This is a genomic window from Streptomyces drozdowiczii, from assembly GCF_026167665.1.
Taxonomy (GTDB): Bacteria; Actinomycetota; Actinomycetes; order Streptomycetales; family Streptomycetaceae; genus Streptomyces; species Streptomyces drozdowiczii_A.
This window is the reverse complement of record NZ_CP098740.1, coordinates 3,893,134-4,813,218: the sequence shown is the minus strand read 5'-3', so window position 1 is coordinate 4,813,218 and position 920,085 is coordinate 3,893,134. Positions and strand designations below refer to the sequence as shown.

The following is a 920,085-nucleotide window of genomic DNA, read 5'->3' as shown; positions in this document are numbered from 1 at the left end:
CGTTCTACCGGGTGGAGCGGCGGGCGGACCGGCGCGGGCTGATCCCGCTGGTGCCGCCGAGCCTGCTGCGCCTGGAGTCGCTGCGGCGCGGCCTCCTCCTGGTGGTGCCGTTCTCGGTGGGCTTCGGCGGCTTCATGTTCGTGATCGCAGTCGCGCTCCAGCAGGGCCTGGAGCTGGGCCCGGCGCGGTCCGGCCTGTCGATCGCCCCGATGGCGGTGGCCTTCTTCGCGGCGTCGCTGGCCGGTCCCCGGCTGGTGCGGCGGTACGGCAGCCGGGTCGTGACGGCCGGCGGGCTGATCCAGGCGGTGGGCGTGGCGGTGCTCGCGCTGACCGTGTGGCGGGGCTGGCCGGACCTGGGCATGGCGGGGCTGCTGCCGGGCATGGCGGTCGCCGGTTTCGGCCAGGGCCTCCAGCTGCCGGTCATCTTCCGCATCATCCTGTCGGACGTACCGCCGGAGCGGGCCGGGGTGGGCGGCGGTGTGATGACGACGACCCAGCAGGCGACGCTGTCCCTGGGCGTGGCGACGCTCGGCTCGCTGTTCCTGGCCCTGGTGCCGGGGTCGGGGATGCGGGACGCCCTGATCGTGACGCTGCTCGTCCAGCTGGCGGCGGTCGCCCTGACGACGGCGCTGAGCCTGCGGCTGCCGCGCACGGTGGGGTAGGGGCGGCGGCCGACAGCACGACGGCCCCGGCGGACGGACCTGGTGGTCCGCCCGCCGGGGCCTCGGGTGTGCGGGGCGTCAGCTCTGCGCCGGGGCCTCCGGGGCCTGCGCCTCTTCGGCGTCCGCGGTGTCGGACTGCTCGGTGCCGGCGGCCCGCTCCCGCATCTTGCGGAGCAGCTCCTGCTTCTGGTCGGCGGCCGTCCTGCGGTCGGCGGCCTCTCCGGCGGGGCCGGCCCCCTGCGCCCCGGCGCGGGACAGCTTCTTGCGCTGTCCGCCGACGCCGAGGAGGTTGTTGCGGCTCTTGGCCATGGGGTTCTCCCAATGTGTGGTCTCGGTGAGGTCTCTCGCGACCTCGGATCGATCCGGGGGCGGCGGGTGGTCGGGCCCGCCGCGCTCTCACTCGTAGATCTGGAAGAACGCATACATGGGCACGACGGTACCCACACCGGGCGCCCGGCTCACCCGGTTTTCCGCGCCCCGTCCCCCGTACGCACGAGGCCCCCGGCATCCGCGCGGCGGGCGCGGAAGCGGGGGCTTCGCTCAGCGGGTGCGGGCGTCAGCAGCCGAGCAGGCGGGTGGCGAGGTAGCCCTGGATCTGGTCCAGGGAGACGCGCTCCTGCTTCATCGTGTCGCGCTCGCGGACGGTGACCGCGTTGTCGTCCAGGGTGTCGAAGTCGACGGTGACGCAGAACGGCGTACCGATCTCGTCCTGGCGGCGGTAGCGGCGGCCGATGGCGCCGGCGTCGTCGAACTCGATGTTCCAGTTCTGCCGGAGGTCGGCGGCGAGGCCCTTGGCCTTCGGCGAGAGCTGCGGGTTGCGGGAGAGCGGCAGGACCGCGACCTTGACCGGCGCGAGGCGCGGGTCGAGGCGCATCACGGCGCGCTTCTCCATGACGCCCTTGGCGTTCGGCGCCTCGTCCTCGCTGTACGCGTCGAGGAGGAAGGCCAGCATCGCGCGGCCGACACCGGCCGCCGGCTCGATGACGAACGGGGTGTAGCGCTCGCTCTTCTCCTGGTCGAAGAAGGAGAGGTCCGTGCCGGACGCCTTGGAGTGGGCGGTGAGGTCGTAGTCGGTGCGGTTGGCGACGCCCTCCAGCTCGCCCCACTCGCTGCCGCCGAAGCGGAAGCGGTACTCGATGTCAGCGGTGCGCTTGGAGTAGTGGGAGAGCTTCTCCTGCGGGTGCTCGAACCACCGCATGTTCTCCTCGCGCATACCGAGGCCGGTGTACCAGTTCCAGCGCTGCTCCATCCAGTACTCCTGCCACTGCTCGTCCTCGCCCGGCTTGACGAAGAACTCCATCTCCATCTGCTCGAACTCGCGCGTGCGGAAGATGAAGTTGCCCGGAGTGATCTCGTTGCGGAAGGACTTGCCCATCTGCGCGATGCCGAACGGGGGCTTCTTGCGCGCGGTGGTCAGCACCTGGGAGAAGTTGGTGAAGATGCCCTGGGCGGTCTCGGGGCGCAGATAGGCGACCGAGCCGGAGTCCTGGGTCGGGCCGAGGTGCGTGGAGAGCAGGCCGGAGAACTGCTTGGGCTCGGTGAAAGTGCCCTTGTTGCCGCAGTTGGGGCAGTTGAGGTCGGCGAGGCCGTTCGCGGGGGCCTTGCCGTGCTTCTCCTCGTACGCCTCCTCCAGGTGGTCCGCGCGGTAGCGCTTGTGGCAGGAGGTGCACTCGGTCAGCGGGTCCGAGAACGTGGCGACGTGGCCGGACGCCACCCACACCTCGGGGGCCAGGATGACCGACGAGTCGATGCCGACGACGTCCTCGCGGGAGGTGACCATGTAGCGCCACCACTGGCGCTTCAGGTTCTCCTTGAGCTCGACGCCCAGCGGCCCGTAGTCCCAGGCGGCCTTCTGACCACCGTAGATCTCGCTGCAGGGGTAGACGAAGCCACGGCGCTTGCTCAGGCTGACGATGGTGTCGATCTTGTCGGCGGCCACGGTGCTCTCTTCATTACGACGGAACGGGCGGGCGAATGGCCCAGATTACCGGCGGCCACTCCCCTTCGATCAAATCGGTATCGGTCCCGGCCCTGATCCCCACTTGTTGACAATCGTTTCCACTTTTGTTGAAAATGAGAGTCATGAACATACGCCGCCTCATACCGGCCGCCGCCGTCACCGGCGCGGTCGCGCTCGGTCTCACCGCCGTCACCGCCTGCTCGTCGTCCGACACCTCCGACCGCAAGAGCGCCGGCCGGCTGGACGTGGTGGCGTCCTTCTATCCGATGCAGTTCCTGGCCGAGCGCATAGGCGGCGACCACGTCTCGGTCACCAGCCTCACCAAGCCCGGCGTGGAGCCCCACGACCTGGAGCTCAGCCCCCGCCAGACCGGCAGGCTCAGCGACGCGGACTTCATCCTCTACCTCAAGGGCCTCCAGCCCGCCGTCGACGAGGCGATCAAGCAGTCCGGCGCCTCCCACACCCTCGACGCCGCGACGCTCACCACGCTGGAGGACCACGGCACCGAGACCGGCGGCGACGAGCACGGCCACGAGCACGAGGGCGACGAGGCCGGCGCCGACCCGCACATCTGGCTGGACCCGGTGAAGTACACCGAGGTCGCCAAGGGCGTCGGCAAGTCCCTGGAGAAGACCGACCCGGACCACGCGGCGGACTACCGCAAGAACACCGACGCCCTGGTCAAGGAGTTGGGCGCGCTCGACACCGCGTACCGGACCGGGCTGAAGAACACCGCGACGAAGACGTTCATCACCACGCACTCCGCCTTCGGCTACCTCGCCGAGCGCTACGGCCTCACCCAGGAGGGCATCGCCGGCATCGACCCCGAGGCCGAGCCCAGCCCCGCCCGTATCAGCGCCCTGCACTCCATCGCCGAGAAGAAGAAGGTCACCACCGTCTTCTTCGAGACGCTCGCCAGCGACAAGACCGCCAAGACGGTCGCCCGCGACACCGGCCTGAAGACCGACGTCCTGGATCCGCTGGAGGGAATCACCGACAGCTCCAAGGGCGATGACTACATCGAGGTCATGAAGTCCAACCTCGCCGCCCTGCGCACGGCGCTCGGCGCGAAGTGAGCGACGACCCCACCGCACCCGGCGACCTCACCGCACCCGTCGGCCCGAACCGCGCAGCAGCACCGGAGGCGCTCATGCCCGAGCCCCAGCACCCCACCAGCGAACCCGTGATCGCCGTACGCGACGCCACCGCGACCCTGGGCTCGCGCCCCGTGCTGCGCGGCGTCGACCTGACCGTGCACCGCGGCGAGGTCGTCGCCCTGCTCGGCGCCAACGGCTCCGGCAAGTCCACCGCCGTCCGCTCCGTCATCGGCCAGGTCCCCCTGACCGGCGGCACCGTCGAGCTCTTCGGCACCCCGCTGCGCCGCTTCCGCGACTGGGCCCGGGTCGGTTACGTACCGCAGCGCACCACGGCGGCCGGCGGTGTGCCCGCCACGATCCGCGAGGTCGTCTCCGCCGGGCGGCTCTCCCGCACCCGGCTCGGCCTCCCCCGCAAGGCCGACCGCGCCGCCGTCGACCGGGCCATCGAGCTCGTCGGCCTCGCCGACCGCGCGAAGGACTCGGTGAACGCCCTCTCCGGAGGCCAGCACCAGCGCGTGCTGATCGCCCGTGCGCTCGCCGCCGAACCGGAGCTGCTGATCATGGACGAGCCGATGGCGGGCGTGGACCTGGCCAGCCAGGAGATCCTGGCCGCCACCCTGCGCGAGCAGGTCGCCGGCGGCGCCACCGTGCTCCTCGTGCTGCACGAGCTGGGCCCGCTGGAGCCCCTGATCGACCGGGCGGTCGTCCTGCGCGACGGCTGCGTCCTGCACGACGGGCCGCCCCCGAAGGCCGTCGGCCAGCACGCGCTGCCCGGCCACGACCACGTACACCCCCACGCGGCTTCCGAGCCCGTCCGGACGGGACTGCTGAGCTGACCATGGAATTCCTCGACCCTCCCTTCATGCAGCGGGCGCTGCTCGCCGCCGTGCTGGTCGGCGTCATCGCGCCCGCCGTCGGCATCTACCTCGTGCAGCGCCGGCAGGCCCTGATGGGCGACGGCATCGGCCACATCGCGATGACCGGCGTCGGCCTCGGCTTCCTGCTCTCCACCAGCCCGGTCTGGATGGCCACCGCGGTCGCCGTCGCGGGCGCGGTCGTCATGGAGCTGATCCGCTGGTACGGCCGCACCCGCGGCGACATCGCGCTGGCCATGCTCTTCTACGGGGGCATGGCGGGCGGTGTCCTGCTGATCAACCTCTCCGACACCGGCTCGAACGCCAACCTGACCTCGTACCTCTTCGGCTCGCTGTCCACGGTCTCCTCCGAGGACATCACCGCGATCTCGCTGCTCGCCGCGTTCGTGCTGCTGGTGACGGTGGGGCTGCGGCGGCAGCTGTTCGCCGTCAGCCAGGACGAGGAGTTCGCCCGGGTGACCGGCCTGCCGGTGCGGATGCTGAACCTGCTCGTCGCGGTCACCGCCGCCGTGACCGTCACGGTCGCGATGCGGGTCGTGGGGCTGCTGCTGGTCAGCGCCCTGATGGTGGTCCCGGTCGCCGCCGCGCAGCAGATCACCCGGTCGTTCAAGGTGACGTTCGTGCTCTCCGTCGTCATCGGCGTCGGCGTCACCCTGTCCGGCACCATCACCTCGTACTACCAGGACGTTCCGCCCGGCGCGACGATCGTGCTGCTGGCCATCGGGGTCTTCGTCCTCCTGACGCTGCTCGCTGCCCCGCTCGCCCGCCGCCGGGCCCGGCGCGGCGAGACCGAGGCGGAGCGGTGCACCCTGGAAGTACCGGCGGCCCGCCCGGCACCGGACGACGTCCGAGTCTGAACCCCCGGAAGGGGCGAGCTGGCACAATGGCCCGACAGATGTACGGGCGACACGAGGAGGCTCCTGTGGCGACGGCGCCGATCAGTGGTACGAACGCGGCTCCGGTACGCGGCCGCTCGACCCGGCAGCGGGCGGCCGTCGCGGCGGCGCTCGACGAGGTCGACGAGTTCCGCAGCGCCCAGGAGCTGCACGACGTCCTCAAGCACCGGGGGGACTCGGTCGGCCTGACGACCGTCTACCGCACCCTCCAGTCCCTCGCGGACGCCGGCGAGGTGGACGTCCTGCGCACCACGGAGGGCGAGTCCGTCTACCGGCGCTGCTCGACCGGCGAGCACCACCACCACCTGGTCTGCCGCATGTGCGGCAAGGCGGTCGAGGTCGAGGGGCCCGTGGTCGAGCAGTGGGCGGAGACCATCGCCAGCCAGCACGGCTTCGTCAACGTGGCGCACACGGTCGAGGTCTTCGGCACCTGCGCGGACTGCGCGAGCGGCGAGCAGTAGGAAACGGGCCGGCGGGGACACCCCCGCCGGCCCTTCCGTTCAGCTCCCCGAGGCCGCGACCTCTTCGGCGCCGCCGAACCGGCGGTCGCGCTGGGCGAATTCCAGACAGGCGCGCCAGAGATCGCGTCGGTCGAAGTCCGGCCACAGGACGTCCTGGAAGACCATCTCGGCGTACGCGCTCTGCCAGATCAGGTAGTTCGAGGTGCGCTGCTCGCCGCTGGGCCGCACAAAGAGGTCCACGTCCGGCATGTCCGGGTAGTAGATGTACTTCGCGAACGTCTTCTCGTTGACCTTCGACGGGTCGAGCCGTCCGGCGGCGACGTCCTGCGCGATCCGCTGCGCGGCGTCCGCGATCTCGGCCCGGCCGCCGTAGTTGACGCAGAAGTACAGCGTCATCCTGTCGTTGTCCTTGGTCTGCTCCTGGGCGACCTGGAGCTCCTGGACGACGGACTTCCACAGCTTGGGCATGCGGCCCACCCAGCGGATGCGGATGCCCAGCTCGTCCATCTCGTCACGGCGGCGGCGGATGACGTCCCGGTTGAAGTTCATCAGGAACTTCACCTCCTCCGGGGACCGCTTCCAGTTCTCCGTGGAGAAGGCGTACAGCGAGAGGTTCTTGACGCCCATCTCGATGCAGCCCTTGAGCACGTCCATGACGACGCCCTCGCCGACCTTGTGGCCCTCGGTGCGGGGCAGGCCGCGCTCCTTCGCCCAGCGGCCGTTGCCGTCCATCACGATGGCGACGTGCTTGGGCACCAGCTCACCGGGGATCTTCGGGGGCACGGCACCGGACGGGTGCGGCTCCGGGGTCTTGTAGTCGCGCCGGTTACGGCCGCCGAGCATCCCGCGTACTGCCATGAGCTTCTCAGTCTCCCTGTGTCACTTCTCTACGTACCGCAGTGAACGCAGCCCGCGCTCCAGATGCCAGTGCAGATACGCGGACACCAGCCCGCTCCCCTCCCTGACATGACGCGCCTCGCACGCGTCCGCCGCCTCCCAGTCGCCGGTGAGCAGGGCGCTCAGCAGGGCGACGGCCTCAGCCGAGGGTACGACGCTGCCGGGCACCCGGCAGTCGCCGCATACGACTCCGCCCGCCGCCACGGAGAAGAAACGGTTCGGTCCGGGCAGTCCGCAGCGGGCGCAGTCGTCGAAGCTGGGGGCGTAGCCGTTGACCGCGAGGGAGCGCAGCAGGAAGGCGTCCAGGATGAGATGCGGCTCGTGCTCGCCCCGGGCCAGTGTGCGCAGCCCGCCCACCAGCAGCAGGTACTGCTGGACCGCCGGCTCGCCCTCGTGGTCGGTGAAGCGCTCGGCGGTCTCCAGCATCGCGGTCCCGGCGGTGTAGCGCCCGTAGTCCGTGACGATGCCGCCGCCGTACGGGGCGATCGTCTCGCTCTGGGTGCACAGCGGGAGACCGCGCCCGACCAGCTCGCTGCCGCGCGCGAAGAACTGCACGTCCACATGGGAGAACGGTTCGAGGCGGGCCCCGAACTTCGACTTGGTGCGCCGCACCCCGCGCGCGACGGCCCGCACCCGGCCGTGGCCCCGGGTCAGTATCGTGATGATCCGGTCGGCCTCGCCCAGCTTCTGCGTGCGCAGCACCACGCCGTCGTCCCGGAACAAGCTCATGCGTCCCATTGTCCGGTACGCCACCGACATCCGGGGCCCGCCCCCGCGAAGCGGCCAGGCCGGCACATGGCCAGGAGCCCGCTCAGGGCGCCGACGGCCGCGTCGGGCCCCCTGGGCCCCGCTGCCGGTGAGATCGGCGGCCAGGAGGCAACGCAGGCCCGCGACGGCGGTGGCGGGCCCGGGATCAGGAGGGCGTACGCGCCGCCTCGGCGAGCAGCCGGGCGGTGTCCTCGGCGCGCAGCCTCAGCGCCCCGCCGACGGTGGTCAGCACCTCGCGCTCGGCGGTGCTGTACGCGCCGTCCGCGAGGGCGATCCGGGCGCCTTGGAGCAGAATCGATTCGCGACCGGTGGGGGCGAGGTGCGGGGCGACCGGTTCCAGCGCCTCGTGCAGCTCGATGGCGAGGGCCGCGCCGCACGCCTCGGCCGCCGGGTCGAAGGCGGAGCCCTGGCCGATGTCGGCGGACAGCACCTCGACCACGGTGGCGAGCTGTTCGGGCGTGCAGTCCTCGAACCCGGCGCCGCGCACGGTCTCGGCGGCGCTCTCCAGGACCGTACGGGAGGTGCTGCCGCCGGCCGCGAGGACGCCGAGGGCCACGGTGTGCACGGCGTCCCTGAGCATCGCGGAGAACCGGGTGGTGGTGGGGTGGTCGAGCGTCTCCGGGTCGAAGTGCTCGTGGCAGGCGGCGCATTCGACCACCGGGGCCGTGGTGCCGCGCCGGAGCAGGGGCACGCCCAGCACGGCGAAGCGGCGGCGGCCGGTGAGGCGGCGGTAGTTGCGGTCACCGCCGCAGCCGGGACAGAAGAACTCCCCGTCACCGGTGGTGTCCCACAGCGTACGGATGCCGCAGATACGCAGCTTCATGGCGCGTTGTCCCAGGGCTGACCGCACGTCGCACACCTCCGTAACACTCCGGCAACACTGCCGTGTCGACGTGATGTTAACCACATCACCGTTGCGCCGTCAGCACCCCGCCGGTCACAACCGCCTGGAGAATGGCCGAACCCCGCCCCCGGAAGCGGGTGGGCGGGGTTCGCGGACCGTACGGTTCCGGGCCCTTTCGGGCGCCGGATCAGCGGGTGGCGCGGTTGACGGCCGAGACGACCGCCTTCAGCGAGGCGCGGGTGGTGTTGGCGTCGATGCCGATGCCCCACAGCACCTTTCCGTCGATGGCGCACTCGATGTAGGAGGCGGCCTGGGCGCTCGCGCCCTCGCTCATGGTGTGCTCGGTGTAGTCCAGCAGCCGGGCGTCGATGCCGATGGCCTGCAGGGCTTCGAAGAACGCGGAGATCGGGCCGTTGCCGGTGCCGGTCAGCACGGTGTCCGTGCCGTCCACGGTCGCCTCGACGGTGATCGTGTCGCGGCCGTCGGTGCCGGTCGTGCTCTGGCCGGAGCGGATCTGCACGCGCCCCCAGGCGTTCTCGGGGTTGGGCAGGTACTCGTCCTGGAAGACGCTCCAGATCGCCGTCGGCGTGACCTCGCCGCCCTCGGCGTCGGTCTTGGCCTGAATGATCCGGGAGAACTCGATCTGCATCCGGCGGGGCAGGTCCAGCTTGTGGTCGTTCTTCAGGACGTACGCGATACCGCCCTTGCCGGACTGCGAGTTGACGCGGATGACCGCCTCGTAGGAGCGGCCGACGTCCTTCGGGTCGATCGGCAGATACGGAACCGCCCACTCGATGTCGTCCACGGTCTTGCCCTGGGCCGCCGCGTCGGCCTCCATGGCGTCGAAGCCCTTCTTGATGGCGTCCTGGTGGGAGCCGGAGAAGGCGGTGTAGACCAGGTCGCCCGCGTAGGGGTGGCGCGGGTGGACCTCCATCTGGTTGCAGTACTCGCTGGTGCGGCGGATCTCGTCGATCTGCGAGAAGTCGATCTGCGGGTCGACGCCCTGCGAGAACAGGTTCATGCCCAGCGTCACCAGGTCGACGTTGCCGGTGCGCTCGCCCTGGCCGAACAGGCAGCCCTCGATCCGGTCCGCCCCGGCCATCAGGGCCAGTTCGGCGGCGGCGACCGCGGTGCCGCGGTCGTTGTGCGGGTGGACGGACAGGCAGACGTACTCGCGGCGCGACAGGTTGCGCGACATCCACTCGAACCGGTCCGCGTGCGTGGACGGCGTCGAACGCTCCACGGTGGCGGGCAGGTTGAGGATGATCTCGCGGCCCTCCTCGGGCTGCCAGACGTCGCAGACCGCCTCGCAGACCTCCAGGGCGAAGTCCAGCTCGGTGTCGGTGAAGATCTCGGGGCTGTACTGGTAGCCGAAGATCGTCTCGTCGCCCAGGATCTTGTCGGCGTACTCCATGACCAGCCGGGTGCCGTCCACCGCGATCTGCTTGACCTCCTCGCGGGAGCCGCGGAAGACCACGCGGCGGAAGGTCGGGGCGGTCGCGTTGTACAGGTGGACGGTGGCGCGGTGCGCACCGCGCAGTGATTCGACGGTCCGCTCGATCAGTTCCTCGCGGGCCTGCGTCAGGACGGAGATCGTCACGTCCTCGGGGATCGCACCCTCTTCGATGATGGAGCGGACGAAGGCGAAGTCCGTCTCGCCGGAGGACGGGAAGCCGACCTCGATCTCCTTGTAGCCCATGCGTACGAGCAGGTCGAACATCTCGCGCTTGCGGGCCGGCGACATCGGGTCGATCAGGGCCTGGTTGCCGTCGCGCAGGTCCGTGGACAGCCAGCGGGGCGCCTTGGTGATCCGCTTCTCGGGCCAGGTGCGGTCGGGGATGTCGACGGCCTCGTAGCGGCCGTACTTGTGGACCGGCATCCCGGACGGCTTCTGCAGCACCGTGGCGTTGGTGATCGGCGTGGGGCGGCCGACGGCGTGCGAGGCGGGGGTCTGGGCGGGGTTCACTTCGGTCATGGCGCAGGGCTCCTCGGGTGTCCTTCTCCGGGACGGCCGACTGTGTTACTGCAACACCAGACTCCGCGGGGAGGGGGTCGGCCTCGACTACAGGCCCTCGCCGCGGCAGCTAAGAAGAAGCAGCCCGAAACGCATGATGCGTCGAGACTAGCCGAGGGGCGCCCGAGACGTGGGTGCCGGTCCAGTATGCGGGATCGACATCCGCCCTTACCCGTACGGGACGACCTAAACACCCAACAGTGACCAATCACTCCATTTCATCAACCCCGATAGCAACCAGTGACATTGCGCTCACGGACTGCCACAGTCGTGTGTATGCAGCCTCGTTCACAGCAGGGGTTCCACCCCGTCTTCTGCACCATCGTCCCGCCCCACGTCCTCGACAAGCTCTCCCAGTCCGACGATCCCGTCCTCGCCGATCCGGCCCGTCGCACCCTGGAGTCCGACGCGGCCCGGCGCACCCGCCGCCAGATGACGACCGTCGCCCGGCCCACCGCCCCCGTCGAGCCGGACGACGAGGGCAGCGCCAAGCCCCACCGCACGCTCTACGACTGCCGCCACGGCACGGACCTGCCGGGCCACAAGGTCCGCGGCGAGGGCGAGAAGCCCACGAAGGACGCCAGCGTCAACCGCGCGTACGCGGGCCTCGGCGCCACCTTCGACCTGCTGCTCACCGCCTACGGCCGGCGCTCCATCGACGGCCACGGCCTCCCGCTGATCGGGTCCGTCCACTACGACGAGAAGTACAACAACGCCTTCTTCGACGGCGAGCAGATGGTCTTCGGCGACGGGGACGGGGAGATCTTCCTCGACTTCACCGTCGCGATCGACGTGATCGCCCACGAACTGGCCCACGGGCTCACGCAGTACACCGCCAACCTGAGCTACTACGGCCAGTCCGGCGCGCTCAACGAGTCGGTCTCGGACGTCTTCGGCTCCCTCGTGAAGCAGTACTCGCTGGGCCAGACCGCCGACCAGGCGGACTGGCTGATCGGTGAGGGGCTGCTCGCGCCCCGGGTCCAGGGCGTGGCACTGCGCTCGATGAAGGCGCCCGGCACGGCGTACGACGACGACGTGCTCGGCAAGGACCCGCAGCCGGCGTCCATGGACGACTACGTCCACACCGGCGACGACAACGGCGGGGTGCACCTCAACTCCGGCATCCCCAACCGCGCGTTCTATCTCCTGGCGACCGCGCTGGGCGGCAGTTCCTGGGAGCGGGCGGGCCAGCTCTGGTTCGATGTGCTCACAGGTGGTGAACTGGCGGTGGACGCGGAGTTCTCGGACTTCGCCCGGCTGACCGTGGCCGCGGCGCGCAGCCGCTTCGGCGAGGGCGACGAGGTGGAGGCCGTCCTCAAGGCGTGGTCGGAGGTGGGCGTTCCGACCGACTAGGAAGGGACACCGCATGCGGATCCAGGTGAGCAGGACCGGCGGCTTCGCCGGCATCGCGCGTCACCACGAGATCGACACCTCAGGGCTGGACGACGCCCAGGAGTGGGAGGCCCTGGCCGGCGCGGCGCTCGCCGACGGCCAGGCCGCCGCGCCCCGGGGCGTCCCGGACGGCTTCAGCTACCGGATAACGGTCGACGGCGAGACCGTGCACTGCGCGGACCCCCGCCTGACCGAGGCCCAGCGCGCCCTGATCTCACGCGTCCTGAAGGAGGGCGCGTGAGACGGGGCACCTGACGGGTCTGAAGGGTCCGGCAGGTCTCAGAACCCGAGCTTGCGCAACTGCTTCGGGTCGCGCTGCCAGTCCTTGGCGACCTTGACGTGCAGGTCGAGGAAGACGGGGGTGCCGAGCAGGGCCTCGATGTGCTTGCGGGACTTGGTCCCGACGTCCTTCAGGCGCTTGCCCTTGGGGCCGATGATGATGCCCTTCTGGCTGGGGCGCTCGATGTAGACGTTGGCGTGGATGTCCAGCAGCGGTTTGTCCGCCGGCCGGTCCTCGCGCGGCAGCATCTCCTCGACGACGACCGCGATGGAGTGCGGCAGCTCGTCGCGTACGCCTTCGAGCGCGGCCTCGCGGATCAGCTCCGCGACCATCACCATCTCCGGCTCGTCGGTGAGGTCGCCCTCGGGGTAGAGCGGCGGGCTCTCGGGCAGGAGGGGGGCGATCAGGTCGGAGAGCAGGTCGACCTGCTGGTCCTTGACGGCCGAGACGGGGATGATCTCCGCCCACTCGAAGCCCAGCTCCTCACCGAGCCGGGAGACGGCCAGCAGCTGTTCGGCGAGCTGCTTGGAGTCGACCAGGTCGGTCTTGGTGATGATCGCGATCTTGGGCGTCTTCTTGATGCCCGCGAGCTCCTTGACGATGTACTTGTCGCCGGGGCCGAGCTTCTGGTCGGCGGGCAGGCAGAAGCCGATCACGTCGACCTCGGCCCAGGTGGTGCGCACGATGTCGTTCAGCCGCTCGCCCAGCAGGGTGCGCGGCTTGTGGAGTCCGGGGGTGTCGACCAGGATCAGCTGGGCGTCCGGCCGGTGCACGATGCCGCGCACGGTGTGCCGGGTCGTCTGCGGACGGTTGGAGGTGATGGCCACCTTCCGCCCGACCAGAGCGTTCGTCAGGGTGGACTTGCCCGCGTTGGGGCGGCCCACGAAGCAGGCGAAGCCGGCCCGGTGGGGGCGGGGTTCTCGGCCTGCCGCGCGGCGGCTTCAGGGTTAGGTCGAACGCTCATGGCGCCCATTGTCCCCGATCCCGGGGGCGGCGGGGCACCGAGGCGCCCGCCACGGCCTGCGGGCCCGGTCCGGACGGCCCCGGGCCCCGCCCCGTAGCGGGGTCAGCCCGCCGTGACGCTGAGCCGCAGCTGTCCGTCCGGCCCGGCGAGCAGCACCGGCGTGCCGGCCCCGCCCAGGTCCCGCACGGCGGCCCGGTCCTCGTCGGAGGGGGCCTCGGCCTCGGAGACGATCGCGGCGGCCTCCAGGGACTTCGCCCCGCTGGCCACCGCCATCGCGACGGCCGTCCGCAGGGCGCTGAGCTTCAGCGACTCCAGCTCCACGGTCCCGGCCACATAGGTGCGCCCGGTCTCGTCCCGGACGGCCGCCCCCTCGGGGACGCCGTTGCGGGCGCGGGCACTGCGGGCCAGGGTGACGATCTTGCGGTCCTCGGCGCCGAGGTCGGTGGTGCCGGTGCTCTCAGTCATGTGCCGAGCATACGAAGCCCGGCGCGGACCGGGGCGGGCGGGAGCCCCGGCCCGGCAAGTCTCAGGGCCGGTCGAGCCGCAGCCGCTCCGCCTTCGGCAGCCCGGCCACCACCAGGTCGTAGCTGTCCTCGATCAGCTCGCGCAGCTTCGCGTCGGGCAGTCCGGAGACGGTGACGGTGTTCCAGTGGCGCTTGTTCATGTGCCATCCGGGCACCACCGCCTCGTACTCCTCGCGCAGCCGCACCGCCTCGTCGGGGTCGCACTTGAGGTTCACGGTCAGCGGCCGGGCGTCCAGCGCGCTGAGCGCGAACATCTTGCCGAGCACCTTGAAGACGGACGCCTCGGGCCCGAACGGGAACTCCTCGGCGCTCGCGTTGAAGCTGAGACAGAAGGCCCTCAGCTGCTGCGGGGTCATTCCGGCGTCTCCTCCTCCTCGGGAGCCACCGGCTCCACCAGCACCGTGACGATCTTGTTGCGCCGGCCCGCCGGGGACTCCGCGGTCAGCCGCAGCCGCCGCCCGTCGGGCAGTTCGACCTCGGAGGACGCGCCCGCGATCGGGACCCGGCCGAGCGCCTTCGCAAGGAGGCCGCCGACCGTCTCCACGTCCTCGTCGTCGTACTCGTCCAGGCCGAACAGGTCGCCGAGGTCCCCGATGTCGAGCCGGGCGGTGACGCGGAAGCAGCCGTTCTCCAGCTCCTGGACGGGCGGCAGCTCGCGGTCGTACTCGTCGGTGATCTCGCCGACGATCTCCTCCAGGATGTCCTCGATGGTGACGATGCCCGCCGTGCCGCCGTACTCGTCGATGACGACGGCGACGTGGCTGCGTTCCTGCTGCATCTCGCGCAGCAGGTCGCCGGCGTTCTTCGTGTCGGGCACGAACGACGCCGGGCGCATCGCGGTGGAGACCGGGTCGGCCTCCGAGTCCCGGTTGATGTGCGTCTTGCGGACCAGGTCCTTCAGATAGACGATCCCGACCACGTCGTCCTCGTTCTCGCCGGTGACCGGGATGCGCGAGAAGCCGGAGCGCAGGGCGAGGGTGAGTGCCTGACGGATCGTCTTGTAGCGCTCGATGCAGACGAGGTCGGTGCGCGGGACCATCACCTCGCGCACCAGGGTGTCACCGAGTTCGAAGACGGAGTGCACCATGCGGCGCTCCTCGTCCTCGATCAGCGACTCCTGCTCGGCGAGGTCCACCATGGCCCGCAGCTCGGCCTCGCTGGCGAACGGGCCCTTGCGGAATCCCTTGCCGGGGGTCAGCGCGTTGCCGATGAGGATCAGCAGCTGCGGGATGGGCCCCATGATCCGGGCCAGCGGCAGCAGCACGTACGCCGACGCGGTCGCGGTGTTCAGCGGGTGCTGGCGGCCGATGGTGCGCGGGGAGACGCCGATCGCGACGTACGAGACGAGGACCATCACGCCGATGGCGACGGCCAGCGCCTCCCAGGTCTCCGGGAACTCCTTCAGGCAGGCGTACGTGACGAGCACCCCGGCGGCCATCTCGCAGGCGACCCGCACCAGCAGGGCGACGTTGAGATAGCGGGTCGGGTCGGCCGCGACCTGCTCCAGCTTGGCGCTGCCGCGCCGGCCCGAGCGGACCGCCTCGGCGGCCCGGAAGCTCGACGTACGGGCGATGCCCGCCTCGGCGCAGGCGGCCAGCCAGCCGACGACGACCAGCAGGACGACGCCGGAGATCAGCGGCAGGCTCACGAGACGGTCGGGGCGGGGGACGGGCCGGTCAGCCCGCGCTCGCCACGCCAGCCGTCCACAATGGCCGCCTGGAGGCCGAACATCTCGGCCTTCTCGTCCGGCTCCTCGTGGTCGTAGCCCAGCAGGTGCAGCACCCCGTGGACGGTGAGCAGCTGGAGCTCCTCGTCCATGGAGTGCTGGGTCTCGGCTTCCTCGCCCTGCTTCTTGGCGACCTCGGGGCAGAGCACGATGTCACCGAGGAGCCCCTGCGGGGGCTCCTCGTCGTCCTTGGCCGGCGGACGCAGCTCGTCCATTGGGAAGGACATGACATCGGTCGGGCCCGGCAGGTCCATCCACTGGATGTGCAGCTGCTCCATGGCCGCGGAGTCCACCACGATCACCGAGAGTTCGGAGAGCGGGTGGATCCGCATGCGCGCGAGCGCGTAGCGGGCGATGTCGAGGATCGCCTGCTCGTCGACCTCGGTTCCGGACTCGTTGTTGACGTCGATCGACATGGTGCGCTGCTACTGCTTCCCGTTGTGACGGCCGCGGCCCCGATGGCCCCCGCCGTCCTGCTCGCCCTTGCTGCTGTCGTACTTCTCGTACGCGTCGACAATACGGCCGACCAGCTTGTGCCGGACGACATCCTGGGAGGTGAGGCGGGAGAAGTGCACGTCGTCGATGCCCTCCAGGATGTCCTGCACCTGGCGCAGACCGCTCTTGGTCCCCGTCGGCAGGTCGACCTGGGTGATGTCACCGGTGACGACGATCTTGGAATCGAAGCCGAGCCGGGTCAGGAACATCTTCATCTGCTCGGCGCTGGTGTTCTGCGCCTCGTCCAGGATGATGAAGGCGTCGTTCAGCGTCCGGCCGCGCATGTACGCCAGGGGCGCGACCTCGATCGTGCCCGCCGCCATCAGGCGCGGGATCGAGTCGGGGTCGAGCATGTCGTGCAGGGCGTCGTAGAGCGGGCGCAGATACGGGTCGATCTTGTCGAACAGCGTGCCGGGGAGGAAGCCCAGGCGCTCGCCGGCCTCGACCGCCGGGCGGGTCAGGATGATGCGGCTGACCTGCTTGGACTGGAGGGCCTGGACCGCCTTGGCCATGGCCAGGTAGGTCTTGCCGGTACCGGCGGGGCCGATGCCGAAGACGATCGTGTGCTTGTCGATCGCGTCGACGTACCGCTTCTGGTTGAGCGTCTTGGGGCGGATCGTACGGCCCCGGCTGGACAGGATGTTCTGCGTCAGCACCTCGGCCGGGGTCTCCGTGCCGTCCGCCTGGCCGTTGTCGGTGGCCTTGAGCATCGCGATCGACCGTTCCACGGCGTCCTCCGTCATCGGCTGCCCGGTGCGGAGCACCAGCACCATCTCGTCGAACAGGCGCTGGATCAGGGCGATGTCCGCCGTGTTGCCCGTCGCGCTTATGTCATTTCCCCGGACGTGGATGTCGGCCGCCGGGAACGCCGCTTCGATCACGCGCAGCAGCGAGTCGCCCGCTCCCAGGAGCATCACCATCGGGTGAGCGGCCGGGATGCTGATGTGGGCACGCGCCTGCGGCTGTGTGGGTGACTGAGTCATGGGCCGGCCCTCGGGCCTGCGCATACCTCCCGTTGCAGGGTTCTCGCTGCTCGAAAACCTCGTGTGCCTCAAGCCTACGACTCCGGACTGACAACACCAGAGGTTTTACCGGGCGGTAGGGGGCCGGTGAGGTTACGCGCGGAAACCGATCGTCGGCACGGCCCGGCGCAGCGGCCAGGGCCGGGCGGCGGCCGGCAGCAGCTCGTCCAGGAAGGCGTAGCGCCGCAGCGCGGCCGGGTCCTGTCCGGCGCAGGTGCGCACCTGCTGCCACCAGGCGGCGATCTCCGCCCAGCCGGGGGCCGAGAGCGAGCCGCCGAACTCCTGGACGGAGAGGGCCGCGGTCAGCCCGGCGAAGGCGAGGCGGTCGGCGAGGGGCCAGCCGGCCAGGGTGCCGGTGACGAAGCCGGCCACGAAGACGTCGCCCGCGCCGGTCGGGTCCAGGGCCTCGACCTCGATGGCCGGGACCTCGGCGGCGGTTCCGGTGGCGGCGTCGACCGCGTAGGCGCCCTCGGAGCCCAGGGTGACGACGGCGAGCGGTACGCGTTCGGCGAGGGCGTGCGCGGCGGCCCGGGGGCAGTCGGTGCGGGTGTAGCGCATCGCCTCCTCGGCGTTGGGCAGGAAGGCGTGGCAGTGCTCCAGGCCGCTGAGGGCGTCCAGGTCCCAGCGCCCGGTCTCGTCCCAGCCGACGTCGCCGAAGATCAGGGCCCCCCGGCGGGCGGCCTCGGCGACCCAGGGTTCGGTGCGGCCGGGGACCAGTGAGGTGACGGCGGCCCGGGCCCTGGGCGGGCAGCGGGGGAAGGCGGGGGCCTCGGGCGAGGCGGTGGTGGGGAGCGCCGGGGCCTCGTGGCCGTGCGAGACCATCGTCCGCTCGCCCTCGTACGCCATGGAGACGGTCACCGGGGAGTGCCAGCCCCGGACGGTGTGCGAGCGGGAGAGGTCGATGCCCTCGCCCTGTTCGAGCGCGTCCCAGCAGTACTCGCCGTAGTGGTCGTCGCCGAACGCGGCGGCCAGGGAGGTGCGCAGGCCGAGGCGGGCCAGCGCGGTGGCCATGTTGGCGACGCCGCCGGGGCTGGAGCCCATGCCGCGCGCCCAGGATTCGGTGCCCCGCACGGGGGCGCTGTCCAGGCCGGTGAAGATGATGTCCAGGAAGACCGTGCCGGTGAGGAAGACGTCGCAGTCGGGGTCCTGCGGGGCGCGCAGTCCGTCCAGCGGGTCGATCTGCGGAATGTCAGCGCTCACCTTGCACTCCCCGGTCGTGACGGTTGCGGCCAGTGTGCCCGATACGCGGCGGTGATGGACGAGTGCGCGCCGCGCGTGTGTTCACGGCTGTTGACCTGCGTAAACATCCGCCGCTACCCATCAGCGAACCGCGTAAACACAAAAGTGGCCCAGATCACAGAACACCGGCTTTCGGTGGGCCGGGAGCACTTGATACAAATTGGCCCGCGAGCACCGTTGGAGACGTACCCGACGGAAGCGCCGATTTCTCGTATTCCCCCCTCTGCCTTCTGCCGTATCTCGGCATGTCTTCAGGAACGCCCATGTCCTCGCGCCCTCGCGCCGCGTGGCCCCTGGTCGCCGTGTTCACCGCCGGTTACCTCGCCGCCTACCTCCTCCCCACCATCGTGGGACGGCTCTCCGTCTACCTGGGCCTGAGCACGGCTCAGGCCGGGCTCGTCGGCAGCGCGCTGCTGCTCAGCTCGGCCTCCGCCGGCTTCTCCCTGGCGGGACGCGTGGAGACGTACGGGCCGTGCAGACCGGCGCGCGCGGGGTTGATCCTGTGCGTGGTGGGGTACGGCTGTGCGGCGCTGGCCGGCACCGTGCCGCTGGTGGTCGCGGGCGCGGTGGTCGGCGGCTTCGGTTCCGGTACGGCGACCGCCGTCGCGGCGGCGGGCATCGCCGCCCAGAGCGACCCGCACCGCACCTCGTCGCTGGGGCTGTTGAGCGTGTCGGCGACCGCGGGCGCCCTGTATCTGACGGTCCCGCACCTGGGCGGCGGCCACCGGCTGCCGTTCGCCTCGATCGCCCTGGTCGCGCTCCTGGTCTGGCCGGCCACCTCCCGGCTCGGCGGCTCCGCACGCGAGGACCAGGCCGGACCGGCCGTCCCCGCGCAGGGCCGGCTGCCGCACCGCCGCTCCGGACTGGTGCTCGCGGGCGGCATGCTCGTCTGGTCGATGGCGCAGAACGCGCTGTGGGGCGTCAGCAGCCGGATCGGCGTGGACCAGGTCGGGCTGTCCGAGGTGACCATCGGTGCCGTCTTCGCCGCCGCGCTCGGCGCCGGGCTGCTCGGCGTGATGGGCGCCGGGGTGCTGGGCTCGAAGCTGGGGCGCGCGGTCCCGATCGGGGTGGGCACCGCCGTCATCGCGGGAAGCATCGTGCTCAGCTCGTCCGCCGGGAGCCTCGGCTCCTTCGCGACCGGCGAGATCCTGTGGAACACCGTCTACCCGGTGGTCCTGTCGTATCTGATCGGTCTGGCCGCATCGCTCGACGTACGCGGCCGCTGGGCGGTCCTCGCGGGGTCCGCCTCGTCCGTGGGCGTCGCCTGCGGGCCGGTGCTCGGCAGTGTGCTGTCCGAGGAGGCCGGCTACCCCGGGATGGGCCTGGTCCTAGGCGCGACGACCCTGCTGATAGCGCTCCCGGTGACCGCGGTGGCCCTGCACATCGGCGGCCGTCCGCTGGTGCCCGGGTCGGTACGCCGCCGGGGCGGTGCGCCGGCGGCCCTGCTGGCGGTCACCACGGGTGCGGTGCCCGGGGCGGTCCCCAAGGTGGGCGCGCCCGAGCAGGCCGTCGCGGAGATCAGCATCCCGGCCCTGCGCCGCAGGCGCCTCGGCAGGAACGCGTTCCGGACGGCCGGCCCGGAGGGCGGTCAGTCGAACGCGTACGCCTCGACCTCGGACAGGTAGCGCGCCCTGCGCTCCTCGTCGTGGTCGAGGAAGGCCGCCTCGAAGGAGTTGCGGGCCAGGGTGCGCAGCTGCTCGCGGTCCAGGCCGAGCGCTTCGTGGACCGCGTGGAAGGTGTCTCCGACGTACCCGCCGAAGTAGGCGGGGTCGTCGGAGTTCACCGTGCAGAGCAGCCCTGCCTCCAGCATCGCGGGCAACGGGTGCTGCTCCAGAGTGTCGACCGCGCGCAGCCGCACGTTGGACAGCGGGCAGAGCGTGAGCGGTACGCGCTCCGCGACCAGCCGCTTCACCAGGTCCGGGTCCTCCATGCAGCGCAGCCCGTGGTCGATCCGCTCCACGCCGAGGACGTCCAGCGCCTCGCGGATGTACGAGGGCGGTCCCTCCTCGCCCGCGTGGGCGACCTTGCGCAGGCCGAGTTCGCCGGCCCGTTCGTACACCTCGCGGAACTTCACGGGCGGGTGGCCGACCTCGGCGGAGTCCAGGCCGACGGCGCTGATCCGGTGCAGGTGCGGCCGGGCGGCCTCCAGGGTCTCCAGGGCCGATTCGGCGGACTGGTCGCGCAGGAAGCACATGATCAGCTGGGTGGAGATGCCGTGCTTCTCCTCGCTGCGCTCCAGCGCCCGGCCCAGGCCCTCCACGACGGTGCCGAGGGGCACGCCGCGCGCGGTGTGGGCCTGCGGGTCGAAGAAGATCTCGGCGTGGCGGACGCCCTGGGCGGCGGCGCGGGCGAGGTAGGCGTCGGCGAGTTCGGCGAAGTCGTCCTCGGTCCGCACCACGGCCATCAGGGCGTAGTAGAGGTTCAGGAAGCTCTGGAGGTCCTCGAAGAGGTACGCGGTGCGCAGGGCTTCGGTGTCCGCGTACGGCAGGGTGACGCCGTTGCGCGCGGCGAGCGCGAAGGCCAGTTCCGGTTCGAGGGTCCCCTCGATGTGGAGGTGGAGTTCGGCTTTGGGGAGGTGCACGGTGATCTCAATCGTTCTCGGGGTGGTGCTACGGGTGCCGGCTCGGAACCGGTACGCGCATGAGGTCCTGGGCGACGGTCAGCTCGCCCTCGTAACCGGCCGCCCGGGCCTCGGCCTCGAACGCCTCCGGTTCCGGATAGCGCTGGGAGAAGTGCGTCAGGACGAGATGCCGTACGCCCGACTTGCGGGCGACCCGGGCCGCCTGGGCGGCGGTCAGGTGGCCGTGGTCGGCGGCCAGCTGCCGGTCCGCGTCGAGGAACGTCGACTCGATGACCAGCAGGTCGCAGCCCTCGGCGAGGGCGTACACCCCGTCGCAGAGCCTGGTGTCCATGATGAACGCGAAGCGCTGTCCGCGCCTGTGCTCGGACACGTCGGCGAGCGTGATCCCGCCGAGGGCGCCCTCGCGCTGGAGGCGTCCGACGTCCGGCCCCTTGATGCCGTGCTCGGCGAGCTTCGCGGGCAGCATCCGCCGCCCGTCGGGCTCGGTGAGCCGGTAGCCGTACGACTCGACGGGGTGCGAGAGCCGGTGGCTGTCGAGCGTGTACGCGGCGGTGGTGGCCAGCGGTCCGTCGGCGGCGACGGGGGCCTCGGTCAGCTTCACGGTCTCGCGGTAGGCGGTGGCGTACCGCAGCCGGTCGAAGAAGCGCTGGCCGCTCGCCGGGTAGTGGGCGGTCACCGGGTGCGGGACCTGGTCGAGGTTGATCCGCTGGATCACCCCGGCCAGGCCCAGCGAGTGGTCGCCGTGGAAGTGCGTGACGCAGATCCGGTTGATGTCGTGCGCGGCGACCCCGGCCCGCAGCATCTGGCGCTGGGTGCCCTCGCCGGGGTCGAAGAGGATGCCCTCGCCGTCCCAGCGCAGCAGATAGCCGTTGTGGTTCCGGTGCCGTGTCGGGACCTGGCTGGCGGTCCCGAGCACGACGAGTTCGCGGGCGGACATCTATCCGGGCGGCCATTCCAGGCCCCGGCCGCCCAGGACGTGGGCGTGCGCGTGGAACACGGTCTGGCCCGCGCCGGCGCCGGTGTTGAACACGACCCGGTAGCCGGTCGCGTCGATCTTGTCGTCGGCGGCGACGTTGCCCGCCTCGCACAGCACGTCGGCGAGCACCTGCGGTTCGGCGGCGCCGAGGGAGGCGGCGTCCGGGTAGTGCAGGCGCGGGATGACGAGTACGTGGGTGGGGGCCTGGGGGTTGATGTCGCGGAACGCGACGGTGGTGTCGGTCTCGCGGACGATGGTGGCCGGGATCTCGCCCGAGACGATCTTGCAGAACAGGCAGTCGGGCTGCGGTTCTCCTGCCATTCGCTTACGCGCTCCTTGATCTGGGTGATCCGTTGCGGTCCAGCCTATCCGGGGGCGCTGCCCCCGGACCCCCGCTCCTCAATCGCCGGAGGGGCTTGATTCGGTCGCCGCCGGCGCACCCGCCCCCACCCCGCCGAGGTCACTCCGCGAGGCCCGGCAGTTCCGGTGCCGCCTTCGCCGGTACGCGCTCCAGGGACTCCAGCGCGATCCGGATCGCCTCGTCCAGCTGAGGATCACGCCCCTCGGCGTGATCCCGAGGCGTCATCACGACCTCCGTATCCGGGTCCACGCCGTGGTTCTCGACGCCCCACCCGTACCCCTCCAGCCAGAACGCGAATTTCGGCTGCGTGACCAGCGTCCCGTCCACCAGCCGGTACCGGCTGTCGATGCCGACCACGCCGCCCCAGGTCCGGACCCCGACCACGGGCCCGATCCTCAGCGCCTTGATCGCCGCGTTCACGATGTCGCCGTCCGACCCGGAGAACTCGTTCGCCACGGCCACCACAGGGCCCCGCGGCGCGTCGCCCGGGTAGCTGAACGGCTGCATGTGGCGCGGCAGGTCCCAGCCCACGATGCGGCGGGCCAGCTTCTCGACCACGAGCTGCGAGGTGTGGCCGCCCCGGTTCTCCCGGACGTCCACGACCAGGCCCTCGCGCGCCATCTCGGTCCGCAGGTCGCGGTGGATCTGGGCCCAGCCGCCGCCGACCATGTCGGGGACGTGGAGGTAGCCCAGCCGGCCGCCCGACCGCTCGTGCACGTACGCCCGCCGGTCGGCGACCCACGCGTGGTAGCGCAGGGCCTCCTCGTCGGCGACGGGCACGACGACGACGTGGCGCCGGTCGCCCCCGTCGGCCGGGGACACCGTCAGCTCGACGGGCTTGCCGGCCGAGCCGGTGAGCAGCGGCGCGGGCCCGGTGAGCGGATCGACCGGGTGCCCGTCGACGGCCAGGATCGCGTCACCGGCCCGGACCGCGACGCCCGGCGCGGCGAGCGGCGAGCGGGCGTCCGGGTCCGACGTCTCGGACGGCAGCACGCGGTCGACGCGCCAGCTGCCGTCCTCCGCACGGGAGAGGTCCGCCCCGAGCAGCCCCTGCCGGGCCGCGTCGTCGCGCCACCCGCCGGGCGGGGTGACGTAGGCGTGCGAGGTGCCCAGCTCGCCCTGGACCTCCCAGAGCAGGTCCATCAGGTCGTCGTGGGTGGCGACGCGCTCCAGGACCGGGCGGTAGCGGTCGAGGACCCCGTCCCAGTCGACGCCGCCCATGTCGGGCCGCCAGAAGTTGTCCCGCATGAGGCGCCCGGCCTCCTCGTACATCTGGCGCCACTCGGCGGCCGGGTCGAGGGTCCGGCGGATGCGGGAGAGGTCGACGGTCACGGCGTCGTCGTGGTCGTCGTCCCCCGCGGGCACCCGGCTGTCGGAGGGGACGACGGACAGCTTGCCGTGGTGGACGATCGCCAGCCGCTTCCCGTCACCGCTGACCGCGAAACGGCTGACGTCCGAGGACAGTTCCTCGCAGCGCAGCTTCTCCAGGTCGTACCGCTCCAGGACGGTGTCCGGGCGGCGGGCGTCCGGACCGGCCCCGCTCGTGCCGAGGACCCCGCTCAGCGGGTGGCGCAGCCAGAGCAGCCCGTCGCGCGCGGTGCGCAGCGAGGAGTAGGCGGCAGCCTCGACGGGAAGGGGCACGATCCGGTCGGCGAGGCCGTCCAGGTCGATGCGGGTGATGGGGAGCGCGGTGGGGTTGTCCTCGCCGTCGCCGCCCTTCTCCTTCTCCGTGGGCCGGCCGTGCAGCTGCGGTCCGAACGGGGAGGGCGTGGTCGCCGCGAGGGTGAGCAGGTGCGGCCGGCAGGAGCCGATGAACGCCAGGTCGAAGACGTGGGCGTCGTAGACCGGGTCGAAGGCGCGCTCGGAGAGGAAGGCGAGGTGCTTTCCGTCGGCGGTGAAGGCGGGCGCGAAGTCCCGGAACCGCAGCGGGGTGGCCTCGGAGACCGAGAGGTCGGCGATATGGGCCAGCTTGAGCTGGCTGAGCGGCTGGGGGCCGGGGTGCGACCAGGCGAGCCAGGCGGAGTCGGGCGACCAGGCGAGCCCGGAGGCGTCGCCGTGCTCGCTGCGGTCCACCTCGTGGATCTCGCCGCTCTCCCGCTCGACGATCAGCACGCGCCCGTCGTGCGCGGCGACCGCGAACCGGCTGCCGTCGGGGGCGGGGGCGAGGTCCAGGACGCGGCCCAGTCGGCCGGCCGCGAGGCGGCGGGGCGTGGCGCCGGGAGCGGTGCCGGTGGCGGGGGCGATCTCCAGCGCGTCGTCGCCCTCGGCGTCGGTGACCCAGACGACGTGCTGGTCGCCGTCGGCCTGGAAGGTGCGCGGCAGCCTGGCCCGTACGCCGGGCTCGGCGGCGAGCGCGCGGGCCGGGCCCTCGCGGTGGGTGACCCAGTGGAGGGCGCCCCGCGACAGGACGGCGCTGCCCCGGCCGGTGCGGTCGGGCGAGGCGCCGGCCAGGTGGCTGTCGGCGTGCAGCGGGTAGGGCTGGAGGTCGGCGCGCTGGCCGCCGAGCCGGATCTCGACGCGGCGGGGCTCGTCGCTCTCCAGGCTGTCCAGGAGCCAGAGTTCACCGGCGGAGGCGTAGGCGACCCGGGTGCCGTCGGTGGTGGCCTGCCGGGCGTAGAAGCCGTCGACGGGGGTGTGCCGGCGCAGACCGGTGCCGTCGGGCAGCGAGGAGTAGAGGGCGCCGGCCCCTCGTGGTCGGAGAGGAAGGCGATGCGCTCCCCCACCCACATCGGGCACTCGATGTTGCCGTCGAGGTCCTCGTGGATCCGGGCAAACTCCAGCGGGTCGTCCTCGGCCGCGATCCAGAGCTTGCCGGCCGCGCCGCCCCGGTAGCGCTTCCAGGCTGCGGCCTCGCGGCCCATGGTGGCCGAGAGCAGCAGGACGCGTCCGCCGGGCCCGTGGGCGAGGGAGCCGACGGGGCCGTACGGGAGGGTCCGCGCGGGGCCGCCGTCGACCGGGACGGCGCGGGCCCAGGTGCGGCGCAGCGAGACCTGGCCCTGGGTGCTGGTGACCAGTACGTCGCCTTCGGGGGTCCAGCCGCGCACGGTGGTGCGGGCGTCGCCCCAGTGGGTGAGCCGCCGGGAGGGCCCGCCGTCGGCGGGGGCGAGGTGGACCTCGGGCGCCCCGTCGCGGGTGGAGGTCCAGGCGACGAGGGTGCCGTCGGGAGATATGTGCGGCTGGGTGACGGGACGGTTGTCTGCGCTGACCCGCCATGCCCGGCCGCCGTCGAGTGGGGCGAGCCAGACGTCGTCCTCTGCGGTGAAGGCGATCACGTCACCTTGGACATGGGGGTACCGGAGGTAGGAAGGCTGTGTCACACGATCACCCTAGGCCGCGGGTGTGGCCGGTGGCACGGGGTTGGCCGGAGTACGTCACCCGCCGCGGCGGCGACGCTACTTGCCCGGATACGCGGTGACCGTCACCGTCACGGTGGCCGTCGGGCCGTTGCCCCGGCCCGGGGTTCCGGCGGGTGGGGCGGTCGTGGCCGGGGCGGTGCAGTCGCCGAGCAGGGTGGCCCGGAAGACGGCGCGCCCACCGGTCTTCGCGGTCATGTCGCCGCGTACGCAACGGCCTTCGACCGCGTAGGTGACCTGGCCGTCCAGCGCGATGTCGCCGCCGGACGTCGTCTTGCCGTCGCAGTGGACCTCGGCCTCCTGGCGGGTGGCGGAGGGTGTCCGCGAGCGGGTGGCGCCGCCTCCGTCGAGCGAGGCGGTGCAGGTCAGCCAGCGGACCCGGACGCCTTCGTGCTCCAGGGCGCGGGTGGCGGTCCGGTCGGTGGTGAAGGCGACGGACGCGGTGTTCAACGCGCCCGCGCCGTCGGCCGGTTCACAGGCGGTGAGCCCGGTGACGGCGGCTGCGGCGAGGCAGAACGCGGCCGGAAAACGACGGGCCGCACGACGGCCCCCTGCCCTTGATGTCCCCATACGGGCAGCTTCCCACCCCATCTGACGGCGCGGTAGACCGCTTCCGGGCACAACCACCCCATCGGGGACGGTTTACGACCAGCGCCCCGTGCGCCCCAGGAGCAGCGCCGTCGCCGCGGTGCCCGCCGTGGAGGTGCGCAGGACCGTGGGGCCGAGGCGGCAGGTGCGGGCGCCGGCGGCGGCGAACGCGGTCAGCTCGTCCGGCGATACGCCGCCCTCGGGGCCGACGACCAGCACGATCTCGCCCTCGTCGGGCAGCGCGACGGTGGCCAGCGGCTCGCTCGGGTAGTCGCGGTCCTCGTGCAGGACGGCCGCGAAGTCCGCCGCGGCGAGCAGGCCGACGACCTGTTTGGTGGTGGCCGGGTCCGCGACGTCCGGGAAGAGCACCCGGCGCGACTGCTTGCCCGCCTCCCGGGCCGTGGCGCGCCATTTGGCCAGGGACTTGAGGCCCCGGTCGCCCTTCCACTGGGTGATGCAGCGCGCCGCCTGCCAGGGGACGACCGCGTCGACGCCGGTCTCGGTCATCGTCTCCACGGCGACCTCCCCCCGGTCCCCTTGGGCAGGGCCTGGACGACGGTGATCCGCAGCGCGGGGCGCGGCTCCTCGTGGACCGGGGCCAGGTCGCCGACGACCAGCCGGTCCTTGCCCTCGGCGGCGCGCACGAGGCCCTGGGCCCACCGGCCGCGGCCGTCCGTGAGGACGACCTCCTCGCCGGTGCGCAGGCGCTTCACGGAGACGGCGTGGCGTCCCTCGGGCCCGTCGAGGACGAACTCGGGGGCGTCCGGCAGGTGGTCGACGACGAAGACGGGTGCCGTCACTGTGCGCTCCTTGTGCTCACTGCCGTCCGTGCGGCGTCCAGTTCGTCGGCGAGCAGCCGGACCAGCCGGCCGGCGGGCAGCTCGCGGGCCATGCGGTGGCCCTGCCCGGCCCACAGCGCCATGCCCTGGGCGTCCCCGACGCGGGCGGCGGCCTTGCGCAGCACGGAGGTCATGTGGTGGACCTGGGGGTAGGCGGCGGGGGCGTACGGGCCGTGCTCGCGCACGAAGCGGTTGACCAGACCGCGTGCCGGGCGTCCGGAGAACGCCCTGGTCAGGGTGGTCCGGACGAACAACGGGTTGGTCAGGGCCTGTTTGTGCAGGACGTGCGCGCCGGACTCCGGGCAGGCCAGGAAGGCGGTGCCGAGCTGGGCGGCGTCGGCGCCCGCCGCGAGGACGGCGGCGATCTGGGCGCCGCGCATCAGGCCGCCGGCGGCGACGACCGGTATCTGCACGGTCTCGCGGACCTGGGCGACCAGGCTCAGCAGCCCGGTCCCGCCGTCCTCGGTCGCCGGGTCGTCGTGGAACGTGGAGCGGTGGCCGCCCGCCTCGGTGCCCTGGGCGCAGACGGCGTCGGCCCCGGCCCACTCGGCGGCCTGGGCCTCCTCCGGCGAGGTGACGGTGACCATGGTGTACGTACCGGCCGCCGCGAACGCGTCGAGCGTGTCGCGCGAGGGGCAGCCGAAGGTGAAGGAGACGACCGGGACCGGGGCGTCGAGGAGAACGGCGAGCTTGTCCTCGTAACCGTCGTCGCCGGGGACATCCGGGTCGCCCAGCTCCGTCTCGTAACCGCGGGCCTCGTCCGCGAGGCGGGTGCCGTAGTCCGCCAGCGCGGCGGGGTCCGCCGGTTCGCACTGCGGCATGAAGAGGTTGACGCCGAAGGGCTGCCCGGTCAGGGCGCGCACCTGCCGGACCTCGTCCCGCAGGGCGTCCGCCGTCTTGTATCCGCCGGCCAGGAAGCCCAGCGCGCCGGCCTCGGAGACGGCGGCGGCGAGCTGCGGGCAGGACGCACCGCCGGCCATGGGGGCCTGCACGAGGGGATACCGGCAGAGAGCGGTCAGCGCGGAGGGCATGACCGCATCGTGTCATGTCCTCCCTGTCCCGTGATGCCCGCCCCACGGCAGGTCACGGCGCGTCGGTACGGACCCGGAGGCCGGGCCCGTACCGTGTGCGCGCGAGCCTTCAGCGGCCGTTGAAGGCGTCCTTCAGGCGGGAGAACAGGCCCTGCTGGCCCGGCTGGAACTGGCCGGTGGGCCGCTCCTCACCGCGCAGCTTGGCCAGTTCGCGCAGGAGGCGTTCCTGCTCGGGGTCCAGCTTCATCGGGGTGGTCACCTCGACGTGCACGATGAGGTCGCCGCGTCCGCCACCCCGCAGGTGGGTGATGCCGCGCCCGTGCAGCGGGACGGACTGGCCGGATTGGGTGCCCGGCCGGATGTCGACCTCTTCCAGGCCGTCCAGCGTCTCCAGCGGCACCTTGGTGCCGAGGGCCGCCGCCGTCATGGGGATGGTGACCGTGCAGTGCAGATCGTCGCCGCGGCGCTGGAACACCGCGTGCGGCACCTCGTGGATCTCGACGTAGAGGTCGCCGGCAGGGCCGCCGCCGGGGCCGACCTCGCCCTCGCCCGCGAGCTGGATGCGGGTGCCGTTGTCGACACCGGCGGGGATCTTCACGGTCAGCGTGCGCCGCGAGCGGATGCGGCCGTCGCCGGCGCACTCCGGGCAGGGGGTCGGCACGACCGTACCGAAGCCCTGGCACTGCGGGCAGGGGCGGGAGGTCATGACCTGGCCCAGGAAGGACCGGGTGACCTGGGAGACCTCGCCGCGGCCGCGGCACATGTCACAGGTCTGCGCGGAGGTGCCGGGGGCCGCCCCCTCGCCGCTGCACGTCGTGCAGACGACGGCGGTGTCGACCTGGATGTCCTTGGTGGTGCCGAAGGTCGCCTCGGCGAGGTCGATCTCCAGCCGGATCATGGCGTCCTGGCCGCGCCGGGTGCGCGAGCGGGGCCCGCGCTGCGACGACGTGCCGAAGAACGCGTCCATGATGTCGGAGAAGTTGCCGAAGCCGCCCTGGCCGAAGCCGCCCGCGCCGGCGCCGCCGGACTGCGAGAGCGGGTCGCCGCCGAGGTCGTAGACCTGCTTCTTCTGCGCGTCCGACAGGACCTCGTAAGCGGCGTTGATCTCCTTGAACCGCTCCTGGGTCTTCGGATCGGGGTTGACGTCCGGGTGCAGCTCGCGGGCGAGCCTCCGGAATGCCTTCTTGATCTCGTCCTGGGAAGCGTCGCGGCGCACGCCGAGTACGGCGTAGTAGTCCGTGGCCACTTACGACTCCGCCAGGATCTGTCCGACGTAACGTGCCACTGCGCGTACCGCTCCCATCGTTCCGGGGTAGTCCATGCGGGTCGGTCCGACCACGCCGAGTTTGGCGACTGCCTCGTCGCCCGAACCGTAGCCGACCGCGACGACGGACGTGGAGTTGAGGCCCTCGTGGGCGTTCTCGTGCCCGATGCGTACGGTCATGCCCGAGTCCTTGGCCTCGCCGAGCAGCTTCAGCAGCACGACCTGCTCCTCCAGTGCCTCGAGCACCGGCCGGATCATCACCGGGAAGTCGTGTCCGAAGCGGGTGAGGTTGGAGGTGCCGCCGATCATCAGCCGCTCCTCCGTCTCCTCGACGAGCGTTTCGAGCAGGATCGAGAGGACGGTGGACACGGTCCCCCGGTCCTCGCTCTCGAAGGATTCCGGCAGGTCCTGCACCAGCTGCGGGACGTCCGCGAAGCGGCGCCCCACCACCCGGCTGTTGAGCCGGGCCCGCAGATCGGCGAGCGAGGTCTCGCCGAACGGCGCCGGGCAGTCCACCAGCCGCTGTTCGACCCGTCCGGTGTCCGTGATCAGCACGAGCATCAGCCGCGCCGGGGCCAGGGACAGCAGCTCCACATGGCGCACCGTCGAACGGGTCAGCGAGGGGTACTGCACGACGGCGACCTGCCGGGTCAGCTGCGCGAGCAGCCGTACGGTGCGGCCCACGACGTCGTCCAGGTCGACCGCGCCGTCGAGGAAGTTCTGAATGGCGCGGCGCTCGGGCGAGGAGAGGGGCTTGACGCCCGCCAGCTTGTCCACGAAGAGCCGGTAGCCCTTGTCCGTCGGGATGCGCCCGGCGCTGGTGTGGGGCTGGGCGATGAAGCCCTCCTCCTCCAGCACCGCCATGTCGTTGCGGACGGTCGCCGGGGAGACCCCCAGCTGGTGCCGCTCCGTGAGCGCCTTGGAGCCGACGGGCTCCTCGGTCCCGACGTAGTCCTGGACGATCGCGCGCAGCACTTCGAGTCTGCGTTCGCTGAGCATCGCGCGCACACCTCCAGCTGTCCACGTCGGTGGTTCCCGGGCCGTTCCCGGGATTCCTCCTGGCACTCGGTGCGTACGAGTGCCAGCGATCCCCGGCCAGTGTACGGCGCCGAGGTGGTGCCCTAGCAAGGGCGACCGGCCATCGTGCCGCGCGACCGCGCAGGTCGCTGCCGATAGCGTCGCCGCATGGATGCCTCTTGGGAAGAGTTCGGATGGGAGCGGCTGGGTCACGGAACGGGCCGTCGGCGCCTTCCGGTCTGGGACGCGACGGCCCTGCTGGTGGCCGGTCCTGACGGGGTGCTGCTCTGCGACACCGGTTCGTCACTGCGTGAGGGTGTGGAACTGCGCGTCCAGGCCGAGGCGCTGCTCGGCCGGAGGGTGACGCACATCGCACTCAGTCACCCCCATTTCGACCATGTGCTGGGCACCGCCGCATTCGCCGGGGCACAGGTGTACGGCTCCGAGGGCACGGCGGAGCTGCTGCGAGGCGGGGCCGGTGAGCTGTACGCGGACGCGGTGGCACAGGGACTGCCCGAGGCGGACGCGGCCGAGGCCGCCGATGTGCTGGTGGCCCCGCGCCACGAGGTGCGCGGGGAGCTGACGGTGGACCTGGGCGGCGGCCGGGAGGCGGTCCTGGTGGACGTGGGCGCGGCGCACAGCGGCCACGACCTGGCGGTGCTGGTCCCGGGCTCCCCCGCGCTGGTCTTCTGCGGGGACCTGGTCGAGGAGTCCGGGGAGCCCCAGGCGGGCCCGGACGCGAGTCCGGCGCGCTGGCCGGCCGCGCTGGACCGGCTGCTGGAGCTGGGCGGGGAGGACGCGCTGTACGTGCCGGGGCACGGGGCGGTGGTGGACGCGGCGTTCGTCCGGGCGCAGCGGGCCGCACTGGCGGGGCGGTTCGGCGTGTCGTAGGTCTTCCCCGCCGATCGGCCTTCCCCGCTTATCGTCGTGCGATGCGCAGCTACCAGCCTGATCTGACCCCGCCGTGGAAGAAGTCCGCCCCCGCCCCGGAGGTGCCCGCCGAGACCGATCTGGTCGTGGAGGAGGCCGTCACCGGTTTCTGCGGCGCGGTGATCCGGTGCGAGAAGACCGCCGAGGGGCCGACGGTGACCCTGGAGGACCGGTTCGGCAAGCACCGGGTCTTCCCGATGACGCCGCGCGGCTTCCTCCTCGAGGGCCGGGTGGTCACGCTGGTGCGCCCGTCGGCCGGGGGCCCGGCACGGCCCACGCGTACGGCCTCCGGCTCGGTGGCGGTGCCCGGGGCGCGGGCGCGGGTGGCGCGGGCCGGGCGGATCTATGTGGAGGGGCGGCACGACGCGGAGCTGGTCGAGCGGGTCTGGGGCGACGACCTGCGCATCGAGGGCGTGGTCGTGGAGTACCTGGAGGGCATCGACGACCTGCCGGCGATCGTGCGGGAGTTCGCGCCCGCGCCGGACGCCCGCCTCGGGGTGCTGGTCGACCATCTGGTGCCCGGCTCCAAGGAGTCCCGGATCGCGGCGCAGGTGTCGGACGGCAACGTGCTGGTGGTGGGGCACCCGTACATCGACGTGTGGGAGGCCGTGAAGCCGGCGTCGGTGGGGATCGCCGGGTGGCCGGTGGTGCCGCGCGGGCAGGACTGGAAGACGGGGGTGTGCCGGGCGCTGGGCTGGCCGGAGAACACCGGAGCGGCCTGGCAGCGCATTCTGTCCTCGGTCCGCTCCTACCGGGACCTTCGCCCCGAACTCCTGGGCCGCGTCGAGGAATTGATCGATTTCGTCACCCTTCCGGACTGATGTCCGGCCGGCCTTCCCGTCGATCCGGCACCGATCCGGATAAATAGCTGCGCCTCGCACACACCATCGGTTATTGAGTGGGGCCAGGCTCTTTTCGCGAGGGAAGGCACGGGGGCGATGGCACGCGAGGTCTGGCGGGACACTGCGGAGAACGAGGCGGCATCCGCCGTCTTCCACTTCGTGCAGCAGCTCATCGACGGCTACCGCGACAACCGGCCGGTGATGCCCCTGGTGGTCCTCCAGGCCGCCGACGCCGACGTGCCCGCCGACGTGGACGCCCGGGTCGAGCAGATCGTGCGCCAGGTCCACCGGGCCAACCAGCCGCGCCGCGTCCCCCTGCGCCTGCTCGACGGGCGCGGCGATTCCCCGTACGAAGCGGCGCTCGACATGGTCCGCACGCTGACCGAGAAGCCGTGGGAGACCCGGGGCGGATCGCAGTACAAGCCGTTCGCCTTCCCCCGGTCCCGGCTGCTCGGCGCCATCGAGCAGGCCACCGAGGCCGTGCTGCGGGACCCGGACCCGGGCTGCTCCCGGGACCAGCGCGACGAACGGATCCTGGAGGAGCTGAGCGCGCTGCGCTGGCGGGCCGGGCGGCGCGGCCGGGGCACCTGGTGGACCGCGCTGCGCGAGTCGGTGCGGCCGGAGACGTTCGTGGGGGCCGTGGTCATCGCGGTCCTGGGTGTGCTGCTCGGCGAGATCGGCTGGCTGCCGACCATGCTGGTGGCCGTGGGGGCGGTCCTCGGGCTCGCGGTGGTCCGGCTGGTGACGACGTCGGCGCCGCCGCTGCTGTGGCTGCGCCGGGCCAGCAAGTGGTTCGCCACCACCTCGTCGCTGGCCGCCGCCAGCACCGGCTATCCGTCGGACGGCTGGTCCCGTCTCTCGCCCAGCGGTTCCTGGCGGGTGATCCGGGCGCGGGCGGCGGTGGTCGCGGGGCGGGTGGCCGACGCGGCGGCGGGCGACGAGCGGTCCCGCCAGTTCCACCTGGAGCTGAGGGTCCAGGCGCTGCTGGAGGACCTGCGCAACAACTACCGGCCGCACGCGCCGGACTGGCGGCGCGGCAAGCGGACCGTGCCGCCGGTGGTCTTCCTGCCGAGGGCCGTCCAGAGCAACGGCGGCGTGCAGCTGATCAACGCGATCAACAACGTCCGCTCCCGGCGCAGCGAGGTCGATCCGCTGCTGCTCCTGGCCTCGCTGCCGGCGGCCGAGATCCTGCGGCACACCCCGCCGCTGCCGCCCGACCCGCCGCCCGCGCACACGGGTGCGGCGCGGGCCCGGTACGAGGACTGGGTCGGCCATCTCAGCGTGGGCCAGTCGCCCTCGGGCACGGCCACGCCCGCCTGGGTGCTGCGGCTTCCGCTGTCGACGGCCCAGCTGACCCACGAGCACGCGCACGCCCAGCTGTCCACGCAGCGGGTGCGCAGGACGTGGGTGTGGTGGGTGATGTCGCGGACGACGGTCGCCTGTCTGGTGGCCGGCGCGCTGCTGGGCACGATGCTGCTGGGCAACCACCTGGCGAACCGCTACTGCCACGGTCCGCTCACGGATGTCGACACGGACTCGGTGCGGCTGGCCGGGCCGGGCGGCGGGGCCAAGGAGTGCATCGGCGTGGCGACGTCCACCCGGGTGCGCTTCGCGGAGGGCAACGGCCTGGAGCTGGACGGGGCCGGGGCGGGGGTCACCTTCGACCGGATCGAGCGGGCGGTGGCCGAGGAGAACGCCTCGATCCGGCCGGGCGACAAGTACGTCACCGTGATCTACGCGGGCCCGTTCACCGCACCGTCATCGGGGCGCACCCGCAAGGCGCTGGAGGAGCTGACCGGCGTCTACCTCTATCAGCACCACACCAACACGCTGGACTTCTCCGTGAAGCTGCGGGTGCTGACCGCCAACGGCGGGCAGGACATGCTCCAGCAGATACCCGCGGTGAAGAAGATCATCGAAGTGGCCGAAAGAGATCCCTCGGTGGTCGGCGTGGTCGGACTGGGCCGGGACACCACCGACAGCCCGGCGGCCACCGCCCTCCTTCAGCAGGCGGGCCTGCCCGTGGTGGACACCACCAACTCCGGGGGCTATCTGGCGACGGACTACTCCAACTACTTCGGCCTGGCGGCCACCGACCAGGAGCAGGCGAACGCCCTCGGCTTCGTCGCGAAGCGGGTGGCGGACGAGATCGCCAAGAAGCGCACGCCGCATGCGCTGGTCCTGGCACGGAAGCTCGGCAACAACGACAAGGACCGCTACACGGTGGAGCAGCGCAAGGTGGGCGGCGCGATGCTGAAGGACGCGGGCTTCGAGCTGTCGGAGCTGGTGGAGTACGGCCTCGGCCCCCGCAGCAGCGCCGACCTGGACCGTCCGGCGCAGCAGATCTGCTCGGCGGACCCGCCGCCGGACGCCCTGTACTTCGCGGGGCGGGTCGAGGACGTCGCCAACCTGATGAGCCGGCTCGCCCGCAGCTGCTCCCGCCGCCCGATCACCGTCTTCACCGGCGACGACCTGACCAAGACCCGCCTCGACGCGAGCACGGACACCACGAACAACGTCACGCTCTACCACACGGCCCTCGCCCCGATGAGCCGCGGCGACGCCAAGGGCTTCTACAAGGAGTCGTACCAGGCCCTGCAGACGCTGCTGCCGAAGGGCGCGACGCTTCCCCGCCTGCGGACGTCGAAACCGTACGAGGACCCGCTCTTCGCGAGCGGCCAGTCCGTGATGTCGTACAGCGCCACGGCCGCGCTGTACGACGCGGCGAGCCACGGCGACGCGGTGAACAGCGCGGCGGAGACCTGGGCGAACCTGTACGCGGTGAGCCTGGGGAACATGCCCACGGGGACCATCACCTTCCGCGGCTCCACCCCGTACGAGCCACAGGCGGGCCACGGTCTGGACGTCGTGCAGATCACCTACCCGGACGGCCGGAGGCACGCCCGGATCATCTGCGGCCGGGCCGCGGGAAGGTGGCGCTGGAGCCGCCGGGGTGCCCGCTGAAGTGAGCGGCGGGCTCGGGGGGCGTGCGCCTTGTCGGTGCGTACGCCCCGAGCGCGCCGGGCTCAGTCGACCAGGTCGCGTACCACCGCGTCGGCCAGCAGCCGCCCGCGCAGCGTCAGCACGGCCCGGCCGTCCTCGAACGGCGCCGGTTCCAGGAGGCCGTCGGCCACCGCCCGGCGGGCCGCCGCGAGGCCGGCGGGGGCCAGCAGGGAGAGCGGGCAGCCGTCCACGAGCCGCAGCTCCAGCAGGATGCGCTCGACGCGGCGGTCCTCGGCGGACAGGATCTCGCGCCCGGCGCCCGGCGAGCGGCCCTCCGCGAGTGCCTGTGCGTACGCCCCCGGGTGCTTCACGTTCCACCAGCGCACGCCCCCGACGTGGCTGTGCGCCCCCGGTCCGGCGCCCCACCAGTCGGCACCGCGCCAGTACAGCTCGTTGTGCAGGCAGCGGCCCTCCGGCGTACGGGCCCAGTTCGACACCTCGTACCAGGAGTAGCCGGCGGCGGCCATCGCCTCGTCCGCGATGAGGTAGCGGTCGGCGTGCGCGTCGTCGTCGGTCATCGGGATCTCGCCGCGCTTGATGCGGCGGGCGAGGCCGGTGCCCTCCTCCACGATCAGCGCGTACGCGGAGACGTGGTCGGGGCCGGCGCCGATCGCCGCGTCCAGGGACGCCCGCCAGTCGTCGTCGGACTCGCCGGGGGTGCCGTAGATCAGGTCCAGGTTGATGTGGTCGAACCCGGCCGCGCGCGCCTCTGCCACACAGGCCTCGGGCCGACCCGGGGTGTGGGTGCGGTCCAGGATCTTCAGGACGTGCTGCCGGGCGCTCTGCATGCCGAAGGAGATCCGGTTGAAGCCGCCCTCGCGCAGCTCGGCCAGGTAGGCCGGGCCCACGGACTCCGGGTTGGCCTCGGTGGTGATCTCCGCGTCGTCGGCGAGCCCGAACTCCTCGCGGACCGCCGCCAGCATCCGGACCAGGTCGGCCGCGGCGAGCAGGGTCGGGGTGCCGCCGCCGACGAAGACCGTGCGGACAGGGCGCGGATCGTCGCCGAGGACCTTGCGGGCCTGGCGGACCTCGCCGATCAGGTGGGCGGCGTAGTTGTCGCGGGAGGCCAGCGCCCCGCCGGAGCCGCGCAGCTCGGTCGCCGTGTAGGTGTTGAAGTCGCAGTAGCCGCAGCGGGTCGCGCAGTACGGCACGTGCAGGTAGAAGCCGAGCGGGCGGTCGGCTGCGCCTTCCAGGGCATGGCGGGGCAGCGCCCCGTCGTCGGGCACGGGTTCACCATCGGGCAGTACGGAAGGCATACCGCCCATTGTCTCGCGCCGCCCGGCGAACGGACGCCATGCCCCGGACCGGCGCTACTCGGCCTGGAGCACCAGGAGCGCCAGGTCGTCGTCCGGCGGGCGCTCCGCGAAGTCGTGCACGGCGTGCTTGATGCGCTCCGCGATCCCTTCCGCACTCAGCCCCGCGCACCCCGACAGGGCCTGCGCCAGCCCGTCCCCGTCATCGAACATCAAGGCGCCCGAGCGCCGCTCCGTGACCCCGTCGGTGACGCAGAGCAGGCTGTCGCCGGGTGCCAGGTCGAAGCTCTGGGTCTCGTAGACGGCGTCGTCCATCAGCCCGAGCAGCAGCTGCGGCTCGGCGGCGGGCCGCACGGTGCCGTCCGGGCGCAGCAGCAGCGGCAGCGGGTGCCCGGCGCTGGCCAGGGTGCAGCGCGCGCCGCCGCCGGGCAGCGGCACCAGCTCCCCGTACAGCAGGGACAGGAAGCGGGACTGCCCGCCGTTGTCCGCGGAGTGCTGGCCCCCGGCGGCGGCGACCATCAGCGCGGCGGCCTCGGCGGCCTCCATGGCGTCGTCCAGGAGCAGCCGGTTGAGCCGGACCAGGACCTCGTCGGCCTGGAAGCCCTCGCGGGCCAGCAGCCGCAGCCAGGGGCGGGCCAGGCCCGTCACGACGGCGGCCTCGGGGCCGCTGCCCTGGACGTCGCCGAGCACGAAGCACCAGCGGTCGCCGGGGCACGGGAAGATGTCGTAGAAGTCACCGCCGACGACGCCGTCGTCGCTCGGTTCGTAGACGAGGGAGCTGGCCACCCCCGGTATTTGGGCGACCTTGCTGGGCAGCAGCCCGCGCTGGAGGATCCGGCTGATCGTGGCCTGCCGGGTGTAGGCGCGGGCGGCGCCCACGGCGAGGCCGACCCGGCGCACGAAGTCCTCGATGAGGGCCGTCAGCTCGTCGGGCAGCCGGTCGGTGGACTCGCGGCCGAGGAGTACGGCTCCGAGGGTCCGGCCGCCCGAGGTGATCCGGTAGGCGAAGGCGACGCCCTCCTCCCCGTCCGGCGGCTCGCCGTCCTCCCCGCTGCCGGGCCACGGCATGGACACGGCACCGGTGCCGACGCGCTCGGGGAGCCGGAGCGGGTCGCCCTCCAGCAGGGCGCGCAGCGGCCCGGTCCGCTCCTCGTCGACGTGCCAGACCTTGGCGAGGCGGGGGACGGCCGCGGGGCCGCCGCTCTCGGGCTCCAGCCAGATCGCGCACCAGTCGGCGAGGCGGGGGACGAGTAACTGCCCGGCGAGGGCCGCCACGATGTCCTCGTCCAGCTGCCCGGCCAGCAGGTCGGACGCCTCGGCGAGGAAGGAGAGCGCCCCGCGCCCGGCCCAGTCCCCGTCGTCGCGGGCGGTGCGCCGGGCGGTCGGGGCCAGCAGCTCGGCGGCGCGCAGCCCGCGGTCGAGCCCGCTCTCGCCGCGCCCCTCCGGGAACGGGTTCCAGTCGTCCACGGGGAGCCGGGCCCAGACGGTCTTCGTACCGGTGCGGTAGGTGATGCCCCACCGCTCGGCGAGGGCGGCGACGATGTCCAGGCCGCGCCCGTAGTCGGCGGGCTCGCCCACGCCCTCGGCGCTGTGCGCGTGGTCGCCGCGGACGGTGCGGCCGGGGTGGTGGTCGGAGACCTCCAGGACCAGTGCGGACTGCTCGTCCTCGGTGGCCTCCTCCAGCCGGAAGAGCAGGTCGACCGCAGTGCCCGCGTGGACGACGGCGTTGGTCACCAGCTCGCTGACGATCATCGCGGCGTCATCGGACAGCCGCTCGCTGAACCCGACCGCGGCGGGCAGCCCGAGGCCGGTCCACTCGTCCAGCGCGGCGGTGACGAAGCGCCGGGCCGCGGCGGGCGCGAGGAGGTTGCCGGGCAGGCTGGTCCGGGCGACCGGCTGTGTGCCTGTGGCGGCGGTGTTTCCGGGACGCTGCACGATGTCCCGCTGCAAGGGAATGGACCCCACAGGGCGGCTCCTGACCTGTTCTCGCTCTGCCTGTTTCTCCGTGGTGCGCCGCTGACGACACGGACAGAGTGACAGATCGGCCCTTCACATACGCGCCGAGTTACCGAAGTGGGTGGTGAAGAGGTTGCGGCGAGAACGCGCCGGCCCCCCGCGCCGGAGCGCGCGGGGGCTTTCGGGGGGCGTGCGAAGGTGCCGCGGGCGCGGGTCAGGCTTCGCGGGAGCCCGCGTACATCTCCTCGATCAGGTCCTTGTAGGTGCGCTCCACGACCGGCCGCTTCAGCTTGAGGCTGGGCGTGACCTCGCCGTGCTCGATGTCGAGGTCGCGCGGGAGCAGCCGGAACTTCTTGATGGTCTGCCAGCGCTGAAGGCCCTCGTTGAGCCGCTTCACGTAGCCGTCGATCAGCTCGACGGTCTTCGGGGAGGCCACGACGTCCGCGTACGACTTGCCCTCCATGCCGTTCTCGGCGGCCCAGCCGAGGATGGTGGGCTCGTCCAGGGCGATCAGCGCGGTGCAGAAGTTACGGTCCGCGCCGTGGACGAGGATGTTGGAGACGAACGGGCAGACCGCCTTGAACTGGCCCTCGACCTCCGCGGGCGCGATGTACTTGCCGCCGGACGTCTTGATCAGGTCCTTCTTGCGGTCGGTGATCCGGAGGTAGCCGTCCACGGAGAGCTCGCCGATGTCGCCGGTGTGGAACCAGCCGTCGGCCTCCAGCACCTCGGCGGTCTTGTCCGGCAGCCCCTGGTAGCCCTGCATGATGCCGGGGCCGCGCAGCAGGATCTCGCCGTCGTCGGCGATGCGGACCTCGGTGCCGGGCAGCGGTTTGCCGACCGTGCCGGTGCGGTAGCTCTCGCCCGGGTTGACGAAGGAGGCGGCGCTCGACTCGGTGAGGCCGTAGCCCTCCAGGATGTGGATGCCGGCGCCGGAGAAGAAGAGCCCGATGTCGGGGGCGAGCGCGGCGGAGCCGGAGACGCAGGCGCGGAGCCGGCCGCCGAACGCCTCGCGGATCTTGGCGAAGACGAGTGCGTCGGCGACCTTGTGCTTGCTGCCGAGCGCGAAGGGCACGGACGCCTTGCCGGTGCGCCGGAAGTTGTCCTGGGAGACCCGGGCGTACTCGCGGGCGACGCCGGCCGCCCACTGGAAGATCTTGTACTTGGCGGCGCCGCCCGCGCGCGCCTTGGCCGCGACCCCGTTGTAGACCTTCTCGAAGATGCGCGGCACGGCGGCCATGTAGGTCGGCTGGACGACCGGCAGGTTCTCGATGATCTTGTCGACGCGGCCGTCGACGGCGGTGACGTGGCCGACCTCGATCTGCCCGGAGGTGAGGACCTTGCCGAAGACGTGGGCGAGCGGCAGCCAGAGGTACTGGACGTCGTCCTTGGTGATCAGGCCGGTGGAGACGGTGGCCTTGGCCATGTACGACCAGTTGTCGTGCGGCAGCCGTACGCCCTTGGGGCGGCCGGTGGTGCCCGACGTGTAGATGAGGGTCGCCAGCTGCTCGGAGGTGATGGCGTCGACGCGCTCGCGGACCGCCTCCGGGTTCTTCGCCAGGTGCTCGGCGCCCAGGGCCTCCAGTTCGGCCAGGGTGAGCACCCAGCCCTCGGGGTCGCCCTCGGCCGGACCGGCGCCCTCGGCGTCGATGACCACGACGTGGGCGAGGTTCGGGAGCTCGGCGCGGCGCTCGCGGGCCTTGGCCAGCTGGACGGCGTCCTCGGCGATCAGGACCCGGCTCTCGGAGTCGGCGAGGATGAACGCCGACTCCTCGGCGTTGGTGGAGGGGTAGACCGTGGTGGTCGCGGCGCCCGCGCACATGACGCCGAGGTCGACGAGGATCCACTCGACCCGGGTGGAGGAGGCGAGGGCGACGCGCTGCTCCGGCTGCACGCCGAGCGCGATCAGCCCGGCGGCCACGGCGTACACCCGCTCGGCGGCCTGCGCCCAGCTGAGCGACTTCCACTCGTCGGGGCCTTCGCCGCCGGCCGCGGGCACGGGATAGCGGTAGGCCTCCCCGTCCGGGGTGGCCGCCACCCGGTCGATGAAGAGGGTCGCCACGGAGGGCGGACGGTTATCGATCATGGTCTGTGTGTCGCTCACGACATCCTCCGGGCCTGCGGCGATGGTGCTTGCTGCTGTCTGCGTCTACGTGCTGCGATCCCGCTTGCTTAACTGGCGAGTAACTAAGAAGTCGTGATCAGGGTAGAGCGCCCGCGCGCCCCGCGTAAGGGGCAATCGGACGCCGCTTGATAACGAACGGGCCCCCGTGCCGCAGCGTGCTGCGGCACGGGGGCCCGTTCGGTCTGCCTGCCGGGACTACTTCTTGGCCTTGCCTTCCCCGGCGGACTCGTCGGTCGACAGCACGGAGATGAACGCGTCCTGCGGCACCTCCACGTTGCCGACCATCTTCATCCGCTTCTTGCCTTCCTTCTGCTTCTCCAGCAGCTTGCGCTTACGGGAGATGTCGCCGCCGTAGCACTTGGCGAGGACGTCCTTGCGGATGGCGCGGACGGTCTCGCGGGCGATGACCCGGGAGCCGATGGCCGCCTGGATCGGCACCTCGAAGTTCTGCCGGGGGATGAGCTTCTGCAGCTTGGCGACGAGGCGCACACCGTACGCGTACGCCTTGTCCTTGTGCGTGACCGCGGAGAACGCGTCGACCTTGTCGCCGTGCAGCAGGATGTCGACCTTGACCAGCTGGGCCGACTGCTCGCCGGTGGGCTCGTAGTCGAGGGAGGCGTAGCCCCGGGTCTTGGACTTCAGCTGGTCGAAGAAGTCGAAGACGATCTCCGCGAGCGGCAGCGTGTAGCGGATCTCGACGCGGTCCTCGGAGAGGTAGTCCATGCCGAGGAGGGTGCCGCGGCGCTGCTGGCACAGCTCCATGATCGCGCCGATGAACTCGCTGGGCGCCAGGACCGTGGCCCGGACGACCGGCTCGTGCACCTTGTCGATCTTGCCCTCGGGGAATTCACTCGGGTTGGTGACGGTGTGCTCGGTGCCGTCCTCCATCTCGACCCGGTAGACCACGTTGGGCGCGGTGGCGATGAGGTCGAGGCCGAACTCGCGCTCCAGCCGCTCGCGGACCACGTCCAGGTGGAGCAGGCCGAGGAAGCCGACGCGGAAGCCGAAGCCGAGCGCCGCGGAGGTCTCCGGCTCGTACACCAGGGCGGCGTCGTTGAGCTGGAGCTTGTCCAGGGCCTCGCGCAGGTCCGGGTAGTCCGAGCCGTCCAGCGGGTAGAGCCCGGAGAACACCATCGGCTTGGGGTCCTTGTAGCCGCCCAGCGCCTCGGTCGCACCGTTGTTCAGCGAGGTGATCGTGTCACCGACCTTGGACTGCCGGACGTCCTTCACGCCGGTGATGATGTAGCCGACCTCGCCGACGCCGATGCCGTCGGAGGGCGTCATCTCCGGCGAGGAGACACCGATCTCCAGCAGCTCGTGGGTGGCGCCGGTCGACATCATCCGGATCCGCTCGCGCTTGTTGAGCGAACCGTCGACGACACGGACGTACGTGACGACGCCCCGGTACGAGTCGTAGACCGAGTCGAAGATCATCGCGCGGGCGGGCGCGTCGGCGTCACCGACGGGCGCCGGGATGTCCCGGACGACGCGGTCGAGCAGCGCGTCCACGCCCATGCCGGTCTTCGCGGAGACCTTGAGCACGTCCTCCGGCTGGCAGCCGATGAGGCTGGCCAGCTCCTCGGAGAACTTCTCGGGCTGGGCGGCCGGCAGGTCGATCTTGTTGAGCACCGGGACGATGGTGAGGTCGTTCTCCATCGCCAGGTAGAGGTTGGCCAGGGTCTGGGCCTCGATGCCCTGCGCGGCGTCGACCAGCAGGATCGTGCCCTCGCAGGCGGCCAGCGACCGGGAGACCTCGTAGGTGAAGTCGACGTGGCCCGGCGTGTCGATCATGTTGAGGACATGGGTGCTGCCCTGGCCCTCACCGGTGGTCGGCGCCCAGGGCAGCCGGACCGCCTGGGACTTGATGGTGATGCCGCGCTCGCGCTCGATGTCCATCCGGTCGAGGTACTGAGCGCGCATCTGCCGCTGGTCGACCACCCCGGTGAGCTGGAGCATCCGGTCGGCAAGGGTCGACTTGCCGTGGTCGATGTGCGCGATGATGCAGAAGTTGCGGATCAGCGCCGGGTCGGTACGGCTCGGCTCGGGCACGTGGAGAGGAGTCGCGGGCACGCAGGGTCCTGATTCTTGAGACGCCGGACGCCGTGTCTCGGGTCGGTTCGGGTCGGGGCGGATCTGTACGTAGCCTCCATCGTCCCACGCCTGCGGGGCGGCGACCGGTTTGGGCCGGTCGGACCGGTCCTGCTACCGTGGACAGCTGTGCCATGTGGCTCTCGGGCCGCGCGGACACACATCGAAGATCCAACGAACCTGAAAAGGCTCTTTCGTGGCGAACATCAAGTCCCAGATCAAGCGGAACAAGACGAACGAGAAGGCGCGCCTGCGCAACAAGGCCGTCAAGTCGTCGCTCAAGACCGCGATCCGCAAGGCCCGCGAGGCCGTCGCCGCCGGCGACGTCGAGAAGGCCACCGTCGCCGTGCGCGCCGCGTCCCGTCAGCTGGACAAGGCCGTCTCGAAGGGTGTCATCCACAAGAACGCCGCCGCCAACAAGAAGTCGGCGCTGGCCTCCAAGGCTGCCACCCTCCAGGGCTGAGCGATCTGATCCCACCGCCGGACCGGATCAAGCGGGCCCTCTACCCCGCTCCGTCCCGGCCCCCGCGCCGCACACCGAACCTGCGTTCGCCACGCGGGTGCGACGCACCCATCTGAACCCGAGGCCCCGAAGTCCTTTCCCCAGGACGCCGGGGCCTTCGGCATGGGCAGGGCGAACGGGCCCGTCCGGCGCTCGAGGACACCTGAGCCCGCACGGCGAAACCAGCCCGTCCGGCGTTTGAGGACGACCGCGGCGCACAGGGCCACCACCGCACCGGACTACCGCGGGCTACGCCCGCCCCGCGCGGCCCCCGCCACGGCCACCACCGCCTTCTCCAACGCGTATTCGGGGTCGTCCCCGCCCCCCTTCACCCCCGCGTCCGCCTCCGCGACGGCCCGCAGCGCCACGGCGACCCCGTCCGGCGTCCACCCCCGCATCTGCTGCCGCACCCGGTCGATCTTCCACGGCGGCATGCCCAGCTCCCGCGCGAGATCCGCCGGCCGCCCCCCGCGCGCCGAGGACAGCTTGCCGATGGCGCGGACACCCTGCGCCAGCGCACTGGTGATCAGGACGGGCGCCACCCCCGTGGACAGCGACCAGCGCAGGGCCTCCAGTGCCTCCGCCGCCCGCCCCTCGACGGCACGGTCGGCGACCGTGAAGCTGGACGCCTCGGCCCGCCCCGTGTAGTAGCGCCCGACGACCGCCTCGTCGATCGTGCCCTCGATGTCCGCGACGAGCTGCGACACCGCGCTGGCCAGCTCCCGCAGGTCGCTACCGATGGAGTCGACCAGCGCCTGGCACGCCTCGGGCGTCGCGGACCGCCCCAGCGCGCGGAACTCCCCCCGGACGAAGGACAACCGCTCGGCCGGCTTCGTCGTCTTCGGGCACGCGACCTCGCGGGCCCCCGCCTTGCGGGCCGCGTCGAGCAGCCCCTTGCCCTTGGCGCCGCCCGCGTGCAGCAGGACGAGGGTGATCTCCTCGACCGGGTCGTCCAGATACTTCTTGACGTCCTTGATCGTGTCCGCGCTCAGATCCTGCGCGTTGCGCACGACCACGACCTTGCGCTCGGCGAAGAGCGAGGGGCTGGTCAACTCGGCCAGCGTGCCCGGCTGGAGCTGGTCGGGGGTGAGGTCCCGGACGTCCGTGTCGGCGTCGGCGGCGCGCGCGGCCGCCACCACCTGCTGCACGGCGCGGTCGAGGAGCAGGTCCTCCTGCCCCACGGCGAGCGTGAGCGGGGCGAGCGGATCGTCGGTGGAATTCCTTCTGGTGGCCATCGCCGTCCAGCATCCCACGGGCCACTGACAGCCCGGTCGCGGCCGGGTCCGCCGCGCCGTCCCCCGTACCCGAGAATGAGTACGTGAGCGATGAGAGACACGTACTGGTGCTGCCCGACCGCGATGCGGCCGAGGAGGCGGCTGAGGAACTGGCCGACCGCTTCGGCGTCACGGACGAACCGCAGCTCGTACGGGACGCGCTGGCCGGCGAGGACGACGCCGAGGACGCCCAGTGGCTGGTCGTCGTGGAGGACCCGGACCACCGTCTCGACCCGGCGGCGCTCGACGCGTTCGCCGCGGAGTACGAGGGGTGGCTGGAGGCCCCGTAGGACCGGCCCCGCAGGGCGGGGGATCAGCCCTTCGGGACGATCTGGACGTCCATCTCGATGGAGATGCTCGGGCCGACGACCGCGATGCCGCGGGCGAGCATGGTCTGCCAGGTGAGCGTGAAGTCCTCGCGGTGCAGCTGCGTGGTGGCGCGGCAGGCCGCCCGGGACTCGCCCTCCATGCCGTTGCCGAGCCCGAGGTACTGGGTGTCGAGGGTCACCGTACGGCTCACCCCGTGCAGCGTGAGCGCACCGCTCACCCCCCAGCGGGTGCCGCCCCGGTGCACGAAGCGGTCGCTGTAGAACTCCAGCGTCGGGTAGCGCCCGACGTCCAGGAAGTCGCTGGAGCGCAAGTGGTCGTCGCGCATCTGCACGTTCGTGTCGATCGACGCGGCGTCGATGACGACGTGCATCGCAGAGTCCTCCATCCGGTCGGCGATCCGCACCGCCCCCGCGAAGGTGTTGAACCGGCCGTGGATGCGGGCCATCCCGATGTGCCGGGCGGTGAACCCGATCTGGGAGTGCATCGGTTCGATCTCCCAGTCGCCCGGCTCGGGCAGCTGCGGCGGGGCGGCGATCTGGAGGGTCACATCGCCGAGGCTCGCATGGCCGCCCTCGGTCACCGTGGCCGAACCGTGGAAGGGGGTGAACCCCTCCGCCGTGACGGCCAGCCGGTACTCCCCCGCCGGAATCGTGGCCATGACACTGCCGTACGGGTCGGTCTCGCCCCCGACCACCTTGCGCCCCGCCCGGTCCGTCAGTACGAACTCCGCCAGTGCCACGGGCTCGTTGACCGGGTCGAGCACCCGGCAGCTGAGCACACCCGCCGAGTCCGGCACCATCAGTCCGGCGAGGGCGTTGCCCCGAGCGGCACCCGTCGCACCCTTGTTTCCGAACCAACGGCCGAACATCTCCACACACTCCCGGGCACTCGTTCACCTCGGGCCGGAGGGCAGACGTCGTTGTCGGAGCAGCGGCCCGCCGACGAGCATGCATTCGACCACCATTGAGGCGTTCGAGGCAAACAGAACGGCTGGCGCGGGCTTGGGCGCAGGTGTTACCGAAGGTCCGATTTTCCGGGCAGCCGGTCGAGGCGCAGGCCGAAGTGGTCCCGGTAGGCCGCCAGCACCTCGTCGTCGCTGCCCAGCGGTGTCTCGCGCCGCTCGCCGCCCACCGTCGTGAGGAGCTTGCGGCCGCTGAGGGTGATCCGGCCGTCGTCCGTACTGCGCGAGCAGACCGGGGCCCGGGTGAAGTGGGAGTCGGGCGAGGTGCGGTGGTACCAGGCGCCGGCCCGGAAGTCGGCCAGTTCCCTGGGCCGCCGCTCCAGCCGGAGCCGGGGCGTGCCGTCGCAGAGGACGTCGAGGTCCCCGGACTCCCCGCCGTCCGGGGCCGGGACGATCCGGAAGGTTCCGCCCGGGTCCTCCTGGTCGGCGCGGTCGTCGAGCGCGAGCGGGCGCCTGGCGTGGTCACCGAAGCCGACGTCGGCGAGCCAGGGGCCGGTCCCGTCCTCCGTCTCGACGCGCAGCGCCAGATGGTCGTACGGGATGCCGAGCCGTCCCCCGTCGCCGTGGACCCGGGCCTGGAGGAGGGTGACGCGGAAGCCGAGCGCCCGCAGCAGTACGGCGAAGGCGCCGTTGAGTTCGTAGCAGAAGCCGCCGCGCTCGCGGCCCACGATCTTGTCCAGGAGCGGTCCGTCCTCCAGCACGATGTCCTCGCCGAGATGGATGGAGAGGTTCTCGAAGGGCACGGCGATGAGGTGGCGCAGTTGCAGCTCACGCAGCGCCGAGGCGTCGGGGCGCGCGGGCCTGGCGGCGCCGATGCGGTCCAGGTAGGCGTCGATGGTCTGCGGCAGCTGCGGGTCCATGGGGCCAGTCTCCGCCGCCGCCCCGGCCGCGCGCCATGCGCCACTGGTCCTAGGCCGCGTCCGACGCGTCCTAGGTCCGACGACGGTGTTACGCGGCCGGGGCGCGGGTTAGCGTGCGCGCCATGCCCCTTCCGGAACCGGCGCGCAGCCGTGAACAGCGCAAGCAGGACGTGCTCGACCGCCTGGCGGAGGACACCGACGCCTGGGTGTCGACGGCCTCCGCCGACGGGGCGCCGACCCTCGTGCCGCTGTGGTTCGTGTGGGACGGGGAGACCTTGCTGATGGCGACCCGGCGCACCAACCCGACGGCGGTCAACCTGACTCCGGACGGCCGGGCCCACATCGCCCTGGGCCACACCCGCGACGTGGTCATGATCGAGGCGAGGGGCGAGGTGGTGGAGGGCACGGACCTTCCGCCGGCGTCGGGCGAGGCGTTCGCCGCGAAGTTCTCCTGGGACCTGCGGGGGCGCCCCGCCTGGGTGTACCTCCGCTTCACCCCGTACGCGGTCCGGGCCTGGCGGGAGTCCAACGAGCAGCCCGGCCGCGACCTGATGACCGACGGCCGCTGGCTGGTCTGAGGCCGGAGCGCCGGAGGCGCGTGTGGGTCCCGTGGGGCCCGTGGCTCCCGCCCGGTCCGGCGCGGAGAGCGCCGCCCGCCGCCTCGCCGCGTACCTCGTCATGACCGCCCCACCGCCCGCAGCCCGCTCCCCGAACCGGTCACCGCGATCGCCCCGTCCCTGTCGGTGCGCAGCACCACCGCCCCCTGCCCGGCGAGCGCGTCGACGGTGCGGGGCGCCGGGTGCCCGTACGGGTTGTCCCGGCCCACGCTCACCAGCGCGAACCGGGGCCGGACGGCCCGCAGCAGGGCGCTGTCCTGGTGCGCGGAGCCGTGGTGGGCGACCTTGAGCACGTCCACCCGGGGCAGCTCCGGATGGCTGAGCAGCAGCGCCTGCTGGGCGGGCGGTTCCAGATCGCCCGGGAGCAGCAGGGTGAGCCCGCCGGTGCGCACGAACAGGGTGACACTGGCGTCGTTCGGGTCCTGCGGAACGTCGTACGGGACGGGACCGGCCGCGCCCGCCGCCCCCGGAGGCCACAGCACCTGCCAGTCCAGCTTGCCGATCCGCCGCCGTTCGCCGGGCGCGGCCCGCAGGAGGGGCACACCGGCCCCCGCCGCCGTTCTCCGGACGAACGCGGCCTGCTCCGGCGGCTCGTCCAGGCTCGTCGTCTGGATCGCGCCCACCGCCCTGCCGCGCAGCACCCCGGGAAGGCCCCGCACATGGTCGGCGTGGAAGTGGGTGAGCAGCAGCAACGGGACACGGCTGACGCCCAGTTCGCGCAGACACCGGTCGGCGAGCCGGGGATCGGGGCCGGCGTCCACGACCACGCCGGAGCCGGGTCCGGCCGCGAGCACCAGGGCATCGCCCTGACCGACGTCGCACATGGCGAACGCCCAGCCGGGCGGCGGCCACCCGGTCAGCACCCGGGTCAGCGGCGCCGGCCGGAACACCGCGAGGAGCAGCAGCAGCGCGGTGGCCGAGCAGACCCAGGGGCGCCGCCCGGCCCAGCGCGCGGCCGGTACCAGGACCAGGATCACGGCGGCCAGCAACGCGGCCCCTGACAGGCCGTCGGGCCAGTCGGCCTCCGCCCCGGGGAAGGCGGCCCCGGTTTTGGCCACCGAGGCGATCCACCCGGCCGGCCACCCCGCGACGGCGGCGAGCAGCCCGGCCGCCGGCATCGCCACCGGCGCCAGGGCCAGCGCGGCGAACCCGAGGACCGTGGCCGGCGCCACGGCGAACTCCGCCAGCAGATTGCACGGGACCGCCACCAGACTCACCCGGGAGGCGAGCAGCACCACCACGGGCGAGCACACCGCCTGCGCGGCGGCCGCCGCGGCCAGCGCCTCCGCCAGCCGTGGCGGCACCCGGCGCCGTCGCAGCGCCTCGCTCCAGCGCGGGGCGAGGGTCAGCAGGGCGCCGGTGGCCAGCACCGACAGCACGAAGCCGTAACTGCGCGCCAGCCACGGGTCGTAGAGCACCAGCAGCAGCACGGCGGCACACAGCGCGGGGATCAGCGTCCGGCGCCGCCCGGTGCCGATGGCGAGGAGCGTGATCAGCCCGCACGCGGCGGCCCTCAGCACACTGGGTTCGGGCCGGCAGACCAGGACGAAGGCGAGTGTGAGCCCGCCGCCGAGCAGTGCGGTCATCCGCAGGGAGATCCCGAGCCTGGGCGCCAGCCCTCCGCGTTCGGCCCGTAGCGCCCGGCCGGGCGGCCCGATGAGCAGAACGAGCAGAATGCCCAGGTTTGAACCGGATACGGCCATCAGGTGCGTGAGGTCGGTCGCCCGGAACGCGTCGTGCAATTCGGGGGTGATCCGTGACGTATCGCCGACGACCAGGCCGGGCAGCAACGCCCGTGCGTCCGGGCCCAGTCCGTCGGTGGCCTCGCGCAGCCCGGCGCGCAGCCGGCCGGCCGTGCGCTGGAGGAGGCTGGGCGGCCCGGTCACCCGGGGCGGAGCCTTGCCGTCGGGTCGCAGCACGGCGGCGACCCGTTCGCCTTGGTGCAGCGGGGGCGCCAGGCGCCCGCTGATCCGCAGGCGGGTGGAGGGCAGCAGTCGCTGCCAGGCCGCCGCCGCGCCGCCCGGCGGGACGATGACCAGGACCGGCGTCCGCAGCCGTACGGCCGTGCCGTCGGCCCGCATGAGCCGGGTGACCTCCGCGTCCAGGAGCAGGGATGCGGGTGTGCTGTGGTCGCCGCGCACCCGGGGGAACGTGCGCCGGGCATCGGAAGTGAGGGTGATCTCCGCCTGGACGCGCGCGAACTGCCGGGCCAGTCCGGGCACGGGGCCCTGGCGCGCGTCGGCACCGTGCAGACCGGCGGACGCCGCCCCGGCCGCCGCGCAGAGCAGCGCCGCCGCGACGGCCGTCGCCCGCAACCGCCACCGCGCCCGCCCGGCACCGGACACGGACACGGCAGCCACCGCACCCCGCACCGCAGCGCCACCAACACCACCGCCCCCAGCCCCAACTCCGGCGCCACCGACCTCACCACCCCCGGCCCGCACCTCGGAGCCACCGACTCCACCGCCCGCACCCCGCGCTCCGGCGCCTCCACCCTCACCGCCCGCACCCCGCACCCCGGCGCCACCAACCCCACCTCGCACCCCCACCGCGCTGCCCCCGCCCCGCGCCCCGCCATCCGCCGCGTCACCCCCGTCCGCCGCACGCGGGCGCCGCAGCCCCACCGCGAGGAGGACCATCGCCGTCCCCAGGCAGAGCACCACCCCCATCGCCGCCCAGCGCCCGGGAACGCCCACCGCGAGCGCCGCACCGGCCCAGGCCGCCGCTGCCGGGGCGAGCAACCGGAGGTCGGCCGGGCCCTCCTGCCGGGGGTCGGAGAGCCCCAACCGCTTGCCCGAGGCCGCGTGGATGTCCGCCGCCTCGTGGGCCTCCTCCACCGCACGCATCCCCGACGCCCCAAGGGCGTCCACCGCCCTCACGGCCGCACCCGGGGCCGCAGATCCGCGAACCGGCGGTCGCCGATCCCGTTGACCTCGCGGAGTTCCTCCACGGACCGGAATCCGCCGTGCTGCGTGCGGTAGTCCACGATGTGCTGGGCGAGGACCGGTCCTACGCCCGGAAGCCCTTCCAGCTGCTCCGCCGTCGCGGTGTTCAGGCTCACCGGCTCGCCCCCGTCAGCGGCGGGACCGGCCACGCCGGGGGCCGGTCCCGGGGCCGGCGGGGCGCCCACCACGATCTGCTCGCCGTCCATGAGCACCCGGGCCCGGTTGAGCCCCGCCAGGTCCGTCCCGGGCCGCGCCCCGCCCGCCGCCGTCAGCGCGTCGTCCACCCGCGATCCGGCGGGCAGCCTGCGCAGCCCCGGGTCCCGCACCTTCCCGCTGACGTCCACCACGATCTGCCCGCCCGGACCGGCAGCAGGGCCGGGGGACGGTGCGGGCCGGCCACCGCCCTCCCGCTCCGCGTCCGAGTCCGCCTCCGGCACGGGCGCAGGCGCGTGCACCGCCTCGCCGACCATGTCCGGCGCCCGGACGCCCTCCGGCCGGGCGGACCAGAAGTGCATCCCGGCGAACACGGCCGCCACGACCAGCACCACGGCGAGCGCGGCAAGGGTCTTCGGCTCCAGACCGCATCGGAGCTGCACCCACACGGGCAGCCGCTCCCGCACCGCGAACACGGCCGCCGCCCACCGCCCCTCGGGCGCCTCGCGCACCACACCCGTGGGCGACTCCGCGCCACCGCCCGCCGCCCGGGGCTCCTCAACGGGCGGCGCCACAACCGGCACAGCCGCCCCCACCCCCACCGCGCGACGCGCCCTCCGCCCCCGCCCGCCATCAGCGCGTCGGCCCTGCCGCGCGCCGCCGCGGCCGCCTCCGCGCGGGCCGTGGTCCGGCGTCGGCGGCCCGGCCCAGGCCGCGCCGCTCGTCGCAGACGCCCGTCGGAATCCGGGGCGCGGCCGGGGCCTGCACCCGGTCCGCCGGGTCCGCTGGTTGCACGATGTGATCGGGAAGCCATGGATCAGGACGCTAGGCAGTCCCGCCGAATCCCGCTGAGCCCAGGCGATTTCCGTGGACGACGGACCCATTGTGGATAACTCGCCCACTCCGGAGAGTGACATTCTCACCGGACGCCGAAACTGTGCGCCGAGCACCGGACGCCGGGGCCAGGCACCGGACGCCGAACGCTGCGCGCCGAGCACCGGGCACCGGGCACCGGGCACCGGGCACCGGGCGCCAAGCACCGCACACCGGCCGCCCCGGCTCCTCAGCGCGGCGAGACCACAGCGCCCAGCAGCCCCGGCCCGGTGTGCGCGCCGATCACCGCGCCGACCTCGCTGACGTGCAGGTCCGCGAGGCCGGGCACGCGTTCCCGCAGCCGTTCCGCCAGCCGCTCCGCGCGCTCGGCCGCCGCGAGGTGGTGCACGGCGATGTCCACGGGTCCGCTGCCCGCGCGCTCGGCGACGATCTCCTCCAGCCGGGCGATGGCCTTCGAGGCCGTCCGCACCTTCTCCAGGAGCTCGATCCGGCCGCCGTCGAGCTGGAGCAGGGGCTTGACCGCGAGGGCCGAGCCGAGCAGGGCCTGCGCGGCGCCGATCCGGCCGCCCCGGCGCAGGTAGTCCAGGGTGTCGACGTAGAAATACGCGGAGGTGCCCGACGCGCGCTTCTCGGCCGCCGCCACCGCCTCGTCCAGGCCGCCGCCCGCCTCGGCCGTCTCGGCGGCGGACAGGGCGCAGAAGCCGAGGGCCATCGCGACCATGCCCGTGTCGACCACGCGCACCGGCACCGGGGCGTCCTTCGCCGCGAGCACCGCCGCGTCGTACGTACCGGAGAACTCCGACGACAGATGCAGCGAGACGATGCCGCTCGCACCGGCCTCCGCGACGGACCGGTAGGTGGCGGCGAAGACCTCGGGGCTGGGCCGGGACGTCGTCACGGAACGGCGTTTCTGGAGGGCCAGGGCCAGCGAACGGGCCGAGATCTCGGTGCCCTCCTCCAGGGCCTGATCGCCCAGCACCACGGTCAGCGGCACCGCCGTGATGCCGTGCCGCCGCATCGTGTCGGGCGGCAGGTAGGCCGTTGAATCGGTGACGATCGCGACATGGCGGGACATGCCCCGGAGGTTACCCGCAGGCGCGCCGACTAGGCAGTCCGACCCCGCGCGAGTGATCAGTCGCGGTCGCTTCGCATCGCATCCTGCCACCCTCGGTCACGGGTGGTCGTGCCGCTCTCCCCCAGGGGCGCCGCTCAGTTGGTGGTCTCCGGCCGGGCCGCCTTCTGCCACGGATAGGCGGTGCTCTGCCGGGGATCCCGGGCGGTGATGGCCTCGGGCGCGTCGGGCTCCCCGCCCCACTCCCCCGGCGCCACCGGCCCCTGCTGCTCAGGGCCCTGGGCCGCCGTCGGCTCCCCCGGGCCCGTCGTCCAGTGCCGCAGCGCCCCGGCCTCCACATCGATCTGCGCGTTCAGCGCCGACAGCTCGTCGTCGGCGAACTTGCGGGCCCGGTCCCGGGCGGCCCAGCGCAGTGCGTCGGCGGACCCGGTGATCTGCTCGGTGCGCTTCTTCAGGCCCGGCAGCCGCGAGGCCACCGTCGCCTTGTCGGGCTCGCGCTCCAGCGCCTTCAGCTCCGCGTCCAGTTCGAGTCCGTGCACGCTGAGCCGGTCGAACAGCCCCAGGGACTCCGACAGCGACGCGTCCTCGGCCACGCCCGTCCGCAGGGCGTCCTGAGTGGCGCGCATCGACGTGCGCAGCGAGAGGCGCAGCTGTGCCAGCTCACCGCCGACGCCCAGCTGGCCGTAGCTCTTGGCCCGCAGGGTGGTGTCCTCGACGGTGCGGCGCGCCTGTGTGATCGTGCGGTCCACGCCGCGCCTGGCCGCCCCGACCACCTTGACCGTCGCGTAGACGCCCAGGGCCATGAAGGCGACGACGAGCAGCCCCAGAATCAGGATCACGGCTTCCATGAGCGCCCCTCGGATGGTGTGACGGCCTCCGGTACACCTACACCGGTCCTCTCCACCGTAAACGGAACGGGCAGGCTGGAGGTTCCGCCGGAACCCCCAACCTGCCCGTAGGGGAAAGCCCCCACCCGTCTCCGCGACTACGCGGGAACGATGTTCACCAGCTTCGGCGCGCGGACGATCACCTTGCGGATGCCCGCGCCGCCCAGCGCGGCGACGACGGCCGGATCGGCCAGGGCCAGGGCCTCCAGCTCCGCGTCGGTGATCGACGGGGAGATCTCCAGGCGCGCCTTGACCTTGCCCTTCACCTGCACCACGCAGGTCACGGTCTCGTCCACGACGTACGCCGGGTCGGCCACCGGGAAGTCCTGGTGCACGACCGACTCCGTGTGGCCCAGCCGGTGCCACAGCTCCTCGGCGATGTGCGGGGCCAGCGGCGCCACCAGCAGTACCAGGGCCTCGGCGACCGGGCGGGGCAGCGGGCCGCCCGCCTTGGTCAGGTGGTTGTTCAGCTCGGTGACCTTGGCGATCGCCGTGTTGAAGCGCATGCCGGCCATGTCGCCGCCGACGCCGTCGATGGCCTTGTGCAGCGCGCGCAGCGTGTCCTCGCCGGGCTCGGAGTCGACCACGGTGACCTCGCCGGTCTCCTCGTCGACGATGTTGCGCCACAGCCGCTGCAGCAGCCGGTACTGACCGACGACCGCACGCGTGTCCCAGGGCCGCGACACGTCCAGGGGGCCCATGGCCATCTCGTACAGGCGCAGCGTGTCCGCGCCGAACTCGGCGCAGACGTCGTCGGGCGTGACGGCGTTCTTCAGGGACTTGCCCATCTTGCCCAGGACGCGGGAGACCTTCTCGCCCTGGTAGTAGAACGCCCCGTCGCGCTCCTCGACCTCGGCGGCCGGGACGGCGATGCCGCGGCTGTCCCGGTAGACGAACGCCTGGATCATGCCCTGGTTGTACAGCTTGTGGAACGGCTCGGCGGAGGAGACGTGGCCCAGGTCGTGCAGCACCTTGGACCAGAAGCGCGCGTACAGCAGGTGCAGTACGGCGTGCTCGGCACCGCCCACGTACAGGTCGACGCCGCCGGTCGGCTGCCCCTCGCGCGGGCCCATCCAGTACTCCTCGATGGCCGGGTCGACCAGCTTCTCGGAGTTGTTCGGGTCCAGGTAGCGCAGCTCGTACCAGCAGGAACCGGCCCAGTTGGGCATGGTGTTGGTCTCGCGGCGGTACTTCTTCGGGCCGTCGCCCAGGTCCAGCGTGACGTTGACCCACTCGGCGTTGCGCGACAGCGGGGTCTCGGGCTGGGTGTCGGCGTCGTCCGGGTCGAAGGTGCGCGGCGAGTAGTCGTCCACCTCGGGCAGTTCCAGGGGCAGCATCGACTCGGGCAGCGGGTGGGCGATGCCCTCCTCGTCGTACACGATCGGGAAGGGCTCGCCCCAGTAGCGCTGGCGGCTGAACAGCCAGTCGCGCAGCCGGAAGTTGACGGTGCCCTCGCCGACGCCGTGCTCCTTCAGCCACTCGGTGATGCGGGCCTTGGCGTCGGCGACGCCCAGGCCGTTCAGCGAGATCTCGTCGTTGGCGGAGTTGACCAGCTTCGCGTCGTACGAGGCGAAGGCGTCCTCCCACGTCGAGGCGTCGGTGCCGCGGTCGTCCGACGGCTCGACCACGCAGCGCATCGGCAGCTCGAAGGCGCGCGCGAACGCGAAGTCCCGCGCGTCGTGCGCCGGGACGGCCATGATCGCGCCGGTGCCGTAGCCCATCAGCACGTAGTCGGCGATGAAGACGGGGATCTGCTCGCCGCTGACCGGGTTGGTGGCGTACGCGCCGGTGAAGACACCGGTCTTGTCCTTGGCCTCGGCCTGCCGCTCCACGTCCGACTTGGCGGCGGCCTGCTTGCGGTACGCGGTGACCGCCTCGGCCGGCGAGGCGTGGCCGCCCGTCCAGACCGGGTGGGTGCCCTCGGGCCAGGCGGCGGGGATGATCCGCTCGACCAGCTCGTGCTCCGGCGCCAGCACCATGTAGGTGGCGCCGAACAGGGTGTCCTGGCGGGTGGTGAAGACGGTGACGCTGCCCGCGCCGTCGACCGGGAAGTCGACCCGCGCGCCCTCGGAGCGGCCGATCCAGTTGCGCTGCTGCAGCTTGATCGCCTCGGGCCAGTCCAGCCCGTCCAGGTCGTTCAGCAGCCGGTCGGCGTAGGCGGTGATGCGCATGTTCCACTGGCGCAGCTTCGCCTTGAAGACGGGGAAGTTGCCGCGCTCGGAGCGGCCGTCGGCGGTGACCTCCTCGTTGGCCAGGACGGTGCCCAGGCCGGGCGACCAGTTGACCGGCGCGTCGGAGGCATAGGCCAGCCGGTACTCGCCCAGGACGTCGGCGCGCTCGGCGGCGCTCAGCGCGGACCAGTCACGGCCGTCGGGGGTGGGGCGCTCGCCGCTCTCGAACTGGGCGACCAGTTCGGCGATGGGCCGGGCGCGGTCCGCCTCGGTGTCGTACCAGGAGTTGAAGATCTGCAGGAAGATCCACTGGGTCCACTTGTAGTACTCGGACTCGATCGTGGCGAACGAGCGGCGCTTGTCGTGGCCCAGGCCCAGTCGGCGCAGCTGCGCCGTCATGTTCTCGATGTTGGCCTCGGTGGAGACCCGCGGGTGCGTGCCGGTCTGCACGGCGTACTGCTCGGCCGGCAGGCCGAAGGCGTCGAAGCCCAGGGTGTGCAGGACGTTGTGCCCGGTCATGCGCTGGTGGCGGGCGAAGACGTCCGTGGCGATGTAGCCCAGCGGGTGGCCGACGTGCAGTCCCGCACCGGAGGGGTACGGGAACATGTCCATGATGAACTTCTTGGGCCGGGCGGCCAGCTCCGGGTCGCCCGCCAGGTCACCGGTCGGGTTGGGCGCCTCGTACGTGCCCTCGGCGTCCCAGAAGTCCTGCCAGCGTGCCTCGATGTCGGCGGCCATCGCTGCCGTGTAGCGGTGCGGCGCAGCGGCGTCCGCTGCGGAATTCGTCTCGCTCATGATCCTCAAAGCTCCATCGATCGTCATCTGCCGGCATCCACGTCTACGGACACACGTCCTTGGAAACGAAAAATCCCCTCGCACAGGAGGGGACGCCGCGCTGATGCCGACCAGGCGTTCTCACCGGTCGGGACTGATCAGCGCGGCTCGCTAAGCAGAAGGGCTACGGCACGCATGGCGTCAGGGTACCGCACCGAGCCGGACCCCTTCCGGGCAATAGGCGTTGTCGGCCTCCGCACGCAGAACGGCGGGCCATCCGCATCGGATGGCCCGCCGTTCCCACTTCACTGTGGAGCTAAGGAGAATTGAACTCCTGACCTCTTGCATGCCATGCAAGCGCTCTACCAACTGAGCTATAGCCCCTCGTTGCGCCGCCCGGTCTCCCTGGCGACATCGAGAACAGTACCGGTCACCCGGGCCGTCCACCAAATCGATTCCGGTCCGACCGGTTTTCCCCCGCCGGAAGAGGGGAAGCGGTCAGGCCGTGGCGAAGGAGTAGAAGCGCTTGAGGGTGCAGTGCTCCTCCAGGAGCCGCCCGTAGATCGGCTCCCCCTCGAGCTCCCGGTAGGTCTCGATGGGGTCGCCTTTTATGATCAGCGCGCGTGCGCATTCCTCGCACCAGTACTGATAGTCCGCGTTGACCGGGTCCATGTCCCTGACGATGGGCGTACCGCTGCCGCACCAGTCGCACTTCCGCCTGTGTGCACCCATGGATCAGCTCCGGCTCCGGCGGACGAAAGGCGGCTGCGGGACCTCGTGGCGGCTCCCAGGCATCGCGCACACCCTCCCGTTCGGTCCGTCGCCCCCTCCGGCGGTCCGATTCTGCCATGCCCCCGCAAGGGGGTCAGCCGACCGCCGTTCCCGCACGCCGCCGCCGTCGTACGAGCCCCGCCGCGGCCCCGCGCACGCCACCGCGGCCAGGGCCAGTTCGCAGACCCACAGCGCGTGCCCCGACCCCTGCGGCCCCGGCGCGCCGAGGCGGTTGAGGTAGAGGGTGCCTATGGCGGCGACGCCGATGACCTGCCCGAGCTGGGTCACGGTCACCAGCACACCGCTGGCGTCGGCGGCGTCCTGGGGCCGTACGTCCGCCAGGGCGCCCGCGAGGTTGGGGCTGAACGCGAGAGCCATACCCCCGCCGATGAGCACGAAACCCGCGTACAGCGCGATGTTCCCGTCGTCCCCGCCCCGCAGCACGAGACCGGTCACCGTCACACCGGCGGCCAGCACGGCGAACCCGCCGGGCACCAGGTACCGCTGGAGCCGCGCCGGCCACCGCCGCCAGGTCAGCCCGGCCACGCCGAAGGCCACCGCGGTCGGCGCGCACATCAGCCCGGCGTGCAGCGCCGAATACCCGAGGCCGCCCTGGAGGTGCAGGGTCAAGGTGAAGAGGAAGCCCGCGTTGGCCGCCATCACCAGCATGAGGCGCACCGCCGCCACGGCGATTCCGGGCAACCGGAGCACACGGGGCGCGATCAGGGGCGCACCCCCGCGCGCCGCGAGCCGGGTCTCGTACGCCACGAAGCCGGCGAGGACCACCGCACAGCCGAGCAGGCAGGCCCACGTCCAGTCCGGCCAGCCCAGCTCCTGGCCGAGCACCAGCGGCACGGTCAGCAGCGTGACGGCCCCCGCGAGGAGGACCAGGCCCACCGGATCGAAGCCGCGCGCCCGCGCCTCCCGCCGGGCCTCCCCGGTGCGGGGTTCGCCCGGCAGCACACGGGCGCCGAGCATCAGCAGGACGAGCCCGATCGGCACGTTGACCAGGAAGACGGGCCGCCAGCCCGCCCCGAACAGGTCGACGCTCACCAGCACCCCGCCCACGACCTGCCCGGCGGCGGCCCCGGTGGCCAGCACCGCGCTGTAGGCGCCGATCGCGCGCACCCGCGCCGGGCCGGTGAAGTGCTGCTGGATCAGGCTGAGGACCTGCGGGATCATCACCGCCGCGCCCGCCCCTGGATCACCCGGAAGGCGATCAGCTGGCCCGAGTCCGCGGCCAGTCCGCAGGCGAGCGAGGCCGCGGTGAAGACGGCGAGCCCGGCCAGATGTGCCCGGCCGTGGCCGAACACGCCGCCGAGCCGGGCCCCGGCGACGAGGAGGACGGCGTACGAGATGGTGTATCCGGCCACCACCAGCTGCAACTGGGCGCCGGACGCGTGGAGTTCGGTGCGGATCGTCGGGGCGGCGACGTTCACGATGAAGATGTCGAGCAGCGCCATGAACTGGGCCGTGAGCACCACGGCGAGCAGCCGGGCGGCGGTCTTGTCAGTGGTGGGGGTTTTACTGGTGACGGAGCGTGAGGCAGTCGTTTCGGAGATCGCGGTCATGGGTTCCAGGCTGGTGCCGTACGCATACGGGTAACGAGAGCCCGCTGATGCTGGTACTGGCAGCACCTGGCAACAGCCGGGCGCAGCACCGACGATGGGGGCGTGACGGTGACGAGACAGCGGACGGCGACGGCACAACAGCACGCGGGGCGGAGCGGAGCGGCGACGGGCAGGCGGCCGGAGCTCGCCGCCTTCCTGCGCGGCCGCCGGGCCCGGGTGACCCCGGCCGACGTGGGCATGGCCCCGGGCTTACGGCGGCGCACCCCCGGCCTGCGGCGCGAGGAGGTCGCCCAGCTCTCGGGAGTCGGCGTGACCTGGTACACCTGGCTGGAGCAGGGCCGCCCGATCAACGCCTCCCCGCAGGTCCTGGACGCGGTGGCGAGGACGCTGCGGCTGGACCCGCCGGAGCGCGAGCACCTGTACGAGCTGGCGGGCGTCGCCTTCCTGCCGGGGAGGGAGTCCGACGCCTTCGAGGTCGGCGAGGAGGTCCAGGGCATCATCGACGCGCTCGACCCGCTCCCCGCCGTCGTCTACAACGCGCGCTACGACGTGCTGGCGACCAATCCGGGCTACCGGGACCTCTTCGGCATCCCCGTCATGCCGGGCACCGGGGTCCGCAACGCGCTGTGGTCGCTGTTCACCGCGTCCGAGGAGGACTGCCCGGTCGTGCACCGCGACCAGGAGCTGCCCCTGATGGCGGCGACCCTGCGCAGCGGCTACGGGCGCCATGTGGGCGAGCCCGCGTGGGAGTCGTTCATCGCGGAGCTGTCGGAGGCCAGCCCGTACTTCGCGAAGCTGTGGCGCAGCGGGGACGTCGTCCCGCCGGGGCGGCGCGTGAAGACCTTCCGGCACTGGGCGGTGGCCGGCGAGATACGGATGACCTCGGTGTCGCTGACCGTCAACGGGCTGCCCGAGTGCCGGATCGTCACGTACACCCCGGCCGACGAGGAGAGCAGGGAGCTGCTGGGCGCGCTGCGGGCGCACTGCCGGGGTACGCGGGATCGGTGACCGCACATGCGGAAATCCCGCCCCCTGGTGGGGACGGGATTTCCGATTGTGGAGCTAAGGAGAATTGAACTCCTGACCTCTTGCATGCCATGCAAGCGCTCTACCAACTGAGCTATAGCCCCGCTGTCCGCTGTGTTTCCCTGCGCTTCCGCGCTGCGAACAAGAAGAACTTTAGCCTGTGACCAGCCGGAAAGTGAAATCCGGCCCCCGCCGCCGCGAGGGGCGGCCGACGACGGCCGGATCAGGTGTCGTCGCCGAGCACCGGTTCGGGCAGGGTGCCGGCGTTGTGCTCCAGCAGCCGCCAGCCGCGGGCGCCCTCGCCGAGCACGGACCAGCAGCAGTTGGTCAGCCCGCCGAGCCCTTCCCAGTGATGCGCCTCCAGGCCCAGCAGCCGGCCGATGGTGGTCCGGATGGTGCCGCCGTGGCTGACGACGACCAGCGTGCCGCCGTCGGGCAGCTTCTCGGCGTGCCCGAGGACCACGGGGGCCGCCCGGTCGGCGACCTCGGTCTCCAGCTCGCCGCCACCGCGCCGTACGGGCTCGCCGCGCTTCCACGCGGCGTACTGCTCGCCGTACCGCTCCACGATCTCCTCGTGGGTCAGGCCCTGCCAGGCTCCCGCGTAGGTCTCGCGCAGCCCCGCGTCGTGCACCACGTCGAGCCCGGTGACCGAGGCGAGCTCGGCGGCCGTGGCCGCGGCCCGCCGCAGGTCGGATGCGACGATCGCGTCCGGCTTCAGCGAGGCGAGCAGCCGGGCGGCCCGGCGGGCCTGCGCGACGCCGGTCCCGGTCAGCTCGATGTCCGTGGAGCCCTGGAAACGGCGTTCCAGATTCCAGGCCGTCTGGCCGTGGCGCCAGAGGACGATCCTGCGGCCCCTGCCGCTCCTGCTGCCGTTCAGCTCTGCTCACCTTCCGTACCGCCGTTGAGCTGCGCGTGCTCGGCGGCCTTGCCGCGGGTCTTCACCGCGTCCTCGGGCAGGTCGAGCTCGGGGCAGTCCTTCCACAGGCGCTCCAGCGCGTAGAAGACGCGCTCCTCGCTGTGCTGGACGTGGATGACGATGTCGACGTAGTCGAGGAGGATCCAGCGGGCGTCGCGGTCGCCCTCGCGGCGGACCGGCTTGGCGCCGAGTTCCTTCTGCAGCCGCTCCTCGATCTCGTCGACGATCGACTTGACCTGGCGGTCGTTGGGGGCCGAGGCCAGCAGGAAGGCGTCGGTGATCGACAGCACGTCGCTGACGTCGTAGGCGATGATGTCGTGCGCGAGCCGGTCGGCGGCCGCCTGGGCGGCGGCGTTGATGAGCTCGATGGAGCGGTCAGTGGCGGTCACAAGCAGGCTTTCGTCGTCGGTCGGATAGACCTCTAGGGTCTCACGGGGAACCGCCCGGCCACGCAGCCGTATTCCGCGGGCCGCGCGAGGAGGCCCGGACCGCTGGGCTCCGGACCTCCCGCGACCGCTCCGCGGCTACTCGGGCTTGTAGTCCTGGCCGAGGAGGACGGACACGTCCGCGTTCCCGGCCGGCTTGCCCTTCTCGACCGTGCTCGTCGGCAGTCCGAGGGTCTTGGCGACCTGGGTCGCCTTCTCCTTGTCGGCCGCCTCGGCGTACACCACCTGCGAGGAGGCGGCCGCGTCGGCCTTCCCGCTGTTGACGAAGGCGAAACCGCCGTTGACCAGCTTGCCCCGGGCGGACTCGGTGGAGCCGGTGTCACCGGTGGCGTTCTTGATGCCGACCCGGACCACCCCGTCCGCCGACGGTGCCTTGACCGTGCCGCCGAGGATGTCCTTGACGACGCTCTCGGTGGCCGCGTCGGTGAGGGTGCCGTCGTCCTGCACGGGCAGCAGCGCCGTCTTGTAATCGCCGATCTTGGCGTGCTCGGCCAGCTTCGCCAGCGAGGCGCCGAGGTCCTTCTCGGGCAGCGACGGGTCGAGGATCTGGGCCAGCGTCTGGACGGTGACCGTGGCCGCCTTCGGGTCGTCGGACATCTTGCGCAGCACCCCGCGCATGACCTGGCCGAACCGCATCAACTGCTTGGCCTCGGCCTCGCCGGGCCCCCGGTACGTGGCGTACGCGACGGCCATCTGACCGCTGAGGGTCTGCGCCTCGCCCTTCTTCACCAGGTCGCCGGAGCCCTTCTTGGCGCCCGGCACCGCGGTGTCGGTGTCGACCTCGATGTTGCCGACGAGGTCGACCAGGTTCTCCAGGTAGGGGGTGTCGAGCCGCCAGGTCCCGGTGATGTCGGTGCCGAGCAGGGTGTCCAGGGAGTCCCGGGTGCCGGACGTGCCGTCGTCCTCGACCGACTTGCCGAGCGTGGTGGTGGTGCCGTCCTCGTCGGAGACGGCGAGGGAGTTGGGGAGCAGGACCGTGGTGCCCTGCTTGGTGGTGACGTTGTCGACGAGCAGCGCGGTGGACGTGCCGCCGGTCTTGGTGTTGTGGAGGTGGACCACGATGACGTCCCGGCGCTGCGGTCCGGTCGTCGCGGTGTTCTCCTTCTCCCCGTCGGACAGGCCGGGGATCTTGTCCGCCGACCACAGGTAGCCGACGCCGCCGAGCACGGCCAGGACGCCGACGACGAGCAGCGCGACGATCCGGTTGCGGCCCCGGCGGCGCGCCTCCTCGCGGCGTTCGCTGCGGCTCTCGGTGAACTTGAGCCAGTCGATGACGTCCTCGGAGTCCTCGTCGGGCTCCTCGATGAAGGCGAACTGCTCGGTGCGGTAGTCGTCGCCGCCACGGCGCTGCCCGGGCACGGCCGCCTCCGGCTCCGGACGCGGCTCGGGCTCGCGGGGCGGGGCGGGCGCGGCGGCCGGGGTGGGGGGCGCGGCCTGCTGCGGGATGTTCCACTGCTGGGTCGTGTCGACCGCGGCGGGCTGCTGCCCGGTGTCGTGGACCGGCTGCTGCCGGCCGGTGTCGTACCCGTACCGGTCGTAGCCGTAGTCCTGCCGGGGGCCTGCTGGGGCGGGGACGCGTAGGGGTCGTACGGCTGCGGCGGCGCGGGGGGCTGCTGCTGGGCGTACGGGTCGTAGCCGTACCCCTGCCCGCCGTCCTGGGGCGCCTGGCCGCCGTACGGGTCGGGCTGCTGCTGCGCGTACGGGTCGTACTGCTGCTGCCCCGGCTGCTGGTACACCGGCTGCCCGTACTCGTCGTAGCCGATGATCTGCGGCTGCTGGTAGTACGGGTCGTACGGGTTCTGTCGGTCGTTCACCGGTGCCCCTTTCCGTGGCTCACTCGCCGCGGTACAGCTGGCGCTTGTCGATGTAGCGGACCACGCCGTCGGGCACGAGGTACCAGACCGGTTCGCCCTGGGCGACCCTCGCGCGGCAGTCCGTCGAGGAGATCGCGAGCGCGGGGACCTCCACGAGGGAGACGCCCCCCTTCGGCAGCCCGTCGTCCGTGAGCACATGGCCCGGCCGGGTCACGCCGATGAAGTGGGAGAGCGAGAACAGCTCGTCGGCGTCGCGCCAGGTGAGGATCTGGGCGAGCGCGTCGGCACCGGTGATGAAGAAGAGGTCCGCTTCGCCGTGGGCCTCGCGCAGGTCCCGCAGGGTGTCGATGGTGTACGTGGGGCCCTTGCGGTCGATGTCGCTGCGGCTGACCGAGAACTGCGGGTTGGACGCCGTCGCGATGACCGTCATCAGATAACGGTCCTCCGCCGGGGAGACCTGCTTGTGGCTCTTCTGCCACGGCTGCCCGGTCGGTACGAAGATCACCTCGTCGAGGTGGAACTGGGCGGCCACTTCACTGGCCGCCACCAGGTGTCCATGATGAATCGGGTCAAACGTCCCGCCCATCACGCCGAGTCGGCGTTTTCCGCGGCCGGTAGGCACTTCCTGCTCTCCCATGCGTGCAGAGCCTACTGGCACAGCTGTACGCCTCTGCCTCAGCGGTCGCGGTTGAAGCGCGTGGTGATCCACAGAAGGAGGAGAAGCACGACAAAGGCACCGCCACCGGTGAGGTAGGGGCTGAGGCTTTCGTGATTGCCGCCGTGCTCGCCCTCGGCGGCGACGGTGACCAGCTGGTGTGCGGTGCTCGTGAGGCTCATCTTCGGCAGGACCTATCGATCGGGAGTCGGGGGAAGACGTCGCGGACATCGTATGCGGGTGCCCCGGGCACGCTCACGCCGACTCAGTCGTTGTTGTCGTCGTTGCGGTATCCGCGGAGCAGGAACCAGGCCAGCAGGGCGGCTCCCAGCAGGGAGGCGACCAACACGATGCGGATCGTGTTGCCCGGCCCCTGGTCCCCGGATGCGGCGGCGAACAGAGCAACGGTGTGCGGCATGTCGGGCGTCTCCTCAGTTATCCACAGCCCCCGCACACCGTAGCCCCAGCACCTAGGCTGGGCGGCGTCAGGGGGCGAGCGACGTCTCGCACGAACACAGGGGGCCCATGTCATGACCAGCAGCCACGAGAGCCACGACCGCGTACCGAGCAGGCAGCGCCGGCGTTTCCCGGGGATCTCCTCCCGGGCCTACGAGCACCCGGCGGACCGCTCCGCGCTGGTGGCGCTGCGCAAGCTGAGCGGCTTCGACACCGTCTTCAAGGCGCTGAGCGGACTGCTGCCGGAGCGCAGCCTGCGCCTTCTCTTCCTGTCGGACTCCGTCCGGGTGAGCGACGCCCAGTTCGCCCACCTCAACGACATGCTCCGGGACGCCTGTTACATCCTGGACCTGGAGAAGGTCCCCCCGATGTACGTCACCCAGGACCCCAAGCCCAACGCCATGTGCATCGGGCTGGACGAGCCCATCATCGTGCTGACCACGGGTCTGGTGGAGCTGCTGGACGAGGAGGAGATGCGGGCGGTCGTCGGCCACGAGGTCGGACACGCCCTTTCGGGTCACGCGGTGTACCGCACGATCCTCCTCTTCCTCACCAACCTGGCGCTCAAGGTCGCCTGGATCCCGCTGGGCAACGTCGCGATCATGGCGATCGTGACGGCGCTGCGCGAGTGGTTCCGCAAGTCGGAGCTGTCGGCGGACCGGGCCGGGCTCCTGGTCGGCCAGGACATACAGGCGTCGATGCGCGGCCTGATGAAGATCGCCGGCGGCAACCACCTGCACGAGATGAACGTGGACGCCTTCCTCGCCCAGGCCGACGAGTACGAGAAGTCCGGCGACCTGCGCGACTCGGTGCTCAAGATCCTCAACGTGCTGCCCCGCTCGCACCCGTTCACCACGGTCCGCGCCGCCGAGCTGAAGAAGTGGTCGGAGACCCGCGACTACCAGCGGATCATGGACGGCCACTACCCGCGCCGGGACGAGGACAAGGACACCTCGGTGACGGACTCGTTCAAGGAGTCCGCCTCGCATTACGCCGATTCGGTGCGCAACAGCAAGGATCCGCTGATGAAGCTCGTCGGTGACATAGCGGGCGGCGCCGGTGACCTGGGCGGCAAGCTGCGCGACAAGTTCACCGGCGCGGGCGGCGGCGCCAAGGGCGGTGCTACGGAGAACCCGGAGGGCTCGCAGGGGCCGTCGGCGGAAGGGAGCTGACCTCCAGCGTCCCGCAGAGCGCGGCGACGGGCCGGCCCGTGGCGTACGGGTCGGTGCCCGCCGGTGCGCGCGAGACGGCCCGCCGGCCGGCGAGCAGCGGCCGCAGGGCGCCCGAGGCGTCGGCCGGGCAGGACTGCGGGCCCGCCTGGAGATAGCTGGTCTGCACCTCCAGCCGGTGCAGCCGCAGGTCCTCCCGGTCGAACCGGAAGCGCATCTCCCGCCGCACGGTGAACAGGGAGGCGCCGCCCTTCGGCTGCGGGCCCGACACGGCGGGGCGCAGCGCGTACGTGAAGGTGTGGTCCGAGACGACCTCCAGGGCGTCGGAGCCCGTCTGGGTGTAGCGCAGGGTGCCCCGGACCCGGACCTCCGGGTCCGGGGTGACCTGGGCCGGGTCGAAGCGGACGAGCCAGCCGGTCGCGGCGTGCTGCCCGTCGTCGTAGGGCTCGTCGACGCTGCGGTCGAACTGCTCCATCTGGTCCGGGTCGAGCAGCGCCTCCACGGGGCGCACGGCGTTGCCGCTGAGCACGTCGGGGTCGAGCGAGGAGGCGGCCAGGTAGTCCTTGACGGTGGCCAGGGCGGCGCTGACCTCGCTCTCCGAGAAGTCGGCGGTGCGCCGGGCGGGCGGCGGGCTGATGCCGTCCCGGCCCTTCGGGTGGTGCGCGGCGGGGCTGCTCGCGAAGAGGGCGGCGGGGGTGCCCGAGGGGACGGGGCCGCGCGGGGCGAGGGGGACGAGGGTCATCCGCAGCGGTTCGGGCTTCCGGGCGGCGGCCGGGGTCTCGTAGGGGTGGCTCAGGCCCATGAAGACGGCCGTGCCGAAGGCCAAGGCGATGAGGATCATCAGGGCGAGGGCGATCCGGGAGCCGTTGCGGTAGGCCCGGCCCGGCAGGCTGCGGACGGCCCGGGCGTGCTCCCCCATGCGCTCCTGGGCGGAGAATTCCTGGAGCCGGGCGGCCCGTACGAAGGACTCGTCGAAGACGAGTGAGCCGTAGTCGTCGTCCGGACCGTGCGCGCCGTTCTCCGCCGGGCCGTCGGGTGGATCTCCGCGGTCTGCCATGACTTCTCCCGACTCCGTGAGAAGTCCCCTCTTCGGGCGGAGGAGGGGTCATACCTTCAGGGTGGGTCGATCACGACGACGGTAAACGCGGTGACGCCCGGCAACCACCGGGGAGTTCCGTCGGAGCCGCCGGACGGAGGACCCGGGGCGGATGACGGGGCCGGCCGGGGCGCGGGAGGTCAGGGGGTGCGCGGGACGGCCGAGACCATCGGGCGGGAGTAGTCGTCCGCGTCCGAAGGCGCGGATCCGGGGCCGGGTCCCGGCGCGCTGTCCACACCGGTCGAGGCCGGCGGCGGGACCTGGTCCTGCCGGTCCCCCGAGCTGTTGCGGTAGACGGCGCTGAAGGCCAGGGCGACCATGCCGACGCCCATCAGGACGGCCAGCATCCAGGCGACCGGCCGGTGCCAGCGGGCCGCTCCCCGGTACGGGCGGAGCGCGCCGCCGTGGCGGCCGTAGGGCCCGTGCTCGTGGAAGTCGTCCGCGTCCAGCGGGTCGTAGCCGTCCGGGCCGCCGTAGCCGCCCGGACCGCGGCCCTCGTCGTACAGCTCGTCGTCGTAGGGGCCGCCGCGGGCTCCGGCGCGCCGGGCGTCGGCCTCGGCGCGGGCCTCGGCCGCCGCCAACAGCCTTTCGACCGCGGTCGGTTCGTGGAATTCGGCGGCCCGTACGAAGTCCTCGTCGAACACCACGGAGGCGAAGTCCTCGTCCGCGCCCCCGCGGTCGTCGTCGGGCTCCCAGCCGTTCGGATACGGCCTGCCCCCACGTCGTCCGCCACGGTTTCAGACTAGCCCCGGCGGACCGCTTTGGGCAGGGAGACGGCGCATTCGCCTGTCACCGGGTCACCTCACATGGCCGTCGCCGGTGACGATGTACTTGGTCGACGTCAGTTCCGGCAGGCCCATGGGGCCCCTGGCGTGCAGCTTCTGCGTGGAGATGCCGATCTCGGCGCCGAAACCGAACTGGCCTCCGTCGGTGAACCGGGTCGAGGCGTTGACGGCCACCGTGGTGGAGTCGACCAGCTGGGTGAAGCGGCGGGCGGCGGCCTGCGAGGTGGTCACGATGGCCTCGGTGTGGCCGGAGGACCAGAGCCGGATGTGCGCCACGGCCGCGTCCAGCGACTCCACGACGGCCGCCGCGATGTCGTACGAGAGGTATTCGGTCTCCCAGTCCTCCGGGGTCGCCGCCACCGCCGTGGCCTTGGAGCCCTCGGCGTACTCCAGCACCCGTTCGTCGCCGTGCACGGTCACGCCGGCCTCGGCCAGGGCGTCCAGGGCGCGCGGCAGGAAGGCGTCGGCGATGTCCTTGTGGACGAGCAGGGTCTCGGCGGCGTTGCAGACGCTGGGGCGCTGGGCCTTGGAGTTGATCAGGATCTCCACGGCCATGTCCAGGTCGGTCTGCGCGTCGACGTACACATGGCAGTTGCCGGTGCCGGTCTCGATGACGGGGACGGTGGACTCCTCGACCACCGTGCGGATCAGCGAGGCGCCGCCGCGCGGGATGAGCACGTCCACGAGACCCCGGGCGCGCATCAGCTCGCGCACCGAGTCGCGGCTCTCGCCCGGGACCAGCTGCACCGCGTCGGCCGGCAGGCCGGAGCCGCCCACGGCGTCGCGCACCACCCGCACCAGGGCGGTGTTCGACGCGAAGGCGGAGGACGAGCCGCGCAGCAGGACGGCGTTGCCCGACTTCAGGCAGAGGGCGGCGGCGTCCACGGTCACGTTGGGCCGGGCCTCGTAGATGATCCCGACGACGCCGAGCGGCACCCGGACCTGGCGCAGGTCGATGCCGTTGGGCAGGGTCGAGCCGCGGACGACCTCGCCGACCGGGTCGGGCAGGGCGGCGACGTGCCGGACGTCGGCGGCGATGGCGCGGATGCGCTCCGGCGTGAGGGTGAGGCGGTCGACGACGGACTCGCTGGTCCCCGCCTCACGGGCGCGCGCCACGTCCTCGGCGTTGGCCGCGAGGATGTCGCTCGTCCGTACTTCCAGCGCGTCGGCGATCGCCAGGAGCGCGTCGTCCTTGGCCGCGCGCGGAAGTGGCGCGATGTCGGCGGCGGCTGCGCGGGCCCGGTAGGCGGCCTGGGCCACGGGAGACATGTTGTCGTACGGCGAGAGCGTGGTCATGCCCGCAGGGTAATGCGCGCCCTGCGGGCATTCCGCACGCATCCCGTGATGCGAGACGGCCGTTTCACCGGCGGCGGCCGGTCAGTACGGGTGGACGCCGACCGGGGCGGCCGGAGGCGGCCCGTATCCCTCGGCGACGCGCTGGTGGTAGGTCTCGCGGTCGATGACTTCGAGGCCGACGATCGCCCAGGGCGGCAGGCCGGCGGTGGAGCGGTGCTCGCCCCACAGGCGCAGGGCCACCGCCGCCGCGTCGTGCAGGTCGCGGGCCTCCTCCCAGTAGCGGATCTCCGCGTGGTCGTTGGCGTAACGGCTGGTCAGCAGGAACGGGTGGTCGTGCGCGAGCTGTTCGAGGCCGCGCCTGACCTCCTTCAGCGGGAACTCGTTCCCGGAGACGCAGAGGGTGACGTGCCACAGCTTCGAGGGGGTGTGCTCCTGGCCGGCCGGTCTCGGATCCGGCCGGGCGGGGCGCTCGTCCCTCCGGTCCGCGGGTCCGCTCCCGTCGAAGCCGGCCCCCGCTCCCACACTGGTCAGGGTGCGGCCACCCGTTCCTCGGGGCGGCGCCCCCGGGCGCGCTCGTCTCACCGGCGGCCTCCTGTGATGTGTTGCTTTTGCTGTACCCCGCAGTTTCCCTGCTACAAAGTGGACCAGCCCGCGGCCCGGTGTGGGGCGGTTTTCGTGAAGGTCTCGGTCCGATGGCCGGACTTTCAGCCGTTTCGGGGGGCGTCAGCCGTGCAGGAGGACGAGATCGTCCCTGTGTACGACCTCGCGTTCGTAGGCGGGGCCGAGGTCCCGGGCGAGGTCGCGGGTGGAGCGGCCGAGGAGCTGCGGCATCTCCTTGGCGTCGAAGTTGACGAGCCCGCGCGCCACGGGCCGTCCCCGCAGATCGCGCAGCTCCACCGGGTCGCCCGCGGTGAACTCGCCCTCGACCGCCGCGATCCCGGCCGGCAGCAGCGAGCTGTGGCGCTCGACGACCGCCTGCACCGCCCCGTCGTCGAGGGTCAGTGAGCCGCGCGGGGTCGAGGCGTGGGCGAGCCAGAGGAGGCGGTCGGCGGAGCGGCGGCCGGTGCGGTGGAAGTAGGTGCCGGTGTCGCGGCCGGCGAGGGCGTCGGCCGCGTGGCTGGCGGAGGTGAGGACGACGGGCACCCCGGCGGCGGTGGCGATCCGGGCGGCCTCGACCTTGGTGACCATGCCGCCGGTGCCGACGCCCGCCCTGCCCGCGCTGCCGATGCTGACCCCGGCCAGGTCGGCGGGGCCGGTGACCTCGGCGATGCGGGTGGTGCCGGGGATGCTCGGGTCGCCGTCGTAGAGGCCGTCCACGTCGGAGAGGAGGACCAGCAGGTCCGCGCGGACCAGGTGGGCGACGAGGGCGGCGAGCCGGTCGTTGTCGCCGAACCGGATCTCGTCCGTGGCGACGGTGTCGTTCTCGTTGACGACGGGCAGCGCGCCCATGTCCAGAAGCTGGTCGAGGGTGCGGTAGGCGTTGCGGTAGTGGGCGCGGCGGCTGGTGTCGTTGCTGGTGAGCAGGACCTGGCCGACGCGGATGCCGTAGCGGGCGAAGGAGGCGGTGTAGCGGGCGACCAGGAGCCCCTGCCCGACGCTGGCGGCGGCCTGCTGGCGGGCCAGGTCCTTGGGCCTGCGGTGCAGTCCGAGCGGGGCGAGTCCGGCCGCGATGGCGCCGGAGGAGACGAGGACGACCTCGCGTTCGCCGCCGTCGCGGACCTTGGCCAGCACGTCGACCAGGGCGTCGACCCGGTCGGCGTCGAGGCCGCCGGCGGCGGTGGTGAGGGAGGAGGAACCGACCTTGACCACGATCCTGCGGGCTTCCGTCACGCCCTGCCTTGCCCCTGACACCCGGTCCCCCGCATTCGCTCGCTGGACCCCGCAATCTACGCGAGAGCGGAATCCGGCGCCTTCGCGTTCCGCACCGTGGGAAGACCGGGGCAACCTTTTCATTGGCTTATGTCCCGTTCCGTGTCTGTTCGGTCCCCGGACTCGTTGGGCAGAGACACCGGGGCCGGCAGAAGGCCCCGCGGAGCGCGAACAGGATGTGATCGCATGCGCCGGCTCTCCGTTCCCGGGGCCTGGGTGCACGAGCCCACGGTCCACCCGGACGGCCGCGGCAGCTTCCACGAGTGGTTCCGGGCGGCGGATCTGGGGGCGGCGGCCGGGCACACGCTGGGGCTGGCGCAGGCCAATTTCTCCAGTTCGCGGCGGGGCACGCTGCGCGGGATCCACTTCGCGGACGTGCCGCCGGGCCAGGCGAAGTACGTGAAGTGCGTGCGGGGCGCGGTGCTGGACGTGATCGTGGACGTACGCACCGGCTCGCCCACGTACAAGCGGTGGGAGGCGGTCCGGCTGGACGACACCGACCACCGGGCGGTCTACCTCGCGGAGGGCCTCGGGCACGGCTTCATGGCGCTGACCGACGACGCGTGCGTGCTGTACCTCTGCTCCGAGGGCTACGCGCCGGAGCGGGAGCACGGCATCGACCCGCTCGACCCGGGCCTGGGCATCGAGTGGCCGACGGACATCGCGCCGCTGCTCTCCCCGAAGGACGCCTCGGCCCCGAAGCTCGCCGAGGCCGAGGAGCGCGGGCTGCTCCCCTCGTACGCGGCGTGCGAGGCGTACTACGCGCGGCTGCGCGCGGACGGTCCGGCGGTCCCGGGCGTCCGGGCCGGCGAGCCGTCGTTCAGCCCGGCCGGGCGCTGACCGGGGCGTTCGGCGGCGAGCAGGGCGGGGAAGGCCGCGTGCAGCGCCGCGCGCCAGTCGCGGACCGGGTCGATGCCGGCGGCCCGGAAGCGGTCGTGCGCGAGGACGCTGTACGCGGGCCGGGGCGCGGGCCTGGCGAAGGCGGCGCTGCCGACCGGGCGGACGCGGTCCGGGTCGGCGCCCAGCAGCCGGAACACCTCGCGGGCCAGGCCGTACCAGGTCGTCGCACCGCCGCTGGTGCCGTGGTAGACGCCCGCCGGGGCGGTGCCGTCGAGCGCGGCGCGGCCGAGCAGGACCAGCCGGGAGGCCAGATCGACGGTCCAGGTGGGCTGTCCGCGCTGGTCGTCCACCACGTCGAGGGTGTCCTTGACGGCTTCCAGTTTGATCATCGTACGGACGAAGTTGGCGCCGCCCGTGCCGTAGAGCCAGGCCGTCCGCACGACGTGGCCCGTGTCCGGCAGGGTCTCCAGGACCGCGCGCTCCCCGGCCAGTTTGGTGCGGCCGTAGGCGCTGCGCGGGGCGGTCGGGGCGTCCTCCGGGTACGGCCGGTCCGCGTCGCCCGCGAACACGTAGTCGGTGGAGACGTGCAGCAGGACGCTGCCGTGGGCGCGACAGCTCTCGGCGAGGACCGCGGGCCCGGTGCCGTTGACGCGCAGCGCCTCGGCCTCCCGGCTCTCCGCGTCGTCCACGGCGGTCCAGGCGGCGCAGTTCACGACGACGGCGGGGCGCTGCGCGTCGAGGAGGGCGCGGACCCGCGCCGGGTCGGCGATGTCCAGGGCCGTGCGGTCCGCCGCGACGACGGTGGCGCCCTCACGGGCCAGAGCGGCCGTCAGGTCCCGGCCGAGCATGCCGCCGGCCCCGGTGACCAGCCAACGGGGCCTCACAGGGCGGCCCTTTCCTTCAGCGGTTCCCACCAGGAGCGGTTCTCGCGGTACCAGCGGACGGTCTCGGCGAGGCCGTCCGCGAAGTCCTTGCGGGGCGCGTAACCCAGCTCCTCGCGGATCTTGGCGCAGTCGACGGAGTAGCGCCGGTCGTGGCCCTTGCGGTCCTCGACGTGCACCACGTCGGTGTCCCAGTCGGCGTCGCACGCCTCCAGGAGCAGCCGGGTGAGCTCCTTGTTGGAGAGTTCGGTGCCGCCGCCGATGTTGTAGACCTCGCCGGGGCGGCCTTTGGTGCGGACGAGTTCGATGCCCCGGACGTGGTCGTCGATGTGCAGCCAGTCGCGGACATGGCCGCCGTCGCCGTACAGCGGGACGGGCAGGCCCTCCAGGAGGTTGGTGACGAAGAGCGGGATGACCTTCTCGGGGAAGTGGTGGTGCCCGTAGTTGTTGGAGCAGCGGGTGACGCGGACGTCGAGGCCGTGGGTGCGGTGGTACGCCAGGGCGATGAGGTCGCTCGACGCCTTGGAGGCGGAGTACGGGGAGTTGGGCGCGAGGGGTTCGTCCTCGGTCCAGGAGCCCTCGTCGATGGAGCCGTAGACCTCGTCGGTGGAGACGTGGACGAAGGTGCGGACACCCGCCTCGTGCGCGGCGTGGACCAGGGTGTGGGTGCCCACGACGTTCGTACGGACGAAGGCGGCGCCGCCGTCGATGGACCGGTCGACGTGGGACTCGGCGGCGAAGTGCACCACCTGGTCGTGCCCGGCCATGAGCCGCCCCACCAGCTCCGGGTCGCAGATGTCGCCGTGCACGAAGGCGAAGCCCGGGTGGCCCCGGACCTCGTCCAGGTTGGCCGGGTTGCCCGCGTAGGTGAGGGCGTCGAGCACGGTGGCGGAGACGTCGCCGGGGCCGTCCGGGCCGAGCAGCGTACGGACGTAGTGGGAGCCGATGAAGCCGGCGCCTCCGGTGACGAGGATGCGCGTACCGGTCATGAGGAGATCTGCACCTTGCTGTGGTCGCCGAGGACGAGTCGGTGGGCGGAGGGGCTGCGGGGCGCGGGCGTCACCTCGACGTCGTGGCCGATCAGCGATGCCTCCACGCGCCTCACCCCGTCGATGGAGGCGCCCCCGAGGACGATGGAGTACTCGATCTCGCTGTCCTCGATGCGGCAGTTCTGGGCGACCGAGGTGAACGGGCCGACATAGGCGTCGCTGATCACCGACCCGGTCCCGATCACGGCGGGCCCGACGATCCGGCTGCGGGTGACCCGGGCGCCCGGTTCGATCAGCACCCGGCCGATGATCTCGCTCTCGCCGTCGACGTAGGCGCCGTCGGCGCACGGCTCGATGCCCTCCAGGACGGTCCGGTTGACCTCCAGCATGTCGGTGACGTTGCCGGTGTCCTTCCAGTAGCCGCGGATGATGGTGGAGCGCACGTCGCGTTCCCGGTCGATGAGCCACTGGAGGGCGTGGGTGATCTCCAGCTCGCCGCGCCAGGAGGGGCGGATCGAGCGGACGGCCTCGTGGACGGCCGGGGTGAAGAGGTAGACGCCGACGAGCGCGAGGTCGCTCTTGGGGTGCTCCGGCTTCTCCTCCAGGGCCACCACCCTGCCGTCCCGGTCCAGCTCCGCGACGCCGAACGAGGTCGGGTCGGGCACCCGGGTCAGCAGGATCTGCGCGTCGGGCCGGTCCGCGCGGAACTCCTCGACCAGGTCCGCGATCCCGCCGACGATGAAGTTGTCCCCGAGGTACATCACGAAGTCGTCGTTCCCCAGGAAGCGCTGGGCGACCAGGACCGCGTGGGCGAGGCCGAGGGGCTCGGCCTGCGGGATGTAGGTGACGTCGATGCCGAAGCGCGAACCGTCGCCGACCGCCGCGCGGATCTCCTCCTCGGTGTCGCCCACGATGATGCCGACCTCGGTGATGCCGGCCTCCGCGATGGCCTCCAGGCCGTAGAACAGCACCGGCTTGTTCGCCACCGGCACCAGCTGTTTCGCCGAGGTATGGGTGATGGGACGAAGCCGGGTGCCGGCCCCACCGGACAGTACGAGAGCCTTCACAGTTCCTGCCCCCACGATGAGATGTGACCACGGCCGCCGGGGCCGCTACCTAGGGGACCTTACTGAGCTTCCCGCGCATCTTCCGCGACAAAACGGCCACTAACGCTATATCCGGGGGAAAAGTGACGGTCTCCCGTAACCCGGACCGCCTCGCGGTACGCGAAGGGCCCGGCCGCCGCCCTCGTGGAGCGGTGCCGGGCCCTGCGTACGGCCGTGCTTACGGGTGGCGCAGGCGCCAGCCCTGCCAGGCGGACTCGATCATCTCGTCCACGCCGTACCGCGCCGACCAGCCCAGCTCCTCGCTGATGCGCTCGGCGGAGGCGACCACGCGGGCCGGGTCGCCGGGGCGGCGGGCGGAGACCTCGGCGGTGGCGTCCTCGTTGCCCGTGACCTTGAGGATGCGGTCGACCATCTCGCGCACCGAGCTGCCCTCGCCGCGGCCGATGTTCAGCGTGAGGTCCGTGCCGGCCTCGGCCTCCTCCAGCCGGCGGGCGGCGGCGAGGTGGGCGGAGGCGATGTCCTCGACGTGGATGTAGTCGCGGATGCAGGTGCCGTCGGGCGTGTCGTAGTCGTCGCCGAAGATGCGCGGGGCCTCGCCGGCCTCCAGGCGCTCGAAGACCATCGGGACGAGGTTGAAGACGCCCTCGTCGGCCAGCTCCGGCGAGGCGGCGCCCGCCACGTTGAAGTAGCGCATCGAGGCGGCGCGCAGCCCGTGGGCCTTGGCGGCGGCGTGGATCAGCCACTCGCCGACCAGCTTGGTCTCGCCGTACGGGCTCATCGGCGCGCACGGGGTCGTCTCGGTGACGAGGTCGACGTCGGGCATGCCGTAGACGGCGGCCGACGAGGAGAACACCAGCCGGTCGACGCCCGCGGCGACCATGCTCTCCAGCAGGACCTCCAGGCCGGTGACGTTCTCCTTGTAGTAGTACAGGGGCCGCTCGACGGACTCGCCGACCTGCTTCTTGCCCGCGACGTGCACCACACCGGTCACCCCGTGCTCGCGGATCGCCGCGTCCAGGGCCTCGCGGTCGAGGACCGTGCCGGTCACCAGGGGAACGCCCGCGGGCACCTTGTCGGCGCTGCCGGTCGACAGGTCGTCGAACACGACCACCCGCTGACCACCGGCGAGCATCGCGCGCACCACGTGCGCACCGATGAACCCCGCCCCACCCGTAACCATCCAGGTCATGTCGTGCGTCTCCTGTCCGCTGCTCTGCCCCCGTCGGCGTTCCACCCTACGCGGAAGGCCGGAGGCACCCCCCGGGTGCGGCCGGGGCGATCAATTACGCTGTCCGGGTGCCGGACGCCGACCACTGTCGCACGGTCCGACCGCGCCCCTCGTGAAGCCCCCTGCGGACAGCCCTCTGGAACTGGTGGACGATGCCTCGACTGACACTCATCGTGCCTGCGTACAACGTGCAGGGGTACATCGGGGAGTGTCTGGACTCCGTACTCGGGCAGGACTTCACCGACTTCGAGGTCATCGGCGTCGACGACTGCTCCCCGGACGGTTCCGGTGCGATCCTCGACACATACGCGGCCCGCGACGACCGGCTGCGCGTGCTGCACCTCACGGAGAACGTCGGCCTGGGCCGTGCGCGCAACGCGGGGCTCGACCAGGCGACCGGTGACTACATCCTCTTCCTGGACAGCGACGACACCCTGGCCCCGGGCTCGCTCTCGGCCATCGCGGCCCGGCTCGACGCGACCGGCGACCCGGACATCCTGATCTACGACTACACCCGGACGTACTGGGACGGGCGGCTGCTGCGCAACAAGCGCTCCGACCTGATGACCGAGGACGGCCCGGCCGTCTTCTCGCTCACCGAGCGCCCGCAGCTCCTGGACCTGCTCCAGATCGTGTGGAACAAGGCGTACCGCCGCGACTTCGTCACCCGCCACGGCTTCCAGTTCCCGCCCGGCTACTACGAGGACGCGCCGTGGACGTACAGCTCGCTCATCGCGGCGGAGCGCATCGCGGTGCTCGACCGCTCCTGCGTGATGTACCGGCAGCGGCGTGAGGGCGGCAACATCCTGCGCACGGTCAGCCGGAAGCACTTCGACGTCTTCGACCAGTACGACCGGGTCTTCGCCTTCCTGGACGGGCGGCCGGACCTCGACTCCTGGCGCCCGGCGCTGTTCCGGAAGATGGTCGACCACTTCCTGACCGTGCTGGAGAAGCCGGGCCGGCTGCCGCGCAACGCGCGCGCCGAGTTCTTCCACCGGGCCGCGAAGGACTACCGCGCGCGGCTCCCCGAGGGCTTCGAGCGGCCGCCGGGCGGGCGCGGCTACAAGTACGCGCTGCTCGGCGTCGACTCGTACTCCGCGTTCTTCGGCCTGACCCGCGCCAACAACGTCCGCCACCGCGCGCGGCTGGGCGGGCAGGCCCGGATCGGCCGGGCCAAGCGGGCGGCCCTCGGCGTGTTCTACCGGTCCCAGCTGCGGATGCCGGTGGACGAGAACCTGGCCGTGTTCTCCGCGTACTGGGGCCGCGGCTACTCCTGCAACCCGGCCGCCATCGAGGCCGAGCTGGGCCGGCTCGCGCCGCAGGTGCGCCGGGTCTGGGCGGTCCGCTCCGAGCACCGCGACCGGGTGCCCAAGGGCGTCGAGAAGGTGATCGTCGGCTCCCGCGATTACTGGGCGGTCATGGCCCGCGCCAAGTACCTGACGAACAACGTCAACTTCGGCGACACCATCGTCAAGCGCCAGGGTCAGATCCACCTCCAGACCCACCACGGCACCCCGCTGAAGACGATGGGGCTCGACCAGGCGCAGTACCCGGCGTCCACCAACATGGACATGGAGAAGCTGCTCCGCCGGTGCGACCGCTGGGACTTCAGCCTCTCCGCCAACCGGTTCTCCACCACGGTCTGGGAGCGGGTCTACCCCTGCCGGTACACCACCCTGGAGACCGGCTACCCGCGCAACGACGTGCTGGTCAACGCCACCGCCGCGGACGTCGTGGCGGCCCGGCGGGAGCTCGGCCTCGCGGACGGCGCGACCGCCTTCCTGTACATGCCGACGCACCGCGAGTACGAGAAGTCGTTCGCGCCCCGGCTCGACCTGTCGAAGCTGGCCGAGGACCTGGGCCCGGACGTCACCCTGCTGGTGCGCGGGCACTACTTCTACAAGCCCACCGGCCGGCTCGCCGAGCTCCAGGCCGGCGGCCGGATCATCGACGTCTCCGCCCACGGCGACGTCGAACAGCTCTACCTCGCCGCCGACGCCCTCATCACCGACTATTCCTCGGCGATGTTCGACTACGCCAACCTGGACCGGCCGATCGTCATCCACGCGGACGACTGGGAGACCTACCGGGTGGTGCGCGGCACCTACTTCGACCTGATGGCCGAGCCCCCGGGCGCCGTCGCGACGACCCAGGAGCGGCTGACCGAGATCCTGGGCTCGAAGGAGTGGTGCGACGAAAAGGCGGCGGCGCTGCGCGCGGCCTTCCGGGAGCGCTTCTGCGACTACGACGACGGCCGGGCCGCCGAGCGCGTGGTGCGCAAGGTGTTCCTGGGCGAGGAGACCCTGCTGCCGGTGGTCCCGCTCGCGGAGCGCACCCCGGCCCCCTCCCCCGCCGAGGCGCTGACCCAGGTCTGAGGTCCGTCACGACAACGACTGCGGGCCCGGTCCCTTCCGTCATCAGGAAGGGGCCGGGCCCGCAGTCGTTGTCGTGCTCTACGAGAACGCCGTGCTCTACGAGAACGGGTCGAAGCCCCGGTACTCCTCGGCGACCTCGTCGCGCTCCGCCTCGCGGTCGCGGCGGCGCTGGGCGGCCGGACGCGACTCCTCCAGGCGGTGGTCCTCGCCGCGGCGGCCGAGCATCTCCGCACCGGCGGTCACGGTCGGCTCCCAGTCGAAGACGACCGCGTTGTCCTCGGCGCCGATCGCCACGCCGTCGCCCGCCCGGGCGCCGGCCTTGCGCAGCTGGTCCTCGACACCGAGCCGGGCGAGCCGGTCCGCGAGGTAGCCGACGGCCTCGTCGTTGTTGAAGTCGGTCTGGCGCACCCAGCGCTCCGGCTTCTCGCCGCGCACCCGGTAGATACCGTCCTCCTCCAGGGTGACGGTGAACCCGGCGTCGTCCACGGCCTTGGGCCGGATGACGATGCGGGTGGCCTCCTCGACCGGCTTGGCGGCGCGCGCCTCGGCGATGATGCCGGCGAGGGCGAACGACAGCTCCTTGAGCCCGGTCCTGGCGACGGCGGACGCCTCGAAGACGCGGTAGCCGCGCGCCTCCAGATCGGGGCGGATCATGTCCGCGAGGTCCTGGCCGTCCGGGATGTCGATCTTGTTGAGGACGACGATGCGGGGCCGGTCCTCGAGACCGCCGTACAGCTTCAGCTCCTCCTCGATCATGTCGAGGTCGGAGACCGGGTCCCGGTCGGACTCCAGCGTCGCCGTGTCCAGTACGTGGACGAGCACCGAGCAGCGCTCGACGTGGCGCAGGAACTCCAGGCCGAGGCCCTTGCCCTGGCTGGCGCCCGGGATCAGGCCCGGGACGTCGGCGATGGTGTAGACGGTCTCGCCGGCGGTGACCACGCCCAGGTTCGGGACGAGGGTGGTGAAGGGGTAGTCCGCGATCTTCGGCTTCGCCGCCGAGAGGACCGAGATCAGCGAGGACTTGCCGGCGCTCGGGTAGCCCACGAGGGCCACGTCGGCGACGGTCTTCAGCTCCAGGACGATGTCGCGGGCCTCGCCGGGCTCGCCGAGCAGCGCGAAGCCGGGGGCCTTGCGGCGGGCGGAGGCCAGCGCGGCGTTGCCGAGGCCGCCGCGGCCGCCCTGGCCCGCGACGAAGGCGGTGCCCTGGCCGACGAGGTCGGCGAGCACATTGCCCTGGCGGTCGAGGACGACGGTGCCGTCCGGGACGGGCAGGACCAGGTCCTGGCCCTCCTTGCCGGTGCGGTGGTCGCCGCCGCCGGGCTGGCCGTTGGTGGCCTTGCGGTGGGGATGGTGGTGGTAGTCGAGGAGCGTGGTGACGGACTGGTCGACGACCAGGGTCACATCACCGCCGCGACCGCCGTTGCCGCCGTCCGGGCCGCCGAGCGGCTTGAACTTCTCACGGTGAACGGAGGCACAGCCGTGGCCTCCGTTACCCGCGGCGACATGCAGTTCGACGCGGTCCACGAAGGTGGTCATGGGTGGAACCTCCAGTTGCATACCTGCGGAAAGACTTCGCTCGCCCCCGTAGGGGCAACACGCGAAAGGCGGACCCACTTCCCTTCTCGGGAAGTGAGGTCCGCCTCCACGTCATACCGCTCTACGAGCGCCGGGAATTCAGCCGGCGATCGGAACGATGTTCACGACCTTGCGGCCACGGTGCGTGCCGAACTCGACCGCACCGGCGGCGAGGGCGAACAGCGTGTCGTCGCCGCCACGGCCGACGCCCGTGCCCGGGTGGAAGTGGGTGCCGCGCTGGCGGACCAGGATCTCACCGGCGTTGACGGCCTGGCCGCCGAAGCGCTTCACGCCGAGCCGCTGAGCATTGGAATCGCGCCCGTTCCGGGTGGACGATGCGCCCTTCTTGTGTGCCATGTGTTCTCAGTCCCTTACTTCGCAGCCGCGGGAATACCGGTGACCTTGATCGCCGTGTACTGCTGGCGGTGACCCTGGCGACGGCGGTAGCCGGTCTTGTTCTTGTAGCGAAGGATGTCGATCTTCGCGCCCTTGTGGTGGTCCACGACCTCGGCCTGGACCTTGATGCCGTCGAGCACCCACGGGTCGCTGGTCACGGCGTCGCCGTCGACAACGAGCAGGGTAGAGAGCTCTACCGTGTCGCCAACCTTGGCAGTGGAAATCTTGTCAACCTCAACGATGTCGCCGACAGCAACCTTGTGCTGGCGACCACCGCTGCGCACGATGGCGTACACGCGGATCTCACTCTCACTCGAAGCGGAAACCTCTGATGCCAGCCGCTCACACGGGTCCGGAGACCCATGACGATCCGGAGTGGACGAGCGGCCTCTCCCGTACGAGCGGGAGGTCGGTGCTCAGAGGTGTGGCGAACAAACGCCGACGGTCAAGGTTACGGGGCCCGGCACAGCCGGTCAAACCGGGCCCGGCCCCTCAGACCGCGGCGCTCCTGACGTACTCGGCGTACGCGTCCCTGATGCCGTCCTCGGACAGGTTCAGGTGTTCCAGGATCGTGTACCGGCCCGGCCGGGTCTTCGGTGCGAACGCCACCACCCGTACGAACTCGTCCACGTCGAAGCCCATGTCCTCGGCGGTGACCGGCAGCCCGTGGCGCCGCAGCACCTGGGTCATACGTACGGACTCCTGGACGGCGCCGCGCAGATGCATGGCGAACGCCGCGCCGAGCCCGCACTGCTCGCCGTGGCTGGCGGCCCGCTGCGGGAAGAGCAGGTCGAAGGCGTGGTTGATCTCGTGGCAGGCGCCGGAGGCCGGGCGGCTGTCACCGGCCACCGACATCGAGATCCCGGTGAGCACCAGGCCCTCCGCGAGCACCTGGAGGAACGCGTCGTCGCCCAGGCCGCCCGGGTGGCGCAGCACGGCCTCGCCGGCCTGCCGGGCCATCGCGGCGGCCAGGCCGTCGATGTCCTCGCCGTTGACCCGGTGGGCCAGCTCCCAGTCGGCGACGGCCGAGATGTTGGACAGCGCGTCCCCGATCCCGGACCGCACGAAGCGGACGGGGGCCTCCCGGATGACGTCGAGGTCGATGACCACGGCGATCGGGTTCGGCACGCCGTACGAGCCCCGGCCCGCGTCGTTGTCCAGCGTCGCGACCGGGGAGCAGAGCCCGTCGTGCGACAGGTTCGTCGCCACGGCGACCAGGGGCAGCCCGACGCGCGCCGCGGCGAACTTGGCGCAGTCGATGATCTTGCCGCCGCCGAGCCCGACCACGGCGTCGTAGCGCCCGGACTTCATGGCCTCGGCGAGCTTCACGGCGTCGTTCAGGGTGCCGCCGCCCACCTCGAACCAGGAGGCGCCCGGCAGGCTGTCCGAGAGCCGGTCCCGCAGGGCCCGGCCGGAACCCCCGCTGATCGCGACCGCCAGCTTGCCGGAGCCGGAGATCCGCTGGTCGGCGAGGACGCCCGCCAGATCAGCGAGGGCCCCGGCCCGGATGTCGACGACGACCGGCGCGGGTATCAGCCGGGTCAGTACTGGCACGCGATCTTCCTGCCCTTGGCGAGGTCGTCGTGGTTGTCGATCTCGACCCACTTGACGTCGCCGATCGGCTCCACGTCGACCTTGAAGCCGCGGTTGACGAGCTCCTGGTAGCCGTCCTCGTAGTAGAGGTCCGGGTCGCGCTCGAAGGTGGTCTTCAGCGCGTCGGCCAGCTCCTCGGCCGCCTCGCCCTCGATGAGGGTGACGCCGATGTACTCACCGGTGGCCTCGGCCGGGTCCATCAGCTTGGTGATCCGCCGCACGCCCTTGCCGTCCTCCACGACGACCTTCATCTCCTCGTCGGCGAGGGACTTCACGGTGTCGAGCGCGAGGATGATCTTCTTGCCGTCGCCGCGGGCGGCCAGCAGGGTCTTCTCGACGGAGACCGGGTGCACGGTGTCGCCGTTGGCGAGGATGACGCCGTTCTTGAGGGCGTCCCGGCCGCACCACAGGGAGTAGGCGTTGTTCCACTCCTCGGCCTTGTCGTTGTCGATCAGCGTGATGCTGACGCCGTACTTGGCCTCCAGCGCCGCCTTGCGCTCGTACAGGGCCTCCTTGCGGTAGCCCACGATGATCGCGACCTCGGTCAGGCCGACCTCGGCGAAGTTGCCGAGCGTCAGGTCGACGACGGTCAGGCTCTCCTCGTCGCCCTCGGGGCCGACGGGCACGAGCGCCTTGGGCAGCGTGTCGGTGTAGGGGCGCAGACGGCGGCCGGCGCCGGCGGCCAGAATCATGCCGATCATGGGGTTCTCCTCGGTGCGGTGGTGCGGGTGTCTCGGATCAGGGGTGCGGGGCCCGGCGGGCGGGTCAGAGTTCCGAGGCCACGTAGTCACGCAGCCAGGTACGGAAGTCGGGGCCCAGGTCCTCGCGCTCGCAGGCGAGGCGGACGATGGCCCGCAGATAGTCGCCGCGGTCGCCGGTGTCGTAGCGCCGGCCCCGGAAGACCACGCCGTGCACCGGGCCGCCGAGCTTCTCGTCGGCGGCGAGCTGCTGGAGCGCGTCGGTCAGCTGGATCTCGCCGCCCCGGCCCGGCTCGGTCTCGCGCAGTACGGCGAAGACGGCGGGGTCCAGGACATAGCGGCCGATGACCGCGAGGTTGCTGGGCGCGTCGCCCGGCTCCGGCTTCTCGACCAGGCCGGTGACCCGGACGATGCCGTCCTCGGCGGTGGGCTCCACCGCCGCGCAGCCGTAGAGGTGGCTCTGTTCGGGCGCCACCTCCATCAGCGCGACGACGCTGCCGCCCTCGCGCTCCTGGATCCCGGTCATCCGGGTCAGCAGCGGGTCGCGCGGGTCGATCAGGTCGTCGCCCAGGAGCACCGCGAAGGGCTCGTCGCCCACATGGGGCTCCGCGCACAGGACGGCGTGGCCGAGGCCGCGCGGGTCGCCCTGGCGGACGTAGTGCATGGTCGCGAGCTCGCTCGACTCCTGGACCCGGACCAGCCGCTCGGCGTCGCCCTTGCGGGTCAGCGCCGACTCCAGCTCGTAGTTCCGGTCGAAGTGGTCCTCCAGCGCGCGCTTGTTGCGCCCGGTGATCATCAGGACGTCGTTCAGCCCCGCGGCGGCGGCCTCCTCCACGACGTACTGGATCGCCGGCTTGTCCACGACCGGCAGCATCTCCTTGGGAGTCGCCTTCGTCGCGGGCAGGAACCGGGTGCCGAGCCCGGCGGCCGGTATGACGGCCTTCTGGATCTTGCGCATGTGGGGGCTTTCGTGTCGGGGGCGGGAGGTCCCGGCGCCGTGACGCGGCCCGGCCGGTCCCGGGAGGGGGACCGGCCGGACCGTGTCACGCGAGGCGGATCAGTCCTCGTCGGCCGTGGCCGTGACGGCCGGGGCGGTCTGCTGCTCCGCCGCCACCGTCTTCTTCGCCGCCGCCTTCTTGGCCGTCGTCTTCTTCGCGGCCGTCTTCTTGGCCGCGGTCTTCTTGACGGCCGCCTTCTTGGCCGTGGCCTTCTTGGCGGTCTTGCGGGCCGCCTTCTTGGCCGGAGCCGCTTCGGCCTCGGCCTCGGCGGCCTCGGCGGCCTCGGAGGCCTCGGAGGACTCGGGGGCCTCAGGGGTCTCCACCACGACGATCGCGGCTTCCTCGGCGCCCGCCGGGGAGCCGGCGGGGGCGCTGACCTTGCGGGTGGCGCGGCGCCGGACACGCGGCGGCGCGGCCGGCTCCTCGGCCGGGGCCTCGGCGTGCGACGCCTCGACCACCGGGTCCTCGGCGGCCACCGGGTCGGGCCCGGCGTCCGGCTCGGCGGCGGCCGGCGCGGGCTCGGCCGGTTCCGCCGGGGCCGCCTCGGTCACGGTCGCCTCGGCCGGGGCCGGCGAGCCCGCCGGGGCGGTCGCCTTCCGGGTCGCCCGACGGCGCGTCCGGCCCTGCGGGGCCTCGGCGGGAGCCTCGTCGGCCACCGGCTCCGGGGCCGCGACGGGCTCCGGCTCCACGATCTCCGCCGCCGGGGCGGGCGCGGACTTCGGGGCGCCGGCCGGGGCCGATGCCTTGCGGGTCGCCCGACGGCGGCCGCGGCCGCGGGTGGCGGCTGCCTCGGCCTCGGCGGCGCTGCTGTACAGCTCCTCGTCCGGGACGAACTCGGGCTCGGGCAGGGCCACCGGCGCGGCGACCTCCGCCGCCACCTCGGCCTCGGTCTCGGCCTCGGTGTGCTCCGGGGCGTGGTCGTGCTCGTGGCCGTGGTCGTGGTCCGGACCGCCGCCGCGCCGCTTCTTCGAGCGCTTGCCGCCGCCACCGCCGCCCGTGGACGCGGGCTGCTCCATGTGGACGATGACACCGCGGCCGTTGCAGTGGACGCAGGTCTCGGAGAAGGACTCCAGCAGCCCCTGGCCGACCCGCTTGCGGGTCATCTGGACCAGCCCCAGCGAGGTCACCTCGGCGACCTGGTGCTTCGTACGGTCGCGGCCCAGGCACTCCAGCAGGCGGCGCAGCACCAGGTCCCGGTTGGACTCCAGCACCATGTCGATGAAGTCGACCACCACGATGCCGCCGAGGTCGCGCAGCCGCAGCTGGCGCACGATCTCCTCGGCCGCCTCCAGGTTGTTCTTGGTGACCGTCTCCTCCAGGTTGCCGCCCTGGCCGGTGAACTTGCCGGTGTTGACGTCGACCACGACCATGGCCTCGGTCTTGTCGATCACCAGCGAGCCGCCGCTCGGCAGGTAGACCTTGCGGTCCAGCGCCTTCATCAGCTGCTCGTCGATCCGGTACGTCGCGAAGATGTCGACCTCGGAGGTCCACCGCGACAGCCGGTCCGTCAGGTCGGGCGCTACGTGCGAGACGTAGCCGTGGATGGTCTCCCACGCGTCGTCGCCGCTGACGATGACCTTGGAGAAGTCCTCGTTGAAGATGTCCCGGACGACCCGGACGGTCATGTCCGGCTCGCCGTACAGGAGGGTCGGGGCGTTGGAGTTGCCGGTGCCCTTCGCCTTCTTCTGGATGTCCTCCCACTGCTGCTGGAGGCGCTCGACGTCACGGCGCAGCTCGTCCTCGCTCGCGCCCTCGGCGGCGGTGCGCACGATGACGCCCGCGTCCTCGGGGACGATCTTCTTGAGGATGGTCTTGAGCCGGGCGCGCTCGGTGTCGGGCAGCTTGCGGCTGATCCCGGTCATCGAGCCCTCGGGCACGTAGACGAGGTAGCGGCCGGGCAGCGAGACCTGGCTGGTCAGGCGGGCGCCCTTGTGGCCGATCGGGTCCTTGGTGACCTGCACCAGGACGGACTGGCCGGACTTGAGCGCGGTCTCGATACGGCGGGGCCCGTGGGCCATGCCGAGCGCCTCGAAGTTGACCTCACCGGCGTACAGGACGGCGTTGCGGCCCTTGCCGATGTCCACGAAGGCGGCCTCCATGGACGGCAGCACGTTCTGGACCTTGCCCAGGTAGACGTTGCCGACGTAGCTGGTGGCCTGCTCCTTGTTGACGTAGTGCTCCACGAGCACGTTGTCCTCGAGGACGCCGATCTGGGTGCGCTCGCCGCTCTGGCGGACGACCATGACGCGCTCGACGGCCTCGCGGCGCGCCAGGAACTCGGCCTCGGTGATGATCGGCACCCGGCGGCGGCCCTGCTCGCGGCCCTCGCGGCGGCGCTGCTTCTTGGCCTCCATGCGGGTCGAGCCCTTGATGGACTGGACCTCGTCGAAGCCGGTGCCGGGCTCCCGCTCCTCCTTCTTGCGGGGCTCGCGGACCTTGACGACGGTGCGCTCCGGGTCGTCCGAGCCGTTCTCCCCGTCGGCCACCGCGTCACCGCTGCGACGACGGCGGCGCCGGCGACGGCGGCTGCTGCTCGTGCCGGAGGCGGCGGACTCGCGCTCGTCGTCCTCGTCGTCCGCCTCGTCGGCGGGCTCCTGGGCGGCCTCGGGCTCGTCCTCGGCCCGGTCGGCGTGCTCGTCGTCCGCCTGCTGCTCGGCGCCCTCGTCCTCGGCGGCCTCGCCCCGGCGACGGCGACGGCCGCCCCGGCGACGGCGGCGCGACGGGCGGTCGCCGTACTCGTCGGTGTCCTCGCCGTCCTGCTCGGCCTCGGCGGCGGCCTCCGGCTCCTGCTCGTCCTCGGCCTGCTCCTGCGCCGGGGCGGCGGTCACGGTCTCGGTGGTGTCGGCCTCGGCGGCCTCACCGCGACGGCGGCGACGGCGGCGCGAACCGCCCTGCGACGCGGTCTCGGCGGGCGCGGGCGCCTCCTCGCGGACCGGGGCGGCCTCGTCCTCGGGCTCCTCGTGCGAGGCGGCGGCCGCGGCGGCTGCCGCGGTCTCCGGGGTCTGGAACATCGGCTCGGCGAAGACCGGCGCCTGGAAGACGGCGACGGCCGGGCGGGTGGCCCGACGGCCGCGGCGCGCGGGCTCCTCCGGCTCGGCGGTGAACTCGGGGCGGCCGGCGGCGGCGGTGGCCCGGCGGCGCTGACGGCCGCGCGGGGCGGCCTCCTCGACCTCGACGGGCTCGGCGGCCAGCTCCTCCACGGCGGCCTCGGGCAGGCTCTCGCCGGTCTGGGCGGCCTCGGCGGGCTGCTCGTCGGCGGCCTTCGGCGCACCGGCCGGGGACGAGGCCCGACGGGTGGCGCGGCGGCGGCCACGGGGCGCCTCGGCGGGCTCGGCGGCCGGCTCGGGGGCCTGGGCCGTCTCGGTGACCTCGTCGGTCTCCTCGGCCTCTTCGGTCTCTTCGGCAGCGGGCGCCACCGGGGCGGTCTGCGGGGCACCGGCCGGGGCGGAGGCCCTGCGGCGGGTGCGGCCACGGGGGCCTCGGCGGGCTCGGGAGCGGCCTCGGCGGCCGGCTCGGCGGCGGGCTCCGGGGCCTCCTCGGCCTCCGTCACGATCTCGGCGGCCTTCGGCGCACCGGCGGGCGAGGTGGCCTTGCGCACGGCACGGCGGCGGCGGGGGGCCTCGGCGACGGGCTCGGCGGCCGGCTCCGCGACGGGCTCGGCCACGGGGGCCTCCTCGACGATCTCGACCGGCTCGGCGGCCTTGGGCGCACCGGCGGGCGAGGTGGCCTTGCGGACGGCGCGGCGGCGCGGGCGGGCCGGGGCGGCGCTCTCGGCGGCGGGCTCGGGGCTCTCCACGACGGGGGCCTCCTCAACGGTCTCGGCCGGCTCGGCGGCCTTGGGCGCACCGCTCGGGGACGTGGCCTTGCGCACGGCACGGCGGCGGCGGGGGGCCTCGGTGGCGGGCTCCGCCACGGGCTCGGCGGCGGCCGGCTCGGGGGTCACGGGCTCCACGGTCCCGGCCTGCTCGGCGGCCTGCGGCGCGCCGGCCGGGGAGGTGGCCTTGCGGACCGCGCGGCGGCGGGGGCGGGCGGGGGCGGCCTCGGCGGCCGGCTCCGTGCTCGGGGACTCTGCGGCGTCAACGGCCGGTATGGCCGGCGCGTCGGTGGCGGCCTGCGCCCCGGCCGACGGCGGGCCGGCGGGGCGGGAGGCGGCGCGGCGCCTGCGGCGCGGGGGAGCTTGTCCCCGGGGTGTTGTTGTCTTCGGCGTTCCCGGCGGTGCCGGGTTCGTTCGGCTGGGGCATGCGGGCGTTTCTCCCGTCGCGCTCCCGGGCGCCGCACCTGATTCCGGTCCGGCTCGGTCCGCGGGTGGCCGCGGCACCGCCGTCCGGGGCGCGGGCGCCGCACGGGAGCTGAATCTTGGCTCGCCGGTTCCGTACGCGGTGTGCGGACGGCCTGGCGAAAGTCTTATGGGTCAGCGCGCGGCCCGGCCCAGGTGGCTCCCGAGCGCGAGGGCTGCGCTACGACGACCGCCTTACGCGGTACCTGCACCTTCGGGCGCCGTCGCGACGGCGGTCCCGGTGGCCGTGGTTGATGCGGCCGGGGCTGCCTCGCGGTCGGGCGCGAGCGGGTCGGTCACCGTGCCGGACTCCTCGTCGAAGAGCCCCTGCGCCAGCCTGGTCACCGCTGCGGGGACCGGCGGCGCCAGGTCGGCCACAACGCGGAGACCGGACAGGACGTCGTCAGGCCGTACGGCAGGTGTTACGTGCCGAACAACCAGCCGCAGTATCGCACAGGCCCTGTCACCGGGCCTATCGGCCGGAAGATCGAGGGTCCGGAGGTCGACCACGGCGGAACGGGCGTCGAAGGCCCGCATGCCGTTCTTCGTACGGCGCTCGACCTCGACGGTCTCCGCCGCGTTGAAGGCGGACACGGCCTTCTCCGCGTCCTCCGGGGTCACCCCGTCGAGGCGGATCTCCCAGATGGAGGCGGTCAGCCGGTCGGCGAGACCCGAGGTGCGGGCCTCGACGGCGTCCGTGATGTCCAGGCCGTCCGGCATGGAGTCGTTGAGCAGCTCACGCAGGACGCCCGGGTCACGGGGCTCGGTGAGCGCGATCTCCAGGAACTCGGCCTCGCTGCCCGTACCGGTGGGGGCGGCGTTGGCGTACGACACCTTGGGGTGGGGGGTGAAGCCCGCCGAGTAGGCCATGGGCACCTGGGAGCGGCGCAGCGCCCGCTCGAAGGCACGCTGGAAGTCGCGGTGGCTGGTGAACCGGAGGCGGCCGCGCTTGGTGTAGCGCAGTCGGATGCGCTGCACCGCCGGTGCGGGCGGCGGGCCTTCGGGCTGTCGCTTGCCCAGTGGTTCTTCTCCTCGGTGCGGGGCGGGCGCGGTGGCGCGCCGCCCTCGAAATGCGGGTGGCCCGGGGCCCCGGTCCGGCTCACCCCTGCTGTGCGGATTTCTCCGGGAGCGGGGCGAACTCTGGTCCTGGTGCCGCGCTGGGCACGGTCGTTGCACTACCCAGAGTACGCGCAAGGGGGCTTCCGGGTTCCCCGGGCTCGGGTTCGGCGGGCGCGCCGACCAGGGCGCGCCAGGCGTCGCGCCTGGCCCGGCGGACCGTTTCCCGGGCCGTGCGCAGCGTCTGGCGGGCCGTGCGGCCCACCGCGCGCAGGGCCCGTCCGGCGGGTGCCAGGAAGGCGTCGCGCACGAAGTGGCCGACCGGGACGCACACCGTGCGGTAGGCCCAGCGCACCGGCGCGGCGATCAGGTTCCGGGCGAGCCAGGCGAGCGCCCGGCCGACCGCCCGGGAGAGGTATCCGGCGACCCGCCAGGCGATGCCGAGCGCGGCGGCGACCTCCCGGCCGATCGGGGTCAGGACGTGCCGGTACACCCGGACGACGGGCGTGACGAGAAGCACGACGACGAGCCACCGCACGGCGATGCCGATGCCCCGGAAGAACGCCTCGATGCCCCGGATCACCAGATCCAGCGCCCACGCGATGCCGTGTCCCAGCGGGGTGAGCACGTTCCGGTACACCCAGACGAGCGGGATCACCACGAGGTACCGGACCAGCCAGCCAACGGCGAGCCCGACGGGCACCAGGACATACCGCCACAGCAGCACCACCGGCATCACGAACACCACGGCGAGCAGCCACTTCAGGGCGGCCCCCAGCCATCGCCCCGCCGGGACCAGCACCTCCCGGTACAGCCACCGCAGCCCGTGTCCGAGCGGGGTGAGCAGGTGCGCGTACGCCCATTGGAGCGGCAGCACGATCCCGTACCGGACCACGGGCACCACGACGTAACGCCAGAGCGCGACCCATGGCCAGACGAAGAGGGCCCGGACGAGCCAGGCCAGCGCGTGCCCGAGCGGCACGCACACGTACCGCCACAGCATGTCGAACAGCCGGGCCAGGGCGCGTCCGAGCGGGCGGAACAGCACCCGTTCGGCGGCCCTCGCGGTGACGGCGAGGGCGTCCCACACCATCCGGACCGGCAGGACGACAAGGAGCACCACGATCCGGACCGGGATCCGGATGAGCGTGGTGAGGCAGCCGTCGCCGCCCTCGTAGTGCGCGGGCGCCTGGTGGGCGCCGTACTCCGCGGGTGCCCGGTGCTTTCCCTGTTCCATGCACCTGATGACGCGAAGGCCCGGCCGGGAGTTTCCCCGGACCGGGCCTTCGTCACCGAGCTGTCACACGCCCGCGATCACTTCGCGGCTCACTTCACGACCGTCAGCGGCAGGAGCTTCTTGCCGGTCGGGCCGATCTGGATGCTGGTGTCCATCTGCGGGCACACCCCGCAGTCGAAGCACGGCGTCCAGCGGCAGTCCTCGACCTCGGTCTCGTCCAGCGCGTCCTGCCAGTCCTCCCAGAGCCAGTCCTTGTCGAGGCCCGAGTCCAGGTGGTCCCAGGGCAGGACCTCCTCGTAGGTCCGCTCACGGGTGGTGTACCAGTCGACGTCCACGCCGAACTCCGGCAGGGTCGCCTCGGCGCTCTTCATCCACAGGTCGTAGCTGAAGTACTCGCGCCAGCCGTCGAACCGGCCGCCGGCCTCGTAGACCGCGCGGATGACGGAGCCGACGCGACGGTCGCCGCGCGAGAGCAGGCCCTCCACGATGCCGGGCTTGCCGTCGTGGTAGCGGAAACCGATCGAGCGGCCGTACTTCTTGTCGCCGCGGATCTTGTCCCGGAGCTTGCCGAGCCGGGCGTCGGTCTCCTCGGCGGAGAGCTGCGGCGCCCACTGGAACGGGGTGTGCGGCTTGGGTACGAAGCCGCCGATGGAGACCGTGCAGCGGATGTCGTTCTGGCCGGAGACCTCGCGGCCCTTGGCGATCACGTTGACCGCCATGTCGCCGATCTGGAGGACGTCCTCGTCGGTCTCGGTGGGCAGCCCGCACATGAAGTACAGCTTCACCTGGCGCCAGCCGTTGCCGTACGCGGTGGCGACCGTGCGGATCAGGTCCTCCTCCGAGACCATCTTGTTGATGACCTTGCGCATGCGCTCGGAGCCGCCCTCGGGGGCGAAGGTGAGACCGGAGCGGCGGCCGTTGCGGGTCAGCTCGTTGGCCAGGTCCACGTTGAACGCGTCGACGCGGGTGGACGGCAGCGAGAGGCCGATCTTGTCCTCGGTGTAGCGGTCCGCGAGGCCCTTGGCGATCTCACCGATCTCGGTGTGGTCGGCGGAGGACAGCGAGAGCAGGCCCACCTCCTCGAAGCCGGTCGCCTTGAGGCCCTTCTCCACCATCTCGCCGATGCCGGTGATGCTTCGCTCCCGCACGGGGCGCGTGATCATGCCGGCCTGGCAGAAACGGCAGCCGCGGGTGCAGCCGCGGAAGATCTCCACGGACATCCGCTCGTGGACGGTCTCGGCGAGCGGGACCAGCGGCTGCTTGGGGTAGGGCCACTCGTCCAGGTCCATGACGGTGTGCTTGGACACCCGCCACGGCACGCCCGACTTGTTCGGTACGACGCGGCCGATACGGCCGTCCGGGAGGTACTCCACGTCGTAGAAGCCGGGGACGTACACGCCGCCGGTCCTCGCCAGGCGGAACAGGACCTCCTCGCGGCCCCCGGGGCGGCCCTCGGCCTTCCAGGCGCGGACGATCTCGGTGATCTCCAGGACCGCCTGCTCGCCGTCGCCGATGACCGCGCAGTCGATGAACTCCGCGATCGGCTCCGGGTTGAACGCGGCGTGGCCGCCCGCGAGCACGATCGGGTCGTCGATGCCCCGGTCCTCGGCGGCCAGCGGAATGCCGGCCAGGTCCAGGGCGGTGAGCATATTGGTGTAGCCCAGCTCGGTGGAGAAGCTGAGCCCGAAGACGTCGAACGCCTTGACCGGGCGGTGGCTGTCCACGGTGAACTGCGGCACCCGGTGCTCGCGCATCAGCGCTTCGAGGTCCGGCCAGACGCTGTAGGTGCGCTCGGCGAGGACGCCCTGGCGCTCGTTGAGTACCTCGTACAGGATCATGACGCCCTGGTTGGGCAGCCCGACCTCGTACGCGTCCGGGTACATCAGCGCCCAGCGGACGTCGCACTCGTCCCACGGCTTGACGGTGGAGTTCAGCTCACCGCCGACGTACTGGATGGGCTTCTGCACATGCGGGAGCAGAGCTTCGAGCTGTGGGAAGACCGAATCGACAGACATCGCGAACTTTCGAGAGCCGGCAGGGGTGACCATCCAGCGTACCTCGCTGCTCAGCCTCCGGCGGACCGCCGGATCCGGGCCCGGTGCGCCCGGTGCCACACGCCGGGCAGCTCGCGCTCGGTCGCGGCGGCGGCCGCCTCCTCGCGTCCGTACACCAGTCCCCAGGTGAACGACGGCTCCCCCGCCGCGTGCGCCTGTACGGCGAGGGCGCGCAGGGTCTCGCGGGCGACGACGCCGTCCTGGTGGTCGCCGAGGAGGCTCTGTACGGCCTTGAGCCGCTTGGCCGCCTTCTTCGCGGGTTTCCCCAGGGCGGGGCGGGCGGCCTCCGCCGCGTACCGGGCCCTCTTCGCGGCCTTGCGGGCGCTGTGCAGCGCCGCGTCCCGGTCCGCCCCCGGCTCCAGCTCCAGGGCGTGCGCCACGCGTCCGGCGAGGCGCTTGTGGTCCTTGCGGACCGCGCGGACCAGCTCGTCGCCCGGCTCCGCGGCGGCCCCGGGCAGCAGCGGCGGGGCGGCGAGCAGCGCCTCCAGGGCGCGCAGCAGGTCCAGATGGCGCGCGGAGTCCAGCACGGCGGTGGTACGCCGGAGTGAACCGCCGCGTTCCGCCGCCGACCGGAGCCGCAGCCGCGCCCGGGCCGGCCCGATGACCAGCGGCCGGGGCAGCTCGGCGAGCCGGGCGCGCAGCCGGGCGTCCAGGACCTCCTGGTCCCGGTCGACCCCCAGCTCCCCCGCGAGCCACTTCAGCTCGGCGCCCAGGGGGCGGGTGGCCTCGGGGTCCAGGACCCGGCGGTACGTACGCAGGGCGCTGCGCAGCCGGCGGGTGGCGACGCGCATCTTGTGCACGGAGTCCGGCACCCCCGCCGCACGGCCGGGTCGAGCGCCACGATCGCCTCGGCCTGGCGGCGTACGTAGCGCAGGACGTGGTCACCGGCGGTGCGCGGTTCGTCCTCCCGGGGGCGGGTGGCATCCGGTCCCGTCTCCGTCAGCGCGCGGGCCAGCTTGGAGGGGGCGGTGGAGGGCCGGATGCCCGCCTCCTCCAGCGCGCGGCCGACGGTGTCGAGGAAGGCGGGGTCGCCGTCGTCGGCGAGCTCGGCCTCGATCTCGGTCCAGGCGGCGGTGCGGTCGCCGCCGTGCAGCCGCTCGGCGAGGACCTCGTCCACACTCAGCTCGGCCAGCGGGGCGCCGTCGCCGTCCAGGAGTACGTGGACGTCGCGGACGGAGACCAGCCGGACGACGGGGACGACGGGGGCGTCCAGGACCCGGGAGCGGATCAGGGCGGTGAGGCGGGCCGGCACGCGGTCGGAGAGCGGGGCCCGGATCTCGTCGCGGACGCCCTCGGCGACGGGGAGCTTCAGGTGCCAGCCGGCGTCGGAGCCCCCGGTGCGGCGGCGCAGGGTGACGTTTCCGGCGGCGAGGCGCAGGTCGTCGGTGTCGTAGTAGACGGCGTCCAGCTCCATGGCGCCCTCGTGCGCCACGGACCCGACCCCGGCCACCCGGCCCAGGTCGGGCAGCCGGGTGGCGTCGGTGGCTTCGTACTTCCGCTCGATCTCGCGCTTGAAGTCCGCCATGCAACGAACCTAACGCGCTTCCGGGAAACCGCTCAGGCCGTTATCGGCCGTTGCACCCGGATCGACTGGAGCAGGCCGATGGCCACCCAGACGGCGAACATCGAGGAGCCGCCGTAGGAGACGAACGGCAGCGGGAGTCCGGCGACCGGCATGATGCCGAGCGTCATGCCGATGTTCTCGAAGGACTGGAAGGCGAACCAGGCGATGATCCCGGCGGCGACCACCGTGCCGTACAGCTCGGTGGTCTCGCGGGCGATGCGGCAGGCGCGCCACAGGACGACGCCGAGCAGGACGAGGATGAGCCCGGCGCCGAGGAAGCCCAGCTCCTCGCCGGCGACCGTGAAGACGAAGTCGGTCTGCTGCTCGGGGACGAACTGCCCGGTGGTCTGGGTGCCCTGGAAGAGGCCGGTGCCGTGCAGGCCGCCGGAGCCGATCGCGATGCGGGCCTGGTTGGTGTTGTAGCCGACCCCGGCCGGGTCGAGCGCCGGGTTGGCGAAGGCGGCGAAGCGGGCGATCTGGTAGTCGTCCAGCAGTCCGAGCTGCCAGATGGCGACCGCCCCGGCCACGCCCGCGCCGAGGAGCCCGAAGACCCAGCGGTTGGAGGCGCCGGAGGCCAGCAGCACCCCGAGCACGATGACGACCATGACCATCACGGAGCCGAGGTCCGGCATCCCCATGACGATGATCATGGGGAGCGCCGCGAGGCCGAGGGCCTTGGCGACGGTCCGGTGGTCGGGGTGGACCTGGTCCCCGGCGTCGACGCGGGCGGCGAGCAGCATCGCCATGCCCAGGATGATGGTGATCTTGGTGAACTCGGACGGCTGGATGGAGAAGCCGCCGGGCAGCAGGATCCAGGCGTGGGCGCCGTTGACGGTGGCGCCCAGCGGGGTGAGGACCGCCAGGACGAGGACCACCGAGATGCCGTAGAGGATCGGGACCGCGCCGCGCAGGGTGCGGTGGCCGAGCCAGATCGTGCCGATCATCAGCGCCATGCCGATGCCGGTGTTGAGCGCGTGCCGGAGGAGGAAGTAGTACGGGTCGCCGTGGGTCAGCGAGTCGCGTCCCCGGGTCGCCGACCAGACCAGCAGCGAGCCGATGAAGGAGAGCGCGACCGCCGAGCCGAGGAGCGGCCAGTCGAGGCGGCGCACGACGGAGTCGCGGGCCATGAGCCGGCCCCAGCCGGAGCGCTCGGGGCCGTAGCGCGGGACGGAGAATCCGGCCATCAGTCGCGCCTCCCCAGCACCGCGGCGAGCGTCTGCTCGGCGGCCGGCTTCTCGGAGGCGGGGTTGTACGGCTTGACCGTCGGCGCGTCGATGGTGCCGTCCGTCTGGATCTTCGGCAGCCCCTTCTGCGGCGTCGGCAGGAGGGCCTTCTTGAGGTCCTGCTTGCCGGTGGCGTCGAGTCCGTACAGCGCGTTGTAGATGTTGCGGACGGCGGGCCCGGACGCGCCGGAACCCGTACCGCCCTGAGAGATCGTCATGACGATCGAGTAGTCCTTGGTGTACGTGGCGAACCAGGAGGTCGTCTGCTTGCCGTAGACCTCGGCGGTACCCGTCTTGGCGTGCATCGGGATCTTGTCCTGCGGCCAGCCGCCGAATCGCCAGGCGGCCGAACCGCGGGTGGCGACACCCGCGAGGGCTTCGTCTATCTCGTTGCGCGTCTTCTTGGTGAAGGGCAGCTTGCCGTGCGACTTGGGCTCGATCTCCTGGACGGTCCTGCCGTCGCCGCTGACGATCGCCTTGCCGACGGTGGGGTCGTAGAGCGTGCCGCCGTTGGAGATGGCCGCGTAGATGGTGGCCATCTGGATCGGGGTGACGAGGGTGTCGCCCTGGCCGATGGAGTAGTTGACGGAGTCACCGGCGCGCATCTTGTCGCCTTCGAGGCAGTTCTCGTAGGCGATCTTCTCGACGTACGTGCCGTCCTTCTTGCCCTGCTTGCACCAGGCGTCGTGGTTGGCCTTGGCGAAGTTCTTCTTCCACTCGCGGTCCGGGACGCGGCCGCTGACCTCGTTGGGGAGGTCGATGCCGGTCTCCTTGCCCAGGCCGAACTGGTGGGCGGTCTTGTAGAACCAGTCCTTGGGGTGCTTCTTGGGGTTGTTGCCGCCGTCCTTCGCCCACTCCTTGTGCGCGATGCCGTAGTACACGGTGTCGCAGGAGACCTCCAGGGCGCGGCCGATGGTGATGTCGCCGTAGCCCTGGGACTCGAAGTTCTTGAAGGTCTGCCCGCCGATGGAGTACGAGCTGGGGCAGGGGTAGTGGCCGTCGAAGGGGTATCCGGCGTTGACCGCGGCGGTCGAGGAGATGACCTTGAAGATCGAGCCGGGGGCGGCCTGGCCCTGGATGGCCCGGTTCAGCAGCGGGAAGTTGGACTTCTTGCCGGTGAGCTTGGCGTAGTCCTTCGCGGAGATGCCGCCGACCCAGGAGTTCGGGTCGTAGTTGGGCAGGGACGCCATGGCGACGACCCGGCCGGTCTTGGCCTCCATGACGACGACGGCCCCGGAGTCCGCCTTGTAGTTCTCACCGGTGTTGGTGTCGAACTCCAGGCGGGCCTTCTTCATGGCGTCGTTCAGCTCGTACTCGGCGACGGCCTGGACGCGGGCGTCGATCGAGGTGACGACGCTGGCGCCGGCCTCCGCCTCGTCGTTCTTGGCCTGGCCGATGACCCGGCCCAGGTTGTCGACCTCGTAGCGGGTGACGCCGGCCTTGCCGCGCAGTTCCTTGTCGTACGTGCGCTCCAGGCCGGAGCGGCCGACCATGTCGGAGCGCAGATACGGCGAGTCGCTGTCCTGCGCCTTGGTGATCTCCTCGTCCGTGACGGGCGAGAGGTAGCCGAGGACCTGGGCGGTGTTGGCCTTGCCGGGCGCCGGGTAGCGGCGGACGGCGGTGGGCTCCGCGGTGATGCCGGGGAAGTCCTCGGCGCGCTCGCGGATCGTCAGGGCCTGCTGGGTGGTGGCCTCGTCGGTGACCGGGATCGGCTGGTAGGGCGAACCGTTCCAGCAGGGCTGCGGGGTCTTGGCGTCGCAGAGCCGGACCTTGTCGAAGACGTCCTTCGGCTTCATGTCGAGCACGCCGGCGAGCCGGGTCAGCACGGCCTTGCCGTCGTCGTCCATCTTCATCAGCTCGGTGCGGCTGGCGGAGACCACGAGGCGGGTCTCGTTGTCGGCGAGCGGGACGCCCCGCGCGTCGAGGATGGAGCCGCGGGCGGCGGGCTGGACGACCTGCTGGACGTGGTTGTTCTTCGCCTCGTCCGAGTACTCCTGGCCGTTGCGGATCTGGAGGTACCAGAGGCGGCCGCCGAGGGTGAGGAGCAGCGAGAAGACGAGGACCTGGATGACGATCAGCCGGATCTGGACGCGCTGGGTGCGGCCCGTCTCGGGGATGTTGCTCACGGGGCGCCCCCGGTGGTGGTCCGGGGCGGGGCCCGGCGTGGTGCTGCCTCACAGTCGCTTGACTCCCTTGATCCGTCCGGCGCGTGCCGCCCGGTTGCGGGCCGCCTTCACGCGCAGTCCGCCGCGCTGGCTGCCGATCCGCAGCCCGGTCCCGGCCGCCAGCCAGCCGGCCGCCACATCGCCGCGCCCCGAGGAGGACTCGGTGACGGGGTCGTTCACGGTGCGTCTGGCGAGCGCCATGATCAGCGGCACGGTGAACGGCGCCAGGAGGAGGTCGTACACCGCGGCCGTGAACAGCAGGCTGCCCAGGCCGACGTGGCGGGCCGCCGTGTCGCCGACGAGGGCGCCGACGCCCGCGTACAGCAGGGTCGAGCCGATCGCCGCCGCGACGACCACGGCCATCGGCAGGAACGCGGACTTCAGCTGGCCGTTCTCCGGCCGGGCCAGGCCCGCGAGGTAGCCGATGACGCAGAGGACGAGGGCGTAGCGCCCGGCGGCGTGGTCGGCCGGGGGCGCCAGGTCCGCGAGGAGGCCGGCCCCGAAGCCGATGAGGGCGCCGCTGACGTGCCCGTACACGAAGGCCAGGCCGAGGACGACCATGAGCAGCAGGTCGGGCACGGCGCCGGGGAGCTGGAGGCGGGCGAGCACGGAGACCTGGACGACGAGGGCGAAGACGACCAGAACGATGGAGAGCAGGGTCCGGTTGACGTGCATGGGGATCAGCTCTACCTCTGTTCGTTGACCGCGTTGTCGGCGTTCGGAGTGGCGTTCCCGCTGGGGTCCGGGCTGGGGCTCTCGTGGATGTTGCCGACCACGTTGCCCTCGGTGTCCACGATGTCGCCGTTGGGCGAGATGGTGACGGTGACGGTCGGCGTGGGCTTCGGCTTGGCGGGCGCCTTCGGCTTCTTCGGCAGGACCGAGTCGCGGGGGTCCGCCCGGGGGCCTGGACGACGATGCCGACGATGTCGAGCTTGGTGAAGGAGACGTACGGGCGGACGTAGACGGTCCGGGTGAGGTCGCCGCCCGAGGGGTCGACGCGGACGACCTCGCCGACCGGGACGCCGGGCACGAACGGCTTGTCCTTGCTGGAGCCGAAGGTGACGAGCCGGTCGCCCTTCTTGACCTTGGCCTTGCCGTTCAGGAACTGCACCGCCAGCGGTCGGGAGCCCTGGCCGGTGGCGAAGCCCAGCTCGTCGGTGGACTCCATCCGGGTGCCGACGGTGAAGTCGGGGTCGTTGGCGAGGAGCACCGTCGCGGTGTCCGGGCCGACGGTGGTGACGCGGCCGACGAGCCCGTCCCCGTTGATGACGGTCATGTCGCGCTTGACGCCGTCCTTGGTGCCCGCGTCGATGGTGACCGTCCAGGAGAAGCCCTGGGCCGCTCCTATGGCGATGACCTCGGCGGCGGCGATGCCGTACTGGCCGGTGGCCGACTTCTTCAGCATGTCGTCCAGCTGGCGGACCCGGCTGCGGTTGCGGTCGTCGCTGCCGAGCTTCGCCTTCAGCTCGGCGTTCTGCTTCTCCAGCGCGGCGATCTTGTCGTGGCGGGCGCCGGAGGCGCGGACCGCCCCTATGGCGTTGCCCACCGGGTCGACCGCCGACGCCACGCCGTTCTCCACGGGTCCGAAGACCGTGGCGGCGGCCTGCCGGGCGCCGTCCACCGGTGACGCCTCACCGCCGCGGATGTCCACCGTGATCAGCGCGAACGCGATGGCGATCAGCAGCACCAGGAGCAGCCGGCTCTCTCGTGTGTCCCTCACAGTGCGGCGGCCGTGCCTTCCTCGTAGGAATGATCGTGCCTGTATGTCGGCGGTCCCCCGCGCGGAGCGGCAGCGTCCGCGCGGAGGGCCGTGGGGTTACTACCGTCGGGGCTGGGCGTCCAGGACCTGCTGGAGCGCCTCGAACTCCTCGACGCACTTGCCGGAGCCGAGCGCCACCGAGTCCAGCGGGTCCTCGGCGATGTGGATCGGCATGCCCGTCTCGTTGCGCAGCCGCTCGTCCAGGCCGCGCAGCAGCGCGCCGCCGCCGGTGAGGACGATGCCGCGGTCCATGACGTCGCCGGACAGCTCCGGCGGGCACTTGTCGAGCGTCGTCTTGACCGCGTCCACGATCGCGTTGACCGGCTCCTCGATGGCCTTGCGGACCTCGCCGGCCGAGATGACGACGGTCTTGGGCAGGCCCGAGACCAGGTCGCGGCCGCGGATCTCGGTGTGCTCGTCCTTCTCCAGGTCGTACGCCGAGCCGATGGTGATCTTGATCTGTTCGGCGGTGCGCTCACCCAGGAGGAGCGAGTACTCCTTCTTGATGTGCTGGATGATCGCGTTGTCCAGCTCGTCACCGGCGACCCGGATGGACTGGGCGGTGACGATCCCGCCGAGCGAGATCACCGCGACCTCGGTGGTGCCGCCACCGATGTCGACCACCATGTTGCCGGTGGCCTCGTGGACCGGGAGGCCCGAGCCGATGGCCGCCGCCATGGGCTCCTCGATGATGTGCACCTGGCGGGCGCCGGCCTGCGTCGACGCCTCGATGACGGCGCGTCGCTCGACCCCGGTGATGCCGGAGGGCACGCAGACGACGACCCGGGGGCGGGCCAGGTAGCGGCGCTTGTGGATCTTCAGGATGAAGTAGCGGAGCATCCGCTCCGTGATCTCGAAGTCGGCGATCACGCCGTCCTTCAGGGGCCGTACGGCGACGATGTTGCCAGGCGTACGGCCGATCATCTTCTTGGCCTCGGCGCCGACCGCCAGAATTCCGCCGGTGTTGGTGTTGATGGCCACGACGGACGGCTCGTTCAGAACGATGCCGCGCCCCCTGACGTACACCAGCGTGTTGGCAGTCCCGAGGTCGATAGCCATGTCACGGCCGATGAACGACATTGAGTTCCCCTTGTTCCCCATGAGGATGCGTCGGGCCTCCCAGGTAAAAGCCGTAATGGCTTGTTTTGGTAGGCAGGATGGGCGCTGCGGGCGTGGAAGGTTCCATCGTAGTGCCGGATGTGCCGACACAGCGCGAGGGTACGCCGCCTTGCTGGGCAGAACGGGTGGCCGTTCCACTCATGGTGACGTTACGTCGGGACGATGCGTTCCCGCGATCGGACACCCTATGCCGAAGGGCGACCGAATTAATTCGGTCGCCCCAGGTCGCGAGCGCTGTTCGGCTGATCCCGGCTCAGGAAAGTCCGGGGAAGAACAGCTTCATTTCCCGCTCCGCGGACTCCTCGGAGTCCGAGGCGTGGATGAGGTTCTCCCGGGTGATCGTGCCGAAGTCACCGCGGATCGAGCCGGGCGCGGCGGCGATCGGGTCGGTGGGGCCGGCCAGGGCGCGGACGCCCTCGATGACCCGCTCCCCTTCGGCCACCAGGGCGACGATCGGACCCGACTGCATGAACTCGACCAGCGGCTCGTAGAAGGGGCGGCCGACGTGCTCGGCGTAGTGCTGCTCCAGCGTGGCGCGGTCCAGGGTACGCAGCTCCAGCGCCGTGATCTTCCAGTCGGCCTTGCGCTCGATGCGGCCGACGATCTCGCCGACCAGACCGCGACGGACGGCGTCGGGCTTGAGAAGAACGAGGGTGCGCTGGGTCATGTGCGGCTCCTTGCAGGCATACGGGTGCGGTGAGGCGACATTACAGGGGCCCGGCGCGTCGCCCGCCGCCGGGTTTGCCGTGGTGGGGCGGTCAGCCCGCCGCGGGGGTCTCCGCCTCGGCCTGGGCCGCCCAGCGGGCCTTCACCTCGTCGATCCGGCGCCCGTAGTGCACCGAGGCCCACCACAGCGCGCCGAAGGCGACGCCCAGGATGAACATCACCGGGATCACGAAGCCGCTCGCGACCAGCGCGACCTGGAGGGCCCAGCCGAGCTGGACGCCGCCCGGCCGGGTGAGCATGCCGCAGAGCAGCACGGAGAGGAGCATCCCGATGCCGCACACCGTCCAGACCGTGGCGTTCGACAGGTCGTCGGACTTCATCGCGACGAGTCCGGCGAACCCGATCACGAAGAACTCGCCGATCAGGGTGGACGCACAGAGCATGCGCATGGTCAGCGCCTTCCCAGGAGCAGCCGGGCCTCGCCGACCGTGATCACGGAACCGGTCACCAGGACACCGGCGCCCGCGTACTCGTCCTCTTCCTCGGCGAGGGTGATCGCCGCCTCCAGCGCGTCGTCGAGCCGGGGTTCGACCTGCACCCGGTCGTGGCCGAAGACCTCGACGGCGACGGCCGCGAGGGCGTCGGCGTCCATGGCGCGCTCGGTGGAGTTCTGGGTGACGACGACCTCGGCGAAGATCGGCTCGAAGGCTTCCAGGAGCCCCCGCACGTCCTTGTCGCCGCTGGCGCCGACCACCCCGATCAGCCGGGAGAAGCCGAACGCCTCGGACAGGCCCTCGGCCGTGGCGCGGGCGCCCGCCGGGTTGTGCGCGGCGTCCAGGACGACGGTCGGGCTGGAGCGGACGACTTCGAGGCGGCCGGGCGAGATAACCGAGGCGAACGCGGCGCGCACGATGTCGGCGTCCAGCGCGCCGGGCTGCTCGGCGCCGACGCCGAAGAACGCCTCGACGGCGCAGAGCGCCACCACCGCGTTGTGCGCCTGGTGGGCGCCGTACAGCGGAAGGAAGATGTTGTCGTACTCGCCGCCGAGGCCGCGCAGGGTCAGCAGCTGGCCGCCGACCGCGATCTCCCGGGAGACCACGCCGAACTCCATGCCCTCGCGGGCCACGGTGGCGTCGACCTCGACGGCCTTCTTCAGCATGACCTGGGCGGCGTCGACGGGCTGCTGGGCCAGGATGACCGTGGCGCCCTGCTTGATGATCCCGGACTTCTCGGTCGCGATCTCGCCCGGCGTGTTGCCCAGGCGGTCGGTGTGGTCCAGCGAGATGGGGGTGACGACGGCGACCGAGGCGTCGATCACGTTGGTCGCGTCCCAGGTGCCGCCCATGCCGACCTCGACCACGGCGACGTCGACGGGCGCGTCGGCGAAGGCCGCGTACGCCATGCCGGTCAGCACCTCGAAGAAGGAGAGCCGGTAGGGCTGCTGGGCGTCGACCATCTCGACGTACGGCTTGACGTCCTCGTACGTGGAGATGAACCGCTCCGGGTCCACCGGGGCGCCGTCCAGGCTGATCCGCTCGGTGATCGACTGGACGTGCGGCGAGGTGTAGCGCCCGGTGCGCAGGTCGAAGGCGCCGAGCAGGGCCTCGATCATGCGGGCGGTGCTCGTCTTGCCGTTGGTGCCGGTGATGTGGATCGAGGGGTACGCGCGCTGCGGCTCGCCGAGCACGTCCATCAGGGCGGCGATCCGCGTGACGGACGGCTCCAGCTTGGTCTCGCCCCAGCGGCCCGCGAGCTCCTGCTCCACCGCGCGCAGCGCCTTGTCGACCTCGGGGTCGGCGGGGCGGGCGGGCAGCTCCTCGGCGCGGGGCGGCCCGGAGGCGGCGCGCAGCGTGCGGCTGCCGGCCTCGATCACCGCCAGGTCGGGGTCGCGCTGGGTCGCTTCGTCCACGATCTCCGCGAAGGTGTCGTCGGGGTCGGACGCGTCGGGCCGGTCGGGGCGGGGCTCACTCACGGGCCCCAGTCTACGGATGGCCGCGGACATCGCGCGCAGCCGCCCGGGGGCCGGACACGCCGGAGCCCCCGCGCCCCTCGGGTGAGGGGTACGGGGGCTCCGGGTGGCCGCTCAGCTCTGCGGCAGGGCCGCCAGCTGGCCGCCGATCCGCTCGATGTCGGCCTCGGCCTTGGTGAGCCGACCGCGGATCTTGTCGACCACGTTGTCCGGGGCCTTGGCGAGGAACGCCTCGTTGCCGAGCTTGCCCTCGGCCTGGGCCTTCTCCTTGCGGGCCGCCTCCAGGTCCTTCGTCAGCCGCTTGCGCTCGGCGTCCACGTCGATCGTGCCCGACAGGTCCAGCGCGACGGTCGCCCCGGCGACGGGCAGCGAGGCGGTGGCGTGGAAGCCGTCCCCGGCCGGCTGGAGCCGGAGCAGCTGCCGCATGGCCGTCTCGTGCGGGGCGAGCGGCGTGCCGGTCAGGGTCAGCTCGGCCGGGACCTTCTGGCCGGGCTGGAGGCCCTGGTCGGAGCGGAAGCGGCGGACCTCGGTGACGACCTGCTGGACGAGCTCGATCTCCTGCTCGGCGGCGTCGTCGCGGAAGCCGGAGTCCTTGGGCCAGTCCGCGATGACGACCGACTCGCGGCCGGTGAGCGCGGTCCACAGGGTGTCGGTGACGAAGGGGACGACGGGGTGCAGCAGGCGCAGCATCACGTCGAGGACCTCGCCCAGGACCCGGCCGGAGACCTCGGCCGGGCGGCCGCCGCCGAAGAACGTGGTCTTGGACAGCTCGACGTACCAGTCGAAGACCTCGTCCCAGGCGAAGTGCCGCAGCGCCTCGCTGAGCTTGGAGAACTGGAAGTCCTCGTAGTACGCGTCGACTTCCGCGACCGTCTTGTTCAGGCGGGAGAGGATCCAGCGGTCGGTGACCGACATCTCGTCGGCGGACGGCAGCTCGCCCTCGATCGTCGCCCCGTTCATCAGGGCGAAGCGGGTCGCGTTCCAGATCTTGTTGGAGAACTTGGCGGAGCCCTGGACCCAGTCCTCGCCGATCGGGACGTCGGTGCCCGGGTTGGCGCCGCGCGCGAGCGTGAAGCGCAGCGCGTCGGAGCCGTACTTGTCCATCCAGTCCAGCGGGTTGACGACGTTGCCGAAGGACTTCGACATCTTCTTGCCGTGCTCGTCATGGCGGACCGGGCCTCGAAGCGGTCGAGCCCCTGCGTCGTCCTAGTAGTCGACCTCGATGTCGGAGATCGCCATCAGACAGCGCGGGCACCAGTTGATGATGCGCTCGGCGCGGTAGATCAGCCCGTCGTCGTACAGGTTCTTGAAGATCGTCTGAACCGCCCCGGACAGGCCCTCGTCCATGGTGAAGCGCTCGCGCGACCAGTCCAGACCGGCACCGAGGCGTCGCAGCTGGCGAGGATCCGGCCGCCGTACTCCTCCTTCCACTGCCAGCTCTTGGCGACGAAGGCCTCACGGCCGATGTCGTGCCGGGACTTGCCCTCTTCGGCGAGCTGCTGCTCGACCTTGTTCTGGGTGGCGATGCCGGCGTGGTCCATGCCCGGCTGGTACAGCGCCTCGAAGCCCTGCATGCGCTTGCGGCGGACGAGGGCGTCGATCAGCGTGTGCTCGAAGGCGTGGCCCAGGTGGAGGGAGCCGGTGACGTTGGGCGGCGGGATGACGATCGTGAACGGCGGCTTGTCGCTCTTGGCGTCCGCCTCGAAGTACCCGCGTTCTACCCAGCGCTCGTACAGCTTCCCCTCTACCTCGGCCGGTGTGTACTGGGTCGGCAGTTCGGGGTTGCTGGCTGGCTGCTGCGCTGGGTTCTCGGTCACGCGGACAGTTTAGAGCCGTCACAGGAGTGCCCCGAAACCGGTTTGTTCCGTAACGGTGTGCCTCCCGGTGGTCCGCGCGCGCGGGCCTTCCGTCAGGATGTTCGCAACGCGTAAGTATCACGAACAGGGGACACCGCAGATGAGCTACAACCAGCCGGGTCCGTACGGTGGCCAGCCGCCGCAGGGCCAGCCCGGACCGTACGGCCAGCAGCCGGGCCCCTACGGCGGTCCGCCGCAGGGCCAGCCGCAGGGGCAGCCCGGCTACGGCTACCCGCAGCAGGCCCCCCAGGGCGTCCCGCCCCAGCAGCAGCCCCAGCCGGGTTACGGCTACCCGCAGGCGCAGCAGCCCGGCCCGTACGGCCAGCAGCCGCCCACCCCGCCGTACGGCGGCCAGCCGGCCTACGGGCAGCAGCCGGGCTTCCCGCCGCCGGCCCCGCAGAAGAAGAAGACGGGCCTGATCGTGGCGTCGGCGGTCGTGGCACTGGCGGTCGTCGCGGGCGGCGTCTACTACTTCACCTCGGGCGGCGGCAGCAGCTCCGTCGCGTCCTCCACCAAGGGCTACAAGCTGACGCCCCCGGAGTCGGTGGGCGAGTACAAGCAGGACAAGACCGACTCGGACAACAAGACCGGTCCGCTGACCGGCAAGGACAAGACCGAGACCGAGGCGATGGGCGTCAAGTCGCCCGTCGAGGCCAGCGCCGTCTACGGCAGCGGGGACATCGAGAAGAACCCGCTCACCGCGAAGATGCTCATGCTGAAGGGCGTCTGGGGCCAGGTCGACGACCCGGAGAAGACGCTGGACGCGGCCTTCGCGAGCGCCAAGGAGGAGATGAGCAAGGACCAGGGCGAGGACGACAGCGAGACCTCCCTCGTCGGCTCGCCCGAGAGCTTCTCCCCCGAGGGCTTCGACGGCGCCCTGATGAAGTGCCAGGTCATCAAGTCGGTCAACAAGAAGTCCGACGGCTCGGTGCAGCAGGGCCCGAAGGAGTTCAACACCCCCGTCTGCATCTGGACGGACTACAGCACCGTCGGCATCGTCTTCGCCGTCGACCTCGGCGCGGCCATGACCAACAAGAGCATGCCGACCGAGGATGTCGCCGACCTCGCCGCCAAGCTCTACAACAGCTCCCGCACCAAGCTCTGACCCGCGGCAGCGCGAAGGGGCGCCCCGCCGGTTCCTCCGGCCGGGCGCCCCTTCGCGTACGTGCGTCTACCGCACCGCGTTACGCGGACTTCTCGTGGCGGCCCTCGTCGCCCTTGCCGATCGTGCGCGGCTCGCGCGGGACCAGCGTCGGGTTGACGTTGTTGCGGACCACGTCGGCGGTGATGACCACGCGGGCGACGTCCTTGCGGGACGGGACCTCGTACATCACCGACTGGAGGACCTCCTCCATGATCGCGCGCAGGCCGCGCGCGCCGGTCTGGCGCAGGATCGCCTGGTCGGCGATGGCCTCCAGCGCCTCGCGCTCGAAGTCCAGCTCCACGCCGTCGAGTTCGAACAGCCGCTGGTACTGCTTGACCAGGGCGTTGCGCGGCTCGATGAGGATCTGGAGCAGGGCCTCGCGGTCCAGGTTGTGGACCGAGGTCAGCACGGGGAGGCGGCCGATGAACTCCGGGATCATCCCGAACTTCACCAGGTCCTCCGGCATGACCTCCTGGAACTGGTCGCTGGCCTGGATCTCCCGCTTGGAGCGGATCGTGGCGCCGAAGCCGATGCCCTTGGCGCCGGCCCGGGATTCGATGATCTTCTCCAGGCCGGAGAAGGCGCCGCCCACGATGAACAGGACGTTCGTCGTGTCGATCTGGATGAACTCCTGGTGCGGGTGCTTGCGGCCGCCCTGCGGCGGCACGGAGGCGGTGGTGCCCTCCAGGATCTTCAGCAGGGCCTGCTGGACGCCCTCGCCGGAGACGTCACGCGTGATCGACGGGTTCTCGCTCTTGCGGGCGACCTTGTCGATCTCGTCGATGTAGATGATCCCGGTCTCGGCCTTCTTGACGTCGTAGTCGGCGGCCTGGATCAGCTTCAGCAGGATGTTCTCGACGTCCTCGCCGACATAGCCGGCCTCCGTCAGCGCCGTCGCGTCCGCGATGGCGAACGGGACGTTGAGCATGCGGGCCAGCGTCTGCGCGAGCAGCGTCTTGCCGGAGCCCGTGGGGCCCAGCAGCAGGATGTTGGACTTGGCGAGCTCGATCGCGTCGTCGCGGCCCGCCCCGCCGCCGTTCTCGCCGGCCTGGACCCGCTTGTAGTGGTTGTACACAGCGACCGAGAGGGCCTTCTTCGCGGGCTCCTGCCCGACGACGTACCCCTCGAGGAACTCGTAGATCTCACGGGGCTTGGGAAGCTCTTCCCAGCGGACCTCGCTCGTCTCGGCGAGCTCCTCCTCGATGATCTCGTTGCAGAGATCGATGCACTCGTCGCAGATGTACACACCGGGACCCGCGATGAGCTTCTTCACCTGCTTCTGGCTCTTTCCGCAGAACGAGCACTTGAGCAGGTCGCCGCCATCACCGATGCGTGCCACGAGGTGCTTCCCCTTCGCCTGGGAGACGCCTGGTTCAGCGGCTCCTGTGCCTCTATCCGACGGTACCTTGCCTGGCCCCCATTCGGGCCCCCCTTGGCACGGTTCACACGGCCGGAGCCGGGTGCCGCAACCGCGCCAAGGGGTGACGACGCACGTCAGGCGAGCGCGCCGGCCGCGCTCTTGCGGGTCGACACGATCTGGTCGACAAGGCCGTAGGCCAGGGAGTCCTCGGCGGTGAGGATCTTGTCGCGCTCGATGTCGTCGCGGATCTTCTCGATCGGCGTGGTGGAGTGCTTGGCGAGCAGCTCCTCCAGCTGGGTCCGCATGCGCAGGATCTCGTTGGCCGCGATCTCCAGGTCGGAGAGCTGCTCACGGCCGGTCTGCGAGGACGGCTGGTGGATCAGCACCCGGGCGTTCGGCAGCGCCATGCGCTTGCCCGGGGTGCCGGCGGCGAGCAGGACCGCGGCGGCGGAGGCCGCCTGGCCCATGCAGACCGTCTGGATGTCCGGCTTCACGAACTGCATCGTGTCGTAGATCGCGGTGAGCGCGGTGAACGAGCCGCCGGGGCTGTTGATGTAGATGGAGATGTCCCGGTCCGGGTCCATCGACTCCAGGCACAGCAGCTGCGCCATGACGTCGTTGGCGGACGCGTCGTCGATCTGCACGCCGAGGAAGATCACGCGCTCCTCGAAGAGCTTCGCGTACGGGTCGTACTCGCGCACGCCCTGCGAGGTGCGCTCCACGAAGCGCGGGACGATGTAGCGGTTGTCCACCTGCGGGCCCGTGTAGAGGCCGCTCGCGGAGGCGCCGGGGAAGTTGTTCATGTGGGTGTTCACCATCCTGGTGGCGTTCTGTGGCTGGGTGTCTCGGCGTACGAGAGATGCGGTGCGGTACGGGCGCTGTCCGGGGGTCCGGATCAGGCGCCGGTGCCGCCGCCGCCCGGAACGCCCGACGCGATCGAGATGATCTCGTCAATGAGGCCGTACTCCTTGGCCTCCTCCGCGGTGTACCAGCGGTCGCGGTCGCCGTCGCGGATGATCGTCTCCACGGTCTGGCCGGAGTGGCGGGCGGTGATCTCCGCCATGCGCTGCTTGGTGCGCAGCAGGTACTGGGCCTGGATCTTGATGTCCGAGGCCGTACCGCCGATGCCGGCCGATCCCTGGTGCATGAGGATGTCGGTGTTCGGGAGCGCGAAGCGCTTGCCGGCGGTGCCGCCGGTGAGCAGGAACTGGCCCATCGAGGCCGCCATGCCCATACCGATGGTGACGACGTCGTTCGGGATGTACTGCATGGTGTCGTAGACCGCCATGCCGGCCGTCACCGAACCGCCGGGGCTGTTGATGTAGAGGTAGATGTCCTTGTCCGGCTCGGCCGCAAGGAGGAGCAGCTGCGCGGTGATCTTGTTGGCGATGTCATCGTCCACCTGCTGGCCGAGGAAGATGATGCGCTCGCCGAGCAGCCGGCTGTAGACCTGGTCACCGAGGCCACCACCGAGGGACGGCTCTCCGGCGGCGTAGGGCATCAGATTCGTCACGTATCCACCTGCTCGTCTCTGACGGCTCCGGCCGTCTCAGCGTCTTCGTACCGGGTGGGCCGGGACTACCCGACCCTTCCTCTTCATGGACCCTAACGCGCAGGTGGAACAACGCCATCCCGCTTCCGCGACTGTTCGCTGGGAGCGCAAGGTCCGCAGCTGGCACAAGGGTTGTGGCGAAACGTCCGCCGGTACGACGACGGGCTCCGGACGCGGTGGCGTCCGGAGCCCGTCGTACGGGGTCAGCGCGAGGCTCAGGCCCCGGTCTTCTCCTCGGAGTCGGCGGCGGCCTCGGTGGCCTCGGCCTCCGTGGTCTCCTCCGCCGCGTCCTCGTCGTCCTCCAGCTCGACGACCTCGCCGTTGGTGTCGACGACCTTGGCGGCCTCGACCACGACGGCGAGCGCCTTGCCGCGGGCGACCTCGCCGACGAGCATCGGCACCTGGCCGCCCTCGACGACGGCCTGGGCGAACTGGTCGGGGCTCATGCCGGAGGAGGCCGCACGCCGCATGAGGTGCTCGGTCAGCTCCTCCTGGTTGACGTTCAGCTTCTCCTTGTTGACGAGCTCGTCCAGGATGAACTGGGTCTTGATGCCCTTGACGGCCTGCTCGGAGGTCTCGGCCTCGAACTCCTCGGCGGTCTTGCCCTGGATCTCCAGGTACTTGTCGAGGGTGAGCCCCATCTGACCGAGCTGGTGGTGCTCCAGGTTGTGCTTGCGGGTCTGGACCTCGTCCGCGAGCAGCTTCTCCGGGATCGGGACCTCGGCGAGCTTCAGCAGCTCCTCCAGGACGCGCTCCTGGGCCTGGGTGGCCTGGTCGTACTGCTTGGTGTTCTCCAGGCGCTTGCGGCTGTCGGCCTTCAGCTCCTCCAGCGTGTCGAACTCGCTGGCCATCTGGGCGAAGTCGTCGTCCAGCTCGGGAAGCTCACGGGCGGCGACGGCGGTGACCTTGACGGTGACCTCGGCGTCCTTGCCCTCGGCGGAGCCGCCCTTCAGCTGCGAGGTGAAGGTGGCCTCGCCACCGGCCTCCAGGCCGGTCACGGCCTCGTCGATGCCCTCGAGGAGCTCGCCGGAACCGATGGTGTACGAGACACCCTCGGCCACGCCGTCCTCCAGCACCTCGCCGTCGACCTTGGCCTCCAGGTCGATCGTGACGACGTCGCCCTCGGCGGCGGCGCGCTCGACCGGGTTGGTGGAGGCGAAGCGGCCGCGCAGCTGCTCGACGGCCTTCTCGACCTCCTCGTCGGTGACGTCGATGGCGTCGACGGTGACCTCGATGCCGGAGTAGTCCGGGATCTCGATCTCGGGGCGCACGTCCACCTCGGCGGTGAAGGCCAGGATCTCGCCGTCCTTCAGCTCCGTGATGTCGACCTCGGGCTGGCCGAGGACGTTCAGCTCACCCTCGTTGACGGCCTCGGTGTAGAACTTCGGGAGCGCGTCGTTGACGGCCTCCTCCAGCACAGCACCACGGCCGAACCGCTGGTCGATGACCCGGCTGGGGATCTTGCCCTTGCGGAACCCCTTCACCGTGACCTGCTGGTTGATCTTCTTGTACGCCGCGTCGAGGCTGTCCTTGAGCTCCTCGAAGGGCACCTCGATGCTGAGCCGAACCCGGGTCGGGTTCAGGGTCTCCACGGCGCTCTTCACGGTTCGGTCTCCTTGGTGGCTGACTTCTTGGGGTTCTGCTCCGCCGCACGGGGTGGCGGCTTCGCGGACCGAGCCCGGTACATCAGACACACGGGCACGCATTTTGCATAGTAACGGCAAGGGGGAGAACTCCCGCAACGCGATCTTGTCCGCGCGATCTTGCCGGTGGTCGGGGTGGCCGGATTCGAACCGACGACCTTCCGCTCCCAAAGCGGACGCGCTACCAAGCTGCGCCACACCCCGTCGGTGCGACACGTAGGGTACATGCAGTGGGACATCGCACCGGCCGCTTTCGGCAGGTCGTCGGGGCGGGTCGCCAAGGGGTGTGCGGACAGCGTCCGCGACCCGCTACGATGCTTGTCGTGCCGCGGTCCGTGTGACCTGCGGCGCCGTGCATGCGGGCGTAGCTCAATGGTAGAGCCCTAGTCTTCCAAACTAGCTACGCGGGTTCGATTCCCGTCGCCCGCTCCAACCGCCGAAGGGCCCGGTCCAGTGGACCGGGCCCTTCGCGTCGTGTCCGGGCGGCTCAGAAGTTGATCTGGCCTATGGAGTCGATGATCGAGTGCATGAACCGGTTGATCGACGGTCCCATGCCCGTCGGCGCCAGGAAGAAGCCGAAGAGCGCCGCGACGATCGCGGGACCTGCCTTGATGGAACCGCTCCGGATCATGACGACCAGGACGATCCCCAACAGAAGCACCACAGACAGCGAAATGGCCACGACTGCTCACACCCTCGGTCGGTCCGCCTTGCCGGCCCGGAGATGTGCGGCCCTGCACCCTCCGTCGCCCCCCATCGTGCCACCAACTCCCGCCGGGGTGTTGCCGGGTGACGTATCGACCTGTCGATATCGCGCCATCCTGCGCCCCTTGCGCCCCCTGTGCGCCCGGCCGGGCGGACCGGGTCCGCACCGGTGGGGCCGCATGATCTCCGGGAATGTGCGACGGTGATCGTTTCCGTATCCACACACTTCATTCACAGGGGAATTCGACGCCGAACGCGAGGTAATTCACTTCGGTCAACTGCCTGATGGATTGCCCCATTTGATCGGGATTAAACAGGCCATAACGGGCACATTCCGTTGGTTTGCCATTTGATATGCAGGGAAGACGCGCTATTCAACGGCGGTTTTACGGATGGCAATCGAGACGTCTAGGGTGCCTGAGATGTTCCACGCTCCGAACGCAATGCAGAGGGCCACACTCCCCCCGGCGACCGAGGAGGCGGAGCCCAGACACGCTGCGCCGACGGCGACCCGGGAGGCCCCCTCACCGGCAGCGGAACGGCCCGCTCCGAGCGGCGGGGCCAAGCAGCGTGACGCCTTCTTCGACAACGCCAAGTACCTCGCCATCGTGCTCGTCGCGGTGGCGCACTCCTGGGTCCCGGTCATGGACGGGAGCCGGACCGCGCGGGCGCTGTACATGGTGGTCTACACGTTCCACATGCCCGCGTTCATCCTCATCTCGGGCTATTTCTCACGGTCGTTCGACCTGAGCCCCAAGAAGGTGAAGCGGCTCGTCACCGGTGTCGCCGTGCCGTACGTGGTGTTCGAGACGGCGTACTCGCTGTTCCGGCGGTACGCGAACGACCAGCCGGACGCGGCCGTCAGCCTGCTGGAGCCCTGGTACCTGACCTGGTTCCTGGCCGCCCTGTTCATCTGGCGGCTCACCACCCCGATCTGGCGCAACCTCCGCCATCCGCTGGCCGTTTCGCTCGTGATCGCCGTTCTCGCCTCGCTCGCGCCCAGCATCGGGGACGACCTCGATCTGCCGCGCGTCCTTCAGTTCCTGCCGTTCTTCGTGCTCGGACTCCAGCTGAAGCCCGAGCACTTCGAGCTGGTCCGCCGCCGCGAGGCCCGGCTGTTCGCGCTGCCGCTCTTCGCGGGCGCGCTGGTCTTCGCGTACTGGGCGGCGCCCCGGATGCAGCTCGGCTGGTTCCTGCGGGACTCCAGCGCCCAGGACATGGGGGCGCCGTGGTGGTCGGGCGCGGTGATGACCCTGGCGATGTTCGGCTGCGCGGTGCTGCTGACGGCCGGGTTCCTCGCGCTCGTCCCGCGCCGCCACATGTGGTTCACGGTGCTCGGCGCCGGCACCATCTGCGGCTACCTGCTGCACGGCTTCCTGGTGAAGGGCGCCGACTACGCGGGGATCTTCGACGACCACGACTGGCTGGTCGGCCCGGCGGGCCTGGTGATCGTGACCGTGGTCGCCTCCACCGCCGTCACCCTGCTGTGCACGCCGCCCGTGCGGCGCGTCCTGCGCTGCGTGACCGAGCCGGACATGAACTGGGCGTTCCGCCGGGACGCCGCCAGGATCTGACCTCTCCGCACCCTTCACGAAGCCCGGCCCCGGTGGCCGGGCTTCGTCGTGTCATCGGGCGGTGTTGGCGGGCGGCGCCGGCGGGCGGTGTTGGCTCAATCCTGTCGCTCCGGGGGCGTGTTCGGTGCAGTGAGCCCCAGCAGCTCCCGTACCCGCGCATACTTCGCGGTCAGCCGGGTACGGGTGGCCGGCTGCAGCACCGCGAGGCGGGCCGGGTCGGCGTTGTGGGCGAGGTCCGCCTCCTTGACCAGCAGGGCGCCGGGGGTGGCCAGGATGCGCCGGGTGTACGCCTCCGGCCCGTCCCCCGCCCGCTTGGTGACGGCGAGCACCATGTCCTTGACCGCCTGCGGCAGCGCGGCCCCGGCCAGCCACTCGGCCGACAGCGCGTCGTCCTCCACGGCGTCGTGCAGCCAGGCCGCGGCGATCTGCTCGTCGCTGCCGCCCCTGCTCCGTACGCCCTCCGCGACGGCCGCGAGGTGTTCCACATACGGGCGGCCGGCCTTGTCCCGCTGGGCGGCGTGGGCCTCGCGGGCCAGGGCCTCGACCTCGGCGAGGGTCAGCCGAGCGTGTGATGCGGTCATGGCAAGGACTCTAGGCGCACCCCCGTACACCGGTCCGGAGAGTTGCAACGTCAATCGTTCGGTAAACTAACCGATGACCATTCCTTGACGATCTCTTGACTCTTCGAAAGGCCGGGCTCATCGGACACGCAGACACGCTCATCGCCATGGGCGGCGCCTTCCTCGCCGCCGCGGTTCTCGCCCGCGCGGGCCGCCGCATCGGACTGCCCACGATCCCCCTGTTCATCCTGGCCGGAATCCTGCTCGGCCCGCACACCCCCGGCATCGTCCTCGTCGCCGACCCGCACGACCTGGAGATGCTCTCCGCGCTCGGCCTGGTGCTGCTCCTCTTCTACCTGGGCCTGGAATTCCATCTGGACGACCTCAAGGCGGGCGGCCGCAAGATGGCGGTCGCCGGGGGCACCTATCTCGCCCTGAACGTCGGCGCCGGGCTCGGCTTCGGCTTCGCGCTCGGCTGGGGCACCTCGGAGGCGCTGGTCCTCGCCGGGGTGCTCGGGATCTCCTCGTCGGCCATCGTCACCAAGGTGCTGGTGGACCTCGGGCGGATCGGCAATCCGGAGACCCGGCCCATCCTCGGCATCATCGTCGTGGAGGACGTCTTCCTCGCCCTGTATCTGGCGGCCCTCCAGCCCATCCTGTCCGGCGCCGACAGTCTCGCCGCGGCGGTGACCGACGGCGGCAAGGCGTTCGGCTTCCTGCTGCTCCTCGCCCTGGCCGCCCGCTTCGGCACCCGGGTCGTCGGCAAGCTGATCCGGACCAAGGACGACGAGCTGCTGGTGATCTCGTTCCTCGGCGCCGCCGTCCTGGTGGCCGGGATCTCGGAGTGGTTCGGCGTCGCGGACGCGATCGGCGCCTTCATGGTCGGGCTGATGCTCGGCAGTACGTCGTCGGGCGAGCGCATCCTCAAGCTGGTGCACCCGCTGCGCGACGCGTTCGGCGCGATCTTCTTCTTCGCCTTCGGGCTCTCCATCGACCCGGGCGACCTGCCGGTCGTGCTCTGGCCGGTGCTGGCCGCCGTCGCGGTCACCCTCGCGATGAACGTGTGCGCCGGGATCGCCGCCGCCCGGGTGTACGGCTTCGGCCCGCAGGCCACCGCGAACATCTCGACCACCCTGGTGGCGCGCGGCGAGTTCGCCCTGATCCTCGCCACGATGGCGGCGGGCGCCGGTCTCGACGAACGGCTCTCCCCGTTCATCGCGGGCTACGTGCTGCTCCTCGCGGTCCTCGCCCCGCTGGCGGCCGGGCGCTCCCACTGGCTGGCCCGCTTCCTGCCGGGCAGGCCGGAACCGGCACTCCCCGAACCGGTCGGCGCCGGTTCAGGACTTCCGTGACAGGAGCAGCAGGGCCCGGTCGTCGTTGACGTCCTTGGCGCACGCCTCGATCAGATGCCAGGCGGCGCCCTCGAAGCCGGTGCTGACATAGCGGTCGGCCTCGCCGGTGAGCCGGTCGATGCCCTCCGCGATGTCCCGGTCGGACGCCTCCACCAGTCCGTCGGTGAACAGCATCAGCACGTCACCGGGGGCGAGATGGCCCTTGACCGCGTCGAACTCGGCGCCGTCGTACACCCCGAGCAGCGGGCCCTCCGCCGCCTTCTCCTCCCACTGGCCGCTGCCGGCGTGGAGCTGGAGGGCCGGCGGGTGGCCCGCCGAGAGGAGTTCGTAGTCGCCGGTCTCCAGGTCGAGGACCAGGTGGATCGAGGTGGCGAAGCCCTCGTCCCAGTCCTGGCGCAGCAGATAGCCGTTGGCGGCGGGCAGGAAGCCGTGCGGGGGCAGTGAGCCGAGGAGCCCGCCGAAGGCGCCGGACAGCAGGAGGGCGCGGGAGCCGGCGTCCATGCCCTTGCCGGAGACGTCGGTCAGGACGGCTTCCAGGGTGCGGCCGCCGTGGGTGCGGGCCGCGACGACGAAGTCGCCGGAGAAGGACTGCCCGCCGGCCGGGCGCAGGGCCATCTCGCGGTGCCAGCCCTGCGGGAGGCGGGGCAGCGAGCTCTGGACGCGGATGCGTTCGCGCAGGTCGAAGAGCATGGTGCCGCCGCGCCGCCAGGGCACCCCGACCCGGGCGCGGAACTGGGCGAGGATCAGCCCGAAGAACCCGCAGGCGGCGACCGTGAGCACGGTGCCGGGGGTGACCCCGGCCGGGCCGTCCTGGTAGGGGCCGAGCCGCATCGACTCCACGATGAGGGCCACGGCGACCCCCGCGTACAGGCCGAGGAGGCTGGCGGGGCGCAGCAGCAGGCCCCCCGCGACGATCGGCAGGACGAGCATGGTGGGCGCGCACCAGACCGGGTCGACCAGGGTGAGGCAGGTGATGACCGGGATGACGAGGAAGAGGCCGGCCAGGGCGATCCAGTCGGAGCCGTCGCCGCGGAAGTAGTCGACCCCGGACCGGCGCAGCGAGGTGTAGACCCGGTGCGCCGATTTCCGCCATCGGGCCGGGTACGTCTCTGCTCCTGCGCGTCGGGCCATTGCGGGGACCTTATCCACCCGACGGCCTCCGGTGCAGGGGGACCCCGTGACAATGTGTTCGAAATCGGCCCGACCGGTGCCGTACTGATGGGTAGACCGTGCGGATTACGCGGACTGGCAGCCGGGACACCAGAAGAGGTTGCGGGCGGCCAGGTCGGCGGTGCGGATCTCGGTGCCGCAGATGTGGCAGCCCTGGCGGGCGCGCCGGTAGACGTAGACCTCGCCGCCGTGGTCGTCGACGCGGGGCGGGCGGCCCATCGCCTCGGGCAGGTGGTCGGGGCGGACGGTGTCGATCCGGTTGTTCCGTACACCCTCGCGCATCAGCTCCCGCAGGTCCGCCCAGATCGCGTCCCATTCGCGCCGGGTGAGGTCCTTGCCCGCCCGGTACGGGTCGATGCCGTGCCGGAACAGCACCTCGGCGCGGTAGACGTTGCCGACGCCCGCGATGACCTTCTGGTCCATCAGCAGGGCGGCGACGGTGATCCGGCTGCGGGAGATCCGCTGCCAGGCGCGTTCGCCGTCCTCGCCGGCGCGCAGCGGGTCGGGGCCGAGGCGGTCGTGTATCGCGCGCTTCTCGGCGTCCGTGATCAGGGCGCAGGTGGTCGGGCCGCGCAGGTCCGCGTGGTGCGCGTCGTTGACCAGGCGCAGCCGGACGGTGTCGGTGGGCGGCGGGGCCGGCACCGTACCGAAGCCCAGCTTGCCGAAGAGGCCGAGGTGGATGTGGACCCAGCCGGTGTCGCCGAAGCCGAGGAAGAGGTGCTTGCCGTGGGCGTCGGCGGTGTCCAGGACGTGGCCGTCGAGCAGGGCGGCGCTGTCGGAGAACTTGCCCTGCGGGCTGCTCACCCGCACCGGCCGGCCGGCGAAGCGCTCGCGGTGGTCGTCGGCGAGGCGGTGGATCGTGTGTCCCTCGGGCACGGTGGCGGGTCTCCTGGGTGGTGCGGGGGGCCGGACATGGCTGTGCCGCCGGACGGACCGGCGGCACAGGAGCGGGGTCAGCCCTGCTGCGGGTGGTGGGCCGGGATCGGGGGGAGCTCGCCGGTGTTCTCGTACGCCGTGAGCATGTCGATGCGGCGGGTGTGCCGCTCCTCGCCGGAGTACGGGGTGGAGAGGAAGATCTCCACGAACTTGGTGGACTCCTCGACCGTGTGCATCCGGCCGCCGATGGAGATCACGTTGGCGTCGTTGTGCTCGCGGCCGAGCGCGGCGGTCTGCTCGCTCCAGGCCAGTGCGGCGCGGACGCCCTTCACCTTGTTGGCGGCGATCTGCTCGCCGTTGCCGGAGCCGCCGATCACGATGCCGAGGCTGTCCGGGTCGGCGGCCGTCTTCTCGGCGGCGCGGAGGCAGAACGGCGGGTAGTCGTCCTGGGCGTCGTAGATGTGGGGACCGCAGTCGACGGCCTCGTGGCCCTGGGCCTTGAGCCACTCGACGAGGTGGTTCTTGAGTTCGTAACCGGCATGGTCGGATCCGAGGTACACGCGCATGGGAGGAGTGTGGCATGTGCGGGGCGGGGGCGCCGACGAAGGGTGTGGTGTGCCCGGTGCCGGGCAGACGCGCGGAGGCCCGCCGTTCCGCGGTGCGGTCGGCGGGCCTCCGAACGGTCGTACGAGGTCAGCCCCGGCGGCCCAGGAGCTTCCAGGAGGCGGGCAGCGCGCCCATGGCCAGCGCCGCCTTCAGCGCGTCGCCGAGCAGGAACGGCGTCAGGCCCGCGGCGATGGCCGCGCTCGCCGACATGCCGGTGGACAGGGCCAGGTACGGCACGCCGACCGCGTAGATGATCGCCGATCCGAGGACCATCGTCCCGGCCGTGCGCAGCACCGAGCGGTCGCCGCCGCGCCGGGCGAGGCCGCCGACGACGGTGGCGGCGAGCAGCATGCCGAGGACGTAGCCGAAGGAGGCGCCGCCCGCGCCGGAGCTGCCGGCCGAGAACCACGGCATGCCCGCCATGCCGACGAGGGCGTACACGGCGAGGGAGAGGAAGCCGCGGCGGGCGCCGAGCGCGGTGCCGACGAGGAGGGCCGCGAAGGTCTGGCCGGTGACGGGGACCGGGGAGCCCGGGACCGGCACGGCGATCTGGGCGGCTATGCCGGTGAGCGCGGCGCCGCCGAGGACGAGGGCGGTGTCCACGGCGTAGCGGTGCCGGGCGGCGGGGAGCAGGTCGGCGAGGACCGCTCCGGTGCGGGCGGGGGCGGCAGCAGTGCTCATCGGGGACTCCGCGGAGGTGAGGGTGGAGAGGGACTGCCCGTGACGCTATCGGACCGGGCCGTGCCCGATCACCGTCAGCGGCCCACAAAGCGGTGATCGGGGCGTTGGTGGGGTTCGCACAAGGAAGGCGGCGCAATCATCGCGGAGCGTGATGCTTGTCACGGAGGTGAGCGGGGATGCGTCCGGGACCGGTCGGGAAGGCGCGCGGAAGCGGGACTGTGAACTCCCTCTAAAAGCGCGGTACGTGACGGTGCCCCACCGTCCGCCGCCGCGTGCGCGCCCGGTGTGGACCCGGTGACCGTATAGCGGACGGCGGTTACCGGCGAGCGGATCACATGTCCAGACTGGTCGGACGTCCCCCGTCTCACCGACCGAACAGAGCCCGTCCATGTCCCGGACCTCCGCGCCCTCCCCCACCGGCTCCCCGGCCACCGCGCCGGACACCGGCCCCGAACCGTCCCTGTCGCACGGCCTGAAGCAGCGCCATCTCTCGATGATCGCCCTGGGCGGTGTCATCGGCGCCGGGCTCTTCGTCGGCTCCGGCGCGGGCATCGCCGCCGCGGGCCCCTCGATCGTCATCGCGTACGCCGTCTCGGGGCTGCTGGTGATGCTCGTGATGCGGATGCTCGGCGAGATGTCGGCGGCCCATCCGGCGTCCGGCTCGTTCTCGGTGCACGCCGAGCGGGCGATCGGGCCATGGGCCGGTTTCACGGCGGGCTGGGCGTTCTGGGTGCTGCTCTGCACGGCCGTGGGCCTGGAGGGGATCGGCGCGGCCAAGATCGTGACCGGCTGGCTGCCCGGGACCCCGGAGTGGGCCTGGGTGGCGCTGTTCATGGTGGTGTTCCTGGGCACGAACCTGGCCTCCGTGACGAAGTTCGGCGAGTTCGAGTTCTGGTTCGCCGCGCTCAAGGTCACCGCGATCACGCTGTTCCTGGTGCTCGGCGTGCTGGCGGTCCTGGGCGTGCTGCCGGGTACGGACGCGCCGGGCACCGCCAACCTCAGCGGCGAGGGCGGCTTCCTGCCGAACGGCCCGGACGGCCTGGTCATCGGGCTGCTCGCCTCCGTCTTCGCGTACGGCGGTCTGGAGACGGTCACCATCGCCGCCGCGGAGTCCGAGGACCCGGTGCGCGGGGTCGCGAAGGCCGTGCGGACGGCGATGTGGCGGATCGCGCTGTTCTACGTGGGCTCGATGGCGGTCGTCGTCACGCTGGTGCCCTGGGACGACCCGAAGGTGGTGGAGGTGGGGCCGTTCTACGCGGCGCTCGACCACCTCGGCATCGGGCAGGCGGCGCAGATCATGAACGTCGTCATCCTGGTCGCCCTGCTCTCCGCGATGAACGCCAACATCTACGGCGCCTCGCGCATGGCCTGCTCGCTGGTGGCGCGCGGCCAGGGCCCGAAGCGGCTGGGCCGGGTCTCCGGCGGGGTGCCGCGCACCGCGGTCCTGGTCTCGTCCGTCTTCGGCTTCCTGTGCGTGCTGCTGAGCTACTGGCGGCCGGACGACGTCTTCCCCTGGCTGCTGAACATGACCGGTGCGGTGATCCTGGTCGTCTGGATCTTCATCGCCGTCTCCCAGCTGATCCTGCGCGCACGCCTGGAGCGCGAGGCGCCCGAGAAGCTGGTGGTGCGGATGTGGCTGTTCCCGGGGCTGACGGTGGTGGCGCTGCTCGCCATGGCCGGCATCTTCGTGCTGATGCTCCGCCAGCCCTCGACCCGCGACCAGCTGCTGGCGTCGGGTGCGCTGACGGTGGCCCTGGCGGCGATCGGGGCCGTACGCCGGCGCCGGCGCGCCGGAGTCTGAGCCGCAACCCCGTAGAACCGCACGAAACACCGGGTCCTAAGCCGAAGGGCTGACCCGGTGTTTCGCGTTCCTGCTGTTAGCCTGCTGTTGCATAGAGGTTGCAATAACAACTTGTCAGCAGTTGGAGGGTTCGAAACCAATGGCCACGTACACGCTCCCGGAACTCCCGTACGACTACGCCGCGCTCGAACCGGTCATCAATCCGCAGATCATCGAGCTCCACCACGACAAGCACCACGCCGCGTACGTGAAGGGCGCCAACGACACCCTGGAGCAGCTGGAGGAGGCGCGGGACAAGGAGGCGTGGGGAGCGATCAACGGCCTCCAGAAGAACCTCGCCTTCCACCTCTCCGGCCACATCCTGCACTCGATCTACTGGCACAACATGACCGGTGACGGCGGCGGCGAGCCGCTGGCCGCGGACGGTGTCGGCGACCTCGCGGACGCGATCACCGAGTCGTTCGGCTCCTTCGCGGGCTTCAAGTCCCAGCTGACGAAGGCCGCGGCCACCACGCAGGGCTCCGGCTGGGGCGTCCTCGCGTACGAGCCGGTCAGCGGCAAGCTGATCGTGGAGCAGGTCTACGACCACCAGGGCAACGTGGGCCAGGGCTCCACCCCGATCCTGGTCTTCGACGCCTGGGAGCACGCCTTCTACCTCCAGTACAAGAACCAGAAGGTCGACTTCATCGAGGCGATGTGGGCCGTCGTCAACTGGCAGGACGTGGCCAAGCGCTACGCCGCCGCCAAGGAGCGCGCGGACGTGCTGCTGCTCGCCCCCTGATCCGGGGCCCCGGCCGGGGCCGCCGAACGTCCTGCCTCGTGATCGTCTTCTCACCCTTCACCTGGCAGGCGGATGAAGGGGAGGCCCCCGCCTGGACGTGACAGGCGGGGCCTCTCTGCGGTCCGGGCCCGGCTGCCATGATGTCCGGCATGAGGAGCACGTCATGACGATCACCGTCCACGAGCTGGTGTACTACCCGGTCAAGGGCTGCGCCGGGACCCGGGTCGACTCCGCGCGGGTCACCCTCACCGGCCTGGAGCACGACCGGACGTTCATGGTGGTCGACGCGGCCGACGGCGCGTTCCGCAGCCAGCGCACCCACCCCGCGATGGCGGCGATCGGGGTCCGGGTCCTCGACGCCGGGGCGGCCCTCGACCTGTCCGCCGAGGCCGTCGGGGCCCTGCGCCTGGAGGTGGCGCCGGACGGGCCGCGCCGCGAGGTCAGCATGTTCGGCCGGGACCTCGGCGAAGCCGTCGACCAGGGCGACGAGGCCGCGCGGTGGTTCTCCGACGCGCTCGGGGCCGCGTGCCGGCTGGTCCGGGTGGTCCCCGGCTTCGACCGCGACGGCTGGGGCGAGACCCCCGGCAAGGTCAACTTCGGGGACGCACACGCGGTCCTGGTCACCTCGACCGCCTCGCTGGCCGGTCTGAACGCCCGCATCGCGGCCCGGGGCGACGCCGCGCCCGTGCCCATGGACCGCTTCCGGGCCAACATCGTGCTGACCGGCGACGACGAGCCGCACTTCGAGGACCGGGTGGCGCGGATGACCGCGGGCACCGCCGAACTCGCCCACTCGGTCAAGGCGATCCGGTGCAACGTCCCGCTCATCGACCAGCGGACCGGGCGCCGCGCGGGCCCGGAGCCGGTGCGCACCCTGGCCACGTACCGCAGGGAGCCGGAGTTCGGCAACAAGCTCAGCTTCGGCGCGAAGAACGCGGTGGTCCGCGAGGGCGTGGTGCGGGTCGGCGACCCGGTCTCCGTGCACAGCCCGGTGGGCGGCTGAACACCCCGTAAAACCAGCTGCCCCGGCGGGTCGACTCCCCTATCGTCGTGCTGGTTTGCCCGGAACGGGACGACGACGTGGAGGATGACTGTGCGCTACCGCGAGCTGGGACGCAGCGGACTTTCGGTGTCCGAGATCGGCTACGGGGCCTGGGGCATCGGGGAGTCGAGCTGGGTGGGGGCGACGCGGGACGAGTCGCTGCGCGCCCTGCACCGGGCCGTCGACCTCGGGGTGAACCTCATCGACACCGCGCGCGGCTACGGCGAGAGCGAGCGCATCGTCGGGCAGCTGGTCCGCGAACGGGCCGGTGACGAGGTGCTGGTGGCGACCAAGGTGCCGCCGAGGAACGGGGTGTGGCCGGCGGCGGACGGGCTGGACCCGGCGGAGACGTTCCCCGGGGAGCACATCCGTACCAGCCTGGAGACCAGCCTCGCCGCCTCCGGGCTCGACCACTTCGACGTGCTCCAGTTCCACGTCTGGAACGACGAGTGGCTGGGGCGCGGGGACTGGCTGGAGACCGTCGCGGCGCTGAAGCAGGAGGGCAAGATCCGCCTGTTCGGGGTCTCCGTCAACGACCACGCGCCGGAGAGCGCGGTCGCGCTCGTGCGCAGCGGTCTCGTGGACAGCGTGCAGGTCATCTACAACGTGTTCGACCAGGCCCCCGCCGACGAGCTGTTCCCGGCCTGCGCGGAGCACGGGGTCGGCGTGATCGTCCGGGTCGCGCTGGACGAGGGCGGTCTCACCGGCCGGATCACCGCGGACACGACGTTCCCCGAGGGCGACTTCCGCAACCGCTACTTCAAGGGCGACCGCCCCGCCCAGGTCGAGCGGCGCGTCGCGGCGATCGTGGCGGACCTCGGCATCGAGCCGGACGCCATCGCGGAGCACGCGCTGCGGTTCGTCCTGAGCCACCCGGCGGTCTCCACGGTGATCCCGGGGATGCGCAGCGTCCGGAACGTGGAGCGCAACACCGCGCTCAGCGACGGACAGCCGCTCACCGCCGAGCAGTTGGCGGTCCTGGCCAAGCACAGCTGGCCGCGCAACTTCTACTCCTGAGAGGCGCCCGCGCCCGCCGGGGTCTTCGTCCACGGGCCGACGCCCAGCCGGCCCGTGGTGCCGAGGTCCAGCTCCGGGGTGACCGTCACGGGCCCGGCGCCGGGCTTCGCGGTGACCTCGACGTAGGGGGCGTCGACCGGGTCGCCGTCCGTGGTGGTGTTGCGCCAGGCGAGGGTGGCGGACGCGCTCTCGCCGGGGCGCAGTGTGACGGGGCGGGGTGCGGCGTCGCCGCCGATGCCGGTGGAGATCGCGGTGGTGCCGTGCAGGACCTTGACCCCGGTCACCGGCTCGCGGTCCTCGCCGAGCAGCCGGAGCGCCGGGTAGCCGTTCAGCTCGTAGTCGGCGGTCCCGCAGTTGGCGAGGTGGATGCCCACGACGCGCAGCCCCATCGCGGCGTCGCCCCGGTCGTTGGTGATGCGGACCCCGGAGGGCGGGCAGGCGCCGTCCCCGGTCGGGGCCCCGTCGGCCGGGACGGCCCGCACCTTCGTGATCCGGGCCCGGTACGCGCGGGCCGAGCCCGGTCCGTCCTCGGTGTCCAGGGGCCGCCGCACGGTCTGGCCGGGCTTCACCGCCTCGACGGTGCGCGTGATGGTGTCCATGGCCTCGCCGAACCCGTTGACCAGGGCGAACGTGAGGGTGAAGGTGAGCGGTTCCTGGTCGGTGTTGGTGACCTCGTACCCGGTGGACGGGGCGCCGGAGGGGCCGCACTTGCCGCTGACCACCTTGACGTTGTCCCAGGTCCGTCCGGCGGGGTCGGGGAGCGGCGCGAGGGAGGCGCAGGTCGCCCCGGGCGAGGCGGAGGCCCCGGCGGCGGTCTCCTTCCCGCATCCGCTGAGCAGCGCGGTGCTCGCGAGGGCGGCACACAGGGCGAGGGCGGTGGCGGGGCGCATCCGCCCAGAAGATCAAAGGGCGGCCGGGGCGGGCTGTGTGCCAGGTCACATATCGCGTCACGGTGGCGTCACAGCCTTCGGCGGGGACCGGCCGGGACCGGCCCCCGCCGGGGCGGGCGGGTCAGTCGAAGATCGGGCCCTGCGTGCGGGTGCGCTTGATCTCGTAGAAGCCGGGGATCGAGGCGACCATCAGGGTGCCGTCCCAGAGCTTCGCGGCCTCCTCGCCCTTGGGGGCCGGGGTGACGACCGGGCCGAAGAAGGCGATCTGCTCGCCGTCGGCGCCGGGGACGGCTATTACCGGCGTCCCGACCTCCTGGCCCACCTTCTCGATGCCCTCCTTGTGGGAGGCGCGCAGCTCGGTGTCGTAGGTGTCGGAGTCCGCGTGATCGGCGAGCTCGACGGGGAGGCCGACGTCCTTGAGGGCGTTCTCGACGGCCTCGCGGGTCGGGCCCTCGCCGCGGTTGTGGAAGCGGGTGCCGAGCGCGGTGTAGAGGGGGCCGACGACCTCGTCGCCGTGCAGCTGCTGGGCGGCGACCACGACGCGGACCGGGCCCCACGCCTTGTTCTCCAGCATGTCGCGGTACTCGGCGGGCAGCTCGTCGAGCCGGTTCTCGTTGAGCACGGCCAGGCTCATGACGTGCCAGCGGACCTCGACGTCGCGGACCTTCTCCACCTCCAGCATCCAGCGGGAGGTCATCCAGGCCCAGGGGCAGAGCGGGTCGAACCAGAAGTCGACGGGGGTCCTGCCGGTTGCCGTGCTGTTCTCAGACATGTCTCTCCTCAAACGGACCGATCTCACTCTGTGCGCGAGAACACCGCGGGGCGCCCCGGCCATTCCCGAGTGCCCGGCCGGGAGGCGGCATGGGAGGATCAAACTATTCGAACGTGACACAAAGGAGTGTGCCGTGCCCGGCGAGAACCTGTCCCGAGACGAGGCCCGTGAGCGGGCCGAGCTGCTGACCGTCGACGGTTACGACGTCGAACTCGACGTCCGCTCCGCGACCGGCGGGCCCGGCCGGGACGACCTGGCGGACGGTCCGCTGACCTTCCGCTCGGTGACGACGATCCGCTTCCGCGCGGCGCGCGGCGGCGCGTCCACCTTCGCGGACCTCATCGCCCCCTCCGTCAACGCGGTGACCCTGGACGGCACCGCGCTGGACCCGGCGGCCGTGTTCGACGGGGCGCGGATCGCGCTGGCGGACCTGGCGGAGGGCGAACACGTCCTGGTGGTCGACGCGCAGTGCGCGTACAGCCGGACCGGCGAGGGCATGCACCGCTTCGTGGACCCGGAGGACGGCGAGGTCTACCTCTACACCCAGTACGAGCCGGCGGACGCCCGTCGCGTCTTCGCCAACTTCGAGCAGCCCGACCTCAAGGCCCCCTACCGCTTCCGGGTGACGGCGCCCGCCGAGTGGACGGTGTGGAGCAACGGCGCGGAGGAGTCCCGCGAGGGCGGGGTGTGGCGGTTCGCGGAGACCGAGCCGATCTCGACGTACATCACGGCGGTCGTCGCCGGTCCGTACCACTACGTCACCGACTCCTACAGCCGGACCTTCGAGGACGGCACGACGCTGGAGATCCCGCTCGGCGCGATGTGCCGCAAGGGGCTCGCCAAGCACTTCGACGCCGACGACATCTTCCTGATCACCAAGCAGGGCCTGGACTTCTTCCACGACAACTTCGACTACCCGTACCCGTTCGGGAAGTACGACCAGGCGTTCGTGCCCGAGTACAACCTCGGCGCGATGGAGAACCCGGGCTGTGTCACGTTCCGCGAGGAGTACATCTTCCGCGGCAAGGTGACGCAGGCGGCGTACGAAAGCCGGGCCAACGTCATCCTGCACGAGATGGCGCACATGTGGTTCGGGGACCTCGTCACCATGCAGTGGTGGGACGACCTGTGGCTGAAGGAGTCCTTCGCGGACTTCATGGGCGTCTTCGCGATGACCGGCGCGACCCGTTTCGAGGACGGCTGGATCACCTTCGCCAACAACCGCAAGTCCTGGGCGTACCGCGCCGACCAGCTGCCCTCCACCCACCCGATCACGGCCGACATCCGTGACCTGGAGGACGCCAAGCTGAACTTCGACGGCATCACGTACGCCAAGGGCGCCTCCGTCCTCAAGCAGCTGGTGGCGTACGTGGGACGGGACGCGTTCCTGGAGGGCGCCCGCCGCTACTTCAAGAAGCACGCGTACGGGAACACCCGGCTCGGGGACCTGCTGTCGGTGCTGTCCGAGACGTCCGGCCGGGACATGACCGCCTGGTCGCGCTCCTGGCTCCAGACCGCGGGCGTCAACTCGCTGACCCCGGTCGCGACGTACGACGCGGCCGGCCGGATCACCGAGCTGGCCGTCCTCCAGGAGGCCGCCGAGTCCCACCCGGAACTGCGGCCGCACCGGGTCGCCGTCGGCCTCTACAGCCGCAACCCCGAGGGCGAGCTGGTGCGTTACGCGCGTGCCGAGGCGGACGTGTCGGGGCCGCGCACCGTGATCGGGGAGCTGGCGGGGGCCGAGCGGCCCGAGCTGATCCTCGTCAACGACGACGACCTGACGTACTGCAAGGTCCGCTTCGACGAGGTGTCGCTCGCCACCCTGCGCGCGCACCTGGGCGACATCACGGACCCGCTGGCCCGCGCGCTGTGCTGGTCCGCGCTGTGGAACCTGACCCGCGACGGGCTGATGCCGGCCCGCGACTTCGTCTCGCTGGTCCTGGCGTTCGCCGGGCGCGAGACGGACATCGGTGTCCTCCAGATGCTGCACGCCTGGACGCGCGGCGCGCTCGTCAACTACGCGGCTCCCGCCTGGCGCGAGGAGGGCGGCCGGGCGCTGGCCGAGGGCGCGCTCGGCGAACTCCGGCTGGCCGAGCCGGGCAGCGAGCACCAGCTCGCCTGGGCCCGGTTCTTCGCGTCGGTCGCCGCGTCGGACTCCGACTTCCAGCTGCTGGCCGGGCTGCTCGACGGGTCCGCCCGGATCGACGGGCTCGACGTCGACCAGGAGCTGCGCTGGGCGTTCCTGTCGCCGCTGGTCGCCCACAGCGCGGCCGACGAGGCGGCGGTCGACGCGGAGCTGGCCCGGGACGACACCGCCTCCGGCAAGCGGCACCACGTACGGTGCCTGGCCTCGCGGCCGTCCGCCGAGGTGAAGGCCCGGGCGTGGGCGGACGTCGTGGAGTCGGACGCGCTGTCCAACGCGCTGGTGGAGGCGACGATCGCGGGCTTCGCGCAGTCGTCCCAGCGGGAGCTGCTGGCGCCGTACACCGCGCGGTACTTCGAGGCGATCGAGCGGGTCTGGGCCGAGCGGTCGATCCAGATCGGGATGGCCGTGGTGAAGGGGCTGTTCCCGTCCCTCCAGGACGACCCGGCGACGCTGGAGGCGACCGACGCGTGGCTGGCGGCCCGGGCGGACGCGGCGCCGGCGCTGCGGCGGCTGGTGCTGGAGGCCCGGGACGACCTGGCCCGCGCGCTGCGGGCGCAGGCCGCGGATTCGGTGGCGTAGCGGAGGGCGTCCGGCCCGGGGCCCTTGCCCGGTGGCCGTGGTCCCGGGCAAGGGTTCCGTCCTCACACGCCGGACGGGCCGGGTGGTGATGCAGGACGGTGTTCTTGTCCGGGTATGTCGACGGGCCTGTAACAACGGTTCAAGTTCCGGCCGTTGGCGGGATACACCGGAGCATGACCCAGAACACCCCGCTTCACTCCGGCCCCTCCGTTCCCACGCGTGGGCGGCAACGCGTCGTCTCCGCCGCCCAGTTGAAGGCGATGGGCGTGCCCGTCGGGCGGGCGGCGGAGCGGTGCCGGGACGGCGGTCCGTGGCAGCAGCCGTTGCCCGGTGTCTTCGTCCTGCACCCGGGTGCGCTCAGCGGCGGGGAGCGGCTGCGGGCCGCCCTGCTGTACGCGGGGCGCCCGCCGGCCTCCGGGCGGCGCCCCGCCCCCGCCCCGGCCGTGGACCCGGCGTACGGGGACGCGGTGCTCACCGGACTCGCCGCGCTCGCGCTGCACGGCTTCGCCGCCGCGCCGCCCGCCGCCTCCGTGGAGCGGGTCGACGTGCTGGTGCCCCGGGTGCGGCGGCTGCGCTCGGCCGGGTACGCCCGGCTGCTGCGGACCGCCGAGCCGCCGTGCCCGGAGTGGGTGGACGGGCTGCCGGTGGCCCCGGTGGCGCGGGCACTGGCGGACGCGGTGGCCGGGCTCGCTGACGCGGTCACGGTGCGCCGGCTGCTCACCGAGGCGGTGCGCGGCGGCCACTGCGAACCGGCCGTGCTGGTGGGCGAGCTGAACCGGGCCAAGGTGCTCGGCCGGCCCCAGGTGGTCGACGCGGTCGACTCGCTGCTCGCCGAGGGCCGGGCCATGGCGGAGGAGCGGCTGTACGCCATGGTGCGCACCCATGGGCTCGACGAGCCGCTGTGGAACGTGGACCTGAGGCTGCCCGGCGGCCCGCACCTGGGCCGCGTGGACGCCTACTGGCCCGAGGAGGCGGTCGCGGTGGAGCTGGACACCAGGGCGCCGCGCCACAGTCGGCACGACGAGAGGCACGAGGCCGAGTGGTCGGCGTACGCGGCGCGGCGTGAGCACCTGGAGCGGCTCGGCGTCACCGTCGTGCACCTCGCGCCGCAGAAGCTGCGGGAAGCGCTCGGGCAGCAGGCGGCCGTGGTCCGGACAGCGCTGATGGCCGCGGCGGACCGGGAGCCCGCGGCGTATGTGATGATCCTTCCCCGCTGAACCGGGGCGCCACACCTCGCACCCGGCCACCTCGCGTCACATGGCTGGATTCGCGTCCCGTATCCACCCGTTCGTCCCTGCTGGCGCTTCCGTCCCGGTGGCGGAATCCCGCCATGTACTCAACAAGCCCCCACAACTCTCCACAAACCCCTGTCATTTACGAAAGGGTGAGCGGTCATCCGGTACCGATTTCCGGACTCTCTCTTTCACATACAGGGATGCTGATGACCTCCGAATCCCCCGGTTCCATATCCGGAGCGAGACGAGCGGCCCGGGTGGCGGCCGCAGCCGGTCTGGTGGCCGCTCTGGCCGCCACCGGTGTCGCCCCCGTCTTCGCCGCCGACGATCCGGCCTCCGCCCCCGTCAAGGCCGCCGGCACCGCTCCGGCGGACAAGCTGGGCACCGCCGACGCCGAGGTCCTGACCAAGGCCAAGGCCAAGGGCGAGAAGAACGTCACGATGATGGTCGCGACCGCCCCCGGCGCGACCGAGCAGGTCACCAAGCAGCTGGACGCCGTCAAGGGCTCCGTGCTGGGGCGTGCGTACGACAAGCTGGGCTACGTACGGGCGACCGTGCCGACCGCGACCGCCGAGGCCACCATCAAGGCGGCGTCGAAGCTCAGCTCCGTCCACGGCATCGACCTCAAGCAGGAGATCGTGCTGGACGACCCGACGCCCGCCGCCGATCGCGCGACCGGCGCCAGGAGCAAGGCGAAGTCCACCGGCAGCTACCCGGCCCCCGGGAAGAAGACGCCGGCGAAGAACCCGTACAACCCGTCCTTCGAGACGGGCGCGGTCGACTTCGTGAAGCAGCACCCGAAGGCGGACGGCCGCGGGATCACCATCGGCGTCCTGGACGCGGGTGTGGACATCGCGCACCCCGCGCTCCAGAAGACCACCACCGGTGAGCGCAAGATCACCGACTGGGTGACCGCCACCGACCCGGTGAGCGACGGCGACGGCACCTGGCTGCGGATGACGGACGCCGTCTCCGGCCCGGTGTTCACGTACAAGGGGCGTACGTACAACGCGCCCAAGGGCTCGTACCGGATCAGCCTGTTCGCCGAGGCCGCCACCAAGGGCGGCGACATGGCGGGCGACCTGAACCGCGACGGCGACACCACCGACACCTGGGCCGTGCTCTACGACCCGGTCAGCGGCGCCTCCCGGGTCGACCTGAACAACAACGGCGACTTCCGCGACGACACCGCCCTCAAGCCGTACAAGGAGAAGCACCAGGTCTCCTACTTCGGCAAGGACAACCCGCGCACCGACGTCGTCGAGCGCATCCCGTTCGTCGTGGAGAACCGCAAGGACGTCGTCTACAACGCCGCCGGCGCCACCTCCGACTACGTCTCCATCGGGGTCATCGAGTCCGAGCACGGGACGCACGTCGCCGGGATCACCGCCGCCAACGGCCTCTTCGGCGGCAAGATGGACGGTGCCGCGCCCGGCGCGAAGATCGTCTCCTCGCGCGCCTGCACCTGGTCCGGCGGCTGCACCAACATCGCGCTCACCGAGGGCATGATCGACCTCGTCGTGAACCGCGGCGTCGACGTCGTCAACATGTCGATCGGCGGCCTGCCGCCGCTGAACGACGGCAACAACGCCCGCTCCGAGCTGTACAAGCGGCTGGTCGACATCTACGGCGTCCAGCTGGTCATCTCGGCCGGCAACGACGGCCCCGGCGTCAACACCATCGGTGACCCCGGCCTCGCCGACCACGTCATCTCGGTCGGCGCGTCCATCTCCAAGGAGACCTGGGCCGCCAACTACGGCTCGAACGTCACCAAGAAGTACGACATGCTGCCCTTCTCCTCGCGCGGCCCGCGTGAGGACGGCGGCTTCGCGCCGACCCTGACGGCGCCCGGCGCGTCGATCAACTCGACGCAGACCTGGCTGCCCGGTTCGCCGGTCGCCGAGGCGGGCTACTCCCTGCCGGCCGGCTACTCCATGCTCCAGGGCACGTCGATGGCCTCCCCGCAGGCCGCCGGTGCCACCGCGCTGCTGCTGTCCGCCGCGAAGCAGAAGCACATCGAGCTGCCCCCGGCCGACCTGCGCACCGCGCTGACCAGCACCGCCACCAAGATCAAGGACGTGCCCGCGCACGCCCAGGGCGCCGGTCTGATCAACATCGTGGACGCCTGGAAGCTGATCGCGAAGCAGGGCGCCCCGGCGCACGAGTACACGGTCAAGGCCCCCGTCGACACCGCGATCGACTTCGCGCTGAAGACCCCGGGCTTCGGCACCGGCCTCTACGACCGCGAGGGCGGCCTCCAGGCCGGCCAGAAGAAGACCTACGACGTCACGGTCACCCGCACCACGGGCCCGGACAAGAAGGTCGAGCACAAGCTCTCCTGGAAGTACAACGACGGCACCTTCAAGCTCATCGGCTCCGACAAGGTCGCGCTGCCGCTGGGCAAGCCGGTGACGGTCAAGGTCCAGGCGAAGCCGGGCAGCGCGGGCGTGCACAGCGCGATCCTCCAGCTGGACGACAAGAAGACCGCCGGCACCGACCAGCAGATCCTGACGACGGTCGTCGTCTCCAAGGCGCTGGCGAAGCCGTCCTACGCGTTCAAGGCGTCCGGCTCGGTGCAGCGCAACGGCACCACGTCGTACTTCGTGACCGTGCCGGAGGGCGCCAAGACCCTTGAGGTCGCGATGAGCGCCCTGCGCTCGGGCAGCCAGACCCGCTTCATCTCCATCCACCCGTACGGGGTGCCGGTGGACGACAGCGGTACGCCGTTCTGCTACCCGAACTACGAGAACCCGGCCAACACCTGCCGCCCGGACGCGCGCTCCTACCCGGACCCGCAGCCCGGTGTCTGGGAGATCGAGGTCGAGGCCCGGCGCACGTCGCCGCTGCTGGACAACCCGTACAAGCTGGACGTGGCGCTGCTCGGCGCGACCTTCGACCCGGCGGTGCAGACCATCGCCGAGGCGAAGATCGGCACCCCGGCGTCGGTCGGCTGGAAGGTCACCAACAACGCCGGTCCCCTGGAGGGCAAGCTCAAGGGCGGCTCGCTGGGCTCGGCCGCCGTCGAGCGCCCGTCGATCTCCACCGGTGGCTCGTACACCAAGGAGGTCACCATCGGTGAGGGCGTCGAGAAGCTGGACGTCGCCATCGGCGGTACGAGCGACGCCAACGCCGACCTCGACCTGTACGTGTACAAGGGGAGCGCCGAGGTCGGCTCCTCCACCACGGCCGGTTCCGAGGAGTCCGTCAGCCTGGTGAAGCCGGCCGCCGGCACGTACACCGTCGTCATCGACGGGTACGACGTCCCGTCCGGGACCACCGAGTACGACTACCGCGACGTGTACTACTCCGCGTCGCTCGGCAGGATCTCCGTGGACGAGTCGAAGGCCGTGAAGCTGGCCGCCGGCGCGTCCGCCCAGGTCGGCGCCGAGGTGAAGGTGGCCGGTGCGGCCCCCGAGGGCCGGCAGTTCTTCGGCGAGGTCAGCCTCGTGAACGCCCGGGGCACCGCGGCGGGCACCGGCAGCGTCGTGATCCAGAAGGTCGTCCAGTAGTCACACCGTGCTGAACATGTGATCCATTACGGCAGTGGGGCGGGTGCTCACCGGGCACCCGCCCCACTGTGCTGCGCGCCACTCGTCCGCAGGTCGGACAATGGATTGGACAAGGAGGCCGTGGAGAGACGCATCATGAAGCGGCAACCGTGCCCGTTCGTACGTCTGAGGGAGTTCCTGTGAAGGTCGGAATCGTCGGCGCCACCGGTCAGGTGGGCAAGGTCATGCGCAGCATCCTGGCCGAGCGGAAGTTCCCGGCCGACGAGCTGCGGCTGTTCGCCTCCGCGCGCTCGGCGGGCTCCGTCATCGAGTGGCAGGGCCGGGAGATCACCGTCGAGGACGCCGCCACGGCCGACTACACGGGCCTGGACATCGTGCTGTTCTCGGCCGGCGGCGCGACCTCGAAGGCGCTCGCCGAGAAGGTCGCCTCGCAGGGCGCCGTCGTGATCGACAACTCCTCCGCCTGGCGCAAGGACCCCCAGGTCCCGCTGGTCGTCTCCGAGGTCAACCCGCACGCCATCGCGGACCGCCCCAAGGGCATCATCGCCAACCCGAACTGCACCACGATGGCCGCCATGCCCGTGCTGCGCCCGCTGCACGAGGAGGCGGGGCTCGAAGCGCTGACCGTCGCCACGTACCAGGCGGTCTCCGGGTCCGGGCTCGCCGGCGTCGCCGAGCTGCACGGCCAGGCGTCCAAGGTCGTCGCCGACGCGGACAAGCTCACGCACGACGGCTCGGCCGTGGACTTCCCGGAGCCGGGTGTCTACAAGCGCCCCATCGCCTTCAACGTGCTGCCGCTGGCCGGGTCCATCGTGGACGACGGCTCCTTCGAGACGGACGAGGAGCAGAAGCTCCGCAACGAGTCCCGGAAGATCCTGGAGATCCCGGAGCTGAAGGTCTCCGGCACCTGCGTCCGGGTCCCGGTCTTCTCCGGCCACTCCCTCCAGGTCAACGCCCGCTTCGCCCGGCCGGTCTCCGTGGAGCGCGCGTACGAGCTGCTGAAGGACGCCCCGGGCGTCGAGCTGTCCGAGATCCCGACGCCGCTCCAGGCGGCGGGCAAGGACGCGTCCTACGTGGGGCGCATCCGCAACGACGAGACCGCGGAGAACGGTCTGGCGCTGTTCGTCTCCAACGACAACCTGCGCAAGGGCGCGGCGCTGAACGCGGTCCAGATCGCGGAGCTCGTCGCGGCGGAGCTCGCCGGCTGAAGCCGGGGCGCCGTGGGGTTCGGGGGCGCTGCCCCCGGACCCCCGCTCCTCAATCGCCGGAGGGGCTTGATTCACGCCGCACCTCGAAGTGCCAGCAGCCGTACTCCACCGCGCGTACGTGCACCAGCGCCACCGCCGGGTCCGCGAAGGCTTCCGTGAACGCCTCGTCGTACCCGCGCTCCTCGTCCGTCGGGATCTCCAGGAGGCGGCCGCCCACGATGCGGCCGTCCGCGTCGTAGCGGCGGACCGTCCGCAGCGCGCCCGCCCGCGAGAACGGGTAGCCCGTCCGGGCGGGGTCCGGGCCCTCGCACTCCTCGGCGTGGATGAAGACCGGGCCCTGTTCGTCGTACGCCCCCGGGCGGGCCCAGGTCGCCGCGGCCCAGCGGCGCAGCGGGGCGTAGGAGACGAGGGCGATGCGCTCCCCCGGTTCGCTGCCGCGCAGGCAGCACCGCAGCGGGTCGCCGCCCTCGGTCGCGATGTACGGCTCGCAGGGGCGGCCTGCGTCGTCGGTCTCCCGGAGTTCCTTCAGCGCGTCCGGTTCGATCGCGCGTGCCTCGTAAGTGGTCATGGTCCGAGCCTGCCGCGACGGAACGCCCCGGTCCGGCGGAAAACGGACATCGCCCTGGGCCGGGGTCCCGTGGAAGGATGGCGTCACACATCACAGAGCAAGGAGATGACCGCGTGCCTGGCACGAATCTGACCCGCGAAGAGGCACAGGAGCGGGCGCGCCTGCTGACCGTGGACGCGTACGAGATCGATCTCGACCTCTCCGGGGCGCAGGAGGGCGGGACCTACCGGTCCGTCACCGTCGTGCGCTTCGACTCCGCCGAGGCCGGTGCGGAGACCTTCATCGACCTGGTCGCCCCCGCGGTGCACGAGGTCGAGCTGAACGGCAGGGCGCTGGACGTCGCGGCGGTGTTCCGCGACTCGCGCATCACGCTTCCGCACCTCCAGGCAGGCTCCAACGAGCTGAAGGTCGTCGCGGACTGCGCGTACACCAACACCGGTGAGGGACTGCACCGGTTCGTCGACCCGGTCGACCAGCAGGCGTACCTGTACACCCAGTTCGAGGTGCCGGACGCGCGCCGCGTCTTCGCGAGCTTCGAGCAGCCCGACCTGAAGGCGACCTTCCGGTTCACCGTGAAGGCCCCGTCCGGCTGGACCGTGATCTCCAACTCGCCGACGCCGGAGCCGGAGAACGACGTCTGGTCGTTCGAGCCGACGCCGCGCATCTCCTCGTACATCACCGCGCTGATCGTCGGCCCGTACCACTCGGTGCACAGCAGCTACGAGAAGGACGGCGTGACCGTCCCGCTGGGCATCTACTGCCGGCCCTCGCTCGCCGAGTACCTGGACGCGGACGCGATCTTCGACGTGACCCGGATGGGCTTCGACTGGTTCCAGGAGAAGTTCGACTACGCGTACCCGTTCGCCAAGTACGACCAGCTCTTCGTGCCGGAGTTCAACGCGGGCGCGATGGAGAACGCGGGCGCGGTCACCATCCGCGACCAGTACGTCTTCCGGTCGAAGGTGACGGACGCGGCGTACGAGACGCGCGCCGAGACCATCCTGCACGAGCTGGCCCACATGTGGTTCGGCGACCTCGTCACGATGGAGTGGTGGAACGACCTCTGGCTGAACGAGTCGTTCGCCACGTACACCTCGATCGCCTGCCTGGCGTACGCCGAGGGCTCGGGGTGGCCGCACTCCTGGACCACGTTCGCCAACTCCATGAAGACGTGGGCCTACCGGCAGGACCAGCTGCCCTCGACCCACCCGATCATGGCCGACATCCGCGATCTGGACGACGTCCTGGTCAACTTCGACGGCATCACGTACGCCAAGGGCGCCTCGGTCCTGAAGCAGCTGGTGGCGTATGTCGGCATGGACGAGTTCTTCAAGGGCGTCCAGGCGTACTTCAAGGCGCACGCCTTCGGCAACACGCGCCTGGCCGACCTGCTGGGCGCCCTGGAGGAGACCTCCGGCCGCGACCTGAAGACCTGGTCGAAGGCGTGGCTGGAGACAGCCGGGATCAACATCCTGCGCCCGGAGATCGAGACCGACGGGAACGGTCACGTCACCTCGTTCACCGTGCTCCAGGAGGCGCCCGCGCTGCCCGCCGGCGCCAAGGGCGAGCCGACGCTGCGCCCGCACCGGATCGCCATCGGCTGCTACGACCTCGACGAGGCCGGCAAGCTCGTGCGTACGGACCGGATCGAGCTGGACGTCGACGGCGAGCGCACCACCGTGCCGTTCCCGGCGGGCCGGGCGCGCCCGGCCGTCATCCTGCTCAACGACGACGACCTGTCGTACGCGAAGGTCCGCCTGGACGAGGAGTCGCTGCGGGTCGTCACCGAGCACCTGGGCGACTTCACCGAGTCGCTGCCGCGCGCCCTGTGCTGGGCGTCCGCCTGGGACATGACCCGCGACGGCGAGCTGGCCACCCGCGACTACCTCGCGCTGGTCCTGTCGGGGATCGGCAAGGAGTCGGACATCGGCGTCGTGCAGTCGCTGCACCGCCAGGTCAAGACGGCGATCGACCTGTACGCGACGCCGGAGTGGCGCGAGGCCGGCCTGACGCAGTGGACCGAGGCGACGCTCGCCCACCTGCGCGCGGCGGAGCCGGGCAGCGACCACCAGCTGGCCTGGGCGCGCGCCTTCGCGGCCACCGCCCGCACCCCCCAGCAGCTGGACCTGCTGCGCTCGCTGCTCGACGGCACCGAGGCGATCGAGGGCCTGACCGTGGACACCGAGCTGCGCTGGGCGTTCGTCCAGCGGCTCGCCGCCACCGGGCTGATCGACGAGGAGGAGATCGACGCCGAGTACGAGCGGGACCGCACGGCGGCGGGCGAGCGGCACGCCGCTTCGGCCCGGGCCGCGCGGCCGACGGAGGAGGCGAAGGCCGAGGCGTGGGCGTCGGTCGTGGAGTCCGACAAGCTGCCGAACTCCCTCCAGGAGGCGGTCATCGCCGGCTTCGTGCAGACGGACCAGCGTGAGCTGCTGGCCCCGTACACGGAGAAGTTCTTCGCCGCGGTGAAGGACGTCTGGGACTCGCGGAGCCACGAGATGGCCCAGCAGGTCGCGATCGGCCTGTACCCGGCGCTCCAGGTCTCGCAGGAGACCCTGGACGCCACGGACGCCTGGCTGGCCTCGGCCGCGCCGGGCGCGGGTCTGCGCCGGCTGATGTCGGAGTCCCGCTCGGGCGTGGAGCGCGCCCTGCGGGCCCGCACGGCGGACGCGGCGGCCGCGACCGCGTAACCGGACCGGCACGAAGGGGGCGCTCCGCGACGGGGCGCCCCCTTCGTGCTGTCGCGGCCGGTTCAGCCGAGGCGGGCGGCGAGCAGCGCGATGTCGTCGGTCTTGCCCTTGCCGAAGGTCGCCAGCAGCCGGTCGCAGAGCTCCTCGATGCCGGACGGGGTCCGGGAGAGGGTGTCGCCGAGCTTCCCCAGGCTCTCGTCGAGATTCTCACCGGGCACCTCGACGAGGCCGTCGGTGAGGAGCAGCAGCGTCGAGCCCTCCGGCACGTCGTGGGCGACGGGCGGCGGGTGCGGGAGGTTGAGCCCCAGGAGGGGGCCGTGCTCGGTCAGGTAGCGCGTGGTCCCGTCCGGGTGCCGGAGCAGGGGCGGGATGTGTCCGGCGTTGGCCACCTGGATGCGGCGCGCCCCCGGTTCGACGAGGACCAGGCAGACGGTGACCGTCATCGAGGGGCGCAGGCGCACCAGCAGCGCGTCGAGGTTCTTCAGCAGGGACTGCGGGTCGTGGCCCTCGATGGCGTACGCGCGCAGGGCGTGCCGCACCTCGCCCATGATCATGGCGGCCTTGAGCGAGTGTCCCGCCACGTCCCCGATGGCGAGCAGCAGGCCGTCCGGGGTGCGGATGGCCTCGTAGAAGTCGCCGCCGATCTCGGCGTCGTCGGCGGCCGGTTCGTAGCGCACGGCCATGTCGACGCCGGGCACCTCGGGCAGCCGGTCGGGCAGGAAGGTGCGCTGGAGGGTGAGGACGAGCGCGTGCTCCTCGCTGCGGGTGCGCAGGGCTTCGAGAGCCAGCGCGCATGCCTGGGCCAGCTGCGAGAGCAGTTCGCGGTCGTCCGCGCCGGTGAGGGCGTCGGCGCGGACGGCGAACGCGACGGGCGGCCGGCCCCGCTTGGTGCGGGCGAGGGTGAGGGCGACGTCCCCGGGGAACACGTCCGCGCGGCCGTCGTCCTGGCAGGTGAGCGCCCGCCACTCGTCTCCCGGCAGGACCACGGTCTCCGTCCCGGTCCGGTCGCCGAGGGCCTTCTCCGCCAGCAGGTCCAGCAGCCGCGCCTCCGACTGCGCCGTGTCCGCCCGCGCGGGGTCGCCGCTCCCGGCCGGTGTGCTCCTCGGCGCGGCGGCCAGGTGCAGGGTGCGGTTGTCGGGGCTGAGGCCGACGGCGACGGCGGCGGACTCCATCAGCGCCGCGGCACCGGCCGCCGCCGCCGCGGTGAAGGTCTCCCCGTCCTTCGCCGCGTAGACGGCCAGGGTGCTGCTGTTGAGGGCGGCCACGCGGGTGGCGAGGCGCTCGGCGCGGCGCCGGGCACGCGCGTAGCGCAGCGCCGCGGTGACCGTGGCCAGCAGCTCGTCCGGGGCGATCGGCTCGGTGAGATAGGCGTCGGCGCCCCGGTGGAGGCCCTGGGTGCGGTCGCTCAGCTCGATCGCGGTGGCCGAGACGTGGATCACGGGCAGCGAGGCGGTGCGGGGGTCGGCCTTGATCTGCTCGCACACCTCAAAACCGCTCATGTCGGGCAGTTTGACGTCCACGACGGCGAGTTCGGGCAGCGCGCCCTCGGGGGCGGCGGCGAGCAGGGCCAGCCCCTCCGTGCCGTCTGCGGCCTCCACCACGGTGTGGCCCGCCCGGCGCAGCCAGCTGCCGACGATGTAGCGGTTGGTCTCGTTGTCGTCCAGCACGAGCACCGTCGCGGCGGCGCTGTCCCGGTGCCGTTGCACCGTCATGCGGGGCCCTCCTCCCGGTTCGCGGGCCCGGCGGCGCCGGCCCCCGTCAGGGCGGCGGCCAGCTCGGGGAGGTTCAGCGCCGCCTTGTCCAGGACGGCCCGGGCGTGGCTGAGCCGGTCCCGGTCCAGTGCGCCGGGGGGCGTCGAGGTGAGGACGACGACGGGGACGGCGGTCAGGGCCGGGTCGGCGGCGAGTTCGGCCAGTACGGCGTACCCGTCGAGGTCGGGCAGGTGCAGGTCGAGGAGGACGGCGTCCGGGCGCTCGCGGCGCACCGCGTCGCTCGCCCGGCCGCCCTCGGCCACCTCGACCACGCGCCCGGCGAGCCGGTCGAGCAGCGGCCGGATCGAGGCGCGGAAGGCGTCGTCGTCGTCGACGGTGACCAGGACGGCCACGACGGGCGCGGCCGGGTCGTCCGGGGCGGACTCGGCGGCCGACGAGGTGGGCTGGGCAGGCTGGGCGGCGGGGCGGCCGTCGGCCGGCAGGGTCACGGTGACGACGGTGCCCGAACCGGGTTGGCTCGTCAGCTCCAGGCCGCCGCCGAGGAGTTCCACGAGACGGCGTGCGTAGGGCAGGCCGAGGCCGGTGCCGCTGCGGCCGCGCTGGTGGAGCCCGCGCACCTGGTAGAACTCCTCGAAGATCTGCTGCTGCTCCTCCTCCGGGATGCCGATCCCGGTGTCCGAGACGGTGAAGACGACCTGGTCGCGCCCGTCCGCCCGGTCCGCCGCCACGTCGAGGCGCACGGTCCCCGAGGGCGTGAACTTGAGGGCGTTGGACAGGAGGTTGCGCAGGACGCGGATGAGCATGACCTCGTCGCTGACGATGCTCAGCCCGGACTCGGCCACGATCAGTTCGGCGGCGCCCGGGGACTCGTATCCGCGCAGGGTGCCGCGCAGCTGGCCGAGGGCGGCGCGCAGGTCCACCGGCGCCCAGTGGGGTTCGAGGCGGCCGGATTCGGCCTTGGCGACGTCGAGGAGTTCGTCGACCAGGGCGAGCAGGGTGGCGCCCGACGCGGAGATGAGGCCGATCTGCCGGCGCTGCTCCTCGTCCAGCCCGTCGCCGTCGAATTCGAGGAGCAGGCGGGCCAGGCCGACGACCGAGTTGACCGGGGTGCGCAGCTCGTGGCTGACGTTGGCCCAGAACCGCGTCTTGGCCTCGCTGGCCTCGCGCAGCAGGCGGGACTTCTCCTCCAGCTCCGCGTAGAGGGCCACGACGCCCCGGTTGGTCTCCTCCAGCTCCTCGGACAGCTCGGAGTAGAGGGCCACCACGCCCCGGTTGGTCTCCTCCAGCTCGTCGTTCAGGCGGCGCAGTTCCTCGCGCTGGGCCCGCGACTCGACGAGCGCGGCGATCAGGTCGCTGGTCTGGGCGCGGGGGTCGTCCGGCGCCCCGGCCTCCGTGTGGGCCAGGACGGCTTCGCGCACCTGCTGGATCGCCTCGGCCGTCCGGCCGTCGGAGGTGAGCGGCTGCTCGACGGTCACCGCGTGCTCGGACGGGGTGTAGTGCACGGCCACGAGCCGGGACGCGGCCTGGACGGCCTCGCCGCCGAGGTCCCGGTCCTCCGTCCAGTCGATGCCGACGAGCAGCAGCGGCAGCGGGCGGCGGGCCACTCCGAAGGCGACGGTCAGGCCGTCGGAGCCCAGCAGGTCCCGGCCCAGCTCGCTCAGCGCGGTGGCGAGCCTGATCTGGTCCTGTTTCTCCACCCCGAGCGCCTCGGCGGCCGACTTGCCGCTCCGGCGCAGCAGGAAGACGTCCTGCTCCGTGGTGAGGGGGAAGGAGACGAGCGGGTCGGCGCCGAGCGCCGCGAAGCTGTTCACCAGGGTCCTTTCGCCACCACGACGCCGGCGTCGTCCCGGCGCACACCCGCCTCGCGCAGCAGCTGGGCGGCGGCGACGAGCGGGGTCCGTTCGAGGAATCCGGGCATCGCCTCCGCCCGCCAGCGTTCGGTGAGGCCGTCGGAGTGCATGATCACCGCGCTGTTCCGGGGCAGTTGCTGTCGTACGGTCCGCAGGGTCGGCATCTGGTGGCCCACGATGCCGGGCGCCGACGGCAGGGAGCGGCGGGTACCGGTCGCCGGGTCCACCACGTAGGTGCTCACATTGCCGACCCCGCAGAAGGCCAGGGTGCCGGCCTCCGGTTCGACGCGGACGACGGCGACGGCGCCGCCCCGCCCGCCGCGCAGGGCCTTGTGGATCTCCCCGATGATCGCTTCGGGCTGCTCGGCGCGGGTGTCCCGGAACGCGGTCACCGCGGCCTGGGCGGCGCGCCCGGCCAGGGGCCCGTGGCCCAGGCCGTCGCAGAGGAGCACCAGGAGGGCGTCGGGGCCGCCCGGCCCGGCCGCCCCCGGTCGCGCTCCGGCCCGGCGGTCCCCGGCTGCCGGTAGCCGGTCAGCTGCGCCCAGCCGAGGCGCTCGTCCCGGACCGGGCGCGGCGCCGCGGAGAGCGGCGCGGGGGCCGGTTCCGCGGGGCGGCCGCCGCGGACGTGGCGAGCGGCCCAGGCGTCGCCGCACACTTCTTCCCCGGTGATCGTCCTCGTCAGGCCCTCGACCACGGGGCGGCCCAGCGCGGCCATCCGGACGGCCGCCTCGCGCTGCCAGAAGCGGGCGGTCAGCACGGTGCCCCGGCCGGGCAGCGAGTGCAGGTCGAAGGAGTCGGCGAGGCGGGAGATGGTGCCGAGGCCGATGCCGAGGGTGCCGGCGGTGGAGGTGCCGTCGGAGAGGGCGTGCGCGATGTCCGCCATGCCGGGGCCCTCGTCCAGGGTGACGAATTCGAGGCCCGCGTCGCTCGGCGTGCGTACGGCGCGCAGCAGGAAGGACCCCTCCACGGCGTGCCTGCGCAGATTGGTGGCCGCCTCGCTGACCGCCAGGGCGACCTCCGCGCACCGCTGTTCGTCGAGGCCGATGCGGCGGCCCAGTGCCAGGGCGGCGACCCGGGCCGCGGCGGGCAGTGCTTCCTGGTCCCGGAGCCAGACGACGTCCTCGGCGTCCAGGAGGGGAAGCGTCAGCGTGCCCATTTGGTCACCGCGACCTGGGTCCCGCTGCCCGGCTCGGTGTCCAGGACGAAGTCGTCGACCAGTCTGCGCGCCCCGCTGAGCCCGAGGCCGAGGCCGCCGCCGGACGTCCAGCCGTCGGTCAGCGCCTGCTCGATGTCGGGGATGCCGGGGCCGGAGTCCTCGAAGACCGCGGTCACGCCGGCCCGGCCGTCGCGGCGCACCAGGCCCGCGCGCATGACTCCGCCGCCGCCGTACACCAGGGTGTTGCGGGCCAGTTCGCTCGCGGCGGTGACGAGCTTGGTCTGGTCGACCAGGGAGAGCTTGCAGCGCTGGGCGAGCGTGCGCACCAGCTGCCGGGCCCGGACCACGTCGTCGTTGGTGGCGATCGGTACGGTCTCGTGCTCGGCGTCGGGGACGACCGGGGAGGTATTCATCGCCCGGCCGGACTGGCGTTGCCGCGCCTGGCCAGTATCTCCAGTCCCTTTTCCAGGGTGAGGGCCGTGCGCACGCCGCCGAGGGAGAGCCCCAGTTCCACCAGGGTGATGGCGACGGCGGGCCGCATGCCGACGACGACGGTCTGCGCGTCGAGCAGGCGGGAGATGGAAGCCGTGGTCGCCAGCATGCGGCCCACGAAGGAGTCGACGATCTCCACGGCGGTGATGTCGATGATCACACCGGTGGCGCCGGATTCGACGATCCGCGAGGCGAGGTCGTCCTGAAGCTCCAGGACGACCTGGTCCTCCAGCTCGACCTGGATGGAGACGAGGAGGACGTCCCCGATCTTGAGTACGGGTACGCGCTCGCTCACGCCGTGCCGCCGGACCGCGTGATGTCCGCGCCGTTCTGGCGCAGCGCGTGCTTGAGGGCGTCGGCCAGCGACGACTTGGTGACGATGTCGCCGAACTGGATGCCGAGCGCGACGATCGTCTGGGCGATCTGGGGCCGGATGCCGGAGATGATGCAGTCGGCGCCCATCAGCCGGGCGGCGACCACCGTCTTGAGCAGGTGCTGGGCGACCTCGGTGTCCACGGCGGGGACGCCGGTGATGTCGATGATGGCCTGGTCGGAGCCGGTGTCGACGAGGGCCTGGAGCAGCTTCTCCATCACCACCTGGGTGCGGGCCGAGTCGAGGGTGCCGACCAGCGGGACGGCGACCACGCCCTCCCACAGCTTCACGACGGGCGTGGACAGCTCCATCAGCTGCTCGGCCTGCGCGCTGATGACCTCTTCGCGGGTCTTCGCGTAGACCTCGAGCGTGAACAGCCCGAGGGCGTCGATCAGCTTGCTGAGCTGGAGGTAGGAGCGGATGTCCTCGGCCGGGGTGTCGTCGGAGGGCGCGAGGACGTCCTTGGCGGCGAGGACGCTGGTGGCGGTCTCGGTCGGGGTGAACCCCTGGCGGGCCCGCGCCCGGGACAGCTCGGCGAGCAGCGCGCGCAGTTCCGCGTAGGCGTCGCCCTGCCAGTCGAGCCCGTCTCCGCGCAGGCCCTGGACCAGTGCCGCGTACAGCTCGCGCAGCTCCCGGTCGAGTTCGGCGAGCGAGATGCGGCCGCGCAGGGTGCGGGCGACCGCCTCCACCCAGGCTCCGCCGAGCGATTCCTGCTGCTCAGCGAGCAGCTCGGCCAACCTGGCCGATATATCTTGTTTCGTCACCGGGTTGGCTCCCTCTGCCTCAGGCCCTTGGCTGCGATCCCCCGCAGCGTATGCCATCACTCGAACACTCCTGTTACCGAACGGGAGTGGCGGACGGCGCCGCCCCGGAAGGCGTTCCGGACCGGGCGAAGGGGGCCGGGGAGACAGATGGACGTAGGCACGAACACCCCTCTGCCCGTTCACCAGCCCTTCACACCCGGCAATTTTCTCTGCCGGGCGGGGACGGGCGGGGGACCCATGGAAACCGCCCGGCGGACAGGCGCGTACGCGCAGCCGTCCGCCGGGCGGGAGCGGGGGGTTACGAGGCCGACGCCTCGTAGCGGGCCTTGAGGTCGGCCGCGCCGGACTCCGTCAGGGAGCCGTGCAGGCGCATCCGGGCGACTCCGCCGTCGGGGAAGGCGTCGAGCCGTACGTGGGTGACGACGGCCTCCGCCGGGAGCGGGAAGCGGTGGAGGGTGTCGGGCTGGAGGCGGGTGCGCGGGATGATCTCGAACCACTCGCCGCTCTCGCCGTCCCGGCCGTGCAGGGCGATCCAGCCGGCCGCGTTGCCCTTGAGGTAGGCGGTGTCGATCTCGACCGCGCGGACGGCGCCCTGGGCGGGCAGCCGGAAGCGGACCCAGTCGTTGGTGTCGCGGACCCGGCGGCGGCGGTTCTCCCAGCCGTCGTCCATCTTGCGGGAGGTGCCGGGCAGGATGATCTGGGTCGGCGAGGAGTAGAACCGGTCCGAGGCGTCCTCGTAACTGCCGCCGTTCAGGACCGAGAGCAGGTCGAACGTGCCGAGCGTGGCCAGCCAGGACGGGTCCGGGACCACCTCGCCGTGCACGCGGAGGCGGGCGATGCCGCCGTCGGGGTGCTGGCCGAGGCGGATGTGGGTGTAGCGGCGGCCGCCGGTGATCTCGAAGCCGTTGGCGGCGTGGCCGCGCACGGGCGTCGGGGGGACGATCTCCTCCCACTTCACGTCGTCGGCGAGCAGCTGCTCCGGGCCGGGCGCGCCCTCGACGCAGGTGGCCTGGACGGAGACGCGCTGCGGGTAGTTGCCGCGGAAGTGGGCGGTGTCCACGACGATGCCGCGGATGACGCCGGGGGCGCCGAGCCGGATCAGCGCCCAGTCGTGCTCGTCGGGGGCCGGGAAGGGGTGGTCGGCGTCCGCGCCGCGGCGGCGGCGGGTCTCCCAGCCGTCCATGATCTTGCCCTTGTGGCCGAAGTGCTCGGGGTCGAAGACCGCGCGCTCCCGGACGAGCAGGTTCTCGCGCTGGGCGAAGAACTCGTCGTTGGCCGCGATCACGCCCGCGCCGAGCCGCCGGTCGGCGAGGTCCACGAGGTCGGTGAAGGGGAGTTCGGCGGTGCGGTAGTCGGCGTAGGGGTCACCGCCGCCGTACGGGGCCGCGTCGTTGGCGTGGGGGTCGTCGTTCCGGATCTCATTCTGTTCGGTGGTCATGCGTCCACTGTCGTACGCAGGAAGCCGGTAGGTCCATCGAAAGTTTCCGCACGAATTGTTCAGCTGGACTGAACGGTTGGGCCGTCCCCGTACGGCTCCGCCGCCTCGCGCAGCGCCGCCAGGACCCGGGCAACCGCCGGGGCGTCCTCTCCCCCGCGCCGGACGGCGGCGACGACATGGCGGCGGGGCCGGTCCGCGTCGAGGACCCGCATCACCACGCCGTCCCGGCCGTGCCGTTCGGCCGAGGCCATGCGCGGGACGAGCGCGACCCCGAGGCCGGCGGCCACCATGGCGAGGATCGCCGTCCAGCCGGACGCGCTGTGCGCCTGCTCGGGTACGAAGCCCGCCGCCCGGCACGCGGAGACGGTGATCTCCGACCAGGGACCCGAGCCGCCGTAGATCCAGGGCTCTGCGGACAGGTCGGCGAGGCGCAGCCCGGGCGCGTCCGCGAGGCGGTGCCCGGCCGGGAGCGCCACGTCGAGCGGGTCGGCGAGCAGCGGCAGGACGGCGAACCGGGGGTCGCGGGCGGTCGGGGCGTCGGCGGCCAGCGACAGGGCGAGGTCGACCTCGGCGGCGGCGAGCAGTTCGTACGCCTGGGCGGCCTCCGCCTCGCGCACCCGGACCTCGGGGCCGGGCGGGGGTCGGCGCGCAGCCGCTGCACGGCCGGGACCACGAGGGCGGGCACGGCGGTGGCGAACGCGGCGACCCGGACCTCGCCCGCCTCGCCGCGCAGATAGCCGGTCAGTTCGGCGTCGGCGCGCTCCAGTTGGGCGAAGACCGCCTCGGCGTGGCGCAGGACGAGATGGGCGGCGTCGGTGAGGCGGACGCGCCGGCCCTGGGCCTCCAGGAGCGGTACGCCGAGCTGCTTGGCCAGGTTGGAGAGCTGCTGGGAGACCGCCGAAGGGGTCATCAGCAGGGCGTCGGCGGTCGCGGTGACCGTGCCCCGGTCGCGCAGGGTGCGCAGGATGCGGAGCTTCTTGACGTCCCACTCGGTCATGGGCGCAACCTACCGCCGCGTCCGGGTCCGGACATGCGTGTGCGCCGCGCGGTGATGGTCACCGTGCGGCGCACCCGTGCCGTGCGGGGGCGGTACCGGGGCGGGGCCCCGGTCGCCGGGCAGGTGGGTCAGACCTGCTTCTTGGACTTGTCGAGCACCATGACCAGGCCCGCGATGACCCCGAACAGGACGAGGGGCGCGAGGACGAACAGGCCGAGCGTGTCGATCACGCTCAGGCCGGTACCCGGGTCGTCGCCGTCGTCGCGGGTGAGCGCGAGCGCGGGGGACGACATCAGCAGCATCATCAGCGTCGTTCCGGCGGCGACGGCGCCGGCGCGCATAGCGTTCTTCTTGTCCACGGTGCAAACGTAGCGAACGCCCGCGCGGGCCGCGCGCCCGGGGTGCCGTACGGGGCCCCGGTCAGGGGGTGCGGGCCTCCCCGGGCTCGTGCGGGGCGCGCAGGACGTCCATCAGGCGGTGCAGCCGGGGTGAGGCGGCCAGTTGCTCCAGGGTGACCGGGACGCCCTCCGCGTCGGCGATGGGCAGCCGCCAGTTGGGGTACTGGTCCCAGGTGCCCGGGAGGTTCTGCGGGCGGCGGTCGCCGACGGTGTCGGGCAGCCAGATCCCGGTCATCCGGGCGGGGGTGCGCAGCAGGAAGCGGTGGACGGCCTGGACGGCCGCCTCCTCGGTGGCGCCGCCCTCGATGCCGGGAAGCGCACCGCCCTCGGGGAGCAGCCCGAGCCGGGTGAGCAGGGCCAGCCACTCGGCCGTGTCCGCGCCGTCCTCCCTCAGCTCCTCGTCCAGGGGGCGGGTGAGCAGGCCGAGGCGGTGGCGCAGCGTCACATGGTCGCCGGTCAGCCGGGCGGCGGTGGACGGCAGGTCGTGGGTGGTCGCGGTGGCCAGGCAGTCCCGGCGCCACCGCTCGGGGGCCAGGGGGCGCCCGTCGCCCGCCCAGTCCCGCTCGAACCAGAGCACCGAGGTGCCGAGGACGCCGCGCCGGGCCAGCGCCTCGCGGACGCCGGGCTCCACCGTGCCCAGGTCCTCGCCGACGACGACGGTGCCGGCCCGGTGCGCCTCCAGGACCAGGACGGCGAGCATCGCCTCCGCGTCGTGCGAGACGTAGGTGCCCTCGGTGGGCGGGCGGCCCTCGGGCACCCACCAGAGCCGGAACAGCCCCATGACGTGGTCGATGCGCAGGGCGCCCGCGTGGGCGAGGATGCCGCGCAGCAGGCCGCGGTACGGGGCGTAGCCGGAGGCGGCGAGGACGTCGGGGCGCCAGGGCGGCAGGCCCCAGTCCTGGCCGCGCGCGTTGAAGGCGTCCGGGGGCGCGCCGACGGACATGCCGTGGGCGAAGGCGTCCTGCTGGGCCCAGGTGTCGGCGCCGCCGGGGTGCACGCCGACCGCGAGGTCGTGGACGACGCCGACGGGCATCCCGGCCTCCCGGGCGGCGCGCTGGGCGTCGGCGAGCTGGATGTCGGTCAGCCAGGCGAGCCGGCAGTGGTGGTCGACCCGGTCCAGCAGTTCGGCGCGGGCGCGGGCGGTGGCGTCGGAGCGGGGGGCGCGCAGCTCCTCGGGCCAGCCGTGCCAGTCGGGGCCGTGCGCCTCGGCGAGCGCGCACCAGAGGGCGTGGTCCTCCAGGGCGCGGCCCTGCGCCGCGAGGAAGTCGCAGTACGCGGCGTGCCGGCCGGGGGTGAGGGGGACCGCGAGGACCAGGTCGAGGGCCTGCCGCTTGAGGGACCACACGGCGTCCCGGTCGATGAGGGCGCCCTTGTCCAGGACGGCTTCCCGCAGCTCGGCGCCCTTGCGGCGCAGCGTGTCGAGCGCGACCGGGTCGGCCACCTGCCCGTACTCCGGGACGGACTCGACGCGCAGGTGCACCGGGTCGGGGAAGCGCCGGGACGACGGGCGGTAGGGCGAGGGGTCGGTGGGCGCGCCGGGGACCGCCGCGTGCAGCGGGTTGACCTGGACGAAGCCGGCGCCGAGCCGGCGGCCGGACCAGGAGGCGAGGTCGGCGAGGTCACCGAGGTCGCCCATGCCCCAGGAGCGGGCGGAGAGCAGGGAGTAGAGCTGGACGAGGAAGCCGTGGGTGCGGGCGGGCGGCTGCGGCACCCGGGCCGGGGCGACGACGAGCGTGCAGTCCTGGGGTTCGCGGCCCGGCGCGCGGGCGGTGAGCCGGTGCACGCCGAGCGGGGGCTCGGTCCACCAGGCGCTTCCCGGTTCGGCCGGATCGGGTCCCCCGGCGGGCACCCGCATCCGGGCCGGATCCGCCGCCTCGTCGGCCTCCTCCAGCCGGACCGTCAGCTCCGTGCCGGGCGGCAGCCCGCTCAGCGCGGGCGGCAGCGGGTCGCCGGACCACACCACGAGGGTGTCCGGGAGGAGCCGGGTGCGGGCGGCCGACTCGGCGGCGGCGAGGGCGGCGCGTACCGCTTCGGGCGTCGTGGCGTCCACGCCGAGCGCGCCGAGCACGGCGACGACCGTGGTCTCGGGGACGGGCTCGGAGACGCCGGCGGACGGGGAGAAGGAGGTGGCGACGCCGTGCAGTGCGGCGAGCCGGGACAAGCCCATTCAGACTCCTGGGGACTCCGTGCCCCATGCGCAGCCGGACGCGGCCGGTTCGCTGGTCAGCGGGGCGAGGACGGCGAGCGGCGGCTCGCTGGTCAGGGGGTGGCCTCGGCGAGCGGGGGCTCGCTGGTCAGGGGTATGGCGTCGGCGAGCGGGGCTTCGCTCGTGAGCGGGCCGGGCACGGTGGCGGGGCAGGCGCTGATCAGCGGGGCGGGACCGGATGCCTGTTTGGAGAGGGCGGAGAGCGGACGCTGCGCGATGGCGGGCATGGTGGCCTCCTGGCCGTGGAGAACAGGACAGTGACGGCCTACCCAGCGGGCGCGGCCGCAGACGTAGGCGTGACAACAACGAGTTCAACGTGCTCCGGGTCACATTCGGTTCCCGAAGGCCGGGTTGCCCGCAAGACGTTCGCCTTTTTCGGCCATTCGGCGCTGTCTTTCGCGTATCGCCCCGTCGCACGCGCCCCGCTCATCACACCGGTCATATCAGGGCATTTCCGTACCGAACGCCTCGCGCATTGACACCCTCGCGCGCGGGGTGGTGGGCTCGGACGGCATCGGCCGGGGCGAGGGGAGAGACAGGGATGCGGCTCAGTGGGAGGACGCGGGCGACGGCCGTCGCCGTGGCCGTGCTCGGCGGTCTGCTCGCCGCCGGGGCCCCGCAGGCGCTCGCCGCTCCCCCGGACCCGGCGTCCAGGTCCGCGGCGGACCGGAGCCGCGCGGCGGACTCGGCGCTCCCCGCCGTGTGGCCGCGCCCGCAGACCATGGCGGCGGCCGGTCCCGCCGTCGCCCTGGGCCGCGAGGTCACCCTGCTCGCGGACGCGGAGGCCGACCCGTACGCGGTGAAGGCGCTGCGCGCGGTCCTGGCGGACGCCGGGGTGCGCACGGTCCACGAGGCGCTGCCCGGCGCCGGGCCGGTCCTGCGGCTGGGCGGCGACGGGGCGGCGGACGCGCTGCGCGGCCTGGGCGCCCCGGACCGCGCGGATCTGCCGGCGGGCGGTTACCGGCTGGCGGCCGGGCGGCTCGCGAAGCGGGACACGGTGGCGGTCGAGGGCGTCGGCGAGGACGGGCTGTTCCACGCGGTGCAGACGCTGCGCCAGCTGGTGCGGGGCGGGAAGGTCGCCGGGGTCGTCGTCCGGGACTGGCCGGCCACCGCCGTACGCGGGCTGACCGAGGGGTTCTACGGGCAGCCGTGGAGTCAGGAGGACCGGCTCGCGCAGCTCGGCTTCCTGGGGCGCACCAAGCAGAACCGCTATCTCTACGCGGCGGGCGACGACCCGTACCGCCAGGCCCGCTGGCGCGACCCGTACCCGGCGGCGCGGAAGGCCGACTTCCGGGCGCTGGCGGAACGGGCCGCGGCCGAGCACGTGACGCTCGGCTGGGCGGTGGCGCCGGGCCAGTCGATGTGCCTGTCGTCGGACCGCGATCTCAAGGCGCTGAACCGCAAGATCGACGCGATGTGGGACCTGGGGGTGCGGGTCTTCCAGGTGCAGTTCCAGGACGTCAGCTACAGCGAGTGGCACTGCGCGGCCGACGCGGACGCCTTCGGCAGCGGCCCCGGGGCGGCGGCCCGGGCGCAGGCCCGCGTCGTGAACGGCGTGGCCCGGCACCTGGCCCAGCGCCACCCGGACGCCCTGCCGCTGTCGGTGATGCCGACGGAGTACTACCAGGACGGCACGACCGCGTACCGCACGGCGCTCGCCCGGGAGCTGGCGGACGGGATCGAGGTCGCCTGGACGGGTGTCGGGGTCGTACCGAGGACCATCACCGGCGGCGAACTGGCCGGGGCGCGCGCCGCCTTCGGGCACCCGCTGGTGACCATGGACAACTACCCGGTCAACGACTACGCGCAGGACCGGATCTTCCTCGGCCCGTACACCGGCCGGGACCCGGCGGTGGCGTCCGGTTCGGCGGCGCTGCTGGCCAACGCGATGGAGCAGCCCGCCGCGTCCCGCATCCCGCTCTTCACGGCCGCCGACTTCGCCTGGAACCCGAGGGGCTACGACCCCGCGAAGTCCTGGGAGGCCGCGATCGACGACCTCGCGGGCGGCGACGGCCGGAGCGGCGGCGCGCTGCGGGCGCTCGCGGGCAACAGCGCGGGCTCCGTGCTCGGCTCCACCGAGTCCGCGTATCTGCGGCCGCTGATCGCCGTGTTCCGCACGGCGTACGCGGACGGCGACGGCAAGGCGCTCGACACGGCGGCGGACCGGCTGCGGGACGCGTTCGGGGAGATGCGGGCGGCCCCGGCGCGGCTCGCGGGCGTCGCCGGGGGCCGGCTCGGCACCGAGGTACGCCCGTGGACCGCGCAGCTGTCCCGCTACGGCCACGCGGGCGAGCTGGCCGTGGACCTGCTGCGCGCCCAGGCCCGGGGCGACGGGGCCGCCGCCTGGCGGGCGTCCCTGGCGCTGGAGCGGGTCCGGAAGGACATCGCGGCGGGCGGCGCGAAGGTCGGGGAGGGCGTGCTCGACCCGTTCCTCGACCGGGTCCGCGAGGAGGCCCGTTCCTGGACCGGCACGGACCGGCCGGGCGGCGAGGTGTCCGAGGCCCCGGGCAGCTATACGGTGCGGCTCGACCGGGCCCGTCCGCTGGAGGCGGTCACCGCGACGACCGTGCCGGACGACGGGGCGGCGGTGGGCGCGACGGTCCAGGCCCATGTGCCGGGCGAGGGCTGGCGCGCGCTCGGCCCGCTGTCGGCGGGCGGCTGGACCCAGGCGGCGGGCGAGGGGGTGCGGGCCGACGCGGTCCGGATCAGCTGGCCGGCCGCGACCCCGCTGGCGGCCGGGTCCCCGCCCCTGGTCATCCCCCCGCTGGCCGGGGCGTCGGTCCGCGCGGGGACCGCCCCGGACGTGCGCTCCCTGGTGCCCTGGTTCGGGGACGAGCCGGCCGCCCGGCTGGACCTGGCGCGCGGCGAGACGGACGCGGTCATCGGCGGCGGGCCGCAGGAGGTCCGGGCCCGGCTGTCCGGCCGGCGCCCGGCCGCGGTGCGCGGCCGGCTGACCGCGAAGGCGCCCGAGGGCATCGAGGTCCGGGTGCCGAAGCGTACGACCGTGCCGCGCGGGACCCGGACCGAGGTCCCGGTGGAGATCACGGTCCCGGAGGACACCCCGGCCGGCGAGTACGAGGTGCCGTTCGCCTTCGGGGACGAGCGGACCACCCTGACCGTGCGGGCCTACCCGCGCACCGCCGGGCCCGACCTGCTGCGCGGGGCCACCGCCTCCTCGTCGGGCGACGAGACCGCCGACTTCCCGGCGTCCGCCGCGTCCGACGGCGACCCGGAGACCCGCTGGTCCTCCCCGGCCGAGGACGGGGCGTGGTGGCAGGCGGAACTGCCCGCCCCGGTCCGCCTCGGCAGGGTGGTGCTGCACTGGCAGGACGCGTACGCCTCGCGCTACCGCGTCCAGGTCTCGTCGGACGGCCGCACCTGGCGCACCGCCGCGACCGTCCGGGAGGGCGAGGGCGGGCGCGAGTCGGTGCGGATGGACGCGAAGGACACCCGGTTCGTGCGCGTCCTGGGCGACGAGCGGGCCACGAAGTACGGGATCTCGCTCTGGTCGGCCGAGGCGTACGCGGTGGCGGAGGACGGCTGAGGGGCCGGGCAGGCCAAGGCCCCGGGGCGGCGGCGGGCCGCCCCGGGAAGCACACAGGCCCGGTCTCAGGCTGAGATGCCGTCGATCCGGGCCATCGCGTCGTCCGCGCCGAACGGTTGCAGATAGGGCAGCCAGCGCGGGTCGCGGTGCCCCGTGCCGATGATCCGCCAGGCCAGTCCGGTCGGCGGGGCGGGCTGCTGGTGCAGCCGCCAGCCGAGCTCGGGCAGATGGCGGTCGGCCTTGACGTGGTTGCAGCGGCGGCAGGCCGCCACCACGTTGTCCCAGGCGTGCCGGCCGCCCCGGCTGCGCGGGATGACGTGGTCGACGCTGGTCGCGGCGGCCCCGCAGTACATGCAGCGCCCGCCGTCCCTGGCGAACAGCGCCCGCCGGGTCAGCGGCACCGGACCCCGGTAGGGGACGCGGACGAACCGCTTGAGGCGGACGACGCTGGGGGCCGGGACGGCGCGGGTCGCGCTGTGCATGAGGGCGCCGGACTCCTCAAGACAGATGGCCTTGTTCTCGAGGACGAGGACGAGTGCGCGGCGGAGCGGTACGACGCCGAGCGGCTCGTACGACGCGTTGAGAACCAGGACATGCGGCACGGATGCCTCCTTGTACGCCGGCGGCGCGTGGCTCGCGCCGGGACGATCTCCGCTCTCAGTCTCCCCTCACGCCTGGTCGGAGCGCCACCACGTACCGGTAACGGGCCGGAAGGAATTTTTCCCGCGAGGGTCCCCCGTTAGTGTGGTTGTTCAGCGCTCATCCGCTCAGCGCTCGCCCCCTGGAGGTTTCGCCGTGTCCCTGTCCGCCCTGTTGGCCGCAGCCCCGTCACCGGAGCCGGGCGGCTCGCTGGACGAAGCCGCGAAGCAGGCGGGAGACGCCGCGGGCTGGGTCGAGGAGAACTGGTCCACCTGGCTGAACACCGGGCTGCGGATCGTCCTCATCGCGGCGATCGCGGTCGTTCTGCGCATCGCCGTCCGCCGCGCCCTGACCAAGCTCATCGAGCGGATGAACCGCAGCGCGCAGGCGGTGGAGGGCACCGCGCTCGGCGGTCTCCTGGTCAACGCGGAGCGCCGCCGCCAGCGGTCGGAGGCGATCGGCTCGGTGCTCCGTTCGGTGGCCTCGTTCCTGATCCTGGGCACCGCGGCGCTGATGATCCTGGGCGCGTTCCAGATCAACCTGGCCCCGCTGCTGGCCTCCGCCGGGGTCGCCGGGGTCGCCCTCGGCTTCGGCGCCCGCAACCTGGTCACCGACTTCCTGTCCGGGGTCTTCATGATCCTGGAGGACCAGTACGGGGTCGGCGACCAGATCGACGCGGGCGTCGCCTCCGGCGAGGTCATCGAGGTGGGCCTGCGCGTCACCAAGCTGCGCGGCGAGAACGGCGCGATCTGGTACGTCCGCAACGGCGAGGTCAAGCGGATCGGGAACCTCAGCCAGGGCTGGTCCACGGCGGGCGTCGACGTCCAGGTCCGCCCGACGGAGGACCTGGAGAAGGTCCGCGCGGTGATCACCGAGGCCGCCCAGGAGATGGCCAAGGAGGACCCCTGGACGGAGCGGCTGTGGGGCCCGGTGGAGATCCTGGGCCTGGACACGGTGCTGCTGGACTCGATGACGGTCCGGGTGAGCGCGAAGACCATGCCGGGCCAGGCGGTCGGCGTGGAGCGGGAGCTGCGCTGGCGCATCAAGACGGCGCTGGACGCGGCCGGCATCAGCATGGTGGCCGGCACCCCGGAGGAGGCCCCGGAGGGCGCCGACCCCACGGCCGGGATGGCCGCCCCGTCCGCGTACGCATCGGCGACCTCCCCGCAGTCCCTCGCCACGACGCCGATCCCGCCGAACACCACGAAGTAGCCCGCCCGGCCGGGTAACGCTTTGGTTGCCACCGGGGGCCGGGTCATTGACGCCCCGGTGGCCCCGGCCCTACCTTCCTCTCACCGAATAGGAAACTTTCCTAACAGAGGGGCAGGTGCCACGCTCATGGCCGGAAACACGCCGGGCACACCCAGCGTCCTGCGCGCCATGAACGACCGTGCCGCCCTCGATCTGCTCCTGGCGCACGGCCCCCTGTCGCGGACCCGGATCGGGAAGCTCACCGGGCTCTCCAAGCCCACCGCCTCCCAGCTGCTGGCCCGCCTCGAAGCCGCCGGACTGGTCGTCGCCACCGGGACCGCCGCCGGCCGCCCCGGCCCCAACGCCCAGCTGTACGCGGTCAACGCCGCCGCCGCCCATGTCGCCGGGCTCGATGTGAACGCCCACCGGATCGTGGCCGCCGTCGCCGATGTGACCGGCGAGACGGTCGGGGAGTTCGAGCTGCGGACCCCCGGGCGGCGCGCCGACAGCGTGGTGCGCGAGGTGACCGAGGCGCTGGACGGCGCGGTCGCGGCGGCCGGGCTGACCCGGGCGGACGTGCACCGGGTGGTCATCGGCACCCCGGGCGCCTTCGACCCGAACACCGGGCGGCTGCGGTACGCCTCGCACCTGCCGGGCTGGCACTCCACCACGCTGCTCGACGAGCTGGCGGCGGTGCTGCCGATGCCCGTCGAGTACGAGAACGACGTCAACCTCGTCGCGGTGGCGGAGCAGCGGAGCGGGGCGGCCCGGGGCCACGACGACTTCGTGCTCCTGTGGAACGAGGAGGGCCTGGGCGCCGCCCTCGTCATCAACGGCCGGCTGCACCGGGGCTTCACCGGGGGCGCCGGCGAGGTCGGCTTCCTGCCGGTGCCGGGGGCGCCGCTGGTCCGCCAGGTCACCAAGGCCAACGCGGGCGGCTTCCAGGAGCTGGCGGGGGCCCAGGTGCTCGCGCGGCTGGCCCGGGAGCTGGGCATCGAGGACGCGCCGGGCTCCGGCACCCACCACGAGATCGCCGCCGAGCTGGTGGGCCGGGCCGCCGGGGCCGCGGAGCGGGGTGAGGCGGGGCCGTACGCCGCGCTGCTCGACCGGTTCGCCACCGGCCTCGCGACCGGGCTCGCCTCGCTGGTCGCCGTCCTCGACCCGGAGATCGTCGTGCTCTCCGGGGAGCTGTTCTCGCGCGGCGGGGAGCCGCTGCGCGCCCGGGTCGCGGCCGAGCTGGCCGAGCTGGCCGCGTCCAGGCCCCGGCTGCTCGCCGGGGACGTCACCCACCGGCCCGTACTGCGCGGGGCGCTGGAGAGCGCGCTCGCCACCACCCGCGACGAAGTGTTCGACACCTCGCGCTGACCCGCCTTTCTTCCGTCCCATGCTGCCCACCGCCTCACCGGGAGACCTCACCATGTCCGGAAACCGCCGGAAGCCGGCCGCCGCACTCGCCGCGACCGCCGCGATAGCCCTGTTCGCCTCCGCCTGTACCGGGCAGAGCGGTGCCGGGGCCGACGACGACGCGTCCAAGGAGACGACCATCACCTTCTGGCACGGCTGGAGCGCGCCGGGCGAGGTGAAGGGCATCGAGGCGACGATCGCCGCCTTCGAGAAGGCCCACCCCAACATCCATGTGAAGGTCGTCGGCAACATGACCGACGACAAGATCAACCAGGCGCTGCGCGCCGGCGGTTCCAAGGCGCCGGACGTGGTCTCCTCGTTCACCACGAACAACGTGGGCAAGTTCTGCTCGTCGAAGGCGTTCGTGGACCTCAACCCGTTCCTGAAGAAGGACGGCATCGACCCCGAGGCGACCTTCCCGAAGGCGATGAACGAGTACACCCAGTACGACGGGGTGCGCTGCACGGTCCCGCTGCTGGGTGACGCGTACGGGCTCTACTACAACAAGGACGCGTTCGAGAAGGCCGGGATCACGGACCCGCCGAAGACCTGGTCCGAGTTCGCGGCCGACGCGAAGAAGCTGACGAAGACCAAGGGCGACTCGTACGAGCAGCTGGGCTTCATGCCGAACTACCACGGCTACGAGTCGACCACCGAGCACTACCTCGGCGGCTGGAACCCCACCTACTTCGACGCGGACGGCAAGTCGAACATCGCGAAGGACCCGGCGTTCGCCGCGCTGCTCACGAACCAGAAGAAGCTGGTCGACTCGCTCGGCGGCTACGCGAAGCTGGAGAAGTTCCGTACCGGCTTCGGTGACGAGTGGGGCGCCAAGCACCCGTTCCACACCGGCCAGGTGGCGATGCAGCTGGACGGCGAGTGGCGGCTCGGCATGGCCGAGGACACCAAGCCGGGCTTCGAGATCGGGGTGGCCCCGATGCCCGTCGCGGACGACCAGGCCGACACGTACGGCAAGGGCTATCTGACCGGCACCATCGCGGGCATCGCGTCGACCTCCGGCAAGCAGAACGCGGCCTGGGAGCTGGTCAAGTTCATGACGACCGACACCGACGCGGTGGTGAACTTCGCCAACGCCATCCACAACGTGCCCTCCACGCTGGCCGCGCTGAAGTCGCCGAAGCTGAAGTACGACCCGCGCTTCAAGACCTTCCTGGACATCGCGGCCAACCCGGAGTCCACCACCACCCCGCCCTCGGTGAACGGCGGCGCCTACCTCACGTCGCTCCAGAACCTCGGCTTCGACGTCGAGAAGGGCAAGCAGACGGACATCGAGGCGGGCCTGGAGAAGACCGCGAAGGAAATCGACGCGGCGATCGCCCAGGCGAAGTAGGACCGACGCGATGAGCACGTACACACTCCGCTCGAAGCGCCGCAGGTCGGCGCTTCGGACGGCGGCCTTCATGTCGCCCTGGCTGATCGGGTTCTGCGTCTTCTTCGCCTACCCGCTGATCTCCACGGTCTACTTCTCCTTCACCAGTTACGACGGGTTCGCCGCCCCCGAGTTCAGCGGCTTCAAGAACTGGTCGTACGTCTTCGACGACTACCCGATGTTCTGGCCGGCGCTGCGCAACACCCTGTGGCTGGTCGTCGTGATGGTCGCCTGCCGGGTGGTCTTCGGACTCGGTGTCGGGCTGCTGATCACCAAGATCAAGACGGGTACGGGCGTCTTCCGGACGCTCTTCTACCTGCCGTATCTCGCTCCCCCGGTCGCGGCCACGCTGGGCTTCGTCTTCCTGCTCAACCCCGGGACCGGGCCGGTCAACTCGATCCTCGGCGACCTGGGGATGGGCACGCCCGGCTGGTTCACGGACGCCACCTGGTCCAAGCCGGCGCTGACCGCGCTCGCGGTGTGGGGGGTGGGCGACCTGATGGTGATCTTCATGGCCGCGCTGCTCGACGTACCGAAGGAGCAGTACGAGGCGGCGGAGCTGGACGGGGCGACCGCGTACCACCGGTTCCGGTACGTCACGCTGCCGAACATCTCGCCGATCATCATGTTCGCCGTGGTCACCGGCATCATCCAGACGATGCAGTACTACACCCAGCCGCTGGTGGCCGGGAAGGTGGCGTCCGGGGTCATGGGCGGCTCGGGCCAGCAGTTCGAACCCGGCTATCCCGACAAGTCGACACTGACGCTTCCGCAGCTGGTCTACAACCTCGGTTTCCAGCGCTTCGACTACGGCTCCGCCTGTGTGGTCGCGCTCGTACTCTTCGTCCTCGCCATGGCGTTCACCGCACTGCTGATGCGGCGCCGCAGCGGACTGATCCAGGCAGGTGAGTGACATGGCGCAGGTGCTCGACCCCCCGAAGACCGCCGGACCGGTGACCGACCCCGTCACCCCGGCCCAGCGCGTCGCGCGCCGCAAGGCGCTGCTGAACTGGATCGCCGTGCACGCGCTCGGCGTGGCCGCCGCGCTCTTCTTCGTGCTGCCGTTCGTCTTCCTCGTGCTCACCTCGCTGATGAGCGACCAGCAGGCCCTCACCCGGGACCTGTGGCCGCACCCCTTCGAGTGGGCCAACTACCAGCGGGTGTTCGACACCCCGGGCTTCCTGACCTGGTGGCGGAACACCCTCCTCTACGCGGGTCTGGGCACCGTCCTCACGGTGGTGTCCTCGCTGCCCGTGGCGTACGCGCTCGCCAAGTTCCGCTTCCGCGGCCGGCATCTGTCGCTGATGCTCGTCATCTCGATGATGATGCTGCCGCCGCAGGTCGTGGTCATCCCGATGTACCTGTTCTGGGCCAAGCAGCTGGACCTGTCCGGCACGCTGTGGCCGCTGATCATCCCGATGGCCTTCGGCGACGCGTTCTCCATCTTCCTGCTGCGGCAGTTCCTGCTGACCATCCCCGACGAGTACCTCGACGCGGCGAAGGTCGACGGCTGCGGCGAACTGCGCGCCCTGCTGCGCGTGGTGGTGCCGATGGCCAGGCCGGGGATCGCCGCCGTCGCCCTCTTCCAGTTCTTCTACGCCTGGAACGACTACTTCGGCCCGCAGATCTACGCCTCCGAGAACCCGGGGGCCTGGACGCTGAGTTACGGCCTCGAGTCCTTCAAGGGCGCGCACCACACCGACTGGAACCTGACCATGGCCGCGACCGTTCTGGTCATGGCCCCCGTGATCGTCGTCTTCTTCTTCGCACAGAAGGCTTTTGTCGAGGGCGTCACACTGACCGGAGTAAAGGGCTGAACCATGAAGCTCGCTGTAGTGGGTGGCGGGTCCACCTACACCCCCGAACTGATCGACGGATTCGCCCGGCTGCGTGACACGCTGCCGGTCGAGGAGCTGGTCCTCGTCGACCCGGCCGCCGACCGGCTCGACCTCGTGGGCGGCCTCGCCCGGCGGATCTTCGCCAAGCAGGGCCACCCGGGCCGCATCGTCACCACCTCGGACGTCGACGCGGGCGTCGCCGGGGCGGACGCCGTCCTGCTCCAGCTGCGCGTCGGCGGCCAGGCCGCCCGCAACCAGGACGAGACCTGGCCCCTGGAGTGCGGCTGCGTCGGCCAGGAGACCACCGGCGCCGGCGGCCTCGCCAAGGCCCTGCGCACCGTCCCGGTCGTCCTGGACATCGCGGAGCGGGTCCGGCGCACCAACCCGGACGCCTGGATCATCGACTTCACCAACCCGGTCGGCATCGTCACCCGCGCCCTGCTCCAGGCCGGGCACAAGGCCGTCGGCCTGTGCAACGTGGCCATCGGCTTCCAGCGCAAGTTCGCCCGGCTGCTGGACGTGGCCCCCGGCGAGGTGCACCTCGACCACGTCGGGCTGAACCACCTCACCTGGGAGCTGGGCGTGCGCCTCGGCGGCCCGCAGGGCGAGAACGTGCTGCCGCGCCTGATCGCCGAGCACGGCGACGCCATCGCGGACGACCTGCACATGCCGCGCGCGGTCGTGGACCGGCTCGGCGTCGTCCCCTCGTACTACCTGCGGTACTTCTACGCGCACGACGAGGTCGTCCGCGAGCTCGGCACCAAGCCCTCCCGGGCCGCCGAGGTCGCCGCCATGGAGAAGGAGCTGCTGGCGATGTACGGCGACCCGGCCCTGGACGAGAAGCCCGCGCTGCTCGCCAAGCGCGGCGGCGCCTTCTATTCGGAGGCGGCCGTGGACCTGGCGGCGGCCCTCCTGGGCGGCGGCGACTCGGCGCACCAGGTGGTCAACACGTACAACAACGGCACCCTGCCCTTCCTGCCGGACGACGCAGTGATCGAGGTGCAGGCGAAGGTCGACGGCTCGGGCGCGACCCCGCTCGCCGTGCCCGCCCTGGACCCGCTGTACGCGGGGCTCATCGCCAACGTCACGGCGTACGAGGACCTGGCGCTGGAGGCCGCGCTGCGCGGCGGCCGGGACCGGGTGTTCAAGGCGCTGCTCGCGCACCCCCTGATCGGCCAGTTCGCGTACGCCGAGGCGCTGACCGACAAGCTGATCGCGCACAACCGGGAGCACCTCGCGTGGGCGTGAACGGTTCCGTCCTCGCGATCGACGCGGGGAACAGCAAGACCGATGTGGCCCTCATCGGTGCGGACGGCACGGTGCTGTCCACGGCCAGGGGCGGCGGGTTCCAGCCGCCCCTGGCCGGTGTGGAGACGGCCGTCGACGTGCTCGGCGCGGCGGTGGAGCGGGCGTTCACCGAGGCCAGGGCGGACGCCGGGCAGGTCGCCCATGTCTCCGCCTGCCTGGCCAACGCGGACCTGCCGGTCGAGGAGGAGCAGCTGACGGCGGCGCTGGCCGGGCGCGGCTGGGGCCGGACCGTCGAGGTGCGCAACGACACCTTCGCGATCCTGCGGGCCGGGGTGGACGAGCCGCGCGGCGTGGCCGTGGTGTGCGGCGCGGGCATCAACTGCGTCGGCATGGTCCCGGACGGGCGCACCGCGCGCTTCCCGGCGATCGGGCGGATCTCCGGTGACTGGGGCGGCGGTTCGGGCCTGTCCGAGGAGGCGCTGTGGTTCGCCGCGCGCGCCGAGGACGGCCGGGGCGAGCCCACCGAGCTGGCCCGGACGCTCCCCGCGCACTTCGGGCTCGACTCGATGTACGCGCTGATCGAGGCGCTGCACCTGGGCCGCATCGCGCCGGAGCGCCGCCACGAGCTGGCCCCGGTGCTCTTCGCGACGGGCGCGGCGGGCGACCCGGTGGCGCGGGCCCTGGTGGACCGGCTGGCCGAGGAGGTCGTGGCGCTGGCCTCGGTCGCGCTGAACCGCCTCGGGCTGCTGGACGAGGAGGCGCCGGTGCTGCTCGGCGGCAGCGTTCTGGCGGCCTGCCATCCGCAGTTGGACGACCGGATCCGCGAACTCCTCGCGGCGCGGGCCCCGAAGGCCGTGGTGCGCGTGGTGCGGGAGTCGCCGGTCCTCGGCGCGGGCCTCCTGGGCCTGGACCGCACGGGCGCGGTGCCCGAGGTGCACGCGAGGCTGCGCGCGCAGTACGCCTGAGTGGCCGCCTGTCAGAGGCGCCCCGTAGCCTGCGGGTTGGGGGCGCCTCTGCCCTGGGGGAACCGATCGGGCTTCCCAGTCGTGTTGTTGATGGGGAGGACGGTCCGACGGGGGATCGTGCCGTTCGCCTTGATCAACGGCGCCGGTCTTGATCGAATGCGGTGGACCGCGGCCGGTCACGGCCGGCCGCCGCGTGGTCCGGTGCCCGATCCAGGCGTTCTGGATGTGGCTGCCGGTACCTGAGGCCATACTTCTGGCCGGGCACCAGTCCCCCGATCGGCCGGGGGCGGGCCGCCGTCAGTGACCGAGGGGGAGGTCGAGTGACACACCCGCCGAGTGCGCGTGAGGCGCTGCAACGCGCGCTGGGGCAGACGCCCGCGCCGGAGGCCGCGCCCGCGCCCGTACCGGCGCCCGCGTCCGTGCCGCCGCAGCCGAGCACCCTGGCCGTCGTCGCGGGACGGCTGCGTGCCGCCGCGACCACCGAGCCGGGCCGGCTGCGCGTCATCGGGGCCGTCCTGGCGCTGCTGGTCCTCGCGTTCGGGGCGGTGACGGCGGTCGAGATCAACGACCGGGCCGCCTCCGCCGACGACGTGGTGAAGCGGAGCCAGCCGCTCAGCGCGGACGCGGCGGGCATCTACCGCTCGCTCGCGGACGCGGACGCGGCGGCGGCGAGCGGCTTCCTGGCCGGGCCGCAGGAGCCGCGCGCGGTGCACGACCAGTATGTGAAGGACATCGAGGAGGCGTCCCGGCTGCTGGTGAAGGCCGCGACGAACACGGACGCGGCCACCGCGTCCGGCCGCGAGATCACCACGCTCAACGAGGGACTGCCCCGCTACACGGGCCTGATCGAGCGCGCCCGCGCCAACAACCGCCAGGGCCTCCCGCTGGGCGGCGCCTACCTGCGGTACGCGAACCAGACGATGTCCGGCGAGCTGCTGCCGGCCGCCGAGCGGCTGTACGCGGCGGAGACCGGCCGGCTCGGCGACGACCAGGGCTCCGCGCGGTCCTGGCCGTTGTTCGCGCTCGGCACCGGCATCGTCGCGCTGGCCGTGCTGGCCTGGGCGCAGCGCCGCAACTACCGCCGGACGAACCGGGTGTTCAACCACGGCCTGCTGGCCGCGACGGCCGCGACGACGGTGCTGCTGCTGTGGCTCGCGGTCGGGCACACGGTGGCCAGGTCCGGCCTGGCCGAGGCCGATTCGCACGGGCAGCGCCCCATGGACGTGCTCAACCGGGCCCGCATCGACTCGCTGAAGGCGCGCGCCGACGAGAACCTGACGGTGGTCGCCCGGGGCGCGGTGCTCACCGCGGACGGCAAGAACGACAAGTACGAGACCGACTACGCGGCGGGCATGAAGGCGCTCGGCGGGGAGCTGGCCACGGCGGCGAAGCTGGCCGACGAGACCGGGGACGGCGAGGGCGGCAAGCCGGTCGCCGCGGCGGCCGAGGCGGTCAAGGAGTGGCAGGGCCGCCACCGTACGGCCCGCAGCACCGACGACGCCGGGGACTACGAATCGGCCCTGGAGCAGATCATCGGCCAGGAGAACTCCACGGGCGAGTCCTTCAAGAAGGTGGACGACGCGCTGCGCGACGCCCTGGCGCACGAGCAGGACGACTTCACCCGGGCGGCGCGGGACGGCCGCGGCGCCCTGGGCGGCCTGCCGGTCGGCGCGGCGATCCTGGCCGTGCTGGGCGCGGTCGCGGCGATCGTCGGGGTCAACCGCAGGCTCTCGGAGTTCCGGTGACAGGGGGAGCGATGACAGCGAAGAACCCGAAGGGCCTCGGCCGGCTGCGCGGGTGGGGCGGGGTGACCGCGATGGCCGCCGCCTGCGCGCTGACCGCGTCGCTGACCCTGCTGCCCCTCTCCCACCCGGGCGACGACGTCTTCGGCCCCCAGGTGACGGGGCCGGGCGCGGCGCACGCCCTCCAGGCGAAGGCCGACGCCTGCACGGACCCGGAGGCGAGCCTGCGGCCGGGCGCGGCGGACGGGGACGCGGTCCGCAAGATCAAGGAGCGCGGCAAGCTCATCGCGGGCGTCGACCAGAACAGCTTCCAGTGGGGCTTCCGCAATCCGGCGACCGGGAATCTCGAAGGCTTCGACATCGACCTGGTCCGGGCCCTCGCGAAGGACATCCTCGGCGACGGCGACAAGGTGATCTTCCGGGCCATCCCGACCAACCAGCGCATCGCCGCGCTGGAGAACGACAAGGTCGACGTGGTCGTGCGGACGATGACGATCAACTGCGCCCGGCTGGAGCAGGTCTCGTTCTCCACGGCGTACTTCCAGGCCGGCCAGCAGGTCCTCGCCGCGAAGGAGGACCACTCGATCACCGGTTTCAACTCCACGCTGCGCGGCAAGCGCATCTGCACCGCCGAGGGATCCACCGCGTACGACGCGCTGAAGAAGGAGTCGTTCGGCTCGGTCTTCAAGGACGAGCACGACGGCACACCGGCCGACGAGGACCGGCTGACCGTCCCCAACCAGCTGGACTGCCTGGTCCGGCTCCAGCTGGGCGAGGTCGACGCGGTCGTCACGGACAACGCGCTGGCCGCGGGCCAGGCCGCCCAGGACCCGGCGGTCGAGCTCAAGGGCGACCCGTTCACCACGGAGTACTACGGCGTCGCCACGAAGAAGGGCGCGGACGACCTGGTGTCCCGGGTCAACAAGGTCCTGGTCGACTACCGGGCGGGCGGCGCGGACAGCCTCTGGATGAAGTCGTACCGCGCCTGGCTCCAGGAGGGCCTGCCGGGGATCCAGGGCCCGCCGGAGCCGAAGTACCGGGACTAGCGGCGGCCCCGCCCTGGGGGCGGCGGCACTGATCCCGCGGGGCCCAGGCCCGGCGGGGAGAGCGGAGAGGTGATCGATGGGCGTCGCTGGCCCCTTCCCCAGCTACGCGGCCCGGCCCCCCGGTCCGGTCATGGACCGGGACGAGGCCGACCGTGCGCTGTCCCGGCTCGGCGCGGAGCACGAGGCGATCGAGACCTCGCTCCTCGCCCTCCAGGACCACGCGGGCCGCAGGCTCCTGGAGGGCGCCGAGCTGTCCGGTGTCACCAAGGAGCGGTGGACCGTCACCGAGCGGTCGGTCACGCTGCTGTGGAGCTACTTCGACGCGTATACGGGGGTGCTGGAGCGGGCCCGCGAGGTGCGGGCCCGGCGCCGCCACCCCAACCGCGAGGACCTGACGGTCCTGACCGAGCTGCTGCGCGGCGAGGGCGTCACCGTGGCGCACGGCGCCGCCGGGCACGATCCGTCGGTCACCGGCCCGGCCCGCCTCTCCGAGCGGTTCACGCTGGAGGAGCTGGTCTCCCGGATGAACGGCCTGTACGCGAGCGCCCTGGACATGGTGGTGGCCTCGGACACCGTGTGGTCCGCGATGCCCGCCCGCATAGACCTCCTCGCCGCCGAACTGCGCCGCACCCACTCGCTGGCGCACTCGGTGGGCGTCCGGCCCGGTGAGCACCCGGCGGGCGACGAGCTGGAGGCGATCACCGCGGAGCTGGCCACGCTGCGGGCGCAGGTGATCTCCGACCCGCTGGCCTTCTGGCTGCCGGGGCCCGGGAGCGCGGCGCCCGGCGGCGGCCGCCCCGACACGACGCGCTACGACCGCGCGGCCCGGGCGCTGGAGGAGGTGCGGCGCGAGGTCGAGGCGGTGCTCGCCGTACGGCAGGACGCCGAACAGCGGCTGGTGCACCTGCGCGACGTGCTGTCCCGGGCCGACCGCACGCTGGCCGAGGCCCGGGTGGCGCGCGGCGAGGTGCTGGCCAAGATCGCCGCGTCGGAGGTGCCCGTGGTCAACGGACCGCCGACCGCGCTCCAGGAGCGGCTGGCCGCCGCTTCGGAGTACCGCAGGCACGCCCGCTGGCACCGCCTCTCGCCGCTCCTGGAGACCCTGGAGCGGGAGGCCGAGGAGGAGTTGCTGCGGGCCCGCGAGCAGCTGACGGCGGTGACCGCGCCGCTGGCCGTCCGGGCGGAGCTGCGCGGCCGGCTCGACGCGTACAAGGCGAAGGTGGCCCGCAACGGCCTCGCGGAGGACCCGGTCCTGATCGAGCGGTACGACGCGGCGCGCCGGATGCTGTGGAGCGCCCCGTGCGATCTGCGGGTGGCGGCGCAGGCGGTGCAGCGCTACCAGGACGCGGCGCTGGAGCTGCTGGGCAGAGGTGACAATCCGTCGTGGCGGCGGGGCGAAGAGGGGGAACGGACATGAGTACGCAGTGCCAGCGCCCCGCGTGCGAGGGCAGTTACGAGGACATGGGCGGCGGTGAGCTGTACTGCGACACCTGCGGTCTGGCGCCCGTGGTGTCACCGAACGGGATGGTCAGCTCTCCGCCCACCGGGATCGCGGGCGGCGGCCGGGGCTCCAGCAGTGCTTCGGCGCGCAGCAGTTCACAGGCGTCCTCGCGGTCCTCGTCCCGTTCGTCGACCTCGCGGCGCTCGGTCTCGGGGCGGCTCTCGCGGTCCCTGTCGCTGTCCGGCCGGACCGGCGCGCAGTCGGTGTCGGTGCGCTCCTCCGCCAAGTCGACCAACGCCTCGGGCCGCAACCGGCTGGGCGCGGGTCTGGTGCAGGTGCCGGACGTGCCGCGCCCCGATCCGCGTACGGCCGTCATGGAGAACCCGGAGGTGCCCGAGCGCAAGCGGTTCTGCTCGCGCTCCGACTGCGGGGCTCCGGTGGGCCGGGCCCGGGGCGACCGGCCGGGCCGCACCGAGGGGTTCTGCACCAAGTGCGGCCACCCGTACTCGTTCGTGCCGAAGCTGGAGGCGGGGGACGTCGTCCACGGGCAGTACGAGGTCGCGGGCTGCCTGGCGCACGGCGGGCTCGGCTGGGTCTACCTCGCGGTGGACAAGGCGGTCTCGGACCGCTGGGTGGTGCTCAAGGGCCTGCTCGACACGGGTGACCAGGACGCGATGGCGGCGGCGATCTCGGAGCGGCGGTTCCTCGCGGAGATCGAGCACTCCAACATCGTCCGGATCTACAACTTCGTGGAGCACCTGGACCAGCGGACCGGTTCGCTCGACGGCTACATCGTCATGGAGTACGTCGGCGGCAAGTCGCTCAAGGAGATCGCCAACGAGCGCCGCACACCGGCCGGGAAGCGCGATCCGCTGCCGGTCGAGCAGGCGTGCGCCTTCGGCATCGAGGCCCTGGAGGCGCTGGGCCATCTGCACAGCCGCAACCTGCTGTACTGCGACTTCAAGGTCGACAACGCGATCCAGACCGAGGACCAGCTGAAGCTGATCGACATGGGCGCGGTCCGCCGGATGGACGACGAGGAGTCGGCGATCTACGGCACCGTCGGCTACCAGGCGCCCGAGGTGGCGGAGCTGGGCCCGTCGGTCGCCTCCGACCTGTACACGGTGGCCCGCACGCTCGCGGTGCTCACCTTCGACTTCCAGGGGTACACGAACGTCTTCGTGGACTCGCTCCCGGACCCGGACAACATCGAGGTGTTCCGGAGCTACGAGTCGTTCTACCGGCTCCTGGTACGCGCCACCGACCCCGACCCGGCCCGCCGGTTCGCCTCGGCGGCGGAGATGGCCGAGCAGCTGACGGGCGTGCTGCGCGAGGTGGTCTCGCTCCAGACGGGGCGCCCGCGCCCGGCGCTGTCCACGCTGTTCGGCGCGGAGCTGCGGGTCACCGACACGGAGCTGTTCGCGGACGGGTCGGGCGAGGTGTCGCGCCTGGGCGCGCGGACCGCCGCCGGGTCCGGGGGCCGCTTCGGCCGCCGCAGGAACGGGACGGGCGCCCCCGCGCCCGCCGCCGCCACCCCGCCCGGGGGCATACCGGGGGCGCTGCCCGCCGGGCCGCCGCCCGCCTCGCCCACGGGCGCCGCGCCGGTGCCCTCGGCCGCCACCCATGTCCGTACGCCGGGCGGGGCGGGCACCGGCCCGGGCCCCCTGCCGTACGCGCCCGCCGCGAGCGTCCCCGCTCCGCGCAGCCCGGTCCCCTCCCCCGGTGCCGCTCCGGTGCCGTCGGGCTCCGGGGTGCCCCGGCTGGCCGGGCTCGACGTGCGGGGGACCTCGCTCGCGCTGCCCGTGCCCCGGGTGGACGCGAACGACCCGAACGCGGGCTTCCTGGCCGGGGTGATGGCCTCGGCGCCCGCCGAGCTGATCGCCGCGTTGCAGGCGGTGCCGGCCGCGTCCCTGGAGACCCGCCTCCGCGAGCTGCGCGCCTACCTGGAGATGGGCGACGTCGCCGCAGCCGCGAAGACCCTCGCCGCGCTGGAGGGGCAGCACGCGGACGACTGGCGCGTCGTCTGGTACCGGGGCCTCACCTCGCTGGTGACCGGCGACAAGGAGAACGCCGCGCTGTCGTTCGACGCGGTGTACGACGCGTTCCCCGGGGAGCCCGCGCCGAAGCTGGCCCTCGGCATCTGCGCGGAGGTGCTGGGGCAGCTGGACAACGCCGCCGAGTACTACCGGCTGGTGTGGCTGACCGACCCGAGCTTCGTGAGCGCGGCCTTCGGTCTGGCCCGGGTGCAGATCGCGGCCGGTGACCGGAGTGCGGCCGTCCGGACCCTGGAGTCGGTGCCGGAGGCGTCGATCCATTACACGGCGGCCCGGATCGCCGCCGTCCGGGCCCGGCTGCGTGAACGGGCCCCGGAGGAACCGCTGATGGCGGACCTGACGGCCGCTTCGGCCCAGGTGTCGGCCCTCTCGGGGCTGGGTCTCGACGCGGTCCGGCGGGAGCGCCTCTCGACCGAGGTGCTGGGGACGGCCCTGGACTGGGTACTCTCCGGTAGCCCCGCGGGACCGCGGTCGGCCGCGCACGCCGGGCCGCACGGCCCGGGGACGCTGCTCGGCAGCGAGCTGGACGAGCGCGGACTGCGGTTCGGCCTGGAGCGTGCGTACCGGATGCTCGCCCGGCTCGCGGAGCCCGGGGCCGAGAGGATCGAACTGGTGGAGCGGGCCAACCGCTTCCGCCCCCGAACGTGGGTGTGAACATGTCGCAGAACCACCAGGAGACCGCCTTGCCGAGGTGCCCCGGCTGCGAGGAGCCGCTGGAGCAGGGCGACCTGTTCTGCGGCGCCTGCGGGTACGACCTGTCGGCCGTGCCCGAGCCGCCCCTCGACCGTCCGACGGTCGCCATCAGCACGCCGGGAGCGGCGGCCGCCCCGGGGATCCGTCACGACGGGCCGGGCGCCTCCGGCGACTTCGAGCTGGCCGCCCCGGGCGCGGCGCCCGACCCCCGGGCGGTTCCGGAGCCCCCGCAGGCCCCCGCGCCCGCCCCGGCCCCTGCGGCCGGCGGCAAGGTGTGCGTGGCCTGCCGGGCCGGGCGGGTCGACGGCGACGGCTACTGCGAGAACTGCGGCCACGCCCAGCCGCGCGAGCGCGACCACATGGAGCAGGAGCTCGGCTCGGTCGCCGCGGTGAGCGACCGGGGACTGCGCCACCACCGCAACGAGGACGCGTTCGCGGTGTCCACGACGGCCCTGCCGGACGGCTCCCCGGCCGTCGTGGCGATCGTCTGCGACGGGGTGTCCTCGGCCAGCCGGCCCGACGAGGCGTCGGCGGCTGCCGCGAGCGCGGCCAACGCTTCCCTGTTGGAGTCGCTGCCGCGCGGCACGCATCCGCAGCAGGCGATGCACGAGGCGATCGTGGCGGCCGCGGAGTCGGTCAACCGGCTCGCCGAGCAGGCCGGTCAGGAGCGCGAGCAGCACCGCCACCAGAACGCCCCGGCGTGCACCCTGGTCGGCGCGGTCATGGCAAGCGGCCTGCTCGTCGTCGGCTGGGTCGGCGACAGCCGCGTGTACTGGGTGCCCGAGGACCGCTCCACCGCGCCCGCCCGGCTCACCGAGGACGACTCGTGGGCGGCGCAGATGGTGGCGACGGGCCTGATGAACGAGGCGGAGGCGTACGCGGACGAGCGCGCCCACGCCATCACGGGCTGGCTCGGCGCGGACGCGTACGAACTGGAGCCGCACACCGCCTCGTTCAAGCCGGACCGGCCGGGCGTCGTGGTGGTCTGCACGGACGGCCTGTGGAACTACGCGGAGTCCGCCGCCGAGATGGCCGCCGCGGTGCCCGATGACGCGTACGCCCGCCCGCTGCACGGCGCCCAGGTGCTGGTCGGCCACGCCCTGGACGGCGGCGGCCACGACAACGTAACAGTGGCCCTGCTGCCGTTCGCCGTGTCACCGCAAGGGGCAGGCTCCGCCTGATACCGGGTCATTCACCCCGCTACGACTTGTCCGTACCTCTGGCTTCATCCGAGACGTGGAGCCTCAAGGAGCCGATCAGATGGCCAACTTCTCCAAGTCGAACGTGCCGCAGTTCTCCGTCGAGGTGTACCAGAACGAGTTCCTGCCCGAGGGCGGCCGCGAGGTCAACGGCATCATCACGGTCACCTCGACCGGGGGCGGAACCACCGGGGGCGTCCCGCTGCCGGGGCGGGCCGCCGGGGCCGCCGTGGTGATCATGGTGGACTGCTCGGGTTCGATGGACTACCCGCCGACCAAGATGCGCAACGCCCGCGACGCGACGGCGGCGGCCGTGGACACCCTGCGCGACGGCACCTCGTTCGCCGTCGTCGCCGGGACGCACGTGGCCAAGGAGGTCTACCCGGGCAACGGCCGGCTCGCGGTCGCCGATCCGCGGACCCGGGCCGAGGCCCGGGAGGCCCTGCGCCGGCTGAGCGCGGGCGGCGGCACGGCGATCGGGACCTGGCTGCGGCTGGCGGACCGGCTGCTCGGCGCGGCGGACGTGGACATCCGGCACGGCATCCTGCTCACCGACGGGCGCAACGAGCACGAGTCGCCCGAGGACCTGCGCGCGGCGCTCGACGCCTGCGCGGGCCGGTTCACCTGTGACGCCCGCGGGGTCGGCACCGACTGGGAGGTGAAAGAAGTCACAGGGATCGCCTCGGCGCTCCTCGGCACCGCCGACATCGTCGCCGACCCGGCCGGGCTCGCGGCGGACTTCACGCGGATGATGGAGAACGCCATGGGCAAGGAGGTCGCGGACGTGGCGCTGCGGCTCTGGACCCCGGTCGGCGTGGAGATCCAGTTCGTGAAGCAGGTCGCGCCGACGGTCGCCGACCTGACCGGCCGCCGCACCGAGGCGGGCCCCCGCGCCGGGGACTACCCGACCGGTTCCTGGGGCGACGAGTCCCGCGACTACCACGTATGCGTCCGGGTCCCGGAGGCCGGCATCGGGCAGGAGATGCTCGCCGCCCGGGTCTCGCTGATCCTTCCCGACCCGTCGGGCGGGGCGCCGCAGACGCTCTCGCAGGGGCTGGTACGGGCGGTGTGGACGGACGACATGGTGGCGTCGACCTCGATCAATCCGCAGGTCGCGCACTACACGGGCCAGGCCGAACTGGCACAAGTCATCCAGCAGGGGCTCGATGCCCGCAAGTCGGGAGACTTCGACGGCGCCACCGCCAAACTCGGCCGAGCGGTGCAGTTGGCGTCGGCCTCCGGGAACGAGGACACTGCGAAACTGCTTTCGAAGGTGGTAGACGTCGTCGATGCGGCGACGGGTACTGTGCGACTGAAGGCGAAGGTCGCGGAAGCGGACGAGATGACTCTCGAAACGCGCTCCACGAAGACGGTTCGCGTCAAGAAATAACCACATATCCGCAACGATCAGCCGCCCGCCGGTTCAGGTCCGCCGGGCGGCGGAGCACGCCACATGACGGCCTGCGGGCCGGAGAAGGAGAGGGGGAAGCGCCGACATGCCGACCTGCCCGAACGGACACCAGTCGGGTTCCGAGGACTGGTGCGAGGTCTGCGGCCACCGCATGACCGGGGCGGGCGCGCCTGCGGGTGCGGTCCCCCCGCCGCCTCCCCCGCCGCCCGCACACGGTTACGGATACCCCCGGCCGCACGACCCGGACGCGACCGCCCAGGCCGAGCTGTGCCCGCAGTGCCGCACGCCGCGTGAGGCGATGGCGCCGTTCTGCGAGGAGTGCCGCTGGAACTTCCTCACGAACACGGCGACGTCCTACACCCCGCTGGCCCCCGGCACAACCTCCCGGGCGACCCCGGCCCGGCCGGGAACCGGCCGCCGGGCTTCCCGGCGCAGCAGCAGCCGCCCGGCCCGCCGCAGTCCCGCGACCCCTTCGACTACCAGGGCTCCCGCCCCTCCCAGATGAACCGGTCCGCCGAGCCCCTCTCCACGGGCCCGAGCCAGTCCGGCCACCAGGGCCAGGGGCAGCCGCCGTTCGGCCAGGGCGGCCAAGGCGGCCAGGGCCCGCAGGGCGGCCCGCCGCCGTTCGGCCAGGGCGGCCCCGGGCAGCAGGGCCCCGGTCCGCAGGGCCCCGGCCCCGGTCCCGGTCCGCAGGGCCGACAGGGGCCGCCGCCCCCGCCCCCGTACCAGCAGGGTCCGCAGGGCGGCCCGCAGAGTGCGCCGCCGCCGTTCCAGCAGCAGGGCGCGCCGCCCGCCTTCCAGCAGCAGACGGCGCCCCCGCAGGCCCCGCCGCGCTCCGACGGCGACGACTGGCTGCTGTCCCCGCCCTCGCAGCCCGCTCCCCCGCCGGGCCCGGGCCCGCAGCCGTCCTTCCCGGGGCAGCAGGGTCCCGGCCCGCAGTACCGCGGCCCCCAGGGCCCCGGCCCCGGGCAGCACGGCGATCCCGGTCCGCAGCACGGTCCCGGTCCCGGCCGGCCGCCGCTGTCCGACAACTGGACCGCGTTCATCGCGCCCGACCGCGAGTACTTCCTGGCGATGATGCAGCGCAGCGGCCCCGAGGCGACCGGGCTCAACCTGCCCGCGTACTCCCCGGAGCAGCAGCTCGCGCTCACCGGCGGGCAGATCACGATCGGCCGCCGTCGGCACAGCACGGGCGAGTCCCCGGACATCGACCTGTCGGTGCCCCCGGAGGACCCGGGCGTCTCCCACCAGCACGCCGTGCTGGTGCAGCAGCCGGACGGCAGCTGGGCCGTGGTCGACCAGAACTCCACCAACGGCACGACGGTCAACGGCTCCGAGGAGCCGATCCAGCCGTACGTCCCCGTCCCCCTCCAGGACGGCGACCAGGTGCACGTCGGCGCGTGGACGACGATCACGGTCCGCCGGGACTGACGGACCGCGCACGGAAGAGCGGCCGGTGCGGGGGACGCCCCCTCACCGGCCGCTCCGCGTTGCGGTAGTTCGTCCTACGAATGTCCGGTCCGGACGGGTCGGTACCGCTCGCGCCTGCCATATTCTGTTCACATGCGAAAGGCCGACGAGGGGCAGATGGGGATCGCCACCGCATTGGTGCGCTCCGCATTCCTGGTGAATGCCGTGTACGCCGATTCCGGCCGCGAACACGGAATCACCGCCCAGCAGGGCCAGCTGCTCTGCGTGCTGATGGTGAAGCCGTACGGCATGCGCGAGCTGGGCGCCGTACTGGGTCTGGCGAAGTCCAGCCTCACCGGCCTGGTGGACCGGAGCGTCCAGCGCGGCCTGGTGCGCCGGGAGGCCGACCCGGAGGACGGGCGCGCGGTGCGGGTCGCCCCGACCGAGGCCGGGAGCGAGCTCGCCGAGGTGTTCTACGCGGAGACCTGCCGGCGCGTCGAGGCCCTGGCGGAAGGGCTCGACACGGCCGACCGCGAGCAGCTGACCGCGCTCCTGGGCCGTCTGGTGCTGGAGAACAAGGTGCCCATGGTCTTCCGCGAGTCCTGCGAGAACGCCCCGGCGGCCACCCCCGGCTGCTGAGGCCCCCGCCGCCGGTGGATCAGCGCGCGATGCCGAAGAGCTCCGCGAAGCGCCCGGTGAACAGGTCCTTGCCCTTGTACGCGCTGACCTCCTCCGCCGGCAGCAGCACCGGCCCGCCCGGCGAGGGCACCTGCCCCACCCCGCCGCCCGGCCCGAGCGGGAGCAGCGCGGACCGCACCGGGGACGGCAGGTAGACGGCCGCCGGCTCCTCGCCGCGCACCTGGGCGAGGATGTTGGCCGCGACCACCTCGGCGTGCTTCATCGCGTACCCGGCCATCTTGGCCTCGGCCAGGTCGGTGAGGTCGCCGAGTGCGTAGATGTGGTCGTGGCCCACGACGTTGAGCCGTTCGTCCACCGGCACCCGGCCCTGCGCGTCGCGCTCGGCGACCCGGCCGTCGGCGAGGTAGTCGCCGTTGGAGCGCACTCCGTAGCAGCGGAACCAGATGTCGGCCGCGATGTGCTCACCGCCGTCGGTGGTCACCGTGAACGGGTCGAGCCGCCCCGGGGTGGCCGGCGGCTCGCCGGTGAGCGCGGTGGAGAGCCGCAGCTCCACGCCGAGCGCGTCCAGCTGGCGCAGCAGCTCCTCGCGGACCTCGGGCAGGAAGCCCGGCAGCAGCTCGTCGGCGGGGTCGGTGATCACCACGCGCTTCTCGGGCCAGACCGCCTTGATCTCACCGGACAGTTCGAGGCCGACCGGTCCGGCGCCGGTGATCAGGACCCGCTTGGCCCCGGCCAGCTCCTGGTGCGCCTCCCTGATCCGGGCCAGCGCGTCGTCCGCCAGGTCGGTGTCGGCCTTGGCCGGGAAGGGGTAGTCGGACCCGGAGGCGAGCACCAGGTAGTCGGCGGCGACGCGTTCGCCACCGGCCAGGGTGACCCCGCCGGAGTCCACGGCGACGGCCCGCTCGCGGCGGACGGTGCCGCGCTTCAGCAGGGTGTCGTACGGGAAGAAGATGTTCTCCGCCCAGTCGGGCCTGACCAGCGCCCGCAGGGAGCCCGCCGCGTGGACGAATGCGTCCTTCGGGTCGACCAGCACCACATCGGTTTCCTCGTCGAGCGCCTTCGCGACGGCGGAACCGCCGTATCCGCCGCCGATGACGACGACGGTCCGCTTGCCTGTTCCGTTTGCCATGCCGACCCCAGTCATTGAATGGATGCTATTTCGTTCGTTACGCGAACCGTAGTAGTTCGCACAACGAACTGACAAGGCGGAAAGGACCGGAACCGGTGAAGATCCCCCGGGCCAGGCCCGCCGCGCCGCACGTCTGCGACCATGGACGGGTGACTGAGATTCCGCGCGACACGGTGCAGGAGCTGACCTTCTACGAGCAGGTCGGCGGCGAGGAGACCTTCAGGCGCCTGGTCCACCGCTTCTACCAGGGCGTCGCCGAGGACCCGCTGCTGCGGCCGATGTACCCGGAGGAGGACCTCGGTCCTGCCGAGGAGCGGTTCGCGCTGTTCCTCATGCAGTACTGGGGCGGGCCGCGCACCTACAGCGACCGGCGCGGGCACCCCCGGCTGCGGATGCGGCACGCGCCGTTCCGGGTGGACCGCGCCGCGCACGACGCCTGGCTGCACCACATGCGCGGCGCGCTGGACGAGCTGGGCCTCGCCCCGGAGCACGAGCGCACGCTGTGGGACTACCTCACCTACGCGGCCGCCTCGATGGTGAACACCGACGGCTGACCGCCGGTCACGGACCGCCCACATCCGTGCGGAATCCGGTACTCCGTGGCCGGATAGCGGTCACGAATGCATCAAGTTGTACCCGTAAGCGGTTTCCACGGGCGCGGGCCGTCTGACAGCATCCAGACAACGCCGGGGGGCGCGCGTGCGGTGAGTGGTGACTGGGGGGCAAGTGACGGGGTTCGTCTTTCTGCGGGTGAGGGCGCACCGGCTCCTCCTCGCGGCGGCCGTGCTGGCCGTGCTCCTGACCACCTCGGTCCTGGCCGCGCTCACCGCGTTCTCCGGTTCCGTCGGCGACGCCGCGCTGCGCCACACGCTCACGCACCGCTCCGCCGTCCCCGCCTCGCTGGTGGTCTCCGCGCAGTTGGAGCCGGACGAGCGGCGACCGGCCGACGCGGCGGCGCGCAAGGCCGCCCGGGAGACCTTCGGCGGGCTGCCGGTGACCGTGCGGAAGCTGGAGGCGTCCGGCCCGTACGCGCTGCCGCGCAGCCTCCAGGACCCGGCCGCCCGGCGCGGTGACCCCGACCTCACGCACTTCGCCTCGCTGGACCGCAGCCGCGTCCGCCTCACCGCCGGACGCATGCCCGCCGCCGGAGCGGGGAAGAGCGGCGCCCCCGTCGAGGTGGCCCTGCCCGCGTCCGCCGCCGAGGCGCTGTCGCTGAAGCCCGGTGCCCGGCTGAGGCTCGCCGACCGGCTGGGCGGCAAGCCGGTGGACGTGACGGTCACCGGGCTCTACAAGGCCGCCGACCAGGCCGACCCGTACTGGCAGCTGGACGCGCTCGGCGGGCGCGGCGTCCGCAAGGTCGTCTTCACCACGTACGGTCCCCTGCTCACCGACCCCGCCGTGCTCGACTCGGGCCGGACCAGCCCGGGCGAGGTGTCCTGGCTGGCGTCCGCCGACTTCCGCCCGGTCACCACGGACCGGATGGCGGCGCTGCGCGACGCGGCGACCGCCGGTCCGAAGAGGCTGCTGGCCGCCCCGGAGTTCCAGGACGGGGGCACCGCGCGGACCTCGCTGCCCACCGTCCTGGAACAGATCGACCGCGCCCTGCTGGTCTCCCGCTCGACGCTCACCATCGTGGCCGTGCAGCTGGTCCTGCTCGCCGGATACGCCCTGCTCCTCGTGGCCCGGCTGCTCAGCAGCGAGCGCGCGGGCGAGACGGAACTGCTGCGGGCGCGCGGGGGTTCGCGGGCCCGGATCACCGGGCTCGCCTCCGTAGAGGCGCTGCTCCTCGCGCTCCCTGCGGCCGTCGTCGCGCCCCTGCTCTCCGGCCCGCTGACCCGGCTCCTCGCGGACCGCAGCGAGCTCTCCCGGATCGGGCTCCGACTGGACACCGGCGTCACGGGCCAGGTCTGGCTGGTAGCCGCCGTCACCGCACTGGCCTGCGCGCTCGCGGTCGTGGCGCCCGCCCTGACCGCCGGCGGTTCGGGCCGACGCGCCACGCGTTCCGCCGCGCTGCCGGGCCCGGTGCGGGCGGGCGCCGACCTCGCGCTGCTGCTCGTCGCGGCGGTGGCGTACTGGCAGCTGGACCGGCAGACGAAGAGTTCGGGGAGCGGCGCGCTCAGCGGGGACCGGGCGGGCGGGCTCGGGGTCGACCCGCTGCTGGTGGCCGCGCCCGCGCTGGCCCTGCTCGCCGGCACCGTACTGACGCTGCGTCTGCTGCCGCCCGCCGCGAGGCTCGCGGAGCGGCGCGCGTCCGGCGGGCGGGGGCTGGCGACCGCGCTGGCGGGCTGGCAGTTCAGCCGACGGCCGCTGCGCGGGGCCGGGCCGGTGCTGCTGCTGGTCCTCGCGGTGGCGATGGGCATGCTGGCGATCGGGCAGAGCGCGTCGTGGAACCGCTCGCAGAGCGACCAGGCCGACTTCCGGGCCGGTGCCTCGGTGCGCATGACCGCCGGCATCAGCGCGGACCCGGCGAAGGCACCCGCGTACGGGCAGCTGCCGGGCGTCCGCGAGGCGGCGCCCGCCTTCCGTACGACCGTCGACCTCTCCGGCGAGCGCACCGCCGAGATCCTGGCCCTGGACACCGCGCACGCCGACGAGCGGATGCTGATGCGCGACGACCTCGGGAACGGCCCGGTCGCGGGGCTCTTCGACACGCTGACCCCGCCGAAGGCCGCCCGCGCCGGACTGCCGCTGCCGGAGCACAGCACCCAACTCCACTTCGACGTACGGATATCCGCCGACGGCGCCCCCGGAAAGGTCTCGCCGTCCGGCATGACCGCCCGGGTCTCCGTCCTCCTGGAGGACCGCTACGGCCTGCCCTACCAGGTCGTCGCCGGGTCCGTCCCGGCCGACGGGAAGGCCCACCCGCTCTCCGTCGCCGTGGCGCCCGCCGACGGGTTCGCCGTCACCGGGATCGAGCTGACCGGCAAGCAGCCCGTGGACCGCGCGGAGTCGCACCGGCTGGCCGTGACCGCGCTGCGGACCACCACCGCCGACGGCACCGAGCGCCCCGTCCCGGTCCCCGACGGCTTCCGCTGGCAGGGCGAGCGGACCGAGGACTCCCTCGTGGAGGAGTCGAAGCCGGGTGTGCCGCTCACCCCCACCGCGTCCGCCGCGGCCCCCCTCGCCGTCGGCTACTCCACCGGATCGGTCACCCCCGAGGACGCGGCGTACGCGATCCCCACGATCGGCGTCCGGCTCACCGCCGCCCGCCCCGAGGCACCGGCCCTGCACGCCGTCGCCACGGACGCGTACCTCAAGGCGACCGGGGCAGAGCCGGGCCAGGCGATCGACGTGACGCTGGCCGGCGAGACGGTCCGGGTGACGATCACCCGGACCGTGCACCGGCTGCCCACCACCGGCCCCGGCTCGGGCTCCTCCGCCGCGTCGGCCGAGTCCCAGCGGGCCAGGGACGGCGGGGCGCTCCTGCTGGACCTCCGCGCCCTCGCCGAGGTCTTCGCCGCCCGCCCGACCGCCCGGCTGACCGCCACCGAGTGGTGGCTGAGCACCGAACCCGGCCGCACGGCGCAGGTGGCCGCCGCGCTCCGCGCCCAGCCCGACACCGACCCCGTCCAGGTCCAGGTGCGCGACGAGATCGCCGACGAGCTGGTCACCGACCCGCTGGGGGCGGGCCCGCAGTCCGCGCTGCTCGCCGTCGCGGTGATCGCCGCCGCGCTGGCCGCGGTCGGCTTCGCGGTGGCCGCGGCCGGCTCGCAGCGGGAACGCGCCGCCGAGTTCGCCGTGCTCCGGGCGCTGGGCACCCCGCGCCGCCAGCTGGCCCGGATGACCGCCGCCGAACAGGGCGTCCTGATCGCGATCGCGCTGCTGGTGGGGGCGCTGCTCGGGGCCCTGCTGACCCGGGCGGTCGTGCCGTTGATCGTGCTGACCGGACAGGCCGCCCAGCCGGTGCCGCCGGTCCTGGTCCGGCTGCCGCCCGGTCAGGTCGCCGCGCTGCTGGCCGGAGTCGCCGCCCTGCCCCTCGTCATCGTCGCCGTCCTGGCCCTGCGCCGCGCCGACCCCGCGACCTCGCTGCGCACCCAGGGGGACAACTGACATGAGTGCCCGAACCCCCCGCGCCGCGGCCCCCTGGGTGCGCACCCGGCTGCGCACGGCACCCGGCGCCGCCTGCGCGTTCGCGCTGCTGGTGCTGGTGACCGCGTTCCTCGCCGCCGCCTTCCCGCGCTCCGTCGACGCGTACGAGACGAAGGGGCTGCGCCACGACCTCGGCACGGCGACCCCGGTGCACAGCGTGCTGGAGCTGAAGGGCCCCCAGCCCGGCCTCGAACTGCGCCCGGCGGCGCGCGAGGCCGCGGTGCGCGAGGACACCATGGCAGCCGCCCACGCCCAGGTCCTGAAGCGGCTGCCCGCTCCGCTGCGCGCCGACACCGCCGAATCGGCGTACGGGGTGCGCACCTCGACCCCGATCGCGGCCGGCGAGCCGTGGTTCCCGCGCCCGTTCGGCCTGGACCCGACCCTGACGTACGCCACCCAGTCCGGGCTGTCCTCCCACGCCACCCTGCGCACCGGCAGCTGGCCGGCCACGCACGGCACGGTGTCGATGACCACCGGGGAGGTCGAGGCCGCCGTCACCGAGGAGACGGCGAAGGCGCTGCGGATCAAGACCGGCGCGACGATCGCCGTCCCCACCCGGGGCGAGGACACCCTGACCGTACGGATCACCGGCATCGTCGCCCCGAAGAACCCGGCGGGCTCCTACTGGTCGTCCGAGCCGCTGCTGCGGACGCCCTCGCTGGTGGCCAAGCCCACCAAGGACACGCCCCGCTACTACTGGATCGCCGCGCTGCTGCTGCCGCCGGACGCCGCGCCCGCCCTGCTCGCCACCGCCGGACAGCCCGAGCTGTACTGGCGGATCGCGCCCGACGTCTCGGGCCTCACCGCGCTGGACGTGCCGCAGCTGCGGACCTCCGTGGCCTCGCTGGAGGGCGGTCCCGGGCTGCTGGCCATGCGCGACGTGGCCGGTGCGACGGTGAGCATGGCGACGGACCTGGACGAGATCCTGACCGGGTACGAGGGGATGCGGTCCGCGATCCAGCCGGTCGTCACCGTCGCCGCCGTCGGCATCGGCGCGGTCGCCGTCGTCGTCCTCCTGATGACGGGCGGGCTCCTGGCGAGCCGCAGACACGCCGAACTCGCGCTGCTGCGGGCCCGGGGCGGCTCCCTGCGGGGCATCGGCGGCCGGCTCCTCGCCGAGACCGCGGTCACCGCGGTGCCCGCCGGGGCGCTGGGCCTGCTGCTCGCCGTGCTCACCGTGGGCGAGGCCCGGCTGTGGCCCGCCGCGGTCGGCGCCGGGGCGGTCGTGGTGCTGGTCTGCGCCGCGCTCCCGCTGCGCACCGCCCTCCAGCACCGCACCCCGCAGACCCACGTCGGCCGGGACGACCTGGCGACCGCCCGCCCGTCCCGGCGGCGCACCGTCGCCGAACTCACCCTCCTCGTGCTGGCCGCGGGCGCGGTCTTCGCGCTGCGCCGACGCGGCACGGACGCCGAGGGCGGCACCGACCTGCTGGTGAGCGCCGCGCCGGTGCTGGTCGGGCTGATCGCGGCGGTGGTGCTGGTCCGGCTCTACCCGCTGCCGCTGCGCCTGGCCCTGCGCTCGGTGTCCCGGCTGCGCGGGGCGGTCGGCTTCCTGTCGCTGGCCCGGGCCGGCCGCACCTCGGCCGCCGGCACCCTGCCGCTGCTCGCGCTGTTGGTCGCGCTGACCACGGCCGCGTTCGGCGGTTCGGTGCTCGCGGGGGTCGCGGACGCCCGCGACGACGCCGCCGTCCTGGCCACCGGCGCGGACGCCCGGGTCACCGGCGAGGCCGACTCCGTGCCGCTGTCGGCCGGTCTGGTCCGCGCGGTGGAGAAGGCCGCGGGGGTACGCGGATCGGCCCGGGTCCAGGTCGAGTTCGGGGTGGCCCTGCCGGCCGCGGGCGACGGCACCCAGGACGCCAAGGGGACGACCCTGATCGGCGTCGACCCGGCGACGTACGCCGCGCTGGCCCGCTCCACCGGGCTCGGCCCGTTCCCCGCCGACCGGCTGCGGGCGAAGGGTGCGGGGGCGGCACCGGACGGGGACCGGGTCGTGCCCGCCCTCGTCTCGCCGTCCGTCGCCGAACGCCTCGGCGACCGGCCGCTCGGGCTGCGCGCGCTGGCCGGGAACTTCAAGGTGAGGGCCGCCGCCACGGTCACCCGCACGCCCGCCGTGGACGGCAGCTCCTTCATCGTCGTGGACGCCGCCGCGTTCACCCACCGGCAGACCACGGCTCTGCTGCTGACCGGTTCCGGGCTGGACGCGAAGGAACTGCGCGCGGCGGCCCGGCACTCGGGCGAGAAGATCTCCGTACAGCTGCGCTCCGAGGAGCGTGCCACGTACGTCGACACCCCAATGCAGTCCGGGGCGGAGCGGATCTATCTGGCGGCGATCGTCGCGGGCGCCGGATACGCCCTGCTCGCCGTCCTGCTGTCGCTGCTCCGGACCGCGCCGGAGCGCACCACGCTGCTGGCCCGGCTGCGCACCATGGGCCTGACCTCCCGGCAGGGCGGCCGGCTGCTGGGCTTCGAGGCCCTGCCGCAGGCGCTGCTCGCGGCGGTCGGCGGGCTCCTCGTCGGCTGGGCGACCATCGCCCTGCTGGCCCCGGGGGTCGACCTCGTACGCCTGGCCCTCTCGTCCGGCCCCGGCTCCGGTCGGCTGGCCACCGCGCCGCTGCGCACCGATCCGTGGTCGCTGGCCCTTCCGGCGCTCGGCGTCATCGTGCTGACCGGGGCGGTGGCCGGGGTGCAGGCGTGGTGGGCCGGCCGCCGCGGATCGATCACCGAACTCAGGGCAGGAGACTCCCGATGACGACGCCGTCGACCGATTCCACGCTGGCGGAGCTCGAACAGCGGGCCGCCGCCCGGCGCGACCGGCCCTCCTACGGCCACGACGCGCTGATCGCCTGTGACCGGCTGGTGCGCATCTTCACCACGGACGGGGTGGAGGTGCAGGCCCTCCAGGGCCTCGATCTGCTGGTGGAGGAGGGTGAGTTGCTGGCGCTGGTCGGCGCGTCCGGCAGCGGCAAGTCCACGCTGATGAACATCCTGGCGGGCCTGGACGAGCCCACGGCCGGGGCGGCGAAGGTGGCGGGCTGCGACCTGCTGTCCATGGGGCCGAAGGAGCGCCTCCGCTACCGCCGGGACGTGGTCGGCTTCGTCTGGCAGCAGACCGCCCGCAACCTGCTGCCGTATCTCACGGCGATCCAGAACGTGACCCTGCCCATGCAGCTGCGCGGCCGGGGACGCAACCGCGAACGGACCGCGCGCGCCGAGGCGTTGCTGAAGATGCTGGAGGTCGAGGACTGCCGCGACCGGCGCCCGCGGCAGATGTCGGGCGGCCAGCAGCAGCGGGTGGCCATCGCCGTCTCGCTCGCCAACTCCCCCTCGGTGCTGCTCGCCGACGAGCCGACCGGCGAACTCGACTCGGCCACCGGCGAGCAGGTCTTCGCCGCGTTCCGCCGCGCCAACGAGGAACTGGGCACGACGATCGTGATCGTCACCCACGACCAGGCGGTCGCCAGTGAGGTGCGGCGTACGGTCGCGATCCGCGACGGCCGCACGTCCTTCGAGGTGCTGCGCCGCACCGAGGTCGACGCGGCGACCGGCCAGGAGTCCCAGGTCGCCCGCGAGTACGCGATGCTCGACCGGGCCGGCCGGCTGCAACTGCCCGCCGATTACACCGAGGCGCTGGGCATGGAGCACCGGGTGATGCTGGAGCTGGAACAGGACCACATCGGGGTCTGGCCGGACGGCCCGAAGGGCGGCTGACCGGCCCCGGAAGGCGGTGTGACCGGCCGTTAGGATCCGGCCATGACGACGTTCGAACGCGAGATCACCGGGCCGGTCGACCTGTGCCTGCCGGACGGCCGCCTCGACCCGGCGGCGGTCGGCTGGTCGCGGACCCCGCTGCACCGCGCCAATCTGCGCGGCTGGGGCCGGACGAAGCGGTGGGAGTACTGGTGCGTCACGACGCCCACCCATCTGGTGGCGCTGACCGTCAGCGATCTGGACTTCCTCGCCCTGAACAGCGTCTACCTGCTGGAGTACGCGCCCGGCGGCCTGGAGCTGGAACGTACGGCGATCCTTCCCGGCGGCCTCGGCGCCCGCCTCCCCGAGACCGTGGCCGGCTCCCCCGGCGCCCCGGACGTGGTGACGGGCCCGGCGCGTCCGACGGGCGGCAAGGTGCGCGTGGAGATCCGCGACGAGCCGGGCGGCACCCGGCTGCGGGCCCGCTGTCTGACCCCGGAGCGGGTGCCGGTGGAGGTGGACCTCCTGGTCGCCCGGCCGGCGGGCCACGAATCGCTCTCCGTGGTCGTGCCGTGGAGCAGCCGCCGCTTCCAGTACACCTCCAAGCAGACCGCGCTGCCCGCCTCCGGCCGGGTCAGGGTGGGCGGGGAGTTCCTGGACTTCGACGGGGACGACACCTGGGCCGTCCTGGACCACGGCCGGGGCCGCTGGCCGCGTACGGTCCGCTGGAACTGGGGCGCCGCGTCCGGCCGCACCGACGGGCACACCCTCGGCGTCCAGCTCGGCGGGCAGTGGACGCTGGGCACCGGCTCCACGGAGAACGCGCTCTGCGTGGACGGCCGGCTCAGCAAGATCGGCGAGGAGCTGGACTGGCGCTGGTCGCCCTCGGACCCGCTCCGGCCGTGGACGGTCCGCACCCCGCTGACCGGGCAGGTCGATCTGACGTTCACCCCGTTCCACAACCGCCGCGTCCGCACCGAGGCGGGGGCGCTGGCCAACCGCACCGACCAGCTGTTCGGCCACTACGACGGCACGGTCCGCGCGGACGACGGGACCCGGATCGCGGTGGAGCGGCTGCTGGGGTGGGCGGAGGACGTGCGGATGCGGTGGTGAGCGGGGCTTTACGGCGTAAAGGCGCGGGATTCAGCCGGTTACGGAGACCGCGAGGTTGCCCAGGCCGCCCGCCGCGCCGGCCCGGCGCAGGGCGACGGAGCCGTACGGGGTGCGCAGGCGGAGCCAGCTGCCGGCCGCCAGGAGGGCGACCGGGAAGGCGGGGTCGGCGCGCAGGAAGCCGAGGGACTGGGCGGCGTGCACCGCGCGGAGCGGGAGTTCGGTGTCCGCGAGGGTGCGCGACCAGATGTCGTGGCCGATGCGGTCCCGCTCGGCGCGGGTGCGCCGGTCCTCGGGCAGGGCCTCGTCGCGGTCCCGGAATTCGGTGACGGCGGCGGTGAGCGCGGCGCGCAGGGCTACGGGTCCGGGCAGCCCGGACCGCTCCCGCCAGCCGCCGCGCGGGGGGAGGACACCGGCCCAGGGCGGTCCGGTGACCGGGGCGGGCAGGACGGCGGCGTCCGGCCCTTCGTCCGGCAGGGCCTCCAGGAGGTCGCCGGCCGACACGGTGACGTCGAGGTCGTGCGCGTCGGCGAGCCGGGCCGTGCGGATGGCCAGCACGTCGAAGGACGGGGGCCTGCCGAACACGGCGAGCGCGCCGCCGCCCGCCTGGAGGCGGACGGCGGCGGCGCGGTCGTAGTGGAGCAGCCGGCCGAGGAAGGCGCCGAGATCGGCGGCCTCCCTCGCGTCGGCGAACCGCAGCGACTGTACGGACACGGTCATACCGCGGCGGGCTCCTCGGCCAGGTACTCCTGGAGGAACCGCTTCTCCTCCGGGGAGATGCGCCGGGGGCGCCCGGCGGCCAGGTCGTACGGCACGACGACGGTCGAGGCGCGTACGTAGACCTGGTCCGGGTCCTTGATCTCGTAGGCGATCGTCAGGGACGCGGCGCCTATCTTCGTGACCCAGGACTCGACGGTCACCGGCCGGTGCCGGTGGACCAGCGGCCGCACGTAGTCGATCTCGTGCCGCGCCACGACCGAGCCGCCCGCGAAGGACGGCGAGCCGTCCCCCGGCGCCAGCCGGAACATGAAGTCGATGCGCGCCTCCTCCAGATAGCGGAGGAAGACCACGTTGTTGACGTGGCCGAAGGCGTCCATGTCCGACCAGCGCAGCGGGCAGCTGTAGATGTGACGAGCCAAGACGATCAGCCTCGCGTGAGCTTCTTGTACGTGGCGCGGTGCGGACGGGCCGCGTCCGGGCCGAGGCGGTCGATCTTGTTCTTCTCGTACGACTCGAAGTTGCCCTCGAACCAGTACCACTTGGAGTCGCCCTCGTACGCCAGGATGTGCGTGGCGACGCGGTCCAGGAACCAGCGGTCGTGGGAGATGACCACGGCCGCGCCCGGGAACTCGAGCAGGGCGTTCTCCAGCGAGGACAGGGTCTCGACGTCGAGGTCGTTGGTGGGCTCGTCGAGGAGCAGCAGGTTGCCGCCCTCCTTGAGCGTCAGCGCCAGGTTGAGGCGGTTGCGCTCACCACCGGAGAGGACACCGGCCGGCTTCTGCTGGTCCGGGCCCTTGAAGCCGAAGGCGGAGACGTACGCCCGCGAGGGCATCTCGACCTGGCCGACGTTGATGTAGTCCAGCTCGTCCGAGACGACGGCCCAGAGGGTCTTCTTCGGGTCGATGTTGGCGCGGGACTGGTCGACGTAGGAGATCTTGACCGTGTCGCCGACCTTGATGGAGCCGCTGTCCGGCGTCTCCAGGCCCTGGATCATCTTGAACAGCGTGGTCTTGCCGGCGCCGTTCGGGCCGATGACGCCGACGATGCCGTTGCGCGGCAGCGTGAACGACAGGTCCTCGATGAGGACCTTGTCGCCGAACGCCTTCGAGAGGTTCTCGACCTCGACCACGATGGAACCGAGGCGCGGCCCCGGCGGGATCTGGATCTCCTCGAAGTCCAGCTTCCGCATCTTGTCCGCCTCGGCGGCCATCTCCTCGTAACGGGCGAGACGGGCCTTGGACTTGGTCTGGCGCCCCTTGGCGTTCGACCGCACCCACTCCAGCTCTTCCTTGAGCCGCTTCTGGCGCTTCTCGTCCTTGCGGCCCTCGACCTTGAGGCGGGCGGCCTTCTTGTCGAGGTACGTGGAGTAGTTGCCCTCGTACGGGAGCGCGCGGCCGCGGTCCAGTTCGAGGATCCACTCGGCGACGTTGTTGAGGAAGTAGCGGTCGTGGGTGACGGCCACGACGGCGCCCGCGTACTTGGAGAGGTGCTGCTCCAGCCAGTTCACCGACTCGGCGTCGAGGTGGTTGGTGGGCTCGTCGAGGAGCAGCAGGTCGGGCGCCTCGATGAGGAGCTTGCAGAGCGCGACGCGGCGCTTCTCACCACCGGAGAGGTTGACGACGGGCCAGTCGCCGGGCGGGCAGCCCAGGGCGTCCATGGCCTGCTCCAGCTGGGCGTCCAGGTCCCACGCGTTGGCGTGGTCCAGGTCCTCCTGGAGCTTGCCCATCTCGTCCATGAGCGCGTCCGAGTAGTCGGTCGCCATCAGCTCGGCGACCTCGTTGAAGCGCTTGAGCTTCCCCATGACCTCGGCGGCGCCGTCCTGCACGTTCTCCAGGACCGTCTTGTTCTCGTCGAGCTCCGGCTCCTGCATGAGGATGCCGACGCTGAAGCCGGGCGACAGGAACGCGTCACCGTTGGACGGCTGCTCCAGGCCCGCCATGATCTTCAGCACCGTGGACTTACCGGCGCCGTTGGGCCCCACGACACCGATCTTCGCGCCGGGCAGGAAGTTCAGGGTGACGTCATCGAGGATCACCTTGTCGCCGTGCGCCTTGCGCGTCTTGCGCATGGTGTAGATGAACTCAGCCAAGAGAAACCGTCCGGCAATCGATGTGTGGGCAGATACACCCCATCTTGCCTGACGGCCGCCTCTTGACGGAAACCGGTCCGGTGCGCGATACGCGCGGTCCCGGGTCGCGGTACGCGTGGGGCGGGCGGGGTGGCGGGGCGGGGGTGCGCGAAGGCCCCGGCGGGCCGAAGCCCGCCGGGGCCTTGATCAGTGCGTGTGACGGTGTGCTACCGCTGGTCACTCACTGGCGGTGCGGCCCTTGCGGCGCAGGAGCACGACCGCGCCGCCGCCGACGACGACCAGGGCGATGGCGATGCCCGCGATCATCGGGGTGGCGCTGGAGCTGCCGGTCTCGGCGAGGTTGGTGTCGTCGCCGCCCGTGTTGCCGCCGGCCGTGGCCGTGGTCGTGGTGGGCTTGTCGCCACCGGTCTGGGTGTCGGTGCCACCGGTGCTGCTGCCGCCGGTGCCGCTGCTGGTGGTCTTGCAGTCCAGGACGCCCTTGAAGGTCTTGGAGAAGCCGCCCGGGCCGGTGACCGTGACGTCGTACGCCTGGTCCTCGGCGACGGGCACGGTGACGGTCACGGTCTTGCCGGCCTCGACGGTGTTCTGCTTGCCGTCGAGCTCGAAGGTGAACGCCTCGTCGCCCTGGTTGCCGACGGTGATGTCGACGCCGCCCTTGTCGCAGTTCTTCTCGGCGGTGGCCGTCGGGATCGGGCCCTTCTTGGCCCAGCTGGCGGTGGCGGTCGCGGAGACCGTCGACTCGCTGGAGCCGGCCAGGATCTGGGTCTGGCTCTTGGTGACCCCGGCGAAGGCGCGGCCGACCGGGACGGAGGTGGCGGCCTGGACGGTCAGCGCGGCGGTGCCCTCCTCGGAGCCGGCGGGCACGTCGAAGTAGAGCTGGTCGCCGTCGGACGCCGTGGTGACGGGCTTGCCCGCCTTGTCGGTGACCTTCACACCGCTGGCGAGGTCCGCCGGCGGGGTCACCGTGGCCTGGCCGGCGTTGGTGCGGACGGTGACCGGGCCGACGCGCTCACCGGAGCGGCCGGAGACCGCGACCGGGTCGAGCGCCAGGGATGCCTTGGGCTCGGCGATGTCGGTGGCGGACTTCTCCAGCCAGTCCGCGAGCTTCTCCGCCTGCTCGTCCTGGGCGGTCACGTCGACGTGGTCGGAGAACCGCCAGATCGCGACCTGGGTGCCGGCCGCCGCGGTCTTCTCCGTGAGCGCGCCGGTGCCGGCCGCCTCGGCGAGCTTCGAGAGGTCGTTCACCTGCGGGTAGGAGTGCTGCAGGACCCAGAGGATCTTGCCGGCGTCCTTGTTGCTGCCGAGCGAGGTCTGGTTCCAGGGGTCTCCAGGTACTTCGCCTGGTCCTGGGTGTGGTTGTGGATGTCGATGCAGTACGTCTTGAGCGTGCCGCCGCCGTCGACGTTCATCTCGAACAGGCCGGCGGACACCTTGTCCTGCTCGCCGCCGTCGTGGACGTAGGCGGTGTCGAAGGTCTTGAGGCCGTCCAGCACGGCGGTGGCCCCGCCCTGGTGCGCGGGCACCTCGTCGGCCGTCGCGGTGCCGGCGCCGACGAGGGCTCCGGCCACGACCAGGCCGGACGCCATCGCGGAAGCGGTCAGCCGGGCTATGCGCCCGCGCCGTGCGGTCGGAGCCGTCGCCTTGGAAGACGAAGCGGTCGCTGAAGAAGCAGAAAACACTTATTTCCCCTCCGGGCGAGACCCTCGCGCCCGGTACGCGTGTGGGGACTGTCCCGCCTGCTACTCAAGTGCCTTGTGAGTACGGGGAGATCCTATGGAGCGAGCCATGAAGAGTCCCCCGTCATACCATCCGACAACCATTCCGAATCGCAATCGTTATCCCGCGCAACTCGCGCCCCGTTGCGACCATCCGCCCCGGCACGCCTGGTCATCACGCGGTCACCAGGTCCGATTCGGGCTTCCGGGGCGCCGCACCGTTCTTCTGACGCACCGTCCGCCGCCGCGCCGCCGGCCGCTCCCCCACCGACGACTCCTCCGACGCCTCCCCGACGGCTCGGCGCCGCCCGCCGGTTCACCGCCGCCCACCGGCTCCCCGCCCGGCCGCTCCGGCGCCTCCCGCACCGCCCACGGATCGGCGGCCCCCGCCGCGACCGGCGCCGGACCGTACCTCGATGTCAGCCCCGGCTCGCCCCTGACCACCCGGCGAAAGGCGGCGGTGCCCCGGGTCAGATCGTGGCCCACCGCCACCGCCTCGATGTCCACGAAGGTCCGGCGCTGCCCCTCCAACTCCTCCTCGCGCACCTTCAGCCTGCCGTGCACCACCAGCGGCTCCCCCACCGCGACCGAGCCCGTCAGGTTCGCGGCCAGCGCGCGCCACGCCCACACGGTGTAGAAGCTCGTGTGCCCGTCGGCCCAGACCTCCTTCTCGCGGTCCCACCGCCGGGGCGTCACCGCGAACCTGAACCGGGCCATGCCCCCGCTCGCCGTCTCCCGGAACTCCACCGCCGTCGCCGCGTTGCCCACCAGCGTCACCAGGGTCTCGTTCATGACTCCGCCTCCCCTTCGCCCGGATACCGTGGCCGCGCCGAACGCGCGGTCACCGGTCCCATGCTGGAGGGGAGGCGGAAATCCTGCTGGAGGCTGTGGACTAACGGCCCGTTGTGGAAAACTCCGTCACCGCCACGTAGCGTTCCCGCACTTCGCGGTAGCGCATCAGCTCGGCCGCGACCGGGTCGAGCACCCTGGCCCGCCCGCAGGCCGCCGCCGCCTCGCGCAACCGCCGCTCGGCCTCCTGCCCGTACCGCCGGGCGGGCCCCCGGGCCGCCGCCGCGCACGACCACTCCACGAGCGGGCCGCCCACGATGCCACCGAGCATCACCAGGGCGGGCGTCAGCAGCCCCGGCTCCAGCACCCCGATGATCTGGCCGGCCAGCCACAGGCCGCCGAAGATCTGCAACAGCGTCATCGCCACCTGAGCCAGCACCGCCGCCGGCCACCACGCGGGACGCGGCGGCTTCCCGGCGGCGCGCCCGCCCCGGCCCTCGGCCGCAGCCCCGCCCGCAGGCTCCGAAGCCGTCGCGCACACCGCGCCACCGCCCGCGCCCCGCGCGGCCGCGTCGCCGCCCGCCACCCGCCCCGCCAGTTCGTCCAGCGCGTCCGGCAGCCCCTTCGCGCCGTGCACCGCGGCCTCCCGCACCGCCTGCGCCCAGGGGCCGGGCAGTCCGGCGGCAGCGTCGTCCGCGACCGTGCGCACGGCCTGCTCCACGCGCTGGCGTGCGGTGAGCCGTTCCTCGGGCGGGGCGGCGAGCGGGGTCCGGTCCCGGCTGCCGGGCTGCCGCGTGGCCTCGTACCAGCGCCACAGCCGGAGCCACGGCGTGCCGCAGGCCCGTCCGGCGTTGCGGCGCCACTCGCGTTCGGCCGACTGGCCCGCCGCGGCCGCGCCCACCGCCTCCGCGAGCCGGTCCGTGAACTCCTCCCGGGCCCGCTCCCCCAGACCCGGCCGCCCCTCGGCGACGTACACCGGGCGGAGCCTGGCCGCCGCCGCGTCCACATCGGCGGACAGCCGCCGCGTCGCGGCCGTGCGGTCCTGGACGAACCGGCCCAGCAGCTCGCGCAGTTCGCCGACGCCCTCGCCGGTCAGGGCGGACAGCGGCAGGACGGTCGCTCCGGGCTCGCCGTGCTCGCCGAGCGCCATGCCGTCCTCGTCCAGCAGCCGGCGCAGGTCGTCCAGGACCTGGTCGGCGGCCTCGCCCGGCAGCCGGTCGATCTGGTTGAGCACGACGAAGGTGACCTCGGCGTGGCCGGCGAGGGGGCGCAGGTAGCGCTCGTGCAGGGCGGCGTCCGCGTACTTCTCCGGGTCCACCACCCAGATCACCGCGTCGACCAGCGCGAGCACCCGGTCCACCTGGTCACGGTGGCCCTTCGCCGCCGAGTCGTGGTCGGGCAGGTCGACCAGGACCAGGCCCTGGAGCGCCTCGTCGGCCGCCGCGCCCGGCGACGGCCTGCGCCGGAGCCGGCCGGGCACGGCGAGGCGGTCCAGCAGTCCGGCGGCCCCGTCGGTCCAGGAGCAGGCGAGCGGGGAGGAGGTGGTGGGGCGGCGCAGGCCGGTCTCGGAGAGCTGGGCGCCGGCGAGCGCGTTGAAGAGCGCCGACTTTCCGCTGCCGCTCGCCCCGGCGATGGCGACGACGGTGTGCCGGGAGGAGAGCCGCTGCCGGGCCGCCGCCTCGTCCAGCACCCGGCCCGCCTCGGCGAGCGCGGCCCGGTCCAGGCGGGCCCGGGAGAGGCCGACGAGCTCGCGCAGGGCGTCCAGGCGCGGCCGGAGCGGGCTGCCGGAGTCCACGTACGCCTCGACCTGCGGGCGTCCGTCGTCCTCTTCCTCGGGGGCCTCGTCCGGGGTCTGCTCGGCCTCCTTCCGGACGGACTGCGCGCGCCGGGCGATCAGCCCGTCGTCCCAGCCGGTGCCGGACCGGGAGGTGTCGGGGCGCGACGCGTCGGACAGCTGCTCCGCGGTCCCGCCCTGCCCCGGATTCTCGTCAGTGACGGCAGTCATCGCTGCCACCTCTCCTTCTGCAGTAGGGACAGCGCGGCAATGAGTTCGGCCTGTGGCTCGGGGGCCACGTCGAGGGCGTCCAGGGGGGCGAGCCGCCGGTCGCGTTCGCCGTTCAGGACGTGGTCGAGGCAGTTGGTGAGCAGCGCGCCGCCCTTGTCGCGCAGCCGCAGCGCGCCCTGCGCGCCGATGCGTTCGGCGAGCTGTTCGCCGGCGGTGCGGGCGCGGCGTCCGCCGAGCAGGGCGGCGGCCAGCAGGGCGGCGACGGTCTCGGGGTCCGGAGCGGCGTTGCGCTCCATCAGGCGCAGCTCCTCCTCGGCCAGTTCCTCCAGGATGCGGCGCCATCTGCGTACGGCCATGTCGATCCGGCCCCGGATGTCCTCGGCCGGACCCCAGCCGCCCTCCTCGCGGCCCGCCGCCTCGAAGGCGAAGGCCGCGGCGGCGGGTTCCTTGCGCCAGACGGCGCGGATCTGCTCGTCGGCGGCGGCGACGCCGCACTCCAGGAGCGCGGCCAGGCTCTCGACCAGCGCGTCGAGCACTTCCTCGGAGGTGCTGTACGTGGGGTAGCCGCGCCACCTGGTCCGGGCGTCGCCGGCGAGCGCGCCGCCGTTCTTCAGCCTGCGCCGGAGCCGGGCGCCCTCCTTCCCGTACGCCTCCTCGACCACACCCGTGAGCCGTACGGCGGCGGCGTACTGCGCGGCGACGGCGCCGGCGAGGGCGGGCATCCGGACGTCGAGGGAGTCGATGACCCCGGCGGCGGTGCGGCCGACGGCCTGCTGGCGGGCGGCCGGGTCCTGGGCGCGGTGGGCGAGCCAGGCGCGGAGCGGGGCGACCGCGGTGGTGGGCAGGAGGCCGCTGCCGCCGCCCGCCGATTCGGGCAGCTCGGGGATGGTGAAACGGGGCACCTCGCCGAGCCCGGCCTTGGTGAGCAGGGCCCCGTACTGGCGGGAGACCTCGGCGATCACCTGGTGCGGGACGCGGTCGAGGACGGTGACGAGCGAGGCGTTGTACTCCTTGGCGGTACGCAGCAGGTGCCAGGGCACGGCGTCGGCGTACCGGGAGGCCGTGGTGACCATGACCCAGATGTCGGCGGCGCAGATGAGTTCGGCGGCCAGGACCCGGTTGCGGACGACGAGGGAGTCGATGTCGGGGGCGTCCAGCAGGGCGAGCCCGCGCGGCAGGCCGGGGGCGGTCTCGACGCGCAGCGCGGTGCCCTCCTCGGCCGCGTGGCCGTCGGGTCCTTCGAGGTCGTCGCACTGGCCGGGCTCGGCGTACTCCTCGGGCGACAGCCAGACCCGGGTGAGCTGCGGCAGCACCCGTACGCCCGCGAACCAGTGCTGGTCGTCCGGGTGGCAGACCAGGACGGGCGTGCGGGTGGTGGGCCGCAGCACCCCGGCCTCGCTGACCCGGCGCCCCACCAGCGAATTGACGAGCGTCGACTTGCCGGCGCCGGTCGATCCGCCGATGACGGCGAGCAGCGGCGCCTCGGGGTCCTTGAGCCGGGGCAGCAGGTAGTCGTCGAGCTGGGCGAGCAGCTCGGTCCGGGTCTGCCTGGCGCGCGGGGCCCCCGGGAGGGGGAGTGGGAGACGCACGGCTGCGACACAGTCGCGCAGGGCGGAGAGTGCGTCGATGAGCTGAGGCCGTACGTCCAAGGTCACCACATGCGAAGAATGCCCAATTTTGGCGCCTTTTTGAAGCGTATAGCCACCTCTGCGCGCCGGTTCCTCCGTCCGGACAGAGGGGATGAGTGGGGCGCAGGCATAACGAGTGCACAACACCCGTGGCGTGAAGCGCCAAAAGCGGTGCGTGATCCGGGCCTACCTGCGATTATCGTCTCGCTTCACCGAACCTCCACATCGTGCCACGCAGGTGAAGCAACGAGGTCGAGCCAATCGGAGCCCTATCCTTGTCCCGGCAAGGTCACGGACCGCCCGGGTCCCGGGGCTCCTGACCACCGCAGCCACCACCCGGCCCCCGTAGCTCAGTGGATAGAGCAGGCGCCTTCTAAGCGCTTGGCCGCAGGTTCGAGTCCTGCCGGGGGCACCTCAGCCCAGCCGATCGCGCCGGACCTCCCCCGAGGGAGGTCCCTTTTTTTCGCGGGGCACAGCACGCTAGCGCGGGCCGTGTAGTGACCGCGTAAGCACCGCCGGAGTCCCGGGGGAGCCCGCCGCTCCCCCGGGGCTCTTCACATCAGCCCATCTCGCCCTCTCCGCCGTCCTCCACGGTGTCCCCGCCGCCCTTCAGCCGGTCCGCGCGGGTGATCGCGTCCGCCAGCTTCGTCACCGAGGCGTCCTCGGTCGTCGTGGCCAGCTTCTGGGCCCGGTCGGCGAGTTCGCCGAGGGCCGGGGTGCCGGGCAGGCCGGAGCCGCGCAGGTTCTCCGCGAAGTAGGCGGCCACCGCCGTCACCTGGAGGCGGGTGCTCCGGCCGCCCCAGAGCTTGCCGGTGATCGCCCCGGTCGCCACGGAACCGGTCTTCTCGTGCGGCTTGCGGGTCTCCGGGTCGAGCCAGCGCACGGTCGCGGTGGCGACATGGCCGGAGGCGCCGTCGCGCAGCCGCACGGCGTACAGGGCGGTGACGGTGTGGCCGGGGCCGACCTCGCCGCCGTCCACGGAGTCGTCGCGGAAGTCGTCGTCGGCGACCTTGCGGTCCTCGTAGCCGATCAGCTTGAACTTCTCGACGGTCTCCGCGTCGAAGGCGACCTGTGCCTTGGCGTCCCGGGCGGTCAGTTCGAGGTGGGCGGGGAGCTGGTCCACGAAGACCTTCCGGGCCTGTTCCTCGTCGGCGATGTACGTGGTGTGGCCGTCGCCCTTGTTGGTCAGCTGCTCCATGAACGCGTCGCCGTAGTCGCTGCCGACGCCCACGCCGAAGAGGGTGATGCCGTACTCGCGGCGGGCCGAGTCGATCCGTTCGAGGATGTCGTCCGCCTCGGTGTCGCCGGTGTTGGCCAGCGCGTCGGAGAGCAGGACGACGCGGTTGTTCACGCCCTTGCGGCGGCCCTCCACCGCTTCCTCGTAACCGCGCTCGATGCCCGCCCCGACGTTGGTGGAGTCGGCGGGTTCCAGCGAGTCGACGGCGTCGCGGATCCTGCCCCGGTGGCCGCTCAGCCGGGTCATCGGCAGGACGGTCTCCGCGTCGTCGCTGAAGGTGACCAGGCTGATCGAGTCGTCGTCGCGGAGTTCGTCCGTGAGGATGCCGAGCGAGGTCTTGACCAGGCCGAGCCGGTCGGGCGAGTTCATCGAGCCGGAGACGTCCACCACGAAGGTGAGCGCGGCCGGGGGCCGTTCGGCGGTGGAGGGCGCGGCCTTGGTGGCCAGGCCGACCCGGACCAGCGACCAGTCACCGTCCTCGGCGGCGGCCCTGGCTCCGTCGACGGAGACCGAGAAGCCGTTGCCCTCGGGGCGGTGGTAGCCCTGGCGGAAGCTGTTGACGAACTCCTCGGGCCGCACGGTCTCCGGTCCGGGCAGCCGGCCGTCGGCGAGGGTGCGGCGGGCGTAGCCGTACGAGGCGGTGTCGACGTCCAGCGCGAAGGTGGAGAGGTAGTCCGGCCGGGCGGACTCCTTCAGCCGGTCCGCCTCGCCTCCCTCCTCCTTCGCTCCCCCGGTGTAGGCGGGCGCGGGCGCCCCCGCGCGCCGCTGGTCGGACGTCGCCTTGCCGCCGCCGTCCGTCCCCGAGCAGCCGGTGAGCAGCACGCCCGTCGCGAGCAACAGCCCTACTGCGGACCGGTACTTCCGTGTGCGGTGTTCCATGCCCTACCCCCTGTGTCGTCACGTCAGCACTTGTGAATGTGACGTGCGAGGGGGCGGTCCGGACCGGATGAAAGCGTTGCGGAACGATCTCGATGCGGCAACGACGAGCGCGGAACCGGCGGAATGTCAAGGTCAGGACACGATGTCCTTACGGCTGAACCCTCGGAACGCGAAGGCGAGCAGGATCAGGGCATACGTCACCGATACGGCCGCGCCCTTCGCCATGCCGCCCCACTCGATGGCGGGCTGGAGCGCGTCCGCCCAGGCGAACTGCCAGTGCGCGGGCAGGAAGTCGCGCCAGGAGCCGAGCGCGGTCACGGCATCGAGCACATTGCCGACGATGGTCAGCCCGACCGCGCCGCCGACCGCGCCCAGCGGGGCGTCCGTCCTGGTCGAGAGCCAGAACGCGAGCCCCGCGGTCACCAGTTGCGACACGAAGATGAACGCGACGACCAGCGCGAGGCGCGGCACCGCGTCCCCGGCCGGCAGCGCACCCCCGGTCGGCAGCTGGAGCGGCCCCCAGCCGTAGGCCGCCGCCCCGGCCGCGAGCGCGACGAGCGGCAGCAGCACCATCGCGGCGAGGCTGAAGCCCAGCGCGACGACGAGCTTGCTCCACAGCAGCCTGGCCCGGGGCACGGGCGCGGCGAGCAGATAGCGGAGCGAGGACCAGCTCGCCTCGGAGGCCACGGTGTCGCCGCAGAACAGCGCGACCGGGACGACGAGCAGGAAGCCCGCCGAGACGAACAGGCAGGTCGCGGCGAAGTTCGCGGCGGACGCGGTCGCCGTGTCCATCAGCGTGATCCGGTCCGCGCCGCCGGGCCCGCCGTCCGGGGTGCCGCCGATCGCGAAGGCGATGATCAGGATGAACGGCAGCGCGGCCAGCACCCCGCCCATGAGCAGGGTGCGGCGCCGACGGAGCTGCCGGACCGCCTCGACGCGCAGCGGCAGGGTGTGGCGGGCGCGGTAGCCCGGCGCCTCGGGGGCCTCGGTGAGGCCGGCTGCGGTGCTCATGCGGAGCCTCCGGAGATCAGGGTGAGGAAGGCGTCCTCCAGGCGGCGGTGCGGGCCGATGCCCGTCAGCGGCACGTCGAGGCGGACCAGCTCGGCGATCAGCTCGGGCGGGTTCGCCCCGTCGAGCCGGACGAGGAGCCCGTGCCCGTCGTCGGTGCGGACGGCGGAGCCGATGCCCGGCAGGGCGGCGACCTTCTCCACGAGGGGTTCGGTGAGCGGGTCGGCCGCGGTGACCAGGAGCATGTCGCCGGAGCCGGTGATCTCGGCGACGGGGCCCGCCTGGACGAGCCTGCCCCGGTCCATGACGACCAGATGCGTGCAGGACTGCTCGACCTCGGACAGGAGGTGGCTGGAGACGATCACGGTGCGGCCGCCGGCCGCGTACCGGATCATCACGTCCCGCATCTCGCGGATCTGCGGCGGGTCGAGACCGTTGGTCGGCTCGTCGAGGATGAGCAGGTCCGGCATGCCGAGCATGGCCTGGGCGATGGCGAGCCGCTGCCGCATGCCCTGCGAGTACGTGCGCACGGCGCGGGCCAGGGCGTCGCCGAGCCCGGCGATCTCCAGGGCCTCGTCGATGCGCGCGTCCTCTTCGGGGCGGCCGGTGGCCTTCCAGTACAGCTCCAGGTTGGCGCGCCCGGACAGGTGCGGCAGGAAGCCCGCGCCCTCCACGAAGCAGCCGACCCGGGAGAGCACGGGCGCGCCGGGGCGGATGGCCCGCCCGAAGACCCGGATCTCGCCGTCGTCGGGGGTGATGAGCCCCATGAGCATGCGCAGGGTGGTGGTCTTCCCGGCCCCGTTGGGCCCGAGCAGGCCGAGCACCTGCCCCTTCTCGACGCGGAAGGAGAGGTCGCGGACCGCGTACCTGTCGGCGGACTTGGCGTACTTCTTGGACAGGCCGGTGATCTGCAGCGGTACGTCGGTGAGCGCGGGGTCGGGTGCGGGCGTCGCGGTACGGCGCCGGGCGGTGAGCAGCAGGGCGGCGGCGATCACCAGGGCGGCGGCCGGCAGCCCCCAGGTCCACCAGGGCAGCGCGGCCGAGGCGGTTTTCAGGCCGGGAGCGGTGGGAAGCGTGAGGGGCCCGTCGAGGGAGACGGTGTACGTGGCCGGCTCAGCCGGGGACGCGTAGCCGAGGTCGGTCGCGGCAAGAACGAGGCGGAGGCGGTGGCCCGCGTCGAGTTCGTGGTCGACGGCGGGCAGGGTCAGCTCGATCGGCTTGCCCTGCTGCTCCGGCGTGATCCGGTACGGCGCGACGAGCTGGGCGGGCAGCACCTGCCGCTTCCCGTCCGGCGACACGTCGTACACCTTGCCGAACAGGACCGCGTCGCCGTGGTCGGCCTTCACGGTCACCCGGACCGTGGGGGCGCCGGTGATGCGGCGGGCGACGGGCAGCGGGGCGGAGTCGAAGCGCGCGTACTGGCCGGGGAAGTCGAGGGCGAGGCCGCCGACGCCAAGGGTGGAGAGCTGGGCGAGCGAGCCGCCGACGCCGGGGACGGCGGAGATCGAGGGCGGGTTGGCCCCTGCGGGGTTGCTGATCTTCTGGGTGCGCCCGCGCAGTGCGACGGTCTCGGGGCCGCTGTGCAGGCCCGGGTACGTTTCGCTGGTGGCGCCCCGGGTGAGGGCGGCGCCGTCCGTGGAGTCGATGCCGCCGGTCCGGGTGACGCGGAAGGCGGGGCCGGTGTCGGCGCCCTCTTCCCCTTCAGATAGCGGTCGAACCAGCCGGTGATCCTCTTCTGTACCCGGCCGGTCTCCATGTCACCCCCGTCGTGCCCGCCGGCCGCCCAGTCGACGGAGACGGGGGCGCCGTTGGCGGCGATGGCCTTCGCCATGGCGTCGGCCTGGCCGAGCGGGAAGAGGGAGTCGGTCTGGCCCTGCACGATGAGCGCGGGGGCCTTGATGCGGTCGGCGACGGCGCTCGGGGAGCGCTTCGTGAGCAGGGCGCGCGCGGCGGCGTCCGGCTTGCCGCTGACGGCGACCCGTTCGTACAGGTCGCACAGCTCCTTCTCGAAGTTGCCGCAGCCGCCACCGGAGTTGACGAAGATCCCGGCCCAGAGTTTCTTGAACACCCCGTCCGGGAAGAGCGCGTCGGCGAGGTTCCAGTAGGTGATCTGCGGGGCGATGGCGTCGACGCGGTGGTCGTACCCGGCGGCGAGCAGCGAGACCGCGCCGCCGTAGGACGCCCCGGTGATGCCGACCCGGGGATCGCCCTTCGCGTCGAGCCGGACCTCGGGGCGGCCCGCGAGCCAGTCGATCAGCCCGGACACGTCCTTGACCTCGCGGTCCGGCGCGTTCAGCCCGATCTCGCCGCCGGACGTGCCGAAGCCGCGCGCGGACCAGGTGAGGACGGCGTATCCGTCGCGGGCCAGCTGCTCGGCCTGCGCCCGGGTCTCCGCCTTGCTGCCGCCGAATCCGTGGCCGATGAGCACGGCGGGCCGGCGCCCGTCGCCTCCGGCGGTGAAGTACGAGGTGTCCAGGGAGACCCCGTCGACGCGCATCATCCGGTCCTGGCGGTGCACGGCGGGGCCGCTGTCGTCGGCCACCGCCGTCCAGGTGCCCGCACCGGCGAGCACGAGGAGCGCGGCACCGGCCGCCGCCCACCGGCCTCGGGTGCGGGGCAGCAGGCGCCGCCACCGGGACGTACGCGCAACAGGGGAGTCCATGTGTACGACCCTATGCGGCCCGCCACCCCGTCCCACCTGCCGCCGGGCGGAACTCCCGGGCATCCTCAAGGCGTACGGAAGCGGGCCTCGTACTCCGGACGCGGTATGCCCCGGGCCACCCATTGCCTCGCGCGACGCCCCCGCGCTCTGGAACGCTGCCGGGATGGAACAGCCGGAAGTACTGCTCATCGGCGGCCGGGCGGGCGTCGGGAAGACGACGGTGGCCTGGGAGGTGTCGGCGCGGCTGCGCGAGGCGGGGGCCGGGCACGCGGTGGTGGACGGGGACTTCCTGTGCGCCGTGCATCCCGCACCGGACGACGACCCGCACCGCTCGCTGATCACCGAACGCAATCTGGCTGCGGTCTGGGCCAACTACGCGGCCCTGGGCGTGCGCCGCCTCGTCTACACCAACACGGTGTGCGTGCTGCCCGGCACCGCGCCCATGTTCGAGCGCGCGATGGGGGCCGGGGTGCGGTGCGTACGGGTGCTGCTGACCGCGTCCGACGCGACGGCCGCGCAGCGGCTCACCGGCCGCGAGATCGGCTCGGAGCTGGAGCACGAGCTGCGGAGCAGCCGCCGCAAGGCCCGGATGCTCGACGAGCACGCCCCGGCGGACACCGCGCGGGTGGCGACGGACGGGCGCACCGTGCCGGACATCGCGCGGGAGGTCGTGGCGCTGACGGGGTGGTCCTAAGCCACGGTCACGGGCACCGGCAGCGGGGTGCCCTGCGGCAGCGGGTACGGCGTCTCGGCGGGCAGCAGCGCGGTCGCGGCCTCCGTCTCGCCCGCCCCGACCAGCGCGTGGATCTCGCGGGCGAGCGGGGTGACATCGCGGATCGAGACCGTCCACTCGTCCGCGTAACGCCGTGACGCCTCGCCGGCCAGGCCGAGTTGGAGCGAGCGGTACGGGAGCCGGTTCAGGTGCAGGTCGCGCTCGGGGTCCCACTGGACACGGGCGGGGGCTCGGCGCAGGTCGCGCTGCCAGGTGGCGCGGTCCGGGTGCACGCCGCTCTCGTAGTGGGAGAGTTCGGCGTGGCCGAGGGCCCAGTCGAAGCCCTCGCGGGTGATCTCGACGGCGAGGACGGTCTCCTGGCCCTCCTTGGTCCCCCAACCGCAGCGGTACATCATCCACAGGAAGCTCGGCTTGATCCAGGTCATGCGGTCGCGTTTCCAGGCGGCCGGGAAACGCCCGTCGCGGGCGGCGGGCAGCCCGAGCGTCGGGGTGTACGCCTGATAGACGGTCAGGGTGTCGGCGGTGTGGAGCGCACGGATCCGGTGCTGGGCCGGGATGGCTGCGGATGCGGTCATGCGGCCATCCCAGCACCGGCGGCGGGTGAACGGCGAACGAGTTTCCGGCCGGGCCCTAGCGGGCGGCGTGCATCTCGCGCGGGCCGTGCATCACGCGGACGCCGGACGACACGACGACGTGGTCGCCGGCCGACGCCTTCGCGCCGGCTGTGGAGTTCCCGTAGTAGTTCCACCGCCAGGTGCCGGAGTCGGTGGCCTTCACGGTGGTCTTGAGCGCCCCCGTCGAGCCGGACGTCACCTTCTTGACCGTCTTGTACGAGGACGTGCCGTCAGCCTTGAACTGGAGGCTGACCGTGCGGCCCGCGTACCCCTGGTACGTGTGCGTGTCCCAGTTCGCCCGGGTGACCTTGCCGGTGATCGTGATCGTCTTGCCGAACAGGGCCGGCTCCGGGGCGGCGTTGACGGTGACCCGGGTGGCGCGCTGGACCTGGACCGGGATGTTCAGGTCGTCCTTGTCGTAGTCGTCACCGACGTACGAGACCTCGGCGGCCAACTTCCAGGTGCCCGCGTCCTCGTTGCCGAAGTCGATGTGCCGCGGGTCGATGTCGAGCCACTCCTGGAAGTCGCAGACCCCCTTCGCCACGGGGCGGCAGTCGCTGCCGATGATGACGTTCCACAGGGTGTCCCCGCCTTCGAGACTCCCCCGGTACGGATACACGGTCGGCCCGTAGTCGAACCTGCGCGTGGTCGTCATCCGGAAGGTCCCGTGGACCTCGACCACCTCCTGCACGCCGATCACGATCGGCTTGCCGCCGTTGAACGACACCCGGGAGAAGGAGGCTCCCCCTTCCGCCGCCCCCGCCGGTACCGCCGCCATCGCGGTGAACACGGCCGCCGCTCCCACGGCCACCACCGCGTTCCACATCGTCTTCGCCATACGCGAGACCGTCCCCTCCCTCGGAAAATCAGAACGTCAGTGGGACCAGGGAGGACCCGACGCGGTTGTACGCCCGACGGCAACGATCGGGTCACGCGCTCGGAGCCGTACAAGCGCATGGTGAAGGCCATGACATTCGTCATGCGGAGGTCAGTACACGCGGCTCTGCCGGGGAGGAGGCCCCGATCGGCAGTCTGTAGGTGTCGAGAGCGGGAGCCACGAAGGCGCCGCCGCAACGGGAGGAACCGACATGAGCAGCCCGGCCGCCACACTGACCGCCCCCGTCGCCGAAGCCGCTCCTCTCGCGCCCCGCAAGGCCCTCGTGGACAGCCTGAAGCCGCTGCTGGTGGATGTCGCGCTGCCGCTCGCCGCGTACTACGCGCTGAAGGCGGCGGGGCTCTCCACCTTCGGCGCGCTGGCCTGGAGCAGCGTGGTCCCGGCGGTCCGCACCGTGTGGGGCGCGGTGCGCGAGCGCCGGCTCAACGGGCTCGCGGCGCTGATGGTGTCGGTCAACGCGGTCTCGCTGCTGCTGGGCCTGGTGTCCGGCGACCCGCGGCTGATGCTGCTCAAGGACAGCGGGGTGAGCAGCATCATCGGGCTGGCGTTCCTGGTGACGGCGCTGCGCGGGCGGCCGATGCTGTCGGCGGGCCTGCGGCCGTGGCTGACCCGGGGCGAGGCCGCGAAGACGGCCGCCTGGGAGCGGCTTTCCGCCGGTTCGCCGGACTTTCGCAGGGCCGAGATCCGGTTCTCGGCCATCTGGGGCGGGGCGCTGCTCACCGAGTGCGCGCTGCGGGCCGCGGGCGCGTACACCGTGCCGGTCGAGACGATGGTGTGGGCCGGAACGGTCCTCATGGTCGTCTCGATGGTCCTGGCCTTCCTCGTCTCGGGCCGCTTCGGGGTCGTCCCGATGGAGCGCATGATCGCGGCCGAGGCCGAAGCCCCGTCCGAGCGCTGACCACCCCTCAGAACTCCGCAGGGCCACTCCGGGGGAGTGGCCCTGCGGTCGTGTGCGCGGCCGGAAAACCGGTTGACCTCGGCGTTTACCGTTTCCGTATGACTACTTCGCTGAGGCTGGCCGAGGTCACCGCCGACAATGTCGATGCCGCGATCGACCTGCGCGTCCGGCCCGACCAGGAGCACCTGGTGGCTCCGGTCGTGAAGTCGCTCGCCGAGGCGTACGCGCACCGGGAGGCCGCCTGGCCCCGGCTCGTGCTCGACGGGGACCGGCTCGTCGGCTTCCTCATGGCCTTCCTGGACATCGACTTCGCGGGCGACGGCACCGGGCGGGACATCCGCTCCGGGCTCTGGCGCCTCAACATCGCGGCGGGCGAGCAGAAGCGTGGTTACGGCCGGTTCGCGGTCGAGTCCGTGGCTGACGAGATCCGCCGGCGCGGCGGCACCCGCATGTACGTCACCTGGCACCCCGGCGACGACGGCCCCGAGGGCTTCTACCTGGGGCTCGGTTTCCGGCCCACGGGCGAGACGAGCGGGGGCCAGACGGTCGGGGTGCTGGAGCTGGGGTGAGCGGCCGCCGACGCGGTCAGTGGTTCCGGGGGAAGCCCAGGTCCACGCCCGCCGGGGCGTCCGCCGGGTCGGGCCAGCGGGTCGTGGTGACCTTGCCCCGGGTGTAGAAGTGGACGCCGTCGTTGCCGTAGATGTGGTGGTCCCCGAAGAGGGAGTCCTTCCAGCCGCCGAAGGAGTGGTAGCCGACGGGGACCGGGATCGGCACGTTGACGCCGACCATGCCGGCCTCGATCTCCAGCTGGAAGCGGCGGGCCGCGCCGCCGTCGCGGGTGAAGATCGCGGTGCCGTTGCCGTACGGCGAGGCGTTCATGAGGGCGACGCCCTCCTCGTACGTCTCCACGCGCAGCACGCACAGCACCGGGCCGAAGATCTCGTCCTTGTACGCGTCGGAGTCGGTCGAGACGTGGTCGAGCAGCGAGAGGCCGATCCAGTGGCCGTCCTCGAAGCCCTCGACGGTGAACCCGGTGCCGTCGAGGACCACTTCGGCGCCCTGGGCGGCGGCGCCGGTGACGTAGGAGGCGACCTTGTCGCGGTGGGCGGCGGTGATCAGGGGCCCCATCTCGGAGGCCGGGTCGGTGCCGGGACCGATCTTGATCTTCCCGGCCCGCTCCTTGATCCGGGCGACCAGCTCGTCGCCGATGGCCCCCACGGCGACGACCGCGGAGATCGCCATGCAGCGCTCCCCCGCCGAGCCGTACGCGGCGGAGACGGCGGCGTCGGCGGCGGCGTCCAGGTCCGCGTCGGGCAGCACCAGCATGTGGTTCTTCGCGCCGCCGAGCGCCTGCACGCGCTTGCCGTTGGCCGAGGCGGTGGCGTGGATGTGGCGGGCGATGGGCGTCGAGCCGACGAAGGAGACGGCGGCCACGTCCGGGTGGTTGAGGAGCGCGTCGACAGCGACCCGGTCCCCGTGCAGCACGTTGAGCACGCCGTCCGGAAGCCCGGCCTCGGCGGCCAGTTCGGCAAGGAGGTTGGCGGCGGACGGGTCCTTCTCGCTGGGCTTGAGCACGAAGGTGTTGCCGCAGGCGACGGCCAGCGGGAACATCCACATCGGCACCATGGCCGGGAAGTTGAACGGGGTGATCCCGGCGACGACGCCCAGCGGCTGACGGATCGAGGAGACGTCGACCCGGTTCGAGACCTGGGTGGACAGCTCCCCCTTGAGCTGCGTCGTGATCCCGCAGGCCAGCTCCACGATCTCCAGGCCGCGCGCCACCTCGCCCAGCGCGTCGGAGTGCACCTTGCCGTGCTCGGCGGTGATCAGCGCGGCGATCTCGTCCCGGTGGGCGTCCAGCAGCGCGTGGTAGCGGAAGAGCACCGCCGTGCGGGCGGACAGCGAGGAGTCGCGCCACGTCCGGTACGCGTCCTTCGCGGCGGCCACCGCCGTGTCCACCTCGTCGGGCGAGGCGAACGCGACCCGGGTGGTGACGGCGCCGGTGGCGGGGTCCGTGACCTCGCCGTAGTTGCCCGAGGTGCCCTCGACGGTCTTGCCACCGATCCAGTGGTTCACGGTCTTCATGCTGTGGCTCCTTCAGAGGTGACGGCGTCGGCCGGCGCTGTGTCGTTCGTACTCTTTCCGTGCTTCGACCGCCGCGGGGCGGGTGGCCGTCCCGGCCACGGGGACATCCCACCACGCCTGCGCCTCCGGCGGACCCTGTCCGTCGCCGGGCGTTTCGGTCTCGACGTGTACGCAGACGGGCCGGTCCGCCGCGCGGGCCTCGGCGAGGGCCGCCCGCAGCTCCGCCACCGTCCCGGCGCGCAGCACCCGCATGCCGAGCGAGGCGGCGTTGGCGGCCAGGTCCACGGGGAGCGGCGGCCCGGTGAAGTCCCCGCCCGCCGACCGGTGGCGGTAGTCCGTGCCGAAGCGTTCGCCGCCGGTCGCCTCGGAGAGGCCGCCGATCGAGGCGTAGCCGTGGTTCTGGAGGACGACCAGCTTGACGGGCAGGTTCTCCTGGACGGCGGTGACGATCTCGGTGGGGTTCATGAGGTACGTGCCGTCGCCGACGAGCGCCCAGACCGGGCGGTCCGGGGCCGCCACGCACACGCCGATCGCGGCCGGGATCTCGTAGCCCATGCAGGAGTAGCCGTACTCGACGTGGTACTGGCGCGGGGAGCGGGTCCGCCAGAGCTTGTGCAGGTCGCCGGGGAGCGAACCGGCCGCGTTGACGAGGACGTCCTCGCCGGTGACCAGTTCGTCCAGGAGGCCGAGGACCTGGGTCTGGGTGGGCCGTGCCTGCGGGTCGGGCGTGGCGTAGGCGGCGTCGACGCGCCGCTCCCAACGGGCCTTGGCCTCGGTGTACTCGGTGACGTACGCGGGGTCCGCGCGGTGTCCGGCCAGGGCGTCGGTGAGGGCTTCGAGGGCCGTGCGGGCGTCGGCGACGAGCGGGAGCGCGGCGAGCTTGTGGGCGTCGAAGCCGGTGAGGTTGATGTTGAGGAAGCGGACGCCGGGGTGCTGGAAGAGGGTCGCGGAGGCGGTGGTGAAGTCGGTGTAGCGGGTGCCGATTCCGATGACGAGGTCGGCGGTGCGGGCGAGGTCGTCGGCGGTGGCGGTCCCGGTGTGGCCGATGCCGCCGACGTCGGCCGGGTGGTCGTGGCGCAGCGAGCCCTTGCCCGCCTGGGTGGAGGCGACGGGGATGCCGGTCGCTCCGGCGAACGCGGCGAGGGCGTCCTCGGCGGCGCTGTGGTGGACCCCGCCGCCCGCGACGACGAGGGGGCGGCGGGCGGCCCGCACCGCCCGTACGGCCTCGCCGAGTTCGTACGGGTCGGGGGCGGGACGGCGTACGTGCCAGACGCGCTCCGCGAAGAACTCCGCCGGCCAGTCGTACGCCTCCGCCTGGACGTCCTGCGGCAGCGCGAGGGTGACCGCGCCGGTCTCCGCCGGGTCGCTCAGGACCCGCATGGCGTGCAGCGCGGCCGGGATCAGGGCCTCGGGGCGGGTGATCCGGTCGAAGTAGCGCGAGACCGGGCGCAGGCAGTCGTTGACGGAGACGTCGCCCGCGTACGCCACCTCCAGCTGCTGGAGTACGGGGTCGGCGGGGCGGGTCGCGAAGGTGTCGCCGGGCAGCAGCAGGACGGGGAGGTGGTTGACGGTGGCGAGGGCGGCGCCGGTGACGAGGTTCGTCGCGCCGGGGCCGATGGAGGTGGTGACGGCATGGGCGGACAGCCGGCCGGACTGGCGGGCGTAGCCCACGGCCGCGTGCACCATGGCCTGTTCGTTGCGGCCCTGGAGGTACGGCATGGCGGGGCCGGTCTCCCGGAGCGCCTGGCCGATTCCGGCGACGTTGCCGTGGCCGAAGATGCCCCAGGTGGCGGCGATCAGCCGGTGGCGCTCGCCGTCGCGCTCGGCGTACTGGTGCGCGAGGAAGGCGACGAGGGCCTGGGCGGTGGTGAGGCGGGTGGTCCCCCGGGCGTGCCGGGCGTCGCGGTCATGCGGGGTCCTCCGGTCCGTGGAGCGGCAGCCGGGGGTCGACCGGCTGGGACGGCCAGGTGTCGCGGATCCAGGTGTGGTCGGGGTGGTCGCGGATCAGCCACTCCCGCTGCTCGCCGGGGCCCGCCATGACGTTGAGGTAGTACAGGGTGCGGCCGGGCGGGGCGATGGACGGGCCGTGCCAGCCGTCGGGGATGAGGACCGTGTCGCCGCTGCGGACCTCGGCCAGCACGTCCGTACCGCCGGGGCGGGACGGGGAGACCCGGTGGTAGCCGAGGCCGCCGTCCTCGACCTCGAAGTAGTAGATCTCCTCCAGGACGGATTCCTCGCCCGGAAGGTGCTCGTCGTGTTTGTGCGGCGGGTACGAGGACCAGTTGCCGCCGGGCGTGAGGACTTCCACGGCGATGAGCCGGTCGCAGTCGAAGGCGTCGGCGGCGGCGAAGTTGTGGACCTGGCGGGAGCAGGTGCCCGCGCCGCGCAGTTCCACGCGTACCTCCGGCGCGGGGCCGTAGCGAGCGGGGAGTCGTCGCTCGCACTTCGCTCCTGCCAGGGCGAAGCGGCCGCCTGCGCCGGAGGCGATCTGTGCGTGGGCGTCGCGCGGTACATAGGCGAAGTCGGAAACGCCGCTGAACACGCTCCTACGGCCCAGCAGTTCAAAGATCTCATCTGAGATGTGCACCGTACAGCTGCCGGTCAACGGCAGTACGATCCACTCGCTCTCCCCGGTGACAAGTGTGTGAACTCCTCCCGGTTCCAGCTCCAGCACGCGCAGACTCGACCGCTCCCAGCCGGCCTGTTCGGGGCCGATGTCCAGGGCGTAGGGGCCGTGCGCGGTGGAGCCCGCCGGGAGGTGGTACGCCGGTTCGCCTCGCATGCTCATGCCCTTTCGCCGTGTGCGGTGACCGCGCCTTCGGCGAGGGCGGCCTCTACCTCGTGGGGGAACGGCATCGCGGAGGAGCAGGCGAGCCGGGCGGCGACGATGGCGCCCGCCGCGTTGGCGTACCGCATGGTGCGCGCGAGGTCCCAGCCGCTCAGCAGCCCGTGGCAGAGGGCGCCGCCGAACGCGTCGCCCGCGCCGAGGCCGTTGACCACGTCCACGGGGAGCGGCGGCACGTCGGCGACGGTGCCGTCGCGGTGGACGGCGAGGACGCCGGCGGGGCCCTGTTTGACGACGGCCAGCTCGACACCGGCCTCGATGAGGGCGCGGGCCGCCGCGTACGGTTCGCGCTCGCCGGTGGCGATCTCGCACTCGTCCAGATTGCCGACGGCGACGGTCGCGTGGGCCAGGGCCTCGCGGTAACGGGCGGGCGCATCCGCTTCGTTCGCCTCGCCCGGGGGCCAGAACATCGGGCGCCAGTCGAGGTCGAAGACGGTGATGCCGGAGCGGTCGCGGGCGCGCAGCGCGGCGAGGGTCGCCGTACGGCTCGGCTCGGCGCACAGGCCGGTGCCGGTCATCCAGAACACCCGGGCGGCCCGGACCGCTTCGAGGTCCAGCTCCGAGGCGTGGATCTCCAGATCGGGGGCCTTGGGCTGCCGGTAGAAGTAGAGCGGGAAGTCGTCCGGCGGGAAGACCTCGCAGAAGGTGACCGGGGTCGGGTAGGCGGCGACGGGCGACACCCACCGGGCATCGACCCCGAACTCCCGCAGCTGCTCGCGCAGATAGTCGCCGAAGGGGTCCTCGCCGGTGCGGGTCACCACGGCGGTGCGCCGGCCGAGGCGGGCGGCGGCGACCGCCACATTGGACGGGGAGCCGCCGAGGAACTTCCCGAAGGTGTCGACCCGGGCCAGCGGCACACCCGTCCGCAGGGGGTAGAGGTCCACCCCGATCCGCCCCATCGTGATCACGTCGTACGGCTGCTCAGGCATGCAACGTCCCTTCGACTGGGCGCCTGTACCTGGATCATCTCCGCTTGGATCATCGTCAATCATTTGTACGGACATACGGACGTATTCTTGACACTGCTCCGCCCGCGTGGTGAGGCTGGGGCATGACGTCCTCCTCGGTCTCCGCTCCGCCCTGCATCCGCATCGGCTCCGCGCCGGACTCCTGGGGGGTGTGGTTCCCCGACGATCCCCAACAGGTGCCGTGGCGGCGCTTCCTGGACGAGGTCTCCGCCGCCGGCTACGAGTGGATCGAGCTGGGTCCTTACGGTTACCTCCCGACCGATCCGGCCCGCCTCGCGGACGAGACGGGCAGCCGGGGGCTCTCCGTCTCGGCGGGCACCGTCTTCACCGGATTGCACCACGGGCCGGACGTCTGGGACCGGACCTGGGAGCATGTCGCCGGTATCGCGGCACTCACCCGGGCGATGGGCGCCGGGCACCTCGTGGTCATCCCCTCCTTCTGGCGCGACGACAAGACGGGCGCGGTGCTGGAGGACCGGGTCCTCAGCGCCGAGCAGTGGCGCCACCTCACCACGCAGACCGAGCGGCTGGCGCGCGAGGTCCGGGACCGTTACGGGCTGCGCGTCGTCGCCCACCCGCACGCGGACACCCATATCGACACCGAGGAGAACGTCACCCGCTTCCTCGACGCCACCGACCCGGACCTGGTCTCGCTCTGCCTGGACACCGGGCACTACGCGTACTGCGGGGGCGACAGCGTCGAGCTGATCGAGACGTACGGGGAGCGCATCGGCTACCTCCACCTCAAGCAGGTGGACCCGGCGGTCCTCGCCGAGGTGGTGGCGGACGGGGTGCCGTTCGGGCCCGCCGTGGCGCGCGGCGTGATGTGCGAACCGCCGGGCGGGGTCCCGGCCCTGGAGCCCGTCCTCGCCGCCGCCCGGCGGCTGGAGGTCGACCTGTTCGCCATCGTCGAGCAGGACATGTACCCCTGCCCGCCGGACCGGCCGTTCCCGATCGCCCGCCGCACCCGCGACTACCTCCGCTCCTGCGGGCGGCCCTGACACGTCCGGGGCCCGCCCGGTCCCGGGGCGTGTCGTGTGGCGGGTCCGGGCGGTTGTCCTCGGTGAGACCGGGCCCCCGGGCCCGCCCCCCACTCCACCGAGGAGCGACCTCCATGTCCCGAACGCCGTTGACCCCGCAGTCCCCGCAGTCCTGCCGGTCCCCGCGGTCCCCGCGCCGGTCCGCCGGCGCCTCGGTCCTGACCGGCGGGCTCCTGGCCGCCCTCGCGCTGGCCGCCGCCGTGGCCGGAGCGCCAGGAGCCGCCGCCGACGCCGAGAACGTGCCGCCGGCCGGGTCGAGCCCCGTGTGCGCCTTCTACGACGGGGACGGGCTCACCGTCCTCGGCGACCAGGGCGACCGCGCCTTCCAGGTGCAGTGCATGCTGGCCAACCGGCGCTACCTGCCGTGGGACGCGGTGGACGGGACGTTCGGCCTGCGCACCCTGGACGCCGTCCGCCGCTTCCAGGCCGACCACCCGCCCCTGCTCGCCACCGGCCTGGTGGACGCGGACACCTGGGCCGCGCTCTGGCGGGGCGACGTGCCGGTCGACGGCGCGGCGTGACACGCGGGTCCCGGCTCGCCCGGTACCCCCTAGGGGTATAGAGTGGGGATCGTGGAGGCGCACCGGCGTGCGCCCCTCCGCCCCGTGTGCCCGTCGAAGAGGAGAACACCATGACCGCCGAGACCCAGCTCCCCCAGGCGACCGGCTCCTGCTGCTCGCCCAGCGGTTCCTGCCACGACGGCGCGGGCGCGGACGCCGGGCAGTCCGGCGTGACCACCGTCTACCAGGTGACCGGCATGACCTGCGGCCACTGCGAGGGCGCCGTCTCCGAGGAGGTCTCCGCCATCGAGGGTGTCACCTCCGTGAAGGCCGTGGCGTCCACCGGGCAGGTGACGGTGGTCTCGCAGGGCCCCCTGGACGACGAGGCCGTGCGCGCCGCCGTGGACGAGGCGGGCTACGAGCTCACCGGGCGCGCCTGACCGCCCCGGGAACCCAGCCCGCGTCACCCCGTCCCGACCGGGCCGCACCGACCAGCAGATACTGGCGGGGTACGGCCCGGTCGGCGTTCCAGGAGCTCGGACATGCACAGCGCATCGGACACCCACAGCGCGACGGAGGCCGCCGCCCCGGCGGCGGAGCCCTCCCGGGCCGAGTTCATGATCGGCGGCATGACCTGCGCCTCGTGCGCGGCCCGCGTCGAGAAGAAGCTCAACCGGATGGACGGCGTCACGGCCACCGTGAACTACGCCACGGAGAAGGCCCGCGTCAGCTACGACGGCGCCGCCGTCTCCGTGAACGATCTCGTCGCCACGGTGGAGCGGACCGGCTATACGGCGGAGCCGGTGTCCGGCACCGCCACGCAGGCTCCCGAGCCGGCCGCCGCCGAGACCCCGCGCGCACCCCGACCGGAACCGGAACCGGAAGCCCCGCCGCACGCCGGCGACACCCCCGATGACGCTCCCGCCGACGCCCCCGACCCCGCCCTCACCGCCCTCCGGCAGCGGCTCACCGTCTCCGCCGTGCTCGCCGCCCCCGTGGTCGCCCTGGCGATGATCCCCGCCCTCCAGTTCGACTCCTGGCAGTGGCTCTCCCTCACCCTCGCCGCGCCCGTCGTGGTCTGGGGCGGGCTGCCCTTCCACCGGGCCACCTGGACCAATCTCAGGCACGGCGCGGCGACCATGGACACCCTGGTGTCCGTCGGGACCCTCGCCGCCTTCGGGTGGTCGCTGTGGGCGCTGTTCCTCGGGGACGCCGGAATGCCCGGCATGCGGCACGGCTTCGACCTGACGGCCTCCCGGGCCGACGCCTCGTCCACCCTCTACCTGGAGGTCGCGGCGGGCGTCGTCACCTTCATCCTGCTGGGCCGCTATCTGGAAGCGAAGTCCAAGCGGAGGGCCGGGTCCGCGCTGCGCGCCCTGATGCACCTCGGCGCCAAGGACGTGACCGTCCTGCGCGACGGCACCGAGATCCGGGTGCCCGTCGCCCGGCTCGTCGTGGGCGACCGCTTCACGGTCCGCCCCGGCGAGAAGATCGCCACGGACGGCACCGTGGTCGAGGGCTCCTCGGCCGTGGACGCCTCCATGCTCACCGGCGAGTCCGTCCCCGTGGACGTGGGCGCCGGTGACACGGTGACCGGCGCGACGCTCAACGTCTCCGGCCGCCTCGTCGTGGAGGCGACCCGCGTCGGCGCGGACACGCAGCTGGCCCGGATGGCGAAGCTGGTCGAGGACGCGCAGAACGGCAAGGCGGCGGCGCAGCGCCTCGCGGACCGGATCTCGGCGGTGTTCGTCCCGGTCGTCCTGCTCATCGCGCTCGCCACGCTCGTCGTCTGGCTGCTGGCCACCGACGACGCGACGGCCGCGTTCACGGCGGCGGTGGCCGTCCTGATCATCGCCTGCCCCTGCGCCCTCGGCCTCGCCACACCCACCGCCCTCATGGTCGGCACCGGGCGCGGCGCCCAGCTCGGCATCCTCATCAAGGGCCCCGAGGTCCTGGAGTCCACCCGCCGGGTCGACACGATCGTCCTCGACAAGACGGGCACGGTCACCACGGGCCGCATGACCCTCCAGGCCGTCCACACCGCCCACGGAACCACCGAGTCCGACGCCCTCCGCCTCGCCGGTTCCCTGGAACACGCCTCCGAACACCCCATCGCCCAGGCCGTCGCCGCCTCGGCCGCCGAGCGCACCGGTGCGCCCCTCCCCGCCCCGAGGGCTTCACCAACGTCCCCGGGCTCGGCGTCCGGGGCACCGTGGAGGGCCGCACCGTCCTCGTCGGGCGCCCCCGGCTGCTCACCGAGGCCGGAATCGCCTTCCCCGACACGCTGGCCGCCGCCGTCACGGACGCCGCCGCTCAAGGGCGTACGGCCATCGCGGTCGGCTGGGACGGCGAGGCACGCGCGGTCCTGGAAGTCGCCGACGCGATCAAGGACACCAGCGCCGAGGCCGTCGCCGCCCTCCGGGAACTCGGCCTCACGCCCATCCTGCTGACCGGTGACCACCGCGCCGTGGCCGAGTCCGTGGCCCGCGAGGCGGGGATCGAGGAGGTCCGCGCCGAAGTGCTGCCGGAGGAGAAGGCGCACGTCATCCGGGGTCTCCAGGAGCAGGGGCGGGTCGTCGCCATGGTCGGCGACGGGGTCAACGACGCGGCGGCGCTGGCCACCGCCGATCTCGGTCTGGCCATGGGCACGGGCACGGACGCCGCGATCGAGGCGAGCGACCTCACCCTGGTTCGTGGAGATCTCAAGGTGACAGCAGACGCCATCCGCCTCTCCCGACGCACCCTCACCACCATCAGGGGCAACCTCTTCTGGGCATTCGGTTACAACGTGGCCGCCCTACCCCTTGCGGCATTTGGGCTGCTCAACCCTATGATTGCGGGAGCGGCGATGGCCTTCTCATCGGCCTTCGTCGTGACGAACAGCCTGCGCCTGCGGTCCTTCACTTAATTTCCACAATGAGATTCAGATCACATCGGTTTCAGGGTAACCATTCGATGGGTTCGTAAGTCTTAGAGTGCGATGCCAAGGATGTCTTGGGGGACGTCCGACGGAGCATCTTGGGGGATGCTCCGGGCAAGAGTGGGCCGGGGCACGTACACCGGGGAGCTTTGAGCGGCCCTCCCGTCGGTACGTACCCCGGCAGACCACAGCGCAGTTGCAGGACCAGCAGGACCGAGGCACAGCCCAGGAGCTACGGCTCCCACCGAACGCCCGGCCGGATCCCGTGGGGGGAATCCGCTCCGGGACATGGGAAGCGCCTCGCTGTCGGCCCGTGGGGGGATCGATGGCGAGGCGCTTCTCTCTTACGCGGGAGCGCTCCCGGACCGGAGCGCGCGCCCGGCGTACACCCCCGCGCACTCCCCCGGAACGCCACGCGCCCCCGACCGCCGCGTCGCTCGGGGCGAGGGCGCGGCAGGCGGGGGCGGCGGGTCCGGCGTCAGTCAGGGCCGGGCGCTGCGTGCGGGGGCGTTCAGCGGCCCTCGACCGGGACGAAGTCGCGCAGGACCTCGCCGGTGTAGATCTGGCGCGGGCGGCCGATGCGGGAGCCGGGCTCCTTGATCATCTCGTGCCACTGGGCGATCCAGCCGGGGAGGCGGCCGAGCGCGAAGAGCACGGTGAACATCTCGGTCGGGAAGCCCATCGCGCGGTAGATGAGGCCCGTGTAGAAGTCCACGTTCGGGTAGAGGTTGCGCGAGACGAAGTACTCGTCGGAGAGCGCGTGCTCCTCCAGCTTGAGCGCGATGTCCAGCAGCTCGTCGGACTTGCCGAGGGCGGACAGCACGTCGTGCGCGGCGGCCTTGATGATCTTGGCGCGCGGGTCGAAGGACTTGTACACCCGGTGGCCGAAGCCCATCAGGCGGACGCCGTCCTCCTTGTTCTTCACCTTGCGGATGAAGGAGTCGACGTCGCCGCCGTTGGCCTGGATGCCTTCCAGCATCTCCAGGACGGACTGGTTGGCGCCGCCGTGCAGGGGGCCCCAGAGGGCGGAGATGCCGGCGGAGATCGAGGCGAACATGTTCGCCTGCGAGGAGCCGACCAGGCGCACGGTGGAGGTCGAGCAGTTCTGCTCGTGGTCCGCGTGCAGGATGAGCAGCTTGTCGAGCGCGGAGACGACGACCGGGTCCAGCTCGTACTCCTGGGCCGGGACCGAGAAGGTCATGCGCAGGAAGTTCTCGACGTAGCCCAGGTCGTTGCGCGGGTAGACGAACGGGTGGCCGATCGACTTCTTGTACGCGTACGCGGCGATGGTCGGGAGCTTGGCGAGCAGCCGGATCGTCGAGAGGTGGCGCTGCTCCTCGTCGAACGGGTTGTGGCTGTCCTGGTAGAACGTGGACAGCGCGCTGACGACCGACGACAGCATGGCCATCGGGTGGGCGTCGCGCGGGAAGCCGTCGAAGAACCGCTTGACGTCCTCGTGCAGCAGCGTGTGCTGGGTGATCTCGTTCTTGAAGGTCGACAGCTCGTCGACCTTGGGAAGCTCACCGTTGATCAGCGTGTACGCGACCTCGAGGAAGGTCGAACGCTCCGCGAGCTGCTCGATCGGGTAGCCGCGGTAGCGCAGGATGCCCTGCTCGCCGTCGAGGTAGGTGATGGCCGATTTATAGGCAGCGGTGTTGCCGTATCCGCTGTCCAGCGTCACCAGGCCGGTGTTCGCCCGGAGCTTCCCGATGTCGAAGCCCTTGTCGCCGACGGTGCTGTCGATCACCGGGTAGGTGTACTCGCCATCGCCGTACCGCAGTACCACAGCGTTGTTGGTGTGCTCGCTCACGTCATCCCTCACCGACGTAGTGCCTCTTCTTCGAGGTTCCCTGACTGTCTCCACCCTCCCCCATTTGGCTCAGGAGAGTGCACTCGGGGTCGTCCATTGGACCTACTCGCGGCACTGAGTGCCGCGAACTTAGCCATCCTGCCCCCTTGACTGCGGTTCCGGAAGACCTCCGTGATGTTTCCCACCGATTTGATCGATCATTTTTGCCGACGATCCTCCGTCGCCGCCTCCGCGAAGCCGGTGATCCAGCGCCGTACAGCGTCTGCCTGCGGAAACCGTGCGGACGGCCTGGCCGATCGCCTGCCGCGAGCCGACCAGCACGACGAGCTTCTTGGCCCTGGTCACGGCGGTGTAGAGCAGGTTCCGCTGGAGCATCATCCAGGCACTCTTCGTGACGGGGATGACGACGGCCGGGTACTCGCTGCCCTGGGAACGGTGGATCGTCATGGCGTACGCGTGGGCCAGCTCGTCCAGCTCGTCGAAGTCGTAGCCGATCTCCTCGTCCTCGTCGGTGAGGACCGTCAGCCGCTGTTCGTCCAGGTCGAGGCCGGTGACGACGCCCACGGTGCCATTGAAGACGCCGTTCTCGCCCTTGTCGTAGTTGTTGCGGATCTGGGTGACCTTGTCCCCCACCCGGAACACCCGGCCGCCGAAGCGTTTCTCGGGTACGCCCGGCCGGCCCGGGGTGATCGCCTGCTGGAGCAGACCGTTGAGATGTCCGGCCCCGGCCGGGCCCCGGTGCATCGGGGCGAGCACCTGGACGTCCCGGCGCGGGTTCAGCCCGAACTTGGCCGGAATACGGCGGGACGCGACGTCCACCGCGAGCACCCCGGCGTCCTCCGTCTCGTCCTCCACGAAGAGGAAGAAGTCACTGAGCCCTTGGGTGAGGGGCGGTACACCGGAATTGATGCGGTGCGCGTTGGTGACGACGCCCGACTGCTGGGCCTGGCGGAAAATCGTGGTCAGCCGGACCGCGGGCACGGGGCCGCCCTCGGCAAGGAGGTCGCGCAGCACCTCCCCCGCGCCCACGGACGGCAGCTGGTCCACATCGCCGACGAGCAGCAGGTGGGCACCCGGTGCCACCGCCTTCACCAGCTTGTTGGCAAGGAGCAGATCGAGCATCGACGCCTCGTCCACGACGACCAGATCGGCGTCGAGCGGGCGGTCCTTGTCGTAGGCCGCGTCGCCGCCCGGTTTCAGTTCGAGCAGCCGGTGCACGGTGGACGCCTCGGCGCCGGTCAGCTCCGAGAGCCGCTTGGCCGCCCGGCCGGTCGGCGCGGCCAGCACCACTTTCGCCTTCTTGGCGCGGGCCAGCTCCACGATGGACCGGACCGTGAACGACTTGCCGCAGCCGGGGCCGCCGGTGAGCACGGCGACCTTCCGGGTCAACGCGAGGCGCACGGCGGCCTCCTGCTCCGGCGCGAGCTTGGCGCCCGTCCGGCCCGCGAGCCACTTCAGGGCCTTGTCCCAGTCCACGTCCGCGAAGGCCGGCAGCCGGTCCTCGGGGGTCCGCAGCAGCCGCCGGACCTGGGCGGCGAGCGAGATCTCCGCCCGGTGGAACGGCACCAGATACACCGCGGTGACCGGCTCGCCGCCCTCGGGTGACGGCACCTTCTCCCGTACGACGCCCTCCGGTTCCCCGGCCAGCTCCGCCAGGCACTCGATGACGAGCCCGGTGTCCACCTGGAGCAGCTTCACCGCGTCCGCGATCAGCCGCTCCTCGGGCAGGAAGCAGTGCCCTTGGTCCGTGGACTGCGACAGGGCGTACTGCAAGCCCGCCTTCACCCGTTCCGGGCTGTCGTGCGGGATGCCCACCGCCTGGGCGATCTTGTCGGCGGTGAGGAAGCCGATGCCCCAGACGTCGGCGGCGAGCCGGTAGGGCTGGTTCTTCACGACGGAGATCGAGGCGTCCTCGTACTTCTTGTAGATCCGCACCGCGATGGACGTCGAGACGCCGACGCCCTGGAGGAAGACCATGACCTCCTTGATCGCCTTCTGCTCCTCCCAAGCGGCGGCGATCATCTTCGTCCGCTTCGGCCCGAGGCCGGGGACCTCGATCAGCCGCTTGGGCTCCCGCTCGATGATGTCCAGCGTGTCCACGCCGAAGTGGGTGGTGATCCGGTCGGCCATCACGGGCCCGATGCCCTTGATCAGCCCGGAGCCGAGGTAGCGCCGGATGCCCTGGATGGTGGCGGGGAGGACGGTCCGGTAGTTCTCGACGTGGAACTGCTTGCCGTACTGCGAGTGGGACCCCCAGCGCCCTTCCATCCGCAAGGACTCCCCGGGCTGCGCCCCGAGCAACGCCCCGACGACGGTGAGCAGATCATTGGCTCCCCGCCCGGTGTCGACGCGGGCGACGGTGTACCCGTTCTCCTCGTTGGCGTACGTGATGCGTTCGAGGACGCCTTCGAGGACGGCCAGGTTGGGGGTGTGGGGCGCGGTGGTGGCCATGGCGCGACGGTACCGGGTGGGTGCGACAGCGGGACCGCTCGGCCGGTCGGTGCTCACGCCCCGGGGCCCGCACCGCACAGGCGGGCCCCGGGTGAGCCGCGTTCAGCAGGCGTGTTCCGCGTAGCGGGACGCCACCTCCGTCAGGACCTCCGCGCCGTCGCGCGCCCACAGCGCCTCGTTGAAGATCTCCACCTCGATCGGGCCGTCGAAGCCCGCGGCCTCCACCGCCTCGCGGAAGAAGCGGAAGTCGACGCTGCCGTCGCCGAGTTGGCCCCGGCCGAGGAGGACGCCCGCCGGGAGCGGGGTGATCCAGTCCGCGAGCTGGAAGGAGTGGATGCGGCCCGTCGCGCCGGCCCTCGCGATCTGGGCGGGGGCCTGGTCGTCCCACCACAGGTGGTACGTGTCCACGACGACGCCCACCTGGTCGGCCGGGAAGCGCTCGGCGAGGTCCAGGGCCTGGGAGAGCGTCGAGACCACGCAGCGGTCCGAGGCGAACATGGGGTGCAGGGGCTCGATGGCCAGGCGCACCCCGCGTTCGGCGGCGTAGGGGGCCAGCTCGGCCAGGGCGTCCGCGATGCGTTCGCGGGCGCCGTACAGGTCCTTGCTGCCCTCCGGGAGGCCGCCCGAGACGAGGACCAGGGTGTCCGTGCCCACGCCCGCCGCCTCGTCCAGCGCGGCGCGGTTGTCGTCCAGGGCGCGGGCGCGCTCGGCCGGGTCCAGGGCGGTGAGGAAGCCGCCCCGGCACAGGCTGGTGACGGTCAGGCCGTGGTCGGACAGCAGGCGGGCCGTCGCCTCGACCCCGTACGACTGCACCGGGGCCCGCCAGAGGCCCACCTTGTCGATGCCCGCCTTCGCGCAGCCCTCGGCCAGCTCGGGGAGCGACCACTGCTTGATGGTCTCCTGGTTGAGGGAGAGCCGTCCGTCGCTCATCGGGTGCCTCCCCGCACGGTCAGCAGTGCGCGCATCCTCGACTCCGCCAGGTCCGGGTCCGGGAACAGGCCGAGACCGTCCGCGAGTCGGTACGCCTTCGCCAGGTGCGGGAGTGAGCGGGCCGACTGGAGGCCGCCCACCATCGTGAAGTGGTCCTGGTGGCCCGCCAGCCAGGCCAGGAAGACGACGCCCGTCTTGTAGAAGCGCGTCGGCGCCTGGAAGAGGTGCCGGGACAACTCGACCGTGGGATCGAGCAGTTCGCGGAAGCCCTTCGTGTCACCGGTGTCCAGCACCCGTACCGCGTGCGCGGCCAGCGGGCCCAGCGGGTCGAAGATGCCGAGCAGCGCGTGGCTGAAGCCCCGGTCGTCGCCCGCGATCAGCTCCGGGTAGTTGAAGTCGTCCCCCGTGTAGCAGCGGACCCCGCTCGGCAGCCGACGGCGCACGTCGATCTCGCGGTCCGCGTCGAGCAGCGACATCTTGATGCCGTCGACCTTGTCCGGGTGCTCCGCGATGACCTGGAGGAAGGTGTCGGTGGCGAGGTCCAGGTCGGTGGAGCCCCAGTAGCCTTCGAGCGCCGGGTCGAACATCGGGCCCAACCAGTGCAGGACGACCGGTTCGGTGGCCTGGCGCAGCAGATGGGCGTACGTGTCCAGGTAGTCCTGGGGGCCCTGCGCGGCGGCGGCGAGCGCGCGGGAGGCCATCAGGATCGCCTGCGCCCCACTCTCCTCGACCACGGCGAGCTGTTCCTCGTACGCCGCGCGCACCTCGGCGAGCGTGGCCGGGCCGGGCGGCAGCTGGTCCGTGCCGACGCCGCAGGCGATGCGGCCGCCGACCGCCTTGGCCTCGGCGGCCGAGCGGCGGATCAGCTCCTCGGCGCCCGCCCAGTCCAGGCCCATGCCGCGCTGCGCGGTGTCCATGGCCTCGGCCACGCCCAGGCCGTGCGACCAGAGGTGGCGGCGGAAGGCGAGCGTGGCGTCCCAGTCGACGGCGGCCGGGGAGTCCGGGGAGACGTCCGCGTACGGGTCGGCCACGACATGCGCGGCGGAGAAGACCGTACGGGAGGCGAGCGGCGCTCCCGTGGGGGCGAGGTCGAGCGGGGTGGCCCGGGGTTCGTACGGGCCCTGCGGGAGATGGATGGTCACGGTGACGACTCCATGGGTACGAGGGCGAGTCGGCGGGTCACAGGGACAGCTCCGGCACGTCCAGGCGGCGGCCCTCCGCGTGGGACTTCAGCCCCAGCTCCGCCAGCTGCACGCCGCGGGCGCCCGCCATCAGGTCCCAGGCGTACGGCTCGTCCAGCACGATGTGGCGCAGGAACAGCTCCCACTGGGCCTTGAAGCCGTTGTCGAAGACCGCGTTGTCCGGGACCTCCTGCCACTGGTCGCGGAAGGACTCGGTGACCGGCAGGTCCGGATTCCAGACCGGCTTCGGGGTGGCCGAGCGGTGCTGGACACGGCAGTTGCGCAGGCCCGCGACGGCGGAGCCGTGGGTGCCGTCCACCTGGAACTCGACCAGCTCGTCGCGGTTGACCCGGACCGCCCAGGAGGAGTTGATCTGGGCGACCGCGCCGCCCTCCAGCTGGAAGATGCCGTAGGCGGCGTCGTCGGCGGTCGCCGCGTACGGCTCGCCGCGCTCGTCCCGGCGCTCCGGGATGTGGGTCTGGACGTGCGCCTGGACCGTGGTGACCCGGCCGAACAGCTCGTGGAGCACGTACTCCCAGTGCGGGAACATATCCACGACGATGCCGCCGCCGTCCTCCGCGCGGTAGTTCCAGGAGGGGCGCTGCGCCTCCTGCCAGTCGCCCTCGAAGACCCAGTAGCCGAACTCGCCGCGCACGGACAGGATCTCGCCGAAGAAGCCGCCGTCGATGAGGCGCTTCAGCTTCAGCAGGCCCGGCAGGAAGATCTTGTCCTGGACGACGCCGTGCTTGATGCCGGCCTCCTGGGCCAGCCGGGCCAGGTCGAGCGCGCCCTCGACGTCCGTGGCGGTGGGCTTCTCTGTGTAGATGTGCTTGCCGGCGGCGACGGCCTTCTTGATCGCCTCGACTCGGGCCTGGGTGACCTGGGCGTCGAAGTAGATGTCGACGGTGTCGTCGCCGAGGACCGCGTCCAGGTCGGTCGACCACTCGGTCAGGCCGTGGCGGGCGGCCAGCTCCTCCAGGGCGTGGGCGCGGCGGCCCACGAGGACCGGTTCCGGCCACAGCACGTCGCCGTCGCCGAGGTCGAGGCCGCCCTGCTCGCGGATCGCGAGGATCGAGCGCACCAGGTGCTGCCGGTATCCCATGCGTCCCGTCACGCCGTTCATGGCGATGCGCACTGTCCTGCGTGTCACGAAAGTTCCCTCCGTACAGCCGTAGCAAGCGCTTTCTATGCGGGATGACGCTAGCCTGCCGACAGCGGCCCGGACAAGAGGGGGCCCGTCAATCGGTCACCGGCCACGGAGGAAAGCGATGACAGTCACCCTGGCGGACGTGGCGGCCCGCGCCCGGGTGTCCCCGGCCACCGTCTCCCGTGTGCTGAACGGCAATTACCCGGTGGCGGCGTCCACCCGGGAACGGGTGCTGCGCGCGGTGGACGATCTGGACTACGTGCTGAACGGGCAGGCCAGCGCCCTGGCGGCGGCCACGTCCGACCTGGTCGGCGTCCTCGTCAACGACATCGCGGACCCGTTCTTCGGGATCATGGCGGGCGCCGCGCAGACCGAGATCGGCGGGCCCGGCGACGGGTCCGGGCGGGCGGGCGGCGAGAAACTGGCGGTCGTCTGCAACACCGGCGGCTCCCCCGCCCGCGAGCTGACCTATCTCACGCTGCTCCAGCGCCAGCGCGCCGCCGCCGTGGTCCTCACCGGGGGCGCGGTGGAGGATCCGGAGCACCAGGTGGCGATGGCCGCGAAGCTCGCCAAGCTCGCGGAGGCGGGGACCCGGGTCGTGCTCTGCGGCCGGCCCCCGCTGCCGGACGGGGCGTCCGTGGTGGCCGCGCTGGCCTTCGACAACGAGGGCGGCGCCCGGCGCCTCACCGCCCATCTGCTCTCCCTGGGCCACCGCCGGATCGGCTATGTCGCGGGCCCGCTGGAACGGACCACCACCCGCCACCGGCTGGCCGGCCACCGGGAGGCGATGCGCGGGGCGGGGGCGGCCGGGGACGAGGACCGGCTGACCGTGCACGGCTCGTACGACCGGGGCTCCGGCTATGACGCCACGGTCGAACTCCTGCGCCGTGAACCGGAGATCACCGCCGTCGTCGCCGCGAACGACACCGTGGCGCTCGGCGCGGCGGCGGCCATCCGCGACCGGGGGCTGCGCATCCCGGAGGACATCTCGGTGGCCGGCTTCGACGACCTGCCGTTCTCCGTGGACGTGGTCCCGGCCCTGACGACCGTGCGGCTGCCGCTCTTCGAGGCGGGGGCGCGGGCGGGCCGGCTGGCCATGGGCAAGGAGGACCCGCCGCCGGGCGGCATCGCGCTGATCCCGGCCGAGCTGATGGTGCGCGGCTCGACGGCGGCGCCCCGGGGGTGAGTCCGGGGCCGGGGCCTGGGTACATGTGAGGGCGCCCGCCCTCGTGGAACGGAAGGAACACGCACCGTGAAGCTCGCTTTCTCCACCCTCGGCGTACCGGGGCTGCCCATGCCCGAGGTCGTCCGGCTGGCCGCCGAGAACGGCTACCAGGGGGTCGAGCTGCGCGCCCACCCCGAGGAGCCGGTGCACCTGGGTCTCGGGCAGGCCGAACGGGCCGCCGTGCGCGCGGAGTTCGAGCGCGGCGGGGTCGAGATCCTGGGTGTGGCGGGGTACGCGAAGGTCGCCGCCGAGGGGTACGACCAGCCGGTCCTGGACGAACTGGCCGCGCTGACCGAGCTGGCCCGGGACCTGGGCGCGAGTTACGTCCGGGTGTTCCCCGGCGCCGGTGAATGGGACCCGGAGGAGGCCGACGCGGCCGCCGCGCGCAGGCTCGGGGCGGCTGCCCCGTACGCCACCGACCTGGGCGTACGCATCCTGCTGGAGACCCACGACTCGCACCGGGCGGGGGCCGACGTGGCCCGGGTGGCGGGGACGGTGGGGCACAAGAGCATCGGTGCGCTGTGGGACGTCATGCACACCTGGCTGGCGGGCGAGGAGCCGGTGGCCAGTCACGCGGTGCTGGCCCCGCACCTCGGCTACGTACAGGTGAAGGACATCGCGTCGGCGGACGACACCACGCCGCTCGCGCTCGGGGCCGGGGTGCTGCCGCTGCGGGCGTGCCTGGACACGCTGGACCCGGACGGCTGGGTCTGCTGGGAGTACGAGAAGCGCTGGTACCCGGAGGCGGCGGAGCTGCCGGGGCTGCTGGCCGCGGGGCGCGAGCACCTGCTGCGGCTGGGCGCGCCCAAGCAGTAAGCGGTCTCAGGCGGGTGCGGGTTCCGGGGCGGGCGCGCGGCGCGTCCCGGTCAGCGAGGTGAGCGCCACCCCGCCGACCAGGAGCGCCGCCGCGCACCACCGCAGCGGGCTCACCGACTCGCCGAGCACCAGCGCGGCCGAGGACATCCCGAAGACGGGCACCAGCAGGGTGAAGGGGGCGACGGAGGACGCCGGGTAGCGGCTGAGCAGGAAGCCCCACGCGCCGAAGCCGAAGACCGTGGCGATCCAGGCGACGAAGAGGAGGGCCCCGGCCCCGCTCCAGTCGAGCCCGGCCAGCGCCGCGCGGTCGCGGTGCCCGCCCTCGAAGAGCAGGGAGAGCCCGAGCAGCGGCAGGACGGGCACGGTCGACACCCACACCATGAAGTTGAGCGGGTCGGGCGGGGCGGCCTTGCGGGTCAGCACGTTGGACACGCCCCAGCAGGCCGCCGCCGCGATCACCAGGACGAAGGCGAGCACGGGCCCGCTCGCGCCCTCGTCCACCGCCGCGACCCCGATCCCGGCGAGCGCCACCGCCATGCCCAGGAGCTTGGTGCGACCGGGCCGTTCGCCCAGCGCGAGGGCCGCGAAGAGCGCGGTGAACACGGCCTGGACCTGGAGCACGAGCGAGGAGAGCCCGGCGCCCATCCCCCGATCCATACCGATGAAGAGCAGCCCGAACTTGGCGACCCCGAGGGCCAGCCCGACCCCGACGATCCACTTCCAGGCGACCTTGGGGCGTCCGACGAAGAAGACGGCCGGGAGGGCGGCGGCCAGGAAGCGGAGGGCCGAGAAGAGGAGCGGCGGGAAGTGGTCGAGACCCAGCTCGATGACGACGAAGTTGACGCCCCAGACGGCTGCCACCAGGGCGGCCAGGGCGAGGTGAAGGGGACGCATGGACCGAGGATCACCCGGCCCGACCATGTAGCACCAGCTCGCGTTTCTTCATGGTGGAATTGAGCATCGCTAACGAATGACGGCCCGTTCCGGAGGCTTCGGATGCTCGATCTCGCCCGGCTGCGCGCGCTGCACGCGGTCTCCGTCCACGGGTCCGTCGCGGGGGCGGCGGCGGCCCTCGGCTACACCCCGTCGGCGGTCTCGCAGCAGATCACCAAGCTGGAGCGGGAAACCCGCACGACCCTGCTCGAACGGCGCGGGCGGGGCGTCGCGCTGACCGAGGAGGCCGTCCATCTGGTGGCTGCCGCCCAGCAGTTGCTGGCGATCGTGGAGCGCGCGGAGACCTCGTTGGAGGAGCGCCGGGGGCTGCCGACGGGGCGGCTCTCGGTGGGCGCGTTCGCCTCGGCGGCGCGCGGGCTGCTGCCGGGGGTGCTGGCGGATCTGGACCGGGAGCACCCGGGGCTCGACGTCCGGATGACCGAGGTGGACCCGCATCTGTCGGTGGACCTGGTCGCGAAGGGCGTGATCGATCTGGCCGTGGCGCACGACTGGGACATCGCCCCGCTGCCCGCCCCGGAGGGCGTGGAGCAGGCGGTGATCGGGGACGACCTGTGCGACCTGCTCGTCCCGGCGGGGCACCGGCTGGCGGGGCGGGACGGGGTGCGGCGCGCGGAGCTGGCGCGGGAGCGGTGGATCTGCCAGCCGCCGGGGACGGTCTGCCACGACTGGCTCGTACGGACGCTGCGCGCGGCGGGCTACGAGCCGGACATCCGGCACCAGGCGGAGGAGAACCACACCCAGCTCGCCCTGCTCGCCGCCGGTCTCGGGGTCGCGATGATCCCCCGGCTCGGGCGCGGGCCGCTGCCGGAGGGCGTGGTGGCGGTGCGGATGGACCCGGTGCCGGTGCGGCGGCTGTACGCGCTGTGGCGTACGGGGGCGGCCCGGCGGCCCGCGATCACGGCGGCGGTCGCGGCGCTCCAGGGGCACGGGGCGCGGGTGGGGCTGCGGTGGGCGAGGGGCACCTGAGACGCGCTCAAAACGGCCCGCACCCTTGACCGGAAGTTATTTTCTGGATATCCGTGCTCCTTGGAAGTTTCTTTCACCCCCTCGTCACCGAGAACGGCCGAAGGAGCTCATGTGCACCACCGCACCTCCAGACGCACCCTCCTCACCGCCACCGCCGCCACCGCCGTCGCGGCGGCAGCGGGCATGGCGACCGCCCCGGCTGCCCTCGCCTCCCAGGGCTCCGCGCACAGCAGCCACACCTCCGCCGCCACGACCAAGCGGCTGAAGCGGCTCATCTCCCGGATGAGCCTGGAGGAGAAGGTCGGCCAGCTCTTCGTCATGCGGGTCTACGGGCACTCCGCCACCGACCCGGACCAGGCCGACATCGACGCCAACCTCGCCGAGATCGGGGTGCGTACGGCCGCCGAGATGATCGCCAAGTACCACGTCGGCGGGATCATCTACTTCGCCTGGGCGCACAACACCCGCGACCCGCACCAGATCGCCGAACTGTCCAACGGCATCCAGCGCGCGGGCCTCGCGGGCCCGTCCCGCCTGCCGCTGCTGATCTCCACCGACCAGGAGCACGGCATCGTCTGCCGCGTCGGCGAACCGGCCACCCTGATGCCGGGCGCGATGGCGCTGGGCGCGGGCGGTTCGCACTCCGACGCGCGCAGGGCCGGGCAGATCGCGGGCGCCGAGCTGGCTGCGATCGGCATCAACCAGAACTACGCGCCGGACGCCGACGTCAACGTGAACCCGGCCAACCCGGTCATCGGCGTCCGCTCCTTCGGCTCGGACCCGCAGGCCGTGGCGGACATGGTCGCCGCGCAGGTGAAGGGGTATCAGAGCGCCGGGATCGCCTCCACGGCCAAGCACTTCCCGGGCCACGGCGACACCAGCACCGACAGCCACACGGGCCTGCCGGTCATCGGCCACACCCGGGAGCAGTGGGCGGAGCTGGACGCGCCCCCGTTCCGGGCGGCGATCGCGGCGGGCATCGACTCGATCATGACCGCGCACATCGTGGTGCCCGCGCTCGACCCGGCCGAGGACCCGGCGACCCTCTCGAAGCCGATCCTCACCGGCATCCTGCGCGAGGAGCTGGGCTACGACGGGGTCGTGGTCACCGACTCGCTCGGCATGGAGGGCGTACGCACGAAGTACGGGGACGACCGGGTGCCGGTGCTCGCGCTCCAGGCCGGCGTGGACCAGCTGCTGAACCCGCCGAGCCTGGACGTCTCGTGGAACGCGCTGCTGGCGGCCGTCAAGAGCGGTGAGGTCAGCGAGGCCCGGCTCGACGAATCGATCCTGCGCATCCTGCGCCTGAAGACGAAGCTGGGGCTCTTCGAGCGCCCCTTCGTCACCGGGCGCGAGGTGAACCGCACGGTCGGCACCCGGGAGCATCTGGCCGCCGCCGACCGGATCGCCGAACACACGACGACCCTGCTGGCCAACGAGGGCCGGCTGCTGCCGTTGTCCCGCCGCTCGCACCGGAACCTGCTGGTGGTGGGCGCCGACCCGGCCTCGCCCTCGGGCACCACGGGCCCGCCGACGACGACGCTGGCCGAGGCGTTCGACGAGCTGGGCTTCGCCGCGACCGCGCTGTCCACCGGGACCGCGCCCACCAAGGCGGCCATCGACGCGGCGGTGGCTGCGGCGAAGGGCAAGGACGCCGTGGTCGTGGGGACGTACAACGTCTCGGCGACCAGCTCGCAGCGCACCCTGGTCAGCGCGCTGGCGGCGACGGGCGTCCCGGTGGTCACGGTCGCCATCCGCAATCCGTACGACATCGCGCAGTTGGCGGGTACGGGGCACAGGGCGCACCTGGCCGCGTACTCCTGGACCGACGTCGAGCTGCGCGCGGCGGCCCGGGTGATCGCGGGCCGGGCCCGGCCGGAGGGCCGGCTCCCGGTCCCGGTGCAGCGGGCGGACGACCCGTCGAAGGTGCTGTACCCGGTGGGGTACGGGCTGAAGTACTGAGCACGTCCTGCCCCGGCGGCCGTGGCCGCCGGGGCAGGCTCACCTCACGGGCGCCGGACGCCGAGGCGGTGGTCGGTCGGCCGGTCCTTGTTGTCGAGCCGCGCGTCGAACTTCGCGAGCGGCTTCGCCTTGGACTCGTCCTGCTGGACGGCGGCCGGGGCGACGCCCGCCCAGCGCAGGATCGCGGCCGTGGCCGTCGCGTTCTCCGAGGGCACGAGGCCCGCGACGTTGGAGCCGTGGTTCCCGCCGGGCTGGGTGAACACATAGCTGTCGCGGGCGCCCGCCCCGAGCCGGAAGCGCTCCGCGCCCCACGGGTCGTTCTCGCCGTATACGTACAGCATGTGCGTGGCGTGGTGCTTCACCCAGCTGTCGACGTCCCGCATCACGCCGGGCTGGAACCTCATCGGGATGGAGCGCGGCACGAAAGTGCGCGGCGGCTGGTAGCCGTAGCGGCTCAGCCTGCCGAGCCAGGGCTGCTTGATGTCGGGCGAACCGAGCTGGGTGCCCGCCTGGTAGTAGTACGGCGTGTAGTCGGCCAGGCTCTGGTCGGTGTAGGCGGAGAAGCCGGAGATCCCGTCGACCGAGTCCCAGATCTCCTGGTCGGTGGCCTTCTTCGCGTCGGCCGGGAGGGTGTCGCAGTCGGCGAGCAGGCTGTACTGCCAGAACGCCCAGACGTAGTCCATGACGACGGCCTCGTACGCCTTGTCCAGCGAGCCGACGGTGTCGAAGGTGTAGCCGTTGTCGGCCGCGTAGCGCGCGTACTTCTTCTCCAGTGGCGCCCGGCGGATCAGAGCCTCGCGCTGGACGCCGCTCAGCTTGTCCCGGCACTCCTTGGTGCCGACCTTCGCGAAGAACCGGTCGTACGCCGAGTCCTCGTCGTTCACCACGTCGTTGGGGGCGACATAGGCGACGACGCCGTCCATGTCCTTCGGGTAGAAGCGCTCGTAGTACGTGGCGGTCATGCCGCCCTTGGAACCGCCGGTGGTCAGCCAGTTCTTGGCGTAGATCCGCTTGAGCGCGGTGAAGACCCGGTGCTGGTCGCTCGCCGCCTGCCAGATGTCCAGCTTGGACCAGTCGGCGGGCGAGGGCCGCGACGGGGTGAAGTAGCGGTACTCCAGCGAGACCTGGTTGCCGTCGATGATCCGGGTGGGCTCGGAGCGGCTGGGGTTGGTGGAGACGTTGTACCCACTGGTGAAGAACACCGTGGGGCGCGAGGTGTCCTTGTGCAGCAGGGTGATCCGCTGCTGGAACGTTCCCTTGGACGGGTGGCGGTGGTCGACCGGCTGGGTGTAGTTGAGGACGAAGTAGCGGTAGCCCGCGTAGGGCTTCTCCTCGATGAGACTCATGCCCGGGATGGCCAGGATGCGGTCCTTGATGTCCGTGCTCGTTCCGCTGTCGCTCACGGCGGCACCGAGCGGGGCCGGTACGGCGGCGGTGGCCGCCCCGGCCGAGGCACCCGTCGCACTCACCGTGCCGATGAGCACCGCGAGCGACAGGATTCCTCTGAACGCCTTGCGCATGACGCGTCCTCCCCTGGGACGTCCCCGGAAGGCCGTCGGACGCCCCTTGGTCCACAGCTGACGCGGTGAACCTAGCGGGGCAACACACGTACCACCAGCCCCCCTTGCCCGGGGCCGGGGAGCTGTCACCCGGTCAGCACAGGATCCAGCCGGTGCGGGCGCCCTTGCCGTCGACCTTGCCGGAGACCCGTACGCACCGGTTCAGCGCGTGGACGGTGACCGGGCCCGCCAGCTGCGTGAAGCGGCCGCTGTCCGTGACGGGGAGGCCGCCGCGCGGCTGGATGGTCACGGACATGGGGCGGCGCTTGCCGGGCTTCGCGGCGACCGCGGTGACGCAGGCGTAGGCGCGGGACTTGTAGACGCGCAGCTCGCCCGTCGCGAACTTCACCGTCTTCTTCGGGCGGCCCGCGCAGACCGATGCGGCGTCCGCGCTCCCCGCGACCGCCCCGCCGACCACCAGTGCGAGGGCGGTGGCCAGGGCGAGGACCACCGCATGGCGGCGGAGCCCGCGCCGCGCGCCCCGGGCGTGTCCTTCGGTCCCTCTGGTCACAGCAGCCCCATCGCCTCATCGAACATTCGCGCCCCTGTCCGACACCTGGGCGCATATGCCTGTACCTGCGTACGACGCGGGAGGCCATCCGGAGGTTGCATCCGGCGGGCCCGTCCCTTGCGGGGACCGGGGCGGCCCACCATGGAGCCGGACAGGACAGACCACCACGAAAGGCAGGAACCGTCATGACCCGAACCCGCTCCGCCCGGCGCACCGCCGGTCGTACGCTGCTCGCCTCCGCGCTCCTCGCCGCCGCCGTCACCGTGCCCGCCGCGGCCACGGCCGCCCCGCGCGAGGCGTCGGCCGGGGCGACGGTCACCGACGACACCGCGACCCAGGAGTCCCGGCTGGTGGACGACTTCTACAGCGCGTACCTCGACGCGGTGGCCGCCGAGGACGGCGGGGACCTCGCCACCGCGCTGCGCGGCTTCTACCTCACCCCGGGCCTGCGCGACCGCCTCGCCGAGTGGGAGGCGGCCCACCACGCGGACGGCGTGCTGCTCGCCCAGGACGTCCCGGTGGACCACCTGGTCACCGCGGGCCACAGCGGCGCCGGGCACACCTGGTCCACGGTCCGCCTCACCTGGGGATCGCCCGAGGACCCCGCGTACACCTATCTGACGGTGCGCTCGGACCTCGCGACCGGGAAGATCTCGGCGATCCGCGGCGACGCGTAGGGGTCACACCCCGGCCGGCTCGTCCTCCCCTATGAACGTGCGCCACAGCACCGCGTAGTGCCCGTCCCGCGCCAGGAGTTCGTCGTGGGTGCCGTCCTCGACGACCCGGCCGTGGTCCATCACCACGACCCGGTCCGCCCGGGCGGCGGTGGTCAGGCGGTGGGCGACGACGAGCGTGGTGCGGCGGCCCGCGAGCCGGTCGGTCGCCTGGTTCACCTGCGCCTCGCTGGCCAGGTCGAGCGAGGCGGTCGCCTCGTCCAGGAGCAGGATGTCCGGATCGACCAGCTCGGCGCGGGCGAGCGCGATCAGCTGGCGCTGTCCGGCCGAGAGGTTGCGGCCCCGCTCGGCGACCTCGTGGAGGTAGCCGCCGTCCAGCGTGGCGATCATGTCGTGCGCGCCGACCGCCCGGGCCGCCGCCTCCACCTCCGCGTCGGTGGCGTCCGGCCGCCCGTAGGCGATGGCGTCGCGCACGGTCCCGGGGAAGAGGTACGCCTCCTGCGGTACGACTCCGAGCCGGCGACGGTACGCGGTGAGCCCGAGGCCGCGCAGGTCGGCGCCGTCCACCGTGATGCTGCCGTCCGTCGGGTCGTAGTACCGGGCGACCAGCTTGACCAGGGTCGACTTCCCGGCCCCGGTCTCCCCGACGAAGGCGACGGTCTGCCCGGCCGGGATGCGCAGGTCGACGCCCTGGAGAGCCTCCTCCTCGTCCCCGTAGGCGAAGGACACGTCCTCGAAGGCGATCTCGCCGCGCAGTTCGCGGACGTGCCGCGGGTCGTCGCGGTCGGTGGTGGAGGCGGGCTCGCGCAGGAGTTCCTGGATGCGGCCGAGGGAGACGGCGGCCTGCTGGTAACCGTCGAAGACCTGGGAGAGCTGCTGGACGGGCGCGAAGAACAGGTCGATGTAGAGCAGGTAGGCGACCAGCGCGCCCGCGGTGAGCGTGGCGTCGTCCACCCGGTGGGCGCCCACGATCAGCACCGCAGCCGCGGCCACCGACGAGAGCAGCTGGACGAACGGGAAGTAGACGGAGATCAGCCACTGCCCGCGCACCCGCGCCTCGCGGTACTCGTCGCTGCGCGCGGCGAACGCCTCGGCCCCGTCCCGCTCGCGCCGGAACGCCTGCACGATGCGGAGGCCGGCGACGGACTCCTGGAGGTCCGCGTTGACGACGCTGATCCGCTCACGGGCCAGCTCGTACGCCTTGACGCTCTTGCGGCGGAAGAAGACGGTCCCGACGACGAGGACGGGCAGGGTCGCGAAGACGACGAGGGCCAGTTCCACGTCGAGGACCAGCAGCGCGACCATGATGCCGAGGAAGGTGACGACGGAGACGAAGGCGGTGACCAGGCCGGTCTGGAGGAACGTGGACAGCGCGTCCACGTCCGTCGTCATCCGGGTCATGATCCGGCCGGTCAGCTCGCGCTCGTAGTAGTCGAGCCCCAGCCGCTGGAGCTGGGCGAAGATCTTCAGCCGCAGCGCGTACAGCACCCGCTCACCGGTGCGGCCGGTCATCCGGGTCTCGCCGATCTGGGCCGCCCACTGCACGAGGACGACGACCAGGGCGATGGCGGACGCCGTCCAGACCGCGCCCAGCGCGAGCTGGGTGACACCGTCGTCGATGCCGTTCCGGATCAGCACCGGGAGCAGCAGCCCGGCCCCGGCGTCCACGGCGACCAGGCCGAGGCTGACAAGCAGCGGCAGCCCGAAGCCGCGCAGCAGCCTGCGCAGCCCGTAGGAGTCCTCGGGGCGCACCGCGCGGGCCTCGTCCACGTCCGGGACGTCGTTCGCCGGGGGCAGGGCGTCCACCTGGGCGAGCAGTTCGGGCGTGGCGGGGGTGCCCGCCGTGTCGGTGGACCGGTCCTGCTCCCGGCGCACCCACAGCGCGGGCGTGATGCCGCGCTCGGCGTCGAACGCGGCGTCGATCTCCTCCCGGAGCGCGCGGTCCCGTTCGGGATCCTCGGGAGCGGCCGTCGGGCGGTGGCCGGGCGAGGGGCTGCCCAGTTCGTCGGGGTCGGTGAGCAGGCGCCGGTAGAGGGCGCAGCGGCGCTCCAGCTCCTCGTGGGTGCCGACGTCGGCGAGGCGGCCGTCGTCGAGGACGGCGATGCGGTCCGCGAGGTTCAGGGTGGAGCGGCGGTGGGCGATGAGCAGCGTCGTACGGCCGGCCATCACCTGGCGCAGGGCCTCGTGGATCTCGTGCTCGACGCGGGCGTCCACGGCGGAGGTGGCGTCGTCCAGGAGGAGCAGGCGGGGGTCGGTGAGGATGGCGCGGGCGAGGGCGATGCGCTGGCGCTGGCCGCCGGAGAGGGTGAGCCCGTGCTCGCCGACCTTGGTGTCGTAGCCGTTCGGCAGCTCGGCGATGAAGCGGTGGGCCTGGGCGGAGCGGGCGGCCTGTTCGATCTGCTCGTCGGTGGCGCCGGGCAGGCCGTACGCGATGTTGGCGCGGACGGTGTCGGAGAACAGGAAGCTGTCCTCGGGGACGAGGCCGATCGCGGCGCGCAGCGAGTCGAGGGTCAGTTCCCGCACGTCGTGGCCGCCGACGAGGACCGCGCCGTGCGTCACGTCGTAGAAGCGCGGCAGCAGCAGCGAGACGGTGGACTTGCCGCTGCCGGAGGCGCCGACGACGGCGACGGTCTCGCCGGGTTCGATGGTCAGCGAGAAGCCGTCGAGGACGGGGCGGCGGGTGTCGTTGTAGCCGAACCGGACGTCCTCGAATTCCACGCCGGCCGGGGCGTCGGCGGGGAGTTCCTTGGTGCCGTCCTTCATGGTGGGCTCGGTGTCGATGAGTTCGAGGACGCGTTCCACCCCGGCGCGGGCCTGCTGGCCGACGGTGAGGACCATGGCGAGCATCCGGACCGGGCCGACGAGCTGCGCGAGGTAGGTGGAGAACGCGACGAACGTGCCGAGGGTGATCTCGCCCCGGGTGGCCAGCCAGCCGCCGAGGGCCAGCATCGCGACCTGGCCGAGGGCGGGCACGGCCTGGAGGGCGGGGGTGTAGCGGGAGTTCAGCCGGATGGTGCGCAGCCGGCCGGCGAACAGCTTGCGGCCGACCTCGCGCAGCTTGCCGGTCTCCTGCTCCTCCTGTCCGAAGCCCTTGACGACGCGGACGCCGGAGACGGCCCCGTCCACGACGCCGGCGACGGCGGCCGCCTGCGACTGGGCGTACCAGGTGGCGGGGAAGAGCCGGGCGCGGGAGCGGCGGGCGATGTACCAGAGGGCGGGGGCGACGGCGACGGCGACGAGCGTCAGCAGCGGCGACAGCCAGGCCATGATCACCAGGGAGATCAGGAAGAGCAGCACGTTCCCGATGGTCATGGGGAGCATGAAGAGCAGGCTCTGGATGAGCTGGAGGTCGCTGGTGGCGCGTCCGACGACCTGCCCGGTGGACAGCTCGTCCTGGCGCTTGCCGTCGAGCCGGGTGATCGTCCCGTACATCCCGGTCCGCAGGTCGTGCTGGACGTCGAGGGCGAGCCGGCCGCCGTAGTAGCGGCGGATGTAGGTGGAGGCGTAGACGAGGCCGGCCGCCACGATCAGCAGGCCGGTCCAGACGGCGAGGGAGCGGGTGTGGCCGACGACCACGTCGTCGATGATCACCTTGGTGATCAGGGGGACGAGCGCCATGACGGCCATCCCGGCCAGCGACGAGCCGAGCGCCAGCAGCACGTTGCGCCGGTAGCGCCAGGCGTAACCGCTCAGTCTCCGCGCCCAGCCGCCCCGCTGCCCGCGTTCCGTCTCCCGTGCGTCCGCCACCCGGTGCCTCCCGTCCGACCTGATCCGACGGAAGGCACCAACGCGGGGTGTCGCGGATTTCATCCCTCCGCAACAAATACGGGACCTGCGACCTAGGCCATGTCCGGAAAGTCCCGCCCGGCCCGCGTTCAGCCGTCGCTGTCGTCTTCCCCGTCCCGGGCCGGTGCCGTCTTCTTCGGGTGGCCGTGCGGCTGCCGGGGCGACGCGGTCTCCGTGGCGCTCGGGGTCACCGGCGCCGATGGGGTTCCCTCACCCGGTGTGGCCGACGCGGTGGGAGAGCTCGTCGAGGGGCTGGGCGCTGTGCTCCCCGTGGGCGTGGCCGCGGGTGTCGATGTGTCCGAGCCGGGGCCGGGAGCGGACGCGACGGAGGAGGCGGAGGAGGTACGGGGTGGGGGCGTGTCCGCGGTAGGGGTGCCGGCCGCGGCGTGCGGACGGGTGGGCCGTGCGGCCGGTGGCGGGGAACTCGTCGTCCCCCCGCGCTCGGCGCCGTCGTCACGGGCGTGAGCGCTTCCCGTGGGAGCGGTGGGGGCCCGGCTCGTGTCCGGGCCGGCGTCGGACGGGGCGGAGCTGCCCGTGACGGCGAGTACGACCGCGGCGACGGCGGCGAGGGCGGCCCCTCCGCCCGCCATGGCGGTGCGTCCTCGTGTGCGGCGGGCGTTGTCGGCCCCGGCGCGCGGCGGATCCGCGTGCGGGGGCTCTGCCGGCCCGGGCCCGGCGCCGGGAGAAGGGAGGGGGACCGTGTGCACCGTACCGACCGGCGCCGTCAGGGCGTGGGCGCAGTCGCGGGCCGTCGGGCGGGCCTCGCCGTCCTGGGCCGTCATCCGGCTGAGCAGGGCGCGGAACTGCTCGGGTGCGTCGGGCGGCAGGGCGGGCGGGCGGTGCAGCCGTGCGATCGCGGCTTCGACGGGGCCGCCGCCGTACTCCAGCCTGCCGGTGAGGCATTCGATGAGCACCAGGCCGAGGGCGTAGATGTCGGCGGGCCGTCCCACGGCCCGGCCGAGTACCTGCTCGGGGGCCAGGTAGGCGGCGGTACCCACGAGTGTGTCGGTCGCTGTCCGGGTCGTGGCGTCCAGGGGCCTGGATATGCCGAAGTCGGCCAGGTACGGACGGTGTGCGGAGTCCAGGAGGATGTTGGACGGCTTGACGTCGCGGTGGACGATGCCCGCCTCGTGGGCGTGGGCCAGCGCGTGGGCGAGGTCCGCTCCGATCGCCGCGGCGGCGTCGGGGGGCAGCGGCCCGTCGGCGATGCGGTTCTTCAGCGTGGTGCCTTCGATCAGCTGCATGACCAGGAAGGCGCGTCCGTCGTGGTGCCCGGCGTCGAAGGCGGTGACCAGCCCGGGGTGGTGCAGCCGCGCCAGGATCTGGGCTTCGCCCCGCCAGCTCTCCTCGGCGTCGAGGGCGGTGTCGGGCCGGAAGACCTTGACGGCCACCGGTCGTCTCATCCTCAGGTCGAAGCCCCGGTAGACGTCCGCCGCACCGCCCGAACCGAGAGTCTCGTCAAGACGGTACCGGCCGCTGAGCACCTCGGCGTGAAGCCGGGAAGCCGTGGCCTGAGCAGATTCGCGAAGCCTCATTCCCTCTCCTACTGCGTTGGGGGGCTTACGCCAGTCGGTGACGCGGAACCGACGCTCCTTGAGACGCCGCGTACCCGGAAGAACCACGTACAGCCCTGCCGCCCGCGATCCGTCGGCGACCGGGGCCCGCCCTTCCTCCGGGCCGGCCGGGGAGCTGGATCACGCCGGACCGGGTACAGGGCGAGCGAGTGGCGTGCTCATGCGCCCGTTCGTCGAGGTCGAGGGAGAGTTCAGTGGATGGAATCGTGTTGCTCAAGGACGACCACAAAACGGTCGAGAAGCTCTTCAAGCGGTTCGAAAAAGCCGGCGACAAGGCCCACGCCGAGAAGCGGAAGATCGTGGACCGTGTGATCGACGAGCTCACCACCCACACCTGGATCGAGGAGAAGATCTTCTATCCGGCCGTCCGGGAGGCCGCGCCCGACACGAAGGACCACGTCCTGGAGAGCGTCGAGGAGCACCACGTCATGGTGTGGCTGCTGTCGGAGCTGAAGGACCTTGACCCGGCCGACGAGCGCTTCGACGCCAAGATGACCGTCCTCATCGAGAACGTGCGCCACCACGTCGAGGAGGAGGAGAAGGAATGGTTCCCCGAGGTGCGCAAGGCCATGGGGCGCAATCGCCTGACCGAGCTGGGTGAACGGATGGCGGAAGCGAAGAAGCAGGCGCCGGGCAAACCCCTCTCGGTCCCCAGCGCCACGTCGTGACATCCCTGCCCCCGGGACCCCGGCACGGGCGCACATGGCGGCGCCGGTGCCGGGTAGCCAGGGGATCATGACAGGAGCGGTTCAGGCAGGGATGTGGGGGCTGGTGGCGGGTTCGGCGCTGCTGGTCGGAGCGGTGGCCGGGTACGGCCTGCGGATTCCGCAGAAGTTGATCGCGACGGTGATGGCCTTCGGGGCCGGGGTCCTGTTGTCCGCGGTCAGCTTCGAACTGGTCGGGGAGGCGTACGAGCAGGCAGGGCTGACCCCCGCGGCGATCGGCACGCTGGCCGGAGCCCTGGCCTACACCGGCGGGAACATGTGGCTGGCGCGCCGGGGCGCCAGGCACCGCAAGCGGTCCGGCCACCATCAGGGGCAGGCCCAGCCCTCCGAAGCCCAGCAGAGCGGCTCCGGCCTCGCCCTGGCGTTCGGTGCGCTGCTCGACGGCGTCCCCGAATCGGCGGTCATCGGTGTGAGCCTGCTCGACGGCGGAGCGGTGAGCCTCGTGACCGTGGCGGCGGTCTTCATCAGCAACGTCCCGGAGGGGCTCTCCAGTTCGGCCGGAATGAGGAAATCCGGCCGCGGAAAGACTTACGTCTTCGGCGTCTGGGGTGCCATCGCCGCCGCGAGCACCCTCTCCGCGGTCCTCGGGTACAGCGTGGTGGGCGGTTTCTCCCCCGCCGTGATCGCCGCCGTGACCGCCGTCGCCGCCGGGGCGATCCTCGCGATGGTCGCCGACACCATGATCCCGGAAGCGTTCCAGGACGCCCACCTGGCGATCGGCCTCGTCACGGTGAGCGGCTTCCTCGTCTCCTTCGCCCTCTCCCATGTCTGACCCTCACCCGGCGCGCGGCCGTGAACGAGAGGGTCCTCTCTGTTGCCTCCGCCGGGCGGACCCGGGCTACCGCGGCTTGGCGGTGAGCATGCGGCCGGACGGCGCCTCAGGGGCCGGCGGGACGGCTTCCTGCGGGGCGACGGGGGCGGAGAAAGTCCTGGCGTGCATGATGCGCGGGTTGAGGTCCTTGTGGACGGCCCGGGCGACGGCCTGGATGGTGTTGATGCCGTCGTTCATCGTCTTGTTGTCCTGGGTGAGCACGGTCAGCCCGTAGTCGTGGCCGTTGCCGGTGAAGGCGCCGATGCTGTGGACCCGCCAGCCGTGGGTGGAGCGCTGGAGCCAGCCGTTCTTGAGCTGGACGGTGGTCCCGGTGACGGCGCCGGCCGGGGTGCCCCAGCGCTGCGAGGAGACGACCTTCTTCATCAGCCCCAGCTCGTAGGAGCGGGCGCTGTCGGTGAGTACGGAGTTCTTCGAGGTGAGCAGGGTCAGCAGCCGCTGCTCGTCCTGGGCGGTTATCTGGGTCAGGCCCCAGTAGCCGCCGGAGCCGGGCACGGTGTGGGTCATCCCGGCCGCCTTGAGGAAGGCGTTGACCTTGGTGGTGCCGAGCTGCTTCCACAGGGCGGTGGTCGCGTCGTTGTCGGACTTGGTGATCATCTTGGTGCTGAGGTCGATCTCGCGCTGGGTGAGATAGCGGTTGTGCTTGGAGTTGTCCCACAGGAGCGTGGCCAGCACGGTCGCCTTCACGACGCTCGCGGAGTCGTACGTGGTGGTCGCGCGCAGCGTGCACGTGGTGTTGGTGGACCGGTCGTAGAGCGCGAGCGCGACGGTGGACTTGCGGCCCTTGAGCGCGGCGGTGATGTCCTTGGTCAGCTGGGCGGCGAGCCCGGCCCGCCCGGAGGCGCAGCTCACCTGCGAGGTCGCGGCGGACGCGGGCGCGGCGGCGAGCGCGACGGGCGCGAGGACCCCGGCGGCGACGGCGGCACAGAGCGCGGCGCGGCGGCGCCCGGTGGTACGGGACGTGGTCATGGTGGTTCCCCCTGAACGATTCCTGCGGACGGCCCCCCGGCACGCCCGCAAGAGATGACTCGCGGGGGGCCGGAAGGTTGTACGCGCCACAGGGCCCGGCGGGGGCCTGTTACAGGTACGTCGAACTACAGGTGCGTGGGCTTACAAGTACGTGGGCTTACAGGTACGTGGAGTTACAGGTGCGTCGGCTCGAACATCTTCAGCAGAGCCGGGAGTACGACGACCGAGGGCCCCGGCCGTCCGAACGCCTCCGCCAGGTCCGCGGCGAGCGTCTCGGGGCTCGTCCGGACCGCCGGGACGCCGAAGGACGCGGCGAGGGCCGCGAAGTCCGGGCGGGCCAGCTCCGTGCCGGTGGTCTCGCCGAAGGCGCCGGTCAGGTACTCGCGCAGGATGCCGTAGCCGCCGTCGTCCACGATCAGCCAGGTGACCGGGAGGTCGTACTGCCGGGCGGTGGCCAGTTCCGCGACGGAGTACATCGCGCCGCCGTCGCCGGAGACCGCGAGGACCGGCCGGGTCGGGTCGGCCACCGCCGCGCCGAGCGCCGCCGGGAAGGCGTAGCCGAGGCCGCCCGCGCCCTGGGCGGAGTGCATGGTGTTCGGGCGGCGGGCGTCGAACGCGGCCCAGGCCCAGTAGCCGAGGATCGTCATGTCCCAGAAGCTGGGCGAGGCGTCGGGCAGGGCGGTCCTGATCGCCGCGAGAAGATCCTGTTCCAGCTCGCGGCCCTGGCCGGCGATCCGGTCCCGGACCCGGCCGAGCACCCCGGCGACGCGGTCCGCCGCTGCCGGGTCCTCGCGCGGGGCGACCGCGTCGATGAGGTCGGCGAGCGCGTCGCGGGCGTCCGCGTGGATGCCGAGCGCGGGGAGGTTGGCCTCCAGCTTGCCGGCGTCCGCCTCGATCTGGACCACCCGGCCGCGCGGGGCGAACGTGTAGTAGTTCGAGGAGAGTTCGCCGAGTCCGGAGCCGACGACGAGCAGGACGTCGGCGTCCTCCAGGAAGTCGGTGACGTGCCGGTCCTCCACCCACGACTGGAGCGAGAGCGGGTGGCCCCAGGGGAAGGCGCCCTTCCCGCCGTACGTGGTGACGACCGGGGCCTTCAGCTTCTCGGCCAGCGCCCGCAGCTTCCCGGAGGCGTCCGACCGTACGACCCCGCCGCCCGCGACGATCGCCGGGCGCTCGGCGTTCGCCAGCAGGTGCGCGGCGACCGCGATCAGCTCGGGGCGGGCGTGCAGCTCGCGCGGGGTGGCGTCCGGGGCGAGGACGACGGGCAGCCCGGTCTCCGCCTCCAGCACGTCCTGCGGGATCTCGACCCAGACGGGGCCGTGCGGGGCCGTCAGCGCGGACTCCCAGGCGGCGGCGATCGCGGACGGGATCTGCGAGGCCGCCCGCACGGTGTGGACGGACTTCACCACGTCCCGGAACGACGCCTGCTGGTCGCGCAGCTCGTGCAGGTGGCCGTGGCGCCCGCCGCCCAGCCCGTGCACCGGGATCTGGCTGGAGACCGCGAGGACCGGCGCGGAGGCGGCCGCCGCCTCCTGGAGCGCGGCGAGCGAGGTCAGCGCGCCGGGCCCGGTCGACAGGAACAGCGGGGCGACCTCGCCGGTGATCCGCCCGTAGGCGTCGGCCGCGAAGCCCGCGTTGTTCTCGACGCGCAGCCCCACGTACTGGAGCGACGAGCGGCGCAGCGCGTCGAACAGCGCCAGCGCGTGCTGTCCGGGCAGCCCGAAGACGGTGGTCGCGCCGAGCCCGCGCAGGGTCTCGACGACGAGGTCGCCGCCGGTGCGCCCCGGTGGCGGATTCAGCGCGGCCTCGATCTGCGCCGGGGTCAGCTCGGGCCGCTCGTCGTGGTGGTCGTGACTCACTGCTGGCGGGCCTCCGCGATCTGGCGGGTCATGATCGTCGTCAGCTCGTACGCGGTGTGCGAGGCGGCGACGGAGGTGATCTCCGCGTGATCGTACGCGGGGGCGACCTCGACCAGGTCCGCGGAGACCAGGTGGCAGGAGGACAGGCCGCGCACGATCTCCAGCAGCTCGCGGGAGGTGAGGCCGCCGGCCTCCGGGGTGCCGGTGCCGGGGGCGTGGGCCGGGTCGAGCACGTCGATGTCGATGGAGATGTACAGCGGCCGGTCCCCGATGCGCTGGCGCAGCTGGTCCGCGATCTCGTCCACGCCGCGCCGCATCACATCGGCGGAGGTGACGATCCCGAAGCCCATCTTCGCGTCGTCGGTCAGGTCCTGCTTGCCGTAGAGCGGGCCGCGGGTGCCGACGTGGGAGAGCGCCGAGGTGTCGAGGATGCCCTCCTCGACGGCCCGGCGGAACGGGGTGCCGTGCGTGTAGGCGGCGCCGAAGTAGGTGTCCCAGGTGTCGAGGTGGGCGTCGAAGTGGAGCAGCGCGACCGGGCCGTGCTTCTTGGCGACGGACCGCAGCAGCGGCAGCGCGATGGTGTGGTCGCCGCCGAGCGTCATCAGCCGGGCGCCGGTGTCGAGCAGCGCGTCGGCCGCCGCCTCGACGGTCTCCACGGCCTCCTCGATGTTGAACGGGTTGGCCGCGATGTCCCCCGCGTCCGCGACCTGCGCCAGGGCGAAGGGCGAGGCGTCCTGCGCCGGGTTGTAGGGGCGCAGCAGCCGCGACGCCTCCCGGATCGCGTTTCCGCCGAAGCGGGCGCCGGGCCGGTAGGAGACGCCCGAGTCGAACGGCACCCCGACGACGGCCACGTCCGCCGTGCCCACCTCGTCCAGGCGGGGCAGCCGGGCGAACGTCGCGGGCCCGGCGTACCGGGGGATGCGCGAGGAGTCGACGGGGCCGCGGGGCGTCTCGTTGCTGGTCATGACGGGGGGTGCCCTTTCCTGGGATGCGTGTGCCGAGGCGACGCTAGGCGCCTGCGGGGGCGGACTGAAGTGTACGTTTCGTCCACTCACCCACCGGAACGGATGAAACCGCCACGCCCCGGCCCCACGCGCCTTCGATCCGGCCACCCGAGGTGTTCCCGCCGTCACCCCATGCCTTATGTTGCAGTGGCAAAGGGGGGTCGCATGGCACGGGATTACGACAGTCAGCTGCTGGAGTCGGTGGGAGTACGCCGCCGGCGGATGCGCGACGCGCTCCTGTTCGGCACCGGCCGTGCGCGGCGGACGGCCGACGAGCGCCTGGGCAAGGTGTTCGCGGGCATCGCGATCACCGCGGTGCTGTGCGCGGGCTGCGTCGGCTGGTCCTTCCTCCAGCACACCCTGGACAAGCAGAAGGCCGAGCAGGAGAAGCAGCAGCGGCAGTACCAGCAGTACGACCGCTGACCGGTTCACCCCGAGATTTCCTGGACGTCGCGATGATTGGTTTTCGTCAGTGAGTACGGCAATGGCTTCCCGAGCGGAAATGAGCCGGGTGACGCTGGTCGGCGAGCGGCGCCGCGCGGACCTCGTCCTGCCGTCCGACACCCCGGTCGGGCAGCTCCTTCCGGACATACTCCAGCTGCTGGACGACCGGGCCGCGTCCCGCCCGCTGACCCGGCAGCTGCTCACCGCCGACGGCTCGGCGCTGCCGCACGACGCCACCCTGGCCTCGGCGGGCATCGGTGACGGTGCCGTGCTCCGTCTTGTCCGCATCCACGCGGCCCCGCCCGCCCCGGTGGTCCACGACGTGACGGACCAGGTGGCGGACAGCCTGGACCTCCAGACCTGGCGCTGGCGCCCGGCCGTCCGCCGCGTCGCCGCGGGCGCGGCGACCGTGGTCTTCGCGGTGATCGCCGCGCTGCTCGCCCGCCGCGAGTTCGCGCTGGGCGCGCTGGCCGGGGCCTTGGCGGGCGTGACGGTCCTGCTGCTGGTGGCCGGTGCGCTGGTCGCCCGGCTCGGCCGGGGCAACCGCGCGCTCGCGACCGCGCTGCTCCTCGTCTCGGCCGGGCTCGGCGTCCTCTCGGCGTGGACGGCCGCCGACGCCTACGACTGGTCCGGTGCGCTGCGGCTGGCGGCCGTGGCGGGGGCGGCCGCCGTGTCGCTGGCGCTGCTCGGGCTGCTGTCGCCGCTGGGCCGGGGCGGGCTGATCGGCGCGCTGGCCACGGCCGTGGTGACGGCGGTCTGGGAGGTCGTCGCCGCCGTCGCCGAGGACCCGGCCGGGCTCGGCGCGGTGATGGCCGTGTTCTCCGTGGTCCTGCTCGGGCTGCTGCCCCGGCTCGCCCTGATGGCGTCGGGCCTCACGGGCCTCGACGACCGCCGCTCGGGCGGTGCCTCGGTCAGCCGGCACGACGTGGGCAACGCGCTGGCCGCCACCCACCGGGGCCTCGCCCTGGCGACGCTCGTCACGGCGGTGTCGGCCGCCGCCGGCGGCCACCTCCTCACCACGGCGGACCGGCCGACGGTGTGGACGGTGCTGCTGCCGTGCCTGGTCGCGGTGGTGCTGCTGTCCCGGGCGCGGGCGTTCCCGCTGGTGGCGGAGGTGGTGGCGCTGTTCGCCGCCGCCGCGTTCGTCGCGGTGCGGCTGGTGGTGCTGTGGCTGGACCACTCCGGGGGCGGCGGGCCCATCGCGGTCCTGTGCGCGGCCGCGCTGCTGCCCCTGCTCGCGCTGGCGGTGGAGCCGCCGGAGCACGTACGGGTGCGGCTGCGGCGGACGGCCGACCTCATCGAGTCCATCGGCGTCGTGGGGCTCTTCCCGCTCGCCGTCGGGGTGTTCGGCGTCTACGGGCAACTGCTGAACAAGTTCTGACGACTCCGAGACCACCGATACGGGCCCGGCGGGGCATCGAAGCGGCGAAGAAGGGCAGACATGCCGAACGCGGACCACAACTGGCAGGGCGACCTCCTGCGCGACCTGAAGGGGCCGGGCCCGGCCGAGGCCCCGGAGGCCCCGCGCCCCGCCGTGCCGCCCGCACGGACGGAACCCGAGCCGCGGCCCGCGCCCGCCCCCGCCGCGCGGTCCTGGCCCGGGACGCCCGCGCCTCCCCCCACCCCCGACTCGCTCCCCGTCCTCGACAAGGCGATGACCGCCGTGGCCCGGCGGCCGGTGCGCGGCGAGGCCGTCGCCGTACGGGCCGCGCGCGCCGTGCGCCGTATCGTCTCCGGGTCCGCCGCCCGGGAGGTCGCCGCGCTCACCCGTACCGCCGAGGTGCTCCAGCAACCGGTGACGACGGGGCGGCAGATCGCGGTCACCTCCATCCGGGGCGGCGCCGGCAAGACGACGGTGACCGCGCTGCTCGGCACCACGTACGCGCACTACCGGCAGGACCCCGTGCTCCTCGTGGAGGCCGACCCGGCGCTGGGCTCGCTGCCGCTCCGGATGGGCGCCGAGGCGCTGCGGTGGACCACGGCCGACCTGGCGGACATCGCCGCGCCGCAGATGTCGCTGCTCGACATCACCGGCTATCTCGTCCAGCTCCCGGACAACGCCTGGCTGCTGCCCGGCAGCCAGGGCCGGATCGGGGCCATGGTCGACACCGTCACGTACGAACGGGTGATGGTCGCCCTGCGCCGCTACTTCGGGGTGACCGTGGTGGACTGCGAGACGCTGCCCGCCGAGGTCGCCCGGGTCGCCCTGTCCGCCGCGCAGGCCCGAGTGCTGGCCGCCCCCGCCACGCTCGACGGCGTGACCAGCACGTACGCCGTGCTCCAGTGGCTGCGGGCGCTCCCCCCGCACGTCATCGAGGGGACCGTCGTCGCGCTCTCCGTGACGACCCCGCGCCCCGGCATCGACATCGGCGCGGCGGCCGAACGCCTCGCGACGACCGGCGCCCGCGTCCACGTCCTGCCGTACGACCGGCACCTCGCGGCCGGCGGACCGCTGCGCACCGAACTGCTCGCCCGCCCGGCCCGGCTCGCCGCCACCCGCCTCGCCGCCGAGGTCTTCGAGCTGTCCCAGAAGCGCCGGTGACCCCGGTGCCGAGCCCGTACGCCGACCCGGCCGACCTCCCCGGACGGAGCCGATGAGCACTCGCCTGATCCACCGCCCCGCCCGCACCACGCGCCCGCCGGCGCCGTCCGAGCCGCGCACCATCGAGGCGCCGCCCAACCTGCCCGAGGGCAAGTCCGGGAACATCGCGATGTCGCTGCTCCCGGTCGCCGGGGTCATGTCGTCCGTAGTGATGATGACGGTGGTCCGCAACAGCCAGTTCGCCGGGCTCGGCGCGATCATCCTGGTCGTCACGGTCATCGGCTCGGCGGTGCTGCTGCTCTCCCAGCGCGGCAAGGCGCAGCGGACCCGCCGCACCCAGCGCGAGGCGTATCTCGCCTATGTGGAGGACCTGCGCGAGGAGTTGTCGGCCGAGGAGCGGGTCCGGCGCGAGCAGGCGGACGTGCTGAACCCGTCCCCGTACGCCCTCTACGACATCGTGCGCGACCCGGCCCGCCTCTGGGAGCGGCGCAGGGCCGACGACGACTTCCTGCGGATACGGGCCGGCACGGGCGAGATGCCGCTGCGGGACCTCCGGATCGGCGAGCAGGGCTCGTCCGTCCTCACCCCGCCCGACCTCTTCATGCTCAACGAGGCGTCGGCCGTGGTGAAGCGGTTCCGCAACGGCACCGAACTCCCCCTGACCGTCCCGCTGGACCGGGCCGGGAACGTCAGCGTGATCGGTCCCCGCGAGGACGGCCTGCGGGTGGTGCGCGCCCTGCTCGTCCAGGCGGCGGCCCTGCACGCGCCGGACGACGTGGCGATCGCGGTCGCCGCCTCCGGTGAGCGCATGGCCGATTGGGAGTGGGCGAAGTGGCTGCCGCATCTGCTCGACCCCGAGCAGTCCGACGGCCCGGTCGCCGCCCGCCGCATCGCCCCCTCCGCCGCCCGGCTGGCCCGCCTCCTCGGGCCCGAGCTGCGCCGCCGCGCCTCGTACGCGGCCGAGGTGCGCCGGGGCCTGGCCGGGCGGGACGCGCTCGCGATGAACTCCCGGCTGCTCGTGGTGGTCGACGGGCACGGCGAGGACGCCGTGGACCTGCCGCGCCCGGACGACGCGGTCGGGCTGCGCGAGATGGGCGTGACCGTGGTGCACCTGCTCGACCGGCGGGTCCAGGAGCCGGACCACGTCAACGTCCGCCTCACCGTGGACGGCACGGACGTGGTGGTGGAGGACCTGCGGGCGGCGGAGACCGTCGCGTCGCACGGCACGGTGGACGAGGTCGGGATGCCCTTCGCGGAGGGCCTGGCCCGGATGATCGCGCCGCTGCGGCTGTCCGCCGAGTCCCTGGCCGACGCGCCGCTGGCCGGGCCCGTCGAGTTCGCCGCGATGCTCGGCGTCCAGGACGTGGCGGCGCTGGACCTGGACCGGCTGTGGGCGCCGCGCGGTGAACGGGCCTTCCTGCGGGTGCCGATCGGGATCAGCGACGCGCACGAGCCGGTGCTCCTGGACCTCAAGGAGTCCTCCGAGCTGGGCATGGGCCCGCACGGGCTGTGCGTGGGCGCGACGGGCTCCGGCAAGTCGGAGCTGCTGCGCACCCTCGTCCTCGGCCTGGCGGCCACCCATCCGCCGGAGGACCTGGCGCTCGTCCTGGTCGACTACAAGGGCGGCGCCACCTTCGCCCCGTTCGCGGACCTGCCGCACGTGGCGGGGGTCATCACCAACCTGGAGAACCAGGCGGGCCTGGTCGAGCGCGTGCACTCCTCGCTCGCCGGTGAGGTCAAGCGCCGCCAGCAGGCCCTGAAGGACGCGGGCAACGTCGCGGACATCGGGGACTACACGGCGCTGCGCGCGCAGAAGCGGCCGGACCTGGACCCGCTGCCGCACCTGTTCGTGGTGATCGACGAGTTCGGCGAACTCCTCACCGCCAAGCCGGACTTCATCGACCTGTTCCTGTCCATCGGCCGGATCGGCCGCTCCATCGGCGTGCACCTGCTGCTGTCCAGCCAGCGCATCGAGAGCGGCAAGCTCAAGGGCCTGGAGACCTACCTCTCGTACCGGCTCGGCCTGCGCACCTTCTCCGCCGACGAGTCGCGGATGGTCCTGGACACCACGGACGCCTTTCACCTGCCGCCGCTGCCCGGCTTCGGCTTCCTCAAGGTGGACACCAGCCACTACACGCGCTTCAAGGCGGGTTACGTCTCCGGCGCGTACCGGGGCCCCGTGCGGAGCGCCGACGAGGAGGAGACCGGGCCGCTCGCCCTCCCCTACGAGGCGTACAACACCCTCGCCGGGCCGGACAGCTCCCCGCAGGACCGCGAGCCGTCCGCCCGCCGCCGCGAGACCGGGCCGACCGAACTCGCGGTGATGGTCGGCCAGCTGACCGGTGCGGCGCCCGGGGTACGCAGCATCTGGCTGCCCCCGCTGCCCCCGGCGATCACCCTGGACGCCGTCGCCGGACCGCTGGACGCCGGGCCGCGCGGGATGCGGCTGACCGGGGTGCGCCCGGACGCGGGCCGGCCGGGCACCCGGCAGCGCGGCCCGCTGCTCGTACCGCTCGGGCTGCTGGACGACCCGGCCAAGCAGTGGCAGGGGCAGTGGCTCCTCGACCTCACCGTGGCCGGCGGGCACGCGGCCGTCATCGGCGGCCCGCAGTCCGGCAAGACGACGCTGCTGCGCACCCTGGTCCTCTCCCTCGCGCTCACGCACACCCCGCAGGAGGTCGGCGTCTACGGCCTCGACCTCGTCGGCGGCGGCCTCCAGGCCCTCGCCGAGCTGCCGCACGTCGGCGGTGTCGCCGGCCGCGCCGACCGGGAGCGGGCCGCGCGCACGGTCGAGGAGGTGCGCGCGATGCTCACCCTGCGCGAGGAGCTGTTCCGGGAGCACGGCATCGACTCCGTCGAGCAGCTGCGCACCCTGCACGCGGCGGGCCGCCTGCCGGAGCTGGCGTCCGCCGAGATCGTCCTCGTCATCGACGGGTTCGGCGCGCTGCGCGACGACTTCGACGAGCTGGACGACGCGGTCGCGGACATCCTCAAGCGGGGCGGCGGCTACGGCATCCACGTCGTCGCCGGGATGCTCCGGTGGAACGACGTGCGCATCGCGATCCAGTCCAACTTCGGCACCCGGGTGGAGCTGCGGCTCAACGACCCGGGCGAGTCGAGCATCGACCGCAAACTGGCCGAGACCCTCTCCCCCGACGAGCCGGGCCGCGTCCTCACCGACGGCAAGCTCTTCGCCCAGGTCGCCCTGCCCCGCACCGACGGGGTCGCGGAGACGGCGGAGCTGGGCGCGGTCCTCGAACGCGCCACGCGCACGGTCCGGGCCACCTGGCACGGCGAGGTCGCCCAGCCGGTACGGGTGCTGCCGCACCTGCTCGAACCGCATCTGCTGCCCGGCCGGGCTGCGGAGCCGGAGCGGGTGCCGCTGGGGCTCGACCAGTCGGCCCTGGCGCCCGTGCTGCTCGACCTGTTCGGCCACGACCAGCACCTGCTGGTGCTCGGGGACAGCGAGTGCGGCAAGACGAACCTGCTGCGGGCGGTCGCGCAGGGGCTCGCCGACCGTTACGGCGAGGACGACCTCGTCTTCGCGGTGATGGACCCCCGGCGCTCGCTGCGCGGGGTGGTCCCGGAGGAGCTGAACGGCGGTTACGCGTACAACTCCAAGCTCTGCATGGGCCTTTCGGCCGCCATCGCCTCCGAGCTGGAGAAGCGGCTGCCGGACGAGAACGCCCGCCTGGAGGACCTGGAGCCGGGCAGCTGGGGCCAGGGCCCGCGCATCGTGGTCCTGGTGGACGACTACGACGTGCTGACGACGGCGGGCCAGTCGCCGCTGGCCGCGTTCCTCCCGTACATCCCCTCCGCCGTGGACATCGGCCTGCACTTCGTGCTGTCGCGGCGCGTGGCGGGGGCGGCGCGCGGGATGTACGAGCCGGTGGTGCAGAGCCTGCGGGAGTCGGGGGCCTCGGCGCTGGTGATGTCGGGCGACCGCAGCGAGGGCCAGCTCTTCCCCGGCGTCTACGCCTCCCAACAGGCGGCCGGACGTGGGGTGTTCATCCAGCGGGGGCGCCCGAACCGGCTGACGCAGACGGTGTACGTACCGCACTGACGTACCGCTTCGCAAAGCGCGGCCGGCGGGCGCGCCGGTCGACTCGCCCGGTCACCGCGACGATATGGCCGATTGCAGATTGCAGTAGCGACGCGCGGATTGATAGACATGAGGCTGGGACGGATACATCCGTTCGAGGTTCCGACGCATGGGGGGAAGCCGATGAAGTTCGACATGGGGTCCACGGTCCTGTCGACGCTGCTCAAGCACTCGCAGGGCTCCAGCACCGATCTGGGCACGCTGATCCGGCAGTTGATCGCCGCGGCGGAACCGCTGGAAGGCAAGTTCAACGGCGCGGGCAAGATCGCCTTCGACGACTTCAAGAACCGCTCCGACGAGATCACCGCGGCGCTGAACGCCTCGCTCTCCGGCATCCTGGGCGGCCAGCAGGGCATGGACGCGGCGTTCGGTTCGGGCGAGCAGGAACAGGGCGAGAACGCGCGTACGCAGATGGCTTCGGCCAACTTCGACGCGGCCCGCTTCGGCGGCCGCTGAGCCGGCCCGACCGGCACTTTCGACGCATCCGTACACATTCCTGACGGGGAGACAAGAGTCATGGCGGGACACGGCGGCAACACGGACCGGCGGTCGTACGACACCGGCGCATCCACCGAGGTGCAGGGCAATCTCCAGACGGTGATCGCCCAGCTCGAACTGGTCATCACGGCGCGGGACGGCCAGGTCAAGGCCGCGATGGCCGACTTCACGGCGGACGGCGTGGCCGACGATTACCACGGCAAGGAACTCCGCTGGCAGGCGACCTCCAAGGAGGTCAAGAACATCATCCACCTCCTCCGCTCCACGCTGGTGGAGAACGACGGCACGGCCCACCAGACCCTGGCCCGCGCGAAGGCGGCCGTCGACAACATCGGCTGACGTTCAGGACTCCGGGGGGGCGGCCGGTGACGGCTTGGGACATCAAACCGCAGGGCGTGCAGGGGCAGTTGAAGAAGGTCAGCACGCACGCCGGTGACCTGGAGAAGGCGTTGAACGCCATGGTCACCGCCATGTCGGAGGCGGCGACGCACGCGGGTACGGCGGTGCCGGGCTCGGCGGCGTCGCTGCCGGTGGCCGGTCCGGTGGCGGTGGGGGCGGAGCCTCTGTCCCACCCCACCCTGGGGCCGGTCGCCGCGGCGCTGGGCACGTACGTCACGGAGCGGAAGCCGCAGCTGAAGTCGATGGCGGAGCGCATCCAGGCCGCCGTGGTGGGCGCCGCGACGGCGACGAGCGAGTACGTGGAGGGCGACCTCGACACGGCCAAGCGGGCCCAGGACGCGGCCAAGTCCGTCCGCCTGGACGTGCTCAAGGACATCCGGGCGGGCAAGTGAGCAAGAACGAGGCGGTCACCCCGTCCGGCATACCGGTCTTCACCGGCAACCTCGCCCTGCTGGACACCAGCGTGACCACGCTGACGAAGAGCGGGGCGTCGACCGCCACCGCCGCCGGTGACGTCCACAGCAGCTTCGGCGGCCTCCAGGCGTTCTACAAGGCGCCGGAGGCCGACCAGCTGTTCGCCACGACGAAACCGGTCGCGGACCGCGGGACCTCGCTGAAGTCGGAGCTGGAGACGATCACGGCCGCGCTCTCCACGTACGCGACCGACGCCGCCCCGCTGGTCGAGAAGCTGCAGGAGCTCAAGCGCGAGGCCGAGTCCTTCGTCGCCCGGATCAGGGACGACGACAAGTGGCGCGAGGACGGGGACCTGGTCGAGGAGAACAACCGCCGCCACGACGAGATCGCCGAGACCTGGGCGGCGTTCCAGGCGGTGGAGCGGGCCTGCCACGACAAGATCGTCGCCCTGGTCGGCGGCCCCGCGCTGAAGACGGACGACGGCTCCGGCAAGAAGGGCACGTACGGCTACGACGCCGAGACCCTCAAGCACGCCGAGGGCCTGCCCTGGGGCGACCCGGTCCAGGAGTCCAAGCCCTGGTGGCAACTGCACGAACACGCCTGGGACTTCGTCAAGGGCTTCGTCGTCGACGGCGTCTGGGGCACGATCAAGGGCCTGGGCACCCTGGTCGGCACCGACGGCTGGGACTCCGCGAAGCAGGCGTGGTCGGGCCTGGGCAAGCTCGCCACCGGTGTGGCGATCTCCAGCACACCGCTGGCCGGCCTGTACTGGGGCCTGCCGGACGACAAGCTCCCCTCCTACCTGCGTGAATCCCGCACGGCGATGAAGGAGACCGGCAAGGCGCTGCTGGCCTGGGACCAGTGGAGCGAGAACCCGTCCCGGGCCACGGGCGCGGTGGCCTTCAACGTCGTCACGACGGTGTTCACCGGCGGCGCGGGCGGCGCGGCCTCCGGCGCCGGAAAGGCGGCCGTCGCGGCGAAGGCCCTGTCCACGGTGGGCAAGGTGGGCCGGGTCGTGGACCCGATGACGTACGTCTTCAAGGGCGCGGGCATGGGCCTGACGAAGATCGGCGACGGCCTGGCGGCGCTCAAGGGCCTGGGGCAGTTCGAGATACCCGCCCTCCCCGAGGGCGCGATCACCCTCCCGGAGGGCGCGTTCAAGCTCCAGGACGGCACCCTGCACCTGCCGGAGGGCGCGGCGGTCCCGGAGGCCGCGTTCGAGGTCCCGAGCCGCGCGGTGAAACTCCCGGACGGCGCGGAGATCCCCCGGGCGCGATAGACCTGGGCGACGGCGTGGTCCGCCTCCCGGAGGGCGTACACGCCCCGGAGGGCTCCCTCCGCATCCCCGAGGGCACCCTCAAACTCCCCGAGGGCACGACGGCCCTCCCCGAGAACGTACTCAAGGGCACGGACGAGGCCGGCAACACGGTCTACCTGGACCGCCCGGGCAACGTCCTCTCGGAGGACGGCACCCTCCTCCAACACCACTCGGCGGCCCGCCAGGAGGGGGCGGGGGCCCGGGCTTCGGCCTCGCCGGAAGAGGCGCTGGTCGGCTCCCGCGCCGGGGGGCATGCATCGGACGGACATACGAGCGGCCACGGACCGGACGCGCACACGAGCCACGAGACGCTGGACGGCGGCCACCACGGTGGCCCCGGCGGTCTTGATGAGGGGCATTCCGGCGGCCGCGGCGGAGGGTCCGACGGAGGCAGCGGCCATGGCGCCGACGGCGACTACGGGCCCTCTGATCCCGCAGGCTGGAACAGGCCGCCCGACGACTCCGGGCCCTTCCCGCGAGGCGGCGAGACGGAACTACAGATCCGCAGTCAGCTGCGTGGAACGAGGGTCAAGCCGGGGGACGTGGAGAAGATTCTCCAGAACTTGGCCACACATCCCGCCGGCAAGGAACTCGCCGACACCATCGCGTCCGGCCGTTTCAGAGATGCCGCGAATTTTTCGGATGTGGTATCCAATATCTCCCAGTACAGAATGATCCCCGGCTGTCGAGAGCAGATCCGTCTTGCCAATCGACTTTACGATTCAGGCCTGACCGACATTGCGTTCGAGATCAAACGGGGTGGGCACGAGATCCGCCCGGGGGTCTTCACTGCCGAGGGAACCGACCTCGATCTGATGGCACGCGACGCGAACGGCAACGTGCACGGGTGGCAATTCAAGGACATGACGAACGCCGACTCGACTCCATCGCCACGCAAGGTCGTCGACAAGATATTCAAAGAAAGACCGCAGCTCAGCGATTCTCACGCCGACGTACAGACCTTCGTGGTCGACACAAAGGTGCCAAGGGATGAGATGGTGACCCAGATCGACCGACTCCAACGGGGTTACGAGGGTTACAACATCCAGTTCGTCATTCGCACACCGGACGGAATAATCTTCGTTCCACGCGGCGGAGAGTTCATGCCAGAGGAGATGCTTTGATTGCCAGCACCCCTGTCGCCCGCTGGACCTGGGGGCGTAGCGACGACAGCGGGGACGACTTGGCGCTGTGTTTGCGCGACGCGCTGACCGCACGCTCCGTCCTTGCGACACATGGGCTCGCTGCCGCCGACACGGTGGTGCGCCTGTCCGTGGCTGAGCGAGGAGACCCACGGAGTCGTTTGTTCCGGGGCGAGTTGAGAACGTCGGACGATCTGGGGGATTTCACCGAAACTGTCAGGGCCCATGTGGGCGACCGCCCAGCCGGCCCCGTGGACGCCGCCGTGCGGTGCGACGGGCTGCTGGCGTCGGCCGAAGGAGACACGCTTCAGCACGGCCTGTTCGAGCTCAGCGCCTCGGCGTACGCCGGCTTCGTATCCGTGGAACTGCTGACGCTCCACGACGCCTGGATGCCGTACGACCTCAAGGGACGCAAGCAGGGCGCCGGCTACCCGGCGAACTGCGCCCGCCTGGCCGCCGCCCTGCCCGCACTCGCCGATGCCCTCGGCTCCGAGACCGATCCGGACGACCGGAGCCCCTTCTCCAGACCGACCACGACCGGCATCGAGAATGTCTACGAGGAGGACGGGACCCCGTCCGACGTGTGGGCCACCTTCGAGATCCCCCGTCGGTACGACAAGTTCACCCACGCACCCGGGTTCGGCCGCATGGGGTACCAGCGCTCCGCAGAGGGCGAAGTCCAGTACGTGCCCGTGCTCGGTGAGCACGGGCTACTGGGATACCTCTGGGCCTCCGACGCGGGGGGCGCGGCGAGCTTCGAGCCGCGGGATGTCGGCGACGACGAGACATACCACGCCGGACTCCGCTGGCTGGACCGCCTACGCACCGCCCACGACGAGGGCCTGACGCCTTCCGAGGCCCTGCGGCGGATGGCAGGGCTCCCGGACGTGGACGGTGCGGGGCGCGTCGACACAGCCGCGCCTCCGCGCCGCACCGGCCTCGACGCCCTCCGGGAACTGGCCGCCGACCTGTGACCGAGCGAGGCTGCGCCGCACGCACAACTCCCGGGCTCGGGCCCTTGCCCCGCTGCTTGACCGTGGCCTTTTCACGCTGTGCCGGCGATCCTCAGGGCGAGAAAATCGAGATCGGCTGTGCGATCGAAGTCGAATCCGAGTATCTGCTGAAGGAACTGCTGCAGTTCGGCTGGTCCGGTGAGATCGATACCTGAGCACCACCAGTCACACGACTCGCCAGTTCGCCAGTTCGGCATCCGCAGGGGGACTCTTTCATGACGACAGCCATTACCCGCCACGACCTCCAGGGAGGAGCCGAAGCGGAGTCACTGGCCAACCGGCTGAGCGAGCGCCTGGTCGAGGAAATCAACGACCTGGAGGAGTCAGCAGCCCTGCTCGATTTCACGTTCGGTTCCTCCATTCTGGGCTTCCGGGCCCGCTGTGCCATCGATCCGCGGGCCTCCAAGGTGGAGACGTGGGAGGCCACGGTCAACGCCATGCAGGTCAGCTCGGCGCTGTTCGCCGCGAGCGTGGTGAACGAAGGAACGGTTGAGTGCCGGATCAACCGGAAGCTGCGCACCATCCCCGCCGCCGGCTCCATGGTCCTGGCCAACGCGGGCAATTGGCTCTCTGCTTTCTGGCTCGCCGTCATCTGCCGTGACCAGGAACGCATGACGCTGCTTAGCGAGATCCCGCTGGAGCGGCTGCGGTCACCTCAGGGGCAGTACGACGAATACATCTACCACTGGGTCGACACCCTCCAGACCTGGTGGCTCCGCGGCCCCGGTCTCGCCGACAAACTCATCGCCACCATCGAGGCATCCGACCCGTCCGTCGCCCAGATCGCCCCCCGCGACCTCATGGACGGCATCCTCTACCCACCCATCAACCTCTTCTACCACTACGTCCGCCAAGACCGAGACGGCTTCGCCCCCGCCCTGGCAGACGCGCTGAAGCTCCATAAGGCGTACTGGACACTGACCGAGGACCGGACCACGGACATCGACGGCAGCATCGCCTTGGGTCCCCTCGCCATCGCCTGCCTCGCCTACGACGCCGACTTCCCCCTCGACATCGAATCCGACTACCTCCCCACACACCTCCTCCAGCGCACCTGGATCGGCGAATTCCCCACCTGACAACGCCAACCGACCCAGAGCGCATCCGACGGATGTACCGTTCATCTCGATACTCCACTCAAAAGGCGACGTCAGGGAACCTTCGTGACCGTGACCATCCCTCGCCATGGCGGGCCCGGGCCCGACGACGAAGGCTTTGCACGAGCCGTGACCGAGGAAACCATCAAGCAGATCTCCTCGATCGAGCGGGCGCCGCACATGCTCGACGCCCTGTGGAACTCCGTGCGGACGTGCGTCGGCGCCCGTTCGACGGTCGACCCCACATGCTCAGGCATCGAAACCTGGGAAGCCGTGGTGAACGCCACGCAAGTGGGATCGGCGATCTTCCGCGCCGCCACTGCCACGGGTGACACCTTCGAGTGCCGCATCCATCACGAGACGCGCACGCTCCCTGTCACCGGCCCCAGGGTCCACACCAACGCGCCCTCGTGGATCGACGCCTTCTACTTCGCCGTCATCTGCCGCGACCAGGAACGGCTGACCGAACTGTGCGAGGTGCCCATGGCTGTGCTGCGTGCCTCTGGTGCGCAGCACGACGAATACCTCTACCACTGGGTGGCAACGTTGCAGGCGTATTGGTCACGTCAGCAACCCGCAATGGTCGAGGCCCTCACCGCAGCCTTCCGCACCTCCCACCCGGACATGACCGAAATCGCCCCGCGAGACTGGCTGCAGAACATCTCGTACCCACCGATCAATCTCTTCTACCGGTTCATCAAACATGACCACGCCGGTTTCAACGCCGCCCTCGCGGAAGCGCTTGAACTTCACAAGAGGTACTGGACAGAGGACGAGGACCGCGAGGAGAGCATCGAGGGCCTGTGGGCCATCGGTCCACTCGCCATGGCGTGCCTCGCCTACGACGGCGACTTCCCCGTCGACGTCGAATCCGAATATCTGCCTCAGCATCTCCTCCAGCGCAGCTGGGTCGGAGAGTTTCCCGTCTGACGCTCCGTGCGGACCGTTTCACCGCGCCCGGGAGGAATACCCATGCTCGCCAGCACCCCTGTCGCCCGCTGGACCTGGGAACGTAGCGGCGACAGGGGGACGACTTGGCGCTGCGTCTGCGCGACGCGCTGACCGCACGACCTGTCCTCACAGCACATGGGCTCGCTGCTGCCGACGTGGTGGTGCGCCTGTTCGTGGCTGAGCGAGGAAGGCCAAGGAGTCGTTTGTTCCGGGGTGAGTTGAGAACATTGGACGATCCGGGGGATTTCACCGGAACGGTCAGAGTCCACATGGGCGACTGCCCAGCCGGCCCCGTGGACGCCGCCGTGACGATCAGAGCCATCTCGCCAGGCCGACTACGACCGGCGCCGATAACGTCTACGAGGAGGACGGGACCCTGTTCGAAGTGTGGGCCACTTTCGAGATCCCCCGTCAGTACGACGAGTTCACTCACGCCCCGAGGTTGGGCCGCATCGGCTACAAGTGCACGGCGGAAGGCGTAGTCCAGTACGTGCCCGTGCTAGGTGGGCACGGGGTGCTGGGGTACCTCTGGGCTTCCGACGCGGAGAACGCTGCAGGCTTCAAGCCGCAGGACGTCGGCGACGACGAGACGTACCACGCTGGACTCCACTGGCTCGACCGCCTGCACACCGCACACGACCAGACCCTCGCTCCGGCCGAAGGCCTGCAGCAATTCACCGATGGCCTCCCCGCGGGGGCCACGCCCCCGGCCGCATGCGCCTAGGCCGTTTCGTTTGGATCAAGGGTCGGGTGCTGAACCGGTCGTTCGTGGGTGGCAGTCTGGGGCGATGAAACCCTGGACCACCTTCACCGAGGATGACCTGCGGCGTCTGCTTAATGAGTGGGATCCCATCGGCGTCGCTGATGATGTGCAGGACGAGTACGACTGCATGATCGCTCCCTTGTTCCAGCGGCTCCTTTCCGGTGCCGGCCGGACCGAGGTGGGTGAGTTCCTGCGGCACGAGCTTGAAGATCACTTCGGCCTTGACCCTCTGGGCCTGCGGCCGGACACAATGGCCGCCCGCGTGGTCGACTGGTGGAATTCGGCTGGCCCGGCTGCTGACGTGGCTGGTGCATAGCCGCTCCCTTCCGATCGCCTGATCGTTGGTCTGGGTATGCCGTTGACTGACGCGCAGTGGGCGCGGATCGAGCCGTTGCTCCCGGATCGGACGCCGAGGCGGGGTGGTCGATGGCGGGAACACCATGAAGTGATCGACGCGATCGCGTGGAAATTCCAGACCGGATCGCAATGGATTCACCTCCCCGAGAAGTACGGCAACTGGCGAGGGGTCTACAACCGGCTGCGAATGTGGGCCGTCGACGGCACCTGGGAGCGGGTCTTCACTACGCTCATCGCACAGGCCGACGCCAAGGAGGACCTCAACTGGGCCGTCTCAGTGGACTCCACCATCGTGCGCGCACATCAGCACGCGGCAGGGGCGCGCAAAAAAGGGCTCCGGCCGGAGAACCGGAAGACCATGCCATCGGCCGGTCCCGCGGCGGACTGACCACGAAAATCCACCTTGCGTCCGATGCCCACTGCCGGCCTCTGGCTTTCCATCTCACCGCTGGACAAGCAGGCGACGCGCCCGCCTTCACGCACGTCATGGCCCGCCTTCGCGTTCCCCAGCGGCGAGGTCGGCCCCGCACCAGGCCAGACATGGTCCTGGCCGACAAGGCGTACTCCTCCCGCGCGATTCGCGAGCACCTGCGCAAGCGCGGAATCCGGGCGGTAATCCCCATTCCTTCCGACCAGCGCGGCCACCGCCTGCGACGCGGCAGCCGGGGCGGCAGGCCACCCGCCTTCGACCGCGAGGCGTACAAGCAGCGCAACACCGTCGAACGCTGCATCAACCGCTTGAAGCAATGGCGGGGCATCGCCACCCGCTACGAGAAGACAGCGACCGTCTACTTGGCTGGACTGCACGTCGCAGGCATCTTCCTCTGGTCCGCCAGGTGATCCAAACGAAACGGCCTAGGCGCCCTCCGGGAACTGGCTGCCGACCTGTGAGAGAGCCTTCGGCAGGAACCGACCCCTGGACCGACACTCCGGAATCCGGCTCTTACGCCTCCGAGTGGGCCGTCGGCATGCACCGCCACGCCGTGGGCATCGCCGCAATGCTGGGCCTGAGCGAACAGCGGCACATGGAAGACCCTCTGATTCCCCTGCCGGGCCTCCAGAACTATGTGGACCGCCTTCCGCTCGCAGAGTTCGAGCAGTCGGACTGGATCACCCTTCACACGGACCTGACCGCTTACCTGGGAGACTTCACGGTCCTGCGGCATGAGGCGACCTGGGTCGATGCGGAGGACTCCACGTCTCCCGCCGGGCACCGGTGGTTCATCGAGGCGACCGGCCTCGACGGGAACCGCTATCGCGTAGAGCCGTACGACGTCGCCATGGAGGAATTCGAGCATCTCCCCATCGAGGTCGGGCGATTGATCGCAAACGCCGAAGCAGTGTTGCACCTGACGCCCTCACCCGGCGCGCAACGCCCGAGCCTATAGCTCCCCGAGGGCGGCGCCGACAGACGATTCGACATCAGCAAGGGGACCCTTCCGTGACCACGATCACCATCGCCCGTCATGACATGTCCGCGAGGTGTGACCAGAAACAATTCGTGGCCGACTTGGAGGAATACCTGTTCGAGGACATCGACGAGCTGGCCAGAAGCTCCAAGCTCATCGATGCAACCTTCAACACCTCCGTGATGGGACTGCGTGCCCGGTGCCTGATCGATCCCGAGGCTGCTGCAATCGAGACATGGGAGTCGGCGGTCAACGCCCTGCAGATGGGCTCGGCACTGTTCGCCGTCGCCGGTGCCGGCGAGGGAACCGTGGAGTGTCGGATCAATCACAAGCTGCGGACCATCCCGGCCCCCGGTTGCAGGCTGGTGGCCGGCGAGGGTGCCTGGCTGACCAGTTTCTGGCTGGCACTCATCTGCCGCGACCAGCCACGCCTGACCCAGCTCAGCCAGATCCCGCTGGAACAGCTGCGCTCACCCCAGGCTCTGGCCGATGAATACCTCCACCACTGGATCGACACCCTCCAGACCTGGTGGCTTCGCGGCCCCGGCCTCGCCGACAAGCTCATCGCCACCATCGAGGCCTCCGACCCGGCCGTAACCCAGATCGCACCCCGAGACCTGATGGACGGCGTCCTCTACCCGCCCATCAACCTCTTCTACCACTACGTCCGCCAAGACCGAGACGGCTTCGCCCCCGCTCTCGCCGACGCGCTGAAACTCCACAAGGCGTACTGGACACTGACCGAGGACCGGGCCACCGACATCGACGGCAGCATCGCCCTCGGCCCCCTCGCCATCGCCTGCCTCGCCTACGACGCCGACTTCCCCCTCGACGTCGAATCCGACTACCTCCCCAAGCACCTCCTTCAGCGCAGCTGGCTCGGCGAATTCCCCACCTGACACCGCAGACGGGCGAACGCGCTATTCCCCGGGACGCTCGAAGAGTTCCGCTCCCGAACGCAGCGCGGCGACCATGTCCGCCCGGCTTGCGGGATCGCTCGTCTTGCGGCCCGTGACCACGGCGCGGGGAAGGTAGTCGCTCTCCTCGGCAGGGGTCCAGCCCCGGCGGCGGTACGCCAGTGCGGCGAGCGCCAGAGGGGGGAGCGGCAGGAGGGAGCTGGGGTGCGTACTGACCTCGCCGAACGACCTGTACGTGAGCAGCAGTTGGCTCAGCGCCGCGTCGAACGCCTCCCGGTCCCCGGCCGCAAGCGCGCGCAGCGCCAGGAGGGCGAGGTAATCGGGGCGCCCCCCGACGTCGCGCCCCAGCTCGGCGCCGAACGCGCGGATCCGGGCGAGCCCGCCGTCGATCGCCCCGAGCACCTGCGCCTCCGTGGGCGGGTAGTCCGCGTCGTCGTCGCCCAGGTCCCCCAGTACGTACGCCATGAGGCCGTCCGCGAGCGCGTCCACGGGGAAGCGGGCCTCCTCCTGAGGGTTCCGCGCGTGGTAGAACGCCTCCCGGTGGCCCTCGACCGTACCCGTGAGCACCGCCAGGCAGAACGCGTCGAGCCAGTCGGACATCCCGAGGGAGACGGGGCTTCCGTCCGCACCCGCGTCGTAGGACACCCCGAAGTTCACGTAGTCGAGGAAGACCGTGAAGGGATGGCCCGGGAAATACGCGGCGAAGGCGACAGCGCCGCTCGCCGCCTGCTCGGCGGCCCGGAGGACGAATTCCGCCTGCGGGGTGTCGAGCGCGGGGTGGCTGACGGACAGCGCACCGAGGTGGTCCAGGAACTCCCCGCCAGCAGAGACCAGTCGTTGGCGGTCATCCGCTCCGAGGACAGACTCCGCACCAGCCCGCCGATCCGCCCCTCGAATCCGTCCCGAGCAGCCGAGACGCGTGCCTCGTCGATTACATGCCGCTCGATGTGCACAGCTCCACCAGTTCGTCTCGCTCGTGTCCGGCCGGGCGCAGGTCGCGCATCACCCTACCGACCGACCGCCCCCGCGTGCTCAGCATCACCCTGGACAGCCCCATGACCGCCGGGTAACTTTTAACCATGGCTGAGCAAGCGCTTAGCCATGCTCCAGAAGACGTAGCAGTCGCAGCCGACCAGGGAGGCACCCCGTGCGCCGTACGGTATTCAACGAGGACCACGAGGCGTTCCGGGAGACCATCCGGGCCTTCATCGCGGCCGAGGTCGTGCCCGTGTACGACGAGTGGTTCGCCGCCGGGCAGGCGCCCCGCGAGTTCTACCGGCAACTCGGTGAGCTGGGCGTCTTCGGGATCAACGTGGACGAGGAGTACGACGGGGCGGGCATCGACTCGCACAAGTACGAGGCGATCATCTACGAGGAGACCGCCCGGGCCGGCGTCTCCTTCGGCGGGTCCGGCGTGCACACGCTGCTCGGCCTGCCGTACATCAAGATGCTCGCCACCGACGAGCAGAAGAAGCGCTGGCTGCCGAAGTTCGTCACCGGCGAGGAGATGTGGGCCCTCGCGATGACCGAGCCGGGCACCGGGTCGGACGTCGCGGGCATGAAGACCACCGCCAAGCTCTCCGAGGACGGCACGCACTACGTCCTCAACGGCGCCAAGACGTTCATCACCGGCGGCGTCCACGCCGACCGCGTCATCGTCTGCGCCCGCACCTCCGCCCCGCGCGAGGACGACCGCCGCTTCGGCATCTCGCTGTTCGCCGTGGACACCAAGTCCGAGGGCTACTCCATCGGCCGCAAGCTCGACAAGCTGGGCCTCAAGGTCTCCGACACCGCCGAGCTGGCGTTCGTGGACGTCAAGGTGCCCGCCGAGGACCTGCTCGGCGAGGAGAACAAGGGTTTCGGCTACCTCGGCACCAACCTGGCCTCCGAGCGCTGGGGTATCGCCTTCGGCGCGTACGCCCAGGCCGCCGCCGCCGTGCGGTTCGCCAAGGAGTACGTCCAGGAGCGCACCGTCTTCGGCAAGACCGTCGCCTCGTTCCAGAACACCAAGTTCGAGCTGGCCGCCTGCCAGGCCGAGGTGGACGCGGCCCAGGCCGTCGCCGACCGCGCCCTCGAGGCGCTGGACGCCGGTGAGCTGACCGCCGCCGAGGCCGCCTCCGCGAAGCTGTTCTGCACCGAGGTCGCCCACCGCGTCATCGACCGCTGCCTCCAGCTGCACGGCGGCTACGGCTTCATGAACGAGTACCCGATCGCCCGCCTGTACGCGGACAACCGCGTCAACCGCATCTACGGCGGCACCAGCGAGGTCATGAAGTCGATCATCGCCAAGTCCATGGGCCTGTAGGGACCGCGTCCGCACAGCCATGAGCACCGCACTCGATTCCCTGCTCGATCTGCTCGACCTGGAGCGGATCGAGCAGGACATCTTCCGGGGCACCAGCCGCTCGGCGGTCGTGCCCCGGGTCTTCGGCGGACAGGTCGCGGCCCAGGCGCTCGTCGCCGCGGGCCGCACCGTCCCCGCCGACCGGTCCGCCCACTCGCTGCACGCGTACTTCCTGCGCATGGGCGACCCCGGCGCGCCGATCGTCTACACCGTCGACCGCATCCGCGACGGCCGCTCCTTCACCACCCGCAGGGTCGTCGCCGTCCAGCACGGGCAGCCGATCTTCCACCTCTCCGCGTCCTTCCAGACGTACGAGGACGGGCTTGAGCACCAGGCGGCCATGCCGCCCGCGCCCGACCCGGAGACGCTGCCCACCGCCGCCGAGATGCTGCCCCGCTACGCCGACCGGTTCAGTGACCCGGGCATGGTGGACCGGCTGGTCGAGGCGCGGGCCGCCGTCGATCTGCGGTACGTGGACGCGCCGCCGTTCGGCACGGTCGGCGAACCCCGCGAGCCCAGGTCGCAGGTCTGGTTCCGTACCAACGGCAAGCTGGCCGACGACCCGCTGCTGCACGTCTGCATGGCCACGTACGTCTCCGACATGACGCTGCTCGACTCCGTGCTGCTCGCCCACGGGCGCGGCGGCTGGGCGGTCGGGGACGTCGTCGGGGCCAGCCTGGACCACGCCATGTGGTTCCACCGGCCGTTCCGCGCCGACGAGTGGCTGCTGTACGACCAGGAGTCGCCGTCCGCGTCCGGCGGGCGCGGCCTGGGCCAGGCCCGCATCCACACGCAGGACGGCCGCCTCGCGATCACCGTCATCCAGGAGGGCGTGGTCCGGGTCCCCCGGTGACGGGTCCCGGTGACGGACCCCGGTGACCGGCCGCGCGTCGGACATGAGTGGGCCGGACGCGGACATACTCACCGGCATGACTGACGCGAAAAGCAGTGGCGGGGGGTCCACGTTCACCGTCGTCGTCGCGGCGCTGGCCAATCTGGGCATCGCCGTGGCGAAGGCGGTCGCCGGGCTGATCAGCGGGTCGAGCGCGATGCTCTCCGAGGCGGCCCACTCGGTCGCCGACACCGTCACGGAGGTGCTGCTGCTCACCGCGCTCAAGCGCAGCGAGAAGCCGGCCGACGACGACCACCCGCTGGGATACGGCCCCGAGCGGTACATCTGGGCGCTGCTGGCGTCCGTCGCGACCTTCGTCGGCGGCGCGGTCTTCTCGATCTACGACGGGGTGCACACCCTGCTCGCGGGCGAGGACCTGGGCAGTCCGCTGCTCTCGTACCTGGTGCTGGTGGTGGCGTTCCTGCTGGAGGGCTTCTCGCTGCGGACCGGGCTCAAGCAGGTCCGCGAGGAGGCCGATGAGCTGGGCGCGCCCGCCCGGCACTACTTCCGGCGCACCCCGGACACGGCGGTCAAGGCCGTCGTGATGGAGGACTCGGCGGCCCTGCTCGGCCTGCTGCTCGCGGCGGGCGGGCTGCTCGGCGGCCAGCTGACCGGGTCCGGGGTGTGGGACGGCATCGCCTCGCTGCTCATCGGGGCGCTGCTGGTGTACGTGGCGTGGGTGCTCGGCAAGTCCAACGTCCAGCTGCTGATCGGGCGCCCGGTGTCCCGGCCGATGCGGGACGGCATCCGGGAGGAGCTGCTCGGCGTCGACCACCTCATCTCCGTACTGGAGCTGACCACGCTCATCCAGGGCCCGGACGAGATCCTGGTCGCCGCGAAGGTCGACTTCCGGGACACCGTCACCGCCGAGGAGGTCGAGACGGCGTGCGAGGAGGCCGAGCGCCGGCTGCGGCAGCGGTACGCGTCCATCAAACGGGTGTACCTGGACCCCACGTCGGGCCGCGAGGCGCGCCGCCGGGCCCGCGCGGCGGAGGAGGAGGGGCCCTGAACCCCGACCGCCTGAACCCCGACCGTCAGAGCAGCCCCGCCGCGTCCAGCAGGTAGTCCGTCATCGGGTCGTAGAAGCGCGGGTCCAGGACGTGGTCGTCCAGCGGGACCGCCACCTGGAGGGTGCCCTCGGACTCGCCGAGGAACAGCGCGGGGTCGTTGCAGTCCGCGTACCCGATGGCGTCCAGGCCGCGCTGCGCGGCGCATCCGGCCCAGCCGTGGTCGGCGACGACCAGGTCGGGCAGCGGGCGGCCCTCGCGTTCCAGGCCGTCGAGGATGGCGGCCATCGGGGCCGGGGAGTGGGTGTGCCAGAGTGTCGCGCCGCGCTCCTGGACGGCGACGTCCGCGAACTGGAAGACCATGCCCTCGTCGGCCATCAGCCCGCCCGGGATGCGTACGATCTCGCAGCCGGCCGCCCGCAGCGCCTGCGCCGTCTGGCGGTGGACGTCGAGCAGGCCGCCGGGGTGGCCGGTGGCGAAGAGGACCCGCTCGGCGCCCTCGACGGCCTTGCGGAGCCGGGCGGCGGCCCGCTCCAGGGCGTCGACGGTCAGCTCGGGGTCGATGGTGTCCTGCCCGAAGCGGTGCTCCGGATCGTCGCTGACCCCGCACCGCTCGGCCATCACCGCGAGCACGTCCTGCTCGTCGCGCCACCGGTCGCCCAGCTCCAGGCCCAGCCAGTAGTGCCGGTCCCCGTTGGCCAGGCTGCGGTAGTGGGCCAGGTTGTTGTCGCGCGGGGTGGCGACGTCCCCCGCGATGCGCGTACGGACGAGGTGTTCGACGAGGGCGGCGCGGCTGGGTATCGGCATGGGGCCATTGTGCCGTGGCGCGTGCCCGGCGTCCCGGCCGTCCGGAGGCCGGTCAGTCCGCCTGCCGCTCCCCCGCCGCCGCGAACGCGCCCCGGGCCAGCCGGTGCAGCAGCGCCGCCGTCTCGGTGCGGCCGGGCAGCGCTCCGGGCCGCCCCAGGTGCGGGGTGGAGTTCAGCAGCCCGAAGACGGCGTGGACGGCGGCGCGGGCCTCGTGTTCGGGCAGGTCCGGGTAGAGGTCGCGGACGACGGCGACCCAGACCTCGACGTACTGCCGCTGGAGCCGGCGCACCCGCTTGCGGTCGGTGTCCCGCAGGCGGTCCAGCTCCCGGTCGTGCAGGGTGATCAGGGGGCGGTCGTCGAGGGCGAAGTCGATGTGGCCCTCGATGAGCGCGTCCAGCAGGGCCTCGGGCGATCCGTCGCCGGAGGCGGCGTCCTCGGAGACCCGGAGCTCGCCGCCGGCCAGCAGGCGTTCGCTGATGCCGACGAGGAGCTCGGCGAGCATCGCGTCCTTGCCGGGGAAGTGGCGGTAGAGGCCGGGGCCGCTGATGCCGACGGCGGCCCCTATCTCGTCGACGCCGACGCCGTGGAAGCCGCGCTCGGCGAAGAGCCGGGCGGCCTCCCGGAGGATCTGCTCGCGGCGGGTCGGGGCCGCGACGCGGGCGGCGGCATGGGTGCTCATGAGCAGCCATTCTAGACAGGCGGGTTAGCGCTCGTTAACCTGTGACCACGTTAACGCTCATTAACACGGTGGCGTTGGCGATCGGAACGGCGCGGTACGGGCAAGGGGGCTCGACACGATGCAGCAGGCACCGGTGCTGACGAGCGCGGCGGATCCCGCCTCGGCGGCCTGGCAGGCCAACGAGGCGGCGCACCACGCGCTCGCCGACGAGCTGCGCAAGCGGCTCGCCACGGCCAGGCTCGGCGGAGGTGAGAGGGCCCGCGCCCGGCATGTGGCGCGCGGCAAGCTGCTGCCCAGGGAGCGGGTGGACACCCTGCTCGACCCGGGCTCGCCCTTCCTGGAGCTGGCCCCGCTGGCGGCCGAGGGGCTCTACGGGGGCGCGGCGCCGGCCGCCGGGGTGATCGCCGGGATCGGCCGGGTCAGCGGCCGGGAGTGCGTGGTCGTCGCCAACGACGCGACCGTCAAGGGCGGCACGTACTACCCGATGACCGTGAAGAAGCACCTGCGGGCCCAGGAGGTGGCGCTGGAGAATCGTCTCCCCTGCCTCTATCTGGTGGACTCGGGCGGTGCCTTCCTGCCGATGCAGGACGAGGTCTTCCCGGACCGCGAGCACTTCGGCCGGATCTTCTACAACCAGGCCCGCATGTCGGGCGCCGGCATCCCGCAGATCGCGGCCGTCCTGGGCTCCTGCACGGCGGGCGGGGCGTACGTCCCGGCGATGAGCGACGAGGCCGTCATCGTCCGGAACCAGGGCACGATCTTCCTGGGCGGCCCGCCGCTGGTGAAGGCCGCCACCGGCGAGGTGGTCACGGCCGAGGAGCTGGGCGGCGGCGAGGTGCACTCCCGTACGTCGGGCGTCACCGACCACCTCGCGGAGGACGACGCGCACGCGCTGCGGATCGTCCGGAACATCGTGGCCACGCTGCCGGACCGGGGCGCGCTGCCCTGGTCGGTGCGGCCGGTCGAGGAGCCGAAGGTGGACCCGGCCGGGCTCTACGGCGCGGTCCCGGTCGACTCGCGCACGCCGTACGACGTGCGCGAGGTGATCGCCCGGGTGGCCGACGGCTCGCGGTTCGCCGAGTTCAAGGCGGAGTACGGCCAGACGCTGATCACCGGCTTCGCGCACATCCACGGCCACCCGGTCGGGATCGTCGCCAACAACGGCATCCTGTTCTCCGAGTCCGCCCAGAAGGGCGCGCACTTCATCGAGCTGTGCGACCAGCGCGGCATCCCGCTGGTCTTCCTCCAGAACATCTCGGGCTTCATGGTCGGCCGGGACTACGAGGCCGGCGGCATCGCCAAGCACGGCGCGAAGATGGTCACCGCCGTGGCCTGCACCCGGGTGCCGAAGCTGACCGTGGTCGTCGGCGGCTCCTACGGCGCGGGCAACTACTCGATGTGCGGCCGGGCCTACAGCCCCCGCTTCCTGTGGATGTGGCCCAACGCGAAGATCTCCGTCATGGGCGGCGAGCAGGCCGCCTCCGTCCTCGCCACGGTCAAGCGCGACCAGCTGGGCGACGACTGGAGCGCCGAGGACGAGGAGGCCTTCAAGGCCCCGATCCGCGAGCAGTACGAGACCCAGGGCAGCGCGTACTACGCCACCGCCCGGCTCTGGGACGACGGGGTGATCGACCCGCTGGAGACCCGGCAGGTGCTGGGGCTCGCCCTGACCGCGTGCGCCAACGCGCCCTTGGGCGACGCCGGCTTCGGCGTCTTCCGGATGTGAGGAAGAGATGACGATGTTCGACACGGTCCTCGTCGCCAACCGCGGCGAGATCGCGGTCCGGGTCATCCGGACCCTGCGCGAGCTGGGCGTGCGCTCGGTCGCCGTCTTCAGCGACGCGGACGCCGACGCGCGGCACGTACGGGAGGCCGACACGGCGGTACGGATCGGCCCCGCGCCCGCCTCCGAGAGCTACCTCGACGCCGACCGCCTCCTGGAGGCCGCCCGCCGCACCGGCGCGCAGGCCGTCCACCCCGGCTACGGCTTCCTCGCGGAGAACGCGGCGTTCGCCCGCGCGTGCGCGGAGGCGGGGCTGGTCTTCATCGGGCCGCCCGCCACCGCGATCTCGCTCATGGGCGACAAGATCCGGGCCAAGGAGACGGTCTCGGCGGCGGGCGTCCCCGTGGTGCCCGGCTCCTCCGGGAGCGGCCTGAGCGACGCCGAGCTGGCGGATGCGGCGGCCGGGATCGGCATGCCCGTGCTGCTGAAGCCCTCGGCGGGCGGCGGCGGCAAGGGCATGCGGCTCGTCCGGGACGCGGCGCTGCTCGCGGACGAGATCGCGGCGGCCCGGCGCGAGGCCCGCGCCTCCTTCGGCGACGACACACTGCTGGTGGAGCGGTGGATCGACCGGCCGCGCCACATCGAGATCCAGGTCCTGGCCGACGCGCACGGCAACGTGGTGCACCTGGGCGAGCGGGAGTGCTCGCTCCAGCGCCGCCACCAGAAGATCATCGAGGAGGCGCCGTCCGTCCTGCTGGACGAGGCGACCCGGGCCTCGATGGGCGAGGCGGCCGTCCAGGCGGCCCGCTCCTGCGGGTACGTCGGCGCGGGCACGGTGGAGTTCATCGTCCCGGGCAGCGACCCGTCCTCGTACTACTTCATGGAGATGAACACCCGGCTCCAGGTCGAGCACCCGGTGACCGAGCTGATCACCGGGCTCGACCTGGTGGAGTGGCAGCTGCGCGTCGCCTCCGGTGAGCCGCTGCCGTACGGGCAGGACGCCATCGCGCTCACCGGGCACGCCGTGGAGGCCCGGGTCTGCGCCGAGGACCCGGCCCGCGGCTTCCTGCCCTCCGGCGGCACCGTGCTGGCGCTGCACGAGCCGCAGGGCGGCGGGGTCCGCACCGACTCGGGGCTCGCCGAGGGCGGCGAGGTCGGCAGCCTGTACGACCCGATGCTGTCCAAGGTCATCGCGTACGGCCCCGACCGGGCCACCGCCCTGCGCCGGCTGCGGGTGGCCCTCGCGGACACGGTGGTCCTCGGCGTCCCGGTCAACGCGGGCTTCCTGCGCCGGCTGCTGGCCCACCCCGCCGTGGTGGCGGGCGAGCTGGACACCGGCCTGGTGGAGCGCGAGGTGGCCGCGCTGGTCCCGGACGGCGTGCCGGAGGAGGTGTACGCGGCCGCCGCCCTGCTGCGGCAGCACACCGCGTCGGCCGCCGCCCGCCCCGCGCACGGCGCCTGGGCCGACCCGTTCTCGTCGGGCAACGGCTGGCGGCTCGGCGGCGCTCCGGCCCGGACGGTGCTCGACTTCCACATCCCGGGCCACGACCCGGTCCAGGTGGGCCTGCGGCCGTGCGGCGGCGGGGACACCGAGCTGACCTTCGGCCATGTCGGCGAGGGCGCGAGCCCGCCCGCCCCGGAATCGGGGTCCTGCGGACCGCTCGGACCGCTGCCCGGTACGGCGGAGAAGGCCAGGACCCTCGCGGCCGGTGACGGCCGGATCGCGTTCGAACTCGCCGGGGTCACGCATGTGTTCGCGTACGCGGTCTCCCCGGAGGGGCACTGGCTCGGCCGGGACGGCGACAGCTGGCACGTCCGGGACCACGACCCGGTCGAGGCGTCGCTGACCGGCGCCGCCCGCTCCGGCGCGGACACGCTCGCCGCGCCCATGCCCGGGACGGTGACCGTGGTGAAGGTCGCCGTCGGGGACGAGGTCGCCGCCGGGCAGAGCCTGCTGGTGGTGGAGGCGATGAAGATGGAGCACGTCATCTCCGCGCCGCACGCCGGCACCGTGACCGAACTCGACGTGACCGCCGGGTCCACGGTGGCCATGGACCAGGTGCTCGCCGTGGTCGTGCCCGCCGCCGGTGCCGGGGAGGACGCATGAGCACCGACGCCCGCGCGCTGCCGATGACGGTGCCCGCCGACGGGCTGCCCGCCCGGGTCCGCATCCACGAGGTCGGCGCCCGCGACGGCCTCCAGAACGAGCAGGAGGTCGTCCCGACCGAGGTGAAGGCGGAGTTCATCCGCCGGCTCGCGGTCGCCGGGCTGACCACCATCGAGGCCACCAGCTTCGTGCACCCCAAGTGGGTGCCCCAACTCGCCGACGCCGAGCAGCTGTTCCCGATGCTCGGAGACATCGCGGACGTCGGTGACGTGGCGCTGCCGGTCCTCGTGCCGAACGAACGCGGGCTCGACCGGGCGCTGGCGCTCGGGGCGCGCGGGATCGCGGTGTTCGGCTCCGCCACGGAGACGTTCGCCGCGCGCAACCTCAACCGCACGGTGGACGAGTCGCTGGCGATGTTCGCGCCGGTGGTGGCCCGCGCCAAGGCCGAGTCGGTGCATGTGCGCGGCTACTTGTCGATGTGCTTCGGGGACCCCTGGGAGGGCGCGGTGCCCGTCCCGCAGGTCGTCCGGGTCGCGAAGGCGCTGATGGACCTCGGCTGCGACGAGCTGTCCCTCGGCGACACCATCGGCGTCGCCACCCCCGGCCACGTGACCGCGCTGCTGACCGGGCTGAACGAGGCCGGGGTGGCCACCGACGTGATCGGGGTGCACTTCCACGACACGTACGGGCAGGCCCTGTCCAACACCCTGGCGGCGCTCCAGCACGGCGTGTCCACGGTGGACGCGTCGGCCGGCGGCCTCGGCGGCTGCCCGTACGCGAAGAGCGCGACCGGAAACCTCGCCACCGAGGATCTCGTGTGGATGCTCGACGGCCTCGGCATCGAAACCGGGGTCGACCTCGACGAGCTCACCGCCACCAGCGTGTGGCTCGCCGGACACCTGGGCCGACCCAGCCCTTCCCGTACCGTCCGCGCCCTGTCCCACAAGGAGCAGTGATACCCCGATGTCCCTGGACCACCGGCTGACCGCCGAGCACGAGGAACTCCGCCGCACCGTCGAGGAGTTCGCCCATGACGTCGTCGCCCCGAAGATCGGCGACTTCTACGAGCGGCACGAGTTCCCGTACGAGATCGTGCGCGAGATGGGGCGGATGGGCCTGTTCGGGCTGCCGTTCCCGGAGGAGTACGGCGGGATGGGCGGCGACTACCTCGCGCTCGGCATCGCCCTGGAGGAGCTGGCCCGGGTCGACTCCTCGGTCGCGATCACGCTGGAGGCGGGTGTCTCGCTGGGCGCGATGCCGGTCTACCGCTTCGGCACCGAGGAGCAGAAGCGGCGGTGGCTGCCGAAGCTCTGCTCGGGCGAGGCGCTGGGCGCGTTCGGCCTGACCGAGCCGGACGGCGGCTCGGACGCGGGCGGCACGAGGACGACCGCGGTGCGCGACGAGGCGGCGGGCGAGTGGGTGATCAACGGCTCCAAGTGCTTCATCACCAACTCCGGTACGGACATCACGGAGTTGGTGACGGTCACGGCGGTGACCGGCCGCAAGGAGAACGGCGCCCCGCTGATCTCCTCGATCATCGTCCCGTCCGGCACCCCGGGCTTCACGGTGGCCGCGCCCTACTCCAAGGTCGGCTGGAACGCCTCGGACACCCGCGAGCTGTCCTTCTCCGACGTGCGCGTCCCGCTGGAGAACCTGCTCGGCGAGGAGGGCCGGGGCTACGCGCAGTTCCTGCGCATCCTGGACGAGGGCCGCATCGCCATCGCGGCGCTCTCGACGGGCCTGGCGCAGGGCTGTGTGGACGAGTCCGTGAAGTACGCCGCCGAGCGGCACGCCTTCGGGAAGCCGATCGGCGCCAACCAGGCCATCCAGTTCAAGATCGCGGACATGGAGATGCGGGCGCACATGGCCCGCATCGGCTGGCGCGACGCGGCCTCCCGGCTGCTGGCGGACGAGCCGTTCAAGAAGGAGGCGGCCATCGCCAAGCTGTACTCCTCGACGGTGGCCGTGGACAACGCCCGCGAGGCGACCCAGATCCACGGCGGCTACGGCTTCATGAACGAGTACCCGGTGGCCCGGATGTGGCGCGACTCCAAGATCCTGGAGATCGGCGAGGGCACCAGCGAGGTCCAGCGCATGCTGATCGCGAGGGAGCTGGGGCTGCAGGCCTGACCGCCGTACACCGCCGCTGCCGTACGGGCCGGGGCCCGCAGGTCGACAGAGTTTGAGGTTAGGCTAACCTTCCCTCAAACGTGTCACCTGCCGGTCTCCGGCTCGTACGAAGGCGGATTCCGTCATGAGCACTACCCGAGCGTCCCGTCCCACCCGCCGCGGCCTGCTGGCCATGGGCGGTGCCGTTGGTCTCGGCGCCGTGCTCGCGGCCTGCGGCGGCAGCGACTCGAAGGACTCCGCAGGATCGGGCTCCAAGAGCGCCGACGCCGGGCCCTGGAAGTTCAAGGACGACCGGGGGCAGATAGCCGAGGCGAAGTCCGTCCCGAAGAACATCGTCGCCTTCACCGGTGTCGCCGCCGCCCTCCACGACTACGGCATCGAGGTCAAGGCGGTCTTCGGGCCGACGAAGACCGAGGACGGCAAGCCCGACGTGCAGGCCGGCGACCTGGACATCAGCAAGGTCGAGATCCTGGGCAACGTCTGGGGCGAGTTCAACGTCGAGAAGTACGCGGAGCTCGGCCCGGAGCTGCTGGTCACGGCGATGTGGCAGAAGGACGCCCTCTGGTACGTGCCGGACCAGTCCAAGGACAAGATCCTCAAGCTGGCCCGAGCGTCGCCCTGTGGGCCGCCGAGACCACGATCCCGAAGGCGATCCAGCGCCACGAGGACCTGGCGGCCTCGCTCGGCGCCGATGTGAAGGCCGCGAAGGTCGTCGCCGCGAAGTCGCGGTTCGAGAAGGCTGCGGCCCGGCTGCGCGCGGCCGCGAAGTCGAAGCCGGAGATCAAGGTCATGGTCGGCTCGGCCAGCCAGGACCTGTTCTACGTCTCGCTCGCCAAGATGTCCGCCGACACCCTGTACTTCCAGGACCTGGGCGTGAAGTTCGTGGCCCCGAAGGTGAACGCGGCGGGCTTCTTCGAGGAGCTGAGCTGGGAGAACGTCGACAAGTACGACGCCGACATCATCATGATGGACAACCGCTCCTCGGCCCTCCAGCCGGAGGCCCTGACCTCCAAGCCGACCTGGGCGCAGCTGCCGGCCGTCAAGGCGGGCCAGGTCATCCCGCGTACGACGGAGCCGATCTACAGCTACGACAAGTGCGCGCCGATCCTGGAGGACCTGGCGAAGGCCATCGAGAACGCCAAGAAGGTCGCCTGACGCGACGGTTCACCGCCCCCGGCGGCCGGGATGCCCGGCCGCCGGGGGCGGTGCCGTGTCAGCTCCCGCCCGCCGTCTCCGACGCGGGCCACGGGACCTGCGGCGAGCGGTAGTAGTCGATGCCCTGGGCGGTGAACCGCTCCCCGAGCGCCGCGAGCCGCAGCTTGTACGTGTCCCAGTCGTGCGTGGACGCCGGTGACCAGGCCAGCTCCCCGGCGCCGGGCAGCCGCGGGAACGCCATGGCGTCGATGTCGTCGCTGTCGGTCAGGGTCTCGGACCAGATCGGCGCCTCGACGCCGAGCACCGCGCTCTCCGGGGCGCCGGTGAGGTACGTCCCCGGGTCCCAGTCGTAACTGCGCTGCACCTCGACCGTGCCGGCCCACTTCAGGCCCAGCACGGTCTGGTCGGTGTACTTCATGTCGAGGTACACCCGGTCCGCCGGCGACAGCACCAGCCTGGTGCCGTTCTTCGCCGCGTCCACCACCTGCTGCCGGTCGGCGGCGCTGGTCTTGTCGTAGCCCCAGTACTGCGCGACGGCGCCCTTCACCGGGTCGGCCCCGGTCAGCTGGTGCCAGCCCATCACGGTCTTGCCGTACTTGCCGACGATCGCCTGGGCCCGGTCCATGATCTCCACGTAGTCCTCGTGGGTGGTGGAGTGCGCCTCGTCGCCGCCGATGTGGAAGTACCGGCCGGGCGTGAGCGCGGCCACCTCGCCGACGACGTCGTCGATGAAGTCGTACGTGACGTCCTTGCCGGCGCACAGCGTGCTGAACCCGACCTTGATGCCGGTGTAGAGCGGCGGCGCGACGCCGTCGCAGTTCAGCTCGGCGTACGAGGCGAGAGCCGCGTTGGTGTGGCTCGGCATGTCGATCTCCGGGACCACCTCCAGGTAGCGGGAGGCCGCGTACCGCACGATCTCCTTGTACTGCTCCTTGGTGTAGTAGCCGCCGGGCCCGCCGTCGACCTCGGTGGAGCCGCCGTACGTGGCCAGCCTCGGCCAGGAGTCGACGGCGATGCGCCAGCCCTGGTCGTCGGAGAGGTGGATGTGGAAGGTGTTGAACTTGTACTGGGCGACCTGGTCGATGTAGCGCTTGACCTCGTCCACCGAGAAGAAGTGGCGTGCCACGTCGAGCATCGCGCCCCGGTAGGCGTAGCGCGGGGTGTCGGTGATGGAGCCGCCGGCGATCCGCCAGGGGCCCTTCTGGCGGGTGTCGCGCTCCACTTGGGCCGGAAGCAGCTGGCGCAGCGTCTGGACGCCGTGGAAGAGCCCCGCGGGCTGCCTGGCGGTGATGGTGACGTTGCCGCGCCCGGAGGTGAGCGTGTAGCCCTCCGCTCCCAGCTTGCCGGCGCGCGGGTCGAGCCGGAGCCGGATGCCGTCGGCGCCGTCCTTGGTGGTGACCGGCAGGGCGAACCCGGTGGAGGGGCGCAGCAGCCCCGCCAGGTAGTCGCCGATCCTCCGGGCCTCGCCGGAGGAGCCGAGGGTCCGGATCCTGGTGGAGCCGTTGAGCATGTACGGGTCGCCGCCGGGTCTGACCGAGGCGGGGGCGGGCACCACCTGGCCGAGCGGCCTGGGCGCCCACGCCGCCGCGGCCGTACCGGCGGCGGACGCCTGTGGGGCGGCGCACGCGCTGGAGACACCGGCCGCCGCGACGAGTAGCAGCGAGCCGAGGAGCCGGGGTAGAGAACGGGGAAGAGCACTGCGACGTACCGTGTGCAGTCTCACAAGCCGGGTCCCTTTCTGGGGGGTCACTCTGCTGGGTCTCCTGACCTTTCTCCGTCGCCATGCGTACCGCGCGTCTCACGGGTGGTCAAGGTGTAGACCACTTACCGGCGTTGGTCACCCAGGCACCCTGATGAGCTTTTGCGGCTTATGTGCACATTCACCCCTTCGGCTCCGACCACTGCCGCGCCACCCCGTCGCCCGCGCCCCGTGCCGCCCGCACTAAATCCACCCAAGCCAGAAAAACGGGGCCAGTATCGCCGCTCCCTGCCCGATATCGGGCAGGATTGTTGCGCTCGGGCCCCTTCCGCCGCAGTATCGACGGGTGCTCGAACGCCTCTCGTCGTACGACGACCTCATTGACCACGTAGTGCGCAGCACCACGCTGCCCCGCGGCGAAGCCGCCCGGGTGATCCTCGACGTGCTGGCGTACTTCGACGAGACGACCGAGGTCTTCGTCCGCCGCCGCCACCGCGAACTGCAGGCCGGCGGCCTGGTGAACACGGAGATCTTCGAGCGGATCGCGGCCGAACTGCCGCACCGCGCGGTCGCACCGCCGGAGCTCTCGCTCCGTCAACTGCGCCGGATCGTCTACGGCTGAGGCCGCCTCGCGGCCGGGTACCCCTTCACTTGTTCGTCGTCGGAGGACAGAAAGCTCTATGTGCGGAATCGTCGGTTACATCGGAAAGCGTGACGTGGCCCCGCTGCTGCTCGAGGGCCTGCAGCGGCTGGAGTACCGGGGTTACGACTCCGCCGGGATCGTGATCACCGGGAAGCCCGCGGCCGGGAAGCCCGCCGCGCTGAAGTCGGTCAAGGCCAAGGGCCGGGTCCGCGAGCTGGAGTCCCGGGTCCCCAAGCGCTTCGCCGGCACGACCGGCATCGCCCACACCCGCTGGGCCACCCACGGCGCCCCGAGCGACGAGAACGCCCACCCGCACCTGGACGCCGAGGGCAAGGTCGCCGTCGTCCACAACGGGATCATCGACAACGCCGCCGAGCTGCGCGCCCGGCTGACCGCCGACGGCGTCGTCTTCCTCTCCGAGACCGACACCGAGGTGCTGGTCCACCTGATCGCCCGCTCGGACGCCGGGACGCTGGAGGAGAAGGTCCGCGAGGCCCTGCGGTCCGTCGAGGGCACCTACGGCATCGCCGTCCTGCACGCCGACTTCAACGACCGCATCGTGGTCGCCCGCAACGGCTCCCCGGTCGTCCTCGGCATCGGCGAGAAGGAGATGTTCGTCGCCTCGGACGTCGCCGCCCTGGTCGCCCACACCCGCCAGGTCGTCACCCTGGACGACGGCGAGATGGCCACCCTGAAGGCCGACGACTTCCGTACGTACACCACGGAGGGCTCGACCACGACGGCCACGCCGACCACCGTGGAGTGGGAGGCCGAGTCGTACGACATGGGCGGCCACGACACGTACATGCACAAGGAGATCTCGGAGCAGGCGGACGCGGTCGACCGGGTGCTGCGCGGCCGGATCGACGACCGCTTCTCCACGGTGCACCTGGGCGGCCTCAACCTGGACGCCCGCGAGGCGCGCGGGGTCCGCCGCATCAAGATCCTGGGCTGCGGCACCTCGTACCACGCGGGCCAGATCGGCGCCCAGCTGATCGAGGAGCTGGCCCGCATCCCCGCGGACGCCGAGCCCGCCTCCGAGTTCCGCTACCGCAACCCGGTCGTGGACCCGGACACGCTGTACGTCGCGGTCTCGCAGTCCGGTGAGACGTACGACGTGCTGGCCGCCGTCCAGGAGCTGAAGCGCAAGGGCGCCCGGGTCCTCGGCGTGGTCAACGTGGTCGGCTCGGCGATCGCCCGCGAGGCGGACGGCGGTACGTACGTGCACGCCGGTCCCGAGGTGTGCGTGGTCTCCACCAAGTGCTTCACCAACACCGTGGTCGCCTTCGCGCTGCTCGCCCTGCACCTGGGCCGCATCCGGGACCTGTCGGTCGCCGACGGCAAGCGGATCATCGAGGGCCTGCGCAGGCTGCCCGCCCAGATCAGCGAGATCCTGGCGGGCGAGGACGAGATCAAGCGGCTGGCCGCCGAGTACGCGGACGCGAAGTCGATGATGTTCATCGGCCGGGTGCGCGGCTATCCCGTGGCCCGTGAGGCGTCGCTGAAGCTCAAGGAGGTCTCGTACATCCACGCCGAGGCGTACCCCGCCTCGGAGCTGAAGCACGGCCCGCTCGCGCTGATCGAGCCCGCGATGCCGACCGTGGCGATCGTGCCGGACGACGACCTGCTGGAGAAGAACCGCGCCGCGATGGAGGAGATCAAGGCCCGCAGCGGCCGCATCCTCGCCGTGGCCCACCAGGTCCAGGAGAAGGCCGACCACACCATCGTCGTGCCGAAGAACGAGAACGAGCTGGACCCGATCCTCATGGGCATCCCGCTCCAGCTCTTCGCGTACCACACGGCACTGGCCATGGGCCGGGACATCGACAAGCCCGCAACTTGGCGAAGTCGGTCACCGTCGAATAATCACGTTGCGCACGCGAGGCCCCGCGGTCGGTGACCGCGGGGCCTTCCGCGTACAGGCCGGAAACGGCCCCGCAGCGGCCGGGAAGGGCCCATGCAGCGTTTTCCACAGGCGAGTTGAGGCCACCGGCCCCCGGCGGGCCTCCGGGCTACGGGATGACCACGACCGGCCGCTGGGCGCGGCGGGCCAGGCGGCCGGCCACCGAGCCGAAGATCTTGCCCACCAGGCCGTGCGTGGAGCCCACCACGATGGCGTCCGCCGAGTACTCCCGGCCGACCTCCTCCAGCTCGTGGCAGATGTCCCCGCCGCGCTCCACGAGCACCCAGGGCACCTCGGCGAGGTAGTCCGCGCAGGCCAGCTCCAGGCCCAGGACCTCGGTGCGGTGGTCCGGCACGTCCACGAAGACGGGGGGCTCGCAGCCCGCCCAGACCGTGGTCGGCAGCCGGTTGGCGACATGGACGATGATCAGACCGGAGCCCGTCCTCCGGGACATGCCGATCGCATAGGCGAGGGCCCGCTCGCTGGAGGTCGAGCCGTCGAAGCCGACGACGACCCCATGCCGGAAGGCGGGGTCGCACGGACGGCGCGCTTGTTCGGCCGCCAGCGGGTCCGACAAGGGGTCGGCTACCTGCTTGCGGTCCGCGGGTTCGGGGATTTCGTGACCGGCCATCGGTGTCTCGGCGAAGAGAGTCCTCGTGAGGAGAGCGACGTGGGAAGGTGCGTCAGCGGGCGGTGTCGTGGTGTCCGGGAATCATCTTCCCAACCCCTTACCCCCAAGGGTACGGCCCCACTCCTCCATTGCCCGCCCCGCGCACGGCGCGTGCGGCGTTTTCCGGAGCATGCCCGAGACGGGGCCCTCATGGCAATGCCGGTTGCCCTCTACACAGACGTACGGGCCGCCGCCCCGGCCCCTTGCGACGCCCGGCGGGGCCGCCCCGGACGGGTCCGCGCGGACGGTCCCGGGGCGTCGCCCACGAGGAGCGGAACCCACCCTTCCGGGGGAGCCGACCGGCTCGCCGGGTCCGTCCGGAACCCACCGCGCGGTCTGCTCCGGGGGCGGCCGGTGGAGCGGTATTCGGCTGCCCGCCCGAACCGCCCCCGGGCCGGGGCCGCCGAACCCGTCGGCGGGGCCGCCGGCCCCGGCGAGGGGGCGTGCGGGGGCGGTCGGGCGCCCCGGGTTGTGCGCCGGTAGAACGACTGATTTCCGCACACGCGACCGTACATTTTCAGCCAACTTCAAGGACCGGTCGATTCCTTGTCGAAATGGCCGATCAACCCCCTTGCCACCAGGCAGGAAGAGACCGACCGGTACGCTTCCGCCCAATGGGGACGGGCCATGAACGCCGGACGCACTTCCCTGCACGGGCCGCGAGTGAAACGCTTCGTGATCGAACGCTTCCCGCCAGGTTGCCTTGTCGACAATGAGCCGGTTGGTGAACTTGTCACGACGGCACCACGGGACGCAGTAGATTCGATCTTGGGCGTCTCAGGCCAGGGACTCGTGCACGACCGAGGGGACATGTGCAGGTGCGACAGGCCCGTCAGGACCAGGAAGACGCGAACACCGAGGGGGGCTTAGCGTCATGAGCCAGGACTCCGCCACCGCAACGGAGGCTGTAAGGAAGCTGGGCGGAAGACGACGCCGGGAAGTCGTCGCCGTCCTGCTCTTCAGCGGTGGCCCCATCTTCGAGAGCTCCATCCCGCTGTCGGTGTTCGGAATCGACCGCCAGGACGCGGGAGTTCCGCGCTACCGGTTGCTCGTGTGCAGCGGTGAAGAGGGACCGCTGCGCACCACCGGAGGACTCGAACTGACCGCGCCCTACGGGCTGGAGGCGATCAGCAGGGCCGGCACCGTCGTGGTGCCCGCCTGGCGCTCGATCACCTCGCCGCCGCCCATGGAGGCGCTGGACGCGCTGCGCCGCGCCCACGAGGAGGGCGCCCGCATCGTCGGCCTGTGCACGGGGGCCTTCGTGCTCGCCGCCGCCGGGCTGCTGGACGGCCGCCCGGCCACCACCCACTGGATGTACGCACCGACGCTGGCCAAGCGCTATCCGTCGGTGCACGTCGACCCGCGCGAGCTGTTCGTGGACGACGGGGACGTGCTGACCTCCGCCGGGACGGCGGCCGGCATCGACCTGTGTCTGCACATAGTCCGCTCGGACCACGGCACGGAGGCCGCCGGGGCACTCGCCCGCCGGCTCGTCGTGCCGCCCCGGCGCAGTGGCGGTCAGGAGCGCTACCTCGACAGGTCTTTACCTGAGGAGATCGGCTCCGACCCGCTCGCCGAGGTCGTCGCCTGGGCGCTGGAGCATCTGCACGAGCAGTTCGACGTGGAGACGCTGGCCGCGCGCGCCTACATGAGCCGGCGGACCTTCGACCGGAGGTTCCGCTCGCTGACGGGCAGCGCACCGCTCCAGTGGCTGATCACCCAGCGGGTGCTTCAGGCGCAGCGCCTCCTGGAGACGTCGGACTACTCGGTGGACGAGGTCGCGGGCCGCTGCGGCTTCCGCTCGCCGGTCGCGCTGCGCGGGCACTTCCGCCGCCAGCTCGGCTCCTCCCCGCCGCGTACCGGGCCGCCTACCGGGCCCGCCGTCCGCAGGGCGGGGTGCCGGAGCCGGTCATGGTGACGGAGGTGGCGGTGCCCGCCCAGGGCAACGCCCAGAGCCGCCGTACCGCCGTCCCCGGCCCGTCCGGCGCCGCACCCGCGGCGCTGGACGCGAAGGCGGGCACCGACGTGTTCGCCGCGGGGCGCCCGGCCCTGCCCGGGCAGCGGAGCGCCCCGTAGGGTGGAGCCCATGAACGACCGCATGGTGTGGATCGACTGCGAGATGACCGGGCTCTCGTTGGCGGAGGACGCACTCATCGAGGTGGCCGCACTGGTCACCGACTCGGAGCTGAACGTGCTCGGCGAAGGGGTGGACATCGTGATCCGCCCGCCGGACGCGGCGCTGGAGACCATGCCCGAGGTGGTGCGGCAGATGCACACCGCCTCGGGCCTCCTCGACGAGCTGGCCGGCGGCACCACGCTGGCCGACGCCGAGGAGCAGGTCCTCGCCTATGTCCGCGAGCACGTGAAGGAGCCGGGCAAGGCGCCCCTGTGCGGGAACTCGGTCGGCACCGACCGCGGCTTCCTGTCCCGGGACATGCCGCTGCTGGAGGGCTACCTCCACTACCGGATCGTGGACGTCTCCTCCATCAAGGAGCTGTCCCGCCGCTGGTACCCGAGGGCGTACTTCAACAGCCCGGAGAAGAACGGCAACCACCGGGCGCTCGCCGACATCCGCGACTCGATCACAGAGCTGCGGTATTACCGCGAGGCGGTCTTCGTCCCGCAGCCCGGCCCGGATTCCGAGCAGGCGAAGGCTGCGGCCGCGCGGGTCTCGCGGCCCCGCGCCTGAAGGCGCTGGTCACGGCCCTTCCGGGGGCCGCGACCGCCCGCCGGGCAATGAGTGCGCGAGCACCCTCCCGGACCCTGTACACTTTTTCTCGGCCGGTCGGAAACGCCCGGACGTGGTGGGTATAGCTCAGATGGTAGAGCACCTGGTTGTGGTCCAGGATGTCGCGGGTTCGAGTCCCGTTACTCACCCTTGAGGATCAGCCCCCGACCTGTGAGACAGGTCGGGGGCTGATGCGTTTCCCGGCTCTACGCGAGCCCGTCGGCGGCGTCCAGGGGCCGCCAGGCCGGTCCCTCGCCGCCCGCTACGACCCGGCCGAAGGCCCTGTCCGCGAAGTGGATGCCGAAGGCCAGCGTGCCGGGCTCCGCCAGCTCGGCGACGAGGCGGCGGCGGTGCTCGGCGGAGGCGGCCGGGTCGTGGTCGTAGACGCAGGACCACTCGGGCCGGTCCACCTGGACCGGTGAGTGCAGCGAGTCCCCGAAGGCGATCAGGCGCCGCCCGCCGCCCGTGATGACGAACTCCGTGTGGCCCGCGGTGTGTCCGGCGGTGACCCGGGCCCGGACGCCGGGGAAGACCTCCTGGCCGTCGGCCACCGTACGGACGTGGGGCGCGAGGGCGTCCAGGCCGTCGCCGGGCTCGCGGGCGGCCCATTCCGCTTCCGCCACCAGGTATGCGGCGCGGGCGAAGAGCCGTTCGTGGGTGGCCCAGCCCGTGTGGTCCGGGTGGAGGTGGCTGAAGGCGACGGCCTCGATGCAATCCGGGGTCCGGCCGAGCGCGGCCAGGGAGGCCGGGAGGTCGCCGCCGCGCATGGCGCCGTTGGGGGTGGCCGGGTCCGCCGGGAGCGTGTGCGGGCCGAAGCCCGCGTCGATCAGGAGGGCGCGGTCGCCGTGCTCCACCAGGAGACCGCCGACGCTCGCGACCAGGTACCCGGAGGCGTCCAGGTACTCCGGGCGGGCCGCCCAGAAGGCGTCGGTGCTGTCCGGCAGCCAGGCGGTCGGGCGGCCCTGGATCACCCCGTCCGGCACGAAGGACACCGTGGTGTCGCCCAGACGCAGGGTGGTGGGGTCCGTCATGGCGTCGCTCCTCGTTCGTCGCTGTGTGACGGGGCCACCGTAAGCATCGAACTAGAAACATTCAAGTTGTAATTATTCTTGCTTGATGGACTTGCTAGAGTGAGTCCATGACGACACCCCCCGAAGCACAGGCCGCCGCCGAGCGTGAGCTGTGCGGGCTGGTGAACGGGCTGGCCGCCCGGATCGCCGATCACGTACGCAAGCGCGCCGTCCACCTCGGCCTCACCGCGGCCCAGGCCACGGCGCTGCGGGAGATGACCGGGCCGATGACCATGCGCGAACTGGCCGAGCGCATGAGCTGCGAGCCGTCCAACGCCACCTTCGTCGTCGACAAGCTGGAGAAGCGGGGCCTGGTCGAACGCCGCCCGCACCCCACCGACCGGCGCGCCCGGCACCTCGTACTGACGCCCGAGGGCACCGGCGTACGCGCACGGCTGCTGGAACTCCTCGCCGAGGACTCACCGCTGGCCGGGCTCGGCCCGGGAGGGCAGCGGGCCCTTCAGGAGCTGCTGGAGAAGACGGTCGCCCGGCCGACCTGACCGACGAACTCCGACCAGGCGCCCGGCTCGAAGGCGAGCGCGGGGCGGGCCGGGGTCTTGGAGTCGCGCAGGCGGACCGCCGCCCCGGGGCCGGAGGGCAGTGCCACCTCGACGCAGTCGGGGCCAGCCGAGTCGCAGTAGCTGGACCTGGTCCAGTGCGGGGTCATGGTGCGCTCCTCCGTTCGCCGTCCGGCGCCCGCGTCGCGGGGGCACCGTAGCCGTCGGGCCGGGTGACCGGGAGCGCCGAGACGCCCAGGTCCCGGCGCATCGTCTGCCGTACCTCGTACAGGCCCTCCGAGGCGCGCTCCAGCGATTCCCTGATCTCCTCCAGGGGCTCGTCGGCCGCCTCTCCTCGTTCGTGGCGGCCCAGCAGGGCGTGGATGCGGTGCAGTTGGTGCACGACGCCGCCCGCCACGGTCAGCACCTCGTCGCCGATGACCATCTGCGCCTCGGCGTACACATCGCGCAGGACGCGGCGGGGCTCCTCCCGCTCCTGGCTCCGTTCGGGGCGCGCCTCCCCGGCGGCGAGGGCGAAGTAGTCCTTCGACAGGACGGAGTGGAACTGCCGCAGGCGCTGGTTGAACACCGCGTACGAGGCGCGCCGTACGGCAAGGTTCTCGCGGCGCTCGTCCGCCAGCAGCTCCTCCCGGCGCAGCCGCTCCGCACGGTCGAGCTCCACCGTCTTGGCCCGCAGCGCGCCGCGGTGCGCCATCACGCCGGACACCAGGGTGCCCGCCACCCCCACCACGGCGACGATCAGAGCGGTCAGAGAAGGGTCCACACCTCCGAAGCTACTCGAAGTGGGCCCCGGGGAAACCGAGTTGCGGCAAGCCGGGCTCACGACGAGTCGCGGACCACCAGCTCGGTCGGCAGCACGATCTGCGCCCGGTCCGCGTTCTCCCCCGCGATCATGTCGAGCAGCACCCGGGTCATCGTGCGGCCCATCTCCTCGATCGGCTGGCGCACGCTGGTGAGGGCCGGGTCCATGTGGCGGGCCACGGCCGAGTCGTCGAAGCCGATGAGGGCGACGTCGTCCGGGATGCGGCGGCCGGCCTCGCGCAGCACCTGGCGGGCGCCGGCGGCCATCACGTCGGACGCGGCGAAGACGGCGTCCACGTCGGGGCGGCGGGCGAGCAGGTCGCGCATGGCCTGGGCGCCGCCCTCCTCGGAGAAGTCGGCGGGGGCGATCAGCCGCTCGTCGGGCTCCAGGCCCGCGTCGCGGACGGCCTGGCGGTATCCGTCCAGGCGGCTCTGGGAGGCGTAGACGTCGAGCCGGCCGGTGATCGTGGCGATGGAGCGGCGGCCGCGCGACGCGAGGTGTTCCACGGCGCTGCGGGCGCCCTCGAAGTTGTCCGAGTCGACGGAGGAAAGGGGCTCGGCGGCGGATCTGCGCCCGTTCATCACGGCGGGCATGCCGAGCTGTTCGAGCAGGTCGGGCAGCGGGTCGTCGGCGTGCACGGAGACCAGCAGCACGCCGTCCACGCGGTGCGCGGTGAGGTACTGCGCGAGCCGGCGGCGCTCGCGGTCGCTGCCGACGAGGGTGAGCAGCAGCTGCATCTCCGTGTCGGCGAGGGCGGCGCCGACCCCGCGCACGATGTCGGAGAAGTACGGCTCCGCGAAGAAGCGGCTCTCCGACTCGGGCACGACGAGCGCGATGGCGTCCGTGCGGTTGCCGGCCAGCGCGCGGGCCGCGCGGTTGGGCACGTAACCCAGTTCGGCGACGGCGGCCTCGACCGCCTCCCTGGTGTGGGCGCTGACCCGGGGCGATCCGTTGATGACGCGCGAGGCCGTGCCCCGCCCGACCCCCGCCCGCGCCGCGACCTCTTCGAGCGTGGGCCGGCCCCCGCTCCGTACTCGCGCTGCCGTCATGGCTGCCTCCCGTTCGCGGTCAATTTCTCACAGTCGGATAACCAAACCAAGTCCTGGCGTTGGTTCCCTTGACACTCTGCGGGACCGGTCGGCCGCTCCCCCGCTCCATTTATGGGAGCGCTCCCACTCTACGCGCGTGGTCAAGCGGAACGCACAGGCCGGGGGGCGAATGGGCCGAGACCCGGCACGGATGCCGGGTCTCGGGAGGAGGCTGGGGACGCGATCAGGCGCGGTCCTCCAGCGGCGGGAGGCCGTGGCGGCGGATCACGTCGGCGTACCAGTGGGCACTCGCCTTCGGGATGCGGCGCTGGGTGGCGTAGTCGACGTACACCGCGCCGAACCGCTTCGAATAGCCGTACGCCCACTCGAAGTTGTCCATCAGCGACCAGAGGAAGTAGCCGCGCACGTCCGCGCCGTCGGCCACCGCGCGCCGCACGGCGTCGAGGTGGCCGTGCAGGTAGGCGATGCGCTCGGGGTCCTGGACCCGGCCCTCGGGCGAGACGTAGTCGTCGAAGGCGGCACCGTTCTCGGTGACCATGAGCGGGATACCGGGGTGCTCACGGGTGACGTCCATGAGCAGGTTGTAGAGCCCGTTGGGGTCGATGGACCAGTTCATGGCGGTGGTCGGCTTGCCGTCGGCGAGGTGGAAGGCGACGTGCTCGGAGCCGGGCCAGGGCGAGTAGTCGCTCGCGCCGTGGCCGTCGTTGCGGGTGTCCCCCGCGCCCTCGGCGGGCGTGGAGACCAGGGTCGGCGTGTAGTAGTTGATGCCGAGGACGTCGACCGGGCGCGCGATGGCCTCCAGGTCGCCGTCCTGGACCAGCTTCGACCAGTCCACGATGTGCGCGGTGTCCGTGAGCAGGTCCTCCGGGTAGGCGCCGTGCAGCATCGGGCCGGTGAAGACCCGGTTGCCGACCGCGTCGATGCGGCGGGCGGCGTCCGCGTCCTCGGGGCTCGGCGTCAGCGGGCGGACCTGGTGGAGATTGAGGGTGACCGAGGTCTGCGCGGCAGCGGGGAGTTGCCCGCGCAGAACCTCGATCGCCCGGCCATGGGCGAGGTTGAGGTGGTGGGCCGCCCGGAGGGCGGAGGCCGCCTCGGTGCGGCCGGGGGCGTGCACCCCGGAGCCGTAGCCGAGGAAGGCCGAGCACCACGGCTCGTTGAAGGTGGTCCACGTACCGACGCGGTCGCCGAGGGCGCCGGCCATGATCGCGGTGTAGTCCGCGAACCGCTCGGCGGTGGCGCGCTCCGGCCAGCCGCCCGCGTCCTCCAGCTCCTGCGGCAGGTCCCAGTGGTAGAGGGTGGCGACGGGCTTGATCCCGGCCTCGAGCAGCTCGTCGACGAGCTTGCGGTAGAAGTCGAGCCCGCGCTGGACGGCGGGGCCGCGGCCGGTGGGCTGGACCCGGGACCAGGAGATGGAGAAGCGGTACGCCTTCAGCCCCAGCTGCTTCATCAGGGCCACGTCGTCGCGGTACCGGTGGTAGTGGTCGGCGGCGATGTCGCCGGTGTCGCCGTTGCGGACCTTGCCGGGGGTACGGCTGAAGGTGTCCCAGATGGAGGGCGTGCGCCCGTCCTCGGCGGCGGCACCCTCGACCTGGTAGGCGGCGGTGGCCGCTCCCCAGACGAAGCCCGTGGGGAACGTGGTGGTGGCCTCGGGCGCCGGCTTCGGGGCGATGTCAGGTCGTACGGCAGTCATGCGGGAGCGCTCCCAGGGGGTGTGAAGGACAGGGGCGTTGACGGGTGGGGCTACGGAGCCCGTACGGTCCACGGGGCGGTCGGGACCGTACGGCTCCGTGACGGAGAAGCGGCGAGCGGGTGGTCAGCCCTTGACGGCACCGGACATGATGCCGCCGACGATCTGCTTGCCGAAGATCACGAACACCACGAGCAGCGGCAGGGTGCTGATCAGCGCGCCGGCCATCACGATGCTCGTGTCGGGGGTGTACGAGGCACTGAGCTGGCCGAGGGCCACCTGAAGGGTGGGGTTCTCCTGGCTCAGGGCGAGGTAGGGCCAGAAGAAGTCGTTCCACGCCTGGACGAAGGTGAGCATGCCGAGCACCATCATCGCGGGGCGGGCCACCGGCAGCACCACGCTCAGCACGATGCGGAAGTTGTTCGCGCCGTCGATCTTGGCGGCCTCGATCAGCTCGTACGGCAGCGCCTCCATGAGGTACTGGCGCATGAAGAACACACCGAAGGCGCTGACCAGGGTCGGGAAGATCACCGCTTCCAGGTCCCCGCCCCAGCCGATGTCGGACATCATCATGAACAGCGGGACGACGCTGAGCTGCGGCGGGATCGTCAGGGTCAGGATGACGCCGGTCATCAGGATGTTCCGGCCGCGGAAGCGCATCTTGGCGAAGGCGTAGCCGGCCAGGGTGCAGAAGAAGAGCGTCGCCACGGTGATGCAGCCGGACACGATGACGCTGTTGACGATCGCCTTGCCCAGGTGGGCCTGGTTCCACGCGGCGTCGAGGTTGTGGATGAGGCGTCCGCCCGGCAGGAACGGCGGGGTGGTGGCCAGCACCTCGTCCTGGGTGTGGGACGCGGCCACGAGGGTCCAGTACAGCGGCAGCAGCGAGCCGATGCCGATGACGGCCAGGGCGGCGTAAGCGAACGGGCCGCCCTTCAGCTGCTGCCCGGCACCGGGCCGGAAGCGGCTGGGCCGCTTCGGTGCGCGGTGGACGGAACGCGCCGGGAGGCCGGGCTCCGAGACTTTGGTGGGGCTGGTGAGGGTCATTGGATATCGCTCCCGGTCAGACCGCGGATTTGCGTACGAAGCGGCCGATGAGCCAGTTGACCGCGGCGATGATCAGCAGGAGGGCGAGCATCGCCCAGGCCACTGCGGCGGCCGGACCGAGGTGCCCCAGGTTCCAGCCGTAGTTGTAGAGGTAGACGCTGAGGGTCTCGTACTGATTCTCGTTGCCGCCGGTCTGGCCGAGGGTGCCGCCTTCGAGCAGCAGGGGCTCACCGAACAGCTGCATCGATCCGATGGTCGAGATAACGATCGTGAAGAGGATCGTGGGCCGCAGCGACGGGATGGTCACCTTGCGGAACTGCTGCCAGCGCGAGGCGCCGTCGAGCGAGGCGGCCTCGTACAGGTCGGACGGCACGGCCTGCATGGCGGCCAGGTAGATCAGGGCGTTGTAGCCGGTCCAGCGCCAGATCACGATGACCGCGATGGCGATCTTGGACGTCCAGTGGCCGTTGGCCCAGTTCGTGTCGCCGAGGCCGACGAAGTGCAGCACCCAGTTGAGCAGACCGCCGTCGGCCCGGAAGACCAGGGCGAAGACGAGGGCGGCGGAGGCCACGGAGGTCGCGTACGGAGTGAGGATGACCGTGCGCCAGAAGGTGCTGGCCCGCAGCTTGTAGTTGAGCAGGTGGGCCAGGCCGAGCGCGACGAGCAGCTGCGGGACGACCGAGATGACGCCGATCAGGAAGGTGTTGCTGACGGCCGTCCAGAACTCGGCGTCGTGCAGGATCTTGTCGAAGTTCTCCCAGCCGACCCACTCCATCTGGTCCATGCCGGTCATCTCGACCCGGTGCAGGGCGATCCAGCCGGTGTAGAGCAGCGGGTAGAGCCCGAAGGCGCCGAAGACGAGGAAGAACGGGGCTATGTAGGCGTACGGGGACGCCTTGTCGTCGAACCGCCAGATCCGGCTGCGCCAGGTCTGCCGGCGGGCGTCCACCGGTTTGTGCTGGGAGCCGCGGGGTGGCGGCGCGTATGCGTCCCGGGTGGGAGTCGAGGTGGCCACGAGCGGGAGTCCTTCCCTGGATTTGCTTGAGTTACCCGGGTACGGGGATGGCTGGGCCGTTGCGCCGCACCCCTCAGGAACACGCGGGTGCGGGCGGCCCGGGGAGGGGCCGCCCGCGCCCGGGCGGGTCCGGCGGATCAGGAGGCCGGACACGCCCTGGCGAACGTCAGCCGATCACCTTGTCGATCGACTTGGTCGCCGCCTCCCACGCGTCGGCCGGCTTGGTGCCGCGCTGCTCCATGTTGTTGATCTGGGTGGAGATGGTGTCCTTGATGGCCGCGTCCTTCGGGCCGAGGATCGTCTCGGGGATCGACTTGGCCTCGTCGGCGTAGATCTGGCCGATCGGGGCGTCGTTGAAGTACGGCAGGGTCGCGGACTTCACGTCGGCCAGCTCGTACGCGCCCTTGTTGGACGGGAAGGAACCGATCGCCTTGAAGACGGCGGCCTGCTGCTCGGGGGCGGTCAGCCACTTGACGAGCTTGGCGGCCTCGTCGACGTTCTTGCCGGACTTCGGGACGCCGAGGAAGGAGCCGCCCCAGTTGGCCGCGGTGGAACCGGGGGCGGTGGTGATGTCCCACTTGCCCTTGTTGGCGTCACCGGCGTTCACGGAGATCTGGCCGGCCATCCAGGCGGGGCAGACCACGGTGGCCATGGTGCTCTTGCGGAGCGCGGCCTTCCACGGGTCGCTGAACTGGGCGAGGCCCTGGGTCAGCTTCTTGTCCGCGGCCTCGGCCGCCAGGTTCCAGCCCTGCTGGACGCTGGGGCTGTCCTTGTAGATCGCCTTGCCGCTCTCGTCGTAGTACTGCTTCGCGTTGGAGCTGACGACGGCGTTGTACATGGCGCTGGCGGAGTCCATGAAGTACGTGCCCGCGGGGGCCTTCTTCTTGTACTCCTCACCGAGCTTGAGGTAGTCCTCCCAGCCGCCGGAGATCTTGGCGGCGACCTCCTTGCGGTCGGTCGGCAGACCGGCCTTCTTGAACAGCTCGGTGTTGTAGCAGAGCGACATCGGGCCGATGTCGGTGCCCGCGCCGATCACCTTGCCGTCGGCCGTGGTGGCCTGCTTCTCCTTCCACGACACGAACTCGTTGACGTCGATGACCTTGCTCAGGTCGGCGAACTGGTCCGCCTTGGTGTCGACGAGCTCCTTGATGCGGCCGACCTCAAGACCCTGGACGTCGGCGAGGCCGCTGCCCGAGTTCAGCTGCTGGAGCAGCTTCGGGTAGTAGACCTTCTCATCGGCGGTGGTGTCTTCCTTCACCGTGATGTTCGGGTGCAGCTCGTGGTACTTGGCGAAGAGACCGGCTTCCTTGTAGCCGAACTGGCCGAAGTCGGCGACGGTCAGCGTGATCTTCCCGTTGGCGCCGGAGGACTCGTTCGAATCGGAGTCGTCGCTGCTGCAGCCGGTCAGCAGCAGCGCCGAAGCGGTCAGGCCCGTGGTGGCCAGGACCGCGACTCTGCGGCCGCGGCCGGCGACGGTGCGGGTGATACGCATTCCACTACTCCTTGTTCCAGGGTGGGACTGGCTCACTGCGTGGCATACGCGCTGGTGAGTGCGGGTGCCGGATGGGTTTGGGGGAGTACACGGGCAGTGCCGTTCACCCGAGAAATCCTCGTGTGATGTGGGAGCGCTCCCATGCGTCGATGTCGGAAGATTGCTGCCTTCGGGGGGTGGGTGTCAAGAGTTGAAGACGCTTCCGTTGCGCGAGCGTGTCCTGCAAGTCACGAGACCGTGTCCGGCCGAAGGCTTGCCAAAGCGGTGCGCGGCGTTGCGGCGTGGCTCGCGATTCCGAATTCCCGCAGGTGGGGGGCGGGTTGACAATGGATCTTGATTGACCCCCGGCGGAAAACAGGCTGCGACGCCGGTTTTCCGGCACGGGCCGGAAACAGTCCGCCGGAGCCCCGGGGGCCCCGCCGGGAAGTGAACGGGCCATGGCGCGGAGGGGGCGCGGATCCGGACCCGCGCGTTCTTTGCCCGAAGCCGGGGTCCGGATGGTGGCGGGAGGGGAGCGCTCCGGCGTCAGGCCCCGCGCAGCCGGGACAGCGTGGACTCCAGCTCCTCCTGCGCCGCGCGCGCCGCCGCCTCCGGATCGCCCGCGACGACGGCGGTGACCAGGGCGTGGTGGCCCGGGTGGCCGTGGTGGGGGTCCTGGCGGCGGAGGCCGAGCAGGTCCACGAGGTCGATGAGGGCCTGGCGGAGGGCCGGGACGAACTCGGCGAAGAGGTCGGTGAGGACCGGGTTGTGCGCGGCGGCCACGACCGCCCGGTGCACCGCGATGTCCGCGTCCACGAAGTCCGCGTCGTCCACGCCCTCGCCCGCCCTCAGCCGGGCCGTGAGCGCCGCGTCGAGGGCGGTCAGGTCCTCGTCGGTGCGGCGGCGGGCGGCGAGGCGGGCGGCCTGGACCTCGATGAGCATGCGGACCTCGTAGACGTCGGTGACCGACGCCCGGCGCAGCCGTACCGGCCACTCCTCCGTGACGTGGTCCGCGACGACGAAGACGCCGGCGCCCTGGCGGGACTGGAGGAGTCCGAGCGTGGCGAGCGTACGGACCGCCTCGCGGACCGTGGAGCGGCCCACGCCCAGCTCGCGGGCGAGGGTCGTCTCGCCGGGGAGCTTCGTGCCGACCGGCCAGTGCCCCTCGGTGATCTGCGTGCGCAGATGGCTGGTCGCCTGTTCTACGAGGGGGCTGGGGCGGAGGGGGCCGAGCGGGGACACGTCGTTCACCTGTCAGGTTGTCTGAGGGGTTGGCTTCTGGTTACTGTACCGCCCATGACGTACCGCGGTCTCCTCCTTCTCGGCTGCCGCGGCGGGGCCTGAAGCGATCGGCACCCCGCCGCGGGGTGCCGTGCTGGGCCGGTCGCATCCGGCGATGCGAGAAGAGACACCGTTCATGCCCGAGTCCATGTCCGCGGCCACGTCCGACGCCCGGTCCCCGATGCACAGCTTCCCGACCATCTGCACGCCCCGCGGCCCGGTCCCCCGGGCGGCCCCCCGCTGGAACCGGCAACGCTCCAGCTCCATGCCCTCGCACCGCTACCGCTCCGCGTTCGACCGGGTCGCGGTCCCGCTGACCGGGCGGAGCTGGCCGCAGGCCCGTATCGAACGCGCCCCGCTGTGGGTGCCGGTCGACCTGCGGGACGGCAACCAGGCGCTGGCGGAGCCGATGGACACCCCGCGCAAGCGGCGGATGTTCGACCTGCTGGTGGCGATGGGCTTCAAGGAGATCGAGGTCGGCTACCCGTCCGCGAGCCGCACCGACTTCGACTTCGTACGCCACCTGGCCACGAGCGGGGCGGTCCCCGACGACGTCACCGTGGTCGTCTTCACGCCCGCCAAGCCGGACCTGATCGACCGGACCTTCGCGTCCGTGGCGGGCCTGGACCGCGTCGTCGTCCACCTCTACATCGCGACCGCCCCCGTCTGGCGCGAGGTGGTCCTCGGCCGCGACCGGGCCGAGGTGCACGGCGTGGTGCTCGACGCGGCCCGGCGGATGGACCGGCTGGCGCGGGCCAGGCCGGGCGCCGACATCCGGTTCCAGTTCTCGCCCGAGGTCTTCAACCTGACCGAGCCCGACTACATCCTGGAGATCTGCGACAGCCTGACCGAGCTGTGGGACGCCTCGCCGGACCGGCCGGTCGTCCACAACCTGCCGGCCACCGTGGAGATCGCCACGCCCAACGTCTACGCGGACCAGATCGAGTACATGCACCGCCACCTGGCCCGGCGGGACGCGGTGATCCTCTCCGTGCACCCGCACAACGACCGGGGCACGGGCGTGGCCTGCGCGGAGCTGGCGGTGCTGGCGGGCGCCCAGCGGGTGGAGGGCTGCCTGTTCGGCAACGGGGAGCGCACCGGCAACGTGGACCTGGTCAACCTGGCGCTCAACCTGCACGCCCAGGGCGTCGACCCGATGATCGACTTCTCGGACATCGACGAGATCCGCCGCACGGTCGAGCACTGCAACCGGCTGCCGGTGCCGCCGCGCCATCCGTACGGCGGGGACCTGGTCTACACCGCGTTCTCCGGCACCCACCAGGACGCCATCAGCAAGGGGTTCGCCCGCCGCGCGGACAGCGCGTCGGAGCTGTGGGAGGTGCCGTACCTGCCGATCGACCCGGCCGACGTGGGGCGTACGTACGAGGCCGTCATCCGGGTCAACTCGCAGTCGGGCAAGGGCGGCATCGCCCATCTGCTGCGCACCGGCCACGGGGTGGACCTGCCGGCCGGGATGCGGGCGGAGTTCTCCCGTACGGTCCAGGAGGCGACCGACGACAGCGGCGCCGAGGCCACCGGGAAGGACCTGTGGAACCTCTTCGAGGCCGCGTATCTGGTCCCCGGGCGGGACGGCGGGGTCGCCCTCGCCTCCTGGTCGGCGCAGACCGGCCCGGCCGGAGAGCACCGCTTCGTCTGCACGCTGCGCGTGGACGACCGGGAGGGCGATTACGAGGGGACGGGCACCGGCCCGGTCACGGCGTTCGCGGACGCGCTGGCGGCGGCCGGGGTGGAGGCGGCCGTCCTCGAACTGTCGGAGCAGCACCCGGACGGCGCCGGGACGACGACCGCGTACGCCCGCTGCCGGGTCGGCGGCGAGGAGCGCTGGGGCGCGGGCCGGGACGCCTCGGGCGTGGCCGCGTCCGTGGCGGCGGTGCTGTCGGCGGTGAACCGGGCGCGCGGGTAGCGGATCGCGGACAGGAGTGCGCCCCCGGCCGGGAGGAAGGGGGGTGCTCGACCCGGCCGGGGGCAGTGGGGCGCGCACCCCGGCCGGGGGTGGGGGAAAGGGGGGCCGGGCCGGGGTGCGCGGAGGGGGTGTGGTCCTCGGTGGTCCTACTTGTAGGCGCCGAACGCCTTGGTGAAGGCGAGCGGTTCCTGGGTGATCGAGCTGCACGAGGCGTCCGCGGTGGGCTTGGCGCCGCCCGCGCACTCCTTGTCCCGGGTGCCCGACCACATCGCGAGCCAGGCGAGGCCCTTCTCCTTCGCGAAGGCGACGAGCTGGGTGGCGTCCTCGACCTTGAAGACCTCGGTGCTGACGTCGTTGACGCCGATCATCGGGGTGACGGCGACGGCCTTCCACGCGTCGGCGTCGGAGAGCCCGAGCACGCCCTTGATCTGGGCCTGCGTGGCGGTGGCGGCCTGGATGGCGTACGTGCCCATGTCGCCGCTGTAGGAGGCGCCGTAGTCCATCGCCATGATGTTGACGGCGCCGACGTCCACACCGTTCTTCTTCGCGTCCGCGATCAGGTCGACGCCGGGCTGGGTCAGGCCCTCGGGCATCACGGGGAGCGTGAAGGACACGTCCAGGCCGGGGTGCGCCTTCTGGAGCTGCGCGATGGCCTGCGAGCGGCGGGTGTTGGCGGCCGTGTCGGGGAGCGCGCCGCCCTCGATGTCGAAGTCGACCTTGGTCAGCTTGTACGCGTCGACGACCTTGCCGTACGCGGCGGCGAGGTCGGCGGCCGAGGTGCAGCGCAGGGCCAGTTCGGACCCCGCGGCCCCACCGAAGGAGACCCGGACGTCGCCGCCGGCCGCGCGCAGGGCGCCGATCTGGGAGGCGACCTGGTCGTCGCCGAGGCCGGTGACCCCGCCCCAGAGCGGGGCGCAGCTGCCGCCGGAGGTGATGAAGGCGAGGTTGAACTGCTTGACGCCGGTCTTGTTCGCGGTGTCGACCAGGTCGTACGCGGGGTAGAGCGAGGTGTCCACGTACGGGGCGAAGCGGGCGCCGCTCGCGGTGCCGCCGCCGTCGTCGGTCTTCGTGGGGGTGGGGGTGGGCGTCGGCGTCGGGGTCGCCGTCCCGGTGGGCTTCTCGGTGGGGGTGGCCGAGGGGGTGGGGGTGGCCGTTTCGGTCGGGCGGCCGCTGGGTTCGGGGGTGGCGCCGGGGTCCACGGAGCACTTGGCGCCGTCGATCAGGCAGCCGGTGGGGTCGGCCGCGGTGCCGTCGGAGGCGGCGACGAAGCCGACGGTGACGGACTGTCCGGCGGCCAGCTGCTTGTTCCAGCTCGCGGGGCGGACGGTGACGTGGTTGCCGCTGACGGTCTGCTCGCCGTTCCACAGCGAGCTGAGCCTCGTGCCCGCCGGGAGGTCGAACTCGAGGGTCCAGTCGGTCTTGGCCGAGCCGGTGTCGTTGGTGACGACGTACTGCCCGGTGTAGCCGCCGGTCCAGCCGCTGGTACGGGTGTACGCGGCGCCGACCGCCGATGCCTGCGCCGTCCCGGTGAGGGCGAACACCGTCCCGCCGATCACCGCCGCGGCGACGACCGAGCCGATCACCTTGGTCCTGGTGCCCATCGTGCGCCGGTGCGTACTGGTGCCCATCGCGTTCCTGCCTCGTCGTACGGGAGTGGGGGATGCGGGAGCACGCTAGCGGCCGCGGAACGGGCAAATGGGGCGAGGCGGACCGGGGTTGAGGTTCTTAGGACTGCCTTAAGGAGCGCATCGGCCGGGCTAAAGGTTCGGGCGGGACGCGCCCCGGCGGCGGCGCTGCCGGCCCACCCGGTGGCCCCGTCCGCCGCCCTGCGGGCGCTGTCCGTCGAGCCCGATCCAGACCCGGACCTCCGTGCCGCCCAGCACCGAGCGGCCGATGCGCACGTCACCCCCGGTGGACTCGGCGACCCGGCGCACGATGTCGAGCCCGAGCCCGGTCGAGCCCACCGCGTCCCGGGCCCCGCCGCGCGCCAGGGCCGCCTTCGGGTCGGCGATCCCGCCGCCCGCGTCCGAGACCAGCACGATCACCGCGTCACCGCTGTGGTGCACGTCGACCGCGAAGGCGGTGCCCTCCGGGGTGTGCCGGAAGACGTTGCCGAGCAAGGCGTCGAGTGCGGCCGCCAGTTCGGGCCGGGCGACCGGGATGCGTACCGTGCGGTCCACCCCGGCGAGGCGCACCTCGCGGCCCTCGTCCTCGGCCAGCGCGGACCAGAAGGCCATCCGCTCGCGGATCACCTCGGAGGCGTCGCAGCCCGCGCCCGGGCCGCCCGGCTGGGTCTGGGGGCGCTGCTCGCGGGCGGTCCGGATGATCGTGTCGACCTCGCGCTCCAGCTGTTCGACGGCCGCCCGGGTCTGCTCGGCCGCGGGGCCCTCGCCGAGCGAGGCGGCGTTCAGCCGGAGGACGGTGAGCGGCGTGCGCAGCCGGTGCGAGAGGTCGGCGGCCAGTTCGCGTTCGTTGGCGAGGAGCTGGACGACCTGGTCGGCCATGGAGTTGAACGCGACGGCCGCGGAGCGCAGTTCGTCGGGGCCCTCCTCGGGGACGCGGGTGCCGAGCCGCCCCTCCCCCAGGTCGTGGGCGGCGCCCGCGAGGCGGCGGGCGGGACCGACCATGCGGATGCCGAGGCGGTCGGCCACGGCGACCGAGCCGACGATCAGCGCGACGCCGACGGCGGCCAGCGTCAGCCAGGCGGTGGTGACCCCGTGGGACACGGCGGCCTCGGGCACGAACACCTCGACCACCGCGACGTCCCTGGGCCCCACCGCGGTCGGCTGGAGCAGCACGGAGCCGCCGGCGACCCCGGTGATCGTGGCGCGCCCCGAGACGCGTACGGCCTCCAGCTCCTCGCGGGCGGCGCGGCCCTTGCCGATGTCGACCGCGATGCCGTCGGGCTCGCCGGAGGCGGGGACGTGGACGGCCATCCGCCCGGCGGCGCCCGGTTCGGTGGTGAGGACGGCCTTCTCCAGCTGGGTCCGGTCCGTGGTGATGGAGAGCGTCGGCCCGATCGTCGCGGCCTGCCGTTCGGCGTCGGAGAACGCGCGGTCGCGGGCCATCTCCTTGACGACGAGCCCCAGGGGCACGGCGAAGGCGATGACGACCATGGCGGTGACGGCCAGGCAGACCTTGACCAGCGCCCATCTCATGCCGGCTGCTCCGGCGCCGGGGGCTGGAGCTTCACGCCGACGCCGCGCAGGGTGTGCAGATAGCGCGGCCGGGCGGCCGTTTCGCCCAGCTTGCGGCGGAGCCAGGAGAGGTGGACGTCGATGGTCTGGTCGTCGCCGTAGGACTGCTGCCAGACCTCGGCGAGGAGTTCCCGGCGGGGCACGACGACGCCGGGGCGCCCGGCGAGGAAGGCCAGCAGGTCGAACTCGCGGCGGGTGAGGTCGAGTGCGGTGCCGTCGAGTTCGGCCTGCCGGCGCAGCGGGTCGACGCAGAGCCCGCCGACCTGGATGACGCGCGGCGGCGGCGCCTCGCCGCCGGCGGCCCGGGCCCGGCGGAGCACGGCGGCCATCCGGGCCGACAGGTGCTCCACGGAGAACGGCTTGGTGAGGTAGTCGTCGGCGCCGTCGTTGAGGAGCCGGACGATCTCGCTCTCGTCGTCGCGGGCGGTCGCGATGATGACGGGCACGTCGGTGATGCCGCGCAGCATCTTCAGGGCCTCGGATCCGTCGAGATCGGGCAGCCCGAGATCGAGAATGACCACGTCGAAGCGGAAGTGGGCGACTTCGCGCAAGGCTTCGAGCGCGGTACCGACGCTCCGTACGGTGTGACCGGCCTCCGTCAGGTGCCGGATGAGGGCGGAACGTACAAACTGGTCGTCCTCGACCACGAGCACACTGGGCATGGGCGGCACCGTACGCCATCCGGTCTGCCCGGGTGTCATGTCCACCTGGTTCGTGGTGCAGGATGTTGATGATGCAACGAGGTCTGGTACACGCGCTGGCGTGGTCGCTCGCCACCGGCGCGGCGGTCACGGTCTCGTGGTGGGGTGTCCACTCCGTGCTCGCGGGCACGGTGTACGACCCGCCGCGCGCGGTGCCGGTCGCGGCGCCGAGCACGGAGCCCCTGACGTCCTCGACGCACCGCCCGGCCCCCTCGGCCTCGCCGTCCCCCAGCCCCCGGGCCACCACCGCGAAGCCGTCCGCGCCCGCTTCCCGTAAGCCGTCCCCGTCCCGCACCCCGGCGCCCAACACCCCGCGCCCGGCGTCCGGGACGACCGCCGCGGCCGGGCACGCCCGGAGTTACGCGACCGACGGCGGCCGGGTCGTCTTCGAGATCGGGGCCGCCTCGGCGGAGCTGGTCTCGGCGACCCCGGAACCGGGCTGGTCGATGCGGGTGTGGTCCAACACGACGTGGATACGGGTCAACTTCGCCCGGGACGACGGCACGACGGTCTCCGTCTTCTGCACCTGGAACGACCACGCGCCGCAGGTGGACATCGTCAACTCGTAGCTCGTACGGAGAAGAGGTCAGCGGAAGGCGTCCGGGGGCGGCGGCGGTGACGGGCGGGCGTCCGCGTCGTGCACCGGGGCCGCGCCGCCGGTGAAGTCCGCGAGGGCGCGGCCGTGTTCGACGCGTCCGGGGTGCGGGTCGGTCGCGACCCGGCGGGTCAGCTGGGCGATCTCCAACGCGGTGTCGGAGGCGAGCAGGACGGCGTTGCCGAAGCGGCGGCCCCGCCACACCGTGGGGTCGGCGGCGAGCGCGAGTTCGGGGAAGACCGTGGCGGCGGTGGCGATCTGGGCGCGCAGATGGGCCAGCGGCGGCCCGTCCGCGAGGTTGGCGACGTAACTCCCGCCGGGCTTCAGGACCCTGCGCACCTCGGCGAGGAATTCGGTGCTGGTCAGGTGCGCCGGGGTGCGGGCGCCGCTGAAGACGTCCGCGATGACGAGGTCGGCCCAGCCGTCCTGGATCCTGCCGAGCCCCGCGCGGGCGTCGGTGGACCTGACCCGGATCCTGGCCTGCGGGTCCAGCGGCAGTTCGCGGCGGACCAGCCGCACGAGCGCCGCGTCGACCTCGATGATCTGCTGGGTGGACCGGGGGCGGGTGGCGGCGATGTACCGGGCGAGCGTGAACGCCCCGCCGCCCAGGTGCACGACGTGCAGCGGCTGCCCGGCGGGCGCGACGAGGTCCGCGATGTGGCCGATGCGGCGCTGGTACTCGAAGGAGAGGTACGTCGGTTCGTCCAGGTCGACGTGCGACTGCGGGGCCCCGTCGATCGTCAGGGTCCAGGCACGCCGGCGCTCCCGGTCGGGCACGAGTTCGGCGAGACCGCCCTCCACGGGTTCGGAGACGTTGCTCTCCGGGGCCGCGCGGCCCGCGCGCCCCTTGCGGTCGCCGGCCGCTCCTCGACGTGCCACTGCTTCTCGCCCCTGCCCACTGCTCACCGTGTCCGGGACGGGCCGATCCGCGCGGCCCGCCGTCCGGCCATTATCGGTGCGCCGGGACGGTGCGGCTCAGCGGCAGTTGTCGGCGGCCTCGATGAGCCGGGCCGCCTGGTCGAGCGCGACGCGCAGCACGGCCGGGTCGGTGACCGGGGTGTCCTCCGCGGGCGGCAGCAGCCAGCCGCTGCCGGAGACCGGCGGCTCGGCGGGGATGCGCAGCCCCCGGCCGTCGGTCCGCGTACAGGCGCTGCCCGGTACGTCCCAGCCCTGCGCGGTGCCCGGCGGCACCAGGAAACCGAGGGTGTCGCAGGTGCCGTCGTGGATGACCGGGCCCACGACGTCCCGCGCCGCGCCCCGGCGCAGGATGTCCACGGCCTCCAGGCCCTGCCGGGCCGGCACGGTCACCAGGTCACAGGGTTCGTCGGCGGCCGCCGTGCCGCCGTTCGGCAGATCGGTGTGCAACAAGGGACCTCTCCTCTCATCGCCGGAGCCGTATTCCGTCTCCACAGGGACCAACGCGCCGATGGCGTCAAGGGCTACGGTGCGACACCGCCGCAAAGGGTGGCAGTTCATGGCGGATCGCGGACGAGATGCCCGGTTCATCCGGAAACGCTCCGCGTGCGTCTCGTCACAGCGGGTACGTTCTTGCTCCGCCGGGACACCGGAAACGTCGCCCGGCTCGCACCGAGAGGGCCATGCCATGGTGTCGACACGGGCAGTTCCCAACCTCGCCTTCCGGCGGCTGCGCGGTCCGCGCTCCGCCGGGGAGTTCGCTGCCGCGGTACGCCGGTCCGCTCGCGAGATCGGCGAGCAGGTCGCGTGCGACGCCCGCTATATCGGGCGCGTGGAGTCCGGCGAGATCCGCTGTCCCAACTACGCGTACGAGCGGGTCTTCCTGCACATGTTCCCCGGGACGACCCTGGAGGACCTGGGCTTCTCGCCCCGCGCTTCGGTACGCGGGCGGGCGGCCAGGTCCGCGGTGGACGCCCCGCCCCCGACTGCCCCGCCGCCGGAGCCCGGTGGCGACGACGAGGAGAGCGACGTGCTGCGTCGCGTGTTCATGACGAGCGGCACCACCGCGGTGGCGGCCGTCTCCCTGGGGCTGGGCCTCAACGGCCCGGCCGCCGCCCTGCCCCTGCAACGCCGGGTCGGCGATTCGGAGGTGAGCGCCGTCGAGCGGGCGGTGCGGCAGATCCGGGTGCTGGACGACCGGCACGGCGGCGACTGGCTCTACCGGCGCGCCTCGCAGCCCCTGCGGGCGGCTTACGCGCTGCTCGACGCGGGGACGGTGAGCCGGCGCTCCACGGCGGACCGGCTGCACTCCGGCGCCGGTGAGCTGGCCATCTCGGTGGGCTGGCTGGCCCATGACTCGGGCCGCTTCGAGGACGCCCGCTCGCATTACGCGGAGGCGCTGGCCACCGCGCGGGTCGCCGGTGATCCGGCGCTGGAGGCGCACGCGTTCTGCAACGTGTCCTTCCTGGCCCGCGACACGGGGCGGCCGCGTGAGGCGGTGCGGGCGGCGGAGGCCGGTCAGCGGGCCGCCGAGCCGCTGGGCTCGCCCCGGCTGCGGGCGCTGCTCGCGCTGCGGGAGGCGGGGGGCCGGGCGGGGCTCGGGGACCGTACGGGCTGCGAGCGGGCGCTCGGGCGGGCGCATGCCGCGTTCTCGCGGGGGCCTTCGGGGGCGGACCCGGAGTGGATGAGCTTCTTCCGCGAGGCGGAGCTGGAGATGCTGGAGGCCCAGTGCTGGGCCGCGCTCGGCGACTGGGCCAGGGCCGCGCGGCACGCGGAGCGGGCGGTCCGGCTCCAGGATTCCCACTTCACCCGGAACCTCGCGCTCTACCGCGCGGAGCTGACCTGGGACCTGGCCCGCGGGGGCCGCCCCGAGGAGGCGGCCGCGGCCGGCCACGCGGTCCTGGACCTCCTGGACGAGGTCCAGTCCTCCCGCATCCGCGCGATACTCCACGACACGGTGGGGGCCCTGGGGCCCCGGACGGGGGCGACTTCCCCGGTACGCGACTTCCTGGACCGCTACGCGAGCGTGCCCGCCTGCCCGGCCGACCCCAGCCCGTCCGGCGTTTGAGGACGGAACCCCGCGCCCCGGACGGGCCGAACCCCATGGCTCACCGCTCAAGGTGCCCCGTGTCGTTCCATTTCTGGATCGCCGGGGCCCCGTACGCCCACCCCAGCACCGACAGCGACGTCGGCGCCAGCCAGATGCGGGCGCCGAAGGCGATGTCCTCGCCCAGCCAGCGTGCGCCGAGCGCCCGGAGGATGTGGCCATGGGCGAAGACCAGGACGTCCCGGTCGGCGGAGCGCGCCCACTCCACGATCTCGTCGGCCCGGGCCGACACCTCGGCGGTGTTCTCGCCCTCCGGCACCCCGTCGCGCCAGATGAACCAGTCCGGACGGCCCGCCTTGATCTCGGCCGGCGTCATCCCCTCGTACGCCCCGTAGTCCCACTCCATCAGCGCGTCCCACCGCTCGGCGCGGTCGCCGAAGCCCGCCAGCTCGCAGGTCTCGGCGGCCCGGACGAGCGGGCTGGTGCGCACCTCCAGGCCGTCGAGCTCCGTCCACGGCCCCCGGTGCAGCCGCTCACCGAGCAGCTTGGCCCCCTCGCGTCCGGCGTCGAGCAGCGGAATGTCCGTCCTGCCGGTGTGCCTGCCGTTGAGGGACCATTCCGTCTGCCCGTGCCGGGCGAGCAGGATGCGCGGTGCCATAAAAGGGTTCTCCCTGAAAAAGCTGGGACCTGGGATGCGGAATCTGAGACCTTGTTCCCATCATCCCGTATCTGCCCATGAGGCAACCCGGGGGGCCGCGACGGCGTCCCACTGACCACAGATGAATCGACGCAGCTGAGGGGTGCCGACCACACCCCGGGGGACACGCGCCCGACGCGCACCGTACGGTTGAACGCCCGCAGTCGGCCGCATGAACACATGATGGAGAAGTTCCGGATGCCGCACGCCACCACCGCGCCCGCTCCGCGCCACCGGCCCCGCTGGTGGACCGAGCTGCCGCTCCTGGCCCTGGTGTACGCGGCGTACTCCGGCGGCCGCCTGCTCGCACGCGGTGACGTGTCCACGGCCGTGGACCACGGCCTGAGCATCCTGCGCGTGGAGAAGGCGCTCTTCCTGAACGCGGAGCACCCGCTCAACCGCCTCTTCACGGCGCACCCCTCCATAGGCATACCGTCCGACTTCGCGTACGCCTCCCTGCACTACGTGGTCACCCCGGCCGTCCTGATCTGGATGTTCCGCCGCCACTCGGCCGCGTACCGCAGGGCCCGCACCTGGCTGATGACCTCCACGATGCTCGGTCTGATCGGCTTCACGCTGATGCCGACGTGCCCGCCGAGGCTGCTGGACGCGAAGCACGGCTTCGTGGACACGATGGCGCAGTACAGCTCGTACGGCTGGTGGGGCACGGAGGCGAGCGCCCCGCGCGGCATGGGCGGGATGACCAACCAGTACGCGGCGATGCCCAGCCTCCATGTGGGGTGGGCGCTGTGGTGCGGCATCCTGCTGTGGCGCCACGCCAAGCACCCCGCGCTGCGCGCCGCGGGCATCGCGTACCCGCTGATCACCACGTTCGTCGTGATGGGCACCGCCAACCACTATCTGCTCGACGCGGTCGCCGGCTGCGCCGTGATGGGTGTCGGGGCGCTGCTCGCCCGGCCCGTGATGCGCCTCGCCGACCGGGTCAAGGCCGCCGTCCTGTCCTGGTTCCCGCGGTCTTCCGCGACGACGGAGTCCCCGGATGTCAGTGCCGGGTGCGAGACTTCGGCGGGTGAGCGAATCCCCGGCCAGCGGACCTCCTCCGCAGAACCATCCGACGCGGCAGCAGCGGCCGGCCCGCCTGCCCGGGCCGACGGCGCCGACCGGTCGGGACGCACCCCCGACGGGGACCCTGCGGCAGCGACTCGCTGAGCTGAGAGGCCCGGCGGTCGCCCCGCGCCCGCTGGACGCCCGCGCGCTCGCCGCCCTCGCCGCGAACCCGGGCTGCAAGCGCCGCGCCCTGCTCGACGGGGCCGGGGTCGACAAGGGCGCGCTCGCCTCCGCGCTGGGCTCACCGGCCCCGTTCGGCCAGTCCCAGTTCGCCTTCATGCGGGGCAACGCCTTCGAGGCCCGGGTCAAGGCCGACGGCGGTACGGAGCTGATGCGGCTGCTGCACGAGCGGCTCGGCGGCTCCGGTGAACCGCCGCGCGAGGTGGCGACGCCCGATCTGACCGCCGCCGGGCCCGAGGGCCGCGCGGCCAGGACCGCGCTGGCGCTGCGCGAGGCGACGGAGGCCGGGGGCTGGGCGCTGCTCGACCACCCGATGCTGGCCCTGGAGGTGGCGGGCTCCCCCGCCTATCTGGAGCCGGACGCGGTCGTGGTGCATCCGGACGGCACCTGGACGGTCGTCGAGATCAAGTCGTTCCCCATGATCGACGGCTCGGCGGACGCGGCGAAGGTGGGCGCGGCCGCCCGCCAGTCCGCGGTGTACGTACTGGCCCTCGAACGGGTCGCGGAGGTCACGGACGGGGCGCGGGTGGGCCACCGGGTGCTGCTGGTGTGCCCGAAGGACTTCTCGAACCTGCCGGCCGCCTCCGTCATGGACGTACGCAAGCAGCGCGCCGTCACCCGCCGCCAGCTGACCCGGCTCACCCGCGTCGAGGAGATCGCCGCCGCCCTCCCCGAGGGCGCCTCGTTCGACCCGGAGCGCTCCCCCGAGGACCTGGAGTCGGCGGTCGAGTCGGTCGCCGCGGCCTATGCGCCGGAGTGCCTGTCCGCCTGCGAGCTGGCCTTCCACTGCCGGGCCCGGGCGCGGTCCGAGGGCGCCGTGGAGGCGCTGGGGCGCGGGGTGCGGGGCGAGTTGGGCGGCCTGACGACGGTCGCCGGGGTGCTGGCGGCCGCCGCGGGCAAGGAGGGCGACCCGGCCGATCCGGCGGTCGCCGCCCTGCGCCGCGCGGCGGCCCTGCGCGCCGAGGCACTGGAGGGGCGCGCCGCATGTCGCTGATCAACACCCTGGCCCGGCTGGAGGCGGTGGAGAGCGGCCGGGCGCGGCCGACGGCCACCGTGCGCCACCGCCGGCTGACCGACCGGCCGCTCGTCCTGGTGCCGCTGACCACGGCGGGCGAGGCGGGCGCCCCGCTCGGCGCGCTCGTCGGCACGGACCGGGAGGCGCCCCGGCTGCTGGCCGTCGCCCAGCCGCGCGACCGGGACCTGCGGTTCGCGTTCCTCGCCGAGCTGGCCGAGGCGGTCCTGCCGCACATCGAGGCGTACGCGGACGTCATCGAGCCCGCCGAGCGCAACGAGACCGATCCGGCGACCGGGAAGCGGGTCAAGGTCGAGACGGAGCTGTGCGTGGACGCGGCGCAGATCGTCGTCCCGAGCCGGGCGGGCATCGAGTTCGTCCGGCTGCTCGGCCGCTCGATGCGCTTCCGGCGGACCGCCGAGGACGACCCGGACACGCCGTATCCGGCGCCCGCCCGGGTCCCGCTCCTCGGCCGCTGGCTGACGCATTACGGGGAGCGGGCCCGGGTCCCCGGCTCCTCGCTGCTGCTGGCCTGCACCGATCTCCTGAACCGGCACTGGGCGACCGGCCAGTCGAATCTGGAGGACCAGCATCTGGGGGCCCTGCTCGCCTGGATCGACCCGCCGGCCGGCGAGTCCGGCGCGGAGGCGGCGCTCCGGGCGGAGCTGGCCCGGGACGAGGCGGGGCAGCTGCTGTGCCCGCCGGCCGGCCCGGCCACCGACCCGGATTTCGACAACCGGCTGCTGGCCCCGGCGATCGAGAAGTACGACCGGGCGCGCGCCTCGTTCGCGGCGGCCGAGGACGGGCTCGCCGCCGATGCCCGGCTGGCCGAGCTGTCCGGGGCCGAGCGCGAGATCAGGGCGCTGCTCGCCGGGGTGCTGCTGCCGACCTGGGACGCGGTGTGGCGGGGTCTCGACCTGCTGCGGGAGCTGCCCGAGGGGTCCAGGACCGAGGACCGCTGGACCCGGGACCGCTGGTCGTTCACCGCCCACCGCGACCGGGTGCGCTCCGGCGAGCCGCCCCAGCCGCGCCGGGACGACGCGGTGACGGCCGCCCGCAAGCTGGCCGCCCGGGAGACGGCCCAGGCGCAGCTGGAGGCGCAGGAGGCGCTGGACGATCCGCTCGTCCTGGCGGGCCGGCGGCTCGCCGGTGAGGCGTTCCTCGCCGAGGTGAGCGCGGTGGAGATGGCGTACAGCGAGTCGAAGCGGCCCTCGCCGCGCCCGCTGGTCACGGTCCGGACCGAGGAGCGGCCGCAGCTGGGCGCGGGGGTGAAGGTCTACCGCTCGCTGGACGGCAAGCCGCAGACCGCCGAGTTCGTGGCGTACACCCCGGCGGACGGGGCGGACGAGGACGGCGCGCTCTCGCTGGTGCTGCGGATCACGGACCGGATGGGGCGCGGCAAGGAGCCGGCGCCCGGGTCGGTCCCGGAGCCGGGCGACCGGATCGCCTGGACCCTGTTCGAGCACGACCAGCGCGGCGGACCGCAGCTGCCGGACGCGGAGGATACCCCGTGGACCCACGGCGGTCCGCCGGGCGGCCTCGAAGCATCCGAGCTGCCCGATCCCGTGACCCCGGAGGACCTGTTGTGACGGCCGTATTCGACCCGGGCGCGGCGGCGGGCCTGGCCACCGCGAAGATCCTGGACGACACGCTGAACGGCACGGCCCGGGGCGTCGTGGTGGACTCCCCGCCGGGCGCCGGCAAGTCGACGCTCGTGGTGCGCGCGGCGCTGGAGCTGGCCGCGGCGGGCCGGCCGCTGATGGTGGTCGCCCAGACGAACGCCCAGGTGGACGACCTGGTGGTGCGGCTCGCGGAGAAGGACCCGGAGCTGCCGGTGGGCCGGCTGCACAGCAGCGACTCCGATCCGTACGACAAGGTGCTCGACGGCCTGGCGAACGTACGGAAGTCGGCGAAGGCGGCGGATCTGGCCGGGCTCGACGTGGTCATCTCGACGGCGGCGAAGTGGGCCCATGTGAAGAACGTGGAGCCGTGGGGGCACGCGATCGTGGACGAGGCGTACCAGATGCGCTCGGACGCGCTGCTCGCCGTGGCCGGGCTCTTCGAGCGGGCGCTGTTCGTGGGCGATCCGGGCCAGTTGGACCCGTTCTCGATCGTCGGCGCGGACCAGTGGGCGGGGCTGAGCTACGACCCTTCGGCCAGTGCGGTGAGCACCCTGCTCGCGCACAATCCGGAGCTGCCGCAGCACCGGCTGCCGGTCTCCTGGCGGCTCCCGGCCTCGGCCGCGCCGCTGGTGTCGGACGCGTTCTACCCGTACACCCCGTTCCGCAGCGGTACGGACCACGGCGACCGGCGACTGTCCTTCGGGGTGGCGTCGGACGGGTCGGCGGCGGACCGGGTGCTGGACGAGGCGGCGGAGTCCGGCTGGGGGCTGCTCGAACTGCCGGCCCGGCGCACCCCGCGCACCGACCCGGAGGCGGTGCGGGCGGTCGCCCTGGTGGTGCGTCGGCTGCTGGACCGGGGCGGGGCGGCCACCAGTGAGCGGTCGCCGGACCCGGCCCCGGTGACGGCGGACCGGGTGGCGGTCGGCACGGCCCACCGCGACCAGGCGGCGGCGGTGCGGGCGGCGCTCGCGGAGCTGGGCGTGACGGGGGTCGCGGTGGATACGGCGAACCGGCTCCAGGGCCGCGAGTTCGATGTGACGGTGGTGCTGCACCCGCTGTCGGGGCGGCCGGACGCCACCGCGTTCCACCTGGAGACGGGCCGCCTGTGCGTGCTGGCGTCCCGGCACCGGCACGCGTGCGTCGTGGTCTGCCGGGAGGGCGTCGCGGAGCTGCTGGACGAGCATCCGTCGACGGAGCCGGTCCAGCTGGGCGTCACGGTGAAGTTCCCGGACGGCTGGGAGGCGAACCACGCGGTGCTGGCGCATCTGGCGGAACACCGGGTGCGCTGGAGTTGTTGAGTGCGCCGGGGGCGCGGCCGGGCCGGCGCACGCCCTCGCGACGCAGACCTATGCACCCTTGCGGCCGACAGGACAATGAAGGGTGGCCGTCCGGGCCGCCCGAGGAGGAAGACCACATGGCACAACCCGAACAAGGCGAGCAGCGGCGGCTGCGCCCCGCACCGCTGCTCTTCGAGCCGGCGGCCGCCGCCGCGGACCCGGAGCACTTCTTCGACCTGGAGTCGATGGACGATCCGAAGGAGCTGCTGGGCCGGGCGACGGAGCTGGCGCTGGCGTTCCGCGCCGCGACCGACCGCGCGGTCGAGTTCCAGGCGATGGCGGCGGCCCAGCTGGCCGACCCGCGCCGTTTCGACCGGCTCACCACGGCGGACATCGCGCGGCGCGCGGAGTGGACCGAGGACTACGCGAAGAAGATGGTCGAATTCGGCCGCACCCTGCTGAACGCGCCGCAGCAGCCGTAGTCATGGGGCCCCGGGTACCACCACCGGCATATGCCCGCGCGAACCATACCCCTCGTGCGGTTCCCCTGTCCCGATTTCCGGCAACTCTCGGAATCCGGTTGATCACTCCCGGTAGACCTGTGCACATGACCGCATGGCTGCCCGACGAAACGACCCTGCACCACGGCGACGGACCCTGCCTCCGCGCCGGCCACGAGGCCGACCTGTTCTCGGCCCTGCGCGAGCCCGCGCGGAATCAGACGGCCCAGGTCACGGCGGCCGGTGCCGCGTGGCTGGCCGGGGCGACGGCGTACCCGCGCAGCGCCCTGGCCCAGTGGGAGTCGCGCCCGACGGCGCCCGGGGTCCTGCCGTGCGGCACGGCGTTCGACGTGGTGAACGTACCGACGCTGTTCGGGCGCCGGATGCTGGAGCACCTGTGGGCGGACGGTCCGGGCTCGGGCCCGGTCGCCGCGCACCGGGGCCGGATGCTGCTCTTCGCCTCCCCGGGCACGGCCCAGCGGCTGCCGTCGCTGCTGGACTGGGAGGAGTGGGGCGGCGGCCCGCAGAGCCGGAACGGCGGCGGTACGAAGGTGCCCCCGCTGCTCTGTCACGGCACCGGGGACGCGGTGACGGTCCCGCCCCTGACCTGCGACGAGAAGTACGCGGGGCCCCGCTGGCTGGTGGCGCCGGACACCCGGACGCCGTGGCTTCCGGGGCCGGACGTGCTGCTGTGGGCGTGTGTCCGGGTGGCCCGCTCGGCGCCCGCCCCGACGCCTCGTATTTCGATTTTTCCTCTCACCGATCCGGGTGCTAAGGTCTACGACGTCAGCAGGCGCCGCTAGCTCAGTTGGTTAGAGCAGCTGACTCTTAATCAGCGGGTCCGGGGTTCGAGTCCCTGGCGGCGCACAGACGGAAGAAGCCCCTCGCGGAAGCGGGGGGCTTCTTCGTTGTGCAGTGAGGGTCCGGCGACAGGCCCGGTCAGGTGCCCGTGGTGATCCGGACCGTGTACGCCCCCGAGGGCGTCCGGTCCGCGACCTCGATCGTGGCGTGCGCTCCGGGCACGGAGTACGTCTCACCGACGCGCAGCGGCGCGTCCGCGAGCGGCGGGTAGACCGAGCGCTCCCAGCAGGCGTCGCTGTCCGGATGCGTGTCGAGCACCTCGACCGGGCCACCGCCGGACGGGGTCTCGTTGCGCACCCGGTAGAGCAGGACGCCCTCGGCGCAGGTCGAGAGGTCGTTGCCGGTGGAGCCGCGCGCCTCGACGGCCACCGCGCTGCCCTCGCCGGTCCTGATCACGGCGAGCCGGGTGCCGAGCGAGGCGCCGCGCACGGGCACCTCGGCCATCGGTTCGAGGGTCACCACCCGGTCGCTCTGGACGCAGACCACCTGCCGGTCGTCCAGCCAGCCCAGCTTCCACTTGTGCCAGCCGAACAGGTCCGGCGCCAGGCCGAACTGGCTGCCCATGACGTCCCAGTCGCCGACGTAGGTGTCCCAGTCGCCCTTGCCGTCGGTGGGCCGGTGGTAGAGGTCGGGCAGGTCGAAGACGTGGCCGGTCTCGTGGGCGAGCACGTTGTGGTCCGGCGGGTGCTGCTCGAAGACGGTGACGACGCGCCTGATGTCCGTACCGTCGGCGTGCAGCGGCCGGTCGAAGTTGACGACCTTGGTGGCGTCCGAGTCGACGCCGGGGGCGTCCGGGTCCGCGACGAGGTAGACGATGTCGTAGCGCGAGAAGTCGACGCGCTTGTCGGCCACCCGGATCGCGTCGCGCAGATAGGCGCTGCGCCGGTCGCTGGCCCAGTCGCGCTGTATGCCGTACCAGGTCGAGGGTCTGGGCATCCGGATCCACTCCCGCTGCGGGTGCGGGCGCAGCGTGAACTTCCCGTACGAGGCCCGCTGGAAGAACCGCGTGGTGGCCGGGAAGTAGTCGGCGGTGAGTTCGGCGGGGGTGGTGGCCGGCCGGGCGTCCGGGAACGAGAGGAAGACCATCACCGCGTCCAGGGGGTGGTCGGGGCGCGGGTAGGCCCCGTTCCAGCGGTCGACGCCGAGGGAGTGGTGCGCGGGGGTGCGGGGCAGCGCGCACGGGGTGGCGTCCCCGGTGGCGGCGGCAGCGGGCCCGGCGACGAGGGAGGTGGCGACGAGCGCCAGCAGCGAGACCAGCCCGGCGGCCAGCCCGCGCGGACTCGGCCTCTCCACCCCTGGGGGCCCGGGCTGACGCGGCACATCTACCTCCGGTACGGGGAGCGGACACCTGGAACCCTCCCGTCCACCTTGTGGCGTTACAGCCGTTTCGTCACGTTGGACTCCCCCAGTCGTGTCGGACGCCCCCGCGCTCGTTTCCTTCACGGACAGTCACAATCGATCACCCGCGTAACGCGAGAGAACAGAGGTGCGCAGAAACAATCAGTCGGGGACAAACCGGATCCGCGTCCGCATGGGCCGTGCGAGTCGTGAGCGGAGCCTCCGAGGGCCGGGGCGCTGGATCGGCCCCGGGCGCGCCCTCTATGCTTCACCTCGCTTTCCTGCGCGGATTCCGCCTCTGACGACGGCACTCCGCGCGGCGGGCAGTCCGGCCGGAGATGGCCGGGACAGAACTGCAGGGCGGAGCGAACGGTGAGCGCAACCTCCGAAGGGCCGGGGCCCGAGGCGCCCTCCGCACAGCGACCCGGCATCACGCAGAGTCACCGAATGTGGCCGCCCGGCGCGTCCACCGCCGAGGCGCACGACTACCGGGCCGCGTTCCGCGCCGCGACCCTCCCGATGGCCGTGGTCGACCACGAGGGCCTGATCGTCACCGCCAACGAGGCGCTCGGCGCGCTCGCGGGCACCGGGGCCGCGGCGCTCACCGCGCAGTCGGCGGCCGACCTGGTCGACCTCGCGGCGGACGCCCGCGCCTGGCACGCGTACCGCGAGGTGCTGCGCGGCCGACGCTCCCGCTTCCGCTGCACCCGCCGCCTCAAGCACCCCGACGGCCGCTCGCTGTGGGCCGAGATCACCGTCGTACCGCTGGCCGACACCCGGCCGGTGCCCCGCGACGAGGCGCCGGGGCAGGTGCTGTTCTCCGTCGCGGACGTCAGCGACCGGCGCGAACTCCAGAAGCGGTTGCGCCACCTCCAGATGCACGACCCGGTGACCCGGCTGCCCAACCGGGCCCTGTTCTTCGAGCGGCTGTCGGCGGCCCTCCGCACCCCGCCCCACGAGGACGGCGCCGGCTCCCGCGTCGGGCTCTGCTATCTGGACCTGGACGGCTTCAAGGCGGTCAACGACACCCTGGGGCACCGCATCGGCGACCGGCTCCTCGCGGCCGTCGCCGCCCGGCTCACGGACTGCGCGGAGCAGGAGGGGGCGTATCCGTCCGGCGCCCCGCTGGTGGCCCGGCTCGGCGGCGACGAGTTCGCGGTCCTGGTCGAGGAGTCCACCGGCACCGAGCAGCTGACCGGCCTCGCGCGCTCGGTGCTCGGCGCCCTCCAGCAGCCGTTCGACCTGGGCGGGCAGCGGCTCTCGGTGTCGGCGTCGATCGGGGTGGTGGAGCGGCCCGTCGCGGGCACGACGGCCACCGGGCTCATGCAGGCCGCCGACACCACGCTGTACTGGGCGAAGGCGGACGGCAAGGCCCGCTGGACCCTGTTCGACCCGGAGCGCAACGCCCACCGGATGACCCGGCAGGCGCTGTCCTCCACGCTCCGCCCGGCCGTGGAGCGCGGTGAGTTCACCATCGAGTACCAGCCGCTGGTCGGCCTGGCGGACGGGGTGGTGCGCGGGGTCGAGGCGCTGGTGCGCTGGAACCACCCGCAGTTCGGCATGCTCTCGCCGAATCGGTTCGTCGCGATCGCCGAGGAGGACGGCTCGATCGTGCAGCTCGGCCGCTGGGTGCTGCGCTCCGCCTGCCGCCAGGCCAGGCGCTGGCAACTGGACCACCCGGAGCGGCCGCCGCTGTTCATCAGCGTCAATGTCGCGGTGCGCCAGGTCTGGGACTCCGACCTGGTCACCGACGTCGCGGAGATCCTGGCGGAGACCGGGCTCGACCCGGCGCTGCTCCAGCTGGAGCTGACCGAGTCGGCGGTGATGGGCTCGGCGGGCCGCCCGCTGCGGGCCCTCCAGGCGCTCAGCGACATGGGCGTGCGCATCGCCATCGACGACTTCGGCACCGGCTACTCGAACCTCGCCTACCTGAGCCGCCTCCCGGTCTCCGTGCTCAAGCTGGACGGCGCGTTCGTGCGCGGTTTCCGTTACGAGGACGGCACACACCCCAGCCCCGCCGACGAGACGATCGTCGAGGCCATGGTCGAGCTGGCCCACCGGCTGGGCCTCACCGTCACCGCGGAGTGCGTGGAGACGGCGGGCCAGGCGGAGCGGCTGCGCCGGATCGGCTGCGACACCGGACAGGGCTGGCTCTACTCGCGCGCGGTGGCCCCGGAGCGCATCGCCGAACTGATCGGGACGCGCCCGGGGGCGTGATCCCTACAGCTCGGGCATGCCGTACGCGTCGGCGATCAGGCCGTAGCTGTGCAGCCGGGCCTCGCCGCTGTGGGCGTTGGCGGTGATCATCAGCTCGTCGGCGCCGGTGCGCTTGGCCAGGTCGTCCAGGCCGGAGCGGACCTCGTCGGCGGTGCCGTGCACGATGTTGACCAGCCAGTTGTCCACGAACTCGCGCTCCATCGGGGAGAAGGCGTACGCCTCCGCCTCCTCGGGCGTCGGTACGAGACCGGGCCGCCCGGACCGCAGCCGGAGCATCGAGAGCGCGCCGGTCAGCACCTGGCGCCGGGCCTCGCGCTCGTCGTCGGCGGCCAGCGCGGCGACGCCGATCAGGGCGTACGGGGCGTCCAGCACCGTGGACGGCTTGAAGGAGTCCCGGTACAGCTCCAGCGCCGGCACGGTGTTCTGCGCCGAGAAGTGGTGCGCGAAGGCGAACGGCAGCCCGAGCACCCCGGCGAGCCGGGCGCTGAAGCCGGAGGAGCCGAGCAGCCAGATCGGCGGGCGCGCCGGGGACTGGACGCCGCCTTCGGCGGTGGCCTGGACGGGTCCGGGGACCGCGTGGATGCGGGCGTAGGGGTGCCCGTCGGGGAAGTCGTCGTCCAGGAACCGGGTCAGCTCCATGAGCTGCTGCGGGAAGTCATCCCCAAGGTCTCGGCTTCGCTCGACCAGGGGAGACCCCACTGCGCCCTCGTTGAGCCGGTCCGTGCGCCGGAGCGCCGCCGCCGTGGCACCGTCCGTGCCGGGCGCGCGGCCGAGGCCCAGGTCGACGCGGCCGGGGGCCATCGCCTCCAGGGTGCCGAACTGCTCGGCGATGACCAGCGGGGCGTGGTTGGGCAGCATGACGCCGCCCGAACCGAGCCGGATGCGCTCGGTGCGGGCGGCGGTGTGGGCCAGGATCACGGCCGGGGACGAGGAGGCGACGCCGGGCATCGAGTGGTGCTCGGCGACCCAGTAGCGGTGGAAGCCCCGGCGCTCCGCGAGCCGGGCGATCTCCACGCCGGTGCGCAGGGCCTGGCTCGCCGTGCGGCCCTGGCCGACGGTGACCAGGTCCAGCACGGACAGCGGCACGGGGGCGGTGCCCCGGGCCGTGCCCCGGATCTCGTCGCCCTGGACGTCGCCGTCCCGGGTCGCCTCGCCCTGGATCTCGTCGCCTCGAATCTCGTCCACGTCTGGCCTCTCCGGTGGTGCGCGTCGGTGCTCGTCTGTCCGGAGAGCACGAACAGGAGGAGGGCTCCGTTTATTCCGGCTCGGTTTGTTCCGGACCCGCCCCTTCCACCGCTGCTACTGACTCTTCTTGCTGTGCGCGTAAGCCCGTCCGCTCCCCCGGCTCACCGGGGCCGGCGGCTGCTCGCGGTGGGCGAAGAGCGCGCCGAGCCTCGGGGCCCAGGCCGGGCGGTCGGCCAGGCGCAGGGCCTCACGGGCCGCCACCTGGTTCGCGGTGAGGACGGGCTTGCCGAGCGCCTCCTCCAGCTCGGGGAGGTGGGAGACGGTGTGCAGGGCCGTGTCGGGGATCAGGACCGCCTCGGCCTCGGGGCGGTCGGCGGCCCTGGCCAGGTCGAGCACCTGCTCCGCGCTCCAGGCGGCGGCCTCGGCGGCCTCGGTGACGCCCGCCGCGTGGGTGCCGGTCACCTCCACGCCGGTCTCCCGGAGGAACGCGGAGAACCGTTCGGCGACCGCTTCCGGGTAGGTCGCGGCGACGGCCACGCGCTCGGCGCCCAGCTTCCGCACCGCGTGCACGAAGCCGATCGAGGTGCTGGACGCGGGCACGCCCGCCGCCCGGGCGAGGGCCGCGGCCTGGTCGTGGGCGCCCTGCCACCCGTACAGGAAGCTGCCGCCGTCGCAGGCCCAGACGATGGACTGGACCCCGGAGCGTTGCAGCTCCTCGATGCCCGCGGCGAGCCGGCCGGGGGTGCCCAGGGCGCTCAGGGGCTCCTCGCGGTAGGTGGCGTCCGGGCTCTCGGTGTGATGGACGACGAGTCTGATGGTGCTGTCGAGAAGGATCTCCATCCGCGGGTAGTCGTCCTCGGCGAAGTGGCCCGGGTAGAGGAATCCGACGGTCGTCATGTCCACCCTTTCTCTGCGCCTGCTGTGCGCGTCCGTGCCGCGCGGAACACCGGCGGCACTGACCGGTTTCCCCGCTCCTGTTCCAGTATTCCGCCATCCGCCCCGGTTATCGCCCCGGGCGGCGGAGGCGCGCATGAACGGCGGCCGGACGGGCACCCGTCGCGGTACGGAGCCGGGGTCCGGGACATCCCGCGCAATCTCCGCCATCCCGCCTGCCCGCGGACACGGGAAGGTCACCCTCCGGCCACCGTTCGATTACATGCGCCTTCTTCCTGAATAGAAACCCCGGATCGGGCAGGCGCCAAGCCTGTCCGGACTGTTCGACTGCTTCAGGAGATTGCGAACCATGGCTGACTTCCCGAACCTGTCCCGCCGGGGATTTCTCAACCGATCGGCAGCGGTGGGCGGTCTGCTCGTCGTCCCCGGCCTCCTCGCCGCGTGCAGCAAGACCGGTGAGGGCTCCGCCGACGGCGAAGGCGCGCTGGAAAAGCTCCGCAAGCAGGGTTTCGTACGGGTCGCCTACGCGGATGAGGCGCCGTACGGCTACATGGAGGGCAAGGAACTCAAGGGCGAGGCACCCACGTTGCACCGCGAGATCTTCAAGGCGCTGGGCGTGGACGAGCTGAAGCCCACCCTCTCCGAGTGGGACAGCCTGATCCCCGGCCTCCAGGCCGGCAAGTACGACGTGGTCAGCGCCGGTATGGCCATCACCCCGGAGCGCTGCGCCAACGCCCTCTTCTCCGAGCCGGAGTTCATCTCGCCGACCGCGATGATGGTGAAGAAGGGCAACCCGAAGAAGGTCACCGACCTGGCGTCCGCGAAGGAGGCCGGGATCACCATCGGAGTGATGGCGGGTGCGGTGGAGGGCTCGTACGCCAAGGGCGCCGGCATCCCCGAGGGCAGGATCAAGACGCTCCAGAAGCCGCAGGACGGCGCGGACGCGGTCAAGGGCGGCCGGATCGACGCCTTCCTGCTGACCGGGATCTCGCTGCGCTGGCTCGCCAAGACCAACGAGGGCACCGAGGTCACCGAGGCGTTCCTGCCCGAGCTGGACGGCGCCAAGCAGTACAGCCCCGGCGGCGCGGTCTTCCGCAAGGGCAACGAGGAGCTGCGCGACGCGTTCAACCGCGAGCTGAAGAAGATCGTCGCCGACAAGTCCCGCTATGTGGAGCTGCTGCGCGACTACGGCTTCGGGGCGACCGAGCTGCCGCCGGCCACGCTGAAGACGGCCGATCTGTGCAAGGGCTGACAGGGACGGGGCCCACCGCATGAATGATTTCTTCTCGGCCTTCGCCGACGATCTGCCGCAGCTGCGGTCCGGCCTGTGGGTGACCCTGGAGGCCACGGTGTTCGGCGCCCTGGCGGCGCTGGTCCTGTCGTTCGTCCTCGGCCTGATGTCGCTCAGCCGGCTCATGCTGTCGCGCGGGGTCTCCCGCGTGGTCGTGGAGTTCTTCCGCGGCACCTCGCTGTACGTCCAGCTGTTCTGGCTGTACTACGCGATGCCGCAGCTGACCGGGTACGAACTGACGCCGCTGGTCTGCGGGGTGCTGGCGTTCGGCCTCAACTACGGGGCGTACGGCGCCGAAGTGGTGCGCGGCGCGGTCAACTCCGTACCGCGCGGGCAGTACGAGGCGGCGCTCGCGCTGAACATGTCGCCGCTGCACCGGATGCGCAAGGTGATCCTGCCGCAGGCGTGGGTGCAGATGATCCCGTCGTTCACCAACCTGCTGATCCAGCTGCTGAAGGCGACGCCGCTGCTGTGGCTGATCTCGGCGGCGGACCTGATGACCGCCATCGAGAAGCTGCGCAGCCGTACCGGCGAGACCCTCACCGCGTACGCGACGCTGCTGGTCTGCTACTTCGTCCTGGCCTACGCCCTGACCCTGCTCATGAACCTGCTGGAGCGCTCCGCCAAGCGGCGGCTCGGTCTCGCGGCGGGCGGGAAGAGCCTGCTGAAGAGCCGTAGCGCCGTGTCCGCCGCCCAGGCCGGAGGTGCCCGGTGACCAAGGACTTCGACTGGGGCGCCGTCGGCGACGCGTTCCCCCTGCTCCTCGACGGGTTCTGGACGACCCTGCTGGCCACGGTGTTCGGCACCCTGGTCGCGGCCGTGCTCGGGCTGGCCATCGCGGTCGCCGGGCGGGCTCCGAGCCGACTGGTGACGGTGCCCGTGAAGGCGGTGATGGAGTTCATCCGCTCCACCCCGCTGATCGTGCAACTCGTGGGCGCGGCGGCGCTGTTCACCTCCGTGGAGCCGCTGACCGTCGGCATCGTGGTGCTGGGCGTCCACTACGCCACGTACACCTCCGAGGTGTACCGCGCCGGGATCGACGCCGTGCCGAAGGGGCAGTGGGAGGCGTGCCGGGCGCTGTCGCTGACGCCCCGGCGGACCTGGCAGGCGGTGATCCTGCCGCAGGCCGTGCGCAACGTGGTGCCCGCGCTGGGCAACTACGCGATCTCGATGTTCAAGGAGACGCCCTTCCTCGCCGTGATCACCGTGCACGAGATGGTCTTCCAGGCACGCGACTACGGCACAAAGCACTTCGTCTACACCGAGGTGTTCACGCTCGCCGGCCTGATCTTCCTGGTCGCGAGCTACCCCACGTCCCTCCTGATGAGGAAGCTGGAGAAGCGCCTTGGCCACTGAGCCCTCCCCCTGCAGAAGAACGCGGCCACGGCCCCGAGGACGTCGGGCACCCGCTCGTCCGCTTCGACAAGGTCGTCAAGCGCTACGGGGACCACACGGTCCTGGACGAGCTGGACTTCACCGTCGAGCGCGGCGAGCACGTCACCCTGATCGGGCCCAGCGGTTCGGGCAAGACGACGATCCTGCGCCTCCTGATGACGCTGGAGCGGGTCAGCGACGGCGTGATCTGGATCAACGGCGAACCGCTGACGCACCTCCGGGCGCCGGACGGCTCGCTGAAGCCGGCCTCCGAGAAGCACCTGCGCGCCGCCCGCCGGAAGATCGGCATGGTCTTCCAGCAGTTCAACCTCTTCCCCAACATGAAGGTGCTCCAGAACATCACCGAGGCGCCCGTCAACGTCCTCGGCATGGACCGGGACAAGGCGGAGGCCCGGGCCCGGGAGCTGCTGGACCTCGTCGGGCTCTCCGGCAAGGTCGACGCGCACCCCTCGCAGCTGTCCGGCGGGCAGCAGCAGCGGGTCGCGATCGCCCGGGCGCTGGCGATGGAGCCGGAGATCCTGCTCCTGGACGAGGTGACCTCCGCGCTGGACCCGGAGCTGGTGGCGGGGGTGCTGGAGCTGCTGACGGACATCGCCCGGAACACCGACATCACGATGCTCTGCGTGACCCACGAGATGAGTTTCGCCCGGGACGTCTCGGAGAAGGTGCTGATGTTCGACGCGGGACGGGTCGTGGAGTCCGGTTCGCCGGAGAAAATATTCTCCGATCCCTCGCACGAACGCACGCGCGAATTCCTCAACGCGGTGCTGTGACCTCGGCATCCGTCGCTCGCGCATGACTTTGGCATATGCCAAACGGGTGCGCCCCTGCTGACAGCTGCGGGGCGCACCCGCGAGTCCGCCGCACACCCCCCTGAACAGGCCGTCGGCGGCTATCGTGGGGGCGAGGCCGGGGCCGCGAACCGGCCTGCGGTCCCGACTGGCAGGGGGAATCCGTGGTGTTGAAGCCCGAACCGACCGCGCCGTTCCACTCGGTGCAGTACGCCCTTCGCGTTCTAGAAACGGTCTCCAAGCACGGCAGCGGGGTCACCGAGGCCCAGCTCTCCCGGGAGACGGGGCTGCCCGCCGGCCACCTCACCTCCCTGCTGCTGACGCTGCGCCGCGAGGGCTACGTCGAGCAGATCACCGACGGGGCCTATGTCATCGGCGCCTCGCTGCTGCTCCTCGGCTCGGGCGCGGCCCGCCGCCAGGCCCTGGAGTCCAAGCTCCAGCAGACCCTGGCCCAGCTCCGCGACTCGGTCGGCGCGGCGGTCTACATCAGCCGGTACGTCGACGGCGAGATCCGCGTCACGCAGTACGCCGACAGCCCGCTCACCCCGGCCGTCAACGAGTGGGTGGACTTCAGGTCGGCGGCGCACGCCTCGGCGATCGGCAAGTGCCTGCTGACGCAGCTCGACCAGAACGGCCGCCGCGACCACATCGCCCGGCACAAGACGCCCCGGCTGACCTCGCGGACGATCACCAGCGAGAAGGTCCTCTTCTCCAAACTGGACAGCCAGCCGGCCACGGTCCCGGTGCTCGACCTCCAGGAGTACGCGGTCGGCACGGTGTGCGCGGCGGTGCCGCTGACCGCCGGGTCGTCGGCGGGCTGCCTGGCACTGTCGATGCCGGTGAAGGACGCCCACCGGCTGCGCGCGGCGGCGGACACGCTGAACCGGCGCGCGGCCCCGATGCTGCTCTCGCTGGCCCTGTAGGACCGGCGGGGCGGCTGGTCATCAGCACCCCTCCGGACCAGGTATTATTTTCACGTCAGCAAGCGCCGCTAGCTCAGTTGGTTAGAGCAGCTGACTCTTAATCAGCGGGTCCGGGGTTCGAGTCCCTGGCGGCGCACAGACAACGCACGAGGCGGTTTCCGTATCCACGGAGACCGCCTCGTGCGTTTTGTGCTGCCCGCAGTCATGTACGAACGTTTTACACAGTCGTACTAGACAGATGTTTTAAACAGCCGTACATTCCTTGGCATGACGAACCCCACGAGCACCACCGCCGCCCCCGGCGCACTCGCCGGACGTCGGGAGTGGACCGCCTTCCTGGTCCTGCTCCTCCCCCTCCTCCTCGTCTCGATGGACGTCTCCGTCCTCTTCTTCGCGATCCCCTCCATCGACCGGGACCTCGCCCCCAGCGCGACCCAGCAGCTGTGGATCTTCGACGTGTACGCCTTCGCCCTGGCCGGCCTCCTCATCACGATGGGCTCCCTGGGCGACCGCATCGGCCGCCGCAAGCTGCTGATGATCGGGGCGCTCGCCTTCGGCGCCGCCTCGGTCTGCGCCGCCTACGCGAACAGCCCGGAGATGCTGATCGCTGCCCGGGCGGTCCTCGGCATCGGTGGCGCGACGCTGATGCCCTCGACGATCGGGCTCGTGCGCAACATGTTCCGGAACGAGCAGCAGCGGGCGAAGGCGATCGGCATCTGGTCGGGCGCCATGGCCGGCGGGGTTGCCCTCGGCTCGGTGCTCAGCGGGGTGATGCTCCAGCACTTCTGGTGGGGCTCGGTCTTCCTGATCAACGTGCCCGCGATGGTGCTGCTGCTGGTGCTCGTGCCGCTGCTGGTCCCGGAGTTCAAGGACCCGGACCCGGGCCGCTTCGACTTCCTGAGCGTCCCGCTCTCCATGGGCGCGGTACTGCCGGTGGTCTACGGCATCAAGGAGAGCGCCGCCCACGGGTTCGACATCGCCTGGGCCTCGGTGATCGCCGCCGGGCTGGCCGTCGGCTGGGTGTTCGTCCACCGGCAGCGCACCCGCTCCGACGCGATGATCAGCCGGGAGCTATTCCGGGGCCGGGGCTTCGGCACGGGGATCGGGCTCAACGCGCTGGCCGCCTTCGCGATGATGGGCTCGGCCTTCTTCACCACGCAGTACCTTCAGTCGGTGCTCGGCATGAGCACGATGGAGGCCGCGCTGTGGAGCCTCGCCCCGTCCCTGGCGGTGGGCGCGGCGGCGCCCGCGGCGACCGCGCTCGCCCAGCGGGTGCAGCGGGCGTACGTGGTCTGCGGCGGGTTCACCGTCGGCGCGGCGGGCTTCGGGGTCTTCACGCTGGCCGGGACCGATTCACTGGTCCTGCTGCTGATCGGCTCGGCCGTGATGAGCAGCGGCATCGTCGCGGTGATGGCGCTCGTCTCGGACATGGCCATGGCCGTCAGCCCGCCGGAGAAGGCCGGCTCGGCCGCCTCGCTCCTGGAGACCGGGCAGGAGTTCGGCGGGGCGCTGGGCATGGCGCTCCTGGGCGCCGTCGCCACCGCGGTCTACCGGGCGGACATGCCCGCCGCCGCCCCCGAGGTCGCCCGCAAGACCCTGCCGGGCGCGCTGGCCACCGGCGACGAGTCCCTGATCGCGATCGGCCGGGACGCCTTCGTCCACAGCATGCGGTACGCGTCGGTGACCGGGTCCCTGATCCTGCTGACCGGTGCGGTGCTCGCGGCGACCCTGCTGCGCCGGGCGACCCGGACGGCGCCGGCCGCCGAAGCGCCGGCCGCGGCTCCGGTCCCGGCCGCCCAGGTCTGAACCGTGCCGGCACGGCGAAACCCCGGGGAGCCTTGGGCTCCCCGGGGTTCGCCGCGTCAGAACCGCACGTCAGAACCGCACGTCAGAACTGCACGTCCGAGCACGCGTAGAACGCGTTGGCCGTGTCCGCGATGTTCCAGACGCTCAGGATGATGTGCTTCCCGGACTTCTGGGTCGGGATGGTGCCCTGCTGGGTCAGCGTCGCCGGGGGCTGCTGGTTGTTGTACGGCACCGTCATGAAGGGCTGCGGCTCCAGGTCGGCCCGGGTGAGCGGCTTGGTGGGGTCCCAGCCGTTCTTGGTGATGTAGTAGCGGAAGTCCGTCGTGGCGTGCCGGGCGGTGAACTGCCAGCGGAAGCTGAAGCCCTGACCAGCGGTCACCTTGGTGGCGGGCCAGTTGCCGCCGCGCGGGTCGTCCAGCTGGGCGAACTCGCCGTGGCCGCCGGAGCAGATCTTGCCGTCGGCCGGACCGGCGGCCGGGAAGCCCTTGGGGCCCTCGACGCTCTGCGGCTCCCACTGGATGTTGCCGCAGCCGGTCACCGTGCCGTTGGCACACAGCTTCTGACGGCTGATCGGGTTGTCCGTGTAGCCGTGGCTGCTGGCGCTGCTCGTCGCGAACATCGAGACGCCCGCTACCGCGAGACCGACCAGGGCCGCGCTTGCCTTCATACGCATGTGATGTCGCTCCTCGGATCGTGGGGGGAGTGGGGATTCCATGAGCACTGCTGCGTACGCGCGTTCTGCGGTCTAGACCAAGGCTTAGATTATTGCCGTGCCTTGACCATGTCCAGACCAATGAGCGCGGTATTCCGGTTGCTCCGGAACCTCCCCCACGCCTCCTCAGTTGCCGTCGCCCCCGGTTCGCCCGGTGTAGAAGGCCACCGTCAAGTCCTTGACCAGCGCCTTCCGTTCGTAGTCGTCCAACTCCACGAGGCCCCGTTCGGTGAGCCGGCTGACGGTGTCGTCCACCGCGTCCACCACCGAGGTCAGCACGCTGTCCCGGTGCCGCGCGTCGATCGCCGCGATCCGGCGCCGCTGCATGGCCGCCGCCACCTCCGGCGCGTACTCGATCCCGGTCGGCTGGGCCGAGTACACCTCGACGCCGACCGGCTCGCAGTCCGCCTTCAGCATCCGGGTCAGCGCGTCGCCGACCGCCTCCGCGTTGCGCAGGGTGTGCGCGTCCTCGTGGAAGGCGTCGGCGGGCAGCTGGGACAGGACCCGGGCCATCGCGGCCTCGACCTGCTCGCGCAGATACGCCTCGTGGTCCTCGATCCCGAGCGCCGCCCGCACGGTGTCCTTGACCCGCCACACCACCTGGACGACGACCCGCAGCGCCGTGCCGTTCGCGTCCACGGCGGGCAGCGGCTCGCTGCGCCAGTGCCGCAGCCGTACGTCGATCCGGCGGCGCAGCAGCAGCGGGCTGACCCACACCAGGCCGGTGCGCCGGACGCTGCCCCGGTACTGCCCGAAGAGCGTGAGCACCCAGGCGTGCCCGACCCGTCCCCTGCCGAGGCCGCCGAGCGCGAAGAGCACGACGGCCGCCAGGAAGACGAGCGCCGCCCAGGCGCCGGTGGGCAGCCCTTCGTACGGACGCGGCCCGAGCCCGACCCGGGCGAGCACCGAGGCCGGGACCACGCCCGTCCACCACAGCACCGCGCCGGCCGCCGCGACCCCGCCGAAGCCGGTGAGCAGCGCGGCCCAGCCGGGCAGCGCGGGCCCGGGCCGCTCGCGCAGCCGGGGGTCGGCTTCGGGGGCGGGCCGGGTCGAGGGCCGCACCTGCGGCGTCCTCGGCACGGGCGGCCGCCGCACCCCGGCCCCGGGGTCGCCCCCGCCCGGCCGCACGACGGCGGGCGGCACGGCGGCGGCCCCGGTGCGCCGGTCCTCGCGGAAGAGGAGGTGCACGGGGATGGAGGCGGTGCGCTCGTTGGCGATGACCGCCTGGTGCCGGCCGCTGTCCCGGACCGGGTCGGGCGGCCCGGGCACACGCGCCCCGGCGAGGGCGAGGGCGGGCTCGGGGCGGGGAGCCTCCACGAGGGGCGCGGCTTCCACGGGCGCGGCGTCCTTCACGGGCTCCGGCGCGACCGCCTCCGCAGGGCGCGCGTCCTCGGGCTCCGCGTCCTGCGGCTCCTCCGGGCGAGCCTCGACCGGCACCGACACCGAAGCCGAGGTGGCCCCCAGCGAGGCCCCGCGGTCCTCCTCCCCCGACGGGAGATCGAGCACCAGATCGACGACGGAATCGGTGTCGTCACCGCCCTCCGAAGCGTCCGGCTCCGCCGGCTCCCCGACCTGCACCACCACCTCCTCGTCCGAGGGCACCGAGACCGACACGGGCCTGAAGAGGGGAGGTGGCTCGGGCGCGCGGGGCGCGGCCGGGGTCGCGCCCCGCACCGGCAGCCCCTCGGCGACCGGCGGCTCGTCCGCCGCGGCGCCCGCCGCCCACGCGTCCGTGACGCTGCCCGCTCCGCCCGGGCCGACCCATTCCCGTACCGGGACCGTCCCGTACTCCGTCTCCTGGCCGTACTCCGGGTTTCCGGAGCTGTCCGACACCGTGGATCGCATTTCCGCCTCCGTCATGTCCGTCGTGTCACGCGAAGAGTCGCCGCCAGGTCTCCGGGCCCGGATAGCCGTCGGCCTCCGTCCCCCGCCAGCCCTGGGCCTTCTGGAAGGTCTCGACATTGCGCCGGTCCGCCTCGGTCCACCGGGGGCTGGGGCCCAGCCGGTAGTGCGCGCCGTACCCCTTCTTCACCAACTGTTTTCCGAGCCGGTCGACATGGCTGTTGGACTGACCCGGCCGGAAATAGCCCCGCCCGGGGAAGGCCGGGGCCGCCTTTGCGCCGCCCTGGCCGCCGCCGGCGGCGGGGATGTCCCGGCCGGTTCCGGTCACCAGCAGCTTCCAGGTGTGGGGCCGGGGAGGCCGTCGGCCTCGGCGCCCTTCCACCCCTGGGCCTGCTGGAACGCCCGGGTGGCCCGGCGGTCGGCGTCGGTCCAGACCGGGTCGGGACCGATCTTGTAGAAGCGCTTGCCGCCCCGCGCGACGAGCATCTCGCCGAGCCGGGTCACGTACGCGTTCTTCGCGCGGGGCCCGAACTTCGCCGCGCCGGGGAAGGTGTCCTTCTCCGCCTCGCTGCCGGACTTCCCCGTGCTCAGGCCCTTGTAGCGGTAGGCGACGTAGCTCGCGGAGTTGGTCCAGTACGCCATGGGCGTCGTCTGCCTGCGGGTGTGCGGCTTGGTCTGCTCGTACGCCGTGTAGTGGGTGTGCGCGGAGGTGGTCCAGCCGCCGAAGATCGTGACGTGGGAGCCGTTCCCGGGGTCGGCGAGGTTGTGGAAGAGCAGGATGTCGCCGGGCTGGAGGTCCTCGCGGGCGATGCGGGTGCCGTACGCGGCGAGGCTGCCGGTCCACTCGTTGCCCGGCAGGTTCCAGGCCATCGACACATAGCCGGAGCAGTCCTGCCGGTACCCGTCCGTCCAGTACTTCGACATGCTGTACGGGACCTGCGCGTCCAGCCACTTCTTCGCGCGGTTGATGATCTCGGTACGGGTCGTCGCCCGCGGCTCCGGCGCCGAAGCCTGGGACGCCGACGGCCCCGGCGAACCGGCCCCGCGCAGCGGACCCGGCAGCCCCTGGGGGCTGTCCGGCAGCGGGCCGATGCCGGTCGGCACCCCCGTGCCGGGCACCGGGGCGGGGTCGGCGGGCGCCCCGGCGGACTCCGCGGCCGCGCCGCCGAGCACCACCCCGGCGGCGGTGACCAGCACCATAGCGCGCCGCGCGCCGTGCGCGGCCGGGTGTCCCCCGTACCGCACGGACAGTCCCCCGGCGACGGTCCGCCGCTGGTCGGCGCAGCCGCGACAGGGGCAGTCGATGGCGGGTACGTACTCCTCGAAGGCCGGCACAGTCATGCGATTCCCCTCCGCAGTCGTCAAGTTCCTCGGGCGCATCTGCTCGGGCGTCAGCGTGGCAAAGGCCGTGACAGTCATCACGACATACCGCAGTTTGACGGATAGAAGGGAAAAAACGACCATCCGACAGGCCGGGAAGCCGAGGGGATGGTCAGGAGCACCGCTGGGGATCGGGTAGAGTTTTCCAGGTCAGCAGGCGCCGCTAGCTCAGTTGGTTAGAGCAGCTGACTCTTAATCAGCGGGTCCGGGGTTCGAGTCCCTGGCGGCGCACGCACAGCCAAGGCCCCCTCGCTTCGCGCGAGGGGGCCTTGGTCGTTCTTCCGCGCCCTCCGCAACCGCTTCACCGCGTGCGGAGGGTGACCGGTTATCGACGTAACGTCAGTAAGCGGTTGGGCGGACGCGGACCGCCCGCCTACAGTGGGGGGTGCGGCGGACCCGGACGCCACCGACCTCCCGTGTCCGCGCCGGGCCACTCCCGCGGCCCGCGCACCGCGGTCGAGGACCGGCCCGGCCGCCGCCCGGGGAACGGGCGGCGGCCGGGCCGGGTACCGGTCCTCCGCGCGGATCAGGCCGCCTTCGCCGCGCCCTTCTCCGCGGTCAGGTAGGCCGAGACGACGACGTTCGCGGTGTACGAGTGGGACTTCTGGTCGTACGTGCCGCCGCAGGTGATCAGCCGCAGCTCCGCCCGCCCGTCCTTGCGGGGCCCGTACGCCTTCCGGGCGTCGAACCGGGCACGGGTGAGGACCTGCACGTCGTCGATGGTGAACTCGGCGACCGTGCCGTCCGTGCGGGTCACGTCGACCTTCGCGCCGGGGCGGGCCGCGCTGAGCCCGTAGAAGACGGCGGGCTTGGTCTCGGTGTCGACATGGCCGACCAGCAGGGCCGGCCCCTCGGCGCCGGGCCGGGTGCCGTCGCCGTACCAGCCGACCGTCTGGGGCGTGTCGAAGGACGGCGGCTCGATGGCGCCCTCCGCGTCCAGGCCCCGGGAGACGACGGGGGCCTCGACGCCGAGGGAGGGGATCTCGACGCTCTTCGGGGCGACGCCCGCGATCGGCGCGTGCGCCGGGGGCAGCGGCACGCCGAGCGGGCGCCCGACCGCGGCGACGTCGCCTGTGGTCGGGGCCGAGCCGATGCCCGAGCCGTCCGTGATCCCGCGGCCCCAGAGCCACAGGCCCAGCAGGATGACGGCCCAGGTCACTCCGGTGAGCAGCCTGCCGCGCCCCGCCGTCTCCTCCGGTGCGGACATGTCAGTCGGCCGCCGGACGGCGACGGCGCACGCTGCGGAAGGCGACGGCGACGGCCGCGACGGCGGCCAGCCCGAGGCCGATCACCTCGTGGGCGGTGCCGGGGCCGTCCTGGTCGGCGGTCTCGCTCGCGAGCACGGCGGTGCCTCCGCCGCCCGCGTGGACCGGGGCGATGGGCACGGGCCGCTCGCGGTGCACGACGGTGAGGGTCGCGGTCACCCGGGTGTGCTTGTCGCAGATCGCCTGGACGTCGTAGTCGCCGGGCTCGGCGTCCGCGCTGATCCGGGCCTCGGCGTACAGCGCGCGGTCGCCGCCGGACGAGAACCGCGCCTCGGAGACGAAGGCGTCGGAGTTCGCCTTGGCCTCCTTGGCCTTGCAGCCGGTCAGCTCCAGCTCGACCTCGCTGCCCGGGGCGGCGGACGAGGGCGAGACCGACAGGGCGGCGCGGGACCGGGAGTCCTCGTGGCCGGAGCCGGATTCGGCCAGTGCCGAGGGGATCGGCACCAGGGTCGCCGCGGCCAGTGCGGCGGCACAGAACGTGAGCGGTATGGAACGCATCGTGAACCTCCTGATGGAAGGTTCACGCCTGCGGGCGCGTTCCGCATCCGCAGCGCGGGGGCGCTGGGCCGGTGGAGTGGGCCCGCTCCCCCGCGCGTCCGCCGATATCAGCCCAGGTCGACGAGGTCGACCAGGTCCGCGATCGAGTCCACGACCGTGGACGGGCGGAACGGGTACTTGTCGATGTCCGCGACCGTGGTCAGCCCGGTGAGCACCAGGAAGGTCTGCATGCCCGCCTCCAGACCGGCCAGCACATCGGTGTCCATGCGGTCACCGATCATGGCGCTGGACTCGGAGTGCGCGCCGATCGCGTTGAGCCCGGTCCGCATCATCAGCGGGTTCGGCTTGCCCGCGAAGTACGGCGCCTTGCCGGTCGCCTTGGTGATCAGGGCGGCGACGGAGCCGGTCGCGGGCAGCGGGCCCTCGGCGGAGGGGCCGGTCTCGTCCGGGTTGGTGCAGATGAACCGGGCGCCCGCGTTGATCAGCCGGATCGCCTTGGTGAGCGCCTCGAAGGAGTACGTACGCGTCTCGCCGAGCACCACGTAGTCCGGGGCGTGGTCGGTGAGCACGTACCCGATGTCGTGCAGCGCGGTGGTGAGCCCGGCCTCACCGATGACGTACGCCGTGCCGCCGGGGCGCTGGTCGTCCAGGAACTGGGCGGTGGCGAGGGCGGAGGTCCAGATGTTGTCCACGGGCACGTCCAGGCCCATGCGCTTCAGCCGGGCGTGCAGGTCGCGGGCGGTGTAGATCGAGTTGTTGGTCAGGACCAGGAAGGGCAGTCCCGAGTCACGCAGCCGCTTGATGAAGGCGTCGGCGCCGGGGATCGGGGTGCCCTCGTGGATGAGGACCCCGTCCATGTCGGTCAGCCAGGACGAGATCGGCTTGCGCTCTGCCATGTGGGACTCCAGTTGCCGTACGCCAGGTGCGGGGACGCCGGCGGCACCGCGTTGTGCAGCGCCGACGCTCCTGAGTTTAGGCCGACTGTTCGATCTGGAGGTACTGGCTGACCGCCTGGTGATCAGTGGTGCGCGCGGCGGACCCGGCGGGTGGCGAGCACCATCGCGCCGCCGCCGATCAGGAATCCGGAGACGGTGAGGGCGGGCAGGGGTACGGGGACGGAGATGCCGGTGGCGGCGAGCTGCGGGACCCCCGCCGGGTCGGTGCCGGGCGCCACGGGGCGCCGGTTGGTGCCGGTCGTGCCCGGGTCCGCGTGCCCCTCGTCGCCCTTGCCCTTCACCGTGCCGCTCCCCTCGTCCTCGTCCTCGTCCTCGCCGGTGCCGCCTACGTGCTCCCGGCCCGTCCCGTCCGCGCTCTCGCGGTCGCCGTCCGTCTCACCGGTCCCGGTGGTGTCCTCGTCGGGCTCCTGCTCGACCACGGAGAACGGGTAGTCCTCGGACTCGCCGACCCACTCCCCGTCGCCGCCCGTGCCGCTCCCGCCGCCCCGGCGCTGGACGATCGCGGCGTTCGCGGTGATCCGGCCGGGGCTCGTGTCGGAGGTGAAGGCCAGCCGGACCTGGACGGTGACGGTACGTCCGGCGGGCACCGTGAATCCGGGGAAGGCGTCGTCGCCCTCCCCGCCGAAGACCCCGATGTGCTCGTCCCGGTCGGTCGTCTCCCAGGTCACGCGGTGCTCGACCCCGGGGCGGGCGCGCTCCGAGAACTGGAGCTGGATCTGGTCCGGCGTCAGCGCCCGTTCCTCGTCGGTGAGGACGAGCACGGGGTGGATCGCCCGGCAGGACTCGGTGGTCGTGTTCGTCAGGTCCAGGAACCAGGTGCCGTAGCCGCCGCCGGACGCGTAGGTGTCGGGTCCGCCGTGGATCCGGGTGTCGATGGGGAAGCCGTCCGACGCGAAGGTGCCGCAGGCGGGCTGCTGGTCGGCGGTGGCGGACCCGGGCACGCCCGCCCGGATCGGCCCGCCGGCCGTCCCGGCGACCGCACTGCGCTGCGGGGCGGCGGACGCGGTCGCCCCGCCGAGGACCACGGGCATCACACTCGCGGCGACGAGCCCGAGCGCGAGCCCGTGCCGGGTGCGCCCGGCCCCGGGAGTTTCGTTGGCCTCGGTGGGCTCGGCGGATTCGGGGGGCATGGCAGGGCAGCCTCCACTTCGTACGGCAACGACCGGTCGGGCCGGGGCCGCCGCGTACGGCGCACCCCCGGCCCTCGGGGCGGCCGACCCTGCCACGCGCGCGCGAGCACCCACCGCAGGCATGCCGGGAAGCCGCCCGGAGGGGGGTACGGGTGCGCCCGGACGGCGGAGGGGGCGCGGCGCGCCCGGACGACGCGAGGCGGAGGGGGGCTCCGACGCGGGGGCGCGGGGCGGGTGCGCGGCGCGGGGCATCTCGGATCAACCGGGTGCAGCCCCGCCCCGGCCCTCCGGGCTCTGCCCGCACGGGCAGGCTCCGTCGTTGCCCTGCCCCCAGGCGGACTCGGTCCGTCAGCGCACCGCCGTCACCGCGCGCTGCGGGGGCTGGGGCAGTCCGGGCCGGGACGGCGGGCACGGCGCGGGTGCGATCCGGGGCGGTGCGAGGCCGGGGCATGCGCCCCGCTCAGCCCGCCGTAGGCTCCCCGGCGCGGGTGCCCCGGCGCGAGGGCATCTCGGATCAACCGGGTGCAGCCCCGCCCCGGCCCTCTCGGCTCTGCCCGCACGGGCTCGGACGGGCAGGCTCCGTCGTTGCCCCGCCCCGGGTGGGATCGGTCCGTCCGCGCGCCGCAGTCGCGCGGTCGGACCCGGCCCGGAGGGGCATCGCGGGGCCGCGGGCGCCCCCGGTCAGCCCGTCGCAGGCGCCTCCGCCGGGGTCACGCGGCCGAACAACGGGGCCAGTACCAGTTGCGCCGCGCCCTCCGCGACCGGGCGGTCGCCCTCGCGGTGGGCCGTGACCGGGACCGGGGTGCCCCGCACCCCCTCGCGGGGGGAGCGTTCGTCGAGGACCGCGCGCACGCCGCGTACGTACGTGTCGGGGTCGGCGGCGACCGTACGGCCGCCCAGGACCACGCGGTCGATGTCGAGGAGCCCGACGAGATTCGCGGCGCCGGTCCCGAGCACCCGCGCCGCCTCGGCCGCGTCGCCCCGGCGGGCGGCGGCCAGGCACAGCGCCTCCAGGCAGCCCCGGCCGCCGCAGCCGCAGCGGAGGCCGTCGAGCTGCACGGTCTGGTGCCCGAACTCGCCCGCCCCCGTCCGCTCCCCCCGGTGCACCGCGCCGCCGAGGACAAGGCCCGCGCCGAGGCCGGTGCCGAGGTGGAGGTAGGCGAAGTCGGCGGGGCCGTCCGCGCCGAGGGCGAGGCCGAGGGCGGCGGCGTTGGTGTCCTTGTCGAGGACCACGGGCAGCCCGGTCCGCGCGGCGAGCGCATCGCGCAGCGGGAAGCCGTCCCACTGCGGGAACCCCGTGACGCGGTGCAGCACCCCGCCCCGGTGGTCCAGCGGCCCCGGGGCCGCGACGCCCACCCCGAGCACCGGCAGCGCCCCGTCCCCCCGCACGGCGGCGACCGCCCCCGCGGCGGCGGTCAGCACCTCGTCCGCCGGGGCCCCGAAGTCCAGCGGAGCCGTAACGCTTTCGGCGACGACGCCCGCGAGGTCGACCAGGACCGCGGTCAGCCCGTCGCGGTCCAGGTGCAGCCCCACCGCGTGCCCCGCCTCGGGGACAAGCCGCAGCACGGTCCGGGGCTTGCCACCGGTGGAGGCGCGGCGGCCCGCCTCCGCGGCCAGGCCCTCGGCGCGCAGCCGGGCGGTGATCTTGCTGACGGCCTGCGGGGTGAGCCCGGTGCGCTCGGCGAGTTCGAGCCTGCTGATGCCGCCCTCGCCGGCCACCCGCAGCAGGTCGAGGACGAGGGCCGCGTTGTGGCTGCGCAGGGCGGGGAGGTTCGCGCCGGTGGTGCTCCTGTTCACGGACCCATTGTGGCCCGCGCTTGCACTTTGGCAACAGCGTTGCCAAAGTGGAGCCATGACCTCCCACACCTCCGGCACCCCCTTGCGCGTCGGACTCGTCGGCTTCGGCCTGGCGGGGTCCGTCTTCCACGCCCCGCTGATCACCGCCACCGAAGGACTGGCCCTCGACACGGTCGTCACCCGCGACGAGCAGCGCCGCGCCGAGGCCCTCGCCGCCTACCCCGGCGTACGGTTCGCCGACTCCCCCGACGAGCTGTGGCAGCGGGCGGACGAGCTGGACCTGATCGTCATCGCGTCGCCGAACAGGACCCACGTACCGCTCGCCCGGGCGGCCCTGGAGGCCGGGCTTCCGGTGGTCGTGGACAAGCCGGTCGCGGGCACGGCGGCCGAGGCGCGTGAGCTGGCGGCGCTCGCCGAGGAGCGCGGACTGCTGCTCTCGGTCTTCCAGAACCGCCGCTGGGACAACGACTTCCTCACCCTGCGCGCGCTCCTCGCGGACGGCGCCCTGGGCGAGGTCCAGCGCTTCGAGTCGCGCTACGAGCGGTGGCGCCCGCAGCTGAAGGGCGGCTGGCGCGAGTCCGGCGACCCCCAGGAGATCGGCGGGCTGCTCTACGACCTGGGCAGCCATGTGGTCGACCAGGCGCTGACCCTGTTCGGCCCGGCGGCCCAGGTGTACGCCGAGTCGGACCTGCGGCGCCCGGGCGCGGCGGCCGACGACGACACGTTCGTGGCGATCACCCACACCTCGGGCGTCCGCTCGCACCTGTACGTGAGCGCCACGACGGCCCAGCTCGGCCCCCGCTTCCGGGTGCTCGGGTCGAGCGCCGGCTTCGTGAAGTACGGCCTCGACCCCCAGGAGGCCGCGCTGCGCGAGGGCGCCCGCCCGGCCCCGGGCGAACCCTGGGGCGAGGAGGGCGAGGAGCTGTGGGGCCGGCTCGGCGCGGGCGAGTCCCCGCTCACGGGCGGCGGCACCCCGGTCCGTACGCTCCCGGGCGACTACCCGGCGTACTACGCGGCGGTCAATGACGCGCTGCGCGGGACGGGCGACAATCCGGTGACCGCCCTTCAGGCCGCCGAGGCCCTGGACGTCCTGGAGGCGGCCCGCCGCTCGGCCCGCGAGGGGGTCACCGTCACCCTGGGCCCCCTCGGCGCCTCCACCCACGCAACCGAGGAGCAGTCCGTATGAACCCCACCGCTCCGACCATCTCCGAACTGATCGCCCAGGAGCGCCGGCTCACGCTGCCGCACTTCGGCTACGACGACGCCTACGCGCTCGGCGGGCTGCTGGTCGCGCTGGCCCGGGAGCGGCACGCCCCGGTCGCGATCGACATCCGGCGCGGGGCGCAGCAGCTGTTCCACGCGGCGCTGCCCGGTTCGAGCGCGGACAACGACGCGTGGATCGACCGCAAGCGCCGGGTGGTCGAGCGGTACGGCGAGAGTTCGTACCTGGTGGGGACGCGGTTCCGGGCGAAGGGGACGACGTTCGACGAGGCGTCCCGGCTGGACCCGGACGTGTACGCGGCGCACGGCGGCTCGTTCCCGATCGCGGTCGAGGGCGCGGGCGTCATCGGCTCGGTGACGGTCTCGGGGCTGCCGCAGGCGGAGGACCACGCGCTGGTGGTGGAAGCGCTGGAGCAGTTCGTCTCGCGGATCGACGGCTGACGTGAAGCGGAGGGGTGGGGACCGTACGCGACGGACCCCACCCCTCCGATGTATCGGGCGCGCCTACGCGTCCTTCAGCTCCTGCCGCTGCCGGCCGAGTCCGTCGATCTCCAGCTCCACGACATCGCCGGCCCGCAGATACGGCTTGGGCTCGGGCTGCCCCATGGCGACGCCGGCCGGGGTGCCGGTGTTGATGACGTCGCCCGGGTAGAGCGTCATGAAGTGGCTCAGATAGCGGACGACCTCGCCGACCGGGAAGATCTGGTCGGCGGTGGTGCCGTCCTGCTTCAGCTCGCCGTTGACCCAGAGCTTCAGCGGGAGGGCCTGCGGGTCGGCGACCTCGTCGGCGGTGACCAGCCAGGGGCCCAGCGGGTTGAACGTCTCGCAGTTCTTGCCCTTGTCCCAGGTGCCGCCGCGCTCGATCTGGAACTCGCGCTCGGAGACGTCGTGCGCGACCGCGTACCCGGCGACGTGGGCGAGCCCTTCCTCCGCCGTCTCCAGGTAGCGCGCGGTGCGCCCGATGACGACCGCCAGCTCGACCTCCCAGTCCGTCTTCGCGCTGCCGCGCGGCACGAGCACGGTGTCCTCGGGCCCGACGACGGTGTCGGGGGCCTTGAAGAACAGGATCGGCTCGTCAGGGATCTGCGCCCCGGTCTCCGTGGCGTGGTCGTGGTAGTTCAGCCCGATGCACACGATCTTGCCGATGCGGGCGAGCGGCGGGCCCACCCGCAGCCCCTCGGCGTCGAGCGCCGGAAGCCCACCGGGCGCGGCTGCGGCTCCACGCACCCGGGCGAGCGCGTCCTCGTCGGCGAACAGGGCGCTGTCGATGTCGGGGACGACGCCCGACAGGTCACGCAGGGTTCCGTCCTCGTCCAGCAGCGCCGGTCGTTCCGCGCCCGCCGTACCCACACGAAGCAGCTTCAAGAGTCGTTCTCCTCGGTCGGGATCAGGCCCGTCGGATGGGTGGCGGCCATCGCAGGCTTGTCCGATCCTCCAAGACGTCCGATCACTCCGCAAGACCCTGTTCACAAACTGGACCGCCCCGGCCCCGGCCCGGTTACGCGACCGTGGCGACCGCGGCCCCCGGCGCGGTCATGTCGCGGTACAGGAAGGCCCGCTCGATCGCGGTCCAGGTCGTGCTGGTGACCACGTACAGCGCGGCGGCCAGCGGCACGAAGGCGACGGTGAAGAGGGTGAAGAAGGACATCAGCGGCATGAGCTGGTTCATCGCCCCCATGCCGGGCACCGGCTGCCCGTCCGGGCCGGTGGGCGGGGTGACCGGGTTGGCGGCCATCTGGCGCTTCGTACGCCCGTAGTTGAAGGTGGCGACGGCGGCCACGATGGCGAAGAGGCCCAGGTAGACGAGGCCCTGCGCGCCGAAGAGCCCGCCGTGCCCGAGGGCGTCGTGCCAGCGCTCGCCGAGCGGGGCGTCGAAGAGCTGGTGGCCGAGGAGCGAGTTGGCCTTGTCACCGATCCTCTGGCTGGAGAAGAGGTGGTAGAGCAGGAAGAACGCGGGCATCTGGAGCAGGCTCGGCAGGCAGCCGGAGAGCGGTGAGACCTTCTCCTCGCGGTGCAGCTCCATGAGCGCCTTCTGCATCCGCTCGCGGTCCTTGCCGTGCTTCTTGCGCAGCTCCGCGATCTGCGGCTGGAGCCGGCGCTGCGCCTTCTGCCCGCGCGCGGCGGCCCGCGAGAGCGGGTGCACGGCGAGCCGGACGAGCGCGGTGAACAGGACGATCGCGGCGGCGGTGGACGCGCCCTGGAAGAGGGGGTGGAGCAGGTCGGCGAGGGCGCCGACCAGGCTGGCGAAAGCGGACATGAAGGCGGACATGGGTGAGCCCTCCGGGGGTCTCGTCATGCGGGAAGCGAGGAGTACGTGCTTCGGCGTGACGGGTCCGCGAAGGGCCTTCAAAAAAGGGCGTTGTCCTTACGCGGCCGTCAGGAGGGCACGGCCCGGTGCTCGGGGGCGGCGGCGCCCCTGGGCGTCCGGGTCCCGTTGCGGGAGGAACGCGGTGCGCTTCTCCCGGTCGCGCATGGCGGTGCGCACCCGGGTGCGGGGCACCGGGGCGGCGCAGCGGGCGCTGATGACCGAGCAGGCGACGAGCGCGGTGCCGGCGGCCGCCGTGGCGGCGAGCGCGACGGCGGCGGAGAGGCTGCCGCCCTCGGCGAGGAGCACCTCGGTGAGCAGGAAGAGGAGCAGCCCGGCGGGGCGCAGGACGCGGGAGAGGCCGTCGCGTACGCGGCTCATGGCGTCGGTGCCCATGGGCGGTGCCTCCCTTCCGTATCCGCTGCTGTCGGTCCATCCGTTATACACGACCGGCCGGACGGGTCAACGTGCGTTGACGGCCACCCGGTCCGCCTCCAGCTCGTCCCGGGCCAGCACCTCGTCGTCCGGCCGTGCGTCGCGCTCGCGCGGACCGGCGTACGTCACCGCCAGCGCGACGGCCAGGTTGGCGGCGAGGGCGACGATGCCCGCGTTCACGCCCCAGACCGGGTCGTGCTCCGTGAAGACGAACCCGCACACCACGCCGACCCCGACGACGAGCCCGGACAGCGCCCCGAGCAGCGTCAGCCGCCGCCACATCAGCCCCAGCAGCACCATGGGGAGCAGCTGCGCCATTCCCTCGTACGAGATGAGCGAGAGGCGTACGAGGGTGTTGGGGGCGGTGTACGTGAGGAGCAGCGCGAGGGAGCCCGCGGCCACGACGACCAGCTGCGCGGCGCCCTTCTGCCGGCGTTCCCAGCGGGGCACGAGCGAGAGCACGCTGCGGCCCCACATCGTGCCGATGACCAGCATGAACACGGCCATGGGCACGATCGAGGAGAGCGCGGCGGCGACCCCGATGACCCCGACGGACCAGGCGGGCAGCGAGTCCGTGACGAGCTTGAAGAGCGCGAGGTTGGACTCGGCGCCGACGAGTCCCGGCACGACGAACAGCGCCGCCATGCCGAGCAGCATGGGGACGAAGAGGAGGACGTTGTAGGCGGGCAGCCACATCGCGTTGCGGCGCAGCACGTCGGCGTTCTTGGCGCCGAGGTAGCCGGCGACGGTGGTCGGGAAGATCACGACGGTGAGGGAGTTCAGGAACGAGGTGGTGATGAACCACGCCTGTCCGAGGCCGCTGTCCCCGTGGCCGGGGAAGGTCAGCCACTCGCTCTTCTCGGTGACGAGCCGGTCGAGGAAGGGCCCGTAGCCGTCGAAGTAGTGCACGGGCACGTAGATCGCGAGGAAGCCGAGCGTGACGATGACCAGCAGGTCCTTCAGCACGGACACCCAGGCGCTGCCGCGCAGCCCGCTGACGACGACGAAGCCGGTGGTGACGGCGAAGGCGATGAAGTACGCCCAGTTCAGGCTGATGGTGCCGTACGAGATCGTGGAGACGACGACGCCCATGCCGGTGATCTGGAGCTGGATGTACGGCAGCAGGAACACGGTCGCGAGGACGGCGACGAGCGCGCCGAGCCAGGGCCGCCCGAAGCGGTGCGCCACCATGTCGGTGATCCCGACGAGACCGTGCTTGCGCGCGTACGCCCACAGCATGGGCCCGACGACGTAGCCGACGGCGTAACCGCAGGACATGTACGCGACGACGTAGAGGACGGGCGCGCCGTAGTTGTAGCCCCAGCCGGCGGCGCCGAGGTAGCTGAAGCTGGTGTAGCCCTCGCCGGCCATCAGCACCCAGATGAAGACGCTGCCGAGGCTCCGCCCGCCCACCGACCACTCGGCGAGCCCGCCCCCGCCGCCGCGTCTGCCGCGTACGGCGAGCAGCCCCAGGGCGACGGTGGCGACCATGAAGACCCCGAAGACGGAGGTCGCGACGGCGGCGTTCACCGGCGGTCACCCCGCCGGGTCAGCCATACGGCGACGGGGGTCAGGAGGGTCGCCCCGAGCAGCCAGAAGAAGAGGAACGGCAGCCCGAGAACGACGGGCCGGACCCGGTTCACGAACGGCAGCACCCCGAGGTAGAGCACGTAGGGGACCAGCAACCACAACAACTGCGGACGTCGTCTGAGCACGAGGGAACACGTTAGAGGGTCGGCGGCATGCCCGGGCCCTCAGGAGTGGCCCCCGTCGCGCCCCCGCACAGCAGTACGGTGTGGTGCATGCGCCCCGAGACTCCTGCCGACCACATCTCCGAAGCCGAGCGTCTGCTCCGCACCGCGGCGCAGTACCCCGAGGACCACGAGCCGCTGCTCCTCCAGGCGGCGGCCCACCTGGAACTCGGCGGCGACCGCGCCCGTGCCACGACGCTCTACGACGACCTGCTCGGCGACCCCCGCACCGAGCACCCGCACCTGGTGAGGGCGCTCAGCGCCGCGAACCTGTGGGAGTACGGCCACGAGGCGGAGGCCCGCGCGCTGATCGACGGCGTCCGCGTGGCGGCCCCGCAGGAGGCGGCCCCGTGGGAGATCGCGGCGGAGACGCTGGAGGCCCACGACGAGCTGGAGGCGGCCCACGACCTCTTCTCCACGGCCCTGCGCCTGCTGATCGCGCCGGGCGAGGAGGTGCCGTACCAGACCCAGTCGCTGCTGACCGGCCGCCACCGGGTACGCCGCCTGATGGGCGTCGCGCACGACGCCTGGGACGAGCTGGCGGACACCCTGCACACGGCCGCGGTCCCGCTGGACGAGCTCCACGACCCGAAGCGGCTGTGGTCGCTCGGCTCGTCGGACCCGGGCGAGCTGCGCGCCGAGATCACCCGCCTGCGCGCCGAACTGGGCACGTACCGGACGGCGTTGTCCCGCCCGTTCCCGGTGGCGGTGCTGCACTGGCCGGCCGCCGAGTTCCGCGAACTGCTCACGGCGTACCCGAGCCTGGGCAGCGAGTACGCCTCCCACCCGGACCACCTGGCCCGCCTGGAGACGGCCCTGCGCGACCTCCAGGCGGCGGGCACCCCGAACCTCGGCATCGTCCGCGGCACGGTCCCCTCCTACGAAGCCTTCGCCGCCTCCGAATCCGCGTCCCCGGCGGACCCGGACCTCCTCCCCCAGTACGCGACGACCCTGGCCGCACGGGGCCGCGCGGTCCCGTGGCCGCCGGCGAAGAGCGCGGAGTGCTGGTGCGGGTCGGGGGAGTCGTACCGGGGATGCCATGGGGGCGGGTGTAGGGGCTGCCTGCGGGACGCAGAACGGATGCCGGGGTGCGCCCCGGCTCCGTAGGGCGCGCTCAAGTTGTACCGCGCCGACCGGGGCGTGCCGGCGGGCCGGTCCGCCACCACACGATGCTCGTCCACGAGTCGGTCCGCATGGCCGAGCACACGGCCCTCGCCCTGCGCATCAACTCCCTGTGGCACCAGGCCGCCCTCTGCGCCTCCGGCTTCCACCGGTTCGCCGACACGGACCTGCCCACGCCGGACTCGTACGAGGAACTGAGGGCCTACGTCTCGCGCCCGGCAGCTGATCAACGCGGGCGGCACCCCCGTCCTGGTGGCGAACGGCGACACCGAACGCGACTACGACCTGGACTTCGAGCGCACCCCGCACGTCTGGAAGATCCTGGTCGGCGGCAGGAAGCTCTCCCGCGGCTTCACGGTGGAGGGCCTGACGGTCACGTACTACCGCCGCACCACCCAGCCGGCGGACACGCTGATGCAGATGGGCCGCTGGTTCGGCTTCCAAGCCCCAGGTCACCCGGCCCAGATGCCCCCCACTGGTCTCCCAGCGCCTCTCCTGGATCCGCCCGTCGGCCCGCAACAAGATGTTCCCCGCGGAATCGGTGGAGATCCGCTCCCCGGGCGGCCAGTGGGTGGAGCCGACGGCGTACCCGGTGGGGGGAGCTGCCGGGAAACGTGGGGGCTCGGGGGGTGGCGTTGGGCGCGCTGGATCGCCCCCGGGGACGTCGTCATGGCCTTCTGCCTGGTCGCGCCCGCTTCGGCGAGCGCGGGACAGCGGCACCTGGTGCGCTTCCGTACCGTCGATTCGAGCAAGGGCGATTTCGCGGTCGTCGACCGCGGAGAGGTCCGGGCGTAGGAGACTGGGCCGTGATGAGTACCGCCAAACCCTCTTCCCCGACCGTCTCCGCCCGTATGAGTCGCCAGGCGAGCCGGGACACCGCGCCCGAGGTGGCGGTCCGGAAGCTGCTGCACGCCTCCGGTTACCGCTACCGCCTCAACGAGCGGGTGCCCCACATGTCCCGGCGAACGATCGACATCGCGTTCACCCGGGCCAAGGTGGCGGTGTTCCTGGACGGCTGCTTCTGGCACGGCTGCCCCGAGCACGCGACGCAGCCGAAGTCGAACGCCGAGTGGTGGCGGCAGAAGCTCGATCGGAACATGGCGCGCGACGCGGAGACCACGGCTCATCTGGTGGCCGAGGGATGGACGGTCCTGCGCTTCTGGGAGCACCAAGCGCCGGTCGAGGTCGCGGAGAAGGTCGCGGAGACGGTCGATCGTGAGAGGTCCGCCGGGCGGACGGAACGGGGATGCGGGGGCTCGTGAGCGGATTGCGGTTCGTGGACGTGTGCGCGGGGGCCGGTGGGCTGGCGCTCGGACTGGAGCAGGCCGGGTTCGATCCGGTGCTCCTGCTGGACAGGAAGGCGGTGGCCTGCGAGACGCTGGGCCTGAACCGGCCGCACTGGAAGGTCCTGGAGATGGACCTGCTGGACTTCGTCCCGGACGAGCACCCGCAGACGTACGACGTCGACCTGTTGTCCGCCGGTCTCCCCCGCGTGAAGTCGAGCGCCACCGCGGCGAGGGCCGAGACGGACGAGGAGGAACAGCTGCTCAGGGCGGCGGTCCTGCTCGCCCATTCGATCCAGCCGCGTGCCGTGATCCTCGAGAACGTGCCGGGGCTGGTCGACGCCGGCGCCTTCGAGCCCTTGCGCGGGTTCGTCCGGAAGGAGCTGGAGCACCTCGGGTATCGACTCCACTGGTTCATCCTGAACGCGGCGGACTTCGGGGTGCCGCAGGACCGGAAGCAAGGGGTGCTCGTCGCGCTGAAGGACCGGTATTTCGACCGCTTCCGGCCACCGGCGCCCACGGTCCAGGACCATGTGCCGGTGGGGAGGGCGCTTCGGGACTCCATGGCTGCCCGGGGGTGGAGCGGGGCGGACGCTTGGGCGGCGCAGGCCATCTCGGTGGCGCCGACGCTGGTCGGCGGCTCCGACAACCGAGGGGGCGCCGACCTGGGACCTACGGGTACAAAGGCCGCCTGGGCGCGGATGGGGGTCAACGGCGGGACGCTGGCCAACCAGGTCCCCGGGCCCGAGGACGACGCCGGCCAGGGGCTGATCAAGCTCACGGATGCGCAGGCCGCGCTGCTGCAGGGCTTCCCGACCGAGTGGCGCTTCGCGGGTCTGAAGACCGCGCGGTACCGCCAGATCGGGCATGCGTCGCCGCCGCCGGTGGGGAAGGCATTGGGGCTGGCGATCGCGGCGGCGTTGCGTGATTGAGCGCTCGGGAAGCGGTCGGGAGCGCATCGAAAGCCGGCTAGAATTCCCTCCCATGACCCCCAGGCCCCACCCACCACTCCTACCTGCAAGTTTCCGCATCGTGGACTTGTTCGCCGGACCGGGGGGCCTCGATATCGCCGCTACGGTCATGGGAGTGGAGAGCATCGGGGTCGAGTGGGACGACCCGACGCGCGCGACGCGCGACGCGGCCGGTCTGCGTACCACCACGGAGAAGGACGTCGCCGCCCTGGGCCCGTGCGACCCCCAGGTGCAGGACGCGAACGTCCTCACCGGTGGCCCGCCCTGCCAGTCGTTCTCCGTGGCCGGCAACCGGGAGGGCCACAAGGCTCTGGAGGATGTGAAGCGGCTGGCCGGCTGTCTGGTCTCCGCGAGGGACCGTAAGTCCTTCGACACCATTTGGAACGAGGTCAAGCGCGAGACCGATTCCATGTCCGACGAACGCACGGGCTTCGTGCTGCAGCCCCTGCGCTGGATCATGGAGGCGAAGCTCAAGCGCAAAAGGCCCTACGACGTCGTGGTGCTGGAACAGGTCCCCACGGTGCTGCCGGTGTGGAAGCACTACGCCGAACTGCTCCGAGGCATTGGCTACGCGGCCGACGCCCACGTCCTGCAAGCCGAGGCATTCGGCGTCCCCCAGACGCGCCGGCGTGCCGTGCTGATCGCCCGGTGGGATCCGAAGGACTCGGGAAGGGGCGTGTACTTCCCGGAACCGACCCACAGGCCGTACCGCAAAGCGGTCGAACAGCAGGGCGACGCCTTGTTCGCCCCGCCGAAGCCGCCCAAGAGTTCCAAGGACGGCAGGAAGAAGGAGTCCTGGGTGTCGGTCGGCGCCGCTCTCGCCGCCACCCGGCCCCGCGACTTCGTCCTGGTGTCCAACTACGGTTCGGGCGGCGACCCGAAGAATCGGGGGCGCCGCACCTCCGAGGAGCCGGCCGCGACGATCACCGGCAAGTTCCGTCGCAACCGGCTCTTCCTCCTGAAGGAGAACGAGGCGGGCGAGAAGGAGGTCGGGGAGGAACTGGACCGGCTCTCGTTCGAAGAGGGCGGACTCCTCCAGTCGTTCCCCGCCCGCTACCCGTGGCGTTCGACCGATGTGGCCCAGCAGATCGGGAACGCCATCCCGCCACGTCTCTCCCTGCACATCCTGAGCGCCGCGCTGCTGGGTGGGCCTCCGGAGAAGGAGTGGTTCACCCGGCTCGCGGAGTGGAAGCCACCGACCGACTCCCTGGACAAGGACACCCCCGAAAGCCCCTGACACGAGACTTTCGGGCCCGCTCGGTCACTCCGCCTCGTCGCCCTCGGCCTTCTTCCCGCGTACGGGTGCCTCCGCGAACAGTTCCGCGAAGTGCTCGGCGAGGGTCGCGACCGAGTCCTCGGGCGCCCTCTCCTCGTCCGGCCCTTCCGGAAGCACCTTCCGCGCCACGGCCGGCGCCCATTCCGCGGCCTCGATCCACCGCGCCAACGGTCCGCCGTCCCGTTCGGCGTCGGGCGCCATGACGTCGTACATGAGTGTGGCGGCGGACGCGTTGACCGCCTTGACCAGGGCGTTGACCTCCCGGCCGGTGCGTACGGTCCCTCGGACCAGCAGGTCGACCAGAGCCAGCGCGGTCGGCCGGTGGTCGATCACGGTGAGTCGCAGCGCGGAGTTGAACATCTCCTGTTCGCCGCAGGCCGTAACCACCGGGGTGTAGTCGGAGCCGTTGCGGAACAGTTCGGCCGCCCACCACAGTCGGGCGAACGCCTGCACATCGGCGCCCCCGCGGAACCGCTTGGCGGCCACCTTCGGGGCCTCCCCCTTCCCTGGATCCGTCGTGTGCCGCCACACCACGTAATCGGGAGCGACTCCCAGCGCCAGGTAGTTCCAGAACCTGCGATCGGCCGCCTCCCGGCGCGTGAGCCGCAGCGTGGCATGGAGCCGGGGAGCCAACCAGGCGTCGGCGGCGGTGACCTTCTCGCCGCCGAACGCGTGCATGGCGTCGTCCACGAGGTCGCGGACCGGCTGGAGCTCCGCCCGGGCCTCGTCCCCGGAAGGGGCTCCGTGACCTTGTTGAGCGCTACGGCCGGGACGTCCTCCTTGCCGGTGAGCAGGCCCTCGGTGATGTAGCGAGCGGCATTGAGATCCGCGAGGAGCGCGAGGCGCTCGGGCAGGTGGCTGGGCCTGTCTGTCATGCGTCGGTCCCCCGGTCGAGTCGGTCGAGGCCGCGGATGGTCGCCGTCAGGGCCTTCGGTACTTCCGCCCTGCGCGTGGCGGCGTAATGGATGCGTGGCTGCAGGTCGGTCCAGCCGGAAGCTCCGGTCCTTCGGGCGTGGACCTCCCGCAGCGCGTCCCCCAGTGGTCGACCGGGAACGACGTCCGGAAGCATCTCGCGGAGCACCTCGCCCCGCCAGTCCTGGGGGAAGAGCGGCGTGCCGTCGTCCTCGACCTCCAGATCGCCGACGGCCGTGTGGAACACCGCCGTCCACACGTCCGTGCACATCTGGGCGAGCAGGAGATCGCGGACGAGACTCTCGACCGCAGTGCCGTTGCCGTCGACCAGTTCGGTGACGCCCTCGAAGTCGGTGTTCATGTGCACGGTGGGCACCTCGCCGGAGGTGTCGACGGTCCACGGCACGTCCGCAAAGGGGCGCAGCCACTCGGGGCCCTCGCGGAAGCCGACCTCGGACACCTCCAACTCCCGCTCGCGCAGAGGTGAGTCGGACTTCAGATCGATGATCCAGTCCTTCTCCGATGCGGCGATCATGCGGCCCCGCACCCCGTCGACCGTGGCGATCACATGGACGGTCATCGTCGCGCGGTCGAAGTGGTCCGCCCGCCAGAGGTCGAGATGGCCGGCCCACTCGCGGCCGCCCTCGGCGCGGGGTTCCAGGCACACGGTGGTCCGCGCGTTGGTGGCGCCCTCGGTGAGCACGACCGCGACCGTTACGTCGGACCACGGCCCATCGGGGTCGGTGGCACGCCCGGGGACGACGGCCGTGAGCGTCAACCGGGCCTTCTCCCAGTCGTCCCGCTCGGCCAGCCCCAGGGCCACGACCTGCTCGATGGTGGAGAACGTCTTGGTGTCGAGCGGTTCCCGGGCATCGCCGGGGCCCCGCAGCTCCACGGCGGTCACCCTGAGCGTCACCGTGCCGGGAAGCCTCTTGTACGGATAGCCCCTCATGCCTGGCCCCCTTGTCGGTTCCCAGTTCGACGATGAGGCCGGTGAACACGGCCTTCACCGGGTGCGTCGAGACGTCGGTCGTGGCCCTGAACGTGGCCTTGCGGGCACCCGGTGCGAAGTGCAGCGATCCGTCCACCACTTCACAGTTGTGAACGCCGACAAGTTGGGACCATCCCAGCACCGGACGGGGGCCGGAACGCACGTCGAGCTTCGCCACGGGGCTCGGTCGCGCGCCGTCCGCACCGGCGGGGATCCTCACCTCCCCGGTGACGCTCCATGCGCCGTTCTCGTCGACGAAGGCGTCCAGCTCCTCCAGCGTCGGCGACGCGGTCGGACCGGCGGGCCGCGGTGCACGCTTCCCGCCCAACGTCAGCTTTTTGCGGAGGCGTTCGGACCCTCCCGACCGTTTCGCCCGGGGCACGGCCACGAGTTCTCGTACCGCCCTGTTGGTGTCGGTGGTGAGTTTGGCGATCCGGCGGTAGGCGGACGGCGAGTACAGCATCCGCAGCTCCTCCGTCTGGCCCCATTTGTTGTGCTCGGGCGGCTCGGACGCGCGGAGAAAGGCTTCGGCCTCGGCGGCGCCGGGGGTCTCCTCCCCGGCGGCGTGACCCGCGAGCAGTACGGCGTGGAAGGGGTTCGTCCCGACGGAGAGGTCTCCCACCCGGGCGGTCCTCACGGTCATGCGGTTGCCGCGCATCGTGACCACATGGTTCGGCTTGCCGACGTCGTCGGCCTCCGTGACGAGGACGACGGCCCGATGTTCGGCCTTCTCCCGCCCGCCGGAGCCGGCGGGCACATCGAACGGCACGGTCGCCATGGCCACCTGGCCGAACTCGGTCAGGCGCTCCACGGTCGTACCGTCCAGGAACGCCTGCAGCGCGCGGGTGCGTGCCGGCTGCTCCGTGCGGGGATCGACCCGTTCCTCCGCGATGATCTCGGCACCGTTGCGAAGCGTCCTGACGGACGCCTCCAGCAGGGGGCGACGCGTCTCGCCCACGGTCATGGCCGCCCAGAAGTTGCGACCCAGCGCCTGGACGAGACGCTTGTGCATACGGTGCACGCTGTCGTCGTCCTCGACACCGTTCTTCTCGGCATCGGGATCCACCAGGCTGGCCACGTCGTGGGCGCCGACGATCAGGAACGACGTGCCCGGCTCGTCGCTCTCCCGCGTGAGGTGCAACCGCTCGACCTTCTCCTCGTCCGCCCACCAGGAACGGGCGACGTCGGTGCTGTTCGCGTCCGGATCCGGGCGGCCGAACCAGGCCGGACCGGCGCAGGGACGGCCGTTCACTTCGCGCCAGGGAAGGTCCAGCCGGCCGATAAGACGGCGCTCCGTGCGTCCCTCGTGAGGTTCGGAGAGGGTGGAGTTGATGAGGACGAGACCGAGACGGCTCGTCGCCCACAGCGTCGCCTTCCCGAGACCGTACGACCCGCCCGCGCCGCTCCCCGACTTATGGCTGTCGAGTTGTCGACGCACCACGGCGGCGAAGCGTCCGGTCTCGTAGTCGTCGCCCGTCAGACCCGAGGCGTTGTAGTCGTCCACGCGCAGGAGCACGAGGCGGTCGCGCTCGTACATGTCGCGCAGACCGGCGGCGATCACCCGACCGACCTTTTGCTCCTGCGAAGCCGCTGCCTGGTAGTGGGGCAGGAGTTCGTCCCAGCGGATCTCCTCACGGAAGCGGGCCAGAGCCTCTCCGGTCAATTCGTGCAGCGTGTACCGCACACGCACCGGCTGATCGGTGCGGAACCGTTCGTCCAGGCTGTTCTGTGTCGCCTCGCGCGCCAACACCTCGACGTCGGCCTCGAAGGCGAAGGCGGCGGCGTTGCCGAAGTCTCGGCCGCCGTCGGCGTATCCGGGGCGGTGGTACCAGGTGACGGGCAGGCCGGACAAGGTGTCGGTGGTACGGGTGTGGATCGTGCCGAGGTCCGTACCGATCGCCTCGGCGATCTTCGCGATGGTTTCCGGACGCGGCGTCGCCCTTCCGGTGATCCAGGCCGACACCGCGGCCCGCGTCATCCCGATGCGGTCGCCGAGGTCGGCCTGACTCATGCCCACCTGCTTCAACTGGCGGGCGAGCCAGGGACCAAAATCCATGCCGCTGTCCAACGTCACCACTCCTCGGCTACGCGCGTGACCATGAGGTCACCGTACCCCAAATTTGACACGCCCGGATCAGCGATAACGAAATTTGACACAGGGTCGAGGGCGGCCGGAACGTTCATGGGCTCACAGATTCGAATACACCGGAAGCTCCCTCATCGAGATGCTTCGCCCGACCCTGGAGGCATTCGCCCCACAGGTCCGAAATGCACCGCTTTCAGCACCCGCGAGGAGCGACGAAAGGCTTGCCGAGATCTCGGCGAGGCGTGGTACTGTCGTTGCCGCAACAGCCCCGACCGGGCTCCAGCAAAGCGCGCTCCACTAGGCGCTTATTTGTCGTACCCGAACGCCGATCGCGTCCGGTTACACGCTTGTTCGACGGGTCGGTGACACCCCTTGACCGCACCCGGGAAATGCGCTTGGATTCTGTGCCAATCCCTCGGGATCCGCATTCCCTTCCACCGGTAAAAGAGTTCCCCGTCACCCGCCGAATTCACCTCGCCCCACCTTGTGTGTATTCAGCGTGCGCAAACATCTGGAAAATCGACCTGCACCATACACACAAGAATACGAGGTAACACCGTGAGCAATCCCATGCTCGGTCCGCTCCCCTTCTTCCTCATCGCCCAGTACGACACCCTCAAGGAATGGGAGAAGCCCAACTTCCTGACGTCCATCGGTCGGACGCATGCCTACATCGAGAGGCTTCGGGCTCTCCGCGACGCTGCGGAGGGCGCCCGCGAGCCCGCCCCGGAGTCCCCGCGTCCCGACCGGTCGAGTCAGCGCCGCGCCCGCTCGCCCCGCCGCCCCCGGGTGACCACGACGCGTCCGCGGAACCGGACCGACATCCGCTTCACGTCCCGGCGCCGCGTGCCCCGCACCTACGTGTACGTCATCTTCGTCGAGCGCGACTGAATCCGGCGTTCCGTCGGAGTCCCTCCACCTATCGTTGAGTTCGTCGGCCGGCCGCGCCCCCGCAGCGGCCGGCCTCCGCTCCCCCCACGTCCATCCCACGGCCACGAAACGGGACCACTTTGAACGACAGCGACGTGACGGGTACTTCGGGAGCCTCGCCCGTCATCAGGAAGATTCTCGAACAGTCGGCGCGCGTCCTGGAGACGTATCGCGTGGACCCCGGGCTGATTCTGGAGCATGCCAACGGCGAGCGGAGGATCACCCAGGGCGGTTACGGCGACCGCCAGTTGTTCGAACTCGTACAGAACGCGGCGGACGAGATCGCCGCGGCACCGGGCGGGAAGGTGCACGTCGTCCTGACCGGGACGCACCTCTACTGCGCGAACGAGGGCACAGCCGTCACGCCCGAGGGCGCCGAGACCATTCTCCGCATGAGCGTTTCGAGGAAACGCGGTGGCCAGATCGGCCGCTTCGGCGTCGGTGTGAAATCGATCCTGGCCGTCACGGACACGCCCCAGTTCTTCAGCACTTCCGGGGCATTCGGATTCGACCGGGCATGGTCGTACGAGGAGATAAGGAAGGCTCGGGGCTCGTCTCCGGAAGAGGACTTCGAGGCGCCCGTGCTGCGCATGGCACGACCGCTGGACGCCGAGAAGGAGCGGCTGGCGGACCCCGTCCTGAACGCCCTGCTGGACTGGGCCACCACGGTGGTACGTCTCCCGCTGCTGCCCGGAGCCGCCGAGCGCCTCGGCCACGACATCTACGACACCGGGAACAAGAGCCGGGAGAACCGCGAGTTCCCGGCCAGGTTCCAGCTGTTCTCCCACCACGTCGGGACCGTGATCCTGGAGGACACCCGGTCCATGCCGCCGGTCCGCCGTGAGATCACGGTCGACCACGACGGCTTTCTGCACACCATCCACGAGACGCGCACGGGCCGGCCGCGGTCCACCTCGGCGTGGAAGGTGTTCTCGTACGCCCACCGGCCGTCCGAGGCCGCGCGCGCGAGCGCCGGCGAGATGCACGACCGGGGCACCATCGACATCGCGTGGGCCGTCCCCGAGTACACGGGCGACACCGTGCTCAGCACCCCTCGGGGCCGGGGCGAATTCTGGTCCTTCTTCCCGACGAAATACCCGATGACTCTGCGGGGGGCGCTCAACGGGGCCTGGAAGACGAACGAGGACCGACAGAATCTCCTGGATTCCAGTCCGTTCAACCAGGAGATCATTCGCGTCGCCGCCCGACTCGTCGTGGATTCTCTGCCGCATTTGGCCCCCGCCCAGGACCCGGCCGCCTACCTCCCGCTGCTCCCCGGCCGGAGCAAGGAGTCGGAGACCTTGAACTGGGCGGACAAGTACCTGACGGAACAGATCTGGAAGCTGGCGGCGGAATGCCCGTCCCTTCCCGACCAGGACGGTGTGCTGCGCGTCCCCCGTGACATCCGCGTACACCCCGCTCCGCACAACAAGGTGCCGCTCGAGCAGGAATGGCTCCGGATGTGGAGCGAGTGCCCCGGGCGGCCGTCGAACTGGATCCACCCCTCCGTCGAGGCCGCCGAATTCCGGGCGGGCAAGGTCGGACACATCCTGGAGGAGGCGAAGCAGCGCCGCGCCACCGTGCGCGAGTGGCTGGAAGCGCTTGTGACGGAGGAGACGGTCGAGGCGTCCGCCGTCGCGATCCGCATCCTCGCCGCCATGATGCGCGACGGCTCCCCCTTCGCGGCCGAGGCCCGGACGGCACGCATCGTGCTGACCGAGGAGAGCGGGCTGGTGGCCCCGGTCGTGGGCAAGGTCTTCCGCCGCACGGTGCAGGACGGCCTCCGCGACGGAACGACGTACGTCGACCCACGGCTGTCGGAGGACGAGTCCCTCATCGGCGACCTCACGGAGATCGGCATCCGCGAGGCGGACCCCGGGGGCGGTTCATCGGTGTGCTGGAACAGGGCATCGAGAACTACGGGCCCCAGGACTGGACCCGCTTCTGGGAGCTGTTCCACAGTGCGGGCGGCAGTCGGGTCAGCGGCGAGGTCACCGCCCGGGTGCCCGATCCGTCGGGAACCCTCTTCGTGCGCACCGTCGACGGACGATTCCACCGGATGCGGAACTGCCTGCTGCCGGGCCCGGTCGTGCCGGGTGACGGCAGCCGGGACGCGTCGGTCGCCGTGGACCCGTCCTTCCACTCGGACGACCTGCTCGTCCTGCGTGAGTTCGGCATGCGGGACAGGCCCACGCACGGGCACAGGCCGTCCACCGAGTCGTGGTTCGAGGAGTATCGGGCCGCGATGTACGACAGCTACTGCAAGACCTTGAGCGCCGGCGCGTCCCGCCCGTCCCTCGCTCGGATCAAGTTTGAGGGCTCCCCCGTGGGCGGTCCTCTCCACCTCTTGGAGGTGCTTTCGACCGAGGGCCGTGCGGCCTTCGTCAGGGCGCTGCCCGACGACAGCGTCGTCGACACCTGGACCCTTCAGGTCGGCGTCCAGGCGTCGACCCGCAAGGTGATCTACTCGCCGCTGCGCTGGATGCTGCGTCGGTACGGGCGCGTGTCCACGTCCCAGGGCATCGTGCCGCTCTCCGACGCGGTCGGCCCTCAGCTGCGGGCGTACGCGGATGTGCTGCCTGTCGCCGACATCAGTGCGGAGAAGGCGCGCAAGCTGCACCTCCCCGTCGTGATCGACGAGGTCCCGACCAAGCAGTGGAACCGCCTCCTCGAACAGCTTCTCGCCAGCGACGACGACGTCTTCGTCGGACGCACCTACGTGATGCTGACCCGGCTGCAAGTGGACTTCCCGGATCAGCTCACCCGCTGCCGGGTGGGCGCCGAGTGGGGTACCCGCGAGGACAACGAGATCGCCGTCGCAGCGACCGAGGGCGAGTACCGCGCTCTGCGCGCCGAGCAGATCCCGGCCCTGTTGGCCGGTGGTCCGGAGGACGCGGACCTGTTGGTGGATACATGGGGGATGCTGCGCTACACCGACGTCATCAGCAAAGAGATCCGGCACGTTCCCGCCGGTGAGCCCGTCCTCCTGAAGGAGGAGTTCCCCACGCTTCGCCAGCGGCTCGGCTCGGCGGTGAACGACCAGCAGGTGCTGCGCTGTTCGGAGCTGGAAGAGGTTCTGCGTACGCCCCAGGGCTCCACCACCACCCCGCTCGACAGCGCGGTGCAGGGCACGACCGTCATGGTGGCGGCCTCCCTCGACCGCCTCGCCACACTGGTCGCGGCCGACCGCGAACTGCGCTGGGGGTTGAAGGAACCGGGCTGCCGGGCCGTTCTCGCCGCACAGGAACGGCAGGAGGCGGACCAAGAACTCCAGGCGGCGTTGCGGCGTGTCCGCGAGGCGGAGAGCGTAGAGGAGAAGCTGGAGCTGCTCATCGGCGCGACCGCGCTCCGCGCCGGTCTCCCCCGGGCCTGTTGGAGAGCGAGCCGCCCGAGTCGGACGGCGGCGAACCGTCCCCGCGTCGCATCGCGCGCCTGGCGTACAACGCCCATGGCGACGGTGTGCTGCAGATGCATGCCCGCGATCTGCAAGCCGCCTACCCGAGCCATGCCCCCTCCGGCTTCACCGGGTCGTCCGCGGCCGTGAAGTTCGTCGCCGAGTTCGGCTTCCCCGACTCCTTCGCCGGTGCGCGCACACCGTCGCTGCCGCCCCGGGTCGAGGTGGCGGGCCCCACTGAGTTCCCACGCCTGCACGACTACCAGGAGCGGCTGGCGACCAAGGTGTTCGCGATGCTCGATCGCTTCACCCCGCAGCGCGGCATGCTCTCGCTGCCCACCGGTGCGGGCAAGACCCGGGTCGCGGCCGAGGCCGTCATCCGCTGGGTCAAGCAGTCGGGCGAGTTGAGCGGGCCCATTCTGTGGATCGCCCAGACGGAGGAGCTGTGCGAGCAGGCCGTGCAGAGCTGGAGCTTCGTCTGGTCGAAGGTGGGAGCCGACAAGCCCCTCACGATCAGCAGGCTGTGGACGACCAACGAGACCGGGCCCGTCGCGGACCGCCCGCACCTGGTCGTCGCCACGGACGCCAAGCTGCGCAACTGCCTGCACACCGATACCTACGCCTGGCTGCGTGACGCCTCCCTGGTCATCGTCGACGAGGCCCATGTCGCCATCTCGCCGCAGTACACGGAGATCCTGACGCACCTCGGGCTGACGGCCTACGAGACGAAGCGCCACCTGCTCGGTCTCACCGCCACCCCGTTCCGCAACACGAACGACGCGGAGACCCAGCGACTCGTCCAGCGGTTCGGCGCCAACCGGCTGGACGACGGTGTCTTCCTGTCCGGTGACCCGTACGCGGAGCTGCAGGAACTCGGCATGCTGGCGAGGGTCACGCATCGGGAGCTGACCGGCGGCACGATCGAGCTGACGCAGGACGAGAAGACACGCGCCGATCAGATGAGTCTCCTGTCGAAGGCGGCGGAGCAACGCCTGGCCGACGACCAGGACCGCAACAAGCGCATCCTCGAAGAGATCGCCGCCATGCCGGCCGACTGGCCCGTACTCGTCTTCGCCACGTCCGTCGCGCATGCCAAGTTCCTCTCGGCGAAGCTGAAGGGCCTGGGCATCACCGCCGCCTCGGTCGACTCGGCCACTTCGACGGGCGAGCGTCGGCGCAGCATCGACGCCTTCAAACGCGGCCGGGTACGGGTTCTGACGAACTACGGCGTTCTGACCCAGGGCTTCGACGCCCCGGCCACCAGGGCGGTCGTCATCAGTCGCCCGACGTACAGCCCGAACGTCTACCAGCAGATGATCGGACGCGGCCTGCGGGGCCCCGGGAACGGCGGCAAGGAGGAGTGCCTGATCCTCAACGTCCGGGACAACATCACGAACTATGACAAGGCCCTCGCCTTCACCCAGTTCGAACACCTGTGGAGGGCCAAGTGACCGACGCCTACCTCGACAGCCCGCCGCTCACCACCGAGCAACAGGCCGTTGTCGACCAGCCCTGGGACACCCGGCTCCTGGTGACCGCCGCCGCCGGTTCCGGAAAGACGCACACCCTCGTCCGCCGGCTCGACGCGCTCATGGGCGACGAGGAGGACGCGCTCGAAGCACGCGAGATCCTGGTGCTCAGCTTTTCCAGGGCGGCGGTGCGGGAACTGCGGGAGCGGATCGCGCTCCACGCCCGAGAGGCCCGACGGGTCCGGGTGCAGACCTTCGACTCCTGGGCGTACGCCGTCCTGCGCGACGAACAGCCCGACCGGGACTGGAGTGTGCTGCGCTTCGACGAGCGGGTCACCGAGGCCACGGAGGCGATCCTGCGGGGCGCTGTCGAGGAGAGCGCGCAGGGCGCCCCGGCCCACGTCGTGATCGACGAGGTCCAGGACCTGGTCGGCGACCGGCGGGACATGGTGGAGACGCTTCTCGACCGGCTCCAGGACAACTGCGGTTTCACCGTGGTCGGTGACGGAGCACAGGCGATCTACGGGTTCCAGGTCTCCGACGAGGACGCCCGGGCCGCGGAGACGAACTACTTCTTCGACTGGTTGCGGGCCTCCTACCCGGACGACCTGGTGGAGCTCCATCTGTCCGCCAACTTCAGGGCGCGCACTGCCGAGGCCGGTGTCGCCCTGCCCTTGGGCGGAACGCTCCAGCGGCTGCCGTCCGAGACCTCGGCGGCGGAGGAAGCCGGCGAGGACGTCCACCGGAGCCTGACCGACCTCCTGCGCGGCTGCCCCTCGTTCGGGGCCGTGGACGACGCGTTCACGCTCGACTCCCTGAGGGACTTCCGGGGCACGTCCGCGATTCTCTGCCGGGACAACCGGCAGGCTCTGGTGCTCTCGGAGACGCTCTTCGCACACGGTGTGCCCCATCGGCTCCTTCGTGACCTCCAGGACCGACCGGTTCCGGCCTGGGTGGCCGCGGTCCTGCGCGGCACCGGGTCGACCACCCTGACGGAGGACCGCTTCCTGGACCTGCTCGGCTCCGGCCCCGTCGCCCCGGTCGGGAACCACGCGAGGATCTGGCGGTCGCTGCGCGGCGTGGCCGGGGCGCCCCGGGGGTTGCTGGACATCGCCGCGCTCCGGCGGTCCGTGGCTCAGGGCAGATTCCCCGACGACTTGGCCGCCGTCGAGCCGGCCGACCTCGTCGTGTCGACCGTTCACCGGGCCAAGGGGCTCGAATTCGACCGGGTGATCGTGGTCGAACCGACGTCCATGGCCGAGCTGCGCAAGCAGCACACCCACATCGACCCCGCGGCGGAGGCCCGTGCCCTGTATGTCGCGATGACGCGCCCCAGGGACGACCTGTTCCGTCTCGACGCACCGGAGACCTCCCTGATCCGCAGGGACCGGCGCACCGGTCGGCTCTACGTCGGCGGCTGGAAGCCCTACCAGCGCTACGGCATCTCGGCCGCGGGCGCGGACGTCTCCCGCGAGCACCCGCCCGGCACGGAGGGCTTCGAGCACGACGCCGGGTCCCTCCAGGACTACTTGGCCTCGTCCGTCGCCCCGGGGGACGCGTTGGAGCTCCGCCCGCAGCATGCGATGCCCCTGGCCCCGGACGAGAGCCCGCCCTACACGGTGTTCCACCGGGATCGCCCGATCGCCGTGGTCTCGGAGAGATTCCGCCAGGACCTGTACACATCGCTCAAGATCAACAAGACCTGGGACATCAGCTGGCCCACGAGCATCGAGGGCTTCCGCGTCGACTGCCTGGAGAGCGTGGCGGGCAGCACCGCGTCCGGTGCCCGGGCGGGTCTCGGCGAGCACGGGATCTGGATGGTTCCCCGACTGTCGGGACTCGGCCGTCACCGGTGGACCGACGCGCGCACACACGAGGAGAGCGACCGATGAGCAACGCGTCGAACCCGCACGCCGCGCACTACGCCGTACGCGAGGAGCTCGTGGATCAGCTCCGCCGGGACCTCATGGGGCCCGGGGCCCCCGACGAGGTCCTGACCCAGGATCCGCCGATCACGGCCTACCCGATCGGCGTGCTGTTCCCTCGCCCGTCCACGGCGGAGGCCGAGGAGGCCCTGGACGACGACGAGGCCGAGACGGAGGGGCTGGACGACGCCCCCCTCGTGCGGGGACGCCGGGACGTCGAGGACTCGGCCCCCGATCTCGGCACCTCGGCCGTCGGCGACCGTCGCCCGTCCTCCATGGGGATCACCTTCGCCGTCGACCCATCGGTCGCGTCGAGCATCGTGGTGCGCACGGAGGCCGCGGTCTACGAGCCGATCGACGCCCAGGGGCGTACGACCTCCGCCAAGCGGTCCGAGGCCCGCAGCACCTCGGACCAGAAGGAGCACTGGCGCCGGCGGGCCCTGGACCCGGAACCGCTGACCGTCGACGTGACCGTGCCGAAGCTGCACGAGCTGCCCCTCTGCGAGGGAATGGCCGTTCGGGTCTTCGTCCGCCCGCCGGCCGCCGGGACGGTCACCGTCACCGTGACGTTGATCAACACTCACACGGTGGGCGAGCGCGAGCTCCAGGACGCGTACTGCCTCTACCAGCCCCGTCTCACCGTGACGACGCCCTCGGGTGCGCCGGCCTTCGTGGAGCGCCCCGCCGACCGCCGCTCCGCAGACCCGGAAGTGGCGACGAGCCGGCTGCTGCACCGGCACGCCCCCACCTTCGCCATGGGCCACGGCTGCGCGGCCGAGTGGGACTGGGCACCGCCGGCCGTCGGCGCCCCGAACCACACACGCGCCGCGATCACCTCCGTACGTACGCAGTTCATGCCGGCCCACGAGGTGCTGCTGACCGACTCGAACCCGGACATCGACGACTCGGCGCTCACCATGCACGGCCTGGCGACCCGACCGGAGAGCGAGGTCCTCGCCGCGCTGAACCGGCTGATGGCCGACTACGGGGAGTGGATCGACCGGCAGGAGGCGGGGACGGTTCCCTTCCGGGGGACGTCCTACGAGGGGCCGGCGCGGGCGCAGATCGAGCAGTGCCGGGCCGCCCTGGCGCGGATGCGTCGGGGCATCCGGGTGCTCGGTGAGGACACCGACGCGATGCGGGCGTTCCGCCTCGCCAACCGGGCCATGGCGCACCAGCGCGCCCGGGGCGAGTGGGTGCGGAACGGACGCGAGGGAGCACCCGACGAGACACGCGGGCGGTGGCGCCCGTTCCAGATCTCGTTCGTGCTGCTCTGCCTGGAGGGGGTGGTCGACCCGAACCACGAGGACCGGGCGGTGGCGGACCTCCTGTGGTTCCCCACCGGTGGTGGCAAGACGGAGGCGTATCTCGGACTCATCGCCTTCACCACGTTCCTGCGGCGCCTGCGCCTGCGGGAGCGGGGCGGCGGCGTGACCGTCCTCATGCGCTACACCCTGCGCTTGCTGACACTCCAGCAGTTCGAGCGTGCTGCCGCCCTGATCTGTGCCATGGAGCGGATCAGGCTCGGTGACGAGGCAACACTCGGCACGGAACCGATCTCCATCGGCATGTGGGTCGGCCAATCCGCCACCCCCAACCGGCTCTCGGACGCCGAGAAGAGCCTGGTCGAGCTGCGCAAGGAGAAGGAGCTCCAGGAGCGCAACCCCGTGCAACTGCACGCCTGTCCCTGGTGCGGCACCCGGCTCGACGCGTACCAGTACGAGGTCGACGAGGCGGCCCGGCGGATGCACGTCCGCTGCCCCGACGACTGGTGCGACTTCCGCGACGGTCTGCCGGTGCACCTGGTGGACGAGGCCGTCTACGACGCCCGGCCCACCCTGGTGATCGCCACCGTCGACAAGTTCGCCGCGATGCCGTGGCGGCCGCAGACCGCCGCCCTGTTCAACCGGGACCGCTCGGACGGCACCCCACCTCCGGAGCTGATCGTCCAGGACGAGCTGCACCTCATCTCGGGGCCCCTCGGCACCCTCACCGGCCTGTACGAGACGGCGGTCGACCTCCTGGCCGACAGCCCGAAGGTCATCGCCTCCACCGCTACGATCCGGCGCGCCTCGGACCAGGGGAAGATGCTGTTCGACCGGGTGGTCTCGCAGTTCCCCCCGGCGGGGATCGACGCCCGGGACTCCTGGTTCGCCGTGGAGACCCCGAAGGAGCGCAAGGCGAGCCGGCAGTACGTCGGGCTCCTCACGCCGAGCACCAGCCAGTCGACGCTGCTCGTCCGCAGTTACGCGAACCTCCTCCACCGGGCCGCGCTCGCCGACGCCGACGACGGGGTGCGCGACGCGTACTGGACGCTCGTCGGCTACTTCAACAGCCTCCGGCTGCTGGCAGCGGCCGAACTCCAGGTCCACGACGACGTCGACGCCTACCTGGAATACCTGGCCTCGCGCGAGGACCGCCCGAGGCGCAAGGTGCTGGAGCAGACCGAGCTGACGAGCCGGGCCAACTCCAGCGAGATCCCGAAGCGTCTCAAGCAGTTGGAACAGCGACTGCCGCATCCGGACACCGTGGACGTCCTGCTGGCCACGAACATGATCTCTGTCGGGGTCGACGTGGACCGGCTGGGGCTGATGGCCGTCATGGGGCAGCCGCAGACCACGGCGGAGTACATCCAGGCCACCAGCCGGGTCGGTCGACGGCACCCGGGGCTGGTCGCCGTCATGCTCAACTCCGCCCGTTCCCGGGACCGTTCCCACTACGAGAGCTTCCAGCACTTCCACTCCGCGCTGTACCGGGAGGTCGAGTCGACCAGCGTGACACCGTTCTCGTCCCGCGCCCGCGACCGGGGCCTGCACGCGGTGGTCGTCGCCCTGGCACGCATCCTGATCCCGGCGGCTGCGCCCAACGACGGCGCCGGCCGCATCCGCGAGTTCCGCGCGGAGCTGGAGGAGGTTGTCCGCACCGCGCTCCTCGCGCGCGTCCAGTCCGTCGCCCCGGACGAGTACCGGGCGACGGCCGACGCCTTCGACGAGTTCGTCGACGACTGGGAGGGCGCGGCCGAGGCAAATGGCGGCCTCCTCTACGAACCCCAACGAGGCAACCGGACACCGTCGTTGCTGACCGCGTTCGACAGCGCGGACGAGGACGCCTGGCCCACCCTGTGGAGCCTGCGCGATGTAGACGCCGAATCCGCCCTGTTCATGGAGGCATCCCGATGACCCCGCCCCCGCCCGTCGCCGCCGGGCCGGCGCACCCGAGCGCAGCTATCCGCGACGCGGTTCGGTCCGTCGCGCGCAGATGATCACCACCTACGGAGTCGGCTCGATCGTCGCCGTGGACAACGAGTCGTTCATGGTGAGCGGCATCGATTCCTGGAACATGACCGACGCGCCGACGATCTACGAGCACCGCTTGGCCCGTGTGCTCGGCGTGAAGTCGTTCCGCCTCCCCCCTGCCTCCGACGACACGAGCAAGGACGGGGTCCGCGTCCGCCGTTTCCCCTTGTGGCACTCGTGTCCCGGATGCAACGCCCTTCAGCACGTAAGTCGCTTCAACTCGCCACCGGGGAAGAACGAGTGCGGCGACTGCCACGAGGAGCTGGTGCCCTCGCGCTTCGTCATGGCCTGCCCCGAGGGACACATCGAGGACTTCCCGTACTGGAAGTGGGCGCACCGCAACAACCGGCAGGGCGGCGAGGCGGGGCTGTGCGGCGGCGAACTCCGGCTGCGCACCAGCGGTAGGACCGCGTCACTCCGCTCGATCCTGATCTCCTGCACCTGCGGAATCCCCGAGGTGTCGATGGAGGGCGCGTTCCGCCGCACCGCCCTGTCGGACCTGAAGGTGTACTGCAACGGCCGACGCCCCTGGCTGGGGAACGCACCCGCCGAACACTGCGCGGAGAAGCCCCGCACGCTTCAGCGCGGTTCGTCCGTCGCCTGGCAGCCCATCGTGAGGACGGCGCTGTCGATCCCGCCGTGGAGCGACGGCCGCACGGCACAGTTGGAGCAGCACTGGGACGACCTGCGCACGATGCGGGACAACCCCGACGAGATGGCGGGATTCCTCAAGGCCCTGACGCTGAAGACGGACCACGAATTCTCCGTCGAGAAGGTCATGGCCCTCTTGGAGGCGGAGAACCACGAGGACACCTCCCAGGAGGAGGACAAGGGCCCCGACAGTGCGTACGTGGCCCTGCGCAAGCAGGAGTACGAGCGGCTGATCGCCGGTCGCCCCGAGAACGGGACGGACCACGAGGACCAGTTCGTCTGCGAGCCTCCGCGCTCCTCCGCCGCGACCCTGACCCCGTACGGGGTGGCGGGACCGATGTTGGTGAAGCGACTGCGGGAAGTCCGGGCGCTCAAGGCCTTCTCGCGCGTCGACACGCCCGAGACCCACACCGATGTCCACGAGGCGGCCCTGTCGCTCGCTCCGATGGACTGGCTCCCGGCCATGGAGGTCCAGGGCGAGGGCGTCTTCCTGCGTCTGGACGAACAGCGCCTGCAGGACTGGGCACGCAGCTCCGCCGTGGCCGCCCGGGCCGACCGCATCCGGGCCAACCACCTGCGCATGCTCCGGGACCGGGCGCAGGACCCGGCGAATGTCCCCGACTCGCCGGCGGACGCCCGCATGGTGCTCCTGCACACGCTGGCGCACGCCCTGATCAACGAGTGGAGTCTCGACGGCGGCTACCCGGCCGCCTCGCTCAGGGAGCGGTTGTACGCGGACGACTCGATGGCGGGCCTGCTCGTCTGCACGGCCACCAGCGACTCCGCCGGCAGCCTCGGCGGTCTGGTCGCGCAGGGAGAGCCCGACCGCCTGGAGTCCGCCCTGTACTCGGCCCTCCGCCGGGCCCAGTGGTGCTCGGCCGACCCGCTCTGCGTGGAGTCGGCCGGAAGCGGCGTGGGCGGCATCAACCTGGCGGCCTGCCACGCGTGTGTCCTGCTGCCGGAGACGAGCTGCGAGCACAACAACGGTCTGCTGGACCGCGCGCTGCTGATCGGGACGCCGGGGGACCCGTCGATAGGTTTCTTCCACGAGGCGTTGCGCTGACGCGTCCCGGCATCGGGCGGCGCCCGCCGGCGGTGCTGAGCGGATGCGCCTTTCCTCTGAGCGCCCCACAAGTGACAATGGGTACAACAAGCGAGGGATTCCGTTCCGGGGCCCCTCCGGCGGAGCGGGGGAATCATGGGTCTGGTCATCGGTGTCGTCGTCGGTCTCGTCGTGGTGCTCGGTGCCGTCCTCGTCGCGCTCCGTATGCGCGGCGGGGCCGGTGAGCGTGGGGCGCTGGAGCGTGGGGCGCTGGAGCGTGGGGCGGCTCAGCAGGGGCAGGCGCAGGGGTTGGCGGACGGGCATGCGCGGAGCCAGAACATGGGGCCGTACGGGGGCTGAGCGCGGGGGCGGTCAGCGCCTCTCAAGGCCGGGGTCCGTCCGCCGGCAGGTAGCCGAGTTGGGCCGCGTGGACGCCGGCCTGGAAGCGGCTCCGGGCGTCCAGGTGGCCCAGGAGGCCGGTGGCGATGCGGCGGGCGGTGCGGGGGGAGACCCCGAGGCGCTTGGCTATGGCCTCGTCCGTGTAGCCGCGGGCCAGCAGGCGCAGGGTTTCGTGCTGTTGGCGGGTCAGTGAGTGGTCGGCGGGCTTCTCGCACGGGCCGAGGGGTTCGGCGTCGGCCCAGACGTTCTCGAACAGGGCCTCCAGCGCGGCGATGAGGCCCGGGCCCGACACCACGAGTGCGCCGAGCGAGGAGTCCTGGTCGTCCAGGGCGACCAGGGCCAGGCGGTGATCGGTGATGATCATGCGGGTGCTGAGCGAGGGGGCGGTGCGGATGCCGGCGCCCAGCGAGGCCAGCCAGGTCACATGGGCCACCGTGGGCGGGTGGTTGTGGATGCTGTCGAGATAGACCGTGCGCATCCGCACCCCGCGCTCCAGGAGCTCCTCGTTGAGGGGGCGGGAGGCGTGCATGTTCTCCTCCGTCTGCGCACCGCCCGCCGCGAAGGTCAGGATCTCCTCCTTCACCTCCTCGTGGAGCCGCACCAGGTAGTCCCGTACGTGGTCCACGCCCTCCAGGTGCATCACCGGCGGCTCACCGACGCCGGGGTGGGGAGCGGGGAGGGCGCAGAGGAGTTCGGCCACGGCCGCCTCCCCGTCCGCCAGCCGCTGCCGTTCGGCGGCGAGCAGAGCGCGGCGGCGGGACAGCAGCATCTCCAGGCCCAGCCTGGGGTCGACCACATGCAGCCGCTGCCCACCGGCGCTCGAGGCCGGCCGCACCAGGGACAGGTCGCGTAACTCCTGCACGGCGACGTAGAACTCGTCCTCGGTCAGGCCCAGTTCGGAGCGGTGCTCGGCGAGGGACGCGTACGGCTGGGCGAGCAGCGACCGGTAGACGATCTCCGCCGTGGCATCCAGGCCCAAAGGGTCGAGCATCGTCCCTCCACACTAGGAGCACTGTCTCTTGCCGTAGTTATTACCTCGAGGCAGCGAAATCTACTCTTCAGCACTCCGGTTGCGCGGCGCTAAAAGGCCACGCCACAGGCGTGTGAACGGTGGCGGACCGTCTCCCGGAGGCCCGATGCGGCCCGGGTATCCACATGTTGGACGGAAGGGGCCATGGCCTCATCGGTCCACCGGTCTCGCCTTCACCGTCGCCTCACCCGCGTACAAAACTCACGGCTGTCGAACGCTCCCCACCACTGGTTCGAAAGGCTTCCGCATGACGCGTCTCCACCGGTTCCCCTGTCCGGCTTCCCCGTCCCCCGCCCTGCCCGAGCCTCCGGGGAACCCGGCGTACGACTTCGGCTGGCAGTAGTCCCCGGTTCCGGTACGGGCACGACGAGGCAGCGGTCCGGTGGCGGGCCGCCGAGAGTGTACGGGGAAGGCGGACGACGGTGCTGTTCCAACTGCTCGGGCCCCTGAGCATCACCGATGGGCGGGACCATGTGGTCCTTCCGCCCTCCAAGCCGACCGCGCTGCTGGCCGCCCTGCTCATCCGGCCCGGGCGGGTCGTCTCCACCGACCACCTGCAGGAGGCCGTCTGGGGCGAGGAACAGCCCGCCACGGCCAAGGCGGCGCTCCAGAGCTGCGTCCTGCGGCTGCGCCGGATCTTCGCCAAGTACGGCATCGAGGACCAGGCCGTCGTGGCGGTCGCCGGCGGCTATCGCATCCACGCCGACGCCGAGACCCTCGACCTGCTCCACTTCCGGCAGCTCGTCGGCCGGGCGGCGGCGGCCGGTGACGACTCCGAGCTGTACACGCTGCGGGCCGCACTCGCCCTCTGGCAGGGGCCGTTGCTCGCCAACGTGCCCTCCGGGCTGCTGCACCGGGACGAGGTGCCCCGGCTGGCGGAGGAACGCCTGCGCGTCCTGGAGCGGGTCTGCGACATCGAGCTGAGGAACGGCCGTTGCCGCGAAACTCTCGTTGATCTCTGGGAGGTTACGCGCGTATACCCGGCTCACGAGCGGTTCTCCGAGCAGCTGATGCTGGCCCTCTACCGGACCGGGCGGCAGACGGAGGCGCTGTCGGAGTACCGGAGGATCAAGGCGTACCTGCGCGAGGAACTCGGCGTCGACCCCCGGCCCGGACTCCAGCGCCTGGAGCTGGCGATCCTGCGCGGAGACGACCTGGGCACCCCGGACACCGGGCAGGCCCCCGTCTCACTCGTGACCCCCGCACCGCCCCCGGCAGCGCCCCCGCCGCACGCACTCCCGCCGAAGGGCCCGGGCGAGGGCGGTACGGCGGTGGCCCCCCTCCCCGCGGTGCCCGGCTTCACCGGGCGCCGGAGCCAGGTGGCGGAACTCGTCCCGCTGCTGACGTCCGCCGAGGCCCCCGAGCGTGCCCCGGTGGCCGTGCTCTCCGGGGCGCCCGGCATCGGCAAGACCGCGCTCGCCCTGCATGTGGCGCATCTGGTGAGCGGGCATTTCCCGGGCGGGTGCGTCCTGCTGCCGCTGACCTTGCCCGACGGCACCCCGCGCGCCACCGAGGAGGCCGCCGCCGAGCTGCGCGACGCACTGCCCGCCGGGGCCGCCACCGGGCGGGGCCGTACGCTCCTGATCCTCGACGACGCCGTCCACCCCGACCAGGTACGCCCCCTGCTCACCGCCAACGCGGGCGGCGCCGCGATCGTCACCAGCCGGATGGGGCTCGCCGCCCTCGTCGCCACGCACGGCGGCACCGTGCACCGGCTCGGCGCGCTCGCCCCCGAGGAGTCGTACGACCTGCTCACGGCCGTCCTGGGCCGGGAACGCGTCGCCGCCGAGCCGGCCGGGGCGCGGCTGCTGACCGAGGTGTGCGGGCACCATCCGCTCGCCCTGCGGATCGCCGCCGCCCGGCTGCTCACCCGGCCCCTCCTCGAGCCGGCCGACTGCGCGCGCTGGCTCCGCCACGGCCTGCCGGCCCGCCTCAGCCTGGCCGACGACCCCCGGATGTCCGTACCGCTGACCCTGGACGAGGCGGTGGGGCGGCTCCCTCCGGTGCTGGCCGAGGCGCATCTCCGGCTCGGGGCGGCGGCACGCGGCCCGCTCACCGCGGAGCTGGCCGCCACCGTCCTCGACGTCCCGTGGGAGACGGCCGAGGACGTGCTGGAACGCCTTCTCGACGCGGGCCTCCTGGAGGAGGAGCACCCGGGCGCGTTCCGGATGCACGACCTGCTGCGCGCCCACGCCCGGCGCGCGACCGCCTCCTCCGTCGCGGCCTCCGTTCCCGGGCGCGCCCGGGAACTCCCGCGCCCGCCACGGCGCGGGGAGGCACCCCAGGCGGGCAGTACCCGGCCCACCGCCCTGCGGTGACGCGGCGTCACCGCCCCGCATCCGACGCCCCGTATCACCACTCCGTACATCCCCACCCGCCCCCAGCCCGACAGCGCGGCCCGCCCCGGGCCCGCCGTCCCCGCCCCAGAACAAGAGGTGTGACGCACGCATGGCAGCAACGCCGTACACAGAGACCGCCGGGACCCGGCCGCGAGTCCGCCGTGACGTCCTGTTCACCGAGACGCCCGACGGCGTGATCTTCCACAACGCCGACGGAGGGTTCCGGCTCACCGCCGCTTCCGGCTACCGGTTCGCCACCCTTCTGGTGCCCCATCTGGACGGCAGCAGATCGGTCGAGGAGATCTGCCAGGGCTTCGGCGACCGGCAGAAGGCCATGGTCGGCGAACTCGTGAAGGCCCTCTACGCGCGCGGCTTCGCCCGGCCCGTACCGGCACCGGACGAGTCGGCGGCCCCCCGGACGGACCCGGCCGCCGCCGAACGCTTCGCCCAGCAGATCGCCTACATCGACCACTACGCGGACGACGCCGACGCCCGGTTCGCCCGCTACCGCGCCACCCGGGTCGCCGTGCTCGGCGACGGCCCCGTGGCCCGCTGGTGCGTGCTGTCGCTCATCCGCAACGGCTGCGCCGCCATCGGCGTCGACGCCGCCCTCCTCGACGGCTCCGGAGGCACCAGCGCAGAGGAGGCCGCGGAGGTCCGGCGGGAGGCGGCCCAACCGGCGGAGGAGGACTGCCCCGTCGAGCTGTCCGTACTCCCGCAGGGGCCCGGCTGGGCGGCCTACGACGGGTACGACGTCGTCGTCGCCGCAGCGGGCCCCCAGGTGCCGGCCACCGTACTGGCGCTGCTCAGGGAAGGGGTGCCCGAGGGGCGGACGCTGCTCCCGGCCTGGACGTTCCAGGGGCGGGCCGTCGTCGGACCGGTCATGACCCCGGGGGCGACGTCCTGCTGGGCCTGCGCGGCCCTGCGGCTGGGCGCGGCCGGTGGTCCGGGCGACACCGCGGCCGCCGGTCTCTGGAGCGGGCTCGCCCTCGGCACCGGCACCCCGGGGGCGCAGCCCGTGGGGCCGCTCGCGGCGATGCTGGGCAACCTGCTCGGCTACGAGGTGTTCCGCCTGGTCACCGGCGCGCTGCGGGCCGAGACCCGCGACCGGCTCCTCCTCCAGGACATGGCCTCCTTCGACGTGGCGTCGGAGCCGCTGCTGCCGCATCCCGCGTGCCCGTTCTGCGCGCCGCCCGCCGCCCTGCCCGAGCCGGTCGACCTGGTGTCGGCGCCGACCCGCCCGGCGTTCCTCCCGACGGCGGCCACCGCCGCCGACGACGACGCCGCCCAGGGCCCGCTCGCCGCACTCGAACGCCGCTCCGCCCTCGTCCACCCGCACGCCGGGGTCTTCACCGCCTACGCCGACGAGAAGCTGACCCAGACCCCGTTGAAGGTGGGCTCGGTCGTCCTGGGGGGCCTCGGTGCCCGGGGCCGCAGGACGGTCACCGCCTTCGACGTCCACCACACCGCCGGGGCCCGGCTGCGGGCGCTGAACACCGCCGCCACGCTCTACGCCGAGTACGTGGTGCCCACCCCGGCACCCGGCGGCGCCACGGCGGAACTGCCCGCCGTGGCCCCGGACAGCCTCACCGTCGCGTCCGGCACCGGCGGCACCGGGACGGCCACCCGGTGGACGGCGGCCGTCTCGCTGCTCACCAAGGAGGTGGTCCGGGTGCCCGCCGGGGCGGTGCGCCCCTTCGGCGCGGACAACGCGGACCGCCGCTTCGAACCCACCCGGGCCGGTGCCGGAGCCGGTGCGGACCTGCCCGAGGCCGCCGGGGCCGGGCTGCTGTCGGCGCTCGCCCACGACGCGCTGCGCCGGGCCGTCCGGGGGCCGGTGCGGTCTCCGTCATCACGCCCCAGGTGCTCGGCGAGGACCCCGAACCGGTGTTCCTGTTGCGGTCGGCCGCCCATCTCGGCCTCACCGTCGAGCTGCTGGACCTCGGCGAGCGGGCGTTCTCCGGGGCGTCCGTCGTCCTCGCCCGCACGACCGGCACCCCCGGCCCCGCCCTCTGGGCCGTCGGCGCGGCTACGGACCTCGCGACGGCGGCCGTGGACGCCCTGCGGGACCTGCTCGGCGAGGCCCAGGCGGCCGAAGGACAGGCCCCGACGGCCGACGAGCGGGCCCGGTCGGAAGGCCCCGGCGCCCTGGACACCGGTGACCCGCTGCTGCGCGACCTGGACGCGGCGCTCGTCCCGGTCACCTCCGATCAGCCCGCCGCCCCGGACGCCCCGGCCGGGGAGGACGGCACCGGATGGGCCCGCATCCTCGAACGCCTCGCCGCCGCCGGGCGGGACGCCCTCGTCGTGCCCACGCACGCCGCCGACCTGCCCACGGCCGGCATCCACACCGTGCGTGTCCTGCTCACCCGGGCGGCCACCGATGCCGGCTGAGACCGCCGAACGCCCTCTGCCCACCGAACTCCCCGAGGCCGTCGACCGGTTCGCCGCGGCGCTGCGGGACGCGCTCGGCGAGGGCGGCGCCGCCCCGGCCGTGTCGGTCGCGCGGCTCGGCGTCCGGGACGCGTACGCGCGGACCGGCGCCCCGGTCGAGGACGCCCCGGCCGACAGCGCCGCCGTGCCGGTCCACCTCTACGGCCGGCAGGTGCTGATCGGCCCGTGGCCCGCCCGGGACGGGCGCGCCGGCTGCGGCACCTGTCTCGCCCGCCGCTGGCAGGGCGTGCGCTCGGTGGCCCTGCGCGAGGGCCTCGAACTGGGCAACGGCACCCGGGCGGCCGGTGACTGGCCGTACGGCACGCCCTTCGCCGTCACCGCCGTCGCCGCCCTGGTGGCGGGGCTCGCCGGAGCGGAGCCCGCGCCGGGCCCGTACCCCCGGGTCCATCTGCTGGACCTGGACGCCATGACCGTACGCAGTCACCCCCTGGTCCCCGATCCGGAGTGCCCCGGCTGCGCCACGCCCCGCGCCGACACCGCCGAGGCGGCGGCGCTCACCCTGCGGCCCGCTCCCCCGTACCGGCCGGGTGTCTTCCGGGTGCGGCGGGTGGAGGACTACCGGCTGCCGGAGGACGCCTTCGTCAACCCGCACTGGGGCGCGCTCGGTTCCTCGGTGACCTGCGATGTCGCCTCGACCACCACCTCCGCCACCGTCGGCTGCTTCTCGACCCGGTCCGGGGACTACCTCCGGGAGACGTTCTGGGGCGGCCACGCGGACACGTACGCGCACAGCCGGAGCATCGGGGTCCTGGAGGCGCTGGAGCGTTACGCCGGGATGCGGGCCCGCGCCCGGACCACCCGGCTCACCGCCTCCCTGGACGAGCTGGGCCCCGACGCCGTCGACCCGCGCGAAACCGGCCTGTACGCCGAGGAGTTCTACGCCGAGAACCCCTGGGTGCGCCCCTTCGCGCCGGACCGGAAGATCCCCTGGGTGTGGGGCTGGTCGCTGCGCGACGACCGCCCCCGGCCGGTCCCCGAGGTCCTTGCCTACTACCACGCGCCGGGTCTGGAGGGCCGGTTCGTGCAGGAGAGCTCCAACGGCTGCGCGTCCGGGGGCAGTACGGAGGAAGCCGTCTACTTCGGGCTGATGGAGGTCATCGAACGGGACGCCTTCCTGCTCGCCTGGTACGGCCAGGTGCCGCTGCGCGAGATCAACCCGGCGACCAGCGCCAGGCCCGCCACCCGGCACATGGTGGACCGGCTGGCGATGTACGGCTACCGGGCCCGCTTCTTCGACACCCGGATCGGCTTCCCCGTCCCCGTGGTCACCGCCTGCGCCGAACGCTTCGACGGCTCCACCGGCCGGATGTGCTTCGGCGCGGGCGCCGGACTCGACCCGGAATCCGCCCTGGACTCCGCGCTCCGCGAGATCGCCACCGACGCGGTCAACCTCGTCGGCCGGACCCTGCGCGACGAGGAACGGCTGCGCGCCATGGCCGCCGACTTCGACCGGTTCACCACCCTCCACGACCACCCGCTGTCGTACGGGATCCCCGAGATGGGCCGGCACGCCGACTTCCTGCTGCGGCAGCCCGAACCCCGCCCCCGCTCTCCGTCGCCGACCTCGCCTGGCCGGACGGCTGGGGCGACCAGGCCGCCCCCGACCTCCGCGCGGACCTGCTGCGCGCGGTCGGCGCCGTCACCGCCGCCGGCCACGACGTGGTCGTCGTCGACCAGACCCTGCCCGAGCAGCGCGCGCTCGGGCTGCACACCGTGAAGGTCCTGGTGCCGGGGCTGCTCCCCATCGACTTCGGCTGGTCCCGCCAGCGCGCCCGGCACATGCCCCGACTGCGCGCCGTGCTCGGCCCCGTCGCCCTCAACCCCGCGCCGCACCCGTTCCCATGACCGTACGTCAGCCACACCGCCCATCCGAGCCCATGCGAGAGGGGGCCGCCCCATGGGGTACGCCCATGAGTACGCCGACGCCGTCCTGCATCGCGGTCGCGTCCCGATGGAGCCCACCGACTTCGTCCCGGACTGGCCCGACGCCCCGCGCCGGGGGAAGTTCTACCCGGGCGTGGAGCCGTACGCCCTTCCGGACGGCGACGGCCTCCCGGACGCCCCCGCCGCACGCGGTCTGCTGCCCGCCCCGGACGGCGGCGCGGGGGCGGGCGGCCCGGCCGGCTTCACCCTTCCGCTGCTGTCCACGATGCTCAAGGACTCCTACGGGCTGACCGGCCGCCGCCTCGGCGTCCAGGCCAACAGCGATCTGTCCGGGCTGCCGCTGCACACCCACGCCAACTGGTCCCGGGGCACCGCCGGCGGCGGCGGCCTCTACCCGGTCAGCATCTACTGGGCGTCCGGCCCCTCCGGGCCGCTGACCCCCGGCATCCACTACTACGACGTCCAGCGGCACGCCGTGCAGCGGGTGCTGACCGGCGACGTCTCGGCCCGCGTCCGCGAGGCGCTGGGGCCCGGCGCGCCCGAGGAGGCCCGGGAGACGGACCAGTACCTGATCCTCGGAGTGAAGTACTGGCAGAACGCGTTCAAGTACAACAGCTTCTCGTACCACGTCGTCTCCACCGACCTGGGCACCCTCGTGCAGACCTGGCGGATCTGGGCGGGGGCCCGGGGCCTGGTCACCTCGCCCGTCCTGTGGTTCGACGAGCCCCGGCTGAACGGTCTGCTCGGCACCGAGGGAGAGGAGGAGGGCGTCTTCGCCGTCGTCCCGCTCCGCTGGGACACCCCGGCCCCGGCCCCCGCGGCGGCCCCCGGCGGACCCGACCCGTCCGTACGGCACCGGGACGCCGAACGGTCCCGCACCGTGCGGACGTTCCCCACCCTCCTCGCCATGCACGCCGCGACCACCCGGGACGCGACGGACCGCCCCGCCCCCGGCGCGCTGGCCGCCGCGGCGGCGCTGCCCGTCCCGCCGGGCGGGACCCGGACCGCCCTCCCCGCCCCGGTCTTCCCCGAGGTGCCCGTGCGGCGCGCCCTGCGCACCCGGCGCAGCAGCTTCGGCCGCTTCGACGCGGCGCGCCCCGTCACACCCGCCCAGCTCTCCGCCGTCCTCGCGGCCTGCGCCGGGACGTCGCTGCCCAGCGAAGCGGACCCGGACGGCGCGGTCCGCCAGACCCGGATGTACGCCTTCGTCAACCACGTCGAGTCCGTCGAGCCGGGCGCGTACGTGTACGACCCCGAGGCGGGGGAGCTGCGGCTGGTCGACGCGGGGCCGCAGGGGGCCTTCCTCCAGGGCACCTACTTCCTCGCCAACTACAACCTGGAGCAGGCGGGCGCCGTCCTCGTGCCGACCGTCCGCACCACCGCCGTGCTGGACGCGGTGGGGGACCGCGGATACCGCCTGGCGGCCGGGACCGCGGGCGCCGTGGCCCAGACGTTCTACGTGGCCGCCGCCGCGCTCGGGCTCGGCGCGGGCGTCGCCCTGGGCTTCGACAACGTCTCGTTCGTCGAGAAGCTCGGCCTGGGCGACGGCGACGAGGCACCCCTGCTGATCATGCCGCTCGGCAACGAGCGGCCCCGGCCCGCCGACTTCCGGCACGAGATCGCCTGACGGGAACCCTGCGATGACACTCCTGACGTCCGACACCACCCCCCGTCCGCCCGATGTGTGGGAACCCGGGCACCGCTTCCTGCTCCGTGCGGCCGGCCTGCCCCTGGAGACCGTCCGGGGCCTGCGCTGCCCCGGCACCGGTGACTGGGCGGACGAGGTCCTGGAACTGGAGGAGCGGCTGACCGCCGAGGGCGCCGCGCTCAGCGAGCTGCTGCACGGGCTGCTCGGCGCCGCCGACGCGGCCGGCGACGACGCCCGCCGCCTGCTCCTCAACCTTCGCCGCGCGGTCTTCAACAACCGCCTGCCCGCCGATCCCCGCGCCGCCGAGCGCCTGGTGACCGGGCTGGCCGGACCGGCGGGCGCACGGCTCGCCGACTGGCTGGCCCTCCGCACCCGGTACGCCGATCTCCTGGGCCGGGGGCCGGAGTTGCTGGCCGGGGAGATGCGGGACGCGCGCCGGGCGCTGCGCGAGGCGCTGGCCGGGGACCGGTTCCGGCTCGGGCTGCTGCTGGCCTCGCCCACGCTGGACGGCAGGCTCGGCGGCTACCTGGAGGACACGAGCGCCGAGCCGGGCAAGCGGATGCGCAAGATCGAGCGTTCGGCGCTCACCTACCTCTACCGCACCGCGTGCAAGACGAGCCCCTTCAGCACCCTGACCGCCGTCGCCACCGGCACCTTCGAGCCGGGCGCCCCGGATTCCGCCCCGGATTCCGCCGCGCCCGCCCTGCGCGTCGACGAGGAGTGGACCAGCCATGTCCGGCTCAACGTCGTCGTCCTCGGCCGGCTGGCCGACCTGATCCTCGCCGACCCCGTACGCCGCCAGGACCTCCCGGTCGTCCTCGCCCCGGGCTGGGGACGCGACGAGGACCGCATCCGCTACGTCCGCCAGTGGGTGACCACCGGTGACGACAGCGCGGCCGTCACCTTCGACGCCGTACGCGACCGGCTGTTCTACCTCCGCGGCAGCGGCACCCTGGACCGGCTGCTCACCTTCTTCTCCACCCACGAGGGGCCGCGCCACCGGGACCTCGTGGACATGCTGCGCACCGAGCGCGGCGCCGGACCTGACGAGGCCGAGCGCTACGCGGCCGCCCTGCTCCAGCTCGGCATGGTCCAGGTGCCGGGCCTGCGCACCGATGTGCACAGCCCCGACCCGCTGCGCTCCTTCCAGCAGGCGCTGCGCGGTCTCGGGGCCCCCTGGGCGGACGCGGTCGCGGCCTCGCTCGACGGACCGGCCGCCTGCCTGGCCGCGTACCCGGCCGCCCCGCTCACCGAACGCCGCGCCCTGCTCCGCACCCTGCGCGCACAACTCCTCGACGTACAGCGGGAGCTGGGCGCCGAGGACGCCGCGCTGCCGCAGACCCTGGTGTACGAGGACGTCAGCGCGGGCGAGGACCTGCGCGGCGGTCCCGGGCCGCTGGCCGGCGCCACGGGCCGGGCGCTGCGGCGGGTCGAGGGCATCCTCCCGATGTACGACATCACCCTGCCCCAGCGCATCACCCTGCGCGGCTTCTTCCTGGCCCGGCACGGAAGCGGCGGGCGCTGCGACGACCTGCTCGGCCTGGTGCACGACTTCCACGAGGACCTCTTCGACCAGTACATCTCGTTCACTTCCAAGCGTTCCGCCTTCGACGCCGATGGGGAGTACGTCCCCGAGGAGAACTGGCTCGGCCAGAGCGCCCTGCGCACCCTGGACTCGGCCCGGCGGCGCTTCGTCGCCGGGATGCGCGAGCAGTGGGCGGAGCACGGCACGGCGGACGAGATCCGGCTCCCCGCCGCCCTCCTCACCGATGTGGCCGGTGAACTCGCCCCGATCACCCAGGACTTCAGCCCGCAGAGCCACCACATCCAGGTCGCCGGGCCCGGCCCGGACGGGCGGCCGCTGGTCGTCCTCAACCGCTCGTACGGCGGACTCGCCTTCCCCTTCAGCCGGTTCACGCACGTCTACGACCCCGACGCCGCGACCGCCCCCGACGTGGGCCCCGGCCTCTCGGAGCGGCTGCGCGCCGAACTCCGCACCCGCGCCCCGGAGGGCGCCGTCCTCGCCGAGCTGACCGGGGGGCCGATCACCACCAACCTCAACCTGCACGGGCGGCTGACGAGCCACCAGATCGTGTGCCCGGGCGAGACCTCCACCGTGCCCGAGGACGCCCGCATCCACCTGGAGGACCTGTACCTCCAGCACGACGAGGCCACCGACCGGCTCGTCCTGCGGTCCCGGCGGCTCGGGTGCGAGGTCGTCCCGGTCTACCTCGGCTACCTCGTCCCCGTCGCCCTGCCGGAGATCCCCCGCACCCTGCTCCTGCTCGCCCCGAGCACCATGACCCCCACCGACGTCTGGGGCGGCGTCCCCGAGGCCCCCGCCCGCGACGGGGTCACCCGCAGACCGCGCGTGGTCCACGACGGGGTCGTCGTCAGCCGCCGCAGCTGGACGGCCGACGCCCGGGTGCTGCCCGCCCGGACACCCGGCACCGACGAAGCGGGGTGGTTCCTCGGCTGGCGGCGCTGGCGGCGCGCCCACGGGCTGCCCGCCCAGGTCTTCGCGACGGTCCTGCGCGAGGGGCGGCGCGCCCTGGGCGCCAAACCGCTGTACGTGGACTTCGACAGCCCGCTGTCCCTGACCGCGTTCGACGCTCTGCTGGAGCGCGGTCCGGGCGACGCCGTCGTCCTGCGGGAGATGCTCCCGTCCGAGGACGCCCCGCACGTGCTCTCCGAACAGGGCCACCACGTCGCCGAACTGGCCGTGGAGACCTTCACCTCCCGCCCGCGTACCGAGGACGGCCCGACATGCCGGAACTGATCTCGCCCAGCCCCGCCCGCCCCGCCGCCACGGAACGGGGGACTGGATCGCGCTGCACGTCTTCTACGCGGCCAGCCCCCGGCCGATGCTGGTCGACTGCGTCCGCCCGCTGGTCGCCGAGCTGACCGCCGAAGGGCTGCTGGCCGGCCACTTCTTCATCACGTACTGGCTGGAGGGACCGCACGTCCGGCTCCGGCTGCGCCCCGCGAGCCCCGCAGCCGCCCCCGAGGTGCGGCGCCGCGCCGAAGCGGCCCTCACCGGCTTCCTCCGTACCCGGCCCGCCCTCTACGAGGTCGACTCCGGGTTCCTCAAGGACTTCTACAACGAGCTGTTCGACATCGAGTTCCCCGGCGAGGACCGCGCCCGGTACATGGGCGAGGACGGCCGGATGAACCTGCGGCCGAACAACTCCTTCAGCCTGGAGCCGTACGCCCCGAGTACGCCAAGTACGGCGGCCCGGCCGGGGTCGAGCTGGCCGAGTGGCACTTCCGGCACTCCAGCGACCTGGTCATCGACGCCTTCCGCACCATGAACCTCCACCTGCGGACGGTGCTCCTCGGCACCTCCGCGCAGCTGATGATGGTGATGGCGAGCTGCTTCCTGCCGGAGAAGGACCGGCTCGCCGACTACCTGGACGGCTACTACGCGTTCTGGCACCGCGCCTTCCCCGGCACCGGCTTCATCGGATCGGAGGAGTACGAGCGCAACTACACGCAGATGGCGCCCGCCCTGGGCAGCCGCTTCGCCGCGATCCGCGCCGCCGTCGCGGCCGGGGAGCTCGACCGGCTGCCTTCCTTCCTGCGCGGCTGGGCGGCCCACTGCCTGGAGCTGCGGGACCGGGTCACCGACCTCGCCACCCGGGGCGAACTCCTCTTCCCGGTCTGGGACGGACCCGCCCGCGAGGACACCGGCCAGGAACGCACCGAGCCGGCCGACGCGGCCCCCCTGGAACCGCTCACCCATGTCCCGGCCGTCCTGCCCCGGCTGCTCTCCCCGTACATGCACATGACCAACAACCGGCTGCATGTGACGATCCGCGACGAGGCGTACCTCTCCTTCGTCCTCGGCCAGGTCCTGCGCGAGCCGACGGGCGACGCGGGTCCGGTGCGTGCCACCGCCGGTACGGACAGGGCGGCGGGCTCATGAACCCGGCCACCGATCGCGCCCGCGCCGCCGCTCGCGCGTACCGGCCCGCGCTCGGGCCCGGCGTCCTCATCAGCCCGCCCCTGCTGCGCGGCCCCCGCACGGTGCACCTGCTCAAGCACCCCGTGAGCGGCGCCGCGTTCGAGGTCGGGCCCAAGGAGCACTTCCTCATCTCCCGGCTCGACGGGACCCGCACCCTGGACGACCTCGCGCCCGCCTACGCCGAACGCTTCGGCCGCCGACTCGCCGAGGAGCACTGGAACCGGCTCCTCGGCCTCCTCGGCACCCGGAGCCTGCTCGCGGGCGCCCCCGAGCCGCCGCCCGCCGCCCCTCCCCCGGCCCGTACCGGCGGCCGGTGGCACGGCACCCGGCGGCTGGTCGCCGACGCCGACCGGACCACCGCCCGGCTCCACCGCGTCCTGCGCCCGCTGCTCCACCCGGCGATCCAACTCCCTTTGCTGGCGGCCGTCCTGGTCACTGTCGTGGCCCTCGTCCTGCACACTGGCGAACTCCTGGACGGCACGGGCGAGTTGATACGGGAGCCGGCCGCCCTGGCGGGTGCCGCCCTGTTCCTGTGGTTCAGCATCACCCTGCACGAACTGGCCCACGGCATCGCCGCCCAGCACTACGGCGGCACGGTCACCGAGATCGGACTGCGCTGGCGGTTCCCGGTGGCGATGCTCTACTGCACCGTCGACAACTACCTCTTCCTCCCCGCCCTGCGCGCCCGGCTCGTCATCGCCGGGGCGGGCGCCCACCTCAACATGGTGCTGCTGCTGCCCTTCGCCCTCTGGTGGTCCCTGCTGCCCCCCGGCGACCCCACCAGGGCTCTGCTCGCCGGGCTCCTGCTGCTCGGCGCCGTCCAGGGGCTCAGCAACCTCGTCCCGCTGCCCCCGCTCGACGGCTACCGCATGCTCGGCCACCTGCTCGGCACCGCACGGCTCGCCCCGGAGACCCGCGCCTACCTGGCCCTGCGCCGCAGCGACCCGGACGCCGCCGCCGCGTACCCCCGCCGGGCCCGACGCCTCTACACGGCGTACGCCGCCGGATTCGTCGCGCTCGTCCTCCTCGCGGCGGCGGGCACCTGCGGCGCGGCGTACCGGCTCCTGACGGGGTGACCGAGGTGACCGCGGAGCGCGACCGTCCCCGACCGACCGCGACCGTCCCCGACCGGAAGGAACCACGCACCACATGAATGAGGTACAGGCGATATGAGTGAGGTACAGGCGATGCCCACCACCCCCGGCGAGGCCGCCGCCCCGGCCCCCGCCGTCCACGTCCGGCACGTCTCCAAGCGGTACGGGGAACGCCAGGCCCTCGACGACGTGTCGCTGGAGATCGGCCGCGGCGAGTTCTTCGGCCTGCTCGGGCCCAACGGCGCCGGCAAGTCGACCCTGGTGGAGATCATGGAGGGGCTGCGCCGGGCCGACAGCGGCACGGTCGCCGTGTTCGGCGAGTCCCCCTGGCCCCGCAACACCGCGCTGCTGCCCCGGGTCGGCATCCAGACCCAGTCCTCCGCGTTCTTCGTACGGCAGCGGGCGCACGAGCACCTGCGTACCGTCGCCGCCCTCTACGGCGCCCCGCGCAGCGCCGTGGACGCCACGCTGGAGGCCGTCGGGCTCACCGAACAGCGCGACATCCAGGTGGAAAGCCTCTCCGGCGGGCAGCGCCAGCGCCTCGCCATCGCCTCCGCCCTCGTCCACGGCCCCGAGCTGATCTTCCTGGACGAGCCCACCGCCGCCCTCGACCCGCAGGCCCGCCGCGATCTGTGGGAGGTGCTGCGCGGCCTCAAGGCACAGGGCCGCACCATCGTCTACACCACCCACCACCTGGACGAGGCGGAAGCGCTCTGCGACCGCATCGCGATCCTCGTGGACGGCACGGTCGCGGTCACCGACACCCCGCACAACCTCGTCGGCGGGTTCAAGGCGGCCACCAGGCTGATGCTGCCGCTCGGCCGCCTCGGCGAGGACGAGGCGGCGGCCATCCCCGGCGTCGACCGGGTCACCGTCCAGGGCGGCTCCCTCGTCCTGGAGACCCGCGAGGCCGGCCGCGTCCTCAGCGCCGTCGACAAGCTGACCGGTCTCGACGGCGTCCAGACCCGCACCGCCGGCCTGGAGGACGTCTACCTCGACCTCACGGCCCGGCTCACCCGGTCCGCGCACACCCCCCGCCGGAACGCCGACACCACGGAGCACCAGCCATGAGCGCCTACGCCGCACTGGCCGCAGCGGGCTACCGCGCCCAGATCCGCGACAAGAGCACCCTCTTCTTCACCTTCGCCTTCCCGCTCCTCTTCCTCGTCGTCTTCGGCCTGATCTTCCGGGGCCAGGACGTCGAGGAGAGCGGCCTCTCCTACCTCTCGTACACCGCTGCCGGCGTCCTGTCCTGGGGCGTCGCCAACGCCGCCGTCTTCGGTATCGCGTTCACCCTGATGCAGTGGCGGAACGACGACATCCTGCGCCTGATCCGGATGTCCCCGGCCCCGCTGTCCGCCGTCATCGGCTCCCGTTACGTCCTCGCCCTGGTCGTCGGGGCCGTGCAGTCGCTGCTGTTCGTCGGCGTCGCCATGCTGCCGGTGTTCGGCCTGCGGCCCGCTTCCGGATGGCCCCTGCTGATCCCGGTGCTCCTCCTCGGTGTCACCACCTTCCTGCTGCTCGGCGTCATCATCGGCTCCTTCGCCGACACCCCGGAGTCCGTCGCGGCCGTCGCCAACTTCCTGATGCTGCCGATGGCGTTCCTCTCCGGCTCCTTCTTCCCGCTGGACTCGATGCCGTCCTGGCTCCAGCACGTCTCCGTGGTCCTGCCACTGCGCTACCTCAACGACGCCGTGTCCCACGCGATCGCCGGACGCGGGGGCCCCTCCGACGTCTGGGTGGGCTGCGCCGGACTCGTCGTCTTCGCCCTGGTCTTCGGCGCCGTCGCCGTCAAGACCTTCCGCTGGACGAGGTCCTCATGAGCACCCCGACACGCACCGCCCCCGCCCCCGTCCTCGCCCCCGTCCTCGCCCCCATGGAGGCGGCCAGGGCCCTGCTCCGCACCGCCCTGGCCGACCGGACCGGGCGGGACCTCCCCGTCGTCCCGGTCGGCGCCACCGACGCGACCGGCGCGCTCGGCGACCGGGGCGCCCCGGACCCCTGGGCGGCCGAACGCCCGGACGCCCGCGTCCATCTCACCGCCTCCGCCGTCCTCATCGGCCCCTGGGGCGGCGACGGCACCGCCCCCGCCTGCGGGCGCTGCCTCGCGATGCGCTGGCAGCGCCTGCGCAGCCGCAGCGAGCGGGACGCCCTGGAGACCGGCGGCCCCGACGGCCCGCGCCCCACGGGCGCCTGGCCGCTGCTCACCGACCACGCCCACGACGCCGTGGCCGCGCTGTGCCGCGCGCTGCTGGACGGCCCCGGCGCCGAACCCCCGCCCCCGGCCCGGCCGACCGGCTCCTGCCCCAGGTCACCCGCCTCGACCTGGCCACCCTCCAGGTGCGGACGTACCCGCTGCTCGCCGACCCCCGCTGCCCCGACTGCGCCCCGCCCCCGCCCCCGCCGGGCCCCGCCCGCTGACCCTCGTCGCCCGCCCCAAGCCCGACCCGGACGGCTACCGGCTGCGCCCCGCGTCCTCGTACCCCCTGCCGGAAGAGGCCCTGGCCAACCCCGTCTGCGGGATGCTGGGCGGCGGCACCTGGTCCGACGTCACCTCGCCGACGACCGCGCCCGTCGCCGGCAGCGTCTTCGTACGCGGCTACGCCGGGCTCAACGACGTCACCTGGAGCGGCCAGGAGAACGCCTTCTCCACCAGCCGCACCCTCGCCTTCCTGGAGGGCCTGGAACGCTACGCCGGAACGCACCGGCGCGGCCGGACCACCCCCGTCACCGGTTCCTGGACGGAGCTGCGGGCCGACGCCGTCGACCCCGTCGTCTGCGGCCTCTACGATCCGCGCACCTACCGCGACGACCCGCTCGTGGACCCCTTCGACCAGGACCGGGCGATTCCGTGGGAGTGGGGCTGGTCGCTGCGCGACGACAAGCCCGTCCTCGTGCCGTCCCGGCTCGTCTACTACAGCGCGGGGGTGACCGCCGACAACTTCGTCTTCGAGTGCTCCAACGGCTGCGCCATCGGCGGCGGCCTGGAGGAGGCCGTCCTCGGCGGCCTGCTCGAACTCGTCGAACGGGACGCCTTCCTCAACGCCTGGTACGGCAACGCCCGGCTCACCGAGATCGACCTGGCCACCGTCGGCGGACGGGCCGCACCCGCCATGGCCGAACGCGCCGCGCTCCAGGGCTACGACGTCCACGCCTTCGACAACCGCGTCGACCTGGCCGTCCCCGTCGTGACCGCGCTCGCCGTACGCCGCGACGGCGGCCCCGGCGCCCTCTCCTTCGCGGCGGCCGCCTCGCTGGACCCGCGGGCCGCGGTCGAGGGGCGCTGTCCGAAGTGCTCACGTACATCCCGCACCTCTCCCGCCAGACCGAGGAGCGCCGGGACGAACTGGAGGCGATGGCCGACGACTTCGACCTCGTACGCCACCTCAAGGACCACGCCCAGCTCTACGGCCTGCCCAGGATGACCGCCCACGCCGACAGCTACCTGCGCCCCCTGGCCGTACGCCCCTTCGGCGAGGTCTACCGGGACTGGGAGGCCACCGGCCGCCCCCGCACCGGCGACCTGCGCGACGACCTCCGCGCCGTCATCGGTGAACTCGCCCGCGCCGGGCACGACGTGATCGCCGTCGACCAGACCACCCCGGAGCAGGAACGCATGGGCCTGCGCACCGTCGCCACCCTCGCCCCCGGGCTCCTGCCGATCGACTTCGGCTGGAACCGCCGCCGCGCCCCCTTCATGCCCCGCCTGCGCACCGCGCTCCGCCGGGGCGGCCACCGCACCACGGACCTGACCGAGGCGGAGATGCGCATGGTCCCGCACCCCTTCCCGTAGCCCGGGGACGGCGAAACGCCCGGTACCCGTCCGGAAGGACGACGGATACCGGGCGCGCACACCGTCCGTCAGGCGGTGCAGGAGGTGGTGCTGGTGGTGGAGCTGCACGTCGAGGTCGAGCTGCAGCTGGTCGAACCGGCGAGCACGACCTCGCTGGCGTCCGAGTAGTCCGAGATCTCGAAGGTCTCGGCCTCCAGCTCGAGGATCTCGTCGGCGAGGGTGCTGAGGTTCTTCTCCATGGTGTCTCCTCCGGTCCGGGGCCACCGTGTCCGGGGGCCACCAACGGGCGTACGCCCCGGTGGGGGTGTACGCCGACCATTCCACCGCCCGCCGCTCACCGCTCGGCATGCGTCCCGCACACACATCGCTGGCACCCGACGCCAGCGCCCCCGACGAGCACGCCAGGAGCCTCCGTGACCCACCTGACCGCGCCTCAGGAAGCGGCCCACCCCGCGCTTTCCCCGGCGCTCACCCAGGAAGCGATCCGCCCCGCCCTCACCCTCTACCTGGACGTCCACCGCCACCCGGAGACGTCCGGCGAAGAGGCCCGCACCGCCGCCCTGTTCGCGGACCGGCTCGCCGCCGCCGGCCTCGACGTCACCCGGGGCGTCGGCGGCCACGGAGTCGTCGGCGTCCTCCGCAACGGCGACGGCCCCCGCGTCTACCTGCGCGCCGAACTCGACGCCCTGCCGATCCAGGAGCTCACCGGCCTCCCGTACGCGAGCACCGGCCCGGCCATGCACGCCTGCGGCCACGACCTCCACCTGGCGGCGGCCACCGGCGCGGCGGACCTGCTGGCCCGCACCGCCCCCCACTGGCGCGGCACCCTCGTGGTCGTGGGCCAGCCCGCCGAGGAGACCCTGACCGGGGCCCGCGCCATGCTGGCGGACGGCCTGTACGAGCGGTTCGGCAGACCCGACGCCGTCCTCGCCCAGCACGCCGCCCCGCTCCCCGCCGGCCTGATCGCGCACGGCGGCCCGCACGCGCCGGTCGCCGCCGCGAGCGCCGCCCTCACCGTCGTCGTGCACGGCCGGGGCGGCCACGCGGCGGTCCCGCACCTCACCGTGGACCCCGTGGTCACGGCCGCGGCGGTGATCGGCCGCCTCCAGACGGTCGTCGCCCGGGAGGCGGCCCCCGCCGAGCAACTCGCCCTCACCGTGGGCACCGTGAGGGCCGGTACGGCCGTCAACGTCGTCCCGGACACCGCCGAACTGGGCATCGGCCTGCGCGCCCTCGCCGACGACACCCTGGACCGGGCGCTGGCGGCGGTGGACCGGATCGTCCGGGCCGAGTGCGCCGCGTCGGCCTGCCCCCGCGACCCGGACCTCACGGTGCTCTCCCGCTCCCCGGCCCTGCACGGCGACCCGGCCGCGACGGAGCGGGTCCGCGCCGCCCACACGGCCCTGTACGGCCCGGCACGCGTCACCGGCTGGCCCCCGTCCCTGGCCGCCGAGGACTTCGCCCTCTACGGGGACGCGGGCCGCGAACTCCACGGCGAGGCCGGAATCCCGCTGGTCTACTGGATGCTGGGCACCACGAGCCCCCGCCAGTGGGCGGCCACCGGCGGCGCGGACATCCCCCCGAACCACTCCCCCCGCTTCGCCCCGGCGATCCGCACCGCACTCCCCGCGGCGATCACGGCCCTCACGGCGGCGGCGGTGGACCGGCTGGCCGGGCGCTGGGCACGGGCTAGCGGTTGACCGACACGACGAGGTACGCCCATACGAGGACCACCAGGAGGCACGCCACGGCGACCAGGACGGCGGCGCAGCCGAGCGCCGTCACCGTGCCGCTGATCGCCGTCCAGCCCACCCGCGTGGCACGCCGCGCACGCCGGACGGCGTCGTCGTAGGCACGGTCGTCGTCCCAGTCATCTCCGGCCACGCTTCCCTCCCCGTTCGCCCCGAGCGCCGCGCGCGAGTGTGTGCTCGCCGCAGCCCTCCGTAGTCTGACCGTATGCCTTCCGCGCCGGTCGTCGGTCACGACGAACGACGCGGCCGACTCCGCCCCCGTCACAGCGTGGAGGCGGCGCACCGGCGGCTGCGGAGCCCCAACTCACCCATCTTTTACGGGCTCCGCAACGCAAGGCACTCGCCTCACGACCCCAGCGACGCGACCAGCCGCTCCAGTGACCTCCGAGCGGGCGGCCCCCACGTCGACTTCCCGTTGGGGAGCCCCCGGTCACCGTCGTCCGCGATGAGGAGACCACTCAGTGCGCGCAGGACCGCCCAGCCCCGGGCGCGGCGGAGAGTCGCCACGTCCGGGGCGGGCCGATAGGCGGCGTGGAAGCGGTCGGCGGCGTTGTCCGGGAGGAGAATCCAGGCGGCGGCAAGGTCGCAGGCCGGGTCACCGGCGAAGAGGTCACCGAAGTCGATGACCCCGCAGAACGTGCCGTTGGCGGTCAGCACGTTGGCGGGATGCAGATCGCCGTGGAGCCACAACGCGGGCCCGTCCCAGTCCGGAGCGCCGACGGCGTCCTCCCAGACCCGACGAACGCCGTCCGGATCCACGAAGAGCCCCCTCTCGGCAACGGCCCCGAGCGCCCGCCCGAAGCCCTCCCCGTAAGGCCCCAACGGCCCCCCGCGCCCCCGCCCGACGGGCGCGCCGTCCGGAGCCACCCGATGCAGCGCACTGAGAAACCCGGCCAACGCGTCGGCCGCATCCTCGCCCCGCGTAGCCGGAACCCGGTCAGCGGGCTCCCCCGGCACCCAAGTGGTGACCAACCAGGGCCGCGGAAACCGCTCGGACGGCACCCCGAGCCGCTGCGGCACGGGCACCGGCAACGGCAGCCCCGGAGCCAGCCCGGGCACCCAGGCATGCTCCTTCAACAACAACTCATCAGCGGACGAGGTCGCCCACGGCAACCGCACGACAAGCCCATCCCCCAGCCGCCACACCTGATTGTCCCAGCCACGCGCGGCAAGCCTGAGAGGCAGATCCGCCAGGTCGGGGTGCTGGTCGCGGAGCAGGCCGCGAATGAGGTCGGACGTCAGCTCGGCGGTCATGGGAGGGGAGCGTAGCCGGGCGGGTGCGGCAAGAAGACCGACCTGGACGAAGCGGCACCTCATTGTTGGCGCCCCGCGCGTGCGGGGAGCGAAGCAGGGCCTGAAGGACGCCACCCACCGGACGGGGCGTCCCCGCGCGTGCGGGGAGCAGACTGCCTGACCTGCGACGTTATCTCGCGATGGCAGCGTTTCTGACCACTTTCATACATTCCGGCATATCAACCTCACGACACCAAGCCAGATATTTGCATCGTTTGCCCTCCCGAGACTAAGTGAGACTCAAGTCCGTTTACCCGCAGGCCGGTTCACACCTTCAACGCGGCCACCTCGCGCACCTGTTCACCCATGTCCCGCACCGCCCGGGATCTGCCGTGCAGCCACACCCTTCGCATCGTCTCGAAGCACTCATCCCCACGGGCCGTCGACAGCAAGGCATAGTCGTCGAGGAGTATCCGCCAGGAGGACATCCCGAAGATGTACGAGGTACGCCTGGTCGTCGTGGACGGCAACATGTTCGCCGGAACCATCGTCGGCACATCGGAGAAGGCCCGTACCGACTGGCGGACCGATTACGAGAACCTTGAGTACGGCACGACTGAAGTGCCCGAATCGGTCGGGGATGCCGTCCGGCGGTTCATGGCCTCGTACAGGATCGTGTTCGGCTCCTTCGATTTCGCCGTAACCCCTGATGACACATGGGTGCTCTTCGAGAACAACCCGGCCGGCACATGGTCCTGGGTCGAGAATCGCACCGGCCTGCCCATCGCCGCCGCGCACGCCGACTACTTGCAAGGGGTCACGACATGACCGATCCGAACTCTCACACGTCGGCCGCCCTACGCGCCCGGTTCGCCGCAGCCCTCGGCGAAGGCGGCCGCCAGAGCCAGTGGTTGGCCGCGTTTGCCGACGTGCCGCGCGAGCACTTCGTACCCAGCTTCTACCGGCAGGACGCGGAGGGGCGCTGGTACGAGGTCTCCGAGGAAGACCCGGGCTATCTGGAGGCCGTCTACTCGGACACCGCGCTCACGACGCAGCTGGACGCGCACGGTGTACCGACCTCCTCGTCCAGCGAGCCCGGGCTGATGCTGGCCATGCTCGACGCGCTGGACGCCGAGCCGGGGCATCGCCTCTTCGAGCTCGGGCTCGGCACCGGTTACAACGCCGCCCTGGCCTCGTCGCTCCTCGGAAGCGACAACGTCGTGAGCGTCGATGTGGACCCCAGCCTCGTCCGGCGCGCCCGACGGAACCTGGAACGAGGGCGTTACCGGCCTCGCGTCTACGCCGGCGACGGCGCGGAGGGCCGTCCGGACAGGGCCCCGTACGACCGCGTCATCGCCACGGCCGCCCTGCGTCGCATCCCACCGGCTCTGCTGGCGCAGGCCCGCCCGGGAGCGGTCGTCGTCGCGCCGGTCGGCTTCGGGGTCGCGCGGCTCGTTGTCTCGGAGCACGGGGAGGCGACCGGCCGGTTCCTTCCCGTACCCGCGTACTTCATGCCGCGCCGCGGGCCCGCGAGGCCCCCGGACTTCGCGGGGCTGGAGACGCAGGCGGGCCGGGCCACGTCGGTACGCGTGGCCGACCTACTGGACCGGCTGAAGTTCCCCCTGTCCCTGGCCCTTCCCGGGTACCGCTCGTGCTCCTGGCGTGACGACGAGGGTGAGGTCACCGGGGTGGGCCTCTGGACGGAGGACGGCTCCACAGCCACGCTCCATGCGTCGGGAAGGGCGCGGCAGATCGGCCCGCGACGCCTCTGGGACGCGGTGGAGGAGCTGTCCTCGGTCTTCCCGGATGGGACGCCCGCCCGGGAGGACTTCGGCCTTACGGTGACGCCGGCGGGGCAGCGGGTCTGGTACGGGGAGGCGGATGGGCGCTCCTGGGCGCTGTAGTTGGGCCGGGGCGGCATGGACGCACGGGGGCGGGCCCTGCCCCTCGCGGGCGATTCCGGGGGGGCGGAGCTGGGTACGGATTGGTGCGGTCGCCGGTGAGGCTATGCCCGCGCGTGCGGGGAACACAGCTCGTACTCGCCCCTTCCGGCTCCACCCTCTGGGGGCCATCCCCGCGCGTGCGGGGAACACGTCATCGAGGGTACGGAGCACGAGCGCATCACGGGGCCATCCCCGCGCGTGCGGGGAACACTCTCCGTGACCTGCGGCTTTGTCTCCCGTCAGGACCGGTTCTGACCACCTTCACGCACTCCGGCATACACGCTTAAACGATCACACATCAGGCATACGCGGCAAGCGTACGCCAACGCCCTTGGACCCTAAGCCTGTTCGCCGTCGCATGCCACCGACACCTACATGCCTCCAAGCCCCGCAAAGCCCTCCCACCCAAGGGTCAGCCATAGGCAGGGGCGCTTCCGCGCATCAGAAAGCCCGCCTGGACGCGAACTACTGCGGCTGGCGTAGAACGGCAGCCGCTTCGCATGCGGGATCACCTTCCGGGCACCGGGCGCATACCTGACGTAACGGTTTCGGTTTGGGGAGGCTGCTGTGATGACGAATGTGAAGACCCGGGGGACCAGGGCGGCTGCGTACGGGGTGGCGGGCCTGCTGGCCGTTGCTGCGCTTGCCGGGTGCGGGTCGGACGACAAGGACGACGCGGGGAAGGACACAAAGTCCTCCGGGGCGGGCAAGACGGCCGACTCGTCGCCCTCCCAGGTCGTACAGGCGACCAACAAGAAGACCACCGAGGCCGGGTCCGCGCGCGTGAAGATCACGACCTCGGTCAGCGCCGAGGGGCAGAGCCGGACAGTCACCGGCTCCGGCGTCATGGACTTCGAGGATGGCGAGAGCAAGCTGACCATGGAGCAGTCGGGTCAGCGGCTGGAGCAGCGGGTCGTGGACAAGATGATCTACCAGAAGCCGCCGAAGGGCGAGGGCGGCCTGCCCGGCGGCAAGAGCTGGATGAAGATCGACATGGAGAAGCTGCGGACCTCCGGTGCCGCCGGAAGCAGCCAGGTGAGCGATCCGACCGATTCCTTCGCCTACTCCAAGTCGCTGTCCGAGAAGGACGTGAAGAAGGTCGGTACGGAGAGCGTGGGCGGGGTCGAGACGACCCATTACAAGGTCGACCTGGACATCGACAAGCTGGCCAAGGGCGACGCCACGCAGGCCCGGAAGCTGCGCGAACAGCTCGGCGAGACCGTGCCGGTGGACCTGTGGGTCGACGGCAAGGGGCTGATGCGCCGCCAGCAGATCGAGATCGCCGCACAGCCGGCCGGGGGCGCGAAGGACTCCGGTTCCGCGAACCGGGGCAAGGCGAAGGTCGTCATGGACTTCAGCGACTTCGGAACCGACGTCGACGTCGACGCGCCCGCCGTCGGGGACACCGTCGATGTGACGGACAAGGTCGTCAAGCAGGCGGGCGGCCAGCAGTCCTGAGGCGACGCACTATCCGGCGGAAGGCCCCACCCGGCCCGGTGGGGCCTTCCGCGAGTAGTGGAGCTGGGCGCGGACGGTCTGGTCGTCGGTGGGGCCGCCCCTGCGCGCAGGGGAGCAGAGCGGGTTCCCCCATCGTCCTTAATCGTCCTACGCCTATCGTCAGGCCCACCCCGCACGCGCGGGGAGCACTACGCGCCGACCCCTGACGATCCCGAGGGTCCGGGACCATCCCCGCACGCGCGGGGAGCACACTGCGCGACCTGCTGGTTTGTCCCGGACGAGTGGCGTTTCTGACCACTTTCACCGACTCCGGCATAACCACCCCAACAGACCCACAGCAGGCATACACCCAGCACCCTAGGCCAACCACCAACTCAAGCAGGCCCATTCCCGTCAGCCCGCCCCGCACCGCCGCCCCCTCACACCCACTCCCCCACCTCATCCACCCAAACCCGCTCCTCCCCCACCCCCCGCACCGTCACCCCGAACCGCTCCCACCCCGGACTCCCCCGCTCCACCCACCACGCATACGCACCCTCCACCTCATCCCACAACCGCCGCTCCCCCCGCTGCCACACGCGAGCAGCCGCCTCCCCGTCCTCCACCAGCACACACGCCCACGACCGGTCGTTTCGGCTGTAGAACCAGTGGGGTTGCGTGCCGCGCACCTTCGCGGCGGGGATGTACGTGCAGGCGGGGACGCGGAGGCCCAGCGCGAAGGCCAGCGGGCTGAAGCGGTCGGCTGCGGCGGCCAGTGCCCTCGCCGCGTCGGACCTGGTCGTCGTCGGCGGGGCCGACGGGAGGCCGGGCGCGTACGACTCATGGTCGATCGGCGCCGACCGGTGCGCCCTCAGCTTCATGAATTCCACCGGCCCCACGAAGCGCCCGCTCGCGCTCTTCCCCGCCGCGTCCACCGTCAACCGCAGAACCGCGTCGGCAGAGGTGAAGCCCGTTCCCCACGGCGCCACGATGACACCCCCGGGCCGCGTCTGCTCCACCCACGCGTACGGGATCTCCCGCACCCCGCACGTAGCGATCACCCGGTCGAACACGCCCCGCCCCGGCGCCCCCGCGCGCCCGTCTCCGTGGATCACCTCCACCGGCGCGCCGAAGAAGTGGTCCAGGGCCTCGCGCGCCCGGTGCGCCACCGCCTCGTCCACCTCCACGCTGACGACGTTCCCCTCCCCCACCTTGTGGGCCAGCAACGCCGCGTTCCAGCCCGTCCCCGTACCGATCTCCAGGACGCGGCAGTAGTCGTCCACCGTGAGCGCGTCGAGCATCCGGAAGGCCACGCTCGGCATCGAGGCCGACGACGTCGACAGCCGCCCCGGCACGCGGCCGGCGTGCTCCCCGTCGTCCCACTGCGTCACGATCGGCACATCCGCGTCCGCGAAACCGCGCCACGCCCGCGCGTCCTCCGTCCGCGATACGTGGACCGTCCTCCCGGTCGCCATGTCGTACGGCCAGATCGTGTCCGGTAAGAACGCCTGCCGGGGCACCCGCGCATACGCGTCCAGCCAGCCGGACTTCAGTACGCCGCCCGTCGTGAGCGCGTACGCCACGTCCTCGCGGGTGGCATACGCGCTGATCGTCGTCCGCTCGCTCATGCCGCCGCCCCGCCCCTCGGGGGATCGGTACGGCCCGGCCCACCCGCCGCCCGTACCACGACGCCGTTCGTCGTTCCGCTCATGACCTCGTCCACTCCGTTCAGCCGCTCACGGGCGGCGTGTTGACGACCCGGCTCCCCAGGCGCCCGCGCCGTCACAGCCGGTACTTCGCGTGCATCGCGTTCGTCTCCCGTACGCGTACGAGAAGGTCCTCCGACGACGCCCCGGCCTTCGCAGGCCCATCCGGGCAGATGGGAGCCCCGCACCGGCACGGCGGGAACGCCGCGAGCGACGCGTAACGAGAGATGTCCGGGTCCCTCCGCAACTCGCTGCTCAGGGGTTCTTCGTCGGTTCGGGTGGGGAGTGGGCCGGGGGCCGGCGCGGTTCCATGCTCTTCGACAGGCACGCTTTCGTGTCCCTCCGTAGCGGTTTCACTACCAGACGCGCTCAGCGTGACCTAGCCTCGCAAAGTCATCAACGTGGCAGCCAGGGAGGGCATATTGGTCAACATCAAGGAGCTGAATCCGGACGCGTCACCGCAGGCGGCGTACGGAGCGCGTTTACGCAGGATGCGTGAGGCTCGCGGCTGGATTCAGGACCACATCGCCACAATGGTCGGCTGCACCGGGCGGCACGTATCCGCGATCGAAACTGGTCGTAAATCCGCAACCCTGCCGTTCTCGCGGAGATTGGACGTCGCGCTCGAACTCGTCGGCACGCCGGACTCGTTCGAACGCGAGTGGCGCGAGATGCGGCACGGCAGCCTTCTGGAGGGTTTCCCCGAGTACGTGGGCTACGAGGGCCGGGCTGTGGAGATCCGACTGTTTCGCATCGGCCTCATCCCTGGACTGATGCAGACCCAGGAGTACGCGCGAGCGGTGGCCGAGGGGGACTTGCGACGTGGCTCCATCACCCCCGAACAGGCCGATGAGCGGGTCTCGTTCATGATGGAGCGGCAGGCCGCGCTCGACAGGCCCCGGCCACCGATGATGTTCGTCGTCATGGACGAGAGCTGTCTCCTCCAAGCGGTCGGCGGTCCGAAGGTCATGAACGCACAACTGGAACGATTGGAAGAGTTGGCCGCGCGCCCCAACTGGATCATTCATGTATCGCCATTCGCCATAGGCGCGCGACGGTCGTTCGACATGCCGGTCAACTTGCTCACGCTCGCCGACCGGTCCGTCGTCGCGTACGCCGAGTCCCAGGTGCAGGGATACGTCGACCGAGAGCCGTCGTCCGTGGTGCCCATGCTCACGGCCTACCATCAGCTTCAGGGCGAAACGCTGTCCACAGCAGCGTCGTTGGCCATGATCAGTCAGTTGCGAAAGGGCACCCCGTGACGAACGAATCCCCCCGTTGGTACAAGTCCTCGTACAGCTCGAACGGCGGCGACTGCGTCGAGGTGGCCGCGAACGTCGCCACGACGGGGGCCGTTCCCATCCGTGACTCCAAGCAGGTCGGCGGCCCGACCCTGACCGTCTCCACCGACGCGTTCTCGTCCTTCGTCGACGGCGTCAATGCCGGCAGGTTCGGCACCGTCTGAGTAACGACGAGTCGCTGTTACGCAGCCCCACCGCGTCCGGCGCGGTGGGGCTTTCGCTGCCCGCGCGCATCCGGAATCGGGCCGAAACGGGCCTCTTCACGCAGACACCTACGCCCTACTCTTCAGCACGAAGACCGACAGCATCCGGATGCGATGGGACTCCCGCGATGACCGAATCCCTCCGTTGGTACAAGTCCTCGTACAGCTCGAACGGCGGTGCCTGCGTCGAGGTGGCCACGAACCTGGCGACGACGGGGGCCGTTCCCGTCCGCGACTCCAAGCGGCCCGGCGGCCCGGGGCTGACGGTCTCCACGGAGGCGTTCTCGTCGTTCGTGGAAGGTGCCGGAACGGGAGAGTTCGCCACGGCCTGAGCACCCGACCAGCCGCTGTTACGGGGCCGCGCCACCCACTGCCGCGCTCAGCGACGGGCGCACCGCCGTTCAGGCCCGGCGCTTGAGCATGACGACGCACGCCCGGCCGCGGGCCGGGTCCTGCGGCCGGGCGACCTCCCACCAGCCGCCCCCCGTACGGCTCCCCGCTGACAGACCGCTCTTAGAACGCCGGCCGATCAGACAAACGATCCCCGCGAGGCACCCTCCCCGCACAGGACCAGGAGGCGCGCACCGTCTCTGTGGCCGTGGGACCATCCCCGCGCGCGCGGGGAGCACTCTCCGTGACCTGCGGCTTTGTCTCGCGTGGGCGTGGTTTCTGACCACTTTCACTCATTCCGGCATAACCGCCTCAAGTTCAACAAAGCAGGCACACGCCGCAAGCGTAGAACAACACCCGCGCCTCCAGGCCCCGTTCACCGCAACCACCCACCTCACCCCTCCACCCCCACCCGGTGCACCACCTTCCCCTCCACCACCTCAAAGCCCAGCGCCCCGTAGAACGCCAAAGCCTGCGCGTTGTCCGTGTCCCCCATCCACTCCATCCGACTGCACCCAGGGCGGGCAGACGCCACCACTCGGAGTTCCGCCATCAGGTGGGCGCCCACGCCACCTCCCCGCCACGGTTCCCTCACGTACAGCTCCTTCAGGAACAGCGCATGCGTCGTCCCCGTCGCCGGCCAAAGGAACGAGTACGCGGCCATCCCGGCCAGGGTCCCGTCGCCCGGGTCCGCGACCAGTGCCTGAGCGAGCGGGATCGGGGCGAACAACGAATCCTCAATCTGGGTGTGGCGTTCCGTGAGCGGCTGGATCTCCGTGGCTCCGTAGAAGCGTTCGATCTCCTCGATCAGGGCTGCGAGGGACGGGATGTCGTCGCGTCGGGCGGGGCGGATTGTCATCGGCATCGGGTGTCTCCCTCGGCGGTGGATCTCGTACGTGCGCCTCGGGCGCGCACCGCATGTGACCATGCCCCCATAGGTGCCCGCCTCAACTGCGGCCGGGCGCTCGACAGCCTCGTCGCCCCTGAAGGTTCCGCCTACGCCCCGCGCACCGGCGATCCCGCCCTGCCCGATGGGAGCTGGTGCACGCCGTAAGCGGCCTCGGCTACGAGAGGGGCAGCGGCTCACGCCACCCGCGCTGGGCGCCTTCGACGACCCGACCTCGCGCTCGGGTCGCTCCGGGACTCTCGGTCCCCGTCGTACCGGCCGCTGTTACGGGCGCCGGGCCGCCCACTGCCGCGCGGCGGCGGGCGCGTCCCGTTCAGGCCAGGTGCTTGTGCATGACGATGCACGGGCGGTCGTGGGCCAGGTCCTGACGCCGGTCGATCTCATGCCACCCGAGGGACTTCCAGAAGGCCAACGCGTCCGGGTTGTTCTCAAGTACGGCGAGCCGGAGACCACTCCGCCCTTCGGCGCGAAACCGGTCCTCGACCAGCCCGACGAGCCGGCGCCCGATCCCCGTACGGCGGGCACGGCCGTCCACCATGAGCAGCCCGATCCAGGGCAGACCGTCCTTCGGATGCCGACGCAGCAGACAGACGACCCCGACGAGCCGCCCTTCCCCACTGCGCGCGAGAAACACCTCGCCGCCCTCCACGGCGACCTCGCGGCGCAGATCGGCCTCGACCTGCGCCGCCTGGATGTCGTCGCGGTCGTACTCACCTGCCGCGCGCCAGTAGTCCGGGTTGCTGGCGTAGAGGGCGACGACTTCACGGATCTCCTCGGGGGTGAAGCGCAGGGGGTGGAGGGCGAGGGGGTGGGGCGACATGTCGGCCAGGGTACGGGGCGCTGCCTGCCGTCCCCGCGAGGTGCGGGGAAAGCGGACGAGTTCGACGCGCTGGTCTGGTGGCGGGGCCCCGCGTGCGGGGAGCACCTCCCGCGCCCGCGCCGCCTTCCGCCGTTCCTGGGACCGTCCCAGTGTGTGCGGGGAGCACGACCCCAGGGTCGAGGAGAAGGCCACGACTCCGGGACCAACCCCGCGCGTGCGGGGAGCACCAGCAGGAGCACGATGGCGAAGCCTCCGGCGAGGGACCACCCCCGCGCGTGCGGGGAGCACTCTTCCTGACCTGCGGCTTTGTCTCGCGGCAGGGCCGCTTCTGACCACCTTCACGCACTCCGGCATAACCACCCCAACGCATGCATCGCCACCCTAGGCCAACAACCCCCAGCCACGACCCCTGTTCACCCTTTCCCGAGCCCCGTCCCGCCCCGCCCACGTAAGGTGCCCGGATGATCGTCATTCCCGAGGAGTTCGCGCGGACCACCGTCGAGCGCGAAGGCGAAGCCGGGGCGCGGTGGATCGCGGAACTGCCGGGTCTCGTACGCGACTTGGTCGACGCCTGGGGCTGCACCTCCGACGGCCCCCTCACCCACGGCGGCGTCGGCGTCATCGTCCCCGTACGCCGCGACCACACGCCCCCCGCCGTGCTCAAGGTCTCCTTCCCGCACCCCGGTAACGACCACGAGCCCGACGCCTTCACCGCCTGGGGTGGGCGTGGGGCCGTAAGCCTCTACGAACGGGACGACCGCCGGTACGCGATGCTGCTGGAGCGGGCCTCGGCGGTGACCCTCGCCGAGGCCGTCGGCGGGGACGACGTGGTCGTCGTCGCCGCGCGGCTCGCGCGGCGGCTCGCCGTGCCCGCGCCGGCCGGGCTGCCCCGGCTCAGTGACCGCGCCGGGGAATGGGAGGACGCGCTGCGCACCGACGACGTCGAGTTCGCGCACCCCCTGCCGCGGCCCGTCATCGGCGCCGCCCTCGCCACCGTAAGGGAGTTGGGGCGAACGCAGCCCGACACGCTCGTCCACGGGGATCTGCACGGGCGCAACATCCTGCGGGCCGAGCGCGAGCCCTGGCTGGCCGTCGATCCCAAGGGGTACGTGGGCGACCCGGCCTACGACGCGGGAGCGCTGATGAAGTCCCGCGCGTACGCCCTCGCGGGACCGGGAGCGGGAGCGGGACCGGGACCGGGCGCCCACGACCTCCGCAGCGCCGCCCACCGCATCATCGACGTCTTCGCCGACGCCGCCGAGCTGGAGCGCGAACGCGTCCGCCGCTGGGCCCAGTTGCACGCCGTACAAGCCGCCTTCTGGGCCCGGCGGCACGGGTTCCGGGTCGCTCGCGGCGGGCCCGAGCTGGAGTGGGTCACCGCCTTCGCGGACCGGCTGGCGGAGTTGCTGACCGAGCCCTCCGGAGGGCCTTCGGCGCGTTGACCCCCACCACCTCACGTAACAGGGCCCCGAATCGTCGGCCTTGGAGAGCAGCCCCCTCAGAAGCGGAGAACAACGCATGCGCACCGCGTACCTCACGGTCACCATCCTCGGCATCTTCTTCAACGGTGCCGCCGCCGTGACCTACCTCATCGGCCACGAGTACCCCAAGTCCCAGGCCGACATGAAGGGCATACCCCGCAAGTACGTCCCCTGGCTCGGCATGTGCCTGGCCGCAGGCACCCTCGGGCTGCTCGCCGGGTTCGCCGTGCCCGCGCTCGGCACGCTCGCCGCGTGCGGGCTCATCCTCTACTTCATCGGCGCGATCATCGCCCATGTGCGGGTCGGATCAAGAAATATCGTCGGCGGGATCGTGTTCCTGGCGACGGCCATCGCCGCGCTGATCCTGGGCGTCCAGTACCACGGGGCCTGGTGAGCCGGGGCCGGACAGGCCCTAGGCGCGGCTCGCGAGGTCCGCGTCCGTGATCGGCCGGACCACCCGGCACGGCGTACCGACCGCGACGCTCATCGGAGGAATGTCGCGGCTCACGACGCTGCCCGCGCCGATCACCGAGCCGTAGCCGATACGGACACCCGGCAGGACCACCACATTGCTGCCGATCCACACCTTGTCCTCGATGACGATCGGCTCCGAGAAGCGGCCGAAATCCGCCCGGCGCGCGGGGTGCACGGGGTGGCCCGTCGTCGTCAGGGTCACGCTCGGGGCGATCATGACGTCGTTGCCGATGCGGATCTCCACGTCGTCCACGAACGTCAGGTTCACGTTGCCGAAGAAGTCGTCACCGATGTGCACGTTGCTGCCGAACGCGGCGTGGAACGGCGCCTGGAGAACCGTGCGTTCGCCCACCGAGGCGAAGATCTCGGTCAGCAGCGAACGCCGTCTCCCCGTGTCGCCCGGGGGTGTGTGGTTGTACGCGAAGATCTCGTCCTCGCGCCGGGCCGGGGCCAGGAAGGCCGCCTCGGTCTCCGTGTAGACGAGACCCTTCGCGATGCGGGCCCGTATCTCGTTCTGGTCGGTTTCAGCCATCGTGCGGGATTCCCTTCATCGGGCGGGGCGGTCGGCCCATCGGGTGCGGCGACCGGTACGACGAACCATAGAACCTCGGCTCAGGCCGTCCGATCTCTTGACGTGCCCCTGACCGAATGGCTTCATGGGTCCACCGCGTGGGAGCGCTCCCACGCCTCCCGCGTCATCTCCCACATCAGTGCATCACCCATCCCCTGGAGCCGCAGTGAGAACAGCGAGACACCCGGCGCAGCGCCCCGCCGCCGTCATCCTCACCGTCCTGGCCACCCTGCTCGGGCTCCTCGCCCTCGGAGCCGCCGCACCGGCGCAGGCCGCCGCCGGTACCGGGCTGCACATCAGCGACGGACGGCTGGTCGAGGGCAACGGCAACGACTTCGTCATGCGCGGCGTCAACCACGCGCACACCTGGTACCCCGGCGAAACCCAGTCCCTCGCGGACATCAAGGCGACCGGCGCCAACACCGTCCGCGTCGTGCTGTCCGACGGCTTCCGCTGGAGCAGGAACGGGCCCGACGACGTCGCCGCCGTCGTCGCCGACTGCAAGGCGAACCGGCTCATCTGCGTCCTGGAGGTGCACGACACCACCGGATACGGCGAGGACTCCGCCGCCGGGACGCTGGACCACGCGGCCGACTACTGGATCTCCCTCAAGAGCGTCCTCCAGGGCCAGGAGGACTACGTCGTCATCAACATCGGCAACGAGCCCTGGGGCAACACCGATCCGGCCGGCTGGACCGCCCCCACCACCGCCGCGATCAAGAAGCTGCGCGCCGCCGGGTTCGCGCACACGATCATGGTTGACGCGCCCAACTGGGGGCAGGACTGGCAGAACGTCATGCGGGACAACGCCCAGGCGGTGTACGACGCGGACGCGACCGGCAATCTGCTCTTCTCGATCCACATGTACAGCGTCTACAACACCGCCCAGAAGGTCACCGACTATCTGAACGCCTTCGTGGACGCCGGACTGCCCCTGGTCATCGGTGAGTTCGGCGGACCCGCCGACCAGTACGGGGACCCGGACGAGGACACGATGATGTCCGAGGCGCAGCGGCTCGGGCTCGGCTGGATCGCCTGGTCGTGGAGCGGCAACACCGACCCGATCCTCGACCTGACCATCGGCTTCGACCCGGCGCGGCTCAGCTCCTGGGGCGAGCGCATCTTCCACGGCGCGAACGGGATCGCGGAGACCTCCCACGAGGCCACGGTCTACGGCGGGCCGGTCGAGGAGGACACCGAGGCCCCGACGACCCCGGGCACCCCGGCCGCCTCCGCCGTGTCCGACACCTCCGCCACGCTGACCTGGGCCGCGTCCTCCGACAACGTTGCCGTCGCGGGCTACGACGTGGTCCGCGTCAGCGGCGGTACGGAGACCAAGGTCGCCTCGTCCGCCACGACGAGCGTGACCGTGACGGGGCTGAGCGCCGACACCGCGTACTCCTTCGCGGTCTACGCGCGCGACACGGCCGGCAACCGTTCGGCGCGGTCGGCCGCCGTGAGCGTGACCACGGACGAGGGCGCGACCACACCGGCGGGCAGCTGCTCGGTCGGTTACAAGGTGGTCGGCCAGTGGCCCGGCGGCTTCCAGGGCGAGATCACCATCCGCAACACGGGCACCGCCGCCATCGACGGCTGGAAGCTCGGATTCGCCTTCGCCGACGGGCAGACGATCACCAACATGTGGGGCGGTACGCCCACCCAGTCCGGCGGTTCGGTGACCGTCGCGCCGGCCTCGTACACCTCCACGATCGCTCCCAACTCCTCGGTGACCGTGGGCTTCACGGGCAGTCAGAGCGGTACGAACGCCGCCCCGGCCGCCTTCACCCTGAGCGGGGCGGCCTGCACGGCCGCGTAGCACGGGACCGGCCGGCCGGGGCTCGTGGCCCGGCCGGCCGGTTTCGCCGACTCAGCTGCCCGCCGTGGCACGTTGGTACGTCAGATACGCCGCTCCGCTTCCCAGGACCGTGTGGTCCGTGAGCGCCCAGGCGGCCGGCTCGAACGTCGCCCGCCGGCCGAAGAGCGGGATGCCCGCGCCGATCGTCGTGGGGCTGAGCTTCAGGATCAGCGTGTCGATCTCCGCGTAGAGCGAGGCGGCCAGCTCGCCGCCGCCGACGAGCCAGATGTCCTTGCCGTCCTCCTGCTTCAACTCCCGTACGCGTGCGGCGGGATCAGTCGCGACGACCTCCACGGCCGGGTCCGGGCTCTCGCCCAGGGTGCGGGAGAACACCAGGTGCCGCAGATGCGGGTAGGCGTCGGTGAGTCCGGCGTCGAGGCCGATCTCGTACGAGCGCCTGCCCTCCACGACCGTGTCGAAGTGCGTGCCCTCCGCCGTCACGCCGAGCGCGGCCCGCGCCGGGCCGGGCAGGGTCTCCGGGTACTCCGCGATCAGGTGCTTGAGGTAGTCCTCCGGGATGGGCCAGAAACCGTCGGGGCCGGTGGGATCGGCTCCGTCCGGGCCGGCGATGAAGCCGTCGAGGGTGGCGGCGATGAAGTACACCAGCTTGCGCACAGGGGACCTTTCGTCCGGGGGCGGCCTCCGGTACATGGGGCCGTCGGCCGTTCATGATCGAACAGGCGCCCGCGGCAAGCAACGGGAATGACGGCTTCCGGCGGCTAGGAACCGTCCAGCGCCGGGGCGATCACCGCGAACGCGCGGTCCGTCAGCTCCGCCGGGTTCTCCGTCGAGCCGTCGGCGCTCCAGTGGTGCAGCACGGCGTCGAACGCGTCCAGCGCCATGCCCGCCGCCAGCCTCGGGTAGAGGTCCTGCTCGGCGTCGCGCCCCAGCCGACCGGCCAGCTCCCGCGCGAGGTCGTCGCGCCATCGCGCCTGGCGCTCCAGGAAGCGGGCCAGCAGCGCGGGCGTGCGCAGGATCAGCCGTACGACGCGCAGCGCGCGCTCCCCGTGGTCCGCGCACGCGCCGAGCGGCACCCAGACCGCGTGGCGCAGGGCGACGGAGGGCGGCTCGTCGGCGGGGCGGGCGGCCAGCTCGGCGCGGATGCCGGTGCCCATGTCCGCGAGGAACTGGACGACGACGTCCTCCTTCGACGCGAAGTAGCGGAAGAACGTCCGCTTGGAGACGCCCGCCGACGCCGCGATCTCGTCCACCGTGACCGCGTCGAAGCCCTTGAGGGCCAGCAACTGCAAGGCGGACTCGGTCAGTTCGTCGGAGACCAGCCGGCGCTTGCGCTCGGCCAGGGTCGTTCGGGGAGTGGTCACCCCCTCATGGTACTCCATGCCTCGCATGACACCGAATGACATGTTGACACTCGGTGTCACCCGGGGCAGCCTATGCCGTATGACACAGCAAGAACGCTGGACCGCCGAGCACATCCCGGACCAGACCGGGCGCGTCTTCCTCGTCACCGGGGCCAACAGCGGCCTCGGCCTGGCCACCACCCGGGCCCTCGCCCGCCGGGGCGGGCAGGTGATCCTCGCCGTGCGCGACGAGGCGAAGGGGCGCCGTGCGGCGGCCGAGCTGACCGCCGCGCAGCCGGACGCCCGGCTGGAGGTGCGCCGGATCGACCTGGCCGACCTCGATTCCGTACGCGCGTTCGCGGAGAAGCTGCACGCGGACCACGCGCGGCTCGATGTGCTCGTCAACAACGCCGGGGTCATGGCGCCGCCCCGGACGCTCTCCCCGCAGGGCCACGAGGTGCAGTTCGCGGCGAACCACCTCGGCCACTTCGCGCTCACCGGGCGGCTGTTGGACATCCTGTCGGCGGGCACCGACCCGCGCGTCGTCACCGTCAGCTCGCCCAACCACCGCAAGGCGCACCTGTACTTCGACGACCTCACGGGCGAACGGCGGTACTCGCCGATGGGTTACTACAACCAGTCCAAGCTGGCCAACGCCGTCTTCGGCCACGAGCTGCACCGCCGGCTCACCGAGTCCGGCAGCCCGGTCCGCAGCCTGCTCGCCCACCCCGGCTACACCGCCACCCGCCTCCAGACCGGCGGCCCCGTCCCCCTGGTGTCCCTGCTGTTCGGCCGCGTGCTCAAGCCGCTCGCCCAGTCCCCCGACCGGGGCGCGCTGCCGCAGCTGTACGCGGCAACTCAACCGGACCTGACCGGAGGGGAGTTCATCGGGCCGGACGGACGGGGTGAGCTGCGCGGGGCGCCGACCCGGGTGGAGCTGTCCGCCGGGGCGGCCGACGCCGCGACGGGGCGGCGGCTGTGGGAGGTGTCGGAGGAGGCCACGGGCGTGCGGTTCGCGTTCCCCCGGTCCGGCTGAACCCGGGCGCTCCCACCGCTCCGCAGCGCCGCGGGATTTGGATAGGGTGCCGTGTCTACAGCAGCGCTCTCCGGGGGAGTTACGAGTACATGAGCGGTCAGCAGCCACGCAGAGGCGGCGCCTCGCAGGTCTTCCAGCCCCTCGCGGCTGACGACCCCACCACCATCGCCGGATACCGGCTGGCCGCCAAGCTCGGCGCGGGCGGCATGGGCAAGGTGTACCTGTCGTACACGCCCGGCGGCCGGCCCGTCGCGATCAAGGTGATCCGGCCGGAGTTCGGCGAGGACGCGGAGTTCCGGCGGCGGTTCGCGCAGGAGGTGCAGTCCGCGCAGCGCGTGCAGGGGCTGTTCACCGCGCCCGTGATCGACGCCGACACCAAGGGCGCGCAGCCGTGGCTCGCCACCGCGTACGTGCCGGGCCCGTCGCTCGCCGACGCGGTCGTGGAGCACGGCGCGCTGCCCGTCGAGGCGGTGCTGCTGCTGATCGCGGGCATGGCGGAGGCGCTGCACGTCATCCACGGCGCCGGGATCGTCCACCGCGACCTCAAGCCGTCCAACGTGCTGCTCGCGGCGGACGGGCCGCGCGTCATCGACTTCGGTATCGCGTACGCGGCCGACGCGACGTCGCTCACGGGGAGCGGGGTCACGATCGGCACCCCGTCGTTCATGGCGCCGGAGCAGGCCGCCGGGCGCAAGGTCACCGCCGCGACGGACATCTTCGCGCTCGGGCAGGTCGCGGTGTTCGCGTCGACCGGGACGCCCGCGTTCGGCGAGGGGACCTCGCACGGGGTGCTCTACCGGATCGTGCACGAGGAGCCGGACCTCACGGGGGTGCCGGAGCGGCTGATGGAGCTGGTCGGGCGCTGCCTCGCGAAGAACCCGGAGGACCGGCCCTCGGTCGCCGAGGTGATCCGGCTCTGCCAGACCGCGAACGCGGAGACGGTGCTGCGGCGGCCGGAGGACTGGCTGCCGAAGCCGGTCGCGGCCGACATCACCGTACGGGCCGCCGCGCCGGCGCCCGTGCAGACGCCGCCGCCGCCGTCGGCCGCCCCGGCGACGCCGCCGGTGGCCGCCGCGCCCGCGGCTCCTCCCACCCCCGCCGCGTACTCCCCCACCACACCGGCGCCGAGCACCCCGCCGCCGGGGTACGGGCCGCCGGTCACGCCCGCGCCCGGGCAGGGGCCCGCGCCGGTGGGGCCGAGCGCGTACGGTGCGCCCACGGCGCCGTCCGCGCAGACGCCGGCGTACGGGTATCCGGCCGCCCACCAGCCGTCGTACGGGTACCCGGGGCCGGGGCGGGGTATCCGCCGCAGTCCCACGTCACGCAGCCGACGCCGCAGACGCCCGAGCCCCCAAGCGGCGGCGGGGGCGGGTCGCGGCCATCGCGGTCGTGGCCGCGCTGCTGGTCGGTGTGGCGGGCGGCGGGACGGCGTACTTCCTGTCGCAGAAGGACGACGACAAGGGGTCGCAGAGCGACACCACCGCCCAGGACAAGAACTCCCCGGCTGCCAAGGCGAGTTCCACGCCCAGCGCGGACCCCACCGGGGAGGTCGACGGCGGCGCCGAGCAGCCCGAGGGGCAGGCCCCCGCGACGTCGGACCCGACGCCGGAGGACTTCACCGGGATCAACCTCACCCAGGGGTACCACCTGACGTTCGGCGACGACGAGGTGCGGCCGCAGGAGGGTGAGGACGACGGGTACGAGCTGACGTACGACTCCGGCGGGTATCTGGAGGCGGAGAGCGAGGGCGGCAAGCTGATCCTGCTCGATCCGGGGCAGGCCGGGTCGCTGGATGTGTGCCGGGCGGAGACGCGGTTCGCCAACAACATCGAGATCAGCAAGCTGTCGAAGGGGCGGCAGGTGTGCGTGACGACGGGGACGGGGCACATGGGGCTGGTGACGTACCAGGGGCACTCGCCGGAGGATTCGCCGAGTGACTACGTCACGCTCGATGTGACGGTCTGGCGCAACGCGATGCGCTAGGACGCGCCTGCGGCGGGGGTGGCCGCGCGGCCAAATCAAGCCCCTCTGGCGATTGAGGAGCGGGGGTGCGGGGGCAGCGCCCCCGCAGCGCCTCAGCCCGTGATCAGCCGCTGCAACGCCGGCGCGTACAGGTCCGCGATGCGTTCCGGCGTCGCGGACGCCCCCGCCCCGTCCCGGTGCAGGCTCAGCGTCGCGCCCAGGCCCAGCAGGTGACCCGCCAGAAGCTCCGCGCGGAGGGCGGCGTCCTCCCCCGGGAGGCGGGCGGTCAGCGCGTCGGTGACCTGGTCGTGGAAGCGGTCGCGGAGCAGGGAGCGTTCGTCCTGGTTGCCCAGGGAGAAGACGACCCGGAGCAGCGGGTCCGACTGGAGCGCGCGGCGGCGGGTCACCAGGGTCACCACCATGTGGCGGCCCAGGACGTCGAGCGGCGCGTCGAACAGCTCAGCCGCGGCCGGGCCGAAGTCCGCCACCGTGTTGAACAGCTCCTCCTTGCGGCCGAAGTGCTTGACCACCAGCGACGCGCTGACCCCCGCGTCCGCCGCGATCCCCCGGATCGTCACCTCCGCGTACGGCCGCTGCGTGAACGCCCGCCGGGCGGCCCGCAGGATCGCGTCGCGGCCGGTCGCGGCGATGGCCTGGCCGCCGGTCATGCGCCCTCCTGGATCCCCGCCGGCCGCGCACCCCCCGTCAGGGTGCCCGGCGCCTTGCGGCTCTCCCCGACCGTACCCGCCCCGGCGGGCCCGCGGCCCGGCAGCATGAGCGTGACCAGCAGGGCGAGCAGCGCCGCGCCCGCCGCGATGACGAAGACCAGCTGGTACGCGTGCAGGGTCGGCGCGGTCCGGCCCCCTGCCCGGAAGGTGAGGTTGGCCAGCACGGCCGCCACCGTCGCGCTGCAGAACGCCTGGCCGATCGACCGCATCAGGGTGTTCAGGCCGTTCGCCGCCCCGGTCTCGCTGACCGGGACGCCGCGCATCACGAGGGCCGGGAGCGCCGAGTACGCGATGGCCGTGCCGGAGGCGACGACCGTGGCGCCGGCGACGATGAGCCACAGGCTGTGGCTGGTGAAGTACCGCACCCCGTAACCGGCGGCGATGATCCCCGCCGCCAGCGCCAGGCTGACCTTGGGGCCGTGCTTCGCGGAGATCCGGGCGGAGACCGGGGACAGCGCCACCATGGCGACCCCGCCCGGCAGCAGGCACAGGCCGCTGACGACGAGCGAGGCGCCGAGCCCGTAACCGGTCGCCTTGGGCTCCTGCACCATCTGCGCGGTGACCAGGGAGTTCGCGTAGAAGGCGAAGCCGATGAGCAGGGCCGCGATGTTGGTGAGCAGGACCGCCGGGCGGGCGGAGACCCGCAGGTCGACCATGGGCGTCGCGACGCGGAGCTCGTACGCCCCCCAGATCAGCGCCACCACGACGGCCGCCACGAGCAGGCCGACCGTCCGGCCGGAGGCCCAGCCCCAGTCGCCGCCCTGCGTCACCGCGAGCAGCAGGCAGACCAGCGCGCCGGACAGACCGAGGGCGCCGAGCGCGTCGAAGCGGCCGCGGCTGCGCAGCGGGGACTCCGGTACGAAGGCGAGGACGAGCACGATGTCGATGAGGCCGATGAAGCCGGAGACCCAGAACATCGTGTGCCAGTCGAAGTTCTCGACCACGAGCGCGGCGATCGGCAGGCCCACGGCGGCGCCGATGCCGAGCGTCGAGCTCATCAGCGCGACGGCGGACAGCACGCGCTCGGGCGGCAGTTCGTCGCGCAGGATGCTGATGCCCAGCGGTACGACGGCGATGGCGGCGCCCTGGAGCGCGCGGCCGGTGATCAGCACGCCGATGTGGGAGCTGGCCCCGCAGAGCACCGAGCCCACGACGAGCACCGCGAGCGAGGCGACGAGCACCCGCCGCTTGCCGTACATGTCGCCGACCCGGCCGAGCACCGGCGTGAACACCGCACCGGTCAGCAGCGTCACGGTCACCAGCCAGCTCGCGGCGGCCGGGGTGGCGCCGGTCAGCTCGGGGATGTGCGGGAGCAGCGGTACGACGATCGTCTGCATCACCGCGACGACGACCCCGCAGAAGGCCAGCACGCCCACCGCGAAACGGGGGTGCGGGGCCTCGGCCGCGGGGGTGGACGGGGCGGTGGGGGCGGGTATGTCCGCGGGCATGGTTCTCCGTTGCCGACTCGGGGTGCACGGATGTTCACCCCCAGGGTAAACGCTTGTGCACCCCCTCCGCGACGGTGGGTCGGAAGCGCGCGTTAGCCTCGGTCCGGGCGCGAGGCGCTTACGAGTGCGCCGGGCGCACACCCATGACATGGACGAAGGCGGAGGTGACCGCGATGGCGAAGGTGCCGGCAGCGGCGGTGGCGGCAGGCGGACTGGTCGGCGGTTACGCCGTCGCGCGGTGGACCCGCAAGCGTCCGCTGGGCGGGGTCGCGCTCGCGGCGGCGGGCGGCGTCGCCGCGTACGAGTGGAACCGTCAGGCGGGCCCGCGCGCGGCGGCCGCCCTGACCACCGCGTACGTGGCCGCGTTCGCGGGCTCGCACCCGCTGGCCAAGAAGATCGGCGCCTGGCCCGCGGTCTTCACCGCGGCGGGCACGGTCGCCGCCGCGTCCTGGGCGGTCACCCGCCGGGCGTCCTGAACGGGGGCGCCCTCCGGACGCGCTGGTGGGGCGAGCCTGGCCGGGGCGTGCCCGGCCCCGGACGCCCCTGACCGGGCGTGCCCGAGCCCGGGCGTACACGACCGCAGGCGTACCCCACCGCAGGCGTGCCAGACCCCGGGCGTGCCAGACCCCAGGCGCCCCTGCCCGGACACGGGCGCCGCGGGCGCTCAGACGCCGTGCGGACACGGTGACGGGGCGGCCGAGCCCGACCGCCCCCATCCGGGCCTCCCCGAGCCCGGGCACTCCGGGCCGCGCGCGGCCCCTACCCGGCCCCGCCCCGGGGCCCCCTCACCCCCACAGCGCCCACGACACCGTGTAGATCGCCAGGCCCGCCAGCGCTCCCACCACCGTGCCGTTGATGCGGATGAACTGGAGGTCACGGCCGATGTGGGCCTCGATCTTGCGGGAGGTCTGGTCGGCGTCCCAGCCGGCCACCGTGTCGCTGATCAGCGACGTGATCTCCGTCCGGTACGTCGTGACGACGTACGCCGCCGCGTCCTCCAGCCAGCCCTCCAGCTTCCCCTGGAGCCGTTCGTCCGTGGCCAGCCGGGCGCCCAGCGACATCAAGGACGCGCGGGCGCGCAGCCGCAGCTCGCTCTGCTCGTCCTCCGCCGCCGCGATCACCATCGCGCGCACCGACGCCCAGGCCGAGGCGATGACGTCCTGGACCTCGCCGCGCCCCAGGATCTCCGACTTCAGGCGCTCCACCCGGTCCCGGGTCTCCGAGTCGGTCTGGAGGTCTGCCGCGAAGTCCGCGAGGAACGTGTCGATGGAGCCGCGCGCCGGGTGCCCCGGCATGTCCCGCATCTCGGTCACGAAGCGCAGCAGCTCCTTGTAGACCCGCTCCCCGACCCGCTTGTCCACGAACCGGGGCGTCCAGCCCGGCGCCCCGCCCTGCACCGCGTCCATCACCGAGTCGCCGTGCAGCACCAGCCAGTCGTGCGCGCGGGCGCAGACCAGGTCGACCAGCTTGCGGTGGCCGCCGTCCGCGACGACCTTCGCCAGCATCTTGCCGAGCCCCGGGCCGATCTCCGCCGCGTTGGCCCGCCGGGTGATCGCCTCGCCGACGACGGCCTGGACGTCCGCGTCCCGCAGTACGGTGAGCGCGCCGCGCAGCGCGGTCGACAGCTCGGCCGTGACCCGGTCCGCGTGGGCCGGCTCCGCGAGCCAGCTGCCGACCCGGCCGCCGATGCCCAGCGAGTGAATCCGGTCACGTACGACGTCCCCGGAGAGAAAGTTCTCGCCGACGAAGGAACCGAGGGAGGCCCCCAGCTGGTCCTTCTTGGTGGGAATGATGGCGGTGTGCGGAATCGGCAGACCGAGCGGACGCTTGAAGAGGGCCGTGACGGCGAACCAGTCCGCCAGCGCACCCACCATGCCCGCCTCGGCGGCCGCCGCGACGAAGCCCGGCCAGCCGCTCACCCCCTCGTTCTTCGCCCAGGTGGCGAGGACGTACACCAGCGCGACCAGCAGAAGGAGGCCGGTGGCCGTGGTCTTCATCCGGCGTACGCCACGACGCTTCTCCTCGTCCGCCGCCGTGTACGCGAACGAGGCGAGCCCCCCGGGTCTCGCCCTCCCACCGGGCCCCGGAGGCAGTGCGCCCCGCTCGGTCCGCCCGGTTCCGTCGATCCGTTCCATCCGCTCCACCCGTCCGCGTACGCACAGCACCAGGCGTCCGCTACGCATTGTGCCTACCTGACCTACTCCCGGCCCGCACGTCGAGTTCCCCGCGTCCTGCCGCATCATGGGAACCGGTCCACTTCCCCCGCTTTTCCTCTTTTCCGCAAGGAGACACACCGCCCATGCCCAGGCGCCAGGGTTACGCCCTGCTCATAGCCCTCGTGGCGGGTACCGCCGCGCTCGCCGCAGCCGTGGCGTTCGCCGGTTCCCTGCTGTTCAACGGGGACAGGGCGACGGCCGCCGCCGCGACGGCCCCGCAGGGCGTGGCCCACAGCCCGGCCGCCCCGGCGCACTCCTCCGGGCACTGGCTCGCCACCTGGGCGGCGGCGCCCGTGGCCGGCGTGGCCGACCCGGCGCAGGCGGAGGACCAGAGCCGCCGCGTCATCCGCAACGTCGTGCACACCAGCATCGGCGGCACCGAGGCCCGCGTGACGCTGTCCAACCTGTTCGGTACGCGACCCCTGCTCATCGACCGCGTCACCGTGAACACCCGCCCCGTGACGTTCCGGGGGGCCGCGTCCGTCACCGTCGCCGCCGGCGGGCAGACCGTCAGCGACGCCGTCGCCGTCCCGGTCGACGGGGACGCCGACCTCGTGGTCGCCCTGCGCACCCCGACCGCCGACGGGCCGGTCACCACGCACCCGAACAGCCACCAGACCTCGTACACCGAGGACGGCCGGGGCACCTGGTCCACCACGCAGTGGCGCTACCTCACCGCCGTCGACGTGCGGGGCGGCGACGCGCGGGCGACCGGGACGCTGGTCGCGTTCGGCGACTCGCTCACCGCCGGCTCCGGCTCCACCACCGACGCCAACACCCGCTGGCCGGACGCCTTCGCCGACCGGCTGAACGGCGGATACGCGGTGGTCAACGAGGGCATCGGCGGCAACCGCCTGCTGCGCGACGGGGTCGGCCCGCGCGCGCTCGACCGCTTCGAGCGCGACGTCCTGGGCATCTCCGGCGCGAAGACCGTCGTCATCGCGCTCGGCATCAACGACATCCAGGCGCTCCCGAGGGAGACCGACCCCGAGCGGATCACCGGTGCCCTGCGCGCCCTCACCGAGCGGGCTCACGCACGCGGCCTGAAGGTCATCGGCGCGACCCTCATGCCGTACCACGGCTCGGCGGTCTGGACGGCCGGCGGGAACCAGGTGCGGCAGCGGGTCAACGCGGAGATCCGGGCGGGCGGGATCTTCGACGAGGTCATGGACTCCGACCTCGCCCTGCGCGACCCGGCACACCCCCAGCGGCTGCGCCCCGCGTACGACTCCGGCGACCACCTGCACCTCAATGACGCCGGGTACGCCCGCCTGGCTTCGCTGCCGGACGTGGACGCCCTGACCGGGGACAGGCCGAAGGTCGACGCGCTCTGAGACGCGCTCCGGGCTAGGGCGTGTCGCCCTTCTCCAGGCGGCCCCGCTGCCGGTCCGCGTCCCGCAGCCGCTGCTTCTCCGCCTTGCTGCGCTTGTGCTCCACCCCGACGCCGCCCATGAGCGCGAAGCCGGTGATCCGGACCCGGGGCGCGTCGGGCGCGGGGGCCGACTCGTCCTTGGTGTCCTCCCCGAAGCCGCCCATGATGCCGATGCCCCGGACCTCCACACCGAGGTCCGGCGGAACCGTCACCCGGAGGCCGCCCATGATCGTGAAACAGCGGATGACGGTCTCGCGGGACTCGAAGTTCGCCTCGCGCAGGTCGATGTCGCCGCCGCCCCACATCGCGAACGCCGTGAACACCTTCCCGACCGTCCAGTTCCCCCGGCGGCGGAAACCGCCCCAGAACGCGAAGCCGCCGGTCGACGTCGCCGGCCGCCCGATCCGCTCCGACCAGCGGGCCGCCGAGCCCGCCCGCGGCTGCGCGACGGCCGACGCCGACGAGGAGGAGCCGACGGCCGGCAGGTCACGGACGAGCGGTTCCAGCTCGCCGTGCGTCCGCGCCTTGTAGGCGGCGTCCAGGCGCTGGTCGAACTCCTCCATCTCCAGGCGCCCTTCGGCGACCGCCTCGCGCAGGATCTCGGCAACACGTTCACGCTCGGCGTCGGAGGCCCGCATGTCCGGGAGTTCGCTCGTCATGGAACGCAGCCTATTGAACGGCCGCGCTCACGTCACCGGCTCACCGGGCCGCTCGCGCGCGTACATCTTCGCGATCACCGCCTCGATGTCCGGCTCCCGCACCGAAAGGTCCGCCAACGGGTACTCCGCGGCGATCCGCGCCACCAGCGGCGCCGCCGACGCGGAGGCCGGGAAGGCCAGCCACTGGCGCGGCCCCTCCACCTTCACCGTGCGCACCGAGGGCTCCGACTCCAGCCGGATCGGCGGGAGTTCGCGCTCCAGGTCGACCACCAGCGTCCGCTCGCTCTCCCCCACCTCGTGCAGCCCGGCCAGCGCACCGTCGTACATCAGCCGGCCGTGGTCGATCACCATCACCCGGCTGCACAACTGCTCGATGTCCGTCAGGTCATGGGTCGTCAGCAGCACCGTCGTCCCGCGCTCCGCGTTCAGGTCCCGCAGGAACTGCCGCACCTTGGCCTTGGACACCACGTCGAGGCCGATCGTCGGCTCGTCCAGATACAGCACCTCAGGGTCGTGCAGCAGCGCCGCCGCGATGTCCCCGCGCATCCGCTGCCCCAGCGACAGCTGACGCACCGGTACGTCCAACAGCTCGCCCAGGTCCAGGAGTTCGACGCACCGGTCCAGATTGGCCCGGAAGCGCGCGTCCGGCACCCGGTACATGCGGTGCATCAGCCGGTACGAGTCCCGCAGCGGCAGGTCCCACCAGAGCGTCGTGCGCTGGCCGAAGACCACACCGATCCGGTGCGCCAGCCGCGTACGCTCCCGCGAAGGGTCGATGCCCGCGACGCGCAGGGAGCCGCCGCTCGGCGTGAGGATGCCCGTCAGCATCTTGATCGTGGTCGACTTCCCGGCCCCGTTCGGCCCGATGTAGCCGACCATCTCGCCGCGCTCCACCCGGAAGCTGATCCCGTCGACCGCCCGCACCTGGCGCCGCTCACCGCGCAGGAAACCCGTCCTGCGGCGGACGTCGAAGACCTTCTCCAGCCGGTCCAGCTCGATGAAGGCCGCCCCGGCGCCCGGATGCCCGGCCGTGCTCGTCTCCGTGTCCGTACTCATGCCGCTCCCTCTCCCGTCCCGCTTCAACTTCCCGTACTCCGGTACGCCCGCAGCCCCGCCCGCCACACCAGGCCCGCCCCGGTCGCGCAGACGGCGGCCACCACCGGCGGCAGGAACGCCACCCCGTCCGGCAGCCCCAACGGCAGCTCCCGGCCCAGCACATACAGCGCCGGAAGCCAGTTCACGAAGGCCAGCGGCACCACGAAGACCACCCCGCGCACCAGGTCCTTCGCGAAGATCGTCGGCGGGTACTGGAGCAGCGTGTTGCCCCCGTACGTGAACGAGTTCTGCACCTGCGAGGCGTCCTGCGCGATGAACTGGAACGCCCCGCCGGCCACGAACACCGCCCCGAAGATCACCGACCCGCTCAGCAGCATCAGCGGCAGCAGGACCGCCTTCGCCGGGGTCCAGTCGATGTCCGCCGCCACCAGCCCGTAGCCGAGCACCAGCAGCCCCTGGGTGATCCGCCCCAGCCTGCGCAGCGCGAAGCGGTCGGCCGCCACCTGCGCGAGGACCGGGACCGGCCGCACCAGCAACGTGTCCAACGTGCCGTCGCGCACCCGGCGGCCCAGCCGGTCCATCGACCCCATCAGCAGGTCCGCCAGGCCGAACGCCGTCCCCGAGGCCCCGTACAGCAGGGCGATCTCCGGGAGCGAGTAGCCGCCCAGCGCGTCGACGTGCGCGAACATCAGCATGATCGTCACGAAGTCGAACGCCGTCGCCGTGAAGTTGCCGACCGCCGTCATCAGGAACGAGGCCCGGTACGCCATGGTGGAGCGCAGCCACATCGACACGATCAGCCCGTACGCCCGCACCCCCTCGACCAGCCGCGGCTGCGGGGCGAACATCTCCCCCGGCGCCTCCGGCACCGCCGTCTCCGTCAGCTCAGCCACCCTGGACCACCACCCTCCGCGTCGCCACGCCCTGCACCATCCGCCCCACCAGCAGCAACACCGCGGCCCAGGCCGCCTGGAACACGTACACCCGCACCAGCCCCCAGCCCGTGTGCTTGCCCAGGAACACATCCGCCGGCACCTGGAGCAGCGCCGACCACGGCATCAGCCGCGCCACCTCGCCCAGCAGCCCCGGGAACAGGCTCAGCGGCAGCAGCATCCCCGAGAAGAACAGCCCCGCCAGGAAGGCGATCTGCGCCGCGCCCGCCCCGTCCATCAGCCAGAAGGCGGACAGCGCCACCAGATAGCGGATGCCGAAGCTCACCACCACGCCCAGCGCCACCGAGACGAGGAACGCCAGCCACGGCCCCGCCGATCCCGGCAGCGCCAGGTCGAACGCCAGCCCGCCGAGCACCATCGGCACGATGCCGCGCCCCAGCAGATGGAAGGCCGCCCGGCCCAAGTCCTGCGCCAGCCACCACAGCTGGAGGTCGACCGGGCGGTAGAGGTCCACCGCGATGTCGCCCGTGCGGATGCGCTCGATGAGTTCGTCCTCGAAGCCGCCGCCCATCATCACGCAGGTCATCAGCAGCGCCTGGCCCAGCCAGACGAAGGTCAGCGCCTGCGGCATGTCGTAACCGCCGAGGCGGGGCCGCTCGTCCCACAACGCCATGTACGTGTAGGCGAGGATGAAGCCGAAGACGGTGTTGGTGAACACCCCCGCCGCCGTCTCGATCCGATAGGTGGCGTAACGGCGGAAACCGCCCGCCGCCACCACCGCGTAGACCCGCACAGCAACCGCCTCCCCGTCCACGGGTGCCGCACCGTGCGTGGACACCAAAGCGCAGGAGCCTAGTCCAGCCGGGACCGCCGCCGCGAGCGCTTTTCGGCCGTCGATCCAAGGGATATGCGCCAGAAAAGGGCACTATGGGGGAACTGACCGCGGCCGAGGAGTCTGCACCGACATGAGCGACGAGCCACAGCAGCAGAACGGGGACACCGACCCCCGGGCCGGGCCCCCAGGGACCTGCCTGCCGACGCCGCCGCCCCGGGACCGGCCCCCGAAGGCGAGACCCCCGAAGCCACGGCCCCCGACGCCACGGCCCCCGAAGCCACCGGCGCGAAGAAGCCCAAGCGCCCCAAGCGCACCGGCTGGCGGCGGCTGATCCCCACCTGGCGCATGGTCCTCGGCGGCGTACTCCTCATCGCCCTGCTCCTGGTCGGCGGGTTCCTCGCCGGCTACCAGCTGGTCGACATCCCCGCCGCCAACGCCAAAGCCACCGCCCAGTCCAACGTCTACCTGTACGCCGACGGCACCGTCATCGCCCGCGACGGCGAGATCAACCGCGAGAGCATCAAGCTCGCCCAGGTCCCGCTCACCGTCCGGCACGCGGTCCTCGCCGCCGAGGACCGCGACTTCTACTCCGAACGCGCCGTCGACGTCAAGGCGATGTTCCGGGCCGGCTGGAACACCGTCACCGGCAAGGGCAAGCAGGGCGGTTCGACCATCACCCAGCAGTACGTCAAGAACTACTACCTGGGCCAGGAACAGACCGTCGTCCGCAAGATCAAGGAATTCTTCATCTCCATCAAGCTCAACCGGGAACAGTCCAAGGACCAGATCCTGGAGGGCTACCTCAACACCAGCTACTTCGGCCGCAACGCCTACGGCATCCAGGCCGCCTCCCAGGCGTACTACGGCAAGGACATCGGCGACGTCACCACCGCCCAGGGCGCGTACCTCGCCTCGCTGCTCAACGCCCCCAGCGCCTACGACGTCGTCGCCTACCCCGAGAACAAGCCCGCCGCCGTCGCCCGCTGGAACTACGTGCTGGACGGCATGGTCAAGGAGAAGTGGCTCGACCCCGCCGAGCGCGCCGCGATGACCTTCCCCGTCCCCGGCCCCGTGAAGCCCGCCAACAGCCTCTCCGGGCAGCGCGGCTACATCGTCAAGGCCGTCGAGGACTACCTCGTCGACAACGACATCCTGGACGAGAAGACCCTCGCCACCCGCGGCTACCGCATCACCACCACGCTCCAGCGCAAGAGGCAGGACGCCCTCGTCGAGGCCGTCGAGGACAAGGTCATGTCCAAGACCGACGACGACCGCGAGGCCGACCGCGACGTCCGCGTCGGCGGCGCCTCCATCGACCCCGCCACCGGCCATGTCGTCGCCATGTACGGCGGCGTCGACTACACCCGGCAGTACGTCAACAACGCCACCCGCCGCGACTACCAGGTCGGCTCCACCTTCAAGCCGTTCGTCTTCACCTCGGCCGTCGCCAACGACTCCACCACCCAGGACGGCCGCCGCATCACCCCCGGCACCATCTACGACGGCACCAACAAACGCATGGTCGAAGGGCCCGACGGACCCACCGGCTACGACCCCGCCAACGAGGACGACCGCAGCTACGGCCCCATCACCGTGTCGACCGCCACCGACAAGTCCGTCAACGCCGTCTACGCCCAGATGGCCGAGGACGTCGGCCCCGAGAAGGTCCGGCAGACCGCCGTCTCCCTCGGCATCCCCAAGGACACCGCCGACCTCACCCCCACCCCCTCCATCGCGCTCGGCGTCGCCACCGCCAGCGTCCTCGACATGACCGAGGCGTACGCGACCCTCGCCGCACACGGCAAGCACGGCGCCCACGTCCTGGTCAGCAAGGTCAGCAAGGACGGCGAGGACGTCACCCTGCCCGGCCGTACGGTGAAGCAGGCCGTCAGCCGCGAGGCAGCCGACACCACCACGTCGATCCTCCGGAGCGTCGTGGAGGGCGGCACCGGCACCGCCGCCCGGGGCGCCGGCCGGCCCGCCGCCGGGAAGACCGGCACCGCCGAGGAGGACCGGGCCGCCTGGTTCGCCGGCTACACCCCCGACCTCGCCACCGTCATCGCCGTCATGGGCCAGGACCCGGACACCGGCGCCCAGGAATCCCTCTACGGCGCGCTCGGGCTCCCCCGCATCAACGGCGGCGGCGCCCCCGCCGAGACCTGGGCCCAGTACACCGGGGCCGCCCTGAAGGGCACCCCCGCCCAGGACTTCGACCTCGACGTGGAGGAGGACACCGACGACACCGCGCTGCCCACCGCCGAGGACACCGCCCCGGCGACACCGGCCGCCGCACCCCCTCGGCCACCCCGAGGCGCACCCCGCCCACCACCCCGTCCCGGACCCCGTCGGCCCCGCGCACCACCCCCGGCACCACGGACAACCCGGCCGGGGGCGCGGGCGCCGGCGGCACGACGGACGGCGGGACGGACACGGGCGGCGGGGACGGCGGGGACACCGGGGGCGGGGACGGCGGCGACATCGGCGGCTTCCTCGAAGGGCCGCGCGGCACCCGGGCCCCCAGCACCCGGCCCTGAGCCCCTGAAGCCCCCGGCGGCCCCGCCGGGTCAGTGCCCCGAGGTGGCCTTCAGCCCGACCACCGCCACCAGCAGCAGGCACACGAAGAAGATCCGGGCCGCCGTCACCGGCTCGTGCAGCACCACCATGCCCAGGACCGCGGCACCCGCCGCGCCGATCCCGACCCACACCCCGTACGCCGTACCGATCGGCAGGGTCCGGGCCGCGTGCGACAGCAGCATCATGCTCGCCACGATCCCCAGGCCCGTGAACACGCTCGGCCACAGCCGGGTGAACCCCTCGGTGTACTTCATCCCGATCGACCAGGCCACTTCCAGCAGACCGGCGACGACCAGCAGAACCCACGCCACGACAGCACCTCCGACGAGACAGAACACGCGAACAACACGGGTGCGTCGTCTTTGCGAAACCCGGTACGGCGCGTCTCGTCGGGGTCCCTCCACGGTAGCAAAGGACAGGCGAAGGGCCCGGTGACAACGGCCACCGGGCCCTCCGCCCACAGATCTACGGATCCAGCTCTACAGATACAGCCCGGTCGAATCCTCCGAGCCCTCGAACCGGTCCGCGGCCACCGCGTGCAGGTCGCGCTCGCGCATCAGCACGTACGCCACACCCCGCACCTCGACCTCCGCCCGGTCCTCCGGGTCGAACAGCACCCGGTCGCCCGGCTCGACCGTCCGCACGTTCTGCCCCACCGCCACCACCACGGCCCACGCCAGCCGGCGGCCGACCGCGGCCGTCGCGGGAATCAGGATGCCGCCGCCGGAACGCCGCTCGCCCTCGGGCGACTCGGACCGGACCAGCACTCGGTCGTGCAGCATCCGGATGGGCAGCTTGTCGTCGGTGTTCTCGCTCACGCCCCGCAACCTACCGGGCAGCACGCCCGGCACGCGCGAGGGGTCAGCGCTTGCGCCGCGAGGAGACGACGACCAGGCCGACCACGCCCGCCGCGAGCAGCGCCGCCGGGATCACGCGCTCCAGCCGCGGGCTGCCCGTCTCCGAGACGAACTGGGCCTTGACGTCCGACACCGCGCGATTCACCGCCACGTACGCCCGGCCGGCCGTCCGGTCCACGGTCCCGGCGACCTTCGCCTTCGCGTCACCGATGATCGTCTTCGGGTGCACCCGCACCCCGATCTCATCGAGTACCACCGCAAGCTGCTCGCGCCTGCTGATGATGTCCGCCTCGATCTGCGCAGGGGTCCTGGCATCCGACACCGCGCCGCCTCCGTGGTCCTCGTCCGGTAAACCTTCATCGACAGTCTGTCAGTTCCGCCGCATCCGCACCCGGCGGCACCCCCATTACGCTCGGTCCCGTAGACCCCACGTACCAACGAGGAGAACCATGAGCGAGCGCCTCGCCCCCGGCGACACCGCCCCCGCCTTCACCCTGCCCGACGCGGACGGCAACGACGTCTCGCTCGCGGACCACAAGGGCCGCAAGGTCATCGTCTACTTCTACCCCGCCGCTCTTACCCCCGGCTGCACCAAGCAGGCGTGCGACTTCACGGACAACCTCGATCTGCTCGCCGAGGCCGGCTACGACGTCATCGGGGTCTCGCCGGACAAGCCGGAGAAGCTCGCGAAGTTCCGCGAGAAGGAGAACCTCAAGGTCACACTGGTGGGCGATCCGGCCAAGGAGACCCTTGAGGCGTACGGCGCGTACGGCGAGAAGAAGCTCTACGGCAAAACGGTGACGGGCGTCATCCGGTCCACGGTCGTGGTGGACGAGGACGGCAAGGTCGCCCACGCCTTCTACAACGTCAAGGCCACCGGCCACGTCGCCAAGATCATCAAGGACCTCAAGATCTGAGGTCGGCGAGCACGGCCCGTAAGCCGCACAGAACAGCCCGAAACGGGCCATCCGCTGGGCCGAATGGCCGAAATCATGTGATGGACATCCCAATCCTTCGCTGAACCGGTTTGCGGCCGCCATGTCCGCGCAGAAGCCTTTCCTGTAACAGTTGCCGAGGAAAGGAACCGGCCATGGCGGCCTCCGACCCCCACCAGGTGGCCGACCCTGAAGCGGTCAAACGTCACCCCGCGCTGTTCCGTGCGATCCGGAAGCGGCAGAACCCCAAGCTGCGGCGCACCGACATCACCATCACGGACGACCAGGCGGTCAAGCGCGCGGTGAAGGCCGCCTCGCTCGGCAACGCGATGGAGTGGTTCGACTTCGGCATCTACTCCTACCTCGCCGGGACGCTGGGACACGTCTTCTTCCCGTCCGGGAACGACACGACCCAGCTCCTCTCCTCGTTCGCCACCTTCGCGGTCGCCTTCCTCGTACGGCCCCTCGGCGGCATGTTCTTCGGCCCGATGGGCGACAAGATCGGCCGCAAGAAGGTCCTCGCCCTCACGATGATCATGATGGCGATCGGCACCTTCGCGATCGGCCTGATCCCCTCCCACGCCACGATCGGCGTCTGGGCCGCGGTCCTGCTGATCTTCTTCCGCATGCTCCAGGGCTTCTCGACGGGCGGTGAGTACGGCGGTGCCTCGACCTTCATCGCGGAGTACGCCCCCGACAAGCGGCGCGGCTTCTTCGGCAGCTTCCTGGAGTTCGGCACGCTCGCCGGCTACGTGGGCGCCGCGGGCCTGGTGACGCTGCTGTACGCGCTCCTCGACGACGCCCAGATGGACGCCTGGGGCTGGCGCGTACCGTTCCTGGTCGCCGGGCCGCTCGGCCTGGTCGGCCTCTACCTGCGACTGCGCCTGGACGAGACCCCGGCCTTCCAGAAGCTGGAGGGCGGCACGGCGCACGCCACGGAGGCGGCGGACAGCGTCGAGACGACGGCGAAGGGGGACCTGGGGAAGATCTTCCGCGACTACTGGCCGACGCTGATCCTCTGCATCTGCCTGGTCGGCGCGTACAACATCACCGACTACATGCTGCTGTCGTACATGCCGACGTACCTCTCCGACGAGCTCGGCTACAGCGAGACGCACGGCCTGCTGATCCTGCTCGGCGTGATGGTGTTCCTGATGCTGATCATCAACCAGGTCGGCAAGCTCTCGGACCGCTTCGGCCGCAAGCCGCTTCTGATGACCGGCATGCTGGGCTTCCTGATCTTCTCGCTGCCCGCGTTCCTGCTGATCCGCCAGGGCAGCATCCCCGCGATCATCATCGGCATGCTGATGCTGGGCCTCTCCCTGGTCTGCATGCTCGGCACGATGTCGGCGGCGCTCCCGGCCCTGTTCCCGACGAACGTCCGCTACGGCTCGCTCTCGGTGGGCTACAACCTCTCGGCGTCGATCTTCGGCGGTACGACTCCGCTGGTGATCACGGCCCTGATCAGCGTCTCCGGCTCCAACCTGATGCCGGCGTACTACTCGATGGCGGCGGCCCTGGTGGGCGTGATCGCGGTGGCCTGCATGAAGGAGACCGCGAACAAGCCGCTGGCAGGCTCCCCGCCGTCGGTGGAAACGGAAGAGGAAGCCGCCGAACTGGTCCACGCCCAAACCCCCGACCCGAAGTTCTGACCCTCTCCCTCCGCGGCCCGTACAGCTTCTCCACGAAGCGGTACGGGCCGTTCCGCATCTTGTCGGATATCGGACGTGACGCTCCGATAGTCGGTTCGTTACTCCGTACGAGGCCGCGAACGAGCGGCCGGATGCGGTTCTGAGGTGGGGCAGGAACATGTCTGACGTGTACGAGCGGCAACGACTCGCCGAGGCCGTCGCATCGTCCTCGTCGCTACGTGAGGTCGTGGTCAAACTCGGGGCACCACCGGCGACCGGCACGCTGTCTCACATAGGCCGCCGCATCACGGCGGCGGGCATCGATGTCAGCCACTTCCCCGGCATGAACCGCCCACAGCTGGACCTGATCTTCACCACGGAGGAACTACGGGCCGCAGCACTGACCGCCGACAGCGTGCGCGGGGTGGCCAGAAACCTGGAAATGAGCGACGACAGCCAGTCGCGCTCGGCTCTGGCTGCCCTGCTCCGCAGACGAGGCATCGACACCTCGCACTTCCGGAGGGCACGCCTTGCCATCCCGGAAGCAGCGCTGAGGAAAGCCATTCCGGACGCAACAAGCTACGCGGACGTCATGCGCGCGCTCGGCCTTGAGGTCCAAGACACGAATCACCGCCGCGTGCGACGCGCGGTTCTCCGGCTGGAGCTCGACACGAGCCACTTCAGGCGTCGTCCTTGGTCAGCGCAACAAGCAGCCAAGCCCAAGGCGGTCGCGCCGACGACCTTGGTTGTCAGACCGCCGGGGTCGGCGCGCGTGAACAGGGAGAGGCTTCACCGCGCCCTCCAGGAGATCGGTGTCGCCTACCGTTGTACGTCCTGTGGCAACCGGGGCAGGTGGATGAAGCAAACCTGCACGCTTCAGATCGACCACATCAACGGTGACTGGCTCGACAACCGGGCTGAGAACCTGCGCTATCTGTGCCCCAACTGCCACCCACTCACCGAGACATGGTGTCGCAACCGGCGCCCCAAAGAGACGAGCACACCCTAAACCCTCGGGCTGACGACACCTCCCCTTGTAGACTGCCGGGGAAGCGCGAGTGCTGGAATTGGTTAGACAGGCTGGTTTTAGGTACCAGTGCCCTAGCGGCGTGAGGGTTCGAGTCCCTCCTCGCGTACCCCCTCGGCAGGCCCGACTCGCTCAGCGGCGAGTCGGGCCTGCCGCATTCACAAAAGGCGTCAGCCCACCAGCTCCCGCACCACCGGCACAAGCGCCCGGAACGCCTTCCCCCGGTGGCTGATCGCGTTCTTTTCGGCCGGGGTCAGTTCCGCGCAGGTGCGGGTTTCGTCGTCGGGCTGGAGGATCGGGTCGTAGCCGAAGCCGTAGCCGCCGGCGGGGGTGTGGCGGAGGGTGCCCGTCAGGCGGCCCTCGACCACGCGTTCCGTGCCGTCCGGGAGGGCGAGCGCGGCGGCGCAGGCGAAGTAGGCCCCGCGATGGGGGTCGGAGATGTCACCGAGCTGGGCCAGGAGCAGGTCCAGGTTGGCGCGGTCGTTGCCGTGGGTGCCGGCCCAGCGGGCCGAGAAGATGCCGGGCGCGCCGCCGAGGACGTCCACGCAGAGGCCGGAGTCGTCCGCGATCGCGGGGTGGCCGGTGGCCTGCGCCAGGGCGTGGGCCTTGAGCAGGGCGTTCTCCGCGAAGGTGACGCCGGTCTCCTTCACGTCGGGGACCTCCGGATACGCGTCGGCGCCGACGAGCTCGTGCGTGAGGCCCGCGTCGGCGAGGATCGCGTGGAGTTCGGTGATCTTCCCGGCGTTGCGGGTGGCGAGGATGAGGCGGGTCATGCGTCCAGTATCGCCGGACCCGGCCTCACTCCTCGTCGGGCAGGCGGGCGGCCAGCGCGCGGATGCCGGCCAGCACCTCGTCGGCGGTGGGCGCCGACTCCGGGTCGGTGATGTGCTGCATCATCAGCCCGCCGAGCAGGGCGAGCTGGACGGACCCGAGGGTGCGCACGGTCTCCTCGGACAGCTCGCCCTCCGGCGTCCCCGTGACCTCGTACGCCATGCCGCTGCGCCCCTGCCGCAGCCCTGAGGCGACCTGCCCGCGGAGTTCCGGGTCGCGCTGGGCGCGCAGGATCGTCTCCAGGTTGGCCAGCCAGAACGTCCGGTTCGCCGAGAACGCCTCGATCAGCCGCTGCCAGAGCGCCCCGAGGTCGCCGTCCCCCGCCGACGGGCCCAGCGCCTGGCCCCCGGAGTCGAGTGCCTCGAAGAGCGCCTGGTTGAGCAGGGCCTCCTTGGAGCCGAAGTGGTAGCCGATGGCCGCCATGCTGACGCCCGCCGCCGAGGCGAGTTCGCGGACGGTGGTGCGTTCGTACCCCTTCTCGAAGAGGCACTTCCTGGCCGCTTCCAGCAGCTTTTCCCGGTTTCCCATACCCATGCGCCGCATCCTAAGCCGCCCGGTACGGACACCTTGCACGATCGATCTATACAAACGTATTGCGCGATCGCCCAACTCCTCGCTACGTTGGTCCTGTTCGCGCACCGAAGACCACATCCAGCTCTGGAGTCCGCATGAGTCCCCTGAAGTCCCGTGTCACCGCCCTCGCAGCAGCAGTCGTCGGCGCGGCACTCACCACGACCGCCCTGGCACCGGCCGCCGACGCCTCGGAGCGTCCTCTTCCCACCCGGGTGGTGACCGCCGAAGGCCCGGTGCAGGGGGCGGTCACCGGTGCGGTGCGGACGTTCCAGGGCATCCCGTACGCGGCGCCGCCGACCGGTGAGCGCCGGTGGAAGAAGCCGGCGGCGGTCCGGCCGTGGTCGGCCACGCTGGACGCCCGGGCCCCTCGGAGCGCGTGCGCGCAGCCCACCGATCAGCCCATCTCGATCGCGGGCGGGGGCAGCGAGGACTGCCTGTATCTGAATGTGACGACGCCGGCCGGGCGGTCGGCGCGGCCCCGGCCGGTGATCGTGTGGATCCACGGCGGGAGCTTCGCGTACGGGGACGGGGCTAGCTATGGCGCGGCGAAGCTGGCGGCGGCGCGGCAGGGCGCGGTGGTGGTGACGGTCGATTACCGGCTCGGGGTGTTCGGTTTCCTGACGGCGCCCGGTCTGCGCGCCCCGGCGAACCTGGGGCTGCTCGACCAGCAGGCCGCGCTGCGGTGGGTGGCGCGCAACGCGGCGGCGTTCGGCGGGGATCCGGGCAATGTGACGCTGATGGGGCAGTCGGGCGGGGGCTACAGCGTGTGCGCGCAGCTGGTGTCACCGGGCGCGCGGGGGCTGTTCCACAAAGCGATCGTGCAGAGCGCGGGGTGCGTGGGGCCGGACGGTTCGTTCACGCGGGCTCAGGCGGAGGATCAGGGTGAGGCGGTCGTCGCGGCGGCCTTGGGCGACGGCACGGAGGATGTCGACTCCCGTCTGCGGGCCCTGCCGACGGCCGATCTGGTCGAGGCATCTGCGTCCGGTCACGACGGGTACCGCCCGGTGGTGGACGGTGAGGTGGTGCCGGAGGCGCCGGCGGAGGCGATCGCGGCGGGGCGGTTCGCTCGGGTGCCGGTGCTACACGGTTCGACGCGTGACGAGATGAGCGGGCTGGCCGGTATGGACGAACTCATGACGGGCCGGCCGCTGACCGCCGAGGGGTACGCGGAGAAGGTGACGAACCAGTTCGGGGCGGACGCTCCGGCGGTGCTGGCCGAGTATCCGGTGGAGCGGTATCCGGCCCCGGGCGCGGCTCTGTCGGCGGTGCTCACGGACTCGGAGTGGTCGACGGCGGCGCTGGACACGCAGCGGGCGCTGGCGCGGCACACGTCGGTGTACGCGTACGAATTCGCCGAGGCGTCGGCGCCGTACTTCCGGGGCGTGCCGCGTCCGGCGAGCTTCTCACTGGGTACGGGTCACATGACCGACCTCGCGTATCTGTTCGAGAACGAGCTCTTCGAGCCGCTCGACGGGGCTCAGGAGGAGTTGTCGGACACGGCGATCGGATATTGGAGCCGGTTCGCGAGCACCGGTCGGATGAACGGTCCGGGACTGCCGGCGTGGCGGCGGTTCACGGACGACGGGCGGTACGTGCAGCGGCTGGCGTCCGGGGACATCGGCCGGACGGACTTCGCGGCGGGCCACCACTACGCGTTCTGGAAGCGGCTCGCCTCGTCGTGAGCTGAGCCGGGTCCGGGTGTCCCGGCGGTCTTCGTGCCGCCGGGGCACCGGCGCGTCACGGGGTGCAGACCTTGGCGATCTCGCCGGCCGCGTCGGTGACCGGGGTGATGTCCGGGGTCGCGTCGCCCTTGTCGATGGAGTCGCGGACGTTGGTGACACCGGCGCGGAGGTCGTCCACGGCCTTGGAGAGGTCGGCGTCGTCCGTCTTGTCGCCGAGGTTGCCCAGCTCCTCCTGGATCTGGTCCAGGGCCTCGGACGCCTGGGTGGGGTCGTTGGAGGCGTTGGAGACGGCCTGGCGGAGGTTGTCGACGCTGGTGGCGATGGCGTCGGCGGTGCGGACGCAGTCGAGCGTCTTGTCGAGGGCGCCGCAGCCCGCCGCGGTGGCGGTGATCAGTACGGCGGTGACGGCCAGTGCGGTGCGGTGGAGCCGGTGGCGCGCGGCCATGGTGTGGTCCCTCCCCGGGTGCGGATACGCGGACGGGCGCACGGTTCGACCCGTGCGCCCGTATGCGTATCGACGCCGCTGGGCGGGACTTGGTTGCCTCTTTACCTTCCCGGCTTCGCCTTCTCAGGCGCCGAGCGTGGTGGCCAGCGCCTCGTTCTGGAGCTTGGCGAGGTCGACGCAGCCGGCGGTGGCGAGGTCGAGCAGCGCGTTGAGCTCGGTACGGTCGAAGGGTTCGGCCTCGGCGGTGCCCTGGACCTCCACGAAGCGGCCGTCGCCGGTGCAGACGACGTTCATGTCGGTCTCGGCGCGGACGTCCTCCTCGTAGCAGAGGTCGAGGAGCGGGGTGCCGTCCACGATGCCGACGCTGATGGCGGCGACGGTGCCGGTCAGCGGCTTGCGGCCGTGCTTGATGATCTTCTTGCCCTGGGCCCAGGCGACCGCGTCGGCGAGGGCGACGTAGGCGCCGGTGATGGCGGCGGTGCGGGTGCCGCCGTCGGCCTGGAGGACGTCGCAGTCCAGGACGATCGTGTTCTCGCCGAGGGCCTTGTAGTCGATGACGGCGCGCAGGGAGCGGCCGATGAGCCGGCTGATCTCGTGGGTCCGGCCGCCGATCTTGCCGCGTACGGACTCGCGGTCGCCGCGGGTGTTGGTGGACCGGGGCAGCATCGAGTACTCGGCGGTGACCCAGCCCTCGCCGCTGCCCTTGCGCCAGCGCGGCACGCCTTCGGTGACGGAGGCGGTGCAGAAGACTTTGGTGTCGCCGAAGGAGATGAGCACGGAACCTTCGGCGTGCTTGCTCCATCCGCGTTCGATGGTGACGGGACGGAGCTGGTCGGCGGTGCGGCCGTCGATACGAGACATGGCGCCGAGCCTATCGGGTGACGGGGCCCCGGTTTCCGGTACGCCGCAGGCCCCGCCCGGGTGGGGCGGGGCCTGCGGAAGCGGGTTCAGGCGGTCGTCACATCATGTCTTCGATGTCGGCCGCGATCGGGTCCGCGTCGGTGCCGATGACGACCTGGATCGCGGTGCCCATCTTCACGACGCCGTGTGCGCCGGCGGCCTTGAGCGCGGCCTCGTCGACCTTGCTGGGGTCGACGACCTCGGTGCGCAGGCGCGTGATGCAGCCCTCGACCTCTTCGATGTTCTCGATTCCGCCGAGCCCGGCGACGATCTTCTCAGCCTTGCTGGCCATGGCCTTCTCCCTGGTTCCTCATGTGCGTGCGACGGCCCACCCTGGGTCCGTTTCGTCACGGTAACGCACGGTTGGCCCAACTTCTCGGGCGGGCAACCGCACGGTCCCCAATGATGACGATCACCGGCGCCCCGCCTTCCGGGCCGGGCTCCGCACCGTATCGCGACTGGTCTACACCAGTATGCGACGACCGCCAAACCAGGCGTGTTCCGGGAGGATGCCGATGAGTTCGAACGCGGCCGCGCTACCGCAGCGGAAGTGGTGGAACGGGCCGGTCCAGGGCCTGCAGAAGGTCGGCCGGAGCCTGCAGCTGCCGGTGGCCGTCCTGCCCGCGGCGGGCCTGCTGGTCAGCCTCGGCAATCTCTTCGACTCCTCCCTGCACGGACGTTTCTGGGACAAGTTCGCGAAGGTCCTGCTCAACGGCGGTACCGCGATCCTCGACGGGGAGCTGGGCCTGCCGCTGCTCTTCTGCATCGGCGTCGCGATCGGCTTCGCGAAGAAGGCGGACGGCTCGACCGCGCTCGCCGCCGTCGCCGGCTTCCTGGTCTACCGGGGGTGCTGACGGCGTTCCCGGTGGACGGCTCGGTGACCAAGGACGTCCCGGACGGGGTGCCGCAGAACCCGGGCGTGCTGGGCGGGATCATCATCGGCCTGCTGACGGCCGTGGTCTGGCAGCGCTACCACCGGACGAAGCTGGTCGACTGGCTCGGCTTCTTCAACGGCCGCCGGCTCGTCCCGATCCTGATGGCGTTCCTCTGCGTGATCCTGGGCGTGCTGTTCGGGCTGCTGTGGCAGCCGGTGGGCGACGCGCTGACCTGGTTCGCCAAGCAGCTGATCAACCTGGGCGCCTGGGGCGCGGCGATCTTCGGCTTCGCCAACCGGTTGCTGATCCCGATCGGCATGCACCAGTTCCTGAACACGTTCTTCTGGTTCCAGGCGGGCGAGTACACCGGCAGCGACGGCGGCACGGTCCAGGGCGACATCTCCCGGTTCTTCGCCGGGGACCCGTCGGCCGGGCAGTTCACCTCGGGCTTCTTCCCGATCATGATGTTCGGCCTCCCGGCGGCGGCCCTGGCCATCGCGCACACCGCGCGGCCGGAGCGGCGCAAGGAGGTCGCCGGGTTGATGCTGTCGGTCGCGCTGACGTCGTTCGTGACGGGCGTGACGGAGCCGCTGGAGTTCTCGTTCCTCTTCGTCGCGCCGCTGCTGTACGGGGTGCACGCGCTCCTGACCGGTGCGTCGATGGGCATCACCTGGGCGCTGGGGGTGCACGCGGGGTTCAGCTTCTCGGCGGGGCTGATCGACTACGTCGTCAACTGGCACCTGGATACGAAACCGTGGCTGATCCTGCCCATCGGCGCCTGCTTCGCGGTCGTCTACTACGTGATCTTCCGGTTCGCGATCACCAAGTTCAACCTTCCGACCCCGGGCCGGGAGCCCGAGGAGGTCGAGGAGGACATCGAGAGGAACCTCACCAAGTAGCCTTTATGCAAGGTCACTGACCTTGTGAGCGCGGCCCCCGGACCATGCGGTCCGGGGGCTTTTCGCATGTCACGGTGCGTATGCGGTAGCTGCTGCGAAGTAGTCGCAAATTGCAGGTTCCTTATCTAACCCTCACCGTGCTACAACTGGTCTACACCACTCAGTGGTCCAGACCACGCGAAGCTCGCGCGACGCGTTTCTCGAGTCGTCGCCCACCCAAAACCCCCTGTCCCCGGCGGCGCCTTGCTTACTGGAGGAAGTTGATGAGTACGGCCACCGCTACGGCGGCCCCCGCGAAGAAGCGGGGCTCCGGCCTGTTCCAGGGCCTGCAGAAGGTGGGTCGCAGCCTGCAGCTGCCGATCGCGGTGCTCCCGGCCGCCGGCCTCATGGTCCGCCTCGGCCAGCCGGACGTGTTCGGCGCCGACGGGCTCGGGTGGGACAAGGTCGCAGCTGTCTTCGGCAACGCCGGCAGCGCGATCACCGGCTCCCTGCCCATCCTGTTCTGCGTCGGTGTGGCCATCGGCTTCGCGAAGAAGGCGGACGGCTCCACCGCCCTCGCCGCTCTCGTGGGCTTCCTGGTCTACAGCAAGGTGCTCCAGGCGTTCCCCGTCACCGACGCCGTGGTCAACACGACGGCCAACAAGGGTGTCGACGTCGCCGCGACGTTCAACGACCCCGGTGTCCTCGGCGGCATCATCATGGGTCTGCTCACCGCGGTCCTGTGGCAGCGGTACCACCGCAAGAAGCTGGTCGACTGGCTCGGCTTCTTCAACGGCCGCCGCCTGGTCCCGATCATCATGGCGTTCGTCGGCGTCATCGTCGGTGTCTTCTTCGGCCTGGTCTGGGAGCCGATCGGTGACGGCATATCCAACTTCGGCGAGTGGATGACCGGTCTCGGCTCCGGCGGCGCCGCGCTGTTCGGCCTGATCAACCGTGGGCTGATCCCGATCGGCATGCACCAGTTCGTGAACACCGTCGCCTGGTTCCAGCTCGGTGACTTCACCGACGCCGCCGGCGAGGTCGCGCACGGCGACTACGGCCGCTTCCTCGCGGGTGACCCGTCTGCCGGTATGTTCATGTCGGGCTTCTTCCCGATCATGATGTTCGGCCTCCCGGCCGCCGCGATCGCCATCGCGCACACCGCTCGCCCCGAGCGCCGCAAGGCCGTGATGGGCATGATGGTCTCGCTCGCGCTGACCTCGTTCGTCACCGGTGTGACCGAGCCGATCGAGTTCTCGTTCATGTTCATCGCGCCGCTGCTGTACGTGATCCACGCGGTCCTCACCGCCGTGTCGCTGGCTGTGACCTGGGCGCTCGGCGTCCACGCGGGCTTCAACTTCTCGGCCGGTCTCATCGACTACGCCTTGTACTGGAAGCTCGACACGAAGCCCTGGCTGATCATCCCGATCGGTCTTGTCTTCGCCGCTCTGTACTACGTGGTCTTCCGCTTCGCGATCACCAAGTTCAACCTCACCACCCCGGGCCGTGAGCCCGAGGAGGAGATCGAGGACCTGACCAAGTAGGTCCGGCCCGACAGCTCGAAGCCCTCACCTTCCCGGCGGAAGGTGAGGGCTTCGTCGTACGCGTACGAGGAGCGCGCCGCTCAGACTTCGTACACCGCGCCCGGCGCCGCGAGTTCCGTCGGGCCGGTGAAGACCTCGCGGGCGTCGGAGAGGTTGCGCTCGGCGTCGGTCCACGGCGGGATGTGCGTGAGCACCAGGCGGCCGACGCCCGCCCGGGCCGCCAGCTCGCCGGCCTCGCGGCCGTTGAGGTGGAGGTCCGGGATGTCCTCCTTGCCGTGCACGAAGGACGCCTCGCAGAGGAAGAGGTCCGTGCCCTCGGCCAGCTCGTCCAGGGCCTCGCAGATGCCGGTGTCACCGGAGTACGTGAGCGAGGAGCCGCCGTGCTCGATGCGGATGCCGTACGTGTCCACGGGGTGCCGGAGCTTCTCCGTACGCACCGAGAAGGGGCCGATCTCGAACCAGCCCGGCTTCAGCGTGTGGAAGTCGAAGACCTCGCTCATCGCGTTGTCGGACGGGGTGTCCGCGTGCGCGGTGGTGAGCCGCTGCTCGGTGCCCTCGGGGCCGTAGACCGGGATGCGGGCCGGGCGGTCGCCGCCGTGCGGGTAGTACCGGACGACGAAGTACGCGCACATGTCGATGCAGTGGTCGGCGTGCAGGTGGCTGAGGAAGATGGCGTCGAGGTCGTAGAGACCGACGTGGCGCTGCAACTCTCCGAGGGCGCCGTTGCCCATGTCGAGGAGCAGCCGGAAGCCGTCGGCCTCTACGAGGTAGCTCGAGCATGCCGATCCCGCGGAGGGGAACGAGCCGGAGCAGCCGACGACGGTGAGCTTCATGGAGCGTGAACCTCCGAGACGTGGGAACGGGGAGGGTTCGTGCGGTTCTCGCGGTGCGGTTTGTTGAGCGTAAGGCGCGAAAGTGCGGGTCGCTCCTTCGGGGTGGCTCGTTGTGGGGGAACTCACCTGCGCTGTCACCGGTTCGGGTGGCGTTCCCCTCCCCGCCCCTTCCCGAAACCGGGGCTCCGCCCCGGACCGGGCTTGATAGTGCGGCGCGAATGACAAAGCCCCCGTTGCCGCGGATGTGCGGCGACGGGGGCAAAATCAAGCCCCTGCGGCGATTGAGCAGCGGGGGTACGGGGCAGCGCCCCCAAAGCAGCTACGCCCAGAGCTGTCCGTGCAGCGTCTCGATCGCCGCCTCCGTGGTCGGGGCCGTGTACACGCCGGTCGAGAGGTACTTCCAGCCCCCGTCGGCCACGACGAACACGATGTCCGCGCTCTCCCCGGCCCTCACCGCCTTGTTGCCCACCCCGATCGCGGCGTGCAACGCCGCCCCCGTGGAGACGCCCGCGAAGATCCCCTCCTGCTGGAGGAGTTCGCGGGTGCGCGTCACCGCGTCGGCGGAGCCGACCGAGTAGCGCGTGGTCAGGACCGACGCGTCGTACAGCTCGGGGACGAAGCCCTCGTCCAGGTTGCGCAGGCCGTAGACCAAGTCGTCGTAGCGCGGCTCGGCGGCGACGATCTTGACGCCCTCGACGTGCTCCCGGAGGTAGCGGCCGACGCCCATCAGGGTGCCCGTCGTGCCGAGCCCCGCAACGAAGTGGGTGACCGACGGGAGGTCGGCCAGGATCTCCGGACCGGTCGTCGCGTAGTGCGCACCCGCGTTGTCCGGGTTGCCGTACTGGTAGAGCATCACCCAGTCCGGGTGCTCGGCCGACAGCTCCTTCGCGACGCGGACCGCCGTGTTGGAGCCGCCCGCCACCGGCGAGGAGATGATCTCGGCGCCCCACATGGCAAGCAGGTCGCGCCGCTCTTGGGAGGTGTTCTCCGGCATCACGCACACGATGCGGTAGCCCTTGAGCTTGGCCGCCATGGCGAGCGAGATGCCGGTGTTGCCGCTGGTGGGCTCCAGGATCGTGCAGCCGGGGGTGAGCCGGCCGTCCTTCTCCGCCTGCTCGACCATGTGGAGCGCGGGGCGGTCCTTGATCGAGCCGGTGGGGTTGCGGTCCTCCAGCTTGGCCCAGATGCGGACGTCGTCCGACGGTGACAGCCGCGGCAGGCGGACGAGCGGGGTGTTGCCCACCGCGGCGAGCGGGCTGTCGAAGCGCATCAGTTCATGCCGCCGGCGACGGCCGGGAGGATGGTGATGCTGTCGCCGTCGCTGAGCTTGGTGGAGATGCCGTCCAGGAAGCGGACGTCCTCGTCGTTCAGGTAGACGTTGACGAAGCGGCGCAGCTGGTCGCCGTCCACGATCCGCTCGCGGATGCCCGTGTGGCGGCTCTCCAGGTCCGTGAAGAGGTCGGCGAGGGTGTCCCCCTGGCCCTCGACGGCCTTGGCGCCGTCGGTGTAGGTGCGGAGGATGGTCGGGATGCGGACCTCGATGGCCATGGCGTGGGCTCCTGTCGAAGCGGAGTGGTGGCGGTGGGCGTGGGGCGTGCGGCTCTGCCCCGCGCGGGGTCGGTACGTGGTGCGGTGGGCGCCCGGCCGGTCGGCGGCGCCCGGGTGCGGACCGGCTCAGGCCGCGCGGCCGGCGGACCGGTGGTTCGTACAGATCGCGCTGGAGAGGCGGCACAGGTCGACGTGCAGGCGCGCCACGAGCAGCGAGCCCGGCGTCTTGTCACTCACGTCATGGGGAACCATGCGGTCATCGTATCGATTCCCGGTCGGGGATTCGGAGTGTGATCTCACTTGGTGGATGGTCGGCGTTCGGCAGGTGGACAGGGCCGGGGTCCGCACGGCCCTGCCGCACCGCTGCCGGGGTGGTCAGGCGGCCGGGTACGCCTCCACGACCCGGACCTCCTCCTCGGTGATCTCGCCGTCCACGATCCGGTACGAGCGGAACTGGAAGGGCCCCGCCTCGTCGGTGTCCGCGGTGGAGACGAGCACGTAGTGGGCGCCGGGCTCGTTGGCGTACGTGACGTCGGTGCGTGAGGGGTACGCCTCGGTCGCCGTGTGCGAGTGGTAGACGATCACCGGCTCCTCGTCGCGGTCGTCCATCTCGCGGTACAGCTTGAGCAGGTCGCCGGAGTCGAACTCGTAGAACGTGGGTGAGCGCGCGGCGTTGAGCATGGGGATGAAGCGCTCGGGGCGGCCGCTGCCGGCGGGTCCGGCGACGACGCCGCACGCCTCGTCGGGGTGGTCGGCGCGGGCGTGCGCGACGATCTGGTCGTACAGCGTCTGGGTGATGGTCAGCATGGCGCCCAGGATAGGACGACGGGCCCCGCGTACCGAGGAGTGGTACGCGGGGGCCCGCATCGTGAAACGCCGCTGGTGGGAGGCGGACGCCTCAGCGCTTGACGCGCGCCGCGAACGCCTTGCCCTCCGGGTTCCTGGACTTCAGGACCAGGTAGGAGACGCCGAGGATCAGGGCCCACAGCGGGGCGCAGTAGAGGGAGATCCTGGTGTCCTTGTCGATGCCCATCATGACGATGACCACGGCGAGGAACGCGAGCGCGAAGCCGCTGGTGTACGGGGCGCCGGGGGCGCGGAAGGAGGACTGCGGGAGCAGTCCGCGCTCGGCGAGGCGGCGGTAGCGGATCTGGCTGATCAGGATCATGATCCAGGCCCACATGCCGGAGATCGTGGCGAAGGAGACGACGTAGGTGAAGGCGTCGCCGGGCCACTGGTAGTTGACCCACACGCCGACGAGCATCAGCGCGGCGGAGAACGTGGTGCCGATGAGCGGGGTGCCGCTGCGGGTGAGCCGGGTGAAGAACTTCGGGCCCTGGCCGTTGAGCGCGAGGTCGCGCAGCATGCGGCCGGTGGAGTACATCCCGGAGTTGCAGGAGGAGAGCGCGGCGGTGAGGACGACGAAGTTGACGATGCCGGCGCCGACGCCGAGGCCCATCTTCTTGAAGGCTTCCACGAACGGGGAGACGCCGGGCGAGAACTCGGTCCAGGGCACCACCGAGAGGATCATGATCAGCGCGCCGACGTAGAAGACGGCGATGCGCCAGGGCACGGTGTTGATGGCCTTGGGCAGGACGGTCTTGGGGTCCTTGGACTCACCGGCGGTGACGCCGACGAGTTCGACGGCGAGGAAGGCGAACATCACGATCTGCAAGGTCATCAGGGTGCCCTTGATGCCGTGCGGGAAGAAGCCGCCGTCGGACCACAGATGGGTGACGCTCGCGGTGTCCCCGGCGTCGGAGAAGCCGAGGGTGAGGATTCCGGCGCAGATGAGGATCATGCCGACGATGGCGGTGACCTTGACCATCGAGAACCAGAACTCCAACTCACCGAAGAGCTTTACGGAGATGAGGTTCACGCCGTACAGAATGAAAGTGAAGACCAGGGCCGAGACCCATTGCGGAATGTCGAACCAGAACGTCATGTACTGGGCGGCGGCGGTGACTTCGGTGATTCCGGTGACGACCCAGAAGAGCCAGTACGTCCAGCCGGTGACGAAGCCCGCGAAGGGGCCGATGAATTCGCGTGCGTACTCCGAGAACGAGCCCGAGACCGGGCGGTACATGAGGAGTTCGCCGAGTGCGCGCATGATGAAGAAGATGACCAGGCCCGCGATGGCGTAGGCCAGGATGAGGCTGGGTCCGGCCTTGGCGATGGCCTTTCCGGCGCCGAGGAAGAGCCCGGTGCCGATGGCCCCGCCGATCGCGATCATCTGGATCTGGCGGGCGCCGAGTGCTCTCTGGTAGCCCTCGCCGGAAGTCGTGGCATCCGCGGCCGCGGCGTGCGGGCCGTCGGGCCCCTTGTCGTCGATCTGCGCCGATGTCATGTGGTTGCGCCTTTCTCCACGCCGATCCGCGCCTTTCGGCCGCGGATCAGGTCCTGATCCCCCGGATACGGATGGAGTGCCGCCGGTGGTTACCGGCTGATAGCGCCTACCCGGGAACAGGGGTGTCGTTCCCGGGTGGTCGTGAAGATTTATCACGGGCGTGACGGCGGTCCGGCGGACGTTATGTGGCGCACACCACAAGTAAAAGCGGACAAGGCGGAACGAGCGCTGCAAAAAAGACCGTTCAGGTGACGCGATCGTTATTCGGATTTGAGTGTCCGTTGAGCGAACACCGTGACGGGGCGCGCACTCGGCGTCACGGCATCATGGTCTCGACCAGGGTTTCCTGGAGGGCGCCGAGCCAGAGATAGGCCATGACCATGGGCTTTCGGGGGTCGCTGTCCGGGAGCCGGTAGAGCGAGCCCTCCTCGCCCTCGTCCTCGTCGCTGACGTCGAGGCGGGTGCCGATGGTGAGCCGGAGGTCGTTGAGCGAGCCGAGCCAGTTGCGGCACTCGTCGGCGGTGAGGGTGAGCACGGCCGCCCCGTCGCCCGCAGGGGTCAGGGCGTCCAGGGTGCGGACGACGACGAGCGCGTCCTCGCGCTTGCGGGTGCGCAGGTCGTTCTCGGTGAAGCGGCGGAACTCGGCGGAGGCGGCACGCAGTTCGTCGTCCCCGTCGCCGTACGCCTCCGGGAAGAGGCGGGCCAGGGCCGGGTCGGTGGGCGGCTCGCTGGGGCCCTCGGCGAAGAGCGCGGCGAGCGGGTCCTCGCCCTCGGCGGGCTCGTCGCCGGGGCCGATGAGTTCGAGCAGCTGGACGGCGAGGGAGCGCAGGATCGCGATCTCCACCTCGTCGAGCGCGACGGCCGCGCCGCCGCCGGGAGTGGCCTCGAAGTGGCCGGCCATGGGTTCTCTCCGATGATGGTCGGGCGGTGCGGGGGTGCGGTGTTAGTTGCGGTCCTGGGTGAGCGTGGCCCACAGCCCGTAGCCGTGCATGGCCTGGACGTCGCGTTCCATCTCCTCGCGGCTGCCGCTGGAGACGACGGCGCGGCCCTTCTGGTGGACGTCGAGCATCAGCTTGTGCGCCTTGTCCTTGGAGTAGCCGAAGTACGCCTGGAACACATAGGTCACATAGCTCATGAGGTTGACCGGGTCGTTGTGGACCAGCGTCACCCAGGGGACGTCGGGCTCGGGGACGACGAGGTGGTCCTCGGCCGATTCGGGACGTTCGATCTCTGTAGGGGCGACGCTCACCTGTCCCATGCTGCCACTCGCAGGGGTCCCTCGCACAAACGGCCCCACCCCCGGACCCCCATCTCGTCACTCTGACGAAATAGGGGTAGCATCCCCGGCATGAACTCTGCGGACCTCGGGCGACGGGTCGGCGTGCCGTCGACAGCGCTCTTCACCGACCAGTACGAGCTGACGATGGTGCAGGCCGCGCTGAAGGCCGGGACGGCCGGGCGGCGCTCGGTCTTCGAGGCGTTCACCCGCCGGCTGCCGGAGGGGCGGCGCTACGGCGTCGTCGCGGGCACCGGACGCGTGCTGGACGCGGTGGAGAACTTCCACTTCGACGACGAGATGCTCGGCTTCCTGCGCGACCAGGCGATCGTGGACGGGCCGACGCTGGACTACCTGGCGGACTACCGGTTCGGCGGGGACATCTGGGGCTACCCGGAGGGCGAGGTGTACTTCCCGGGCTCGCCGATCCTGCGGGTGGAGGGCTCCTTCGCCGAGTGCGTGCTCCTGGAGACGGTGATCCTCTCGATCCTCAACCACGACTCGGCCATCGCCGCGGCGGCCTCCCGGATGTCGGCGGCGGCGGGCGGGCGCGGGCTGATCGAGATGGGCGCGCGCCGCACGCACGAGCTGTCGGCGGTCGCCTCGGCCCGCGCCGCGTACATCGGCGGCTTCGACACCACCTCGGACCTGGCGGCCGGCTTCCGCTACAACATCCCGACGGTCGGCACGAGCGCCCACGCCTTCACCCTGCTGCACGACACCGAGCGGGACGCCTTCCGGGCCCAGGTGGACTCGCTGGGGCGCGGTACGACGCTGCTGGTGGACACGTACGACGTGACCGAGGCGGTCCGTATGGCCGTCGAGATCGCCGGTCCCGAGCTGGGTGCGGTGCGGATCGACTCGGGCGACCTGCTGCTCGTCGCCCACCGGGTGCGCCAGCAGCTGGACGAGCTGGGCGCCACGGAGACGAAGATCGTGGTGACCTCGGACCTGGACGAGTACGCCATCGCCTCGCTGGCCGCCGCGCCGGTGGACGCGTACGGGGTGGGCACGCAGCTCGTCACGGGCAGCGGGCACCCGACGTGCTCGATGGTCTACAAGCTCGTCGCCCGCGCGGGGTCCGGCGACCCGGCCGACGAGCTGCGGCCGGTCGCGAAGAAGTCGATGGGCGCGAAGTCCTCGAAGGGCGGCCGCAAGTGGGCGGCGCGCCGGCTGGACGAGGAGGGCGTGGCCGAGGCGGAGGTGATCGGCACGGGCCCGGTCCCCGAGGAGCTGGCCGGCCGGCAGCTGCTGGTGGAGCTGGTCCGGGGCGGCGAGGTGGTCGCGCGGGAGCCGCTGGACGCGGCGCGGGCGCGGCATGTCGCCGCGCGGGCGGGGCTGCCCTTGTCGGCGATGCAGCTGTCGCGCGGCGAGGCGGTCATCCCCACGGAGTACGTGTGACGGGGCCCTGACGGGCTTGATTGCCTCCGAGGAGACTCTAGGCTCGAAGCCATCCCCGTACCGCTCCCCCACTCCCCGAAGGACAGCCACCATGCACCGCGCCTTGATCGTCGTGGACGTTCAGAACGACTTCTGCGAGGGCGGGAGCCTCGCCGTGGCGGGGGGTGCCGACGTCGCCGCCGCCATCACCGACCTGATCGGCGAGAGCCGGCCCGCCTACCGTTACGTGGTGGCCACCCGGGACCACCACATCGATCCCGGGGACCACTTCTCCGCGACCCCCGACTTCGAGCACTCCTGGCCGCCGCACTGCGTGGCCGGGACCGAGGGTGTGGGCTTCCATCCCAATTTCGCCCCCGCGGTCGCTTCCGGGGCCATCGACACCGTGTTCGACAAGGGTGCCCACGCGGCGGCGTACAGCGGCTTCGAGGGTCTTGACGAGAACGGCACCGGGCTCGCCGAGTGGCTGCGCGAGCGGGACGTCCGCGAGGTCGACGTGGTCGGCATCGCGACCGACCACTGCGTGCGGGCGACCGCGCTGGACGCCGCCCGCGAGGGCTTCGCCACGCAGGTGCTGCTGGACCTGACCGCGGGCGTCGCCGAGGCGACGACGGAGCGGGCGCTGACCGAGCTGCGCGCCGCGGGCGTGACGCTGACCGGCAAGCCGGTCGTCTGAGCGCCCGGGGCCGGGGTCAGCCCCGGGCGGCCGGGACGGCGGGCCTCAGCAGGGCGCGGATCGGGTGCCAGAGTTCCTGCGCGCAGCCGGGTCTCGCGCGCCACAGGACGCCGTCCGGGTGGTGCAGGACGGCGGTGATCTCGTCCGGGGTGGGCGGCTCGGCGTTGCCCCGGAGGTAGACGGCGCGCAGGCCCAGGTTGCGCAGCCGGGTCAGGGCGCGGGCGCGGTTCGCCGCGTGCACCAGGACCCGGACGGGGGCGCCCGGACCGGGGCCCTCCGCCGGGGCCGGCAGGGTGATCGCGACGACCACACTGCCGTTCGGCAATTTACTGAATCCTCCGCCTGCCATGCGTACGAGCTCCCCCGTGAGACATCGTGTCAATAAGAAAGTGAACAGAGGCACCTAAACACGATCGGCCGCCGCCCGCTAGAGGGCGACGGCCGATCATGCTCTGACCTGCGGTGATGCAGTTTTACTTCTTCGAGGCACCGACCTGGACGGTCATCGTGTCGCCGCTGAGCGGCTCGCTGACGATCGTGATCTTGGTGTTGGTGTCAGGAACCTTGACGCTTCCGGTCGGGTTCTCCTTGTACCAGTAGGTGCCCTTGTGGTCGTCGAAGGCCGGGATGCCGAGCTGCGGCTTGATCTTCACGGCCTGGTCGGCCAGGTGCAGCGTGAAGCCGTCCGTCGGGTACCAGCTGAACGGCGCGTCGAAGGGCTGGATCTTGTTGCGGATGATCGAGCCGTTCGCCCACTTCAGAGGCTTGGCGTGCGCGTCCACCGGCAGGATCAGGCCCTGGCCCGGGTGCTGCGAGACGTTGTTGTCCTTCTGGGAGGTGTCCCAGAGCCAGACCAGCAGACCGTTCTGGTACGGGAAGTGCTCGACCCAGTCCGGACGGGTGGTGGAGAACCCGAAGTTGTACGGGCCCGTCTTCAGCGTCTCGTCGTAGCTGACGTACTGACGGTTCTCCGCGAGGTAGTACTGCGGGTAGTCCTTCTCGAACGACTTGCCGACCCGCGAGAAGCCCTTGCTGGTCCAGCCGTTGTCGTCGCCCTCGGCGTTGTCCGTGAAGAGCGCGGTGCCGTCGGCGGTCACCGAGATGGTGTCGGCCGCGAAGCCCACGCCGCCCGCGCCGCCGTCGGTGGCGTAACGGAAGCGGATGTCGATCTTCTGGCCCGCGTAGGCGTCCAGCGGGTACGACAGCTTCTGGTACTTGCCGGAGACGTCGGTCAGGGCCGGCTTGTCACTGGCGTCGCGCGGGATCGGCTGACCGTCGGCGGTGCCGTCGATCGCGGTCCAGCTGGTGCCGCCGTTGGTGGACACCTCGGTGTAGAGGTAGTCGTAGTCCTTCTCGATGTCCCACCAGCCCTGGAGGTCCAGGGACGCCTTGGACTTGCCGGTGAGGTCGACGGGACGCGACAGCGTGTTGCTGAGGTTGTCGCCCATGTCGCTCCACCACTGCTTGGCGCCCTCGGCGGGCGTCGTGACGGCGGTGGTGACGGCCTTCTTCGGCAGCTCGACGACGAGCGCCTGCTTGTCCTTGGTGTTGTACTCGGACACGCCCAGCTTGTGGGTGGACTTCGTCGCGGCCTTGGCCTCGGCGTAGTTCAGCCAGCCCAGCTGGAGCTTGTCCCAGGCGGTCATGTCACCGGGCATGTCCCCGATGCTGTCCTTGCCGGTGCCGAGCCAGGAGCCCGCCGACATCAGCGACCAGAAGCCGACCGAGTTCTCGGCGGTGTTGGTCGTGTCGTACAGGTCCGGGAGGCCGAGGTCGTGGCCGTACTCGTGGGCGAAGACGCCCAGGCCGCCGTTCTCGGGCTGCGCGGTGTAGTCGCCGACCCAGATGCCGGAGTCGCCGATCTCGGTGCCGCCGGCCTTGTTGTCCGCCGGGCCGGTGGCGCCGGCGTTGGTGCCGTACGCGTACCAGCGGTGCGCCCAGATGGCGTTGGTGCCCTCGACGCCGCCGCCGGCGGACTCGTCCTCACCCGCGTGCACGATCTGGAAGTGATCGATGTAGCCGTCGGGCTCGTTGAAGTTGCCGTCGTTGTCGTAGTCGTAGCGGTCCCACTGGTCGTACTGCGCCAGGTCCGCCTTGATCTGCTCCGGCGTACGGCCCTTGGCCTTCTGGTCCGCGGCCCAGGCGTTGACGCCGTCCTTGATCATGTCCCAGGCGTTGGCGCAGTTGGTCGAACCGCAGTAGTTCGAGCCGTAGCGCGCCTCGTTGTACGGGACCTTGACCCAGTCGGAGACCTCGCCGTCGACCGAGTAGCGGCCGGACGAGGTCTTCTCGTAGTACGTCTTCAGGGAGTGCTTGCCCGCACCCGTGCCGAAGTACAGCTCCTGGAAGTGGGCCTGGTTGTAATCGGCCTGCCAGGCGGTGCTGTTGTCCTTCTTCGGGTCCGGCTTGGCTATCTTGTTGTGCAGCGGGCCCGGCGTGCCGCCGTACTTCTTGACGGGGGCTTGGGGCCCGCGCCGTCGGGGTCGTACATGGTCGTGTCGTCGACCTTGTCGCCGAACTCCACCAGCACGGTGAAGATCTTGTCGGTCTTCTCACGGCCGAGCTCGACGTACTTGTTGCTGTCGAGCTTGACGACCTTGGAGCCTCCGCGCGACGACACCTTCTTGTCGCCGGATATGACCTGTTCCAGGGCAGCCTGGCGCTGAGCGGCCTGCTGCTTGCTGAACGGGCCCTCCAGGTCGTGGTCGTTGCCCTTGGCCGACCCCGGGTCCCGGCGGTCGACGGAGGCAGCGGCGCCTGACGCCTGGTCATCTGCCTGAGCGGTGGCGAAGGCGGATGCGGTCGCGGCGGTCGCGGCCATGGCCACGACAACCGCTCCGGTCCTAAGCGCCCGTCTCTTAATGATCACTTGATGCAGTCCTCCCCGGCGCCCGCGGCGACGGCCCGGGAGTGTGGAGAGGCCGCGCGCGGAAACGCGTCACAAGTGACGACATTCGACCGGAGTTACGGAAGAAAAGACAGACCTTGACTTGAACGGAGCAAGTGCACTATGCAGGAGCACCGTTCCGCTATGCGGACGAGGCGTTCGCGGTTCACCGGCGCGTCAACCCTCCCCAAGGGCGCGGGAGATGACTCCGTGCGCCCCCCATGCACCGGTACTGTGGGTTAGGTTACGCTTACCACCCGTTCCTCCAGGGCATCCACCGTCATAGGGTCGCTTGACAGCGCGACCGTGTCGAGAGACCGCCCATCCGACGTCCCGAGGACGGAAAACGCCATGCCGCGTCCTACTGCCGCACAGCTCGCCTACGGTTCGGTCACCGTCGTCCTCTCGACCCTGGCCATGTTGCTGCTGTTCCGCACCAGTTCGGGCATCGGAATCGCCGCCGTCGGTACGGTCGCACTCGCCCTGGGGCTCGCGGTGTCCGTCACCGTACCCGCGAAGGCGCGCCGGTACGCGGCGAAGGCGGCGGGCACGGCCGCCCCGGTGTCCGCACACCGTGGCACCGCACCCGCCGCCCGCGAGGAGGACCGCGCCCGCGTCTCCGCCTCGCACCTCAGTTGACGGTGACCACCACCGTCTTGGCCGCCTTGTCCTGGAGCCCCTGGCGGTAGGGCTTGTCCGTGAACATCAGCACGATGTTGATCAGCCACCACAGGCAGGGGCAGCACAGCAGCGCCGGCAGCCACAGCACCACGGCCCGCAGGAAGGCGGCGCCGGTGTCCGGCACCCTGCCGTCGTTGAGCATCGCGACCCGCATCTTCAGCAGCCGCTTGCCGAGCGTGCGGCCGTCCTTGTGCGTGAAGTACGTGTCGTACGCGACGTAGCAGACGAGCCCGATCAGCGACCAGAGCAGCTGATGGCCGCTGTAGGTCTGGGCGAAGACGTCGCTGACGTCGTCGTTGCCGTTGCTGTCCGACACCTCGACCGCGCCGCCCCAGGGCAGCGAGATCAGGTACAGCGGGATCGAGATGATCAGGAAGTCGATCAGCCGGGCCAGGATGCGCTTGCCGGGCTCGGCGAGCGGCGGCATCCCCGCCAGCGGGTCCGCACCGCCGTACGGACCGCCTCCCCCGTAGGGTCCCGGGTCGTACGGCGGTGGCGGCGGCGGTGCGCTGCCGTAGGGCGAGCCGGACGACGGCGGCGGCTGGTCCCCGGGCGGCTGCTTCCTGAACGGGTCGTCCTCGGGCGGCTGACCGGGCGGCGGCTGATCGTTGCTCATGGGGGCAGTGCATCGCGGGGCCCGGGGCCCCGCAACGGCTCAGGTGCGTTCGGGGGACGCCGTTCGGCGGATGGTGTCAGCCCGCGACGAAGGTCCGGGCCGCCTTGTCGTGCCAGCACTGGCGCCAGGGCCGGTCCACCAGGCACCACAGCACGCCGGCGATCCCGACGACCAGGAGGCCCGGCACGCCGTACACCAACCACCGGCGCAGGGCGGCGCCGAAGCCGGGGGTCTCGTGGGACTCGATGTCCCGTACGTCGATGCCGCACAGCTTCTTGCCGAGCGTACGGCCCCACTTGGCGGTCGGCACCGCGTCGAGCAGGACGCCCAGCAGCAGGAACACGCCCAGCAGCGCGCCGCCCAGCGCGGCCGTGGTGGAGTCCAGCAGCCAGACGGTGACCGTCTCGCCGGTCTGCCTGGCCGCGTCGATCTTCCCGTCGATGTGGTCCACGGCGCGGCCGGCGAGCGGCACGGCGGCCGCGGCGGTGAGCGCACCGAGCACGACGGTGTCGATGAGCCGGGCGAGGAACCGCTTGCCGAGCGGGGCGGGGCGGCCCTGGGTCCGCGCGAGATCCCCGAAGGGGTCATTGGCGGGGGGCGTCCAGGGGGTGACCGGCGCGGGGCGCGTGCGCAGGGTCAACGTGCCTTCAGCCGGGTCCGGCGTACCGGTTCCGTCCTCAAGCGCCGGACGGGCTTGAACGGGCTGCTGCGTCCGGGCAGGCTCGGGCAACCCAGCCCGTCCGGCGCTTGAGGACGGAACCCTCTGCGCGGGGGGCCTCGCCTCCTCGGGGGCCGGGGCGTCCGGGGCCTCCGGCCACGACACGCGGTCCCGGTCACCGGCGAAGCCGGACTGGTGGGAGGCGTCGGCCTGCCAGGCGATGGCGGGCTCGGGGCGGCCGTCCTCCTGGCCCTCCTCGTCCAGGAACACCGGCCCGGTCTCCTCGACCACCGCAGGCTCCGCCTGTGCGGGGGCCGGGCGGCTGGTGCCGGGCACCCAGGAGGCGCCGTTCCAGTAGCGGACGTAACCGGGGATGGACGGGTCGGGGTAGTACCCCTCGCCAGGGCTCTCGTCACCGGGTGCCGGGGTTGGGGCGCTCATCACCGTGGTCCCGTATCTCTTCGCGGCCTCAATACAGGGGTCCACATCTACCAGAAGGGCACGTACTCCCGGGCCGGTCCTGACGTTTGGGCCACTTTCCGGTCACGCGTTTCCGGTCGGGCGAACTTTTTTCGGGAAGTCGCGTAATGGATGGCGTGCAAGGCGCTCTCACCCGTGCGGGCCGGTCGTGGGACCGGCCCCGGAGAACGGAAGGACGCCGTCATGCACACCGTCGTGGAACGCGAGCTGGAGCTCAAGCTGGTCCTGTCGCCCGAGCGCAGCATCCCCGTACCGGCCAGGCTGACGTACCGCACGGAGGACCCGTACGCGGTGCACATCACCTTCCACATCACCTCGGACTCGCCGGTGTACTGGACGTTCGCCCGGGACCTGCTGGTGGAGGGGGTGTTCCGGCCGTGCGGGCAGGGGGACGTGCGGATCTGGCCCACCAAGGTGGACGGGAACCACGTCATCTGCGTGGCGCTGACCTCGCCGGACGGCAACGCCCTCCTGGAGGTGCCGTCCGCGGCCGTCGCGACGTGGGTGGAGCGGACGCTGCGCGTGGTGCCGCCGGGTACGGAGACCGGGCGGCTCGGCATCGACGAGGGGCTGGCCGAACTCCTCGCGCCGCTCCCGGCCGACGACCTGTGGATGAGCGACCCGTGGCCGTCGGACGAGTCGCAGGACGGGGAGAGTTGAGGAGCGCGGGCCTGTTCCGGGGCCGGTCAGAACACCTTGCCCGGGTTGAGCAGGCCCAGCGGGTCGAACGCCTGCTTGATGCCCCGGTGCAGCTCCACGCCGGTCTCGCCGAGTTCGCGGGCCAGCCACTCCTTCTTCAGGACGCCCACCCCGTGCTCGCCGGTGATCGTGCCGCCGAGCGCCAGGCCGAGCTCCATGATCGCGTCGAAGGACTCCCGGGCCCGCCGGGACTCGTCGGCGTCGGCCGGGTCGAAGCAGACGACGGGGTGGGTGTTGCCGTCGCCCGCGTGGGCGCAGACCCCGATGGTGAGGTCGTACTTCCCGGCGATCTCCGCCGTGCCCGCGAGCATCGCGCCGAGCTTCGAACGCGGTACGCACACGTCGTCGATCATCGTCGCCGGCTTGACGGTCTCCAGCGCGGTCAGCGACATCCGCCGGGCCTGGAGGAGCATCTCGGACTCGGCCGCGTCCTCCGCCGGGACGACGTCCGTGGCACCGGCGGCGGTGCACAGGGCGCCGACGGCGGCGAGGTCGGCGGCAGGGTCCGGGGTGTCGAAGGCGGCGAGCAGCAGGGCCTCGGTGGTCTCGGGCAGGCCCATGTTCGCCATCCGGTTGACCGCCTGGACGGTCGTACGGTCCATCAGTTCGAGGAGTGACGGGGTGTGGCCGCTCTCCATGATCCGGCAGACGGCGTCGCAGGCGCTCGCCGCGTCGGCGAACTCGGCGGCCAGGACGAGCTGCCGGGGCGGCCGGGGCTTCAGCGCGAGGACGGCCTTCACGACGATGCCGAGGCTGCCCTCGGAGCCGGTGAAGAGGCGGGTGAGGTCGTATCCGGCGACGCCCTTGGCGGTGCGGCGGCCGGTGGTGAGAAGGCGCCCGTCCGCGAGGACGACGTCGAGACCGAGGACGTATTCGGCGGTGACCCCGTACTTCACGCAGCACAGGCCGCCGGACGCGGTGCCGATGTTGCCGCCGATGGTGCACATCTCCCAGCTGGACGGGTCCGGCGGGTAGTACAGGCCGTGCTCGTCCACCGCGCGGGACAGCACGGCGTTGACCACGCCGGGCTCGACGACGGCGACCCGGTCGACGGGGCTGATCTCCAGGATGCGGTCCATCTTCACCAGGGAGAGCACGATGCAGCCGTCCGTGGCGTTGGCGGCGCCGGACAGGCCCGTGCGGGCACCCTGCGGGACGACCGGGACGCGCAGCGCGGTGGCGGTGCGCATGACGTGCTGGACCTGTTCCACGGTGCGCGGGAGCACGACGACGGCGGGGGCGCCGGCCTCGCAGAAGCTCGCCATGTCGTGGGCGTAGGAGGCGGTGACGTCCGGATCGGTGAGCACGGCCTCGGCGGGAAGACCCGCCCGCAGCTGTTCGAGGAGATCGTCCATGATCCAAGCGTGACACCCGGGCCCATTGGTGTGAACCCGTCTGCGGTGGCGATCCCAAGGCTCGGTGTGATCTTCATACTGACGCACAGTGAGCGGCATGGATCTCACGCCTCAGCAGCCCCCGGGGGCCTCCGGGCCCGAGTACTCCTTCGACACCGACTGGACCGCCCCGGACGCCTCCCCGTCGGACTCCGCGTCCCTGGCCGAGCCGCCGCCCCCCACGATGCGTACGACGCTGCGCCGGGCCGCCTTCGGCATGGTGGCGGGCGCGGTCCTGGTGACGGGCGCGGTGGTCGCGGTGCCCGACGACGACAAGGACGCGCCGCCGCCGGTGGCCGGTCCGGTCTCGCGCGCGATGTCCGCGACGGCCGCCGGCTCCCCGGCCGCGCTCGCGGATCTGACGGCGCTCATCGGGGACCGGCAGAAGTGGGTGGGCACGCACCCCTCGGACGCGGACTCCTGGGCGGTGCTGGGCTCGGCGTACGTGGAGGTGGGGCGGCGGGCCGCGGACCCGGCGTACTACACCCGTGCCGAGCAGGCGCTGAAGCGGTCGCTGGACGTGCGGCCCGGCGAGAGCGGCAACACGGCCGCCTGGGTGGGCCTGGCATCCCTGGCCAACGCCCGCCGCGACTTCGTGACCGCCAAGAAGTGGGGGGAGACGGTCCGGGCGCGGCAGCCCAAGGAGTGGACGGTCTACCCGCAGCTGATCGACGCCTACAACGGCCTCGGCGACCAGAAGTCCGCGATCACGGCGGTGGAGCGGTTCACCGAGCTGCGGGCCGGGGTCCCCGCGCTGGGCCGGGCCGCCGAGATGTACCGCGACCGGGGCTGGCGCGAGGACGCGCTGGCCACCGCGCAGGACGCGGCGAACCGGGCGAAGACACCGGCCGAGAAGGCCGCCTGCCTGTCCCGGCTCGGCGACCTGGCCTGGGAGCGCGGCGAGCCGAAGGAGGCCGTGGCGCAGTACGGGGCCGCGCTGCGCGTCGAGAAGGGCCACCACCCCTCGCTCGCCGGGCGGGCCCGCGCGCTGGCGGCCCTCGGGCGCACCGACGAGGCCGTGCGGGACTACCAGGCCGCCCTGGCGAAGTCGCCGCGCCCGGCCTATCTCCTCGAACTGGGCGAGCTGTACGAGTCGCTGGGGCTCGACGGCGATTCGGTGGGCCAGTACGAGAAGCTGCGGGCGGCCCTGGACCGGGGCACGGCGCGCGGGGTCGACGAGTCGCTGCTCCTGGGCCGCTTCGAGGCCGCGCACGGCGACGCGGACGCGGCGGTGGAGCTGCTGCGGGCGGAGTGGCGGCGGGGCCATCGGAGCGCGGCGGTGGCGGACGCGCTGGGCTGGGCGCTGCACCGGTCGGGCGACTCGGACGGGGCGCTGGAGTACGCGCAGCGGGCGGTGGACTCGGGCGGGCAGAACGCCTCGTACGCGTACCACCTGGGCATGGTGCAGCGCGCGCTGGGCGATTACGGCTCGGCGCGCCGCCAGTTGGAGGGGGCGCTGCGGACCAACCCGAAGTTCTCGCCGCTGGACGCGCCGTCGGCCCGGGAGGCGCTGGACAGTCTGGGCGAGCCCCCGGCGGGCGGCCCGGCGGACATGCAGCCGCCGCCGGCCCCGGAGCCCGCTGCCCCGCAGGCGCCCGCGCCTCAGGCCCCGGCACCGCAGCAACAGCAACAGCAACAGCAACAGCAACAGCAGCCCGATGGTCCGGCACCCGCGGCGGCCGTCGCGCAGGCCCCCGTACAGCCGTCACCGGCACCGGCGGCGGCCGTTCACTGACGTACAGAGGGAGGGGCGGGCCGTGAGCGGCCCGCCCCTCGGTCACGCCCGGGGCGTCACAGGTTGCCGCGCTTCTCCTGCTCGCGCTCGATCGCCTCGAACAGGGCCTTGAAGTTGCCCTTGCCGAAGCCCATGGAGCCGTGGCGCTCGATCATCTCGAAGAAGACGGTCGGACGGTCCTGGACCGGCTTGGTGAAGATCTGGAGCAGGTAGCCGTCCTCGTCGCGGTCCACGAGGATCTTCAGCTCGCGCAGGGTCTCGACCGGCACCCGGGTCTCGCCGGCCCACTCGCCGAGCGTGTCGTAGTACGAGTCCGGGGTGTCCAGGAACTGCACACCGGCGGCGCGCATCGCCTTCACCGAGGCGACGATGTCGTTCGTGGCGAGCGCCATGTGCTGCACACCGGCGGCACCGTAGAACTCCAGGTACTCGTCGATCTGCGACTTCTTCTTCGCGATGGCCGGCTCGTTGATCGGGAACTTGACCTTGAGCGTGCCGTCCGCGACGACCTTGGACATCAGCGCGCTGTACTCGGTCGCGATGTCGTCGCCCACGAACTCCTTCATGTTCGTGAAGCCCATGACCTTGTTGTAGAACGCCACCCACTCGTTCATCCGGCCGAGTTCGACGTTGCCGACGCAGTGGTCGATGGCCTGGAAGAAGCGCTTGGCCGGCGGTTCGACGATCGGGTTGGCGGCGACGTAACCCGGCAGGTAGGGGCCGTCGTAGCCGGAGCGCTCGACCAGGGTGTGGCGGGTCTTGCCGTACGTGGCGATGGCGGCGCGCACGACGGTGCCGTGCTCGTCCTTCGTCTCGTAGGGCTCCTCGATACCGGTGGCGCCGTGCTCGACGGCGTACGCGTACGCGGCCCGGGCGTCCGGGACCTCGATGGCGAGGTCGATCACGCCGTCGCCGTGCGCGGCGACGTGGTCCTCCAGGAAGTGGCCCCAGTCGGAGGACGCCTTCACGACGGAGGTGAGGACGAAGCGGGCGGAGCCGCTGGTCAGGACGTAGCTCGCGGTCTCGCGGCTGCCGGTCTCGGGGCCGGAGTAGGCGACCAGCTTCATGCCGAAGGCGGTCGAGTAGTAGTGCGCGGCCTGCTTGGCGTTGCCGACGGCGAAGACGACGGCGTCCATCCCCTTGACGGGGAAGGGGTCGGCCTGCCGGGACGTCTCGGGGGTGCTGTGCATCGTCTCTGTCATGCCCAGAGGTTCCCGCCACTCCGCAAGGTGCGCAACAGTTCGCGTAATCACTGGTCAACCTGTACAGCGGTTGGCCATGATGGCCGGACTATCTGTACATGGTGCCCATCACACCGACGGAGGCCGGGCATGGCGATCGACCGACTGGACGGGCGGCTCATCGTGCTGCTGGCGCGTGAACCCAGGATCGGGGTCCTGGAGGCGTCGCGCAGGCTGGGCGTGGCACGCGGGACGGTGCAGGCGCGTCTTGACCGCCTTCAATCGAATGGCGTCATCCGCGGTCTCGGCCCGGACGTCGATCCGGCGGCCCTCGGCTACCCGGTCACCGCGTTCGCGACGCTGGAGATCAAACAGGGCCAAGGCGCCGACGTACGGGCGCACTTGAGCGGCGTACCGGAGGTCCTGGAGCTGCACACCACCACCGGGCACGGGGACATGCTGTGCCGGCTCGTGGCCCGGTCCAACGCGGATCTCCAGCGGGTGATCGACCGGGTTGTCGGTTTTGATGGCATCGTCCGGGCCTCCACGGCCATCGTCATGGAGAACCCCGTACCGCTGCGCGTCATCCCGCTCGTCGAACAGGCGGCGCGCGACACCGACTGAGCCGAGGAGGACGGGTGAGCTTCTGGGAGTACGTGGCCAACCGTCATCAGCAGTTGCTCACCGACGCCTTCCAGCACGTCAGCGCGGTCTTCCAGTGCATGGTCATCGCCACCGTGCTCGGCGTCCTGATCGGGGTCGTCAGCTATCGCAGCGGCTGGGGCTCCTCGGTGGCGATCACCTCGACGGCGACCGTCCTCACCATCCCGTCCCTGGCCGCCATCGGTCTGCTGATCCCGCTGGTCGGCCTCGGCGTCGCCCCGACGGTGATCACGCTGACGCTGTACGGGCTGCTCCCCGTCGTCCGCAACGCGATCGTGGGCCTGCGCGGCGTCGACCCGGCCCTGGTGGACGCGGCGAAGGGCATCGGGATGTCGCGGACCGCGCGGCTGTTCAAGGTGGAGCTGCCGCTGGCCTGGCCGCCGATCCTGACCGGCATCCGGGTCTCCACGCAGATGCTGATGGGGATCGCCGCCATCGCCGCGTACGCCTCCGGGCCCGGCCTCGGCAACGAGATCTTCCGGGGCATCGCCTCGCTGGGCAGCGCCAACGCGATCAACCAGGTGCTCGCCGGCACGCTCGGCATCGTCGTCCTCGCCCTGCTCTTCGATGCCGCGTACGTCCTGCTGGGCCGGCTCACCATCCCGAGGGGGATCCGTGTCTGAGACCGCGACCGAGACCGTGCCGGAGCCGAAGGCCACCTCCGGCGCCGCCATCCAGCTGGAGAACCTGTCCAAGCGCTACCCGGGCAACCCGAACCCCGCCGTGGAGAACGTCTCCATGGAGATCAAGGCCGGCGAGACCGTGATCTTCGTGGGCCCGTCCGGCTGCGGGAAGTCCACCACGCTGAAGATGATCAACCGGCTGATCGAGCCCACCTCGGGCCGGATCCGGATCGACGACGAGGACGTCACCGACATCGACCCGGTGAAGCTGCGCCGCAAGATCGGGTACGCGATCCAGTCCTCCGGGCTCTTCCCGCACATGACGGTCGCCGAGAACATCGCGCTGGTCCCGAAGATGGTGGGCTGGTCCAAGTCCCGGGTGAAGGACCGGGTGGAGGAGATGCTCGACCTGGTCGGGCTCGACCCGCGCGAGTTCCACGGCCGCTATCCGCGAGCCCTCTCCGGCGGGCAGCAGCAACGCGTGGGCGTGGCCCGGGCGCTGGCCGCCGACCCGCCGGTGCTGCTGATGGACGAGCCGTTCGGCGCGGTCGACCCGATCACCCGCGACCACCTCCAGGACGAGCTGATCCGGCTCCAGCACGAGCTGCACAAGACGATCGTCTTCGTCACCCACGACTTCGACGAGGCGATCAAGCTGGGCGACCGGATCGCCGTGCTGCGCGAGCGCTCGCACATCGCGCAGTTCGACACCCCGGAGGCCATCCTCACCAACCCGACCGACGACTTCGTCTCCGGGTTCGTCGGCGCGGGCGCGGCCCTGAAGCGGCTCAACCTGACCCGGGTGCGCGAGGTGGAGATCGCCGACTTCCCGACCGTGACCGTGGACGACCCGCTCCAGTCGATCTTCAACAAGCTGCGCAGCGGCTCGCACAACGAGTTGCTGATGCTGGACCGCCGGGGCCGCCCCTACAAGTGGCTGCGGCGCGGCGACCTGATGCGGGCCCGGGGCTCCCTGGCCCGCGCCGGGCAGCTGATCCACGACACGGTGACCCGGGACGCGACCCTGCACGACGCGCTGGAGGCGGTGCTCACCGACAGCGGCGGGCGGGTCGCGGTGACCGGGCGGCGCGGCGAGTTCACCGGGGTCGTGGACATGCACACCCTGATGAACTCGGTGCACGAACTCCTGGAGGCGGACCGGCTGGCCGCCATCGAGCACCAGCACGACCTGGAGGAGCTGCGGGTCCACCAGACCGCCGAGGAGCTGGAGGGCGGTGCGGGCGCATGACCCCCGACTCCCCCGCACGGCCGCCGGGCGAGCACGAGGTGAAGGGGCACGCCTTCCGCGACGAGGAGGCGGAGGAGGAGCAGCGGCCCGCCCCGCAGGCGAAGAAGCCGGCGCGCCGGATCACCTGGCGGAAGCTGGTGGTGCTCCCGGCGGTCCTCGCGGTCGTGCTGGTCCTCACGTACGTCTGGATCGAGAACGTCCACCTGGACTCGATCGCGGAGAACTCGATCGCCGGTGACACGGTCGAGGTGCGCTGGTGGCAGCATGTGAAGCTGACCGCGATCTCCACCTTCTGGGTGCTGATCATCGCCATTCCGCTGGGCATCGCGCTGACCCGGCGGGGCCTGACCAGGGCGGCCCCCGTGGTGACGGCGATCGCCAACATCGGGCAGGCGACCCCGGCGATCGGTCTGCTGGCGCTGCTGGTGATCTGGCTCGGCATCGGTCCTTCGACCGCGATCACCGGCATGGTGATCTACGCGGTGCTGCCGGTGCTCTCCAACACGGTCGCCGGTCTCAAGGCGATCGAGCCGAACATGGTGGAGGCCGCGCGCGGCATCGGGATGTCGGCCATCGGCACCCTGACCAAGGTCGAACTGCCGCTCGCCGTGCCGCTGATCCTGGCCGGGGTCCGGACCGCGCTCGTGCTGAACGTGGGCACGGCGACCCTGGCGACCTTCGGGGGCGGCGGCGGGCTCGGTGACCTGATCACCTCGGGCATCCAGACCCAGCGCATGCCGGTCCTGGTGCTGGGCTCGGTGCTGACGGTGGTGCTCGCGCTCCTGGTGGACTGGCTGGCCTCGCTGGCCGAGGTGGCGCTGACCCCGCGCGGCCTGGAGGTGGGGCGATGAGGACGCGGATGCGTGGGGCCCTCGCGGCGGGCGCCGCGCTGTCCCTGGTGCTGGCCGGGTGCGGGCTGAAGAGCGGGTCCCCGATGGTGGACGACGTGGTGCCCGGGTCGGTCGGGCAGGGGCAGCCGCTGGACGGCGCGTCGCTGACCGTCACCTCGAAGAACTTCAGCGAGAACATCATCCTGGGCCAGATGATCGGGCTGATCTTCAAGGCGGCCGGGGCGGAGGTCCTGGACCGGACGAACCTGCCCAGCTCGATCAGCGCCCGCGAGGCGGTCATCCAGGGCGACGCGGACGCCGAGTACGAGTACACGGGCACCGGCTGGATCACGTACCTCGGGCACGCGAAGCCGATCACCGACCCGATGGAGCAGTGGCGGGCGGTGCGCGACGCGGACCTGAAGAACGGGGTGACCTGGCTGAGGCCGTCCACCCTCAACAACACGTACGCGCTGGCCATCAGCCGCAAGAACAACGCCAGGTACCACCTGAAGACGCTCTCCGACGTGGCGGCCCTGGCGAAGAGGAACCCGTCGGCGGTGACGGTGTGCGTCGAGAACGAGTTCGCCTCGCGCGACGACGGGCTGCCCGGCATGGAGAAGGCGTACGGGATGTCCCTGCCGGCGTCCAACATCAAGAAGATGGACGCGGGCATCATCTACACCCAGGTCTCCAAGTCCGACTCCTGCCTGCTCGGCGAGGTCTTCACCACGGACGGCCGCATCAAGGCGATGAACCTGGAGGTGCTGGAGGACAACAAGCACTTCTTCCCCAACTACAACGCGGCGCCCGTGGTGCACACGCCGACGCTGGAGAAGTACCCGGAGATCGCGGGCCTGCTGGACCCGCTCAGCAAGCGGCTGAACACGGAGGTCGCCCAGGACCTGAACGCCCGGGTGGACGTGGACGGGCAGGACCCGCACGAGGTGGCGAAGGACTGGCTGATCGAGGAGGGGTTCATCAAGGAGGGCTGACGGTCCCGGCCGGTCAGCAGCTGGGGATTTTGCCGCCGTGGTCCAGGGCCCGCAGCGAGTTCACCGCGTCCTTCAGCGTCGTGACCGGGATCAGCCGCAGGCCCTTCGGCAGCTCGGACTTCGCCTCCGAGCACTCCGCCTTCGGTACGAGGAAGACGGTCGCCCCGTCCCGCCGGGCCGCCTGCGTCTTGAGCGAGACCCCGCCGACCGCGCCGACCTCGCCGTCCGCCGCGATCGTGCCGGTGCCCGCGACGGTGCGGCCGCCGGTGAGGTCGCCGCCCGAGCCGTCGCCGTCCAGCTTGTCCACGATGCCGAGCGCGAAGAACAGCCCGGCGCTGGGGCCGCCGACGTCCGCCAGATGCAGGGTGACGTCGACCGAGCCGGGCTTGCGGTCCAGGTAGTTCAGCGCGGCGTCGACGGCGGCGTCCTGGGACTCCGCCATGTCGTCCAGGTTGTGCTTCTCGATCTCCTTCTCGGAGCCGCCGGTCGGGTAGACGGAGTCACGGGGCAGCACGGCCCGGTCCGTACGGAACCAGCTGTCCACGACGTCCTTGATGCCGACGTCCGCCTTCGGGCCCGTCGCCACGATCGTCGTCATCCGCAGCTCGCCCTTGGTGGTACGGGTGGGCGTGCCCTCGATGCTGATCACGGGGGTGCCGTGGTCCTCCCCGAGCACGTCCGCGGTCGTCCCGGGCTGCGCCAGCGTGAACGGCAGCGGCGCGAAGGCGGCTGTGCCGAGGAGGGCGACTACGGGGAGGGCGGCGAGGGCGAGGCGTTTTCTGGACACCGGTCCAATCTAACGTGCGGCCCGGCCACCGCCCCGGGGCGAGCCGGGGCCGTCAGCGCAACGCGTCCGCTACCTCCCGGGCCGCGTCCACCACGCGAGGCCCCACCCGCTCGGGGACGGAGTCCGCCAGCATGACGACGCCGACGCTGCCCTCCACCCCGGTCACGCCCATGAGCGCCGCCGCCGCCCCGCTCGCGCCCGCTTCGAGTTCGCCGTGGGTGAGGGTGAAGGCGGTCTCGCCCACCGGCTTCTGGCGGGCGGCGAGGATCGCCCGGCCGGCGGCGCCCCGGTCCAGCGGGTGGCGGAAGCCCGCCCGGTAGGCGACGTGGTAGTCGGTCCAGGTCGGTTCGACCACGGCGACCGCCAGCGCGTCGGAGCCGTCGACCAGGGTGAGGTGGGCGGTGGCCCCGATGTCCTCGGCCAGCGAGCGCAGCGCCGGAAGGGCTGCCTCGCGGACCAGGGGGTGGACCTGGCGGCCCAGGCGCAGCACGCCGAGGCCGACCCGTGCCCGGCCGCCCAAGTCGCGGCGTATCAGGGCGTGTTGCTCCAGCGTGGCGAGCAGACGATAGACCACGGTGCGGTTGACGCCGAGTTTGTTGGACAACTCGGTGACCGTCAGTCCGTGGTCGGTGTCGGCGAGCAGTTTGAGGACACGCAGTCCTCTGTCGAGCGTCTGGGAGGTCTCCGCGGTCACGACGCCCTCTCCTCCGTGGTGAGCGGCCGCGGCTGTCCCGTGGGATGTGCGCCACCGGTCCCGGGGCGACGCACGGAGAGGCCGCCGGCCTGGCCAAGGCACCGGCTGCGCTCCGCGGCCACATTGCCACGGGGCGTTCACATTTTTTGGACAGTAGCGAGGGAGTCCGCTCAGCGGAAGACCTCGTCCAGAATCCGGTCGCCCGCGAAAACCCGGTTGCGCGGCACGAGCATAAGTGCCGGTCAGCGGCGCGCGGAGCGTTCATCGCGCATCTACGCGCGTCCAGGTCGGCCGACTCTCCCGCGACGCTCCGTAGACCGGATGTGAACCACGGTTAACTCACCGTGAAAATTTTTTCGGCCGGTTCATTGATCGACAAGGCCCCGGGACCCTTGCGCGCGGGTTCCGGGGCCTGTGGTGCCGTACGGGTCAGCGCATCCGGGTGGCCCACTCCTGGACCTTCTTGATCCGCTGCTCGATCTGCCCCGCGGTGGCCTCCGCGCTCGGCGGTCCGCCGCAGACCCGGCGCAGCTCGGTGTGGATCACGCCGTGCGGCTTGCCGCTCTGGTGGGTGTAGGCGGAGACCATGGTGTTCAACTGCTTGCGCAGTCCGAGGAGTTGCTTGTGGGTGACGACCGGGCGGTCCTGGGCGGGCTTCTCCAGCAGGTCGGCCTCGGACGCCGGCTTCTGGCGGCTGTGCGCGATCTGCCGGGTCTGCCGCTTCTGGAGCAGCAGCTGGACCTGGTCCGGTTCGAGGAGCCCGGGGATGCCGAGGTAGTCCTGCTCCTCCTCGCTGCCGGGGTGCGCCTGCATGCCGAACTCGGCGCCGTCGTAGAGCACCCGGTCGAAGACCGCGTCGGACTCCAGGGCCTCGAAGGGGAGTTGCTCCTCGGTCTCCTCGTCCTCCAGCTTCTCGGCGTCGGCGAGGAGCTTGTCCTCCTCGGCGAACGGGTTCTCCTCGTCGCTGCCCTTCTTGGGCTTGTCGAGGACGTGGTCCCGCTCGACCTCCATCTCGTTGGCGAACTCCAGGAGCATCGGGATGGTGGGCACGAAGACGGACGCGGTCTCGCCGCGCCTGCGGGAGCGCACGAAGCGGCCGACGGCCTGGGCGAAGAAGAGGGGGGTCGAGATGGTGGTCGCGTACACCCCGACGGCGAGGCGCGGCACGTCGACGCCCTCGGACACCATGCGGACGGCGACCATCCAGCGCGAGTCGTCCTGGCTGAACTTGTCGATCTTCTTCGACGCGGCCTTCTCGTCGGAGAGGACGACGGTCGCCGACTCGCCGGTCACCTTCTTCAGGATCTTGGCGTAGGCGCGGGCCGACTCCTGGTCCGTGGCGATGACGAGGCCGCCCGCGTCCGGGATGCCCTTGCGGACCTCGGTGAGGCGCTTGTCGGCGGCGCTCAGCACGTTGGGGATCCAGTCGCCGGTGGGCGACAGGGCGGTGCGCCACGCCTGCCCGATGGCGTCCTTGGTCATCGGCTCGCCGAGCCGGGCCGCGATCTCGTCGCCCGCCTTGGTGCGCCAGCGCATGTTGCCGCTGTAGCTGAGGAATATCACCGGGCGCACGACGCCGTCGGCCAAGGCGTTCCCGTAGCCGTAGGTGTAGTCGGCGGAGGAGCGCCGGATGCCGTCGTTGCCCTCCTCGTACACGACGAAGGGGATCGGGTTGGTGTCCGACCGGAAGGGGGTGCCGGTGAGGGCGAGGCGCCGGGTCGCCGGATCGAACGCCTCCTGGCACGCCTCGCCCCAGGACTTGGAGTCACCGGCGTGGTGGATCTCGTCCAGGATGACCAGGGTCTTGCGCTGCTCGCACCGGTTGCGGTGCAGCATCGGGCGGACGCCGACGCCCGCGTAGGTGACGGCGACCCCGTGGTACTCCTTGCTCAGCGGACCGGCGCTGTAGTCGGGGTCCAGCTTGATCCCTATCCGGGCGGCCGCCTCGGCCCACTGCTTCTTCAGGTGCTCGGTGGGCGCGACGACGGTGACCTGCTGCACGACGTGGTGGTGCAGCAGCCAGGAGGCGAGGGTCAGCGCGAAGGTGGTCTTCCCGGCGCCGGGCGTTGCGACGGCGAGGAAGTCGCGCGGCTGCTCCTGGATGTACTTCTCCATGGCCCCCTGCTGCCAGGCTCGCAGCTTTCCGGCCGTGCCCCAGGGGGCGCGGCCGGGGAAGGCGGGTGAGAGGTGGTGGGAGGCGGTAGTAGTCACGGTCTCCGGTTCGGGTCTCTCGGGTACGTGGGCGCTGCCCGCGCGGGCCGGACCGGCTCCGCACGCGATACGACAACCGGGCCACCCTACCGGGGAGGCTGCCCCGCACCGCCGCTTACCGCACCACCGCGCACGTAAGTGCGACGGCTCTCACACGGCGGCTGCCGTTCGGCGCCCGGTCACCGTTCCCGTACCCGCGCCGCCACCCACGCCCCCGCCAGGGCGACCGCCGCCATCGGGAAGAAGACGACCGCGAAGGCGGCCGGGTGGGAGGTGGTGGCGGCGGATTCCGTGGCGTCCATGGTGCCGCCGCCGAGGGCCGCGAAGGCGGCGCCGCCCGCGGCCAGCAGGAGGACGTTGGAGAGGCCGTCGGAGATCTGGAGGGCGGCCGAGTTGGCGCCGGCCTCCTCGGGGGCGGACAGCTTCAGGAGCAGCACGCTGGTGGAGGCGATCACCACGCCCATGCCGAAGCAGCCGAAGGCCCAGGCGACCGCGACGGTCCAGACCGGCACGGAGGTGATCAGCACGGCCGGGGCCGCCGCGATGGAGAGGGCGACCAGGACCATGGCGCCGACCATCAGGGGCTCGCGGTGCGGTTCCAGGCGGGGCCGGGACTGCACGTACGAGCCCAGCGCCCAGGTGCCGCCGCCCGCCGCCAGGGAGAGGCCCGCCAGGGTCGGGGACATGCCGCGCTGGGTGACCAGCATCAGCGGGACGAACGATTCGGCGGCGATGAAGGACCCGGCCGCGACCCCGCGCAGCAGCACCACGGCGGGCAGTCCGCGCGCCGCGCGCCAGGTGCCGTGGGGCAGGAGGCCCCGGATCGCGGGGACGAGCAGGGCGGCCCCGGCGGCGGCCGGCAGCAGCGAGAGCCAGTTCCGCTCCTGTCCGGCGTACTGGAGCAGCCCGGCGCCCAGCGAGATGCCCAGTGCGAGCGCGATGCGCCGGCGGTCGTACGCCTCCACCGGCGCCTCCGGGTCCGCCGGTCCGGACGCCATGCGCCGGATCTCGGGCAGCGCGAGGGCGAGGGGGAAGACGATGAGGACCGGGATGCCGACGAAGACCCAGCGCCAGCCCAGGTGCTCGGTGACGCTTCCGGCGGCCAGCGGCCCGACGACCGAGGGGATGACCCAGCTCGCGGCGAACGCGGCCAGGATCGCCGGCCGCAGGTGCTCCGGATAGGCCCGGCTGATCACCACGTACAGCGCGACGATCACCAGCCCGCCGCCGAGGCCCTGGACGGCGCGGCCCGCGACGAACATCCACATCGAGCCCGCGGTCCCGGACAGCAGCAGCCCCGCGGCGAACGCGCTGATCCCGGTGGCCAGCGGGGCGAGCGGGCCGCGCCGGTCGGCCCACTGCCCGGACAGCACCATGGCGAAGAGGCTGGTGGTGAAGTACGCCGAGAACGCGTACGCGTACATCGGGATGCCGTGCAGCTCCCGCGCGGCGACCGGCATCGCGGTGCCCACCGCGGTGGCCTCGAACGCGATCAGGAACACCACGGAGACGATGCCGATGCTGAGCGCCCGGTACGTCCGCCCGAGGATGCCGTCCGGCAGCACGGGCCCCGCCGGGGCGGGGGCGTCGATGTCTTCGATGAGGCGCGGGACATCGGCGTCACGCGGTTCCAGGGCGGTCATGAGCCAAGAGTAAGGGGCGAAACCGCTGATGAACCCTGTCGGTGGTCGCCCCCGCGCTCGGCCGTTGGGCCTAGGTCCGCCGCCTCGATCGTGAACGGCGTATGGCAGTCGCGTTGCACGCCCGCCGGAACCCTTGAGCACCCCGCACGCCCGGCCCTACGGTCGGTTCAGCGACACCACGCAGGACCGTGTGCCCGAGAGGCTCAGGGGCTCGACTGCAACTCGAGTTACACCGGTTCGAATCCGGTCACGGTCTCCACCTCACCGCCCGCCCCCGCTCCGGGGGGCGGGCGGTTTCCGTGTGCGGGGCGCCTCAGCCCTTCGGGGCCGCCACCGCCGCCTGGGGGCGGATCGGGAGGCGGTTGACCGGGCGGCCGGTCGCCGCGCGGACCGCCGCGGCCACCGCGGCCGGGGAGGTCACGACCGGGACCGCCGACGCGGGCTTCGCGCCGAACGGGGCGACCACGTCGCGCTCCTCGACCAGTTTCACGATGCGGATCTCCGGCGCGTCCAGCGAGGTCGGCAGGGCGTAGCCGGTGAGGTCCGGGTGACGGACCAGACCGCGGGCGGTGCGGAGGTTCTCGGTGAGGGCGGCACCGATGCCCTGGGTGACGCCCGCCTCGATGCGGGTCGCCAGCTGGGACGGGTTGAGGACGCGGCCGACGTCCTGGGCGACGGCCATCTCGACCACCCGGACCGAGCCCAGCTCGACGTCGACGTCCACCACCGCGCGGACCGCGCAGAAGGCCATGCCCACGAAGGCGTCGCCCTGCCCGGACTCGTCCAGCGGCTCGGTGGGGTGCGGGCGGCACTGCGCGGTGGCCCACAGCTCCTTGCCGTCCAGCGCCTCCGACACGGTCGTGGAGAGCACCCCGTCGTACGAGGTGATCTTGCCGTCCGTGATCTGGAGCAGCTCCGTGGACATCCCGAACTTGTGCGCCAGGGGCTGGAGGAGCTGGGTGCGGACCATCTTCGCGGCGCGTTCGACCGCTCCGGCGGAGACCCAGGTGTGGCGGCCGTGCGTGGCGGCGCCCGCCGGGGGCTGGTCGGTGTCGACCGAGGCGACGTGCACCTCCTCGACGCCCAGGGTCTCCTGGACGACCTGGCGGGCCAGCGTGGAGAAGCCCTGGCCCGTCTCGACGGCGGCGCAGATGACGGTGGCGACCGAGTCGTGGACCCGGACCGTGGCGGTGGACACCTCGTCGGCGCCCTCCGCGCCCAGCATGTGGACCATGCCCAGCGCGTACCCCACGCCCCGCCGCACCGCGCCCGGTTCGCCCGCGCCCTCGGGCCGCCCGGCAGCAGCCAGTCGTCCTCCGGGGCGTCCTTGGGCAGGGCGGGCAGCGGGTGGTCGCGGACGGCGGTGAGCAGTTCGGCGACGGGCGCGGGGCAGGTCACGGTCTGCCCGGTCGGCAGGATGTCGCCGGTGGCCAGCACGTTGCGCATGCGCAGCTCGGCCGGGTCGATCCCCAGCTTCGCGGCCAGCTTGTCCATCTGGCCCTCGTAGGCGGCGCAGACCTGCATCGCGCCCTCGCCCCGGACATGGCCGGAGGGCGGGTTGTTCGTACGGACGGCCCAGCCCTCGATGAAGGCGTGCGGCACGACGTACGGGCCGCAGGCGAAGGCGACCGCGGCGGCCAGCGACTCCGACGAGGCGTCCGCGTAGGCGCCCGCGTCCAGCAGGATCTGGGCCTCCACCTTGACCAGGCGGCCCTCCGCGTCCGCGTGGTGGCGGTAGCGCAGCAGGGTCGGGTGGCGGTGGGCGTGGCCGAGGAACGACTCCTCGCGGGTGGCGGCCAGCTTGACCGGGCAGCCGGTGCGCAGGGCGAGCAGGCCCAGCGGCAGCTGGAAGGCGGGGTCCTCGCGGTCGCCGGTCGCGCCGGGGACTCCGGTGACGACGATTTTGACCCGCTCCGGTTCGAGGCCGAAGCAGGCGGCGGCCAGGTCGCGGTCGGTGTGCGGGTCCGTGGACGCGGTGTACAGCTCGACGCCGCCGTCCGGGCGGGGCACGGCGAGCCCGGCCTCCGCGCCGATCGGGGCGGGGTCCTGGCGGCCGATGCGGTACAGCCCGTCCACGACGACCTCGCCGACCGCCTCAGGGTCGCCGTAGCGCAGCGGGATGTGGCGGATGAGGTTGCCGTCGGGGTGCAGGGGCTCGGCCTCGAACGCCTTCTCCGGGTCGGTGACCGGGTCCAGCACCTCGTACTCGACGGCGATCGCGGCGGCGGCGAGCCGGGCGGTGTCGGGGTGGTCGGCGGCGACGGCGGCGATCGGCTCGCCGTGGTGGCGGACCAGGTCGGCGGCGAAGACGGGGCGGTCCACGACCTTGCGGCCGTACAGGGCCTCGCCCGGGACGTCCTCGTGGGTGACGACCGCGCGCACCCCGGGCATCTCGGCGGCGGCCGAGGTGTCGATGGAGACGATGCGGGCGTGCGCGTGCGGGGAGCGCAGGACGGCCGCCCAGAGCAGGCCCTCGGCCCACAGGTCGGCGGCGTACGGGAAGGTGCCCTCGGTCTTGGCGCGGGCGTCGGCCGGCGGCAGCGAGGCGCCGATGCCGAGCCGCGGCTGCTCGGCCTCGGGTCCGCCCGGGCCGGCCGGCGACGGGATGCTGATCGTCGTGGGGGTGGCGCCGGCCGCGTCGTTGCTCACGCCATGCCTCCGTCCTGCTGGTGGGCCTGCACACTACCGGCGCCCGGCGCCGCCTGGTGCGGGATGCGGGGCTCCTCCGGCTCGCCGCCCCCGGTCTCCTCGGCGGCGGCTTCGGCGGCGGCCTCGCGGCCCGCGATGACCTCGTTGACGGCGTCCAGGACGCCCCGGTAGCCGGAGCAGCGGCAGAGGTTGCCGCACAGCGCCCGGCGGGTCTCCAGCTCGCTGGGGCGGTGGTTGCCCTCCAGGAGGTCGTGGACGGTCATCGCCATGCCGGGGATGCAGAAGCCGCACTGGACGGCGCCGCAGTCCGCCAGCGCCCGCTGCACGTCGGAGGGTTCGCCGTCGACGGCCAGGCCCTCGACCGTACGGACCTCGCTGCCGGCGGTCGTGGCGGCGGGCACCAGGCAGGAGGCGACGAGCCGCCCGTCCACCTGGACGTTGCACGCCCCGCACTCGCCCTGCGAGCAGCCGTCCTTGGCGCCGGCGAGGCCGAGGCGCTCGCGCAGCACGTAGAGCAGGGACTCGCCGATCCAGGCGTCCGTGACGGGCCGGTCGACGCCGTTGACGTGCAGGACGTACGAGGCGGCGGGGTGCTCGCTGGGCAGCGGGGGCCCCTCCGGGGCCGGGTCCTCGGGCACCTCCGCGGGCTGGGCGGCATCCTCCGCCTCGGGCGTTTCCGGCTCCGGCACAGCCTCGGCGGCGGGCTCGGCGGCGGGCTCGGTGCCGGGCGCGTCGGCCTCCGGGCCCGGCGCGGACTGCTCGATGTCAGCCGCATCCGGCGCCTCGGGAGCGCTCTCGGCGGGGACGCCGACCTGGACGTCCGCCCGCGCGTCGGCCGGGGCGTCGGCGGGGCCCGCGGCCTGGGCGTCGGCCTGGACGTCCGTCCGCGCGTCGGCCGGGGCATCGACGGGGGCATCGGCGGGGTCACCCGCCACCGGCTCCGCGGCCTCGGCCGCGTCCGGCACCGCCCAGGGCGCCGGGGCGCCCCCGGGCAGCGTGGCCGGGCGGTCCGCGTACCAGTCGGCGACGGGGGGCGGGGTGTACAGCTCGCCGGAGTCGTCGGAGAGCGGGGCGGACGGGGCCGGCCAGGAGGAGGTGTCCACCGACCACTGGCCCGTGGCGGCGTGGTCCGTACCGTACGGCTCCTGGTACGAGCCGGTGTGCTGCTGGTCCTCGGGGTGCGGATAGCCGTAGCCGGACTGCTGGTTCGGGTCGGGCCAGTGCACCGCGTCCGGCGCGGGCTGCCCGGGCTGCTGCTCCGGGGTCTGGACGGTCCAGTTGCCGGTGGCCGCCGGGTCGCGGTCGGCGGCGGGGGTCAGCGGCAGGATCATCGGCGGGGTGTAGCCGTGGCCGGGCGCGGCCAGCGGGATGTCCGCCAGGTCCTCCGGCGGCAGCTGGACGAAGGCCGTCGCGTCGCCGTCGTAGTCGCTCTGCGGGGTCGGCTGCCAGCCGCCGTGCTGCTGCTGCTCGGCGGGGTTCTCCTTGCTCACGACAGTGCCCTTCCCAGCGCGCGTCGGGCGAGCGCGGCGACGGTGCGCCGCAGGTGCAGTACGGCGGGGGCAGCGGTGGCGCCTCTCCCCGTCGGCGGGTGGTTCCTGGTCCGGGATGCAGGCGGCCGCGACGTACTCGCCGAAGGCGGCCAGCGCGTCGGGGGCCAGGCCGCGCGCCCCGTCCCAGTCGATGAGCGAGGCGATCCAGCGCTCCGCCTCCAGCGGGCGCAGCGGCATCGGGGCGATGGCGCCGACCGCGCAGCGCACCCCGCGCCTGGCCGGGTCGAGGACGATCGCGACGGAGGCGGTGGCGCGGCCCGGGCCGGTGCGGCCGGTGGCCTTGAGGAACACCTGCGGGGCGTGCAGCAGGGGCACCCGGACGAAGCCGATCAACTCGGCGGGCTCCAGCATCTCGCGGCCGACCAGCAGATGGGAGACGGGGATCTCGCGGCGGGCGCCGCCGGGTCCGGCGATGACCAGCTCGGCCTCCAGGGCGGCGAGCACGGGCAGCGCGTCCCCGGTCGGGCGGCGGTCGCGATGTTGCCGCCGAGCGTGCCGGCGTTGCGGATCTGCGGGGGCCCGCGGCGCGGGCGGAGGCGGCGAGCGCGGGGATGAGGGCGGCGAAGTCGGGCCGCCCCATGCGGGCGTGGGTCAGGCCGGCGCCCAGGAGGGCGTGCCCGTCCTGGTAGTGCCAGCCGCGCAGCTCGCTGATCCGGCCGAGTCCGACCAGACCGGAGGGGCGCAGGAGCCCCTTGTTGACGGCCGCCATCAGGTCCGTGCCGCCTGCCACGGGGACGGCGGCCGGCATGGCGCCGAGTGCCGCCACCGCCTCGTCCAGCGAGGCAGGCAGCGTCACGGACTGCGTCGCCTGCGGTGCGTGCGTGGTCAACCCAGCTGCCCCTTCCCGGTGTCCCGGCGCTCCCGCCTGTTTCGCCGTACGGTACGTGCTCGAAGCCCGGACGTGGCAACTCTGGCACATCTTCGGACCGGCCCGACGCGCAGGTCCGCGAAGGGTGTATCCGTCAACGTTCAGGGTAATGGTCCCGTTTTCGCGCCGGTTCGGCGGTGAGCGCCCTTTGCCGGTCCTACGCGTCTTCGTACGGCTTTCTCCCTTGCCAGGAAAGGCAGTCGGGAAACGCCGCCGCCACCACGGTCGCAGGGGCCGTGGTGGCGGGAGAGCGGGTTGGGGCCGGGCTCACACGTTCGGGGTGCCCCCTCGATCGGGCGTCCGAGGACGCCGGGGCGCTGCTGCCAGGGCAGCGGTCCGGACGGCGGCCGGTAGCCGACGCCGAGGGCGTCGAGTCGGGCGTAGTGGGCGGTCATGCGGCGCTCGAAACCGGCGAAGTCCCGTTCGTCCGGGGCGGGCAGGGCGGACCAGGCGACCTCGGCGAAGGCGGCGAGGCGGGGGAAGACCTGGTAGTCCACGCGGGCCCGGTTCTGCATGACCTCGGACCAGGCGTTGGCCTGGGTGCCGAGGACGTGCCGTGCCGCCTCCTCGCCCAGGGACGGCGGAACGGGTTCGAAGCGGTAGACGTCCTCCAGGGTGCGGACGTACCCGATGGGCATCGGCTCGTCGGGGCCGCCGTCCTGACGGTGGTCCAGATAAACCTGCTGCTCCGGGCACATGACCACGTCGTGCCCGGCCTCGGCGGCCGCGATGCCGCCCGCGTAACCCCGCCAGGAGGAGACGGCGGCGCCGGGGGCGAGGCCGCCCTCCAGGATCTCGTCCCAGCCGATGAGGCGGCGGCCTCGCGCGGTGAGCCAGGTGTCGAAGTGGCGGATGAACCAGGACTGGAGCTCGTCCTCGTCGGCAAGCCCGAGTTCCTTGATGCGGGCCTGCGCGGCGGGCGACTGCTTCCACTGGTCCTTGGGGCACTCGTCGCCGCCGACGTGGACGAACGGCGAGGTCTCCGGCGGGAAGAGGTCGAGGAGTTCCTCGAAGACGCCCTCGTAGAACCGCAGGACGTGGTCGGTGGGGGCCAGGACGTTCGGTGTGACGCCCCAGTTGTCCCAGACGCCGAGCGCCGAGGTGTCGATGACGTCGGTGTTGCCCAGCTCCGGGTAGGCGCTGATCGCGGCCTGCGAGTGGCCGGGGATGTCGATCTCGGGGACGACCCGGATGTGCCGGGCGGCGGCGTAGGCGACGATCTCGCGGATGTCGTCCTGGGTGTAGTAACCGCCGTGCGGGGTCTCGTCCCACAGCTCGGAGGCCCGGTGTCCGTACTTGGTACGGGGGCGCCAGGCGCCGATCTCGGTGAGGCGCGGGTACCGCTTGATCTCGACGCGCCAGCCCTGGTCGTCGCTGAGGTGGAAGTGGAAGACGTTCAGCTTGTGCGCGGCGAGCAGGTCGAGGTAGCGCAGGACGTCGTCCTTGGGCATGAAGTGCCGTGCCACGTCGAGCATCAGGCCGCGCCAGCCGAAGCGGGGCGCGTCCTCGATGTCGGTGAACCCGAAGGCTGCCGTGCCGCCGTCCGTCGGCGCCTTCCGGAAGGCCCGCGGGCCCAGCAGCTGACGCAGGGTCTGGGCGCCCCAGAACACCCCGGCGGGGCTGCCGCCGGTGATGGCGACGCTCTCGTCGGGCAGGGTGGTGAGCCGGTAGCCCTCGGCGGGCAGGGTCTCGTCGATGCGCAGCCGGATGGACCGCCGCGCGCCCTCGGCGCCCGGTGCGAGCGGCACGCCGAAGGCCGCGCCGAGGGTGGCGCGCAGCCAGCGTTCGGTGGTCTCGGTGCCGGGAGCCGCCGCGACGGTGGTGGACTCGTCCAGCAGGAATCCGCAGCGCCCCTGGTCACCGGCGCGCGCGGGGGCCGGGATCAGATCCATGTTCATGACGTCAGTCCTTAACCGCTCCGCCGAGTCCGGAGACCAGGCGTCGCTGTACGAGTACGAAGAAGACCAGCACGGGCACGGTCATCACCGTCGAGGCTGCCATGATCCCGCCCCAGTCGTTCTCGTCGGGTTTGAAGAAGACCAGCAGCGCCATCGGGAGCGTCGACTGGGAGGTGTCGCTGATGATGAACGACTTCGCGAAGAGGAAGTCGTTCCAGGTGGAGATGAACGAGAAGACGCTCGTCGCCACCAGGCCGGGGAAGACCAGCGGGAAGAGGATCTGCCACAGGAAGCGGGTGCGGCTCGCCCCGTCGATGTACGCGGCCTCCTCAAGCGCGTCCGGCACGGCCCGTACGAAGCCCCGCAGCATCCAGATCGCGAACGGCAGCGAGAACGCCAGGTGCGGCAGGATCAGCGAGCCCAGCGTGTTCAGCTGGCCGAAGTCCCGCATCAGGAAGAACAGCGGGATCGTCAGCGCCTCGACCGGCACCATCTGCGCGACCAGGAACATGATCAGCAGCGTGGTCCGGAAGCGGAACCGGAACCGGGTGACCGCCGTGGCCGCCAGGAACGCGATGAGCGCGGAGGCGACCACGACCGTCCCGGCCACGAGCAGGCTGTTGAGGAAGTAGCGCCCGAAGTCCTGCTGCTGGAAGACCCGCCGGAAGGAGTCCAGGGACGGTGACAGGGTCCAGGGCCTGGGGTGCGTCGACTGGACCTCGCCCGCCGGTTTGAGGGCGGAGAGCACCATCCAGTACAGCGGGAAGGCGACGGCGGCGGCGATGAGCAGCGCGGCAGCCTCGGCGGCGAACCGGCCGGGCCGGTGGACGAGCGAGCGGGCGGACAGCCTCACAGTTCCTCCCCCTGACGGCGTACGAGGCGCAGGTGGACCAGCGTCACGGCGAGCAGGATCAGCAGCATCACGACGCCGATCGCGGAGCCGAGGCTGTACTGCGAGGAGGCGAACGCCTTCTGGTACGCGTACACGTTGAGCACCAGGTTCTGTCCGGCGATCCCGCCGCCGTTGGTCATGACGTAGATCTGGGTGAACACCTTGAAGTCCCAGATGACCGACTGGATGGTGACGACGGTCAGGATCGGCCGCAGCATCGGCGCGGTGACGGAACGCCAGGTCCGCCACTGCGAGGCCCCGTCCAGCGCGGCTGCTTCGAGCACCTCGGTGGGGATCGCCCGGATGCCCGCGTACACCGTGACCATCACGAACGGGAACGAGCACCAGAGGACTTCGAGGAGCACCAGCGTGAAGGCGCTGTAGCGCCCGCACGTCCACGAGTGGTCACCGAGCCCCAGGACCCGGTTGACCGGGCCGAAGTCGGCGTCGAAGAGGAAGACCCAGACGGTCGACCCGGTGATCGCGGGCGTCGCCCAGGCGCCGAGCGCGGCGAGCATGAGGGCGAGCCGGGGCACGGCCCGTATCCGGGTCAGCAGGACGGCCAGCGCGCAGCCGACCAGCAGGGTGGCCAGGACGCAGGCGGCGGCGAAGACCACGGTGGCGAGGAGGACCTGCCAGAACTGGCCGTCCCCGAAGAGGGCGGTGTAGTTGCCGAACCCCTGGAAGGTGGCCGGTTCGCCGCCGCTGACCTGCGCCTGGGTGTACTCCAGGAAGGAGATCAGGCCGAGCTGGTAGATCGGGTAGACCAGCAGCCCGCCGAGCAGGACGAGCGCGGGCAGCAGATAGAGCCAGGGCGTCCAGCCCGGCCGCCGTGCCGGGGACGCGGACCGGCGGCGCGGGGCGGATGCGGGGGCGGGGCGTGTCTTGTACGCCGTGCTGTTCGCGGTCATGGTCAGCCCGCGTCGGCGAACGCCGCGTCCATCTTCTTCGCGGCGTCGTCGGCCGCCTTCGCCACGTCCTTACGGCCGCTGACGATCTCCTGGAACATGGTGGGCAGGATCAGCGAGGAGTCGATCTGCCCCCAGGCCGGGGAGGCGGGCACGAACTTGGCTCCGGCGCCGAGCGTCTTGACGAAGGGCTCGACGAACGGCTCGCGCTTCGCGGCGGCGGCGCGGACGTCGGTGTAGGTCGGCAGGAAGCCCATCGCGTCGAACATGCGGGCCTGGGACGCCTTGCCGGTCAGCTCCTTCATCAGGTCTACGGCGAGGGTGCGGTGGCCGCTGCTCTTCAGCACGCCGATGTTGTTGCCGCCCGCGAAGGCGGGGGCTATGGAGCCCTCTGCGACGCCGGGCAGCGGGACGACGGCGTACTTGCCCTTGACGCTTCCGGCCTCGACGGCCGTGTGGCTGAAGTCGCCGCCGATGGCCATGGCGGCCTTGCCGGAGGCGAAGGCGGTGACGGTCGCGTTGCCGCCCATGGCCGCGCACTTGGCGGGCGGGCAGTTGTCGGCGCCGAAGAGCGAGGTGTACGCCTCGATGCCCTTGCGGGCCTTCGCGCTGTTGATGGCCGACGTGTACGAGGAGCCGTCCCGGTCGGCCAGTTCGCCGCCGTTGGCCCAGATGAACGGCATCGCGCCGTAGGTGTAGGCGCCGCCGACGGCGAGCCCGTAGAGGTCCGGCTTCTTCTGGTGGATCTTCTTCGCGGTGGAGATCAGTTCGGCCTGGGACTTGGGCGGCTGGATGCCCAGGTCCGCGAAGACGTCGGTGCGGTAGTAGAGCGCGCGTACGCCGACGAAGAGCGGGGCCCCGTAGACCTTGCCGTCGACCGTGACGGACTGCTTGGCGGCCGGGTCGGTGTCCTCGGCGTCGGCCCAGGCACCGAACTCGGAGGTGATGTCGGCGAGCCCGCCGTCCTTCACGTAACCGGCGGTGTCGGTGTTGCCGTACTCGATGAGGTCGGGGGCGCTCTTCGGGTCGTTGAAGGCGGCCTTGACGCGCTGGGCGCGGGTCTCGACCGGGATGTACTCGATCTCGACCTTCGCGCCCTCGTGGGCCTTCCTGAAGGCGGCGACCGCGGTGTCGACCACCTTCTCCTTCGGCTTGTTGCCGACCTCCTGGAACAGCCAGACCCGCAGCGTGCCGGTCTTCTCGTCGCCCTCGGCTCCGGTGTCGGAGGTCTGCGGCGCGCAGGCGGTGGCGGTGAGGCCCGCCAGGACGAGCGCCGCGGCCGGGGCGGCGATTCGGGCAGAGAACTTCATCCGGGAACCCCTACCGGTCAGCGTTGCAGCATACGCAACGTACGTTTCGTTCTGCACAACAGGCAGGAGAGTAGGTGGGGTTGGGGGCGGCGACAAGTGGTCTGCACCACGTCTGCACCACTCCGTGACCTGGCGGAGCAGCCCGTGCAACGGCACGCGAAAGACCCCCGGGGCACGCGGGTGCGCGCCCCGGGGGTCTCCCGGACCTTCAGCTGCGGGCCGTACCGGTGGCCGCTACTTCTTGTCCTTGCCGCCCTTGCCCTTGTCGCCGCCGGCGCCCATGGACTCGTAGATCTCCTTGCACATCGGGCAGACCGGGTACTTCTTGGGGTCGCGCCCCGGTACCCAGACCTTGCCGCACAGTGCGACCACGGGGGTGCCCTCCAGGGCGCTCGCCATGATCTTGTCCTTCTGGACGTAATGGGCGTAGCGCTCGTGGTCGCCGTCGCCGTTCGACACCTGCGGCGTCGGCTCCACGAGGGTTCCGGTACCTGCCCCGCGCTCGGGCTCAAGAGTGCTCATAACCGCCAAGCGTACTGAAGAACGGGACATCAGTTCAGCGAAGGGTCGTCCGGATACGTGGCGATCATGGCCAGTTCGCTGCGCTGCCGGCGCAGGACCGCACGCCACAGGCCCTCCGGGCGTGGCGAGGACACGTCACCGGGCTCCGATTCCACCACGTACCAGGCGCCCTCGGACAGCTCGCGCTCCAGCTGTCCCGGCCCCCAGCCCGCGTACCCCGCGAAGATCCGCAGCGAGCCCACGGCCGCCGCCAGCAGCTCGGGCGGCGCCTCCAGGTCCACCAGGCCGATCGCCCCGTACACCCGGCGCCAGCCGAGGGGCCCTCGCCGCCCGGGATCACGGCGACCCCGAGGGCGGAGTCCAGCGAGACCGGTCCGCCCTGGAAGACGACCTCCGGCTCACCGGTCAGTCCGGCCCAGGCCGCCAGGATGTCCACGACGCCCACCGGGGTCGGCCGGTTGAGGACCACGCCGAGGGAGCCCTCCTCGTCGTGGTCGAGGAGCAGCACCACCGCGCGGTCGAAGTTCGGGTCCGCCAGGGCGGGCGCGGCCACGAGCAGCCGCCCTGTGAGCGAGGACACCTCGGTCATGGCAGAAATGATCCCGCATCCCGGGCCGCGGCGGGGGCCAAGTGACGCGGTCGTCGCGCTCGGTGCCCGAGCGCAGCTCAGGGCGCACGGGTGCACGAGGAGCGCACGGCCGGACCGGCGATCCGGACGGTGACCCTCCGCAAGTCCCGTGCAGCAGAGCGTGTTGTGGCGGATTCATGACGTTCGTACACCACCCGTTCCCCTACGGAACGGGGGTGCGGGCCCATTACTCTTTCGTTTGGCCCCCTGCCCGACCACTCCGGAACGCGAGATTCATGACCGGCACAGACGATGTCCTGCTTGTCCACGGCGGAACCCCGCTGGAGGGCGAGATCCGCGTCCGAGGCGCCAAGAACCTGGTGCCGAAGGCGATGGTCGCCGCGCTGCTCGGCAGCGGGCCCAGCCGGCTGCGCAACGTGCCCGACATCCGCGACGTACGCGTGGTGCGCGGGCTGCTCCAGCTGCACGGCGTGACGGTCCGCCCCGGTGAGGAGCCGGGCGAGCTGGTCCTGGACCCCACGCACGTCGAGAGCGCCAACGTCGCCGACATCGACGCCCACGCGGGCTCCTCGCGCATCCCGATCCTGTTCTGCGGTCCGCTGCTGCACCGCCTGGGCCACGCGTTCATCCCGGGGCTCGGCGGCTGCGACATCGGCGGCCGGCCGATCGACTTCCACTTCGACGTGCTGCGCCAGTTCGGCGCGACGATCGAGAAGCGGGCGGACGGGCAGTACCTGGAGGCCCCGCAGCGGCTGCGCGGCACCAAGATCCGGCTGCCGTACCCCTCGGTGGGCTCCACCGAGCAGGTGCTGCTGACCGCGGTGCTCGCCGAGGGCGTCACGGAGCTGTCCAACGCGGCCGTGGAGCCGGAGATCGAGGACCTGATCTGCGTCCTGCAGAAAATGGGCGCGATCATCTCGATGGACACCGACCGGACCATCCGGATCACCGGTGTGGACCGCCTCGACGGCTACACCCACCGCGCCATCCCGGACCGCCTGGAGGCCGCCTCCTGGGCGTCCGCCGCACTGGCGACCGAGGGCAACATCTACGTCCGGGGCGCCCAGCAGCGCTCGATGATGACGTTCCTGAACACCTACCGCAAGGTGGGCGGCGCCTTCGAGATCGACGACGAGGGCATCCGCTTCTGGCACCCGGGCGGCGCGCTCAACGCGATCGCGCTGGAGACGGACGTGCACCCCGGCTTCCAGACGGACTGGCAGCAGCCCCTGGTGGTCGCGCTGACGCAGGCCGCGGGCCTCTCCATCGTCCACGAGACGGTGTACGAGTCCCGGCTCGGCTTCACCTCCGCGCTGAACCAGATGGGCGCGCACATCCAGCTCTACCGCGAGTGCCTGGGCGGCTCGGACTGCCGCTTCGGCCAGCGCAACTTCCTGCACTCCGCGGTCGTGTCGGGCCCCACGAAGCTCCAGGGCGCGGACCTGGTCATCCCGGACCTGCGCGGCGGCTTCTCGTACCTGATCGCCGCCCTCGCGGCCCAGGGCACCTCCCGGGTGCACGGCATCGACCTGATCAACCGGGGCTACGAGAACTTCATGGACAAGCTGGAGAAGCTGGGCGCGAAGGTGGAGCTGCCGGGCGGCTCGCTGGTCTGACCGCCTGGACGGCCTGTGCGGCCGCTGACGGGCCGAATGCCGGAGGGCGGCCACCCCGGGTGGGGTGGCCGCCCTCCGTCGTGCCCAGGGGTCTTACTTGCCCTTGGCGGCTTCCTTGAGCTTGGAGCCCGCGGAGACCTTCACGCTGTAGCCGGCCGGGATGTTGATCGGGTCGCCGGTCTGCGGGTTACGAGCGGTGCGAGCGGCACGGTGGGTGCGCTCGAAGGTCAGGAAACCGGGGATGGTGACCTTCTCGTCGCCCTTGGCGACGACCTCACCGACGGTCTCGGCGAGAGCGGCCAGCACGGCGTCGGCGTCCTTGCGGGTCACCTCGGCACGGTCGGCCAGGGCGGCCACCAGCTCACTGCGGTTCATGTTGTTACTCCCGTGTTCTTCTTGCCTGTGAGGCGTGAGATCGAAGCCGATGCTGCCAGGGCCCTCGGACAGTCCCCGTACCCGGGTCCGCCCTTGAGAGGGTCCGGTAGACCTCGCGCCCTGTGGGGTCTCCCCTGGACGTAGTCCTTGAGGAAGCATCCTGCCCCCACCTGCGGCGGGAAAGCCAATCCGGCACCCTCCGGGAGCCGCGCGAACAGCACCACTGCCTCGTCGTGGTGACGTCCCGTCGACTCCCCCAGAGCCTTCCGCAGCATCGCGGGGCTCTGCGGGACGCGTCGCCCGCCCACCCTAAAGGGGCGTTTGGGGCGCCGCGACCCGCGACGCGCCGTGTCAGACGGACGTGGGCGCCGTCACAGTGGCTCCGGCGGCCCGGGCGGCGTCCCGGACGGCCCCGGCGACCGCTCCGGCGACCTTGTCGTTGAAGACCGACGGGATGATGTAGTTCGCGTTCACCTCGTCCTCGGCGACCACGTCGGCCAGGGCGCGCGCGGCGGCGAGCATCATGTCCGTGTTGACGGTGCGCGACTGGGCGTCGAGCAGGCCGCGGAAGACGCCGGGGAAGACCAGCACGTTGTTGATCTGGTTCGGGAAGTCGGAGCGCCCGGTGGCCACCACGGCGGCGGTGCGGCGGGCGATCGCCGGGTCCACCTCGGGGTCCGGATTCGCGAGCGCGAACACGATCGCGCCGTCCGCCATGGCCGCCACGTCGTCCCCGTCGAGCACGTTGGGGGCGGAGACGCCGATGAAGACGTCGGCGCCGACCACGGCCTCCTTGAGGGTGCCGGTGATGTTCTCCGGGTTGGTGTTGTCGGCGATCCAGCACAGCGGCGAGTCCGGGTCGGCGGAGCGCAGGTCCTCGCGGCCGGAGTGCACGACGCCGTGGATGTCGGCGACGACGGCGTGCTTGACGCCCGCGGCGATGAGGAGCTTCAGGATGGCCGTACCGGCCGCCCCGGCGCCGGACATGACGACCCGCACGTCCCCGATGGCCTTGCCCACCACGCGCAGCGCGTTGGTCAGCGAGGCCAGGACGACGATCGCGGTGCCGTGCTGGTCGTCGTGGAAGACCGGGATGTCCAGGGCCTCGCGCAGCCGGGCCTCGATCTCGAAGCAGCGCGGCGCGGAGATGTCCTCCAGGTTGATCCCCGCGAAGCCGGGCGCGATGGCCTTGACGATCTCGACGATGGCGTCGGTGTCCTGGGTGTCCAGGCAGATCGGCCACGCGTCGATGCCGGCGAAGCGCTTGAAGAGAGCGGCCTTGCCCTCCATGACGGGCAGCGCGGCCTTCGGGCCGATGTTGCCGAGGCCGAGCACCGCGGAGCCGTCCGTCACGACTGCGACGGAGTTGCGCTTGATGGTGAGGCGGCGGGCGTCCTCGGGGTTCTCGGCGATCGCCATGCAGACCCGGGCCACGCCCGGGGTGTAGATCATCGAGAGGTCGTCGCGGTTGCGGATGGGGTGCTTGGACGCCATCTCGATCTTGCCGCCGAGGTGCATGAGGAACGTACGGTCGGAGACCTTGCCGAGGATGACGCCCTCGATACCGCGCAGCCCCTCGACGATCTCGTCGGCGTGCGCGGTGGAGGAGGCGGCGATCGTGACGTCGATCCGCAGCTTCTCGTGGCCGGAAGCGGTCACGTCGAGGCCGGTGACCGAACCGCCGGAGGACTCCACGGCCGTGGTGAGCTGGGAGACCGCGGTGCCGCTCGCGGGCACCTCCAGCCTGACCGTCATCGAGTACGAGACGCTGGGCGCCGTTGCCATGGCCGAGTCCTTCGCTTTCCTTAGCTTCATTGCTATGCGCGTCCGAAGCCCGAGCAGGCCCGGCAGCGGACACGCCTTCCGATATTCGCACCTACCGACGAGTAGCCGTTAATGACTGTCGCAGCGCGGAAACTGTTTTCCACCATACGAGAGAGTGCGGCGCAGCGGAACCCCTCCCCGGGAACGTCCCCGGAACGCGAAGAGGCCCGCGCCACCGGAAGGTGACGCGGACCTCTTCTTACGTTGACGACACCGGCCCGCCATGCTCGCCTCGCGGCAAGTGGTCGCTCGAAGCGACTAAGGTTGGGCCCGGGGGCTTGGATCGAGCCGGTGTCACATCCAGGCTAACAAACCACCTGGAAAAGTGATTCCCGCAGCGCGGGTTGACCGGAATCAGTCCCTGAGCAGGTCCGGCACGCCGTCCTCGTCCGGCAGGTCCCGCTCCCCCGACACCACGGTCAGCTGCTGGGTCGCCCGGGTCAGCGCCACGTACAGCACGCGCAGCCCGGCCGGGGACTCGTCCGCGATCTCGGCCGGCGAGACCACCACCGTCGCGTCGTACTCCAGCCCCTTGGCCTCCAGGCTGCCGAGCGCCACCACCCGGTCGCCCAGCTCCGCCAGCCACTCCCGGGCCTGCGCGCGCCGGTTCATCGCCACGACGACGCCGACCGTGCCGTCCACCTCGGCGAGCAGCCGCCGCGCCTCCTCGCGCACGGTCCCGGCCAGGTCGTCGCCGCGTACGGTCTCGAAGCGCGGGACCACGCCCGTGGAGCGGACGGCGGCCGGGGACTCCATGCCGGGCATGGCGAGGGCCAGTACCTTCGCGGCCAGCTCGGCGATCTCGGCCGGGTTGCGGTAGTTGACGGTCAGCGTGAAGTTCCGGCGGGGGCGGCTGCCCAGCGCCTCGTCACGGGCGGCCGCCGCCTCGTCCGGGTCGGACCAGGAGGACTGCGCCGGGTCCCCGACGATCGTCCAGGTGGCGTGCCGGCCGCGCCGGCCGACCATCCGCCACTGCATGGGCGTAAGGTCCTGCGCCTCGTCCACGATGACGTGGGCGTACTCGGTGCGCTCGGCGGCGAGCCGTTCGGCGCGCTCCCACTGGGTCTCCTCGCGGCGGGGCATCAGCTCCTCAAGCCCGGTGAGCTGGTCCAGCGGGTCCGCCTCGCGCTTGCGCTTGGGGCGGCTCGGGGTGCCGAGCAGCGTGTGCAGCTCGTCCAGGAGCGCCACGTCGTGCACGGAGAGCGGCCCCTGTCCGGCGGCGTCCAGGCGCTTGAGGGAGCGCGCGAGCCGGCGCACCTCGCCCTGGTTGAGCGTGCGCCGCGCCCACCGGGCGAGCCGCTTCTCGTCGGCCATCGCGGCGAGCACCCCGCGCGGGGTCAGCTCGGGCCACCAGGCGTCCAGGAACTCGATGAACGGGGTCTCCGTGGACACGTCCTCGTCGAACGACGTACGCAGCTCCTGCGCCAGCTCCGGGTCGGTGTAGCGGCCCCGGCCGGAGGAGCGGTTCCACAGCGCGTCGAGCAGCAGCCGGCGGGCGCGCGGGCGCAGCAGGTTGACCGGGGCGGTCCCGCCGAGGACGTTGTTGCGGATGCGCCGCAGCTCGTCCTCCTGGAGCTCGACCCGGGCACCGAACGCGACCACGCGCAGCCGGGTCGGCGTACCGGCGGGCTGCGGTGCCTCCTCGGCCTCACCGAACTCCAGCTGCCCGCCGGGAGCGGGGGCCGTCCGGGGCGCGGGCTGCTCCAGCGCGCCGCGCGCCGCCTTGCGGAGGACCGGGAGCATCCGCGAGGAGCCCTTGATCCGGGCGACGGCCGGCTCGTCGTAGGCGGTGGCGCCCTCGGGCCCCGCCGCGTCGTCGGAGAGCGAGCCGACCGCGCGGATCGCGACCTGGCCCTCCTCGCCGAGCGAGGGCAGCACGCCCTCGGTGTACGCCACGAGCAGCGGCGTCGGCGAGACGACGAGGATGCCGCCCGCGTACCGCCGCCGGTCCTGGTAGAGCAGGTACGCCGCGCGGTGCAGGGCGACCGCGGTCTTGCCGGTGCCGGGGCCGCCGGAGACCTCGGTGACGGAGGCGGCGGGGGCCCGGATGACGAGGTCCTGCTCCGCCTGGATGGACGAGACGATGTCCCGCATGGTGTGGCTGCGGGCCTGTCCGAGCGCGGCCATCAGGGCGCCGTCGCCGACGACCGGGAGCTGCTCGCCGTCCAGGTAGGCGGTCAGCTCGGGGCGCATCAGGTCGTCCTCGACGCCGAGGACCCGGCGGCCCTTGGAGCGGATGACGCGGCGGCGGACCACCCGGCCCGGCTCCTTGGGCGTGGAGCGGTAGAACGGCGCCGCGGCCGGGGCCCGCCAGTCGATGACGAGCGGCGCGTAGTCGGAGTCGAGGACCCCGATCCGGCCGATGTGCAGCGTCTCCGCGATGTCGGCGGTGTCGTCCTCGCGCACGACGTCGTCGGCGGGCTCGACGGAGGTGTACGCGCCGTCCGGGCCGCGTTCGCCGTCCTTGCCGAGCAGGAGGTCGATCCTCCCGAAGAGGAAGTCCTCGAACTCGCTGTTCAGCCGGTTGAGATGGATTCCGGCGCGGAACACCTGGGCGTCGCGCTCGGCGAGCGCCCCCGGCGTCCCCACCTGGCCGCGCTTGACGGCGTCGTCCATGAGAAATTCCGCCTCGTGGATCTTCTCCTCGAGACGGTGGTACACCCGGTCGAGATGTTCCTGCTCGACACCGATTTCCCGGTCCCGCAACGAATCGACAGCGGCATCCTGCGCGGCCACCGAGGCCCCCTTCTGACGTGCATTGGGCAGCCGTCAACCTTATGCGACGGGGACCCTTCGCGCACCTGCCGGGGGCCGTGGGAACCCCCCTCGTACGATGAGCGGGTGAACGCCCACGCGCGCGATGCCCGTCTGTCGTCCGGTTCCCTGGTACTGCGGCCCTGGCGGCCGGGCGATCTCGGGGTGCTCCTCGACGCCTACCGCGACCCCGCCGTGCAGGCCGGATCGCGGGCGCCGGTGGCGGACGAGGAGGCGGCCGCGCACTGGCTGCGGGCCCAGGAGGAGGGCCGGGCGACCGGGCTGCGGCACAGCTTCGCGGTGGTGGACACGGAGCTGGGGGCGGGCCCCGTGGGCAACGTCGCCCTGTCCTTCCCGGAGCCCGGCGCGCCCTCGGCGGAGGTGGGCTACTGGACGGTCGCGCCCGCCCGGGGCCGGGGCATCGCCCCGCGCGCCCTCGAAGCGCTCTCCGCCTGGGCGTCCGAGACGTTCGCCGGGGCCGGTCTCGTACGCCTGGAACTGCTGCACCAGGTGGACAACGCGGCCTCGTGCCGGGTCGCGGCGAAGGCCGGGTACCCGCTCACCGCGGTGCTGCCGCCGTCCCCGCCGTGGCCGGGCGAGGGGCACCTGCACACGCGCGGGCTCTAGACGATGCCGGTCGCCGGGCCGTCGTGCAGGATGCGCTGGAAGAGGCGGTGGTCGCGCCATTCCCCGTCGATGTGCATATAGCGCGGGGCGACCGCGAACTCCTCGAATCCGCACTTGGCGAGGACTCGTTGGGACGCGGTGTTGTGCAGGACCGTGCCCGCCTCGATCCGGTGCAGCCGCAGTTCGTCGCGGGCCAGCTCGCAGATCCGGCGCACGGCGGCCGTCGCCAGGCCCCGGCCCGCGCACTCCACGTCCACCCAGTAGCCGAGGACGGCGCTGTGGAACGAGCCGAGCACGATGGCGTTGAGGTTGAACCCGCCGACCACCCGGTCCTCGGCGTCGCTCAGCACCCAAGGCATCACGCGCCCCGCTTCCCGCTCCGCGAGCAGCCCGGCCAGCCGCTCGCGCTGGCCCTCCTCGGTGTAGAAGGACTCGGGGCGCACGGGCTCCCAGGGCCGCATGTACGCCCGGCTGCGGGTCAGCGCCTCGGCCCGGGAGGCGGCGTCGGAGAGCCGGACGGGGCGCAGCCGTATCCCGGCGTGGAGCGGATGGGCATCGTCGATCATGCCCGGCACGCTATAGGGCCGGTCAGGCCCCCGCGTACTTGGCATCCGCCGCCGGGTCGAGCGCCAGCCGGTAGCCGCGCTTGACGACCGTCTGGATCAGCCGGGGCACCCCGAGCGCGGTGCGGAGCCGGGCCATGGCGGTCTCGACCGCGTGCTCGTCGGTGCCGCTGCCGGGCAGGGCGCGCAGCAGGTCGGCGCGGGAGACCACCCAGCCGGGGCGCCGGGCCAGGGTGTGCAGCAGGGCCATCCCGGCGGGCGGGACCGCGCGCAGCTCCTCGTCCACCAGGACGGCGTGGCCCCGGATCTCGACGCGGTGTCCGGCGATGGGCAGCGTCCGGGCGCGGGCGGGCAGTTCGCGGCAGATCAGCTGGACGAGCGGGCCGAGCCGGAAGCGCTCCGGCTGCACGGTGTCGATCCCGCGCGCCTGCAACGGCACGGCGGTGACCGGTCCGACGCAGGCCGGCACGATGTCGCCGCGCAGCGCCGTGACGACCTCGGTGAGCAGTCCGCGTTCCTCGGCGCGGCCGAGCAGCGAGGCCGCCGCCGGGGCGCTGGTGAAGGTGAGCGCGTCCAGGGCGCGGGCGGCGGTGAGGTCGAGGAGCCGGTCCAGGGGCGCGATGTCCTCCGGCGGCATCCAGCGGTAGACGGGGACGCCGACCACCTCGGCGCCGGCCTCGCGCAGCGCCTCCACGAAGCCGGGGAGGGGTTCGCCGTGCAGTTGGAGCGCGACGCGGCGGCCCCGTACGCCCTCCTCCAGGAGCCGTTCCAGGACCTCGGCCATGGATTCGGAGGCCGGGGACCACGCCTCGGTCAGCCCGGCGGCGCGGACCGCGCCCTTCACCTTGGGTCCGCGCGCCAGGAGTTCGCCCCTGCGCAGGGTCTCCAGGAGGCGGTCGCCGATGCCCCAGCCGTCGGCCGCCTCGATCCAGCCGCGGAAGCCGATGGCGGTGGTGGCGACGACCACGTCGGGCTTGTCGGCGACCAGTTGCCGGGTGGCGGCGAGCAGTTCGCCGTCGTCGGCGAGCGGCACGATCCGCAGGGCCGGCGCGTGCACCACGGTGGCGCCCCGGCGCCGCAGCAGGGTGCCCAGCTCCTCCGCCCGGCGGGCGGCGGTGACCCCGACCGTGAAGCCCGCGAGGGGCCCGTGCGGTGCGTCGCCCCGCTGTCCGTCGTCGTGTTGTCCGTCGTGCATGAGGTCTACCCGGCTCTCGTCCCGCTGCTGCTCGATGGTGCGGAGGACCGAGCCTGCCAACGCCGCGTGACAGGCCCGGTTCAGCTGTATTTCCCGCTCGTTACGTCGCCCGGCACCGCCCGTCCATCATCACACCCCGGCATGGCCGAGCACGGGCTTCGCCGGTACGGCCGCGGCGCGGCGAAGGTATACCGACCAGGTGAGCGCCGAGCACACCGCGTAGAAGGCGAGGAAGGACCAGAAGGCCGCCGTGCCCGCGCCGGAGGTCTGGAAGGACTGCCGGAAGGCGAGGTTGATGGCGAGCCCGCCGAGCGCGCCGACCGCGCCGATCAGCCCCATCGCGGCGCCGGAGATCCGCCGCCCCCGGGCCGCCGCCTCCTCGCCGCGCAGCCCCTGGGCGATGGCCCGGGCGTGGAAGATGCCCGGGATCATCTTGTACGTCGACCCGTTGCCGAGTCCGGACAGCGCGAACAGGGCGGTGAAGCCGACGAGGAACACGGTGAGCGAGGCGATCCGGGAGGCGTATACGACGACGCCGGTCGCGGCGGCCATGGCGGCGAAGTTGACGAGGGTGATGCGGGCCCCGCCGTACCGGTCGGCGAGCCATCCCCCGGCCGGGCGGATCAGCGAGCCGAGGAGCGGGCCGATGAAGGTGAGCGAGGCGGCCTGGAGCGGGGTCCGTCCGAACTGGGTCTGGAGGACGAGCCCGAAGGCGAAGCTGTAGCCGATGAAGGAGCCGAAGGTGCCGATGTAGAGGACGGCCATGATCCAGGTGTGCCGGTCGCGCACCGCCTCCTTCGCCGCCCCGGTGTCGTTGCGCACGGGCGCCAGGTTGTCCATGTAGCGGGCGGCGCACCCGGCGGCGAGGAGGATCAGCGGGATGTACGCGGCGAGCACGATCCGGGGGTGGGTGGCCCCGGCCGTCCCGATGACCAGGAGCCCGGCGAGCTGCACGACGGGCACGCCGATGTTGCCGCCGCCCGCGTTGAGCCCGAGCGCCCAGCCCTTCTTGCGGAGCGGGAAGAAGGCGTTGATGTTCGTCATGGACGAGGCGAAGTTCCCGCCGCCGATGCCGGTCAGCGCGGACACCGCGAGGAAGGTGCCGTACGAGGTGCCCGGCTCCATCACGACGAGGGCGGCGATCGTCGGCACGAGCAGGGTGAGCGCGCTGAACACCGTCCAGTTCCGGCCACCGAAGCGGGCCACCGCGAAGGTGTACGGGACCCGGGCGACGGCGCCGACCAGGGTGGCGGTGGAGATCAGGAAGAACTTCCCGGCCGGGTCGACCCCGTATTCGGGCCCCATGAAGAGCACCATCACGGACCACAGGGTCCAGACGGAGAAGCCGATGTGCTCGGAGAGGACGGAGAACCAGAGGTTGCGGCGGGCGGTGCGCTCGCCGGTCTCCCGCCAGAAGGTCTCGTCCTCCGGGTCCCACTGCTCGATCCAACGGCCTGCCATCACGCGCCTCCACGGGTGGTCGGGGTGTTGTCCCGAACCTAGGAAGCGCGCGTTTCGGCGCCGTGCCGCGAGGTGACCTGTGGGCAACCTTGCTCTCACCGGGGCGGGGGCCGCCCGGTGAGCGCGCGCGGTCATGTACGGGCGCGGGCGGCGCCGTTGGGCCAGAGCCTCGGGCGGCGCTTGGCGGCGAGGTCCTCGACCCAGCCGACGGCGAGGATCGCCAGCCCGATCAGCGGCCAGACGATGATCAGCGCCAGGGCGTTGTCCGCGCGGTCGATGTACGTGCCGAGGTGGTCGCCGACCCAGGGCACGTCCCAGAGCAGGTCGATGATCGGGAAGGTGGCCATCAGCAGCATGTTGTGCCACAGGTAGATGGTCACCGCCCGGTTATTGGCGAGGGTGACCAGGCTGTCCCACCCGGCCAGCCGGCCCGGCAGCTCCCGCCAGGAGGGGGCGTACTGGAGCAGGATCATGCAGAAACCGAGCGACCAGGTGGCCTGGGCGAGCGGGATCTCGTCCAGGTTCCAGCCCTCCTCGGTGAGGTGGTGGGCGCCCCACCACAGCGCGAAGCCCATGAGCATCGCGGCCAGCGACACCGCGAGGTAGCGCGGGACGGTCTTCAGCAGCCCGTCGTGGTGGGCGAAGCCGAGGACCCAGCAGGAGCCGAACACCGCGAAGTCCACCAGGGCCTCACCGGTCGCGCCGGGCACGGTGACCAGGCCGGTGCCGATGACGGCGGTGAGCCCGACCGGGGCGAGCAGCGTCACCCAGGGCAGCTTCCGGAACGCCTTGAGCAGCAGCGGGGAGGCCAGCACGAACCACAGATAGGCGCGGATGTACCAGAGCGGCCCGATGCCCTGCTCGGCCCAGGAGGTTTCCAGCCAGCCGCCCTCGGAGCCGTTCTCCCAGGGGAAGGGCGGGGTGCCGATCGGCAGGATGTAGCAGCCCAGCTTGAGGAACCACCAGATGCCCTCCTCGCGCACCGGCTTCCAGCCGAGCGCGAAGACCATGGGCACGACGACGGCGGCAAACGCCCACATGGGCGGCAGCAGCCTGCGGACGCGGCCCCGGATCACGCTCCACGCGGGCCGGGCCAGCGAGCGGGCCATCAGCGATCCGGCCAGGGCGAACATGACGCCCATGGACGGGAACACGACGGTCAGCCACGCCCAGCCGAAGAGGTGGAAGACGACGACCCGGACGAGCGCGACGGCCCGCAGCAGGTCGAGATAGCGGTCCCGGCCGGCCTTGGCCGGGGCGGGCGCGGCGGTGGCGGCCGGCTCGGGCGGGGGCACGGGGGCGGGCAGCACCACCCGCAGCGCCATGGTCCGCTCGTCCGCGTGCGGCTCTCCGTACGACTGCTGGGGATGCGTCATGCGACGGGCCTCCGGTCCTGGGTGCGCGCCCGCTGGGGCGGCATCGCGCCGGGCGCCTCGACGACCCCGGTACGGCGCAGCTTCTGCCAGCGCAGCCGGCCGCCGGTGAGAGCGGTGATCCAGGACTGGAGCAGCACCACGTACATGAGCTGCCGGTACAGGACCTGCTGGAGGGGCAGCGAGAGCAGATGGGTCATGCGCTCCCGGTCGAGTCGGAAGGCGTACGCGGCACAGACCAGCTGCACCGCGAGGACGCCGAGCCACGCGCCGACGGTCTTCTCGGTGGGCCCGAACACGAGCCCGTACAGCAGGAAGACGTCGATGAGCGGGGCGAGCAGCGGGGCGACGACCATGAACAGCGAGACGAACGGGAGTCCGACGCGGCCGAACCGGCCCGAGGGCCCGCGCTCGATGACCGCCCTGCGGTGCTTCCAGATCGCCTGCATGGTGCCGTACGACCAGCGGTAGCGCTGGGACCAGAGCTGCTGCACGGTCTCGGGCGCCTCGGTCCAGGCGCGGGCGTTCTCCGCGTAGACGACGCGCCAGCCGTCCCGGTGCATGGCCATCGTGACGTCGGTGTCCTCGGCGAGGGTGTCCTCGCTGATGCCGCCGACCCGCTCCAGCGCCTCGCGCCGGAAGGCCCCGACCGCGCCGGGGATGGTGGGCATGCAGCGCAGCACGTCGTACATGCGGCGGTCGAGGTTGAAGCCCATCACGTATTCGATGTGCTGCCAGGCGCCGATCAGCGAGTCGCGGTTGCCGACCTTGGCGTTGCCGGCGACGGCCCCGACGCGCGGGTCGCCGAAGGGCTGCACCAGCTCGCGGACGGTGGTCGGCTCGAAGACCGTGTCGCCGTCCATCATCACGATGATGTCGTTGCGAGCGTGCGCGATGCCGTTGTTCAGGGCGGCGGGCTTGCCCGCGTTGCGCTGGCGGACCACCCGGACGTTGGGCAGCCGCATCCGCTGGACGATGTCCGCGGTGCCGTCCGTGGAGCCGTCGTCGATCACGATGACTTCGACCGGATAGTCACTTGCCAGGAGCGAGCGCACCGTGTTCGCGATGCACTTCTTCTCGTTGTACGCGGGCACCAGGACGGTCACCGTGCGGGTGACGGGTTCGCCCCAGCGGAAGCCGCGTCCGCGGACCCGGCGGGCGTGGACGAAGGAGAGTACGAGCATCAGCCCGAAGCGGGCGAAGACCAGCACCCCGATGACGGCGAGCCCGGCCACCATCACATCGGTGATGTGCTCCGAGACGCCCACGGCCCAGACGAACGCCTTGCCCTTCCACAGGTCGAAACCGGTGACCGGGGTGTGCGCGCTGGGTGCGCCGAGCGCGTCGGTGAGGTTGTCGAACGTGTATCCCTGCTTCTGCATCTTCGGCAGGAACTTCCCCAGGGCGGTGACGGTCTGGGACCGGTTCCCCCCGGAGTCGTGCATCAGGATGATCGCGCCCTTGCCGTGCTTGGGCGTGGCCCGGTCGATGATCGCCCTGACGCCGGGCCGCTTCCAGTCCTCGCTGTCCGTGTTGTTGACGACGGTGAGGTAGCCGCGGCTGCCGATGTACTGCGTGACCGGCCAGGACTTGTTGTCCATGGCGTCGGCGAACGAGGAGTAGGGCGGCCGGAAGAGCGAGGTGCGGATGCCCGCCGCACCGGCCAGCACCAGCTGGTTCTGGGAGAGCTCCCAGTCGATGCGGCTGGTGGACTGGTAGGAGAGGTCGGGGTGGTTGAAGGTGTGCAGCCCGACCTCGTGCCCCTCCCTGACCATGCGCTCGACCAGCTCCGGGTAGCGCGAGGCCATGGTGCCGGTGACGAAGAAGACGCCGTGGGCGTCGTACTCCTTCAGCTCGTCCAGCACCTTCGGCGTCCACTCCGGGTCCGGGCCGTCGTCGAAGGTCAGCACGATCCGGTGGTCCGGGATGCGCAGGGTCTTCGCGGGCTCGGTGGTGGAGCGGGCGTCGATGACCGGCCCGCCCTCCAGCACCTGCTCGGGCACCCGGTCGGTCGCGACGGGGGGCCGGACGCGGAAGTCGGCCAGGATTTCGCTGTGCACGTAGCCACGCAGCATCAGCATGGCGAGCAGGGCAACGAGAAACAGGAGCGGCAGCATGTAGCGCATGGGAAGCCTGCGCCGGCGGGTCTGCTTCTTCCTGTGGGAGTTGCGCCTGCCCCGGGGGCAGGGGTGGTCATCTAGTTGGCGCCTTCTCGTTCTTGCGCGGGGGCCGGGGACCCGGCGGCGGGAAGCCCGGCGTCCGGAGCCGTCGATCCGTTCCCGGTGGTGTCCGTGACCTGCTGTTCCTGACCGGTCAGCGGGAGTACGGGGGCACTGGAGTTGCCGCCCAGCACGGCGACGACCAGGGTCGTCGCGTAGCAGACGAAGACCGCGGCCAGGACCCAGCCGAGGCGGCGCAGCGTCTTGCCGCGCCGGCCGCTCTCGTCCACGAAGACGGGGCCGTCGGAATCGTCCGGAGCGGATGGTTCCGGTAGCAGCTCGGAGAGCTGCCGTCCGATTCCGTCCAGCTGGATGGTGACTTCATTCGGCTCGTGTGTGTGCCCCGCATGGGCACCTTCACGCCAAGTTTCCACTGGTGTACGCACTTCCCCCACTCAGGAACGGGTGCGCGCAACTGACCTGTCGTGTGTCGCCGGACGGGCCCCCACCTCGTCCGTGCTCCCCCTACCACAGTGCACCCGGTCCATGAATGTAGCGCACGCCCGGCCTCCCGGCACACCCGGACGCGGAAACGACGAGGACCCCGCTGCCGGGTGGCAGCGGGGTCCTCGCCCACATGGGAATTTGTGGAGATGGCGGGAATCGAACCCGCGTCCAACGGTGCGGAACCAGGGCTTCTCCGAGTGCAGTCCGCTACGCTTTTCTCGGCCTCGGAGGTCACGCGGACAAGCCTCCGACAGGCCCAGTCACTGTTTGATTTCCTTCTGAGACCCGTGACCGGACTCAGAAGTTTAGATCCCTTGATGATGCCAGGATCCGGGTCGGGATCACCCCCGGGCTGACACTCCGCAGAGTCTTCGCTTAGCTGCTAATTAGGCAGCGAGGGCGAAGGCGGAGGAATCGCGCTTGGAATTGGCGATTATTGGTTGCGACATATGGTTTACGAGATCATTGCCGCTTCCTCGACTCGCTTCCCCTGCTTCGACATCCGCTGTCGAAACCGATCATCCCCATGTTGATTTTTCAAGGTGGTGCCACACCCTCCGTGGGGTGCGTTGCCATCGTACGTGACCAACGCACGACGATGCCAGCGTATTCCTGCCGGAGGGGCCGGCGGCGGGCGCCGGGTCCGGATCAGGCGCTCCGCTGACGGCGCCGGGCCGCCGCGATGGCGCGGTTCGTCTCCCTGGTGTCCTGCTTCTCGCGCAGCGTCTGCCGCTTGTCGTACTCCTTCTTGCCCTTCGCGAGCGCGATCTCGGCCTTGACCCGGCCGTTCAGGAAGTACAGCGAGAGCGGCACGATGGTGTGGCCGGTCTCCTGCGACTTCGACTCCAGCTTGTCGATCTCGGCCCGGTGCATGAGCAGCTTGCGCTTGCGCTTGGCGGAGTGGTTGGTCCAGGTGCCCTGGACGTACTCCGGGACGTGGATGTTGTGCAGCCACGCCTCGCCGCCGTCGATCTGGACGAAGCCGTCGACCAGGGACGCCCGGCCCATACGGAGCGATTTGACCTCGGTCCCCATGAGCACGAGCCCGCACTCGTAGGTGTCGAGGATGGTGTAGTCGTGGCGCGCCTTCTTGTTCTGCGCGATGAGCTTGCGCCCGGTGTCCTTTTCCTTAGCCATAGTGCGGCCATTTTCGCACTACGACCCGCCCCGAGGCCACTCAATACCGTCTCGGCCCGTTCCTGGGCCCGCGCGCTCACCGCGAGGTCCGGTGTGATGCCCTTGCCGTCGACCCCGTGGCCCGCCGGTGTCCGGTAGTGGCCCACGGTCAGCTCGGCCACCGAGCCGCCCGCCAGCTTGCTCGGCATCTGCACCGAGCCCTTGCCGAAGGTCCGCGAGCCGACCGTCACCGCCCGGCCCCGGTCCTGGAGCGCCCCCGTCACCAGCTCGGCCGCGCTCATCGTCCCCCCGTCGACCAGCACGACGACGGGGCGCTCGGTGTCCCCGCCCGACTTCGCGTACAGGGCGTGCTGCTCTCCGTGCACGTCGTACGTGGCGACCAAGCCGCCGTCCAGGAAGGCGGAGGCGGCGGTGACCGCCTCGGTGACCAGGCCGCCCGGATTGCCCCGCAGGTCCAGCAGCACCCCGGCGCCCGCCGGCGCGTCCCGGACCGCGTCGCGTACGGCCGCCCCGGAGCCCTTGGTGAACGAGGCGACCGCGATGCGCACCGCCCCGGACGGGCCCGAGCGCTCCGCCCCGATCCGCCGCACGGTCACCGACTCGACGGTGAGCCGGGCCCGGCGCAGCGTCTCGGTCCGGGTGGCGGCGCCCCGGCGGACGCCGAGGCTGACCGTGCTCCCGGCCTTCGCACCGGTGCGGTCGCCGCGCAGCAGGGACACCACGTCGGAGACGGGCAGCCGGTCGACCCGGCGGCCGTCCACGGTGCGGAGCAGGTCGCCGGAGCGGATGCCCGCGCGGTCGGCGGGGCTGCCGGGCTGGATGCGGGCGACGGCGACCTGGCCGTCGGCGGAGCGGCGGGCGGCGAGGCCGACCCCGGTGTACGTGCCGCCGAGGGCGTCCTCGAACTCCTCGTACTCGCGCTCGTCGTAGACCGCGCCCCAGCGGTCGCCGCTGCGGCTGACGACCTCCTCGGCCGCCTCCGTACCGGACTTGCCGTCGGCGACCGCGTCGGCCGCGGCCTCCGCGACCTCGTCGCGGTCGGCGGTGGCGGCGACGGACCGGGGATGCACCGGGGGTTCCTGCGCCTGGCCGCGGGGCAGCGCGCCGGTCGCGGCCCCGGTGGCGAGGACGCCGGCGAAGACCAGCGTCAGGGCCGCCCCGCGGCGCAGACCGCGGGGCCCGACGCGACATTCGGGGTCCGACATGGCGCCGATTCTAGGACAACGGCCCACAGGCGCAGGGGACGTTGGGTGTGCACCTCACGGGGCACACATCACACCTTCAGGTACTTGCGCAGGGCGAAGAGAGCGGCAACAGCGGGCATCAGCAGGCCGATCGCGAGCACCAGCGGCAGCTTGGTGAGGACCGCGTCCCAGCCGATGAAGTCGATCAGATTCAGCTTGTCCTTGAGCGCGAGACCGCCGTCGATCAGGAAGTAGCGCCCGGCCAGCAGCATGACGCAGGCCAGCACACCGCCGATCAGACCGGCGAAGGCGGCCTCCATGATGAACGGGGCCTGGATGTAGAAGCCGGAGGCGCCGACGAGCCGCATGATGCCGGTCTCCCGGCGCCGGCTGAACGCGGAGACGCGCACCGTGTTGACGATCAGCATCAGCGCGATGACGAGCATCAGCGCCATCACGAACAGCGCGGCGACGTTCATGCCGTTCATCAGTCCGAAGAGGTTGTCCAGAATGCTTCTCTGGTCCTGGACCGACTGGACCCCGTCCCGCCCGGCGAAGGCGGTCGCGACGACCTTGTACTTGGTGGGGTCCTTCAGCTTGACCCGGAAGGACTCCGGCATCTGGTCCGGCGTGATGTTGCCGGCCATCGGGGAGTCGCCGAACTCGTCCTGGTAGTGCTTGTACGCCTCGTCGCTGGACTCGTAGATCACCTTCTCCACGACGTCCATCTTGTTGAGATCGCTCTCGATCTCGTCCTTCTGCTGCTTGGTGACCGCACCCTTGGCGCACTGGACCACCGTCTCCGCGTCGCCCTTGCCGCAGAGGTAGATGGAGACGTTGACCTTGTCGTACCAGTAGTCCTTCATCGTGCTGACCTGCTCGCGCATGAGCAGCGCGCCGCCGAACAGGGCGAGCGAGAGGGCGACGGAGACGACGACGGCGAAGGTCATCGTGAGGTTGCGACGGAGGCCGACGCCGATCTCCGACAGGACGAACTGGGCGCGCATGGCGTCCTTTCAGTGCTGGGTGCTCAGTGCTGGTAGCCGTAGACGCCGCGCGCCTGGTCGCGCACGAGACGGCCCTTCTCGAGCTCGATGACGCGTTTGCGCATCTGGTCGACGATGTTCTGGTCGTGGGTCGCCATGATCACGGTGGTGCCGGTCCGGTTGATCCGGTCCAGCAGCTTCATGATGCCGACGGAGGTCTGCGGGTCGAGGTTGCCGGTCGGCTCGTCCGCGATCAGCAGCATGGGCCGGTTGACGAAGGCCCGCGCGATCGCCACGCGCTGCTGCTCACCACCGGACAGCTCGCCGGGCATCCGGTCCTCCTTGCCGCCGAGACCGACGAGGTCGAGGACCTGCGGCACCGCCTTGCGGATCTCGCCGCGCGGCTTGCCGATCACTTCCTGCGCGAACGCCACGTTCTGCGCGACGGTCTTGTTGGGCAGGAGGCGGAAGTCCTGGAAGACGGTGCCCAGCTGGCGGCGCATGTGCGGCACCTTCCAGTTGGACATGCGCGCGAGGTCCTTGCCCAGGACGTGGACGGCGCCCGTGCTGGCGCGCTCCTCGCGCAGGATGAGCCGCATGAAGGTGGACTTGCCGGAGCCGGACGAGCCGACCAGGAAGACGAACTCGCCCTTCTCGATGTCGAGCGACACATCCCGGAGAGCGGGACGGCTCTGCTTCGGGTAGGTCTTGGAGACGTTGTCGAATCGGATCACGGGTGCACCACGGTCGGCCGGGAGTAGGTGAGCGTGACCATACGCGAACCGGGCTGAGCCGTGCAGGCACGCATACCGGGATGGGTGATTTACGGTGAAACGGCCCCGATTCCGGGGCGGCGCGGCGGGGAAGGGCCCCGGGTGTGACGGCGGGGCGGGCCGATCCGGCCGCGAGCTGGCACAGTGGTAGGGGAACGGTCGCGTTTCCGTGAGCGTTGTGCGGAGAGATGGCTTGTGCGGCTCCGCCGCGCGGGAGGAGGAAAGCGCATGACCTACGACCGACTGGTGTGCGCGAACTGCGCGGCGCCCGTCACCGAGGGTCGCTGCCCCGTGTGCCGGGCGAGCCGCGAGCGGATGCGGGAGCAGGGGCAGGGGCCCTTCGCCGGGATCAGCCCGGCGACGCTGGCCGTGCTCCTCGTGGTGCTCCTGACCGCCCTGGCCCTCCTGGCCCACCAGACCGTGTAGCGCCCGCTAGACGGCCGTGCGCTTGCGCGTGAGGCGCGGCAGGACGCGGAAGCCGATGCCGCCGGCGACCATCGTCGCCGCGCCGACCAGCAGGAACGCGGTCCCGCCCGCGCCGGTCTCGGCGAGTTCGTCCTTGCCCCTGCCCTGTTCGACGGGCTGATTGCCGACCGAGTCGGTGTCGGTGCGGTCGGTGGTGCCCCCGCTGCCGCCGGAGACCCCGATCTGCCCGACGCCACTGCCGCTGTCCCCGCTGTCGCCCGGGTCCGCGGACCTCGTCGGGGCCTTCGTCGGCGTGGCCGAGGGCTTCGCGGGCGGCGAGGGCGGGGCCTCCGGGGTCGTGGGCGGCTCGCTCGGACGCGCGGGGCCGGTCGGCGGGACCGAGGGGTGCGGCGGGGTGGCCGACGGCTCCGGCGGCTCGCAGCGCGGGTCGAGCGGGCTGCACGGGTCGCCGTCGCCGCCCGGGTCCTCGTGCCCCGGCTCGGCGGTGGGCCGTACGCCGATCTCCACACCCGCGACATCGGCGCCGATGTCGGCGGCCTGGGCCGCCCCCGCGGCGGTCAGCGACGCGCCGACGGCGATCACCGCGCCCGCCGCCGTCCGCGCGACGCGTAAGCGCGTCTTCTTCGTCATGTACCGCTACCCCCTGGAGCCGTTCTCGTCGGGCTGCCCGAGCACCCTCGCCGGGCGCACGGAGAACGTCAAGCCCGTTCCGGGCCGACGCGCCTTGTTCCAGGGGGAGTTGCGGCGATTATCGGACTACTTCTCGTTCTGCTTGCGCCAGCGGATACCGGCCTCGATGAAGCCGTCGATCTCGCCGTTGAAGACCGCGTCCGGGTTGCCCATCTCGAACTCCGTCCGCAGGTCCTTGACCATCTGGTACGGGTGCAGGACGTAGGAGCGCATCTGGTTGCCCCAGGAGTTGCCGCCGTCGCCCTTGAGGGCGTTCATCTTGGCCTGCTCCTCCTGGCGGCGGCGCTCAAGGAGCTTCGCCTGGAGGACGTTCATCGCGGACGCCTTGTTCTGGATCTGCGAGCGCTCGTTCTGGCAGGAGACGACGATGCCGGTCGGCAGGTGGGTCAGGCGCACCGCGGAGTCCGTGGTGTTGACGCCCTGGCCGCCGGGGCCGGAGGAGCGGTACACGTCGACGCGCAGGTCGGACTCGTCGATCTCGACGTGGTCCGTCTGCTCGACCACGGGCAGCACCTCGACGCCCGCGAAGGAGGTCTGGCGGCGGCCCTGGTTGTCGAAGGGCGAGACGCGCACCAGCCGGTGGGTGCCCTGCTCGACGGAGAGCGTCCCGTAGGCGTACGGCACCTCGACGGCGAAGGTGGTCGACTTGATGCCGGCCTCTTCGGCGTAAGCGGTCTCGTAGACCTCGGTCTTGTAGCCGTGCCGCTCGGCCCAGCGCAGGTACATCCGCTGGAGCCGCTCGGCGAAGTCGGCCGCGTCGACGCCGCCGGCCTCGGCGCGGATGGTGACCAGCGCCTCCCGGGCGTCGTACTCGCCGGAGAGGAGGGTACGGACCTCCATCTCGTCCAGCGCCTTGCGGACGGACTCCAGCTCGGCCTCCGCCTCGGCGAGCGCGTCGGCGTCGCCCTCGGCCTCGGCGAGCTCGAAGAGGACTTCGAGGTCGTCGATCCGGCCGCGCAGGCCCTCGGCCTTGCGGACCTCGGCCTGGAGGTGGGAAAGCTTGCTGGTGATCTTCTGCGCCGCCTCGGGGTCGTCCCACAGGGACGGGGCGGCCGCCTGCTCCTCGAGCACGGCGATGTCCCCCTCAGCGCATCCAGGTCCAGGACGGCCTCGATCGACCCCATGGTCGAGGAGAGGGACTTCAGCTCTTCGGAAATATCGACGACTGCCACGGGTCCAGCGTAACGGCTGTCGGCGCGTACGTTCCTCGGGCTGCCGGATCACCGCTCGCTAGGGCTGTGCGGGCGCCGAGTTCCTGGTGTCCTGGGGGCCCGGGTCCCCGTCGTCGCCGCCCAGCGCGAGCCAGCCGGCCGCGCCGATCCCGGCCACCAGGACGAGCGCCGCGGCCCCCAGGGTCAGGCGGCGCTTGCGGACGGCCGCCGACTTGTTGCGGGCCGAGCCGGGGCGGGGCCGACCGGGCGCGCGCGGGGCGCGGGCGGTGCCCCGGGGGCCGCCGGACAGCTCGTCGGGGGCCGGGACGCGCATGCTCGTGTGGGTGTCGCGGTTGGAGTCCGGGGTGGATCCGGGCACCAGCGGGACCGCGCCGCGCCTGCGGGGCTCGTCTCCGGCCGGGGTGTACTGCTGCTCGTCGTAGCCCTGCGGGGCCTCCGGCTCCTCGTCCGGCTCGTCCACCTCCAGGGGCGGGATGCCGGCCAGGTGCGGCAGCTGCTCGCGCAGCCGGGCGGCCAGCTCCGAGGCGCGCAGCCGGGAGGCCGGGGCCTTGGCCAGGCACTGGACGAGCAGCTGCCACAGCTCGTCGGGGATGCCGGGGAGCGGGACGACGGTCTCCGTGACATGGCGGCGCAGGACGGCGCCGGGGTGGCCGCCGCCGAACGGCGTGAAGCCCGCGAGGAGCTCGTACAACACCGTGGCCAGGGCATAGATGTCGACGGCGGCGCGCGGCGGCAGCCCCTCGACGATCTCGGGGGCCAGGTAGTCCGGAGTGCCGATGATCTTGGTGGTGCGGGTCCGGCGCGGGGTGTCGATGAGCTTGGCGACGCCGAAGTCGGTGAGCAGCGCGGGGTGCGCGTTGCCGGGACCGAGCGGCCCCTCCATGTCCAGCAGGATGTTCTCGGGCTTGACGTCGCGGTGGACGATCCCGGCGGCGTGCGCGGCGGCCAGGCCGTCGGCGACGTCCGCGACGACGGCGACGGCGGCCTCGGGGGCCAGCCGGCGTTCGCGGTCGAGCCGGGTGCGCAGGTCGGTGCCCCGGACCAGGTCCATGACGAGGGCGAGGTCGTTGCCGTCCACCACGAGGTCGCGGACCGCGACGACGTGCGGATGGTCGAGGCCGAGGAGCGCGGTGCGCTCCTGGACGAACCGGCCGACCAGCTCCTGGTCGGACGCCAGGTCCTCGCGGAGCAGCTTGATGGCCACGGGGCCCTCGGGGCCGTCCCCGAGCCACACCGTGCCGGCGCTGCCGCGCCCCAGTATCTGGTGGGCGGTGTACCGGCTGCCGATTTTCCGTGCCAAGACTGCTCCCTCAGCGGCTGGCGATGGACCCCAACAACCCCCGGTCGACAAAGTTACGCGGCGATCGGGGGCCCGCGTGCCGTGGTTGGCGCCAACCTTCGCTTCTGCGGGCGAATCGCCTCGGAATTGGTCCGCGGAAGTCGATATAGCTACAGAGTTGTACGCCTCCCGGCGCGGTCAGCCGCCGCTGCCGCTGCCGCCCAGGTCGGAGATCCAGTCCTTCACCGTGGTGACGGCGTCGGTGATCGCGTGCCAGTAGCTCTGGCCCTGTCCGATCCAGTCCTTGAGCGGGGTCAGTTCCCAGATCAGCCAGCTCGCCACGAAGAGCAGCACCAGCGTGAACAGGCAGCCCTTGAGGCAGCCGAGCCCGGGGATCTTCATCGGGTTGGCGCTGCGCTGCCTCGGCTCGCGGGGCGCGCGCTGCGGCTGCTGGGGCTGCTGCGGCGGCGCGTACGCCTGCTGCTGGGGCTGGGGCTGGTACTGCTGGCGCTGCGGCGGCTGGTACTGCTGCTGCGGTTGCGGCTGGTACTGCTGGGGCCGCTGCTGCTGCCCGTACTGCTGGGGCTGCTGCCTCTGGGGCTGCTGGTAGCCCTGCTGCCGGTCGCGCGGCTGCTGCGGGGGCTGCTGCTGCCGGCGCTGCGGGCGGCGGCGCAGCGGGTCCTCGCTCGGGTCGAGGTACTGGACCTGGGTCTGCTCGTTGCGGTCGCGGGCGGCCCGGAGCTGGGACTGCCAGGGGTGCGGGTCCTCGGGGCGCGGGTCGCCGGCGGGGCGCGGCGGCACGGGCGGCAGGACGGCGGTCGGGTCGGCCTGACCGGCCCCGGGGCCGCCGCTGTGCGGCAGGACGCTGGTGGCCCCGTTCGGGTCGTACGAGCCGGCGTTGCTCGGCAGCACCTGCGTCGGGTCGGCCGCGCCGGGGATCTCGGGTACGGCGGTGGGCGCCGGGTCGGGCGCGAGCAGGGCGGCGACCCCGTCGGCGGCGGCGATCTGCGCGGCGCTCGCGTGCACCCCGATGCCCTCGGCGACGGTACGCAGGGCACGGGCCAGGTTCTCCGCGCTCGGCCTGCGGTCCGGGTCCTTGCTCAGGCAGCGCTCTATGACCGTCCACAGGGGCTCGGGGACGGTGCTGGGGCGGCGCGGCTCCTCGCTGAGGTGCCGGTGCAGGACTTCCAGCGCGGTGCCGCCGGCGAACGGCGGGCGGCCGGTGACCAGCTCGTACAGCAGGATGCCGGCGCCGTAGATGTCGACGGCGGAGGTCTGGGGGCGGCCCTCGGCGGACTCCGGCGCCACGTAGGCGGGGGTGCCGACGAACTCGTGGGTCCGGGTCAGGCCCGGCGAGTCGGCGAGGCGCGCGATGCCGAAGTCGGTGAGCATCGGGCGCATCGCGCCGTCGGGGTCGGCGAGCAGCACGTTGGCGGGCTTGAGGTCGCGGTGCACGACGCCGTCGGCGTGGCTGGCGGCGAGCGCGTCGGCGATCTGCGCGGTGAGCAGCGCGGCGGCGACCGGGGTGAGCGGGCCGTTGTCGCGCAGGTAGCGGTGCAGATCGGGGCCGTCGATCAGGTCCATGACGAGGGCGAGGAGGTCGCCCTCGACCACGAGGTCCCGGGTGCGCACGATGTTGGGGTGGGTCAGCCGCAGCAGGACGGAGCGTTCCCGCAGGAACCGCATCACCACGTCCGCGTCGTTGGCCAGCTCCTCCTTGAGGACCTTGATCGCCACGGTCTCGCCGGGCCGGCCGGCCACGGCCGCCTCGGCGCCCGCCGCCTCGCGCTGGCTGGCACGCCAGACGGTGCCCGTGGCACCGCGTCCCAGCGGCTCCTCCAGGAGGTACTTGCTGCCTACCGGCCGCACGTCATGCGCTCCCTGCTGGTCGTGGTGGATCGGGATCCCGGGTACCCCCGGAGTTTCCGGCCCACTCTAGAGGCTGTACGGGGAAGGGCGGCCGGGTCCGGGTCCCGGGGGAAGACGTCCGTCCGGGGCGGATGGTTGCCAGGGCGGGTGCCGGGAATCGGGTCATGCCGCACTTTTCGGGGCCGCGGCAGACGTTTCAAGATCACTAACTGATGACTGCCGGGCGTGTTGTCAGTGGCAGGTGCGAGGATGCCTGGAGCACGGCTGCGCGGTCGGGAGCCTCGCGGTGCGTGACGAACCTGTACCGGACGACGTGTCCGTGCCGGGTGGGGGGAATCACAGGGCGTTCCCCCGGCCGGCACCGCGCGCAGAAGGGACCGCTGACGGCGATGCAGATCCGGCTGACCGTCCTCGCGCCGCCCAGCGGCCAGACCCCGGCGCGCGCCTGCGATGTGCTGGTCACCGCCCCCGCGGGGACGGCGCTGGCCTCCGTCGCCTCGGGCCTGGCCATGGCCGTCGCCGGTCCCGACGGCTCCCTCGGCAGCGGTGCGGTGGTGCTCTTCGCGGGCCGGGAGCGGCTGGACGCCCAGCGCTGCGCCCTCGGCGAGCCGCCCCTGGTCGACGGCGCGGTGCTCTCGCTCCAGGCGCCCGGCGATGACGAGACCGCGGACGACGCGGTGCCCGCCCAGCTCCAGGTGGTCGCGGGGCCCGACGCGGGCGGCGTCCATCTGCTGCACGGCGGCACGGTCCGCGTCGGCCGCTCGGCCGAGGCCGATGTCCCGCTGGACGACCCCGACGTCTCCCGGCTGCACTGCGAGGTGACGGTCTCCGAGGACGGCCGGGTCGCGGTGGCCGACCTGGGCTCCACCAACGGCACCACGCTGGACGGGGCCGAGGTCCACGACCGCCCGGTCCGGCTGGCCCCGGGAGCGCTGCTGCGGCTCGGTGAGTCGACGCTCCGGCTCGCCTCCGGCGCGCGTCCACCCGTGCTGCCGACGACCCCGGACGGCGAGGGCCACCTCCGGGTCGCCCGGGCCCCGGCCCCGGCCGCCCCCTCCCCGAGGCCGCCCGGCCCGACCACGACCGGCCCGTCCCCGACGACCCCGGCGCCGGGGCCCGGCCCGGGTCCTCCGCCGGGCACCCGGACCGCTTCCCCGAGCAGGAGGCGCCCCGGCGCGGCGGCATAGGGGCCTGGGCCCGCCGGCTCAAGGGCACCCGGGCCGAACCGGCGCCCGCGAGCGCCCCCGCCGAGCCGCTTCCGCCCGTCCCCGACACCTTCACCTCGCTGCCCACGGCCCCCGAGGGCACCTGGCCGGATCCGGCCGCCGTCCTGCTGACCGCGCTCGGCCCGGGCCCCCGGCTGTGGGAGCGCGACCCCGCGCACCCGGAGGCGCTGGTGGTCCGGCTGGGCACCACCGACCGGGCCGACCTGCCCGCCGTGCCGGTGACCGTGAGCCTGCGCGAGGCCGGTTCGCTGGGGCTCGCCGGGCCCCGGGAGCGGCTGTCCGGGCTCGCCCGGTCCGCCGTGGCCCAGCTGGCCGCGCTGCACTCCCCCGCCGACCTGGAGATCGTGCTGATCAGCACGGACCGGGCGCGGACCGCGGAGGAGCGGCGGCGCGAGTGGGCCTGGCTCGGCTGGCTGCCCCATCTGCGCCCGATGCACGGCCAGGACTGCCGGCTGCTTCTCGCGTACGACCGCGACCAGGCGCTCGCCCGCACCGCCGAGCTGGTCCGCCGCCTGGACGACGGGCCCCTCGGCCCCGGCTGGGCGAGCCAGGACCCGGCCGCGGTCGCCGAGGCCGCCCGCGCCTACGAGGGCCCGTTCACCGTGGTCATCCTCGACGGCGACCCCGGCGCGGCGGTCCTCCGCGAGAACACGGCCCGGCTGGCCGCGGCCGGTGCGGCGGCGGGCGTCCATCTGATCTGTCTGGCCGAGACCCCGGCCGCGACGCCCACCTCACCGGTCGCCGCGACGTACGAGGCCGCCTGCCACGCGTCGATCGCCTTCCGCGAGTGCGGGGCCGTCGGGATGCTCAGCGGTGACGTGGCGACGGCCCTGCGGCTGCTGCGTACGGCGGGCGGCCGGGCGGCGGGCCACGGCACGGTGGCCTCGGTGGACGCGGTGTCGGCGCACTGGGCGCAGCGGTTCGCCCGGGCGCTGGCCCCCTGCGCGCGGAGGGCTCGGCCGCGCTGCCGGGCCGCCAGGTGCCGGTGGCGCTCCCCCCGTCCGCCCGCCTCCTGGACGAACTGGGCCTGGCCCGCGCCACCCCCGCCTCCCTGATGGCCCGCTGGGCGTCCACGGCGGACGACCGCCCGGCGCCCCGGGTGGGCGCGCAACGCACGGCGTCGGAGGCCCCGGACTCGGGCGCCACGGCGTACCCGGGGACGGGCGACTCGGGCGGCACGCCGTACCCGTCCGCGACGACGACGGGCTCGGGCCGCACGCCGTACCCGGGCACGGGAACGGGCGACTCGGGCCGCACGGCGTACCCGGACACCACCACGACCGGCTCCGGCCGCACCCCGTACCCCCGCACCGGCACCGGCACCGGCGACTCCGGCCGCACCCCGTACCCCGACCCCACCACACCCGGCCCCGCCCGCCCCCGCGTCAGTGGTCCCCGCCATGCCGACGCGCCCCAGGGCGCCGCGCGCGGCGATGGCGCCGGGGGGACGCAGACCGCCACGCGTACCGCCGCGCGGCCGGCCGTGCATGCCGGGCGGCCCGTCGTCGTGCTCGGGGCCGGGCCGCGCGGGCCCGTCAGCGTGGACCTCGCGGACGAGGGGCCGCACCTGCTCATCGAGGGCCCCGGCGGCAGCGGGCGGACCGAGCTGCTGCGGGCCGTCGCGGCGTCGCTGGCGGCCGCCGCCCGGCCGGACCGGCTGGGCATCGTGCTGGTCGACGGGGCCGGCGGCGAGCGCGGCGAGTCGCTGGGTCCGTGCACGGAGCTGCCGCACGCGTTCACGCACCTGGTGGCCTCGGACCCGGTCCGGATGCGGGAGTTCGCCCAGGCCCTGGGCGGCGAGGTGAAGCGGCGGGCCGAACTGCTCGGCGAGCTGGACTTCGCCGAGTGGCACAGCCGCCACGAGGACGGGGCGACGCCCGTCCCGATCCCCGAACAGCGCGGCGACATCGAGGCCCCCCTCAGCGGCACCCTCCGCCTGCGCCCGGGGGCGGGCCGCCCCGTGGACCCGGGCCCCTCCCCGCTGCCCCGGCTCGTGGTGCTCGTGGACGACTACGACGCGCTCATAGCCCCGGCGCTCGGGAGCCCGGGCCGGCCGGCGGCCGGTTCGGTGGTGCGGGCGCTGGAGGCGGTGGCCCGGGACGGCGGCCGGCTGGGCATCCACCTGGTCGCGGCCTCGGCCCGCCCCGACCGCACGGAGGACACGGAGCTGGCCCGCGGCGCGCGGCTGCGCATCGTGCTCGATCCGCCCGCGGTCCCGCCCTCGCCGGACGAACCGGCGCCGGGCCGGGGGCGGCTGGGGCATCCGGACGGGCGGGTGACGCCGTTCCAGGGCGGCAGGGTGACCGGCCGCATCCCGCGTACGGCGACGCTGCGGCCGACGGTCGTCCCGCTGGAGTGGGAGCGGATGGGCGACCCGCCCACCCGCCGCCCGGTCCGCGAGCTGGGCAACGGGCCGACGGACCTCGCGCTGCTCGCCAGCGCCCTGGAACGGGCGGCGCGTTCGGTGAACGCACAACCCCTCGCGCCCCTGTCCACCTGAAAGCCCGCCGAGTCACGCCCGAGTCACGCCGGAGCCGCCCTCGAAAGCCCCCGACCGGGGCCGGAAGAGGGCGGCCCGATCGTCCCCCAATAGCCGGATACCGGCACTGACCCCACGTCACGAGGGCATCACGATCAGGGATTTGGGACCGAGGACGGTATTGCGACAGCGGAACGCCGGGCATAGGACTGTGCGCACACGACGACGTGACGCACGACCGGCAGCGCTGGCTTCCCGACCCGATCCGGCGCCCGGTGGGCGCACGCGGAGAGAGAAACGGGGCAGGGATGCGCACAACCCTTCGGATTCGCAGAGCGGCCGTGGTGTTCACCGCCATCGGCGCACTGGCCCTCACCGGCTGCGGCGGCGACGGTGACGGCGGGGACAAGAAGTCGGACGACGGCGGCTCCACCACGGACAAGGGCTCCACGCCGAGTGTCGTCCTGCCGAAACTGGACGGTCAGAAGCTCTCGGTCGCCGCGGTCTGGACGGGTCCGGAACAGGCCAACTTCGTCAAGGTCCTCAAGGAGTTCGAGAAGCGGACCGGCGCGACGGTGACGTTCGTCCCGGCGCAGGACCCGATCGTCAACTTCCTCGGTACGAAGATCGCGGGCGGGCAGCCGCCGGACGTCGCGATGATCCCGCAGGTGGGCGCGATCCAGCAGGCCGTGGCGAAGAAGTGGGCCAAGCCGGTCGGCAACGAGGCGCGGGCCCAGCTCGGCAAGAACTACGCGGACGTCTGGCAGGAACTCGGACGGGTGGACGGCACCCAGTACGGGGTGTATTTCAAGGCCGCCAACAAGTCGCTGGTCTGGTACAACACCAAGGCGTTCGAGAACGCGGGCGCGAGCGAGCCGAAGACCTGGAAGGACTTCCTGAAGACCGCCGAGACGGTGTCCGCCTCGGGCGTCACCCCGGTCTCGGTCGGCGGCGCGGACGGCTGGACGCTCACCGACTGGTTCGAGAACGTCTACCTGTCGCAGGCGGGCCCGGAGAAGTACGACCAGCTCGCCCAGCACAAGATCAAGTGGACGGACCCGTCCGTCAAGGACGCGCTGACCACGCTGGCCCAGCTGTTCGGCAAGCCGTCCCTGATCGCGGGCGGCGCGGACGGCGCGCTCCAGACCGAGTTCCCGGCGTCGGTCACGCAGACCTTCACCGGCGGCGACCAGCCCAAGGCCGCCATGGTCTACGAGGGCGACTTCGTCGGCGTCAACATCGCGCAGACGAAGGCGAAGATCGGCACGGACGCCAAGGTCTTCCCGTTCCCCGCGGTCGGCGCCGAGTCGCCCGTGGTGACCGGCGGCGACGCGGCCGTCGCGCTGAAGGACGGCAAGGGCGCCCAGGCGCTGCTGACCTGGCTCGCCTCCGCGGACGCCGCGAAGATCGCCGCCGAGCAGGGCGGGTTCATCTCGCCGAACAAGACCCTGGACCCGGCCGCGTACCCGAACGACGTGCAGCGCACGATGGCGAAGGCGCTCATCGCGGCCGGTGACTCCGTCCGGTTCGACATGTCCGACCAGGCGCCGCAGTCGTTCGGCGGGACGCCCGGGAAGGGCGAGTGGAAGACCCTCCAGGACTTCCTGAAGAACCCGAAGGACATCGCGGGGACTCAAGCCAAGCTGGAGTCCGACGCGGCCAAGGCGTACAAGAGCTGACGGCGTGACGACAGCGGCAGCGGGGGGCGCCGACGAGGCGCTCCCCGCCGACAGGCAACGGTCCGGCGGGCCCAAGGTGCCCGCCCCCAGGAAGGCCGCCCCGGCCGGCACTCCGGGGCGCGCGCCCCGGAGCGTGACCGGCACCCGCAGGGTGATCGCGGGGCTCTTCCTGCTGCCGGCGCTGGTGCTGCTCGGGGCGCTCGTCGTGTACCCGATCGTGTACTCCGTCTACCGGTCGTTCTTCGACCAGGCGGGTACGGGCTTCGCCGGCATCGACAACTACAAGACGCTGTTCACGGACGACACCATCCTCACGGCGGTCAAGAACAACGCGATCTGGGTGGTGTTCGCACCGACGGTCTCCACCGTGCTCGGGCTGATCTTCGCGGTGCTGACCGAGCGCATCCGCTGGGGCACGGCCTTCAAGCTGGTCGTCTTCATGCCGATGGCGATCTCCATGCTGGCTGCGGGCATCATCTTCCGGCTCGTGTACGACCAGGCGCCGGAGCGCGGGGTCGCCAACGCGGTGTGGGTGGGCGTGCACGACACGTTCGCCGAGTCCTCGGGCTTCCCGAAGGCGCATCCGCTTCCCGTGGCCCCGCTGAAGGCGGCAGCGGGCGGGACCTTCGTGACGAAGACGGCCGTGCGCGCCGGGCAGCCGGTCCAGCTGCCCCTGGTCGGGGTGCTCCCGGCGAAGATGCCCGGCGACGCGCAACCGGCCAAGGCTCCGGCGGCGGCCGGGGACGGCGCGGTCACCGGCACCGCGTGGCTGGACTTCACCAAGGGCGGCGGCGGCAAACCCAATGTCATCGACGCCAAGGAGCTCGGGCTCAAGGGCCTGAAGGTGGAGGCCGTCAAGAACGGCGAGGTGGTCGCGACCGCCAAGGCGGCGGCGGACGGCACGTTCACGCTGCCCGCCTCGGCGGACGGCGCCGAACTGCGCCTCCCCGCCTCCAACTTCAGGGAGCCGTACAACGGCGTGGACTGGCTCGGCCCGTCGCTCGTGACGCCCGGGATCATCGGGAGCTACGTGTGGATGTGGGCGGGCTTCGCGATGGTGCTGATCGCGGCCGGCCTGGCCGGTCTGCCGCGTGAACTCCTCGAAGCGGCCCGGGTGGACGGGGCGAACGAGTGGCAGGTGTTCCGCCGGATCACCGTGCCGATGCTCGCACCGGTCCTCGCGGTCGTGCTGGTCACGCTGATGATCAACGTGCTGAAGGTGTTCGACCTGGTGTTCATCATCGCGCCGGGCTCGTCCCAGGACGACGCCAACGTACTGGCGCTCCAGCTGTACCGGTCCTCGTTCGGCACGGACGCGGACCTCGGGGTCGGCAGCGCCATCGCCGTACTCCTGCTGCTGCTGGTGATCCCGGTGATGCTCTTCAACATCAGGCGGATACGGAAGGAGGGGCGCCGATGACGACACCCTCGGCGACGGCGACCCGGTCGCTCGGCGCGCGGATCGCGGCACGGGCCGGCGGCGGTGTGATGCGGGTCGTCCTGGTCCTGGTGGCCCTGTTCTGGCTGATGCCGACGATCGGGCTGCTGCTGTCCTCGCTGCGCAGCCCGGACAAGATCGCGTCGACCGGCTGGTGGCAGGTCCTCACCGCCCCCTCCGAGCTGACCGTCGACAACTACTCCCGGCTGCTCGACAATTCGGCGATCACGGACTCGCTGCTCTCCACGGTCATGATCACCGTGCCGTCCACGGTCCTGGTCGTGGTGATCGGCTCGCTCGCGGGATACGCGTTCGCGTGGATGGACTTCCCCGGCCGCGACTGGTGGTTCCTGCTGGTCGTGGGGTTGCTGGTGGTCCCCGTACAGGTGGCGCTGATCCCGGTGTCGAAGCTGTTCGGCGAGATCGGGATCTTCGAGACGACACTCGGTGTGGTCCTCTTCCACACCGCGTTCGGTCTCCCGTTCGCGATCTTCCTGCTGCGCAACTTCTTCGCGGAGATCCCCCGCGAGCTCCTGGAGGCGGCGCGGCTGGACGGGGCGGGTGAGATACGCCTCTTCACCCGGGTCGTCATGCCGCTGGGCGGTCCGGCGATCGCCTCGCTCGGGATCTTCCAGTTCCTGTGGGTCTGGAACGACATGCTGGTCGCGCTGATCTTCGCGGACTCGGGGTCGCCGCCGATCACGGTGGCGCTCCAGCAGCAGGTGCGCCAGTTCGGCAACAACATCGACGTGCTGGCGCCCGGCGCCTTCGTCTCGATGGTGATCCCGCTCGCGGTGTTCTTCGCCTTCCAGCGCCAGTTCGTCTCCGGCGTGATGGCGGGGGCGGTCAAGTAGCGGTTACGTCACAGAGCGGGGCACTCCGGCCGGCCGGCGGGGGTGCCCCGCAGCCGTGCGACGCCCCTGGTCGCGGGGGTCGCGGGCGCCCGTCATGGGCCCGCGCGCCCCGTATTGCCCAAGGTTCACTTACTGTCCTGGGTAGTATGATAAGTGGGGCCTTCATCAGCCGCGCGGTCGACCGCTCACGGGCCCGACGCGCCCGTCTCTTCGGCCTTCGTACGCCTGCCCGCCCCCTGACCCGTCCTGCGGAGCCCGCCCCAGTACGCTGTGTGCTCTCCCAGTACGCACAGTCCGAGAAAGAGTCCGTATGCCCCGGCTGAGTGTCATCATCCCCGTCCGCCGCGCCCGAGGAAGTCTGCGCGAGTGCCTGGAGTCGGTGCTCTCCCAGTCGTTCACGGACATCGAGGTCATCGGGGTGGACGACGGCGCGCCGGACGGCTCGGGCGTGGTCCTGGACGAGTTCGCCGCGCGCGACAGCCGCGTCCGGGCCGTGCACCTGGAGCCGGGCGCGGGGGCGCACGGCCGCCGGAACGCCGGGATCGAGGAGGCCGCCGGGGAGTACGTCCTCTTCCTGGAGGGCTACTACATCCTCCTGCCCGAGGCGCTCCAGGCCGTCGCGGACCGGCTGGACGCCACCGGCGACCCGGACGTGCTGCTCTTCGGCCACCAGAAGCGCCCCTTCCGCGGCAAGGTCCGCTCGACCCGGTCCCTGCAGAAGCTCGACGGCATGCCCGAGGGCCCGTTCACCCTGGCGACCCGCCCGGACCTCCTGGACATCGCCCCGGTCTCCTGGAACCGCGCGGTCCGCCGCGCCCTCCTGGAGCGCGAGACCGTGACCTTCGGGCCGGGCCCGCACGGCGAGCGGATGTACGCGCTGGCGACCGTCGCCGTCGCGGCCTCGGTGGCCACGCTGGGCACCGCCTGCGTCGAGCACCGCCAGCAGCGCTATCTGCCCGGCCTCGTGGACGACGTGGAGCCCCGCACGGGCTCGACCCCGCTGGAGCTGGTCGAGGCGTACGACGCGCTGATGACCTTCGTGGAGGCGCGCCCGGCCCTGAAGGACGTGCGCGGCCTCCTCTTCGACCGTGCCGTGCAGGAGCTGCTGACCGCGTACCCGACGGTGACCAAGCGCCGCCGGCAGTACGTGGGCGCGGTCGGCGCGTTCCACAGCGCGCACCGCCCGGAGGGCTTCACGTTCCCCGGCGGCGCCAAGGGGCTGCGCCCGCAGCTGATGGGCGGCGGCAAGTACACCGCGCTCGGCGCCCTGGACACCGCGCTCGCCACCCGCCGCAGCCTGCGTGCCGCGCCCACCACGGCCCGCGCCAAGGCGAAGAAGCAGTTCACCAAGCGGTACTACAAGGCGCAGCGCAAGCTGCCGCTCGACCCCAAGCTGGCCGTGTACGCCGCCTACTGGAACCGCGGGGTGAGCTGCAACCCCGAGGCGATCTACCGCAAGGCGAAGGAGCTGGCGCCCGACATCCACGGTGTCTGGGTGGTGTCGAAGAAGAACGTGGACTCGGTGCCCAAGGGCATCGACTACGTGGTGCCCGGGACCCGCCGCTACTGGTCGGTGCTGGCCCGTGCCACGTACTTCTTCAACAACGTCAACTTCCCGGACCACCTGGTCAAGCGCCCCGGTCAGATCCATGTCATGACCCACCACGGCACCCCGCTGAAGATCATGGGCATGGACCAGCAGAACTACCCGGCCGCCGCCCAGGGGCTCAACTTCGACCGGCTGCTGAAGCGCGTGGACCGCTGGGACTGGAGCGTCTCCGCCAACCCGCACTCCACCGAGGTGTGGTCGCGCGCCTACCCGAGCGCGGCCCGCCCGCTGGAGACGGGCTACCCGCGCAACGACGTCTTCGCGACGGCCACCGAGGAGCAGATCGCCAAGATCCGCGAGGACCTGGGCATCCGCCCCGGCCAGCGCGCCGTGCTCTACGCGCCGACGCACCGCGACTACGAGGCGGGCTTCACCAACCGCCTGGACCTGGACCGGTTCTGCGCGGCCGTCGGCCCGGACACCGTGGTCCTCATGCGCGCCCACTACTTCTACGGCGGCTCGGGCCTCCCGGAGAACGCGTCGGTGATCGACGTCTCCACGTACCCGCGCGTCGAGGACCTGTGCCTGGCGGCGGACGCGCTGGTCACCGACTACTCCTCGGTGATGTTCGACTACGCCCACCTGAACCGCCCGATCGTGATCCTCGCCCCGGACTGGGAGACGTACCGCACGGTCCGCGGTGTCGTCTTCGACCTGCTGTCCGGGCAGCCGGGCGAGACGCCGGGCGCCGTGGCCACGAACACCGACGAGCTGGCGGCGATCTTCACCGACGGCAGCTGGAACAGCCCGGAGAACGAGGCGCTGCTGAAGGCGTTCAAGGAGCGCTTCTGCCCGTACGACGACGGCCGCGCCGCCGAGCGCGTGGTGCGCCGCGTGCTGCTGGGCGAGGAGTCCTGAGCCGTACGTACGACGCCGAGGGGCCCGTCACCGGAACGTTCCGGCGGCGGGCCCCTCGGCGTAGCGCGGCTAGGGCGTGTTTCGAAAGTAGCGCCGTCCGCCCGCAGGGCGGGCCGGGCGGCGTCTGGTGCGTGCTCTCGGCGTGCCGGCCGCGATCCCTCGTACTGGACGTACTAGGGATCTCGGCCGGTGCGGCGAGAGTGCGTGCCAGGCGTCGCCCGGCAGGCGGGACTTTCGAAACACGCCCTAGCGTTGCTGACCGGCCATGACCGTGATCAGGCCGACCACCACGAGCAGCGAGCCGCCCCAGGTCCACAGCGAGGTCCGCTCGTGCAGCACGGTCGCCCCGGCCAGCACGATCAGCAGGTAGCCGAGCGCGTTGAAGGGGTACGCGACGGAGAGCGGCACCTTCGCCAGCGTCGTCATCCAGGCGAGCGCGGACACCGCGAAGACCAGCAGCCCGAACACGACCCAGGGGCTGCCCGCGGCCCGCAGGGCGACGGAACCGCCGTCGCGCCCGGCGGCGGCCGCGGCGCCCTTCATCCCGTGCTTGAGCATGATCTGGCCGCCCGCCGACGAGAACACGGCGAACAGGAGCAGCAGCACACTGGGGAGGGTCAAGGACTTGCTCCTGACTGCGGGGCGGGGGGTTCGGGCGCCCGGGCGGGCGCGGGTCCGGGGCGGGGCGCCTCAGACACCGACCCGGTCGGCGGGGACGTACTGTCGGTTGAGGATGTCCTGTACATCGACGTGCTCTCCAGCGATGATCGTCTCGGCCGCGTGCGGGGTGAGCAGGGCGACGTGCTGATAGCCGAACAGCGTCGGCCGGACCCGGGTCAGCAGCCTCGACGCCCCGCCGAGCACGGCGGCGAGCGGCCCCCGGCCGAGCAGCGACCAGAACGGCGCGCCGGTGGACGAGAGTTCGAGGACGTCGTAGCCGGCGGCGCGCACGGTGCGGCGCAGGCTGGCCCGGGTGAAGAAGCGCAGATGCGTTTCGTCGAGGATGCCCCGGCGGTCGTAGTCGAAGGCGCCGACGGCGACCCGCAGCCGGGAGTACCAGTGGCTGAAGTTGGGAACGGACAGCAGCATCCGGCCGCCCGGCCGCAGCACGGACGCCGCCTCGGCGAGGACGCGTTCGGGGCGGGACAGGTGCTCGATGACGTCCCCGGCGACCACGTAGTCGAAGCCGGTCCCGGCCTCGGCGGGCAGCCCCTCCTCCAGGTTGGCGAGGTGGAAGCGGCTGCACCGGTCGCGGACGCCGGGCACCTCGACGTAGTCGACGCCGGTCACCTCGTGGCCGAGGGACTCCAGCCGCTCGGCGAACAGCCCGCCGGAGCAGCCGAGGTCGAGGACGCGGCCGGGGGCAGCGCGCGCATCTTCTCCAGGATGACCGCGTGCGAGGAGCCGTCGCCCTCCTTGAAGGCGTACTCGACGGGCTTGGGGATCCACCGGCAGGTCCCGAACCCCTTGACGGCCAGCCGGTATTCGAGGACGTCCTTGACCACGTCCTTCGCGTACTTCATGCCGTTGACGTAGCAGATCTCGTCGCCGTAGTAGGTGGGGACGGGGATCTCCTTGATCCGCATGCCCGCGTGCAGCAGCTGCACGATGATCTGGGTGTCGAAGTCGAAGGCGTCGGTGTTCCGGTCGACCGGCAGCTGCTTGAGGGCGGCGACGCTGTACGCGCGGTAGCCGGAGTGGAATTCGGTGAGGTCCGAGCCGAGGAGGCCGTTCTCCAACCGGGTCAGGATGCGGTTGCCGAGCCACTTGTACATCGGCATGCCGCCCTTGAGCGCGCTGCCCGACGTCATCATCCGGGAGCCGAACACGGCTTCGCACTCGCCGCGTTCGATGGGCGCGACCATCTCGGGCAGCAGCTCGGGGGCGTACTGCCCGTCGCCGTGCAGCAGCACGATGATGTCGAGTCCGTGCTCGGCGGCCAGCGCGTATCCGGCCTTCTGGTTGCCGCCGTAGCCGAGGTTCTTGGTGTGCCGCATGACGACGGTACGGGGCATGCCCTCGGCCTGCGACCAGCGGCAGCCCGCCGTGAAGGTGGCGTCGTGGCTCGCGTCGTCGAGGATGAGGATCTCGTCGATCCGCGACCGGAAGTCCTCCGGGATCCGGTCGAGGGTCTTCTCCAGGGTTGTCTCCGCGTTGTACGCGACCACCAGGATGCCGATCCTGGGGCTCGGGCTTTCCTTCACGGGGCGTTCTCCAGTTGCGGTCGGGGACGGGGTGTGCGGGATCAGTCGACGGTGGAGCAGGAGCGGAATTCCGTACGGGGTGCGGAGACCCGCGCCCGCTCGGTGGGGGCGGTGTCCGGGGGTGTGGCGAGGATGCGGCGGGCGCCGGTGAGCAGGCCCGCCGCCAGGACGAGCCAGCCGGCCGCGCCCAGGTACAGCACGGGCTCGCTCCAGCGCACGGCGGACCGCCCGCTGTAGCCGAGGACGGCGACCAGGCCGACGACCGCGCTGTACGCGAACCCTTCGACCGGGCCGAGCACGAACATCCCGGCGGCGGCCCAGGTCAGGTACTGGAGTCCGGACGCGGTGGACAGGAGCAGCAGCAGGCCCAGCGTGACGGCGACGACCCCGGGCGCCTCGGCGGGCCGCAGCCAGGCGAGCCGGACGCCCGCGGCCACGCAGACCAGCACGAAGAGGAAGTGGCCGCCGCCCTGCATGAAGGCGATGACCGGCTCGGGCAGGCCGAGGACGTCCGCGAACCGCACGAGCCCCCACAGCCGGTAGCTGCCGCCCGCGTATTCCAGCACGTTGTGCACCAGGTCCATGGGCACGGTTAGCAGCGCCGGCCCCCACACGAGCGCGGTGACCCCGGCGAACCCGGCGGTGAAGCGGACCAGGACCGGCCGCCCGCCGCGCAGCGCGGCCACGAAGAGGGCCGGGATCACCACGACCGGGATGAACTTGACGCTGATGGACAGCGCCGCCGCGACGCCGGCCGCGAGGGGTGCCTTCCGGTCGGCCAGCAGATGGGCGGCGGCCAGCGCGAAGGCGACGGCGACGGCGTCGGTGTTGCCGTGGTAGCCGGAGGTCGCGATGAGCACCGGGCTGACGGCCACCCCGGTCCCGCAGAGCATCGCGGTGCGCACGGTGGCCCGGCGGCGGACGATCTCGAACACGAGGACCGCGCAGGCGAAGTCGGCGGCCGACGCGGGGACGCGGATCAGCGTGGCGAAGGAGAAGCCGAGTTCGGTGAGGCGGTCGAGGCCCAGCAGCATCCACCCGGCCAGCGGCGGGTGGTTGTAGACGGGGAGCCCGGGCAGCGGGTGCGCGTAGACGCGGACGGGGCCGTACCCGGTGATGGCCTTCGCGAACCCCGCGAAGATCCGCACATCGGCGGGGCCGGGCGAGTTGGCCGCGATGATCATGCGGGTGAGGAGGCCCGCGGTCGCCGCGACGAGCACGGCGGTCCTGGCCCGCCGCACGTCCGTTTCGCCCCACATTCGGATACCCATGAAAGCAGAACGTAGCAAGGCGGCGACGCTATGCGACGCAGCGAATCGTCACCGTGGCGTAAACAGCGGCCCTGGAAACGCCGATGCCCGGCCGGTGCGGACCGGCCGGGCATCGTGGCTCCACCACAGGCGACTACAGCATGCGGTCGACCACGCGGGCGGTGGCCCGGCCGTCGTCCAGGTCGCAGAAGTCGTGCCGGAACTGCTCGTACGCCTTGGCGTGTCCGGCGATGGCCTTCTCCGGGTCCTTCAGCGCGGCGATCAGGTCGTCGGAGCCCGGGATCAGGGGCCCGGGCGCCCGCTTCTCGAAGTCGAAGCTGAACCCGCGCAGCGTGTCGCGGTAGTGCTCCAGGTCGTACGTGTGGAAGAGCATCGGCCGCCCGGTCTGGGCGAAGTCGAACATCAGCGAGGAGTAGTCGGTGACCAGGGCGTCGCTGATGAGCATGAGTTCGCCGACGTCCGGGTAGCGCGAGACGTCCTTGACGAAGCCCGTACCGCTGTCCGGGAGCCGGTCGGTGACCATGTAGTGACGGCGCACCAGGAGCACGGTGTCGTCGCCGAGTTCGCGTTCGGCGGCGGCCAGGTCGAGCTGGAGGCCGAGCGAGTAGCGCCCGCCGCCGAGGCGCTGGTCCTCGCGCCACGTCGGCGCGTAGAGGACGACGCGCTTGCCGGCCGGGATGCCCAGCTTCTCGCGTACCGCGGTCGCGACCTTGGCGCGGTCCGGGGCGTGGAAGATGTCGTTGCGCGGGTAGCCGCACTCCAGCACCTCGCCCTCGAAGCCGAACGAGCGGCGCAGCACGGGCGTGGAGAACGTGTTCGGCGAGACCAGGAAGTTCCACTGCTTGGCCCGCTCGGCGAGGGTCGCGATGTACCCGGCGTTCGCCTGGGCGGTGCCCGCGAGTTCGAGGCCGATGCGCTTGAGCGGGGTGCCGTGCCAGGTCTGGACGACCGTCTGGTCCTCGCGGCGCACGAACCACTCGGGCAGCTGCGTGTTGGTGATGATGTAGCGGCTGCGGGCCAGCGCCTCGTGCCAGGCGGCCGAGCCCTGCTCGACGGCGGTGGTGCCCTCGGGGACGATCGCCTGCTGGTCGCGGACGACCCAGATGTGCTCCACCTCGGTGCCCCGGCGCACCAGCTCCTCGTAGACGGCGCGCGGCGAGTCCGAGTACTGGCGGCCGTCGAAGGTGCTGTAGAGCGCGGCGGCGCGCAGCGGCTCGGAGCGCTGTGCCGCGTACGCCTCGCTCAGCAGGCGCTTGGCGCGCGGGCCGCGCTCGGCGGCGGTGAGCACGGAGCCGGAGACGACGAGGAGCTGGTCGCCGAAGCGGCGCTCCAGGGTGTAGTCGCGGCCGCCGAGCGTGCGGGTGGCGGGCAGGGTGTGGAAGGCGGAGGCGGGGAGCCGCAGCGCGCGGTCGCCGCTCTCGTCGGCGGCGCCCTTGTCCCGGAAGAAGAAGTACCAGTTGCCCTCGCCGAGCGGCACGGCGCCGCCCGGTCCCTCCACGGCGTCCGGCCGCAGCTCGGCGCGGAAGCGGCGGACGCCCTCGGGTCCGGTGAAGTCGACCGGGAAGATCTGCTCCTCGCGGTGGGCGCTGTTCTGCACGACCAGCTCGACCGGGCGGGCCGGGTCCTCGGGGAAGGTGCCCTCCAGGAAGAGCCGGCCGTCGTCCGTCCAGCTGGCCAGCTCGACGGCGGGCTGCACGGGGCGGTCGCCGATCACCACGTTGCCGCGCGCGCTGACGGTGAGGGCCAGCTCGCGGCGGACGCCGTCCGGCCCGTCGGCGATCGGGTAGCGGCCGGGGTGGACCGAGCCGGGGGCGTCGAGCGACGCCTTCAGGCCCTTGCCGACCAGGTGGACGCTGTACGAGACGGTCTTCGGGGCGTCCTCGCCGGTGGGGCGGTTCGCCTCGACCGAGGCGATCGGCAGCTCGGCGGTGAAGCGGTTCCAGCCGGCTCCGGCGCCGGAGCCCACGGTGACGGGGACCTCGACGGTGGTCTTGGTGGCGCCGTGCGTCAGGACCAGGGTCAGCTCGTCCTTGACGAGGCGGGCGCGGACGACGCCGGTCACCTTGACGGTGCCGGGCCGCTCGCCGGGGCCGTGGGTCTCGAAGCGGGCGTCGACGCGCTCGGAGTGCAGCACCAGCTTGTCGCCCTCGAAGGCGGGGACGATGCGGTGGTCGCCGTCGGGGCGGTGGACGGGCGGCGCGACGGATGCCTCGCGGACCGAGGGGAAGGCGCGCCGCAGCAGGCCGCCCCGGGCGATGCCCACCTGGAACTGGAAGGTGAGCTGCTTGGGGCCGCTGTCCGCCTGGATGCGGAGCTTGGAGGCGTCGACGGAGGTCTCGAAGCCGGCGCGGTGGTAGTCGTGCAGGCTCTGCCGGGAGCGGGCGGTGGCCTCGGGCTCGTCGGTGCGGCGCAGCCGGAGCGGGACGACGTGGCGGCGGCCGGCGCGCAGCCAGCCGATCCGGAACTCACTGGCCCCGGAGGCGACCGGCAGGTTGCGGATGTACGCGTAGCCGCTGAGGTGCAGCTTGCCGTCGCGCCACCGGGCGTCGCGCAGCCGGGCGGCGAGCGGCAGGTCGCGGTCGGCGACGCGCGCCACCGGGGCGGGCACGGGCCGGGTGAGCACGGGGTAGTGGGCCACGCGCTTGCGCAGGCCGCTGACCTCGAACGCGCCGGGCTCCCGCTTCTCCTGGAGGAGCAGCGCCAGCAGCTCGTCCATGCGGTGCTCGCGCACCAGGTACCACATCACGCGCAGGCGCAGCGGCAGCCCGTCGAGCACCGAGGGGTCGACCTGGTCGATGAACTTGTTGGTGTACGTGAGGAAGGCGTCCCGGTACTCCTGGTCGCCGTCCGGCAGGACCTCCATGAAGTACCAGAGGTCGTTGGCCAGCGCGTGGGCCTCGTAGTGGTTCTTGTCGGCGGGGGTGCGGTTCTCCGCCAGGAACTCGGAGACGCCCTGGACGTGGGCGACGCGGTCGTGGATGCCGCGGACGACGGCCCGGCTGGTGGTGATGGAGCCGGGGCGGTCGCGCCAGTAGTAGACGGGGTCCTTGACGATGTCGACGGAGCCGGCCAGGAAGTGGGCGGGCAGCACGACGGGGATGTCCTCGTACAGCGCGCCGACCGGGAAGGCGAACTCGTGCTTGTCCCAGAAGGAGCGGCGGAAGACCTTGTTGCAGGCGATGCGGTCGCCGAGGAGGTCCAGGTCGCGCGAGACATGGGTGCGCTTGCGCGTGGTGGCCATGGGCTTGCGGAACATCGGCGACTGCACGAGCTTGCCCCCGGCGCGCAGCCGCAGGACGTTGCCGGACGCCAGGTCCGAGCCGGTCTCCTCCAGCGATTCGACCAGCAGCTCGTAGGCGTTCGGCGGGATGATGTCGTCGCTGTCGCAGAAGGCCAGGTAGCGGCTCTCCGGGTGGGCGTTGCGGAAGCCGGTGTTACGGGCGTGCCCCAGTCCGCCGTTCTTCTGCCTGACCAGCTTGAAGCGGTCGTCGCCCGCGGCGAACTCGGCCGCCAGCGCGGCGCTCCCGTCGGTGGACCCGTCGTCGACCATCACCACCTCGAGGTCGGTCATGGTCTGCTCCGCGAGGGACTTCAGACAGTCCGTCAGGAAGAGTTCCACGTTGTAGACGGGGACAACGACACTGAGCCGTGGCGGCATGTTGAGCACGTCCGTTCATCAAGGGCCTGGCTATCCGTAGGGCTCAACCGCGGAGGCGGTCGGGGGTCACCGGTTACGGTCCCGAACGAGTGACTGCGCCTGCACCGTGCTCGCCCCGTGCACATGCTCCGGAAGGCCCGGTGGGCGGCCCGCCCACCAGATTAACCGATCGAAGGGTGACCCCTACAAGCACGCTGGCACACCCCCGCGAGCGGTCATCCGGCGGGGTCCGCGCCGTGTGTGAGCGCCGCCACGGCGGAGGCCGCGAGGTCGTCCAGATACTCCGGGGGCAGCTCGCCCCGGACCACCGCGAGCCGCCAGTAGAGCGGGCCGACGATCAGGTCGAGGGCGCGGTCGGGATCGCTGCCGGGCGGCAGCTCGCCGCGCGCGACGGCGTCCCGGACGACCACGGCGGCGACGCCCTGCTGCGGGTCGAGCAGGGCGGCCTTGATGGCGTCGGAGATCTCCGGGTTCCGGGCCGCCTCGACCAGCAGGTCCGGGATGACCTGGGAGGCCAGCGGGTGGCGCAGGGCGTACGCGGCCAGTTCGAGGACCGCGCGCACGTCCCCGTACAGGGAGCCGGTGGCGGGGGCGGGCATGCCCTGCGCGGCGACGGCCGAGACCAGGTCCAGGACCAGGTGCAGCTTGGACTTCCAACGCCGGTAGACAGCGGTCTTGCCGACGCCGGCCCGGCGGGCGATGCCCTCGATGGACATCCGGGCGAACCCGACCGCGGCCAGCTCCGCGAACACCGCGCTGCGGATGGCGTCGGTCACGTCCTCGCGCAGGACGGCGGCTCCCGCCGGGGCTCGGCGGCGGCTTCCGGGGTCGGTGGTCATGGCCGAATCATAGTCCGCGACGACGAAACGGTTGCGTTCCGACGTCGGTACGTCCTACCCTCGGCGTTGCGACGATACGGTCCCGTCCCGTCGCCGGGCGCGTCTCTCTCCGCCCGTACGCCGTGCCCCCGCCTGCCCGCCTCCCGTCGAAAGCGATCGTGGTGAGCCAGACAACAGCCCCGGCCCCGGTGGACAGCCCGCCGCCCCCCTCCCCGCCCGTGTACGGCTCCGGCGAGCTCGCCGCGCTGGCCGCGCGGCATGGGCTGACCGTGAGCGGGGCGCGGCCCTCGCTGCCCGCGTACGTGCGGCAGCTGTGGGGGCGGCGGCACTTCATCACGGCCTTCGCCACGGCCAAGCTCACCGCCCAGTACAGCCAGGCGAAGCTCGGCCAGATCTGGCAGATCATGACCCCGCTTCTCAACGCGACGGTCTACTACTTCATCTTCGGCATCCTGATGAAGACGAAGCACGGCGTGCCGGACTTTGTGCCGTTCCTGGTCACGGGCGTCTTCATCTGGACCTTCACCAGCTCCTCGATCACCGCCGGCACGCGCGCGATCAGCGGCAACATCGGCCTGGTACGGGCGCTGCACTTCCCGCGCGCCTCGCTGCCGATCGCGCTCGCCCTGCAACAGCTCCAGCAGCTGCTGTTCTCGCTGGGCGCGCTGGTCCTGATCCTGCTGGCCTTCGGGCAGTACCCGCAGCCGGCCTGGCTGCTCGCGGTGCCGGCCCTGGCCCTCCAGGCCGTGTTCAACACCGGTATCTCGATGGTCATGGCCCGCCTCGCCGCGCGCACCCCGGACATCGCCCAGCTCACCCCGTTCGTGCTGCGTACCTGGATGTACGCCTCGGGCGTGATGTGGAGCATGGACACGATGCTGCGCGGCGACCGGGTGCCGGACTGGGTGAAGCTGGCGCTCGAACTGAACCCGGCGGCCGTCTTCATCGACCTGGTGCGCTTCGCGCTGATCGACAGCTTCGGCGCGAACCAGCTGCCCCCGCACGTCTGGGCGGTCGCGGCCGGCTGGGCGCTGGTGTGCGGCGCGGGCGGCTTCGTCTACTTCTGGAAGGCCGAGGAGAGTTACGGACGTGGCTGATTCCCTGATCCCGACGGTCGTCGTGGACGACGTCCACATCACGTACAAGGTCAACGGCGCCCGCACCGGGCGCGGCAGCGCCACCTCCGCGCTGAGCCGGATCGCCTCGCGCCGGCAGGCCCCGGGGTGCGCGAGGTGCACGCCGTCAGGGGCGTCAGCTTCGCCGCGTACAAGGGCGAGGCGATCGGGCTGATCGGCTCCAACGGCTCGGGCAAGTCGACCTTGCTCAAGGCCATCGCGGGCCTGCTCCCCGCGTCGAAGGGCCGCGTCCACACCCACGGCCAGCCCTCGCTGCTCGGCGTCAACGCCGCGCTGATGGGCGACCTGACCGGCGAGCGCAACGTGGTGCTCGGCGGCCTCGCGATGGGCATGACGCGCGCGGAGATCCGCGAGCGCTACGACGGGATCGTGGACTTCTCCGGCATCAACGAGAAGGGCGACTTCATCACCCTGCCGATGCGCACGTACTCCTCCGGCATGGGCGCCCGCCTCCGCTTCTCGATCGCCGCCGCGAAGGACCACGACGTCCTGCTGATAGACGAGGCCCTTTCCACGGGCGACGCCCGCTTCCAGCAACGCAGCAAGGCCAGAATCCGCGAACTGCGCGAACAGGCCGGCACGGTGTTCCTGGTGAGCCACCACAACAAGTCGATCACCGAAACCTGCGACCGAGCGCTGTGGCTGGAGTCGGGAACCCTCCGCATGGACGGCCCGGCGAAGGAAGTAATGGCGGAGTACGAACGCTTCACGAAGAAGCGGTAAGCAAAAGGATGCCCTCAATCGCCGGCCACACCCAGCCCGCCCGGCGTTTGAGGGCATCTTTCGAGCCCGTCCGGCGATTGAGGACAAAGGGGCGAGCGGCCACGAACCCGCAGCCGCCCACCCACCGCGGCGCAGCCTAAACGTGCGTACGAAGCAACGTCCGCATCGTCCGCATAGCCACCGACAGATTCGCCAGATCAAACGCGTCCGACCCCTGGATCTCCTCCAGCGTCGACCGCGACCGGGCCAGAATCGCCGCGTTCTTCTCCTCCCACGCCTCGAACCGCTCCTGCGGCGACGACGCCCCGTTGCCCACGGCCAGCACATCGGCCGTCAGCGCCGCATGCGCCGCGTACAGGTCCTCGCGGATCGACGCCCTCGCCATCGACTGCCACCGGTCCGCCCGCGGCAGCTCGATGATCCGGTCCATCAGCTGCGTGATCCCCAGCCGGTCCGCGAGGTCGTAGTACACCTCGGCGACGGCCAGCGGCTCCTTGCCCGTACGGTCCGCGATCGCCACGACGTCGAGCGCGGGGAAGACGGAGGAGAAGCCGGCGACGCGCTGCGCCGGCTCGTCCGGGACGCCCGCCTCGGTCAGCTCGTCCAGGATGCCCTGGTACCACTCCTGGTCGGCGCCCTTCAGCATCTTCGGCAGCGCCGCCCAGACCTGCTCGACCCCGTCGCGGAAGAAGTCGACCGTCTCGGAGATCGCCAGCGGCTGCGGCCGGTTGCCGAGCAGCCAGCGCGAGCCGCGCTCGACCAGCCGCCGCGAGTGCAGCCGGATCCGGGTCTGGACATCGGCGGCGACCTCGTTGTCGAGGGCTTCCACCGCGTCCCAGACCTCGCCGAGCCCGAAGATCTCGCGGGCCGCGAACTGCGCGCGCACGATCTCCTCGATGGAGGCCCCGGTCTCCTCCCGCAGCCGGTGCAGGAAGGTCGAACCACCGCTGTTGACCGTGTCGTTGACCAGCACCGTGGTGATGATCTCGCGCCGCAGCGCGTGCCCGTCGACCGCCTCGGCGTACCGCGTGCGCAGCTGCTCGGGGAAGTAGGCGTGCAGCAGCTTCTGGAGGTGCGGATCGTCCGGCAGGCTGGTCCCGATCAGCTCCTGCGCCGCCGTGATCTTGGTGTAGGCGAGCAGCACGGCCAGCTCGGGCTGGGTGAGCCCCTTGCCGGCGTTCAGCAGCTCGCGGATCTGCCGGTCGTTGGGCAGGAACTCCAGCGCCCGGTCGAGGTAGCCGTCGCGCCCGAGCCGCCGCATGAAGCGCTGCTGGGCGTGGAGCAGGGAGGGCGCCTGGGCGACCGAATTGGCCAGGGCGGTGTTCTGCGCGTAGTTGTTGCGCAGCACCAGGTGCCCGATCTCGTCGGTCATCTCGGCGAGCAGCGCGTTGCGCTGCTTGACGGTCATGTCGCCGTCCCGCACCAGACCGTTGAGCAGGATCTTGATGTTGACCTCGTGGTCGGAGGTGTCCACCCCGGCGCTGTTGTCGATCGCGTCGGTGTTGATCCGGCCGCCGTCCCGGGCGAACTCGATGCGCCCGAGCTGGGTGGCCCCGAGGTTGCCGCCCTCGCCGACGACCTTGGCGCGCAGGTCCGCGCCGTTGACGCGGATCGCGTCGTTGCCCTTGTCACCGACGTCCGCGTTCGACTCGGCGGTGGACTTGATGTACGTGCCGATGCCGCCGTTCCACACGAGGTCGACGGGCGCCTTGAGGATGGCCTGCATCAGGTCGGCGGGCATCATCTTGGTGACCCCGGCCTCGATGCCCAGCGCCTCGCGCATATGGGCGTTGACCGGGATGGACTTGGCGCTGCGCGGGTGGACGCCGCCGCCCGCGGAGATCAGGTCCTTGTCGTAGTCGGCCCAGGAGCTGCGCGGCAGGTCGAAGAGGCGGCGCCGCTCGGCGTAGGAGGTGGCCGCGTCCGGGTTCGGGTCGATGAAGATGTGCCGGTGGTCGAACGCGGCGACGAGCCGGATGTGTTCGGAGAGCAGCATGCCGTTGCCGAAGACGTCACCGGACATGTCACCGACGCCGACGACCGTGAAGTCCTCGGTCTGGGTGTCGTGGCCGAGCTCGCGGAAGTGCCGCTTGACGGACTCCCAGGCGCCCCGGGCGGTGATGCCCATGCCCTTGTGGTCGTAACCGGCCGAACCGCCGGAGGCGAACGCGTCCCCGAGCCAGAAGCCGTACGCGACGGCGACCTCGTTGGCGATGTCGGAGAACTTCGCGGTGCCCTTGTCGGCGGCGACGACCAGGTACGTGTCGTCCTCGTCGTGCCGGACGACGTCCTTGGGCGGGACGACCTCGCCGGCCACCATGTTGTCGGTGATGTCGAGGAGCGCCGAGATGAAGGTGCGGTACGCGGCGATGCCCTCGGCCATCCAGGCGTCGCGGTCGGACGGGTCGGGCAGCTGCTTGGCGACGAAGCCGCCCTTCGCGCCGACCGGCACGATGACGGTGTTCTTCACCATCTGCGCCTTGACCAGGCCCAGGATCTCCGTACGGAAGTCCTCGCGCCGGTCCGACCAGCGCAGGCCGCCGCGGGCGACCTTGCCGAAGCGCAGGTGGACGCCCTCCACCCGGGGCGAGTAGACCCAGATCTCGAACGCCGGCCGGGGCGCGGGGAGGTCGGGGATGGACTGCGGGTCGAACTTCATCGAGACGTACGCGTGCGGCTCGCCGTCGTCCGCGTGCTGGAAGAAGTTGGTGCGCAGGGTGGCCTTGATGACGGTGAGGAAGGAGCGCAGGATCCGGTCCTCGTCGAGCGAGGCGACCTGGTCGAGGGCCCCGTCCAGCTCTTCGAGGAGCCCGTCCGTCAGCTCCGTGCCCGCGCTCTGGCGGCCCGGCGACATCCGGGCCTCGAAGAGCGAGACGAGCAGCCGGGTGGTGTGGACGTTGTTCTGGAGGGTGGACTCCATGTAGTCCTGGCTGAACGTCGAACCGGCCTGGCGCAGGTACTTCGCGTAGGCGCGCAGCACCATGGCCTGGCGCCAGTCGAGCCCGGCGCTCAGCACCAGCGCGTTGAAGCCGTCGTTCTCCGCCTCGCCGGTCCAGACGGCGGCGAAGGCGTCCTGGAACCGCTCGCGCGCCCCGTCGGCCAGGTAGCCGCCGTTGGCGGTGGTCTGCGGCATCCGCAGCCCGAAGTCGTAGATCCAGGCGTGCGTGCGGTCGGCGCAGCGCAGCTCGTACGGGCGCTCGTCCACGACCTCGACGCCGAGCCGCTGGAGGGCGGGCAGCACGGCGGACAGCGAGACCTGCTCACCGGTGCGGTAGATCTTGAAGCGGCGCTCACCGGGGGCGGCGCCGACGGGCTCGTACAGGCTGAGGGAGAAGCTGCGCTCGTTCTCCTTGAGCGCTTCGAGGTGGACGAGGTCGGCGACGGCGGCGCGCGCCGAGTGGTCGGCCTTGTAGCCCTCGGGGAAGGAGTGCCCGTACTGGCGGAGGAGTTCGGCGGCGCGCTCCTCGCCGCACTCGGCGTTCAGCGCCTCCTGGAAGCCGTCGGCCCAGGAGCGGGCGGCCTCGACGAGGCGGGCCTCGATGCGGTCGGCCTCGGCGTCGGTGAGGCTGGGCAGCTCGCTGCCGGGCGCGACGCGGACGACGAAGTGCAGCCGGGAGAGGATCGACTCGGTGTTCCAGGCCGTGAAGTCGACGCTGGTGCCGTTCAGTTCCTCCTTGAGGATGTCGATCAGCCGCAGCCGTACACCGGTGGTGTAGCGGTCGCGCGGCAGGTAGACGATCGCGGAGTAGTAGCGGCCGTACTCGTCCTGGCGCAGGTAGAGGCGCAGCCGGCGCCGCTCCTGGAGGTAGAGCACCGAGGTGACGATCGAGCGCAGCTGGTCGACGGGGGTCTGGAACAGCTCGTCGCGGGGGTAGGTCTCCAGGATCTGGAGCAGGTCGCGGCCGTCGTGGCTGTTGGGCGTGAACCCGGCGCCGTCCAGCACCTCGGCGACCTTGCGGCGGATGACGGGGACCCGGCGCACGGACTCGGTGTAGGCGGCGGACGAGAAGAGGCCGAGGAAGCGGCGCTCACCGATGACGTTGCCGTCGGCGTCGAACTTCTTCACGCCGACGTAGTCGAGGTAGCTGGGGCGGTGCACGGTCGCCCGGCTGTTGGCCTTGGTCAGGACGAGGAGCTTGTGCTCGCGGGCCTTGGCGCGGGCGTCGGCGGGCAGCCGGTCGAAGGACGGGCTGACGGGGTGCGCCTCGTCCTCGGTGTGGTGCGGGTCGGAGCGCAGGATGCCGAGTCCGGTGCCGGGGACGGCGGCCAGCGAGTCGCTGTCCCGCAGCTCGTACTCGCGGTAGCCGAGGAAGGTGAAGTGGTCGGCGGCGAGCCAGCGCAGCAGCTCCCGGGCCTCGTTGACCTCGTCGTCGGCGAGGTCGTCCAGCGGTTCGCCGGGCAGGTCGTCGGCGATGCGGAGCGCCGCGCCCCGCATCTTCTCCCAGTCCTCGACGGTCTCCCGTACGTCGGACAGGACGCGGAGCAGGTCCACCTGGATCTGCTTGAGGTCCTCGCGGTCGGTCTCGCGGTCGATCTCGACGTGGATCCAGGACTCCACGAGGGCGTCGTGCGGCAGGCCCTCCTTGGCGTCCTTGGGGCCCTTGCCGCCGTTCCGGCGGGTGCCGTCGGTCAGGACCTCGACCAGCTTGCCGGTGACGTCGCGGCGGACGACGACCTGCGGGTGGATCACGACGTGGATGCCGCGGCCCTGGCGGGAGAGCTCGTTGGTGACGGAGTCGACCAGGAACGGCATGTCGTCGGTGACGACCTCGACCACGGAGTGGCTGCACGTCCAGCCGTTCTCCTCGACGGTCGGGGTGTGCACCCGGACGTTCGCCTTGCCCTGGGGGCGCTCCTCGGCCAGCCGGTAATGCGAGGAGGCGGCGCCGAAGACGTCGATCGGGTCCCGGCCCACGATGTCCTCGGGGGCGGTGTGCAGGTAGTAGCGCTGGAGGTAGGAGAGCAGGACGTCCTGGCGGGATCGCTCCTGCCCGGCCCCCGAGCCGTCGGCCCCGGCGGCCGCGACGTGCACCCGGGGGCACCGCCCGGCCCGCCGACACCACCGCCCGGGCTGTTGTCAGCTACCTTGGCGGCCCGTGCGAGCAGCTCGGCCTTGGCTTCGTCCAGCTTGGTCTGCATGTCCTCTGGCTCCTGTCGCGCGCCGTTGCGTGACGTAGGTGAAAAGGTCGGCGTAACGCCACGACGCGAGGTTTCCGGTCGGGGTCGACGCTATGCCGCGATGAGAGACCGCCGGGACCGTATCGGCCGTTTCCTGCGGCCGGTCCGGGCGGGAGGGATCAGCCGAGGCAGCCCGGGCACGGTGGTGCTCCGGGCGCGGGCCGGGGGCTTCGCTGCCCCCGAGGCATATCGCGCTGATCACGGGACCAGGCTATCTCGCCCGCACCGGTGACCGTCACGATCCGGATGTGTACAAAAGAAGGCCGCGAATTTTGACACTCCGGACAGCGCGAACGCACCGTCCGGAATCCTTCCGGGGCTACCGGGTCAGCTGCTCGGCGAGCGCGATGGCCTCGGTCAGCGTGTCCACGACGGGCACACCGGCCTTCTCCAGGCTGGCACGGCTGTGCGAACCACCGGTGTACAGGACGGCCTTCGCACCGGCGTGCGCGGCGGCCACGGCGTCGTCCACCGCGTCACCTATGACGACCGTGCGCTGCGGGGATATCCCGTCCATGGCGGCGAGGTGCCGCCGCATGTACTCCGACTTGCTGCCGCCGGACGGACCGGTGCGCCCGTCCACGCGTACGAAGTGCCGCTCGATGCCGAACCCGCGTACGACGGGGACCAGCTCCTCGTGCCGGTACATGCTCATGATCGACTGGCTGTGCCCGGTCAGCTGCCACCGGGCCAGCAGCTCGGCGGCCCCGGCGGTCAGCCCGCAGGCGTCGCGCTGCTCGGTGTAGTGGCGGTGGAAGACCCCGTCCATCCGCTCCCACTCGGCGTCGGTGGGGAGCCGCCCCATCAGCCGCTCGTAGAAGCGCGGTATCGGGATGCAGTACATCTCCCGGTACTGCTCGACGGTGATCGGCGCCAGGCCGACCTCGCCGAAGGCGGCGTTGGTCGCGCCGACGACGGCGGTGTTGTCGTCGAGCAGTGTGCCGTTCCAGTCCCAGACCAGATGCGTGCGGTGCTGTTCCCCCGGTGCGATCCCCATGCCGGAAACGGTACTCGCCCCCACTGACAACGCCCCTCGCCTACCCGATCAGGCCGGGGATCTCCTGCACCCCGAACCACAGCAGCTCGTGGTCCTCCGCGCCGTCGACGGTGAACTGCGCGTCGTCGTCCCCGAGGTCCGCCGCCCCGAGCGCGGCCGCGGCGGCGGTGACGTCCTCGTCCGCGTCGTCGGAGTCGACGTGCACCGCGGCGGCCTTGGCCAGCGGGACGGCGGAGGCGATCGTTACCTCGCCGAGCGAGGCGGCGTCCAGGATGTGGTCCGGGTCGGCGACGGCTTCCCCGTCGGCCACGTCGACGGCGACGACGACGCGGCGCCGGGCGGCCCGCGGGTCCCCGGCGATGAGGCGCAGCGAGGCGGAGGCGGCCCGGTTGAGCGCCGCGTACTCCAGCTCCTCGATGTCGTCGGAGACGTACCACTCGCGCAGCGCCGGGGTGACGGCGTAGGCGGTGAGCGGACCGGGCCCCAGCTCACCGCCCCGGTGCGCGGCGGCGAGCCCGGCGAGGGTCAGGGGTACGTACACGCGCATGGGCTCGGCCGCTTTCGTAGTCGGAGACGCCCTCAGGATACGTGCGAGGTCCCCCTTTGGGGTTACGCGTATCCCCCGGCCCCCGTCCACCCGGCAACGCCCCACTCACCCCCGCGCCCCGCCCCGCGCCCGGCTCCACCGCCCACCCGCCACCCGGACAGGTGAACACCACCGCACTCAACCCCCTCCCTCCGACACTTGCGACAAATCCGACTCCCCCGTAGAAGATCACCAACAGAAGTTACTGCCCGGTACAAGCCGGGCCTCTGGAGCACGGGGGCGACAGATGACCACGAACAGGACCCGGCCCGCAGGACGCCACGACGCCCGCAGGCCCGAAGCCGTACCCGCCCAACGCCACCGCGTCCCGAGGCGCATGCGCCCCCACCACTGGTTCGCGGAACGCCTGCTGGCGGTCCTGAGCGGCCAGCGCCCGGTCCACTGGATGCTGGGCCACACGATCGGCGACGCCTACGACCAGCTGGCGGAACTGGCGCCCACGACACCCCTGCGCACCCGGGGCACCCGCCCGGTCATCCGCATGTGCCGAGGCGCCCAGCCGGCCCCCGGCGTGGTGGAGGCATGCGCGAGCATCGCCGCGGGCGAGGAGGTCCGGGCCATGGCCTTCCGCCTGGAACAGGGCCCGGACCTCCGCTGGCGCTGCGCGGCGGTGGAACTGGGCAACACCCCGATGCGGACGCGGTGAGGCGACGGCCTGAGCGGCCCAGAGGGCCGCCGGTGCCCCGGACGTGCGCCCCAGGCCAGGAGCCCCGTACAGAGCCACACAGCCCCTGCACGGGCCTCCCCCAGCCCCAGCGCGCACATCCAGCGCGCACTTCCAGCCTCGCCGGCGTTTGAGGCGCGGGGCCCGGGGCGGAGCCCCGCAACCCACCCGGCGCAAAACCCACTCACCCCCGCCGCCCACCCAGCCCCTCCGGCGCTTGAGGAGCGGGGACCGGGGCAGAGCCCCGGTTTCGGGAAGGGGCGGGTAGGGGAAAAGCGCCCGCCGCAGGCGCACCCCACCCGCACCGCCCACCCCACCCCCCGAAAAACACGGCTGGGCCGGACACCACCCGGTGCCCGGCCCAGCCACAACCCAACGTCAGCGCAAGCTACTTCTTACGCCGCCGCCCCCCAGAAGACTTCTGCGCCTTACGCCGCTCCGCCCGAGTAAGCCCGTCCGACTCCGCCCCGGCACCGACCCCGGCCCCGTCCCCGTTCGCGAAGTCGCCCTCGACGACCCCGCCCTCCCCGTCAACCGTGGGAGCGGAGAAGTGCAGCCGATCCGGCCGCTGCGGAGCGTCCAGCCCCTTCGCCCGGATCTCCGGCCGCGAGGCCGGCACCGCGTCCTCCTTGGACAGCGAGGTCGCCGCGTCCTCGACCGGCACCTCCTCGACCTGCTGCTCGACCTGGACCTCCAGGTTGAACAGGTAGCCGACGGACTCCTCCTTGATGCCCTCCATCATGGCGTTGAACATGTCGAAGCCCTCGCGCTGGTACTCGACCAGCGGGTCCTTCTGCGCCATGGCCCGCAGGCCGATGCCCTCCTGGAGGTAGTCCATCTCGTAGAGGTGTTCACGCCACTTGCGGTCCAGGACCGACAGCACCACACGCCGCTCCAGCTCACGCATGATCTCGGAGCCGAGCGTCTTCTCCCGCTCGTCGTACTGCTCGTGGATGTCTTCCTTGACCGACTCGGCGATGAACTCCGCCGTGACGCCGGCCAGATCCCCGGCGGTCTCCTCCAGCTCGGCGACGGTGACCTTCACCGGGTAGAGCTGCTTGAACGCGCCCCACAGCCGGTCGAGGTCCCACTCCTCGGCGAAGCCCTCCGCCGTCTCCTGGCGGATGTAGTCGTCGATCGTGTCGTCCATGAAGTGGCGGATCTGCTCCTGGAGGTCCTCGCCCTCCAGGACCCGGCGCCGCTCGCCGTAGATGACCTCGCGCTGCCGGTTGAGCACCTCGTCGTACTTCAGGACGTTCTTACGCGTCTCGAAGTTCTGCTGCTCGACCTGCGACTGCGCGGACGCGATCGCCCGGGTCACCATCTTGTTCTCGATCGGCACATCGTCCGGCACGTTGGCCATCGACATGACGCGCTCGACCATCTGCGCCTTGAACAGCCGCATCAGGTCGTCACCGAGCGACAGGTAGAAGCGGGACTCGCCCGGGTCGCCCTGACGGCCGGAACGACCGCGCAGCTGGTTGTCGATACGGCGCGACTCGTGGCGCTCGGTGCCCAGCACGTACAGCCCGCCGAGGTCCTTGACCTCCTCGAACTCCGCCCGCACGGACTCCTCGGCCTTCTCCAGCGCGGCGGGAAGGGCGGCCGCCCACTCCTCGACGTGCTCGACGGGGTCGAGCCCGCGCTGCCGCAGCTCCGCCTCGGCGAGGTCGTCCGGGTTGCCGCCGAGCTTGATGTCGGTGCCTCGTCCGGCCATGTTCGTCGCGACGGTCACCGCGCCCTTGCGGCCGGCCTGGGCGACGATCGTCGCCTCCCGGTCGTGCTGCTTGGCGTTGAGCACCTCGTGCTGGACACCGCGCTTGGAGAGCTGCTGCGAGAGGTACTCCGACTTCTCGACGGAGGTGGTGCCGACGAGGATCGGCTGCCCCTTCTCGTGCTTCTCGGCGATGTCGTCCACGACGGCGGCGAACTTCGCGACCTCGGTGCGGTAGATCAGGTCCGACTGGTCGACGCGCTGCATCGGCCGGTTCGTCGGGATCGGCACGACGCCCAGCTTGTAGATCTGGTGGAACTCGGCGGCCTCGGTCATCGCCGTACCGGTCATGCCGGAGAGCTTGTTGTAGAGGCGGAAGAAGTTCTGCAGGGTGATCGTGGCGAGCGTCTGGTTCTCGTCCTTGATGTCCACCCCTTCCTTCGCCTCGATCGCCTGGTGCATGCCCTCGTTGTAGCGGCGGCCCGCGAGGATACGGCCGGTGTGCTCGTCGACGATCATGACTTCGCCGTCGATGACGACGTAGTCCTTGTCCTTCTTGAAGAGTTCCTTGGCCTTGATGGCGTTGTTGAGGTACCCGACGAGGGGGGTGTTCACCGACTCGTACAGGTTCTCGATGCCGAGCCAGTCCTCGACCTTGGAGACGCCGGACTCGTGGATCGCCACGGTCCGCTTCTTCTCGTCGACCTCGTAGTCGCCGGTCTCCTCGATGCCCTTGAGCGGGTTGCCCGCCTCGCCCTTGGTGAGGCGCGTGACCAGCTTGGCGAAGTCGCCGTACCACTTGGTGGCCTGGTCGGCCGGACCGGAGATGATCAGCGGGGTTCGGGCCTCGTCCACCAGGATCGAGTCGACCTCGTCCACGATCGCGAAGTTGTGGCCGCGCTGGACCAGCTCCTCCTTCGACCACGCCATGTTGTCGCGGAGGTAGTCGAAGCCGAACTCGTTGTTCGTGCCGTACGTGATGTCGCAGGCGTACTGCTCACGGCGCTGGGCCGGAGTCATGTTCGCGATGATGCAGCCGACGCTCAGGCCGAGGAACTTGTGGACCCGGCCCATCATCTCGGAGTCACGCGAGGCCAGGTAGTCGTTCACCGTGATCAGGTGGACGCCGTCGCCGGACAGGGCGTTCAGATACGCGGGCAGCGTACCGACGAGGGTCTTGCCCTCACCGGTCTTCATCTCGGCCACATAGCCGAGGTGCAGAGCGGCGCCACCCATGATCTGGACGTCGTAGTGGCGCTGGCCGAGGACGCGCTTGGCCGCCTCGCGGACGGTGGCGAACGCCTCGGGGAGCAGGTCGTCCAGGCTCTCGCCGTCCGCGTACCGTTCCTTGTACTCGTCGGTGAGCGCCCGCAGCTCGGCGTCGGAGAGGTTGACGAAGTCCTCTTCGATGGAGCTGACCTGGTCCGCGATGCGGTGCAGTTTGCGCAGGATCTTGCCTTCGCCTGCACGCATGAGCTTGTTGAAGACGGACACTGAGGCTGGTCTCCTTGCCGGTCGGGCCTGGGCACTGGTCGGGTGATGGACTCTGGCACGGGCACGGCAGGTGGGCCCCACCGCAACGGTCATCGTAAGCGAGGACCCCGCCGCGCCGGGAGGGCTGCCACCGCGTTCTCCCCGCGGTGCCCTTCAGAGTCAACGGACGAAGGGCGCCGAAGGTGCCGGGGAATCACGAAAAGTACTCGCGCCCTCACCGCCGCCTCACCAGAATCCCTTCATGGAACCCTTGGAACCGATCACCCTCACCACCGGCCGCCTGCTGCTGCGCCCCTTCACCCCCGACGACACCGACACGGTGTACGAGGCGTGCCAGGACCCGGACATCCAGCGCTGGACCGTCGTCCCCTCGCCGTACGCCCATGCGGACGCGGAGTTCTTCACGGAACGCCTCTCGCCCGAGGGCTGGCGGGACGGCTCGATGTACAACTTCGCCGTGGTGCCCCGCGAGGGCGGGCCCCTGATAGGCGCGCTCGGCATCAACCGCCGCACCGGCCCCGGCCTGTACGAGGTCGGCTTCTGGACCGCGAAGGAGCAGCGCGGCCGCGGCTTCATGACCGAGGCCGTGCTGTGCGCCGCCCGCTGGTCCTTCACCGCGCTCGGCTGCGACCGGCTGGAGTGGAAGGCCGAGACCGGCAACGTCCCGTCGCGGGCCGTCGCGCTGCGCGCGGGCTTCCGCATGGAGGGCGAGCAGCGCTCGGGGCTGCTCAACAAGGGCGTGCGCCGCGATGCCTGGATGGGCGCCCTGCTCCCCGCGGACCTGGGTCTGCCGGGCACCGCCGCCTACGTACCGCAGGGCGGTGTCAGTGCCGCCCCCTAGAGTGCGGAGCATGACGTCTGTGCAGCCACCCGCAGTCGAACTCTCCGCCGACCAGGCCCGCAGGATAGCCCTGAGGGCCCAAGGCTTCCTGGGCGCACCGGACCGCCGGTCGGGGGTGCCCGGGGTGCTGCGCCACCTCGGCGCCGTACAGCTGGACACGATCTCGGTGCTGGCCCGCTCGCACGAGCTGATCCCGTACGCGCGCCTGGGCGCGATCGGGCGGCGCACCGTCGAGGAGGCGTACTGGTCGGGCGGCCGCGCCTTCGAGTACTGGTCGCACGCGGCGTGCATCCTGCCCGTCGAGGAGTGGCCGCACTTCGCGTTCCGCCGGCGCGCCTACCGGGCCCGGCCGCAGTGGTCCCACGACCTGCCGGACGGCGCGTACGACACCGTCATCAAGCAGCTGACCGCCGAGGGCCCGCTGACGGCCACGGAGCTGGGCGGCGCGAAGAACGGCGGGGAGTGGTGGGACTGGTCCGCCTCGAAGGTGGCCGTCGAGCGGGCTCTGATGTACGGCGAGGTGGTGTGCACCGAGCGGCGCGGCTGGAAGCGGGTCTACGACCTCGCGGAGCGCGCCCTGCCCGACACCGTCCTCCACGACGACCTGGACGACGCGGAGTGCCTGCGCCGCCTCGTCGCGCTCGCCGGGCAGTCGCTGGGCGTGGGCACCCGGGCGGACATCGCCGACTACCACCGCCTCAAGGGCGAGCAGTTCGACGCCGTGGTGGCGGATTCCGGGCTGGTGCCGGTGGCCGTGGAGGGCTGGTCGAAGCCGGCCTGGGCGGACCCGGCGGCGCTGGCCTCCGAGCCCCGGGGCCGGCACCGGACGACGCTGCTCTCGCCGTTCGACTCACTGGTCTGGGAGCGGGCGCGGACCGAGCGGATCTTCGGTTTCACCCACCGCCTGGAGGCGTACGTGCCCAAGCAGAAGCGGGTGCACGGCTATTTCGCGATGCCCCTGCTGGCCGGCGGGCGACTCCAGGGCCGGGTCGACCCGGCCCGCGAGGGGACGACGCTGATCGCCCGGCAGGTCTCCCTGGCGGGCGCGAAGGCCGTGGCGCCGATGGCTCAGGCCCTGGTGGAGGCGGCCTCCTGGGTCGGCTGCACGGACGTCCGGCTGGAGCGGGTGGAGGCTCCGGAGCTGCGCGGGCCGCTCGCGGCGGAGATCGCGCGCCTGCGGGCCTGACCGCGTCCGGTGGGCCGGCCGTCGCGCCGGCTCACCGGATTTCCAGGATCTTCTCCCGCATGGCGTAGACGACCGCTTCCATCCGGGAGTGGAGCTGGAGCTTCTCCAGAATGTTGCGGACGTGGTTCTTCACGGTGTTCTCGGAAATGAACAGTTGCTTCGCGATATCGCGATTGTTCATGCCGGTCGCGACCAGTTTGAGGACTTCCAGTTCCCGTTCGGTCAGCCGGGGCGCCGGTACCAGTCGGCGTTCGTCGGTGCGCTGGATCATCGACTTGAACTCGGTGAGCAGTTTCGACGCCATGGACGGGCTGATCTGGGACTGCCCGTCGGCGACCGCGCGAATCGCCGTGGAGACCTCGTCCGTGGAGATCTCCTTGAGGAGATACCCCGTGGCCCCGGCCTTGATCGCCTCGTAGAGATCGGCTTCCTCGTCGCTGATCGTCAGCATGATGATCTTCGCGCTGGGGGCCACTTCCTTGATGGACGTGCAGGCTTCGATCCCGCCCCGCCGGGGCATCCGCACATCCATCAGCACGATGTCCGGGAGCAGGTCGGCCGCCTTGTCCACCGCCTCGGCGCCGTCCCCGGCCTCGCCGACGACCTCGATGTCCTCCTCGTGCGCGAGGACGATCTCCAGACCTCTGCGGAAGAGCGCGTGGTCGTCCACCACCAGGACCCGGATGGGCTCCTTGCGGTAGCCGCCGTCCCGGTCCGCACCGCCGAGGTCGCGTGCGGCGTCGTCGGCATCACTCGCGTCGCGCACGGGCCCGAAGGTGTCCGCCATCGTTCCTCCCCCTGAAGGCCACGGCCTGAATTTCACGAACGGTCCGCCAACGGCAGTTCACGGAACACCGATTGGCTTGGGCCGCCATGATTTCATGCCGGGACGGCAGTGCGGTGATGACTTGGTGACAGACGGGTGCCCCTGGGGGCGTACGGACGCTCCAGGGGCACCACTCGACAGTGGCGTCAGCCGCCGAGTGCGCCGCCCGCGCCGCCCGCCTCGTCGGCGGCCAGCGGGTCGGTCCTCAGGTGGATGACACCGTAGTCGTAGGCGTGCCGCCGGTAGACGACACTGGGTTCCTTCGTCTCGTTGTCCACGAACAGATAGAAGTCGTGTCCGACCAGTTCCATCTCGTAGAGGGCCTGGTCGAGCGACATGGGCGCCGCGACGTGCGTCTTCTCGCGCATCACCAGCGGTCCTTCGCCCTGCACCTCGAGCGAACCGATCCTGGTGGTGGGGACGGACTGTGCCGACTCGTCGGGAATCAGCTCGCCGTCACCGTTGAAGGATGCCGCGTCCGGCACCATCTCTCCGACCTCGGCAGCGGGAATGCGTCCCGAGCCCCGGCGGCTGTAGCGCTTGTCGTGCTGCTTGCGCAGCCGGGCCTCCAGCTTGCCGGTGGCCAGGTCCAGCGCTGCGTACGGGTCGCCTGCGGCCGCTTCTGCCCGAATGACCGGTCCACGCGAGCGGAGCGTGATCTCCACCCGGTCGGAGCGGTCTGCCTGACGAGGGTTCGGCTCCTTGGACACCTCCACGTCGAGGCTGATCACTTTGCCGTCGAACTTCTGGATCTTGTCCAGCTTCAGCTTCTCGGCCACGTGCTTGCGGAACCGCTCGGGCACCTCGGTCTTGCGGCCCTTGACGACGATGTCCACGCAGAACTCCGTTCCCGGATCGCTCCGCTCGGCGGCGGAGCATCTCCCTTTTGCACCAGGTCCCGATGATGGCCGGGACCGCGGACTAGGTGACTTCCACCTCCTCCTCCCCAGCCGACGGGGTTTCACCCCACCGGATTTCAGGTTTCCGAACCACTGGTGGGTCGCCTGCCCGAAACCTGATGGTGCATTCGTCGAGGGCCGGCATTCACCATTCCTCACAACCGAACATAGCTTGCCGGGACGGATGTCGGCACCCGCTACTCGCACGTACCTCCGTTCAGGTCTTTTTACCCACTCACTACCTGCAACGATGCAAGTTCAGTTCCAGTTCCGGTTTATTTTCCGGCCGACGGGACATGCTGCGTCGAAGGCCGGCGGGGACGCCGCGACCACGGCCGCGTCGCGCACGCGGGACCCCGCGCGCCCGCAGGCCGCGTCGAGCGCCCGGGCCGCCTCGGCCAGCGTGGCCCCCGTGGTCAGCAGGTCGTCCACCAGCACCACCCGTCCGGCGGTGAGCAGCCGCCCACCCCCGGCCGCCACATCCAGCGCCCCGGCCAGATTGGCCCGGCGCTCCGCCGCTGTCAGGCCCGACTGGTCGGCCACCGCCCGCCGCTGCCGCAGCACCGCGGCGACGGTCGCCGGGACGCCGTTCCGCCGCAGCTGGGCGGCCGCCGCCAGTGCGATACGCCGAGCCGGGTCGTGCCCGCGCGCCGCCACCGCCCGGCGCGCGGAAGGCACCGGTACGAGCAGCAGCGGCCGCCCGTCCGGATCGCGCCCCGCTCCGGCCCGTACCGCACCCGCGAGCGCCCGGCCGAGCGGACGGGCCATCGCGAGCACACCGCGTTCCTTGTGGGCGAGCAGGACCGCCCGCGCCGCGCCCTCGTATCCGGCGGCGGCATGCACCACGGGCAGTCCGGCCGGCTCCGGCGAAGGCCGCACCCGGCGCGGCACACCGCCGTACAGCCGCACGCCGCACGTCTCGCACAGCTCCGTCCGCGCCCTGCCGCAACCGCCGCAGGACACCGGAAGGACGAGCCCGCTGATCTCCCGCCACCACCCCCGCACACCTCAACTGTGCGCCTCCGGGAGCCGTCGGGCCACCCCTGTGGAAAACCCCGGAGGGCGTCGGTGTCAGCCCGGGTAGACCAGCGCCGAGCCCTCCTTGAGGACCGTCTGCCAGTTGTCCCCGGGGAGCAGCTTCACTATCCCGTCACCGAAGGTGTCCGCCATCAGCGGCAGCTGCTCGTCGTCGGCGGCGGCGATGGCCAGCACCTGGTTCACCCCGGGCAGCACGCCCGAGGAGGGCGTCGAGCCGTCCGCCTGGACGTAACGCACCTGCTGCACGCCGCCCTGCTCCTTGCCGACGACCACGAGGCGGCTGCGGCCGGACCAGGACACGGCCGTCACGTCGGCGAACTGCGGCGCCGCCTGACGCAGGTCGACCACGGACACCTCGGCGTCGTCCTGCGGGCCGAGCCGTTCGATCCGGCCGATCTTCAGCGTCGTGTGGCCGTCCTTCGTCAGCAGCAGCGCTATGCGCACCCCGTCCGAGGAGAGCCGCAGCCCGGCGATACGGCTGCCGCCCAGGCTCGGCACGGTCACTTCCTGCGGCTTGTCCGTGCCGTGGGGCAGCCTCAGCAGCCTGGAGTCGTCCGGGTCGCGGTCGGCGACCCAGAGATCGCCCCGGCCGTCCCAGCTGGGCGCCGTCAGCCGGTCCTCGGGGTCGGCCGCCTTGCTCGTCAGGGCCGGTACGGGAAGCTCGCCGTCCGCGGCGATGGAGGCCACGTAGAGCGACTCGTTGTGCTGGGAGAGCGCCGCCGCCGACTGCTCGTCCCGGGCCACGCCGACCGCGCTCACCTTCAGCGCGCCGTCGCCGAAGGGGCCGGCCACCGGCTCCGGCTCGCCGCTGCCCCTGGTGCTGCCCGGGATGCGCTCCACCCGGCCCTTGGCATCCACGAAGTACTGGCTGTCGGGTCCGCCCGAGGAGCCGTCGGGCGCGTACGCCTCGGCCTGGTCCGCGTCGAGCACGCACAGCGGCGAACCGTCGGAACGCTGCAACTCCACCTGCTCGACCCGCGCGGACGTCAGGTCCCGCAGGGTGAAGAGGACCTGCGAGGCCATCATCCGGCAGACCCGCTGCCCGGTCCCGTCCGCGTTCTTGTCGAGCGGGACCTTCAGGACGTTGCGGTCGTCGGGCGTCAGCGAGACGACCCCCTTCCTGAGGTCCGTCCCCTTGGGGAAGCGCGAGGCGACGGCCGGCCGCAGCCAGTCGGTCGGGCCCCGCAGCAGGCTGCGGACCGCCTGCGTCACCGTGTCCATCCCGGTCGAGGGGTCGGTGCGGTTGCGGAGGTAGACGGGGTCGGCGACGAGGGTGGCCTCCGCGTCGGACCGGCCGGTCGCGAAGTAGTACTTGTTGACCGAGCGGTACAGCCGCTTGAAGTCGGACTGGCCGAGCACCAGGCCGTCCGGCACCGAGTCGATGCGCCATTCCTTGCCGTCCGGCGTCTTCTCCCGCACCAGGTGGAGCGTGCGGGAGAAGTCCGTCGGGACGAGCGGCTGGTACGCGTTCTGCGCGTCGACCGTCGCCACCTGCTCCCCGGTGAGGGTGTAGGTGACCTCGGTCGTGGTGCGGTCGTGGTCGTGGACCGGGCGGTCGCTCCGGTTCGGCGCCTTGGCCAGCACGCTGGTCTCCGCGCTCGGCTTCCACCGGCGCGACGCCTCCTTGGTGAGGTATTTGCGCGTCGTCCGGAAGTCGGAGTCGTCGCTGGTCATCGACTCCAGGAAGCCGTCGACCACCTCGTTCGGGGTGGCGCCGTCCCTCGGGGCGACCGCGTACACCTGCACCTGGGAGTCACCGGGCTGCGAGGCGTCGACGGCCTTGATGTCCCCGGACACGGGCATCGAGCCGCACGCCGACAGCACGAGCGCGCCGCACCCGACGAGCACGGTCACCCCCACCGCACGCCCACGGCCGCCCTCACGACGGTCAGTCCTCACGGATCGTGTCCTCCCGCCCCGGTTCACGCCCCGGAGAGTCGTTGTGCCCGGTCTGCCGCTCCTCCGAGGGGCGCGGCACCACCCGCGAGCCGTTGCCCGGCAGGGCCGCCGGGTGCACCGACGCGGGCGCGGTCCTGGCCGGCACGGCGGCCCGGCCCGGCAGCGGGGCGCGGCCCGTACCGGCGTGCTGCGAGGGCACGGCCAGCAGCCGGTGCCCGCCGCCCGTGGCGGTGTTCGTCCCGGAGGCATCCGTGGAGGCTTCCTCGGCCCGCTCCCGGCTCTCCCGGTTGCGCCGTGAGTCCTCCGGCTCCAGCGGTATCGGCGAGCCCCGCAGCGGCTCGTCCGCCGTACGCGGCAGCGTCAGCCGGAACTGCGAACCGCCGCCCGGCTCGCCCCACGCCTGGAGCCAGCCGCCGTGCAGCCGGGCGTCCTCCACCGCGATGGAGAGGCCGAGACCGGTGCCGCCGGTGGTCCGGGCCCGGGCCGGGTCGGCCCGCCAGAAGCGGTTGAAGACCCGGGTCGCCTCGCCGGGCTTCAGCCCCACGCCGTAGTCCCGGACGGCGACGGCGACCGCTCCGCCGGCCGCGCCCATGCGCACGACCACGTCGCGCCCTTCGCCGTGCTCGACGGCGTTGACGACGAGGTTGCGCAGGACGCGCTCGACGCGCCGCGCGTCGGCCTCGGCGATCACCGGCTGCTCGTCGCCGACGACCCGGATCCGGGTGCCCTTGCGCTCCGCGAGCGGCTCGGCGCCGCCGATCACCCGGCGCACCACCTGCCGCAGGTCTATCGGCTCCGCCTCCAGCGCGGCGGCGCCGGCGTCGAAGCGGCTGATCTCCAGCAGATCGGAGAGCAGCGACTCGAAGCGGTCCAGCTGGTCGCCCAGCAGCTCGGCGGACCGTGCCGTTATGGGGTCGAAGTCGGCCCGCGCCTCGTGGATGACGTCGGCGGCCATCCGTACCGTCGTCAGCGGCGTACGCAGCTCGTGCGAGACGTCCGAGACAAACCGCCGCTGCATCCGGGACAGCTCCTCCAGCTGCTGGATCTTCAGCTGGAGGTTCTGCGCCATCTTGTTGAAGGCCTCACCGAGCCGGGCGATGTCGTCCTCGCCGGTGACCTTCATCCGTTCCTGGAGCCGGCCGGCGGAGAGCCGTTCGGCGATGCCCGCGGCCATGCGTACGGGGGTGACGACCTGGCGCACCACGAACCAGGCGATGGCGCCCAGCAGCACCACCACGAACAGGCCGGCGGTCGCCAGCGTGCCCTTGACCAGGTTCAGGGACTTCTCCTCCTGCGTGAGCGGGAAGACGTAGTACAGCTGGTACGGGTCGCGGTCGATGTCGTAGAGGCGCTTGCCGACGATGAGGCCGGGCTGCGACTCCCGCCCGTTCGAGTACTGGATCAGCGAGTACGTCTGGAAGGCCCCCGGGCCCTTGTTCACCGCCTCGCGGAGGTTCAGCGGGATGCTCACGGTCTCGACCTTCCCCGAACCACGCGGCGCGCGGGAGCCCTCGTCGGCGCTGAGCGCCACCACGTCGAAGGCGTTCTTCCCACCGCTGGCGAGCTGGTCGACGAGTTCGGTCCGCCAGGAGTTGTTGGCAGTCGTACCGTCCGCGGCGTCGTCTCCCTGGCCGGAGGCCGGGGTGAGCGGCGCGTTCGCCTTCTCCTGGGCGGCCGCGAACCCGCCCGCGGCCTGTGTCTGGGCGGCCTTGCCCTTCGCGTCGAGCAGGCCGTTGCGCACCTGCCCGATCACGACGAGGCCGAGCAGCAGCACCACTCCGAGCGACATCAGCAGCGTGCCCGCGACGACGCGCAGCTGGAGGTTGCGCCGCCACAGCCGCACGGCGGGCAGCAGCGGACGCCGCACCCAGCGCATCAGCAGACGCGGCACCGGCCCGCCGGGCGCCCGGTCCTGGAACAACCGGCCGCCCTGCAGGAAGCGCTCGACGGTAGACGACGTGTGCCCCGGACCGGCAGCCCGCTCCGCACGGACTCCCGGCTCCCCGGGCTTCGGAGCAGTGCTACCCAGGGACATGTCAGCTCGGTCCGGCCTTGTAACCGACACCTCGGACGGTCACGACGATCTCCGGCCGCTCCGGGTCCTTCTCGACCTTGGAGCGGAGCCGCTGCACATGCACGTTGACGAGACGGGTGTCCGCCGCGTGCCGGTAGCCCCAGACCTGCTCCAGGAGCACCTCACGGGTGAAGACCTGCCACGGCTTGCGGGCGAGCGCGACCAGCAGGTCGAACTCCAGCGGCGTCAGGGCGATGGACTGCCCGTCCCGCTTCACCGAGTGACCGGCGACGTCTATGACCAGGTCCCCGATGGTCAGCTGCTCCGGGGCCGGCTCTTCGGACCTGCGCAGACGTGCCCTGATCCGGGCCACCAACTCCTTCGGTTTGAACGGCTTGACGATGTAGTCGTCGGCCCCGGACTCCAGGCCCACCACTACGTCAACCGTGTCGCTCTTGGCAGTGAGCATGACGATCGGCACACCCGACTCGGCCCTGATCAGCCTGCAGACCTCGATGCCGTCCCTGCCGGGCAGCATGAGGTCGAGCAGGACCAGGTCCGGCTTCGCCTCTCGAAATGCAGCAAGTGCCTTGTCGCCGTCCGCTACAAACGACGGCTCGAAACCCTCACCACGCAGCACAATCCCGAGCATCTCGGCCAGTGCGGTGTCGTCGTCGACGACAAGGACGCGTCCCTTCATAAACGACATCATCCCATTAGCTAATCGTTACCTGCGATGATCTGGCACACAGCTCTGCCAGCCCGGCCCCCGTGACCGGCGAGATTACGCCCTCTTCCGTGACGATCGCCGTGACCAGCTCCGGCGGCGTGACATCGAAGGCGGGGTTGTACGACTGGGTCCCCACCGGGGCGACGAGCACCCCGCCCGGCTCCTCGTCCCCCGCTCCACGCGGCAGGGCTGTGAACTCCGTCACTTCCCGCCCGGGACGCTGCTCCACGGTGATGGAAGCCCCGTCCGCCGTGAGCAGATCCACGGTCGTCGTCGGCGCCACGACGATGAACGGTACGTGGTGGTACTTGGCGAGCACCGCCAGCGGATAGCTCCCCACCTTGTTGGCCACCGACCCGTCCGCGGCGATGCGGTCCGCCCCGATCAGCACGGCGTCCACCTCCCCGGCGGCGAACAGCGACCCCGCCGCGTTGTCCGTGAGCAGGCTGTACGGCATGCCGTTGCGCGCCGCCTCGTACGCGGTCAGCCGGGCGCCCTGCAACAGCGGACGGGTCTCGTCCACCCACAGCCGCCGCAGCCGCCCCGCCCGGTGGGCCCCGAGCGCCACCGCGAACGCGGTGCCCTCACCGCCGGAGACGAGCGCCCCCGTGTTGCAGTGGGTCAGCAGCCGGTGGCCCCCGCCCGGAACCAGCTCGTCCAGCAGCGCGAGCCCGTGCCCGGCCATCCGCCCGCTGGCCTCGGCGTCCTCCCGGTGCAGCGCCCTGGCCTCCGCCAGCGCGGCCGCCCCCGCCCGCTCCTGCCCGGCCCCTTGTCGAGCGCCGCCCAGTACGCAGCGGCGGCCCGGCGCACGCCGTATCCCAGGTTCACGGCGGTGGGCCGCGCCCGCTCCAGGAGCCCGGTGGCCTCCGCCACGTCATAGCCCCGCACCGCGGCCAGGGCCACGCCATAGGCACCGGCGATCCCCAGCAGGGGAGCACCCCGTACCGCGAGCGTCCTGATCGCGTCCACCAGAGCCGGCACATCGGTGCAGACCAGCTCCGTCTCCTCCGCGGGCAGCCGCCTCTGGTCGAGGAGCACCAGCACGGGGCCTTCCGGAGGCTCGTCCCAGCGTATTGACGGTAGTCCGGCGGGTCCGCTGCCCACCGGCGATTGCGCGTCCTGATCAGCCATCCATCCAGTCTGCCCGGTGACCCACCCGTACTGAAGGCACGAGCCGGTCACAGGCCCTGGCCCGGACGGCGACGACGCGTGGCACGATGGCTGCCAGCCTGACGCCGCGCCGCGCGGACAGGACCGCGAAGGAGCGACAATGAACGACACTCCGGGCTGGGCCTCGCCCGGATCCGCCCCCTCCGACGGCGAGCAGACGAACGGCCACCCAACGGACCACCGAGCCCCGGCAGGCCAGGAAACGGCGGACCGGGAGACGGCGGACCAGGAGACGGCAGGCCGGGAAACGGCGGACCGGCCGACGGACCGCCCCGACAAGGGCATCCCCCGCCCCTCCGAACCGGCCGACGACACCGCCCCCACGGGAACCTGGGCCGCCCAGCAGCCGCCCGCCGGCCAGTGGTCGCCTCCGAGCCCCACCGGAACCGGCCCCACCGCCCCGCCGCCCAACCCCGGCTGGGGCAGCCGGGCACACGGCCCTGGTTCCGGCACGGGCCCCGGCTGGAAGAGCCCGCAGCAGGGCTCCGCCTGGGGCACTCCGTCGCGCGGAGCCGGCTGGGGCGGCCCGCCGCCGGCCGCGAAGCCCGGCGTCATCCCGCTCCGGCCGCTCGGCATCGGCGAGATCCTCGACGGCGCCGTCTCCACCATGCGCGCCCACTGGCGCACGGTCCTCGGCATCACGCTAGCGGTCTCCGTGATCGCACAGGCCGCCATCCTCCTCATCCAGCGCTATCTGCTGCCCGACCCTCCCTCGGTCGACAGCAACGCCACCGGCTCCGAGGCGCTGCGCCAGGCCACCGAATCGCTGCGCTACAGCCTTCTCGACCTCGCCCCGCCCTGCTGATCTCGATGCTGGCCACGATCTTCACCACGTCGGTGCTGACCGTGGTGATCAGCCGCTCGGTGCTCGGCCGCCCGGTCACCCTGTCCGAAGCCTGGGCCGAGGCCCGCCCCAGGCTGCTCCCCATGCTGGGCCTGACCCTCCTGCTCGCCGTCATGGGCGGAGCGATCATGACCGCGGGCATCCTCCCCGGGTTCCTGATCGGCGACACGGCGGGAGCCGGTCTCGCACTTCTCGGGCTGCTCGCCGCGACAGCCGTCTTCCTCTGGCTGTCCGTCCGTTTCAGCCTGGCCGCCCCCGCGCTGATGCTGGAGCGTCAGTCGGTCGCCGCCTCCATGCGGCGCTCCGCGAAGCTGGTCCGTGACGCCTGGTGGCGGACGTTCGGCGTACTCGCCCTGACCTGGCTGCTGACGCTCATCGTGGGTGTTGTGGTCGGCATCCCCTTCGGCATCGTCGCGGTGGGCGTGGACGACGGGACGCTGAGCTCCTTCCTCTCCGGGGAAGCCACCGAGTTCGGCTGGCCGTTCCTGATCGTCTCCGCCATCGGTGACGTGATCGCCGCCGCCATCACGTATCCGCTCTCCGCCGGCGTCATGGCCCTTCTCTACGTGGACCAGCGCATCCGCCGCGAAGCGCTCGACCTCGACCTGGCCAAGGCAGCGGGCCTGCCCGGCTTCGACAACAGGAACTGACACCGCGCCGGGGGCGGGCGACGCGGCAGCACGACTGCTGGTACGCGCGAACGTCGGCGCTCCCGTGGAACCGGCCGCCTCCCGCCCCGGGAGGCGGCCCACCGCGACCTGTCACAGCCCGGCAGGACGCGCACCGAAGCGCTCTTCGAGCAAGGCCCACGCGGCAGCCGACCGCTGGAACCAGGCGTCCAGGAACGGATGCGCGCCCTCGTCCGCTCGCTCGAACTGGACACCAAGTGGGTGCAGCTCACTCCCGACCTGATGCCGAGCGATATCTCCGGGTCCCTCGTCTACGACGCGCGCACGACCGAACCCGATCGAGTACGAGGGCATCTACCGCCCCCGTGAGTAGTCGATATCTGTCGCCCGAAGCGACGGCCGAACCCGGACCCAGGCTCTGGCCGAGAACGCGAAAGAGCCCCGTGCCACAAGGGCACGGGGCTCTTCCTAAAAGGAGTTCGGCGGCGTCCTACTCTCCCACAGGGTCCCCCTGCAGTACCATCGGCGCTGAAAGGCTTAGCTTCCGGGTTCGGAATGTAACCGGGCGTTTCCCTAACGCAATGACCACCGAAACACTATGAAATTAGAACCAACCGGGCAACAACACGGCCGTTCGTTATTTCAGAACTAACACAGTGGACGCGAGCAACTGAGGACAAGCCCTCGGCCTATTAGTACCAGTCAGCTCCACCCGTTACCGGGCTTCCACATCTGGCCTATCAACCCAGTCGTCTACTGGGAGCCTTAACCCTTCAAGAGGGTGGGAATACTCATCTCGAAGCAGGCTTCCCGCTTAGATGCTTTCAGCGGTTATCCTTTCCGAACGTAGCCAACCAGCCATGCCCTTGGCAGAACAACTGGCACACCAGAGGTTCGTCCGTCCCGGTCCTCTCGTACTAGGGACAGCCCTTCTCAATATTCCTACGCGCACAGCGGATAGGGACCGAACTGTCTCACGACGTTCTAAACCCAGCTCGCGTACCGCTTTAATGGGCGAACAGCCCAACCCTTGGGACCGACTCCAGCCCCAGGATGCGACGAGCCGACATCGAGGTGCCAAACCATCCCGTCGATATGGACTCTTGGGGAAGATCAGCCTGTTATCCCCGGGGTACCTTTTATCCGTTGAGCGACAGCGCTTCCACAAGCCACTGCCGGATCACTAGTCCCGACTTTCGTCCCTGCTCGACCCGTCGGTCTCACAGTCAAGCTCCCTTGTGCACTTACACTCAACACCTGATTGCCAACCAGGCTGAGGGAACCTTTGGGCGCCTCCGTTACCCTTTAGGAGGCAACCGCCCCAGTTAAACTACCCATCAGACACTGTCCCTGATCCGGATCACGGACCCAGGTTAGACATCCAGCACGACCAGAGTGGTATTTCAACGATGACTCCACAACCACTGGCGTGGCCGCTTCAAAGTCTCCCACCTATCCTACACAAGCCGAACCGAACACCAATATCAAACTATAGTAAAGGTCCCGGGGTCTTTCCGTCCTGCTGCGCGAAACGAGCATCTTTACTCGTAGTGCAATTTCACCGGGCCTATGGTTGAGACAGTCGAGAAGTCGTTACGCCATTCGTGCAGGTCGGAACTTACCCGACAAGGAATTTCGCTACCTTAGGATGGTTATAGTTACCACCGCCGTTTACTGGCGCTTAAGTTCTCAGCTTCGCCACCCCGAAGAGCAGCTAACCGGTCCCCTTAACGTTCCAGCACCGGGCAGGCGTCAGTCCGTATACATCGCCTTACGGCTTCGCACGGACCTGTGTTTTTAGTAAACAGTCGCTTCTCGCTGGTCTCTGCGGCCACCCCCAGCTCAAGCAGCAAGTGCTATCACCAGTGATGGCCCCCCTTCTCCCGAAGTTACGGGGGCATTTTGCCGAGTTCCTTAACCATAGTTCACCCGAACGCCTCGGTATTCTCTACCTGACCACCTGAGTCGGTTTAGGGTACGGGCCGCCATGAAACTCGCTAGAGGCTTTTCTCGACAGCATAGGATCATCCACTTCACCACAATCGGCTCGGCATCAGGTCTCAGACTTCATGCACGACGGATTTGCCTACCGTGCGTCCTACACCCTTACCCCGGGACAACCACCGCCCGGGCTGGACTACCTTCCTGCGTCACCCCATCGCTTACCTACTACAAGTCTGGTTCGTCGGCTCCACCACTACCCTCAACTCCGAAGAGATCGGGCCGGCTTCACGGACTAAGCATCGCCTGATTCAGTATTGGGCGTTTCAAAGCGGGTACCGGAATATCAACCGGTTGTCCATCGACTACGCCTGTCGGCCTCGCCTTAGGTCCCGACTTACCCTGGGCAGATCAGCTTGACCCAGGAACCCTTAGTCAATCGGCGCACACGTTTCTCACGTGTGTATCGCTACTCATGCCTGCATTCTCACTCGTGAACCGTCCACAACTCGCTTCCACGGCTGCTTCACCCGGCACACGACGCTCCCCTACCCATCCCAGCAGGCGTTGGCCCTTAATGCTGGAATGACACGACTTCGGCGGTACGCTTGAGCCCCGCTACATTGTCGGCGCGGAATCACTTGACCAGTGAGCTATTACGCACTCTTTCAAGGGTGGCTGCTTCTAAGCCAACCTCCTGGTTGTCTCTGCGACTCCACATCCTTTCCCACTTAGCGTACGCTTAGGGGCCTTAGTCGATGCTCTGGGCTGTTTCCCTCTCGACCATGGAGCTTATCCCCCACAGTCTCACTGCCGCGCTCTCACTTACCGGCATTCGGAGTTTGGCTAAGGTCAGTAACCCGGTAGGGCCCATCGCCTATCCAGTGCTCTACCTCCGGCAAGAAACACACGACGCTGCACCTAAATGCATTTCGGGGAGAACCAGCTATCACGGAGTTTGATTGGCCTTTCACCCCTAACCACAGGTCATCCCCCAGGTTTTCAACCCTGGTGGGTTCGGTCCTCCACGAAGTCTTACCTCCGCTTCAACCTGCCCATGGCTAGATCACTCCGCTTCGGGTCTAGAGCGTGCAACTCAAACGCCCTATTCGGACTCGCTTTCGCTACGGCTTCCCCACACGGGTTAACCTCGCTACACACCGCTAACTCGCAGGCTCATTCTTCAAAAGGCACGCAGTCACGACGCACCGAGCAAGCTCGATGCGCGACGCTCCCACGGCTTGTAGGCACACGGTTTCAGGTACTATTTCACTCCGCTCCCGCGGTACTTTTCACCATTCCCTCACGGTACTATCCGCTATCGGTCACCAGGGAATATTTAGGCTTAACGGGTGGTCCCGCCAGATTCACACGGGATTTCTCGGGCCCCGTGCTACTTGGGTGTCTCTCAAACAAGCCGTTGATGTTTCAGCTACGGGGGTCTTACCCTCTACGCCGGACCTTTCGCATGTCCTTCGCCTACACCAACGGTTTCTGACTCGTCTCACGGCCGGCAGACCGCAAAAGAGAGATCCCACAACCCCGCATGCGCAACCCCTGCCGGGTATCACACGCATACGGTTTGGCCTCATCCGGTTTCGCTCGCCACTACTCCCGGAATCACGGTTGTTTTCTCTTCCTGAGGGTACTGAGATGTTTCACTTCCCCTCGTTCCCTCCACACTGCCTATGTGTTCAGCAGCGGGTGACAGCCCATGACGACTGCCGGGTTTCCCCATTCGGACACCCCCGGATCAAAGCTCGGTTGACAGCTCCCCGGGGCCTATCGTGGCCTCCCACGTCCTTCATCGGTTCCTGGTGCCAAGGCATCCACCGTGCGCCCTTAAAAACTTGGCCACAGATGCTCGCGTCCACTGTGCAGTTCTCAAACAACGACCAGCCACCCATCACACACCACAACGTGGTGCTGCACTGGGGCCGGCAACCGAAGGACAGACTCAAACGAGCCCGTACCTTCAGATACCCAACAGCGTGCCCGACCCGACCCGTTCCCGACCATGTTCCACGCTCCGAAGAGCAGTACTAACGGTCAACAACTTGCCGTGCCGAGTAGTCAACGTTCCACCCATGAGCTGACCACCGTCGAACATTTGCCGACGTAGTGGCTCTGGACCCCTTTGACAGGGTCTAGATGCTCCTTAGAAAGGAGGTGATCCAGCCGCACCTTCCGGTACGGCTACCTTGTTACGACTTCGTCCCAATCGCCAGTCCCACCTTCGACAGCTCCCTCCCACAAGGGGTTGGGCCACCGGCTTCGGGTGTTACCGACTTTCGTGACGTGACGGGCGGTGTGTACAAGGCCCGGGAACGTATTCACCGCAGCAATGCTGATCTGCGATTACTAGCAACTCCGACTTCATGGGGTCGAGTTGCAGACCCCAATCCGAACTGAGACCGGCTTTTTGAGATTCGCTCCGCCTCGCGGCATCGCAGCTCATTGTACCGGCCATTGTAGCACGTGTGCAGCCCAAGACATAAGGGGCATGATGACTTGACGTCGTCCCCACCTTCCTCCGAGTTGACCCCGGCAGTCTCCTGTGAGTCCCCATCACCCCGAAGGGCATGCTGGCAACACAGAACAAGGGTTGCGCTCGTTGCGGGACTTAACCCAACATCTCACGACACGAGCTGACGACAGCCATGCACCACCTGTACACCGACCACAAGGGGGCACCATCTCTGATGCTTTCCGGTGTATGTCAAGCCTTGGTAAGGTTCTTCGCGTTGCGTCGAATTAAGCCACATGCTCCGCTGCTTGTGCGGGCCCCCGTCAATTCCTTTGAGTTTTAGCCTTGCGGCCGTACTCCCCAGGCGGGGAACTTAATGCGTTAGCTGCGGCACCGACGACGTGGAATGTCGCCAACACCTAGTTCCCAACGTTTACGGCGTGGACTACCAGGGTATCTAATCCTGTTCGCTCCCCACGCTTTCGCTCCTCAGCGTCAGTAATGGCCCAGAGATCCGCCTTCGCCACCGGTGTTCCTCCTGATATCTGCGCATTTCACCGCTACACCAGGAATTCCGATCTCCCCTACCACACTCTAGCCTGCCCGTATCGACTGCAGACCCGGGGTTAAGCCCCGGGCTTTCACAACCGACGTGACAAGCCGCCTACGAGCTCTTTACGCCCAATAATTCCGGACAACGCTTGCGCCCTACGTATTACCGCGGCTGCTGGCACGTAGTTAGCCGGCGCTTCTTCTGCAGGTACCGTCACTTTCGCTTCTTCCCTGCTGAAAGAGGTTTACAACCCGAAGGCCGTCATCCCTCACGCGGCGTCGCTGCATCAGGCTTTCGCCCATTGTGCAATATTCCCCACTGCTGCCTCCCGTAGGAGTCTGGGCCGTGTCTCAGTCCCAGTGTGGCCGGTCGCCCTCTCAGGCCGGCTACCCGTCGTCGCCTTGGTAGGCCATTACCCCACCAACTAGCTGATAGGCCGCGGGCTCATCCTTCACCGCCGGAGCTTTCAACCTTCTCCCAGGAGGAAGAAAGTATTATCCGGTATTAGACCCCGTTTCCAGGGCTTGTCCCAGAGTGAAGGGCAGATTGCCCACGTGTTACTCACCCGTTCGCCACTAATCCACCCCGAAGGGCTTCATCGTTCGACTTGCATGTGTTAAGCACGCCGCCAGCGTTCGTCCTGAGCCAGGATCAAACTCTCCGTGAATGTTTTCCCGTAATCGGGAGACACATCACGAGAGCGGAACAACCAGGGTCGGAATAAGACCCGTCGTCCACTGCGTCCTCGCTGTGTTTCGCCTACCCGGACCCTAAGGACCGTGCAGGACTTTTCAAAGGAACCACCAACCTGCCGAAGCAGGCCGGGGTATCAACATATCTGGCGTTGACTTTTGGCACGCTGTTGAGTTCTCAAGGAACGGACGCTTCCTTTGTACTCACCCTCTCGGGCTTTCCTCCGGGCGCTTCCCTTCGGTCTTGCGTTTCCGACTCTATCAGACTCTTTCGTGTCCGATTCCCGGTCGAAGCGGGTCTTTCTTTTTGCCTTTCGGCGGTTCCAACCTTACCAGACTCATTTCGTTCCGTTTCCGGTTCGAATTTGATTCCGGCGGCCGTTGAAGTGGCCTTGCCTTTCGGCTGATTCGACTTTATCAGAAGCGTTTCGACCGAACCTAATCGGCTTCGACTTCAGAAGGTGGGAATCGAATGGCTCTGCGGAAATTCGATTTCCGGCGAGAGCGAGCTAGATATTAGCTGGCTGAACCCGAACTTGTCCAGTTCGAGGCAACCGTTTAAATCTACCTCCCCCAGTTCGCCGTGTCAACGGTTTTTTGGGGCGAAGAGGAGGCTAGCAGGTCAGGAACGCCGGATGCACATCAGGCGGCGGTCGGCACCTCGGCGCTTCGTTCGACCGCATTGAGGGCCCAGGTCGGCAGGCCGGACGGGGCCACGAAGGCTTCGATCACCCCGGAGACGAACAGCACCAGTGCCAGGCCGGTCCAGCCGAGGCGCAGACCCGTGCCGGCGGCGACGAAGACGGCCGTCAGCTCCAGCAGCCCGTGCGGAAGGATCAGGCCGACGAGCAGCGGGTCCGGGGGGCTGGACCGGATCAGGGAGGGATGGGTCGCCGTGCGCTGGTAGAGGTCGACCAGTTCGTCGGCTTCCGCGCCCGTCAGGCGACGTCCCCGGCGCGGGGATGGTCCAGGCGGTCCCACCCGACGCGGTGGGAGTGGACGAAGAGATCGAGGTCCATGGTCGGCTTGCTGCTCCAGGCATGGGTGCGTACCGGGTCGTACGACTGTGACGTCGCGCGTCAGCGACGTGGGGCGAACTCGTGACCGGGGACGCGGTCGTGCCCTGGCTCCGGCCATCGATCTCGTCGTGGTCGGGGCGGTCTTCGGTCTGGTGGCGCTGGGGCCGGCCTTCGCCGGTGGCTCACTGGACGACGCTGCCTGGGCCCCGGCGGGGAGATCGCCGCGCGCACCGGGTTCCGCCCCCGCCGGGTCTCCCGGCCGCGGCCTACTTGGGCGCCGTGGTGCATGAACGGCAGGTACGGGACGTGCGCAGGGCGTGGGAGACCGCTCAGGCCGGTGCCGGTACGGGGCTCGCTCAGAGGCCCCGTACCGGCGTACGAACGGTCGAAGATGCCGTACGCCCCAGTACCGGTACGGCCGCCTGAGGGTCAGCGGTCGGAAGGCGGGGATTCCAGGTCTTCGAGCTCGATGCCGGGGGCGGCGAGCACCACGTCGCCGGCGAGGTGGATCGTGTGCCGTTCGCCCGTGTCCAGGGCGCTGACCTGGTACTCGTCCACCGTCAGGGGGCCGTTGTCAGTGGGGTGCGCTTCACTGTTCACCAGGGCCCAGGACTGGTCGAGGGTACGGGGGGCGAGGACCGGGTCCGTGAAGGTGACGACCCGTACGCGGGTCTCGGGGGAGGCGGGGGTGAGGCGCAGCAGACGAGCGGTCGCGACGAGGAAAGCGGGGGAAGTGCCGTTGAAGGCGTGGGCGCGGACGTTGCCTTCGGTGGCGTGCGTGCCCGTCGGGTCGGTACGGACCCAGGTGAGGCCCTCCAGGGCGGCACCGCGGACCTGCCAGTCGGCGGAATGGAGTTCGAGTCGGAGGGGGCGGCCGAGTTCATCGAGGGTGAGGTCGACGGATCCCAGGTGACTGCCGGACGGGGCGGTCGTTTGGGAGATGTAGCGCCAGCCGGACGGGCCGGGTGCGCAGTGGAAGTGTTCTTCGCCGAGAGGGGTGTGGTCGTGGACGTCGTGGAGCGAATATCGGCCGCGGGGCATGGGGTCCTTCGAGTCCTCGGCTCGTGCGGGTGCGGTACGGCGCAGGCCCCCGACACGGGGGTGCGGGGGCCTGCGTTCGTCGCTGCTGCTGATCGGCCCGGGCCGCGCTGAGCGCCCGGCACCGGACCGGATCGGCCGGACCGTTCGAGGTCCGGCCGGTTCCGGGCCGGTGGGGGGATCAGTAGCGGTAGTGGTCCGGCTTGTACGGGCCCTCGACCTCGACACCGATGTACGCGGCCTGCTCCGGGCGGAGCGTCGTCAGCTTCACGCCGAGCGCGTCGAGGTGGAGGCGGGCGACCTTCTCGTCCAGGTGCTTGGGCAGCACGTACACGTCGGTCGGGTACTCCTCCGGCTTCGTGAACAGCTCGATCTGGGCCAGCGTCTGGTCCGCGAACGAGTTCGACATGACGAACGAGGGGTGGCCCGTCGCGTTGCCCAGGTTCAGCAGACGGCCCTCGGAGAGCACGATCAGGACCTTGCCGTCGGGGAACGTCCACGTGTGGACCTGCGGCTTGACCTCGTCCTTGACGATGCCGTCGATCCTCGCCAGACCGGCCATGTCGATCTCGTTGTCGAAGTGACCGATGTTCCCGACGATCGCCTGGTGCTTCATCTTGGCCATGTCCGAGGCCATGATGATGTCCTTGTTGCCCGTCGTCGTGACGAAGATGTCCGCCTGCGAGACGACGTCATCGAGGGTCGCGACCTGGTACCCGTCCATCGCCGCCTGCAACGCGCAGATCGGGTCGATCTCCGTGATGATCACCCGAGCACCCTGGCCGCGCAGCGACTCCGCGCAGCCCTTGCCGACGTCGCCGTAGCCGCAGACCACGGCGGTCTTGCCGCCGATCAGGACATCGGTGGCGCGGTTGATGCCGTCGATCAGGGAGTGCCGGCAGCCGTACTTGTTGTCGAACTTCGACTTCGTCACCGCGTCGTTCACGTTGATCGCGGGGAAGAGGAGGGTGCCGTCGCGGTGCATCTCGTACAGGCGGTGGACACCGGTCGTGGTCTCCTCCGTCACGCCACGGATCTCGGAGGCCAGCTGCGTCCACTTCTGCGGCGACTCACCCAGCGTCCGGTTCAGCAGCGTGAGGATCTGCGCGAACTCCTCGCTGTCCGCCGTCGCCGGGTCCGGAGCCGCACCGGCCTTCTCGAACTCGACGCCCTTGTGGACGAGAAGGGTGGCGTCACCGCCGTCGTCCAGGATCATGTTCGGACCACCGGTCGGCGTGTTCGGCCAGGTCAGCGCCTGCTCCGTGCACCACCAGTACTCCTCCAGCGTCTCCCCCTTCCAGGCGAACACCGGAACACCGGCAGGGGCCTCGGGGGTGCCGTTCGGGCCGACCGCGATCGCCGCGGCCGCGTGGTCCTGCGTCGAGAAGATGTTGCACGAGGCCCAGCGGACCTCGGCACCCAGCGCGACCAGGGTCTCGATCAGCACCGCCGTCTGCACGGTCATGTGCAGCGAACCGGTGATCCGGGCACCCGCCAGCGGCTGCGCTGCGGCGTACTCCTTGCGGATCGACATCAGACCGGGCATCTCATGCTCGGCAAGAGTGATCTCCTTCCGCCCGAAAGCGGCGAGGGAGAGGTCGGCGACCTTGAAGTCCTGTCGATTGGCGACCGTCGTCATAACGGGCTGCTCCTCGTTGTGGAGTCGAGGGTGGGTAGGGCGGCTCTGCGGCGGCGGGCACACGAATGCCCGGGCGCTCGCAGCGCAGTCCGTCGGAGGCCCTCTCTCCCTCGGCCGGTCCGGCGTACGGACCGATCGACCGCCATCAGCAGCGACGTCTGACACTGCCGTCGAATCTACACCGAACGGCGCAGCCGCTCCCAGTCCACCGGGACGGGTCCGGGGCGGGAGCGGCTGTGTCGGGTACGCGATGGCGGGTCCGGTGCGGTCAGTGGCCGGATTCCGTCGGGCCGGTCTCCTCCGTGCCCGCCGGGGTGTCGGCCGTCCCGGAGGACGGTTCGGCGGCTCCCGGCTCGGGGGCTTCCGGGCCGGGAGTCTCCGCGCCGGGGGTCTCCGAGTCGAGGGCGGTGTGGGTGCCGCCGGGGGCCTTGGCCGGGTTGACGCCGGCCGCTGCCGCCGCCGCGTTGTAGATGTCCGGCTCCAGGTAGATCACCCGGGCGATCGGGACGGCGGCGCGGATGCGGGACTCGGCGGCGTTGATGGCGTTGGCGACCTCGTCGGCGGTGTCGTCGTGCTGCACCGCGATCTTGGCGGCGACCAGCAGCTCTTCCGGGCCGAGGTGGAGCGTACGCATGTGGATGATGCCGGTGACGGTGTCACCGTCGACCACCGCGGCCTTGATCTTCTCGACCTGGTCGGTGCCGGCGGCCTCGCCGAGCAGCAGCGACTTGGTCTCGGCGGCCAGCACGAGCGCGATGGTGATCAGCAGGATGCCGATGCACAGGGTGCCGATGCCGTCCCACACGCCGTTGCCCGTGCCGAGGGCCAGGCCGACGCCGCCGAGGGCGAGGACCAGACCGATCAGCGCGCCGAAGTCCTCGAGGAGCACGACGGGCAGTTCCGGGGCCTTGGCGCGGCGGATGAAGTCCGTCCAGCTGAGCGAGCCGCGCGACTCGTTGGACTCCTTGATCGCCGTACGGAAGGAGAAGCCCTCGGCGATGATCGCGAAGACCAGGACGCCGACCGGCCAGTACCACGCCTCCAGCTCGTGGGGGTGGCGGATCTTCTCGTAGCCCTCGTACACCGCGAACATGCCGCCGACGGAGAACAGGACGATGGAGACGAGGAAGGCGTAGATGTAGCGCTCGCGGCCGTAGCCGAAGGGGTGTTGCGGGGTGGCCTCGCGCTGGGCCCGCTTGCCGCCGAGGAGCAGCAGGCCCTGGTTGCCGGAGTCGGCGAGCGAGTGGACGCTCTCCGCGAGCATCGACGAGGAGCCGCTGAACAGGAACGCCACGAATTTGGCCACTGCGATCGCGAGGTTGGCGCCGAGTGCCGCCACGATCGCCTTGGTTCCGCCTGACGCACTCATGGGTTCCTGGTGTCCCTTCTTCGGTCTGCGGCTCCGACGGCCGCGGTGTGGCGGCACATTGTTGCAGCCGTCGTCACGGACGGTGCGTCAGGCCACCACTGTCGCACGGAACAGCGTGCCCGCTCCGGACACATGTACCCGCTCGCCCGCCGGTACGAAGACGGATTCGCCGGGCGCGAGGGCGAGGTCGCCGGCGCTCGGGGCGCCCGCCGTGCACAGCAGGATCTGCGGCGTGGGCGCGGTCAGTTCGGCGGGGGCGGCACCGGGTGAGAGGTCGAAGCGGGAGAGGCGGAACTCGTCCACCGGCGTCTCGTACAGCTCCTCGCCCGAGGGGGACGCCTCCGGACGCAGGATGCCCGGGTCGGTCGCCTCGAAGCGGACGATGCGCAGGAGTTCGGGGACGTCGATGTGCTTGGGCGTCAGGCCGCAGCGCAGCACGTTGTCCGAGTTGGCCATGATCTCGACGCCGAGGCCGTCGAGGTACGCGTGCGGGACGCCGGCGCCGAGGAACAGGGCCTCGCCGGGCTGGAGCCGTACGTAGTTGAGCAGCATGGCCGCGATGACACCGGCGTCGCCGGGGAAGTGGTGGGCGATGCGGGCGTACGGGGCGTAGGCGCCGCCGATCCGTTCGGCGGCGGCCGCGGCGGCGGTCACCGTTTCGGCCATCTCGTCCGGGTCAGCGGTGAGGATCGCCGTCAGGACCTCGCGCAGGGCGGCCTCCTCGGGCTGGGCGCGCAGCAGGTCCGCGTACGGCTTGAGGGAGTCGACGCCCAGGCCCTCCATCGCCTCGGCCGCCTCCAGGGGCCGGCGGAATCCGCACAGGCCGTCGAAGGGGGTGAGCGCGCAGATCAGCTCGGGCTTGTGGTTGGCGTCCTTGTACGTGCGGTGGGGGGCGTCGATCGGCACGGACCGGCTCTCCTCGTCCGCGTAACCCGCCTTGGCCTGGTCCAGGTTCGGGTGCACCTGGAGGGAGAGGGGGGCGCCCGCGGCGAGCAGCTTGAGGAGGAAGGGCAGGCGGGGGCCGAACTTCTCGACGGTCGCCGGGCCGAGTTCACGGGCGGGGTCCGCGTCGATGACGTCGGTGAGGGACCGCTCGGCGGAGGCGGTGGCGGTGCCGGTTTCGGTGCGGGTGATCCGGGAAGGGGCGCCCGGGTGGGCGCCCATCCACATCTCCGCCTGCGGCTCGCCGGTGGGGGCGATGCCCAGCAGGGCGGGGATCGCGGTGGTCGAGCCCCAGGCATACGGGCGCACGGTGTTGGAGAGCCGGTCCATGGATCAGTCCTTGTGTGGCGGTGTGCGGTGTTGTACGAGGTGTTCAGGCACCGGCCGACGAGGCGAGCGACAGGTAGACCGCGGCGAAGTCGGTGACGGCGAGCAGCTCCGCGAGACATTCGAGCGTGCCGCCCTCCTCCGGTTCCAGCTCGCTGATCGCGGTGTCGTGGCCGAGGGCCAGTTCGCGGGCGGCCGGGGCGGCGCTGAGACCGCCGGTCGGGCGGTCGCGGAGCAGCACCACCCGGGCGTGCAGGGGCTCCGACTCCTCGACGCGGTCGCGGAAGAAGTCGTCCGGGTCCGCGCCCGCGGCGAACGCGCCCGCCAGCAGTCCCCCGTGCGCCGGAAGCGCCTCCGGGAGTGCGGCGGCGAGGGCCGGGCGGCCCGAGAGCTCCGCCAGGACCGCGGCGAACCGGCGCCCGACGGGGCCGGCCGCCTCGCCCTCCGTCCAGATCAGCGGAAGGGTGTCCGCGAGTTCGGAGGCGAGGGTCTTGGCCGGGTTGCTGTACGTGGCGATGGCCGGGCCGCAGCGCTCCGCCGTGCGGTCCAGGCGGTCCGCGACGCTCTGGAGCGCTTCGGCGGGGGCGGTGACCAGGCCGACGCGGTCGAGCAGGGCGAGGAGCGGGGTGAGCAGGGCCCAGAGGGTGCCGGGGCCCGCGGCCGACGTCTCGGCGTCGTACTCGCCGTGCGGGGCGGAGGCCATCGGGACGACGACGCCGTGCACCCCGTGGACGGCCTCCCGCAGCGGGGAGCGCAGCGGGGCGACGGCCACGACCGTGCAGCCCCGGCGGTACGCCTGCTCCGCGAGGAGGGCGAGGCCCGGTTCGGAGCCGTCCGCCGTGGCGATGAGCAGCAGGTCCACGGAGCCGGCCCAGCCGGGCAGGGTCCAGCGGAGTGCGCCGGGGGCGGGGGCGACGCCGGTCGGGGGGATGCGGGTGACCGGGGCGGAGGCGCCGGCGAGGGCGGCGATCAGGTCCGCGACGCCGGTCGCGGCGGTGCCGGGGCCCGCGACGAGGACGGCGCGCGGGCGGCCCTCGGGCTTCAGCTCGGTGATCCCGGCCTCCGTCGCGTGCCGGGCGGCGGTGCGGACCCGGGCCCCGGCCTCGGCGGCGCCGCGCAGCAGGTCGCGGCGGTCGGCTCGGGCCAGGGCGTCGGGGGCGTCGAGCAACGACTCGTCGAGCATGGGGCGGTCCTCCGGTGCGGGGTGCGGGGCGGCCGCTTCGGGCCGCTGTCGCCGGTTGAGCCGGTTGTGCCGGTTACGCGGGGCGGCGGGCCTCGTCGACGAGGAGTACGGGGATGCCGTCCCGGACCGGGTAGGCGAGGCCGCAGTCGGTGCCGGTGCAGATGAGTTCCGGGGTGTCGGCTGCCGTCTGGTCGTCCAGGGGGCGTGGCAGGCGGGGCAGGCCAGGATCTCCAGGAGGCCGGCTTCGAGCGGCATGTTGTTTCCCTTCGGGCGGTCTGTGATTGGGGCCCTTTGGGGGCGGGGTCAGCCTACCGCCGGGGTGGGGTGGGGGCGTGTCGTGGGGGTGGGGGCGGGTGCGGTGCGTTGCGCCTGCGGCGGGGCTGTTCCCCTACCCGCCCCTTCCCGAAACCGGGGCTCCGCCCCGGACCCCGCGCCTCAAACGCCGGCGGGGCTGGGATTCTCGCCGGGGCTGAATCGGATCAGCGTCAGGACCTCGTCCCGTACCCGCCTCATCGTCTCCTCGTCCTTCGCCTCCACGTTCAAGCGAAGCAGCGGTTCCGTGTTGGACGGGCGGAGGTTGAACCACCAGGTGGGGGTCGTCACCGTGAGGCCGTCCAGGGTGTCCGTGGTGGCGGTCTCCTCGTGGGTGAAGGCCGTTGCCACCTTGGCCGTGCTGGCCTTCTGGTCGGTCACCGTGGAGTTGATCTCGCCCGACGCGGCGTAGCGGTCGTACTGGGCCACCAAGGACGAGAGGGGGTCCGGCTGGCCGCCGAGGGCGGCGAGTACGTGGAGGGCGGCGAGCATGCCCGTATCGGCGTTCCAGAAGTCGCGGAAGTAGTAGTGGGCCGAGTGCTCGCCGCCGAAGATCGCGCCGTGGGCGGCCATCTCGGCCTTGATGAAGGAGTGGCCGACCCTGGTGCGGACGGGGGTGCCGCCGTGTTCGCGTACGACCTCGGGGACCGAGTGGGACGTGATCAGGTTGTGGATGATCGTGCCCCGGCCGCCGTTGCGGGCCAGTTCGCGGGCGGCGACCAGGGCGGTGATCGCTGACGGGGAGACGCCCTCGCCCCGTTCGTCCACCACGAAGCAGCGGTCCGCGTCGCCGTCGAAGGCGAGGCCCAGGTCGGCGCCCTCGGCCACGACGCGGGCCTGGAGGTCGACGATGTTGGCCGGGTCCAGGGGGTTGGCCTCGTGGTTCGGGAAGCTGCCGTCCAGGTCGAAGTACATCGGGACGAGGTCCACGGGCAGCCCGGCGAAGACGGTGGGGACGGTGTGGCCGCCCATGCCGTTGCCCGCGTCCACGACGACCTTGAGGGGGCGGATCTCCGTCAGGTCCACCAGGGAGAGGAGGTGGGCGGCGTAGTCCGTGAGGGTGTCGCGGCCGGTGACCTTCCCCGGGGTCGCGACCGGCTCGGGGGCGCCCTTCTCGGACCACTCCTCCACCAGCGTCCGGATCTCGGCCAGGCCGGTGTCCTGGCCGACCGGCGCCGCGCCCGCCCGGCACATCTTGATGCCGTTGTACTGCGCGGGGTTGTGCGAGGCGGTGAACATCGCGCCGGGCAGGTCAAGCGCCCCGGACGCGTAGTACAGCTGGTCCGTCGAGCAGAGGCCGATCAGCGTGACGTCGGCGCCTCGTCCCGCCGCGCCCCGGGCGAACGCCCCGGACAGGGCCGGGGAGGTGGGGCGCATGTCGTGGCCGATCACGATCGCGTCCGCGCCGGTCACCTCGACGAAGGCGGCCCCGAAGAGTGCGGCCAGCTCCTCGTCCCACTGGTCGGGCACGACTCCGCGCACGTCGTACGCCTTCACGAGCTGTGACAGGTCTGCGGTCACCGGCCGGTCCTCCTGGGGGTTGCTTCGGACCGCCCAACGTACCCGGCGGCCCGCGGTCCCTCAGGAGTCGGGTGAGCGCAGGACGCGGAGGTGACCCCTGCGGGCCACCTCCATCGGGTCGGCGGTCCGGCGGCCGCCTCCCTGGGCGCCGTCGCCGCGCTCCTGCGGACGCGCGGCTTCCCGTACGGCGTTGGCCAGGGCTTCCAGGTCGTCGCCGCTGGGGCGGCTGGGCGCGGAGGGGTCGGAGAGCCGGACGACCTCCCACCCGCGTGGCGCGGTCAGCCGCTCGCTGTGCTCGGCACAGAGGTCGTAGCAGTGGGGCTCGGCGTAGGTGGCGAGCGGGCCGAGGACCGCAGTCGAGTCGGCATAGACGTACGTCAGTGTCGCGACGGCAGGGCGGCCGCACGCGGTGCGCGAACAGCGACGTACAGGGCTCACGATGTTGGACGGTACCGCACTCTTGAGCGGGCTGCGACGACTCTCCCCCGGCTCACCCCTCCGTGTCGCCCTGTGACGTCCGGCACACGCACCCTCCGGGCAACTCCCCTGACCTGCGCGGGAGGAGAGGGCCGAGGGCTCTCACGGCGATGATTCCGGTCACCGCTCTGCCGCGAACCTTTCACAAGGCGTCGGTCCGGCGGTCGCGAGCGGGGCCGGAAACGGGCTCCTGTGTGGCCGGATCGCTCAAGAGCGGACAGGGCGGTGTGGGCCCGGTGGGGCGGGCCTTCGAGGGTTAGGCTGCGTCGGTGATGGACAGTTCCGTACCGCCCAGCCCGTCCGAGCCGCGTCCGCGGCGCCGGGACCGACACGGCCGCGGTATGCGCGGGCCCGTCGCCCCGCCGCAGGTGCCGCTTTCCACGAGCCGCGCGGACAACTTCCGCGATCTCGTCCAGGACTCGGTGGAGCGGCTGGAGCGGCGCTGGCCGCAGCTGACGGAGGTCGACTTCGTCGTCCTGGAGGTGCCGGAGACGGCGGAGGAGACCGTTCCGCTGGGCGACGCGGTCTCCGCCGAGAAGGGCCGGCCCGCCCGCATCACCGTCTACCGGCGCCCGGTCGAGCTGCGTACCAAGAGCCGTGACGAGCGCGCCCTGCTCGTCCACGAGATCGTGGTCGAGCAGGTCGCGGAGCTGCTGGGGCTGGCGCCCGAGTCCGTGGACCCCCGTTACGGCCAGGAGTAGCGGCCCCCTCGGCCGTCCCCGCAGCCCTGCTCAGTCGTCCAGCACCGACAGGTCCTGCTGGGCCGCCGGGACCTCCACCGTGCCCCGGTCGTCCGGCAGCGTCTGCACCGTGAACATCTGGATGCCGTCCACCGTCTCGGTGAGTGTGCGCGCGGCGTGGACCGGGCCGCCCGACCGGGTCTCGACCGTCAGGGCGTAGGTGCCCTTGAGGCCCGTCGGCACGGGCGGGGTGACCGCCGTGGTCGTGCCCGCCGCGATCTTGTACGTCTTGCTGACCGGCGTACCGCCCCCGCTGCCGGCCGACGCCGTGACCTTGACGGTCGCGGCGGCGCCGGGGGCGGTGAGGGAGAGCACCGAGCCCTTGGACCGGTTGTCGGCGACGGTCGCGCGTGCGCCCACCGGGCCGGTCGCCGGGATGAAGGCCACCTCCTGCTTGGCGCCCTTGCCCCGGACCACGCGCAGGGCTGCGACGACCGGGGTGGCCTTGCCCTTCTCGGTGGGCACCAGCATCAGCGAGCCCGCCTCGCCGCGGGTGATGTCCTTGAGGTCCATCCCGGCGGTCATATGCGACTTGACGTGCAGTTCCTCGTGGCCGGCCGGGGTGACGGCGCCGGTCTTGCCGAGCAGCTTCAGGCCGAGGTCGGCGTCGTCGTCGCCGGGGGCGAAGGCCACCAGGCGTACCGAGGTGGCGTCGGCCGGGATGCCGGGCAGCACGACCGTGCCGGCCGGTTCGGCGGAGGCGGTGAGCCAGTCGCTGCCGGTCTCGTCGTCCGCCGCCCTGACAGCCGCGCCGACCCGGCCCGTACGGGTGGTGACGTGGACGGTGACGTCGTCGGCGGCCTTGCTCGTGAGCGTCGAGATCAGGACCCGGACGCCGGAGCCCGCCGGGACCGTGATGCCCTCGCCGACGTCGGACTTGAGGGAGCCGTCCGGGCCGTACAGCTCGATGTCGGCGACGGCGGCGGTGTCATCCGGGTTGGTGAGGTGGACGTAGTCCTCGCGGGACTTGGCGGTGCTGGCCGCGGGGAACCAGAAGTCGGTGTCGGGCGTGGTGCAGCTGATGCCGAGCAGGCCGCGGCCGTCGCCCGCCTCGATGGTGGTGGTCTGCTGGGCGGTCCAGCCGGGGGCGAACCGGCCGGTCGCGGTGCCGATGAGGGCGGGTGAGTCGGCGCCCGACGCCTCGCCGGTGGCGGGCTTGCCGGGCTCCTTGAGGGAGACCACCGGCTTGTCCGCCTTGTCCTTCTTGCTCGTGCCCTTCTTGTCCTTGTCGTCGGACTTCTCGTCGGCGGTCGCCTCGCCGTCCTTCGCGGAGGACAGCAGCTCGGCGGTGCCGGCCGTGGCGGAGCCGCCGCTCGTGCCGGAGGGCGTGAAGGCCGTGTAGGCCGTCTCCGAGAGGTCGGACAGGCCGGGCGCCGGACAGAGCAGGCTGGTGCGTTCGACGGGCAGCCGTGCGGCCGTCTTCGCTTCGGCCGTGTTGCCACCGGACGGTTCGTTGAGCGCGGCGAACCCGGTGACGGCGGCCAGGGCGACCGCTCCGGCGATGAGGGACAGGGCGCTGGTGGACTTCACTCGGACTCGCCTCGCGATGCGTTGCCGGTCGGCCACGGGTTCTGGCCCGGGGCGGGGTTCTCGGGGTGCTGCGGGTCGTACGGGTGCTGCTCGCCGTACTGCCCGGCCTCGGGGCCGTACCCGTTCGGGTCATAGGACTGCGGGTCGTACGCGGGCGGGTCGTAGGGGGCCGCGTACTGGCCGTCCTGGTACTGGCCCTCCTGGTACTGCGGATAGCCGTACGGGTCGTAGCCGCCGGTCTCCGGTTGCTGCTGCCCCTCGGCGTACTGCGGGTCCTGGTACTGACCGCCGTCCTGGTACGGAGAGCCGTCCTGGTACTGCGCATAGGCCGGGTCCTGGTACTGGCCCTGGCCGTCGCCCCAGTCGCCGTACTGCTGCTGCGGTACGAAGACGTTGTCGTCGTCCTCCGTGGCCGCGGCGTCGGTTTCGGCGCTCTGCTGGGCGGGAACGTACGCGGGCTGCTCGCCGGTCTCGTCCGGGCCCGGGGCGCCCTCCGCCTCCTGCTGCTCGCGGGCGCCCTCGGCGGCCTCGCTCTCGGCCAGGGCGGCGGCGCGCAGCCTGCGGGCGCGGCGGCCCTCTCCGGCGACCGGTTCGGCGGCGACCGCCTCGGCCTCCTCCGGCAGGTCGTCGTCGATCTCGCGGCGGCGGCCGGGCAGGGCCATGACCACGAGGACCACGGCGAGCGCGATCTGCGCCCAGATCCACACGGTGTGGGTGAAGGGCTCCTCGTACGTGAGGTCCAGGGTGCCGCCCTCGGTGGGCAGTTCGAAGCCCTGGGCCCAGCCGTCGACGGTCTTGGCGGTCAGCGCGCGCCCGTTGAGCGTGGCCTGCCAGCCGGGGTCGGCCGCGTCGGCGATCCGCAGCACCCGGCCGGAGCCGCCCGCCGGGATCTTGGTGTGCGCCTCGACGGGCTGCGAGCCCACGGGAAGCGGCTCGTCGCCCGCGGCGGACGGGACGATCATGATCCGGGCGACCTGCCGGTCCACCCGCCACAGGGCGCTGCCGTCGAGCTGGCTGAGCCGGCTCAGGCCCGGGGTGGCGTCGAGCACCCGGCTCATCTGCTTGGGCGCTCCGTCGCGCACGAGGACGTAGCGGATCGCGAAGCCGCTGAGCTGGCTGCCCTGGTCGGCGCCGGAGCCGGCGACCAGGTTGGCGACGACCTTGTCGAGGTGGCTGTTGCCGCCCTGCGCCTCGGCCAGCTCCGCGTCGCCGAGCCGCGCGCCCGAGCCCCGGACGAGGGTGTAGTCGACGGAGGCGGACGAGGTGCCGCCCAGGACCAGGGTGCGCGGCTGGTCGCGGGTGCCGCTCTCCTCCGCGACGAACGCGGGCACCTGGACCGGGTCGCGGCGTTCCAGCGGGCCCGCCGCGCCGCCGATCATCCAGCCGGCGGCGGCCAGCACGGGGGCCAGGCCCGCCGCGAGGGCGATCAGTGCGGCGACCGGCTGGCGCCAGCCGAAGCTGAGTTCGGCGACGCGGATGCGGGCGCCGTCCGCGCCGACGAGCGCGGCGGCGATGAGGGCGGCGCCGTAGACCAGCGTGGCGGGGCCGGCCCAGCCGGAGCCGTTGGCGAGCCCGGCGAACGCGAGGGAGACCAGGGCGGCGACCCAGGCGGTCCGGACGGCGAACCGGCGCTCCCCGCGCAGCAGGGCGGCCAGCGCCGCGAGCACGATGCCGAGGAGCAGGACGCCGCCCGCCGCCTTGGGCCCGCCGGGGCTGATGCCGAGGAGGTCCAGCGCGGAGGCGGAGCCCGTACCGGTCTCCAGTCCGGCTTCCCTCAGGAACGCGGACGGGCTGCTCAGCAGCGAGAGCGACCAGGGCGCCAGGACCAGGACCGGGGTGCCGACGGCGGCGAGGAAGCGGAGCGCGTACGCGGTGATGTCGCCGCGCCGCAGCGCCAGGACGCCGAGCCCGAGGACCGCGGCGAGCGGCCACACGATCGGCGTGAACGCCATGGCGAGGGTGAGGAGCAGGGTGTACGCCCAGGTGGCGCGCCAGCTGCCGCGGGCGCCGCCGTCTCCGCGCATGCCGTGCGCGGAGACGGCGGTGCGCGCGATGAGCGGCAGCAGGACGGCCAGCACGGCGGTGCCGAGGCGGCCGGTCGCCAGGGCGCCGGTCGCGGCGGGCAGGAAGGCGTACGCGACGCTCGCCCAGGCCCGCAGCAGCCGGGAGGGAAGCAGCGGGCGGGTGACGAAGTACGCGGTGAGTCCGGCGAGCGGGACCGAGCAGACGAGCAGCAGGGTGAGCGCGAAGCCGGTGGAGCCGAGGAACAGCGCGGACAGGGCCGAGATGACGGCGAGGTAGGGCGGGGCGGTCTGGGTGCCGCCGGTGCCGACGGTGTGCCAGCCGTCCGCGTAACGCGCCCACAGGTCGGAGACGTCGCCGGGGGCGGGCAGCAGGGCGCCGCCGGCCAGCGCGCCGCCGCCGATGAGGTCGCGGCAGGCGACCAAGGAGACCAGGAGGAGCAGGGCGAAGAGGACCGGTCCCGGCTTGCGGCCGACCTTCTTCAGCCGGGCGAACTGGTCGATCTCCAGGTAGTCGGCGTCGTCGCCGCCCGGTCCGGACTCGACGGCGCCGTGCCGGGAGCCGCCGGCGTCGGCGTCGGAGCCGCCGCCGAAGTTCCCGGCGACCTGTTCGACGGTGGCGCGGACGGTGGCGCCGGGTGCGGGGAAGAGTCCGCGCAGTTCGGCGGCGTCGACCGCGCCCTTCCCCCGGGCGCGGCGGGCGGCCAGGATGCGGCCGGGGCGCAGCAGGGTGCTCAGGAGGCCGGTGACCTCGTCGAGCGCCTGGCCCGGGACCTTGCCGACGAGGTAGGCGAGGGTGCGCAGCAGGGTGCCGAGGACGAGCCGGAGCATGACCCAGGGCAGCTTCTTGCCGCGCGCGTTGACGAGCATCGTGTAGACGGCGCCCGCCTTGTCCACGCGGTGCGGGCTGGCGATGTGGCGGCCGGCGCAGTCGATGGGGCGGCGTTCCCGCGCGGACGCCTCGGCATGCCGCAGGACGGCGTCGGGGGCGACGAGGACCCGGTGGCCGGCCATGTGGGCGCGCCAGCACAGGTCGACGTCGTCGCGCATGAGCGGGAGCCTGCGGTCGAAGCCGCCCAGCTCTTCCCAGACGTCGCGCCGGATGAGCATGCCGGCGGTGGAGACGGAGAGGACGGTGCGGACCTGGTCGTGCTGGCCCTGGTCCTGCTCGCGGCGGTCGAGTCCGGTCCAGCGGCGGCCGCTGTTGGCGATGGAGACGCCGACTTCGAGGAGCTGGCGGCGGTCGTACCAGCCGCGCAGCTTGGGGCCGACGATCGCGGCGTGCCGGTCGTTGTCCACGACGCGCAGCATCTCGGCGAGGGCGTCGGGCGCGGGCGCGCAGTCGTCGTGGAGCAGCCAGAGCCACTGCACCGGCTCGCCGTGCGGCAGCTCGGGCATCTCGTACGCCTCGTCGTGCCAGGTCCGGGTGACCGGGTCCCAGCCGCTGGGCCGCTTCAGGTAGGGCAGGTCGTCCGGGGTGAGGACGCCGGCCGTGCGGCTCGCCTCGTCGACGGCGGTGCCGAAGCTCGTACGCCGCGCCAGGTGCAGGACGCGGTCGGCGCCGAGGGCCTCGGTGACCAGGCGCGCGGAGTCGTCGGCGCTGCCGGTGTCGGCGGCGATGACGTTCTGTACGGGGCGTTCCTGGCCGAGCAGTCCGGCGAGCGCGTCGGGCAGCCAGCGTGCGCCGTCGTGGGAGACGAGCACGGCGGTGACGACATGCCGGGGGAACTCGGGGGCGGCGGCGGCCGCGTACGGCGCCGTTGATTGGCTGTGCACGGACATCGAGGTACGGGCCCTCCGGCCGGGTCCGGGGGACGTCCCCCCGGGGGCTGCATCGGTGTACACGCGCGCTCTGTCGGGTCGTTGGCGCGTCTCGGACGGGGCCCCACACTAACGGTAGGGGTAACCGGGGTGGCGCGGAGCGGTTGAACGAGGGCGCGAGCGGGTAGCGGCCGGCGCGGATTCCGGGTGGGCCCGAGGCATGGCGGTGTTGCCTCGCGGGTACGGCGACGGCCCGCCGCCTGCGGGTGCAGGAGGCGGGCCGTGATGTCGTGCGTGGTGGGCCCGGGTCAGACCGCGGCCTTCTTCAGGCGGCGGCGCTCGCGCTCGGAGAGGCCGCCCCAGATGCCGAACCGCTCGTCCTTCGAGAGGGCGTACTCCAGGCACTCGGACCGGACTTCGCAGGCGAGACAGACCTTCTTCGCCTCGCGGGTCGATCCACCCTTCTCGGGAAAGAAGGACTCGGGGTCGGTCTGGGCGCACAGCGCGCGCTCCTGCCAGCCGAGCTCTTCGTCCGCGTCCTCGACCAGCAGTTGCTGGAACAGCTCGGTCATCTGCGCCCCTCGTCTGTCTCTTGCGTCCCGTGATGCGGCCGTTACCGAATCGGCCGAACGACACGGGTGAAATTACAAGCGTGTAGCTCTGGCTGGTCAAGCCCGGATCTGCTATTGGCCTCGGTATTCACCCTGCGGCACCAACCGTAAGCGTTAAGTGTTCAAATCACCAAAAACCTGACATATGCCATGGGCGCTACCGCCTCCGCGCTCGCCATGGAGACAAACTGTCGCGAGCTCGGACACGTTGCGATTCGATCACTGAAGCGACCAAGATCACATTCGGGTCACGGTGCCGCGCCCACGTTTGGCAGCACGGTTGTTGCGCCACCTGTCCCCGCTACGGGGAGCTAAAACCTTTCTCCGGTCGGAGTAACCGGATGAGGTGAAACATTGCCGCCAAACCGGGCATTGGGTTGACACCGGTCGGCTCTCCGGTTCTCCTTGATGGCATGCCAGCGAACTCAGCGATGCACGCGACCCGCCGTGGGTTCCGCAGCGCTGTCCAGGCTCGCTGTCGCTGTTCCAGCTGTCCCAGCTGTTGATGCCGCCGACGCCGTCGTAGCCCTCCCGCTCCGGCCCGGCACCGCTCGTCCCGCCCCTCCCCGCGCGGCCCCTCCGCCTTTCCGGCGTCGGCGCTCCCGGACCTCGCGACGAGCCCCCGCACCGCACGCCGCACTCGCACCCCGCCGAGGAACCACGCTCCATGAACAGCAGCGACAGCGACCTCCAGATCGCCGGCGACCTCCTGGAGGTCCAGCACCTTCTTCGTCCCGCCCCGAACACCCCGCCACCGTGGCGGAGTTCGTCGGCCTCGCCCGTACCATCGCCGCCGACCGCGACCGTTGGGCGCCGCTCGTCCGGTACGACACCACCACCCGCTGGTACCACCGCCTGCGCACCGGGCCCGGTTACGAGGTCTGGCTGCTCAGCTGGGTGCCCGGGCAGGGCAGCGGGCTGCACGACCACGGGCCGTCCTCCGGCGTCCTGACCGTGCTCGACGGCGAGCTGACCGAACGTACGGAGCGGGGAAAGCGGACGCTGGGCGCGGGCGCGCAGCGCGTCTTCGCCCCCGGCTACGTCCACGAGGTCGTCAACGACTCCCTGGAACCGGCCGTCAGCCTCCACGTCTACTACCCGGGCCTCACCGACATGCCGATGCACTCCGCGCAGTGCGCACCGGCGGCCGCCACGGCCTGAAAGACCCCTGTCCCGGAACGGCAGGGCTCCTGACAGTCCCACCCGTCGCCCGCCACCACCCCGACAAGGATCAGGCTCCGCCTGACAGACTGTTTCGCATGCGCATTGTGGTTCTGGCCGGCGGTATCGGTGGTGCTCGGTTCCTGCGGGGTCTCAAGGAGGCCGCGCCCGACGCGGACATCACGGTCATCGGCAACACCGGTGACGACATCCATCTGTTCGGGCTCAAGGTCTGTCCCGACCTCGACACCGTGATGTACACCCTCGGCGGTGGCATCAACGAGGAGCAGGGCTGGGGCCGTACGGACGAGACGTTCCGCGTCAAGGAGGAGCTCGCCGCGTACGGCGTGGGCCCCGAGTGGTTCGGGCTCGGCGACCGCGACTTCGCGACGCACATCGTCCGTACGCAGATGCTCGGCGCGGGCTATCCGCTCAGCGCCGTCACCGAGGCGCTCTGCGCCCGCTGGAAGCCGGGCGTCCGGCTGCTGCCGATGTCCGACGACCGCGTCGAGACGCATGTGGCGATCGAGGAGGACGGCGAGAGCCGGGCGGTGCACTTCCAGGAGTACTGGGTGAAGCTGCGGGCCGCCGTGCCGGCCCGGGCGATCGTGCCCGTCGGCGCGGAGCAGGCGAAGCCGGCGCCCGGGGTCCTGGAGGCCATCGCCGGGGCCGACGTCATCCTCTTCCCGCCGTCCAACCCGGTCGTCTCCGTCGGCACGATCCTCGCCGTGCCCGGCATCCGCGAGGCCATCGCCGAGGCCGGGGTGCCGGTCGTCGGCCTCTCCCCCATCGTCGGTGACGCGCCGGTGCGCGGGATGGCCGACAAGGTCCTCGCTGCCGTGGGCGTCGAGTCGACCGCCGCGGCCGTCGCCGAGCACTACGGGTCCGGGCTGCTCGACGGCTGGCTCGTGGACACCGTGGACGCGGGCGCGGTCGAGCGGGTGGAGTCGGCGGGCATCCGCTGCCGGTCCGTACCGCTGATGATGACCGATGTCGCCGCCACCGCCGAGATGGCGCGGCAGGCGCTGGCCCTCGCCGAGGAGGTCCGCGCGTGAGCGCCGCCGACGCCCCCTCCTACCGGGTGTGGGCGCTGCCCGGGATGCCCGAGGTGCGGCCCGGGGACGACCTCGCGAAGCTGATCGCGGCCACCGGGCCGGGGCTCGTGGACGGCGATGTCCTCCTCGTCACCTCGAAGATCGTCTCCAAGGCGGAGGGCCGGATCGTCGAGGCCACCGACCGGGAGGCGGCGATAGACGCCGAGACGGTACGGGTGGTGGCGCGGCGCGGTCCGCTGCGGATCGTGGAGAACCGGCAGGGCCTGGTCATGGCCGCCGCCGGTGTCGACGCGTCGAACACCCCCGCCGGGACGGTCCTGCTGCTCCCCGAGGACCCCGACGGTTCGGCCCGGGCGATCCGGGAAGGGCTGCGGGCGGCGCTCGGCGTCGAGGTCGGCGTCCTCGTCACGGACACCTTCGGGCGGCCCTGGCGCAACGGGCTGACCGATGTCGCGATCGGCGCGGCCGGGGTGCGGGTCCTGGACGACCTTCGGGGCGGGCAGGACGCGTACGGCAATCCGCTGAGCGCGACCGTGGTCGCCACCGCCGACGAGCTGGCCGCCGCGGGTGACCTGGTCAAGGGCAAGGCGGACGGGCTGCCCGTCGCCGTCGTGCGCGGGCTCGGGCATGTCGTGGACGCGGCGGACGGGCAGGGGGCCCGTGCGATGGTGCGGGTCGCGGCCGACGACATGTTCCGGCTGGGGACCTCGGAGGCGGTCCGGGAGGCGGTGACGCAGCGGCGGACGGTGCGCGAGTTCACGGACGAGCCGGTGGATCCGGGGGCGGTACGGCGTGCGGTCGCCGCCGCCGTGACCGCGCCGGCGCCGCACCACACGACGCCGTGGCGCTTCGTCCTGCTGGAGTCCCCGGAGTCGCGGACCCGGCTGCTCGACGCGATGCGGGACGCGTGGGTCGCGGATCTGCGGCGCGACGGCAAGAGCGAGGAGTCGATCGCCAAGCGGGTGCGGCGGGGCGAGGTGCTGCGGCGGGCGCCGTATCTGGTGGTGCCGTGCATGGTGATGGACGGTTCGCACGCGTACGGGGACGAGCGGCGGGACGGCGCGGAGCGCGAGATGTTCGTGGTCGCGGCGGGGGCGGGGATCCAGAACTTCCTGGTGGCGTTGGCCGGGGAGCGGCTGGGGTCGGCGTGGGTGTCCTCGACGATGTTCTGCCGGGATGTGGTGCGGGACGTTTTGGGGCTGCCCGAGTCCTGGGATCCGTTGGGGGCGGTGGCGGTGGGGCACGCGGTGGCGGCCCCCGGGCCGCGGGTGGGGCGGGACGCGTCGGACTTCGTCGTGGTGCGGTGAGCTTGGCGCGGGCGCGGGGGGTTTCGGGGCTCTGCCCCGGGCCCCGGTCCTCAATCGCCGGACGGGCTTGATTTTGGCCCGGTGCGCTTCTGCGGGCTTCACAGCCGTGCGATGTCCCTCGGCTGGAAGCGTGGTGCTCTCCTCGGAGGCGTCGCGCCCGAGAGCAGGATCAGGCGGGTCGCTCGGTGGCGTTGGCCCTCGTACGGGGTGAGGAGGGTCAGCATTTCGTCGTCGTCCGCGTGGCGGTTGCCTGCCAGGGCGTGGCCGACGATGCCGGGGAGGTGGAAGTCGCCGACCGTGACCGCGTCCGGGGCGCCGTTGGAACGTTGCAGGGTTTCCGCCGCCGTCCAGGGGCCGATGCCCGGGATGGCCTGGAGGCGGGTCAGCGCGTCGGGGAGGTCCATGGCGGCCGCCTCCTCCATGCGGCGGGCCACCCGGACCGTGCGCAGGATCGTCGCCGAGCGCTTGCTGTCGACGCCCGCGCGGTGCCAGTCCCAGGACGGGATCAGCGACCAGGTGCGGGCGTCCGGCATGACGTAGAGGCCGAACTCCTGCGGGCCGGGCGCGGGCTCGCCGTACTGGCGGACCAGGAGGCGCCAGGCGCGGTACGCCTCGTCCGTCGTGACCTTCTGCTCCAGGATCGACGGGATCAGCGACTCCAGGACCAGGCCCGTGCGCAGCAGCCGCAGCCCGGGGCGGCGGTGCTGGGTCTGGGCGAGGAGGCGGTGGCGCGGGGTGAAGGCCGCCGGGTCGTCGCCCGCGCCGAGCAGCGTGGGCAGCTGGTCCAGCAGCCAGGGCGCGCCGGGCCCCCAGGCGGACGCCTCGATCCGGCCGTCGCGGGCGACGACGTGGAGCGTGCCGGGGCCCTCGGGGGTGCGGCTGGACCGGCGGACGGAGCCGTCGGCGACCATCCGGAACGTGGGGTCGGCGGGGCCCCGGCGCAGGGGGCCGAGGACGAGGCGCAGGTCGAGCGGGCCCGGCGGGGTCCAGACACGGGTCTGCGCCGCCGGTACGGGCACGGCCGCCGCCTGGTGCGGGACGGGCGCGCGCCGGGCGTTGCGGGGAGCGAATCGTCCTGCCACGGAAGAGGTCCTCGGTCGTCGGGGCTGCCTGTCGAGGGTACGGCGATTTCCGGCCACTCGGTCCGCGTACGGGGCGGAGCGGTCGGGTCGCTCACTCGTCCGAGGAGAACCGGACCGACGCGTCCGGGAGGCGCGCCCCGCACCAGACGCGTACGCCGTCGCGGAGTTCGTTGTCGGCGCCCACCTCCGCGCCGTCGCCGATGACCGCGCCGGCCAGCACCGTACGGCTGCCGATCCTGGCGCGCTCTCCGACCAGGGAGTCCGTGATCATCGCGCCGGGTTCGACGACCGCGTCCGCGAGCACGGTGGAGCCGTCGATCCGGGCGCCCGCGCCGACCACCGCGCCGGCGCCGATGACCGTACCGCCGGAGAGCTTGGCGTCGGAGGCGACCGAGGCGGTCGGCAGGACGAGGCTGTCGCCGCAGCGGCCCGGCACCGCCGGGGACGGCGCGCGGCCGAGCACCAGGTCGGCGGAGCCCCTGATGAACGCCTGCGGGGTGCCGAGATCCAGCCAGTACGTGGAGTCGACCATGCCCTGGAGGTGGGCGCCGTCGGCGAGGAGGCCGGGGAAGGTCTCGCGCTCGACGGAGACGGGCCGGCCGGTCGGAATCGTGTCGATGACCGAGCGGCGGAAGATGTACGCGCCGGCGTTGATCTGGTCGGTGACGATCTCCTCGGGCGTCTGCGGCTTCTCCAGGAAGGCGGTGACGCGGCCGGTGTCGTCGGTCGGCACGAGGCCGAAGGCGCGCGGGTCCTCGACCCGGGTGAGGTGGAGGGAGACATCGGCGCCGGAGTCGGCGTGCGAGGTGACCAGGGCCCTGATGTCGAGCCCGGTGAGGATGTCGCCGTTGAAGATGAGGACCGGTTCGTCCGGGCCCGAGGCGAGGCGGTGGGCGACGTTCCGGATGGCTCCGCCGGTGCCGAGCGGTTCGCGCTCGGTGACGTACTCAATGTGCAGGCCGAGCGAGGAGCCGTCGCCGAAGTACGGCTCGAAGACCTCGGCGAGGTACGAGGTGGCGAGGACGATGTGCTCGACCCCGGCGGCCCGGGCACGCGCCAGCTGGTGCGTGAGGAAGGGGACGCCCGCCGCCGGAACCATGGGCTTGGGCGTGTGCACCGTGAGGGGGCGCAGCCGGGTTCCCTTGCCGCCGACCAGGAGGATCGCTTCTTTTGCCTCTGTCACAGCACTGTCTTCGCTTCCTGCTGGGGCCGGGCGTCGTTACGGCTGGCCAGTGTATGCAGACCTGTGGGGGCTCCTTCGGACGGCGGCCCCCGGGTTCCTTGTAGAGACGCGCTCCCGGACATTCGGTTGCGCGTCCTGCGGGCCGGTCTACGTGGCCGCGTACGCTTCCGCCCATGAACGCCAGCGACCGCACCCCTGCCGACCTGCTGCGTTCCGCGCTCGCCGCGGACCCGGCCCGCCCTCTGGTCACCTTCTACGACGACGCCACCGGGGAGCGCGTCGAGCTGTCGGTGGCCACCTTCGCCAACTGGGTGGCCAAGACCGCCAACCTGCTCCAGGGCGACCTGGCGGCCGAGCCCGGCGACCGGCTCGCGCTGCTGCTGCCCGCGCACTGGCAGTCCGCGGTCTGGCTGCTGGCGTGTGCCTCGGTCGGCGTGGTCGCCGAGGTGGGGGGCGACCCGGCCGCCGCCGACCTGGTCGTCTCCGGCCCGGACACGCTGGACGCGGCGCGGGCCTGCCGGGGCGAGCGGATCGCCCTGGCGCTGCGGCCGTTGGGCGGGCGGTTCCCGCAGGCGCCCGAGGGCTTCGCGGACTACGCGGTGGAGGTGCCGGGGCAGGGCGACCGCTTCGCGCCGTTCGCCCCGGTGGACCCGGACGCGCCGGCGCTGGCGGTGGGCGGGGTCTCGTTCACGGCGGCGGAGCTGGTGGCGCGGGGCCGCGCGGACGGGGCGGCGCTGGGCCTGGGCGCCGGTGCACGGCTGCTGACGGGGCGTACGTACGACACCTGGGACGGGCTCAGCGCCGGGCTCTACGCGCCCCTGGCCACCGGGGGCTCCGTGGTCCTGTGCCGCCACCTCGACCGGCTGGGCGCGGAGGCGCTGGCGCAGCGGGTGGAGAGCGAGCGGGTCACGCTGACGGTATGACAAGCGGTACGAGCGGGGCACCCGTCCGGCCCATCGTGGGCCGAGTCCCCCGTGTCGACGCTCGACTCCGGTACATGATCTGCCGTACAGACCAGCCGAGGCACAACCAAGCGTGAGGTTCAGCCGTCTACTTCTGCGACCGGCGGCCCAGCGCGCCGCCGAACGTGAAGGATGGACGCAGACGTGACCGAAAGCGCCGGCACTCCGGGCGACCCCGACGACTCGGCCGCGGGCGAGGACCGGACACCGGACGCACCACCACCCGGCAAGGCGAGCGAGCCCGGCGACGAGGCCACGCCCGCCGCCGACAAGGGCGAGCCCACCGAGGAGGGCGAGCCCCGCGCCGCCGCCCCCGGTGGTGAGACCCGCAGCGGGTCCGGCAGCGGGCCCGGGCCCGCCTCGGCGGAATCGCCGGAGGGCGGGGACGGGGGCTCGGGCCTGGACATCACCGTCAAGCGCAAGCGCCACTGGCTGCGCTGGACCGCCCTCGGCGCCTCGTTCGTCGTGCTCGTCGCGGCGGGCGTCGGCTGGTGGCTGTACAAGAAGCTGGACGGCAACATCCGGACGGACACCTCGGCGGCGGCCGAGCTGAAGGCGTACGAGAAGGAGCGGCCGGTCTCCGTCGTGCACGACGCGGAGAACATCCTGCTCATCGGCTCGGACAGCCGGGCCGGCGACAACCGCAAGTACGGCCGCGACGACGGCGGCTCCCAGCGCTCCGACACGACGATCCTGCTGCACCTGGCGGCGGACCGGAAGAGCGCGACCGCGATGTCGATCCCGCGCGACCTGATGGTGAACATCCCGGCCTGCCACCAGGCCGACAAGACCGCCACCAAGGCGCAGTTCGCGCAGTTCAACTGGGCCTTCGAGATGGGCGGGACCGCCTGCACCATCCGGACCGTCGAGAAGATGACGGGCATCCGCGTCGACCACCACATGGTCATCGACTTCAACGGCTTCAAGGACATGGTCGACGCGGTGCACGGGGTGGAGGTCTGCCTCAAGAAGCCGGTCGACGACAAGGACGCCCACCTCAAGCTCGACGCGGGCCGCCACAAGCTCAACGGGGAGCAGGCGCTCGGCTACGTACGCGCCAGGAAGTCGCTCGGCAACGGGAGCGACACCGACCGCATGGACCGCCAGCAGCAGTTCCTGGGGGCGCTGGTCAACAAGGTGCAGAGCAACGGCGTCCTGCTCAACCCGACGCGGCTCTACCCGGTGCTCGACGCGGCCACCAAGGCACTGACCACCGACCCGGGTCTGGACAGCCTGAAGGACCTCTACGACCTGGTGCGGGGCATGCGTGACGTCCCCACCGAGAAGGTGCAGTTCCTGACGGTGCCCCGGCAGCCGTACCACCTCGACCGGAACCGGGACGAACTGGTGCAGCCCGCCGCGGACAAGCTGTTCAAGCAGCTCCGCGACGACAAGCCGGTCGCCGTGGTGCCCGCCGACAAGCTCAAGGGCGACGACCGGAACGACGACAAGAACCCGGGCTCGACCGACGCCTCGGGGCCGTCGCCCACACCCACGTATTCGGGGAACAATGCCGCGACCGACCTGTGCAAGCAGTAAAGCAATGGCCAAACAGACACCAACATTCCGCGCGCAATGGGAAGAATGCCCGGTTGTAAGGGCCGTGGAATGTGTCACGCGCGTCGCTGGACGCCGAATGAGACGGATAGTGTGACGCGATCCGGTGCTACCGGCCGTCCGGCCCGTGCACTTCTGGACAGAGAGACTGAGCGCCTTTTCGGGGGAGGCGCCTCGCGTGGCACCGACGGAGGACTCGAGCAACCGTGGATGCGCAAAGCCGTGGGCGGGCGGAAGACATGGATCCCGCAGACCAGTGGGTTCTCAACCCGGACACCGGCGATTACGAACTGCGACTGAACCACTCCGGAGGGGACACCCCCCGGGCCTCGGTCCCGCCGGCCCAGCGCGGGCCGTCCAACTCCCCTCGCCGTGCCCCCGCGGGTGACTCCCCGCGGCGCGCCACCGAGGTGCCGCGCCAGGGCGGGCGCCGGTCGGCGAACGGCCCGCGCGGCCAGCAGCGCCCCGCACCCGGCGACGACGGCCCGGGCCGCCGTAAGCGCAAGGCCCCCAAGTCGCGCAAGAAGAAGGCGCTGCTGTGGACGGGCGGCGCGATGGCGTTCGTGCTCGTGGGCGTCTCGGCCGGCGGCTACTGGCTCTACCAGCGCCTCAACGGCAACATCAACACCGTGGACATCGGCGACAACGGGAACAAGGACGTCGTCACCGCCAACGCCCCGATCAACATATTGATCATCGGTACGGACAAGCGCACCGGTAAGGGCAACGAGGGCTACGGCGACAAGGGCAGCGTCGGCCACGCGGACACGAACATCCTGTTCCACGTCTCCGAGGACCGCACCAACGCCACGGCGATGAGCATCCCGCGCGACCTCATCACCGACATCCCGGAGTGCACCTCCAGGCAGGAGGACGGCTCCGACAAGACCATCCCGGGCACGGAGCACGTCCGGTTCAACCGGAGCCTCGGCGAGTCCGGCCGCGACCCGGGCTGCACGATGAACACGGTCGAGAAGCTGACCGGGTTGAAGATCGACCACTTCATGATGGTCGACTTCAACGCGGTGAAGACCCTGTCCACGGCGGTCGGCGGGGTCAACATCTGCCTCGACCACGCCATCGACGACCCGAAGTCCCACCTCAAGCTGCCCGCCGGCCCGAACAAGGTCCAGGGCGAGGACGCGCTGGCGTTCGTACGGACGCGGCACGCCTACGCCAACGGGAGCGACCTCGACCGGATCAAGGGCCAGCAGCAGTTCATCGGGTCGATGATCAAGCAGGCCAAGTCGGACGACACGCTGACCAGCCCGACGAAGCTGTTCAAGGTGGCGGACGCGGCGACCAAGGCGCTGACCGTCGACAAGGCCATCGGCGACGTGAAGAAGCTCAGCACGCTCGCCAAGGAGATCACCAAGACGGACACGAAGAACATCACGTTCGTCACCATGCCGGTGGTCGACAACCCCGACGAGCCCAAGCCCGTCACGGTCGTCCCGCACCCGACGCAGGCGGAGCAGCTGTTCTCGATGCTGCGCGACGACACCTCGCTCACCGAGGTGGCCGCGCAGAAGAAGAAGGCCAAGAGCAAGCAGGACGCGCTCCTCAAGGGAACCAAGGCGGCCGCGGCCGACGTCCGGGTCGATGTGTACAACGGTGGAGACGTCGCCGGCGGCGCTCAGCAGACGGTCACCTGGCTGCAGAACACCAAGGGCGTCCTGAAGTCCACCAACAAGGCCAACGCACCCGAGAAGATCGCCAAGACGACGCTGGAGTACGCCCCGAACCAGGCGGACCAGGCCCGTGCCCTCGCGGAGATGATGGGCCTGCCCGGCTCCGCGATGAAGCCGGGCACCACCGACGCCGAGGGGCTTCAGGCGATGGTGCTGACGCTGGGCAAGGACTTCCAGGCGGCCGGTACGCCGATCACGGCACCGAAGAAGATCGACATTCCGAAGTCCAGCGCCGCATCCGCGGGGTGCTCCAAGTGACACCGCGTCACCGCACCGTACGAGTCTGAGCAGCAGGGGGGTCCTGGTGGGACGGAGCAGCACGCCGCCCGGGGAGGGAACGCGGTCGCGGACGCACTCCCGCCGGCGGGGCGGGGACGAGGGCGTCGGCGACCGGGACGGCGCGCGTCCCGGTGATACCGGGACGGGCGAGGCCGCCGGCGGCCGTGCGGGCCACCGGCGCGGCAAGTCGCGCAAACGGGCTGCCAAGAAGTCCCGGAAACGCCGTGTGTTCAAGTGGATAGCGATATCCATGGCGGTGCTCGTCCTGGGCACCGCCTCCGCCGGATACCTCTACTACCGGCACCTCAACAACAACATCCGCAGCAGCGCCCGCAGCGGCGGTGAGAGCGGTGTGAAGAAGGCCGCGCCGAACGCCGAGGGCCAGAGCCCGCTCAACATCCTGCTGATCGGCTCGGACAGCCGGAACAGCGCGGAGAACGTGAAGCTCGGCGGCAGCAAGGACACCGTCGGGGACAAGCCCCGGGCCGACGTCCAGATGCTGCTGCACATCTCGGCGGACCGGAAGAACTCCTCGCTGGTCAGCATTCCGCGCGACACGATCCTCCACATCCCGGAGTGCACGGACTCCAAGACCGGTCAGAAGTACCCCGCGACGGACAGCAGCCCGATCAACGAGTCCCTCCAGCGCGGCGGTCCCGGCTGCACGCTGACCACCTGGGAATCGCTCACCGGCGTCTACATCGACCACTGGATCATGCTCGACTTCGCGGGCGTGGTGGCCATGGCGGACGCGATCGGCGGGGTCGACGTGTGCGTGAAGACGGGGGTGTGGGACAAGCCGACACGCGCCGTTCCCGGCGGCTCCGGCCTCAAACTGCCGGCGGGCACGAGCACGGTGCAGGGCAAGCAGGCGCTGCAGTGGCTGCGCACCCGGCACGCCTTCGGCAATGACCAGAACCGGGCCAAGGCGCAGCACATGTACATGAACTCCATGCTGCGCACGCTGAAGAAGCAGAACCTCTGGTCGGACGCGGGCCGGCTGATGAACCTCGCGGAAACGGCCACCAAGGCCCTGCAGGTCTCCGACGAGATCCGTTCTGTCCCGAAGCTCTACGACCTGTCGATGCAGCTCAAGAGCGTGCCGATCGACCGCATCACCATGGCGACGATGCCCACGGCCGAGTGGTCCCAGGACCGGAACAAGCTCGTTCCCGTCGAGAAGTCCGCGGACGCCCTGTGGCGTCTGCTCCGTGAGGACGTCGCGTTCGACAAGAACGGCAAGGAGAAGAAGAAGCCCTCGTCGTCCGCGACCCCCTCCGGTCCTCCCGCCGCCGCTCCGGCGACACTCGGGATCTCCGTGGTGAACGGCACGGGCGTCGGCCAGGCGCCCAAGGACGGGCGGGCCACCGAAATCGCCGACCTCCTGCACGGCAAGGGATTCGAGGCGGCCGAGACCTCGCAGGACCCGGAGCCGCTGAAGGACACGGTGGTGCGGTACGCCAAGGAGGACGGGGACCAGGGCAAGTCGGACGCGGAGTCCGTCGCAAAGGCGCTGGGCCTCCCGACGACCTCGGTCAAGGCCGACCCGAAGGCCGGCGGGCTGACCGTCGTCGTCGGTGCGGACTGGCGCGAGGGCACCGCGTACAAGGCCCCGAAGGTCGAGGAGGGTGACCTTCCGGAAGGCGCCGACGACATCAACGCCGCGGACAAGGGCCAGTGCATGGACATCTACTCCGTCTACCGGTGGGACGGAAAGAGCTGACAGGCGGTACGTGAGAGGGGGCGCCCGGTCCGGCCGGGCGCCCCCTCTCGTCTGCCTGCTCCCCACGGAAGGCGCAGGTCAGGCCACCGGTGCGCCCGGCTCGGCGATGGCCGGGCGGCGGCTCGCGATGACCTTCCTGGCCAGCGAGCGCGGGCTCGTCAGGAAGCCGTAGCCCCAGGACATGTGCATGGTCGCCAGCGCGACCGGGATCTGCGCGCGGGCCTTCAGCGACAGGCCCTTGCCCGCCGGGAGGGAGCCCGCGACGATCGCCGCGACGTACCCGCCGGGGACGATCAGCGCCCACGGGGTGACCGCGGCGCCCACCACGAGGCCGGCCGCGATGGCGACGACGGCGGTCGGGGGCGCCAGGTAGCGCAGGTTGATGGAGCCGGCGTGGTAGCGGGCGACGACGTGGCGCCAGCGGCCGTAGTCCTTGTACTGCTTGGCGAGCGCGCGCACGGAGGGGCGCGGGCGGTACTGGACGCGCAGCTCGGGCGAGAACCAGATCAGGCCGCCGGACTCGCGGATGCGGAAGTTCAGCTCCCAGTCCTGGGCGCGGATGAACTCCACGTTGTAGCCGTCGGCCTTCTCCAGCGCCTCACGGCGGAAGACGCCCAGGTAGACGGTCTCGGCGGGGCCGGCCTGGCCGCCGGTGTGGAAGGCGGCGTTGCCGACGCCGATCTTCGAGGTCATGGCCGCCGCGACGGCGTCCTCCCAGGCGTTCTCGCCCTCGGCGTGCATGATCCCGCCGACGTTCTGCGCGCCCGTCTCCTCCAGGAGCCGGACGGCGGTCGCGATGTAGTTCGGCGAGAGCATGCCGTGGCCGTCGACGCGGACGACTATCGGGTGGCTCGACGCCTTGATCGCCGCGTTGAGGGCGGCGGGGGTGCGGCCCGTGGGGTTCGGCACGGTGTGGACGCGGGGGTCCTCCGCGACCAGTTCGGCGGCGATCTCGTCCGTACGGTCCGTGGAGGGGCCGAGCGCGATCACGACCTCCATCTCGCCCGCGTACTCCTGCTCCAGGATGTGGCGTACGGAGTTACGGAGATGGCGCTCCTCGTTGAGCACCGGCATGATCACGGAGACGGCGGGAGGCTGCGCGGCAGACATGTGGTCCTCGGGTGGTCCTCGGGGGCGCCGGGGGCTCGTACCCCACCAGGCGGTATTCGGCCGCCACGTTACCGCGAATGGGGGACAGCGGCGCGCGCCGCCGGGTGGCCTCCCGGGATGAGGATCATATGGGCCTACCGTGCGAACGGTCCCCTCGCACCGCGGAGGTGTCCCTCGTGCCCACGCCGCCCCGCTCCCCCCGTACCGCCCGGCCCCGCCCCGCGCCCGCGCGGCGCCGGCGGCGGAGAAAGCAGGACGAGCGGCCGCGCTGGGGCATGCGGGTGGCGACCGGGCTCTCGGTGCTGGTGCTCGGGGCGGGCGGCATCGGGCACGCGGTCGTGACAAATCTGGAGAGCGGGATCGACCGCGTCGACCCGTTCAAGGACATGAAGAACCGGCCCGCGGGCGGGCGCGGCATGAATCTGCTGCTCGTCGGCACCGACGGCCGCGACAAGATCAGCAAGGACGAGAAGCGGAAGTACCGGCTGGGCGGTGCGCCGTGCCACTGCACGGACACGATCATGCTGGTCCACCTCTCGGCCGACGAGCAGCGCGCCAGCGTCGTCAGCCTCCCCCGCGACAGCTACGCGGAGATCCCGGCCCATCGGGACCGTACGACCGGCGAGGAGCACGCGGCGCATCCGGTGAAGCTGAACGCGGCGTACGCGGAGGGCGGTCCCGGTCTCACCGTGAGCACCGTGGAACACATGACGGGCGTCAAGATCGACCACTATCTGGAGGTCGACTTCACCAGCTTCATGACCACGGTCGACACCCTCGGCGGGGTGAGGATCTGCACCACCCGCCCGCTGAAGGACTCCTACACCGGCCTGGACCTCGCGCCGGGCCCCCACACGCTCGACGGCGGCCAGGCGCTCCAGTACGTACGGTCCCGGCACATCGACGGGGCGGCCGATCTTGGCCGGATGCAGCGCCAGCAGAAGTTCATGGCCGCGCTGATCAAGCAGGCGACGAGCAGCGGGGTGCTGCTGAATCCGGTGAAGTTCCGCGAGGTCGCCTCGACCATGCTGAAGTCCGTACGGGCCGACCGGGGCTTCGACACGGAGCAGCTGCTCTCCATCGGCCAGGCGATGCGGGGCTTCTCGGCGGCCTCGTCCGAATTCGCGTCGGTGCCGATGGGCGATGTCGCCTACCAGGTGAAGGGCATCGGTTCCACGGTGAAGTGGGACCCGGTCAAGTCGAAGCAGCTCTTCACCGCGCTGCGCGAGGACAAACCCCTGACGGCCGCCCGGCCCGCCGAGAAGGCCCCCGCGAAGAAGGTGGACGTCCCGCCGCAGCAGATCCGCGTCCAGGTCTACAACGGCACCGCGAAGGACGGCCTCGGTACCAAGGTCGACGCGGCGCTGCACGCCACCGGCTTCGACACGACCCGGGCCCCGCTCACCGCTCCGCAGCACGACCTGAAGCGCACCCTGGTCACGTACGACCCGCGCTGGGACCGGTCCGCGAAGACCCTGGCGGCGGCGCTGCCGGGGGCGGAGCTGCGGGCGGTGCCGGGGCAGGGGGCGACGATGCGGGTGACGGCGGGCGAGGACTACCGCACGGTCGAACGGGTCCACGCGGAGGACCCGGAGCCGGGCAGGTTCGGCGCGGTGAAGGGCGACGAGGTGACGTGCGATTCCAGCCCGTCCGGCGTTTGAGGACGGAACGGTTCAGGGGGTGAGCCCCGCGCCTCTCGGTCCTCGCTCGCCTCGCGCCCTCAGTCCTCGATGCCCTCGGCGATCCGCTTCTCGCGCAGCTCCCTGATCGCGCGCCGCCGCGCCAGCCGGTGCGTGCGGCGGATCTGCGCCTCCTGGTAGCGCCGCTTGTCGCGCTCGGTCTCCGGGATCACCTGCGGTACGGGGCGGGGCCGGCCGTCCGCGTCCACCGCGGCGAACACCAGGTACGCGCTGCCGACCTGCGTCGCGGGCGTCGACTCGTTCCAGCGCTCGGCCATGACGCGGACGCCGACCTCCATGGAGGAGCGGCCGGTCCAGTTGACCTGGGCGCGGACGTGCACGAGGTCGCCGACGCGGACCGGCTCCAGGAAGACCATCTCGTCCATCGAGGCCGTGACTGCGGGGCCGCCGGAGTGCCGGCCGGCCACCGCGCCCGCCGCGTCGTCGACCAGTTTCATGATCACGCCGCCGTGCACCGTACCCAGCAGATTGGTGTCGCTGCCGGTCATGATGTGGCTGAGGGTGGTCCGGGAGGCCGCGGTGGGCTTGCCCGGAATGTCGCTCTCCGGGCGCGGAGCGTGATCTGTCATACCGTCCACCTTATGCGGGGGCCCGAACGCCGTCGCAATGCATCAGCTTCGCAACAGCCCTGGTGCGATTTTCCTCCCACCCTGTAAGAGGGGCGGCCCCGGCCTGCACACTGGTCCGTATGAACGATTGGCCCGACGGCTGGACCGACGACAACCGCAGCGGTGACCGCTACGGGCAGGGCAGCGCGAGCGAGCGGCCCGAGAGCGCCCGCTCGATGCCGCACGTCCAGCGCCGCCCGGCACCGCCGCCGCAGCGCCCCGCGCCGCCGAGGCAGCGCCCGGTGCCGCAGCAGCCTTCGGGCTACGACGGCGGTTACCCGCAGTACGACGAGGGTTACGACAGCGGGTACAACACGGGCCAGGTCTACGGCGCCGGCAGCGGCGGCCACGGACCGGGCTCCGGCGGCGGCGACCGGGGCCCCGCGCAGGGCCGCCCCAGACCCGCGCCCAACTGGGGCCGCCGGATCAAGATCGGCGCGCTGGTCCTGGTCGTCGCGCTGCTCGGCGTCTCCGTGGGCACGTACTTCTGGGCCGACTCCAAGCTGAACCGCGCCGTCGACCTGTCGAAGGTCATCGAGCGGCCGGAGGCGGGCAAGGGGACGAACTACCTGATCGTGGGCTCGGACAGCCGCGAGGGCATGACGTCCGAGGACAAGAAGCGGCTCCACACGGGCTCGGCCGACGGCAAGCGGACCGACTCGATGATGATCCTGCACACCGGCGACAACGGCCCGACGCTGGTCTCGCTGCCGCGTGACTCGAACGTCGAGATCCCGTCGTTCGTCGGCTCCGAGTCGGGCAAGAAGTACCCGGGCACGGGCAAGACGACGAAGCTCAACGCCGCGTACGCCACGGACGGGCCCGAGCTGCTGGTCCGTACGGTCGAGTTCAACACCGGCCTGCACATCGACCACTACGTCGAGATCGGCTTCGGCGGCTTCGCCAAGATCGTGGACGCGATCGGCGGGGTCGAGCTGGACATCCCGAAGGCGTTCAAGGACAAGTGGTCGGGCGCGGACTTCCCGGCCGGCAAGCAGACCCTCGACGGCCAGCAGGCCCTTGCCTTCGTCCGCACCCGCCACGCCTTCACCTCGGACCTGGACCGTACGAAGAACCAGCAGAAGTTCCTCGCGGCCCTGGCGAGCCAGACGGCGACGTTCTCCACGATCATCAACCCGTTCAAGCTGTACCCGACGATGGGCGCGGGCCTGGACACGCTGATCGTGGACAAGGACATGTCGCTCTGGTCGCTCGGCAAGATGTTCTTCGCGATGAAGGGCGTCACGGGCGGCGACGGCACGTCGATGAACATGCCGATCGCGGGCAACGTGGGCGGAAACCTGGCCTGGGACAAGGCGAAGGTCAAGCAGCTGATGGACCAGCTGAGGAACGACGAGAAGGTCACGGTCAAGGGGAACTGAGGGGCGGGGCCCAAGGCCCCGCCCGGGGCCCTACACCGTCCCGCTCGCCAGCACCGCCGCGTGCGGCAGGGTCAACAGGCCGTCGTCCGCGAGGAATTCGCCGCACAGCGCGTCGTACTCGCGCTTGGCCGCCGCCACGCCCTCCGGACCGGCGCTCGTGACCATCCCCCGATCGTGCCGATCCCGGCCGCCGGGCCCGCCCACCAGTCCTCCGGGTCGGCCCGGTGGTCCCAGGTGTGCGTGTCGGCCTGTACGTCTCCGAGGCCGGCGGCGGTGAGCAGTGCGGCCAGGCCGTCCGGGGTGCGCGTGAAGTTGTGTTCCTCGTCCACCGTGGCCAGCCAGTCGGGGCGGGTGAGTCCGGCGGCCTGGGCGGCCCGGCCCACCAGCGCCTGGCCCGGAGCGCCCGGCAGCTGCCAGACGGTGACCGCGATCGTGGATCCGGGGCGGGCGACCCGGCGCATCTCGACCAGGGCCTCCAGGGGGCGGCCGACGTGGTTGAGCACGAAGTTGGCGACGACCGCGTCGAACTCCCCGTCGGCGTACGGCAGCTGGGGCAGCACCCCGGAACGCACCTCGGCCCCGGGCGCCGCGCGCCGGGTCGCCTCGACCATGCCGGGCTCGGCGTCCACGGCCCGTACGGACGCGCCGCGCGCGAGGGCGGCGGCCGTCACGTTGCCGCTGCCGCACCCCACGTCGAGCATGCGCGTCCCGGCCGCGACGCCGGCGGCGTCCAGCAGGGCGGGCACGGTGTGGACGCAGAGCCAGGCGGCAGTGCGGGCGTAGGCATCGGCCTGCCCGTCCCATATCCGCCGCTCCATCACGTCGAACGCGGTCATGCGGTGTCTCCTCCGGTACGGCTGCCGATACGGCTGGTCGGGGTCTGCGGTTCCGCCTCGTTCAGGTCCTCGTGCAGGGCGTTGAGTATGCGCCCCGTGGGCCCGCCGTGCGCGGAGTTCTCACCGAGGAACCATCCGGGCAGCCGCCCCGCCACCTCGTCCGGCTCGTCGCCACGGTCCGGATCGTCCAGCCCCTGGAGCATCGCGAAGGCGGTCTCCCTGGCGACCTCGCGGGCGATTTCGCCGAGGTCTTCGACGGTCAGCCCGAGGCGTACGGCGCGCTCGACGGCGCCACCGGCCGCCCCGTCTCTGCGGTAGGCGGCGACCCAGTCGGTCGCGGTGGTGCTCCACGCGTCGATGTCCTGCCACACCATCCGCAGCAACCGGAACCGGGCCAGCTGCGGCAGCCCCTCCTCGGCCTCGGACTCGGCCCACCCCTCGGGGTCCTCGGCCCCGAGCGCGTCGAAGAGCCGGACGAGGGGGCCTATGTCCTCAGGGCCCTCAGGCACTGCGGAAGTTGCGGGACAGCCAGGGGCTGAGCATGGCGCGCGGCACCAGCTCCTTGTACGTCTCGTCCCCGGGCAACGGCACGACGAGCCACTGCCCCGGCGGGAAGAACCGGCCCTTCACATAGGCCATCCCGCCGTACACGGACCGCAGGAACGCGGGCACGGAGTCCCGGGGCACGTCCTCGAAGACCACCCCGTCGACGGTGATCCGCGCGTCGTCCTCCGGGAACACCTGCACGGTGACGGCCGGGACTCCGCCCAGCTCGATGAACGCCTCATGCGGCAACGACCCGTCCGCATCGGCCACGGCGAACGCCCCCGCGGACTCCCTCCGGGAGGTCTGATCGGCCCCGATGTCGTCGGTGACCGTCACCTCCAGGTTGTGTGCCCGGGCCACTTCCCGTACGGCCGTGACGGCGGCCTCGGTGGTGGGCAGGTGGGAGTGCGTCATGCGGCGTGGGCCGCGTAGGTGACGAAGGCGGCCCAGGCGTGCGGGGGGTGGGTGAGACGGGGGCCGTCCACGTCCTTGGAGTCCCGTACGAGGACGGCGCCCCTGGCCGCCGCGACCTCGACGCAGTCGTTCTCGCTGCCGTTGCTGCTGTAGCTGCTCTTGAACCACGTCAGTCCGTCGGCCATGGCGGCTTCAGCCCTTCGCCGTGTACGACGTGAAGTCGGCCCATGCGTGCTCCGCGAAGGCGAGCAGAGGGCCCTGCGCGTCTTTGGAGTCCCGGACGAGGACGGCAGCGGGGGCGGCGGCAACCTCGACGCAGTCGCCCTCATTGCCGTTGCTGCTGTAGCTGCTCTTGATCCAGACCAACTCGAAATCGCCCGGCGCAGAGGTCCCGCAGTTCATGTTGCTCCCAATACTCGCTGAATGAGGGCCCGAGTCTCCTGAGGAGTGAGAGCCTCGGCCCGGATGATGCCATGCCGCAGGTCGAGGATACGAAGATGCCTCGCATCGGTTACCCGGCGTCCGTTGAATGCCCCGTGCGAACGACCAATCGCCGTGCCGTCCGCGAACTTCAACAGGTCGATGTCGCCGTCCATCCCCGGATGAGCCTCGCGATGCGTCGGCATGACCTGGAGCGTCACATTGCGCATGTCTCCGACCTCCAGCAATCGTTCGAGCTGCCGCCGCCACTCCATTCTGCCTCCGATGGGCCGCATAAGTGCTGACTCCTCCTGGACGAAGTTGAGGGACGGTGCGGGCAAGCGCTCGAAGATCGACTGTCGGGCCATGCGTGCGGCAACCATCCGCTCCACCTCGTCCTGCGAGTAAGGCGGCTGCCGGGCCTCGAACAACGCCCGCGCATGGCCCGGGGTCTGCAACAGCCCATGCAAACCGTGCGCCACATAGGCCGTGAGCTCGACCGCCTTCGCTTCCAGGCTCGCCAGGTCTCGAACCTTCTTCGGGTACCGGACGACCGCCAAGTCCTGCTTCATCAAGGCGATCTTGCCGTTCGCGCCCAAGGCTTCGTCCGCCTTGTCCACGTACTCGGGCCGGGGGATGCGCCTGCCGCCCTCGACCTTGTAGATCAGGTCCTCCCCGTACCCGATCAGCACTCCGAACTCCGCCGCCCGCATCCCCGCCGCCTCGCGCCACGCCTTGAGCTGGCGGCCCACGGCGGCGACCACCGCCGCGCCCGACTCGTCCTCGGGATCGACGTCCCAACCGTGCTCGTCCGTCTCGTTGTTGGCGCTCATCCGTACCCCATTTCCGACGCGCGTGCCTTTGTTCCTCAACCGATGACCGTCCCCACCCGTCACGCCGGACAGCCGGGACAACGCTGGACAAGCGCCGGACAGTCACCGTACGCAGACGTGGCCACGCTGAGTGATGTGAACCAACAAATCGCCGCACCCCAACGGCCCCTCACAGAGCGTGCGTTCACCGTGCTGCTCTCCCCCACCCGCCGAGGCGCCCGGCTCGCCCGACTGCTCGTCGTGGCCTAGCTGGACCTCTGGGGCCTGGCCTCGGCACCGGCCGCGCACATCGTCGCGGAGCTGGCGACACCGGGCGTGGACTGGTGATCGTCGAAGCCCTGGCCGACCGCTGGGGCGTCGCCTCCGGGCCCGTGCCGCGCAAGACGGTGTGGGCGGAGCTCGACCTCGTACCGTGACGCGGTCCACCGGGTCGCGGGGGTCCGCGACCCGGTGCGCCACGACGTCAATTGCTTTGAAAGAACCCTGGAAAAGAACCCAACCCAACCCAACCGAACCCGGTACGAACGCTGATCACTCGCGCGGGTGACAAATGGCAACTGAGCTGGATTTGGGGCCGGTTGTCGGGCATATGCTCGCGGCAACAACCCCAGACACGAGTCGGCCCCGGCCGGGACAGCGAATCCCGGCCAGGGCCTGACCACCGAGGAAGAAATGACCTTCCCGATGACTGCCCAGCAGGCTATCGCGCCCCCGTGCGCCCCGCCCGGTTCCCCCGGGTCTCCCCACGACGTCACACCGACCTCCGGTGTCATCCACGTCAACTCCCGCCACACGTCCGGCTTCACGGTCATCGGCAACCACCTCGCGCAGCACGGAGACCTCTCCCTCCTCGCGATCGGGCTCGCCGTCCACATCCAGTCACTGCCCGAGGGCGCGAAGATCGGCGTCAAGGTGCTCGCCGCGCGCTTCCCGGAGAGCGAGATGCGGATCGCGGCCGCGCTGCGCGAGCTGGAGGCGGCGGGCTACCTGCGCCGCATCCGCGTACGCCTGCGGGACGGCCGCGTACGCACGCGTACGGAGTCGCACAACCGGCCCTACGCGACGCCCCCGGCGCCCCGGGAGCCGTACGCGGCCCCGCGCGCGACGACTCCGCCGCCCGCCGCCCCACCGCCTCCGCCCCGGCAGCAGCACCCCCGGCCCACCCCACCCGCCAACGCCCTGCACCGGACCGCCGCTCTGCTCCTCGCGGACCTCCGCCGCCACGCGCCCGTGCTGACGCTCTCCGAGGCGGACGTCGCCGCGCTCACCCCGGGAGTCGCCGCCTGGCTCGAACGGGACGCCCACCCCGACGCCATCCGCCGGGCCCTCACGACGGACCTCCCGGCCCCGCTCACCCACCCGGCGCGCCTCCTCCGCCACCGGATCACAGCCCTCCTGCCACCCCCGCTCCCGGCCCCGTCCGCCCCGCCCGCCGTCATCCCGCTCCAGAACTGCGACGACTGCAACCGAGCCTTCCGCGCCCCGGAACCGGGCCAGTGCCGCGACTGCCGTAGACCCTGAACCGCCGTACTACCGAACGGAGCCGCATGGTCAGCTCACCCCACGAGGCGATGCACCGCATCTTCCAGGAGTACCCGGGGCTCTTCTCCCGGGTGTCCGAGGTGCCCGGTGTCGATTCCTGGTCGTCTGCCAGGACCGGCAGACCGCCGAGTGGGCGGCACGCCCCCTTGCGATCGGCCTGCGCCGATGGCAGACGCTGACGCTCAACCCACTCGTCGCCGGGCCGCACAACATGCCCGTCATCAAAGACGTCGCGGAAGCCCGCAAGGACCTCGCACTCGCCACCCTCGCGGCCATCACACATGCCGACAATCCCGACGTCGGTGCCATACTGAAAACGCTGTCCGCAGCACTGCGGGACGCGCCCGAGAACATCACCGACCCCATCGTCGAACTCACCGCTCAGGGCCTGGGCAGTCGTCCGGCCGCACAACAGTGGAGGAACCTGGTGGCCGTGGACACCTCTTTCTACAAGTCCGCCATGTCGGAGGAGATCCGGGACGAGGGCAGGGCGGAAGGCCGCGCGGAAGGTCTGCTGCTGGTTCTCGGTGTACGTGGCATCGCCCTCACCGACGCGGACCGCGAGAAGATCACCACCTGCACCGACCCGCGGCTCCTGCACGCATGGCTCCAGCGCGCCGCGACGGCCGTCTCAGCCGAGGAAGTCTTCCGCGCCTCATGACGGAAGCGACCGCCGCCGACGTCATGGCTGAACTCCGCGCCCTCGACGACCCCAAGGCCCGCGCCGTCAACGCGCGGCACGGGGACGATCACGGGGTGAACCTCAGCAAGTTGCGCGCCCTTGCCAAGCGGCTGGGGAAGCGGCAGGAGCTGGCCGTCGAGTTGTGGGAGACCGGCGACACCGCCGCGCGGCTCGTAGCGTTGCTGGTCTGCCGGCCGAAGGCGTACACACAGGGCGAGCTGGACCGCATGCTGCGCGAGGCGCGGGCGCCGAAGGTGCACGACTGGCTCGTGGGCTACGTGGTGAAGAAGAGCCCGCACGCGGAGGAACTGCGGCTCGCCTGGACGGAGGATCCCGATCCGGTCGTCGCGAGCGCCGGGTGGGCGCTGACCGCCGACCGGGTCGTGAAGCGGCCCGACGGGCTGAATCCGGGCGCGCTGCTCGACGTCATCGAAGCCGAGATGGGGGGCGCCCCCGACCGCCTCCAGTGGGCGATGAACACCTGCCTCGCCCAGATCGGCATCGAACACCCGGAGCACCGCGCCCGCGCTCTGGACATCGGGGAGCGGCTGGGTGTGCTCAAGGACTACCCGACGCCCCGGGGGTGCACCTCGCCGTACGCGCCCGTGTGGATCGGGGAGATGGTGCGGCGCAAGGGCGAGGCGTAAGCAGCGCTAGGCCGCGTTGCGCCAGACGGTGACGTCACCCAGGACGAAGGCGACGCCGGGCATCGCGGTCGACTTCGTCGCGATCACGAACAGCGCGATGTCCCCCGAGGCGTTCTTGACGCAGATTTCGCTGCCGTTCGCCGAGGTGGCCAGCGGCAGGTTGTGACTCTTGCTGTGGTTGAGAAACAGACGGCACTCGTCGAGCGTGGCGCCCGGTTTGCCGGGCATCGCCACGAACACGCTCGTGTCGCTGTTCAGTTCGCAGCCGACCGACTTGCAGCTGAAGCGGATATCGCCCTCGTCTCCGTTCAACTCCTTGTACGGATTCGCGAGATTCACCGAGCGCTTCGTGTCCACCGTGACCTGGGCGTACGGCTCCGCCTGCGGCTCGCTGGGTGAAGGAGACACACTCGGCTCGGTCAGCGCGTCGGCGACCCTGCCCGCCGACTCCGGCGCCGTCTTCCGCGCCCCGGACGACGGAGTGACCGATGCCGACGCCCCGGCAGCGGCCCGGTGCTCTCCCCCGCCCATCGGCCCCATCGCCCGCCAGGCCAGCCCGAGGACCAGCAGCGCGCTCACCACGCCGACGGCCGACACCAGGGCGACGAGCCGCCTGCGCACCCCGCGCGCGACCGGTGCGGGCGGCGGCCCGGCCCAGGGGTCCGTCCGCACCGGGGTGGGCTCGGGCACCGGGGGCGGGACCTCGGTCTCCGGGCCGCCGATCTCGCCCCATACCGCGGGCGCTGTGCCCGCTTCGGCCTCCTCGCCCAGCCGCTGCCGGCACCACTCCACGATCTCCGCCGGGGCGGGCCGCTCGGCCGGGTCCGCGGCCAGGCAGCGGGCGAAGAGCGGGCGCAGGGGCTCGGGCAGCAGGGTGAGGTCGGGCTCGGAGTGGATGATCCGGTACAGCACGTAGACGCCCGGGCCGTCCCCGTAGAGCGGCTTGCCCAGCGCCGCGTAGGCCGCCGTCTGGGCCAGGGCGAAGACGTCGCTCGCCGCCGTGGCCCCCTCCCCGGACGCCTGCTCGGGGCCATGTACGCGGGGGTGCCGATCGGGTGCCCCGTCGTGGTGTACGAGGTCCCGTCGGCGGCCAGCGCGATGCCGAAGTCGATCACGCGCGGCCCGTCGGAGGCCAGCAGCACGTTGGACGGCTTCAGGTCGCGGTGGACGATGCCCTCGGCGTGGATCGCCTGGAGCGCCTCGGCCATGCCCGCCATCAGCCACAGCAGCGCGGGCACCGGCAGCGGGCCCTGGCGCGCCACGGCCTGGGTGAGGGAGGGCCCGGGCACGTACAGCGTGGCCAGCCAGGGCGTCGCGGCCTCCGCGTCGGCGTCGATCAGCTCGGCCGTGTACGCGCCGCGCACCCGCCGGGCCGCCCGGACCTCCCGGCCGAACCGCCTCCGGAAGTCCGGGTCGTCGGCCAGCTCCGGGCGTACGACCTTGATCGCCACGGCCCGGCCGTCCTCGGTGTGCGAGAGGTAGACCCGGCCCATGCCGCCCGCGCCGAGCCGGGCGGCGAGCCGGTAGCCGGCCACCTCGGCCGGGTCGTTCGCCTGAAGCGGCTCGAAGACATCCGTTACGTCCATCGACCCGTTCCCCCACTGTGATGCCCTGGCCAACGCCCGCAGCCTAGCAACGGCCTGACGCGGAGTTGATCAGCGTACGCATGCGACAGCCCCCGGCATCGCGGCCGGGGGCTGTGCGCTCGTCGAACGTCCCGTTACGGCAGGTTGCGCGCCATCACGATGCGCTGGACCTGGTTCGTGCCCTCGTAGATCTGGGTGATCTTGGCGTCGCGCATCATGCGCTCCACCGGGTAGTCCCGCGTGTAGCCGTAGCCGCCGAGGAGCTGGACCGCGTCCGTGGTGATCTCCATGGCGACGTCCGAGGCGAAGCACTTGGCGGCCGCGCCGAAGAACGTGAGGTCGGCGTCGACGCGCTCGGACTTGGCGGCGGCCGAGTACGTGAGCTGGCGGGCGGCCTCCAGCTTCATGGCCATGTCGGCGAGCATGAACTGCACGCCCTGGAAGTCCGCGATCGGCTTGCCGAACTGCTTGCGCTCCTGGACGTAGCCCTTGGCGTAGTCCAGCGCGCCCTGGGCGACACCGAGGGCCTGGGCCGCGATGGTGATGCGGGTGTGGTCCAGGGTCTTCATCGCGGTGGCGAAGCCGGTGCCCTCCTCGCCGATCATCCGGTCGGCGGGGATGCGGACGTTGTCGAAGTAGACCTCGCGGGTCGGGGAACCCTTGATGCCGAGCTTCTTCTCCGGGGCGCCGAAGGAGACGCCCTCGTCGGACTTCTCCACGACGAAGGCCGAGATGCCCTTGGAGCGCTTCTCCGGGTCCGTGACGGCCATGACCGTGTAGTACTCGGAGACGCCCGCGTTGGTGATCCAGCGCTTCACGCCGTTGAGGACCCAGAAGTCGCCGTCGCGCACGGCCCGGGTCTTCATGCCGGCCGCGTCGGAGCCCGCGTCCGGTTCGGAGAGGCAGTACGAGAACATGCCGTCGCCCTTGGCCAGCGGGCCCAGGTACTTCTTCTTCAGGGCCTCGGAGCCGGACAGGACGACCGGGAGCGAGCCGAGCTTGTTCACGGCCGGGATCAGGGAGGAGGACACGCAGGCGCGGGCCACCTCCTCGATCACGATGACCGTGGCGAGCGCATCGGCGCCGGCGCCGCCGTACTCCTCCGGTACGTGGACCGCGTGCAGATCGGCGGCGGTGAGGGCGTCCAGCGCCTCCTGCGGGAAGCGGGCCTCCTCGTCGACCGCGGCCGCGAACGGGGCGATCTTCGCCTCGGCGAGCGCACGCACCGTCTCACGGAGCATCTCGTGCTCCTCAGCCGGACGGTACAGGTCGAAATCGGTCGAACCCGCCAAGACGCTCACTCCCCAGGGTGCTAACTACCGTTAAGTAACCCAATTTTAGGCGTTCGACCCGCCCCCGGCATACGCGCTCGGGCCGTGAGCTGCGCGACAGCCGGAAATGGGAGGTTTCACGGGCGGGACTATGCTCGTGCACCGCATCTCTGTCCGCACCTCACAGGAGCACTTCATGGCCCTCAGGATCACCGTGATCGGCACCGGCTATCTGGGCGCCACGCACGCCGCGGCCATGGCGGAACTCGGCTTCGAGGTCCTGGGCCTCGACGTCGTGCCCGAGAAGATCGAGATGCTGTCCGCCGGCCGGGTCCCGATGTACGAGCCGGGCCTGGAGGAGATGCTCCAGCGGCACGTCGCGGGCATCGAGGGCTCCACCGGGCGGCTGCGGTTCACCACCTCCTGGGAGGAGGTGGCCGACTTCGGCGACGTGCACTTCGTCTGCACGAACACCCCGCAGAAGCACGGCGAGTACGCCTGTGACATGACGTACGTCGAGAGCGCCTTCGACTCGCTGGCACCGCTGCTCACCCGCCCCGTCCTCGTCGTCGGCAAGTCCACCGTGCCCGTCGGCTCCGCCGCCCGCCTCGCCGCCCGCCTCGCGGAGCTGGCCCCCGTGGGCGCCGACGCCGAGCTGGCCTGGAACCCGGAGTTCCTGCGCGAGGGCTTCGCGGTGGACGACACCCTGCACCCGGACCGGATCGTCGTCGGCGTGACGAGCGAGCGGGCGGAGAAGGTGCTGCGCGAGGTGTACGCCGTCCCGGTGGGCGAGGGCTCCCCGTTCGTCGTGACGGACTACCCGACCGCCGAACTGGTGAAGACGGCCGCCAACTCCTTCCTGGCCACCAAGATCTCGTTCATCAACGCGATGGCCGAGGTCTGCGAGGCCGCCGACGGCGACGTGGCGAAGCTGGCCGAGGCCATCGGCCACGACGAGCGCATCGGAAGCAAGTTCCTGCGGGCCGGTATCGGCTTCGGCGGTGGCTGCCTGCCCAAGGACATCCGCGCCTTCATGGCCCGCGCCGGTGAGCTGGGCGCGGACCAGGCGCTGACGTTCCTCCGCGAGGTCGACTCGATCAACATGCGCCGCCGGGGCCACATGGTCGAGCTGGCCCGCGAGGCCGTGGGCGGCGGCTCCTTCCTCGGCAAGCGGGTCGCCGTGCTCGGCGCCACGTTCAAGCCGGACTCGGACGACGTACGCGACTCCCCCGCGCTCAACGTGGCCGGCCAGATCCACCTCCAGGGCGGCCAGGTCACCGTGTTCGACCCGAAGGGCATGGAGAACGCCCGCCGCGTCTTCCCGACCCTCGGTTACGCGGAGAGCGCGCTCGACGCGGTGCGCGGCGCGGACGTCGTGCTGCACCTGACGGAGTGGCGCGAGTTCCGGGAGCTGGACGCGGAGGCGCTGGGCGCGGTCGCGGGCCACCGGATCATCCTCGACGGGCGCAACGCGCTCGACCCGGTCGCGTGGCGCGAGGCCGGCTGGACGTTCCGCGCGATGGGCCGCCCGACGGCCTGACCCCGGCGCACACTAGGGCCTGTCCGTACTTCTCCCCGAGGAGGAAACATGGCTCTGGCCTCAGTGGGCGCCGTCGTCCTGGACTGCCCCGACCCCGTCGCCCTGGCGCACTTCTACGCGGCGCTGATCGGCGGCACGGTCGAGCAGCAGGAGGACTGGGTGGACCTCAAGGGCGGCGCGGGCGCCCCGCTCGCCTTCCAGGCCGCGCCCGGCTTCGTACCGCCGAAGTGGCCGAGCGCCGACGCCTCGCAGCAGTTCCACCTGGACCTGACCGTGGAGGATCTGGACGCGGCGGAGCGGGAGGTGCTGGCGCTGGGCGCGACGGTGCTGGAGGCGGACGACCGGGAGCGCACCTTCCGGGTCTACGCGGACCCTGCGGGGCACCCGTTCTGTCTCTGCGCCTGTTGAAAGCCTGCTGAGAAGCGCCCCGGTGGCTCAGGCCGCCGGGGCGTCCAGCTCTTCGATCGTGGCGTGCGAGGGGCCGCGCCGGGTGCGCAGGTCCCGCGCCACGTCCTCGGCGTCGCGCAGCACCCGTACGGCGTTCCGCCAGGTGAGCTTGGCCAGGTCGGCGGCGGACCAGTTCCGGCGCAGCAGCTCCGCGATCAGGTTCGGGTAGCCGGCGACGCTCTCCAGGCCCTGCGGGAGGAACGCGGTGCCGTCGTAGTCGCCGCCGATGCCGATGTGGTCGACGCCCGCGACCTCGCGCATGTGGTCGAGGTGGTCGGCGATGGTGGCCACGGTCGCGACCGGGCGCGGGTTCGCCGCCTCGAACGCGGCGTGCAGCTTCATCGCCTGCTCGGTGGTGTCCAGGTGGTGCAGCCCGTGCGCGCGCAGGTTCTCGTCGGCGGCCTGCGTCCAGGCGACGGCCTCCGGCAGGACGAACTTCGGCACGAAGGTGGCCATGGCGATGCCGCCGTTGGCCGGGAGCTGCGCGAGGACGTCGTCGGGGATGTTGCGCGGGTGGTCGCAGACGGCGCGCGACGAGGAGTGCGAGAACATCACCGGCGCCGCGGAGGTGGCGAGCGCGTCCCGCATGGTCGTCGCGGCGACGTGCGAGAGGTCGACCAGCATGCCGGTGCGGTTCATCTCGCGGACGACCTCGTGGCCGAACGGCGAGAGGCCGCCCACGCCGGGCTCGTCGGTCGCGGAGTCCGCCCAGGCGATGTTGTCGTTGTGGGTGAGCGTCATGTAGCGGACGCCCAGGGCGTGCAGTCCGCGCAGGGTGCCCAGCGAGTTGTCGATGGAGTGGCCGCCCTCGGCCCCCATCAGCGAGGCGATCCGGCCCTCGGCGCGGGCCGCCTCCATGTCGTCGGCGGTCAGGGCGCGCCGGAGGTCGGCCGGGTAGCGCTCCAGGAGTTCGGCGACGGCGTCGATCTGTTCCAGGGTGGCGCTGACGGCGGCGTCGCCCGCGAGGTCGGAGCGCACGTAGACGGACCAGAACTGGGCGCCGACGCCCCCGGCGCGGAGCCGGGGGATGTCGGTGTGCAGATGGGCCGACTGGTCGGTGGCGATGTCGCGTACGGCCAGGTCGTACTGGACCTGCTCGCGCAGCGCCCAGGGCAGGTCGTTGTGCCCGTCGACCACCGGGTACTCGGCGAGGAGTTCCCGGGCCCGGTCCAGTCGGTCCGTCATGGTGCCTGCTTTCAGAAGCCGAAGGACTCCGCGCCCGCCGCCTTCTGGCGCAGCCGCTTGCCCTTCTCGGTGGCCTGGTCGTTGAGGTCGCCCAGGAACTCCGTCATCCGGCCCTGGAGCTCGGGGTCGGCGGCGGCCAGGACGCGGACGGCCAGCAGTCCGGCGTTGCGCGCCCCGGCGATGGAGACCGTGGCGACGGGGATGCCGGCGGGCATCTGGACGATGGACATGAGGCTGTCCATGCCGTCCAGGTACTTCAGCGGGACCGGTACGCCGATGACGGGCAGCGGGGTGACCGAGGCGAGCATGCCGGGCAGGTGGGCGGCGCCGCCCGCGCCCGCGATGATCGCCTTGAGGCCGCGGCCCGCCGCGTTCTCGCCGTACGCGATCATCTCGCGGGGCATGCGGTGGGCGGAGACGACGTCGACCTCGTACGGGATGCCGAACTCGTCCAGGGCCTTGGCCGCCGCTTCCATGACGGGCCAGTCGGAGTCCGAGCCCATGACGATGCCGACGACCGGTGCGGCGGAGGCGGGGGAAGTCATTCGGTGATCGTTCCTCGCAGGTAGTCGGCCGCGTGCCGGGCGCGCTCGCGCACGTCCGCCAGATCGTCGCCGTAGGTGTTGACGTGTCCGACCTTGCGGCCGGGCTTCACGTCCTTGCCGTACATGTGGATCTTGAGCTGCGGGTCGCGCGCCATGCAGTGCAGGTAGCCCTGGTACATGTCCGGGAAGTCGCCGCCGAGGACGTTGCACATGACCGTCCAGGGGGCGCGGGGGCGCGGGTCGCCGAGGGGGAGGTCGAGGACCGCGCGGACGTGGTTGGCGAACTGCGAGGTGATCGCGCCGTCCATGGTCCAGTGGCCGGAGTTGTGCGGGCGCATGGCCAGCTCGTTGACGAGGATGCCGGGCTTCCCGTCGGGTCCGCGGGTCTCGAACAGCTCCACCGCGAGGTGGCCGACGACGCCCAGCTCGGAGGCGATGCGCAGCGCGAGCTGCTGGGCCTCGCCCGCCAGCGCCTCGTCCAGCTCGGGGGCCGGGGCGATGACCGTGTCGCAGACGCCGTCGACCTGGATGGACTCGACGACCGGGTAGGCCACGGCCTGGCCGTGCGGCGAGCGGACGATGTTGGCCGCCAGCTCCCGTACGAAGTCGACCTTCTCCTCGGCGAGCACCGGGACACCGGCCCGGAACGGCTCGGCCGCGTCCGCCTCGGAGCGGACCACCCAGACGCCCTTGCCGTCGTAGCCGCCGCGCACGGTCTTGAGGATGACCGGGAAACCTCCCGCCTCCTCGGCGAAGGCCGCGGCGTCGGCCGGGTCCTTCACGATGCGGTGGCGGGGGCAGGGCGCGCCGATCTCGGTGAGTTTCGCGCGCATCACCCCCTTGTCCTGGGCGTGCACCAGAGCGTCGGGGCCGGGGCGCACGGGGATGCCGTCCGCCTCCAGGGCCCGCAGGTGCTCGGTGGGGACGTGCTCGTGATCGAAGGTGATCACGTCACAGCCGCGCGCGAAGGCCCGCAGCGTCTCCAGGTCGCGGTAGTCGCCTACGACGACCTCGCCCGCCACCTGGGCCGCGGAGTCCTGAGCGGTGTCGCTGAGGAGCTTGAACTTGATGCCGAGGGGGATACCCGCCTCGTGGGTCATACGGGCGAGCTGACCGCCACCGACCATGCCGACTACCGGGAACGTCACGCTCCCAGGGTATCCGCACCGGTCGCGGACGGTCCTGGCCGGGGGCGTGCGGGCCGCGCGCTGGTTAGCATGGCCGGGTTGACGGAACATGGAGCGGGACCTACGGACGGACTGAGCAGTCATATGAACGAGCGAGGCGCACTGCGGGCCCGGCTGGAGCTGCTGGCCCGGGAGATCGCCAAGTTCGGCGTGGTCGGCGCGGTCGGCCTGGTCGTGAACATCGCCGTGTCCAATCTGCTCTGGCGCTACACCGATATCCCGACCGTGCGGGCCGGCCTGCTCGCCACGTTCGTCGCGATCCTCTGCAATTACGTGGGCTTCCGCTACTGGACGTACCGCGACCGCGACAAGACCGGCCGCACGCGTGAGCTGACGCTGTTCCTGCTGTTCAGCGCGGTGGGCGCGGTGATCGAGACCGGCGTGCTGTACGTGGCGACGTACGGGTTCGGCTGGGACACCCCGGTCCAGAGCAACGTCTTCAAGATCGTCGGGATCGGTGTCGCGACGCTGTTCCGCTTCTGGTCGTACCGGACGTGGGTCTTCAAGGCGCTGCCCGCGCCTTCGGAGGGCGTTGCCGACAAAGAGGCCCTGGTGACGGTGCCGGCGCCCGCGGCGCGGGTCGAGGCGGATCCGGCGCGTCGCTGAGCGGGCGGCGCTACCGCACCGGGCGTTCCGGTTCTTCCCGTGACTGGGCCATGCGGCTCAGGAAGAGGGCGAAGACCGGGGGCTGCTGCTGGAGGAGTTCCAGGCGGCCGCCGTCCGCCTCCGCGAGGTCGCGGGCGACCGCGAGGCCGATGCCCGTGGAGTTGCGGCCGCTGATGGTCCGCTCGAAGATCCGGGCGCCCAGGTCCGCCGGGACGCCGGGGCCCTCGTCCGTGACCTCGATGACCGCCTGGTTGCCGGTGACCCGCGTGCGCAGCGCGACCGTACCGCCGCCGTGCATGAGGGAGTTCTCGATCAGCGCGGCCAGGACCTGGGCGACCGCGCCCGGGGTGCCGACGGCGCTCAGCCCCTGCTTGCCGGAGCAGACGATGGCGCGCCCCTCGCCCCGGTAGGCCGGGCGCCACTCCTCGATCTGCTGCTTGACGACCTCGTCCAGGTCGAAGACGACCGCCGAGCCGGTCCGGGGGTCCCGGGCATTGGTCAGCAGCCGCTCCACCACGTCCGTGAGCCGTTCGACCTGGGCGAGGGCGATGTGCGCCTCCTCCTTCACGGTCTCCGGGTCGTCGGTCAGCGAGATCTCCTCGATCCGCATGGACAGGGCCGTGAGCGGCGTGCGCAGCTGGTGGGAGGCGTCCGCGGCGAGCCGGCGTTCGGCGGTGAGCATCCGGGCGATCCGCTCGGCGGAGGAGTCCAGGACGTCGGCGACCCGGTCCAGCTCGGGCACCCCGTACCGCTTGTGGCGCGGGCGGGGGTCGCCGGAGCCCAGGCGTTCTGCGGTCTCCGCGAGGTCGGTGAGCGGCGAGGCGAGCTTGTTGGCCTGGCGTACGGCGAGGAGGACGGCGGAGACGATGGCCAGCAGCGCCACCGCGCCGATGATCATCAGCGTGCGGCCGACCTCGCGGGTGACGGCGGAGCGGGACTCCTCGACGGTGACGGTCTCGCCGTGCTCGCCCGTCTCCGTGGCGGTGATCACGCTGCCGCCGGGGCGCCGGCCGACTTCGATGGGGGCGCGGCCGGGCATCTTGACCAGGGCGTAGCGCTTGTCGTCGATCTGTTCGGCCAGCACGGCGGGGTTGATCCGCTCGGAGCCCAGGAGCCGGCTCTCGATGACGCTGATCAGCCGCAGCGCCTCGGAGTCGACGCTCTCCTGGGCGCTGCTGCTGATGGTGCGGGTCTCGACGATGACGAGGGAGACGCCGAAGACGGCGATCACCACGAGCACGACGGCGAGGGTCGAATTGATCAGTCGTCGGCGCATGCCCGCTTCTGTACGTCGGTCGGCTCGGGTCGGACAGCAAGGACGCTACAGGCCCCGAAGGACGCTACAGGCCCCGAACGAAAGGCCCTAGCTCTTCTCGAAGCGGAAGCCGACGCCCCGGACCGTGGCGATGTAGCGCGGGTTGGCCGCGTCGTCGCCGAGCTTCTTGCGGAGCCAGGAGATGTGCATGTCGAGCGTCTTGGTGGACGACCACCAGGTGGTGTCCCAGACCTCGCGCATCAGCTGGTCGCGGGTGACGACCCGGCCCGCGTCCCGGACGAGGACCCGCAGGAGGTCGAACTCCTTCGCGGTGAGCTGCAACTCCTCCTCACCCATCCAGGCCCGGTGCGATTCGACGTCGATGCGGACGCCGTGCGTGGCGGGCTGGGGGGCGGGCTCGGTGGCGCCGCGCCGCAGCAGGGCCCGGACCCGGGCGAGCAGCTCGGCGAGGCGGAAGGGCTTGGTGACGTAGTCGTCGGCGCCCGCGTCGAGCCCGACGACCGTGTCCACCTCGTCCGCGCGGGCGGTGAGGACCAGGACCGGCACGGTGTGACCCTCGGCACGCAGCCGGCGGGCGACTTCGAGGCCGTCCATCCCGGGCAGCCCCAGGTCGAGCACGACCAGGTCGATGCCGCCCTGGAGTCCGGCGTCGAGCGCGGTCGGTCCGTCTTCCCGCACCTCGACCTCGTAACCCTCCCGCCGCAGGGCGCGGGCCAGCGGCTCCGAGATGGATGCGTCGTCCTCGGCGAGCAGTACACGGGTCATGCACTGATGGTAGTCCGCGCGGCGGACAGCTAGGGAGGCGATCCGAGAGCCCTGCGGGAGTGGGTGCCGTTACCGGTAGGACCTTCGAATATGCGAGTGTGGTTGCCCCTGGACCTGTGATCCATCTCTCAAGTCCTTCCATATCGGGCTCTGTCGTGTCGTATGGTGTCTCAACGCCTATTGCACTACTCAAGGACCTTTGGGCAGCTCTGAGCGCCAAGGGTCTCTTTTGTGTGCGGGGCCGGTACCCGCCGGCCCGGAAGTTTCAGTGAATGACCTGTGGGCCGGGCCCGGACCGCCGATGAAGGCGCTCCGGGTGTGGATCCCGTCGCGGAGGGGCGTACCCGTGACGGTGCCGGCCTCCCCCCACCGGGCGCGTACCCGCTTCGTCGAGGCGCCGCGTCCCGAGCACACAAGGATCGATCATGGCGTCCAGCCTGACGAAGGACCCGTCGAGCACCGTTGGTGGCGAGAAGACCTTCTTCGGCCACCCCCGGGGCCTGGCCACGCTCTTCATGACCGAGATGTGGGAGCGTTACAGCTTCTACGGCATGAAGGCACTGCTCCCGCTGTACCTGATCGCGCCCGGCGGCATGCACATGAACGCCACCACGGCCACCGCGATCTACTCGGTCTACATGGCGATGGTCTACCTGCTCGCCATGCCCGGCGGCTGGATGGCCGACCGCTTCTGGGGGCCGCGCAAGACGGTCGCCATCGGCGGCGCCGTCGTCATCCTCGGCCACATCACGCTCGCCGTGCCGAACTCGGTGACCTTCTTCGCGGGCCTGGTGCTCGTGGCGCTCGGTTCCGGGCTGCTGAAGGCGAACATCTCCACGATGGTCGGCCACCTCTACGACGGCCCGGAGGACCCGCGCCGCGACGGTGGCTTCACGCTCTTCTACATCGGCATCAACGTGGGCGCCTTCCTCGCCCCGCTGACCATCGGCACCGTCGGCGAGAACGTCAACTGGCACTTCGGCTTCGCGCTCGCGGCGCTCGGCATGGCCCTGGGCCTGGCCCAGTTCATGCTCGGCACCCGCCACCTGAGCCCGCAGAGCGACGTCGTCTCGACGCCCGCCACCGAGCAGGAGAAGCAGTCCGCCCTGCGCAAGGGCCTGATCTGGCTGATCGTCGCGGCCGTCGTCTACGGCCTGATGGCCGTCACCGGCAACTTCGCCGACTGGTCCACGGTGCCGCTGAGCATCGCCGGCCTGGTCATCCCGGTCGCCGTCCTGGCGCGCATGAAGCGCGACAAGGAGCTGACGTCGACCGAGCAGTCCAAGCTGTCGGGCTACATCTGGTTCTTCGTGGTCGCCGCCGTCTTCTGGATGATCTACGACCAGAACGGCTCGACCCTGTCGATCTTCGGTGAGAACTCGACCACCAACCACCTGCTGGGCTTCCACTTCCCGACGTCCTGGTACCAGTCGCTGAACCCGATCTTCATCATGGCGATCGCCCCCGTGGTCGCCTCGGGCTGGCTGTGGCTGAACAAGCGCGGCAAGGAGCCGAGCACCGCCGTCAAGTTCGCCTCCAGCCTCGTGCTGATCGGCATCTCCTTCGCGGTCTTCCTCATCCCGCTGATCGACACCGCCGCCAACGGCGGCAAGGTCAGCCCGATGTGGCTGGTGGCGATCTACTTCATCCAGACCGTCGCGGAGCTGTGCCTCTCGCCGGTCGGCCTGTCGGTCACCACGAAGATGGCCCCGGCGAAGTACAGCTCCCAGATGATGGGCGTGTGGTTCCTCGCCGTGACCGCCGGCGACTCGCTGACCGGGCTGCTCACGGCCCCGCCCGTCGGCGTCGACCTGAACACCACGGGTTCCGTCGTCTTCGAGGTGATCCTCGCCCTCATCGCCGGTGTGGGCATCTGGATGTACCGCAAGAAGGTCGCCCAGCACATGGGCGACGTGCACTGAGTCCGTATCCCGTACGGGAAGACGGGGAAGGGGCCCCGCACCGGTTCGCCGGTGCGGGGCCCCTTCCGTACGCCTGGGGACTGCCGTTACGCCGGAGCGGCCAGCTCCGCCCACACGGTCTTGCCGGGCTCGCCCGGCACCCGTACGACTCCCCAGTCCAGGCAGAGCCGCTGCACGATGAACATGCCGTGGCCGCCGGGCCGCCCGGCCCGGTGCGGCGTACGCGGCTGGGGCTGGCCCGCGCCGCCGTCGGCGACCTCCACGCGGAGCGCCTTGGCGCTGCGGGCGATTCTGATCTCGTCGGGGCCGCCCGCGTGCAGGCACGCGTTGGTGACCAGTTCGGAGACGACCAGCAGGAAGTCCTCCGCGGCGGCGCGGCGGTCGGCGCCGGCCGCGGGGAGCCAGCCCCAGTCGCGGAGCGCCTCGCGGGCGAAATCACGGGCCGTCGGCACGATGCCGGTGGCCTCCCGCAACGACAGCGTGCGCCACTGCCGCTCGGCGGCCTCCGTCGGCCGGACGGGCTCGGCGGAGGAAACGCCCGCGCCCTCCGGCTCGCGGCCGAGGTCGCCCGGCGGATGCTGCCGGGTGGTGCTCATCAGCGCTTCACCTCACCGATCCACCATGTCGCCATTGGACAGATACGAACCATTGAACAGATACGACTACACATACCGATGCGAATACCGATACGGACACTGATACAGGAACCGCACAGGCACTGAGGGCCAGGCCGCCCGGGCTCGCCGGAAGATCTCCTGCCCGGCCGAACCGCGTCGACACCCCCTACCGCTTCGCGGATCGCGAAACTCACGCGACGGACGAGGCCGACGGGGCCGCCGGAGGGCGACCCGGTCAGGTCTCCAGGGCCTCGGCGAGGGAGGCGTGGACGGTGAATACCGCCTCGGCCCCCGTGATCTCGAAGACCCGCGCCACCATGGGCTGCATCGCCGCCAAATGAACCCCTCCCCCGGCTTCCTCCGCCTTGAGGCGGGCACCGAGCAGCACGTTCAGCCCGGTGGAATCACAGAAGTCGAGTCGCGAGCAGTCGACCACCAGGCGCGCACGCCCCTGTTCGACCGCGCTCTCCAGCGGCTCGCGCAGCAGATCCGCCGTGTGGTGATCGAGCTCACCCACGGGCGTCACCACCTCGCTGCGCCCCTCGGTCCGGGCCTCGACCTGTAGCCGACCCCGGTTCGCACTGCCGACCGTCCCGCGGTCCATTCCCGACCCTCTTCACCGCTCGTCACTGTCCGCATCCCGCACATGCGGATGCGTGCACAGCTGTCACTGATGTTCTTGGAACAGTACGCGTTCCGTGCGCCACGCGGAAGCCGGAGACCTCAACAAAGCGGACATAGCCGGGCATTTGGAGGTTGTACCGAGTCATGGCGAGCGGGTAAGGGTAGAGGGACCCCAAAAAACGCGACCGGCTTCGGAGGCGCCGCTTCACCGCAGGAACACGTATGGGCATCGGCAGCCATATGCCGAGAACGATGGAGGAGACCGCATGTCACCCCGGCTCGACGTACCGCGTACCCACAACGCGCCGTCGGCATGTCCTCAGGGACAGACCGAATCACCCACCGAAGCGCTCGACGGACTCGAGGGACTTCCCGAGATCCCGCCCTACACCGAGGTGGGGGCGCTGGACGCCAGGGCCCTGTCGAAGACGCTCTTCACCCGGCTGGAGACCCTCGAAGAGGGCACGCCGGAGTACGCCTACGTACGCAACACCCTCGTCGAGCTGAACCTGGCCCTGGTCAAGTTCGCCGCGTCCCGCTTCCGCTCCCGCAGCGAGCCGATGGAGGACATCGTCCAGGTCGGCACGATCGGCCTGATCAAGGCGATCGACCGCTTCGAGCTGAGCCGGGGCGTCGAGTTCCCGACTTTCGCGATGCCGACCATCGTCGGCGAGATCAAGCGTTTCTTCCGCGACACCAGCTGGTCCGTGCGCGTCCCGCGCCGCCTGCAGGAGCTGCGGCTCGACCTGGCCAAGGCGGGCGACGAGCTCGCCCAGCAGCTCGACCGGGCGCCCACCGTGGGCGAGCTCGCCGACCGCCTCGGCCTCACCCGTGACGAGGTCGTGGAGGGCATGGCCGCGAGCAACGCGTACACCGCGAGCTCGCTCGACGCCAAGCCCGAGGAGGACGAGCACGAGGGCGCGCTGGCCGACCGGATCGGCTACGAGGACCACGGGCTCGAAGGCATCGAGTACGTCGAGTCCCTGAAGCCGCTCATCGCCTCGCTGCCGGGCCGCGACCGCCAGATCCTCTCGCTCCGGTTCGTCGCCAACATGACGCAGTCGGAGATCGGCGAGGAGCTGGGCATCTCGCAGATGCACGTCTCGCGGCTGCTGTCGCGCACCCTGGTCAAGCTCCGCAAGGGTCTGACGCTGGACGAGTGAGCCGTCTCCCGCGCCCCGTGCGCGGACAGCCGGAAAGGACCTGCCCCGGACGGGGCAGGTCCTTCCGCGTTCCGGGGCGCCGCCCGGGTCAGACCACGCGTGCGCCGGCGCGCCAGACCTCGTGGACGAGCGGCACGCCCGGCCGGTACGCGAGGTGGACGTGGCTGGGCGCGTCCAGGACCACCAGGTCGGCGCGGGCGCCCGGGGCGAGGCGGCCGACGTCCTTCCGCCGCAGGGCGGCCGCGCCGCCCGCCGTGGCGGCCCAGAGGGCTTCGTCCGGGGTCATGCCCATGTCCCGTACGGCGAGGGCGACGCAGAACGGCAGGGACGAGGTGAACGAGGAGCCCGGGTTGCAGTCCGTGGACAGGGCGACGGTCGCGCCCGCGTCGAGCAGCCGGCGGGCGTCCGGCCAGGGGGCGCGGGTGGAGAACTCGGCGCCGGGCAGCAGCGTCGCGACGGTCTCCGACTGGGCGAGGGCGTCGACGTCCGCGTCGGTGAGGTGGGTGCAGTGGTCGGCGGACGCGGCGTCCAGTTCCACGGCCAGCTGGACGCCGGGCCCGTGGCCGAGCTGGTTGGCGTGGACCCGGGGGTGCAGGCCCCGGGCGCGGCCGGCGGTGAGGATCGCCCGCGCCTGGTCGCCGTCGAAGGCGCCGCGCTCGCAGAAGACGTCGATCCAGCGGGCGTACGGGGCGCAGGCGTCGAGCATCGGTCCGGTGACCAGGTCCACGTATCCGGCGGGGTCGTCGGCGTAGTCCGGGGAGACGATGTGGGCGCCGAGGAAGGTGACCTCGTCGGTGTGGCGGGCGGCGACGCGCAGGGCGCGGGCCTCGTCCTCGACGGTGAGGCCGTAGCCGGACTTGGTCTCGAAGGTGGTGGTGCCCTGGCGCAGCGCCTCGGCGAGGTAGCGGGCGACGTTGGCGGAGAGCTGTTCGTCGGTGGCGGCGCGGGTGGCGGCGACGGTGGTGCGGATGCCGCCGGCGCTGTAGGGGCGGCCGGACATCCGGGCGTTGAACTCCTGGGTGCGGTCGCCCGCGAAGACCAGGTGGGAGTGGGAGTCCACGAAGCCGGGGATCACCGCCCGGCCGCCCGCGTCGACGGCGTTGTCAGTGGCGGGTGCTTTGCTGGACGCACCGGTCCAGACGACGCGGTCGCCCTCGATGACGACGGCCGCGTCCTGGATCAGTCCGAGGGGGGACTCGTCGCCGAGGGAGGGGTCGTTGGTGACCAGTGCGGAGATGTGGGTGATGGCGGTCGTCGTCATCGGGGGGCTGCTCTCCTTGCGTGGGAGCCGGGGTGTGGTCGCCGGGGTGCCGCTCAGTGGCGCAGCGCGCCGATGGCCTGGGCGAGTGCTCGCGGGACGTCGTCCACCAGCGTGTGCCGTCCGTCGCGTACGAGGTGGCGCCCCGCCACCACGGTGTGGCGGACGTCCGCCGCGGAGGCGGCGAATACGGCGGTCTCCGCTGCCAGTCGTGGCACCGGTCCCGCCGTCCTGACGGAGTCGAGCGCGATCGTCACCAGGTCGGCGGGGGCGCCCGGTTCGAGGACGCCCGCGTCGGGTCGGCCGAGCGCGGCGTGGCCGTCGGCGGAGGCGGCGCGCAGCAGGGCGGCGGCCGTCCAGTGGCCGCGCCTGCGGGTGCGCAGCCGCTCGTTCAGCTCCATCGCGCGGGCCTCCTCGAAGAGGTCGATCACCGCGTGGCTGTCGCTGCCGAGCGAGAGCGGGGATCCGGCGTGCTGGAGGGCGGCCGCGGGGCCGATGCCGTCGGCGAGGTCCCGTTCGGTGGTCGGGCACATGCAGGTGCCGGTGCCCGTCGAGCCGATGAGGGCGATGTCCTCGTCGGTGAGGTGGGTGTTGTGGACGCCGGTGGTGCGGAGTCCGAGGACGCCGTGGTCGGCGAGGAGCCGGGCCGGGGTGCGTCCGTGGGCGGCGAGGCAGGCGTCGTTCTCGGCGGTCTGCTCGGAGAGGTGGACGTGCAGGGGGGCCTGGCGTTCCTCGGCCCAGCGGGCGACGGTGGAGAGCTGACCGGCCGGGACCGCCCGCACGGAGTGGACGGCGGCGCCGATGACCGTGTGGTCGTCGCCCTTGAGGAGGGCGGCGCGTTCGGCCCAGGCGTCGGCGGTCCCGTCGCTGAAGCGTGCCTGGTGCCGGTCGGGCTCGCGGTAGTCGTCGGGCCCGGAGCCGAATCCGGCGGAGAGGTAGGCGGTGTCGAGCAGGGTGATCCGGATGCCGGCCGCGCGGGCGGCCGCGATCAGGGCCTCGCCCATGGCGTTGGGGTTGTCGTAGGGCGTGCCGCCGGGCGCGTGGTGCAGATAGTGGAATTCGCCGACCGCGGTGATGCCCGCGAGCGCCATCTCCGCGTACACGGCGCGGGCGAGCGCGTAATAGGTGTCGGGCGTGAGCCGGGACGCCACCTGGTACATGGTCTCGCGCCAGGTCCAGAAGGTGCCCGAGCCGACCTGGACGGTGGAGCGCAGGGCGCGGTGGAAGGCGTGCGAGTGGGTGTTGGCCAGGCCGGGCAGGGTGAGCCCGCGCAGCGCGGTGGCGCCGGGCGGCGGGGCGTCCACTCCGGTGCGTACGCGGGCGATGCGCCCGTCGGACACGTCCAGGGCGACGCCCGGCTCGACATGGGTGCCGAGCCAGGCGTGGGACAGCCAGTACGTCTCGGTGACGGGTGTGCCCGTCGCCTCCGTCGTCAGCGGCACGCGAGACCTTCCAGTACGTCGGCGAGTGCGATGACCCCGGCCACGCAGTCGTCCTCGGCGGCGTGCTCGGCCGGCGAGTGCGAGATCCCGGTCGGGTTCCGTACGAACAGCATGGCGGTCGGGACCGAAGCGGACAAAATACCCGCGTCGTGCCCGGCGCCGGTGCCGAGCACGGGGACCGGGCGGCCGGTGCCGTGGGCGGAGCCCTTGAGCAGGGTGGACAGCTCGTCGCGCAGGGCGTGCCCGAACTCGACCACGGGCGTGAACGACTCCCGGACGACGTCCAGGTCGATGCCGGCCCGCTCCGCGTGCTCCCGGGCGGCGCGCTCGACGGCGGCGACGACCGTGTCCAGGGTGTCCTGGTCGGCGGCGCGCGAGTCGAGCCAGCCGCGCACGAGGGACGGGATCGCGTTGACCCCGTTGGGCTCGACGGCGACCTTGCCGAAGGTGGCGAGGGCGCCCGCGAGTTCCGCCTCCCGCCGGGCGGCGATGACGGTCTCGGCGTACGTGAGCATCGGGTCCCGGCGGTCGGCGAGCCGGGTGGTGCCCGCGTGGTTGGCCTCGCCCCGGAAGTCGAACCGCCAGCGCCCGTGCGGCCAGATCGCGGAGGCGATGCCGACGGGGTCGCCGGTGAGGTCGAGGGCGCGGCCCTGCTCGACGTGGAGCTCCACGAAGGCGCCGATCCGGGCGAGCCGTTCGGGGTCGGGGCCGATGGCGTCGGGGTCGTGTCCGGCGGCGGCCATGGCCTGCGGGAGGGTGACGCCGTCCGCGTCGCGCAGCCGGTGCGCGGCCTCGACGGTCAGCTGCCCCGCGGCGAGCCGGGAGCCGACGCAGGCGAGGCCGAACCGGGCGCCCTCCTCGTCACCGAAGTTGGTGATGGCCAGCGGCTTGGTGAACTCCACTCCCCTGCGGCGGAGTTCATCGAGCGCGGCGAACGAGGAGACGACGCCGAGCGGCCCGTCGAAGGCGCCGCCGTCGGGCACGGAGTCGAGGTGCGAGCCGGTGACGACGGCGTCCCCGGCGAGCGGGTCCCCGAGCCAGGCCCACTGGTTGCCGTTCCGGTCGACCTCGACGGCCAGCCCCCGAGCCTCGGCCTGCGCCCGGAACCACTCCCGGCAATCGCCATCGGCCCCGGTCCACGCGTACCGCCGATACCCTCCGCTGCCGGCGTGCCGCCCGATGGGCGCGAGCTCGGCCCACATGGCTTGGAAGGAGGCTCCCCCGGCCGGCCGCCCGGCCGTCACGCGTCCTCCCGCATCGGCACCCGCACGCCCTTGTCCGAAGCCACCGCGTCCGCGATGTCGTACCCCGCGTCAACGTGCCGGATCACGCCCATGCCCGGGTCGTTCGTCAGCACCCGCCGGATCTTCTCGCCGGCCAGCGGCGTGCCGTCCGCGACGGTCACCTGTCCGGCGTGGATGGACCGGCCCATGCCGACCCCGCCGCCGTGGTGGAGGGAGACCCAGGACGCGCCCGACGCCACGTTGACCATGGCGTTCAGCAGCGGCCAGTCCGCGATCGCGTCGGAGCCGTCGAGCATGGCCTCGGTCTCGCGGTACGGGGAGGCCACGGACCCGCAGTCCAGGTGGTCGCGCCCGATCGCCAGCGGCGCCGCGAGCTCGCCGCTCGCCACCATGTCGTTGAAGCGCTCGCCGGCCCGGTCGCGTTCGCCGTAGCCGAGCCAGCAGATGCGGGCGGGCAGGCCCTGGAAGTGGACGCGCTCGCCGGCCATCCTGATCCAGCGGTGCAGGGACTCGTTCTCCGGGAAGAGTTCGAGCAGCGCCTTGTCCGTCTTGTGGATGTCGGACGCCTCGCCGGACAGGGCCGCCCAGCGGAACGGTCCCTTCCCCTCGCAGAACAGCGGCCGGATGTAGGCGGGGACGAAGCCGGGGAAGTCGAAGGCGCGCGCGTATCCGGCGAGCTGCGCCTCGCCCCGGATCGAGTTGCCGTAGTCGAAGACCTCCGCGCCGGCGTCCATGAAGCCGACCATCGCCTCGACGTGCCGGGCCATCGACTCGCGGGCGCGGCCGGTGAAGTCGGCGGGCTTCTCGGCGGCGTACGAGGCCATGTCGTCGAAGTCGACGCCGACCGGCAGGTAGGCCAGCGGGTCGTGTGCGCTGGTCTGGTCGGTGACGATGTCGATGGGGGCGCCCTCGGCGAGCATCCGGGGCAGCAGCTCCGCCGCGTTGCCGAGGAGGCCGATGGAGAGCGGGCGGCGGGCATCCCGCGCCTCGACGGCGAGCTGGAGGGCGTGCTCCAGGGAGTCGGCCTTCACGTCCAGGTAGCGGTGCTCGATGCGGCGCTCGATGGCGCGCGGGTCGCAGTCGATGCAGATCGCGACGCCGTCGTTCATGGTCACGGCGAGCGGCTGGGCGCCGCCCATGCCGCCGAGCCCGGCGGTCAGGGTGATCGTGCCGGCCAGCGAGCCGCCGAACTTCTTGGCGGCGACGGCGGCGAAGGTCTCGTACGTGCCCTGGAGGATGCCCTGGGTGCCGATGTAGATCCAGGAACCGGCGGTCATCTGGCCGTACATGGTGAGCCCGAGCGCCTCCAGGCGGCGGAACTCCTCCCAGTTCGCCCAGTCGCCGACCAGGTTGGAGTTGGCGATCAGGACGCGCGGCGCCCACTCGTGCGTCTGCATGACGCCGACCGGCCGCCCGGACTGGACGAGCATCGTCTCGTCCTGCTTGAGCGTGCGCAGCGTACGGACCATCGCGTCGAAGGAGCGCCAGTCGCGGGCCGCCTTGCCGGTGCCGCCGTAGACGACGAGCTTGTCGGGGTGCTCGGCGACCTCGGGGTCGAGGTTGTTCTGGAGCATCCGCAGGGCGGCTTCCTGCTGCCATCCCAGGGCGGTCAATTCCGTACCGCGCGGCGCCCGTACGGGGCGGGGTCCTGACATGGCGGTGCCTCCTCGCGACTGTGAATTTTCTATTCACATCTTGAGTGGCTGAATAGCTCCAGTCAACAGGCGGGGCCGCACGGGCTCACCGCACGTCAGAAGCGGCGCGTGGCGGGGCATTCTCCACCAACCACCCGCATGTACCGATGGAAAATGCCAGAACCTCCACCAGGAGAGAGCACGATGCGTAACCTCAGGGTCACAGCCGAACGCCGTGTCGGAGGGGAATCCGCGTGCCCGGAATCGACGAGTGCCTGCTCGACGTCATGAGACTGCCCGGTGCCAGGGGCGCCGCCGTTGTCGACTGGACGAGCGGTCTGGCCCTCGGCACCGTCGGTGACTCGCCCAACGGCGATCACGAGGCGACCGCGGCGGAGACGGCGGAGGTGGCGCGGATGGCGGCCGAGCAGCCCGCCTTCGCCCTCGGCGCGCCGGAGCCGGCGGCGGGCGGGGCGGGGAGCGCTCCCCCGGTCGAGGACGTCATCGTCACCACCGCCGCCGGGTACCACATCCTCCGGTTCGTGGAGACGGACTTCGACAGCAGCGTCTTCCTCCACCTGTGGCTCGACCGCGCCGAGGGCAACCTCGCGCTCGCCCGGATACGCATCGGCGAGATCGCCGAGCGGCTGGTCCTCGCATGACCGCCGCCCTCGCGGACGAGGCCGCCGCCCCCGTGCTCTCCCCGATGCTCCAGCGGCTCGCCGCCGAGCGGGCCACCGGCGCCCTGATGCGCGACCGGGGCACGCTCTACCTCGCCGACGGCAAGGTCGTCCACGCCGAGTCCCCCGCGACGCCCGGGATCGACGTCCTGCTCACCCGGGGCGGTGCGCTGCGCCGCGAGGGCTGGTGGGACGCGGTCGCCGAGGCGGGGGCCGGGCAGCGGGTCGGCCGGCATCTCGTGGACAGCGGCCGGGTGCCGGGCGGCGCGCTGGAGCTGTGCCACCTGGGCGCCCTGTACGACGCGGCCTTCTTCGCCCTCGCGCCGACCCGGACGCCCGCACGCTTCCGGTACGGGGTCGCGCACTGGATCGGCACCGTGCGGCCGGTCCCGGTGGACGCCGTGCAGCGCGAGACCCTGCGGCGCCGCGAGCTGCTGGACCGGATCTGGCCGGACGCCGCGGTGGACACCGCCCCGCTGAGGCCGACGGGCCGGCCGTCCGACGCGCCCGTGCCGGTGGGCCGGCGCCGCGTGCTGGAGCGCGTGGACGGGGTGCGTACGGCCACCGGCATCGCGCAGGAGCTCGGCAGGTCCGCGTTCCACGTCCTGGTCGACCTGCGGCGGCTCGCGGCGGCCGGTCTGGTCGAGCCGGTCCCGCCGGCGGCCCCGGGCGCCCCGGAGCCGGGCCGGATCGCGTTCCCCGAGGTCACGGCCGACCCCGACGTCGCCCTGCTGCGCCGGCTCCGAGACGCATTGGAGGCCCTGTGATACGCGCGCTCAGACAGCGTGCCGGAAGGAGACAGCTGATGGTGCCCGAAGCCGAAGCGCAGGACGTCCTCGCCGAACTCCAGCGGTTACGGGCACGGGTCCCGCTCCTCTCCGGCGCACTGGCGGCCAGCACCGACGGGCTCGTCCTGGCGCACGACACCCCGGGCGTGGAGGCCGAGGGGGTCGCCGCGCTCACCGCCGCCGCCCTGGGCGTCGCGATCCGGATGACCGAGGCGACCGGGCGGAACGGCTTCCGCGAACTCCTCGTACGCGGCGAGGCGGGCTACATCGCGACGTACGCGGCGGGGTCCCAGGCCGTCCTGACCCTGCTGGCCGAGGACCGGATCAACGTGGGCCGGCTCCATCTGGAGGGCCGCCGCGCCGGCTCCCGGATCGGCGAGCTGATCGACCGCGCCCTGGCCCGGGCCCCGCAGCCGGCCCCCGCGCCCCGCGCCCCGCAGCAGCCGGGCGCCCTCCCGCAACGCCCGACCTGAGCCCACCGGCATCCCGGGCGGCCCCAGAGCCACTGGCACCACCGGCATCACCCCGCACCACGCAACGGAACCGGCCGCAGTGGCCGGTCAGAGAATAGGGAGCACCACTCATGGCGAACACCGAAGCGTCACTGAAGGAAGCGATGTCGTCCATCGAGGGCACCACCGGTGTCGCCCTCGTCGACTACACGAGCGGCATGGCGCTGGGCACCCTCGGCGGCGGCAAGGACTTCAACCTGGAGGTCGCGGCGGCCGGCAACACCGACGTCGTACGCGCCAAGCTCCGCACCATGGAGCACCTGGGCATCAAGGACGAGATCGAGGACATCCTGATCACCCTCGGCACCCAGTACCACCTGATCCGCCTCCTCAAGACCCGCGGCAACAACGGCCTGTTCCTCTACCTGGTCCTCGACGGCAGCCGCGCGAACCTGGCGATGGCCCGCCACCAGCTGAAGAGGATCGAGGCGGACCTGGAGGTCTGAGGGCGGTTCCGGGGGTGCGGGCCGCCCGCGGCCCGCACCCCCGCCCGGGGTCACTCCACGAACAACCCCCGCGCCGCCGCCCCCGTGTCGAACTCCTCCAGGCGGGCCTGGGCGTCGGGCAGGGCGTCGCACATGGCCTCCAGGAGGACCCGGCCCAGGAGCATCGGGGCGCAGGCGGTGTCGAAGGCGAGGCCGGTGCCGACGGCGGCCGGGATGAGCAGGTCGCTGTGGCGGGCCACCGGCGCGAACGCGGAGTCGGCCACCGACACCACGGTGAGCCCCCGGCCGCGCGCGTACGCCAGGGCGTCCACGACCTCGCGCGGGTGACGAGGCAGCGCGAAGCAGATCAGCGCGGTCGCCCCGGCCCGCCGGGCGGCGTCGATCCGGTCGTGCAGCATGCTGCCGCCCTCGTCGAGCACCCGCACGTCCGGGTGCACCTTCGCCGCGAAGTACCCGAATCCGCGCGCCTGCGAGGACGCCGCGCGCAGCCCGAGCACCGGCAGCGGCCGGGACGCGGCGAGCAGCCGGCCCGCCCGTTCGACGGGGCCCGGGTCGGCGAGGAGTTCGGCCAGGTGGCGCAGGTTCTCGATCTCGCCGAGCACCGCCTGCTGGTACTCGTTGTACGTCTGGTCGCCCTCGCCCGCCTCCGCCCCCACCGGGGCGACCTCGCGCAGGTGCTTGCGCAGTGCCGGGTAGCCGTCGAAACCGAGCGCGACGGCGAACCGGGTGACGGACGGCTGGCTGACCCCGGCCAGCTCGGCCAGCTCGACGCTGGAGAGGAACGGGGCGTCTCCGGCCCTGCGCACCATCGAGTGGGCGATGCGCCGCTGCGTGGGCGTGAGCCGGCGCCCCTCGAACAGCTCCTGCAACCGCGCGGCCGGGCTGCTCCCGCTCATCCTGTCCCCTCGATAGATCCGCCGCGCCGCGGCCCGGCGCCGACGAATCCATTCAGCCAGCAAGGTGTCTGCATGTCCATATGCAGCCGGGCGAGCCGGACGGGTCAGCCGACGGGCTTCCCGTGCAGGACCTCCTCGACCGACACCCAGGACTCCCACCGCCGGACGGTGACCCGGAGCGTCCGGCCGTCGTCCACCGTGCCGGACCACACGGCGCTGCCCTCCTCCTTCTCCCGCGCGCTCGGCGACGCGGAGTGCAGCCCGCACCGCTCCATCGCCCCGCGCAGCGCCGTCACCTGGGACCGGGCGGTCGCGGTGGCCTCGTACTCGATGACCCGGTGCTGGGCCAGGGCGTGGCCGCTGCCCGTGTAGAGCACGGAGTACCGCTGCTGGCCCGGCTCGTCCGCCGGGACGAAGGACGCGGGGCAGGCGCCGTCGAGGCCCACCTGGGGCAGGGCGTCGCTGCGCGGTCCGGCGCCCTCCGGGAGGCTCGCGGTCTCCTTCCAGTGCCAGGTCGCGTACCCCGGGAGCTCGCCGGCCGGGCGCATCACCACCTCCCCGTCCACCCGGAAGGGGTTGGCCGTCGTGGTGCTGACCGTCTGCCGCGCCTCGGGGCCGTCCGACGGAAGAAGCAGGCCCCACGCCCCGGCCGCCGCCAGGACGACCGCGCCCGCCGCGCCTCCCCGGACCGCACGGGCGCGGGTGCGCCGCCGCTGCCCCGGGCACGGATGTCCCCGGCTTCGGGGAGCCGTATGGCGACGTCCTCGATCAGGTCCTCGACCTCAGCCATGCCGCACCCGCCCCTTCCGCTCCGCCGCGCTCCGCTCCGCGACCGCATTCCGTGCCACCTGGCGCCCCGTCACGACCGGGGTGTCGGCCAGCCGTTCGCCGAGGATCTTGCGGGCCCGGTGCAGCCGGGTCCGTACCGCGCCGTTCGACGCCCCCGTCTCCCGGGCCACCTCCTCCACGGGCAGGCCGAGCATGTGGTGCAGCACCACCGCCTGCCGCTGGTCCCGGTTCAGCTCCTCCAGCGCACCCATCAGCGCCACCCGGTCCTCGGAGAGGCCGGGCACATCGGCGGGCACCCCGTGCCGGAAGTGCGCCCGCAATCTGCCGCGCGTCCGGCGCCAGGTGCTGATCGACAGCCGCACCGCCACGGTCCGCACCCACGGGAGCGGGTCGCCGGAACCGGACACCTTGTCCCACCGCTGCCAGGCCCGCACATACGCCTCCTGCACCGCGTCCTCCGCCTCCCCCAGGTCGCCCGTCATCGCGTACACCGTGGCGACCAGGCGTTTGGCGGTCGCCGCGTAGAACGCGTCGAACGCCTCCACTTCCTCAGTGCCTGCCGTCATGGCCCCCGCCTGTCTGCTCGCCCTGCCTGGTTGTGCCTCTGTCCAGTTACACGCCCGGGCGGCGGCGGATGTTACCGACGACTTTCACGAACCCCGAAACGAACTCCGAAACGAGCCCCGAAGCGAATCCCGGACGGCCCCGGACCGCCCCGGAACAGCCCTCGAACCGGGGGGTTAGCCCCACTGTCCCGGCCGCCTCCGCTCCGTACCGTGGGAACCATGGACGCACCCGACACCGAGCTCGACAGGGAGCTCAAGGCGACTTTGCAGGCCCGCAGCGAGCTGGGGGCCGACTACGACTCCGCGCTCGTCGAGTCGTTCCTGGAGAAGGTGGAGCAGCGGCTCGACGCCACGCTCGACCGCAGGGTCCGGCGGCATCTCGCCGAGGAGCGGACCGCCGTCGCGCGCGGCGCGCGCACCCCGGAGCGCCCGCCCGGGAACTTCGGCGAGCGCTACGGCTTCGGCATCGTCTCCCTGGTCCTGGCCGTCCCGCTGTCCGCGATCGGCGCCGCGAACGCCGGCATCGGCGGGCTCGTCGTGGCCTGGCTCGGGATCGTCGGCGTCAACGCCTTCCAGGCCGGCCACGGCAGGCGGCTGTTCCGGGGCCGCGAGGAGCGGCGGACGGCCTCCGACTGGGAGGACTGAGCCTCACGCCTGACGGGTCGGCAGCACGATCAGCTGACGCAGGTTGATGTGGCGCGCGCGGCTCGTGGTGTACGCGATGAGGTCGGCGATCTCGTCGGACGAGAGGCCGCCCAGCGCCTCGAACATGCCGTCCAGCTGGCCGCTCAGCTCCGCGTTGTCGACGTGCCCGGCCAGCTCCGAGTCGGTGAGGCCCGGCTCGATGTTGGTGACGCGGACGTCGCGCGGCCCGAGTTCGGTGCGGAGCGAGGCCGACAGATAGGTGAGCGCGGCCTTCGTGGCGCCGTAGACCGCGTAGTTGGGGAACGTGATGTGCGCGCCGATCGAGGAGATGTTGACCAGGTCGGCGGTGCGGCCATCGGCGGCAGCCGCCACCAGGTCCGCGGTGAAGGCCCGGATGACGCGCAGCGCACCGGACACATTGGTGTCGAGCATCCGCTGCCACTCGTCGGCGCGCCCCGCCTCCACGGGGTTCGGCAGCATCACCCCGGCCGCGTTGACGACCAGGTCCACCGGGCCGAACGCGGCGTGCACCCGGTCCGCGGCCGCGTCCACGGACGCCTGGTCGGTGACGTCGGCGGCGACGGCGAGGGCGCGACCGCCGTCCGCGGTGATCTTCGCGGCCAGCTCCTCCAGCCGCTCCGCGCGGCGGGCCAGCAGTGCCACCCGTACGCCCTGCGCGGCGAGCAGCCGGGCGGTCGCCGCGCCCATGCCGCTGGCGGCTCCGGTGATGACGGCGGTGCGGTCGGCGAGGTTCTCGTACGGCATGGGGTGCTCCCTGTGTGGTCCGGTGTTCGGGCTTGGGCACCACACTGCGCCGGACCGCGCCGCCTACCCAGGGATGCGTTGTTCCTGGGTCTGCCAGTACCAGGCTGGGCGGCAACCGTTCTCCTACGATCGGGGCATGGACGGCGAACTCGGTGACTTCCTCCGCTCACGGCGTGCCCGCATCCGCCCGGAGGACGTGGGGCTCAACTCGTACGGCCGCAGGCGGGTCCCGGGGCTGCGGCGCGAGGAGGTGGCGCAGCTCGCCGGGGTGAGCGTCGACTACTACATCCGGCTGGAGCAGGGGCGCGGGCCCAGCGTCTCGGACGCGGTGCTCGACGCGATAGCCCGCGTGCTCCGGCTCGACGAGACGGAGCACGCGTATCTGCGGACGGTTGCGCGCCCCAAGGCCCGCGCGGTGCCCGCCCGCAAGACGCAGGACACCTCGGCGCGCTTGGTGCGCCCGGGGCTGCGGCTGCTGCTCGACATGTTCGACCGGGCGCCCGCTTTCGTGCTGGGCCGCCGGATGGACGTGCTGGCGTGGAACGCGCTGGGGGACGCCCTTGCCGGCTTCTCCCGGATGCCGGCCGGTGAGCGGAACATGCCGCGCCAGGCGTTCCTGGCCCCGGGGGCGCGCGAGCTGTACCCGGACTGGCCGGCGGTGGCGGCGGAGACGGTCGCGTATCTGAGGCTGGACGCGGGGCTGCATCCGGACGACAAGGAGCTCGCGGCGCTGGTGGGTGAGTTGTCGCTGAAGAGCGAGGACTTCCGGCGTTTGTGGGCGGATCACCAGGTGAAGGCGAAGACGTACGGCGTGAAGCGGATGGCCCACCCCGTGGTGGGCGCGCTGACACTGCCGTACGAGACGCTGGCGGTGCCCGGTGAGCCGGATCTCTCGCTGGTCGTCTACACCCCGGAACCGGGCTCGGAGACCGCGGAACGCATCGCCCTGCTGGCGAGCTGGGCCGCCGGTGAGAACGCGCCCGAGCTGCGCGCGTAACGCGTAAACCCGAGCTTCGCGCGTAACGCGTAAAAGGGCCGGAAACGCGCCTCGGCCGCGCGCGTGGAACGGTAGTCGCGGGGACCGCCGCACCCCCGGTTTCCCAGGGGGCGGGACGACGGCGGTCCCCGCGAGGGACGCGGTCCGGGTCAGGGCCGGGTGACGCGTCCGGGCGACGGTGGAGGTCCGGGAGCCGCTCCGTTGTCCGTTGTCGCCGTTCCGGTGCCGGCGGGTTTCCCTGCCGACATCCACCAATGTGCCCGAGCCGTGTTAAGCCGGTGCTGCGCCCGCGTGACGCGCACGTACCGTTTTCGCGAAGCGCGCGGCCATCTGCCTACTTCGCGGTGGCCGGGGCGTCCTTCGCCAGGTACGCCAGCAGGTCCTGGCGGCTGACGACGCCCTTCGGCTTGCCCTCCACCAGCACGATCGCCGCGTCCGCCGCGCCTGCGCCGCCGAGCACCGCCATCAGGTCCTCGACCGGCTCGCCGGAGCCGACCTGCGGCAGCGGCGCCGACATGTGCTTCTCCAGCGGGTCGCTGAGCGAGGCGCGCTGGGCGAACAGCGCGTTCAGCAGCTCGCGCTCCACGACCGAGCCGATGACCTCGGCGGCCATCACGTCCGGGTGGCCCGCCCCCGGCTTCACGATCGGCATCTGCGAGACGCCGTACTCGCGCAGCACGTCGATCGCCTCGCCGACCGTCTCCTCGGGGTGCATGTGGACGAGGGTGGGGATCGGCCCCTCCTTGTAGTCGAGGACGTCCGCGACCCGCGCCGAGGGTCCGGTGTCCTCCAGGAAGCCGTAGTCCGCCATCCACTCGTCGTTGAAGATCTTCGACAGGTAGCCGCGCCCGCTGTCCGGGAGCAGGACGACGACCACGTCCTCGGGCCCGAGCCGCTTCGCGACCTCCAGGGCGCCGACGACCGCCATGCCGCAGGAGCCGCCGACGAGCAGCCCCTCCTCCTTGGCGAGCCGGCGGGTCATCTGGAAGGAGTCCTTGTCGGACACGGCGACGATCTCGTCGGTGACCTCACGGTCGTACGCGGAGGGCCAGAAGTCCTCGCCGACGCCCTCCACGAGATACGGACGGCCGGAACCGCCGGAGTAGACCGAGCCCTCCGGGTCGGCGCCGACGACCTTGACCCTGCCGCCGCTGGCCTCCTTCAGATAGCGGCCGGTGCCGCTGATCGTGCCGCCGGTGCCGACGCCCGCCACGAAGTGGGTGATCTTCCCCTCCGTCTGCTCCCACAGCTCGGGACCGGTGGTCTCGTAGTGCGAACGCGGGTTGTTGGGGTTGGAGTACTGGTCGGGCTTCCAGGCGCCCGGCGTCTCACGGACCAGCCGGTCGGAGACGTTGTAGTACGAGTCGGGGTGCTCGGGGTCGACCGCCGTGGGGCAGACGACGACCTCGGCTCCGTAGGCGCGCAGTACGTTGATCTTGTCCGTGGACACCTTGTCCGGGCAGACGAAGACGCACTTGTACCCCTTCTGCTGCGCGACGATCGCCAGGCCCACGCCCGTGTTGCCGCTCGTCGGCTCGACGATCGTGCCGCCGGGCTTAAGCTCGCCGCTCTGTTCGGCGGCCTCGATCATGCGCAGGGCGATGCGGTCCTTGACCGACCCGCCGGGGTTGAAGTACTCGACCTTGGCCAGGACCGTCGCCTGGATGCCGGCCGTGACACTGCGCAGCCTCACCAGCGGGGTATTGCCTACGAGACTGATCATCGAATCGTGGAATTGCACCGTGTACTCCGGGGTCTCCGAGATGGTCCGGCAAGCGTATGCGTACGGGCGCGAGATTGGGCGGCGCGATTGAACGACGGTTGGTAGCGGGCAGGTAGCTCTGTGTACGGCTCTACTGCGGTACGTGGGACGAGGAGGTGGACCGGACTGTGTCGACGGCGAGAGTGGCACGGCGGATCGCGGCGGGCGCGGCCTACGGCGGGGGCAGCATCGGGCTGCTGGGCGCCGCGGCGGTGGGCGTCCTGCTGGCGGAGGTCCAGCTGGCGAAGCGGCAGGTGGGCGGCGGTATCGCGCCGGTCCCGCCGAGCGCGGACGGCCGGTACGGAGTGGCGTTCACGGGCCCGGCGGAGCCCTTGCGGCTCGGGCTGCTCGGGGACTCCACGGCGGCCGGGCAGGGGGTGCGGCGGGCCGGGCAGACCCCGGGGGCGCTGCTGGCCTCGGGGCTGGCGGCGGTGTCCGAGCGGCCGGTGGATCTGCGCAACGTCGCGCTGCCGGGTGCCCGGTCGGACGATCTGGAGCGGCAGGTCTCGCTGATCCTCGCGGACCCGGCACGGACGCCGGACGTGTGCGTGATCATGATCGGGGCGAACGACGTGACGCACCGGATGCCCGCGACGCAGTCGGTGCGCTGCCTGACGACGGCGGTGCGCAGGCTGCGGACGGCCGGGGCGGAGGTCGTCGTCGGGACCTGTCCGGACCTGGGCACGATCGAGCCGGTGTACCAGCCGCTGCGCTGGCTGGCCCGGCGGGTGAGCCGGCAGCTGGCGGCGGCGCAGACGATCGGCACGGTGGAGCAGGGCGGGCGCACGGTGTCGCTGGGCGACCTGCTGGGCCCGGAGTTCGAGGAGAACCCGCGGGAGCTGTTCGGCCCGGACAACTACCACCCGTCGGCCGAGGGGTACGCGACCGCGTCCATGGCGGTGCTGCCGACTCTGTGCGCGGTGCTCGGCCTGTGGCCGGAGTCCGACCGGCTGGACGGCGCCCGGCGCGAGGACATGCTGCCGGTGGCCAAGGCGGCCTCCCAGGCGGCCAAGGAGGCCGGTACGGAGGTCACGGGGGCCCGGGCGCCCTGGGCCCTGCTCAAGCACCGCAGGCGGCGGCGCCTGCCCGCCGCCACGGAGCCGCATCCGCACCCGCACCCGCACCCGGAGCCCGGGGGCTCGACGCGCCTGGACCACCGGCCGGACACGGACGCGGACGGTGCACCGAGGCACGCGTGGGTCCGCCGCCCGAGCGGGCGGCCCGGGAAGGGGGCCGTTGACTGAGCGGGCGGCCCGGGAAGGGGGCCGTTGACTGAGCGCTCGCTTAGAAAAGAGGCCCGCATCACATGCCGGGTCGGGTGACCCCGGCGCTACGTCCGGGTAATTTCCAGAGCAGTCGTGCCGTACCGCCGGGTCTGCCGGATTCCTCAGGCAGCCTGTCCGCCCTCAGCCCCCATGGAGCCGCGTGATGCCCGAAGCCGTGATCGTCTCTGCCGCCCGTTCGCCCATCGGCCGGGCCTTCAAGGGTTCGCTCAAGGACCTGCGCGCGGACGACCTGACCGCGACGATCATCCAGACCGCGCTGGCCAAGGTCCCCGAGCTGGATCCGACGGACATCGACGACCTGATGCTCGGCTGCGGTCTGCCCGGCGGCGAGCAGGGCAACAACCTGGGCCGCATCATTGCCGTGCAGATGGGAATGGACCACCTTCCCGGCTGTACGGTCACCCGCTACTGCTCGTCCTCCCTCCAGACCAGCCGCATGGCCCTCCACGCCATCAAGGCCGGCGAGGGCGACGTCTTCATCTCGGCCGGTGTCGAGATGGTGTCCCGCTTCGCCAAGGGCAACTCGGACAGCCTGCCGGACACGCACAACCCGCTCTTCGCGGAGGCCGAGGCCCGTACCGCCGCCCGCGCCGAGGAGTCCGGTGCGAGCTGGCACGACCCGCGCGAGGACGGCCTGATCCCGGACGCCTACATCTCGATGGGCCAGACCGCGGAGAACCTGGCCCGGCTGAAGGGCGTGACGCGTCAGGACATGGACGAGTTCGGCGTACGGTCGCAGAACCTCGCCGAGGAGGCCCTGAAGAACGGCTTCTGGGAGCGCGAGATCACCCCGGTGACCACGCCGGACGGCACGGTCGTGTCCAAGGACGACGGCCCGCGCGCGGGCGTCACGCTGGAGGGCGTCCAGGGCCTGAAGCCGGTCTTCCGCCCGGACGGCCTGGTCACGGCCGGCAACTGCTGCCCGCTCAACGACGGCGCCGCCGCGCTCGTGATCATGTCCGACACCAAGGCGCGCGAGCTTGGCCTGACCCCGCTCGCCCGGATCGTCTCCACCGGCGTCTCCGGCCTCTCCCCCGAGATCATGGGCTACGGCCCGGTCGAGGCCAGCAAGCAGGCGCTGAAGCGCGCCGGGCTGACCGTCGGCGACATCGACCTGGCCGAGATCAACGAGGCGTTCGCCGCGCAGGTCATCCCGTCCTACCGCGACCTCGGCCTCCCGCTGGAGAAGGTCAACGTCAACGGTGGCGCCATCGCCGTCGGCCACCCCTTCGGCATGACCGGCGCGCGCATCACCGGCACGCTGATCAACAGCCTCCAGTTCCACGACAAGCAGTTCGGCCTGGAGACCATGTGCGTCGGCGGCGGCCAGGGCATGGCCATGGTCATCGAGCGTCTGAGCTGATCAGCGCGGGTTTCGAGGCTCCGAGGGCCGCCGAGCCCCGACCGTGACCGAATCTCCCCCAGGATGTGATCTATCTCCTGGGGGAGAGTCGTTTGCGCAGGTCACACCTACACCAGCGGTTTACACAGGGCCCAAAGTCCTGTCCATTTCGTGACGTAATGCACTGACACATGGTGCCGTGAGGGCACAAGCTGATGTAGGAAGTCGGGGGATCGATTGAAACCGGGAGTATGTCAGTGAGCGCCATGCCTATTGCCCTGTTGCTGACCACCGCCGCTGCCACGGCTGTGGGCGCCGCTGCTCTGCACGCCGCTCACGGGCTGCGCAGGCAGGTCTCCGCGCTCCGGAAGGAGCTGGCCGACGGTCACGCCCGTACAGCCGCTGTACCCCCTCAGACCCGCAACGACACCACTTCCGCCGAAGAAATACGCGCGGCCGTCGCCGAGGCGCTGGCCGAGGAGCGCGAGCGGGAGCTGGCCGAGGCCCGCGCGTTCTGGGCCTCGCAGGAGGCGCGCGACGCCGCCGACGCCCCGTCGCTGCTGGGCGGGCTGGCCGGGCTGGGCGAGGACGCCCCGTTCTTCATGCCGCGCCAGAGCGACTTCGCCGGTCTGGAGTCGATGGACCTCGACGCGGCCGAGGCCCTGGACGAGCTGACCGAGCTGGCGGAGCTGCCGGAGACGGAGTTCGCCGAGGACTCGCCCGAGCTGGCCGCGGCCCGCCGCCGTCACCCCTCGCACCCGGACTTCGTCCCCGTACAGACGCCCGTCGTGACCGACCACGAGCGCACCGTGAACCGGCTGGAGGAGCTGGCGGACAGCCGCACCGAGCTGTCCGACGTGCGCCCGGGCCCGCTCGGCACGCTCGACGTGTACGTGTTCGCCGACGGTACGACGCTCTGTATGACCCCCGGCCACCGCGAGACGGCCGAGCGTCTGGCCGAGTCGCTGCGCGCCGGCGAGCACCCGGTACTGCTGGGCGGCTCCGGAGTCTCGGGGGCGTACGCCCTGACGTTCTCCTGCGGCAAGGAGAACGTGTACATACTCGCCGACCGCGTCATAGCGAGCTTCTGAGCCCGCTCCGACGTCGGTCCCCGGCTTTACACGGTTCCGGCTTCACGGTCCCGGCTTTACGGGAGGCTGCCGCCTCCCCACGCGCCGCGCGCCCTAGGCGAAGGCCCGCGCGGCTGCTTCCTCGACACATCGCACGGCCTCGTCCAGCTCTTCGGACGGGGCCGTTTCCAGTGCCACGGCCAGGTCCCGGCCGGCGACGGCGAGCTGGTCGCCGACCGCGAAGACCCCGGCGTCCGGCATGACCCTGGGCTCCCGGTCCGGCTCCTCGGCGCGCTGCGCCCGCGCCGACAGCTCACGCGCGGCGGCGAGGCCCTGGGCCGCCGCTCCCCGCTGGAGCCTGCTCTGCGGGGCGGCGCGCAGCCGGTCGGCGAATCGGTCCACGGCGATGATCAGGGGGGTCGTATCGAGCACCCCGCGACCCTATCGCCGTACACGCGGAAGCGGCCCGCGGCCTCCATAGGAGACCGCGGGCCGCTTCGGGTCCGCAGGGGCGATCAGTCGTCGCCGCTGAGGATGGAGAGCAGGCGCAGCATCTCCAGGTAGATCCACACCAGGGTCATGGTGAGGCCGAAGGCGGCCAGCCAGGACTCCTCGCGCGGAGCGCCGTACGCGATGCCGTCCTCGACCTGCTTGAAGTCGAGCGCCAGGAAGCAGGCACCGAGGATGATGCCGATGACACCGAAGAGGATGCCGAGGCCACCGCTGCGGAAGCCGAGGCCGTCACCGCCGCCGAAGGCCGCGAACAGCAGGTTGACGACCATCAGGAGCAGGAAGCCCATGGCGGCGGCCATCACGAAGCCGTAGAACCGGCGGGTGACACGGATCCAGCGCATCTTGTACGCGAGCAGCACACCGGCGAAGACACACATGGTGCCCATCACCGCCTGCATCACGACGCCCGGCCCGATGTACGTGCTGACCGCGCTGGAGATGACGCCGAGGAAAACACCCTCGAAGGCGGCATACGCGAGGATCAGCGCGGGTACGGGCTTGCGCTTGAACGACTGGACGAGCGACAGCACGAACGCGATGAGCGCCGCGCCGATGGCGATGCCGTACGACTTGTTGAGGTTGTCCTCGTCCACCGGCAGCAGCGCCCAGGCGAGCGCGGCACCGAGCACGACCGTGCCCAGCGTCATCGCCGTGCGGGTGACGACGTCGTCGATCGTCATCGCGCCGGTACGGGCGGGCGCGGGGGCGCCCGTGGGGGCGTAGGGGTTCGTCGCGTACGGGTTCGGGGCGGTGCCCTGCGCGTACGGGTTGGCACCCGCTGCGGGGGCCCCGGCCTGCGGCGCCGCGTTGAAGCCCGCGTAACCGTTGTCGCGGCTGAAGCCCCGTCGCGAGAAGACCGGGTTGCTGCTCCTCATCTCACTCCTCCATGGCCACCCAGCGTGGCCTTCCCACAAGAGTAATGGGTAGGCAAAGCTATCGGCCTAGTGCCGAAGGAGGATCTTTCCCCGGGCACCGGCCGCGCGCGGTCGGGGTACGGGTGCGTCCGGGCCCCCTCCGCCGGGGACGGGCTCACCCGGCGGACCGGCCGCCCGCCTCCCGGGCCGCGCTCTCCACCCGTTCCCGGTGGCGGAGCCACCATGCCTCGTCACCGGGCGCCATGTCCTCGTTCCCCCGCCGCAGCCCGGTCGCCCCGTCGATCAGCTCCCGGACGAGGTCGGCGTGCCCGGCATGGCGCTGGGTCTCGGCGACGAGGTGGACGAGGATGCGGTGCAACGACAGCTCGGGCCCTTCGCCCCCGTCCTCCCCGGGAAGGACCCCCATCGCGTCCAGCCCGCACGCCTCGACGGTCGCGTCGGAGTGCGCCCACACGCGGCGGTACCGCCCGACGACCTCCTCCCGGGACTCGTCGGGCGTGGCCCACAGGTCGGCGTTGGGCTCGGCCTCCCCGGCGATCCACAGGGCGGGCGCGCCGACGGGCCGCCCGAAGGCGGCCCCGAGGTAGAACGCCTCGGCCCCCGTCACATGCTTGACGAGCCCGAGCAGATTGGTGCCGGTGGGGGTGAGGGGGCGCCGGATGTCGTATTCGGACAGCCCGTCGAGCTTCCAGAGGAAGGCGTCACGGGCGTCCTGAAGATAGAGCAGCAGGTCGTGCTTGAACCGATCCATATCCGTCATGAGCCCAACCTGCCGCGCAAGCGCTCCGGACCCCAGCGCGTTTCTCAACCGGTGGACTACGGGGCGTCGTCGCTTCCGCGGTTCGGGGCGGGCGTTCCGGGTACCTGGGGGCTCGGGTCTTGGTACGCGATGGTGCCCGGAACCGGACTCGAACCGGTACGCCCCCGAGGGGCAGCGAGGTTTAAGCTCGCCGTGTCTGCATTCCACCATCCGGGCTTGGCGCGCGGCTCCGCGTTGGCACATGACCCTATCCGGGGGCCCGGTTCGATCAGCCGAACAGTGGCTCGATGTTGTCTTATTTATCGATCTCTTGAGTCCCCGTCAGCGCACGTCGGAGCCATACCCACATGCCCGGGCAAGATGGCGGCAGCGCAGGGGTGCCGGGCGAATTGACGGAAAGTCGCCGCACCGACACAGTCGCTTCGCCAGGGGCGCGCCACCGATCGCCAGGGGCGCGCCACCTCGTGGCTGATTTTAGGCCGTGTTCCGGTCGTTCACGCACCGCAGCACCGGGCGGGTCGCCAGCGCGGAGGGGTCCTCCAGCACCGCTCCCGTGACCCGGATCGTGGTGCTCTCGCCGGGGAGGAGGGTGACGAGCACGGTGTCGGCCTCGGCGTCCGGGTGGAGGCGGTCGGGGAAGAGGCAGAGGTCGCGGAGCAGGGTCTCCGCCGTGATCTCGACGCGGTACGCGGGGGTCCCGGCGCCCCCGTCCTCCTCCTCGGTCACCGTCACCCCGTAGCGCGCCGGCGGCAGGGCCAGCGCGGGGTCCTCCTCGTAGAAATGCAGGGTCCTGGTGTCGTCCAGACGGGCGACGAGGAGTTCGCGGGCCGGGTCGGCCGGCGTCGCGAGCGCGGTGGGCAGCGGGATGCTCGTCGTGGTGCGGGCGGCCGTGGTCGCCGGCACGGTCTCCTCGGCCAGGACCGTTCCGTCCAGGGCGTGCCGGGTCAGGCGGAGGGCGCCCGCCCAAGGGGTCGGCGTGTCGTTGACCAGGTGGACCGAGCCGTCGCGGACGGCGATCAGTCGGTCCGCGTACACCGAACGCAGCGCGTGCCAGAGCGGCTTGCGGCGGCCGTCGCCGTCGACCGCCGACCAGGAGACGACCGGCCAGCAGTCGTTGAGCTGCCAGACGATCGTGCCCATGCAGTACGGGGCGTGGGAGCGGAAGTGGCGGATGCCGAACGCGACGGCGCGGGCCTGGTTGAGCTGGGTGAGCCAGTGCCAGTCGTCGAAGTCCGTGCCGGGCTGCGGCAGATGGTCGCCCAGGCCGCGCAGCAGCTTCGCGTTGCCGTCCTCGGCCTTCTGGTGGTGGGCCAGCAGCGGGGCGTCGGGGGTGAGCGGGCCGCTGACCGCGCGGCGGAGTGTGGCGTACGCGGGCGGGCCCTGGAAGCCGAACTCCGCGACGAAACGCGGCACCCGGTCGGCGTACGCCCGGTAGTCGGCGCGGTTCCACACGTCCCAGATGTGGATGGTGCCCCGCTCCGGGTCCTGCGGGTGGGCGTCGGGGCTGCCGGAGTACGGCGAGCCCGGCCAGTACGGGCGCGTCGGGTCGGTCTCGGCGACGATCCCGGGCAGCAGCTCGTGGTAGTAGCCGTGGCCCCAGGTGCGGTCGCCGAGCTCCTTCTGCCAGCCCCAGTCCGCGTGGCCCTCCAGGTTCTCGTTGTTTCCGCACCACAGGACGAGGGAAGGGTGCGGGGCCACCCGGACGACGTTCTCGCGCGCCTCGGCCGCCACCTCGTCCCACAGCGGCTGCTCCTCCGGGTACGCGGCGCAGGCGAACGGGAAGTCCTGCCAGACCAGGAGCCCCTTCTCGTCGCACAGTTCGTAGAAGTCGTCGCTCTCGTAGAGCCCGCCGCCCCACACCCGGACCAGGTTGACGTGGGCGGCGACGGCCTGGTCGAGGCGGTCGGAGAGCCGCTGCCGGGTCAGGCGGGACGGGAAGCAGTCCTCGGGGATCCAGTTCACCCCGCGTACGAAGACCGGCTCGCCGTTCACCGAGATCCGGAACGCCTCTTCTTCGAGCGTGACGGACCGGAAGCCCGTGCGGAGCCGGCGGAGGTGGTCGCCCACGCGGACCTCCACCTCGTACAGCGGCTGTTCGCCGTGGCTGTGCGGCCACCAGGGCTCGGCCTGCGGGACGGAGAGGCCGACCGTGACGCGGTGCTCGTCCTCGGAGAGGACGAAGACGGCCGCCGCGCCGACCACCCCGACAGAGCCCGACACCGCTGCGAGGCCGTCGTGCTCGATCTCCACCTCGGCGGTCAGGAACGGCACGCCCTCCGGGTCCAGGTCGGGCAGCAGCTTCACGGACGCGATGCGCGGACCGCTCCACGTCTCCAGCGCGACCGGGCGCCAGATGCCGGACGTGACGAGCGTCGGGCCCCAGTCCCAGCCGAAGTTGCAGGCCATCTTGCGGATGAAGGCGTAGGGCTCCGCGTAGGCGCCGGGGCGGTCGCCGAGGCGGTCGCGGAGTTCCTCGGCATAGGTATAGGGCGCGGTGAAATGTACGTCGAGGGTATTTTTACCCTCGGCCAAAAGATCGCGCACGGGAAAACGGTACGACCGGTGCTGATTCGCCGTCCGGCCGATCTCCCTCCCGTTGAGCACGATCGTCGCAACCGTGTCGAGACCGTCGAAGCACAGGGCGGCGTGGTCGTGGCCGTCGGACGTCCAGTCGAAGGTCGTGCGATACGTCCAGTCGGTGCGGCCGATCCAGCCGAGCCGGATCTCGTTGTCGTCCAGGTACGGATCCTCGATGAGCCCGGCGGCCAGCAGGTCCGTGTGGACACAGCCGGGCACGGTGGCGGGGGTGCCGTCGGGGATGCCTCCGGTGGGGAGCCCGGAGGGCACGGGTCCGGCCGGGTGGAGCGTCCAGCCGTCGTGCAGGGGCAGGTGGCGAAGGGTCACGCGGGGGTCCTTTCGCAGTCGGGGAGCTGGGCGCAGGCGACGAAGTGGTCCGGCTCGGTCTCGTACAGGTCGGTGGTGGCCGCCCCCGGCCCCCCGGACGGGGCGTCGCGCCCCTCGTGGAAGGCGCACGACCGTACCGGCTCCGGAGGGTCCCACGGCTGGTTGAGGCGGGGCACGGCGGCGAGCAGGGTGCGGGTGTACGGGTGGAGGGGGTTGCCGAACACCTTCTGGGTGTCGCCGCGTTCGACCACCCGGCCCCGGCGCAGCACCACCGTCTTCTCCGCCAGGTACGTGCCGAGCGCGAGGTCGTGCGTGATGTAGAGGACGCCGAGGCCGCGTTCCTTGAGCCCGGCCAGGAGGTTGAGGACGTCGATGCGCGTGGAGGCGTCGAGCATGCTGGTGATCTCGTCGGCCACCAGGAAGCTCAGGTCGAGCAGGAGGGCGCGGGCGATGAGCAGGCGTTGCAGCTGGCCGCCGCTGAGCTGGTGCGGGTAGCGGCCGAGGACCTGCGCGGGATCCAGGCGCACGTCCCGCACCGCCTTCTCGACGCGGTCGGCCCACTCCGCGTCGCGGACGCCCGGGTGGTACGCGCGGCGGACCAGGTCGAAGACGCGGTCGGCGCGGAAGACGGGGTTGTAGCAGGAGAAGGGGTCCTGGAAGACGCCCTGGACGCGGCGGTAGAAGTCCTTGCCGGGCCGCACCCGCTGCCCGTCCAGGGTGAGGGTGCCGGAGCTGACGCCGGTGAGGCCGAGGATCATGCGGCCGATCGTGGACTTGCCGCTGCCGCTCTCACCGATCAGGGAGACGACCTCGCCGGGCGCGGCCGTGAAGGAGACCCGGTCGACGGCGGTGACGGAACCGCCGCCGAACGCCCCGGCCCGGTAGGTCTTGGTGACGTGGTCGAGGGTCAGCATCAGACCTTCCAGCATGCGACGGAGTGGCGGGGGGCGATCTCGATCACCGGTGGCTCCTCGGCGCAGCGCTCGTCCGCGACGGGGCAGCGGTCGCGGAAGCGGCAGCCGGCCGGAGGGTTCAGGAGCGAGGGCGGTGCGCCCGCGATGCCCTTGAGGGGGCGGTCGGCGTGCCGGGCCCCGACCTCGGGGAGCGCGCCGAGCAGGAGCTTGGTGTACGGGTGTCGGGGCGCGGTCGTCAGGGTCCTCGTGGGCGCCTTCTCGGCGAGCTTGCCGGCGTACATGACCATGATCGAGTCCGCGATGTGCGAGGTGAGCCCGAGGTCGTGGGTCACGAAGATCATGCTGGTGACCAGGCCCTTGTCGCGCAGTCCGGTGAGCGCGCCGACGACGGCGCGCTGGGTGGAGACGTCGAGCGCGGAGGTGACCTCGTCGGCGATGAGGACGGACGGGTCGAGCAGGGTGGAGATCACCATGACGGTGCGCTGTTTCATGCCGCCGGACAGCTCGATCGGGTAGCGGTCCAGGACGTCGTGGTCCAGGCCCACCAGGTCGAGCCTGCGGTGCAGTTCGGCGGTGTCCACGCTCGCCCCGCGCGACGCGAGCAGCTCGCGGATCATGCGGCCGATGCGGCGGGTCGGGTTGAGGGCGCTCATGGAGTACTGCGGGACGAGCGAGATCCGGTGGAAGCGGAAGGCGTTCATCGCCCGGTCGTCGGCCACGGGCACGTCGTCGCCGTCCAGCGTGACGGTGCCGCCCGCGTGCCGCATCCGGCCGTCGAGCCGGATCAGCGACTTGCCGAGGGTGCTCTTGCCGCACCCGGACTCACCGGCGAGGCCCAGGATCTCCCCGTCCGCGAGGTCGAAGGAGACGCCGTCCAGGGCCCGCACCTCACCGCGCAGGGTGCGGTAGTGGACCCGGAGGTCGGTCACGGTCAGGGTCATGCGCTCAGACCTCCCTCGGAGCGGTCGCGGTCATGGTCAGGCCTCCCGCAGCTTGGGGTTGAAGACCTCGTCGAGGCCGACGTTGGCGACGTACAGCGCACCGACGATCGCGGTGATCCCGGCGCCGGGCGGAACGAACCACCACCACATGCCCAGTTGCAGGGCGCTCCACTGCTGGGCGCTCTGGAGCATCAGCCCGAGCGAGACGCCCTCGGTGGGGCCGAGTCCGATGAAGTCGAGCGAGGAGGCGATCAGGACCGAGCCGCCGAACAGCAGGATGAACATCATGAAGAGGTACGAGCTCATGTTGGGCGCGATCTCGCGGAAGATGATCCGCCAGGTGCCGCTGCCGCTGAGCCGGGCGAGGTCCACGAACTCGCGGGTGCGCAGCGAGAACGTCTGCGCGCGGATGGCCCGGGCCGCCCACGGCCAGGAGGTGAGCCCGATGAACAGGCCCTGCACGGGCACCGAGCGGACCCCGAGGTACGCGTTGATGATGAGCAGGACGGCGAGCGCGGGCAGCACCAGGACGACGTTGGTGAGCATGTTGAGGATCTCGTCCACGGCACCCCCTCGGTAGCCGGCCAGGAAGCCGACGAGCATGGCGATGGCGGCGGCGATGGCCCCGCCGACGACGCCGACCAGGAACGTCGAGCGCAGCCCGTGCACGAACTGGGCGTAGACGTCCTGCCCGAAGGTGGTGGTGCCCATCCAGTACGTGGAGTCGGGCGGGGCGGCCTGCGGGCCGACGTATTCGTTGGGGTCGGCGTTGTCGAGGAGCGGCGGGCCGATGATGCCGACGAGCAGGAGCAGCACGACGACGGTGAACCCGATGAGCAGCTTGGGGTTGCGGACGGCGTAGTGCAGCGTCTCGCGGCCGGGCCGGGCGGCGGGGGCGGAGGGCGCGGCGGGCTCGGTGGCCGGTTCGGGCACGGTGCTCATGACTGGCCTCCTGCCATGCCGGTACGGGTACGGGGGTCGACCACGACGTACACGATGTCGATCAGGAAGTTGGCGATCAGGACGCCGATGACGATGAACAGGAACGCGCCCTGGAGCAGGAAGAAGTCCTGGTTCTGGATGGCGGCGAGAATGAGCGAGCCGAGCCCCGGGTACGCGAAGACGATCTCGGTGACGAGCGCTCCGGCGACCAGGACGCCCAGTTGGAGGGCGAGTCCGGTGATCTGGGGCAGGACGGCGTTGCGGAAGGCATAGCGGCGGATGAGGCGCTGGGGTGCGCCGAGGGCCGAGAGGTAGTTCGAGTAGTCCGACTCCAGCTCGTAGATGATCATGTTGCGCATGCCGATGGCCCAGCCGCCGAGCGCGACGAGGAAGAGCGACAGGAACGGCAGCACCCAGTGCTGGAACAGGTCCGCCGCGAAAGCGAAGGACCAGGTGGGCTGGATGTCGAGGCTGTAGCCGCCGGAGAGCGGGAACCAGCCCGCCTTGGAGCCGAGCGCCCAGGCGAGGATGACGGCGATCCACATGTAGGGCATGGCGGTGAGCAGGTAGCCGGCCGGGAGCACGGTGTTGTCGAGCACCTTGCGGCGGGCGGCGAGCGCCCCGGCCCAGTTCCCGACGAACCAGCTGAGCAGGACGGCCGGGATCATCAGCCCGAGCGTGTACGGGAGCGCGTCGAGCAGGACGTCGGCGACGGGTTTGGGGAACACCCAGATGGAGAGGCCGAAGTCGCCCTGGAGGAGGGCGCTCCAGAAGTGCAGGTACTGCTGCCAGACGGGCTCGTCGAAGCCGAAGAGGTTGTTGTAGTAGGCGCGCATGGCCTCGACGGCCTCGGGCTGCGAGACCCGGGCCCGCGCCACCATGGCGGCGACCGGGTCGCCGGGCATGAAGCGCGGGATCATCCAGTTGACGGTGACGGCGACGACGAAGGTCAGCGCGTAGATGAGTAGTTTGCGGGCGAAGTAGCGGCGCAAGAGGGCTCCCCGGAGAGAGCCCCGCCGTGCGGTCGGCGGTCAGGTCGGCGCGCACGGCGGGGCGGTCGTGGATTGGGAGGGGCCGGCCGGGGGAAGAGCCCCGAGGGCCGGCCGCTCTCAGAACTGCCGTGTCACTTGGCGGGCTTCAGCTGCGTGAGCGCTTCAAAGCCGCCCATCTCCAGCCAGTTGCGCCACATCGCGGGGGCGTACTTGGGCGCTCCGGGCGCGTCCGAGGGCCAGTTGGTCCAGGTGCCGGTGGTGGACTGGGCCCACAGGCCGTTGTACCAGAGGGGGATGACGGGCATCTCCTTCAGCTGGATGTCCTGGATCTTCGAGATGACCTTCTTCATGCCCTCGGTGTCGTCGGTCTTCACCGCGCCGAGCTGCTGGACGAGCTTCCAGGCGTCCTTGTTCTCGTAGCGGCCGAAGTTGACGGTGTTCTGCTGCTTCTGGACGGGCAGCTGGAACATGTACTCGTAGTACGTCCACGGAGTGCTGGAGAGCTGGCGCTCGTTGTTGACGACGAGGTCGAAGTCGCCCTTGCCGCGCTGTTCGTTGAGGGCGTTGGCGTCGGGGAACTCGGTGGTGACCTTGATTCCGGCGGCCTTGGCGGACGAGGCGATGACCTTGGCGGCCTCCATCCAGTCGGTCCAGCCGGTGGGCACGGCCAGCTTCAGGCTGATCTTCGAGCCGTCCTTGTTCTCCACCAGGCCGTCGCCGTCGGTGTCCTTGTAGCCGGCGTCCGCGAGGATCTGCTTGGCCTTGGCGGTGTCGAAGGTGAAGCCCTCGCGCGCGACGAGGTCCTTGTCGATGTACTTGTCCCACTGCGGGAGCAGCCCGGTCGGGTCGGCGCCCTTGACCAGGCCCCCGTACACGCCCTTGACGATCTTCCCGGTGTCGACGGACGCGGCGAGCGCCCTGCGGAAGGCCGCGTCGTCCATCGGCTTCTTCGTGGTGTTGGGCACCAGCCAGGCGGTGTTGGCGGAGAGCATGTAGGGCGGCTCGTCGTAGTACGAGACGACCTTCTTGCTCTTCACCAGGGAGGCGGCGCCGGGCAGGAAGTTGTTGCTCAGGTCCAGCTGGTTCTGGCCGAGCTGGCCGATGACGACCTCGTTGCTGGGGTTGGAGACGTCCACGATGTAGCGGGGCGCGGGCTTCATCGACAGCGCCTTCACGCCCCACCAGTCGTCGCGCCGCTGCCAGACGACCCGGTCCTGGGTATGGCTCTTGAGCGTGTACGCGCCGGTGCCGACGGGCTTGTCGTTGACGCCGTCCAGGACTTCCTTCTCGGAGCGTTTGCCCCAGATGTGTTCGGGAACGACGGGCTGCCCGTAGAGCGTGAAGTCCCACTCCTGGTAGCGGGCCTCCTTGAAGGTGAAGCGGACCGTGGTGGCGTCGACCGCCTCGGCACCGGAGAGCCAGCTCCACAGGCTGTGGAAGGCGGACGCCTCGATCTTCCCGATCCCGTAGGAGTAGGCGACGTCCTTCGCGGTGAGGGGCTTGCCGTCGGACCACTTGATGCCGGGACGCAGCTTCACCTCGTAGGTCTTGTCCCCGGTCCAGCTGCCCGACTCGGCGAGCCAGGGCGTGAGCTTGCCCGCGTTGGGGTCGAAGTGGAACAGCGTCTCGTAGACGAGGCCCTTGGTGCCGGTGGCGTGGTCCCAGTTGTGCAGCGGGTTGTAGTTGGCGGGCGGCCCCCACTGGGTGCCGGTGGTGTAGAGCGTCTCGTTACGGGGAAGGGCGCCGCCTCCCCCACCGCCGCCGGAACCTCCCGAGCCGCCCGATGAGCCGCCCCCTGTGCACGCGGTGGCGGCGAGTGCGATCACGGCGAGCGTGGCCGCGACCCGTCCCCGGAATCCCGTGCCCATCGTCCCTCCTTCTCCCCGCCGTCCCTGCCGAGCGGAGTTACTGAACCGGGTAAGTGCCGTGAAGTTAAGGCCACCTCATGCCCCTGTCAAGGGAGCGGGAGCGCTCCCATCTCTTGTACAGCACAGGCGAGTTGAGCGATCGCCGTCGGGGAAGGGGTCCGCACGCACCCGTACCGACGGCTAGGATGTGCACGCTGCACGAACCGATTAAGCGAGGTCACATGCCCAAGCACCGCCCCACGATCGCCGACATCGCGGCCCGCGCCGGGGTGTCCAAGGTCGCCGTGTCCTACGCGCTGAACGACCGGCCGGGCGTCTCCCCCGCGACCCGGTCCGCCATCAAGGCCATCGCGCAGGAGATCGGCTGGCGCCCCAACAGCGCGGCCCGCGCCCTCACCCGGGCCAGGGCCGACGCGGTGGGCCTCGCACTGTGCCGGCCGGCCCGGCTGCTCGGCGTGGAGCCGTTCTTCATGGAGCTGATCAGCGGCATCGAGTCCGAGCTCTCGCCGCGCGGCTGCGCCCTGCTCCTCCAGGTCGTCACGGACCCGGCCCAGGAGCTGGAGGTCTACCGCCGCTGGTGGGGCGAGGGCCGGGTGGACGGCGTCTTCCTCACCGACCTGCGCGGCGCCGACCCCCGCATCGAGGGCGTCGCCGGGCTCGGCCTGCCCGCCGTGGCGATCGGCCACCCCTCCGCGGCCGGTCCGCTGCCCGCCGTGTGGTCCGACGACGCGGCGGCGGTCCGCGACACCTTCGCGTATCTCGCCGCCCTCGGCCACCGCTCGGTCGCCCGGGTCGCCGGGATGCCGGAGCTGAACCACACCGCCCTGCGCGACCGGGCCCAGCGCGAGGTCTGCGCCGAACTGGGGCTCGGCGAGCCGGTCATCGTGCACACGGGTTACTCGGGGGACGACGGGGCCCACGCCACGCGCCGGCTCGTCAGCGCGCCCGGGCGGCCCACCGCGATCGTGTACGACAACGACATCATGGCCGTCGCCGGGCTCTCGGTCGCCCAGGAGATGGGGCTCGACGTGCCGGGCGACCTCTCGCTCGTCGCCTGGGACGACTCCCAGCTCTCCCGGGTCGTCCGCCCACCGCTCACCGCGCTGAGCCGCGACATCCCGGCGTACGGGGCGCTCGCGGCCCGGACCCTGCTGTCCCTGGTCACGGACGGTGGCGCGGAGGGGCGCGAGGACAGGACGGCCCGCCTGGTGCCGCGCGGGTCGACGGGGGCGCCGAGGACCTAGCCGTGCCAGGCGTCGCGCCCTGTCCGACCCTGATCCGCCGGACAGGCCCTAGGCCGCGCGGAGGCGTATGTCATACCCGAGGAGGACGCCGGCGGGCGGGTCATGCGACTCAAGAGGGCCCCGGGAACGGGCACCGGGAGTGACGACCGGGCGCCGTCCGGCGGGGACGATGGAGCGGTACCCCTGACCCGGGGCCCACGCCGACGCGGCGGGCCGCCGGGCGGGCCCCGTCCCGTACGCACCCCACCCTGGAGTCTGCTGTGACCACCATGTCCACCGCTCACCGCGCCACCGCGGTGGCCGCCCGCGCCACGGAACTGTCCAAGGTCTACGGCGAGGGCGAGACCCGGGTGACCGCTCTCGACCGGGTCACCGTGGACTTCCCGCAGGGCGAGTTCACCGCGATCATGGGCCCGTCGGGCTCCGGCAAGTCCACGCTGATGCACTGCGTGGCCGGCCTCGACAGCTTCAGCAGCGGTTCGGTGCGCATCGGCGAGACGGAGCTGGGCGCGCTCAAGGACAAGCAGCTCACGCAGCTGCGCCGGGACAAGATCGGCTTCATCTTCCAGGCGTTCAACCTGCTGCCGACGCTCACCGCCCTGGAGAACATCACGCTCCCGATGGACATCGCGGGCCGCAAGCCCAACCAGGAGTGGCTGCACCGGGTCATCGACATGGTGGGCCTCTCCGACCGGCTGAAGCACCGCCCCACCGAGCTTTCCGGCGGCCAGCAGCAGCGCGTGGCGGTGGCCCGCGCCCTGGCCTCGCAGCCCGAGATCATCTTCGGGGACGAGCCGACCGGCAACCTCGACTCCCGCTCCGGAGCCGAGGTCCTGGGCTTCCTCCGCAACTCCGTGCGCGAACTGGGCCAGACCGTGGTCATGGTGACCCACGACCCGGTCGCCGCCTCCTACGCGGACCGCGTCATCTTCCTGGCGGACGGGGCGATCGTCGACCAGATGATCCAGCCCACGGCCGACGGCGTGCTGGACCGGATGAAGGCGTTCGACGCCAAGGGCCGCACCAGCTGAGCCGGCCCGCCCGCACCGGCGCTCCGTACCCCTTACTCCGGCTCCCCACTCCCCGGGCCGGCAGACACCCAGGACTGACTGACATGTTCCGTACCGCCCTGCGCAACGTGCTCGCGCACAAGGCCAGACTGCTGATGACGATCCTCGCCGTGATGCTCGGCGTGGCCTTCGTCTCCGGCACCCTGGTCTTCACCGACACCCTCGGCAACGCCTTCCGCAACCAGTCGGCCAAGAGCTACGACGACATCGCCGTCGCCGTCACCACCCAGGCCGACCGGCGCGACAAGGAGACCGCCGCCGTCAGCGAGGCCACCCTGAAGAAGATCCGGGCCCTGGACGGCGTCGCGTCCGTCACCGGCCGGGTCGACGGCTTCGCCGGGGTCGCCGACCCCGACGGCAAGCTCATCGGCAACGGCTGGTCCAACACCGGCTCCAACTTCGCCCCCGGCAAGGACGGCAAGGACCCCGCGTACACCTTCACCGAGGGCACGGGCCCCACCGAGCCCGGCGCCATCGCGCTGGACCGCGACACCGCGGAGAAGGGGAAGTACCAGGTCGGCGACAAGGTCCGCGTCGCGACCAACGGGCCGGTGAAGGAGTACACCCTGTCCGGGGTCTTCACCACCGAGGACGGGGCGGTCAACGCCGGCGGCAGCCTGGTCCTGTTCGACACCCCGGTCGCGCAGCAGCTGTTCCTGCGCCCCGGCGAGTTCAAGGACGTGTCCGTAGCCGCCGCGCCCGGCGCCTCCGACCAGGAGCTGCTGGCGGCCGTGAAGCCGCTGCTGCCGAAGGACGCCGAGGCCAAGACCGGCCAGGCGCGCGCGGACGAGCAGGCATCGGACATCGAGGCGGGGCTCAGCGACCTCAACAAGCTGCTGCTCGCCTTCGCCGGGGTCGCCCTCTTCGTCGGGGTCTTCCTGATCGCCAACACCTTCACCATGCTGGTCGCCCAGCGCACCAAGGAGCTGGCCCTGATGCGCGCCGTCGGCGCGTCCCGCCGCCAGGTGAAGCGCTCGGTGCTCCTGGAGGCGGCCGTGGTCGGCCTCATCGCCTCCGTCGTCGGTTTCGCCGTGGGCCTCGGCCTCGCGACCGGGCTGCGCTCCGCGATGAGCCTGCTCGGCGGCAAGATCCCGGCCGGTCCGCTGGTGATCGCCCCGGTCACGGTGATCGCCGCGTTCGCCGTCGGCGTCCTGATCACCGTGCTCGCCGCCTGGCTGCCCGCCCGCCGGGCCGCGAAGATCCCGCCGGTCGCCGCGATGAACAGCGCGCACGCGGTGGCCACGGTCAAGTCCCTCGTCGTGCGCAACACCATCGGCGGCATCATCACGCTGCTGGGCACGGCGGCGATCGTCGGCGGCGCGGCCAAGGCCGGGTCGGACGGGCAGCTGCTCATCGCGGGCGGCACGTTCCTCGCGCTGATCGGCGTCATCGTCCTCATCCCGCTGCTGTCCCGCCCGGTGATCGCCCTGGTACGCCCGCTGCTGCGGGGGCTGTTCGGGGTCTCGGGCAAGCTGGCCGCGCAGAACGCCGTCCGCAACCCCCGGCGCACCGGTGCCACCGCGTCCGCGCTGGCGATCGGCCTCACCCTCGTCACCGGGATCTCGGTCCTCGGCGTCACCCTCGGCCGGGCGGTCGACAAGGTGACCACGGACAACATCAAGGCCGACTACATGGTCTCGATGGCCAGCGGTGACGCGCTCGACGAGTCGGCGCTGACCGCCCTGGAGAAGGCGAAGGGCGTCACCGCCGCCTCGCCCCAGCAGGCCGTCTGGCTGACGATCGGCGGGCAGGGCTTCTCGGCCTCCGGCGTCACCCCGGGCGACGTGCAGCAGGTGCTCACCGTCGACACCGTCGCGGGCTCCCTGGACACCCTGGAGAAGGGGCAGCTCGCGGTCGCCGAGAAGACCGCCAAGACGCACGACTGGAAGCCCGGGGACTCCGTCGCGGTCACGTACGGGGACGAGAAGAAGGAGACGCTGAAGATCGGCGCGCTCTACAAGGACAACGAGTTCCTCTCGCCGATCCTGGTCCCCCGCGCCACCGTCGCCCCGCACGAGGGCAAGGGCGACATCCAGGAGGTCTGGGTGAAGACGGACGGCGGTGCGAGCGCGGCCAACGAGCAGGCGCTGGTGGACGCGCTGGGCGACAACCCGGGCATGAGCATCATGGACCGTCAGGACATCCGGGACATGTTCGGCGGCGGCGTCAACCTCGCGATGAACATCATGTACGGCCTGCTCGGCATGGCCCTGATCATCGCGGTGCTCGGCGTCGTCAACACCCTGGCCATGTCGGTGTTCGAGCGCCAGCAGGAGATCGGCATGCTGCGGGCGATCGGCCTGGACCGGCGCCGGGTGAAGCGGATGGTCCGGCTGGAGGCGGTGGTGATCTCGCTGTTCGGCGCACTCGTCGGCATCGGGCTCGGCCTGTTCCTCGGCTGGGCGATCGGGCAGACGGTCGCCGAGAGCATCCCGCAGTACGTGCTGGTCGTCCCGTGGAGCCGGATCGCGATCTTCCTGCTCCTGGCCGGACTGGTCGGCGTGCTCGCCGCCCTGTGGCCCGCCCGCAACGCCGCCAAACTCAACATGCTGACGGCGATCAAGACCGAATAACCGGAGCGGTACGGGGGAAGGGGCCGGTGTCCGCGGACACCGGCCCCTTCCGTGCGTTCCGTGCGGGCTTCCGTGCTGTACGTCGCTCAGGCGGTCGCGTCGGCCTTCCAGTCGCGGGCGCGCAGCGGCATGCGCGAGGTGCCGTCCGTCTCCGGGCGCACCGCCAGGATCTGGTTGACCCCGATCTTGTTGCGCTCGAAGGAGAGCGCGGACGCGGCCATGTAGAGCCGCCAGACCCGGGCCCGGCCGGGCGAGACCATCTTCACGGCGCTCCCCCAGCCCCGCTCCAGGTTGGCGACCCACTGGCGCAGGGTCAGCGCGTAGTGCTCGCGCAGCGCCTCGACGTCCCGGGCCTCGAAGCCGGCCTCCTCCAGGATGGCCAGGGTCCGGCCGACCGGGGCCAGTTCCCCGTCCGGGAAGACATAAGCGTCGATGAACGCGTCGATCTCGTACGCCGACTCGTCCTTCTCCGGGCGGCGCCCGATCTGGTGGTTGAGGAGGCGCCCGCCGGGCTTGAGGAGGGCGAAGAGGTCGTCGGCGTACTCCCGGTAGCGGACGGAGCCGACGTGCTCCGCCATGCCGATGGACGAGATGGCGTCGTAGGGCCCGTCGCGGACGTCCCGGTAGTCCTGGACCCTGATCTCCACGCGGTCGGTCAGGCCCTCGTCGGCGATGCGCTTGCGTGCGTAGGCGGCCTGTTCGGTGGAGAGGGTGACGCCGGTGACGTGGGCGCCGTACTCGCGGGCGGCGTGGATGGCCATGGATCCCCAGCCGCAGCCGACGTCCAGCAGGCGGTCGCCCTCCTTGAGGGCCAGTTTGCGGCAGACGAGGTCGAGCTTGTCGCGCTGGGCGCTCTCCAGCGTTCCGGCGTCCTCCCAGTAGGCGCAGGAGTAGACCATGGACGGACCCAGGACCAGTTCGTAGAAGTCGTTGCCCACGTCGTAGTGGTGGCTGATGGCCTCCTTGTCGCGGCGTCTGGTGTGCAGGGGGCCGCTGCGGCGGCGCACCTCCTCGGGCGGAGGGGCGGGCGGCAGCCAGGGCCCGGAGAGCTTCAGCAGGTCCGCGGCGGCGGCGCGCACCTTCGGGTCGCGCAGGGTCTGAAGGGCGCCCGGCGCGTCGGTGCTGCGCTCCCAGATGAGCCCGGCCATCAGGTCCAGCGCCTCGTAGAGGTCGCCCTCGATGTCGAGTTCACCGGCCACCCAGGCCCGGGCCAGGCCCAGTTCGCCCGGCTTCCACAGCAGACGGCGCAGGGCCCGGCGGTTCCTGATGACGAGGACGGGGGCCCCGGGCGGTCCGGACTCGCTGCCGTCCCAGGCCCGGATGCGGACCGGTAGGGGTTGGCCCAGCAACTGCTGGGCGAGAGCGGTCAGCCGCAATGCGGCGTCTGCCATGGCGCACACCTCCGTGACGGTGTTTCCCGACGGACCGGACATGCCCACACATGTCCCGGACCACGCCCCGGCACCCGGGGCGCCTTGGCGTGGTACATCCCCCACAACAGTCTGCGGCGGCCCGGCCATCCCGCTACCGGGCAAGGGAACGGCAAAATGCGTGCACGGCACACGCATCCGCCGGGGGTGCGGCCCCTGCCGCGCCCCCTCTTCTCGTACCCGGATACGCCGAAGGGGCCGTCCGCACCACGGATGGCGGACGGCCCCTTCGGGCGTCGTACTGCGGCCGTTACGGCCCGGTGGAGCTAGGAGGCCTTGGCCTTCTCGCCCACGGGCTTGGCGGCGGCCGGCGCGGGGGCCGGCTTGGCGGCCTCGTAGAACTCCTCGCGCGGCGTCTCCATGGCACCGAGGGAGACGACCTCGCGCTTGAGGAACATCGCGAGGGTCCAGTCGGCGAAGATCCGGATCTTACGGTTCCAGGTCGGCATCGCCAGACCGTGGTAGCCACGGTGCATGTACCAGGCGAGGCGGCCCTTGAGCTTGATCTTCATCTTGCCCATGACGATCATCGCCACGCCCTTGTGCAGGCCCAGACCGGCGACCGCGCCCTTGTTGGCGTGGCTGTAGTCGGCCTGCGGGAAGCCGCGCATCCCGGAGATCACGTTGTCGCCGAGGACCCTGGCCTGACGCAGCGCGTGCTGGGCGTTCGGCGGGCACCAGGCGTTGGGGTTGCCCGCCTTGCGGCCGACCATGTCCGGGACCTGGGCGTTGTCGCCCGCGGCCCAGATGTAGTCGGTGCCCTGCACCTGGAGCTTCTCGGTGGTGTCGACGTGGCCGCGGGGGCCGAGCGGCAGGCCGAAGCGGGCCAGCGCCGGGTTCGGCTTCACACCGGCGGTCCACACGATGGTGTTGGAGTCGACCTCCAGGCCGTTCTTCAGCACCACGTGGCCGTCGACGCAGGAGTCCATGGAGGTCGATAGGAAGACCTCGACACCACGGGACTCCAGGTGCTCGCGGCCCCAGGTCCCGAGCTTCGGGCCGACCTCGGGGAGGATCTTGTCGGCGGCGTCGACCAGGATGAAGCGCATGTCCTCGCGCTTCACGTTGGTGTAGTACTTGGCCGCGTCGCGGGCCATGTCCTCGACCTCGCCGATGGTCTCCGCACCGGCGAACCCGCCGCCCACGAAGACGAAGGTGAGGGCCCGGCGGCGGACGTCCTCGTCCGTCGTGGAGTCGGCCTTGTCCAGCTGCTCCAGAACGTGGTTGCGCAGGCCGATGGCCTCCTCGATGCCCTTCATGCCGATGCCCTGCTCGGCGAGGCCGGGGATCGGGAAGGTGCGGGAGACCGCGCCGAGCGCGATGACCAGGTAGTCGAAGGGCAGCTCGTAGGCCTCGCCGACGAGCGGCGCGACCGTGGCGACCTTGCGGTCCTGGTCAATGGTCGTGACCCGCCCGGTGAGCACCTCGGCCTTGGGCAGGACGCGCCGCAGCGGGACGACGACATGCCGAGGGGAGATGCTGCCGGCGGCAGCTTCGGGGAGGAAGGGCTGATAGGTCATGTACGACCGGGGGTCGACGACCGTGACGGTCGCCTCGCCGTAGCGCATCTTCTTGAGGATGCGCCGAGCTGCGTACAGACCTACGTACCCACCGCCTACTACGAGGATCCTGGGACGCTCCGTGGTGCTCATGCCATCGAGTATCCACCCCACTCGGGGGGCATGCTCGTGAGCCCCTTCACAAGGTTGTGGCCACCCTCTGCTATAGTTCGCCGCCCGCGTGACCCAGGTCATGGCCCGCACCGGGAACCCCGTTACAGTGGTGAACGTTGTTCACCGCCTGCGAGCTGGCCCTTGGCCCCCGGCCCCGGGCGAAGGGCCCGCCCGGTACACCGGGGCGTAACACTCCCGGAACCCTTCGGTCCGGCCCCCGAGTGACCCCGCTCACCCCTTGCGTGACCCATCCGGAGCAGAAGACGGGCCCGGGGTGGGCAATTCCTTGTGAAGAAGTTCACGAAGTTGGTGGCGAGGCGGCCCCGAAGCCGCCCCACCAGGCACGTCCCGCCCACTCAACGGTGCGGGCGGGACGACGTATGAGCGCCCGGCTCACGCCAGCGAAAAGGCGATTCCGTCCAGAATGTCGTGTTCGCTCACCACGACCTCGCGCGCCCCGGTCCGCTCCATCACGGCCTGGAGGATCAGCGCACCGGCCGGGATCACATCGACCCGGCCCGGGTGCATCGCGCCGATCGCCGCGCGCTCCGCGTGGCTGGAGGCCAGCAGCCGCGCGGTGATCTCCCGGACCTGCTCCAGGGAGACGCGGGAGTGGTGAATCGCCTCGGAGTCGTACTCCTCCAGGCCCAGCGCCATCGCGGCGACCGTGGTGACCGTCCCCGCGAGGCCGACTAGCGTCGCCGCGGAGGCGAGCGGCACGGTCTCCTCCGCCAGGTCCAGCGCGGCGGCCACGTCGGCGCGGATCGCCTCGGCGCCCTCGGCGGAGGGCGGGTCACTGACCACGCCGTCACGCACGAGGTGGCGCTCGGTCAGCCGGACGCAGCCGATGTCCACGGACCGGGCGGCGCTCACCCGGTCGTCGCCCACGACGAACTCCGTGGAGCCGCCGCCGATGTCCACCACCAGGTACGGCTTCGCCAGGTCGTCGCGCCCGGTCAGCTCCTTGGTCGCCCCGGTGAACGAGAACGCGGCCTCCTGGTCCCCGCTGATCACCTCCGGCTCGACGCCCAGGATGTCCCGCACCCCGCGCACGAAGTCGTCCCGGTTCTCCGCGTCCCGGGAGGCGGAGGTGGCGACGAAGCGGATCCTCTCGGCGCCGTGCTCCTTGATCACGTCCGCGTAACTCCGGCAGGCGGCGAACGTGCGCTCCAGCGCCTCGGGGGCGAGCCGGCCGGTCCGGTCGACGCCCTGCCCGAGCCGGACGATCTCCATGCGCCGGGCGTACTCCACGAGCTCCCCGGTGACCGGATCGGCGTCCGCGACCAGCAGGCGGATCGAGTTGGTGCCGCAGTCGATGGCGGCCACGCGCGTCATGTCTGCCGCCCCCTCAGCCCTCGTCCGTACCCTGCTCGCCGCACGGCGACACGCACGGGCCCTTGCGCCACCACTCCGGGAGCATCGCGATCGCCTCGTCGCCCAGCGGGTTGACGCCGGGACCGGCCGCCAGCGAGTGCCCGACGAGGACGTGCAGGCACTTCACCCGGTCCGGCATGCCGCCGGCGCTCGGGAAGCCCTCCAGGACCTCGATGGCGTCGCGCCGCGCGATGTAGTCCTCGTGCGCCGCCCGGTACGCCGCCGCCAGCTCCGGGTCCCTGCCCAGGCGCTCGGTCATCTCCTTCATGACCCCGTTCGCCTCCAGCGTGCCGATCGCGGACGCGGCGCGCGGGCACGTCAGGTAGTACGTCGTCGGGAACGGCGTGCCGTCCTCCAGCCGGGGCTGCGTCTCGACCACGTCCGGGTTGCCGCACGGACAGCGGTGCGCGATGGCGCGCAGCCCGCGCGGCGGGCGGCCCAGCTGCTGCTGGAACGCGGCGATGTCCGCCTCGGTGGGGACGGTGGGCTCGGTCTGGGGAGGGGGCGTTTCCATGCCTGCCTAGGGTGCTGATCGGACTGCTCGAACCGCGGGTTCTGCAGAGGTACGGGGGTGGGGGCGGCCGTCAGCCGCGGTCGGCGCTGTCCACGCCGTCCCACAGGTTGGAGTGCCAGGGCCGGTCCGTCTCGGCCGGCTTCCCGTTGCGCTCCTTGACCGCGTCGGGGTCGACCACGGTGTAGCCGGTCTCCCCGGGAAGAACGTAGTGCAGGTGCTCGCGGGCCAGCCGCTTGATGTACGCGTCGTCCTGGAGCCGGGCCTTCTGGTCCCGCAGCTCCTCGGTGCGCGCCTCGGCCTCGCGGGCCAGCCTGCGCTGGTCGGCGATCTCGTCGCGCTGCGACACGTACTGCCGCATCGGATACGCGAGGGCGACGACCAGGGAGCAGACGACCAGGGCCAGGAAGGCGGCCCGGCCGGTGAGCCGGGAGCGGCGGGCCTGGCGCCGGTTCTGGGACCGGTAGACGCGGGCGGCGGTCTGCTCACCGAGCAGCCGCAGCCGGGTCGCGGTGGAGAACCGGTCCCTGTCCTTCACGGCCATGTTCCCGCCTCCCCATTACGACGTCCGTCCCCGCACACGGTACGTGACCGGGCGCGGGGACGGACGGAGGCGGGGGGTACCCGAGGGGGCGTCAGCCCCCGACGGGCCGTCAGCCCTTGAAGCGCGGGAACGCCGAGCGGCCCGCGTACACCGCCGCGTCGTCGAGGATCTCCTCGATGCGCAGCAGCTGGTTGTACTTGGCGACGCGGTCCGAGCGGGCCGGGGCGCCGGTCTTGATCTGACCGCAGTTCACGGCGACGGCGAGGTCGGCGATGGTGACGTCCTCGGTCTCGCCGGAGCGGTGCGACATCATGCACTTGAAGCCGTTGCGCTGGGCCAGCTCGACGGCGTCCAGGGTCTCGGTCAGCGAACCGATCTGGTTGACCTTGACGAGCAGGGCGTTGGCGGAGCCCTCCTCGATGCCGCGGGCCAGGCGCTCCGGGTTGGTGACGAAGAGGTCGTCGCCGACGATCTGGACCTTGGCGCCCAGCTTGTCGGTGATGACCTTCCAGCCGGCCCAGTCGTCCTCGTACAGCGGGTCCTCGATGGAGACCAGCGGGTACGCGGAGACGAGCTCCTCGTAGTACTCGGTCATCTCGGCGGCCGAGCGGGACTTGCCCTCGAACTCGTACGAGCCGTCCTTGTAGAACTCCGAGGCGGCGACGTCGAGCGCGAGCGCGATGTCCTTGCCCGGGGCGTAACCGGCCTCCTTGATGGCCTCGATGATGAGGTCGAGGGCGGCGCGGTTGGACTCCAGGTTCGGCGCGAAGCCGCCCTCGTCGCCGAGGCCGGTGGAGAGGCCCTTGGTCTTCAGGACCTTCTTCAGCGTGTGGTAGACCTCGGCGCCCCAGCGCAGCGCCTCGGAGAAGGACTCGGCGCCGATGGGCGCGATCATGAACTCCTGGATGTCCACGTTGGAGTCGGCGTGCGAGCCGCCGTTCAGGATGTTCATCATCGGAACGGGCAGCAGGTGCGCGTTCGGGCCGCCGAGGTAGCGGAACAGCGGCAGGTCGCTGGCCTCGGAGGCGGCGTGGGCGACGGCGAGGGAGACGCCGAGGATGGCATTGGCGCCGAGCGAGCCCTTGTTCTCCGTGGCGTCCAGGTCGAACATCGCCTGGTCGATGAGGCGCTGCTCGGTGGCGTCGTAGCCGACGAGCTCCGGGCCGATCTGCTCGATCACGGCCAGGACGGCCTTCTCGACACCCTTGCCCTGGTAGCGGTTGGGGTCGCCGTCGCGAAGCTCAATGGCCTCGAACGCGCCGGTGGAGGCGCCGGACGGAACAGCAGCACGACCGGTGCTGCCGTCGTCGAGGCCGACCTCGACCTCGACCGTGGGGTTGCCCCGGGAGTCGAGGATTTCCCGGGCTACGACGACGTCGATGGACGGCACGAGGCATCTCCTTCTGGGATATGACGCTGGTTGTGCAGGGTCGCTTTGGCCTTGCGACAAGAGCCTAACCGGCCCGGCCGTCTGCGTCGGCCGACCGCCCGTCCCCTGGGACGAAAAAGGACCCGAGGGCGGGCATACCGGGGCGGAACGCCAAATATTTACTGGTCAGTAACTACAACAGTTGAACGGTCCACGAGGTGCGAACGCCCCTGATGCGGCGTGCCCCGGCCCGGCACACACGGGGGGAGAGTGCGTGCCGGGCCGGGGCGGCCTGAGCGATCAGCGAGGAGGGATCGCGGCTGCTTCGTTACTTCGTGAGGTGGAGCTGCTGACCCGGGTAGATCAGGTCGGCGTCCTGGACGATGTCCTTGTTCAGCTTGAACAGCCGCTCCCAGCCGCCCTTGACGTGGTGCGCGGAGGCGATCTTGCTCAGCGTGTCACCGGCGACGACCTTGTACTCGCCGTCACCCTTGGCGACCTTCTTGCCGGTGGGGGTGGTGACCGTCTTCTTCGGGGCGTCCGAGCGGTCGGAGCGGTTGGTGGCCGGGGCCTCGGTGCGCTCGGCCTTCTTCGGGGCGGCCTCCTGCTTGGGGGCGGCCTCCTGCTTCGCGGCACCGGAGCCGGTGTCGACGCCCGGGTCGACACCGTCGTTGGTCAGGTTGCCGGCACCGGCGCAGGACCAGGCGCCCGGGCCCTGCATGTCGAGGAGCTTCTCGGCGGTGGCGATCTGCTGGGCCTTGGTGGCCAGGTCGGCGCGGGGCGCGTACTGCGTACCGCCGGCGGCGGCCCAGCTGGACTGGGAGAACTGCAGGCCGCCGTAGTAGCCATTGCCGGTGTTGATCGACCAGTTGCCGCCGGACTCGCACTGGGCGACGGCGTCCCAGGTGGCGACGGAGGCGGCGGAGGCGTTGGTCGCGCCCATCAGCGGCACGGCGACGGCGGCACCGGCGACACCGGCGAGCGTCGCGACACGGACGGCCTTGGAGGGGCGGCGGTGCTTGTTGCCCTTGCGGTTGAGCAGCATCGAGTCTTCTCCTCACCGACGCCTGCGAGGTGAGCTGTCGGGTTCGGGCCAAGTGAGTTGCCCGGCCGCGCTCCTGGCGCGACTTCACCCCTAGCCGGCCCCGGTTCGTCTCCCGACGACCGGGCCCAGCGCCTACCTGGGTCCCCCGCTCCTGCCTACGGCGCTTTCGCGTCTGTTCCCTTCGACCGACGGCAGGATTCGGCGTGACGGTCGACGGGGCCCGCGGTGCGAGCGGTTCCGACCGTAATCACACCCACCGGCCATATTCAAAGAAGGACATACCGGATAATCATCCCGTAAGAGCATCCGATGAACCCTCATTTGTGCAGGTCGGAACGGATGCGGCGGGACCTCCCGGACAAGCAGCGTGAGTTCACGCAAAGAGACCCATGTCTCACTCGGTCAAAAGTGGGACATGGGCCTCTTAAACCACCCAAAGCACAGAGGGCTCTAACGGCTCATCCGGCGCTCTCGGCGACCTTCTCGGGGGCCGGGCCGGCCAGGCCCAGATCGAGGTTCTGACCGGGCAGGATGAGGTCCGGGTCGGAGCCCACCTCGGCCTTGTTCGCCTCGTACAGCTCGGGCCAGCCGCCGGGCAGCTCCTGCGCGTCGGCGATCGCCCAGAGGTTGTCGCCCGGCCGTACGGTGTACGTGCCGTCAGCCGGCCGCGTGGCGCTGTCGCGTGCGTCACCGTCACCCCGCGAGGCGTGCCGGCCCGCGTCCCGCCCCTCGGCCGTCCCGGCGGCCTCGTCGGCGGCCGGGGCGCCCCGGTGCTTGCCGCCCTTCGCCCGCGCGTCGTCCGCCGCGCTCGCCGAGGGGTCCGCGGAGGGGTCGGCGGACGGCGTCGTGGACGGGTCGGCGGAGGCGGACGGGTCGGCGGACGGGGTGCCCGAGGGGTCGGCGGACGGGGAGGCGTCGGCGCTCTTGCCCGCGTGCTTGCCGGAGCCCTTGCCGGCCTTCTTCTCCGTGGCGGCCGAGCCGGACGCCGCGTCCGACGGGGTGGCCGAGGAGGCCGAGGACGCGTCGTCCACCGGGTCGGTGCCGAGACCGGCGTCGAGGCCCGAGTCGGCGCTCCGGGCGGGCTCGTCCGCGTCCTGGTCGCCCGGGTCCACGTCCGCCTTGCCCGCGGCCTTGGTGAGCCCGGAGATCACCGCACAGCTGGGCCACGCCTTCGGGCCCTTGGCAGCCAGGACCCGTTCGGCCACCGCGATCTGCTGCGAGCGGCTGGCGAGGTCGGCGCGCTCCGCGTAAGCCTCGCCGCCGTACGCCTTCCACAGCTCCGGCGTGAACTGGAGACCGCCGTAGGAGCCGTTGCCGAGGTCGGCGCTCCAGGTCCCGCCGCTCTCGCAGTCGGCCACCCGGTCCCAGGTCGCGGTGTCCGCGGCGTGTGCGCTTGCCGCGCCGAGCAGCGGGATGGCGATGGCCGAGCCGGTGACGCCTGCGGCGACCACGATGGCGGGTGCCTGACGAGGGCGGCGGTGTCTGCCGTTCGCGGAGCCCATGGGAGATGCCTTCCGTGTGACTGACAAGCGACTGGTGAGTCGAACGGTGAACCTAGCGAAACTCGAACGTGAGTCACAAGTCGATGCAGTAGAGATCACGCGAAAGTCACAGAGTTGACAGAGCGTCACTTTCCCGGGTGCGCGCCCCCGGCGTGAATTCCACCGGCAGAGTGCGCAGTCCGCGCATGATGAGCCCGCCGCGCCACCGCAAATCCCCCGATTCTCCCGCAAGTCGCAGGTCCGGAAGGCGCGTCAGCAGAGTGGCGAGCGCGGCCTGTCCCTCCAGCCGCGCGAGCGGCGCTCCCAGACAGTAATGAATGCCGTGGCCGTAGCCGAGGTGCTGATTGTCGCTCCGCGACAGGTCCAGGGTGTCCGGTCCCGCGAACCGCTCGGGGTCCCGGTCGGCCGCCGCGAGCACCACGAGCACCGGATCGCCCTCCGCCACGCGCTGCCCTCCGATGGTCAGCGGCTCGGTGGCGAACCGCCAGGTGGCGAGCTCCACCGGGCCGTCGTAGCGCAGCAGTTCCTCGACCCCGGTGGCCAGCAGTTCGCTGTCGCCGGCCGCCAGCGCGCGTTGCAGCCGCTCGCGCTCGGCGGGGTGGTTCAGCAGGGTGTGGACGCCATTGCCGATCAGGTTCACGGTCGTTTCAAAACCGGCGAAGAGCAAGATGAAGGCCATCGCGGCGGCCTCGTTCTCCGTCAGGTGCTCGCCGTGGTCGCTCGCCCTGATCAGCCCGGAGATCAGGTCGTCGCCCAGGTCCTCGCGCTTGCGGTGGATCAGTTCGAGCAGATAGGCCCGCATCTTCTTCACGGACCGGGCGACCCCGCCGCGCGGCCCGCCGCCGTGCCGGATCATCATGCCCGCCCAGTCCCGGAAGTCGTCCTGGTCCTCGCGGGGCACGCCGAGCAGGTCGCAGATCGCGTAGATGGGGAGCGGGAAGGCGAACTCGTGGATCAGGTCGGCCTCCCCCTTCTCCACGAACCCGTCGATGAGCCGGTCCGTCAGCTCCTGCACCCGGGGCGCGAACTGCGCGATGCGCCGGGGCGTGAACGCCTTGGAGACCAGGCGGCGCAGCCGGGTGTGGTCGGGCGGGTCGATGTTGAGCAGGTGCGTCATCAGCTCGGCCTTGCGCTCCCCGGGGATGCCGGTCTTCCCCTTGGCATGCGCGGGCTCGGCGTGGTGCGCCGGGTTCTTGGACAGCCGCGAGTCGGCGAGCGCCTGCCGGGCGTCCGCGTACCGGGTGACGAGCCACGCCTCGACCCCGCTGGGCAGCGTGGTGCGGTGCACGGGACTGTGCTCGCGCAGCCAGGCGTACGCGGGGTACGGGTCGGTGGCGAACTCCCAGGTGAAGAGCTCGGGCGCGGGCGGCACGGCGGCGGACGAGGTGTGGGCGGGGCAGCCGGCGGGTACGGCCGCGGCTTGGGCGGGGCTGTCGTTCACTCCCCGACGTTATCCGGTGCCCTCCGCCGTCCGGATCGCGTCCCGGTACGCGCGGCCCGCGGCGCGCAGGGCGGCCTCCGGGTCGATGCCCTCCTCCTGAGCCTGTACGGCGAGGGCGAGGAGGCGGTAGCCGATGTCGTCACCCTCGGGGAGCGGCACGTCGAGTCCGGCGGTACGGACCCGGCTCGCGAGCTTCGCGGCAAGCGCCAGGCCGGGCTGGCCGATCGGTACCCCGTCGGTGACGGATTCACGCTGCTTCTCGATCGCCTTGGTGCGCATCCAATGGGCGCGACTGTCCTCCGGGACCTCGGCGGTCTCGTCGCCGAAGACGTGCGGGTGGCGGTGGATCAGCTTCTCGATGAGCGTGCCGGCCACGTCGTCCACGGAGAACGGCTCCTCTTCGTCCTCCTCCGCGATGCGCGCGTGGAAGACCACCTGGAGCAGTACGTCCCCCAGCTCCTCGCGCAGCTCCTCGCGGTCGCCGTCCTCGATCGCCTCGACCAGCTCGTACGCCTCCTCGATGGCGTACTTGGCGAGGCCCTTGTGGGTCTTCTGCGAGGTCCAGGGGCACTCGACCCGGATGCGGTCCATGACCTGGACGAGGTCGAGGAGCCGGGCGCCCGGCAGGTCGTACGCGCCGGGCAGCAGCTCCAGGTCCGGCATCCGCACCCGTCCGGAGCCGGCCAGCCGGGCCAGGCCGTCGGTGAGCGGCTGATTGCCCGCGCCGCCGGTGAGGACGACCACGGTCCGGCCGCCCGCGCAGGCGTCCACCAGCTCCTGGGCGTCGGGCACGCCCGGGGTGACGGTGACGCCGGCCTCGCTCAGATACGGCAGCTGCGGCTGCTCCGGCTCGCCGCAGCGCACCTCGTCGGCGCCGTGCAGCGCCTGCCAGGCGGGCCAGGACAGCAGTCCGGGCGCGACCCGGTGGCTGACGGTGAGCAGGACGATGCGGCCGGGGTCTTCAGCGTTCACGCCACCGAATCTACCCCGGCCGTCACAGCGGGCTCAGGCCCCGGCCTCGGCGGCCGCCTGGGCGGGCTTGGTGACCTGGGAGATCCACGGGGCCTTGTAGTCGCCCAGCTGGATCTGCTGGTTGTCCCAGGTGCCGTAGCGGGGGTTGACGTCGACGTTCAGCGCCTTGGACGCCTTGGTGAGCGCGTCGCCGATGGCCTTGGTGCCCTCGGGCGTGGACGGGTCGGCGCCGAGGGCCTGGCCGAGCTTGGTGATCTGGATCTGCTCGCGCAGGAAGGCGTCGATCTGGCCCGGGGCGAGCCAGCGCTCCTGGAGGACGGCCTGCTGGAGGCCCTTCTCGCCGCTGTACTGGGCGACGGCGGACTGGCGCATCTGCTGGATCTCCGCGCGGCTCACCGTGACGCCCGCGTCCGCCGCGGCCCGGTCGAGGACGCGGTCCAGGATCAGCCCGTGCAGCTTGGCCCGGGCCAGCTGGCCGGACTGGTCGGTGAGCTGGGCGGACTGCGGGGACGAGCCCTGCGCCTTGCGTACGTCGGCCACCTGCGCCTGCACGGTGGACACCGTGATCCGGTCGCCGCCGACGACGGCCGCGGCGCCGGGGTGGGCCTGGCTGCCACAGGCGGTGACGAGCGGCGCTGCGGCGAGCAGCGCGGCGGAGACGGTGAGCGCGGTGCGACGGCGGCGGTGCAAAGGAGCCTCCCGAGGAGATTGTGCGGCGGTGCACAAAGCCTTGCGGTGATCGATGTTAGGGAGTGGAACCGGTCCGGGCCACTGATTCGACCAACGATTCGGGAGGAGTTGGGGATGCGGTCCGCCGTCGGGCGGCTCAGCCGACACGTTCGGCCGTTTTCGACGGTGTGTCCGGCCGCAGCATGATCGTGCGCGAGACCACGAACGTGATGGGGATGGCGGCCGCGGCGGCCACCAGCGGGGCGTAGCGGTCGCTGAATCCGGCCAGGTCGACCAGGAGGTAGACGCCGCCGGTGGTGATGACGAAGTTGGCCGCGTTGGTGAGGGGGAAGAGCAGGAACTTCCGCCAGGTGGGCCGGGTGCGGTACGTGAAGTACGAGTTCAGGAAGAACGAGCCGATCATGCTGAGCGCGAAGGCGAGCACATGGGCGGCGATGTACGGCAGCCAGTGCAGCAGGAGCAGGTAGAGGCCGTAGTACGTGCCGGTGTTCACCGCGCCGACGACAGCGAAACGTGCCATTTGTGCGGTGACCGTCATCGGCGTACGAACTCCCGGGGCTCCGGTTCGGCGGCGGCTTCGCGGGTCCGGGCGTTGGTGGCCTTGACCAGGAAGTGCGGGCGGCGCTTCACCTCGTAGTAGATACGCCCGACGTACTCGCCGACGACCCCGGCGAGCACCATCTGGACGCCGGCGAGCGCGGTGACCACGACGAGCAGGGTGACGTAACCGGGGGTGTCGACACCGCGCACGAGGGCGACGCCGACGATCCAGGCGGCGTACGCGAGGGCGACGGAGGTCAGGAGCAGGCCGAGGTAGAGGGCGGCGCGCAGGGGCTTGTTGTTGAAGGAGAGCAGCCCGTCCAGGCCGTAGTTGAGGAGCTTGCCGAAGGTCCAGGCGGAACGGCCCTGTTCCCGTACGGCGTTCTCGTAACTGAACGTCGTGGTGGGGAAGCCGACCCAGGCGAAGAGGCCCTTGGAGAAGCGGTTGTACTCGGTGAGCGAGAGCACGGCGTCCGCCGCGCGGCGGGAGAGGAGCCGGAAGTCTCCGACGCCGTCGACCAGTTCGACGTCCACGAGGCGGTTGATCAGCCAGTAGTAGGCGCGTGCGGTGACGGTACGGGTGACGCGGTCGCCGGCGCGGGTGCGGCGGGCGATGACCTGGTCGTAGCCCCGGGCGTGCTCCTGGAGCATCCGGCCGACCAGTTCCGGCGGGTGCTGGAGGTCGGCGTCCATGAGCACCACCGTGTCCCCCTCGGCGTGCTGGAGGCCGGCCAGCATGGCGGCCTCCTTGCCGAAGTTGCGGCTGAAGGAGACGTACCGGACGCGCGCGTCGGCGGTGGCCAGCTCCTGGATGAGGGGCAGGGTCCGGTCGGCGCTTCCGTCGTCGATGTAGACGACCTCGAACGCGTGCCCGAGGCGGGACATTTCGTCCGTGACGCGTTCATGGAAGCGTTCGAGGATCTCTTCCTCGTTGAAACAAGGCACCACCAGCGAGATCAGCACCCATGTACATCAACCGGTCGATGTGTCGCCCTCCGGAGCCCGGTGTGGCCGGTGGGCGGCCATCGGGTGAACGGCCCGTCCCGGCTCTCAGCCGCCCCGGACCTCCATCTGGCGTTGCAGCTGCCGGCGCAGCTCGACGGGCAGCGGGTGGTGCGGGCCGTAGGCGCGCTCGGTGTCGTACAGCAGGGACTGGAGCTGGGCGCGCGCGTTCGCGTGGTCGCCGAGGGCGAGCAGCAGCTGCCCGATGCGGTGGCGGATCTCGTACGAGCGTGCCGGGTCGTTGCCCGTGGCGTACTGGTTCTCGTAGTACGGCAGCACGGCGCGGTACTCCGCGAGCGCGGCGGCCGGTTCACCGAGCTGTTCCAGGCACTGGGCCACGTCGCAGCGGTGGCCGAGGGTCTGCGGGTCCGCGGGGCCCGCCTCGGCGGCCCGGTCGTCGGCGAGCCGGCGCAGTTCGGGCAGGGCGCGGCGGTACTGGCCGTCGTCCATGAGGGTCGCCGCGTACTGCTTGCGCAGGATGCGGACGACCGGGGAGCCGGACCCGTGCTGTTCGGCGGCGACCGGGAGGAGCCCGCCGAGCATGTCCACGGCCTGGGTGATGCGGCCCTCGCCGAGGAGCCGCTTGACCTCGTCCACGGCTGCGGCGACGTCCGTCCGGGCGGGCGGCGTGGCGGGCATGGCCGGCGGCGGAACCGTGGCGCGGTCGGGCCAGGGGGCGTGCGGGCGCAGGAACGGACGGGTGGGGTCGAGCGGCCCGGCGGGCGGCCGGGAGCCGCGTGCGGGCAGCAGCGGGGCGAGGTGTTCGTACACCTCCTGGGCGCTGGCCGGGCGGTGCTGCGGGTCCTTGGCGAGCAGCCGCAGCACCAGTGCCTCCAGCGGCTCGGGGATGTCGGGCCGGATCCGGCGGACCGGCAGCGGCGGTTCGTACAGGTGCCGGTGGAGCACGCCGAGGGCGGTGGACCCGGCGAACGGCACATCGCCGCTGAGCAGTTCGTGCAGGAGGACGCCGAGGGCGTAGAGGTCGGTGTACGGGCCGACCGCGCCGCCCATGGCCTGCTCGGGCGCCATGTAGGCCGGGGAGCCGATGGGCGAGCCGGTGTTGGTGAGGCGGGTGGTGTCGGTGTCGAGGACGGACGCGACACCGAGGTCGAGGACGAGCACGGTGCCGTCCGGACGGACCATCACGTTACGGGGCTTGAGGTCGCGGTGGACGATCGGTACGGCGTGCACGGCGCTGAGGACGGCGCACAGCTGCGCGGCCACCGCGACGGCCCAGGGCCAGGGGTAGGGGTCGTGCTCGGCGAGGTGGTCGCCGAGGTCGGCGCCCTCCACGTACTGCATGACGAGGAACAGGTCGTCGCCGTCGCTGCCGGCGTCGTGCACGGTGACCAGGCCCGGGTGGTCCACCTGCGCGGTGACCCGGCACTCGCGGACGAAACGGCGGCGCAGCTCGTCGGCGGCCTCGCTGCCGATGGGCCCGGTGACCCGGTCGGGGCGCAGCAGCTTGACGGCGACCCGGCGGTCGAGGCGCTGGTCGTAGGCCGTCCAGACCTGGCCCATGCCGCCCTGGCCGAGGATCGTCGCCAGCTCGTACCGCCCGCCGATGAGGCGACCGTTCACCGGCCCTCCTCCTTGCGGAGGTAGTCGCTCAGCTCGTCCAGCTCGGCGCGGACCTGGTCGATGCGCTGGGGCGGGGCGGGGCGGGCGTCCTCGGGCTGGGGGCAGCGGGTGAGGGGAAGCGGGTAGGGCTGCTGCTGCCCGGGGTGCGGCGGGTAGGGCTGCGGCTGTCCGTACGGAGGCGTGGGCACGGGCACGGTCGTGACGTACGCGTAGCCGGCCCCCTGGTGCGGGAGTCCGGCGCCCTTCCCGGTCAGGCGTGCGTGGAAACGCACGTCGGCGACGAGGTAGTACACGCAGACGGCCGCGAGGACCAGGAGTTGCAGCGCTATGAACACGTTGTCGAGGCCGTCCGCCTCCACCTCCGGCTCGTTCCTGCCGAGCACGGCGATCACCACGCAGGTGAACACGAAGCCGGCGCCGGCCGCCCACCAGTCGAGGGCACGGCGGCGGACGAACGCGAGCCTGAGCAGCGGCGCCCACAGCAGAAAGCCCAAGGAGCAGACCGCGATCAGGATGAACAGCACGCGCATGGAGACGATCCAGGCCCTGCCGGGGACTCGGCGCGGCGCCGTGGGCGGAAGACCCGGGGCGTACATGGCTGCTCCTGGATTGCCTGGTCGTGAAACGTCCGCGCGCACACGGGCGTGCGTGCGGATCCGAGCGTAAGGGGCGACACCGACAGAGGGCCCGGGGTTGTGCGGAACCGTTGTGGTTCCGGTCACTCCGGCGTGACCGTACCGTCCGTCAATCCGTCGTAGAGGCCCTGCACGAGCTGTCCGCCGAGCCGTCCGGCGAGCCGCAGCGCGTCCTCGAACGCGGCGAGCGCGCGGAACCGTTCGCCGTAGCGCCGCTGCTCGGCCAGGGGCAGGCGCGGCAGTTGCAGGCGGCGGGCGTCCAGCCGGGTCGCGGTGGAGGCGTGGCTGCTGGCCTGCCGGTTGTTGGTGGTGCCGCGCAGGAAGCCGGCGAGGAACCAGGGGTCGAGCACGTCCGGGTCGGGGCGCAGCAGTTGGAGGTTGCGGCCGAGCGCGGCGCCCGCAGTGGCCTCGTCCACGACCCGGACGACGGTGACGCCGCCGAGCACGGGCACGACGACGTCGCCCGCTTCGACCAGGACGGGCTCCTCGGGGGCGCCGGTGGCCGGGGCGCCGGTGGCCGGAGCGCCTGAGGGCGGGGTGCCGCCCAGCACGTCGTGCTCGGTGAGGACGGGGCCGGTCCCGGTGCCCGCGCCGCCGTGGCGGAGCTGGAGGGCGCCCGCGCGGGCGAGTTCGCCGAGGGTGGTGAGCGGGCGGTGCGCGGGTGCGGTGGGGGCGGGGGGTGGCGGGGTGAGGCTCGTGGCCAGGCCCAGGGTCGTGGTCAGCCGCTCGCGTACGCCGGCCAGTTCGGCGGGTCCGCCGGTGGCGGCGGGGGACGGCAGGTGGCGGGCGGGGGCGAGGTCGACGTCGTCGTCGAGGAGTTCGATGACGGGGACGGTGCGGGCGGCGGCGGAGTGCGGCGCCGTGGGCTGCGGGCGCTGCCCCTCGTACGCGTGCCAGGCGTCGATTACCGCGTGGCGCAGGGCGGTCAGGTCGAGGCGGTCCCGGCCGCCGCCGGTGGTCTGCTCGGCGGGCTCGGCGGTGTCGACCAGCAGGAGTGCGGGGTTGGGCTGCGGCGCGGCGCCGGGCCTGCGGAGCACCCACAGATGGAGCGGGATGCCGTACGGGGGTGCGGCGCCGGCCGGGAGCGCGATGACGGCGCGCAGGGCGCCCCGGCGCAGGAGGTCGGCGCGGATGCGGCGGCCGGATCGGCGGGAGGCGGCGGCGGGGGGCATCAGGAGGACGGCGGTGCCGCCGTCGCGCAGCCGGGCCAGCGCGTGCTGCACCCAGGCGAGTTCGGACTCGGTGCGGGCGGGGAAGCCGTACTCCCAGCGGGGATCGTAGGCGAGTTCGTCGTGGCCCCAGTTGCGCTCGTTGAACGGGGGGTGGCAGAGCACGGCGTCGGCGGCCAGCCCCGGGAAGGCGTCGGCGCGCAGGGTGTCCCCGGTGCGTACGTCGAGGGTGCGGCGGGCGGAGGCGGTGCGCGGGGTGTCCGCCGTGCGCAGGGCGAGGCGGAGTGCGGTGACGGCTGCGAGGCCGGGGTCGCTCTCCTGGGCGTACAGCCCGGCCGGCCCGGCAGCGGTCAGCAGGGCGCCGGTGCCCGCCGCCGGGTCGAGCACCGTGCGCACGCCGGGCCCGCCGGTGCCGGCCAGTTCCGCCATCAATTCGGCGAGACCGGGCGGGGTCAGCGTGTACTGGCGCGGGTTGGCGTCGAGCTGACGGCCGAGCAGGAACTCGTACGCATCCCGGACGCCGGTCTCCGCGGCCAGCTCGGCGGCGCCGCGCAGCAGCGGCACGGACGGCAGGAGTTCGGCGCGGTCCGGGGTGCGGACGGCGCGCCCGTTCCCGGCGGGCCCGAAGCGGTCGGTGAGGGCGTCGTCCAGCGCGAGGGAGAGCACCCCGGCCATCCGCTCGTCGGACACGCCGGTGATCTCCCGCCAGGCGGCGGGGCTGCGGTTCACCAGCAGCAGGGCGCAGCCGGTGTGGACGAGGGCGGTGACGGGGCCCGCCGGGTGGCCGGCCAGCTGCTGCCAGACGCGTTCGCGGAGGGGGACCTCGACCAGCTTGCCCTGGTCGCGCAGCCACCGCTCGACCTCGGGCAGTGCGAAGGACGGGCTGGTCTCGGTGCCGCCCACGGGCTGGGGGAAGTCGGCGTGCCGACGGCGCCAGTTGCTGACGGCGGCGCGTCCCACGCCCGCCAGGCGGGCGATTCCGGCGGCGGTCACCTCTGTCGCGTTCTCCGGCACTTGCTGTCTCCCTGTGCTGTACCGCTGGCGGGTCGGGGCGAGCATACCGACCCGTACACAGCAGCGCACTCGCCATCGATTCACGGCGTGCATGGACCTGTTCCGCGTGAACCGTGTTGACTCGGTTCACAGATGATGCTGTGATTGACCTGTCGCTGAACGAGCGACGTCAGGTGGATCCGCTCACCACTCATCCCGTACTTGCCGAAGGGCGCAGCCATGTCCCAGTTCACGCAGCCGCCGCAGTCCCCGCAGCCTCCGCACCCCCAGCCGCAGCAGCCGTACGGCCCCGCTCACGCGCCCGGTCTGCGCCCCGCGCGCAACGGGCTGGGCACCGCCGCCCTGATCCTCGGGCTCATCGGCGCGGTCTCCGGCCTCATCCCGTTCCTCTTCTGGCTGGCGGGCATCCTCGGCACGATCGCGCTGGTCCTGGGGCTCGTCGGCCGGGGCCGCGCCAAGAGGGGCGAGGCGACGAACAAGAAGATGGCCACGTTCGGCACGGTCCTCGCGCTGATCGCGCTGATCATGTCGGTGGTCGGCGCGGTGATCACCTTCAAGACGGTGGACGACGCGGTGGACGACCTGAACAAGGCGGTGTCGGACACGAAGGCGTCCGCGCAGCCGAAGGCGGGCGGGGACGCCGGCAAGGGCGCCGAGAAGGAGAAGTCCGGCGACGACAAGGCCGGCAAGGAGGAGAAGCCCACCGGCGAGGCGCTGGAGGCCGGTGACGCGATCGTGTACGACGACGACCTGACGCTCACGGTCGGCGACGCGACGAAGTACTCCCCCGGTGAGTTCGCGGCCGGTCACACCAAGGGCAACAAGGCGTACCAGGTGGCCGTCGTGATCGAGAACGCCGGCAAGGAGAAGTTCGACTCGGCACTGGTCACCGTCGAGGGACGGGCCGGTAAGGACGGGGTCGACGCGGAGCAGATCTTCGACGACAAGGTCGGCTCGGGCTTCACCGGCACGATCCTCCCCGGCAAGAAGGTCACGGTGCTCTACGCGTTCGACGCGCCGGCCGACGCGAAGAACCTCACCGTGGAGGTCAGTCCCAGCTTCACGTACGACTCGACGCAGTGGGACCTGAAGCTCTGACCCGCGCGGCGTGCCCGCACCCGTGGAACCCGTCCGCCAGGGCGGGTTTTCCGCGTCGGCTCAGTCCTCGCGCTCCCCCGGCCAGGCGGCGAGCGCGAGTTCGGCGATCTCGGCCAGCTCCTCCGGGCCCGCCCCGTCGCAGGAGCGCTGCGACATGCCCTGGACGATCGTGGCGAAGTACCCGGCGAGGACGCGGGGGTCCACCCGCTCCGGCAGCTCACCCGTGCGCTGCGCGTCCCGCAGCCGCGTCTCCCAGGCCGTGACGTTGGAATTGCGCACGCCCCTCAGGCGGTCGGCCACCCCGGCGTCCTGCGGGGTGACGTTCACGGCCCCCGTGATCACCATGCAGCCCGCCGGGTGCGAGGGGTCGGCGTAGATCCGGGCGGCCTCGCGCAGAAGGCGCGCGAACGCGCGGTAGGCCGTGGGCTCCTGCTCCAGCGCGTCGCGCATGAAGGTCCCGACGGGCGTCCTCCCGTACGCGGCGACCGCCTCCTCGAAGAGCGACCGCTTGTCGCCGAACGCGGCGTAGAGGCTCGCGGGCCGGATGCCCATCGCCTCCGTCAGCTCACCGATCGAGGTCGCCCCGTAACCCCGCTCCCAGAACAGCCGGACGGCCGCCGCGAGCGCGGCGTCCCGGTCGAAGGAGCGCGGCCGTCCGCGCGCCGCACCTGTCTCACCCATGCCCCACATTCTAGAGCGCCCGCTCAAGAAGTCGTGCTACGTTCTTTCTGGAACGATCACTCAACAAATAGCTGAGGGGTAACAGTCATGTCTGCGTACGCACTTGAGGGCAAGGTCGCGCTGGTCACGGGTGGCAGCCGGGGTATCGGCCGGGGCATCGCGGAACGGCTGGGGCGCGAGGGCGCTGTCGTCGCCGTCGCCTACGCCCGGGACGCGGCGGCGGCCGACGAGGTCGTGGAGGTCATCCGGAAGAACGGCGGCACGGCGTTCGCCCTCCGCGCCGAGCTGGGCACGCATGGGGACGCGGCCGCGCTGTGGGAGGCGTTCGACGCGGAGATCACCGCGTACGCGCCCGGCGGCGGCGTCGACATCATCGTGAACAACGCGGGCGCCGGGCTCTACTCCGAACTGTCCTCGCTCACCGAGGAGGCGTTCGACGCGGTATTCGCCGTCAACGTGCGGGCCCCGTTCTTCATCGTGCGCCACGGGCTCGACCGGCTGCGCGACGGCGGCCGGGTCATCAACATCTCCAGCGGCGCGGCCCGGATCGCGATGCCGAACATCATCGCCTACAGCGCGACCAAGGGCGCCCTGGACAACTTCACGCTGACCCTCGCCAAGGAGCTGGGCCCGCGCGGCATCACGGTCAACTCGGTGGCCCCCGGCATCATCGACACCGACATCAACGCGGACTGGCTGCGCGGCGACGCCGAGGCGGAGAAGGGCGCCGCGTCCCTGGCCGCCCTGGGCCGGGTCGGACAGCCGGGCGACGTCGCGGACATCGTGGCGTTCCTCGCCTCGGACGACTCCCGCTGGGTGACGGGCACGGTGATCGACGCGACGGGGGGCTCAGGGCTCTGAGGGGCGCGCGGGGCACGCGGAGGGGCGGCGGACCCCCGGGCCCGCCGCCCCGCGTAGCTACTGCCGCGTCAGCCGCCGCACTGCTTCAGCATCATGTCCTTGTCCGCGCTCGTCACCGGCAGGTCGTACTTCAGCGAGACCTGGGCGAAGCGGAGCACGTACGCGCAGCGGATCGGCTTGTACGGGGGGAGCCAGGTCGCGGGGCCGCCGTCGCTCTTGGAGCCGTTGGCCGGGCCGTCGACGGGGATGAGGTTGAGCGGGTCGTTGGCGATCTGCTGGCGCTTGGACTCGTTCCAGTGGGCGGCGCCCATCTGCCAGTCGTACGACAGCGGCATGACGTGGTCGATCTGGACCTTGGTCGCCTGCTGCTTGCGCCACTCGATGGTCTTGCCGGTGTACGGGTCCTTGAGCGTCATGGAGACGACCACGCACTTCGAACCGGAGCGCAGCTCGACGTCCTTGCCGTCCCGGGCGAGCAGGTCGTTGCGGGTGTCGCAGCCGTTGTGGGACAGCGGGACGTCGTCCACGGAGTCCTTCCACGCGTACCCGAACTTGTCCCGCTCGTAACCGGTCTTGGGGCCGCGCCCCTTGGTGGCGACCTTCTCGATGATCTTCCGCGCCGCCGCCCGGTCCTTGTCCGAGGTGAGGGGGCGAGGCCCGGCTTCGTGCCGTCGTCGTTCGTCAGCGGGCTGGCGCCGAAGCCGGTGGCGGACTGGCCGCCTCCGTCCGCGCCGCCGCCGGTGGTGTCGATGTCCTTGGGCAGTTGATCGGGGTCGCAGCCACTCAGCGCGAGCACGGCCGTGGCGGCCAGGGCGGGGACCATCACTCGACACACGCGGGGAGATATCACTCGTAGCCGTCCTGACGGTGAGAAAGCCGAACCAACCAGGGAATTCTATGAACGTCTTCCCCGCGAGGAGGATTTCATGGCTGCGACCCGTTCCCGCGTGCGGGCCGGGTCACACCTCGCGCCCCGGTCGCGCCTCGCGGCCGACTTCCCGCGCCCGCGCCCCCTCACACCTTCCCGATGCCCAACGTGTTCTCGGGCGGCAGCAGTCCCGACCCGATCGCCGCCACCCACAGCGGGCCCAGCAGACCGACCAGCCGTTCCCGCTCCACGTCCGTGAGCACCCGCCAGGGTCCCGCCGCCGCCTCGTCCGTACGCCGCTCGACCTCGGCCCGCAGTGCCCGGCCCGCCTCGGTCGCCGTGCCGTCGGCGGCCACCAGCCCCCGCTTCTCCAGCCGTTCGCGGGCCGCCCGCCACTCCTCATCACCCCACCCCCGACTGCCGAAGACCTCGGGCCGGGCGGCCCCGATCGCCGCGAACGAGACCAGTGACTCGACGGGGTCCAACTCCGCGTGCGCCAGGGCCGCGAGGTGGCCGTCGCCCCGGTGTTCGCGCAGGACGGTCGCCGCGTGCCACACGGCGAGGTGGGGTGCGTCCGGCCAGGGCAGCGCGGCGTTCGCGGCGGCGAGCGGCCGGTGCGCCAGGTCCGCCGTGTCGGCCGCCTCCGCCACGCGCCGCAGCAGCGCGGCGGCCTCGGCCGTGTCCGGCGCGGCGGCCTCGTCCCCCAGGAGCGCCTGGTACGCACGGTCCACGGCCCGCCCCCGCGCGGCCAGCACCGCGTCCGGCGAGGCGACCGACCAGACGGCGGGCACATACGCGCCGACCATGCGCGGGCTGAAGCTGTAGAACGTCTCCCCGACCGGGTCCGCCCCCACCGCGCCCAGCGGCGCCGCCCGCCAGGCGAAGTAGCTCGGCCACCGCTCATCGACCGCGTACCCGAGCGCGGCGGCCTCCTCGAACGCCTCCGGCGCGTAATACAGGACCGCGTGCACCGGCTCCAGCAGGTGCCACAGCTGTCGTACGCGACCCAGTTCCTCGGACATGTCCACACCTTCCGCCCCGCACCGGCCACCATCTAGCCACTGCCTAGATCTCCAGAGTGCGCGCGATCCGGGAACTTGTCAACGACTAGATCCCGCGTAACCTGCTGTCCATGACCAGCGACCGCGCCTACCACCACGGCGACCTGCGGCGGGCCGTCCTCACCGCCGCCCTCGACGTCATCCGCACCGAGGGCCCCGCCGCGCTCAGCCTCCGCGACCTGGCCCGCCGGGCCGGCGTCTCCCACGCCGCCCCCGCCCACCACTTCAAGGACCGCACGGGCCTGCTCACCGCGATCGCCGCCGAGGGCTACGCCCTGTTCGCGGACGCCTTGGCGGCGGCCCCCGACCTCCGGGAGCGGGGCGTGGCGTACGTACGGTTCGCGCGGGCGCACCCGGCGCACTTCCAGGTGATGTTCCAGCCGGACCTCCACCGCACGGACGACCCGGACCTGCTGGCGGCGAAGGCCCGCGCGACGACGGAACTGCGCGCGGGCGTCGCCCGCCTGCCCCCACCGACAACCCCCGCCTGACAGGCGTAGCCGCCTGGTCCCTCGCCCACGGCTTCGCCACGCTTCTGCTGAGCGGCAACCTGGACGACGCGATGGGCGGTCGCGATCCCGAGGAGGTCTTCCGCCTGGTCGGCCGGTTGCTGTTCAACGCCGGGGACGCGACCTAGGGCTCACGACCCCAGGATCGTCGTCAGGAACTCCCCCGTCCACGCCAGCAGCTCCCGCCCCACCACCGGCTTGCCGCCGATCTTGCCCGTCGTCGGGCGCGGCACCAGGATCTGGTGGACCGCCGGCTTGATCACCGTCTTCGGGTACAGCCGCTTCAGGCGGAGTTCCTGCGACTCGCGCAGCTCCACCGGCGCGAAGCGGATGTTCGGGCCCTGGAGGACGATGTCGCCGACCCCGCAGGCGCGGGCCAGCATGCGCAGGCCCGCCACCAGGAGCAGGTTCTCGACCGGTTCCGGGAGCTTGCCGTAGCGGTCCGTCAGCTCCTCGCGGACCGCCTTGATGTCGTCCTCCGAGGACGCCGAGGCGATCGAGCGGTACGCCTGGAGGCGCAGCCGCTCGCCGGGGGCGTAGTCGTGCGGGACGTGCGCGTCGACCGGGAGCTCGATCTTGACCTCCAGCGGCGGTTCCTCCTCCACGCCGCCCTCCAGGGACGCCCGGTAGTCCGCGACCGCCTCGCCCACCATGCGTACGTACAGGTCGAAGCCGACGCCCGCGATGTGGCCGGACTGCTCGCCGCCGAGGAGGTTGCCCGCGCCGCGGATCTCCAGGTCCTTCATGGCCACGTACATGCCCGCGCCCATCTCGGTGTGCTGGGCGATCGTGGCCAGGCGCTCGTGGGCGGTCTCCGTCAGGGGCTTCTCCGGCGGGTACAGGAAGTAGGCGTAACCCCGGTCGCGGCCCCGGCCGACGCGGCCGCGCAGCTGGTGCAGCTGGGAGAGGCCGAAGTTGTCGCCGCGCTCCACGATCAGCGTGTTCGCGTTGGAGATGTCGATGCCCGACTCCACGATCGTCGTGGAGACCAGCACGTCGAACTTCTTCTCCCAGAAGTCCACCACGACCTGCTCCAGGGCCTGTTCGGACATCTGGCCGTGCGCCGTGGCGATCCGCGCCTCGGGCACGATCTCGCGCAGCCGCGCCGCCGCCCGGTCGATCGACTCGACCCGGTTGTGGATGTAGAACGCCTGGCCCTCACGCAGCAGTTCACGCCGGATCGCGGCGCCGATCTGCTTCTCCTCGTACGGCCCGACGAAGGTCAGGACCGGGTGGCGCTCCTCCGGCGGGGTGGTGATCGTGGACATCTCGCGGATGCCGGTGACCGCCATTTCGAGCGTGCGGGGGATGGGCGTCGCGGACATGGTCAGCACGTCCACGTTGGCGCGGAGCTTCTTCAGCTGCTCCTTGTGCTCGACGCCGAACCGCTGCTCCTCGTCCACGATGACGAGGCCCAGGTCCTTGAACTTCGTCTCCGATGAGAACAGCCGGTGGGTGCCGATGACCAGGTCGACGGAACCGTCCTTCAGCCCGGCGAGCGTCGCCTTGGACTCGGCCTCGGACTGGAAGCGGCTCAGCGCGCGTACGTTGACGGGGAACTGGGAATAGCGCTCGGTGAACGTGCCGTAGTGCTGCTGCACGAGCAGCGTGGTCGGAACGAGGACGGCGACCTGCTTCCCGTCCTGCACCGCCTTGAACGCGGCGCGCACCGCGATCTCCGTCTTGCCGTACCCCACGTCGCCGCAGATCAACCGGTCCATCGGGACCGACTTCTCCATGTCCTCCTTGACCTCGGCGATCGTCGTCAGCTGGTCGGGCGTCTCGGCGTACGGGAACGCGTCCTCCAGCTCGCGCTGCCAGGGGGTGTCCGGGCCGAAGGTGTGGCCGGGGGCCGCCATCCGGGCCGAGTACAGCTTGATCAGGTCGGCAGCGATCTCCTTGACGGCCTTCTTGGCGCGCGCCTTCGTCTTCGTCCAGTCCGCGCCGCCGAGCCGGTGCAGGGTCGGGGCCTCGCCGCCGACGTACTTGGTGACCTGCTCCAGCTGGTCGGTCGGGATGTACAGCCGGTCGCCGGGCTGCCCGCGCTTGGCCGGGGCGTACTCGACGAGCAGGTACTCGCGCGTCGCCCCCTGCACCGTGCGCTGCACCATCTCGATGTAGCGGCCCACGCCGTGCTGCTCGTGCACGATGTAGTCGCCGGTCTCCAGCGTCAGCGGGTCGATCGTCTTGCGCCGCCGGACCGGCATCCGGCCCAGGTCCTTCGTGGCGGTGCGCTGCCCGGTGAGGTCGGTCTCCGTGAGCACGGCGAGCTTCAGGCCGGGGTGGACGAAGCCGTGGTCGATGGCCCCGCACGAGACGTGGACCACCGACGGGGAGATCTCGTCCAGGTCCGGGTCGAGCCGGGCCGCGATCCCCTCGCCGCCCAGCATCTCGACCGTACGCGAGGCGAGCCCCTGGCCCTCCGTGACGTACACCGTGCGCCAGCCGTCGGCCAGCCGGCCCTTCGTGTCGGCGAACGCCCGCGCGGTGTCACCCCGGTACATCTCGGGCGCCTGCATGCCCAGCGGCAGCGTGTCGTCGTCCAGCTCCGCGTCGGCCGCGAACGGGGAGATCGACCACCACATCATGTCCAGCTCACGGGCCCGCTCGCGGACGTCCGCGATGCCCCGCAGCGAGGCCGCGCCGACGTCGATCGGGGCCTCGCCTCCGCCCGCCGACGCCGCCCAGGACGCCTGCAGGAACTCCTGGCTGGTCGCGACCAGGTCCGCGGCCCGGGTCCGGACCCGCTCGGGGTCGCAGACGACGGCCATCGCGCCCTTGGGCAGCACGTCGAGCAGCAGCTCCATGTCGTCCACGAGGACCGGCGCGAGGGATTCCATGCCCTCCACCGCGATGCCCTCGGCGATCTTGTGGAGGAGTTCGCCCAGCTCCGGGTGGGCCTCGGCGAGCGCGGCGGCCCGCTCCCGCACCTCGTCCGTCAGCAGCAGCTCACGGCAGGGCGGCGCCCACAGGCCGTGCTCGGCGACCTCCAGGGACCGCTGGTCCGCGATCTTGAAGTAGCGGATCTCCTCGACGTCGTCGCCCCAGAACTCCACCCGGAGCGGGTGCTCCTCGGTGGGCGGGAACACGTCGAGGATGCCGCCGCGCACCGCGAACTCGCCGCGCTTCTCGACCAGTTCGACCCGGGCGTACGCGGCTGCCGCCAGCGCCTCCACGGTCTCCCCGAGGTCGGCGCTCTGCCCGGTGCGCAGCGCGACCGGCTCCAGGTCCGCGAGCCCCTTGACCTGCGGCTGGAGCACGGACCGGATCGGCGCGACGACGACCGAGACCGGCCCGGTCTCCGGGTCGTCGGCGCTCGGGTGCGCGAGGCGCCGCAGCACGGCGAGCCGGCGGCCCACGGTGTCGGAGCGGGGCGACAGGCGCTCGTGCGGCAGGGTCTCCCAGGACGGGAACTCCGCGATCGTGTCCGGCGGCAGCATGGTGCGCAGCGCGGCCGCCAGGTCCTCCGCCTCCCGGCCGGTCGCGGTGACCGCGAGGACCGTCCGCCCGGCGTCCCTGGCCAGCGCGGCGACGGCGAAGGGCCGCGCGGCGGGCGGGCCCACCAGGTCGATGTGCATCCGGTGGCCGTCACCGGCGGCCTTCACCGCTTCGTCGAGCGCCGGATCACGTACGACGACATCCAGCAGACCGTTCAGGCTCATGAAGGGCTTCCGTCCGGGAGAGGAGAAGGGCTCTGACGGCCGGCTGCCGCCAGGGCGCGCTGCCCCGGGGCAACGCGAAGGGCCCGACACGTGTGACGGGCCGGGGGTTACTAGCGTACGACTCCGGGAAGGGCGCCGCTGCGCGGCAGGGGGCCCACAGGCCACACACGCACCGGCCCCGGCCCGCTCCGAGGAGCGGGCCGGGGCCGGTCGGGGCGGCAGGGTGTCTCACCCGTCCGCGGCGATCGCGTTCAGGACGTTCATCCGGCCCGCCCGGAAGGCCGGGACCAGGGCCGCGAACAGTCCGACGAAGGCGGAGGCGACGAACACCGTGATGATCGTCGGCCACGGGATGTCCAGGACGCCCAGACCCTCCAGGGCCAGCAGCTTCTGGGCCGAGGTGCCCCAGCCCATGCCGAGCCCGAGGCCGAGCAGGGCGCCGAAGAGGGCGATGACCACCGACTCCAGCCGGATCATCCGGCGCAGCTGGCGACGGGAGAGGCCGATGGCGCGCATCAGGCCGATCTCGCGGGTCCGCTCCACCACCGAAAGCGCCAGGGTGTTCACCACACCGAGCACCGCGACGATGATCGCCAGGGCGAGCAGGCCGTACACGACGTTCAGCAGCTGGCCGATCTGGTCCTTCAGGTTCTCCTTGAAGTCGGCCTGATTCCGCACCTTGTACTGCGGGTAGTCCGCGACCGAGCTCTTCAGCGCCGCGTACGCCGCGTCCTCCTGGCCGTCCTTCGCCTTGGCGAACATGATCATGTTCTGGGGCATCCTGTCGGCGGGGACGTACCGCTGGGCGGTCGAGGTGTTCAGGTACATCGCGCCCTGGTCGAGGGCGGTCTCGTCCGAGGTGATCGCGGCGACCCTCAGCTTCGCCGTGTCGCCCCCCTTGAACGCGACGGTGATCGTGTCACCGACCTCGACGTGGTGCGCGGTGGCGTACTCCTCGCCGACCGACATGGCGTCCTTGCCGTACGCCTTGTCCAGGTCGCCGGAGAGGACCTCGCGGCGCACGTCCTGGGCATACGTCGGGTCGGCCGCCGTGACGTGCTCGTCCGACGCCTTGCCGTCCGGGCCGGTCAGCTTCGCGCCGAGCACCTTGTAGTGCGTGAGGTGTTCGATGCCCGGGGCGGAGGCCAGGGCCTCGGCGGCCTGCGGGACGATCAGCTGGCCGTTGGCCGACTCCACGATGAAGTCCGCACCCACCGACTTGTCCAGCTCGTCGGTGGCCGAGGCGACCATGGACGAGCCGACCACGGAGAGGCAGGCCACCAGGGCCAGGCCGATCATCAGGGCCGCGCCGGTCGCGCCGGTGCGGCGCGGGTTGCGCAGCGCGTTGCGCTCGGCGAGCCGGCCGACGGGCCCGAAGAACCTCAGCAGGACGGCGCTCAGCGCCCGTACGACGACTCCGGCGAGCAGCGGGCCGATCACGATGAAGCCGACGAGCGTCAGCAGGACGCCCAGGCCGAGGAGGCCGGAGCCGTCGCTCGCCTCGTCCACCCGCGTCGTCGCCCACAGGGCGGCGGCGCCGGCGCCGGTGACCACGAGGCCGAGCCCGGCCCGGACCCAGCCGGACTTGGCGTCCGCCGGGGTACCGGCGTCGCGCAGGGCGGCCATCGGGGAGACCTTGCCGGCCCGGCGGGCCGGGATGTAAGCGGCGAGGACGGTGACGATGATGCCGAGCGCGAGCCCGACCACCGGGGTCGTCCAGGCGATGGTCAGGTCCTCGGTGGACAGCTCCATGCCGACCGCGCCCATGACCTTCATCAGCCCGACGGCGAGCCCGATGCCGGCGCCCACGCCGAGGACGGAGCCGAAGACGCCCAGGAGCACCGCTTCCAGCAGCACCGAGCGGTTGACCTGCTCACGGCTGGAGCCGATGGCCCGCATCAGGCCGATCTCGCGGGTGCGCTGGGCGACCAGCATCGAGAAGGTGTTGACGATGAGGAAGATGCCGACGAGGAAGGCGATCCCGGCGAAGCCGAGCATCGCGTACTTCATGACGTCGAGGAACGACCCCATGGAGTCCTTGTTCTCGGCGGCCGCCTCGTCCTGCGTCTGGATCTTGTACGCGGCGGAGCCGTCGAGCGCCCGCGCCACGTTCTGCTTCAACCGGGCGTCGCTGACGCCCGGTTCGGCGGTGACGGAGAGGTGCGAGAAGACATCGGGGGCGCCGAGCAGCGCGCGCTGGGCGGTGGTGGTGTCGAGGTAGACGATCGCCGCGCCGGGGTTGGTCACCTTGAAGGTGGCGATGCCGCTGATCTTCCCGGTGATGTCGCCGGTGGCCGCGATGGTGCGCAGCTCGTCGCCGATCTTCAGGTGGTGCTTCTTCGCGGTGTCGGCGTCGACCATGATCTCGGTCGGGCCGCGCGGGGCGTGGCCGGAGGTGATCTCCATGGAGCGCAGGTCGTTCCGCGTCCAGTTGCCGGCGATGGTGGGGGCGCCGGTCTCGGAGCCCATGTTCTCGTTGTGGCGGTCGACGACGGTGACGGCCGCGCTGGAGACGCCGCCCTCGGCCTCCTTGACGCCGTCGGCCTTCGCGACCTCGGCGAGGACGGAGGCGGGCAGCGACTCCGGCTTCCCGTTCTCCGGGACGTCGTCCGCCTTGGCCTTCTTCGGGCTGACGGTGACATCGGCGGAGGTGGCGGCGAAGAGCTTGTCGAACGTGGTGTTCATCGTGTCGGTGAAGACGAGCGTGCCGCAGACGAAGGCCACCGAGAGCAGGACGGCGACGGCGGAGAGCGCCATGCGTCCCTTGTGCGCGAGGAAGTTGCGCATCGAGGTCTTCCACACGGTCATGACGTCCGCCCGCGCGCGTCGAAGTCCTTCATGCGGTCCAGCACCTGGTCGGCGGTGGGGTTGAGCATCTCGTCCACGATGCGGCCGTCGGCGAGGTAGAGGACGCGGTCCGCGTAGGAGGCGGCGACCGGGTCGTGGGTGACCATGACGATGGTCTGGCCCAGCTCGTCCACGGACCTGCGCAGGAAGCTCAGGACCTCGGCGCCGGCCCGGGAGTCCAGGTTCCCGGTCGGCTCGTCGCCGAAGATGATCTCCGGCTTGGCGGCGAGGGCCCGCGCCACCGCGACGCGCTGCTGCTGGCCGCCGGAGAGCTGGGTCGGCCGGTGCTTGAGGCGGCCGGCCAGGCCGACGGTCTCCACGACCTGGTTGAGCCAGGCGGCGTCGGGCTTGCGGCCCGCGATGTCCATCGGGAGCGTGATGTTCTCCAGCGCGTTCAGCGTCGGCAGCAGGTTGAACGCCTGGAAGATGAACCCGATGCGGTCGCGCCGGAGCTGGGTGAGCTTCTTGTCCTTGAGCCCGGTGATCTCGGTGTCGGCGACGTGGATCTGGCCGGACGTCACGGTGTCGAGGCCGGCCAGGCAGTGCATCAGCGTCGACTTGCCGGAACCGGACGGGCCCATGATCGCGGTGAACTGCCCCCGGGCGATGTCCACGTCGACGTGGTCGAGCGCGACGACCCGGGTCTCCCCGCTCCCGTACGCCTTGACGACCTGCCGCGCCCGCGCAGCCACGGCCGTACGCCCTCCAGTGCCCCCGTGCCTGGGAATGGTTACAGCCGTTGTCACGGTTTTTCTCCTATGTCGGTCAGCGACGGGTTGTCGCCGTCTGCTGTGAAGTCTGCTGTGGGGAGGGGGTCCGGCGCGCTGGTGCCCAGCGCAGTCTTCCGGTGGGGTTTTCCCCACCCCGTCCCCTGTGGTCCGCCCTCCGGCGGCGCGTGTGCGGTGCGTCTGAGGTACGTACCGCCGTGCGTCTGCGGTACGACGAACACGCTACGGAGAGAGCCCGCCCCCGCACGTCCTCCACCGGGAGGAACGGCCCCTGGCCCGCTGTAAGGAGCTACCCCTAGGGGCTGGGCCCCCGGGTGGACCCCGGTCTCAGGGACTGCACCCAGGGGTCCCACACCCCGGGGTGGGGACGGGGTCCTACCGCCTCCGGGGCGCGAGTGCCGCGCGGACGGCCGGGGTGAGGGCGGCGCGGGTCTCGGCCGGGGTGAGGGCGGCCGGGGTGGGGAGGGGGTTCAGATAGCGGGTGTAGATGATCCCGCCGAGCACGGTCACCACGGCGGTGGCGCGGGCGGTCGCGTCCGGGCCGCCGAGAAATTCAACGAGCGGCCGCAGCAGCTCCTGTTCCAGGTATTCGCGGACGACTTCGGCGGCGGTCTCGCCCCGGGTCGAGAGGCGCCGGAAGTCGGCGTCCTCCCACAGGCCCGTCACCGCGTCGATCAGCCGTCCGGGCAGGGTGGCCGGGTCACCGCCCAGCACCTCGTCCACCGAGAGCGCGTTGGCGCACTGGAACTGCATCACGTCCGCGAACAGGCCCTTCTTGGACCCGAAGTGATACGCGATCAGCGCCGGGTCGACCCCCGCCGCACCGGCCACGGCGCGCAGCGTGGTCGCCCGGTAGCCGCGTTCCAGGAACAGCTCACGCGCCGCCGCCACGAGCGATTCACGGATCGGCGGATTGCCCCGGGGGCGGCCACGGGACCGGGTGGGGGCGGCCGGGGCGTTATTCATCAGCGTTGAGCCTGCGTCGCGTGATCCGCACAGTCAAGGGCGTCCCACCGCCGCACGAGGGGTCACCCACACCATGCGCATCACGCTCACCGCCACGGCCCGCGACTTCCTCGCCCTCCCGCTCGCCGCCACGCTCACCACGCTGCGCCCCGACGGCACTCCGCACGTCGCCCCGGTCCGCTTCACCTTCGACGCGGCCACCGGCCTCGCCCGGGTGGCCACCAGGGCCTCCGCCCGCAAGGCGCGCAACGTGTCGGCGGGCGGCCCGGCGGCCCGGGTCGCCCTCTGCCAGGCCGACGGCTTCCGCTGGACGACCCTTGAGGGCCGGGCCTCGGTGACCGCCGATCCCGTACGCCTGGCGGAGGCGGTACGCCGCTACACCGCCCGGTACGGCGCGGCCCCGCCCGAGGTGCCGGACCTGGTGGTCGTCGAGATCGCCGTCGACCGGGCGCTCGTCCTCAACGTATGAAGTCCATGAACCAGAAAGCGATGTGACTGGCCGTCATGCCCACCGTTCCCGTCCTCGGCTCCACCGTCCACTACCGCGAGTCCGGCGACCCCGACGGTCTGCCGTTCGTCTTCCTGCACGGCAATCCCACCTCCTCGCACCTCTGGCGGGACGTCCTGCCGGGGGTGGCCGCGCCCGGCCGCCGGCTGCTGGCCCCCGATCTCATCGGCATGGGCGGCTCCGGCAAGCCCCCGCTCGCCTACTCCTTCGAGGACCACGCCCGGCATCTGGACGCCTGGTTCGACGCGCTCGGCCTGGGTGCGGCCGTGCTGATCGGCCACGACTGGGGCGGGGCGCTCGCCTTCGACCGGGCCGCCCGCCTCCCCGGAACCGTCCGGGGGCTCGCCTTCACGGAGACGATCGTCAAGCCGTTGTACGGGGACGAGTTCCCGCCCGCCGGACGCGAGCTGTTCACGCTGCTCCGGACGCCCGGGGTGGGCGAGCGCATGGTCCTGGAGCAGAACGCGTTCATCGAGGGGCTGCCGGCCACGCTCGCCACCCCGCTCGACCCCGCCGACCTGGACGCCTACCGCCGCCCCTTCCCGACCCCGGAGAGCCGGCGCCCCGTCCTGGCGTGGACGCGCATGATGCCGCTGGACGGCGAGCCCGCCGACGTCGTGGCCCGGATCGAGCGGTACGACGCCTGGCTGGCCGCGAGCCCCGACGTGCCCAAGCTGCTGGCCGCGTTCGAGCCGGGCCCGGGCGCCATGACCGACGCGGCGACCGTGGCCTGGTGCGAGGCGAACATCGCGGGCCTGGAGGTCTTCCGGGGCGGCCTCGCCGGGCACCACACCCCGGAGGACCGGCCGCAGGAGCTGGCCTCGGCGATCTCCGCGTGGGCGGCACGCCACGGCCTGGGCACCTGAGGCCGGTCCGGGAACGGGTCAGCCCTTGGCCGCCGCCGTCTCCGGGGCGGCCGGGCTGTCCGCCGTACCGGAAGACGCGGCGGAGCCCCGTACCGCCGGGATGAAGGCGGAGATCGCGACCGCGACCAGCGCGACACCGCAGCCGAAGACCAGGCCCGTGCGGAAACCGGACTCGGAGGTGAAGGTGTAGCCGCCCGCCTCGGTGGTCATCTGGGCGAGGACCGCGCCGATCACGGCGGCGCCGACCGAGGTGCCGAGGGCGCGCATCAGGGTGTTGAAGCCGTTCGCGGCGGCGGTCTCGGAGGCCGGGACCGCGCTCATGATGAGGGCGGGCATCGCCCCGTACGCGAGGCCCACGCCGCTGCTGCTGACCATGAGGAACAGCATCAGGCCCCAGGCGGAGCCCATCAGCAGGATGCCGAGGCCGTAGGCGGCGGCGATGACGAGGACGCCGGAGATCAGGGTGAACTTCGGGCCGCGGGCGTCGGTGAGCTTCCCGCCGAACGGGGAGACGACCATCATCATGATGCCGCCGGGGGCCATCCACAGACCGGCCTGGAGCATCGTCTGCCCGAGCCCGTAGCCGGTGGCCTCGGGGAACTGGAGCAGCTGGGGCGCGATCAGCATCCCCGCGTACATGCCGAAGCCGACGAAGAGCGACGCGATGTTGGTGATGAGCACCCGGGGGCGGGCGGTGGTACGCAGGTCGACCAGCGGGTCCGTGGTGCGCAGCTCCCAGAGGCCCCAGGCGAGGAGGATCACCACGGCGGCGGCGAACAGGCCGATGGTCGTCGCGGAGGCCCAGCCCCAGTCGGCGCCCTTCGAGACGGCGAGGAGCAGGCAGACCAGGCCGGCCGCCAGGCCGAGCGCGCCGGGCACGTCGAAGCGCTGCCCCTTGGCGCCCGCCGGGACGTCCGGGATCAGGGCCCAGATCAGCGCGGAGATCGCGACGGCCAGCACGGCCGAGCCCCAGAACAGCACGCGCCAGCTGGCGTACTGCGCGACCGCCGAGGCGATCGGCAGGCCGAGCGCGCCGCCGATCCCGAGCGAGGCGCTGACCAGCGCGATGGACGAGCTCATCTTCTCCGGCGGCACGACGTCGCGCAGCAGGGCGATCCCGAGCGGGACCATGCCCATGCCCATGCCCTGGAGCCCGCGCCCGACGATCATCGGGACGACGGAGGACGAGAGCGCGCAGACCACCGAGCCCGCGATCAGCGGCACCGAGCAGGCGAGCAGCATCCGCCGCTTGCCGAGCAGGTCGCCGAGCCGGCCGGAGACCGGCACGCACACCGCGGAGACCAGCAGGGTCACGGTGATGACCCAGGCCGCGTTGGAGGACGAGGTGTCCAGGATCGTGGGCAGTTCCGCGATGAGGGGCGTGACCAGCGTCTGCATGACCGCTGCCACGGTGCCGGCGAAGGCCAGGGTGGCGACGACGGCGCCCGACCTCGCCGTCGGCTGGGGGGCATCCATGAGGGGGCTCCTTGGGGCGTGGTCCCGCCTGCCGGGACAGCGACATGCATCGTACATGCCCAATGTGTCATACACATTATGTGCCACGTACACACTGCATGCGAGAATGAGCCGCCGCCCACGAGCAGCAGAAGCAGGAGGCCGTCGCCATGCCCAGGCCCACGGAAGAGGTGGAGTACGAGCAGATGCTGCTCGGCCGCCACAGCCTCGCCGACCACCGCGGCGGACGCCACAAGTACGCCCTCCTGGACCGGAGCGCGTACATCCTGCTGAGCCGGCTGCGCGTCCAGGGCCCCATGTCCAACGGCGAACTCAGCGACGCCTTCGGCCTCGACGCCTCCACCCTCAACCGCCAGACCGCCGCCGTGGCCCGCGCCGGGCTCGCCGAACGCATCCCGGACCCCGACGGCGGCATGGCCCGGAAGTTCCGCATCACGGACGAGGGCGCGCGGCTGCTGGACGCGGAGCGCGAACGCGTCGTGCGCTCGCTCGACCAGGTCATGCGCGACTGGCCCGACGAGGACATCGCGGCCTTCGCCGGCTACCTCAAACGCTTCAACAGCAGCATCGAACGGCTCTCCTGCCGCCCCTGGCCCCGCCCCTGAGGACCCGTCAGCCGCGCGCCTGCTCCCGCGCGGACTCCGTCTCCGGCGCGGGCTCCGCCGCCGGGGACCCCCGCCCCGTCAGCGCCGCGAGCGAACTGCGCACATGGGCCATGTGGGCCTGGACCTCCTCGCGGCCCTCCTCGTGCTCCCGCAGGATGCGCTCGGTCTCCCGCACCACCCGCTCCTCGCGCACCCGCGCCCGCGCGATCAGCTCGGCGGCCCGCGCCTCCGCGTCCTCCTGGCCGTGCCGCGCGGCCTCCTCGGCCTCCGCCCGGGCCCGGCGCGCGGCGGCGAGGTCCGCCTCCGCGCGCTCCAGCAGCCCGGCGTGCTCCGCCGCCTGCGCCGCCTCGGCGTCCGCGAGCTCCCGCTCGGCCGCCTTCTGCCGCTCGGCGTGCTCCTGCTCCTGGTGCGCCAGCACGCTCGCGGTACGGCTGCGGGTCGCCGCCATCGCGGACTCCGCCTCCTCGCGCAGCCCCGCCGCCTCCGTACGCGCCGCCTCCAGCGCCTCACCGGCCGCCGTCTCCGCCGCCGCGACCAGCTCACCGGCCGCGCGCTCCGCCGCCGCCCGGACCGCCTCCGCGTCCGTGCGCGCCGCGTCCCGCAGCGCCCGGGCCGCCGCGTCCGCCTCGTCCCGGAGCGCCTGCGCCTCCTCGCGGGCCGCGCCCAGGAGCGCCCCGGCCTCCTCCTCCGCCAGCGCCAGGATGCGCAGCGCCCGCTCCCCCAGCGGCCCGTAGTCCGGCGGGGCCAGCCGCGCCACGGCCTCGTCGAGCCGGGCCGACTCCGCCGCCAGCTCCTCCGCGCGCTCCGTCAGCCGGGCCACCCGCGCCTCGGCCCCGTCCCGCTCGGCCGACAGCTCCGCCACGAAGCGGTCCACCTGCTCCGGGCGGTACCCACGACCCCGTACACCGACGAACCCGTACGCGGACCCCGGTGCAGAACTCATCCCTGACGCCTCTTTCCGATCATCCCGGCTGCGGTGCTCCGGCCATCGAGCACGACGTCAAGGATGCGGCAATTGGTCGGGAAGTCCGAATCGATGCGGCGCTTTCCGGACGGAAGCGACCGGCATCACACACGGGAAAGGCGTGGTGCCCGACCCCGAAAGGGACCGGGCACCGCGCCTCGCACACGGAACGGTCAGATCAGCCCGTCCCACATCTGCTCCAGCAGCACCGACCACCAGCTCTCCGGCGACGACAGCGCCGCCGCGTCCAGCGCCACCAGCTGCGCCTGGAAGTCCACCGTCCAGCGCCCCGCCTGCTCCGGATTCAGCCCGTACCGCAGCCGCCACATCCGGCCCAGCAGCGCCATGCACCGCACGAACTCCGGCAGCCCCGTGTTCACGAACTGCGGCGGCACCGGCGCACCGCCCGGCCCCGCCTCCACCGGCACCGCCACGATGTGCGCGGTGCCGTACTGCACGCAGATCGCCCGGCCGAAGTCCGAGCCCATCACCAGATACGACCCCGCGTCCGACGCGGGCTGCACCTGCCGCTGGGCCGCCAGCTCCGCCAGCGTCGGCACCACCGGCTGACCCGGCTGCGCCCAGAAGAACGGCCCGAAGTCGGCGGGCAGACCCGCCCACACCAGGGTCCGCGCCACGATCTCCGGCACGCCCTGCCGGGACACCGCGCGCTGGTCGAAGCGGAGGACACCCTGCGGACCGAAGGTCTGCATCATCTCCTCGGCCAGCGCCTCCGGCGGCACCGGCGGCGCGGGCTGCATCTGCGGCAGCGGCGCCCGCACCGGCGCGGGCCGCGCCGGGCCGTCCGCCACCTGGTGCAGCTCGCCCTGGTGCGTCAGCAGATGCTGCATGCCCTGCTGCCGGCTCGCGTGATCCGTGCCGTACGGGGCGACGGAGGTGATCCGCACCTGCGGCCAGGTCTCCCGGATCATCCGGGCGCAGTAGCCGCCGGGCAGCTCACAGGACTCCAGCTCCGTGTGCAGCTCGATCACCTGCTGCGGCGGCACGTTCATCGCCCGCAGCTCGTGCAGCATCTGCCACTCCGGGTGCGGGGTGCCCGGCGCCGAGCGGCGGATCAGCTGCTGCTCACTGCCGTCCGGCGCCCGGAAGCGCAGCACCGCCTGGTAGCCCGGACCCACGGTCGGCTGACCGGGCGGCGTCTGCGGATAGCCGTACGCGGGCGGCGCGCCCACCGGCGGACCCGGCGGACCCGGCGGCTGCGGCGCCGCCGGACCGGCCTGCGACGGCCCGGCGAGCATCGTCGCCGCGTGGTGCACCCCGCCCGGGCCGGGCGGAGGCGTCGCCGCCGGCGGCGGAGGTGGCTGCTGCCCGGCGGGCGCACCGGGGACCCCGGGCGGACCGGGCGGCTGGGGCGCGCCCGGCACACCCGGCGGGCCGGGCGGCTGCGGGACGCCCGCGCCCGACGAGGCGTTCGGGTCGGCGAACATCGTGGCCGCGTGGTGCACCCCGCCGGGGGCGGCGGGGTCGGCGGACCGGGCGGCTGCGGGGCGCCGGGCGGGCCCAGCTGGGACACGAGCTGCGTCGGCACATAGCCGCCCGCGGGCGCGCCGGGCGCACCCGGGCCCGAGGGCGGCGGCACCGGCGCACCCGGCCGGGCGCCCGGGGTGCCGGGGGCACCGGGCGGCGGCGGAGGCGTGCCCCGCGCGGGGAGCGGGGCGGGATGGCCGCCTTGCTGGTCGCGGCGTCGGCGATGTCCCCGGCCCCGGGGGCGGGGTGTGCTGAGCGGGGGCGGGGGCGGGGTGTGCTGGGCCGGCGGGGGCGTGTGCTGCCCCGGGACCGGCGGACCGGGCACGGCGGTCCCCGGCACGGGCGGGCCCGGCACCGGCGGCCCCACCGGCGGGCGCTCGCCGCCCAGGCTCGGCGCGATCGCGGTCTTCGGCAGCGCGCTGCCGCCCGACATCAACGCCGTCGGCGCGTCCGCCGGAACGACCGGAGGCAGCTCCTCCTCGTCGTCGGCGCCCGACAGCGGCGGGGCGAACACCGTCGCCGGAAGCGCCACCTCCGCGTCGTCCGAGTCCGCGTTCACATCGGTGCCCGCCCACGGCGTGGCCCCGACGGGCGGCTGGAGCGAGGACGCCGGTACGCCGTCCGAAGCGGTCGGCTCGTACGCCACCGAACCGCCCTGCGAGGACGTCGAGGGCGACGGGATCGGGGCGGGCGGCGGGAACGACGACGGGGCCTCGGGGGCGGGCGGCGGGGTGTCGTCCCGCTCCGCACGCCGGTCCGGGATGCCCAGCTTGTCCGCCGCCTCCTGAAGCCACTCGGGCGGGCTCAGCAGGAACGACGTCTGATTCAGGTCCACCCGCTCGGGCGGCGCCGGAGCGGCCGGCTCCACCTCCTCCTGCGAGCCGTACTCCTCCTCGTACCGCCGGATCACCTCACCGACCGGCAGCCCGGGCCACAGCGTCGCCTCACCGCTGTCCCGCGCGATCACCAGCCGCTGCCGGCCACCGTCGGACACCGGTCCGTCCTGGCGGTCCTCGGCCCACACCACGAATCCGAGTTCGAATTCCCGTACGCGCACCTCGCGGTGCTGGTACGCCGGAACGTCGCCGTTCACCCACTCCTCGGCGCGCTCCTGCGCCTGAGCGAAGGTCACCATCGCGCTCACCCCTCCACCGGGACGGCCTGCGCGAAGCCGCCGTCCACCATCAGGTTCGCCACCGTCTCCAGCTCCGGCGGATTGCCCGCCAGCCGCTGGAGGAACGCGTCGAAGTCCTCGCCGCACGGCAGCAGCAGCCGGTCCACCCGCTCCTGCACCGTCCAGCCGTCACGGTCCCGGGCGTCGTCGTACGCGCAGAACCACACGGAACCCAGGGCGGCGCCGCGCACCTTCACCGCGAGCAGACCACCCTGTACGAAGGCGACCCCGAGGTAGTCCTTCGTCAGGTGGTCGCGCAGGCACTTGTTGACGTACACCAGGTCGTTCACGGCGGCCTCCTCGCGCACCGTGAAGAACGGCTGGTCGATCAGGAGACCCAGCTCCGCGTCGAGCGCCGTGCCGGCCGGGGCCGAACCGCCGGCCGCCTTCAGGAACGAGCGGTACGCACCCGGCAGCCGGTAGCCGAGGTCCTCCTCGACGCCCAGGATCTGCTGCTCCGTCACCGCCACGGCGCCCTTGGGCAGCCGGAAGTGCGCGGGGCGCGTCTCCTGGAGCGGGCGGGTGCCCCGCTTGTCCTGGTCGACCTCCGTGGACGCGAGCCCGCCGTGGTGGCGCAGCAGCGCCTTCACCTCGACCGGGATCAGCTCCATCCGGCGGCCGCCCGGGACGTGGTGCCAGGTCCAGCCGTGCGGCGTCGCGACCGGCGGGATCGTGTCCCACAGCTCGTGCCCGGCCTCGGCCAGCGCCGCGTTCGCGGACACGTAGTCCGTGAGCCGCAGCTCGTCCACGCCGAAGCCCTGCGGCGGCTCCGCGATCTCCGCGGCGGCGCGCGCGTACGGCGAGAAGTCCGGACAGCCGTTCTCGTCCATCCGCACCCCTCTGGGGTGACGGGACGCCCGGACCGGGTCCGGGAAGTGCACGACCTGCCCGGCGTAGGCCGCGTTCGGTGGCGCGGCTTGCTGCCCGAGCCGACCTGTCGTCATGGCGGTTGCCCCCTGCTGCGTCTGGCTGATGAGGACCGACCTGCCCAGGAGGCGGTCCAGGCACAGCCTAAGCGGTGTCACCCGTACGGGGACCGGCCCCGCCATCCCATGGCCACAACCGTCACCAACCGTCACAACCGCGTGACGGACGAGCGACGGGAGCGCCACCGGACCGCGACACGCAGACACGTTTCACCGACCCAGCTTTCACAGGACCCGCGACATTTGGCAGGCTGTCACCCGCATACACGGGGGCGTGCACACCAGGCAGCGGCCGCTGCGGGCACGGGAGGGACACAGCACCATGCACACCGCACACTCTGCACAGACCGTCACGACCGGGGACCCGCGACTCAGCTGGAGCAGCACCGAGAAGGGCCCCGCGCCCCGGCTCGGCCAGCGCCGCGACGGCATCCTGCCCGCCGTCGCCGCCGCCCTGTCCGTACGGGGCGAGACACTCACCTGCACCGCCGGCAAGGGCGACCAGCCGCCGGTCCTGCACCACCTCGTCCAGGACTTCCTGGACACCCTCCCCAGCGCGCAGCGCGAACGGTTCACCGGCCGCTGCCCCGAGGCCATACTCCTCTCCCGGCACCTCACCGCCGCCGAGGCCGGGCGCTCCAAGCGCGCCCAGCGCAAGCCGCTCACCAACGGCGAGGCCCGCCGCGCCCTGAAGCACGCCCGGCTCACCGCCCGCCGCATCCGCGAGGACGGCGACCCGCTGCACGGCAGCTACGCGGCGCCCTGCCGCTCCTGTGCCGTCATGCTCGCCCACTTCGGCGTGCGCCCGGTCGACCTCACCGCGAGCGGCGCGGCCACCACCGCAGAGAAGAGCTGACCGCGCCCATGCACGACCGCACCGACCTGCCCCGGCAGACCGGCCCCGACCGGCAGTCCGCCACCCGCTTCCCCGTCGCCGTCGACGCCGCCCTGCGCGCCGCCGGCTGGGCGCCCGGCCGCTGGGACATCCGCCAGGCCGAGGAGTGGGCCGACGCCCTGCGCTCGCACGCCTCGCCCGCCGGGCACCAGCACGCCGTCTTCCCGGCGGCGGTCGAGGCGTGGGCGGAGTTCGGGGGCCTCCACATCACCGCCACCGCGCCGGGGCGCCAGATCGCGCCGCCGGCCGTCCGCATCGACCCGCTGAGCGGGCTGCACCTCGCCCGCACCCTGGGCGACCTCGGCCGCGCGCTGGCGACCGAGGTCGCGCCGCTCGGCGAGGAGGGGGACGGGCAGGCCGTCCTGGCGATCGACCTGGCGGGGCGGGTGTACTCCATCGACCACACCGGGGACTGGTATCTGGGCCAGGACATCGATACGGCGCTGGCGACGCTGGTGACGGGGTTGCAGCCGGAGCGGCTGGTCTCGGGCTGAGCGGTTTCCGGCGACGCCGGTTCACACCGGGCGGGCGGTCACCACCGCGAGGGTTCCGTCCGCAAACGCCGGACGGGCTTGAAATGCCCACCGCCGGGCGGGATTCAGGCGCCGTTCTCGTCCGGGAGGACCGCTGAAACCCTGAAGCCGCCCGCGTCCGTCGGGCCCGAGACGAAGACGCCGCCCAGGGCCAGGACGCGTTCGCGCATGCCGACCAGGCCGTTTCCGCCGCTGGGGAGGCCCGCGTCGGCGGTCGCCGCGTCCGTGGGGCCGTTCTCCACCTGCATGGCGACCTCGGCGCCCCGGTGCGCCAGCCGCACCCACGTCTTCGCGCCCGCCGCGTGCTTGTGGACGTTGGTCAGGGCCTCCTGCACCACCCGGTACGCCGTCTGCTCGACCTCGGGCGCGTACCCGCGGACGGACCCCTCGACCGACAGCTCGACGGTCATGCCCGCCGCCCGGGACTGGCCGACCAGCGCCTCGACCTCCTCCAGCCGGGGTCCGTCCTCCGCCGCGGCCTGGGCCGCCCGGCCCACGGAGGCCAGGGGCACCTGCTGCACCCGGGCCGGTGCGGGGTCACCGGTGCGCAGGACGCCCAGCATCTCGCGCAGCTCGGTGAGCGCCTGGCGCCCCATCTCGCCGACGAGCGCCGCGTTGCGCACGGCCTTCGCGGGGTCCTTGGGCGCCACGGCCTGGAGCGCCGCCGCGTGCACGACCATCAGGCTCACCCGGTGGGCGACCACGTCGTGCATCTCGCGGGCGATCCGGGTCCGCTCCTCCGTACGGGCCCACTCGGCCCGCTCCTCGGCCCGGTCCGCGAGCAGTGACAGCTCCCGCTCCAGCGAGTCCGCGCGCTCCCGCAGGCTCTCCATCAGGCGGCGCCGGGCCCCTATGTACAGCCCGAACAGCACGGGCGGGGCGGTCAGCCCGACGGCCATGAAGAGGGAGAGCATGGGCACGTACCAGTCGCCGGGCCCGAAGTCGGCGTTCTCGTCCACGCCCTGGCGGAGCCGTACGTACGTCACGATGAACGTCCCCACCAGGGACATGCTCATCAGCACCGCGGTGATCCGCCGGGGCACCTCGGACGCGGCCAGTGTGTACAGGCCGACGAGGCCCATCAGGAAGCCCATCTCGGCGGGCGTCGTCGCGATCGAGACCAGCACCACGGCGATCGGCCACCGCCGCCGCACCAGCAGCACGGCCCCCGCGATCAGCCCGAACACCACCCCGAAGGGCACCGGCAGCCCGGTGTCCCCCGCGAAGTCCACCCCTTCGAGCCCGCACTCCGCCGCCGAAACGAGCGCGAGCCCCACATCCAGCGCGACGCTCCGTCGCCGTTCCCACCACCAGTAGCCACGGGTGGTCGGACCCGCCGCTTCCCGGTCTTCCCCCGTTGCGGTCATGGCATCCAGCGTACGGGCGCCCGCATCCCATTTTCGGGTGACCTGCACAGCACGTCGCACGTTCCACCGCGGGCAACCGCATCCTCGTCGCATACAAGGGGCTTGGTACGGCATAGTGTTGGGTGCCGATCCGGCGATCCGGACCAATGTCCGTTTAGCTCGGGTTTGTTCCCCCGTGGTGTAATTGGCAGCACTGTGGCTTTTGGTGCCATCTGTCCGGGTTCGAGTCCTGGCGGGGGAGCCTGGCTTCGCGGGCCCCGACCACTCTGGTCGGGGCCCGCGCCCATGTCCGGCCCGACACCCCCCGGTATCCTGCGGATGTCCACCACCCGAAGCCGAAGGGCCTATTCGTGAGCTCCGTACGCCCGGCAGCCGTCGTCGTCCTCGCAGCGGGTGAGGGCACCCGCATGAAGTCGAAGACCCCAAGGTTCTGCACGAGATCTCCGGGCGCTCGCTCGTCGGTCATGTCGTCGCCGCCTCCCGCGAGCTGGACCCCCAGCACCTCGTCGTGGTCGTGGGCCACGCGCACGAGCAGGTCACCGCCCACCTCACCGGCGCCGACGCGCAGGTGCGCACCGCCTACCAGGCCGAGCAGAAGGGCACCGGCAACGCGGTGCGGGTCGCGCTCGGCGAGCTGGGCGGGACCGTCGAGGGCACCGTCGTCGTCGTGTGCGGGGACACCCCGCTGCTGTCCGGCGGGACGCTGGCCGCCCTCGCCGCCACGCACACCGCCGACGGCAACGCCGTCACCGTGCTCAGCGCCGAGGTCCCCGACTCCACCGGCTACGGCCGGATCGTGCGCGACGCGGCCTCCGGCGCGGTCACCGCGATCGTGGAGCACAAGGACGCGAGCGACGAGCAGCGGGCGATCCGGGAGATCAACTCCGGGGTGTTCGCGTTCGACGGCAAGCTCCTCGCCGAGGCGCTCGGCCAGGTACGGACGGACAACAGCCAGGGCGAGGAGTACCTCACCGACGTGCTGTCGATCCTGCGCGAGGCCGGCCACCGGGTCGGCGCCTCCGTGGCGGGCGACCACCGCGAGATCCTGGGCATCAACAACCGCGTCCAGCTGGCGGAGGCCCGCCGGCTGCTGAACCAGCGGCTGCTCGAGCGTGCCATGACGGCCGGTGTGACCGTGGTCGACCCCGGCTCGACGCTGATCGACGTCACGGTCACCTTCGAGCGGGACGCGATCGTGCACCCGGGGACCCAGCTGCTGGGCGCCACGCACCTCGCGGAGGACGCCGAGGTCGGCCCGAACTCGCGGCTGACGGACACCGTCGTGCACGCGGGCGCGCGGGTGGACAACACGGTGGCGGACGGCGCCGAGGTGGGCCCGGGCGCGACGGTGGGCCCGTACGCCTACCTGCGGCCGGGCACCAAGCTGGGCCCGAAGGCCAAGGCGGGGACGTACGTCGAGATGAAGAACGCGACGATCGGCGAGGGGACCAAGGTCCCGCACCTGTCGTACGTGGGTGACGCCACCATCGGCGACCACACCAACATCGGCGCCGCGAGCGTGTTCGTGAACTACGACGGGGTGGCCAAGCACCACACGACGATCGGGTCGCACTGCCGTACCGGGTCGGACAATATGTTTGTGGCTCCCGTCACGGTCGGGGACGGGGTTTACACCGCCGCCGGCTCGGTCATCACGAAGGACGTACCGTCCGGTTCGCTGGCCGTGGCCCGGGGCCAGCAAAGGAATATCGAGGGTTGGGTGGCGCGCAAGCGTCCCGGAAGCGCCGCCGCGCAGGCGGCTCAGGCGGCGGAGGAGAGGCCGGCCGGCGAAAGCTGACCGGAAACAGGTGCGTCCAGCACCGCGTACCGTGATAGATGCTCACCCCATTTCGGCTGGCTCGTTGCACATCGGGACATCTGCGTGCGGCGCCAGGAACACGTCTGAGGAGACTGTGCTGTGACCGGGATCAAGACGACCGGCGAGAAGAAACTGATGCTCTTCTCCGGCCGCGCCCACCCCGAGCTGGCCGAGGAGGTCGCGCACCAGCTGGGTGTCGGCCTCGTGCCGACGAAGGCCTTCGATTTCGCCAACGGTGAGATCTACGTCCGCTTCCAGGAGTCGGCGCGTGGCGCGGACTGCTTCCTGATCCAGAGCCACACGGCTCCGATCAACAAGTGGATCATGGAGCAGCTGATCATGATCGACGCGCTGAAGCGCGCGTCGGCCCGCTCGATCACGGTGATCGTGCCGTTCTACGGCTACGCCCGCCAGGACAAGAAGCACCGCGGCCGCGAGCCGATCTCGGCCCGTCTGATCGCGGACCTGATGAAGACGGCGGGCGCCGACCGCATCCTCACGGTCGACCTGCACACGGACCAGATCCAGGGCTTCTTCGACGGCCCGGTGGACCACCTGTTCGCGCTGCCGATCCTGGCGGACTACGTGGGCGCCAAGGTGGACCGCTCCAAGCTGACGATCGTCTCGCCGGACGCCGGCCGGGTGCGCGTCGCCGACCGCTGGTGCGACCGGCTCGACGCCCCGCTGGCGATCGTGCACAAGCGCCGCGACAAGGACGTCGCCAACCAGGTGACCGTCCACGAGGTCGTCGGCAATGTGAAGGGCCGGGTCTGCGTCCTGGTCGACGACATGATCGACACGGGCGGCACGATCTGCGCCGCCGCCGACGCCCTGTTCGCGCACGGCGCCGAGGACGTCATAGTGACGGCGACGCACGGTGTGCTCTCGGGCCCCGCGGCGGACCGCCTGAAGAACTCGAAGGTCAGCGAGTTCGTGTTCACGGACACCCTGCCGACGCCGGGTGAGCTGGAGCTCGACAAGATCAAGGTGCTGTCGATCGCCCCGACGATCGCCCGCGCGGTGCGCGAGGTCTTCGAGGACGGCTCGGTCACGAGCCTCTTCGAGGAGCAGTAGGAACCCGCGGCGACCTCGTCGCCGCTGATCCACTTTGGGGTGCGGCCTCCCCGCCGGGTAGACTCAGCGAGTTGCTCGGCGAGGGAGGCCGTACTCATGTACGGCGATCCGTTATCGGCGCGCTCTTCGTAGCAGGCCAGTTGTTGGCCGGGTGACCGTCCGTTCTTTCCGTCACCTCACGAGGAGTGCCGCCATGGCCGAGATCAAGCTCGCCGCCCAGGTCCGTACCGAGTTCGGCAAGGGTGCCGCCCGCCGCGCGCGCCGTGCCCACCAGGTCCCCGCGGTCGTCTACGGCCACGGTGCCGAGCCGGTCCACATCACCCTTCCGGGCCACGAGCTGCTGCTCGCGCTCCGTACCGCCAACGTCCTGATCGGTCTGGAGATCGACGGCAAGGACGCCCTGGTCATCCCCAAGGCCGTGCAGCGCAACCCGCTCAAGGGCGACATCGAGCACGTCGACCTGCTGACCGTGAAGCGCGGCGAGAAGGTCAACGTCGAGGTCGCGGTGCACGCCGAGGGCGACCTGGCCCCGGGCGGCAACCTGCTGGAGTACGTGCAGGCGACCCTGCTCGTCGAGGCCGAGGCCACCCACATCCCCGAGTCGGTCACGGTCTCCGTGCAGGGCCTGGACGCCGGTGCGTCGGTGCTCGCCAAGGACATCACGCTGCCCAAGGGCTCCGTGCTCGCCGGTGACGAGGACGCCATCGTGCTCCAGGTCGTCGCCGCGCAGGCCGAGGAGCCGGCCGCCGAGGCCGCCGAGGAGGCGGGCGAGGAGGCCTGAGCCTTCTCCCGCCTGCTTGACTGACGGGGCGGTGGTCTCCCTTCACGAGGGAGCCGCCGCCCCGTTTTCCTGTCCGCTTCCCCTGTACGAGGAGACTTCGCGCGATGTCCGACGCCACCGACCCCTGGCTGATCGTGGGGCTGGGCAATCCCGGCCCCGAGTACGCGGCGAACCGGCACAACGTCGGTTTCATGGTCGCCGACCTGCTCGCCGAGCGGATCGGCGGGAAGTTCAAGCGCGCCCCGAAGGCGCAGGCGCAGGTACTGGAGGGCCGGATCGGTCCGCCCGGACCGCTGAGCCGCCGGGTGGTGGTCGCGAAGCCGATGTCGTACATGAATCTGTCCGGCGGCCCGGTGGCGGCGCTGCGGGACTTCTACAAGGTGCCGCTGGACCATGTGGTCGCGGTCCACGACGAGTTGGACATCGACTACGGGACGCTGCGGCTGAAGCTGGGCGGCGGGGACAACGGGCACAACGGGCTGAAGTCGATGACGAAGGCGATGGGCGCGGACTATCACCGGGTGCGGTTCGGGATCGGCCGGCCGCCGGGGCGGATGCAGGTCGCGGACTTCGTGCTGAAGGACTTCTCGTCGGCGGAGCGCAAGGAGCTGGCGTTCGAGGTGGACCGGGCGGCGGACGCGGTGGAGTGCCTGCTGGCGGAGGGTCTGGAGCGGGCGCAGTCCGCGTACAACACCTGAGGGGTACGGGCCCGGCTTGACCGGTCGTGCGGCTCTGGCCAAGGATCTGGGCCCATGAAGCGGAACCCCTCCCACCGTGCCCTGGTGTACGGCCGCAGTGCGGCGCTCGGCCTCGTCGTCGTGGTGCTGCTGGTGGCGGGTGTGCTGACGTCCTGGGACGCGGCGCACCACATCGTGCTGGCCAAGGGCCGGGAGCACGGGACGATGACGGTGACGGGGTGCGGTGACGACGTGTGCACGGGGTCGTTCGCGCCGGTGGACGGGGCGGCGGCGCGGTCGCGGGTGTCGGTGGACAGCTCGGTGGCGGCGCGGAAGGGCGACCGTTTCCCGGTGGTGGTGAAGCCGGGGACGGACGAGGTGGTGCGGACGGGGGCGCCGGGTTTCCTGTACGCGTGGGTGCCGTTGGGCGGGGCGCTGGTGCTGGCGGCCCTGGTGATCGGCGGGGGTCTGCGGCTGACGCGGACGGCCTGGGGTACCGGGATCGCGGGCGGGGTGCTGCTGGTGGCGGCGTTCATCGCGCTGTGAACGCGCGACGGGGCGCGGGGAGGTGGTCCCCGCGCCCCGTCGTCGTGCGGTGCCGGGTCAGCCGGTGTTGCGGAGGCCCGCGGCGACACCGTTGACGGTGAGCAGCAGGGCGCGGGCGAGGAGCGGGTCCTCCTCCTCGCCGGCTTCGGCGGCCTGGCGCTGGCGGGCGAGCAGGGAGACCTGGAGGTAGGAGATCGGGTCCAGGTAGGCGTCGCGGATGGCGAAGGTCTGCTGGAGCACCGGGTTGGTGTCGAGCAGCTTCTCGCCGCCGGTGACGCGCAGGACCTCCTGCACGGTGAGGGCGTGCTCGGCCTCGATGACGTCGAAGACGTGCTTCAGCTCGTCGGGGACGAGGGTGTCGACGTAGTGCCGGGCGATGCGCAGGTCGGTCTTGGCGAGGGTCATCTCGACGTTGGAGATGAAGTTGCGGAAGAAGTGCCACTGCTCGTGCATCTCGTCCAGGACCGTGTCGAGGCCGGCCTCGCGCAGGGCCTTGAGGCCGGAGCCGACGCCGAACCAGCCGGGGACGATCTGGCGGGACTGGGTCCAGCCGAAGACCCACGGGATGGCGCGCAGTCCGTCGAGCGAGACGCCGGAGCCGGGGCGGCGGGAGGGCCGCGAGCCGAGGTGCAGGTTGGCGAGCTGGTCCACCGGGGTGGAGGCGAGGAAGTACGACGGGAGGTCGGGGTCCTCGACCAGCTTGCGGTAGGCGGCGTGGGCGGCGTCGGAGACGGTGTCCATGGCCGCGTCCCAGCGGGCCAGGGCCTCGTCGGACTGGCGGGGCGCGGTGTGCAGGGCGGACGCCTGGAGGGTGGCCGCGACGGTCAGTTCCAGGTTCTCCCGGGCGAGCGCGGGGATGAGGTACTTGTCGGAGATGACCTCGCCCTGCTCGGTGACCTTGATCTCGCCCTCCAGGGTGCCCCAGGGCTGGGCGAGGATCGCGTCGTGCGAGGGGCCGCCGCCGCGGCCGACGGTGCCGCCGCGGCCGTGGAAGAGGCGGAGCCGTACGCCGTAGCGGTGGGCGACGTCGCGCAGGCGGCGCTGGGCGCGGTGGATCTCCCACTGGGAGGTGGTGATGCCGCCGAACTTGGAGGAGTCGGAGTAGCCGAGCATGACCTCCTGGACGTCGCCGCGCAGGGAGACGAGGCGCCGGTAGGAGGGGTCGGCGAGCATCTCGTCGAGGATGACGTCGGCGGCGCGCAGCTCGTCGGTGGTCTCCAGGAGCGGGACGATGCCGATCTGGGCCCAGCCGGCGTGGAGGTCGAGGAGGCCGGCCTCGCGGGCGAGGACGGCGGCGGCGAAGACGTCGTCGGCGCCCTGGCACATCGAGATGATGTAGGACTCGATGACCTCGGGGCCGAAGCGCTGGAAGGCTTCCTTGATGGTGTGGAAGACGCCGAGGGTCTTCTCGCCGGCGGCGTCGAGCGGGGCCGGGGTGGGGGCGAGGGGGCGGCGGGAGCGCAGTTCCTTGGCGAGGAGCTTCTGCCGGTAGTCGCGGGGCATGTCGGCGTAGCGCCAGGATTCCTCGCCGAGCCGGTCGAAGAGCTGGCCGAGGGCGTGGTGGTGGGCGTCGGCGTGTTCGCGGACGTCCATGGTGGCGAGCTGGAGGCCGAACGCGGAGAGCGTGCGGATGGTGCGGTCCATGCGGCCGTCGGCGACGATGCCGGCCTTGTGGCGGCGCAGCGAGTCCTGGATGAGGGCGAGGTCGCTGATGAGTTCGGCGGTGCCGAGGTAGTCGCAGCCGGGGCGGTGGGGGCGGCCGGAGGCGAGGCGTTCGCGGGTGTTGACGAGCTTCTGGCGGATGCAGGTGGCCTTGAGCCGGTAGGGCTCCTCGGCGTTCAGCCGCTTGTAGCGGGGGCTGATCTCGGGGAGGAGGTCCAGGTCGGCCTGGAGGGAGGCGAGGAGTTCGTCGGTGGCGCCGGTGTAGCGGATGGAGTTGGAGAGCAGTCCGCGGAGCTGGTCGACCAGTTCGAGGGCGTCGGTGATGCCGTGCTCGTGCTGGAGGATGAGGACGTCCCAGGTGACCTTGGGGGTCACGTTGGGGTTGCCGTCGCGGTCGCCGCCGATCCAGGTGCCGAAGGTGAGGGGGCGGGTGCCGGCGGGGAGTTCGACGCCGACGCGCTCCAGTTCGGCGGCCAGGTCCTCCAGGACGTCGCCGACGGCGTTGGCGTGCAGCTCGTCCAGGTAGTAGATGGCGTTCCGGGCCTCGTCGGTGGGCTCGGGGCGTACGACGCGGAGCTCGTCGGTCTGCCAGATGAGGTCGATGTTCTCGGCGAGCCGGAGGTCCTGGCGGCGGCGGTCGGCCTCGATGACCGGAGTCTCCAGGAGGGCGGCGATGCGGCGGAGCTTGTTGAGGACGGAGCGCCGGGCGGCCTCGGTGGGGTGCGCGGTGAAGACGGGGCGCACGTTGAGGTTCTTGACGGTGGCGCGCAGGTGCTCGGGGTCGGCGTCCTTGAGCCGGTCGGCGGTGCGGGCGAGGAGGCCGCCCTCGGCGGACCGGCGGTCGCGCATCTCGTGGGCGCGGTGGACCTGCTCGGTCACGTTGGCCAGGTGGAAGTAGGTGGAGAAGGCGCGGACGAGCTTGGCGGCGGTCTCCAGGCCGGTGTCGCCGAGCAGCTCGGCCGCGGCCTCGCCGTCGGTGCGGGTCAGGGCGCGGACGCGCTCGACGAGGTCGAGGAGTTCCTGACCCTCCTGGCGTACCAGGGTCTCGCCCAGGAGGTCGCCGAGGCGGCGGATGTCGGCGCGCAGCTCGGGGCTGGCGGCGGGGGTCTGGTCGGCACTGCTCACAGTGTGCGGCTCCTTGCAGTGGTTGTGCACGGGACCCGGGACCGCGGTCGGCGGATGCCGACGCCACCCCGGAAAGCAGGGTGCGGACCGCGCTGTCCGACCTCTCCAGGATAGGTGTCCGTGCTTTCGGCGCTGTTCGCGCCCCGGGCGGCCGTCCGTGTTGCCGGGGGCCCGGCCGGGGTACGCGGTGTGTGTCTACCCGGTATTCGCGCGTCTGTGCGCGGTGTTTCGCCCTCTCGTGGGCGGGCCTTCGCGCTGCCATACTTACGAAGCCGTAGGTTACGGATGCGTAACCCGGTTGTCCGTCCCGTTCTCACCCCCAGGGGACTCCCCATGAAGACCAGCCCCGATGTGATCGAGGCCGCCGACCCGGCAGCCGGTGATCAGGCTCTTCCTCCCGCCACGCTCGGCGGGGACAACAAGCGGTCGATCGAGCAGATCGCGCTCCTGCTGTTCATCGTCGTGCCGTTCGTGGCCCTGGTGGCGGCGGTGCCGCTGGCCTGGGGCCGCGGTGTGAGCTGGCTCGATCTGGGTCTGCTGGTGGCGATGTACTACATCGGCTGCCACGGCATCACGATCGGCTTCCACCGGTACTTCACGCACGGCTCGTTCAAGGCGAAGCGTCCGCTCCGCATCGCCCTGGCGGTGGCCGGTTCGCTGGCGGTCGAGGGCCCTCTGGTGCGCTGGGTGGCCGATCACCGCAAGCACCACCGGTTCTCGGACGCGGAAGGCGACCCGCACTCGCCGTGGCGGTTCGGCGAGACGCTGCCGGCGCTGCTGAAGGGCCTGTGGTGGGCCCACATCGCGTGGATGTTCGACGAGGAGCAGACCCCGCAGCAGAAGTACGCGCCGGACCTGGTCAAGGACCCGGCGATCCGCCGGATCTCGCGTCACTTCATGACCTTCACGATCATCTCGCTGGCGATCCCCCGCTGGTCGGCGGTCTGGTGACGATGTCGTGGTGGGGTGCGGCGACGGCGTTCTTCTGGGGTTCGCTGGTACGGGTGGCGCTGCTGCACCACGTAACGTGGTCGATCAACTCGATCTGCCACGCGGTCGGCAAGCGCCCCTTCAAGTCCCGTGACAGGTCCGGCAACGTGTGGTGGCTGGCGGTCCTGTCCTGCGGCGAGTCCTGGCACAACCTGCACCACGCGGACCCGACGAGCGCCCGGCACGGCGTGATGCGCGGTCAGATCGACTCGAGCGCGCGTCTCATCCGCTGGTTCGAGCAGGCCGGCTGGGCGTACGACGTGCGCTGGCCGGACGAGGCGCGTATCGAGTCCCGGCGCAACCGCGCGGCGGCCGACGCGGCATGATGGACGATGTGGCGACCGACTCCAGCGCAGGCAGCGAGAACACCCGTGCACCTTCGTCCCGGCGGGTCCGCCGGGTGCGGATGACGGGGAAGGAACGCCGCGAGCAGCTGCTGGACATCGGTCGCACCCTGTTCGCCGACAAGGGCTTCGAGGGCACGTCGGTCGAGGAGATCGCGGCCCGCGCGGGGGTGTCGAAGCCGGTCGTCTACGAACACTTCGGCGGCAAGGAGGGGCTGTACGCGGTCGTGGTGGACCGGGAGATGCGCCAGCTGCTGGACATGGTGACGAGCGCCCTGACCGCAGGGCACCCCGGGAGCTCCTGGAGCAGGCGGCGTTCGCGCTCCTCGACTACATCGAGACGTACACCGACGGGTTCCGCATCCTGGTCCGGGACTCGCCGGTCGCCCAGTCGACGGGCACCTTCGCCTCCTTGATCAGCGATATCGCGACCCAGGTCGAGGACATCCTCGGCCTGGAGTTCAAGGCCCGGGGCTTCGATCCGAAGCTGGCCCCGCTGTACGCGCAGGCGCTGGTGGGCATGGTGGCGCTGACGGGCCAGTGGTGGGTGAACGCGCGCAAGCCGAAGAAGGCGGAGGTCGCGGCCCATCTGGTGAACCTGGCCTGGCACGGTCTGGAGAACCTGGAGTCGAAGCCGCGGCTGATAGGGCACCGCAAGAGCTGACGGCCGAATCAATCTTGTTTCATCGGTAAACCACTTCAGTCCCGGCAGTCACAGTTGTAGAGTCTGTGAACATCCCGGGAATGCCTCACCCTGCGCGTGACGCACTTGTGAAGGCCGTTCTCCCGGTTCCACCACGTACCCCTGGGGGGGCTTTGACTTCTGTGGAACCCGGCCGTGCCATGCCCGCACGCTCGAAGCGTGCGCGGCGGCTCGCCGCCTGCACCGCACTCGTTCTCTCGGCCGGCATGCTGCTGGCCGCTCCGGCCTCGGCCGATGACGCGGCACCCGCGCCGCACCGCGCCGCCCAGCCCCGCGTCCCCGCCCTCGACGCGCAGCCCACGCTGACGCTGCCCGCGCCCACCGCGAAGAAGAAGTCGCGGGCCGCGCAGGCCGAGGGCGTGAAGGCGGCGGTCGTTCCCGCCGCGCCGCGCTTCGACGTGGACCGCGACGGCTACAGCGACACGCTGTACCGCGGTATCGACGGCCACTACTACCTCATTCCGGCGAAGGGGTCGGACGGGTACGAGTTCTACGTGACCACCGGCGACTACGAGGAGCGGCTCAAGGACGTCATCACGCCGGGCGACCTGAACGGCGACGGCGCGCCCGAGCTGCTCACCCTGTCGGCGACCGGCACGCTCTCGATCCACCAGATCCTGGGCACCAGCGACACCGGCTACGCCGACTGGTCCGGCACCGGCTGGCAGCGGTACAACAAGGTCGTCGCCGCCGGCGACCTGACCGGCGACGGCAAGGGCGACCTGCTCGCCCGTACGCCGTCCGGCGACATCTACCTGTACGCGGCCACCGGCAACGTCTTCGGCGCCCCCTTCAAGGCCGGTGTCAAGGTGGGCTACGGCTGGGGCTCGTACGACCAGATCGTCGGCGCGAACGACGTCAACGGCGACGGGATCGGCGACCTCTACACCCGTACGCCCGCCGGGGACCTGTACTACTACGCGGGCACCGGCAAGGCCGCGTCGCCGTACAAGGCCCGCGTCAAGGTCGGCTACGGGTACGACACGTACAACCAGATCATCGCCACGGACGACGCCACCGGCGACGGCCTCGGCGACCTGATGGCGCGTACGCCCGGCGGCACGCTGTACTTCTACGAGTCCACCGGCTACGGCACCTTCCTCAAGCGGACGGCCGGCGGCACCGGCTGGAACGCCTCGTCCCTCTTCACGGGCCAGGGCAGCAACCCGGACTTCGGCAAGAACGAGCTGATGGCCCGTACCAAGGGCGGCACGCTCTACTGGTACTACGCCAAGAACAACGGCAAGCTGAGCGCCCGTATCCAGGCGAGCGACAGCGGCGGCTGGGCCGGCGCGAACATCAGCTTCCCGTCGTCGCTCGACAACGACGGCATGGCCGACCTGACGGAGTCGTACAACGGCACGCTGTACAACGAGGGCTCGTCGCTCGGCGGCGGCTGGAGCGGCTACAGCGCCATCGTCGGCCCCGGCGACCTGAGCGGTGACGGCAAGGGCGACCTGCTCGGCCGCACCAAGTCCGGCGACCTGTACCTGTTCAAGGGCAACGGGCTCGGCACCAAGCTCGCGTCCAGGATCAAGGTCGGCTACGGCTTCAACACGTACAACAAGATCGTCGGCGCCGGTGACCTCAGCGGCGACGGCATCGCGGACGTGGTGGCCCGCGACACCAAGGGCAACCTGTACCTGTACAAGGGCACGGGCAGCGCCACCAAGCCGCTGAAGGCCCGCGTGAAGCTCGGCTACGGCTACAACACGTACAAGCAGTTCGCGGCCCCCGGCGACCTCGACGGCGACGGCAAGGCCGACCTGGTCGGCGTCGACGGCAAGGGCGACGTGTACCGCTACTCGTCCACCGGCACCGGCAAGATCGAGAAGCGCGTGAAGATCGGCTACGGCTGGGACATCTACAACGGCCTCTACTAGGCCCGTCCGGCCGCCGGACCATGACGCCCCGTTCCCGCCCGTGCGGGGGCGGGGCGTTGTAGAGTCTGGGCACATCCCGGGAATGCTTCACCCTGCACGTACCGTGCCCGTGAAGGCGTTTCTCCCGGTTCCACCACTTGACCCCTGGGGGGGCTTTGACTTCTGTGGAACCCGGCCGTTCCGTCGTGCGCTCCAAGCGCGCGAGCCGGATCGCGGCCTGCACCGCACTCGTTCTCTCCGCCGGCATGCTGCTGGCGGCCCCGGCCTCGGCCGATGACTCGGCGCCCGCCCGAGCGGCGCCACCGCGCAGCACGCCCCCGCGCCCGGCGGCCGGCCGACGCTGAGCCTGCCGAAGCGCACCACGGCGAAGAAGAAGTCCGGCGCGTCGGCCGCGCCGGGCAGGCAGTCCCCGTCCGCCGTCGTCCCGGCGAAGCCGCGCGGCGACCTGGACGGCGACGGCGCCGGCGACATGCTGTACCGGGGTCTGGACGGCAACACGTACGCCGTCACGGCCACTTCGGACTCGCACCCGTACACGATCAACAGCGACGACCAGTACGAGACGCCCAAGGACATCATCACGCCGGGCGACCTCGACGGCAGCGGTATGGCCGAGGTCCTGACGCTGTCGGCGTCGGGCACGCTCTCGCTCTACCGGAGCGGGGGCACGGACGGCACCGGCTACGCCACCTGGTCGGGCAACGGCTGGCAGAAGTACAACAAGGTCTCCGCCCCCGGCGACCTGGACGGCGACGGCCGCGGCGACCTGCTCGCGCGTACGCCCTCCGGCGACGTCTACGTCTACATCTCCACCGGCAACGTGGACAGCGAGCCCTTCAAGGCCGGTGTCAAGGTCGGTTACGGCTGGGACGTCTACGACCAGATCGTGGGCGCCAACGATGTCGACGGAGACGGCCTGGGCGACATCATCGCCCGTACGCCGGCGGGTGACGTGTACTTCTACGCCGGCACCGGCGACGCGGCGAAGCCCTTCGAGGCGCGCGTGAAGATCGGCTACGGCTGGGACATCTACAACCAGCTGATCAGCTTCGACGACCTCGACGGCGACGGCCTGGGCGACATCGTCGCCCGTAAGCCGGGCGGCGCGCTCTACACGTACCTCGCCAACGGCGACGGCACCTTCAAGCCGCGCGTCGAGGGCGGCACGGGCTGGAACGCGGCGGCGCTCTTCGCCGGCGCGGGCGGCAACCCGGCCTGGGGCAAGCAGGAGCTGGAGGCGCGGACCACGGGCGGCAGCCTGTACTGGTACCAGAGCCGGAACAACGAGAACTTCTTCCCGCGTCAGCTGGACAGCTCGGACACCGGCTGGAACCAGGTGAGCCTGTCGCTGGCCTCCTCGCTGGACAACGACGGCTGGGGCGACCTGCTCCAGGTCTACAACGGCACCCTCTGGGTCGGCGCCGAGGAGATCGGCTCCGGCTGGCAGGTCTACAACAGCCTGACCGGCCCCGGCGACCTGAGCGGTGACGGCAAGGGCGACGTGCTGGCCCGCGACACCAAGGGCGACCTGTACCTGTACCAGGGCAACGGGCTCGGTACGAAGTTCGCGGCCAAGGTCAAGGTCGGCTACGGCTACAACACGTACAACACGATCGTCGGCGCCGGTGACCTCAGCGGCGACGGCATCGCGGACGTGGTGGCCCGCGCGACGGACGGCACGCTCTACCTGTACAAGGGCACCGGCGACGCCGCCAAGCCGCTCTCGGCCCGCTCCCAGATCGGCACCGGCTACAACATCTACAAGCAGTTCGCCGCCCCCGGCGACCTCGACGGCGACGGCAAGGCCGACCTCGTGGGCGTCGACGGCAAGGGCGACGTGTACCGCTACTCGTCCACCGGCACCGGCACGATCGCCAAGCGCGTCAAGATCGGCTACGGCTGGGACATCTACAACGGCCTGTACTAGGGCGTGTGACCCACGGCGCCCCGTTCCCGCGGTCGCGGGGGCGGGGCGCTGCCGTGTCTCAGCCCGTGACCGGCTCCAGGAACTCCAGCCGGTTGCCCACCGGGTCGTGGCTGTAGAAGCGGCGGTGGCCCGGCAGGTTGTCGTCCCAGACCACCTCGGCGCCGCGCTCGGCCAGCCGGGCCGCGTACGCCCCGATGTCCGTGACCCGCAGACCCGGGTGGGCCTTGCGGGCCGGGCGGAAGTCCGCCTCGATGCCCAGGTGCAGCTGGACCGGCCCGGCGGCGAACCAGCAGCCGCCCCGGGCCGCGAGCACCGGCGGCTTCGGGATCTCCGTCATGCCGAGGACGTCCGTGTAGTACGCGCGCAGGGCTTCCTCGCTGCCGGCGGGGGCGGCGAGCTGGACGTGGTCGAGCGAGGCGATCATCGGTTCTCCCGGTGGGCGACGGCGAAGATGCGGCGGAAGGGGAAGACCGTGCCGTGCGGGCCCTTCGGGTAGGCCGTGCGCAGCCGGTCGCGGTACTCGGCGAGGAAGGCGTCCCGGGCCTCCTCGTCGTCGGCGAGGGCGGTGAGGACGGGGCGCAGGCCGGTGCCCTTGACCCAGTCCAGGACGGGGTCCTCGCCCGGGAGCAGGTGGAGGTACGTGGTCTCCCAGACGTCGGCCGTGGTGCCTGGGCCGGTCAGCGCGTCCAGGTATCCGGCGGGGCTCAGCACGGCGTCCGCGTGGCGCAGCAGGCCGCCGAGGCGGGGGCGCCAGCGGGGGGAGTCCGCGAGTTCGCGCATCAGGACGTGCGAGGGCTGGTCGAAGTTGCCGGGGACCTGGAGGGCGAGGGTGCCGCCGGGGAGCAGGGCGTCCAGCCAGAGCGGCAGGCGGTCGGCGTGGCCGGGGACCCACTGGAGCAGGGCGTTGGAGACGATCAGGCCGTACGGCTCGGAGGGGGCCCAGGTGGCCGCGTCGGCCTCGGTGAAGTCCAGCAGCTCCGTGGCGTGGGCGCGGGCCCTCTCCAGCATCTGCGGGGAGTTGTCGTAGCCGGTGATCCTGGCGTGCGGCCAGCGTGCGGCGAGCAGGGCGGTGACGTTGCCGGCGCCGCAGCCGAGGTCCGCGACGCGGGGCGCGGGCGCGCCGGGCGGGTCGGGGACGCGGGCCAGGAGGTCGTGGAAGGGGCGGGTGCGGTGGTCCGCGTGGCGCAGGTACTGCTGCGGGTCCCAGAGGGGTGCGGTCATGGTTTCCAGGATGATCAGGCAATATCTTGATGTCAAGACACTTGAATTCAAGAGACTTCATGTCGACAGACCATCTACACTGATCCACATGGAGGACGAGGTCGACCGTCTGGTCGCTGCATGGCGCCGCGAGCGCCCCGACCTCGACGTGGAACCGCTCGAGGTCCTCAGCCGCGTCTCCCGCCTGGCCCGCCACCTCGACCGGGCCCGCCGCATCGCCTTCGCCGAGCACCAGCTCGAACCGTGGGAGTTCGACGTGCTCACCTCGCTGCGCCGGGCCGGCGCCCCGTATCAGCTCTCCCCCGGCCAGCTGCTCACCCAGACGCTGGTCACCTCGGGCACGATGACCAACCGCATCGACCGGCTCACCAAGAAGAACCTGGTCGAGCGGCTGCCCGACCCCAGCGACCGGCGCGGCGTCCTCGTCCGGCTCACCGCCGAGGGCCGCGACAAGGCCGACCAGTCCCTGGCGGGCCTCCTCGCCCAGGAGCGCGCCATCCTCGGCGAGCTGTCCCGTCAGCAGCGCGCCGAACTGGCCGGGCTGCTACGCCAGTTGACCGCCCCGTTCGACAACATCCCCGGTTAGCCCCGGCTCCTGGGCCAGGTCGACCGGGCCGACGCCCGCGCGTCTGGCGAGCGCCACGGCGGCCAGCGTCGAGTGCACGCCCAGCTTCCCCAGCACGTTCTGCATGTGGGTGCGCACGGTGTGCGGGGAGAGGAACAGCCGCTCCGCGACCGCCTTGCGGCCCAGGCCCGCCACCATGCACCGCAGCACCTCGCGCTCGCGCGGGGTCAGCGACTCGACCAGCTTCTCGCTCTCCGTGCGGTGCTTGCGGTCGGCCAGCAGCTCGCGCAGCACCCCCGTCAGCAGCGCGGCGGGCAGATGCGTCTCGTCGCGCAGCACCCCCCGGATCACCGCGAGGAGCCGTTGCAGCGAGCTGTCCTTGGCGACCCAGCCGCAGGCCCCGGCCTTGAGGGCGAGCGCGGCCCGGGCCGGGTCGTCCTTCTCGGCGAGCACCACCGTACGGACCGAGGGACGCGCCGCGCGGACCGCGCCGACCAGGGCGATCCCGTCGACCGGACCGGCCGGGCCGGGTCCCGGGCCGGGGCGCGGGGCGGGCACGGCGGCGGCGCCCAGCTCCGCGTCGGCCAGCAGCACGTCGTATCCCCGGCCCTCGGCCGCCGCGCGCTCCAGACAGCGCAGCGCGGCCGGGCCGCTGCCGGCCGCGGCCACCTCGACGTCCGGCTCGGCCGCCAGCGCGGCGGCCAGCGATTCGGCGAAGATCCGGTGGTCGTCCACCACGAGAACCCGGATACGGGCCACAGGCACCCCCATGCTGTGTGTGACGGGAGCACCCGAAGCAGGCCCCCCGCCGCGCTCAGCGTACGGGCGGGGGCCCCGGGGAGAAGGTAATTGGCGGAAGTTGTCCAGGGGTGCGCCCTAGGGTGGGGCGCATGTTCCATCTTGAGACAGAAGTGGACAAGGAACGGCGTGCCCAGCTGCACCGGCTGCTGCGGGACGACAACACCGCGCGCTCACCGCACATGAGCGCCCTGCGCGGCATGCCGGACGCGCAGGAGGCGCCGCTGCACGTCTGGGCGCTGGACGCGGAGGGGCGCCTCGCGGGCGGTCTCGCGGCCCGGACCTGGGCGAGCTGGCTCCATCTGGAGCTGCTGTGGGTCGATACCGCGCACCGGGGTTCCGGCCTCGGCGCGCGGCTGCTCGCCGAGGCGGAACGGGTGGCCCGGGAGGACCGGGCCTGCCTCCGCTCCCGGGTGGAGACCTGGGACTTCCAGGCCCCCGGCTTCTACCGGAAGCAGGGGTACGAGGTGCGCGGACAGGTCGAGGACTTCCCGCCGGGCGTCACGGAGTTCACCCTCACCAAGGAACTGCGCTGACCCCCGTCAGACCAGCCGGCGCGCCCCCGCCGACGGCACCGCCGGGAAGACGCCCGGGGTGCCGTAGCCGGCCGCGGTGAACGCCTCCAGGACGGACTTGGTGACCGCGTCCGCCCGCTCCTCCTCGACCAGCACGATCGCCGAGCCGCCGAAGCCGCCCCGGTCATCCGCGCCCCGAGCGCCCCGGCCGCGTTGGCCGCCTCGACCACGAGGTCCAGCTCCACGCAGGAGACCCGCAGGTCGTCGCGGAGCGAGACGTGGCCCGCCGTGAGGACCGGGCCGGCCGCGCGCACGTCGCCCGCGTCGAGCAGGGCGATGACCTGCTCGACGCGCTGGTTGTCGCCGACCACATGGCGCACGTACCGCACGACGGACTCGTCCGCGCCCGACTCCGCGAGCCGGTCCAGGGCGGCGCCCAGCTCCTCGTAGGGCAGGTCGCGCAGGGTGGGTATGCCGAGCAGGCGGGCGCCCTCCTCGCAGCCGGCCCGGCGCTCCGCGTACGCCCCGTCGCCCAGCGCGTGCTTGACGCGGGTGTCGACCACCAGGAGCCGCAGCCCGTGCGCGGCCAGGTCGAAGGGCACCTGGCGGCGGCCGAGGTCCCGGGTGTCCAGGTGCAGGGCGTGGCCCTCGGTGCAGCAGGCGGACGCCATCTGGTCCATGACCCCGCAGGGGACGCCGACGAACGCGTTCTCCGCGCGCTGGGCGAGGACCGCGAGCTCCGCCGCGTCGAGCCCGAGGCCGAAGAGGTCGTTGAGGGCGAGGGCGGTGACCACTTCGAGTGCGGCGGACGAGGAGAGCCCGGCGCCCGTGGGGACGGTGGAGGTCAGCTGGATGTCGGCGCCGGTGATCTCGTGGCCCGCCTCGCGCAGCGCCCAGACCACGCCGGCCGGGTAGGCGGCCCAGCCGTGGCCCTCGTGCGGGGTCAGCCCGTCCACGCGGAGCCGGACGACGCCGCCGGGCACGTCGGTGGAGTGCAGCCGCAGTTCGCCGTCGGTGCGGCGGGAGACCGCGGCGCGGGCGGTGTGCGGGAGGGCGAGCGGCATCACGAAGCCGTCGTTGAAGTCGGTGTACTCGCCGATCAGGTTGACCCGGCCGGGCGCGGCCCAGATCCCCTCGGGCTCGCTTCCGTACAGCGCGGTGAAGGACGCGGTCAGCTCTGCGTGGTCCTCGGTCATGGTGCGGTGGGCTCCTCTCGGCGGGCGAACGTCCAGGCGTCGGAGACGATTCCGGCCAGGTCGGCGCGGGACGGCTGCCAGCCGAGCCGCTCCCTGGCGGTGGCGGCGGAGGCGACGAGGACGGCCGGGTCGCCGGCGCGGCGCGGGGCCGCGGTCTCGGGGACGGGGTGGCCGGTGACCTCGCGGACCGTCTCGATGACCTCGCGGACCGAGAAGCCGTTGCCGTTGCCGAGGTTGCAGATCAGGTGCTCGCCCGGGGTCGCGGCACCGAGGGCGAGGAGGTGCGCCTCGGCCAGGTCCGCGACGTGGATGTAGTCGCGGACGCAGGTGCCGTCCGGGGTCGGGTAGTCGTCGCCGTAGACGGAGATCGACTCGCGCTGCCCGAGGGCGACCTGGAGCACCAGCGGGATGAGGTGGGACTCGGGGCTGTGCCGCTCACCGCAGTCGCCGTAGGCCCCGGCCACGTTGAAGTAGCGCAGCGAGACGGCGGCCAGGCCGTGGGCCGCGGCCTCCCCGGTGATCATGTGGTCGACGGCGAGCTTGGTCGCGCCGTAGGGGCTGGTCGGGGCGGTGGGGTCGGCCTCCGTGATGGGGCTGGAGACCGGCTCGCCGTAGGTGGCCGCGGTGGAGGAGAAGACCAGGGTGCGGACCCCGGCGTCGCGCATGGCGGCGAGCAGGGCGGTGGAGCCGCCGACGTTGTTGAGCCAGTACTTCTCCGGGTCGGTGACGGACTCGCCGACCTGGGAGTACGCGGCGAAGTGGAGGACCCCGTCGTAGGAGGAGTCGAGCCACTTCGCGGCGTCCTGGACGCGGCCCTCGATGAAGTCGGCCCCGGCCGGGACGCCCTCACGGAAGCCGGTGGAGAGGTCGTCCAGGACCGTGACGGTGTGGCCGGCCTCGATCAGGTGCTGGGCGACGACACTGCCCACGTAACCGGCGCCGCCGGTGACCAGGTACTTCTTCGGGGTCTTGCTCACTGGCTCGCTACCTCTCGCAGTCGCTGGGCCGCGGTCTCCGGCGGCACGTCGTTGATGAACACGCTCATGCCGGATTCGGAACCCGCGAGGAACTTCAGCTTGCCGGAGGTCCGTCGGATGGTGAAAAGCTCGAGGTGGAGCCCGAAGTCCTCACGCCCGGGAATCCCGAACGGCGCCTGGTGCCAGGCGGAGATGTACGGGGTCGGCGGCTCTCCGGGTCCGAAGATCCGGTCGAATCGCCGCAACAGTTCCAGATAGACCTGTGGGAACTCCGTGCGCGCCTCCTCGTCCAGCTCGCGCAGGTCGGCGACGCGGCGGCGCGGGTGGAGGTGGACCTCGTACGGCCAGTGGGCCGCGTAGGGGACGAAGGCGATCCAGTGCTCGGCGGCGAGCACGATCCGGGAGCCGTCCTCCTCCTCGTGGGCGACCACGTCGTCGAAGAGGTTGCGGCCGGTCTTCGCGTGGTGGGCGGCCATCGAGCGGAGCATCAGCTCGGTGCGCGGGGTGACGAAGGGGTAGCCGTAGATCTGGCCGTGCGGGTGGCCGAGCGTGACGCCGATCTCGGCGCCCCGGTTCTCGAAGCAGAACACCTGCTTGACCTGCGGAAGCTCGGCCAGGGCCGCGGTGCGGTCGGTCCACGCCTCCAGGACGAGCCCCGCCTGCTCCTCGGTGAGGTCGGCGAAGGAGGCGTCGTGGTCGGAGGTGAAGCAGACGACCTCGCAGCGGCCGGAGTCCCCGGCGAGCGAGGGGAAGCGGTTCTCGAAGACGGCGACGTCGTAGTCCGGCTCCGGAATCTCGCTCTGCCGGCCCTCGCGCGAGGGGCACAGCGGGCACTCGTCGGCGGGCGGGTGGTAGGTCCGGCCCTGGCGGTGCGAGGCGATGGCCACGCTGTCGCCGAGCAGGGGGTCGCGCCGGATCTCGGACGAGGTGGAGACGGCGTCGAGGGGGCGCGGGTCGACGGCCTCGCGCACGAGGTCGTCGCGGCTGTCGTAGTAGATCAGCTCCCGGCCGTCGGCGAGCGTCGTAACCGTCTTCTTCACCAGACTCCTCCCACCAAACATAAGCCAACACAATGAACCACAAGTCAACAGATGCGTCAATGAGTCGACGGCGGGGGCATACGGGCGGTGCGAGGAGGATCACGGCCGCCTGAAGGCTGTGATTTAGGCAATACGATCACAAACAAACAAAGAACCTCTTCGGAACTGTTCACTTTCCGAACACAAGAGCGTAGTTTCCTTCGAGTTCAGTTCGCGCAACGAAGCGAGACCCCCACATGCAAAATCTGGCAGCAGAGCTCCGGCTCCCCACGAACGGGCTCGACTACACGATCCTGGCGATCTACTTCGTCGTGGTGCTCGGCATCGGCTTCGCCGCCCGGGCGAGTGTCAAGACCAGCCTCGACTTCTTCCTGTCCGGACGGTCCCTGCCTGCATGGGTGACCGGTCTGGCCTTCGTGGCGGCGAACCTCGGCGCCACCGAGATCCTGGGCATGGCGGCGACGGGCGCGCAGTACGGCGTCGCGGTGGTGCACTGGTACTGGATCGGCGCCATCCCCGCGATGGTCTTCCTCGGCCTCGTGATGATGCCGTTCTACTACCGCTCGAAGGTGCGCTCGGTGCCGGAGTTCCTGCTCCAGCGCTTCGACAAGTCCGCGCACCTGCTGAGTTCCATACTCTTCGCCTTCTCGGCGATCCTGATCGCGGGCGTCAACCTCTACGCCCTGTCGATCGTCGTGGAGGCGCTCCTCGGCTGGCCGCAGTGGGTCGCGATCGTCGTCGCGGGCCTCTTCGTGCTGGTCTACATCACGATCGGCGGGCTCTCCTCCGCGATCTACAACGAGGTGCTCCAGTTCTTCGTCATCCTCGCCGCGCTGATCCCGCTGACCCTGCTGGGGCTCAAGCGCGTCGGCGGCTGGGACGGGCTGAGCGATTCCCTGACGTCGAAGCACGGCTCCAACTTCATGTCGGCCTGGGGCGGCACGGGCATCGGTGACGCCAACCCGCTCGGCGCCAACTGGCTGACGATCGTCCTCGGCCTCGGCTTCGTGCTCTCCTTCGGCTACTGGACGACGAACTTCGCCGAGGTGCAGCGCGCCCTGTCCGCGAAGAACCTCTCGGCCGCCCAGCGCACCCCGCTGATCGCCGCCTTCCCGAAGATGTTCATCGTCTTCGCCGTGATGATCCCGGGCCTGGTCGCCGCCGTGGTCGTGCCGAACATCGGCGCCGCCGGCTCCGGCACCACGTACAACGACGCGATCCCGCTGCTGATGCGCGAGCTGCTGCCCAACGGTGTGCTCGGCATCGCGGTGACCGGTCTGCTGGCCGCGTTCATGGCGGGCATGGCCGCCAACGTCTCCTCGTTCAACACCGTGTTCACCACGGACATCTGGGCGCGGTACGTGAAGAAGGACGAGTCGGACGCGTACTACCTGCGCTTCGGCCGGCTGATCACGGCGCTCGGTGTGCTGGCCTCCATCGGCACCGCGTTCATCGCCGCCAGCTTCTCGAACATCATGAGCTACCTCCAGACGCTCTTCTCGTTCTTCAACGTGCCGCTCTTCGTCGTGTTCATCATCGGCATGTTCTGGAAGCGCGCCTCGATGAAGTCCGGTGTCTGGGGCCTGCTCGCGGGCACCACGGCCGCGATGGTCAACTACTTCGTCATCTACAAGCAGGGCGTCATCGACATCCCGAGCGACCAGGGCGCCAACTTCGTCTCCGCCATCGTCGGTTTCGTCGCCGGTGCGGTCGTCATGATCGCGGTCACGCTCTTCACCGCTCCCAAGCCCGAGGCCGAACTCGCCGGCCTCGTCTACGGAACCGAGTCCCCGGGCGCCCCCGAGGTGCCCGAGGAGGGCGACAGCGCCTGGTACCGCAGGCCCGCGCTGCTGGGATGGGGGGCCATCGTGCTCGCCGCCCTGTGCTACGTCCCCTACTCGTTCTGATCGGAGCAACCCACCATGTCCGACCTGCACAAGGAAGTCTCCGACCTGGAGCAGAAGTCCGCCACGGCGGCCCGCCTCTTCGACATCCGGCGGATCATCGGCGGCCTCTTCGTGGTCTACGGGATCATCGTGACGATCGCCGGGATCAGCCCGTCCGACGAGGACCTGAAGAAGGCCCAGGGCGTCCACATCAACCTCTGGACCGGCATCGCCATGCTGGTGCTCGGCCTGTTCTTCCTGGTCTGGATGAAGCTGCGCCCGGCCCAGGCCCCGGAGCACGCCCCGGAGGACACCCCGGGCAGCTAGTACCCCGTTACGCCGAAAGGGCCGGACACCGTCAGCCGACGGGGTCCGGCCCCTGGCGTGTCACCGCCGCCCGGTCCAGCAGCCCGGTCCGGGCGGCCAGCGCGGCGGCCTCCAGACGGGAGCCGACCCCGAGCTTCATCAGGACGCGCTGGACGTGCGTCCGCGCGGTGCTCGGCGCGATCCGCATCCCGGCCGCGATCAGCCGGGTGTCCTCGCCCTCCGCGACCCGGACCAGCACCTCGACCTCGCGCGGGGTGAGCAGCCGCAGCAGCCTGCGGCCCTCGTCGTCCGGCTGGGCCACCGGGTCGAGCAGTTCGGCGAAGGCGCCCTGGAGGAGCTGGGGCGCGATGGCCGCCTCCCCGGCCCTGGCCTTGGCGATGGCGCGCTCCACGCCCTCGATCCGCTCGTCGTGCCGGACGTACCCGGCGGCCCCGGCCGCGAAGGCTGCGGCGATCCCGCGCGGGCTGGGGACCGGGCCGAGGACGACGACCGCGGTCTGCGGGCGCTCGCGCCGGATGCGGACGACCGGGTCGAAGGTGCCGGGCACGGCGGGCGACGCGGTGCCGAACAGGCAGACCTCCGGGGCCCGTCCGACGACGAGGTCCGCCGCCCCGGTGGTGGGCGCGGCGGCGGCCAGCACCCGGTGGCCGCGCAGTTTCAGCGCCGAGGCCAGCGCCTCGGCGAGCAGTCGGTGGTCGTCCACCACCATCAGCCGGACACCCATCGCACCGTTCCCCCCGTCGCACCGGCACGGGCCCCCCGGCCCTCCAGGGCCTGCAAGTTACACGGCCGGATACGCGTGTGGGGGTGGAACCGGCCGGTTCCACCCCCACATGTGATGCGCGCTCAGCTGGTGCGGAAGGACACCACCAGGTACTCCTTCTCGTCCAGCGAGCTCTTGCGCGGTGCGCTGATCATCGTCTCGGAGATGAAGAAGCGCCCCTGCTCGTACCGGAACTCCGCGTAGTCCGCGGAGAAGCTGGTCTCCGCGTCCCGGACGGCCTCGTCGGACGGATTGCGCATCAGGACCGTCTGCTTGAAGGTGCTGCCGTCGATGGAGACGACCTCACCGCCCTTGTCGTACGGGGGTTCCCGGTACGCGATGATGTTGCCGCCGTCCATGCGCAGCGGGAACATCGTGAACTTCTCGCCCGCGTCGGCCCGGTCGCCGGTCTGCTTGCCGGTGGTGAGGTCGAAGGAGACGATCTCGTTGGTCCGGCTGAAGCTCTCGCCGCTGCCCTCGTGCTCCTCGGTCGGCAGGTACAGGCGGTTGTTGCCGACGGCGAGGTGCTGGCACTGCTCGACCTCGGTGGAACCGCACCTGGCCGCGTACCTCTCGGCGTCGGCGGAGATGCGGATCTTCAACTTGCCGGTGGTCTCGTCGATCGAGAAGAAGTCCGAGATGCTGCTGCCGTCGCCGGCGGTTTCGCCGACGTCGGCCGCGACGACGAGCGGCTTGGTGGAGACGATGCTCGCGTACTCGACGCCGTCCGGCATCTTGAACGAGGAGAGCGGGGCGCCCGTCGTCGGGTTGAGCGCCTGGATGGTGAGCTGCGGGTCGTCGTACGTACCGCACTTGCGGACGACGGCCAGGGCCTCGCCGCCGCCGTATCCGGCGTCGTAGCAGCCGTCGGCGCTGACCTTCGGCTTCCACAGCTCGGCGCCGTCCGCCAGCTTGAAGGCGGCGCCGCCCCGGGTGCCGCCGGCGGCGACCGTGGTGCCGCTGAGGGTGACCTCGTCGAAGCGGATGGGTTCGTCACCGCCGTTGGAGGCGACGACCGACTTGCTCCAGAGCAGCTTGCCGGTGGCCAGGTCGAGGGCGCCGACCTTGGTGCACTGCTGGTACTTCTCGGCCTTCGTGCGCTTGCCCTCCTCGAAGAGGACGGCGGTCTTGAAGTCCTTGGTCATGTGCCGCGACGCGCCGCACACCTGGCCGTCCAGCGGGATCGACCAGACCTTGGTGCCCTTGTCCAGGTCGTAGCCGACGACCTCGTTGATGCCCGACTTCACATACACCTTGTCGGTGACCCAGGAGCCGTCGACGGTGGTGACGTCGGTGACCTTGGGCTGCGGGAGCTGGAAGCCGACGGTCGAGTCGACGTTCGCCGGGGCCTTCTCCTTGCCGCCGGTGCCACCGCCCTTCCCGCCGTCGTCGCCCTTGCCGCCCTTGTTCTCGCCCGAGGTACCGGCGGAGGAGCCCGCCTCGTCCTTCTTGCCGTCCCCGCCGCTGGAGGCGTACCAGATGCCGCCGCCGACGATCAGGGCGACCGCGACCACGGCCGCGACGATGATCTGGGCCTGGGTGGAGAACTTCTTCCCGCCCCCGCCCCGCCCTGCGGCGGCGTCGGGTAGGCCGGCTGCATCGGGGCGGTCGGGTAGCCGTACGGCTGCTGCTGGCCCTGCTGCGGGAAGCCGTAGCCGGGCTGGGTGGGCGGCTGGGGCGGCTGGCCCTGCTGCGGGAAGCCGTAGCCCGGCTGGGTGGGCGGCTGGGGCGGCTGGCCCTGCGGGAAGCCGTAGCCGGGCTGCTGCTGGGGCGGGCCGGGGGGCGGCGGCGGGGTCGGCGCGCCGAAACCGCCGGAGGGCGGGTCCTGCGGGGCGCCGAACCCGCCGGGCGGCGGGTCCTGCGGCGCGCCGAAGCCGCCCTGGGGCGGGTCGTTGGGCGGCTGCTGGGGCGGCTGGGTCATGGCGTTGCGTACCTCGGGGAAGGGGGCGGTCGGGTTCGTCCGGGTGGGGGGAGCCTCAGTTGCCGAAGGCCATCAGGGTCTTCGTCTCCAGCTCTTCCTTGTCGTTGCTCGCGCTGACCCGCCCGCTCGCGATGAACGAACGCCCGTCCACGTACTGGATCTTCGGGTTGTAGAAGGAGCGCTCGATCTCCGAGGTGGAGTCCGGGTGCTTGAGAATCATCTTCGGGCTGCCGCCGGCCGGGGAGAGGGTGGCGATGCCGCCGCCCTTGCCGTAGCCGCCCTCGACGTAGAGCAGGACGTTGCCGCCCTCCATGCCGAGCGGCTTCATGGTCGCCTCGGCGGGCGCGTTCGCCTTCCACTTCGTCTTGCCGGTGTTCAGGTTGAACGCGACGACCTTGTTGGTGCGGGCGGAGCCGCCGTTGTCGTCCGTGGTGGACATGTAGAAGGTGTTGGCGTCGGCCGCGACGCCGGTGCAGCCCTGGAGCTGCTGGCCGAAGATGGTGAAGCCGCCGCCGCAGTCCGGGGAGAACTTGTCGCCCTTGTCGCTGGACAGCTGGGAGCGCAGCGTTCCGTTCTCGCGGAGCGCGAGGACACTCCACTTCTTGTCCTCGCTGCTGTCGCCCTTGGTGAGGGAGACGATGAGCGGGCTCACCGAGTAGACCTTGTCGACCTCCCAGCCGCGCGCGGGCTTGTAGGTCCACTTCGCCTTGCCGGTGTTCGGGTCGAGCTCCTCGATCTCCTGCTGCGGGTTCTCGACGTCGTCCGTGCGGCAGTTGACCGCGGCGATGAGCTTGGCGCCGCCGGCGAAGGCGAACGGCTGGCAGTTGCCGCTCCGCTTGCCGAAGACCTCCTTGCCGTCGCTGACCCGGAAGGCGTTGGACGCACCGGTGCGGCCGGCCGTGACGGTGTCGCCGCTGATGGCCATCGAGAGGTCGGACATCATGTCGAAGAGGCCGCTCTTCTTGACCTCCTTCTTCCATCCGGCCTTGCCCGTGTTGAGGTCGATCTGCTGGAGCGCGGAGCAGTCGGCCTTGTCGGTGGTGCCGTTCTTGATAGCGATGACGATCTTGCCGTCGGTGGTGGTCTGCTCGGGCGCGGAGCAGATGTCGGCCGGCAGCTTCAGGGTCCACGCCTGCTTGCCGTCGGCGACCGAGTAGCCGGAGACCGTGCGGTACATGCCCTTGACGATGGTGTCGCCGACGATCCAGGGGCCGTAGACGTCCGCGCCGTTGCGCGGGAGGTCGACATCGTTCTTCTGCAGCCAGAGGACCTTGGCCTCGCCGTCCTTGCGGCCGCTGTTGAGGTCGTCGCTCTCCTCCCGGCCGGTGCCGTTGCCGTCGCCCTGGTCGACGGTGGGCGAGCCGGTCGGCTTCTTCACCTGTTCGCTCTTCTTGGCGACCGGCTTGTCGTCGTCCCCGTCGCCGCCGCTCGTCGCGAAGTACACGCCGCCGCCGATGACCAGGAGCGCGACGACCGCCGCCCCGATGATCAGGGCCGGCTTGCGCTTGAACGGGTTGCCGCCGCCGGGTCCGTTCGGCCCGGGCGGCACGGGCCCGCCGGGGTGCTGCTGCGGCGGGAAGCCGTAACCGGGCTGCGGCTGCTGGCCGTAGGGGCCCGGCTGCTGGCCGTACGGCCCCGGCTGCTGCCCGTAGGGACCGGGCTGCTGGTTGTACGGGCCGGGCTGCGGCTGGCCGTAGGGGCCGGGCTGCTGGGGCTGGCCGTACGGGCCCGGCTGCTGCGGCTTGTCGTACGGGCCGGGCTGCTGCGGGTAGCCGTAGCCCGGCTGCGTGGGCGGCGGGGTGGGCGGCGCGGCGGGGGCCTGGGGCGGTGCGGGGGGCGGCGGCGGAGTCTGCGGCGGGGCCTGGGGCGGCTGCGGTACCCCGTGCGGCGGCTCCTGCGGAGCGCCGAAGCCTCCCTGCGGCGGTTGCTGTCCGGGCGGCTGGGTCATCAGCACGTCCCCCTTCGTGCGGTCCGGTGCCCGTTCCGGACTCCCCCGCGATCCCGCCGGCACCGGGGGCAAGGCCCCCTGGAACACAACGGAATGGAGCGAATCGGGCATGGATCCCGCAGTGTCACGTCAGTCGAGCGGGACTTCTTTCTACCACCCGCCCGAGGGCGCCTCCCGGTTCGGTCCGCCCCTGTTCCCAAGGGAGGACCGGGCCGTGATGCCGCTGTGATGCTTCGGACCGTCAGCCGCCGTAGACCACCACGGAGCGCGCCTCCACCTCGTCGTCGCCCTCGATGCCGCTGAGCCGCGAGGGCGTCAGCACGGCGCGTCCGCCGGTGTACGCGACGCGCGGTTCGAAGATGCCGCGCTCCAGGTCGGCGCCGGACGCCGGATGGCGCTGCACGAACCGCGGGGTGCCGCCGGTGGAGGGGAGGGTGGCGATCCCGCCGCCCTTGCCCTTGGCCGCGTGGACGTACATCAGCAGCTTGCCGCCCTCGGTGCGCAGCGGGGTGGCGGCCTGGCCGCCCGGTGCGTCGGCCGACCAGCGGAACTTCCCGGTGGACAGGTCGAACGCCACGATCTTGTTGGCCTGGGTGGCTCCGAGCTCGCCGTGGTCGGTGCTCATGTAGAAGGTGTTCGCGTCGGCGGCCACGCCCACGCAGTTGTCCAAATTCCGGCCGAGGGACATCAGGTCCCGCTCGCACTCGACCTGGTAGTCCCCCGGTCCGCCGGAGAGCTGGGAGCGGTAGCTGCCGTCGGCGTTGAGGACGAGGACGGCCCACTTCTCCGGGTGCTTCAGCGAGACGACGAGCGGGCTGACCGAGTAGATCTGCCCGACCTCCCAGTCCTTCTTCAGCTTGTACGTCCACAGCGCCTTGCCGGTGGCGGGGTCGATCCGCTGGAGCTGATGGTCCTTGTACTGGTCGTCGGCGGTGTGGCAGCTGACCGCGGCGATGGCGACCGGTCCGCTGGCGAGGCCGAACGGCTGGCACTTCCCGGGCCGTTCACCGAAGAGCTGCTTGCCGTCGCTGACCCGGAAGCCCTCGGTGCGACCGGTGCGCCCGACGGTGACGGTGTCGCCGTTGATGGCCATCGCGAGGTCGGAGAGGCCGTCCCAGACGCCCTTGCGGACGTACGACTTGTGCCAGCCGGCCTTGCCGGTCCTCAGGTCGACCATCTGGAGGGTGTCGCACTCGGCGTCCTCAGCGGTGTCGTGCCTGATCCCGAGGACGATCCTGCCGTCGGTGGTGGGCTGCGAGGGCGCCGCGCACATCTTGGACGGCAGCCGGAGGTTCCAGCGCCGGGTGCCGTCGGAGACCGAGTAGCCGGAGACCGTGTTGAACAGCGCCCGGACGACGACGTCCCCGGCGAACCAGGGGCCGAACTGGTCCTCGCCGTTGCGCGGCAGGTCGATGCCGCCCTTCTGGATCCAGGCGACCTTCGCCTCGCCGGGCTCGGCGCCGGCGTTGATGGTCCGGGCCTCCTCCTCCGGGCTGACCACCGGCTCCCCGGTGGCCCCGCTCTTGGTCGGCGACGGCGCCACCGTGGGCTTCGCGGAGTGGGTCGGCCCGGCGAGCGGCTTGTCGTCGTCCCCGCCGCCGGTGGCGAACCAGATCCCGCCGCCCGCGAGGAGCGCGACGGCGACCACGGCCCCGACGATCTTCGCGGTCCGGCCCCGGAACCGCCCGCCGGGGGGCGGCGTGGGCGCCGGGTACTGCTGCTGGGTGGGCATCTGGTGCAGCCCCGGCTGCGTGTACGGGCCCGGCCGGGGCGGTCCGTAGCCCTGCGGCGGATAGCCGTAGCCGGGCTGTTGCTGTTGCTGTCCGTACGGGCTGCCGGTCGCCGGATCGTACGGTGCTCCGAACTCGCCCTGCGGCGGCTGCTGTCCGGGCGGCTGGCTCATCGGACCCGTCCCCCTGTGGTGAAAGCGGCACGGTCGTGGCCCGCACCGGGCAGGTTTCTTTGTACCACCCGCCCCATGCGTAACGACGCTCAGGCGTCCTCGGCCAGTTCCAGCCAGCGCATCTCCAACACGTCCCGCTCCGCGACCAGTTCCCGCAGCTCCGCGTCGAGCTTCGCCACCTTCTCGAAGTCCGTGGCGTTCTCGGCGATCTGCGCGTGCAGGGTCGTCTCGCGCGACGACATCTTCTCCAGCTGCCGTTCGACCTTCTGGAGCTCCTTCTTGGCCGCGCGGGCCGCCTGCGCGGAGACCGCGGGCGCCGCCGGGGCGGCGGACCGCTCGGCGGCCGGGGCGGCGGGCACCGCCGTCTCGGCCTGGCGCTGCCTGCGCTCCAGGTACTCGTCGATGCCGCGCGGCAGCATCCGCAGCGCCTGGTCGCCGAGGAGGGCCATGACCCGGTCCGTGGTGCGCTCGATGAAGAACCGGTCGTGGGAGATCACGATCATGGAGCCGGGCCAGCCGTCGAGCAGGTCCTCCAGCTGGGTCAGGGTCTCGATGTCGAGGTCGTTGGTCGGCTCGTCCAGGAAGAGGACGTTGGGCTCGTCCATCAGCAGCCGCAGGATCTGGAGCCGGCGCCGCTCGCCGCCGGAGAGGTCGCCGACGGGCGTCCACTGCTTCTCCTTGGCGAAGCCGAACTGCTCGCAGAGCTGTCCGGCGGTCATCTCGCGGCCCTTGCCGAGGTCCACCCGGTCCCGCACCTGCTGGACGGCCTCCAGCACGCGGAGGTTCGGGTCCAGCTCGTGGACCTCCTGGGAGAGGTAGGCGAGCCGGACGGTCTTGCCGACGACGATCCGCCCGGCGGCCGGCTGGACCTCGCCCTCGCTGCGGGCGGCCTCGGCGAGCGCCCGCAGCAGCGAGGTCTTGCCGGCGCCGTTGACCCCGACCAGGCCGATGCGGTCGCCGGGGCCGAGCTGCCAGGTGAGGTGCTGGAGCAGGGTCTTGGGGCCCGCCTGGACGGTGACGTCCTCCAGGTCGAACACGGTCTTGCCGAGCCGGGCGTTGGCGAACTTCATCAGCTCGCTGGTGTCGCGCGGCGGCGGCACGTCCGCGATCAGCTCGTTGGCGGCCTCGATGCGGTAGCGGGGCTTCGCGGTACGGGCGGGGGCGCCGCGCCGCAGCCAGGCCAGCTCCTTGCGCATCAGGTTCTGCCGCTTGGCCTCCTCGGTCGCGGCGATCCGCTCCCGTTCGGCGCGGGCGAACACGTAGTCGCTGTAGCCGCCCTCGTACTCGTGGACCGTGCCGCGCTGCACGTCCCACATGCGGGTGCAGACCTGGTCCAGGAACCAGCGGTCGTGGGTGACGCAGACCAGGGCGGACCGGCGGGCGCGCAGATGGCCGGCGAGCCAGGCGATGCCCTCGACGTCGAGGTGGTTGGTCGGCTCGTCCAGGACGATCAGGTCCTGCTCGGCGATGAGCAGCTTGGCGAGCGCGATGCGGCGCCGCTCGCCGCCGGAGAGCGGGGCGATGACGGTGTCCAGGCCGTTCTGGAAGCCCGGCAGGTCGAGCCCGCCGAAGAGGCCGGTGAGCACGTCGCGGACCTTGGCGCTGCCCGCCCACTCGTGGTCGGCGAGGTCGCCGATCACCTCGTGGCGGATGGTCGCCTGGGGGTCCAGCGAGTCGTGCTGGGTGAGCACGCCGAGGCGCAGCCCGCCGCTGTGCGTGACGCGGCCGGTGTCCGCCTCCTCCAGCCGGGCGAGCATCCGGATCAGGGTCGTCTTGCCGTCGCCGTTGCGGCCGACGACGCCGATCCTGTCCCCCTCCGAGACGCCGAGGGAGACACCGTCGAGCAGGGCACGGGTGCCGTACACCTTGCTGACCTGCTCGACATTGATGAGGTTGACGGCCACGAACGCTCCAGCTGCGAGGAAGACTCCGGCCTTCCAGCGTAGTCGCCGCCGCACGGACCTCCGTACGAGCGCCCGTACGGGCCCGGTGTACCTTGCGCGCATCGATCAAGGGGTGGGGACTGCCATGACACGTCGTACGGTTCGCGGGCTGGTGCCCGTCCTGCTGGCCGCGTCCGCGCTGACCGGCTGCTCGTCGGAGGCGGATTCCGGCGGGGACGCGAAGCCGGAGAAGTCCGCGGCGCCCGCGGTGAGGACCGCGGCCAAGGGCGGCACGGTCGGCGGCGCGGGCTCCGGCTGCGAGCTGCCGGTGACCTTCGACCTGGCGGCGGACTGGAAGCCGAAGGCCGTCGAGATCGACCCGGACTCGGACTTCGCCGAGCTGGCCGAGCAGGGCCCGGTCACCCTGGCCTGCGAGATCGACGCGAAGCCGGCCGGGCACGTCGGCTTCCTGCGGGTGTGGCGGGCGGCGACCACGACCGTGACCCCGCGCGAGGCGCTGAAGGGCTTCGTCGGGGCGGACGTGAACGCCTCCGGGGCCGCGTACAAGGAGGTCGCGAGCGGCGGGCAGCGCCTGACCGAGGTGGTCTACACGGCCCACAGCGACCTCATGGACGAGAACCGCCCCGCCCACGCCTTCGCGCTCGCCACCCCCGACGGCCCGGTCGTGGTCCACCTGGGCGGCCTGGACGCGGACCAGCATGAGGGCATGCTGCCGGCGTACGAGCTGGCGAAGGCGTCGGTACGGGTGGGCTGAAGGCCCTAGAGGACCGTGGCCCCCGGGGCCGGGGAGGCCGCCGTGCGCGCCGTGCGGCAGGTGCCGGACGCGGTGAGGGCGGCGGCCACCTTGCGGGCCGTCGCCTCGTCCTCCGTGAGGAACGCGGTCGTCGGGCCCGAGCCCGAGACCAGGGCCGCCAGCGCGCCCGCCTCCGTGCCCGCCGCCAGGGTCGCGGCGAGGGACGGGCGCAGGGAGAGCGCGGGGGCCTGGAGGTCGTTGCTCAGGGTGGCGGCCAGGGCCTTCGGGTCGCCCGAGCGCAGCGCGTCGAGGAGGGCGTCCGAGGCCACGGGTTCCGGGACGCGGGTGCCCTCGGTCAGGCGGTCGAACTCGCGGTACACCGCCGGGGTGGAGAGCCCGCCGTCGGCCACCGCGAACACCCAGTGGAAGGTGCCGCCGACCTCGACCGGGGTCAGCCGCTCGCCCCGGCCGGTCCCGAGCGCGGCGCCGCCGACCAGGCTGAACGGCACATCGCTGCCCAGCTCGGCGCAGAGGGCGAGCAGGTCCTCGCGCGGGGTGCCGGTCCCCCACAGCGCGTCGCAGGCCAGCAGGGCGCCGGCCCCGTCCGCGCTGCCGCCCGCCATGCCGCCGGCGACCGGGATGTCCTTGTCGATGTGGATGTGCACGTCGGGCGCGATGCCGTGGCGCGCGGCCAGCGCGGAGGCCGCCCGGGCCGCGAGGTTCGACGCGTCCAGCGGGACCTGGGCCGCGTCCGGCCCGGAGCAGGTGATGCGCAGGCGGTCGGCGGGGGCGACGGTGACCTCGTCGTACAGGCCGACGGCGAGGAAGACGTTGGCCAGGTCGTGGAAGCCGTCGGGGCGCGCGGCGCCCACCGAGAGCTGGACGTTGACCTTGGCGGGGACCCGTACGGTGACGCTCACCGGTCACTCCCGTTCTCGTCGGTGGCGGGCTTGTTCTCGGCGACCGCCGCGAACTCCTCGATCGTCAGGGACTCCCCGCGCGCCTGCGGCGAGATGCCCGCCGCGACCAGGGCGGCCTCGGCGGCCGGTGCGGAGCCGGCCCAGCCCGCGAGTGCCGCGCGCAGCGTCTTGCGGCGCTGCGCGAAGGCCGCGTCCACAACCGCGAAGACCTCTTCCTTGCTCGCGGTCGTCGCCACGGGTTCCGCGCGGCGGACCAGCGAGACGAGCCCGGAGTCCACGTTCGGGGCGGGCCAGAAGACCTTGCGGCCGATGGACCCGGCGCGCTTGACGTCCGTGTACCAGTTGGCCTTCACCGACGGCACGCCGTAGACCTTGTTGCCCGGCCGGGCGGCCAGCCGGTCCGCGACCTCCGCCTGCACCATGACGAGCGTGCGCTCGATGCTGGGGAAGCGGTCGAGCACGGTGAGCAGCACCGGGACGGCGACGTTGTACGGCAGGTTGGCGACCAGCGCCGTGGGCGGCGGTCCCGGCAGTTCGCGTACGAGCATGGCGTCCGAGTGCACCAGCGCGAAGCGGTCGGCGCGGGCGGGCATCCGGGCGGCGACGGTGGCGGGCAGGGCCGCCGCGAGCACGTCGTCGATCTCGACGGCGACGACCCGGTCGGCGACTTCGAGCAGCGCGAGGGTCAGCGAGCCGAGCCCCGGCCCGATCTCGACCACCACGTCGTCCGGCCGGACCTCCGCCGTGCGCACGATCCGCCGGACCGTGTTGGCGTCGATGACGAAGTTCTGCCCGCGCTGCTTGGTGGGGCGTACGCCGAGGGCGTCGGCGAGTTCGCGGATGTCTGCGGGGCCCAGAAGGGCGTCGGGCTCAGTGCTGCTCACCTGTAAAGCGTAAAGCGCTTTACAGATCGCTCTCGCCGCTCAGTAGTCGAACGCCCTGGCCGTGTTGTCCGCGATCGCCTCCGCCAGCACGTCCTCGTCCAGGCCCTTCACCGCCGCCATCGCCCGCAGCGTGACCGGGATCAGGTACGGCGCGTTGGGGCGTCCCCGGTACGGGGCGGGGGTCAGGAACGGGGCGTCCGTTTCGACCAGGACCAGTTCCAGCGGGGCGACCGCCAGCGCGTCGCGCAGGGGCTGGGCGTTCTTGAAGGTCATGTTGCCGGCGAACGACATGAAGTAGCCGGCCTCCGCGCAGACCCGGGCCATGTCCGCGTCGCCGGAGTAGCAGTGGAAGACGGTCCGCTCGGGCGCCCCCGCGTCCGCGAGGATGCGCAGGACGTCCGCGTGGGCCTCGCGGTCGTGGATGACGAGGGCCTTGCCGTGCCGCTTGGCGATCTCGATGTGGGCCCGGAAGGACTCCTCCTGGGCGGCCATGCCCTCGGGGCCCGTACGGAAGTAGTCGAGGCCGGTCTCGCCGACCCCGCGTACGTGCGGCAGCGCGGCCAGCGCGTCGATCTCGGCGAGCGCTTCGTGCAGCGCGGCCGTACCGCCCGCCTCGCGCGCCCCCTGCCGCGACCAGCCGTCCGGATCGCCGTGCACGATGCGCGGCGCCTCGTTGGGGTGGAGGGCCACCGCCGCGTGCACGTTGGCATGCGCGGCGGCGGTCTCGGCGGCCCAGTGGGACCCCTTCACGTCGCAGCCCACCTGGACCACGGTCGTCACATTCACCGCGGCGGCCCTGGCAAGGCCCTCCTCGACGGTGCCGTCCTGCATGTCCAGGTGGGTGTGCGAATCGGCGACCGGCACCCGGAGGGGTTCCGGCAGGGGCGGGGCTTCGCTGCGGCTCATGGCCACGATCGTACGAGGACCGCGGCGCACTGGCCTACGCGGTCACGCGGTCACGCGGTCACTTGCGGAACGGGTGCAGCAGGTCGGAGAGGTGCCAGTGGTGGCCGGCGGACGGGACGGCGGTCGCCGCCACGGGCTCCTCGGCCGGCTCCTCGGGGACCAGCGGCCCGGCCGCGGGCTGGGAGCGGTTCTGGTTGTACAGGAACCGCTGGATGTTGGAGACCCGCCCGGCCCGCATGATCCGCACGACGTGCCCGCCGCAGTTGGCGCAGGTCGGGGTGGACAGGGGCGAGGGCACCCGTTCGCCGTCCGCCTTGTAGACCACGTACGCGTGGCCGGACGCGTCGGTGTGGTGCTCTATCTCGTACGCCTGCTCCCACCCGTGTCCGCACCTCATGCAGGCGAAGGCGTATGCCTCGTGTGCGGTGGCTGCCGTGATGTCGCTCATGCCTGCTCCTCTTGTCCGTCGGACAAGCACTCCGGGGAATGCGCCCTGTCTTCCAGTGGACGCCTTCACCGGCGGGAGCGCACCGGGCCCTGTCGAGTGTTGGAGCGGTTTTGGCCTTCTCGTGGTCAAAGGGGCCGGTACGCGGCTCTCGCTTTGCTTTTCACGATAGTCCTTTGCCGTCGTCGTGGCCGGTCCGAGCGGCATTCTTTGCCGCCACGACGGCGTCGAACACCTCGCGTTTGGGCAGGCCGGCCTCGGTGGCGACGGCGGCGATCGCCTCCTTGCGCCGCTCCCCCGCCTCCTCGCGCACCCGCACCCTGCGCACCAGCTCCTCCGCGTCCAGTTCCTCCCCGCCGGAGGGCGCGCCCTCGACCACGACGGTGATCTCGCCGCGTACCTGCTCGGCGGCCGACCAGGCGGCGAGCTCGCCCAGCGGCCCGCGCTTGACCTCCTCGTACGTCTTGGTCAGCTCGCGGCACACCGCGCCCCGCCGCTCGGCGCCGAAGACCTCGGCCATCGCGGCGAGGGTGTCGTCCAGGCGGTGCGGGGCCTCGAAGAAGACCATCGTGCGGGGCTCGCGGGCGACCTCGCGGAGCTTGGAGAGGCGTTCGCCGCCCTTGCGCGGCAGGAAGCCCTCGAAGCAGAACCGGTCCACCGGCAGCGCGGACAGCGCGAGCGCGGTGAGCACGGCGGACGGGCCGGGCACGGCGGTGACCCGGATGTCCCGCTCCACGGCGGCGGCCACCAGCCGGTAGCCGGGGTCGGAGACGGACGGCATCCCGGCGTCCGTGACCAGCAGCACCCGGGCCCCGCCGGCCAGGGCCTCGACGAGTTCCGGCGTACGGGCGGACTCGTTGCCCTCGAAGTACGAGACGACGCGTCCCGTGGTGTGGACGCCGAGCCCCTGGGTCAGCCGCCGCAGCCTGCGGGTGTCCTCGGCGGCGATCACATCGGCCGCCTCCAGCTCGGCGGCGAGGCGGGGCGGGGCGTCCGCCAGGTCGCCGATGGGGGTCCCTGCGAGCACGAGCGTTCCAGTCGTTCCAGTCACAAGCCCCATCCTCCCGCACGGGCAACACCTCTCCCACAGACGCGTTCCCTACGATGGCGCGGTGACGAGTACTGCGCCCGAAGCCCGGCAGGGCCAAGACGCCGGGGAACAGCACGGCCCGGAGCCGACCTCCTGGCAGCGGCGGCTGCGCCGCTTCGGCCATTCCCCGCGCCCCGGAATCGGGCTGCGGGAGCGGCTGAACCCGCCGTACACCCGGCCCGGGAACCAGCTGTGGGCGGTGCTCGGCGTGCCGCCGCTGCTCGCGGACCGGCTGGTGCGCTGGGCGGCGTGGGGCGGTCCGCTGCTGGTCGCGGCGGTCGCGGGGGTGCTGCGCTTCTGGAAGCTGGGCAGCCCGCACGCGGTGATATTCGACGAGACGTATTACGCGAAGGACTCCTGGGCGCTGATCAACCAGGGGTACGAGGGGGCGTGGCCCAAGGACGTCGACAAGCTGATCCTGAACGACCCCTCGCAGGTGCCCGTGCCGACCGATCCCGGGTATGTGGTGCACCCGCCGGCCGGCAAGTGGATCATCGGGCTCGGCGAGCAGCTGTTCGGGTTCACGCCGTTCGGCTGGCGGTTCATGGTCGCCGTGCTCGGCACGCTGTCGGTGCTGATGCTGTGCCGGATCGGCCGCAGGCTGTTCCGCTCGACGTTCCTCGGCTGCCTGGCGGGCGCGCTGCTCGCGGTGGACGGGCTGCACTTCGTGATGAGCCGCACCGCGCTGCTCGACCTGGTGCTGATGTTCTTCGTGCTGGCCGCGTTCGGCTGCCTGCTGATCGACCGCGACTGGGCCAGGCGCCGGCTCGCGGCGGCGCTGCCGGTGGACGAGGACGGGGTGCTGCGCCCGGACACCAAGGTCGCCGAGCACCTGCGCCTGGGCTGGCGGCCCTGGCGGATCGCTGCCGGTGTCTCGCTGGGCCTGGCCGCCGCGACGAAGTGGAACGGCCTGTACATCATGGTCGCGTTCGGCCTGATGACGGTGTTGTGGGACGCGGGCGCGCGCCGCACCGCCGGGGCCGTGCGCCCGTACACGGCGGTGCTGCTGCGGGACGTGCTCCCGGCGTTCGTCTCGGTGGTCCCGGTCGCGCTGGCCACGTACCTCGCGTCCTGGACGGGCTGGATCGTCCGGAACTCGCCGGACCGGCACGGCTACTTCCGGGACTGGGCGACGACGGACGGCAAGGGCGGCAGCTGGACCTGGCTGCCGGACTGGGTGCGCAGCCTGTGGCACTACGAGCACCAGGTGTACGACTTCCATGTGCACCTCACGTCCGGGCACACGTACCAGTCCAACCCGTGGAGCTGGATCGTGCTGGGCCGGCCGGTCTCGTACTTCTACGAGGAGCAGAACGGCTGCGCCGAGTCGGTGACCGGGAAGTGCTCCCGCGAGGTGCTGGCGCTCGGGACACCGCTGCTGTGGTGGGCGGCCTGCTTCGCCCTGGTGTACGTGCTGTGGCGCTGGATCTTCCGCCGCGACTGGCGGGCGGGCGCGATCGCCTGCGGGGTGGCCGCGGGGTGGGTGCCGTGGTTCCTGTACCAGGAGCGCACGATCTTCCTGTTCTACGCGGTCGTGTTCGTGCCGTTCCTGTGCCTGGCGGTGTCGATGATGATCGGCGCGATGCTGGGGCCGGCGGCGGAGACGGGACCGCGGTACGAACTCGGGCTCGCGAAACCCGACCCCTCCGGGGAGCGGCGGCGGACGCTGGGCGCGGTAGCGGCCGGGGTCCTGGTGCTGCTGATCATCTGGAACTTCATCTACTTCTGGCCGCTGTTCACGGGGACGCCGATCCCGGAGGACGCGTGGCGCGACCGGATGTGGCTGGACACCTGGATCTGAGCGGCCCCATCCCGCCATTCACGGCATGTCCGCGTCGCATTCCGATAACAACCGGTACTCCTGTCACTACGGTCCCGTAGGGTGCCCCGTACAGCCTTCTTGAACGTGTTCAAGAAGCAGGCTCCGGGGGATGGGGACGTAAGGGAATGCGCAGTGGGGCGAAGGTAGGCATAGTCGGCGGGGTGTTCGCACTCGTGCTGAGCGGGGTGGGGTACGGGGCGTACAACATCCTGGACGGGCTCGGGGACAGCGGTGTCGGCGGCAACACGAGCACGGCCGCCGACTCCTCCGAGGTGAGGTCGGGTCCGGTCACCAAGGAGGAGATCGCCGACACCTCGAAGAAGTTCCTCGCCGCCTGGGCGGAGGGCGAGGGGACGGTCGCGGCGGCGCTCACCAACAACAAGGCGGACGCGGAGACCGCGCTGACCGGTTACAGCGACACGGCGCACGTCACCAAGGCCGTGATCACCCCGGGCAGGGCGACCGGCTCGACGGTCCCGTACACCGTGAAGGCGACCGTCTCGTACAAGGGCGCGACGAAGTCCTGGTCGTACGCCTCGAAGCTCACCGTCGTACGCGGACTGACCACGGGCCGCCCGCTGGTGGACTGGGAACCCTCCGTCATCCACCCGGACCTCGCCAAGGGCGAGTCGCTGGAGACCGGCGAGTCCTCCACCGCGTCGATCGAGGCGGTCGACCGCAACGGGCAGGTGCTCACCAAGGAGAAGTACCCGTCGCTCGCCGGCATCCTGGACGAGCTGCGCAAGAAGTACGGCGAGAAGGCCGGCGGCACGACGGGCATCGAGACCTGGATCAACAGCGCGAACGCCGACGGGGTGAACAAGACGCTGCTGACCCTGGTCAAGGGCAAGTCGGGCCGGGTGGAGACGACGCTGGACGCGAAGGTGCAGGCGGCGGCCGAGCGGGGCGTGAAGAAGTTCGAGAAGGCGTCGGTCGCCGCCGTCGAGCCGTCGACGGGCGCGATCCGGGCGATCGCCAACAACCCGCCGACCGGCTTTGAGACGTCCCGCAGCGGTGCGGTGGCTCCCGGCTCGACGATGAAGATCATCACGTCCGCGATGATCATCCAGAATGGCCTGGGCAGTGCGAACAGTGCCGTGGCGTGCCCGTCCCAGGTGAGCTGGGAGGGTGTCACCTTCCACAACCTGGACAACTTCTCGATGCCGAGCGCGACCCTGAAGACGGCCTTCGCGCGGTCGTGCAACACCGCCTTCATCAAGCCGGTCGCGCCCCTGAAGGACAAGCGGGACACCGCACTGGCCGTCGAGGCGGAGCAGTACTTCGGCATCGGCCGGAACTGGCAGACGGGCATCGCCACCGTCGACGGCAAGGTCCCCGAGTCCTCAGGCGCCGAGACCGCCGCCTCGTTCATCGGCCAGGGCAAGATCCAGATGAACCCGCTCAACATGGCCTCGGTGACCGCCACCGCCGTCAACGGCCGCTTCCGGCAGCCGTTCATCGTGGCGCAGTCCCTGGACAACCGGACCTTCGCCACCGCGACCCCGCTGCCGCCCGGCGTCTCCGGCCAGCTCAAGGAGATGCTGCGCTACACCGCGACCGCCCCGAGGGCACCGGGACCCAGGCCATGGCGAGCGTCGGCGGCGACAAGGGCGCCAAGACGGGCTCGGCGGAGGTCGACGGCCACGCCACCTCCGACAGCTGGTTCACCGGCTTCAGCAACGACCTGGCGGCCGCGGCGCTGGTCCAGTCCGGCGGCCACGGCGGCGACGCGGCGGGCCCGGTCGTCGCGGAGGTCCTGCGGGCGGGGCCGTGACCCCGGCGGACCAGGGGCCCGGCGCGCCGGGCCCGGACGTCCTGGTCGACCCCGGCGTCGACGTCCCGGTCCCCGCCGACGGCGAGACGTGGGCCGTCGGCGCGGTGATCCTCGACGGACAGGGCCGCGCCTTCGCGCAGAAGCGCGGCCCCCGCCAACGGCTGTTCCCCGGCTGCTGGGACATCGTGGGCGGCCATGTGGAGCCCGGCGAGACCCTGTTGACCGCCCTCGCCCGGGAGGTGGCCGAGGAGACGGGATGGCGCCTGCGCAGGCTCCGGACCCTGCTCGGCGTCACCAGCTGGACCGGCGACGACGGCGGCGGGCTGCGCCACGAGGCGGACTACCTCGTGGAGGTCGACGGCGACCTGGACCGCCCCGCCCTGGAGTGGGCCAAGATCAGCGATTACGGCTGGTTCGGCCCCGGGGACCTGGACCGGCTCAAGGAGAACCGCGACCCCGCCGACTTCCTGATCCACGACAGGATCGCCGCCGCGCTGCGGGCCGCCCCCGGCGCTCAGTAGCCCACCGTGAAGTGCCGCTCCCCGCGCGGCCGTTCCAGCTCGTCCAGCACCGCCACCGCCAGGTCCTCCACCGCGATGCGGGACGCGCCGTCCTCCGCCGTGAGGAGGGTGGTCGTGCCCCGGCGGTACGCACCCGTGCGGGGGCCCGGCTCCAGGACGGCGGGCGGGCTGACGTAGGTCCAGTCGGCCGCCGGGTGCGCCCGGCAGGCGGCGAGCTGGGCGGAGCTGGCGGCGGCGACCGTGCGCCACTGCGGCGGTACGTACGCGGGGTCGTCCACCACCAGCCGCCCGGGCTGCCCGGGGACCGCCAGCGGGCCCGCGCCGCCGATCACCAGGACGCGCGTCCCGGTCTTCGCCGCCGCGTCGAGCAGCGCGGTCGTGGTCGCCGCGATGGTGTGCTCGCGCCCCTGGGGCGGACGGGTCGCGGCCACCACCGCGTCGGCCCCGTCGAACAGGGCGCGCATCGCGTCGGTGTCGTCCGCGTCGCCCGCCACCGGGGTGACGCCGGGCGGCAGGGTGTCCGGGCGGGTGGAGCGGTAGACCGCGAGGAGCGCGTGGCCCCGGTGCGCGGCTTCGGTGACGACACGGGAGCCGGCCATGCCTGCGGCTCCGAGAACGGCGATCCTCATCGAGGGGCCCTTTCCGGTACGGGAGTGGGGAGGACGACAGGGGCGCGCCCCGGGAGCTGGCCCCCGACGACCGAGGCGAGGGCGAGCGCGAAGCCCGCCAGCTGGACCGGGCCGAGCGTCTGGCCGAGGACGAGCGCGCCGAGACCGGCAGCGACGAGCGGCGAGAGCAGTCCGAGGACGGCGACCGAGGTCACCGGCAGCGCGCCGATCCCCCGGAACCACAGGGCGTACGTCAGCAGCCCGCCGACCAGGCCCAGCCAGAGGTAGCCGAGCGCCGCGCGGCCGTCGATCGCGGGCGGGGCGCCCTCGGCGAGGAAGGTCACCGGCGCCAGGAAGAGGCCCCCGGCGGTGAGCTGCCAGCCGGTGAAGGCGAGCGGGCCGACGCCCTCGGGGCGCCCCCACCGCTTGGTGAGCGTCACGCCGAGCCCCATCGTCGCGGCCCCGGCGAGACCGGCCGCCACCCCGGCCGCGTCCAGCTCCGCCCCGGGCCCGATGACCACCAGGCCGACGCCGAGCACCCCCGTAACGCCCCACACCAGGGGGCGGGCGGACAGCGGTTGGCGGAGGACGGCCACCGCGAGGACGGCGACGACGAGCGGTTGCGCGGCGCCCAGGGTGGCGGCGACACCGCCCGGGAGCCGTTCCGCCGCGATGAACAGCAGCGGCAGGAAGAGCCCGATGTTGAGCACCCCGAGCACCGCCGCCTTCCCCCACCAGGCGCCGCGCGGCAGCGTGCGGGTGACGGCGAGGGCGATGAGACCGGCGGGCAGGGCGCGCAGGAAACCGGCGAACAGCGGGTGCCCGGCCGGCAGGAACTCCGTGGTGACGATGTAGGTCGTGCCCCACACCGCCGGGGCGAGCGCGGTCAGGGCGGTACGGGACAGCGCCGTGGGTCGACTTGTCATGGTCCGAAGTCTCGGTCCGGGCCCATTGATGAGTCCAACACATGTCCGTCACCGCATTGATCTCGATCCACGATGAATGGACGATGCACCCATGGAGCTCCAGCAGATGCGTTACGTGATCGCCGTGGCCGAGACCGGCAGCTTCACCCGGGCCGCCGAGCGGTGCCTCGTCGTGCAGTCGGCCCTGAGCCACCAGATCGCCCGCCTGGAAAGGGAGTTGGGCGGGCGCCTCTTCGAGCGGACCACCCGCCGGGTGCGGCTCACCCCGGCCGGCGAGGCGTTCCTCCCGGCCGCCCGCCAGTGCCTGGAGGCCGCCGAGCGCGCCGCCGCCGAGGTCGCGGCGGCGGTCGGCGAGGTGCGCGGCCGGCTCGCGGTGGGCCTGATCCCGACGGTCACCGCCGTCGACATCCCGGCCGCCCTGGGCGACTTCCGCCGCCGCCACCCCCAGGTGCGGGTCAGCCTGCGCGTGGGGGCCAGCGACGAGCTGGTCGAGCAGGTCCGCGAGGGCGCCCTCGACGTGGCCTTCCTCGGGCTGCCCGCGACCGCGGCGCCCCGGGGCGTCGGCCGCCACGAACTGGCCCGCGACCGGCTCGTCGCCGTCGTCGCCCCGGACCATCCGCTGGCCGGGGCGGCCTCCGTGGACCTGCGGAGACTCGCCTCCGAGGTCTTCGTGGACTTCCCGGCGGGCACGGCCGGACGCGCCCAGACCGACCAGGCGTTCGCCGCCGCCGGACTCGTCCGGGACGTCGCCTTCGAGGTCACCACCGCGGATTACATCGCGAGCCTCGTCACCCCGGGCCTGGCGGTGGCGATGCTGCCGCCCGCGTACGCCGTCCGACTCCCCGGCATCGTCGCGGTCGAGGTCTCCGACGCGCCGGTCCGCGTCCAGCACGCCGCCTGGAGCCGGTCCGGCCGCACCCCGGCCGCGACGGCGTTCCTGGCGGCGCTCGGCATCCCCGTGAAGGACGGGGAGGACTCATGAAGTGACGACACGAAGTATTGACACGCTCTTGTCAGGGACGGAACACTCCAGAAACACGGGAGAGCGCTCTCCAAGAATGACCGCAGTGCTTCCGTCCTCCCCGGCCGGGCGCCCTCCCCCACCCCACGCTCCCCCACGACGCAGCAGGAGGTCTCCATGCCACGGAGGTCCAGAACCCTCACCGGACTGCTCTTGTTCACCTCGCTGAGCCTGACCACCGCCGGGATCGCCGGGATCGCCGCGACGGCGAACGCGGCCCCCGAGACGAGCGCCGCCGCGCACACCGAGCACGCGGCCTACTCGATGCCGGGGATGCCCGGCATGCCGGCGTCCACCAAGGCGTCCGGCGACGACCCGGACGGGGACGGCTACATCATGGCCGACCCGCCGGTCACCGGGGTCACCCCCTCGATGGACGTCCCGCCGACGGCGTACTTCCACGAGTTCCAGGCCAAGTGCGCCCCCACGCACACCGCGCCGGACGACCCGATCGTCTACCCGGGCCAGCCCGGCAAGTCCCACGACCACACGTTCATGGGCAACACCACGACGGACGCGTACACCACCGCCGCCTCGCTGGAGTCGGGCGACACCACATGCCTGGCGCCCGGTGACAAGTCGGGCTACTGGATGCCGAGCCTGTTCAAGGGGACACCAAGGTCCTCCCGGACGGCGTCCAGACCATCTACTACAAGTCGGGTGTGACCGACTACCGCAGCGTGCGCCCCTTCCCCAAGGGCCTGCGGTACGTGGTCGGCAGCCCGATGCAGAGCCAGGAGGAGTTCAAGAACCTGAAGGGCACCGTCGAGGGCTGGGAGTGCGGTGACTCCTTCAAGAACTACAACTTCCCGGCCAGCTGCCCCGACCGCCGGGACGTGCAGCTCAACCTGCGCCTCCAGGCGCCGAGTTGCTGGGACGGCATCCACCTGGACACGCCGGACCACAAGAGCCACATGGCGTACCCGGTCGCGGGCGGAGCCAACTACAACTCCTGCCCGGCGGACCACCCGGTCGCGCTGCCGATGATCGAGTTCAAGATGGCGTGGCCGGTCAACGGCGACATGTCGCAGGTGAAGCTGGCGAGCGGGGCGGGCTTCTCGTTCCACTACGACTTCATGAACGGCTGGGACACCGCCACGCTGGACGCGATGGTCACCCACTGCATCAAGGGCGGCCTCCAGTGCGACCCGCACGGCTACGACGAGAACCACCCCGACAAGGGCGCGGTGCTCGACGGGAACTACGAGCTGCCTTAGCCGGCACCGCGCGCACCCCCACAGGTCCGGGGCCTTTTTTCGGCCCACACCGGAGAGCGCTCTCCAAGATCGCGGAGGCCCCGGACCGCGCGCGCACAGCACCACCTCCCCATCCCCCCAACTCCCCCCACCCGCAAGGAGAGAGACACATGCACCATCCCCCACCCGTACGACCCGCCGCCTGATCGCCCCCGTAGCGGCGGCGGCGCTGCTGGGCGGCGGACTGCTCGCCCTCCAGGCACCGGCGGCGCAGGCGGCCGGGAACGTCGTGAAGGTCACCGGCTCCCAGGGCAACTGGCAGCTGACGGTGGACGGTTCGCCGTATACGGTCAAGGGCCTCACCTGGGGCCCCTCGGTCGCGGACGCCGGGAAGTATCTGCCGGACCTGGCGTCGATGGGCGTCAACACGATCCGCACCTGGGGCACGGACGCCACCAGCAAGCCGCTGTTCGACACGGCGGCGGCCAACGGCGTCAAGGTGATCGCCGGTTTCTGGCTCCAGCCCGGCGGCGGCCCCGGCAGCGGCGGCTGCGTCAACTACCTGACGGACACGCAGTACAAGAACGACATGCTCGCCGAGTTCCCGAAGTGGGTCGACACCTACAAGGACAACCCCGGCGTGCTGATGTGGAACGTGGGCAACGAGTCCACGCTCGGCCTGCAGAACTGCTACGGCGGCGACGAACTGGAGGCCCAGCGCAACGCGTACACCTCCTTCGTCAACGACATCGCGAAGAAGATCCACGAGGTCGACCCGAACCACCCGGTCACCTCCACGGACGCGTGGACCGGCGCCTGGCCGTACTACAAGAAGAACGCCCCGGACCTGGACCTCTACGCGGTCAACGCCTACGACGCGGTCTGCAACGTCAAGTCGGACTGGGAGCAGGGCGGTTACGACAAGCCGTACATCGTCACGGAGACGGGCCCGGCCGGCGAGTGGGAGGTGGACGACGACGCCAACGGCGTACCGGACGAGCCCACCGACGCCGCGAAGGCCGAGGGTTACACCAAGGCATGGGGCTGCGTCACGGGGCACACGGGGGTGGCCCTGGGCGCCACGATGTTCCACTACGGCACCGAGGACGACTTCGGCGGTGTGTGGTTCAACCTGCTGCCGGGCGGCGAGAAGCGGCTCTCGTACTACGCGGTGAAGAAGGCGTACGGCGCGGACACCTCCGGTGACAACACCCCGCCGGTGATCTCCGACATGACCGTCGACAACGCCACCGAGGGCGTCCCCACCGGCTCCGACGTGCGCGTCAGCACGCACACCACGGACCCGGACGGCGACGCGATCACGTACCAGGTCCTCTTCAGCAGCAACTACATCGACCAGAACAAGGCCCTGGTCCCCGCCGAGACCAAGGACAACGGCGACGGCACGCTGACCGCGAAGGCGCCGAGCAAGACGGGCGTCTACAAGGTGTACGTGAAGGCCCGGGACGGCCACGGCAACGTGGGCGTCGAGACCAAGTCCCTCAAGGTGATCCCGCCGAAGGTGGACGGCACCAACGTCTCGCAGGGCAAGCCCGCCACGGCCTCCTCCTTCCAGACGGACCCGACCGGCGGCTGCCCGTGCGGCGCGGACAACGCGGTGGACGGCAAGTTCGACACCCGCTGGGCCAGCGACTGGAGCGACCCGCAGTGGCTCCAGGTCGACCTGGGCACCTCCACGGCCATCAAGCACGTCCAGCTGGCGTGGGACCCGGCGTACGCGAAGGGCTACGAGATCCAGACGTCGGAGGACGGCCAGAACTGGACGACGATCAAGACCGTGACCGACGGCAACGGCGACATCGACGACCTGGACGTCACCGGCACGGGCCGCTACGTCCGTATCAACGGCACCGCGCGCGGCTCCGGCTACGGCTACTCCCTCTACGAGTTCGGCGTCTACAGCTGACGGGAGACCGGCGCTCATGATGCCCACGCACCACCTGGACCGCGCCCGGCCCTACGTGCTCGGCCTGTTCCGCATCGTCATCGGGTCGCTGTTCACCTGCCACGGCATCGCCTCGCTGTTCGGCGTGCTGGGCCGCGAGACCCTCCGGGCGGGCACCTGGCCCGGCTGGTACGCGGCGGTCATCCAGCTCGCCGCCGGCCTCCTGGTGACCCTGGGCATCGGCACACGCACGGCCGCCTTCCTGGGCTCCGGCTCCATGGCCTTCGCGTACTTCGACGTCCACCAGCGGGCGGCCCTGCTCCCCATGCAGAACGGCGGCGAACCCGCGGCCCTCTTCTGCTGGACGCTCCTGCTGCTGACGTTCACCGGCCCGGGCGCCTTCGCCGCAACCCGCACCCAGCAGCAGGACCACCACCTCGGCGCCCCCGTTTGAGGGAACGGCCACGCCGCCGACCGGCCCCCCGGGACTGCCCGTGGGGGCCGGTCGGCATTGGGGGTTAGGCGCTGCCCGGCGGATCATGGGCGGATCCATAAACGGATTTTGCCGCTGCGGTGACCGTGCCGTGGAAGGCGTAGGCCCTCTTGTCGTAACAGGTGGCGACCGTGCGGAAGTTCTTGAGCCGGTTGATGGTCCGCTCGACCTCGTTGCGCCGCCGGTAGCGCTCGCGGTCGAAGCCAGTAGGTCTGCCGTCCGCGCTGCTTCTGCGCAGGCGGTTGGCCCACTGGCCCTTCGGCTCGGGAATCGTGTGCTTGATGCGCCGTCTACGCAGAGCGAGGAGCCAGTACACAGCCCACGACCACCAATGGTGCAGCCGGTAGAAGAGCCATAGCAGAGGCCCACTAATCGCAAGGGTGAAGGCAAGTTCTAGAAGAACTCCCCATTCTCGCCGTCATTTCAACTCTGCTTCACCCCTCTCCTTATTCTGCTGCACTTGCCTCCGAAGCAGGCCCTCGATGTCATGAATCTCCCGCTGCCACTGCGCAGGGTCCAGTGCACGCAGCCTATCCACCAGCTCCAGCCATGGGCACCCCCTGAGTCTTACCGCAGAAGCATAGGCATCCGCCGAGTCTGTGCCTGGAAAGAAGGCGGGCGACCTGCCAAAGCCCAGGAGATTGGCACCGAATAACACCCTGCGAGCCGTGACGGGGCCGCGAAAGGGAACTGAATGACGACCACCGCTGACAACTGCCGACTGTTCAAATCCAGCCACAGGGCTCAACGGCGACTTGACCGCAAAGGTTGCAAACCGGCGAGTCTCTGTTCGGCTACTGGTCGCGCAATGCGGCGCTTGGCTCGCCGAGCACTACCCTCGCTCCCTTTTTCATTTGCTCAAAGGTGGGAGGGTAGTTCATGAGGGCTCTTTCTACCCTTTCCCATGCTGGCCCTCTTAGAGACTTGCCAGGCGCAACCTTGAAGCGATGCGGGGATGTAAATTCCCCGCGCGCCACCCTTTCGCTGTAGTTGATCACCTTACCGTCTGCATGTCGAGTCTTATCGTTAACCTTCTCCACGAGGCCGAATCGCGACAGGGTCAGATGCGCTTCATAAACGTCTCGCGACAAGCCGTACTTCCACTCTCTGTCCTGTTCCGATACATAGACTCCATGCTGGGCATGTACATCAGGGAAGCGAGAAGCTAGATGGTTGAGCACTAGGTACATGCGGATTTCAGCAGGAGTCAGCAGGTAGACCCAACCCTCTCTGAAAAAGTCCACATGAAGCGATACTGTTGAAGGCCCATTCTCATACCACTCTGGAATGGTGTAACCGTACTTCTCGAAGTGGGCACTTCCAGACTCATGAAGCAGCATCAACGGAAAAGGATTCACTGGATCCCCAATACTTCGCACAGCGAGGTTCTCATCCACCAACCGCTTGAAAGCAGACTTAATCTGACGAGCACGATTCTGCGCCGCAGTAACTGGCACCTTTGCTTGCATGTTCTGCGTGGCCGCAGACACCACGATCGTGGACCACGAGACCTCATGGCGAGAGCCCAGAATCGGCAGCGGGCAAGGCCCCGCCATGCCGTCTCTTTTTCTAGTCTGAGCCTCGAATAGCCCGAGCAAGTAAATTTGCAGGTTGATCCCTCGCGGTGCCGAAATACGCGCTATAGGCGACGGCACGTATGGCGACCCACTGAAGAACTCGGACCTGATCCGTATGTGTGATGGCCAGAGTCCCCCGCGCGCATGGAGCGAGCCGAGCCCCCGAGTGGCCTCCCGCAAGCGCGGAAGCCGGCCTTGCAGGGCAGCCATCCGGCGCTCGCGGCGATCAGCGTTTCTTGGCACGTCAACCCCTATCTGACCCTTTGGCCCGCATGGCGCATAGGCCCTGACCAGCGGGTTTCACCGTACGGCTGTAAGAGCTACATGCGGGCGAAAGGGTCTTCAAGTCGGCATCTCAGACAGTTCGACCCTTTGGCCCGCATCAGACTTGGCCCCTGACCAGCGGGTTTCACCGTACGGCTGTACAAGCTACATGCGGGCGAAAGCGTCTCGCAGGCAAGCAAGTAAATCAGCACTAGATGAGGGAAAGTGACGGCACGTCGACGACGAGCGGCCCCCTGGGGCAACAGGAGGCCGCGCTTACACCCACTCGATAGCGAGTCGCCCGAAGAAGGTGCCGCACATGAATGTACGCCTCTACAACAAAGCCCGTAGGATGGCCAGCCGCCATCCCGCGAGGGTCCTGATCGGCTTGCTGGCTTTGGGCGTAACCGTCAGCGTCTGGATCAGCCCCAGGCTTGCCGTCCCGATCAGCACGGGGGCAGCGGTGCTGGGGGCCGCAGTCCCGGTAGCTCGATCAACCCGTCCTCGCTCATCTGCACACGAGAGGGAGATGCCGAACGAGCTGGTAGGTGGTGGTTTGGTAGAGCAGCGAGTGCAACAACAATAACGACTAGCCTGCCATCGGACTCCCGTCTTCAAGCTACTTCGGGACGAAGGGGTCGCACCGGAAGGAGACGCCTGGGTGCCTGTCGGTCCGCCTGTGGGCCGTTCACGAGCCACAGGCGGACCGTACGAGGGGCCTGTCCGTGCCCGGGGCGCAGGTCAGCGTGGTTTCAATTGAGTAGGCGGCATGGTCTTGAAAGCCGTCTTGGCACAAGTCACCGTGGGTGCGATTCCCAGCCGCACACGCAGGAATTCGGCGGAACAGCCTTTCAGCGGACGGTCCCCCAACGCTGAGGCGCACCCCTTTCTGCCTCACCTCGGTTCAACCAGTCATACGGTGCGCGTGCCATGTGGCGGCAGCAGCCGCGAGGCGCTGGGTCCACGGGTCGGGGTCGACGGTGCTGATCTCGGACCAGACGTTGGCGTTGGCTGCGGCGAAGGCGGTGATGCCTTCGGTGGGGGCTGTGTGCCAGGAGGGGATTTCGGCGGCCCAGTGTTCGGCGGAGGCGGGGGTGTGGCTGGATGCGATGAGCCAGATGACCCAGTAGGCGGCGTCGAGCCAGGCCGCTCCGCGGGTTGCCCAGGCCCAGTCCACCAAGCGGGCGCGGTCGCCCGCAGGGGCGTCGTCGTCCACGAGGACGTTGGTGTTGTTCAGGTCGGTGTGGAGCAGGTGGGGTCCGGCGAAGAAGTGGAGGTCGTCCGCGTGGGCTGCGTAGCGCTCCAGGCGCTGCTCGGCTCGACGGAGTTCGATGCCGGGGCACGAGGCTTCACCGAGGCGGCGCAGCAGAGAAGCGACTTCGGAGAGATCTGGGGAGTCGGGGGCGTAGTCGGCGTGGTGGCCTGTGAGCGCTTCGAAGCCGAGGAGGTCCCAGCCGGCCGTCTCGACACGCCAGCGCAGGGCAGGGGCCAAGCCGGTGAGGTAGGGGGCGACGACAGCTTCTCGGCGCTGGGTCCAGGCGCGGGGGTGGTCGGTGCGTAGACCCTTGATGTGCCAGGTGCCCGTGGCGGAGGTGACGCGGGCCGCGATCTCGCTGTTGAAGCCCTCGGTCATTTCCTCAACCCCGAGGAAGGGGCCGGTGTGCTCCTCGACGGCGGTACGAGCTGCGGGCGGCAGCTGGTCGAGGCCGATGCGGATGGTCGCCATGGGGCTTCACTCTTCCAGAGGATGGTGGTGCGGGGCTCCGGACGAAGGGCCTCCGGAGCCCCGCAGGGGCACGCGCCCGGTTGTCTACCGGTACGGGTTGTCGTCGTTGCAGCCCGGAATGGCGCCCTCGGACAGCACCTCCAGGTCGTCCAGGAGGATCACTCCCTCGGGCTCCTCCAGGACCGGCGGTCGGGGGCTGATCTCCACCATGACTGCGGTCATGACGCTTCCTCGCTTCCGTGTTGGCAGTAGGTGTTCAGTGGTGCCTTCGCCTCCTGGTACGCCTTGGCGAGCGGTCGGCAGACCCGGCAGGTGCCGGAGAGCTGACAGCCGCCGCAGCCACCGGTGCGAAGCATTTGGGCATCCGCGATGCCGGGCAGACGGAGGAGTCCGTCCAGGCCCTCGGACATGAGATCGATGGGGTTCTCGCGGCCGACCTTGCACATGGTCGCCAGGCCGAGCGGGTCGACGTGGAAGAAGGTGTGGCCTGCGGGGCAGCCCTCGAAGACGCTGGTCTTGTCCAGGAATCCGGGAGCCTGCGCGGCCAGCGGTTCAGGCGTGCCGGTGTACGTGGGCGAGATCGTGCCGTACTCCTGACGGCTCGCCCCGTACCGCTCTGCAAGGGCACGCATGGCGTCCAGCTCGTGGGCGTTGTGCCGGGTGATGATCAGCGCGAGTTCGAGCGCGATGCCGGCCTCGCGCGCCGCGACGAGCCCCTTCTCGACCAACTTGAACGCTCCCGGTTTGCGGGTGAGCGAGTCGAAGCTGTCCGGCGTCGCCCCGTAGAGGGAGACGGTCACTTTGTGCGGCGGCAGGTCGCGAAGGAGATCGATGATCTCGGGGCGGTGGAGCCGGGAGCCGTTGGTAAGGATCTCGATCAGCATTCCGGAGCGGTGGGCGAGCGTGTACGCGTCTACGAAGTCCCGGTCGATCAGCGGCTCGCCGCCCGTGAACTGGAGCCACAACACCCCGGCGTCCCGCAGCAGGCGCAGGAGCCGGACCTTGTCGGGCCAGGGCAGCCCCTCGAACTTCCGCTCCGCGAGGTAGCAGTGCTCGCAGTTGAAGTTGCAGCCCTTGTTGATCTCGTACGTGGCCCGGCCGTACCCGAGGCGGGCCTCGGAGCGTACGAGAACGGCGTCCCGCATCGCCGCGCGCGCGAGGTCCACGTTCCAGGCCGTACGGGCGTGGTCGAGAAGCCAGGCCGGTAGAGGGCTACTGCTCTCCGCGATCGAGGCCAGTTCCTCGTACAGGGCCCGGGGGATGCGCATGCCGCCCTTGGAGCCGGGACGGGCGATAAGGAACGTTCCGTTGTACGGGCTCGCGATCAGCTTGTGCACGGGGCCTCCTCCGGGGCGTCTTCCCAGGTGTGCTGCTGGGTGTGGTCGGCAAACAGACAGCAGCCGTCACCGCCGGGCCCCGGGGCGGCCACCGGGGAGTCCGGCAGCCCGACAAGCTGCACCGCGTCCGCCCCGTGCCAGCGGAGCAACAGCGCGGTTCCGTACACCCCGTTGTCGGTGAGTAGGCCAAGGTGTTCGCCTTCGTCGTGCGCGGACAGCTGGCACTGCACCGCCGTGTCCCCGTACGGGGCAGCCGACTTCTCGCGCGCTTCCCGTGCCAGGTCGAGGGGCACCCGACGCCAGTGCGAGCAACGCATCACGAGACCATTCCGAAGGACGCGATGGCGTTGCCGGCCTGTCGCGAGCACCGGAGGCAGACGCACGGCGGGTAGCGGCCCGGGTTAGTTGCGACAACCGGGTCTTCACCCACACGTACCGCCGTGAGAGGTCCCCACGCCCGGCCGGAGTCACGGGAAACCCGCAACGTCATGCGTACCTCGTTCTGTCCGTCCGCCATGTCAGGAGCATCGCGATCCACGGACCCCGCCAGAAAGGCCAAGCGGATTACCCAACCTGGGTAGCATCACCCTCAGTAGGCTAGTAGAAGCAATTCGTAGTCCTCATGCTGGAGCGTGCCCGATGCCCGAGCCATCCCGCTCTCAGGAACTCCCGGTCAGCCTGCTTACGGATCCGGTGATGATCGAGGCATGCCGGACCCGAGACTTCGGCCGCGTCTTCAGACTGGTCAAAGCACGAGCAGGCATCTATCCGTCGATGATCGCGCGCCGCTGCGATCTGACCCCGAGCCGTGTGGGCGAGGTGATCGCCGGACGGCGGCAGTTGCTGCACATGGACGTGGTCGAACGGATCTCGGACGGGCTTCGCATCCCCGGGCAGATGCTTGGCCTTGCCCGACGCTCCTGGGAGACTCCACCGAGCCTGACGACCAAGCCTAGGGAACCGGCCGAAGCGCCGGCCTCAGCCGTCGAGTCGCTTGGCGCCGGGCTGCCGGGAGCGGATGTCGACAGCATCCTCGTTCTGGCAGCCGAGCACGATCTCAGCCTCTCGACTCTGGACGCCCTGCACTCGTCAATCGCGGACTACTGGCGCAGAGACGACGAGCACGGGGGCGAGACCTTACGACCGGCAGTTGTCGGCCAGCTCCGTTACGTTGTCGGTCTCCTTAAGGAACAGCGTCCGGCCCCCCTGCGAACCGGCCTGCACGGCATCGCGGCCGAACTGGCCCGGCTGACCGGGTGGACCTACTTCGACGCCCGTCAGTACAGCCAGGCACGCGCCTACTTCACCGAATCCCTCGGTCTCGCCAGGGCAATCGACGACCGCCAGTTCATGGCCAACGTTCTCGCTTGCATGAGTCTTCAGGCCACGTACGAGGACAAGCCCGGCGACGCCCTCGCACTCGTCACAGCCGCCCAGGATCAGGCCAGGGAGGCAGCGGGGACGACACCGCGCGTACTGGCGATGCTCGCGATGCGTGAAGCCTTCGCCCACGCTGCTCTCGGAGATCGCGGTGCGACGCACACCGCGATCTCCGAAGCCCACGGCCAGTTCGGGCGAATCAGCACTGGTGATCCGGACCCCGGCTGGGTCGCCTATTTCGATGAACCGAAGCTGATCGTGGACACCGGCATCGCGCATGGCCGCCTGGGCGAAGCAGCTCTCGCCGAACCTCTCATCGCGGACGCCCTCCGCCGAGAGCACCGGACGAACCACCGAGGGCGCGCCTTCCACGCCTTCTGGCTGGCCCGAATCCAGCTCCAGCGCGGCAAACTCGATGAGGCGTGCCACACGGCCATGGACGCCCTGGCCCCGGCGGCAGCCGTCAGTTCCCAGCGCGTCGGCAGCCATCTTCGCGAGTTCTACGAGCAGTTGGAGCCCTTTCGTCGGGAACCGGCCGCAGTGGCGTTCGAGTCCCGGCTCCGGGAAACACTGCCCCGCCAGGTCAGCGGATCGCCTCGTCCATGAGCACGTAGAGCAGCCCGACCAGGGAGCCGCTGCTGACGATCTCGCGCCGGTCGATCATGCCCCGCACATCGGCCAGCGGGATCCACTCGATCCGGTCCGACTCATTCTTCTCGGTCGGAGGCCCCTCGTACGTTGCTCCGTCGGCGCGGAAGATGTGGTGCTGGGAGTCGGTGATGCCATTGGCAGGCTCGGCGTAGATGAGCGGCTTGACCGGGCCAGGCCGCCAGCCCGTCTCTTCCAGCACCTCACGGGCCGCCGCCTCAGCCGGCGTCTCGCCCTCCTCAACCAGACCCATGGGCAGTTCCCACGCCCAGGCGTCCGTGATGAAGCGGTGTCGCCACATCATGAGGATCTCGCGCCGGTCGTTGACGACGGCTGCTACCGCCAAGTGCCGGAGTTTGACGACGTGGTGCTCCCAGCGGTTTCCGTCCGGCGTCTCGACTTCGGTGAGCCACAGGTTCACCCAGCTGTTCTCGTAGATCGGACGTTCCCCGTGGATTTTCCACTGCATCGCTGCGGCCCCTCTCGATCGGTCTCCAGCATCGCAGAGCAGCGGACGGCCGACGAACGGCTCCGCAGGGCGGGCACCTGGCCCGCCAGCAGAAACCCCACCTCCGCGCCCCCGTTTGCGAGAATGGATACGCCGCGGCCGACGCCCCGGGACTGGCCCGGGGGGGACGCTCAGCGTTCGGGAAACGACCTGGGCGTAGCGGCGTCATCCGCCCTGCGCCATAACGGCGTTGGGGGACGCCTCTGCCCTGCACGGACGGCATCCCGGCCCGGGGCGGTGCGCTGGGCCGGAGCGTGCGAGGGGCTAGTCGCGCTCGGGCCAGACCGGTCCCTCGTCGGTCCAGACGACGCCCTTGTTGCGGCACAGGCAGAAGGGGTGGCCGACCGGGTCGGTGTAGACCCGCCAGCCGTAGCCGTTGGGGCCGATGAAGTCCTGCCTCAGCGTCGCGCCGAGGTCGAGGACGCGGCGCTGCTCGGACTCGATGTCGTCCACTTCGAAGTCGAGGTGGAACTGCTTGGGGTGCTCGCTGTCGGGCCACTGCGGAGCGCGGTAGTCGGCCACCCGGATGAACGCCAACTCGATCTCGCCGAACCGGATCCCGGCCCAGTCCTCGGAGCTGTCCTCCTTCACCGGCCGGCCCGTGACCTCGGAGTAGAAGGCCGCCAGCTTCATCGTGTCCGGGCAGTCGATAATGAAATCGGTGAGTCGCAGCATTCCGCGATCTTGGCACAAGGCCACGCCCGGCTGCGAGGGCCCTTGGTGCGAGCACGTTCTGCCCGACGCCGCACGAGACGGACTCGTGATCGGTATCAACGTCAGCGGGTCGCCTCGTCCATCAGCACGTAGAGCAGCCCGACCAGGGAGCCGCCGCTGACGATCTCGCGGCGGTCAATCATGCGGCGCACGTCCGCCGGCGGATCACGGGTCCGGGTGCCCTGACGGCGAACCGCACCAGGTAGTCCCTGGACCGGCAGCAGGAACACCACCTCGGCGTTCGTCACAGCGCCGTGGCCGCGCGGACCAACCCCGCTACCGCTGTCGAGCGGCTGTGTGGGGGCCAGGCGATGACTGTGGTGACGTGGGGGCTGTCGGGGACGGGGATGGCGGTCAGGCCCTCGTGGAGGCTGGGGCGGATGGATTCCGGGACGATCGCGCAGGCGCGGCCCAGGGCGATGAGCTGGGTGAGTTGGGTGTGGTCGCGGACCTGGGGGCCGGGGCCGTCCGGGAAGGTGCCGTCGGGGCGTGGCCAGCGCGGGAGGGGGAGGTCGGGGAGGGCGCCGACCTCGGCGAGGCTCAGGTGGGGGCGGGTGGCGAGGGGGTGGCCCGCCGGGAGGACCGCGACCTGGCCCTCCGTGTGCAGGTCCTCCGTGTCGAAGCCGGCCAGGTCGTCGAACGGCCGGTGCAGCAGGGCCACGTCCGCCCGGCCGTCGCGCAGCACGCCCGCCTGCTCGCCCGGCCCGCACAGCAGGACGTCCACGGTAACGGCACCGGGCTCGGCGGCGTAGGCGTCGAGGAGCTTGGCCAGCAGTTCGCCGGAGGCGCCCGCCTTCGCGGCGAGGATCACGGTGGGGTGGCCGGCCGCGTCGAGAGCCGCCCGGCGGGTACGGCGCTCGGCGGCCTCGACCGCGTCCAGCGCCGCCCGCGCCTCCCGCAGCAGCACCGCCCCGGCCGCCGTCAGGGTGACGCCCCGGCTGCCACGCTCCAGGAGCGGCGCGCCCAGCCGCCGCTCCAGCCCGCCGATCGCCCGCGACAGCGGGGGCTGGGCGATCCCGAGCCGCCCCGCGGCCCGGCCGAAGTGCAGCTCCTCGGCGACCGCGACGAAGTACCGCAGTTCACGCGTCTCCACCCTGCCAGCGTAACGGGCCGGACCAGGAGCGATACCCGGGCGGTATCGCCGCCCACCCGGTCGGTCTTGGACGCCCCGCCCGGTGCGGGAGAAGTATCGGAGTCATGACTGAGACGAACACCGTGAACCACCCCAAGGTCGCGCTGGTGACCGGGGCCAACAAGGGCATCGGCTACGAGATCGCCGCCGGGCTCGGCGCGCTCGGCTGGACGGTCGGCGTCGGCGCGCGGGACGAGGAGCGGCGCGAGGCCGCCGTGGCCGAGCTGCGCGCCGCCGGGGCCGACGTCTTCGGCGTACCGCTGGACGTGACCGACGACGCGAGCGTGACCGCGGCGGCCCGGCTCGTGGAGGAGCGGGCCGGGCGGCTCGACGCGCTGGTCAACAACGCGGCGATCACCGGCGGCCACCCCCAGGAGCCCACCACGGTCGACGTGGACCGGGTGCGGGCGGCCGTGGAGACCAACGTGATCGGCGTCATCCGCGTCACCAACGCCCTGCTCCCGCTGCTGCGCCGCTCCCCGGCCCCTCGGATCGTGAACGTGTCCAGCAGCGTCGGCTCCCTCACGCTCCAGACCACCCCGGGCGCCGAGACCGGCCCGATCTCCATGGCCTACGCGCCGTCCAAGACGTTCCTCAACGCCGTCACCGTGCAGTACGCCAAGGAGCTGGCCGACACGGACATCCTGATCAACGCCGTCTGCCCCGGCTACACCGCCACCGACCTCAACGGCTTCCGCGGGACGCGCACCCCGCAGCAGGGCGCGACCGCCGCGATCCGGTTGGCCACCGTGGAGGACGGCGGCCCCACCGGCCGCTTCTTCAGCGACGAGGGGGAGATCCCCTGGTAGCACGGACGGTTCCGGTACGCGCCGAGGGCCGCGGCCCGGGCCGGCTCGCCCCGTCGCAGAGGAAGCCCCGGCCGCGCTACTCCGAAACCGCCGCCCGGAACCCCGTGTTCACCGCCGTGAGCCCCCCGTCCACGCACAACGACGTACCCGTGATCCACTCCGCGTCCGACGACGCCAGGAACGCCACCGCCTTCGCGATGTCCTCCGGTTCGCCGACGCGGCCCAGCGGGTACAGCGCGCTGACCCGGTCCAGCTCCGCCTCCCGGCCCGACCAGGCTTCCGTGCGGATCGTGCCGGGGACCACGAGGTTGGCGCGGACGCCGCGCGGGCCCGCGTGGCCGGCCAACGTGCGGGTGAGGCTGGCCAGGCCCGCCTTCGCTGCGCTGTAGGCGTGGTTGCCGAAGTCCTGCATGCCGTTGACGGAGCCGATGGAGACGATCGCGCCCCGCCCGGACGCGGCGAGGTGCGGCATCGCGGCGCGCGAGCAGCGGTACGCGCCGCCCAGGCTGACGTCCAGGTCGCGGTGCCAGGTCTCGTCCGGCTCGTCCTCGAAGAGCGTGCTGTCCAGGCTGCACGAGTACGCGTTGTTGACGAGGACGTCGAGCCCGCCGAAGGTCTCCACGGCGTACGCCACCGCCGCCTCGACCGACGCGCGGTCCGCCACGTCGCAGACCAGCGCCTCGGCCGTACGGCCGCTGCCCCGGATGTCCGCCGCCACCGACTCCGCCCGGTCGCCCTCCAGGTCGGTGACGAGGACGCGGGCGCCCTCCGAGGCCAGCAGGCGGGCGGTGGCGGCGCCGATGCCCCGGCCCGCACCGGTGATGAGGACGGCGTATCCGTCGAAGCGAGTCATGGCACCGACCGTACCGCCCGGACCAGGGCCCCGGGCCGGGGGCGGCCGGTGGCAACTCCCCCCGCGCGCCCACCAGTCACAGCACCGAGCGCACCGCCCGCACCAACGCCTGCGCCCTCGGGTCCGCCGTGACCCCCTTCTGGAGGCCGTTGGTCACGTACCCGAAGGCGATCCCCGACTCCGGGTCCGCGAAGCCCAGCGAGCCGCCCCGGCCGGGGTGGCCGAAGGAGCCGGGCGCGAGGAGCGGGCTCGACGGGCCGTGGAGCATGTAGCCCAGGCCGAAACGGGTGTTGACGACCAGGACCTGGTCCGGGCCCGCCGACTCCTCCGTGCGCGCCAGCGTCAGGGTCGCCGGGGCGAAGAGGCGCTGGCCGTCCACCGGGCCGATCATCGCGGCATAGCAGCGGGCCAGGCCGCGCGCGGTCGCGGTGCCGTTGGAGGCGGGGAGTTCGGCGGCCCGGTAAGCGGCGTCGTTCTCGTCGGGCAGCGGGTCGATCGCGCCGAACGCCCGCCGGGTCAGCGACTCCGGGTCGCGGTAGGCGTCCACCACCGACCGCTTCGGGCGCATCCGCAGCGCCCCGGTGTTCTCGGCGGCGGGCGGTTCGACGGGGCCGATCCGGCCGACCCGGTGGGCCTCGTCGTCGGGGATGCCGAACCAGAAGTCGAGGCCGAGCGGGCGGGCGATCTCCTCGGCGACCCAGCGGCCGACGGTGCGCCCGGTGACGCGGCGCACGAGTTCGCCGATGAGCCAGCTGAAGGTCTGCGCGTGGTAGCCGTGCGCCTCGCCGGGCCCCCAGGCCGGGGCCTGGGCGGCGACGGCGTGCGCCCCGCTCACCCCGTCGGCGGCCTCCTGAGGGGTCAGCGGCCGGTCCAGGGCCGGGACACCGGCCCGGTGGGCGAGGAGGTGGCGGACGAGGACGCGCTCCTTGCCGTTCGCCTTGAACTCCGGCCAGTACGTGGAGACCGGGGCGTGCAGGTCGATCTGGCCGCGCTGGTGGAGCAGCAGCGGGACGGCGGCGGCGATGCCCTTGCCCGCCGAGCGGACGACCTGGACGGTGTCGACGGCCCAGGGTTCGGTGCCGTCCACGTCTCTGGTGCCGGCCCACAGGTCGACCACCTTGCGCCCGTGCCGGTAGACGGCGACCGCCGCCCCCCGGTCCCCGCGCTGCTCGAAGTTACGGACGAAGGCGTCCCGGACCGCTTCGAATCCGGGCGCCGCCGTGCCGCGTACGTCCACCCCTGCTGCCGCACTCCCGCTCATCCCCCCATGGTGCACGGCACCGCAGGTCGGAGGTGGGGCGGGTCACCCGGAATTCACCGTCACGGAACGCGGGTCGAAGCCGAAGGGGAGTTCCAGGCGGTGGGCGCGCATCAGGGGCTCGTCGCAGAGGAGGTCCTGGGTGCGGTCGTCGGCGGCGATGACGCCTTCGCTGAGGATCACCGCGCGGGGGCAGAGTTCGAGCGCGTACGGCAGGTCGTGCGTGACCATCAGGACGGTGACGTCCAGGGAGCGCAGGATGTCGGCGAGTTCGCGCCGGGAGGCCGGGTCCAGGTTGGAGGAGGGCTCGTCCAGGACGAGGATCTCGGGCCGCATGGCGAGGACCGTGGCGACGGCGACGCGGCGGCGCTGCCCGAAGGAGAGGTGGTGCGGCGGCCTGCCCGCGTACTCCTCCATGCCGACCTGTTTCAGCGCCTCCATGACGCGTTCCTCCAGCTCCGCGCCGCGCAGTCCTCCGGCGGCGGGTCCGAAGGCGACGTCCTCGCGGACGGTGGGCATGAAGAGCTGGTCGTCGGGGTCCTGGAAGACGATGCCGACGCGGCGGCGGATCTCGGCCATGTTCCGCTTGTCGACCGGCATCCCGGCGACGCGCACCGACCCGGCACCGGCCTCCAGGATGCCGTTGAGGTGGAGGACGAGGGTCGTCTTGCCGGCGCCGTTCGGGCCGAGCAGCGCGACGCGTTCGCCGCGTCCGACGGTCAGGTCGACGCCGAAGAGCGCCTGGTGGCCGTCGGGATACGCGTACGCGAGGCCGCTGACCTCCAGGGAGGGCGGTACGGGGGCGGGGTCGGGGCTCATACGGTCCATCCCACCAGACACACGGCGAGGGCGAGCAGCGGGAGGGCGGAGGCGTACGCCCACTGGGTGCGGGATGCGGTCACCTGGTCGATGACGGGCATGGAGCCCGCGTAGCCCCGGCTGACCATCGCGAGGTGGACGCGTTCGCCGCGCTCGTAGGAGCGGATGAACAGGGCCCCGGCCGACTTGGCGAGGACGCCCCAGTGCCGGATGCCGCGCGCCTCGAAGCCGCGGGAGCGGCGGGCGATGGACATGCGGCGCATTTCGTCGGTGATCACATCGCCGTACCGGATCATGAAGGAGGCGATCTGGACGAGCAGCGGCGGGAGTTTGAGGCGCTGGAGGCCGAGCAGCAGTTCGCGCAGCTCGGTGGTGGAGGCGAGGAGCACGGACGCGGCGACCCCGAGCGTGCCCTTGGCGAGCACGTTCCAGGCGCCCCAGAGGCCGGGGACGCTGACGGAGAGGCCGAGGACGTGGGTCTGCTCGCCGGGCACGACGAACGGCATGAGCAGCGCGAACGCGACGAACGGCACCTCGATCAGCAGCCTCTTCAGCAGGAAGCCGGCCGGGACGCGGGCGAGCGCGGTGACGCCCGCGATGAGCAGCGCGTAGAGCCCGAAGGCCCAGACGGCCTCGCGCGGGGTGGAGACGACGACCACGACGAAGCAGAAGACGGCGGCGAGCTTGCAGTGCGGTGGCAGGTCGTGGACCGGTGAGTGCCCGTGCCGGTAGAGCTTGTGGGCGTGGCCGGCGCCCATGTCAGACCTTCTCGTCGGTACGGGTGTCGGCCTCGCCCTGCGTACGGCGGCGGCGGGAGACCACGTAGAAGGCGCCGCTGCCCGCGACGAGGGTGGCGCCGACGCCGATGATGCCGGCGAGGCCGCCGGAGAGGCGGGCGTTGGAGACGTCCTTGACGCCGTAGTCGGCGAGCGGGGAGTCCGCGGCGGCGTGCTCCTTGGCCTCCTTGTCGATGCCCTTGTCGGCGGCGACCTTCTCCAGGCCGTCCGGGTTGGCGGAGGCGTAGAAGGAGACGAACCCGGCGAGCACGAGGGCGGTGACCAGGCCGGTGACCCAGAGGCCGCGGGTCGGGCGGTGCGCGGCGGGGGCGGGCTCGCGGACCGGTGCCGGGGCGTCGACCAGTTCGCCGTCGACGCGGAGCTTGAGCGGGGCGGCGAGGCCCTTCGCGCCGTGGACCAGGTCGGGGCGGACGGCGAGGACGGCGCCGACGGTGAGCGCGGTGATCACGGCCTCGCCGATGCCGATGAGGACGTGTACGCCGACCATGGCGGTGAAGACCTTGCCGATCGGGATGTCGGTGGTCCCGCCGATCCAGTACAGGAGGGTGAAGACGCAGGCGGCGGCCGGTACGGAGACGAGCGCGGCGACGAACGAGGCGGCGGTCATCGAGCGGCGGGTGCGCGGCAGCACGCCGACCAGGCCGCGGAAGAGCGCGTAGGCGACGACCGTGGTCGTGATGCCCATGTCGAGGACGTTGACGCCGAGCGCGGTGAGGCCGCCGTCGGCGAAGAGGATGCCCTGCATCAGCAGGACGACGGATATGCAGAGCACCCCCGTATACGGCCCGACGAGGATCGCCGCGAGCGCGCCCCCGAGCAGATGGCCGCTGGTGCCGGCGGCGACGGGGAAGTTCAGCATCTGCACGGCGAAGATGAAGGCGGCGACCAGACCGGCCAGCGGCGCGGTGCGCTCGTCGAGCTCGCGCCGGGCCCCCTTCAGGCTGACGGCCACGGCTCCGGCGGCGACGACGCCCGCGACGGCGGAGACGGGTGCGTTGATGAATCCGTCGGGTACATGCATGGGGGAGGCTCCGCTTCCTGCGTTCTCGCGTTGCTGCGCCGGGTGCGCGGGGTCGTGAACCTCTCGATGATACGGCCCTCCTGCGAAGGGTTTGCAAGAGCGGCGCAGGCTCAACTACACAGGGTTCCCATAATGCTGTTTACGCAAAATATGGGACATTAGATAACAAAGTTGCAGAAGCAGGATGGAGAGTCGGCCCATGTCCTCCGTGATCCATGACCATGCGCGCGCCCGGCTCGTCACCGACGCCCGGGACCTTCCCGTCGTCCCGGTCGAGCTGCGGTTCGACGGCTCGGAGTCCCCGCGACGATCCGCATCGCCTATCCGGGCGGCACGGAGTGGGCCGTGGAGCGCGAGCTGCTGGAGCGCGGGCTGCGCTATCCGGTCGAGCAGGACGGCTGGCGGATCTGGCCGTGCGGCAGGGTCCAGGTGGTCGTGGAACGGCATGACACCGCCGGGGTGGACGTTGTCCAGTTCGACTGCGCCCCGCTGGTCCGCTTCCTGCGGCGTACGCACAAGGAGACCGAGGCTCCCCACGCCGCCGCGCGCACCTGAGCGGACGACGCCGAGAGCCCCCGTGCACACCGTGCACGGGGGCTCTCGCCGCCCCGGCCCCCCGTCCCCACAGGTAACCCGGGCTCCCGGGGCCGCGCACCGCTCGGACGCGGCCCCGGAGTCAGACCGCGCGGCTCACACGCGGATCAGCTCGCGCTCCCCGCCGGACTCCGGGCCGCCGTCACCGGCGGCGGGCTCGTCCAGGTCCTTGCGCAGGCCCTCGCCCTCGACGTCCACGTTGGGCAGCGCGCGGTCCAGCCAGCGCGGCAGCCACCAGGCGCGCTTGCCGAGCAGCGCCAGGACGGCGGGCACGATGGCCATGCGCACGATGAACGCGTCGAAGAAGACGGCGATGGCGAGCGAGAAGCCGATCATCTTGATCATCTGCTCGCTGGAGCCGATGAAGCCGGAGAACACCGCGATCATGATCACGGCGGCGGCCGTGACGACCCGCGCCCCGTGCTTGAAGCCGGTGACGATGGCCTGGCCGGGCTTCTCGCCGTGGACGTACGCCTCACGCATCCGCGTGACGAGGAAGACCTCGTAGTCCATCGCGAGGCCGAAGACCACGCCCACCATGAAGATCGGCATCATCGACATGATCGGACCGGTCTGCTCGACCCCGAAGAGCGAGCCGAGCCAGCCCCACTGGAAGACCGCGACGACCGCGCCCAGGGCCGCGACGACCGAGAGCAGGAAGCCGAGCGCCGCCTTCAGCGGTACGAGCACCGACCGGAAGACCACCATCAGCAGCAGGAAGGCGAGGCCGACCACGAGCGCCAGGTAGGGCAGCAGCGCGTCGTTCATCTTCTGCGAGAAGTCGATGTTCATCGCGGTGGAGCCGGTGACCAGCACCTCGGCGCCGGTGTCGGACTTGATGTCCTTGCCCGCGTCGCGGATCGCGTGGACCACGTTCTCCGTCTCGACGGAGCTGGGGCGGTCCTTCGGGACGACGGTGATCATCGCCGCGTCGCCGGCCTTGTTGAAGGTGGCCGGGGTGACGGCGACGACGCCCTTCATGCCGGAGATCTGGTCGCCGACCTGCTTGGCCGCCGCCTTGCCGTCCGCGCTGTCCTCGGTGTCCACGACGACGAGCAGCGGCCCGTTGAAGCCGGGGCCGAAGCCGTCGGAGAGCAGGTCGTAGGCGCGGCGCTGGGTGGTGCTGGTGGGCTGGGAGCCGTCGTCCGGCAGGCCCATCTCCAGCGAGGCGGCCGGTACGGCGATGGCGCCGAGGCCCAGGACGCCGACGAGCAGCACCCAGACCGGCTTTCGCAGCACGAACCGGGCCCAGCGGGTGCCCATGTTCGCCTTCGCCTCGGGCTTGTCTGCCGCGTCGGCGGCCTTGCGGGCCTTGCGCCCCACGATGCGCTTGCCCACGAAGCCCATCAGGGCCGGGACGAGGGTGAGGGCGATGAGGACCGCGATGGCGACCGTGCCGGCCGCAGCGAAGCCCATCTTGGACAGCATCGGGATGTTGACGACGGCCAGGCCGACGAGGGCGATGACCACGGTGAGCCCGGCGAAGACGACCGCGGACCCGGCCGTGCCGACCGCCCGGCCCGCCGCCTCCTCGCGCTCCCGGCCCTCGGCCAGCTCGGCGCGGTAGCGGGAGACGATGAACAGCGCGTAGTCGATGCCGACCGCGAGGCCGATCATCATCGCGAGCGTGGAGGTGGTGGAGCCCAGGTCGAGCACGTTCGCCAGGGCGGTGATCGTGGAGACCCCGATGCCGACGCCGATCAGGGCGGTGAGCAGCGGGAGCCCGGCCGCGATGAGCGAGCCGAAGGTGATGACGAGGACCACGGCGGCCAGGGCGATGCCGATGACCTCGGTGGCGCCGGTCTCCGGCATGACCTGGAGCGCGTCACCGCCGATCTCGACGGTCATCCCGCTCTTCTGGGCGTGGGTGCCGGCGTCCTCCAGCGCGTCCCGGGTCGCGTCGGTCAGCTCCATCGAGTTGACCTTGTACGACACCGAGATGTACGCGGTGGAGCCGTTCTTGGAGACGGCCTTGCCGGTGTACGGGTCGGTGACGGAGGCGATCTGGTCGGAGCCTTCCTTCAGCTCCCGGGTGATCTTGTTGACCTCGGCCTTGTTGGCCGGGTCCGTCATCTTCTCGTGCTCGGGGGCCTTGAAGACGATGCGCGCGGTGGCGCCGTCCGCACTGGCGGCCGGGAAGCGCTGTTCCAGCAGGTCGAAGGCCTTCTGGGCCTCCGTACCGGGGATGGAGAAGGAGCTGGAGGTCGCGGTGGCTGCGGAGGACGCGCCGAATCCGGCGAGCGCCAGCAGTGCCACCCAGATCAGGGCGACATAGCGGCGGCGCCGGAAGGCGAGCCGTCCGAGCTTGTAGAGGAATGTGGCCACGGGGGCGTACTCCCGGTCAGGTCGTTGAGTGGAAGAGGGCGTGAGGAACCAGCCCGACGACGAGAGCGGCGTGTCAGGTGGGGCTTGGGGAGGGGGCCGTGCGGGAAGAGCGCGGGGACCTGAGGTCAGACGCCGAGAGCGGGGAGGATCACGGAGTCGACGTAATCGAGAAGGAATGCCTGGTCGACCGGGCGGTCCTCGACCAGCTGCCGAGTGGCGAAAGCGCCGATCAGCATGTGCGGTACGTATCTGAGCGCCGGGTTGTCCGGGCTCACCTCTCCCCGGTCCACGGCCCGGCGCAACAGCGTGTCGAGACCGGTCATCTCCGGTTCGACCAGCAGTTCGCGCAGGGCTTGGAGGAGGTCGGGGTTGTTGTGGACGGCATGGCTCAGACCCCGCATCAGCGCGGCGTCCTTCTCCATCTGACAGTCGTCACTGCGGCTGAGCACGGCATGGAAGTCACCGCGCAGCGAGCCGGTGTCGACATCGCCGAGGGTGCCGGGTTTGTTGTGCCGCAGGGCCGTGACGACGAGCGCCGGCTTGCTCCCCCACTGGCGGTAGAGGGTGGCCTTGCTGGAATGCGTACGGGTGGCGACGGCGTCCATCGTGAGGGCGTCGTAGCCGACTTCGCGGAGCAGGTCGAGCACGGCGGCGTACAGCTCGCTCTCACGCTCGGGCGTGAGCCGTGTGCGTGCCATGATTCGACCTCCTGTCCGATCAGTCGTCGAACGAATCCGTATCGAACGAAACCGTTTCGTACAGCAGAACGGTACCCCGCCCGCCGAGCGAAACGAAACGGTTTCGCTTGTGGCTCGCACCACAAAAAGCGCGCCTCTCTGAGTTGCCGGGCCCCCTCCGCGCGGAAAGCATTGGGGGGTGAGTGACGACGTCTCGTATCTCCGGTTCCCGCACCTCCACGAGGATCTGCTCTGCTTCGCGGCGGAGGACGACCTGTGGGTCGCCCCGCTCGCGGCCGAGGGCGAGCGCCCCGGCCGGGCCTGGCGGGTCACCGTCGACCGCACCAGAGTCGGCCATCCCCGGTTCTCGCCCGACGGGACCCGGATCGCGTACACGTCATGGCGCAGCCTCGACCCGGAGATCCACCTCGCCCCGGTCGCCGGCGGACCGTCCCGCCGGCTCACCTACTGGGGCTCGACCGACACCCGGGTCTGCGGCTGGACGCCCGACCCCGGCGACGCGGCGCAGATCCTCGCCGTCTCCTCGCACAACCAGCCGTTCTCCTACTTCTCCTGGGCCTACAGCGTCCCCACCGACGGCAGCCCCGGCGGCAAGCTCCCCTGGGGCCCGGTCTCCGACATCGCGGTCGCCGACACCGGCGGCGAGCGCCGCACCCTGCTGCTCACCGGCACCCCGCCGCACGAACCGGCCGCCTGGAAGCGCTACCGGGGCGGAGCCATGGGCCGGCTGTGGCTGCACGGCGAGCGGCTGCTGCCGGACATCGGCGGGCACCTCGACACCCCGATGTTCGTCGGCGGCCGGATCGCGTTCCTCTCCGACCACGAGGGCGTCGGCAACCTCTACTCCTGCCGCCCCGACGGCACCGACCTGCGCCGCCACACCGACCACGACGCGTTCTACGCCCGGCACGCGGCGAGCGACGGGCGCCGGGTGGTCTACCAGTGCGCGGGCGAGCTGTGGCTCGTGGACGACCTGGAGACCCCGGGCGCCGTGCCCCGGAAGCTGGAGGTCCGGCTCGGCGGCCCGCGCGCGGGGCGGCGTACGTACCAGGTCCCGGCGTCCAGCCATGTGGACGCGGTGTCCGTGGACGAGACCGGCAGGGCCAGCGCCGTTTCGGTACGCGGCAGCCTGTACTGGCTCACGCACCGCGACGGGCCCGCCCGCACCATCTCGGACACCCCGGGCGTACGGGTGCGGCTGCCGGAGATGCTGGGCAGCGGGGGCCAGGTCGCGTACGTCACCGACGCGGAGGGCGAGGACGCGGTCGAGATCGCCCAGCTGCCGCGCGCCAGCGGCGACCGCCCGGCCCGCCGCCTCGCCTCGGGCCTGATCGGCCGGGTCCACGAGCTGGTCTCCGACCCGGACGGCGAACGCCTCGCCATCGCCTCGCACGACGGCCGCCTGCTGCTCCTGGACACCGACGAGGAGACGGCCACCGGCGAGCCGGTCGAGCTGATCCGGTCCGTCAACGGGCCCGTCCGCGACCTGGCGTTCTCCCCCGACGGCGCCTGGCTGACCTGGTCGCACCCGGGCATCGGCCGCTCGCTGCGCAAGATCAAGCTGGCCCGGATCGGCGGTCCGGGCGAGCCCGCGATCGTGGACGTCACCAACGGCCGCTTCGAGGACGAGAACCCGGTCTTCACCGGCGACGGCCGCTATCTGGCGTTCCTGTCCTGGCGCGGCTTCGACCCGGTCTACGACGTCCACACCGGCGACCTGTCCTTCCCGCTCGGCTGCCGCCCCTACCTGGTGCCGCTCTCCTCGGCGACCCCGTCCCCCTTCGCCCTGCTGCCCGACGGGCGGCCGGCGGCGGGCGGCCTGGACCCGGTCGACACGGCCGAGGCGGGGATGACGGAGGGGTCCACGGTCACCGTCGAGTTCGAGGGCCTGCAGAGCCGGGTCACGCCGTTCCCGGTCTCGGCGTCGAAGTACTCCGCGCTGGAGCCCGTGTCCGGCGGCGGTCTGGTGTGGCTGCGCTGGCCGATCTCCGGGGCGCTCGGCGAGACCTTCGCCAACCCGGCGGACATGTCGGGCCGGCCGACCCTGGAGCACTTCAACATCGCCAAGGCGAAGAAGACCGAACTCGTGGGCCACCTCGACTGGTTCGAGGTCAGCGGCGACGCCTCCCGGCTGGTCGTGATGGACGACGGCGAGCTGCGCGCGGTCCCCGCCACCGAGCCCGGCGACAACGACTCGACCGTCTATCTGGACCTGCGCCGCATCCTGCACGAGGTGGACCCGGCGGCGGAGTGGCGCGGGGCGTACGGCGAGGCGGGGCGCATCATCCGCTCGTACTTCTGGGAGCCGGACATGTGCGGCATCGACTGGCCGGGGGTCCTGGACCAGTACCGCCCCCTGGTCGAACGCGTCGCCACACCCGACGAGTTCGCGGACCTGCTGCGCGAGGTGCTGGGCGAGCTGGGCACCTCGCACGCTTACGTGTCGCCCGCGCGCCGCAACGAGGGACCGCCGCACTACCAGCGCGCGATCGGCCTGCTCGGCGCCAACTTCGCGTGCCGGGACGGCGACTGGACCCTGCTGCGCATCCTGCCCGGCGACTCCTCGGACTCCAAGGCCCGCTCCCCGCTGGCCGGTACGGGGATCCGCGAGGGGGCGGTGCTGACCCATGTGGACGGCCGGCCGGTGGACCCGGTCGCCGGGCCGTATCCGCTGCTGGCGGCGGCGGGCGGCACGACGGTCGAGCTGACCTTCCGCCCGGCGGAGGGCGGGGGCCGTCCGCGCCGTATCGCGATCGTGCCCCTCGTCGACGAACGCCCCCTGCGCTACCAGGACTGGGTCGCCAAGCGCCGCGAGGTCGTCCGGGAACTGAGCGGCGGCCGGTGCGGCTACCTCCACATCCCCGACATGGGCGGCTCCGGCTGGGCGCAGTTCAACCGCGACCTGCGCATGGAGGTCTCCCGCCCCGCGCTGATCGTGGACGTACGCGGCAACGCCGGCGGCCACATCAGCGAGCTGGTCGTGGAGAAGCTCACCCGGACGATCCTCGGCTGGGACCTGACCCGCAACGCCCAGCCCGTGTCCTACGCCTCCAACGCCCCCCGGGGCCCCGTCGTCGCCCTGGCCGACGAGGCGACCTCGTCCGACGGCGACATGATCACCGCCGCGTTCCGGCTGCTGAAGCTGGGCCCGGTCGTCGGCCAGCGCACCTGGGGCGGCGTCGTCGGCATGACCGGCCGCCACCGGCTGGGCGACGGCACGGTGATCACGGTGCCGATGAACGCGGCCTGGTTCGACACGTACGGCTGGTCCGTCGAGAACCACGGCGTCGAACCGGACCTGGAGGCGCTGCGCACCCCGCTGGACTGGGCGGAGGGGCGGTACGCGGTCCTGGACGACGCGGTCCGCACCGCGCTTGACCTGCTGGCGGCGCACCCTCCGGCGACGCCACCGACGTACGACACGGCCCCGGACCTGAGGCGGCCGCCGCTGCCGCCGAGGTAGCCGGGAGGCTCACTCCTCGTCGTCGTCCTCCTCCAGTTCGGCGTCCAGCTCCGCGTCCAACGCCTCGTCCAGCGCCTCCAGTTCCTTCGCCGGGTCGATCATGCGGGCCAGAACGTCCAGGTCGTCCGAGCCGTAGAGGCGGCGTACGCCGTCCCAGCCCTCGACGGCGGTCGCCAGGAGGCCCATGGCCTCGCCGAGGCGGCCGAGGTGGCGCAGGGCGGTCCCGTAGTAGCCGGCGGTCTCCGTACGGAACTCGTCGCTGTCGTCGCCCTCCTCCCAGGCGCGGCGGAGATACGGTTCGGCCTCGGTGTACGCGCCGCGCTGGACCATCAGCTTGCCCGCGATCATGGAGTCGAGGCGGGAACCGAGCCCGGCGGCGCGGACGTACCAGCGCTCGGACTCCTGGTAGTCGTGGTGGTGGTCGGAGAGCCAGCCCATGTGGTGGCAGGAGTGCTGGTCCCCCGCCTCGGCGGACTTGCGGTGCCACATGTCGCGGTCGGTGAAGCGGCGCAGCTTCGCGCACAGCTGCGCCAGGTCGTACAGCGCGTCCGCGTCCCCGGCGCGGGCGGCGGGCTCCAACCAGGGGATCAGGTGGCGGGCGTTCTTGCCGCCCCAGTCGTTGAGCATGTCCGCGTACTCGTAACCCGCCCGTACGTCCCCGGCCTCGGCCCGTTCCCGCAGTGCGGCCAGCTGCCGGTAGTCCGGCTCGTCCTCCGCGCGGGGGCCGCCCTCGCGGAGCGCGACGATCCGGGCGAGCTGCCGCACGGCGTCCTGGTCGTCCTCGCCGAACTCACGGAACCAGCGCTCGGCCTCGTCGTACCGGCCGAACCGCAGGCACAGCATCCCCAGGTTCCACTTCGGCGCCTCCTCGCCCGCCTCGACGGCGAGGAGGTGGGCGCGCTCGGCCATCGCCATCTCGCCGCGCTGCTCGCACTTGTTGCCGAGGAGGGCGGCGGCCTGCGGGACGCCCTCCTCGCGGGCCCGGAGCAGCAGCTCGATGGCCTCGGGCCAGGACTCCTCGCCGGTCTCGGTGAGGAACATCGCGTAGTACATCCCCGCCTCGGCGCTGAGCGCGGAGCCCCGGCGGTAGAGCGCGTCGGCGCGCGGGGCGAGTCCCGGGTAGTCCGCGAAGTGGGCGTCCAGCTCGAAGAGTTCGCGCACCGCCGCGAGGGCGGCGGCGCCGTCCTGGTCGGCCTCGGCGAGGTCCAGGGCGGCAGCGACCCGGTCGAATGTCTCCTCGAACGAGTCGAAGAGCTGCGACCAGCGGAAGACCGCGATGTCCCCAGCCCGGTGTCGCTCATCAGGAACGCGGACGCCTCCGCGGCCCGCCCCTCGGCGGCCATGAGCTTCCCCAGCTCGATCTTGGCCTCCAGGTGCCGTCCGTACTCCCACGCGTGCCGCAGCCACTCGGCCGCCTCGTCGTTCCTGCGGTCCTCCCGCAGCAGCACCCCGAGCCCGTACGCACACCCCGCGTCGAACTCCGCGACGGCCCGGTACAGCGCCTCCGCCGCGTCCCGGTCGCCCCGGACCTTCCGGTACCGGGCGAGCGTGTAGTGCGCCCAGATGTCCCCCGCCTCGACGGCCCGCTCCCAGTAGGGGATGCCCTCGTCGATGTGGTGCCCGAAGACGAAGAAGTCACTGTGCCGGCGGGCGGCCCTGCCGTCCTTGTCCAGGGCGGCGGCAACCATCGCCTCGCCGCGGGCCTGTATGTGCTCGGTGGTCATGGACGCATGCTGCCAGGCGAGTTGACACCCCCCGGACCCGGCCCTTGCCCGTGCAGCGGGCGTAGACCGTACGAAGACGTACGGGCTGTGCGCCAGCGGGTGCAGGACGGCACCGTCGGCACCGGCGCGCGCCAGCTTCAGCCAGTCCGCAGGCGTATGCATCCCCATCACCCCACCCCCGTGCGAGCAAGCGTACGAGCCCGGCTTGCGTCTCCCCCGGCGGGAGACCCCAAGCTGGCCCCATGGACGGCAACGCGCTCCTCTCGATCGGGGAGCTGGCCCGGCGGACCGGGCTCAGTGTGAAGACGATCCGGTACTACTCCGATCGCGGAATCGTGATGCCGTCCGCCCGCACCCCGGCCGGCTACCGCCGCTACGGCCCCGACACCGTGGCGCGCCTCGCGCTCGTACGGACGCTGCGGCAGCTCGGGCTCGGCCTGGACACGATCCGCAAGGTGGCCGACCGGGAGCTGCCGCTGCCCGAAGTCGCCGCGGCGCACGTGGAGGCGCTGGAGGCGCAGATCCGCGTCCTGCGCCTGCGGCAGGCGCTGCTGGCCGCCGTGGCCGAGCGCCGGCTCACCCCCGAGGAGACCGATCTCATGCATCAGCTCGCCCGGCTCACCGACGACGAACGCCGACGCCTCGTCGCCGACTTCCTGCACGCGGTCTTCGACGGCGTCGACCTCCCCGGTGTCGCCCGCACCCTCACCCCCGACCTCCCCACCGCCCCCGACGCCGAGCAGACCCGCGCCTGGGCGGAGTGGGCCGCGCTGGCCCAGGACCCCGGATTCCGCACCGCTCTCCGCCGGACGATCGCGGACCTCGCGGCCGAGCGGCCCCGAGGCGGCGTCCCCCGGCGCGACTTCGCCGCCGCCGTACGCGATCTCGTCGCCCCCGCCCTGGCCGCCGGGCTCGACCCCGCCTCGCCCGACGCGGACCCGGTCGTCGCGGCCCTCACCGCCGAGCACGCCCGCCCGGACGGGCTCCTCCCCCGGCTCCGGCGCCTCAACGACCCGCGCCGCGACCGTTACGTACAGCTGCTCGCCGTGATCAACGGCTGGCCGGCTCCGGAGAGCCCGGGCCCCGCGCTCGCCTGGGCCGCCGAGGCCGTACGCGTACGAGCTGCGTAACCTGCGTCACATCGCACGGCCCCCATGTCACAGCCGCACCCCCCTGTCTCGTCCCGGGAATGTACGCACCGCAGCGATCCCGAGGAGCACCCGATGAACGCACGGATCAACTACTTCACGAGCCCCGTCGCCGGGAAGGCCCTCAAGTACTTCATGGCCGTCGGCCGGGAGCTGAAGGAGTCGCCGCTGCCCGCCGCGACGCAGGAGCTCGTCGCGCTCCGGGTCAGCCAGATCAACGGCTGCGCGGCCTGCATCGACATGCACACCAAGGAGGCCGTCGCGGCCGGGGAGAGCGCGGTGCGGCTGAATCTCGTCGTGGCCTGGCGGGAGGCCACCGTGTTCACGGACGCCGAGCGCGCCGCCCTCGCCCTCGCCGAGCAGGGCACGCGCACGGCCGACGCCGCGACCGGGGTGGACGACGACACCTGGGCGCACGCCGCCGAGTTCTACGACGAGGAGCAGTTGACCGCGCTCGTCATGCTGGTCTCGTTCATGAACGCGGTGAACCGGCTGAACATCATCACGCAGCAGCCGGCGGGCGACTACCAGCCCGGACAGTTCCACTGAGCGGAAGCGGCGAGGGAGAGGAACGGGCATGGGCAAGGCCGAGGAGTTCGAGGAGCTGCGGGCGCTGCTGTTCTCGATCGCGTACCGCATCCTGGGCAGCGTCGCCGAGGCGGAGGACGCCGTCCAGGAGACCTGGCTCCGCTACGACGCCTCGGCCACCCGGCCGGATTCGGTGAAGGCGTTCCTCTCCACCACGGTGACCCGGATCGCGATCGACGTGCTGCGGTCGGCCCGGGTGCGGCGGGAGGAGTACGTCGGCCCGTGGCTGCCGGAGCCGCTGCTGGACGACCCGTACGCGGACCCGGCGCGGGCCGCCGAGCTGGCGGACTCGGTGTCGATGGCGTCCCTGCTCCTCCTGGAACGGCTCAGTCCGCTGGAGCGGTCGGTGTTCGTGCTGCGGGAGGTCTTCGCCTTCGGCTTCGGGGACATCGCGGCGGCGGTGGGCCGCTCCGAGGCGGCCTGCCGCCAGCTGCTCGTACGGGCCCGACGGCACATGCACGAGGGCCGGCCCCGGTTCGAGGCGGACCGCGCGGAGCAGCGCGAGCTGGCGGCCCGGTTCTTCGACGCGCTGTCCCGGGGCGATGTGGACGGGCTGCGGAGCCTGCTCTCCGCCGACGTCCAGCTCGTGGGCGACGGCGGCGGCAAGGCCCCGCAGCTGGCCCGCACGGTCGTCGGCGCGGACAACGCGGCCCGGCTGCTCGCCACGGTCTACCCCCTCATGGCCGAGGCCGGCATCACCTGCGAACCGCGCGAGGTCAACGGCCGCCCGGGGGCGCTGTTCCGCGTCCGCGACGGCGGCGTGCTCCACATCCTGTCCCTGGACGTGCTGGACGGGCAGATCCAGACGGTCCGCTCGATCATCAACCCGGACAAGCTCGGCCACCTGGGCCCGGTGGCGGACGCGTGGGCGGCGGACCGCGAGGTGAGGGCGCTGCGCAGGCGGGACGGCTGAGCGTTACGCGCCGTCCTCGGCGGCCCGCGCCGCGCGTTCGATCTTCGCGCGGTGCGCCTCCCAGTACGCGTCGTCCTCCCGCGGTTCGGCGTACGCGGCCGTCCTGCCCGTCGCGTGGTCGAGCTGTTCGCGGAGGATGTCGGCGTGGCCCGCGTGGCGGGCGGTCTCGCCGTGCATGTGGATCATCACGTCGGACAGCCGCACCTCGGGCTGCCGCCACCACTCCACCCGGCCGGGCGCGTCGAGCGGCAGCGCGGCGATCGTCGCGTCCGTGTGCGCCCACACCCGTCGGTACAGGGCGACGATCTCGTCCCGGGTCTCCTCTTCGGTGGCCCACATGTCCCGGCTGCCCGGTTCGTTGTCGTCCCACCGGGGAAGCGGCTCGGGGAACGGCCGCCCGAAGACGTCCCCGAAGTACCGGGCCTCCCAGAACGACAGGTGCTTGACGAGCCCGAGCAGATTGGTCCCGGTCCAGGTCAACGGCCGCCGGATGTCGTACTCGCCGAGCCCGTCGAGCTTCCAGACCACGGCCTCCCGGACGGTCCGCAGGTTGTAGTGGAGACGTTGTTTCACCGCGTCATCGATCATGCGTACCGACTCTGCCATCAGGGGGACCCGTCCGGAACGCCGGACCGATGACTTTTCCCGCGCCGCGCAGTCTTAACCCACGTAAAGCCGACCGCACATAGCCCACCGCACATACCCGACGCCGAGGACACCATGCGCACACTCATCAGCACCGCCTTCGTCTCCCTCGACGGTGTCATGGAGGCCCCGGGCGGCGAGCCCGGCTACCGGAACTCCGGCTGGACGTTCAAGGGCATCGACTTCCTGCCCGAGGCGTACGAGATCAAGGGCCGGGAGCAGGAGGAGGCCGGGGCGCTCATGATGGGGCGGCTCAGCTACGAGGCGTTCAGCCCCGTGTGGCCCGGCATGGAGGAGTTCGCCGGGTACAAGGCGATGCCCAAGTACGTCGTGTCCACGACACTCACCGAGGACGGCCTCGTGGACACCTGGGGCGAGACCCACATCCTCCGCTCCCTGGACGACGTCGCCGCGCTCAAGGAGACCGACGGCGGCCCGCTCATCGTCCACGGCAGCGCCACCCTCAACCACGCGCTCTCCGACGCCGGCCTGATCGACCGCTACCACCTGCTCGTCTTCCCGCTGCTCCTCGGCGCGGGCAAGCGCCTGTTCAGCGCGTCCGACAAGGACACCCAGCACCTGAAGCTCGTGGAGCACGAGGCGTTCCCCAACGGCATCCAGAAGAACGTCTTCGACGTGGTCCGCTGAGGCGCGCCCCTACCCCCACGACGAGAGGAACACACCATGCGCAAGGTCATCGTCACCACGTTCCTGACCCTCGACGGCGTCATGCAGGCCCCCGGCGGCCCCGAGGAGGACCCGGAGAGCGGCTTCACGCACGGCGGCTGGCAGAAGCCCACGTACGACGAGGGCGTCGGTGAGGCGATCGCCGCCTGGTACGAGGACACCGACGCGATGCTCCTCGGCCGCAAGACGTACGACATCTTCGCCGGGTACTGGCCGACGGCCGACCCGGACAACCCGTTCACGGAACGGATGAACGCCATGCACAAGTACGTGGCGTCCCGCACCCTGACGTCCGTGGACTGGCAGAACTCCACCCTCCTGACCGGCGACACCGCCGACGCCGTACGCCGCCTCAAGGAGACCGAGGGCCGCAACATCAACGTCGTAGGCAGCGGCGACCTCGCCCAGACCCTGATGCGCGAGGACCTGGTGGACGAGTACCGCCTCACCATCCACCCGGTGATCCTCGGCACCGGCAAGCGCCTCTTCGCGGACGGCGCGATCCCGACGGCCCTGGAACCGGTCACGGTCACGGGCACGAAGGGCGGCACGGTCCTGGCCGTCTACCGCCCGAAGGGGAGGCCGACGTACGACAGCTTCTAGCGCGGCTCGGCGCTGAGTGCGCCGCTCACAGATGGGGATCGATACGTTCCAGCACCTGCGACTCGGTGAAGGGCCCCGTCAGCCGCAGGGCCTCCGCCCCCTGTTTGAAGAGGATCAGCTCGGGAACCGCCGAGGGCTGGTACCTGGCGGTGACGCCGGGACTCTGGTCGATGTTCAGCTCCCCGGCGAACAGTCGGCCCTCCCGCTCCGTCGCCACGTTCTCGACCACCGAAATCATCAACTTGCAGAGCCCTGCCCACTCCGCCCAGAAGTGCACCAGCACGGGCGACCCCGCCGTAAGCACGGTGCTGTCGAAGGTCACATCATCAAGATGAACGGTCCTGCCGGCCACGCGCCCTCCGTTTCACCACGACCCATCGACCGCCATCGCTACCCACGGGGCCCGGCGCCCATACCTCTGGTCGTCTACGGCACGAGCGGGGACGGTCACCGAGGGCCGCAAACATCGACGGCGTCGGCAGTGGCGAGCCCGCCCAGACCCAATGCATACAGCTCATAGGGGACGCTTCCGTAGTCGGTCTGCCGGTCGGATGTGCCGATGCGGGTGAACCCGGCTTTGGTCAGGACGCGGCCTGAGGCGGGGTTGTCGGGGTGGTGCATGGCCTCCAGACGGTCGAGACCGGCGGTGGTGAAGGCTATGGAGACAACCTGTTGCACGGCCCGGGTGGCGTGGCCGTGGCCCCAGGTGTCCTCGCGGAGGATGTAACTGATGGTGCCCATGGTGCGCGTTCGTCGCCGCAGGGAGATCACGCCGATCATCTCGTGTGCGGTCAGGATGCCCCAGCTCCACTGCGCGCGCGGGGTTTCGACAGCTCGGTCAAGGGCGGTGCGGATCTTCTCGTGTGCCTGGTCGAGGGTGAGGGGTTTGCCGGTGGTGTGCCGGATGGAGGCGCCGCTGTAGACACGGGTGAGGGCCCGCGCGTCGTCGGGGCGTAGGGCGCGCAAGGTCACCATGCGGTGGTCAGCTCCTCCGCGGTGGGCCGGTCGGAGGGGTCGGCAGCCAGGCATGCGGTGATGGCGTCCTCGAACGCGGGGAACAGCCACGGGCGGACGTCGCGCAGGGCGGTGGTGGTGCCCTTGGCGATGGCGGCCAGCTTCTCCAGCCGGTCGGTGGTCTCGTCGTAGGGGACGGGTCGGTGGCCGGTCCAGCACCAGAACAGGGAGGCGCCCAGGCTCCAGATGTCGGCGGCCGGGTGTGCCTGGATGTGGATGCCGGCGGGGGTGGAGAGGATCGCGGTGGCGATCTCCGGGGCGGTGGTGTGGGTGAGGGCTCCCCGGTACGGAACGGCGCGGCGGTCGCCCGGGCCACAGGCGAGGGCGTAGTCGATGACCGCCGCCCGGCCGTCGCTCGTGACGAGGGTGTTGGTCGGCTGGACGTCCGCGTGAGCCCATCCGGCGGCGTGCATCCGGGCGAGGCGCTCCGTCCAACTGCGCGCGATGCCCGTGAGCCAGGACCGGACCGTGGCACGGTCTCCTTCGGGCTCGCGAGCGAGGGCGAGCGCCTGCCACAGGGGTACGCCGTCGATCCAGTTGACGGCCAGCCACCGGCCGCCCTCCCATGGCCCGGCGCCCACCCGGTAGTCGGGGCTGACGGCGCCGGCGGCCGTGAGTCGGAGAAGGTGGTCGTCCTCCTGGGCCATCTCCGCGGCCTTCTCGTGGGCGTTGTCGCCGTCGGGGTCGTTGGCCTTCACAGCGACCGCTCCTCCGGGGCCCTGGACCTTCCAGACCCGGGAGCCGCGCCGGTCGCTCAGGAGCTGGATCGCGCCGGGGGTGCCTGTGTGCCCGGCGAGGAGGGCGACGGCTTCCGTGGGGGGAGGTGGTCCCTGGCCCATGTGCGGATGTCCTTCCACTGAATGGGGATGTGCTCGAACACGTCGCGTCCGTCGTCGTCGGCCGCGGCGAGCGCGGCGGCCAGGTCGGGCGTCGCGTGCAGGAAGCGGGGGTCGCGGCGGCGGACTGCGGCCCTCACGGCGAGGAACGAGGCGGGGGCGACCGGGATCCGGTGTCCGGCTGCGGTCACTTCCACTTCGCCGGCGTAGAACTTGCCGAACATCACCCCGACCGGCCCGTAGACGTTCTTCAGCACCCAGTGGGGCCAGGCCAGCAGGCCCCTGTGCCCCACGCCGGGCACCTCGCCCACCAGGACGATGTTCTCGCACCGCAGAAGGCCGTGGGGCCGGCTCAGCAAGGGCCGCAGCCACTCCGCTGCTTGGGCGCCCGCGTGGAAGAGCTCCGCCTGGACGGCTTCGGCGTCGCCATCGGCGCGGTAAACCGTCCAGGTCGTCAGACCCTGCTGGAGGGAGGGCGCCAGGTAGGGGCAGTGGGCGGTCATCCGGTGTGCGTAGGCACCGATGTCCACGGAGCGCGGCCGGGTGGTGGCGGCCTCAACGAGGCGCAGCGCCCCGGCGGTGGGCCGGGGCGCTGCGCTGGTACGGCTGGTGGTCACCGGCGGTCAGTTGCCGGCTGGTCGGGCGCGATGTCGCCATCGCCGCCGGCGGGACCGCAGTCCCACTCGGCGACCACAACGCCGCTCTCGCGGTAACGGGCGATGGCGTCCCGGTCGACGTTGCCATCGGCGTCGGTGAACCAGATCTCGGGCAGCGGCCCGTACGCCTCTTCGTATGCGGTGACCCAAGCGATCGCACCGCGGCCGTTGTTCGCGACGTGACGAATCGGCCGGCCGGCGCTCTCCTGGCACAGGGCCTCGTAGGCCGGGGTACCGAGCAGGTCGTGCCACGCCTTGTCCACAGCCGGGGAGAACATCTCGGGTGCGCTCTGGCCGTTCTTGAAACGCTGACCGGTGATGATCAGGAACCGGCGCAGCTCGGTCGTTGCAGTGCTCATGGTGGTGCCCCTCTCGGTGTCGAGTGGTGCTCGCCCCATCCCGGATGGGAACGGGTGTGGTGCTTCGACGCTACGGATGCCACCGGTCCGGGCCCAACAAGATTGCGGGTAATTGCGGAGCTTCACTCCAGGGCGTCGAGCGCGTCCCGGATGAGGGCGCGGGCCGCGTCGCCGTAGACGGCCATCTTCGCCAGGCCGGCGAACGCCTTGGCGTAATCGGCGATTTCGCGTGGCTGCTTGACCTTGATCTCCGCCGTCAAGGTCTCCACCACGGCAGTGGTGTCGTCGTGGAGGTAGAACGCCTCCAGCGGCCACACGGTCCGCTGCGTGGTGAACGGAATGACCCCTAGCGAGACCGAGGCGAGCGGCATCACGGCCAGGAGGTGGCTCAGCTGCCCGCGCATCGCGTCGGGGTCGGCGGTGCGGTAGCGCAGGACGGATTCCTCCATGAGGACGACGTAGCGGTGGCCGCCCTCGTAGAGGAACCGGGAGCGTGCGACGCGGGCGGCGACGGCTTCGGCCACGTCGTCGGGGGTGCCCTGGAAGGCGGTGATCTGCTCCATGAGGGCGGTGGCGAAGCCGGGCGTCTGGAAGAAACCGGGCGGGACGTTGGAGACGTACACCCGGCAGACGCGGGTCCGTTCGTGCAGGGTGTTCCAGTCCTGCTGGACCTTGCGCATCCCGTCCTTGTGCAGGCGGCGCCACTCCAGGTACATGGAGTCGACGGCGCGGGCGGTGGCGATGAGGTCGTCGGCCTGGTCGTCCGCGTCGCACGCCGCGCACCAAGCGCGAATGTCCGCGTCGGAAGGCGGGGCGTCGCCCTTCTGGATGCGGGTGGTCTTCGCCGGGTGCCAGCCACACCGGGCGGAGAGGTCCCTCCCGGTGAGGCCGGCGTCCTTGCGCAGGTGCCGCAAGCGCACGGCCAGCGCCTCACGGGCTGCCTGTGCACTGGACGATGGGGATGCGGTCATGGGGCTGCTCAGGGGCCTAGACGGTGTACTTCTCGTGCGGGGTGCCGCGCTCCCACACCGTCTCGAAGGCGGCGTGGCACAGCGCGACGGCGGCCGGGTCGGTGGTGCGCTCCTTGCCGTCGGCAGCCCAGTCGCCGGTACCGGTGAAGTGGTGGAACTGCACGAGCCGGTCGTCCAGAAGCCAGAAGTCGTTGCCGGGCAGCGAAATGTCGGAGGCTCGGCGGCGGGGCAGCCAGCGCACGTCCTCGCCGGCCTGGAGGTTGAGCGGCGTGATGGCGTGCTCGTAGCGGATGTAGTCGGTGACCGGCTCGGAGACGATCCGTGCGCGGCGCATGACCACGCCGCGTGCGACCGCGTCCTTCACGAGCGGCATCCACTGGGGCCAGAACGAGCGGGAAGGGTCGAGGTTCGGGACGCCGGTGCGCAGAAAGGCGGCGTAGTCGTCCGTCTCGTCACCGACAGCGTACGTATCGCGCATCTCGAGGTGGACCGCCGCGTGGTGGGTGTCGGAGAGCAGCTCAGCGAACGTCGCGGTGTTCAGCTGCTGCGCGTTCAGCGGCATCGCACGCCTCCCTGAGAATCTGCACCATGCGGAACGGAAACCGAATCACGCGCTCATGCGGCGGAATCCCCGTCTTGTGGCCGGCCACCCACTCGGTTGATCCGACCAGGGCCTTGAGGAGGGCGTCGGCTTCCGCACCCTGAAGGACCAGGTCCGCGCTCTCCTCTTCCACCCACACCGTCGGTGATCCCTCGCCGCCGGTGTTCGGGTCGATCCCGACGAACCGTAACGTCATCATGTACTCCCCTTGAGTCGGTTGCGCGTAGTTGCGCAGACAGTCCCGCAGGCCGGCACTGGTGTCAAGGGCGCGTCGCGGCACGCACGTTCAGGTCCCGGTCATCCTCGGCACCCCTGCACGAGAGGCACGATTGCCGAGGGCCCCGTGAAGTCGGCGGCCACGGCGTCCATGATCACCTCGTCGCAGACCTCACCGAGCCAGTAGCCGGCGTCGCGGAGAGCACCGGCCGTGCGGAATCCGGCCTTCTCGTAGGCGCGGAAGCCCGCCTTGTTGGGGCGAGGGCCTTGAGCCGCACCATGCGCAGGCTGGTGACGTGGAAGGCGTAGTCGAGGGTGAGGCGGGTGGCGGCCGTGGCCAGGCTCTTGCCGCGTGCCTCGCGTGCGAGCAACACCCCTTATTCCGAGGTTCGGACGGCCGGGTCTGGCAGGGCGTAGTGATCCCGGCTGGTACCGGGTCACCAGTGAGGTCGTAGACGGTGAAGCGGATGTTGTTGCCCCAAAGCTGACACGCGATGCCCTCGGTGCGAGCCTCCAGGGATTCCGGACGCCCGCGACCGAAGGCGACGATCGGGGTGGGGTCCTGTTCCCAACGCCAATAGGTCTTAACAAACTCGGCGCGGTAAGGCCCGAGGCCGCAAATGTCGTTGCGAACCAGACGACCGGTTCAGGCATGGCGGTGATGGCGGCCCCCGGGGGCGAGGGCGGGCGTGCACGCAAGGGCGGAGGACGGTTCAGCGAGCAGCGCCAGGCTCAACCTGCACCAGCCTGCCGCCGCACGGGGGCGGCTGCACGACCGCCCAGGCGGTAGGCGCCGAGGGAGTACCGTCCTGCGGCCCGGACAGGTCGTACGAGAGATCCGGAGCAGTGGCCAGCGCTTCGACTATGCGCACCGGACCAACACCGGGTGACATCGGTAGGCTATGAGACTTCAACCAACAGGGACAACTCGGGCACCGAGTCGACCGCAAAACGCCGTCGAGATCACCTCCTGTATCGCCCTGCGACAACAGGGCGAAGGGACCTAGTTCAGCGAGAAGAGCGTTCCAGCGGCCCGTTGGACCGTGATGTGCGCCAAGAGGCCCGCACCCGGAAGTGGCATCACCTACCTGACCGCCACGACGTATGCCCGTGCCAGCAGGTCGCGCGTCCCCCCGACTCAATGAGTCCGGGAAGGCTCCCCCGCTCGGGCCGGCCTTGTGGTGTGGCGGCAGACGGAGTGATCGTGCCCGCGCCGGGTTCCGGAGTGAGACTCAGCCATGCTCGCTCGCGCCAATCCTGCTGCGGACACCAGGAGAAGCGAATAGTAGCGAAACGCCTACAAGACCTCGCCGGAGTCCGTAACCTGGGCGCAGCTATGGCGCTTTCGGGAGGGTTTGAAATGACCAACAAGCTTACGCGAGAAATCATTCAGGACACCTATTCAAACCCCGAAACGCAAGAACGAATTCTGCGGATAGATATACTGTCAGAGCTTCTCGGCTCATGCATCATTTCTGATTCCTACGAGGTTCCACCGAGGCTCGCGGCAGCTATCAAGCCTTCACCAGCGGGAGCCGGATTGATTAACCGGATCCAAAGTAACGCCAATCCTCGAAATGAGTGCACACTCGCCGCTTTTCTGCAAGTTTACTGGAACGAACTACTAGTGGACCCCGATGAGACGAATATCGAAACTATCGAGAAAGTAATTTCTGACGAAATTAAAAGGGAGCGCATCCTATTTCCGTACATCTATGGGCGAGAGCTTTACGAAAAGGCTTTCAATGACTTGAAGGATAATAATGACACCTTGACTCACAAAGACACGATGACACTGCTGGCAGGAGCTCCGCAGGGAGTGTTTCAGCTTCATGATTACGTGACAGGTCCCTACGGGCTCGCGCGGTCCCGAGGAATACGGTACTGCCCACCTTCCACCTGGGTACCTCTTCATCATTGCAGTGATCTTTCATGCATGAGATTGCATAATGTCCTCCTTGAAACGGGAGCATCGAAAATCTCAAAGGTGCGTACTAAAATGCGCGAAGTGTTGTCTCGACAAGAAAGCGCAGAGGGTGAGTGGAGCGAATTTCTGCGCGACCTGGTATCCAATTCCATCAACCCATTCTCCTGGAGGCATCCCGCTGGAATCCCAAGCCTTCTCGGCGATGTCTTTTCCGTAGCCGAAATGCGCCTGATTCTGCATGACCTACTTAATAGCACTCAAGGAAAACTCCGGGAATCGCTTTCCGAACTTGGGCAAGAAGTGAAGGAGGCAGAGAAATTTACTGAAGGTGTCAGCGAGGCCCAATCGCTCCAATTGATACTTCTGTGCCAGGACGAAGAAATTATTGATTCACTGGATTCGCTGATCCTATCTGGCGCAATCCTGATTCCACCAGCTGAGGTTCGCAAATCGCCCAGGCGGGCGAGAGGTACGGGATACTTCGATCTTATTCCTGAGTGCGCAAGCAGAGGTGTCAGGTTCCTCGGAGGCTCTTCACAAGCCCTCCTCCGGAGCCGCCACTTGATATCGAACCTATTCGATCTAGGGAATCCAGTCCAGCGCGAAAGACTCGAATGGCTTATTCGGGGAACGGACGGTTCTTCCTTCCAAGAGCAACTGGATCAGTTTGTATGTGGGGGGCCGCTCGATGATGCGCTGGGATCGCTCATTTTCGACAGCGGCACAAACCTCGAAAGGGCCGGGGCGTTCGTAGGCATCGGCCCGCGCGCCCGGCAGCGTTTGTCGAACGAAGAATCCCTTAGGAGAGCCATTACCTGGCGGCTTGGAATTGATGGCCCGCCTGAGTCTGATGTGTTGGTTGATTTCCGCCAGTATGGCGCCAGGCTAAGGGAACTGGCCATGAGAACCCATACGTATGCATCCGCAGATCAGGCGGATATCAGGGCGGTCGCTTCCAACTTCTTCGTGAAGGTGGAAGGGCTGCTTCAAGAGTATCTGAAGCTCGCCACTTGGGCCCTTCTGCGAGATCATTACGCCACATCCGGCTTTGTCTATTCCCCTGACGAAGCAGTTGCCTTCACAGTCCAGCAAATGAGCCAGGATCAAGCGGACGTCCAGTTTGCGAGTGATGGGAAGTGGACACTATTTCCAATGATTCGAGGTTTCGACATTCTGGCCAACCGTTTGTCCTCTTTGCAGACCGACGGCGCCACGCGACGCACCCAAACTGACTACCCCAAAATTCTTCGCTCCGCTTCCCCATACACGTTTCTCTTCAAGCATGTCCACCCGTACCTCGACTTGGATCCATCCGCAAGATCTCGCATCGTAGCTATGCTATCCGCTGCGGCACAAAAGTTGCGATCAGGCAAGGTGGACGAAATAAGGAATGTACTGCAGCATACTAATCCAAAGTTCCCAACTCAAGATGATGTTTTGGGCGCCATTAATGCCGCAGAGACCGTTCTTGCGGAAGCAGAGGAGGCGGGGTTCCTGCCGGTTGTGTCACGCCTGCGGGAGTCACAGACTGACGGTTACGGGAGGCGCACTTTGACATTGGGCACGGCAAATGGAAAAACCCTTCGCCTCGTCCGACCTTCATCCTACTATTTGACAGGGCTTCCGGTTCTATCCGAAGCGCAATATGTACTCAGGTCGGCGATCTATGAAAATTCTAGCGAGGTGCTTCGACTTTCCATTCGCGAGAATTCCGAGTACACCAGGCGGTGGTCTGAATACCCAAAGCGTCGCGGGGTTCGCGGAAACTCTGAAAATAGTCACCGCGATGACTGAGTGTGAGCAAACTTACCCTGGATCTCGTTGGTAGGGTTGAGCGTCGACGACATAGTCGTTGGCCGGACTGGGGGTGATTTCGTGGCAGTCTCGCGGCTGCCAAAAGTTGTCCCGTAACCAAGGCCCATCCCAGCGGGGGCGAGGTGCTCCGCGCGCCCAGGTTAGCCGGAGGGTAAGCATAACGTCGCCCGCGCCGGATGACCGTCCGCCACACAAACGCCCATCCTGCCGAGACCTTCCAAAGATCCTTTAGGGTACAGCCCTTAAATTCCAGATTGTCCCGCGCTCACCTTTCGCCTTAGGAGACTCCGTGGAGTGCCGGACCATACAAGAGCTGCCGCCCGGCGCTTGGTCTCGAGCAGCCACACAGACGAACGCTTGGAACTGCTCAGCCGTGACTGCCACGCCAGGGCGATGGGCCTTGCACTCGCCTCCGGCGAGCGGGGGTATGAGAGTCCAAGCCCTCGAACTCGGTCACGGCACAACTCGGTGATCGCCAGGGCGCCATCCGCGCACTCCAGCACTCGGAGCAGGTCCGCCCCACCGCGCCCCGCCGCGCCCGAGTCCGGCACCGGGCGATGCTCGCCGAGTGGCAGCTTGAAGCCGGACGGCTGGAAGAGGCTGTACAGAACTGGAATCTCGCCCTGAACGACTTCCCGCACGTCCAGTCCGGTCGGGCCGACGACCGGTTTCGCAACATGCTCTCCGCGACCCCGGCCCGTCGCCGTAACCCTCACGTCCGCTAAGAGCTGTCCCGCAATGAACTGGAGGCCCGAGTCGAGGCTCGAAAAGATGTGATGCCGTGCACGCTGCATGTGTACGGTGCCGGGATGATCGACTTTGATGGCGCGCGGTTGGGTGCGGAGGCCGCGCGGCGGTTGGCGGAGGCGGACTGCTGTGAGATAGCTCCGGGGCTCACGGAGGAAGAGTTCAGCCGGATCGAGGCGACCTATGAGTTCGAGTTCGCCCCGGAGCATCGTGCTTTTCTAGCGGCAGGGCTGCCGGTCGCTTCACCTCCCGAGGAAGGCGCGACGTGGCAGCAGCCCTGGCCTGACTGGCGTCATGCCGATGATGACGACCTGCGTTATCGGCTGGAGTGGCCGGTACGAGAAGTGCTTGGCGGCGTCGCTCATGGCAGCTGGCACCCGGTCCTGGGAGCACGTCCCACCTCCAAGGAAGAGGCTCTGGAGGTAGCCAGAGCGGTACTTGTACGAGCACCACGACTCGTTCCCGTCTACGCGCACCGCTTCATACCCGCAGGTCGTGACACTCCGGGACATCCGGTTCTATCGATGTGGGGAACCGACATCATCTGCTACGGCCACGATCTGGCTGACTACATCGACCGCGAGTTCGGCGAGATCGACGAGGACGCGCCCTGGAATCCGCAGGCATCCGTCCCGCTCTGGAAGGACTTCCTCGGCTGAGATTGCCCGGCTGATGGCCGTTGTAAATGATCTCTGTTGTGTCTGGTGTGATCACGGCCTCGGAACCGTCCTGGATAGTCCCGTTCACCGGTGTGGCTCCGCGCCAGTTCAACCGGGTGATGCGTGCGCTGCGGCGCGAAGGGGCCGACATCGCTCGGCGCGGCCGGCCGTGGGGGATTCCGCTGGAGGTCCGGTTGCTCCTGGGGTGGCCGCGTACTGGCGCACCAACCTGACACAGCGTTAGCTCGCACCACGCTTCGGTGTTTCGAAGTCCGCGGCCGGCCGCATCGTCGGCCATCTCGGCCCCCGACTCGCGCTCAAGCCCCGCAGACGGTCCCGCAAGGACACCGTGCTCATCGTGGACGGAACTCTGGTCCCACCCGCGACCACACGGTGGCCGAGCGGTCCAAGAACTACCGTTACTCCACCGATCACCAGGTCGTCATCGATGCCGACACCCGGCGCGTCGTCGTGGTCGGCCGACCGTTGCCCGGCAACCGCAACGACTGCATGGCGTGGGCACTGTCCGGAGCCGAGCAGAACGTCGGCCACACCACCATCATCGCCGACGGCGGCTACCGGGGCACAGGGCTGATCATCCCGCACCGCCGCGAGCGCGGGCAGAGCGAAATGCCAGCCTGGAAGGAAGAACACAACGCTTCACACCGTCAGGTCCGCGCCGGTGTCGAACACGCCTTCGCCCGCATGAAGACTTGGAAGGTCCTGCACGACTGCCGGTTGAAGGACGACGGTGTCCATCACGCGATGAGCGGTATCGCCCGCCTGCACAACCTCGCACTCGGCCGATAGGCCAGCCCAGCGGACAGCAGCAGATCACGGCCCCGCTGACTCGAAAGTCTTTACGGGACAGCCCCTAGCTTCTCGACCGGGCCTGCCCCATGGCGCCCAGACCCATCTGAGCTGACCTCAGCAAGCCCCACGTCCTCCGCTCAGGGCGGGTGCGGCGTCCGGCTGGCGCGGCGGGCGGCGCTTCGGGGCCCTCAGTTCGCACCACACCGTCTTGCGGTGCGGGGACTGCTCCACGCCCCAGCGGAGGGCGAGTGCGTCCAGTAGCTGGAGGCCGCGGCCCGACGTGCTCTCCGGGCCCGTTTCCTGGAGCGCCGGCCACACCGCCGCCGCGGGGTCGCTCACTGCCACCCGTACGCGTCCCGCGTGGGTCGCGCTCACCCGTAGCGACACCGGCGTGCGCTCCCCCACATGAGTGATCACGTTCGCCAGCAACTCGCTGACGCACAGCAGGAGATCGCCCGCGTCCTCGCCCTCGAACCGCTCCCGCAGTATCTGCCGCACCTCCGGCACGGCCTGCGGGACCGCCAGGAACTCCCATGTCAGCGGCAGCCCGTTCATCCTCCGGCCGCCCTCTGGAGCACCTCGGCCAGCTGACGCGCCGTCTCCGTGTTGCAGTTACCGAGCGCGACGAGCGGCTGCCGGCCCGTCCAGGCGAGTGTCAGCGGGTCAACTCCCAATGACGGCAGCGTGATGCCGTTGGCCTTGAGCGCCGTGCGCAGTGCGTCGATCTCCGGGCCGATGTCGTACGGGGCGTGATCCATGAGGGCCGTCCACCTTTCGGTTGCTTGCTGTGACGAACACCTCACACGCTGCCGTACGGACCTCTACCGTGGAAGCCAATTCCGCTCCACAGAGCGAGGTGTGAAAGGCGGTCGGCGGTGGCAAAGGACATTGACGGTTCGGCGGGGGTCCCGCAGTTCTACGGGAAGGAGCTGCGCTACCAGAGGGAAGCGGCGGGCCTGACCCTGGAGAAGCTGCTTGAGGGCAGCTACTACGGAGTCCCCATGCTCAGCGCCATCGAGCACGGCGCCCGCCGCATGCCGCAGGATCTCGCTGTGCATGTGGACCGCAAGCTCGGCACGGACTTTTTCGTCCGGCGTTGTGAAGAAGTACGCGAGGCCCAAAGCAAGGGACACGCGGCGTTCTTCGCGAGCATCGCGGAAGCGGAGGTCCGCGCCCGGACCATCAACCAGTGGTCGGGCACTCTGATCCCGGGGCTCCTGCAGACTCCGGCCTACGCGCGAGCCGTTATCCAGGCGACGCACCCCCTGGACACTCCAGAGGAGGTGCAGGCCAAAATCGACGCACGGCAGGAGCGGGCAGCCAAGCTGCTTGCCGACCCCAAGAAGCCCGAGTGCTGGGTCGTCCTGCACGAGTCAGTAATTCGCCATCCACTGCTGGAACCCGCGGAGATGGCCGAGCAGCTGGACCACATCGCCGCCTTGGTACGCAGCCGCCGGGTCGTTCTACAGATCCTCCCGTGGAACGCAGCCACTCGCCCCATCAGCGAGATGCCGCTGCTGCTCCTGGACTTCGATGACGAGCCGCCGCTGCTCTACACCGAAGGTGCCTACCACGGGCAGACCATCGATGATCCGGGGCTCGTGAAGCAGTACCGCAACACATACGATCGCCTCAGGGCCGCCGCGCTGCCGCCAGAGGTGTCCCTCGCCCTGCTCGAAAAGGCGGCTGAGGAGTTCCGGCATGGCCAGCACCACCCTTGATCTCAGCACCGCGCGCTGGCGCAAGAGCAGCTACAGCAACGGCTCTGGCGGCGACTGCCTCGAAGTCGCCGAGGGGTACGCGCTGTGGCGCAAGAGCAGCTACAGCAACACCAGCGGCGGCGACTGCCTGGAGGTGGCCGACGGCCACCCCGGACTCGTCCCCGTCCGCGACTCCAAGCGGCCCGACGGGCCCGCCCTCGTCGTCAACGCCACCGCCTGGGCGCCGTTCATCGCATCCGTCAAGGCCGCTTGACGGCCCACGCACACGAAGGGGCGCGCCCGGAAGAATCCGGGCGCGCCCCTCGGCGTCACCGCACGACCGTTACCGGTCGAAGCGCTCGCTCGCCTCGTCCTGGGCGCGCTGAGCCGCGCCCTTCGCGCGGTCGCGGCCCTGCTGGCCGGCGTCCTTGGCGCGGTCGCGGCCCTGGCCCTGACGCTGGCGGTCCTGCGCCTGGTCCTGCGCCTGGCCCGCGAGGTCCTTGGCCTTGTCCTTGAACTGGTCGGCGATGCCCATGCTGTTCACTCCTATGTGGTGCGTGGGATACGGCCCCGGTGGGGCCTCGACCAGATTCACACGGCCGGCCACGCTCCGCATGTCGATCACTCACGCTCCGTACGCGCTGCTCGTTCGTGCTGGTCAGCGGCGCCTCCGGCGCCGACGAGGCCCTTGCTCATGCCCTCCATGCGCGGGCCGAAGCGGCGCATCTCTCGCTGGCCGACGACGCCGATGAGGGTCGGCAGGTAGCCGCGTACGGACTGCATGCCGCGCAGCCACCACTGGGCGTAGACGTGGGCGGAGCGGCGCTCGATCCCGGCGACGATGCGGTCGACGGCGGGGCCGAGCGGGTACGTACGGTTCGTGGGCCAGGGCAGCCGCTTCCGCAGGTCCCGCATGACGTCGTCCTCGTCGGCGCCGCGCACCATGTCGGTGTCGGTCCAGGAGAGGTAGCCGACGCCGACCTTCACGCCCTTGTAGCCGACTTCGGCGCGCAGGCTGTGGGCGAACGCCTCGACGCCCGACTTGGAGGCGCAGTAGGCGCTCATCATCGGGGCCGGGGTCATCGCGGCGAGGGACGCGATCTGGAGGAAGTAGCCGCGGCTCTCCATCAGGACGGGCAGGAAGGCGCGAGCCGTCACCGCGCCGCCGATGAGGTTGACCTCGATGACGCGGCGCCAGGCGACGGGGTCGGAGTCGACCAGGGGGCCGCCGGTGGCGACGCCCGCGTTGGCGACGACGATGTCGGCCTTGCCGAAGCGCGCCTTCACGTCCCTCGCGACGCGGGACATCGCCTCGTGGTCGGTGACATCCGCGTGCCAGTGGTCGCTTTCACCGTGGAGGCGGGCCGAAACCTTCTTCAGCTCGTCGGGTTCGAGGCCGACGAGGGCGAGGATCGCGCCCCGGGCGGAGAGCTTCCGGGCGAGGAGTTCGCCGACGCCGCGTGCCGCGCCGGTGACGACGACGACCTGTCCTTCGAGACTTCCCGTGCCGCTCATGCGACCTCCTCCTTGCCCTCGATGTCTGTAGTACCCCGCGCGTCCCGGTCCGGTCCGGACGGCAGGTAGGCGGTCACGAGTTCCCGTATCTTCGCCGTGACGGTCTCCGGCGCCTCGACGGGCGTCATGTGCCCCACGCCCGCCAGCTCGGTGAGGCCGAGGCAGTCGGGCAGGGCCGCCGCGAGGGCGCGGGCGTGGACGGGCGGGGTGAGCCGGTCCTCCGTACCCGCGATGATCGCGGTGGGCACGCGCAACTCCCGTACGCCCTCGTCCAGATCCAGCTCCGCGAGGACGTTCCCCCAGGCGACCCGGGGTATGCGGGGGCAGGCGTGCACGATGCGGGCGCAGGTCTCGACCCGGTCCGGGGCCGAACCGGCGCCCATCGTCCCGTACTTCAGTATCCGCCGGGAGACCGGTGTGACGGGCCCGAGGGGGGCGCGCGCGCCGAGGATCGCGCGAGTGAGCCGGGTGCGTACGGCTCCGGCGCGCATCGGCACGACGAGCGATTCCGCGAGGAGCCGCGAACTGCCCGTGCTGCACAGCAGGACGGCGGCGGTGTGCTCGCGCAGCTCGGGGCGGCGGGAGGCGGACATGATGGTCATGCCGCCCATGGAGTGCCCGGCGAGGACGGCCTTCTCGCCGGGGGCGAGGGTCGCGGCGAGGACCGCTTCGAGGTCGTCGGCGAGGGCGTCCGTGCTGTAGCCGTCGCGGGCGGCGACGGGCGAGGTGCCGTGGCCCCGCTGGTCGTAGGCGATGACGCGGTGGTCGACGGCCAGGTCGCGTATCTGCGCGTCCCAGAAACTGGTGTTGCAGGTCCAGCCGTGGGAAAGGACGACGGCGGGCGCGCCCTCCTGGCCGTGTATCTCGACGTGGATGCGGGAACCGTCGGCGGAGACGGCGAGCAGTTCGCGGGCGGCCACGGGGCGGCGGCCGGCGACGGGCAGGGGGCGGCTCATCGGACGGCCTCCTCGGAGACGGTGTCGCCGGACGTGCGCGGGGCGGGGACGGACGGGCGCAGGACCTGGTATTCGGACAGGTCGACGGTCCGGGTGGCCCTGCGGAACTCGGAGGTGGTGCCGGGCCAGACGGTGGTGTTGCGGCCGGTGGCGTCCAGGTACCAGCTGTTGCAGCCGCCGGTGTTCCAGACGGTGCGCTTCATGCGCTCCTGGACGCGGCGGTTCCAGGTGTTGACGGCGGAGGGGCGGGCGTCGAGGGCCGCCTTGCCGCCGAGGAGGTTCAGCTGGCGCAGGTAGTCGGCCATGTAGTTCAGCTGGGACTCGATCATGAGGATCATCGAGGAGTTCCCGAGCCCGGTGTTGGGGCCGATGATCGTCATCCAGTTCGGGAAGCCGGCCGCGCTGGCGCCGCGCAGGGCCTGCATGCCGTCCTTCCAGGACTCGGTGAGCGTGATCCCGTCGGCGCCGACGACGCGTTCGGCGATCGGCATGTCGGTGACGTGGAATCCGGTGCCGAAGATGATCGCGTCGACCTCGGTCTCCGTACCGTCCGACGCGACGACCGTGTTGCCGCGGACCTCTGCGAGGCCGGAGGCGACGACGTCGACATTGGGCTGGGCGAGGGCCGGGTAGTACGTGCTCGACAGCAGGATGCGCTTGCAGCCGATGCGGTACGAGGGGGTCAGCTTGGCGCGCAGGGCGGGGTCCTTGATGGCGCGGGCCATGTTGGACTTGGCTATGCGCTCGACCAGGCCGAGCTGGTCGGGGTGCTTGGTGAAGGCGCTGACCTGCAACTCCCGGATGCCCCAGAGGAGTCCGCGGCGGGCGGTGCCGGTGGCGGGCAGGGCGCGGTGGAGCTTGCGCTCCAGGCCGCTGATCTTCCGGTCCATGCGGGGCATGACCCAGGGCGGGGTGCGCTGGAAGAGCGTCAGCCTGCCGACCTTCGGCTGGATCGCGGGCACGATCTGGATGGCGGAGGCGCCGGTGCCGATCATCGCGACGCGCTTGCCGGTGAGGTCGGCGTCGTGGTCCCAGCGGGCGGAGTGGAAGACCTTGCCGGGGAAGTCGGCGAGCCCCGGGATGTCGGGCGTCTTCGGGTCGGAGAGCGGTCCGGTCGCGGAGACGACGACGTCCGCGACGATCGTGGTGCCGTTGGCGCCGTCGATGACCCAGTGCAGCTCGTCGTTGTCCCAGCGCATCTGCGTCACCTCGTGGTTGAGGCGCAGATGGGCGCGGAGCCCGAAGGTGTCGGCGACGTGCTCCAGGTAGGCGCGGATGTGCTCCTGCCCGGAGAAGGTGCGCGGCCACTCGGGGTTGGGGGCGAACGAGAAGGAGTACAGGTGGGACGGTACGTCGCAGGCGCAGCCGGGGTAGCTGTTGTCGCGCCAGGTGCCGCCGACGGAACCGGCGCGCTCCAGGATCACGAAATCGGTGATGCCTTCGCGGCGCAGCCGGACCGCGGCACCGAGGCCCCCGAATCCGGATCCGATCACCGCCACGCGTACATGCTCGTGCTGGGCCATGCTGCCGCCTCCCGCGGTACGTCACACGACTCTGCCAGCAATCACTGGCATGGTTGGGAGGGTAGAGCAGCTTCGTACCGATGGGTAGGGGGCGGACGAAGGAAGTTACCCGCGGTACAACCTGGGGCCTCCGCACCGGGGAGGCGGATAGGGTGCGGGGGTGGCAGAGGGACCCGAGCACCGCGAGTACCGCATGGAGGAGCTGGCCAAGAAGGCCGGCATCCCCGTGCGGACCGTGCGCTTCTACCGTGAGCGCGGCCTGATCTCGCCGCCCCGCCGCGAGGGCCGCATCGCCTGGTACGACGACCACCACCTGGCCCGCCTGCGCACGATCACGGGCCTCCTGGAACGCGGCCACACGCTGACCGGCATCGCCGACCTCGCCCGTACGTTCGAGAGCGGCCGCGATGTCGCCGAGGTGCTGGGCCTGGGCGAACCGTCCGAGGAGACCCCGGTCCGCCTCACGCCCGAACAGCTCGCGGACTACTTCGAGGGCGAGTCCACGCCGGAGAACCTGGCGCTGGCGATGGAGCTGGGCTACCTGGGGACGGACGGCGCGGAGATCGTCCACATCAGCCGCCGCCTGCTGGACGTTTCGGCCGAACTGGTACGGGAAGGCGTGCCGCTCTCCGCAGTCCTGTCCACGGGCCGCCAGGTCCGCAGGCACGCGGAGGCGTTGGCGGACCTGTTCGTGTCCGTACTCCAGGAGCACGGCGCGGAGACCGACCCGGAGCCGCCGCAACTGCGCCCGCTGGCGCGCGCGGTGGTGGACGCGGAGCTGTCGATGGCGCTGGACCGGCGGCTGCGGCGGAAGCCGGAGCCGGAGGAGGAGTAGCCCGCCGGTAGGGGGCCGCGCCCGGTCCGCAGGTGTTCTGCAAGATTTTTGCAGCAGGGCGCTGGCAGTGTTCCGGGAAGCGGGCGGCCGACGGGCCACACGCCGCACGGTGTCCAGAGCCCGTGCGGTGAGGCACTTGCCGTCGCCCGCGTCGATCAGAGCGGAGGGGCCCCGGGACCCGGGGATCGGCCCGGCGCATCTGGCGTCCCCCCACCGCGTTCCGTACGGCGTCCGGCACAGCCCGCGCCGCACGGCACCTCTCGCAAAAGGAGCCACCCTGTGAAGCCTCGTATCGGGCGGATACTCGCCGGCGCGACCGCGCTCGCCGCCACCGCCCTCTTGATGGGCGGCGCCACCGCCTCCGCCCAGACCGAGCCCGGCATCGACTGGGACCACATCTTCAATCCCTACAGCCCCAACCCCAGCTCCGGCGCGCGCGTGTACGTCGAGGAGTACGGCGACATCATCTCGGTGTGCGACACCGCGAAGGACGGGAAGTCCGCCACCGTCGAGGTCAGCGAGGACGGTTACACCGACTCCGGGTACACCATGACCGTCAGCAGCGGCTACGGCACGTGCAAGACGCACCGGGCCAGCGACGGCGGAAAGTACAACCTCGACGAGAAGAACTACGTGTTCCTCAAGTTCTGGGCCAAGGGCGACGACAGCTACGGCGACTTCTACAACGACCACTGAGCGGTCGTCGTTGTTCATGAGCCGTTGATCCGAGGGCCGCGGGTGAGGCGAGGCACGGGGGTTCCCGCCTCACCCCGCCCCTCGGGCGGCCGCCAGGACGGTGCGGGCCCGGTCTACCACCGGCCGCAGACCCAGTTCCCCGGCGGCCGCCAAGGCGGCTTCCGCCAGCTCCGCGGCGGCCTCGGCGTCCCCCTCCGCGTACCGCACCCGGGCGAGGCCGGTGCGGGCGTCCGCCTCCTGGTGCCGGAAGCCCGAGCGGCCGGTGATCTCCAGCGCCTCCTCCAGATACGCCGCCGCCTGCGGCAACTCCCCGCCGAGGCGCGCCACTTCCCCGAGATTGATCAGGCAGTCGCTCAGCGCGGTGGGGTCCCCCGTCTCACGGGCGAACGCCAGCGCCTTCTCGGCGAGCGGGCGGGCCAGGTCGAGACGGCCCGTGTCACGGTGTGCGCGCGCCAGGATCTCCTGGGCGTCCGCCTCGTTGCGGCGCTTGCGGTGCTCCTGGGACAGCCGGAGCGCCCGGGTCCCGTCGGCCAGCGCCGCCTCGTAGTCTCCCCGGCCGTGGTGCGCGATGGCCCGGTTGACCAGCGGACTGATGGTCCCCATCGGCTGCCCGTGCCGCAGGGAGAGCTCGATGGCCTCACTCGCGCGCTCGACGGCCTGCTCCGACTCGCCCAGGTAGGAGTGGATCAGGGATACGACGTTGAGGGCGATGCCGAGGAGCACCGGACGGTCGAGGCCGCGGAGCAGTTCCACGCCGCGTTCCTGCCATTCCCCCGCCTGCCGCATCCGCCCGCGACGCCCGTAGTAGACGGCCAGGTTGGACATGACGCTCGCCTGGCCGGGGACGAATCCGGCGCTGCGGTACCCCTCCAGGGCGCCCAGGAAGTGGTCCAGATTGCTTCCCCGGTCCTCGGTGTGGTGGCCCAGTACACCGAGGCTCTGGAGCATGGCCGCCCGCGCGAGGGGGTCGCCCGCGGCCTCGGCGGCGCGCAGTCCTGCGGTGGCCATCGCCTTCCACTCGACGCGGTGGTGCCGGTAGTACACGTACATGCGCAGCTGGTCGGCGAGCTGCCAGGCGATGTGGCGCGGGCCCCTCTCGGCGGCCGCGCCGACCACCGCGACCAGGTTCGCGAGTTCCTGGTCGAGCCACCCCAGGGCCTGCTTCCGGTCGGTGAACCGTCCGGAGGCGGCGCGCTCCCGGGGCAGTTGCGCGACGCCCGTGTACTCGAAGGCGGTGGCGGCCTCGGCGGTGGCGAGATACCAGTCGCACAGCCGCTGCCACGCCTCCTCGTGCCCGGGCTGCGCCGCCGCGTGCTCCGCCGCGTACAGCCGCAGCAGGTCGTGGAAGAGGAAGCGGTCGGCCGCGCTGCGCTGCAAGAGGCTCGCGTCGGCGAGTACGTCGAGGAGTTCCTCGGCCTCGGCCGGTTCGGCGCCCAGCAGGGCCGCGGCGGCCTCCGGGCCGAAGTCCGGCCCCGGGTGCAGGCCGAGCAGGGCGAACAGCCGGACGGCGGAGGGGGCCAGGAACGCGAGGGAGTTGTCGAAGGCGGTACGGACCGCGGCCCGGCGGTCACCGGCGATGGACAGTTTCGCCAGGCGCCCGTCGCTGTCCAGGTCGGTGGCGTACGACTCCAGCGACCGCCCCGGCCGGGCCGCGAGATTGGCGGCGGCGATCCGCAGGGCCAGCGGGAGCCGCGCGCACTGCTCGGCCAGCCGTCGGGACGCCTCCGGCTCCGCGGCCACCCGGCCCTCGCCGAGCACGCCGGACAGCAGGGTGTGCGCCTCGTCCGGGTCCAGCACCTGGAGCCGGACGGCGTGCGCGGCATGGCTGACGCCGAGACCGCGCAGCTCGAAACGGCTGGTGACCAGCACGGCCGCCCCCGCGGTGCCGGGCAGCAGCGGCCTGACCTGCTCGGCGTCCGCCGCGTCGTCCAGCACGAGGAGCACCCGGCGGCCGGTGAGCCGGCCGCGGAAGACCGCGGCCCGGTCCTCCAGCGGCTCCGGGATGGTGGCCGCGTCCAGACCGGAGGCATGCAGCAGGGCCGCCAGGACCTCGGACGGATCGCGGGGGCGGTCGCCCGCGCCCAGCAACCGCACGTACCACTGCCCGTCCGGGAACGCCGGCCGCAGCCGGTGACCGAGATGCACCGCCAGCGCCGTCTTGCCGACACCGGGCGTGCCGGTGATGACGACCGGCGCGGTGGTCTCCCCCTGCGCCGCCGCCGTGAACAGGGCCTCCAGTTCCCGTATCGCGCCGCGCCTGCCCACGAACCCCGGCACGGCGAAGGGGAGCTGGCACTGCACGGTCCAGTCGCCCCGTACGCCGTCCGGCGTGGCCTCCGGTGGCTTCCGGGACCGGGCGGACGCCCCGCCCAGCTCCGGGGCGTCGCGCAGGATCGCCTCGTGCAGGTGCCGCAGGGCGGCGCCGGGGTCGACGCCGAACTCCTGCGCCAGGCTCCGCCGGAACGCTTCGTAGTGCGCGAGCGCCTCCGCCTGCCTGCCGGAGCGGAACAGCACGGTCATGAGCTGCGCGGCGATCCGCTCGTCCCACGGATGCTCGGCGGCGAGGCCCCGCACCTGCTCGGTGAGACCGGCCGGTCCGCCCGCGACGAGACGGTGGTCGATGCGGTCCAGGAGCGCGGCCAGCCGTTCCCGCTCCAGGCGTGCGCGGACGCTCTCGGCCCAGTCGCCGGCGATGCCGGAGAGCGGGTCCCCGTGCCACAGGCCGAGCGCCTCGTCCAGAATGCGCCCCGCCTCGGCATCGCTGTCGGCGTCGCGGGCCTGCGCGGTCAGGCTCCGGAAGCGGTGCAGGTCGATGTCGGCGGCGGAGGCGGTGAGCAGGTAGCCGCCGGCCCGGCGCTGTATCGCCGCCGCGTCGTCGCCCTGCGCGGGCAGGGCGCCCCGCAGACGTGTCAGGTAGCTCTGGAGCGTGCCCCGCGCGGTGGGGGGCGGGGAGTGGCCCCATACGCACTCGATCAGGTGATCGGCGGAAAGCGCGACCCCCGGGGTTAGCAGGAACGCGGCAAGGACGCATCGCTGCTTCGGCGAGCCGAGGGATATCTGGGCCCCGTCGCGCGACACCCCGACGGGGCCCAGGAGCTGGAATTCCACGCGCTGTCACCCGTCCGTAGAGGTGCGGCAGACACGACAGGCCCATCGGCGCCGCCGGGCCAACCTAGCGCGACCGCGCCCCAGCCCCCGAAGAGGGGGGCACCGCCCCCTCGCCCGGGGCTGTCCAGGGCCTACAGGTCGAAGACGACGGTCACGGGCGCGTGGTCGCTCCACCGCTCGCCGTGGGTGGCGGCCCGCTCGACCCACGCCTTCACCGCGCGGCCGGCGAGGCCGGGGGTCGCGATCTGGTAATCGATCCGCCAGCCGGTGTCGTTGTCGAAGGCGCGCCCCCGGTACGACCACCACGAGTACGGGCCCTCGACGTCCGGGTGCAGGGCGCGTACGACGTCGACGTACGCCGCCTCCGCGAAGACCCGGGTCAGCCAGGCGCGCTCCTCGGGCAGGAAGCCGGAGTTCTTGCGGTTGGCGCGCCAGTTCTTGAGGTCGGCCTCCTGGTGGGCGATGTTCCAGTCGCCGCAGACGACGACCTCGCGGCCCTCGGCGGCGGCGCGCGCCTTCAGCCCGACGAGGTAGGGCAGGAAGGCGGCCATGAAGCGCTCCTTCTCGTCCTGCCGCTCGGTGCCGACCTCGCCGGAGGGCAGGTAGAGGCTCGCGACCGTGACGCCGGGCAGGTCGATCTCGACGTACCGCCCGCTCGTGTCGAACTCCTCGCACCCGGCGTGCCCGTACCCGCCGAAACCGATCTGCACGCGCTCGGGGGCGCGCCGCGAGTAGAGGGAGACCCCGGCCCGGCCCTTGGCGGCGGCGGGCGCGTGGACGGTGTGCCAGCCCTCGGGGTCACGCACGTCCGCGGGCAGCTGCTCGGGCTCGGCGCGCACCTCCTGGAGGCAGATCACGTCGGCGTCGGTCTGCGCCAGCCACTCGACGAAGCCCTTCTTGGCGGCGGCGCGGAGACCGTTTACATTCACGCTGGTCACGGTGAGCATTCCGGCACGATACCGACCAATGACTGCCGCATACATGTACGATGCTTCGCATGAATATCCACGTCCGGGCCTTCGACCACCCCGATGCCGTCGAACTCAACGATCGCGTGCAGCTCGAATACGCCGAGCGCTACGGCGACGAGGGCGATGTCACACCCCTGGACGCCACGATGTTCGACCCGCCTCACGGCCTGTACCTGATCGCGTACGACGCGTCCGACCAGCCCGTCGCCACGGGCGGCTGGCGCTCCCAGGAGCGCAACGAGGAGGGCTACTCGGACGGCGACGCCGAGCTGAAGCGGATGTACGTCATACCGGAGGGCCGCGGCCAGGGCCTGGCCCGCCGCATCCTGGCCGCTCTGGAGGCCGACGCCCGCGCCGCCGGCCGCACCCGCATGGTCCTGGAAACGGGCGACCGCCAGCCGGAGGCCATCGCCCTGTACCTCTCCAGCGGCTACACCCCGTGCGAGAAGTTCGGCCACTACCGCACCTACGAAAGCAGCCGCTGCTACGCGAAGCCGCTCCAGGGGAACGGCGGACTCTGACGCGCCGTTCCCCTCAACCCGCCTTGGGAAACGCCGCCTTCAGGGCCGTTCGCCGGGTGAGGAACGCGACGTGGATCACCGGGAGCATGCACAGCGTCTGGGTCACCGCGTACCAGGGCGGGCAGACGCCCGGGATCAGGTCGACGCCGATGATCGCGACGGGCATGATCACCGCGAGGGTGCTCACGCGGTCGAAGGCGCGGCGGGAACCCCCGGCGGCCGAGGCCGTGATGCGGTGGAGTACGTACGCGATCACCGGCAGCAGGACCGCGCGGACCCACATGAAGGTGTTCACCGTGTGGCCGGTGGCGGCCACCACGACGACCGCGCCGAGGGCGGTGGCGGTGAGTGCGCCGTAGAGCGTGATGCTCCGGCGCGCCGATGCGAGGGCCCGCAGGGCCTCGGGCTGAAAGTGCGTGTTCGAGGTCATGGTGACGACGCTACGAACCGCCGTTCCGGCGCGGTATGCGTCTGGACGCACAAGGGGGTGGGTCCAGACCCACTCCTCGCCCGGACCCGGCCTCCGCGCCCTCCGCGCGGTGCAGAGTGGGGGCATCGGGACGGACGCGGAGAGGCAGCGGGCGATGAGAGTGCTGGGGTCGTGGGCGGCCGGGGCGGTTGTCGGGTTCGTACGGGCGTGCGCCGTCGCCGCCGTCACGCTGCTGATCCCGGCCGTGTGGGCGGGCGCCGTGGCGTGGGGCATCGGATGGGGCGCGTCGAACCCGTGGTCGTGGGTCGGCCCGTTGGCGCTGGTGTGCGTGGGCACGCTCGCCCTCGCGCGGCCCGTATGCCGGGCGGTCCGCGCACTGGTCGCCCGCTGGTCCGGGGTGGAGATCCCGTCCGGCTACCGGGACGCCCCGCCGGTGACCCGCATGGCCACCGGCTACTGGTGGAACGGCTTCGACTACCACCGCACCCGGCGGGACGCCCTCATGGACCAGCGGTGGCGGCTGCGCTGGAAGGACCCGGCCCACTGGCGCGACCTGCGGTTCACGGCGATCGCCCCGTTCACGGCGGGGATCGTGGCGTGCGTGCCACTCGCGGGGGTGGTGTGGGGTGCCGCCTGGCTGGGAACGGGCCGACCGGCCGGGCTCCTCGGCCTCCTCGTGGCCGTCGCCTCTTCCCCGTACGCCTGGCGGGCACTCACCCCGGTCGCGGTCCGTTTCCTGCGGCCGTCCGCCCGGATGGCGCTCGCGGACCGGGTGGACGAACTCACCGGTCAGCGGGCCGATGCGACGGTGGCTCAGGCCGCCGAGATCCGCCGGATCGAACGGGACCTGCACGACGGTGCGCAGGCCCGGCTCGTCGCGCTCGGGATGTCCCTGGCGACCGTGGAGAAGCTGATGGAGACCGACCCGGACCGGGCCAGGGCGCTGATGCGCGAGGCGCGGGCGGGCGCCACCGCCTCCCTGGCCGAACTGCGCGACCTGGTGCACGGGATCAACCCGCCCGTGCTCAACGACCGGGGCCTCGTCGACGCCGTGCGCGCTCTCGCCCTGGACAGCCCCCTCGAAACGGAGGTCGTCGCGGACGTGCCGAGGCGGCTGGACGCGCCCGTCGAGTCGGCGGTCTACTTCGGCATCGCCGAGCTGCTGACCAACGCGGTCAAGCACGCCCGTGCGACCCGGATGCGGATCACCCTCGTCCAGGACGGGACGGGCCTGGTCGTGGAGGCGGAGGACGACGGGCGCGGCGGCGCGGTCGTCCGGGACGGCGGCGGCCTCGCGGGCCTGCGGCGGCGCCTCGCGGTGTTCGACGCCGGCCTGGAGATCACGAGTCCGCCCGGCGGGCCGACCCGAGCGAGGATCATGGTGCCATGCGCATCGTTGTAGCCGAGGACCTGTACCTCCTGCGGGACGGCATGGTCCGTCTCATCGAGGCGTACGGACACGAGGTGGTGGGTACGGCCACGACCGGCCCGGAGACCCTGGCCGCCCTGCGCGAGTTTCGCCCGGACGTGGCGGTGGTGGACGTCCGCATGCCACCGACGCAGACCGACGAGGGCCTGCGCGCGGCCCTCGCCGCCCGCACCGAGATGCCGGGGCTGCCCGTCCTCATCCTGTCCCAGTACGTGGAGCAGCTGTACGCCCGCGAGTTGCTGGCCGACGGCTCGGGCGGCGTCGGCTACTTCCTGAAGGAGAGCGTGTTCGACGCGGACCAGTTCATCGACGCGCTGGAACGGGTCGCGGCCGGCGGCACCGCCATGGACCCGGCGGTCATCGCGAAGCTCCTGTCCAGCGGCTCCTCGCACCGCCGCCTGGACGGACTCACCGAGCGCGAGCACGAGGTCCTGGCCCTGATGGCCGAGGGCCTCTCCAACCAGGCCATCGCGTCCCGCCTGTTCCTCAGCGACAGCGCGATCAGCAAATACACGACGTCCCTGTTCGCCAAACTGGGCATCACGGACGACGGCTCGAACAACCGCCGCGTCCTGGCGGTGCTGGCGTACCTGCACCACCCCTGACGACTCCTGCCGGCGGACGTCCACGGGCGCGACGGCCGGGCCTGATCAACAATGACGGGGAGGACGCGGCCTCCGTGAGGCGAGACGCGGTCCGGCCGGAGAAGGGAGCGTCGCGGATGTGCGCACTGCCGGTACGCGACGCGCCGGGCCCGGGCGTTGGTGGCGGCCGGGCGCCGGGGTGACCGCCGACACGGCACGGGCGGTCGTCGTCCGGCGGGGCGTGCGGGCGGCGGTGGCGGCGTGCGCCGGCTTCTATCCGCTGCTCTACGCGGCCGACCGGCCGGTCGCGGCCCTGTACGCGCTCTTCGCGCCCGTCGCGCTCGGCCTGCTCTCCGCCGTTCCCGGGTCCGGCCGCCAGAAGGCGAACGTGGTGCTGCGCGCCCTCCCCCCGGCCCTCGTGCTGGCGTCGCTGGGGACCGTGCTCGCCGGGAGCACCTGGGCCGCGGTCGGCGGGATGCTCGTGGTCGGGTTCCTGCTCGCCTTCGCCGCCGTCGCGGGGCCGCGCCCGGCGGGTGCGGCCCCGGGCCTCCAGCTCTTCTACATCCTCGCCTGCTTCCCGCCGTACGCCCCCGGCACCCTGGGAGACCGGCTCATCGGCCTGACCGCGGGGGTCCTGCTCCTGGCCGCGTGCGAATCCCTCCTCCTGCCCGAACGGGCCGTCCCCTCCTACCGCCGCCGCATGGCCGACGCGCTGCGCACCGCCGCGGACGAGGCCGCCTCGCCCGGCCGCGTACCCGCCACGACCCTGCGCGCGGCCGGTGAACGGCTGCGGCTGTCGTCGCTGCCTCCGGCGGAGCAGCCCGCGAGCGCGGGGCGGACGGACCGCGCGCTCGACCAGGCCGGCCGCTCGGTGCGGCGGCTCCTGAACCAGCTGGCCGCCCTCTCCGAGGGGCCGTCCGCGCCCCCCGACCCCGCGTCCGCCGTGCTCCTGGCCCGGGTCGCCGAGGTGTGCCGGGGCTGTGCGTCCTACCTGCGCACCGGAGAGCGGGCGCCCGTGGCCGGCACGCTCGAAACGGCCATGCAGGACTTCGGGGCGGAGCGCGTACGGCTGACGTGCGGGCCACCCGCCCTCGTACCCCCGCTCGCCGTCCTCAGGCGGCAGTCGCGGGTCCTGGCAGTGGCGGAGTCGGCGCGGATCGTGGAGGTCACCACGGACATCGCGGCGCACGGCAGACCGGTCGGCCCGGCCGTCCCGCGCGATCAGTTCTGGTACGCGGAGCTGTCGACGCCCGCCCTGTGGGCCCGCCGGGTCCTCGGAAACATCACCCTCCGGTCGGTGCTCTTCCAGAACGCGGTGCGCACCGCCCTCGGACTGGGCGCCGCCCGGCTGGTGGCGGGCGCCCTCGACCTGGCGCACGGATTCTGGGTGCTGCTGGCGGTGCTGACGCTCGGGCGGACGACGGTGGCCGCGACCTGGCAGGCGGTGAGCCGCGCCGTCGTCGGCAACGCCGTCGGCGCCCTCGCGGCGGGCGCGCTCCTGATCGGGCTCGGACCGCGCACCGATGCGTACGCCGCGCTGCTCGTCCCGGTGATGCTGGCGGCGTTCTGCCTGGGGCCCCTGCTGGGCGTCGCCGGAGCGCAGGCGGGGTTCACCCTGGTCGTGGCCGCCGCGTTCGCCCAGATCTTCCCCGTCACCTGGCGGCTGACGGAGACACGGATGACCGACGTCCTCACCGGCAGCGCGATCGGGCTGCTGTGCGCGCTCCTCGCCTGGCCGGCCGGGGCCCACCGGGAGGTCCGCCGCACGATGGCCGACCTGCTGCGCTCCTGCGGCAGCCTGGTCCGGGCCACCACGGAGATCATGATGGACCCCGCATCCGGCGTACGGACCCCGGCACCGATCCTCCCCAGCCTGCACCGGCTGCGGCTCGCCGAGGCGGCATACGCGCAGTACCGCAGCGAGGCACCCGCCGTCCGGGCCGGCACCGGGACCGACTGGCACGCGGTGCTCATCGTCGCGAGCAACACGATGCTCGGCGCCCACCGCCTCCCCCGCCTGGGCCTCCCCCGGACCGCCGAGCCCACCGGTCCGCCGGCGGTGTGGGCCCGTACGGCCGCGGCAGACCTGGAGGCGGCAGCCGACCGGATCGCCGCCCTGGTCGGCGGCGGGAGCCCGGCGCCGGTGCGGCCGCCCGCCCCGGCCCCGGCCGACTACCCGCCGTCGTCGCTCTCCGTGGACCTGGAGGTGTGGCTGACGAGCCTCGGCCGCCAGCTGGCGTGGATCGAGGAGACGGCCCGGCTCGGCGAGAGGGGCGGCCGTGCCGACGGATGAGCGGGAGGACGGCACCCGGCCGCCGACCGGACGGGCCACCAAGTTCGTGGTCCTGGGCACGGCGCTGCTGCTGTGCGTCCTGGTGGCGGTCCTGCAGGTGACCACCCCGCCCTCCTCCCACATCGCCTCGGTGCTGGTCGCGGTGCCCGCCGTCATCTCGTTCGGGTTCGGGCCGCCGATGATCATCGGTTCGGCGGTGGTGGCGGCCGGAATCCGCTGGCTGCTCCTGCCCGCCGAGCCGCAGCGGATCGGCTCCGTGATCGGCACGACCGTGGTCATCTGCGTCATCGCCGCGCTGAGCTGCTTCGTGGTGCGGCGCGGGGAGCGGGAGTCCGCGCGGCTGCGGAAGGTGGTGTCCGTCGCCGAGACCGCGCAGCGGGCGGTGCTGCGCCCGCCGCCCGAGACGCTGGGCCACTTCCGTACGGCCGCGAGCTATCTGGCCGCCGCGCAGTACGCACGCATCGGGGGCGACCTCTACGCGGTGGCGGACACCGAGTTCGGGGTGCGCGCGCTGATCGGGGACGTACGCGGGAAGGGGCTCGGCGCGGTGTCCACCGCTTCGGCGGTCCTCGGCTCGTTCCACGAGGCGGCGTACGAGGAAGAGACGCTGGGCCGCCTGGCCGGGCGGCTCGACACCGGCCTGAACCGCTTCCTGCGCGACGACGAGGCGTTCGTCACCGCTCTCCTCCTCCAGATCGCGCCCGACGGCCGCGCGGAGGCGTACTCCTGCGGCCACCCGCCCTCGCTCGTCCTGCGCGACGGCACGGTCCGCGAACTCCCGGCCGGCACCGGCCTCCCCCTGGGGCTGCGCGCCCTCGCGAGCGCCCCCGCCGACGCGGACGGCCCCCGGTCGGCCGTAACACCGCTCCGGCCCGGCGACACGCTCCTGCTGTACACCGACGGCATCGCGGAGACCCGCGACGAGGCCGGGGCCTTCTACCCGCTCGCCGACCGCCTGACCGCGTACCAGCGCGCCCATTCCCCGCCCCTCGACCCGCAACACCTGCTCGCCTGGCTCCAGGAGGACGCCCAGGACTACAGCTGCGCCGACACCTACGACGACGCGGCACTCCTGGCGCTCGCCTGGCCGCCGGACCGCCCCAGCCGGAGGGCCGAGACGAGGAAGAAGACGCCGCCCGGGACGGCGTAACCGATCGCGCCGGTGAGCGCGGGGTCATCGGCGCCCGCCGACCCGATGAACGACGCCCCGGCCAGGACCGAGATGCCGCCGCTGAGGATCATCGGCCACTGGCCGCCCATCGAGCGGCGCGGCACGGCCACGACCAGCTGCACCAGTCCCGCGACGACCGCCCACGCCCCCCACACCCGCAGCACCGCGGGAATCCCGGAGGCGGCGGCGATCCCGACCCCGGCCGCCGCGGCGAGGCTGACCGCCATGTTGACGTAGAGCAGCGCCGGCGGTCGGGCGGCGCGGGACGCCCGGGCGTCCACGACGGCGGCGCCCACGTCGAACAGCGGATAGAGCACCAGCAGCGCGGCCACGAGCGGGCTGATCCCGTCGGCCGTCGCGAACATCACGAGGGCCCAGAGGATGGCGAACGCGGCGCGGACGAAGTAGAGCCGCCGCAGCGCGGAAGCCGTGTTCGTGATGCCCGAAGGGGCGGCAACGGTGCTCATGACGAACCTTTCGACGGGAGTACGGGGCACGCGGCCATGACGGCCTCACCGCCGACGCCACGCAAGAACGAACGTTCTGTTCATCAGCCTGACAAGGCCGCACCCCCCTGTCAAGACCGAACGTTCTACCTACTGCGCCGCGTAGGCTGGCACCATGGCGCACAACGCATCCGAAAGCCGCCCGTCCGAAGCCCGCGACCGGCTCCTCTCCACGGCCACCCGGATCTTCTACTCGGAGGGCATCCACTCCGTAGGAGTGGACCGCATCGTCAAGGAAGCGCAGGTGACCCGGGCGACCTTCTACCGCCACTTCCCCAGCAAGGAGAACCTGGTCGTCGCCTACCTGACCGAGGCGGACCGCGCCCTGCGGGGCCGGGCCGAGGCGGCCGTCGCCGCCGGGCTCCCCGCACCCGACACGCTGCGCGCCATCGGCGCGTCCATCGCCGAGGACATCCAGTCCCCCGGCTTCCGGGGCTGCGCCTTCCTCAACGCGGTCGCCGAGTACCCCGACCCCGCGGACCCGGTGCACCAGGTCGTCCTCGCGCACCGCCAGTGGTTCCTGGACACGCTCACCGGCCTCCTGCGCGCGATCCGGAAGGAACCCGCCGACCGCGCGGCCCGCCATTTCGTCATGCTGCGCGACGGCGCGATGGCGGCCGGCTGCCTCTTCGACCCGGAGCTGGTCTGCGACACCTTCCTCAACGGAGTGGAAGGACTCCTCAAGGCCCAGGCGACGGCATCGTTCACCTGACACCCCGTCCGCCCGCCCGCTCCAAAGCGGGCCCGGAACGACGAAATCCCGCCCAGCCGGAGGCTGGACGGGATTTCTTCTGTCTGTGGACCTGTGGGGATTTGAACCCCAGACCCCCTCGATGCGAACGAGGTGCGCTACCAGACTGCGCCACAGGCCCTTGCGACGTGTGAAACTCTAGCACCCTCCAGGGGGTGGTCGGAAATCCGTTCCGCGCTGGTCAGCCGTGGCGTGGCTCACGGCCGTCCGACGCGGTGTCACTCGTTGGCCGCGCGGGGGCGGTCGCCGTCCTCGTACTGGTCGAAGAGCGGGGTGCGGCCCCGGTCGCGGGAGCGGCGGGACTGCGGGGAGCGCTGGCGCGGCGCCGGTTCCACCGGGGGCGTCGCGGGGTCCGGCTGCGCGGGCTCGGCGGCGCTGGAGCGGGCCGCGCTCCAGGTCTCCGGATTGCCGACCTCGACCCCGCCCGTGGCGCGCGGGGCGACCGGGGCGGTGACATAGGTGGGCAGCGGCACCGGGACCGGCTCCCAGCTGTCGCCCTGGACCCGGCCGCGCTCGCGCTGCTGGTCCACCCACTCCGCGTGGTCCGTCTGCTCGACCAGGGCGCGGCGGCCGGCCTCCTGCGGGGAGACCGCGGGCGTCGGCTCGGGGCCGGGTGGCGCGGCTCGGAGTCCTCGTCGGTCTCGGCCGGGGCGGTGGGGGCGGGCTGGTGGCGGCGGGGACGGTTCTCGCGGAGCCGCTGGGCCGCCACTTCGGCGCGCCGCTGGTCCATGGTGAAGGCGAACCGCCGCCGCTCGTGCGCCCTCAGGTGCGCGATGTACGCGCTGAGGAGCACGGCCGGGACCGCGGGCGCCCACAGGAAGCGGAGGCCGCCGACGGCCGCGACGATGGCGCCGAGCGTGAAGGCGAGGAAGAGGATCACGGTGGTGCGCCGACGGCGCGCGAGGACCTGGTGGCGCTGCGCGCGCCGGGCGCGCTCCGCGTCGATGCCGCCGGGGCGCGCGCGCCGGGCGGGGGCGCCGGGCTCGGCGCCGCGCCGCTTGCGGGGGGCGCGCTCCGGCGCGACGGCCGGGTCGTGCATCCGGGCCTCGGTGTGCGCCGGGGGCGCGGCGAAGGCCCGGACGTCGACGGAGTCCATTCGGTCCGTGCTCGCGTCCGGGTCGGCGTCGGGTGCCGCCTCGTCCTCGGTGCGCTCCTGCAGCCCCTTGGCATACCGGCGCTCCATCGCCGCCCGGCCTGAAAGCAGCCGGATGGCGGTACTGAAGCGCTCCGTCGGACGCTCTTCGTTCAGCTCGTCCTGCCTGCGGAGCCACATCGGCACCAAATAGGCGGCCCAGGCCCCGACGATGACTGCGTAGATGAGGCCGCTGCTGCTCACATCTCACACCGTAGAGGGGTTTGCGCGGAGGCATCCGCCAATTGGCGCGGTGTGTCGCACGATCCGGCCGATATCGCGGACTTTTTTTATGGGGCCGAGGATCAGCCGATCGAGAGTAATTCGAACAAACTTTTTATTTACGCGGGAGGCTCCGGCTGATCCGTACGGGGACCCGGCCGCGAGCGGTGCCATCTCCGCAGCAGCCCGTCCGGCACTTCCTCCGCGGTGAGCGCGTAGATCAGGTGGTCGCGCCATGCCCCGTCGATGTGCAGATAACGCGGGCGCAGCCCCTCCTCGCGGAATCCGAGTTTCTCCACGACCCGTCGGCTCGGCGCGTTCTCGGGCCGAATGCACACCTCGATGCGGTGCAGCCCCACCACCTGGAAGCAGTGGTCGACGGCGAGCGCGACGGCGGTCGGCATCACCCCGCGCCCGGCCACCTCCCGGTCCACCCAGTAGCCGACGTGCCCCGAGCACATCGAGCCCCAGGTGATCCCGGCGACGGTCAGCTGCCCGACCAGCCTGCCCCGGTACTCGATGGCGAACGGCAGCATCCGGCCCGCGTTCGCCTCGGCGCGCAGATGGCGGATCATCTGGCGGTACGTGGGCCGCTGGGCGACCGGTCCGCCGGGCGCGGGCGGCGGGACCGTCGCCTCCCAGGGGCGCAGCCAGTCCCGGTTGCGCCGGTTGACCTCGCGCCAGTCCCGCTGGTCGCGCAGCTTGATGGGCCGGAGGGCGACATCGCCGTCCACCAGGATCACCGGCCAGGTCGGGACGTTCAGCTCGGGCTCCCGGGTCGGGGGTGGTCGCCGCCGCGCAGCTGGTCCACGGCGTGCACCAGGAGCCTTTCGAGGACGGCGAGCCCGTCGCGCACCCCGCCGGTCGACCCGGGGAGGTTGACGATCAGGGTGCGGCCGGCCACGCCCGCCAGACCGCGCGAGAGCGCGGCGGTGGGGACCTTGTCGCGGCCCTCGGCCCGGATCGCCTCGGGGATGCCGGGCACCTCGTGGTCCAGGACGCGGCGGGTCGCCTCGGGCGTGCGGTCGGTGGGCGAGATGCCCGTACCGCCGGTGGTGACGACCACGTCGTACGCGGATGCCACCGCGCTCCGCAGCGCCTGCTCGACCGGGTCGCCGTCGGGCACGACCTGCGGGCCGTCGACGGCGAAGCCGAGCCCCGTCAGCGCCTCGGCGATCAGGGGCCCGCCCTTGTCCGCGTAGACCCCGGCGGACGCGCGGTTCGACGCGGTCACGACGAGGGCGCGGTACGGGGCCGGGGTGCCGGCGGCGCTCACGCGTCGGTCCCGGGTGCCTGCGCGCGTACGTAGTCGCCGGACTTGCCGCCCGACTTCGCCTCGACCCGGATGTCCGTGATGACGGCGGCCTTGTCGACCGCCTTGACCATGTCCACGACGGTGAGCGCGGCGACGGACACCGCGGTCAGGGCCTCCATCTCGACGCCCGTGCGGTCGGTGGTCTTCACCGTGGCGGTGATCTCCACGGCGTCGTCGGCCACGCTCAGCTCGACGCCGACCCCGGAGACGGCCAGCGGGTGGCAGAGGGGGATCAGGTCCGGGGTGCGCTTGGCGCCCATGATCCCGGCGATCCGCGCGGTGGCGAGGGCGTCGCCCTTGGGGACCCCCTCGCCCCGGAGCAGTTCGACGACACGCGGCGACACGAGGACCCGGCCGCTGGCCCGGGCGACGCGCGCGGTGACGTCCTTCCCGGAGACGTCGACCATGCGGGCGGCCCCCGCCTCGTCGATGTGCGTCAGCCTGTTCTGCGTACTCAACTCACTCCGCCTAGCGGTATGGGCGCCGGATTCCCCGGGCCGCACCGGGGCGCGGGTCCGGGGGCCGGGGGATGTCCCCCGGACGGCACAGCGCCAGATACCGTACCGCCACCCGGGGGCGGTCAGCGGAGCAGGATCACCTCGGTGTCGCTGCCGGGCTCGGCGGAGGTGACGTCCTCGGGGAGCACGATCAGCGCGTCGGCCTGGGCGAGCGCGGCGATCAGATGCGAGCCGGAGCCGCCGACGGGCGTGACGGTGCCGGCCTCGGCGTCGTACGTCCCGCGCAGGAACTGGCGCTTCCCGGCGGGCGAGGACAGCGCCTTGTCCGCGACGAGCACGGCCTTCGCCGTCGGGCGGTCGGCCGCGGGCAGGCCCATCAGGGTGCGGATCGCGGGGCGGACGAACAGCTCGAAGGAGACGTAGCTGGAGACCGGGTTCCCGGGGAGGGCGAGCAGCGGGGTGTGGTCGGGGCCGATGGAGCCGAAGCCCTGCGGTTTGCCCGGCTGCATGGCGAGCTTCCGGAAGTCGACGCCGCCGCCCGGCTCGTCCTCGTCTCCGACGGAGGACAGGGCCTCCTTGACCACGTCGTACGCGCCGACGCTGACGCCGCCCGTGGTGACGAGGAGGTCGGCGCGGATGAGCTGGTCCTCGATCGTGGCGCGCAGCGTCTCGGCGTCGTCGGTGACGGCACCGACGCGGTAGGCGATGGCCCCGGCGTCCCGGGCGGCGGCGGTGAGCGCGAAGCTGTTGGAGTCGTAGATCTGCCCGCCGGTCAGCTCGCCGCCGGGCTGAACGAGTTCGCTGCCGGTGGACAGGACGACGACGCGGGGGCGGGGCCGCACCTTGACCGTGGAGCGGCCGATCGCGGCGAGCAGGCCGATCTGGGGCGGTCCGATCACCGTGCCCGCCTTGAGCGCGAGGTCGCCGGGGCGCACGTCGCTGCCCCGCTCGCGGACGTGGGCGCGGGCCTCGGCGGGGCGGTGGACGCGGACCTCTCCGCCGGCGCCCTCGGGGGCGTCGCTGTGGGCGCGCATGGCGGCGGCGGGGCCCTCGCCCGTACCGCCGTCGGTCCACTCGACGGGGACGACGGCCTCGGCGCCTTCGGGGAGCGGGGCGCCGGTCATGATGCGGGCGGCCTCGCCCGCGCCGACGCGGCGGCCGGGACCGAGGCCGTCGTCGCCGGCGGCGACGTCCCCGATGACCGTGAGGACGGCGGGGAACTCCTCGGTGGCGCCCTCGACATCGGCGACGCGGACCGCGTAACCGTCCATCGAGCTGTTGTCGAAGGGCGGCAGGGCGATCTCCACCACGACGTCCTCGACCAGGACGCAGCCCTGGGCCTCGGGCAGTTGCAGCTCGATGGGTTCGAGCGGCTTCACCGCGGCGAGGATGTCTTCCAGGTGCTCGTCCACCGACCAGATCGTGCTGCTCAACGTGTTACATCTCCTCGGTGACGTACCGGCGGAGCCAACTGCGGAACTCCGGTCCCAGATCATCACGTTCGCACGCGAGTCTGACAATGGCACGCAGATAGTCGCTGCGGTCGCCGGTGTCGTAGCGGCGGCCCTTGAAGACGACGCCGTGCACGGGACCGCCGGCCTTCTCGTCCTCGGCGAGCAGTTGCAGGGCGTCGGTCAGCTGGATCTCGTTGCCCCGGCCCGGCTCGGTCCGGCGCAGTATCTCGAACACCGCGGGGTCCAGGACGTAGCGGCCGATGATCGCGAGGTTGCTGGGCGCGTCGGCGGGTTCCGGCTTCTCGACCAGGCCGGTGACGCGTACGACGTCCGCCTCGGCGGTGGGCTCGACGGCCGCGCAGCCGTACTGGTGGATCATCGCGGGCGGGACCTCCATGAGCGCGACGACGCTGCCGCCCTCGCGCTCCTGGATCTCCGTCATCCGGGTCAGCAGCGGGTCGCGGGGGTCGATCAGGTCGTCGCCCAGGAGCACGGCGAACGGCTCGTCGCCGACGTGCGGCGCGGCGCACAGGACGGCGTGGCCCAGGCCCCTGGGGTCGCCCTGGCGGACGTAGTGCATGGTGGCGAGGTCGGTGGACTCGCGGACCTTGCGCAGCCGGTCGGCGTCGCCCTTGCGGGTCAGGGCGCCCTCCAGCTCGTAGTTCCGGTCGAAGTGGTCCTCCAGGGGACGCTTGTTGCGGCCGGTGACCATCAGTACGTCGTGCAGTCCGGCGGCCACCGCTTCCTCGACGACGTACTGGATGGCAGGCTTGTCGACGACAGGCAGCATCTCCTTGGGGTGGCCTTGGTGGCCGGAAGGAAGCGGGTCCCGAGGCCCGCCGCCGGGATGACGGCCTTGCTGATCCTGGGGTTCGACTGGGTCATGCGCTGAACCTTAACGGGGCCACATGGGCGGAAGATGAGGCTCCGGTTAACTTTGTCCTCATATAGCCCTGTCCGAGAGGCCAGTAGGTACCCCCTTGAACACCGATATGTCCGTGAAGGCCGTACTGCGGCGCGAACTGCTGGCCGCACGGCGCCTCCTGACGGACCAGGACGCGGAGAGGGCCGCCTCGGCGCTCGCCCGCCACGCGCTCGGACTGCCGGAGCTGAGCGGGGCCCGTACCGTCGCCGCGTATGTCTCGGTGGGGCGCGAACCGGGCACCCGCGCGCTGCTGGACGCGCTGCGCGCGCGGGGCGTACGCGTCCTGCTGCCGGTGCTCCTCGCCGACAACGACCTGGACTGGGCGCGGTACGAGGGCGCGGAAGGGCTCGCGAAGGCGGGGCGCGGGCTGCTCGAACCCACCGGCGAGCGGCTGGGCCCGGACGCCGTCCTGGAGGCGGACGCGGTGCTGCTGCCCGGCCTCGCGGTGGACGCGCGCGGCATGCGCCTGGGTCGCGGCGGCGGCAGCTACGACCGGGTGCTGGCCCGTCTGACGGCCGCCGGGGCCACGCCCGCGCTCGTCGTCCTGCTGTACGCGCACGAGGTCACCGCACAGGTGCCCGCGGAGCCGCACGACTTCCCCGTGGACGCGGTGGTCACACCGGAAGGCCCCCGGCGCTTCGGCGTGGGCTGAAGCACCGGGGGCCCCGAGGGGCGCGCTTACGGTTTCAGGGTCAGCGTGTCCGTCGTCGTCCCGGCCACCGCGTTCGTGCCGTAGGCCCAGGGCAGCAGTTCACCGTTGACCCACTTGTCGGTCTGGTCGGTGTAGTGCGCGGCGAAGGCGTGCCCGGAGGCGCCGGTGAGGTTGATCCAGCGGGACTTGTCCCAGTCGGCCACGTTGACGACCATCCGCATCGACGGCACCCAGACCACCTCGTAGCCGCCGGCCGCGTTCCAGCCGGTGGCGTCCACCGCGGCCTCGCCGCCGCCGAGGTTCCAGGGGCCGCGGTTCAGGAGCCGCTGGAGGAGTCCGGGGCCCTCGGTGCCGAGGGTCTGGTTCTTCAGGGTCAGCTGGTGCAGCCGGCCCCAGTTCCAGGTGGTGATGTCCTTGCCCAGCTTGGCCGTCAGCTCCCAGCGCGCGTCCTCCATGGCGCGGGCGAACAGCTGGTCGCGGTTCTCGGTCGCGCTGTCCTTGCGGCTCTTGGAGGACTTCCACCACTTGCTGTCCGGCTTGTCCATGAGGTTGGCGACGACCTGGTACCAGCGGTCACCGCCGTCCGGCTGCGCGGAGTCCGGGGAGCGCTGGCCGCATTCGCGTACCAGCCGGTCCTGCTCGTCGGCCGGGCCCGAGTTCTTCGGCGGCGGCACGTTCAGGCACTCGCCCTCGACGCGCATCTCCTTGGGCAGCTTGTCGCCGAAGGCGAGCTTGAGGATGTTGCGCCAGACGCCGTTGAAGTACGCGGCGGCGGCCGAGTCGGCCTCCTGGGTGTAGTCCCAGCCCTCCAGCAGCTTCTGCGCCTGGCGGACGTCCTTGTCGGCGATGTTGATCTTCAGCAGTTCGGGCACCAGCAGCGCGGCGATCTCGCTGGTGTTGTCCATCTGCATCTTCTGCATGTCTTCGGTCGAGATCTTGCCGCCGCCCTTGATCTTCGACTGGATGAGGTCGTTGATCCGCTGGCTGCGGCTGCCGTAGCCCCAGTCCTTGGTGAGCAGGTAGGGGTACTTGTCCTCGTCGATCACGGCCTGGTTGGCGGTGACGATGTAGCCGCGCTTCGGGTTGTACTCGTAGGGCAGCTCGGCGAACGGGATCGGGTCCTTCTTCCAGCCGTACGCCGACGTCCAGCCGGGGCTGGGCGTGGTGCCGTCGCCCTGCTTGCGGACCGGGATCTTGCCGGGGGCCTGGTAGCCGATGTTGCCCTTGGTGTCGGCGTAGATCAGGTTCTGCGAGGGAACCTCGAAGTGCTCGGACGCCTTGCGGAAGCTGGTGAAGTCCTTGGCGCGGTTCAGCTCGAAGACGGCGTCCATGGAGTGGCCGGGCTCCAGCGCGGTCCACTTCAGGGCGACGGCGTAACCGTCGGCGCGGTCCGGGGCCGAGTTGGTGACGGGCGCCTTCTGGCCGACCTTCTCCAGCTCGCTGCTGCGGTCGGAGACCAGCGGGCCGTTGTTGGTCTCGCGGACCGTGATGTGCCGGTCCTTGCCGCCCGCGACCTTGATGGTCTCCTCGCGGGTGGTGAAGGGCTTCGTCCTGCCGTCGTAGAGGTAGCCGTCGCCGGTGACCTTCTCCAGGAAGAGGTCGGTGACGTCGGCGCCGAGGTTGGTGAAGCCCCAGGCGATGTCCTGGTTGTGGCCGATGATCACACCGGGCATGCCGGAGAAGGTGTAGCCGGCCGTGTCGTACTTGCAGGTTTCGGAGACCTGCCGGCAGTGAAGGCCCATCTGGTACCAGAGGGACGGCAGCATCGGCGCGAGGTGCGGGTCGTTGGCGAGCAGCGGCTTGTTGGTCGTCGTGTACTTGCCGGAGACCACCCAGGAGTTCGAGCCGATGCCGGTGCCGTTCGGGCCGAGCAACGCGGGGATCTCGTCCAGGGTGTCGGAGAGCGCGCCGAGCTGCGTGTTCAGGCCCTGGGTCGCGTCCGCCACGGTGTTCGCGCCGCTCGCCCCGGTGTCGCTCGCCTTCGGGTCGAAGGTGCCGGTGACCGAGGAGATGCCGCCCTCGGTGACGATCGGCTCGTGCTTGTCGTACGGGTACTCGGGGTAGAGCTGCTTGATCTCGCCGGGGTCGAGCCGGCTCGTCATCAGCGAGCGGTCGATCTCGTCCTGCATGTTTCCGCGCAGGTCCCACGCCATGGCCTTCAGCCAGGCGACCGAGTCGACCGGGGTCCACTCCGACGGCTTGTAGTCGTTGGTGAGGCCGAGCGCGGCGTACTCGACGGAGATGTCCTTGCCGTCGCGCCCCTTGAGGTAGGCGTTCACACCGTCCGCGTACGCCTGGAGGTTCTTCTTGGTCTCGTCGGAGAGGACGGTGTCGTACTCCTCCTGCGCGACCTTGCGCCAGCCCAGCGTCCGCAGGAAGGAGTCCGTCTCGACCTGGCCGGAGCCGAACATCTCGGAGAGCCGGCCGGCCGTCAGGTGGCGGCGTACGTCCATCTCCCAGAAGCGGTCCTGCGCCTGTACGAAGCCCTGGGCGCGGAACAGGTCGGCGTCCGAGTCCGCGTAGATCTGCGGGATCCCGTAGCCGTCGCGCTTGACGTCGACGTTGCCGGAGAGGCCGTCGAGGTGGATGGTCCCGTTGGTCTGCGGGTACGAGGCGCGCACGGTGGACACGGACCAGTACGTGCCGTAACCGATGCCCGCGACGAGCGCCAGCACCAGGACGATCAAGAGCAGTCGGGCGCGGCGCCCCTTCTTCTTCTTGCGCGGCCCGCCACCGGCGGTACCGGTGGATCCGGAAGAGGCGGTTGTTGTGGCGGGCATCGCTGTCCTTCGAGGGCAGGGCGGTCCTGGGAGTGCAGGAGCAACCATAGGCGCAGCGCGTCACCCACTCGGACGCGGTATCAGGATGGCTCGAATTGCGTAGCGATCGTACGAATACTCGAACGCATCAAGAAAACGTTAAAGATTAGGTAAGGTAACGAAGTACCGGCCGCCGGAAGACGATCCGGCAGGCGTACGCAGGGAAGGGACCGGCCACTGACTGTCCACACGCTCAACGAACTCCTGCTCGTCTGCTCGCTCGTCCTGCTCGTCGCCGTCGTGGCGGTCCGCATCTCGTCCCGCAGCGGGCTCCCCAGCCTGCTCCTTTACCTCGGCATCGGCATCGCCCTGGGCCAGGACGGCTTCTTCGACGTCAAGTTCGACAACGCGGAACTGACGCAGGTCATCGGCTACGCGGCGCTCGTCGTGATCCTCGCCGAGGGCGGACTCGGCACGAAGTGGAAAGAGATCAGACCGGCGCTGCCCGCGGCCGTGCTGCTGTCCCTCGTCGGCGTCGGCATCAGCGTGGGCGTCACCGCGGCCGGGGCGCACTACCTGGTCGGCCTGGAGTGGCGGCAGGCCCTCATCATCGGCGCGGTCGTCTCCTCGACCGATGCCGCCGCGGTCTTCTCCGTACTGCGCAAGGTCCCGCTGCCCGCCCGCGTCACCGGTGTCCTGGAGGCCGAATCCGGCTTCAACGACGCCCCCGTGGTGATCCTGGTCGTCGCCTTCTCGACCATCGGCGAGGTCGACAGCTGGTACGTGCTGGTCGGCGAGATAGCCCTGGAGCTGGCCATCGGCGCCGCCGTCGGCATCGCCGTGGGCTGGCTCGGCTCGTACGGGCTGCGCCATGTGGCGCTCCCCGCCTCCGGCCTCTACCCGATCGCCGTCATGGCCATCGCGGTCTCCGCGTACGCGGCCGGCGCCATGCTCCACGGCAGCGGCTTCCTCGCCGTCTACCTGGCCTCGATGATCCTCGGCAACGCCAAGCTGCCGCACTGGCCGGCCACCCGGGGCTTCGCGGACGGGCTCGGCTGGCTCGCCCAGATCGGCATGTTCGTCCTGCTCGGTCTGCTGGTCACCCCGCACGACCTGCTGGACGACTTCTGGCCCGCCGTCGTCGTCGGCCTGGTGCTGACCGTGGTGGCCCGGCCGCTGGAGGTCTTCATCTCGCTGCTGCCGTTCCGATTGCCCTGGCAGGAGAAGGCCCTCATGTCCTGGGCCGGGCTGCGCGGCGCCGTACCCATCATTCTGGCGACCATTCCCATGGTGTCCGGAATCGAGGGCTCCACGAGGGTCTTCAACATCGTCTTCGTCCTGGTCATCGTCTACACCCTCATTCAGGGCCCGACCCTCCCCTGGCTCGCCAAGGCCCTCGACATCGGCGACGACCCGTCCGAGGCAGCCGACCTGGGCATCGAATCGGCGCCCCTGGAACGGCTGCGCGGGCACCTGCTGTCGGTGGCCATCCCCGCGAAGTCGAAGATGCACGGCGTCGAAGTCGGGGAGCTCCGCATGCCCGCGGGCGCCGCGGTCACCCTCGTGGTGCGCGACGGCAAGAGCTTCGTACCCGCCCCGTCGACGGTGCTCAGGCGCGGCGACGAACTCCTCGTCGTGGCCACCGACCCGGTGCGCGACGCGGCCGAGGCACGCCTGCGCGCGGTCGCCGAGGGCGGCAAGCTGGCCGGCTGGCTCGGGACGCCCGGCGGGCAGCCCGCCGGGCCGGAGTCCCCCGTGCCGCAGGTGGCCGGGGCGCTCAAGGCGGTCAAGAAGCTCGGCGGCAGGGCCGACGAGGGCAAGAAGCGCAACGCGAAGGCACATCACTGAGCACACACTGAGTTCACAGGCGGCGAGGGGCGGGGCGCACACAATCACAGGGCCCCCGCCCTTCCTGCCTGTAGCATGAAGGAAACCAAGAACCACCGATTGATCGACCAACTCTGCCTGACGCAGAGCTGGCGCGACCGTATGGCGGTCGTGGCGTCCTCCGTACCGGCTGTGCCCCGCACAGCGGCCGCGAGCGCCCGGCATCTACCGCAGTTCCGCGCGAAGAGGACAGCTCTCGGCAGCCCCGCCCGGGCCCGCACCCCAGTGCCGGCCGCCCCGGGGGCACGGCCACCAGGCGGCAGAAAGGCAAGGACCGTGGCGTCCACGGTCTCCGAACGCCCCGGATACGGGCAGCTGCTGCGCACCCCCGGGGCGTGGACCTTCCTCCTCCCCGGCTTCGCCGCACGGCAACCCTTCGCGATGCTGACCATCGGCATCGTGCTGCTGGTGCAGCACACCACCGGCTCCTACGGGAGCGCCGGCGCCGTCGCGGCCTTCACCGGGGTCTCCATGGCCCTGTTCGCGCCGCAGACCGGCAAGCTCGCCGACCGCTTCGGCCAGCGGGCCGTGCTGCTGCCCGGCGTCCTGGTCCACGCCGCCTCCGTCTCGCTCCTGGTGACGCTCGCCCTGGCGGACGCGCCCCTGTGGGCGCTGTTCGCCGCGGCCGTCCCGACCGGCGCGTCCGTCCCGCAGATCGGCCCGATGGTGCGGGCCCGCTGGGCGGCGATGCTCGGCGCGGCACCGGGCCGCGAGGCGTCCCCGCTGCTGGCGACGGCCGCCGCGTTCGAGTCGGTGACGGACGAGTTCACCTTCGTCATCGGCCCGGTCATCGCCACCGCGCTCTGCACGGGCGTGCACCCGGCGGCCGGCCTGATCGCGGAGGCCGCGCTCACCCTGGTCGGCGGTCTGCTCTTCGCCGCGCGGCGCGCCACGCAGCCGCCGGTCCGGGACCGCGCGCTGCCCGGCGCCGAGCGGCACGCCTCGGCCCTGTCGATCCCCGGCGTGCGCGTGCTGGCGGTCGCCTTCCTCGGCATCGGCTCGGTCTTCGGCGGCATGCAGGTCTCGCTGACCGCGTTCGCCGAGGAGATCGGCAACCCGGGCGCCAACGGTGTGCTGTACGGGATCTTCGCCGCCGGCAACATGCTCGCCGGGATCGCCTGCGGGGCCGTCGCCTGGAAGTCCGGGCCCCGCCGCCGCCTGCTCGTCGGCTATACGGCACTGGCGCTGACCGCGTCCGGCCTGTGGGCCGTGCACTCGGCGCCGCTGCTCGCCGGGCTCGGCCTGCTGGTCGGGCTCTGCATCGCCCCGGCCCTGATCAGCGGCTACACGCTGGTCGAGGCGCTGGTACCGGGCTCGGCGCGCACGGAGGCGTTCACCTGGCTGACGGGCGCGGTGGCGCTGGGCCAGGCGGCCGCGGTGACGGTGGCCGGCCGGCTCGCGGACGGGCACGGCGCGAGCGCCGGTTTCCTGGTCCCGCTGGTGGGTACGGTGCTGGCCCTGGCGACCCTGCTGACGCTCCGTTCGAGGCTCCTGCCGGCCGGTGCCGGGAGGACCGTGGCGCGTGGTATCGGTCACCGCGGGCCGGTCACGGTGGACTGATCCAGCGGAATACGTCACTATGGAGCGTCGTTAGCACTCATCGAGTCAGAGTGCCAGGAGGAACAAAGTGCCGACCTACCAGTACCAGTGCACCGAGTGTGGCGAGGGCCTCGAAGCGGTGCAGAAGTTCACCGATGACGCCCTCACGGTGTGCCCGAACTGCGACGGACGCCTGAAGAAGGTGTTCTCGGCGGTCGGCATCGTCTTCAAGGGTTCCGGCTTCTACCGGAACGACAGCCGCGGCTCCTCGTCGAGCAGCACGCCGGCGTCCTCCGCCTCGAAGAGCTCCGGTTCCTCGACCTCTTCGACGTCCTCGGACTCGAAGTCGTCGGCCGCCCCGGCGCCCGCGTCGTCCACCTCCTCGTCGTCCTCCTCTTCCTCGACGAGCGGTTCGTCGGCCGCCTGAGCGACCGGCTCCACAGCTTTCACGTAGACCCCGCCGACCTGCTCGGCGGGGTCTTCGCGCGCCCGCGCCCGCCGGACGGGGCCGCGCGGACACGGCCTAGGGTGACCGCATGGCGAACGCAGAGATCGGCGTGATCGGCGGCTCGGGGCTGTACTCCTTCCTGGAGGACGTCACCGAGGTCCGCGTGGAAACCCCTTACGGAGACCCCAGCGACTCCGTCTTCATCGGCGAGACCGGCGGCCGCCGGGTCGCCTTCCTCCCCCGGCACGGCCGGGGCCACCACGTCCCCCGCACCGCATCAACTACCGCGCCAACCTGTGGGCGCTGCGCTCGGTCGGCGTGCGCCAGGTGCTCGGCCCGTGTGCGGTGGGCGGCCTGCGCCCGGAGTACGGGCCGGGCACCCTGATCGTGCCGGACCAGCTGGTGGACCGGACGAAGACCCGGGTGCAGACGTATTACGACGGTGAGACCAGGGCCGACGGAGTCCTGCCGAACGTGGTGCACCTGGGCTTCGCCGACCCGTACTGCCCCGAGGGCCGCAAGGTGGCGCTGGCCGCGGCGCGGGGCCGGGACTGGGAGGCGGTGGACGGCGGCACGCTGGTGGTGGTCGAGGGTCCGCGCTTCTCGACCCGCGCCGAATCGCGCTGGCACGCGGCGATGGGCTGGTCCGTGGTCGGCATGACCGGTCACCCGGAGGCGGTGCTCGCCCGCGAACTGGGCCTCTGCTACACGACGATGACCCTGGTCACGGACCTGGACGCGGGCGCGGAGGCGGGCGAGGGCGTCTCCCACGAGGAGGTGCTGAAGGTCTTCGCCGCCAATGTGGACCGGCTGCGCTCGGTCCTCTTCGACGCGGTGGCGGCGCTGCCGGCGACGGAGGACCGGGGGTGCCCGTGCGGGCACGCGCTGGACGGGATCGAGACGGGGATCGTGTTGCCGTAGGGGGCGTCGGGGCTGCGGCGGGGGCTGCCGGTGGTCGCGTTCGCCGGTGTTCCCGCCTGCGGGTGACGGAGTTTTCCACATGGGGTGGACGGTCCACAGGCTCCGGCGGGAATCGGGCGGCCGGTGCATCGTGGGGTTGTCCGGCGGCCGGGACCTCGGGGTTCCGGTGGCCGGGCCTGCCCCATCGGCCCCTGACGCAGGCGGTGTTCGCGATGCGCTCGTCCGGTTCCCACGCTTTCCCCCAGCCCCTTCCGCCGACCCGTACGCGGGCGGGCCGCCGGGGCCGCTGCCCGCTCCTCCGCCGTGCGGGGTGCCCGCGTTCCCGCCGCTGCGGGTGCGCGTGGGTGCCGGTCAGCGGCTGCGCCGCGCGATGTGGCGGCAGCGCCGGTCGATGGCCGCGGGCCTGGCCCTGACGGCGGCCGCGCTGGCCGTCTCCGGACTGGCCGGGGACGGTGACGGCGGGCACGGCGGTGATACGGCGCGGGCGGCGTCCCGGGAGCGGGCCTCGCCTCCGGTACGCCTGGTGTCGGCGCCGGTACGGATCGCGGACGCGGAGACCGTACGGCTGCTGCGGCCGGGCGACCGGGTGGACGTGGTCGCGTCGGGCGGTCCCGGGGCGGCGGCGGAGGAGGCCCGGGTGGTGGCCAGGGGTGCGCGCGTGGAGCGGGTGCCGTCGGCGGAGGCCGGGGGCTTGTCGGGCGAGGGGGCGCTGATCGTGCTCGCGGTGCCCAGAGCGACGGCGGCGGGCCTCGCGGGGGCCGGGATCTCCGGCGGATTCGCGGTGGTCCTGTGCTGAGGCGGGCGGCCCGTGCCGTACGGAGGTGGGTCACGCCCTGGGAGGGGCCCGGCGTCAGATGTGGTGCGGGGGCTTCTCGTCGAGGAAGCGCGCCAGGTCGGCGGCGCTGCCCCCGGTCGGGGCCCGCTCGCCCCACCCCTGGTCCGTGTCGTCCGCCGACTGCTGGTCCAGCGGATCGTCGAAGATCAGCGCCGACTTGGGCCTGGGCCGGTCCGGCGTGGTGGGCTCCGCGTCTCGCGGTCCGGGGGCGGGGGCGGTACTCATGCCTCCAGGGTACGGCCGCCCCGCCCCGGTCGGCCGGTCAGCGGTCCTTGGGGTCGAGCAGCCAGAGCCCGAGGACGACGAGGAACGACAGGCAGAGGAAGCCTGCGCCCCACCACGCGGTGCCGGAATTGCCCTCCATCCACTCGTCCACGATGACCGTCAGGCCCCACAGCTGCCCGATGACGACGGACATGGCCAGCACGAGGCGTGCGGTGAGCTTGGAGGACCGCTCGGGCTCCTGGTCGGTGCCGGCACCGGGTCCGGGCCCGGTGTGGCGGACGCGGGGGTCGCCGTAGCCGCTGGTGGGCCGGATCTGCGGATAGCGCTCGTGGACGGGCCGGTTGAGCTCCGCCCGCGCGCTGCCGGGGTGGTACTCGGGGTAGTGCGGGCCGGGGTGGAGCGGGGGCCGGGGGTCTGCGGGTCGGGGGCGGGCTGCGGGCCCGGAGCGCCGGGGGTCCGGCGGTCGTCGTCGCTCATGACGGGCTCCCCGGGGTGTCGGACGCGCCGGCTCCGGTGCGCGTACGGGACGGGCCGGGGGCGACCGGGCCGGGGGCCACCGTGCGGCCGATTCCGCCGGGGGCGGGGGGCGCCTCGGCCCCGCCGTCGCGGACGCCGGGGCAGCCGAGGCGGGCGGCCAGGTCGGGGCGTTCCTCGCCGAACTGGCGGCACAGCCCGTGCTCGATGCTCTCGCCGGAGCGGGTGGTGCCGACGGCCCAGATGCTGCCGTCGGTCTCCTCGGTGAGCACGACCTTGGGCAGCCCCCGGGGCGGCGGTCCGGCGGTGACCTCGCCGCTGCGGGCGTCGAAGACGCCTTCGTGGCAGGGGCAGTACAGCTCGCCCTCGGTGCCCCGGTCCTTGCGCCAGAGGACCCCGCAGGCGAGGTGGGTGCAGATGGCGGAGTAGCCGACGAGGGTGCCGTCGTTGAGCCGGACGGCGACCGCCCGGTCCTCCTCGTCGGGGTAGTCGAAGGCGATGGACTCGCCGGGGAGGAGTTGGGCGGCGATCTTCTTGGGGGCCGGGGCCTTGCCGTCGTCGGGGTCGCCGTGGCGGGGCAGGATGCCGCCGGCGACGCCGAGGCCGCCGATGGCGAGCCCGCCGGAGACGGTGGCGACGATGCGCAGGTAGTCGCGCCGGGTGGTGAGGGCGTCGGCGGCGATCCGGTCGTGCAGGGCCTCGCGCGGGTCGCCGGAGGCCGGCTGTCCGGGGGCGCCGGGCGGGGTGCTGCCGGGGTCGCGGGTCGAGGGCTGCCGCGGGTCGCCGGGGGGCGGGTAGCCGGTCTCGGTCACCGTCGGACGTCCTTCCCGTTGATCTCCACGACGGGCAGGCCGCCGGGGACCGGCCACTGGACCCGGTCGGCCGGCACGACCATCGCGACGCCGGTCCGGACCTCGCTCTCGCCGAAGACGAAGGAGTCGGCGACCTGGACACCGGGGCGTTCGGCCTGGAGTTCCTCGGCGGTGCCGTAGAAGAGCGCTCCGGTCGGGCAGACGGTGGCGCACATGGGGGCGAGGCCGTAGGCGGTGCGGTCGTAGCAGAGGTTGCACTTCATCTGCAGCTTCGCCTGGAGGTCGATCTTCGGGACGCCGAAGGGGCAGGCGTTGACGCAGTTGGCGCAGCCGATGCAGCGGGTGGTGTCGGCCTGCTGCACAACGCCGTCGGCGGTCACCAGGATCGCGTCGGCGGGGCACACCTCGGCGCACGGGGCGACGGGGTCCTCGCAGTGCATGCAGACGGTGGGAAGGGAGGCGACGGACTGGCCCTCGTCGGTGTAGTCGAGGTGGATCATGGACTTGCCGCGGTGCGAGTCGCATTCGCGGCAGGCGGAGACGCACGCCTGGCAGCCGATGCAGCGGCCCGGGTCGATGAAGATCGTTCGGCCCATCATGCGGGCATCAGCTCCTCTCCGAAGTGCCGCGGCCCTGCGAGGACGTGGGCGGCAGCGGGTCGGTGCGGGAGACCTGGGTCTCCGGATAAGCGACGTGTCCGGGGGCGACCGGGGGCGCGGGGACCTCGTCGATCCGCTCGGCGTGCTCGATGCGGCAGGCGCACACCTTGTACTCGGGGATCTTGGAGCGGGGGTCGAGGGCGTCGATGGTGAGAACGTTGGCCGACGTGGGAAACGGCCAGTGGTACGGGATGAAGACGGTGTCCGGGCGGATGGCGTCGGTGACCAGGGCCGGGTACGTGGCACTGCCGCGCCGGGTGACGACACGAACCGGTTCGCCGTTGCGGAAGCCGTGGGAGGGATGGATCTCGGCCCACGGGCGAGGGGTCTGTTCGACCAGGGCCCCCAGGCGCCGGGTCTGGTTGCCGGACAGGAAGTGGGCGACGGTGCGCCCGGTGGTGAGGGACATGGGGAACTCGCCGCTGTACGGGTCCATCGGCGGATGCCACTCGACGACCTGCATATGGATCTTGCCGTCGGGGTGGTAGGTCCTGCCGTCCTCGAAGAGCCGGGGAGTGCCCGGGTGGTCGGCCGAGGGGCAGGGCCAGGAGATGCCGCCCGTCTCCTCCAGTCGTTCGTAGGTGATGCCGTAGTAGTCGATGACCGTCCCCGCGGAGGCCACGCGGAGCTCGTCGAAGACCTCCCGGGAACCGTTGAACGCGAACTTGTCGCCCACGCCGAGGCGGCGCGCGAGTTCGCACATGACCCAGGTGTCGGTCCGTACACCGGGAGGCGGGTCCTGAGCCTTGTTGTGCTTCACGACCCTGGCTTCGGCGTTGGCCATCACCCCTTCGTCCTCGGCCCAGGAGGTGACGGGAAGGACGACATGGGCGTTGGCCGCGGATTCGGAAAGGAAGAAGTCGAGTTGGACATGGAACTCGTTGGCGTCGTACCCCTCCTTGACCACGGGGTAGTTCGGCAGGGAGATGATGGGGTTGTTGCAGACGCCCATCAGCCCGCGGATCTCCCCGCTCCGCATCTGGTGGATCATCTCCATCATCGAGGTCCCGGCCAGGGGGAGTTCCGATTCGTCGATCCCCCAGATCTCGCAGATCTGCCGGCGGTGCTCCTCGTTGTTGATGGAGCGGCCGCCCGGAAGGAGGTCCGACTTCTGGCCGTGCTCGCGGCCGCCCTGCCCGTTGCCCTGACCGGTAAGGGTGCCGTAGCCCGCGCCGGGCCTGCCGATGTGGCCGGTGGCCGTACAGAGGTTGATGACCGTGAGGCAGTTCTCGACGCCCTGGGACTGGTGCTCGATGCCTCGGGCGTGCCAGGCCATGGCCCGAGGCGCACGGGCGAAGGTACGGGCCACCTGGACGATCTGCTCGGCGGGGACACCGCAGATGTCGGCGGCGCGGGCCGGTGGGTACTCCAGCGCCTTGGCCCGCACCTCGTCCCAGCCGCTGGCGTGGGCCGCCAGGTAGTCCTCGTTGGTGAGGCCCTCTTCGATGACGACGCAGAGCAGGGAGTTGAAGAACGCCGCGTCGGTGCCGGGTTTCAGCGCGACGTGGATGTCGGCGGTTCGCGCGATGGCGGTCTCGCGTGGGTCGATGACGATGAGGCTGGCGCCGCGGTCCCGGGCGCCCCACACGTACTGGGTCAGCACGGGAAAGCACTCGCCGACGTTGGAGCCCGCGATCAGCAGGCAATCGGTGAGCAGCATGTCGGAGAACGGGTTGCCCGCCCGGTCGATGTTGAAGGCCAGCTTGTTGGCGGCCGCGGCGCTGACCATGCAGAGCCGGCCGTTGTAGTCGACGTGCCGGGTCTTCAGGGCGACCCGGGCGAACTTGCCCACGAGATAGGTCTTCTCGGAGAACAGGCTGGCGCCGCCGAACAGCCCGAAGGCGTCCTTCCCGTACTGCTCCTGGATGCGCTGGATCTCGGAGACCGTGAAATCGAGCGCCTCTTCCCAGGACACCTCCTGGAACGGCTCGTCACGGGAGCGCCGCATCAGCGGGGCGGTGAGCCGGTCGGGGTGGTTGACCTGCTGGTAGGCGTTGATGCCCTTCGGGCACAGGCGCATGCGGTTGATGTCGTGGTTGCGGGGTTCGACGCCGAAGACCTTGCCGCCGCGGTCGACGCGCAGATACATACCGCACTGGATGCCGCAGAAGCAGCAGTGGGTGGGGACGAGGGTCTCGCCGTTCTGGTCGGCGTGCCACCGGTCGGCGGGGATGCCGCCCGCGTCGCGGAAGGCGCGGGTGCCCGGCGGTGCGAGGGAGGGATCGATGGGCACGACCGCATGCGGTTCGGGCGTTCGCGAGTCCGCGGTCACTTGAAACCCTTCTTCACCTGGGAGAGGTAGGCGCTGCCTCGCAGCACCCGCTTGCAGCGCGGGCAGTATTCGGCCCACTCGTCGAAGCCGAGGCTGAGGTCGCGCATGGTGCCGCGCAGGTTCTCGACGTAGGGGGTGGTGTCGATGGGTTCCTCGCAGCGGCGGCAGGCGAAGACCTCTTCGTCCTGCCGGCCGGTGTACTTGAACAGCTGCATGCCGACGGCGGCGGGGCGCTGGACGATGTGGAAGAACTTCCCGAACGGGATGTAGATGAGGGTGAAGACCACCGCGACCATGTGGAGGATCGCCAGGAACTCGTAGCCGCCGCCGTGCAGGAAGATCGAGGAGAAGGTGAGCAGCAGCCCGGTCACCGAGATGACGATGAGCGCGATCAGCGGTACCAGGTCGTAGGCGAACCGCTGGCCGGCGATGGCCCCGCGGTCCTTCATCCGCCGCCACAGGAAGTAGGAGGCGCCGGGGATGACGAGCACGGCGGCGATGTCCAGGCCGTGGAACATCAGCCAGCCGAGGAAGTCGAGGGAGTCGAAGCCGAGGATCTTGAAGCCCCAGATACGCATCTCGTAGCCGGGCCCGGAGCCGGTGTCCGAGGTGAAGGTGAACCAGCCCCAGGTCAGCGGGAAGGTGATCAGCGCGGCGAGGATGCAGCCCCAGAAGATCAGCTGGTGGGCGGCCCAGCGGGCGTGCGAGCGGGCGCCGAGGAACTTCTGGAAGCCGAGGTAGGTGGCGATCATCTTCGGCAGCGCGGTGGGCGCGCGGCGGAAGTTGTCCACCGAGAAGAGGCTCCCCCAGCCCTTCTTGAACAGCCGCTTGGCGCCGGGCGCGGAGACCCAGACGGTGTACCGGTACGCGACGCCGAAGGCGAGGAACACCGTGGCGACGGCGTACGGCAGCAGCGCGGAGTCGAAGTGCTCCAGGAACCGGCTGCCGAGCACGATGGCCACGACGAGCAGAAGGGAGACGATGACGCCCGCCGCGGTCGCCCGCGCGGTGACGGACCGGGGCACGAGCCCTCCGGCCCGCCCGGACCCGCCCGGCGCCGGCCCGCGCCCGCCCGCGTCGACGGTCCCGGCACGACCCCCGGGGACGGGCTGCGCGGCTGCGCCTGCGGCTTCAGGTGGCTCGGTCACGGTGCCACGGTAGGGCGGTGTGGGGTGGTTGGTCCTGTTTTAGGGCGCTAGGGGGTGAGCGAGTCGCGGGGGGTGGGAGGCGGGGCAGGGGCCCCTCTGTTCGGTCGAGGTCCGGGCCAGTAGGTTCGTGCGGTCAAGGGCGGGCCGAGCCGCAGGGGTGTGCATGAGCGACAGTCAGGTCACGATCAAGCTCACGAATGACGAGGCACTGGTGCTCTCGCACTGGCTGGAGAAGCTCCAGTTGACGGACCTTCGCCGCGTTGTCGACGATCCGGCGGTCTGGGCGCCGATCCACCGGATCGCCGGAACGATCGACACGACGCTTCCCGAGCTGTTCGCGCCCGACTACGACCAGCGGCTCGAGGCCGCTCGGCAGCGGCTTCGGCCGGAGGAGTGATCGAGCGGTCCGGACTCCGGCGGTACGTTGGCCGCCCGGCCCTCCGCATCCACCCCAAGGAGCCCCGATGCCCCGTCAGGACGCCCTCACCGATGTTGCCGGTCTGCGCGTCGGGCACGCGCAGGTTGCCGGGAAGGGCGCGCTCAGTGGGACCACCGTGGTGCTCGCGCCCGAGGGTGGGGTGGTCGCCGCCGTCGATGTGCGCGGGGGCGGGCCGGGGACGCGGGAGACGGACGCGCTGGATCCGCGCAACCTGGTCCAGCGCATCGACGCGGTCGTGCTCACCGGGGGCAGCGCGTACGGGCTCGACGCGGCGTCCGGGGTGATGGCGTGGCTGGAGGAGCGGGGGCGCGGGGTGCGGGTGGGCGCCGATCCGGCCCAGGTGGTCCCCGTGGTCCCGGCGGCCTGCGTGTTCGACCTGGGGCGCGGCGGCGACTGGCGGGCCCGGCCGGACGCGGCGACGGGCCGGGCGGCCGTGGCGGACGCCGCCCGGACCGAGGAGGGCGCGGCGGTCGCCGAGGGGTGCGTCGGCGCGGGCACGGGGGCGGTGGCCGGGCAGCTCAAGGGCGGGGTGGGGAGCGCGAGCGTCCTGCTGCCGTCCGGGCTCACCGTCGGCGCGCTCGTCGTGGTCAACGCGGCGGGATCGGTGCTCGATCCCCGTACGGGGGTGCTGTTCGGGGAGTACGGCGGCGAGGAGCCGGCCGTCGCCCCGCCGGCCGAGGTCCACGAGGCGGCGCGAAGGCGCCTGGCGCAGGCGCGCGGCACGGACGCGCGCCCCCTGCTCAACACCACGCTCGCCGTCGTCGCCACCGACGCCGCCCTCACCCGGGCGCAGGCGCAGAAGCTGGCGGGCACCGCGCACGACGGGCTGGCGCGCGCCATCCGGCCCGTGCACCTGATGACCGACGGGGACACCGTGTTCGCGCTCGCCACCGGCCGGCGGGACCTGGACGCGGAGGACCCCGTCGCGCTCAACCCGCTGCTCGCGGCGGGTGCGGAGGCGGTGGCCCGGGCCATCGTGAAGGCGGCCCGGGCGGCGAAGGGCGTCCGGGGCGGCGACGGCGGGGGCACCTTCCCCTCGTACAGCGACCTCTACGGGCCGGTCGCGTAAGGAAGCCCGGCCCCGCGAGCCGGGAAGCGCGCCACCCGCGCGAGGGAGCCCCACCCGCGCGAGGAAGTCCGGGCCCCGTGCGCGGAACCTTCCGTGCGCCCCGTGCGTTTTTCTGAACCCCGGTCCCGATGTCAGCCCCAGGGGCTACGTTATGCACGCATCAAGTCACACGCGGCGACGGCCTGGAGACAGCACCTTGAGCGATCCGTACGAGACGACCGAGCAGCACGTCGAGCGAATCCTGCGTCGGGCTCTCAATTCGTTCGACCTCCCCGACGGCACGGTGGAACGGCTGGGCTCCGCGCTGGCCCACAGCAGCTCCCTGTACTCCTCGCACCACAGCGCCACCCTGCACCGCGAGACCTACCGCCACGCGTATCTGCTGAGCGACGGCGCCGCGCTGACCCTGTGGGAGCTGGTGCACAGCGGTCCGCGCGGGGACGGCCACCCCGACACCCGGCAGCACGAGCTGTACGACGACGAGGCCGACGCCCACATCGCCGCCGCCCGGCTGACCGGCAGCCTGTGGGACGTCCCCGACTTCGGCGACGCGGAGGGGGCCCAGGCCGACCTGGAGCTGATGTCGGCGCTGCTGGCCGCGCCCCCGGCCCCGCTCCCCCGGACGTACGCGCCGGACAACTCCGCGGACCACGCCCGCCGCGTGCTGCGCCGCGCGGAGAACGGCGACGTGCCCGGCGAGGAGACCGCCCATCTGCTGCGGGCCGCCTTCGCGCACCACATCACGCAGGTCTTCGGCCGCCAGTGCCGCGTGGAGGGCCGGGACGCCGGCTTCACGCTGTACGAGCACGCGTTCCTGCTCCTCGACGGCAGCGAGACGAGCCTGTGGGAGGTCGAGCACACGGCGACCCCGGACGGCCGCCACATGTGCGAGGTGTACGGCGACGAGGCGACGGCCCGCGGCGCGATGGAAGCCCGTACGCGCATCTGCTGAGCGCATGCGCATGCCGGTGCCCGCGTCCCTCGGGGGGACGCGGGCACCGGTGACTCCGCTTCGTACGCCGTCGGCTCAGTGCGTGAGCACCGGCTCCTGGGCGGGCTCCGGCGCGGCCGGCTCGTCGTCCGCCGCGCCCTCGACGTGCTGCTTCGGCCTGGCCGGCAGGGCGAACATCACCACGAAGATCAGCAGCAGCACCCCGGCCACCCACCACAGCGACTGCTCGAAGGCGTCCGCGAACGCCGGGCCGACCTGCTCGGGCGTGAGCCGGTCGCCGATCGCCCCGTAGAAGACGACCGAGACCAGCCCGAGGCCGAGCGCGTTGCCCATCTGCTGCACGCTGTTGAAGAGGCCGGAGGCGGACCCGGCGTGCTCCTTGGGCACCTCGGACAGCACCGCGTCGGCCAGCGGCGCCACGATCAGGCCCATGCCGACGCCCATGACGACCAGGGGCAGCGCCATCTGCCAGGACGTGATGCCCATGCCGTAGTGGTGCGACTCCCAGATGTAGAGCAGCAGGCCGGCCGCCATGAGCAGGGCGCCCGTCTGGAGGACCTTGCGGCCGAAGCGGGGCACCAGCTTCTGCACGGAGAGCCCGGCGGCCACCGACACGGAGACCGAGAACGGGATACCGGTCGTACCGGCACGCAGCGCGCTCCAGCCGAGGCCCATCTGCATGTACAGCGTCCAGACCAGGAAGAAGATGCCGAGCCCGATGCCGAAGGTCAGCTGCACGGCGATCCCGGCGGCGAAGCTCCGCACCCGGAACAGCGACAGCTCGATCAGCGGCGATCCGTCCCGGCCGGCCTTGGCGCGCTCGAACAGCACGAGGACGAGGAAGACGAGGACGCTTCCGGCCATCGACAGGTAGCCCCACAGCGGCCAGCCCAGCTCACGGCCGCGGGTCAGCGGGTAGATCAGCATCAGCATGCCGAGCGTGACGAGCACGACGCCGACCAGGTCGAGCCGCAGCGCCCTGGGTGACTTGGACTCGGTGATGAACTTGCTGCCCAGGACCAGGCCGAGGATGCCGACCGGCAGGTTGATCAGGAAGATCGGGCGCCATTCGAGACCGGCGATGTTCCACTCGGTCAGCAGCGCACCCAGCAGCGGCCCGGAGACCGCGCCGAGGCCGACGATCGCGCCGAACAGGCCGAAGACCTTGCCGCGCTCGTGGGCGGGGAAGGTGGCGTGCACGATCGACAGCACCTGCGGCACCATCAGCGCCGCCGTGGCGCCCTGGAGGAAGCGGGAGGCGACCAGCATCTCGGGGTTGGCGGCGAATCCGCAGAGCGCGGAGGCGAGGGTGAAGCCCCCGATGCCGACGAGGAAGAGCCGCTTGCGGCCGTAGATGTCACCGAGCCGCCCGCCGGTGATCAGCCCGGCGGCGAAGGCCAGGGCGTACCCGGCGACGATCCACTGGATGGAGCTGAACGAGGCGCCGGTGTCCCGCTCGATGCTGGGGATGGCGATGTTGACGATCGTGACGTCGACGAGGTCCATGAAGGCGGCGGTCATCACGATGGCCAGGGCGAACCACCGGCGGCGGTCTGAAGCAGCCGCAGGCGACGGCAGTGGTGCGGAGGAAGTCATGGAAAGAACCTAAACAGCCAATAGGACAGATCGTGACCCAATGAGCGCGCATGCTGGGTGACATGACCGACACCCCGGCACGACTGCTGAATCTGCTGTCACTGCTCCAGACACCGCGCGAGTGGCCGGGCAGCGAGCTCGCCGAGCGCCTGGACGTCAGCGCGCGCACGATCCGCCGCGACATCGACCGCCTGCGCGACCTCGGCTATCCGGTCGAGGCCTCGCGCGGCTCGGTCGGCGGCTACCGGCTCGTGGCGGGCACCGCCATGCCGCCGCTGCTCCTGGACGACGAGGAGGCGGTCGCCATCGCGGTGGGGCTGCGGGCCGGCGCCGGGCATGCCATCGAGGGCGTGGACGAGGCGTCCGTACGGGCGCTGGCCAAGCTGGAGCAGGTGCTGCCGTCCCGGCTGCGCCACCGGGTCTCCACCCTCCAGAACGCGACGGTCCCCCTCGCCCGGGGCGACGGTTCGACCATCGACCCGCAGACGCTGACCGTGATGGCCTCGGCGGTCACCGGCCGGGAGCGGCTGCGCTTCGCGTACCGGGCGGGCGACGGCGCGGAGTCCCGGCGCCAGGTCGAGCCGTACCGGCTGGTGAGCACCGGGTGGCGCTGGTATCTGGTGGCGTACGACCTGGAGCGCGAGGCGTGGCGCACCTTCCGCGTGGACCGGGTCAGCGAGCCGTTCGCTACGGGCGCCCGGTTCACGCCGAGGGAGCTGCCGGAGGGGGACGCGGCGGAGTTCCTGTCCCGCTCGATGGCGCGCCGGCAGCCGGAGATCGAGGTGGAGGTGAGCTTCGCGGCGCCGCCGGAGTTCGTCGCGTCGCGGCTGCACGGCCGGGTCGGGCCGCTGGAGCCGGAGGGCGAGGGCGGCTGCCGGCTGCGTGCCGTGCTGCGGGACCAGCTGGAGTGGCTGGCGGTGCGGCTGGCGATGGTGGACTGCGAGTTCACCGTGCACCGGCCGCCGGAGCTGGTGGCGTACGTGACGGAGCTGGGCGGCCGACTCAGCCGCGCGGGGTCCGGCGGAGCGTAGCGAGGGCCGCGCGGAAAAGGATGAGCCCCGGCGCCAGGGGGGTGGGCGCCGGGACTCAGTTCAGGGGGGCCGGGTGAAGCGGCCCAATTCGGAGGTTACTGGACTCGGGCTCAGGCCGCAGCGTCAAAGCCCGTGTCGTGAGCCATTCGCTTCAATTCGAGGAGCGCGTGCTTCTCGATCTGGCGGATGCGCTCGCGGGTGAGGCCGTGCTCCTTGCCGACCTCGGTGAGCGTGCGCTCCCGGCCGTCCTCGATTCCGTACCGCATGCGGATGATCGACGCGGTGCGGTTGTCGAGCTTGCCGATCAGCTCCTCCAGCTCCTCGCTGCGCAGCAGCGTGAGCACGGACTGCTCGGGCGAGATGGCGGAGGTGTCCTCCAGGAGGTCGCCGAACTGCGTGTCGCCCTCGTCGTCCACGGACATGTTGAGGCTGACCGGGTCGCGGGCCCAGTCCAGGACGTCGCCGACGCGCTCCGGGGTGGAGCCCAGCTCGGCGGCGATCTCGGCGTGCTCCGGGTCGCGGCCGTTCTCCCGGTTGAACTCGCGCTGCACCCGGCGGATGCGGCCCAGCTCCTCCACCAGGTGGACGGGGAGCCGGATGGTGCGCGACTGGTCCGCTATGGAGCGCGTGATGGCCTGGCGGATCCACCAGGTGGCGTACGTGGAGAACTTGAAGCCCTTGGCGTAGTCGAACTTCTCGACCGCGCGCACCAGGCCCGCGTTGCCCTCCTGGATCAGGTCGAGCAGGGGGAGCCCGGCGCGCGGGTAGCGGCGGGCGACGGCGACGACGAGTCGGAGGTTGGAACGGATGAACACGTCCTTGGCGCGCTCGCCCTCGGCGACCAGCGCCTCCAGCTCTTCGCGCGAGGCGCCGCCCGCGTCGCTCTCCACCTCACCGTCGAGGATCTGGCGTGCGTAGACACCGGCCTCGACGGCCTGGGAGAGGTCGACCTCCTTGGCGGCATCGAGCAGCGGCGTACGCGCTATCTCGTCCAGGTACATGCCGACCAGGTCGCGATCGGCGATCTCTCCGCCCACGGCGCGAACACTGCTCGCCCGGTTGGTCCCGCCGGTGGCGGACGAACGACGGGCGACGGCACGGGTTGCCATGCGTGCTCCCTTGCTGAGTAGGTCGCGACACCCTCTCGGGTGCCCTGCATCCGATGGAAACAACGACTGGAATCCGGACAGAATTCCCATGCCTGGCATTCAATTTCGCGATCATGCAGTACCCTGTCCCGCCACCGGGGCGGGCGCATGCCGCGGCCGGGCACGTCCGTGCTGGTCAGCCCGGGTACTCAGGTCGTTTCGGGGCCCTCGACACCCCCCGTACCCCGGAAGACGTCGGGTACGGGTGCCCGGTTGCCCGGACCTCTGTCCTGGTCCCGGGCGCGCGGGCACCGGTCGGGAGTCCTAGGCCCGATGCCCGCGACCTCGGGACCGCAGTCCGTTACCGGGCGCGCACCGGGTGCCTAGCGTCGCTGTCATGAACGAGACGACGCACCGCACCGCCCCCGACACCACCGGCACCCTCGACGAGGCCCTGGAGCGACTGCACTCCTCCGGCCCCGAGCGCGGGGGCTGGCTGACCAACCACGCGCCGATGGCCGTGGAAGCCCTCGTCCGCAACGGCCAGGCCGCCACCGTGCACCGCTGGCTCGACCACTACCGGGCGAAGCTGGAGGACATGCCGGGCCGTTTCGCCGAGGTCACCCCGGCGAACTGGCAGGAGGCCCTGGGCGACCCCCGCCGCATCGCCGACTGGGCGGTGTACTTCGAGCGGGAGACCGCCGACCGCCCCTGGCGCGACGTGCTCGCCGAGTGGTGGCCCCGGCTGCTCCCGGGCATCGCGGGCGGCTCCACGCATCCGGCGATCCGGCTCGGCCACAGCGTGCGCACCCTGCTGACGACCGAGGAGACCGGCCCCCGCGTCCGGGAGCTGGCCCACGCGCTCGGCTACTGGGCCGCCCGCCACGAGCCGCTGCCCCCGCTCACCCCGCTCGCCCCGGCCCGACCGCCGGGGCCGCCCTGGACGCCGTGCCCCGAGTGCCCGACCAGAGCGGCGGCATCCGGGCCCGGCTGGCCCAGATCACGGCGTTCCCGCAGTGGCAGGGCGCGGCCGTGACCGACGCGGACGAGGCGCGCGCCCGGCTGGCGGAGCTGGTGGGGGCGGCGGTCCACCGCTACGCGGAGTACGGGCACGGCAACCCGGTGATGCTGGTGCACGCGGCGACCGCGCCCAACGCCGTACTGCGGACGCTGCCGGCGCTGCCGCGCGAGCTGTGGGTGCCGAGCGTGGGGGCGGCGTGGGCGGCGAGCGCGGCGGTGACCGCCGCGTACTCCCCCGCCGAGGCCGCCGTCCTGCCCGCCGGGTACGGGGCGTCGCTCACGGCCGGGGAGCTGTTCGCGCGGGCGGCGGCGCACGGGGACGACCACACCATCAAGTTCACGGACACCGCGCTGGACGTGGGCGACGCGCCGGCCCTCGCGGCGGCGCTTCGCTCGGTGGAGCTGAACCCGCCGGTGCTCTGAAAGCCCCTATCCGTACTGCACCGAGCGCTTCGCCAGCCCCATCCAGAAGCCGTCGATCACGCTCCGTCCCTGGCTCAGCTCCTGCTCGGCGGCGCCGAGGGTGACGAAGAGCGGGGCGAAGTGCTCGGTGCGCGGGTGTGCCAGGCGGCCCGCCGGGGACTTGTGCTCGAAGTCCAGGAGCGCGTCGATGTCCTGCGCCCGGAGCGCGCGGTGTCCCCAGTCGTCGAACTCCACCGACCAGCCGGGGACGCCGCCGCCGGTGTGGCGCAGGGCGGCGAGGTTGTGCGTGAAGAAGCCGCTGCCGATGATCAGGACGCCCTCGTCGCGCAGCGGCGCCAGCTTGCGCCCGATGGCCATGAGCTTCTGCGGGTCGAGCGTGGGCAGGGAGATCTGGAGCACCGGAATGTCGGCGTCCGGGAACATCTCGACCAGCGGGACGTACGCGCCGTGGTCGAGGCCGCGGTCCGGGATGTCCTGGACCGGCGTACCGGCGCCGCGGAGCAGTTTGCGGACGCTCGCGGCGAGCTGCGGGGCGCCGGGGGCGGCGTAGGTGACCTGGTAGTAGTGCTCGGGGAAGCCCCAGAAGTCGTACACCAGCGGAAGCGTCTCCGTCGCGCCGAGCGCGAGCGGGGCCTCCTCCCAGTGCGCGGACACCAGGAGGACGGCGGTGGGGCGCGGCAGCTCCGCCGACCAGGCGGCCAGCTGGCCGGGCCAGACGGGGTCGTCGGCGAGCGGCGGGGCTCCGTGGGAGAGGTAGAGGGCGGGCATGCGCTCCGCGGTGATTGTCATGACACTCCCCAACTGCGGCTACTCAAGGTAATTCTTCTTGTAGAGGGCTTCGACAGGAAGGATTCTTTAATCTTCAAGCTCCTACCTTGAGAGACCTTAGCCCTATCTAGTTCAACTTTCAAGAAAAGGTCGTACAGTGGAGTACATGACCACGGCATCAACCGGTGCGCCGCTCTGGCTCACCGACGAAGAACAATGCGTCTGGCGGGCGTATCTGCACGCCACCACGCTTCTGGAGGATCACCTCGACCGCCAGTTGCAGGCCGATGCCGGCATGCCGCACATCTACTACGGCCTGCTCGTCCAGCTCTCCCAGGCGCCCCGGCACCGCATGCGGATGACCGAACTGGCCAGGAACGCCAAGATCACCCGCTCCCGCCTCTCCCACGCGGTCGCCCGCCTGGAGAAGAACGGCTGGGTGCGCCGCGAGGACTGCCCCTCCGACAAGCGCGGCCAGAACGCGGTCCTGACCGACGAGGGCCACGCGATGCTCCGCCGCTCCGCCCCCGGCCATGTGAAGGCCGTCCGCCAGGCGATGTTCGACCGCCTCACGCCCGAGCAGGTGCGCTCGCTGGGCGAGATCATGCAGATCCTGGCGGCCGGACTCCAGCCGGAGGGCGCCGACGCCGACCTCCCCTGGCTGCGCTGAACCGCGCCGTTACGCACCTCTGCCCCGGCTCCTCCGTACGAGGAGCCGGGGCAGAAACGTATCGGCGCGGGGGCCGGCCGGGTCAGTGGGCGACGACCGGGACCCTGAACTCGTCCTCGACGCCCTCGGCGTCACCGGAAGCGGAGCCTCCGGTGGTCCCCGCCGGGGTCGGACGGCCCGCGTTGACGAAGGTCAGCGCGATGGCCGCGGCCACCACCAGGATGCCGACGGCCCACCAGATGGCACCGGTGAAGCCGTGCACCATCGACTGGAGCTTCAGCAGCTCCGGGTTCTTGGCGCCGAGCGCGGCGTGCGAGGTGGCGTACGCCGTGGCGGCCGAGGCGGCGATCGTGTTCAGCAGGGCCGTACCGATCGCACCGCCGACCTGCTGCGAGGTGTTGACCATCGCCGAGGCGACACCCGCGTCACGCGGCTCGACACCGTGCGTGGCCAGCGACATCGCCGGCATGAACGCCGTACCCATGCCCAGACCCAGCAGCAGCTGACCCGGCAGGATGACCGCCGCGTACGAGGAGTCGATGTCCAGCTGGGTGAGCAGCAGCATGCCGACGGCGGCGGTCAGGAAGCCGGGACCCATCAGCCTGCGGGCCGGGACCCGGGTCATCAGCCGGGCACCGATCTGCGTGGAGCCGGTGATCATGCCCGCGATCATCGGCATGAAGGCGAAGCCGGTCTTGATCGGCGAGTAGCCCTTCACGACCTGGAGGTAGTACGTGAGGAAGAGGAACAGGCCGAACATCGCGATGATGGCCAGGCCCAGCGAGAGGTAGACGCCACCGCGGTTGCGGTCCATCACGACGCGCAGCGGGAGCAGCGGCGACTTCACCTTGGCCTCGGTCAGCACGAAGGACAGCAGCAGCACGCCGGCGGCGACGAACGAACCGACGGTCAGCGCGTCCGACCAGCCCGCGGACTCGGCGCGGGTGAACCCGTACACCAGCGAGACCAGACCCAGCGCGGACAGGACCACGCCCGGGATGTCGAGCGACGAGCGGTTGCGGCTGCCGGCGGGCTCGCGGATGACGAAGTAGGCACCGGCGGCGGCGACGATCGCGAACGGGATGTTGACGAAGAAGGTCCAGCGCCAGTTCAGCGCCTGGGTCAGGAAACCGCCGAGGATCAGGCCCACGGCGCCACCGCCGCCGGCGATCGCCCCGTAGATGCCGAACGCCTTGGCGCGCTCCTTGGCGTCGGTGAACATCACCGCGAGCAGCGAGAGCGCGGCCGGCGCGAGCAGCGCGCCGAAGACGCCCTGGAGGGCGCGGGAGCCGAAGAGCATGCCCTGGTTCTGCGCCGCGCCACCGAGCGCGGACGCCAGCGCGAAGCCGATCAGGCCGACCACGAAGGTGCGCTTGCGGCCCCAGAGGTCGGCGATGCGCCCGCCGAAGAGCAGCAGCCCGCCGAAGGCGAGGGCGTAGGCGGTGATGACCCACTGCTTGTTGGCGTCGGTGATGCCGAGCGCGGTCTGTGCGTGCGGCAGCGCGATGTTCACGATCGTGGCGTCGAGCACCACCATCAGCTGCGCGAGCGCGATGAAGGCCAGGGCCTTCCAGCGACTGGGGTCGGGGAGTCGGAGATCAGGTGTTTTTGACATGGGAGTAGCCACCTAGGAGCGCGCGAGGGCGCGAGAGATCGCGAACCGTGCGGTCCGCTGGTCGCGGGCACGGCTGAGGGCGGGAGGGTCGTCGGGCTTCGGGTAAGTCGTCGGGCTTCAGGTAAGTCGTCGGGCTTCAAGTACGGGGAGAGCGGGCGCGGGTCACGTCAGGCGCGGCGCCGCAGGTCCTCCAAGGTCGCCGCCGTTCCGGGGAGCACGGACCGGGCCGGGGCCTCGAGTCCGTCCAGGAACAGCTGGATGTGGCGGTGGGTGAACCGGTCGATGTTCGGGCAGGCGATGCCCGGCAGCGGCCGGGTGAGCTGGGAGAGGGCGACCAGTACGTCACCGACGGCGATGTCGGTACGCAGGCGCCCCGCGGACATGGCGCGCGCGACGAGCCCTTCGACGGCCTCTTCGAGGCGCCGGCGCTCGGCGAGCAGTTCGGGGTGGTCCTTGTCGAAGCCGCCGGAGAGCATGGGGCACAGGGCCCCGATGCGTTCGTCGGCCGCCGCGTGGACGAAGCGGGTGAGCGCGGCGAAGGGGTCCGCCTCTTCGGCGGTGGCCTCCTCGGCGCGGTCGGTGGTACGGGAGGTGACGGCGAGCACGACCTCGTGGACGAGGGCGGCCCGGTCGGGGAAGTTCCGGTAGAGGGTCGCGTTGCCGACGCCGGCGCGGCGGGCGACCTCGTCGAGGGGCACGTCGGGCCCGAACTCCACGAACATCTCGCGCGCGGCCGTCACGATCCGCTCCCGGTTGCGCAGCGCGTCGGCCCTCGGCTTGGGCGTGCGGGGCTGCGCGGGTGCGGTGGTGGCCACGGCGGTGCTCCTTGTCTTCCCGGGCATCTGGCGCGGTTCCGGCCGGAGAACCAACCGGGGACCGCTTCCCCGTTTCGCGGGGACACCGGTGCAAACGGGGAGACCCTCCCCGGTTATTTCCCCGGACTTTGTGACCTGCGTCACGCACACCGCCGCAGCCGGAAAACCAACCGAACGGCGCACCCAGCGAGCGGCCCGCGATCGCCCGGCAGAGGCTGACGGCAGAGCGCAGCCGGGGTCGGCCGGCTGCCGCGGACCGGAAGGCGCCTCGATGCAGCAGCCCCGCCACCGGATACGCAAGCACCGCCGCCCGGTCGCCCTCGGCGCTGCAACGGCCCTGGTCATCGCGGCCCTGGCGACCGCGAGCAGCACGCTGCCCCTCCAGAGCCCCGCGTCGGCCGGCCCCGCCGCGACGGCCCCCCTGGCCACCGGGCTCGGCCCCTGCCGGATCGCGTCGGCCATGGGCGTACAGATGTCGGAGGGCATGCCGACGCAGCCCGGGTACGCCCGCTCCACCGGCCGCGTCCGCGCGCTGAACCTGATGATCGACTTCCCGGACGCCGAGGGCACCGAGCCGGCCATGGACCGGCTGGCCGAATTCTTCCCGCAGACGACGGACTGGTTCCGGACGAGCTCGTACGGGCGGCTCACCTACATACCGGAGGCGCCGATCCGCTCGTGGCTGCGGATGCCGCTGCCCTTCGAGGAGTACGGGATCGAGCGGGGCTCCCCGTACGAGCCGGGCTACCGCCACCTGGTCCAGGACATCGTGGCGGCCGCGGACCCGAGGGTGGACTTCGACGAGTACGACCTGGTCAACATCCTGGTCACCCCGAACGCCGGGCCCTCCGCCCTGGACACCGTGCTCTCGGTGACCTTCTCGGGGAACGACGACGCCCCGATCGCGGACGGGGTGCCGCTGTCCAACACCTCATTCGTCTACAGCCGCCAGGACGACGGCTCCGGCTCGTACGCCCAGACCGGCTACCGGGTCCTGCCCCACGAGAACGGGCACGTCTTCGGGCTGCCCGACCTCTACACGATGGAGGGCGGCGGCTCGGTCGGGCACTGGGACATCATGTCCGAGGACTGGGGCGCCAACAACGACCTGCTCGGCTGGCACAAGTGGAAGCTGGGCTGGCTGGACAACGACCAGGTGAGCTGCGCCGCCCGCCCCGGCACCACGGACCACGTCCTGGAGCCCCTGGCCAAGCGGGGCGGCCTGAAGCTGGCCTTCGTCCCCTGACCGCGGAGTCCGGCTACGCGGTGGAGGTCCGCACCCAGGCGGGCAACGACCAGGCGGTCTGCCGCCCCGGCGTCCTCATCTACAAGGTCAGCTCCGACGTGGACACGGGCCAGGGCCCGATCTCGGTCACCGACAGCACGAAGAACAGCCCCGGCTGCACCCGCCTCCCCAACGTCCACGCAGAACTCTCGGACGCCCCGTTCCAGCCGGGCGACACGTTCACGGACCGGGCGAACGGGATACGGATCTCGGTCCTGGAGAAGGACGAGAAGGGGGACTACCGGGTGCAGGTGACGCGGCCTTAGGGGTGCCCCGGACCGCCACGACCGCCGTCACCGCGAAGACCGGCGCTTTCCCGTCGGCCGGTTCGAGCCGGTCCCGGGTGACCCTGCCGTCGGCGACAGGCCCCGGCCCCCGTACACCGAGCACACCACCCGCTACACTGGCGGCCACAACCATGCCTTCGTAGCTCAGGGGATAGAGCACCGCTCTCCTAAAGCGGGTGTCGCAGGTTCGAATCCTGCCGGGGGCACCAGGAAAACGGCTCCGGACCGGTCGCGGTCCGGGGTCGTTTGCGTTGTGCTACTCCGCGCGGCGGGGGCCCGGGGCCGTGCGGTCGGTGGCGCCGACCAGGCGGGCGTAGGCGGTCGTGCTTCGGCCCGCGAAGGTGTGGTCCAGGGTCTCGCTCAGGGCTCGCCAGACGGCGAGGGCGTCCTCGCACCTTCGGCTTCCCCAACTTCCCTCCAAACCCTGGCAAGTCCATGGGCCCCGGGTTCGTTGCGGACTAAAGTTGTTTCATCACTGCTGGTTAAGGGGCCGGGGCTCGCCGTGCGTACGTACGTGTGCCGTCCTGGTGGGGAGGGCCTGGGCGGGATGAGTCGTCGCTCCAATGGGTTGGTTGCCGTATGGGCCGAGGCGCAGCGGCAGCAGCAGCGCCAGCAGGAGGCGCAAGCCCGGTATCAGCGGGATCAGGAGCGGGCGCAGCGGGCCTATCAGCGCGAGGTCGCCCGCAGTCAGCGCGAGCAGAAGGCCGCCTACCGGGAGCAGCGTGAGGCCGAGGCCCGGCGGCGTACGCGGGAGTTGGATGCCCGGGTCGAGGCGTTGCAGGGGCTGCTGGCGGCCGGGTGCCGGGCACCGGCGTTCCGGGCCTCGGCGCTGACCCGGGCGGAGGAGGTCGAGCCGTTCGCGCCGGGGCCGCTGGCGCACCCCGTCCCCATGCCCGACCCCGCACGGTACGAGGCGCAGAGCGGCGGGTGGACCGCCGGGCGGCGGGCCCAGGCGCAGGCCGAGGCGCGGGCCAGGTTCGAGCGGGACTGGCAGGCCGCGCAGGCGGCCGAGGCGCAGCGCCAGGCGCAGTTCGCCGGCTACCAGCGGCAGTACCAGCAGTGGGCGGACGCGCGGCTGGCGGAGATCCGGCGCCACAACGCCGGGATCGCCGAGATGACCGCCGGTCTGCGCGCCGGGGACGCCGAGGCGGCCGTCGAGTACTTCTCCGCCGCGCTCTACGCCTCCACCGGCTGGCCCGACGAGCTGCCCCGGCAGGTGGCGGCGGCGTACGACTCGGGCGCGCGGCAGCTGGTGCTGAACTGGGAGCTGCCCCGGTACGACGTCGTCCCCGAGGCGAAGTCCGTGCGGTACATGATCAACGCGGACCAGGAGAAGGAGTCGCCCCGGCCGGTCACGCAGCGCCGGGCGCTGTACCGGGACGTGCTCGCCCAGTGCCTGCTGCTCGTCCTGCGCGACCTCTTCGCCGCCGACGAGTTCGGCGCCCTGGAGTCGGTCGCCCTGAACGGCTTCGTGGACGACCACGACCCGGCGACCGGGCGGCGGATGCCCATGTTCCTCGGCACGGTCATGGCGACCCGGGCGGACTTCGCCGGGCTGCACCTGGAGCAGGTGAACGCGGTGAACTGCCTGGTGGACGGGTTGCGCGGGCAGCTGTCCACGCGGCCCGACCAGTACGCCGCGGTGCGGCCAGGACGGGTCCCGAGGACGTCGGCAACGGGGTCGTGACGCACGGCGGCGACGAGGAGCCGGACCTGTACGAGATGGACCCGCTCGCCTTCGAGGCGCTGGTCGCCGAGCTGTTCCGGGCCATGGGCATGCAGGCCGTCACCACACAGCGGTCCAACGACGGCGGCGTGGACGTCGACGCGCTGGACCCGGCCCCGATCCGCGGCGGCAAGATCGTCGTCCAGGTGAAGCGGTACCGCAACACCGTGCCGCCCACGGCGGTCCGCGATCTGTACGGGACGGTCCAGGACGCCGGCGCCAACAAGGGCGTCCTGGTCACCACCTCGACGTTCGGTCCCGGCTCGCACACCTTCGCCAACGGCAAGCCGCTGGAGCTGGTCCCGGGCTCCGAGCTGGTCGACCTGCTGCACCGGCACGGGCTGCGCGGGCGGTTGGGCGGCGGCGGTGAGCGTCCGGTCCCGGCCCAGCGGACCGCGCCGGAAGGCCGCGACGACGACGGACGGAACGACGACCACAACGTGCTCGGCATGTACTGGTCCGGCTCCGTCGCCCTGGACGTCTGCGCCCTCGTCTGCCAGGGCAACCGCGTGCTGGACGACGACCACTTCGTGTTCTTCAACAACCCCCGCACCCCGGACGGTTCGGTCCGCGCCCTGATCCCCGTCGCACCCGACAAGGCCGCGATCCAGGTCGCCTTCGACGCGCTCCCGGCGCGGGCGGACCGGCTGGTGGTCATCGCCGCGATCGATCCCGTCGCCAACCCCGACGCCGACCTGTCCGGCTTCACCGACGCCGGAATCCGGCTGCTCGACGCCGAGCGCACCCCCCTCGACCAGCTGGACGTCTCGGACGGCCGGCCGGGCGAGACCGCACTCGTCCTGGGCTCGTTCCGCCGACGGGCCAACGGGACTGGGAGTTCGTCACCGGCGGCAAGGGATACCGGGGCGGACTGGAGGAGTTGGTCACGGAGTACGGGATCGACGTCGAGTAGCCAACCGAAAAACGCAGGCACTCCGCTCGCTCGTCACGCGAGGATGCGGCATGGATACCTCAGCCTGGCTCCGCGTTCCCGACGTGCACGCCTTCCTCGCCCGCGCCGGTGACTTCCTGCGGTCGCGGCCCGCGCTGCACACCGTGACCCTGACCGTGTGCGAGGGGCTGCGCGCGCGGGGGCCGCAGGCGTACGGGGACGAGGCGCCCGTCTTCGGCGTGCTGGAGCGGGACGGCGAGGTGCGCGCCGCGTACTTCCGGACCCCGCCCTACCGGCTGATCGTCACGCCCCTCACGCCCGAGGAGACGGATGCGCTGGCCGCGCATCTGGAGGCCGTGGGCGACCCCGCCCCCGGGGTCAACGCGGACGAGGCGACCGCCGCCGCGTTCGCCGAGGCATGGCGGGCGCGCACGGGGGCGTCGCCCCGGCTCCACGAGCGGCTGCGGCTCTACCGGCTCGGGGAGCTGCGGTGGCCGGATCCGGCGCCGGAGGGGCGCGGCCGGATCGCGGAGGCGCGGGACCGGGAGCTGGTCGCGCGGTGGTACGTGGAGTTCGTGCGGGCCATCGGCGGCGCCGGCCACCGGGACCCCGGGGCCTGGGCCGACGCGCACATCACCGAACGCCGGGTCACCCTCTGGGAGACCCCGGACGGCGTCCCCGTCTCCATGGCGGCGCTCACGCCCCGGGTCGCCGGGCAGATCCGGGTCGCCTCCGTCTACACCCCGCCCGGACTGCGGGGCCGGGGTCACGGGGCCGCCGCGACCGCCCACGCCTCCCGCGCCGCGCTCGCCCAGGGGGCGGAGGAGGTGCTGCTCTTCGCGGACCTGGCCAACCCCACCAGCAACGGCGTGTACCAGCGCGTCGGCTACCGGCCCGTGACGGACTTCGCGGTGTACGACCTGTCGGCCGGGGCGTGATCCTTCGGTCGCGGATACGGCCCGGCCGTCGGACGCGTCAGGAGTACGGCTGAGGCGGGTTCGTCATCCCTGCCCGGCGAGCAGGGCGTAGAAGAGCGGAATCCGGGGTTCGTCGGCAGGCAGCTGCCACCATCCCTCGGGAGTGGGTGACATCCGCTCCCAGCGCCGCCAGGGCAGCAGCGGGCTCTCCCGAAGGCTCTCGACCCTCAGTCCCGCGCCGGTGATCGCGTTGATCACGTCGTCGAGCCCGTGCATCCACTCGAAGAAGTCCTTGGCGCTCTCCTCGATCGCCGGCCCGTCGGTGTACGTATGGGTCGACTCGCGGTGCATGACCCCGTTGGCCAGGTAGTCATGGCCGACCTCCAGGCTTCGGGCATGGCGGTCGTGGCCCACGAGGTCCGGACCGTCGCCTTCGTGGGGCCGGGGCCTGAGGGCGTTGAGGAGGGGATGGAACTCGGCGACGTACAGCTTGCCGCCCGGCCGCAGGAGCCTGGCGACCGTCTCGGCCCAGGGGCCGAGGTCGGGGAGGTAGTACAGGGCACCCTTGCCCGTGTAGATGATGTCGAACTGACGCCCCTTCAGGACGTCGGCCGGAACACCGATGCTCGAGGAGATCCTCGGGCGGAGCGACCGCCCGGCGTTCGTTCCCCGGATGAGCGGGCCCGCCGGATGGAACGACGGCGAGTGAGCGCGGACGTCGCGGCGGCGATCGACCTGCTGCTCACCGAGCGGTCGTGCGAAGCCGTCGCCGCGTTCGTCTACGGCTCGGTCGCCGCGGGCCGGGCCGGGCCGACGAGCGATGTGGACACCTTCGTCCTGCTCGCCCGGCCGCTGTCCGACGGCGCGGCGCGCGAACTCCGGACGTCCTTCGTGGATCTCCAGAGGCGGCTCGGCTATGTGCCGGACACCGACTACCCCGTGGAGCTGTTCACGGTGGAGCAGGTGCACACGGCGCTCACCGGTGCCGAGGTGGAGCGCGCCGTCAAGCAGTCGCGCTCCGCGGAGGAACTCGGCACCGGCCTCGCGGAGTCCGACGAGGTGGAGATCCTCCGGGCCCTTCTGAGCGTACGCCTGACGGTGCGTCACTCGCCGCGCCTCGACGAGCTCACCGCACTGGCCGGCCAGGTCCTCACCCGCCATCTCGGGACCGCTTCACCACAACTGCACGAGCGCGCCCGGCGCGTACTCGGCATACGACAGCCCCATTCGACCCCTGCAGGAGGGACGCACAATGGCCACGGATGACTTTCCCTGGAAGGCCGCGCCCGGACAGGTCCTTCCGACGGACAACCACGTCCACACGGAGTGGTCCTGGGACGCCTCGACCGCCGCGATGGACAAGGCGTGCGAGGAGGCCATACGCCTCGGGCTGCCGGCCATATCCTTCACCGACCACGCGGACTTCACCGCCTGGGCGTTCCCCGGCGACGCCGAGGACTCCTCCGTGGTCCGTGTCATCGACACCCATGCCCACACCGGCCTGTTCGACCTGGACGGTTACTGGGAGGCCCTGGAGCGGTGCCGCGACCGCTACCCGGACCTGAAGATCCTTGCCGGCATGGAGCTCGGTGAGCCGCATCTGTTCGCCACGGAGATCGACGGGCTGCTGAAGCGCCGCCATTTCGACCGGCTCCTGGGTTCGCTGCACTCGCTGTCGGTCGACGGGACGCTCCACTACGCGCCTTTCCTCTTCACGGCCGAGAACGCCGAGGACCTGATGCGCACCTACCTCACCGAGACGCTCCGCATGGTGGAGACCAACGGCGTGTTCCAGGTGCTCGCGCACATCGACTGCCCTACGACGCCACCGACTACGAGGGCGAGTACCGGGCGGTGCTGCGGACTCTGGCCCGTGACGACCGGGCCCTGGAGATGAACACCCAGGGTCCCTGGCCCGCTCCCGAAGTGGTGCGCTGGTGGTACGAGGAGGGCGGGTCGGCCGTCTCCTTCGGAAGCGACTCGCACGAGCCGGAGACCGTCGGCCGCAACTTCGCGGCGACCGCGGCCATGGTGGAGGCTCATGGGTTCAAGCCCGGCAAGGACCCCGTCGACTTCTGGCGGCGCTGACCCATCCGCGGAGGAGACTGGCGAGCCCGTACGTCGAATTGGCCATGCAGACCTCGGAACTCGGCAAGGAGGACATCGAGCACCTGCTGTGGGACCGCATGCTCCACCGCGAGCTGTCGCTGAGCGGCAAGGACATCGTGGTCGACAAGACCCCCGGCAACCTGCTGCTCTGGCGCCGCCTCGCCGCCTGCTGGCCGCACGCCCGGTACATCCATCTGATCCGCCACCCCCTGCACATCCTCGAATCCGCGCTGGCCGGCCGGCCCGAGGAGGACCCGGCTCGGACGGAGGGCCTGGTGACGACCTACCTCCGCGAACTCGAGGAGGCGCGGGAGGAACTGGGGGGTCTCACCGTGCGGTACGAGGACCTCACCGCCGACACGGAGGAGGTGATCCGCAAGGTCTGCGCCCACTTGGACGTGGAGTGGGAGTCCGGGATGCTCGCCTACGGGTCGGCGGACCACGGTCCGTTCGTCCAGGGGATCGGCGATTTCAACGAGAAGATCAAGAGCGGCGTCGTGCAGCCCGGCCGCGAGATGCCCGCCGATTCCGCTGTGCCGGAGAGCCTGGTGCCCGCCTGCCGGGCGTTCGGCTACATGGCGGCCGCTCGGTGACGGCCACAGCCTCCGGCGCTCCGGGACACGAGCGGGACGCTGCGGTGCTCGCCCGGCAGGCGGCCCGGCAGGAGCAGGCACTCGGCGTGCTAGACGCGTTGCGGCCGCTCCAGCGCTGGGAACGGTTCGGCGAGCCCAGGCTCTGCGGAGCCATGGCCTACGGCCTGCTGGTCGCCCCGGACATCGACATCGAGATCTTCGGCGACCTCCAGGTCGACGCCGGCTTCACGCTCGTCTCCGAGTGGGCCCGGGACCCCGCCGTGGAACGGCTGCTGTTCATCAACGCGGTGGGGGAACCGGACGCCGGCCTGGGCTGGGAGTTGCGCTACAGGTACGGGGGCGAACGGTGGTCGGTGCAGATGTGGCTGCTCGCCGCCGACTACAACGGGCCGCGCTCCGCCGATCTCGTGGCACCCATGCGAGCCGCGCTGCGTACCACCGCGCAGGCCCGCATCCTGCGCATCAAGGAGGCCCTGGTGGGCCGCGGGGAGGAGTACCGATCCATCGACGTATACCGCGCGGTGCTCGACGGAGGCGTGAACGACGTCGAGGAGTACGCCCGGTGGTGCCGGTCGTACTCCTCGACGGGGATGATCAGTTGGCGCCCCTCGCCACCGGAGTAGCGGAGAGGCGCCGTCGGCTACATCTGGTCGGGCGTGTCGATGCCGAGAAGGCCCAGGCCCAGTTCCAGCGTCCGGGCGGTGATGTCGCACAGGACCAGCCGGCTCTGCTTGACATCGCCCTCGGAGCGCAGGACCGGGCACTTCTCGTAGAAGCTGGTGAAGGTGCTGGCCAGTCCGTAGAGGTAGTTGGCGAGCTTGTGGAACTCCAGGGTCTCGGCGACCTCGGAGATGAGGCTGTCGAACTGCAGGAGCTCCAGGGCCAGAGCGCGCTCGGCGGGCTCCGTGATGACCAGCTTGTCGACACCCGTCAGCGGCTGCTCGACGCCGGCCTTCCGGAAGATCGAGCAGATGCGAGCGCGCGCGTACTGCAGGTAGGGCGCGGTGTTGCCCTCGAACGACAGCATGCGGTCGTAGTCGAAGACGTAGTCCTTGAGGCGGTCCGTCGACAGGTCGGCGTACTTGACCGCCCCGATACCGACCGCCCTCGCGACGTCGGCCCGGGTCTTCTCGTCCAGCTGCGGGTTCTTCTCGGCGATGACCGCGGAGGCTCGTACGACCGCCTCCTCCAGGAGGTCCACGAGCTTGACGGAGACGCCGGCGCGGGTGCGCAGCATCTTGCCGTCCTCGCCGCAGATCGACCCGTGGCCGACGTGCTCGGCGCGGGCGGGCGGAACGAGCCAGCCCGCGTCCTTGGCCACGTCGTAGATCATCCCGAGGTGCTGGCGCTGCGGCAGGCCGACGACGTAGAGCAGACGGGTCGCCTTCAGGTTCCGCAGGCGGTGCCGGATCGTCGCCAGGTCGGTGGCGCCGTAGCCGAAGCCGCCGTCGCCCTTCTTGACGATGATGGGCAGCGGGTCACCGTTGCGGTTGGTGTAACCGTCGGGGAAGACGCACTGGGCGCCCTCGCTCTCACGGAGCAGGCCGAGCTCGTCGAGCTCGTCCACCACCGACTGGAGCTGGTCGTTGTAGTAGCTCTCACCGAAGAAGTCGTCCTCGGTGAGCCGTACGCCGAGCATGCCGTAGACGGTCAGGAAGTACTTCTTGGACTCCTCGACCAGGGTCCGCCAGAGGCGCAGCGTGACCTCGTCGCCGCTCTGGAGCAGAACGACGCGCTTGCGGGCGCGGTCCTTGAAGGTCTCGTCCGCGTCGAACTTCACGCGGGCGGCCCGGTAGAAGCCGTTCAGGTCGCCGACGGACAGCTCGCTGGCCGCCTCGCTCTCGCCGATGTCGAGAAGGTGCTCGACGAGCATTCCGAAGGGCGTGCCCCACTCACCGATGTGGTTCATCCGGATCACGGTGTTGCCCTGCCACTCCAGCAGGCGCACGGCCGCGTCACCGATGATCGTCGAACGGAGGTGTCCGACGTGCATCTCCTTCGCCGCGTTCGGCGCGGAGTAGTCGACGACGATCTTCTCGGAGTCCTTCGCCTGCGGCACGGCGAGCCGCTCGTCGCCGATGGTGTCGGCCAGGAGCCGGGCGAGGACCTCGTCGGAGAAGGTCAGGTTGATGAAGCCGGGGCCGGAGATCTCGACCGCCGAGCACAGGTCGTCGAGCTGCGCGGCCTCCACGACGCGGGCGGCGATCTCACGCGGGTTGCCACCGATCTTGCGCACGAGGGCGAGGGCGGCGTCGGACTGGAAGTGCGCGTGCTGGGATCGTCGGATGACCGGGTCGACAGGGGCGCCGGCTACGGCTTCGAACGCGGGGGCCAGCCGCTGATGCAGCAATTCTTCCAGATTCGCCATTCGAAGAATCTAACCGAGTCAAAAGAGGGGTGTCCAATCCCGGGAAGGGCCCCGGGCCCGCTCCGGCACCGGGTGCGAATCCGCACGTCACCGCAGGCGAGACCGCCGTCACACCGGCGGGGCGGGCACGGAAACCCTCCCCCGGGGCCGGCCCGCGGGGAATAATGATCCACATGCCGCTACATGCACATGCCACCCCTGGGCCGGCGGGGGCATGCGACCGGCCGCCACCGGGCGACGCCGGATACCCAGTGGGCCACAGCCGCCGATCGTGGGAGGAACCGAGTGAAGACCGTTGCCCTGCTCGTCAAGAACGGCATCGGGTTCGGCCATCTCAGACGGGCGGTGCTCATAGCCGAGGCCATCCGGGCCGAGGGACGGCTGAGGCCCGTCATCATCAGCCAGGCCAGCTCGCTGAGCCTCTTCCGCGACACCCCCGTCGAGGTCGTCAACTTCCCCCTGCTGCACCGGGTCTCGTCAGCCGTCGCCGAGGACAGCTACATCGCCGTCCTGGACCGGCTGCTCGACCGGCTCGACCCCGCCGTCGTCATCGAGGACACCGGGCGGCCGTTCCCTGACCCACGCCCTGAAGGCCCCTGTGGTCGGCCATTTCGGCACAGGTCGAGGCGGTATTCACCTGTGCCATCGCCGAGCGTTCGTCCCCGAGGTTCTGCGACGCGTGCGCCAGCAACAGGCAGCTGACGCCTGCGAGCAGGAACAGCTCTCGCGTCTGGCCCGGCTTCTGCCGCCCTTTCAGCAGCTCGAATGCCCGGTCCCGGTGGAACAGGAGGTCGTGGAAGAGCGGTAGGAGCGGCGCGTGGACGTAGTCCGTGGCGATGCGCGCGAGTTCACCGGCCAGTTGCTCGATCTCCCCCTGGGAGACGTTGCTCGACGTTATGTGTTCGGCGAAAAGCATCGACTGGGCCGCCGCCTGTGCCGCGAGACCGGGCAGACTCCCGCCCTGCCCGACCGCGGGCAGCGAATCGGGAACGGCGTCGACCGGCGGCTTCCGGGGCACCTCGGGACACAGGCCGACAGGCGCCGAAACGCCTTCCAGGAATTGGGCGATCCTACGGATGTTCGTAAGCCGGCGCGTCCCGCTCTCCAGCATGGAGAGAAAGCTCTGACTCAGGCCGGTGAGACCAGCCATGTCGTCCTGCCGCAAGCCCGCCCTGCGCCGGACGAGGCAGCTCACGGCACCGAAATCCCATTCCTGAAGGGCATGGAGAATTTCCGGATCGGACCACACATGGGCCGGAACGTGCGGAAAGGTTCCACGCGCGCACTTGGCGCACCGTTCGTCTTGGTTGTATTGACTTAACCGGCATCCGCAGCCCGCGCAGGAACGGACTGTATTCGACATGGTTCCCCCCACCGCATCCAATTGACGGAAGAGCGTAACGCCTGGACATTTGCGGCGGTATCACTTCCGTGATGGACGGTATCGGCGGGGCCTCCGCCGCGGACGTGCCGGTCAAGCCCGTCCGGCGGCCGTCACCGCAGTTCGTCCGGGCACGGTGTCCCCGGCGGGAGCTGGTACGGGGCGCCCAGGCGGTACGTGCCGGGGCGGGGGGCCAGGAGTTCCGTCCACTCGTCGCCCTCCTCGTCCTCGGCCACCTTGATCAGGCAGCCGTTCTCGTTGACGAAGGTCTTGGGGGTGCTCTCGTCCGTCCGCTGCTTGGACGCCTCGGTCTCCTGGGGGCGTTCCACGCCGTTGCCGTCCTCGTCCACGACGGCGAGCCAGCGCGAGTACGGGATGCGGATCAGGACCCGGCCCGCCTTCTTGACGTGGATCGTCAGCTCGCCCTCGCCCGCGCGCTCCACCGTGGCCGGCGGGTCGGCCAGCGGGACCGGGCTGTCCACCTCGAAGAGCCGCCAGTCCTTGTTGGACCAGATCAGCTTCAGGTAGGAGAGGCCCTTGCCGACGAGTTCGGCCTCCTTGCGGGCGCCGCTGTAGTCGGGGTCGCCCTGCGGCAGCACCACGTAGTGCACCGCCCAGCGGTCGAGCCACTGGCGGTAGTTGACGGGGTCCAGCGTGTCGTCGTAGAAGATCGGGTTCCGCTTCATGTCGGCCTGGCGGTTCCAGCCCCGGGCCAGGTTGACCGAGCGCGGGAGCGCGGACGCCTCGCGGTGGCTGCTCGGCGGGACGACCTCGACCCGGCCGCGTTCGGCGCCGACCTCCTGGAGCTGGTTGACCAGGGGGCCAGCGAGCGGGTCCAGGAGGCGGTGGGGGCGGTACGGACGATGTCGTCGACGCCCTTGAAGCCGATCCAGACGTTGAGCGAGACGAACGCGATGACCAGCGCGTACCAGCGTTGCGAGCGGGGCCGGGTGTACGGCAGCGCCGCCAGCAGGACGACGCCCGCGTACAGCATCGCCATCCGCGAGACGTTGGAGCCGATCTGCGAGTCCACGAAGTACGTCGCCAGCGTGCCGGTCCCGTACACGGCCGAGGCCACGCGGACCGTCTTCCAGTCGGTCGGTACGAGGAAGAAGACGAGCCACGAGAAGATGAACGGCCCGGACAGCGTCGCGACCGACATCGGCTGGGTGCCGGAGAACGGGAACAGCCAGGCGGACAGCGCGACCACCACGACCGGGGCGAGGCCCAGCGCGTACGCGCCGGGGCGCCGCTTGTTCAGGAACAGCGCGGCCGCGACGACGCCGAGGAAGAGCCCCGCCACCGGGCTGCCGGCCGTCGCGAGTCCGGCGAGCGGCGCGGCGACGGCCGCCTTCGCCCACCGCTTGTAGCGCCACCGGTACGGCCAGCAGAACACGGCGGCGGCCGCGCCGACCGCGAACATCATGCCGAGCCCGAAGGTCACCCGCCCCGACAGCGCGTTGCACAGGTACGCGAAGACGCCCGCCATCGAGCAGGCCAGCGGGTTACGGACGGCCTTGACCCGGTACAGGATCAGCGAGGTCAGCCCGGCCGAGACCGTGCCGGCGATCATCATCGTCGTCCGCACGCCGAGCAGGGACATCAGATACGGCGAGACCACGCTGTACGAGACGGGGTGCATGCCCCCGTACCAGGCGAGGTTGTACGCCGTGCCCGGGTGCCGGCCGACGAACTCGGCCCAGGCGTCCTGGGCCGCGATGTCGCCGCCGCTGTTGGCGAAGAAGAGGAACCACAGGATGTGGGCGACCGCGGCGACCGCCGTCGTCAGCAGGACCGGGTGGCGCAGGCACCGCTGCTTCAGACCGTCGAATCCGGTGGCGGGGGCGGATCCGCCCGGATCGCCTGCCGGCTCCGTGGTGCCGTCGGAAGCGGTGCCGTCCTTCGCCCGTGTCGGCTCGGCGGTGGTCACTGCACTCTCCCCGTCCCTTCCCGGACGCGTGGTGTCGGCCGGCACTCCTGCTCGGGTCTCATGGGCCGAAAGACGCGCTCCGGGGTCCGCGCGTTGCCCCCGGGACGCTAACACGCGGGGCGCTTCCGGCGCGGGGGCGGAGGGGGGCGCCCCGCGCGGGCGCCCCCCTCCGGGTGTCCTCAGCCGACGCGGGTCAGCTTGTCGCCGAACGACGGCTTCGCGAGGTCGCTCTGGAGGGCGACCGCGACCTTCACCTGGCTGCGGCCCTCGCCCACGGTGAGCGTGCCGACGTGCGTACCGGCGACCGCCTCGTGCGGAATGGTCCTGCCGTCGTCGGTCAGTTCGAGCTTGACCGTGAGGCCGGACCAGCCGACCGCCTTCACGTCCTTCGTCGCGACGACGGGGGTGGTGTGGCCCATGCCGTCGTCCACCTCACCGACGACGTCGCCCTTCTTGACGATCTTGGCGCCTTGCAGCAGGTCCAGCGTGGCGACCATCACCTTCTTGCTGACCCGGTTCACCTCGTCGATGATCGAGACGTCGTCGTACTGCCCCAGGATCGCGCCGACGACCAGCTGGTCGGTGCCGTCGATCATCTTGTGCGCCGCGAAGAGCAGGTTGCCGCCGGCCTTGGAGGTCGAGCCGGTCTTGATGCCGAGGGCGCCGTCGTACGGCACGAGGGTGTTGTAGTTGCGCCACTTGTGGCCCGACGGGTCCTTCCACTCCGGCAGCTTCGTGATGTCCATCAGCGCCGGGAACTCGACCAGCTTCTCGCCGAGCTTCACCAGGTCCTCGGCGGTGGAGACCGTGGAGGCGGTCAGCCCGGAGGGGTCGGTGTACGTGGTGTTCTTCATGCCCAGCTCGTCGGCGGTGGCGTTCATCTTCGCGACGAACGCCTTCTCCGAGCCCGCCTCCCAGCGGGCCAGCAGCCGGGCGATGTTGTTGGCGGAGGGGATCATGATCGCGGCCAGCGCGTCGCGCTCGGTGAGTATGTCGCCCTCCTTCACCGTGTTGAGCGTGGACTCGCCCTCGGTGTAGAGCTTGCCGTCCGCCTCGGCCTTGGCGTCGATCTTGATGTCCGGGCCGTTCTCGCCGCGCTTGAGCGGGTGGCTCTTGAGCACGAGGTACGCCGTCATCGCCTTGGCGACGCTCGCGATCGGCACGGGCTTCTGCTCGCCGAACGAGTCGACCTTGCCGAGGCCGGTGGCGGCCATGTAGCCCTGGCCCTGGTCGGGCCACGGCAGCTTCGGGGCGCCGCCCTCGAAGCCGTACGTCTCCTTCGCGGTCATCGTCAGCGACGGGTCCGGGAGCGGGCGCACCATCTGCGCGATCGCAAAGACGATGAGCAGGAGGATGACCAGCGGTGTCCAGATCTTGACCCTGCGCACCGCCGTGCGGACCGGGGTCTCCGGGGGCGGCGGGGTGTTCGTCAGCTCGGCGAGCAGGTCGAGCGGCGGCTTCGGCGGCATGGGCTGCTGCCGGGTCCGCTCGGCGCCGCTGAGGGCAGCGGGGGCGCCGGGTGCCGCCGCGGGGTTCTCGGGCGTGCGCGGGGCGGGCGGCCGGCGTACGTCGTCGGAGCGCAGCGGTACGAACTGGCTGGTCCGCTCGGCGAGCGACTCGCTCTCGGCGGCGACGGGCTGCCCGGACGGCGACCGCTTGATCTTCAGCGCGGTGGTCGGCTGATCGACCTTGGGCAGCCGGGGGCCTTGAAGACGGCGGTGGGCTGATCAACGGGCGCGGACGCGGGCGCCTTGGCGGCGGGCGGCTCCTCGTCGGCGGACGGCTTCTCGTCGGGGGCGGGCGCCTCGGCGGCGGGCGACTCCTCGTCCGGGGAGTTCTCGCCGGTGGTCGGCTTCTTCGCCTCGGCGGCGGGCGGCTCCTCGTCGGGGGCGGGCGCCTTGGCGGCGGGCGGCTCCTCGTCCGGGGCGGGCGCCTCGGCGGCGGGCGTGCTCCCCTTCGGGTCCTCGTCGCCGGTCTGCGCCTCGGCGGGCTCGGTGGTGGCCGATTCGTCGCTGTCGGTGGCCGGCTCGTCGTCGGCCGGTTCCTTCGCGTCGGCGACGGGAGCCTGCGGCTCGGCCTCCGGCCCCTCCTCGCGGGGAGCGGTTACGCGGGGCTCCTCCGGCGCCTCGGCCTCGTCCGCGGACTTGTCGCCGTCGTCGGCCGTCGAGACCCAGGCGGCCACGGCCGCCCGGAGACGCGCGTCGCCCTCCTCCGGCTCGGGCTCGCCGCCCTCCGCGTCCTCAGCGGTCTCGGGGGCGTCCGCCGCCGCTTCCGGCTCCTCAGCGGCCCCCAGAGCGCTCTCGGCGCCCCCCGGAGCCGTATCCGCGTCCCCGTCCCGGCCCTCCGCAGCGCTCGCCGCGCTCTCGGCGGCCTCCGGGGCCGTACGCGCGTCCCCGTCCCGGCCCTCCGCAGGGCTCTCGGCGCTCCGGGCGCCGGTGGCGCCGGTGGCGCCGGTGGGCGTCGGCTTCTCCGGGCCGGCCGCGCCGGACCCCGTAGCGGAATCCGCACCGGCCTCCGGGCCGGAACCCGGTTCGGGGTCACGGAAGACGCCGAGCCGCGGATCGCGCTCGTTGCGAGTCGTTCCCGACGACTGCTGCTGCTCCGACTTGTCGGGGGACTCGCCCGCCACCGATGCCTCCTCCATGCGGCGCGGGGAACCCCCGCGCTGTCCGAACCATCTACCAGTGTCCCGTGTGAACCCTCGGCCGGGCTGCTAGACGAGAACGACATACCTACTGGTTCCCGTACAAAGCCACCAGGCGCTCTCGACAGGAAGATGTGAGAGGGGTCACCCTGTCATTCATCCACGCGGGGAGGCATGGATGGGCAGGAGCCGCAGAACAATTCCGGAGGAGCTTCTGCTGCTCGCTCTGGACCCGACCACGGGTACCACAGCGCAGCCGCAGTCGCTCGACCTCGGCCTCGCCGGAGCCCAGCTAGTGGAGCTGGCCCTGGCAGGACGGATAGCCCCAGACGGGGATCGTATCGCCGTGGTGATGCCACGGCCGACAGGAGATCCGACCCTGGACTCCGCACTGGAACTGCTGCGCAGGCGCGGCAGTCCGGTCCGGGCGGTCCACTGGATCGGCGGACCCCGGCTGGGGCTCCGCCAGATTTACCTCGCTCATCTGGAGCGGTGCGGCATGGTGCATGCCGTCGAGGGCCAGATGTGCGGAGTGCTGCCGACGACTCGCTACCAGGCGACGGACACGGCGATCAGCCGGGACATCAGGGCCAGGCTGGACAGTGCGATCCGCACCGGCGTACCGCCGGACCCGCGGACCGCGGCGCTTGCCGCACTGGCCCACGCGGTCGGACTCGGCAAGCACCTGTACCCCGGGAACGAGGGGCGTTCATCGCGCTCCCGGCTCCGGGACCTGATCAGGCACGACCCGATGGGCGGCCTCGTGGCGCACGCCGTCATGGACGTCCAGAACGGGGCGGTCGCACAGCCGCGCCGCGCTCAGGCGGCCGGCGTTCCGTTGCAACCGCAAGTGCCGTCGCCCTCACGGCGCGGCAGCATGGCGCACACCGCGGCCCACTAGGACCGTAACGGCACCACGCACGTCAACAACCGAACACAGCCGCACCGTTGTCATCCAGACCCGGTTCGGGAGCCGCACCAGACGCGGGGCAGTCGATACCACCGACTGCCCCGCGCCGCTGTGTGTGGCCGTTTCCCAGCGCGGCCGGGCCCGAGGGTGGCAATCTGCTCAGCAGTAGATACGCACAGCTACATAGCCGGAGGTGCCGTTTCCGTGCCGTCCAACGTCAATCCCACCGTCAGGCGACGCCGGTTGGGTCAGGAATTGCGCCGACTGCGCGAAGTCAAGGGAATGACCGCCGAGGAGGTGGCGGAGCGGCTGCTGGTCTCGCAGTCGAAGATCAGCCGCCTGGAGAACGGCCGCCGTTCCATCAGCCAGCGCGATGTCCGCGACCTCTGCGGGGTGTACGAGGTCGAGGACCACCGGGTCGTCGAGTCGCTGATGCAGATGGCCAAGGACTCCCGCCAGCAGGGCTGGTGGCACGCGTTCGGGGACATCCCGTACAGCGTGTACATCGGCCTGGAGACCGACGCGGCGTCCCTGCGGGTCTACGAGCCCCAGGTCATCCCCGGCCTGCTCCAGACCCGGCAGTACGCCGAGGCGCTGATCACAGGCGCACTGCCGGAGGCGCCCCAGTCGGACATCGACAAGCGGGTGGGCGTGCGTTCGCGCCGCCAGGAGCGGATCACCGACCCGGACCATCCGCTGCGGATGTGGGCGGTCATCGACGAGTCCGCCCTGCGCCGGATGGTGGGCGGCAAGCAGGTGATGATCGAGCAGCTGGAACGCCTGGTGGAGCTCTCGCACCTGCCGCACGTCACCGTGCAGGTCCTGCCGTTCGAGGCCGGCGCCCATCCGGGGATCAGCGGTCAGTACGCCATCCTGGAGTTCCCGGACGCTGCGGATTCGAGCGTCGTCTACATCGAGGGTGTCACCAGCGACCTCTACCTGGAGAAGGCGAACGACCTCCAGCTGTACAGCGTCATGTACGAGCACCTGCGGGCGCAGGCGCTGAGCGTGGAGAAGAGCCGCGAGATCATCGCCCGCATCGCGAAGGAGTACACCCGACTGAGCGCGGAGTGAGAGGCGAACGACCCCACAACCACCGCACGTACTAACGGAAACGGGAAGCTCGCGAGAGCGGCGGCGGAAATGTACACCGTCGCCGCTCGCAGTGGAAGGTCAGCACCCGAGAAGCATCCGGTCGAGTGAATGCCCGCCTCGCAAGGCGGCGTTGCCGAGTAGCGTCCATCGAGCCGTCGAGAACACGACTGGCACCCCTCACACAACTCGCGAACCGGAGTGAACATGGCCATCCGTCAGGGCTCTACGGACAGCTGGACGAAGTCCTCGTACTCGGCGCAGAACGGCGCTTGCGTCGAAGTCAGGTCCCCGCTCACGCAGTCGATCGACGTGCGCGACTCCAAGGTGGCCGACGGCCCCTCGGTCACCTTCGCTTCCGGCGCCTGGAACACGTTCGTGCGCGACGTCACCGTGGCGGCCGCCGGGGCCTGACCGATGGCCCGCCCACCGCTCACCGCACCACCTGTCAGCGTCACAGCCCTCTCGACCGGCCCGCCGTCCTGGCCGAGAGGGCTTTCGCCTTTTCCGGGCCGGGTTCTTCGGGACTCTCCGGCAGTTCCCCTCCTCACTCGACCGCACGGGACCCGCATCCCGTGCGGTCTTCTTCGTGCTTCCCTGCGCTCACAGCCTGGCGAAGCGCCCGCTCATCGTGTGGCCGCCGTCACGTTCGCGACAACGCTTCCGTGAGTCAAGAACGAGTAAAATCGTTCCTCTTGCTGATCTGCGTTCACATCTATGACCGAAAGGGTCCTTGACCGGGGTACCGCGCAGGCGGTTCAATCCCCGAAGTCCCCGCTCCCGCACGGGGCGCCGCTGAGCGGCCGTACTGGCGAAGTGCGCACCCCGTTCACAAGGCGGACCCCGGGAGGGGACATATGAACAGTCTCGACTGGGTCGTGCTCATCGGCTACTTCGGCGTGATGATCGCGATCGGGCTCTGGTCCCACAAGCGTGTCGACAACGTCAGCGACTTCTTCACGGCGGGCGGCCGGATGCCCTGGTGGCTGTCCGGCATCTCGCACCACATGTCCGGGTACAGCGCCGTGATGTTCACGGGCTACGCCGGCATCGCGTACCAGTACGGCGTCACGTCCTTCGTGACCTGGTCGCTGCCGATCGCGATCGGCATCGGCATCGGCGCGAAGCTCTTCGCGCCCCGGCTCAACCGGCTGCGCTCGCGGCTGTACGTGGCGTCCCCGCTGGAATACCTCAAGAACCGCTACAACGTGCCGACCCAGCAGGCGCTGGCCTGGTCGGGGCTGCTGCTGAAGATCGTGGATGTCGGCGCCAAGTGGGCTGCCATCGCGACCCTGTTGTCCGTGTTCACCGGGATCACCCTCACCCAGGGCATCTTCATCACCGGCATCATCACGGCCGTCTACTGCACGGTCGGCGGTCTGTGGGCCGACGCGCTCACCGAACTGGGGCAGTTCGTCATCCAGTTGTTCGCCGGGCTCGCGATGCTCGTCACCGCGATGCACGAGCTGGACGGCTTCAGCACCCTGTGGACGGTCTGGGACAAGCTGCCCGAGGGCCACGCGGACCCGACGGCCGGTCCGTACACCGTGACGTTCCTGCTGGCGTACCTGTTCATCAAGACCTTCGAGTACAACGGCGGCATGTGGAACCAGGCCCAGCGCTACATGGCCACGGACTCCGCCGCATCCGCGACCCGTTCGGCGCGGCTCTCCGCCGTGCTGTGGCTGGTGTGGCCGACGGTCCTGTTCTTCCCGATGTGGTGCGCCCCGCTGCTGGTCCACGCCGAGAAGCCGGACGCCTCCGACAGCTACGCGCTGATGACCGAACAGCTGCTGCCGCACGGGCTGCTGGGCCTGGTCGTCGTCGGGTTCTTCTCGCACACGATGGCCATGTGCTCCTCCGACGCCAACGCGATCTCCGCCGTCTTCACCCGGGACATCGCCCCGGTCTTCTCCAAGGCCGCCCGCGAGTGGAGCAGCCGGGCCGGACTGCTGGCCGCGCGGCTGTCCACGCTGGGCTTCCTCGGGCTGTCCATGGCGCTGGCGACGCAGATCAACTCGCCGACGTTCAAGGACATCATCTCCGTCGTCATCAAGTGGGTCGCCGGGCTGATGGGCCCGATCGCGATCCCGTTCATGCTGGGGCTGCTGCGCAGCTTCCGCAGGTCGGGCCCGACCGCCGCGCTCGTCAGCTGGGCGGCGGGGCTGCTGGCGTTCTACTTCACCAACTACGACCTGGACGGCTCGGTGAAGGAGGGCGTGGCGCTCCAGTACCAGGTGGCGCTGCCGCTGGCGATCTCGCTGGTGCTGTACGTGGTGATCGGCTTCGTACGCCCGGAGGACACCCCGGAACGCGACGCGCTGATCGAGCGGATCAACACGGACGGCGACGGCCCGGCGGTGCCCGCCCAGGCCGGCCCGGACGAGGCGGCCGTGGTGGAGGGCGCGCCCACGGATCAGCGGGGGTAGCGGGCCAGCCAGCCCGGGGCCGCGGTCGCCGGGCTGTGCAGGGCGGGCCCCTGGGTCATCTCCATGGCGAAGTCGTCGGCGAGTTCGAGGAGGGTGGCCCGCCCCTCCAGCTCGGCCAGCCAGGCCGGGGGCAGCGCGGTCTCCCCGTGCATCGCGCCCAGCAGCGCCCCGCACAGCGCCCCGGTCGCGGCGGACGGCCCCCCGTGGTTCACCGCGAGCCGCAGCCCCTGCCGCACGTCCTCCCCGACGAGCGCGCAGTACACCGCGATCGCCAGCACCTCCTCCGCGGAGTCCGTGACACCCAGGGACTCGATGAGGGCGGGCCCCGGGATGCCCTGGCGCACGGCACCAAGGGCCCGGCGCAGCGCCTCGGTGACCGGTTCGTGGCCGGGGCGGTCCGCGAGCAGACCGAGCGCGTGCTGCACGGAGCCGTCCAGGGTCCCGCCGCGCGCAAGGCCGTGCACGACGACCGCGAAGGCGCCGGCGGAGAGCAGCGCGGTGGGGTGCCCGTGGGTGTGCGCGGCGCACTCGACGGCGAGCTGGAACACCAGCTGCGGCTCCCAGCCGACGAGCAGCCCGAAGGGGGCGGACCGGGTGAGCGCGGCGGCGTCGTGCGCGGCGGGATGCTTGGGCCGGTCCAGGGTGCCCATGATGTCGTCGCCGAGCCCGTTCAGGCATTCCCGGGTGGGGGCGCGGCGGTCGTAGAGCCATTCCTGCGCGGCGAGCCAGCCGTTGTCCTCGCGGCGCTCGTCGGGCCCCCAGTCGTGCTGGGTGGCGGCCCAGCGGAGGTGGGCGCGGTGGACGTCGGTGGGCGGGTGCCAGGCGCCGGTGTCGCGGCGGACCTGGGCGCGGATCAGCCCGTCGACGGTGAACAGGGTGAGCTGGGTGGCGGCGGTGACCGTGCCGCGCGCGCCGTGGGCGGGGACGAAGTCGGTGACGGCGTCGGGGCCGTGGGCGGCGCGGATCTCCTCCAGGGTGAGGGCGGTGACGCCGGCGCCGAGCGCGTCGCCGATGGCGCCGCCGAGGAGTGTGCCGCGTACCCGGCTGCGGAAGTCCTGCTGCTCGGCCCGCCCCAGACGGCCAGGATCCCTGTACCCACCGCGCCACTCCCGTATGCCGTGTCTTCGTTCCCCTGTGCGACTGTGCGGTAACTGCGCAGCACTGTAATCGAACGGATGCGGGGGCCACGGAGTCGGAACGATGTGTACGGCTCCGAGGCGCGTCGAATTCCGTTGCGGCGCGCGGGGCCGGGGGCGATGATCGCCCGATGCCCTCACCCCTCCCCACGCACATCCCGACGGCCGCGCGGGCATCGACGCCGCGCTCGTGGAGCGGCTGATCGCCGCGCAGTTCCCGCAGTGGAGCGGCCTGCCCGTGGTCCCGGTCGAGGTCGACGGCTGGGACAACCGCACGTACCGCCTGGGCGACGCGATGACGGTCCGGCTGCCCACCGCCGCCGGCTACGTCCCCGCCGTGGAGAAGGAGCACGTCTGGCTGCCCCGTCTGGCGCCCTCGCTGCCGGTCCCGGTCCCTCCGGTCCTCGCCCTGGGCGCGCCCGGCGAGGGCTATCCCTTCCCCTGGTCGGTCCGGCGCTGGCTCCCCGGCGAGACGGCGGCGCGCGGGCACATCGCGGACCTCCCCGGCTTCGCGGAATCGGTGGCCGAGTTCCTCCGCGCCCTCCAGCGCTGCGACCCGGCGGGCGGCCCGGCGGCGGGCGAGCACAGCTGGTACCGGGGCACCCCGCCCGCGTACTACGACGCGCAGACCCGGCGCTGCCTGACCCTCCTGGCGGACCGCGTCGACACGGACCGGGCGCGGGCGGTCTGGGAGGCGGCCCTCGCCGCCGAGTGGCACGGGGACCCGGTGTGGTTCCACGGCGACATCGCCTCCGGCAACCTCCTGGTCCGGGACGGCGAACTGGCCGCGGTGATCGACTTCGGCACCTCGGGCGTGGGCGACCCGGCCTGCGACCTGGTCATCGCCTGGACCATGTTCGACGGCGACAGCCGCGAGGCGTTCCGGGCCGCCGTCGCCCAGGACCCCGGGACCTGGGCGAGGGCCCGGGGCTGGGCGCTGTGGAAGGCGCTGCTGAATCTGGTGCTGGACACCGACGCGGACCCGGTCCGGGCAGCGGAGGAGCTGCGGGTGGTCGACGCTGTGGTGGGGGAGCACGAGGCGTTCGCCTGAGCCGCGACCGCCCTATCCGAGGGGCCGGACGGCCAGCGTCTCCGCGTGGGCACCGTGCTCGCCCATCACGTAGCAGCTGAGCCGGTCGAAGATCCAGGTGCGGGGCACGGCGACGCTCCGGGGTCCGGTCCGGGCGAGGGCGGTCGCCGTCTCCTCGTCGGTCCGGCCCAGGGTGAGATGCGGGGCATACGCCTCACCGGTGTAGCGGTATCCGTAACGGGCGTGACTCGCGCGTTCCGCTTCCGTGAAGTGCGACAGGTCCCGCACGGCGTCGAAGGCCGTTCGGTCCAGGTGGGGTCCGACGAGGCCGATCACGGTTTCCTGGAGTTTCCCGAGGAGGGCCGGCCGCTCGACCGACATGAACAGCCAGCCGGTGGGCTGGTGGACGAGCCCTGCCGACCCGAGGGATATCGCGGCCGGCAGGCTCAGCGAGGCGGCTGTGCGCTCCAGAAGCGGGCCGGGCTCCAGTCCGTCGTCCAGCGGGCCCTGGAACACGGTCAGATGGGGCAGGTTCCCGTCCTCGCCGAGTACGGGCCGAAGCGGCTCACCCGATGCGCCCAGATCCTGTTGCAGCTGGATGGCCGTACGCGTGTGCTCCGGGCACGGGAGCAGGGCGATGCCGAGACGTCTGGTCATGAACCCATCCTCTCTGGACGGCCCGGCGGTCGGGCCGTGCCGGTCAGTCCCCCAGCACCGGCAGCAGCTCCGGCAGGTGCCCGTCCGAAGCGTCCGCCGCCGCCACCCGTTCCGCCGGGACCTCTCCGTACAGCGTCGTGCGCGGCTTCGCCGGGCGGCCGGCGAGTTCCGCGATGGCCTCCAGGTCGCGGACCGAGCGGTAGGAGCCGTAACTCGACCCGGCCATGCGGGAGATGGTCTCCTCCATCAGCGTGCCGCCGAGGTCGTTCGCGCCGGAGCGGAGCATCTCGGCGGCGCCCTCCGTGCCGAGCTTGACCCAGCTGGTCTGGATGTTGGTGATGTGGGGGTGCAGGAGGAGGCGGGCCATCGCGGTGACGGCCCTGTTGTCGCGGTCGGTCGGGCCGGGGCGGGCGATCCCCGCGAGGTAGACCGGCGCGTTGGTGTGGATGAACGGCAGGGTCACGAACTCCGTGAAGCCGCCGGTCTCCTGCTGGAGCGCGGCCAGGGTGCGCAGGTGGCCCAGCCAGTGGCGGGGCTGGTCGACATGGCCGTACATCATGGTCGAGGAGGAGCGCAGGCCCACCTCGTGGGCGGTCCTGATGACCTCCAGCCAGGTCGCCGTGGGCAGCTTGCCCTTGGTGAGGACCCAGCGGACCTCGTCGTCCAGGATCTCGGCCGCCGTGCCCGGGATCGAGCCGAGCCCGGCCTCCTTCGCGGCGGTCAGCCAGTCACGGATCGACATGCCGGTGCGGGTGGCCCCGTTGACGACCTCCATCGGTGAGAACGCGTGGACGTGGATGCCGGGCACCCGCTCCTTCACCGCCCGCGCGATGTCGAAGTACGCCGTGCCGGGCAGGTCCGGGTGGATGCCGCCCTGCATGCAGACCTCGACCGCGCCCACGTCCCACGCCTGCGCGGCCCGGTCCGCGACCTGGTCCAGCGAGAGGGTGTACGCGTCGGCGTCGGTGCGGCGCTGGGCGAAGGCGCAGAAGCGGCAGCCGGTGTAGCAGACGTTGGTGAAGTTGATGTTCCGCGTGACGATGTACGTGACGTCGTCGCCCACCACGTCCCGGCGCAGCGCGTCCGCGATCCGGCACAGCTCGTCCAGCGCCGGGCCGTCCGCGTGCAGCAGCGTGAGCGCCTGGTCGTCGGTGAGCTTCGTCGGGTCGTCCGCCGCCTGGCTCAGCGCCGCGCGCACGTCCCCGTCGATCCGGGAGGGCACCATCCCGGGGGCCGCCGCCTCGCGCAGCGCCTCCCAGTCCCCGTAGACGACGTCGAAGTCGTCGCGGCGGTCGCCGGTGCGGCCCTCCGTGTCGATGGTGCGGTGCAGGTCGGTGCGGCCGGAGGCGTTGAACCCCTCGTCCGGCTCCTGCCACGGCAGCCCCTCGGGGATCGCGCCCTCGCGGGCGAGGCCGGTCTCCGGGTCGGCCAGCACCCGTACGTGCGGGAGCAGGCGCGGGTCCAGCCAGGGTTCGCCGCGCTGAATGAACTCCGGGTAGATCGTGAGGCGTTCGCGGAGTGTGAAGCCCGACTCGGCCGTCCGGGCGGCGAGTTCGTCGATGTGCGGCCACGGGCGCTCGGGGTTCACATGGTCGGGGGTGAGCGGCGACACCCCGCCCCAGTCGTCGATGCCCGCGCCGATGAGCAGCGCGTACTCCGCGTCCACCAGGTTCGGCGGGGCCTGGATGCGGGCGGACGGGCCGAGGATGTGCCGGGCGACGGCGATCGCGGCGGCCAGCTCCTCCAGCTCCGCGTCCGGCATCCCGCGCATCGCGGTGTCCGGCTTGGCCCGGAAGTTCTGGACGATGACCTCCTGGATGCCGTGGTAGGCCCGGGCGGTCCGGCGCAGCTCGAAGAGGGAGTCCGCGCGCTCCTCGTACGACTCGCCGATGCCGATCAGGATGCCCGTGGTGAAGGGCACGTTGGACCGGCCCGCGTCCTCAAGGACCCGCAGCCGCACGGCCGGTTCCTTGTCCGGGGAGCCGTAATGCGGGCCGCCGGGCTCGGACCACAGGCGGGTCGCGGTCGTCTCCAGCATCATGCCCATGGAGGGCGCGACCGGCTTCAGCCGCTGGAGGTCCGTCCAGCTCATGACCCCCGGGTTGAGGTGCGGCAGCAACCCCGTCTCCTCCAGGACGCGGATCGCCATGGCGCGTACGTACGCGAGGGTGTCGTCGTACCCCTCCGCCTCCAGCCACTCCCGCGCCTCGGGCCAGCGGTCCTCCGGCCGGTCCCCGAGCGTGAACAGGGCCTCCTTGCAGCCCATCGCCGCCCCCTCGCGGGCGACGGCCAGCACCTCGTCGGGCGACAGGAACATGCCGTGCCCGGCCCGGCGGAGCTTGCCGGGGACGGTGACGAACGTGCAGTAGTGGCACTTGTCGCGGCAGAGCCGGGTCAGCGGGATGAAGACCTTGCGGGAGTACGTGATGACCCCCGGCCGCCCCGCCGCCTCCAGGCCCGCGTCCCGCACCCGGGCGGCGGAGGCCGCGAGATCCGTCAGGTCCTCGCCGCGCGCCTGGAGCAGCACGGCGGCCTCCGCCCGGTCGAGTGCGACTCCGTCACGCGCGCGCTTGAGCGCGCGCCGCATCGAGTTGGTGGTGGGGTGTCCGCTCTGGGGATCGGTCATGCCCCGAGCATACGAGCGGGTGGCCGGCGGCCGGACTACGCGTAGTACTCCAGGATCAGCGGCAGGTCCTGGGTCCATTGCCGCAGGCGGGAGCGGTTGCGGGCGGCCAGCGTCCAGGTGTGGACGGCTCCCGCGCGCAGCCGGACGGTGACCAGGAGGAGCTTGGGCCCGTGCACCACGTATTCGATCCGGCCGATCTCGGCCCAGCTGAATTGCAGCTCAAGGCCGTTGCCCGCCTGGAACTCGACCCCCAGCGCGTCGATCACCAGCGAGCTGTCGGTGCCCACCCCGACGAACCCGATGTCGGTGACCGGTTCGGCGGGCGCCTGCTGCCAGGGGCCTGCGGCCGGCCCTTGCGCGTACGGGTTGTTGGGGATCGCGGCGGCGGGCGGGTAGGGCGAGGGGGTGTACGGGGACGGGCCGTAGGGGGACGCGGGCATCGGCGGGTACGGGGAGGGGGCCGCGGAGTTCGGCGGGTACGCGGGGGGTGCGGGCGGCTGCGGGTGCCGCGGCGACGGGGTCGCGTCGGCCGGGGGCTTGCTGAGGCTCGGCGGGGGCGCGTCCGCCGGGTGGCCGGGCTGCCGCGGCGGCACGTACGCCGCACCCGTCGGCGCGAACAGGTCCAGCAGCGCCTCCGGCGCGGGCCGCTCGCCCGGCTCCTTCGCCAGGCAGGCCGCCACCACGCCCCGTACCCCCTCCGGCACCGCGCCCAGGTCCGGCGCCTCGTGCACCGAGCGGTACATCATCCCCATCGGCGTCCCCGCCCCGAACGCGCTGCCGCCCGCCGCCGCGACGAGCACGGCGCCCAGGGCGAACACATCGGCGGGGGCGCCGACTTCGAGGCCCTGGGCCTGCTCGGGAGCGAGGAACCCGGGCGTGCCGAAGGCCATCCCGGTCGCGGTGAGCCGGGTCGATTCCAGAGCCCGCGCGATGCCGAAGTCCAGGACGCGCGGCCCGTCCGCCGCCATGATGATGTTGCCCGGCTTCAGGTCGCGGTGGACCAGCCCGCAGCGGTGGATCGCGGCCAGCGCCTCCGCGAGCGCGGCGCCCAGCTGCCGCAGCCGCGCCTCGTCCATCGGGCCCTCGGCCTCCACGAGGGCGGAGAGCGTGGGCCCGGGGATGTAGGCCGTCGCCAGCCAGGGCGCGGGCGCGTCGGGGTCCGCGTCGACCACCGGTGCCGTGTGGAAACCGCCGACGCTCCGGGCGGCCTCGACCTCGGCCCGGAACCGCTCGCGGAAGTGCGGATCGGCGGCCAGTTCGGAACGGGCCACCTTCACGGCGACCGCGCGCCCGCCCCGGGACCGCGCCAGATAGACGACGCCCATGCCGCCCGCGCCGAGCTGCCGTTCCACGGCGTATCCGCCGACCTTCTCGGGCAGGTCCGCCCCGTCCGTTCCGTACGCCATGTGCTCGGCGCTCCCCCCGGTGATCCGGCGGCCCAGTATGCCGTGTGCCTGCCAATACGCGGCACGGCGGACGGAAAGGGGGCCGAGGGGGGTGCCGGGAGGGATGCACCGGCCGGCCGGGAAAGGACTGCCACCTCCGGCCACTCTCAACGTATAGCGCAAGGGGGCCTTGCCGCAAGGCCCCCTCGTCCCGCACAATCGCTGATCCGAGCCAGCCACCTGCGGCATTTGGGAGTTCTGCGTAGTGCCCGAACCGATGCACACCACTGTCACCACGAGCGCCTTCGCGCTGACCGGCGACCGCGCCGAGGCCAAGGCGGACCCCGCCCTGATCGCCGGGGACGAGCGCCACTTCGCGGCCATCGCGCGCTGCCTGGAGGAGACCGTCGCCGAACTGACCGCCGCCCTCGACACCGCCCGCCGCGCCCCGGGCGGCCTGGGCCGGCAGGGGCTGGACCGGGACGCCGAGATCCACCGGCTGACCGCCCGGCTGCGCACGCTGCGCCGCTTCGGCCTGGACCTGTGCCTCGGCCACATGGCCGGAGCGGACGGCTCCGAGCCAGTGTACGTGGGACGGCTCGGCCTCACCGACAGCGAGGGCCGCCGACTGCTGACGGACTGGCGCTCCCCGGCCGCCGAGCCGTTCTTCGGGGCGACGCACGGCAATCCGATGGGCCTGGCGAGCCGCCGCCGCTACCGGTGGTCGGGCGGCCGGGTCAGCGACTACTGGGACGAGGTGTTCGCCCCGGACGCCTTCGCCGGGCACGCCGCGCTGGACGACCAGTCGGCGTTCATCGCGAGCCTGGGCACCAACCGGTCGGCCCGGATGCGGGACGTGCTGGGCACGATCCAGGCGGACCAGGACGCGATCGTCCGCGCCGGTTCGCGCGGCGCGCTGGTCGTGGACGGCGGCCCGGGCACCGGCAAGACGGTCGTGGCCCTGCACCGGGCCGCGTACCTGCTGTACGCGGACCCGCGCCTCGGGCAGCGGCGCGGCGGCGTCCTCTTCGTCGGCCCGCACCAGCCGTACCTGGGGTACGTCGCCGATGTGCTGCCGAGCCTCGGTGAGGACGGGGTGCGTACGTGCACCCTGCGCGACCTCGTCCCGGAGGGCGCGGCGGCCGTGCCGGAGGCCGATCCGGAGGTGGCCCAGCTGAAGGCGTCGGCGGAGCTGGTGCGGGCGGTCGAGGCCGCCGCCGCGTTCTACGAGGAGCCGCCCGCCCAGGGCCTGACCGTGACGACGCCCTGGGCGGACGTCCGGCTCACCGCCGCCGAGTGGGCCGTGGCCTTCGAGTCGGCGCCGGGCGTCCCGCACAACGAGGCGCGCGACGCGGTCCTGGAGGAGGTCCTGACGATCCTGGCCGAGAAGCACGCGGACCGGCAGGACGAGGAGGTCCCGGACCACCTGGTCCGCCAGGCGCTCCTGCGCGACCGCGAGCTGATGGCGGCCTTCGACCGGGCGTGGCCCCTGCTGGACGCGGCGGACCTGGTCGGCGACCTCTGGTCCGTCCCGGCCTATCTGCGGACGTGCGCGCCCTGGCTCACCCGGGACGAGGTGGCCGCGCTCCAGCGTTCCGAGCCCCAGGCGTGGACGGTCTCCGACCTGCCGGTCCTGGACGCGGCCCGGCAGCGGCTCGGTGACCCGGACGCGGCCCGCCGCCGACGCCGCAACGAGGCGACGGCCGCCGCCGAGCGAGCGCGCCGGGCGGAGGCGATCGACAGCCTCCTGGAGAACGCGGAGATCGACGAGAGCCAGGGCGCGGTGGGGATGCTGCGCGGCCGGGACCTCCAGGACACGCTGCTCGACCCGGACGCCCTGTCCACCGCCGAACCGGACGAGCTGGCGGGCCCGTTCGCCCATGTGGTGGTGGACGAGGCGCAGGAACTGAGCGACGCGGAGTGGCAGATGCTGATCCAGCGGTGTCCGTCGCGCAGCTTCACGATCGTCGGGGACCGCGCGCAGGCGAGGCGCGGCTTCACGGAGTCGTGGCGGGAGCGGCTGGAGCGGGTCGGCCTCGACCGGATCAGCCTCTCGGCGCTGACCGTCAACTACCGCACGCCGGAGGAGATCATGACGGCGGCGGAGCCGGTGATCCGGGCCGCCCTGCCGAGCGCCAACGTCCCGGTGTCCATCAGGAGCAGCGGCATCCCGGTCGCGCACGGCCCGCTCACGGACCTCCCGACGGTCCTCGACACCTGGCTGACGACGCACCCCGAGGGCACGGCGTGCGTCATCGGCGCCCCGTCGACCTTCCGCCCACCGTCACCGCGGGTCCGCGCCCTGACCCCTTCGCTGTCCAAGGGCCTGGAGTTCGACCTCGTGGTCCTGGTCGATCCGGAGTCCTTCGGGTCGGGGGTCGCCGGGGCGGTGGACCGGTACGTGGCGATGACCCGGGCCACGCGGGAGCTGGTGGTGCTGTCGGGGGCGTAGGGCCTCACCGCCCGGGGCCACCCGCGCCCACACGGTCTTGCCGACGATGCGCTCCGCGACGCCCCACTCCGCCGCCAGCGCCTCGACCAGGCGCAGCCCGTTCCCGCTCTCGGCGTCCGGTCCGCCCGCGCACAGTTCCGGGCGCCGCTCGCCGCGTGCGTCCGAGACCTCGATGCGGAATCCGTCCGTCTCGGGGGTTACGCGCAGCTCGAAGTCCCGGCCGGTGACGTGGCCGTGCAGCACGGCGTTGGCGGCCAGCTCGGCCACGACCACCGCCACGTCGTCGGACAGCCGGCTCCCGTACGCCACGCCCCAGGCGTCGAGTTGCTGCACGGCGAGTCGGCGGGCGAGGCGCGCGCCTCGGCGGGTGGCGCTGAAGCGCTGGACGAAGTCGGTACCCGCAAGAGTGATTTCGGCGTTCATGTGACCCAGCGTGTCCGTCTCCTTCTACGCTGACCAGGAGTGACCACACGACTCCAACGAGCTGTACGGGCCTGCCCGACCGGCTGTACGGGGCGTCGGCCGTGACCGGACGAGCGAAGGCGGTACGGGGCAGATGACGAACACGCAACGTGAGGAACGGCCGGAGCGCCCGGCCGAATCGGACGGCACCGCGCACCTGTTCAGGGCGCTGGGCCGCCAGCTGAAGTTCCTGCGCGAACGCGCGGGAATGAACCAGCGGGAGCTTGCTTCGCTGGTCCATTGCGGCGAGGACCTGGTCTCCGCGATCGAACGGGGGGTGCGGACCCCGCAGGTGGACTTCCTGGCCTCAGCGGACAGGGCCCTGGACACGGGGGGATTCCTGTCGGTAGCGGCGGAGGAGGTGCGGGAGGCGCTGGCGCGGGCGCGGACGCGGCACCCGGGATGGTTCCGGGACTACGCGCGCATGGAAGCGGAGGCTGTCGCCCTCCACAACTACAGCAACCAGGCAGTGCCCGGGCTGCTCCAGACCGAGGGGTACGCGCGAGCGCTGTTCGCTCGGCGGCGTCCGCTGTTGGACGAGGAGACGATCGAGAAGCGCGTCACCGACCGCTTGGCGCGCCAGCGCATCTTCGAGCAGTGGCCCCTGCCAACGTTCAGCTTCGTGCTCGAAGAGGTCGTGCTACAGCGGCCGATCGGTGGCCCCGCTGTGCACGCCGACCAGCTGAAGAAGCTCCTGCACGTCGGCGGCATGCGCAACGTGGAGCTTCAGGTGCTGCCCACCGCGACCGAGGAACATCCGAACCTGGACGGGGCGTTCACCCTGCTGACGCCGAAAGGCCGCAAGGAAGTCGCTTACACCGAAGTGCAGGGGCACGCACGCCTCATCACCGACCCCGACGAAGTCCGCGTGGTGAGCGAACGCCATGGGATTATGCGGGCACAGGCACTCACCCCGAGGGAGTCCCTGACCTTGATCGAAAAAATGTGGAGAGACCGATGAGCACTGAGCGACTGCACTGGTTCAAGAGCAGCTACAGCGGCGGCGAGGGCGGCAACTGCATCGAGGTCGCCTACGACTGGCGCAAGTCCAGCTACAGCGGCGGCGAGGGCGGCGAGTGCATCGAGGTCGCGACCTGCGCGTCCGCGATCCACGTCCGCGACTCGAAGAACATCCCCGGCCCCCACTTCGACGTGGCGCCCACGGCCTGGTCCGCGTTCGTCACGTACGCGCGCCAGGGCTGAAAAGCCGGACGGCGAGCCCCACCCGGGCGCTCGCCGTCCGCCCGGCCCCTCGGGCCGGCACACTTCGCGCATGAGCGACGACCAGCAGGAACGTACCGATCCGGAGGAGGCCCGGGCTCTCGCCGACTACCGGGCCCGCAGGGCCTCCGCGGTCGACCTCACCGAACCGGTTCCCCACGACGAGGTACGCGCCCGGCTCGGCCTGGAACGGCGCTGACGCGCCGGGCGCCCGCCCGGCCCCGCCCCTCAGCCGCCCGGCGTCTCCTCCACCTTGAAGTCCATGTTGGCCTTGGAGCCGACAACCGACTTCGCGGTGACCGTCACTCCGTACTGCTTCCCGCTGTCGGCCAGTTGGCAGCGCACCGTGGCGCCCACCTTGGCGGGCAGGTCCTCCGGGCAGGAGAAGGAGTCGGGCTGCTTGCCCAACTGGGCGGAGAGGACGGCCTTGCCCTGGCGGGCGACCTCGGCCTTGTCCACGGAGCCGGAGGCGCTGTCCGCGCCCGCCGAGTCGGACGGCTGGGCGGAATCGCTGGGCTGGGGGTCGGCGGAGGCGCCACTGCCGGCGCCGGTGTTGCCGTCCCCCTTGAAGTCCATGTTCACCTTCTTGCCGTCGACGGACTTCACGGTCGCCGTCATACCGAGCTTCTTGCCGCTGTCGGTGATCGTGCAGCGCACCGACTCACCGACCTCCCCCTTGAGGTCGTCCTCACAGGTCACGTCCTCGGGAGCGCGCCCGGCCTGCTTCTCCATAGCGGCGGAGACCTGCTTGGCGACCTCCTCCTTCTTGACGACCAGGTCGCCGCCGAAGCTGAACGAGCAGCCCGAGACGAAGAACAGGGCCAGCGTCCCGGCGGCCGCTCCGGCCACCATCCGACTCCGTACGGACTGCTGCCTCATGGGGTCCCCCTAGCCTCGATGTACACGCCAACGACTGGCCTGCCAAGCTACCACCGGGGTCCGAACAGCCGACCGGGTCAGCAGGCGTCCAGGCGCTCCGCCGTCTCCGAGGGGTGGAGGCCGTAACCCACTCGTCCCCGGGCCCCGCCCCGCCTAACGTTCTCCGGCATGGCCGACGACTGCTTCGCCCACCCGCTCCTCGCCGCGCTCTACGACCCGCTCGACCCGGACCGCAGCGACCTCGACGCGTATGTGCGGATGGCGGAGGAGTTCGGCGCGCAGCGCGTCCTCGACATCGGCTGCGGGACCGGGGTCTTCGCCCTGCTCCTCGCGGATCGCGGGCAGGAGGTCGTCGGGGTCGATCCCGCGCGGGCGTCTCTCGATGTCGCCCGGGGCAAGCCGGGCGCCGAGCGGGTGCGGTGGATCTGCGGGGACGCCACGCGGTTGCGGCCGTTGCGCGTCGACCTCGCGACGATGACCGCGAACGTCGCCCAGGCCATCGTGGACCCCGGGGACTGGCAGGCCACCCTCCGGGGCGCCCACGCGGCGCTGCGGCCCGGCGGGCGGCTGGTGTTCGAGACGCGGGTGCCGGCGCGACGGGCCTGGGAGGAGTGGACCCGGGAGGAGTCCCGCGACGTGACCGAGGTGCCCGGGACCGGTGCCGTCGAGACCTGGGTCGACGTGACCGAGGTGGCCGGGCCCCTGGTGACCTTCCGCTGGACCTACCGGTTCGCGGCGGACGGCCAGGTGCTGACCTCGGACTCGACGCTGCGCTTCCGTGAACGGGCGGAGATCGAGGCGGACTTGACGGCCGAAGGCTACGTCGTGGAGGACGTCCGCGAGGCCCCGGACCGGCCGGGGCGGGAGTACGTCTTCGTGGCGCGACGGGACTGATCCGGGCCAGGGGCCCGTGGCATCATCCCGGCGTGACTCCCGACGACATCGCACGGTCCGCCACGCCCGCCGAGCACCGGCTCGCCGGCCTCGCGCTCAATCCGGCCGCCCCCGACGACATCCTGCTGCGGCTGCTCGCGGGCGAGTCGGCGGCCGTACGGATGGTGCTGTGCCGGGACCGGGCGCTGTCCGATGCCGTGGTGGATGCGGTGGTCGCCCACCCGGACACGTACACCCGGAGCTTCCTCGCCCGCAGCCCGCACGCCGGACCCGAGCAGCGGGCCCGGCTGGTGGACGACCCCGAGTGGTTCGTGCGGGCGCATCTGGCCGACGGGCCCAAGCCGGACGAGGACGGTTGCCCGGCACGGCCGCTGCCCGACCGGGCCGTGGTGCGGATCATCGAGACGTACGACGACGAACTGATCGGCATCGGGCTGCTGCGGCAAATGTCCTCGGAGTTCCGGCGCGGCACGGCGACCCATCCCGTGGCCAAGGTCCGGCAGAAGTGGGGCGGCGTGCACTGGGACGTGCTGGCGCCCTGGGCGCGGGCCGCCCTGCTGGCCGACCCGGACCCGGGCGTCAGGGAGGCGGCGGCCCGCAGCCACGGGCTCCACGAGCGCCGCCGGGACCCGGACGCGGTGCGGGAGGACCTTCCCGACCGCCGCTGCATCGCGCGCACGACCCTGCTGATGTACGGCGCCCTCGCCCCGGACGTCGTGGCAGCCGCCCTGGAGACGGACGGCGCATGGGCGGTGGCGGGCAACACCAGCACACCGGCCGAGTACGTCGCCGTCCTCGCCGGGCACGCCGACCCGAAGGTACGGATACGCGTCGCCGAGCGTCCCGACCTCGCCCCCGCCCTGCGCCGCGCCCTCGCGGTGGACCCCGATCCGGGCGTACGCCTGGCCCTCTCCGTCCACCCGGCGCTGACCGAGGCGGAACGCGCCGCGATCGACTACGAGGTGCCCGAGCACGAGGACTGCGGACACTGCTGGCTTCCGGACGCGGACCCGGATCCCGAGCGGCTGCGCCGGGACGCGCGGTCCGGGCACCCCTGTCTGCGGCGGCGGGCGGCCCGGGACCCCGGACTCCCGGCCGACCTGGTGGCGGAGCTGGCGGACGACCCGGACCTCGGCGTCCGCGTGCTGCTGAGCCAGAACCACCCGGACGCCCCGGCCGCGCTGTTGCTCCGCAGCTTCCTGGAGTACACCGGACCCCACCGGTGGCACCTCACCCGCCGACCCGCCTTCCCCTGTACGGGGCTCGCCCGCTTCGCGGACGACGAGGACCCGGCCGTCCGCCGCCTCGCCCCGCTCGACCCCCGGCTCGCCCCGGAGACGGCGGACCGGCTGACCCGCGACCCCGACCCGCTGGTCCGCGCCGACGCGGCCCGGCACCCCCGGCTTCCCCTGACCCGGCTCACCGCGCTGCTCGACGACACCGAACTCGCCCCGCAGGCAGCCGCGAACCCGTCCCTGCCGCTCGCCACGATGAACGCGCTGGTGCCGTAACCGCAGGGCCCCAACAGCGGGGCCGGGCAGCCGGGGACCTACAGGTACGCCGCGTACGCGTCCAGCGTCCGCAGCACCTCCGGCTCCTCGGCCGGGGGCAGTTGGAGGACGACCTCCTCGATGCCCAGGTCCGCGAAGCGGGTCAGTTTGCCGGGGGACGGGAGGACCGCGTACGGGACGACGTGGAGGTCCTTCGGGTCGCGGCCGGCCGCATCCCAGGCGGTGCGGAGGCGGGGCAGGGACTCCGTGAGGCCGCTGCCGCCGATGGGGAGCCAGCCGTCGGCCGACTCCGCGATGTGGTCGAACAGCCTGGGGCCCGCCGCGCCGCCGACCAGGGTGCGGGGGCCCTGCGGGCGGTGCGGTTTGGGGTGGGCCTCGCTGGCGCGTACGGAGCCGAACTCGCCCTCGTACGCCGTGGGTTCCGCAGCCCACAGCGCCCGCATCAGCGCAAGGCGCTCGCGGCCGAGGCGGCGGCGGGTGGACCACTCGACACCGTGGTCGGCGGCCTCCTCGACGTTCCAGCCGTAGCCGAGGCCGAGGGTGAAGCGGCCGGCGGAGAGGTGGTCCAGGGTGGCGATCTGCTTGGCGAGGTCGATGGGGTCGTGCTGGGCGATCAGGGTGATGCCCGTACCCAGGGCCAGCCGCTCGGTCACCGCCGCGGCCTGGGCGAGCGCGACGAAGGGGTCCAGGGTGCGTCCGTACTCGCGGGGCAGCTCGCCGCCCGCCGGGTAGGGGGTGTCCCTGCTCACCGGGATGTGGGTGTGCTCGGGCAGGTAGAGCCCGGCGAAACCGCGCTGTTCGAGCTGGTGCGCCAGCCGCACCGGGGTGATCGTCTCGTCGGTGAGGAAGATCGTGGTGGCGATCCGCATACGAAGGCACCTCCGTCGTTGTCCCGTGACGTTCCCAACGTATGCGGTCGGCGGGCGTGAAGTGACGCCTCCGGCCTCCCCACACGCCACGCACTTAGGTTAGGCTCGCCTAAATTATCTTACGAGGGCAGGGGAGCGGGACCATGGGGCACGGCTGGGAGGGCGTCGTCCTCAAGCTCATGCGGGGGCGCGACTTCACCTTCACCGTCACCGCGGCCGAGGAGCCCGCCGACGGCTTCCGGCGCGTCGCGGTCACCGACGGCGGGCTCCTCGCCGCGACCGGCGGGGCGCACCCCACGATGTGGGTCAGGCTCTGGTTCGACCGCTCCGGCAAACCGCACCAGCGCGCGTACACCCTGGTCGACCCCGACCCGCAAGCCGGCACGTTCACGCTGGAGTTCGCGCTGCACGCGGGCCCGGCCACCGACTGGGCTCTCGCCGCCCGCCCCGGTGACACGATCGACGCCACCCTCCAGGGCACCGGATTCTCGCTGCCCGACCCGGCGCCCTCGCGGCTCGTCGTGATCGGCGATCCGGCGTCCCTGCCCGCGATCAACTCCCTGCTGGACGCGCTGCCGGGCACCCCCGCGACCCTCTGGTACGAGGACGCGCCCGGCACGGCCGGCACCCCGCCGCTGCGCCTCGACCCCGACCGCCACACGCTCCACCGGGTCGCCCGCCACGGCCGGGGCGCGGCGCTCATCGACGCGGTGAGGTCCGGGCTGCCGGGCGTGCTCGGCGAGGACGCCTCGGGCGCGTACGTCTGGATCGCCTGTGACACGGCGACGACCAGGGCCCTGTCGGCGTACGTACGCAGGGACCTGGCCGTTCCCAAGGAGCGGGTACACGCCCTGGGTTACTGGCGGGCGGGCTGAGCCACCGGCCCGGGCGCCTCCATCTGGGCCAACCGGCCCTCGCAGCACCGCCGTTGCCACACCGCGAGACCCGCCACCGCGACCCCCAGCGCCAGCCAGCCCGCCGGGCCCGCGGCCATGACCACGCCCGTGAGCAGCGGTGGGCCCGCCGACTTCTGGATGGACTGGGACATGCCGGCCACGCCCAGGTAGGCGGCGCGCTCGTCCGGCGGGGCGAGCAGGACGGCCAGTTCCCAGGAGCTGACCGAGCGCATCAGCTCGGCCATCGTGACCAGGACCGCCGCCGCGAGCAGGACCCCGGCCGCCGTCCAGGTGCCGCAAGCGGTGGACGCGGCCAGCAGCGCGCAGGTGACGAAGAGCAGGACGCCGTACAGCAGCACCGCCCGCACCGCCTTGCGCGGGCCCTCCGCCCTGCGAGAGACGGCGAGTTGGAGCAGGACGACCAGCACGGTGTTGATGACCAGGAAGGCCGGGACGAGGGCGTGCGGGGCGGAGGTGCGGGTGACGAGCCAGAGCGGGAGGCCGACGCCGAGCACCGAGTCGTCCAGGTTCATCGGGATGTCGAGGAGCACGAAGCGCAGGTAACCCCGGTCCCGCCAGGGGCCCTTGGTGCGGGGGCGGGGCGCCTCGGCGGGCTTCGGCCCGACCGCCCGGCCGCCCGGCTCCCCCGTACGCCACACCAGCGCGGCGGCGACGAGGAAGGAGAGCGCGTTGCCGAGGATCAGCGCGCGGTAGGCGTCCTCCGTGCCGGCCGCCAGGCCGATCGCGGCGAGGCCGGCGCCCAGCCCGTAGCCGGCGTTGGCGGCGCTGCGGGACAACGCCTGGTAGGCGGCCCGGCGTTCGCCCGCCGCGCGGGTGGCGAACAGCATCTCCAGGGTCTTCGCCGCCCGGTCCCCCAGGTAGGTCACGGCGACCACGACGAGCAGCGCCTCGAACCGCGTACAGAGCAGCACCAGCGTGAGCGTCACGAGGCGCAGCAGGTGGCAGCCGATCAGCAGCGGGCGCACCGGGAAGCGGGTCGCGAGGCGCCCGGCGAGGGGTGAGCCCGCGATGCCCGCGACGCCCGCCGTGCCGAGGAGGACGCCGATCTGCTGGGCGCTGAGATGGGTGACGAAGGTGAGGTAGAGGACCGAGGAGGCCGCCCACAGGCCGGTGCCGGTGCGGTCGACGGCCAGGGCGCGCAGCATGATCCGGGCGTCCCTGCCGCCCGGCGGGTTCCGCAACTGGGCCAGCAGCCCCGCCTGTTCTCGGACCCGCCCCACGCCGTACCCCCATGTATCTCGACATCAAGAGACCTACCGACCCGCGGAAGCCTGCCCGGATATTCTCTTGATGTCAAGATGCTTGATGTCGACAGAAGTGTGTGGCCGCATACGAAGAGGGCGGCGCACAGCCGACGTCGTGTCGGTGTGCGCCGCCCTGAGACGGTGCCGGCGGTGTCCGCCGGCCACGCCCTACTTCGGTTCGCGGTCGAACTGCGACCGGGACCAGTAGTAGCCAAGGACCGCGAGGCCCACGCACCATCCGACCGCGATCCAGCCGCTGTTGCCGATCTCCGTACCGAGCAGCAGTCCGCGCAGGGTCTCGATCGCCGGGGTGAAGGGCTGGTACTCGGCGATCGGCTGGAACCAGCCGGGCATCGAGTCCAGCGGGACGAACGCGCTGGAGATCAGCGGCAGCAGGATCAGCGGGGTGGCGTTGTTGCTGGCCGCCTCCGCGTTGGGGCTGCCCAGGCCCATGCCCACGGCGATCCAGGTGAAGGCCAGGGTGAAGAGGGCGAGCAGTCCGAGCGCGCCGAGCCATTCCAGAACGGTGGCGTCGGTGGAACGGAAGCCCATGGCCACCCCGACCGCCCCGACGAAGACCACGCTCATCAGCGTCCGCAGGAGGCTGCCCACCACATGGCCGAAGAGGATCGAGCCCCGGTGGATGGCCATGGTGCGGAAGCGGGCGATGATGCCCTCGTTCATGTCCATGGAGACCGAGACGGCGGTGCCGACGGTGGTCGAGCCGATCGTCATGAGCAGGATGCCGGGCACGATGTACGCGATGTACGCGTCGCGGCCCGCGCCGCCGCTCATGGTGTCGCCGAAGATGTAGACGAAGAGCAGGAGCAGCATCACCGGGGTGAGCAGGAGGTTGAGGGTGAGCGAGGGGTAGCGCCTGGCGTGCAGGAGGTTGCGGCGGAGCATCGTGGACGAGTCGCGCACGGCGAGGGAGAAGGTGCTCATCGGACGGACTCCTTGTTCTGGGCGGGGACGGCGGCGTGGGTGCGGGCTGCGGTGCCGGTGCCGGATTCGGCCTCGGTGTCGGTCTTGGTGTCGGTGTCGGTGTCGGTCTCGGTCAGGGCGAAGAAGACGTCGTCCAGGTCCGGGGTGTGCACGGTGAGTTCGTCGGCCTCGATCCCGGCGGCGTCCAGCCGGTCGAGGATGGAGCGCAGGATGCTCTGCGTACCGTCGCTGGGGAGTTGCAGGGCCAGCGCGGCGTCGTCGCGGACGGCGTCGCCGCCGAGGTGGGCCGCCGCGTCCCGGTAGGCCGCCGGGTCGCTGAACCGCAGCCGGACGTGCCCGCCGGGAACGATCCGCTTCAGCTCCTCGGCGCTGCCCTCGGCCACCAGCTTCCCGTTGTGCAGGACGGCGATGCGGTCGGCGAGTTCGTCGGCCTCTTCGAGGTACTGGGTGGTGAGGAAGACGGTCACCCCGTCGCCGACCAGGCCGCGGATCATCTGCCACATGCCGTGCCGGCTGCGCGGGTCGAGCCCGGTGGTCGGCTCGTCCAGGAAGATCACGCGCGGGTTCCCGACGAGGGTCATCGCGATGTCGAGGCGGCGCTTCATGCCGCCGGAGTAGGTGGAGGCGGGCTTCTTCGCCGCCTCCGTGAGGTCGAAGCGCTCCAGGAGTTCGGCGGTGACCCGCCGCCCCTCGGCCTTGGACAGGTGGTGCAGGTCCGCCATCAGGAGCAGGTTCTCCTCGCCGGTGATCAGCCCGTCGACGGCGGAGAACTGCCCGGTGACGCCGATGGCGGCGCGTACCGCCTGGGCGTCGGTGGCCAGGTCGTGGCCCCCGACGCTGATCGCGCCGGACCCTTCGCCGGGTGGGATGAGGGTGGAGAGGATCTTGACGGCGGTCGTCTTGCCGGCGCCGTTCGGGCCGAGCAGCGCGAACACCGTTCCGGCCGGGATGCTGAAGTCGATCCCGTCGAGCACGGTCTTCTCGCCGTACGCCTTGCGCAGTCCGTTCGCCGCGATGGCCGGGTTCGTCATGGGTGTGGCTCCTTCTGCTGTACGGGGTGGGGGGAGGTGATCAGAGGCTGCGGGCGGTGATGTCGCCCTTGGTGGTGGTCGCGTGGATGGTCAGGACCGGCGCGCCGTCGTTCACGAGGGCGTTGTCGATGCGGCCGAGGACGGTGCCGGCGTCGAGCACGGCCGGGACACCGCGCGCCGCGACGACGGTGATGTCGCCGAGCTGGGTGCTGAGGGTCAGCTCGCCGCGGGTGGCCTCGTCCACGGTCACGTCGCCGCGCTGGGTGCTCAGCTCGCCGGGGCCGGTGAGGCGGCGGACGACGACGGAACCGTCGTGCGCGGCGATCCGGGCGCTCGCGGCCTCGTCCACCTTGACGGAGCGGTGGCCGCCCTCGAGGACGACGTCCCCGAGGCGTCCGACGCCCCGGAACTCCGCGGCACCGGCCTTCGCCTCGACGTGGGAGCCGGCGGGCAGCTGGACGGTGATCTCGACGGACCCGGAGTCACCGAGGAGCCGGTTGCGCCCCTCCTTGGCGGCCCGGATGTCGAGGACGCCGTCGGTGTACGCGACCTCGACGCGCTCGGCGGCCTTGGCGTCGCGGCTCTTGGAGGGGTCGGCGGGCAGGACCTCGACCACGGTGTCGGCGCGGTCGGCGGCGATGAAGCGGATGAGGCCGGCGGCGATGTCGACGCGGGCGGTGACGGCGGCGGGGGTGTCGAACTTCGGCATGGTGCGCTCCTTCTGGGGCGGTGCGAACCGGGGTGGCTCGCGCTTTCCGATGAGAGAAACGCTACGTTGCATTCACGAACCCGGCAACACACTTGTTGCGTCAAATCCGCGTAACAGCAGGCCAGAACAGAGAAGTTGGAGCAATGAGCTAAGGGGTAACGCAACAACCGCCTTCCGATTCGTTGCAATGGACTGCCAGCGAACGCTATAGTCGGCGCACCGGCCACCGCACGGCCGCACCCGCGCCACGAAGGAGTACGCGATGCCGGGAGGCAGGCTCACCCAGCAGGAACGCCGCCAGATCGCCCGGGGCCTGGCCGACGGCCTGGCCTACGCCGAGATCGCGAGGCAGCTGGACCGCCCCACCTCGACCATCACCCGCGAGGTGACGCGCAACGGCGGCCCCACCGGCTACCGCGCCGACGCCGCCCACCGCACCGCCGAGCAGCGCGCCCACCGCCGCAAGAAGCCCGCCCCCGCGACGCGCGCCCGGACCCGCAGCCCTACGGCCGGGACGCCGAGGCGGTACGCGCGTACGAGGAGATGTTCACGACGGCCATGACGGCCTCGGGCGCACCCGTGATGATGTCGAGGGTCCTCGCGGCCCTGACCCTCAGCGACACCGGCAGCCTGACCGCCGGCGAACTCGCCGCGCACCTGAAGGTCAGCCCGGCCTCCGTGTCCAAGGCGGTCGCGTTCCTGGAGACCCAGAGCATGGTCCGCCGGGAGCGCGAGGGCCGCCGCGAACGCTATGTCGTCGACAACGAGCTGATGCACGAGTCGATGATGGCGAGCGCCCACTCCACGGCCCAGCTCGCCGAGACCGCCCGCAAGGGCGTCCCCGTCCTGGGCGCGGACACGGCGGCGGGCACCCGCCTGGAGAACATGGCCCGCTACCTGGACTTCGTCTCCGAATCAATAGCCCGAGCCGCCGAACAGGCCCGCGCCATCCTCCACACGAAGGCCCCGGACCCGGAGCCCTGACGGGGCCTCACTTCCGGTACAACCCCTCGATCTCCCCCGCGAAGTCCCGCGCGATCGCGTCCCGTTTCAGCTTCAGCGACGGCGTCAGGTGGCCGGCTTCCTCCGTGAAGTCGACCGGGAGCACCGTGAACTTGCGGATCGACTCCGCGCGGGAGACCAGGCGGTTGGCCTCGTCCACCGCGCGCTGGAGCGTGGTGCGCAGGTCCTCGTCGTGGACGAGGTCGCGCATCGGGACGTCCTGCTTCTTGCGCATCCGGCACCAGTGCGCGAGCCCGTCCGCCTCCAGCGTGATCAGGGCCGTGATGAAGGAGCGGTTGTCGCCGACGACCATGCACTGGCTGACCAGCGGGTGGGCGCGCAGCCAGTCCTCCAGCGGGGCCGGGGTGACGTTCTTGCCGCCCGACGTGATGATGATGTCCTTCTTGCGGCCGGTGATCGTGAGGTAGCCGTCCTCGTCGAGCGCGCCCAGGTCGCCGGTGGCGAACCAGCCGCCGTCCAGTACGGGCACGGGCACCCCGCGCTCCGCGTCCCAGTAGCCCTGGAACACCTGGCCGCCGCTGAGCAGCACCTCCCCGTCGTCGGCTATGCGTACGGCGGTGCCGGGCATCGGCCAACCCACCGTGCCCAGGCGGGGCTTGAGCGGCGGGGTGACCGTGGCGGCGGCGGTCGTCTCGGTCAGGCCGTAGCCCTCGAAGATCTCGATGCCGGCGCCCGCGTAGAACGCCGCGAGCCGCCGCCCCAGCGGGGAGCCGCCGCAGATCGCGTACCGGACGTGTCCGCCGAGCGCCGCCCGGATGCGGCGGTAGACCAGCGGGTCGTACAGCGCCCGCGCGGCGCGCAGCCCGAGGCCGGGCCCCGGGCCCGTGCCGTGTTCGGCGGCCTCGACGGCCTGGCCGTACCGCTGGGCGATCCGGGCGGCCCGGTCGAAGGAGGAGGCGCGGCCCATCTTCTCGGCGGTGGCCCGGCCCGTGTTGTAGACCTTCTCCAGGACGTACGGGATCGCCAGCAGGAACGACGGCTTGAAGCCGGCCAGGTCGGCGAGCAGGTCCTCCGTTTGGATCGACGGCGCGTGGCCGAGGCGGACCCGGGCGCGCAGGCAGCCGATCGCGACCATCCGGCCGAAGACGTGCGACAGCGGCAGGAACAGCAGGGTCGAGGCGGGGTACTTGCTCACCGACTTGAAGACCGGGTGCAGCAGCTCGATCGCGTTGTCGACCTCGGCGAAGAAGTTGCCGTGGGTCAGCACGCACCCCTTCGGGCGGCCCGTGGTCCCGGAGGTGTAGATCAGGGTCGCCGGGGTCTCCGGCTCCAGGGTCGCGCGGCGCTGGGCGACGGCGTCGTCCGGCAGGTCCTGCCCGAGCTTCTTCAGCCGGCCGAGCGCGCCGGTGTCGAACTGCCAGAGGTGGGCGAGCCCGGGGAGCTGCTTGCGTTCCTGGCTGACGATCCGGCCCTGGTCGGCCGTCTCGACCGCGCAGGCCACGGCCCCGGAGTCCTGGAGGATCCAGCGGGCCTGGAAGGCGGACGAGGTCGGGTAGATGGGCACGGTGACCAGGCCGGCCGCCCACCCCGCGAAGTCGAGCAGCGTCCACTCGTACGTCGTACGCGCCATGATCGCGATCCGGTCGCCGGCCCGCAGCCCCTCAGCGATCAGGCCCTTGGCGACGGCCAGCACCTCGGCGGCGAACTCGGCCGCCGACACGTCCTGCCAGCTCCCGTCCGGCTGCTTCCGGCTGAGCACGGCGTCGGCGGGCGCCTCACGCGCGTTGTCGAACGGGATCTCGGCGAGCGACCCGCGCCGGACGGGCGGCGCGAACGCCGGTACGGAGACCTGCCGGACGGCCCCGCGCGCGTCCCGCTCGAGCGTCGGCTCGACCAGGGCGGGAACGGCGGATGCGGGGGAAGAAGCGGGTGGCGTGGACACGAGCGGCTCCTCGGCAAGGGGGACGGGCGGGTTCACTGCTGTACGTACGGGGGCGGCGGACGCCGCCGGAAGGACGGGCCACCCCGCGTGGGGCGCGGTGGACACCGGCCGGAGAACGGGCCTCGCCCGCGCGTGGCGCCACGGACACCGCCCGGAGAACGGGCCTCCCCGCGCGGAGCGCCACGGGCACCGCCCCAAGGACGGGCCTCCCCGAGTGGGGCGCCACGGACACCGGCCGGAGAACGGGCCTCCCCGCGCGGAGCGCCACGGGCACCGCCCCAAGGACGGGCCTCCCCGAGTGGGGCGCTACGGACACCGGCCGGAGAACGGGCCTCCCCGCGCGGGGCGCCACGGGCACCGCCCGGAGAACGGGCCTCTCCCGCCCGGACGCGGCGGACACCGCCCGGAGGACAGGCCCCTCCCGCCCGGACGCGGCGGACACCGCACGGAGGACAGGCCCCTCCCGCGCGGCCCGCCGCGCCCCTCACGCGCGTTCGAGGATCGCCGTGACGCCCTGGCCGCCCGCCGCGCAGATCGAGATCAGGCCGCGGCCCGGGGCGTTCCGTTCCGCGAGGAGCCCCGCGAGGGTGGCGACGATGCGGGCGCCCGTCGCGGCGAAGGGGTGGCCGGTGGCGAGCGAGGAGCCGGCCACGTTCAGCCGGGACCGGTCGACGGGTGCGAGCCCCCGCTTCTCCCAGGCCGCCAGCGTGGCCAGCACCTGGGAGGCGAACGCCTCGTGGATCTCGAAGAGGTCGAAGTCCTCGATGCCGAGCCCGGCCCGCTCCAGCAGCCGCGGCACGGCGTACGCGGGCGCCATCAGCAGCCCTTCCTCGCCGTTCACGTAGTCCACCGCGGCGGTCTCGTACAGCGAGAGGTACGCCTGCGGTTCCAGGCCGTGCGCCTCGGCCCACTCCTCGCTCGCCAGGAGCACGGTCGCGGCGCCGTCGGTGAGCGGCGTCGAGTTGCCGGCGGTCATCGTCGCGTCGGGGTGGTCCGTGCCGAACACGGGCTTCAGCGTGGCGAGTTTCTCGACCGTGGAGCCGGGGCGCAGGTTCTGGTCGCGCTCGAGGCCCTGGTACGGGACGACGAGGTCGTCCAGGAAGCCCCGTTCGTACGCGGCGGCGAGCCGCTGGTGGCTGGTGGCGGCCAGCAGGTCCTGCTCGGCGCGGCCGATGTCCCACTGCCGGGCGGTGAGCGCCGCGTGGTCGCCCATCGAGAGGCCGGTGCGGGGTTCGGCGTTGCGCGGGATGTCCGGGACGAGGTGCCGGGGCCGTACGCCCGTGAGGGCCTTCGCGCGGGCCCCCGCCGACTTCGCGCGCCGGACGGAGAGCAGCAGCCGGCGCAGTTCGTCGTTGACGCCGAGCGGGGCGTCGCTGGTGGTGTCCGTGCCGCCCGCGATCGCGGAGTCGATCGCCCCGAGCATGATCTTGTTCGCGGCGGCGATCACCGCCTGGAGGCCCGTGCCGCACGCCTGCTGGACGTCGTACGCGGGGGTGCGCGGGTCGAGCCGCGAGCCGAGCACCGTCTCCCGGGCCAGGTTGAAGTCGCGGCTGTGCTTGAGGACCGCGCCCGCAGCGAACTCGCCGACGCGCTCGCCCTGGAGCCCGAACCGCTCGACCAGGCCGTCGAGCGCGGCGGTCAGCATCTGCTGGTTGGAGACCTGCGCGTAGGGCCCGTCGGACCGGGCAAACGGGATGCGGCTGCCGCCGATGACCGCGACCCGGCGGGGCTGCGGGAGTGCGAGGGGAATCAACTCGACCAACTCATCTCGACCAGCTCCTGACTCTTGAGTAACCTTACTCCGGAGTAAATCTACGACCGAGCAGGGAGTCTGGACAATGGCCGACCGCTATCTGCACCTGACCGGCACGGCACCCGGCAAGTTCCTCACCCGGAAGCTCGGTCTCCCGCAGCCCGCCCGGCTGCGCCGCTGGAGCCCGGAGACGCCGACGCTCACCGGCCCCGCCCTCCACCTCACCGCCGGGGAGTCCGCGATCACCGAGGAGCTGGCCGCGGTCCTCACCGCCACCGGCCTGGAGGTCGTCGCCCGCGCGGACCGGCCCGCCGCGCTCGTGCTGGACGCCACCGCCGTGGACACCGCCGCTGGGCTGACCGCCGTGCACGCGGCCCTCCACCCGGTCGTCCGCTCACTGGCCCCCGGCGGCCGGGTCGTCGTCCTCGGGGTGCGGCCCTCACCGGAGGACCACCACCAGGCCGCCGCCCAGCAGGCCCTGGAGGGCTTCACGCGCTCGCTCGGCAAGGAGATCGGCAAGGGCGCCACCGTGCAGCTGGTCCGGATCGCCCCCGGAGCCGTCGCCTCCGCCGAGTCCACCCTGCGCTTCCTGCTCTCGCCCCGGTCCGCGTACGTCAGCGGCCAGGTCATCGAGGTCAACGACGCCGCCCCCGACGAGGTCGCCGACTGGGCCGCCCCGCTGGCCGGCCGGACCGCCCTGGTCACCGGCGCCGCCCGGGGCATCGGGGCCTCCGTCGCCTCGGTCCTGGCCCGCGACGGGGCCCGGGTCGTCTGCCTGGACGTGCCCCAGGCCCAGGAGGACCTGGTCCGCACCGCCGATCGGCTCGGCGCCACCGCGCTCCCCCTCGACATCACCGCCGAGGACGCCGCCGAACGCATCGCCGCCGCCATCCCGGACGGGCTCGACGTCCTCGTCCACAACGCCGGCATCACCCGCGACCGGCGGCTCGCCAACATGGCCGCGGACCGCTGGGCCCAGGTCATCGACGTCAACCTGGACAGCGTCCTGCGCACCACCGACGCGCTGCTGAAGGCGGGCACGGTCAACCGGGGCGGCCGGATCGTCGCCACCGCCTCCATCGCGGGCATCGCCGGCAACAACGGCCAGACCAACTACGCGGCCAGCAAGGCCGGAATCATCGGCCTGGTCCGCTCGCTCGCCCCGCGCGCCGCCGCCGACCACGGCGTCACGGTCAACGCGGTCGCCCCCGGCTTCATCGAGACGAAGATGACCGCCGCCGTCCCGCTCTTCATCCGCGAGGCGGGCCGCCGGATGAACTCCCTTTCGCAGGGCGGCCTCCCGGTCGACGTCGCCGAGACCACCGCCTGGTTCGCCCAGCCCGCGTCCGCCGCCGTCAACGGCCAGGTCGTCCGGGTCTGCGGCCAGAGCCTGCTGGGAGCGTGACCCGATGAGCCTGGCCCTCTCGCTGGCCCGGGGCGCCGTCACCTCGCCCTTCAAGCGCGCCGGACGCCCCGGCGCCACCCTCCCCGCGGGCCGCCTCCGCCTGCCCGCCGCGCCCGCCGCACCGGGATCCCTGGCCGCGTACCGCGCGATCTGCGGCTTCCCGGCGACCGGGCCGCTGCCGGTGACGTACCCGCACGTCCTGGCGTTCCCGCTGGCCATGCGGCTGATGACCCGCCGCGACTTCCCGCTCCCGGTCACCGGCCTCGTCCACACCTGGATCGAGATCACCGCCCACCGCACCCTCCGGCCGGAGGATTCGCTCGAACTCACGGTGTACGCGGAGGAGTTGACCCCGCACCGGCGCGGCACCGAGGTCACCGTGGTGACCGAGGCGCGGCTCGCGGGCGAGCTGGTGTGGGAGTCCCGCAGCGGCTATCTGTCCCGGCACGCGACGCGTACGGAAGCGGCCCCCAAGGGAGAACCCGCTACGCCGCTCCCCGCCGTCACCGAGTGGCGGCTGCCCGGCAACCTCGGACGGCGGTACGCGGCGGCCTCCGGCGACCGCAACCCGATCCACCTCCACCCGCTGACCGCCCGCCTCTTCGGCTTCCCCCGGGCCATCGCGCACGGCATGTGGACCGTCGCCCGCTGCCTGGCCGAGATCCCCGACCCGGCCACCCTGCGCACCGTACGGGCCGACTTCCGCGCCCCGGTCCTGCTGCCCGGCACGGTCACGTACGCCACCGACGGAGCCGCCTTCGAACTGCGCGGCGGCGAGCACGGCGAGCGGCTGCACCTCACCGGCACTACGGGCTAGGGACCTGCCACGGGCGGCCGTTCATCAGGTTCTCCAGGCCCGCCCAGGAGAAGTTCATCAGCGTGGCCGCCGCCTCCCGGGCCGAGACGCCCGGGGTCTCGTTGGCCCAGCCGGCCAGCGCCTCCGCCGCGCCCACCAGGGCCTGCGCGAGGCCCGCCACGTCCCGGTCCGGGAGCGCCGGGTCGTGGTGCGCCTCGCGGGCGGCGGCGCCGATCAGACCGGTCACGAACGCGACGATCTCCTCGCGCATCACGTTGACCTCGGTGGCGAACGGCTCCCCGCGGGTCCGCGCCTGCCGGTACAGCACCGCCCAGCCGTCCGGGTTCTCCGCGGTGTGCGTGAAGAACGCCCGCAGCCCCTCCCAGAGTTGCCGGTCCGCCGGAAGCCCGGGCTCCACGCCCCCCTGCACGGCGGCCAGCAGCGCCTGCGCCTCGCGCCGGATGCACGCGGTGAACAGCTCGTCCTTCGAATTCAGGTACAGATAGACCAGGGGCTTCGACACCCCGGCCAGCTCGGCGATCTCGTCCATCGAGGCGGCCCGGTATCCCCGCTGCCCGAACGTCTGCACCGCGGCGTCCATCATCTGCCGCTCGCGCACCGCGCGCGGCATCCGCTTGTTCCGCACAGCACCCACGTCGACTCCCTCCCGCCCCCGCGCACTACTCCCTGGTAAGGGTACGCGGGCCGTCTCCGGCCGACGCGCGCTCAGCCGCCCGCCGCGATCACCGCCCGGTAGTGCGGGCAGCGGGTGATGTCCTCGTGGCCGCAGCTCAGGGCGCACTCGACCAGCTCCAGCGAGGCCCGCGCGGCGTCGATCACGGCGCGCAGCCGCTCCGCCTCCGCGCCCAGCACCGCCCGCCGCCGGTCCGGCTCGGACGCGGAGACCAGCAGCCGGATCGTGTCGAGCGCCAGCCCCGCCCGCTTGGCCCGGACGACCGTCGCCACCCGTTCCAGATCGCGCACCCCGTACCGGCGCCGCCCGGCCGCGTCCCGGGCCGGGTCCAGCAGCCCGACGGACTCCCAGTGGCGCAGGACATGCGCGGGGAGCCCGAACCGCGCGGCGGCGGCCCCGATGCCCAAGGGCGCACCCTCGCTTGACTTCATGCCGACATTAAGTCGCAGCCTGGCCCGCATGGACAACTCGCGCTCACCCCTCGCGGAACGCCTCCCCGGCGCGACGGAGCTGCGCCGCACCGGCTACGAGCTGCTGCGGACCGGCCCCGGCCGCACCGTCCTCGACGCCGGCTGCGGGACCGGTACGGCGGTGGCCGAACTGGCCGCGCTCGGCGCCCGGGTCACCGGAGTCGACCTCGACGGGGCGGCCCTCGCGGAGGCCCGCCGCCGGGTGCCGGGCGCGGACCTGCGCCGCGCGGACGCCCGCGCGCTGCCCTTCCCCGACGCCTCCCTGCACGGCTACCGCGCCGACAAGGTCCTGCACGCCCTGGACGAACCGGAGGCGGCGCTCCGCGAGGCCCGCCGTGTGCTGGCACCGGGCGGGCGGGCGGTGCTCGTCGGCCAGGACTGGGACACCTTCGTCATCGACTCCGACGACCCCGGGCTGACCCGGTGGCTGGTGCGCGCCCGCGCCGACGCGGTCGCCTCGCCCCGGGCCGCCCGCGCCCACCGGAGGCTCCTCGCGGACGCGGGGTTCGAGGAGATCACCTCTCAGGTGCGTACGGCCGAACTCACCGACCCCGTGTTCCTCCCGCTGCTCACCGGGCTCGCGGCGGCGCCCCGCACTCCGGACGCGCCGGACACCGCCCGGATCGAGGCGTGGGCCGACGAGCAGCGCGCCCGCGCCCGTACCGGGAGGCTCTACGCGGCGGTCCCGTTCTTCCTCGCGGCGGGCACGGCGCCCTGAGCACGCCGGAGGGCCCCTCCTCCGCACGGGAGAAGGGGCCCTCGGGGTGGAACCAGGTGATCAGGCGGCGACCGGAACGCGCTCCGGCTCCGTGTCGCGGATCTCCTCGTCCTCGTCCACCGGGGAGGCGGAGGCCGAGTTGTACGCGTCGTGGTCGAGGATCTTCTCGCGGGCGGAGACGATCACCGGGACGAGCGCCTGGCCGGCCACGTTGGTGGCGGTGCGCATCATGTCCAGGATCGGGTCGATGGCCATCAGCAGGCCGACGCCCTCCAGCGGGAGGCCCAGGGTCGACAGGGTCAGCGTCAGCATGACCGTGGCGCCGGTCAGACCGGCGGTGGCCGCCGAACCGATGACCGAGACGAACGCGATCAGGATGTAGTCACCGACACCCAGCTGCACGTCGAAGATCTGCGCGATGAAGATCGCGGCGAGCGCCGGGTAGATCGCGGCGCAGCCGTCCATCTTGGTGGTGGCGCCGAACGGGACGGAGAAGGAGGCGTACTCCTTCGGGACGCCCAGGCGCTCGGTGACCTTCTGGGTGACCGGCATGGTGCCGACCGAGGAGCGCGAGACGAACGCCAGCTGGATCGCGGGCCAGGCGCCCTTGAAGAACTGGAGCGGGCTCAGCTTGGCGACGGTGGCGAGCAGCACGGGGTAGACGACGAACAGCACCAGCGCGCAGCCGATGTAGACGTCGGCGGTGAACGTCGCGTACTTGCCGATCAGGTCCCAGCCGTAGTCGGCGATGGCGTAGCCGATGAGGCCGACGGTGCCGAGCGGGGCGAGGCGGATGACCCACCACAGGGCCTTCTGGAGGAGCTCCAGGGCGGCTTCGCTGAGGGAGAGGATCGGCTGCGCCTTCTCACCGAGCTTGAGGGCGGCGATACCGGCGACGGCGGCCATGAAGACGATCTGGAGGACGTTCAGCTCGGCGAACGGCGTGACGACGTTGTCCGGGATGATGCCGGTCAGGAAGTCGAGCCAGGAGCCGGCGTGCTCGGGGAGCTTGCCGTCCTTCGGGGTGAGGCCGGTGCCGGAGCCCGGGTTGGTGATCAGGCCGATCGCGAGGCCGATGGCCACGGCGATCAGCGAGGTGATCATGAACCAGAGCAGCGTGCGGGTCGCCAGCCGGGCGGCGTTGTTGACCTTGCGCAGGTTGGTGATCGACACCAGGATCGCGAAGAAGACGAGGGGCGCGACGGCCAGCTTCAGCAGCTGGACGAAGATGTGGCCGACCTTGTCGAGCGTGGTGTACAGCCAGTCGATGTCCTGGCTGCGGGCGAGCCAGCCGAGCAGGACGCCGAGGATCAGACCGGCGACGATCTGGGCCCAGAACGGGACCTTCGGTATGCGGAAGCCGGAGCCCGCGGGCTTCTCGGCGGTGGACGCGGGGTTCGCGGACACGGACACACTCCAGATGTGACGCATCGGGACGCACGGGGACGCTGTGCGGGGGACGGGGGTGCGGCGCCCGCGTCGGGGGCGGCGCCGCTGCATGGTGCCGGTATCAGACGTTGCGGCAACAGACCGCGGACATACAGCGGCAGAGGTCGACATGAAGGCGCTCCACGAGCGGGACGCTCGTGGCAGATCGCAGGCGCACATCAGTCTTCATGTCGAACACGTTAACACTTGAACTTTGAGAACCTCAAAGGTCTTCTTTGGTACGAGAGAGCGCTCCGCGCCTCGCCGGCCGCCGCCCCGGAATCCCCAACTCCGCCTGGAGACACGAAAAACCCCAGTACGGGAGCGACTGCTCCCGCGCTGGGGTTCGACGGAAAAAGGTGCGGGGTGTGACGAAGCTTACGTTCCCTTTACGAGGTCACGCCGTCCTCGCGCGTGCGGTTGGCCTCCAGGCGGGCCTTGGCGCGGTCCACCGAGGAGACGATCTGCTCGGACATCTCGTCGCGCTGCTTGCGCAGCAGGACGAAGCTGAGCGGCGCGGACAGCACCAGGGCGAGCAGGATGACCCAGACGATGTTGGACCCGCCGACCCCGGACGGCACCACTCCGAGGCGGACGGCGATGGCGGCGACGACGAAGCAGCCGACGAAGATGCTGAGACGCATCGCGGTGTACCGGATCGTTGCGCTCGGCTTGGCAGCGGACACAGCTGGCCTTCTCTCTACGTACGACAGTCCTGCCCGACCAGTGAAGCATGCCCCGCAATCGATCGATTCGCCGGGCCGCGCCCCGGGCGCTCAGCCCAGCGGCAGCAGCATGCAGATGTCGTCCCGGTCGTCGCCCTCGGCCACCCGGATCGCGCCGGGCACGCGCCCGACCTCCTTGTAGCCGCAGGCGGCGTAGAAGCGGTCGGCGCCGGTGCCGCCCCGGCAGGTGAGCCGGATCGCCTCGATGCCCTCGGTCGCGCGCGCCGCGTCCGCGACGACGGCCATCAGGTCGCGGCCGTACCCCTTGCCCTGGTGGCGGGGGTGGACCATCACGGTGTACGCCCACAGCCAGTGCCGCATCAGCCGGTGCGTGTTGAACGTCAGGAACGCGGTGGCGGCGACGCGCCCCTCCTCGTCGTAACCGACGACCAGCCGGGTGCGCCCCTCGGTCAGGGCCACCTGGTGCTTGAGCAGTTCCGGCCGGACGTCCTCCTCCGACACCGGGGGTACGAAGCCCACCGCGCCGCCCGCGTTGGAGACATCGGCCCAGAGCGTGACGATGCCGTCGCGCACCGGGCGGTCGAACGCCGGGTCCACCTCGAATGTAAGAGCCATAGACGCAGATTAACTATTACCGCCCGCAGGCTCAACCACCGTCCGGAACGCGAGAAAGCTCCGGCCGGGGACGGTGGCCGGAGCTTTCGTACGTGCAGCGTCGCGCGCGCGGCGCGCGCCGGGTCAGACCCGCATCGGCTGCGGCGACTCGCGCCGCTCCGCGTCCGGGCCCGGGTACTCGCGGATGATCTCGTACCGGGTGTTGCGCTCGACGGGCCGGAAGCCGGCGTCCCGGATCAGGTCGAGCAGGTCCTCGCGGGTCAGCTTGTTCGGCGTGCCGTAGTTGTCCGCGTCGTGCGTGATCTTGTACTCGACGACCGAGCCGTCCATGTCGTCCGCGCCGTGCTGGAGCGCGAGCTGCGCGGTCTGCACGCCGTGCATCACCCAGAACACCTTGACGTGCGGCACGTTGTCGAACAGCAGCCGGGAGACGGCGAAGGTCTTCAGCGCCTCGGCGCCGGTCGCCATCGTGGTCCGCGCCTGGAGCTTGTTGCGGACCTTGCCGTCCTTCATGTCCACGAAGTCGTGCTGGTAGCGCAGCGGGATGAAGACCTGGAAGCCGCCGGTCTCGTCCTGGAGCTCACGCAGCCGCAGGACGTGGTCGACGCGGTGCCGGGGCTCCTCGATGTGCCCGTACAGCATGGTCGCCGGCGTCTTCAGCCCCTTCTCGTGGGCGAGCCGGTGGATGCGCGACCAGTCCTCCCAGTGGGTGTTGTGGTCCACGATGTGCCGGCGGACCTCCCAGTCGAAGATCTCCGCGCCGCCGCCGGTCAGCGATTCGAGACCGGCCTCGATCAGCTCGTCCAGGATCTCCGACGCGGAGAGCTTGGAGATGGTCTCGAAGTGGTGGATCTCGGTGGCGGTGAACGCCTTGAGCGAGACCTGCGGCAGGGCTTCCTTCAGCGCGCTCAGCGAGCGCGGGTAGTAGCGCCACGGCAGGGAGGGGTGCAGCCCGTTGACGATGTGCAGCTCGGTGAGGTTCTCGCCCTCCATCGCCTTGGCGAGCTTCACCGCCTCCTCGATGCGCATGGTGTACGCGTCCTTCTCCCCCGGCTTGCGCTGGAAGGAGCAGTACGCGCACGAGGCCGTGCACACGTTGGTCATGTTGAGGTGGCGGTTGACGTTGAAGTGGACGACATCGCCGTTCTTGCGCGTCCGCACCTGGTGGGCCAGCCCGCCGAGCCAGGCCAGGTCGTCGGACTCGTAGAGCGCGATCCCGTCCTCACGGCTCAGCCGCTCACCGGCTTCGACCTTCTGCTCCAGCTCGCGCTTGAGTCCCGCGTCCACCAGTGCTCCTCAATTCCTCGCCGTACCGAACCCCGCCACCGTACGCCTAGCGCCGCGACCGGCAATGTTTGCCCCGCAAGGAGCGTCGTCCAGTGCGTGCGATCGCAAGGCGGCCAGAAGTCCTTGTAGCGGAGCTACCAGGGCTTTTGGCCAACGCGGCGAGCGTGCGTGCTGGGCGGCGCGACGGGGCAAAGCTTGCCGGGAGGGGCGCTAGCTCTCCTCGGGGAGGTCTCCGACCCGGTTCTCCCACTTGGTGGAGAGCACGATGGTGGTACGGGTGCGCGAGACGCCCTTGGTGGAGCTGAGGCGGCGGATCGTCTTCTCCAGGCCGTCCACGTCGCCCACCCGGACCTTGAGCATGTACGAGTCGTCACCCGCGATGAACCAGGCGTCCTCGATCTCCGCGAGGTCCTTCAGCCGGTGCGCCACGTCCTCGTGGTCCGCGGCGTCGGAGAGCGAGATGCCGATGAGGGCCGTCACGCCGAGACCGAGCGAGGCCGCGTTGACGGTGGCGCGGTAGCCCGTGATGACACCGGCGGATTCCAGCCGGTTGATGCGGTCGGTGACGCTGGGCCCGGAGAGCCCGACGAGCCGCCCCAGCTCGGCGTACGAGGCCCTGCCGTTCTCCCGGAGGGCCTGGATGAGCTGCCTGTCCACCGCGTCCATGTGACTGAAACCTTCCATTGTTCAGCAGTACCGCAAGTCTACGTGTAGAATCCAAGGCACACAGGCATTGACGCCTGCAAATCTTCTCGCACAACCAAAAATCGCTTACGAATCTTCAGGAGTGACGACACCGTGTACACGATCGAGATGGCCTACGCCCGCATGCGCGAGCTTCAGGACCTGGCCAACCGCTCGCGTGCCCACCACCCCGCCGCCGCCCTCCGGGTCGACCGCACCCGCGGCCCCCGGCGCGCGCCCAAGAAGCGCTGACCCTCCGGAAAGCCCGGATCACCCCGTCAGCCCGGGGAGCCGCCACCCAGCTCCCCCTCCCAACGGCGGTACAGCCGGTGCGGCACCCCCGCCGCGTCCAGCACCCGCCCCGCGACGAAGTCCACCAGATCCTGGATGTGCGTCGCACCCGCGTAGAAGCCCGGCGAGGCGGGCAGCACGACCGCGCCCGCCTCGTCCAGGGCCACCAGCTGCTTCAGCGTCTGCCCGCTCAACGGCGTCTCCCGGACCGCGACCACCAGCTTCCGCCGCTCCTTGAGCGTCACGCTCGCCGCCCGCTGCAACAGGTCCTTCGACAGCCCGAGCGCCACCCCCGCCACGCACGCCGTCGAGGCCGGGACGATCAGCATCCCCTTCGCCGGGTACGAACCCGAGGACGGACCCGCGGCCAGATCACCGGCCGCCCAGTGGCGTACGCCCGACAGATCCACGTCGAAGGTCTCCGGCTTGCCGTCCGCACCCCGCGCCAGCCAGGCCGCCAGGTCCTCGCGCCAGTGCGCGTCGCGGTAGGAGATCCCGGTCTCGTCCAGGATCGTCAGCCGCGAGGCCCGGCTCACGACCAGGTCCACGCTCTCGCCGGCCGCCAGCAGCCCGCGCAGCACCGCGGCGGCGAAAGGCGTGCCCGAAGCGCCGGAAACCCCGACAATCCAAGGCATTCGCTGCTGCTGACTCACTGAAGACCGGGAATCCACACCCCCGAGCCTATCCGGCGCACCGCACGCGGAACCGTCCGAGGGGCCCGGCACGTTCCGTCGGGTGAAGGGGGTGTCCTGCGATGGACGACGTACGGACGAGGACCGGGGACCGGGCTCTCGTGGCCGGAGCGGTCATGCTCGGCTGGATCGCGCTGCTCTGGGCCCTGGAGGCCGTCGACCTCGCCACCGGCCACGCCCTGGACGACCACGGCATCTCCCCCCGCGAGCCCGGCGAACTGCTCGACATCGTGCCCGCCGCGTTCCTCCACGACGGCTGGGACCATGTCGCGTCCAACAGCGTCCCGCTGCTGGTCCTGGGCTTCATAGCCGCCCTCGGCGGGCTGCGCCGCTTCGCCGGCGCCGTGCTCACCGTGATCCTGATCGGCGGCCTCGGCGTCTGGCTCACCGCCCCCGAGAACACCGTGACGCTCGGCGCGTCGGGCGTGGTCTTCGGCCTCTTCGGCTACCTGCTGGTCCGCGGCTTCGTGGATCGCCGCCCGCTCGACGTGGTCGTCGGCCTGGTCGTCGCCGCGGTGTACGGCTCGCTGCTCCAGGGCGTCCTGCCCACCGACCCTGGCGTCAGCTGGCAGGGCCACCTCTTCGGGCTGATAGGCGGGGTGGTGGCGGCCTTCGCGCTGCGCCGACCCACCGCCCCGCGCGCACTCACACCGTGAGCCCGCGCACCACCAGATCCAGCAGCGCGCACACGAACAGCGCGATGCCGATGAAGCCGTTGACCGAGAAGAACGCCCGGTTCAGCCGGGACAGGTCGTGCGGGCGCACCACCCGGTGCTCGTACACGAAGGCGACCGAGACGATCACCATGCCGATCCAGTAGAAGACCTCCGCGTCCGTGGCGAGGCCGAACCAGACCAGCAGGCCCGTCGTCACCGCGTGGCACACCCGCGCGCCCCACAGCGCGGCCGGGATGCCGAAGCGCGCGGGGAAGGACAGCACGCCGTGCGCCCGGTCGGCCTGCACGTCCTGGCAGGCGAAGATCAGGTCGAAGCCGCCGATCCAGATGCCGACGGCGAGCCCCAGGATGACCGCGTCCCACGACCAGCTGCCGGTCACCGCGAGCCAGGCCCCGACCGGGCCCATCGCCTGGGCGAGCCCCAGGATGGCGTGCGGGAAGTTCGTGAACCGCTTGCCGTACGGGTAGACCACCATCGGGATCACCGCGACCGGCGCCAGCGCCAGGCAGAGCGGGTTCAGCAGGGCGGCGGCCCCGAGGAACACGACGACGGCGACGAGCGCCCCCGTCCACGCCGACTTCACCGACACCGCACCGGTCACCAGCTCACGGCCCGCGGTGCGCGGATTGCGGGCGTCGATCTCGCGGTCGATGATCCGGTTCGCGGCCATCGCGAACGTCCGCAGCCCGACCATCGCGACCGTCACGAGCAGCAGCGTGCCCCACTGGACCGACCCGCCGTCCCGGAACATCGCGGTCAGCGCGGCGATGTACGCGAAGGGCAGCGCGAAGACGGAGTGCTCGATCATCACGAGCCGCAGGAAGGCTTTCACCTTGCTGCTCGGTTGCGCGGGCCCTGACCCCAGGGTTGCTTCGGCGGCGCTCACAGTCCGTATTCCTTCCACCGGCGGTCGACCATCGCCGCCGTCTCCGGGTCCGACTCGACCATGTCGGGCCAGCCCCCGTCCCGCGTGTACCCCTCCTCGGGCCACTTCCGCGTCGCGTCGATGCCCGCCTTGCCGCCCCAGAACTGCTGGTACGAGGCGTGGTCGAGGTGGTCGACGGGGCCCTCGGTGACCACCAGGTCGCGGGCGTAGTCCGTGTTGCCGAGGGCCCGCCAGGACACCTCGTGCAGATCGTGGACGTCGCAGTCCGAGTCCACGACGACGATCAGCTTCGTCAGCGACATCATGTGCGCGCCCCAGATCGCGCTCATCACCTTCTGCGCGTGCTTCGGGTACTTCTTGTCGATCGAGACGATCGCGCAGTTGTGGAAGCCCCCGGACTCCGGCAGGTGGTAGTCCACGATGTCCGGCACGATGATCTTCAGCAGCGGCAGGAAGAAGCGCTCGGTGGCCCGCCCGAGCGGCCCGTCCTCGGTCGGCGGCCGGCCGACCACGATGGACTGGAGCAGCGGCCGCTTCCGCATGGTCACGCAGTCGATCGTCAGTGCGGGGAACGGTTCCTGCGGGGTGTAGAACCCGGTGTGGTCGCCGAACGGCCCCTCGGGCAGCGTCTTGCCGGGCTCCAGCCACCCTTCGATGACGACCTCGGCGTGGGCCGGCACCTGGAGCGGCACGGTCTTGCAGTCGACCATCTCGATCCGCTTGCCCTGGAGGAACCCGGCGAACATGTACTCGTCGATGTCCTCGGGCAGCGGCGCGGTGGAGGCGTACGTGACGGCGGGCGGCGCGCCGAACGCGATGGCGACGGGCAGCCGCTCCCCGCGCCGGGCGGCGACCTGGTAGTGGTTGCGGCTGTCCTTGTGGATCTGCCAGTGCATCCCGATGGTGCGCCGGTCGTGCCGCTGGAGCCGGTAGAGGCCGAGGTTGCGGATGCCGGTCTCGGGGTGCTTGGTGTGGGTGAGCCCCAGGTTGAAGAAGGAGCCGCCGTCCTTGGGCCAGGTGAACAGCGCGGGCAGCAGGTCCAGGTCCACGTCGTCGCCGGTGAGGACGACCTCCTGGACCGGCGCGTTCTCGCCCTTCACCTTCTTCGGCGGGACGTGCACCATCGACCCGAGCTTCCCGAAGGCTTCCCGCACCCCGACGAACCCGTGCGGCAGCTCGGGCCTGAGCAGCCCGCCGATCTTGTCGCCGATCTCACCGTAGGACTTCAGCCCGAGCGCCTTGAGCAGCCGCTTGTCGGTGCCGAAGACGTTCATGGCCAAGGGCATCGAGGACCCCTTGACGTTCTCGAAGAGCAGCGCGGGCCCGCCGGCCTTGTTCACCCGGTCGACGATCTCACCGACCTCCAGATACGGGTCGACCTCGGCCTTGATGCGCTTGAGCTCGCCCTCGCGCTCCAGAGCCCGGAGGAGGGATCGAAGATCGTCGTAAGCCATGAGAACCAGTATCGGCCACCGGCTACTCTGGGCCCGTCACCGGGGCGGGGCAAAGCCCCGCCAACTCTCCTCGGGGGACCTTTCCACCATGCTCCGGGCCCTGATCTACCTTCTGCCGCTGGCGCTGACGATCTTCGCGTTCATCGACTGCCTGAACACCCCGGAGGACGAGGCCAAGCACCTGCCGAAGATCGCCTGGGTCTTCATCATCCTGCTGTTCTGGATCGTCGGCCCGATCGTGTGGCTGGCCGCGGGCAAGGTCCGCCAGGCGCCCGCCGGAGGCCGTACGCCCTCCGAGTGGCACCGCAACCACCGTCAGCAGTGGGTCGCTCCGGACGACAACCCGGACTTCCTGAAGTCGCTGAAGGAGGAGAACAAGAAGGACGAGGCGCTCCTCAAGGACTGGGAGGCGGACCTGCGCCGCCGCGAGGAGGAGCTGAAGCGCCGCGAGAACGGCACGGAGGAAGCCTCCTAGGCGGCGCCCACCGGGTCCAGGAGCCGGGCCAGGGTGCGGTGGCCCAGGGTGCTCATCACCGGGTTGCTCTCCGCGTAGTACCAGACCAGGCCCATCGCCTGCTCGAACGCCCAGGCCCGGCCGCGCTCCCAGTCGAGGTCGTCGCAGCCCAGCGCCCGGCGGAACACCTCGCGAGGGCCCGGGCCCAGCAGGTGCCAGGCGCCGACCAGGTCCAGGGCCGGGTCGGCCGGGCCGAAGCCGCCGGTGTCGAGGACGCCGCCGAGCCGACCGTCCAGGACCAGGACGTTGCCGGGGATCAGGTCTCCGTGGCTCATCACGTCCGGGCTCGTACGCGGCAGCTCCCGGAAGCCGGTCCACAGGGTGCGCAGCGGGGCCACGTCGAGCAGGCCCTCGCTCCCCGCGAAGCAGGTGGCCATCCAGCCGTCGTGGTCGGCGATCACCCCGCCGCGCCCCCCGCCGCCGAAGGTCCGCCCCCGGGTGTCCGCGTCGCGGAGGCCGGCGACGAAGTCCGCGAGGTCCTGGGCGAAGGCGTCGGAGCCGCCCGGGTCGGCGTCGAAGGCGTTGGTCCCGGGCAGCCAGGTCTGGACGGCCCAGGGCATGGGGTAGCCGGGGCCGGGCGCGCCGAGGGCGACCGGTTCCGGGACGGGGAAGCGGGTGGCGCGTGCCAGCTCCGCGGCCGCCCGGGCCTCCTGTTCGAGGGCGGCCAGCGCCTCGGCGGGGGCGGCCCGGTGCAGCGGGAAGCGGGCGGAGAGGCCGTCGCCGATGCGGAAGATGGTGTTCATCGTGCCGCTGGAGGCCAGGGGGCGGACGGCCTCGCCGGCCCACTGCGGGAACTGCTCGCGGATCAGGGCCGCGACGGTCCGGGGGGTCACGTCCACCTGGTCGTCGTGCATGGTCATGCGCTGCCCCTCCCCCGGGGAAAGCCCGCTGCCCGCCCCGGCGGACCGGTGGCGGGCAGGCGGTGTCGTCGTGGTGTGCGTCAGACGCCGGCGTACGAGTGCTTGCCGGTGACGAAGATGTTGACGCCGTAGTAGTTGAAGATCCAGCAGCCGAAGGCGATCAGGGCCAGGTAGGCGGCCTTGCGGCCCTTCCAGCCGGCGGTGGCGCGGGCGTGCAGGTAGGCGGCGTACGCGACCCAGGTGATGAAGGACCAGACCTCCTTGGGGTCCCAGCCCCAGTAGCGGCCCCAGGCGTCCCCGGCCCAGATCGCGCCCGCGATGATCGTGAACGTCCAGAGCGGGAAGACGGCCGCGTTGACCCGGTACGAGAACTTGTCGAGGCTCGACGCGGACGGCATCCGGGAGAGCACGGACTGCGCGAAGGAGCCCGGCTCCCCGCCATTCGCGATCTTGTTCTCGTAGCTGTCGCGGAAGAGGTAGATCAGGGTGCCGATGCCGCCGATGAAGAACACGGCGCCGCAGATGATCGCCGTGGAGACGTGGATCCACAGCCAGTACGAGTGGAGCGCGGGCACCAGCTGGTCACTGGAGGTGTAGAGCACCGTGGTCGCGAGGCCGAGGTCCAGCAGGATGGCCGTGACCAGGATCAGGCCCATCCAGCGGACGTTCTTCTTCAGCGCGAGCAGGATCAGGTACGCGCCGACCGCCACCGTGGAGAAGGTGATGGAGAACTCGTACATGTTGCCCCAGGGCGCGCGCTGCACGGACAGCGCGCGGGCGACGACGCCGCCGGCCTCGACCAGGAACGCGAGGACGGTCAGCGAGACCGCCATCCGCCCGTAGAGGTCGCCCTTGAAGGTGCCGCCGGCCGCGCCGGGCCCGTCCGGGACGTCCCGCGAGCCGGTCGCGGACCGGGTGATGACCTTGGGCTTCTCCAGGACGGCGGTGCCGCCGCCCTGGGTGGCGACCTGGACCTTCACCGTGCCGGCGGAGCCCTGCTCGGCGGTCAGCTCGGCGGCGGTGCGGCCGACCTTGGAGCGGCTGCCGAACACCCACTCCGCGATGTGCGCGAAGAAGGCCAGGGTGTACACGGCCATCGACGAATAGATCAGCACATTGCTGGTGTGTGCCAGATTCTCGTTGGTTGCGGCGGCGAGATTCACTTCTCAGCCCCTTCGGCGGGTTCTACGGAGGACGCCTCGGCGACGTCGCTGTCGGTGCCGGGCGCGGTGGGCGCCTCGGCGTTGAGCGTGACCGCGAGGTCGGCCAGCTCCTCGGGAAGCTTCGCGGACTCGCTGCGGCCGAGCCCGGCCATCTCGACCACGGTGACGCCGTCGGCGCCGCGCACGGCCCGGATCCAGACGCGTCGGCGCTGGATGAACAGGGAGCCGGCGAGACCGGCGATGGCGGCCACGGCGCCGGCGAGCGCCCAGCCGCTGGCAGGCTGCTCGGAGATCTGGAAGCTCGCCCACTCCTGGAGGCCCTCGAAGGTGATGGAGCCGGCCCCGTCGGGCAGCTTCATCGTCTCGCCGACGAGGAGGCGCTGCTTGAGCTGCTTGCCGTCGGCGCCCTTGAACTCCTTCATCTTGCTCGTGTCCAGCTGGTACACGTTCTGCGCGATGCCGGAGTCGACGCCGATGGAGCCGTGGAAGCCGTTGAGCGCGAGGACCGGGAAGTCGGCGGCGGGGAACTGCGAGAACATCGTGCCCTTGCCGTTGCCCGCGAAGGTCGGCACGAAGAACGCCTGGAAGCCCAGCTGCTCGATCTTGCCGTTCTTGTTCCGGTAGCCGTCGAGCACCTTGATGGCGCCGCTCGACGTGACGTTGTTGTCGATCGGCAGCAGCGGGACGGCGGCCTTGTAGACCTCCTTGCCCCGGCCGTCCTTGACGGAGACGACGGGCGCGTAGCCGTGGGCGTTGAGGTAGACCTTGGTGCCGTTGACGACGAGGGGTTCGTTGACCTTGATGACCCTCTTCTCCGGCTTGCCGTACGCGCCGTCGGAGAAGGTCACGCGCGCCTCGTACGTACGCGGGGTGCCGATCTGCGGCCCCTTGCGCTCGTACGTGCCGATGAAGTCGTCCAGGGTGAAGCTGAACGGGGTCAGCGACTCGTCGTCGTAGAGCGAGCCGGACTTGAAGTTGTCGTACTGGGTGATCGTGTTGGAGAACCCGTCGCCCTCGACGACCAGCTTGGCGCCCTCGTACTTGAAGAGCTGGCCCCAGGCGAAGGCGACGAGCATCACGATGAGCGCGAGGTGGAAGATCAGGTTGCCGGCCTCGCGGAGGTAGCCCTTCTCGGCGGCGACGGCGTCCCCGGCGAGGTGGGCCCGGTAGCGGCGCTTGCGGACGATCGCGAGCGCGGCCTCGTGGACCTTCTCCGGCTCGGCCTCGGTGCGCCAGGTGGTGTACGCGGGGAGCCGGGTGAGGCGCTTGGGCGCGCCCGGCGGGCGGCTGCGGAGCTGGCCGACGAAGGTGGCGGTGCGCGGGACGATGCAGCCGATGAGCGAGACGAACAGCAGGATGTAGATCGCGGAGAACCACACCGAGCTGTAGACGTCGAAGAACTGGAGCTTCTCGTAGATCGGCGTGACGACGGTGTGCGCGTCCTTGAACGTCTGCACCTTCAGCTCGTCCACGCTGTTCTGCGGGATCAGCGAGCCGGGGATGGCGCCGAGCGAGAGCAGGAAGAGCAGGATCAGTGCGACCCGCATGGAGGTGAGCTGGCGCCAGAACCAGCGGATCCAGCCGATGACGCCCATGGCGGGGAGGTTCGCCAGGGTCTCCTCGCGGGGGGCGGTGGAGAGCTGGGAGCCGGCGGCGCCGAGCTCAGCTGCGTTCTCCTGGTCCCGCTCCTGGGAGGGGTTGGAGGTGGTGTTGCTCATGGGTACTCAGATCCCCACCTGGAAGCCGTCGGACCAGCCCTGTAGTTCCTGCATCATGCTGCCCCACGCGCCTGTGAGCAGGAGCAGCCCGGTCACGATCATCATTCCGCCGCCGATGCGCATGACCCAGGCGTAGTGGCGCTTGACCCAGCCGAACGCGCCGAGCGCCTTGCGGAAGGCGACGGCGGCGAGCACGAAGGGGATGCCCAGGCCCAGGCAGTAGGCCACGGTCAGTATGGCGCCGCGTCCCGCGGTGCCCTGGTTCATCGCGAGGATGGACACCGAGCTGAGCGTGGGCCCGAGGCACGGGGTCCAGCCGATGCCGAAGAGGGCGCCGAGCAGCGGGGCGCCGACCAGGCCGGTCACCGGCTTCCGGTGGATACGGAACTCGCGCTGCGTCATCCACGGCATGAGGCCCATGAAGAAGGCGCCCATGAGGATCATCAGCACGCCCAGCACCTTGGTGAGGGGCCCGCTGTTGGCCTGGAGGGTGTCGCCGAAGTAGCCGAAGAGGGCGCCGCCGGAGACGAAGACGGCGGTGAAGCCGGCGACGAACAGCGAGGCGCCCGCGACCATCCGGCCGCGCCGGGCCTCGGCGAGGTCGGCGCCGCTGACCCCGGTGACGTAGCTGAGGTAGCCGGGGACGAGCGGCAGGACGCAGGGCGAGAAGAACGAGACGAGCCCGCCGAGCAGGGCGATGGGCAGGGCGACCAGCAGGGCACCGTTGAGCACGGTGTTGTTCTGCATGGCGGCGGCGAGGGTGCTCACCTGATCACTTCTCCGCGATCAGCGGGTCGAGCATCTTGTGCAGATCGGTGTCGTCCATCGGGCCGACGAAGCGGGCGGCGAGCTTGCCGTCCCGGTCGATGACGACGGTCGACGGGATGGACTGGAGCCTGAACGTGCCCTTGGGGAAGCGCAGCAGGAGCTTCCCCGTCCGGTCGTAGAAGCTGGGGTAGGGCGTCCCGTGGGCCTTCTCGAACTCCACGGCGTTGCTCTTGGAGTTGTCGCGGGTGTTGATGCCCACGAACTGCACGCCCTTGTCCTTGGTGGCCTCGGCGACCTGCTTGAAGTACTTGGCTTCGAGCCGGCAGGGGGCGCACCACGAGCCCCAGGCGTTGAGGACGATGATCTTGCCCTTGTAGTCGGCGAGATCGAGCTGCTTGCCGTCCACGGTCTCGCCGTCGAGCTCCGGTGCGTCGGCGCGCTCGCCCTTGGGCGCGGTGGCGATGCCGCCGTTGCCCGTGACGAAGTTGGTGTCGCCGCCGCCGCTGGTCTTGCTGCCGGAGTCGCACGCGGTCAGCGTCAGTGCGAGCGCGGCGGCCGCCAGGGGGGCGGCGAGCAGCGTGAAGCGGCGTCGGGGTGCGCGGCCATGGCTCATGTGAAAAGTTTCGCATGGCCGTTGCGGGGATCTTGGGCGCCCCCCTCGGTGCCCGTAAAGCCCGTTGTCAGGCTCGTTTAAAGAAGGTGTTCCAGCCGCCCGCGGGTGCTTCGCCGACCTGGAGTGTACGGAGCTTGTCGAGGACCGCCGGGTCCTGGACGTCGAGCCAGTCGACGAACTGCCGGAAGGAGACGAGGCGCACATCCGGTTTCCCGGCGATGTGCTTGAGCGCTTCTTCGACGGCGTCCATATAGATGCCGCCGTTCCACTCCTCGAAGTGGTTTCCGATGTAGAAGGGCGCGCGGTTCGTCTCGTAGGCGCGCTTGAATCCGCTCAGGTAGGACTGCGTGGCCTGTTCGCGCCAGCCGGGATAGCGGGAGGGCATTCCCTTGGTGGAGTTCTGCGACTGGTTGGCGAGGATGTTGTAGTCCATGGAGAGGACCTCGAAGGTGTGCCCGGGGAAGGGGATGCCCTGGAGCGGCAGGTCCCAGACGCCCTGGCGCTTGACGGGCCAGACCTGGGTGCCGCCGGGCGAGCTGGCGTCGTAGCGCCAGCCGAGCTTCTTGGCGGTGGGCAGCAGATTGTCCTGGCCGAGGAGACAGGGGGTGCGGCCGCCGACGAGTTCCTTGCGGTAATCGAAGGGGAGCGATTCCTCGTCGTTCCAGCCGGTGTTGGTGCGCCATTGGGTGACGAAGGAGATCGCCTGGTCGATTTCGCTCTGCCACTGGGCGGGGGTCCAGTTGCCGACCGATCCGGATCCGGCGCAGAAATGCCCGTTGAAGTGGGTGCCGATCTCGTGGCCGTCGAGCCATGCCTGCCGGACGTTCTTCAGCGTCTCCTTGAGGTGGGCATCGGTGAGATAGCCGATGTCGGAGGCGCCGACGGGGTTGTTCGGCGGGCGGTAGAGCGTTTTCTTCGATTCCGGCAGGAGATAGAGGCCGGAGAGGAAGAAGGTCATCGACGCGTCGTGTTCCCGGGCGAGTTCCAGAAAGCGCGGGAAGAGTCCGTTGCCGACCTCGCCGGCCCCGTCCCAGGAAAAGATCACGAACTGCGGCGGCTTCTGCCCGGGTTCCAGCGGCACGGGGGCCTGCGGCTGCTTCGGCTGCTTGCCGGTGTAGGCGGTGGAACCGTCGCCGATGGCGCGGACGTCCTTCTTGTTCCCGGTGCCCTTCGAGGTTCCGCCGGCCGCCTTCTGGCCGGCTGCGCCCTTGTCCGGGCTCGGGCTTCCGTCTCCGGCGCCGGGTCCGGCGGAGCCGGTGGTGCCGCACCCCGCCATTCCGGCGGCGGCCGCGGCACCGAGACCGGCTCCGAGCAATCCCCTTCGGCTGATCTCACGCATGCGGCTTCCCATCTGCGGTCGTTTTGCCTTAAGTCCATACAAACTGGCAATCGCTTAGATGGGAGGAGCCACACGGAGGTTCCCCCGGATAGCACAAAATTCTTTACGAAACCAGCCCCGGACGTTGACCGAACACAGAACCGAATACGTGGGCCGCCGATCGGGGGCTACGCGCCGAAGCCCTTCGACGCGCCCTTCACCGGCTTCGCGCCGGCCCGCAGATGCGCCGGGACCAGATCGCGCGCCGGCTCCGAGTAGCCGACGGAGACGATCTTGTCGCCCCGGTACGTGAAGCTGGTCAGCGAGGCGAGGGTGCACTGCCGCTTGCGCGGGTCGTGCCAGAGCCGGCGCCGCTCCACGAAGCTGCGGACGATCCAGATCGGCAGCTGGTGGCTGACGCAGACCGCCTCGTGCCCCCGGGCCGCGTCCCGGGCCGCGTCGAGCGCGCCCATCATGCGGACGACCTGCTCGATGTACGGCTCGCCCCAGGACGGGCGGAACGGGTTCGTCAGGTGCTTCCAGTTGTCCGGCTTGCGCAGCGCGCCGTCGCCGACGCCGAAGGTCTTGCCCTCGAAGACGTTGGCGGCCTCGATGAGCCGTTCGTCCGTGGCGAGGTCCAGGCCGTGCGCCTTGGCGATCGGGGTCGCGGTCTCCTGGGCACGCTCCAGCGGGGAGGCGACGGCGTACGTGATGTCGCGCTTCTCCAGGTGCTCGGCGACCCGGTCGGCCATCTGCCGGCCCAGCTCGGAGAGGTGGTACCCGGCCCGGCGGCCGTACAGCACGCCCTCCGGGTTGTGCACCTCGCCGTGGCGCATCAGGTGGACCACGGTGATGTCGTCGGGATTCTTCTCGCTCATGCGGTGGCCTCCGAGGCGGCGCGGGCGGCGGCGGGCAGGGCGGCGGCGATGCGCTCGACGGCCTGCGTGTCGTGGGCGGTGGACACGAACCACGACTCGAACGCGGACGGCGGGAGGTAGACGCCCTGCGCCAGCATCGAGTGGAAGAACGGGGTGAAGCGGAAGGCTTCCTGCCGCTTGGCGTCCTCGTAGTCGCGGACGGGCCCGTCCGTGAAGAACACGGAGAACATGTTGCTGGCCGCCTGCACGGTGTGCGCGACGCCCTCCTTGTCCAGGGCGGCGCTCACCAGGCCCCGGATCTCGGCGGAGACCGCGTTCACCTTCGCGTACGCGGCATCGTCAAGGAGTCGCAGCTGCGCGAGCCCGGCGGCGGTGGCGACCGGGTTCCCGGACAGCGTGCCCGCCTGGTAGACCGGGCCGGCCGGGGCCAGGTGCGCCATCACGTCGGCGCGCCCGCCGAACGCCGCGGCCGGGAAGCCGCCGCCCATGACCTTGCCGAAGGTCATCAGGTCCGGGCGGACCCCGTCGACGCCGTACCAGCCGGCCTTCGACGTACGGAATCCGGTCATCACCTCGTCGGAGATGTACAGCGCCCCGTTGGCGGCGCAGAGCTCCTTGAGCCCCGCGTTGAATCCGTCCAGCGGCGGGACGACGCCCATGTTGCCGGGCGACGCCTCGGTGATCACGCAGGCGATCTCGCCGGGCTGCGCGGCGAACGCGGCGCGCACGGCCTCCAGGTCGTTGTACGGCAGCACGATCGTGTCGCCCGCCTGCGCGCCGGTGACCCCGGGGGTGTCCGGAAGCCCGAAGGTCGCGACGCCGGACCCGGCCGCGGCGAGCAGGGCGTCCACGTGGCCGTGGTAGCAGCCGGCGAACTTCACGACCTTGGCCCGGCCGGTGAAACCGCGGGCGAGGCGGATCGCGGACATCGTCGCCTCGGTCCCCGACGACACCAGCCGCACCTGCTCGACCGGCTCGACGCGCGCGACGATCTCCTCGGCGAGCGCGACCTCGCCCTCGCCGGGCGTACCGAACGAGGTGCCGCGTGCGACGGCCTCCTGGACTGCGGCGATCACCTCGGGGTGGGAGTGGCCGAGGATCATCGGCCCCCACGAGCACACGAGGTCGACGTACTCACGGCCGTCGGCGTCGGTCAGGTACGGACCGGTACCGGACACCATGAACCGGGGCGTACCGCCCACGGCCCGGAAGGCACGGACAGGAGAGTTCACGCCGCCGGGCGTCACGAGGGACGCGCGGTCGAAAAGCGTCTGCGAAACTGGGGCGTCATAGGGAAAGCTCACACATGCCATGGTGTCAGAGCCACGGACGGTCTTTGCGGACAGGTGTTTCACCGCACGCCCGTGGGGGAGGTCACTGACACGATGATCGGGTTGCGCGGCGGGGGCTGTGCCTCCTAGTGAGTAGTCGGGTGGATGAGATATGCATCGCGGTGGCGGAGTGGGCGAAGGGATGGACGGCCCGGGGCCCGAGCCTGCCCGGCGGGGCCGGCACCGGCGGCGCGAGGCCGAGCACACGCAGGGCATACAGGCCGGTGAGGCGCGGACAGGCGGCGGAGCCGGGAGCGGAAGTGGTGGCCGGGTGGGGGTGACCTACAAATATTTCGGTGCTCCCGACGGAGCCACCGCGGCACGCGTGCCCATCTCCATGCGCCCCGAGGAACTCGGCGGCGACGAGCTGGGCATGGGCGGCATGTTCACCAAGATCAAGCCGGAGACGGTGGCCGCGATGGTCCTCACCGGCATCCAGGGCATACCTCTGCACAAGGTCCCCCCGCTGGAACTGGTCGTCCTGCACCCCGACTACGCGGTGGTCAAGCTCCCGATGACGGTCGTCGACCCGCTGCGCGGCGTCGGCGAGGAGTCGGTGGGCGCCGCCGCCTTCATCTGGTCCACGGTCCCGGACCGCGGCGGCCCGAGCGACGCGTTCAACGTCTACCAGCTGCTCCACGAGTGGCAGGACTTCAGCCACCGGCTGCACGACGCGGGGCATCAGGCGTACTGCCTGGTCTGGCCCTGACCGGGGGCGTTCGGGCCGCTCCCGGCTGCCACACCCGATGGACCCGCCCCGTCTGCGCGCCCTCGACCGGGCGGACGTACGCCGTGGCGACACGGGCCCGACCGCCGACCGGCCCTTTCACGCCCCCGGGAACGCGTGCCGCCGCCCCCCGGCGACGACGAGCAGCGCCGCCGCCCCGAGCACGGCGGCCGTAGCGGCGACCGCACCGGCGCCCGACCGGTCGAGCAGGAGGCCGCCGACGACACCGCCGAGGGCCATCGCCGCGTTCCACAGGGTGACCAGAGCCGCCTGCGCGGTGTCGGCGGCGGCCGCGCCGTGCCGGCCGGCGGCCCGCCCGGCCGCGGTCTGAAGCAGGGTCGGCGCGCCGCCCCAGCCCAGGCCCCACAGGACGGCGGCGGCCCAGACGACCGGGTGCGCGCCGGTGACGGCGAGGGCCGCGGTGGCGAGCGTGAACAGCGCCGCGCCCGCCAGCATCAGGGCGCGCGGCCGGCGGTCGACAAGGCGTCCGACACCCCAGATGCTCAGCAGGGACGCGGCCCCGAAGACCAGGAGCACCGCGTCGGTCTCCGGCCCGAGCCCCGCGTGCCGCAGATAGGGGGCGACGTACGCGTAGACGACCGTGTGCCCGAGGACGAAGAGGGCCACGGTCGCCATGACCGCCGCGACCCCGGGCACCGCCAGGGTCCGGCGCAGTCCGGGCCGGTCCCCGCCGGGCCCTTCGGCGGGCCGCCCCACCGCCGGGACGGACGCGCCGATCCAGCCGAGGACGGCGAGGGTGGCCAGCGAGACGGCGCCGAACGCGGCCCGCCAGCCGACCTGTTCGCCGATCAGGGTGCCGGCGGGGACGCCCAGGGACAGCGCCACGGGGATGCCGGTCATCGCGACGGCGATGGCGCGCCCCTCCGATCCGGCGGGGGCGATGCGGCGGGCGTACCCGGCGAGGATCGCCCACGCCAGGCCGGCGGCCACCCCCGCGAGGAACCGGGCCGCGAGCAGGACGGCGTACCCCGGCGCGGCGGCGGTCAGCGTGTTGGCCACCAGGAAGACGGCCATGGCGCCGAGCAGCAGGGGTTTGCGCGGGACGGACGCCGTCGCCCCGGCGAGCGGGATGGCGGTCAGGGCCGTACCGGCCGCGTAGACGGTGACGGACTGGCCGGCGGCGCCCGGGCCGACGTCCAGCGAGTCCGCCATCCTGGGCAGCACCCCGGCGGGCAGGGTCTCGGTCAGGCTGGTGATGAAGACGGCGGTCGACAGCGCGAGCAGGGCCGGCCAGGGCAGGCCGCCCGGGCGCGTACGAGGCCCGGCCTCGGAGGGCGTGGTGGTCATGGCGGCATCCTGAAACGTTCACATTGGTGTGATGGTCAAGCCGCCAGGTGCCGGGTAGCTTCGGCGGGATGAGGATCGGTGAACTGTCGCGCCGCACGGGCGCGTCCCGCCGTCTGCTGCGCTACTACGAGGAGCAGGGGCTGATCGTCCCCGACCGGGGGCCGAACGGGTACCGCGAGTACGACGAGCGTTACGTGGACCGGGTCAACCAGATCCGCGGCCTGCTGGACGCGGGGCTCCCCACCCGCATCATCAAGCAGATCCTGCCGTGCCTGGACAAGCCCCGCTCGATCCACTTCCCGGACGCCACACCGGAGATGCTGGCCCTGCTGACCACCGAACGGGACCGGCTGAGCGAACGGATCGACGTCCTCGTACGCAACCGCGACGCGATGAGCGAGTACCTGGCGGAGGTCGCCCAGTGCCGCGCGCCGGCGCGCTGAAGCCGTCAACACCGCGCCCACCTGCGGTCATGTGCTCGACGGACAGATGTCGGCCAGCCGTATCCGGCCATTCAATGGCCGAAGAGTGATCTTCAGTCGGCCCCTCCGCCCTGCCGATGGAGGAGGCACCGCCCTCCCCAAGGAGGCTGCCATGGGCGACACACTCCTGACCCTGTCCATCCCCGCGCTGCTCCTCGCCAGCGGTCTCTACACGGCCGCCAGCACCTGGTGGCGGCGCAGGCATCCCGCCCCGCCGTCCCCGTACACCCAGCAGGCCGCGCGACTGGCCGAGGGCGGGGAGCAGCCCTAGGATCTCGCGTCGTGTCCGGTCACGAAGGTCCTCGGCGCGACACCCGGGGCATCGTCGACGCGCCCGAGCTGTTCGCGCACGTACAGTTCCGGCGCCGCGAGCCCGCGCCCGAACTGCGGCCGTATCTGGAGCACTACTGGCTGATCGACTGGGACCTCTCCCAGCCGTACGCCTCGCATCTCGTCCCGCACCCGAGCGTCAACCTCGTCTTCGAGCGGTACGCGGGCTGCGGCGACGAGGACGCGGGGTACGCCGAGGTCGCGGGCATCGGCCTGGAGCTGTTCACGCAGAAGCTGGAGGGGCGCGGGCGGGTCTGCGGGGTGCAGTTCCGGCCGGGCGGATTCCGGCCGTTCGCGCCCGGGGCGCCCGTCTCGCGGTGGACCGGCCGGCGGCTCCCGGCGGCCGACGTGTTCGCGCCACCAGCGCCGCCAGCGCCGCCCGCGCCGCTCACCCCGCCCGCCGCCGTGCTGGACCCGGCGGACGAGGACGAACGGGTCGCCGCGATGGACGCGTACCTGCTGGCGCTCGGCCCCGAGCCCGACCCGCGCGCCGACCTCGCGATGGCCCTCGTGGACCTGGTCCGCACCGACCGGACGATCCTGCGCGTCGACGGACTCGCCCGCGCCGAGGGCGTGTCGGCGCGCTCGCTGCAACGGCTGTTCGCCGCGTACGTGGGGGTCGGCCCCAAGTGGGTCATCCTGCGCTACCGCATCCACGAGGCGCTGGAACGCGCCGGGGCGGACCCGGACGTGGACTGGGCGGGCCTCGCCGCCGACCTCGGCTACAGCGACCAGGCGCACCTGGTCCGGGACTTCACCGCGACGCTCGGCGTCCCGCCCACGGCGCTGGGCGCCCGCTGAGACCTTCGTTGTCAGTGCCGCGTCCTACAGTGCGGGCATGACCTCTGTGCAGCGCGCCGCGGCATCCTCCGTACGCATCGAGCCCTGGTCCGACGACGACCTCGACCTGCTCCGCCGCACCAACGCGCCGGAGCTGATGGACCATCTGGGCGGGCCCGAGACGGAGGCGCAGCTGTTGGCGCGCCATGCGCGGTACGTGGCGCTCAGCGCCGACCGGACGGGCCGGGGCCGGATGTTCCGCGTCGCCCTGGCCGGTGAGGCGGAGGCCGTGGGCACCATCGGCTTCTGGGAGCGGCCCTGGCGGGACCAGGAGGTGTACGAGACGGGCTGGACGGTCCTGCCGGAGTTCCAGGGCCGGGGCATCGCATCGGCGGCGACGCGCGCGGTGGCCGACGCGGCGCGCGCCGAGCGCAAGCACCGCTATCTGCACGCCTATCCGTCCGTGGAGAACGGCCCGTCGAACGGTGTCTGCCGCAAGGCCGGCTTCACGCTGCTCGGCGAGTGCGAGATCGAGTACCCGCCGGGCCACCCGCTCCTCACCCACGACTGGCGGCTGGACCTCCACCCGGACGCCTGACTTATGCGTTTGACGGGTGCTGCCGCCTCCTGGATATTTACCTGCGTCGCGCAACCTATGCGTGACGCACTCAACCATGCCGAGGAGACCCATGCTCACGCTCGTCACCGGATGCCGCGGCCGCGTCGGCGCCGCGCTCACCGCCCTTCTGCACCAGGGCGGCCACCCCGTCCGCGCCGCCTCGCGCAACGCCGCCGAACTGACCCCGCCGCCCGGCGTCCCCGCCGTCACCTGCGACCTCGGCGACCCCGGCACCTTCGCCGCCGCCCTGGAGGGCGTCGACTCCGTCTTCCTGTACGCGGAGCCCGCCCACATCGACGCCTTCCTCACCGCCGCCCGGGCCGCCGGAGTACGCCACATCGTGCTGCTCTCCTCCAGCTCGGTCCTGGGCCCCGACCCGGCAGCCAACCCCATCGCCGCCTCGCACCACGCCGTGGAGCAGGCGATGCTCGCATCGCCGCTCACCGCGACCCTGCTGCGTCCCGGCGCCTTCGCCACCAACGCGTACGGATGGGCGGGGGCCTTCCGCTCCGGGCGCCCCGTCGACCTGCCCTACCCCCGCAGCGAGGGCAGCCCGATCCACGAGGCCGACATCGCCGAGGCCGCCCTCGCCGCGCTCACCGACCCGGCGCTCCAGGGCGCCGCGTACCACCTCACCGGCCCCGCGTCCCTCAGCGCCGCCGAGCAGGTCCGCGTCCTGGCCGACGCCTCCGGCACCCCGGCCGCCGTCCAGGAGGTGAGCCCGGCCGCCTGGAAGGAGTCCATGGCGTCCTTCATGCCGGCCGAGGTCGCCGACGGGCTGCTCGACTACTGGGCCGCCACCGACGGCATCCCCGCCGAGGTGGCCGACGGGGTCGAGAAGCTGACCGGCCACCCGGCCCGCCCCTTCGCCGCCTGGGCGGCCGAGCACGCCGCCGCCTTCCGGCCCTGAAATCCGCCCTCCGGCCCTGAAATCCGCAGGCGGCCCGCCCGCCCCCGATGGCATCCTGACCGGGTGAACGGACCGGAGATCCACCTCGAAGTCGCCCCCCAGCTCAGGCTCTTCGTGGCCCACGGGCGCCGGCAGGGGCGGACAGCGGTGACCACCGACGGTTCGTCCACGCTCGGCCATGTCGTCGAGTCCCTGGGCATCCCGCTCACCGAGGCCGGCGAACTCCTCGTGGACGGCCGCCCGGCCCCCGCCTCGCACATCCCGGCCGCCGGGGAGCTGGTCGAGGTCCGCCCCGTGCCCCGCCCGCAGCCGGTGCCGGGGGCACCCCTGCGCTTCCTGCTCGACGTCCACCTCGGGACCCTCGCCCGGCGGCTGCGGCTGCTCGGCGTCGACGCCGCGTACGAGAGCGAGGACATCGGCGACCCGGCCCTGGCCGCGCTCTCCGCGAAGGAGCGGCGCGTCCTGCTCTCCCGGGACCGCGGACTGCTGCACCGCCGCGAGCTGTGGGCGGGCGCGTACGTCTACAGCGACCGGCCCGACGAGCAGCTGCGGGACGTCCTGGAACGGTTCGCCCCGGCGCTCGCCCCGTGGACCCGGTGCACGGCGTGCAACGGCCCGCTGGCGGAGGCCGACAAGGACACGGTGGGCCCGCACCTGGAGCACGGGACGCGCCGCTCGTACGACGTGTTCGCGCAGTGCGCGGAGTGCGGGCGGGTCTACTGGCGGGGCGCGCACCACGCCCGGCTCGAGGCGATCGTCGCGGAGGCGGTCCGCGACTTCGGCCCGGTGGCGGGCTGAGACCGGGGGCCCGTCAGGCGTCGCCCTCCCGCAGGCGCGCGATCTGCGTCGTGCTCAGCTCCACCGTCCGCCGCATGTGGCCGAGCAGCAGGGCCACCTCGTCGTCGCCGTACGCGTCGAACAGCGCGTCCCAGCCGCCGTTCAGCCGCTTCCACACCGCCCCGAACTCCGCCATGCGCTCGGGCACCGTCGCCACGAGCACCCGCCGCCGGTCCGCGGTGTCCCGCGCCCGGGTCACGTAACCCGCCCGGACCAGGCGGTCCACCAGCCGGGTCGCCGAGCCGGTGGTGAGCCCGGTCAGCTCGGCGACCCGGCCCGTGGTGACGGGCGCCGCCTCCAGGCTGAGCAGGTTGAGGCACTGGAGGTCGGTCGGGTGCAGCCCCAGCCGGTCGGCGACGGCCTGGTTGAACAGCGCGTACGCGGCCATGTAGCGCCGCGACACGACGGACATCTCGGCCAGCAGGGTGGCGCGGCGGGGGGACGGCTTCGGCGGCATGCGGAGAGTGTACGAATCCGGCGGGGGCGGCTCAGAACACGTACGGGTCCCCGGCGCCAGCACCGGCGGCCGTCGGCGCGCAGGGGGCCCGTCCGGCACAGGACGGTCTGCGGGTCCTCCTGGAGGCAGGCGCCGGGCAGCTCCTGGCGGCCGGCCAGCGGCACGGAGACCCGCAGCCGCACGGTCGCGTCGGACACGTCCGAGGGCCCGGGTTCTGGCTGTGCAGCCGGATCGTGAGCGTGTCGCCCCGCACCACGGGCGCGCCGTGCGCCGAGGCCGTACCGACCGGTTCGGCGCGTCTCGCTTCGCGCCGCCCATGGCACCCTGCTCCCATGTCCGTGCTCCGCTCCATCGCCCTGTTCGTCCTCGCCGCGCTCTTCGAGATCGGCGGCGCCTGGCTCGTCTGGCAGGGCGTGCGGGAGCACCGGGGGTGGGCCTGGATCGGCGCGGGGATCGTCGCGCTGGGCACGTACGGCTTCGTGGCGACGCTCCAGCCGGACGGCGAGTTCGGGCGGGTGCTCGCGGCGTACGGCGGGGTCTTCGTGGCGGGCTCGATCGCCTGGGGCATGGTCGCCGACGGCTACCGGCCGGACCGCTGGGACGTGACCGGCGCGCTGGTCTGCCTGGCCGGGATGGCCGTGATCATGTACGCCCCCCGCAACCACTGACCCCGGTCCGACCTGCCTATCCTGGCCCCGTTCGACCGTACCGTTCAGCCGTCCGAGGAGAGCCCGACCATGGCCGCAACCCCCATCGCCGTCGTCACCGGAGCGAGCAGCGGCATCGGCGCCGCGACCGCCCGGCAGCTGGCGGCCTCCGGCTACCGCGTCGTGCTCACCGCCCGCCGCAAGGACCGCATCGAGGCCCTGGCCGCCGAGATCACCGAGGCCGGCCACCAGGCGACGGCCTACGCGCTGGACGTCACCGACCGCGCGGCGGTGGACGAGTTCGCGACCGCCTTCCGCAGCCTGGCCGTCCTGGTGAACAACGCGGGCGGCGCGCTCGGGGCCGACCCGGTCGCCACGGGTGACCCGCAGGACTGGCGGCAGATGTACGAGACGAACGTCATCGGCACGCTCAACGTGACCCAGGCCCTGCTGCCCGCGCTCACCGCGAGCAGCGACGGCACGGTGGTCATCCTCTCCTCGACCGCCGGCCTCTCCACGTACGAGGGCGGCGGCGGTTACGTGGCCGCGAAGCACGGCGAACACGTCCTGGCCGAGACCCTGCGCCTGGAGATCGTCGGCACCCCGGTCCGCGTCATCGAGATCGCCCCGGGCATGGTCAAGACCGAGGAGTTCGCCACCACCCGCTTCCGCGGCGACACGGACAAGGCCGCCAAGGTCTACGCGGGCGTGGACGCCCCCCTCACCGCCGACGACGTGGCCGACACGATCAACTGGGCGGTCACCCGCCCCAGCCACGTCAACATCGACCTCCTGGTGGTCCGCCCCCGCGCTCAGGCATCCAACTCGAAGGTGCACCGCACGGCATGAGGACAGCGGGGCCGGGACACCCCGGCCCCGGCCTCACCCCTTCACGCAGATGATCTGCTTCAGCTTGGCGACCACCTCGACCAGGTCGCGCTGCTGGTCGATGACCTTCTCGATCGGCTTGTAGGCGGCCGGGATCTCGTCCACCACCCCGGAGTCCTTGCGACACTCGACGCCCCGCGTCTGGTCCGCCAGGTCCTTCGTGGAGAACCGCTTCTTCGCCGCGTTCCGGCTCATCTTGCGGCCGGCGCCGTGCGAGGCCGAGTTGAAGGACTTCTCGTTGCCGAGGCCCTTCACGATGTACGAGCCGGTGCCCATGGAGCCCGGGATGATCCCGTAGTCGCCGGAGCCGGCCCGGATCGCCCCCTTGCGGGTGACGAGCAGGTCCATCCCGTCGTACCGCTCCTCCGCCACGTAGTTGTGGTGACAGGAGATGACCGGTTCGAAGGTGACCTTGGCCTTCTTGAACTCCTTGCGGACGACGTTCTGGAACAGCGCCATCATGACCGCGCGGTTGTGCTTCGCGTACTCCTGCGCCCAGAACAGGTCGTTGCGGTACTCGCGCATCGGCTCGGTGTCCGCGAGGAAGACCGCGAGATCACGGTCGACCAGGCCCTGGTTGTGCTCAAGGCCCTGCGCCCGGCCGATGTGGAAGTCGGCCAGTTCCTTGCCGATGTTCCGCGACCCGGAGTGCAGCATCAGCCAGACCGAACCCGACTCGTCGAGACAGAACTCGATGAAATGATTTCCACTTCCGAGCGTTCCCATCTGCTTCGTGGCCCGTTCCTGACGGAACTTGACCGCTTCGGCCACCCCGTCGAACCGCGACCAGAAGTCGTCCCAGCCCCCCGCCGCCAGGCCGTACAGGTCGGTCGGGTCGACCGGGTCGTCGTGCATGCCCCGGCCGACCGGGATCGCCTGCTCGATCTTCGAGCGGAGGCCGGACAGGTCGCCGGGGAGGTCGTTCGCGGTCAGCGAGGTCTTCACCGCGGACATGCCGCAGCCGATGTCCACGCCCACCGCCGCCGGGCAGACCGCGCCGTGCATCGCGATCACCGAGCCGACCGTGGCGCCCTTGCCGAAGTGGACGTCGGGCATGACGGCCAGGCCCTTGATCCAGGGCAGCGTGGCGACGTTGCGCAGCTGCTGCATCGCCACGTCCTCGACCGACGCCGGGTCGGTCCACATCCGGATGGGAACCTGCGCACCCGGTACCTCTACATACGACATAGCTCCTCGATTCCCCCGAAAAAGTCTGAAAGCGCAAAACCGGCGCCAAGATCGGCAAATGAGTCGGCCGACCGGCGTTCACAGCGGCGCGTGCGATACACATTGTGTCCACCGGCCGCCATCGGGCGGCAACCGTTTTTCGCACGAAGGGAGCCCAGGACCGTGCGACGAATGGCGTACGCGACCGGCGCCGTGCTCATCGCGGCACTCGCCGCCGGCTGCACCAGCGACAACGGAGGCGGCGAACCCGCCCCCGACAGCAAGCCGGGCACCCCGACCGTCTCCGCCGCGCCCCCGGGCAAGTACCGCACGCTCCCCGACGCCTGCCGCGCCATCCCGCAGGCCACCCTCAAGGACCTCCTCCCCGGCACCGCCGACATGCCCGAGGCCCAGCAGGACAAGGTGTTCGAGGGCGCCGCCACGGTCACGTACGACACCGACCGGCGGATCGGCTGCCGCTGGAAGTCCGACGCTCCCGAGGGCACCCGCAGCATCCACCTGGACTTCGAGCGCGTCGTCTCCTACGACACCGCCGTGAGCGACGACGACCGCGCCCGCGAGGTGTACGCGAAGAAGGAGACCGCCGCCGACCTGCCGGACACCGGCCTGCCGCCGGAGACCCCCGACGCCTCCCCGTCCGGCTCCGGCTCCCCGGACGCGGGCACGGAGGGCACGGAGAGCGCGGACGGCACGGAGAGCGCGGACGGCGCGGAGAGTACGGACGGCGCGGACGCGAGCGGGGACACCGACGGCACCACCCCCGGCAGCCCCGCCGACAGCCTCCAGCCCCGGCTGCTCGACAAGCTGGGCGACAGCGCGTTCCTGGACGACGCGCTCAGCCGGGCCGGCGCCCCCGCCCGCCACCGCACCGTGAGCGTGGTGTTCCGCACATCCAACGTCATCGTGACCGTCGAGTACACCGCCCAGCCGGCCATGCCCACCGAGGTCCCCGACAGCAAGGAACTCCAGGAGAAGGCCCAGGCACTGGCCCGTCAGCTGGTCGATTCGTTCAACGACTGAAGCCGCCCGCGCCCCGCCGGGCCCGCCCGCGCACCGCTCCCCGCGCCCGCAGGCGAAGGCGGCATCCGGTCGCCGTCCGTCGTACCGTGGCCCTCCGGAGCCACCGGCGGCCGAGCGCCGCCGGCTGTCTCCGTACGGCTACCGCCGCACCACCGTCCCCCGACCGCCGCGCCATCCGAGTGAAGGAACCATGCACCGATCAGCCCCGCGACTCACCCGCATACTCGCCTGCGCCGCCGTCCCGGTGATGCTCGTCGTCGCCGGCTGCTCGTCGGACTCCGGCGACAAGAAGGACGCGGACTCCGCCACCTCCGCCTCCGCCTCGCCGAGTGCGACGAAGTCGGAACCGGCCGTCGAGGCGGCGAAGTTCGCCGAGCTGCCCGACCCCTGCAAGGCGGTCGAGGCGAAGACCGTCAAGTCCCTGGTCCCCTCCGCCAAGAGCAAGAACGGCACGCGCGGCAAGTCCAGCGACGCGTCCGTCCGCGGCGGCTGCTCCTGGAACGGGCTGGCCGACAAGGGCGTCAAGGGCTCCCAGTACCGCTGGCTCGACGTCGGCTTCACCCGCTTCGCCTCGGACCAGACCCTGGGCAGCGGGGCCGCCCGCGCGGGCGAGGAGTTCGACAAGCAGGTCAAGAAGACCGAGGCGACCGACGGCGCGAAGAACGTCAAGACCGGGCCCGTCAGCGGCATCGGCGACCAGGCGACGAAGATCACGTACGACCAGTCCAAGACGGACGAGGACTTCCGGTTCACGACGATCGTCGCCCGTACGGGGAACGTCGTCGTGGTCGTCAACTACAACGGAGCGGGTTACGCCGGTTCGAAGACGCCGGACGCCGAGACCATCCTGAAGGGCGCCACGATGGCCGCCGAGGACGCGGTCGCGGCCGTCGCCGAGGCGAATGCCGGTGGCGCCGAGAGCCCGAAGGCGACTGACGAGCCGTCCGACGACTCCTCCAAGAAGCCGTCGAAGAAGCCCAGTTCGTCGGCCAAGGCCACGTCCTAACAGCGATACCCGCGGCCGCCCCCGACCCCTCCCCCGCGACACCTCTCGCACACATGTGCCAGGCTGTGCCCGCCGGAAACAAGCCACCGGCGACAGGAACAGGCGAGGGACAAGGGAACAGGGAGGGGATGGGGGGTGGCTGCGATGCAGCTGACGCGCACGCACCGAATACTGATCGGTCTGGTCGTGGCCGGTGCGGTGCTGATCGCCGCGATCGGCTTCGCCGGTTCGTACGCCGCGGTGCGCGAGCTGGCCCTGAGCAAGGGATTCGGGGACTTCTCGCTGGTCTTCCCGATCGGCATCGACGCGGGCATCTGCGTCCTGCTGGCCCTGGACCTGCTGCTCACCTGGCTGCGCATCCCGTTCCCGCTGCTGCGCCAGACGGCCTGGCTGCTGACGGCCGCGACGATCGCGTTCAACGGCGCCGCCGCCTGGCCCGACCCGCTCGGCGTCGGGATGCACGCGGTCATCCCCGTCCTCTTCGTCGTCGCCGTCGAGGCCGCCCGGCACGCGGTGGGCCGGATCGCGGACATCACGGCCGACAAGCACATGGAGGGCGTCCGCCTCACCCGGTGGCTGCTCTCGCCGGTCCCCACCTTCCGGCTCTGGCGCCGGATGAAGCTGTGGGAGCTCCGCAGCTACGAGCAGGTCATCAAGCTGGAGCAGGACCGCCTGATCTACCAGGCCCGCCTCCAGGCCCGCTACGGCCGCGCCTGGCGGCGCCGGGCCCCGTCGAGTCCCTGATGCCGCTGCGCCTCGCGAAGTACGGCGTCCCGCTCGCCGAGACCGGCCCCGCGGGCCTGGCCGCCGCCGGCATCGAACCGGCCCTCCTGCCCCGGCCCCGGAGCCCGTGGCCCCGCAACCGGCGGCCCCGCAGGCACCGCCCGCCCCCGCCGTGGAGACGGCCCACCAGCACCCGGAACTGCCCCAGACGGCGACCCCGGAGGAGCCGGCCAACCACGGCAGCCCCTGGTTCGCGGAGCCGGTCCCGGACAAGGTGTACGAGGGCGGGTACGACCCGAACTTCGTACCGGACCCGGAACCGGACTACGAACCTCTGGTGGACGTGCCTGAACCCGAACACATGGCAGACACCGCCGATGAGTGGCCTCAGGAGGACGTGGAGTTCAGCGAACTCGCCTACGAGGTCTACGCGCAGTTGAGCGCGAACGGTGGCCACCCCAACGCCGACGTACTCGACATACACCTGTCGGACGCGCACAACGTGCGGCACCCGCGCAGCGAGGAACTGCTCCGTCAGCTGCTGCCGTACTTCAGAGAGCGCTACACGGCCGAGCAGGCCGAGCTGGAAGCCGACCACATCGCTTGAGCGGAACACCGAGGGGCCGCCTCCCACCCGGGAGGCGGCCCCTCGACGTATCGGTACTACGCGCCCAAGAGCCTCCGCACCCGGTCCGCCCCCACCGCGAGCAGCAGCGTGGGCAGGCGCGGCCCCGTGTCGCGGCTGACGAGCAGCCGGTAGAGCAGGGCGAAGAAGGACCGCTGGGCGGTCTTCAGCTCGGGCGTCGGCTTGGCGTCGGGCTCCAGGCCCGCGAGGACCTTCGGCACGCCGTAGACGAGCGTGGTCAGGCCGTCCAGGGACCAGTGCGTGTCCAGGCCCTCCAGGAGCAGCCGCAGCGACTCGCGGCCCTGGTCGTCCAGCGAGCCGAGCAGCTCCTTGTCCGGCTCGTCGCGCACGATCGTGCGGGCCTCGGCCGGGACCTGGGTGGTGATCCAGCTCTCGGCGCGGTCGAGGCGCGGGCGGGCCTCGTCCAGCGAGGTGAGCGGGTTCGCCGGGTCCAGCTCGCTGAGGATGCGCAGCGTCTGGTCCTCCGCGCCGGCCGTGATGTCCGCGACCGAGGCGAGCGTGCGGTACGGCAGCGGGCGCGGCGTGCTCGGAAGCTCACCGGCGGCCGTGCCGATCGCGCGGCTGTACGCGGCGGCGTCGGCCGGGAGGACCGTGCCGTCGGCGACCTTGCGGGCCAGCGAGTCCCACTCGTCGTAGAGCCGCTGGATCTCCTGGTCGAAGGCGATCTTGAAGGACTGGTTGGGCCTGCGGCGGGCGTAGAGCCAGCGCAGCAGCGGGGCCTCCATGATCTTCAGCGCGTCGGCCGGGGTGGGCACGCCGCCCTTGGAGGAGGACATCTTGGCCATGCCGGAGATCCCGACGAAGGCGTACATCGGCCCGATCGGCTGGACGCCGTCGAAGACCTCGCGGACGATCTGGCCGCCGACGACGAAGGAGGAGCCGGGCGAGGAGTGGTCGACGCCGCTGGGCTCGAAGATCACGCCCTCGTACGCCCAGCGCATGGGCCAGTCGACCTTCCAGACCAGCTTGCCCCGGTTGAACTCGCTGAGCCGGACCGTCTCGGCGAAGCCGCAGGCGGTGCAGGTGTAGTTCAGCTCGGTGGTGTCGTCGTCGTACGAGGTGACGGTGGTGAGGTCCTTCTCGCAGTTGCCGCAGTAGGGCTTGTACGGGAAGTAGCCGCCGGAGCCGCCGGAGCCGTCGTCCTCGGCGGCCGCGCCGGATCCGGCCTCGGCCTCCAGCTCGGCCTCGTCGACCTTCTTCTGCTGGGGCTTCTTGCCGCCCTTGCCGGCCGCCGCCGGGTCCTTCTTGGTGCGGTAGCGGTCGAGGATGGCGTCGATGTCCGCGCGGTGGCGCATGGCGTGCAGGATCTGCTCGCGGTAGGTACCCGCGAGGTACTGCTCGGTCTGGCTGATCGGGTCGTACTCGACGCCCAGCTCGTCCAGGGACGCGGTCATGGCGGCCTTGAAGTGCTCGGCCCAGTTCGGGTAGGCGGACCCGGCCGGGGCGGGCACCGAGGTCAGCGGCTTGCCGATGTGCTCGGCCCAGGACGCGTCGATGCCGGGGACGCCGTTCGGCACCTTGCGGTAGCGGTCGTAGTCGTCCCAGGAGATCAGGTGACGCACGGTGTACCCGCGGCGGCGGATCTCGTCGGCGACCAGGTGCGGGGTCATGACCTCGCGGAGGTTGCCCAGGTGGATCGGGCCGGACGGGGAGAGGCCGGAGGCGACGACGACCGGTTTGCCAGGCGCACGACGCTCCGATTCGGCGATGACCTCGTCCGCGAAGCGGGAGACCCAGTCGGTCTCGGTGCTGCTCTGACTCTGAGCCACGGTCGGCACGTCCTTCTCTCGTGTAGGACTCGTAGGGGCACCGCCCATTCTCCCAGGTGCGGGCCGCAGCACGAAAACGGCTTTGCGGAGCTGGAGCCGGCCGCGTACCTCTGCCGGCTCGCGTGGCTCTGCTACTCCGGCCGCCCCAGCGCCCATCCCGAGACGTCGGACAGCCTGCCGCGCCACAGTGGCAGCCGCAGCGGGGCCACCCCGCCGCAGACGAGGGTCGCGTCCCGCAGGTGGATCCACCGGGGCAGGGAAACGGTGTCCTCGTCCGCCTGGGCCTCCTTGATGCCCTGGTCCACCGTTTCGGGGAATTCCGCCAGGAGGTTCGCCCCCTCGCCCTCCACCTGACGCAGACTGCGCGCCCATTCCGCCTTCCACGACTCATGGCCGATCACTTCACCGTGGAGCACCCCGGAGGGGACGGCCAGGGTCAGCGGCAGTCCGGACCGGGGCTCCCGGTCCAGGAGCTGAATCAACAGCTGGAGCTGGAGGTCGGGCACCGGCTGGGTGACCAAGAGGGCGCCCCGGGCGGGGTCGGCGGGGTCGGTCATGTGCTGTTCCCTTCGGCCGCAGCCTCTCCGGCGCCCTGATGGGCCGGATTTCCCTTGCCCCGTATGCCCCGAATGAGCGCGCTCAACCGCTGCCCGGCGTACCGGAAAAAGGCCGGATACGCCTGGGACCAGAGGGAAGAAGAAGAATTCAGACCGTTCGACGATCATTTCTCCGGGGGAGAAAATGACTGACCTCGATTCAGCGGCGGTGTCTCCCTCGCCGCACACGTTGACAGCAACAGAGCCCCCGCCCACCAAGGCAGCCGAGGCCCGGGCGGCCGCCAAGGCATTCGTGGCGACCCTGAATCCACGACCGGCGGCGACGACCATCCAGGATCTGCTGCTCCTGGTGTCCGAACTGGTGACGAACGCGCTCCGGCACGCGGGCGCGCTGACCGGACTGGCCTTCGGGGCGGACGAGGAAACGCTGTACGTGCAGGTCACCGACCCGAGTCCCGACCGGCCGCAGCAGCGGACCCCCGACCTTCGCGGGGGACGGGAGGCTTCGGCTGGCCCCTGGTGCTGCGGCTGTCCAAGAAGGCCGACATCCGCGATCACCAGCCCCGGGGCAAGGTCATCCTCGTCGCGATGGCGCGCTGACTCACAGGAAGCGGCGCAGCGGCCGCACCGACGCCTCGCGGAGCCGCTGTGCGACGGACCTGCGCCGCCACCTCCGGCCCTCGATGCGCTCGCTCGCCTTCAGGTCCTCCGTGAAGTGGGCGTCGAGCGTAGCGGTGAGTTCCCGGTCCAGGACCGCGAGCATGACCTCCTCGTCGTGGTCCAGCGAGCGGCGGTTGATGTTCGTGGAGCCGATGAGCGCGGCGACCCGGTCGACGGTGATGACCTTGGCGTGCATCATCGTCGGCTGGTAGTGGTGGATCTTCACGCCGCACGCCGTCAGCTGCTCGTAGTACAGCTGCCCGGCGAGCTGGCAGACCCGCTTGTCGGTGTGCGGGCCCGGCAGCAGGATCTCGACCTCGACGCCGCGCCGCGCCGCCGCGCACATCAGCTCCACGAAGAAGGCGTCCGGGGCGAAGTAGGCCGTGGCGATCCTGACGCGCTCCTCGGCGGTCTCCAGGACGACCCGGAGCAGGGTCTGCATGTCCTGCCAGCCCACGCTGGCCGAGCCGCGCACCACCTGCACCACGGCGTCGCCCCGGGGCGGGATGTTCCGGAACCGGTCGCGTGCGTCGAAGAGTTCGTCGTGGCACTCGGCCCAGTTCTGCGCGAAGGCCGCAGCGAGTCCGTCGACGGCCGGGCCCCGCAGGCGGACGTGCGTGTCACGCCACTCGTTCTCGTTCCGCGCGTCGCCGCACCACTCCTCGGCGATCCCGACACCGCCGGTGTACGCGGTCTCCTCGTCCACCACCAGGACCTTGCGGTGGCAGCGGTGGTTCTGCTTCAGGGGCGAGAGGTAGAGCGGTTTGCGGAACCACGCGACCTGGACGCCCGCGTCCTCCATGGCGCGCAGCTGGTCCTTCTCTATGAGCCTGCTGCCGAACCCGTCGAGCAGCAGCCGCACGCGGACCCCGGCGCGGGCCCGCTCGGCCAGGGTGGCGGCGAACTCCCGCGCGATGTCGCCGCGCCAGTAGACGAAGGTCATCATGTCCACGGTGTGCTCGGCGCGGCGGATGCTGTCCAGCATCGCGGCGAAGATCGCGTCCCCGTTCCGCAGCGGGACCAGCTCGTTCCCCTCGGTGGCGGCGATGCCGATGAGCCGTTCCAGCCGCCGCCTGAGGCGCTGCGCCCGCTCCACGAGGGCGTCGTCGGCGACGGGCACCGCTGTCCGCAGTTCCGGTCTGTCGTCGGTGCCGCTGGTCATGACACTCCTCGGGGTGGTGGATGGCTCGGGACCGGAGACCATCTTCCCCCGCGCCGGGCACCATACGCCGCACAGCTGTTCGCAGACCGCCCCTTCGGACGGGAGCTCTTGCGATGACTGCGCACAGTGAGCACCCGTACACATGACTTGTACGGGTCAGGCAGGCGTGAAGCGGGGGCCCGGGTGGGGAGTGGGCACCGTACGCAAAGCGAAAAGGCCCCGTGCTCACCGTCGCGCCCACCAGCTGGGCCGCGTTCACCGGGCACATGGGGCGCTGAACTCCCCAACCAATGGGGGCCGATGCCCTCATTGGTCTTGACCAATTTCCCTAAGTATGAGAATCATGACCGGAGTCGCCACAGAACCTTCATAACTGCTCCGCAGGAGACCCACGCACCATGCGCATACCGACCTCCGCCGCCCTCGCGGCGCTCGGCGGTGCCCTCGTTCTCGGGCTCACCGTCGCTCCGGCCGCCCAGGCCGCCCCCGCCTCGGCGGACTGCACCACCGACGCCTTCGGAATCGCCGGGCGGTACGGCGAGTTCGTCCTCGGGGACGACGTCCACTCCCCCGACGCCGAAGGCGCCGTGGCGGTCGGCGGGAACGCCGACTTCAAGGGCGGGTTCAGCGTCGGCAACGAGCTGACGGCCGCCCAGGTCGACGCACTGCCCGGCCGGGCGTCGCTCGTCGTGCGCGGCGACCTGCTCAACGGCGGTTCCGCCACCGTCGTCATGAAGGGCAACGCCGTCGTCGGCGGCGAGGTCAAGGACCGCGCGGTCGAACTGCACAACGGCACCTTCGCCAAGAAGGCCGATCTGATCGACTTCGACGGCGAGTTCGCGAAGCTCCGGTCGTACTCGGAGGCGCTGGCCGAGGAGTCGGCGACCTCCGGCGCCACCGCGAGCCTCGACGGCAACCGGCTGACGCTGACCGGCACGGACACCGGCCGCAACGTGTTCTCGGTCGAGGCGTCGCAGCTGGAGAAGGCGAAGGAGGTCTTCGTCAAGGTCCCGGCCGGGGCGACGACGATCGTCAACGTCACCGGCCAGACGTACGACATGCAGACGGCCGGCACGACGGGCTTCTTCCTGTCGGGCGGTCAGGACTTCGTCCTGGACGACAAGACGCAGAGCGCGGAGGACGGCGCGGTCCGCGCCAAGCTGCTCTGGAACTTCCCGAACGCCACGAAGGTCGTCAAGAACAGCCAGGCCGCCTGGCCGGGCAGCGTGCTCGCCCCGTACGCGCACCTGGAGCTGGGCAACGCAGCCCCGGTCAACGGCTCGGTCTGGGTGGCCTCGCTGCACGGCTCGGGCGGCGCGGAGACGCACCACTTCCCGTTCACCGGCTGCCTGCCCGAGGTGCCCGGCACCCCGCAGCCCGGCACGACGCCGAGCGGCACGCCCTCCACCACGCCCCCGGCGACCGCCACCCCGTCGCCCTCGGCCACCCCGTCCGGCACCGCGACGCCGTCCGCCACCCCGTCGGGCACGACGACCCCGGGCGCCGCGGTCCCGTCGCCCAGCCCCTCGCAGCCCGAGGGCGACCTGGCGACGACCGGTAGCGGCAACATGGTCCCCATCACCGTCGGAGGCGCCGTGGTCGTCGCCGCCGGTGCGGGCCTCGTGGTCATGGCCCGCCGCCGCAAGCGCGCCTGACGCCCGACCCGTTCGAGCGGCACGCGACCCGGGAAGGGCCGCGTGCCGCTCAGCGCTTTTCCCAGACCGAGGTGTCGTAGCGGTAGTAGTACTCCGGGCGCCCCGCGATGCTGCTCGTCCGGAACGGCTTGCCGCCCTCGTCCACCCGCAGGGTGCCCGTACGGCCGCCGCTGGACCAGTCCAGCTCCAGATACCAGCTGACGTCGTGGCCCTCCACATGCGCGTCGAGGTCGAAGACCTCCACATCGCTGGACGACACCCGGAACGGGAAGTCCTTGGCGGGCACGGTCTCGTCGCCCTGCTGCCCGGCGACCGGCTTGAGCGCCGGGCGGCTGTCGTCCAGGTCGACGTCGAAGGACTGGGGCTCGATGCCGCTGCCGCACCCCTCGCCCATCGAGAACGCCGCCTGCCGCACGGGCGCCCGCTGGCTCAGCACCTTCACCCGGAGCCCGGTCAGCACGACGGCCTGCGCCGAGGTGCCCTGCACGGTCAGCTCCAGCTTCATGGCGCCCCCGTCCACCCCGCCGAGCGCCCGCGCCCAGCCCCGGGTGCTGTTGGGCGGCGGCGGGGGCGGCACGGTCGCCGGGTCCTGGCCCAGCAGGTAGTACTGCCCGCAGGGCTCCTCCCAGTTGTACGAGCTGATGGTCACCGTGGGCGGCTTCCCCGGTCCGCCCCCGGGCGCGCCCGTGGTGCGTGGGGCGGAGGGCGAGGTGTGAGCGGAGGGACCGGCCGAACCCGTGGTCGCGGAGGCGCTGGGCCGCTTCGAGGCGCTGACCGAGGGCGAGGGGCTGTACGGGGACGGGGAGACGAAGTCGTCCCCCTTCCCGGCCGTCGTGCCGTGCCCGGCCGGGTCGCCCGCGGCCGCGTCGGAACCGGTCTGCTTGAGGTGGCCGACGACGACGGCGGTGGGCACGGTGAGCGCGACGACGGCCGCGGCGGCGAGGAGGACGCGCGTACGGGCGGAGGCCCGGCGCCAACGGGCGGGGGCGGGGGCTCACGTACAGGCTCGGGCTCTACGGGGCCGGGCTCGGGCTCTACGGGCTCCGGCTCGGCGGCCCCGGGCTCTACGGGCTCCGGCTCCACGGGCACGGACTTCACGGCCTCCGGCTCCACGACCGCCGCCGGAACAGACGCCTCCGCCTTCCCCCGCCCCCGCGCCGCGTCCGCGAGGATCCACCGTCGGTGGACCTCCACCAACTCGTCGGCGGTCGCCCCGCAGAGGCGCGCGAACCGCTCCACGGGCGCGAACTCGCCCGGGACCGCGTCCCCGTTGCAGTACCGGTGGAGCGTCGACGTACTGACGTGCAAGCGGCCCGCGAGCACCCCGTAGCTGCGCCCCGAACGGGCCTTCAGTTTCTTCAGCAGGCCCGCTAGTTCCTCGGCCTCCGGCGTCGCCACTGCGGCGTTCCCCCTCCTGGTCCGTCCCGGATCACCGTTCCAGGGACGTGGAATCTGCCCAGGTCACAGTACGCGCAGGCATTCCAGCATCCCCAATGGTGTGTCGGGCGTTGCGGCCGGAATCCGCCGTGCCACAAGCTCGGACCACACCACAGCGACCACGGGGGCCGAACAGTGCGAACCCTCTTCCGCATCGAACTGACCGATGCGCTGGCGATCGGGGTGCTGATCGTGACGACCGCGATCGTCCTGCTCCTGATCTGCCGGAACTGACCACACCGGCACGACCGAACACCCTTCTCGACCGAACACCCTTCTCGACCGAACACACAGCACGGAACACACACACGGGGAGTACCACCATGCGCAGCAACCGCATCCGCACCACCGTCCTCGCGGCGACCGCCGCCCTCGCCGCGCTCTCGCTCACGGCGTGCGGCGGGAACGACGGCACCGACGCGAAGAAGCCGGCGGCGTCCGTCCGGGCCACCGACGACGCGCCGACGACCGCGCCGGACAAGGACTCCACCGCCCCCACGGACACCGAACCGGCCTCCGACACCGCCGAGCCCGCCGAGAAGCCCGCGACGGAGCCGGCCGGGAAGCCCGGGGAGGGCGCGGGGGACTCCGCCGGGAAGCCCGCGTCCCAGCCGAAGCCCGCGCCGAAGCCCAAGACCCCGGTCACCTGCACCGGCGCGAACACGAAGGTCACCGTCACCAAGGTGACCCGCCCGATCAACCACCTGCTGCTCACCGTCACCAACACGGGCGACCGCCCCTGCTACGCGTACCACGCGCCGATGCTCCGCTTCGACGGCGCGCAGGCGGTCTTCCGGGTGCTCCGGGACAGCCGGCCGCAGGCCGTGGTGACGCTGGCCCCGGGCGGTTCCGCGTACGCCGGGATCGGCCTGACGGGCGAGCCGAACGGCCGGAAGCCGTACCCGAGCAAGCACCTCGGGGTCACCTTCGCGGACCGCAACGACGGGCCCGTCAACTCCGCGTCGACCGAACTGACCCTGCCCGCCGGGACCTACTGGGACGACAACGGCTTCGTCACCTACTGGCAGAGCGAGATGGACCAGGCGCTCGTCTACTGACCGCCGAGCCGGAAGCCGAACCGGACTAGGTACAACAACTCATGTGCGGCCGTCGCACACCTGGTGGAATCGTGCCCATGTCACAAACCGACGCTCAGGGCCACGACTGGGACGACGACCTGGACGAGCTCCCCCGGAACCCCTGGATCGCCCCGCTGGCCTCGACGGTCATCACGCTCCCGGTCGCGTTCTACGCGCTGCTCACCAGCATGCTGATGCCGATGGCCTGCGACTCGTGCACGGAAGAGGAGGCCCACCGCTTCGACGCGAGCTTCGGTCCGGCCTTCGTGGTCTCCTGCTGCGGCCTCGCCCTGAGCCTCTGCGTACTGCTCGCGAGCTGGGTGTGCATGCGGAAGAGGCCGGCGGCCTCGGTCTTCCTGGCCGTGGCCGCCCCCTCTCCGTCGTGTTCACCTGGATGCTCTTCATGGGCCTGGTGGACACGCCGTAGGGCGTGCCCGCTCAGCCCCGCAGGCGCTGCGCGACCTCCGTCGCCCAGTACGTCAGGATCTGCTGCGCGCCCGCGCGGCGGATGCCCGTCAGGCTCTCCATGATCGCCGCGTCGCGGTCGATCCAGCCCTTCTCGGCGGCGGCCTCGATCATGGAGTACTCGCCGCTGATCTGGTACGCGGCCACCGGCACGTCCGACGCCTCCGCGACCTTCGCCACGATGTCCAGGTAGGGACCGGCCGGCTTGACCATGACCATGTCCGCGCCCTCTTCGAGGTCGAGCGCCAGCTCGCGCAGGGACTCGCGGATGTTGGCCGGGTCCTGCTGGTACGTCTTGCGGTCGCCCCTGAGCGAGGAGCCGACGGCCTCGCGGAACGGGCCGTAGAACGCCGAGGAGTACTTCACGGTGTACGCGAGGATCGAGACGTCCTCGTGGCCCGTCTGGTCGAGCGCGTCGCGGATGACGCCGACCTGGCCGTCCATCATCCCGCTGGGGCCGACCACATGGGCGCCCGCGTCGGCCTGCACCTGGGCCATCTCCGCGTACCGCTCCAGGGTGGCGTCGTTGTCGACGCGGCCGTCGGCGGTCAGCACACCGCAGTGGCCGTGGTCGGTGAACTCGTCCAGGCACAGGTCCGACATGACGATGAGGTCGTCGCCCACCTCCTCGCGCACCGCGCGCAGGGCGACCTGGAGGATGCCGTCCGGGTCGGTGCCCGCCGTGCCCCGGCCGTCCTTCTTCTCGTCCAGCGGGACGCCGAACAGCATGATCCCCGAGACCCCGGCCGAGACCGCGTCCACGGCCGCCTTCCGCAGGGTGTCCAGGGTGTGCTGCTGCACGCCGGGCATGGCCGAGATCGCGACCGGTGCGTCGATGCCCTCGCGGACGAACGCGGGCAGGATCAGGTCGGCCGGATCGAGCCGTGTCTCGGCGACCATCCGCCGCATCGCGGGGTCGTCCGCAGCCGACGGGGCCGCGAGCCGGGGAAGTTTCCGTACACAGTCATCCTTCGAGCGTAGACCCGCGCGCCCCACGCTCTTACCGACACCCGTGCCGGGAAAGCAGCGGGGCCCGGCCGCCTCCGAAGAGGTGGCCGGGCCCCGCGTCACAGCACCGGATCAGGTCGTCGTACGCCGCCTGCGCGCACCCGGACGCCGCTCGCTGGGCCGGGTCACCGGGTCGCCGGCCTCCCGCGCCGCGTCCCGGCGCCGCGCGCCGAACTCCGCCAGCGCCTCGGCCAGCTTGTGCACCGAGGGCTCCGGCGACAGGACGTCCACGCGCAGCCCGTGCTCCTCGGCGGTCTTCGCCGTGGCGGGGCCGATGCAGGCGATGACCGTCACGTTGTGCGGCTTGCCCGCGATGCCGACCAGGTTGCGCACGGTCGAGGACGAGGTGAAGAGCACCGCGTCGAAGCCGCCGCCCTTGATCGCCTCGCGGGTCTCGGCCGGCGGCGGCGAGGCGCGGACCGTGCGGTACGCGGTGACGTCGTCGACCTCCCAGCCAAGCTCGATCAGCCCGGCCACCAGGGTCTCCGTCGCGATGTCGGCGCGCGGCAGGAAGACGCGGTCGATCGGGTCGAAGACCGGGTCGTACGGCGGCCAGTCCTCGAGGAGACCGGCGGCGGACTGCTCGCCCGAGGGCACCAGGTCCGGCTTCACGCCGAAGTCGATCAGCGCGGCGGCGGTCTGCTCGCCGACCGCCGCGACCTTGATCCCCGCGAAGGCCCGGGCGTCGAGCCCGTACTCCTCGAACTTCTCCCGGACGGCCTTCACGGCGTTGACGCTGGTGAAGGCGATCCACTCGTACCGGCCGGTGACCAGGCCCTTGACCGCCCGCTCCATCTGCTGGGGCGTCCGCGGCGGCTCGACGGCGATCGTCGGCACCTCGTGCGGCACGGCGCCGTAGGACCGCAGCTGGTCGGAGAGCGAGGCCGCCTGCTCCTTCGTACGCGGCACGAGGACCTTCCAGCCGAACATCGGCTTGGACTCGAACCACGCGAGCTGGTCGCGCTGGGCGGCGGAGCTGCGCTCCCCGACCACGGCTATGACCGGCTGGTGCCCCTCCGGCGAGGGGAGCACCTTGCCCTGCTTGAAGACCTGGGCGATCGTCCCCAGGGTCGCCGTCCAGGTGCGCTGGCGGGTCGTCGTGCCGCCGGCCGTCACGGTCAGCGGGGTGTCGGGCTTGCGGCCCGCCGCGACCAGCTCACCGGCGGCGGCGGCCACCGCGTCGAGCGTCGTCGAGATGACGCAGGTGGCGTCGCTCGCGCCGACCTCGCTCCAGCAGCGGTCGGTGGCCGTACGGGCATCGACGAACCGTACGTCCGCGCCCTGCGCGTCCCGCAGCGGCACCCCGGCGTACGCGGGCACCCCGACGGCGTTCGCGACGCCCGGGACGACCTCGAAGGGGATGCCGGCGGAGGCGCAGGCCAGCATCTCGGCGGCGGCGTTCCCGTCCAGGCCGGGGTCTCCGGCCACGGCACGGACGACCCGCCTGCCGCCCTTCGCGGCCTCCATGACAAGATTGGCCGCGTCCCTGAGAACAGGTACCCCGGCGGCTGTTGACTGCGCGTCAACAACCGCCAGCTCAGGGGTACTTACCCCTGCCCGCGCATGGCAGCGGACGACGCCGAGGACATCCGGTTCGGCGACAAGGACGTCCGCGCTCGCGAGCGCCTCGACGGCGCGCAGGGTCAGCAGTCCCGGGTCGCCGGGACCGGCGCCGAGGAAGGTGACGTGCCCTGCGGAGTGGACCGGGAAATCGGATGCGGCGGGGCCGGTGGGGCTCAAAGTGCTCGCTCCCCATAAGACCGGCCGCACCCTTGGCAAGCATTTCGGCCGCGAGTTCGCGACCGATCGCCGCCGCGTCGTCGTGCGACGTGGGAACGGGACCGGTGGTGGACATCTGCACCAGCGAGGCACCGTCGGTGGAACCGACGACACCGCGCAGGCGCAGTTCGTTGACAGCCTGACCGTCGGCCAGGAGGTCGGCCAGCGCACCCACGGGTGCGGAGCAGCCGGCCTCCAGGGCGGCGAGCAGGGCACGCTCGGCGGTCACGGCGGCCCGGGTGTACGGGTCGTCGAGCTCGGCGAGCGCGGCGGCGAGGTCGGCGCTGCTCGCAGCGCACTCGATCGCCAGTGCTCCCTGGCCGGGAGCGGGCAGCACGGTGTCGACCGACAGGAAGTCGGTCACCTCACCGCTGCGGCCCAGGCGGCTGAGCCCGGCCGCGGCGAGAACCACCGCGTCCAGCTCGCCGCTGCGTACGAACCCGATCCGGGTGTCGACGTTGCCGCGGATCGGAACGGTCTCGATGTCGAGGCCGTGGCTTCGGGCGTACGCGTTGAGCTGGGCCATGCGGCGCGGCGAGCCGGTGCCGACGCGGGCGCCGGACGGCAGCTCCGCGAAGGTCAGCCCGTCCCGGGCGATCAGCACGTCGCGCGGGTCCTCGCGCACCGGCACCGCGGCCAGCACCAGGCCCTCGGGCTGCGCGGTCGGCAGGTCCTTCAGCGAGTGGACGGCGAAGTCCACCTCGCCGCGCAGCAGCGCGTCGCGCAGCGCGGCGACGAAGACGCCGGTCCCGCCGATCTGCGCCAGGTGCTCCCGGGAGGTGTCCCCGTACGTGGTGATCTCCACGAGTTCCACGGCGCGCCCGGTCACCTCGCTGACCGCATCGGCGACGTGGCCGGACTGGGCCATGGCGAGCTTGCTGCGCCTGGTCCCCAGTCGCAGGGGTGAGTTGTCGGTCATGACCGCCCTCTATTCGGGTCGTTCAGGTCTGCCCGGGAGACGGCGGCGACCGTCTGCGGGTCGAGGTCGAAGAGTTCGCGCAGCGCGTCCGCGTACCCGGCGCCGCCGGGCTCGCTGGCGAGCTGTTTGACCCGCACGGTGGGCGCGTGCAGGAGCTTGTCGACCACGCGGCGCACGGCCTGCGTGATCTCGGCGCGCTGCTTCTCGTCCAGGTCGGGGAGGCGTCCGTCCAGCCGGGCGATCTCGTCCGCGACCACGCCGGCGGCCATCGTGCGCAGGGCGACGACGGTCGGGGTGATGTGGGCGGCGCGCTGGGCGGCCCCGAAGGCGGCGACCTCGTCGGCGACGATGGTGCGCACCTGGTCCACATCGGCGGCCATCGGGGCGTCGGCCGACGCCTCCGCGAGCGACTCGATGTCGACGAGGCGCACACCGTCGAGGCGGCCGGCCGCCGCGTCGATGTCGCGCGGCATGGCGAGGTCCAGCAGCGCCAGGCGCTCGGGCCCGGTGGACTGCGCCGGGATCAGGCCGCTCGCCGGATCGGGCACATGGTCCAGCCCGATCGCCCCGGCGACGGTCTCGGCGGTGAGCACGAGTCCGGTGGCGCCGGTGCAGGAGACGGCGATGTCGGCACGCGTCAGTTCGCCGGTGACCTCGGCCATCTCCACGGCCCGGGCGCGCACCCCCGTACCGCCGGGCTGGTTCAGGATCTCGACCAGGCGGTCGGCGCGGGCCCGGGTGCGGTTGGCGACGGCGATCTCGGCGACGCCGGAGCGGGCCAGCGTGGCGGCGGCCAGCGAGGACATGGAGCCGGCGCCGATGACGAGGGCGCGCTTGCCCTTGGCCCAGGCGGCGGTGTCGCGGCCGTCGGCGAGCTGTTCCAGGCCGAAGGTGACGAGCGACTGCCCGGCCCGGTCGATCCCGGTCTCGCTGTGGGCGCGCTTGCCGACGCGCAGGGCCTGCTGGAAGAGGTCGTTGAGCAGCCGCCCCGCGGTGTGCAGCTCCTGGCCGAGGGCGAGCGCGTCCTTGATCTGGCCGAGGATCTGGCCCTCGCCGACGACCATCGAGTCGAGCCCGCAGGCCACCGAGAACAGGTGGTGGACGGCCCGGTCCTCGTAGTGCACGTAGAGATACGGCGTCAGCTCGTCCAGCCCGACGCCGCTGTGCTGGGCGAGGAGCGTGGACAGCTCGGCGACGCCCGCGTGGAACTTGTCCACGTCGGCGTACAGCTCGATGCGGTTGCAGGTGGCGAGGACGGCGGCCTCGGCGGCGGGCTCGGCCGCCAGGGTGTCCTGGAGCAGCTTGGCCTGGGTGTCGGCGGCCAGCGAGGCGCGTTCCAGTACGGAGACGGGGGCGCTGCGGTGGCTCAGACCCACGAGGAGCAGGCTCATGCCGGCATCACGGCGGGCATGTCCCCGTCGGGTCCCTTCCGGCCGGTGGTGGTGGCGCGCACGGGCGGCGCGGCCGGGTCGGGCGCGGTGTCGACGCCCTCCTCACCGGCCTTGCGCTGCTCGTGGAAGGCGAGGATCTGGAGCTCGATGGAGAGGTCCACCTTGCGCACGTCGACGCCCTCGGGCACGGAGAGGACGGTCGGCGCGAAGTTCAGGATCGAGGTGACCCCGGCGGCGACGAGCCGGTCGCACACCTGCTGGGCGGCGCCGGGCGGGGTGGTGATCACGCCGATGGAGACGCCGTTCTCGCTGATGATGCGGTCGAGGTCGTCGGCGTGCTGGACGGGGATGCCCGCGACGGGCGTACCGGCCATCGCCGGGTCGGCGTCGATGAGCGCGGCGACCCGGAAGCCCCGGGAGGCGAAGCCGCCGTAGTTGGCGAGGGCCGCGCCGAGGTTGCCGATGCCGACGATGGCGACCGGCCAGTCCTGGGTGAGGCCCAGCTCGCGCGAGATCTGGTAGACGAGGTATTCGACGTCGTAGCCGACGCCGCGCGTCCCGTACGAGCCGAGATAGCTGAAGTCCTTGCGCAGCTTCGCGGAGTTGACCCCCGCCGCCGCGGCGAGCTCCTCGGAGGAGACCGTGGGGACCGAGCGCTCGGAGAGCGCGGTCAGCGCGCGGAGATACAGCGGGAGTCGGGCGACGGTGGCCTCGGGAATTCCTCGGCTACGGGTCGCCGGTCGGTGATTTCGGCCAGTTGCCACGGTGCTCCTGCGGGATGAGCGGGGCTTTAGGCGGCCGTATGTCCCAAGACCGCCCCGTCGATTGCAGGCTATGCCTTTGTGAACGCGTGCACAAAGATTGTGTCCGGTTTGTCCGGTCAAAGTGACCGGGGTCACGCACATCCGTCGCGCGATCCAGGAACCATGGATCGCATCAGCCCGTTGCAGGCCCGAAGGGGGCAAAGCAGCACACACTCCTCACGACTACGCCCCCGAGACCACTCAAAACGCCCACGATGGTAACCGCGTTTCCCTCAGGAAAGCAGCGCGCTGCGCAGTCTCGCCGGGTCGACCCGCCAGAACGTGTGCTGTTCGTTATCCACGAGCACCACCGGGATCTGCTCCCAGTACTCCCGGTACAGCTCCTCGTCCCGGGTGATGTCCTTCTCCTCCCAGGAGGCGCCGGTCTCCTCGCACACGGCGCGCACCACCTCCCGGGCGTCGTCACAGAGGTGACAGCCGGGCTTCCCGACCAGGGTCACCACACGCTCGGCGGGATTCTTCTTCCTACGACGCAGCAAGGCACTCATACCTCTCATTCTCGGCCCCGCCGGGGGGCGCCGCGGACACCAGGAGTTCACACCACCGCACCCCGGTGAAACCGGAACGTCCGGGCCGACTGGCTATGCTCGACCGCATGGCCGCTCTTGGATGGCTCACCCCCCGCAGGCGTTCCGCCACCGCTCGCAGTGTGCTGGCGGGCGAGGCGGCGGCGGAGGCCGCGCGGAAGTCCTCACTGGAAGCCGAGTCCGCCGTCGCGGAGACCGAGCCGGAGGAGCCCGAGTTCCCCGTCGTCGGCGACGAACGGGCCGCCGCCTTCTTCGACCTGGACAACACCGTGATGCAGGGCGCCGCGCTCTTCCACTTCGGCCGCGGCCTGTACAAGCGGAAGTTCTTCGAGCGGCGCGAGCTCACCCGGTTCGCCTGGCAGCAGGCGTGGTTCCGGCTGGCCGGCGTCGAGGATCCGGAACACATGCAGGACGCCCGCGACAGCGCGCTGTCCATCGTCAAGGGTCACCGCGTCTCCGAGCTGATGTCCATCGGCGAGGAGATCTACGACGAGTACATGGCCGACCGCATCTGGCCCGGCACCCGCGCCCTGGCCCAGGCCCACCTGGACGCCGGCCAGCGGGTCTGGCTGGTCACCGCCGCCCCGGTGGAGACCGCCACGATCATCGCCCGCCGGCTCGGCCTGACCGGCGCGCTCGGCACGGTCGCCGAATCGGTCGACGGGGTCTACACCGGACGCCTGGTCGGCGAACCCCTGCACGGTCCGGCGAAGGCCGAGGCGGTCCGCGCCCTGGCGGCGGCGGAGGGCCTGGACCTGGCGCGCTGCGCCGCGTACAGCGACTCGCACAACGACATCCCGATGCTGTCGCTGGTGGGCCACCCGTACGCGATCAACCCGGACACCAAGCTCCGCAAGCACGCCCGCGCCCGCGACTGGCGGCTGCGCGACTACCGCACCGGCCGCAAGGCGGCCAAGGTCGGCATCCCGGCCGCCGCCGGTGTCGGCGCCCTCGCGGGCGGCACGGCCGCGGCCGTCGCCCTGCACCGCCGCCGCCGCTGACTCCCCGCCGCATCCGCCGACTCTCCGCGCCCGCGTGCGTCAACACGGCACACCCTTTTCACCGGCCACAACCCGTCGCCCCCGCAGACAGATTCCGAAGCGAATCGATCAACAAGCGATCACGACGTGCGACTTGATGCGTTGAAAAGTTGGCACGGAACCGACGCAATCGATGATTTGTGCAACTGGGCGTAGTGCGGCCTGTACGAAGCGTTATTCTCCTCAGACGCATTCCGGACCCGCCACTCACTACGACGAGTGATGGTTTCGCACTGCTCGTGATGGAAGCTCTGCCTCTGGGAGTCCCGTGTACCCACACGTCGGGGTTGACGCCTCGGGCCTGGCTACGCTGCGCGCATCAGTAGCCGAACGCATGCGCGGCTTCGTCCCCACCGCGTACGCCGTACCCGCATTCGCCGCCCCTGTACCTGCCGGCCCCTGCTATGCCCTGGCCGAACGCGCCGCGGCGGTGGGAAGACGCGGCACCCGCGCGGCGGCGACGACCGCCGCCCCGGTGCGGCGGCCCGCCGCCGACAGCGACAGCGCGCGCATGATGGAGCTCGTCGAGCGCGCCCAGGCCGGCGAGGCCGACGCCTTCGGACGCCTCTACGACCAGTACAGCGACACCGTCTACCGCTACATCTACTACCGCGTGGGCAGCAAGGCGACGGCGGAGGACCTCACCAGCGAGACCTTCCTGCGCGCCCTGCGCCGCATCTCGACGTTCACCTGGCAGGGCCGCGACTTCGGCGCCTGGCTGGTCACGATCGCGCGCAACCTGGTCGCCGACCACTTCAAATCCAGTCGTTTCCGGCTGGAAGTGACCACCGGCGAAATGCTCGACGCCAACGAGGTCGCCCGCAGCCCCGAGGACTCCGTCCTGGAGTCCCTCTCCAACGCCGCGCTCCTCCAGGCGGTGCGCCGACTCAACCCCCAGCAGCAGGAGTGCGTGACCCTGCGCTTCCTGCAAGGGCTCTCGGTCGCCGAGACCGCCCGGGTCATGGGCAAGAACGAGGGCGCGATCAAGACCCTCCAGTACCGCGCCGTCCGCACTCTCGCCCGGCTCCTCCCGGACGATGCCCGCTGACGCCTCCCCCCGCCGGGCCGGTCCCGGCGTTGTGTTCCTCACGCACTGGTCCGATCATCTTTCGTGCGTAACCCAAGTGCCGCGCCACTCGTTGTGCCGGTTGCAGGCCCCCTGTCGTCACACCATGTCCGCAGACGCTCACTCGTTCGTGTGGAAGCGCTCAAGGTGTGCAACCTTCCGGATCCCCAGGGGAGTCGACCGTCATGACGAGAGGAGGTGCCGCCAGTGATCGCAAACGTTTCGGCACACCGGCGGGCGAACGCCTTCGCCCAGGCCCTGGAGGAGCAGTCGCTCCGCGGTGCGGCGGCCGTACAGCCCGAGGACCCGGCCGAACAGGCCGACCAAGGACCGCTGTTGGCCCTGGCGAACGGCCTCGGTGAACTGCCGAAGCCGGAGTTGGACCCCGAGGTCAAAGTGGTGCAGCGAGCCCAGCTCGTCGCCGCCATGGAAGCCATGTTCGCCGAGGGGGCGCGTCCGCGGACCCTACGGTGCCCGTACAACGGAGCAGGGGCAGCCACCGCGCCTCCCCGCTCCGCAAACTCCGCCCCAGATCCCGCTGGACCAAGGGCCTCGCCGCCGGCGGGCTCACCGTCGGGGTGGCCGCCGGCGCCTTCGGCGGAGTGGCCGCGGCCAGCTCCGACGCCCTCCCCGGTGACTCGCTCTACGGCCTGAAGCGCGGCATGGAGGACCTCCACCTCGGCCTCACCCGCGACGACACCGACCGCGGCGAGATCTACCTCGACCAGGCGTCCACGCGCCTCGGCGAGGCCCGCCGCCTCATGGAGCGCGCCCGCACGGGCCACCTCGACCACGAACAGCTCGCCGAGATCAGGCGCACCCTCAACGGCATGTCGCACGACGCCACCGAGGGCCACCGCCTCCTCCACGCCGCGTACGAACGGGACGGCGCCCTCGGTCCGATCCAGACCCTGGACTCCTTCTCCCGCTCCCACCGCGACACCTGGAGCAGCCTCCGCGACCGCCTCCCCGTCCAGCTGACCGACGTGGGCAACCAGGTCAGCTCGGTCTTCGACGCCATAGACGAAGAGGTCGCGCCGCTCCAGTCGCTCTTCCCGCGCGCCCCGGAGAAGGGCCCCGAGTCCCGCCGCTCCGAATCCACCGGCACCAGCGCGGACCCGTCCACCGACGCGCGCACGCCGTCGCCGTCGTCGTCCAGCAGCCGCCACGAGGACGGCGGTACGGGCTCCAGCAGCTCGCCGCGCCCCTCGGACGCCGGCTCCAGCCCGGCCGACGGCCTGATCGGCGGCGGTACGGACGGCCTCCTCGACCCGCCGTCCCCGGACGCGACCAGCCCGTCGAAGCAGGCCCCGAGTTCGACGCCGTCGCCGGACATCACCATCCCGCCGCTGCTCCCCGGCCTGATCGGCGGTCTCGGCATCGACGCGGAGAACGAGAAGGGCTGACCCCCGGCGCCCGGACAGAACGGTGCGGCGGCGGCCGTCAGAAGAAGACCGACCGCCGCTGCACCAGCAGCTTGTACAGCGTGTGCTGGATCTGCTCCCGCACCTGGTCCGTCAGGTTGAACATCAGCATCGGATCCTCCGCCGCCTCCAGCGGATAGCCGTCCGTCGGGATCGGCTCACCGAACTGGATCGTCCACTTCGTCGGCAGCGGCACCGCCCCCAGCGGCCCCAGCCACGGGAACGTCGGCGTGATCGGGAAGTACGGGAAACCGAGCAGCCGCGCCAGCGTCTTCGCGTTCCCGATCATCGGGTAGATCTCCTCCGCGCCCACGATCGAGCACGGCACGATCGGCACCCCGGCCCGCAGCGCCGTCGACACGAAGCCGCCCCGCCCGAAGCGCTGGAGCTTGTACCGCTCGCCGAACGGCTTGCCGATCCCCTTGAAGCCCTCCGGCATCACCCCGACGACCTCGCCCTTGCGCAGCAGCCGCTCCGCGTCCTCCGCGCACGCCAGGGTGTGCCCGGCCTTCCGGGCCAGCTCGTTGACCACGGGCAGCATGAAGACCAGGTCCGCCGCGAGCAGCCGCAGATGCCGGTCCGCCGGATGGTGGTCGTGCACCGCGACCTGGAGCATCAGCCCGTCCAGCGGCAGCGTCCCGGAGTGGTTGGACACGATGAGCGCCCCGCCCTCGGCCGGGATGTTCTCGACGCCCTTCACCTCGACCCGGAAGTACTTCTCGTACACCGGCCGCAGCAGCGACATCAGGACCTGGTCGGTCAGCTCCTCGTCGTAGCCGAACTCGTCCACGTCGTACTCACCGGTGACCCGCCGCCGCAGGAAGGCGAGCCCGCCCGCGATCCGCCGGTCCCAGGCGTCCCGGTCGGACGCGTCGCCCTCGCCCGGCACCTCCGGGCCCGGGAGGCGCCGGCGGAGCCGGCAGGCCCCGGCAGGGCGCTCACCGAACCCGTGCCGCGCACCGGAGACCTCCGCCGCGCGGCACGCGGCACGCCTCCCGACCGCGAACGGTCGTCGTCGAACGGAATGACCTTGGCATCCGCCATCGTCGCTGCGCTCCTCTACCTGGCGCTCGGGGTCGTCGGGTGGGTGTCGTCGCCGGAGCCGGGACCCGCGATCCGGGGCACGCTCGCGGCCACGCGGTCCACGGCTCTGCCCACCGCGCGGGGCGGCAGCAGCCCCGGCGCCCGGCTGCGCGCGAAGGCCGCGAAGGTCTCCCCCGTCGTGTACTTGGGCGCGAAGCCCAGCGTCTCGCGCATCTGGACCGTGGAGACCACCCTGCCATGGGTGAGCAGCCGGATCTGCTCCGGCGAGAAGTCCGTCATGCCGACCGCCCGCAGCGCCTGCCCGACCCAGGTGACCGCGGGCAGCAGCATCGGCACCGTCGGCCGCCCCAGCCGCCGCGCGCACTGGGAGAGCAACAGCACCCCGTCGCCCGCGATGTTGAACGTGCCGCTGTTCAGCGTCCCGCGCTTGGGCTCGGTCGCCGCGATGGAGAGGACGTCCATCACATCGTCCTCGTGGACGAACTGGAGCCGGGGGTCGTACCCGAAGACGGTCGGCAGCACCGGCAGCGACAGATAGTCGGCAAGCGGCGAATCCGCGTCGGGGCCCAGGATGTTCGCGAACCGCAGCACGCACACGGCCACGTCCGGCCGGCGGCGGGCGAAGCCCCGTACGTACCCCTCGACCTCGGCCGCGTCCTTCGCGAAGCCGCCGCCGGGCAGCGACTTGGGCGGGGTGTTCTCGTGGAACACCGCCGGATCGCGCGGCGCCGAGCCGTACACACCGGTGCTGGACTTCACCACGAGCCGCTGCACCGCCGGGGCCTTCTGGCAGGCGCCGAGCAGCTGCATGGTGCCGATGACGTTGGTCTCCTTGACCGCCGTACGCCCCTGGGTCCCGAGCGCGAACCCGCTGACGTCCAGGTGGACGACGGTGTCCACGTCGTGCTCGGCGAGCACTCTGGCGACGGCGGGCCCGCGGATGTCCTCCCGTACGAAGACGGCGTCGCCCAGCTCGTGCTCCGGCTCGACGGCGTCGAGGGCGATCACCCGCTCCACGTCCGGATCACGCTGGACGCGCCGGACGAAACGGCCGCCCAGCTGCCGGGCCGCTCCCGTGACGAGCACGACCTTCCCCAAGATCAGCGCCTTCCGTCGGTCTCCCGCATTCGGTCGGTCAGGACGTCACCGTAACCGGTGGACACCCCCGCACACAGCACCGCAGCCCTCCCGCCGGAACGGCGGAAGGGCTGCGGATTCACGAACTGCGTTCGCTTACTTCTTGTTGCGACGCTGAACGCGCGTGCGCTTGAGCAGCTTGCGGTGCTTCTTCTTCGCCATCCGCTTGCGCCGCTTCTTGATAACAGAGCCCACGACTACCCTCGCTCACTTCTTCTTCACTGGTGCGGGGCGTCTGGGCCCACACGACCTACGTCGGCCTAGCCTACCCGCCACCGCGTGAGGGACGTAATCCGAGGGGAATGTCAGGCCGATGCCACCCCCACGAAGGACTCGCGCAGATACTCGTGAACCGCTTGCTCCGGCACCCGGAAGGACCTGCCCACCCGGATCGCCGGCAGATGACCGCTGTGCACCAGGCGGTACACGGTCATCTTCGACACCCTCATGACCGAGGCGACTTCCGCCACGGTCAGAAACTTGACCTCGCTCAGAGGACTCTCGCTGTCAGCAGCCATGACTCACCTGTACCTTCCGCACGAGACGCGCACCGGCTTCCCCTCCGGTGACTCTTCGTCGTTGTGCGCTCACTCCCCAGATTAGGGGCGGGTGGTGCGAGTGGGGAAGAGGAGAGACGATCGGCCGCTACTGTGACAGACAGGCGCGATTGAGTACATAGCGCGTGAGCGGCAGGTAGTACGCCGACCGCACCGCGTCGTCCAGCGGAACGGCCACCGCCACCCGCCCCTCGACCTCCCCGACGAACAGCGCGGGATCGTCCGTATCGGCGAGCCCCATCGCCTCGATGCCCAGCTGACCTGCCCCGCAGACCCATCCGTGGTCCCCGACGACCAACTCCGGAACGGGCCCCCGCCCGGCCGCCGCGGCCTCCAGCGCGACCCGCACGGGCAGCGGCGAATGGGAGTGTGCGCCGGTGCCACCACCGGCCGCCCCCGCGCCGGGTTCACGCACCAGCGCGACACCCCGTACGTAGTCGAGGTGGTAGGTGCGTACGCCAAACCGAGTCGTTATGTCGATACATCGCCCCTGCGCCGGGGTGAGGACAGGGCAGCCCGCCGACGACAAAGCGTCTGCCAGCGCCGCGTAGAAACCGATCAGCCGGTGCGGATGCCCCGTCCCGAACAGCACCGGCACCCGCCGGGCCGCCGCGTCCGCCAGCCGTACGGCGAACGCGTCGAGCCCCGCCACCGTCCGCTCCGGATCGATGACATCGGGCCCGGCCACATGCGCGGGATCGTCCGAGACCCCGCACCTGTCCGCCATCAGCTCCAGCAACTCCCCTTCGCCCCAACCCCGTTCGGGGGCGAGGCCGAGGGTGACCCGGGGGTCCCTGGCCGCGAACAGCCGATAACTCCGCAGGCTCACCTCGCGCGAGGTGGCCACGGGCCCGGCGAGGCGGGCCGCCAGCAGATGCGCACGCAGCGCTCCGGTGCTCAACACCCCACCGATGCTGCCCGAACCGGCCCGCCCAGGGGCCAAAAGGCCGATTACGCCCCACAGTCGGCGTAAACCGTGCTCGATCCCGTAACCCCGGGGCCCCTCCCTGCCCGGATCAGGGCCTCCCTGCCCGGATCAGGTCAGCAGCCCCCGCAGCGGGAAAGCCGCCCGCCGCGTCGCGAGCACCGCCTGGTCCAGCCGGTCCGCCGGGTCGTACCCGTCCTCCCAGGCCGACCACGAGGGCGTCCGCCCGTCCGTCATCCGCGCGGGCCCCAACTGCCGCGTCCGCGCGTACACCTCGTCCCGCCACGACGACGGGATCACCGACTCCGGGTCCACCGGGGCGTGCGCCGCGATGCCCACCAGGTGCGTCCAGGACCTGGGCACCACGTCCACCACCGCGTAACCCCCGCCGCCGAGGGCCACCCAGCGCCCGTCGTCCGCGTACGTGTGCGCCAGGTCGTGGCACGCGGCCATCACCGAGCGCTGCGCGTCCAGCGAGACCGCCAGGTGCGCCAAGGGGTCCTCGAAGTGCGTGTCCGCCCCGTGCTGGGTCACCAGGACCTGCGGCCGGAAGTCCGCCAGCAGCTCGGGCACCACCGCGTGGAAGGCCCGCAGCCACCCCGCGTCCCCGGTCCCGGCCGGCAGCGCCACGTTCACCGCGCCGCCCTCGCCGCTTCCGGCCCCGGTCTCCTCGGGCCAGCCGGTCTGCGGGAACAGGGTGCGCGGGTGCTCGTGCAGGGAGATCGTCAGGACGCGGGGATCCTCCCAGAAGGCCGCCTGCACGCCGTCGCCGTGGTGGACGTCGACGTCGACGTACGCGACGCGCTCGGCGCCCAGCTCCAGGAGCCGGGCGATGGCGAGCGCCGGGTCGTTGTAGACGCAGAAACCGGCCGCGCCGCCGGGCATCGCGTGGTGCAGCCCGCCGGTGAAGTTCACGGCGTGCCGGGTCTCGCCCCGCCAGACCGCCTCGGCGGCGGCCACGGACTGCCCGGCGATCAGCGCGGACACCTCGTGCATCCCGGCGAACGCGGGGTCGTCGACGGTCCCGATGCCGTATTTCTGGTCGGCCGCACGGGGGTCGGCGGAGGCGGCCTTCACCGCCGCCACGTAGTCCGGGCGGTGCACGAGCCGCAGCGTGGAGTCCCCGGCCGGCTTGGCCGCGACCACATCGACGGCCCGGTCGAGCCCGAACGCCCGCACCAGGCCCATCGTCAGGGCGAGCCTGACCGGGTCCATCGGGTGGCTCTCGCCGAAGTCGTAGCCCGTTACTGCGTCATCCCACATCAGCTGTGCGCGGCCGCTCATGCCCGCCACCGTATCGGGCGGGTTCCGCGCCGAACGACTTGGCGTACAGGAGTGTGGCCAGCACCAGCACCATCGGGACGAGCATGGCGCCCCGGTAGCTCCAGGCGTCCCCGAGCGCCCCGACGAGCGGGGAGCCGACCAGGAAGCCCACGTAGTTGAAGATGTTCAGCCGGGCGATGGCGGTGTCGCTCGCCCCGGGGAACATCCGCCCGGCCGCCGCGAAGGTCTGCGGCACGATCACGCACAGCCCGAGCCCCAGCAGGGTGAACCCGAGCATCCCGGTCCACGCCCCGCCGGCCACGGCCACCACGGCGAACCCGCCGGCCGCGAGCACGGTCCCGCCCCGCACCACGGCCACCGCCCCGAACCGCCGCACCCCGAGGTCCCCGACGGCCCGCCCCAGCAGCGTCGTCACCATGTACACGTTGTACGGGACGGTGGACAGCTGCTCCGAACTGCCCAGGACGTCCTGGAGGTACTTCGCGCTCCAGTTGGAGACCGTCGAGTCCCCGATGTACGCGAACGCCATGACCAGGCACAGGGGCAGCAGCAGCCGGAAGGAGACCGCACCCCCGGCCGCCCCCTTCTCCGGTGTCTCCTCGCCGCCCTCCACGTACCACCGGCTCCCGACGAACGCCGCGGGCAGCATCACCACGACCGCCGGAAGGTACGAGACCAGCAACGACAGGTCCCAGTGCGCCCCGGCCCAGGCCATCGAGGCCCCCGCGATCCCGCCCAGGCTGTACGCGGCGTGGAACCCGAGCATGATGGAGCGGCCGTACGCCCGCTGGAGGCTGACGCCCATCATGTTCATGGACGCGTCCAGCGCGCCGACGGCGAGACCGAACACCCCGAGCGCGAGGGCGGCCTGCCAGAGTTCGCTGCCCGCGCCGACGCCGAGGAGTGCGAGGAGGACGACGGGCTGCGTCCACCGCAGGACCACCCGCGGGCGTACCCGGGCGACCGCCTTCTCGGTGAGCACGCTGCCCACCCCGGCCAGGATCGGGACGGCGGCGAGGAACACGGGCAGCAGGCCGTCGGATATCCCGTACCGGTCCTGGATCGCGGGGATCCGCGTCACCAGAAGGGCGAAGGTGGCCCCCTGCACGAAGAAGCTCAACGCGAGGGACGCCCTGCCGTGCCGCAACCGTGCATCTGTCATGGCGGCGAGCGTAGAGCCAGTTTCTACCCGTGGGTAGACGCGTCAGGCAAGCAATTCCGGCAGCTGGCTCATGTCGGAGAAGTACCCGGTCACACCGGTCAGCCGGTCCGCGGGCATCATCGACGTGAACCCGTAGACGTCCATGCCCGCCGCCCGCGCCGCCTCGACGCCGAGCGGGCTGTCCTCGATGACCACACACCGCTCGGGCGCGACGCCCATGCGCTCGGCGGCGAGGAGGAAGAGGTCGGGCGCCGGCTTGCCCCGGCCGACGTCCTCGGCGCTGAAGATCCACTCCTCCTCGAACCACTGGTCGAGCCCGGTCTTCCGGTGGCTGACCCGGATGCGCTGGTGGCTGCTGGAGGAGGCGACGCAGTACGGGACGCCGTCGGCGACCAGCTTGCCCAAGAGGTCGTCGATGCCGGGGACGGGCTCCAGCTCCTCTTCGAACGCAGCGAAGACCCGCGAGTGGAGGGTGACATCGAAGTCCTCGGGCAGCTTGGTCCCGGTCCGCTCCTGGACGAGGTCGTGGACGCGGTGCACGGCGGAACCCATGTAGTCCCGCAACGATTCCTCGTACGAGGTGGGGTGGCCCAGCTCCGTGAGGTAGCCGGCCAGGATGGTGTTGGAGATCGGCTCGCTGTCCACGAGCACACCGTCGTTGTCGAAGATGACAAGTTCGTAGCGCATGGCACGACTTTAGAGGGTCGGAACGCGAAAAAGCCCCGTGCCACAAGGGCACGGGGCTCTTCCTAAAAGGAGTTCGGCGGCGTCCTACTCTCCCACAGGGTCCCCCCTGCAGTACCATCGGCGCTGAAAGGCTTAGCTTCCGGGTTCGGAATGTAACCGGGCGTTTCCCTAACGCAATGACCACCGAAACACTATGAAATTTGAACCAACCGGATGAAAACACGGCTGTTCGTTATTTCAGAACTAACACAGTGGACGCGAGCAACTGAGGACAAGCCCTCGGCCTATTAGTACCAGTCAGCTCCACCCGTTACCGGGCTTCCACATCTGGCCTATCAACCCAGTCGTCTACTGGGAGCCTTAACCCTTCAAGAGGGTGGGAATACTCATCTCGAAGCAGGCTTCCCGCTTAGATGCTTTCAGCGGTTATCCTTTCCGAACGTAGCCAACCAGCCATGCCCTTGGCAGAACAACTGGCACACCAGAGGTTCGTCCGTCCCGGTCCTCTCGTACTAGGGACAGCCCTTCTCAATATTCCTACGCGCACAGCGGATAGGGACCGAACTGTCTCACGACGTTCTAAACCCAGCTCGCGTACCGCTTTAATGGGCGAACAGCCCAACCCTTGGGACCGACTCCAGCCCCAGGATGCGACGAGCCGACATCGAGGTGCCAAACCATCCCGTCGATATGGACTCTTGGGGAAGATCAGCCTGTTATCCCCGGGGTACCTTTTATCCGTTGAGCGACAGCGCTTCCACAAGCCACTGCCGGATCACTAGTCCCGACTTTCGTCCCTGCTCGACCCGTCGGTCTCACAGTCAAGCTCCCTTGTGCACTTACACTCAACACCTGATTGCCAACCAGGCTGAGGGAACCTTTGGGCGCCTCCGTTACCCTTTAGGAGGCAACCGCCCCAGTTAAACTACCCATCAGACACTGTCCCTGATCCGGATCACGGACCCAGGTTAGACATCCAGCACGACCAGAGTGGTATTTCAACGACGACTCCACAACCACTGGCGTGGCCGCTTCAAAGTCTCCCACCTATCCTACACAAGCCGAACCGAACACCAATATCAAACTATAGTAAAGGTCCCGGGGTCTTTCCGTCCTGCTGCGCGAAACGAGCATCTTTACTCGTAGTGCAATTTCACCGGGCCTATGGTTGAGACAGTCGAGAAGTCGTTACGCCATTCGTGCAGGTCGGAACTTACCCGACAAGGAATTTCGCTACCTTAGGATGGTTATAGTTACCACCGCCGTTTACTGGCGCTTAAGTTCTCAGCTTCGCCACCCCGAAGAGCAGCTAACCGGTCCCCTTAACGTTCCAGCACCGGGCAGGCGTCAGTCCGTATACATCGCCTTACGGCTTCGCACGGACCTGTGTTTTTAGTAAACAGTCGCTTCTCGCTGGTCTCTGCGGCCACCCCCAGCTCACCGAGTAAATCGGATCACCAGTGATGGCCCCCCTTCTCCCGAAGTTACGGGGGCATTTTGCCGAGTTCCTTAACCATAGTTCACCCGAACGCCTCGGTATTCTCTACCTGACCACCTGAGTCGGTTTAGGGTACGGGCCGCCATGAAACTCGCTAGAGGCTTTTCTCGACAGCATAGGATCATCCACTTCACCACAATCGGCTCGGCATCAGGTCTCAGACTTCATGCACGACGGATTTGCCTACCGTGCGTCCTACACCCTTACCCCGGGACAACCACCGCCCGGGCTGGACTACCTTCCTGCGTCACCCCATCGCTTACCTACTACAAGTCTGGTTCGTCGGCTCCACCACTACCCTCAACTCCGAAGAGATCGGGCCGGCTTCACGGACTAAGCATCGCCTGATTCAGTATTGGGCGTTTCAAAGCGGGTACCGGAATATCAACCGGTTGTCCATCGACTACGCCTGTCGGCCTCGCCTTAGGTCCCGACTTACCCTGGGCAGATCAGCTTGACCCAGGAACCCTTAGTCAATCGGCGCACACGTTTCTCACGTGTGTATCGCTACTCATGCCTGCATTCTCACTCGTGAACCGTCCACAACTCGCTTCCACGGCTGCTTCACCCGGCACACGACGCTCCCCTACCCATCCCAGCAGGCGTTGGCCCTTAATGCTGGAATGACACGACTTCGGCGGTACGCTTGAGCCCCGCTACATTGTCGGCGCGGAATCACTTGACCAGTGAGCTATTACGCACTCTTTCAAGGGTGGCTGCTTCTAAGCCAACCTCCTGGTTGTCTCTGCGACTCCACATCCTTTCCCACTTAGCGTACGCTTAGGGGCCTTAGTCGATGCTCTGGGCTGTTTCCCTCTCGACCATGGAGCTTATCCCCCACAGTCTCACTGCCGCGCTCTCACTTACCGGCATTCGGAGTTTGGCTAAGGTCAGTAACCCGGTAGGGCCCATCGCCTATCCAGTGCTCTACCTCCGGCAAGAAACACACGACGCTGCACCTAAATGCATTTCGGGGAGAACCAGCTATCACGGAGTTTGATTGGCCTTTCACCCCTAACCACAGGTCATCCCCCAGGTTTTCAACCCTGGTGGGTTCGGTCCTCCACGAAGTCTTACCTCCGCTTCAACCTGCCCATGGCTAGATCACTCCGCTTCGGGTCTAGAGCGTGCAACTCAAACGCCCTGTTCGGACTCGCTTTCGCTACGGCTTCCCCACACGGGTTAACCTCGCTACACACCGCTAACTCGCAGGCTCATTCTTCAAAAGGCACGCAGTCACGACTGCATGTGCAAGCACATACAGCGACGCTCCCACGGCTTGTAGGCACACGGTTTCAGGTACTATTTCACTCCGCTCCCGCGGTACTTTTCACCATTCCCTCACGGTACTATCCGCTATCGGTCACCAGGGAATATTTAGGCTTAACGGGTGGTCCCGCCAGATTCACACGGGATTTCTCGGGCCCCGTGCTACTTGGGTGTCTCTCAAACAAGCCGTTGATGTTTCAGCTACGGGGGTCTTACCCTCTACGCCGGACCTTTCGCATGTCCTTCGCCTACACCAACGGTTTCTGACTCGTCTCACGGCCGGCAGACCGCAAAAGAGAGATCCCACAACCCCGCATGCGCAACCCCTGCCGGGTATCACACGCATACGGTTTGGCCTCATCCGGTTTCGCTCGCCACTACTCCCGGAATCACGGTTGTTTTCTCTTCCTGAGGGTACTGAGATGTTTCACTTCCCCTCGTTCCCTCCACACTGCCTATGTGTTCAGCAGCGGGTGACAGCCCATGACGACTGCCGGGTTTCCCCATTCGGACACCCCCGGATCAAAGCTCGGTTGACAGCTCCCCGGGGCCTATCGTGGCCTCCCACGTCCTTCATCGGTTCCTGGTGCCAAGGCATCCACCGTGCGCCCTTAAAAACTTGGCCACAGATGCTCGCGTCCACTGTGCAGTTCTCAAACAACGACCAGCCACCCACCACCCTGCTCCAAAGGAACAAGTTCACTGGGGCCGGCAACCGAAGGACAGACTCAAACGAGCCCGTACCTTCAGATACCCAACAGCGTGCCCGACCCGACCCATCAGTTCCCACGTTCCACGCCGAAGCAGTACTAGTGAAGACTCATGTGCCGTGCCGAGTAGTCAACGTTCCACCCATGAGCTGACCACCGTCGAACATTTGCCGACGTAGTGGCTCTGGATTCCTTGCGGAATCTAGATGCTCCTTAGAAAGGAGGTGATCCAGCCGCACCTTCCGGTACGGCTACCTTGTTACGACTTCGTCCCAATCGCCAGTCCCACCTTCGACAGCTCCCTCCCACAAGGGGTTGGGCCACCGGCTTCGGGTGTTACCGACTTTCGTGACGTGACGGGCGGTGTGTACAAGGCCCGGGAACGTATTCACCGCAGCAATGCTGATCTGCGATTACTAGCAACTCCGACTTCATGGGGTCGAGTTGCAGACCCCAATCCGAACTGAGACCGGCTTTTTGAGATTCGCTCCGCCTCGCGGCATCGCAGCTCATTGTACCGGCCATTGTAGCACGTGTGCAGCCCAAGACATAAGGGGCATGATGACTTGACGTCGTCCCCACCTTCCTCCGAGTTGACCCCGGCAGTCTCCTGTGAGTCCCCATCACCCCGAAGGGCATGCTGGCAACACAGAACAAGGGTTGCGCTCGTTGCGGGACTTAACCCAACATCTCACGACACGAGCTGACGACAGCCATGCACCACCTGTACACCGACCACAAGGGGGGCACCATCTCTGATGCTTTCCGGTGTATGTCAAGCCTTGGTAAGGTTCTTCGCGTTGCGTCGAATTAAGCCACATGCTCCGCTGCTTGTGCGGGCCCCCGTCAATTCCTTTGAGTTTTAGCCTTGCGGCCGTACTCCCCAGGCGGGGAACTTAATGCGTTAGCTGCGGCACCGACGACGTGGAATGTCGCCAACACCTAGTTCCCAACGTTTACGGCGTGGACTACCAGGGTATCTAATCCTGTTCGCTCCCCACGCTTTCGCTCCTCAGCGTCAGTAATGGCCCAGAGATCCGCCTTCGCCACCGGTGTTCCTCCTGATATCTGCGCATTTCACCGCTACACCAGGAATTCCGATCTCCCCTACCACACTCTAGCCTGCCCGTATCGACTGCAGACCCGGGGTTAAGCCCCGGGCTTTCACAACCGACGTGACAAGCCGCCTACGAGCTCTTTACGCCCAATAATTCCGGACAACGCTTGCGCCCTACGTATTACCGCGGCTGCTGGCACGTAGTTAGCCGGCGCTTCTTCTGCAGGTACCGTCACTTTCGCTTCTTCCCTGCTGAAAGAGGTTTACAACCCGAAGGCCGTCATCCCTCACGCGGCGTCGCTGCATCAGGCTTTCGCCCATTGTGCAATATTCCCCACTGCTGCCTCCCGTAGGAGTCTGGGCCGTGTCTCAGTCCCAGTGTGGCCGGTCGCCCTCTCAGGCCGGCTACCCGTCGTCGCCTTGGTAGGCCATTACCCCACCAACTAGCTGATAGGCCGCGGGCTCATCCTTCACCGCCGGAGCTTTCAACCTTCTCCCAGGAGGAAGAAAGTATTATCCGGTATTAGACCCCGTTTCCAGGGCTTGTCCCAGAGTGAAGGGCAGATTGCCCACGTGTTACTCACCCGTTCGCCACTAATCCACCCCGAAGGGCTTCATCGTTCGACTTGCATGTGTTAAGCACGCCGCCAGCGTTCGTCCTGAGCCAGGATCAAACTCTCCGTGAATGTTTTCCCGTAATCGGGACACACATCACGAGAGCGGAACAACCAGGTCGGAATATGACCCGTCGTCCACTGCGTCCTCGCTGTGTTTCGCCTACCCGATCCAATGGATCCGGCAGGACTTTTCAAAGGAACCACCAACCTGCCGAAGCAGGCCGGGGTATCAACATATCTGGCGTTGACTTTTGGCACGCTGTTGAGTTCTCAAGGAACGGACGCTTCCTTTGTACTCACCCTCTCGGGCTTTCCTCCGGGCGCTTCCCTTCGGTCTTGCGTTTCCGACTCTATCAGACTCTTTCGTGTCCGAATTCCCGGTCGAAGCGGGTTTCGCTTTCCAGTTCTTCGCTTTCGCGTTTCCCTTTCCGGCGAGTCCGACTCTATCAGATCCTTTCGGGCCTGATTCCCAGTCAGCGGGACTTGTCTTCCCGGCCGTTGGGCCGTTCCGACGAGTGAGACATTAGCGGATTCCTCGGCCCCGACGCTAATCGGGGTCGCGTTCCTTCGAACGCGGATTCCTCATTTCGCATAAACGCACGCCAAGACATGCGACAGCTGTCGCGTGCTCGTTGTGTTTCTTGCGGAATGGCTGTCCGGGGACCGACCGGGGTCGGCGCTCACGTCGGACAACTCGGAGCACACTACGGATCGGGAGGGGGCGTGTCAACCCCGGTGTTGACCGGGGTCGACGCGTGGGTGTCAGCCGTTGCCTGAGGCCAGCGCGCGGCTGCGGTCGCGGGCGGCTTCGAGTGCGGCGATGAGGGCCGCGCGCACGCCGTGGTTCTCCAACTCGCGGATGGCGCTGATCGTCGTGCCGGCCGGGCTGGTGACGGCCTCGCGGAGCTTGACCGGGTGCTCGCCGCTGTCCCGGAGCATCACGGCGGCGCCGATCGCGGCCTGGACGATGAGGTCATGGGCCTGGGCGCGCGGCAGGCCGAGCAGGATGCCGGCGTCCGTCATCGCCTCGACCAGGAAGTAGAAGTACGCCGGGCCCGAGCCCGACAGGGCGGTGGCCGCGTCCTGCTGGGACTCCGGGACGCGCAGGGTCTTGCCGACTCCCTTGAAGATGGCGTCCGTCGAGGCGAGGTGGTCGCCCGTGGCGTGGCTGCCCCCCGAGATGACGGACATGCCCTCGTCCACCAGGACCGGGGTGTTCGGCATGACGCGGACGACCGGGGTGCCGGCGGCGAGGCGGTCCTCGATGAAGGCGGTCGTGATGCCGGCCGCCGCGCTGATGACCAGGCGGTCCGCGGTCAGGTGCGGGGCCAGCTCGTCCAGGAGGCGGCCCATGTCCTGCGGCTTGACCGCGAGGATCAGGATGTCGGCCTTCTCGGCGGCCTCCGCGTTGGTGACCGCGTCCACGCCGTAGCGGTCCCGGAGTTCGGCGGCCCGGTCCGAGCGGCGGGTGGTGACCAGCAGGTTCGACGGGCGCCAGCCGGCCCGGATCATCCCGCTGAGCAGGGCCTCGCCGATCTTGCCGGTACCGAGGACTGCAACTGTCTGGGTCATGCCGTTCACCCTCCGGGCGGTGCTCGATGTGCGCGGTGCTCAGTGCTCGTCGGCGCCATCTTCGCACCGCCCCTTCAGGCGGTGCGGCGGCGGAGGGTGGCCGCGCCGAGGGCCAGGACGAGCAGGGCGCAGCCCGCCACGATGAGGATGTCGCGGACGAAGTCGCCGGTGATCTCGGTGTGGTGGAGCACCTCGTTCATCCCGTCCACGGCGTACGACATCGGCAGCACGTCCGAGACGGCTTCGAGGAACGGCGCCATCTGGTTGCGCGGGATGAAGAGGCCGCAGAGGAGCAGCTGCGGGAAGATCACCGCCGGCATGAACTGCACGGCCTGGAACTCGGAGGCCGCGAACGCCGAGACGAACAGGCCGAGTGCCGTGCCGAGCAGCGCGTCGAGCAGGGCGACCAGGAGCAGCAGCCACGGCGACCCCATGACGTCCAGGCCGAGGGCCCACACCGACAGGCCGGTGGCCAGGAGCGACTGGAGGACGGCGACGGCGCCGAAGGCGAGCGCGTAACCCGCGATGAGGTCGCCCTTGCCGAGCGGCATCGAGAGCAGGCGCTCCAGGGTGCCGGAGGTGCGTTCGCGCAGGGTGGCGATCGAGGTCACCAGGAACATCGTGATCAGCGGGAAGATCCCGAGCAGCGAGGCGCCGATCGAGTCGAAGGTCTGCGGGCTGCCGTCGAAGACGTAGCGCAGCAGCGTGATCAGGAGGACCGGGATCAGCAGGAGCAGCGCGACCGTACGGGGGTCGTGGGCCAGCTGGCGCAGGACGCGGGCGGCGGTGGCGAGGGTGCGGGCCGGGGTCAGGGGGGCTGTCGTGCTGCTCATCGGGCGTTCTCCTTGCGGGCTGCATCGACCAGGTGGAGGAAGGCCTCTTCGACGGTGTCGGTGCCGGCGGCGGTGCGCAGGGCGTCCGGGGTGTCGTCGGCGAGGATCTCGCCCTCGCGCATGAGGAGGAGGCGGTGGCAGCGCTCGGCCTCGTCCATGACGTGGGAGGAGATGAGGAGCGCGGTGGAGCGTTCGGCGGCGAGGGTGTGGAAGAGCTGCCACAGGTCGCGGCGCAGGACCGGGTCGAGGCCGACGGTCGGTTCGTCCAGGACGAGCAGGTCCGGGGTGCCGAGGAGGGCGACGGCGAGCGAGACGCGGGTGCGCTGGCCGCCGGAGAGGTTGCCGGCGAGGGCGTCCTCGTGGCTGGTCAGGTCCACCTCGGTGAGCGCGCGCGTGACGGCCTCGTGGCGGGCGTCGCGGTGGGCGCGGCCGGGCTGGAGGATCGCCGCGAAGTAGTCGAGGTTCTGGCGGACGGTGAGGTCGGTGAAGACGGAGGGCGCCTGGGTGACGTACCCGACGCGGGGGCGGAGGGAGGGGTGTCCTGCGGGGCTCCCGAGGACCTGGAGGGTGCCGGTGACCTTGGCCTGGGTGCCCACGACGGCGCGCATGAGAGTGGATTTGCCGCAGCCGGAGGGGCCGAGGAGGCCGGTGATCCTGCCGGGTTCGACGGTGAAGTCGAGGCCCTTGAGGACCGTGCGGCTGCCTCGTTGGACGGTGAGGCCACGGGCCTCGACGGCGACGCCCGAAGAATTCATCATGTGATGAATATTGGCTCCGGCGGAGCGTCGCCGTCAAGGGGCGGGGCGGGCCGAGGGCTCAGCGCCTGGCGGCGTGCAGCTCCACGACGTACGCCTCCTCCACCGTGCCGTCCGGGAACTCCGCCAGGAGGCGGTCCCGCTCCTCGGCGAGGAAGCCCCGGGCCGCCTCGTCGTCGATGGTCAGGAACGCGGAGTGGCTGCCGAGGTTGTCGAGGTGGGTGGCGAGGGGGATGCGCCGGGTCCACGGGACGCGGCGGTACGTGAAGTCGAGGTCCGGCGGCAGGCCGCGGTCCTGGTCGGCCGAGCCGTGGGCACCGCGGCCCAGCTCCTCCGGCCCGACGCCGAAGAACCGCAGGAGCCGTTCCTCCTGGGCGCCGATCCACGGAACCGTGCGGTCGGAGACGTTCCACCAGAGGGCGAGCGTGCCGCCCGGCCGCAGGACGCGCCGGACCTCGGCGGCCGCGCGGACGTGGTCGGTCCAGTGCCAGGACTGGGCGTACGTGATCAGGTCGGCCGAGGCGGTCGCGAAGGGGAGCCGGTTGCCGTCGCCCCGTACGAGCGGGGCGTCCGGGAGGTCCCGGCGCAGCTGGGCGGCCATGCCGGGCCCGGGTTCGACGGCGACGACGCGGGCGCCCCGGTCCAGGAGGCGGCGGGTCGAGATGCCGGTGCCGGCGCCCACGTCCAGGGCGCGGGCGCCGCGCAGGGGGCGGCCGGCGATGTCCTCGACGGCGTCGAACAGCGTGTCCGGGTAGCTGGGGCGGGCGGCGGCGTACTGGGCGGCGGCCCGGTCGAAGGAGAGGGCGCGCGAGGGGCCCGGGACGGCGCCCGGTGAGTGTGTCGTGGTCATGCGGCCATCGTGCCCGGTGGCCGCAGGGGCGCGTCAGCCGCGGCGGCCCTTCTTCTTGCGGGCGGCCGGGTTGCCGGTGCGGGAGGCGCGGCGCTTCGCGTACCGGGCGACGGCCTCCTCGTACTCCGTACGCCGCAGCTTCTCGCCGGGCGCCTCGGTGAACGTACGGAAGAAGTAGGCGAGCAGCGAGCCGATGAAGCCGATGGCCTTCAGGCCGCGCAGGCTCTCCTCGCGCGCCGGGTCGGCGGGGCGGCGGCTGAAGCCCTCCCAGGTCTTGCGGAAGGCGACCGCGCTGCAGATGGCGAACATCGCGACCACCAGCACGCCGACGAAGCCGCCGACGTCGGCGATCTCCAGGCCCTGGTACGCGAAGCGCAGGACGAAACAGGCGGCGGCGGCCGCGAGGAGCGAGCCGACGGCGGCTCCGGCGCGGCGCAGTCCGTAGTGGCCGTCGTGGGCGACCCAGGTGGTGCCGAAGAAGCGGAGGGGCTCGGGCTGCGGGCCCTGCGGGGTCGCGGGCTCGGACGGGCCGGGGGCCGCGCCTTCGGGGGTCGCGCTGTTCTCGCTCACGGGGTCGATTATCCCGCAGGGCCGACTGCGTCGGCGGTGCGGGCGCGAGGGGGTGGACCGGGCCGTCGGTCGAGGGTGTTCCCCGGCTCCCGGACGGGGTGGGGGGCGAGCCCCGTGGCGGGTCGTGCGGCCCCCGGGCGGGGGCCGCACGGCCGGGTCAGCCCAGCTTCGAGACGTCGCGGACGGCGCCGCGGTCGGCGCTGGTCGCCATCGCGGCGTACGCGCGGAGGGCGGCCGAGACCTTGCGGTCGCGGTTCTTCGGGGCGTACACGCCGTTCAGGGCCTCGCGGCGGGTGGCCAGCTCCTCGTCGGAAACCAGGAGGTCGATCGAGCGGTTCGGGATGTCGATCCGGATGCGGTCGCCGTCCTCGACGAGCGCGATCGCGCCGCCGGAGGCCGCCTCGGGCGAGGCGTGGCCGATGGACAGGCCCGACGTGCCGCCGGAGAACCGGCCGTCCGTGATCAGGGCGCAGGTCTTGCCGAGGCCGCGGCCCTTCAGATACGAGGTCGGGTAGAGCATCTCCTGCATGCCGGGGCCGCCCTTGGGGCCCTCGTAGCGGATGACGACGACGTCGCCCTCGTTGACCTGCTGGGTGAGGATCTTCTGGACGGCCTCCTCCTGCGACTCGCAGACGACGGCCGGGCCCTCGAAGGTCCAGATGGACTCGTCCACACCCGCCGTCTTCACGACGCAGCCGTCCACGGCCAGATTGCCGCGCAGGACCGCGAGGCCGCCGTCCTTGGAGTAGGCGTGCTCCACGGAGCGGATGCAGCCGCCCTCGGCGTCCTGGTCCAGGGTGTCCCAGCGCTCGGACTGGGAGAACGCCTCCGCCGAGCGCACGCAGCCGGGAGCGGCGTGCCACAGCTCGACGGCCTCCGGCGCCGGGGAGCCGCCGCGCACGTCCCAGGTCTTCAGCCAGTCGTCCAGCGAGGGGCTGTGCACGGAGTGCACGTCCTCGTTGAGCAGGCCCGCGCGGTGCAGCTCGCCGAGGAGGGCCGGGATGCCGCCGGCGCGGTGCACGTCCTCCATGTAGTACGTGCGGTCCTTGGCGACGTTCGGGGCGACCTTGGCCAGGCACGGGACGCGGCGCGACAGGGCGTCCATCTCGGTCAGGCCGTAGTCGACGCCCGCCTCCTGGGCGGCGGCCAGGAGGTGCAGGATCGTGTTGGTGGAGCCGCCCATCGCGATGTCGAGCGCCATGGCGTTGCCGAAGGCGGCGGCCGTGGCGATGTTGCGGGGCAGGACCGATTCGTCGTCCTGCTCGTAGTAGCGGCGGGTCAGGTCCAGCACCGTGCGGGCGGCGTTCTCGTAGAGCGCCTTGCGTGCGGTGTGGGTGGCCAGGACGGAGCCGTTGCCGGGGAGGGAGAGGCCGATGGCCTCGGTCAGGCAGTTCATCGAGTTGGCGGTGAACATGCCGGAACAGGATCCGCAGGTGGGACAGGCGTTCTCCTCGATGCGGAGGATGTCCTCGTCGGAGATCTTGTCGTTGACCGCCTCCGACATCGCGTCGACCAGGTCGAGCGTGCGGACCGTGCCGTCGACCAGCGTGGCGCGGCCCGACTCCATCGGGCCGCCGGAGACGAAGACGGTCGGGATGTTGAGGCGCAGGGCCGCGTTGAGCATGCCCGGGGTGATCTTGTCGCAGTTGGAGATGCAGATCAGCGCGTCGGCGCAGTGCGCCTCGACCATGTACTCCACGCTGTCCGCGATGAGGTCGCGGGAGGGGAGGCTGTAGAGCATGCCGCCGTGGCCCATGGCGATGCCGTCGTCCACGGCGATCGTGTTGAACTCGCGCGGGATGCCGCCGGCGGCGACGACCGCCTCGCTGACGATCCGGCCGACGGGGGCCAGGTGCGTGTGGCCCGGCACGAACTCCGTGAAGCTGTTGGCGACGGCGATGATCGGCTTCCGGCCGATGTCCGCGCCGGGTACCCCGGAGGCGCGCATAAGGGCGCGGGCGCCCGCCATGTTGCGGCCGTGGGTGACTGTGCGGGACCTCAGCGTGGGCATCGTCTTGTCGCTCCTTCTGCGTTGAAGACTGTTCTCGAGCGTACGCCGTTGGTGCCAGGATGTGGACCGGGTGTCCGATATGCGGAAGCGAGTGGGGGCGGGGGGCTGAGTTTCGGGGCTCCGCCCCGGGCCCCGCGCCTCAAACGCCGGCGGGGCTAGGTTTCGCCCCGGGCTGGGTTTTCCGCCGCGGGTGGAAGGCGGCAGCGGCGAAATCAAGCCCCTGCGGCGATTGAGCAGCGGGGGTTCGGGGGCAGCGCCCCCGACAACGGTGCCGCACCCTTACGCGGACGGCTCCGTCAGATACCGCTGGAGCGTCGGGGCCACCATCGCCACGATCTTCTCCGGCGGCGCGGACGCCAACGGCTCGGCCCGCAACACGTACCGCACGATCGCGATCCCCACCATGTGCGAAGCCGCCAGCTCCGCCCGGAACGTCGCGTCCGGGATGTCCAGGCTCGCCGCCACCCGCTCCAGCAGGCGGCGCAGGACGAAGCTTCGGAGGACCTTCGCGGCGGCCTCGTGGGTGAGGGCGGAGCGGAGGACCGCGAGGAGGGGGGCCCGGGTCGTCGGGTTCTCCCAGATGCCGATGAAGGCGCGGGCCAGGCGTTCGCCCACGTCATCGGTGCCGCCTTCGAGGACGGCCGGGACGAGCAGGGCGGGCTCGAAGGACAGCTCGATCGCGGCGGCGAAGACCTCGTCCTTCGTACCGAAGTAGTGGTGGACCAGCGCGGAGTCGACGCCGGCCGCACGCGCGATGCCCCGGACCGAGGTCTTGTCGTACCCGCGCTCGGCGAACTCCGTGCGGGCGGCCTCCAGGATGCGGGTGCGCGCGTCCGGGCCGGTGTCCGACGCGGCGCGGGCGGGGCGGCCCCGGCGCCTGGGGGCCGGTGCGTCCGGGGTCATGAGCGCGGCGCGCGCTCGGCGGACGCGGCGAGGTGGAGCCGGGTGAAGGCCAGCGCCTCCGCGAGGTCGGCCTCGCGTTCGGCGGTGGACATCGCGCGGCGGGTGTTGACCTCGATGACCACATGCCCGTCGAAGCCGGAACCGGCCAGCCGTTCGAGCAGTTGCGCGCAGGGCTGGTCGCCCCGGCCGGGCACCAGGTGCTCGTCCTTGTTCGAGCCCTTGCCGTCGGCCAGGTGGACGTGGGCCAGCCGGTCGGCCATCCGGTCCACCATCGCCAGGCCGTCCGTGCGCGCGGTGGCGGTGTGCGACAGGTCCACCGTGAAGTGCCGGTAGTCGTCGTTGGTGACGTCCCAGTCGGGGGCGTACGCGAGCATCTCGCGGTCCCGGTAGCGCCACGGGTACATGTTCTCGACGGCGAAGCGGACGTCCGTCTCGTCGGCCATCCGCCAGATTCCGCTCACGAAGTCGCGGGCGTAATTGCGCTGCCACCGGAACGGGGGGTGCACGACGACCGTCGACGCGCCCAGCTTCTCGGCGGCGGCGCGGGCCCGCTGGAGCTTGACCCACGGATCGGTCGACCAGACCCGCTGGGTGATCAGCAGACACGGCGCGTGGACGGCGAGTATCGGCACCTGGTGGTAGTCGGAGAGCCGGCGCAGCGCCTCGATGTCCTGGCTGACCGGGTCGGTCCAGACCATGACCTCGACGCCGTCGTAGCCGAGGCGCGCGGCGATCTCGAAGGCCGTCGCCGTCGACTCCGGATAGACCGAGGCCGTCGACAGGGCGACCTTCGCATCCGGGACGCGCACCACTGGTTCTGCCACGCAGACAGCGTACGGGCAGTGCCGCGCCCCGCCGAGGGAGAGCGGCGGAAAGTGACAAGAGCCGCACGGCCCTCAGTCGAGCGACGCTTCCCCGTCCGACGGCAGGTGGTCCAGGCGGCGCAGGATCACGCCCTCGCGCAGCGCCCACGGGCAGATCTCCAGCTCGTCCACGTCGAGCAGGTCCATCGCGCCCTCCGCGACCAGCGCCCCGGCCAGCAGCTGCGCGGCCCGGCCCTCGGAGACGCCGGGCAGGGTCCCGCGCTCCTCGGTGGTCATCGCGGCCAGCTTCGGCACCCACTCCTCCAGCGCCTTGCGGCTGAGGGTGCGCGGCACGTACTGGCCCTCGGCGGAGCGCGCCGCGCCCGCGATCCTGGCGAGCTGCTTGAACGTCTTGGAGGTGGCCACGACATGGTCCGGGCGGCCGATCCGCGTGAAGTCGCCGACGCTGCGGGCGATGCGCGCCCGTACGTGCCGGCGCAGCGCCTTGACCGCGGCCGGGTCCGGCGGGTCGCCCGGCAGCCAGCCCGCGGTGAGACGCCCGGCGCCCAGGGGCAGCGAGACGGCGGCGGCCGGTTCCTCGTCCATGCCGTACGCGATCTCCAGCGAGCCGCCGCCGATGTCGAGGACCAGCAGCTTGCCCGCGGACCAGCCGTACCAGCGGCGGGCGGCGAGGAAGGTGAGCCGCGCCTCCTCCGTACCGCTGAGGACCGCGAGGTCGACGCCGGTCTCCTCCCGTACCCGCTCCAGCACCTGGTCGGCGTTGCTCGCGTCGCGTACCGCGGAGGTGGCGAAGGCGAGGACGTCCTCGCAGCCCTTGTCCTCGGCGGCTTCGAGCGCGCCCGCGATGGTCCCGACCAGCCGGTCCACGCCGAGCGGGCCGATCGCGCCGTCCTCGTCGAGGAGTTCGGCGAGGCGCAGCTCGGCCTTGTGCGAGTGCGCGGGCAGCGGGCGGGCGCCGGGGTGGGCGTCCACCACCAGCAGATGAACCGTGTTCGACCCCACGTCGAGGACTCCGAGTCTCATGCAGGGCACGCTACTGCGGGCGGGGCACTTACTCTGGGCCCGTGCCAAAGACGAAAAAGGCGAAGCCGGGCAAAGCCACGAAGAAGCGGGACATCGAGGCGGAGACCCCGCAGGACATCAAGCATGTCGAGAAGGTGGAGATGCACACGCCGGCGGCGGAGCCGGATCCTTCCGACGAGACGGAGCTGGACTTCGCGCGCGCCTGGGTGGAGTTCCCCGACCCCGCCGACGACGAGCAGGTCTTCCGCTGCGATCTGACCTGGCTGACGTCCCGGTGGACGTGCATCTTCGGCAGCGGCTGCCAGGGCATCCAGGCGGGCCGCGCGGACGACGGCTGCTGCACGCTGGGCGCGCATTTCTCGGACGAGGACGACGAGAAGCGGGTGGCCGGTCATGTCGCGCGCCTCACTCCCGAGCTGTGGCAGTTCCACGACGTGGGTACGGAGACGGGCTGGACGCAGACCGACGACGACGGGGAGCGCCAGACGCGGCGCTGGCAGGGCTCGTGCATCTTCCAGAACCGGCCGGGCTTCCCGGCAGGGGCGGGCTGCTCGCTGCACATCCTGGCGCTGCGGGAGGGCCGGGAGCCGCTGGAGACCAAGCCGGACGTGTGCTGGCAGCTGCCCGTACGGCGTACGTACGAGTGGATCGACCGGCCCGACGACACGCGGGTGCTCCAGGTGTCGATCGGTGAGTACGACCGGCGGGGCTGGGGCCCGGGCGGCCACGACCTGCACTGGTGGTGCACGTCGGCGACCTCGGCGCACGGGGCCGGCGAGCCGGTGTACGTGTCGTACCGGCCGGAGCTCATCGAGCTGATGGGCAAGGAAGCGTACGACACGCTGACCGAGCTGTGCGAGCAGCGGCTCGCCTCGCTGCTGCCGATGGCCCCGCACCCGGCGGACCCGGCGTAGTCCGGTCGCACCGTCAGTCCGCGGGGGGCGGGGTGCTCGGGCCCTTCGGCGGGGCGGGCGGTTCCGACGAGCCGGTCGGGTCCGGGGGCGGGCTCGTCTCGGGCTCCGTGGGCGTCGGCGTGGGCGTCGGGTCGGTCGGGTCCGGTGTCGGGGTGGTCGGATCCGGAGTCGGGGTGGACGGGTCCGGCGGCGTCGGCCTCGGCGGGGCCGGGCGCGGGTGCAGTCCGCGCGGCGTGGCGCCGGGGGTGGGCGCCTTGGCCCCGTAGCCGTGCAGGGCGACGACCGCGCCCGAGGGGGCGACGGTGAGGTGCGCGGTCCAGGGCCCCGCGGGCTGCCGCGCGTGGTCCACGAGGGCGCGGATCGTGACGCTGCCGCCGGCCGGGAGCCTCCCGGAGGTGTGGCTCAGGCTCACCCAGGACCGGTCGGTGGCGGCGGACCAGGAGACCGGTCCGGCCTTCGAAGCGGTGAGGGTGATCAGGGTCGCGGAGCCGGCGGTGCTGGTCCGCACGGTGAGCCGGCCCTCGCCGTGCCCGGCCGGGCCGCGGGAGGGGTCGGTGCCCTTGCTGATGATCTCCGCGGAGACCTCGGGCAGGGAGTCCTTGCCGGTGAAGCGGGAACCGGCGTCCGGGCGGGCGTTGCCGGCGTTCTCGTAGTCGTCGTAGGGGGCCTGGGCCGCACCGGTCCCGTTGTCGGCGGCGCTGACCGCCGGGCCGTCGCGGCCCTCGCCGGTGAGGGGCGCGCCCCGGTAGGCGGACCACAGGGCGATGACCGGGGCGGCGACCACGGTGGCGACGACCGTCGTCGTCATGACCCGGGAGCGCAGCCGGTCGCGGCGGGCCGCGTGGTCCTTGGGGTCCATGGGGAAGCCGGTGCGGTCGAAGCGTGGTGTGGCGGACCGATTCTTCTGGTGTTTCTGCGCGTGCAGCATGGCCACGTACGCGGACGGCCTCGGGGCCTCCACGACCGGCAGCACGGCGGCCGGGGTCACCGCCTTGCCGGGCCACGGCCCTTCGGCCCCGGCGCGCTCGGCGGCGCGGCGGCAGCGCGGGCAGTCGTCCACGTGCCGGACGAGCTCGCGGCGGAGCGTGGGCGAGAGGAGGGCGCGGTGGTCGCCGGTGAGGCGGCCGGCCGTGGGGCAGTTGCCCGTCTCGACCACGGCGAGGGCGGCCCTGGTCCGCTCGACCTCGCAGGCGGCGCCCGCCAGGAGCTCCCGGGCGGCCGTGGCGTCGAGGCCGAGGACGGCGGCGACGGCGCGCGGGGTCAGCCCGTGCCGGACGGCCAGCTCCAGGGCCTCGCGCTGCTCCGGTGTGGTGCCCGCGGCCTCGGGCCAGGCCAGCTGGGCCAGCTCCCGGCGGTGCGCCTCGGCGGCGGGGGCGCTTTCGGGGGCCTCCGACGACGGGGCGGGCGCGGTGGGCGCGGTGGGCGCGGCCGGGCGGGCGGCCGGTGACGCGGGGCGCGCCGCGCGGCGGGCGGGGCGGGCGGCCGCCGGGGCGTGGCGGTCCTCGTCGGCGGGCCTGCGGTGCGGGGGGCGGGCGGGGTCGGGGCGGCGGTGGGCGCGGCGGCCCTGCTTCTGCTCGGTGAGCCGGCGCAGACAGGTCCACCTGGCGAGGGCGTACAGCCAGGTTTTACGTTCCTCCTCGTCGGCCGGGCAGCGGGAGCCCTGGCGTTCGGCGAGGGCCAGGACGCCGCCCAGCGCCTCGGTGGCGGCGTCGTGGTCGCAGAGGACGGAGAGGCAGTAGGTGAAGAGGCCGTCGAGATGCGGCTCGTAACGGGCCGGCGGCTTCTTCGGCGCTGCGTGCGAGGAGTGGGGCGCGCGATGCTGTCCCCGGTGCGCGCCGGGGGTGTTCGTCGGAGTCTCCAGCCTGCTGCTCGTCACCTTGCGACCGTAGGCGCGGCGGCCCCGCCCCTCGCACTCCTTGAGTAGATTTAACCCTTACGGGTGAACGTATCGCGCGATAAGGGACAGGAGTTCCCGGCCGCGTTGTCAGAGCCCACCGATACGGTGGCGCCATGGCTGCCCGTACGAAATCCGCGAAGGACCGGCCGTCCTACCGCTGCACCGAATGCGGCTGGACCACCGCGAAGTGGCTCGGCCGTTGCCCCGAGTGCCAGGCGTGGGGGACGGTCGAGGAGTTCGGCGGTGCGCCCGCCGTCCGGACCACGGCGGCGGGGCGGGTGTCCACCGCCGCGCTGCCCATCGGCCAGGTCGACAGCCGGCAGGCCACCGCCCGGCCGACCGGGGTGAGCGAGCTGGACCGGGTGCTGGGCGGGGGTCTGGTGCCCGGGGCCGTCGTGCTGCTCGCGGGCGAGCCGGGCGTCGGGAAGTCCACACTGCTGCTCGACGTCGCGGCCAAGGCGGCGACCGACGAGCACCGCACGCTGTATGTGACGGGTGAGGAGTCCGCCTCCCAGGTCCGGATGCGGGCCGACCGGATCCGGGCGATCAGCGACCACCTGTATCTGGCGGCGGAGACCGACCTGTCGGCGGTCCTCGCCCACCTCGACGCGGTCAAGCCCTCGCTGCTGATCCTGGACTCGGTGCAGACCGTGGCCTCGCCGGAGATCGAGGGCGCGCCGGGCGGGATGGCGCAGGTCCGCGAGGTGGCGGGGGCGCTGATCCGGGCCTCCAAGGAGCGCGGGATGTCGACGCTGCTCGTGGGCCACGTCACCAAGGAGGGCGCGATCGCCGGGCCCCGGCTCCTGGAGCACCTGGTGGACGTGGTGCTGTCGTTCGAGGGCGACCGCCATGCCCGGCTGCGCCTGGTGCGCGGCGTCAAGAACCGGTACGGGGCGACCGACGAGGTCGGCTGCTTCGAGCTGCACGACGAGGGGATCACCGGGCTCGCCGATCCGTCCGGCCTGTTCCTCACGCGGCGCGACGAGCCGGTGCCGGGCACCTGCCTGACCGTGACGCTGGAGGGCAAGCGGCCCCTGGTCGCGGAGGTGCAGGCGCTGACGGTGGACTCGCAGATCCCGTCCCCCGGCGGACCACCTCGGGCCTGGAGACCTCGCGGGTGTCGATGATGCTCGCGGTCCTGGAGCAGCGCGGCCGGATCAGCTCGCTGGGCAAGCGGGACATCTACAGCGCGACGGTGGGCGGCGTGAAGCTGTCCGAGCCGGCCGCCGACCTGGCGATCGCGCTGGCGCTGGCGAGCGCGGCGAGCGACACACCGCTGCCGAAGAACCTGGTGGCGATCGGCGAGGTGGGGCTCGCGGGCGAGGTCAGACGGGTCACGGGGGTGCAGCGCAGGCTGGCCGAGGCGCACCGGCTGGGGTTCACGCACGCCCTGGTCCCGACCGATCCGGGCAAGGTCCCGGCCGGTATGAAGGTGACGGAAGTGGCCGACATGGGCGACGCGCTCAGGGCGCTCCCGCGCCGGACCCGCGCACAGGCCCCCCGGGAGGACGACGCACGCCGGTAGACTTTGCCCTGGTCTCGCCCGTCCGTACGAACGGTACGAGGGACGTAGGGTCCTTCGATTGAATTGGGCCTGCTCCGTAGCGACAGGCCACGAGGGCACCGCAAACCTGTGACCGGAGGAGTGCAGTGGCAGCCAGCGACCGGGCAGCATCGCCCGGAAAGTCCGGCCAAACCACGGGCAACGAGGCGCTGATGCGCGCCTCGTTGAGCGCCGTCGCGCCCGGAATGGCCCTGCGGGACGGCCTGGAGCGCATTCTCCGCGGCAACACCGGGGGTCTGATCGTGCTCGGCATGGACAAGACCGTCGAGTCGATGTGCACGGGCGGCTTCGTGCTGGACGTGGAGTTCACCGCGACCCGGCTGCGGGAGCTGGCCAAGCTGGACGGCGCCCTGATCCTCGACAAGGACATGACCAAGATCCTGCGCGCCGGGGTGCAGCTGGTCCCGGACGCGTCGATCCCCACCGAGGAGACCGGCACCCGGCACCGCACGGCGGACCGGGTCTCCAAGCAGTGCAATTTCCCGGTCGTCTCGGTCTCCCAGTCGATGCGCCTGATCGCGCTGTACGTGAACGGGGAGCGGCGGGTCCTGGAGGAGTCGGCGGCGATCCTGTCCCGCGCCAACCAGGCCCTCGCGACGCTGGAGCGGTACAAGCTGCGGCTGGACGAGGTCGCCGGGACGCTCTCCGCGCTGGAGATCGAGGACCTGGTGACCGTCCGGGACGTGACGGCGGTGGCCCAGCGCCTGGAGATGGTCCGCCGGATCGCGACGGAGATCGCGGAGTACGTGGTGGAGCTCGGCACCGACGGGCGGCTGCTCTCGCTCCAGCTGGACGAGCTGATCGCGGGCGTGGAGCCGGAACGCGAGCTGGTCGTGCGGGACTACGTGCCGGAGCCGACCGCGAAGCGCTCGCGCACGGTGGCGGAGGCGCTGACCGAGCTGGACTCGCTGACCCACACCGAGCTGCTCGAACTCCCGGTGGTGGCGCGGGCGCTGGGCTACAGCGGTTCGCCCGAGACGCTGGACTCGGCGGTGTCGCCGCGCGGTTTCCGGCTGCTGGCGAAGGTGCCGCGGCTGCCGGGCGCGATCATCGACCGGCTCGTGGAGCACTTCGGCGGTCTGCAGAAGCTGCTCGCGGCGAGCGTGGACGACCTCCAGACGGTGGACGGGGTCGGCGAGGCCCGGGCGCGCAGCGTGCGCGAGGGCCTGTCCCGGCTGGCCGAGTCGTCCATCCTCGAACGGTACGTGTAGCCCCCGGCGCTCCCCCGGGGCGCACGCCCCGGCGCTCAGTCCTTCGCGAGGACGAACGAGGCGCGCTGCACCGGCTGGCCCGGGGCCTTGGCCTCCACGAGGTACGTGCCCGGCTTGGCCTTGCCCGGCGGCGGCGTCGCGCACTTGGGGGCGCTCTTCGCCCGGTCCCACTCCACGGTGTGCACGACGGTCGTCCCGGCGGGCACCTCGATCAGGGCGGGCTTGGGATTGCGCGGGCAGTCCTTGGACGACCAGACCTCGTCGTCGTCCCCGCCCGCCTCGGTGACGGTGAGTACCGCGCTCTTCGGCCCGAAGTCGGCCTTGCAGGCGGTGGACGAGGTGTTCGTGACGAACAGCCGGAACTTCGGCTTCTCGTCGGGGGCGTAGCTGAGTTCGGTCTTCAGGGAGATCCGGATCGCCCCGGCGGTGCAGTCGGGGAGCGAGGAGCCGGCCGGGGCCGGACGCGCGGCCTGCGCGCCTTCGCCCGTACCGGAGCCGGCGGAACCGGAAGCGGAACCCGAACCGGTGTCCTGGCCAGCGCCGTTGGCGTCCGAGGAACCCGAGGAGCCGCCCGTACCGGCGGAACCGCCGCCCGAACTGCCGTCCTTGTCACCGCCGCTGCCGCCGGAGCCGTCCGACTCGCCGCTCCCGCCGGGCTGTTCGGTGATCGCGGGGCCGGAACCGGAGGGTCCGGGCGTGATCGATCCGGCGGGTCCTGAGCCAGGCGGTTTGGAGTCGTCGTGGTGGTCTCCGTTGCCGCCACCGGAGGTGACGGCCCATGCGATCAGCAGCGCGAGCAGCACGACCAGGGCCGCCGCGACCGCCCTCCGTCGCCAGTAGATGCTGGAGGGTAGCGGACCGATCGGATTGCGCAGAGATCCCACGGCGCAAACTGTACGAGAGATCCGGCCCAACTCCCGCCCCACCCGCCGCCTTGATCCCCAAGTTTTCCGGATCATCATCCCGCGAGGGCCAGTTCGGGCACCGGAAGCGCGCGATGTGACCCCCTGCGACGAAACGTTTGCGCACGGTGAGCGCGCCGAGGCGGGCGGAAAACGGGCCATCGGCCAGTTGCCGCAACGGCTCGCGGGGCGTGGGGCCTGTAACCGGAACGCCGTGTCAGGATCGAAGGTGCGATGACTGCCACGACTGCGACACAGACGCCCCCCGCCTCCCTCCACGCCCCCGTGATCGGGTGGTTCGACCAGCACGCCCGCGATCTGCCCTGGCGCCGCCCCGAAGCGGGCGCCTGGGGTGTGATGGTGAGCGAGTTCATGCTGCAGCAGACCCCCGTCAGCCGGGTCCTCCCGGTCTACGAGCAGTGGCTCGCCCGCTGGCCGCGCCCCGCCGACCTCGCGGCCGAGCCGCCCGGCGAGGCGGTCCGCGCCTGGGGCCGGCTCGGCTACCCGCGCCGCGCTCTGCGGCTCCACGGGGCCGCCCAGGCGATAACGGAACGCCATGGCGGAGACGTACCGAGTGAGCACGCCCAGCTCCTCGCCCTGCCCGGCATCGGCGAGTACACGGCGGCGGCCGTGGCCTCGTTCGCGTACCGGCAGCGTCACGCCGTCCTCGACACCAACGTCCGCCGGGTCTTCGCACGGGCCGCGACCGGCATCCAGTACCCGCCGAACGCGACGACCGCCGCCGAACGCAGGCTCGCCCGGGAGCTGCTGCCCGACGAGGACGAGCGGGCGGCCCGCTGGGCGGCGGCCACGATGGAGCTGGGCGCCCTCGTCTGCACCGCGAAGAACGAGGACTGCTCGCGCTGCCCGATCGCGGAGCAGTGCGCCTGGCGGCTGGCCGGGAAGCCCGCGCACCAGGGGCCGCCGCGCCGGGGCCAGACCTACGCCGGCACGGACCGGCAGGTGCGCGGCCGGCTCCTCGCCGTGCTGCGCGACGCGGTCGGCCCGGTGCCGCAGGCGGCGCTCGACGCGGTGTGGGACGAGCCGGTGCAGCGCGCCCGCGCGCTGGACGGGCTGGTCGCCGACGGCCTGGTGGAGCCGCTGGCCGGTGGCCGCTACCGGCTGCCGCTGACCTGAGGGCCGGGCCGTCCCACCCGCGTAACAGCGTCCGCCCGCCTTCGTAACAACGGCGGACAGGGCCCGCCCTCCCCGTGACAATGACGGGGTGGGCGGGCCCTTTCGCGCGTCCGGCGCGGGATCGTTTGTCCGGTCTCCTCCCCGCGCTGTTACACAACCGATGGACAGCCGTGCGCCCGCCTACGGCTGCCCCGCACAGCCTCGTGACAACCGCTCCGTAGCGTCTGCGACGTCAGCCGGAACGACCACCGGCGGACGGCGGTACGAGCGGTTCAACGGGGATCCACGGGGATGGAGGCGGTTGTGATGGCGCAGGGCGAGGTGCTCGGCTTCGAGGAGTACGTACGGACCCGGCAGGAGGCGCTGCTGCGCAGTGCGCGCCGGCTCGTCCCGGACCCGGTGGACGCCCAGGACCTGCTCCAGACCGCGCTGGCCCGGACCTACGGCCGCTGGGACCGCATCGAGGACAAGTCCCTCGCCGACGCCTATCTGCGCCGCGTCATGATCAACACCCGCACCGAGTGGTGGCGGGCGCGCAAGCTGGACGAGGTGCCCACCGAGCAGCTGCCGGACGCGAGCATCGAGGACGGCACCGAGCAGCGCGCCGACCGCGCCCTGCTGATGGACATCCTGGGCGTGCTGGCTCCCAAGCAGCGCAGTGTCGTCGTCCTGCGACACTGGGAGCAGATGAGCACGGAGGAGACGGCCGCGGCGCTCGGCATGTCGGCCGGTACGGTGAAGAGCACGCTGCACCGTGCGCTGGCGCGGCTGCGCCAGGAGCTGGAGAACAGGGAAGCGGCGAGCCGGGATGCCCGGCTCGCCGAGGAGCGGGGGCGGGAGCGGTGCGCGGCCTGACAGGCAGCGGTGACGAGGGCACGGTCACCGGCACGACAGGCGGGGGAAGCGCGGGCGTCGGCAGACGCCTGCTGACCGGCTGGGCGGCGAGCAGCGCGGCCCTGGCCGGCCTCGCCGTCTTCGGGCTGTTCGCCGTCAGCTGCTCCACCGGCGGCACGGGGACCCGGGACGAGGGCCCGGCGGGTGCCGAGCCGGTCGTCCGGGTCACCCCGAGCACCACGGCCGCCTCGACGGCGAAGCCCGCGCCCCGGGTGGACGCGGTGGCGCTGCTCAAGGCCGATCCGAAGGTGAGCGGGCGGGTCCGGATGGACCTGAAGGCGTGCAGCGGCGACGAGTATCCGGTGGACACCTCGTACGGCAGGATCACCGGCGGCGCGTCCGCCGACGTCGTGGTCAACGTGATGACCTGCGGCGACTCCGTGGGGGTCGGCACCTATGTCTACCGGCCGCGCGCCGACGGGACGTACGAGAACGTCTTCACCGTCGAGCAGCCGGCCGTCTACGGCACCATCGACCGCGGGGACCTGGTGGTGACGACCCAGGTGTACGAGAAGAAGGACTCGGTGGCCTATCCCTCGGGCGACGAGGTGATCACGTACCACTGGGCGAACGGCCGGTTCACCGAGCAGGACCGGGTGCGCAACGACTTCAACCGGGCCGTGGGCGCCGGTGACGGGGACCTTCCCGAGCCCACGGAACCGCCGAGGAACTGAGGGCTTTCCGATGGCCGAGACCCATGTGCTGTTCGTCGAGGACGACGACGTCATCCGCGAGGCCACCCAGCTCGCGCTGGAACGGGTCGGCTTCGCGGTCACCGCGGTGCCCGACGGGCTGGCCGGCCTCGAAGCCTTCCGGGCGGACCGCCCCGACATCGCGCTGCTCGACGTCATGGTCCCCGGTCTGGACGGGGTCAGCCTGTGCCGCCGCATCCGGGACGAGTCGACGGTCCCGGTGATCATGCTGTCGGCGCGGGCCGACTCGATCGACGTGGTCCTCGGCCTGGAGGCCGGCGCGGACGACTACGTGACCAAGCCCTTCGACGGGGCGGTCCTGGTGGCCCGGATCCGGGCAGTGCTGCGCCGCTTCGGCCATGCGTCGGGCGGCCGGGCGGACGGCGGGCAGCCGGAGCCCGAGGCCGTCGGCGGGGTGCTGGTCTTCGGGGACCTGGAGGTCGACACCGAGGGCATGGAGGTCCGCAGGGGCGGTGCGCAGGTGGCGCTGACGCCGACCGAGATGCGGCTGCTGCTCGAATTCTCCTCGGCGCCCGGCACCGTGCTCTCCCGCGACAAGCTGCTCGAACGGGTCTGGGACTACGGCTGGGGCGGGGACACCCGGGTCGTGGACGTCCATGTGCAGCGGCTGCGCACGAAGATCGGCCAGGACCGGATCGAGACGGTCCGCGGCTTCGGCTACAAGCTCCGGGCATGAGGCGGCCCGCCCTGCGGACGGGTGTCCGCTGGAAGATCAGCATCGCCATCGCGGCGGTCGGCGCGCTGATCGCGGTCGCGCTGAGCCTGGTGGTGCACAACGCGGCCCGCGTCTCGATGCTGGAGAACGCCCGCGAGGTCCAGCTGGAGCGGCTGACCTACGCGCAGCTGCTGTACGAGGCGAAGAAGACGAAGAAGGCGGACCCCCGGTTCGGGGCGAAGCTCAACGATCCGACGATGCCGCGGAGCCTGCGCGAGGAGGTCCGCCGCAACCGCCGCGCCACGCATGTGGAGGACTCCGGCGGGGTGCCCGACGTCTGGGCGGCCGTGCCGGTGGGCAACGGGAACGTGCTGTCGCTGCACACCCGGTTCGCGGACCGCTCGACCACGATCATGGGCGACCTGGACCGGGCCCTGATCATCGGTTCGGTCTCGGTGGTCCTCGGCGGCTCCGCGCTGGGCGTGCTGATCGGCGGCCAGCTCTCGCGCCGGCTGCGCAAGGCGGCCGCGGCGGCCGGCAAGGTCGCCCAGGGCAACACGGACGTCCGGGTCAGGGACGCGGTCGGCGGGGTCGTGCGCGACGAGACGGACGAGCTGGCCGGTGCGGTGGACGCGCTGACCGACGCGCTGAACGGGCGGATCGAGGCGGAGCGCCGGGTCACCGCGGACATCGCGCACGAGCTGCGTACGCCGGTGACCGGGCTGCTCACGGCCGCCGAGCTGCTGCCGCCTGGCCGCCCGACGGAGCTGGTGCGGGACCGGGCCCAGGCGATGCGCACGCTGGTCGAGGACGTGCTCGAGGTGGCCCGGCTGGACAGCGCTTCGGAGCGGGCCGAGCTCCAGGAGATCGCGCTCGGTGAGTTCGTCAGCCGCCGGGTCGCGCTGCTGGACCCGGAGGTCCGGGTGCAGGTCGTGCACGACTCCTGGGTCAACACGGACCCGCGCCGCCTGGAACGCATCCTGGGCAACCTGCTGGGCAACGCGGCCAAGCACGGGTCGACCCCGGTGGAGGTGACGGTCGAGGGCCGGGTGGTCCGGGTCCGCGACCACGGGCCCGGTTTCCCGGCGGCGCTGCTGCGGGAGGGGCCGAGCCGGTTCCGTACCGGGTCGACCGACCGGGCCGGGCACGGGCACGGTCTCGGGCTGACGATCGCGGCGGGTCAGGCCCGGGTGCTCGGGGCCCGGCTGACCTTCCGGAACGCGGCGCCGGAGGGGGCGGCGGAGGGCAGCGGCGGGGCGGTCGCGGTGCTGTGGCTGCCCGAGCACGCGCCGACGGCCACGGGCAGCTATCCGATGCTCCAGTTCGCGGAGCAGCGGAGCCCGGAGCCGGGGAGCTGATACGAGGAGGGCCCCGGGACGCGTGGTCCCGGGGCCCTCCTCGTACAGCCGTGCCGGTCAGATCTCCGCGACCGCCGGGGCGGGCTTGGCCTCGGGACCGGCGCCCCGCAGCGGGACCTCCTTGACGAACAGGGAGGCGACGACCGCGACCAGGCCGACGGACGCGCCGACGAGGAACGCGATGTGGGTGCCGGACGACACCGCGAACTCGTACGCCTCGCGCACCGGGACAGGCAGCTTGGCCAGGCTCGCCGCGTCCAGCTGGGCGGAGTGCGCGGTGGCCGCGCCGCCGCCGTGGGCCGCCATCTCGTCCTGGACCTTGCCGGTGAACAGCGCGCCCATGATGGCGACGCCGAAGGAGCTGCCGAGCGTGCGGAACAGGGTGGTCGAGGAGGAGGCGACGCCCATGTCCTTCAGCTCGACGCTGTTCTGCGCGACGAGCATCGTGATCTGCATCAGGAAGCCCATGCCGGCGCCGAGCACCGCCATGTAGAGCCCGGAGGTGAAGCGGCTGGTGCCGGTGTCCATCTGCGCGAGCAGGAAGAGGCCGATGACCATGAGGATCGAGCCCACGACGGGGAAGACCTTGTACTTGCCGGTGCTGGTGGTGACCCGGCCCGCGATGAGCGAGACGACCATCATGGACAGCAGCATCGGCAGGAGCAGCAGCCCCGAGTTGGTCGCGGAGGCGTGCTGCACGGACTGCTGGTAGAGCGGCAGGAACAGCACCGCGCCGAACATCACGAACCCGGCCATGAAGCCGACCACGGACATGAGCGTGAAGTTGCGGTTGCGGAATATGTGGAGCGGGATGATCGGCTCGGCGGCCTTCGTCTCCACGAAGAGGAAGCCGGCCAGCGCGGCGACGCCGATCGCGATGAGCTCCATGATGACCGCGGAGTTCCAGTCGTACTCGGAACCGCCCCAGGTGGTGACCAGCACGATCGCGGTGATGCCGATGGTGAGCAGCGCGGCGCCGAGGTAGTCGACGTTCCGCTTGGTGCGCTCGCGCTTGGGCAGGTGCAGCACCGCGGTGATCATGACGAGGGCGACGGCGCCGAGCGGCAGGTTGATGTAGAAGCTCCAGCGCCAGCCGAGGTGGTCGGTGATGGTGCCGCCGACCAGCGGTCCGCCGATCATGGCGATGGCCATCACGCCGGCCATCATGCCCTGGTACTTGCCGCGCTCGCGGGG

General features: G+C 71.8%; 722 protein-coding genes, 15 tRNA genes, 6 rRNA genes, 1 other RNA gene, 82 pseudogenes and 2 riboswitches (2 of these 828 cut by a window edge). Of the genes and pseudogenes, 340 read left to right on the top strand and 486 right to left on the bottom strand.

Features of this window, described 5'->3' with window-relative positions:
• A protein-coding gene (locus tag NEH16_RS21845; protein ID WP_265547307.1) for an MFS transporter crosses the window boundary here: on the top strand, positions 1–662 show its 3' portion. It extends 760 nt beyond the left edge of the window; the window shows 662 of its 1,422 coding nt (coding positions 761–1,422); the start codon falls outside the window, past its left edge; the stop codon is at positions 660–662.
• Between the two features lie 78 nt (positions 663–740).
• On the opposite strand, the gene NEH16_RS21840 is transcribed toward NEH16_RS21845, so the two are convergent.
• Positions 741–971, bottom strand: a complete 231-nt coding sequence (locus tag NEH16_RS21840) for a DUF6243 family protein (protein ID WP_265544469.1) — start codon at positions 969–971, stop codon at positions 741–743.
• A gap of 247 nt (positions 972–1,218) precedes the next feature.
• Positions 1,219–2,601, bottom strand: coding sequence for a glycine--tRNA ligase (locus tag NEH16_RS21835; RefSeq protein WP_073965275.1), 1,383 nt, complete (start codon positions 2,599–2,601; stop codon positions 1,219–1,221).
• A gap of 143 nt (positions 2,602–2,744) precedes the next feature.
• Between NEH16_RS21835 and NEH16_RS21830 the strand changes: the two genes are divergently transcribed.
• The 4 genes from NEH16_RS21830 to NEH16_RS21815 all read left to right on the top strand — a co-directional run bounded on the left by NEH16_RS21830 (position 2,745) and on the right by NEH16_RS21815 (position 5,951).
• Entirely contained in the window at positions 2,745–3,698 is a 954-nt protein-coding gene (locus NEH16_RS21830) for a metal ABC transporter substrate-binding protein (protein WP_265544468.1), read from the top strand.
• Positions 3,699–3,772: 74 nt separating this feature from the next.
• On the top strand, positions 3,773–4,555 hold the full coding sequence (locus NEH16_RS21825) for a metal ABC transporter ATP-binding protein (protein WP_073965582.1): 783 nt from the start codon (positions 3,773–3,775) through the stop codon (positions 4,553–4,555).
• A gap of 2 nt (positions 4,556–4,557) precedes the next feature.
• Complete coding sequence (locus tag NEH16_RS21820; protein WP_073965273.1) at positions 4,558–5,451, top strand: metal ABC transporter permease; 894 nt, start codon at positions 4,558–4,560, stop codon at positions 5,449–5,451.
• Between the two features lie 65 nt (positions 5,452–5,516).
• Positions 5,517–5,951, top strand: a complete 435-nt coding sequence (locus NEH16_RS21815; protein ID WP_073965272.1) for a Fur family transcriptional regulator — start codon at positions 5,517–5,519, stop codon at positions 5,949–5,951.
• 39 nt (positions 5,952–5,990) lie between these two features.
• Here the strand turns inward: NEH16_RS21815 and NEH16_RS21810 are convergent, their stop codons facing one another.
• From NEH16_RS21810 to leuA, 4 genes are all read right to left on the bottom strand, one after another.
• Complete coding sequence (locus NEH16_RS21810; protein WP_073965271.1) at positions 5,991–6,809, bottom strand: isoprenyl transferase; 819 nt, start codon at positions 6,807–6,809, stop codon at positions 5,991–5,993.
• 21 nt (positions 6,810–6,830) lie between these two features.
• Complete coding sequence (gene recO, locus NEH16_RS21805; protein WP_265544466.1) at positions 6,831–7,577, bottom strand: DNA repair protein RecO; 747 nt, start codon at positions 7,575–7,577, stop codon at positions 6,831–6,833.
• Positions 7,578–7,761: 184 nt separating this feature from the next.
• Positions 7,762–8,439 carry a TerB family tellurite resistance protein gene (locus tag NEH16_RS21800; protein ID WP_265544464.1) on the bottom strand — a complete coding sequence of 226 codons (678 nt, stop codon included), beginning with the start codon at positions 8,437–8,439 and terminating at the stop codon, positions 7,762–7,764.
• Between the two features lie 208 nt (positions 8,440–8,647).
• Entirely contained in the window at positions 8,648–10,435 is a 1,788-nt protein-coding gene (gene leuA / locus NEH16_RS21795) for a 2-isopropylmalate synthase (protein ID WP_073965268.1), read from the bottom strand.
• A gap of 315 nt (positions 10,436–10,750) precedes the next feature.
• On the opposite strand from leuA, the gene NEH16_RS21790 reads away from it, so the two are divergent.
• Together NEH16_RS21790 and NEH16_RS21785 are read left to right on the top strand one after the other, a co-directional pair.
• A complete protein-coding gene (locus NEH16_RS21790; RefSeq protein WP_265544460.1) occupies positions 10,751–11,827 on the top strand; it encodes a M4 family metallopeptidase in 1,077 nt (358 codons plus the stop codon).
• A 13-nt stretch (positions 11,828–11,840) separates the two neighbouring features.
• Positions 11,841–12,107 carry a protealysin inhibitor emfourin gene (locus NEH16_RS21785; RefSeq protein ID WP_073965266.1) on the top strand — a complete coding sequence of 89 codons (267 nt, stop codon included), beginning with the start codon at positions 11,841–11,843 and terminating at the stop codon, positions 12,105–12,107.
• 38 nt (positions 12,108–12,145) lie between these two features.
• On the opposite strand, the pseudogene era reads toward NEH16_RS21785, so the two are convergent.
• The 7 genes and pseudogenes from era to NEH16_RS21750 all read right to left on the bottom strand — a co-directional run bounded on the left by era (position 12,146) and on the right by NEH16_RS21750 (position 18,077).
• A pseudogene (gene era, locus NEH16_RS21780) lies at positions 12,146–13,110 on the bottom strand (GTPase Era).
• A gap of 102 nt (positions 13,111–13,212) precedes the next feature.
• On the bottom strand, positions 13,213–13,575 hold the full coding sequence (locus tag NEH16_RS21775; protein ID WP_265544458.1) for a cytidine deaminase: 363 nt from the start codon (positions 13,573–13,575) through the stop codon (positions 13,213–13,215).
• A gap of 61 nt (positions 13,576–13,636) precedes the next feature.
• Positions 13,637–13,990, bottom strand: a complete 354-nt coding sequence (locus NEH16_RS21770; protein WP_265544456.1) for an MmcQ/YjbR family DNA-binding protein — start codon at positions 13,988–13,990, stop codon at positions 13,637–13,639.
• The gene (locus tag NEH16_RS21765; protein WP_073965264.1) at positions 13,987–15,282 is read right to left on the bottom strand and encodes a hemolysin family protein; all 1,296 of its coding nucleotides are present in this window, start codon (positions 15,280–15,282) and stop codon (positions 13,987–13,989) included. Before NEH16_RS21765 ends, NEH16_RS21770 begins: the two co-directional genes overlap by 4 nt.
• Complete coding sequence (gene ybeY, locus NEH16_RS21760) at positions 15,279–15,776, bottom strand: rRNA maturation RNase YbeY (RefSeq protein WP_073965263.1); 498 nt, start codon at positions 15,774–15,776, stop codon at positions 15,279–15,281. The genes NEH16_RS21765 and ybeY overlap by 4 nt, the downstream gene beginning before the upstream one ends.
• A 9-nt stretch (positions 15,777–15,785) precedes the next feature.
• The gene (locus NEH16_RS21755) at positions 15,786–16,838 is read right to left on the bottom strand and encodes a PhoH family protein (RefSeq protein ID WP_073965262.1); all 1,053 of its coding nucleotides are present in this window, start codon (positions 16,836–16,838) and stop codon (positions 15,786–15,788) included.
• Between the two features lie 132 nt (positions 16,839–16,970).
• A complete protein-coding gene (locus NEH16_RS21750; RefSeq protein WP_265544453.1) occupies positions 16,971–18,077 on the bottom strand; it encodes a PfkB family carbohydrate kinase in 1,107 nt (368 codons plus the stop codon).
• A 302-nt stretch (positions 18,078–18,379) separates the two neighbouring features.
• Between NEH16_RS21750 and NEH16_RS21745 the strand changes: the two genes are divergently transcribed.
• Positions 18,380–19,741, top strand: a complete 1,362-nt coding sequence (locus tag NEH16_RS21745; RefSeq protein ID WP_265544452.1) for an MFS transporter — start codon at positions 18,380–18,382, stop codon at positions 19,739–19,741.
• Here NEH16_RS21745 and NEH16_RS21740 read toward each other — a convergent pair.
• From NEH16_RS21740 to hrcA, 9 genes and pseudogenes are all read right to left on the bottom strand, one after another.
• Positions 19,705–20,697, bottom strand: a complete 993-nt coding sequence (locus NEH16_RS21740; RefSeq protein ID WP_265544451.1) for an adenosine deaminase — start codon at positions 20,695–20,697, stop codon at positions 19,705–19,707. The two genes, NEH16_RS21745 and NEH16_RS21740, sit on opposite strands and share 37 nt — an antisense overlap.
• 28 nt (positions 20,698–20,725) lie before the next feature.
• The gene (locus NEH16_RS21735; protein WP_265544449.1) at positions 20,726–21,634 is read right to left on the bottom strand and encodes a ribonuclease Z; all 909 of its coding nucleotides are present in this window, start codon (positions 21,632–21,634) and stop codon (positions 20,726–20,728) included.
• Positions 21,635–21,994 carry a histidine triad nucleotide-binding protein gene (locus NEH16_RS21730; protein WP_073965257.1) on the bottom strand — a complete coding sequence of 120 codons (360 nt, stop codon included), beginning with the start codon at positions 21,992–21,994 and terminating at the stop codon, positions 21,635–21,637.
• Positions 21,995–22,133: 139 nt separating this feature from the next.
• Positions 22,134–25,306 (bottom strand): annotated as a pseudogene (locus NEH16_RS21725) (S41 family peptidase).
• Positions 25,307–25,426: 120 nt separating this feature from the next.
• Entirely contained in the window at positions 25,427–25,837 is a 411-nt protein-coding gene (locus NEH16_RS21720) for a hypothetical protein (protein ID WP_374215642.1), read from the bottom strand.
• 192 nt (positions 25,838–26,029) lie between these two features.
• Positions 26,030–26,775, bottom strand: a pseudogene (locus NEH16_RS21715) (16S rRNA (uracil(1498)-N(3))-methyltransferase).
• The gene (locus NEH16_RS21710; RefSeq protein WP_265544445.1) at positions 26,772–27,845 is read right to left on the bottom strand and encodes a nitronate monooxygenase; all 1,074 of its coding nucleotides are present in this window, start codon (positions 27,843–27,845) and stop codon (positions 26,772–26,774) included. The pseudogene NEH16_RS21715 and the gene NEH16_RS21710 overlap by 4 nt, the downstream one beginning before the upstream one ends.
• 109 nt (positions 27,846–27,954) lie before the next feature.
• A complete protein-coding gene (dnaJ, locus tag NEH16_RS21705; protein ID WP_265544444.1) occupies positions 27,955–29,091 on the bottom strand; it encodes a molecular chaperone DnaJ in 1,137 nt (378 codons plus the stop codon).
• On the bottom strand, positions 29,092–30,108 hold the full coding sequence (gene hrcA / locus NEH16_RS21700; RefSeq protein WP_073965251.1) for a heat-inducible transcriptional repressor HrcA: 1,017 nt from the start codon (positions 30,106–30,108) through the stop codon (positions 29,092–29,094).
• Between the two features lie 186 nt (positions 30,109–30,294).
• Here hrcA and NEH16_RS21695 point away from each other — a divergent pair, with 186 nt between their 5' ends.
• The 3 genes from NEH16_RS21695 to NEH16_RS21685 all read left to right on the top strand — a co-directional run bounded on the left by NEH16_RS21695 (position 30,295) and on the right by NEH16_RS21685 (position 34,862).
• Complete coding sequence (locus NEH16_RS21695) at positions 30,295–31,017, top strand: MBL fold metallo-hydrolase (RefSeq protein ID WP_265544441.1); 723 nt, start codon at positions 30,295–30,297, stop codon at positions 31,015–31,017.
• Positions 31,018–31,058: 41 nt separating this feature from the next.
• Positions 31,059–31,877: a DUF3097 domain-containing protein gene (locus NEH16_RS21690; protein WP_073965249.1), complete on the top strand. Its 819-nt coding sequence runs from the start codon at positions 31,059–31,061 to the stop codon at positions 31,875–31,877.
• A 117-nt stretch (positions 31,878–31,994) separates the two neighbouring features.
• Positions 31,995–34,862, top strand: coding sequence for a hypothetical protein (locus NEH16_RS21685; protein ID WP_265544440.1), 2,868 nt, complete (start codon positions 31,995–31,997; stop codon positions 34,860–34,862).
• 62 nt (positions 34,863–34,924) lie between these two features.
• On the opposite strand, the gene hemW is transcribed toward NEH16_RS21685, so the two are convergent.
• The 4 genes from hemW to lepA form a co-directional block, all read right to left on the bottom strand.
• Positions 34,925–36,166, bottom strand: coding sequence for a radical SAM family heme chaperone HemW (gene hemW / locus NEH16_RS21680; RefSeq protein ID WP_265544438.1), 1,242 nt, complete (start codon positions 36,164–36,166; stop codon positions 34,925–34,927).
• A 45-nt stretch (positions 36,167–36,211) separates the two neighbouring features.
• Complete coding sequence (locus NEH16_RS21675) at positions 36,212–38,104, bottom strand: SpoIIE family protein phosphatase (protein ID WP_265547306.1); 1,893 nt, start codon at positions 38,102–38,104, stop codon at positions 36,212–36,214.
• Between the two features lie 220 nt (positions 38,105–38,324).
• A complete protein-coding gene (locus tag NEH16_RS21670; protein WP_265544437.1) occupies positions 38,325–40,214 on the bottom strand; it encodes an AMP-dependent synthetase/ligase in 1,890 nt (629 codons plus the stop codon).
• A 216-nt stretch (positions 40,215–40,430) separates the two neighbouring features.
• Positions 40,431–42,305 carry a translation elongation factor 4 gene (gene lepA / locus NEH16_RS21665; protein WP_073965244.1) on the bottom strand — a complete coding sequence of 625 codons (1,875 nt, stop codon included), beginning with the start codon at positions 42,303–42,305 and terminating at the stop codon, positions 40,431–40,433.
• A gap of 214 nt (positions 42,306–42,519) precedes the next feature.
• On the opposite strand from lepA, the gene rpsT reads away from it, so the two are divergent.
• On the top strand, positions 42,520–42,786 hold the full coding sequence (gene rpsT / locus NEH16_RS21660) for a 30S ribosomal protein S20 (protein ID WP_018103239.1): 267 nt from the start codon (positions 42,520–42,522) through the stop codon (positions 42,784–42,786).
• A 278-nt stretch (positions 42,787–43,064) separates the two neighbouring features.
• On the opposite strand, the gene holA is transcribed toward rpsT, so the two are convergent.
• Positions 43,065–44,060, bottom strand: a complete 996-nt coding sequence (gene holA, locus NEH16_RS21655) for a DNA polymerase III subunit delta (protein WP_018103238.1) — start codon at positions 44,058–44,060, stop codon at positions 43,065–43,067.
• A gap of 83 nt (positions 44,061–44,143) precedes the next feature.
• On the opposite strand from holA, the gene NEH16_RS21650 reads away from it, so the two are divergent.
• Positions 44,144–44,389, top strand: coding sequence for a hypothetical protein (locus tag NEH16_RS21650; RefSeq protein WP_073965243.1), 246 nt, complete (start codon positions 44,144–44,146; stop codon positions 44,387–44,389).
• 23 nt (positions 44,390–44,412) lie between these two features.
• Here NEH16_RS21650 and NEH16_RS21645 read toward each other — a convergent pair whose 3' ends face one another.
• Both NEH16_RS21645 and NEH16_RS21640 read right to left on the bottom strand, forming a co-directional pair.
• Positions 44,413–45,297 (bottom strand): YceI family protein, encoded by an 885-nt coding sequence (locus tag NEH16_RS21645; RefSeq protein ID WP_265544435.1) that lies wholly within the window; start codon positions 45,295–45,297, stop codon positions 44,413–44,415.
• Between the two features lie 146 nt (positions 45,298–45,443).
• Positions 45,444–46,250 (bottom strand): arylamine N-acetyltransferase family protein, encoded by an 807-nt coding sequence (locus tag NEH16_RS21640; protein WP_265544434.1) that lies wholly within the window; start codon positions 46,248–46,250, stop codon positions 45,444–45,446.
• Positions 46,251–46,372: 122 nt separating this feature from the next.
• On the opposite strand from NEH16_RS21640, the gene NEH16_RS21635 reads away from it, so the two are divergent.
• Positions 46,373–46,828 (top strand): pyridoxamine 5'-phosphate oxidase family protein, encoded by a 456-nt coding sequence (locus NEH16_RS21635; RefSeq protein WP_265544433.1) that lies wholly within the window; start codon positions 46,373–46,375, stop codon positions 46,826–46,828.
• A 98-nt stretch (positions 46,829–46,926) separates the two neighbouring features.
• Here NEH16_RS21635 and NEH16_RS21630 read toward each other — a convergent pair whose 3' ends face one another.
• The 8 genes and pseudogenes from NEH16_RS21630 to NEH16_RS21595 form a co-directional block, all read right to left on the bottom strand.
• Positions 46,927–49,713 (bottom strand): ComEC/Rec2 family competence protein, encoded by a 2,787-nt coding sequence (locus tag NEH16_RS21630; protein ID WP_265544432.1) that lies wholly within the window; start codon positions 49,711–49,713, stop codon positions 46,927–46,929.
• A gap of 29 nt (positions 49,714–49,742) precedes the next feature.
• The gene (locus NEH16_RS21625) at positions 49,743–50,540 is read right to left on the bottom strand and encodes a ComEA family DNA-binding protein (protein ID WP_265544430.1); all 798 of its coding nucleotides are present in this window, start codon (positions 50,538–50,540) and stop codon (positions 49,743–49,745) included.
• Between the two features lie 488 nt (positions 50,541–51,028).
• Positions 51,029–51,874, bottom strand: a complete 846-nt coding sequence (locus NEH16_RS21620; protein WP_073965238.1) for a DegV family protein — start codon at positions 51,872–51,874, stop codon at positions 51,029–51,031.
• 134 nt (positions 51,875–52,008) lie between these two features.
• Positions 52,009–52,719 carry a hypothetical protein gene (locus NEH16_RS21615; protein ID WP_265544428.1) on the bottom strand — a complete coding sequence of 237 codons (711 nt, stop codon included), beginning with the start codon at positions 52,717–52,719 and terminating at the stop codon, positions 52,009–52,011.
• 137 nt (positions 52,720–52,856) lie between these two features.
• The gene (gene leuS, locus NEH16_RS21610; protein WP_265544427.1) at positions 52,857–55,724 is read right to left on the bottom strand and encodes a leucine--tRNA ligase; all 2,868 of its coding nucleotides are present in this window, start codon (positions 55,722–55,724) and stop codon (positions 52,857–52,859) included.
• A gap of 290 nt (positions 55,725–56,014) precedes the next feature.
• Positions 56,015–56,087 (bottom strand) — tRNA-Ala (locus NEH16_RS21605).
• Positions 56,088–56,201: 114 nt separating this feature from the next.
• Positions 56,202–56,435 carry a hypothetical protein gene (locus tag NEH16_RS21600; protein WP_018103228.1) on the bottom strand — a complete coding sequence of 78 codons (234 nt, stop codon included), beginning with the start codon at positions 56,433–56,435 and terminating at the stop codon, positions 56,202–56,204.
• A 133-nt stretch (positions 56,436–56,568) separates the two neighbouring features.
• Positions 56,569–57,958 (bottom strand): annotated as a pseudogene (locus NEH16_RS21595) (MFS transporter).
• Positions 57,959–58,261: 303 nt separating this feature from the next.
• On the opposite strand from NEH16_RS21595, the gene NEH16_RS21590 reads away from it, so the two are divergent.
• The gene (locus NEH16_RS21590; protein WP_374215644.1) at positions 58,262–59,053 is read left to right on the top strand and encodes a helix-turn-helix transcriptional regulator; all 792 of its coding nucleotides are present in this window, start codon (positions 58,262–58,264) and stop codon (positions 59,051–59,053) included.
• Positions 59,054–59,102: 49 nt separating this feature from the next.
• Here the strand turns inward: NEH16_RS21590 and NEH16_RS21585 are convergent.
• The 7 genes and pseudogenes from NEH16_RS21585 to NEH16_RS21555 form a co-directional block, all read right to left on the bottom strand.
• A tRNA-Ala gene (locus NEH16_RS21585) sits at positions 59,103–59,175 on the bottom strand.
• A 119-nt stretch (positions 59,176–59,294) separates the two neighbouring features.
• Positions 59,295–59,948, bottom strand: coding sequence for a histidine phosphatase family protein (locus NEH16_RS21580; RefSeq protein WP_265547304.1), 654 nt, complete (start codon positions 59,946–59,948; stop codon positions 59,295–59,297).
• The gene (gene rsfS, locus NEH16_RS21575; protein ID WP_018103223.1) at positions 59,945–60,376 is read right to left on the bottom strand and encodes a ribosome silencing factor; all 432 of its coding nucleotides are present in this window, start codon (positions 60,374–60,376) and stop codon (positions 59,945–59,947) included. The genes NEH16_RS21580 and rsfS overlap by 4 nt, the downstream gene beginning before the upstream one ends.
• A gap of 135 nt (positions 60,377–60,511) precedes the next feature.
• Positions 60,512–62,247 (bottom strand): annotated as a pseudogene (locus tag NEH16_RS21570) (LytR C-terminal domain-containing protein).
• Between the two features lie 19 nt (positions 62,248–62,266).
• Complete coding sequence (nadD, locus tag NEH16_RS21565) at positions 62,267–62,884, bottom strand: nicotinate-nucleotide adenylyltransferase (RefSeq protein ID WP_026171531.1); 618 nt, start codon at positions 62,882–62,884, stop codon at positions 62,267–62,269.
• Positions 62,885–62,922: 38 nt separating this feature from the next.
• The gene (locus NEH16_RS21560; protein WP_018518201.1) at positions 62,923–63,084 is read right to left on the bottom strand and encodes a hypothetical protein; all 162 of its coding nucleotides are present in this window, start codon (positions 63,082–63,084) and stop codon (positions 62,923–62,925) included.
• 83 nt (positions 63,085–63,167) lie between these two features.
• The gene (locus NEH16_RS21555; protein WP_185992685.1) at positions 63,168–63,320 is read right to left on the bottom strand and encodes a hypothetical protein; all 153 of its coding nucleotides are present in this window, start codon (positions 63,318–63,320) and stop codon (positions 63,168–63,170) included.
• A 112-nt stretch (positions 63,321–63,432) separates the two neighbouring features.
• On the opposite strand from NEH16_RS21555, the gene NEH16_RS21550 reads away from it, so the two are divergent.
• A complete protein-coding gene (locus tag NEH16_RS21550; RefSeq protein ID WP_265544423.1) occupies positions 63,433–64,530 on the top strand; it encodes a M48 family metallopeptidase in 1,098 nt (365 codons plus the stop codon).
• Here NEH16_RS21550 and NEH16_RS21545 read toward each other — a convergent pair.
• The 5 genes from NEH16_RS21545 to proB form a co-directional block, all read right to left on the bottom strand.
• The gene (locus tag NEH16_RS21545) at positions 64,481–65,584 is read right to left on the bottom strand and encodes a hypothetical protein (protein WP_265544422.1); all 1,104 of its coding nucleotides are present in this window, start codon (positions 65,582–65,584) and stop codon (positions 64,481–64,483) included. The two genes, NEH16_RS21550 and NEH16_RS21545, sit on opposite strands and share 50 nt — an antisense overlap.
• 179 nt (positions 65,585–65,763) lie before the next feature.
• On the bottom strand, positions 65,764–66,270 hold the full coding sequence (locus tag NEH16_RS21540; RefSeq protein ID WP_265544420.1) for a hypothetical protein: 507 nt from the start codon (positions 66,268–66,270) through the stop codon (positions 65,764–65,766).
• Positions 66,271–66,420: 150 nt separating this feature from the next.
• Positions 66,421–67,704, bottom strand: a complete 1,284-nt coding sequence (locus NEH16_RS21535; RefSeq protein WP_073965229.1) for a glutamate-5-semialdehyde dehydrogenase — start codon at positions 67,702–67,704, stop codon at positions 66,421–66,423.
• Positions 67,705–67,785: 81 nt separating this feature from the next.
• On the bottom strand, positions 67,786–68,286 hold the full coding sequence (locus NEH16_RS21530; protein WP_073965228.1) for a hypothetical protein: 501 nt from the start codon (positions 68,284–68,286) through the stop codon (positions 67,786–67,788).
• 141 nt (positions 68,287–68,427) lie between these two features.
• Positions 68,428–69,534, bottom strand: a complete 1,107-nt coding sequence (gene proB / locus NEH16_RS21525) for a glutamate 5-kinase (protein ID WP_073965227.1) — start codon at positions 69,532–69,534, stop codon at positions 68,428–68,430.
• 225 nt (positions 69,535–69,759) lie between these two features.
• Here proB and NEH16_RS21520 point away from each other — a divergent pair, with 225 nt between their 5' ends.
• On the top strand, positions 69,760–70,413 hold the full coding sequence (locus NEH16_RS21520) for a dTDP-4-dehydrorhamnose 3,5-epimerase family protein (RefSeq protein ID WP_265544418.1): 654 nt from the start codon (positions 69,760–69,762) through the stop codon (positions 70,411–70,413).
• Here the strand turns inward: NEH16_RS21520 and rfbD are convergent.
• From rfbD to galE (NEH16_RS21500), 4 genes are all read right to left on the bottom strand, one after another.
• Positions 70,332–71,297, bottom strand: coding sequence for a dTDP-4-dehydrorhamnose reductase (gene rfbD / locus NEH16_RS21515; protein WP_265544416.1), 966 nt, complete (start codon positions 71,295–71,297; stop codon positions 70,332–70,334). The genes NEH16_RS21520 and rfbD overlap by 82 nt on opposite strands.
• Complete coding sequence (gene rfbB / locus NEH16_RS21510; RefSeq protein WP_265544415.1) at positions 71,294–72,283, bottom strand: dTDP-glucose 4,6-dehydratase; 990 nt, start codon at positions 72,281–72,283, stop codon at positions 71,294–71,296. The genes rfbD and rfbB overlap by 4 nt, the downstream gene beginning before the upstream one ends.
• Positions 72,280–73,350, bottom strand: a complete 1,071-nt coding sequence (locus NEH16_RS21505) for a glucose-1-phosphate thymidylyltransferase (protein ID WP_265544414.1) — start codon at positions 73,348–73,350, stop codon at positions 72,280–72,282. Before NEH16_RS21505 ends, rfbB begins: the two co-directional genes overlap by 4 nt.
• A gap of 217 nt (positions 73,351–73,567) precedes the next feature.
• Positions 73,568–74,539: a UDP-glucose 4-epimerase GalE gene (gene galE / locus NEH16_RS21500; protein ID WP_073965222.1), complete on the bottom strand. Its 972-nt coding sequence runs from the start codon at positions 74,537–74,539 to the stop codon at positions 73,568–73,570.
• 191 nt (positions 74,540–74,730) lie between these two features.
• Here galE (NEH16_RS21500) and NEH16_RS21495 point away from each other — a divergent pair, with 191 nt between their 5' ends.
• Positions 74,731–76,953, top strand: a complete 2,223-nt coding sequence (locus tag NEH16_RS21495) for a bifunctional glycosyltransferase/CDP-glycerol:glycerophosphate glycerophosphotransferase (RefSeq protein WP_265544412.1) — start codon at positions 74,731–74,733, stop codon at positions 76,951–76,953.
• A gap of 96 nt (positions 76,954–77,049) precedes the next feature.
• Here NEH16_RS21495 and obgE read toward each other — a convergent pair whose 3' ends face one another.
• From obgE to NEH16_RS21395, 20 genes and pseudogenes are all read right to left on the bottom strand, one after another.
• Positions 77,050–78,489, bottom strand: a complete 1,440-nt coding sequence (gene obgE, locus NEH16_RS21490) for a GTPase ObgE (RefSeq protein ID WP_265544411.1) — start codon at positions 78,487–78,489, stop codon at positions 77,050–77,052.
• A 138-nt stretch (positions 78,490–78,627) separates the two neighbouring features.
• Complete coding sequence (gene rpmA / locus NEH16_RS21485; RefSeq protein ID WP_018103204.1) at positions 78,628–78,885, bottom strand: 50S ribosomal protein L27; 258 nt, start codon at positions 78,883–78,885, stop codon at positions 78,628–78,630.
• 14 nt (positions 78,886–78,899) lie between these two features.
• Positions 78,900–79,220 carry a 50S ribosomal protein L21 gene (gene rplU, locus NEH16_RS21480; protein WP_014045903.1) on the bottom strand — a complete coding sequence of 107 codons (321 nt, stop codon included), beginning with the start codon at positions 79,218–79,220 and terminating at the stop codon, positions 78,900–78,902.
• Positions 79,221–79,416: 196 nt separating this feature from the next.
• Positions 79,417–80,478, bottom strand: coding sequence for an iron-containing alcohol dehydrogenase family protein (locus NEH16_RS21475; protein ID WP_265544402.1), 1,062 nt, complete (start codon positions 80,476–80,478; stop codon positions 79,417–79,419).
• Positions 80,466–81,218 carry a sugar phosphate nucleotidyltransferase gene (locus NEH16_RS21470; RefSeq protein WP_073965218.1) on the bottom strand — a complete coding sequence of 251 codons (753 nt, stop codon included), beginning with the start codon at positions 81,216–81,218 and terminating at the stop codon, positions 80,466–80,468. The genes NEH16_RS21475 and NEH16_RS21470 overlap by 13 nt, the downstream gene beginning before the upstream one ends.
• Positions 81,219–81,282: 64 nt before the next feature.
• Positions 81,283–82,173, bottom strand: coding sequence for a UTP--glucose-1-phosphate uridylyltransferase GalU (gene galU / locus NEH16_RS21465; protein ID WP_265544400.1), 891 nt, complete (start codon positions 82,171–82,173; stop codon positions 81,283–81,285).
• Between the two features lie 99 nt (positions 82,174–82,272).
• Positions 82,273–86,454 (bottom strand): annotated as a pseudogene (locus tag NEH16_RS21460) (Rne/Rng family ribonuclease).
• A 230-nt stretch (positions 86,455–86,684) separates the two neighbouring features.
• Entirely contained in the window at positions 86,685–87,467 is a 783-nt protein-coding gene (locus tag NEH16_RS21455) for a TIGR03936 family radical SAM-associated protein (protein ID WP_265544399.1), read from the bottom strand.
• A gap of 121 nt (positions 87,468–87,588) precedes the next feature.
• On the bottom strand, positions 87,589–88,782 hold the full coding sequence (locus tag NEH16_RS21450; protein WP_265544398.1) for a hypothetical protein: 1,194 nt from the start codon (positions 88,780–88,782) through the stop codon (positions 87,589–87,591).
• 89 nt (positions 88,783–88,871) lie between these two features.
• Positions 88,872–90,797, bottom strand: coding sequence for a TIGR03960 family B12-binding radical SAM protein (locus NEH16_RS21445; protein WP_265544397.1), 1,926 nt, complete (start codon positions 90,795–90,797; stop codon positions 88,872–88,874).
• Between the two features lie 50 nt (positions 90,798–90,847).
• A pseudogene (locus tag NEH16_RS21440) lies at positions 90,848–92,361 on the bottom strand (CHAD domain-containing protein).
• 32 nt (positions 92,362–92,393) lie between these two features.
• Positions 92,394–93,584, bottom strand: a complete 1,191-nt coding sequence (gene rodA, locus NEH16_RS21435) for a rod shape-determining protein RodA (protein ID WP_265544396.1) — start codon at positions 93,582–93,584, stop codon at positions 92,394–92,396.
• Positions 93,584–95,749 carry a penicillin-binding protein 2 gene (gene mrdA, locus NEH16_RS21430; RefSeq protein WP_265544395.1) on the bottom strand — a complete coding sequence of 722 codons (2,166 nt, stop codon included), beginning with the start codon at positions 95,747–95,749 and terminating at the stop codon, positions 93,584–93,586. The genes rodA and mrdA overlap by 1 nt, the downstream gene beginning before the upstream one ends.
• A 48-nt stretch (positions 95,750–95,797) precedes the next feature.
• A complete protein-coding gene (gene mreD, locus NEH16_RS21425) occupies positions 95,798–96,463 on the bottom strand; it encodes a rod shape-determining protein MreD (protein WP_018103193.1) in 666 nt (221 codons plus the stop codon).
• Positions 96,464–96,581: 118 nt separating this feature from the next.
• Positions 96,582–97,475, bottom strand: a pseudogene (mreC, locus tag NEH16_RS21420) (rod shape-determining protein MreC); the annotation flags it as partial.
• A gap of 132 nt (positions 97,476–97,607) precedes the next feature.
• The gene (locus NEH16_RS21415) at positions 97,608–98,627 is read right to left on the bottom strand and encodes a rod shape-determining protein (RefSeq protein ID WP_018103191.1); all 1,020 of its coding nucleotides are present in this window, start codon (positions 98,625–98,627) and stop codon (positions 97,608–97,610) included.
• 292 nt (positions 98,628–98,919) lie between these two features.
• On the bottom strand, positions 98,920–99,333 hold the full coding sequence (gene ndk, locus NEH16_RS21410; protein ID WP_073965206.1) for a nucleoside-diphosphate kinase: 414 nt from the start codon (positions 99,331–99,333) through the stop codon (positions 98,920–98,922).
• Between the two features lie 91 nt (positions 99,334–99,424).
• On the bottom strand, positions 99,425–99,781 hold the full coding sequence (locus NEH16_RS21405; protein ID WP_073965205.1) for a DUF4233 domain-containing protein: 357 nt from the start codon (positions 99,779–99,781) through the stop codon (positions 99,425–99,427).
• A 2-nt stretch (positions 99,782–99,783) separates the two neighbouring features.
• The gene (gene folC, locus NEH16_RS21400) at positions 99,784–101,304 is read right to left on the bottom strand and encodes a bifunctional tetrahydrofolate synthase/dihydrofolate synthase (RefSeq protein WP_073965204.1); all 1,521 of its coding nucleotides are present in this window, start codon (positions 101,302–101,304) and stop codon (positions 99,784–99,786) included.
• A gap of 111 nt (positions 101,305–101,415) precedes the next feature.
• Positions 101,416–103,118, bottom strand: a pseudogene (locus NEH16_RS21395) (class I tRNA ligase family protein).
• A 139-nt stretch (positions 103,119–103,257) separates the two neighbouring features.
• Between NEH16_RS21395 and NEH16_RS21390 the strand changes: the two are divergent.
• On the top strand, positions 103,258–104,262 hold the full coding sequence (locus NEH16_RS21390; RefSeq protein WP_265544393.1) for a hypothetical protein: 1,005 nt from the start codon (positions 103,258–103,260) through the stop codon (positions 104,260–104,262).
• A gap of 79 nt (positions 104,263–104,341) precedes the next feature.
• Here NEH16_RS21390 and clpX read toward each other — a convergent pair whose 3' ends face one another.
• The 5 genes from clpX to NEH16_RS21365 all read right to left on the bottom strand — a co-directional run bounded on the left by clpX (position 104,342) and on the right by NEH16_RS21365 (position 109,060).
• Positions 104,342–105,640, bottom strand: a complete 1,299-nt coding sequence (gene clpX, locus NEH16_RS21385) for an ATP-dependent Clp protease ATP-binding subunit ClpX (protein ID WP_018103185.1) — start codon at positions 105,638–105,640, stop codon at positions 104,342–104,344.
• A gap of 155 nt (positions 105,641–105,795) precedes the next feature.
• Positions 105,796–106,479, bottom strand: a complete 684-nt coding sequence (locus NEH16_RS21380) for an ATP-dependent Clp protease proteolytic subunit (protein WP_018518168.1) — start codon at positions 106,477–106,479, stop codon at positions 105,796–105,798.
• A gap of 77 nt (positions 106,480–106,556) precedes the next feature.
• Positions 106,557–107,162, bottom strand: coding sequence for an ATP-dependent Clp protease proteolytic subunit (locus NEH16_RS21375; RefSeq protein WP_018103183.1), 606 nt, complete (start codon positions 107,160–107,162; stop codon positions 106,557–106,559).
• A gap of 266 nt (positions 107,163–107,428) precedes the next feature.
• On the bottom strand, positions 107,429–108,817 hold the full coding sequence (tig, locus tag NEH16_RS21370; RefSeq protein WP_073965201.1) for a trigger factor: 1,389 nt from the start codon (positions 108,815–108,817) through the stop codon (positions 107,429–107,431).
• A gap of 166 nt (positions 108,818–108,983) precedes the next feature.
• Positions 108,984–109,060 (bottom strand) — tRNA-Pro (locus NEH16_RS21365).
• Between the two features lie 154 nt (positions 109,061–109,214).
• Between NEH16_RS21365 and NEH16_RS21360 the strand changes: the two genes are divergently transcribed.
• Positions 109,215–109,288: transfer RNA gene (locus NEH16_RS21360), tRNA-Gly, on the top strand.
• A 55-nt stretch (positions 109,289–109,343) separates the two neighbouring features.
• On the opposite strand, the gene NEH16_RS21355 is transcribed toward NEH16_RS21360, so the two are convergent.
• Entirely contained in the window at positions 109,344–109,538 is a 195-nt protein-coding gene (locus NEH16_RS21355; protein WP_073965200.1) for a hypothetical protein, read from the bottom strand.
• A 445-nt stretch (positions 109,539–109,983) separates the two neighbouring features.
• On the opposite strand from NEH16_RS21355, the gene NEH16_RS21350 reads away from it, so the two are divergent.
• Entirely contained in the window at positions 109,984–111,135 is a 1,152-nt protein-coding gene (locus NEH16_RS21350) for an acyltransferase family protein (protein ID WP_265544389.1), read from the top strand.
• 95 nt (positions 111,136–111,230) lie between these two features.
• Here the strand turns inward: NEH16_RS21350 and NEH16_RS21345 are convergent, their stop codons facing one another.
• Positions 111,231–111,716 carry an HD domain-containing protein gene (locus NEH16_RS21345; RefSeq protein WP_265544388.1) on the bottom strand — a complete coding sequence of 162 codons (486 nt, stop codon included), beginning with the start codon at positions 111,714–111,716 and terminating at the stop codon, positions 111,231–111,233.
• A gap of 146 nt (positions 111,717–111,862) precedes the next feature.
• On the opposite strand from NEH16_RS21345, the gene NEH16_RS21340 reads away from it, so the two are divergent.
• Complete coding sequence (locus tag NEH16_RS21340) at positions 111,863–113,047, top strand: cation:proton antiporter (protein ID WP_265547300.1); 1,185 nt, start codon at positions 111,863–111,865, stop codon at positions 113,045–113,047.
• Here NEH16_RS21340 and NEH16_RS21335 read toward each other — a convergent pair.
• The 4 genes from NEH16_RS21335 to NEH16_RS21320 all read right to left on the bottom strand — a co-directional run bounded on the left by NEH16_RS21335 (position 113,033) and on the right by NEH16_RS21320 (position 116,380).
• Positions 113,033–114,178: a PP2C family protein-serine/threonine phosphatase gene (locus NEH16_RS21335; protein WP_073965196.1), complete on the bottom strand. Its 1,146-nt coding sequence runs from the start codon at positions 114,176–114,178 to the stop codon at positions 113,033–113,035. The genes NEH16_RS21340 and NEH16_RS21335 overlap by 15 nt on opposite strands.
• Positions 114,179–114,283: 105 nt before the next feature.
• On the bottom strand, positions 114,284–115,093 hold the full coding sequence (locus tag NEH16_RS21330; RefSeq protein ID WP_265544386.1) for an Fpg/Nei family DNA glycosylase: 810 nt from the start codon (positions 115,091–115,093) through the stop codon (positions 114,284–114,286).
• 77 nt (positions 115,094–115,170) lie between these two features.
• Positions 115,171–115,659: a ribose-5-phosphate isomerase gene (locus tag NEH16_RS21325; RefSeq protein WP_018103175.1), complete on the bottom strand. Its 489-nt coding sequence runs from the start codon at positions 115,657–115,659 to the stop codon at positions 115,171–115,173.
• A gap of 127 nt (positions 115,660–115,786) precedes the next feature.
• Positions 115,787–116,380, bottom strand: a complete 594-nt coding sequence (locus NEH16_RS21320; protein WP_073965194.1) for a biotin transporter BioY — start codon at positions 116,378–116,380, stop codon at positions 115,787–115,789.
• Positions 116,381–116,768: 388 nt separating this feature from the next.
• Between NEH16_RS21320 and NEH16_RS21315 the strand changes: the two genes are divergently transcribed.
• The 4 genes from NEH16_RS21315 (at position 116,769) to NEH16_RS21300 (ending at position 121,021) form a co-directional block, all read left to right on the top strand.
• On the top strand, positions 116,769–118,181 hold the full coding sequence (locus NEH16_RS21315; protein ID WP_265544384.1) for an amino acid permease: 1,413 nt from the start codon (positions 116,769–116,771) through the stop codon (positions 118,179–118,181).
• 139 nt (positions 118,182–118,320) lie between these two features.
• Positions 118,321–118,962: a superoxide dismutase gene (locus NEH16_RS21310; protein WP_073965192.1), complete on the top strand. Its 642-nt coding sequence runs from the start codon at positions 118,321–118,323 to the stop codon at positions 118,960–118,962.
• 163 nt (positions 118,963–119,125) lie between these two features.
• Positions 119,126–119,965, top strand: a complete 840-nt coding sequence (locus NEH16_RS21305) for an MOSC domain-containing protein (protein WP_265544382.1) — start codon at positions 119,126–119,128, stop codon at positions 119,963–119,965.
• Positions 119,966–120,055: 90 nt separating this feature from the next.
• Positions 120,056–121,021, top strand: a complete 966-nt coding sequence (locus tag NEH16_RS21300; protein ID WP_265547298.1) for an aldo/keto reductase — start codon at positions 120,056–120,058, stop codon at positions 121,019–121,021.
• Here the strand turns inward: NEH16_RS21300 and NEH16_RS21295 are convergent.
• Both NEH16_RS21295 and NEH16_RS21290 read right to left on the bottom strand, forming a co-directional pair.
• Complete coding sequence (locus NEH16_RS21295; RefSeq protein ID WP_265544381.1) at positions 121,012–121,911, bottom strand: DUF4232 domain-containing protein; 900 nt, start codon at positions 121,909–121,911, stop codon at positions 121,012–121,014. The two genes, NEH16_RS21300 and NEH16_RS21295, sit on opposite strands and share 10 nt — an antisense overlap.
• A 121-nt stretch (positions 121,912–122,032) precedes the next feature.
• The gene (locus tag NEH16_RS21290; RefSeq protein WP_073965188.1) at positions 122,033–122,683 is read right to left on the bottom strand and encodes a DsbA family protein; all 651 of its coding nucleotides are present in this window, start codon (positions 122,681–122,683) and stop codon (positions 122,033–122,035) included.
• A gap of 133 nt (positions 122,684–122,816) precedes the next feature.
• On the opposite strand from NEH16_RS21290, the gene pepN (NEH16_RS21285) reads away from it, so the two are divergent.
• The 4 genes from pepN (NEH16_RS21285) to NEH16_RS21270 all read left to right on the top strand — a co-directional run bounded on the left by pepN (NEH16_RS21285) (position 122,817) and on the right by NEH16_RS21270 (position 131,360).
• Complete coding sequence (gene pepN, locus NEH16_RS21285; RefSeq protein ID WP_265544379.1) at positions 122,817–125,408, top strand: aminopeptidase N; 2,592 nt, start codon at positions 122,817–122,819, stop codon at positions 125,406–125,408.
• 173 nt (positions 125,409–125,581) lie between these two features.
• A complete protein-coding gene (locus tag NEH16_RS21280) occupies positions 125,582–126,625 on the top strand; it encodes a hypothetical protein (protein WP_265544378.1) in 1,044 nt (347 codons plus the stop codon).
• 218 nt (positions 126,626–126,843) lie between these two features.
• Positions 126,844–130,152, top strand: coding sequence for a S8 family serine peptidase (locus NEH16_RS21275; RefSeq protein ID WP_265544376.1), 3,309 nt, complete (start codon positions 126,844–126,846; stop codon positions 130,150–130,152).
• A 179-nt stretch (positions 130,153–130,331) separates the two neighbouring features.
• A complete protein-coding gene (locus NEH16_RS21270) occupies positions 130,332–131,360 on the top strand; it encodes an aspartate-semialdehyde dehydrogenase (protein ID WP_265544375.1) in 1,029 nt (342 codons plus the stop codon).
• Positions 131,361–131,409: 49 nt separating this feature from the next.
• Here the strand turns inward: NEH16_RS21270 and NEH16_RS21265 are convergent, their stop codons facing one another.
• Positions 131,410–131,928: a DUF1203 domain-containing protein gene (locus NEH16_RS21265; RefSeq protein ID WP_265544374.1), complete on the bottom strand. Its 519-nt coding sequence runs from the start codon at positions 131,926–131,928 to the stop codon at positions 131,410–131,412.
• A 113-nt stretch (positions 131,929–132,041) separates the two neighbouring features.
• Here NEH16_RS21265 and pepN (NEH16_RS21260) point away from each other — a divergent pair, with 113 nt between their 5' ends.
• On the top strand, positions 132,042–134,618 hold the full coding sequence (gene pepN, locus NEH16_RS21260; protein WP_265544373.1) for an aminopeptidase N: 2,577 nt from the start codon (positions 132,042–132,044) through the stop codon (positions 134,616–134,618).
• A 62-nt stretch (positions 134,619–134,680) separates the two neighbouring features.
• Here pepN (NEH16_RS21260) and NEH16_RS21255 read toward each other — a convergent pair whose 3' ends face one another.
• From NEH16_RS21255 to NEH16_RS21205, 12 genes and pseudogenes are all read right to left on the bottom strand, one after another.
• Entirely contained in the window at positions 134,681–136,330 is a 1,650-nt protein-coding gene (locus tag NEH16_RS21255; RefSeq protein ID WP_265544372.1) for a fused response regulator/phosphatase, read from the bottom strand.
• Positions 136,327–138,141 (bottom strand): sensor histidine kinase, encoded by a 1,815-nt coding sequence (locus NEH16_RS21250; protein WP_265544371.1) that lies wholly within the window; start codon positions 138,139–138,141, stop codon positions 136,327–136,329. Before NEH16_RS21250 ends, NEH16_RS21255 begins: the two co-directional genes overlap by 4 nt.
• Positions 138,138–138,632 (bottom strand): SpoIIE family protein phosphatase, encoded by a 495-nt coding sequence (locus NEH16_RS33950; RefSeq protein WP_430523763.1) that lies wholly within the window; start codon positions 138,630–138,632, stop codon positions 138,138–138,140. The genes NEH16_RS21250 and NEH16_RS33950 overlap by 4 nt, the downstream gene beginning before the upstream one ends.
• Positions 138,569–139,336, bottom strand: a complete 768-nt coding sequence (locus NEH16_RS33945) for an anti-sigma regulatory factor (protein WP_430523762.1) — start codon at positions 139,334–139,336, stop codon at positions 138,569–138,571. Before NEH16_RS33945 ends, NEH16_RS33950 begins: the two co-directional genes overlap by 64 nt.
• The gene (locus NEH16_RS21240) at positions 139,324–139,749 is read right to left on the bottom strand and encodes an anti-sigma regulatory factor (protein ID WP_265544370.1); all 426 of its coding nucleotides are present in this window, start codon (positions 139,747–139,749) and stop codon (positions 139,324–139,326) included. Before NEH16_RS21240 ends, NEH16_RS33945 begins: the two co-directional genes overlap by 13 nt.
• Positions 139,746–140,123, bottom strand: a complete 378-nt coding sequence (locus NEH16_RS21235; protein ID WP_073965178.1) for an STAS domain-containing protein — start codon at positions 140,121–140,123, stop codon at positions 139,746–139,748. The genes NEH16_RS21240 and NEH16_RS21235 overlap by 4 nt, the downstream gene beginning before the upstream one ends.
• Positions 140,120–140,965 (bottom strand): STAS domain-containing protein, encoded by an 846-nt coding sequence (locus tag NEH16_RS21230; RefSeq protein WP_265544368.1) that lies wholly within the window; start codon positions 140,963–140,965, stop codon positions 140,120–140,122. The genes NEH16_RS21235 and NEH16_RS21230 overlap by 4 nt, the downstream gene beginning before the upstream one ends.
• A gap of 298 nt (positions 140,966–141,263) precedes the next feature.
• On the bottom strand, positions 141,264–142,403 hold the full coding sequence (alc, locus tag NEH16_RS21225; RefSeq protein WP_265544366.1) for an allantoicase: 1,140 nt from the start codon (positions 142,401–142,403) through the stop codon (positions 141,264–141,266).
• A 59-nt stretch (positions 142,404–142,462) separates the two neighbouring features.
• A pseudogene (locus NEH16_RS21220) lies at positions 142,463–143,400 on the bottom strand (LysR substrate-binding domain-containing protein).
• 128 nt (positions 143,401–143,528) lie between these two features.
• Complete coding sequence (locus tag NEH16_RS21215; protein ID WP_026171913.1) at positions 143,529–143,759, bottom strand: hypothetical protein; 231 nt, start codon at positions 143,757–143,759, stop codon at positions 143,529–143,531.
• A 61-nt stretch (positions 143,760–143,820) separates the two neighbouring features.
• Positions 143,821–145,965: a 4-alpha-glucanotransferase gene (malQ, locus tag NEH16_RS21210; RefSeq protein WP_265544365.1), complete on the bottom strand. Its 2,145-nt coding sequence runs from the start codon at positions 145,963–145,965 to the stop codon at positions 143,821–143,823.
• Positions 145,966–146,231, bottom strand: a pseudogene (locus tag NEH16_RS21205) (hypothetical protein).
• A 314-nt stretch (positions 146,232–146,545) separates the two neighbouring features.
• Between NEH16_RS21205 and NEH16_RS21200 the strand changes: the two are divergent.
• Positions 146,546–149,548 (top strand): beta-N-acetylglucosaminidase domain-containing protein, encoded by a 3,003-nt coding sequence (locus NEH16_RS21200; protein ID WP_265544364.1) that lies wholly within the window; start codon positions 146,546–146,548, stop codon positions 149,546–149,548.
• A 65-nt stretch (positions 149,549–149,613) separates the two neighbouring features.
• Here the strand turns inward: NEH16_RS21200 and NEH16_RS21195 are convergent, their stop codons facing one another.
• The gene (locus NEH16_RS21195) at positions 149,614–150,150 is read right to left on the bottom strand and encodes an HNH endonuclease (RefSeq protein ID WP_073965171.1); all 537 of its coding nucleotides are present in this window, start codon (positions 150,148–150,150) and stop codon (positions 149,614–149,616) included.
• A 193-nt stretch (positions 150,151–150,343) separates the two neighbouring features.
• Between NEH16_RS21195 and NEH16_RS21190 the strand changes: the two genes are divergently transcribed.
• From NEH16_RS21190 to NEH16_RS21145, 10 genes are all read left to right on the top strand, one after another.
• Positions 150,344–151,399 carry a mechanosensitive ion channel family protein gene (locus NEH16_RS21190; protein ID WP_265544362.1) on the top strand — a complete coding sequence of 352 codons (1,056 nt, stop codon included), beginning with the start codon at positions 150,344–150,346 and terminating at the stop codon, positions 151,397–151,399.
• 126 nt (positions 151,400–151,525) lie between these two features.
• A complete protein-coding gene (locus NEH16_RS21185; RefSeq protein ID WP_265544360.1) occupies positions 151,526–152,743 on the top strand; it encodes an ROK family transcriptional regulator in 1,218 nt (405 codons plus the stop codon).
• Positions 152,744–152,795: 52 nt separating this feature from the next.
• Entirely contained in the window at positions 152,796–154,133 is a 1,338-nt protein-coding gene (locus NEH16_RS21180) for an ABC transporter substrate-binding protein (protein ID WP_073965168.1), read from the top strand.
• Between the two features lie 10 nt (positions 154,134–154,143).
• A complete protein-coding gene (locus NEH16_RS21175; RefSeq protein WP_073965167.1) occupies positions 154,144–155,085 on the top strand; it encodes a carbohydrate ABC transporter permease in 942 nt (313 codons plus the stop codon).
• A gap of 1 nt (position 155,086) precedes the next feature.
• Entirely contained in the window at positions 155,087–155,989 is a 903-nt protein-coding gene (locus tag NEH16_RS21170) for a carbohydrate ABC transporter permease (RefSeq protein WP_073965166.1), read from the top strand.
• 3 nt (positions 155,990–155,992) lie between these two features.
• Entirely contained in the window at positions 155,993–157,258 is a 1,266-nt protein-coding gene (locus tag NEH16_RS21165) for a 6-phospho-beta-glucosidase (RefSeq protein WP_265544359.1), read from the top strand.
• A complete protein-coding gene (locus tag NEH16_RS21160; protein ID WP_265544357.1) occupies positions 157,249–158,223 on the top strand; it encodes an N-acetylglucosamine kinase in 975 nt (324 codons plus the stop codon). The genes NEH16_RS21165 and NEH16_RS21160 overlap by 10 nt, the downstream gene beginning before the upstream one ends.
• Positions 158,224–158,543: 320 nt before the next feature.
• Positions 158,544–159,968: a hypothetical protein gene (locus NEH16_RS21155; protein WP_374215613.1), complete on the top strand. Its 1,425-nt coding sequence runs from the start codon at positions 158,544–158,546 to the stop codon at positions 159,966–159,968.
• 11 nt (positions 159,969–159,979) lie between these two features.
• Positions 159,980–161,011: a glutamate ABC transporter substrate-binding protein gene (locus NEH16_RS21150; RefSeq protein WP_265544356.1), complete on the top strand. Its 1,032-nt coding sequence runs from the start codon at positions 159,980–159,982 to the stop codon at positions 161,009–161,011.
• 76 nt (positions 161,012–161,087) lie between these two features.
• The gene (locus tag NEH16_RS21145; RefSeq protein ID WP_265544355.1) at positions 161,088–162,428 is read left to right on the top strand and encodes a hypothetical protein; all 1,341 of its coding nucleotides are present in this window, start codon (positions 161,088–161,090) and stop codon (positions 162,426–162,428) included.
• Between the two features lie 34 nt (positions 162,429–162,462).
• On the opposite strand, the gene NEH16_RS33940 is transcribed toward NEH16_RS21145, so the two are convergent.
• Entirely contained in the window at positions 162,463–162,738 is a 276-nt protein-coding gene (locus tag NEH16_RS33940; protein ID WP_430523761.1) for a hypothetical protein, read from the bottom strand.
• On the opposite strand from NEH16_RS33940, the gene NEH16_RS21140 reads away from it, so the two are divergent.
• The 5 genes and pseudogenes from NEH16_RS21140 (at position 162,722) to NEH16_RS21120 (ending at position 169,858) form a co-directional block, all read left to right on the top strand.
• A complete protein-coding gene (locus NEH16_RS21140; RefSeq protein ID WP_430523760.1) occupies positions 162,722–165,160 on the top strand; it encodes a tetratricopeptide repeat protein in 2,439 nt (812 codons plus the stop codon). The two genes, NEH16_RS33940 and NEH16_RS21140, sit on opposite strands and share 17 nt — an antisense overlap.
• Complete coding sequence (locus NEH16_RS21135; RefSeq protein ID WP_430523780.1) at positions 165,157–166,380, top strand: PP2C family protein-serine/threonine phosphatase; 1,224 nt, start codon at positions 165,157–165,159, stop codon at positions 166,378–166,380. The genes NEH16_RS21140 and NEH16_RS21135 overlap by 4 nt, the downstream gene beginning before the upstream one ends.
• A gap of 79 nt (positions 166,381–166,459) precedes the next feature.
• Complete coding sequence (locus tag NEH16_RS21130) at positions 166,460–167,788, top strand: vWA domain-containing protein (protein WP_073965159.1); 1,329 nt, start codon at positions 166,460–166,462, stop codon at positions 167,786–167,788.
• A 106-nt stretch (positions 167,789–167,894) separates the two neighbouring features.
• A pseudogene (locus tag NEH16_RS21125) lies at positions 167,895–169,240 on the top strand (FHA domain-containing protein).
• A gap of 156 nt (positions 169,241–169,396) precedes the next feature.
• Entirely contained in the window at positions 169,397–169,858 is a 462-nt protein-coding gene (locus tag NEH16_RS21120) for a MarR family winged helix-turn-helix transcriptional regulator (RefSeq protein WP_265547293.1), read from the top strand.
• Positions 169,859–169,877: 19 nt separating this feature from the next.
• Here NEH16_RS21120 and NEH16_RS21115 read toward each other — a convergent pair whose 3' ends face one another.
• Complete coding sequence (locus tag NEH16_RS21115; protein ID WP_265544351.1) at positions 169,878–170,987, bottom strand: NAD(P)/FAD-dependent oxidoreductase; 1,110 nt, start codon at positions 170,985–170,987, stop codon at positions 169,878–169,880.
• Between the two features lie 149 nt (positions 170,988–171,136).
• Here NEH16_RS21115 and NEH16_RS21110 point away from each other — a divergent pair, with 149 nt between their 5' ends.
• From NEH16_RS21110 to NEH16_RS21090, 5 genes are all read left to right on the top strand, one after another.
• A complete protein-coding gene (locus NEH16_RS21110) occupies positions 171,137–171,541 on the top strand; it encodes a globin (protein ID WP_265544349.1) in 405 nt (134 codons plus the stop codon).
• 172 nt (positions 171,542–171,713) lie between these two features.
• On the top strand, positions 171,714–175,037 hold the full coding sequence (locus NEH16_RS21105; RefSeq protein WP_265544347.1) for an FtsX-like permease family protein: 3,324 nt from the start codon (positions 171,714–171,716) through the stop codon (positions 175,035–175,037).
• A gap of 1 nt (position 175,038) precedes the next feature.
• Positions 175,039–177,825, top strand: coding sequence for an FtsX-like permease family protein (locus NEH16_RS21100; RefSeq protein WP_265544345.1), 2,787 nt, complete (start codon positions 175,039–175,041; stop codon positions 177,823–177,825).
• The gene (locus NEH16_RS21095) at positions 177,822–178,784 is read left to right on the top strand and encodes an ABC transporter ATP-binding protein (protein ID WP_265544343.1); all 963 of its coding nucleotides are present in this window, start codon (positions 177,822–177,824) and stop codon (positions 178,782–178,784) included. Before NEH16_RS21100 ends, NEH16_RS21095 begins: the two co-directional genes overlap by 4 nt.
• A gap of 42 nt (positions 178,785–178,826) precedes the next feature.
• Complete coding sequence (locus NEH16_RS21090; RefSeq protein WP_265544342.1) at positions 178,827–179,876, top strand: DUF2804 domain-containing protein; 1,050 nt, start codon at positions 178,827–178,829, stop codon at positions 179,874–179,876.
• Between the two features lie 30 nt (positions 179,877–179,906).
• On the opposite strand, the gene NEH16_RS21085 is transcribed toward NEH16_RS21090, so the two are convergent.
• From NEH16_RS21085 to NEH16_RS21055, 7 genes and pseudogenes are all read right to left on the bottom strand, one after another.
• Positions 179,907–180,593 (bottom strand): hypothetical protein, encoded by a 687-nt coding sequence (locus NEH16_RS21085; RefSeq protein ID WP_073965151.1) that lies wholly within the window; start codon positions 180,591–180,593, stop codon positions 179,907–179,909.
• Positions 180,590–181,012 (bottom strand): acyl-CoA thioesterase, encoded by a 423-nt coding sequence (locus tag NEH16_RS21080; protein ID WP_158070793.1) that lies wholly within the window; start codon positions 181,010–181,012, stop codon positions 180,590–180,592. The genes NEH16_RS21085 and NEH16_RS21080 overlap by 4 nt, the downstream gene beginning before the upstream one ends.
• 5 nt (positions 181,013–181,017) lie before the next feature.
• Entirely contained in the window at positions 181,018–182,682 is a 1,665-nt protein-coding gene (gene ettA / locus NEH16_RS21075; protein WP_073965149.1) for an energy-dependent translational throttle protein EttA, read from the bottom strand.
• 216 nt (positions 182,683–182,898) lie between these two features.
• Positions 182,899–184,361, bottom strand: a pseudogene (locus tag NEH16_RS21070) (LAETG motif-containing sortase-dependent surface protein).
• Between the two features lie 219 nt (positions 184,362–184,580).
• Positions 184,581–185,189 carry a single-stranded DNA-binding protein gene (locus NEH16_RS33935; protein ID WP_265544340.1) on the bottom strand — a complete coding sequence of 203 codons (609 nt, stop codon included), beginning with the start codon at positions 185,187–185,189 and terminating at the stop codon, positions 184,581–184,583.
• Between the two features lie 100 nt (positions 185,190–185,289).
• The gene (locus NEH16_RS21060; RefSeq protein WP_265544338.1) at positions 185,290–187,191 is read right to left on the bottom strand and encodes a YfjP family GTPase; all 1,902 of its coding nucleotides are present in this window, start codon (positions 187,189–187,191) and stop codon (positions 185,290–185,292) included.
• On the bottom strand, positions 187,188–188,840 hold the full coding sequence (locus NEH16_RS21055; RefSeq protein WP_265547291.1) for a dynamin family protein: 1,653 nt from the start codon (positions 188,838–188,840) through the stop codon (positions 187,188–187,190). The genes NEH16_RS21060 and NEH16_RS21055 overlap by 4 nt, the downstream gene beginning before the upstream one ends.
• A 318-nt stretch (positions 188,841–189,158) precedes the next feature.
• Between NEH16_RS21055 and NEH16_RS21050 the strand changes: the two genes are divergently transcribed.
• A tRNA-Arg gene (locus NEH16_RS21050) sits at positions 189,159–189,231 on the top strand.
• 147 nt (positions 189,232–189,378) lie between these two features.
• On the opposite strand, the gene NEH16_RS21045 is transcribed toward NEH16_RS21050, so the two are convergent.
• From NEH16_RS21045 to NEH16_RS21035, 3 genes and pseudogenes are all read right to left on the bottom strand, one after another.
• Positions 189,379–190,935 carry a vWA domain-containing protein gene (locus tag NEH16_RS21045; protein WP_265544337.1) on the bottom strand — a complete coding sequence of 519 codons (1,557 nt, stop codon included), beginning with the start codon at positions 190,933–190,935 and terminating at the stop codon, positions 189,379–189,381.
• 132 nt (positions 190,936–191,067) lie between these two features.
• A complete protein-coding gene (locus NEH16_RS21040) occupies positions 191,068–191,946 on the bottom strand; it encodes an ABC transporter permease (RefSeq protein ID WP_265544335.1) in 879 nt (292 codons plus the stop codon).
• Positions 191,943–194,515 (bottom strand): annotated as a pseudogene (locus NEH16_RS21035) (alpha/beta fold hydrolase). The gene NEH16_RS21040 and the pseudogene NEH16_RS21035 overlap by 4 nt, the downstream one beginning before the upstream one ends.
• A 253-nt stretch (positions 194,516–194,768) precedes the next feature.
• Between NEH16_RS21035 and NEH16_RS21030 the strand changes: the two are divergent.
• Complete coding sequence (locus NEH16_RS21030) at positions 194,769–195,299, top strand: AAA family ATPase (RefSeq protein WP_265544333.1); 531 nt, start codon at positions 194,769–194,771, stop codon at positions 195,297–195,299.
• On the opposite strand, the gene NEH16_RS21025 is transcribed toward NEH16_RS21030, so the two are convergent.
• Both NEH16_RS21025 and NEH16_RS21020 read right to left on the bottom strand, forming a co-directional pair.
• Complete coding sequence (locus tag NEH16_RS21025) at positions 195,296–195,913, bottom strand: DUF4291 domain-containing protein (protein ID WP_265544332.1); 618 nt, start codon at positions 195,911–195,913, stop codon at positions 195,296–195,298. The two genes, NEH16_RS21030 and NEH16_RS21025, sit on opposite strands and share 4 nt — an antisense overlap.
• A gap of 55 nt (positions 195,914–195,968) precedes the next feature.
• On the bottom strand, positions 195,969–196,790 hold the full coding sequence (locus NEH16_RS21020; RefSeq protein ID WP_265544331.1) for a hypothetical protein: 822 nt from the start codon (positions 196,788–196,790) through the stop codon (positions 195,969–195,971).
• Positions 196,791–197,040: 250 nt separating this feature from the next.
• Between NEH16_RS21020 and NEH16_RS21015 the strand changes: the two genes are divergently transcribed.
• Together NEH16_RS21015 and NEH16_RS21010 are read left to right on the top strand one after the other, a co-directional pair.
• Positions 197,041–197,745, top strand: coding sequence for a VC0807 family protein (locus tag NEH16_RS21015; RefSeq protein ID WP_265544329.1), 705 nt, complete (start codon positions 197,041–197,043; stop codon positions 197,743–197,745).
• A gap of 98 nt (positions 197,746–197,843) precedes the next feature.
• Entirely contained in the window at positions 197,844–198,314 is a 471-nt protein-coding gene (locus NEH16_RS21010; protein WP_073965138.1) for a GNAT family N-acetyltransferase, read from the top strand.
• Between the two features lie 16 nt (positions 198,315–198,330).
• Here NEH16_RS21010 and NEH16_RS21005 read toward each other — a convergent pair whose 3' ends face one another.
• The 4 genes and pseudogenes from NEH16_RS21005 to iolC form a co-directional block, all read right to left on the bottom strand.
• A complete protein-coding gene (locus NEH16_RS21005; protein WP_265544327.1) occupies positions 198,331–199,830 on the bottom strand; it encodes a CoA-acylating methylmalonate-semialdehyde dehydrogenase in 1,500 nt (499 codons plus the stop codon).
• Between the two features lie 12 nt (positions 199,831–199,842).
• Positions 199,843–201,711 (bottom strand): annotated as a pseudogene (gene iolD, locus NEH16_RS21000) (3D-(3,5/4)-trihydroxycyclohexane-1,2-dione acylhydrolase (decyclizing)); the annotation flags it as partial.
• 25 nt (positions 201,712–201,736) lie between these two features.
• Positions 201,737–202,618 carry a 5-deoxy-glucuronate isomerase gene (gene iolB, locus NEH16_RS20995; protein WP_265544325.1) on the bottom strand — a complete coding sequence of 294 codons (882 nt, stop codon included), beginning with the start codon at positions 202,616–202,618 and terminating at the stop codon, positions 201,737–201,739.
• Positions 202,615–203,604, bottom strand: coding sequence for a 5-dehydro-2-deoxygluconokinase (iolC, locus tag NEH16_RS20990; RefSeq protein ID WP_265544323.1), 990 nt, complete (start codon positions 203,602–203,604; stop codon positions 202,615–202,617). Before iolC ends, iolB begins: the two co-directional genes overlap by 4 nt.
• Before the next feature lie 122 nt (positions 203,605–203,726).
• On the opposite strand from iolC, the gene NEH16_RS20985 reads away from it, so the two are divergent.
• The 4 genes and pseudogenes from NEH16_RS20985 (at position 203,727) to NEH16_RS20970 (ending at position 208,091) form a co-directional block, all read left to right on the top strand.
• Positions 203,727–204,644 (top strand): sugar phosphate isomerase/epimerase family protein, encoded by a 918-nt coding sequence (locus NEH16_RS20985; protein ID WP_265544322.1) that lies wholly within the window; start codon positions 203,727–203,729, stop codon positions 204,642–204,644.
• A gap of 113 nt (positions 204,645–204,757) precedes the next feature.
• Positions 204,758–205,204, top strand: a complete 447-nt coding sequence (locus NEH16_RS20980) for a peptidoglycan-binding domain-containing protein (RefSeq protein ID WP_265544319.1) — start codon at positions 204,758–204,760, stop codon at positions 205,202–205,204.
• Positions 205,205–205,314: 110 nt separating this feature from the next.
• Positions 205,315–205,623 (top strand): heavy-metal-associated domain-containing protein, encoded by a 309-nt coding sequence (locus NEH16_RS20975; protein ID WP_073965131.1) that lies wholly within the window; start codon positions 205,315–205,317, stop codon positions 205,621–205,623.
• 102 nt (positions 205,624–205,725) lie between these two features.
• Positions 205,726–208,091: pseudogene (locus NEH16_RS20970) on the top strand (heavy metal translocating P-type ATPase).
• A gap of 523 nt (positions 208,092–208,614) precedes the next feature.
• On the opposite strand, the gene NEH16_RS20965 reads toward NEH16_RS20970, so the two are convergent.
• The 5 genes from NEH16_RS20965 to NEH16_RS20945 all read right to left on the bottom strand — a co-directional run bounded on the left by NEH16_RS20965 (position 208,615) and on the right by NEH16_RS20945 (position 215,625).
• The gene (locus NEH16_RS20965) at positions 208,615–209,913 is read right to left on the bottom strand and encodes a citrate synthase (RefSeq protein WP_018518088.1); all 1,299 of its coding nucleotides are present in this window, start codon (positions 209,911–209,913) and stop codon (positions 208,615–208,617) included.
• 129 nt (positions 209,914–210,042) lie between these two features.
• The gene (gene recD2, locus NEH16_RS20960) at positions 210,043–212,364 is read right to left on the bottom strand and encodes an SF1B family DNA helicase RecD2 (RefSeq protein ID WP_265544317.1); all 2,322 of its coding nucleotides are present in this window, start codon (positions 212,362–212,364) and stop codon (positions 210,043–210,045) included.
• Between the two features lie 102 nt (positions 212,365–212,466).
• Complete coding sequence (locus NEH16_RS20955; protein ID WP_265544316.1) at positions 212,467–213,294, bottom strand: sugar phosphate isomerase/epimerase family protein; 828 nt, start codon at positions 213,292–213,294, stop codon at positions 212,467–212,469.
• Positions 213,291–214,436, bottom strand: coding sequence for a dihydrodipicolinate synthase family protein (locus NEH16_RS20950; RefSeq protein WP_265544314.1), 1,146 nt, complete (start codon positions 214,434–214,436; stop codon positions 213,291–213,293). Before NEH16_RS20950 ends, NEH16_RS20955 begins: the two co-directional genes overlap by 4 nt.
• 37 nt (positions 214,437–214,473) lie before the next feature.
• A complete protein-coding gene (locus NEH16_RS20945) occupies positions 214,474–215,625 on the bottom strand; it encodes a Gfo/Idh/MocA family protein (protein ID WP_073965120.1) in 1,152 nt (383 codons plus the stop codon).
• Between the two features lie 118 nt (positions 215,626–215,743).
• On the opposite strand from NEH16_RS20945, the gene NEH16_RS20940 reads away from it, so the two are divergent.
• Together NEH16_RS20940 and NEH16_RS20935 are read left to right on the top strand one after the other, a co-directional pair.
• Positions 215,744–216,808, top strand: coding sequence for a LacI family DNA-binding transcriptional regulator (locus NEH16_RS20940; protein ID WP_265544312.1), 1,065 nt, complete (start codon positions 215,744–215,746; stop codon positions 216,806–216,808).
• A gap of 66 nt (positions 216,809–216,874) precedes the next feature.
• A complete protein-coding gene (locus NEH16_RS20935) occupies positions 216,875–217,663 on the top strand; it encodes a sugar phosphate isomerase/epimerase family protein (RefSeq protein WP_265544311.1) in 789 nt (262 codons plus the stop codon).
• A gap of 6 nt (positions 217,664–217,669) precedes the next feature.
• On the opposite strand, the gene NEH16_RS20930 is transcribed toward NEH16_RS20935, so the two are convergent.
• Positions 217,670–218,557: an EamA family transporter gene (locus tag NEH16_RS20930; protein WP_265544310.1), complete on the bottom strand. Its 888-nt coding sequence runs from the start codon at positions 218,555–218,557 to the stop codon at positions 217,670–217,672.
• Between the two features lie 102 nt (positions 218,558–218,659).
• Between NEH16_RS20930 and NEH16_RS20925 the strand changes: the two genes are divergently transcribed.
• Together NEH16_RS20925 and NEH16_RS20920 are read left to right on the top strand one after the other, a co-directional pair.
• Complete coding sequence (locus tag NEH16_RS20925) at positions 218,660–219,583, top strand: LysR family transcriptional regulator (RefSeq protein ID WP_265544308.1); 924 nt, start codon at positions 218,660–218,662, stop codon at positions 219,581–219,583.
• Between the two features lie 111 nt (positions 219,584–219,694).
• A complete protein-coding gene (locus tag NEH16_RS20920; protein ID WP_265544305.1) occupies positions 219,695–221,545 on the top strand; it encodes a glycoside hydrolase family 3 protein in 1,851 nt (616 codons plus the stop codon).
• 44 nt (positions 221,546–221,589) lie between these two features.
• Here the strand turns inward: NEH16_RS20920 and NEH16_RS20915 are convergent, their stop codons facing one another.
• Positions 221,590–223,065 carry a S28 family serine protease gene (locus tag NEH16_RS20915; RefSeq protein ID WP_265544303.1) on the bottom strand — a complete coding sequence of 492 codons (1,476 nt, stop codon included), beginning with the start codon at positions 223,063–223,065 and terminating at the stop codon, positions 221,590–221,592.
• A 133-nt stretch (positions 223,066–223,198) separates the two neighbouring features.
• Positions 223,199–223,615: a hypothetical protein gene (locus tag NEH16_RS20910; protein WP_073965113.1), complete on the bottom strand. Its 417-nt coding sequence runs from the start codon at positions 223,613–223,615 to the stop codon at positions 223,199–223,201.
• A gap of 185 nt (positions 223,616–223,800) precedes the next feature.
• Here NEH16_RS20910 and NEH16_RS20905 point away from each other — a divergent pair, with 185 nt between their 5' ends.
• On the top strand, positions 223,801–224,292 hold the full coding sequence (locus NEH16_RS20905; RefSeq protein ID WP_265544301.1) for a hypothetical protein: 492 nt from the start codon (positions 223,801–223,803) through the stop codon (positions 224,290–224,292).
• A 3-nt stretch (positions 224,293–224,295) separates the two neighbouring features.
• On the opposite strand, the gene NEH16_RS20900 is transcribed toward NEH16_RS20905, so the two are convergent.
• Complete coding sequence (locus NEH16_RS20900) at positions 224,296–228,036, bottom strand: ABC transporter ATP-binding protein (RefSeq protein ID WP_265544300.1); 3,741 nt, start codon at positions 228,034–228,036, stop codon at positions 224,296–224,298.
• Between the two features lie 128 nt (positions 228,037–228,164).
• Entirely contained in the window at positions 228,165–229,610 is a 1,446-nt protein-coding gene (locus NEH16_RS20895; RefSeq protein WP_265544298.1) for a serine/threonine-protein kinase, read from the bottom strand.
• Between the two features lie 233 nt (positions 229,611–229,843).
• On the opposite strand from NEH16_RS20895, the gene NEH16_RS20890 reads away from it, so the two are divergent.
• Positions 229,844–230,317: a hemerythrin domain-containing protein gene (locus NEH16_RS20890; RefSeq protein WP_265544297.1), complete on the top strand. Its 474-nt coding sequence runs from the start codon at positions 229,844–229,846 to the stop codon at positions 230,315–230,317.
• Positions 230,318–230,384: 67 nt separating this feature from the next.
• Complete coding sequence (locus tag NEH16_RS20885) at positions 230,385–231,146, top strand: ZIP family metal transporter (RefSeq protein WP_265544296.1); 762 nt, start codon at positions 230,385–230,387, stop codon at positions 231,144–231,146.
• Positions 231,147–231,212: 66 nt separating this feature from the next.
• Here NEH16_RS20885 and NEH16_RS20880 read toward each other — a convergent pair whose 3' ends face one another.
• The 3 genes from NEH16_RS20880 to speB form a co-directional block, all read right to left on the bottom strand.
• Positions 231,213–232,172, bottom strand: coding sequence for a serine hydrolase (locus NEH16_RS20880; protein WP_265544295.1), 960 nt, complete (start codon positions 232,170–232,172; stop codon positions 231,213–231,215).
• Between the two features lie 173 nt (positions 232,173–232,345).
• Positions 232,346–234,031 carry a thiamine pyrophosphate-binding protein gene (locus NEH16_RS20875; protein ID WP_265544294.1) on the bottom strand — a complete coding sequence of 562 codons (1,686 nt, stop codon included), beginning with the start codon at positions 234,029–234,031 and terminating at the stop codon, positions 232,346–232,348.
• Positions 234,028–234,996, bottom strand: a complete 969-nt coding sequence (gene speB / locus NEH16_RS20870) for an agmatinase (protein ID WP_073965108.1) — start codon at positions 234,994–234,996, stop codon at positions 234,028–234,030. The genes NEH16_RS20875 and speB overlap by 4 nt, the downstream gene beginning before the upstream one ends.
• 204 nt (positions 234,997–235,200) lie before the next feature.
• On the opposite strand from speB, the gene NEH16_RS20865 reads away from it, so the two are divergent.
• From NEH16_RS20865 to NEH16_RS20780, 18 genes are all read left to right on the top strand, one after another.
• Positions 235,201–235,458, top strand: coding sequence for a hypothetical protein (locus NEH16_RS20865; protein WP_073965107.1), 258 nt, complete (start codon positions 235,201–235,203; stop codon positions 235,456–235,458).
• A 61-nt stretch (positions 235,459–235,519) separates the two neighbouring features.
• Positions 235,520–236,860 carry a type VII secretion integral membrane protein EccD gene (gene eccD, locus NEH16_RS20860; protein WP_265544293.1) on the top strand — a complete coding sequence of 447 codons (1,341 nt, stop codon included), beginning with the start codon at positions 235,520–235,522 and terminating at the stop codon, positions 236,858–236,860.
• Positions 236,861–236,920: 60 nt separating this feature from the next.
• Positions 236,921–238,021, top strand: a complete 1,101-nt coding sequence (locus NEH16_RS20855; protein ID WP_265544291.1) for a MinD/ParA family ATP-binding protein — start codon at positions 236,921–236,923, stop codon at positions 238,019–238,021.
• Positions 238,022–238,073: 52 nt separating this feature from the next.
• Positions 238,074–242,084 (top strand): type VII secretion protein EccCa, encoded by a 4,011-nt coding sequence (gene eccCa, locus NEH16_RS20850; RefSeq protein WP_265544289.1) that lies wholly within the window; start codon positions 238,074–238,076, stop codon positions 242,082–242,084.
• A 162-nt stretch (positions 242,085–242,246) separates the two neighbouring features.
• Positions 242,247–242,579, top strand: coding sequence for a hypothetical protein (locus NEH16_RS20845; protein WP_073965103.1), 333 nt, complete (start codon positions 242,247–242,249; stop codon positions 242,577–242,579).
• Between the two features lie 60 nt (positions 242,580–242,639).
• Positions 242,640–242,960, top strand: a complete 321-nt coding sequence (locus NEH16_RS20840) for a pore-forming ESAT-6 family protein (RefSeq protein WP_073965102.1) — start codon at positions 242,640–242,642, stop codon at positions 242,958–242,960.
• A 26-nt stretch (positions 242,961–242,986) separates the two neighbouring features.
• A complete protein-coding gene (locus NEH16_RS20835; RefSeq protein WP_265544286.1) occupies positions 242,987–243,412 on the top strand; it encodes a DUF6507 family protein in 426 nt (141 codons plus the stop codon).
• Positions 243,409–244,713 carry a hypothetical protein gene (locus NEH16_RS20830; RefSeq protein WP_265544284.1) on the top strand — a complete coding sequence of 435 codons (1,305 nt, stop codon included), beginning with the start codon at positions 243,409–243,411 and terminating at the stop codon, positions 244,711–244,713. Before NEH16_RS20835 ends, NEH16_RS20830 begins: the two co-directional genes overlap by 4 nt.
• A 14-nt stretch (positions 244,714–244,727) precedes the next feature.
• Positions 244,728–245,876, top strand: coding sequence for a hypothetical protein (locus NEH16_RS20825; RefSeq protein ID WP_265544282.1), 1,149 nt, complete (start codon positions 244,728–244,730; stop codon positions 245,874–245,876).
• A 245-nt stretch (positions 245,877–246,121) separates the two neighbouring features.
• Positions 246,122–246,868 carry a hypothetical protein gene (locus NEH16_RS20820; protein ID WP_265544280.1) on the top strand — a complete coding sequence of 249 codons (747 nt, stop codon included), beginning with the start codon at positions 246,122–246,124 and terminating at the stop codon, positions 246,866–246,868.
• A gap of 62 nt (positions 246,869–246,930) precedes the next feature.
• Entirely contained in the window at positions 246,931–247,062 is a 132-nt protein-coding gene (locus tag NEH16_RS20815; RefSeq protein ID WP_265544279.1) for a hypothetical protein, read from the top strand.
• A gap of 60 nt (positions 247,063–247,122) precedes the next feature.
• Entirely contained in the window at positions 247,123–247,986 is an 864-nt protein-coding gene (locus NEH16_RS20810) for an immunity 49 family protein (RefSeq protein WP_265544278.1), read from the top strand.
• Between the two features lie 84 nt (positions 247,987–248,070).
• On the top strand, positions 248,071–248,934 hold the full coding sequence (locus NEH16_RS20805) for an immunity 49 family protein (protein ID WP_265544277.1): 864 nt from the start codon (positions 248,071–248,073) through the stop codon (positions 248,932–248,934).
• 406 nt (positions 248,935–249,340) lie between these two features.
• Entirely contained in the window at positions 249,341–249,679 is a 339-nt protein-coding gene (locus NEH16_RS20800) for a hypothetical protein (RefSeq protein WP_265544276.1), read from the top strand.
• A gap of 64 nt (positions 249,680–249,743) precedes the next feature.
• Positions 249,744–250,034, top strand: coding sequence for a hypothetical protein (locus NEH16_RS20795; RefSeq protein WP_265544275.1), 291 nt, complete (start codon positions 249,744–249,746; stop codon positions 250,032–250,034).
• A gap of 36 nt (positions 250,035–250,070) precedes the next feature.
• Positions 250,071–250,915 (top strand): IS5 family transposase gene (locus NEH16_RS20790; protein ID WP_374215614.1). Its coding sequence is split into 2 segments (ribosomal slippage): positions 250,071–250,410 and positions 250,410–250,915, totalling 846 coding nucleotides; the frame shifts between segments, so codons are not numbered across the junction.
• Positions 250,916–251,058: 143 nt separating this feature from the next.
• Positions 251,059–251,463 carry a hypothetical protein gene (locus NEH16_RS20785; protein WP_265544273.1) on the top strand — a complete coding sequence of 135 codons (405 nt, stop codon included), beginning with the start codon at positions 251,059–251,061 and terminating at the stop codon, positions 251,461–251,463.
• A gap of 122 nt (positions 251,464–251,585) precedes the next feature.
• Positions 251,586–252,383: an immunity 49 family protein gene (locus NEH16_RS20780; protein ID WP_374215645.1), complete on the top strand. Its 798-nt coding sequence runs from the start codon at positions 251,586–251,588 to the stop codon at positions 252,381–252,383.
• Between the two features lie 21 nt (positions 252,384–252,404).
• On the opposite strand, the gene NEH16_RS20775 is transcribed toward NEH16_RS20780, so the two are convergent.
• Complete coding sequence (locus NEH16_RS20775; RefSeq protein ID WP_265547289.1) at positions 252,405–253,193, bottom strand: Imm49 family immunity protein; 789 nt, start codon at positions 253,191–253,193, stop codon at positions 252,405–252,407.
• A gap of 355 nt (positions 253,194–253,548) precedes the next feature.
• On the opposite strand from NEH16_RS20775, the gene NEH16_RS20770 reads away from it, so the two are divergent.
• From NEH16_RS20770 to NEH16_RS20760, 3 genes are all read left to right on the top strand, one after another.
• A complete protein-coding gene (locus NEH16_RS20770) occupies positions 253,549–254,706 on the top strand; it encodes an acyl-CoA dehydrogenase family protein (RefSeq protein WP_073965096.1) in 1,158 nt (385 codons plus the stop codon).
• A gap of 19 nt (positions 254,707–254,725) precedes the next feature.
• Positions 254,726–255,598 (top strand): acyl-CoA thioesterase, encoded by an 873-nt coding sequence (locus NEH16_RS20765; protein WP_265544271.1) that lies wholly within the window; start codon positions 254,726–254,728, stop codon positions 255,596–255,598.
• Between the two features lie 76 nt (positions 255,599–255,674).
• Positions 255,675–256,646, top strand: coding sequence for a cation diffusion facilitator family transporter (locus tag NEH16_RS20760; protein WP_199879050.1), 972 nt, complete (start codon positions 255,675–255,677; stop codon positions 256,644–256,646).
• A gap of 25 nt (positions 256,647–256,671) precedes the next feature.
• Here the strand turns inward: NEH16_RS20760 and NEH16_RS20755 are convergent, their stop codons facing one another.
• Positions 256,672–257,451 carry a phosphatase gene (locus tag NEH16_RS20755; protein WP_073965093.1) on the bottom strand — a complete coding sequence of 260 codons (780 nt, stop codon included), beginning with the start codon at positions 257,449–257,451 and terminating at the stop codon, positions 256,672–256,674.
• A 52-nt stretch (positions 257,452–257,503) separates the two neighbouring features.
• Positions 257,504–258,130 carry an SACE_7040 family transcriptional regulator gene (locus NEH16_RS20750; RefSeq protein WP_073965092.1) on the bottom strand — a complete coding sequence of 209 codons (627 nt, stop codon included), beginning with the start codon at positions 258,128–258,130 and terminating at the stop codon, positions 257,504–257,506.
• A 118-nt stretch (positions 258,131–258,248) separates the two neighbouring features.
• On the opposite strand from NEH16_RS20750, the gene NEH16_RS20745 reads away from it, so the two are divergent.
• From NEH16_RS20745 to NEH16_RS20725, 5 genes and pseudogenes are all read left to right on the top strand, one after another.
• Positions 258,249–259,856 (top strand): carboxyl transferase domain-containing protein, encoded by a 1,608-nt coding sequence (locus tag NEH16_RS20745; RefSeq protein WP_073965091.1) that lies wholly within the window; start codon positions 258,249–258,251, stop codon positions 259,854–259,856.
• Positions 259,857–259,863: 7 nt separating this feature from the next.
• Positions 259,864–261,960 (top strand): acetyl/propionyl/methylcrotonyl-CoA carboxylase subunit alpha, encoded by a 2,097-nt coding sequence (locus NEH16_RS20740; protein ID WP_265544270.1) that lies wholly within the window; start codon positions 259,864–259,866, stop codon positions 261,958–261,960.
• Positions 261,957–262,916 (top strand): hydroxymethylglutaryl-CoA lyase, encoded by a 960-nt coding sequence (locus tag NEH16_RS20735; RefSeq protein ID WP_265544269.1) that lies wholly within the window; start codon positions 261,957–261,959, stop codon positions 262,914–262,916. Before NEH16_RS20740 ends, NEH16_RS20735 begins: the two co-directional genes overlap by 4 nt.
• Positions 262,917–262,923: 7 nt before the next feature.
• The gene (locus NEH16_RS20730) at positions 262,924–264,090 is read left to right on the top strand and encodes an acyl-CoA dehydrogenase family protein (RefSeq protein WP_265544268.1); all 1,167 of its coding nucleotides are present in this window, start codon (positions 262,924–262,926) and stop codon (positions 264,088–264,090) included.
• Positions 264,091–264,262: 172 nt separating this feature from the next.
• A pseudogene (locus NEH16_RS20725) lies at positions 264,263–265,245 on the top strand (ABC transporter substrate-binding protein).
• A gap of 58 nt (positions 265,246–265,303) precedes the next feature.
• Here the strand turns inward: NEH16_RS20725 and NEH16_RS20720 are convergent.
• Positions 265,304–266,968 carry a beta-N-acetylhexosaminidase gene (locus NEH16_RS20720; protein ID WP_265544267.1) on the bottom strand — a complete coding sequence of 555 codons (1,665 nt, stop codon included), beginning with the start codon at positions 266,966–266,968 and terminating at the stop codon, positions 265,304–265,306.
• Between the two features lie 322 nt (positions 266,969–267,290).
• Here NEH16_RS20720 and NEH16_RS20715 point away from each other — a divergent pair, with 322 nt between their 5' ends.
• A complete protein-coding gene (locus NEH16_RS20715; protein ID WP_018105728.1) occupies positions 267,291–267,566 on the top strand; it encodes a hypothetical protein in 276 nt (91 codons plus the stop codon).
• A gap of 58 nt (positions 267,567–267,624) precedes the next feature.
• Positions 267,625–269,453: pseudogene (gene glmS, locus NEH16_RS20710) on the top strand (glutamine--fructose-6-phosphate transaminase (isomerizing)).
• A 146-nt stretch (positions 269,454–269,599) separates the two neighbouring features.
• Here the strand turns inward: glmS and NEH16_RS20705 are convergent.
• Positions 269,600–270,121, bottom strand: coding sequence for a universal stress protein (locus NEH16_RS20705; protein ID WP_018105726.1), 522 nt, complete (start codon positions 270,119–270,121; stop codon positions 269,600–269,602).
• Between the two features lie 913 nt (positions 270,122–271,034).
• Here NEH16_RS20705 and NEH16_RS20700 point away from each other — a divergent pair.
• The 3 genes and pseudogenes from NEH16_RS20700 (at position 271,035) to NEH16_RS20685 (ending at position 273,037) form a co-directional block, all read left to right on the top strand.
• Positions 271,035–272,236: pseudogene (locus NEH16_RS20700) on the top strand (helix-turn-helix domain-containing protein).
• 10 nt (positions 272,237–272,246) lie between these two features.
• The gene (orn, locus tag NEH16_RS20690) at positions 272,247–272,849 is read left to right on the top strand and encodes an oligoribonuclease (protein WP_265544266.1); all 603 of its coding nucleotides are present in this window, start codon (positions 272,247–272,249) and stop codon (positions 272,847–272,849) included.
• Positions 272,850–272,964: 115 nt separating this feature from the next.
• A tRNA-His gene (locus NEH16_RS20685) sits at positions 272,965–273,037 on the top strand.
• A 57-nt stretch (positions 273,038–273,094) separates the two neighbouring features.
• Here NEH16_RS20685 and NEH16_RS20680 read toward each other — a convergent pair.
• A complete protein-coding gene (locus NEH16_RS20680; RefSeq protein WP_265544265.1) occupies positions 273,095–273,919 on the bottom strand; it encodes an MBL fold metallo-hydrolase in 825 nt (274 codons plus the stop codon).
• A 107-nt stretch (positions 273,920–274,026) separates the two neighbouring features.
• Between NEH16_RS20680 and NEH16_RS20675 the strand changes: the two genes are divergently transcribed.
• Entirely contained in the window at positions 274,027–274,458 is a 432-nt protein-coding gene (locus NEH16_RS20675; protein ID WP_265544264.1) for a MarR family winged helix-turn-helix transcriptional regulator, read from the top strand.
• On the opposite strand, the gene NEH16_RS20670 is transcribed toward NEH16_RS20675, so the two are convergent.
• From NEH16_RS20670 to NEH16_RS20635, 8 genes are all read right to left on the bottom strand, one after another.
• Complete coding sequence (locus tag NEH16_RS20670; RefSeq protein WP_073965081.1) at positions 274,419–274,625, bottom strand: DUF397 domain-containing protein; 207 nt, start codon at positions 274,623–274,625, stop codon at positions 274,419–274,421. The two genes, NEH16_RS20675 and NEH16_RS20670, sit on opposite strands and share 40 nt — an antisense overlap.
• Positions 274,622–275,239: a hypothetical protein gene (locus NEH16_RS20665; RefSeq protein WP_265544263.1), complete on the bottom strand. Its 618-nt coding sequence runs from the start codon at positions 275,237–275,239 to the stop codon at positions 274,622–274,624. Before NEH16_RS20665 ends, NEH16_RS20670 begins: the two co-directional genes overlap by 4 nt.
• A gap of 56 nt (positions 275,240–275,295) precedes the next feature.
• Complete coding sequence (locus tag NEH16_RS20660) at positions 275,296–276,327, bottom strand: LacI family DNA-binding transcriptional regulator (protein ID WP_073965079.1); 1,032 nt, start codon at positions 276,325–276,327, stop codon at positions 275,296–275,298.
• 223 nt (positions 276,328–276,550) lie between these two features.
• Complete coding sequence (locus NEH16_RS20655) at positions 276,551–278,017, bottom strand: GH1 family beta-glucosidase (RefSeq protein WP_073965078.1); 1,467 nt, start codon at positions 278,015–278,017, stop codon at positions 276,551–276,553.
• A 123-nt stretch (positions 278,018–278,140) separates the two neighbouring features.
• The gene (locus tag NEH16_RS20650; protein ID WP_073965077.1) at positions 278,141–279,061 is read right to left on the bottom strand and encodes a carbohydrate ABC transporter permease; all 921 of its coding nucleotides are present in this window, start codon (positions 279,059–279,061) and stop codon (positions 278,141–278,143) included.
• Between the two features lie 16 nt (positions 279,062–279,077).
• Positions 279,078–280,076, bottom strand: coding sequence for a carbohydrate ABC transporter permease (locus tag NEH16_RS20645; protein ID WP_073965076.1), 999 nt, complete (start codon positions 280,074–280,076; stop codon positions 279,078–279,080).
• A 166-nt stretch (positions 280,077–280,242) separates the two neighbouring features.
• Positions 280,243–281,568: an ABC transporter substrate-binding protein gene (locus NEH16_RS20640; RefSeq protein ID WP_265544262.1), complete on the bottom strand. Its 1,326-nt coding sequence runs from the start codon at positions 281,566–281,568 to the stop codon at positions 280,243–280,245.
• A 525-nt stretch (positions 281,569–282,093) separates the two neighbouring features.
• Positions 282,094–282,789, bottom strand: a complete 696-nt coding sequence (locus tag NEH16_RS20635) for a FadR/GntR family transcriptional regulator (RefSeq protein WP_265547287.1) — start codon at positions 282,787–282,789, stop codon at positions 282,094–282,096.
• A gap of 175 nt (positions 282,790–282,964) precedes the next feature.
• Here NEH16_RS20635 and NEH16_RS20630 point away from each other — a divergent pair, with 175 nt between their 5' ends.
• On the top strand, positions 282,965–284,752 hold the full coding sequence (locus NEH16_RS20630) for a 2-isopropylmalate synthase (protein WP_265547286.1): 1,788 nt from the start codon (positions 282,965–282,967) through the stop codon (positions 284,750–284,752).
• A gap of 146 nt (positions 284,753–284,898) precedes the next feature.
• Here the strand turns inward: NEH16_RS20630 and NEH16_RS20625 are convergent, their stop codons facing one another.
• The 3 genes from NEH16_RS20625 to NEH16_RS20615 all read right to left on the bottom strand — a co-directional run bounded on the left by NEH16_RS20625 (position 284,899) and on the right by NEH16_RS20615 (position 288,611).
• Positions 284,899–286,380 (bottom strand): glycoside hydrolase family 18 protein, encoded by a 1,482-nt coding sequence (locus tag NEH16_RS20625; RefSeq protein WP_265544261.1) that lies wholly within the window; start codon positions 286,378–286,380, stop codon positions 284,899–284,901.
• A 129-nt stretch (positions 286,381–286,509) separates the two neighbouring features.
• On the bottom strand, positions 286,510–287,910 hold the full coding sequence (locus NEH16_RS20620; protein ID WP_265544260.1) for a HAMP domain-containing sensor histidine kinase: 1,401 nt from the start codon (positions 287,908–287,910) through the stop codon (positions 286,510–286,512).
• Positions 287,907–288,611, bottom strand: coding sequence for a response regulator transcription factor (locus NEH16_RS20615; protein ID WP_073965070.1), 705 nt, complete (start codon positions 288,609–288,611; stop codon positions 287,907–287,909). Before NEH16_RS20615 ends, NEH16_RS20620 begins: the two co-directional genes overlap by 4 nt.
• Positions 288,612–288,679: 68 nt before the next feature.
• Between NEH16_RS20615 and NEH16_RS20610 the strand changes: the two genes are divergently transcribed.
• The gene (locus NEH16_RS20610) at positions 288,680–289,219 is read left to right on the top strand and encodes a hypothetical protein (RefSeq protein ID WP_265544259.1); all 540 of its coding nucleotides are present in this window, start codon (positions 288,680–288,682) and stop codon (positions 289,217–289,219) included.
• Between the two features lie 17 nt (positions 289,220–289,236).
• Here the strand turns inward: NEH16_RS20610 and NEH16_RS20605 are convergent, their stop codons facing one another.
• Positions 289,237–290,124: a spermidine synthase gene (locus tag NEH16_RS20605; RefSeq protein WP_265544258.1), complete on the bottom strand. Its 888-nt coding sequence runs from the start codon at positions 290,122–290,124 to the stop codon at positions 289,237–289,239.
• 96 nt (positions 290,125–290,220) lie between these two features.
• A complete protein-coding gene (locus NEH16_RS20600) occupies positions 290,221–290,610 on the bottom strand; it encodes a hypothetical protein (protein WP_073965068.1) in 390 nt (129 codons plus the stop codon).
• Between the two features lie 238 nt (positions 290,611–290,848).
• Between NEH16_RS20600 and NEH16_RS20595 the strand changes: the two genes are divergently transcribed.
• Entirely contained in the window at positions 290,849–292,228 is a 1,380-nt protein-coding gene (locus NEH16_RS20595) for a tetratricopeptide repeat protein (RefSeq protein ID WP_265544257.1), read from the top strand.
• Between the two features lie 40 nt (positions 292,229–292,268).
• Here NEH16_RS20595 and NEH16_RS20590 read toward each other — a convergent pair whose 3' ends face one another.
• Positions 292,269–292,865: a histidine phosphatase family protein gene (locus NEH16_RS20590; RefSeq protein WP_265544256.1), complete on the bottom strand. Its 597-nt coding sequence runs from the start codon at positions 292,863–292,865 to the stop codon at positions 292,269–292,271.
• A gap of 237 nt (positions 292,866–293,102) precedes the next feature.
• Here NEH16_RS20590 and NEH16_RS20585 point away from each other — a divergent pair, with 237 nt between their 5' ends.
• From NEH16_RS20585 to NEH16_RS20555, 7 genes are all read left to right on the top strand, one after another.
• Positions 293,103–294,074, top strand: a complete 972-nt coding sequence (locus NEH16_RS20585; RefSeq protein WP_265547284.1) for a phosphatase PAP2 family protein — start codon at positions 293,103–293,105, stop codon at positions 294,072–294,074.
• Positions 294,004–295,146: a hypothetical protein gene (locus tag NEH16_RS20580; protein ID WP_265547282.1), complete on the top strand. Its 1,143-nt coding sequence runs from the start codon at positions 294,004–294,006 to the stop codon at positions 295,144–295,146. Before NEH16_RS20585 ends, NEH16_RS20580 begins: the two co-directional genes overlap by 71 nt.
• Positions 295,137–296,753 carry a hypothetical protein gene (locus NEH16_RS20575; RefSeq protein WP_265544255.1) on the top strand — a complete coding sequence of 539 codons (1,617 nt, stop codon included), beginning with the start codon at positions 295,137–295,139 and terminating at the stop codon, positions 296,751–296,753. Before NEH16_RS20580 ends, NEH16_RS20575 begins: the two co-directional genes overlap by 10 nt.
• The gene (locus NEH16_RS20570; RefSeq protein ID WP_265544254.1) at positions 296,750–298,084 is read left to right on the top strand and encodes an AAA domain-containing protein; all 1,335 of its coding nucleotides are present in this window, start codon (positions 296,750–296,752) and stop codon (positions 298,082–298,084) included. Before NEH16_RS20575 ends, NEH16_RS20570 begins: the two co-directional genes overlap by 4 nt.
• 116 nt (positions 298,085–298,200) lie before the next feature.
• Positions 298,201–298,545, top strand: coding sequence for a hypothetical protein (locus tag NEH16_RS20565; RefSeq protein ID WP_265544253.1), 345 nt, complete (start codon positions 298,201–298,203; stop codon positions 298,543–298,545).
• 125 nt (positions 298,546–298,670) lie between these two features.
• Complete coding sequence (locus tag NEH16_RS20560) at positions 298,671–299,366, top strand: bifunctional DNA primase/polymerase (protein WP_265544252.1); 696 nt, start codon at positions 298,671–298,673, stop codon at positions 299,364–299,366.
• Positions 299,357–299,430, top strand: a tRNA-Lys gene (locus tag NEH16_RS20555). The genes NEH16_RS20560 and NEH16_RS20555 overlap by 10 nt, the downstream gene beginning before the upstream one ends.
• Before the next feature lie 72 nt (positions 299,431–299,502).
• On the opposite strand, the gene NEH16_RS20550 is transcribed toward NEH16_RS20555, so the two are convergent.
• Positions 299,503–300,717: a M6 family metalloprotease domain-containing protein gene (locus tag NEH16_RS20550; RefSeq protein ID WP_073965060.1), complete on the bottom strand. Its 1,215-nt coding sequence runs from the start codon at positions 300,715–300,717 to the stop codon at positions 299,503–299,505.
• Positions 300,718–301,209: 492 nt separating this feature from the next.
• Here NEH16_RS20550 and NEH16_RS20545 point away from each other — a divergent pair, with 492 nt between their 5' ends.
• Positions 301,210–302,979 (top strand): putative bifunctional diguanylate cyclase/phosphodiesterase, encoded by a 1,770-nt coding sequence (locus NEH16_RS20545; protein ID WP_265544251.1) that lies wholly within the window; start codon positions 301,210–301,212, stop codon positions 302,977–302,979.
• A 3-nt stretch (positions 302,980–302,982) separates the two neighbouring features.
• Here NEH16_RS20545 and NEH16_RS20540 read toward each other — a convergent pair whose 3' ends face one another.
• Both NEH16_RS20540 and NEH16_RS20535 read right to left on the bottom strand, forming a co-directional pair.
• On the bottom strand, positions 302,983–304,164 hold the full coding sequence (locus NEH16_RS20540) for an LLM class flavin-dependent oxidoreductase (RefSeq protein ID WP_265544250.1): 1,182 nt from the start codon (positions 304,162–304,164) through the stop codon (positions 302,983–302,985).
• 114 nt (positions 304,165–304,278) lie between these two features.
• A complete protein-coding gene (locus NEH16_RS20535; protein ID WP_265544249.1) occupies positions 304,279–305,061 on the bottom strand; it encodes a maleate cis-trans isomerase family protein in 783 nt (260 codons plus the stop codon).
• Between the two features lie 346 nt (positions 305,062–305,407).
• On the opposite strand from NEH16_RS20535, the gene ehuB reads away from it, so the two are divergent.
• From ehuB to NEH16_RS20500, 7 genes are all read left to right on the top strand, one after another.
• On the top strand, positions 305,408–306,310 hold the full coding sequence (gene ehuB, locus NEH16_RS20530) for an ectoine/hydroxyectoine ABC transporter substrate-binding protein EhuB (protein WP_073965057.1): 903 nt from the start codon (positions 305,408–305,410) through the stop codon (positions 306,308–306,310).
• 19 nt (positions 306,311–306,329) lie between these two features.
• Positions 306,330–307,064, top strand: a complete 735-nt coding sequence (ehuC, locus tag NEH16_RS20525; protein ID WP_073965056.1) for an ectoine/hydroxyectoine ABC transporter permease subunit EhuC — start codon at positions 306,330–306,332, stop codon at positions 307,062–307,064.
• Positions 307,061–307,705: an ectoine/hydroxyectoine ABC transporter permease subunit EhuD gene (gene ehuD, locus NEH16_RS20520; RefSeq protein WP_073965055.1), complete on the top strand. Its 645-nt coding sequence runs from the start codon at positions 307,061–307,063 to the stop codon at positions 307,703–307,705. The genes ehuC and ehuD overlap by 4 nt, the downstream gene beginning before the upstream one ends.
• Entirely contained in the window at positions 307,702–308,517 is an 816-nt protein-coding gene (ehuA, locus tag NEH16_RS20515; protein WP_265547281.1) for an ectoine/hydroxyectoine ABC transporter ATP-binding protein EhuA, read from the top strand. Before ehuD ends, ehuA begins: the two co-directional genes overlap by 4 nt.
• Before the next feature lie 182 nt (positions 308,518–308,699).
• Complete coding sequence (locus NEH16_RS20510; protein WP_073965053.1) at positions 308,700–309,458, top strand: IclR family transcriptional regulator; 759 nt, start codon at positions 308,700–308,702, stop codon at positions 309,456–309,458.
• A 62-nt stretch (positions 309,459–309,520) separates the two neighbouring features.
• Positions 309,521–309,594, top strand: a tRNA-Lys gene (locus tag NEH16_RS20505).
• A gap of 131 nt (positions 309,595–309,725) precedes the next feature.
• Complete coding sequence (locus NEH16_RS20500; RefSeq protein WP_265544248.1) at positions 309,726–311,264, top strand: MFS transporter; 1,539 nt, start codon at positions 309,726–309,728, stop codon at positions 311,262–311,264.
• An 82-nt stretch (positions 311,265–311,346) separates the two neighbouring features.
• Here NEH16_RS20500 and NEH16_RS20495 read toward each other — a convergent pair whose 3' ends face one another.
• The 3 genes and pseudogenes from NEH16_RS20495 to NEH16_RS20485 form a co-directional block, all read right to left on the bottom strand.
• Positions 311,347–311,937, bottom strand: coding sequence for a lytic polysaccharide monooxygenase auxiliary activity family 9 protein (locus tag NEH16_RS20495; protein ID WP_073965051.1), 591 nt, complete (start codon positions 311,935–311,937; stop codon positions 311,347–311,349).
• 165 nt (positions 311,938–312,102) lie between these two features.
• Positions 312,103–313,821: an SPFH domain-containing protein gene (locus tag NEH16_RS20490; RefSeq protein WP_265544247.1), complete on the bottom strand. Its 1,719-nt coding sequence runs from the start codon at positions 313,819–313,821 to the stop codon at positions 312,103–312,105.
• A gap of 25 nt (positions 313,822–313,846) precedes the next feature.
• Positions 313,847–315,159 (bottom strand): annotated as a pseudogene (locus NEH16_RS20485) (peptidoglycan-binding protein).
• A gap of 196 nt (positions 315,160–315,355) precedes the next feature.
• Here NEH16_RS20485 and NEH16_RS20480 point away from each other — a divergent pair.
• Positions 315,356–315,429: transfer RNA gene (locus NEH16_RS20480), tRNA-Lys, on the top strand.
• 295 nt (positions 315,430–315,724) lie between these two features.
• On the opposite strand, the gene NEH16_RS20475 is transcribed toward NEH16_RS20480, so the two are convergent.
• From NEH16_RS20475 to NEH16_RS20455, 5 genes are all read right to left on the bottom strand, one after another.
• On the bottom strand, positions 315,725–316,405 hold the full coding sequence (locus NEH16_RS20475) for a class F sortase (RefSeq protein WP_265544246.1): 681 nt from the start codon (positions 316,403–316,405) through the stop codon (positions 315,725–315,727).
• Position 316,406: 1 nt separating this feature from the next.
• On the bottom strand, positions 316,407–316,961 hold the full coding sequence (locus tag NEH16_RS20470) for a hypothetical protein (protein WP_073965047.1): 555 nt from the start codon (positions 316,959–316,961) through the stop codon (positions 316,407–316,409).
• Positions 316,962–317,068: 107 nt separating this feature from the next.
• Positions 317,069–317,857, bottom strand: coding sequence for an HAD-IIA family hydrolase (locus tag NEH16_RS20465; RefSeq protein ID WP_073965046.1), 789 nt, complete (start codon positions 317,855–317,857; stop codon positions 317,069–317,071).
• Between the two features lie 122 nt (positions 317,858–317,979).
• Entirely contained in the window at positions 317,980–319,047 is a 1,068-nt protein-coding gene (locus NEH16_RS20460) for a hypothetical protein (protein WP_265544245.1), read from the bottom strand.
• 681 nt (positions 319,048–319,728) lie between these two features.
• Positions 319,729–320,901, bottom strand: coding sequence for an ROK family transcriptional regulator (locus NEH16_RS20455; protein WP_265544244.1), 1,173 nt, complete (start codon positions 320,899–320,901; stop codon positions 319,729–319,731).
• Between NEH16_RS20455 and NEH16_RS20450 the strand changes: the two genes are divergently transcribed.
• A complete protein-coding gene (locus NEH16_RS20450; protein WP_265544243.1) occupies positions 320,900–322,030 on the top strand; it encodes a Gfo/Idh/MocA family oxidoreductase in 1,131 nt (376 codons plus the stop codon). The genes NEH16_RS20455 and NEH16_RS20450 overlap by 2 nt on opposite strands.
• Complete coding sequence (locus tag NEH16_RS20445; RefSeq protein ID WP_073965042.1) at positions 322,027–322,506, top strand: heme-degrading domain-containing protein; 480 nt, start codon at positions 322,027–322,029, stop codon at positions 322,504–322,506. Before NEH16_RS20450 ends, NEH16_RS20445 begins: the two co-directional genes overlap by 4 nt.
• Before the next feature lie 63 nt (positions 322,507–322,569).
• Here the strand turns inward: NEH16_RS20445 and NEH16_RS20440 are convergent, their stop codons facing one another.
• The 5 genes from NEH16_RS20440 to NEH16_RS20420 form a co-directional block, all read right to left on the bottom strand.
• On the bottom strand, positions 322,570–323,430 hold the full coding sequence (locus NEH16_RS20440) for a fumarylacetoacetate hydrolase family protein (protein ID WP_265544242.1): 861 nt from the start codon (positions 323,428–323,430) through the stop codon (positions 322,570–322,572).
• A gap of 133 nt (positions 323,431–323,563) precedes the next feature.
• Positions 323,564–324,334 (bottom strand): YidC/Oxa1 family membrane protein insertase, encoded by a 771-nt coding sequence (locus NEH16_RS20435; RefSeq protein ID WP_265547279.1) that lies wholly within the window; start codon positions 324,332–324,334, stop codon positions 323,564–323,566.
• Between the two features lie 96 nt (positions 324,335–324,430).
• A complete protein-coding gene (locus tag NEH16_RS20430) occupies positions 324,431–324,766 on the bottom strand; it encodes a DUF6412 domain-containing protein (RefSeq protein ID WP_265544241.1) in 336 nt (111 codons plus the stop codon).
• Positions 324,767–324,832: 66 nt separating this feature from the next.
• Positions 324,833–326,335, bottom strand: coding sequence for a sodium:solute symporter family protein (locus NEH16_RS20425; RefSeq protein WP_265544240.1), 1,503 nt, complete (start codon positions 326,333–326,335; stop codon positions 324,833–324,835).
• Complete coding sequence (locus NEH16_RS20420) at positions 326,332–326,490, bottom strand: DUF3311 domain-containing protein (protein WP_073965037.1); 159 nt, start codon at positions 326,488–326,490, stop codon at positions 326,332–326,334. Before NEH16_RS20420 ends, NEH16_RS20425 begins: the two co-directional genes overlap by 4 nt.
• A 117-nt stretch (positions 326,491–326,607) precedes the next feature.
• Here NEH16_RS20420 and NEH16_RS20415 point away from each other — a divergent pair, with 117 nt between their 5' ends.
• The 6 genes and pseudogenes from NEH16_RS20415 (at position 326,608) to NEH16_RS20390 (ending at position 331,169) form a co-directional block, all read left to right on the top strand.
• Positions 326,608–327,663, top strand: a complete 1,056-nt coding sequence (locus NEH16_RS20415; protein WP_265544239.1) for a hypothetical protein — start codon at positions 326,608–326,610, stop codon at positions 327,661–327,663.
• Positions 327,664–328,282, top strand: a pseudogene (locus NEH16_RS20410) (Z1 domain-containing protein); the annotation flags it as partial.
• A gap of 65 nt (positions 328,283–328,347) precedes the next feature.
• Positions 328,348–328,473, top strand: coding sequence for a hypothetical protein (locus NEH16_RS20405; RefSeq protein ID WP_265544238.1), 126 nt, complete (start codon positions 328,348–328,350; stop codon positions 328,471–328,473).
• 14 nt (positions 328,474–328,487) lie between these two features.
• On the top strand, positions 328,488–328,940 hold the full coding sequence (locus tag NEH16_RS20400) for a very short patch repair endonuclease (protein WP_265544237.1): 453 nt from the start codon (positions 328,488–328,490) through the stop codon (positions 328,938–328,940).
• Positions 328,925–329,893 (top strand): DNA cytosine methyltransferase, encoded by a 969-nt coding sequence (locus NEH16_RS20395; protein ID WP_265544236.1) that lies wholly within the window; start codon positions 328,925–328,927, stop codon positions 329,891–329,893. Before NEH16_RS20400 ends, NEH16_RS20395 begins: the two co-directional genes overlap by 16 nt.
• Before the next feature lie 52 nt (positions 329,894–329,945).
• On the top strand, positions 329,946–331,169 hold the full coding sequence (locus tag NEH16_RS20390) for a DNA cytosine methyltransferase (RefSeq protein WP_265544235.1): 1,224 nt from the start codon (positions 329,946–329,948) through the stop codon (positions 331,167–331,169).
• 24 nt (positions 331,170–331,193) lie between these two features.
• Here NEH16_RS20390 and NEH16_RS20385 read toward each other — a convergent pair.
• From NEH16_RS20385 to NEH16_RS20375, 3 genes and pseudogenes are all read right to left on the bottom strand, one after another.
• Positions 331,194–332,083, bottom strand: a pseudogene (locus NEH16_RS20385) (DUF6339 family protein).
• Positions 332,080–333,072 (bottom strand): hypothetical protein, encoded by a 993-nt coding sequence (locus tag NEH16_RS20380; protein ID WP_265544234.1) that lies wholly within the window; start codon positions 333,070–333,072, stop codon positions 332,080–332,082. The pseudogene NEH16_RS20385 and the gene NEH16_RS20380 overlap by 4 nt, the downstream one beginning before the upstream one ends.
• Positions 333,073–333,076: 4 nt before the next feature.
• Positions 333,077–335,167 (bottom strand): annotated as a pseudogene (locus NEH16_RS20375) (helix-turn-helix domain-containing protein); the annotation flags it as partial.
• Between the two features lie 588 nt (positions 335,168–335,755).
• On the opposite strand from NEH16_RS20375, the gene NEH16_RS20370 reads away from it, so the two are divergent.
• The 6 genes and pseudogenes from NEH16_RS20370 (at position 335,756) to NEH16_RS20345 (ending at position 348,264) form a co-directional block, all read left to right on the top strand.
• The gene (locus NEH16_RS20370) at positions 335,756–336,088 is read left to right on the top strand and encodes a hypothetical protein (protein ID WP_265544233.1); all 333 of its coding nucleotides are present in this window, start codon (positions 335,756–335,758) and stop codon (positions 336,086–336,088) included.
• 119 nt (positions 336,089–336,207) lie between these two features.
• Positions 336,208–340,972 (top strand): annotated as a pseudogene (locus tag NEH16_RS20365) (DEAD/DEAH box helicase).
• Entirely contained in the window at positions 340,969–342,882 is a 1,914-nt protein-coding gene (locus NEH16_RS20360) for a UvrD-helicase domain-containing protein (RefSeq protein WP_265544232.1), read from the top strand. Before NEH16_RS20365 ends, NEH16_RS20360 begins: the two are co-directional and overlap by 4 nt.
• Positions 342,879–346,094, top strand: coding sequence for a helicase-related protein (locus NEH16_RS20355; RefSeq protein WP_265544231.1), 3,216 nt, complete (start codon positions 342,879–342,881; stop codon positions 346,092–346,094). The genes NEH16_RS20360 and NEH16_RS20355 overlap by 4 nt, the downstream gene beginning before the upstream one ends.
• Positions 346,095–346,173: 79 nt before the next feature.
• Entirely contained in the window at positions 346,174–347,925 is a 1,752-nt protein-coding gene (drmB, locus tag NEH16_RS20350) for a DUF1998 domain-containing protein (RefSeq protein WP_265544230.1), read from the top strand.
• A 135-nt stretch (positions 347,926–348,060) separates the two neighbouring features.
• The gene (locus NEH16_RS20345) at positions 348,061–348,264 is read left to right on the top strand and encodes a hypothetical protein (protein ID WP_265544229.1); all 204 of its coding nucleotides are present in this window, start codon (positions 348,061–348,063) and stop codon (positions 348,262–348,264) included.
• Between the two features lie 22 nt (positions 348,265–348,286).
• On the opposite strand, the gene NEH16_RS20340 is transcribed toward NEH16_RS20345, so the two are convergent.
• Positions 348,287–349,294: a helix-turn-helix domain-containing protein gene (locus tag NEH16_RS20340; protein ID WP_073965034.1), complete on the bottom strand. Its 1,008-nt coding sequence runs from the start codon at positions 349,292–349,294 to the stop codon at positions 348,287–348,289.
• Between the two features lie 461 nt (positions 349,295–349,755).
• Here NEH16_RS20340 and NEH16_RS20335 point away from each other — a divergent pair, with 461 nt between their 5' ends.
• The 10 genes and pseudogenes from NEH16_RS20335 (at position 349,756) to NEH16_RS20290 (ending at position 366,509) form a co-directional block, all read left to right on the top strand.
• Positions 349,756–351,651, top strand: a complete 1,896-nt coding sequence (locus tag NEH16_RS20335) for an AfsR/SARP family transcriptional regulator (protein ID WP_265544228.1) — start codon at positions 349,756–349,758, stop codon at positions 351,649–351,651.
• 130 nt (positions 351,652–351,781) lie between these two features.
• Positions 351,782–352,963 (top strand): annotated as a pseudogene (locus NEH16_RS33720) (TOMM precursor leader peptide-binding protein); the annotation flags it as partial.
• A gap of 1,092 nt (positions 352,964–354,055) precedes the next feature.
• A pseudogene (locus NEH16_RS20325) lies at positions 354,056–355,971 on the top strand (TOMM precursor leader peptide-binding protein).
• Positions 355,972–356,023: 52 nt separating this feature from the next.
• On the top strand, positions 356,024–357,637 hold the full coding sequence (locus NEH16_RS20320; RefSeq protein WP_265544227.1) for a nitroreductase family protein: 1,614 nt from the start codon (positions 356,024–356,026) through the stop codon (positions 357,635–357,637).
• A gap of 13 nt (positions 357,638–357,650) precedes the next feature.
• Positions 357,651–360,437: a lantibiotic dehydratase gene (locus tag NEH16_RS20315; protein WP_265544226.1), complete on the top strand. Its 2,787-nt coding sequence runs from the start codon at positions 357,651–357,653 to the stop codon at positions 360,435–360,437.
• Positions 360,438–360,483: 46 nt separating this feature from the next.
• Positions 360,484–361,583 (top strand): annotated as a pseudogene (locus NEH16_RS20310) (lantibiotic dehydratase C-terminal domain-containing protein).
• Positions 361,580–362,698: a M50 family metallopeptidase gene (locus tag NEH16_RS20305; protein WP_265544225.1), complete on the top strand. Its 1,119-nt coding sequence runs from the start codon at positions 361,580–361,582 to the stop codon at positions 362,696–362,698. Before NEH16_RS20310 ends, NEH16_RS20305 begins: the two are co-directional and overlap by 4 nt.
• Before the next feature lie 93 nt (positions 362,699–362,791).
• Positions 362,792–363,787, top strand: a complete 996-nt coding sequence (locus NEH16_RS20300; protein WP_265544224.1) for an ABC transporter ATP-binding protein — start codon at positions 362,792–362,794, stop codon at positions 363,785–363,787.
• Positions 363,784–364,539 (top strand): ABC transporter permease, encoded by a 756-nt coding sequence (locus NEH16_RS20295; protein WP_073965025.1) that lies wholly within the window; start codon positions 363,784–363,786, stop codon positions 364,537–364,539. The genes NEH16_RS20300 and NEH16_RS20295 overlap by 4 nt, the downstream gene beginning before the upstream one ends.
• Positions 364,536–366,509, top strand: a pseudogene (locus NEH16_RS20290) (TOMM precursor leader peptide-binding protein). Before NEH16_RS20295 ends, NEH16_RS20290 begins: the two are co-directional and overlap by 4 nt.
• Positions 366,510–366,577: 68 nt before the next feature.
• On the opposite strand, the gene NEH16_RS20285 reads toward NEH16_RS20290, so the two are convergent.
• A complete protein-coding gene (locus tag NEH16_RS20285) occupies positions 366,578–366,748 on the bottom strand; it encodes a thiazolylpeptide-type bacteriocin (RefSeq protein WP_018105658.1) in 171 nt (56 codons plus the stop codon).
• A 174-nt stretch (positions 366,749–366,922) separates the two neighbouring features.
• Here NEH16_RS20285 and NEH16_RS20280 point away from each other — a divergent pair, with 174 nt between their 5' ends.
• Positions 366,923–368,209, top strand: a complete 1,287-nt coding sequence (locus tag NEH16_RS20280) for an amidohydrolase (RefSeq protein WP_265544223.1) — start codon at positions 366,923–366,925, stop codon at positions 368,207–368,209.
• Here NEH16_RS20280 and NEH16_RS20275 read toward each other — a convergent pair.
• Positions 368,199–368,393, bottom strand: a complete 195-nt coding sequence (locus NEH16_RS20275; protein ID WP_265544222.1) for a hypothetical protein — start codon at positions 368,391–368,393, stop codon at positions 368,199–368,201. The two genes, NEH16_RS20280 and NEH16_RS20275, sit on opposite strands and share 11 nt — an antisense overlap.
• Positions 368,394–368,605: 212 nt before the next feature.
• Positions 368,606–369,514, bottom strand: a complete 909-nt coding sequence (locus NEH16_RS20270; protein ID WP_265544221.1) for an aminoglycoside phosphotransferase family protein — start codon at positions 369,512–369,514, stop codon at positions 368,606–368,608.
• A 474-nt stretch (positions 369,515–369,988) separates the two neighbouring features.
• Between NEH16_RS20270 and NEH16_RS20265 the strand changes: the two genes are divergently transcribed.
• The 3 genes from NEH16_RS20265 (at position 369,989) to NEH16_RS20255 (ending at position 372,894) form a co-directional block, all read left to right on the top strand.
• Positions 369,989–370,321 carry a hypothetical protein gene (locus NEH16_RS20265; RefSeq protein ID WP_265544220.1) on the top strand — a complete coding sequence of 111 codons (333 nt, stop codon included), beginning with the start codon at positions 369,989–369,991 and terminating at the stop codon, positions 370,319–370,321.
• Positions 370,318–371,397 (top strand): methyltransferase domain-containing protein, encoded by a 1,080-nt coding sequence (locus NEH16_RS20260; RefSeq protein ID WP_265544219.1) that lies wholly within the window; start codon positions 370,318–370,320, stop codon positions 371,395–371,397. The genes NEH16_RS20265 and NEH16_RS20260 overlap by 4 nt, the downstream gene beginning before the upstream one ends.
• Positions 371,398–372,006: 609 nt before the next feature.
• Complete coding sequence (locus NEH16_RS20255) at positions 372,007–372,894, top strand: LppX_LprAFG lipoprotein (protein ID WP_265544218.1); 888 nt, start codon at positions 372,007–372,009, stop codon at positions 372,892–372,894.
• Between the two features lie 419 nt (positions 372,895–373,313).
• Here the strand turns inward: NEH16_RS20255 and NEH16_RS20250 are convergent, their stop codons facing one another.
• Positions 373,314–374,501: a methyltransferase domain-containing protein gene (locus tag NEH16_RS20250; protein ID WP_265544217.1), complete on the bottom strand. Its 1,188-nt coding sequence runs from the start codon at positions 374,499–374,501 to the stop codon at positions 373,314–373,316.
• A 500-nt stretch (positions 374,502–375,001) separates the two neighbouring features.
• Here NEH16_RS20250 and NEH16_RS20245 point away from each other — a divergent pair, with 500 nt between their 5' ends.
• The 3 genes from NEH16_RS20245 (at position 375,002) to NEH16_RS20235 (ending at position 376,415) form a co-directional block, all read left to right on the top strand.
• Positions 375,002–375,841, top strand: a complete 840-nt coding sequence (locus NEH16_RS20245) for a helix-turn-helix domain-containing protein (protein WP_265547277.1) — start codon at positions 375,002–375,004, stop codon at positions 375,839–375,841.
• Positions 375,838–376,044: a DUF397 domain-containing protein gene (locus tag NEH16_RS20240; RefSeq protein ID WP_073965019.1), complete on the top strand. Its 207-nt coding sequence runs from the start codon at positions 375,838–375,840 to the stop codon at positions 376,042–376,044. The genes NEH16_RS20245 and NEH16_RS20240 overlap by 4 nt, the downstream gene beginning before the upstream one ends.
• A gap of 167 nt (positions 376,045–376,211) precedes the next feature.
• Positions 376,212–376,415: a DUF397 domain-containing protein gene (locus NEH16_RS20235; RefSeq protein WP_265544216.1), complete on the top strand. Its 204-nt coding sequence runs from the start codon at positions 376,212–376,214 to the stop codon at positions 376,413–376,415.
• 452 nt (positions 376,416–376,867) lie between these two features.
• On the opposite strand, the gene NEH16_RS20230 is transcribed toward NEH16_RS20235, so the two are convergent.
• Positions 376,868–377,338 (bottom strand): GNAT family N-acetyltransferase, encoded by a 471-nt coding sequence (locus tag NEH16_RS20230; protein WP_265544215.1) that lies wholly within the window; start codon positions 377,336–377,338, stop codon positions 376,868–376,870.
• Positions 377,339–377,693: 355 nt separating this feature from the next.
• Positions 377,694–378,200 carry a GNAT family N-acetyltransferase gene (locus tag NEH16_RS20225; protein WP_265544214.1) on the bottom strand — a complete coding sequence of 169 codons (507 nt, stop codon included), beginning with the start codon at positions 378,198–378,200 and terminating at the stop codon, positions 377,694–377,696.
• A gap of 461 nt (positions 378,201–378,661) precedes the next feature.
• On the opposite strand from NEH16_RS20225, the gene NEH16_RS20220 reads away from it, so the two are divergent.
• Entirely contained in the window at positions 378,662–379,642 is a 981-nt protein-coding gene (locus NEH16_RS20220; protein WP_265544213.1) for an aminoglycoside phosphotransferase family protein, read from the top strand.
• A 76-nt stretch (positions 379,643–379,718) separates the two neighbouring features.
• Positions 379,719–380,075 carry a DoxX family protein gene (locus tag NEH16_RS20215; RefSeq protein WP_265544212.1) on the top strand — a complete coding sequence of 119 codons (357 nt, stop codon included), beginning with the start codon at positions 379,719–379,721 and terminating at the stop codon, positions 380,073–380,075.
• 18 nt (positions 380,076–380,093) lie between these two features.
• Here the strand turns inward: NEH16_RS20215 and NEH16_RS20210 are convergent, their stop codons facing one another.
• Entirely contained in the window at positions 380,094–380,687 is a 594-nt protein-coding gene (locus tag NEH16_RS20210) for a sugar O-acetyltransferase (protein WP_265544211.1), read from the bottom strand.
• A 205-nt stretch (positions 380,688–380,892) separates the two neighbouring features.
• Between NEH16_RS20210 and NEH16_RS20205 the strand changes: the two genes are divergently transcribed.
• On the top strand, positions 380,893–382,542 hold the full coding sequence (locus NEH16_RS20205; RefSeq protein ID WP_265544210.1) for a cellulase family glycosylhydrolase: 1,650 nt from the start codon (positions 380,893–380,895) through the stop codon (positions 382,540–382,542).
• 51 nt (positions 382,543–382,593) lie between these two features.
• Here NEH16_RS20205 and NEH16_RS20200 read toward each other — a convergent pair whose 3' ends face one another.
• Both NEH16_RS20200 and NEH16_RS20195 read right to left on the bottom strand, forming a co-directional pair.
• On the bottom strand, positions 382,594–383,196 hold the full coding sequence (locus NEH16_RS20200) for a dihydrofolate reductase family protein (protein ID WP_265544209.1): 603 nt from the start codon (positions 383,194–383,196) through the stop codon (positions 382,594–382,596).
• A gap of 104 nt (positions 383,197–383,300) precedes the next feature.
• A complete protein-coding gene (locus NEH16_RS20195; protein ID WP_265544208.1) occupies positions 383,301–383,921 on the bottom strand; it encodes a TetR family transcriptional regulator in 621 nt (206 codons plus the stop codon).
• Positions 383,922–383,982: 61 nt separating this feature from the next.
• Here NEH16_RS20195 and NEH16_RS20190 point away from each other — a divergent pair, with 61 nt between their 5' ends.
• Complete coding sequence (locus NEH16_RS20190) at positions 383,983–384,918, top strand: oxidoreductase (protein ID WP_265544207.1); 936 nt, start codon at positions 383,983–383,985, stop codon at positions 384,916–384,918.
• Between the two features lie 89 nt (positions 384,919–385,007).
• Positions 385,008–386,901 (top strand): annotated as a pseudogene (locus NEH16_RS20185) (serine/threonine-protein kinase).
• A gap of 92 nt (positions 386,902–386,993) precedes the next feature.
• Here the strand turns inward: NEH16_RS20185 and NEH16_RS20180 are convergent.
• On the bottom strand, positions 386,994–387,548 hold the full coding sequence (locus NEH16_RS20180; protein WP_265544206.1) for a TetR/AcrR family transcriptional regulator: 555 nt from the start codon (positions 387,546–387,548) through the stop codon (positions 386,994–386,996).
• Positions 387,545–389,056 carry an MFS transporter gene (locus NEH16_RS20175; RefSeq protein ID WP_265544205.1) on the bottom strand — a complete coding sequence of 504 codons (1,512 nt, stop codon included), beginning with the start codon at positions 389,054–389,056 and terminating at the stop codon, positions 387,545–387,547. Before NEH16_RS20175 ends, NEH16_RS20180 begins: the two co-directional genes overlap by 4 nt.
• A gap of 143 nt (positions 389,057–389,199) precedes the next feature.
• Here NEH16_RS20175 and NEH16_RS20170 point away from each other — a divergent pair, with 143 nt between their 5' ends.
• Positions 389,200–389,532 (top strand): hypothetical protein, encoded by a 333-nt coding sequence (locus tag NEH16_RS20170; RefSeq protein ID WP_265544204.1) that lies wholly within the window; start codon positions 389,200–389,202, stop codon positions 389,530–389,532.
• A gap of 309 nt (positions 389,533–389,841) precedes the next feature.
• Here the strand turns inward: NEH16_RS20170 and NEH16_RS20165 are convergent, their stop codons facing one another.
• Positions 389,842–391,191, bottom strand: coding sequence for a DUF445 domain-containing protein (locus NEH16_RS20165; RefSeq protein WP_430523779.1), 1,350 nt, complete (start codon positions 391,189–391,191; stop codon positions 389,842–389,844).
• Positions 391,192–391,355: 164 nt separating this feature from the next.
• On the opposite strand from NEH16_RS20165, the gene NEH16_RS20160 reads away from it, so the two are divergent.
• The gene (locus tag NEH16_RS20160) at positions 391,356–392,606 is read left to right on the top strand and encodes an SGNH/GDSL hydrolase family protein (RefSeq protein ID WP_265544202.1); all 1,251 of its coding nucleotides are present in this window, start codon (positions 391,356–391,358) and stop codon (positions 392,604–392,606) included.
• 13 nt (positions 392,607–392,619) lie between these two features.
• Here NEH16_RS20160 and NEH16_RS20155 read toward each other — a convergent pair whose 3' ends face one another.
• From NEH16_RS20155 to NEH16_RS20140, 4 genes are read right to left on the bottom strand one after another with little or no spacing between them, the layout of a single operon-like run.
• Positions 392,620–393,282: a DUF1707 SHOCT-like domain-containing protein gene (locus NEH16_RS20155; protein WP_265547275.1), complete on the bottom strand. Its 663-nt coding sequence runs from the start codon at positions 393,280–393,282 to the stop codon at positions 392,620–392,622.
• A gap of 48 nt (positions 393,283–393,330) precedes the next feature.
• The gene (locus NEH16_RS20150; RefSeq protein ID WP_265544201.1) at positions 393,331–394,359 is read right to left on the bottom strand and encodes an ABC transporter ATP-binding protein; all 1,029 of its coding nucleotides are present in this window, start codon (positions 394,357–394,359) and stop codon (positions 393,331–393,333) included.
• Between the two features lie 23 nt (positions 394,360–394,382).
• A complete protein-coding gene (locus NEH16_RS20145) occupies positions 394,383–395,207 on the bottom strand; it encodes an ABC transporter permease (RefSeq protein ID WP_265547274.1) in 825 nt (274 codons plus the stop codon).
• Between the two features lie 37 nt (positions 395,208–395,244).
• Positions 395,245–396,045, bottom strand: a complete 801-nt coding sequence (locus tag NEH16_RS20140; RefSeq protein ID WP_265547273.1) for an ABC transporter permease — start codon at positions 396,043–396,045, stop codon at positions 395,245–395,247.
• Between the two features lie 387 nt (positions 396,046–396,432).
• Here NEH16_RS20140 and NEH16_RS20135 point away from each other — a divergent pair.
• Positions 396,433–398,112: pseudogene (locus NEH16_RS20135) on the top strand (transglycosylase domain-containing protein); the annotation flags it as partial.
• 539 nt (positions 398,113–398,651) lie between these two features.
• Here the strand turns inward: NEH16_RS20135 and NEH16_RS20130 are convergent.
• The 3 genes from NEH16_RS20130 to NEH16_RS20120 form a co-directional block, all read right to left on the bottom strand.
• Positions 398,652–398,972, bottom strand: a complete 321-nt coding sequence (locus NEH16_RS20130; protein WP_018105629.1) for a DMT family transporter — start codon at positions 398,970–398,972, stop codon at positions 398,652–398,654.
• A gap of 39 nt (positions 398,973–399,011) precedes the next feature.
• Positions 399,012–399,081: riboswitch (guanidine-III (ykkC-III) riboswitch) on the bottom strand.
• A 59-nt stretch (positions 399,082–399,140) separates the two neighbouring features.
• On the bottom strand, positions 399,141–399,479 hold the full coding sequence (locus tag NEH16_RS20125; protein ID WP_018105628.1) for a GroES family chaperonin: 339 nt from the start codon (positions 399,477–399,479) through the stop codon (positions 399,141–399,143).
• A gap of 43 nt (positions 399,480–399,522) precedes the next feature.
• A complete protein-coding gene (locus tag NEH16_RS20120; RefSeq protein ID WP_073965000.1) occupies positions 399,523–399,840 on the bottom strand; it encodes a DUF3618 domain-containing protein in 318 nt (105 codons plus the stop codon).
• A 127-nt stretch (positions 399,841–399,967) separates the two neighbouring features.
• Here NEH16_RS20120 and bcp point away from each other — a divergent pair, with 127 nt between their 5' ends.
• The 4 genes from bcp to NEH16_RS20100 all read left to right on the top strand — a co-directional run bounded on the left by bcp (position 399,968) and on the right by NEH16_RS20100 (position 403,220).
• Positions 399,968–400,435 (top strand): thioredoxin-dependent thiol peroxidase, encoded by a 468-nt coding sequence (gene bcp, locus NEH16_RS20115; RefSeq protein WP_073964999.1) that lies wholly within the window; start codon positions 399,968–399,970, stop codon positions 400,433–400,435.
• 173 nt (positions 400,436–400,608) lie between these two features.
• Positions 400,609–402,105: a glycine betaine/L-proline transporter ProP gene (proP, locus tag NEH16_RS20110; protein WP_265544200.1), complete on the top strand. Its 1,497-nt coding sequence runs from the start codon at positions 400,609–400,611 to the stop codon at positions 402,103–402,105.
• A 157-nt stretch (positions 402,106–402,262) separates the two neighbouring features.
• Positions 402,263–403,093 carry an HNH endonuclease signature motif containing protein gene (locus NEH16_RS20105; RefSeq protein WP_265544199.1) on the top strand — a complete coding sequence of 277 codons (831 nt, stop codon included), beginning with the start codon at positions 402,263–402,265 and terminating at the stop codon, positions 403,091–403,093.
• A gap of 43 nt (positions 403,094–403,136) precedes the next feature.
• Positions 403,137–403,220: transfer RNA gene (locus tag NEH16_RS20100), tRNA-Leu, on the top strand.
• 61 nt (positions 403,221–403,281) lie between these two features.
• Here the strand turns inward: NEH16_RS20100 and rdgB are convergent.
• Together rdgB and NEH16_RS20090 are read right to left on the bottom strand one after the other, a co-directional pair.
• Positions 403,282–403,884 (bottom strand): RdgB/HAM1 family non-canonical purine NTP pyrophosphatase, encoded by a 603-nt coding sequence (rdgB, locus tag NEH16_RS20095; protein ID WP_073964995.1) that lies wholly within the window; start codon positions 403,882–403,884, stop codon positions 403,282–403,284.
• 25 nt (positions 403,885–403,909) lie between these two features.
• Entirely contained in the window at positions 403,910–404,476 is a 567-nt protein-coding gene (locus tag NEH16_RS20090; protein WP_430523759.1) for a TetR/AcrR family transcriptional regulator, read from the bottom strand.
• A 134-nt stretch (positions 404,477–404,610) separates the two neighbouring features.
• Between NEH16_RS20090 and NEH16_RS20085 the strand changes: the two genes are divergently transcribed.
• Positions 404,611–406,197, top strand: coding sequence for a carboxylesterase/lipase family protein (locus NEH16_RS20085; protein ID WP_265544198.1), 1,587 nt, complete (start codon positions 404,611–404,613; stop codon positions 406,195–406,197).
• A 55-nt stretch (positions 406,198–406,252) separates the two neighbouring features.
• Here the strand turns inward: NEH16_RS20085 and NEH16_RS20080 are convergent, their stop codons facing one another.
• The 3 genes from NEH16_RS20080 to NEH16_RS20070 all read right to left on the bottom strand — a co-directional run bounded on the left by NEH16_RS20080 (position 406,253) and on the right by NEH16_RS20070 (position 407,834).
• Entirely contained in the window at positions 406,253–406,642 is a 390-nt protein-coding gene (locus tag NEH16_RS20080) for a hypothetical protein (protein WP_265544197.1), read from the bottom strand.
• 123 nt (positions 406,643–406,765) lie between these two features.
• Complete coding sequence (gene rph / locus NEH16_RS20075; RefSeq protein WP_018105618.1) at positions 406,766–407,503, bottom strand: ribonuclease PH; 738 nt, start codon at positions 407,501–407,503, stop codon at positions 406,766–406,768.
• Positions 407,504–407,600: 97 nt separating this feature from the next.
• Positions 407,601–407,834, bottom strand: coding sequence for a glucose PTS transporter subunit EIIB (locus tag NEH16_RS20070; protein ID WP_018105617.1), 234 nt, complete (start codon positions 407,832–407,834; stop codon positions 407,601–407,603).
• A gap of 223 nt (positions 407,835–408,057) precedes the next feature.
• Here NEH16_RS20070 and NEH16_RS20065 point away from each other — a divergent pair.
• Both NEH16_RS20065 and NEH16_RS20060 read left to right on the top strand, forming a co-directional pair.
• Positions 408,058–409,316 (top strand): annotated as a pseudogene (locus NEH16_RS20065) (PTS transporter subunit EIIC).
• A 263-nt stretch (positions 409,317–409,579) separates the two neighbouring features.
• The gene (locus tag NEH16_RS20060; RefSeq protein ID WP_265544196.1) at positions 409,580–410,839 is read left to right on the top strand and encodes a PTS transporter subunit EIIC; all 1,260 of its coding nucleotides are present in this window, start codon (positions 409,580–409,582) and stop codon (positions 410,837–410,839) included.
• Positions 410,840–410,919: 80 nt separating this feature from the next.
• Here the strand turns inward: NEH16_RS20060 and NEH16_RS20055 are convergent, their stop codons facing one another.
• The 8 genes from NEH16_RS20055 to clpS form a co-directional block, all read right to left on the bottom strand.
• The gene (locus NEH16_RS20055) at positions 410,920–411,672 is read right to left on the bottom strand and encodes an MBL fold metallo-hydrolase (protein WP_265544195.1); all 753 of its coding nucleotides are present in this window, start codon (positions 411,670–411,672) and stop codon (positions 410,920–410,922) included.
• 319 nt (positions 411,673–411,991) lie between these two features.
• Entirely contained in the window at positions 411,992–412,942 is a 951-nt protein-coding gene (locus NEH16_RS20050; protein WP_265544194.1) for a PLP-dependent cysteine synthase family protein, read from the bottom strand.
• Positions 412,942–413,220, bottom strand: a complete 279-nt coding sequence (locus NEH16_RS20045) for a MoaD/ThiS family protein (RefSeq protein ID WP_018105612.1) — start codon at positions 413,218–413,220, stop codon at positions 412,942–412,944. The genes NEH16_RS20050 and NEH16_RS20045 overlap by 1 nt, the downstream gene beginning before the upstream one ends.
• Before the next feature lie 126 nt (positions 413,221–413,346).
• Positions 413,347–413,472 (bottom strand): putative leader peptide, encoded by a 126-nt coding sequence (locus tag NEH16_RS20040; protein ID WP_265547502.1) that lies wholly within the window; start codon positions 413,470–413,472, stop codon positions 413,347–413,349.
• Between the two features lie 123 nt (positions 413,473–413,595).
• Positions 413,596–414,027, bottom strand: coding sequence for a Mov34/MPN/PAD-1 family protein (locus NEH16_RS20035; RefSeq protein ID WP_073964988.1), 432 nt, complete (start codon positions 414,025–414,027; stop codon positions 413,596–413,598).
• 91 nt (positions 414,028–414,118) lie between these two features.
• On the bottom strand, positions 414,119–415,567 hold the full coding sequence (locus NEH16_RS20030) for an amino acid permease (RefSeq protein WP_265544193.1): 1,449 nt from the start codon (positions 415,565–415,567) through the stop codon (positions 414,119–414,121).
• Positions 415,568–415,883: 316 nt separating this feature from the next.
• Positions 415,884–416,468 carry a DUF2017 domain-containing protein gene (locus NEH16_RS20025; protein ID WP_265544192.1) on the bottom strand — a complete coding sequence of 195 codons (585 nt, stop codon included), beginning with the start codon at positions 416,466–416,468 and terminating at the stop codon, positions 415,884–415,886.
• Between the two features lie 42 nt (positions 416,469–416,510).
• Positions 416,511–416,825 carry an ATP-dependent Clp protease adapter ClpS gene (clpS, locus tag NEH16_RS20020; protein ID WP_073964985.1) on the bottom strand — a complete coding sequence of 105 codons (315 nt, stop codon included), beginning with the start codon at positions 416,823–416,825 and terminating at the stop codon, positions 416,511–416,513.
• 90 nt (positions 416,826–416,915) lie between these two features.
• Here clpS and NEH16_RS20015 point away from each other — a divergent pair, with 90 nt between their 5' ends.
• Positions 416,916–418,244 carry a nicotinate phosphoribosyltransferase gene (locus NEH16_RS20015; protein WP_265544191.1) on the top strand — a complete coding sequence of 443 codons (1,329 nt, stop codon included), beginning with the start codon at positions 416,916–416,918 and terminating at the stop codon, positions 418,242–418,244.
• Positions 418,245–418,335: 91 nt separating this feature from the next.
• Positions 418,336–418,920 (top strand): isochorismatase family protein, encoded by a 585-nt coding sequence (locus tag NEH16_RS20010; RefSeq protein ID WP_073964983.1) that lies wholly within the window; start codon positions 418,336–418,338, stop codon positions 418,918–418,920.
• 16 nt (positions 418,921–418,936) lie between these two features.
• Here NEH16_RS20010 and NEH16_RS20005 read toward each other — a convergent pair whose 3' ends face one another.
• Positions 418,937–419,245 (bottom strand): hypothetical protein, encoded by a 309-nt coding sequence (locus tag NEH16_RS20005; RefSeq protein ID WP_073964982.1) that lies wholly within the window; start codon positions 419,243–419,245, stop codon positions 418,937–418,939.
• Between the two features lie 148 nt (positions 419,246–419,393).
• Positions 419,394–421,789 (bottom strand): annotated as a pseudogene (locus NEH16_RS20000) (immune inhibitor A domain-containing protein).
• A 369-nt stretch (positions 421,790–422,158) separates the two neighbouring features.
• Here NEH16_RS20000 and NEH16_RS19995 point away from each other — a divergent pair.
• On the top strand, positions 422,159–422,446 hold the full coding sequence (locus NEH16_RS19995; RefSeq protein ID WP_265544190.1) for a hypothetical protein: 288 nt from the start codon (positions 422,159–422,161) through the stop codon (positions 422,444–422,446).
• Here the strand turns inward: NEH16_RS19995 and NEH16_RS19990 are convergent.
• A complete protein-coding gene (locus tag NEH16_RS19990) occupies positions 422,439–423,104 on the bottom strand; it encodes an RDD family protein (protein ID WP_073964980.1) in 666 nt (221 codons plus the stop codon). The two genes, NEH16_RS19995 and NEH16_RS19990, sit on opposite strands and share 8 nt — an antisense overlap.
• Positions 423,105–423,180: 76 nt before the next feature.
• Entirely contained in the window at positions 423,181–424,203 is a 1,023-nt protein-coding gene (locus tag NEH16_RS19985) for an RDD family protein (protein WP_265544188.1), read from the bottom strand.
• Positions 424,204–424,425: 222 nt separating this feature from the next.
• Here NEH16_RS19985 and NEH16_RS19980 point away from each other — a divergent pair, with 222 nt between their 5' ends.
• Complete coding sequence (locus tag NEH16_RS19980) at positions 424,426–424,902, top strand: SsgA family sporulation/cell division regulator (RefSeq protein WP_265544187.1); 477 nt, start codon at positions 424,426–424,428, stop codon at positions 424,900–424,902.
• A gap of 26 nt (positions 424,903–424,928) precedes the next feature.
• Here NEH16_RS19980 and NEH16_RS19975 read toward each other — a convergent pair whose 3' ends face one another.
• On the bottom strand, positions 424,929–426,296 hold the full coding sequence (locus NEH16_RS19975) for an FAD-binding oxidoreductase (RefSeq protein ID WP_265544185.1): 1,368 nt from the start codon (positions 426,294–426,296) through the stop codon (positions 424,929–424,931).
• A gap of 97 nt (positions 426,297–426,393) precedes the next feature.
• Between NEH16_RS19975 and NEH16_RS19970 the strand changes: the two genes are divergently transcribed.
• Positions 426,394–428,070, top strand: coding sequence for a tetratricopeptide repeat protein (locus tag NEH16_RS19970; protein WP_265544183.1), 1,677 nt, complete (start codon positions 426,394–426,396; stop codon positions 428,068–428,070).
• A 56-nt stretch (positions 428,071–428,126) separates the two neighbouring features.
• Here the strand turns inward: NEH16_RS19970 and hppD are convergent, their stop codons facing one another.
• The gene (gene hppD / locus NEH16_RS19965; protein WP_265544181.1) at positions 428,127–429,272 is read right to left on the bottom strand and encodes a 4-hydroxyphenylpyruvate dioxygenase; all 1,146 of its coding nucleotides are present in this window, start codon (positions 429,270–429,272) and stop codon (positions 428,127–428,129) included.
• Positions 429,273–429,401: 129 nt separating this feature from the next.
• Here hppD and NEH16_RS19960 point away from each other — a divergent pair, with 129 nt between their 5' ends.
• The 5 genes from NEH16_RS19960 to NEH16_RS19940 are packed head-to-tail and all read left to right on the top strand — an operon-like array spanning position 429,402 to position 433,611.
• On the top strand, positions 429,402–429,875 hold the full coding sequence (locus NEH16_RS19960; RefSeq protein ID WP_073964974.1) for an Lrp/AsnC family transcriptional regulator: 474 nt from the start codon (positions 429,402–429,404) through the stop codon (positions 429,873–429,875).
• A gap of 14 nt (positions 429,876–429,889) precedes the next feature.
• Positions 429,890–430,537, top strand: coding sequence for an ABC transporter permease (locus tag NEH16_RS19955; protein WP_073964973.1), 648 nt, complete (start codon positions 429,890–429,892; stop codon positions 430,535–430,537).
• Complete coding sequence (locus NEH16_RS19950; RefSeq protein WP_265544178.1) at positions 430,482–431,786, top strand: betaine/proline/choline family ABC transporter ATP-binding protein; 1,305 nt, start codon at positions 430,482–430,484, stop codon at positions 431,784–431,786. The genes NEH16_RS19955 and NEH16_RS19950 overlap by 56 nt, the downstream gene beginning before the upstream one ends.
• A complete protein-coding gene (locus NEH16_RS19945; RefSeq protein WP_265544176.1) occupies positions 431,783–432,637 on the top strand; it encodes an ABC transporter permease in 855 nt (284 codons plus the stop codon). Before NEH16_RS19950 ends, NEH16_RS19945 begins: the two co-directional genes overlap by 4 nt.
• Positions 432,638–432,645: 8 nt before the next feature.
• Positions 432,646–433,611 (top strand): glycine betaine ABC transporter substrate-binding protein, encoded by a 966-nt coding sequence (locus NEH16_RS19940; RefSeq protein WP_265544174.1) that lies wholly within the window; start codon positions 432,646–432,648, stop codon positions 433,609–433,611.
• Between the two features lie 13 nt (positions 433,612–433,624).
• Here the strand turns inward: NEH16_RS19940 and NEH16_RS19935 are convergent, their stop codons facing one another.
• From NEH16_RS19935 to NEH16_RS19920, 4 genes are all read right to left on the bottom strand, one after another.
• A complete protein-coding gene (locus NEH16_RS19935) occupies positions 433,625–434,398 on the bottom strand; it encodes a S16 family serine protease (protein WP_265544173.1) in 774 nt (257 codons plus the stop codon).
• Between the two features lie 52 nt (positions 434,399–434,450).
• Complete coding sequence (locus NEH16_RS19930; protein ID WP_018100771.1) at positions 434,451–435,092, bottom strand: IclR family transcriptional regulator; 642 nt, start codon at positions 435,090–435,092, stop codon at positions 434,451–434,453.
• A gap of 429 nt (positions 435,093–435,521) precedes the next feature.
• A complete protein-coding gene (locus NEH16_RS19925) occupies positions 435,522–437,303 on the bottom strand; it encodes a DEAD/DEAH box helicase (protein WP_073964968.1) in 1,782 nt (593 codons plus the stop codon).
• Positions 437,304–437,482: 179 nt separating this feature from the next.
• Positions 437,483–438,946 (bottom strand): MFS transporter, encoded by a 1,464-nt coding sequence (locus tag NEH16_RS19920; protein ID WP_265544169.1) that lies wholly within the window; start codon positions 438,944–438,946, stop codon positions 437,483–437,485.
• A 184-nt stretch (positions 438,947–439,130) separates the two neighbouring features.
• Here NEH16_RS19920 and NEH16_RS19915 point away from each other — a divergent pair.
• Positions 439,131–439,205: transfer RNA gene (locus tag NEH16_RS19915), tRNA-Cys, on the top strand.
• Between the two features lie 54 nt (positions 439,206–439,259).
• Here NEH16_RS19915 and NEH16_RS19910 read toward each other — a convergent pair.
• The 9 genes and pseudogenes from NEH16_RS19910 to NEH16_RS19870 form a co-directional block, all read right to left on the bottom strand.
• Positions 439,260–441,595: pseudogene (locus NEH16_RS19910) on the bottom strand (xanthine dehydrogenase family protein molybdopterin-binding subunit).
• A complete protein-coding gene (locus NEH16_RS19905) occupies positions 441,592–443,085 on the bottom strand; it encodes a 2Fe-2S iron-sulfur cluster-binding protein (RefSeq protein WP_265547271.1) in 1,494 nt (497 codons plus the stop codon). Before NEH16_RS19905 ends, NEH16_RS19910 begins: the two are co-directional and overlap by 4 nt.
• A pseudogene (locus NEH16_RS33715) lies at positions 443,082–443,974 on the bottom strand (FAD binding domain-containing protein). The gene NEH16_RS19905 and the pseudogene NEH16_RS33715 overlap by 4 nt, the downstream one beginning before the upstream one ends.
• Positions 443,975–444,114: 140 nt before the next feature.
• Entirely contained in the window at positions 444,115–445,911 is a 1,797-nt protein-coding gene (locus NEH16_RS19895; protein ID WP_265544167.1) for a beta-N-acetylhexosaminidase, read from the bottom strand.
• 4 nt (positions 445,912–445,915) lie between these two features.
• The gene (locus NEH16_RS19890; RefSeq protein ID WP_265547270.1) at positions 445,916–446,758 is read right to left on the bottom strand and encodes a carbohydrate ABC transporter permease; all 843 of its coding nucleotides are present in this window, start codon (positions 446,756–446,758) and stop codon (positions 445,916–445,918) included.
• Between the two features lie 2 nt (positions 446,759–446,760).
• Positions 446,761–447,714 (bottom strand): carbohydrate ABC transporter permease, encoded by a 954-nt coding sequence (locus NEH16_RS19885; protein WP_265544165.1) that lies wholly within the window; start codon positions 447,712–447,714, stop codon positions 446,761–446,763.
• A 2-nt stretch (positions 447,715–447,716) separates the two neighbouring features.
• A complete protein-coding gene (locus NEH16_RS19880; protein ID WP_265544162.1) occupies positions 447,717–449,021 on the bottom strand; it encodes an extracellular solute-binding protein in 1,305 nt (434 codons plus the stop codon).
• A 234-nt stretch (positions 449,022–449,255) separates the two neighbouring features.
• Positions 449,256–449,543: a DUF3039 domain-containing protein gene (locus NEH16_RS19875; RefSeq protein ID WP_026171211.1), complete on the bottom strand. Its 288-nt coding sequence runs from the start codon at positions 449,541–449,543 to the stop codon at positions 449,256–449,258.
• A 29-nt stretch (positions 449,544–449,572) separates the two neighbouring features.
• A pseudogene (locus NEH16_RS19870) lies at positions 449,573–450,132 on the bottom strand (YqgE/AlgH family protein).
• A gap of 275 nt (positions 450,133–450,407) precedes the next feature.
• Here NEH16_RS19870 and murA point away from each other — a divergent pair.
• Positions 450,408–451,748: a UDP-N-acetylglucosamine 1-carboxyvinyltransferase gene (murA, locus tag NEH16_RS19865; RefSeq protein WP_073964959.1), complete on the top strand. Its 1,341-nt coding sequence runs from the start codon at positions 450,408–450,410 to the stop codon at positions 451,746–451,748.
• A 93-nt stretch (positions 451,749–451,841) separates the two neighbouring features.
• Here murA and NEH16_RS19860 read toward each other — a convergent pair whose 3' ends face one another.
• The 3 genes from NEH16_RS19860 to NEH16_RS19850 form a co-directional block, all read right to left on the bottom strand.
• Positions 451,842–452,123, bottom strand: coding sequence for an HU family DNA-binding protein (locus NEH16_RS19860; protein ID WP_017237029.1), 282 nt, complete (start codon positions 452,121–452,123; stop codon positions 451,842–451,844).
• 351 nt (positions 452,124–452,474) lie between these two features.
• Positions 452,475–453,908, bottom strand: a complete 1,434-nt coding sequence (locus tag NEH16_RS19855; protein ID WP_073964958.1) for an NAD-dependent malic enzyme — start codon at positions 453,906–453,908, stop codon at positions 452,475–452,477.
• A 393-nt stretch (positions 453,909–454,301) separates the two neighbouring features.
• Positions 454,302–456,683, bottom strand: a complete 2,382-nt coding sequence (locus tag NEH16_RS19850; protein ID WP_265544148.1) for a HelD family protein — start codon at positions 456,681–456,683, stop codon at positions 454,302–454,304.
• A gap of 105 nt (positions 456,684–456,788) precedes the next feature.
• Between NEH16_RS19850 and NEH16_RS19845 the strand changes: the two genes are divergently transcribed.
• Entirely contained in the window at positions 456,789–457,328 is a 540-nt protein-coding gene (locus tag NEH16_RS19845; protein WP_073964956.1) for a GNAT family N-acetyltransferase, read from the top strand.
• On the opposite strand, the gene NEH16_RS19840 is transcribed toward NEH16_RS19845, so the two are convergent.
• From NEH16_RS19840 to ftsE, 11 genes and pseudogenes are all read right to left on the bottom strand, one after another.
• On the bottom strand, positions 457,325–457,894 hold the full coding sequence (locus tag NEH16_RS19840) for a GNAT family N-acetyltransferase (protein ID WP_265544144.1): 570 nt from the start codon (positions 457,892–457,894) through the stop codon (positions 457,325–457,327). The two genes, NEH16_RS19845 and NEH16_RS19840, sit on opposite strands and share 4 nt — an antisense overlap.
• 22 nt (positions 457,895–457,916) lie before the next feature.
• Positions 457,917–459,086: a uroporphyrinogen-III synthase gene (locus tag NEH16_RS19835; protein WP_265547269.1), complete on the bottom strand. Its 1,170-nt coding sequence runs from the start codon at positions 459,084–459,086 to the stop codon at positions 457,917–457,919.
• 129 nt (positions 459,087–459,215) lie between these two features.
• On the bottom strand, positions 459,216–460,547 hold the full coding sequence (locus NEH16_RS19830; RefSeq protein WP_265544142.1) for a nitrate/nitrite transporter: 1,332 nt from the start codon (positions 460,545–460,547) through the stop codon (positions 459,216–459,218).
• 131 nt (positions 460,548–460,678) lie between these two features.
• Entirely contained in the window at positions 460,679–461,923 is a 1,245-nt protein-coding gene (locus NEH16_RS19825) for an acyltransferase family protein (protein ID WP_265544140.1), read from the bottom strand.
• Positions 461,920–464,046 carry a glycosyltransferase gene (locus NEH16_RS19820; RefSeq protein WP_265544138.1) on the bottom strand — a complete coding sequence of 709 codons (2,127 nt, stop codon included), beginning with the start codon at positions 464,044–464,046 and terminating at the stop codon, positions 461,920–461,922. Before NEH16_RS19820 ends, NEH16_RS19825 begins: the two co-directional genes overlap by 4 nt.
• A 71-nt stretch (positions 464,047–464,117) precedes the next feature.
• Positions 464,118–464,369 carry a DUF2975 domain-containing protein gene (locus NEH16_RS19815; RefSeq protein WP_242442000.1) on the bottom strand — a complete coding sequence of 84 codons (252 nt, stop codon included), beginning with the start codon at positions 464,367–464,369 and terminating at the stop codon, positions 464,118–464,120.
• A gap of 355 nt (positions 464,370–464,724) precedes the next feature.
• Positions 464,725–465,112: a transfer-messenger RNA gene (gene ssrA / locus NEH16_RS19810) on the bottom strand.
• Positions 465,113–465,234: 122 nt separating this feature from the next.
• Positions 465,235–465,723 (bottom strand): SsrA-binding protein SmpB, encoded by a 489-nt coding sequence (smpB, locus tag NEH16_RS19805; RefSeq protein WP_018100795.1) that lies wholly within the window; start codon positions 465,721–465,723, stop codon positions 465,235–465,237.
• 23 nt (positions 465,724–465,746) lie between these two features.
• Positions 465,747–466,928: pseudogene (locus NEH16_RS19800) on the bottom strand (S41 family peptidase); the annotation flags it as partial.
• 68 nt (positions 466,929–466,996) lie between these two features.
• Positions 466,997–467,914: a permease-like cell division protein FtsX gene (gene ftsX / locus NEH16_RS19795; protein ID WP_073964949.1), complete on the bottom strand. Its 918-nt coding sequence runs from the start codon at positions 467,912–467,914 to the stop codon at positions 466,997–466,999.
• Positions 467,915–467,937: 23 nt separating this feature from the next.
• On the bottom strand, positions 467,938–468,627 hold the full coding sequence (gene ftsE / locus NEH16_RS19790) for a cell division ATP-binding protein FtsE (RefSeq protein WP_026242629.1): 690 nt from the start codon (positions 468,625–468,627) through the stop codon (positions 467,938–467,940).
• Between the two features lie 267 nt (positions 468,628–468,894).
• Here ftsE and NEH16_RS19785 point away from each other — a divergent pair, with 267 nt between their 5' ends.
• Positions 468,895–469,092, top strand: coding sequence for a hypothetical protein (locus NEH16_RS19785; RefSeq protein WP_073964948.1), 198 nt, complete (start codon positions 468,895–468,897; stop codon positions 469,090–469,092).
• A gap of 6 nt (positions 469,093–469,098) precedes the next feature.
• On the opposite strand, the gene NEH16_RS19780 is transcribed toward NEH16_RS19785, so the two are convergent.
• The 4 genes from NEH16_RS19780 to NEH16_RS19765 all read right to left on the bottom strand — a co-directional run bounded on the left by NEH16_RS19780 (position 469,099) and on the right by NEH16_RS19765 (position 474,102).
• Positions 469,099–469,722 carry an LPXTG cell wall anchor domain-containing protein gene (locus tag NEH16_RS19780; RefSeq protein ID WP_265544131.1) on the bottom strand — a complete coding sequence of 208 codons (624 nt, stop codon included), beginning with the start codon at positions 469,720–469,722 and terminating at the stop codon, positions 469,099–469,101.
• A 126-nt stretch (positions 469,723–469,848) separates the two neighbouring features.
• A protein-coding gene (gene prfB / locus NEH16_RS19775; RefSeq protein WP_073964946.1) for a peptide chain release factor 2 occupies positions 469,849–470,954 on the bottom strand; the annotation gives its coding sequence in 2 pieces (ribosomal slippage) (positions 469,849–470,864 and positions 470,864–470,954; 1,107 coding nt in all).
• Between the two features lie 58 nt (positions 470,955–471,012).
• Entirely contained in the window at positions 471,013–472,254 is a 1,242-nt protein-coding gene (locus tag NEH16_RS19770) for a protein kinase domain-containing protein (RefSeq protein ID WP_265544128.1), read from the bottom strand.
• 177 nt (positions 472,255–472,431) lie between these two features.
• Positions 472,432–474,102: a serine/threonine-protein kinase gene (locus NEH16_RS19765; protein WP_265544125.1), complete on the bottom strand. Its 1,671-nt coding sequence runs from the start codon at positions 474,100–474,102 to the stop codon at positions 472,432–472,434.
• A 389-nt stretch (positions 474,103–474,491) separates the two neighbouring features.
• Here NEH16_RS19765 and NEH16_RS33710 point away from each other — a divergent pair.
• The 5 genes and pseudogenes from NEH16_RS33710 (at position 474,492) to NEH16_RS19730 (ending at position 484,245) form a co-directional block, all read left to right on the top strand.
• A pseudogene (locus tag NEH16_RS33710) lies at positions 474,492–477,828 on the top strand (FHA domain-containing protein).
• A 287-nt stretch (positions 477,829–478,115) separates the two neighbouring features.
• The gene (locus NEH16_RS19745; RefSeq protein ID WP_265544119.1) at positions 478,116–479,486 is read left to right on the top strand and encodes an ABC transporter substrate-binding protein; all 1,371 of its coding nucleotides are present in this window, start codon (positions 478,116–478,118) and stop codon (positions 479,484–479,486) included.
• Positions 479,487–479,490: 4 nt separating this feature from the next.
• On the top strand, positions 479,491–480,906 hold the full coding sequence (locus tag NEH16_RS19740; RefSeq protein ID WP_265544117.1) for a carbohydrate ABC transporter permease: 1,416 nt from the start codon (positions 479,491–479,493) through the stop codon (positions 480,904–480,906).
• On the top strand, positions 480,903–481,778 hold the full coding sequence (locus tag NEH16_RS19735) for a carbohydrate ABC transporter permease (protein ID WP_265544115.1): 876 nt from the start codon (positions 480,903–480,905) through the stop codon (positions 481,776–481,778). The genes NEH16_RS19740 and NEH16_RS19735 overlap by 4 nt, the downstream gene beginning before the upstream one ends.
• 310 nt (positions 481,779–482,088) lie before the next feature.
• The gene (locus tag NEH16_RS19730; protein WP_265544113.1) at positions 482,089–484,245 is read left to right on the top strand and encodes a bifunctional glycosyltransferase/CDP-glycerol:glycerophosphate glycerophosphotransferase; all 2,157 of its coding nucleotides are present in this window, start codon (positions 482,089–482,091) and stop codon (positions 484,243–484,245) included.
• A gap of 246 nt (positions 484,246–484,491) precedes the next feature.
• Here NEH16_RS19730 and NEH16_RS19725 read toward each other — a convergent pair whose 3' ends face one another.
• The 6 genes from NEH16_RS19725 to NEH16_RS19700 all read right to left on the bottom strand — a co-directional run bounded on the left by NEH16_RS19725 (position 484,492) and on the right by NEH16_RS19700 (position 492,217).
• Positions 484,492–484,866: an EamA family transporter gene (locus NEH16_RS19725; RefSeq protein WP_242441999.1), complete on the bottom strand. Its 375-nt coding sequence runs from the start codon at positions 484,864–484,866 to the stop codon at positions 484,492–484,494.
• A 69-nt stretch (positions 484,867–484,935) separates the two neighbouring features.
• Positions 484,936–485,556, bottom strand: a complete 621-nt coding sequence (locus NEH16_RS19720) for a class I SAM-dependent methyltransferase (RefSeq protein WP_265547268.1) — start codon at positions 485,554–485,556, stop codon at positions 484,936–484,938.
• Entirely contained in the window at positions 485,532–486,449 is a 918-nt protein-coding gene (locus NEH16_RS19715; RefSeq protein WP_265544111.1) for a glycosyltransferase family 2 protein, read from the bottom strand. Before NEH16_RS19715 ends, NEH16_RS19720 begins: the two co-directional genes overlap by 25 nt.
• Positions 486,450–486,490: 41 nt before the next feature.
• Positions 486,491–487,708 carry a glycosyltransferase family 39 protein gene (locus tag NEH16_RS19710; protein ID WP_374215646.1) on the bottom strand — a complete coding sequence of 406 codons (1,218 nt, stop codon included), beginning with the start codon at positions 487,706–487,708 and terminating at the stop codon, positions 486,491–486,493.
• A gap of 145 nt (positions 487,709–487,853) precedes the next feature.
• Entirely contained in the window at positions 487,854–491,387 is a 3,534-nt protein-coding gene (locus NEH16_RS19705) for a bifunctional glycosyltransferase/CDP-glycerol:glycerophosphate glycerophosphotransferase (RefSeq protein ID WP_265544107.1), read from the bottom strand.
• A 206-nt stretch (positions 491,388–491,593) separates the two neighbouring features.
• A complete protein-coding gene (locus NEH16_RS19700; protein WP_073965559.1) occupies positions 491,594–492,217 on the bottom strand; it encodes a TetR/AcrR family transcriptional regulator in 624 nt (207 codons plus the stop codon).
• 158 nt (positions 492,218–492,375) lie between these two features.
• Here NEH16_RS19700 and NEH16_RS19695 point away from each other — a divergent pair, with 158 nt between their 5' ends.
• Both NEH16_RS19695 and NEH16_RS19690 read left to right on the top strand, forming a co-directional pair.
• On the top strand, positions 492,376–493,314 hold the full coding sequence (locus NEH16_RS19695) for an ABC transporter permease (protein ID WP_430523758.1): 939 nt from the start codon (positions 492,376–492,378) through the stop codon (positions 493,312–493,314).
• A pseudogene (locus NEH16_RS19690) lies at positions 493,307–494,076 on the top strand (ABC transporter ATP-binding protein). The gene NEH16_RS19695 and the pseudogene NEH16_RS19690 overlap by 8 nt, the downstream one beginning before the upstream one ends.
• 136 nt (positions 494,077–494,212) lie before the next feature.
• Here the strand turns inward: NEH16_RS19690 and NEH16_RS19685 are convergent.
• The 3 genes and pseudogenes from NEH16_RS19685 to NEH16_RS19675 all read right to left on the bottom strand — a co-directional run bounded on the left by NEH16_RS19685 (position 494,213) and on the right by NEH16_RS19675 (position 500,798).
• A pseudogene (locus NEH16_RS19685) lies at positions 494,213–499,215 on the bottom strand (NAD-glutamate dehydrogenase).
• Between the two features lie 358 nt (positions 499,216–499,573).
• Positions 499,574–500,251, bottom strand: coding sequence for an HAD family hydrolase (locus NEH16_RS19680; protein ID WP_265544104.1), 678 nt, complete (start codon positions 500,249–500,251; stop codon positions 499,574–499,576).
• A 40-nt stretch (positions 500,252–500,291) separates the two neighbouring features.
• Positions 500,292–500,798 (bottom strand): DUF6912 family protein, encoded by a 507-nt coding sequence (locus NEH16_RS19675; protein WP_073964931.1) that lies wholly within the window; start codon positions 500,796–500,798, stop codon positions 500,292–500,294.
• Between the two features lie 286 nt (positions 500,799–501,084).
• Here NEH16_RS19675 and NEH16_RS19670 point away from each other — a divergent pair, with 286 nt between their 5' ends.
• On the top strand, positions 501,085–501,504 hold the full coding sequence (locus NEH16_RS19670; RefSeq protein WP_265544101.1) for an Rv3235 family protein: 420 nt from the start codon (positions 501,085–501,087) through the stop codon (positions 501,502–501,504).
• Positions 501,505–501,910: 406 nt separating this feature from the next.
• Here NEH16_RS19670 and secA read toward each other — a convergent pair whose 3' ends face one another.
• Positions 501,911–504,730: a preprotein translocase subunit SecA gene (gene secA / locus NEH16_RS19665; protein WP_265544099.1), complete on the bottom strand. Its 2,820-nt coding sequence runs from the start codon at positions 504,728–504,730 to the stop codon at positions 501,911–501,913.
• A gap of 250 nt (positions 504,731–504,980) precedes the next feature.
• On the opposite strand from secA, the gene NEH16_RS19660 reads away from it, so the two are divergent.
• Both NEH16_RS19660 and NEH16_RS19655 read left to right on the top strand, forming a co-directional pair.
• Positions 504,981–505,571, top strand: a complete 591-nt coding sequence (locus tag NEH16_RS19660; protein ID WP_265547266.1) for a GNAT family N-acetyltransferase — start codon at positions 504,981–504,983, stop codon at positions 505,569–505,571.
• Positions 505,572–505,581: 10 nt separating this feature from the next.
• Positions 505,582–506,757, top strand: a complete 1,176-nt coding sequence (locus NEH16_RS19655; RefSeq protein WP_073964926.1) for a winged helix-turn-helix domain-containing protein — start codon at positions 505,582–505,584, stop codon at positions 506,755–506,757.
• 31 nt (positions 506,758–506,788) lie between these two features.
• Here NEH16_RS19655 and NEH16_RS19650 read toward each other — a convergent pair whose 3' ends face one another.
• The 7 genes and pseudogenes from NEH16_RS19650 to mtnA all read right to left on the bottom strand — a co-directional run bounded on the left by NEH16_RS19650 (position 506,789) and on the right by mtnA (position 515,294).
• Positions 506,789–507,544, bottom strand: coding sequence for a response regulator (locus NEH16_RS19650; protein WP_073964925.1), 756 nt, complete (start codon positions 507,542–507,544; stop codon positions 506,789–506,791).
• A gap of 185 nt (positions 507,545–507,729) precedes the next feature.
• Positions 507,730–508,419 carry a ribosome hibernation-promoting factor, HPF/YfiA family gene (hpf, locus tag NEH16_RS19645; RefSeq protein WP_073964924.1) on the bottom strand — a complete coding sequence of 230 codons (690 nt, stop codon included), beginning with the start codon at positions 508,417–508,419 and terminating at the stop codon, positions 507,730–507,732.
• A 321-nt stretch (positions 508,420–508,740) separates the two neighbouring features.
• Positions 508,741–509,487 carry a ComF family protein gene (locus NEH16_RS19640; protein WP_265544096.1) on the bottom strand — a complete coding sequence of 249 codons (747 nt, stop codon included), beginning with the start codon at positions 509,485–509,487 and terminating at the stop codon, positions 508,741–508,743.
• Positions 509,488–509,553: 66 nt separating this feature from the next.
• Entirely contained in the window at positions 509,554–511,323 is a 1,770-nt protein-coding gene (locus NEH16_RS19635) for an LpqB family beta-propeller domain-containing protein (protein WP_242442027.1), read from the bottom strand.
• Between the two features lie 85 nt (positions 511,324–511,408).
• Positions 511,409–513,454 carry an MtrAB system histidine kinase MtrB gene (gene mtrB / locus NEH16_RS19630; protein WP_265544094.1) on the bottom strand — a complete coding sequence of 682 codons (2,046 nt, stop codon included), beginning with the start codon at positions 513,452–513,454 and terminating at the stop codon, positions 511,409–511,411.
• 1 nt (position 513,455) lies between these two features.
• Positions 513,456–514,145, bottom strand: a complete 690-nt coding sequence (mtrA, locus tag NEH16_RS19625) for a two-component system response regulator MtrA (protein ID WP_005316841.1) — start codon at positions 514,143–514,145, stop codon at positions 513,456–513,458.
• A 4-nt stretch (positions 514,146–514,149) separates the two neighbouring features.
• Positions 514,150–515,294: pseudogene (gene mtnA / locus NEH16_RS19620) on the bottom strand (S-methyl-5-thioribose-1-phosphate isomerase).
• A gap of 139 nt (positions 515,295–515,433) precedes the next feature.
• Between mtnA and NEH16_RS19615 the strand changes: the two are divergent.
• Together NEH16_RS19615 and NEH16_RS19610 are read left to right on the top strand one after the other, a co-directional pair.
• A pseudogene (locus NEH16_RS19615) lies at positions 515,434–516,827 on the top strand (glycerophosphoryl diester phosphodiesterase membrane domain-containing protein).
• Between the two features lie 201 nt (positions 516,828–517,028).
• Positions 517,029–517,139: pseudogene (locus tag NEH16_RS19610) on the top strand (AAA family ATPase); the annotation flags it as partial.
• A 144-nt stretch (positions 517,140–517,283) separates the two neighbouring features.
• Here the strand turns inward: NEH16_RS19610 and rrf (NEH16_RS19605) are convergent.
• The 12 genes and pseudogenes from rrf (NEH16_RS19605) to NEH16_RS19550 all read right to left on the bottom strand — a co-directional run bounded on the left by rrf (NEH16_RS19605) (position 517,284) and on the right by NEH16_RS19550 (position 532,247).
• Positions 517,284–517,399 (bottom strand): 5S ribosomal RNA (rrf, locus tag NEH16_RS19605).
• A gap of 79 nt (positions 517,400–517,478) precedes the next feature.
• A 23S ribosomal RNA gene (locus tag NEH16_RS19600) occupies positions 517,479–520,603 on the bottom strand.
• A 306-nt stretch (positions 520,604–520,909) separates the two neighbouring features.
• Positions 520,910–522,434: ribosomal RNA gene (locus NEH16_RS19595) — 16S ribosomal RNA — on the bottom strand.
• The 16S, 23S and 5S rRNA genes sit together here, the layout of an rRNA operon.
• A 667-nt stretch (positions 522,435–523,101) precedes the next feature.
• A pseudogene (locus NEH16_RS19590) lies at positions 523,102–523,478 on the bottom strand (stage II sporulation protein M).
• 429 nt (positions 523,479–523,907) lie between these two features.
• Complete coding sequence (locus NEH16_RS19585; protein ID WP_073968472.1) at positions 523,908–524,519, bottom strand: hypothetical protein; 612 nt, start codon at positions 524,517–524,519, stop codon at positions 523,908–523,910.
• Positions 524,520–524,697: 178 nt separating this feature from the next.
• Positions 524,698–526,155, bottom strand: a complete 1,458-nt coding sequence (gene ahcY / locus NEH16_RS19580; RefSeq protein ID WP_073968473.1) for an adenosylhomocysteinase — start codon at positions 526,153–526,155, stop codon at positions 524,698–524,700.
• Positions 526,156–526,423: 268 nt separating this feature from the next.
• Complete coding sequence (locus tag NEH16_RS19575) at positions 526,424–527,524, bottom strand: cation diffusion facilitator family transporter (RefSeq protein ID WP_265544064.1); 1,101 nt, start codon at positions 527,522–527,524, stop codon at positions 526,424–526,426.
• An 87-nt stretch (positions 527,525–527,611) separates the two neighbouring features.
• On the bottom strand, positions 527,612–528,796 hold the full coding sequence (gene manA / locus NEH16_RS19570) for a mannose-6-phosphate isomerase, class I (RefSeq protein WP_265544062.1): 1,185 nt from the start codon (positions 528,794–528,796) through the stop codon (positions 527,612–527,614).
• A 43-nt stretch (positions 528,797–528,839) separates the two neighbouring features.
• On the bottom strand, positions 528,840–529,976 hold the full coding sequence (locus tag NEH16_RS19565) for an SIS domain-containing protein (RefSeq protein WP_265544059.1): 1,137 nt from the start codon (positions 529,974–529,976) through the stop codon (positions 528,840–528,842).
• Positions 529,977–530,049: 73 nt separating this feature from the next.
• Positions 530,050–530,231, bottom strand: a pseudogene (locus NEH16_RS19560) (Trm112 family protein).
• Positions 530,232–530,411: 180 nt separating this feature from the next.
• Positions 530,412–531,809: a phosphomannomutase/phosphoglucomutase gene (locus NEH16_RS19555; protein WP_265544057.1), complete on the bottom strand. Its 1,398-nt coding sequence runs from the start codon at positions 531,807–531,809 to the stop codon at positions 530,412–530,414.
• Between the two features lie 60 nt (positions 531,810–531,869).
• Positions 531,870–532,247 carry a DUF3499 domain-containing protein gene (locus tag NEH16_RS19550; RefSeq protein WP_143620648.1) on the bottom strand — a complete coding sequence of 126 codons (378 nt, stop codon included), beginning with the start codon at positions 532,245–532,247 and terminating at the stop codon, positions 531,870–531,872.
• 311 nt (positions 532,248–532,558) lie between these two features.
• On the opposite strand from NEH16_RS19550, the gene NEH16_RS19545 reads away from it, so the two are divergent.
• Entirely contained in the window at positions 532,559–532,987 is a 429-nt protein-coding gene (locus NEH16_RS19545; RefSeq protein WP_265544055.1) for a metallopeptidase family protein, read from the top strand.
• A 30-nt stretch (positions 532,988–533,017) separates the two neighbouring features.
• Here NEH16_RS19545 and NEH16_RS19540 read toward each other — a convergent pair whose 3' ends face one another.
• From NEH16_RS19540 to NEH16_RS19530, 3 genes are all read right to left on the bottom strand, one after another.
• Positions 533,018–534,556: a DUF5719 family protein gene (locus NEH16_RS19540; protein ID WP_265544053.1), complete on the bottom strand. Its 1,539-nt coding sequence runs from the start codon at positions 534,554–534,556 to the stop codon at positions 533,018–533,020.
• Positions 534,553–538,359 (bottom strand): glycosyltransferase family 2 protein, encoded by a 3,807-nt coding sequence (locus NEH16_RS19535; protein ID WP_265544051.1) that lies wholly within the window; start codon positions 538,357–538,359, stop codon positions 534,553–534,555. The genes NEH16_RS19540 and NEH16_RS19535 overlap by 4 nt, the downstream gene beginning before the upstream one ends.
• A 287-nt stretch (positions 538,360–538,646) precedes the next feature.
• Positions 538,647–538,910, bottom strand: coding sequence for a WhiB family transcriptional regulator (locus NEH16_RS19530; protein WP_018103995.1), 264 nt, complete (start codon positions 538,908–538,910; stop codon positions 538,647–538,649).
• A gap of 706 nt (positions 538,911–539,616) precedes the next feature.
• Here NEH16_RS19530 and NEH16_RS19525 point away from each other — a divergent pair.
• The 3 genes and pseudogenes from NEH16_RS19525 to NEH16_RS19515 all read left to right on the top strand — a co-directional run bounded on the left by NEH16_RS19525 (position 539,617) and on the right by NEH16_RS19515 (position 542,472).
• Positions 539,617–540,110: pseudogene (locus NEH16_RS19525) on the top strand (cysteine dioxygenase).
• 98 nt (positions 540,111–540,208) lie between these two features.
• Entirely contained in the window at positions 540,209–541,165 is a 957-nt protein-coding gene (gene cofD, locus NEH16_RS19520) for a 2-phospho-L-lactate transferase (RefSeq protein ID WP_265544048.1), read from the top strand.
• Entirely contained in the window at positions 541,162–542,472 is a 1,311-nt protein-coding gene (locus NEH16_RS19515; RefSeq protein ID WP_265544046.1) for a coenzyme F420-0:L-glutamate ligase, read from the top strand. Before cofD ends, NEH16_RS19515 begins: the two co-directional genes overlap by 4 nt.
• Positions 542,473–542,570: 98 nt before the next feature.
• Here NEH16_RS19515 and NEH16_RS19510 read toward each other — a convergent pair whose 3' ends face one another.
• Both NEH16_RS19510 and NEH16_RS19505 read right to left on the bottom strand, forming a co-directional pair.
• Complete coding sequence (locus tag NEH16_RS19510) at positions 542,571–543,554, bottom strand: DNA-3-methyladenine glycosylase family protein (protein WP_265544045.1); 984 nt, start codon at positions 543,552–543,554, stop codon at positions 542,571–542,573.
• A 91-nt stretch (positions 543,555–543,645) separates the two neighbouring features.
• Positions 543,646–544,737, bottom strand: a complete 1,092-nt coding sequence (locus NEH16_RS19505) for an NDP-sugar synthase (RefSeq protein WP_265544043.1) — start codon at positions 544,735–544,737, stop codon at positions 543,646–543,648.
• A gap of 173 nt (positions 544,738–544,910) precedes the next feature.
• Here NEH16_RS19505 and NEH16_RS19500 point away from each other — a divergent pair, with 173 nt between their 5' ends.
• The 4 genes from NEH16_RS19500 to NEH16_RS19485 all read left to right on the top strand — a co-directional run bounded on the left by NEH16_RS19500 (position 544,911) and on the right by NEH16_RS19485 (position 550,949).
• Positions 544,911–545,660 carry a TIGR03089 family protein gene (locus tag NEH16_RS19500; RefSeq protein ID WP_265544041.1) on the top strand — a complete coding sequence of 250 codons (750 nt, stop codon included), beginning with the start codon at positions 544,911–544,913 and terminating at the stop codon, positions 545,658–545,660.
• Between the two features lie 171 nt (positions 545,661–545,831).
• Positions 545,832–547,238: an LCP family protein gene (locus tag NEH16_RS19495; RefSeq protein ID WP_265544038.1), complete on the top strand. Its 1,407-nt coding sequence runs from the start codon at positions 545,832–545,834 to the stop codon at positions 547,236–547,238.
• A gap of 257 nt (positions 547,239–547,495) precedes the next feature.
• The gene (locus NEH16_RS19490) at positions 547,496–549,205 is read left to right on the top strand and encodes an LCP family protein (RefSeq protein ID WP_265544036.1); all 1,710 of its coding nucleotides are present in this window, start codon (positions 547,496–547,498) and stop codon (positions 549,203–549,205) included.
• Between the two features lie 271 nt (positions 549,206–549,476).
• Entirely contained in the window at positions 549,477–550,949 is a 1,473-nt protein-coding gene (locus tag NEH16_RS19485) for an LCP family protein (RefSeq protein WP_265544034.1), read from the top strand.
• Between the two features lie 78 nt (positions 550,950–551,027).
• Here NEH16_RS19485 and NEH16_RS19480 read toward each other — a convergent pair whose 3' ends face one another.
• On the bottom strand, positions 551,028–552,059 hold the full coding sequence (locus tag NEH16_RS19480) for a glycosyltransferase family 2 protein (RefSeq protein ID WP_143620669.1): 1,032 nt from the start codon (positions 552,057–552,059) through the stop codon (positions 551,028–551,030).
• Between the two features lie 275 nt (positions 552,060–552,334).
• Between NEH16_RS19480 and NEH16_RS19475 the strand changes: the two genes are divergently transcribed.
• Positions 552,335–553,720: an LCP family protein gene (locus tag NEH16_RS19475; protein WP_265547263.1), complete on the top strand. Its 1,386-nt coding sequence runs from the start codon at positions 552,335–552,337 to the stop codon at positions 553,718–553,720.
• A gap of 59 nt (positions 553,721–553,779) precedes the next feature.
• Here NEH16_RS19475 and NEH16_RS19470 read toward each other — a convergent pair whose 3' ends face one another.
• Positions 553,780–554,328 carry an acyl-CoA thioesterase gene (locus NEH16_RS19470; RefSeq protein WP_073968492.1) on the bottom strand — a complete coding sequence of 183 codons (549 nt, stop codon included), beginning with the start codon at positions 554,326–554,328 and terminating at the stop codon, positions 553,780–553,782.
• Between the two features lie 119 nt (positions 554,329–554,447).
• On the opposite strand from NEH16_RS19470, the gene NEH16_RS19465 reads away from it, so the two are divergent.
• The gene (locus NEH16_RS19465; protein ID WP_265544031.1) at positions 554,448–555,749 is read left to right on the top strand and encodes an LCP family protein; all 1,302 of its coding nucleotides are present in this window, start codon (positions 554,448–554,450) and stop codon (positions 555,747–555,749) included.
• A gap of 30 nt (positions 555,750–555,779) precedes the next feature.
• Here NEH16_RS19465 and NEH16_RS19460 read toward each other — a convergent pair.
• From NEH16_RS19460 to NEH16_RS19435, 6 genes and pseudogenes are all read right to left on the bottom strand, one after another.
• Positions 555,780–556,585, bottom strand: a pseudogene (locus NEH16_RS19460) (class I SAM-dependent methyltransferase).
• A complete protein-coding gene (locus tag NEH16_RS19455; RefSeq protein ID WP_265544027.1) occupies positions 556,582–557,094 on the bottom strand; it encodes a hypothetical protein in 513 nt (170 codons plus the stop codon). Before NEH16_RS19455 ends, NEH16_RS19460 begins: the two are co-directional and overlap by 4 nt.
• Entirely contained in the window at positions 557,087–557,545 is a 459-nt protein-coding gene (locus tag NEH16_RS19450; protein WP_265544025.1) for a hypothetical protein, read from the bottom strand. The genes NEH16_RS19455 and NEH16_RS19450 overlap by 8 nt, the downstream gene beginning before the upstream one ends.
• Positions 557,542–557,730: a DUF397 domain-containing protein gene (locus tag NEH16_RS19445; protein WP_265544023.1), complete on the bottom strand. Its 189-nt coding sequence runs from the start codon at positions 557,728–557,730 to the stop codon at positions 557,542–557,544. The genes NEH16_RS19450 and NEH16_RS19445 overlap by 4 nt, the downstream gene beginning before the upstream one ends.
• Positions 557,731–557,737: 7 nt before the next feature.
• A complete protein-coding gene (locus NEH16_RS19440; RefSeq protein ID WP_265544021.1) occupies positions 557,738–557,947 on the bottom strand; it encodes a DUF397 domain-containing protein in 210 nt (69 codons plus the stop codon).
• Entirely contained in the window at positions 557,944–558,798 is an 855-nt protein-coding gene (locus NEH16_RS19435; RefSeq protein WP_073968499.1) for a helix-turn-helix domain-containing protein, read from the bottom strand. The genes NEH16_RS19440 and NEH16_RS19435 overlap by 4 nt, the downstream gene beginning before the upstream one ends.
• A 135-nt stretch (positions 558,799–558,933) precedes the next feature.
• Between NEH16_RS19435 and NEH16_RS19430 the strand changes: the two are divergent.
• The 4 genes and pseudogenes from NEH16_RS19430 to NEH16_RS19415 all read left to right on the top strand — a co-directional run bounded on the left by NEH16_RS19430 (position 558,934) and on the right by NEH16_RS19415 (position 561,669).
• Positions 558,934–559,214: pseudogene (locus tag NEH16_RS19430) on the top strand (hypothetical protein).
• Positions 559,215–559,482: 268 nt separating this feature from the next.
• Entirely contained in the window at positions 559,483–560,319 is an 837-nt protein-coding gene (locus NEH16_RS19425) for a helix-turn-helix domain-containing protein (RefSeq protein WP_265544019.1), read from the top strand.
• Positions 560,320–560,345: 26 nt separating this feature from the next.
• A pseudogene (locus NEH16_RS19420) lies at positions 560,346–561,001 on the top strand (hypothetical protein).
• Entirely contained in the window at positions 560,998–561,669 is a 672-nt protein-coding gene (locus tag NEH16_RS19415) for a DNA alkylation repair protein (protein ID WP_265544017.1), read from the top strand. Before NEH16_RS19420 ends, NEH16_RS19415 begins: the two are co-directional and overlap by 4 nt.
• Before the next feature lie 6 nt (positions 561,670–561,675).
• Here NEH16_RS19415 and NEH16_RS19410 read toward each other — a convergent pair.
• Together NEH16_RS19410 and NEH16_RS19405 are read right to left on the bottom strand one after the other, a co-directional pair.
• Positions 561,676–563,255 (bottom strand): annotated as a pseudogene (locus NEH16_RS19410) (serine/threonine-protein kinase).
• Between the two features lie 134 nt (positions 563,256–563,389).
• A complete protein-coding gene (locus NEH16_RS19405) occupies positions 563,390–564,547 on the bottom strand; it encodes an acyl-CoA dehydrogenase family protein (RefSeq protein ID WP_073968504.1) in 1,158 nt (385 codons plus the stop codon).
• A gap of 175 nt (positions 564,548–564,722) precedes the next feature.
• Between NEH16_RS19405 and NEH16_RS19400 the strand changes: the two genes are divergently transcribed.
• Both NEH16_RS19400 and NEH16_RS19395 read left to right on the top strand, forming a co-directional pair.
• Positions 564,723–566,066 (top strand): UDP-glucose dehydrogenase family protein, encoded by a 1,344-nt coding sequence (locus NEH16_RS19400; protein WP_073968775.1) that lies wholly within the window; start codon positions 564,723–564,725, stop codon positions 566,064–566,066.
• A gap of 48 nt (positions 566,067–566,114) precedes the next feature.
• Positions 566,115–566,474, top strand: a complete 360-nt coding sequence (locus NEH16_RS19395; RefSeq protein WP_265544014.1) for a VOC family protein — start codon at positions 566,115–566,117, stop codon at positions 566,472–566,474.
• A gap of 27 nt (positions 566,475–566,501) precedes the next feature.
• On the opposite strand, the gene NEH16_RS19390 is transcribed toward NEH16_RS19395, so the two are convergent.
• Genes NEH16_RS19390 through NEH16_RS19380 form a run of 3 tightly spaced genes read right to left on the bottom strand, consistent with a single transcriptional unit; the run spans position 566,502 to position 569,391 of the window.
• Positions 566,502–567,698 (bottom strand): dipeptidase, encoded by a 1,197-nt coding sequence (locus NEH16_RS19390; RefSeq protein WP_265544012.1) that lies wholly within the window; start codon positions 567,696–567,698, stop codon positions 566,502–566,504.
• Between the two features lie 11 nt (positions 567,699–567,709).
• Positions 567,710–568,243: a 5-(carboxyamino)imidazole ribonucleotide mutase gene (gene purE, locus NEH16_RS19385; protein WP_018104029.1), complete on the bottom strand. Its 534-nt coding sequence runs from the start codon at positions 568,241–568,243 to the stop codon at positions 567,710–567,712.
• Positions 568,240–569,391, bottom strand: a complete 1,152-nt coding sequence (locus NEH16_RS19380) for a 5-(carboxyamino)imidazole ribonucleotide synthase (RefSeq protein ID WP_265544009.1) — start codon at positions 569,389–569,391, stop codon at positions 568,240–568,242. The genes purE and NEH16_RS19380 overlap by 4 nt, the downstream gene beginning before the upstream one ends.
• Positions 569,392–569,514: 123 nt before the next feature.
• Between NEH16_RS19380 and NEH16_RS19375 the strand changes: the two genes are divergently transcribed.
• Positions 569,515–570,036, top strand: coding sequence for a GtrA family protein (locus NEH16_RS19375; protein WP_265544007.1), 522 nt, complete (start codon positions 569,515–569,517; stop codon positions 570,034–570,036).
• Positions 570,037–570,046: 10 nt separating this feature from the next.
• Here the strand turns inward: NEH16_RS19375 and NEH16_RS19370 are convergent, their stop codons facing one another.
• Positions 570,047–571,312, bottom strand: coding sequence for an ATP-binding protein (locus NEH16_RS19370; protein ID WP_073968509.1), 1,266 nt, complete (start codon positions 571,310–571,312; stop codon positions 570,047–570,049).
• An 87-nt stretch (positions 571,313–571,399) separates the two neighbouring features.
• Positions 571,400–572,077 (bottom strand): response regulator transcription factor, encoded by a 678-nt coding sequence (locus NEH16_RS19365; protein WP_018104033.1) that lies wholly within the window; start codon positions 572,075–572,077, stop codon positions 571,400–571,402.
• Between the two features lie 425 nt (positions 572,078–572,502).
• Here NEH16_RS19365 and NEH16_RS19360 point away from each other — a divergent pair, with 425 nt between their 5' ends.
• Positions 572,503–573,999, top strand: a complete 1,497-nt coding sequence (locus NEH16_RS19360; protein ID WP_073968510.1) for a peptide MFS transporter — start codon at positions 572,503–572,505, stop codon at positions 573,997–573,999.
• A gap of 86 nt (positions 574,000–574,085) precedes the next feature.
• On the opposite strand, the gene NEH16_RS19355 is transcribed toward NEH16_RS19360, so the two are convergent.
• Together NEH16_RS19355 and NEH16_RS19350 are read right to left on the bottom strand one after the other, a co-directional pair.
• The gene (locus NEH16_RS19355; protein WP_073968511.1) at positions 574,086–574,595 is read right to left on the bottom strand and encodes an ATP-binding protein; all 510 of its coding nucleotides are present in this window, start codon (positions 574,593–574,595) and stop codon (positions 574,086–574,088) included.
• Positions 574,596–574,851: 256 nt separating this feature from the next.
• Complete coding sequence (locus NEH16_RS19350) at positions 574,852–575,220, bottom strand: STAS domain-containing protein (protein WP_073968512.1); 369 nt, start codon at positions 575,218–575,220, stop codon at positions 574,852–574,854.
• 286 nt (positions 575,221–575,506) lie between these two features.
• Here NEH16_RS19350 and NEH16_RS19345 point away from each other — a divergent pair, with 286 nt between their 5' ends.
• Positions 575,507–576,403 carry an RNA polymerase sigma factor SigF gene (locus NEH16_RS19345; protein WP_073968513.1) on the top strand — a complete coding sequence of 299 codons (897 nt, stop codon included), beginning with the start codon at positions 575,507–575,509 and terminating at the stop codon, positions 576,401–576,403.
• A gap of 88 nt (positions 576,404–576,491) precedes the next feature.
• On the opposite strand, the gene hutI is transcribed toward NEH16_RS19345, so the two are convergent.
• Genes hutI through hutU form a run of 4 tightly spaced genes read right to left on the bottom strand, consistent with a single transcriptional unit; the run spans position 576,492 to position 582,002 of the window.
• Positions 576,492–577,664: an imidazolonepropionase gene (gene hutI, locus NEH16_RS19340; RefSeq protein ID WP_265544003.1), complete on the bottom strand. Its 1,173-nt coding sequence runs from the start codon at positions 577,662–577,664 to the stop codon at positions 576,492–576,494.
• 53 nt (positions 577,665–577,717) lie between these two features.
• Positions 577,718–579,103 (bottom strand): formimidoylglutamate deiminase, encoded by a 1,386-nt coding sequence (locus tag NEH16_RS19335; protein WP_265544002.1) that lies wholly within the window; start codon positions 579,101–579,103, stop codon positions 577,718–577,720.
• Positions 579,094–580,305, bottom strand: coding sequence for an allantoate amidohydrolase (locus NEH16_RS19330; RefSeq protein ID WP_265543999.1), 1,212 nt, complete (start codon positions 580,303–580,305; stop codon positions 579,094–579,096). The genes NEH16_RS19335 and NEH16_RS19330 overlap by 10 nt, the downstream gene beginning before the upstream one ends.
• 38 nt (positions 580,306–580,343) lie before the next feature.
• Positions 580,344–582,002: a urocanate hydratase gene (gene hutU, locus NEH16_RS19325; protein WP_265543997.1), complete on the bottom strand. Its 1,659-nt coding sequence runs from the start codon at positions 582,000–582,002 to the stop codon at positions 580,344–580,346.
• Between the two features lie 233 nt (positions 582,003–582,235).
• Between hutU and NEH16_RS19320 the strand changes: the two genes are divergently transcribed.
• From NEH16_RS19320 to NEH16_RS19305, 4 genes are all read left to right on the top strand, one after another.
• The gene (locus NEH16_RS19320; protein ID WP_073968518.1) at positions 582,236–582,643 is read left to right on the top strand and encodes a hypothetical protein; all 408 of its coding nucleotides are present in this window, start codon (positions 582,236–582,238) and stop codon (positions 582,641–582,643) included.
• Complete coding sequence (locus NEH16_RS19315) at positions 582,640–583,428, top strand: transcriptional regulator (protein ID WP_265543995.1); 789 nt, start codon at positions 582,640–582,642, stop codon at positions 583,426–583,428. Before NEH16_RS19320 ends, NEH16_RS19315 begins: the two co-directional genes overlap by 4 nt.
• 38 nt (positions 583,429–583,466) lie before the next feature.
• Positions 583,467–583,922, top strand: coding sequence for a roadblock/LC7 domain-containing protein (locus NEH16_RS19310; RefSeq protein ID WP_073968520.1), 456 nt, complete (start codon positions 583,467–583,469; stop codon positions 583,920–583,922).
• A gap of 110 nt (positions 583,923–584,032) precedes the next feature.
• The gene (locus tag NEH16_RS19305; RefSeq protein WP_073968521.1) at positions 584,033–584,407 is read left to right on the top strand and encodes a hypothetical protein; all 375 of its coding nucleotides are present in this window, start codon (positions 584,033–584,035) and stop codon (positions 584,405–584,407) included.
• 50 nt (positions 584,408–584,457) lie between these two features.
• Here the strand turns inward: NEH16_RS19305 and NEH16_RS19300 are convergent, their stop codons facing one another.
• The 3 genes from NEH16_RS19300 to NEH16_RS19290 form a co-directional block, all read right to left on the bottom strand.
• Complete coding sequence (locus tag NEH16_RS19300; RefSeq protein WP_265543993.1) at positions 584,458–585,303, bottom strand: MurR/RpiR family transcriptional regulator; 846 nt, start codon at positions 585,301–585,303, stop codon at positions 584,458–584,460.
• Positions 585,304–585,407: 104 nt separating this feature from the next.
• Entirely contained in the window at positions 585,408–585,869 is a 462-nt protein-coding gene (locus tag NEH16_RS19295) for a hypothetical protein (RefSeq protein ID WP_265543991.1), read from the bottom strand.
• A gap of 216 nt (positions 585,870–586,085) precedes the next feature.
• Positions 586,086–586,658, bottom strand: coding sequence for a SigE family RNA polymerase sigma factor (locus NEH16_RS19290; protein ID WP_073968524.1), 573 nt, complete (start codon positions 586,656–586,658; stop codon positions 586,086–586,088).
• A 219-nt stretch (positions 586,659–586,877) separates the two neighbouring features.
• On the opposite strand from NEH16_RS19290, the gene NEH16_RS19285 reads away from it, so the two are divergent.
• The gene (locus NEH16_RS19285; RefSeq protein ID WP_073968525.1) at positions 586,878–587,303 is read left to right on the top strand and encodes a hypothetical protein; all 426 of its coding nucleotides are present in this window, start codon (positions 586,878–586,880) and stop codon (positions 587,301–587,303) included.
• A 3-nt stretch (positions 587,304–587,306) separates the two neighbouring features.
• Here NEH16_RS19285 and NEH16_RS19280 read toward each other — a convergent pair whose 3' ends face one another.
• Positions 587,307–588,068, bottom strand: coding sequence for an SDR family oxidoreductase (locus NEH16_RS19280; protein WP_265543988.1), 762 nt, complete (start codon positions 588,066–588,068; stop codon positions 587,307–587,309).
• Positions 588,069–588,204: 136 nt separating this feature from the next.
• Between NEH16_RS19280 and NEH16_RS19275 the strand changes: the two genes are divergently transcribed.
• On the top strand, positions 588,205–589,065 hold the full coding sequence (locus NEH16_RS19275; RefSeq protein WP_265543985.1) for a helix-turn-helix transcriptional regulator: 861 nt from the start codon (positions 588,205–588,207) through the stop codon (positions 589,063–589,065).
• 334 nt (positions 589,066–589,399) lie between these two features.
• Here the strand turns inward: NEH16_RS19275 and NEH16_RS19270 are convergent, their stop codons facing one another.
• Complete coding sequence (locus tag NEH16_RS19270; protein WP_265543983.1) at positions 589,400–590,806, bottom strand: cystathionine beta-synthase; 1,407 nt, start codon at positions 590,804–590,806, stop codon at positions 589,400–589,402.
• A 164-nt stretch (positions 590,807–590,970) separates the two neighbouring features.
• On the opposite strand from NEH16_RS19270, the gene NEH16_RS19265 reads away from it, so the two are divergent.
• The 3 genes from NEH16_RS19265 to NEH16_RS19255 all read left to right on the top strand — a co-directional run bounded on the left by NEH16_RS19265 (position 590,971) and on the right by NEH16_RS19255 (position 594,546).
• Entirely contained in the window at positions 590,971–592,071 is a 1,101-nt protein-coding gene (locus tag NEH16_RS19265; RefSeq protein WP_265547262.1) for an SGNH/GDSL hydrolase family protein, read from the top strand.
• Between the two features lie 184 nt (positions 592,072–592,255).
• Positions 592,256–593,476, top strand: coding sequence for an acetyl-CoA C-acetyltransferase (locus NEH16_RS19260; RefSeq protein WP_265543981.1), 1,221 nt, complete (start codon positions 592,256–592,258; stop codon positions 593,474–593,476).
• Positions 593,477–593,736: 260 nt separating this feature from the next.
• On the top strand, positions 593,737–594,546 hold the full coding sequence (locus NEH16_RS19255) for a hypothetical protein (RefSeq protein ID WP_073968531.1): 810 nt from the start codon (positions 593,737–593,739) through the stop codon (positions 594,544–594,546).
• Positions 594,547–594,639: 93 nt separating this feature from the next.
• Here NEH16_RS19255 and NEH16_RS19250 read toward each other — a convergent pair whose 3' ends face one another.
• From NEH16_RS19250 to NEH16_RS19205, 10 genes are all read right to left on the bottom strand, one after another.
• On the bottom strand, positions 594,640–594,957 hold the full coding sequence (locus NEH16_RS19250; protein WP_265543979.1) for a hypothetical protein: 318 nt from the start codon (positions 594,955–594,957) through the stop codon (positions 594,640–594,642).
• Between the two features lie 83 nt (positions 594,958–595,040).
• Complete coding sequence (locus NEH16_RS19245) at positions 595,041–595,913, bottom strand: Bax inhibitor-1/YccA family protein (RefSeq protein ID WP_265543977.1); 873 nt, start codon at positions 595,911–595,913, stop codon at positions 595,041–595,043.
• A gap of 154 nt (positions 595,914–596,067) precedes the next feature.
• Positions 596,068–596,673 carry a DinB family protein gene (locus NEH16_RS19240; protein ID WP_265543976.1) on the bottom strand — a complete coding sequence of 202 codons (606 nt, stop codon included), beginning with the start codon at positions 596,671–596,673 and terminating at the stop codon, positions 596,068–596,070.
• Positions 596,674–596,803: 130 nt separating this feature from the next.
• Positions 596,804–596,889: transfer RNA gene (locus NEH16_RS19235), tRNA-Leu, on the bottom strand.
• A gap of 258 nt (positions 596,890–597,147) precedes the next feature.
• Positions 597,148–599,577: a glycoside hydrolase family 2 protein gene (locus tag NEH16_RS19230; RefSeq protein WP_265543974.1), complete on the bottom strand. Its 2,430-nt coding sequence runs from the start codon at positions 599,575–599,577 to the stop codon at positions 597,148–597,150.
• Positions 599,574–600,506 carry an ATP-binding cassette domain-containing protein gene (locus tag NEH16_RS19225; protein ID WP_265543972.1) on the bottom strand — a complete coding sequence of 311 codons (933 nt, stop codon included), beginning with the start codon at positions 600,504–600,506 and terminating at the stop codon, positions 599,574–599,576. The genes NEH16_RS19230 and NEH16_RS19225 overlap by 4 nt, the downstream gene beginning before the upstream one ends.
• Entirely contained in the window at positions 600,491–601,432 is a 942-nt protein-coding gene (locus NEH16_RS19220; RefSeq protein ID WP_265543970.1) for an ABC transporter ATP-binding protein, read from the bottom strand. The genes NEH16_RS19225 and NEH16_RS19220 overlap by 16 nt, the downstream gene beginning before the upstream one ends.
• A gap of 36 nt (positions 601,433–601,468) precedes the next feature.
• Positions 601,469–602,374 carry an ABC transporter permease gene (locus NEH16_RS19215; RefSeq protein WP_073968538.1) on the bottom strand — a complete coding sequence of 302 codons (906 nt, stop codon included), beginning with the start codon at positions 602,372–602,374 and terminating at the stop codon, positions 601,469–601,471.
• The gene (locus NEH16_RS19210; protein ID WP_073968539.1) at positions 602,371–603,366 is read right to left on the bottom strand and encodes an ABC transporter permease; all 996 of its coding nucleotides are present in this window, start codon (positions 603,364–603,366) and stop codon (positions 602,371–602,373) included. The genes NEH16_RS19215 and NEH16_RS19210 overlap by 4 nt, the downstream gene beginning before the upstream one ends.
• Before the next feature lie 131 nt (positions 603,367–603,497).
• A complete protein-coding gene (locus NEH16_RS19205) occupies positions 603,498–605,234 on the bottom strand; it encodes an ABC transporter substrate-binding protein (RefSeq protein ID WP_265543967.1) in 1,737 nt (578 codons plus the stop codon).
• Between the two features lie 221 nt (positions 605,235–605,455).
• Between NEH16_RS19205 and NEH16_RS19200 the strand changes: the two genes are divergently transcribed.
• From NEH16_RS19200 to NEH16_RS19190, 3 genes are all read left to right on the top strand, one after another.
• Positions 605,456–606,478, top strand: a complete 1,023-nt coding sequence (locus tag NEH16_RS19200) for a LacI family DNA-binding transcriptional regulator (protein ID WP_265543965.1) — start codon at positions 605,456–605,458, stop codon at positions 606,476–606,478.
• 260 nt (positions 606,479–606,738) lie between these two features.
• Positions 606,739–607,509 (top strand): ABC transporter ATP-binding protein, encoded by a 771-nt coding sequence (locus NEH16_RS19195; RefSeq protein ID WP_265543963.1) that lies wholly within the window; start codon positions 606,739–606,741, stop codon positions 607,507–607,509.
• Positions 607,510–607,592: 83 nt separating this feature from the next.
• Entirely contained in the window at positions 607,593–610,121 is a 2,529-nt protein-coding gene (locus tag NEH16_RS19190; protein ID WP_265543960.1) for an ABC transporter permease, read from the top strand.
• A gap of 86 nt (positions 610,122–610,207) precedes the next feature.
• On the opposite strand, the gene NEH16_RS19185 is transcribed toward NEH16_RS19190, so the two are convergent.
• From NEH16_RS19185 to NEH16_RS19110, 16 genes are all read right to left on the bottom strand, one after another.
• Positions 610,208–611,512 (bottom strand): SAM-dependent methyltransferase, encoded by a 1,305-nt coding sequence (locus NEH16_RS19185; RefSeq protein ID WP_265543959.1) that lies wholly within the window; start codon positions 611,510–611,512, stop codon positions 610,208–610,210.
• 305 nt (positions 611,513–611,817) lie between these two features.
• Positions 611,818–613,203 (bottom strand): NAD(P)/FAD-dependent oxidoreductase, encoded by a 1,386-nt coding sequence (locus NEH16_RS19180; RefSeq protein WP_026171645.1) that lies wholly within the window; start codon positions 613,201–613,203, stop codon positions 611,818–611,820.
• A 414-nt stretch (positions 613,204–613,617) separates the two neighbouring features.
• Positions 613,618–614,559, bottom strand: coding sequence for a Ppx/GppA phosphatase family protein (locus NEH16_RS19175; RefSeq protein ID WP_265543957.1), 942 nt, complete (start codon positions 614,557–614,559; stop codon positions 613,618–613,620).
• A gap of 13 nt (positions 614,560–614,572) precedes the next feature.
• A complete protein-coding gene (locus NEH16_RS19170) occupies positions 614,573–615,112 on the bottom strand; it encodes a DUF501 domain-containing protein (RefSeq protein ID WP_136317961.1) in 540 nt (179 codons plus the stop codon).
• Positions 615,113–615,182: 70 nt separating this feature from the next.
• Entirely contained in the window at positions 615,183–615,653 is a 471-nt protein-coding gene (locus NEH16_RS19165) for an FtsB family cell division protein (RefSeq protein ID WP_073864850.1), read from the bottom strand.
• Between the two features lie 109 nt (positions 615,654–615,762).
• Positions 615,763–617,043, bottom strand: coding sequence for a phosphopyruvate hydratase (gene eno, locus NEH16_RS19160; protein WP_018104074.1), 1,281 nt, complete (start codon positions 617,041–617,043; stop codon positions 615,763–615,765).
• A gap of 307 nt (positions 617,044–617,350) precedes the next feature.
• Positions 617,351–618,067: a transglycosylase family protein gene (locus tag NEH16_RS19155; RefSeq protein WP_073968549.1), complete on the bottom strand. Its 717-nt coding sequence runs from the start codon at positions 618,065–618,067 to the stop codon at positions 617,351–617,353.
• 4 nt (positions 618,068–618,071) lie between these two features.
• Positions 618,072–618,240: riboswitch (cyclic di-AMP (ydaO/yuaA leader) on the bottom strand.
• A 285-nt stretch (positions 618,241–618,525) separates the two neighbouring features.
• Positions 618,526–619,569, bottom strand: a complete 1,044-nt coding sequence (locus NEH16_RS19150) for a transglycosylase family protein (protein WP_265543952.1) — start codon at positions 619,567–619,569, stop codon at positions 618,526–618,528.
• Between the two features lie 106 nt (positions 619,570–619,675).
• Complete coding sequence (locus NEH16_RS19145; RefSeq protein WP_265543951.1) at positions 619,676–621,010, bottom strand: cytochrome P450 family protein; 1,335 nt, start codon at positions 621,008–621,010, stop codon at positions 619,676–619,678.
• A gap of 9 nt (positions 621,011–621,019) precedes the next feature.
• The gene (locus NEH16_RS19140; RefSeq protein WP_265543949.1) at positions 621,020–621,982 is read right to left on the bottom strand and encodes a nucleoside triphosphate pyrophosphohydrolase; all 963 of its coding nucleotides are present in this window, start codon (positions 621,980–621,982) and stop codon (positions 621,020–621,022) included.
• A 33-nt stretch (positions 621,983–622,015) separates the two neighbouring features.
• Positions 622,016–622,672 (bottom strand): SurA N-terminal domain-containing protein, encoded by a 657-nt coding sequence (locus NEH16_RS19135; protein WP_073968553.1) that lies wholly within the window; start codon positions 622,670–622,672, stop codon positions 622,016–622,018.
• Between the two features lie 136 nt (positions 622,673–622,808).
• Positions 622,809–623,192 carry a GtrA family protein gene (locus tag NEH16_RS19130; RefSeq protein ID WP_374215616.1) on the bottom strand — a complete coding sequence of 128 codons (384 nt, stop codon included), beginning with the start codon at positions 623,190–623,192 and terminating at the stop codon, positions 622,809–622,811.
• 14 nt (positions 623,193–623,206) lie between these two features.
• Positions 623,207–624,175, bottom strand: coding sequence for a glycosyltransferase family 2 protein (locus NEH16_RS19125; RefSeq protein WP_265543944.1), 969 nt, complete (start codon positions 624,173–624,175; stop codon positions 623,207–623,209).
• Between the two features lie 87 nt (positions 624,176–624,262).
• The gene (locus NEH16_RS19120; protein ID WP_265543941.1) at positions 624,263–625,795 is read right to left on the bottom strand and encodes a serine/threonine-protein kinase; all 1,533 of its coding nucleotides are present in this window, start codon (positions 625,793–625,795) and stop codon (positions 624,263–624,265) included.
• Positions 625,792–626,391, bottom strand: coding sequence for a hypothetical protein (locus NEH16_RS19115; protein WP_265543940.1), 600 nt, complete (start codon positions 626,389–626,391; stop codon positions 625,792–625,794). The genes NEH16_RS19120 and NEH16_RS19115 overlap by 4 nt, the downstream gene beginning before the upstream one ends.
• 122 nt (positions 626,392–626,513) lie before the next feature.
• Positions 626,514–628,613: an N-6 DNA methylase gene (locus NEH16_RS19110; protein WP_265543938.1), complete on the bottom strand. Its 2,100-nt coding sequence runs from the start codon at positions 628,611–628,613 to the stop codon at positions 626,514–626,516.
• Between the two features lie 219 nt (positions 628,614–628,832).
• Between NEH16_RS19110 and NEH16_RS19105 the strand changes: the two genes are divergently transcribed.
• A complete protein-coding gene (locus tag NEH16_RS19105) occupies positions 628,833–629,711 on the top strand; it encodes a DUF4190 domain-containing protein (RefSeq protein WP_265543936.1) in 879 nt (292 codons plus the stop codon).
• Between the two features lie 60 nt (positions 629,712–629,771).
• Here NEH16_RS19105 and NEH16_RS19100 read toward each other — a convergent pair whose 3' ends face one another.
• On the bottom strand, positions 629,772–630,401 hold the full coding sequence (locus NEH16_RS19100; RefSeq protein ID WP_265547260.1) for a TetR/AcrR family transcriptional regulator: 630 nt from the start codon (positions 630,399–630,401) through the stop codon (positions 629,772–629,774).
• A 78-nt stretch (positions 630,402–630,479) separates the two neighbouring features.
• Here NEH16_RS19100 and NEH16_RS19095 point away from each other — a divergent pair, with 78 nt between their 5' ends.
• On the top strand, positions 630,480–631,253 hold the full coding sequence (locus NEH16_RS19095) for an SDR family oxidoreductase (protein WP_265543934.1): 774 nt from the start codon (positions 630,480–630,482) through the stop codon (positions 631,251–631,253).
• A 68-nt stretch (positions 631,254–631,321) separates the two neighbouring features.
• On the opposite strand, the pseudogene NEH16_RS19090 reads toward NEH16_RS19095, so the two are convergent.
• Together NEH16_RS19090 and NEH16_RS19085 are read right to left on the bottom strand one after the other, a co-directional pair.
• Positions 631,322–632,076 (bottom strand): annotated as a pseudogene (locus NEH16_RS19090) (HNH endonuclease family protein).
• Positions 632,077–632,267: 191 nt separating this feature from the next.
• A complete protein-coding gene (locus NEH16_RS19085; protein WP_265543933.1) occupies positions 632,268–633,143 on the bottom strand; it encodes an SCO6745 family protein in 876 nt (291 codons plus the stop codon).
• 110 nt (positions 633,144–633,253) lie between these two features.
• Here NEH16_RS19085 and NEH16_RS19080 point away from each other — a divergent pair.
• A pseudogene (locus tag NEH16_RS19080) lies at positions 633,254–633,819 on the top strand (TetR/AcrR family transcriptional regulator).
• Positions 633,820–633,822: 3 nt separating this feature from the next.
• On the opposite strand, the gene mfd reads toward NEH16_RS19080, so the two are convergent.
• From mfd to NEH16_RS19055, 4 genes are all read right to left on the bottom strand, one after another.
• On the bottom strand, positions 633,823–637,353 hold the full coding sequence (gene mfd, locus NEH16_RS19070) for a transcription-repair coupling factor (protein ID WP_073968562.1): 3,531 nt from the start codon (positions 637,351–637,353) through the stop codon (positions 633,823–633,825).
• Between the two features lie 228 nt (positions 637,354–637,581).
• On the bottom strand, positions 637,582–640,161 hold the full coding sequence (locus NEH16_RS19065) for an ABC transporter permease (protein ID WP_265543928.1): 2,580 nt from the start codon (positions 640,159–640,161) through the stop codon (positions 637,582–637,584).
• Positions 640,158–640,946, bottom strand: coding sequence for an ABC transporter ATP-binding protein (locus NEH16_RS19060; RefSeq protein ID WP_265543926.1), 789 nt, complete (start codon positions 640,944–640,946; stop codon positions 640,158–640,160). The genes NEH16_RS19065 and NEH16_RS19060 overlap by 4 nt, the downstream gene beginning before the upstream one ends.
• A 357-nt stretch (positions 640,947–641,303) precedes the next feature.
• A complete protein-coding gene (locus NEH16_RS19055; RefSeq protein ID WP_265543924.1) occupies positions 641,304–641,894 on the bottom strand; it encodes a TetR/AcrR family transcriptional regulator in 591 nt (196 codons plus the stop codon).
• 73 nt (positions 641,895–641,967) lie between these two features.
• Here NEH16_RS19055 and NEH16_RS19050 point away from each other — a divergent pair, with 73 nt between their 5' ends.
• Both NEH16_RS19050 and NEH16_RS19045 read left to right on the top strand, forming a co-directional pair.
• Complete coding sequence (locus tag NEH16_RS19050; RefSeq protein ID WP_265543921.1) at positions 641,968–642,363, top strand: pyridoxamine 5'-phosphate oxidase family protein; 396 nt, start codon at positions 641,968–641,970, stop codon at positions 642,361–642,363.
• Positions 642,364–642,398: 35 nt separating this feature from the next.
• Positions 642,399–643,268, top strand: coding sequence for a haloalkane dehalogenase (locus NEH16_RS19045; protein ID WP_265543919.1), 870 nt, complete (start codon positions 642,399–642,401; stop codon positions 643,266–643,268).
• Between the two features lie 18 nt (positions 643,269–643,286).
• Here the strand turns inward: NEH16_RS19045 and NEH16_RS19040 are convergent, their stop codons facing one another.
• Entirely contained in the window at positions 643,287–644,744 is a 1,458-nt protein-coding gene (locus NEH16_RS19040; RefSeq protein WP_265543917.1) for an MFS transporter, read from the bottom strand.
• Between the two features lie 149 nt (positions 644,745–644,893).
• On the opposite strand from NEH16_RS19040, the gene NEH16_RS19035 reads away from it, so the two are divergent.
• Positions 644,894–645,349, top strand: coding sequence for a MarR family winged helix-turn-helix transcriptional regulator (locus NEH16_RS19035; protein WP_265543915.1), 456 nt, complete (start codon positions 644,894–644,896; stop codon positions 645,347–645,349).
• 7 nt (positions 645,350–645,356) lie between these two features.
• On the opposite strand, the gene NEH16_RS19030 is transcribed toward NEH16_RS19035, so the two are convergent.
• From NEH16_RS19030 to NEH16_RS19020, 3 genes and pseudogenes are all read right to left on the bottom strand, one after another.
• Positions 645,357–646,292: a cellulose-binding protein gene (locus NEH16_RS19030; protein WP_265543914.1), complete on the bottom strand. Its 936-nt coding sequence runs from the start codon at positions 646,290–646,292 to the stop codon at positions 645,357–645,359.
• A 194-nt stretch (positions 646,293–646,486) separates the two neighbouring features.
• A pseudogene (locus NEH16_RS19025) lies at positions 646,487–648,936 on the bottom strand (SUKH-4 family immunity protein).
• Between the two features lie 5 nt (positions 648,937–648,941).
• Entirely contained in the window at positions 648,942–649,919 is a 978-nt protein-coding gene (locus tag NEH16_RS19020) for an SMI1/KNR4 family protein (protein WP_073968572.1), read from the bottom strand.
• 304 nt (positions 649,920–650,223) lie between these two features.
• Between NEH16_RS19020 and NEH16_RS19015 the strand changes: the two genes are divergently transcribed.
• Together NEH16_RS19015 and NEH16_RS19010 are read left to right on the top strand one after the other, a co-directional pair.
• Positions 650,224–650,757, top strand: coding sequence for a YwqJ-related putative deaminase (locus NEH16_RS19015; protein ID WP_073968573.1), 534 nt, complete (start codon positions 650,224–650,226; stop codon positions 650,755–650,757).
• 8 nt (positions 650,758–650,765) lie between these two features.
• Positions 650,766–651,290 (top strand): SUKH-3 domain-containing protein, encoded by a 525-nt coding sequence (locus tag NEH16_RS19010; protein ID WP_265543912.1) that lies wholly within the window; start codon positions 650,766–650,768, stop codon positions 651,288–651,290.
• Between the two features lie 104 nt (positions 651,291–651,394).
• Here NEH16_RS19010 and NEH16_RS19005 read toward each other — a convergent pair whose 3' ends face one another.
• On the bottom strand, positions 651,395–652,696 hold the full coding sequence (locus NEH16_RS19005; protein ID WP_265543911.1) for a sensor histidine kinase: 1,302 nt from the start codon (positions 652,694–652,696) through the stop codon (positions 651,395–651,397).
• Positions 652,697–652,865: 169 nt separating this feature from the next.
• On the opposite strand from NEH16_RS19005, the gene NEH16_RS19000 reads away from it, so the two are divergent.
• The 6 genes and pseudogenes from NEH16_RS19000 (at position 652,866) to NEH16_RS18975 (ending at position 657,593) form a co-directional block, all read left to right on the top strand.
• Positions 652,866–652,937 (top strand) — tRNA-Gln (locus tag NEH16_RS19000).
• 109 nt (positions 652,938–653,046) lie between these two features.
• Positions 653,047–654,494, top strand: a pseudogene (gene glmU / locus NEH16_RS18995) (bifunctional UDP-N-acetylglucosamine diphosphorylase/glucosamine-1-phosphate N-acetyltransferase GlmU).
• Positions 654,495–654,614: 120 nt separating this feature from the next.
• Positions 654,615–655,589, top strand: a complete 975-nt coding sequence (locus NEH16_RS18990; RefSeq protein ID WP_073968578.1) for a ribose-phosphate diphosphokinase — start codon at positions 654,615–654,617, stop codon at positions 655,587–655,589.
• 193 nt (positions 655,590–655,782) lie between these two features.
• The gene (locus tag NEH16_RS18985; protein ID WP_073968579.1) at positions 655,783–656,370 is read left to right on the top strand and encodes a 50S ribosomal protein L25/general stress protein Ctc; all 588 of its coding nucleotides are present in this window, start codon (positions 655,783–655,785) and stop codon (positions 656,368–656,370) included.
• Positions 656,371–656,474: 104 nt separating this feature from the next.
• Entirely contained in the window at positions 656,475–657,068 is a 594-nt protein-coding gene (gene pth / locus NEH16_RS18980) for an aminoacyl-tRNA hydrolase (RefSeq protein ID WP_265543905.1), read from the top strand.
• Between the two features lie 54 nt (positions 657,069–657,122).
• The gene (locus NEH16_RS18975; protein ID WP_265543903.1) at positions 657,123–657,593 is read left to right on the top strand and encodes a hypothetical protein; all 471 of its coding nucleotides are present in this window, start codon (positions 657,123–657,125) and stop codon (positions 657,591–657,593) included.
• A 57-nt stretch (positions 657,594–657,650) separates the two neighbouring features.
• On the opposite strand, the gene ppc is transcribed toward NEH16_RS18975, so the two are convergent.
• Positions 657,651–660,380 (bottom strand): phosphoenolpyruvate carboxylase, encoded by a 2,730-nt coding sequence (gene ppc, locus NEH16_RS18970; protein ID WP_265543901.1) that lies wholly within the window; start codon positions 660,378–660,380, stop codon positions 657,651–657,653.
• 285 nt (positions 660,381–660,665) lie between these two features.
• Between ppc and NEH16_RS18965 the strand changes: the two are divergent.
• The 4 genes and pseudogenes from NEH16_RS18965 (at position 660,666) to NEH16_RS18950 (ending at position 666,227) form a co-directional block, all read left to right on the top strand.
• Positions 660,666–661,696, top strand: a pseudogene (locus tag NEH16_RS18965) (acyl-CoA desaturase).
• Positions 661,693–662,378, top strand: a pseudogene (locus NEH16_RS18960) (TetR family transcriptional regulator). The pseudogenes NEH16_RS18965 and NEH16_RS18960 overlap by 4 nt, the downstream one beginning before the upstream one ends.
• A 179-nt stretch (positions 662,379–662,557) precedes the next feature.
• On the top strand, positions 662,558–664,300 hold the full coding sequence (locus NEH16_RS18955; protein ID WP_265543899.1) for an FG-GAP repeat domain-containing protein: 1,743 nt from the start codon (positions 662,558–662,560) through the stop codon (positions 664,298–664,300).
• Positions 664,301–664,464: 164 nt separating this feature from the next.
• Positions 664,465–666,227, top strand: a pseudogene (locus NEH16_RS18950) (FG-GAP repeat domain-containing protein).
• A gap of 58 nt (positions 666,228–666,285) precedes the next feature.
• On the opposite strand, the gene NEH16_RS18945 reads toward NEH16_RS18950, so the two are convergent.
• Together NEH16_RS18945 and NEH16_RS18940 are read right to left on the bottom strand one after the other, a co-directional pair.
• Positions 666,286–666,651: a VOC family protein gene (locus NEH16_RS18945; RefSeq protein WP_265543898.1), complete on the bottom strand. Its 366-nt coding sequence runs from the start codon at positions 666,649–666,651 to the stop codon at positions 666,286–666,288.
• Positions 666,648–667,448, bottom strand: a complete 801-nt coding sequence (locus NEH16_RS18940) for a trans-aconitate 2-methyltransferase (protein ID WP_265543896.1) — start codon at positions 667,446–667,448, stop codon at positions 666,648–666,650. Before NEH16_RS18940 ends, NEH16_RS18945 begins: the two co-directional genes overlap by 4 nt.
• A gap of 88 nt (positions 667,449–667,536) precedes the next feature.
• Between NEH16_RS18940 and NEH16_RS18935 the strand changes: the two genes are divergently transcribed.
• The gene (locus tag NEH16_RS18935) at positions 667,537–668,034 is read left to right on the top strand and encodes a MarR family winged helix-turn-helix transcriptional regulator (RefSeq protein WP_073864884.1); all 498 of its coding nucleotides are present in this window, start codon (positions 667,537–667,539) and stop codon (positions 668,032–668,034) included.
• Here the strand turns inward: NEH16_RS18935 and NEH16_RS18930 are convergent.
• Complete coding sequence (locus NEH16_RS18930) at positions 667,993–668,784, bottom strand: LuxR C-terminal-related transcriptional regulator (RefSeq protein WP_265543892.1); 792 nt, start codon at positions 668,782–668,784, stop codon at positions 667,993–667,995. The genes NEH16_RS18935 and NEH16_RS18930 overlap by 42 nt on opposite strands.
• A 119-nt stretch (positions 668,785–668,903) precedes the next feature.
• Here NEH16_RS18930 and NEH16_RS18925 point away from each other — a divergent pair, with 119 nt between their 5' ends.
• Positions 668,904–669,347 (top strand): GNAT family N-acetyltransferase, encoded by a 444-nt coding sequence (locus NEH16_RS18925; RefSeq protein ID WP_073968589.1) that lies wholly within the window; start codon positions 668,904–668,906, stop codon positions 669,345–669,347.
• A gap of 6 nt (positions 669,348–669,353) precedes the next feature.
• Here NEH16_RS18925 and galK read toward each other — a convergent pair.
• The 3 genes and pseudogenes from galK to galT all read right to left on the bottom strand — a co-directional run bounded on the left by galK (position 669,354) and on the right by galT (position 672,539).
• Positions 669,354–670,522, bottom strand: a pseudogene (gene galK, locus NEH16_RS18920) (galactokinase).
• Positions 670,519–671,499 (bottom strand): UDP-glucose 4-epimerase GalE, encoded by a 981-nt coding sequence (gene galE, locus NEH16_RS18915; protein WP_265543890.1) that lies wholly within the window; start codon positions 671,497–671,499, stop codon positions 670,519–670,521. Before galE (NEH16_RS18915) ends, galK begins: the two are co-directional and overlap by 4 nt.
• A complete protein-coding gene (galT, locus tag NEH16_RS18910; RefSeq protein WP_265543888.1) occupies positions 671,496–672,539 on the bottom strand; it encodes a galactose-1-phosphate uridylyltransferase in 1,044 nt (347 codons plus the stop codon). Before galT ends, galE (NEH16_RS18915) begins: the two co-directional genes overlap by 4 nt.
• 236 nt (positions 672,540–672,775) lie before the next feature.
• Between galT and NEH16_RS18905 the strand changes: the two genes are divergently transcribed.
• Complete coding sequence (locus NEH16_RS18905; protein WP_073968593.1) at positions 672,776–674,446, top strand: sodium:solute symporter family protein; 1,671 nt, start codon at positions 672,776–672,778, stop codon at positions 674,444–674,446.
• A 15-nt stretch (positions 674,447–674,461) separates the two neighbouring features.
• Positions 674,462–674,752, top strand: a complete 291-nt coding sequence (locus NEH16_RS18900) for a hypothetical protein (protein WP_265543886.1) — start codon at positions 674,462–674,464, stop codon at positions 674,750–674,752.
• A gap of 31 nt (positions 674,753–674,783) precedes the next feature.
• Here NEH16_RS18900 and NEH16_RS18895 read toward each other — a convergent pair whose 3' ends face one another.
• From NEH16_RS18895 to NEH16_RS18875, 5 genes and pseudogenes are all read right to left on the bottom strand, one after another.
• Positions 674,784–675,476 carry a response regulator transcription factor gene (locus tag NEH16_RS18895; protein ID WP_265543885.1) on the bottom strand — a complete coding sequence of 231 codons (693 nt, stop codon included), beginning with the start codon at positions 675,474–675,476 and terminating at the stop codon, positions 674,784–674,786.
• A gap of 122 nt (positions 675,477–675,598) precedes the next feature.
• A pseudogene (locus NEH16_RS18890) lies at positions 675,599–677,436 on the bottom strand (PQQ-binding-like beta-propeller repeat protein).
• Positions 677,437–677,491: 55 nt separating this feature from the next.
• On the bottom strand, positions 677,492–679,384 hold the full coding sequence (locus tag NEH16_RS18885) for a PQQ-binding-like beta-propeller repeat protein (protein ID WP_073968777.1): 1,893 nt from the start codon (positions 679,382–679,384) through the stop codon (positions 677,492–677,494).
• A 241-nt stretch (positions 679,385–679,625) separates the two neighbouring features.
• Entirely contained in the window at positions 679,626–681,287 is a 1,662-nt protein-coding gene (locus NEH16_RS18880) for a PQQ-binding-like beta-propeller repeat protein (protein ID WP_265543882.1), read from the bottom strand.
• An 89-nt stretch (positions 681,288–681,376) separates the two neighbouring features.
• The gene (locus NEH16_RS18875; protein WP_265543880.1) at positions 681,377–683,191 is read right to left on the bottom strand and encodes an ABC-F family ATP-binding cassette domain-containing protein; all 1,815 of its coding nucleotides are present in this window, start codon (positions 683,189–683,191) and stop codon (positions 681,377–681,379) included.
• 124 nt (positions 683,192–683,315) lie between these two features.
• On the opposite strand from NEH16_RS18875, the gene NEH16_RS18870 reads away from it, so the two are divergent.
• The gene (locus NEH16_RS18870; protein WP_265543878.1) at positions 683,316–683,945 is read left to right on the top strand and encodes a lipoprotein; all 630 of its coding nucleotides are present in this window, start codon (positions 683,316–683,318) and stop codon (positions 683,943–683,945) included.
• A 5-nt stretch (positions 683,946–683,950) separates the two neighbouring features.
• On the opposite strand, the gene NEH16_RS18865 is transcribed toward NEH16_RS18870, so the two are convergent.
• The 5 genes from NEH16_RS18865 to rsmI form a co-directional block, all read right to left on the bottom strand.
• Positions 683,951–684,844 carry a 4-(cytidine 5'-diphospho)-2-C-methyl-D-erythritol kinase gene (locus NEH16_RS18865; protein ID WP_265543875.1) on the bottom strand — a complete coding sequence of 298 codons (894 nt, stop codon included), beginning with the start codon at positions 684,842–684,844 and terminating at the stop codon, positions 683,951–683,953.
• Entirely contained in the window at positions 684,841–685,728 is an 888-nt protein-coding gene (gene rsmA, locus NEH16_RS18860) for a 16S rRNA (adenine(1518)-N(6)/adenine(1519)-N(6))-dimethyltransferase RsmA (protein WP_265543873.1), read from the bottom strand. Before rsmA ends, NEH16_RS18865 begins: the two co-directional genes overlap by 4 nt.
• A 39-nt stretch (positions 685,729–685,767) precedes the next feature.
• A complete protein-coding gene (locus NEH16_RS18855) occupies positions 685,768–686,634 on the bottom strand; it encodes a TatD family hydrolase (RefSeq protein WP_265543871.1) in 867 nt (288 codons plus the stop codon).
• Between the two features lie 58 nt (positions 686,635–686,692).
• Positions 686,693–687,082, bottom strand: a complete 390-nt coding sequence (locus NEH16_RS18850; RefSeq protein ID WP_265543869.1) for a hypothetical protein — start codon at positions 687,080–687,082, stop codon at positions 686,693–686,695.
• A gap of 160 nt (positions 687,083–687,242) precedes the next feature.
• On the bottom strand, positions 687,243–688,139 hold the full coding sequence (gene rsmI / locus NEH16_RS18845; protein WP_265543867.1) for a 16S rRNA (cytidine(1402)-2'-O)-methyltransferase: 897 nt from the start codon (positions 688,137–688,139) through the stop codon (positions 687,243–687,245).
• Between the two features lie 52 nt (positions 688,140–688,191).
• Between rsmI and NEH16_RS18840 the strand changes: the two genes are divergently transcribed.
• The 3 genes and pseudogenes from NEH16_RS18840 to NEH16_RS18830 all read left to right on the top strand — a co-directional run bounded on the left by NEH16_RS18840 (position 688,192) and on the right by NEH16_RS18830 (position 692,286).
• The gene (locus NEH16_RS18840) at positions 688,192–689,970 is read left to right on the top strand and encodes a dolichyl-phosphate-mannose--protein mannosyltransferase (RefSeq protein ID WP_265543865.1); all 1,779 of its coding nucleotides are present in this window, start codon (positions 688,192–688,194) and stop codon (positions 689,968–689,970) included.
• Between the two features lie 146 nt (positions 689,971–690,116).
• A pseudogene (locus tag NEH16_RS18835) lies at positions 690,117–691,765 on the top strand (penicillin-binding transpeptidase domain-containing protein).
• Positions 691,762–692,286, top strand: a complete 525-nt coding sequence (locus NEH16_RS18830) for an NUDIX hydrolase (protein WP_265543862.1) — start codon at positions 691,762–691,764, stop codon at positions 692,284–692,286. The pseudogene NEH16_RS18835 and the gene NEH16_RS18830 overlap by 4 nt, the downstream one beginning before the upstream one ends.
• On the opposite strand, the gene NEH16_RS18825 is transcribed toward NEH16_RS18830, so the two are convergent.
• Positions 692,280–692,915, bottom strand: a complete 636-nt coding sequence (locus NEH16_RS18825; protein ID WP_265543860.1) for an NAD(P)-dependent oxidoreductase — start codon at positions 692,913–692,915, stop codon at positions 692,280–692,282. The two genes, NEH16_RS18830 and NEH16_RS18825, sit on opposite strands and share 7 nt — an antisense overlap.
• A complete protein-coding gene (locus NEH16_RS18820; RefSeq protein ID WP_265543858.1) occupies positions 692,912–693,820 on the bottom strand; it encodes an EamA family transporter in 909 nt (302 codons plus the stop codon). The genes NEH16_RS18825 and NEH16_RS18820 overlap by 4 nt, the downstream gene beginning before the upstream one ends.
• 91 nt (positions 693,821–693,911) lie before the next feature.
• On the opposite strand from NEH16_RS18820, the gene NEH16_RS18815 reads away from it, so the two are divergent.
• The 4 genes and pseudogenes from NEH16_RS18815 (at position 693,912) to NEH16_RS18800 (ending at position 698,397) form a co-directional block, all read left to right on the top strand.
• Entirely contained in the window at positions 693,912–694,802 is an 891-nt protein-coding gene (locus tag NEH16_RS18815; RefSeq protein ID WP_265543857.1) for a LysR family transcriptional regulator, read from the top strand.
• A gap of 156 nt (positions 694,803–694,958) precedes the next feature.
• Positions 694,959–696,058: pseudogene (locus NEH16_RS18810) on the top strand (DUF1996 domain-containing protein).
• Positions 696,059–696,239: 181 nt separating this feature from the next.
• Positions 696,240–697,964, top strand: a complete 1,725-nt coding sequence (locus tag NEH16_RS18805) for a discoidin domain-containing protein (protein WP_265547258.1) — start codon at positions 696,240–696,242, stop codon at positions 697,962–697,964.
• Between the two features lie 16 nt (positions 697,965–697,980).
• Entirely contained in the window at positions 697,981–698,397 is a 417-nt protein-coding gene (locus NEH16_RS18800; protein WP_265543855.1) for a DoxX family protein, read from the top strand.
• Between the two features lie 83 nt (positions 698,398–698,480).
• Here NEH16_RS18800 and NEH16_RS18795 read toward each other — a convergent pair.
• The 6 genes and pseudogenes from NEH16_RS18795 to NEH16_RS18770 form a co-directional block, all read right to left on the bottom strand.
• Positions 698,481–698,734 (bottom strand): annotated as a pseudogene (locus NEH16_RS18795) (IS5/IS1182 family transposase); the annotation flags it as partial.
• A 496-nt stretch (positions 698,735–699,230) separates the two neighbouring features.
• Positions 699,231–699,926, bottom strand: a complete 696-nt coding sequence (locus NEH16_RS18790) for a hypothetical protein (protein ID WP_265543853.1) — start codon at positions 699,924–699,926, stop codon at positions 699,231–699,233.
• A 1,255-nt stretch (positions 699,927–701,181) separates the two neighbouring features.
• Positions 701,182–702,003 (bottom strand): aminoglycoside phosphotransferase, encoded by an 822-nt coding sequence (locus NEH16_RS18785; protein WP_265543851.1) that lies wholly within the window; start codon positions 702,001–702,003, stop codon positions 701,182–701,184.
• An 84-nt stretch (positions 702,004–702,087) separates the two neighbouring features.
• Positions 702,088–702,225, bottom strand: a complete 138-nt coding sequence (locus tag NEH16_RS18780) for a hypothetical protein (RefSeq protein WP_185992985.1) — start codon at positions 702,223–702,225, stop codon at positions 702,088–702,090.
• On the bottom strand, positions 702,222–703,340 hold the full coding sequence (locus NEH16_RS18775; RefSeq protein ID WP_265543848.1) for a radical SAM protein: 1,119 nt from the start codon (positions 703,338–703,340) through the stop codon (positions 702,222–702,224). The genes NEH16_RS18780 and NEH16_RS18775 overlap by 4 nt, the downstream gene beginning before the upstream one ends.
• Positions 703,328–703,657, bottom strand: coding sequence for a hypothetical protein (locus NEH16_RS18770; protein WP_265543845.1), 330 nt, complete (start codon positions 703,655–703,657; stop codon positions 703,328–703,330). Before NEH16_RS18770 ends, NEH16_RS18775 begins: the two co-directional genes overlap by 13 nt.
• A 322-nt stretch (positions 703,658–703,979) precedes the next feature.
• On the opposite strand from NEH16_RS18770, the gene NEH16_RS18765 reads away from it, so the two are divergent.
• The gene (locus NEH16_RS18765) at positions 703,980–705,326 is read left to right on the top strand and encodes a helix-turn-helix domain-containing protein (RefSeq protein WP_265543843.1); all 1,347 of its coding nucleotides are present in this window, start codon (positions 703,980–703,982) and stop codon (positions 705,324–705,326) included.
• On the opposite strand, the gene NEH16_RS18760 is transcribed toward NEH16_RS18765, so the two are convergent.
• From NEH16_RS18760 to NEH16_RS18750, 3 genes are all read right to left on the bottom strand, one after another.
• Entirely contained in the window at positions 705,304–705,837 is a 534-nt protein-coding gene (locus tag NEH16_RS18760; protein WP_265543841.1) for an NUDIX hydrolase, read from the bottom strand. The genes NEH16_RS18765 and NEH16_RS18760 overlap by 23 nt on opposite strands.
• 303 nt (positions 705,838–706,140) lie before the next feature.
• A complete protein-coding gene (locus NEH16_RS18755) occupies positions 706,141–706,551 on the bottom strand; it encodes a VOC family protein (protein ID WP_265543839.1) in 411 nt (136 codons plus the stop codon).
• A 283-nt stretch (positions 706,552–706,834) separates the two neighbouring features.
• The gene (locus tag NEH16_RS18750) at positions 706,835–707,683 is read right to left on the bottom strand and encodes a LysR family transcriptional regulator (protein WP_265543837.1); all 849 of its coding nucleotides are present in this window, start codon (positions 707,681–707,683) and stop codon (positions 706,835–706,837) included.
• A gap of 104 nt (positions 707,684–707,787) precedes the next feature.
• Here NEH16_RS18750 and NEH16_RS18745 point away from each other — a divergent pair, with 104 nt between their 5' ends.
• Complete coding sequence (locus NEH16_RS18745) at positions 707,788–708,531, top strand: SDR family oxidoreductase (RefSeq protein ID WP_265543835.1); 744 nt, start codon at positions 707,788–707,790, stop codon at positions 708,529–708,531.
• 76 nt (positions 708,532–708,607) lie between these two features.
• Here the strand turns inward: NEH16_RS18745 and NEH16_RS18740 are convergent, their stop codons facing one another.
• The 5 genes from NEH16_RS18740 to NEH16_RS18720 form a co-directional block, all read right to left on the bottom strand.
• Positions 708,608–709,384, bottom strand: coding sequence for an SDR family NAD(P)-dependent oxidoreductase (locus NEH16_RS18740; protein WP_265543833.1), 777 nt, complete (start codon positions 709,382–709,384; stop codon positions 708,608–708,610).
• Positions 709,385–709,460: 76 nt separating this feature from the next.
• Positions 709,461–710,621, bottom strand: coding sequence for a serine hydrolase domain-containing protein (locus NEH16_RS18735; protein ID WP_265547256.1), 1,161 nt, complete (start codon positions 710,619–710,621; stop codon positions 709,461–709,463).
• Between the two features lie 66 nt (positions 710,622–710,687).
• On the bottom strand, positions 710,688–711,461 hold the full coding sequence (locus NEH16_RS18730; protein ID WP_265543831.1) for an energy-coupling factor ABC transporter ATP-binding protein: 774 nt from the start codon (positions 711,459–711,461) through the stop codon (positions 710,688–710,690).
• The gene (gene cbiQ / locus NEH16_RS18725) at positions 711,458–712,219 is read right to left on the bottom strand and encodes a cobalt ECF transporter T component CbiQ (RefSeq protein WP_073968618.1); all 762 of its coding nucleotides are present in this window, start codon (positions 712,217–712,219) and stop codon (positions 711,458–711,460) included. The genes NEH16_RS18730 and cbiQ overlap by 4 nt, the downstream gene beginning before the upstream one ends.
• Before the next feature lies 1 nt (position 712,220).
• A complete protein-coding gene (locus NEH16_RS18720) occupies positions 712,221–713,279 on the bottom strand; it encodes an energy-coupling factor ABC transporter permease (protein WP_073968619.1) in 1,059 nt (352 codons plus the stop codon).
• A gap of 345 nt (positions 713,280–713,624) precedes the next feature.
• Here NEH16_RS18720 and NEH16_RS18715 point away from each other — a divergent pair, with 345 nt between their 5' ends.
• Entirely contained in the window at positions 713,625–713,834 is a 210-nt protein-coding gene (locus tag NEH16_RS18715) for an SsgA family sporulation/cell division regulator (RefSeq protein WP_265543829.1), read from the top strand.
• A 135-nt stretch (positions 713,835–713,969) separates the two neighbouring features.
• Here NEH16_RS18715 and NEH16_RS18710 read toward each other — a convergent pair whose 3' ends face one another.
• Together NEH16_RS18710 and NEH16_RS18705 are read right to left on the bottom strand one after the other, a co-directional pair.
• Positions 713,970–716,198: an MMPL family transporter gene (locus tag NEH16_RS18710; RefSeq protein ID WP_265543827.1), complete on the bottom strand. Its 2,229-nt coding sequence runs from the start codon at positions 716,196–716,198 to the stop codon at positions 713,970–713,972.
• A 125-nt stretch (positions 716,199–716,323) separates the two neighbouring features.
• Positions 716,324–716,896 (bottom strand): TetR/AcrR family transcriptional regulator, encoded by a 573-nt coding sequence (locus NEH16_RS18705; protein WP_073968622.1) that lies wholly within the window; start codon positions 716,894–716,896, stop codon positions 716,324–716,326.
• A gap of 178 nt (positions 716,897–717,074) precedes the next feature.
• On the opposite strand from NEH16_RS18705, the gene NEH16_RS18700 reads away from it, so the two are divergent.
• Positions 717,075–720,359: a S41 family peptidase gene (locus tag NEH16_RS18700; RefSeq protein WP_265543825.1), complete on the top strand. Its 3,285-nt coding sequence runs from the start codon at positions 717,075–717,077 to the stop codon at positions 720,357–720,359.
• 9 nt (positions 720,360–720,368) lie between these two features.
• Here NEH16_RS18700 and NEH16_RS18695 read toward each other — a convergent pair whose 3' ends face one another.
• Positions 720,369–721,520 (bottom strand): tetratricopeptide repeat protein, encoded by a 1,152-nt coding sequence (locus NEH16_RS18695; RefSeq protein ID WP_265543823.1) that lies wholly within the window; start codon positions 721,518–721,520, stop codon positions 720,369–720,371.
• Between NEH16_RS18695 and NEH16_RS18690 the strand changes: the two genes are divergently transcribed.
• The 4 genes from NEH16_RS18690 to NEH16_RS18675 all read left to right on the top strand — a co-directional run bounded on the left by NEH16_RS18690 (position 721,491) and on the right by NEH16_RS18675 (position 724,732).
• Positions 721,491–721,913 (top strand): hypothetical protein, encoded by a 423-nt coding sequence (locus tag NEH16_RS18690; RefSeq protein WP_265543821.1) that lies wholly within the window; start codon positions 721,491–721,493, stop codon positions 721,911–721,913. The two genes, NEH16_RS18695 and NEH16_RS18690, sit on opposite strands and share 30 nt — an antisense overlap.
• A gap of 412 nt (positions 721,914–722,325) precedes the next feature.
• On the top strand, positions 722,326–723,213 hold the full coding sequence (locus tag NEH16_RS18685; RefSeq protein WP_265543819.1) for a MerR family transcriptional regulator: 888 nt from the start codon (positions 722,326–722,328) through the stop codon (positions 723,211–723,213).
• Positions 723,214–723,306: 93 nt separating this feature from the next.
• The gene (locus tag NEH16_RS18680) at positions 723,307–723,780 is read left to right on the top strand and encodes a carboxymuconolactone decarboxylase family protein (protein WP_265543818.1); all 474 of its coding nucleotides are present in this window, start codon (positions 723,307–723,309) and stop codon (positions 723,778–723,780) included.
• Between the two features lie 28 nt (positions 723,781–723,808).
• Positions 723,809–724,732 carry an RNA polymerase sigma-70 factor gene (locus NEH16_RS18675; protein ID WP_265543816.1) on the top strand — a complete coding sequence of 308 codons (924 nt, stop codon included), beginning with the start codon at positions 723,809–723,811 and terminating at the stop codon, positions 724,730–724,732.
• Positions 724,733–724,735: 3 nt separating this feature from the next.
• Here the strand turns inward: NEH16_RS18675 and NEH16_RS18670 are convergent, their stop codons facing one another.
• Positions 724,736–725,320, bottom strand: a complete 585-nt coding sequence (locus tag NEH16_RS18670; RefSeq protein WP_265543814.1) for a DinB family protein — start codon at positions 725,318–725,320, stop codon at positions 724,736–724,738.
• A gap of 132 nt (positions 725,321–725,452) precedes the next feature.
• Between NEH16_RS18670 and NEH16_RS18665 the strand changes: the two genes are divergently transcribed.
• Both NEH16_RS18665 and NEH16_RS18660 read left to right on the top strand, forming a co-directional pair.
• The gene (locus NEH16_RS18665; protein ID WP_265543812.1) at positions 725,453–726,025 is read left to right on the top strand and encodes a dihydrofolate reductase family protein; all 573 of its coding nucleotides are present in this window, start codon (positions 725,453–725,455) and stop codon (positions 726,023–726,025) included.
• Between the two features lie 36 nt (positions 726,026–726,061).
• Positions 726,062–726,667, top strand: coding sequence for a dihydrofolate reductase family protein (locus tag NEH16_RS18660; RefSeq protein WP_265543810.1), 606 nt, complete (start codon positions 726,062–726,064; stop codon positions 726,665–726,667).
• Between the two features lie 25 nt (positions 726,668–726,692).
• Here the strand turns inward: NEH16_RS18660 and NEH16_RS18655 are convergent, their stop codons facing one another.
• From NEH16_RS18655 to NEH16_RS18615, 9 genes are all read right to left on the bottom strand, one after another.
• Positions 726,693–727,019: a thioredoxin family protein gene (locus tag NEH16_RS18655; RefSeq protein ID WP_265543808.1), complete on the bottom strand. Its 327-nt coding sequence runs from the start codon at positions 727,017–727,019 to the stop codon at positions 726,693–726,695.
• 95 nt (positions 727,020–727,114) lie between these two features.
• Entirely contained in the window at positions 727,115–727,642 is a 528-nt protein-coding gene (locus NEH16_RS18650; RefSeq protein WP_265543805.1) for a GNAT family N-acetyltransferase, read from the bottom strand.
• Complete coding sequence (locus NEH16_RS18645; protein WP_265543804.1) at positions 727,636–728,520, bottom strand: protein kinase domain-containing protein; 885 nt, start codon at positions 728,518–728,520, stop codon at positions 727,636–727,638. The genes NEH16_RS18650 and NEH16_RS18645 overlap by 7 nt, the downstream gene beginning before the upstream one ends.
• Entirely contained in the window at positions 728,436–729,134 is a 699-nt protein-coding gene (locus tag NEH16_RS18640; RefSeq protein WP_265543802.1) for a DUF6875 domain-containing protein, read from the bottom strand. The genes NEH16_RS18645 and NEH16_RS18640 overlap by 85 nt, the downstream gene beginning before the upstream one ends.
• Positions 729,131–729,532, bottom strand: coding sequence for a hypothetical protein (locus tag NEH16_RS18635; protein ID WP_265543800.1), 402 nt, complete (start codon positions 729,530–729,532; stop codon positions 729,131–729,133). Before NEH16_RS18635 ends, NEH16_RS18640 begins: the two co-directional genes overlap by 4 nt.
• Positions 729,533–729,654: 122 nt before the next feature.
• Positions 729,655–730,503, bottom strand: coding sequence for a helix-turn-helix domain-containing protein (locus NEH16_RS18630; RefSeq protein WP_265543798.1), 849 nt, complete (start codon positions 730,501–730,503; stop codon positions 729,655–729,657).
• A 16-nt stretch (positions 730,504–730,519) separates the two neighbouring features.
• Positions 730,520–731,065 carry a DUF6879 family protein gene (locus NEH16_RS18625; RefSeq protein ID WP_265543796.1) on the bottom strand — a complete coding sequence of 182 codons (546 nt, stop codon included), beginning with the start codon at positions 731,063–731,065 and terminating at the stop codon, positions 730,520–730,522.
• A complete protein-coding gene (locus NEH16_RS18620) occupies positions 731,022–731,300 on the bottom strand; it encodes a hypothetical protein (protein ID WP_265547254.1) in 279 nt (92 codons plus the stop codon). Before NEH16_RS18620 ends, NEH16_RS18625 begins: the two co-directional genes overlap by 44 nt.
• Positions 731,301–731,475: 175 nt before the next feature.
• Positions 731,476–731,694 (bottom strand): hypothetical protein, encoded by a 219-nt coding sequence (locus NEH16_RS18615; protein ID WP_265543794.1) that lies wholly within the window; start codon positions 731,692–731,694, stop codon positions 731,476–731,478.
• Positions 731,695–732,680: 986 nt separating this feature from the next.
• On the opposite strand from NEH16_RS18615, the gene NEH16_RS18610 reads away from it, so the two are divergent.
• From NEH16_RS18610 to NEH16_RS18600, 3 genes and pseudogenes are all read left to right on the top strand, one after another.
• Positions 732,681–735,041: a hypothetical protein gene (locus tag NEH16_RS18610; RefSeq protein ID WP_265543792.1), complete on the top strand. Its 2,361-nt coding sequence runs from the start codon at positions 732,681–732,683 to the stop codon at positions 735,039–735,041.
• Between the two features lie 830 nt (positions 735,042–735,871).
• Entirely contained in the window at positions 735,872–736,468 is a 597-nt protein-coding gene (locus tag NEH16_RS18605; protein ID WP_265543789.1) for a hypothetical protein, read from the top strand.
• Positions 736,469–736,506: 38 nt separating this feature from the next.
• Positions 736,507–737,278, top strand: a pseudogene (locus NEH16_RS18600) (transposase).
• 117 nt (positions 737,279–737,395) lie between these two features.
• Here the strand turns inward: NEH16_RS18600 and NEH16_RS18595 are convergent.
• Positions 737,396–737,836 carry an ATP-binding protein gene (locus tag NEH16_RS18595; RefSeq protein ID WP_265543787.1) on the bottom strand — a complete coding sequence of 147 codons (441 nt, stop codon included), beginning with the start codon at positions 737,834–737,836 and terminating at the stop codon, positions 737,396–737,398.
• Positions 737,833–738,039, bottom strand: a complete 207-nt coding sequence (locus NEH16_RS18590; RefSeq protein ID WP_073968637.1) for a hypothetical protein — start codon at positions 738,037–738,039, stop codon at positions 737,833–737,835. Before NEH16_RS18590 ends, NEH16_RS18595 begins: the two co-directional genes overlap by 4 nt.
• A 117-nt stretch (positions 738,040–738,156) precedes the next feature.
• Here NEH16_RS18590 and NEH16_RS18585 point away from each other — a divergent pair, with 117 nt between their 5' ends.
• Together NEH16_RS18585 and NEH16_RS18580 are read left to right on the top strand one after the other, a co-directional pair.
• On the top strand, positions 738,157–739,002 hold the full coding sequence (locus NEH16_RS18585; protein WP_265543785.1) for a helix-turn-helix domain-containing protein: 846 nt from the start codon (positions 738,157–738,159) through the stop codon (positions 739,000–739,002).
• A complete protein-coding gene (locus NEH16_RS18580; protein WP_265543782.1) occupies positions 738,983–739,255 on the top strand; it encodes a DUF397 domain-containing protein in 273 nt (90 codons plus the stop codon). The genes NEH16_RS18585 and NEH16_RS18580 overlap by 20 nt, the downstream gene beginning before the upstream one ends.
• A 69-nt stretch (positions 739,256–739,324) precedes the next feature.
• Here NEH16_RS18580 and NEH16_RS18575 read toward each other — a convergent pair whose 3' ends face one another.
• The 4 genes from NEH16_RS18575 to NEH16_RS18560 all read right to left on the bottom strand — a co-directional run bounded on the left by NEH16_RS18575 (position 739,325) and on the right by NEH16_RS18560 (position 742,975).
• Positions 739,325–739,516, bottom strand: a complete 192-nt coding sequence (locus tag NEH16_RS18575) for a hypothetical protein (protein WP_164640722.1) — start codon at positions 739,514–739,516, stop codon at positions 739,325–739,327.
• Positions 739,517–739,602: 86 nt separating this feature from the next.
• Positions 739,603–740,496 (bottom strand): SDR family oxidoreductase, encoded by an 894-nt coding sequence (locus NEH16_RS18570; protein WP_265543780.1) that lies wholly within the window; start codon positions 740,494–740,496, stop codon positions 739,603–739,605.
• Complete coding sequence (locus NEH16_RS18565; RefSeq protein WP_265543779.1) at positions 740,493–741,452, bottom strand: alpha/beta fold hydrolase; 960 nt, start codon at positions 741,450–741,452, stop codon at positions 740,493–740,495. Before NEH16_RS18565 ends, NEH16_RS18570 begins: the two co-directional genes overlap by 4 nt.
• Positions 741,449–742,975, bottom strand: a complete 1,527-nt coding sequence (locus NEH16_RS18560; RefSeq protein WP_265543777.1) for a flavin-containing monooxygenase — start codon at positions 742,973–742,975, stop codon at positions 741,449–741,451. The genes NEH16_RS18565 and NEH16_RS18560 overlap by 4 nt, the downstream gene beginning before the upstream one ends.
• 193 nt (positions 742,976–743,168) lie before the next feature.
• Here NEH16_RS18560 and NEH16_RS18555 point away from each other — a divergent pair, with 193 nt between their 5' ends.
• Entirely contained in the window at positions 743,169–743,810 is a 642-nt protein-coding gene (locus NEH16_RS18555; RefSeq protein ID WP_265547252.1) for a MerR family transcriptional regulator, read from the top strand.
• Between the two features lie 279 nt (positions 743,811–744,089).
• Positions 744,090–744,506 (top strand): hypothetical protein, encoded by a 417-nt coding sequence (locus NEH16_RS18550; RefSeq protein ID WP_265543775.1) that lies wholly within the window; start codon positions 744,090–744,092, stop codon positions 744,504–744,506.
• A gap of 69 nt (positions 744,507–744,575) precedes the next feature.
• Here NEH16_RS18550 and NEH16_RS18545 read toward each other — a convergent pair whose 3' ends face one another.
• Together NEH16_RS18545 and NEH16_RS18540 are read right to left on the bottom strand one after the other, a co-directional pair.
• Positions 744,576–747,614 carry an AfsR/SARP family transcriptional regulator gene (locus NEH16_RS18545; protein ID WP_265543773.1) on the bottom strand — a complete coding sequence of 1,013 codons (3,039 nt, stop codon included), beginning with the start codon at positions 747,612–747,614 and terminating at the stop codon, positions 744,576–744,578.
• A gap of 131 nt (positions 747,615–747,745) precedes the next feature.
• Positions 747,746–748,561, bottom strand: coding sequence for an exodeoxyribonuclease III (locus NEH16_RS18540; RefSeq protein ID WP_073968646.1), 816 nt, complete (start codon positions 748,559–748,561; stop codon positions 747,746–747,748).
• 50 nt (positions 748,562–748,611) lie between these two features.
• Between NEH16_RS18540 and NEH16_RS18535 the strand changes: the two genes are divergently transcribed.
• Positions 748,612–749,106, top strand: coding sequence for a GNAT family N-acetyltransferase (locus NEH16_RS18535; protein ID WP_265543771.1), 495 nt, complete (start codon positions 748,612–748,614; stop codon positions 749,104–749,106).
• Positions 749,107–749,119: 13 nt separating this feature from the next.
• Here NEH16_RS18535 and NEH16_RS18530 read toward each other — a convergent pair whose 3' ends face one another.
• Complete coding sequence (locus NEH16_RS18530; RefSeq protein ID WP_265543768.1) at positions 749,120–749,536, bottom strand: hypothetical protein; 417 nt, start codon at positions 749,534–749,536, stop codon at positions 749,120–749,122.
• 154 nt (positions 749,537–749,690) lie between these two features.
• On the opposite strand from NEH16_RS18530, the gene NEH16_RS18525 reads away from it, so the two are divergent.
• From NEH16_RS18525 to NEH16_RS18510, 4 genes are all read left to right on the top strand, one after another.
• A complete protein-coding gene (locus tag NEH16_RS18525) occupies positions 749,691–750,938 on the top strand; it encodes a sensor histidine kinase (protein WP_265543766.1) in 1,248 nt (415 codons plus the stop codon).
• Positions 750,923–751,570, top strand: coding sequence for a response regulator transcription factor (locus NEH16_RS18520; RefSeq protein ID WP_265543764.1), 648 nt, complete (start codon positions 750,923–750,925; stop codon positions 751,568–751,570). Before NEH16_RS18525 ends, NEH16_RS18520 begins: the two co-directional genes overlap by 16 nt.
• A gap of 178 nt (positions 751,571–751,748) precedes the next feature.
• On the top strand, positions 751,749–753,842 hold the full coding sequence (locus NEH16_RS18515) for an FUSC family protein (protein WP_265543762.1): 2,094 nt from the start codon (positions 751,749–751,751) through the stop codon (positions 753,840–753,842).
• Positions 753,829–754,992, top strand: coding sequence for a PP2C family protein-serine/threonine phosphatase (locus NEH16_RS18510; RefSeq protein ID WP_265543761.1), 1,164 nt, complete (start codon positions 753,829–753,831; stop codon positions 754,990–754,992). Before NEH16_RS18515 ends, NEH16_RS18510 begins: the two co-directional genes overlap by 14 nt.
• Here NEH16_RS18510 and NEH16_RS18505 read toward each other — a convergent pair.
• Entirely contained in the window at positions 754,896–755,480 is a 585-nt protein-coding gene (locus tag NEH16_RS18505; RefSeq protein ID WP_265543759.1) for a hypothetical protein, read from the bottom strand. The two genes, NEH16_RS18510 and NEH16_RS18505, sit on opposite strands and share 97 nt — an antisense overlap.
• 154 nt (positions 755,481–755,634) lie before the next feature.
• Here NEH16_RS18505 and NEH16_RS18500 point away from each other — a divergent pair, with 154 nt between their 5' ends.
• Positions 755,635–756,231, top strand: a complete 597-nt coding sequence (locus NEH16_RS18500) for a TetR/AcrR family transcriptional regulator (protein WP_265543757.1) — start codon at positions 755,635–755,637, stop codon at positions 756,229–756,231.
• Positions 756,232–756,317: 86 nt separating this feature from the next.
• Here the strand turns inward: NEH16_RS18500 and NEH16_RS18495 are convergent.
• The 7 genes and pseudogenes from NEH16_RS18495 to galU (NEH16_RS18465) all read right to left on the bottom strand — a co-directional run bounded on the left by NEH16_RS18495 (position 756,318) and on the right by galU (NEH16_RS18465) (position 761,736).
• Positions 756,318–756,391, bottom strand: a tRNA-Ala gene (locus tag NEH16_RS18495).
• 97 nt (positions 756,392–756,488) lie between these two features.
• Positions 756,489–757,606, bottom strand: a pseudogene (sepX, locus tag NEH16_RS18490) (divisome protein SepX/GlpR).
• Positions 757,607–757,743: 137 nt separating this feature from the next.
• On the bottom strand, positions 757,744–758,367 hold the full coding sequence (locus tag NEH16_RS18485) for a GNAT family N-acetyltransferase (protein ID WP_265543755.1): 624 nt from the start codon (positions 758,365–758,367) through the stop codon (positions 757,744–757,746).
• Positions 758,368–758,384: 17 nt separating this feature from the next.
• Complete coding sequence (locus NEH16_RS18480) at positions 758,385–758,900, bottom strand: MogA/MoaB family molybdenum cofactor biosynthesis protein (protein ID WP_265543753.1); 516 nt, start codon at positions 758,898–758,900, stop codon at positions 758,385–758,387.
• Complete coding sequence (gene moaC, locus NEH16_RS18475) at positions 758,897–759,397, bottom strand: cyclic pyranopterin monophosphate synthase MoaC (RefSeq protein ID WP_073968655.1); 501 nt, start codon at positions 759,395–759,397, stop codon at positions 758,897–758,899. Before moaC ends, NEH16_RS18480 begins: the two co-directional genes overlap by 4 nt.
• Before the next feature lie 122 nt (positions 759,398–759,519).
• Positions 759,520–760,830, bottom strand: coding sequence for a molybdotransferase-like divisome protein Glp (glp, locus tag NEH16_RS18470; RefSeq protein WP_265543751.1), 1,311 nt, complete (start codon positions 760,828–760,830; stop codon positions 759,520–759,522).
• A gap of 4 nt (positions 760,831–760,834) precedes the next feature.
• Positions 760,835–761,736, bottom strand: a pseudogene (gene galU / locus NEH16_RS18465) (UTP--glucose-1-phosphate uridylyltransferase GalU).
• 107 nt (positions 761,737–761,843) lie between these two features.
• On the opposite strand from galU (NEH16_RS18465), the gene NEH16_RS18460 reads away from it, so the two are divergent.
• Complete coding sequence (locus tag NEH16_RS18460; RefSeq protein ID WP_265547251.1) at positions 761,844–762,428, top strand: 5-formyltetrahydrofolate cyclo-ligase; 585 nt, start codon at positions 761,844–761,846, stop codon at positions 762,426–762,428.
• 26 nt (positions 762,429–762,454) lie between these two features.
• On the opposite strand, the gene NEH16_RS18455 is transcribed toward NEH16_RS18460, so the two are convergent.
• On the bottom strand, positions 762,455–765,208 hold the full coding sequence (locus NEH16_RS18455; RefSeq protein WP_265543749.1) for a penicillin acylase family protein: 2,754 nt from the start codon (positions 765,206–765,208) through the stop codon (positions 762,455–762,457).
• A 243-nt stretch (positions 765,209–765,451) separates the two neighbouring features.
• On the opposite strand from NEH16_RS18455, the gene NEH16_RS18450 reads away from it, so the two are divergent.
• From NEH16_RS18450 to NEH16_RS18430, 5 genes and pseudogenes are all read left to right on the top strand, one after another.
• Entirely contained in the window at positions 765,452–767,035 is a 1,584-nt protein-coding gene (locus tag NEH16_RS18450) for a potassium/proton antiporter (RefSeq protein WP_265547249.1), read from the top strand.
• Positions 767,036–767,350: 315 nt separating this feature from the next.
• Positions 767,351–768,634, top strand: coding sequence for an MFS transporter (locus NEH16_RS18445; protein WP_265543747.1), 1,284 nt, complete (start codon positions 767,351–767,353; stop codon positions 768,632–768,634).
• A 67-nt stretch (positions 768,635–768,701) separates the two neighbouring features.
• Complete coding sequence (locus NEH16_RS18440; protein ID WP_265543744.1) at positions 768,702–769,040, top strand: FmdB family zinc ribbon protein; 339 nt, start codon at positions 768,702–768,704, stop codon at positions 769,038–769,040.
• 109 nt (positions 769,041–769,149) lie between these two features.
• Positions 769,150–769,982, top strand: a pseudogene (locus NEH16_RS18435) (S-methyl-5'-thioadenosine phosphorylase).
• A gap of 334 nt (positions 769,983–770,316) precedes the next feature.
• Complete coding sequence (locus tag NEH16_RS18430) at positions 770,317–770,778, top strand: hypothetical protein (RefSeq protein WP_265871072.1); 462 nt, start codon at positions 770,317–770,319, stop codon at positions 770,776–770,778.
• Positions 770,779–770,832: 54 nt separating this feature from the next.
• On the opposite strand, the gene NEH16_RS18425 is transcribed toward NEH16_RS18430, so the two are convergent.
• From NEH16_RS18425 to NEH16_RS18400, 6 genes and pseudogenes are all read right to left on the bottom strand, one after another.
• The gene (locus NEH16_RS18425) at positions 770,833–771,042 is read right to left on the bottom strand and encodes a hypothetical protein (RefSeq protein ID WP_265543742.1); all 210 of its coding nucleotides are present in this window, start codon (positions 771,040–771,042) and stop codon (positions 770,833–770,835) included.
• 37 nt (positions 771,043–771,079) lie between these two features.
• Positions 771,080–771,469, bottom strand: a pseudogene (locus NEH16_RS18420) (hypothetical protein); the annotation flags it as partial.
• A gap of 46 nt (positions 771,470–771,515) precedes the next feature.
• Complete coding sequence (locus tag NEH16_RS18415; RefSeq protein WP_265543740.1) at positions 771,516–772,328, bottom strand: ubiquinol-cytochrome c reductase iron-sulfur subunit; 813 nt, start codon at positions 772,326–772,328, stop codon at positions 771,516–771,518.
• Positions 772,325–772,927: a 4Fe-4S dicluster domain-containing protein gene (locus NEH16_RS18410; RefSeq protein ID WP_018104243.1), complete on the bottom strand. Its 603-nt coding sequence runs from the start codon at positions 772,925–772,927 to the stop codon at positions 772,325–772,327. The genes NEH16_RS18415 and NEH16_RS18410 overlap by 4 nt, the downstream gene beginning before the upstream one ends.
• Before the next feature lie 7 nt (positions 772,928–772,934).
• Positions 772,935–775,259, bottom strand: coding sequence for a molybdopterin oxidoreductase family protein (locus NEH16_RS18405; protein ID WP_265543735.1), 2,325 nt, complete (start codon positions 775,257–775,259; stop codon positions 772,935–772,937).
• Positions 775,256–776,407 carry an MFS transporter gene (locus tag NEH16_RS18400; protein ID WP_265543733.1) on the bottom strand — a complete coding sequence of 384 codons (1,152 nt, stop codon included), beginning with the start codon at positions 776,405–776,407 and terminating at the stop codon, positions 775,256–775,258. The genes NEH16_RS18405 and NEH16_RS18400 overlap by 4 nt, the downstream gene beginning before the upstream one ends.
• A 163-nt stretch (positions 776,408–776,570) precedes the next feature.
• On the opposite strand from NEH16_RS18400, the gene NEH16_RS18395 reads away from it, so the two are divergent.
• From NEH16_RS18395 to NEH16_RS18385, 3 genes are all read left to right on the top strand, one after another.
• Positions 776,571–776,804, top strand: coding sequence for a hypothetical protein (locus NEH16_RS18395; RefSeq protein WP_265543731.1), 234 nt, complete (start codon positions 776,571–776,573; stop codon positions 776,802–776,804).
• Positions 776,805–776,871: 67 nt separating this feature from the next.
• Positions 776,872–777,915, top strand: a complete 1,044-nt coding sequence (locus NEH16_RS18390; RefSeq protein WP_265543729.1) for a P1 family peptidase — start codon at positions 776,872–776,874, stop codon at positions 777,913–777,915.
• Between the two features lie 196 nt (positions 777,916–778,111).
• Positions 778,112–778,867 carry a DUF6227 family protein gene (locus tag NEH16_RS18385; protein ID WP_265543727.1) on the top strand — a complete coding sequence of 252 codons (756 nt, stop codon included), beginning with the start codon at positions 778,112–778,114 and terminating at the stop codon, positions 778,865–778,867.
• A gap of 75 nt (positions 778,868–778,942) precedes the next feature.
• On the opposite strand, the gene NEH16_RS18380 is transcribed toward NEH16_RS18385, so the two are convergent.
• The gene (locus NEH16_RS18380; RefSeq protein WP_265543725.1) at positions 778,943–780,463 is read right to left on the bottom strand and encodes an MFS transporter; all 1,521 of its coding nucleotides are present in this window, start codon (positions 780,461–780,463) and stop codon (positions 778,943–778,945) included.
• Positions 780,464–780,525: 62 nt separating this feature from the next.
• Here NEH16_RS18380 and NEH16_RS18375 point away from each other — a divergent pair, with 62 nt between their 5' ends.
• Positions 780,526–781,494, top strand: a complete 969-nt coding sequence (locus NEH16_RS18375) for a helix-turn-helix transcriptional regulator (protein WP_265543723.1) — start codon at positions 780,526–780,528, stop codon at positions 781,492–781,494.
• Between the two features lie 110 nt (positions 781,495–781,604).
• Here NEH16_RS18375 and NEH16_RS18370 read toward each other — a convergent pair whose 3' ends face one another.
• Complete coding sequence (locus NEH16_RS18370) at positions 781,605–782,603, bottom strand: sigma-70 family RNA polymerase sigma factor (RefSeq protein WP_265543721.1); 999 nt, start codon at positions 782,601–782,603, stop codon at positions 781,605–781,607.
• 376 nt (positions 782,604–782,979) lie between these two features.
• On the opposite strand from NEH16_RS18370, the pseudogene NEH16_RS18365 reads away from it, so the two are divergent.
• Positions 782,980–784,025: pseudogene (locus NEH16_RS18365) on the top strand (questin oxidase family protein).
• Positions 784,026–784,031: 6 nt separating this feature from the next.
• Here NEH16_RS18365 and NEH16_RS18360 read toward each other — a convergent pair.
• Positions 784,032–784,814 (bottom strand): dioxygenase family protein, encoded by a 783-nt coding sequence (locus tag NEH16_RS18360; RefSeq protein WP_265543719.1) that lies wholly within the window; start codon positions 784,812–784,814, stop codon positions 784,032–784,034.
• Between the two features lie 136 nt (positions 784,815–784,950).
• Here NEH16_RS18360 and NEH16_RS18355 point away from each other — a divergent pair, with 136 nt between their 5' ends.
• Entirely contained in the window at positions 784,951–785,463 is a 513-nt protein-coding gene (locus tag NEH16_RS18355; protein ID WP_265543717.1) for a MarR family winged helix-turn-helix transcriptional regulator, read from the top strand.
• Between the two features lie 82 nt (positions 785,464–785,545).
• Here NEH16_RS18355 and NEH16_RS18350 read toward each other — a convergent pair whose 3' ends face one another.
• Together NEH16_RS18350 and NEH16_RS18345 are read right to left on the bottom strand one after the other, a co-directional pair.
• Positions 785,546–787,078, bottom strand: coding sequence for an MFS transporter (locus tag NEH16_RS18350; protein WP_265543715.1), 1,533 nt, complete (start codon positions 787,076–787,078; stop codon positions 785,546–785,548).
• A gap of 167 nt (positions 787,079–787,245) precedes the next feature.
• Positions 787,246–787,920, bottom strand: coding sequence for a TetR/AcrR family transcriptional regulator (locus tag NEH16_RS18345; protein ID WP_265543712.1), 675 nt, complete (start codon positions 787,918–787,920; stop codon positions 787,246–787,248).
• 244 nt (positions 787,921–788,164) lie between these two features.
• On the opposite strand from NEH16_RS18345, the pseudogene NEH16_RS18340 reads away from it, so the two are divergent.
• From NEH16_RS18340 to NEH16_RS18325, 4 genes and pseudogenes are all read left to right on the top strand, one after another.
• A pseudogene (locus NEH16_RS18340) lies at positions 788,165–789,444 on the top strand (M6 family metalloprotease domain-containing protein).
• Between the two features lie 154 nt (positions 789,445–789,598).
• Positions 789,599–789,674: transfer RNA gene (locus NEH16_RS18335), tRNA-Arg, on the top strand.
• A gap of 338 nt (positions 789,675–790,012) precedes the next feature.
• Positions 790,013–792,104 (top strand): annotated as a pseudogene (locus tag NEH16_RS18330) (restriction endonuclease).
• A gap of 50 nt (positions 792,105–792,154) precedes the next feature.
• Positions 792,155–793,021, top strand: a complete 867-nt coding sequence (locus tag NEH16_RS18325; protein WP_265543710.1) for a GNAT family N-acetyltransferase — start codon at positions 792,155–792,157, stop codon at positions 793,019–793,021.
• Positions 793,022–793,084: 63 nt separating this feature from the next.
• Here NEH16_RS18325 and NEH16_RS33930 read toward each other — a convergent pair whose 3' ends face one another.
• On the bottom strand, positions 793,085–793,414 hold the full coding sequence (locus tag NEH16_RS33930) for a hypothetical protein (protein ID WP_374215618.1): 330 nt from the start codon (positions 793,412–793,414) through the stop codon (positions 793,085–793,087).
• Positions 793,415–793,705: 291 nt separating this feature from the next.
• On the opposite strand from NEH16_RS33930, the gene NEH16_RS18315 reads away from it, so the two are divergent.
• The 5 genes from NEH16_RS18315 to NEH16_RS18295 are packed head-to-tail and all read left to right on the top strand — an operon-like array spanning position 793,706 to position 796,325.
• Positions 793,706–794,266: a nucleotidyltransferase domain-containing protein gene (locus NEH16_RS18315; protein ID WP_265547246.1), complete on the top strand. Its 561-nt coding sequence runs from the start codon at positions 793,706–793,708 to the stop codon at positions 794,264–794,266.
• A complete protein-coding gene (locus tag NEH16_RS18310; RefSeq protein ID WP_265543708.1) occupies positions 794,253–794,897 on the top strand; it encodes a PHP domain-containing protein in 645 nt (214 codons plus the stop codon). The genes NEH16_RS18315 and NEH16_RS18310 overlap by 14 nt, the downstream gene beginning before the upstream one ends.
• Positions 794,894–795,088, top strand: coding sequence for a hypothetical protein (locus NEH16_RS18305; protein ID WP_265543705.1), 195 nt, complete (start codon positions 794,894–794,896; stop codon positions 795,086–795,088). The genes NEH16_RS18310 and NEH16_RS18305 overlap by 4 nt, the downstream gene beginning before the upstream one ends.
• A gap of 44 nt (positions 795,089–795,132) precedes the next feature.
• A complete protein-coding gene (locus NEH16_RS18300; protein ID WP_265543702.1) occupies positions 795,133–795,702 on the top strand; it encodes a sulfotransferase family protein in 570 nt (189 codons plus the stop codon).
• A complete protein-coding gene (locus NEH16_RS18295; protein WP_265543698.1) occupies positions 795,699–796,325 on the top strand; it encodes a hypothetical protein in 627 nt (208 codons plus the stop codon). Before NEH16_RS18300 ends, NEH16_RS18295 begins: the two co-directional genes overlap by 4 nt.
• Positions 796,326–796,342: 17 nt before the next feature.
• Here the strand turns inward: NEH16_RS18295 and argS are convergent, their stop codons facing one another.
• From argS to NEH16_RS33925, 4 genes and pseudogenes are all read right to left on the bottom strand, one after another.
• A complete protein-coding gene (gene argS / locus NEH16_RS18290) occupies positions 796,343–798,070 on the bottom strand; it encodes an arginine--tRNA ligase (protein WP_265543696.1) in 1,728 nt (575 codons plus the stop codon).
• Between the two features lie 547 nt (positions 798,071–798,617).
• Positions 798,618–799,433, bottom strand: a complete 816-nt coding sequence (locus tag NEH16_RS18285; RefSeq protein WP_265543694.1) for a helix-turn-helix domain-containing protein — start codon at positions 799,431–799,433, stop codon at positions 798,618–798,620.
• A gap of 131 nt (positions 799,434–799,564) precedes the next feature.
• Positions 799,565–801,381 (bottom strand): annotated as a pseudogene (locus NEH16_RS18280) (MFS transporter).
• 179 nt (positions 801,382–801,560) lie between these two features.
• Positions 801,561–804,025, bottom strand: a pseudogene (locus NEH16_RS33925) (serine hydrolase).
• Positions 804,026–804,203: 178 nt separating this feature from the next.
• On the opposite strand from NEH16_RS33925, the gene NEH16_RS18270 reads away from it, so the two are divergent.
• The 4 genes from NEH16_RS18270 (at position 804,204) to NEH16_RS18255 (ending at position 808,456) form a co-directional block, all read left to right on the top strand.
• Entirely contained in the window at positions 804,204–804,926 is a 723-nt protein-coding gene (locus NEH16_RS18270; RefSeq protein WP_073968696.1) for a GOLPH3/VPS74 family protein, read from the top strand.
• 213 nt (positions 804,927–805,139) lie between these two features.
• The gene (locus tag NEH16_RS18265) at positions 805,140–806,009 is read left to right on the top strand and encodes a helix-turn-helix domain-containing protein (RefSeq protein ID WP_073968697.1); all 870 of its coding nucleotides are present in this window, start codon (positions 805,140–805,142) and stop codon (positions 806,007–806,009) included.
• Positions 806,010–806,234: 225 nt separating this feature from the next.
• Positions 806,235–806,441: a DUF397 domain-containing protein gene (locus NEH16_RS18260; protein WP_073968698.1), complete on the top strand. Its 207-nt coding sequence runs from the start codon at positions 806,235–806,237 to the stop codon at positions 806,439–806,441.
• A 443-nt stretch (positions 806,442–806,884) separates the two neighbouring features.
• Positions 806,885–808,456 carry a sodium:solute symporter family protein gene (locus NEH16_RS18255; protein ID WP_265543690.1) on the top strand — a complete coding sequence of 524 codons (1,572 nt, stop codon included), beginning with the start codon at positions 806,885–806,887 and terminating at the stop codon, positions 808,454–808,456.
• Here the strand turns inward: NEH16_RS18255 and NEH16_RS18250 are convergent.
• Positions 808,444–809,555 (bottom strand): annotated as a pseudogene (locus NEH16_RS18250) (ADP-ribosylglycohydrolase family protein). The gene NEH16_RS18255 and the pseudogene NEH16_RS18250 overlap by 13 nt on opposite strands.
• Before the next feature lie 227 nt (positions 809,556–809,782).
• Here NEH16_RS18250 and NEH16_RS18245 point away from each other — a divergent pair.
• On the top strand, positions 809,783–810,643 hold the full coding sequence (locus NEH16_RS18245) for an aminoglycoside phosphotransferase family protein (protein WP_265543688.1): 861 nt from the start codon (positions 809,783–809,785) through the stop codon (positions 810,641–810,643).
• 12 nt (positions 810,644–810,655) lie between these two features.
• On the opposite strand, the gene NEH16_RS18240 is transcribed toward NEH16_RS18245, so the two are convergent.
• From NEH16_RS18240 to NEH16_RS18230, 3 genes are read right to left on the bottom strand one after another with little or no spacing between them, the layout of a single operon-like run.
• Positions 810,656–811,279: a hypothetical protein gene (locus NEH16_RS18240; RefSeq protein WP_265543686.1), complete on the bottom strand. Its 624-nt coding sequence runs from the start codon at positions 811,277–811,279 to the stop codon at positions 810,656–810,658.
• A gap of 43 nt (positions 811,280–811,322) precedes the next feature.
• Entirely contained in the window at positions 811,323–813,905 is a 2,583-nt protein-coding gene (locus tag NEH16_RS18235; protein WP_265543684.1) for a bifunctional FO biosynthesis protein CofGH, read from the bottom strand.
• A 35-nt stretch (positions 813,906–813,940) separates the two neighbouring features.
• Positions 813,941–815,311 (bottom strand): serine/threonine-protein kinase, encoded by a 1,371-nt coding sequence (locus NEH16_RS18230; protein ID WP_265543682.1) that lies wholly within the window; start codon positions 815,309–815,311, stop codon positions 813,941–813,943.
• Positions 815,312–815,567: 256 nt separating this feature from the next.
• Between NEH16_RS18230 and helR the strand changes: the two genes are divergently transcribed.
• The gene (helR, locus tag NEH16_RS18225) at positions 815,568–817,742 is read left to right on the top strand and encodes an RNA polymerase recycling motor ATPase HelR (RefSeq protein WP_265543680.1); all 2,175 of its coding nucleotides are present in this window, start codon (positions 815,568–815,570) and stop codon (positions 817,740–817,742) included.
• Between the two features lie 9 nt (positions 817,743–817,751).
• On the opposite strand, the pseudogene NEH16_RS18220 reads toward helR, so the two are convergent.
• Positions 817,752–818,165 (bottom strand): annotated as a pseudogene (locus NEH16_RS18220) (ATP-binding protein); the annotation flags it as partial.
• A gap of 133 nt (positions 818,166–818,298) precedes the next feature.
• On the opposite strand from NEH16_RS18220, the gene NEH16_RS18215 reads away from it, so the two are divergent.
• From NEH16_RS18215 to NEH16_RS18205, 3 genes are all read left to right on the top strand, one after another.
• Positions 818,299–819,165, top strand: coding sequence for a helix-turn-helix domain-containing protein (locus tag NEH16_RS18215; protein WP_265543678.1), 867 nt, complete (start codon positions 818,299–818,301; stop codon positions 819,163–819,165).
• Positions 819,162–819,407 (top strand): DUF397 domain-containing protein, encoded by a 246-nt coding sequence (locus NEH16_RS18210; protein WP_265543676.1) that lies wholly within the window; start codon positions 819,162–819,164, stop codon positions 819,405–819,407. The genes NEH16_RS18215 and NEH16_RS18210 overlap by 4 nt, the downstream gene beginning before the upstream one ends.
• Positions 819,408–819,477: 70 nt before the next feature.
• Positions 819,478–819,624 carry a prevent-host-death family protein gene (locus NEH16_RS18205; protein WP_265543674.1) on the top strand — a complete coding sequence of 49 codons (147 nt, stop codon included), beginning with the start codon at positions 819,478–819,480 and terminating at the stop codon, positions 819,622–819,624.
• A 29-nt stretch (positions 819,625–819,653) separates the two neighbouring features.
• Here NEH16_RS18205 and NEH16_RS18200 read toward each other — a convergent pair whose 3' ends face one another.
• Positions 819,654–820,277 (bottom strand): DUF4333 domain-containing protein, encoded by a 624-nt coding sequence (locus NEH16_RS18200; protein ID WP_265547245.1) that lies wholly within the window; start codon positions 820,275–820,277, stop codon positions 819,654–819,656.
• Between the two features lie 195 nt (positions 820,278–820,472).
• Here NEH16_RS18200 and NEH16_RS18195 point away from each other — a divergent pair, with 195 nt between their 5' ends.
• Positions 820,473–821,198 (top strand): class I SAM-dependent methyltransferase, encoded by a 726-nt coding sequence (locus NEH16_RS18195; protein WP_265543672.1) that lies wholly within the window; start codon positions 820,473–820,475, stop codon positions 821,196–821,198.
• Positions 821,199–821,230: 32 nt separating this feature from the next.
• Complete coding sequence (locus NEH16_RS18190; protein ID WP_265543670.1) at positions 821,231–822,709, top strand: hypothetical protein; 1,479 nt, start codon at positions 821,231–821,233, stop codon at positions 822,707–822,709.
• Between the two features lie 38 nt (positions 822,710–822,747).
• Here the strand turns inward: NEH16_RS18190 and NEH16_RS18185 are convergent, their stop codons facing one another.
• The gene (locus NEH16_RS18185; protein ID WP_265543668.1) at positions 822,748–823,578 is read right to left on the bottom strand and encodes an LLM class F420-dependent oxidoreductase; all 831 of its coding nucleotides are present in this window, start codon (positions 823,576–823,578) and stop codon (positions 822,748–822,750) included.
• A 143-nt stretch (positions 823,579–823,721) separates the two neighbouring features.
• Here NEH16_RS18185 and NEH16_RS18180 point away from each other — a divergent pair, with 143 nt between their 5' ends.
• Positions 823,722–824,453, top strand: coding sequence for a siderophore-interacting protein (locus NEH16_RS18180; RefSeq protein WP_265543666.1), 732 nt, complete (start codon positions 823,722–823,724; stop codon positions 824,451–824,453).
• On the opposite strand, the gene NEH16_RS18175 is transcribed toward NEH16_RS18180, so the two are convergent.
• The 4 genes from NEH16_RS18175 to NEH16_RS18160 form a co-directional block, all read right to left on the bottom strand.
• Positions 824,435–825,715, bottom strand: a complete 1,281-nt coding sequence (locus tag NEH16_RS18175; protein WP_265543665.1) for an MFS transporter — start codon at positions 825,713–825,715, stop codon at positions 824,435–824,437. The two genes, NEH16_RS18180 and NEH16_RS18175, sit on opposite strands and share 19 nt — an antisense overlap.
• A 192-nt stretch (positions 825,716–825,907) precedes the next feature.
• Positions 825,908–826,684, bottom strand: a complete 777-nt coding sequence (locus NEH16_RS18170) for an ABC transporter permease (RefSeq protein ID WP_073968712.1) — start codon at positions 826,682–826,684, stop codon at positions 825,908–825,910.
• On the bottom strand, positions 826,681–827,715 hold the full coding sequence (locus NEH16_RS18165; RefSeq protein ID WP_265543663.1) for an ATP-binding cassette domain-containing protein: 1,035 nt from the start codon (positions 827,713–827,715) through the stop codon (positions 826,681–826,683). Before NEH16_RS18165 ends, NEH16_RS18170 begins: the two co-directional genes overlap by 4 nt.
• 40 nt (positions 827,716–827,755) lie before the next feature.
• Positions 827,756–828,424: a DUF4097 family beta strand repeat-containing protein gene (locus NEH16_RS18160; RefSeq protein WP_265543661.1), complete on the bottom strand. Its 669-nt coding sequence runs from the start codon at positions 828,422–828,424 to the stop codon at positions 827,756–827,758.
• A gap of 262 nt (positions 828,425–828,686) precedes the next feature.
• Between NEH16_RS18160 and NEH16_RS18155 the strand changes: the two are divergent.
• A pseudogene (locus tag NEH16_RS18155) lies at positions 828,687–829,408 on the top strand (helix-turn-helix domain-containing protein).
• Between the two features lie 7 nt (positions 829,409–829,415).
• On the opposite strand, the gene NEH16_RS18150 reads toward NEH16_RS18155, so the two are convergent.
• Entirely contained in the window at positions 829,416–831,329 is a 1,914-nt protein-coding gene (locus tag NEH16_RS18150; protein WP_265543659.1) for an AMP-dependent synthetase/ligase, read from the bottom strand.
• A 484-nt stretch (positions 831,330–831,813) separates the two neighbouring features.
• The gene (locus NEH16_RS18145; RefSeq protein ID WP_265543657.1) at positions 831,814–833,091 is read right to left on the bottom strand and encodes an acetyl-CoA C-acetyltransferase; all 1,278 of its coding nucleotides are present in this window, start codon (positions 833,089–833,091) and stop codon (positions 831,814–831,816) included.
• A 76-nt stretch (positions 833,092–833,167) separates the two neighbouring features.
• Between NEH16_RS18145 and NEH16_RS18140 the strand changes: the two genes are divergently transcribed.
• Both NEH16_RS18140 and NEH16_RS18135 read left to right on the top strand, forming a co-directional pair.
• Entirely contained in the window at positions 833,168–834,487 is a 1,320-nt protein-coding gene (locus NEH16_RS18140; RefSeq protein ID WP_265543655.1) for a 3-oxoacyl-ACP reductase, read from the top strand.
• A gap of 4 nt (positions 834,488–834,491) precedes the next feature.
• Positions 834,492–835,304: a MaoC family dehydratase gene (locus tag NEH16_RS18135; RefSeq protein WP_265543652.1), complete on the top strand. Its 813-nt coding sequence runs from the start codon at positions 834,492–834,494 to the stop codon at positions 835,302–835,304.
• On the opposite strand, the gene NEH16_RS18130 is transcribed toward NEH16_RS18135, so the two are convergent.
• Positions 835,294–835,914, bottom strand: a complete 621-nt coding sequence (locus NEH16_RS18130; protein ID WP_265547243.1) for a TetR/AcrR family transcriptional regulator — start codon at positions 835,912–835,914, stop codon at positions 835,294–835,296. The two genes, NEH16_RS18135 and NEH16_RS18130, sit on opposite strands and share 11 nt — an antisense overlap.
• 95 nt (positions 835,915–836,009) lie before the next feature.
• Complete coding sequence (locus tag NEH16_RS18125) at positions 836,010–836,408, bottom strand: MerR family transcriptional regulator (protein ID WP_265543651.1); 399 nt, start codon at positions 836,406–836,408, stop codon at positions 836,010–836,012.
• Positions 836,409–836,436: 28 nt separating this feature from the next.
• On the opposite strand from NEH16_RS18125, the gene NEH16_RS18120 reads away from it, so the two are divergent.
• The gene (locus NEH16_RS18120) at positions 836,437–837,165 is read left to right on the top strand and encodes a methyltransferase domain-containing protein (protein ID WP_265543650.1); all 729 of its coding nucleotides are present in this window, start codon (positions 836,437–836,439) and stop codon (positions 837,163–837,165) included.
• Between the two features lie 60 nt (positions 837,166–837,225).
• Here the strand turns inward: NEH16_RS18120 and NEH16_RS18115 are convergent, their stop codons facing one another.
• From NEH16_RS18115 to NEH16_RS18095, 5 genes are all read right to left on the bottom strand, one after another.
• The gene (locus tag NEH16_RS18115; protein ID WP_265543648.1) at positions 837,226–838,572 is read right to left on the bottom strand and encodes a dicarboxylate/amino acid:cation symporter; all 1,347 of its coding nucleotides are present in this window, start codon (positions 838,570–838,572) and stop codon (positions 837,226–837,228) included.
• A gap of 410 nt (positions 838,573–838,982) precedes the next feature.
• Positions 838,983–839,237 (bottom strand): DUF4229 domain-containing protein, encoded by a 255-nt coding sequence (locus NEH16_RS18110; RefSeq protein ID WP_265543646.1) that lies wholly within the window; start codon positions 839,235–839,237, stop codon positions 838,983–838,985.
• 132 nt (positions 839,238–839,369) lie between these two features.
• Positions 839,370–839,894 (bottom strand): GNAT family N-acetyltransferase, encoded by a 525-nt coding sequence (locus tag NEH16_RS18105; RefSeq protein WP_199879186.1) that lies wholly within the window; start codon positions 839,892–839,894, stop codon positions 839,370–839,372.
• 123 nt (positions 839,895–840,017) lie between these two features.
• Positions 840,018–841,181, bottom strand: a complete 1,164-nt coding sequence (gene mqnE / locus NEH16_RS18100; RefSeq protein WP_073968724.1) for an aminofutalosine synthase MqnE — start codon at positions 841,179–841,181, stop codon at positions 840,018–840,020.
• 210 nt (positions 841,182–841,391) lie between these two features.
• Positions 841,392–841,847, bottom strand: coding sequence for an Lrp/AsnC family transcriptional regulator (locus NEH16_RS18095; RefSeq protein WP_199879187.1), 456 nt, complete (start codon positions 841,845–841,847; stop codon positions 841,392–841,394).
• A 132-nt stretch (positions 841,848–841,979) separates the two neighbouring features.
• Between NEH16_RS18095 and NEH16_RS18090 the strand changes: the two genes are divergently transcribed.
• A complete protein-coding gene (locus NEH16_RS18090; RefSeq protein ID WP_199879188.1) occupies positions 841,980–842,117 on the top strand; it encodes a hypothetical protein in 138 nt (45 codons plus the stop codon).
• 26 nt (positions 842,118–842,143) lie between these two features.
• Here NEH16_RS18090 and NEH16_RS18085 read toward each other — a convergent pair whose 3' ends face one another.
• Positions 842,144–842,809 (bottom strand): UbiX family flavin prenyltransferase, encoded by a 666-nt coding sequence (locus NEH16_RS18085; RefSeq protein ID WP_265543643.1) that lies wholly within the window; start codon positions 842,807–842,809, stop codon positions 842,144–842,146.
• A 101-nt stretch (positions 842,810–842,910) separates the two neighbouring features.
• On the opposite strand from NEH16_RS18085, the gene NEH16_RS18080 reads away from it, so the two are divergent.
• Positions 842,911–843,504, top strand: coding sequence for a rhomboid family intramembrane serine protease (locus tag NEH16_RS18080; RefSeq protein ID WP_073968727.1), 594 nt, complete (start codon positions 842,911–842,913; stop codon positions 843,502–843,504).
• Here NEH16_RS18080 and mqnP read toward each other — a convergent pair.
• Entirely contained in the window at positions 843,494–844,411 is a 918-nt protein-coding gene (gene mqnP, locus NEH16_RS18075; RefSeq protein ID WP_265543639.1) for a menaquinone biosynthesis prenyltransferase MqnP, read from the bottom strand. The two genes, NEH16_RS18080 and mqnP, sit on opposite strands and share 11 nt — an antisense overlap.
• Positions 844,408–845,865 (bottom strand): menaquinone biosynthesis decarboxylase, encoded by a 1,458-nt coding sequence (locus NEH16_RS18070; RefSeq protein WP_265543638.1) that lies wholly within the window; start codon positions 845,863–845,865, stop codon positions 844,408–844,410. Before NEH16_RS18070 ends, mqnP begins: the two co-directional genes overlap by 4 nt.
• An 88-nt stretch (positions 845,866–845,953) precedes the next feature.
• Here NEH16_RS18070 and NEH16_RS18065 point away from each other — a divergent pair, with 88 nt between their 5' ends.
• Positions 845,954–846,340 carry a PLD nuclease N-terminal domain-containing protein gene (locus NEH16_RS18065; RefSeq protein WP_265543636.1) on the top strand — a complete coding sequence of 129 codons (387 nt, stop codon included), beginning with the start codon at positions 845,954–845,956 and terminating at the stop codon, positions 846,338–846,340.
• Here NEH16_RS18065 and NEH16_RS18060 read toward each other — a convergent pair.
• From NEH16_RS18060 to hemL, 8 genes are all read right to left on the bottom strand, one after another.
• On the bottom strand, positions 846,337–847,239 hold the full coding sequence (locus NEH16_RS18060) for an aminoglycoside phosphotransferase family protein (protein ID WP_265543634.1): 903 nt from the start codon (positions 847,237–847,239) through the stop codon (positions 846,337–846,339). The two genes, NEH16_RS18065 and NEH16_RS18060, sit on opposite strands and share 4 nt — an antisense overlap.
• Positions 847,240–847,319: 80 nt before the next feature.
• The gene (gene ccsB / locus NEH16_RS18055; protein WP_265543632.1) at positions 847,320–848,402 is read right to left on the bottom strand and encodes a c-type cytochrome biogenesis protein CcsB; all 1,083 of its coding nucleotides are present in this window, start codon (positions 848,400–848,402) and stop codon (positions 847,320–847,322) included.
• The gene (resB, locus tag NEH16_RS18050) at positions 848,399–850,120 is read right to left on the bottom strand and encodes a cytochrome c biogenesis protein ResB (RefSeq protein WP_265543630.1); all 1,722 of its coding nucleotides are present in this window, start codon (positions 850,118–850,120) and stop codon (positions 848,399–848,401) included. Before resB ends, ccsB begins: the two co-directional genes overlap by 4 nt.
• A gap of 6 nt (positions 850,121–850,126) precedes the next feature.
• Complete coding sequence (locus tag NEH16_RS18045; RefSeq protein ID WP_037786247.1) at positions 850,127–850,867, bottom strand: cytochrome c biogenesis CcdA family protein; 741 nt, start codon at positions 850,865–850,867, stop codon at positions 850,127–850,129.
• A gap of 25 nt (positions 850,868–850,892) precedes the next feature.
• Positions 850,893–851,501: a TlpA family protein disulfide reductase gene (locus NEH16_RS18040; RefSeq protein WP_073968735.1), complete on the bottom strand. Its 609-nt coding sequence runs from the start codon at positions 851,499–851,501 to the stop codon at positions 850,893–850,895.
• Positions 851,502–851,568: 67 nt separating this feature from the next.
• Positions 851,569–852,840: a hypothetical protein gene (locus NEH16_RS18035; RefSeq protein WP_265543624.1), complete on the bottom strand. Its 1,272-nt coding sequence runs from the start codon at positions 852,838–852,840 to the stop codon at positions 851,569–851,571.
• Positions 852,841–853,007: 167 nt separating this feature from the next.
• The gene (locus tag NEH16_RS18030) at positions 853,008–853,697 is read right to left on the bottom strand and encodes a histidine phosphatase family protein (protein WP_073968737.1); all 690 of its coding nucleotides are present in this window, start codon (positions 853,695–853,697) and stop codon (positions 853,008–853,010) included.
• Positions 853,694–855,010: a glutamate-1-semialdehyde 2,1-aminomutase gene (gene hemL, locus NEH16_RS18025; protein ID WP_073968738.1), complete on the bottom strand. Its 1,317-nt coding sequence runs from the start codon at positions 855,008–855,010 to the stop codon at positions 853,694–853,696. The genes NEH16_RS18030 and hemL overlap by 4 nt, the downstream gene beginning before the upstream one ends.
• Before the next feature lie 130 nt (positions 855,011–855,140).
• On the opposite strand from hemL, the gene NEH16_RS18020 reads away from it, so the two are divergent.
• Positions 855,141–855,737: a hypothetical protein gene (locus NEH16_RS18020; protein WP_073968739.1), complete on the top strand. Its 597-nt coding sequence runs from the start codon at positions 855,141–855,143 to the stop codon at positions 855,735–855,737.
• A 117-nt stretch (positions 855,738–855,854) separates the two neighbouring features.
• Here the strand turns inward: NEH16_RS18020 and NEH16_RS18015 are convergent, their stop codons facing one another.
• The gene (locus tag NEH16_RS18015) at positions 855,855–857,063 is read right to left on the bottom strand and encodes an MFS transporter (RefSeq protein ID WP_265543622.1); all 1,209 of its coding nucleotides are present in this window, start codon (positions 857,061–857,063) and stop codon (positions 855,855–855,857) included.
• A 68-nt stretch (positions 857,064–857,131) separates the two neighbouring features.
• Between NEH16_RS18015 and NEH16_RS18010 the strand changes: the two genes are divergently transcribed.
• From NEH16_RS18010 to NEH16_RS17985, 6 genes are all read left to right on the top strand, one after another.
• On the top strand, positions 857,132–857,506 hold the full coding sequence (locus NEH16_RS18010; protein ID WP_073968741.1) for a MerR family transcriptional regulator: 375 nt from the start codon (positions 857,132–857,134) through the stop codon (positions 857,504–857,506).
• 151 nt (positions 857,507–857,657) lie between these two features.
• Positions 857,658–857,816 carry a hypothetical protein gene (locus tag NEH16_RS18005; protein ID WP_199879189.1) on the top strand — a complete coding sequence of 53 codons (159 nt, stop codon included), beginning with the start codon at positions 857,658–857,660 and terminating at the stop codon, positions 857,814–857,816.
• Positions 857,817–857,827: 11 nt separating this feature from the next.
• Positions 857,828–858,676: an AraC family transcriptional regulator gene (locus tag NEH16_RS18000; RefSeq protein WP_265543619.1), complete on the top strand. Its 849-nt coding sequence runs from the start codon at positions 857,828–857,830 to the stop codon at positions 858,674–858,676.
• 37 nt (positions 858,677–858,713) lie between these two features.
• Positions 858,714–859,253, top strand: coding sequence for a GNAT family N-acetyltransferase (locus NEH16_RS17995; RefSeq protein WP_265543617.1), 540 nt, complete (start codon positions 858,714–858,716; stop codon positions 859,251–859,253).
• A 91-nt stretch (positions 859,254–859,344) separates the two neighbouring features.
• Positions 859,345–860,184: an NAD(P)H-binding protein gene (locus NEH16_RS17990; protein ID WP_265543615.1), complete on the top strand. Its 840-nt coding sequence runs from the start codon at positions 859,345–859,347 to the stop codon at positions 860,182–860,184.
• Positions 860,185–860,247: 63 nt separating this feature from the next.
• Positions 860,248–860,982 (top strand): Mut7-C RNAse domain-containing protein, encoded by a 735-nt coding sequence (locus tag NEH16_RS17985; RefSeq protein WP_073968745.1) that lies wholly within the window; start codon positions 860,248–860,250, stop codon positions 860,980–860,982.
• A gap of 13 nt (positions 860,983–860,995) precedes the next feature.
• Here NEH16_RS17985 and NEH16_RS17980 read toward each other — a convergent pair whose 3' ends face one another.
• Positions 860,996–861,478, bottom strand: a complete 483-nt coding sequence (locus NEH16_RS17980; RefSeq protein ID WP_073968746.1) for a MarR family winged helix-turn-helix transcriptional regulator — start codon at positions 861,476–861,478, stop codon at positions 860,996–860,998.
• Positions 861,479–861,810: 332 nt separating this feature from the next.
• Here NEH16_RS17980 and NEH16_RS17975 point away from each other — a divergent pair, with 332 nt between their 5' ends.
• Complete coding sequence (locus NEH16_RS17975) at positions 861,811–862,146, top strand: YnfA family protein (RefSeq protein WP_073968747.1); 336 nt, start codon at positions 861,811–861,813, stop codon at positions 862,144–862,146.
• A 69-nt stretch (positions 862,147–862,215) separates the two neighbouring features.
• Positions 862,216–862,974 carry an SDR family NAD(P)-dependent oxidoreductase gene (locus NEH16_RS17970; RefSeq protein ID WP_265543612.1) on the top strand — a complete coding sequence of 253 codons (759 nt, stop codon included), beginning with the start codon at positions 862,216–862,218 and terminating at the stop codon, positions 862,972–862,974.
• 33 nt (positions 862,975–863,007) lie between these two features.
• Here the strand turns inward: NEH16_RS17970 and NEH16_RS17965 are convergent, their stop codons facing one another.
• Complete coding sequence (locus tag NEH16_RS17965) at positions 863,008–864,201, bottom strand: RtcB family protein (RefSeq protein WP_265543610.1); 1,194 nt, start codon at positions 864,199–864,201, stop codon at positions 863,008–863,010.
• 171 nt (positions 864,202–864,372) lie between these two features.
• On the opposite strand from NEH16_RS17965, the gene NEH16_RS17960 reads away from it, so the two are divergent.
• From NEH16_RS17960 to NEH16_RS17950, 3 genes and pseudogenes are all read left to right on the top strand, one after another.
• On the top strand, positions 864,373–865,221 hold the full coding sequence (locus tag NEH16_RS17960; RefSeq protein ID WP_265543608.1) for a DUF3558 domain-containing protein: 849 nt from the start codon (positions 864,373–864,375) through the stop codon (positions 865,219–865,221).
• A 190-nt stretch (positions 865,222–865,411) separates the two neighbouring features.
• Positions 865,412–866,227, top strand: coding sequence for a DUF3558 domain-containing protein (locus tag NEH16_RS17955; protein ID WP_265543606.1), 816 nt, complete (start codon positions 865,412–865,414; stop codon positions 866,225–866,227).
• Between the two features lie 135 nt (positions 866,228–866,362).
• Positions 866,363–867,557, top strand: a pseudogene (locus NEH16_RS17950) (DUF2637 domain-containing protein).
• A gap of 56 nt (positions 867,558–867,613) precedes the next feature.
• On the opposite strand, the gene lysS reads toward NEH16_RS17950, so the two are convergent.
• A complete protein-coding gene (lysS, locus tag NEH16_RS17945) occupies positions 867,614–869,374 on the bottom strand; it encodes a lysine--tRNA ligase (protein ID WP_265543604.1) in 1,761 nt (586 codons plus the stop codon).
• Between the two features lie 122 nt (positions 869,375–869,496).
• On the bottom strand, positions 869,497–869,922 hold the full coding sequence (locus NEH16_RS17940) for a hypothetical protein (RefSeq protein ID WP_265543602.1): 426 nt from the start codon (positions 869,920–869,922) through the stop codon (positions 869,497–869,499).
• 229 nt (positions 869,923–870,151) lie between these two features.
• Here NEH16_RS17940 and NEH16_RS33920 point away from each other — a divergent pair.
• Positions 870,152–870,522, top strand: a pseudogene (locus NEH16_RS33920) (ATP-binding protein).
• 1 nt (position 870,523) lies between these two features.
• Here NEH16_RS33920 and NEH16_RS17935 read toward each other — a convergent pair.
• On the bottom strand, positions 870,524–871,744 hold the full coding sequence (locus NEH16_RS17935) for a phospholipase D-like domain-containing protein (protein ID WP_265543600.1): 1,221 nt from the start codon (positions 871,742–871,744) through the stop codon (positions 870,524–870,526).
• Between the two features lie 398 nt (positions 871,745–872,142).
• Between NEH16_RS17935 and NEH16_RS17930 the strand changes: the two genes are divergently transcribed.
• The gene (locus NEH16_RS17930; RefSeq protein WP_265543598.1) at positions 872,143–873,399 is read left to right on the top strand and encodes a choice-of-anchor A family protein; all 1,257 of its coding nucleotides are present in this window, start codon (positions 872,143–872,145) and stop codon (positions 873,397–873,399) included.
• A 49-nt stretch (positions 873,400–873,448) separates the two neighbouring features.
• Here NEH16_RS17930 and NEH16_RS17925 read toward each other — a convergent pair.
• Positions 873,449–874,797: pseudogene (locus NEH16_RS17925) on the bottom strand (helix-turn-helix domain-containing protein).
• Between the two features lie 362 nt (positions 874,798–875,159).
• On the opposite strand from NEH16_RS17925, the gene NEH16_RS17920 reads away from it, so the two are divergent.
• Complete coding sequence (locus NEH16_RS17920; protein WP_265543596.1) at positions 875,160–875,894, top strand: DUF4232 domain-containing protein; 735 nt, start codon at positions 875,160–875,162, stop codon at positions 875,892–875,894.
• Positions 875,895–876,084: 190 nt separating this feature from the next.
• Here the strand turns inward: NEH16_RS17920 and NEH16_RS17915 are convergent, their stop codons facing one another.
• The 7 genes and pseudogenes from NEH16_RS17915 to NEH16_RS17885 form a co-directional block, all read right to left on the bottom strand.
• On the bottom strand, positions 876,085–876,243 hold the full coding sequence (locus NEH16_RS17915; RefSeq protein ID WP_265543594.1) for a hypothetical protein: 159 nt from the start codon (positions 876,241–876,243) through the stop codon (positions 876,085–876,087).
• A gap of 110 nt (positions 876,244–876,353) precedes the next feature.
• Positions 876,354–877,348 (bottom strand): annotated as a pseudogene (gene hemB / locus NEH16_RS17910) (porphobilinogen synthase).
• Between the two features lie 112 nt (positions 877,349–877,460).
• The gene (locus NEH16_RS17905; RefSeq protein WP_265543592.1) at positions 877,461–879,128 is read right to left on the bottom strand and encodes a uroporphyrinogen-III synthase; all 1,668 of its coding nucleotides are present in this window, start codon (positions 879,126–879,128) and stop codon (positions 877,461–877,463) included.
• A 10-nt stretch (positions 879,129–879,138) separates the two neighbouring features.
• Positions 879,139–880,086 (bottom strand): annotated as a pseudogene (gene hemC, locus NEH16_RS17900) (hydroxymethylbilane synthase); the annotation flags it as partial.
• Positions 880,083–881,477: a glutamyl-tRNA reductase gene (locus NEH16_RS17895; protein ID WP_073968764.1), complete on the bottom strand. Its 1,395-nt coding sequence runs from the start codon at positions 881,475–881,477 to the stop codon at positions 880,083–880,085. The pseudogene hemC and the gene NEH16_RS17895, both read right to left, overlap by 4 nt.
• Entirely contained in the window at positions 881,474–882,241 is a 768-nt protein-coding gene (locus tag NEH16_RS17890) for a redox-sensing transcriptional repressor Rex (RefSeq protein WP_073968765.1), read from the bottom strand. Before NEH16_RS17890 ends, NEH16_RS17895 begins: the two co-directional genes overlap by 4 nt.
• A gap of 272 nt (positions 882,242–882,513) precedes the next feature.
• The gene (locus NEH16_RS17885; protein WP_073968766.1) at positions 882,514–882,789 is read right to left on the bottom strand and encodes a glutaredoxin family protein; all 276 of its coding nucleotides are present in this window, start codon (positions 882,787–882,789) and stop codon (positions 882,514–882,516) included.
• 107 nt (positions 882,790–882,896) lie between these two features.
• On the opposite strand from NEH16_RS17885, the gene NEH16_RS17880 reads away from it, so the two are divergent.
• The 3 genes and pseudogenes from NEH16_RS17880 to NEH16_RS17870 all read left to right on the top strand — a co-directional run bounded on the left by NEH16_RS17880 (position 882,897) and on the right by NEH16_RS17870 (position 886,340).
• Complete coding sequence (locus tag NEH16_RS17880; protein WP_265543589.1) at positions 882,897–883,829, top strand: HAD family hydrolase; 933 nt, start codon at positions 882,897–882,899, stop codon at positions 883,827–883,829.
• 307 nt (positions 883,830–884,136) lie between these two features.
• Complete coding sequence (locus NEH16_RS17875) at positions 884,137–884,916, top strand: ECF subfamily RNA polymerase sigma factor, BldN family (RefSeq protein ID WP_073968767.1); 780 nt, start codon at positions 884,137–884,139, stop codon at positions 884,914–884,916.
• Positions 884,917–885,141: 225 nt separating this feature from the next.
• Positions 885,142–886,340 (top strand): annotated as a pseudogene (locus NEH16_RS17870) (DUF5667 domain-containing protein).
• Positions 886,341–886,377: 37 nt separating this feature from the next.
• On the opposite strand, the pseudogene NEH16_RS17865 reads toward NEH16_RS17870, so the two are convergent.
• From NEH16_RS17865 to NEH16_RS17770, 20 genes and pseudogenes are all read right to left on the bottom strand, one after another.
• Positions 886,378–887,402: pseudogene (locus NEH16_RS17865) on the bottom strand (lysophospholipid acyltransferase family protein).
• Positions 887,403–887,417: 15 nt separating this feature from the next.
• Positions 887,418–888,500: an NAD-dependent epimerase/dehydratase family protein gene (locus NEH16_RS17860; protein ID WP_265543586.1), complete on the bottom strand. Its 1,083-nt coding sequence runs from the start codon at positions 888,498–888,500 to the stop codon at positions 887,418–887,420.
• Between the two features lie 135 nt (positions 888,501–888,635).
• Complete coding sequence (locus NEH16_RS17855; protein WP_003948845.1) at positions 888,636–888,734, bottom strand: 30S ribosomal protein bS22; 99 nt, start codon at positions 888,732–888,734, stop codon at positions 888,636–888,638.
• Positions 888,735–888,844: 110 nt separating this feature from the next.
• A complete protein-coding gene (locus NEH16_RS17850) occupies positions 888,845–889,057 on the bottom strand; it encodes a helix-turn-helix domain-containing protein (protein WP_018104376.1) in 213 nt (70 codons plus the stop codon).
• Between the two features lie 127 nt (positions 889,058–889,184).
• Positions 889,185–890,000, bottom strand: a complete 816-nt coding sequence (locus tag NEH16_RS17845) for a phosphatase (protein WP_265543582.1) — start codon at positions 889,998–890,000, stop codon at positions 889,185–889,187.
• Positions 890,001–890,132: 132 nt separating this feature from the next.
• Positions 890,133–891,305, bottom strand: a complete 1,173-nt coding sequence (locus tag NEH16_RS17840) for an acetoin utilization protein AcuC (RefSeq protein ID WP_073968793.1) — start codon at positions 891,303–891,305, stop codon at positions 890,133–890,135.
• On the bottom strand, positions 891,274–892,467 hold the full coding sequence (locus tag NEH16_RS17835) for an MFS transporter (protein ID WP_265543580.1): 1,194 nt from the start codon (positions 892,465–892,467) through the stop codon (positions 891,274–891,276). The genes NEH16_RS17840 and NEH16_RS17835 overlap by 32 nt, the downstream gene beginning before the upstream one ends.
• A 42-nt stretch (positions 892,468–892,509) precedes the next feature.
• Positions 892,510–893,154, bottom strand: coding sequence for an HAD family hydrolase (locus tag NEH16_RS17830; protein ID WP_073968773.1), 645 nt, complete (start codon positions 893,152–893,154; stop codon positions 892,510–892,512).
• A 71-nt stretch (positions 893,155–893,225) separates the two neighbouring features.
• Positions 893,226–893,342 (bottom strand): 5S ribosomal RNA (rrf, locus tag NEH16_RS17825).
• A 79-nt stretch (positions 893,343–893,421) separates the two neighbouring features.
• Positions 893,422–896,546 (bottom strand): 23S ribosomal RNA (locus NEH16_RS17820).
• 302 nt (positions 896,547–896,848) lie between these two features.
• A 16S ribosomal RNA gene (locus NEH16_RS17815) occupies positions 896,849–898,374 on the bottom strand.
• A 693-nt stretch (positions 898,375–899,067) separates the two neighbouring features.
• The gene (gene proC, locus NEH16_RS17810; RefSeq protein WP_265543578.1) at positions 899,068–899,877 is read right to left on the bottom strand and encodes a pyrroline-5-carboxylate reductase; all 810 of its coding nucleotides are present in this window, start codon (positions 899,875–899,877) and stop codon (positions 899,068–899,070) included.
• 74 nt (positions 899,878–899,951) lie between these two features.
• Complete coding sequence (locus tag NEH16_RS17805) at positions 899,952–900,710, bottom strand: ABC transporter permease (protein WP_265543576.1); 759 nt, start codon at positions 900,708–900,710, stop codon at positions 899,952–899,954.
• The gene (locus tag NEH16_RS17800; protein ID WP_073966301.1) at positions 900,707–901,468 is read right to left on the bottom strand and encodes an ABC transporter ATP-binding protein; all 762 of its coding nucleotides are present in this window, start codon (positions 901,466–901,468) and stop codon (positions 900,707–900,709) included. The genes NEH16_RS17805 and NEH16_RS17800 overlap by 4 nt, the downstream gene beginning before the upstream one ends.
• 58 nt (positions 901,469–901,526) lie before the next feature.
• Positions 901,527–902,315, bottom strand: coding sequence for a class I SAM-dependent methyltransferase (locus NEH16_RS17795; RefSeq protein ID WP_265543573.1), 789 nt, complete (start codon positions 902,313–902,315; stop codon positions 901,527–901,529).
• A gap of 33 nt (positions 902,316–902,348) precedes the next feature.
• Positions 902,349–902,885 carry a hypothetical protein gene (locus NEH16_RS17790; RefSeq protein WP_073966303.1) on the bottom strand — a complete coding sequence of 179 codons (537 nt, stop codon included), beginning with the start codon at positions 902,883–902,885 and terminating at the stop codon, positions 902,349–902,351.
• A 157-nt stretch (positions 902,886–903,042) separates the two neighbouring features.
• Positions 903,043–904,896, bottom strand: coding sequence for a dihydroxy-acid dehydratase (gene ilvD / locus NEH16_RS17785; RefSeq protein WP_265543572.1), 1,854 nt, complete (start codon positions 904,894–904,896; stop codon positions 903,043–903,045).
• 279 nt (positions 904,897–905,175) lie between these two features.
• Positions 905,176–905,799, bottom strand: a complete 624-nt coding sequence (locus tag NEH16_RS17780) for a TetR family transcriptional regulator (protein WP_265543570.1) — start codon at positions 905,797–905,799, stop codon at positions 905,176–905,178.
• Entirely contained in the window at positions 905,796–906,623 is an 828-nt protein-coding gene (locus NEH16_RS17775; RefSeq protein WP_073966306.1) for a sugar phosphate isomerase/epimerase family protein, read from the bottom strand. Before NEH16_RS17775 ends, NEH16_RS17780 begins: the two co-directional genes overlap by 4 nt.
• Before the next feature lie 72 nt (positions 906,624–906,695).
• A complete protein-coding gene (locus NEH16_RS17770) occupies positions 906,696–907,646 on the bottom strand; it encodes a Ppx/GppA phosphatase family protein (protein WP_073966307.1) in 951 nt (316 codons plus the stop codon).
• Between the two features lie 140 nt (positions 907,647–907,786).
• Here NEH16_RS17770 and NEH16_RS17765 point away from each other — a divergent pair, with 140 nt between their 5' ends.
• A complete protein-coding gene (locus tag NEH16_RS17765) occupies positions 907,787–908,560 on the top strand; it encodes a hypothetical protein (RefSeq protein WP_276104595.1) in 774 nt (257 codons plus the stop codon).
• A 13-nt stretch (positions 908,561–908,573) separates the two neighbouring features.
• Here the strand turns inward: NEH16_RS17765 and NEH16_RS17760 are convergent, their stop codons facing one another.
• Complete coding sequence (locus tag NEH16_RS17760; protein ID WP_265543565.1) at positions 908,574–910,436, bottom strand: hypothetical protein; 1,863 nt, start codon at positions 910,434–910,436, stop codon at positions 908,574–908,576.
• A gap of 134 nt (positions 910,437–910,570) precedes the next feature.
• Here NEH16_RS17760 and radA point away from each other — a divergent pair.
• Both radA and disA read left to right on the top strand, forming a co-directional pair.
• Positions 910,571–911,982 (top strand): annotated as a pseudogene (radA, locus tag NEH16_RS17755) (DNA repair protein RadA).
• A 125-nt stretch (positions 911,983–912,107) separates the two neighbouring features.
• Complete coding sequence (disA, locus tag NEH16_RS17750; RefSeq protein ID WP_026171409.1) at positions 912,108–913,232, top strand: DNA integrity scanning diadenylate cyclase DisA; 1,125 nt, start codon at positions 912,108–912,110, stop codon at positions 913,230–913,232.
• 35 nt (positions 913,233–913,267) lie between these two features.
• Here the strand turns inward: disA and NEH16_RS17745 are convergent, their stop codons facing one another.
• Positions 913,268–914,035 (bottom strand): hypothetical protein, encoded by a 768-nt coding sequence (locus NEH16_RS17745; protein WP_265547242.1) that lies wholly within the window; start codon positions 914,033–914,035, stop codon positions 913,268–913,270.
• Positions 914,036–914,368: 333 nt separating this feature from the next.
• Between NEH16_RS17745 and NEH16_RS17740 the strand changes: the two genes are divergently transcribed.
• The 5 genes from NEH16_RS17740 (at position 914,369) to cseC (ending at position 918,891) form a co-directional block, all read left to right on the top strand.
• Entirely contained in the window at positions 914,369–915,271 is a 903-nt protein-coding gene (locus tag NEH16_RS17740) for an A/G-specific adenine glycosylase (protein WP_265543563.1), read from the top strand.
• Between the two features lie 306 nt (positions 915,272–915,577).
• Positions 915,578–916,126, top strand: coding sequence for a SigE family RNA polymerase sigma factor (locus NEH16_RS17735; protein ID WP_018520495.1), 549 nt, complete (start codon positions 915,578–915,580; stop codon positions 916,124–916,126).
• Positions 916,114–916,839 carry a hypothetical protein gene (locus NEH16_RS17730; RefSeq protein WP_265543561.1) on the top strand — a complete coding sequence of 242 codons (726 nt, stop codon included), beginning with the start codon at positions 916,114–916,116 and terminating at the stop codon, positions 916,837–916,839. The genes NEH16_RS17735 and NEH16_RS17730 overlap by 13 nt, the downstream gene beginning before the upstream one ends.
• A gap of 10 nt (positions 916,840–916,849) precedes the next feature.
• Positions 916,850–917,554 carry a two-component system response regulator CseB gene (gene cseB / locus NEH16_RS17725; protein ID WP_073966314.1) on the top strand — a complete coding sequence of 235 codons (705 nt, stop codon included), beginning with the start codon at positions 916,850–916,852 and terminating at the stop codon, positions 917,552–917,554.
• Complete coding sequence (gene cseC / locus NEH16_RS17720; RefSeq protein ID WP_073966315.1) at positions 917,551–918,891, top strand: two-component system sensor histidine kinase CseC; 1,341 nt, start codon at positions 917,551–917,553, stop codon at positions 918,889–918,891. Before cseB ends, cseC begins: the two co-directional genes overlap by 4 nt.
• A gap of 57 nt (positions 918,892–918,948) precedes the next feature.
• Here the strand turns inward: cseC and NEH16_RS17715 are convergent, their stop codons facing one another.
• Positions 918,949–920,085: the 3' portion of an MDR family MFS transporter gene (locus NEH16_RS17715; protein ID WP_265543558.1), read on the bottom strand. 447 nt of this gene lie beyond the right edge of the window; the window shows 1,137 of its 1,584 coding nt (coding positions 448–1,584); its start codon lies off the right edge, out of view — the gene reads right to left on this strand; the stop codon is at positions 918,949–918,951.

Coding starts and splice junctions, on each gene's coding strand:
- NEH16_RS21840 (WP_265544469.1), bottom strand. CDS start 971: ATGGCCAAGAGCCGCAACAACCTCCTCGGCGTCGGCGGACAGCGCAAG.
- NEH16_RS21830 (WP_265544468.1), top strand. CDS start 2,745: ATGAACATACGCCGCCTCATACCGGCCGCCGCCGTCACCGGCGCGGTC.
- NEH16_RS21825 (WP_073965582.1), top strand. CDS start 3,773: ATGCCCGAGCCCCAGCACCCCACCAGCGAACCCGTGATCGCCGTACGC.
- NEH16_RS21820 (WP_073965273.1), top strand. CDS start 4,558: ATGGAATTCCTCGACCCTCCCTTCATGCAGCGGGCGCTGCTCGCCGCC.
- NEH16_RS21810 (WP_073965271.1), bottom strand. CDS start 6,809: ATGGCAGTACGCGGGATGCTCGGCGGCCGTAACCGGCGCGACTACAAG.
- recO (WP_265544466.1), bottom strand. CDS start 7,577: ATGAGCTTGTTCCGGGACGACGGCGTGGTGCTGCGCACGCAGAAGCTG.
- NEH16_RS21800 (WP_265544464.1), bottom strand. CDS start 8,439: ATGAAGCTGCGTATCTGCGGCATCCGTACGCTGTGGGACACCACCGGT.
- leuA (WP_073965268.1), bottom strand. CDS start 10,435: ATGACCGAAGTGAACCCCGCCCAGACCCCCGCCTCGCACGCCGTCGGC.
- NEH16_RS21790 (WP_265544460.1), top strand. CDS start 10,751: ATGCAGCCTCGTTCACAGCAGGGGTTCCACCCCGTCTTCTGCACCATC.
- NEH16_RS21785 (WP_073965266.1), top strand. CDS start 11,841: ATGCGGATCCAGGTGAGCAGGACCGGCGGCTTCGCCGGCATCGCGCGT.
- NEH16_RS21775 (WP_265544458.1), bottom strand. CDS start 13,575: ATGACTGAGAGCACCGGCACCACCGACCTCGGCGCCGAGGACCGCAAG.
- NEH16_RS21770 (WP_265544456.1), bottom strand. CDS start 13,990: ATGACCCCGCAGCAGCTGAGGGCCTTCTGTCTCAGCTTCAACGCGAGC.
- ybeY (WP_073965263.1), bottom strand. CDS start 15,776: ATGTCGATCGACGTCAACAACGAGTCCGGAACCGAGGTCGACGAGCAG.
- NEH16_RS21755 (WP_073965262.1), bottom strand. CDS start 16,838: ATGACTCAGTCACCCACACAGCCGCAGGCGCGTGCCCACATCAGCATC.
- NEH16_RS21745 (WP_265544452.1), top strand. CDS start 18,380: ATGTCCTCGCGCCCTCGCGCCGCGTGGCCCCTGGTCGCCGTGTTCACC.
- NEH16_RS21735 (WP_265544449.1), bottom strand. CDS start 21,634: ATGTCCGCCCGCGAACTCGTCGTGCTCGGGACCGCCAGCCAGGTCCCG.
- NEH16_RS21730 (WP_073965257.1), bottom strand. CDS start 21,994: ATGGCAGGAGAACCGCAGCCCGACTGCCTGTTCTGCAAGATCGTCTCG.
- NEH16_RS21710 (WP_265544445.1), bottom strand. CDS start 27,845: ATGCCCTCCGCGCTGACCGCTCTCTGCCGGTATCCCCTCGTGCAGGCC.
- hrcA (WP_073965251.1), bottom strand. CDS start 30,108: ATGCTCAGCGAACGCAGACTCGAAGTGCTGCGCGCGATCGTCCAGGAC.
- NEH16_RS21695 (WP_265544441.1), top strand. CDS start 30,295: ATGGATGCCTCTTGGGAAGAGTTCGGATGGGAGCGGCTGGGTCACGGA.
- NEH16_RS21690 (WP_073965249.1), top strand. CDS start 31,059: ATGCGCAGCTACCAGCCTGATCTGACCCCGCCGTGGAAGAAGTCCGCC.
- NEH16_RS21685 (WP_265544440.1), top strand. CDS start 31,995: ATGGCACGCGAGGTCTGGCGGGACACTGCGGAGAACGAGGCGGCATCC.
- hemW (WP_265544438.1), bottom strand. CDS start 36,166: ATGGGCGGTATGCCTTCCGTACTGCCCGATGGTGAACCCGTGCCCGAC.
- holA (WP_018103238.1), bottom strand. CDS start 44,060: ATGGCCACCAGAAGGAATTCCACCGACGATCCGCTCGCCCCGCTCACG.
- NEH16_RS21645 (WP_265544435.1), bottom strand. CDS start 45,297: ATGTTCGGCCGTTGGTTCGGAAACAAGGGTGCGACGGGTGCCGCTCGG.
- NEH16_RS21640 (WP_265544434.1), bottom strand. CDS start 46,250: ATGGACCCGCAGCTGCCGCAGACCATCGACGCCTACCTGGACCGCATC.
- NEH16_RS21635 (WP_265544433.1), top strand. CDS start 46,373: ATGCCCCTTCCGGAACCGGCGCGCAGCCGTGAACAGCGCAAGCAGGAC.
- NEH16_RS21630 (WP_265544432.1), bottom strand. CDS start 49,713: ATGCGTGCGGTGGAGGAGGCCCACGAGGCGGCGGACATCCACGCGGCC.
- NEH16_RS21620 (WP_073965238.1), bottom strand. CDS start 51,874: ATGTCCCGCCATGTCGCGATCGTCACCGATTCAACGGCCTACCTGCCG.
- NEH16_RS21615 (WP_265544428.1), bottom strand. CDS start 52,719: ATGGAAGCCGTGATCCTGATTCTGGGGCTGCTCGTCGTCGCCTTCATG.
- leuS (WP_265544427.1), bottom strand. CDS start 55,724: ATGAGCGAGACGAATTCCGCAGCGGACGCCGCTGCGCCGCACCGCTAC.
- NEH16_RS21600 (WP_018103228.1), bottom strand. CDS start 56,435: ATGGGTGCACACAGGCGGAAGTGCGACTGGTGCGGCAGCGGTACGCCC.
- nadD (WP_026171531.1), bottom strand. CDS start 62,884: ATGGGAGAGCAGGAAGTGCCTACCGGCCGCGGAAAACGCCGACTCGGC.
- NEH16_RS21560 (WP_018518201.1), bottom strand. CDS start 63,084: ATGAGCCTCACGAGCACCGCACACCAGCTGGTCACCGTCGCCGCCGAG.
- NEH16_RS21555 (WP_185992685.1), bottom strand. CDS start 63,320: ATGCCGCACACCGTTGCTCTGTTCGCCGCCGCATCCGGGGACCAGGGG.
- NEH16_RS21550 (WP_265544423.1), top strand. CDS start 63,433: ATGACCAGCAGCCACGAGAGCCACGACCGCGTACCGAGCAGGCAGCGC.
- NEH16_RS21545 (WP_265544422.1), bottom strand. CDS start 65,584: ATGGCAGACCGCGGAGATCCACCCGACGGCCCGGCGGAGAACGGCGCG.
- NEH16_RS21535 (WP_073965229.1), bottom strand. CDS start 67,704: ATGACCACGCTCTCGCCGTACGACAACATGTCTCCCGTGGCCCAGGCC.
- NEH16_RS21520 (WP_265544418.1), top strand. CDS start 69,760: ATGCGCCGGCTCTCCGTTCCCGGGGCCTGGGTGCACGAGCCCACGGTC.
- rfbB (WP_265544415.1), bottom strand. CDS start 72,283: ATGACCGGTACGCGCATCCTCGTCACCGGAGGCGCCGGCTTCATCGGC.
- galE (WP_073965222.1), bottom strand. CDS start 74,539: ATGACCTGGATGGTTACGGGTGGGGCGGGGTTCATCGGTGCGCACGTG.
- NEH16_RS21495 (WP_265544412.1), top strand. CDS start 74,731: ATGCCTCGACTGACACTCATCGTGCCTGCGTACAACGTGCAGGGGTAC.
- obgE (WP_265544411.1), bottom strand. CDS start 78,489: ATGACCACCTTCGTGGACCGCGTCGAACTGCATGTCGCCGCGGGTAAC.
- rpmA (WP_018103204.1), bottom strand. CDS start 78,885: ATGGCACACAAGAAGGGCGCATCGTCCACCCGGAACGGGCGCGATTCC.
- NEH16_RS21470 (WP_073965218.1), bottom strand. CDS start 81,218: ATGATCGGCATGATTCTGGCCGCCGGCGCCGGCCGCCGTCTGCGCCCC.
- galU (WP_265544400.1), bottom strand. CDS start 82,173: ATGCGCAAGATCCAGAAGGCCGTCATACCGGCCGCCGGGCTCGGCACC.
- NEH16_RS21450 (WP_265544398.1), bottom strand. CDS start 88,782: ATGGAACAGGGAAAGCACCGGGCACCCGCGGAGTACGGCGCCCACCAG.
- NEH16_RS21445 (WP_265544397.1), bottom strand. CDS start 90,797: ATGTCTGTCGATTCGGTCTTCCCACAGCTCGAAGCTCTGCTCCCGCAT.
- rodA (WP_265544396.1), bottom strand. CDS start 93,584: ATGGCCGGATTCTCCGTCCCGCGCTACGGCCCCGAGCGCTCCGGCTGG.
- mreD (WP_018103193.1), bottom strand. CDS start 96,463: ATGCACGTCAACCGGACCCTGCTCTCCATCGTTCTGGTCGTCTTCGCC.
- NEH16_RS21415 (WP_018103191.1), bottom strand. CDS start 98,627: ATGTCGTTCATCGGCCGTGACATGGCTATCGACCTCGGGACTGCCAAC.
- ndk (WP_073965206.1), bottom strand. CDS start 99,333: ATGACCCAGCGCACCCTCGTTCTTCTCAAGCCCGACGCCGTCCGTCGC.
- NEH16_RS21405 (WP_073965205.1), bottom strand. CDS start 99,781: ATGCGCATGCTCTGTGCGTCCACCCTGATCGGCGAGTTCTTCGTGATC.
- NEH16_RS21390 (WP_265544393.1), top strand. CDS start 103,258: ATGAGCTACAACCAGCCGGGTCCGTACGGTGGCCAGCCGCCGCAGGGC.
- NEH16_RS21380 (WP_018518168.1), bottom strand. CDS start 106,479: ATGGTGAACACCCACATGAACAACTTCCCCGGCGCCTCCGCGAGCGGC.
- NEH16_RS21375 (WP_018103183.1), bottom strand. CDS start 107,162: ATGCCCTACGCCGCCGGAGAGCCGTCCCTCGGTGGTGGCCTCGGTGAC.
- NEH16_RS21350 (WP_265544389.1), top strand. CDS start 109,984: ATGTTCCACGCTCCGAACGCAATGCAGAGGGCCACACTCCCCCCGGCG.
- NEH16_RS21345 (WP_265544388.1), bottom strand. CDS start 111,716: ATGACCGCATCACACGCTCGGCTGACCCTCGCCGAGGTCGAGGCCCTG.
- NEH16_RS21340 (WP_265547300.1), top strand. CDS start 111,863: ATGGGCGGCGCCTTCCTCGCCGCCGCGGTTCTCGCCCGCGCGGGCCGC.
- NEH16_RS21335 (WP_073965196.1), bottom strand. CDS start 114,178: ATGGCCCGACGCGCAGGAGCAGAGACGTACCCGGCCCGATGGCGGAAA.
- NEH16_RS21325 (WP_018103175.1), bottom strand. CDS start 115,659: ATGCGCGTGTACCTCGGATCCGACCATGCCGGTTACGAACTCAAGAAC.
- NEH16_RS21320 (WP_073965194.1), bottom strand. CDS start 116,380: ATGAGCACTGCTGCCGCCCCCGCCCGCACCGGAGCGGTCCTCGCCGAC.
- NEH16_RS21315 (WP_265544384.1), top strand. CDS start 116,769: ATGTCCCGGACCTCCGCGCCCTCCCCCACCGGCTCCCCGGCCACCGCG.
- NEH16_RS21310 (WP_073965192.1), top strand. CDS start 118,321: ATGGCCACGTACACGCTCCCGGAACTCCCGTACGACTACGCCGCGCTC.
- NEH16_RS21305 (WP_265544382.1), top strand. CDS start 119,126: ATGACGATCACCGTCCACGAGCTGGTGTACTACCCGGTCAAGGGCTGC.
- NEH16_RS21295 (WP_265544381.1), bottom strand. CDS start 121,911: ATGCGCCCCGCCACCGCCCTCGCCCTGTGTGCCGCCCTCGCGAGCACC.
- NEH16_RS21290 (WP_073965188.1), bottom strand. CDS start 122,683: ATGTCTGAGAACAGCACGGCAACCGGCAGGACCCCCGTCGACTTCTGG.
- NEH16_RS21280 (WP_265544378.1), top strand. CDS start 125,582: ATGACCCAGAACACCCCGCTTCACTCCGGCCCCTCCGTTCCCACGCGT.
- NEH16_RS21275 (WP_265544376.1), top strand. CDS start 126,844: ATGCTGATGACCTCCGAATCCCCCGGTTCCATATCCGGAGCGAGACGA.
- NEH16_RS21265 (WP_265544374.1), bottom strand. CDS start 131,928: ATGACCACTTACGAGGCACGCGCGATCGAACCGGACGCGCTGAAGGAA.
- NEH16_RS21255 (WP_265544372.1), bottom strand. CDS start 136,330: ATGACGGTGCAACGGCACCGGGACAGCGCCGCCGCGACGGTGCTCGTG.
- NEH16_RS33945 (WP_430523762.1), bottom strand. CDS start 139,336: ATGGGCACGCTGACGCTTCCCCTCCTGGACGCCGAGGACGTCGTCTGG.
- NEH16_RS21240 (WP_265544370.1), bottom strand. CDS start 139,749: ATGAATACCTCCCCGGTCGTCCCCGACGCCGAGCACGAGACCGTACCG.
- alc (WP_265544366.1), bottom strand. CDS start 142,403: ATGACCACCGAACAGAATGAGATCCGGAACGACGACCCCCACGCCAAC.
- malQ (WP_265544365.1), bottom strand. CDS start 145,965: ATGGGCTTGTCCCGGCTCGCCGCACTGCACGGCGTCGCCACCTCCTTC.
- NEH16_RS21200 (WP_265544364.1), top strand. CDS start 146,546: ATGCGGCTCAGTGGGAGGACGCGGGCGACGGCCGTCGCCGTGGCCGTG.
- NEH16_RS21185 (WP_265544360.1), top strand. CDS start 151,526: ATGGCCGGAAACACGCCGGGCACACCCAGCGTCCTGCGCGCCATGAAC.
- NEH16_RS21180 (WP_073965168.1), top strand. CDS start 152,796: ATGTCCGGAAACCGCCGGAAGCCGGCCGCCGCACTCGCCGCGACCGCC.
- NEH16_RS21175 (WP_073965167.1), top strand. CDS start 154,144: ATGAGCACGTACACACTCCGCTCGAAGCGCCGCAGGTCGGCGCTTCGG.
- NEH16_RS21170 (WP_073965166.1), top strand. CDS start 155,087: ATGGCGCAGGTGCTCGACCCCCCGAAGACCGCCGGACCGGTGACCGAC.
- NEH16_RS21165 (WP_265544359.1), top strand. CDS start 155,993: ATGAAGCTCGCTGTAGTGGGTGGCGGGTCCACCTACACCCCCGAACTG.
- NEH16_RS21150 (WP_265544356.1), top strand. CDS start 159,980: ATGACAGCGAAGAACCCGAAGGGCCTCGGCCGGCTGCGCGGGTGGGGC.
- NEH16_RS21145 (WP_265544355.1), top strand. CDS start 161,088: ATGGGCGTCGCTGGCCCCTTCCCCAGCTACGCGGCCCGGCCCCCCGGT.
- NEH16_RS21130 (WP_073965159.1), top strand. CDS start 166,460: ATGGCCAACTTCTCCAAGTCGAACGTGCCGCAGTTCTCCGTCGAGGTG.
- NEH16_RS21120 (WP_265547293.1), top strand. CDS start 169,397: ATGGGGATCGCCACCGCATTGGTGCGCTCCGCATTCCTGGTGAATGCC.
- NEH16_RS21115 (WP_265544351.1), bottom strand. CDS start 170,987: ATGGCAAACGGAACAGGCAAGCGGACCGTCGTCGTCATCGGCGGCGGA.
- NEH16_RS21100 (WP_265544345.1), top strand. CDS start 175,039: ATGAGTGCCCGAACCCCCCGCGCCGCGGCCCCCTGGGTGCGCACCCGG.
- NEH16_RS21095 (WP_265544343.1), top strand. CDS start 177,822: ATGACGACGCCGTCGACCGATTCCACGCTGGCGGAGCTCGAACAGCGG.
- NEH16_RS21090 (WP_265544342.1), top strand. CDS start 178,827: ATGACGACGTTCGAACGCGAGATCACCGGGCCGGTCGACCTGTGCCTG.
- NEH16_RS21085 (WP_073965151.1), bottom strand. CDS start 180,593: ATGACCGTGTCCGTACAGTCGCTGCGGTTCGCCGACGCGAGGGAGGCC.
- NEH16_RS33935 (WP_265544340.1), bottom strand. CDS start 185,189: ATGAACGAGACCCTGGTGACGCTGGTGGGCAACGCGGCGACGGCGGTG.
- NEH16_RS21060 (WP_265544338.1), bottom strand. CDS start 187,191: ATGACTGCCGTCACTGACGAGAATCCGGGGCAGGGCGGGACCGCGGAG.
- NEH16_RS21045 (WP_265544337.1), bottom strand. CDS start 190,935: ATGGAACACCGCACACGGAAGTACCGGTCCGCAGTAGGGCTGTTGCTC.
- NEH16_RS21040 (WP_265544335.1), bottom strand. CDS start 191,946: ATGAGCACCGCAGCCGGCCTCACCGAGGCCCCCGAGGCGCCGGGCTAC.
- NEH16_RS21030 (WP_265544333.1), top strand. CDS start 194,769: ATGGAACAGCCGGAAGTACTGCTCATCGGCGGCCGGGCGGGCGTCGGG.
- NEH16_RS21025 (WP_265544332.1), bottom strand. CDS start 195,913: ATGACCGCATCCGCAGCCATCCCGGCCCAGCACCGGATCCGTGCGCTC.
- NEH16_RS21020 (WP_265544331.1), bottom strand. CDS start 196,790: ATGGCGAAGACGATGTGGAACGCGGTGGTGGCCGTGGGAGCGGCGGCC.
- NEH16_RS21015 (WP_265544329.1), top strand. CDS start 197,041: ATGAGCAGCCCGGCCGCCACACTGACCGCCCCCGTCGCCGAAGCCGCT.
- NEH16_RS21010 (WP_073965138.1), top strand. CDS start 197,844: ATGACTACTTCGCTGAGGCTGGCCGAGGTCACCGCCGACAATGTCGAT.
- NEH16_RS21005 (WP_265544327.1), bottom strand. CDS start 199,830: ATGAAGACCGTGAACCACTGGATCGGTGGCAAGACCGTCGAGGGCACC.
- iolB (WP_265544325.1), bottom strand. CDS start 202,618: ATGAGCATGCGAGGCGAACCGGCGTACCACCTCCCGGCGGGCTCCACC.
- iolC (WP_265544323.1), bottom strand. CDS start 203,604: ATGCCTGAGCAGCCGTACGACGTGATCACGATGGGGCGGATCGGGGTG.
- NEH16_RS20985 (WP_265544322.1), top strand. CDS start 203,727: ATGACGTCCTCCTCGGTCTCCGCTCCGCCCTGCATCCGCATCGGCTCC.
- NEH16_RS20980 (WP_265544319.1), top strand. CDS start 204,758: ATGTCCCGAACGCCGTTGACCCCGCAGTCCCCGCAGTCCTGCCGGTCC.
- NEH16_RS20975 (WP_073965131.1), top strand. CDS start 205,315: ATGACCGCCGAGACCCAGCTCCCCCAGGCGACCGGCTCCTGCTGCTCG.
- recD2 (WP_265544317.1), bottom strand. CDS start 212,364: ATGGCCACCACCGCGCCCCACACCCCCAACCTGGCCGTCCTCGAAGGC.
- NEH16_RS20955 (WP_265544316.1), bottom strand. CDS start 213,294: ATGAGCGACGGACGGCTCTCCCTCAACCAGGAGACCATCAAGCAGTGG.
- NEH16_RS20940 (WP_265544312.1), top strand. CDS start 215,744: ATGACAGTCACCCTGGCGGACGTGGCGGCCCGCGCCCGGGTGTCCCCG.
- NEH16_RS20930 (WP_265544310.1), bottom strand. CDS start 218,557: ATGCGTCCCCTTCACCTCGCCCTGGCCGCCCTGGTGGCAGCCGTCTGG.
- NEH16_RS20925 (WP_265544308.1), top strand. CDS start 218,660: ATGCTCGATCTCGCCCGGCTGCGCGCGCTGCACGCGGTCTCCGTCCAC.
- NEH16_RS20915 (WP_265544303.1), bottom strand. CDS start 223,065: ATGCGCAAGGCGTTCAGAGGAATCCTGTCGCTCGCGGTGCTCATCGGC.
- NEH16_RS20905 (WP_265544301.1), top strand. CDS start 223,801: ATGACCCGAACCCGCTCCGCCCGGCGCACCGCCGGTCGTACGCTGCTC.
- NEH16_RS20895 (WP_265544298.1), bottom strand. CDS start 229,610: ATGAGGCTTCGCGAATCTGCTCAGGCCACGGCTTCCCGGCTTCACGCC.
- NEH16_RS20885 (WP_265544296.1), top strand. CDS start 230,385: ATGACAGGAGCGGTTCAGGCAGGGATGTGGGGGCTGGTGGCGGGTTCG.
- NEH16_RS20880 (WP_265544295.1), bottom strand. CDS start 232,172: ATGACCACGTCCCGTACCACCGGGCGCCGCCGCGCCGCGCTCTGTGCC.
- speB (WP_073965108.1), bottom strand. CDS start 234,996: ATGACCAGCAACGAGACGCCCCGCGGCCCCGTCGACTCCTCGCGCATC.
- NEH16_RS20865 (WP_073965107.1), top strand. CDS start 235,201: ATGGCACGGGATTACGACAGTCAGCTGCTGGAGTCGGTGGGAGTACGC.
- eccD (WP_265544293.1), top strand. CDS start 235,520: ATGGCTTCCCGAGCGGAAATGAGCCGGGTGACGCTGGTCGGCGAGCGG.
- NEH16_RS20855 (WP_265544291.1), top strand. CDS start 236,921: ATGCCGAACGCGGACCACAACTGGCAGGGCGACCTCCTGCGCGACCTG.
- eccCa (WP_265544289.1), top strand. CDS start 238,074: ATGAGCACTCGCCTGATCCACCGCCCCGCCCGCACCACGCGCCCGCCG.
- NEH16_RS20845 (WP_073965103.1), top strand. CDS start 242,247: ATGAAGTTCGACATGGGGTCCACGGTCCTGTCGACGCTGCTCAAGCAC.
- NEH16_RS20840 (WP_073965102.1), top strand. CDS start 242,640: ATGGCGGGACACGGCGGCAACACGGACCGGCGGTCGTACGACACCGGC.
- NEH16_RS20810 (WP_265544278.1), top strand. CDS start 247,123: ATGACGACAGCCATTACCCGCCACGACCTCCAGGGAGGAGCCGAAGCG.
- NEH16_RS20795 (WP_265544275.1), top strand. CDS start 249,744: ATGAAACCCTGGACCACCTTCACCGAGGATGACCTGCGGCGTCTGCTT.
- NEH16_RS20765 (WP_265544271.1), top strand. CDS start 254,726: ATGAGCACCGCACTCGATTCCCTGCTCGATCTGCTCGACCTGGAGCGG.
- NEH16_RS20760 (WP_199879050.1), top strand. CDS start 255,675: ATGACTGACGCGAAAAGCAGTGGCGGGGGGTCCACGTTCACCGTCGTC.
- NEH16_RS20755 (WP_073965093.1), bottom strand. CDS start 257,451: ATGCCGATACCCAGCCGCGCCGCCCTCGTCGAACACCTCGTCCGTACG.
- NEH16_RS20750 (WP_073965092.1), bottom strand. CDS start 258,130: ATGAGCACCCATGCCGCCGCCCGCGTCGCGGCCCCGACCCGCCGCGAG.
- NEH16_RS20745 (WP_073965091.1), top strand. CDS start 258,249: ATGCAGCAGGCACCGGTGCTGACGAGCGCGGCGGATCCCGCCTCGGCG.
- NEH16_RS20740 (WP_265544270.1), top strand. CDS start 259,864: ATGACGATGTTCGACACGGTCCTCGTCGCCAACCGCGGCGAGATCGCG.
- NEH16_RS20735 (WP_265544269.1), top strand. CDS start 261,957: ATGAGCACCGACGCCCGCGCGCTGCCGATGACGGTGCCCGCCGACGGG.
- NEH16_RS20730 (WP_265544268.1), top strand. CDS start 262,924: ATGTCCCTGGACCACCGGCTGACCGCCGAGCACGAGGAACTCCGCCGC.
- NEH16_RS20705 (WP_018105726.1), bottom strand. CDS start 270,121: ATGGCCGGTCACGAAATCCCCGAACCCGCGGACCGCAAGCAGGTAGCC.
- orn (WP_265544266.1), top strand. CDS start 272,247: ATGAACGACCGCATGGTGTGGATCGACTGCGAGATGACCGGGCTCTCG.
- NEH16_RS20680 (WP_265544265.1), bottom strand. CDS start 273,919: ATGACGGACCCCACCACCCTGCGTCTGGGCGACACCACGGTGTCCTTC.
- NEH16_RS20675 (WP_265544264.1), top strand. CDS start 274,027: ATGACGACACCCCCCGAAGCACAGGCCGCCGCCGAGCGTGAGCTGTGC.
- NEH16_RS20670 (WP_073965081.1), bottom strand. CDS start 274,625: ATGACCCCGCACTGGACCAGGTCCAGCTACTGCGACTCGGCTGGCCCC.
- NEH16_RS20660 (WP_073965079.1), bottom strand. CDS start 276,327: ATGACGGCAGCGCGAGTACGGAGCGGGGGCCGGCCCACGCTCGAAGAG.
- NEH16_RS20655 (WP_073965078.1), bottom strand. CDS start 278,017: ATGACTGCCGTACGACCTGACATCGCCCCGAAGCCGGCGCCCGAGGCC.
- NEH16_RS20650 (WP_073965077.1), bottom strand. CDS start 279,061: ATGACCCTCACCAGCCCCACCAAAGTCTCGGAGCCCGGCCTCCCGGCG.
- NEH16_RS20640 (WP_265544262.1), bottom strand. CDS start 281,568: ATGCGTATCACCCGCACCGTCGCCGGCCGCGGCCGCAGAGTCGCGGTC.
- NEH16_RS20630 (WP_265547286.1), top strand. CDS start 282,965: ATGCCCGAGTCCATGTCCGCGGCCACGTCCGACGCCCGGTCCCCGATG.
- NEH16_RS20625 (WP_265544261.1), bottom strand. CDS start 286,380: ATGGGCACCAGTACGCACCGGCGCACGATGGGCACCAGGACCAAGGTG.
- NEH16_RS20620 (WP_265544260.1), bottom strand. CDS start 287,910: ATGAGATGGGCGCTGGTCAAGGTCTGCCTGGCCGTCACCGCCATGGTC.
- NEH16_RS20615 (WP_073965070.1), bottom strand. CDS start 288,611: ATGCCCAGTGTGCTCGTGGTCGAGGACGACCAGTTTGTACGTTCCGCC.
- NEH16_RS20610 (WP_265544259.1), top strand. CDS start 288,680: ATGATGCAACGAGGTCTGGTACACGCGCTGGCGTGGTCGCTCGCCACC.
- NEH16_RS20595 (WP_265544257.1), top strand. CDS start 290,849: ATGGTGTCGACACGGGCAGTTCCCAACCTCGCCTTCCGGCGGCTGCGC.
- NEH16_RS20590 (WP_265544256.1), bottom strand. CDS start 292,865: ATGGCACCGCGCATCCTGCTCGCCCGGCACGGGCAGACGGAATGGTCC.
- NEH16_RS20585 (WP_265547284.1), top strand. CDS start 293,103: ATGCCGCACGCCACCACCGCGCCCGCTCCGCGCCACCGGCCCCGCTGG.
- NEH16_RS20575 (WP_265544255.1), top strand. CDS start 295,137: ATGTCGCTGATCAACACCCTGGCCCGGCTGGAGGCGGTGGAGAGCGGC.
- NEH16_RS20565 (WP_265544253.1), top strand. CDS start 298,201: ATGGCACAACCCGAACAAGGCGAGCAGCGGCGGCTGCGCCCCGCACCG.
- NEH16_RS20560 (WP_265544252.1), top strand. CDS start 298,671: ATGACCGCATGGCTGCCCGACGAAACGACCCTGCACCACGGCGACGGA.
- NEH16_RS20545 (WP_265544251.1), top strand. CDS start 301,210: ATGTGGCCGCCCGGCGCGTCCACCGCCGAGGCGCACGACTACCGGGCC.
- NEH16_RS20535 (WP_265544249.1), bottom strand. CDS start 305,061: ATGACGACCGTCGGATTCCTCTACCCGGGCCACTTCGCCGAGGACGAC.
- ehuB (WP_073965057.1), top strand. CDS start 305,408: ATGGCTGACTTCCCGAACCTGTCCCGCCGGGGATTTCTCAACCGATCG.
- ehuC (WP_073965056.1), top strand. CDS start 306,330: ATGAATGATTTCTTCTCGGCCTTCGCCGACGATCTGCCGCAGCTGCGG.
- NEH16_RS20500 (WP_265544248.1), top strand. CDS start 309,726: ATGACGAACCCCACGAGCACCACCGCCGCCCCCGGCGCACTCGCCGGA.
- NEH16_RS20495 (WP_073965051.1), bottom strand. CDS start 311,937: ATGCGTATGAAGGCAAGCGCGGCCCTGGTCGGTCTCGCGGTAGCGGGC.
- NEH16_RS20490 (WP_265544247.1), bottom strand. CDS start 313,821: ATGCGATCCACGGTGTCGGACAGCTCCGGAAACCCGGAGTACGGCCAG.
- NEH16_RS20475 (WP_265544246.1), bottom strand. CDS start 316,405: ATGTCCGCACCGGAGGAGACGGCGGGGCGCGGCAGGCTGCTCACCGGA.
- NEH16_RS20470 (WP_073965047.1), bottom strand. CDS start 316,961: ATGCGTTCCATACCGCTCACGTTCTGTGCCGCCGCACTGGCCGCGGCG.
- NEH16_RS20465 (WP_073965046.1), bottom strand. CDS start 317,857: ATGGCAGAGCGCAAGCCGATCTCGTCCTGGCTGACCGACATGGACGGG.
- NEH16_RS20460 (WP_265544245.1), bottom strand. CDS start 319,047: ATGCCCCCCGAATCCGCCGAGCCCACCGAGGCCAACGAAACTCCCGGG.
- NEH16_RS20450 (WP_265544243.1), top strand. CDS start 320,900: ATGACCTCCCACACCTCCGGCACCCCCTTGCGCGTCGGACTCGTCGGC.
- NEH16_RS20455 (WP_265544244.1), bottom strand. CDS start 320,901: ATGGCTCCACTTTGGCAACGCTGTTGCCAAAGTGCAAGCGCGGGCCAC.
- NEH16_RS20445 (WP_073965042.1), top strand. CDS start 322,027: ATGAACCCCACCGCTCCGACCATCTCCGAACTGATCGCCCAGGAGCGC.
- NEH16_RS20435 (WP_265547279.1), bottom strand. CDS start 324,334: ATGTCCGCCTTCATGTCCGCTTTCGCCAGCCTGGTCGGCGCCCTCGCC.
- NEH16_RS20430 (WP_265544241.1), bottom strand. CDS start 324,766: ATGGGCACCGACGCCATGAGCCGCGTACGCGACGGCCTCTCCCGCGTC.
- NEH16_RS20415 (WP_265544239.1), top strand. CDS start 326,608: ATGCGCCCCGAGACTCCTGCCGACCACATCTCCGAAGCCGAGCGTCTG.
- NEH16_RS20405 (WP_265544238.1), top strand. CDS start 328,348: ATGGCCTTCTGCCTGGTCGCGCCCGCTTCGGCGAGCGCGGGACAGCGG.
- NEH16_RS20400 (WP_265544237.1), top strand. CDS start 328,488: ATGAGTACCGCCAAACCCTCTTCCCCGACCGTCTCCGCCCGTATGAGT.
- NEH16_RS20395 (WP_265544236.1), top strand. CDS start 328,925: ATGCGGGGGCTCGTGAGCGGATTGCGGTTCGTGGACGTGTGCGCGGGG.
- NEH16_RS20390 (WP_265544235.1), top strand. CDS start 329,946: ATGACCCCCAGGCCCCACCCACCACTCCTACCTGCAAGTTTCCGCATC.
- NEH16_RS20380 (WP_265544234.1), bottom strand. CDS start 333,072: ATGAGGGGCTATCCGTACAAGAGGCTTCCCGGCACGGTGACGCTCAGG.
- NEH16_RS20355 (WP_265544231.1), top strand. CDS start 342,879: ATGAGCAACGCGTCGAACCCGCACGCCGCGCACTACGCCGTACGCGAG.
- drmB (WP_265544230.1), top strand. CDS start 346,174: ATGATCACCACCTACGGAGTCGGCTCGATCGTCGCCGTGGACAACGAG.
- NEH16_RS20345 (WP_265544229.1), top strand. CDS start 348,061: ATGGGTCTGGTCATCGGTGTCGTCGTCGGTCTCGTCGTGGTGCTCGGT.
- NEH16_RS20340 (WP_073965034.1), bottom strand. CDS start 349,294: ATGCTCGACCCTTTGGGCCTGGATGCCACGGCGGAGATCGTCTACCGG.
- NEH16_RS20320 (WP_265544227.1), top strand. CDS start 356,024: ATGGGGTACGCCCATGAGTACGCCGACGCCGTCCTGCATCGCGGTCGC.
- NEH16_RS20315 (WP_265544226.1), top strand. CDS start 357,651: ATGACACTCCTGACGTCCGACACCACCCCCCGTCCGCCCGATGTGTGG.
- NEH16_RS20305 (WP_265544225.1), top strand. CDS start 361,580: ATGAACCCGGCCACCGATCGCGCCCGCGCCGCCGCTCGCGCGTACCGG.
- NEH16_RS20300 (WP_265544224.1), top strand. CDS start 362,792: ATGAGTGAGGTACAGGCGATGCCCACCACCCCCGGCGAGGCCGCCGCC.
- NEH16_RS20295 (WP_073965025.1), top strand. CDS start 363,784: ATGAGCGCCTACGCCGCACTGGCCGCAGCGGGCTACCGCGCCCAGATC.
- NEH16_RS20285 (WP_018105658.1), bottom strand. CDS start 366,748: ATGGAGAAGAACCTCAGCACCCTCGCCGACGAGATCCTCGAGCTGGAG.
- NEH16_RS20270 (WP_265544221.1), bottom strand. CDS start 369,514: ATGACCGCCGAGCTGACGTCCGACCTCATTCGCGGCCTGCTCCGCGAC.
- NEH16_RS20265 (WP_265544220.1), top strand. CDS start 369,989: ATGTACGAGGTACGCCTGGTCGTCGTGGACGGCAACATGTTCGCCGGA.
- NEH16_RS20260 (WP_265544219.1), top strand. CDS start 370,318: ATGACCGATCCGAACTCTCACACGTCGGCCGCCCTACGCGCCCGGTTC.
- NEH16_RS20255 (WP_265544218.1), top strand. CDS start 372,007: ATGACGAATGTGAAGACCCGGGGGACCAGGGCGGCTGCGTACGGGGTG.
- NEH16_RS20250 (WP_265544217.1), bottom strand. CDS start 374,501: ATGAGCGAGCGGACGACGATCAGCGCGTATGCCACCCGCGAGGACGTG.
- NEH16_RS20235 (WP_265544216.1), top strand. CDS start 376,212: ATGACCGAATCCCTCCGTTGGTACAAGTCCTCGTACAGCTCGAACGGC.
- NEH16_RS20230 (WP_265544215.1), bottom strand. CDS start 377,338: ATGCCGATGACAATCCGCCCCGCCCGACGCGACGACATCCCGTCCCTC.
- NEH16_RS20225 (WP_265544214.1), bottom strand. CDS start 378,200: ATGTCGCCCCACCCCCTCGCCCTCCACCCCCTGCGCTTCACCCCCGAG.
- NEH16_RS20220 (WP_265544213.1), top strand. CDS start 378,662: ATGATCGTCATTCCCGAGGAGTTCGCGCGGACCACCGTCGAGCGCGAA.
- NEH16_RS20215 (WP_265544212.1), top strand. CDS start 379,719: ATGCGCACCGCGTACCTCACGGTCACCATCCTCGGCATCTTCTTCAAC.
- NEH16_RS20210 (WP_265544211.1), bottom strand. CDS start 380,687: ATGGCTGAAACCGACCAGAACGAGATACGGGCCCGCATCGCGAAGGGT.
- NEH16_RS20195 (WP_265544208.1), bottom strand. CDS start 383,921: ATGGAGTACCATGAGGGGGTGACCACTCCCCGAACGACCCTGGCCGAG.
- NEH16_RS20190 (WP_265544207.1), top strand. CDS start 383,983: ATGACACAGCAAGAACGCTGGACCGCCGAGCACATCCCGGACCAGACC.
- NEH16_RS20180 (WP_265544206.1), bottom strand. CDS start 387,548: ATGACCGGCGGCCAGGCCATCGCCGCGACCGGCCGCGACGCGATCCTG.
- NEH16_RS20175 (WP_265544205.1), bottom strand. CDS start 389,056: ATGCCCGCGGACATACCCGCCCCCACCGCCCCGTCCACCCCCGCGGCC.
- NEH16_RS20170 (WP_265544204.1), top strand. CDS start 389,200: ATGACATGGACGAAGGCGGAGGTGACCGCGATGGCGAAGGTGCCGGCA.
- NEH16_RS20165 (WP_430523779.1), bottom strand. CDS start 391,191: ATGGAACGGATCGACGGAACCGGGCGGACCGAGCGGGGCGCACTGCCT.
- NEH16_RS20160 (WP_265544202.1), top strand. CDS start 391,356: ATGCCCAGGCGCCAGGGTTACGCCCTGCTCATAGCCCTCGTGGCGGGT.
- NEH16_RS20155 (WP_265547275.1), bottom strand. CDS start 393,282: ATGCGGGCCTCCGACGCCGAGCGTGAACGTGTTGCCGAGATCCTGCGC.
- NEH16_RS20150 (WP_265544201.1), bottom strand. CDS start 394,359: ATGAGTACGGACACGGAGACGAGCACGGCCGGGCATCCGGGCGCCGGG.
- NEH16_RS20145 (WP_265547274.1), bottom strand. CDS start 395,207: ATGTTCGCCCCGCAGCCGCGGCTGGTCGAGGGGGTGCGGGCGTACGGG.
- bcp (WP_073964999.1), top strand. CDS start 399,968: ATGAGCGAGCGCCTCGCCCCCGGCGACACCGCCCCCGCCTTCACCCTG.
- proP (WP_265544200.1), top strand. CDS start 400,609: ATGGCGGCCTCCGACCCCCACCAGGTGGCCGACCCTGAAGCGGTCAAA.
- NEH16_RS20105 (WP_265544199.1), top strand. CDS start 402,263: ATGTCTGACGTGTACGAGCGGCAACGACTCGCCGAGGCCGTCGCATCG.
- rdgB (WP_073964995.1), bottom strand. CDS start 403,884: ATGACCCGCCTCATCCTCGCCACCCGCAACGCCGGGAAGATCACCGAA.
- NEH16_RS20090 (WP_430523759.1), bottom strand. CDS start 404,476: ATGGGTATGGGAAACCGGGAAAAGCTGCTGGAAGCGGCCAGGAAGTGC.
- NEH16_RS20085 (WP_265544198.1), top strand. CDS start 404,611: ATGAGTCCCCTGAAGTCCCGTGTCACCGCCCTCGCAGCAGCAGTCGTC.
- NEH16_RS20080 (WP_265544197.1), bottom strand. CDS start 406,642: ATGGCCGCGCGCCACCGGCTCCACCGCACCGCACTGGCCGTCACCGCC.
- rph (WP_018105618.1), bottom strand. CDS start 407,503: ATGTCTCGTATCGACGGCCGCACCGCCGACCAGCTCCGTCCCGTCACC.
- NEH16_RS20070 (WP_018105617.1), bottom strand. CDS start 407,834: ATGGCCAGCAAGGCTGAGAAGATCGTCGCCGGGCTCGGCGGAATCGAG.
- NEH16_RS20060 (WP_265544196.1), top strand. CDS start 409,580: ATGAGTACGGCCACCGCTACGGCGGCCCCCGCGAAGAAGCGGGGCTCC.
- NEH16_RS20055 (WP_265544195.1), bottom strand. CDS start 411,672: ATGAAGCTCACCGTCGTCGGCTGCTCCGGCTCGTTCCCCTCCGCGGGA.
- NEH16_RS20050 (WP_265544194.1), bottom strand. CDS start 412,942: ATGCGCTTCGACAGCCCGCTCGCCGCGGTGGGCAACACCCCGCTCGTC.
- NEH16_RS20045 (WP_018105612.1), bottom strand. CDS start 413,220: ATGGCCATCGAGGTCCGCATCCCGACCATCCTCCGCACCTACACCGAC.
- NEH16_RS20040 (WP_265547502.1), bottom strand. CDS start 413,472: ATGGTTCCCCATGACGTGAGTGACAAGACGCCGGGCTCGCTGCTCGTG.
- NEH16_RS20035 (WP_073964988.1), bottom strand. CDS start 414,027: ATGCTGACCATCACCCAGACGCTGTACGACCAGATCGTCGCGCACGCC.
- NEH16_RS20030 (WP_265544193.1), bottom strand. CDS start 415,567: ATGACATCGGCGCAGATCGACGACAAGGGGCCCGACGGCCCGCACGCC.
- NEH16_RS20025 (WP_265544192.1), bottom strand. CDS start 416,468: ATGGCCGGCCACTTCGAGGCCACTCCCGGCGGCGGCGCGGCCGTCGCG.
- clpS (WP_073964985.1), bottom strand. CDS start 416,825: ATGGGACAGGTGAGCGTCGCCCCTACAGAGATCGAACGTCCCGAATCG.
- NEH16_RS20015 (WP_265544191.1), top strand. CDS start 416,916: ATGAACTCTGCGGACCTCGGGCGACGGGTCGGCGTGCCGTCGACAGCG.
- NEH16_RS20010 (WP_073964983.1), top strand. CDS start 418,336: ATGCACCGCGCCTTGATCGTCGTGGACGTTCAGAACGACTTCTGCGAG.
- NEH16_RS19995 (WP_265544190.1), top strand. CDS start 422,159: ATGCCGCGTCCTACTGCCGCACAGCTCGCCTACGGTTCGGTCACCGTC.
- NEH16_RS19990 (WP_073964980.1), bottom strand. CDS start 423,104: ATGAGCAACGATCAGCCGCCGCCCGGTCAGCCGCCCGAGGACGACCCG.
- NEH16_RS19985 (WP_265544188.1), bottom strand. CDS start 424,203: ATGAGCGCCCCAACCCCGGCACCCGGTGACGAGAGCCCTGGCGAGGGG.
- NEH16_RS19980 (WP_265544187.1), top strand. CDS start 424,426: ATGCACACCGTCGTGGAACGCGAGCTGGAGCTCAAGCTGGTCCTGTCG.
- NEH16_RS19975 (WP_265544185.1), bottom strand. CDS start 426,296: ATGGACGATCTCCTCGAACAGCTGCGGGCGGGTCTTCCCGCCGAGGCC.
- NEH16_RS19970 (WP_265544183.1), top strand. CDS start 426,394: ATGGATCTCACGCCTCAGCAGCCCCCGGGGGCCTCCGGGCCCGAGTAC.
- hppD (WP_265544181.1), bottom strand. CDS start 429,272: ATGACAGAGACGATGCACAGCACCCCCGAGACGTCCCGGCAGGCCGAC.
- NEH16_RS19960 (WP_073964974.1), top strand. CDS start 429,402: ATGGCGATCGACCGACTGGACGGGCGGCTCATCGTGCTGCTGGCGCGT.
- NEH16_RS19950 (WP_265544178.1), top strand. CDS start 430,482: ATGCCGCGTACGTCCTGCTGGGCCGGCTCACCATCCCGAGGGGGATCC.
- NEH16_RS19945 (WP_265544176.1), top strand. CDS start 431,783: ATGACCCCCGACTCCCCCGCACGGCCGCCGGGCGAGCACGAGGTGAAG.
- NEH16_RS19940 (WP_265544174.1), top strand. CDS start 432,646: ATGCGTGGGGCCCTCGCGGCGGGCGCCGCGCTGTCCCTGGTGCTGGCC.
- NEH16_RS19920 (WP_265544169.1), bottom strand. CDS start 438,946: ATGACCGCCCTGGAACCGCGTGACGCCGATGTCCCGCGCCTCATCGAA.
- NEH16_RS19895 (WP_265544167.1), bottom strand. CDS start 445,911: ATGAACATGGATCTGATCCCGGCCCCCGCGCGCGCCGGTGACCAGGGG.
- NEH16_RS19885 (WP_265544165.1), bottom strand. CDS start 447,714: ATGACCGCGAACAGCACGGCGTACAAGACACGCCCCGCCCCCGCATCC.
- NEH16_RS19880 (WP_265544162.1), bottom strand. CDS start 449,021: ATGAAGTTCTCTGCCCGAATCGCCGCCCCGGCCGCGGCGCTCGTCCTG.
- NEH16_RS19875 (WP_026171211.1), bottom strand. CDS start 449,543: ATGAGCACTCTTGAGCCCGAGCGCGGGGCAGGTACCGGAACCCTCGTG.
- murA (WP_073964959.1), top strand. CDS start 450,408: ATGACCGGCACAGACGATGTCCTGCTTGTCCACGGCGGAACCCCGCTG.
- NEH16_RS19860 (WP_017237029.1), bottom strand. CDS start 452,123: ATGAACCGCAGTGAGCTGGTGGCCGCCCTGGCCGACCGTGCCGAGGTG.
- NEH16_RS19855 (WP_073964958.1), bottom strand. CDS start 453,908: ATGGCAACGGCGCCCAGCGTCTCGTACTCGATGACGGTCAGGCTGGAG.
- NEH16_RS19840 (WP_265544144.1), bottom strand. CDS start 457,894: ATGATCGACGATGCCCATCCGCTCCACGCCGGGATACGGCTGCGCCCC.
- NEH16_RS19835 (WP_265547269.1), bottom strand. CDS start 459,086: ATGCACGACGGACAACACGACGACGGACAGCGGGGCGACGCACCGCAC.
- NEH16_RS19830 (WP_265544142.1), bottom strand. CDS start 460,547: ATGGCAGGCCGTTGGATCGAGCAGTGGGACCCGGAGGACGAGACCTTC.
- NEH16_RS19825 (WP_265544140.1), bottom strand. CDS start 461,923: ATGACGCATCCCCAGCAGTCGTACGGAGAGCCGCACGCGGACGAGCGG.
- NEH16_RS19820 (WP_265544138.1), bottom strand. CDS start 464,046: ATGCGCTACATGCTGCCGCTCCTGTTTCTCGTTGCCCTGCTCGCCATG.
- smpB (WP_018100795.1), bottom strand. CDS start 465,723: ATGGCTAAGGAAAAGGACACCGGGCGCAAGCTCATCGCGCAGAACAAG.
- ftsX (WP_073964949.1), bottom strand. CDS start 467,914: ATGCGCGCCCAGTTCGTCCTGTCGGAGATCGGCGTCGGCCTCCGTCGC.
- NEH16_RS19785 (WP_073964948.1), top strand. CDS start 468,895: ATGACCTACGACCGACTGGTGTGCGCGAACTGCGCGGCGCCCGTCACC.
- NEH16_RS19780 (WP_265544131.1), bottom strand. CDS start 469,722: ATGACGAAGAAGACGCGCTTACGCGTCGCGCGGACGGCGGCGGGCGCG.
- NEH16_RS19745 (WP_265544119.1), top strand. CDS start 478,116: ATGCGCACAACCCTTCGGATTCGCAGAGCGGCCGTGGTGTTCACCGCC.
- NEH16_RS19735 (WP_265544115.1), top strand. CDS start 480,903: ATGACGACACCCTCGGCGACGGCGACCCGGTCGCTCGGCGCGCGGATC.
- NEH16_RS19730 (WP_265544113.1), top strand. CDS start 482,089: ATGCCCCGGCTGAGTGTCATCATCCCCGTCCGCCGCGCCCGAGGAAGT.
- NEH16_RS19710 (WP_374215646.1), bottom strand. CDS start 487,708: ATGTGGGGCGAAACGGACGTGCGGCGGGCCAGGACCGCCGTGCTCGTC.
- NEH16_RS19700 (WP_073965559.1), bottom strand. CDS start 492,217: ATGACCACCGACCCCGGAAGCCGCCGCCGAGCCCCGGCGGGAGCCGCC.
- NEH16_RS19680 (WP_265544104.1), bottom strand. CDS start 500,251: ATGGGGATCGCACCGGGGGAACAGCACCGCACGCATCTGGTCTGGGAC.
- NEH16_RS19675 (WP_073964931.1), bottom strand. CDS start 500,798: ATGCGCGTGTACGTACCCCTGACCCTCGCCGGGCTCGCCGCCGCGCAC.
- NEH16_RS19670 (WP_265544101.1), top strand. CDS start 501,085: ATGACCACGAACAGGACCCGGCCCGCAGGACGCCACGACGCCCGCAGG.
- NEH16_RS19655 (WP_073964926.1), top strand. CDS start 505,582: ATGACGTCTGTGCAGCCACCCGCAGTCGAACTCTCCGCCGACCAGGCC.
- NEH16_RS19650 (WP_073964925.1), bottom strand. CDS start 507,544: ATGGCGGACACCTTCGGGCCCGTGCGCGACGCGAGTGATGCCGACGAC.
- NEH16_RS19635 (WP_242442027.1), bottom strand. CDS start 511,323: ATGCCCGTGTCCGGGGACATCAAGGCCGTCGACGCCTCGCAGCCCGGT.
- mtrB (WP_265544094.1), bottom strand. CDS start 513,454: ATGTCCCTGGGTAGCACTGCTCCGAAGCCCGGGGAGCCGGGAGTCCGT.
- mtrA (WP_005316841.1), bottom strand. CDS start 514,145: ATGATGTCGTTTATGAAGGGACGCGTCCTTGTCGTCGACGACGACACC.
- NEH16_RS19585 (WP_073968472.1), bottom strand. CDS start 524,519: ATGCCCCGCGGCCGATATTCGCTCCACGACGTCCACGACCACACCCCT.
- ahcY (WP_073968473.1), bottom strand. CDS start 526,155: ATGACGACGGTCGCCAATCGACAGGACTTCAAGGTCGCCGACCTCTCC.
- NEH16_RS19575 (WP_265544064.1), bottom strand. CDS start 527,524: ATGAGTGCGTCAGGCGGAACCAAGGCGATCGTGGCGGCACTCGGCGCC.
- manA (WP_265544062.1), bottom strand. CDS start 528,796: ATGGACCGGCTCTCCAACACCGTGCGCCCGTATGCCTGGGGCTCGACC.
- NEH16_RS19565 (WP_265544059.1), bottom strand. CDS start 529,976: ATGCTCGACGAGTCGTTGCTCGACGCCCCCGACGCCCTGGCCCGAGCC.
- NEH16_RS19545 (WP_265544055.1), top strand. CDS start 532,559: ATGGACAGTTCCGTACCGCCCAGCCCGTCCGAGCCGCGTCCGCGGCGC.
- NEH16_RS19535 (WP_265544051.1), bottom strand. CDS start 538,359: ATGTCCGTGCACAGCCAATCAACGGCGCCGTACGCGGCCGCCGCCGCC.
- NEH16_RS19530 (WP_018103995.1), bottom strand. CDS start 538,910: ATGACCGAGCTGTTCCAGCAACTGCTGGTCGAGGACGCGGACGAAGAG.
- cofD (WP_265544048.1), top strand. CDS start 540,209: ATGCGCATTGTGGTTCTGGCCGGCGGTATCGGTGGTGCTCGGTTCCTG.
- NEH16_RS19500 (WP_265544041.1), top strand. CDS start 544,911: ATGAACGCCAGCGACCGCACCCCTGCCGACCTGCTGCGTTCCGCGCTC.
- NEH16_RS19495 (WP_265544038.1), top strand. CDS start 545,832: ATGGACGCAGACGTGACCGAAAGCGCCGGCACTCCGGGCGACCCCGAC.
- NEH16_RS19490 (WP_265544036.1), top strand. CDS start 547,496: ATGGATCCCGCAGACCAGTGGGTTCTCAACCCGGACACCGGCGATTAC.
- NEH16_RS19485 (WP_265544034.1), top strand. CDS start 549,477: ATGGCGGTGCTCGTCCTGGGCACCGCCTCCGCCGGATACCTCTACTAC.
- NEH16_RS19480 (WP_143620669.1), bottom strand. CDS start 552,059: ATGTCTGCCGCGCAGCCTCCCGCCGTCTCCGTGATCATGCCGGTGCTC.
- NEH16_RS19475 (WP_265547263.1), top strand. CDS start 552,335: ATGCGGGTGGCGACCGGGCTCTCGGTGCTGGTGCTCGGGGCGGGCGGC.
- NEH16_RS19470 (WP_073968492.1), bottom strand. CDS start 554,328: ATGACAGATCACGCTCCGCGCCCGGAGAGCGACATTCCGGGCAAGCCC.
- NEH16_RS19465 (WP_265544031.1), top strand. CDS start 554,448: ATGAACGATTGGCCCGACGGCTGGACCGACGACAACCGCAGCGGTGAC.
- NEH16_RS19450 (WP_265544025.1), bottom strand. CDS start 557,545: ATGACGCACTCCCACCTGCCCACCACCGAGGCCGCCGTCACGGCCGTA.
- NEH16_RS19445 (WP_265544023.1), bottom strand. CDS start 557,730: ATGGCCGACGGACTGACGTGGTTCAAGAGCAGCTACAGCAGCAACGGC.
- NEH16_RS19440 (WP_265544021.1), bottom strand. CDS start 557,947: ATGAACTGCGGGACCTCTGCGCCGGGCGATTTCGAGTTGGTCTGGATC.
- NEH16_RS19435 (WP_073968499.1), bottom strand. CDS start 558,798: ATGAGCGCCAACAACGAGACGGACGAGCACGGTTGGGACGTCGATCCC.
- NEH16_RS19425 (WP_265544019.1), top strand. CDS start 559,483: ATGACTGCCCAGCAGGCTATCGCGCCCCCGTGCGCCCCGCCCGGTTCC.
- NEH16_RS19415 (WP_265544017.1), top strand. CDS start 560,998: ATGACGGAAGCGACCGCCGCCGACGTCATGGCTGAACTCCGCGCCCTC.
- NEH16_RS19400 (WP_073968775.1), top strand. CDS start 564,723: ATGGCCCTCAGGATCACCGTGATCGGCACCGGCTATCTGGGCGCCACG.
- NEH16_RS19395 (WP_265544014.1), top strand. CDS start 566,115: ATGGCTCTGGCCTCAGTGGGCGCCGTCGTCCTGGACTGCCCCGACCCC.
- NEH16_RS19390 (WP_265544012.1), bottom strand. CDS start 567,698: ATGACGGACCGACTGGACCGGGCCCGGGAACTCCTCGCCGAGTACCCG.
- purE (WP_018104029.1), bottom strand. CDS start 568,243: ATGACTTCCCCCGCCTCCGCCGCACCGGTCGTCGGCATCGTCATGGGC.
- NEH16_RS19375 (WP_265544007.1), top strand. CDS start 569,515: ATGAACGAGCGAGGCGCACTGCGGGCCCGGCTGGAGCTGCTGGCCCGG.
- NEH16_RS19370 (WP_073968509.1), bottom strand. CDS start 571,312: ATGCGCCGACGACTGATCAATTCGACCCTCGCCGTCGTGCTCGTGGTG.
- NEH16_RS19365 (WP_018104033.1), bottom strand. CDS start 572,077: ATGACCCGTGTACTGCTCGCCGAGGACGACGCATCCATCTCGGAGCCG.
- NEH16_RS19360 (WP_073968510.1), top strand. CDS start 572,503: ATGGCGTCCAGCCTGACGAAGGACCCGTCGAGCACCGTTGGTGGCGAG.
- NEH16_RS19355 (WP_073968511.1), bottom strand. CDS start 574,595: ATGAGCACCACCCGGCAGCATCCGCCGGGCGACCTCGGCCGCGAGCCG.
- NEH16_RS19350 (WP_073968512.1), bottom strand. CDS start 575,220: ATGGACCGCGGGACGGTCGGCAGTGCGAACCGGGGTCGGCTACAGGTC.
- NEH16_RS19345 (WP_073968513.1), top strand. CDS start 575,507: ATGTCACCCCGGCTCGACGTACCGCGTACCCACAACGCGCCGTCGGCA.
- hutI (WP_265544003.1), bottom strand. CDS start 577,664: ATGACGACGACCGCCATCACCCACATCTCCGCACTGGTCACCAACGAC.
- NEH16_RS19330 (WP_265543999.1), bottom strand. CDS start 580,305: ATGTGGGCCGAGCTCGCGCCCATCGGGCGGCACGCCGGCAGCGGAGGG.
- hutU (WP_265543997.1), bottom strand. CDS start 582,002: ATGTCAGGACCCCGCCCCGTACGGGCGCCGCGCGGTACGGAATTGACC.
- NEH16_RS19315 (WP_265543995.1), top strand. CDS start 582,640: ATGACCGCCGCCCTCGCGGACGAGGCCGCCGCCCCCGTGCTCTCCCCG.
- NEH16_RS19310 (WP_073968520.1), top strand. CDS start 583,467: ATGGTGCCCGAAGCCGAAGCGCAGGACGTCCTCGCCGAACTCCAGCGG.
- NEH16_RS19305 (WP_073968521.1), top strand. CDS start 584,033: ATGGCGAACACCGAAGCGTCACTGAAGGAAGCGATGTCGTCCATCGAG.
- NEH16_RS19300 (WP_265543993.1), bottom strand. CDS start 585,303: ATGAGCGGGAGCAGCCCGGCCGCGCGGTTGCAGGAGCTGTTCGAGGGG.
- NEH16_RS19290 (WP_073968524.1), bottom strand. CDS start 586,658: ATGACGGCAGGCACTGAGGAAGTGGAGGCGTTCGACGCGTTCTACGCG.
- NEH16_RS19285 (WP_073968525.1), top strand. CDS start 586,878: ATGGACGCACCCGACACCGAGCTCGACAGGGAGCTCAAGGCGACTTTG.
- NEH16_RS19280 (WP_265543988.1), bottom strand. CDS start 588,068: ATGCCGTACGAGAACCTCGCCGACCGCACCGCCGTCATCACCGGAGCC.
- NEH16_RS19275 (WP_265543985.1), top strand. CDS start 588,205: ATGGACGGCGAACTCGGTGACTTCCTCCGCTCACGGCGTGCCCGCATC.
- NEH16_RS19260 (WP_265543981.1), top strand. CDS start 592,256: ATGCCCGAAGCCGTGATCGTCTCTGCCGCCCGTTCGCCCATCGGCCGG.
- NEH16_RS19245 (WP_265543977.1), bottom strand. CDS start 595,913: ATGAGGAGCAGCAACCCGGTCTTCTCGCGACGGGGCTTCAGCCGCGAC.
- NEH16_RS19240 (WP_265543976.1), bottom strand. CDS start 596,673: ATGACGGATATGGATCGGTTCAAGCACGACCTGCTGCTCTATCTTCAG.
- NEH16_RS19225 (WP_265543972.1), bottom strand. CDS start 600,506: ATGCTGGAAGGTCTGATGCTGACCCTCGACCACGTCACCAAGACCTAC.
- NEH16_RS19220 (WP_265543970.1), bottom strand. CDS start 601,432: ATGACCCTGACCGTGACCGACCTCCGGGTCCACTACCGCACCCTGCGC.
- NEH16_RS19215 (WP_073968538.1), bottom strand. CDS start 602,374: ATGAGCACCGTGCCCGAACCGGCCACCGAGCCCGCCGCGCCCTCCGCC.
- NEH16_RS19205 (WP_265543967.1), bottom strand. CDS start 605,234: ATGGGCACGGGATTCCGGGGACGGGTCGCGGCCACGCTCGCCGTGATC.
- NEH16_RS19200 (WP_265543965.1), top strand. CDS start 605,456: ATGCCCAAGCACCGCCCCACGATCGCCGACATCGCGGCCCGCGCCGGG.
- NEH16_RS19190 (WP_265543960.1), top strand. CDS start 607,593: ATGTTCCGTACCGCCCTGCGCAACGTGCTCGCGCACAAGGCCAGACTG.
- NEH16_RS19185 (WP_265543959.1), bottom strand. CDS start 611,512: ATGGCAGACGCCGCATTGCGGCTGACCGCTCTCGCCCAGCAGTTGCTG.
- NEH16_RS19180 (WP_026171645.1), bottom strand. CDS start 613,203: ATGAGCACCACGGAGCGTCCCAGGATCCTCGTAGTAGGCGGTGGGTAC.
- NEH16_RS19175 (WP_265543957.1), bottom strand. CDS start 614,559: ATGACGCGCGTGGCCGCCATCGACTGCGGCACCAACTCGATCCGCCTG.
- NEH16_RS19170 (WP_136317961.1), bottom strand. CDS start 615,112: ATGGAAACGCCCCCTCCCCAGACCGAGCCCACCGTCCCCACCGAGGCG.
- NEH16_RS19165 (WP_073864850.1), bottom strand. CDS start 615,653: ATGGCCGTGAAGGACAGGGACCGGTTCTCCACCGCGACCCGGCTGCGG.
- NEH16_RS19155 (WP_073968549.1), bottom strand. CDS start 618,067: ATGCTGCTCAACCGCAAGGGCAACAAGCACCGCCGCCCCTCCAAGGCC.
- NEH16_RS19150 (WP_265543952.1), bottom strand. CDS start 619,569: ATGGGCTCCGCGAACGGCAGACACCGCCGCCCTCGTCAGGCACCCGCC.
- NEH16_RS19130 (WP_374215616.1), bottom strand. CDS start 623,192: ATGGCACGTTTCGCTGTCGTCGGCGCGGTGAACACCGGCACGTACTAC.
- NEH16_RS19115 (WP_265543940.1), bottom strand. CDS start 626,391: ATGTACGCCCCGGGTCTTCCGCCCACGGCGCCGCGCCGAGTCCCCGGC.
- NEH16_RS19105 (WP_265543936.1), top strand. CDS start 628,833: ATGTCCCAGTTCACGCAGCCGCCGCAGTCCCCGCAGCCTCCGCACCCC.
- NEH16_RS19100 (WP_265547260.1), bottom strand. CDS start 630,401: ATGTGGGGCATGGGTGAGACAGGTGCGGCGCGCGGACGGCCGCGCTCC.
- NEH16_RS19095 (WP_265543934.1), top strand. CDS start 630,480: ATGTCTGCGTACGCACTTGAGGGCAAGGTCGCGCTGGTCACGGGTGGC.
- NEH16_RS19085 (WP_265543933.1), bottom strand. CDS start 633,143: ATGTCCGAGGAACTGGGTCGCGTACGACAGCTGTGGCACCTGCTGGAG.
- mfd (WP_073968562.1), bottom strand. CDS start 637,353: ATGAGCCTGAACGGTCTGCTGGATGTCGTCGTACGTGATCCGGCGCTC.
- NEH16_RS19065 (WP_265543928.1), bottom strand. CDS start 640,161: ATGACCGTGTGGAAGACCTCGATGCGCAACTTCCTCGCGCACAAGGGA.
- NEH16_RS19055 (WP_265543924.1), bottom strand. CDS start 641,894: ATGAATAACGCCCCGGCCGCCCCCACCCGGTCCCGTGGCCGCCCCCGG.
- NEH16_RS19050 (WP_265543921.1), top strand. CDS start 641,968: ATGCGCATCACGCTCACCGCCACGGCCCGCGACTTCCTCGCCCTCCCG.
- NEH16_RS19045 (WP_265543919.1), top strand. CDS start 642,399: ATGCCCACCGTTCCCGTCCTCGGCTCCACCGTCCACTACCGCGAGTCC.
- NEH16_RS19040 (WP_265543917.1), bottom strand. CDS start 644,744: ATGGATGCCCCCCAGCCGACGGCGAGGTCGGGCGCCGTCGTCGCCACC.
- NEH16_RS19035 (WP_265543915.1), top strand. CDS start 644,894: ATGCCCAGGCCCACGGAAGAGGTGGAGTACGAGCAGATGCTGCTCGGC.
- NEH16_RS19030 (WP_265543914.1), bottom strand. CDS start 646,292: ATGAGTTCTGCACCGGGGTCCGCGTACGGGTTCGTCGGTGTACGGGGT.
- NEH16_RS19020 (WP_073968572.1), bottom strand. CDS start 649,919: ATGACGACAGGTCGGCTCGGGCAGCAAGCCGCGCCACCGAACGCGGCC.
- NEH16_RS19015 (WP_073968573.1), top strand. CDS start 650,224: ATGCACACCGCACACTCTGCACAGACCGTCACGACCGGGGACCCGCGA.
- NEH16_RS19010 (WP_265543912.1), top strand. CDS start 650,766: ATGCACGACCGCACCGACCTGCCCCGGCAGACCGGCCCCGACCGGCAG.
- NEH16_RS19005 (WP_265543911.1), bottom strand. CDS start 652,696: ATGACCGCAACGGGGGAAGACCGGGAAGCGGCGGGTCCGACCACCCGT.
- NEH16_RS18985 (WP_073968579.1), top strand. CDS start 655,783: ATGGCCGAGATCAAGCTCGCCGCCCAGGTCCGTACCGAGTTCGGCAAG.
- pth (WP_265543905.1), top strand. CDS start 656,475: ATGTCCGACGCCACCGACCCCTGGCTGATCGTGGGGCTGGGCAATCCC.
- NEH16_RS18975 (WP_265543903.1), top strand. CDS start 657,123: ATGAAGCGGAACCCCTCCCACCGTGCCCTGGTGTACGGCCGCAGTGCG.
- NEH16_RS18955 (WP_265543899.1), top strand. CDS start 662,558: ATGCCCGCACGCTCGAAGCGTGCGCGGCGGCTCGCCGCCTGCACCGCA.
- NEH16_RS18945 (WP_265543898.1), bottom strand. CDS start 666,651: ATGATCGCCTCGCTCGACCACGTCCAGCTCGCCGCCCCCGCCGGCAGC.
- NEH16_RS18940 (WP_265543896.1), bottom strand. CDS start 667,448: ATGACCGCACCCCTCTGGGACCCGCAGCAGTACCTGCGCCACGCGGAC.
- NEH16_RS18935 (WP_073864884.1), top strand. CDS start 667,537: ATGGAGGACGAGGTCGACCGTCTGGTCGCTGCATGGCGCCGCGAGCGC.
- NEH16_RS18930 (WP_265543892.1), bottom strand. CDS start 668,784: ATGGGGGTGCCTGTGGCCCGTATCCGGGTTCTCGTGGTGGACGACCAC.
- NEH16_RS18925 (WP_073968589.1), top strand. CDS start 668,904: ATGTTCCATCTTGAGACAGAAGTGGACAAGGAACGGCGTGCCCAGCTG.
- NEH16_RS18905 (WP_073968593.1), top strand. CDS start 672,776: ATGCAAAATCTGGCAGCAGAGCTCCGGCTCCCCACGAACGGGCTCGAC.
- NEH16_RS18900 (WP_265543886.1), top strand. CDS start 674,462: ATGTCCGACCTGCACAAGGAAGTCTCCGACCTGGAGCAGAAGTCCGCC.
- NEH16_RS18895 (WP_265543885.1), bottom strand. CDS start 675,476: ATGGGTGTCCGGCTGATGGTGGTGGACGACCACCGACTGCTCGCCGAG.
- NEH16_RS18885 (WP_073968777.1), bottom strand. CDS start 679,384: ATGACCCAGCCGCCCGGACAGCAACCGCCGCAGGGAGGCTTCGGCGCT.
- NEH16_RS18880 (WP_265543882.1), bottom strand. CDS start 681,287: ATGAGCCAGCCGCCCGGACAGCAGCCGCCGCAGGGCGAGTTCGGAGCA.
- NEH16_RS18870 (WP_265543878.1), top strand. CDS start 683,316: ATGACACGTCGTACGGTTCGCGGGCTGGTGCCCGTCCTGCTGGCCGCG.
- NEH16_RS18855 (WP_265543871.1), bottom strand. CDS start 686,634: ATGAGCCGCAGCGAAGCCCCGCCCCTGCCGGAACCCCTCCGGGTGCCG.
- NEH16_RS18850 (WP_265543869.1), bottom strand. CDS start 687,082: ATGAGCGACATCACGGCAGCCACCGCACACGAGGCATACGCCTTCGCC.
- rsmI (WP_265543867.1), bottom strand. CDS start 688,139: ATGGGGCTTGTGACTGGAACGACTGGAACGCTCGTGCTCGCAGGGACC.
- NEH16_RS18825 (WP_265543860.1), bottom strand. CDS start 692,915: ATGAGGATCGCCGTTCTCGGAGCCGCAGGCATGGCCGGCTCCCGTGTC.
- NEH16_RS18820 (WP_265543858.1), bottom strand. CDS start 693,820: ATGACAAGTCGACCCACGGCGCTGTCCCGTACCGCCCTGACCGCGCTC.
- NEH16_RS18815 (WP_265543857.1), top strand. CDS start 693,912: ATGGAGCTCCAGCAGATGCGTTACGTGATCGCCGTGGCCGAGACCGGC.
- NEH16_RS18800 (WP_265543855.1), top strand. CDS start 697,981: ATGATGCCCACGCACCACCTGGACCGCGCCCGGCCCTACGTGCTCGGC.
- NEH16_RS18785 (WP_265543851.1), bottom strand. CDS start 702,003: ATGGCGACCATCCGCATCGGCCTCGACCAGCTGCCGCCCGCAGCTCGT.
- NEH16_RS18780 (WP_185992985.1), bottom strand. CDS start 702,225: ATGACCGCAGTCATGGTGGAGATCAGCCCCCGACCGCCGGTCCTGGAG.
- NEH16_RS18770 (WP_265543845.1), bottom strand. CDS start 703,657: ATGCGTTGCTCGCACTGGCGTCGGGTGCCCCTCGACCTGGCACGGGAA.
- NEH16_RS18765 (WP_265543843.1), top strand. CDS start 703,980: ATGCCCGAGCCATCCCGCTCTCAGGAACTCCCGGTCAGCCTGCTTACG.
- NEH16_RS18760 (WP_265543841.1), bottom strand. CDS start 705,837: ATGCAGTGGAAAATCCACGGGGAACGTCCGATCTACGAGAACAGCTGG.
- NEH16_RS18755 (WP_265543839.1), bottom strand. CDS start 706,551: ATGCTGCGACTCACCGATTTCATTATCGACTGCCCGGACACGATGAAG.
- NEH16_RS18745 (WP_265543835.1), top strand. CDS start 707,788: ATGACTGAGACGAACACCGTGAACCACCCCAAGGTCGCGCTGGTGACC.
- NEH16_RS18740 (WP_265543833.1), bottom strand. CDS start 709,384: ATGACTCGCTTCGACGGATACGCCGTCCTCATCACCGGTGCGGGCCGG.
- NEH16_RS18730 (WP_265543831.1), bottom strand. CDS start 711,461: ATGAGCCCCGACCCCGCCCCCGTACCGCCCTCCCTGGAGGTCAGCGGC.
- cbiQ (WP_073968618.1), bottom strand. CDS start 712,219: ATGGGCGCCGGCCACGCCCACAAGCTCTACCGGCACGGGCACTCACCG.
- NEH16_RS18720 (WP_073968619.1), bottom strand. CDS start 713,279: ATGCATGTACCCGACGGATTCATCAACGCACCCGTCTCCGCCGTCGCG.
- NEH16_RS18705 (WP_073968622.1), bottom strand. CDS start 716,896: ATGGCACGCACACGGCTCACGCCCGAGCGTGAGAGCGAGCTGTACGCC.
- NEH16_RS18685 (WP_265543819.1), top strand. CDS start 722,326: ATGGACGGCAACGCGCTCCTCTCGATCGGGGAGCTGGCCCGGCGGACC.
- NEH16_RS18680 (WP_265543818.1), top strand. CDS start 723,307: ATGAACGCACGGATCAACTACTTCACGAGCCCCGTCGCCGGGAAGGCC.
- NEH16_RS18675 (WP_265543816.1), top strand. CDS start 723,809: ATGGGCAAGGCCGAGGAGTTCGAGGAGCTGCGGGCGCTGCTGTTCTCG.
- NEH16_RS18670 (WP_265543814.1), bottom strand. CDS start 725,320: ATGATCGATGACGCGGTGAAACAACGTCTCCACTACAACCTGCGGACC.
- NEH16_RS18665 (WP_265543812.1), top strand. CDS start 725,453: ATGCGCACACTCATCAGCACCGCCTTCGTCTCCCTCGACGGTGTCATG.
- NEH16_RS18660 (WP_265543810.1), top strand. CDS start 726,062: ATGCGCAAGGTCATCGTCACCACGTTCCTGACCCTCGACGGCGTCATG.
- NEH16_RS18650 (WP_265543805.1), bottom strand. CDS start 727,642: ATGGTGACCTTGCGCGCCCTACGCCCCGACGACGCGCGGGCCCTCACC.
- NEH16_RS18645 (WP_265543804.1), bottom strand. CDS start 728,520: ATGGGCCAGGGACCACCTCCCCCCACGGAAGCCGTCGCCCTCCTCGCC.
- NEH16_RS18635 (WP_265543800.1), bottom strand. CDS start 729,532: ATGAGCACTGCAACGACCGAGCTGCGCCGGTTCCTGATCATCACCGGT.
- NEH16_RS18630 (WP_265543798.1), bottom strand. CDS start 730,503: ATGACCGCATCCCCATCGTCCAGTGCACAGGCAGCCCGTGAGGCGCTG.
- NEH16_RS18625 (WP_265543796.1), bottom strand. CDS start 731,065: ATGCCGCTGAACGCGCAGCAGCTGAACACCGCGACGTTCGCTGAGCTG.
- NEH16_RS18620 (WP_265547254.1), bottom strand. CDS start 731,300: ATGACGTTACGGTTCGTCGGGATCGACCCGAACACCGGCGGCGAGGGA.
- NEH16_RS18610 (WP_265543792.1), top strand. CDS start 732,681: ATGACCAACAAGCTTACGCGAGAAATCATTCAGGACACCTATTCAAAC.
- NEH16_RS18605 (WP_265543789.1), top strand. CDS start 735,872: ATGATCGACTTTGATGGCGCGCGGTTGGGTGCGGAGGCCGCGCGGCGG.
- NEH16_RS18595 (WP_265543787.1), bottom strand. CDS start 737,836: ATGAACGGGCTGCCGCTGACATGGGAGTTCCTGGCGGTCCCGCAGGCC.
- NEH16_RS18590 (WP_073968637.1), bottom strand. CDS start 738,039: ATGGATCACGCCCCGTACGACATCGGCCCGGAGATCGACGCACTGCGC.
- NEH16_RS18580 (WP_265543782.1), top strand. CDS start 738,983: ATGGCCAGCACCACCCTTGATCTCAGCACCGCGCGCTGGCGCAAGAGC.
- NEH16_RS18575 (WP_164640722.1), bottom strand. CDS start 739,516: ATGGGCATCGCCGACCAGTTCAAGGACAAGGCCAAGGACCTCGCGGGC.
- NEH16_RS18570 (WP_265543780.1), bottom strand. CDS start 740,496: ATGAGCGGCACGGGAAGTCTCGAAGGACAGGTCGTCGTCGTCACCGGC.
- NEH16_RS18565 (WP_265543779.1), bottom strand. CDS start 741,452: ATGAGCCGCCCCCTGCCCGTCGCCGGCCGCCGCCCCGTGGCCGCCCGC.
- NEH16_RS18560 (WP_265543777.1), bottom strand. CDS start 742,975: ATGGCCCAGCACGAGCATGTACGCGTGGCGGTGATCGGATCCGGATTC.
- NEH16_RS18555 (WP_265547252.1), top strand. CDS start 743,169: ATGGAGGAGCTGGCCAAGAAGGCCGGCATCCCCGTGCGGACCGTGCGC.
- NEH16_RS18540 (WP_073968646.1), bottom strand. CDS start 748,561: ATGCTCACCGTGACCAGCGTGAATGTAAACGGTCTCCGCGCCGCCGCC.
- NEH16_RS18535 (WP_265543771.1), top strand. CDS start 748,612: ATGAATATCCACGTCCGGGCCTTCGACCACCCCGATGCCGTCGAACTC.
- NEH16_RS18530 (WP_265543768.1), bottom strand. CDS start 749,536: ATGACCTCGAACACGCACTTTCAGCCCGAGGCCCTGCGGGCCCTCGCA.
- NEH16_RS18525 (WP_265543766.1), top strand. CDS start 749,691: ATGAGAGTGCTGGGGTCGTGGGCGGCCGGGGCGGTTGTCGGGTTCGTA.
- NEH16_RS18520 (WP_265543764.1), top strand. CDS start 750,923: ATGCGCATCGTTGTAGCCGAGGACCTGTACCTCCTGCGGGACGGCATG.
- NEH16_RS18505 (WP_265543759.1), bottom strand. CDS start 755,480: ATGAGCACCGTTGCCGCCCCTTCGGGCATCACGAACACGGCTTCCGCG.
- NEH16_RS18500 (WP_265543757.1), top strand. CDS start 755,635: ATGGCGCACAACGCATCCGAAAGCCGCCCGTCCGAAGCCCGCGACCGG.
- NEH16_RS18460 (WP_265547251.1), top strand. CDS start 761,844: ATGTCCGTGAAGGCCGTACTGCGGCGCGAACTGCTGGCCGCACGGCGC.
- NEH16_RS18455 (WP_265543749.1), bottom strand. CDS start 765,208: ATGCCCGCCACAACAACCGCCTCTTCCGGATCCACCGGTACCGCCGGT.
- NEH16_RS18425 (WP_265543742.1), bottom strand. CDS start 771,042: ATGAGTACCGCCCCCGCCCCCGGACCGCGAGACGCGGAGCCCACCACG.
- NEH16_RS18410 (WP_018104243.1), bottom strand. CDS start 772,927: ATGATGGGCCGAACGATCTTCATCGACCCGGGCCGCTGCATCGGCTGC.
- NEH16_RS18395 (WP_265543731.1), top strand. CDS start 776,571: ATGAGCGACAGTCAGGTCACGATCAAGCTCACGAATGACGAGGCACTG.
- NEH16_RS18390 (WP_265543729.1), top strand. CDS start 776,872: ATGCCCCGTCAGGACGCCCTCACCGATGTTGCCGGTCTGCGCGTCGGG.
- NEH16_RS18380 (WP_265543725.1), bottom strand. CDS start 780,463: ATGACTTCCTCCGCACCACTGCCGTCGCCTGCGGCTGCTTCAGACCGC.
- NEH16_RS18375 (WP_265543723.1), top strand. CDS start 780,526: ATGACCGACACCCCGGCACGACTGCTGAATCTGCTGTCACTGCTCCAG.
- NEH16_RS18370 (WP_265543721.1), bottom strand. CDS start 782,603: ATGGCAACCCGTGCCGTCGCCCGTCGTTCGTCCGCCACCGGCGGGACC.
- NEH16_RS18360 (WP_265543719.1), bottom strand. CDS start 784,814: ATGACAATCACCGCGGAGCGCATGCCCGCCCTCTACCTCTCCCACGGA.
- NEH16_RS18350 (WP_265543715.1), bottom strand. CDS start 787,078: ATGTCAAAAACACCTGATCTCCGACTCCCCGACCCCAGTCGCTGGAAG.
- NEH16_RS18345 (WP_265543712.1), bottom strand. CDS start 787,920: ATGCCCGGGAAGACAAGGAGCACCGCCGTGGCCACCACCGCACCCGCG.
- NEH16_RS18325 (WP_265543710.1), top strand. CDS start 792,155: ATGGATACCTCAGCCTGGCTCCGCGTTCCCGACGTGCACGCCTTCCTC.
- NEH16_RS18310 (WP_265543708.1), top strand. CDS start 794,253: ATGGCCACGGATGACTTTCCCTGGAAGGCCGCGCCCGGACAGGTCCTT.
- NEH16_RS18305 (WP_265543705.1), top strand. CDS start 794,894: ATGAACACCCAGGGTCCCTGGCCCGCTCCCGAAGTGGTGCGCTGGTGG.
- NEH16_RS18300 (WP_265543702.1), top strand. CDS start 795,133: ATGCAGACCTCGGAACTCGGCAAGGAGGACATCGAGCACCTGCTGTGG.
- argS (WP_265543696.1), bottom strand. CDS start 798,070: ATGGCGAATCTGGAAGAATTGCTGCATCAGCGGCTGGCCCCCGCGTTC.
- NEH16_RS18285 (WP_265543694.1), bottom strand. CDS start 799,433: ATGTCGAATACAGTCCGTTCCTGCGCGGGCTGCGGATGCCGGTTAAGT.
- NEH16_RS18270 (WP_073968696.1), top strand. CDS start 804,204: ATGGGCAGGAGCCGCAGAACAATTCCGGAGGAGCTTCTGCTGCTCGCT.
- NEH16_RS18260 (WP_073968698.1), top strand. CDS start 806,235: ATGGCCATCCGTCAGGGCTCTACGGACAGCTGGACGAAGTCCTCGTAC.
- NEH16_RS18255 (WP_265543690.1), top strand. CDS start 806,885: ATGAACAGTCTCGACTGGGTCGTGCTCATCGGCTACTTCGGCGTGATG.
- NEH16_RS18240 (WP_265543686.1), bottom strand. CDS start 811,279: ATGACCAGACGTCTCGGCATCGCCCTGCTCCCGTGCCCGGAGCACACG.
- NEH16_RS18235 (WP_265543684.1), bottom strand. CDS start 813,905: ATGACCGATCCCCAGAGCGGACACCCCACCACCAACTCGATGCGGCGC.
- NEH16_RS18230 (WP_265543682.1), bottom strand. CDS start 815,311: ATGGCGTACGGAACGGACGGGGCGGACCTGCCCGAGAAGGTCGGCGGA.
- helR (WP_265543680.1), top strand. CDS start 815,568: ATGCACACCACTGTCACCACGAGCGCCTTCGCGCTGACCGGCGACCGC.
- NEH16_RS18215 (WP_265543678.1), top strand. CDS start 818,299: ATGACGAACACGCAACGTGAGGAACGGCCGGAGCGCCCGGCCGAATCG.
- NEH16_RS18210 (WP_265543676.1), top strand. CDS start 819,162: ATGAGCACTGAGCGACTGCACTGGTTCAAGAGCAGCTACAGCGGCGGC.
- NEH16_RS18205 (WP_265543674.1), top strand. CDS start 819,478: ATGAGCGACGACCAGCAGGAACGTACCGATCCGGAGGAGGCCCGGGCT.
- NEH16_RS18200 (WP_265547245.1), bottom strand. CDS start 820,277: ATGGTGGCCGGAGCGGCCGCCGGGACGCTGGCCCTGTTCTTCGTCTCG.
- NEH16_RS18195 (WP_265543672.1), top strand. CDS start 820,473: ATGGCCGACGACTGCTTCGCCCACCCGCTCCTCGCCGCGCTCTACGAC.
- NEH16_RS18185 (WP_265543668.1), bottom strand. CDS start 823,578: ATGCGGATCGCCACCACGATCTTCCTCACCGACGAGACGATCACCCCG.
- NEH16_RS18180 (WP_265543666.1), top strand. CDS start 823,722: ATGGGGCACGGCTGGGAGGGCGTCGTCCTCAAGCTCATGCGGGGGCGC.
- NEH16_RS18170 (WP_073968712.1), bottom strand. CDS start 826,684: ATGAGCACCTTCTCCCTCGCCGTGCGCGACTCGTCCACGATGCTCCGC.
- NEH16_RS18165 (WP_265543663.1), bottom strand. CDS start 827,715: ATGACGAACCCGGCCATCGCGGCGAACGGACTGCGCAAGGCGTACGGC.
- NEH16_RS18160 (WP_265543661.1), bottom strand. CDS start 828,424: ATGCCGAAGTTCGACACCCCCGCCGCCGTCACCGCCCGCGTCGACATC.
- NEH16_RS18140 (WP_265543655.1), top strand. CDS start 833,168: ATGGCCGACCGCTATCTGCACCTGACCGGCACGGCACCCGGCAAGTTC.
- NEH16_RS18135 (WP_265543652.1), top strand. CDS start 834,492: ATGAGCCTGGCCCTCTCGCTGGCCCGGGGCGCCGTCACCTCGCCCTTC.
- NEH16_RS18130 (WP_265547243.1), bottom strand. CDS start 835,914: ATGCCGCGCGCGGTGCGCGAGCGGCAGATGATGGACGCCGCGGTGCAG.
- NEH16_RS18125 (WP_265543651.1), bottom strand. CDS start 836,408: ATGAAGTCAAGCGAGGGTGCGCCCTTGGGCATCGGGGCCGCCGCCGCG.
- NEH16_RS18120 (WP_265543650.1), top strand. CDS start 836,437: ATGGACAACTCGCGCTCACCCCTCGCGGAACGCCTCCCCGGCGCGACG.
- NEH16_RS18110 (WP_265543646.1), bottom strand. CDS start 839,237: ATGCGTCTCAGCATCTTCGTCGGCTGCTTCGTCGTCGCCGCCATCGCC.
- NEH16_RS18105 (WP_199879186.1), bottom strand. CDS start 839,894: ATGGCTCTTACATTCGAGGTGGACCCGGCGTTCGACCGCCCGGTGCGC.
- NEH16_RS18095 (WP_199879187.1), bottom strand. CDS start 841,847: ATGGACGCGGTGGACAGGCAGCTCATCCAGGCCCTCCGGGAGAACGGC.
- NEH16_RS18080 (WP_073968727.1), top strand. CDS start 842,911: ATGGACGACGTACGGACGAGGACCGGGGACCGGGCTCTCGTGGCCGGA.
- NEH16_RS18070 (WP_265543638.1), bottom strand. CDS start 845,865: ATGGCTTACGACGATCTTCGATCCCTCCTCCGGGCTCTGGAGCGCGAG.
- NEH16_RS18065 (WP_265543636.1), top strand. CDS start 845,954: ATGCTCCGGGCCCTGATCTACCTTCTGCCGCTGGCGCTGACGATCTTC.
- NEH16_RS18060 (WP_265543634.1), bottom strand. CDS start 847,239: ATGACCATGCACGACGACCAGGTGGACGTGACCCCCCGGACCGTCGCG.
- resB (WP_265543630.1), bottom strand. CDS start 850,120: ATGAGCAACACCACCTCCAACCCCTCCCAGGAGCGGGACCAGGAGAAC.
- NEH16_RS18045 (WP_037786247.1), bottom strand. CDS start 850,867: ATGCAGAACAACACCGTGCTCAACGGTGCCCTGCTGGTCGCCCTGCCC.
- NEH16_RS18040 (WP_073968735.1), bottom strand. CDS start 851,501: ATGAGCCATGGCCGCGCACCCCGACGCCGCTTCACGCTGCTCGCCGCC.
- NEH16_RS18035 (WP_265543624.1), bottom strand. CDS start 852,840: ATGCGTGAGATCAGCCGAAGGGGATTGCTCGGAGCCGGTCTCGGTGCC.
- NEH16_RS18030 (WP_073968737.1), bottom strand. CDS start 853,697: ATGAGCGAGAAGAATCCCGACGACATCACCGTGGTCCACCTGATGCGC.
- hemL (WP_073968738.1), bottom strand. CDS start 855,010: ATGGCATGTGTGAGCTTTCCCTATGACGCCCCAGTTTCGCAGACGCTT.
- NEH16_RS18020 (WP_073968739.1), top strand. CDS start 855,141: ATGCATCGCGGTGGCGGAGTGGGCGAAGGGATGGACGGCCCGGGGCCC.
- NEH16_RS18015 (WP_265543622.1), bottom strand. CDS start 857,063: ATGACCACCACGCCCTCCGAGGCCGGGCCTCGTACGCGCCCGGGCGGC.
- NEH16_RS18010 (WP_073968741.1), top strand. CDS start 857,132: ATGAGGATCGGTGAACTGTCGCGCCGCACGGGCGCGTCCCGCCGTCTG.
- NEH16_RS18005 (WP_199879189.1), top strand. CDS start 857,658: ATGGGCGACACACTCCTGACCCTGTCCATCCCCGCGCTGCTCCTCGCC.
- NEH16_RS17995 (WP_265543617.1), top strand. CDS start 858,714: ATGACCTCTGTGCAGCGCGCCGCGGCATCCTCCGTACGCATCGAGCCC.
- NEH16_RS17990 (WP_265543615.1), top strand. CDS start 859,345: ATGCTCACGCTCGTCACCGGATGCCGCGGCCGCGTCGGCGCCGCGCTC.
- NEH16_RS17980 (WP_073968746.1), bottom strand. CDS start 861,478: ATGCCGCCGAAGCCGTCCCCCCGCCGCGCCACCCTGCTGGCCGAGATG.
- NEH16_RS17975 (WP_073968747.1), top strand. CDS start 861,811: ATGTCCGTGCTCCGCTCCATCGCCCTGTTCGTCCTCGCCGCGCTCTTC.
- NEH16_RS17970 (WP_265543612.1), top strand. CDS start 862,216: ATGGCCGCAACCCCCATCGCCGTCGTCACCGGAGCGAGCAGCGGCATC.
- NEH16_RS17965 (WP_265543610.1), bottom strand. CDS start 864,201: ATGTCGTATGTAGAGGTACCGGGTGCGCAGGTTCCCATCCGGATGTGG.
- NEH16_RS17960 (WP_265543608.1), top strand. CDS start 864,373: ATGGCGTACGCGACCGGCGCCGTGCTCATCGCGGCACTCGCCGCCGGC.
- NEH16_RS17955 (WP_265543606.1), top strand. CDS start 865,412: ATGCACCGATCAGCCCCGCGACTCACCCGCATACTCGCCTGCGCCGCC.
- NEH16_RS17940 (WP_265543602.1), bottom strand. CDS start 869,922: ATGACCGACCCCGCCGACCCCGCCCGGGGCGCCCTCTTGGTCACCCAG.
- NEH16_RS17935 (WP_265543600.1), bottom strand. CDS start 871,744: ATGACCAGCGGCACCGACGACAGACCGGAACTGCGGACAGCGGTGCCC.
- NEH16_RS17930 (WP_265543598.1), top strand. CDS start 872,143: ATGCGCATACCGACCTCCGCCGCCCTCGCGGCGCTCGGCGGTGCCCTC.
- NEH16_RS17920 (WP_265543596.1), top strand. CDS start 875,160: ATGCGCAGCAACCGCATCCGCACCACCGTCCTCGCGGCGACCGCCGCC.
- NEH16_RS17915 (WP_265543594.1), bottom strand. CDS start 876,243: ATGCACACCCAGCTCGCGAGCAGTACGCAGAGGCTCAGGGCGAGGCCG.
- NEH16_RS17895 (WP_073968764.1), bottom strand. CDS start 881,477: ATGAGCCTGCTCCTCGTGGGTCTGAGCCACCGCAGCGCCCCCGTCTCC.
- NEH16_RS17885 (WP_073968766.1), bottom strand. CDS start 882,789: ATGAGTGCCTTGCTGCGTCGTAGGAAGAAGAATCCCGCCGAGCGTGTG.
- NEH16_RS17880 (WP_265543589.1), top strand. CDS start 882,897: ATGGCCGCTCTTGGATGGCTCACCCCCCGCAGGCGTTCCGCCACCGCT.
- NEH16_RS17850 (WP_018104376.1), bottom strand. CDS start 889,057: ATGGCTGCTGACAGCGAGAGTCCTCTGAGCGAGGTCAAGTTTCTGACC.
- NEH16_RS17840 (WP_073968793.1), bottom strand. CDS start 891,305: ATGAGCGGCCGCGCACAGCTGATGTGGGATGACGCAGTAACGGGCTAC.
- NEH16_RS17835 (WP_265543580.1), bottom strand. CDS start 892,467: ATGACAGATGCACGGTTGCGGCACGGCAGGGCGTCCCTCGCGTTGAGC.
- NEH16_RS17830 (WP_073968773.1), bottom strand. CDS start 893,154: ATGCGCTACGAACTTGTCATCTTCGACAACGACGGTGTGCTCGTGGAC.
- proC (WP_265543578.1), bottom strand. CDS start 899,877: ATGACCCAGACAGTTGCAGTCCTCGGTACCGGCAAGATCGGCGAGGCC.
- NEH16_RS17805 (WP_265543576.1), bottom strand. CDS start 900,710: ATGAGCAGCACGACAGCCCCCCTGACCCCGGCCCGCACCCTCGCCACC.
- NEH16_RS17800 (WP_073966301.1), bottom strand. CDS start 901,468: ATGATGAATTCTTCGGGCGTCGCCGTCGAGGCCCGTGGCCTCACCGTC.
- NEH16_RS17795 (WP_265543573.1), bottom strand. CDS start 902,315: ATGACCACGACACACTCACCGGGCGCCGTCCCGGGCCCCTCGCGCGCC.
- ilvD (WP_265543572.1), bottom strand. CDS start 904,896: ATGCCCACGCTGAGGTCCCGCACAGTCACCCACGGCCGCAACATGGCG.
- NEH16_RS17780 (WP_265543570.1), bottom strand. CDS start 905,799: ATGACCCCGGACGCACCGGCCCCCAGGCGCCGGGGCCGCCCCGCCCGC.
- NEH16_RS17770 (WP_073966307.1), bottom strand. CDS start 907,646: ATGAGACTCGGAGTCCTCGACGTGGGGTCGAACACGGTTCATCTGCTG.
- NEH16_RS17765 (WP_276104595.1), top strand. CDS start 907,787: ATGCACACGCCGGCGGCGGAGCCGGATCCTTCCGACGAGACGGAGCTG.
- NEH16_RS17740 (WP_265543563.1), top strand. CDS start 914,369: ATGACTGCCACGACTGCGACACAGACGCCCCCCGCCTCCCTCCACGCC.
- NEH16_RS17735 (WP_018520495.1), top strand. CDS start 915,578: ATGGCGCAGGGCGAGGTGCTCGGCTTCGAGGAGTACGTACGGACCCGG.
- cseB (WP_073966314.1), top strand. CDS start 916,850: ATGGCCGAGACCCATGTGCTGTTCGTCGAGGACGACGACGTCATCCGC.
- cseC (WP_073966315.1), top strand. CDS start 917,551: ATGAGGCGGCCCGCCCTGCGGACGGGTGTCCGCTGGAAGATCAGCATC.